The following is a 919,656-nucleotide window of genomic DNA, read 5'->3' on the forward strand; positions in this document are numbered from 1 at the left end:
ACAAGCGTTTCAGGACGATCTGATCCAGACCTTGAACGATATTATTGTCGAGCAACAGAGAGCGCTGGATCGAATGAAGCTGCAGATCGAAGAGCTTGCGAGAAGGCAGGCTGAAATCGCGGTTTCGCAAGGAGCGGTCGAGGACGATGCTCCGCCACCTCATTATTGATGTTGATAAAGGCGGCTCCCAAAGGAGCCGCCTTTGAAGGGGTTAACGTGCAAACGATACTGTCACGTCTTCTGCCTGAAGCCCCTTGTCACGCTGAATAACAGAAAACTCGACACGCTGGCCCTCTACCAGGACGCGATGACCTTCGCCCCGAATAGCTCGAAAGTGAACGAAAATATCGTCACCTTGATCGCGTGAAATGAATCCGAATCCCTTCGAGGTGTTGAACCACTTTACAGTGCCTATTTCACGGCCCTCTGCAGGAAGTGCATCCTGTACGTTGTGTCGTGTCTTCCTGTGCTTGTTGTAGCTGCCTGTCTTGGACGATTTAAAGGCTGCAAACAGCTTGACCAGCGTTGCAATCATTGCAATCGGCAGGCTGATGCTGACCAGGGGCGGTAGGCCAGGAAAGGCATCAGGAGCCAAGAGTTCCAATGCTTGAAGGCATGCAGCTGCTATCAGCAGCGTTGAGGTGATGGTTTGCGTAGCTCCCTTATTTTTGCTGCTGACGGAAGGGGTCGTAATCAGCAAGAGAAGACCAAGAAAAGCCATGTGCAAGGCTTCATGATGATGAAAAAAGCTGGGTTTATCTGCTTGTAGAGAGGAAACCACGGCTATCGAAAGTGCAATCGCACCAGACGCGATGTGAACAAGTGTAAGCGTATTCAATGATGTCACCTTGGAGAAATAGCAAGTCGATCGCTGTTGTTGCCTGAAACGCATGGCTATGAATGATCGACCTATGCGCAGATACGCACAGCGTTATTTAACCGTAAAGGTGAAGGCTACTCAATCAATGGCCTGATGATGCCATCAGAATGAGAGGAAAAAATGAAAAAGCCCGGCGTTTGCCGGGCTTCTATCAGTTGGCCAGGAGGCTGCGTAGCATCCAGGCTGTCTTCTCATGCGTTTGCATGCGTTGAGTCAGCAGGTCGGCTGTTGGCTCGTCGCTGACCTTATCTACAATCGGGAAAATTCCACGAGCGGTACGAACGACTGCTTCCTGGCCTTGTACGAGCAGGCGAATCATCTCCTGTGCTTCTGGAATGCCTTCCTCTTCCTTGATACTAGATAGCTTGGCATAAGCCGAGTAGGTGCCTGGTGCAGCGAATCCCAATGCGCGGATGCGCTCGGCAATATCATCAACTGCGGTAGCCAGTTCGGTGTACTGGGTTTCGAACATGGTATGCAGCGTGTTGAACATCGGCCCTGTCACGTTCCAGTGAAAGTTATGGGTCTTCAGATACAGCGTGTAGGTATCTGCAAGCAGACGAGAGAGCCCATCTGCAATGGCCGCACGATCTTGCTCGGCAATTCCGATATTGATTTCCATACCGCTCTCCTTTGGCAGTGATGTTTATTTGAAACGGAGCCTAACACAGGCCCTTGGAAATGGAATGCTCGCAAGCACCGGTCAAGGAGGGCCTGATCGCTTGGGTTCTATAAAAGTCAGTCTAGGCTCTTAAAAGGCAGCCGGCTTGTCATAGGTCGGCTGCGTCAGGCTTGGTAATTGTTATAGAATCGCCCACTGACCAAGAGAAACCAGATGGGAATACAATCTTTGGCTGGCTTTACGTTGCAGCAGTTCTGCGAGACGTGCCTGTGAATGATGCTTGCTCCCCATCTCTTAATTCCGGACTCAAGAGAAGCGAAACACAACCATGATGCGCAGCCATTATTGCGGCCAATTGAACGAGAGCCTGGACGGCCAGGAAATCACCCTTTGCGGCTGGGTTCACCGCCGTCGCGACCATGGAGGCGTTATCTTCCTGGATATACGCGACCGTGAAGGCCTCGCTCAGGTCGTGTTCGACCCGGATCGGGCAGAGACGTTTGCCAAGGCCGACCGTGTACGCAGTGAATATGTCGTCAAGGTAACGGGTAAGGTCCGTTTGCGTCCTGCGGGTGCGGTCAACCCGAATATGGCCTCAGGGGCTATCGAGGTGCTGGGTTATGACCTTGAAGTGCTGAACCAGGCCGAGACGCCGCCGTTCCCGCTGGACGAATATTCCGATGTGGGCGAAGAAACACGCCTGCGCTACCGTTTCATTGATCTGCGCCGCCCCGAGATGGCTGCCAAGCTCAAGCTGCGTTCGCGCATAACCTCCAGCATTCGCCGTTATCTGGACGAGCAGGGCTTCATGGATGTGGAAACGCCTATCCTGACCCGTGCGACACCCGAGGGCGCTCGTGACTATCTGGTGCCTAGCCGTACCCATCCTGGCAGCTTTTTTGCTCTGCCGCAGTCACCCCAGCTGTTCAAGCAGCTGTTGATGGTGGCGGGCTTTGATCGCTATTACCAAATTGCCAAATGCTTCCGCGACGAAGACCTGCGTGCAGACCGTCAACCCGAATTTACCCAGATCGACATCGAGACCAGCTTCCTCGATGAGAAAGACATCATGGGTATCACCGAGGGCATGATCCGTTCCTTGTTCAAGGAAGTGCTGGATCTGGAGTTCGGCGAGTTCCCGCACATGACCTTCGAGGAGGCCATGCGCCGTTATGGTTCAGACAAGCCGGACCTGCGCATTCCGCTGGAGCTGGTGGATGTAGCTGATTTGCTCAAGGATGTCGATTTCAAGGTGTTTGCCGGCCCGGCTAACGATCCCAAGTGCCGTGTAACTGCACTGCGCGTACCGGGTGGTGCCAGCATGCCCCGTAAGCAGATCGATGATTACACCAAGTATGTGGGTATCTTTGGCGCTAAGGGCCTGGCCTATATCAAGGTCAACAACCGCGCCCAAGGTGTTGAAGGCTTGCAGTCACCTATCGTCAAAAACATTGCTGAGTCGAACCTCAACGCCATTCTTGATCGCGTGGGTGCGGTAGACGGCGATATCGTCTTCTTTGGCGCAGACAAGGCCAAGATCGTCAGTGATGCGTTGGGCGGTCTGCGTATCAAGCTGGGGCACGATCTGAACCTGCTGACCTGTGAGTGGGCGCCGCTCTGGGTCGTTGACTTCCCGATGTTCGAAGAAAACGATGATGGCAGTTTCTCTGCACTGCATCACCCCTTCACATCGCCCAAGTGCACACCGGAAGAGCTCGAGGCGAATCCGGCGAATGCATTGTCTCGCGCTTATGACATGGTCCTCAACGGCACCGAGCTGGGTGGTGGTTCCATCCGTATCCACCGCAAGGAAATGCAGCAGGCTGTGTTCCGCTTGCTGGGCATTGACGCGGCGGAACAGGAAGAGAAGTTCGGCTTCCTGCTCGACGCACTCAAGTTTGGCGCGCCACCGCATGGTGGTTTGGCCTTCGGCCTGGATCGTCTGGTAATGCTGATGACCGGCGCACAGTCTATTCGTGAAGTTATTGCCTTCCCGAAAACCCAGAGCGCTGCCGATGTCATGACTCAGGCACCTGGCGCAGTGGATGCCAAGGCGTTGCGCGAGCTGCACATTCGTTTGCGTGAGCAGCCAAAAGCTGAGTAATTGATCAACCGGGCAGCCGCAAGGCTGCCCTTTGTCAAAAAGTGATTTGGAGTTCGTTATGGCGGGTCATTCCAAATGGGCCAACATTAAGCACCGCAAAGAGCGACAGGACGCCAAGAAGGGTAAGATCTTTACCAAGATCATCCGTGAGCTGACCGTAGCTGCCCGTCAGGGTGGTGGCGTTCCGGCGGATAACCCGCGTCTTCGCCTGGCAGTGGATAAAGCGCTTACTGCCAATATGACACGTGACACCATCGATCGCGCCATTGCACGAGGGGCAGGCGCCAACGAAGGGGATAACGTTGAAGAGCTGACCTATGAGGGCTATGCCCCGAGTGGTGTCGCCTTGATCGTAGAGGCCATGACGGATAACCGCAACCGTACGGCCGCTGAGGTGCGTCATGCCTTTAGCAAGTGTGGCGGTAACCTGGGTACTGATGGCTCGGTAGCGTACATGTTCGAGCGCAAGGGACAGATCAGCTTTGCACCGGGCGTCGACGAAGATGCACTCATGGAAGCGGCGCTTGAAGCAGGTGCTGATGATGTAGTCACCAATGATGATGGGTCTGTTGACGTCTTTACCTCATTTAGCGACTTTATTGCCGTAAACGAGGCATTGACGGAAGCTGGCTTCAAATCCGAAGCTGCCGAGATTTCCATGATTCCGTCTACTACAACGCCGCTGGATCTGGATACGGCCCAGAAAGTGCTCAAGCTTATCGATATGCTGGAGGATCTGGATGATGTCCAGAATGTGTACTCCAATGCGGAAATTCCAGATGATGTCATGGCGCAGCTAGGCTAAAGGGCCTGATACCCCTATAGTGTCAGCGCGCAACAGGGGTGGCTGCTACTGGAAAGGTACAGGCCTCCTTAAAGCAGTCACCTTTCTCCCGCCTGGTCTGGGAAGGATATAGAGATGACCCTGGTACTAGGCATTGACCCTGGTTCGCGAATCACTGGATTCGGCGTAATCCGGGACACGGGTAAAGGGTGCGAATACGTAGCCTCTGGCTGTATTCGTACAGGTAATGGCCCTTTGTATGAGCGTTTGCAAATCGTCTACAGAGGGGTGCGGGAAGTCATTGGGCTTTATGAGCCAGTCACCATGGGCATTGAACAGGTATTCATGGCGCGCAATGCCGATTCTGCTTTAAAGCTGGGACAAGCTCGAGGTGCGGCCATTGTGGCCTGTGCCGAAGCGGGGCTTGAAATAGCTGAATACACAGCTACCCAGGTCAAACAAGCCATCGTGGGCTCAGGTGCTGCCGATAAGCAACAGGTCATGATGATGGTCATGCACTTGTTGAAACTAAAGGAGAAGCCCCAGATAGATGCTTCCGATGCCCTCGGGATTGCTATTTGTCATGCGCATACGCGGCAAAGTCTGACCCCTCATGGGCTTCTAGGGGCTCGCCGGCGCGGTGGTCGCCTGCGTCTTTAATAGGTATTTCTGTGATTGGACGTCTCCGCGGTTCTCTGGCTGAAAAACAGCCGCCGCATGTAATCATCGATGTCAATGGCGTGGGCTACGAGCTGGAAGTCCCCATGACAACGTTGTATCGCCTTCCGTCGTTGGGTGAGCCAGTTACCTTGCATACGCATCTGGTCGTGCGTGAGGATGCTCATCTGCTTTACGGCTTTTTTGAAAAGCGCGAGCGAGAACTCTTCCGTGAGTTGATTCGCTTGAATGGAGTAGGGCCAAAGCTGGCGCTGGCGCTGATGTCTGGCTTTGAGGTGGACGAGCTGGTGCGCTGCGTACAGGCCCAGGATGCGTCTGCGCTGGTCAAGATTCCCGGCGTCGGCAAAAAGACGGCTGAACGTCTGCTGGTCGAGCTCAAGGATCGCTTTAAGGCATGGGAAAGCCTTCCGTCTATCGCACCGCTCATGATGGAAACGGCTGCCGGCAAGCCTGTCGTAACAGCTGAAACTGATGCGGTCAGTGCGTTAGTGTCGCTCGGATTCAAGCCGCAGGAAGCCAGTCGTGCAGTATCTGCCATCGCTGAAGAAGGCCTCAGCAGTGAAGACCTTATTCGTCGTGCCCTTAAAGGCATGGTGTAACCATGATTGAACCGGATCGTTTGATTTCTGCCGCGGGCCGAGATCGTGAAGAACAGCAGGATCGTGCTATCCGTCCTCTGAGACTGACCGAGTACATTGGTCAGCCGGTCGTGCGCGAGCAGATGAGTCTTTTCATTCAGGCGGCAAAGGGGCGGGGCGAGGCACTAGACCATACGCTTATTTTCGGGCCGCCAGGGCTAGGCAAAACCACGCTTGCCAATATTATTGCTGAGGAAATGGGTGTTGCCATCAAAAGCACATCTGGACCGGTAATTGAGCGGCCAGGAGATCTTGCTGCTCTGCTGACCAGTCTCGAGGCTGGAGACGTTCTTTTCGTAGACGAAATCCATCGCCTTTCGCCGGTTGTAGAAGAGGTCCTCTATCCAGCGATGGAGGACTATCAGCTCGATATTATGATCGGCGAAGGTCCTGCCGCGCGATCAATCAAGCTGGATTTGCCACCGTTTACATTGGTGGGAGCCACTACGCGTGCCGGAATGCTGACGAACCCATTAAGGGACCGATTCGGAATTATTCAGCGGCTTGAGTTTTATAGCGTAGAGGATCTTGCCAGCATCGTTACGCGTTCTGCCAAAATCCTGAATCTGACAATTGAGGCCGAAGGCGCTGTGGAAATCGCTCGCCGTGCCCGCGGTACTCCCCGTATTGCGAACCGGTTGTTAAGACGTGTACGCGATTTTGCAGAGGTGAGAGGGCAGGGACGAATCAGTCATACGATTGCAGGCCAGGCTCTGGATCTGCTGGATGTGGATGCACGCGGCTTTGATCACCTGGACCGAAGACTTCTACTGACGCTCATCGACAAGTTCGACGGCGGGCCGGTAGGGGTAGATAGCCTGGCTGCTGCAATCAGTGAGGAGCGTCACACCATTGAAGATGTCTTGGAACCGTATTTGATTCAGCAGGGCTATATCATGCGTACGCCAAGGGGTCGGATGGTAACCCGCCATGCTTATCTTCACTTTGGTTTGAACGTGCCCAAGCGTATGGGGCCAGGAACCGTGCCTGATCTTTTTGAGGAAGATAATAATTAATTGCAACTGCAAGTATTTCTGATTGGCAAATTGAAGGCTTGGTTCTAGAGTATGCGCGCGCAACATGTGACTCAGCCGTATTCGCTGCGGTGTCGAGTGTATTACGAAGACACCGACGCAGGAGGCATCGTCTACTACGTCAACTATCTCAAATTCATGGAACGTGCTCGTACCGAACGGTTGCGGGCGTTAGGCTTTGTTCAATCTCGCCTGGCGGAAGAAAACATCCTATTTGTCGTGCATTCATGTGAGGCACGTTACCATGCACCGGCTCGGTTGGATAACGAGTTGGAGGTCAGCGCTCGGGTTATTGAACTGAACCGGGCCAGCCTGCGCTTTCATCAGCAGGTGACTCGGCGAGACGATGGTGTTCTGTTATGCGAAGGGTATGTGACGGTTGCGTGTGTACGTTCAGACAACTTCAGGCCCAGGGCCATTCCTGAGGCCATGCGAACAGTATTCGCGAGCGATTCGGACTCAATTTAAGCAGGAGATTTAGCGTGGAACCAACTGTCGACCATTCCTCCATGTGGAGCCTTGTGAGCAATGCCAGCCTGGTAGTTCAGCTGGTCATGCTGACGCTGGTAGCGGCTTCGGTAACATCATGGGTCATGATTATCCAGCGTGCCAATGCCATCCGTGCAGCCAAACGTGCACTGGAGACTTTCGAGGAGCGTTTCTGGTCGGGTATCGACCTGTCCAAGCTTTACCGTCAGGCAGGCAGCAATCCTGACCCCGATTCAGGTGTCGAGCAGATCTTCCGTGCTGGCTTCAAAGAGTTTTCCAGGCTGCGTCAGCAGGCGGGGGTAGACCCTGACGCGGTGATGGAAGGCGTTCAGCGTGCCATGCGGGTCGCCATTTCTCGCGAAGAAGAGAAGCTTGAGCAAAGCCTGCCGTTCCTGGCTACCGTCGGCTCCACCAGTCCGTATGTAGGTCTGTTCGGTACCGTATGGGGCATCATGAACTCATTCCGCGGTCTGGCTACGGTACAGCAGGCTACGCTGGCTACCGTTGCGCCTGGTATTGCAGAAGCATTGATTGCAACCGCGATCGGTTTGTTTGCAGCGATTCCGGCCGTAGTGGCGTACAACCGGTTTGCTGCGCGCTCAGAGACACTGATCGGACGTTATTACACCTTTGCTGATGAGTTCCAGTCCATCCTGCATCGCAAAGTCCACACCAGCGACGAGTAATAGGTATCAACCATGTCCTCCAGGGGTAGACATAAGCGTAAGCCGGTTGCCGAAATGAACGTCGTACCTTACATCGATGTGATGCTGGTACTGCTGGTCATTTTCATGGTAACTGCGCCAATGATCAATCAAGGGGTCAAGGTCGACTTGCCTAATGCGGACAGCCAGCCCATGCCGCAGGATAACAACAAGCAGATCCTGACTATTTCTATCAAGGCGGACGGTACTTACTACTGGAATACAGGTAAGGAAGTCGAGACGGACCAGCAGCGTGACAGTGCCAGCGCTGTTGCCCTGCCTCAGTTGACGGAGCAGGTTACCAAGATCATGCGTGCAAGACCTGATACCCAGGTTTTCATTCGGGGTGACAAGGCTGTTAACTATGGGATAGTGGCAGCAGCCATGGGCGGCCTGCAGCAGGCAGGTGTACCCAATGTCGGGTTGATCACCGAGGCGCCTTGATGCAAGACCGTGAGCGTTCTCCTTCAGAGAGCTATTTCTGGCCTATCGTTTGGGCTGTGGCTCTCCATGTTGTCATTTTTGCCGCTCTGTTTGTGAGCTGGGCAATGGCACCGGAGCTGCCACAGTCCAAGCCAATTGTTCAGGCGACTCTGGTCCAGTTGAAATCCAAAAGCCCTGCTCAGGTGCAGACAGAGCAGAAGCTGGCTGGAGAGGCCAAAAAAACGTCTTCTCGCCAGTATGAAGTCGAGCAGATGGAGCAGAAGAAAGCAGAGCAGCAGGCCCAGGCCGCTGCTGCTGCGGCGGCAGCCGCCAAAGCTGCGGAACAAAAGAAAGCTGAGGACGCTCGAAAGGCGCAGCAGGTAGAAGCTGCCCAGAAAGCCGCTGAAGCCAAGACCGAAGCGGCAAAAGCTGAGGCCGCAGCAAAGGCTGAAAAGGCAGCGCAGGAAAAAGCCGCCGCAGAGCAGCAGCGCAAATCTGAATTGGCAAAAAAACAGGCTGAGGAGGCTGCTCAGAAAAAGGCAGCCGCTGAAGAAGCTAAGAAGAAAGCAGCGGAAGACGCACAAAAGAAAGCGGCTGAAGCGGCAGAGAAAAAAGCAGCCGCTGAAGAAGCTAAAAAGAAAGCAGCTGAAGAGGCCAAGAAAAAAGCGGCCGAGCAGGCGAAAGCCAAAGCTGCTGAGGACGCCAAGAAAAAGGCAGCTCAGGCTGCCGCACGCAAGGCAGCAGAGGATAAGAAAGCACAGGCGTTGGCTGAGCTTCTTTCCGATGATACGCAGCGACAGCAGGCAATGGCTGATGAGGTAGGCGATGAGGTAGCGTCGAACTTTGATGACCTTATCGTGCGTCTGGTCAGTGAGCAATGGCGCCGCCCGCCATCTGCCCGCAACGGTATGAGTGTGGAAGTGCAAATTGAAATGCTACCTGACGGAACGGTAACCAATGCCAGTGTGACCCGGTCTAGCGGTGATTCTGCTTTCGATAGCTCGGCAGTGGCTGCTGTGCGCAACGTAGGACGCATACCTGAAATGCAACAGCTTGATCGCGCGACGTTCGACCAGCTTTATCGCAAGCGTCGCATTATCTTCAAACCGGAGGATTTGAGTCTGTGAATAACCTGATTCGTATCGTTCTGCTGGGATTCATGTTCCTGGTAGGCGCTGCCCATGCTGCCGACCCCCTGGTGGTATCCAGTGGCAATGACAAAGCCATCCCGATTGCAGTCGTGCCTTTTGGCTGGCAGGGTGGTCAACCACTGCCCGATGATATGGCCAATATCATTGGTAACGATCTGCGCAATTCCGGCTCTTTTGCTCCCATCGACCGGCAGAACATGCTTAGCCTGCCGACTCAGGCAAGCGAAGTGTCCTACAAGGATTGGCAGGCACTGGGGATCAGCTATGTGCTGATTGGCAATATCGTGCCCAGCGGTGGTCGTCTGCAAATCCAATATGCACTGTTCAACATCGCTACACAGCAGCAGGTCATGACGGGTAGCGTAGGCGGGGGTACTGATCAGCTGCGCGACATGGCTCACTATATTTCCGATCAGTCATTCGAAAAGCTGACCGGTATCAAGGGCGCATTCTCTACGAAGCTCCTGTACGTTACTGCCGAGCGTTTTTCCCAGAACAATACTCGTTATACCCTGCAGCGTGCAGACTATGACGGTGCTCGTTCCGTGACACTCCTACAGTCTCGTGAACCAATCCTGTCGCCTCGTTTTGCTCCTGATGGCAAGCGTATCGCCTATGTTTCCTTTGAACAGCAGCGCCCACGTATCTTTCTGCAGTACGTAGATACAGGTCGTCGTGAGCAGCTCACCAATTTCGAAGGACTGAATGGCGCTCCGGCTTTTTCTCCGGACGGTAACCGCCTAGCGTTCGTGCTGTCGCGCGATGGAAACCCTGAGATTTATGTGATGGACCTGAATTCGCGTCAGATTCGTCGCGTTACCAACGACTCTGCGATTGATACCGAGCCGTTCTGGGGGCGTGATGGGCAGACTATCTATTTCACTTCAGATCGTTCTGGAAAACCACAGATCTATAAAACCAGTGTTAGCGGCGGTGGGGCAGAGCGCGTTACATTCGTAGGCAATTACAATGCGAACCCTAAACTATCTGCCGATGAAAAAACGCTGGTAATGGTGCATCGTCAGGAAGGTTTCACCAACTTCCAGATTGGTGCCCAGGATCTTCAGCGTGGCAGCGTCCGGGTGCTCTCCAACACCAGTCTTAACGATTCGCCTACTGTTGCGCCAAATGGCACCATGGTAATCTACGCGTCCCGCCAGCAGGACCGAGGCGTACTGATGCTTGTATCCATCAACGGACGTGTGCGTATTACGCTACCCACCACCCAAGGCGATGTTCGCGAGCCTTCTTGGTCCCCTTACCTGAACTGACGGCAATATAATCTGTTCTATACAAAACACTTTGCGGTTCTTTAGGAGTTAACGATGGAAATGCTGAAATTCGGCAAGTTCGCTGCTCTGGCTTTGGCCATGGCCGTTGCAGTAGGTTGTTCTTCCAAGGGTGGTGATGCTTCTGGTGAAGGTGCTGGCGCTGGCGCCGGTGCTGTCGATCCAAACGCAGGCTATGGCGCTAACGCCGGTGCCGTTGATGGCAGCATGAGCGACGAAGCCGCTCTGCGTGCTATCACTACATTCTATTTCGAATACGACAGCTCCGATCTGAAGCCGGAAGCCATGCGCGCTCTGGACGTTCATGCTCGTGACCTGAAAACTAGTGGTCAGCGCGTTGTACTGGAAGGCCATACTGACGAGCGCGGTACTCGTGAGTACAACCTGGCTCTGGGCGAGCGTCGTGCCAAGGCTGTTCAGCGTTACCTCGTACTGCAGGGCGTTTCTCCGGCTCAGCTGGAACTCGTTTCCTATGGTAAAGAGCGTCCTGCTGCTATCGGTCATGACGAGCAGTCCTGGGCTCAGAACCGTCGCGTTGAGCTGAAGAAGTAAGATCTATGCCGAAGCGCCTGTTTGTACTGACATCGTTGGCTCTGTGCACTTCCGTTGTATGGGCACAGGTACCGGTTCAGGAAGGGGGATATGGTGGGAGCGGTTCTACTCCCGGCTATAGCACCCAAGGCGCTCCCTATGCAGGGGATGGGGGCGCTAGCGCCCCTGTCTCTGCACAGGGGCAGCTCTTCATGCAATTGCAGCAGATGCAGGATGATATTGCGCGCCTGCGTGGTCAGGTTGAAGAGCAGCAAAATGAAATCAATCAGCTAAAACAGCAAGGACTGGAACGTTACCAGGACCTTGATCGCCGAATTTCTGCAAGTGCTTCTTCTGGAGCGCCAGCGAATGCCACTGGTGGTAATGATGCTGGTTCGTCTGCAGGGGCTATCAATGCGAACGCCGCACCTGTTCCGCCAGCTTCTCAGGCCAACAGCGAGCCTGGTGATCCCGCAAAGGAAAAGCTGTATTACGATGCGGCCTTTGATCTGATCAAGGCAAAGGATTTTGCCAAGGCGAGCCAAGCCTTTACAGCGTTTCTGCGTAAGTATCCCAATAGCCAGTATGCGGGAAATGCCCAATATTGGTTAGGCGAAGTCAATATGGCTTCCGGGGATTTACAAGCCGCAGGACAGGCGTTTGCACGCGTAAGTCAGGCTTACCCAAATCATCCCAAGGTTCCAGACTCTCTTTACAAGCTGGCTGGTGTTGAGCAGCGGCTTGGAAATCGAGACAAGGCTAAAGCAATGTACCAACAAGTCATTGCGCAGTATCCTGGATCGTCTGCCGCACAATTAGCCCAGCGTGATCTCAAAAACCTGCCCTAACGGCAGGTTTTTTCGTTAGAATCCGCCTCCCTTTTTTCGCAACGGAGGCGGACGGCCTGTATCGCTGTCACGCCCGTGGCCTACATGCAACAAAATACTCTGCGTATTACCGAGATTTTCTACTCGCTGCAGGGGGAAACACGGACAGCTGGCTTGCCAACTGTTTTCGTGCGCCTTACAGGCTGTCCCTTGCGTTGCCAATATTGCGACACGGCTTATGCCTTCAGCGGCGGTCAGATCATGTCGCTGGACGAAATCGTTGAGCGTGTCGCTCAGTATAAGCCTCGCTATGTGTGTGTAACAGGAGGCGAGCCGCTTGCCCAGCCAAACTGCTTACCCCTGCTAGAGCGCCTATGTGACGCTGGCTATGAGGTGTCACTTGAAACCAGTGGTGCGCTTGACGTCGCGCCTGTAGATCGGCGAGTCGTCAAGGTCGTCGATCTGAAGACGCCCGGCTCTGCTGAAGTCTCTCGCAATCTGTACGACAACATTGATCATCTTACGCCAAACGATCAGGTGAAGTTCGTAATTTGCTCACGTGAAGATTACGAGTGGGCTGTGTCTAAGCTGATTCAGTATCGCCTTGATGAGCGGGTGGATGAGGTGTTGTTTTCCCCTAGCCATCAGCAGGTTACCCCGCGTCAGTTGGCTGAGTGGATTGTAGAAGACAACCTGCCGGTACGCTTTCAGCTGCAGCTGCATAAAATTCTTTGGAATGACGAGCCAGGACATTGATATGAACCAGAAAAAAGCCGTTATCTTGCTGTCTGGTGGCCTGGATTCTGCCACGGTTGTCGCCATGGCTCGGGCTGAGGGCTTTGCCTGCTACACCATGAGCTTTGATTATGGGCAACGTCATAGAGCCGAGCTCAAGGCCGCTGAACGTGTGGCAACTCAATTGGGTGTGGTCGAACACAAAGTGATTGGTTTGAACCTGAATGGTATTGGCGGCTCGGCGTTGACCGATAGCGCTATCGATGTGCCGGAAGCACCTACCGAGGGTATTCCTGTCACCTATGTACCTGCCCGTAATACCGTTTTTCTTTCGCTTGCCTTGGGTTGGGCTGAGGTGCTCGAGGCTCAGCATATCTTTATTGGTGTTAATGCGGTGGATTACTCAGGCTATCCAGATTGCCGCCCTGAATTTGTCGAGTCCTTTGAGCGTATGGCTAATCTTGCCACCAAGGCGGGCGTTGAGGGCAATGGCTTTAAAATCATTGCACCGCTCCAGTTCATGTCGAAGGCTGAGATTATCCAGTGGGGCGTCGCGAATGGGGTGGACTACTCCCTAACCGTCTCCTGCTACAAGGCTGACGACGAAGGGCGTGCCTGTGGGCGATGTGACAGTTGCCGCTTGCGTGCAGAAGGATTCCGTGCGGCACACCTTAAAGATCCAACGCGATATTTTTAAAAAAAAGTTGCGCTAGGGTATTGATTATCCAGAAGAAATCATTATTATAGCACTCGCTTTCGGGGTCGTTAGCTCAGTCGGTAGAGCAGTTGGCTTTTAACCAATTGGTCGTAGGTTCGAATCCTACACGACCCACCATTTTCCTCCCCTTGTTGTTTCGTTAGATCGCCGCTTCCTGGCGATACACTCCTTCTGTCCCTTTAGCGTTTGGGTGTAGCGAGCATGTCGCAAATCTCGGAACGACTTCTGGTTCAAGCCCATCTCGCGGCTAAGCAGCCTAAAATTTTAAGTACAGCTGAAAGAGAGCATTTTAGCTATGCCATTGCGGCTGAGCTCAAAGCGCGTGACGCTGTTCTACTTGCGCATTACTATACCGATCCCATTCTGCAAGCGCTTGCCGAGGAAACGGGCGGGGGCGTGGCAGACTCGCTCGAAATGGCACGCTTTGGTAACCAGCATAAGGCCTCTACAGTCGTGGTGGCTGGGGTGCGTTTCATGGGAGAAACTGCCAAGATTCTCAATCCCGAGAAGCGAGTGCTCATGCCTACGCTGGAGGCTACTTGTTCATTGGATATCGGATGCGGAGCTCAGGAGTTCGCTGCGTTCTGCGATAAGCATCCCGAGCGGACGGTAGTGGTTTATGCCAATACTTCAGCTGCCGTAAAAGCCAGGGCAGATTGGGTTGTAACCTCTGGCTGTGCCCTGGATATCGTTGAGCACTTGATGGATAACGGCGAACCTATTCTTTGGGCGCCGGACCGTCATCTAGGCCGCTACATTCAGCGGGAAACAGGTGCCGATATGCTGCTTTGGGATGGCGCTTGCATCGTTCATGAGGAGTTCAAGTCTTCTCAACTGACCGATATCAAATCGCTTTATCCTGATGCTGCGGTTCTGGTGCATCCCGAATCTCCTGAGGCGGTGATCGAGCTGGCAGACATGGTTGGTTCAACCAGTCAAATGATCAAGGCTGCACAGACGATGCCTAACTCGACGTTTATTGTCGCAACGGATAAAGGCATCTTTTACAAAATGCAGCAGTTGTGTCCTGACAAAGTATTCATTGAGGCGCCTACGGCGGGTAATGGTGCTGCTTGTCGTAGTTGTGCGCATTGCCCTTGGATGGCCATGAATACCTTGGAGCGTACGCTGGCCTGTTTGCAGGAGGGTAGCGGTGAGGTTCTGGTTGATCCTTCCCTGATACCTAGGGCAGTAAAACCACTCAAGCGCATGCTGGACTTTACCCAGGCAGCAAGATTAAGGCAGACAGGAAACGCCTGATGGGCGTTTCCTGTCCTGTTTCCTATCACATGATTTCTTCAGCAGTTCGCTTTTGCGTAATCATTTCCTGCTGACGTGCATCTATCCGCGCCGCTAACTGAAAATTATTTGAAGCACGCTGTTTTGCAAATCCCAGCTGCTGTATGGCCTGATCATAATCACCTGTCAGGGCAAAGTATTCGGCACGGGCCTGATGGACCTCTATCAGCTGTCCCGCTTGGCCGCGCACCTCTGCAGCCCGGTACCATACATCAGGGTCCAGTGGGCGCGCTTTGATTACCTTGTCCAGTAAAGCGCTGGCATCCTTGGCATTATCGAGCTTAACCAGTAGATCGGCTTGTAGCATGTTGACCGCGAAGTTATCGGGATACATTTCCATCATTCTCGCTACGCGCTTTTGTGCGTCAGGCAGCCGGTTATTGGTAATGTCGAGCTCGATCTGGGCCAGGTTGTACGTGACATCGTTTGGAGAGGCGTCCAGTAAAGGCTTAAGCGTTTCGCGTGCTTCATTGAGCTGGCCGAGGCGAGTCAAGCCAACAGCAAGGCCATAACGTGCTGCTTCCAACTTTGGGTTTTCATCCAACATGGCACGAAAGCGCTTGACGGCTATGCCTGGAGTTTCCTCGAAAAGCAGCTGAACCCTTGCGCGCATCAGTTGATACTGCAGGCTGTCTTCTCGTCCTCCTGCGGGATACTGATCTGCACGGTTACGAGTATCTGCAACGCGATCCTCTGTTACCGGGTGGGTAAGGAGAAACTCGGGTGGCCGTTGATCGTAACGGTATTGCCTAGCCAATCGGCTGAACATATTGGGCATGCCTCGTGGATCATAGCCAGCTTTAGCCAAGTTGATCAGGCCTACCCGGTCCGCTTCCTGCTCGTTCTGACGAGAGAAGCGGAGCTGACTTTGTATGGCGGCTGCCTGTGTAGAGGCAATCGCTGCGATACCGGCATCACCACCGCCAGCAGCAGCGGCCACAATGCCGGCCAGCATGGCTGCCATTAACGGTAGTTGCATGCGCTTCTGATTTTCGACGCCTCGTGCAAAGTGCCGCTGGCTCAGGTGGGCTAATTCGTGCGCGAGGACGCCTGCATACTCAGCTTCGGTCTGGGCATACAGGAATAGCCCCCCATTGACGCCTACGACCCCACCGGGGGCAGCAAATGCGTTAATTTGTGGGTCTTTGATCAGGATGAATACGAGGCGGTGATCTTGAATCTGGCTCGTCTCGGCCAATCTATAAACACTGCTTTCCACGAACTGCTTGAGTTGTGGGTCGGTCAGTGTCGTGACTTGCCCCCTGAGCATACTCAACCAAGTGCGGCCAAGCTGAAACTCCTGTTCAGGAGAGACAACTGAAGAGCTTGCATCCCCTAGCGACGGTAGATCAGTGGCTGCGGGAGCAGGTACAGCTATCAGGCAGGACAGACCAAGAAGGGCAGGGCGCAAAAATTTCATAGGGGCGCTCATGACTGCAAAACCCTTACTTTATCTGTCCCCACAGCTGCTGCCTAGCGATGAAAGGCTGTGAACGTTATCCTTGGGATTTATGGAGTTTTCTTATGAGTGAATCCAGTACTTATACAGGGCCGTGTGATGCGGAGCTGGATGCCAGTGGATTAAGTTGCCCACTGCCATTGCTGAAAGCCAAAATGGAACTGAACCGCTTGGCCTCTGGTTCGGTATTGAAGGTCACGGCAACGGATGCCGGCTCGCAGCGTGATTTCAGGACCTTTGCCCAGTTGTCAGGGCATGCATTGATCGGCGAGCAGGCACAGGAAAACGTATTTCATTATTGGTTGCGCAAGGCATGAAGTGCAGGGAGGCAGAAGCCTCCCTTGGAAATCAACTGTTCAGGGCCTGGGCCTCTGCTAGAACGTCTTCCACGTGTCCCGGGACCTTTACCCCACGCCATTCCCGGCGAAGAATCCCTTCCTTGTCGATCAGGAAGGTACTGCGGTCAACTCCCATATATTCCTTGCCGTACAGCTTCTTCAATTTGATCACATCAAACAGCGTGCACAGCGCTTCTGATTTGTCACTGATCAGATCAAATGGAAATGCCTGCTTGGCTTTGAAGTTTTCATGGGACTTGATGCCGTCGCGGGAGACACCAATTATTACGGTATTGGCAGCCTGGAATGCCTCGTAATGATCGCGAAACCCCTGGCCTTGGGTTGTGCAGCCCGGCGTGCTGTCTTTGGGATAAAAATACAATACAACCTGCCGACCCCTGAACGTGTCGAGCGACAGGTCCTTTCCGCCAGTAGCAGCCGCTATGAAATCGGGAACGGGTTGATCAACGGTAACTGTCATGTTCGTTTCTTCACTTAGCTTACTGGATTACGGATTTTGAGGTCGCCAGGGCTCGATCAGCGCGTCAAGGTTCAGTGCGTCCGCAAAGTCTAAGAATTGATCCCGTAGCCAACTGATCTGAGTACCGGCTGGCAGAATGACCGTAATGGTCGCTGTCAGCATGGTGCCGCCTGTCTGGGGCGCCTGATAGGTATCGCAAACCAGGCTTTCTACCTCTATGCGATGGTCGGTAAAGAACTGGCAGAGTTCATTGAGAATATCCGAGCGATAGGCCGCACTGACATAAACGACGTACGGTAGGGCTTGCGCTCGGTTTTCCAACGCTGCGCTACGTGTTACACCAATCGTGAAACCTTGTCGCTTTGCCAGAGCAGGTAAACTGGACTCCAGTCGAGCCAGGCCGTCCCAGTTGCCGGACACTTGAAGGATCAGTGCGCTGAATTCGCCGTGTCGGCTTAGGCGGCTGCTGACGACCGCGCAGCGGCTTTCCAAACACGTGCGATAGAGCACATTGGTTAGCTCCATAGGGTTGGAGCCCAGCGCACTGATAACTAGAAATTGCTCACGAGGCGGTGGTGTAGCAGACATTCAGTGTTTCCTGATGATGAAACCGGTAGACCGGCCAAAACCGAAGGGTAGCGAAAAGCGCGTTGTTGGGGAATGCCTTACCGGAGCTTGGCTTGTGCAAGGCTGGTAGCGTCAGTACCATTACGGCTCTCTTTTCTCGGCAGGAGCGGTTGCATGATCACAGGCAGTATGGTGGCGCTGGTCACGCCCATGGATGCACAGGGGCATCTGGACTGGTCCAGCCTGACCAAGCTGGTTGATTTTCATCTGACCGAAGGCACCAATGCCATCGTTGCGGTCGGAACAACTGGCGAGTCCGCCACTTTGGATGTAGAAGAACACACCGAGGTCATTCGCCGTGTAGTCAAACAGGTGGCTGGCCGTATTCCCGTCATTGCAGGGACGGGCGGCAATTCCACGCGTGAGGCGGTTGATCTGACGCAGGCGGCCAAGGATGCAGGTGCGGACGCTTGCCTGCTGGTTACGCCTTACTACAACAAGCCTACCCAGGAAGGCCTGTATCAGCATTTCCGGCATATCGCCGAATCCGTGGCGATTCCCCAGATCCTTTACAATGTGCCCGGGCGTACGGCCTGTGACATGTTGGCCGAGACGGTAGAACGGCTTTCGACAGTGCCGAATATCGTTGGTATCAAGGAAGCGACAGGCGATTTGCAGCGCGCCCGTGACATTCTGGATCGTGTGAGCAGCGATTTCATGCTGTACTCCGGTGATGATGCCACGGCTGTTGAACTGATGTTGATGGGCGGCAAAGGCAATATTTCTGTTACAGCCAACGTGGCGCCCCGTGACATGAGCGAACTTTGCGCGGCTGCCCTGCGTGGCGACGCCGAGACTGCTCGTGCGCTTAATGAAAAATTGATGCCTCTGCACAAGAACCTGTTCATCGAGTCCAATCCGATCCCGGTCAAGTGGGCGTTGCATGAAATGGGAATGATGCCTGAGGGTATCCGTCTTCCTCTGACCTGGTTGAGTCCGCGCTGTCATGAGCCGCTTCGCCAGGCAATGCGTCAGTCCGGTGTGCTGGCCTGATGGAGAATTTACGCATGAAGCGACTGGCTGGACTAACAACCCTTGCCGTAGTAATCAGCACGACCAGTGGGTGTGGCTGGCTATGGGGCGAGCAGGGGTATTTTCGTGATCGCAGTAATGATTATCTGGAGTCGCGTCAAACGGCTCCGATGCAGGTTCCGACTGATGTTCAGGCCAAGTCCTTGCAGCCCCTGCTACCCATTCCCGCTAACGTAGCGGATACCCAGGACCATCCTGCAGAGTTCGAGGCTCCGCGGCCTCAAGCACTGGCTGTCCAGGTTGATACGGGTAGCTATAGCCTGCAGCGCAATGGCAAGGCCCGCTGGATCGTCGCTCAAAAGCAGCCTGCCGAGATCTGGCCGGTAGCCAATCAGTTCTTTACCGACAATGGCTTCGTGATTGGTGAGGCGCGTCCGCAGACCGGTGAGTTCACGACACGCTGGCAACCTTTGACCGACCTGACGACACCGTTGGCTCGCAGCTTGAGCACAGGTGGTGAAATCGAGCCGGGCTCCGAAACACGTATTCGGGTGCGGATCGAGCCAGGGGTTTCCAGCAACACCAGTGAAATCTTTGTACAAAGCCAGACGCGCAAGACTGGCAGCAGCAGTGAGCCGAGTTGGTCCTCTCGCTCGGATACATCGGCCTTCGATGCAGCCCTGCTGAATGAAATGGTAACCAGTCTGGCAAGTGCCGATACCCAAGGTGGTTCAGTATCGCTGTTGGCTGCTGGTTCCTACGATACGCCTGAGCGGGTCTCCTATACGAGAGATGGCAATGGCGACCCGATGCTGAGCCTGACGAGCGACTTTGATCGTGCCTGGTCCAGTGTCGGTCGTGCCCTGGAAGGCGCTAACATACGCGTTGACGATATGGACCGTAGCTTGGGGGTGTACTACATCAATCTGGCTGAGGGTGCACGCAAGCCCAACGAGGACAAACCTGGGTTCTTCAAGCGCCTGTTTGGTCATGAGCCCTCCAAGGAAGAAGAAAACGCTCGTGCCGAGCGTTATCAGGTTCGTCTGACCAATGTAGGCGATGCTGTTCAAGTCACGCTGGATAAAGACATCAACACCGTAGCGCCAGCCGATATGGCCGAGACGGTGCTGAAAAAGCTACAGACGAGCATGCAATATGCGCTTCGCGGTCCTGGGCAGCGGGAGCCGGGGGAATTCAACCCTGGTTCACAGCCATAACACCTACATACTGATCGATTGCGGTTTTCCGCTACGTGAAACGATAAGACGCCTGGCTCGCCTGGGCGTCGAACCTACACAACTCGATGCCATTCTCGTTACCCATGAGCATTCCGACCATGTTCATGGGGTCGAGCTGTTATCGCGTCGTTATGGGATTCCGGTTTATCTGACCGAGGGTACAGTGCGCGGCTTACGCAAGCCTATTGCTGCTACAACGGTACTGGCAGCAGGCGATACGCTAGAGTTAGAAGCCATTGAGATCAAAAGCGTTCCTGTGTCTCATGATGCATACGATCCGACACAGTTCGTCTTCTTTGATGGCCGGCGTCGCTTGGGTGTGCTTACCGATCTGGGCGAGGCTACAACGACAGTACTGGAGTGTTATCGTGATCTGGACGCCCTGGTGATCGAGGCGAACCACGACCGGCAGATGCTGGATGAAGGTTTGTACCCCTATTTTCTGAAAGCGCGGGTCAGTGGATCACACGGTCATTTAAGTAATCAGCAGGCGGCCTCGCTGGTTTGCCGCTTGCAATGCGATGCCCTGCAGCATCTTGTGTTGGCGCATCTGAGTGAAAAGAACAATCGGCCGCATCTGGCTCGGCAAACGTTCGTCGACACCCTGGGGTGCGATGCGGACTGGCTGCAGGTCGCCGATCAGCACGAAGGTCTTGGTTGGCAGCTCATTGCCTGAACCTTCGATTATTTAAAAGCGGAGCCATCATGGAAAAACGCACCGAACTCTACCGCGGCAAAGCCAAGTCTGTGTTCACGACGGACAACCCGGACCGTCTCATTCTTCTCTTTCGCAATGATACGTCTGCGTTCGACGGTCAAAAGGTAGAGCAGCTTGATCGTAAAGGCATGGTGAACAACAAGTTCAACGCCTTCATCATGCAAAAGCTTGAGGCCGCAGGGATTCCAACCCAATTCGATGCGTTGCTTGCGGACAATGAATGTCTGGTTAAAAAGCTCGACATGATTCCTGTGGAGTGTGTGGTTCGTAACTATGCTGCTGGTAGCCTAGTGCGTCGCCTGGGTGTTGAGGAAGGGCTGGAGCTTTCCCCGCCCACGTTTGAACTGTTCCTCAAGAATGATGCATTGCACGATCCCTTTATCAACGAAACCCATGTCTATGCATTTGGCTGGGCTACGCCTGAGCAGCTGTCTCGCATGAAAGAGCTGACGTTCCAGGTGAACGACGTGCTGAAAAAGCTGTTCGATGACGCAGGGCTGCTGCTGGTGGATTTCAAGCTGGAGTTTGGTGTGCACCATGGCCAGATTGTGCTGGGCGATGAGTTCAGCCCTGATGGCTGCCGTCTATGGGATAAGGAAACCCGTAAGAAGATGGACAAGGATCGCTTTCGCCAAGGGCTGGGTGACGTTATCGAGGCCTATGAAGAAGTGGCTAACCGCTTAGGCGTACCGCTCTAAGATTGGCAGGCGACTTTTGCAAACGCCTGATAATGGTAGAAATTTTGCATTCAAGGCTTCGCCTGACGCATTTCAGCTGTTATCATGCGCTGCATTGGAGAGGTGCCGGAGTGGCCGAACGGGACGGATTCGAAATCCGTTGAGTCAGCAATGGCTCCTAGGGTTCAAATCCCTATCTCTCCGCCATATTAAAAAGCCCCGCAGTTATGCTGCGGGGCTTTTTTATTTCTATACAGCTCAAATCAAATTATTTTCTTTTTTCCACGCCTCGAAGTGTTCGAGCTCAAGACGTATGTCTTCTCCTTTTTCAAGGGATTCTTGCATTGAGCGGATACGGATCAGGCGCTCATGCATGGCCTCCGGGATATCGAGACCTTCCTCCTGATGCGCTTTGATTTCATTTACACCTTCGTCCAATGCATTAGAAAGGTGTTGTTTCAGGTCAGCGATATTGTGGGAAGTCGTGTCGATCATGGGCGCTCCGGTAACGGGGTGTATTGCTCAGCCTAGGCGATAGGAACGAAAGCTGTGAAAAGCCAGGACGTCCATGCCTAGCGAGGCAGCCAAAGGGCAAAGAGATAGACTTGCCCTCTGGTTAATGGTGTCAAGGTTGCGCATTAGCTGGTGGTTGCTGATAGAGATCGAGTAGTTTCAGCGTGACACCGTTGGTCCAGCCAAAGCCATCCTGCAGTTTGTACTCACCACCGCCACCTCCCTGGCTTGAACCCTCCACATCATATTTCTCGACCAATTTGTGCTCTTTGGTGAACAGCGTCTGCACCTGATCAAGGAAACCCTGGCCGATGGTTCTGGCTAGATCCTGCTGGTCATAGCGGCGCAAGCCTTCTACGGCGATCCATTGAAGCGGAGCCCAGCCATTGGGAGAGTCCCACTGCTGTCCGTTATGGATTTGCGTAGTGACAAGCCCACCGGTTTTGACCAGATTCTTTTCAACAGTCAATGCGGTTTGCCGGGCTCTATCGGAGTTGGCGATCCCTGCATAAAGAGGATAGAGCGTAGCGGCTGTGATCTGATCGCTGAGTTGATTCTTCTGCCAATCGTAGTCAGCGTAATAGCCCTTGTTGTTCCACAGGTGTTTCTCTATGGCAGCCTTTCGCGCTTTTGCACGCTGGCTGTAGCGTTGCGTACAAGTCGACATGGCGTTCTTTTCACAAGCAACAGCAATTGTGGTTTCCAAATGATAGAGAAGGCTGTTGAGGTCTACCGGAACGATTGCGGTTGTACGGATAGTCGCGAGAGTTTTCCCATCACCCAGCCAGCGTGACGTGTAGTCCCAGCCACTTTCTGCCCCGGCTCGCAGGTCTCGGTAAACCTCATTGGCCGGGCGATTAGCAGCCTTGGCTGCCGTTTCCTTGTCTTGCATGTAGGATTCTTGGCGAGGTGTATCGCTGGCATCCCAGTAGCGGTTGAATAGCGTACCGTCAGCCAGACGAACAACGTGCTGGGCAGCCTCGCCAGGCTTTAGCGTTTGCGAACCTTCCATCCAATAAGCGTATTCCTTTTGCAATTGCGGAAGGTAACGGCGATAGACTTCATCCCCCTCCGTCTTTGCCTCCAGCTCAACCATATAAGAGAAGAAGGGTGGCTGGGAGCGGCTCAGATAGTAGGTGCGATTGCCATTGGGGATATGGCCATAGGTATCGATCAGGTAGGCGAAGTTATCCAGCATCTGACGCGCCAACTTCGTTTGTCCACTCTCTACCAGGCCAAGCATGGTGAAATAGGAGTCCCAATAGTACAGCTCGCGAAAGCGACCCCCCGGAACAACATAGGGGTAGGGTAGTGGCAGCATACTGCTATATGCCGGTACCTTCTCATAATGTCGCGTGAGTACAGGCCAGAGGTTATCGATATGTTCACGGATATCGGTACCTGTCTGAGGCTTTTGGGTTTCAGCAGCTCCTGATGGCTCGAAGTTGTCCGCCACAAAGCGTCTGAGATCAAAGCCAGGGTTGGCTCGTTTCGCCAAGTAATCCGCCCGGATAGTGGCGGGAGGCCTTAGCGGTAGGGCATCGACAAAATGCTTTTGATCGTCGAACAACCATTGCTGCTGTACGGCTGCAAATAATTCCGGGTACGCCTGGTCTGGTGGGAGCGCCTGATGCTGTTGGGCATTTTGATAGCCCCACATCTCGGATCTGTCTGTAGCAGTGGCACAGGCACCCAACAGAACAACCGAAGCGGAAAAGGCCAGAAGCCGAGTGGATCGATAAGCGTGGCGGACGAGAGGAAATGTCATGGAAAACCCATTCTGATCATTCTCAACCATCGACCAGCTGATTATCCGGCAAGTTCGTCCAGTCAAGCTTTGTTTTTTGTTCAGCTATTGAAAACGGTCAGGTTCATTTTGAAGTTTTGCCCGCAAATAGCCTTTTTCTTTTGCGGAGATTTACGCTTTTTTGATAAATGGCCAATTGCTATCAGGTAAGATAAGAAACCTTGTCTTTCGGTGTGCTTGACCGATGCATTTCTCTACTGTGAGTTATCGCTATTTGAAGGCCGGTACTATTTACCAGGTAGAAATTGACTCGCCTGCTTCTGGTCGCACTCAGGATATTTACGAGGCTGTTTTTCGTCATTTGGTCAATTTTGAAAGCGAACCAATCATTGTGGCCATGATGCTCAACAATGGTGGGAAGGCTGTTATCCAGAACAAGCGCTTCGATCCTGAGATCAAGACGACTCATATGGTCTCAACTATCGAGACACTTGAAATCTGCATGGATTATGAAAACTGGGTAGAAGTCATTCTGTTGCCCTTGCCTAGGGACTGACTGCACCCATAACTTTCTACCCCTTTACTACCTGTCTTGTCGGGTATGGCTCGGACGTTATGTTGACGTCATGGGTTTGTTATATGGCATCCTCTGGCCTTCCAACCTTGCCGGGATGTGCCGATGAGTTCTACAGGTATCGTAATCGCTGCTGCACAGATCACGCCGGTTGGTCATGACATTCAAGCCAATGTCGAGCGCCATGTCCGTGTAATCGAACAGGCTGCTCGGCAAGGCGTCGACTTTCTTGTTTTTCCTGAACTGTCACTGACAGGGTATGAGCGGAAGACGGCTAGCCAGAATGCGCTGTTGCCCAACGACTCTCGCTTGGTGCCGTTGCGTAAGGCTACTGCTCAGACAGGCATATCAATCCTGGCAGGCATGCCGTTAAGTTCGACAGGGAAGCCGCTTATTGCGGCGCTGGTAATAGGTGCGGGGCGGGACGACGTGCTATATACCAAGCGATACCTGCACGAAGGTGAAGACCAGGCATTTCAGGCGGGAAGCGGTGGGCCACTGCTACTTCTTGAGAACGAGCGCATAGCCCTGGCCATATGTGCCGACACAAGTCACCCCGAGCATGCTGCGAGTGCGGCTCAGGCGGGTGCTTCTCTTTATGTCACCAGCGCTCTGATTACGCCAGGTGGTTTTGAAGCTGATACTGCGCAGCTAAGGTCATATGCGCAGATTCATGGCTTTCCTGTCCTGTTGGCTAACCATGTAGGCGAAACCGGTGGCTGGCTTGCGACCGGACGTAGTACGTTCTGGCTGCCTGATGGTGAAATTGTTATCCAGGCGCCACATGACCGTGAAGCGCTCGTAATCGCGTCCCGTAATGGTTATACCTGGCAGGGGCGGGTGGTACTGCTGAGTTGAGACTACACCGTTACGGATTGTTGAAATACTGTGAGGTAGCCGCTCAGTACGAGCTGCATGAGCAATTTAGCGACAGGCGAAGACCTTGTTGCCAAGCATGAAGGAGCTTCCATGCGTATCTCTTTGTCCATTCTTGCGATTGTCACAAGTCTGGGTATGACACATTACACCTACGCTGATGAGGTGAAATGTCCCTATGATAAGCCTGTGATATTTGCAGGTCTCAACTGGGAGAGCGGCATGTTCGCCACTGAAGTGCTGCGCTTTCTGGTGGAAAAGGGCTATGGCTGCAAGACCGATGCGATTCCCGGCAATACAGTAACGATGGAAAATGCGCTGGCGCAAAACGATATTCAGGTAACAGGCGAGCAGTGGGCTGGCCGTAGCCCTTTTTGGCGTGAGGCGGAGAAGGCCGGCAAGGTGTTCTCGGTTGGAGAAACGGTCAAGGGTGCTACGGAGGGATGGTGGGTTCCAGAATATCTGGTTAAGGGCGATTCGGCTCGTGGGATTGAGGCCAAGGCGCCTGAGCTGAGGTCTGTAACGGATTTGTCGCGATACAAGGATCTGTTCAAGGATCCTGAATCACCCGACAAAGGCCGTTTCTATAATTGCCCGACTGGCTGGACCTGTGAAATCGTCAATACGCAAAAGCTCAAGGCCTACAAGTTAACTGACAGTTTTACGAATTTCCGTACTGGAACCGGTCCAGCCCTGGACGCAGCCATCAGTACGGCTATCCGCAGAGGCGAGCCGATCGTGTTTTACTACTGGTCGCCTACGCCGTTGATGGGCCGCTTCAAGCTGATACAGCTTGAGGAGCCACCGTTCAGTCAGCAAGCCTGGGAAACACTTTCCGACTCCAAGAATCCCAGTCCTCTACCGTCCCGCTCGCTCCCTGCGAAGATTACGATCGGCATCTCGAAAGATCTGCATGACCAGGCACCTGAGCTTGTACAGCTGTTTGAAAAGGTGCAAATACCGCTTCCATTATTCAACAACATATTGGCCGAAATGTCGGAGAAACATAAGGATGCCGATGCGATGAGCCTAGCGTTCTTCAAGGAACATCGCAATATATGGTCTGCCTGGCTTCCGGCTGATGCCGCGGCGCGGGTGGATGCCGCCCTGAACGCACAGTGAGTATTTATCCGTGACATCGTTAGCCACATGGCCCATGTACGTTACGCCTGAACCGGTACGCGAGGCCGGTCAAATCTTTATCGAGCGGGTCCTGGCGCATCTAGGTATTCAACAATGTGAGGAAGCGCCCGCTGATCTCATGGCGCAATGGTCATCACCGAGCCTGCTGTTATCTCAGAGCTGCGGCTATCCAGTGATGACGCGCCTGCGTGATAAGGTTCAGATCGTAGCAACGCCTTGTTATGAGCTGAGCGGCTGTGAAGGTGCTCAGCACCGCAGTTTTATCGTGGTCCACGCAGATGATGAGCGCAGTACTCTAGAGGCCTTTCGAGGTGCGCGTGTGGTCATCAACGCGCTGGACTCCAATAGCGGCATGAATTTATTAAGGGTGACAGTCGCGCCCATGGCTGAAAAGGGGCGATTCTTTGGTGAGGTCAAGGCCAGCGGTGCCCATGTGACAAGCCTGGAGTTACTCAGCCGCGGCGAGACGGAATTGACAGCTATTGATTGCGTCACCTGGGGGTACCTTGAGCATTATGCGCCTGACACGTTAGCCCGCACACGAGTTCTTGCCCGCACGGAGCTGACGCCTGCGTTGCCGATCATTACCGCAGCGTCACGTAGTCTGGAAGAGGTACAGCAGATGCAGCACGTGTTGAATGAGGTCCTGCAGGAGCAGCCTGCGCTGGCTGAAACACTGGCTATTCGCTCGTTTGTACCGGCCTCCCTTGACGATTATCGAGTGATTCTTGCCCAGCGTGATCGAGCAATGGTCGCTGGATATCCCATTATTGCATGAGTAGCCGGACAGGCTTTTTCCTGTTTCGCTGTAGTTTTTATGAAACTGCAGAGGGCATCCAGGCTCAAAACAGCCGCTTCGATAGGTAACGACTTTTCGCGCCGGGCAGGCGTATGGATGCTAAGGACGCAGATCATGAACGCAAGAAATGGCCTGGCGGTAGGCCTTTTGGCGCTGGGGCTGGTTATAGGCAACGCGCAGGCAGCCGGTTGGTGTGAGTCTGGTAAGCCAGTCAAGTTCGCCGGTGTGAACTGGGAAAGCGGGATGCTTCTCACCGAGCTGATGTCTACAGTCTTGAGGGAAGGCTACGGCTGTAAGACCGATAGTATTCCAGGTAACTCGATTACGTTGGAGGCTGCACTTTCCTCTAATGATATTCAGGTTTTTGCTGAAGAGTGGATCGGTCGTAGTGACGTCTGGAATAAAGCCGCTGATGCAGGCAAGGTAGTAGGCGTTGGTACACCCATCAAAGGTGCGACGGAAGGCTGGTACGTGCCGCGCTATCTGGTGGAAGGCAAGAATGCCAAGGCTCCAGATCTCAAGTCCATCAGTGATCTGCCTAAATACGCCAAGCTGTTTCGCGATCCAGAGGAGCCTGGGAAAGGTCGATTTTATAATTGCCCAGCCGGCTGGACATGCGAGCTGGAAAATACCGAGATGCTCGAACGCTATGGATTGGCCGACACATTTACCAATTTTCGCCCTGGCACAGGGCCGGCACTGGATGCCGCAATCCTATCGGCCGTGAAGCGCAAGCAGTCCATCTTGACCTATTACTGGTCGCCTACGCCACTATTGGGGCGAGCGGATCTCATCAAGCTGGCCAGCAAACCGGGAGATGAGAAAGCCATAACGGTGCAGGCTGGATTGTCCAAACCTTTTTATGAAAACGCCCCGGAGCTTGTTGCCGTTCTGGAAAAGGTCAACGTGCCGATTGACCTGTTGAACAAGGCGTTGGCAGAACAAGCCGAGTATAAGCAGGACGCGCCTACCGCTGCCAGAGCTTTTCTGAAGGCGCACCCCGATGTCTGGCATGAATGGGTTGATGCTGCCGCTGCACAAAAAATCGAGGCCTCTTTGTAGGCTTTCGCAGGTCATGTGAGGGTAGGCCCTGTTTGAAGGGCCTACCTTTACCAAACGGGCATGTCTATGTTTCCTGACAATCTCACGTTTTCTATTGCTGACTGGGTCAATGGCTGGGTAGACGCTCTGGTCGCCAATTATGGCGATGTGTTCCGCCAGATCTCCGATGTGCTTCTACTGGCAATCGTCCGGCTTGAAGGCGCTCTCCGGACAACGCCGTGGTGGTTGATTCTGCTGGTCGTGGCTGTTGTCTCCTACCACGCCACGCGACGTGTGATACCGGCTGCGGTCATTACCGGGCTGCTATTTCTCGTGGGCGCCATGGGGTTGTGGGACAAGCTCATGCAGACCTTGGCGCTGATGCTGGTCGCGACACTGATTGCGGTGCTGATCGGCATTCCCCTGGGCATTCTGTGTGCACGCAGTAACCGGCTGCGTATGGTCTTGCTGCCACTGCTGGACATCATGCAGACCATGCCTAGCTTTGTGTATCTCATTCCTGTCCTGATGCTGTTTGGTTTGGGTAAGGTGCCGGCTATCTTTGCTACTGTCATTTATGCAGCGCCACCGCTGATTCGTCTGACCGATCTGGGAATCCGACAGGTCGATAAGGAAATCATGGAGGCCGTCAATGCTTTTGGTGCCAATCGCTGGCAACAGCTGTTTGGCGTACAGCTCCCATTGGCCTTGCCTAGCATCATGGCGGGTATCAATCAGACAACCATGATGGCATTGTCTATGGTTGTAATCGCTTCGATGATCGGTGCACGTGGCTTGGGTGAAGAAGTTCTGGTCGGTATCCAGACGCTCAACGTAGGCAAGGGGCTAGAAGCAGGTTTGGCGATTGTTATCTTGGCGGTCGTGATTGATCGCATTACTCAGGCGTATGGTCGTTCACGCTATGAGGGCGAGCGATGAAAATTCAGCTCGATAACGTCTATAAGATATTCGGCCGTCGCGAAGCCGCAGCGCTTGAGCTGGTCCGCCAGGGCCGGGATAAGGATCAGGTGCTGGCGGAAACCGGGTGTGTTGTCGGAGTCAATGGGCTATCTCTGTCCATCGAAGCGGGCGAAATATTTGTGATCATGGGGCTGTCAGGCTCGGGCAAATCAACGCTGGTTCGGCATTTGAATCGCCTGATTGATCCCACCAGCGGTTCTATCCGAGTCGATGGCGAGAACATACTGGCCTATGACATGCAGCAACTCAGGCATTTCCGGCGCCACAAGATCAGCATGGTTTTCCAGGGCTTCGGGCTGTTACCCCATAAAACCGTACTGGGTAATGTGGCCTACGGCTTGAAACTACGTGGCGAAAGCCGGACTGCACGAGAAACGCATGCACAGCACTGGATTGAAGCGGTAGGGCTCAAAGGGTATGAGCGCAAATGGCCCCATCAGCTGTCAGGCGGTATGCGCCAGCGAGTCGGGCTGGCCAGGGCGTTGGCAACTGACACAGAAATCATCCTCATGGACGAAGCGTTCTCGGCGCTCGATCCACTGATTCGTGCCGAGATGCAAGATCAGTTGCTGGAGTTACAGCAGCGCCTGCACAAGACCATCGTGTTCATTACCCACGATCTGGACGAGGCGGTCAGGCTGGGAAACCGGATTGCAATCATGCGGGACGGCCAGCTGATTCAGGTGGGAAGCTCGCAGCACATTCTCAACGAACCGGCAGACGAGTATGTTGATCGTTTCGTTCGACGATATCGAAACCGGAGTATCTCCGGGGCAAATGTCTAGCTCAATGATTTGAAACAAAAACAAATCAGCGATACGACAAAAATTTCACATCTTTCTTTTGGCTATAGTTCAGGGTAACCGGGTGCCTTTGGTAACTCATCGGCGCCTTAACTCTCCTATTTTCTGAGAAAAAGGTTCATGGATTACCTCCAGCAGTTGATTTCGGATCCTACCGCCTGGGTTGCCTTGGCGACGCTGATCGCCATGGAAGTGGTGCTCGGTATTGATAACCTTATCTTTATTTCCATTCTGACCAACAAGCTGCCCGAGCAGCATCGGCAAAAGGCCAGGCGTATCGGAATAGGCCTGGCACTGGTCATGCGACTGGGCCTTTTGGGAACGGTTGCCTGGATCGTTCAGCTCACCGAGCCGGTGATCGAACTCTTTGGCAAGGGCTTCTCATGGAAAGATATCATCCTGATAGCAGGTGGTCTCTTCCTGCTCTGGAAGGCAACCAAGGAGATCCATCACAACGTGGATCCTGACCCGGAAGGCGACCTATTCGAAGGTAAAAGCGGTGAAAAGGCCGTTACTCTTGGGTTTACCTCGGCCATCGTCCAGATTCTCATGCTCGATCTGGTTTTCTCCATCGACAGCATAATTACGGCTGTCGGGATGACCGAGCATGTGCCCATCATGATCATCGCCGTTATCGTCGCGGTGACCGTCATGTTGGTTGCCGCTGATCCGCTGGCGCGCTTCATCAATAACAATCCCACGGTTGTCATGCTGGCGCTGGGCTTTCTGATCATGATCGGCATGACCCTGATCGCTGAAGGCTTTGGCGCTCATGTGCCCAAGGGATACATCTATGCTGCCATGGCATTCTCGGCCGTTATCGAAGGCCTGAACATGCTGGCTCGCCGCGCAAAGCGCAAGCGTTAGATCCTGTAGAGCCGCGCGAGAGTTTCCTCGTCTTCCCGTAGTGCGTCTGTGACCGCTACGGGTTTTTTGTGCCTGCCGGAAAGGGGTGGATTCCGCTGGCACGCATGCACCGTTGCACGCTGCCTGTCAGGCGCGTGTCGGGCATCGTATTAGGAAAAGTAAGGCGGGAATGGATCAGGCGCTGATGGCTTTGCGTGCACGTTCAATAACGGACTGCAGACGAGTCGGGCAGCTGTATTCCTCACGGTAAAGTCGCTGAGTATGGCGCGCAACGCCGAATTCATTGACGATGATGAATGAAAAGCCTTTCTTGCTGGGCGCAGCGATTACACAATCGAACGGAGCGAAAGCAGAGGAAAGCATTTGGATTGCGGTTTGAGTTTGCTGATGTGTATTCATAATCTTCTTTTAGTTGAATCACGTGACGCGCTTATGACAGCAGCGGCGTCAATTTGCTGCATTGATAACCTGCTTTAGCAAGTTTTTTGCCAACTTTTCCCATTAAGCTAAGTCGCTGAATGGAAAATGTCTCTTTTTCATGTGCTTCAAATTGCTTCAGCACAGTGTTGTGTTTGCCGCTGCAATGAACCATTTCAAGGCAAAGCTAAAGGACAATGAGCCGCTTTTGTGCGTTGGCCTCTTGTTTAGCACCTTCCTGCCGCAGTAATTAGGTTGCACCAGAGCGTTACAGCGTTTGGCATGCGCTTCGCACTTGCTCTCAGGTCCATGACCAAGCGGGAATAGCGAAATGAGCGAGACGAACGCAAGCGCGAACGAATATCCGTTAAGTGAAGTGCCTATGTCAGCCCGTCGGGGCGTCTGGTCGACAACGTTGGTGCTGCTGGGCTTTACCTTCTTTACCGCGACGATGTTTGCAGGCGGTAAGATCGGCACGGCGTTCGATTTCAAGACCCTGCTGAGCGTGATTATGGTAGGTAATCTGCTGCTTGGTCTTTATGCCGCCTTGCTGGGATATATCGCGTATCGAAGCGGCCTTAATTCTGTTCTGATGGGCCGGTTCTGCTTTGGCGAAGTAGGAAGCAAGTTGTCTGATCTGGTGTTGGGATTTACGCAGATTGGCTGGTATGCCTGGGGCACGGCGACGGCGGCAGTCGTGCTGGGTAAGTTTCTGGGATTGCCCGAAGGCATTGTGCTGTTGCTGATGGTGATCTTCGGTTTTGGCTTTTGTGCCACAGCCTATATTGGCTACCGAGGCTTGGAGATCCTGTCTTATATTGCTGTACCCGCCATGTGTGGCCTGCTGGCATTATCCATGTGGGTTGCAACACGAAAGATCGGTGGGCTGGAAGGCCTGCTGGCCATACAACCAGGCAACACGATGGAGTATAGCACAGCGCTGACATTAGTGTTTGGCACATTTGTCAGCGGGGCGACACAGGCTACTAATTGGACACGTTTTGCTCGCACTGGGAGAGTTGCCATTCTGGCCAGCCTGGCTGGTTTTTTTATCGGCAATGGCCTGATGGTGCTGATCGGCGCCTATGGCGCCATTGTGTACCAACAACCGGACGTGGTGGAGGTCTTGCTGCTTCAGGGTTTCTCGCTGGCAGCGATAGCCATGCTCATGCTTAATCTTTGGAGCACGCAGGACAATACTATCTATAACTTCGCTGTGGCGGGTTGTAATCTGGTTCGAACAGATCGCCGGCGAACCGTTACGCTGGTTGGCGCAGCAATAGGTACATTGCTGGCAGTGCTGGGCATGTACGATCTGCTGGTCCCCTACCTGATTATATTGGGAACCATTATCCCTCCTATCGGCGGCGTGATTGCAGCTGATTTCTTTTATCGTCATAGAGGGCGTTACCCCCTCTTGGCGACTGTTCATTTACCTAAATTCAATTGGGTTGGGCTTGCGGCCTATGGCCTGGGCGTTCTGGCAGCCTTTTTCTCCCCTTGGTTGGCGCCTCTTGTCGGCGTTGGTACTGCCGCGCTGGGGTACGTAATGCTGTGTGGCCTGGTGGGGGCCCGGCTATCGGTTGTCGCTCGCGCAGAGGCATAGGCTGGAATGTTCCAGATCACCTACTGTTATAAAGAGTAAGTAGTCCTTTGCTTGAGGAGTCTGTCGATGAGTGTCATCAATGCGCGGCTGCGTGGTCAGGAAGGGCTGTTTACTGTGCGTTTGCAAGGCGACCGGATCGCTGCAATCGAATCACAGGTCGCTTTTGTGAGCCCAACCAGCGCTGAAATACTGGATGCGCGAGGCAATCTGGTTATTCCGCCTTTCGTCGAGCCGCATATCCATCTGGATGCCACCCTGACAGCTGGGGAACCGCGGTGGAACATGAGCGGCACGTTATTCGAAGGCATTGAGTGCTGGGGAGAGCGAAAGGCGACTATTACCCACGAAGATACCAAGGCGCGGGCCAAGCAGACCATTAATGCCCTGGCGGTCCACGGTATCCAGCATGTTCGTACCCATGTGGATGTAACCGATGCCAGTCTGGCGGCTTTGAAGGCCATGTTGGAAATTCGGGAAGAAACAAGCCATTTAGTTGACATGCAAATTGTGGCGTTTCCCCAGGAAGGAATCGAATCCTATCCTCAGGGCCGAGAACTGATGGAGGAGGCCATTCGGCTGGGAGCCGACGTGGTTGGCGGAATCCCTCACTTCGAATATACCCGTGAGCAAGGGGTCAGTTCCGTCAAATTTCTGATGGATCTGGCCGAGCGCACAGGTTGTCTGGTGGATGTTCACTGCGATGAGACAGACGATCCCCATTCCCGCTTTCTGGAAGTGTTGGCAGAGGAGGCGCGTAGTCGTGGCATGGGCTCACGTGTCACTGCCAGCCATACTACTGCCATGGGTTCTTATGACAATGCCTACTGTTCAAAGCTGTTTCGTCTGCTGAGTCGTTCGGGTATCAGCTTTATATCGTGCCCCACCGAGAGCATTCACCTGCAAGGTCGCTTCGATACCTTTCCCAAACGGCGTGGCGTAACGCGTGTGAACGAACTGCTGGAGGCCGGTATGAATGTGTGCTTCGGGCAGGACTCCATTGTTGATCCATGGTATCCGCTGGGTAACGGCAACATTCTCAGGGTACTGGAGGCTGGCCTGCATATCTGTCACATGCTCGGTTATGAGCGCCTGCAGCATGCCTTGGATCTGGTGACGGTAAATAGCGCCAACGCCATGCAGCTGGGTGACCGATATGGGCTGGAAGTAGGGCGCCCGGCCAATCTGCTGATCCTGTCAGCCGATTCGGACTACGAAATGATAAGAAGCCAGGGCCTTCCACTGTTTTCTGTCCGTGAGGGCAGGGTGTTAATGAGTCGTCGTCCTGCCGAGGTCAGTCTGGCAGGGTGATAAAACATACGAATTCACTAAATTTTCTAACTCAGGCGAAGGGCTATGCTCAAAAATACACCCTGAGTCAAGGGGCAATGTTCAGGACTTGTGCACAAGCACTAATGCGCTTGTCAAGCGCTTCGCTTAAACAGGCATAAAAATATTTAGAACGGTTATTTAGGTATAAATATATGATTTATAAGGATTTTTTTGATTGGTTAAAAAATGGACAGTTTAACGGAACCCCCCATTTCATCTAGCTTACAGGACATTTCCACCAACTTTTCTACAGAGTTATCCACAGGTTCTGTGGATTAACCCTGTAGACCGCATCACGCTTGGCTTCATCAAAATGCAAGAATTTTTTTGCATTATTTCGATTGGGTTTTTATGACCTATCGACACGGGCGCCGCCAAGTCATCTTAAATTCAGATAACGGCTAAGCAATGCGCGTAAGGCGGCTGGCTTTACGGGTTTAGGTAGAAAATCCAGCCCAGCCGAATGCACTTCACTGACACGATCCTGATGTGCATCTGCACTGATCACAATGCCAGGCAACGGCTTATCAAGCCGCGTGCGAAGCCATGCCATCAGTTGAGGTCCGGTATTGCCGTCATCCAGATGGAAATCCACCAGCGCTATCTGTGGCTGAATGCCTTGCGCCAATAACGCCTCGCACTCCTGCTGATTGCGTGCCGTATGAACCTCGCAGCCCCAGCGGCTAAGAAGGCTCTGCATACCCGTCAGGATGCTTTCCTCGTTATCAACGCAAAATACCGGTGCGCCTCGTAGCGGTTCGCTGGTGTGTTCGCGTGTAGGCTGCAGGACAGGCTCGGATAGAATTTGAGTCGCGACGGGCACCGAGACGCTGAATACACTGCCTTTGCCTAGCCAGGAGCGTACCTCGATACGATGGCCCAGTACCTTGCAAAGACGATCAGCAATAGCCAGTCCCAGGCCCAACCCCTTCTCTGCGCGCGTCTGATGACTATCGAGTCGCTTGAACTCCTCAAAAATGACCTGCCGCTTATCTTCCGGGATACCTGGGCCACGGTCCCATACCTCCAGTGTCACATGATCACCATGGCGGCGGACACCTAGCAATACATGCCCTCTGGCATAGCGGAAAGCATTGGTCAGAAAGTTCTGCAGGACTCGGCGCAGAAGCTTGACGTCGCTTTCTACTCTCAGGCGACTTCCGCTTAGGTGGAAATCTATGCCTTGTTCTCGCGCCAGGGCACGAAACTCTACGCCCAGCGTATCGAATAGCGTATTGATTGCGAACGTGCCGACTTCCGTATGAACCCGTCCGCTCTCCAGACGCGAGATATCCAGCAGGTCGGCAATCAGGTCTTCCACGGAGCGCAGGGACGAATCCATGTTGTTAACCAGCTCGCGAGCATCCTTTGGTAACGCATCGTGGTGGGCGAGGGCGGCCGTAAACAGGCGGGCTGCGTTTAGCGGTTGCATCAGATCATGGCTGACGGCAGCGAGAAAGCGTGTTTTGGACTGGTTTGCTGCTTCTGCATGGGCTTTGGCCTCTGTCAGCGCCTGGTTAAGCTGGGAGAGCTCCCGGGTTCGCTCTTCCACGCGCTGCTCCAGCCCTTCATTGGCTTCACGAAGGGCGCGCTCTGCTTCGCGAAACGCAGTGATGTCGGTAAAGCTCATGACAAAGCCGCGTCCCGGCATGGGTTTGCCACTGAGTTCGATTACCCGGCCATTAGGGAATTGTCGCTCAGATGTGTGGGCAATCCCTTGCCGCATTCGATCAACACGTCGTGCTACGTGCTCGTCAGGATCGCCTGGGCCACAGAGGCCCCGTTCTGCGTTATAGCGGATGATTTCGGCGATTGGACGCCCGACCTGGATCATGCCGTCCGGGTAGTCAAACAACTCCAGGTAACGTTGGTTCCAGGCCACTAGCCGAAGGGATTGATCAACAACGCTGATACCTTGAGAAATATTTTCGATAGCGCCCTGCAAAAGCGCGCGGTTGAATTCAAGTACTTCGGACGCTTCGTCGGCAATGCGTACGACATCCTCCACATGCATGTCACGGCCTTCGATGGCAGCCTTTACCACCGCCCGCGCAGAGGAGGCACCAATCACACCGGCTAACAGACGCTCGGTATGGGCAATCCATTCTCCGTTGGCATTCTGGGCCGGATGAAAGGTCAGGCCCGTCTGGTCAGCGAAGCGAATAAAGCTCTGCCGAGCACGTTCATCGCCTACGAAGCGGGCAGCGAGTGCGCGAAGATCCTCTAGCTGCACTGCCAATAGCGACCGGGTATTCAGGCGCGCCGAGGTCATTTGCCCAATGAAACGGCCGGCCTGCCAGTGCTCGGATACTCGCGTCCTGGCCTGATTGGAAACCAGAAAGAAAAGGAGAAAATTTCCTGCCAAGGACAGCAGTACGCCTTGAGTCAGGGGCTTGAAGGGCAGGCCAAACGGATTGGCCGCCAGCCAGGCTAGCCCAGGAAAACGGTCGAGTGGCCAGCTCAGACTTTCTGCCATGACTGGCAGAACCAGGGTATAAGCCCAAAGAAAGGCGCCCGCTGCAAGTCCTGCAAATACACCTCTCCGGTTCGCCTGCTTCCAGTAGAGTGCCCCTACCATGGCCGGGCCCAGTTGAGCGATAGCTGCAAAGGCGATCTGCCCGATGGTAGCCAGGCTTGCCGTAGAGCCCAGCAGGCGATAGCAGAGATACGCCAATAGCAGGATCGCCACGATCGCAACACGCCGAATGGTTACCAGCCAGTGGCTGAACACCTCATAGGGGCGCTCTACCTTCTGCTTACGGAATAAGAGAGGCAGCAAAATATCATTGGATAGCATGGTGGATAAGGCCACGCTGGCGACGATCACCATACTGGTAGCGGCCGAAGCGCCACCAATGAAAGCCAGGAGCGCCAGGCCGGGATGCGCCTGTGCCATGGGCAGGCTTATAACAAAGGAGTCAGGTACGACCCCTTTGGGCAGATGCATCTGTCCTGCCAGGGCTATGGGAACAACAAACAGCGCCGCCAAGGCCAAGTAGCAAGGAAATACCCAACGGGCCAGGTTCAGGTCACGCGCATCCGTATTTTCAACCACCGTGACATGAAACTGTCGTGGCAGACACATGACGGCCGTGAACGCTACTCCGGTTTGCACCAGCAGTGCGGGCCAGTCGAAGGTTTCCTGCCAGTATTTGGACAGCTCGGGCGCAATGCGTGCCTGATCGAAGAGGTCATCGAATCCATCATAAAGTCCATAGGTCACAAAAATTCCTACAGAAAGAAATGCCAGGAGTTTGATCAGCGACTCAAAGGCAATTGCGAGCATCATGCCCCGGTGATGCTCGGTAACATCAAGGTTGCGAGTGCCGAACAGGATGGTAAATACCGCTAATGCCAGCGAGACGATCAAGGCGGTATCCTGCGCACGCATGCCTATTGACTCGGCCCCTACACCGGTGAGCAGATTGACGCCCATGACAATGCCTTTGAGCTGCAGGGAGATATAAGGCAGCACGCCTACCAGGCAGATCAGCGTAACCACAACCGCCAGCGCCCGCGATTTTCCATAACGGGAGGCAATGAAGTCGGCAATGGAAGTGATGTTTTCCTGCTTGCTGATCATGATCATTTTCTTGATCAGACGTGGCATGAATAGCAGGAGCAGGATAGGCCCTAGGTAAATCGGCAGGAAGGACCAGAGTTGGTCGGCCGCCTGTCCAACGGCGCCAAAGAATGTCCAGCTGGTGCAATATACCGCAAGCGACAGGCTGTAAACCCAGGCGCGTAACTTGGGGGGCAACGGCGTTTTACGTCTGTCGCCATAAAAGGCAATCGCAAAGAGCACCGCCATGTACAGCAGAGCAACGGCGGCGATCAGTCCGCTGGATAGGGTCATGCGAACTCCTGTGGAATTTTGTTGTGCAGGGCCTTTTATAGGTGATTGGCCCTAGGCCTTCCGCTGCCAGATAGATTAGAAAGAGCTCGTCTCGAGTAGTGGGAATAACCTAGGGACTATTCTAATGCGCTCGTTGGGGAGCATGGCAGGCTTTATAAGTGTCTCATCAAAGCGACTGCTCCAAGGTCACTGAGACCAATGTCGCAGGTTTGGTTGAGCCAAGGGCTTCAGCCTGTTAGCGTGTCGCAGTGTTATCAAGGAGAGTGGCGCCATGTTCGAAGCGCATCCCATTACCTTGCAGCGAGGTGCTCTTCGTTTAGAGCCTATGGTGGAAAGCGACGTACTGGAGCTGGTCAGCCTAGCTGATCTCAACCGGGACGAGTTGCATTACCTGAGCGGTCCACTACGACCGGACTGGTATAGGCACGCCATTGCCGAGCAGCGTGAAGGCAAAACTATCCCTTTTACCATCAGGCTGGCTGACAAGCTGGTGGGTACCACTCGTTTTTCAGAGTTTCTGCCTGCGCTACCTGCCGCTGAAATTGGCTGGACCTGGCTGGATCGGGAGCAGCATGGCAGTGGATTGAATGCCAACATCAAATACCTCCTGCTGCGTCATGCGTTCGAGAACTGGCATCTGGTACGTGTACAACTCAAGACGGCAGCCAGTAATCTGCGTGCGCAACGCGCTATTGAAAAGCTAGGGGCTGTACGTGAGGGACTGTTACGTAACCATCGACGTTTGGCCGACGGTCGGCTTGATGATACCGTTATGTACAGTATTACCGACCGTGAGTGGCCGACGGTAAAAGCCAGTCTGGAAGCTTCTTTTTCCTAAGGCTATCCGGATATAACGATGTTTGACTGACGTACTATGTAACGCGGTTGTTATCTCGGGCTGCAAGGATGGCTGTGGCCCGTTCCGGTTTCCCTTCTTCGAATAGGACCTCGTTTGATGTCCTCACAGTTTGCTCTATTGAAAAAACGGCGCTTCCTACCGTTTTTCATAACACAGTCCCTTAGTGCCTTTAATGACAACGTCTATAAGCAGTCATTGATTCTGGCGGTGCTGTTTCACTTGAGCGTTACCGGTGACAGGCTGTTGCTGGTCAACCTGTGCGCCTTGCTGTTTATTCTTCCGTTCCTGCTGTTTTCAGCGTTAGGCGGACAGTTAGGCGAAAAATATGACAAGGCGCGGCTCATGCGATGGCTGAAAGGCTCGGAAATCGTCATGTTGCTGTTAGGCAGTCTAGGCTTTTGGCTTAACAGCCTGCCACTGTTGTTATTTGTCCTGTTTGCCATGGGTACACGCTCGGCGCTCTTCGGACCTTCCAAGTACTCAATTTTGCCCCAGCATCTCGAGACTCGAGAGTTAATGGGCGGTAACGCGTTGGTGGAGATGGGCACATTCCTGGCCATTCTAGGCGGGACGATAGGGGCAGGGGCCTTGCTCTCTCTCCCGGATTATTCTCAGGCCGTAGCCATAAGCGTCGTATTGATCGCTCTGGCTGGTTTTCTGGCCAGCCTGGGTATTCCATCCGCGCCGGCCGCTATCTCGCACCTGAGGTTGGACTGGAATATTTTCCGGCAAACATGGGTGATCTTGCGTATGGGGCTGGGGCAGGCACCCTCGGTCTCTCGTTCTCTACTGGGCAATTCTTGGTTCTGGTTTGTGGGTGCGGTATACCTTACCCAGATACCAGCCTATGCCAAGGACTACCTGCACGGTCAGGAAAGCATGGTTTCGCTGATCCTTACCTTGTTCTCGGTAGGCATTGCGCTGGGCTCTCTTCTATGTGGCCGGTTGTCCAAGGGGCATGTTGAGGCAGGTATTGTTCCGCTGGGTGCGCTGGGATTATCTGTCTTCAGCGTCTTGCTCTATGCCGTCACGCCTGACATGGCCGCTATCACAGGGTCTTATGGCGGATGGGCAGCGCTGAAAGAACTTTCCATGTGGCCAGCGCTTGGGTGCATTCTGGGGCTGGGGATTTCTGGCGGATTTTATATCGTTCCGCTCTATGCGCTGATTCAGGCACGCACGCCACAGGAGGAGCGCTCTCGGGTTATCGCTGCCACCAATATTCTCAATGCGCTCCTAATGGTCTGCTCGGCCCTTATCACTATGCTGCTTTTGTCTGTATTCGAGATGACAGTTCCGGAGCTGTTTCTGGCGGTTGCGTTGATGAATATAGGCGTCAATGCCTTCCTCTTTGCAAGCGTGCCAGAATTCCTGATGCGCTTTCGCGCCGTGATAGGCGGTGGAGATCCTACGCGCAGCATCCGCGACTAGGCGCTAATGGCTCAGTTTAAGCCCGATCAAGCCACATAAAATAAGCAGCACACTGAGCAGACGGGTCGGACTGACGCTTTCGCCAAATAGAATGATGCCAGCAATCACCGTTCCTACTGCGCCAATACCCGTCCATATGGCATAGGCTGTACCAAGAGGAAGCTGCTTAACGGCCATGCCCAAGAGGCTTATGCTGGTCAGCATGGCGGCTGCCGTCAGGACAGTAGGAAGAGGGCGGGTAAAGCCTTCGGTGTATTTGAGGCCTATAGCCCAGCCTATTTCAAACAGACCGGCCAGAAAAAGAATAATCCAGGACATAAAGATTCCAGGGTTGGTAAAGCGGGGCCGTCCCCGGATAGTTTCAGGCGATGGGGTCGTCCCCTTCGCGAACCGATGCGCTCTAGCCAAGCCCGAGCGCGCCGGTTTCGTTATATGCTCACTCTTTTGCAGAGGACTCGTCATTCAAGCGACGGAACCATGTGGCCAGCAGCGCTCCGGAAATATTATGCCAGACGCTGAACAAGGCACTGGGCACAGCCGCAAGCGGGGAGAAATGTGCTGTTGCCAGTGCTGCGCCCAGTCCCGAATTCTGCATACCGACCTCGATAGCCAACGTCTTGCGCTGCGCCAGAGGTAGCCCAAACACTTTTCCGGCCAGATAGCCAAGCATCAGTCCCAATGTGTTATGCAGTACGACCACAGCCATAATCAAAAATCCTGACTCTGCAATTTTCGCCTGGCTGACAGCCACAACGGCCGCCACAATCAGCACGATGCTGATAACCGAGACCAGGGGCAACACCTCAACCGCTGCCCGTACCTTTGACCCCAGGAAGCGTTGGGCAACTAGCCCCAGCACAATCGGAAGGATAACGACCTGGACGATGGATAGAAAAAGGGCTGAGAACTTGACTGGTAGCCAGGCCGAAGCTAATAGCCAGATCAGTGTAGGGGTCACTAACGGGGCCAGAAGGGTAGTGACGGCAGTGATGCCAACAGACAGTGCGACGTCCCCGCGTGAAAACCAGGTGATGACATTGGACGCCGTACCGCCAGGGCAACAACCCACAAGAATAACGCCTACCGCAATTTCCGGCGGCAATTGCATGACAAGACAAAGCAGCCACGCCATGCCGGGCATAATGATAAATTGAGCGATTACACCTAGAAGAACCCTAAGAGGTTTGCGAAAGACCTCCTTGAAATCCTCAGCTTTGAGCGTGAGCCCCATGCCGAACATGATCAGGCCCAATAAGGGGACGATAGCTGGCGTTAAGGAGCGAAACCCTTCAGGCCATATAAAGGCTAGAACAGCCGCCAGCAGGACCCACAAGGCAAAGGTATTGCCTGCAAAGCGGCTTAAAGCTGCGAGAGCGCCCATGATTATCCTTATAAAAATATGAGCCTTGGAAGTTGGGCGGCGCCCCGGGGCGCCGCACTTGATTAGAGCCCCTGCGGAATTTCTTCTCCACCCAGCGCTTCGACCAGCGACGGAATAAATTCGGCAAAGGTCATCATCATTAGAGTAAAGGTAGCATCCAGCTGCGCCATGGCATCATCGCCGCCATCCTGCTCGGCCTGCTCTTGAAGCAAGTCCTCAAAGCGCAGACGCTTGAGCGCGACCTTGTCATCGATCAACAGCGACAGCTTGTCCTGCCAAGCCAGGGCCAGCTTGGTCACCAGCTTGCCTGCGCCCAGGTGATTCTGAATTTCCTCACTGGTCAAGTCTTGCCCTTTACAGCGGACAACACCGCCATCCTCGTGACTATCGCGTAGCTCGCACTCATCCAACAGATGGAAATCGTTCGTGGCTGCCTGAGACTTGACCCAATCTGTAAAGGTTGCAGTCGGTGCCTGCTTGACCGACATCGGACGGACTGGAAGGGAGCCCAGCGCTTCACGAAGGGTGGAAAGCAAATCTTCTGCACGCTTTGCACTGGAGGCATCTACCAGAATCCAGCCCTGCTTGGGCGCGATTGCTGCAAAGGTAGTCTGACGGCGAATGAAGGCCCGTGGCAGCAGATTCATGACAATCTCATCCTTTATCTGGTCACGCTCCTTTTTATAAACCTTGCGCATCTGCTGCGCTTCGATTTCATCAACTTTTTCCTGCACGGCGTCTTTTACTACGCTGCCGGGCAGAATGCGCTCTTCCTTGCGAGCTGCGATCAGAAAGAAATCCTGGCTGACATGTACCAGAGGAGCGTCTTCTCCCTTGCCAAAAGGAGCAACGAAACCGTAAGTGGTCAGTTCCTGGCTGGCGCAGGGACGTGCAGGTTTGCTGGCCAACGCGGTTTCCAGGGCCTCGGCTTCGAGTGATAAATCCTGGGTAAGACGATAGATAAGAAGATTACGAAACCACATGGCGTGACGATTCCCCAAAAAACGAAGCGCGCATTATTCCGCTGCCATGCTTCCAAGGCCAACCCCCAATTGATCATTGGCAACGATTAAAGGGCTTTAATGACAAACAGGCCGCTTTTTGGGGTGTAACGATACGGTCCTGCCTGCAAGGGCAGACCCGGGAAATGATCCAAAGGCTTGGAAATAAAGGAAAAGAACCTAAGCCTTTGGATCATTTGAAATTTTTTTCACTTGGGGGCTTGCCAGCCTCTAAAACCGTCCGTAGAATGCGCCCCACTTCGAGAGCAAACGCTTACGAAAGTTAAGTGGGTGATTAGCTCAGCTGGGAGAGCATCTGCCTTACAAGCAGAGGGTCGGCGGTTCGATCCCGTCATCACCCACCACTCTTGAAGTTACGCGCAGCGGTAGTTCAGTCGGTTAGAATACCGGCCTGTCACGCCGGGGGTCGCGGGTTCGAGTCCCGTCCGCTGCGCCATTTTTGCTTCATCTTGGGTTTCTTGATTGGGTTTTAAATCCTCTTGATGAACCCAGGAAGAACACTAGCGAAAGCTACGTGGGTGATTAGCTCAGCTGGGAGAGCATCTGCCTTACAAGCAGAGGGTCGGCGGTTCGATCCCGTCATCACCCACCATTTTGCGATATACGCAGCGGTAGTTCAGTCGGTTAGAATACCGGCCTGTCACGCCGGGGGTCGCGGGTTCGAGTCCCGTCCGCTGCGCCATATTAAGTTTATCGGGCCCACTGAACTCCCGATAAATTACGAAAAAAGCGGCCTTGCGCCGCTTTTTTCGTTTCTACAGGTTTATTCCCTTTCTGGCGGCTGTTTTCCGCTTCTATTAAGCATTCTTTGCTGGAAGTTCTTTGTACAGTTAGTTTCTTTTTAAAGATGTCTAGTCTGTATGTTCAGGGTTGTTTGATACGTCACGGACACAGACTGCTTTGTATTCAGTCACTATTCAGCGCTGAACTTATAAGCTACTAACTATTCTTATCATGCCGTAGCCAGTGGCAGTTAGGCCCTGATAAGCTCGCGGTTTTATCGAACGCGCTTCGCGCACGGACAAGGAAACAGCATGAAACAGCACCGGTTGGCAGCAGCAGTGGCCCTCGTTGGCCTGGTTCTCAGCGGCTGCGACTCACAATCACAATCCAAGGTTAATCTTGAAACTCCAGCTCAGAAAGCGTCCTACGGCATCGGCTTGAACATGGGTAAAAGCCTTGCTCAGGAAGGCATCGATGACCTGGATTCAAAAGCAGTGGCTTTGGGTATTGAAGATGCTGTGGGCAAGAAAGAGCAGAAGCTTACCGATGATCAGCTAAGAGATGCGTTTGCCGATCTGCAGAAGCGTGCAGAAGAGCGCATGACCAAGCTCAGCGAAGACAATGCCAAAGCAGGCAAGGATTTCCTGGAAAAAAATGGCAAGCGCGAGGGTGTTGTCACAACGGCTTCCGGTTTGCAGTATGAAGTGGTCAAGAAGGCAGATGGTCCGCAGCCCAAGCCGAATGATGTAGTGACAGTTCACTACGAAGGCCGTCTTGTTGACGGTACTGTATTCGACAGTTCCATCAAGCGTGGCAGCCCGATTGATTTGCCGGTGAGTGGCGTGATTCCGGGTTGGGTTGAAGCGCTTCAGCTCATGCATGTAGGTGAAAAGTACAAGCTGTACATTCCCAGCGAACTGGCCTACGGCGCGCAGAGCCCAAGCCCTGCCATTCCTGCCAACTCCGTGCTTGTCTTTGACCTAGAGCTGCTAGGTATCAAGGATCCAAGCGCTCAGGGCGACAATGGCCTGACGCAAGAGCCATCCGACGAGTCGGACGCTGCACAAGAGCAGGATACTTCCAAGAAGTAACACGCCGCTCTATTAAAAAGCCCCGTTCATACGGGGCTTTTTTGTTTTAGGAAACCTGTTTGTGAGGACGATGCTCTAATCTAGGTAATTATTTACCTATTCGCCAAACGCTCTATCAGACTGCCTTTGCGAGGCGGGGAGATCTCATGAAGCCACCCGTTGGATTTGATCGTTATCTGAGGCTTGCCCAACGTTTTCTTGTTCGGGGGCGCTTACCGGCACTGTTATTGGCCGTCGGGCGTAAGCTGGCCAAGCGAGATTTTCGGTTGGGTGCCGCCAAGGATACCTTGGGGCTCTTCCATTCCCTGCTACTGGCCTGGTGGCGTGGAGAATATCGGGGTATCAGTCGGCAGGCACTCTTGTCGGTAGTCGCAGCACTTGCTTATTTCCTTTCGCCTGTTGATCTGATCCCTGACTGGATGCTTACCTTTGGCTTCATTGATGATCTGGCAGTGCTGGCGTGGGTAAGCAAAACCTGGCAGAGCGAGCTTGATGCCTTTCGCGCCTGGAGAGATGCCCAGCCCGTAGCGGTGCAAAAGTCGCTATCGGCTCCGCCGCTTCCCAATGAGAAACCTGCTGAGGGCGTTATAGTGGTTGAGCGGGCATGAGCCTGGGTGGCGAGAGGTGCTTGCACATCGGAACAGGATAAGCTGTGCTGTTATAGTAACCTTTCGTTGAATTCAGGTTTGTATTGTGGCGTTACAGATCAGTCGTACCCATTGGCAGGCGTTGCTGGCCGAGTTGGAAGAAGCTCGTTGCCAGCGGCACTTGGTAACCTATCGCTCGCTGATTGAGCGTCTACAGTTACCGACGCCCGCCATGGCGACACTGACTGCTGCCCTTGAACATCTGATAGCGCTGGATGCCCGTGAGGGTGTGCCGTTGCGCAGCGCATTGGTGGTCAGCCAGGGTGCGAGCCGGCTGCCGCGTCCTGGTTTCTTTGAGTGCGCCCAGCGAGTCGGGCGCTTCAATGGCGAGGTAGATGGTATAGAGGCGGCTGCCTGGCATGCATCTGAAGTCACGCGCGTATTCGAGTACAACTTTTCCTCAGATAGGTAACTCAGGCCGTTTCGGCCATCAGGTGCAAGCTATAGCCGGGAATGGTTTTGGCCTGGGCCTTGGCGCTTTCCGCCAGTTTAAGCAGTTGGCGGGCATCGCGTGACGTTCGACTTTCTGCCGTAACCCTTACAACCCCAAGAGATAGAGAGAGCAGCGGATACTCGCGTCGGTAGCCTTCATGATCTTCTGCTATCAGGCAGCCTGCATCCAGGTGCTCCGGTGCGTAAAAGCGACGGCAGCGACTCTGGAAAGTCTCCATGAGTCGAGTCAGCCGTGCTCGCCAGTCCATGGAGCGCAGGACGATTATAAAGTTGTCATCGCCGTAGTGACCGATGAAGTCCTGGGTGCGCTCCATGCTTTCTGCCAAGGCCTGTGCCAGGCACAGCAGCACTTCGTCTCCCTTGGCATATCCATAAATCTCATTGAAGGGCGTAAAGCTGTCGATATCAAGGTGACACAGGGTGGCGTTTTGGTTGCGCTCCAGTAACTGGTTCAGACAATGATGAATCGGCACGCTGCCGGGCAGGCCTGTCAGAGGATTGGCATGCCGTGCTTCCTGAATCTTCTGCTCAGTAATCAGTTGGAGAAGATCAACCACACGACCCATGCCGACATATTGGCCTTGATCAACAATAATGAAGTCTTCTTCTACCCGCTGCTTGGCGCGCTGGGTGAGTAGTCGGCTGACGTGAAGAGGAGATTGGCTCTTCTCCACACATAGAAAATCCAGATGCATAAGTCGCGTAATGGGCTTGCGACCAAACAGGTCCGGCGCAAAGGGCTTACGCAGGGCTTCTGCAAGGGCATAATGGTGGACGATGCCGACAGGCGCACCGTGTTCATCAAGCACGGCCAGGGAGTTAAAGCTGGGTTTGTCGTGGAAAAGCTGCATGACGGCAGGTATCAGCGTCTGCTCCTGGATGGCAGGCCGCTCAAGTAACATGGATGTCAGGCCTGTACCGCCCTCTGTAAGGTTTTTGGGGCGTGTCTCCAGGCGAGGCATGATCTCGCGTGCTTCCCGCGGGGGATTTGCTTCAGGACGACTCAGAAGGTAGCCCTGAACCAGATCTATGCCCATTTCGGCCAGCACGACCAGTTCCTCATGCAGTTCAATGCCTTCAGCAACCACGACGGCGTTGGACGCCCTGGCCATTTGAAGGATGGAGCCTACAAACTCCCGTTTGACGCCATCACGATGGATACCATCGATGAAATGACGATCGATCTTCACATAGTCCGGGCGCAGCTCGGACCACAGGCGCAGGCTGGAATATCCGGCCCCCAGGTCATCCAGAGCAATCGAAAAGCCCATTGCGCGATAGTAGTGCAAGGCGGTATCAAGCAGGCCCAGATCGTCGGTTGGGGCTTGTTCGGTCAGCTCGATGACGATTCGGTTAGCAGGGATACCCAGACGCTGTAGCAGTTTCAGGGTGCGGCCTTGCTCGTGACTGTTCTCAAGAAGTGATTCGGGGGAAATGTTAAGGAAGAGCTTACCTTCAAGGCCCAGATCACGGAAACCGGTGCATGCCTGGGTGCGACACGCCATTTCCAGCTCGGACAGACGCTGTGCCGTACGAGCAATGGCGAACAGGGGAAGCGGGGAGTGCAGAGGACTGTTGGAAGGCCCGCGGCTAAGTGCTTCATAGCCAATGATGCGGCGTTCGCTCAAGGAAACGATAGGTTGGAAAAGGCTGTGTATATCACTTCGAGCCAGTATCTGCTCAAGCGCGCTCAACTGTTCGTTGACGGTCATCTATCTTGGTCCTGAATAAACAAAGCCAGCGATAAGCTGGCCTTGTTCATTTCACGACAGTTCGATGACTATTTGATGACGGCAATCAGTGAGACGGACCGCCGTGACTCAAGTCCAGATAGTCGAGCAGGATCTGACCACTCTCCATCAGGTAGGCATCGTCTTGAGGTTTGGTCTTTTCGTCGTTGTTGGCGGCAGCAATAGCGTCGTCATCAACTTTTTTCAATTCCTTGAGGGGCTCCTCACCTTTAGCTACCCGACGCTCGTTCTCGATTGCCAGCTGGCGCTTGTCGAGGGCGTCCTGCTCGGCGCGACGCTTCTGCTCGTTCAGGCTGACCGTCGTATCCTTCATGACATCCTGTGCAAACTGAAGGCGTTCACGAGCAAAGACAAAGTCCGGGTTGGTCTTGGTGCGGGTATCGTGACGGTTGATCAGCTCAGGCAGATACGGCTTGAACGGATTGTTCTCTACCTCAAGAACCGGACGGATCGTATCCCATGGCATGGAGTTGGGTAGCGCACTTTCGCCGATCTCCTTGTTATCTACGATATCCGGATAGCTGATATCCGGGATAACGCCCTGATGCTGGGTACTTTGTCCTGAAACGCGATAAAACTTGGCCAGGGTCAGCTTCAGTTCCCCGTGATTTAAAGGCTGTATGGTTTGAACAGTGCCTTTGCCGAAGGTCTGTCCGCCCACGATCAAGGCACGGTGATAATCCTGCATGGCACCCGCAAAGATTTCCGAAGCCGAGGCCGAGAGGCGGTTGACCAGCACGGTCATGGGGCCTGTGTAGAAAGCATCGCCTTCATCGTCAGCCAACACGTCTACCTTGCCGTCGCTGTTACGCACCAACACCGTTGGGCCTTGATCGATGAAGAGCCCAGTCAGTTCGGTTGCTTCCTGCAGGGAGCCTCCACCATTGTTGCGTAGGTCGATGACAATACCGTCGACTTTCTCGTTTTTCAGCTCACCGATCAGCTTGCGCACGTCACGGGTAGTGCTCTTGTAATTTGGGTCGCCGGCGCGATACGCCTTGAAGTCCAAGTAGAAAGCGGGCACATCGACTACACCCAGCTTGTAGGTCTTGCCGTTGTGAGGCACGTCAATGATGTGTTTCTGGGCTGCCTGTTCTTCAAGCTTTACCGCTTCACGTGTAATCGAGACGACCTTTGTGGTCTGATCATTCGGCGGATTGCTCGAAGGGATAACCTCTAGGCGAACAACGGAGCCCTTGGCGCCGCGGATCTTCTTGACGACCTCGTCCAGACGCCAGCCGACGACGTCGACCATTTCGCCGTCTTTGCCTTGCGCTACCCCCACGATCTTGTCAGCGGGTGCGAGCTGCTTGCTCTTGTCGGCGGGACCGGCCGGTACCAGACGAACGATCTGTACGTAATCGTTATCGCTCTGCAGTACCGCACCGATGCCTTCAAGGGAAAGGCTCATGTTGATATCGAAGTTCTCTGCGCTTTCAGGCGAGAGGTACTGCGTGTGCGGATCGTATGTTTGGGCGAAGGCGTTGATGTAAGCCTGGAAGATGTCTTCGCTGCGAGTCTGTTTCAGGCGCGCCAACTGATTGCGATAGCGCTTCTGCAGCTGCTCCTTGATGGCAGCATCGTCCTTGCCACCCAGTTTCAGACGCAGCACTTCATCTTTGAGCTTCTTGTGCCACAGATCATCCAGTGCGGCAGTATTGGTCGGCCAGGGCGCCTTTTCGCGGTTGACGTCAAACGTTTCGTCTGCCGCAAAATTCAGCTGGGGAATGCCTTTGTCCAGTAGGCCTAGTGTGTAGTCCAGGCGTTCCTTTACACGATCCAGATAACGTTTGTAGATGGTAAAGCCTGGATTCAGGTCGCCCTGCTTGAGCAGATCGTCGAAGCGAGTCCGCCATGCGTCAAACTCGGCGATATCGGCTGCGTTGAAATACAGTCGATTGGGATCAAGCATCTTGAGATAGCTGTCATAGATCTTTATCGAGCGTTCATCGTTAAGCGGCGGCTTGCTGTAGTGATGGCGCTTGAGCAGCTCTACCACATTGAGACTTGCCACGACTTGATCGCGGTCTGGTTTGAGACCGTCCCAGACGTTTGGGCTCACTGTTTTGGCTGCCAGCGGAAGAGCGCTGACACCGAGGATGAACAGGAGGGCGGTACGGGGGAGGAGCTGCTTCATGCTTGATTCGACTAGAGTACGGGTAATAACGCTATAGGCCGTACTTGACCGTTCCGGTTCCCCGCAACAGTCAAGTACGCTGTTAAAGGTCAAAAGCTAGCTCACTATGGAGGCACCGTGAACGCATTGCAAGGTATTGAAGGTCAGCTTGAGTGGCAACAGCTGACAAGTCCTGCTCTTTCCGCAGGTGAAATTCGTATCCAGGTCGCCGCGGCCGGGCTTAATCGCGCCGATCTTCTTCAATTGGCCGGTAACTATCCGCCACCGCCTGGAGCGCCGCAAACCCTGGGTCTGGAGTGTTCCGGTGTTGTGGTCGAAGTTGGTGAGGGAGCCAATTGGAACGTCGGGGATCGTGTCTGTGCTCTGCTGGCCGGTGGTGGTATGGCCAGCGAAGTCGTGGTGAATGCTCAGCATGCGATTCCGGTTCCCGAAGGGCTGTCGATGGCTGAGGCAGCAGCGCTACCTGAGGTCTGGGCAACGGCCTGGTGCAATCTTTTCGAATTGGCAGCCTTGCGCCCTGGCGAGAAAGTACTCTTGCACGCAGGAGCCAGCGGCGTAGGTTCTGCCGCCATTCAACTCTGTAAGGCTTTTGGTAATCCTTGCTGGGTCAGCGTAGGTTCGGCCGAGCGGCTGGACTATTGCATTTCGCTGGGTGCCGAAGGGGGCGTTGATCGGCACCAGGGGCTGGAAGGACTGCGTGACTTCGGGCCATTCGACGTGATCCTTGATCCGGTAGGCGCAAGCTACGCCGACCTTAATCTGGATGTGCTGCGCCGTGACGGGCGGTGGGTACTGATTGGCCTGATGAGTGGTCGAGAGGCGCAGTTCGATCTGGCAAAGGTGTTGAGCAAGCGCATTAGCCTGATCGGTTCTACGCTGCGTAACCGCGATACGGCGTTCAAAGCCCGATTGATGGCAGAGCTGGCTGCACGGGTCTGGCCGTTGTTTACAGAAGGCAAGCTCAAGCCGAACCTGGAGCGGAAATTTGCTGCCAAGGATGCCGAGGCGGCGTTTGCGGCACTGTCGAGCAACAAGGTGAACGGTAAGGTCGTGATGATCCTCGATGACAGCCTGATCTGATGTCGAGGCTGGCCATACCGGCATGGCCAGCCTTTGTTTGGCTATTTCCACTCAAGGATTGGCCAACTCCGCCGACTGGCCTGCTCGCGCAGATAGGGATCGGGATTCACGGCGTGCGGATGCCCAACGCGTTCTAGCAAGGGTAGATCGTTACGTGAGTCAGAGTAGAAACTGGCATCTGCAAGCTCGACCTCCTGATGATCTATCAGCTCGAGAAGGCGCGTCAGCTTGCCTTCTCGATAGGTCAGAACACCTTGAGTACGGCCAGTGTAGACCCCATGGGCCAGTTCCAGGTCGATGGCCAGTATTTCGCTGATCCCCAGCCTACCGGCAATCGGTTCGACCAGATGAGCACCGGACGCCGAAATCAATACGATCCGGTCGCCTCTGGCGCGATGTTCCGCAATGCAGCGGCAGGCATCGCTGAAGATCAGAGGCTCGATCACGTCTTCGACATAGGCGTCGATCTCCGGCTCCAGCTCCTCAGGCGCTCGACCTATGAGCGGCTCCAGGGCGAATGCCATGTATTCTTCCATGGCTAGGGCGCCTTCGGCATATGCCTTCATCAGGGCGGCATCACGCTGGATGAAGGACTCGTCAACCCAGCCGAGTTGGGCCATTCGCTGGCACCACAAGCTGGAGCAGTCACCGTCGATCAGGGTTTCGTCAAGGTCGAAAATAGCGAGGGTCATGCGACTTCTCTTGCGGCTGATGAATCGATCCCCAATGTGACGCGTGAGCCGCACGGGTGCAAGGCAGAGGCATCCTGATTGAGGACATCTACCAGTAATTCGATCCCCAATGTCTGCACGCGATAGCGAATGACATTGCCTAGCAGCGTATGTCCGACAATCTCGGCACTGGGGCCTTCCGATGCGTTGATCCTGATCGATTCAGGGCGGATCGCCACCTGTTGAGTGAAGTTTCGCCCTAACAGGGTAGAAGCCTGAGCAGGATCTAGAATGTTGTAGTTACCCATGAAGCCTGCTGCAAACAGCGTGGCTGGCGCAGTATAGAGGGTTTCCGCATCGCCACTTTGTACGATGCGGCCCGCTTGCATCAACACGATGCGGTCGGAAATTATCAAGGCTTCTTCCTGATCATGCGTGACAAACAGGGTAGTCAGGTTGAGCGCTTGCTGAAGGCTCCGTATCTGTTCTCGTAAATGCTTGCGGATGCGCGCATCCAGTGCCGATAGCGGCTCGTCGAGCAGCAGCAGACGTGGACGAGTGACCAGTGATCGCGCCAAGGCGACACGCTGACATTGCCCTCCCGACAGCTGATGAGGGTAGCGGTCTTCGAACCCCTTGAGTTCTACCAGTTCGATCACTTCGGCGGTGCGCAGGTGTAAAGTTTGGCGATCCACTTTTTGCATCTTCAGGCCGAACGCTACATTTTGCGCGACCGTCATGTTAGGAAACAGCGCATAGCTCTGAAACACCATGGCAATGCCGCGCTTTTGCGGCGGCAGGGTCGCAATATCCTGACCGTCGAGCAGGATGCGTCCACCGTTTACCGAGGTTAAGCCTGCCAGGCAGCGTAGCAAGGTGGATTTGCCGCAGCCGGAAGGTCCTAAAAGCGTAACCAGCTCACCTTGTTCTGCAGAGAAATCGATGTCCTGAAAGATCATGTTCGAGCCGTAGCTCTTGTGCAGATGTTCAACGCTTAGAAAGCTCATGATTTATCCCGGCTCAAACCACTGGCGGCCCACGTTACGGTCAGGACGACCAGAAAGTACGAGATGACTAGTGCGCTCGTGAAATGGCCGCTGCCATTGCGCATGTTGTACAGATAGACCTGCAAGGTTTCGTAACGCGCTCCAACAAGAATGTTGGCAAAAACGAATTCGCCAATCAGAAACGAAAATGACAGAAACAGCGCCACCATAAGACCCTTGCGCAGGTTGGGCAGTACCACCAGGAGGGCCGCCCGGAAGGTGCTGGCGCCCAGCAGGTGAGCCGCATCCATCAGGTCATGAATATTCAGTGCCTGCAGATTATTGCTGATGGCTCGGTACATGAACGGCAGGGCGATGGTGAAATAACAGCCGATCAGAATCCATGGTGTGCCTATCAACGGCAAGGGGCCGCCAGCATAGAGTTGCAGCAATCCTACGGAAGACACCACAGGCGGCACGGCGAACGGCAGCAGGATCAACACGTTCATGAGTGCATCGAGCCTGGGGAAGTGGTAGGCGATGACGAACATGAGAGGAAGTACGAGGAAGACGGCCAGTAACAGCGCGCCCACGCAGACGATCAATGAATGCCCGAAGGCGATGATAAAGCGTGAGTCGCTCCAGAGCGCTACGTACCACTTCAAGGTCAGCCCGCTGGGAAGAAGCGTGGCGGACCATTGTGTTGCCAATGAATACAGCAGGGTGGCAGCGAGCGGCAGTAGAAGAATCAGAAAGAGCAGCCAGACGACCAGGCGATGGTAGAGTGAAACCGACCGGTTAGCGTTTGACATGGTAGCCCCGGCGTAGCAGCCATTGGTGAACGAGGGTAATCACGGCCATGAGCATCACCAGCAGCATGGCAAGGGCGCTTGCGAGGTTCGGATCGAGAAAGATGTCGCCAGAGACCAATGCCGCTATACGGACCGGGACCACATTGAAATTGCCCGTCGTCAGGGCATATACGGTTGCGTAGGCCCCCAGCGCATTGGCCAGTAGAATGATGAATGTACCTAGCAGTGCCGGAGTCAGCACCGGTAGCCCGATATGACGCCAGAAATGCCAGGTATTGGCGCCAAGCAGTGAGGCAGCTTCACGCCAGTCTTCGCGCAGGGCATCAAAGGCAGGGTAGAGCAACAGAACGCCTAGCGGGATCTGGAAGTAGGTATAGATCAGGATCAATCCGCTTTTGGAGTACAGGTTAAAGTCCTCGATCAGCCCGGTCTGCTTGAGCAGCAGGGTCAGGCACCCGTTGAAGCCAAGCAGGATGATGAAGGCGAACGCCAGGGGAACACCGGCAAAATTGCTCGTCATGTTGGCAAAGGCTGTCACGAAATCTCTTAGCTTCGAGTCGACCTGGCGTAGCGAGTAACTGCCCAGAATGGCGATTAGCAGGCCTAACAGGCTGGACCAGACCGAAATCTCCAGTGAAAAGCGTATAGCCTGGCGATAGAAGGGTGATTCAAGGATTTCGGTGAAGTTACCCAGGCCCCAGCCATCCAGATGCTTGAGGCTGTTGATAGCGATCCAGATCAATGGGGCTATCTGAAATGCACAAAAGAAAACTAGAAAGGGCAGAAGGCACAATGTGGCGAGCCATTTGCCTTTCATGCCAGGAGTTCCCGACAAACCGGCTTGTCATGGGCGACACCTAAAAGCTCACAAAGTGTACCGCATAGGTCAGTTTGTACAGGGCTTGCCTCTTGCAGGCTGAAGCCTGTCCCGAACACGAATAACGGGACTTCACGCTCTTCAGGCAGCAGCCCCCCATGGCTGCGGTCATCATTCATGCCATGATCGGCTGTCACCATCACCTGATAGCCCGCCTCCAGCCATACCGGTAAATGGCCGGACAGGCATATATCTGCCACACGTGCGGCGTTTCGATATTGGCTGCTGGAAAGTCCGTATTTGTGGCCAGCATCATCGATATTCATCGAGTGAGCCAGCAGAAAATCAGGGGAATGACGTCGTCTCAAGCTTTCGGCGTCATCGAAGAGGTGAGAGTCTGGATAGTGATCGGCGTAATAGAAATGGCCGTACTGGATAGGCAGGTCCGGGGCACAGATATGACGGTCCCGTGCGGCATCAAAGGGCGAACGGTTATAAAGTTCGCTGATCCAGTGATAGGCCGCAGCCGCCGTCGTGAGGTAGGCCTCGCACGCATAATGAAACACACTGCGCTGGCTCGAAAGCCGGACGATCTGATTGTGCGTAATGCCGCTGTCGACAGGGCGTACCCCTGTGAGAATGCACTCGTAGAGCGGGCGGGAAAGCGAAGGCAATTCACACTGCATGGTATAGAGCCGTCCGCGCCCTGCCTGACAGACACCCTGAAGGTAGCCCATACAGTCACGGGCGACTCCATAGGCCAGACCGTCCAGCACAACCAGGATCGTCTTCATTGGATCACTGCTTCATCTGCATGATCACGTTTTCCTGCCAGAGACGTGGCAGACGCTTGGCTGTTTCTTCCCAGGCCTTGGCATCCGCGATGGGCTTGGCACTGGCATATTGCTCGCTTGGTAACAGTTTAGCTTTTACATCCTCGGGTAGCTGGATATGGTCAGCACGGATGGGGCGGGCATAACCGCGAGCCAAGTTGATCTGGCCAGCATCGGAAAGAATGTATTCACGTGCCAGCTTGGCTGCATTCGGATGCTTGGCATACTTGTTCAGAATCGTGGTGTAGCCGGACGTAATCGAGCCGTCTGAAGGGATGAGCACTTCAAAGCGTGAAGTATCGATCTGATCGCGATAGTTCAATCCGTTGAAGTCCCAAACGATACCCACTTCGACTTCGCCTTTCTCCAGGGTCGAGACGACCGGGTTGGTCATGGACAAACGGCCCTGCTGCGCCAGCTTGCCAAAGTATTCCAGGCCGGGCTTGATGTTCTTTTCGTCACCGCCGTTAGCGTAGGTAGCCGCCAGGACCCCACTCACTGCCTGTGAGGCAGCGCTTACATCACCAATGGCAACCTTGTATTTGCCCTGCAGCAGGTCAGCCCAGCTATGGGGTACATCAGCTACCAGCTGCTTGTTGACGATAAACGCGATGGTGCCGGTATACGCCAGCATCCAATGACCATCTTTGTCCTTGGCCCAATCGGGAATCTGCTCCCAGGTGGTGGGCTTGTACGGTTGGGTCACGCCTTTCTCCACGGCAATGGGGCCAAACGAGGCGCCCACGTCACCCATATCGGCGGTGGCGTTTTCACCCTCGGCTGCGAATTTGGCTATTTCCTGGGCTGAGCTCATGTCTGTATCCATGTGCTTGAGGCCGTACTTTTTCTGCAGATCGGCCCAAGTGTCCTTCCAGTTGGCCCAGGTATCAGGCATGCCTACGCTATCAACCTGGCCTTCCTGGCGGGCAGCCTGCTCGAGTGTGTTCATATCCGTGGCGGCCAGGGCCAGGGTGCCATTCAGCGCAAGTGCGCTACCCAACAGTGAAGCAAGCAAGCGTTTCATTGAGCGCTCCTTCGAGGCGTGGTCGATTGGCTGGTCTAGATCAGCAAGACGCAAGCCAATCTACCGCCGAAGGATGACGATTTGATTTCCACCTTGATGGCATCTATGCAGAGGGTTGCCCTAACGACGAATCATGAGCTAACTCGCAGCTTAACGGGGCGGTCATCTAGATAATCTAAGCTGCCACTATTTCTTTCTGGCTCATGCATCCCTGAGCTTTACCGGCTGGACTAGTCCAAATGAGAGCAAGCCCGCACGATGACGCACCAAAAACCGTCACAGCCATCTGCCGCTCATTGGAGGAGCAGATTATGTGTGGTGCGCTTGCGCCCTCCACCAAGCTGCCTGCAGAACGACGTTTGAGCGAGTCGTTTTCAACGACCCGGATTACATTGCGTGAAGCGCTTGGGCAGTTGGAGTCGCAGGGGCTGATTTATCGGGAAGAGCGACGTGGCTGGTTTGTTTCGCCCCCCAGAGTGGCCTACAACCCGCTAGTACGCTCGCATTTTCATGCCATGGTGGCAGGGCAGGGCCGTGTTCCGGCTACCGAAGTCCTCTCGGCTCGGTTGGTGTCTGCTAATGCAACGGTGTGTGGGCTTCTCGAGCTTCCCGAGCGTACAGGCGTCTATCAGATACGGCGAGCCAGGCGTATCGACGGCCGTCTGGTGCTCTATGTGGAGCACTATCTCAACCCGATCTATTTTCCCAATATCCTGCAATTTGACCTAACCCATTCGCTAACCGATCTCTATGCCAGTGAATACGGTATCCGGTATGGGCGTGTTCGTTTCGAAATGCGGCCTACAGCGTTGCATGCGGACGCTGCGCAGGCACTTAAGGTCAGCATGGGAAGCCCGGCGCTGCATATCACACGTATCAACCGCGATCAGCAGGGGCGTCTGATCGATTGCGATCTGGAATACTGGCGGCACGACGCCATTCATGTCAGCGTAGACGTGCCAGAGTAAGGTGAGTGCGGCGCCATGGTTGGCACCGCCTCCGAATGGTTAAGTCAGGCGTAGTTTTCCGGGCTCAACTTACGCTCGATCAGCTCCATAAGGATATGGATGACCTTGATATGCAGCTCTTGGATACGATCGGCATAGTGGCCGCCAGGCGCACAGATGCAGACATCGGCCATGGTTTCGAGCAGGGAGCCTGGTTTGCCGGTTAGTGCAATGACCTTGATACCCAACGCTTTTGCTGCCTCAGCGGCCTTGAGCACATTGGGACTCTTGCCGCTGGTGCTGATGGCCAGCAAGACATCTCCTTCGCGCCCATGGGACTCGATATAGCGAGAAAAGATGTAGTCGTAGCCAAAGTCATTTGCCACACAGCTGATGTGGCTGGCGTCGCTTATGGAGACGGCAGCAATGCCCGGGCGGTTTTTGCGGTAACGGCCGGTCAGCTCTTCAGCGAAATGCATGGCGTCACACATGGAGCCGCCGTTACCGCAGGAGAAGGCCTTGCCCTTGTGCTCGAAGCTTTCAACCAGCAGTTCTGCCGCACGCTCGATATTCCGTAGCGCCTGTTCGTCAGCCAAAAAGTTGTCCAGTGCTGTCTTGGCTTCAAGCAGACTGTTGCGGATATGCGTGATCATCGTGCGGTTCCCTCTGCCTTATGGCAGTACATGGCTGGAATAGAAGGCTTTAAGGACTTTCACCAGATAATTCAGGTCATGGCTGCCAGCGAGTTCGCGGATCGAATGCATGGCAAACGTCGGCAGGCCGATATCGACTGTGCGAACGCCCAGTTGGCTGGCAGTAATCGGGCCGATAGTCGAGCCACAACCCATATCGCTGCGGGTCACAAAGCTTTGAACCGGTATTTCATTTTCCAGGCAGAGATGACGGAAAAATCCACCGGTTTCGCTGTTGGTCGCGTAGCGCTGATTGTTATTGATCTTGATGACCGGCCCGGCATTGAGTTTAGGGCCATGATTGCCATCATGCTTCTCGGCATAGTTCGGGTGTACACCATGAGCATTGTCGGCCGAGATCAACAGTGAACGGGCGATGATCCGGGTAAAGTCCTCACCTTCCGGCAGGGCACGGCGCATGACTTGCTCAAGGAACGGGCCGTCCGCGCCACAGTGCGAGCTCGAGCCCACCTCTTCGTGGTCTGTGCATACCAGCACGCAGCTTTCATTGCCATCTGCCGACAGCAGCGCTTCCAGACCGGCATAACAGGACAGCAGGTTATCCAGGCGGGCGCCGGCAATGAAGTCTTCATCCAGACCCACCACAGCGGCTTTCTGCACGTCATAGAACGATAGTTCGAAGTCCAGTACCGACTCGGCCAGGATGCCATGCTCCCGCTCCAGTTGCTCGGTCAGCAGCGCACGGAAATCGCGTCGCTCACTGGCCGGTACCTGCGCCACAATGGGGGGAAGCTCGTTCTGGGCATTAATGGGCCAGCCTTGATTGGCCTCACGATTCAAATGAATAGCCAGATTCGGAATGATAGCGATCGGACGTTTGAAGTCGATCAGGCGGCTATGCTGAGTGCCGGTCTGGCGAAAGGTGACACGACCTGCCAGGGACAGATCCCGATCGAACCAGGGCGCCATCAGCATACCGCCGTAAACTTCCACACCCAGTTGCCAAAACCCTTGCTTGTAGAGCTCTGGGTTGGGCTTTACGCGCAGGCAGGGGCTATCGGTATGAGCACCAACCATCCGCAGGCCGTTGCGTAGCGGATCATCACCCAGGCGAAATGCGATCAATGAGGAGTCATTACGTGTAACGTAGTAACGTCCACCCGGACGAAGATGCCAGGTATCCCGCTCATCCAGCCGCTGGAAGCCGGCCTGCTCAAGACGGCGACTCATCGTGGCGGTAGCATGAAAAGGGGTAGGGGACGAAGCGAGAAAGTCGATCAAACCTTGATTGAGTGTGTCGCGCATGCGGTACTCCTTACGATATGCCCCTAGTCTATCCATTTATGCTGTTAGGGGGCTAACTCAGTTAGTCGATTAACGCGCCACAAGGCCGAAAAGGTGCCAATGCTTGTTGGCTCCCTTTGCCGTTTTCCCGGCCCCCTCAGTTTCGTCAAAATGAATCAACGTCCAATCCGAGGACAGCGCCAGAACAGAGGCTCTGCCTAGCACTGTGATGCCTGAGGCAGCCTAACTGTCTCTTTGCCCGAACAATTGACCGGCGAACAGCCCGTTTGGCCGTAACGCCGTGGAAATTGAGTGCCATAAGGTTTGGAAGGACGAGGGCTCGCGAAAGGAAAGCGAGAAACTCGCATTGATCAACTGACATTTGGGCAGCTCCAGTGTCTCGAAGCGCGGTTGCAGCAGTGTAATTCCGGGAAACGAATGCTCAGGCGCTCAAGCGCCTCTGCCTGTGCATCAACGGCAATGACATCCCAGCCGCGCGCCAGGAGTTCGAGCGTGTCACGAGCTGTACCACAGCCAAGATCAAGCGCTACTCCAATGGGACCGTTCCAATGATCCAGCGCACGCAGTAGTGTAGAGCGGGCCGGCTCGTCACCTATGGCGTCGTAATAGCCGGTCCATTTGGCATTTTTAAAATGGTGCTGCGCTTTCAAAGCGCATGCGCTCACCTGTTTTGGGATGGGTCAGTGCCAGAAGGCTGGCATGCAGGCACAACCGGGAATGCGCATTCAAGGCGTCTTCATGAGCATAAAGCCGATCACCTAATAGCGGATGACCAATGGACAGCATGTGCACACGGAGCTGGTGGGAGCGTCCCGTAATAGGCGTCAACTCGACTCGGCTGTAATGACCGCAACGTTCTATGACGCGCCAGAAAGTCAGCGCGTGGCGCCCCAACTCGTGATCGACGACATGCCGTGGCTTGGTCGGTGGGTCATACCGCAGCGGTAATTCGATGCGGCCACTGTCGGCCTCAGGCTCACCCCAGCAAAGAGCGGTATAGGCCTTTTCAGTCTCGCGGTCATGGAACTGGCGAGAGAGTTCACGGTGGCTGTCTGCGTCGCGCGCAAGCACCATGATCCCGGAGGTTTCCCAGTCCAGACGGTGCACGATACGTGCCTCGGGGTAGCCGTTCTCCTGGAGGCGGGTTACCAGGCAATCCCTGTTATCTTCGGCTCGACCGGGAACCGAGAGCAGCAGGGTCGGCTTGTCTACTACCAGTAACGCATCGTCCTGGTGGATGAAACGGATATTTGAGAGAGGCATGTCACGTTCAGAAAAGAGCCCATCGGCGGTATGAGCCGCCGATGAATGACCAGCCAGGGATCAACGATCCCGGTCTGGCAGAGTGATGTTCAGTTCCAGAATCGAGCAGCTACCCTGGTTTTCCAATTCCACCTGGATCTGGTCCTGCTCGATCGGTACATATTTGCGGATGACTTCCAGCAGATCTTTCTGCAGCTGAGGCAGGTAGTCAGGCTGGGAGTGACGTCCGCGTTCGTGAGCGACGATGATCTGCAGCCGCTCTTTGGCGATGGAAGCGCTGTTTTGCTTCCTCCGATCGCGAAAGAAAGCAAAGAGGCTCATTCACTCCCCCCAAATAGTCGTTGTAGGAAGCCTTTCTTCTTCACATCGAGGAAGCGATGAGGCATTTCCTTGCCCAGCAGCCGCTCTACCGCGTCGCTGTAAGCTTGGCCGGCGTCGCTCTGTTCGTCGAGAATGACCGGAATACCCTGGTTCGATGCCTTCAGGACAGCCTGAGACTCAGGAATGACGCCGAGTAGACGGATAGCCAGAATCTCTTCCACATCCTCTACGCCCAACATTTCACCCTTGTTGACGCGCTCTGGGTTGTAGCGGGTCAGAAGCAGGTGCTCCTTGATCGCATCCTCGCCGTTCTCGGCGCGCTTGGATTTGCTGGCGAGCAGGCCAAGCATACGATCCGAGTCACGTACGGAAGAGACTTCCGGGTTGGTCACGACAATGGCTTCATCGGCGTAGTACATGGCCAGATGGGCGCCTTTCTCGATTCCGGCAGGGGAGTCACAGACAATATATTCGAAGTTACCCTTAAGTTCTTCGATTACCTTGCCGACACCTTCCAGCGTAAGGGCATCCTTGTCACGCGTCTGGCTGGCTGCCAGCACATACAGATTCTCGAGACGCTTGTCTTTGATAAGCGCCTGGGTGAGCGTGGCTTCGTTGTTGATGACGTTTACAAAGTCATACACAACACGACGCTCGCACCCCATGATCAGATCAAGGTTACGTAACCCCACGTCGAAGTCGACGATAACGGTCTTATGCCCGCGCAGGGCCAGACCAGTGCCGATGGCCGCGCTTGTGGTTGTTTTGCCGACACCGCCTTTACCGGAGGTGACTACGAGTACTTTGGCCAAGCTGATTCACCCTAAATTCGAAATAAGCTCACGGAATGAACGGCTGGAGTACCAAAAAATGGCCGCCGGAACACTACACAATACTCGGCTGGACTCCAGACGCCATTCGGGTCTGAAAGCGGTATCGATGACGCTACCGCTTCGTAAAAAATTCGCGGCAGTATCCGTTAAAGACGTGTGATGTTCAACACATCTCCAGACAGACTGATCTGAACAGGATTTCCCCACTGGGGATGTCTGCGCAAGTCTTCCGCTACTTTGTATTGTCCAGCAATCGAGACCAGTTCGGCGGTGAGTTGCTGGCAAAAAATTCTTGCTTTTGTGTCGCCCTTCACACCTGCAAGGGCACGACCTCGCATAGGCCCATACACATGAATATTGCCGTCTGCGAGCAATTCAGCTCCCGGACTGACCGAGGATAACACCACCAGGTCACCACCGGGTGCATAAAGCTGCATGCCGCCGCGTACGGGTGCCGTAATGACTTTGGTGGGGTTCACGGCAGGTTCGGCAGGCTTCTCCGGTTCAGGTGCAGGGTCTGCCGCTTTTGCCGGTTCCCGCTCGCGCAGCTCAAGGGCACGCTCGCGCCCTGCACCGCTTGCCGGAGGAAGCACCGGCAGATCGAAATCGTTGGCGGCCCGGATGTCCAGATGCCGCCTGGCTCGAAGCGCCAGGGTTCGCAGGCCATGGCGGCGACAGAGATCGAGCAGGGCACCCAGGTCAAGCACCTCATCGTCTTCCTCGAGCTTGTCGAGCGATAGAATGAGCGGGGTGTCGTGAAAGAAATTGGGCGCCTGTGCCACCTTCTGTGCCAATTGGCGGTCGAGGCGTGAAAGATCGTTGCGGGAGAGTTCCAGCACGGTAACGGCAAGCATGTTGCCCTTTAGCTGGAATACGGAATCGTTATCGAGAAGATCAACCTGGCTCATGTTGGGACCGCGTGCGTCAGATGCCGAGGACTTATAACGAGATGACAAGCATGTCGCAAGCATGGCTGCTTGCTAACGGTCAGGAATGTAGAATGTACCGTTTAATGTTTACCAGGATGTTTGATGGAACGCCCTCGTTTTCGACTTGCTTTTCTTCATCCCCGTTATTGGCTGCTCTGGCTGGGATTGGGCGTACTCTGGCTGATCGTCCAGCTACCCTATTGCGTACTGCTTCGTCTGGGTCGTGCAATAGGCTGGGTCATACTGCACGTTTCTGCCAGTCGACGCCATATTGCGATGCGCAATCTCGAGTTGTGCTTTCCTCAATGGAGCGAGGCCGAACGTAAGCGTGTGCTCAGAGAAAATTTCGCATCGAACGGTATCGCCTTGATCGAGATGGCCATGAGCTGGTGGTGGCCCAGATCACGCCTGAGTCGGCTCGCTCATATCGAGGGAATCGAGCACCTCCAGCGAGCCCAACAAGAGGGCAAGGGGGTCATCCTGATGGCGTTGCATTTTACGACGCTCGAAATCGGCGCTGCGCTGCTTGGGCAGCGGCATACCATCGACGGAATGTACCGCGAACACAAAAACGCAGTGTTCGATTACGTGCAGCGCAAGGGGCGTGAGCGACATAATCTGGATGCCACTGCCATCGAGCGCGAAGATGTACGAGCCATGTTGAAGGTGCTCAGAGGCGGCCGCGCCATCTGGTACGCACCTGATCAGGACTATGGCGCCAAGCAAAGTATCTTCGTGCCGTTATTCGGAATTCAGGCCGCTACGGTTACTGCTACCACCAAATTTGCACGCCTGGGCCGGGCACTTGTCATGCCCTTTACTCAAGAGCGGTTGGCCGATGGGTCAGGGTACCGCCTGGTTATCCATCCGCCGCTGGAGGACTTCCCGGGTGAGACAGAGGAGACTGACTGCCTAAGAATCAACCAGTGGGTGGAAAAAGAAGTCAGTAAACTGCCCGAGCAGTACTTATGGGCACACCGTCGCTTCAAGACGCGGCCAGCTGGCGAACCCAAACTGTACGCCAAAAGCGACTGAGTTCCGTCGCGCACCCATGACACGCTATGCTCAAGGCGATATGTTTAACCTCGGACTCAAGGAAAGGGTGTTGGACGTTACTTCGGCTGTTCCTGTTACAGGGCTGATCCTGTCTGGCGGTGGCGCTCGGGCGGCGTATCAGGTAGGGGTGCTTTCTGCCATTGCTGAGCTGCTGCCTGCGGGTGCGCGCAATCCTTTTCCTGTCATCGTGGGAACATCGGCGGGTGCCATCAATGCAACGGTATTAGCCTGTGGTGCGCTGCAGTTCCAACTGGCCTGTCAGCGCCTGACCCAGGTCTGGCAGAATTTTCATATTGATCAGGTCTACCGCAGTGACTGGCCCGGCGTGATTCGGCAGGCCAGTCACTTCATTGGACAGAATGTCTTTGGTATACGTGGCAAGACGCCAGCGGCATTGCTGGATAATGCACCGTTACGCGCACTGCTAACTCGGGAGCTGGACTTTTCAGGTATTACAGCCGCAGTTAAGGCCCGGCATCTGCGGGCCATAGCCATTACTGCATTTGGGTATGACTCCGGCCACTCGATGACCTTTTACCAGGGGCACGGTGCGATTGATCCCTGGCTGCGTCATCGCCGGGTTGGGTTTCCCACTCGTCTGAATGTCGAGCATCTAATGGCCAGTTCGGCCATTCCGCTTATCTTCCCGGCAGTCAAACTGGGGCGTGAATACCTGGGCGATGGCTCGGTGCGTCAGGCGGCACCTATCAGTCCGGCATTGCACCTGGGGGCTAACCGGGTATTGATCGTGGGCGTCAGCAACAACCCTCACGCCGATGCCTCCCGTTCGGAGGACGCCTCTGCCGCAACCGGTAAGGCGCCTACACTGGCGCAGATAGGCGGGCATCTGCTGAACAGTACGTTTATCGATAGTCTGGAAAGCGACACCGAGGTGCTTGAGCGTATCAACTTGATGAGCCGAATGATTCCGCCCTCGGAGCAGCAGAAGCGTCTTGGTGTAAAACCGGTTGAAACGCTGGTGATCGCACCGAGCGAGCCCTTGGCTGAGATTGCTGCCCGCTTTCGACATGAGCTGCCAGCGTCCCTGCGTTTGTTTCTTCGTGGGCCTGGTGCAACAAAGAAAAGCGGGTCTGCCGTATTGAGCTACCTGCTGTTCGAGGCAGGTTACTGTTCTGAGTTGATCGCACTTGGGCGGCGGGATGCCTTGGCCCAGCGTGATCAACTCATTCAGTTCCTAGGGCTGGAACTGGCCGCTGCTCACTGACCGAACTCGCCGCGCTGATAGTCACGCAAGGCTTGTTCAATCTGCTCACGTGTATTCATCACGAAGGGGCCATATTGAACAATGGGCTCATTCAGCGGCGCGCCTGCAATCAACAACACGCGAGCACCTTGGGCGGATCGAATCCGCAGCTGCCCTTCATCGCTCAGGCGAACCAGCCGATTGGTCGTTACAGGCGCCACGGTATCGCCTTCGACTTCAATCTGTCCTTCATACACATAGAGTAGGGCGCGATGCCCTTCGGGAAGGCGCGGACTGATAGCGCTTTGTGCCGGCATGATGAAGTCGAAATAATAAGGGTCCGTATCCGGCCGCTGCACGGCGCCCAGCTGCTGGTGTTCCCCGTCATCAAAATGGCCGGCAAGCACGACAACTTCAACACCCTGTGAGGTAGTCAGGCGAGGTACTTCTGCAGGCTCATAGTCACGGTAGCTGGCGGGTCCCATTTTGGTTTTGCCGGGCAGGTTCAGCCACAACTGGAAGCCTCGCATCAGGCCTTCCTGTTGCTCGGGCATTTCGCTATGAATGATACCGCGGGCAGCCGTCATCCATTGTAGGCCACCAGGCTTCAGAAGACCTTGGTTGCCCAGGTGATCCTCGTGGCGCATACGACCTTCGAGCATGTAGGTGACGGTCTCGAAGCCGCGGTGAGGGTGGGCTGGAAAACCACCGATATAGTCATCTGCATTGGCTGTATCAAACTGGTCCAGCATGAGAAAAGGATCGAAGCGCTCAACGCCCTGGCCGGCAAATACTCGCGTCATGCGTACGCCCGCGCCATCAGAAGCGGGCTGGCCTGTATGCAGTTCAAGAACGTTGCGGTACATGATTCGTGCTCTCCGAGCGGCCAGACAAGGTGTCTGATCAATAGATGAGATCATGATACTTAATTTATTTTAATGTATTTATCCATCTTTTATGTATTTCATATCTAATAATATGATGATTTTGGTTGGAAAGAAGCCAGCACGAGGCCGGCTTCTTTCTTATTCCTTTATTTGAAGCTTACGTGCTTCGGTATAGACGTAACGGACCTTCTCGTATTCAAACGGCGAGTTGAGCTGCCCATACCGGAAGTTGGTGATGTAACGCAAGTTGATACCGCGTAACAGTAGAATCTCTGGGTGACGGCCGCTTTCCTCATTTACATTCAGATAGTTGATCTGATTCTCGGCCAGGGTATCTACCGCAAAACCGCTGGCATCACGCAGATTGGACGGACCCAGTAACGGCAATACCAGATAAGGGCCGCTGGGAATACCATAAAAACCCAGCGTCTGGCCAAAATCCTCGGATTGCTTGGCTAGTCCCATGCGCGTAGCGGGGTCCCATAGGCCAAAGACGCCGATAGTAGTATTTAGCAGCAGACGCCCCGTGGTATTCAGAGCCCTTTTACCCTTGAGTTGTAGCGTGCTGTTCAGCAGATTGCTGATGTCACCCAGGTTGCTGAAGAAATTGCTAACGCCACTTCGTACGAAGCCCGGTGTGACCCGACGATAGCCATTGACGACAGGTAATAGTACCCATTCATCCAGGCGGTAGTTGAAGTGATAGACGCGGCGGTTCCAGGATTCCAGTGGGTCATAGACATCCAGCGCATTGAGCGACGCCCGCTCGAACTCGCGCTGATCCAGGCCAGGGTTGAATTTCAGCGTAGACAAGGGGTTGGTAAACCCGTCTGCGCCTACGGGTGAAGGTGATAAAGTTGATGAATCCGTATCGGCGAAAGCGTAAGCGCTAGCCAGTAAGGGAAGCAGGCAGAGGAATTTAGCCACGGGCGAAGAACTCCAGCATGGCGTCGGCGTTGACGCGATAATTGAGATTGCCGCAATGCCCGCCCAGCGGGTAAAGGGTCAGGCGATTACCGAACGTACGACGTAGGAAGCCGATATCACCAGGACCAAGAATCAAGTCATCTGCGTTGTGCATCACGCCGATCTTGTCGCTCTCCTTGAGATAGCCTTCCAATGCCGTCAGGCTGGATTGCCTGGCCAGTTCAGCCAGGCTGGTGCCCTTGGTCGTCCGTTCCCAGGAGGGTAAGAGCTGGTCATACATGTAGCAGTCAAAATCGCATTGCAGGGCGCGAGCAAAGAAGCGCGACAGACTGGTCCCCTGATCGATCGGGTAGTCGGGCGGTGTGATCAAGCCACGACGGTTGATCAGATCGGATGTAAAGGCAATGTCTGCCGCTGAAAAGCGGAACGATGTACCAATCAGCATCGCCATTTCCTCATTGCTCAAGCGTTGGGGCGACTGCTGAAAATCGAAAAGCAGGGCTTCATTGAGATCAACATGGCCTTTCTGCTGGAAGTAACGGGTCAGCTTTGCCAGGACTAGCTCGTAAAACGTCCGGTTGTTGGTTATCCCATTGACTTGGGTCTGAACCAGTCGATCGAGGTTGCGCACTGAGGTCAACAGATTGACCGGCGGGTTGAGCAGCAAGACACGAGAGAAGTTGAAGCTGCGCTGGCTCTCGTCGAGCTTGCTGACGAACGCTGCATCCAGTGCGCCCAGGCTGTAACCGGTAAGAAAGTACTTGGTTACAGGTAGTTTGGGGTGCTGCGCGCGAACGGCCTGCATGACGCGATAGAGGTCTTCTGCATCGCCAGGGGTGTAACCGGGCGTAGCCTGCCGGGAAGCCGCTGCCATAAAGTCGTAGCTGGTGGGTGAGGAAAGCTGAACGACATGGTAACCCGCGCTGTAATACAGGCGCTTGAGGTACTCCGGTGTGCTGGATGAGTAGTTGGCGCCGGTTCCGGCAATGATGAAGATCAGCGGCGCCGCATGATCCTGCATCGCCAGACGATAGTGCAGCTTCTTGACCGGCCAGAAGTTATCCGGAAGTTCGTACTCCCGTTCAGGCCGCAAGTTGATGCTGTAGTCTTTCTGGTCGATTTCCAGATCAGTAGGCAGCAGTGGCTGCAATTCCAGCGGCGTGGAGGTGATAGTGGCTTCGAAGGGGTTGGTCAATGGGTAGCCATAGGTGGCAGCGTCAATATCAGCTGCGACACCACGACTGGAAAGACCAAGCAAGAGCGCACCCAGGAGAGCTGTGATGCGCAACGGGCTAAGCATAAGGAGAGTCCTTTCGCAGGGTTGCTTATTGGAATAAGCCTATGACCACAGCCTGATAATAAGGTGCGCTGTGCTTGTTGGCTCTCTATCAAATTGTGCGTTCGGCCAGATTGGTCAGGGTTTCGCCTGTTACTCGATTGACTGTCCATTCATCCATTGAGATGGCGCCCAGGCTGCGATAGAACTGGATCGCAGGCTCGTTCCAATCCAGCACGGACCATTCCAGACGCCCGCAATTACGCTCTACTGCCAGCCGTGCCAGGCTGATAAGCAGTGCCTTTCCGAGGCCTTCACCACGCGCGGCAGGGCTGACATAGAGATCTTCCAGATAGATACCCGGCTTGGCGAGCCATGTTGAGTAATTGTGAAAGAACAGGGCAAAGCCGGCAGGCGTCCCGTCTATTTCTCCAATAAGCACCTCGGCGTAACGGCGCTCACCAAACAGTGTCGCGCGCAAGCTGTCTTCAGTCGCCATGACCTGCTCAGGCATTTTCTCGTAGTCGGCCAGCTCTTTGATGAACGTCAGGATGTGCGAAACGTCAGCGTCAGTAGCTGGGCGGATATTCAGGCGGGACATGTGAAAACCTCGACATCGAAAGCGCTAAGCATGCCGAGGCTATTTCCTGGAGGCAATAGAGGTGCCATTTCATTACGGGTGTCGCATATGGCGGTTGCTCAGGTCGCTCTCAGGGCAGTCCCGTTTTCGTCGCCCTTGAAGATAAGGATGGCGCAGTGATGCCGTTTTCAAAAAGGGGACAGAGGATGCGAATGTTTCGAAAGGTAGTAGGCCTGGGTATGGTGCTCTTCCTGTCGGCAATGGCCAATCTGGCTATGGCGGCCAAGCCAACGGTAACTATTGGCTATGTGGATGGATGGGCCGACAGCGTTGCGACCACCTTCACGGCGGCCGAAGTCATTCGTCAGCAGCTGGGGTACGAAGTCAAGCTGATGCCGGTTGCAGCAGGGATCATGTGGCAAGGCGTTGCACGGGGCAAGCTGGACGCCATGCTCTCGGCATGGTTGCCTGGGACCCATGGTTCCTATTATGAAAAGATGAAGAATGATGTTGCCGACCTGAACGTGAACACACCGGACGCCAAGATCGGCCTGATCGTTCCTGAGTACGTAAAAGCCTCCAGTATTGCCGATCTGGCCGCCCAGAAAAGCGATTTTGGTGGGCGCATCGTAGGCATTGATGCCGGGGCGGGCGTCATGATCAAGACCGAGGAGGCAATCAAGGCCTATGATCTGGATTACAAGCTGGTGGCAAGCTCCGGCAGTGGAATGATTGCCGAGCTGATACGGGCGGAGCGAGACCAGAAGCCGGTTGCAGTCACGGGCTGGATTCCTCATTGGATGTTTGCCAAGTGGAAGCTCAAGTTTCTGGATGACCCCAAGGGCGTCTATGGCGGCTCCGAGCAGGTACGTACCATGGCTAATCCAGGACTGGAAAAAAAGGCCAAGCCGGTGTGGGATTTCCTGAAAAAATTCTCCTGGCAGCCGGGAGAGGTCAATGAAGTCATGCTGGCCATTGAGGAGGGGAAAAAGCCTGAGCAGGCTGCAAAAGACTGGTTGAAAGCCCATCCTGACCGGGTCAAGAGCTGGCTCTAGACGGTAAGGTAAAAGCCCCGCGTTTGCGGGGCTTTTCATTTAGCCAATGGTTACTGGCGGAAGCGTGCTCAATTCGATGCTCAATGCTTTTTTGGGGGCGAGCACCTCAGCTTCTCCATCAACCACTTGCTCATCGTTCTGATTGAAGACCCGTGTAGCCAGGCGCACTCGAGTTTTCGGCAGCTTTTCCAGCACCTCGATCTCGACCTTTAGCGTGTCGCCTAACTTGACCGGCTTGTTAAAGCTCAAAGTTTGTCCCAGATAGATGGAACCTGGCCCAGGCAGCTCACAGGCAATGGCAGCGCTGATCAGCGCGCCGCTCAACATGCCATGGGCAATCTGCTCACGAAAGACACTCTTGGCGGCATACTCGGCGTCCAGGTGTACTGGATTTCGGTCACCGGAAACCTCGGCAAATAAGAGCAGGTCACGCTCTTCGATGGTACGGCTGACAGAGGCTTTCTGGCCTACCTCCAAGGCTTCGTATGGGATATTGTCGGTCATGCTTGAAAGAGATCTCGTATTCTATTGTTACGGTAAGGGGCGGCCGATGCTAATGGGACCGGCGCCCAATGTTAAATTCAAGGACGCCAGGTTACGACGATACGGCACGTTCTCTGCTATTTCAGCAGGTTATGGCGGAGTATTATGAGTTTGTCTAAATACCTATCGTGACCATAAATCTTTTTTAGTCATTTTCGTTACCAAGAGTCCGCTTTTCGGTGCTGGTGGAGACCTGTCAAAGCTGATAATCTCGGCTCGCCTTCATCGTATGAGTAGGCGATACAATCACAACAAGATCACGTTGTCGCTTAGGAGTGGGCTTCCATGACCCCGAATTTCTGGAAGGACAAATATCCGGACGGTATCGCTTCCGAGATCGACCCTGATCGTTATCCTAATGTCCAGACGGTCCTCAGGGAGTCCTGCGAGCGTTTCGCCGACAAGATTGCCTTCAGTAATTTAGGGCAGATCCTCACGTATCGTGAGCTGTATAGCCTGTCTGGGCAGTTTGCGGCTTATCTTCAGAATCATACCGATCTCAAGCCGGGCGACAGGATCGCCATACAGCTTCCCAATGTTCTGCAATACCCGATTGCCGTCTTTGGTGCCATGCGTGCGGGGCTGATCGTCGTCAATACGAACCCGCTGTATACCGCGCGTGAGATGCAGCACCAATTCAAGGACGCCGGTGCGCTGGCGCTGGTGTGTCTGGCCAACATGGCTCACCTTGCCGAGCAGGTCTTGCCCAATACGCAGATTCGCCATGTCATCATTACGGAAGTAGGTGACATGCTGCCTCCGCTCAAGCGCCTGGTGGTCAATAGCGTAGTCAAATACGTAAAGAAAATGGTCCCGGCCTACCGGTTGCCTCAAGCTGTGAAGTTCACGACTGCACTTGCCAAGGGGCGCCAGGGTGCTCTCAAGGAAAGCCAGCCGCACGGAGATGATGTCGCTGTGCTGCAATACACCGGAGGTACTACAGGTATTGCCAAAGGCGCCATGCTGACGCACCGGAACCTGCTGGCCAATATGCTGCAGTGTCAGGTTCTGATGGCCTCGAATATGAAAGAAGGCCGCGAGATTGTAATCGCGCCGCTGCCGCTGTATCACATCTATGCGTTCACTTTTCATTGCATGGCGATGATGCTTCTGGGCAACCACAACGTGCTGATCACTAATCCACGTGACTTGCCTACAATGATCAAGGACCTGTCCAAGTGGAAGTTCACGGGGTTCGTCGGGCTCAATACGCTATTTGTGGCGTTGTGTAATAATGAGGCCTTCCGCGCCTTGGATTTTTCTGCTCTGAAGGTAACGCTTTCTGGCGGTATGGCCTTGCAGCACGCGGTTGCCGAGCGCTGGGAGCAGGTAACCGGATGTGGCGTCTGTGAAGGGTACGGCATGACCGAGACCAGTCCTGTCGTCAGTGTGAACCCTATCCAGCATCGACGCATTGGCACCATCGGTATCCCGGTACCCTCTACGGACTGTAAGGTAGTGGATGAGGATGGCGTTGCCCAGCCGTTCGGGCAGCCTGGTGAGCTCTGTGTCCAGGGCCCTCAGGTCATGAAGGGGTACTGGAACCGCCCCGAGGCGACTGCCGAGGTATTGAGTCCGGAAGGTTGGCTGCGTACCGGTGATATCGCAGTAATCGATCCAGACGGATATATCCGAATCGTGGATCGTAAAAAGGATATGATTCTGGTTTCCGGATTCAACGTGTATCCGAACGAACTGGAGGATGTACTGGCTCAGCTACCAGGCGTCCTGCAGTGTGCAGCGATTGGCGTGCCGGATGAAAAGGCGGGCGAGCAGATCAAGGTATTCGTTGTACCTAAGCCTGGTGCCTCCCTGACGACCGAGCAGGTGCTCAAGCACATGCACGATAATTTGACAGGCTATAAACGACCCAGGCAGGTCGAGTTCCGAGACAGTCTGCCTACGACAAATGTCGGCAAGATTCTGCGCCGCGAATTGCGTGATGCCGAGCTGAAAAAGCTCAAGGCCTGATCGGCTTTTCCTGCACAGAGCCCCGACTTTCGGGGCTTTGTCGTTTTCGTTTGGGCAAACCTGCGACAATGCCCATCTCTCTCTTTATAAGGTGCCTGAACTGGCGAACCGAGCCAGCCTTTCAGGTTCCTACTTGAAATGGTTGCCATATAGCATTCAATGACTGAGCAAACATCGTCTTTCGAACAACTTTCCAAGCGTCTGAACCAAGCCCTTACTGCCGATCGGCACCGCTTGCGTCGCCAATTGGGTGACCTACGCAAGAAGCCTGATGATGCCCGGCTTGCACAGTGGACAGAGCGCTTTCAGGCCTCCTGCGCCAAAGTGGAGGCGCGTCGTGCCAGTGTGCCGATCATGCGCTATGACGACAACCTGCCCATTGCCGCCAAGCGCGAAGAGATCAAGGCGGCGCTTGAAAAGCATCAAGTAGTCGTGATCGCCGGTGAAACCGGCTCAGGCAAGACCACGCAGTTGCCCAAGATCTGTCTGGAGATCGGTCGAGGTATACACGGACTGATCGGCCATACTCAGCCGCGTCGCCTGGCGGCGCGTAGTGTAGCCAGCCGTGTTGCTGAAGAAATCGGTACTCCCTTGGGGGAGCTGGTAGGTTATCAGGTTCGCTTTGAGGATCAGTCCAATGAGCGCAGCCTGATCAAGCTGATGACTGACGGCATTCTCCTGGCTGAAACCCAGCATGACCGTTACCTTGAGCGCTATGACACGATCATTGTCGATGAGGCGCATGAGCGCAGTCTGAACATCGATTTTCTGCTGGGCTTTCTGAAGACCCTGCTGCCGCGGCGCCCGGATCTCAAGCTGATCATCACGTCAGCGACCATTGATCTTGAGCGCTTCTCCAAACATTTCGGCGATGCCCCCATCGTCGAAGTGTCGGGACGGACCTATCCGGTTGAGACCTGGTATCGTCCTCTGGCCGCAGAAACGGATGAAGATGGCGAACGCCTGGAAGACGATCTGAGTGTTGATCAGGGCATCCTGGCGGCGCTGTATGAGCTGGAAGCCTTCGAGCGCAGCGAGCATAAGCGACCCGGCGACGTATTGGTGTTCCTGCCAGGGGAGCGTGAAATTCGAGATGCAGCCGAAGTGCTGCGCAAGGCCAACCTCAAGCACACGGAAATCCTGCCGCTGTACGCGCGGCTTACGCCAGCCGAACAACAGAAGATTTTTCAGTCCCATCCCGGGCGGCGTGTAGTCCTGGCGACCAACGTGGCTGAAACATCGTTGACTGTGCCGGGTATCCGTTACGTCATTGACAGCGGCACGGCTCGTATCAGCCGCTACAGCTATAGAGCGAAGGTTCAGCGGCTGCCTATCGAGGCGGTTTCCCAAGCCAGTGCCAATCAGCGTAAGGGGCGCTGTGGACGGGTGGAGCCCGGTATCTGCATTCGTTTGTATAGCGAAGAAGACTTTCTTTCACGTCCAGCTTTTACGGACCCTGAGATTCTGCGGACCAATCTGGCCGCGGTCATTCTTCAGATGCTGCACCTGCGGCTAGGTCGGATTGAGGACTTTCCCTTCATCGAGCCACCGGATGGCAAGGCGATCAAGGATGGTTTTACGCTGCTTCAAGAGCTGTCGGCGGTAACGAATCAGGGACAACTGACAGCATTAGGACGGCAACTGGCGCGCCTGCCAATCGATCCTCGCCTAGGCCGCATGCTGCTGGAGGCGGCAGAGCAGGGCAGTCTTTCCGACGTTCTGATTGTAGCCAGTGCATTGTCTGTGCAGGATCCCCGTGATCGCCCGGCGGAGCGTCAGCAGGCTGCCGATCAGGCTCATGCCCAGTGGAAAGATCCAGACTCGGACTTCGGTGCGCTAATCAAGCTGTGGCATGGCTTCGAGGAGCAGCGCCAGGCGCTCGGCTCAAATGCACTTCGCAGCTGGTGCCGCAAAAATTTTCTCAATTACTTGCGCCTGCGTGAATGGCGGGATGCGCACCGTCAGCTCACTCTGATCTGCCGAGAGCTCAAGCTCAAGAGCAAACCTGCCGACGCACAGCCTGTTGTTCAAGTGCCTGTGATCGAAGACAGCTCGCCCTCGACTGACAAGAAAGTCAACACCAAAGCTGCCCTGCAGGCCGAAGCGGCCGAGGCTGCACAGCGGGCGAAAAGTTATGCCTCGGTGCACAAGGCCATTCTGTCAGGTCTCTTAAGCCAAATTGGTAACAGGACTGAAGAGGGCGACTTTCAGGGGGCCCGCCAGCGACGCTTCTGGATTCATCCATCCAGCGTTATTGGCCGCAAGAAGCCAAACTGGGTAATGGCGGCCGAGCTGGTTGAAACGACCAAACTGTTTGCGCGCATGGTAGCCAAGATCGATGCGGATTGGATCGAGCCGCTGGCGCGCCATCTCACCAAGGCTAATTACTTCGAACCACATTGGGAGAAGCGTCGAGGACAGGTAATTGCGTACGAGCAGATTACGCTGTATGGGCTGATCATTGTAGCCAAACGGCCCGTGCATTATGGGCCTATCGACCCTGCCGTTTCTCGTGAGTTGTTTATCCGTGAAGGCTTGGTGAGAGGCGAGATCCAGTCGCGCGCGAAGTGCCTGAGCGCCAACCGCCAACTGCTGGAACGACTTGATGAGTTGGAGGCCAAAGCGCGTCGGCGTGACATTCTTGCCGATGAAGAGACGCTGTTCGAGTATTACTCGGCTCGTTTGCCTGCCGATATTTACCAGACAGCAACCTTTGACAGCTGGTACAAGCGGGAAAGCGCTAAGAACCCGCAGCTGCTGATCATGCGCGAGGAGGATGTGCTCGCCCGTGAGGCCAGCGAGGTTACCGCAGCGCAGTATCCAGATACGTTACGTATCGGCGATCTGCAGCTACCGCTGACTTACGAGTTTGACCCCGCCCAGCCACGCGATGGCGTAACCCTGCGTGTACCGGCGCCCCTGTTGTCACAATTGCCACCGGAGCGACTGGAATGGCTCGTGCCAGGGTTGTTATACGACAAGGCCGTTGCGTTGGTGCGCAACCTGCCCAAGGCGATTCGCAAGAATTTTGTTCCGGTTCCGGATTTCGTCAAGGCAGCATTGAGCAAGATCACCTTTGGACAAGGATCATTATACGAAAGCCTGGGACGTGAGCTGTTACGCATGACCGGAGCGCGGATACCTGAAGATGCCTGGCCGGAGGCTGCCAATCTGCTTGATCGGCATCTTCGAATGAACATCGAGGTTGTCGATGCCAGCGGCAAGTACTTGGGTGAAGGCCGTGACCTCACAGAGCTGACAGCCCGCTTTGCCGAAGCCAGCCAGGCCGCTCTGGCCGTTCCTCAGCAAAAGGCCGAACAGCAAAAGCCTGTTGAGGCTAAAGCCTTTGCAGTCGTCCCACAGCAGGCCCAGCAAAAGATCGCAGGTCTCTCCATGACAGTGTATCCGGCGCTGGTGGAGGAGAACGGTGTAGTCAAGGAGGGCCGGTTCTCTACCCAGTCGGAAGCGGAGTTCCAGCATCGCCGGGCACTACAGCGGCTTTTGTTGCAGCAGTTGAGCGATCAGGTCAAGTTCCTGCGCAATAAGCTGCCTGGGCTGACCGAGCTAGGATTGCTTTATCGAGACTTGGGACGTATCGACTCACTGGTTGAGGATATCCTTCTGGCCAGCCTTGATAGCTGCATTCTGGACGGTGAACAGCCGTTGCCTCGAGAGGGGGCTGCTTTGGCGTCGCTGGCCGAGAAAAAGCGAGGCGGGCTGGCCGAGCATGCCGAGCGTACGGCACGATTGGTGTTGGAGATTCTCAAGCAGTGGCATGCCCTGCAAAAGCGATTCAAAGGCAAGATCGATCTGGCTCAGGCCATGGCGCTCAACGATATCAAGCAACAGCTCAGTGCTCTGGTTTACCCTGGATTTGTTCGTGAAACGCCTCTGCAATGGCTTAAGGAGTATCCGCGCTATCTCAAGGCTGTCGATCAGCGTCTGGACAAGGTGGGGTCTCAGGTTCAGCGGGATCGGGTCTGGACGAGCGAATTAACGGGTTACTGGGAGCAATACAAGGCTAGGGCAACCAAGCATGCTCAAGAGGGCAAGCATGATGAGAATCTGGTCTTGTATCGATGGATGCTGGAGGAGTATCGAGTGTCGCTGTTTGCTCAGCAGCTGGGTACGCAGATGCCTGTCTCCGACAAGCGCCTCAGCAAGCAATGGCAGTCCGTAGAGGCATAAGGGCTTACGGTAAGAGTAGGGTTGAGTTGCTCAACCCTGCTTGCCTGTTATTGGCGGTAAATCCATTCAAGTCCGGGATAATCCGCGAATGCCTGAGGAAAAAGATAGTCACCTCGGAAAACTGGGACATCCAGACTTGTCCAGCGGGGCGCGAAAGAGGGTAGTTGAGTAGCAATCGCTTCAGCCAATAGTGTTGTGCAATAAAGATGGGGCTTGTCGCGCGGTTCGAGCACAAAGGTTCGTCCCAAAGTACTTTTCAGATACTGCGCAATGCGTTCCTTTTGTTCAGGATTCAAAAAAGTCGGCCGTGCTACTGCGAAATGCCTTGCCATGTCTGGCTTTAGAAACTCATCTAAAGGCGTAAGCAGGACTTGGTTTGGATGTGCAGGATCATCGTCTGTTGTGGCATGAACGATCAGGACCGTAGGTGTTGTGGCGACAACCATGCCTACGTGGGAAAACCTGCTACCACTTACCTGTTCTACGATTCGACTGTCTGTTGATGTTCCCAGTCGAAACAGCCAGTGACGACGGGCTCAGGCACTGCCCAGGTAGGGTAGGTAATGCCTGAGGCTGGCGGCCTTCGTAGGCCGTTATTGCCAGGCCCATGCACAGCAGGGCTGTTAGAGCCCAACGACACAAACTGTTCATCTGTCGAATAGCAAAAGGCTTTATCCGATGTGGACAAAGCCCTCGTCCAATCAGATCTTGATCTTCCAGTCGCCGTCGCTCTGAATTAGATGAGTGTGTTCAGTACGGGTTTCGCCGTCTTTTTTGAAAGTAACCGTTACGCTGACATCGGCGCGTGTCTTGTCATCGTTATAGGTTGTTTTTTCGGCTTTTATACTCTTGACGCCACCCAGTGATTCGGCCTGTTTAGCCCTTTCCGTAAGCAGCATCTGAAACTTGCCACGTACAAAGTCCTTTGCGTTCGCATCCGCATCCTTGGGTACATCGATCAGATCCATCATGGTGTCGAGGTCTTGGGTGTAAGCCGCTTTTATGAAGCGCTCCGCAACGCTTTCCGGGGTGTTGGCACCAGAGCAGGCGACCAGGAAGGAGGCAACAAAAATCAGGGCGAACCATTTCTTGATAAGAAACATATGAAATCCTTTTCGTAAATCAGTAGCGGGAAATCCAGGGCGGCGGATTTTACTTAATCACATCTGTATTAGGTGAGAGCTAATCGTGATTTAGCCGTGCTCCACCAATGTGTGGATACATAAAAAGCGATTTGCGGACAATCAAGGCTGCCAGCCTGCTCACTCGTCGCTATTCGAGAGACGTAGAATGTACCTCAGCCAATAACAGGAGTATGGCTATGGAGAAGGTGGCAATAGGGATCGTTGGGGCAGGTACCGCAGGTTTGGCTACGGCTACTTTCCTGGCCCGCAGGGGTTATCAGGTCAGGCTGTTCGAACGTGTACCTGAGTTGCGGACGGTTGGTGCAGGCATTCTATTGCAACCTTCGGGGTTGGCAGTGTTACACACGTTGGGCGTGCTGACCGAATGTACTGCTCTAGGTGCGCCAGTCAGCCGCCTCTACGGAACATCCATGCAGGGCAAACGCGTCGTTCTGGATACCCGTTATGATGCTTGGAGGCCAGGTAGTTTTGGATTGGGTATTCATCGCGGCGTCCTGATGACTTCCTTACTGAACGCTGCGCGATATGCAGGCGTCAGTATAGAAACCAGCAGTGACATCACCCGTTTTCATCAAACATCAAGTCACGTCCAGCTTTTTCATCGAGACGCACAGGGCAACGAGAGCTTGTTAGGTGATTTTGCTGCGTTGATTCTGGCAGACGGAACACGTTCGGCATTACGTGGGCAGATGGCTGTTAAACAACATGTCAAACCCTACCCATGGGGTGCGTTGTGGAGCATGGTCTCGACGCCAGCACACGCGGACTCTACAGAGTTACGCCAATGGTACAGACACTGTTCTGAGATGTTCGGAATCATGCCTACAGGCTGTACGCATCAAAAACGCGATGCCCAGCTGAGCAGCCTGTTCTGGAGTCTGCCCGTCATCGATTATCCCCAATGGCAGACAGCGGGTCTGGATAGCTGGAAAAGGCAGGTTGTGAAATTGGCTGGCGAAACCGCAAGGCCTTTCTTGCAACACATTAATCAATCAGAGCAACTAGCATTTGCCGCTTACGCAGATGTCTGGATGCAACGCTGGAGTGATGGGCGAGTACTGGCTATCGGTGATTGCGCACATGCAATGAGTCCTCAATTGGGTCAGGGTGCAAACATGGCGTTGGTCGATGCCGCTGCGCTGGCCGATGCCGTAGATATGTCGATGCCCTCCCGAGACCACTGGCCAACTGTCTTTGAGGCCTATAGTGTCGCCCGCCGTGAGCATTTACGTTATTACCGGCAAGCCAGCCGTTTTCTGACTCCACTGTTTCAGTCGCATAGCAAGGCCCTTGGTTGGTTGCGTGACAGTGCCTTGTTTTTAGCCCGTCACAATGTATTTGGACGCAGGCATGCGGTTACTACCTTGGTAGGCGCTCGAACAGGATGGCTACTGTCGACTAGACGAGAAGAGACGCTTTATCACTGGGACGCCCAGCAAGATAAGACTTGGGGCTGGAGTAATAATGAAATATCCGGCTCTGAATTGATTCACTAGGTCTTCAGTAGAAGGGTAATTTTATTCAATACCACATGAGGCTGGAGAAATATGGTGTCTGTTCCTTGAACACATGAGCAGACATCAATGGACGTGTTGTTTTCCATGGCCGGCTTCGCTCTGGCTTCTTCTATTTCACCTGGTCCCGTCAATCTTGTAGCCCTAAGTTCGGGAGCCTGTTATGGCTTTCGTAAGAGCCTTAGGCACGTCACAGGAGCAACGACCGGCTTTACAGCACTTCTTTTGCTTATTGGTCTGGGATTGTACGAAGTGCTGGCCCGCATCCCGGAACTGATCAAGCTCATTCAATGGAGTGGCGTTGCCTTTCTTTTTTATATGGCCTACCAGCTTGCAATGGATGATGGGGTGCTGGATATAAAAGAGGAAGGTTCTGGCCCCTCAATGATGCGCGGCGCGCTGATGCAATGGCTGAACCCTAAAGCCTGGCTGGCCTCGTTGGCAGGTATGGGGCTTTTCGTTGCCGATGGCAATACGGTCATGGTCTGGACGTTTGCCATCCTCTACTTCGTGGTTTGCTATGGCTCGGTTGCCTGCTGGGCATTTACCGGTAGTTTTCTGCGCCGTTATGTGCAAAAACCAAGTCGTGTTCGGTTCCTGAATCGGATGATGGCAGGGTTGCTGGTCGCCAGTGCCTTTTACCTTTTACAAGGTTAATGAGGAAGGCAAATGTCAGCCGCGATAGTGCCCAGGCGTAGCAGCCAGGTGCCGTTTGAAAGTGCGCTGGAAGTGAGCCTGGTCAGCGAAACCGGTTGCCATCGCCACGTCAGCAAGACTGTGTCCTTGCCGAAGCCATTGGCGGCTGAGCTGGATACGTCGGTTGATCAAGTAGGCATGGGGCGTCAAGCCATAGTGATCCTTGAACGCCCTGATGAGATAGGACGCCGATAATTCCGCCGCGGTGGCGATGTCATCCAGGGTCAGCGGTTCAGCGCAGTGCTCACGGATAAAGTCGGCGGCTCGCTTAAGGTGTACATGGGGTATTTCTGGAGCTTTAGCGGGGCGCGTCGAAAGCGATCGTTGCAGCTGGAGAAAAAAGTCGAGGGTTGCGCTGTGCTTGTAAAGCCTGTCGTTACATGGTGATGTCAGTGTTTCATGCAGCCTGACGAGTCCTGTGTGTAGGGCAGGTACGCGCGTATGGATGACATCAAACGGCACGAATGAGTCCTGCGTGCTATATCCCGACTCCGTCTGTAGCCTGCCCAGCCACTGCGTATCGATATAAAACATTTGATAGGCCCAGTGTTCGCCCTTGACGGGATTACAGGCATGTACCGTCTCAGGATTCACTATCACAACGGAGCCCTGGCTTATCTGGGTTTGGCTTCGGGCATTGAGGTAGTGACTTCGACCCGCCGTAATGGCCCCGATGGAGAAAGTGTCATGCGTATGCTTGGCATGACTTACCTGACGACCATCATTGACTGTACGAATCTCGATGAACGGCAGTGCGTCGTCGCGCCAGAATCGGGAGTTTAGGCATTGTGCGGCTGCAAAATTCACGCGGGACCTCAGGCGGTAGTCGGCAGCTTATGACTATAGCGCTTCTGGTAATGCTATGAGGTTCTGTTAGAGCAACTAAAGAACTTCATTCTGTCGGCTGTACTGCCGAGCATTAAGCATCGGAGGCGCCTAATCGCTCTATAGAGGTATGGCAGTTTAATCCAGGAGTCGTTATGAGCACACTGGAGCAAGAAATCGAACGCAGGATTGCGCGAGAGGTGGCAGCCTGGCAGAAACAGGTGAAGGGCAAGGGCGAGCCAACCAAAATCGATGAAGGATGGCTACAAACACCTGAAGGGCTTCGAATGCCGTTTCGTGTCCTGAAGAATGCGGGCATTCCCCCTCAAGAGATTGAGCTCTTTAATCAGCGTGCCCGTTTGAAGGAGGAAATCAGCAATACCCAGGATACAGCCCTGCGAACGCAACTATTAAAAAAGCTCAGTGCATTGGAGCAGGTGCTTGCCTTTCGCCTGGAAAAGCTCAGGCAAATGGGAAGAGGTTGAAGTCTCCAGAGGCTGTGGAGCAGGCCGGCCGATAGCGTACTGCTCCACAATATTTTAGGCGTCAGGCTTGGCCAGCCAATGATCTACGGTTTTCTGATATTCACCAGTTGCTTTGTAGAGGTGAAGCCACTGATCGATATAGGCTTTCCAGGCGACATCATCCCTGGGCAGCAGAAAAGCCTTTTCACTGTACTGCATGGGCTTATCTGGATTAACTGCGCACAGGGAGGGGTAGCGTTTCTGTTGAAACAATGCCTCCGAGGCGTCAGTAATCATGACGTCGGCTTCCTTGCTGACAAGTTTTTCAAAAATCGTGACGTTATCCTTGAAGAGGCTCAGCTGGGCTTGCGGTAACTCGCGGTGAGCAAACGCTTCGTTGGTACCACCTGGCGGCTCTATCAAGCGGACCGAGGGCTGGTTGATCTGCTCAATGGTTTCAAAGCGTTTGGCATCATCACAGCGAACCAGAGGGATCTTTCCATCCACCGTAATGGCGTCACTGAAAAAGGCTTTTTTCTGACGCTCGAGGGAAATCGATACGCCTCCTACCGATATATCGCAGCGGCCCTCCAGAAAGTCCGGCATTAACGTCTTCCAACTGGTTTTTACCCACTCGACGTCAGCGCCAAGGCTTTTGGCCAGTGCCTCGGCCATCGTGATCTCAATTCCTTCGTACACGCCATCGTCACGGAGAAAGGTGTACGGCTTGTAGTCGCCTGTGGTGCAAACGCGAAGTGTCTTTTTTTGTATAACCGTATCAAGGTGCGAGGTGCTGTCTGCTGCGTAGACGTTGGTGGCCGCCATAAGCAGTCCTGCTACCGCAAATGCCTTCATGGTCACGATCCTTTTTATTGTCGTTTTTGATACCGCTCACGCTACCCGAGCGACAAACCGATTCACAAGGGTTTCCTGTGTCGAACTGGCCGGTATGAGGCAGGTCCACCGTTGGTAGGCATACTTATGAGGACATGACCATGCATCTTATTGAGTCAAATGTATTCGAAACACGCGCCATGCCATTTCACTTCGTCGGAAAGGAAGACGGCACCTCGATAGAAAATGTGCCTGGTGGCAGTTATGACGTGGATGAAGATTTCATCGAGTCAGTGGGCGATGAAAATCAAATGGACGAGAGTGAGGAAGAGCGCTAAAGCCCATCGTCCTCAACATTCCGAGTCGAGCTGTTGAGGACGTTTCGCACAGTCTTCTTTCCTTATAAGGGCCACTATCAAATGCATGAGTCATTACGATAAGGCCAGCTTTTTGCATCATGATTGGCAGACGGTTATCGACTAGGGATCGGAACGGTCTGCTTAATCATTGGGGAGCTTTTTGTCGCGACAGGCCACGGGTAAACAAGACCAAAACGGTCACAAAAGAAAAATAAATGTCAGTGAACAGATTTTGGATCTTTTATGCCGATTACCCATCCTTGCGTAATAAGAAACATGCCCCTTTCACGGAGTTAGAAGGGAAGACTATGTTCAAGTTTGTCGCTACGACACTGTTTGCGGCATCACTCGCTGTTGCTTATGTCACTCCGGCAGTAGCCGAAGAGCCCATTGTTATCAAATTTTCGCATGTCGTAACGGACGATACGCCTAAAGGGAAGGGTGCTCGTCTATTCCAGAAGCTTGTTCAGGAGCGTCTGGCAGGCAAAGTGAAAATCGAGGTCTATCCGAACTCGACATTGTACGGCGATGCCGATGAGCTCGACGCCCTGCAGCGTAACGAAGTTCAGATGCTGGCGCCTTCGGTCTCCAAATTCGACCAATACACCAAGCAGCTCGAAATTTTTGATATGCCGTTCCTGTTCGATGACCTTGAGGCCGTCAAGCGCTTCGAGAAGCGGGACAAAAGTCGTGAGCTTCTAGGCTCCATGGCTGGCCAGGGCATTTATGGACTGGCGTTCTGGAATAACGGCATGAAGCAGTTTTCTGCCAATCGCGAGCTACGCAAGCCAGCGGACGCGCACGGACTGGCGTTCCGAATTCAGGCTTCCAATCTGCTGGAGGATCAGTTCAAGCAGATCGGAGCATCGGCACTGAAACTGCCATTCAGCCAGTCCTTCAAGGCTCTCCAGAGTGGGCAGGTACAGGGTACGGAAAACACTTGGTCTAACCTTTACAGCCAAAAGCTCAACACCGTTCAGCCATACATTACTGAAAGCAATCATGGCGTGCTGGTGTATATGCTGATCACTAACTCGAAGTTCTGGAACTCGCTGCCCTTTGGCGTCCGCACTCAGCTTGAGCAGATTTCTGACGAAGTGACGCAGTTTGTTAATAAGGAAGCTGAGGCGATTAATAACAAGGATCGTGACAACATTTTGGGCTCAGGTACCAGCAAGCTGGTTACGTTGACGCCATCCGAGCGGCAGGCATGGAGGGAGGCGATGCAGCCATTGGTGAAGAAATACGAGCCTGAGATTGGAGCCGATGTCATTCGAGCGGCACAGCTCGTCAATCGGTGATACCCGACACATAGTTGGCTGTATCTCCCAACCTTGCGCCAGGCAGGGTTGGGAGACTTCAAAAATGAACGGTGCGCTCACTTCGGTGCCCAAACGTATAGGTCCTTATGGGGAAACACTATGCGTAAAATCATTTCGTTCGTTTTTGCTGCCTCGATAATGCCGGCAGTGTGCCTGGCTCAAGGCCTTGAGCTTGACCAGGATGTAGGGGATCTCAATATTCTGGCTGAGTCTTCCAGTCAGGAATTACCTAATGATGCGCCTCAGACCATCACGTTAACCAATAACGAAAAGACGCCAGTCAAATGCTGGTTACAGGCACATGGGCCCAAGGATAGCGAACAGGAAGAGCCTGTAATTGAGCCGGGCAAGTCGGCAACACTGCGTATGCCGGGCAAGTCAGCCGAGACGCCGACCAAGGCCAAGCTGGTATGTCGCAAGCAGTAATTTTTTCTCATTATAAAAAACAAGCGCCATTTTCAGGCGCTTGTTTGCTACGAAAAGCCAGAAGCTGATGGCTTAGAACTTGGCTTCAAGATCCAATTGCAAGGTATCAACGTCAGCATCACGCTTGGTGCGGCTGGCAAAGTCAGACTTGGCCATGTAGTAGGTCGCGCCAAGACCAAAGTTCTTGTCGATATCGTAGCTGACCTTGAACTTGTGCCCACGAGAGCCGACATAGCCGTTGGCAAAGTCGGAGTCAGTAAACGCACCCACTACGGCGTTACGCTGAACGTCGCGATAGTTGTAATCGAAGCCAATACCGTAAGCCTTGGTTTTCAGGCCTGCCAACCAGGCGGTGTCGTTATCGTCGGCCTCGCTGTTAACAACATACTGGCCGTATAGCGACAATGGAATGGCCAAGCCACCAATATCGACTTGACCAAAGCCTTCATACAGGTTGAATTCGTTGGTCGTGTTGCCGTTCGCTTGCAGGGCACAGGGCGTCGTTGTGCTGTTGCCGCACGTGCTGTCCTTGTCCTTGTCGTAACCGTAGATACTCCCACCGACAGTTACCTTTAGGTTGTCGGTAGGCGCAAAGCGGGCACCCAGCTGACCGGCATACAGGCGCAAATCATGCTTGAACTCGTACCCTTCGCCATCAACGTTATCTTTCAGGACGTAGTAGCCGGCGCTGCCAAACAGCTCGGTTGATCCACCCAGGGGATACTTGTAGGTTGCGGCCAAGCCTTCAGGGTTGATGTCACCATCCCAGATGACATCACCCATGCTTACCCAGGGCTGGAGCATCTTGCCACCAATGACGTGCAAATTGGGGACAGCTGTGGGATGAAAGTCGATATACGCCAGGTCCATCCAGATCTGCTTCTTGTTGAAGTAGTTAGTCATGTCCTGGTTTGTGGAGCGTGCATCATCGCCACCGCCTGATGCTACGCGAATACCAGCATCGACCTGAGGATTGATCTGGCTGTAGACACCAAGTCGAGCGCGGATTCGCTGACGATCCCGATCACGACCATTGTCCGGTTCGCCATCTATATCGATATTCTCGTGACGTACGCGTACGTCGCCTTTGATCTGGGTTTTCGCTGCCCAGGCCAGTTTTTCTTCAAACGAGGATAGTTTCTGCTGCTGAGCAACCTTCGCCTGTTCTGCGCGCGTCTCGTTATCCAGATCGGCTTTCAATTCAGTGTACTGAGCCGGAGTAATCGAGCCGTTGGCTCTCAACATATCCAGTAGCTTGGCGTCAACCGCCGCATGGGCAGGAATGCTCATAGCCAATAGAAGGCCGCCACAAAGACCTGAGGCTGTTCCTACTGAAAAAAGACGCATATCTCAATCTCCGTATTTTATAAGGGCGACGTGCGTCACCGCTGAACGAGTCGGCTTTCAGGGCCGCTCCAGTGATCGACTCAGGTCGATTCGAAAGCGGCGCCAGTATTACCGCCGCTCATGACGGGTCGGTTACAGATTGGTTTTAGAGCGATGAAGAAAAAATGAAAAACTAAATATCGTTAGCGTTCTTCATGTTCTCTCTGGTGAGGAAGCCGACTTGTGAGGGAGATAGGCGCTGAGGCGGAAAGTCAGCAAAAAACATCTATCCAGGCAGCCTGATAAGCCAATAGGGTTTGGCCTGGATTTGCGGCACAATAGTGGCTTATTTTATAAAAATCAGAGGAATGATCGTGCATCAGGCAGTCATTAGCGGTACCGGCCTGTATACCCCGCCGAACAGCATCTCCAATGACGAGTTGGTCGCTTCCTTCAATGCCTATGTTCATCAGTACAATACGGAACATGCCGACGCGATAGCACGAGGCGAGCAAGAGGCCAAGCAGGAATCCAGCTCGGCCTTTATTGAAAAGGCGTCAGGAATCAAGAGCCGTTATGTCATCGACAAGGATGGGATTCTAGATCCTGCCCGCATGGTGCCTCGTATTCCTGAGCGCAGTAATGATCAATGGTCTGTACTGTGTGAGATGAGCGTGAGCGCGGCGCGGGAAGCCTTGGAGCGAGCAGGGAAGACGCCAGCAGACATTGATGGGGTTATCGTAGCCTGCTCCAACCTGCAACGACCTTATCCTGCGGTCGCCATTGAAGTGCAGGCGGCGCTTGGCATCAATGGATTTGGTTTTGATATGAACGTGGCATGCTCATCGGCTACGTTTGGACTGCAGGCAGCTGCCAATAGCGTACAACTCGGGCAGGCACGCGCGATTTTGCTGGTGGATCCCGAAATCTGTACCGGTCATTTGAATTTCAGAGACCGAGATAGTCACTTCATTTTTGGCGATGCGGCTACCGCCATGATCATCGAGCGGGCTGATCTGGCAGCGTCTCCTCATCAGTTCGATATTCTGGGGACCAAGCTGCTGACTCAGTTCTCCAACAATATCCGTAACAATTTTGGTTTTCTCAACCGCGCTGCGGAAGAGGGGATGAGTAATCCAGATAAGTTGTTTGTTCAGGAAGGGCGCAAGGTATTCAAGGAAGTATGCCCCATGGTGGCCGATTTGATCGCCGAGCATCTGGCCGAACTGAACATTCCGGTCGAGCAGGTGCGGCGGTTTTGGTTACACCAGGCCAATCTGAATATGAATCAGTTGATCGTTCGAAAGCTGCTTGGGCGTGACGCTGAGCCGCATGAAGCGCCTGTCATTCTGGATACCTATGCCAATACCAGCTCCGCAGGCTCGGTGATTGCGCTTCACCTGAATCAGGATGACCTGACGGCAGGTGACCTTGGAGTACTCAGCTCCTTCGGCGCTGGTTACTCCATTGGCTCCGTGGTGCTACGCAAGCGCTGAGCATCAGCGCGGCAGGCGGCGTCATCAGCCTGTCATGCAGCTGAGGTAAATAGCTCACCTGACTGTCAGCGCGCTGCTGACGGGCTAGCGCAAGTTCATTAGTTCTTTTTGCCCCGCTTGTCGGGGCTTTTTTATGAGCTAAAGAAATGCCGTTTCTGTCCGATCTATACGGATATACGCATAGACAGGGCGAGCTTCGTAAAGAGCCGGTTCGATCATAAGTATTTGTGTATTCAGCAAAATATTTTAAAAGAATGCATAAATATCGTTGACACAAACACCAGGGCCTCTTAAGATTCGCACCGTCTTGGCGACGGGGCTATAGCTCAGCTGGGAGAGCGCTTGCATGGCATGCAAGAGGTCGACGGTTCGATCCCGTCTAGCTCCACCAAATTCCCAGAATCAGCCAATGGCTGGTTTTAATCGAAGGTTTCGTCCCCTTCGTCTAGTGGCCTAGGACACCGCCCTTTCACGGCGGTAACAGGGGTTCGAGTCCCCTAGGGGACGCCATATATAGCTACTTGTCTAAAGTGGCACTGTGTTACGGGGCTATAGCTCAGCTGGGAGAGCGCTTGCATGGCATGCAAGAGGTCGACGGTTCGATCCCGTCTAGCTCCACCAAATTTCTAGGGCCAGCAAGTGCTGGTTTCAATCGAAGGTTTTGTCCCCTTCGTCTAGTGGCCTAGGACACCGCCCTTTCACGGCGGTAACAGGGGTTCGAGTCCCCTAGGGGACGCCATCTTTATAAAACCGCCTTTATAGGCGGTTTTTTTTCGCCTGCAATTTTGTCCTTTTAGCGGTCATATCAGCCGTACGAGGCTGACTGACGAATAAACCTGTTTAAGCAGACTAAACAATAGGTCACTATTCGAATCAGGTCTTGCCCGATAGGCCAGTGAATCAACAGGGGATATCAGTGATTATCGAGCGGCTAGATAACCTGTCCGAGCTGCCTGCGCAGGCGTGGAATGCGCTGTTACCGGATAACCAGCCGTTTATGCGGCATGAATTTCTACATGCTCTGGAGATCAGTGGAAGCGTAGGGCGTCGTACAGGCTGGAAGCCTGCGCACTATATTGTGCGTGATCTAGAGGGTACGTTGAGAGCGGCCATGCCTGCCTACATAAAGTACCACTCCTATGGAGAGTACGTATTTGATTGGGCCTGGGCTGATGCCTGCCACCGTGCGGGTATTGATTATTACCCGAAGCTTCTTGGCGCTGTTCCCTTTTCCCCGGTAGGAGGCGCTCGTCTGCTAGGGGAGCGTACAGCTTGTGAGGAGCTACTGCATGTAGTGACCAGCAAGCTGGAGGGCCGCGGACTTTCGAGTTTGCATGTCAATTTTACCAACGAAGCGACAGATCACTTGTTGACTGATCGGGAAGGCTGGCTCGAACGGCTTGGGTGTCAGTTTCATTGGCACAACAGAGGGTATCGGGATTTTCAGGACTTCCTGGATGCGCTGGCGTCACGTAAGCGCAAGCAGCTTCGCAAGGAGCGTGAGCAAGTTGCAGGGCAGGGTATCGATTTTGAATGGCGAAAGGGCGGGTCGCTTACTGAGCAGGAGTGGGATTTTGTCTATGCCTGTTATGCCAATACGTACGCCGTAAGAGGACAGGATCCCTACCTGACCCGTGAGTTCTTCAGCGAACTGGCTGAGCGCATGCCTGAGGCCATTCGCGTTGTCCTGGCTCGTCAGGAGAGCCGACCTGTGGCCATGGCATTTTACCTGTGCGATGAAAAGACTCTTTACGGACGTTACTGGGGCTGTCTGGCCGAGTTTGACCGGCTGCATTTTGAGACATGTTTCTATCAGGGGATTGATCATGCCATTAGTGAAGGGCTGACCCGCTTTGATGCGGGCGCGCAAGGAGAGCACAAGCTGGTTCGGGGGTTTGAGCCGGTCTTTACCCATTCATGGCACTATCTGGTACATCCTGGGCTTCGTGAGGCCGTGAGCGGGTTCCTGGATCAGGAGCGCGAAGACATCAAGCGTTATGCGCAGGCCGCTACAGACGCATTGCCGTTCCGCCAGGACAGCTAAGTGTAAATATCATGCTTAATTATTTCTGGTTCGCCTTGGCTGCCTGTTTTGAGATCGCCGGCTGCTACACATTCTGGTTATGGCTAAGACTTGGCAAGAGTCCGCTGTGGCTGCTCCCAGGGCTTTTATCGCTTACCCTGTTTGCGCTTGTGCTTACACGTGTGGAGGCGGCTTACGCTGGCAGAGCCTATGCTGCTTACGGTGGGATCTATATCGTGGCATCGCTGGCCTGGTTGGGCCTGGTTGAAAAAACCAGACCCGCCTGGACCGATCTGGCAGGGGCTGCACTGTGTCTGCTGGGCGTGACGGTATTGGTAATAGGGCCGAAATTGTCAGTGCACTGAATATTCAGGCCTGTCAGGAAAGTGTCTCTTCATCTGGAGTGTTTAGCCACTCCTTGGGAACGTCCCGTCTGAGCATCAGCTGGCACTGGCCGCTGTCCGGCTCGAATATGATAACGGCTTCCCCATTTTCCAGCGCCCGACGTGCACGTGCTACACGCGTCTCCAGAGGTGTCTCATCACCGTTATCCGTTCCTTCTCGCGTAACAAAGTCTTCGAGAAGGTTGCCTAGCGTATCGGGGTTGAGCATGTCGTAGGGTATGAGCATGGCGGCAGTTCCTGAAGCGGGCAGCGATGCTAACGTACAGCTTGGCCAGTTGGCGAGAGGACGCCGCCCAGCGGGACGGCGTTATCGGTCCCTATGTTTTCCCGCCCTCTTTGATTAATTCCTCAATGTGAGGCAGATGCGTCTGGTTGTCCTGATGCGTCTCTTCCAAATCGAGCTGATGCGTAAAGCGGTCAACGGAGTTATCTGCTGGCGCTGCGTCGCTATCGAACACGGGCGGGCTGGTCATATAACCCACCAAGAGCTGGCTTAGTGCTGCCAGACTGACAATGTGCGTCCGCTCATAGCCGTGGGTGGCATCACAGCCAAATGCCAGAAGCGCAATCCGAATGTCATGCCCTGCATTGATAGCGGAGTGGGCATCGCTGTAGTAGTAGCGGAACAGGTCACGCCTGACCGGAATGCTGTTTCGCTCTGCGATACGCAGCAGATGGCGTGACAAGTGATAATCGTAAGGACCGCTTGAGTCCTGCAGGGCGACACTGACCCGATGCTCATCGGACTGTTGCCCGGGAGCAACCGGAGCGATATCGATACCGACAAACTCACTGACATCCCAAGGCAATGCACCCGCCGCGCCGGACCCTACTTCTTCCGTGATGGTAAAGAGAGGGTGGCAGTCTATAGGGGGAACAATACCGGCTTCCTGAATCATCTTGAGCGCCGTTAGCAGAGCGGCTACACCTGCCTTGTCGTCCAGGTGACGAGCGCTGATGTAGCCGCTCTCCGTGAACTCTGGTAGTGGATCAAAAGCTACGAAGTCTCCTACGCGTACACCCAGGTATTCCGTCTCTGAACGGCTTTTGGTGGTAGCGTCTAGACGTAGCTCGATGTGATCCCAGCTGACGGGCATCTTGTCGACTTCGGTATTGAAGGCATGCCCAGAGGCGAGCAGGGGTAGTACACTGCCACGTAGGGTTCCGTTGTCGGTAAAGATACTGACCCGACTTCCTTCGGCAAAACGGCTGGACCAATGGCCTACCGCCGCCAGGCTCAGACGGCCGTTATCCTTGATTTCCCTGACGATGGCACCGATCGTATCCAAGTGAGCGGAAACCGCTCGGTCGGGGCTTTCCTTACGTCCTTTTAGTGTGGCGCGAATCGTTCCTCGTCGTGTCAGCTCGTAGGGAATGCCGATTTCACTCAAGCGCTCGGCCACGTACATGACGATTGTGTCTGTAAAGCCTGTCGGGCTTGGAATGGCGAGCATTTCCAGCAGGACACGGCGCAGATAATCCAGATCCGGTGTCGGCAGCTTATTCAAGCGGGCACCTCTCGAGACAGGGGAAACAACAGATCAATGAAGCGCTCCGCCGTAGGGCGGGGTTCATGGTTGGCCAAGCCTGGCCGCTCATTGGCTTCAATGATTACGTATTCACTTTGATCAGCAGCCGGTACCAATAGATCCATGCCTGTCACTGGGATATCCAAGGCCTTGGCAGCGGCTACCGCGGCCTGCGCCAGTTCTGGGTGAAGAATATCGGTAACATCTTCCAGCGTGCCCCCGGTATGAAGATTTGCTGTCTTGCGGACAAACAGGCGGGTGCCTTCTGGCAGGACCGTGTCATAACTGTAGCCGGCAGACTTGATCGCACGCTCGGTTTCTTCATCCAGAGGTATCCGACTTTCACCTCCGGTTGCTGCCTGGCGGCGGCGGCTCTGGTGTTCGATCAACTCATGAATGTTTCGACGGCCGTCACCAATGACCTCGGCAGGACGCCGTATAGCGGCCGCCACGACTTCATGACCAATGACAACAATGCGCAGGTCAAGGCCTGCATGGTAGCTTTCGAGCAGCACGTTATCGTCGTAGCGACGAGCTTGAGCAATCGCGGCTTTCAGGTGATCAGGATCACGTACATCCACGGCGACGCCTTTGCCCTGCTCACCGTTGACCGGCTTTACAACCAAGGTGCCGTGCTTGGCAAGAAACGTTTCGTTTTCTTCATCTTCACTGGCTAGACACTGATCAGGAACCCGTAATCCTGCTTCCTTGAGTGTCCGGATTGTGAGGGTCTTATCCTGACAAAGTGTCATGGTGACAGCGCTGGTCAGGTCCGACAGTGATTCGCGGCAGCGGATTCGGCGGCCCCCCTGTATGAGGGTAAAAAGACCAGCCTGGGCATTATCTACTTGTACATCGATCCCGCGGCGTTGAGCCTCATCTACGATGATCTTGGCATAGGGATTAAGCCCTGCTTCAGGACCAGGGCCGAGGAAAAGGGTCTGGTTGATTGCGTTCTTGCGCTTGACGGTAAAGGTCTGGAGTTCCCGAAAGCCCAGCTTGTCGTAAAGACGCTTGGCTTGACTGTTGTCATGCATGACCGACAGGTCCAGGAACGCCAGGCCGCGGCTGGCGTAGTGCTCAATCAGGTGACGAACCAGAGCTTCTCCCACGCCCGGGCGAGGGCAGTCAGGCGCGACAGCCAGACACCAGAGGCTTGAGCCGCCTTCGGGATCGTTGAATGCCTTAGCGTGGTTCAGCCCCATGACCGAGCCGATAATGGCGCCCGTGTCCTGATCTTCTGCCAGCCAATAGACCGGCCCACCCTTGTGTCGGGGCGTGAGTTTTTCGATATCCACGGGAAGCATATGGCGCGTCTGGTAGAGACGATTGATCTCGCTCCAGTCGCTTTCGCTAAAGGCCCGGCGAATACGAAAGCCGCGGAAGGGCGCATGTGCGGGGCGATAGTCGGTGAACCACAGCCGCAACGTGTCGGATGGATCCAGGAAAAGCTGTTGCGGTGCATAGGCCAGTACCTGCTGAGGCGCAGCCACGTATAGGGCGATGTCTCGCTCGCCGGCCTCTTCCTTGAGAAGTTCCTTAGCCAATACCGATGCGTCGGAGAACGTATGGCCGATTAGAATTCGACCCCATCCGCAATGCAGGCAAACGGATTGGCACGTGGCCCGTTCAGCCCCAGTCATCTGGGCCTGTAGACGCTCATAATTGGGCGTCTGAGCCCTTTGAAGACGCTGATTGTTATAGTAGGCGGCTTTCATCGTGCAATACTCCAACACTTATAGGCCATGTTCACTCAGCCACAAATTAAGGGCGGCGAGCTGCCAGAGCTTGGAGCCCCGTAGCGGTGTAATCTGGTCGTCAGGGTTCTTCAGGAGTCGATCGATTTCTGCAGTATTGAATAGCTGGCGATCCTGGCTGGGATCAAGCAGCAACTCACGTACCCAGGTCAGGGTATTACCTTGCAGATGCTTCAGGCCCGGTACCGGGAAATAGCCTTTGGGGCGGTCAATGACTTCTGCCGGAATCACCTTGCGAGCTGCTTCCTTGAGGACGTGTTTGCCGCCGTCTCCCAGCTTGAACTGCGCCGGAATACAGGCAGACAGTTCCGCCAGCTTATAGTCAAGGAAAGGAACACGCGCTTCCAGGCCCCATGCCATGGTCATGTTGTCGACTCGTTTGACCGGGTCGTCTACCAGCATCACGGTGCTGTCCAGGCGTAGCGCCTTATCAACGCCAGCTACTGCGCCGGGTTGTGCAAAATGCTGACGAACGAAATCACCTGCAGCGTCATGATCCAGACGGCGGCTGTCCTGAACAGTAGCTGCGTATTCGGCATAGTCACGATCGAAGAAAGCGGCTCGGTAAGCCGTAAACGGATCTGCCGCACCATCAACCTGTGGATACCAGTGGTAGCCTGCAAAAAGCTCGTCCGCACCCTGGCCGCTCTGTACAACCTTGCAATGCTTGGACACTTCACGCGACAGGAGGTAAAAGGCGATACAGTCATGGCTTACCATCGGCTCGCTCATGGCTCTGAACGCGGCGGGCAATTGCTCAATGATTTCAGATTCGTTAATGCGCAGCCTGTGATGCCGTGTACCGTAGCGTTGAGCGATCAGGTCTGAATACTGAAACTCATCCCCACGCTCTCCACCTGCATCTTCAAACCCGATGGAGAAGGTCAGCAGATCGCGTACGCCGGACTCGTGCAGCAAGCCGACCAGCAGGCTTGAGTCCACACCGCCAGACAGCAGTACACCTACATCGCGGGCTGCTCGCTGTCGAATCGAGACAGCATCGCGCAAGCTGTTCAGGACTTCGCCGCTCCAGTCTTCCATTGTGTAGTTGGCTTCATCGGCAGTTGGGCCGTAATTCAGCGTCCACCAGGTTTGCTGTTCGATTTTGCCGTTGGCGTCAATGACCATCCAGGTGGCTGGCGGCATCTTTTTCACGCCGTTCAGGATGGTGCGGGGCGCTGGTACAACAGCATGGAAGTTGAGGTAGTAGTTCAGCGCGACGGGATCGAGAGAGGTATCGATATCATCTGCTTCAAGCAGGGCGGGCAGGCTTGAAGCAAAGCGCAGGCGTTCATTGGTCTGGCTCAGGTACAAGGGCTTGATGCCCAGGCGATCGCGTGCAATGAACATTTGCTGCTTGTCGCGATCCCAAATAGCGAAGACGAACATGCCGTTGAGTTTGGGCAGCATCTCCTTGCCCCAGGCGTGATAGGCCTTGAGCAGAATTTCGGTATCGCCGCCAGAATGGAAGCGATAACCCTTGGCCTCCAGCTCGCTGCGTAGCTCTGGGTAGTTGTAGATGGCGCCGTTGAAAACCATCGACAGGCCCGTGTCCGAGTCAATCATGGGCTGACCAGAGGCTTCTGCCAGATCCATGATTTTCAGGCGTCGGTGGCCTAGCGCAACAGGGCCTTGGCTATGAAAGCCCCAGGCGTCGGGGCCGCGTTGAGCGAGGCGATGGGTGACCCGTTCCAGCGTGGCCAGGGTGACGGGACGATTATCGAAACGTAATTCTCCAGCTATACCGCACATAGTTCCTTACCGGTTGCTCCGTTGGGGTGGGGAGGTATTGCTCCACAGGGAAACGACAAGCATTTGTGGGGGTAAGTTGCATTTTTCCGCCCGAATGACTCAAGGCAACAGGCTATTACGGGGACTGGGTACCGTTTTCAGACCTTAGTGAAATTAATCTGCTGGTAAGGGTTGAAAGCCACCGCCAAGACCTTATATTAGTAATGTATCGTTATAATGTAACGAAGCGGCTCGATGTAGAGTCCAACCGAGTATCCAGGAGGTACCATGAAACCGAATATTCATCCTAACTATCGGCCAGTGCTTTTCCATGACACCACGGCAGATCATTACTTCCTGATCGGCTCTACGGCACAGACTGATCGTACCCAGGAATTTGAAGGCAAGACCTATCCCTATGTGGCATTGGACGTGTCCAGTGCTTCGCATCCAATCTATACCGGTGAGCAGCGCCAGTTGAAAAGCGAGGGTCGCGTCTCTAGCTTCAACAAGCGTTTCGCAGGGTTTCCGGGCGGAAGCAAGTCTTCCCAGTAATCCGGCCTCACTGAAAAAAGCCCTCATGATTTTGAGGGCTTTTTTATGTCTGAATGAAGGAATGGCTGGCGGTAAGCGGGGTCCTCTTTTAATCAGCTTGAAAAAGCAAAAGAGGATATCTGATGAAAGCACGCAATCTAAATAGCGCCATTGTGGTCATTACTGGCGCTTCCAGCGGGATTGGTCGGGCCACCGCTCAGGCGTTTGCACGGCAGGGGGCTTGCCTGGTATTGGCTGCTCGAGATAAGGCGGCATTAGACGATACGGTTGCCGAGTGTCTTCTCTTGGGAGGCCGGGCGATTGGTGTGCCTACGGATGTCACGTTGATGGAGTCAGTCTCGCAATTGGCCGAGCGTGCGCTGGAATTTGGACACGGACGGATTGATATCTGGGTCAACAATGCGGGTATCGGTGCGGTAGGCAAGTTTGATGAGACGCCTTTTGAGGCGCATGAACGCGTCGTGCAGACCGACCTTCTAGGCTATCTGCGTGGCGCCTACGCCGTTGTGCCGGTTTTCAAACGGCAAGGGTCAGGGGTTTTGATCAATACCTTATCGGTAGGCAGCTGGGTACCGCTTCCCTATACAGTGGCCTATTCGGCTGCCAAGTCAGGCCTGAGAGGATTTACCGAAGCCTTGAGAGGCGAGCTTACGCGCTGGTCCGATATTCATGTCTGCGATGTTTACCCTGCGTTCATCGATACGCCAGGGCTGCGAGACGGCGGTAATTACAGTGGAAGGACAATAAAGCCGACGCCACCTGTTTATGATGCTCGAAAGGTCGCCAGAGCCATCCTCTCCATGGCGCGTTATCCACGCAAGTCTACGACAGTAGGGCAAGCCGCCACGGTACTTCGTGCAGCCCATGCGCTGGTGCCTGGTTATGCTCGGCTGTCCCGGATCTTTATGGATCGCGCCTTGAGTCGAATGGAGCCGGTAGAGCACTCCTCGGGCAATCTGTTCAGCCCTCCCAGTGGCAATCGCAGTGTCGATGGAGGATGGCGTCGTCCTGATGAGCGCATGGTCGTGGCAGCAACCAGTGCTGCGGCGCTAGTGTTTGGGGCGTACCTGTACCGGCGACTGACGGAGCGGTCAGATTGATCCCTAGCGTGCCGCACTGACGCCTTCAAGCGTAGCGAAGGATGTGTCCTTGGCTGTTAGTAAAAAGTCCTGCATGAAGGGGGCTTCCAGCATGTCCTCTCGAATACCGGCATACAGTGTGGCATACAAGCCTTTCTCACCCAGACGCTTCGCGGTCACATAGCCACGCGAGCTGTACTCATGGAGCGCCCAGTTAGGAAGACAACATACGCCCCGGCCGGATGCTACCAACTGCAGCATCATGACCGTCAGCTCTGCCGTACGTATGCCGGCAGGCTCGACGCCGGCCGGGTCGAGAAATTGCCTGAAGATATCCAGGCGCTCACGGTCAACCGGATAGGTGATCTGCGTTTCTTCAGCCAGATCCTCAGGCACGATGTAAGGCTTGCCAGCTAAGGGATGCTGGTTGGCCATGGCTAGCTGCGCTTCATAAGTAAAAAGCGGAATGTAAGTGATGCCGGTGAGATCAATCGGGTCTGACGTGACGACAAGGTCAAGATCGCCACGTGCCAGGGCTGGTAGCGGGGCGAATGAAAAGCCCGAGGCGAGATCCATCTCCACTTCAGCCCAGGAATCACGAAACTGATCAATGGTAGGCATCAGCCACTGAAAGCAGCTATGGCATTCAATGGCAATGTTGAGGCGCCCGGCAGTGCCGCCAGCAAAGCGTGACAGGTCACGTTCCGCACTGCGGAGCTGAGGCAATACCGCATCGGCCAATTGCAGGAGGCGCAGGCCGGCACTGGTAAAGCGCACTGGCTTGGTCTTGCGGACGAACAGGCTCAGGCCAAGGCGCTCTTCAAGCTCCTTGAACTGATGAGACAGTGCAGATTGGGTCAGATGAAGACGTTCGGCAGCTTCGACAAGGCTGTCAGCCTCACGCAGTGCGTGTAGCGTTTTCAAGTGACGAAGTTCGAGCATGGCCTGGATCCTGATGAGTGCAGCAGGTATCCATTATGAATGATTTCCAAGCCAAGGAGGGCATGAATGAAACTGGCTCATGATTCGGCCAGTTTCATTCACGTATCCATTACGCTGCCGCGTGACTGGCCTTGCGGATACCCAGACTGCCTAGATAGGTTTCCAGCTTGGTCTTGTCACCAGGGGTAAACTCAAGGCCCAGCTTGGTCCGGCGCCAGAGTATGTCGTCTGCCGTGTTGGCCCATTCGTAAGCATGGAGATAAACCACTTCACGTGCATACAGGTCAGCCCCCAGGCATTCGCCTAGATCGGCCATTTGCGTGACGCCTTCCAATAGTTTGCGTGTGCGGTTGCCATAGGTGGTTGACCAACGCTGGGCAAGTGCTGCTGGCAAATCCTTGACCTGTGCCTGTAACTGTTTGGCCAGTGCTTCAGGCGTCGTCATGTCTTCTCCGCCCGGTAGCGTAGCCTTGGCTGTCCAAGGCTGTCCCATCGTCTTGAAGAATGGATGCAACTGCTGCATGGCCGACTCGGCCAGCTTGCGGTACGTGGTCAGTTTTCCACCAAAGACCGACAGCAAAGGCGCATCGTTTTCAGGAGCCGACAGTGACAGGGTGTAGTCACGAGTAATGGCTGAAGGATTGTCTGACTCGTCATCACACAGGGGGCGTACGCCCGAGAACGTATGCAGGACGTCACTGCGGGTCAGCTTGTGGCGGAAGTGTGCGTTTGCCACACCCAGGATGTAGTCAGTTTCCTGCTCGGTAATCTGTACATTGGCTGGATCACCTTTGTACTCACGATCCGTGGTACCAATCATGGTGTAACGGCCCAGGTACGGAATCGCAAAGACAATCCGACGATCTTCGTTCTGCATGATGTAGGCATGATCGCCTTCATATAGCTTGGGCACGACGATGTGGCTGCCTTGAATCAGTCGAATACCATAGGGCGAGCGCTCTTTGATGTTTTCGCGAACGATCTGGGCAACCCATGGACCTGCCGCATTGACCAGGGCTTTTGCCTTAATCGAGAAGGTAGTGCCGTCTTCACGCTGAAGGGTCAGGTGCCACAGTTTGTTGGCGCGATGGGCGCTTGTGCAGGTGGTGCGGGTATGAATATGGGCACCACGCTCGCGGGCAGCCATGGCGTTGAGTACAACGAGGCGTGCATCGTCTACCCAGCAGTCCGAATACTCGAAACCCTGGTTGATATCACTGACCAGAGGGCTATCGGAACCGAACCGAAGACCACGGGAGGCGGGGAGCTTTTCACGCTTGCCCAGGTGGTCATAAAGGAAGAGACCTGCGCGAATCATCCAGGCCGGACGCAGATGTGGCCGGTGCGGCAGGACGAAGCGCATGGGCTTGACAATATGCGGAGCCTTGGCCAGCAGTACCTCGCGTTCGGCCAACGCTTCGCGTACCAGTCGAAATTCGTAATGTTCGAGATAACGCAGGCCACCATGAATCAGCTTGCTGCTGGCCGAGGAGGTATGTCTCGCCAGGTCGTCACGTTCGCAGAGAAAGACGGACAAGTTACGGCCTGCGGCATCGGCTGCAATACCAACACCATTGATACCACCGCCGATCACGGCGATGTCGTAAGTCTCGGAAAGGGGCGGCGTCCCGAGCAAAGTGGACTGAGGCATGGGCGTCTCCTGTTATAAACGAACATCAATGTTCGTATTCGAACAATCGTAGACAAAAGAGTTGCCTTGCGCCAGTCGTAAACCGATAAAAAAACTCTAAAAGGAAAATAAACGAACTTAAATGAATTAAATGTGAAAGGCCTGACACTCTGATCAGGCGATTTCAAGACGGACTTTGAATTGAGAGAGTAGGCGGGTAAAGGCTTCGTCTGGTTGAGACTCAGTAAAGAGCACATCAATCTGCTCGAGCGAGCCCAGGCGAATCATGGCGCTGCGTCCGAATTTACTGGAGTCGGCTGCTAGAAAGACCTTACGTGCGTTTTCGAAAATGGCCTGTGAAACGCGAACCTCCTGATAATTGAAATCCAGCAGAGTGCCGTCTTCATCGATGCCGCTGATGCCAACCAGCGCGTAGTCCACTTTGAATTGCTTGATGAAGTCAGCCGTCGCCTGGCCTACCACGCCGCCGTCACTGCGCACGCTGCCGCCTGCAATCAGGACTTCGAAGTCCTCTTTTGCGCTAAGGATGTTCGCAACATGGAGGTTGTTCGTAATGATCTTCAGGCTACGGTGATTGAGCAGCGCGTGAGCGATCGCTTCGGTCGTCGTACCGATGTTAATGAACAATGAGGCATGATCCGGGACCTGTGCTGCAACGGCCTCCGCGATACGACGCTTCTCATCACGCATTTGTCCAGCACGCATGGTGTAGGCCGTGTTTTCCACGCTGGAGTCATGGGCGGCACCACCGTGATAACGACGCAGCAAACCGCTTTCGGCCAGCTGGTTGATGTCTCGACGAATCGTCTGGGGGGTTACGGTGAAATGCTGGGCAAGCTCCTCGATGCTGACATAGCCACGCTCGCGGACAAGGTCCAGGATGTTCTGCTGACGGGGCGCCAGGCTCATGCAATCTTCCTTCAACGGTGGTTTGACAGGAAGAATGCCGTAGCGAGGCGCCGGGCGCCAGTTCAGTGCATCAACTTCATCGTCCTGATGTGAAAAGGGCGACTTCCCAGTCGCCCCGTCCAATGACATCAGTCCTGCGCCCAGCCGCGAGTACGCTCGACAGCTTTCTTCCAGCCCTTGTAAAGCTCCTCGCGATGGTCGCCATCACAGGTGGGCTCGAATACGCGCTCGATGGTGCTCTTGTTGCGTAGTTCGTCCAGGCTGCTCCAGAAGCCGGTGGCCAAGCCAGCCAGATACGCTGCACCAAGGGCAGTGGTTTCCTTCATTTCGGGGCGCTCTACGCAGGTGCCCAGAAGGTCGGCCTGGAACTGCATGAGGAAGTTGTTTGCGACGGCACCGCCATCCACACGTAGCGAGCGTAGACGCTCGCCGGCATCCTGCTGCATGGCATCCAGTACGTCGCGAGTCTGATAGGCAATCGACTCCAGGGCTGCACGAATCAGATGCTCAACCTTGACGCCGCGGGTCAGGCCAAACATGGCTCCGCGGGCATAGGGATCCCAGTAGGGAGCGCCCAAGCCGGTAAAGGCCGGTACCAGATAGATACCATTGCTGTCCTTCACCTTGGTGGCGAAGTACTCGGAATCCAGGGATTCGTTAATGACCTTGAGCTCATCGCGCAGCCACTGAACGGTAGAGCCACCATTAAAGATGGCACCTTCCAGTGCATAATTCACTTCCCCGCGTGGACCGCAGGCAATAGTGGTTAGCAAGCCATGCTGGGACTGCACCGCTTTCTCACCAGTGTTCATCAGCAGGAAGCAGCCGGTGCCATAGGTATTCTTAGCTTGGCCCGGCTCTACACACATCTGGCCAAACAGGGCGGCTTGCTGGTCACCTGCAATCCCTGCGATGGGAATGCCGGTTTCCTGGCTGCTGCCCAGAGTGGCATAGCCGTAGACTTCGGAGGAGGAGCGAACCACCGGCAGCATTTCGCGGGGGATATCCAGTGCTTCAAGCATTACGGGATCCCAGTCACGCTTATGGATATCGAAAATCAGGGTGCGTGAGGCATTGGTGTAGTCGGTGACATGGACCTTGCCCTGGGTCATCTTCCAGATCAGCCACGTATCGACAGTACCGAACAGCAGCTCGCCACGGCGGGCGCGCTCACGGCTGCCCTCCACGTGGTCCAGGATCCACTTGATCTTGGTACCGGAGAAGTAGGGGTCGATGACCAGTCCGGTCGTGCGGCGGATATGCTCTTCCATGCCGTCACGCTTGAGCTGATTGCAGATCTCTGTGCTTTGGCGGCTCTGCCATACGATGGCATTGTAAATCGGGCGGCCTGTGGTCTTGTCCCAGACGATGGCAGTTTCGCGCTGGTTGGTAATACCGATGGCGGCTACATCGTCATGGCTAATGCCTGCATGAGCCAGGGCCTCCACAAAGGTAGCGCTCTGGGTGGCCCAGATTTCCATCGGGTCATGCTCGACCCAGCCGGCTTGCGGATAGATCTGTGCGAATTCACGCTGAGCAATGCTCACCACATTGGCGTTACGATCCAGCACGATGGCGCGGGAGCTGGTGGTGCCCTGGTCCAGGGCCACGATGTAATGCTTGTTATTAGACATGATGGAAATCCTTATTATTGAGCCTGTGATGCGCTGATCTTGGGCTGAGCGGCAGCGTCTTTCTTATTCGTTTCAACTGAGGTTTCTTTGACTGGAATGTCGCACGCTGCTGAGCCAAGACTGGGCAGGTGACGGCAGATGAGCGCCTTGTAAGCAGCGGCACCCAGACAGGCACCCAGGATGGGCGCGAAGATCGGTACCAGGAAATAGGGTATATCGCGGCCACCGGTCAGGGCTACATCACCCCAGCCAGCCAGGAAAGTCATAAGTTTAGGACCCAGGTCACGAGCCGGATTCATAGCGAAGCCTGTCAGCGGGCCCATAGATCCACCGATCACAGCAACAAGCAAACCAATTAGAAGCGGGGCCAGCGGGCCGCGCGGAAGACCATTGCCATCGTCGGTCAAGGCCATGATCACGGCCAGCAGGATGGCGGTAATGACCATCTCGACCAGGAACGCCTGACCAACAGACAGGGCTGCGTTCGGATAGGTGGAGAACACGCCCGCAAGCTCAAGACTGGCTACGCTACCGCGTACCATATTGTGAGCCTGTTCGTATTCGAAAAAGAGGCTGTTATACAGGCCGTATACCAGCGCGGCGCCACAAAAAGCGCCTGCGATCTGCGAAATGATGTAGAGCGGGACTTTTCTACGCTCGAAGCCGCCAAACAGCCAAAGCGCAATGGTAACGGCAGGGCTCAGATGTGCACCCGACACGCCAGCGCTCAAGTAAACCCCCATGCTGACCGCAATGCCCCATATGATGCTGATTTCCCAGAGCCCCAGAGTGGCTCCGCCAACCTTCATGGCAGCGACGCAACCGGTTCCGAAGAAAATGAATAATCCTGTTCCCAAAAACTCGGCAATGCATTGCCCACGTAGGGTGGGCATTAGTGGAGTACTCATACGAGGAGCCTCTTGATTGTTGTATTTATTGCGGTAGTAGAAAAAAAGTGAAACTACATCCTTTCGGAAACGAAAAGTTAGTTTCAAAATCGAACGTTGTCAAAGGTTCTTCTTTCATCCCCATAGAAAATTGTGATGAGCGAAGCAGGATATTTTATGACAGGCAAAACACTTGTTTGAAAGGGAACTTTATAAGGCGTGTTTCAGGTCACGCTTGAGGGACGCCCCAAGTAAGGCGTTACAAGGCTTTACAGGCTGCAAGGGCAGAGACAAACTGGATCATAAAGCCACAAGGATAATGGCATGACACCAGCGATAAACCTGCTCAAAAAGCACAAGATAGAGCATCGCGTGCTCAGTTATGTGCACGATCCCAAGGCCGCTTCGTATGGGCTCGAGGCGGCAGACAAGCTTGGACTTGAACCCGTCCGGGTGTTCAAAACATTGTTGGCTGCTACCGAGAAGGAGGAGTTGCTGGTGGCTATCGTTCCGGTAGGTGGCAGTCTTGACCTGAAAGCCTTGGCCCATGCGGCGTCTGTCAAAAAGGCAGACATGGCGAATCCTCAGGTAGCCCAACGTGCTACCGGCTACCTGGTAGGCGGAATCAGCCCGCTGGGGCAGAAGAAACGCTTGAGAACGTTCATTGACAGCAGTGCCGAGCAGTTTCCTACCATTTATGTCAGTGCAGGCAGACGTGGCCTTGAAGTGGAGCTGTCTGCCCAGGCGCTGGCTAGCCTGACCGCAGGGCAGTTTGCCGAGATTGCACGGGAGTAATGTGCAGGTTCTCTGCTCGTAGGGGTAGCGGGCAAAGGAAGTCCTTTCAACTGAGTTGACCAATCGATTCACTGCGCTATGGTCAATTATTGCCGCTCTGGTGTTTTCCCTTGATCGCTATCTGGCTGCTCGCAATTACAGCGGGCTTTGAGTGTGCCCGTAGCGGTTGGTGACAAGAGTGCCGATGATCCGAGAGATCCTACACAGAGCGAGTTGCCGGACCAGTTTAACTGTCATAGCTGGTGAACTGTACATTGTGACGTAGGCACGTTTCGCTCATGCTGTACGAAGAACTCAAAAGAAAAGATGGAGCAAACCATGCAACTCGACTTTCACCAAATCGATGCCTTCGCTGATCGTCCGTTCGCGGGTAATCCAGCGATGGTCTACCGTCTCGATGCATGGTTGCCGGACGATCTGATGCAGAAGATTGCCGCTGAGCATAATCTGGCGGAAACGGCCTTTATCCGCCGGGAGGGTGATGTCTGGCGCATTCGGTGGTTTACCCCAAAGGTTGAAATACCGTTGTGTGGCCATGCGACGCTGGCAGCGGCTCATGTACTGTTTACTGTTTATGAGGAAGCGGGAGAAAAGATCGAGTTTATTTCCCGCTCCGGCACCCTGCGTGCCTATAAGGAGGACGATGGGCTTCTGGCGCTGGATTTTCCCGCACAGATTCCAAGTGAGATCGGTTCCACACCAGAGCTGGAGCGTGCATTAGGCGTTAGTCCGGTCGATGTACTGGGCGCAGATAAGCTACTGGTTCTTTTGGAGTCGGAAGAGGCGGTGCGCAACTGCAAGCCTGACTTTGCGGCTCTGGCGCGCCTGCGTTGGCCGGGTGTTATCATTACCGCTCGAGGTGAGCGGTATGATTTCGTGTCCCGTTTCTTTGCGCCTGGTATTGGCATCAATGAGGACCCTGTGACTGGCTCGGCTCACTGTAGCCTCATTCCCTATTGGTCTCGTCGCCTGGCGAAGCGGATGCTGCGAGCCTACCAGTGCTCGGAGCGGGGCGGGGAGCTCTGGTGCCGTCTGGATGGCGAGCGTGTGAGCATCGCGGGTCACGCTCGCCGCGTCGCCAGTGGTCGTCTATTGCTGGATTGACGTTATGTGGCGCTGAAGGTTGTCAGCGCCGTTTTCTTGAGCGCAATTCCGATCTGTTCACCGATGCTGTGCTCAACAAAACCTGGGAAGGACGCTTCGAGGCGTGCTCCTGACGCAAGCGCCAGTTGATAGCGGGTGCTTGCACCTAGAAATACTTGGCTGACCACCTGCGCGGTCAACGTGCTCGCGGGACTATAGAGGATGTCGTCAGGCCGAAGGAGAACGCGAAGCTCATCGCCTTCCTCGAACGCTTTGTTCCTGGCCCTGACAACCCCAAGTTCCGTTCTGATCGATTCTGAGTCGACGGCACGACCTGGAATGAAAAATCCCTGGCCTACAAACGTTGCCACAAAGGGCGTGGCAGGGGTCTGATAGAGGTGCCCAGGTGTATCCCATTGCTCAAGATGGCCATGCTGAAAAACCCCCACCTTGTCACTTACCGCAAACGCTTCTTCCTGGTCATGAGTCACCAGGATGGCGCTGGTGCCTCGAGCTTTCAGAATATCCCGGACTTCGCTGCTGAGCGATCGGCGAAGCTCTACGTCCAGGTTGGAAAAAGGTTCATCCATCAATAACAGACGAGGCGACGGTGCCAAGGCGCGAGCCAAGGCAACACGCTGCTGTTGACCACCTGACAGCTCATGAGGATAGCGTTTAGCCAGCTGCTCCAGTTTGACCAGGGCCATCAGCTCACCCACGATGCGCTCGCGCTCGGGATGCTTGCGAATACCAAAGGCGATGTTGTCACCTACGTTCAGGTGAGGAAAAAGAGCATAGTCCTGAAAGACCATGCCGATCCCGCGCTGCTCTGGCGCCAGGGTAAACCCCGCTCGGGAAATGACCTGATCGGCGAGACGGATTTCGCCCTGCATGACAGGCTCGAATCCGGCGATGGCGCGCAGCGTCGTGGTTTTCCCGCATCCCGATGGACCAAGCAGACAGCCAATCTCTCCTGACTCAAGAGACAGGCTCAGGTCGCTTACGATCGTGCTGCCACCGTAGCCGCAGGCCAGATGGCTGAGCGTGAGAATGTTCATGCGTTGCGTGTATGTGGGATCAGAAACTCCATCAATGCCTTTTGCGCATGCAGGCGGTTCTCTGCTTCATTCCATACGACCGAGCGTGGATCTTCCAGCAGGTCGTGACTGATCTCTTCTCCGCGGTGGGCTGGAAGGCAGTGCATGAAAACGACGTCCCGGCTGGCTTTGTCCAAGAGCTCACGTGAGACCTGATACGCCTTGAACGTTTCCAGACGAATTTTCGATTCCTCTTCCTGGCCCATCGACGTCCAAACGTCAGTACTGACCAGATGAGCGCCTTCTACGGCCTCCGTTGGATCACGAACAATCTGAATGCGGTCACCGGCGCGCTCAACGAAGCGGGCGTTTGGCTCAAAGCCTTCAGGGCAGGCCACACGCAAGGTGAAGTCCAGTTGTTCGGCAGCTTCTATATAGCTGTTGCACATGTTGTTCCCATCACCGATCCAGGCCACGACCTTGCCCTGAATGCTGCCGCGATGCTCGAAGAATGTCTGCATATCAGCCAGCAGCTGACAGGGATGAAGGTCATCAGACAGTCCATTGATAACCGGAACGTTGGAGTTTGCCGCAAAGGTCGTCAGGGTGCTGTGGGCATAGGTACGGATCATGACACCATCGAGCATACGGGACATGACGCGGGCACAGTCATCTACCGGCTCACCGCGGCCTAACTGAGTGTCGCGCGGGGACAGGAAAATGGCTTGGCCACCTAGCTGGATCATGCCTGCCTCGAAGGACAGACGCGTACGGGTCGAGGCCTTTTCGAAAATCATGCCAAGAACACGATTTTTCAACGGTTCGTGGCTGACGCCTCGACTACGCAGTTCTTTCAGCTCGATGCCACGGCGGATCAGCTGCAACAGCTCATCGGGTGTGCAATCCATGAACGAAAGAAAATGCCGAGCGCTCATCATCAATACCTATGAATACAGGCCAGGGGTGCCGGCCGGCTTCAGGAAAAACAGGCTACACCCAAAGCTACTGCCGCACCTATGCGGAGGAAAGGGAAGGGCCGGATCTTATAAGTAATTTATATATTTGCGCAAATCCCTGGCGAGGCTGCAGAAAAGATGAGATTGCAACCGGTTATTACGCAAAAGGTAAAACTTCACAAAGATTGGAAAATTGTTTCGCTATGGTTGTTACATTTTTGTTAAATGACTACTATGCCGCCCGCCTTTCGAGGCGACGTTATTACCCCGCAACGGGGTTATTGGAAAATTGTATGCAAAGGAGTATTGCATGAAACGCGTAGTGTATGCCGCTGCCTTCTCTACTTTGGCCCTGCTCACTGGCTGTGCCAGCCAGAACGTAAGTCAGCCAGCTCTACCTCTGGGTGGCGCGGTTGATACCGGTCTGAAAGCGGATGTCAAAGTAGGTGAAACCATCACAGGTCAGTCTTCCGTAAACGTTCTGTTCGGTATGCTGAAGCTGGGTGGTGATAGCAAGTTTGCAGACGGCGTTACCTATGGTGGTGGCGAAGGTGGTTTTGCTCTGGGACTGGATCCAGTTTCCTCGGCTAAAGCTGCTGCAGCTTACAAGGCTGTCAAGGCTTCGGGCGCTGACGTAATCGTTGCCCCGCGTTATGAAGTCGATGTTCAGGACTACCTGGTGTACAAGGCCGTCAACGTCAAAGTGACTGGCCAGAAAGGCACCATCAGCTCTATCCATTAAGGATGAGCTCGAACCGGCGGACATGGAGTTCGCCGGTTCGAAGAGAAACGACTGCCGCGTTCTTTCTCCCGCCAATTTCTCCTCCTGCGTCAAGTCACGCCATTATCAGGCTTGTAAATTGTTTCTGTTGCCCCTATCTGTATGGACGGGTGGCCAGAGGCAAAACCGAGCGTTTCACTGGGTTTTCCGTTACACTGGTCAGCACTGAAATTCAGCGAGGTGCACCGTGGATATCATCGAAACGATCAAAGAACAGATCGCCAATAATCCTGTTCTTCTTTACATGAAAGGCTCCCCCAATGCTCCGCAGTGCGGTTTCTCTGCCCGTGCCTCGCAAGCGTTGATGGCGTGTGGTGAGAAGTTCGCCTATGTGGACATCCTGCAAAATCCTGAGATCCGGGCCAATCTGCCTAAGTATGCCAATTGGCCAACGTTCCCCCAGTTGTGGGTAAACGGTGAGCTGGTAGGCGGTAGCGATATCCTGCTGGAGCTGCACGAAAAAGGTGAGCTTCAGCAGCTGGTCAAAGGCGCTGCGGGTAAAACCGAGGCCTGATCGGATGGCCAGATGAACTTCTGGTAACCGCTTCGGCTCTGACTGCCTGGGTTGTCCGGTAGTCAACCGGATTCAACAAAGCCCCGCTTCGGCGGGGCTTCGTTTTGCTGGAGTGGTTATGGCTGAGAAGACATTGGCAGGCTCTGCGCGTTGGGCTTGCGCTTATTTCTTTGCTATCAATGGACTGGTACACGGCAGTCTGATGGCGCGGATACCGGCCTTGAAAATGCAGGCCGGACTTGACGAAGGTACGCTTGGGCAAGCGTTGCTGTGCCTGGGGCTGGGTGCCTTGACAGCGTTCCCCCTGACAGGAGTTCTCCAGCGCTGGCTGGGTAGCCGCCGGATTGTAATTGGTGGAGGGCTATTGCTCCTGCTTGCCTTTCCCTTGGTCGGGCTGGCCCACCAATGGCTCAGCTTCGCCTTGGCGATGTACCTTATTGGTTTGGCCAGTGGCGCAATGGATGTTGCGGTCAACACGCAGTCTGTAGAAGTCGAACGAGCCCTTCGGCGTCCGACGCTTTCGCTTCTTCACGGGATGTACAGTCTTGGCGGCCTGGTCGGTGCGCTAGGGGCGGCTGCGCTGGTGGCATTGTCACCTATCTGGCATTTCCTCTTACTGGCAGTGATTGCCCTTATCTTTCTGCTGCCCGGCGGTAAACGGCTTTTGCCTGATGAGCACATGCCTGCGCGTACCCACAAGGGTTCAGGTCTGCGTCTGCCACCCATGGCAGTCGTAGGGCTGGGACTCATGGCATTGTGTTCGTTTGTGTCCGAAGGCGCTATCGCTGACTGGAGCGCCTTGCTTCTGCATGATGTGAAGAATGCCAGCGAAGGGTTATCCGCTTTGGGATACGCCGCCTTTTCCGCCACGATGGTATTTGGCCGACTCTTTGGTGATCGCCTGCGTGTTCGCTTTCAGGATCACTCACTGGTTCGTGCGCTTGGAGGGTTGGCAACACTGGGGATGGTTGTAGCGCTGCTGGCGCCTGATGCGATCATTTCGATCATTGGGTTTGCTCTGGCCGGTCTGGGACTGTCGGTCATTGTGCCGATCCTTTTCAGCGCTGCAGGCAATCGCCCGGGCATCGACCCGGGGGTTGGCGTTGCTGCTGTTGCTACCCTGGGCTATGGAGGGCTGCTCATGGGGCCTCCGCTGATCGGTCTGTTGGCCCAGGCAGTAGGACTTAAGCTGGCCTTGCTGTCCATTGTGGCGTTATGTGCCGCGCTGTGTCTGCGCGCCGGCATCGTTCGAAGAGGCTAGCGAGCCACCAGCCTGGTATTGTCCAGGCTGATGCAAGGAACTTCCTGACGCGTTCGTGAGCCTATCGGTCATCACTCGACGATAATAAGCACGTGCGTATTCCCTGGCAGGTTTTCCTTGCGCCTAGCCCGTTGGCGCTCAAGTTTGCGGTCAAGACGCTTTTTGCAGCGTGTCTGGCCCTATGGCTTGCGTTTCGATTCGATCTTGAACAGCCCACGTGGTCGATGATGACGGTGTTTATCGTCTCGCAGCCGTTGTCCGGCATGGTGGTAGCCAAGGGTCTGTTTCGTCTGATCGGGACCGTAGCCGGGACGATCATGTCTGTGGTGTTGATTGGCCTGTTTGCACAGACGCCCTGGGCTTTTCTTCTGGCCATGGCGCTCTGGCTCGGGTTGTGCACCGCTGCGTCGACCTTGCTGCGCAATCATGTGTCCTATGCCTTCGTTCTGGCCGGCTACACCGTAGCGATCATCGGCCTGCCAGCCATTGCTCAGCCGCTCGGCGTCTTTGATCAGGCAGTCGCTCGCTGTACGGAAATCTGTATGGGCATCATTGTGGCGTCTATCGTCAGCTCGGTGATCTGGCCGCAACGTGTAGAGCAGAACCTGAGTCAACAGGCTAGCAAGGTGTGGCAGGCGGGTCTGCAGGCAGCACGCGCTGAGGTGGCTGGAGATGAAACCGCAGCGACCGGACTGCTTGGGGTGTTTGGCCAGATCGTGGCTGTTGATGCGCAGCGCGACCACACATGGTTCGAGGGCCATCGAGGACGTCAGCGTGCCCGTGCGTTGCGACTGTTCTGTCGAGATCTGCTGAGCCTGTTGCGTACCTCGCGGGGCGTGGTTCGCCAATGGCTTAACCTTGAAGCAAATGAGCAAGAGGCGGTAGCGCCCTGGCGTGAAGAGGTTATCCAGCATCTGGATCCGTTCGAGCCAACGGCCATTGAGGCATTGCTCAACCGGCTCCATGACGAGCTCAATGATGCACGTTACAGCAATGACCAGCGCTACTTTCTGGCTCGCCTGGGCATTCTGCTCGGCAAGGCCCTAACGGCTGAACAGGCCGAACGGGCGGTTGCCCGTGGCGTGGCTGATGACAGTGCTCCTTCGGCACTGTCCTGGCACCGTGACATCCAGACGGCGCTGTTGTATGGAATACGCAGCGCATTGGCATTGCTCGGACTTGCGATCTTCTGGTTGAACACCGCCTGGCCTGCCGCAACCGGTGCCATGCTGTTGGGTGCCGTTTTATGCAGCCTGTTTGCCAACCGCGATAACGCCGTTCAGATCGGCCTAAGTTTTCTTCGTGGTATTGCCTACGCCATCGTGGTGGCCATTGTTGTCAGCCAGGCCGTATTGCCGTCATGGTCCGGCTTCCCGTTATTGTGCCTGGGTATGGGGGTTCCGCTGTTTTTTGCCGCGCTTGGAATGGCGGGGCCGCCAGCGGTGGTAGGTACGGCTACTGCGTTTGCGTTGCACTTCATTGTGCTGGTTTCGCCAAACAACCATACCCGCATGGACATGGCGAACCTGCTCAATCAAGCCCAGGCGCTGGTCATTGGAGTTGGCTTTGCCGTCGTGATTTTTCGTTTGATTACGCTGCGTCACCCGCGGCGGCTGGTCCGAAGAATTCTTTCAGCCACGACCTATGACCTGCAGCGTCTGACAGAGCGCCCTCTTGGTATTGCTGAAACCTGGTTTGGAGGTCGGATGGCCGATCGATTGCTGCAACTGGCACGCAATATCAACCTCATGCCGCTTCATGAACGTCGTCGCTGGCACGATGGCCTGCTGGCATTGGATCTGGGTAACGAGCTGTTGCACCTGCGCGCCTGCCTTGACGGGGCGACCGGCTCACTGGCGGCGGAGCGCGATCGTTTCCTACAGGCGTTTTCGGCAGCCCTGGCAAATGGTCTGGAGCATGTACGGCCGGAGCAGCTGGATGAACCCGCGAACCGATTACGCTCTGTATTAGAAGCCGTACCAGAGCCGGATGAGCCCAAGCGCCTGGCTCATGGAGCGGTTCGCCAGTTGCAGCGAACCTGGACGATGTGGTGCCAATCGCTTGAGGATCACCATGGACCTGCATGAATGGGCTATCGGCGGCGTTTACCTGAGCCCGCTGTTTCTTTATGCGGTAGCGGCTTTATTACTGACAGGTGTGATTCGGCTGGTCATGCATAAATTTCATGCGAGTCGCTGGATCTGGCATGAGGCGCTATTTGGGTGCGCACTGTTTCTGCTGCTGCTCGCAGCCATTACCTGGGTTGCCGCAACGTGACGTGGTCAAGGTGAATATGAACGCTTGGATGAGGAGGGCATGATGCGCAAGGTGGCCCGTGTAGCGATTACGGTGGTCGTGGTGATGGTGGCGGTGCTGGCTGGCCTATGGCTGTGGCGGTTTTACATGCTCTCGCCCTGGACGCGTGATGCGCGTGTTCGAGCCGATGTCGTGGTCGTCTCGCCCGATGTGGCCGGTTGGGTGACTCGCTTGCCTGTGAAGGATAATCAGCTGGTCAAGAAAGGTGATCTGATCATGCAGATCGACCGGGAGCGCTATCAGGCTACCCTCAACCACGCCCGCGCCGTTGCCGATACACGCAAACAGCAGCTGCGTTTGCGTGAGAGCGAGGCTGAGCGCCGTAATCGTCTGGGTGTCAGCGCCATCAGTGCCGAAGACAGGGAAAATGCGCAGATCAACGCTGCTGTGGCACGGAGTCAGTATCAGGAAGCGCTGACGGATATCCGGCTGGCGGAGCTTAACCTGGCGCGTAGCCAAGTGCTGGCGCCTCGTGAAGGGCGCATCACGAACCTGCGATTTGCCGAAGGTAATTACGTGCGTACCGGTGAAGCTGTCATGGCGCTGGTTGATACGCGCTCTTTCTACGTCATGGCCTATTTCGAGGAAACCAAGATCCCGCATATTGCAGTAGGGGATGCCGTCAATATCCGCCTGATGAGCCACAAGGGGATTCTCAAGGGGCGTGTGGCCAGCATCAGTAGCGGAATCACCGACCGCAACGCAAGCCCGGACGAGCAGCTATTGGCGGAAGTTCAGCCCACGTTCAATTGGGTACGACTGGCGCAACGTATTCCGGTCCGCGTAGAGCTTTTGGATGTGCCGCCAGAGGTGCAGTTGAGTGCCGGGATGACTGCTAGCGTCTCGGTGCTCGATGCCGAAGGGCATCATCCGCTGGAAGGGTGGCGCAGTCTGTGGGATTACTAGCGGGCCCGCCGACAACTCTCGAGACACATGCCGTCACACAAATAGCTATGGTTGATCAGGCCGGATAGCCCACGTTGCTGTTGCCGCCATAAGCGTATTCGGCATCCGAGCCATATGCCGACCGCTCCAGTCCCGCCGCGTCAGCGGGGCTGTAGGGTCGCACTTTTAAGCCTTTACCCTTTATCCCGCGAAACAGCCCCTTTATCCCGGTTACGACTAAAGTCGTCTGGCTGTCAGGTGCCGGTAGCCTAGAGTACAAATCGACGATCCCCGTCACGCTGTGAGGACAACAATAATGAACGACAGCATCTACCGGCGGATAGAACAAAATCCGCAATTCAAAGAACTGGTTGCCAAGCGTGAGCGTTTTGCCTGGCTGCTTTCCCTGATCATGTTAGGACTCTACGTCGCCTTCATCCTGCTTATCGCCTTTGCGCCACATGTGTTAGGTGCTCGGATCAACCCGGATAGTCCGATTACCTGGGGAATTCCGATCGGTGTCGGTCTGATTCTCTCTGCTTTTATCCTGACAGGTGTGTACGTTCGCCGTGCCAATGGTGAATTCGACCAGCTTAACCGTGCCATTTTGAAGGAGGTTCAATAATGAAAGCGCCTCTCTCTGCAGTAATGGGACTGGCTCTGTTCGCTCCGGCTGCCTGGGCTGCCGATGCGTTGACCGGTGCCGTTCAACGGCAACCTTTGAACGTGGCCGCTATCGTAATGTTCGTTGCTTTCGTGGCGGGGACATTGGGGATCACTTATTGGGCTTCCAAACGCAACCGTTCAGCGGCAGATTACTACGCTGCTGGCGGTCGCATCACGGGCTTTCAGAATGGTTTGGCAATCGCAGGCGACTATATGTCTGCCGCCTCCTTTCTGGGTATTTCCGCGCTGGTATTTACGTCGGGTTATGACGGCCTGATCTACTCCATCGGCTTTCTGGTCGGATGGCCGATCATTCTGTTCCTGATTGCCGAGCGCTTGCGTAACCTGGGCAAATACACCTTTGCCGACGTTGCCTCCTACCGTCTCAAGCAGAAGGAAATCCGTACCCTGTCTGCCTGTGGTTCGTTGGTGGTGGTGGCGTTGTACCTGATCGCTCAGATGGTGGGTGCGGGCAAGCTGATTCAGCTGCTATTCGGCCTTGATTACCACGTGGCGGTGATCCTGGTCGGCATCCTCATGGTGATGTACGTATTGTTTGGCGGCATGCTGGCAACCACCTGGGTACAGATCATCAAGGCGGTACTGCTGCTTTCGGGCGCAAGCTTCATGGCTGTCATGGTAATGAAGTCCGTCAACTTCGACTTCAGTGCGCTGTTCTCCCAGGCTATCGCGGTCCATCCGAAAGGCGAGGCCATCATGAGCCCCGGCGGTCTGGTAAAAGACCCGATCTCAGCCTTTTCTCTGGGGCTGGCGTTGATGTTTGGTACAGCAGGTCTGCCGCACATTCTTATGCGCTTCTTCACGGTGAGTGATGCCAAAGAAGCTCGCAAGAGCGTGTTCTACGCTACCGGTTTCATCGGTTATTTCTACATCCTGACCTTTATCATCGGTTTCGGCGCGATCCTGCTCGTCAGCACCAATCCTGCGTTCAAGGATGCTGCCGGTGGCCTGATTGGTGGCAACAACATGGCGGCGGTGCACCTGGCCAACGCGGTGGGTGGCAGCATCTTCCTGGGGTTCATCTCGGCGGTAGCGTTTGCAACCATCCTGGCGGTGGTAGCAGGTCTGACCCTGGCGGGTGCCTCGGCGGTGTCCCATGACCTCTATGCCAGCGTGATCAAGAAAGGCAATGCCAACGAAAAGGATGAGCTGCGTGTCTCTAAGATCACCACTGTGACGCTGGGCGTGGTTGCGATCGGCTTGGGTATTCTGTTCGAGAAGCAGAACATTGCCTTCATGGTGGGTCTGGCTTTCTCGATCGCGGCCAGCTGTAACTTCCCGGTACTGCTGCTCTCCATGTACTGGAAGAAACTGACCACGCGAGGTGCCATGATTGGTGGCTGGTTGGGGCTGATCACGGCGGTGGCTCTGATGATTCTAGGCCCGACCATTTGGGTTACCATCCTGGGCCATGAAAAGGCGATCTACCCTTATGAGTATCCAGCACTGTTCTCCATGCTCGTAGCGTTCATCGGGATCTGGTTCTTCTCGATTACGGACAAATCTACCGCAGCCGATGAAGAGCGTGCTCGATTCTTCCCTCAGTTCGTTCGCTCTCAGACGGGTCTTGGCGCTTCCGGCGCAGTGGCTCACTAAGTCGTACTGAATCGGCAGGCTCGTCAGGGCCTGCCGTTTTCATTTCAGGCGAATTCGCGTCATGCCGGATAATTTCAATTTCGAGGCAGCCCCGTTCGATACGCTCAGTGAGTATGAACGCAACCTGCTTCGCTCGGCGCTATCGGTCGGATACTACGTGCCTGGCGAGATACTGATCGAGCCGGGTAGCGTCACGCTTGCACTCTATATCGTGCTGAAGGGTGTCATTGAGGAGCGCGGCAAGGACGACCAGCTGTTTGCGCACTATGGACCGGACGATCTCTTTGATGTGAGGGGGCTTTTTGATGGACAGACCCGGCATGCCTATCGAGCTGTTGAGGAAAGCATCGTCTACGAACTCAACGCCAAGATGTTTCATGAACTGTGCGAGCGAAATACCTCGTTTGCTGCCTATTTTCAGGCAAGCCTTGCCACCAAGCGGCAACTGGCGCGCCGGGACGGGCAGAATCTGGCGGAATTCATTCTGACCCGCATTGCCCGTGAGCATCTGATGCCTGCGGTGGAAGTCGGTGCCGATCTGTCATTGGGTGAGGCTGCCCGTACGCAGCTAAAGGTCGGCGCCGATGCGTTGCTGGTCCGGCTGGAAGACGGCTTTGAAGGACTGGGTATTGTGACCAGAACGGACCTGATGGTTGCCCATTTCCAGCAGGGGCTGGGCGACGAGACACCTATCGGGACGCTGGCGCATCAGCCGCTGGCCTCTATAGAGCTGGGCGACTTTCTATTCGATGCCATGATTCTCATGACCCGCCAACGCATCGAGCGGGTCGTGGTCAGGCAAGGTAATCAGGCAGTCGGCCTGCTGCATTTGACTCAGGTATTGAGTCTCTTTTCCACCCATTCTCATGTTCTGGCGCTACGGATCGCCCGCGCCGAAACGCTTGATGAGTTGCAGAGAGCCGCCGAAACCCTGGATATACTGATTGCTACCCTGGAGGGTAATGGCATCCGGCTGCGCTTTATCATGCAGTTGGTCAGCGCGCTGAATGAGCAGTTGCTGGCGCGCGTCTTCGAGCAGTGTGTTCCTGTAGCGTATCGCTCCCGTTGTTGCCTGGTGGTCATGGGAAGCGAAGGGCGAGGAGAGCAGTTGCTCAAAACCGATCAGGATAATGCGCTGATCCATGCAGACGACATTGCAAACGAGGAGGCATTGGCCTGGATGGCCCGCTTCAATGAGGCGCTCACGGGGTTTGGTTACCCTCAATGCCCAGGAAGGGTAATGGCCTCGAATGCGGTGTGGTGCAAACCTGTCAGTGAGTGGCGGCATGAGCTGCTGACGGCCGCCCGCGAGGGGCATCCTGAGCAGCTGCTGCGTCTGTCCATTCTGATGGATGCCCACCCTGTAGCCGGAAATGAGCATTGGTTTATGGCTGTGCAGGCTCAGCTGAGCGTGTGGTCTGGCTCGGGGGAGCGCTGGCTGAGCGATATGGCGCTGGCTGCCTTACAGTTTGATACGCCGTTGACCTTGTTTGGCGGGTTCAAAACATCTGGCGAACGCCTGGACATCAAGCGTGGAGGTCTTTTCCCGATCGTTCATGGGACCCGAATACTCGCCCTGCGAGACGGTTTGATGGTGCGTGGCACCTTGGGCAGACTGCAGATGCTGGGCGAGCGAGGCATTCTGGATCGAAACATGGCCGATAACCTCGCTGAGGCTTTCGAGCTGTTCATGCAGCTACGGCTGTCACAGCAATTGGCAGGTGACAGGAATGGATTAACGCAAGGTATCGATGTGTCGATCCTGAGCCGGACCGAGCGAGACCTGCTGCGCTTCAGCCTCCATGTAGTTAAAAAATTCAAGCAAACCCTGGGACGTCTGTTTCATCTGGATACGCGTTGATGGCTGCCTACATCTCAAGACCTGATTTGCATTGGCCCCTTTGGCGGCAACGCCTGCATTGGTGGTGGCATGACCCGATGGACGCCGATGAGATCGTTTCGCTGGATTTGGAAACGACCAGCCTTGATCCACGTCGGGCCGATATTCTCAGTGTGGGTGCCATACTCATTCGACAGGGGAAGATGCAGGTAGGGGAACGTCTTGAACTATACGTCGAGCCGCCACCCAGTCTGGACGCCGAATCGATCCGCATTCACAAGCTACGTCGGATGGATCTGGAGGGGCAGCTCAATATCCAGGATGCCCTGAGACAACTGCAAGACTTCATCGGAAATCGCCCGCTGCTGGGTTATTACGTATCCTTTGATATCGCAGTGCTCAGTCGTCATTTCCGCCGTTACGGGATGCCCAGGCTGACGAATCCCCGGATCGAAGTGTCAGCCCTCTATCATCGCAAGGTCAGCCGTTTGTTTCCTGACGTGCATCTGGATCTGCGCTTTGACACCCTGTCGCGGGCGCTGGACATACCGGTAACGGGGCGGCATACCGCGCTTGGGGACGCACAAACGGTTTCGCTGATGTTTCTTAAATTATTGAAGGGGCCTGTGCCCAAGCCGTACTAAACAGAAAATAGTGTGCTTCTCGTCAACAAGCGAAGCGGTTGCAGGATTTTTCCGCAGGGGTAGCAGTCCGATAGTACAGGTACGCTTTCTTCTTATTCCCCGAGCTTTTCCGGTCTCGGTGATGGGAAGTGACCTGTGCCGTGGATTCCCGTAGCGGTTATAAGGAGATGCATCATGTCGCTGACTACCATATTGGTTCTGGTCCTGCTTGTTCTGTTGATTGGTGGATTGCCCGTGTTTCCGCATTCGCGCAGCTGGGGATATGGCCCGTCCGGAATCGTGGGCGTGTTGCTGGTCGTACTGCTCGTGCTGGTGTTGCTGGGCATGATCTAGCGTCGACGGCTTAAAGATGAAAAGTCTTTTATAATCAATTGCTTAAGAATCGATTGAGACAGGATGTTCCCTGCTTTTTGCTCCAGTTTGGTGCGTAGGAGAAAATTCTTGCCCAAAGAGGTGCAAGAGAGTAGGGTTCTCTTCACCGGCCTGCCTTGCCGATGTCAGTTGTGAGACAAAACCAGAGCCAAGCGTCGCTTGCTCTGGTTTTGTCTTTTCTGCGCTACCTCTTTTTATTTCACTCGTCTCAGTGCCTTGCATCACGGAGCGATCATTCAGGTGTTGCGCGGCGTTTAATCGGCCAGGCGGCTGTGATAAAAGCCCAAGGAGTAGCAAAGAGGGAGTGTTCCGTGGATTCGGAATCCATAGTGTATGGCTGCATCAAGGATTGGCCGACGAGCGACTCCATGGAGCGCCGCATGCGCCGGGCTTTGAATCGTCGTGTTCTGGCCAATCTCCCTCATGATTCCTGGGCATTTCTGGGGCGGGAGATGTTCAGCCAGTGCGAGCAGGCCGGCGCAGGTCTTTATAAAACCCAGGTCATTCACTTTGGCGCCAGTTATGAAGGCGTCGAGTATGAGTGGAAATTATGGGTCGAAGAGTTCGAGGCCCTGCTCAAACGCCTCTATTGGGCCAGCGCCGTGGTGCATCTGGAAACCGGCTTGAGCGGTACTCATACGTTCCGTTGGGAATCTGAGAAAGGCTTCCATAGCCCACAGGAAGATGACTTACGGGCACGGTGTGCCTGGGAGCGGGAGGGCTGAAGCCCTCCCGTAGCCGCTGTTCTCAGCGAGCAGCAGTGCTGTCCTGCTTGGTACGGTTGTACAGATCCACCATAACCTGATCCAGTACGCTGGACGCACCCCAGGGACGGCTGCTGTTCAGAATCGCAACCACCGCCCACGTCCTGCCATTGGCATCCCGGCTGAAGCCGGCCAGGGCACGTACGTTATTGAGCGTTCCCGTCTTCATGTGGGCCTGTCCGAGCAGGGGTGTATTCTTCAGGCGCTTGCGCAGCGTGCCGTCCATGCCTGCAATGGGCAGGGAAGAGATGTATTCGTAGGCATAGGGGCTTCGCCAGGCTGCCTGAAGAATCAGGCCCATTTCCCGCGCGCTAATGCGCTCATCGCGGGACAGTCCCGAGCCGTTTTCCATGACCAGGTGCGTGGCGGTGATACCTTTGCGGGCCAGCCACTGACGAATCACACGCTGCGCCGCTACGCCATCATTCGCGTCCGCGCTGGTGCGGTATTGGGCACCAATGGACAGGAACAGCTGTCGCGCCATGGTGTTGTTACTGTATTTGTTGATATCGCGAATGATCTCGACCAGATCAGGCGAAAAGGAGCGAGCCAGCAGCTCTGCGCTCTTGGGTACTGTACCCTCCCGGTCCTTGCCCATGATGGTGCCGCCCAGTTCCTTCCAGATGGCGCGTACGGCACCTGCGGTATAGCTTGGGTGATCCAGCAGTGACAGGTAGCTCTGAGCGCTACAACCGCTAGGCAGGTTGCCCGTCACGATAAGGGCAGTGCCGTCCGCTTCCGTGACTGGGTTGAACCGTATTTCAGGCCACGCAGGGCACTTGCCCTTGCCTACGGCCTTGACCTGATTCTCAACCCGCACATTGGTCAACGGCGGGTCCATCGAGACGCTGGCCTTGCCGTCATCGGCACGAATGACCATGCGGACCGACTTCAGATTGACCATCAAGGCATCCGGGCCAACCAGGAACGGCTTGTTCTCATCGTTGCCGTCATCGTTGAAAACAGGAAGTTCGGGTTTGATGAAGCGGCCGCGATCCAGAACCAGATCCCCGTTGACCTGGGTGACGCCATTGGCGCGCAGATCACGCATCATCAGCCACAGCTTTTCCATGTTCAGCTTTGGATCGCCACCGCCCTTGAGATAGAGGTTGCCGTTGAGCACTCCGTTGTGGAGCTGGCCATCGGTATAGAACTCCGTCTTCCACTGATAGGTAGGACCTAGCAGTTCCAACGCCGCAAATGTCGTAATGAGCTTCATGGTAGAAGCAGGGTTTACGGAAACATCGGCATTGTAAAAGTCAGCGCTTCCGGCAGCATCCAGCGGAATCATGACCAGGGACAGCTCGTCATTGGCCAGTTTGTTCTTTTGCATGAGCTGCTGCACTTTAGGTGGCAGCACGGCAGTGCCAGCATAGGTCAGAGCGGGTAAGCCCAGAGGCAGAAGGCCTAGCGCAAGTGAAACGGAGCGGAAGAATTTCAGCATTAACAAACCCCAAAAGAAGGCTGGGCCGAGATGAAAAGGTGATAGCCGAGCGATCTGTTACAAGAAACAGACATTATGCAGCAAACCGGTTTATAGCCAATACAGCCTGTGAAATGACTAGCACGCGTTGTCAGCTTTCCGCCTGTAGGGATTAAACAGCCATTTATCTGGCGGATCTCCATAATGTGACAAATATCGCAAAAGATAATGATCGATTGTGCATTAGGTATTAAAATGATAGCAAATTGCCATACAGACGATTGCTATCATGAGCGAGCGGGACATCCGGGACTACATTAACAGCCTTAATGAAGAAAACCTGAACCGGCAGTCTGGGGCATCGGCTCAAGCAGGGGATACGCTAGGGTGGGCACTTCTCGAGGCCATTGCCTCGCCTGTTGATCAGCCATTACCTGTTATCCATTCTTCTTCTGCAGTCTCTACCGAGGCCATTCCAGTGGTGACGAGCAATCCCTTACAAGAGGCGCGTGAGCCCTCGTCAGGCATCGCTCCTCCGGTGGATGTCCAGGCCAAGCCTGCCTCAGGCGCTCACCCGTTTGGCAATATCTTCAAGATTAAACCGGCAGTGGACGAGGTAGACCTTCAACCTCAGGGCTCTTTGAAAGCGCTGCTCAAGAGTATTGCCACATGCCGTTGATCTGTGTTGCCTCTCCCAAGGGCGGTGTAGGCAAGACGACCGTGACGGCCAGCCTGGGGTATGCACTTCAGCGTCTAGGGCGTCCAGTAGTGTTGGTTGACTTCGACGTGCAGAACGCTTTGCGCCTGCATTTTGGGTTGCCGCTCGGGCTGAGTCAGGGATTTGTTGAAAGCGCTCTGGCGGGCGCAGACTGGCGGCAGCTAAAGGTAACCTCTCCAAGCAATATTCAGGTGCTGCCATACGGACGGGTTAGCGCAACGACGCGTCTGGCGTTCGAGCACCGCCTGCTCAATGATCCTTCTTTTCTGAAGGAAGGGCTGGCAGATCTGCTCACGATTCCCAATGTGATTGTATTGGCAGATACGCCGCCTGGCCCAAGCGCTGCTCTGAGCGCGCTTATCCATCAGGCGGATCTCTGCATAGCGGTACTGTTGGCCGATGCAGGCTCGGTTGCATTGCTGCCGGATATCGAATCCGGTGAGTTCTTTGGCAGTGCTGGAACGGAAACCGTGCGCTATGTAGTCAATCAGGTGGATCGGCGGCGGCGCCTCAATCGAGACGTCTCGGTGTTTCTGCAGGCGCGCTGCGGTGGCGCATTGCTGGGCATGATCCATCGTGACGAGTCACTGCCTGAGGCGCTGGCAAGTCAGCAATCGGTTTTCGCATTCGATTCGGCATCGGCCGCCGCCCATGACCTCGATATGCTTGCGCAGCGATTGCTGGCCGCGCTTGAGCAGCAGACCACACCTGTATTTGATACGCGTCAACGGCAGTATTCCTGAGGAATCAAGGATGAATTCTGGAGTCGGAAAGCTCGCAGCCAGCGGGCTTGTTGTTCTGGCGTTGCCCATCCTTGCACTGATCATCATGGTGCCGATGAGTATCGAGATGCAGCTGCTGCTAAGCGTGGCTGCCATCCTGTTTACGATGGTGCTCAAGCGCAACCCTTCTTCCCGAATCACTTTGACGCTGGTGGTCATTTCGATCACGCTTTCGACACGCTATCTCTACTGGCGTACCACTGAGACGCTGCATTTCAGCAATGGCGTGGAGTGGGTTCTGGGCATCGGTCTGTACCTGGCCGAGGTCTATGCCTGGATCATCCTGCTGTTGGGCTATTTCCAGAGTGCCTGGCCGCTTGAGCGCAGGCCCAGCCGTCTGCCAGCCGATACCTCGGTGTGGCCAAGCGTGGATGTCTACATTCCGACCTATAACGAGAGCCTGAGCGTAGTACAGGATACGATCCTGGCTGCCCAGAATCTGAATTACCCGGGCGACAAGCTCAGGATCTATGTGCTCGATGATGGTCGTCGACCCGAATTTGGTGCATATGCCGCTGCCGCAGGCGTGGGGTATATCGTTCGGCCGGACAACAATCATGCGAAGGCCGGTAATCTCAACCATGCGATGACCAAGACCCACGGCGACCTGATCTGCATCTTCGACTGCGATCACGTCACGACCCGGGTTTTCCTGCAGGCCACGGTCGGGCAGTTCCTCGATGACCCCAAACTCGCCTTGGTGCAGACGCCACATCACTTCTACTCGCCAGACCCGTTTGCCCGCAACCTCAGTACCCAGGGGAAGGTTCCCAGTGAGGATGAGCTGTTCTATGGCCCGATTCAGAAGGGCAACGACCTGTGGAATGCCACGTTCTTTTGCGGCTCTTGTGCCATCATCCGCCGCAAGGCCCTGGAGGATACGAACGGATTTGCCGTCGAGACCGTAACCGAAGACGCGCATACGGCGCTCAAGCTGCAGCGCAAGGGATGGAATACCGCCTTTATCAGCATCCCCATGGCAGCAGGCCTTTCAACAGAGCGCCTGGCCTTGCATGTCGGTCAGCGTATGCGCTGGGCGCGAGGCATGACGCAGATCTTCCGGCTGGATAACCCGCTGCTCGGAAGGGGCCTGGCATTGCCTCAGCGGCTCTGCTATCTGAACGCCATGCTGCATTTCCAGTTTGCCCTGCCGCGCTTTGTCTTCCTGACATCGCCGCTGGCCTTCCTGCTGCTGGGGCAGAACATCATCGCTGCCTCGGCGCAGACCATTTTTGCCTATGCGTTGCCGCATCTGGTGCTGTCGATCCTGACAAACGCCCGTATCCAGGGTAAACACCGTCATTCCTTCTGGGGGGAAATCTACGAGACGGTGCTGGCCTTTCACCTGATCAAGCCCACGCTCTATACGCTGTTCAACCCCAGGAAGGGCAAGTTCAACGTGACGGACAAGGGCGATCTGCTGGACCGGGGCTTCTTCGATTTTCCTGTGGTGAAGCCGCACCTGATTACGGTGGGCTTTTTGTGTGCCGGCATCCTGTTTGGTATTGCCAAGTATTTCTGGATCGAAGCAATTCGGCCGGATCTGTTTACGCTGATGCTCAACATTGGCTGGACAGTCTTCAACATGTTGATCCTGTTGGCGGCCATTGCAGCGGCACTCGAGACCCGGCAGGTGCGCCAGACCGTGCGGCTCGCTGTCAATCTGCCGATTCTCATGTACCTGGCCGATGGCCGTGTGGTGCGCAGCGAGTCGGTGGATATTTCCATGGGCGGTGCGCGGCTTCGTTACAAGGGGGGTGAGTTGTCCGCGCCAGTCGAGGAGATCGAGATCCAGTATGGCGAGTCGCCTCTGATCCTGGGCACAGACATGGTCAATGCTCGCGATGGCTATGTGCAGTTGCGTTACAAACCCCTCTCGATTGCCCAACGCCGCGATTTGGTGGCTATCGTCATGGGGCGGCCAGATGCCTGGCTCAAGACGCACCCGACACAGGAAGATAACCCGCTGCGCTCATTGTGGAATGTGATCCGATCGGGCGCGCTACTGGTCAGGCGGCCGACCAGACGCTCGCCCGGCAACGCAACCAAGGCTCGCAAGCCACGGGGATTTGCCAGGGCGCTGATGCCTGCCGCCGCCCTGGTGGTCGTTGCTGTGCTATGCATTATTTCCTTGCCGTCCAAGGCTGATGAGCAGCCCCTTCCGCCGCTTCCGGCCTTGCCGCCACCCGTCAATACAATAACCTCTGCTGGCATGCCTGCTATGCCCGGCAGGGTTGAATCGATCAGCCTTAGCCGGTTGGGCGTGTCCGACGCACTGATGCTGAAGGGGCGGCGAGGGGAGGCGGGCGTAGCTTTTTCCATCAACCGCCAGCAGGTGGTTACAGGCGCGACGCTGCACCTGCGCCTCAGCTATTCCGACAAGCTTTTAGCCGAGAGCAGCGTCCTGCAGGTATCGGTCAACGATGAGCTGATTCAGAACATTCCATTGGTACCTGCTACCGCCTCGGGACTGGACGTCGATCTGCCCATCAATCCGCTACTTCTCCTGCCTTATAATCGGCTGAACCTGCGCCTTGATGCGCATTATTCACAACAGTGTGAGAACCCGTTGCATCCTGCGCTGTGGGCCAGAATAGACCCTGCCTCCACGTTGGAGCTGGCTCTGGAGCGGCTGCCTATTACGCGCGATCTGGCGCTGCTGCCGGCACCGTTTTTCGATGAGGCGGACATGAGCCGCCTGCGCCTGCCTGTGGTACTGCCCGATCAACCTGAAGCGGGTGAGATAGAAAGCGCTGCGATGGTCGCCTCCTGGTTTGGTATGCAGTCCCGCTTTCGTGGCGCTGAATTTCCGGTCAGCTTCAATGAGCTGCCGATGGGGAATGCCGTTCTCATTGGCACGGCACGCGAATCCTTTACAGGTTTAACCCTGCCAGCGATTGAGGGTCCCATGCTGGCCGTGGTCGATAACCCCCGTGATTCCCTGGGCAAGCTCCTGCTGGTGCTGGGGCGTGATGCATCGGAAGTCCGCGTCGCCGCTCAGAATCTGGTACTAAGGTCGGATCGTCTGAAAGGGGAAGCTGCTAATTTAGCGCCGTTTTCGATCCCGGCCCGCCGGCCTTACGATGCGCCGCGCTGGATCTCCAATCAGGTTACCCGCTTCGCTGATCTGGCAAAGCCTGAGGCGCTGACCAGCGACAATCTCTTTCCAGGTGTCATCAAGATAGGTTTTCGCGCTGCACCCGATAACTTTCTCTGGGAAGGCGACAATGTGCCGATGCGCATACGGTTTCGCTTCCCCGAAGGGGATTGGTACGACGCCGCACGCTCCCGACTGGATGTCTCACTTAACGGGCAATACCTGAGTTCAGTATCGGTACTCAAGCCGGGCCTGTATGAAAAGGTAAAGTCACTGCTGGGCTACCCCAGCCGCCAGGAAGATGCAGTGATCGAGGTGCCGCCGTATCTGATCTATGGCGATAACCAGCTAGGGTTTTACTACAACCAGCAGGTCACCAGCACCGAAGACTGCAACCTTGTGCTGCCGGAGTCAGCGCATAGCTACATCGACGGCGACTCAGTGATTGACCTGAGTGGAGCCAAGCACTTTTCACAGCTGCCCAACCTGTCTTTCTTCGTTGGCGCCGGCTTTCCCTTTACACGTATGGCCGATCTTTCCCAGACGGCGCTCATTCTGCCTCATTCACCCCGCGCCAGTGAGATTGAGGCCTTATTGACGCTGATGGGGCGTTTCGGTGATGCCACGGGCTATCCTGCCCTTAACGCAACCGTGCTCTTGGGAACCACACATCTGCCTGAAGTCGCGGACCGCGACTGGCTGGTGGTTGGCCAGATCAGTGATCGGCTGGATTTCAAGACGCTGTTCCAGGGCTCGTCCTTCACACTCACCCAGAACCGGCTTCGTATCCAGCCGCTCACGCCAACCGGCATGCTTGAAACAGTATTGCTGGGCGACTGGGATCGCCAGATAGATGCAGCCGACCGCACGCTGGCGGGCTATCGGGATTTTCAGGGGTTTGTCAGCCGCCAGTCACCCCTCAACAACAAGCGCGTCGTAGTGATGGCATTGGCTAGCCAGCCAGAACGCCTGCCTAATGTCATTACCTATTTGAACAGCCCGGAACACAGCGCCGAGATCAGAGGCGATATCGCCTTGTTTGGCCGTGATGGTCAGGTGGAGAGCTTTCGTACCGGGCTGCGCTTTACCTATGGCGAGTTGCCTTGGTTCATGTATGTGCGCTGGCTGTTCAGTGAGCGGCCCCTGGTCCTGATGGGGTTGTTGTTGCTTGCAGCAGTGCTGGCGGCATTTGGGCTTCACACATTGCTCAGGCTCCAGGCCCACAAGCGACTGGGCAAAAGGAATTGATCATGCCGAAGTATGCGCTGAAAACCTTATCGGTCGCGATGCTGTGCGCGCTCAGCGGAATGACCTATGCCAATCTGCCTGATACGGCGATTGCAAATCAGGGTATAGACGTTTTGCTGCAGCAAGCCAGCTTTTGGCAGAGCCGCAACCGGCCGGACATGGCTCGTCAGGCGCTCGACCGTGCTCTACAGGTTGACCCGGTATCCGAGGAGGTCCTGTACCGCCAGGCTCAGCTTGCCCTGGGTACTGACAGGGCGGCCTACGAAGGCTGGTTGCAGAAACTCAAACAACTGCACCCGGACAGCGCCCGCATCGAGATCCTGCAAAACCAGGCGCAGGCCAAGACGCTTGATCGCAGCGAGTTGCCGCAAATACGTCAGCTGGCAAGCCAAGGCAAAGCTGACGAGGCTGCCCTGCGCTACAGGACGCTTTTCAACGGCAATCCTCCGCCAGATGACTTGGCGCTTGAGTACTACCAGACGCTTGCAGGCACAAAAAACGGTTGGGTGCAGGGGCGCGAGGGGTTGGAGCAGCAGGTTCGCCGCAATCCAGCCGACCTCAAGGCGCGTCTGGCGCTTGCCGAGGCGCTGACCTACCGGGACGAGACGCGGCGGGAGGGAATCCATCAGCTGGCCGAACTGTCAGGCTCGGTGCCTGAGGCGCGGCAACCCTGGCGACAGGCGCTGCTGTGGTTGGGCGCGGAATCTTCCGATCAGGCGTTGTATGAGCGCTACGCCCAGGTCAATCCGAATGATGCCGAGGTCGTTCAGCACTTCAGGACGGTGGTCAACGCTCAGGCCGAGCGCGCCCAGGGGCAGGCAAGGGCAGCAGCCTTCAAGGATTTGAACGCAGGTCGGCTCGATGTGGCTGCCCGTAAATTCCAGCAGGCGCTTCAGGAAGATCCACAGGATGCCGAGGCCTGGGGCGGCCTGGGGATCATCCAATTGCGCGCCCAGGATTACGAAGCGGCCAAGCGCAGCCTTGAGCGGGCCAGCCAGCTTGATCCGACGCAACGTGCTCGTTGGGCGGAGGCCGTAGCCAATGCCGATTTTTACGGCCGACTCACCGCCGTGCGCGCTTTACGTGACCGGGGCCGCCTGATGGAGGCCGAGCAGCAGGCCCGGGCGCTGGCGCAGGCCACAGGTGAGCAGGGGCGCTCGGGCAAGCTGCTTTATGGCGACATTCTGCTGCGTAATAGCAAGGCAGCCGAGGCGGAAGCCGTTTATAAACCTCTATTGAGCGCGCGCCCGGATGACACTGCCGCGGGGTTGGGGCTGTACAACAGCTATCTCATGCAACAACGCAGTGCCGAGGCGTTGGCGTTGCTCAAGGCGCACCCTGCCGTGGCCAAACAGGCAGCCGGCAGCCTTGAGCAGGTAGAAGCGCAGGCCTTGAGCGAGCGTGCCCGCAAGGCATCCGTGGCCGGTAATAATGAACAGGCGCTGAAACTCTATGCGCAGGCCCTGGCGATTGCGCCAAACAGTCCCTGGATCCGCCTGGCCTATGCACGGCTGTTGCACGGTTCCGACCCGGTGCAGGCCCAGGCGCTTATGGAGCCGGATACGCGCCGCAACGATCCGGAGGCCTTGCACGCCGCCGCAGTATTCGCCATTGAGCAGGCGCGCTGGGAGGATGCCCAGCGGTATATCGAGCGTGTCCCTTTGCCGGCTCGTACCCCGGACATGCTTCAGTTGATCGCGCGCACCGAAATAAACAGCCGTATCGCGCGCGTACGCAGGATCGTCGCCGGTGGTAATCCGATCCAGGCGCGCCAGGCCCTGCGCGAACTCTACGATAATGCGCCTTCGGACCTTGGTGGACGCGGCGCTGTAGCTCAGGCGCTGGCAGATATGGGGCAAACGGCCTGGGCATTGTCGCTGGTCAGAGCATTCGAGCGTGACGATGGCCAGCAGCCAGTCACCCATTATGTGCCTGTCGTTTCAGTGTTGAGTCAGGCCGGTCAAACGACCGAAGCCGATCTGCTGCTGCACCAGCTGGAGCGTCGCGGACGGTTATCGGCAGTGGATGAGGCCAGCCTGGTCGGCTTGCGCCGGGGAATTGCTGTCAATCAGGCGGACTGGATGCGCAAGCGCGGCGACAACGCCGGAGCGTATGACCTGTTAATGGCTGCATTGGCGCAGTCGCCGCGGGACCCGGACCTGCTGTTGGCGATGGGACGGCTCTATGATGGCGGACACATGCCCAAGGAGGCGCTGGGTGTGTACGAATACGTACTGGCGCAGACCCCTGCCAACGAAGATGCCGTAAAGGGGGGCGTCAGTGCCGCCCTGGCATTGAACGATCCGGCACGCGCATCGGCCATTCTCAAGAAAGCCGGGCGTACCGACGATGCCACCTCGCTTTACCTCTCAGCCCGGATCGCTCAGGCTCAGGGTAAGACAGACACCGCCATCGAGCTTCTGAAAGCGGCTCAGCGCAAGCAACACGGCGTGGTGCCTCAGGCGTCTGGTTCGTCTGCCGAGTTGGCCGCCTTGGGGCAAGGCAATCCATTCCGCAAGGAGTATGCGGTGGCTGGCTCGCCTTTGATGCTGGCCGATGCAGGCGCTGATTCTGCTGTTCCAGGCTATCTGCACACGCAGCGAGCCTCTTCAGGTCTACCAGCCGATCCATTGATGACCGATATTCAGCGAACCCTGGCGGATCTTCAACAGGCGCGGATGCCCTTCATCCAGGGAGGCATGAACATTCGTGCACGGGATGGCGATACCGGCCTGAGCAGGCTGACTGAGGTCAATGCGCCATTGACGGTCTCGCTGGTGCCGTTCGGTAATACCCGGCTGGAGCTTACCGCCACGCCTGTTTCCATCAGCGCAGGGTCGGTGGAGGGCGACAGCTCCAACCGGTTTGGCTCCGGTAGTCTCTATCGGCAGATGGCGTTCAACTTCGAGCAGAAGGTTACGACGCATTTTCTGGAAAGCGTCAATTACAGCCGAACCAATATGACGGCGGCTGATCGACAGGCCGCTGCGCAAAGTGTGCGTAACGAACTGTTGAGTGCGGACACCGGCAATGCGTTGGGTGGAAAAGGCCGCGCTTTGCTCGAAAGCCTTGTCAGTAACCGCGCCAGCGCCGTGATGGCACCTTACGAGCCGGGTTCGCAGTCCGACTCCGGGGTAGCGCTTAGCGCCGCAATCAGGCATGAACAATTCCAGGCAGATGTCGGCACGACCCCGCTCGGGTTTGAGAAGCAAAACCTGGTGGGAGGGTTCAAATGGACGCCCAAGATCGGGGATAACGGCAAGTTGTCCCTGGCCGTCGAACGGCGCGCAGTAACAGACAGCGTCTTGTCCTATGCAGGAGCCAAGGACCCGCTGACGGGCAAGCGCTGGGGTGGCGTCACCAAGACCGGTATAGCGGCTGAGTACAGTTACGACGATGGCGATGTGGGGGCTTACTATGGTGGCGACTACTTTATCTATCGGGGAGAGGGCGTTGCCGATAACCAGGCCCTGGGAGTCCATGCCGGTGCCTACGTTCGCCCCATCCATGAGACTGACCGTGAGCTCAAGACAGGGATTCACCTCGGCTGGAACAGCTTTGACAAGAATCTGAGCGGCTATACCGTCGGGCATGGCGGGTATTTCAGCCCACAAAATTACGTAGGCGTCTCGTTCCCGATCGAATACACCGCCAAGTACAACGACAAATGGGACATGAAATTCAACGTTGCGCCCGGATTTCAGGCGTTCAATCAGAAGAGTGAGGACTACTTCCCGACCGACAAGGCCTTGCAGTCGAGCATGGAGTTCCTTGCAGGGCAGGGCTATGTCAGCAGCGCCCGATACAAGGGCAGCAGTGACAGCGGGCTTGCGCTGAATGCGGGCGCTAAACTCGAATATAGCCTGGGCAAGCAGACCAAGGTAGGCGGCGCGCTGAGTTACGATACCTTTGGTGATTACTCCGAAACCACAGGACAACTCTACTTGAAACACAACCTGGAGAACCTGCCGTAATGCAGTCCAAGGATATTGAACAGGCGACGCTTGCCTATTTGTCCATGCGAGAAGAGCGGGGGCGGTGGGGCAGCCTTATTCTGACGCTGATCAACCAGATGTATGAGTCGGCTGGCAGTACCGATGCGCTGGGTTTTCTGCGACTGGTAGGGGCTCGCCTGGGCGAATCCATGGCGTTAAGCGAGCAGCCTACACTTGAGGCATTGGAGAGGGTTGTCAATGAGCGCTGGAAGGCCATGGATTGGGGCTGGGTACGCTTTGGCGTGCAGGGCAAGGCCATCGAGATCGTGCACGGTGGCTATCCAATACTTGAGTCTTCCGAGCGCTGGACCCGGAGCCTGGCTGCCGTATTGGAGGGTCTATATGAGTACATATTCCAGGCGCAGGGAGAGGAGCATCGGCTGCAGGTTCGTCTGCTGGAATCGCTCGAAGGCGCGCTGGTGTTTCGCTGTGCAGGTTAGAACATGGCGATGTGCGCTCCTGGCTGTGCTTTGTCTGGCCTCGGCCCTTGCGTCAGGTGAGCCCTTGAGCTGCCAGCAGGGTTGGGACATCTATCAGCAGCGGTTCGTGACGTGGCAAGGACGTGTTACCGATACGGGTAACCAGGGCATCAGCCATTCCGAGGGCCAGGGCTACGCGATGCTGATTGCGGAGGCCAATGGTGATCGCAGGGCGTTTGACCGTCTTTGGAGCTGGACGAAGCAGACCCTGCAGCGTGAGGACCGATTGTTCTCGTGGAGGTACGACCCAAAGGCAAATCCTGCCGTCACCGATCGCAATAATGCATCCGATGGGGACCTGCTTATTGCCTGGGCCTTGCAGCAAGCAGGTGAGCGTTGGCAGGACCCTGCCTATGCAAAGGCTTCGAAACAGATTCGTGACGCTGTTGCAGCACATCTGATCCAGCGCGAGCAGGGCTATACGCTGCTGCTGCCAGGTCTGGAAGGGTTCAAGCGTCCAGACGGAACCGTTATCAACCTGTCGTACTGGATCTTTCCTGCCTTGCAAGCCTTTGCGCGGATCGAACCGGAAGGTCCCTGGACGGCGCTTTTCCAGAGTGGCACGCAATTGCTTCAAGCCGCGCAGTTTGGTGAGGCCAAATTACCATCTGACTGGATCGCCCTGGGAGCTGACGGCACCCTGAAGCCTGCCGAAGGCTGGCCGTCACGCTTTGGATTCGATGCCGTCCGCGTGCCGCTGTATGGCGCCTGGGCAGAACTTGGCAAGCGCGGTGAGTGGCGCGCAGTCAGTACGTTCTGGCACAGCAAGGATCCGGCTTCACCCCCTGCCTGGATCGATCTGGTCTCCGGAGAGGCCGCACCCTATGCGGCCTCCTGGGGAGTGCTGGGTATTCGCGCGCTGCTCGACGGTCAGCCGCAATCCCTGCAGGCGGACGTGTTGAAGCAGGAGGATTATTATTCCTCGTCCCTGCTGATGCTCAGCCAGATAGCGCAGGGTCACTGCGGCAAGGCTCGCTGAACTCTTCAGCCGCTCGTTTTCATGAGCGGCTGAAGAGCATGGTCAAACAGGGCTTGAGCGTCCTGTCATCTCGCGAGCCATTTCGGTGGCGTAGCTGTCCGTCATGCCGGCGATAAAGTCGATTACCCTCATGAACGAGCGGTGCAGCGGCCAGTTCGGGTCCGGCGCGCTGTTGCCTAACAGGTCCAGAATGCGCCGGTGCTTGAAGGATGGCTCACGGCCGCGATGCTGTTCAAGCGCTGCGCCACAAAACGCATTGAGCAGAATTTCAAGCGTGGTATAGGCACCGATTTCATGCAGTGTCTTGCGCTTGTCCTGGAAGATCTTTTCCCGGGCCATGGCTTTGGCGCGCTGCACGCACAGCTTGGCGGGACCATCCATGTGTTCGACCAGATCGTCCTTCAGGGTACCGGCCAGCAGGGCGTCCTGTTGTTCGACAAAGGCGCGTGCCGTGGCATTGGTCAGGTGTTCGATGGCCTTGCCACGCAAGATGGCCAGCTTGCGCCGACGCGAGTCCTGTGGGCCGAGCTGGCGATAGGTTTCGGGCAGATCATCGCCTACGAGGCCCAGCAGCAGGGCTTCCACTTCGGCATAGGTAAGCAGATCCATTTCCAACCCATCTTCCAGGTCGATCAGCGCATAGCAAATGTCATCGGCCGCTTCCATCAGATAGACCAGCGGATGCCGCGCCCAACGCTCCTCGCCAAGCAGAGGAATACCCAATTTGCTGGCAATCTGTTCAAGCAGCGGCAGCTCGCTCTGGTAGCAGCCAAACTTGTGTTTCTTGTAGCCGGGTGCCTCGGCATAGCGGGACGTCCAGGGGTACTTCAAGTAAGTCCCCAATGTGGCATACGTGAGGCGTGTGCCTCCATCGAACTGGTGGTACTCCAGCTGTGTCAGGACACGAAAGCCTTGGGCATTGCCTTCGAAGTGCAGGAAATCGTCGCGCTCGATGTCGCTCATGTCATCCAGCCAGCCACGGCCGGCCGCTTGGGCGAACCAGTGGCGAATCGCATCTTCCCCCGAGTGTCCGAAGGGAGGATTGCCGATGTCGTGCGCCAGGCACGCTGACTGCACGATTACCCCCAGATCGCTGGGTTCGCACCAGTCCGGCAACTGATGACGCAGGCTTTCGCCTACGCGCATACCGAGCGAGCGGCCTACACAGGCGACTTCAAGACTGTGGGTCAGTCGGGTATGGATATGGTCGTTGCTGCTGACCGGATGCACCTGCGTCTTACGTCCCAGGCGGCGAAAGGCGCCTGAGAAAATGATACGGTCGTGATCTTTGTGAAACGGGCTGCGGCCCAGTTCGGCGGTGCTGTGCACAGCCTTGCCGAGGCGCTCGCGGGTTAGAAGTGTTTGCCAGTCCAAGGCCTACCTCGCAACAACGGTTTTCGTGTGGCGTACCCTAGCAGGCTTGTGCCTGTAGGCGATACTGGGGCAATGCTTACACGATAGACCGTTCTCGATCAGGCAGGTTTTCAGATCTGGGGCTCCGTCAAAAGCGAGGCGTCAATGTCGATCAGCAGAAGCCGCTGCCCCTGGGCAATGAACTGGCCTGCCGTCATGCAGTACTGGTTGGTAGTGGCGTCCCGGTAGGTAGTGGAGAGATTCAGGCGGCGCTCATCCACGCCCTCGGCAAGCAGGCTGTAAAAGTATGGGCGCCATGACCAGTTGTGGTTCAGGTAGCGACGATTTTCCTGCCAGAACATGCCGTTCCATTCCAGATTCGGGCTTATCTGGGTGCCATGTCGATCGCACTGATACAGGCGCAGCAGCCAGGGCAGGTCATGGGGAAGGGGAAGTGCGCTGATCATTGACCTGTTTTCTGCCCAGGGACGCACCTCCTGGATAAAACGGGCCAGTTGCTGGCGCAACATCATGAGCCTTGTACGCTCTCGTAGCTTGCGCTGCACATAACGTGTTCGCAGGGCCGCAAAGCGCTCGACATGGGTCCCGGTTGGTTGAAACTGCTCAGCCGCTTGCGCAAAAAGAAAGCCTTGTATGTAGCGAGCGCCACATTCCAGTGCGAAATCAAGCTCTTCGTCCGTCTCAACCCCTTCGGCAATGATCCAGCAGCCGATCTTCTCAGCCATCAGGGCCATGGCTCTGACGACTTCACCACTGGGTCCACCCCTGGCCGCGGCTTGGAACAGGCGCATGTCGAGCTTGAGGATATCCGGTGCCAGGTCCATGACGCGATCCAGCTGTGAATAGCCTGCACCAAAGTCATCAATAGCGATTCTGGCACCGGCGGTACGGTAGCGATGAACCACGTCCAGTAAGCGTTGTTGATTACCTGCCAACTCGGTGATCTCAAACACGATACGCCGAGGGTCAATCCCTTGGCGTTCGACCTGCTTCAGGCTCGGCAATGGGTGATCCGCACGGGCGTGGCTGATCCAGCGGGGGGAAATATTCAAGCTCAGAAACCAGTCTGGTGGCGCGTCGCGGAAGCGGCTCAGGGCATTATCACGGATGTCTCGATCCAGCTGGCGCAGGTCTATGGGTGAAACCGTACGGGACGCGAACAGTGGGCCTACCGACTGACAGCTACCGTCTGCCTGACGCAGGCGGCCCAAGGCTTCTACGCCGGCGATCTGTCCGGTTGCGGTATCGATGAAGGGTTGGAAAAAGGCGAGAGGGTATCCTGTGAACACGGGGTCCTTCCTGCGGATTAGGTCTGCCGTGAGCTGACCTGAGGTTGAAAAGAGGGTCTCTTTTCTCTCGCAAGAATGCGGCCAATGTTCGCTAGGATAGAGCAGGCATATGGCGCATCCGTGCGCCAGTATTCCTAAGGGTAAGGGTGATGAGTACCCTGTTGCGCCGCGTGCTGCGCGTGCTGATTATGACGCACGGTCTGGTAACGCTTGACGAAGGGATACACGGCAAGACCTATCCGCGCCAGGCGTCCAATGGGCCCCAGGCGCTTACCAAATAACGATAGAAGCAGCGTCGCACCAATCACCAACGGCCCCTTGGACTGAGTGACCACGTCCTTGGGACGAACCATGTCCTTCAAGGTCCCGAGCGGATTGTGCAAGGGCTCGGCGTTGTAAACGATCTGCTGACGGTACAGCTCCATGCGCAGCCGTACCATTTCCTTACGCTTCTGACGGCTAACAGCCGCCGTTAGAGGTTGGTTCATGGCAGTAGGCGCTCCCGATTACGGGCCAGCTCTTCAAGCGTGGCATGGAACGGAGGATTCCCCTTTATCAGGCTCATGGCCTTCCAGACACACAGCGCCATCGCGACGGCGTAAGCGGCGGAAAGCAGAAGGGTTGCCAGCAAACGGTGAGTATCCCAGAACGCAATGATGACGGCCGCCGATAGCCCCACCAGGACTAGCAAACCGAAAATCAGGCTCAGGCCGGTCAGCAGGAACAGCTTGAAGGTGCGAACCTTCTCTTCCTGAACCTCGATACCCAGCAGCTCGAGGTGACTCTGGACCAGACCGACTGCCGCACCTGCCATCCGCTTCAGGGACGGCTTGGGTACTTCGTCTGGTATTTCATGGGGATTCGGCGGTGTCATGTCCATTCATCCCACTCCTTTATCAGCGACGGGTGAATAACAGGCCTACTACAAAGCCGATACCGGCTGCGATGCCTACGGACTTCAGCGGGTGCTCGATAACGTATTCTTCAGTGGTTTGAACAGCCGCACGGCTTTGATCGTACACGGAGGCCTGCTGGGCTTTCAGGGTTTCGCGGGCGCGGGCCAGGGTATCAGTCAGGCGGCTGCGGGCTTCATCCATCTGCTCGCCCGAAGACGATGTCGAACCTTTGAGCAGGCGCTCGGCATCTGCAATCAGTGCAGAAAACTCGGCAGTAATTGCATTCTGAACATTACGCAGGTTTTCACGGTGAGTCTGCTTTTGAGTGCTGGAATCGGTCTGGTCTTCCTGCGAGGGTGGAAGAACGCTTTCCATCGTCATATCGATACTCCTTGCAAAGATCGTGAAAGATTGAATTTCATTTGCTTCAGCGGGTTCGAACCTGTCTGGGTCGCAAAGGTTCCGTTTGTCGCTCTTTCATGACATACCGGCCAACAAGCGGGCCTCGGCCTGCTCCAACGCCGCGACCGGCCCTTTGAGCAGCACGGTGTCATGGGCTTTAAGGAGTAGCTCCGGCGTGATGATCAGCTCCGCGCCATCACGGCGGATGGTTTCCAGACTAAGTCCCAGCGACTCCAGCTCCAGAGAGTCCAGGGACCGCCCGACCGCATGGGCATTATCGGGAAGATAGATGGCATGCAGCATGATGCGGCTGTTGCGGTGAGCATCCAGCACATCGGCTTGTGCGCCTTGGTAATAGCCTTGCAGCAGGCTGTAGCGCTCCCGGCGGATAGTGTCGATACGCTCCTGGACGTGGCGCTCCGATAACCCCAGGAGAAGTAGCGCCTGAGATCCCAGCATCAGGCTTGACTCAAGCAGTTCGGGAACAACGGCACTGGCACCTGCAGCGCGCAGGTCGGCGTTGAGGCTGCTGTCTCGTGTGCGCACCAGGATAGGTAGATCCGCCCGTTGCTGACGTGCCAGGCGAACAATGGCCAGCGCCCGGGACGGGTCGTCTACCGCAACAACCAATAGGCGGGCATGGGCAATGCCTACGGCCTCCAGGAGCTCGGTACGACTGGAGTCTCCATAATGAACGCTTGCCTCGATAGCCACGGCTTCCTGGACCCGAACAGGATCGTTATCCAGCGCTGTGAACGGTATTTTCTCCAGGCTCAGCAGGCGGGCGATCGACTGCCCGACCCGGCCGAAGCCGCAGATGATGACATGCCCGGCGAGACCCTCGCTGGCACTGGCAATGTCCGAGACGGGTGTTGGGCTGACCAGCCCCAATGATCGGGCCAGCCGCGAAGCATTGCGCAGCAGCACAGGCGCAATGGCCATGGAAATGAAAACAGCCGTCAACAGCGCACCGGAGAACATTTCTTCCACCAGTCCTTCCTGCCTGGCCTGCGCCACCAGTGCAAAGCAGAACTCGCTGCCCTGGGCCAGCGCCACGCCCGTGCGCCAGCCGGTGGCGTTATCGCCAAAGCGGTTTCGAACGACCAGTGCCACGATGAGTGCCTTCAGGACGACCAGTGCCAGGACCAGGAGCAGTACGAAACCAGGTTGGCGTATGACGACCTGTATATCGATCAGCATGCCGACACTGATAAAGAACAGGCCTAGAAGCACATCTCGGAAAGGCCGCAAATCCGCTTCGACTTGATGCCGATAATGGCTCTCGCCCAGCAGCATCCCTGCCAGAAATGCGCCAAAGCCCATGGAAAGGCCCATCAGGTGCGTGAGCCAGGCGGTGAGCAGGACGATCAGCAATGCCAGCAGCAGAAACAGCTCGGCGGAGCGGGAGCTGCCGATTTCACGAAACAGGGGAGGCAAGAGCCAGCGGCTGGCCGCCAATAGGGTGATGAACAGGACGGCCGTCTTGCCCAAAGTAAGGGGAAGGGCCCAATACCACACGGTATCGGCATGCCCGCTGAATACCGGAATCAGGGTCAAAAGCAGTACCGCGATCACATCCTGAAAAAGCAGGACGCCTATGGTGTTCTGACCATGGGGCGTCAGCACTTCGCCCAAGGTGGAAAGCTCTCGCGTCACGATGGCGGTTGAGGACAGTGACAGTCCAACCCCTAACAACGCGGCAGTTCCGGGCGAGGCGCCCAGCAGATTCAGAAGCAGTGCCAGCGGAATGCTGCATAGCAGAACTTGGAAACTGCCCAACCCGAAGACAACCCGACGCAACGCCAGCATGCGAGGCAGGGAAAATTCCAGGCCTAGCATGAAAAGCAAAAACACGACGCCCATCTCGGCAATCAGGGGAAGAGACTGATCCGGCTGAACCCAGCCCAAGGCATTGGGGCCCAGGACCAGACCTACGAACAGATAGCCCAGCAAGGGCGGCAGTCCGACTCGGCGTATTAGCGAGATGACCACCAGGGACGCCGCCAACAGCAAGAGAAGATCAATGAACACGTAGGCCTCACAGTCCGGTTACATCACTAAGTCGACCACGCAATGAGGGCTTATCTCCCCCTCGAATACGCCAAGCCTCCGTGGTAATGAGCGAAAGTCTAAACGAGCCAGCGTAAACTCCATTGAGGTATATCAATGCCTGGCTTGCTCGATCCGTACCATACTGAAAGATGTTGCACGTTTAGGAGGTGGCCATGAGCCCGCATTGTCAGTTGTTGGTTACCGCAGCCTGCCACCTCTGTCATGACGCTGAAAGGGTACTGATGCCCTTCGTCGAGCATGGTCTGCTGGTCGAAGCCGTTGATATTGTGGAATTGGACGGAGGCGTGGAGCGGTACGGCATGCGAATTCCGGTACTGCGTCACCTGGAAAGTGGACGGGAGCTGGATTGGCCGTTCAGTTGCGAACAGATCGCCACCTTTTTAATGCAGGATTAGGCCAGATTTATTACTGTTGATGGAGGCAGGGAACGGATTTGTATGACACTGCTTCGTCTTTAAACCGCCCATTTTGCCAGTAGATGGCGCATTGATAGCAGCAGGATCGCGACTTCTATTGCATTTTTTCGTGAATTTCAAGTTTTTGTTGTGAACTCTGGCTTCCAAGTCACTGTCTTTCTCATCGCATTCATAAAACGTAAAACTATTTAATGAATGGGGGAATGATGAATAGCGCAACTGAAAAACTGATGACTGCCTTTCCAACTTACGAATGCTCGGTAACTGAGCCTCGTCCTGACGGAAGCGTTGTGTTCTGCGTACAGGATTTGGGCAGCGATGCGCGAGTCACACGTGTGATTTCCGCTCGCCAGCTAAGCGATGACCGCGCGCTGCAAATCGTGATCGACGATATGCGCAAAGACGTCTCGCTTCGCGCGGGGGCGTTGGCACCGCAATCGTTGGCTACCTTGCGAGCCACGGGCGCTACCGTAATGCGTTACGCTGATTGAGGCATAGGCGTCTGTCTATGACAGCGTGTTTTTGCGCTTGCTCAATCGACATCCAGCAGGCTTTGCCTGTTGGATGTCATGCGTGTTGATTTAGAATAAAAAACCCGCCATTGGCGGGTGTTGCTGTTGCGCTAAAAAGTAGGGCTGGCCATCGACGCTAGTACTTACACCCCATCAAACGACAGCCCTTGCAAGGCAGATCTGCAGGGGCTGTCGTTTCCTCCGGACAGGTGTCCGGTTTTTCAAGACCTGTATCCCAGACTGGAAAACCCAGGCCCTGCGCAGTCAACGCGCGTCGGGCTGCCGAGACAGTACCTTTCAGCGAACCGGGTTCGCTGTATTGCACCTGACGAATGCGTGTTGAGCGGTAGGCAACGCGTCCGTACAGATCAAGCACGCTAAAGGAAAATGTTCCCTGCAGGTCAGTCAGTGTTGGCCACACCTTGAGCGGGGCCAACGCGTCTGCCAGGTCATCACATGCCAACGCATAGCGTGTCGCCATGATCGCGTCGGTAACGACCGTATTTTCTTTGGACGACAGGTTCGCCGCGTCAGCTAGCGGAATTACCGTATTAAAAGAGGAGGGCGCGCCGATCGACTCAGCATGATCATAAGTCATCGAGACACCACCAAGGCCGTTGGGTGAAGACATGCAGCTACTACTTGCTCAGCGGGAGATCGAATACGTCTTGTAGGGCGACAGGGAGGCCAACAGCTCCGGTACACCACAGCCACTGTCGATCGCCATGCCCAGGCGAATGCCATCGATGACGCGGTCCAGCTTTTTCGGCGTGTGCAGTTGCTCTTTGGTAATCAGACGACGAGCCTTGGTGCCGGTATCGTCCGAAAGGGTCAGCGTGACGCTTCCATCCATGCGCTCAATACGGAAATTGACGCGGTAATCAGCTTCGAAAGCCGCAGCGATAACTTGAAAAGGATTATCCATATGCCTCACCTGATAGCCACACCAACGTTACGGTTTCATTGACATAGGTCAGGTCCGCAAAGTTCTACGTTTTTTTTCTGTCTGCGACAGATGCGCATGGGTATACAGTTTGGCTGTGATCTCTGCCTGCCGTGGAGGCCGCGGCATTAGTCACTGATGGGCTCAGGAATCAGTAACATACAGAAACATCTATTCAGGCTGACTCCAGGGTTAGTATCTGTTCGACGACTGCCGTCAGGTCAGAACCCTGAACTGTAGGTGGCGCCAATGGGCTGGGTACCTGTTGAGCAGTGCGTGAAACCAGAGCGGTCTTGAAGCCTGCACGTTGGGCGCCGGCGATGTCCCAGGCATGCACGGCAATCAGCCACAGCCGTTTTGGGTCTGTATTCAGGGTTTTGGCAGCCTGGAGATACGCAGGCGCATCCGGCTTTAGGGTCTGAGCATCTTCTGCCGAAAGCACTTCATCAAAATAGCCACGCAGTCCAGCGGCGGATAATTGGGCATCAACCAGCTCGCGTGCATTATTGGACAGGGCGACTATTCGAGCCCCTGACTTGCGCAACTGCTCAAGCGCTGGCTCGACATCGGGGTGCGCTGGCAGCATACGCATGGCGGTTTTAACGTGGTGGCGATCGGCTTCTGACAGCTGAACCTGTTCACGCTGCGCCAGCATGGTCAGCGCAGCCTGCCCAGCTTCCTCGAATGAAATGCTAGGGCCGGTAATCGTAGCGGTCATGGCGTTCTGCAGCGTCTGGGCAAACCAGGCACTACGCGCTGTGGATGAACCAAAGGTCTGGAAAAAGACCGAATCCAACCCTGCCAGATCCAGCAGTGTTTCATTGATATCGAACAGGCAACAGGTCATGGGCGTTCCTTACGTATGAGTCTAAGGTGGACAGCCTGTTGTTACACCTGGTTGCGCAATCGATCGGTAAAAACGAGCTTTCAGCGAACCTGGACAGTCGGAGCGAGTCCTCCTTAGTGCTCTTTTCTCATGGGAGAAACGCCTTGACCCGCTCTACATTGCTATCCCTGGGCAGCATCAATGCAGACTTTCAAATGCGGCTCGATGAGGAGCCAGGTAGTGCCGAAACCTTGCTCGCTCATGACCACGTTCGCCTTTCGGGAGGCAAAGCGGCCAACGTAGCCTACTTGGGTGCGGTATTCGGATGTACGTCTCGGCTGCTGGGCTGCGTGGGAGACGATGATCTGGCAAGACAAGCCCTGTCGCCTCTGCAGGCTGCAGGGGTCGATATAGGTTCGGTTTGCACGGCGCGCGGAGCGACTACCGGGGTTTCCATCATCATGGTCCCACCCAAAGGCAAGAAACAGATCGTTTTGGCAACCAACGCCAACGATCACTGGGATGAGACATCTGCCCAGGCCATGGTTGAGGCGATCAGGCAGACCGCTCCGCCGGCGTTGCTGACAGTGGACTATGAGATACCTGCCTGGGTAGTGCGTAAGGCTGTCGAGGCGGCAGACCAGCGTACCGTTCCTGTCGTAATGGACTTGTCCTTTCCCGACCGCGTTGAAAAGGCATTGCTGAGCAAGGTTCTGGCGGTATCGCCCAATGCCTCCGAAGCCGAGGGAGTCACCGGCATCACGATCGACTCTCCCGAATCGGCCTTGGAAGCGGCTCGAACGCTTCATGAGTGGGGCGTCTCGATTGTGTGCATCAAGCTGGAGGATGGCGGTTGTGTGCTGGTAACCGAGGAGGACGCAGCGCTTATTCCGGCAGGAGAGGCTGATGTAGTCGACAGCACGGGGGCCGGTGATGCGTTCACAGGCGTTCTGTCGATTGCCCTGCTGGAAGGCCTCGCACCGCTGGAAGCCGCTTTGCGAGGCGTTGCTGCTGCCAACCTGGCGGTAAGAGGATACGGCTCGCAACCTGCCTATCCTTCGCGCGAGGAGGTGGAGCAGCAGGCGGACCGGCTGAGAGCAGGGGTACGCAATCTCCATGAATGATGCGTTCAACACAACTCGCACCGAGATCATATTCAATGAGTACAAGCCCTCGGACGAACGTCGCCGTGAAGCACTTCTGGCACTGGGCAATGGTGTGCTCAGTATGCGGGCCAGTGCACCGGAACTTAGCGCAAGCCGTCTGAGCCAGGGGGACGACCAGCACTACCCCGGTTTTTATCGTGCGGGTTGGTATGACGATGCGCCACGCAGGGTGAATGGGAAGCGCATCGCCATGTCGGCCTTGGTCAACCTGCCTGATCCGTTCGGACTCACGTTCGCGCTGGATGATGACCTGTGGTTCAACCTGGCCTCTGTCAAGCTTCAGCGTTATCGCCAGGTACTTTCACTGGACCGTGGCACGCTGCGTCGCGACATGACTTTCATGATGGGGCCGACGCGTGAAGTGCGGTTGAGCGAGACGCGTCTGGTCAGCATGGCCGACCCTGATCTGTGTGTACTGCGCTGGGAGGTGTACGTACCCGAGGGAGGCTGCGTCCGGGTGCGCTCGACGCTCAACGCCGGGGTCAGAAATGCCGGGGTCAAGCGTGATGCAGCCTATGAGGGGCGACGCCTGCAAACCATTGGATTCCATAGCGAAGCTGACGGTGGCGCCGCTGTGTTGGCATCCCTGCATGACCGGTCCCGCGAGGTAGCAGTTGCGGCACATACCCGGCTAAGTATGCCGGCTGGTCCCTGGCAACAGGCCGTGATGGGCGACTGCCTGTGCCTTGAGGCTACCTGTGATCTGCCTGAAGGCGGAACGCTGATCATCGAGAAATATGTAACGGTCAGGGTCGAGGGTGAAATCCCGCGTCATGAGGACAGTGGGAGAACGCTTTCGATTATGCTCGACCAACTCCGTCGGCGCTCCGATTTTGATAACGTCCTGCAGCGGCACGCCGCCCATTGGCACAGGTTATGGGGCCGCATGGCCATGCAGATGACCGAGCATCATCTCGCCTTGCCCCTGCGCCTGCATCGTTTCCATGTGCTTCAGGCGCTTTCGCCCAACAGTCTTGGTCAGGACATGGGGTGGCCTGCCAGAGGTTGGCAGGAAGGATATTTTGGACAGATCTTCTGGGATGAGATTTTTGCCATGCCCTTTCTAGCTACTCACTTTCCAGAGCTTGCTCATACGGTAGTGAACTACCGCTATGCCCGCCTCGACATGGCACGGGCGTTGGCGCGCAAGAGCGGGTATCGCGGAGCGATGTTCCCCTGGAGAAGCGGGCGAACCGGAGGGGAGGAAACCCCTCCTTATCAGTGTAATCCATTGTCCCATCACTGGGTGCCCGACCATACCTATCTGCAACGGCACGTAGGTTCAGCCATTGCCTATGATGTCTGGCAGCTGTATCTCGCCACAGGAGATCGCTCCCTGTTGAGCCACAACGGCGGCGAGCTGATTCTGGAAATTGCTCGCTTCTGGGCCAGCATGGTGCGTTTTGATCCAAGACGGGGGCGCTATGTAATCGAAGGCGTTATTGGTCCCGACGAGTATCACAACGGGTATCCCAATACCGATGTGCCGGGGCTCGATAACAATGCCTATACCAATGTCATGGCGTCCTGGGTGTTGGCCCTGGCTCTGGAATTACTTGATCTCCTACCTGACGAGGAAGCCGATGCACTTCAACAGCGGCTTGGTGTTACGCCACAGGAGCGAGTGGATTGGGATCGGATCAGCCGTACGCTGTATGTCCCAGTGCAGGGAGATGGCGTGATCAGCCAGTTTGAAGGCTTTGACCGGCTGGAGTTACCGCCCCCAAAATTTCGTCAAGATGGGCGGCCGCGCCTGGACTGGATGCTGGAGGCTCAAGGTGACAAGACCGATAATTATCAGCTGACCAAGCAAGCCGATGTGCTGATGCTACTTTACCTGTTTCCGCCCCGGGAACTGGAGCGGCTTTTTGCGCGCTTGGGCTATATCGAGCATTTGGCTGAGATTCGGCGAACGGCTGACTACTACCTGGCACGTATCACTCATGAGTCCAGTTTGTCGAAAGTGGTTTGTGCGGGTGCGTTGGCTCGTCTGGATGCGGAGCGCTCCTGGGACTATTTCAGACAGAGCCTGCGTACCGATCTGGATGCATCTTCTGATAGCGGCATTCAGGAAGGGATTCATCTGGGCGCTATGGCTGGGTCGCTGGATGTCCTGCAGCGGCATTACCTGGGAATAGTGCCTAATGTGGCCTGTTTACAGGTGATGCCTGCGCCTCCTGCTGCGCTCGACAATGTTTCGTTGGATATTGAGTACAAAGGGGTGCGGCTGAATGTCGCGTTGAAAGACCGGATATTGTCCTTATCTTCTGACCCTCGAAACAGCCACGACGCTTGTATCGAGTACTGGGACAACCGGTTCTCCCTGAAACCCGGCCAAGTCATCCATTTGACATGCCGCTAGGTCAAGAATAAGTCGCTACGACTATCAAGAAGTAGTCTTTTAAACCGATACCTAACGACAAGAATTAACGGTTGCAGTCATCTGACTGGTTAATAACCGCTCGTCAGGTATTTTGCTCCTATTAGTTAGCTTGCTGCCTTTTGATGTGACCGCTGGATATTAAGCTTGCGTCTTCAGGCAGCTGAATCGATTTTTTAAATATCTTGTGTGGAGGTAACGTGAGAACTAAAGAAGGTGCATCGAAACGTCGTCGAGAGGGCGTATCGATCATGGAATGGCTGGTTATTGGCGTCCTCTCGGCTTATATCGTATTCAGTCTTACCGTTTTCGCACAGAAGCAGTGGAATTCACTGACTGAAGTGCAAAAAGAGCAGATCATCGAAGACATCAGCCGTGCTGCCCAAGAAACGCCGCTGCTGACCTGATTACGCTTCTTTCAAGCCCTGTGGCTTTTACCGCATAAGAATAAAAGCAAAACTACTTCATAGGATCCTGTTTAGCGGATCAGGGTATTTATTTGCCTTTGAAAAGAATATTGGGCCGTTATTTTAAATGGATTCAATGTTTCTATGCGGTTTGCTCAACAATAAAGTATTTCTGAAACCCTCAAGATAGAGCCTGTCTTGAGGGTTTTGTTTATACCAATGCACTTATATCAATTAAGTTTGATAGTTTGCTCGTGGCTTGCAACATTAATAATGACGCTAGCAAGTTGGCTCAAAGTAAACGGCTTGCTCAATACTGTAAGATTGCCCGCAGAGAGCGCAGCTGAGTCCGCATATCCCGTCATCAGCACAATCCTGAGCTCCGGTTTGATGGCCAGACTCTGCTTGCACAGCTCCATGCCTGTCATGCCGGGCATGGCATAGTCGGTCAGAAGCAGGTCTATCCCGTCTCCATCATGTAACTGCTGTATCGCTTCCTGCCCGTTTGCCGCCTCGATGTGTTCATAGCCTAGCTCCGATAGCATGGCGGACGTTGAATGACGTACCTGTGGGTCGTCATCCACCAGCAGAATCCTTAACGGGATTGGAGAGGAAAGGTCTACGTTTACCGGCTCGCTCATTGCCTGTACCGGCTCTGAAGTACGAGGCAGGTAAAGAGAGATGCACGTGCCGTGACCTGGCTGGCTTTGTATTTCAACGTCTCCCCCAAACTGACGAACCGTGCCATAGACCTGGGCCAGGCCCAGTCCTGTTCCCTTGCCCTGTGCTTTGGTGGTGAAAAAGGGCTCGAACACGTGGCTGAGCACCTCCTGAGACATGCCTTCACCGGTGTCAATAAGGCTGATACGTATGAGCTCGCCTCGTCCCAGGGAGGCCGGGCGACTATCCGAGGCACCTATGTTCTGTGTCTGAATGGTCAGGCGTCCGCCGCCGGGCATGGCGTCCCGCGCATTCACTGCCAGGTTTACGATAGCCAACTCAAACTGGTCAGAATCGCTTTGTGCGGGCCAGAGGCCTGCTTGAAGGTTCATCACCAGTTCTACGGTGCCGCCAAGGGTGGCGTGCAACAGGGCCTGCATACCTTGTAGGATCGAGTTGAGGTCAACGGGGCGGGCATTGAGTCGCTGCTTACGCGAGAAAGCAAGCAGCTGCGCGGTCAGCCTGGCGCCTCGATTGGCGGCCTGCTGTGCATTTTTCAGCAAGCGACTCGTACGCTCGTCGTGAGTACGCCGCTCCAGCAAATCCAGCGAGGCGATTACGACGGCAAGTAGGTTGTTGAAGTCGTGAGCCACGCCCGCCGTCAGCTGACCGATCGCATCCATCTTTCGCGACTGGGCCAGCTGCTCCTCGGCTTCCTGGCGCAGGTGCGCCAGCTCAAGGGTAGATTGAACCCTGGCCTTGAGCTCCCGGGCGGAAAAGGGCTTGACAAGGTAGTCATCTGCACCGGCTGCCAACCCATCCACACTGGCCTCTTCACCGGCACGTGCCGAGAGCATAATGATGGGCAGGGTGTTAAGCAGCGGATCTTCCCGTAGCTTGCGTACCAAGCCGAATCCATCCAGTTGGGGCATCATCACGTCGGTCAGTAACAGGTCTGCTCCGTACTGCTGCAGAACCTCAAGCGCGGCGGCTCCATCTGCAACCGCAACAACGTCATGATCAGGCTCAAGCAGGCGCTGAATGTAGGCGCGCATATCCGCGTTGTCATCGGCTAGCACAATACGGGCACGCCGCTTCATGGGATCCCTTGCTGCGACCATCACCGCTCCAGCCGCCTGGGTTTCCAGCCGCGGAGTCACGGGGTCATCAACCAGCCAGCGCAAGGCCTCCTCTACAAACGGTGCCGCTCCAGGGCTTTCGCTCGCACCGGATGCACTATCCTGAAGCGATTCGTCCGGGAGATGACGGCTGCCAAAGGGAATTCTCAAGGTGAACGTGGTGCCGTGGTTCAGCTCGCTGTTCACGGATACCGAGCCACCATGCAGTGCAACCAGCTCATTCACCAGGGCCAGGCCAATACCTGAACCTTCATAGGAACGGCTCTTGGTGTCCTCGATTCGGTGGAAGCGCTCAAAAAGACGGGGAAGGTGCTCTGCAGCAATGCCGACCCCGGTGTCAGCTACGGTCAGCTGAACATGGGTATCGGTCGAGCTCAGTTCCAGGCGGATCTGGCCGCTGAACGTAAACTTGAACGCATTGGATAATAGATTGAGGACCACCTTTTCCCACATCTCCCGATCGACAAAGACGGGCTCGGGGAGGGTGGGGCAGAAGACATCGAAACGAAGACCCGCCCGCTCGATAGCCGAGCGAAAACTGCTTGCCAGATCTGCTGTAAAAGATGCCAGATCCGTAGGCACGAACCGGGCTTGCGAGCGGCCTGCTTCGACACGGGAGAAGTCCAGTAATGTGTTGACCAGCCGCAGTAGGCGCAGGGCATTGCGGTGCGCTATGGTCAACTCACCCCGAACCTCGGGCGTCAGGGTTTGTGTTCCAAGTAGATCCTCAAGTGGACCCAGCATGAGTGTCAGGGGGGTTCTGAACTCATGGGATACGTTGGAGAAGAACTGAGTCTTGGCACGGTCCAGCTCAGCCAGCATCTCGGCTCTCTGCTGTGCCTGTTCATACGCACGGGCATTGCGCAGGGCCGTCGAAACCTGCCCTGCGACCAGTGTGATGAATGTGGCATAGGCATCATCCAGCGCACGGCTTGGACTGATCCCCACGATCAGGACCCCTAGCGGCTCGGCATCACTTTCGCCAGCGATCGGCATGATATGCGCCGAATCGACAGGGTCCTGCCAGAGGCCACCATGAAGCCCCAGCGCATCTGAAAGCCCGGTAATGGTTTGGGCTTGCCCAGCCAAGACCTGTTTGAAGGGCCACAGCGGCTCAGTTGCGGTGCTGCCTACAGACATGGTAGAGGGCACATGAGCCCCCGGGTCTATGGGCGTCGCGGCAACCAGATTCAGCGTCTCTTCAGGGCCTTTTAGATAAAGCAGTGCAAAAGGCAGATCCAGCGGATCACTGGCCAGTGCGGCTCCAATGTCCCTGCCGGTGGTTTCGACACTTCGAATTTCACCGGCCTGTGTTGAGAGATCGCTCAGCAGCTTCAATCGGCGCTCGCCTACAACCTGCAGAGTGACTTCGCTACACACAGCCAGCATGCCGACAATGCTTCCTTCGTCATTTTCGGCTGGTGCATGGGAGACGCTGAAATAGGCTTCTTCGCGGTAGCCTGCGCGGTCCATCAACAGAGGAAGGGCTGCGGTCCAGTTCGCCTGTCCACTTTCCATGACCCGTTCGATCATAGGACCAAGGGTATCCCAGTTTTCCGCCATGGTAATGCGGATATCCTCGCCCAGCGCTCGGGGATGTTTATCGCCGATCAGCTTGGCGTAGGCATCATTGTAGATCTGCGTAAATGCAGTACCCCAGGTAAGGATCATGGGGTACTGAGACGAAAGAAGGGTACGGACCGTTGAGCGAAGGCTCTGTGGCCAGGTAGATACGGCGCCTAGTGGTGTTTTCGACCAATCGAGGTCCCTTGCCAGGGCACGTATCTCACCAGGGCCACGAAACAGAGTTAGAGCAGAAGCGTTATGTGAGGTCATGTGACAGGATAACAGGCGGCTCCCGGATTATCCGGGACACAAAGTGTATTAAATCCATGCTTCGCCGATGAACTCAACTGTCCGTTGTTAGGAATCAGTCATTGATCAACAGGCATCCAGCCCAGGCGCTGCTCGATCGCGGTGCGATAAGGCGTTCTGATTTCAAGCGGAAGCTGCCTGACATAGTTGCAGGCATGGTCTCGAATATCCCCTTTAAGCCCATCGAGATAAGCAATGGCTTCATCAACAGAAGGCATACGGTCCTCTTCGTCCCTCGACTTGGGAGGCAAAGCCGTCCAGACCACGGCATCCAGCTCCCTGTGGTCAGCCCAGGCTCGAATGCGTTCACCATAGGGACCTTCGTATTCGCCTGGAATACTGCCTACGTATTCAGGGCGTTCACGGTTGATCTGCTCGCGATCACGTAGCAATTCACGGGCGATATCAATGTCCTGAACATTCAACAGTGCCCAGAACGTGGGGCTATCCGGTGCGTTTGAAGACAAGGCAACCGCTAATTCTCCACCGTCACAGGTGCGGCAGAGCTCTACCGGCAACCTTGGACCATCGTTCATCCAGGCAGAAGCCAATGGAAGCGGGCCAGGCTTCCAGATCAGGGAGCCCCAAGCAAGACAAGCAATACGCATGCTGAATACTCGCGGTTGGAATCGGATGGGATTGGGTTGCGAAGGCAACATACAGGTTTGAAGGTAAGAAACCGTTTCGGTTCAGCACAACCGACCGGGGGCAGTCTGGCGGGCAATCCTATAGAATAGCCGAGCCTAGAAACTCGCTGAGTAATCGAATGAACGACTCCAAATCCAAAGTACGCCCATTAACCTGGATCGGCCTGGTGCTGTTCGTAGGCGGAGTAGTGGGGCTGGTAACGGCTCTGGTGCCGCTGATCGGTCCTGAAAGAGCGCCTCGTGACGCGGGTCACCTGACGCCCCTGGTCCTGTCGGCAGTTGTCCAGTTCATCGGTTATGTACTGCTCAATCGCAACCGTTTTCGTGGACGTAAGCAGCCAGGAAAGCGCTGATTTCCCTTGAGGTCATATAGCCATCTCATCTGTTTCTTGGCTCCATCCTGTCTGAGCTTCCAATCGCTGCGAACGAAATCACAGAAAGCGAGTCGGAAGGAATCGTTACGACTGGGTTGAAGTCCTTTAAGGATGACCGGGCCTTGAGCGTAGCGATGTCAATCAGGGTTCGGCATGGCGTGCAGCCGTGAGTGCTGCCGGGCCGGAAAAGGATGAAGATTCATGCGCAAGACAATCGTGATGCTTTCCCTGGCGCTCCTGGCAGCGTGTACCCATGGGAACAAGAATGACCAGACCGCTCAGGATGTGCAGATTGAGCGGTACATGACCGAGCAGCAACTCGTAGGCTCGATGGGTAAACCGGATCATATACAGAAGGAAGGGTCGCTGACCGTCCTTGTTTACAGGGACCGGTTGCTCAGCATGTCAGCCGATCGCTCGGATTATTCCTTTATCTTTGACGGGGGCCACCTCGTCGAATACACCCCTGGAAGGGTCAAGGTGCAGACCCAGAACGGCACGCCAAAGATTACAGTGGAGCCTGCCTGACTGTAGGGAGTAGGGCAGCGGAAAGGGAGGTTTCTTTCCGCTGCCTAACTGTCAGGCTTCCTTAGCCTGACAGGCCGCTGCCGTAAAGATCACATCGGTGGAAGAGTTCAGGGCGGTTTCTGCCGAGTCCTGAACCACCCCGATAATGAAGCCTACCGCTACCACTTGCATGGCGATTTCACTGGGAATCCCGAACAGGCTGCAGGCCAGTGGGATCAGCAGCAGCGAACCGCCCGCGACGCCTGACGCACCGCAGGCACAAACCGCGGCCACTATGCTGAGCAGAAGAGCCGTCGGAATATCAACGGAAATACCCAGTGTTTCGACTGCAGCCAGTGTTAGCACAGTAATGGTAATGGCTGCGCCAGCCATATTAATCGTGGCGCCTAGCGGAATCGAAACCGAATAGGTGTCCTCATGCAGGCCCAACCGTTCGCACAAGCCCAGGTTGACCGGTACGTTTGCAGCCGAGCTACGGGTGAAGAACGCTGTGATGCCACTCTCGCGCAGGCAGGTCAGGACAAGGGGGTAGGGGTTGCGTCGTGTTTTCCAGTACACGATGAGCGGGTTAACCACAAAGGCCACCAGCAGCATGCAACCAATCAATACGACCAAAAGATGCAGGTAACCCGCCAAGGCATCAAACCCGGACGTTGCCAGGGTCGAGGATACAAGACCGAAAATACCGAGCGGCGCAAAGCGAATCACGAAGCGGACAATACTCGAAACGCCATCCGCCAGATCAGTGAACACGGTACGGGTCGTCTCGCTGGCATGACGGAAGGCAATGCCCAGGCCAATGGCCCAGGCCAGAATGCCCATGAAATTAGCATTGATAAGCGCGTTGACCGGGTTATCGACGATGCTCAGCAGCAATGTTTGCAATACGCTGCTGATCCCTTCCGGCGGGCTGATATCGCTGGTATGGGCGACCAGCGTCAAGGTCGATGGGAAGAGAAAGCTGGCTAGTACAGCAATTACCGATGCAGACAGCGTCCCGATTACATATAACCACAGGATGGGTTTGATATGGGTAGGTTGTCCCTGCTTGTGATTGGCAATGGAGGACGCTACCAGAACAAATACCAGAATCGGCGCAACCGCTTTCAGGGCTGTGACGAACACGGAGCCGATGAAACCTGTGGCCTGGGCCGCAGAGGGCGCAACGAGCGCAAGCACGATGCCGGCGATCAGTCCGATGAGAATCTGCATCACCAGACTGGAGCGCATCAGCCAGTTCAGAAAGGGGTTTGTAGCTTGGGTCATGGCAAGATCAACTTATAAGGAAGCGGGGCGATGTTGGCAAAGACGGGGTTCGTGCGTTCCCTTCACGCGAGTTGAATACACGCCGTACAGGATCAGTCTGTCCCGCTAAAGGTTCGTTTTTCACGTACGGCCATTGAGCGAAGCGACGGATTTTAAAGGTATTTGCCTGCTTTTGGACACTAAAAGCGCAAAAGCCGATCGCCAGCAAGGCGTAATGGCCTATTGATACAGGGTCGTTGAATGCGTTTGTGGAGCGCAACCCTGACAATCTTGCCTTATACGGGCTTATTCAGACGCCTCGTGATATGAGTCATGCCCTTCGGGAGAGGGGCATGATTCTTAGTCTCCTGACGCGCATCAATCTTGAGCCTTGATCATCTCTTGAATCTTGCTGGCCAAGGCATCCACATTGAACGGCTTGGTAATGATCTCCATGTTTTCGCCCAGGTAGCCTTCGACCTGGGCGCCTTCGGCATAGCCTGTCGCAAACAGGATCTTCAGCTCCGGTCGCAGGGTTCTGGCTACATCGGCCAGCTGGCGGCCGTTCATTCCCGGCAGCCCCACGTCGGAGATCATCAGATCGATCTGTTGACCATTTTGTAGCAGAGGAATCGCCTGCTGCGCATCGACCGCCTCAAGCGAGCTATAGCCCAGCTCATCGAGCACTTCGACGATCAGCGAGCGGACAATGGTTTCGTCCTCCACCACCAATACAGTCTCGCCGGAGCCTTTAAGCAATTGTCTTTCGGTATTGATCGCGTGCTCATCCAGCGCGCCACGGTATCGAGGTAGATATAGCCTGACGCTTGTACCTTTGCCCTGTGTGGAGAAGATACGGACCTGTCCCTTGGATTGTTTGGCGTAGCCATAAATCATGGACAAGCCAAGGCCGGTACCCTGACCGATGGGTTTGGTGGTGAAAAACGGATCAAAGGCGCGCTCGATAACCTCTGGGCTCATGCCCGTCCCGGTATCGTTTACACACAGTACGACATAGTCACCTGGCGCCAATGTCAGGTGTGGATCGTCAGTGTGCTCATCAAAGTGCGCCGAGGAGGTGGCAATAGTGATCGTTCCGCCCTCCGGCATGGCATCACGGGCATTGATCACAAGGTTAAGCAGCGCGCTTTCCAGCTGATTCGTATCGGTAAGCGCCGGCCATAATCCTGCTGCAAGCGTCGTATCGAGGGCTATCTTTTCACCAATGGTGCGTCTGAGCAGCTCCTCCATCGACGCAACCAGGGTGTTCAGGTTGACCGGTTTGAGATCCAGAGCCTGGCGCCGCGAAAAAGCCAGAAGGCGTTGGGTGAGGGCGGCTGCACGCTGCGCCGACGTGACGGCAGCGCTCATATACCGTTCCAGGTCCTGGGCGCGCCCTGATTCATAACGGCGTTGCATCAGGTCCAGCGAGCCGATAATGCCCGTCAGCAGATTGTTGAAGTCATGGGCGATACCGCCGGTGAGCTGACCGACAGCTTCCATTTTCTGGGATTGACGAAGTTGATCCTCAAGCTGACGCTGCTCGGTAATATCTCGACCCACCGAATAGATCAATCCTTCCTCGGGTACGGCTGTCCAGGAGGTCAACCTATAGTTGCCATTCTGGTGGAGCAGGCGTACCTCGTAGGAACGGGCCCGCCGTTCCTGATCGATGATGCTGAGCCCATGCGTGACGCGGTCAACATCATCAGGATGAATGAATTCAAGATAGTTTCTGCCAAGCAGATCGTTTTCCGACCAGCCTAGCGTCTCGTACCAGGCCTCGTTCACCGAAATGAGTCGGCCATCCAGTTGGCAGACCTTCATCAGATCGTTACTTAAACGCCAGATTCGATCACGCTCGCGCGTGCGTAGCTCAATCTGCTTTTCAAGCTCCTCCCGTGAACGGGAAAGGACCTCGCGAGCATCGATGATGTCCTGAATATCGGTCGATGTACCAAACCAGCCCTCGACCGCACCACGCTCATTACGTACCGGCTGAGCCCGCCCGAGCACCCAGCGGTATTGGCCGGAGCGATGGCGAAGCCGAAACTCTGTGCGGTAGGGCTCACCACTTGTGAGGCATTGCTGCCAAGACGCCCAAGTGGTCTCCCGATCATCGGGGTGAACCATCTCAATCCACTTGTCACCATCGGTATGTTCTGGCACCGATCCGGTGAATTCGTACCAGCGCTCGTTGAAGTAGTAATGATGACCATCCGGGCGACTGGCCCAGACCATCTGGTCAATGGAGTTCGTGATGGCCTTGAAGCGTGCTTCGCTTTCCGACAAGGCGGCTTCGGCCTGCTTACGCGCGGTGACGTCCAGAAAGAGCACAACAAAGCGGGTAGGGTCCAGACGCCTTAACCAGGACTCGAACCAACGACCTTCCAACGCCTGCAGCTGCAGTTCAAAATGTACGGGATCGTTATGACGTATGAAGCGTGCATAACCCTCTATCAGCGTGTCATCGATATGAGGTAGTGCTTCGCGGAGGGTCCGGCCTTGCACTTGCTCAGGCGGAAGCCCGGTTAGCTGGCTGAACGCTGGGTTGACCTCGATAAAACGGAAGTCAACCATATGGCCTGTTGCGTCCAGGATGGGCTCTGCAACGAAAAACCCTTCCTGCATCTCCTGGGTAAGGTTGCGCAAACGAGCATCGCTTTCAAGGCGAGCCTGCTCGGCCCGCTTGCGATCTGTAATGTCGTAGCACACGCCAAAATAACGCATGCCTTCACGAGTATTGACCAGAATAGGCTCGCCTCGACGAGCCATCCAGCGTTCCTCTCCGTTGTCAGGCCTGCGGATACGATACTCAACGTAATCCAACGCACCCTCTAAAAACTCATGACTGTTGGTGATAACACGTGCGCGATCTTCAGGGTTGATGAGTGCAATCAGCTCCTCGATCTGAAAGCTCTCCTGCTCAGGCAGCCCCCAAAGCTGGCACATCTCCCGAGACACGGTTATGCGTCCTTGAGCCGGGTGCAATTCGAACGTTCCGATCTCTCCTACCTGTTGAGCCAGTCGAAGGCGCTCTGCAGCAAGACGCTCGGGCGTACGGTCACGCAGGATCTTGGAATAGCCCATCAGCACGCCATCCCTGCGCAGCGCACTCATCTCGCCGCTGGCCCAGAAGCGTGTGCCATCCTGCTTGATATGCCACCGCTCATCCTTAGCGCAACCGCACTGGGCGGCTTCTGTCATCTCAACGTTAGGCCGATCCTGTGCACAATCTTCTGGTGTAAAGAAAATAGATATCGGCTGACCAATGGCTTCGGCTGCCGTCCAGCCCAGGACCTTTTCCGCGCTGGGGTTCCAGTCCACGATGGTCCCTGACAGGTCGGACACGACCACGGCATAGTCAGAGGTATTGGCCAATACCAGTTGGGCCAGTTCACCAGGGCTCAAGGCGCTAAGGGAGGATCTACCGGATTCCATAAGTAATACTTTTTTCTATCGGTTCATGATGTGACAGAAAAAGTAAGGGTTTATCCCATTGGTAAGACCAACGCCTCATGAGGCTGAGAATTGCTAGACGGCTTTGTTGTTCGATAGGACTCAGGAGGAACTTTAATAGCGAAGCGGTCTGCTCTCGAGCCATTCAAGCAGGGCAAGGGCCGGCATGGGACGAGCCATGAGGTAGCCCTGACCTTCATCGCATCCCCAGTTTCGCATCAGCTTGTAGATCTCCTCGGTCTCGATGCCTTCAGCCACTACCCGGTAGTCCATCTCCTTGGCCAGTTTGATCATGGCCTTGACGATGCGTTTATCCTTTTCCTGCCGAAGCGTATTGTGGATGAAGGACTGGTCAAGCTTGACCACAGACGCCGGAATATCCCGCAGATACGACCAGTTGCTGTAGCCCGTACCAAAGTCATCGATAGCGATGACGATCCCAAGATCATGGATGCGCTCCAGTTGACGCTGCACAACTTCGGTCTGCCGGATCAGGGCGCCCTCGGTAAACTCCACCTCCAACCGCTGCGCCGGCAGATCATATTCTCTGAGAAGGGCAGTCAGCGTATCGGTAAACACTTCATCGTCCAGGTCGGCCGCGGATACGTTGATGGCTACCGTCAGGTTCAGTCCCTGTTGTTGCCATGCCTTCGCCTGTTTGACCGCAGCCTTGAGTACCCACAGGCTGACTGAGCGAATCAGGAACGTCTTTTCAGCCAGCGGTATGAATTCGCCTGGGCTGATGTCGCCCAGCGTAGGATGACGCCAGCGGAGCAGGGCTTCTACAGACGTACACTCACTGGTAGCCAGCTGGATTTTAGGCTGGAAGTAGAGCCTGAGCTGATCGTCCGCCTGAAGCGCTATCGTCAGTGCGCTCAGCAGGCGAAAGGCGCGCTGCTGCGCGTGGTCGCGGCGCGGGCTGTACATCTCCCAGCCAGCATTGTTTTCCCGTGCATCGTCTGCCGCGCTGACCAGCGAACGTATCCAGTCCGTTGAGCGTGCCTTTTCCTTGTTAAGGACCAGAATGCCCAGACCTATCTGCGTCTGGATGGGAATGGTGTCGCAAACCAGCGGCGCCTCAAAGGACTCGAGGATATGCCTGTAAAGCGTTTCAGTTGCCTCCGTTTCGATGTTCGCCAATATAAAGGCAATGCGTGTAGGACTGATCCTGTAAAGTGCAAGATCCTTGGGTACAACAGCCTGTAGGCGGTCCCTGATCAGAAGCATGAGCCGTTCTGAAAACGTATAGCCCAACGCTTTGACGATGTCGTTGAGGATACGAGGCGCAATGACATCGACTGCCACCAGCGTGATCGGAAGATCCTGGTCCGAGAAAAAGCTCGAGACATCCCTTTCCAGGCGAGGGCGATTGAACAGGCCGGTCGGTAAATCAATGAAGTTGAGGTTGCGCAGCGTTTCCACACGCGTCATGACCAGCTCGGCAAGCTGACTCAGCAGCTTTACCTGATGCTTATCCAGGGAAGGCCGTGGCTTCGTGTCAATGATGCACAAACTGCCCAGCCCAAGGCCCTGTTGAGTCAGTAGGGGAGCGCCTGCGTAAAAGCGGATATGAGGCTCCCCCGTAACCAGCGGATTGTCCCTGAAGCGATGGTCTTGGGTAGCATCGCTGACCATGAAAAGCTCATCACTCAAGATGGCATGGTTACAGAAGGAGTGCTCACGCGGCGTTTCGCTGATGGTAAGCCCGACGCTTGCACTGAACCATTGCCGGTGAGTATCGATAATCGAAATCAGGGCAATCGGGACCTGAAACAACTCGGCAGCCAGCGCAACGATCTTGTCGAAAGCGCGATCCGGTTCCGGATTGATCAGGCACAGCTGCTGGATTTCTGCAATCCGCTCGGACTCGTTCGCGGGAGTGGGCACTAGGTTGTTCATGATTGTTATCAGGCGTGGGCTATTTTTGGATCATATGGGTTTTGTGATACATGTCAGATATTAAAAATTCCTACCAAGCGTTTAGAAAATGCCTGTTAAAGCAACGTCAAGATCGGCCGATAAGGTTGCACACGTTCAATCTGGAATGATCGTTCAACGGCACCTGAGGTCCTCAGGAGTGTCATGTGTCTCTATGACTGTATAGGCAATATGACCATGACTGTACCGATTGATTTTGCATCTCCTGCCCATGAAGTGGCGCATCAACTGATTGGCTGGGTTTTTACCGTTAATGGTGTAGGCGGGCGGATCGTCGAGACCGAAGCCTATGATCGCGAAGACCCAGCCTCCCATAGCTTTTCCGGGCTTACGCGGCGTAACGCCACCATGTTTGGGCCGCCAGGCCATCTCTATGTCTATCGCTCCTATGGCATCCACTGGTGCCTGAACATCGTCTGCTGCGACACGGGGCATGGGGCGGGTGTGCTGATCCGCGCATTGGAGCCCCTGGAAGGAATTGACATCATGCGTGAGCGCCGCGGACTCGATACGCTACGCCTGCTATGTGCAGGCCCAGGGCGTGTGTGTCAGGCTCTGGGAATTACCGGAGAGCACGACGGGCTTGTACTGGAGTGGCCAGGCCTCGAATTGGCCGCACCGACAGCGCCTTTTGAGACGATTTCAGGGCCACGGATCGGTATCACCAAGGCGCGCGATGTGCCCTGGCGGTTTGGTTTGAAAGGGTCCCCTTTTCTAAGCCGCAGCTTTCGCTAGTCTGACGGCTGGTCGCTACATACAGCACCTTTGGCGTGTCTGCAGGGTCGATTAAGACATCACGCGTGCGTTCGCCTGCCCATCGGCAGAGCGTTACGGCAATGTGCAAGTCGATCAATTGGAGTGCCGTCGTTTATGTCAGCGATCCCTAAAGACCCCCATCTGGACAGCTCTATCACCTTGCTCAAGGAGGGATACCGCTACATCCCTGAGCGCTGCCGTCGTTACCAGAGCGATGTCTTTCAGGCGCGCCTGCTCATGCAGAACACTATCTGTCTGTCCGGGGAGGAGGGGGCCAGGCTATTTTACGACGAGTCGCTTTTCATGCGGGAAGCAGCCGCCCCCCGTATGTTGAAAAAGACCCTGTTTGGCTTTGGCTCCATTCAAGGGCTGGACGGGCAGGCGCACCGCGTGCGCAAGCAGATGTTCATGTCATTGATGACGCCCGACAATATCCAACGACTGACGGCCCGGTACGCCGAGCAATGGCGGCGAGACATTTCCGCCTGGACCGGTAATCACGAAGTTATCCTGCTCTATGCAGCCCAGTTTCAGCTCTGCCGGGTCGTTTGTGAGTGGTCCGGCGTGCCGCTGCCCGAGGGCGACGTAGCCAAGCGCCGCTCGCAGCTCACCGCTCTGATCGATGGCGCGGGTGGGATAGGGCTTCGGCACCTCAATGGCCGAAAGGCTCGCAAAGAAGCTGAAGCCTGGATTGCAGATCTCGTCACGCAGGTGCGTCAGGGTGCGTTGAATCCGGCTCCGCAAACGGCCTTGTACGTCTTCAGCCACCATAAGGACAGTGATGGCAACCGGCTTGACCCTAAAACGGCTGCGGTCGAAATTCTCAATGTGCTGAGGCCTACCGTAGCGGTTGCACGCTTTGTAATCTTTGCTGCCTGGGCCCTGAACAAGCACCCCGAGTGGCAACAAAGGCTGCGCGACGAGCCGAGCATGCTGGAACCCTTTGTACAAGAAGTGCGGCGCGTCTTTTCGTTCTTTCCCTTTACAGTGGCGCGTGTTCGCAAGAACTTCGAGTGGAAAGGCTATCCCTTTACCAAGGGAACTCGCGTTCTGCTGGATCTCTATGGCATCAATCACGATGCGAGAATCTGGAAGGACCCTGAGCGATTTGATCCTGAGCGGTTTCTGACCTGGAATGAAAACCCGTTCGGTTTTGTCACTCAAGGCGGTGGCGACCATCATCAGAACCATCGCTGCCCCGGTGAGTGGATTACGATCGAGCTGCTAAAGGTGGCAGTCAAGGCGCTTACGCAGTGGATGCGTTATGACGTACCCCCGCAGGATCTTTCGATCGATATCACGCGTATTCCAGCTCTCCCGGAAAGTCGTTTTGTGATCAGCCATGTGCGGTCGGTGGTACGTGAGTCTGCGGAGAGGGTTCAATGAGCGAAGGCTAAGGTTCAGCATTCGAACCTTTAGCGCCTGTGCGTCATTGCAACGGCTGTGGATCAGCAGCGCCTTGGCCTCATAAAAAGAAGCCTCGCATCAAGCGAGGCTTCTTTCAGCTACCAGCGCGGCGGGGGGCCGTAATAGCCAGGTGGCGGGCCATAGTAATAATGTGGCGGCGGAGCAGGAGCTACGCGTACAACCTGGGTCTCGTAATAGACAGGCTGCGCCGGGTAGTAAACCACCTGTGGCGGGGGCGGCGGTGGAGCCGCCTGTACGTAGACAGGCGCTTCAGCTGCGCGTGAGTTAGCCACAATCGCTCCGCCAACGACTGCCCCGACCACGGCCCCGAAAATGGCAGGCCCTGGGCCATGCCCACCGTGAGCGGAGGCCTGGCCGGCCGCTGCGAGGCAACCTACCAGAAGCGCAATCTTGGGTAACTGGCGAATCATGAACGTCTCCTCCTTAGGAGCCCGGCTGCATGAAAAGCCGGCCATTCAATAAAACAACGAAGCGCTGTAAAGAAAAAGAGGAGGAAGGTAAAGGTTGTGTAAGGCCGGTTACTGGCAGATAAAAGGTTGGTTATGAAACTCAGGCGGCTGGCCCCGTTTGGCCAACCACCTGAAAGACACGATTACTGGCTAACTGTTGCGGAGTTGCCTGTTCCTGTTTGCTGGATATAGGCCTGGCTCCAGGCGTTGGTCTGGTTGAGCTGAATTTGGTTTACATCGCCGGTCTGGGTGATGGTAGAGAGCAGGAAGTCTCCGCTCTGGGTGGTACTGACGAGGTTGTCATTCCCTGTCTGCGTGATATCTACCCCTCCAATCGTACCGTTCTGGGTAATGTTGACTTCGTTGTTGTCTCCCTGGCTGATCAAGGTTGCGCGCTGGTCCATACCGTCCTGGCTGATATTCAATTCGTTGTTGTTGCCGGACTGAGTCATGGCCTGCGTATTGTTCCTTCCAGCCTGCTCGCTGGTCATGACGTTATTGTTTTCATCTTGAGCGAGTCGAAGACCGTTACCAAAGCCGGACTGCTCAACCGTTATGGTGTTATTCGCATCATACTGGCCGGTCCAGAGTTCATTATCGAATCCCTGCTGGCTGGCATTCACCACGTTCGAATCACCGCTCTGCCCAAAAAACATCGTCAGATCCGAGCCGTATTGACCGCCCATGAAAGCGCCTTGCTGACTGGCATTCACCGTGTTGTTGCTGCCGTAGGTATAGGCTTCAGCCAGATTGTTTGAGCCCGCCTGGGTAATGGATGCGGTATGTCCAGCGCCCTCCTGATAGACCGTAACGGTAGAGTCGGTCGTACCGATCTGCTGGACAGCTACCATGTGGGCATCACCGCCTTGAGTGACGGTAATCGTACTGGTTGAAACGTCATCCTGTCCTGCCAGTACCGTATTGTTGCTGCCGTTCTGGTCAGTGGTGATGCTGCTCTCTTCGGCATAGGCCTGAGTTGCTCGGCTTAGGTTGGCGTTGCCAGCTTGAACCTGCTCTATCGTGCTGTTGTTACTGTTTGTCTGTTCGGCAATAGCCTGATTGTCATCGCCGGTTTGCGTCTGCGTCGCCGTGTTGTAGGTTCCGGCGCTTTGGTTGAGGGTTACCTCGTTGTTATTGCCTTCCTGAGTTAGTGTGGCCGAATCGAATGCTGCCATGGCCGAAAAGCTGGTCAGAGCAGATACCGCCAGTACAAGAGGTTTCAAACTGAACATAGAGACTCTCTCCTTGATCGTTGATAACGTCCATGCACGGATCGCCCGCACTGCCTGCCCCTCGGGACGCCAGCCTGGAGTTTCGCCCTTACGCTCATGGCAATCAGGCAAAACGGGCCAAGTCTCTATGGCTGGTCGTGAATAGGCTATCGCCCAAAAGATGGTTTGTTGGTCATCAACGTCGTCTATCAGGATTAAATCCTGCTCTATTCTGTTTGATTTATCTGGTTCGATTAGTCCGACTATAGATCTATGATTTACCGTTCGTCGGGCGTACTACTTGAAAAAAACGAGCGGGTTCCTATATCGAATCCTGCAGGGCGCCGAAGTCGGGCCTTGCGTTGAAACTTGCTGATGACTCAGGAGATTCCCTATATGAACACTGCATTCTCTCTTGCTCCCTTGTTCCGCCATTCCGTTGGATTCGACCGCTTCAATGACCTGTTCGAATCCGCGCTGCGCAACGAGTCGGGCAGCTCCTATCCACCCTATAACGTGGAAAAGCATGGCGACGATCGCTATCGCATCGTGATCGCGGCTGCCGGCCTTGCCGAAGACGACCTTGAGCTCGAAGTGGAGCGGGGCGTGTTGACCGTGAAGAGCGGCCGCCGTGAGAAGAGCGCCGACAGCGTGACCTATTTGCACCAGGGCATCGCCCAGCGTGCCTTCAAGCTGTCCTTCCGCCTGGCTGATCACATTGAGGTGAAGGGTGCGAGCTTGAAGAATGGCCTGCTCAACATCGATCTGGTACGTGACGTACCGGAAGAGGCCAAGCCCAAGCGCATCGCTATCAACGGTCAGTTGAGTGCCGATGAAAAGCCTGCGCTGGAAGGGCAAGCCGCCTAAGCACAGCGGCGATAAGGCACTAGAGAAAGGGGATGTCATGAACATCCCCTTTTTGTATGGGGCTTCTTAAAAGACCCTGTTTCCATTTGGTGCGTCTTTATCGGCATGCTCAGCCGCGATAGACGCAGGCAATAAAAAGCCCCGATTGCTCGGGGCTTAGGGTCGGGCAGAAAGAGAGGGAAACTGCCAGACCCGCCTTATTATCGACCGGGAATATGCAGACTTGAATAGCGGCAGGATGCCAGTGCCTTTAGCTTGCGCTGGCTGCGTTTGCCTTCAAGAATGTAAGTAAAGCCGATAGCCATCAGCAATACACCCTCGATAACGATTTGAAGGTCCTCTGGCGCAAAAAACAGGCAGAAGGATCCTGCAGCAAAGAGTATCAGGCCGAGACAGTAGAACACTTTTCTATCCTTAGCAGCGTCTTAGACTACTCACGAATGAGTGCGGCAGCTCACGTTGCTGCCTGGTATCTACGGTATCGGCTAACTCCGGTTAGCCTTTAGTCTGAAATGAGCGGTAATTGCATAGTGCGAATAATGCCCAGTTGCTGATGGAAAGGTCAGCCTTCGGTAACATCCAAGAGGCGCTGAAGCCCTTCAAGATCGTCGTCAGACAGCTTGCCTTTAACATCGCAGGCCCTGTATTCCACGCGCTGGCCGGACGCAACGTACTCGAGCGCTTCCCGGGTCACGGGCGTCGTGAAGTCTTCGCCGTAGATATCGCGAAAGGTGTTGAGCTTGTATTTGCCTTCCATTTCATAGAAGACCTTGCCGTCAATCGTCCAGCGAGCAAAGCGGCAATCACCAAAGCGGGCTTCGTTGCCAATGCTGGATAGCTTGGCAATGTATGTTGTGATCTTACCGCCTGAGCTTGTTGTCGCCTGGCTAGCCGATACGGTAAACACCAGATCGTTAGCAGATTTATCACCCGTCCAGATTACGGAGCGCCGCTCTCTGAACTCGTCATTCTCATCCGTCAGCTCACCTGCATGGACGGCCAGGGAAGCCAGGCATCCTGCTATGGCGAGTAACCAAGCCTTGTATTTCATTATCCAACCATGTCGTTAGTAGCGCCTGCCATGGTGCAGACTGTGGAACATTAAAAATATCAAAATGCCATTGTATCGCCTTATTTCTAACAGTAGCTGATTTTAGGCAATAAAAAAGGGCTAGCCGTTTGGCTAGCCCTTTATGCTTGGTGGAGGCGGGGGGATTTGAACCCCCGTCCGCCAGCTCTCCGCTCTTGGCGCTACATGCTTAGCCCAATCTACTAGAGTTAACCCTTAGCGGCCCGATGGGCAGGGCGCTTGGGGCGATCTGTATAAGTTTTAGCCGTTACGTCTACAGCGAACTTGGCGGCGATCCTGTTCTGTCTGACAGTCGTTTCGGGTTTACAGGCATCCCCTAGCGACTGCTAGCCGCGTTAAGCAGCTAGAGCGTAGTTGTCGTCGTTGGCAACTATAAGTTTGCAGCAGCTAATTTACGAGGTCTGCTACCAGCTCGGCATGCTCCTCAAGTTTTGTTACCGGCGTCGAATCCTAATCGCCCCCTTGATGAGTACTACTCACTGTATAAATGAACAGCCGAGTTGTCAAGTGCCTGATAGTAAAAGGCAGAATCTGAAGAAAGCGGGCTTTCCTCTTTCGGCATTTACATAGATGGGGGAGGCGATTCGTTTGTTCAAGGGCAGGGAAGTTTTATTTTCACCCTATGGTTTAGTGTGGCTACCGACTCGCTGCCAGAACTGTTTTGTAGTGGCGACAGGCTACTTTTATACGGTTGGTTAGGGAGTCGCCCCGGCCTCCAGTAGGTCATAACGCCTATGACCCTTATGGAGTAACCCGCATGACTCAGACGAACAAACCTCTGGCGGTGGTAACAGGTGCCTCGAATGGCATAGGGCTGGAGCTGGCACGGCAATTCGCTCAGAACGGCTTCGACCTGCTTATCGCGTCGCGGGGCAAAGGCCTGGATGAGGCCCAGCAGACATTGCAGGCCCTAGGCGCTCAGGTCGAATGTGCGGCGGTTGACCTCGCAACCTATGAAGGAGTGGAGCAGCTCTATTCGGCGTTTCGTGCATTGAACCGCCCAGTTGATGCGATTGCCATCAATGCGGGTGTAGGCGTTGGCGGCAGTTTCGTACCGGGTACCGAGGCGGAGACGACGCTGGAGAGCGAACTTAACCTCATTCAGATCAATGTGGTGTCTGTAGTACACCTTGCCAAGTTATTCAGTCGGGACATGGTGGCTCAAGGGCGAGGTCGTATGCTTTTAACCTCTTCGATCTCAGGAACCTCACCTGTTCCGTTCGAGGCGGTATACGGAGCGTCCAAGGCCTTTGTGCGGTCGTTTGGGAATGCCATTGGCAATGAGATGAAGGGAACCGGTGTGAGCGTAACGGTATTGATGCCGGGACCGACCGAAACCAACTTTTTCCACCGGGCCGGTGAGGATGATACTCAGGTAGGCTCAGGCAAGAAGAATGATCCTGTATTAGTGGCGCAGCAGGGATTCAATGCCTTGATGGCCGGGCAACCCGAGGTCTACGGGGGCGGGCCGGAAGTTGAGCAGGAAGGCGAAGGCCCCAATCGCACCGAGTCTGAGCAGGAAAAAGCTGAGCGTCATCGCCAGATGTCTGAGCCAGGCTCGGCTTAGCCGTTTAGCTTAGTAGCCGTCCCGCCTTGTCCGAGAACCTCTCCAGGCAGTGCCTGAGCCACACTGCCGTTGCGCAAGGTAATAGCACGAGCGGACGATGAGCAGATAGCATCCTATTAGGTGAGGTCTTTTGGCGCAGACGGCCAAGCCTGAAGACTGCTGGATGATCGATCTGTGTTCTGTCGCCGAGGCTTACCGGATGCGCCCTCTCTTTTGTAAATCCAGAACGACATCAATGTCACAACGATGCAGAGCGGGAGCCATACAGGGCTTTGGGTATAACACCACGTATAGGTACTGCAGGCGTAAAGCCCTTCGTAGGGCAGTGCCAGGGCAACCAAGCCAAGGGAGGTAAGCCAGAGGGCGAGAGTGTTCATAGGATTGCCGCTACTTCCATGTGGGGACGGACACGCTGACAGTGCGTTCTGGTATGACCGTAAACGCAAAATTAGTTCAGGCCGCTAGCGTGAAATGGTTCTGATAGACGTTTTTATGGCTGGAAGCGGCCGAGTGCCGGAAATCAGGCGTTTTTTCAGGCATGGTGCTTGCTATGCCAACGTAAGGATGAGCAGGCACTGGCGCTGAAAGAAAAAAGCCTCGACGAGTCGAGGCTTAAAGACCATGGAGACAAGCAGAAGTAGGGGTGAACTGCTTGCTAAAAGGTTATCGGAGCTTTTCCGGCGTGCTTTAAGCCAAGCTGATGGATGGTTTGAAATTCTCGGGAAGTCCTTGAATTTATCAGCTACTACTTGAAAGGTGCAGGCTTTGCCCCGCCCGTTCGCAGTGCTGACAAAGGAGTGTCACTGAGGTTGTGCTGAACGTTCACCTAGATGCTCAAGATGATAGGTAAGTATTCATGACTGACAGGATATTGGTTGTGTATAGCCAGGCCCTGGCCTCTGTTTTTGGAGCAGCCCTGAAGCTAGGTGTTGATACCGACACCATTGCAGAGCAGGCCAAGCTCGATGTCATCAGCTCAGACAAGTGGGTTTCGGCTGATCTTGTCGGGGATGTGCAGATGGCCATCGAGGATGCGTTAGTCGTTGCGAAGGTTGTAGGTCGCAAGCGCTAAACGCTTCTGGTGTGCCTTAGGTGATGACTGGCTATTTATTAAGGAGTGAACGTTCAAAGCTGCACGGGCAGTTCAAGAGAGTTCTCATGCGCAAAGAGTTTGCAGTTCTATTGCTGGCATCGTCGTTATCCTGGTCTGTTCATGCCGAGCTTACGCGCGCGGATCAGTCGCTTTACAACACCCAGCCTCAAAAGGCCAATACGAGCCAGAATCTGAGCAAGGCCGATCTTGCCTGGCATGCTAGCAAGACATTTGGCTTTGATTGCCCTGAAGTCGTCAAACATAAGCCAATGCTGGGCAGCCACCATTCAATCATCACCTGTAGCACCGGCGCTCGGCTCAAGGTCCATCCATTATCGGATAGTCGGCCTGTCATGACTCTGGTAGTCAACTCGTTCTGATCGGGACTTTTCGGCACTCTTGCCTAGAGCGTGACTCCAACCTTCAGAACGTACTGTTGTTCATACAGGGCGACAGATGTTGGATAGAGGTTGTCCATCGGACAACCTTAATGCTTGGAGGAAACGAGATGGCTGCCGATTACAGTCAAGGGCGCTACCTGGTATTTGGATACGGCGACAAAGCCGTTCAGATTGGTCTGATTGACAATGACGGCTTTGTACGCGCTTCGGATGATCAGGGTAGGTTGATCTACCGCATCGAGGGCGAACAGGTGTATGACATGGACGACAATTACCTGGCAGACATCAATGAAGGCACAGCGGTAACAGCCAAGGGTGAGCGCCTGTTTACCATCCAGGCAGAATAAGGCGGGGCTGTTGTAAACGCCCCGGCAGTGGATAATCAACCTTTTTTGAAGTGCAGCTCGTAGTCAGGATCGACAAGGGGCTGCAATCCACTGGCTTTGATCAGCTCGAATGAAGCATTGGAGCTGATATATTTGATGAACTGGCGGGCCTCTTCAGGATGGGGCGTGTCAGGTGCCATGCAGGCGGTGTATAGCGTCATCTTCTGCGCCTGATCGGGTATGAGTCCTACGATATCGACGCCCTGCAAAGGACTCAGCTCGCTGACCTGTTCCAGACCGATTTCCGCCTCACCCCGGGCAATGGCGTCGCCCACTGACTCGTTCGTGATTCTTTTCAACTTGGGCGCAATTCGCTCCTTGATACCCATGAGGTTGAACAGAACATTTTCCAGATACAAACCGCTGGCACTCTCGGAGTAGGCAATTGATTTGGCATCCAGCAGAATTTGTTTGAATTCTTCCATGCTTGTCATGGCCGGATGGCTTTGGCCGTGGGGGACAGCAAGCGCAATATAGGATTTTCCGAAATCAGCGCAGCTGTCTGGATCGATATGACCCTGCTGCTGCAGTTTGGAAATGGCCATGCGGTCCAGCAAAAAGACATCGGCCCGCTCACCTTCGGCCAGTCGACTAGGAATGGTGGTGGCATCGTTGCCACGTGCCGGCGCTACATGGCTGACAAGCTTTCTGCCAAAGGTTTCTTCATAAACAGGGCCGATTTTTTCGACAACGTCCAGAGCACCCTTAGCGCAAAACAACTGAAGTGCAGGGGGAGGTTGCGGCACAGGGCGAGCGGCCGCATGCACAGAAAGGCTCGCCGCGGTCAGGGCGAGCAGGAAAGCGGAAAAGATATTTTTCATAAGCCGAGCTGACCCCGCCGAGCACAGGGCAGGATCGCTTCCTTTTACAGGTAAACACAACCGGAGGCGGGATATTACGTGAACAGGGCGCTTATGTGGGAGGCAAAGGACGAGATGTACGGCAGAATGCTGACAAAAACATTAAGGCCATAAACAACAAAACCCGCACAAGGCGGGCTTTGCTGGTCTAAACAGAGTTAGACCGGGATACTGGTCGGAGCGACTGGATTCGAACCAGCGACCTTCTCGTCCCGAACGAGACGCGCTACCAAGCTGCGCTACGCTCCGAAAGATGGCGCGCATTTTACCTAAAAACTTTTTAGAGACAAGGTTTTAGGTGAAATTTTTTGCGTACCCTCTGCAAAACTTTACAGTTCCTTGATGGTGCGGACCTGATCTTTATTGATGCGGGCAGGCTTGCCGTCCAGTTGTTCGAACTCATAGAAGCCCGAGTCATCATCGTACTTGGGTGTATCTACCGCCTGGATCTCACGCCCGTCGTTCAACGTGATTACTGAAGGCGTAGAGCAACCGGCCAGGACGGTAAAACCAAGAGCCAGCAAACAGGCAGGTAGAATCCGGGTTCTCATGTGCAGTCTCCTTTTAAACGCACGTTTAACGACATTCTGACCTGTCACTTTCCATCAGGTTCCGATGAAAGGGCAAGCAGGCTGTGTTCATCATTGATATTGGCGAGACGCTGATCATGCTCTGCAATCAGTAGCGCCCGGGCACTCAGTGGAATGAATACACCCCGGGGGCTGCGCTCGCCTGCCTGCCAGGCTTCTTCCACTCGATCTTTCAAGCGGGTAGGAATAAGTGAAAACAAGGGCTCCCAGAAATTTCCCTGACGCACCATGACCGGAGAATCAGGTGCCTCCTGTGCGCAGCGGTGTAGCTGGACAAGCAGGTCACGATCAATGCGCGGAGCATCGCACGGCAGGAGGATCAGCCAGCGATGACGAGCTGCCCTGAGCCCTGTACGGATACCGGCCAGCGGGCCGGGAAAGTCGGGCTCGGCATCATTGACGATCTGATCGGCGTACCGGGCGTAGCGCTCGGCATTACGGTTACAGGAAATAATGAGGTCATCGGTCAGGGGGCGGACCACCTTGTGCATATGCTCGATCAGCGGAAGGCCATGCCATTCCACCAGGCCTTTATCCCTTCCACCCATACGCTGACCACGGCCACCGGCAAGCAGAAGAATGGAGCAGTCGGAAAGGCGTGTGGTCATGGGAACGTCCAGGCTCGAATACGGGCCGTCAGTGTAGCGCGGCTTGGCTCTGTGTGGCGGGGCGACGGTTTGTCTCTGTCTGGATCGCTACGTGGTAGTCCTGCCTGTGATATAAAAATGTCTCTTACCTGCCGTTTTGGATGATTGTTATGAGCTCTAAGGCCGATGCGGTCTTTGTACCGCTGAATATTGCCGTTCTGACTGTCAGTGATACCCGTACCTTCGAAACCGATACATCGGGACAGTTGCTGGTTAACCGTCTGACCGAGGCGGGACATTTTCTGGCTGCACGCGTACTGCTCAAGGATGATCTCTACAAAATCCGCGCTCAGGTAGCCAACTGGATTGCGGATGATACCGTCCAGGTCGTTGTCATCACCGGGGGCACCGGTTTTACCGGCCGCGACAGCACACCGGAAGCGGTAGCCTGCCTGCTGGACAAGCAGGTCGATGGTTTTGGTGAATATTTCCGTCAGATCTCTGCGACAGACATCGGTACGTCCACGGTTCAGTCCCGTGCGCTGGCAGGTTTGGCCAACGGTACGCTGGTCTGCTGCCTGCCGGGTTCGACGGGTGCCTGCCGTACAGGTTGGGACGGCATTCTGGCTGAGCAGCTGGACAACCGTCATCGTCCCTGCAATTTTGTGCCGCATCTGAAGAAGGCCGAACCCTGCGGACCGCGCGGATGAGTCTGTTACCTATTGAGGAGGCATTGGCCCGTCTCCTGTCGATGGCTGATGCCGACGCGATCACCGAAACGCAACGTGTGACTCTGGCGGAGGCCGAGGGGCGCGTTCTGGCCCGGTCCGTGATAGCGGGGCTTGATCTGCCGCCATGGTCCAACAGTGCCATGGACGGGTACGCGCTGCGCTTTGAGGATCTTCAGGGCGAACCGCTGCCTGTCAGTCAGCGTATCTTTGCAGGGCAAAGTCCGCAGCCGCTCACGCCGGGCACCTGTGCACGCATCTTTACCGGGGCGCCCATGCCCGAAGGTGCCGATACGGTGGAGATGCAGGAGAACACCGAAGTCTTGGATGATGGCCGCATTCGCTTTGTAGAGACGCTCAAGGCAGGCAAAAACGTTCGCCTGAAGGGTAACGAGACGCGCCAGGGCGATACGGTACTGGACGCTGGCAAGCGACTGGGACCGATTGAGCTGGGTATTGCGGCGTCGTTGGGCTGCGCAGCTCTTGATGTGTTCAGGCGCCCCCGGGTAGCGATCCTGTCGACCGGCGATGAGCTGGTCGAGCCGGGTAAGCCATTGGGGCCAGGACAGATTTACAACAGTAACCGGACGGTGCTGGCGTCCTGGCTCAAGCGTCTGGGCTGCGAGGTGACTGATGCGGGCATCCTCCCGGATGATCTGGAGCGCACCCGTGAGCAATTAGCGCAGCTGCACTCGGCGGATTTGATCCTGTCGACCGGCGGTGTGTCGGTAGGCGAGGCGGACTTCCTGGGCCAAGCCTTGCGTGAGGCGGGTGAGCTGACCCTCTGGAAGCTGGCGCTCAAGCCAGGCAAGCCGCTCACTTGTGGTCGTTATAACGGCGTGCCGGTTATCGGGCTGCCAGGCAATCCAGCGTCTACGTTGGTGACGTTCGGGCTGCTGGCGCGTCCTTATCTGCTGCGTCGGATGGGCGTTCAGGATGTTGAACCCCTCAAGCTGGAAGTGGCAGCAGGGTTTAATTGGACGCGCGTGGGCGAGCGACGCGAGTACCAGCGGGCGAGGCTTGAAAATGGCCGGGTCGTGCCTCATCGCGACCAGGGGTCCAATGTCCTGCGTACGGCGGCATGGGCTGACGGGTTGGTAGAGGTACGTGAAGGAAGAACCATCGCCGAAGGTGATCTTGTGGGCTTCATTCCCATGAGTGAGCTGATTGGCTGAAGTCTTGCCGACCTGGGAACGCATCGGCTTTCCCAGGTCGGTTTCAGAGCGGTTGCTTCATCACAAATCAAGTCGCTCCCAAGGAACGTGGACCCGTTGACGTAGTCCTACTGACACTCGACTTTGCTGGGTGCTCTGTTCATGAATGTTCCTGTCACCGTCTCCGATTCCAATGAAAAAACACTGCTGATTCTCAATGGTAATCAAGCCACCAATGACGATGTCCGCGCAGCGGTTGAGGCGCGACGTGCGACCGGCAAAACGGTCGATGTCCGGGTCACTTGGGAGAATGGCGATGCGGCCCGTTTTGTTGAGGAAGCAGTCGCTGCAGGTTATACGCATCTGGTAGCAGGCGGAGGCGACGGTACGCTCAAGCTGGTGGCCGAAGCCTTGGCTCGTACGCGCTCCGATGCGTCGTTGGCCCTGATGCCCCTGGGAACCGCCAATGACTTTGCCCGGGCGGCGGGTATTCCAGCTGATCCTGCCGAGGCACTGGCGCTACTGGATACGCCAGCGCAACCCATCGATCTGATCGAAGCAGACGGCGAAATGTTTCTCAATATGGCCACCGGCGGGTTTGGTTCACAAGTGACGGCGAATACGTCCTCGGAACTCAAGCGCGTACTGGGTGGCACGGCGTATCTGTTGACAGGCCTTACGCGCTTTGCGGAAGTGCGCTCCGCCTATGGTCGTTTCGAAGGGCCGGATTTTGAATGGGAAGGCGAGTTTCTGGCCATGGGGATTGGCAATGGTCGGCAGGCCGGCGGCGGCCATGTGCTGTGCCCGAATGCAGTCGTCAACGATGGCATGCTTGATCTAACTATTCTGCCCACGCCACAGGATCTGATGGGAACGTTGGGCTCATGGTTTTCAGGCGGATTTGCCAGCGAGGATCTGTTCATTCGTACCCGGTTACCCTGGGTTGAGGTTTCCGCCAGCGAAGGGGTCGATATGAATTTGGACGGCGAACCCATGCACAGCAAAAAGGTACGTTTTGTGGTGCGCTCTGCCGCACTGAATGTCCACCTGCCAACGGATTCCGTTCTACTCGGGAATCCGTCGACCCTGCTGGTGACGTCCGACCCGGTTTCCTGATCCAGATCGTGCGCAAATGGGTTTCAGGCAGTAAGGTGGAAGGACGATCCTGGAGCCGAACATGGATATCTTAATCAATACCTCAATCGTGCTGGGCACCGTGGCCTTTATGGAGTGGTTTGCCTGGTACGCACACAAGTACATCATGCACGGCTGGGGATGGGGCTGGCACAAGTCCCATCATGAGCCGCGCACCGGTTGGTTCGAGAAAAACGACCTTTATGCCGTTGTATTCGCCGGCCTTGCTATCGCCCTGATTTATTTCGGCACGTCCGGTTATGGCCGGATCGAGTGGATTGGTGCCGGTATGACGGCGTACGGGCTGTTGTATTTCATCGCTCACGACGGCCTTGTCCATCAGCGCTGGCCTTTCAAATATGTCCCGCGTCGCGGATACCTGAAGCGGCTCTATCAGGCCCATCGCATGCATCATGCCGTGGATGGAAAGGAGGGATGTGTCTCGTTTGGCTTCCTGTATGCGCCATCAGTGACCGTGCTCAAGAAGCAGCTGCGTGATCTGCATGACGGCCCGCTCAAGAAGCGGCGGTTCGATCAGGAGTAAAGCCCCACGCAAAAGCGCGCCAGAAGGCGCGCTTTTTTTATTCGGTTCAGAGGGTTCAAGCAGACAGAGGTTCGTATGCCGGAAACAACGAGTGGGCGAAGCGACTGTGATCGATTTCAGTGCGAAGCAGGGAAATGAATTCCTGGGCTTGCGTGCCCAGAAGACCGGCTTCGGCATTGCTCAAAACATGCTGCTGCTCTTCGGCTGACAGTGCCGTAAAAAGCTGCTGATGCGTTTGTTGACTGTAGCGATTCAGATCCGCAAGCCCGGCACGTACCAGGTCACGTAGCGGCTGGCGACCCTGAGGAAGTTTGGCGGGTGCATCGGTGAAAGGGTCTTGCAGACAATCCAGGTCGCCGTGCGCATAAGGCGACAACATATGCTGATCAATGAAAATAGGCAGATCGACCAGGGATTCACTGGTGCCTTGATTGGTCGTGGCAGTCAGGCGTTCGCAAGCTGCCTTGAGCAGCGCCCATTCGCTCTCGTTGAAAAATTCCGGTTTGTAGGTATGCGATCTGTCCGGACTGGCCGTAGTGTGTGCACTCGGCACAAGCGGGATGATCGAGAAGAGCGAGGTCGGTGCGTTTTGTAGATCTCTTGGAACAGCCGATTCCGTCTTGTGCATAAATATATCCCGTACTTGACTACTGTAGAGCGACTTAAAGTAGTCGCTTATGTCTGACCTGCTATACCACTGAAAAGTTTAGGTTTAGTGTCGCCGTGCGACGCCTTGTTTGTGACCAATTTCAGCAAAAGACGCAAGTCTTCATTTCGTAACGAGACACTACCGCCCGGTGCGTTCACTTACCGCGGACGGGTCCATAGATCGGCGGGGCGCGGACTAGAGCGGCCCGCCCGTGAAGCCAGTGCACGTAGGGCGCCTCTTATCACCAGGCGAAGCTTATCAACGGTGCTGGTTGATACCCGACTGTCCCAGGCGCTAGGGCCTCGTGCGTTAACTTTCAGACCAATTTCCCGATAAACGGCGCGAGCGGTCGCAATCGACCAGGCTGAGCGCAGAGGCAGGTCGGCAATACCGGTAGCGGCTGAGTCATAGTAGGGTTCAGCCAGCGCGACCAGACGCTGCGCCAGGGTGGCCAGGCGGACACGATGCGCGGGATCAGCCAGTTCGGCGACAGGAATGCCAGCCTCATCGAGCCATTCCCTAGGAAGGTAGATTCGGCCTATGCGGGCGTCTTCTACAATGTCCCGTGCGATATTGGTCAGCTGAAACGCCATGCCTAAATCACAGGCTCGGTCGAGCGTGTCTTCGTCGCGCGCACCCATGAGCATTGCCATCATGACGCCTACTACTCCGGCGACGTGGTAGCAGTATTGGAGGGTATCGTCGAGGCGGTAGTAGACCCGCTCTTCAACATCCATGCGGAAACCCGCCAGATGCTCAAGAGGATAGCGCTCGGGAATGGCATGGCGCTGGATGACCTGCTGGAAGGCGGCAAAAGCCGGCTCGCTCATAGGCTCACCTGCATAGGCGCGGCGCGTCAGATCTTCAAGTTCCTGAAGACGGGCTTCGCTTGCCGTCCGGTCGCCTTCAACCTGTCCATGACCGTGGTCCTGGCCGTCCACCACATCGTCACAATGGCGGCACCAGGCGTAAAGCATCACGGCGCTTTGACGGGTTTGTTCGTCGAACAGCTTGGCCGCAGCGGCAAAGCTCTTGGAGCCGACATTGATGGACTGCGTTGCGTGTTCGACGACTGCCGTATTCATATGGCTGCTCCAAGGTCCCCCAGAATCACGCTTGCGGTCGCTTTGGCCGAGCCGACTACACCAGGAATGCCTGCTCCCGGGTGGGTGCCGGCACCGACCAGATAAAGGTTGGGAATAGCGGCGTCTCGGTTATGCGGCCGGAACCAGGCGCTCTGGGTCAGGATTGGCTCCAGGGAGAAGGCTGAACCGACATACGCATTGAGTTCGGTGCGGAAATCTTCGGGTGTAAAAATCCGGCTGGTGACCAGGTCGCGATTCAGGTTTGGAATGTAATGCTTTTCCAGGTAGGCCAGAATGCGGTCCCGGTACTTCGGACCCTCTACCGACCAGTCTACCGGTGCATTGCCCAGGTGCGGGACAGGCGACAGCACATAGTGAGCACTGCAGCCCTCTGGTGCCAGGGAGGGGTCGGTCACGCACGGGGAGTGCAGGTAGAGCGAGAAATCCTCAGGAACGCCAGGACCGGAAAATAGCTCCTCGATTAGGCCCTGGTAACGGTTACCAAAACAGATCGTATGATGTTGAAGCTTCTGTTCTTCAGGGCGCTGGCGCAGGCCAAAGTACACCACGAACAGCGACATGCTGTGACGCTTCTTCTTCAGGCGGTTCGCCTCGACGATACCGTGTACATGATGACCCAGCATCTTCTTGTAGGTGTGGATTACGTCGGCATTGGATGCAACCAGGTCGGCCTCGATCTGCTTGCCTTGGGCGGTAATGACACCTGTTACACGACAATTGTCGACCAGGATGCGCTCGACAGGCGTGTTAAGTTCCAATGTGCCGCCAATGTCTTGAAACAGCTTGGCCAGACCCTGGACCAGAGCGCCTGTACCGCCACGGGGAAACCACACGCCGCCCTGGCGCTCCAGAGCATGAATCAACGCATAGATGGACGAGGTAGCGAACGGGTTACCACCGACCAGCAGCGTATGAAAGGAGAGTGCCTGACGAAGCTTGTCGTTGCGAACGAATTTGGAGACCTGATCGTACACACTGCGCCAGGCTTGAAGCTTCAGTAGCTGCGGCCCGGCACGAACCATGTCGCGAAAGCTCAGGAACGGCACGCTACCCAGTTTCACATAGCCCTCTTCATAGACTGCGCGGGAGTAGGCCAAAAAGCGCTGATAGCCCTCGACGTCGGCGGGGTCGAGTGACTTGATCTGGGCATCGAGCGTGGCTTGATCGTTGACATAGTCGAAGCGGGTGCCGTCTTCCCAGCACAACTGGTAGAACGGATCGACGGGCAGCAGTTCGACATAGTCCGACAGCTTGCGCCCTGCCACAGTAAAGAGCTCTTCCAGGGCCGAGGGATCGGTAATGACCGTGGGGCCGGCATCGAAGGTAAAGCCTTTGTCCTTATAGACATAGGCGCGCCCGCCGGGTTTGTCCCGCTTTTCGAGTAGCGTGGTACGAATCCCGGAGGCCTGCAGGCGTATGGCCAGGGCCAGTCCGCCAAAACCGGCACCAACGACAACAGCCTGCCTGGAATTGGAAACGACGTCTGTATTCATGAGATGTCCTTAATCGGTCCGCCTGTTTGACCGGTGCGGCTGGCCAGTGCCGCCGTCAGTGCCTCGCGTAATGGAACCGGTGGCTTGCCTGTTAGAATGCGCAGCTTATCGCTGGGCTTTAACTGTCCGGCATAGAAACGCTGGATCAAGGGTTCCGGAAGACCATAAAAGCGACGCATCACACGGTAGCGATGCTGAGGTTTGCCGGCCAGAAATAGCATGCGGTTGAGCAGGCGGAAAAATCCATAGGTTCGCCAGCGTTGCAGCGCATGCCGGCGAACCGTATCAACAAGGGTAGAGGTATCCAGACGGGAGCAGCTAACGATAAGTTCCGCCAGTCGTACCGCCTCAGGCAACGAGTATCCTGTAGTAGCATGAAAGAGTCCGGCGGCGAGACCAGTAGGTGGGATGTCTCCCGCTTCGGCCCAGAACGCCTCAATGTCACCGCTCAGCGTAATAGGGAGCACGCCATGCTCTTCCCTGATCAGGGACTGGATTGTCCAGCCGTGGTCGGCGGCGTAGCGGGCGATGTGGTCACGCAGCCGATCAGGGTCAAGGTTCTGTCCATCAGCATAGTAGGTGTCTTCGATCAGAACCCGGTCCTGAGTAAGCGGCAGGACGTAGATGAAACGGTAACCCTCCGTTTGTGGAACGGTGGCATCCATGATGATCGGACCGGAAAGCCCGTGGCGCTGCGCGAGCTGTAACTCCTGGCCCAGAAACTTTTGAAAACCCAACCCCATGTGCGGGCTGGGGCGATGACCCCGGCCATCCAGAACTGCAGCCGCCTGAAACGCTTCGCCGTTGGCAAGCCTGACCTCTGCGAGGCCAAGCGCGCTGACCGTAGCGTTCAGACGTACCGAATCACCCAGGCGCTCCATCAGAACGTCATGAAAGCGCTCGGCGCTGATAGAGGCGTAACCACTGCTCAGTGTCCGCTCAAGCCCAGGAAAAAATACCTGATACTCCTCCCAGCGATGGGCTACCAGCGGCTCGATCCAGGCGAGCTGCTCCGTTGTCAGGTCCGGCTCATGAAAGGACCAGGTGTGATTACCGCCCAGTCGGTCGCCTTGCTCGATGAGTAGGATGCGGAGCTCCGGACGTGTCTGGCGTAGTTTCAGGGCAATCAGCCCGTTGGCCAGTCCACCTCCCGCCAGGATCAGGTCATAGGTATTCATGCGGGTCTCTCCAGGGCAACCTTGCTGAGTACGTCCTCAATAAGGTCAGCGGCTTTTTGTACGCCGCCGGCTGCCTGAACCCGAGGCTGAAAGACCTGAACCTTCCAGCGAAAATGCGGTTCGGTCAGAAGGCGTTGCAGAGCGAGGGCCAATTTGCCGGAGGTCAGTCGCTTAGGGCTCAGGCGAAGGCCGACGCCGGCATGCTCGATGCGTGCGGCCACGCCGGGTTGATCGAAGGCAATTGGCAACGCCAGCATGGGCGTCCCTGCTTCCAGCGCGTCGAGCACAGTGTTGAGACCGGCATGGGTAATGACCGCATCGGCCCGCGCCAACGTGGCTCGCTGCGGTGCAAAGTCTGTAACCCAGTGAGCGCCAGCCTGCCTCAAGGCATCGCATTGCTGCAGGTTGAGGCCACCGCAGTGGGCGATGAGTAATTGCACATCAAGCATTTTGCAGGCGCGTGCGATCCGTTCGAACAAGGTGAAACGTCCGCCTTGCAATGTCCCTAGCGATGCGAACACAAACGGTTTGTCGGTGCGGATCGGATAGCTCAGGGCAGGGTCTTGCGTTGCGGGTAGGCGTAGCGGGCCGACTTCGTGAAAGTTGGCTGGTAGCTCGGTACGGGGAAAATCGAATCCCGGTACGCACTGGCTGATTTGAGCGTAAGGCGACAGGCAGTCGGCCAATGTTGACCGAGGCTCAAGACCAAAGGTTTTTGCGTATCGCTGGATGACACGGGCATGCTCATGCATCAGGAGGTCATAGACCTGGGCACTGCCCTGATTGAGATGGCGGCCTCGTGGCGATGTGTCGTATCCCCATGGCATGACGGGAAGAGGCACAATCGGGTCCCGGTTGACCGGCAAGGCACAGGCTACCGAGACGTAGGGCAGGCGCAAATGCTCGGCTATAAGCCCCCCAGCGGCTTCCATCTGATCGGAAATTACGGCATCAACGGCCAGGTCACGCAATACCTTCGGTGCCTCGCGGCAAAACAACTCGGTGCTGCGAGCCATATCATGAATAACGCGCATCAGCCCAAACGGGCCGCCTGGATTACCGGCCCGGCGAATCATGGCGTCCAGCGATCCAGGCGGATGAGACTCAAGGCCTATCGGGTGAAAGCGGATGGCGTTGCTACGAAGCCGCTCGCCGACATCCGCCTGATGGAGCAGGCTGACCGTGTGCCCTCGCGCCACCAGGGTTTCGGCAATCGCTTCCATTGCGCGAAGATGGCTAGAAAATGCAGGGGCGATGAGGGCGAAATGAGGCATTCAGGTCTCCGCGAGCGAAACGGGTCTTAACAGGCGGGCCTTGCGCAGCTCGGCCAGATTTGCCGAGCCGGTGCAGAAGCAGGCTACCTTCAGTTGCCGGATCATGACTTCGAAATGGTTCAGAACGGCTTCTGGAGACAGGGTTGCGCTATGCAGCACGGCGGCAGCCTGGCCGACCACATCGGCGCCCAGGCGAATGGCTTTGGCCGCATCGACGCCGTTGCGGATACCGCCCGAGGCAATGAGTGGAATGTCCGGGCATTGCTCACGGACCTGAGCAATCGCCTGGGCGGTTGGAATGCCCCAGTTGATGAAGGCTTGAGCAACCTGACGATCAAGGTCGTTATGGGCACGCTCGGCTTCGACCGCTGCCCAGCTGGTTCCTCCTGCGCCGGCTATATCGATCACGGCGACACCCACCTCTGTCAGTTGCTGGGCGACATCGGCAGAAATGCCTGCGCCCACTTCCTTGATGACGATCGGAACGCCCAAATGTGTTACCAGATGTTTGATGGCAGCCAGGACGCCTTGCCAGTTGCGATCGCCGCCGGACTGTACCGCCTCCTGGAGTGGGTTGAGGTGAATGATCAAGGCGTCGGCCTGGATCATGTCGACTGCCCGACGGGCCTCGGTCACGCCATAACCCGCCACTAATTGAGCTGCGCCAATATTGGCGAGAAGGGGAATGGACGGAGCCAGTTGCCGCAATTGACCGGTCAGCCCCTTGTCCCCACCGTTCTGCAGGGCAATGCGCTGCGAGCCCACTGCCAGCGCCAGGCCTAGCGTTTCCGCCGCTTCGGCAAGGTGCCGGTTGATGGTCTGTGCACGTTCCGGCCCGCCTGTCATGGAACTGATGAGAACAGGCGCCTTGAGCGGCTTGCCCAGCAGCGTGGTGGCAAGATCGATCTGGTTCAGGTGCAGCTCTGGCAGGGCACAGTGCTGGAATTGAATCTGCTCAAACCCAGTCGTGATACTGCTCAAGGCACGTGCAGGATCAAGGACGATATCCAAGTGATCGTTCTTGCGACTTGCCAATTCCCAATCAACCATGAGTTACCTTTTTCCTGTTGCCATCGACCTTTCGTCGGCTATTGTGGTCATGAGTACGTCAAGCGGCTCTGATCTGCAAGATCGGATCAGGGAAATTGTTGAGTCGCTGGTGTCGACCATTCGTCGGCTCGCTTACATGTGCTGGAGTATCTCGACTCATGGCAACGGTATTAGTGCCAAAACTTCCGAAGGAATGCGCTTTCGAGCTTGTAACAGAGCGTGCCCGTATCGATACCCGACTAGAGGAGCTGCTTCCGCCGGTCGAGAATGATGATCTGATCGCAGCCGCCATGCGTGAGGGTGCCCTGGCGCCCGGCAAGCGTATACGGCCATTGCTCATGCTGTTGGCTTCCCGGGATCTGGATGCCTCTTCGCCGGCTATTCTGGATCTGGGCTGCGCGGTCGAGATGGTGCATGCCGCCTCGCTGTTTCTGGACGATATGCCATGCATGGATAACGCCACGCTCAGGCGCGGTCGGCCTACCATTCATGTGCAGTTTGGTGAGGATGTCGCCGTTCTGGGAGCAGTAGCGCTGCTCAGCCATGCCTTTTGCGTCGTCGCCAGTACATCAGGTGTTGCGCCTGTCCTGCGTAATCAGATGGTGTGCATGCTGACATCTGCTGTAGGCTCGCAAGGGCTGGTGCGGGGGCAGTACCGTGACCTGCGCGAAGGAGCCAAAAGCCGCAGCGCGGAGGCTATTAACAGTACCAATCACCTCAAGACCGGACTCCTGTTCACGACAGCGCTGGACATGACGACTCTGGCCGTCAGTGCCAAGCCGTCGGTCCGGGAGGGGATGCATCGTTTTGCTACCGAATTGGGGCTGGCTTTCCAACTGCTTGATGACCTGCAGGACGGCCATGGCCTGGGAAAAGATGCCCATCAGGATGACGGCAAGTCCACGCTGGTTGCGCTGCTGGGCCGCGAGTCGGTACAGGCGCAGCTCGAGAACCATCTGGACACAGCGCGTAAGTCGCTGGCAGGCATGGGGCTGACGGGGGGTGGGCTGGATCATATGCTGGACGCGCTGTTCGGGCAGCCCATCAGGTAAAGGCGCTTTGTAGAGAACTGCGGCGCAATCCGGCGTCTAAAGATACAGTTCAGTAAGCTACTGGAGTTTGCGCGATGCCAAAGTGGAAAATTACCTATACCAACAATGATGGCAACACGTCCGTCGTGGAAACTGAAGCCGAACAGAAACCGGATATGGAGCAAGCCGCTCAACTGGTACGGGACCAGGCGCTCGACAGTTATGACAGTTCCGATTTGCCCCAGGACTATGAGGCCCCCACGGTAGCGCTGCTGGAACGTTACGGCATCATGATTTCTGGCATTGCCCAAATGGATTGAAGAACCTCTGTTGAACGCTGCAGTAGCAGCGTTCCCAGGATCAGCCCAATGGCCAGATCCCACCATCGCCTACCACAAAGATCCTTCGGCCCGGCAAGGCCTTGATCTCCCATCCGCCGGTAAAGTCACCAAAGGCCGGCAGCAACAGCACATCATTATCCAGACAGAAGCAGGGCAGGCGCAGACGCTGGCGTCCCCGGCCGCTCAGACTGAACGCCGGATGGATATGGCCCGCCAGCACAACGTGGCTGGGGTGCGATTCCGGCTCATGCTGTAACGCCAATGGACCGATCAAGAGCGGCTCGGGCACTACGTTGATCTTGAGCGAGGCGGGCGGGTCCCCTGCACGTAGATCATGATTACCCCGAATCAGGGTGATGAGCAGCGATGGGTTTGCGTTACGCCATCGCGCCAACGCATTGAGCGTGGTCGGAGCATGGGATTCCGGTGCATGCAGGAAGTCGCCAAGAAAGTACAGGTGCTCGGTCGGATAGGCTTCCAGCAGTGCATCCAGGCGAGCCAGGTTGGTAGCGGTGGTTCCATGGGGTACTGGCTGCCCAAGGGCACGAAAGGCAGCTGCCTTGCCAAAATGGATATCGGCAATCAGCAGCGCCTTCTGCTCGGGCCAGTAGACGGCCTTGTCAGCCAGCAACCACACCTCAGTGCCAGCAAGGAATACGGGAATATGGGTACGCATGCACATGCAAGAACAGCGGAAAGCCTGCCACTTTAACAGCCTCGTTCCTGGGAACGTAGCCTGGGCAGACAACAGGCTGCCCGGCGTCTACAGGATGCCCAGCGATCTGAGGCAATCCCTACCCAGATCAATGCGCAAGTGCCGTTCCTGAGGGTTGGGCATGTCGATATTGAGCGCAAAGGTATAGACCAGCCCCTGTTTTTCAATCCAGCCGACCCACCAGCCAAGGTCAGGGTCTTGGTTCTGAACCCAACCGGTTTTACCGTACAGCGTCCAGTCTTTTCCCTGCTCCAGACAAATCAGGTCGCGTACCGTTGCCTGTACGGTTTCGGGCAGAGGCAAGCGTTCCTGTGCCAGGCGTGCCAAAAAGCGTACCTGCTCCAGGGCGCTGATCTTGAGCGGTCCGGCCAGCCAGAAATCGTCCACACTGTCGCCTACCTGCGCATTGCCATATTCGAGCCTGCGCACAAAGTCCTGCATGCGTTCAAGGCCGATACGTCGTGCCAGCTCCTGATAAACCGGTACGCTGGAAACCTTGATTGCATCACGTAGCCCCAGGTCACGCTGCCATTCAGGAAAGGGCTGCGGTTGCCCTCCATAGGGCAGTACCTCACTCACGTTACGAATGGTTGCGGTGGAAAGACCGATCAGGCTGTTGACGATCTTGAAGGTGGAATCGGGAACAAAACGGGTGTCTGCACGTGTCCGGTCATACCCGGTAAACGTATCTGCCGAGACATCGTAAAGCACGAATGTACCCTTGAGGTTGGCTCGCTTGAACAATTGGGCCAACGTGGGACTTTCCTGCCATTCAGGCGCACGCGCCTTGGCCGACAACAATAGCAGTAAGGCACTAAAAAGATTTTTCATATCAACTACTTATGAAGCAGTTGTCAATTTTACCGCGTCAATTAATTGTGTGATATTGCACTCATCCTCTATGCTGATAAAGCGTGAATTGCTACACAGTCTTTTGCTGTTTTGTACGAGGAAGCCCGGTTTTGGTCTGACGCGGAGCACGCCCCTTGCGGCGAGCGGGCAGGTCTGATTCTCCTGCACCTAATCCCAGCAGGTCATTTCCTTCGCCGGGCAGCTCATAATCACCGGGTCCAGCAGCGTTTTCCAGATCTTGAACCATACGTGCAATCCGGTCCGCCAGTTTCTCTGAACTCATGCTTTCGCGATAACGCTCGACCAGAAGCGGAAAGCTGAAGGGAGTAGGGCGCTCAATGGCGTGCAGGTTGAGTTCAAGTGCCTGCATGCGATTCAGGGCTTTTTCCAGCCTTCGTACATCCAATTCCTGGCGCAGTACCTCTTGCTCAGCCTGGGTAAGCAGCAAGTTCTCAGGGTCGTATTGCTGGAACACCTGGAAAAAAAGACTGCTGCTGGCCTGTAGCTGACGGGTACTTTTTTGCGCGCCCGGGTAGCCGGTAAAGATAAGCCCTGAGATGCGGGCGATTTCGCGGAACCGTCGCTGCGCCAGTTCACTGGCGTTCAGGCTGGCAATGACATCGGCAAGAAGCGTCGCGGTGGAAAACAGCTCGGCGTTCAGCTCCTCTTCCCAGTTCACCTTGCTAGGCGACAGCAGCTCAAAGCCGTAATCATTGATGGCAATGGAAAAACTGATCGGTCGTTTCTGGGCGATGCGCCAGGCCAGAAGGCTCGCCAGGCCCAGATGTGCATGTCGTCCTGCAAACGGATAGAGAAACAGGTGCCAGCCCTCTCGGGATTTCATCGTTTCCCCCAGCAAATGATTGCGGGTCGGCAGGGCAGACCACTGCTTCTGGACCTCCAGCAGCGGTTTGACCAGTTGCATTTCGGGAGAAGCGAACCGCGCCTGATCCGCCTCGGTAAGCTCATCAATGACGGCTTCGGCCATCTCGTCCGACAGCGGCATACGCATTCCGCTCCACCGTGGAATGGCCGCTTTCTTACTGCTGGCCCGTCGTACATACACTGTCATGTTTTCCACACGCACCAGCTCCAGCACGCGGCCAGCGAACAGAAAATGATCACCGGGCTTCAGGCGGGCTATAAAACCTTCCTCAATACTGCCCAACTTGCCGCCACCGCCGCCTTTGGTCCAGAACTGCACCCGTAGGGCCGACTCGCTGACAATGGTGCCAATACCCATGCGATGCCGGCGGGCCAGTTGGCGGTCCGGTACGCGCCAGATACCGTGTTCATCCGGCTCTACACGGCGATAGTCGGGGTAGGCCGTAAGCGAGTGACCGCCGTGACGAACAAAGGCCAGGGACCATGCCCATTCCTCGTCCGTCAGTTCGCGATAAGCCCAGGCTGTACGGACCTCCTTGAGCAAGGCCTGCGGATCGAAACCGCCGCCCAACGCAATGGTGACGAGGTGTTGTACCAGTACATCCAATGGCTTGGGCGGCGCGCTGCGGGATTCGATTCGCCGGGCGGCCACGGCTTTCTGGGCCGCTGCCGCCTCGACCAGTTCCAGGCTATGTGTAGGCACCAGCGTGACGCGGGAGGGACGTCCCGGGGCATGGCCGCTTCGCCCGGCGCGCTGCAGCAGACGTGCAACGCCTTTGGGCGAGCCCACCTGTAGTACGCGCTCCACTGGCAGAAAATCCACACCCAGGTCCAGGCTGGAGGTGCAGATTACGGCCCGGAGCTTGCCTTCCTTGAGTCCCAGTTCAACCCAGTCACGCACTTCGCGGTCCAGAGAACCATGGTGCAGAGCAATCAGTCCCGCCCATTCGGGACGGGCCTCAAGCAGTGCCTGATACCAGATTTCGGCCTGCGCTCGGGTGTTCGTAAATATAAGCGTGGTTGCGCTGTGCTCGATCTCGTCTGCAACGTGGGGCACCATTCGTACTCCCAGGTGCCCAGCCCAGGGAAAGCGCTCCACACCGCGCGTGGGCAACAGCGTGTCTACCAGAAGGTCTTTGGCTAGCTTGCCCTGAACCAGCCGGCCTGGATGACCGGCCAACAGCACTTCCTGCGCATGGGGAAGATTACCCAGCGTGGCCGACAACCCCCAGATCACCAGTGCAGGGTTCCACTGGCGCAGCCGTGCAAGGGCCAGCTGGACTTGTGTGCCACGTTTGTTGCCCAGCAGCTCATGCCACTCATCAACCACGATCATGCGCAGGCTGGAAAAAATCTCGCGACTGTCTTCACGGCTGAGCATCAACGAGAGACTTTCCGGCGTGGTGACCAGCGCGGTAGGCTGACGGCGGCTCTGCCGGGCCCGCTCAGCACTGCTGGTATCGCCTGTGCGCAGGCCGACCGTCCAGTTGAGTTCCAGATCATTGACCGGGGCTTCCAATGCACGCTTTGTGTCTGCGGCCAGGGCTCGCATAGGGGTCAGCCACAGTACGCTCAGTGGCTCTGCCGCCTGCTTGCGTTTGCTGGGTTCACCCTTGGCCGTTAGCGGTTTATCCTTGGCAAAGCTGTTGAGTGCCGCGAGCCATACGGCGTAGGTTTTGCCGGATCCGGTGGTCGCATGGAGCAGGCCCGACTCGCCATGCTCGACCGCGCGCCAGACTTCATCCTGAAAAGGGAAGGGCGACCAGCCACGTTGAGCGAACCAGGCGGCACCCAGGCGGGGGGAAGAAATCATATCGTCAGGCAACTGATGGACTCCGTCATGCTTATGCTTCGGAGTATCAAGCGGTAGGCAGGTTCCCTTTTTGACATCCTTGAGCGGCAGAGAGAAAGCCGCCACTCAAGGACATAGGGTTTATTTCAGATTGCCGCTCAAGAACTGCTTCAGGCGTTCGCTTTGTGGCTTGACCAGTACCTCAGAGGGTGCCCCCGCTTCTTCGACGCGGCCTTGGTGCAAAAACACAACCTGTGAGGACACCTGTCGCGCAAAGCCCATCTCGTGCGTCACCATCAGCATGGTACGGCCTTCCTCGGCCAGCGCCTGGATGACCTTGAGCACTTCGCCTACCAATTCTGGATCGAGTGCAGACGTGGGTTCGTCGAACAGCATGACTTCCGGCTCCATGGCCAGGGCTCGCGCAATGGCTACACGCTGCTGCTGACCACCTGAGAGAAAAGACGGATACTGATCGGCGGCGCGTTGAGGAAGACCTACCTTGTCAAGGTAAGCGCGAGCGCACTCTTCGGCTTCCTGCTTGCCCAAGCCGAGCACGCGGCGAGGTGCTAGGGTAATGTTTTCCAGTACGGTCATATGGCTCCACAGGTTGAAGTGTTGGAACACCATGGCCAGCCGGGTGCGCAAGCGTTGCAGTTGAGCCTGATCCGCTACGCGCAGCCCATTCCCGTGCCGCTCCAGGCGAATGGGATTCCCATCCAGCGTCATGACACCGGCATCCGGCATTTCGAGAAAGTTGAGACACCGCAGAAAGGTACTCTTACCCGAGCCACTGGCACCGATCAGGCTGATCACATCGCCCGTCCGGGCCTGTAACGAGACACCCTTGAGCACTTCGATATCGCCGTAACGCTTATGCAGCCCTTCGACGGTCAGCTTGTACATATGAAGTCCTTGTTCCAATCAAACGGCCGAGCTCTAGACATCGGAGCACGGCCACAAGGCGGCCCGTCTGCGCGGGCTCGCCGTGTGCCAGAAGCGAGCCTTACGGCGAAAGCAAGTAGCCGCTGCGATAGGCTTCGGTGCCTGCCACGCGTGCGACCGCCATGCCGGCTGTGGCCATACGGCGGTTGGCGCAGGCATACAGGACACCTGACACCGAGCTGCGGATAGGCTCTACCCGGTCGGCAATCGGGTCGATCACTTCGGCGATGACCTGTCCGGCTTCGATTACATCGCCTGGCTTTGCCATCAGGACCAGAACACCCCCTATGGGGCTTTCAATCGGCTCTACGGCCGCCAGCGGCGTGGCAGGGAACGGCAGCTCCGGCAGTGCCGGCGCTTCGCCGGAGATGACGCCGTAGTGGGTCAGGTAGTCGAGAATGGCTTGGGCATCCTGTTCAGCCAGATCATGGGACACATCCATTTGGCCCCGCAGCTCGATCGTGACGGAAAAGCTGCCCATGGGAATGCGCTCACCGAACTGCTGATTCAGCTTCCACCACAGAAGCGTAAAGCACTCATCAAATGACTGACCGCCAGAGTCAGTGGCCAGCAGGCTGGCTTTGGAGCCCAGGTAACGGGCCAGGGGCTCTACCTGATCCCAGGCTTCCGGTGTGGTGTAGAGATGCTCTACCGCATCGAAATCGCAGTGCAGGTCGAGCACCATCTCGGCGTCACAGGCCAGTCGCTGTTGAACCAGCCGCTGAGACGTCAGCTGATTATTCGCGGTCTCACGCTCAAGTGTTGCCTTGAAGGCCTTGCGCACCAACGCCTGATTTTGTGCGGGGTCGTCGGTCAGGGTGCCTTCGATTTCAGCAATAACCTTGCTGGTCATGTCCAGGAAGCGACGGTTGAAGTTCTGCCCGGATTCCAGCTCATAGCGGCCCAGGTGAATATCCATGACCTGCTGATCCTGCCCGATAGGGTTGGCGACCGGAACCAGCACAATCTCGGCCTTCAAACGGCCTGCGTCTTCAAGCGTGCGGAGTTGATTCTTGAGTTTCCAGGCGACCAGCATGCCGGGCAGCTCGTCAGCATGCAGCGAGGACTGGATGTAGATCTTGCGGCCGCTGTCCTGCGGTCCGAAATGAAAGCTGTGGATCTTGCGATCGGTGCCGGGCACCGGAGAGATCAGGTCGTGTGTGGCGTGACGCATGAGGTAACTCCTAATGAATCAGCCCGCATCCCTGCGGGTCGTGGCATCCTGCATGAAGGGTCAGCGGGCCGGGCCGAGAAAGGCCAACCAGCGGCGCTCGGCCAGACGAAACAGGCCAATGAGCGTGAAGGACAGGATGAGGTACAGAATCGCCGCAATACCAAAGGATTGAAAAGTCAGGAATGTCGCAGTGTTGGCATCACGAGCGACCTTGAGAATATCCGGCACGGTAGCCGTGAACGCCAGTGTCGTGGAATGCAGCATCAGAATGACTTCGTTGCTGTAGTAGGGAAGGGCGCGGCGTAGCGCAGACGGCATGATGACGTGAATGTACATCCGCCAGCCTGTCAGGCCGTAGGCCTTGGCTGCCTCGATCTCACCATGGGGAATATTGCGGATCGCACCTGCAAAGATCTCGGTGGTATAGGCGCAGGTGTTGAGAGCAAAAGCCAGAATGGTGCAATTCAGTGCATCCCTGAAGAACTCGTTCATCAGTGGCTGGTTGCGTACAGCTTCGATGCTGTAGATCCCGGTATAGCAGATCAGCAGCTGGAGATAGAGCGGAGTGCCTCGGAACACATACGTATAGAACTGTATCGGCCAGCGAATGAGACGGTGGCGCGATAGTCGCGCAACGGAAAGCGGAAGCGATGCCACGAAGCCGATGGCGATCGAGGCCGTCAGCAACCACAGGGTCATCGCAAGACCCGACAAACCATAACCATCCGTCCAGAGGAAGGCGCGCCAGTACTCCTGCAGGATTTCGATCATCGTACAGCCTCCCGAACACCCGCAGAATAACGACGTTCCAGCCAGTTCAGAACCTGGTTGGTCAGTGCGGTAATCAGCAGATAGATCACGCCGCCCAGGATCAGGAAGTAGAACATCTTGTAGGTGGTCTTGCCGGCTTCCTGAGTCGCGGTGACGATATCGCTCAGGCCGATGATGGAGACTAGCGCTGTGGCCTTGAGCAACACCTGCCAATTGTTACCAATGCCAGGCAGGGCAAAGCGCATCATTTGCGGAAAGGTAATCCGAAAAAAGGTTTGCGTACGTGTCATGCCATATGCGGTAGCGGCCTCGATTTGCCCCCGCGGCACCGCCAGGATCGCCCCACGAAATGTTTCGGTGAAGTACGCGCCATAAATGAAACCCAGGGTCAGTACCCCGGCAGAAAGCGGATCAATTTCGATGTAGTCCCAATCCATGTAATCGGTGAACTCGCCCAGCCAGCTCTGCAGGCTGTAAAAGATCAGAAGCATGAGTACGAGATCAGGGACGCCCCGGATCAGCGTGGTATACAGGGCGGCCGGCAGGCGAAAGGCCTTGATGGGAGATAGTTTGGCCGTAGCGCCAAGCAGGCCCAGGATGACTGACACCACCAGCGACAGGACAGCCAGCTTCATGGTCATCCAGGTGCCTTCCAGCAGTAGAGGACCGTAACCGTGGAGTGCGAAGGCGCCCAACCCCAGGTTTTCAAGAAAGGTGTCGAACGAAGTCTGCGGCATGTTTGATCGCGCTGTTCTTATAGGTCTTGAAATGCCAACGCCTCCACAAGCGGGAGGCGCTGACGTTAGGGCGGATCTTACTTGTTGTTATAGATATCCAGATCGCCAAAGTACTTCTTCTGAATCTTCTCATAGGTGCCGTCGGCATGAATGGCCGCGATTCCCTTGTTCAGCAGGGCCTTCATTTCGTCGTTGCCCTTGCGTACGCCAATGGCGGTATCGGCAGGCAGCAGCTCGTCACGAATCGACTGGTTGACATAATCCTTGCCTTGAGGAGATTTCATGAAATCTCCTTCGGCCTGCAACATGTCCTGCATGGATACGTCGATGCGGCCCGAGGTCAGGTCAGCATAAACCTGATCCTGGTCCTGATAGCTCTGTACCTTGACACCGGCAGTGGCTAGCTTGGTCTTGGCAAAGTTTTCCTGAATGGTGCCCTGCTGAACACCAACGACCTTACCCTTGAGTGACTCGGCCGTAGGCTCTAGATTGGCACCTTTCTTCATAATCATGGACGAGTTGCCTGACCACATGCGGTCTGTGAAGTCGATCTGCTCGGCTCGCTGAGGCGTTACGGTCAGCGAGGACAGGATGCCGTCAAACTTGCGTGCCCGCAGGCCTGGGATCAGTCCGTCGAAGTCGCTGACGATCCAGCGGCATTTCACCGCCAGCTTTTCACAAATGGCATTGCCCAGTTCTACATCGAATCCTGCAAAGCTTCCATCCGGTGCCTTGTATTCGAAAGGAGGATAGGTGGTGTCTACACCGAAACGAATCTCCTTAATGTCCTTCGCCAGCGCAGAGCCCGCGGAAAGGCACAGCGCAATTGCGGAGAGGGTCAGCCATTTCTTTTTCATGGGTCGTCCTAATACGAATAATTGCAATAGAGTGCGTACCAGAGGTCGCGCTGCAGATGACGGGCTGTTCGCAGCAATAACCGAACCAACTGCCACTATATTGAGGTCATGTCCATAAACACAGAGTAGGCTAGGCGTCTCGTCCGGGAAGAATAAGGCAGCCTTTATTCACTATCCTGCACCTAAAATGTGCGTAATTCCCTAAGAGAGCAGGAGGCTGCACAGCTTTGGTGCGAAAGGATGATGGCATCTTGAAACTAATTGATGTGCATACAGCCTAGTATGCCATTTGGGAAGTGTCACCCAAGAGAGGTGCGCTTTGTAGCAACGCAGCGAAACGGTGGGTGGATTCGAAACGATTGGATGACATGATCTTTCTAGATTGATCAAGGCGTATACGGGAGCGGGTAATGCTTGACGAATGGGAGCTGACAGGCAGGGCGCGAACGCATCTGTTGCAGATCGATAACCCACGCTATGCGATCCATCGTGAGGTCTATGCGCCGTTCAAGGCAATGCAGGAGGCTGCACGGAGGGATGGATTTACCTTGCATCCATTCAGTGCCTTTCGTGACTACAAGACGCAGCTCAGAATCTGGAACCGTAAGTTTGCCGGTGAAAAGCCGTTGTATGACCGCAACGGCCAGGTGCGTGATCAGTCTGCTCTTGCCGTGGATGAGCGCATCGACTGCATTCTGAACTGGTCAGCTCTGCCAGGCGCAAGCCGCCATCACTGGGGCACCGAAATCGATGTGGTTGACCTGACCCAGGCTCCGCCAGGGTATGTCGTTCAGCTGCTGCCTGAGGAGACGCAGCCCGGCGGTGTGTTTCATGAGCTGCATCTCTGGCTCGATGCGCACATCGAACAGTTCGGCTTTTTTCGACCTTATCGGGAATACCGGGGCGGTATGTATGAAGAGCCCTGGCACCTCAGTTATGAGCCACTGGCAACCCTTGCGCTCGAATGGCTGACGTTGGATCTGCTGGAGCAGGTTGTTGCCGAGTCATCCATGTTGGGACGGGAAACCGTTCTCGAGCGCTTGCCGGACCTGTACGAGCGACACGTCCGTATGATCTGTGAGCGCTAGCTTCTGGATGTGCTACCCCTGATACCCTGTTCAGGCTAAGCTATTCGAAGGTTTATTGTTTTCTGGAGTTGACGGTGAAAGAGCCTCGGGCAAATGCCTCTCATGTGGGTGATCTTCCTGCACATGATGGTAAGTCGGTCGCGCTGTTCGTGCTTGCGCTCATTCTGGCACTCTTCGGTACCATCGCCATGTGTGTTGAGTTCGCTCGCGGTACTCAGCAGTACGGATTGCCGCTCATCGTCTGGATTCTGGCCTTTTTCATAAAAATGGCGGAAAGCTTTCGGCTGCGCAGTCTGCTCAAGGCCGCATACGAGTCTGCTGGCAAGCGCTGAGCCCTTAGCTGATCCCTGTTAAGCCGATGGAAGCGCAAGAGTCCATCGGCTTGCCTGTACTATCACTCATCCTGAACACCGCATCGTTATAGGCTGCCGGCGTATAACGCATCTGTTTTTATTCGCCTTTCCTGCTGTTGGTCATCTCATGGTTCATCTGTTGTCAGCGCATCCCTGGCTTTATGTCGGGCTTGGCGTCGTTGTTTTTCTTTGTATCGTCATCGCGCTGCGTTCGCGTGATACCCAGCGAGCGTTTCCCTATGTGCTTAACGAAGCGCTGTTTACACCTGCTGAACGCGCCTTTTTAACCGTACTCGATGAGGCGATTGGTGAGGACTACCGCATCTTTGGCAAGGTCCGCATTGCAGATGTGGCTAGCGTGAAAGCCATTCGGGACCAAAAGAGCTGGTACAGAGCCTTCAACAAGATCAGCGCCAAACATTTCGACTACGTCCTCTGCAACCGCGATGACCTGTCGTTCGTGGCGGTTATCGAGCTGGATGACAGCTCCCACCAGCGGCCTGATCGGCAGGCACGGGACCTCTTTGTGGCGGGCGTCTGTCGGGCGATTGCCTTGCCGCTTATCCAGATTCCGGTACAAGGGGCTTATTCGACTGCGCAGGTGCGGGAAGAGATCATGGCTGTCTTACAGAAGGGCGGGGCCTTGACCTCGCGCAAACGCACAGCAGCCCGGCGCTCCAGCAAAGGGGAGGCGGCGAGCGAGGCAGCGTCTCCGATATGCTCGAAATGCGGCTCGCCCATGGTCATGCGCAAGGCCAGGCAAGGAAGCAATGCTGGCGCCTATTTCTGGGGCTGCAGCGCCTTTCCAGATTGCCGCAACATCGTACGCATTGAGGAGTAGTGTCCGCTGACGCTAACGTTTTATGTAATACCAGCCCATTTATAGTGGCAAGCTGAGCTTAACCCTTGTTGTAATCATCCAGGCTTGCATATAATGAGAACAATTATCATTAAGTGAATGCCTAGGATTCTAGCGCAAGGATATCGGTGTGCACGCCAGCAGTACTTCACCACAGGGGGATCTTGGCCAGCTCTATCATGAGCATCGCTCCTGGGTATTTGGATGGTTGCGCCGGCGTCTGGGGTGCTCCGATAGTGCAGATGACTTGACCCACGATACGTTCATTCGCCTCCTGGGAAGTCAGGAGCTGGGCCGGCTTGCTGAACCTCGGGCTTTTCTCATTACTGTTGCCAAGCGTGTCCTATTCAATCATTACCGACGTCAGGATATCGAGCGGGCCTACCTGGATGCGTTGGCGGCCTTGCCTGAGCAGGAGGTTCCCAGTGAGGAAGTTCGTGCTATCGCTCTGGAAACGCTTCTGGAGCTGGCTCGCGTATTGGATGGATTGGCTGAACCGGTCAAACAGGCTTTTCTGTTGGCACAGCTGGACGGAATGCCATACGCCGATATCGCCGCACACCTCGGTATTTCGCTGGCAACCGTCAAGCGGTACATCGCCAAGGCCGCTCAGCAATGTTATTTCGCAGAGTGCCTGGCGTGACAGCGCCCATCTCTCCCCGGATCGCCGAGCAGGCCGTGCAGTGGCTGGTAGAGCTGCAGGCGGGGGCAGGCGAGGAAGAGCATCGGGCCTGGCAACAATGGCGGGCCGCTGATCCTGAGCACGAGCGTGCCTGGCAGCGGATCGAGACCATCAACCAGCGGCTGCAGGGGTTGCCCTCAAAGGCTGCGCGTCAGGCTGTATTGAGCAAGCCCGCATACGGTCGCCGCGAGGCGCTGAAGCTCATGGGGGTGTTTGCCCTCCTGGGACCGGCCGCCTGGCTCTTAAAGGAGCGTGCCGAGCCCTGGTTGGCGGACTACCACACCCGGATTGGGGAGCAGCGAACGGTTACCCTGACCGATGGCAGCCACCTTGATCTGAATACCGACAGTGCTGTGAATGTCAGCATCACGGCTACGCAGCGTCAACTCATGCTGATTCGTGGCGAGATACTGTTACACGCTGCCCATTCAGCCCTGCCATTTTCGGTACAGAGCCAGGCAGGCATGGTCTCAACAACCCAGGGGCGTTTCAATCTTCGCAAGTTCGACGATGGCTGCCGGTTGAGTGTTTTTGCTGGCAGCGTTCAGGTGCGTTGTGCCGAGCGGCCGGATCTATCCACGACCCTGACGGCGGGGCAACAGGTACGCTTTAGCGCGCATCACCTGGGTAAGGTAGTACCGCTCGATAGTGGTCTGGATGCCTGGCGTGACGGTCTGCTGGTGGCAGCCCATATGCCGCTTGGGCAGTTCATCCAGGAGCTATCTCGCTATCAGCCCGGTTGGCTGAAGTGCGACGAGCACGTTGAGAATCTGCTGGTTTCAGGAACGTATCCACTCAAGGACATAGAAGCCATCCTGGCCATGCTGGAAGTCACCCAGCCGGTGCGCATCCAGCGGCGGACGCGCTACTGGATCAGCATTCAGCCTCGCACAGCGTGAGTTGAATATTTTCAGTCAGCGGTGAGCCTTTTCCACTTCTTGCGTGACAAGTAAGGCAGATACCCTTACTGCAGGCTGATCTCATGTCTTCCTCTACATTTACATTGACCCCTTTAAGCCGGGCGCTTCGCCATGTCGTGTTCGGTACAGCTGTGCTGCTTGGCAGTGTGCCGCTGATGGCAACGGCGCAAACGGTTACTCAGGCTGAGGTGAGCCGAACATTTCATATTGCCCCCGGTCCGCTGGAGGCCGCCCTCAACCAGTTCGGCCAGACGGCGAATATCATGGTGGCGTTCAGTCCCGATCTGACGACGAACCGCACCACTCAAGGGCTGGAGGGTGAATTCGGTATTTTCGAAGGGTTGAGCCATCTGTTGGAGGGGAGTGGGCTTGAGGCCGTCGCGCAGAAGGGTGGCTATAGCCTGCAACCCGCTGCTGTTTCGGCATCCGCCACTAACGATGAGGGGGCAGCAGCCAACCTGGAAACCCTGACCGTGGTAGGTGACTGGCTGGGTGATGCGCAGCAGCAGGATGTATTCGAGCATCCAGGGGCACGGGATGTGATCCGCCGCGATGAGTTCGAGCGGGTCGGCGCCTCCACGGCGCGCGAAGTGCTCAACCGAATTCCCGGTGTGAATGCGCCGGAAAACAACGGAACCGGCAGTCACGACATGGCACTCAACTTTGGTATCCGAGGCCTCAATCCGCGTCTCGCATCCCGTTCGACGGTGTTGATGGATGGCATCCCGGTCCCGTTTGCACCCTATGGCCAGCCACAGTTGTCCTTTGCACCCATTTCCATGGGCAACATGGATGCAGTCGATGTGGTGCGCGGTGGTGGTGCAGTCCGCTATGGCCCGCAGAACGTGGGCGGTATCGTCAACTTCGTGACCCGTGCCATTCCTGACGACTTTACCGTCAAGGGCGGCATCCAGAACGAACTCAGCCCGTCTTCAAGTCATGACGGTATCAAGACCAGTGGCAACCTGCTCATTGGCGGTACGGGGGAAAACGGTCTGGGTGGCGCCTTGCTGTATTCAGGCGTACGGGGCGGTGACTACCGTGAGCACAGTGATACGCAGATTGATGATCTGATCCTCAAGGGTAAATACCAGCTCGATGACGCCAACAGCTTTACGGCGATCGGCCAGTACTACGAGGGCGAGGCAGAGATGCCGGGTGGCCTGTCAGTTACCGATTTCGACAGCAACCCGTACCAGTCCACACGTCCCCTGGATAAATTCTGGGGCCGTCGTACCCTGGTCGGCCTGGGGTATCAGTATGAAGAAGACGCGCGAAAGTTCACGGTGAATACGTTCTTCACCAAGACCCTACGCAGCGGTTATCTGGATCAAGGTACATTCCAGTCGCTATCGCCCCGCGAGTACTGGGTGCGTGGGGTAGAAACTCGGTTCTCCCAGGGCTTTTCTTTAGGCGAGAGCTGGCATGAGGTGGGCATCGGCTACCGCTATGTCAACGAAGCCAGTCACGAGCTGCGATATCGGGTACCGATAACCTCCACGGAGCGGCCATCCACGTCCAGCCGCAACGATCGCGACACCCGCGGCAGTACCGAGGCCAATGCGTTCTATATCGATGACCGTATCGACATCGGCAAATGGACGTTTACCCCAGGTATTCGTTACGAGCTGATCGATTCCGAGCAGGTCAACAAGCTCAATAATACGCCTTATAAAGGTGACTACCACGCCTCGCTGCCCGCGTTGAACGTGATGTATCACGTAACTGACACCTGGAACCTGTATGCCAACACAGAGGGCTCGTTTGGTTCGGTCCAGTACAGCCAGATGCCGAACCGGGTTGCTGCAGGTGAGGTAAAGCCGGAAAAGGCGCGCACCTGGGAAGTGGGTACTCGTTACGATAACGGGACCTTGAAGGCGGAGTTGGGAGCCTTTTTTATCAATTTTGATAACCAGTACGACAGCAGTCAGACGCTGGATACGGTTATCGCCCGTGGCAAGACACGCCACCGCGGTCTTGAGGCCAGCGTGGCTTATCAGCTAGAAGACCTGAGCCCAAGCCTGGCCGGATTCGATGTCTACGCAACCTATGCCTACGTGGATGCCACCATTCGTGAAGAGGGGCCAAACAAGGGTAACCGTGTACCGTTCTCGTCCAAACACAAGGGTACGCTGGGCGTAGGCTACACCCACAATGCCTGGCGTCTGGATCTGGACAGCGCCTTCCAATCCAGCCAGTACGCCGATAATGCCAATACGGTGGAGGAGAGCGCCGATGGCAGCAACGGCCGTATCCCTGGCTACATGACCTGGAACGGTCGTGCGGCTTATGACTTTGGTCCGCAACTGTCCAACCTGAAAGTAGCGGTCGGGGTGAAGAATATCTTCAATACCGAGTATTACACCCGCTCCTTTGACGACAACAACAAGGGCAAATACCTGGGGCAGCCGCGTACCGTCTATCTACAGACATCGGTCGCATTCTGAGACGTCTGTAACAGAGGCCTGTCTGGTTAAACCAGCAGGCCTTGCAGGATGTCCAGCGTATCTGCTTTCTCAACAGGTTTGTCGTGACGCCAGCGCAGCATGCGCGGGAAGCGCACAGCAACGCCGCTCTTGTGCCGCGTGGACAGGGCTATGCCTTCAAAACCCAGTTCGAACACCAGCGTTGGCTGGACGCTGCGTACAGGGCCGAATTTCTCGACAGTGGTCTTGCGCACAATGGCGTCCACCTTGCGCATTTCTTCGTCGGTCAGACCCGAATAAGCCTTGGCGAAAGGTACCAGGGTACGCTCGGTGCCCGGCGGGCCATCCCAGACGGCAAAGGTGTAGTCGGTGTATAGGCTGGCGCGTCTGCCATGGCCGCGCTGGGCATAAATCAGTACCGCATCCACCGAGAACGGGTCGACTTTCCATTTCCACCAGACGCCCATGTCTTTGGTGCGTCCCACCCCATAAAGCGAGTCCCGGGCCTTTAGCATCATGCCTTCCACCCCGAGCGTGCGGGAGGCCTCCCGCTGGTGGGCAAGGTCCTGCCAGCTTTCACCGGCAAGAAGGGGGGAGGGGCGTAAAAGAGGACTGTTGCACTGTGCGGTGACCGCTTCAAGTTGCGCCCGACGCTCATGCTGCGGGCGGCTGCGCCAGTCATGCCCTTGCCATTCCAGCAGGTCATAGGCCAGGATGACTACAGGTACATCGTCGAGCAGCTTCTTGCTCAGGGTTTTACGGCCGATGCGCTGCTGCAACAGCGCAAAGGGTTTGACGCCAAACGGAATAGGCTCGCCGGGCGCGTGTTCGGCCTGCTGGTGGGTGACCTCTTTGCTGCTCATCAGCAGGTCGGGGCTTTCCTCGTCTTTCCAGACGACAATTTCACCATCAATGACAGTGCCGTCTGGCAGGCAGGTGGCGAGCGCGTGCAATTCGGGAAAACGATCGGTGACCAGATCCTCGCCCCGAGACCAGATCCACAGGCGCCCGTCGCGTTTGACCAACTGCGAGCGGATGCCGTCCCATTTCCATTCCACCTGCCAGTTCTCGACAGGCCCCAGCTGGGCATCGAATTGATCGACGGGTAGCTGGAGGGCATGCGCCAGGAAAAACGGATAAGGCTGCCCGCCACGCTGGGCATGTTCATCGTCCGACTCGGGAGCGATCAGCGCAAGGTAAGCTTCGGCAGTCGGACGATGGGACAGGTCCGTATAGCCCACCAAGCGCTGGGCTACGCGCTTGGCATCCAGGCCTGCCATGGTTGCGAGCGCGCGCGTCACCAGCAGCTTGGATACGCCAACCCGAAACTCGCCGGTAATAAGCTTGAGGCTGACCATGAGACTGGGCCGATCCAGTTGCGACCACAGCTGCGGCAGGCGCTCAGCCAGTTCTTCCGGCGCAAGGCCACGTAAGGGCAGAAGCCGCTCCTCCATCCAGACCGCCAGACCTTCATCCGAAAGATGCTCGGCGGTAGGAATAAGCAGCGACATCGTTTCTGCCAGATCGCCTACCGCCTGATAGCTCTCCTCGAACAGCCATTCCGGAAGGTCCGAGGCGGCAATCGTCAGCTCTCGAAGCTGGCGCGTGGGCACCGTTCGCCGCGGGCGTCCGCCGGCCAGGAAATAAACGGCCCAGGCTGCATCGGCAGGCTCGGCCTGGTTGAAGTAATCCTGCATGGCCTGGAGCTTGGCATTGCTTGAGGTTGTTGCATCCAGGCGGGCATAGAGATCGGCGAAGGCTTTCATCATGGTCTCGCTTTCTACACAGCGTTCAGAAGCAATCAGTAACGGGCCGCTCGCGAGCCTCTGTTAATCCGATATCGCTTCGCTGTTGTTATGAGCCTGTTATGGGGAAAGGAGTTCGTGATGTGGTGTGTTCCTGTTCCCCTGTCCGGTTTATCAGGCGACGTGGAACAGCAGGACCACTGCAGCCTTCTAAGTGATTGTCTAACAATGAGGTTGCAGTAGATGGGCCAACATATCCGCTTCATCTGGATCGCCTGCCGGGACAGTCTCTGGTTTATCCCAATGGTGATAGCGCTCCTGGCGGCCGGATTGGCCGTGGCGCTCGTGTCCTTAGAGCGCCTGGGCATCATCAATGCAGGTGAGCGGCTGGTGTGGCTGGCGGGCAGTACAGGGGAGGGGGCTCGTTCAGTGCTATCGGCGATTGGAACCAGCGTGGTGACGGTCACGGGTACAGTCTTTTCCATCATGATCGTTGCACTTCAGCTGTCCAGCAGTCAGTTCTCGCCGCGTCAACTCAGAAACTTCACCTCTGATCGAGCCAATCAAGTGGTCTTGGGCCTGCTGATCGGGACCTTCACGTATACCTTGATTGTCATGAGCATGATCCGCTCGGCCTCGCCCTCATCCGTACCCTTTGTTCCGCAAATCGCTATCGCGCTGGGCATAGTGCTGGCGTTGGTCAGCGTTGGTTTGATTATCTACTTCATCGATCACGCCTCCCGCTCCATGCAGATTGCCGTCATCCTGCAGCAGGTGACTCATCGTGCCATCGAACAGATTGAGCAGGCCTTCGTGCCTCTCGACAAACCTCAGGCCGAGCCCGATGCGTATGTAAACGAGGCGTTGGATAAGAACGGGTACCCTTTGTGTACGCAGCAGGGAGGTTACCTGCAGGCTATCGACCGCAAGGGGCTGCTCAAGTTGGCGCACAAGCAGAGTTTAATCATTCGTATGGAGCACCGCATCGGCAGCTTTATCTTGCCCGGTGCCCCAGTTGCCTTGATCTGGCCTGCCGAGGCGGCTGATGCTGCCGTCATGGCAGAGCTGAGGAAAAAGTTCGTTCTTGGATCGGATCGTACGCCCGAGCAGGATATCGAGTATTGGCTGATAGAAATGGCAGATATCGCGATCAAGGCGTTATCGCCTTCCATCAATGATCCTACTACGGCATTTCGAGCCATTGACCGGCTTTGTGAAACACTGACGTTCCTGGGGCAGCGTAAGCCTTGCTGGACACATTGCGGTGACGACGGAAAGATCCGGTTGATCGAGCGCCCTCTAACATTCGAGTTGGCAGTAGGGCTAGCATTCGAGCAGATTCATCACTTTGGCCAGACCAATCCTTCCGTGCTCAAAAAGCTGGCCGACTCGGTGAATGCATTGATAAAGCGGGTTCCGCATGATGAACGGGTCGCCTTGATTCGATACAGTCGCTTGCCTGATGACATTGCGCTGAAGCATTGATTGGTACGAGCAAAAGGCGCACGGGCATATTCTTTTCACTTAGGCGGACTTCTCGTTGTTGGGCTCGTCGTCTTCATCACCGTATTCCGTGGTAAAGCCTTGGGCATCCAGTCCCTGTTCACGAAGGTAGCGCACCAACACTCCCACAGAGCCATGGGTCACCATGACCCGTTCAGCCCCTGTCTGCTCAATGGCCCAGAGCAGGCCAGGCCAGTCGGCGTGGTCGGAGAGCACAAAGCCACGGTCCACGCCACGACGCCGACGCGTGCCACGCAGCATCATCCAGCCGCTGGCGAAGGCATCGCTATGCTCGCCGAATCGGCGAATCCAGGTGCTTCCGCCAGCCGAGGGCGGCGCAATGATCAGGGCCTTGCGCAGAAGAGGGTCGTTCTTCTTGAGGTCCCCTGCGTAGTGGGTATCCGGGATGTACACACCCCCTTCACGATAGACCCGGTTGAGCGGTTCCACAGCGCCGTGAGTCAGAATAGGGCCAATACTCGCATCGATTCCGTGCAGGATGCGCTGTGCCTTGCCGAAGGCGTAGCAATACAGCACGCTGGCGCGGTCTTCCGCTGCATTCTGCCGCCACCAGGCATTGATCTGCGCAAAAATCTCTGCCTGCGGCTGCCAGGTATAAATAGGCAGGCCAAATGTGGATTCGGTAATGAAGGTGTGGCAGCGCACGGGTTCGAAGGCGTCACAGGTGCCGTCCGGTTCTACCTTGTAATCCCCCGACGCTACCCAGACCTCACCCTGGTATTCCAAGCGGACCTGGGCTGAGCCCAGAACATGCCCAGCCGGGTGAAGGCTGATTTTGACGCCATGGTGATCGATGACTTTGCCGTAGTGCAGCGTTTGCAGATTGATGTCTTGTCCCAGTCGGGAGCGAAGAATGCCTTCGCTGGGCGCTGACGCCAGGTAATGCTGATTCCCCCCACGTGCATGATCGCCATGGGCATGGGTAATGACGGAGCGTTCGACGGGGCGCCAGGGATCGATATAGAAATCCCCTGGAGGGCAATAGAGACCTTCGGGTCGGGCGATGACAAGATCCATGGTGTCGCTCTTGATGGGCTTATCTAATAAGAGCGGAACGGGGCGGATCAGTTCGAGCGGGCTGCGCTCGCCTAGTGACCTGAAAGGGCAGGCCTAAATAACCGGCTCTGCGCGGGAGGTGTCCGACCTATAGCAACCGTGGCGTTCCAGCAGCTCAGGAACCTCGGAATTGGGCACCGCCCGGCTGAAGAGGAACCCCTGACCGAATTCACATCCTGCCTCGCGTAGCCACTGGACCTGATAGTCGTGTTCGATCCCTTCGGCAATGGATGGCATGTTCAGACCATGCCCCAGCCCCAGCATGCAGCGCACAATCTTGTCATCCTTGTCATTGATGGCCATGGAGTCAATGAACTCGCGATCGATTTTCAACTTATCAAAGGTAAAGCGGCTGATCTGCGCCATGCTGGAATAGCCCGTGCCAAAGTCATCGACAGCGACCCGTACGCCCAGCTCCCGTAGCAGATCCAGGTTGAGCTTGGCCTGCCGGATATCCTTGACGATGGCGGTTTCGGTGATTTCGATTTCCAGCTGCGAGGCCGCAAAGCCGGTCTCAAGCAGAACACGTTCAATGCGGTCCGGCAGCAGAGGATCGCGCAGGTCGATCGCGCTCAGGTTGAAGGACAGATAAATGCCTGTAGGCCAGTATTTGGCATCGATACAGGCTTTTCGCAGGAGATAATCCGTCAACTCGGTCATCAGGCCGCTTTCCTCGGCCGCCGGAATGAACTTGTCGGGAACGATGGAGCCATGGATCGGATGATCAAGCCGGGCCAGCGCTTCAAAACCGGCAATGGTCATTCCATCCAAGGCAACGATTGGCTGGTACTCGGGCCGGACGTAGCCCTGTTCGATGGACTCGCGCAATGCCTGAGCAATCATGGATTGCTGTTCCAGCATATGATCCTGGGCCATGTCGAAGAAGCGAATGATGTTCTTGCCGTTGCGTTTGCCCTGGTAGAGCGCAACATCGGCGCGACGAAGCAACGTACTGATGTCCTGCCCATCATTGGGGTAATGGGAAACGCCAAATGTGGCCGCCGTCATCAGTGCAGTCGAACCATGGACCATCGGGGTTGCAACCAGACCCGCCAGTCCTTTCAGAATGGCGTGGGCTGCGGTCTCGCTCTTGGCGGAATGCAGCAGAACAGCAAACTCGTCTCCACCCAGGCGGCAAATAAAATCTCCTTTAGGTAGAGCCGTAGCCACACGCTGCGAAATCTCTTCGAGCAACCGGTCGCCGGTAATATGGCCGTAGATATCGTTGATGGCCTTGAACCCATCCAAGTCAAAAATGGCTAGGAAGAAGGGCTCTCGCGTGCCGCGTATCGCTTGTGCGAAATGCTCATTCAACGCGCGGCGATTCGGCAGGTGCGTGAGGTTGTCATGATTGGCCAGGTGATAGGCCTCTTCCTGCGCCTGCTTGCGTGCTTCGATTTCCTTGCGCATATCCGCGATGCGACGGAATCCGAAGAAGAAGCCGCACCACCCAATGATGATAAATGCCGTTATGCATTCGTCGACTTGCCAGTGTTCGTGTCTGGCGCTGAAAGCTACAAGATGCTCGAAGAAATCACATTCGATCATCACGACAAGCAGTAAGACACCCAAGGCAATGATGCTGGCAACGTCTCTGAAATGCCTTTTATGCAGTGAGTAGAAAAAGGTCTTCAGAGACATGAGCAGCTCGGTAGCAAGATCGAACAAGGGGCGGGGCCTGGGACTGAGGTGAAGTCCTTGTCGTGTTATCGACGGCAGGCTGGCAAAGTTGATAGTAGCATTATGCTACGAATATAGTCTTTGAATGTATAAAGTGACTTGAAGTTAAGGGCTCGCCTGCTCAGCGACGAGCAGGCGCTTTCTGGTCACCCTGCAAGCGTCTTCTGAACAGGCTCAAGCGGCAGGCGAAGCGATTCGGCAGCAGACGCGACCTCGCCAATCACAAGAATGGCTGGGCTCTTGAGCTGAAAGAGGGCTGCGTCGGCTAACAGGGTTCCCAATGTGCTTCGGCATTCCCGCTGTTCCGGCAGGGAGGCGTTTTCGATCATGGCGACCGGGGTAGAGGCAGCCATCTGGCCTGCCAGGAGCCCCTGCTGAACATCGTTCAGTCGCGAAACGCCCATATAGATGACAAGGGTCGTGCCACTTCGGGCCAAGGCGTCCCAATTCAATGAGCTATCGTCCTGGGTATGGGCTGTGACCAGCGTAACGCCTCGGGCAATGCCGCGGTGAGTCAGTGAAATGCCGCAGTTCGTCGCGCCTGCAAGACCGGCAGTGATGCCGTTGACGATTTCGCTTTGAATGCCATGGTTCGCCAGCCATTCGGCTTCTTCACCGCCTCGGCCAAAAATGCACGGATCGCCGCCCTTGAGGCGCGCCACGACCTTACCCTGGCGTGCATAACGCAGCATGAGGCGATGAATGAACGCTTGAGGCGTTGAGCGGCAGCCGCCCCGTTTGCCTACCTTGATGATGTGTGCATGCGGGCAGTGCTCCAGCACGGCAGGATTGACCAGGTCGTCAATCAGGACTACCTGTGCCTCGCCCAATGCGCGAACGGCCTTGAGGGTCAAGAGTTCTGGATCACCTGGGCCTGCACCGATCAGCCAGACTTTTGCATTCATGAACATACCCTCGTGTTCTACTCAATCAGGACAAACAAAAAAGGCGCACCCGCTGTAACCAGCAGGGACGCCTTTGTCCGGTTCTGTTCAGGCCTTGAAGGCCTCTTCAGAAAATGCCGCACTCGCCGTTGAGCGCCGCATCCTATGTCAGACAAATCAGTGCAGTGATTATGCCAAGTATTGAAAGTGGGTGTGTAGAGCACTTTTCATCATGATCATGAGTGTCCATTACCTTGTTCTTGCACAGGTTTAGGTACTAGCGCACCTAAACGGTGCGCCTTATTGCCGACGTTTCAGGTATGGACAGGTGTACGTGCCAGCAAGCGCTTGATCTCCGGAACACAGGAGCCGCACTGCGTACCACAGCCCAGCGACTCCTTCAGCCCGTTCAGGTCAAGCCCTTCAGCGATACCGCCGCGAATGGCGGCTTCGCTGACATTCATGCAGTTGCAAAGCGTTTTGCAACTAACCCCGGTCTGGCTGCCAGGGGGCGTGCTGAGGGGCGCCAACAACCAACGGCGCAGGTCCTGATCCGCTCGACCTTCTTCCCACAGGCTCTTGAGCCAGCGCCGTGCTGCTGTTTCACCTGTCAGGCAGAGCGCGGTAATACGGCCCGCCTCGATACGAACCCGCTTACCCACCTGGCGGCGCGCATCGTCATAGGCCATGACCGGTCCGTCCAGCAGGTTAAGGCCATCATAGATCTGTGCAAGCAGGGCCTTGTCGGGTGACTCTCCATGTGCAGCGCGAATAAGCAGGGCCGGACGGTCGCGGCCAGTCAGGGTAAGACTGGCATGGCTAAAGGTTTCAAACAGTGGGCGCAGGGTTTCGAAACGCATTTGTACATGGCCTTCTACCAGTGCGTACAGCTCCCAGGGGAGTTCTACTTTTTCCACTTCAATGCCGGCATGTTTGAGCTCCGGTTGCTTGGAGAGCGGATCGAATTCCGAGAGGGTGAGGGCATTGATACCGAGCCCTTTGAGAAAGCGATCCCCCCAGTGCATGGGCAGGAACGCTTGACCCGGTCTGATGTTCTCGTCCGCCTCGACACGGACCAGAAGACTGCCGCGACGGCTTTTGATACGGGTCAGCTGGCCGCTCATCAGCCGACGGCGGCGCATATCGTCCGGGTGCAGGGAGAGAAGCGGCTCCTCCACATGGCTGAATAACCGCGCCGCCGTGCCGGTACGGCTCATGCCATGCCATTGGTCGCGCAGGCGGCCAGTATTGAGGGTCAGCGAATAGCGGGCATCACGCTTCTCTTTCGGTGCGGCGTACTCGTCGGCAACAAAGCGTGCCCGCCCCGATGTTGTGGGAAACACACCGTTTTCATACAGGCGGGGCGTGCCCTGGCTGGCGCCGGTGGGAAACGGCCATTGTTGGGACCCATGGGCATCGATCAGCGAATAGCTGATACCGGAAAGGTCCAGGTCACGTCCTGCCGTCAGGTGCTTGTATTCCTCAAATAGCGCTTCAGGTGTCGGGAAGGCGAATCGGCTGCTTTGCTCAGGGTTCAGGCGGCTTTCCAGCCGGCGGGCAAAGTCAAGGGTGATGGCCCAGTCCGGGCGTGCTTCACCCGGTGCGGAGATGGCGCGGCGCACATGGCTGATGCGTCGCTCGGAGTTGGTTACCGTTCCTTCCTTCTCGCCCCAACTGGCCGCGGGAAGCAGCAAGTCGGCATAGCGACAGGTTTCGGTCGTGAAAAAGGCTTCCTGAACCACTACGAACGGGCAGCGGGCCAGGGCTTCATGAATTTTAGCCTGATCTGGTACGGACTGAGCCGGATTGGTACAGGCAATCCAGAGTGCCTTGACTTTGCCGCTATGTACCGCATCGAACAGTTCGATAGCCGAAAGGCCGGGCGTTTCAGGCAGCGCGTCGATACCCCAGTAAGCCGCGACTTCGCTACGGTGAACAGGATCGGCTACCTCACGATGACCAGGAAGCAGGTTCGACAGGCTGCCGGTCTCACGTCCTCCCATGGCGTTGGGCTGGCCGGTCAGCGAGAAGGGACCGGCACCGGGTTTGCCGATCTGGCCTGTTGCCAGGTGCAGGTTGATCAAGGCTGAGTTCTTGGCCACGCCTGCAGTGGACTGATTCAGCCCCATGCACCAGAGCGACAGAAACGCGGGCGATTCGCCAATCCATCGGGCGCAGGTCGTCAATGCCTCTACGGTAATGCCGCACAGCTCTGCCACCATGCTGGGGTTATAGTCTCGCACCAGCGCTTTCAGGGCATCAAACCCCTCGGTATGGGCATCGATATAGCGACGGTCGGTCCAACCCTCCCAGAGCAGCAGGTGCAGGATGCCGTGGAAGAGCGCAACATCGGTGCCCGGCTGAATGGCCAGGTGCAGGTCGGCCAACTCACAGGTGTCGGTACGGCGCGGATCGACCACAATGATTTTCATGTCGGGTTGCTGGGCCTTTGCTTCTTCCAGGCGTCTGAACAGGACCGGATGGGCATAGGCCATGTTGCTGCCTGCAATCAGCAGGGTCTGTGCGTGTTCGATATCCTCATAAGAGCAGGGTGGCGCATCGGCTCCCAGGCTGCGCTTGTAACCGACCACCGCGGACGACATGCATAGCCGGGAGTTGCTGTCGATGTTGTTGGTACCGATCAGGGCACGGGCCAGCTTGTTGAAGGCATAGTAGTCCTCGGTCAGCAGCTGGCCGGAGATATAGAAGGCCACGCTGTCCGGGCCATGCTCGCGGAGGGTGTCGGCAAAGACGGTGGCAGCGTGGTCAAGCGCGCTGTCCCAATCGGTCCGGCTGCGTGCCAGCGTCTTGCCCAGGCGTAGTTCGGGATAGAGCGCACGTGCATCCAGATCGCCGGTCAGGTGCAGCGTAGCGCCTTTGCTACAGAGCCTCCCGTAATTGGCTGGATGGGCAGGATCGCCCGTCACATTCAGGATGCGAGTACCGTCATGTTCGATCAGCACGCCACACCCTACGCCGCAATAACAGCAGGTTGAAGCAGTGATCTGAGTAGCAGCGCCATCACGCGGCTCGTGAGGATGGATGGTCATGGGGTGCTCCATTCTGTTCACGCGGGCCCGGCGGCGAGCCAGGTCAAACGATTAGGCGGCAGTCGTGCTGGCAATGATGTGAGTGCTGCGGCGCGTCTTCTCCAGAGCGAGATAGACGCGTCCGTCTTCTACCCTGACCGGATAACGGTGGGCACACCCTACATCCGGGGCCAGGGCTTCACCGGAGTCGAGAGCGATCTGCCAGTTGTGCAATGGACAGGCCACGGTCTTGCCAAAGACGATGCCCTGAGACAGCGGGCCGTGCTTGTGCGGGCAACGATCATCCAGAGCAAAGACATCGTCAGAAGACGTGCGGAAGAGAGCAATGTCGCCTTTGGGACCTTCGATGACCCGGGCGCCCAGTTGAGGGATATCGGTCAATGCGCAGATGTTCAGCCAGTTCATGGGGTAATCCTGTTCAAGTCGCGTAAAAGGGATACGCGATGGGCCGCTCCGTAGGAGGGTGGTGAGCGAAGCGATACCCATCGATCAAGAGACGTCTATAGCGCCGCCACCGGAATCCGTTCGAATTCCTTCTTGAGCGCCGTCTGTTCGATGCGCGCCTTCCAGGGGTCCTGTTCCAGCGACAGGGCGAACATCAGCTGCTGATAGAGGCCTTTGCGCCGCTCGGCATCGTCCAGAATGGCAGTCTTGATGTGCTCAAGGCCCACGCGCTGCATGTAGTGCACGGTCCGTTCGAGGTAGAAGGCCTCCTGGCGGTACAGCTCGATAAAGGCCAGGCTGTACTCCATGACCTCTTCAGCCGTTTTCACCTTGGTAAAGAATTCGCCAGCTTCGGTCTTGATGCCCCCATTACCACCGATATACAACTCCCAACCGGAGTCCACACCAATGATGCCCACGTCCTTAATACCGGATTCGGCGCAGTTGCGCGGGCACCCGGAGACGGCCAGCTTGACCTTGTGCGGTGACCACATGCCGAACAGGGCATGTTCCAGATCAATTCCCATCTGGGTCGAGTTCTGGGTGCCAAAGCGGCAGAACTCGCTGCCCACGCAAGTCTTCACGGTGCGGATGGATTTGCCATAGGCATGGCCGCACGGCATGTCCAGATCCTTCCAGACCCCGGGCAAATCCTGCTTCTTGATACCCAGCAGGTCGATGCGCTGGCCTCCGGTGACTTTCACCATGGGCACCTTGTATTTGTCGGCCACGTCCGCGATACGACGCAGTTCCGCTGCGCTGGTTACGCCGCCCCACATACGGGGAATAACTGAATAGGTGCCGTCTTTTTGAATGTTGGCGTGTGCGCGTTCGTTGATGAAGCGGGACTGCGGATCGTCCTTGGCTTCGCTCGGCCACGTGGAGATCAGGTAGTAATTGAGTGCCGGGCGGCAGGTGGCGCAGCCATTAGGCGTTTTCCAGCCCAGGGCCGTCATGGTTTCAGGAATGGTCGTCAGGTGCTGCTCACGGATGGCCTGACGAACGAAGCCATGGGTATGGTCAGTGCAATTACAGACCGGTTTCTCGCTTTTGGGCTTCACATCGGCCGCGCCGCCCACCGTATTGATCAGGATTTGTTCGACCAGCCCGGTGCAGGAGCCGCAGGAACTGGCCGCCTTGGTATGTTTTTTCACCTCATCCACGGAGAGCAGGTTGTTTTCAGTGATGGCCTTGACGATAGTGCCCTTGCAGACGCCGTTGCATCCGCAGACCTCCATTTCGTCGCTCATCAGCATGGCCTTGTCCTGCCCCTGATGGCCCGCATCGCCTATGGCATGCTCGCCAAACATGAGCAGGTCACGGATTTCGCTGACGTTGTGATTCTCACGAATCTGGCGGAAGTACCAGCCGCCATCTGCCGTATCGCCGTACAGGCACGCGCCGACGAGAATGTCGTCTCTTATCACCAGTTTCTTGTAGATACCGCCGATAGGATCGGAGAGGGTGATCTCCTCACAGCCTTCACCGCCCATGAAGTCCCCGGCAGAAAACAGGTCGATGCCCGTGACCTTGAGTTTGGTAGACGTCACCGAGCCGTGATATTCAGCGGTGCCCTGAAGGGCCAGATGATTGGCACACACCTTGGCCTGTTCGAACAAGGGGGCTACCAGGCCATAGGCAATGCCTCGGTGCGCTGCGCATTCTCCTACGGCGAAGATGTCTGGATCTGAGGTGCGCATCGTATCGTCGACGGTCAGGCCGCGGTTACAGGTCAATCCGGCTGATTCAGCCAGCGTATAGTTGGGACGAATGCCGGCAGCCATCACGACCAGATCAGCAGGTATTTGATCACTATCGGCGAAACGAACGGCGCAGACACGACCGTTGCCGTCATCGAGCAGCTCGGCGGTCTGCTTGGGCAGCAGAAAGTTGAGGCCACGGTTTTCCAGGGCGGTCTGCAAAAGGTTGCCAGCCGTCTTGTCCAGCTGGCGCTCCATCAGCCAGTCACCGATATGAACGACGGTGACGTCCATGCCGCGTAGCTTGAGGCCGTTGGCCGCTTCCAGACCCAGGAGGCCACCGCCGATAACCACTGCGTGGCGATGCGTGGCTGCCGTATCGATCATGGCTTGGGTGTCGGCAATGTCACGATAACCAATCACACCCTCCAGATCCTTGCCCGGAATGGGCAGAATGAAGGGGTTGGAGCCGGTGGCAATGATGAGTCGATCATACTCTGCCACGGTGCCGTCTTCGGCTATGACGCGGCGGTTCTGGCGATCGATTTCCGTAACCCTGCGATTGAGATGCAGCTCGATAGCGTGCTCGGCGTACCAGTTGAGGTCGTTCAGGACGATCTCCTTAAAGGTCTGCTCGCCAGCCAGAACGGGGGATAGCAGGATGCGGTTGTAGTTCGGGTGTGGTTCTGCGCCAAAGACTGTTACGTCATACAGGTCAGGGGCGAGTTTGAACAGTTCTTCCAGGGTGCGTACCCCAGCCATGCCATTGCCGATCAGTACCAGCTTGAGCTTTTTCATCAGGCGTCTCCGCAAGCTGCCCACCGGGCGTGCTTGAAATCGAGGCAACAAAAAAGGCGTCCCGCACATGAATGCGAGGACGCCTTTGTCCGGTCCCGTTATCGGCCTGCATAGGCCTGTCGGGGGAGCGCTGCCGTTCGCCGTTGAAGGCTGCGCTTGATGTCTGCCTAGAGATTAAGCAGGGGACGTGCCAAGAATGTAACTGCCTGACCTGGCTCTATTTTTTGTCAGGAGATCCTGACTATTCTGAGCTTTTGTGCACCACTTTGAAGCGCATTGCACACTATCCGTGCGAACTTTCCTTGATAGGCGTGACGTTCTGCGTGCTGGACGCTGGCCGATCACTGACCCAATTAACCTTGGGGAAAATACGGTGGAAAGGTTTGGGCATAGGCTCGATGTGCTTTTCGCGATAGTTGTAAAAGACAAAACCGCACTTGGCGAGCGCAATGGTGGTGTCGGTATCCGGCCGAGTAATGCGGAAGATGATATCGCCCCCGTATTTATTGAAGTCCATGACCCCAATGTCAAATTGCAGCTTGTCCCTTGCAAAGGCTTCAGCCAGATAAACGGTCGCAAGATCCGTCACCATGGTACCAATGCCATCCTCGGCACCATCCCGGATACCGTAGTAAAACATGAAGCGTGTACGAGCTTCTGAAATCATGGAAATCATCGACTCGTTACTCAAGTGGCCACCGGCATTGATGTCGGTACTGCGGACCGTTTGATGGGTAGTAAAATAAAACTGGTCGCTTGGAAGATTGAGTTCGATGCGGGCCATGAGGAGCTCCCTATGATCTTCTTATTGAGGGTTATGCTTGGAGCTTAGCAAGCATGCCGTCTGGAATCACGGTTCCTTCTCTCTTTTACACCCTTGAGGGGCAGTTTGAGAAGCAATTAAGTGAAACGTTTTTACAAGGCTTTCTTCACGAAACGTTGACGAGCCCCTCACCACACTTTTGTCATCTTATTTCAAGAGTTGTACGAGATGCTGAAGTTGAGACCGGTTCGTCCCGAGTGGCTCACGCTGATCGTGAGTGCGGCTTTCCTGATTTTTTACAACGTCCCACTGTGGACTCACCTGTTCGACGTGGTGACACCTCTCGATATGAAAGGTGTGCTCACCTTGGGCGCAGTGGCTGTTCTGTTCCTGGCAGCGTTCAACCTGATTCTGACCTTTTTTGCCTTTCGCTGGGTTTTCAAGCCGCTGCTAAGTGTGCTCTTTCTGAGTGCCGCAGGGGTTGCCTACTTCATGAACCAGTATGGTGTCCTGATCGATACGGAGATGCTCCGTAACATGCTGGAGACCGACACGGCCGAAGTGGTGGATCTGCTGTCATTCAAGCTGGCTGCCTATCTGCTTCTGCTCGGCGTGCTGCCGGTCTGGCTGCTCTGGAGGACACCGGTTCAGTATCGCCGGTGGCCGCGCGAGCTGTTGAACAAATCCATTGCCAGCGGCTTAACCGCCGTGGTTATAGTCGGCGTGGCCATGCTCAACTATCAAAGCCTGTCTTCCCTGTTCCGTAACCATCATGAGATCCATATGCAGCTGACGCCCAGCAATTCTGTGGGTGCCTTGATCAGCTATGTTCATGACGCGACGGCCAAACCCAAGGGTCCGCTGCGCGAGATCGGTACGGATGCTGTACGCCTGGCGCCCGTCAGCGCCGGTGCGCACAAGACATTGACTGTTCTGGTCGTTGGGGAAAGCGCACGTGCCGACAACTTTGGCCTGGATGGCTATGGCCGCGATACAACGCCCGAGCTGCGCCAGGAGGAGGGCGTGATCAGCTTTACCGATATGCATTCCTGCGGCACCGAGACGGCAGTATCCGTACCCTGCATGTTCTCCAATCTGACCCGCGCGCATTACAGTGACAGTGTGGCCAAAAGTCAGGAGAACCTGCTTGATGTGCTCAAGCGGGCTGGATATGACGTGATCTGGCGCGACAATCAGGCCGGCTGCAAGGAAACCTGTAACCGTGTGGCCTTCGAAAGCCTGACAAAGGCTCAAGACCCGGCATTCTGCAGCGATGGCGAGTGTCATGATGAAATCCTGCTCAAGGATATACAGGGCATCATTGATCACATGCAGCGCGACACCGTGCTAGTGCTCCACCAGATGGGCAGCCACGGTCCGGCCTACTTCAAACGCTACCCGGCGGCCTTCGAGTACTTTACCCCGGTATGCAAGAACAACGAGCTGAGCCAGTGCTCCCGGGAAAGTATCGTGAATGGATATGACAACACCATTCTCTACACTGATCATGTCCTGGCGAGCCTGATCAATACCCTGCGTAACAACCAGGACAAGGTGAGTACCGCCATGTTCTACCTGTCCGATCATGGTGAGTCATTGGGTGAGTACAATGTATTTCTTCATGGCATGCCGTACGCCGTAGCGCCGGATCAGCAGAAGCATATCGCCAGCGTAGCGTGGTTTTCTCAGCCGTATCAGCAGTCGATGGGTGTGAATAGCCAGTGTGTGGCGGTCCACCGGAATGACCCGCTCAGCCAGGACAGCCTGTTCCATTCCATGTTGGGTCTCCTGCGTGTCCATACTCAGGTCTATAACGCAGAGCTGGATTTGTTTGCCAGCTGCCGTCAGCTCTCAGGGGCAACCGTGGCCAGTACGAGCCCGTCAACGCAACCGCCCGCGAACAAGCTCAACTGAAACAGGCGAGCTGGCCTTGGCGGGCTGGCTCGTCAGATCGATCAATGGCGATACAACCAGAGCAGCACAGCGGCGAGGTTGATCAGTAACGAAACGCAGGCCGCTGTACGCCAGAATTTCAGTGGCTCGCGCTCCAGCAATGCCTTGGGCGGTAATGCAGGTTGCCGCTCGCCTTGCTCCAAAAGTAATAAGGCTTCTTCTGCCGTCTCGAAACGCTGGGCTGGATCGACCGCTACACCGCGCAGTAACCAGTCATTCAGCCAGAGCGGTACGTCGTGCCGATAGCGCAGCACACGTTCCGGCTGTTGAAAACGCGGTCGTTGGAAGGCCTCTATTTCTCCGTAGGGATAATGGCCTGTCAGCAGGTAATAGAGCGTAACACCTGCCGCAAAGAGGTCCTGCTGCGGCCCAGGTGCGGCACCTTCGAACGTTTCGGGCGCCAGATAGCTGGGCGTACCCGGCACCGCGCCCTCGCATTCATGGGAAAGGCCAGGGCAATAGGCAAGGCCAAAGTCCAGTAGCCTGAGTTCGCCATCATCGCCCCGGTGCAGATTCTCGGGTTTGATATCCCGGTGCAGAATATTGCGCCGATGCAATTGACCCAGGGCGCGCAGGAGGCGGGTTGCGGTATCCAGCCACTCGCCAAGCGGAAATGGACCGGCCTGTTTGAATTGGACAGCCAGCGTGCGGCCCGGGTATTCACGCTGTACGTAATACAGGTGCTGACGTTGAGGCAGTGGATGCAGTTCGACAAAAGCCCTTCCGGCGACGCGGCGTAGAAACCACTCCTCCATCAGGAGCGCCTGCATGGCCTGGGTATCACCTTGCTGACCTGGGGCGAGAGTCTTGAGCAGCCAGGGCCGCCCGGCGCTGTCACGCACGCGATACAGCCAGGACTGCTGAGAGATCGCCAGGCGCTGTTCGACCTGCCAGCCCTCGAACATCTGGCCCTCTTTGAGTCGTGGTGGAACAGGCCAGCCCGCTACCTCGGCGAGGGCATCCGCCAAGGGTTTGTCAGGCAGGGCGTCAACACGTACCAGTAATGCACTGGCATTGTCTTGACTGCCCGCCAAATGGGCTGCGTGGATCAAGGCATGGGCCACTGACATGGGGTTGGCTTCATCCAGCAATATACGTCGTATAGCCGCATCACCTAGGCAGGCCCAGACTCCATCACTGACCAGCAGGAAGCAATCACCGATTTGCAGATCACCTTCATGAAAGTCCACGATCAGATGAGCTTCCAGCCCCAGAGCACGTGTCAGAACATGTTGCATGCCGGGCTGTTGCCAGACGTGGTCTTCTGTCAGACAGGAGAGTGTCTGGCCTCTAAGGTGATAGGCCCGACAATCGCCTACATGGGCGAGGGTGTAGCGATGTCCCCTGAGCACAAGGGCTGTCAGCGTCGTCAGTAACGGCTGGCCTTGGGCCCCGGCTTGTAGCCAGCGGTTCTGTGCCAGGAGCAGACGATCCAGTGACTGTGCAATAGGCCAGGTTTCGGGCGTTGAGTAATAATCCATCGCCACCGCCTGTACGGTTGAGCGGGCAGCCAATCCGCCGTCGGCGCAGTGGCTTACTCCATCGGCCAGGGCAAACAGATGCCCCTTGCTGAGTGCCAGAGCGGGAGCCGGTGTGACGCTACGCAGGGCGTCCTGGTTTTCCGGTCGTGGACCGGTGGCCGTGGCTTCACCGATGCTCAAGGTAAGGGGCATGGATTCGGTCAGGAAGTAGAGAGGTTATAGAAGCGAAATGCCCGTCGTTTGACGGGCGCTTCGAGTTAAACGCGTGCAGCAGACACAGCCGCCGATCCCCAGGTGGTTCTCCAACGCCGCTTCACACTCAGAAGACCAAACCAGGCCAGTACGCCCAGGCAGGCGAATAGCCAGAGGCCCAGCTGATAATCACCGGTGGATTGCTTGATAGCACCAAGGCCCGCCGTCAGAACAAAGCCTCCAATACCACCTGCCATACCAATCAAGCCAGTCATGACGCCGATCTCCTTGCGAAAGCGCTGCGGCACCAGCTGGAAAACCGAGCCATTGCCTGCGCCCAGGCTCAGCATGGCGACTACGAACAGCCCCAGGGCGGCCGTTGCACTGGGCAGATGGAAGCCTACTGCGGCAATACAGACAGCTGCCACGGTATACATGCCCAACAGGCAGCGGATACCGCCGATCCGATCAGCCAGCGCGCCACCCAGCGGGCGCATCAGGCTACCGCCAAAGACGCAGGCGGCGGTGTAATAGCCGGCAACGACGGGCTCCAGGCCATATTGGTCATGAAAGTAACCCGGCAGGGTACTGGCAAGGCCGAGAAAACCACCAAAGGTCACGCTGTAGAAAAACATGAACCACCAGCTGTCCTGGTCACCCAGGGCCTTGGCATAGTCGGCTAGTTTCTTCGGCGCAGGCCGCTGCGGTGCATTGCGTGCAAACAGTACAAAGAAGATGAGCGTAGCGACCAACGGAATCAACGCCCAGCCAAAGACGTTGGTCCAGCCGAACAGTTTTGCAAGGCCAGGAGCGAACAGCGCCGCGAAGACCGTTCCCGAGTTGCCGGCACCTGCAATGCCCATGGCCTTGCCCTGATGCTGCGGCGGATACCATTGCGAGGCCAGGGGCAGGGCGACGGCAAAGGAAGCGCCGGCAAAACCCAGGAAGAGTCCCAGCAGCAGAGCCTGCTCGTAACTGTCGATACCCATCTGCCACGCCACGAATAGCGCCGCGATAACGGCGATCTGGCCAATAATGCCTGCGGTCTTGGGCGAGAGCGTGTCAGCCACAAAGCCGAGGATCAGACGCAGCACGGCGCCTGCCAGAATGGGCGTGGCGACCATCATGCTGCGTTGCTGAGTCGTCAGTTGCAGGTCGGCCGCGATCTGCACGGCTAGCGGGCCAAGCACGTACCAGACCATGAAACTCAGATCGAAATATAGAAACGCGGCGAACAGGGTCGGCGCATGGCCGGCTTTCCAGAAACTCGTGTTCATTCGTGCACCTCGTAATCAACGATGTACCCGCCACGCGGCAGGGCCTCAGTTCGAACATCACAAGGCGAACGCGCCTGACGTGCGTTGTGAAATGCCAGGCATTCAGCACAACCGCGGAGCGTCCACCCGCCCCGGGCATTGGGGCAGAAACGACAAAGGCGCCACGTTGCCCTCTGCCGGAGCAGGAGCAACGCGACGCCTTTGTCGTAGGTGGGTAACCGCCGTTGGCTACCGTTACGGATGGATTAGCAAACGCCACGCCAAGTCAGCAAAGCGCTTTGGCCTGCGGTTTTACCGTCAGACCATCCGCCCGTCTGAATCATTACAGCGCATCATGGATAGACATGCCCGGATATGGGGCACAGGCATCGTCTTGTTAAGACGTTACATGGTCCGGCTTTTTACTGCGGACAAAGCGCTCGTAGGCATCAAAGTCGAACTTGGTCGCAGACAGGATTTGGCTCTGCTTCAGCGTGAGGTAAATATCCTTGTCCGCATCGGCATAGTGGGTCGTGAACGTTACCCAGAGTTTGTCCTTGTCCCGATAGCCGCTCATGATCGGCTTGATGCAGACCTCCTGATCGGCACCTTCCGTTTCGCTGGGTTCACCCAGGGTCGTGATCTTGCCTACGTAGACCTTGCGCTCCTCCAGAGAGAGCATCAGGGTTTCACGGTTGATCGTGGCATTGAATAGCAGGTCATCCAACGGGCTGTCCTTGAGAATGCCGGCCATGAGAAACATCGCATAGTTCTCTTCCTTCAACCCATGCCGCCGCTTGATATAAGCCTTGGCCAGAAATGCCCAGGGCCTTGGGATCATGAGTGCGGTCACGGTGAGGATAAGAATCCAGGAGAGTTGGGCGGCCTGGCTCGCCTCCTCAATGGCATGGGTCTGCAGGATCAGGCTCGCCAGGCCGGAAAAGTAATCGAGCGAAAAGGTACGGCCTGCAACCGTCCAGTCATGCTGGGCCACGAGCAGAAACAGCATGAGGTTGAGGGTCAGCGAAAGAAGCGCGCAAAACAGACCCAGCCGGGCGCTCTGCAAATAGAGGTACTGTCCCTCGTAGCGATGCAGGCGATAGTAGAAAAGCGGGTGCTTGTGACAGACGAGAAACCCGCTAACCAGGATAGGCAGAAGAAGGAGAAGAAACATTTAGCCGTTGATAAGGCGCTTGGCTCGGTCGAGATCCTGCTTGAACTCCGGCGAGTCGAACACTTCTTCAGGATCAATCCGGATGGTACCGCGGCCCACGACCCGAAGGGACTTGTACGAGTTGTTGATCGTTTGCGCCAATTTCCGCTCTTCTTCCGAAGGCGCTCTGAACAGACCGATCAAGTGTTTAAGCATGATGATGTCCATACGGGGTTTCCGGGCTTATAGCCTAGATAGGGGCCGCCTTCAAGAGAGATCGAACAAACCTGTCGCCTGCCGGAAAAAACAGGCAGACTTACCGGTATGACCGTTGTTCTGCCTTTTTGCTCGATTGCTTCCTGCAAACACTGCTTATGGATTGATCAGCAGCGGCTAGACTTCTAATCCGATAGATGCATCTCCTGGAAACAAGCAATGACCAAGACTGCTTCGCAGTTGCGTAGCCGATTCAGCCTAATCATCGCCATGCTGGTTCTCAATGTGATTGTGCCTCTTAGCAGCACCAGCTGGATTCGCAGCGGCCTGGATAACTACGAAGCAGCTGAAATGCGCCTCCAACAGCTGCAGCGCTTATTTTCAGCAATCAAGGATGGTGAAACCGGCCAGCGTGGGTTCATCATTACAGGCCGTGAAGATTATCTGACGCCTCTGTTTCAAGGATATGCCGAGGTCGACCATCTTGTGATTCCCTTGCGGCAAGCAATGGATGCGAAGCAGTACCCTGAGTTTGCTGCCCTTCAGGATATGATCGGTCAGCAGCGAGCCTATTGGAATGGCACCATTCAGCTGCGCCGTGAGCGGGGGCTGTCCGAGGCAGTAGCACGGGTCAGCACGGGGGAGGGAAAACGGCTCATGGATACCATTCGACAGGAAGTCGCCACGATTGAAAATCGTATGTCGCAAGAGAGCATATTGCTATCTCAGCAGGTGGAATGGCGTCGTCAGATCATCCGTATTGCGCTCCTGCTTATTGCCATGCTCGATCTGGTCCTCGTTGCGATTCTTTATAAGTTCACGTTCCGCGTACTAAATGAGACCAAGACAAGCGAAAAACGCCTGCTTGAACTCTCAGAGCAATTAAGCGACGGCATGCAACAGCTCGAACTGCGCAACCGTGAAACGGAGCTCATGAGCCGTATGGCCAGCGCTTTGCATTCAACTACGGACTTTGCCGAGTGCTACGACATCATCACCCGGTTCGCCAGCCAGCTGTTCGGATCCGCCCCAGGGTGTATTCATCTGTATCACCCCTCGCGGGATGTCCTGGAACTCGCAGGAGCCTGGAATGGCTGGGTTGAGCAGAAGACCATGTTCGAGCCTCACCAGTGTTGGTCGGTGCGTCGTGGGCAGACCCATGATGTCCAGGACGTAACCAAGGATCTGGTCTGTCCCCATCTGGTCAATGTCGTCCAGGCGCAAGGCGGCTACGTCTGTGTGCCACTGATGGCGCAGGGTGAGCCTATCGGTGTGTTGACGCTGTGCGAGCATCCCACCTCAGGACTCAAGCTGGCCGAAGCCTTTGCCGAGCAGGTATCCCTGGGCGTGGCGAACCTGGCCCTGCGTGACAGCCTGCGTCATCAGTCCATCGTGGATGCGCTGACCGGACTGCACAACCGCCGTTTCCTCGATGAGACTCTGAGCCGCGAACTGCTGCGTGCCAGTCGCAACCAGACGACAACGGCTGTCGTGCTGTTCGACGTGGATCACTTCAAACGGTTTAACGATACTCACGGCCATGAGGCTGGCGATGCGGTCTTAAGGCATTTGGCCGTGGAGGTTAAACGCCTGGTCAGGGCCAGTGATCTGGCCTGCCGCTTCGGTGGAGAGGAGTTTGCCCTGGTATTGCCCGAGTGCACCCAGGCAGGCGCCCTGGCGCGTTGCGAGGCGCTACGTGAGGCGGTCAGTCACATGCAACTGGTCTATGGCGGTGCACCTCTGGGCCCGGTCACCATTTCGCTGGGTATTGCCATGTATCCACAGAGCGGCCAGAAAGCCGAGGAACTGCTGCAGGCCGCTGACAAGGCGCTCTACGAAGCCAAGCGGCAGGGCCGCAACCGGGTCTGCTTGAGTCAGACGGTCACTGCGCTGCCAACCTCGCCAGCGCACTCCGTGCAACAACGTCAATGAGGGGCTTTACATGCCGAGCAGCTCGTTCATGGAAATGATCTGCTCAGCTACCTGAACGAGCTTCTGCTGTTTACTCATGGCCTGGCGGCGCATCAGGGTGTAAGCCTGTTCCTCATTGCAGTCCCGCATTTTCATCAACATGCCTTTCGCCAGCTCGATTCGCTTGCGCTCGGCTAGTTGCTGTTCCCGTGCCTGCAGCTGGGCGCGCAGAGCCTGATCGGTTTCGAAGCGTGCCATGGCCACGTCGAGGATCGGTTGCAATCGTTGGGCATGAATGCCTTCCACGATATAGGCGCTGACGCCTGACTGAATGGCCTGGCGCATGACATCTGGATCGTGCTCGTCGGTAAACATGACGATTGGCCGAGGGCGGTCTCGCGTCACCAAGCATACCTGATCCATAACGTCACGGCTGGGCGACTGGGTGTCGAACAGGATGACATCGGGGCGGATCGCTTCGATTCGGGCGGGCAGGTCTATGGTCAGGCCGGACTCTTCGATTACGTCAAAGCCGGCTTCCAGCAGGGCGGCCTTCAGGCGGCCTACCTTCTTCGGGGTGTCGTCGATAAGCAGAATGCGCATGGTGCTTGTCGCCTCGAAGTCAAGTCAGTGGATTAAGCATGGCGTCAGCCAGGGCATGCAGGGTAAAGCTGCGGGCGTAGCCTGCCGGATCCTGTCCATCCCATACCCGGCCGTCAATGAGCGTAGCGCTGCGCAGGGGCTGATCAGGAACCTCCACGCCTACACGCGCTGCCGCCTCGCCGTAAAGCGAGAGCTGCTGTACCTGACGGGCCACTCCCACGTAATCAGGATCATTGCGTAAAAGACCCCAGCGGCGGAATTGAGTCATGAACCACATGCCATCTGATAGATAGGGCATATTGACTGCACCCTTATGAAAGAAGCGCAGGGGATGCTCATCCTGCCAGCGCTGCCCCAGTCCATTTGTGTACTGACCTAACATGCGCGGCTCGATGGCGCTTACCGGTGCATTGACATAAGCGGCGCCGCTGATCAGTTGTGCAGTGCTGCGACGATTCTCGAGGCTTTCCTCGATGAACCGGCTGGCATCGAGCAGGGCACAGATCAAGGCGCGGGCCGTGTTGGGGTTCTGCTCGGCAAACGCACGGGTACAGGCCAACACCTTTTCTGGATGATCCGGCCAGATGGATTGCGTTGTAGCCAGGGTCACGCCCAGGCCTTGCTCAATGGCCGAGGCGCCCCAGGGCTCGCCTACACAATACCCATCGATTCGGCCGGCGCGTAAATGCTCCACCATCATCGGTGGAGGCACCACAGCGGTGCTCACATCTTCCAGCGGATGGATGCCTTTGGCGGCCAGCCAGTAGTACAGCCAGAGCGCATGAGTCCCGGTGGGTAGGGTATGCGCCAGCACAAGCGGAGCCTGCGAAGACTGCTGAATACGGTGTGCCAGTGCTTCAGCTGTAGTGACACCTTCGGTCGCGAGCGAGGCTGAGAGGTTGATGCTTTGCCCATTCTGGGCCAAGCCCATCAGAACAGCCATGTCGGTAGGTGACGAGCTGCCCAGCCCCAATTGCAGGCCATAGATCATGCTGTACAAGCTGTGCGCCGCATCCAGCTCGCCATTGAGTAGACGATCCCTCAGGGCTGACCAGGACGGCTGACGATGTAGGTGCAGGGTCAATCCGTAGGGTTGAGCAAATCCTTGAGTGGCTGCCACGATCAGCGAGGCAGAATCGGTCAGGGGCATGAAGCCCAGATTTACAATGCTCCGTTCTGGTGCATCCGAGCCTGATACCCAGGCGAGGGCGTTAATCGTCGTCATGGCAAGCCTTGGCAAAACATAAACAAAAAAGCGCCGTTAAGGCCGATAACAAGGGTTATCGGCGCAGAACGACGCCATTGTCGAATATACGGTCAGCAAATGCCGCCGTTGGCACTTGCTTCTGAAGAGACATGAAGCAAGTGATATGCCAGGGCCGGCTCGCTTACTGGGCAGGCGTTAGCGTCAGACGACGCATGCCATAAACACGATCCAGATTGTGCGGCTGGAAGGGGAAGCTGGAATACTGACCTTTCAGCCAGGGTTCGATGCCCTTGCCGTAGTAAGGGCTGGCCGGATTATCCGACTGCCCCTTGCCATCAATGGCCATAAACGGTTCCGGCTGACCAAAATCCACGACCATGCGCAAGCTGTTGGCACTGTGTGCTCCAAAGCCGTTGCCCCAGCCATAGGCCGAGCGATCCAGCGTCGAGAAGTCACCGCCTGCCGGATATGCCCGGCGAGCTCGATAGCGTGTACTGGCACCTGGCCGGGCGGCCGCCTGTTCGGTTTCGCCCTGCCAGTCATACGTGTGCAGACGCCCCCATTGCCAGCTGTTTCGGTCATTACCCATGACCTGCTCGCATTCGGCAATGGCTGAGGCAAGCGCCTGGGCAAGAATGGCCGGTTTGTCGTGCCTGGCTGTCGTCTGGGTATCATTCCAGAAAGGACTATCGTCCCGGGTCAGAAGATGATCGATTTGAGCTGAGTAAGAGAGCGTGGCGATCCGGTTGAGAGCCTGCATCGCCGGGCTGTTGCTTCCTCCCAGTTCATCGGCAAAAGTCAGTCGAGCGGTAGCCTGCAGAAACGCTTCATAGACGGCCGCATCGGCTGACGTGGCCAATAGGCGCCCATCGAACGTGCCGATTCGGCGCAAGGCCTCGGTGGCATGTGCGCGTTGCTCAGCCGGTAGGGCCTCGATGGCCGATTTGAGGGGCTGAGCCATGCCCGGTGCGCTCAGCATGGCCTGGACCTTGGCGACCAACGGTGAGGTCTGGTCTGCCTGCATGGCCATCAGGTTGCGAGCTTCCAGCCGTGTCTGCGAGCCTGCAAGCTGAGCGATACGTTCGGCCCGCTCAGGAGCCTGCCATGAGCTTGATAGCTGCATGCCATATCCCAGCGGTACCGTACGGTTGCCAGCATTGCCAAGCCACCCTTGGGAAGGGTCCTGGTCATAGGGATGCAACATCGGGTCGGCAAAACCATCCCATTCATAACGATCGGTCCACCCGGGTGAGGGCAGCAGCCCGCGTCCTTCTCGGCGGTTGGGGTACAGGCCGGTAACCTGCCACGCAACATGTTCGGCGTCGGCAAAGACTATATTCAGCGCAAGCGCTCGGATGTCTCGGGTTATCTCGAATGCACGGTCAACATCCTTGGCCCGGCTCAGGTCGAATACTGCATCCATGGATTTGTCCGTATCGAGCGTAGCCCTGCGCAAGGCCAGACCATAACCGCTTTGCTGGCCGACTTGATGATTGATCAGCGGGCCATGCCGGGTTTCGAAGACAGTCTCTCGTACCGGCCGCTGGCCTTTGATGAAAAAAGTCTCGGAACGGGCCGCTGCAGGTGTCCATTGTCCATTGACCTCGTAGTTCAAGCCGCTGCCCTGGGTGCGTACACGTTCAAGATATAGATCCTGAGTGTCGCCCATGGCTGGAGAAAACGACCAGGCCAGTTTGCCGTTGTAGCCGGAAAGAATGAACGGCGTTCCCGCCAGGGACAATCCTGCCGCCTGATAACGGGGCGCACGAACCTGTACGTAGCTCCAGGCCGATGACAGGGCTAGCGATTGGCTGAGGTCACCTGCCAACAAGCTCTTGCCGCTGCGACTGCGCTGCGGAGCAATGGCCCAGCTGCTTCCGGCGGGAACCGTCAATCCGTTTACCTGGGCGAGGCGTGTTGAGGCTGCGTTCAACGCCTCCAGCCCTGGGATTTGTCCCGCCAAGGACAAACCCTTGAGTTTGGCAGCTTCGTCGACGGGAATCGGCTCATCGGGATAGCTGGGCAGCAACCAGGCCAAGGTATCGGCGCTGACCTTCTGTGCCAACGCCAGACTGGCCAGTTCCTCGTTCAGATTGACGGACAGACTGAAATCGAGCAGAGCAAAGAGCAGGGCGGAGTCCTCAGGCTTCCAATATTCAGGCTGATAACCGGTGGCGGCCAGATCTGCTGGAAGCTTGTTCCGGTAACGGAACAGGTAGGCGTTAACGCCGCGAGCGTAGACCTCTAGGAATTTCTTCAAGCGTGGCGATGCATTCTTGTAGGCAGTTTCTGCCGTTCTCCTGAGATTGACCGCACGTATAAGGCGATCGGCGTCCAATGCGTCCGGCCCTGCCATTTCTGCCAGCCGTCCTTGCGCCAGCAGGCGCAAGGTAATCATTTGGCTCAGTCGATCCGATGCGTGGACATAACCCAGCGTGAACAGCGCATCGTGAAAGGTCGATGTTTCGATCAGGGGCACGCCTAGTTCGCTTCGCCGAATCGAAGCGTTTTCTGCAAGTCCCTTGATGGGCTGAACGCCCGAGCTGAGTGGAAGGCTATCCGTGTCACGTTGATCAAACGTTGTCTGGCAGCCCGCAAGCCCCAGTACTGAAACAAGACCAAGACGACCTAGATGGCGCCGGTAAGCAGGAAAATCCATGAACGGATAGTCTCCAGAGGAGCAGGGTTTCAAAAGCGCGCTACGTTAGTGAGGCGTTGTTATCCAGGCAAGCACTGTCCAGTCCATTCCGCCAGCGGGTGTGATTTTTCTGACCAGTGAAGCGGATCACACTTGTTTAAAAACGACATTTAATCCTTATCACGACAGAAACATTCTGACATGATTTGTCGCTTCGCCAATTGGACGGGCGACTTTTGGCCCGTTGTTGCTCTGTTCATCGGCCTTGAGTCCGTCTTTTAAGGCGCTGACCAAGGAGTACACGATGTCGAATGAGCGCGCGATCCGTCGCGATTTAGGGCCTCTGGCTTTAATGTTTACTGGGCTGGGGTCGATCATTGGATCCGGCTGGTTGTTTGGTGCCTGGCATGCTGCCCAGCTGGCAGGCCCTGGGGCTATCTATGCGTGGTTATTAGGTGCAGTGATCATTCTTTTCATCGCGCTGACCTATGCCGAGCTGGGTGCCATGTTTCCAGAGTCGGGCGGCATGGTGCGCTATGGGCACTACTCGCACGGCTCTCTGGTAGGGTTCATTGGCGGATGGGCCAATTGGATCGCGATTGTATCGGTCATCCCGGTCGAGGCCGAGGCGTCCGTTCAGTATATGGCGTCCTGGCCCTGGCAATGGGCGCAGGACCTTTACAGTGTCAGCAGCGGTCATGGCGAGTTGAGTACAACCGGTCTGATACTGGCCGCGCTCCTGGTAGTCGTGTACTTCCTGCTCAACTTTTGGGGCGTCAAGCTCTATGCCCGCAGTAACAGCGCAATCACAATATTCAAGTTAGTGGTACCGGCACTGACCGCCATAGCGCTCATGCTGTCAGGTTTTCACAGTGAGAATTTTACCGTTGGCATCACCGGCGAAGACCACTCCATCAGTATTTCGGCTGTCCTGACAGCAGTAGCCATCAGCGGCATTGTGTTCAGTTTCAATGGTTTCCAAAGTCCGGTAAATCTTGCAGGCGAGGCGCATAATCCCGGCCGTAGCGTACCCTTTGGGGTAATCGGTTCGATCATTATCGCCACGGTGATCTATCTTCTCCTCCAGGTTGCCTTTCTAGGCGCCGTTCCTCCTGAGCATCTGCACGAGGGATGGGCAGGTCTTGAATACAGCTCACCTTTTGCCCAACTGGCGCTGGCCTTGAACCTGAACTGGCTAGCCTTTCTGCTCTATGCGGACGCCTTTGTCAGCCCGAGCGGAACAGGCGCTACCTATACTGCCACCACTGCGCGGATGATCTATGGTATCCAGCGCAACGGCAGCCTGCCGGCCATGTTCGGGCATGTACATCCCAAGTTCGGGATTCCCCGCCCGGCCATGTGGCTGAACCTTGCGGTGTCCTTCATCTTCCTGTTTTTCTTCCGGGGCTGGGGCACACTGGCGGCAGTTATTTCTGTTGCCACGATCATTTCCTACCTGACCGGGCCGGTAAGTGTCATGGCATTACGGCGGACGGCGCCTGAGCTCTATCGCCCTTTGCGAATCCGAGGGCTGTCTGTTTTAGCCGCACTGGCGTTCATTTTCGCCACTGAGCTTCTCTACTGGGCCAAGTGGCCTCGGACAGGTGAAATCATGCTGCTGATCGTGGCGGCATTGCCCATATACATCTATTACCAGGCCAGGCAGGGGTGGAAGGGTTTCAGCCGTCATTTCTTCGGCTCGCTGTGGCTGCTGTGTTTCCTGCCGGTGTTGGCAGCGGTCTCCTGGGCGGGAAGCGACCGTTTCGGTGGCCAGGGTTATCTGCCATACGGATGGGATCTGGCGGTAGTGGCGGTGATTGGTCTGGTGTTTTTCCTGTGGGGTGTGTCGGCTGGCTGGCGCACGCCAGCGGTTGAAAAGGCGCGCTTCCACGATGATGACGGTCAGCCGCTGACGTGATCATGACAGGCGTCGGTCGCTATAGCGCTGCCGACGCCTGTTCTGGCAATCAGCTCGCCGCTGGCGGGTTTACCTTGTTGACGAGGTCATAGGCGCGGACAGTAGCGGTTCGCATGCTAATCGTCTCAAACCACCGCTTGATATTGGGATAGTCTTCCAGCTTTTGCTGTTGCCATTCGTAGGGCACAATCCACGGATAAATGGCCATGTCGGCAATGGTGTATTCCCCACCTGCCACAAAGTCCCGATCTTCCAGTCGCTTGTTCAGTACGCTGTAAAGGCGCGCGGTCTCGCTCACGTAGCGATCAATCGCATAAGGAATCTTCTCTTTGGCGAAACGCCCGAAATGGTGGTTCTGACCGGCCATAGGGCCCAGACCGCCCATTTGCCAGAATAGCCACTGCATGACCTCCTGACGTCCGCGGATATTCAGCGGGATGAATTTGCCGGTTTTTTCTGCCAGATAGAGCAGGATGGCGCCAGACTCGAACAGCGTCACGGGGCTGCCATTATCTGCCGGGTTCTGATCGACAATGGCAGGAATCTTGTTGTTGGGCGAAATCTTCAGAAAGTCTGGCGCAAACTGTTCATCCTTCATGATGTTGATGGGATGAATGCGGTAGGGCAGTTCGGCTTCCTCAAGAAACAGCGTTACTTTGTGGCCGTTGGGGGTAGTCCAGTAATAAAGATCGATCATCAAGGCTCTCCGGGGCAAAGGGTACTGCCAAAGGAGTGACCGGGATGGACGCTTACAGTTCGAAAGGAACGATGAACGAGAACGGCCCACATCAGTGGGCCGTCATTTATTCATGAAGCGCCGTGGCACTTCTTGTACTTTTTCTCGCTTCCGCACGGGCAGGGATCGTTGCGACCGATCTCTTTGAGTGGGTTGCGAACAGGGGTAGCTGGACCATGATTGCAATGCGGCCCATGAACATGGTGATGATGGCCGTGATCGTGGTCATGATTGCAGTCAGTGCCGTGGACGTGGGGTTGCTGGTTCATTGATTACTCCGGTAAAAAATTGTTCGGGACGATCTCGCCGCTGCGCGATATATAGACGCTGCGGCCAAACATCAAGCCGGTCTTCACTTCGCCAACGAGACGATAATGAACGGGCTTGTCGGTCCGTTTGATCAGTTTGACGATGTCTTTGACGTACCGCCACATATTGGTCTGCACGGGGAGGGTAAACTCCGTGCTGCCAGAGGCTGGGATCGTGAAGTTACGCCCCGTTTCGCCTTCGGCAAGGGGAACATCTTCCAGGTAGATCGCATACGTCATGCCACGAATGGGCAGATCGATATCGTTGGGGTTGTCCACCTTGAAGTGCAACAGGAATTCCTGTCCCCATAATTTGGCTTTGAGCAGGTCTACCTGGGTCAGCTGTATTTCAGGGTCTTCATAATCCCTGGAGAACCACGTACAGCCACTGATTCCAAACAGGATCAGGATGCCTAGCGAGAGACCTAGGACTCTCCTGTTGAATGCCCGAAAAAACATGTGACGACTCCATAACGAAGGGCAGCGGTTACAGCGCGTCGGCGCATTGAAAAATAGCTCGGTCCGATTGTTGCACAGGCGTGCCTGGCATAAGCTGGACCTTACCCAAACGCGAGCCATGCTCATTTTATTCTGAAGTCGGCAAGTGCCTGGGCCATTATGTTGTACTTATACAGGTTGAAAAACGGGCTAGCCGCTCCTCAGGCGGTAAGCAATCTACAGAACTTATAGCCCTCAAGCTAGACAGGATGATGAACATGAGCCTTTTCGAGATCGCCTTTTCCGGTGAGGTAGTGACAGGTGCTGACGAAGCGCAAGTACGTGCCAATCTGGCTCGGTTGTTCCAGGCGGACGAGAAGCGTATCGCTCAGCTGTTTTCCGGGCGCCGCGTCATTATCAAGAATAGACTGGATGCAGCCGCTGCTGAAAAATATCGGGCTGCGCTGACCCATGCCGGTGCCAGGGTTGAAGTCGTGTCAATGGCGATTGCCGAAGAGATCGACCTTGCACCAGCTCCAGTCAATGCCGAAAAGGCGGAGTCGGGCGCATCGTCTGTAGCACGTCGCGTCTCCGTCGCACCGCGCGATGAGGTCATGGCAGCGTTCGTCAATGTGGATGCTCCGGACTTTGGCTTGGCACCGGTTGGAGCGGATCTGCAGGACCAGAAGGCCGAGGTCGCTCCGCCCCAGGTTGATCTGGGCAAGCTCACACTGGCACCGGTAGGAAGCGACATGGGCGAGGAAAGGCCACAGACAGCCGTCCAGGTGCCCGATACGTCTCATCTCAAACTGGTGTAGCGGCTCTACTCATGGCAGGAAAGGGCCGCAACATTTCTTGAATTTGGTTGTGCTGCCACATGGGCAGGGGGCGTTGCGGCCTGCCGTCATGGGCACGGTCGGATCCAGGAAATACCAGCGCCCCTGCTGTTGAACAAACGCCGAGCGCTCACGGTGGGCATGGTCACCCTGCGCATCGTGCCAGCGGGCCACAAAGATGACCCAGGCGTGCTCAGGCACGCCTCCCAGAGGCTCATGGCTTTCAACCTCAAGCCCAAGCCAGGTGCTCTGGGCACTCCAGGCGCTTATGGCTGCCCTGTCCAGTCCTGCCTGTTGTGCAGGCAAGGTCGTCTCGATCAGGTAGTCGATCAACCCCAGCACATAGGCGCTGTAACGCGAGCGCATCAGCGCCTCCGCTGTAGGGGCTGAGGCACCTGAATGATAGCGGCCGCAGCAGTTGTCGAGTAGCTCGTCGCTGCCGCATGGGCAAGGAGCAGATGCCATCGTTACCACCAATATTTTCCAAAGAGTTCAGGATGGGCCCAAAAGCGGGCGTTCAGCCAGTCCGGTACCTGCTTGTAATCATGCAGATCATACGTGAACAACGTCAGGGTTTGCTGATCACGCTGAAAGCGCTCGCTCTGTTGCATGGCCAGGGCATAGAAGTCCCTGGGCTGCCATTGGCTGGCGGCCAGATCGACCAGGACAGCCAGCCGACTGGCGTTGAGGTTGCGGATTCCGCCCAGTAGTTGCTGACCTTCACGTACGGACAGGTGTTCCAGACAGTCAGCCAGGATAGCCAGGTCATAGCGTTGGTGGGATACCGGTTCCTGTAATGATCCGGCAGGGGACTGCGTCAACTCGCAGTCAGGGTGAGCTGCCTTGAAAGCCTGCACGGCAGGTATCTCGCTGGCACTGACCATCAGCAGGCGAGTAGGGGTGTAGTGATCTAATAGCGCGGCCAAGGCCTGTTGCGGAGTACGTGACGATAATGTCGCGGTCATGTGGAACCTCGGCGGTTGTTGTGGAGACTAATCAAGCGGCACTGTCAAGATCAGGCCTGTACCGCCAGTCTGACGGAGCGGAGAAATCGATGTCCAATTCCTTTTTCGAGGTCGCTTTTTCTAGTCCTTAATAGGAGACAACAATGACGATTATAAGGACCGCTTTACCCCTCATTCTGGTGGGCAGTGTTTTAACAGGTTGCGCTGGTGTAAAGAAAACGGACTGGCCTGCGTGTGCCGCCATTGGTGGTGCCACGGGTGCGGCCGTCGGCGCCATTGAAAGCAGTAGCTATGCTGGGTGGGGCGGGCTGGTTGCCGGCGCCACGGCGGGGGCTTACTGCTATGTTCATGGGCAGGGCGAAGAGCAGGTAGCTGCTGTCGAACCGGTAGCGCCTGCGCCGGCTCCCACGCCTGCACCCGAGCCGCTTCCTCGCCAAGAGACCATTGTTGTACGTGATCTGCACTTTGCCTTCGATTCGGCCGAAATCAGCCCGGCGGACCGTGCGCAGCTCGATACCGTGGCCTCCCGGTTAAGAAACGAAGCGTCCACGACACGGCTGACAATTAACGGACATACTGACAGCAAGGGTACTGAAAAGTACAACCAGCGCCTGTCTGAGCGTCGTGCAGCAGCCGTGCGTAATTACCTGGTTCAGTCGGGCGTTCCGGCGGCCAGTATCGTCTCTGTCCAAGGGCTTGGGGAAAGCCAGCCCGTGGCTACCAACGAAACGGCAGAAGGTCGTGCTACCAACCGGCGCGTAGAGATCTTAGTCGAGCGTCAGTGATTTCTTGTACCCAAGGACCTCAAAAGGGTCCTTGGGTATCTGTCGGGTACGTGAAGTTAAAGGTCAATCTTAACGCTGAACGAGACGCCGCTATTCGTTTCGCCACGCTGATGATTAAATTGGTCCTGATGGAACAGGCTGACACCAAAGCCGGTACGCTTTCCCAGTTTTCCCCGGTAGCTCAACTCGATATCAGTCTGGCTGCCCTGTGGCTCCAGGTTAACCACGCTACGGTTATACAACACGCTACCTTGATCTGTTCGACCAATAGGCGTGTCCAGGGAGGCACGTGCACTATGAACGCGCAGAGGCTTCGTAATGCTAAGGCCGAGCGCATCTTCTGCATTGAAGACACCTGTCTTTATGACGGACCCACCATAAGCCCGGCTTGGCAGGTTATCTATAGAGCGGAACAGAGACGTGTCGCTTGCCTCGAGATGTGTCACAGCTTCTGTCAGGTGTACCTGTGTCTGTACTGAAGGAAAAGGTTTCATCGTCACACTAAGACCGGTTGCTACCGTATGGGCGGCTTTGCCCAACGCTAGCGCCCCCGTTGAAGGGCCACCGAGCGTCATGTCTTTCTCGTCCAGAACGGTTTGCGTGATTGCTACTTCGACGCGCTTGCTGGGTGCATAAGCAAGGCGTGCAGCTATCAGCGTACCTTGGGCTTTGGCTGTCAGAGTCGAGTCGGATAGCTCACTGAAGCCTACTGAAAAGGCAAGGGTGTCAGTTAGTGTGAGACGAGTAAGGCCAAATACGTCCTCCTTAGCTAATCCTGATAAAGGCAGCTCAGCTGCCGAGCGCTCTGTTAGAAAAAGGGGGGCAGTAGTCGTACCAAGGAAGGCTTCACTGAAGGAAAACCCTTTACCAATGCTGAGGGACAAGTCTTTCGTCTGGCCATCCAGGCGCCAGGCGGGCATCTGCGAGAGACGCTTGTCTTCTGCGGTATCTTCAAGAGGCGAAGTAAGGTTTTGTTCGCCTCTCAATGCAGGAGTGCTGAGGCTTGTCAGCGTCAGGCTGGAAGTCAAGCGCTGTGAAATGACATCTGGTTGAGATATGTCAACCATACGCGCCAAGTGGCGAGATAAATCAAGCGCCAGTGTACGGTTATGACTCCATTGTGAAGCATCGACCTGAAAGTCGCGGCCTACTTCATCAAAGACTACAGCATCGCGCATGGCTGACCGTAAAACGCGGCTACTTCCCATTGCACTTGGCATAATCAGCCGCGTCGAGTTAGCTGGAACACTATTACTCGTGACAGTAGCACCCGTTGCAATTCGTGTTTGACCGACAGGCGCCATGGCGCGGTCAACGCGTATAAGACCCCAGCCGTATACGGAGTCAACGCCTTTTGCGCCTAAGTCCTCCGCAGACCTAAATAAAATATCGACCGTTTGCGCTGGAGTTAGGAAAGGCCACTTCGATAAGAGAAGTGCCGCTGCACCTGATACATGAGGCGCTGCCATGGACGTACCAGCCATGCTTAAATAGCTGTTATTAGGACCGGTGGAATAAATCCATTTGCCGCCGGGGGCCATCAAAAAGCGATACTTGAACTTATCAGCTTCCTGGCATCGATAGGTGGTAAAACAGGATTCGCCAGGGATATTGGAGAAGGCCGAGCGGGCCTTGTTGCTATCCACGCTACCAACAATGACCAGGTTAGCCAGCGGAGCGCTTTGCAAAGACCAATGTTCATTCTTTAGGACCGCACCATTATTGCCTGCTGCCAGTACGGCTACTGTCTGATGGCGATAAGTGCTAATGGCGCTCAACGTCTCGGGATAGGCCAGGTCACCTGCAGTCGTAGGGCCATAGCTCATGTTAGTAACGCGCGCGCCGTCAGCTATGACCCGAGCCATGGCATTGGATGTAGACAAGCCGGCGACCCAGCCGCGGTTATCAAATACAGCTACATTGGACAGCGAGGCACGTGGCGCTACACCCATAGTGCCTTTGCCGTTCATGGCGGCTCCAATGATTCCTGCAACATGCGATCCGTGATTATCAAAAGATGTGTATTGTCCGTTCGGGCTGAGCCAGCTGCGATTAAGTCGGCCACTAAATTCCAGATGATTATAGTCAGCCAAGCCATCTAATACGCCCACGCGTACACCTTGCCCTAGAGGCTGGTTAGTGTAAAAAGTAGGCGCTAGGCCGATTAGCTTTAAATTCCAGCTAAGCTCGTTGGCCTCTGAAAGGGGGCTCAGCAAAGCCAAAGGGGCTAGGCAGGTAAGCGAGAGTTTTTTTCTTTTCACGGTAGAACCACCAGACAAAGGATAAGCACTACGAGGATCTGTTTGTATGGCGGCCTCTCGCTCGTGACCTTAAGCCTGACGACGTTAATTTCCGACCATTGGAAGAAACAGGACACAGACGGAAGGAAGCTATATAAATGCTTTGACGGCCTTGATCTCCATTAGGTAGTAGAATCAACATCACGTTAGTTTTTATGTTGAATACAAAGCATGTCCTCAGCCCTGATGATTATCGGTAAATTTCTTTCTCTTTTATTCTGGCTCGTTGTCATAACTAACGTGTTCCAGCCTTTTGCCTTTCCGTTCGAGGCTTTACTGAATCTTGCTGGAGTCGTGCTGGTTTGCTTGCACGTTTTGGAGGTGCTCATGCTCAACCGGCAACTCCGTCAAAGTTCATATCCGTGGCGTAATCGTTTATGGATAGTGCTATTTGGTGTATTTCACTGGTATCGCCTACCAACACGATCAGCTCCAGGCCACTGAATAGCCGAGCTAAAACAACTATGGGTTGAAGGAGCAGACTCGGTCCAGTTGTTGGGCCTGCTCTTCCATAGCCAATAGCCTCAGTTTTCTATCATGTGATTTGCCATGGTTTGAAAACAACGTTTGTATCTTTAGGAAAAATCAAGGCTTTTTAGGTTTAACCGCTTCAGATCAGGGAGGTCGGCACCGAAAAGTCTTTATTGCTAGTGATATAATCAGTACGTCGGCAAAAGTGCATTACGATTAGCCGCTTTCCCAAACTACTGATATTTTATACAGTATTGCTGATAGGGTCACCTGCCGGTGGCGCCTGCTGGAAGCGTATGACGCTTCCCTGTCGAGGAACCCCATGCTTAGTGCCGAACTCAAGTCCCAGATTCAGGGGGCTTATACCCGCTTTCTCGAAGCCAAGTCGCTCAAGCCGCGCTATGGTCAGCGGCTGATGATTGCCGAGACGGCCAAAGGGCTCGGTGCGATCAAGCAGGATGACGAAGGGCGTCGCGTTGGCGATCCTGCCGTCGTGGCTGTGGAAGCCGGAACCGGTACCGGCAAGACCGTTGCCTATAGTCTCGCCGCCATTCCTGCGGCCAAGGCGGCCGGCAAGCGTCTGGTCATTGCGACAGCAACAGTGGCTCTGCAGGAGCAGATCGTCAACAAGGACCTTCCGGATATCCTGCGTAACAGTGGTCTGTCGTTCAATTTTGCCCTGGCAAAGGGGCGAGGGCGCTACCTGTGTCTGTCGCGCCTGGATCTCATGTTGCAGGAAAGCGAAGCCCAGAATACGACCGCTCAGCTGTTTGCGGATGATGGCTTTACGATCGACGTCGATGAGGCTGGTCAGAAGCTGTTTACGAAGATGATCGAGCGCTTGGCCAGTAATCGCTGGGACGGTGACCGTGACAGCTGGCCAGAAGCCATTGATGACCAACACTGGTCACGAATAACCACTGACCATACGCAGTGCACCAATCGGCACTGCCCGAATTTTCAGCAGTGCGCCTTTTTCCGTGCCCGTGAAGGCATGACCAAGGTAGACGTGATCGTTACCAACCATGATCTTGTACTGGCTGACCTTGCGCTCGGTGGCGGGGCTATTCTGCCCGACCCGCGCGATACTATTTATGTGTTTGACGAAGGCCATCACCTGCCGGACAAGGCGATCAATCACTTCGCTCACTTTACCCGCCTGCGCTCCACGGCCGAGTGGCTGGAGCAAATTGCCAAGAATCTGACCAAGCTGCTGGCTCAACATCCCTTGCCGGGCGAGCTGGGACGGCTGGTTGAGCAAGTACCCGAACTGGCGAGACAGATTCGTACCCAGCAGCAGTTCATGTTTACAGCCTGTGAGCAGCTGGCCGAGTTTCGCGCCGGCGAAGACATGGAGGGACGTGATCGGCCTCGCCATCGGTTCGTTGGTGGCCTCGTCCCAGCGGATTTAAGGGAAATGGGGACTGAGCTCAAAAAGGGCTTTGCCCAGCTGTCCGACCTGTTCACTCGTCTTACGGACCTCTTGAAAGAGGCCATGGACGGGGAGAAAAGCATTGGCATTGCAAGCTATCAGGCTGAGGAATGGTATCCGCTGTTTGGCAGCCTGCTGGCTCGGTCCCAGGGTAATTGGGAGCTGTGGACGGCCTTTACGCTGGAAGATCCGACCGACTCACCACCCATGGCGCGCTGGCTGACATTGGTAGAGTCCGGTGCATTCCATGATATCGAGGTCAATGCTAGTCCCATTCTGGCTGCGGAAACGCTACGCCGTACGCTATGGAATGTGGCTTATGGCGCGCTGGTAACTTCCGCCACATTGACGGCGCTGGGGACATTCGACCGTTTTCGGATGCGGGCAGGCCTGCCTCAAAGCGCCAACACGGCAATTGTGCCCAGTCCCTTCAAATATGCCGAGGCAGGGTTATTGCGCGTACCCAATCTGCAGGCGGATCCGAGAGACTCTGCGGCCCATACGGCGGCTATCGTACGAGAGCTACCCGATATGCTGGAAGGGGCCAAGGGGGCATTGGTGCTGTTTTCTTCCCGGCGGCAGATGCAGGATGTCTTCGATGGGCTGGAGCGTGACTGGCGCCGCCGTGTACTGATCCAGGGCAACCTGTCCAAGCAGGAGACGCTCAATAAGCACCGCTCCCGTGTGGATGATGGCGAGCCCAGCGTATTGTTCGGTCTGGCCAGCTTTGCCGAAGGGGTCGACCTGCCCGGGGCTTATTGTGAGCACGTCGTGATTGCCAAGATTCCCTTTGCGGTGCCGGATGATCCTGTCGAGGCTGCTTTGGCCGAATGGATCGAGGCACGGGGTGGCAATCCGTTCATGGAAATCGCTGTGCCCGATGCCTCGCTGCGCCTGATCCAGGCTTGTGGACGTCTCCTGCGCACCGAGTCGGATAGCGGCACGATCAGCCTGCTGGATCGTCGTGTCGTTACGCAGCGTTATGGCAAGGCCATCCTGAGCACCTTACCGCCGTTCCGGCTGGAAGTGCAGTAGTAGAGGTCTCTTCTCGTCAGTGTGAGAGACTTGAATATGACCACGATGAGGAGACAGCTGTGCAGATCCAAGGTTATTTCGATCTGGCCTTTGAAGCCGTCAGGGACCGCTTCAGTGCTCTGTTCGACGAGCCGGGGCGAGGCGTGCATACCCGCGGTGCAGCCCTGTGCGTTCAGGTGGACGGCGAAACCGTTCTGGATCTCTGGGCAGGCACGGCGGACAAGGATGCGCAGAGCGGGTGGCAGACGGACACGATACTGAATCTATTTTCCTGCACCAAAGCCTTTACTGCCGTGGCCGCCATGCAGTTGGTTCAAGAGGGCAGGCTTGAACTGGATAAACCAGTACAACACTACTGGCCGGAATTTGCGGCTGCAGGCAAGGGCGCCATTACGGTGCGCCAGTTACTGTGCCATCAGGCAGGACTGGCTGCCTTGCGTGCTCCATTGCCTGCCAGTGCGCTGTATGACTGGGACACCATGACGGCTGCCCTTGCCGCCGAAACGCCTTGGTGGACGCCAGGCGAGAGCCACGGCTATTCACCGATGACCTATGGCTGGCTGATGGGAGAACTGATTCGCCGCATTGATGGCCGCTCACCAGGAGAAGCTATTGTTGCCCGAACGGGCAAGCCGCTTGGGCTGGATTTTCATATCGGTCTGCCCGAGAGCGAAGAGCATCGGGTTGCGCATATTGCTCGAGGCAAGGGCGACATGGGTGATGCTGCCGCCCAGCGTCTCTTGAAGACCACCATGACCGACCCCCAAGCCTTGAGTACCCGTGCTTTTGCCAACCCGCCGGGCATTCTGACCAGCACCAATAAACCGGAGTGGCGCCGTTTCGAGCAGCCTGCCGCCAACGGTCATGGCAATGCGCGCTCACTGGCAGGGTTTTATGCGGGGCTGCTCGACGGTCGATTGCTGGACCAGACGGTCTTGCAGCACATGCTCACGGAACATAGTCGGGGTGACGACAGGACGCTAATGGCCTCGACACGCTTCGGCCTGGGATTCATGCTGGACCAGCCTGACCACGCCAACGCAACCTATGGCCTGGGCGTGCAGGCCTTTGGTCATCCAGGGGCGGGTGGGTCTATCGGGTTCGCCGACCCTGAGCGCAGGGTAGCATTTGGTTTCGCCACCAACACATTGGGACCTTATATTCTCATGGACCCGCGAGCTCAGCAGCTGGCAGAAGCCGTTGGGCAATGCCTCTGACATCAGGATAGGATGGATTGACCGGCAGGGGTGGCCGGTCAATCCGCTATGCACTTCAACTTATCAGTCGTTCACGGCCTTGAGTGTGGGTGTTGTGGGTGCAAGATCCGCCTGGGTCTTTTGTAGCGCTGACGCCAGATCGGCCGTCACTTGCGCAGATGCAGGGCGATAGGCCAGAAAATAGGCCAACCCTACAAAGCCGGCGCCACCCACAGCATTACCCAGGAAAACCGCTACCAGGTTGGGCAGACATTGGGCCCAGGTAGCCTGGCCTGCAAAGATAGCGGCTGGAATGATAAACATGTTGGCAACCACATGCTGAAAACCGATGGCAACAAAGGCCATGACGGGAAACCACATGCCCACGACTTTACCTACCACATCCTTGCTGGCAAACGCGATCCAGACGCCCAGACAGACGAGCCAGTTGCATCCGATACCGGAGACGAAGGCGTGAAGGAAGTCGGCGTTCATCTTTGCCTGCGCAATGGCAACGGTCTTGCCCAGGAATGCACCCTCGGTGAGACCCAGCATATGACCGAAGAAGTACGCGACAGCCAGGCTGCCGACAAAGTTGGCAAGCGTGACCCATAGCCAGTTGCGAATCACCCCCATCGTGCTGATACCGCCTGCAAAACGTGCCAGAGGAAGCAGCAGCATATTGCCCGTCAGTAACTCACCGCCTGCCAGCACGGTCATGATCAGGCCGACCGGGAAAACCGCTGCGCCAACGAAGCCTGCAAACGAGCCCCATTCGGCGGGCATGGTGCCAATAACGTGAATATCGAGAAGAAAACCAGTCGCAATGAACGCGCCGGCCATAACGCCAAGAATGAATAGGGTAGGAATGGAAAGCCGATTTTTGGCAATACCAGCCTGTATCGCCAGTGTTGCGATTTCTTTAGGTGTATTTATAGACATGAGTGTACGCAAGGGAGGACAAATTGACGCGCCCAGCGTAGTGATGGCCAATGGCAATTTCAATAGCGAGCTATCTATCGTTTGATAAGCACCGTCTATGACATGATACCCTTGCCGCCCTCGTTCACCTGACCGTTTCGCCACTGAGTCTACTCAACCGCTTGTCGGTTGATACAAAAGGATAACATGCACCCCTTGCGAAATAATCAGTTAAAGACACAATCTAAGAAACCACTTTAACTTTGCCTGTCGGTGCCGATTCGGCGGGCTTGCGCCTGATGGGATAAAAACGCATGAAGCTGCTCAAGACTACTACTGTCGTTCTCTGCATGAGCATTTCCGCCTGCAGTTATTTTCACAAGGAAAGCGACGTTGCCACTGCCAAGGAGCCAGTCCCCCAGGCGAAGGTAGAAACGCAAAAGACCGAAACCCAGGCGAAAGCGGACGGCGGACATTGGTGGTGGCCGTTTGGCAAGAGCGACAAGACTGTAACCGAGGCAAAGGCTCAAGCGAAAGCCCAAGAGATAACAGTCAGCAAGGACTGGCTGGATCAGCATGAAAAAACGATCCGCGAAGCCATCGCCGGTAGCAAGATGCAAATGGAGCGCCGAGAGGACGGATTACTGCTGATCGCCAACGTTGACGACTCCTTCAACCCTGATCGTGCTGAGATGCTTCTGCCATCCATGCTCGGCCCGCTGGGCCGTACCGCCAAGCTGGTATTCAAGGATGACCAGAGCGCCGTCATTGTGCTGGGACACACGGATAGCACTGGTTCCAAGGCGGTTAATGACCAGCTCAGTCTCGGCCGCGCCAAGGCGGTAGCCTCCATCTTTCGTCTGAGCGGGCTTAATGGCAATCGTCTGGTCGTTCGTGGTCTGAGCGATACCCAGCCGCGTGCAGCAAACGACAATGCTGAAGGGCGCGCTCAGAACCGTCGTGTCGAGGTCCTTATCCAGCCACGTACAGTGGTATTGGCCTCTCTGCAAAGCAAGCGCTGAGTCAGTAAAGGCATCCGGAACCGTTTGGTTTCGGATGCCAATTCGCCATATACCTGGCATGAGTCAAGCAACCTGGCGCATGACTGGGTAAGCTGTAAGTTCCATTCCCAATCAGGAGCTTGCCATGACCCAGACGCTGGCTGACATGCGTCGTGATTACACCCGCGACGGATTGACCGAAGCGCAGGCGCCCGCCGAGCCATTTGCCTTATTTGGCCAATGGTTTGAGGATGCTGTTAAAACCGAGCAGCCCCCTGTAGAAGCCAATGCCATGGTACTGGCAACGGTTGATGCCGAGCAGCAACCCCATTGTCGTGTACTTCTACTCAAGGGCGTAGACGCCAAGGGGTTTGTGTTTTACACCAATTACGAAAGTGCCAAGGGGCAGCAGCTCGCTGGGCAGCCCAGGGCCGCCATGACCTTTTTCTGGCCCACACTTGAGCGTCAGGTGCGAATCGAGGGTGTGGTCGAGCGCGTAAGTCCTGAAGAGTCCGACGCGTACTACCGTGTCCGTCCGTTGGGTAGTCGGTTGGGCGCCTGGGCTTCGCCGCAGAGCCAGGTGCTGGGCGGTCGGGAAGAACTTGAGACGAAAGTGGCTGAAGTGCAGGCACGCTTTGCCCATGAGGAGCCACCGCGCCCGCCACATTGGGGAGGCTATCGGCTGATTCCCGAGCGGGTCGAGTTCTGGCAGGGCCGCTCCAGCCGTTTGCATGATCGGCTCGATTACCGCCGTGAAGGAGAGGGCTGGAAGCGCCAGCGTTTGGCTCCTTAAATCGTGTTCATGTAAAGGAAGGGATTGCCGTGATTGAACTTGATTCAACCCTTGCGCAACACATTGTGGATCGCTCCATGGCAATCCTTCCCTACAACGTCAATGTGATGGATGCGCAGGGCATGATTATCGGCAGCGGTGATCCCTTGCGATTGCATACCCGTCACGAAGGCGCTCAGCTGGTGTTGGCCAACAGTCGAGTCGTCGAGATCGACGATCAGGCCGCCTCTTGCCTGCGAGGTGTGAAGCCGGGGGTCAACATGCCACTGCTCTATGCCGAGCGGTTGATCGGGGTCCTCGGTATCACGGGTACGCCCGAGGTTGTCAGGCCATATGCCGAGCTGGTCCGCATGGCGGCCGAAATGTTGGTGGAGCAGCGACAATCGCATCTGGAGCGTCATTGGCAGCGGCATCGACTGGACAGCTGGATCGGCCAATTGCTGGACCCTTCGGTAAGCCTGAACACGCTTTCTGTTGAGGCTGAGCGACAGCAGGTACCCCTGAGCTGGCCACGTCAGGTATGCCTTATCGAGCTGAATGAAGCCTCAGACTCCCGTTCGGCCAAGGCGTTGAGCGCCATGTTGTCTGCCAATCTGGAGAGTTTTTGCGCCCCCGTCGGTATGCAGGAATGGTTCTGGTGTCGTCCGCTCGGGCGGCCTCATGAAGAACAACTCTGGCTTGATCAGGCAAAGGCCAAGGGGCTGAACGTATTACGCGTTACAGCATCGGGTCCGCTGGAAAGTCTGGTTGACTTGCGAGAGGCCTGCCAATCACTGCGCTTGCTGCAAGCCTATGCCCGTGCGTGCCTGCCTGATGTGCGGCTACTCAAGCTGGATGAGCACCGGCTGACGGCACTGCTTTACAGCCAGCGGCAGAGCTGGCTTTTACAGGGGTGGCTCGATCCCTTGAAGCGGCTGTTTGCGCAGGATGAAAATGGCGTGTTACGAGAAACCTTGCAGGCGTGGTGCGAGCACCATGGGCAGGCATCTGCTTGTGCCGCGTCCTTGAATATCCATCGGAATACGTTGCGCTATCGTCTCGAGCGTATCTGTGAGCTGACTGGACTCAGCCACGATATGCTGGGGCAGTGGCTTTACCTGTCGCTGGGAATCAGTCTGCTGGAATGCGCCTGATTGTGCAGATGCACAATATATACGGTGAAGTCAGGTGCTTATCTTGTGCTTGTGTACCAAGCGAAACTCATTGAACTGATAGCACAATAAGCTCATCCACAGTTATCCGATCACAATAACAACCGGAGCCTGTCATGAGCCTCGTCCTTATTCTGGTGGCGTTGATAGCATTCATCGTCGTGACCACCACACGCTTCAAGCTTCATCCATTTCTGGCCTTGCTCCTGGCGGCTTTTCTCGCCGGTTTCGCCTACCAGGTGCCTGTCGGCGATATCACCAAAACCCTTACAACGGGCTTTGGCAGCATCCTGGGATACATCGGTATCGTCATTGTGCTAGGCACAATTATCGGTGTGATTCTGGAGCGTAGCGGCGCGGCCATAACCATGGCGGAAACCGTGATTCGTGTACTCGGCGAGCGTTTTCCCACCCTGACGTTGTCCATCATCGGTTACTTGGTTTCGATACCCGTATTCTGCGATTCCGGTTATGTGATCCTCAATTCGCTGAAAAATGCGCTGGCTGCTCGTATGAAGGTCTCCCTGATCTCCATGAGTGTAGCCCTGGCGACTGGCCTCTATGCTACGCATACCTTTGTGCCACCTACACCGGGGCCGATTGCGGCTGCGGGTAATCTAGGGCTCGATGCAAGTCTCGGACTGGTTATCGGTGTTGGCCTTATCGTGTCATTCGTAACGGCCATGGCGGGGCTGTGGTGGGCCAACCGCTTCCTGGGTAAGGACATCCCGCTGGTTGATGATGGTACGCCGATGCCTTCCCAGGAAGATTTCACAGCATTACGGGAAAGTTATGGTGTGCTTCCCAGTGCCTGGCAGGCCTTTGCCCCGATTTTTGCTCCCATTGGATTGATTTGCCTGGGGTCAATAGCTGCCTTTCCCAGCAAGCCTTTCGGAGAAGGGGCGGTGTTGACGCTGTTGGGTTTTATTGGGCAACCCGTCCTGGCGCTGCTGGTAGGCCTAGTGCTGGCCTGTTCGCTGCTCAAGAGCAATGACAAGCGCCAGGAGTTTCAGAATCATGTGGCCGAAGGCATCTTGTCAGCGGCTCCCATCTTGCTTATTACCGGCGCTGGTGGGGCGTTTGGTGCCGTGCTCAAAGTCACTCCACTGGGCGATTACCTTGGCAGCACGCTTTCCGCCTTGGGGATTGGGCTGTTTATGCCATTCGTAGTGTCCGCCGCCCTGAAAACAGCCCAGGGTTCGACTACGGTTGCGCTGGTGACAACGTCTGCCTTGGTAGCACCGCTGCTGGGGCAGCTGGGGCTCGACAGTGAGATGGGGCGTGTATTGACCGTAATGGCGATCGGCGCTGGAGCGATGACGGTTTCACATGCCAACGACAGCTTTTTCTGGGTTGTGACTCAATTCAGCCGTATGAGCGTAGCCACGGCATACCGTGCCCAGACACTCGCTACCTTGGTTCAAGGGCTTACCGGGATGACCACAGTATGGCTTTTAAGTCTTTTCCTGCTGTAACGAGCAGCCATACCCATCGACAGGCGAACCGTCAGCCGGGAGAACATTGATGAAACTCGTGATCGCACCTGATTCGTTCAAGGAAAGCCTGAGCGCACCCGAGGTTGCCCAGGCTATTGCAGAGGGTTGGAGAGCGGTTTTTCCCTCCGCCACTATCGAACTCAAACCCATGGCCGACGGAGGAGAGGGCACGGTCGAGGCCTTGCTGGCTGCAACCGGAGGAGAGCGTCGTGAGCTGACCGTGCAGGGGCCGCTGGGGCAGCCGGTATTGGCTCACTGGGGATGGCTGGGCGAGGGGACAGCCGTGATCGAGATGGCGGCTGCCAGCGGCTTGCACTGGGTGCCAAAAGCGCAGCGGGATGCCAGACGGGCCAGTAGCTACGGTACCGGTGAGTTGATCCGCGCTGCGCTGGATGCTGGAGCTCGACGAATTATCCTGGGGTTGGGTGGCAGCGCTACGAATGATGGCGGTGCGGGGTTGCTGAACGCCTTGGGAGTCAAGTTCCTGGATAAACATGGTCAGCCTTTGCCGCCAGGGGGTGCTGCGTTAGCCGAACTAGTCCGTATTGAGCTGAACGGTCTGGATAAGCGTCTTGCTACCGTTCAGATCGATGTGGCTGCCGATGTCGATAACCCCTTGTGTGGCTCTCATGGTGCCTCCCATGTCTTTGGCCCTCAGAAGGGCGCAACGCCTGAGGATGTCGCTGTGCTGGATGCAGCACTTGGGCAATACGCTCAGGTTGCAGCTCAAGTACTCGGGGAAGATCACAGTTGCTTTCCAGGAGTGGGAGCGGCAGGGGGGCTGGGTTTTGCTGCTAGGGCCTTTCTTCAGGCGCATTTTCGATCGGGTGTCGAGCTGGTTGCAGAAGTTTCCGGGCTGGCAGAGGCGCTCCGGGACGCGGATCTAGTCATTACCGGAGAGGGGCAACTGGATTACCAAAGCCTGCATGGCAAGACGCCCATAGGAGTTGCCAGGGTCGCCCGTGAGGCTGATGTGCCTGTCATTGCATTGGTGGGTAGCTTGGGTGCGCACTACCAGCAGGTATATGAGGCAGGAATTGAGGCAGCATTCAGTCTGGTGCCTGGCCCTGTCACGCTGGAGCAGGCCTGTCGGGCCGCCGCACAGGAGCTGCGCGCGCGCGCAACCGACCTTGCTCGAGTCTGGCGTCTGGCCCGGCAATCACGCGAGGGTTGAACAGGATGAGTCGTCCTATTTCAGGTAAAGCAAGCGAATCGGATGAACGAAAGCTGTCTGGATCAAAAGATTCAACCGTTTGCCTTGAGGCCATATGAGAGGATGATAAAAGCTGAACATTCCTGTAAGGCGGAGGGTCCACCATAGGGTTCCGCCGAGAACAGCCCTGTAGGAACTGGAGTTGAATGATGAACAAGACCACTCAAATTATTACTGCACTGACTGCCTCCGCGCTGCTGGCCGGGTGCGTATCCAGCCAGACCGGTGACGTGTACTCACGCGATGAGGCTCGTCAGGTTCAGACCGTACGCATGGGGACCATCACAGCCTTGCGCCCCGTTAAGATTGAAGGAACCAAGACCCCCATCGGCGCAGGTGCCGGTGCGGCGGTAGGTGGTATCGCCGGCAGTGGCGTAGGTGGCGGTCGGGGTAGCTATGTCGCCGCTATCGTGGGCGCCGTAGCGGGTGGCCTGCTTGGTGCCGCCACTGAAGAAGGTTTCACTCGCGCCAACGGTGTAGAGGTGACTGTACGCGAAGACGATGGCAGCACCCGTGCCTATGTACAGGAAGTCAGCAAGGGAGAGGTGTTCCGGGTGGGTGAGCGCGTACGCATCGTGACGGTAAACGGCACCAGCCGTGTAGCACCTAATTCTGCCCAGTAAGATCCAGTGGCCGCAGAAAGCGTTTCTGCGGCCACTATTTCAGCGTTTCACTCATTGTTGCCTAGCTGTGCATTAAAGATGAGCATCTACTGATGCTTCCCGCATCTCTCCGTACACCCTAGACTGCGTATTGCCGATGTTTTCTGTCGCATATCTGTAAGCCGCTCCGCTGGCTGGTTGTGCGCTGTAAATAGTTGTCGCATAGCGGCAATGCCCGGCGTGATCTACTCCCTACAATCCTTCCATCGCTAGCCCACAACAGGCAGGAGAATTTTCGATGTCTGCTCCGCAGTTCTCGGTGCAACGCACCGACTTCGACCAGATCATGGTGCCCAATTATGCGCCCGCCGCATTCATTCCCGTCCGAGGCGAAGGTTCACGCATCTGGGACCAGGCCGGGCGTGAGCTGATCGACTTCTCTGGCGGCATTGCGGTTAACGCACTGGGGCACGGTCATCCCGCCCTGATGCAGGCCTTAATGGAGCAGGCTAACAAGCTCTGGCATGTATCCAACATTTACACCAACGAGCCTGCATTACGCATGGCTCGCAAGCTGGTTGACGCTACCTTTGCCGACCGGGTGTTTTTTGCCAACTCCGGCGCAGAAGCCAACGAGGCTGCGTTCAAGCTGGCCCGTCGTTATGGGCATGACGTCAGTGGCGGAAGCCGTTATGAAATCATTGCTGCAACCAACAGCTTTCATGGCCGCACACTGTTCACGGTAAGCGTGGGCGGGCAGCCCAAGTATTCGGAAGGATTTGGTCCAAAGATCGAAGGTATCACCCATGTGCCTTATAACGATCTGGACGCACTCAAGGCGGCCATCTCCGAAAAGACCTGTGCGGTCGTGCTCGAGCCCATCCAGGGCGAGGGTGGAGTACTGCCGGGTGACCAGGCGTATCTGCAAGGCGCACGTGACCTGTGCGACCAATATGGCGCACTGCTTGTATTCGATGAGGTGCAGAGTGGGGTAGGCCGTACCGGCCACCTTTATGCCTACATGCACTACGGCATCACACCTGATGTACTGACTACAGCCAAGAGCATTGGTGGCGGTTTCCCGTTGGCGGCAATGCTGACAACTGACAAGCTGGCGGCACATCTTTCGGTAGGCACTCACGGCAGCACCTACGGTGGTAACCCTCTCGGCTGTGCTATCGGTTCCGCCCTGCTGGACGTAGTCAACACGCCTGAGGTTTTAGAGGGTGTGAAGACTCGCCATAACCGTTTCCGTACCGCGCTTGAGGCCATGGGCAGCAAGTACGGCATCTTTTCCGGTGTTCGCGGGATGGGCCTGCTGATTGGCGCTCCGCTGAGCGAGCCCTGGAAAGGTCGGGCGAAGGAAGTGCTGGCGGCAGCCAACGAGGAGTCGCTGATGGTGCTTCAGGCCGGTCCGGATGTCATCCGCTTTGCTCCCAGTCTGGTCATCAGCGAGGCTGACATTGATGAAGGCCTGGCGCGACTAGAGCGCGCTGTGGCCCGCATTACCCAGGCTTGAGCCTGAACGTGGCGCAGGGAGGCGCCACGGTATTCAAGAGCGATTTCAATTAGAAAAATTAGAAGGAGTGACTTCATGCTGGTGATGCGACCTGCTCGGGCAGCTGATTTGCCCCATGTGCAGCATCTGGCCGCGGACAGTCCGGTAGGTGTCACCTCTTTGCCGGATGACATCGAGCGGCTCAAGGAAAAGATCCGGGTTTCAGAAGCCTCTTTTGCCGCTGAAGTAAGCTTCAATGGCGAGGAAAGTTATTTCTTCGTTCTGGAGGATTCAGACACGGGGCGTCTGGTTGGCTGTTCAGCCATCATTGCCACGGCTGGCTTTTCCGAACCGTTTTACAGCTTTCGCAACGAGACCTTTATCCATGCCTCGCGTGAGCTCAAGATTCACAATAAGACGCATGTGCTTTCACTCTGCCACGACCTGACGGGCAACAGTGTGCTGAGCAGCTTCTACATCGATCGTGATTTTCTGGATACCCCTATAGCCGAGCTCAATTCTCGGGGTCGATTGATGTTCATGGCTGGCCATCCCGAGCGATTTGCCGAGTCTGTCGTGGTCGAAATCGTAGGCATGAGTGACGAGCAGGGCGATTCGCCGTTCTGGGACTCAGTAGGCCGTCACTTCTTTGATGTGAGCTATGCCGAAGCGGAGCGCATCTGCGGTGCCAAGAGTCGCACTTTTTTGGCGGAGCTGATGCCGATCTATCCGATCTATGTGCCGTTGTTGACAGATGCCGCCCAAGAGGCCATTGGCCAGGTTCATCCACGTGCGCAGATCACTTTCGATATCCTGACCCGCGAAGGCTTCGAAACTGACAATTACGTCGATATTTTCGATGGCGGTCCGACGTTGCATGCGCGTACCAACAACATCCGTTCGATGGCAGGGAGTCATGTGGTCGCGGTGGAGGTGCAGGATGCGGTCGACGGCAACCGTGCCTATCTGATCAGCAATGATCTGCTACAGGACTTCCGTGCCATTGTTCACGAGCTCGATTGGGAGCCAGGAGCGCCGGCAGTTCTGTCGAGTGCCGCCGCCGCCGCGCTCAACGTCAAGGCTGGCGATACCGTACGGCTCGTCGCTGTTTAACCATGATACGTGCTGTCGTCATGAGAGTAGTGCGTGCCCAGGGCACGTCAGACGCAGGCGCGGCGAAGCGCCGGCCTGGGTCATCGGAGGGAATATGATCATTCGTCCTGTCACCCGCGCGGATCTGCCCGCGCTAATCGAGCTTGCGCGCACTACAGGCGCCGGGCTTACCACTTTGCCTGCCAGTGAAGAGCGTCTGGCTCATCGGGTGGAATGGGCTGAAAAAACCTTCCGCGGCGACGTCGAGCGTGCCGATGCGGATTATCTCTTCGTACTCGAGCAGGACGATGGCACCGTTATCGGTATTTCCGGTATTGCCGGCGCCGTAGGTCTACGTGAGCCCTGGTACAACTACCGGGTGGGGCTGACAGTCAGTGCCTCTCGCGAACTCAATATCCACCAGCAGATTCCCACGCTGTTCATGGCCAATGACCTGACCGGTAATTCGGAGCTCTGCTCGTTATTTCTGCACGCAGGCCATCGTAACGGATTGAACGGCCGTCTGTTGTCCAAGGCGCGCTTTCTGTTCATCGCCGAGTTCCGCTCGTTGTTCTCAGATAAGCTGATCGCAGAAATGCGTGGGGTGTCGGACAGCCGAGGACTTTCGCCTTTCTGGGAAAACCTGGGGCGTAACTTCTTCAAGATGGAGTTTTCTCAAGCGGATTACCTGACCGGTGTGGGCAATAAGTCATTCATTGCCGAACTCATGCCCAAGTTTCCGCTTTACACGTGTTTCCTTTCAGAGCAAGCACGGGCTGTCATTGGTCGCGTCCATCCTGATACCGAGCCTGCACTTCGCATGCTCAATGCAGAAGGGTTTGCCTACCAGGGATATGTGGACATCTTCGACGCGGGCCCGGCAATTGAATGCGAAACCGACAAGGTTCGTGCCATTCGGGATAGCCAGATACTCGTTTTGTCCATCGGCACGCCGGGCGAAGATGCCCAGCCCTATGTAATTCACAACCGTAAGCGAGAAGGCTGCCGGATTACCGCTGCACCTGCACGGGTAGCCTCTGGAACACTGGTGGTTGACCCTGTTACGGCGAGAAGGCTGCAGCTGTCTGCTGGCGCTCAGGTCCGCGCAGTGTCAGTAGCGCCCTAGGAGAAAACGACATGAGTACGCATTACATTGGCGGTCAATGGCTGGCTGGCGAAGGCGCCGAATTCACTTCGCTCAACCCTGTCGGGCAAACCGTGATCTGGCGTGGAAACGAAGCCTCTGACAAGCAGGTATCGGACGCTATAGCCGCTGCTCGCGCCGCTTTTCCTGCATGGGCTCGCAAGCCGCTGGACGAGCGTATCAAGGTGCTTGAAGCCTTTGCAGCAACACTCAAGACGCGTAGTCAGGAACTAGCCAATACCATTGGTGTGGAAACCGGCAAGCCTTTTTGGGAAGCTGCGACAGAAGTCACCAGTATGATGAACAAGGTGGCCATCTCGGTTCAGGCCTACCATGAGCGCACGGGTGAAAAGGCGGGCGTCTTGGGCGAGGCTAGAACGCGGCTACGACACAAGCCCCATGGTGTTGTTGCGGTATTTGGTCCGTATAACTTCCCAGGCCACTTACCCAACGGGCATATTGTGCCGGCTTTGCTTGCAGGAAATACTGTTGTTTTCAAGCCCAGTGAGATGACGCCTGCTGTCGCCGAGCTGACGGTCAAGTGCTGGATCGAGGCGGGGTTACCGGAAGGTGTACTCAACCTGGTGCAAGGGGCTCGCGCTACTGGTGTTGCCTTGGCTGCGCAGCCTGACATCGATGGGCTGTTCTTTACGGGGTCAAGCCGGACGGGCGCCTTGCTCCATCAACAGTTTGCTGGTGCTCCCCACAAGATCCTGGCGCTTGAAATGGGAGGGAATAATCCGCTGGTGGTCGACACGGTCGATCAGATCGATGCAGCGGTCTATACGATTGTACAGTCTGCCTTCATTTCGGCCGGGCAACGCTGCACTTGTGCACGCCGTCTGTTAGTACCGAATACGGAGCAGGGCGACATCATTCTGGAGCGTCTGGTACAGGCAGCGGCCAGGCTGCAAGTAGGACGGTTTGATGAGGAGCCGGCTCCTTTCCTGGGGGCTGTTATCTCTCTGGACGCTGCCCGCCAGCTACTTGAAGCGCAAGAGCGTTTCCTGGCCAAGGGTGCAGTGCCACTGCTGACCATGACTCAGCCTCATGCTGAGAGCGCTTTGCTCACGCCTGGCATTCTGGATGTGACCAGCGTTGCCGATCGCCCTGACGAGGAGTTCTTCGGGCCGTTGCTGCAAGTCATTCGCTATGAGAGCTTCGACGAAGCTGTACGCGAGGCTAACACTACCCGCTTTGGCCTGGCGGCAGGCTTGCTCTCGTCATCCAGTGCGAGGTACGAACAATTCCTGATCGAGTCGCGCGCGGGCATTGTCAATTGGAACAGGCCTTTGACAGGCGCTGCCAGCAGTGCTCCCTTTGGCGGTATAGGCGCTTCCGGCAATCATCGTCCCAGCGCTTATTATGCGGCGGACTACTGCGCTTATCCGGTCGCCTCGCTGGAAGCCGACACGCTTGATTTACCGGCAACACTGTTGCCTGGAGTCCATCTATGAACGCTTATGAAGTCAATTTTGACGGATTGGTCGGCCCGACCCATAACTATGGTGGGCTTTCCTATGGAAACGTAGCCTCTCAAAGCAATGGGCAGCTCACTTCGAATCCTCGCGAAGCCGCTCGCCAGGGGCTGGCCAAAATGAAAGCGTTGATGGAGCTCGGCTTCAAACAGGGCGTATTCGCGCCTCAGGAGCGTCCCCACGTTGCTGCGTTGCGCCAGCTGGGCTTCACCGGGACAGATGCTCAGGTCATAGAGCGCGCCGCCAGGGAAGCCTTGCCGCTGCTTGCCTCGGTCAGCTCTGCTTCTTCAATGTGGACGGCCAATGCCGCTACCATCAGTCCTAGCGCAGATACGGCAGATGGACGGGTGCACTTCACGGCAGCCAACCTGAACAGTAAGTTTCATCGTAGCATCGAGCACCCTACGACCAGCCGTGTACTGGCAGCCATGTTTCGTGATGAAACGCATTTTGCGCATCATACGGCCTTGCCGGCCGTAAACCAGTTTGGTGATGAAGGGGCTGCCAACCACACGCGTTTCTGCCGCGACTATGACGAGGCTGGCGTAGAGTTCTTCGTGTTTGGTCGGAGTGCTTTCGACAACCGCTACCCGGCGCCGCAGCGTTATCCGGCGCGTCAAACCCTGGAAGCCTCCCAGGCCATAGCGCGGCTGCATGGACTGACGGAAGAGGGTGTGGTCTATGCTCAGCAGAATCCTGAAGTCATCGACCAGGGGGTCTTCCACAATGACGTGATCGCGGTGGGCAATGCTGAAGTATTGTTCTATCACGAGGATGCTTTCCTCGAAAGCGATCGCGTGCTCAAGGAGTTGACCGACAAGCTGGCTCGACGTGGCGGGACGCTGCGCGCCGTATGCGTACCCCGTAGTCAGGTAAGCGTCAATGACGCGGTACGGTCTTACCTGTTCAATAGCCAATTGCTGCTCAAGCCGGATGGCCAGACACTACTGATCGTGCCTGAAGAGTGCCGCCAGAATGCTCAGGTGTGGACATATCTGGATCAGCTTGTCAAAAGTGATGGGCCTATCCGCGAGGTTAAGGTATTCGACCTCAAACAGAGCATGCAGAACGGTGGGGGGCCCGCCTGTCTACGGCTACGTGTAGCGCTGAAGCAGGCAGAGCTTGAAGCCGTCAATCCTGGTGTGCTGATGACGCCCGAGCTCTATACACGACTGGTAACCTGGGTAGATACTCACTACCGGGATCGCCTTAACGTATCTGATCTGGCTGATCCGCAGCTACTATTCGAGTGCCGAACAGCCCTGGATGAGCTTACACAAATCTTGAAGCTGGGTTCGGTTTATCCATTCCAGATCGATTGAGTACAGACATGATCGAAAGCTTGTCCCTTATTCTCGAAGACACCCAAGGCGAGCGACGCGAAGCGCGTGCTGCCCGCGTTGCCGTTCAAATCAATGGCCGTGACCTCTGGCTGGAGCCAGACGGACAGGGTGGGCTTACGATCTATGCCGAGTCCTTTGAAGATGAGGCTGAGACCCCGGTACTGGGGTTACGCCCGCAGGCAGTGAACCAGTTTGGACTGGCGCTCAGTCTGGAGCCGGTCGAAGAGGACCATGAGCATGGTCCAGATTGTGGTTGTGGGCATGATCACTGACTAACACTACTTGCCAGCCAGGATCATCATGACGGAACAGTACGGTCTTTCTCTGGGCAAACTGCTTGAACTCACACTGGCTGGCCGAGAGCCAGCCGAAAAAATCCAGGTCACCTCCAGCGGTATTCGCTTGCAATGGTTGAGTGAGGGTGCCTTGCTCGTCAAGCCGGCCAACGGAACGGATGCAGGGATCGACCTCCTGCTTTCAGCCGGTATCCACGGCAACGAGACAGCGCCTATTGAAATGCTGGATCGGCTGCTCAAACGCATCGCGAGAGGTGAGATAAAGCCTCGTGTTCGCATTCTCTTTCTTCTGGGCAATCCTGAAGCCATGCGGCGCAATGTTCGCTTTGTCGAGCAGGATATGAATCGCCTGTTCAACGGTAAGCATGTGCTGACGTCAGGATTCGAAGCTCAGCGGGCCGATCAGCTGGAGCGCTTGGTCGCACAGTTTTTCAGCGAGCCGGACAGGGCTCGACTGCATTACGATCTGCATACGGCAATCCGTGGTTCGGCCATTGAGCGTTTTGCGCTATATCCCTGGAGCGAGGGGCGAGAGCACTCGCAGGCCGAGATGGCCAGGCTTGAAGCCGCCGGTATTGACGCTGTGCTATTGCAGAGCAGGCCTGGTATCACCTTCAGCGCTTACAGCTACGCGGCCCATCAGGCTGAAGCCTTTACGCTTGAGTTGGGAAAGGCTCGTCCATTCGGTCAGAATGCCGGCGTCGATGTCAGTCAGCTCGAGTCCCGACTCAAGGCTATCATTGAGCAGTGCGAGCCCGAGTTGCCGCAAACACTGGAGCGGCTCAAGGTGTTTCACGTATCGCGAGAAATCATCAAGCAGAGTGAAGCGTTTCGCCTGTATCTGGCTGACGATGTCGCGAATTTCAGTCCACTGCCCGAAGGCTATCTGCTTGCAGAGGATGGTTCTCAAAAGTGGATAGTCACTGAAACGGATGCCAGGATCATCTTTCCAAATCCCAACGTAAGACCCGGTCTGCGCGCAGGGATTTTGATCGTTCCAACCAAAGCTTTAGACAATTCGTGATTTTCGAGGCGGCTTTGCATTAGCATCGGGATTTTCTCTTTCCGGAGCTGTTTGCATGAGCCTCATCGATTTGAGAAGTGATACCGTCACCCAGCCTACCCCAGCGATGCGCGACATCATGGCGAAGGCTGAGGTGGGGGACGACGTCTACGGTGAGGACCCTACCGTTCTCAAGTTGCAGCATTATCTGGCAGATGAGCTGGGTTTCGAGGCTGGCTTGTTTGTGCCGAGTGGGACCATGAGCAACCTGCTGGGGCTGATGGGGCACTGCGAGAGAGGTGATGAATATCTGGTAGGGCAGCTGGCGCATACCTATAAATATGAAGGCGGTGGGGCCGCTGTTCTGGGCTCGATCCAGCCACAGCCAGTCGAGATGGAGGCTGACGGAAGCCTGGATCTGGATCGCGTAGCGTCCTACATCAAGCCCAGGGATTTTCATTTTGCACGTACCCGCCTTTTGGCGCTGGAAAACACCATGCACGGCAAGGTGCTTCCCCTGAGCTATCTTGCTGATGCACGCCGCTTTACCCATGAGCATGAATTGGCACTCCATCTGGATGGCGCCCGTCTCTACAATGCAGTCGTCAAGCTGGGCGTTCCACCAAAAGACATTACACGTCACTTCGACTCTGTATCGGTGTGCCTCTCAAAAGGTCTTGGCGCGCCAGTAGGATCGGTTCTGTGTGGCAGCCAGGGTTTGATCGATAAGGCCATTCGCTGGCGTAAGGTCGTTGGCGGCGGCATGCGCCAGGCGGGCGTCCTGGCGGCAGCAGGACTTTACGCGCTTCAGCACAACGTGACCCGACTGGCAGAAGACCATGCCAACGCAGCTCGCCTCGCTGAAGGACTTGAAAAGCTGGGCTACACTGTCGAGCCGGTGCAGACCAATATGGTTTACCTTGCCGCGGGTGACAAGGCTCCCAGACTCGCTTCTTTTCTGCGAGAAAGAGGCATTGTAGTCAGCCCGGCCGCACGGTTAAGGTTGGTGACGCATCTGGATGTATCCAGCGCAAACATTGAAACCGTGCTGGAGGCATTCGCCGCCTATCGCAAGGCCTGAATCCACTTGAATCAAATAGGCAACGCCTATATCGCAAATTGACGACAGCCGGCGCTCCGTCCCGATATACTGCAAGACTTTGCTGGCGCGCTGTAGCCCTGTATCTGTCTGGAAGAATTTATGAAAAGCGCAGAAATCCGTGAAGCCTTCCTCCGCTTCTTTGAAGAGAAGGGGCACACTCGAGTGGCCTCAAGTTCGCTGATCCCCGCGAACGACCCAACCCTGCTGTTCACCAATGCAGGCATGAACCAGTTCAAGGACTGTTTCCTCGGCCTTGAAAAGCGCACCTATACCCGTGCGACCAGCAGTCAGAAATGCGTACGTGCCGGCGGTAAACATAACGACCTGGAAAACGTCGGCTATACAGCACGTCACCACACCTTTTTCGAGATGCTGGGTAACTTCAGCTTTGGCGACTATTTCAAGCGTGACGCCATCAGTTATGCGTGGGAATTCCTGACATCACCCAAGTGGCTCGGTCTGCCGCAGGAAAAGCTCTGGGTTACCGTCTATGCCACCGATGATGAAGCCTACGACATTTGGACCAAGGACGTTGGCGTGCCTGCCGAGCGTATGGTTCGTATCGGTGACAACAAGGGCGCTCCCTACGCCTCGGATAATTTCTGGGCAATGGGCGATACAGGTCCCTGCGGTCCTTGCACAGAAATCTTCTTCGACCATGGTGAGGGCATCTGGGGCGGCCCACCCGGCTCGCCAGAAGAAGACGGTGATCGTTATATCGAGATCTGGAACAACGTATTCATGCAGTTCAACCGTACGGCTGACGGGGTTCTTCACCCGTTGCCGGCGCCCAGTGTGGATACGGGGATGGGGCTTGAGCGCATCAGTGCCGTTCTGCAGCACGTTCACTCCAACTACGAAATTGATCTGTTCAAGAATCTTTTGGCGGCCTCTGCGCAGGCAATCGGCTGCGCCAATGATGACGCGCCTTCGCTCAAGGTTGTAGCCGACCACATTCGCTCCTGCGGCTTCCTGATTGCCGATGGTGTACTGCCTTCCAACGAAGGTCGCGGCTATGTACTACGTCGTATCGTCCGTCGTGCCTGCCGTCACGGTAATAAGCTCGGCGCCAAGGGTACGTTCTTTCACAAGATCGTGGCGGCTCTGGTGGCTGAAATGGGCCAGGCATTCCCTGAGCTAAAGGATCAGCAGGCACATATCGAGCGCGTTCTACGTACTGAGGAAGAGCAATTTGCCAAAACCTTGGAGCAGGGCCTCAAGATTCTGGAGCAGGATCTGGCTGGCCTTGAAGGCGATGTGATCCCGGGTGATGTGGTGTTCAAGCTGTATGACACCTACGGCTTCCCCGTTGATTTAACAAACGACATCGCACGTGAGCGCAACCTGACCCTGGATGAGGAAGGGTTTGAGCGTGAAATGGAAGCTCAGCGTGAGCGAGCCCGCTCGGCCAGCTCGTTTGGTGTGGACTACAACAGTCTGGTCAAAGTCGACGGCGAGACGCTCTTCACGGGTTATGACAGTCACGCCGGTAATGGCAAGATCGTTGCGCTGTTCAAGGCGGGCAGCCCGGTGCCTCAACTGGTTGAAGGTGACGAAGGTGTCGTGGTACTTGATCAGACACCTTTCTACGCCGAGTCGGGCGGTCAGGTGGGTGACAGCGGTTATCTGTTCGCTGACGGCCAGCGTTTCGATGTGCGTGACACCACCAAGGCAGGCGGTGCGTTCCTGCATCATGGCCTGGTTGCCGCTGGTACGCTCAAGGTAGGCGAGACGCTGGAAACACAAGTCGACGCCTCTGTGCGCCAGGCTACGGCACTTAACCACTCGGCGACTCACCTCCTGCATGCCGCACTGCGTCAGGTACTGGGCGATCACGTCCAGCAAAAGGGCTCCCTGGTTGATAGTCAGCGTCTGCGGTTCGACTTTAGTCACTTCGAGGCTATCAAACCTGAACAGCTCAAGGAGCTAGAGGAAATCGTCAATACCGAGGTTCGCCGGAACACGACGGTTCAAATCGAGCTAATGGACATCGAAAGCGCCAAGCGCAAAGGGGCCATGGCGCTGTTCGGTGAGAAGTATGGCGATACCGTGCGCGTACTGACTATGGGTGACGGCTTCTCCATTGAACTCTGTGGCGGCACTCACGTTGCCCGCACCGGTGATATTGGTGTGTTCAAGATCATCAGTGAAGGCGGTGTGGCATCGGGTGTACGCCGTATCGAGGCGGTAACTGGTGCTGGTGCGCTGGCATACCTGAACAAGGCGGAAGAGCAGCTCAAGGAAGCGGCAGGCCTGCTCAAAGGCAGTCGTGAAAATGTTCTCGATAAGCTCTCCGGTGTGCTTGAACGTAACCGTCAGCTAGAAAAGGAACTTGAGCAGCTCAAGGCCAAGGCTGCCAGCGCAGCTGGTAATGACCTGGCGGGGTCTGCCGTCGAGATCAAGGGCGTTAAGGTGCTGGCTGCTCGCCTTGATGGGCTGGATAGCAAGGCGCTGATGGCCATGGTCGATCAGCTCAAGAACAAGCTGGGCTCTGCCGTGATTCTGCTGGGTGGCGAGCAAGACGGTAAGGTCGTGCTGGTCGCGGGCGTGACCCAGGATCTGACCGGTCGACTAAAGGCGGGCGATCTGATGAGGCAGGCTGCTGCGCATGTGGGCGGGAAGGGTGGTGGTCGCCCTGATATGGCTCAGGGTGGCGGTACCGATCCGGCTGCGCTGGAAGGCGCACTTGAGTTGGCCCGCAGCTTTGCCGAAGCGGGATTGTGATTGAATAAGCGATGGGGCTCGCATCGCGCTCTGTGAGCCCTTGGCAGGTGTATACCTGAATTGTTAAATGAGCGCCCTCGCGTTAGGCAGCAATCAAATGGCATTGATCGTACAGAAGTTCGGCGGCACCTCGGTGGGTACTGTCGAGCGCATCGAACAGGTGGCCGAAAAGGTCAAGAAGTTTCGCGAAGCCGGTGACGATATTGTGGTAGTGGTTTCTGCCATGAGTGGCGAGACCAATCGTCTGATCGACCTGGCCAAGCAAATCATGCCGCAGCCAAACCCGCGCGAGTTGGATGTAATGGTGTCAACAGGTGAGCAGGTGACCATCGCCATGCTTGCCATGGCATTGACCAAGCGGGGTGTTCCGGCCGTGTCCTTCACCGGTGGACAAGTCCGGATCCTGACCGATAGCGCTTTTACCAAGGCGCGTATCGTCAGCATTGACGAACATCGTATCCGTGCCGAACTCAAGGCAGGGCGAGTCGTGGTTGTGGCAGGTTTCCAAGGCGTGGATGAGCAGGGCAATATCACTACCTTGGGCCGGGGCGGCTCCGACACCACGGGTGTCGCGCTTGCAGCTGCGCTCAAGGCAGATGAATGCCAGATCTATACCGATGTGGACGGTGTGTATACCACTGATCCGCGCGTAGTGCCTCATGCACGTCGTCTTGAAAAGATCACCTTCGAGGAGATGCTGGAAATGGCCAGCCTCGGCTCGAAGGTTCTGCAGATTCGCTCGGTTGAGTTTGCAGGCAAATACAACGTGCCTCTGCGCGTACTTCATAGTTTCAAAGAGGGTCCAGGCACCCTAATTACTCTTGATGACGAGGAATCCATGGAACAGCCGATCATCTCCGGCATCGCCTTTAATCGTGACGAAGCCAAGCTGACCATCCGCGGTGTTCCAGACACCCCGGGCGTTGCGTTTAAGATCCTGGGTCCCATCAGTGCGGCCAACATTGAGGTCGACATGATCGTGCAAAATGTTTCGCACGATAACACCACGGACTTCACGTTTACGGTACACCGTAACGACTACCAGAATGCGCTTGAAATCCTAAAGCAGACGGCAGCGACCATCGGCGCACGTGAGGCAATCGGTGATACCAAGATTGCTAAGGTGTCGATCGTTGGGGTGGGTATGCGTTCTCATGCCGGGGTGGCGAGTCAAATGTTCGAAGCGTTGGCCAAGGAAAGTATCAACATACAAATGATTTCGACGTCTGAGATCAAGGTGTCGGTCGTTATCGAAGAGAAATACCTGGAATTGGCTGTGCGTGCCCTTCACACGGCTTTCGAACTCGATGCGCCTGCTCGGGTAAGCGAATAGCCAATCTCTCTGGAGGGCGTTTTTGGATGCCTTCCATCGATTTGATCATGCCGCCGGAACTTTCTTTCCGGCGGTATTGGTCAATAGATCAGTAAGGATCGCGGGCTCCCGGAATTGATCCTGATTTTTTTGCAGACTGTGGTCCTGAACGAAAGGAGAAAAGGAATGCTTATTCTAACTCGACGGGTTGGAGAAACCCTTATGGTAGGTGATGAAGTGACCGTAACGGTCTTGGGAGTTAAGGGAAATCAGGTGCGCATTGGGGTGAATGCTCCTAAAGAAGTGGCGGTTCACCGTGAGGAAATCTACCAGCGAATTCAAAAGGAAAAGGACCAAGAACCTAACATCTGATTTTTATTTAACTTTTTGCTTGCATACGGGAAAAAATCGCGTATATTACGCCCCGTCGCGGTGAGGTGGCCGAGAGGCCGAAGGCGCTCCCCTGCTAAGGGAGTACACCTCAAAAGGGTGTCGAGGGTTCGAATCCCTCCCTCACCGCCATTTACGTTACAGGCTTCGGGAAAAGCGATTCAGAGTTCTATCCCTCTGATTCTATTAAGAAATTCGCTTGACTCAAAAAGATACGAGCCTATAATGTGCACCCTCAGCGCGCTCGTAGCTCAGCTGGATAGAGTACTCGGCTACGAACCGAGCGGTCAGAGGTTCGAATCCTCTCGAGCGCGCCATTTTGAAGGGTGTTTAAAAAACACCCGGTTTTACCAGTGGTGATCTGGATATAAAAGCACCAAGTTGCGCGCTCGTAGCTCAGCTGGATAGAGTACTCGGCTACGAACCGAGCGGTCAGAGGTTCGAATCCTCTCGAGCGCGCCATACCCCAAAGGGCTTGCAGAAATGCAAGCCCTTTGTTTTTGTGCCCTGAAAAACTTACGCAGACATGTTCCGGCGAGGCTATATGAACTGGGAACTTGAAAATCCGTTCGTCATATCGTTGCAGGTATCAATGACTGACATCGATGCGCTTGGGCATGCCAATAATGCTGTTTACGTCGCCTGGCTAGAACAGTGTGCCTGGCAGCATTCAAGTAGCTTAGGACTTGGTGTTGACGAGTTTCACCGGTTGGATCGCGCCATGGCGGTAGTTCGGCACGAGATCGACTATCTCGCAAGTGCTTTCGAAGGTGATCAGTTGCTGCTGGGAACATGGCTGACTGATTGGGACAGGCGGCTACGTATGACACGTCGTTTTCAACTGATGCGCCCGTCCGATGGTATGACCTTGCTGCGTGCAGTCACGACTTTCGTATGTATAGAGCTCTCTTCAGGTAAGCCGCGGCGTATGCCTGAGGCTTTCATTCAGGGTTACGGTCAGGCGCTGCCTGATTCGCTTTAAGTGTTCCAGAGGTCTACATGCAAATCGCTTTGGCGCCCATGGAGGGGCTGGTTGATGAGATTCTGCGCGATCTGCTGACGCAGGTAGGTGGCATCGACTGGTGTGTCACGGAGTTTATTCGCATTACCAACCGGCTATTGCCTCTAGCAACGTATGAAAAATACGCTCCGGAGTTGGCAAGCGGCTCGATGACGCGAGCGGGAGTACCCATGCGAGTCCAGTTCCTAGGGTCGGATCCTGTCTGTCTGGCAGAGAATGCGGCGTACGCCTGTACGCTGGGTGCTCCGGTCATTGATCTGAATTTTGGTTGTCCTGCCAAGACTGTTAACAACTCCAAGGGCGGTGCCATTCTCCTTAACGAGCCAGAGCTGTTGCACTCGATTGTCTCGCATGTTCGTCGTGCCGTGCCTTCGTCTATCCCGGTGACAGCCAAGATGCGGTTGGGCTATGACAGCCCTGAAGGCGCGCTGGAGTGCGCTCAAGCGTTGGTTTCTGGCGGGGCGCAACAGTTGGTTGTGCATGCCCGTACCAAAAAAGATGGCTATAAACCGCCCGCTCACTGGGAGTGGATTGCCAGGGTTGCGGAAGTCGTCGACGTTCCTGTACTGGCTAACGGCGAGATCTGGGCGTTGGAGGATTACTGGCGGTGCCGTGAGGTGTGCGGTATCGCAGAGGTCATGTTGGGGCGTGGATTGGTTTCCCGGCCTGATCTGGCGAGGCAGATAGCGGCCAGCGTCAAGGGTGAGCATGTTGAGCCTATGCAGTGGGAAGAGCTGTTCGCGCTGCTACAGATTTTCTGGCTTAAAGCGCGTCAGAAGATGGCGCCACGCTATGCGCCGGGACGTTTCAAGCAGTGGTTGGGTATGCTTTCCCGTAATTATGAGGAGGCGTTGACGTTGTTTGGCGAAATACGCCGTGAGACAGAATGCGAGCGGATCGATACGCTGCTTGGCTTGCAGTCCTCAATTCCTTCGGTTGCATAGTCCAGTTCAGTTACCGTTCATCGGGTGTGCTACTTGAAAAAAGTGAGAGGGTTCCTATATGGAATCCTGCAGGGCGCCGAAGCCGGGCCCTGCGTTGAAACTTGCTGATGACTCAGGAGATTCCCTATATGAACACTGCATTCTCTCTTGCTCCCTTGTTCCGCCATTCCGTTGGATTCGACCGCTTCAATGATCTGTTCGAATCCGCGCTGCGCAACGAGTCGGGCAGCTCCTACCCACCCTATAACGTGGAAAAGCATGGCGACGATCGCTATCGCATCGTGATTGCGGCTGCCGGCCTTGCCGAAGACGACCTTGAGCTTGAAGTAGAGCGGGGCGTGTTGACCGTGAAGAGCGGCCGCCGTGAGAAGAGCGCCGACAGCGTGACCTATTTGCACCAGGGCATCGCCCAGCGTGCCTTCAAGCTGTCCTTCCGCCTGGCTGATCACATTGAGGTGAAGGGCGCGAGCTTGAAGAATGGCTTGCTCAACATCGATCTGGTGCGTGAAGTACCGGAAGAGGCCAAGCCCAAGCGCATCGCTATCAATGGCCAGTTGAGTGCCAATGAAAAGCCTGCGCTGGAAGGTCAGAGTGCCTAAGTACAGCGGCCATCAAACAGTAAAAAAGGGGGCGCCATGTGCGGCCCCTTTTTTATTCATGCATGGAAATCGCTCAATAGCTTCATAAAAGCCTTGGCTGCATTGGAATGCGTTCGTTCTGTGTGAGCGATATAGCCCAGGCGACGCTTGAGGTGTATTCCAGGCAAGGGGAGACTCACGACCTGTTCATCAAGCATTGTCCGTGGAAGAACGCTCCAGGCAATGCCGATGGAGACCATCATTTTAATGGTCTCCAGATAATTTGTGCTCATTGCAATGTTAGGGGTGAGCTGCTGCGCCTCAAACAAGCCCCGCACGATGTGATGGGTAAAGGTATTTCCGCCTGGGAAAACGGCGGGGTGCGCAGCAAACTCAGCCAGACTGATTTGCTCTGACATGGCCAGGGGGTGCTCAGGCGCTGCGACAAAATCGAGGGGGTCATCCCAGACAGGTGAGGCCTGGATAAGCGGCGATGCTTCTGGCGCCAAGGTGATAATGCCAAGCTCCACACGCCCCTGTAGCACTTCCTCATATGCCGCTTCTGAGTCAAGAAAGCGAATATCCAGAGAAACTTTTGGGTATAGGCGTGTAAAGGTCCTGAGTACCGGCGGTAGCCGATGTAATCCGATGTGATGACTAGTGGCTAAAATTAGTTTGCCGGCAATCTCTCCATTGAGATTGGCCAGTGCTCTTCGCGTGTCAGCCAAGGCGTCTTTTACTTGGTAGGCCCTGGGCAAAAGCGCTCGGCCTGATTCGGTTAGGCTGATTTCCCGCCCAATACGATCGAAGAGACGTGTTTCCAATTGCTGTTCAAGGCTGGCAATTCGTTTGCTGACGGCAGGTTGTGTCAAATGCAGCCGTTCGCCTGCCTCGGAAAAACTTCCACTCTCAGCAACTGCTATAAACGCATTGAGGTTATTCAGATCCAAAAGATGGATTCCTGATGGTTATGCGGATTATGAAAATTATGAATTTGTTTTATGAGAGCATCAAGCGTTAGGATCACCTTACAAGCCCTAAGGGCATAGAAACACGCCGATGAGGACGTTAGTGATGGCTGGCAAGACCCTTTACGACAAGCTCTGGGATATGCACTTGGTCAAGCAGCGCGATGATGGTTCGGCACTGCTGTACATTGATCGTCATATCATTCATGAGGTGACCTCACCTCAGGCATTCGAAGGCCTGCGGTTGGCTGGGCGCAAGCCTTGGCGTCTAGGCGCCAATCTGGCAACGCCAGACCACAACGTGCCAACCACGCCGGATCGTAAGGAAGGTATTGCTTCCATCAAGGATGAGACGTCTCGCATTCAGGTTCGTACGCTCGACGAAAACTGCGATGACTTCGGTATTACTCAATTCAAGATGAATGACGTGCGCCAGGGCATCGTGCATGTCATAGGCCCAGAGCAGGGCGCTATCCTGCCTGGCATGACCGTGGTATGTGGTGACTCCCATACGTCCACCAATGGTGCGCTTGGGGCCTTGGCTCATGGTATCGGGACGTCCGAGGTTGAGCACGTGCTTGCGACCCAGTGCCTGGTCGCGAAGAAAATGAAAAACATGTTGGTACGCGTCGAGGGTGAATTACCTTTCGGCGTAACCGCCAAAGACATCATTCTGGCTGTGATCGGCAAGATCGGTACGGCAGGAGGTAATGGGCACGCTATCGAGTTTGCGGGCAGTGCTATTCGCGCCTTGTCGATGGAAGGCCGAATGACAATTTGCAACATGTCAATTGAGGCGGGCGCACGCGTAGGTATGGTGGCGGTCGATCAGACCACAATCGATTACGTAAAAGGACGCCCTTTTGCCCCTGCGCCCGAGTATTGGGAGCAAGCCGTAGCGGTATGGCGCGGGCTGGTCTCTGATGAAGATGCTGTCTTTGATACCGTCATCGAATTGGACGCGACCAAGATCAAGCCTCAGGTTAGCTGGGGGACTTCCCCTGAAATGGTGGTTGCGGTAGACCAAGCCGTTCCTGATCCGGCCCAGGAGCGAGACGCCGTGAAGCGTGGCTCTATTGAGCGCGCATTGAAATACATGGGATTGCAGGCCAGTCAGCCTATTACTGATATTCGTCTGGATCGAGTATTCATTGGCTCCTGTACCAACTCTCGCATTGAAGACCTTCGCGCCGCGGCGGCTGTCGCCAAAGGCCGTAAGGTGGCGAGTTCCATCAAGCAGGCGCTGGTGGTGCCTGGGTCTGGCCTGGTAAAGGCCCAGGCTGAAAAGGAAGGTCTGGATAAGGTCTTTATCGATGCAGGTTTCGAATGGCGTGAGCCGGGCTGTTCAATGTGCCTGGCAATGAACGCGGATCGCCTTGAAAGCGGTGAGCACTGCGCATCCACATCCAACCGCAACTTCGAAGGGCGTCAGGGTGCCGGTGGTCGTACGCATCTGGTAAGTCCCGCCATGGCCGCTGCGGCAGCGATTGCAGGGCATTTCGTTGACGTTCGTGAATTCGGCCGCGTTTAAGGAGTATCTCATGCAGGCATTTACTCAGCATACAGGCGTGGTTGCTCCACTGGATCGCGCCAATGTCGATACGGATCAGATCATTCCAAAGCAGTTTCTTAAATCCATTAAGCGGACCGGCTTTGGCCCCAACCTGTTTGATGAGTGGCGTTATCTGGATGTAGGGCAACCTGGGCAGGACAATAGCCAGCGTCCACTCAATCCGGATTTCGTGCTTAATCAGTCCCGTTACCAGGGAGCCAGCATTCTCCTGGCGCGGGAAAATTTCGGATGTGGATCATCCCGTGAACACGCGCCTTGGGCGCTGGATGGATACGGCTTTCGCGCTGTGATTGCTCCGAGCTTTGCTGACATCTTTTTCAACAACAGTTTCAAGAACGGTTTATTACCAATCGTCCTGCCAGAACAGGAAGTAAGTGAACTCTTTGCTCAGGTTGAGTCGACAGAAGGGTATACCCTTGAAATCGATTTGGCCTCGCAGGTTGTGAAACGTCCTGATGGCAAAGCCATTCCCTTCGAAATCGACGCGTTCCGCAAGCACTGTTTGCTTAATGGGTTGGATGACATCGGTCTGACCCTGCAGGATGCGGATGCCGTCAGGGCATTCGAAAAGACATACCAACAGGCCAATCCCTGGTTGTTTCAAAACGCATGAGGTAGGCAACATGGCTGGTGATCACGAACAAATTGTCCAATCCCAATTCGGTACGATGGCTGAGTCGTACCTGGGGAGTAACGTCCATGCTCAAGGCTCTGAACTGCAGGAGATGCGGGAACAAGTAGCCAAACGCGAGCAGGCAAAGGTTCTGGATCTAGGGTGTGGGGCCGGCCATGTCAGCTACAACATTGCGCCTGTGGCGGGCTCGGTGGTGGCATTGGATCTGTCAGAAGAGATGCTGGCCATCGTCAAGCGTACGGCCAATGAGCGTGGCATCGACAATATCAGTGTGCAACCCGGGATGGCTGAGCGTCTGCCGTTTGGGGATGCCAGCTTTGATTTCGTTCTTAGTCGGTATTCCGCGCATCATTGGCGTGACATCGGCTCAGCTCTGAGCGAGGTGCGGCGTGTGCTGCGTTTCAATGGTCAGGCTGCGTTTGTGGATGTTATCTCGCCTGCCAACCCCCGTCTTGATACCTATCTTCAGACCGTAGAAATCCTGCGTGATAACAGTCACGTCAGAGACTACTCCATGGCTGAGTGGCTCCAGATGCTGGGTGTTGCTCGTCTGGGAGTAACCCGCTGTGTTCGCCAGCGGCTGCGCTTGAACTTCCTGGAGTGGGCCGAGCGGATGAATACGCCTGAGCCCATGCGTCAGGCCATACGCACAGTACAAGGCCGGATTGGTCAGGAAGTCCGTCATTATTTTGAAATTGACAAGGACGGCTCCTTTACCGTCGATGTGATGGTCCTTTGGGCCCAGCCTATATGATCTGGGTGGTGCCCTTGCACCACCTCTACTTTTCCATGGATAAGTGAGATAACAATGAGCAAACAGATCCTCATTCTGCCAGGCGATGGCATTGGCCCTGAAATCATGGCTGAGGCTGTTAAGGTTCTGAATCGCGTCAACGACATGTTCGCATTGGATTTCGAGCTGACCGAAGATGTGATCGGCGGTGCAGCCATCGACAAGCATGGCGTTCCGTTGGCTGATGAGACGCTTGAAAAGGCTCAGGCAGCAGATGCTGTTCTGCTGGGTGCGGTGGGTGGTCCCAAGTGGGACAAGCTTGATCGTGCAATTCGTCCTGAAAAGGGTTTGCTCAAGATTCGTTCTGCGCTAGGTCTGTTTGCCAATCTGCGTCCGGCCATTCTCTATCCGCAATTGGCGGAGGCCTCTACCCTCAAGCCAGAAGTGGTGTCAGGTCTGGACATCCTGATCGTGCGCGAGCTGACCGGCGGGATCTACTTTGGTGGCCCTCGCGGTATCCGCACGCTCGATAACGGTGAGCGTGAGGGTTTTAATACGCTTCCCTACAGCGAAAGCGAAATTCGCCGGATCGCACGTGTCGGTTTTGAAATGGCTCGTGTCCGCGGCAGGAAACTCTGCTCGGTAGACAAGGCTAACGTCATGGAGTCCAGTCAGCTATGGCGAGAGGTTGTGGAAGAGGTCGCCAAGGATTATCCCGATGTCGAGCTAAGTCATATGTATGTCGATAATGCGGCCATGCAGTTGGTGCGCGCGCCCAAGCAGTTCGATGTAATGGTGACGGACAACATGTTTGGCGACATTCTGTCGGATGAGGCCTCAATGCTGACCGGTTCGATTGGCATGCTGCCTTCCGCTTCGCTGGATGCCAACAACAAAGGTATGTACGAGCCCTGTCATGGTTCGGCGCCGGATATCGCCGGCCAGGGCATTGCCAATCCGCTGGCTACGATTCTTTCCGTTTCCATGATGCTCCGCTACAGCTTCAATCAATCAAAAGCCGCTGAGGCGATTGAGCAGGCGGTAAGCCGTGTTCTGGACCAAAAGTTGCGTACAGGTGATATCTGGTCAGCGGGCTGTCAAAAAGTAGGTACTCGCGAAATGGGCGAGGCAGTAGTCGCGGCGCTCGCAAGTGAGTAATCTGTACGGCCGGCCGGAGCGCTTCCGGCCGCCACTTCCAAAAAGGTGCAGTAGCAATGAAGCGTGTAGGTTTAATCGGATGGCGCGGTATGGTGGGATCCGTGCTCATGCAGCGTATGCTGGATGAACGTGATTTCGACTTGATCGAGCCGGTGTTCTTTACCACCTCCAATGTAGGGGGCGAAGGTCCTTCCATTGGAAAAGATATCGCTCCGCTGAAAGATGCCTACAGCATTGACGAACTCAAGGGCCTGGACGTCATCATCACGTGCCAGGGCGGCGATTACACCAGCGAAGTTTTCCCGAAGCTGCGGGAAGCCGGTTGGAACGGTTACTGGATTGACGCTGCGTCTACCTTGCGTATGCATGACGATGCCGTAATCGTTCTAGATCCCGTAAACCGTCGAGTGATCGACCAGGCGCTTAACGAGGGCACCAAGAACTACATCGGTGGCAATTGCACCGTTAGCCTGATGTTGATGTCTCTGGGCGGGCTGTTCGAGGCTGGCCTGGTTGAGTGGATGAGCGCAATGACCTATCAGGCAGCGTCAGGTGCCGGTGCTCAAAACATGCGTGAGCTGATTCGCCAGATGGGTGCGACGCATGCAAGCGTTGCTGACGATCTGGCAGATCCTGCCAGTGCGATTCTGGATATTGATCGTAAGGTGGCCGAAACGCTACGGGGCGAGTCTTTCCCGGTAGAGCAGTTCGGTGTGCCGCTTGCAGGGAGCCTTATTCCCTGGATTGACAAGGAGCTGCCTAATGGACAGAGCCGAGAGGAATGGAAAGCGCAAGCGGAGACGAACAAGATCTTGGCCCGCTTCAAAAACCCGATTCCTGTCGATGGTATCTGTGTCCGCGTGGGCGCCATGCGTTGCCACAGCCAGGCATTGACCCTCAAACTTAACAAAGACGTGCCGATTTCCGATATCGAAGGTCTGATCAGTCAGCACAATCCATGGGTCAAGCTGGTGCCGAACCACCGTGAAGCCAGCATGCGTGAGCTGACCCCTGCTGCGGTAACAGGCACGCTTAACGTGCCGGTAGGTCGTCTGCGTAAGCTGAACATGGGCTCCCAATACCTGGGCGCATTCACTGTCGGCGATCAGTTGCTATGGGGAGCGGCTGAGCCGCTGCGCCGTATGCTGCGTATTTTGCTTGAGCGTTGATGTATTACTCCTCATTCCGTTGAGATCATGCTTCTCCATGATTTACGGCAATTGAAAGTCTTAAAGGCGGCCGCTACAGTGCCGCCTTTTTTCATTTTGGGCCCCTGCACATGAACACATCCCTTTCGGTCGTTGTCGTTGGTGCAACAGGCAACGTTGGCGAAGCTATCGTGACATTGCTGGAGGAGCGTGATTTCCCGCTCGTCCACCTTTATTTGGTAGCGTCAGCTGACTCTGTTGGTCAGTCTATTGCCTTTCGCGGCAGAAACCTGCGCATAACGGCAGCTGATGACTTTGATTTTGGCAAGGCTCAACTGGCCTTTATGGCAGCTGATACGGTATCGGCCGGGACGTTGGCAGAAAAAGCGTTCGAGGCGGGATGCTCGGTTATTGACCTGACTGGCTCTTTGGATAGCTTACGTTCGCCGCGTGTAATGCCGGACGTTAGCAGCGAACTCATTGGCCAGCAGCAAAGGCCTTGTCTGCTGTCAGTGCCGAGTGCACCTGCCGCAGTACTCATCAGTACACTGGCTCCCATTTGCCATCAAAGTGCTATTGAGCAGGCAACTGTTACCGCTTGTCTCGCTGCCTCTAGTCGGGGTAGGGCCGGTGTTCGAGAGTTGGCGCGGCAAACAACCGAGCTGCTGAATGCGCGTCCACTGGAACCAAAGGTATTTGGCAAGCAGTTGGCATTCAATGTGCTAGCACAGACCGGTGAACCTCAGTCAGATGGCTATACTGCGATTGAGCATAGAGTCATGGGCGAGTGTAAAGAAGTGTTGGGCAACAGTCTCGGAACATTGGCGGTCAGTTGTATTCAAGTGCCAGTGTTCTTTGGCGATAGTCTTTCGATAACCGTTAAAACACGTGATATTTTGGCTATAAAAGATCTGAATTTGGCCTATTCTAAGCATGAAGGCTTGGAATTGTTTGATGCAGAAGAATATCCAACGGTCGTGGATGATGCGATCGGACGTGATGAAATATTGATTGGGCGCGTCAGACATAATCCAGAAGATCCACATCTGATTGAAATGTGGGTCGTTTCAGATAATGTTCGAAAGGCGGCTGCGCTTAATGCCGTGCAAACGGCTGAATTATTGATAAAACATTATCTGTAAAAGATACTGATTTAAGTTAGGGCAGACTTATCAGTAAATAATTGGCTAGGCGTACCGTTCAAACTGGCCGGTCATCTTGAACGGTACCTAGGTAAGCAAATCTGCTGCCGACAGAAATCATAAGGGAAAGCTATGGTTCGGGTTCGAAAATTAGTGCTAGCAATCGCGGCGGCATCCGCCTTTGCGTCAGGAGCGACGTATGGCCTTGGCCTCGGTGATATTCATCTGAATTCATCACTGAATCAGCCATTCAATGCGGTCATTGACCTCAAGGATGTTCGCGACCTTTCAGCAGAAGAATTGCGCCCCGTTCTGGCTTCCCCTGAAGACTTCAGTAAAGCCGGCGTCGATAGAAACTATTTTCTGACCGATCTTAAATTTACGCCTGAAGTCCGAGCGGACGGGCGTAGTGTTATTCGTATTACGTCATCCAAGCCGGTACGTGAGCCCTACTTGAACTTCCTGCTGGAAGTGAGCTGGCCAAGCGGTCGCGTGCTTCGCGAGTACACCGTTCTACTGGACCCACCGCTTTACACGCCTCAAACGGCGGCAGCACCCGTAGCGCCTGTTACGGCGCCTGCACCATCAAGACCTGCGCGTCCAGCGGCAACCCCGGTACCTTCAGGTGCAGCGGGTGTGCCTGTCACCATGAATGGTGAGTACACGACCAGCCCGAAAGATACCCTGTGGGAAGTGGCAGACCGTACTCGTCCCAACGACAACGTCTCTGTACACCAGATGATGCTGGCTATCCAGGATCGTAACCCTAGTGCGTTTTTGAGCAATAACATCAATTTGATGAAGAGTGGGCAGGTTCTTCGTCTCCCCAATGATGAGCAGATCAGAGTGCGTTCCCAGCGCCAAGCATTGGAAGAAGTGGCTGCTCAGAACCGAGCCTGGCGTGGTGGTCTGCAGGCCGCTGATGCCGCCAACGTGCCAGGTTCGCCTCGACAACTTGATGCTACCAACAGGCAAGGCCCGGAGAGTGCACCGGGGGCGGCCGAGCAGCAGGACAATCTGCGCCTGCTTTCCGGTCAGCAAGGCAAATCAGCCTCTGGTAGCGACCAGGGAAATAGCGGTAATAACCAGGCGCTGGCAGACAAGCTGGCCGTGACGCAAGAAAGTCTGGATTCGACTCGTCGCGAAAACGAAGAACTCAAGAGTCGCATGAGCGATTTGCAAAGTCAGCTGGACAAGTTGCAAAAGCTGATGCAACTCAAGGATGCCCAGCTAGCTCAGCTGCAGGCTTCGGCTGCCAATCAGGGTGTTGCTCCAGAATCCCCTGAGGCGTCGGCTCCGGTAATCACTCCGCCGGCCACAACGCCAGAGGGTGAGCCTGCTCAACCTACGGCTGATCAAAGCGCGCCTGAACAGGCTGAAGCAGCGCCTCCCGCTACGCCAGAGGATACTGCACCCGATTCGGCCAGTGCTCCAGAAGTGCCGGCCGAAACACCCGCGGCGCCTTCGGCTACTACGCCTGCCATGCCCGCCACTGCAGCTCCGGCTCAGCCTGTTGAACCTGTTGCCGAAGAGCCCGCCAGTTTCCTTGATCAGATATTTGGGAACACCCTCTGGTTGGGTGTAATTGGTGGCAGTGCGCTGTTGGCGCTGCTGGTTCTTCTGATGGTCATCTCTCGCCGCAACGCCATGCGTGAAGCCGAGCGTGAGGCCGCCTTGGAAGAGGAGCAGTCCATTGGTGCCTATCGTGTCGATCCCGATATTCATGAAAGCAGTCTGGACGGCTTGGATATAAGTGACCTGTCCGAAAGCAATCTGGATAATCAGAACACCGATGCCAAGCAGCCGTCTGACGCGCTAGGTCAGGCTGATATCTATATGGCCTATGGGCGCTTCAATCAGGCTGCTGATGTTCTGCAGAAAGCCAGTGATGAGGAGCCGCATCGCGCTGACTTGCGTTTGAAACTCATGGAAGTGTATGCCGAGATGGGCGACCGTGAGGGCTTCATTCGCCAGGAAAATGAGTTGCGTGAAATTGGTGGATCCCAGCCGGAAGTCGAGCAGCTCAAGTCCCGTTACCCTGCCATGGCTGCCGCGGCGGCTGCAACAGTCTTGGGTGCGGCAGCGCTGGCTGCTGCGCACGAGGTCAGTGAGTCCGAGGAGCATCGCCTTGATGAGCCCGAGACTACTGAGAAGCTCGATGACGATTTCGATCTGAATTTCGATGACTTCAAGCTGGATGACACTGAAGAGCCAACGGTGGTGCGCGAAGATACGAATACATTCGACTTTACCGCAGAAGAAACCACTGCTCAGACTGCCAAGGATGACGATTTTGACTTTGACTTCGATCTGTCGAGTGATTCGGAGCGTCCGGTAGCACCCGAGCATACGGCGTTAAATGACGAGTTCTCTCTGGATCTGGACGAGTCGGATCGCAACGCTGAGCCGGTGGCCTTTAGCGAGCCTGCGGTTCACGCTCCTGAGGATGACTTCAGCCTCGATCTGCCAGATAATGAAACGAAGCCTTCGGACGTGAATTATCTGTCGGATGACTTCGATCTTTCCATTGACGAGCCAGGAGCAGAGCCAGAGCCTATTGCTGAGCGTGAAACGCCTGAAGCGGCTGACCCACAAGCACACAGCTTCGAAGCTGAGCTTCAGCGCGCCAATGCTGATCTGGAGCAGAGCAGTCCTGATCTGAGGAATGAGACTGTAGCTGAGGAGCGCAAAGACGAAGCCAGTACTGACTTCGGCAGTTTTTCTGCAGAGAGTGGTTCAGGTCTTGATGACGATTTCGATTTCCTTTCGGGTGAAGATGAGACGGCAACCAAGCTTGATCTGGCCCGAGCCTATATCGATATGGGCGACGCGGATGGGGCTAGAGATATCCTTGATGAGATTCTGGCCGAAGGTAGTGATGCCCAGCGTAATGAGGCTCGCGAGATGTTGGCCCAATTGAGTTGAATATGACTGAAAGTGTTAACACAGCGGCAGCCGAGGAGGCTGCCGCTGGCGTTTCAAGAATAGCCCTTGGTGTAGAGTACATGGGGGCTCGCTACCGCGGCTGGCAAAGGCAGCAGGCTGGCGTGATATCCGTGCAGGAAGCCCTTGAGAAAGCATTGAGCCGGGTGGCAGCTCAGCCTGTGACGGTTTCCTGTGCGGGTCGTACCGATGCGGCTGTGCATGCCAGCGGTCAGGTCGTGCATTTTGATACGGCGGTTGATCGTCCGCTTCATGCCTGGGTGCTAGGGGCAAATGCCAACCTGCCTAAGGATATTAGCGTAGCGTGGGCCAAGCCCATGCCTCATCATTTTAATGCGCGTTTTTCAGCCGTCGCGCGTCGATACCGCTACGTGATTTACAACGATCCTATTCGACCTGCTCATCTGGCCGAGCAAGTTACCTGGAATCACCGTCCGCTAGATGTTGAGCGAATGCGAAGTGCTGCGGCCCTTTTGGTTGGGACGCATGATTTTACATCGTTCCGTGCGCAACAGTGCCAGGCCAAATCTCCCATCAAGACTGTTCATCATCTGCATGTGCAGGTGTTCGGCTGCTTTATTGTGCTCGATATCAGGGCCAATGCTTTCTTGCACCATATGGTGCGGAACATAGCAGGCGTATTGATGACGATCGGCGCAGGCGAGCGGCCTGTCGAGTGGGCTGCCCAAGTGCTGGACGCCTGCGATCGTAAAGCGGGAGGCGTGACGGCGCATCCCTATGGGCTTTATCTGGTCAGGGTCGAATACCCTGAAGAGTTTGATTTGCCTAAGCGCTACCTGGGGCCGCATTTCCTGTCGGCTCTCCCTGATATGGCGAACTGACTAAGCCTCCGCCTTCTGATACCATCGTCTGATTTTTCAGTCCGGGTAAAAAGACGTGTCAGCGGTCCGTGTGAAAATCTGTGGAATCACATGCGTCGAGGATGCATTGGCCGCCGCTCATGCTGGCGCCGATGCTATCGGGCTCGTCTTTTATAGGAAAAGCCCTCGTTCCGTATCGATCCCCCAGGCCAAGTGCATCATTTCTGCTTTGCCTCCATTCGTGACAACGGTAGGGCTTTTCGTCGATGCGTCCCGCTGTGAGATTGACGAAACACTGGATGCCTTGCCGCTTGATCTGTTGCAGTTTCATGGTGAGGAGACGGCAGCCGATTGTGCGCGGTATCGTCGGCCCTACATGAAAGCGCTGCGTATGAAGCCGGGTGAAGACATTGCTGCTCGTTGTCAGGAATACGCCAGTGCAAATGCCATCTTGCTAGATACCTATGTTCAAGGTGTTCCCGGTGGAACAGGGCAGGCATTTGACTGGGCGCAAATACCGCAGGGATTATCCAAGCCTATCGTGCTGGCAGGTGGGCTTGGGATTGAAAATGTAGCCGATGCTATTGCCAGAGTGCGTCCTTACGCTGTTGATGTCAGCGGCGGGGTAGAGTCAACCAAGGGTATAAAGGATCACGAAAAGGTTCGTGCATTCGTTGATGCCGTACGGCGTGGTTAGGATTAAAAGGATCAACTGAGGCCATGTGACGGCAATTGAATTAAGACCGTCAACAGGCTAAGTCGGGCCCGAACCGTTTCGGGTCATCAATGATTTTTCTGCTTGATAATTACTAGCAGAGTTTAGGTTGGGCTAGCCCGTTAGGGTGGAGCCTGGTGGCGTTGAGTTGGACATGCTGTTCAATCTCCGTTCACCATCAATTCATAATTCGCTCAGGGATTGTGTGTCGAGCTCAGGACTTGATACATGCGAGCCCATGCAAGTGGAGAGTAATGCATGAGCAATTGGCTGGTAGATAAACTGATTCCTTCGATCATGCGTTCCGAAGTGAAACGCAGTTCTGTACCTGAAGGGCTTTGGCACAAGTGTCCTTCTTGCGAGTCGGTGCTTTACCGCCCGGAGCTGGAAAAGAATCTGGATGTCTGCATGAAGTGTGGTCATCACATGCGCATCAATGCTCGTCGTCGTCTGGACATCTTTTTGGATGCGGACGGGCGCGAGGAGCTTGGCGCTGAGCTGGAGCCTGTTGATCGCCTGAAATTTCGCGACAGTAAGAAATATAAGGATCGTCTGACGGCCGCTCAAAAGGAGACTGGTGAAAAAGATGCCCTGATTGCCATGAAGGGCTCGCTGATGGGTATGCCGGTGGCGGCCTGCGCATTTGAGTTTTCGTTCATGGGCGGTTCCATGGGCGCGGTCGTGGGTGAGCGCTTTGTACGCGCCGCCAATGTGGCTCTGGAACAGCGTTGTCCGCTGGTCTGTTTTTCGGCGTCGGGTGGGGCTCGTATGCAGGAAGCGCTGATATCGCTGATGCAGATGGCCAAGACATCTGCAGTATTGGCGCGCTTGCGTGAAGAAGGGATTCCTTTTATCTCCGTCTTGACAGACCCTGTATATGGCGGTGTTTCGGCAAGTCTTGCCATGTTGGGTGATGTGATTGTTGCTGAGCCCAAGGCACTTATCGGATTTGCAGGCCCTCGCGTCATTGAACAGACTGTGCGTGAAAAGCTTCCTGAAGGTTTCCAGCGCAGTGAGTTCCTGCTTGAGCATGGTGCGGTGGATATCATTGTGCCGCGCGCTGAGCTGCGTAGTCGTCTCTCCAAGTTGCTGGCTACCCTGCAGAACGTTCCTAGCCCGGCGGCCTGATGAACAACAAGTCCCTGGCCGATTGGCTGAGTTACCTCGAACAACTGCATCCCACTGCCATTGACATGGGGTTGGACCGCTCGCGCAAGGTGGCTCAGGCACTTGCGCTGGGGCGTCTGGCGCCTCGAGTCGTTACGGTTACAGGAACAAACGGCAAGGGATCGACATGTGCGTTCCTGGCTCGACTGTTACGTGCCTCGGGGTTGCGTGTCGGGGTTTACAGTTCGCCGCATCTGTTGCGCTATAACGAGCGTGTCTCCATTGATGGGCAGGACGTAGACGATCAGACGTTATGTGAGGCATTTGCTGCCGTTGAGGCGGCACGTCAAGACACCTCGCTAACGTATTTTGAAATGGGCACGCTTGCTGCCTTCTGGCTGTTCGCGCGTGCGGAGCTCGATGCGGTCATTCTCGAGGTTGGGCTTGGCGGTCGCCTGGACGCAGTTAATCTGGTCGACGCTGACTTGGCACTTGTCACCAGCATTGGGTTGGATCACGCCGAATGGCTCGGTAATACGCGAGAAAGCGTTGCGTTTGAAAAGGCGGGTATTTTTCGTTCGGGAAAACCTGCCCTCTGTGGCGACCTTGATCCGCCTGTTCCACTGCTGGAGCAGGCGGAGCGTCTGAATGCTCCGCTGTTTTGCCGGGGTAAAGACTTTGATCTTCTTATGGAGTCCCATAGTTGGTTTTGGAAGGGCGTAGCCGCTGATGGCGAGGTGTTGACGTTGCCCGGCATCCCTTTCCTTGATCTTCCTATGGAAAACGCTGCGCTGGCTTTGCAGGCGTATGTGTTGCTAGATATCGAGTGGGTGCCTGAAAAGATAGTCCAGGCTCTTGTGGACACAGCCGTAGTAGGGCGGCTGGATCGCCGTCAGGTAAGTATCGATAACAAGCAAATTCACTTGCTTCTGGATGTGGGGCATAACCCCCACGCAGCAGAGTATTTGGCTCGGCGATTATCTGTACGCAAACCCAGCGGGCGTCGCCTGGCTGTGTTTGGCCTGCTTTCTGACAAGGATTTGCGCGGCGTTATTACACCACTGCTTGCAGTGATCGGCGAATGGTTTGTGGCTGAGCTGCCAACGCCTCGGAGCCGTTCTGCGCAAGAGCTACATGCTGCGTTGCGCAATCAGGGGCAGGCCGTGCATTGTCACGACACTATAAGAAATGCATTAAGTGCAGCGGCTGAAATGGCTACGGAAGACGATGAAATCATCGTATTTGGTTCTTTCTACAGCGTGGCAGAGGCGCTAGGCTGGTTGCATAGCCAAGCACAAGGGGAATAAAAAATGGATCGAGTGCTCAAGCAGCGTATCGTTGGTGCCTTGGTGCTGGTTGCCCTGGCCATTGTATTCATACCAATGCTTTTTACTCGTCAGGATGAGACCCGCCAGGTGGTTGTAGAGCCGGCACCTCGACCCCAGGCCCCTGCAATGCCTGAAGTAGCTGTAAAGCCGGTAGAGACGCCAGAGGTGATACCGGACAAGCCTGAAAATGCAGCTTCGTTACCCAGTGCGCCAATTGCATCCGTGCCGGAGATTTCCAATGCTGATGCGCCAGTTGCTCAATCTTCACAACCCACTGCTCCTGCCTCTCAGGCCAGCGCACCTGCTGTAGCGCAGGCACCCCAGGCCAAGGCTGCACCAGCGGCGCCTCCGTCTACGCAGCCAGCGCCCGCCGCTCAGCCGGAGAAGCGGCTGGACAACAACGATCTGCCTGTAAGCTGGTCCGTGCAATTAGCCAGCCTGTCTAACAAGGCTCGTGCAAATGAGCTGCAAAACACGCTGCGCAGTCAGGGTTACAATGCGTATGTACGCAGTGTGGATGGGATGAATCGTGTGTTTGTAGGTCCTGTCGTTGACCGAGGGGAGGCAGACCGCTTACGTGACCAGTTAAGCCGTCAGCAAAAGGTAAATGGCTTTGTAGTGCGTTTCCAGCCGGAACGCGGTTAACCAAATCGAAAGGCTCTGCTAATATGCAGGGCCTTTTTTAGTTGTGGGTCTCATCGTGGGCTTCACCTGGGCGGATTGGGCGATCATTGGCGTTATCGCTATTTCCAGTTTGATTAGCTTGAAGCGTGGCTTTGTAAAGGAAGCGCTTTCATTGCTGACATGGATAGTGGCAGGTGCTATAGCATGGCTGTTCGGCGGTGCGCTGTCTCAATACTTCAACGACTATATCCAGATTCCTTCAGGGCGTATCATTGCTGCATGCGCGCTGCTATTCATTGCTACGTTGATGGTCGGTGCTCTGGTCAATTTCCTGTTGGGAGAGCTGATTCGGGTCACCGGGCTTTCAGGTACTGACCGTTTTCTCGGAATGGCTTTCGGGGCTGCACGTGGCGGCTTGTTGATCGTGGTACTGGTAGGGCTGCTGAGCCTGGCTCCAGTACAGCAGGATCCCTGGTGGAAGCAATCCGTATTGCTTCCCCATTTTCTTTTGGTGGCTGACTGGTCCAAGAACTTCATGTTGGGGTTTGCAGGGAACTGGATGACTCAGGCAGCCGTGCCGCACACGCTTAATGAGCTGGGTGGTATTGCCAAGTAAACGATGCGTTCACGCATCCAATCGAACTAGTCTTAACAGTGGGGTTCCGTCACATGTGTGGCATCGTTGGCATTGTGGGCAAATCAAACGTCAACCAGGCGTTGTATGACGCGCTCACCGTCCTACAACATCGTGGTCAGGATGCAGCTGGCATAGTGACCAGCCTGGACGGAAAGCTCTATCTGCGTAAGGACAACGGGCTGGTTCGGGATGTGTTTCAACAGCGACATATGCAGCGTCTAGTTGGCAATATCGGTATCGGCCACGTCCGTTATCCCACTGCCGGCAGTTCATCCTCTGCTGAGGCCCAGCCGTTTTACGTCAATTCACCCTACGGTATTACACTGGCGCATAATGGTAACCTGACCAATGTGGCTCAGCTCTCTCAAGAGATCTATGAGTCGGATTTGCGTCACGTAAACACCAATTCCGACTCGGAAGTGCTGCTCAATGTTTTTGCACATGAGCTGGCAGTGCGTAACAAGCTGCAACCCACTGAAGATGATGTGTTTGCTGCCGTCTCTGGCGTACATGAGCGGTGCCGGGGAGGGTATGCCGTTATCGCCATGATAACCGGGTATGGCATGGTAGGTTTCCGGGATCCCCATGCCATTCGGCCAATCGTGTTTGGGCAGCGTCATACCGAAAAAGGCGTCGAGTACATGATCGCCTCGGAAAGCGTATCGCTGAATGTACTGGGGTTCACCCTCATTCGTGACCTGGCCCCTGGCGAGGCGGTTTACATTACTGAAGACGGTCGCTTGTTCACGCGCCAGTGCGCGGCAAATCCCAAATATGCGCCGTGCATTTTCGAGCATGTTTACCTGGCTCGTCCGGACTCCATCATCGATGGTATTTCTGTGTACAAGGCGCGGTTGCGCATGGGTGAAAAACTGGCTGAGAAGATTCAGCGGGAACGCCCTGATCATGATATCGATGTAGTTATTCCCATTCCGGATACAAGCCGCACTGCAGCACTGGAGCTGGCGAATCACCTGGGCGTCAAATTTCGTGAAGGCTTCGTCAAGAATCGCTATATCGGCCGCACGTTTATCATGCCGGGGCAGGCCGCGCGCAAGAAGTCGGTTCGCCAGAAGCTGAACGCCATTGAGCTGGAGTTTCGAGGCAAGAATGTCATGCTGGTTGATGACTCCATCGTTCGGGGTACTACTTGCAAGCAGATTATTCAGATGGCCCGTGAAGCTGGCGCAAAGAATGTATATTTCTGTTCAGCGGCGCCTGCGGTGCGGTATCCCAATGTCTATGGTATCGATATGCCCAGCGTCCATGAGCTGATCGCACACGGTCGCTCTACAGAAGACGTTGCGCGCCTGATCGGTACGGATTGGCTCATCTATCAGGATCTCAATGATCTGGTCGATGCCGTTCGTGGTGGCAATCCAAGTATCGAAAACTTCGACTGCGCAGTGTTTGATGGTCAGTACATTACAGGCGATGTCGATGAGGCATACCTGCTCAATATCGAGCAGGCCCGTAATGATGCCGCTAAAACCACGTCACATGCGGTGCATGCCATCATCGACCTGTACAACGACTGAGGAGCTTTTGCATGAGTCATGACTGGGACGCCGGGCGGCTTGATAGCGACCTGGACGGTGTAGGTTTCGATACCCTTGCCGTTCGCGCAGGCTATAACCGCTCGCCTGAGGGTGAGCATGGTGAGGCGCTGTTTTTGACATCGAGTTATGTCTTTCGAAGTGCAGCCGATGCGGCCAAACGTTTCGCTGGCGAAGTACCGGGTAACGTTTACTCGCGTTACACCAACCCTACGGTACGGACCTTTGAAACGCGAATTGCAGCGCTTGAAGGGGCAGAGCAGGCAGTGGCTACCGCTTCCGGTATGTCGGCCATTCTGGCGTTGGTGATGAGTCTGTGCAGTGCAGGTGATCACGTGCTGGTCTCGCGCAGCGTGTTTGGCTCCACCATTAGCCTGTTCGAGAAGTACCTCAAGCGTTTTGGTGTTGAGGTGGATTATCCGCCGTTATCAGATATCGAGGCATGGCGTGGTGCCTGCAAGCCGAACACCAGGCTTTTCTTTGTCGAGTCACCTTCTAACCCGCTTGCCGAGTTGGTCGACATCGCAGCGCTCGCTGAAGTAGCCCATGCCCAGGGTGCGCTTTTGGCGGTCGATAACTGTTTCTGTACGCCCGTACTGCAGCAGCCGTTGGCGTTGGGCGCTGATATCGTGGTGCATTCAGCAACCAAGTATATCGACGGACAGGGTCGTAGCATGGGTGGTGTGGTCGCCGGACGTGCCGAGCACATGAAGGAGCTGGTGGGCTTTTTGCGTACAGCAGGCCCCACGCTGAGTCCTTTCAATGCATGGCTGTTCCTCAAGGGACTTGAAACGCTGAAGATTCGCATGCAGGCGCACAGTCAGTCAGCACTGCAGCTGGCGCGCTGGTTGGAAGCGCAGCCCGGTGTTGAGCGAGTGTTTTACGCTGGCTTGGAAAGTCATCCACAGCATGAGCTCGCCAAGCGCCAGCAAAGCGGCTTTGGTGCCGTGGTCAGCTTCGAGGTAGCAGGTGGCAAAGAGGCCGCATGGCGTGTCATTGATGCTACGCGCATGATCTCCATAACCACTAATTTGGGCGACACCAAAACGACCATTGCTCATCCTGCTACCACGTCTCATGGTCGTTTATCGCCAGCTGAGCGGGCCAATGCGGGCATCAGCGACAGCTTGATTCGCATTGCCGTTGGGCTGGAAGACATTGAGGACATCAAGACCGATTTGGCTCGAGGTATAGCAGCGTTGTGAATGAGGCATATCAAATGTTGACCGGTAGCAAGGTAGCGCTGGTTACAGGGGCGGCGCGTGGTATTGGGCTGGGTGTCTCGGCTTGGCTCATTACCGAAGGATGGCAGGTGGTTCTGGCTGATATCGACCGTAGCCGTGGGACGCGTGTGGTGGAAGCGCTTGGCAATCGTGCCTGGTTCATGGAAATGGACGTGGCGAACGAAAGTCAGGTGGAGGCCGTCATTGCCGAGGTGGTGGGTCAGTTTGGCCGATTTGACCTTCTGGTGAATAATGCTGGCCTCTCCGACCCCCATAACGAGCCGTTGGAAACACTGACATTGGCACGCTGGAATCAGGTGCTATCGGTTAATCTGACGGGCGCTATGCTGACAGCCAAGTATGCCGCTCCCTATCTTCGTGCCAATCGTGGTTCCATCGTCAATGTGGCATCGACGCGCGCGCAGCAGTCAGAAATATCCACCGAAGCCTATGCTGCCAGCAAAGGAGGTCTTGTTGCACTTACCCATGCGCTGGCCATGAGCCTTGGACCAGATATTCGTGTGAACGCTGTCAGCCCTGGCTGGATTGATTCCCGGGATCTTTCTCAGCAACAGGCTGAGCCGTTGACGGAGCTGGATCATGAGCAGCATCCGGTAGGAAGGGTAGGCACCGTAGAAGATGTGGCAGCGCTGGTAGCCTGGCTTGCATCAGAGGAAGCTGAATTTGTTACCGGTCAGGAATTTACCGTTGACGGTGGAATGACCAAGAAAATGATTTATTTGGATTAAATGATAAATAAATCTTGACGGATCAAAGAGGTATGCGCAAAATGCGCGCCATCCAAGAGGGTGACCTCTTGATTCTTACGGGCGTTAGCCCGACCGACGCGCAGCGGTAGTTCAGTCGGTTAGAATACCGGCCTGTCACGCCGGGGGTCGCGGGTTCGAGTCCCGTCCGCTGCGCCATTTTATCTTTGCTCTCATTAACATCCTTGTGCCATCTCCGAGCAACTCGAAGCATGACATGCCACTTGGATGATTATCTCAAAAGCTTGCTTCGTTAACTGTCAGGTTTAGTGAGCAAGCACTACTGCAAACATAAACGCTTAACCTTCCTTGCGAATAGCTTTGCGGAAATCTCCTGGAGTCAGGAGTGTCCAACGCTTGAACGCTCGCTGAAACGCAGCGGCAGAGGCAAAGCCAAGCACGTACGCCACTTCTCCAAAGCTTAAATCTGTATCGCGAATATAGCTTATAGCAAGCTCTCGACGCGTATCGTTCAAAATATCCAGATAACGTGTTCCCTCATCTGCCAGCTTTCGTCGCAGAGTCCAGGCAGGCATCTGTAGACGCTTTGCAATTTCTTCAAGCGAAGGCTCTCCGTTTTTTAGCAGAGGGCCGAGTATAGATACGATACGCTCGGTTAGACTGTGTTGCCGTGTAATCTGCTGCAGCTCAGTTCTGCAGATATCCAGAAGCGCTTTCCAGGTGCCTGGAAAATAACTAAGACCTGGAAAGGCCAACGTCCTGGCATCAAGCATGATTGCATTGGTTTCTGCACCGAACTCCACCATGCAGCCAAAGCGTTCGTCGTAAGATGCCGTGCAGGAGGGGCGGGGATATTCGATCAGGACCCTGGTTGGCCTTACAGGATTACCTGTGATGTTGCCTAGCATTGCGATCCATCCAGACAGTACTTGGTCTACCACGAATCGGTTGTAATCGTTGTAAGGACTGATGGAGTAGAAGTGCATCCAGGCATGGCTGTCTTGGCGCGTGAAGCGAGACTGTCCACGGTAATTGCTGCCGTACAACAATTCATAATCCAGCAGCGTACGAGCGGCGTCTCCCAGTGTTGGTGCATGCAGGCTGGCTATGCCGGCAAGGCCCAGATGGACAGGCAGGCTCTGCTGGCCGATATCCAGTCCTAGAGCAGGCTCCTGGGTAAGTTGAATGGCAGCATGTCCCAGCCGCATGTATCGGGGAATGGACAGGCGTGCATTTGGTGTTGCAAACGTCGAGTCATCAATGCCGAAGCGGAGCAACAGCGTCGCTGGATCGTGACCTCTGACACGTACCGCGTTGGCCAGGGCGTAGACAAATCCTACTGATAAATCACCCAGGCGCAGGCGCTTTCGATTCATAGCCAGAGGTTTAGCAACTTGGCGCCGCCCTGTGGGGTATCGAGTGGCGTGAGAATCGGTTGCTCCTTGAGCATAAGCTTGCTCTGAGGCGTTGAGCGAAGCCCCCATGCTTGACCGCTGGCAAACACCTGAACGCCAGCATGCGCCCCGGTAGCCTGAAGTGCTTGGCGCATGTCCAGCGTGCTGCGCTCGCTCAGGGCGGGTATGACCAAAAGGTCCGTCTTTACGTTCGCCTGCATGTCAATTGAGTCGCTGCCTAGGATGACGCCTAGCTTACCGGCAGCAGTTTCGATGACTTGTGGCGTGATGCCAGGATGTTCTTTGCCGGATAGCCAGGGGCTGCGATACGGTTTTGCCAGTGGATGGCCCGTTGGATCAAACACTACGCAGGTGTTGTAGAGCTTGCCTGTGCCAACCCGTAACAGGCCTTCCTTCATGCGTGGAGAGGGTAGAACGATCGAGCCCGCCACAACAGTAACCGAAAACTGGCGAGCCAGCCCGCCAAACAGGATCTGATAATTTCCTGCCATATCCCAGGCTTTCATTCTCAGCAGGGCTTCATCGAATCGCTGATCGCTTTTTGATGCAAGCCAGGCACGGGTGAACTTGACGGGGTTGCTGAGGGCTAGCCACTGGCGAGCTTCGTTTAGCTGGGCAGTGTTGTAAACGATAGGTTTCTCGCCAGTAAGCATAAGCCCTGTTCCAATATGCTCGGGGAATACCACAATCGTCTTGTCATTGAGCAATCCCTCGCGCTGGGCTTTGGCGAGGTAGCCTTCAAGCTTCAGTCGCAGACGCTCAGGGGTCTGGTAGTCGAGTGCAAACAGCTCCGGCTGAATCGCCAGCAGGTTGCCGTGGCCCTTGGCTTCGCCTGCATTGATTGCCAGCTCGCTTCGCAAATCCGATAAATAATGAAAGGTCGGCCGTTGGGCTATCCAGCCTGCGACTGCAGCGAAGATGCAGATGATGAATAGAAATACAAACTTGCGCATTAAAGCTCCGCGTTGAACCAGGCGTGCCCAAGGGCTTGAACACTCTGGCTGAAAATTCCACGTCAGGGTAGGGAAAATGCCTTTAAAAGCCAAGCCGGGGGTGTGCACCATGGTTAATGAGTTGTCATTTACGGTGATTGAGTCTGCGGGACAGGCAGCTTATGTTTTTCCCATAACGTCCATAACAGGCTTTTAGCCATTGGCCTTGGAGATTCCCGTGACTGCCATTCATTACCCTCACCTGCTTGAGCCGCTAGACCTGGGTTTCACCCAGCTGCGAAACCGAACACTAATGGGATCCATGCATACAGGGCTTGAGGAGCGGCCGGATGGCTTTGAGCGCATGGCGGCTTATTTTGCCGAGCGTGCCCGCGGTGGAGTTGGTCTGATCGTGACTGGAGGGATTGCGCCCAACGAGGAGGGTGCGGTGTATAGCGGTGCGGCCAAGCTTACTACTGAGGAAGAGGCTTACCGCCACAAAACAGTCACTCAGGCGGTTCATGACTGTGATGGAAAGATCTGCCTGCAGATTCTTCATGCAGGACGTTATGCCTATACCCCAAAGCTTGTTGCCCCTTCGGCTCTTCAGGCACCTATCAACCCTTTCAAGCCAAAGGCATTGACTACCGAGGAAGTCTACAAGCAGATCAATGACTACGTCCGGTGTGCCCGATTGGCTCAGCTCGCGGGTTACGATGGTATAGAGGTGATGGGGTCGGAAGGATACTTCATCAATCAGTTTATCGTGGCGCGAACCAACCATCGTGAAGATGAGTGGGGCGGATGCTATGAGAACCGTATCCGCCTGGCTGTAGAAGTGGTACGGCAGATCCGGGAAGCAGTGGGTGAGGCGTTTATCGTGATCTTCCGTCTGTCCATGCTGGATCTGGTAGAGGACGGCAGTAGCCCGGAAGAAATTGTGCAACTGGCCCAGGCGATCGAGCAGGCTGGCGCCACGCTGATCAATACCGGCATTGGCTGGCATGAGGCGCGCATTCCCACGATTGCGACACTGGTGCCAAGGGGAGCATTCAGTCAGGTAACTGCTCAGCTGAAGGGTAGAGTGAATATCCCCTTGATTGCTACCAACCGCATCAATATGCCGGATATGGCAGAGCGCATACTGGCAGAAGGGCAGGCGGACATGGTCTCCATGGCGCGCCCGTTCCTGGCTGATCCTGAGTTCGTTATGAAGGCTGCTAGAGGACGGGCAGATGAGATCAACACGTGCATCGCCTGTAACCAGGCCTGCCTGGATCATACCTTTGCGGGCAAACTGACCAGCTGTCTGGTCAATCCAAGGGCGTGCCATGAAACTGAGCTCAACTACAGCCCTGTCAGTAAGACCAAGCGTATTGCAGTCATTGGTGCAGGACCGGCGGGTTTGGCGGCAGCCACTATAGCAGCACAGCGGGGCCATTCAGTAACCCTGTTTGAGCGCTCCGAAATGATCGGGGGGCAGTTCAATGTTGCCAGGCGTATACCGGGCAAGGAGGAGTTCAACGAGACGCTTCGCTACTTTGGTAAACGTCTTGAGCTTACAGGCGTTACCGTAAGGCTGGGGCACGAGGTACGGGCTGAAGAGCTGATTCAGGGAGGCTATGACGATATCGTTTTAGCGACAGGAATCGTACCGCGTACGCCATCCATCCCGGGTATTGAGCATCCGTCTGTCATCAACTATCTGGACGCCATATACGGACATAAGGACATTGGTGCACGGGTAGCGGTTATTGGTGCGGGAGGAATAGGATTTGATGTGGCTGAATTTGTCACTCATCAGGCGCATCTGGATACCTTGAGTCCGACAGCCTTCTGGCGAGAGTGGGGAATCGACACGACCCTACAGGCCAGAGGGGGAGTTACAGGTATTTCGCCTGAGCCTACACCCCCTGCTCGAGAGGTTTATCTGTTGCAGCGTAAGGCGACCAAGATGGGCGAAGGCTTGGGCAAGACAACAGGTTGGATTCACCGCACCAGCTTGAAACACCGTCAGGTAAGAATGCTGAACGGGGTGGAGTATCTCCGTATTGATGATCAAGGGTTGCATATCCGGATTGGTGAAGACGTTCGGGTTCTGGCCGTTGATACCATCATTGTCTGCGCTGGGCAGGAGCCCAAACGAGACCTGATGGATGCCCTGTCTTCGGCTGGACAGCGTGTGCATGTTATTGGAGGGGCGGATGTGGCTGCAGAGCTTGATGCCAAGCGGGCCATCAATCAGGGTGCCCGCCTGGCAGCGATGTTATGAAACCTGACTGCATGCACTGAAACAGCTTGCCAAACAATAATGTGCATAGGTGCTGAGTCGTTCACATAAGCCACCTAGTCTTTTAACTGAAAGGCCCTAGACTGTAGCAATGGGTTTAGGGCCGATGTGCCTTAAATAAAAGTGTTGTGCTGTCCGGTTGTACGTCCGGTGCCAAGGCGCCTATGAGTCATGCGCTTTTCCAATGGGTCGAGGACTGCCCCATGAATACATTGAATAAGGCTCAACGAGCCGAAGCGGTGCTGTTCTTTGATGAAGAAGGATCAGTCATCAAAGAAATGCTATATCACGAATTCGAAGCATTGCTGGATGCCTTCTTTGCATTGCCCCAATTCGCCCAGCGGCGAGTTCGGCTGGCCTATGTGACGATCGATCTACAGCTGTGCATCCGATCAGGTGTATTTTTCTATCTGGATTTCACCCGTACGGGGGCTGCAGACCCCAGTTGGAACATTCCGCTACGCGAAATGGCCGAGCGCGCCGGGCGTGGCCCGGATCTGGGTGCAGGACCTATCAGGCTTGCCTGTCGCAGTCAGTGTCCGATTTCCTGGCATCAGCCCAGCCTGTGGGACCCTGAGCTTGTCGCAGGTCGAAATGACCTGATTGAGCTTCGAGAATGCATCAAGCGTAATCAGCTTGGGCTGGCCCGTACCGAGGCTGTCGTTGACGAAGTCAAACCTGAACATCTTCATATGGCAGAAGAGCATCAGTGGTATGTTCAAGAGCCCTCTGCGTCGACTGTACATGTTGATCTGGCCAATCTCGAACAAGAGCATCAGGCAAAGATGGACCACCTTGTGCGCCAGCAGCGGCTGCGTATCCTCGCCCTGACGCGCAAGCATGAAGAGGAGCTGGTTCAGCTCAAGCAGGAAGCCGAGCACCTGCAGACTGCCTTGGCTGAGCAGGAGCGGATGAACGGTATGCTGATGAAAAAGCTGGAGCAGGAGGCCAGTCAGTATCGTTCGACTCGAAATGAGCTGACTCAGCAATTGCGAGCCCTGGAGAAAAACAGCGAATACAAGCTCGAGGCGTTCAAGATTCAATTCGAGGCCGAGCAGCAGGCCCGTATCGAAACGGCAGTAGCCGACTACAAGGAACAATTGGCCATCCGGGAAGTTGAGCTGGCTTATCGGGAGGAGCTGGATTCGCAATTGGAAGAAGAGCTCGAGCAGCTCAAGGCGAAATGTGCACGGCTTGAAGCGGGGAGTGGCAGCAAGCTGCTTGAAAGAATGGCAGACAGTGGCGTCATATTCGTGACTTACCAGCCTGGTGCAGGGCACATGACACTGTCACGCATGGATGTCATGCGGTTTGTTGAAAGCCCATTGGCTTACACAGCTATGCACTGCCGAGTGACACAACCGCATTACCAGCAATGGCTCTCTCATTACAAGCATCCTGTTTGCCAAAGGGCATTACCGGGCGGCACGCCGTGTAGTAAGCCGCTCCAACGTATTGACTCACCTCACCAGTTCATTCGAGGCGAGTCTGACTGCTGTCTTCAACATCAAACAGCGGCGTTTCTGAAAAACCAGGCAGGTTAGCATTGGACTTGTTGTTAAAAAGTCCACCGCTGGAAGAAGTTGCAACCATATGGCTTAGCAAGGCGGGAGTCCGACTGGCACTGCTTCGCCTTGATGAAGTGGACTCTCTGGTTTCCGGCAACAAGAGTTATAAGCTGGCGGCTTACCTCCAGCAGGCGCATATCGAACGGGCTTCAGGGTTGATTAGCCTCGGTGGCCCGCACTCCAATCATCTGCATGCACTTGCAGCTACCGGACAACGGCTCGGCTTGAAAACTGTAGGGCTCCTGAGAGGCGAGCCGCAGGGTACGCCAACAGTTGATGACCTGCGCAAATGGAAAATGGAGTTGCACTGGTTGGGTTACGGAGGTTATCGGGCCCGACGCGATGACGAGTTCTGGGGTGAATGGCTGGCACGTTACCCAGGCTATTTGCCTATTCCCGAAGGGGGCGGTGGCTCGCTGGGCATGCAGGGGTGTATACCTCTGGTTGCTTATATTAAGACGCAGCTGAACACGATTGGCTGGTCTGATTATGATGCGCTGTGGGTGGCTGTTGGTACGGGAACGACGCTGGCCGGTCTGGCTGTAGGAGAGGCTGGCAGACATCCTGTCATCGGGACGCTATCTGTCCCGCTGCGCTACAACGTTCCCGATCAGGTGGCGCGTTGGGTGCGCGAGGGGGGTCAACCTGATGCAGATATCCGTTGGCTCGATGCGAGTTTAGGAGGATTTGCACGTATTGATGCCGAATTGGCCAGCTTTATGGCCTCGTTCGAGACCGAAACACAAATACCACTCGAGCCACTTTATACAGGCAAGCTATTGCTGGCGCTTCGCCGTGCGGTTGAGGCGGGAGATATTCCAGCCGGACAGCGCATCATAGCGCTGCATACGGGCGGTCTACAGGGGCGTCGGGCGATGCAGGACAATCTGTTAAAGCTGCTGAAGCACTAGATTAGTGTTCGGCCTTCTCCGGTATAAAAGGCCATGTTTCAGGTACCCAGAATAAACGGTGGTCTTCGTGGCCGTCCTCGTCAAGGTGCACAAGTAACCGAGGCCAATGTGGCTCGACGTTGAAGTCGAATGGAGCATGTCCATCGTGTCGGTGTGCAGGCGCAAGCCAGCGCTGCTTGGGAAGTAGTTTCCATGCGCCTTCCTCTTCAGGCTTCGCTTTATCAAAGCGTTGCCACAAACCCCGCAAATGGTGTGGGGAGCAGCTGGGAAATGGTGTGGCACCCGCGGGTGGATAAAACAGATAACCGCCCATCCAGAGCCAAGGCTGGACAGAGACGATACCGAGTGTTTTAAACAGAACGTATGCTTCCGGAGACTGCGACAAGGGTAACTGCCGGTTTAAAAAATGACTCAGCTTGCGTTCGAGTCGATCTTCGCCACCTGGGCCCAACCATTCCGGTGATTGCGGAAGGCCTGTTGCCAGATAATATTTAACCGCTACTTCAAGGTGATGAACGCCTTCATCATCTCGGATCAGGAGATCAAGTTCGCCCAGCGTATGAGTCGCCGTACGGAGCGGTAAGTTGGCTCCCAGCAACTCAACCCCAGGGGCATGGGTGAGGGCGAATTGCCAGAGCAATTCGTAGTACCGCCCAAGGCGGCGGTCGCTTCCCTGGGTAAGCCAGCCTGTCAGTAATGCAGGACTTCGATCAAGCTCATGGAGCCAATCGGCTAATTTGCCAGGTTTTGCTGTCCAATTGCTTGCAGCCAAGGGGTGACGTTGTTCCGCTCGGTCCAGGATGGGCGGAGAGGTGATTACCCAGGCTAGATCACGCACCGCTGGGTGGCGAAGCGTGTAAGGCAGTACGGCCAGTGCTTGGAATGGATTGCTCATCACTCAAGCATACGCCGAGTTGGACAAGGGTGTACGGTTTGCTGTGCCTTGCCGCTTGCCCGCATAATTTATCGACATTCCTGCCATAGAAGGGCTACGGCCGCGTATGGACTCTTTTCAGAAAATCGGCATTATCGGCCGTCTGGGCAGCACTCAAGTGCTGGATACCATTCGCCGGCTCAAAACATTCTTATTGGCGCGGCGCCTGCATGTGATCTTAGAAGACATCATCGCCGAGGTCATGCCCGGTCACGGCCTGGAAACCTGCTCACGTAAAACCATGGGCGAGATCTGCGATCTGGTTATTGTGGTAGGGGGCGATGGCAGTCTGCTGGGGGCGGCACGTGTACTGGCGCGCCCGCGTGTACCTGTTCTGGGTATCAACCGTGGCAATCTGGGTTTTCTGACCGATATTCGCCCGGATGAGCTTGAGACCAAGGTAGCCGAGGTGCTTGAGGGGCAGTATATCGTCGAGACACGTTTTCTTCTGGATGCTTTTGTCTGCCGTGAGGGAGAAACGATTGGTCAGGCCGATGCTCTGAATGATGTTGTCCTGCATCCGGGCAAATCGACCCGCATGATCGAGTTTGCCCTGCATATCGATGGCAAGTTCGTCTGCGCTCAGAAGGCCGATGGGCTTATCGTCGCTACGCCTACAGGCTCGACAGCCTACTCGCTGTCAGCGGGGGGGCCCATCATGCATCCCAAGCTGGATGCAATTGTCATCGTGCCGATGTACCCGCATACCTTGTCCAGCCGCCCCATTGTAGTCAGTGGCGACAGCGAGCTGAAAATCGTGGTCTCGCCGAACATGCAGATCTATCCGCAGGTCTCATGTGATGGACAGAATCATCTTAATTGCGCGCCTGGTGACGTCGTAACCATCCAGAAAAAGCCGCACAAACTGCGACTCATCCATCCACTGGATCATAACTATTACGAGGTTTGCCGGACGAAGCTCGGCTGGAGCAGCCGTCTGGGGAATGATTGATGCTTGACCCTGATCGTGGCTATGACCTGATAGGCGATATTCACGGCTGCGCTCATGTGCTTGAACGTTTGCTGGACCAAATGGGCTATCGCCGACACAACGGTGTCTGGCAGCATCCGCGAAGGATGGCGCTCTTTCTCGGGGACATCCTTGATCGTGGGCCTCATGTGCGAGAGTCGCTGCATTGCATTCGTGACATGGTGGAGGCAGGCCAGGCAATGTGCCTGCTGGGTAACCATGAAATCAATGCCTTGAGCTGGCACACGCCGGCGCCGCCAGAAAGTCACAAGCTATACGTTCGTGAGCATACCTCTCGTTACGAGCGGGTGATCCAGACGACCTTGGTGCAGTTCGATCACTATTCTGCGGAGTGGAATGACTTTCTCACATGGCTGTATGAGTTGCCCTTGTATATCGATGCCGGACGTTTCAGGCTGGTACATGCCTATTGGGATTCGTCCCTGATTGCTGCCATTGATGAGGTCTATCCGGGTGGGTATATCGATGAGCGATTCATTCAGCAGTCGGCCATTCCGGGGAGCCTGGCTAATCGCGCCTGCTCTCGGCTGCTTAATGGTGTTTCCCTGCCGTTGCCTAACGGCATGAAAATGACGGGGCGTGATGGCTTTACACGTGGTCGGTTCCGAACCAAATTCTGGGAGGAAGACCCGCAGACATACGGCGATATTGTCTTTCAGCCAGATGGTTTGCCGGATGATGTGGCCTGCGAGCGGCTAAGTGAAACCGAGAAGTCCAGCCTGATGTGTTATGGCATCGATGAGCCGCTGCTGTTTGTAGGGCATTACTGGCTCGACGGTCATCCTGAACCGATACGGCCTAATCTCGCCTGTCTGGATTACAGTGCCGTGAACAACGGAAAGCTGGTGGCGTATCGGCTGGATGAGGAGCATCGTTTGGACCCAAAGAAATTCGTCTGGGTCGATGTGCCGTTAACAGGAGGTGCGGAATGAATGCACAGCCTGCGTTACGTGTAGGGCTCGAAACGGACCTGCTAGGGTTTACGCAACTACTCCGTCGTCTGCATATTCCTCACCGGGTGACTGAAGAGCGCGATGCACAAGTGGTGTGGGTTACTGATCCGGGACTGGTAGATGAGGTGCGTAACCTGTATGCACGCTATCCGCAAGGGGACACGGCCGGCGAGATCTCTGGTATTCGGCCTGCTATAACTCGGCCTGGCTTCAAGGAGCAGCTACGGGCAAGTCCTGTAACTGCAGGCGTCCTGATCATCACACTGGTCGTGGCTGCGATTACCTTGTTGGGCGATCGTTATGAGGCTGTTCGCTGGCTTACCTTTCTGGACTTTCGGCTTTACGATACGTACATCGAGTTCTATCCCATCTCCTATACCCTTGAACAAAATCAGTGGTGGCGGTTTGTTTCACCCATGTTTCTGCACTTTGGTGTTTTACATCTGGCCATGAATTCCCTGTGGTATTGGGAGCTGGGGCGCCGCATTGAGTTTCGTCAAAAGGGGTGGATGCTATTGGCGTTAACCGTCCTCTTTTCACTGGCAGCCAACCTTGTGCAGTACTGGTGGAGTGGCCCGGCACTGTTTGGCGGATTGTCAGGTGTGCTCTATGGCCTGCTGGGCCATTGCTGGTTATTCCAGCTGTTGGCACCCACCCCGGCGTATCGAATGCCAAAGGGCGTTGTCATCATGATGCTTGCCTGGCTGGGTATATGCCTGACCGGCGCCATTGATGTGCTTGGCTTTGGTGCCATTGCTAATGGCGCTCATGTAGGAGGTCTGCTGGCCGGCTGTGTAACGGGCGTTCTGGGTGGCCTGATTGCCAGGACGCGCCGCTAGACTGGACGAGTGCATCTGACGTTTCGTGGGCAGAGCTGCAAGGCTACACTATGCCGCTGAAAAGGAGCCCTAGATGACCGAATCCCGTTTACGCACTCTTCGTGACTATATCCGTTGGGCGGTGAGCCGCTTCCACGCCGAAGGGCTTTATTTTGGCCATGGCACCGACAATGCGTGGGATGAAGCCAGGCAGCTGGTGTTAGGCGCCTTGCATCTGCCTTGGGAAATGTCTGACAGCTACCTGGATTGTCGGTTGGAAGATGATGAGCGCTACGACTTGAGCGTCCTGCTTCACCGACGGATTCAGGAGCGCATTCCGACGGCCTATCTGTTAGGCGAAGCCTGGTTTTGTGGGCTGCCGTTTGTGGTTGATGAACGTGTGTTGGTGCCACGCTCACCGATTGCTGAATTGATTGATGCCCGCTTTGCGCCTTGGCTACCCCATGAGCCTGCTCGAATCCTGGACCTCTGTACCGGCTCGGGATGCATTGGTATTGCCTGTGCTTATGCGTTCCCTAATGCAGAAGTCGCGTTGGCCGATCTCTCCTTTGATGCATTGGAGGTCGCCTGGCAGAACATAGAGCGGCATGACCTTGAAGAACGGGTTTATACCGTGCAGGGGGATGGGTTTGCTGGACTGCCAGGGCAGCGTTTTGACCTGATCGTGTCAAATCCACCTTACGTGGACGCAGAAGATTTTGCCGACATGCCGGCTGAATATCACCACGAGCCGGAAATGGGCCTTGCCTGTGGCTCAGACGGGCTGGATCTGGTGCGCCGAATGTTGGCTGAAGCCGCGGATCACCTCACTGACACCGGCACGTTGATCGTTGAGGTGGGCAATAGTCAGGTACACGTCGAAGCGCTTTATCCCGAAGTCGACTTTACGTGGCTCGAGTTCGAGCGGGGCGGTCACGGGGTCTTTCTGCTGTCTGCCAAGCAGTGCCAGGAGCATCAATCGCTGTTCCAGAGCCGCCTCTAGTAGGCGGCTCGAATACCTAAGCTGCCTGCGTCTTCTCGACCAGGCGCTCCAAAAACATGAGCAGGGCGACTTCCTCTTCGCGAAGTCCCTTGCGTTTGCGCGGCTTGGGTAGCGAGCCGAGTTCGCCAGCCATAAATGCATCCATGACGCCCGGGTGGATATAACACTTGCGGCATACTGCCGGTGTATTGCCCAGCGTACTGGATACTTGCTTGACCATCTCCTGAAGGTGCTTTTTGGCTTCAGTTTGAGTTTCGTAGCGCAGTGACTTGAGCGTAGAAAGAGCCAAGGCGCTGCCTGCCCAGGTGCGGTAATCCTTGGCAGTAAAATCAGCACCACTGAGTTCGTGCAGGTAGGCGTTTACGTCTGACGAAGTGACTGTATGCCGATCGCCATCTTCATCCAGATACTGAAACAAGTGTTGGCCGGGTAGCTCAAGGCAGCGCTTGACGGTACGTGCAAGCCTCGGATCTGTCAGCTTGATGTTGTGCTCGACGCCGCTTTTGCCGCGGAAGTGAAAGCGAATCGTATTGCCGGTAACGTCTGCATGTCGGTTACGCAGGGTTGTCAGGCCGTACGATTTATTGCTTTTGGCATATTGCTGATTGCCTACGCGAATCAAGGTGGCGTCCAGCAGGCTGATAACGGTCGCCATGACTTTTTCCCGGTTCAGCTTGCGTTGCGCCAGATGCTCTTCTATCCGCTTGCGCAGTTTGGGAAGGGCATTGCCGAACTCCAGCATCCGTTCGTATTTGTCAGTGTCTCTGATTTCGCGCCAACGTGGGTGATATCGGTATTGCTTGCGTCCTCGGGCGTCCCGCCCCGTTGCCTGTAAATGGCCACAAGGATCGGCACAGATCCAGACATCCGTATAGGCGGGTGGAATGGCCAGTTTGTTGATGCGGTCAATTTCAGCCTGATCGCGAATACGTTCGCCTTGGGCATCCAGGTAGATAAACTTCCCGCGCAGCTTTTTTCGCCGCAGGCCCGGCTGCGTGTCATCCACATAGTGAAGGTCCGAGGGTAGCGGGGGGCACAGGGCTGTACCTGTATCGTCGCGCTCGTCTCCAGGGGCGGGCAGCGTACCCTCGGCGGTCGGGGGAATAAATGAGGCACTCTCTGACATGAAAACACCGGCTGTGGACTGCTTTCTATGAAGACCGCAGGGCTAGTAGCCGGTTCGTCGCTCTAGACGAGAGGCAATATCTGATCCTTTAACCGACCGCTTTCGGCAAGCTCCAAAAACTCATCACCTAGCCGCTGGCTTTCCGCCATGGCTGTATGCCAGTGACGTTGCCGTGTGGCAGGGTCGGTTGCATAACGGGTGAAATCCTTGCGGTCGGGAAGCTTTCGACCAGGTAGCCGCTCAAGGTAAGACCGTGAGGGTGCCAGTAGCACCACATTTCGCAGGTTATGTGTATTGGCCTTGCGCCAGAAGATGCCCTTGTCGAACCACCCAGGAATGATGCGATCGATAAAATGTGGATAGAGCACAATGTCATTCCCGCGATAGGGAAGATCCAGATGGTAATCGAGCAGTCCCCCGTCACGGTAAGTACCGGAGCCAAAGCCAGGGATATCTGTTACGCCCTCCATGACCAGTGGAATGGAGCCTGACGCCAGCAACGACTGGCGAAGGTTGTCGGGGCGAAGCGCATGGTACTGCGTTGGGAAATCATTCAGTTCATCCAGCGGCGGCGCCTGGCGCAAATCATGGGCCACGATACGGCTGAAATGGCGAATCAGACGAGACCGTGCTATCAGGTTGTCGCGGATCACAGCGCCCAGGCCAAGGCTTAATGTTCGGCGCTGGTCACTGGCCAGAGGGCCCAATGCCTGAACAATCATGATGTTCAGGCGATAGCCTGGTGCGGTCAGAATCGCCTCGTCACGCCCACCCAGCAGTTCATCCAGCATGCTTTCGCAAATCTGACTGATCTGCCTGATTCCAATACCTTTGGGAAAATGCAATCCGGTATAGAGGTCGCCCAGCCGGCGTAATGAGTCTGCCGGATCCGGTAGGCAGACACATGCGGAGCGCCAGGCCCCAATGGATGCGCCAACCAATGCGCGCACCCGTGGTGAGCGAGGCAGCCATTCACCAAAAAGCGCGATGTCCAGCCCTTGCAAGCCTAGTGCTTTCGGGCCGCCTGCTGCGCCCGGGATAATACCTACGTCCGCAGGTGACAGGCCCTGTTGGCGAATATGCGCCAGCGCCTGCGTGCCCGCGCGGATAATAAGGGAAGGAGATTTGATGTGAATAGCTGTCATGAGGACTCCATACGGACAGCCAGTATACAAACGCACCGCCGCGATGCGGAGCAGGTATGGCATTGATTGCGAAAGACCGTTGGGCTGACCATGTAGTTCCAAAATGAGATTAAGGCTGAATTAAGGCTGCCTCGTTAAGGTGAACTCACTGAATAACCCGTGAGGACATACGCATGAAAGCACTGACTACATTGATTGCCGCTGCCAGCCTGACCGCCCTGGCCGGTGCGGCCCAAGCCCGCGACCTGGGACCTGACGAAGCGCTCAAGCTGCGTGATGCAGGTACCATCAAATCCTTCGACGTATTGAACAAGGCGGCTATCGCCAAGCATCCTGGCTCGACGACTCACGACACTGAGCTGGAAGAAGAATATGGCCGCTATATCTATCAGGTTGAGTTACGTGACCAGAAAGGTGTGACATGGGATCTGGAACTCGATGCCGCAACGGGCGAAGTGCTCAAGGATGTACAGGACGATTGAGCCTGGATAGCAGCATGATGAAAGGCCTGCTGGTATTGACATTGCTGTCAGCCAGCGGGCTTTCAATCGCTCGCGACCTTGACCAGGATGAGGCGTTGCGGCTTCGTCAGGAAGGAAGAATTCGTCCTCTTGAGCAGCTTATCAACCAGGCTTATGCGCGCTATCCAAAGGCAACATTGCTGGAGGCGGAGCTTGAGGAGGAAGATGGTGTTTATGTCTATGAGATCGAGTTTCTGGTAGACAAGGGCGTTGTGCGCGAGCTGGAAATCAGCGCCACTGACGGTACGATTTTGAAGGACGAGGTAGACGACTGATGCGTCTGTTGTTGGTAGAGGACAGTGTTCCCCTGGCGGATGAGTTAATGGCCAGCCTGACACGACAAGGCTATGCCGTAGACTGGCTGGCTGATGGCCGTGATGCGGCATACCAGGGGGCAGTCGAACCTTATGACCTTATCGTACTTGATCTGGGACTGCCGGGGCGTTCTGGGCTGGATGTGCTCAGAGAGTGGCGCACGCAGGGACTTTCTACGCCGGTACTGATTCTGACGGCGCGCAGTGGTTGGGCCGAGCGTATCGATGGGCTCAAGGCTGGCGCCGATGATTACCTGACCAAGCCGTTCCACCCTGAAGAGCTTTCCTTACGGATTCAAGGATTATTGCGGCGTGCCCGCGGGCTGGTGAATCAGCCGACATTGCAGGCTTCCGGTCTGAGCCTGGATGAGTCACGGCAATGTGTTAATCGCGGGGATGAAAGCATCGAGCTGACCGCCGCAGAGTTCAGGCTGCTGCGGTATTTCATGTTGCATGCAGGGCAGATCCTGTCCAAAAGTCATTTGGGTGAACATCTCTACGACGGTGAAAGCGAGCGTGACTCCAATGTCATCGAGGTGCACGTGAACCATCTCAGGCGTAAATTGGGGCGCGATATTATCGAGACACGGCGAGGACAGGGCTACCGCTTCGGGAAATCTGCATGAAGTCCATTCAGCAGCGATTGAGCATTGGCTTGGCCTCCGCTCTGCTGATATCCGGACTTTTATTAATACTGGGCGCACGCTGGCTGGTTGATACGGCGCTACGGGATTATCTGGGAAGCGGACTTCAGACAGAGAGCGAAAACCTCCTGGTGGCTATTGCGCGGGGGCCAAACGGGCTGCAGCTGGATGAGCAGCGCCTTAATGCCGCCTATCAACGACCATTTTCCGGGCGTTACTTCGAGATCGACATAGGAGAACCTCGCTGGCGTTCCCGATCGCTCTGGGATCATGTGCTTGAGAGACCTACGCACGTAGGGCTGACCGGACATCTCGTCAATGGCCCCGGAGATCAACGCCTCCTGGTCTATCGCGCGGATTATCAGCGGTTGGGGCAAAAGCTCAGCATTGTCGTTGCACAGGATTACAACCCGCTCCTGACCAGTTTCAGTCGAATGCTACGTATAGGTGCCGGTATTGGGCTGGTTGCGTTAATCGTAATCCTTTTTCTACAACGGATTACGGTAAGGCGCGCCTTAAAGCCACTTGAGCGGGTCCGGCAACAAGTGGCTCAACTGCAACAGGGGCAGCGCAGCCAGCTGGATACGCAGGTTCCCCAAGAGCTTGAGCTGCTGGTGGAGCAGATCAATCATCTGCTGCGTCATACCGAGGATAATCTCAAGCGTGCCCGCCATGGCATCGGTAATCTGGGGCATGCATTGAAAACGCCTCTGGCCGTGCTGGTAAGCCTTGCGGAGCGGCAAGAACTGAGTGTGCATCCTGAACTGCAGAACATCCTGCGCGATCAGCTTGAGCAGATCCAGCAGCGTCTTGAGCGGGAGTTGCGCCGTGCTCGTCTGGCCGGTGACCAGCTTCCCGGTGTCTATCTGGACTGCGAGGCTGAATTGCCTTCGCTCTGCGCCATGCTCAAGCTGATCCATGACAACGACCTGACGATCTCCTGTCATGTGCCTTCCGGTTTGAAACTGCCCTGGGATCGCGAAGACCTGCTTGAATTGCTGGGTACGCTGTTGGATAACGCCTGTAAATGGGCGAGCAGCCAGGTAGAGCTGACGGTACTGAAGAAAGATGCCTGTTATGAGATCAGTATTGATGATGATGGGCCAGGTATCGCGCCTGAATCCAGACAGGATATTCTCGAGCGAGGTGCGCGTCTGGATGAGCGAGTCATGGGACATGGCCTGGGCCTTGGTATTGCGCGTGACATTGTGGACAGTTGCGCAGGTACGCTCAGCCTGGAAAGCAGTTCCCTGGGCGGGCTGAAAGTTTTGGTCCGGCTGCCGCTCCGAGCCTCCCGATCTGCTCCCGGTGATTGAGACCATACGGATAGAGCACTATCGATCGACCTTCATTTTCGTTTCGCTTGGCCGAAAACCTACTTAGATAACAACCTAAGAGGTCTCAGTGATGAGTTTAAAAGCCAAGGTGCTCCTGCTGGCGCTCCTACCTGTTGTAATTACTACCCTGATCATCAGCGGTATTTCCTATGTGATGCTGAGCAATAAAGCCGAGCGCGATATACAGACAACGCGTGATCGCTTGATGGAGCAAAGCAACGTAACCCTGAAGAATTACGTGCAGGTTGCCCTGACAGCGGTCAAGCCGCTCTACGATGCTTCAGCCGACGGTGATCAGGCGGCCCGCGCCGAGGCAATCAGGATTTTGTCTGGCATCACCTATGGCAAAGATGGCTATATGTTTGGCTATGACTCAAACGTCATCCGCCTTTTCAAGGGAAACGACACTGAAGGCATAGGCAAGAGCTTTCGTGATAACAAGGATCCGAACGGCGTTTACCTGAACCAGGAACTGGTCCGTGCAGGCAAGGATGGCACTCATTATGTCCGCTATTCCTCTACATTGCCTGGCAAAACTACCTTGGTTCCCAAGTTGAGCTATACCGAATACCTGCCCAAGTGGGACCTGGTCCTGGGCTCTGCCATCAACCTGGATGGCGTTGAGGAGCGGCTGGGCAAGATCGAGGCCGATGTACGTGCGCAGACCTTGACTCAGCTGTTCTCCATCATCGGCGTCTCGCTGGTAGTGCTGGTCATCATCGCCATTGCGGCTCATCTATTTGCCATGCGAGTGTTGCGTCCGCTTGAGCTCATGCGTGCAAACCTTGATGACATTGCTGATGGCGAAGGCGATCTGACACGTCGACTGCCGGTGCAGAGTAACGACGAGTTGGGCCGGCTTGCTGGCTCGTTCAATCGATTCGTTGGCAAGATTCATGGAACCGTACAGCAGGTAATCGACATCACTCAGCAGCTCACCGGTTTGCTGGATGAGGTGGCTGCCCAGGCTCGTCGTACCGAGCAGGCCATGCAGCGCCAGCGTAGCGAAACCGATCAGGTTGCCACGGCTATCAACGAGATGTCCGCAGCGGCTCATGAAGTGGCGCAAAGTGCCCAGCAAGCGGCAGAAGCTGCCCGTGAGACCGATGAGCAAGGGCGTGTAGCCAAACGTGTGGTTGAGGGTAGTGTGGCAGGCATCCATTCTCTGGTCGATGAAGTGCGTGACAGCGGCATGTCGCTCGACAGTCTGCAGCAGGACGTGCAGTCTATTGTCAGCGTGCTGGATGTCATCCGTTCGATTGCCGAGCAAACCAACTTGCTGGCCTTGAACGCTGCTATCGAGGCGGCTCGGGCTGGTGAGGCGGGTCGTGGTTTTGCGGTCGTGGCCGACGAAGTTCGTGCCCTGGCAAGCCGTACTCAGCAAAGTACCCAGGAGATCCAGGGAATGATCGATCGCCTGCAACAGGGTACGCAAAAGGCGGTTGAGTCGATGCGTCGCTCTGGTGCGGCAGGTGAAAGTACGACTGTCCAGGCCAGTCAGGCAGGCGCCTCACTCGATACCATCAGCCAGCTGATCGGTACGATTAATGCCATGAACGCCCAGATAGCCAGTGCAGCCGAAGAGCAGACGGCGGTCTCCGAGGAAATCAACCGTAGCGTCCACGAGATTGCTGGTGCGGTTGAAACCATGACGGCAGGGGCTGAGCAGAGTGCGACCACTACCCAGGGGCTAGTCTCGCTAGGGGATCGCCTCCACGGCCTGGTCAAGCAGTTCCGCGTTTAAATCGACATTCCTGAGGGCTCTGGCTGAGCCCTCAGGAACAAGTGCGTGGTATCCAGTGTTCTAACCAAAAGCGACGCTCGTTGCTCTTGAATGGACTTTGGAACCCTGATGAAAAGCACGCGACTTGAAAATAGAACATTTATCTTTCTTCTGATTATTGTCTCGATCGCATTTGCCTGGATTCTGTTGCCCTATTACGGCGCGGTTTTTTGGGGAGCGATCCTGGCGATTATTTTCGCCCCTATGCAGCGCTGGTTTCTCAGGCGCTACAACAATCGTAAAAACCTTGCCGCGCTGAGCAGCTTGGGTGTTTGTTTACTCATCGTGATTCTGCCGGTCACAGCGATTAGTATTTCTCTTGTTCAGGAAGGCAGTGCGCTGTATCAGCGAATCAACAGCGGCCAGCTGAATTTCGGCGAATATTTTCAGCACATGTGGCAGGCACTACCGAACGGTATCAAAAGTGTACTGCACCGATTCGATATCACTGACCCAGAAAGTATTCGCGAGCGCCTGACGCAAAGCGTTGCCCAAGGTAGTCAGGCATTGGCAAGCAGGGCCTTGTTGGTAGGGCAGGGGACGTTTCAGTTAGTCATCAGCTTTGGCATCATGCTGTACCTGCTGTTTTTCCTGCTTCGAGACGGGCAATACCTCGTAGGGCTGATCCGCAAAGCCATTCCCTTGAGCGAGATTCACAAGCGCAGCCTGCTACGCAAGTTCACGGCCGTTATCCGGGCCACTGTCAAAGGCAACATTATCGTGGCCGTTGTTCAGGGTGCGTTGGGTGGATTTATCCTGGGAGTACTCGGTGTTGAGGCTGCTGTTCTCTGGGGCGTAATAATGGCGTTCCTGTCGTTGTTGCCGGCAGTAGGCGCTGGGCTGATCTGGGGGCCGGTTGCGGTTTACTTCCTGCTGACAGGCTCGATATGGCAAGGGGTTGTATTGATTCTGTTCGGCGTTATCGTCATCGGCCTGGTAGATAACATTCTGCGTCCTATCTTGGTAGGCAAGGACACCAAGCTACCCGACTACGTGGTACTGATTTCCACACTAGGCGGAATGGCACTGTTTGGTCTCAACGGGTTCGTCATTGGCCCATTGGTGGCGGCGCTCTTCATGTCGGTATGGGACCTCTTCATGCACCGTGAAGAGGAATAAAAAGTTCAGGCAATAAAAAAGCCCCATCACTGGGGCTTTTTTATGAGAGGCCCTTACAGGCCTGTATGTTGAAGCACTTGCAACAAGGGCTGCGGGTAAACACCCAACAGCAGCGTCAGGGCTGCAATGGCGATAAGCATGATACCGCCGGCACGCTCACCCCAGTTCATGGGGGCATCGTGACGGCTCAGACCTGGTTGTACCAGATACATCGTTACCATGACACGCAGGTAATAGAACAGGCCGATGGCGCTACCAATAACGACCGCCGCGGTCTGCCACCACAGATGGGACTCGACACCCACCGTAATAATATAGAACTTGCCGATAAAGCCCGCCGTCAGCGGAATACCTGCAAGCGACAGCATCATCACTGTTAGAACGGCGGTCAGATACGGGCGTCTCCAGAACAGTCCGCGGTACTCAAACAGCGCATCGGCATCGCGTGTGCCATTGCTTGGGCTGGACATGAGCACGATCACGCCAAAGGCTCCCAGGCTGGTAACGACATAAGTCGCCAAGTACACCCCAATCGCCTCTACCGCAATACCATTGCTGGCAGCGAGGGCTACGAGCAGGTATCCAAAGTGTGAGATGGAAGAGTAGCCCAGCAGACGCTTGAGGTTGCTCTGCATCAGGGCCAAGAGGTTGCCGACCAGAATGGAGATGATGGCGATGAAAGCGATCAGGTTATGCAGCCATGTATCGTTCAGCGCAGCGGGCATGGTCTGGAACAGACGAACTACGACAGCGAAAACGGCAACCTTGCTCGCAGTAGCCAGGTAAGCGCCCACCGGTGCCGGTGCGCCTTCATAGACATCTGGCGTCCACAAATGGAAGGGTACCAGCGACAGTTTGAAGCCCAGACCTACGATCATCATGCCGATACCGAGTTCCAGCAGCAGGCCGGCCGAGGCTTGCTGAGTCAGCTGCGCACCGATTCCGCTAAAGCTCAGGGTGCCGGACTGTGCATATAGCAGGGCCATGCCAAACAGCAGAATGGCCGAGCCGGCAGCAGATAGCACCAGATACTTCATGCCAGCCTCAAGGGAGCGGCGATTGAAGTAGGAATAGGCCACTAGGCCATACACCGGTACGGACAGCAGCTCAAGGCCAATGAACAGCGAAGCCAGGTGCTGCGAGCTTACCAATACGATACCGCCCGTACAGGACAGTAAAAGCAGTAGGTAAAGCTCTTCACGGTTGCTGGAGTATCCCTCCATGTAAGCATGCGACAGCGTCATGCATGCCAACGTGGTAATCAGGATCAGTGCGGTATAGAAGTAGGTGTAGCCATCCATGCGCATGAGGCTGGTGACGTCGATATCGACGACCCGCATCGAGTACACAATGGACAGCAGGGCCAGGTTCAATCCGATTACCGACAGTGTCGGAATCACGGTGTGGTTGCGCCGCCAGGCTATCGCCAGCATCACCACGACGGCGGTCAGACCGGTGATGAGGAGCGGCAGAAGTGCGATGAGATGTTCCGTTGTAAAGGTCATGGCGCTACTACCGGGCAGAAACAATGGAAGAGAAAGCTGTACCCAGCCACTGGTGTACACCACTCATGCTGGCTGCCGACGTATCCAGAATGGGCTGCGGATAAACACCCAGGAGGATCAGCAGACCGACCAGAAGCAGTACCATGGACAGCTCGCGTGCATTGAGCCCCGGCAATTCCCCTTCAGACTTCGCAGGACCGAAGTACGCACGGTGGATCATGATCAATGAGTACACCGAAGCCGCAACCAGACCGAATGTAGCTATCACAACGGTCAGCGGCACCATCGGGAACGCACCCATTAGAATCAGGAACTCGCCTACGAAGTTACCGGTACCCGGCAGGCCCAGCGACGCCGAAGCGAAGAACAGGCTGAGGGCCGGCAGGTAGGGGAGGCGACCCCAGAGTCCACCCATCTCACGCATGTCGCGTGTATGCAGGCGCTCATAGAGCTGACCGCACAGGATGAACAAGCCTGCTGCCGAAAGACCATGGGCAATCATCTGTACCACGACACCCTGCAGTGCATGCTGGCTGCCCGAGTAGATACCGATCAACACGAAGCCCATGTGCGAAACGCTGGAATAGGCCACAAGACGCTTGATGTCAGTCTGTGCGAAGGACAGGAACGCACCGTAGAAGATTCCGATGATCCCGAGCCACATCGCAATGGGTGCAAACTCGGCCGAAGCGTTGGGGAACAGCGGTACGGCAAAGCGGAGAAGGCCGTAAGCAGCTGTTTTCAACAGAATACCGGCAAGGTCTACGGAGCCGGCTGTCGGTGCCTGCGCGTGTGCATCGGGGAGCCAGGAGTGAACCGGCACGGCAGGCAGCTTCACGGCAAAGGCAATGAAGAAGCCCAGCATCAGCAGGTATTCAGTCGTTGGATCCATCTGCGTTTTCAGCAGGTCTTCATATTCAAAGGTCAGCACACCAGTTGCGCTGTAGTGCACCAGCACTAGGGCCACGATGGCCACCAGCATGATCAGGCCGCTGGCCTGGGTGAAAATGAAGAACTTGGTAGCAGCGGTAATGCGGCTCTTCTTGCCGTCGGCGGAGCTATGACCCCAGAGTGCGATGAGGAAATACATCGGCACCAGCATCATCTCCCAGAAGAAGAAGAACAGGAACAGGTCGACAGCCAGGAACACACCAACCACACCACCTAGAATCCATAGCAGGTTCAGATGGAAGAAGCCAACGTGCTTCTGGATCTCGCGCCAAGAGCAGACAACAGCCAAAAGACCTAACAGACCAGTCAGCAACACCATAAGCAGCGATAGGCCGTCCATGGCGAAGTGCAGGCTGATACCAAAGCGTTCAATCCAGGGATACTGGAATTCAACGGTCCAGTTCTGCTCGCTACCCGGAGCGGGGGCCAAGCTGAAGTCACCGTGCCACCAGACCCATAGGCCAAGCACCAGCTCCAATAGCATGGTTAATAAAGCAATCCAGCGTGGCAGGAGATTGCCGGAGCGATCTCCCAGCCAGCACAGCAGACCGCCTATGAAGGGGATCAGGATTAGCCAAGGCAGAATCATGACGGGCTCAATTCCTTTCGTAGATTCAAGTCAGGCCAGAAGCAGTGCGGCCAGAAGCAGCACTGCACCACCCACGATGGAGGCAGCATACCAACGCAGGCGGCCGTTCTCTGTAAGGCTCAGCGTGAGGTTACCGGCACGCGCGAGGATCGGGACAATCAGGATCGCCTTGTCGATCGGATCGCTACGCAGCAGTCGGGTAATCGCCAGGTAAGGCTTCACGAAGATCCAGTTGTAGAGCCAGTCGAAGCCCCAGGCGTGATACCACCAAGTACCAAAGAATCGACCCGGAGCACTCTTGGCAAGTGCACTGACAAAGCGACGCTTGCCCAGGAAGAGCAGGGCCGCCAACAGGATGCCGGCCAATGCAATGGCGCCTGAGGCAATTTCCAGACTGTGCTTGGCTTCGCCACCTGCATGGCCAGCCGACTGAGGCAGTACACCCGCCAGCGGTGGTGTGATCCAGGCGCCGATAAAGGTGGACAATACGATCAGTACGATTAGTGGCAAGTGATGTGCGATCCCATGACCACCATGGGCCTCAGTCTTGGCTTCACCGTGGAACACGATAAAGATCAGGCGGAAGGTGTAGATCGAGGTCAGGAAGGCACCTACTAGGCCTGCAATCAGCAGATTCTGATGGCCACTGGCAAAGGCTTCCCAGAGGATCTCGTCTTTTGAGTAGAAGCCAGCCGTAATCAGCGGTAGCGCTGCCAGCGCTGAGCCACCAACTAGGAAGCTTGCATAGGCCAGCGGAATTTTTTTCCACAGACCGCCCATCTTGAAGATGTTCTGCTCGTGATGGCAGGCCAGGATGACCGAGCCGGATGCAAGGAACAGAAGCGCCTTGAAGAACGCATGGGTCATCAGGTGGAAGATCGCACCGCTCCAGGCGCCTACACCCAGGGCTAGGAACATGTAGCCGATCTGGCTCATGGTGGAGTAAGCAAGGATACGCTTGATGTCGGTCTGTACCAGTGCTGCAAAGCCTGCCAGAACCAGCGTAACCGCACCCACGATACCCACTAGATGCAAAATCGAAGGCGTCAGCTCGAACAATCCATGACAACGGGCGATCAGGTATACGCCGGCAGTCACCATGGTCGCTGCGTGGATCAGCGCCGATACTGGGGTCGGGCCTGCCATCGCATCGGCCAGCCAGGTTTGCAAAGGCAGCTGGGCAGATTTACCTACCGCACCACCCAGCAGCATCAGCGTAGCCAGCATCAGCAGTGGATCGTTCATCGTGAACACATCTGGCGCACGAGCCAGCAGTTCCTGGATATCCAGCGTGCCCAGTGTCATGAACAGGATGAACAGACCGAAGGCCATGAACACGTCACCCACGCGGGTCACGATAAAGGCCTTGAGTGCTGCATTACCGTTGGCACGCTCGCTGTAGTAGAACCCGATCAGCAGGTAACTGCACAGGCCTACACCTTCCCAACCAAAGTAGAGGAAGAGCAGGTTATCGCCCAGTACCAGGAACAACATGCTTGCCACGAACAGGTTGGTATAGGCAAAAAAGCGTGCATAGCCTGCTTCACCGCGCATGTACCAGGAGGCAAACAGGTGAATCAGAAAGCCTACACCGGTGACCACACACAGCATGGTTACCGAGAGACCATCCAGGTACAACGCGATGTTGGGTGCAAAGCCATCAACGGTCATCCAGTTCCACAGCACCTGGGTGACAGCGCCGGAAGGCGGCGGGCTGGACAGGAACTGCCAGCTAACCCAGGCGGCTGTAAGCGCAGATAGCCCGATCGAGCCTACTCCAATCAGGGCAGACAGGTTTTCGGACCAGCGGCTACGGGAAAATGCCAGCAGCACAAACCCGATAAGGGGAAAGACGAAGGTAAGAGGTAACAGGTTCATCCGCGCATCTCGCTGGCAGCATCGACATCGAGGGTTTGGAAACGGCGATACAGTTGCAGCAGGATCGCCAGGCCAATACTCGCCTCGGCAGCAGCAAGGCTCAGTACCAGAATGAACATCACCTGACCATCCGGTTGCCCCCAACGGCTGCCACCGACCACAAAAGCCAGGGCGGAAGCATTCATCATGATTTCCAGACTCATCAATATGAACAGGATGTTGCGCCGTACCATCAGGCCAACCAGACCCAGGGCGAACAACGCGCCGGCAAGTGCCAGACCATGTTCCAGAGGTATCGCATTCATAGGTCCATTCCTTAACGGGTTACTCGCCGACGCCTTTGACGTCTTGTTGCCGGCCTAGGTGATAGGCCGCAACCAGCGCAGCCAGGAGCAGCATCGACGCCAGTTCGACCGCTAGCAGATAGGGGCCGAACAGGCTGATACCAACCGCTTTTGCATCAACCATGGTATGACCGATGCTTGCACCGCCGGGCATTCTGCCCAGCACCAGCAGCAACTCGACCAGCAACGCGATGGAAAGAATCGAAGGGCCAACCCAGATGCCAGGCGTTAACCACTTGCGTTCCTGCTCAACCACGGCAGGGCCGAGGTTGAGCATCATCACAACGAATACGAACAGCACCATGATGGCGCCAGCGTATACGATGACCTCAAGCGCACCGGCGAATGGAGCGCCAAGGCTGAAGAAGGTCATCGAGACCGCTAGCAGCGAGATGATGAGGTAGAGCAGGGCATGTACCGGATTACGGTTGGTAATCACCCTGAACGTGGCCAGTACGGCGACACCGGCAGCGAAATAGAAAGCAAATTCCATCTTTCCGTCCTTACGGCAGCAGGCTCTTGACGTTGATTGGCTCGGCCTCGTTCTTCGCAGCACCCTTGGGTTTGCCCGCAATGGACATACCGGCGACGCGATAGAAGTTGTAGTCCGGGTACTTGCCGGGTCCGGAGATGAGCAGATGCTCCTTCTCGTACACCAGGTTCTGACGCTCGTACTCGCACATCTCGAAGTCCGGTGTCAGCTGGATAGCGGTGGTAGGACAAGCCTCTTCACACATGCCGCAGAAAATGCAGCGGGAGAAGTTGATACGGAAGAACTCCGGATACCAGCGACCGTCTTCTGCTTCGGTTTTCTGCAGGGAAATACAGCCTACCGGGCACGCTACCGCACACAGGTTGCACGCCACGCAGCGCTCCTGCCCATCGGGATCACGGGTCAGGACAATCCGGCCTCGATAACGAGGCGGCAGATAAACCGGCTCCTCGGGGTACTGCAGGGTGTCGCGCTTTCTAAAAGCATGGGAAAAGATCATCAGCACGCTTCGTAGCTGAGTCCATGTGCCATGCACGACATTGACTATTTCTTTGAACATGGCGGCTCTCCTCAGTGAACCACGGCCGGGGTGGCGTTATACAAAACCACCGCACCGGTAACGAGCAGATTGATCAGGGTCAGCGGCAGACACACCTTCCAGCTGAACGCCATCACTTGGTCATAGCGCGGACGTGGGATAGACGCACGCAGCAAAATGAACAGCATGATGAAGAACGCAGTCTTCAGGGCGAACCAGATGAAGGGTGGCAACAGCGGACCATGCCAGCCACCAAAGAACAGCGTGACGAGCAGGGCAGACACCAGCACGATGCCAATGTATTCGCCTACGAAGAACATGCCCCACTTCATGCCGGCATATTCAACGTGGTAACCATCTGCCAGCTCCTGCTCTGCCTCCGGCTGGTCAAAGGGGTGGCGGTGAGTCACCGCAACGCCTGCGATCAGGAAGGTACAAAAGCCGAAAAACTGAGGGATGATGAACCACAAGCCCTGATGCTGCGCTTCAACGATATCTCGCATGTTGAAAGAGCCGGTCACCGCGACGACGCCCATGAGCGAAAGCCCCATGAACACCTCGTAGGAGACGGTTTGGGCTGAAGCGCGCATGCTACCCAGCAAGGCGAACTTATTGTTGCTCGACCAGCCTGCGAACAGCACTGCATAGACTGCAAGGCCAGCCATCGCAAAGAAGAACAGAAGACCAATGTTCAGGTCCGCCACACCCCAGGTAGGTGTGATCGGTACCACGGCAAACGCGATCAGCAAGGCGCTCATCGCAATGACGGGTGCCAGCATGAACGTCATCTTGTCCGCGAACGGTGGCGTCCAGTCTTCCTTGAAGAACATCTTGATCATGTCGGCGCCCAGCTGGAAGGCACCGAAAGGACCGACACGGTTTGGCCCGTGACGATCCTGCCACAGGCCAAGCAGACGGCGCTCGACCCAGCTAAGCAGCGCGCCGCAGATAACGACGGCCAACAGGATCACGATGGCCTTCACGACGGCCAGGATAATGGCGATGACGGAAGGGGTTAACCAACTCATTGCGCAGCCTCCTGGACGCGATCGATGGTAAGACCCGCCAGGCGGGCTGGAATGCCTTCAAACCCCACCGGCAAGCCGATCAAGCCAGCAGCCAGACCAGGTTTGACCATCAGCGGCAGGCTCAGCGCCTGACCAGCAACCGTAACGCTGACCTTGGCACCAGGATTGACGCCCAGACGGTCTGCATCAGCTTTTGCAAGCGCGACGTAAACTTCGGGGATACGCTCCTGGAAAGTCTCCGAGCGAGCCGAGGTCTCTTCGCTGCCGAACAAATGATGGATCGGTACGGCTTTCCACTGGTTCGCCTGAGCGGAATAGGCTGCCGGAATGGCGTTGAACCAGCTCAGGCGATCGCCAGAAGACTCGATCAGACGAATACCAGGATCGCCCGCACGCAGATGTCCACCTACCTCGTCCTGGAACTTGTTCCAGGCTTGCGGCGAGTTCCAGCCAGGAGACCAGGCAAATGCGATCTGCTGACGGGGTTCGGCGCTGCCGTAATAGCCTTCCATGGAGAAGGCGAAGGCAGAGTCTATATCCTGTGGCGTACGCGGCTCGTGAACGCTGATATTGGCACGCATTGCAGTACGACCGCTGTAACGGTGAGGCTCACGGGAAAGCTTCTGGCCCTTGATACGGAAGGACGCGCTGGGCGCTGCATCCCGAATGCCAGCCAGGCTCGGATGACTTGCTGCGCAGGCTTCAGTAACCTGGTCCAGCTGCGTCCAGTCCACGGCCTTGCCCTGCAAGGTGCTGTGCAGTGCATGTAGCCAACGCCAGCCTTCACGAATCAGGCTACTCGGATCGTAATAAGTAGGCTCGTACACCTGGAAGAAACGCTGGGCACGGCCCTCCTGGCTTACCAGGGTGCCATCACCTTCCGCAAAGCTTGCGGCTGGCAGGATCAGGTCGGCACGCTCTGCCGTAGCTGTACGCTGATGGTCCAGTACGATCAACGTTTTGGCTGCCTTGAGCGCTTCTTCTACGCGTGCAGAGTCGGCGCGACGGAACAGGTCGTTTTCCAGCACGACCAGCGCGTCGGCTTTACCCGCTGTCAGCGCGTCGAATGCATCATCTACCGACTCGCCGCCAAAAATGGCCAGGCCCATGCTGTTGGCTTCGGGAACGACAAGGCTCAGCGAGCCGTTCTTTTCCTTCAGCGCCAGTGCCTTGGCAATGTTGGCAGCAGCCTCGATCAGCGCGCGTGATCCCAGTGAAGTACCCGAGATAATGAGCGGACGCTTGGCATTGAGCAGGGTGTCGGCCACCAACTTGACCTGCTGCGCTACTTCATCGCTCAGGCCTTCTACTGCCGGAGCGGAAGCGTCGAGAGCGTTGGCCAGTGCAAAGCCGAAGCGAGCCAGATCTTCCGGCGCACCGTGGATAGTCTGCGCAGCGATGTCATCCAGACGTGTCTCAGCCAGGCTGGCCAGAAACACGGGGTTTTTGCTGGATTGCCCAATGGTCTGGACAGCCGCCTTGTGCCATTCAGGAATACGAGCTGCCGCTGCAATATCAGTTGCCTTGCCTTTGGCTGCCTGACGGACGGCCAAGGCGACACGGGCCGCGGTCTGGGTCAGGTCTTCGCCTAGGACCACTACAGCGTCATGGTGCTCGATGTCGCGGATGGTGGGTACAGGAAGAGGGCTGTTACGCAAGACATCCAGTACAAGGCGGACATGTTCAAGCTCATGCTTGGCCATGCCGCTGTAATAGTTTTCTGTACCTACCAGTTCACGTAGTGCATAGTTGCTTTCCAGGCTGGCACGGGGAGAGCCGATACCGATTACCCTACGCCCACGCAATAGCTCGGCAGCCTTATCCAGTGCAGCGTCTACCCCTGCGTTGAGCGAGCCGTTACGCAGCAGCGCCTGGCGAGGGCGATCCTTGCGGTTCACATAGCCATACCCGAAGCGGCCACGGTCGCACAGGAAATAATGGTTAACCGAGCCGTTGTAACGGTTCTCGATACGACGAAGCTCGCCATAGCGCTCACCGGGGCTGATGTTGCAACCAGACGAGCAGCCATGACAGATGCTTGGTGCAAACTGCATGTCCCACTTGCGGTTGTAGCGCTCGGAGTGGGTCTTGTCGGTAAAGACGCCGGTTGGGCAGACTTCGGTCAGGTTTCCGGAAAACTCGCTTTCCAGTGTGCCTTCCTCAACGCGGCCGAAATACACATTGTCATGGGCGCCATAAACGCCCAGATCAGTGCCGCCTGCGTAATCCTTGTAATAGCGCACGCAGCGGTAGCAGGCGATACAGCGGTTCATCTCATGGGAAATGAACGGGCCCAGGTCCTGGTTCTGGTGGGTGCGCTTGGTGAAGCGATAACGGCGCTTGTTATGACCTGTCATCACGGTCATGTCTTGCAAGTGGCAATGACCGCCTTCCTCACAAACCGGGCAGTCGTGCGGATGGTTGGTCATCAGCCATTCAATGACACTACTGCGAAAGTCTTTGGCTTCCTGGTCATCAATGGATATATAGGTCTTGTCCGTCGAAGGCGTCATGCAGGACATGACGAGGCGACCACGGGTGTCGTTCTCATCAGCAAACTGCTTGACCGCACACTGTCGGCAGGCACCGACGCTACCGAGCGCCGGGTGCCAGCAGAAATAGGGAATATCGAGACCGAGGGACAGGCAAGCCTCCAAGAGGTTGTCCGCACCGTCGACTTCGTACTCTTTGCCGTCTACGTGGATAGTGGCCATGGTTCTTCAGTCTTCGTTTGCCGGGGGACCTGGAAAGGCTTGAGCCTTTCCACAGCCTTACCGCGGCGTGGCTATTGGAATCACGGTGTCGCCGTCTTTACACATGCGTTCAGGCGGCGACAGTGGCCAGCTCAGCGAGCCGGCACACAAATCAAATGACTGTTTCTACAACGGAAGGCTGGGGCTCGCTGGGAGCCTTATTCACGCCCGCCTCGAATTCGCTGCGGAAATACTTGATTGCGCTGGCCAGTGGCTCGACCGCACCAGGGGCATGAGCACAGAACGTTTTGCCTGGGCCAAGGAAGGTGCATAGCTGCAGTAGCGTCTCGATATCGCCGCTTTGACCTTCGCCTTTTTCCAGCGCGCGCAAGAGCTTGACGCTCCATGGCAGACCGTCGCGGCAGGGCGTACACCAGCCACAGGACTCACGGGCAAAGAACTCTTCCATGTTGCGCAGCAGCGAAACCATATTAACGGTATGGTCTACCGCCATGGCGAGGCCGGTCCCCATACGGGTACCCACTTTGGCGATACCGCCAGCAAACATAGGTGCCGAAAGATGCTCCGGCAGCAGAAAGCCCGTGCCTGCACCACCTGGCTGCCAGGCCTTCAGGGTATAGCCTTCGCGCATACCACCAGCATAGTCTTCGAATAGCTCTTGAGCGGGTATGCCAAACGGCAACTCCCACACCCCGGGATTCTTGACCTTGCCGGAGAAGCCCATGAGTTTTGTACCCATGTCTTCGCTTCCCTCGCGCGCCAATGATTTGTACCAATCGACGCCATTGGCGACGATGGCTGGCACGTTGCACAGGGTTTCGACATTATTTACGCAAGTCGGCTTGCCCCAGACGCCAACAGCAGCAGGGAAAGGCGGTTTGGAACGTGGGTTGGCCCGGCGGCCTTCAAGCGAATTGATCAGGGCGGTTTCTTCACCGCAGATGTAGCGGCCTGCACCGGTGTGAACAAACAGCTCGAAGTCAAAGCCACTGCCAAAGATGTTTTTGCCAAGGTAGCCAGCGGCCTTGGCTTCCTCGATGGCGCGATTCAGGTTGCGTGCGGCATCGACATACTCACCACGAAGAAAGATATAGCCGCGGTAGGCCTTCAAGGCCCGTGCGCTGATGATCATGCCTTCTACCAGGAGGTGCGGCAGCTGCTCCATGAGCAGGCGGTCCTTCCAGGTGTTAGGTTCCATTTCGTCAGCGTTGCACAGCAGATAACGAATGTTCAGACTTTCATCAGCAGGCATCAGGCCCCATTTGACGCCAGTCGGGAAACCCGCACCACCGCGGCCCTTGAGGCCCGAGTCCTTGACAGTCTGAACGATATCCGTAGATGCCATGTCAGCCAGCGCCTTGCGCGCAGCGCTATAGCCGTCTTTGGACGTGTATTCCTCAAGCCAGACCGGCGCGGCATCGTCACGCAGACGCCAGGTAAGCGGGTGAGTTTCAGGTGTACGAGCGATTTTGTTCGCAGGACCCACGGAGGTAAGCGTCATACATAACCCTCCAGCAATTTGGCGACACCGGACGGCTGGATATTGCCGTAAGTGTCCTCATCGATCATCAGGGCAGGGGCTTTGTCGCAGTTGCCAAGGCAGCATGTCGGGAGCAGGGTAAAGCGACCATCAGCGGTCGTCTGGCCCAGGCCGATACCTAATTGCTCCTGGATTTGTCCCAGTACGGATTCATGGCCGCCGATATAGCAGACCATGCTGTCGCAGACGCGGATAATATGACGGCCGACGGGCTGACGAAAAATCTGGCTATAGAAGGTAGCTACGCCTTCCACATCGCTTGCAGGAATGCCGAGGATTTCACCGATGGCATAGATAGCGCCATCCGGGACCCAGCCACGTTCCGTTTGAACGATTTTCAGTGCTTCGATAGATGCCGCACGGGCATCTTCGTAGTGATGCATTTCATGTTCGATGGCAGAGCGTTCGGTTTCACTCAGCTCGAAACGATCAGTTTGAATCAGTGTACTCATGATCAGCGGTCCACATCGGCCATGACGAAATCGATACTGCCCAGGTAGGCGATCAGGTCCGCCACCATGCTGCCTCGGATCACCGAGGGGATCTGTTGCAGATGCGGGAAGCTGGGCGTACGAATGCGAGTCCGGTAGCTCATGGTGCTGCCATCGCTCGTCAGGTAATAACTGTTCAACCCTTTGGTCGCCTCGATTATCTGCATGGATTCATTGGCCGGCATGACCGGTCCCCAGGAAACTTGCAGGAAGTGAGTGATCAGGGTCTCGATGTGTTGCAGCGTGCGCTCTTTAGGTGGCGGCGTCGTCAGCGGATGGTCTGCCTTGAAGGGGCCTTCAGGCATGTTCTTCAGACACTGATCGATAATACGCAGGCTCTGACGCATCTCTTCGATACGGACCAGGCAACGATCATAGGCATCGCCGTTGTGCGCGATAGGCACTTCGAATTCGAAGTTCTGATAACCCGAATAAGGCCGTGCCTTGCGCATGTCGAAGTTCAGGCCGGTGGCTCTCAAATTCGGGCCGGTTACGCCCCAACGCAACGCTTCTTCAGTGTTGTAATGGGCTACACCTACGGTACGACCTTTTAGGATGCTGTTCCGAATGGCTGATTTTTCGTATTCATCCAGACGCTTGGGTAGCCAGTCAACGAACTCCTTGACCAGCTTGTCCCATCCTCGAGGCAGGTCATGGGCCACACCGCCAATACGGAACCATGCTGGGTGCATCCGGAAGCCGGTAATGGCTTCTACCACCTTGTAGGCGCGCTGACGATCCGTAAAGGCGAAGAAGACCGGTGTCATGGCGCCCACGTCCTGAATATAGGTACCCAGGAACAGGAGATGACTCATGATGCGGAAGTATTCACACATCATGATTCGAATCACCTCAACCCGTGCAGGGACTGTAATTCCGGCAAGCTTTTCAACGGCCAGTACGTAGGGGAGGTTGTTCATGACACCGCCCAGGTAGTCAACCCGGTCGGTATAAGGAATGTAACTGTGCCAGGATTGACGTTCGCCAGTTTTCTCGGCTGCGCGGTGGTGATAGCCGATCTCGGGAACGCAGTCGACAATCTCTTCGCCGTCCAGCTGAAGAATGATACGGAAGGCACCGTGGGCGGACGGGTGGTTCGGACCCAGGTTCAGGAACATGAAGTCAGACGTGTCGCTCTGCTGCTTCATGCCCCATTCTTCAGGCTTGAAGCGCAGGGTTTCCTGCTCCAGATCCTGCTTCGCCGCGTTCAGGGCGTAGGGGTCGAATTCCGTCGCGCGGGCTGGATAGTCCTTGCGCAGCGGGTGGCCTTGCCAGCTGTCAGGCATCAGCATCCGCTTGAGCAGGGGATGGCCGTCGAACCGGATGCCGAACATGTCCCAGACTTCACGCTCGTACCAGTTAGCGTTCGGCCAGATATCAGTCACGGTGGGCAAGGTCAGGTCGTTCATCGACAGCGCGACCTTGATCATCACATCGCTATTCCGCTCGATGGACATCAACTGATAGAACACAGTGAAGTCGGCCGGCGGCAGGCCGCGGCGCTGGGTACGCAGCCGTTCATCCATGCCGTGCAGGTCGTACAGCATGACGTACGGACGCGGCAGGTTACGCAGGTAGGTCAGTACTTCTTTAAGCTTTTCACGGGGCACCCACACTACGGGCATGCCCGTACGAGTAGTTTGAACAGTTAGCGCATCCGCGCTAAAGCGTGCCTTGAGTTCACCCACCACGCCTTCATCTTGGGCAGCGTGCAGGGGTGCGGACAGAACAGTGTCTGCAGTCATGATTATCCGTCGCTATCGGTCAACGTCACGTGTGAGCCTGAGGGCTCACACTTCGTCGGGGCTGCGCAGGTTGGTTACCTGAATACGCTGTTCGCGTCGCTGCTCTCGTTGGGCTGGCATCTCGGCACGATAAATACCTTGCTCACCAACAACCCATGAGAGTGGACGACGCTCTTCGCCAATCGAGTCCTGCAAGAGCATCAAGCCTTGGAGGAATGCCTCGGGACGAGGAGGGCAGCCCGGAATATAGACGTCTACAGGCAGGAACTTGTCCACGCCCTGGACTACCGAGTACACGTCGTACATACCACCGGAATTAGCGCAGGCGCCCATTGAGATGACCCACTTGGGTTCGAGCATCTGTTCGTACAGACGCTGAATGACCGGAGCCATCTTTATAAAGCAGGTACCTGCCACCACCATGAAATCCGCCTGCCGCGGTGAGGCCCGGATAACTTCAGCACCAAAGCGGGCGATATCGTGCGGCGCGGTAAACGCTGTGGTCATTTCCACATAGCAGCACGAAAGACCGAAGTTGTAAGGCCAGAGGGAGTTCTTGCGCCCCCAGTTGACGGTGTTGTGCAGGACGTCATCGAGTTTGCCCATAAAGATGTTCTTATGGACTTGCCCTTCAGTCGGATCGGAAACGGTTTCCCGTGTCCCGGCCGGATAGCGTTCTACGACCGCATCGGGATCGATCCTGGTAAGTTTGTATTGCATCGCCAAAGCCTCATTGTTTTAGCTTCGCCTGCCGCTTACGGCGGCCTTCAGGAGCCCAGTCGAGCGCCCCGATCCGCCATAGGTAAACAAGACCCGCCAACAGAATTGCTATGAAAACTGTAACTTCGATGAATCCAGCCCATCCTGATTCACGGACGGATACGGACCATGCGAAGAGAAAGAGCGCTTCGACGTCAAAGATCACGAACAGCATCGCGACCAGATAGAATTTAGCGGAGAGGCGCAGTCGCGCTCCACCGGTAGGAACGATACCCGACTCGAAGGGATCGTTTTTACTACGGCCAACAGCACGGCTGCCTAGCAGGCTGGAAACGCCGAGCATGAATCCTATAAGACCGACTACACCCAAAAGGAAAATCGCAAAGCTCCAATTGTGAGCTAGAAGACCGGTCGTATCAGGCATGCTCATGGTCCTTATCGTTTTTGCTAGTAAAAATCCTGCCTCATCCTGCGACATGACGTCGCAAGCGGCGGTGGAATTCTATTCCTGAATAACGCGTGTGTAAAATTTTTGACGAAAAAAGATTTGTTTAAATGATTTCCGTCAATCGTATTCAGGTAAAGTGGATTAAATCTTTGTTTATTAAGATTTATTCTCAACTAAATTCGCTATTTGGACGCTCTAATAATTGAGTGATTTAGTTGGTTTTATACGTGCAAATCGCTCTTGTTATTAGCGTAGCAGGCTCACTCCCAATTGCTAGAAGTATTGTTCTTTATAAATAAGCTGCGTAAGTTTAGCGTTTAATATGAAGGGTCCAGGTAATATCTTATTGATATCACCTGGATTCGAATACGACAGATGAAGCGTGTTGTGAAGTGCAGTCAATGCATGGACGCTAGTGAGATATGTGCGTCTTGAAGGTTGATACGCCAGGGTGTTTTTAGTCGAGAAGGTCCACCTTGACCCTGAGTTGAGTATCCTGACTGCCCCGAGTTGAATATTCATACAGGATTCTGTCTTCAGAGCGTGAAGCATTCTGTGAAAAACCGCTCAGCGTAATCCATTCGCCTAGCCGGCCGCTGACGCGGGTGCTGGTGGATTGAGTATTGATAGTGTTGGGCTGATTTCTGTCCAGGCTGTTGTTGCCGCCATCTATTGTCAAATGTACAAGATTGCCTGTAAGGCTGGCAGTAACGTAAAAGCCACGGTTGAGATCGCGATACTCAGTACGGGTATAAGGGCGACCGTAAGGGTCGATTTCAGTGGTGGAAATAGGCACGCTTTGACCAATCTTGACCAAGGCAGGGGAGCCTTCCGTTGCCTGTACCTGCTGTGTGCCGTCTTGCTGTGTACCGGTGCTGTTACTGATGATGCGAACATGCGTGTCTGGATGATTACCCAGTCGTCCGTTAACCGAGTAACCCTGCTCATCGCCCTCATCTGCATCGCGTGTATCGACAGTAATCAAAAGGCGATGCGGCTCTGTATCCAATTGAGATAACAGGCTTTTGATTTCTGTGATTTTGTTCGACTCAGCATTAACGATTAGTTGATTGCCATAGGTACTGACTTTGCCTTCTGAGCCCAAAGTGGATTGCACGATAGGCAGCAGTTCATCGGCGGTTCTGTAATTAAGGGGAATCACTTCAGTACGAGGTGCCGCCTGTGCTGCGAAAGCAGTCATCAGCATGGACAGAAATAAGGCCAAGTACGCGCGATAGGGCTTCATAACACCATGCTTCTCACGTTAGGGTCCGATTGGCTGGTTTGCCAGATGCTGTCGAATCGGCTCTGTTGCAAGCGAACAGTGGCTCTCGCGTTGTAATAGGCCGTACCGGTATATAGCTGTAGGTTGTTGCGAATCACCAGGCCCTGATCGTCTATCAGTACGTAAGCGGTGTCGTCTGCCGGATAATCAGGCGAGCGCCTGCGAATTAAAAAGTTACTGGTCAGGCGTCGTGCCAGATTGATGAGTCGATGGCTCTGACGTACAGCTTGGCCTGAGTCCTTGAGCAGTACACGCAGGCGATTGCGAGGGTGCGCCAGTAAAAAACGTGTAATAGCGTGCTCTACATCGCTGCGGTTGTAGAGTTGTGGTTCAAAGTCTGGACTATAGATACAGATGCTGCGTCGTGCCTGGGAAAGCAATTCAACGATATGGAGAGCAGCAGCATCAGGAGTCTCGAAGCGCATCTCACGCTTTTCATCGGCTGCTACGGTCTCTGTTTGCTCCAGCGTAGAGTGTCTGGTCATGTCGACATGGGCGATACCCGCCTCCAGATATTCATCACTGGTGACAGTAAACCCCAAGCGTTGATAAAACGGAATGGCCTGGATTTGTGCGCTCAAAACCTGACGATGTAATCCGCGTCGCTCGGCCTCGGATATCACTGCATGCATGATGGTTGAGCCAACATTGAGGCCGCGCCAATCGCGTAAAACCGCAACGCGACCTATGCGGCCATCCTCCAGTAGGCGAGCAGTGCCTACTGGATAAAGACCCTCTTGAGCCAGAAAGTGTATGGCATGCTCATCTTCCGAGTCCCATTCCATTTCTGGCGGTACAGCCTGCTCTTGGACAAATACGGTTTCTCGTATATGTCTCAGGGCCTCGTTGTCACGCTTCCAGTCTGCGACGCGGATAGAGAGATCACTCATCAGCAAATACCAGGCTGCCTTGTTCAATGAGTTCGCGTATCAGTTCCCGGCCGGCTTCATCCTCTAGCCAGTTGCCCAGGTTTTCTTGATGCAATGCGTCAGCTGAGCATACCAGCGCAAGCAAGGGTTGAAGGTGGCCGGAAAGTAATCTGCTTTGACCGCTCGCGAAAATCATCACATCGTCGCCCATTTGTGACCAGGCCAGTCGTGCGCTGGGGTTGCGTATAAGGCAGGCGCCATCTTCCAGAGCTTGGACCAGATCACCTTCTAGAAGAGACTCGCCGCTGATCAGTTCAGGGTAGCGCGGCTCGGTCATGTATTGGCCAAACCAGGCCAATAGCATCCGCTCATCATTGATGTGTTCTTGTATAAGGGCTTTAAGGCGATCTACAGCGTCTTGCTTGATCTGGCCAGAGTCTACTGCCTGCACAGGTTCAGTGCCTGCATCACTATAGCGCTCTTCTTCCGGGATGAACTGAGTCAAAAAGTCGGTGAAGTGCGTCAAGACCTCTGAGGTACTGGGTGCGCGAAAACCTATCGAATAGGTCATGCACTCATCCTCGGCAATGCCATCATGGGCAAGCTGAGGGGGTAGATACAACATGTCGCCGGGTTCCAACACCCATTCATCGGTCTGCTCAAATTCCGCCAGGATCTTGATATCCGGGTTGTCCTGTAAAGGACTTTCACTGGTGCAACGCTGACCGATCTTCCAGCGACGTCGACCATAACCTTGCAAAAGGAATACGTCGTAGTTGTCGTAGTGGGGACCAACGCCGCCGCCTGGTGCTGCATAGCTGATCATGACGTCGTCGATGCGCCAGCTTGGCAGGAATTTGAATGGCTCGACCAATTCGGCTACTTCAGGAACGAACTGGTCAACCGCTTGAACGAGCAGTGTCCACTCACGCTCAGGCAGGGTAGAAAAGTCTTCTTCCTTGAAGGGACCTTGGCGTAGCTGCCATGGGCCTTGTTCTCCGGGCGCGATGATGCGTGATTCAACTTCTTCCTCAAGGGCGAGGCCAGCAAGTTCGTCAGGAGATAGCGGTGTTTCGAAATCCGGGATGGCCTGACGGATCAACAGGGGTTTGCGCTGCCAATAGTCGCGCAGGAATTCTCGAGCCGTCAGGCCGCCCAACAGTTGCAAAGGAGTGTCTGCGTTCATGTCTGTCTCTGAAATAAAAAAGCCCGGCGCAGCCGGGCATAAGAATAGGCTCGGTATTCAAATACGCTTGGCTTGCTCTATAGCATTACCAATATAGTTGGCAGGTGTCAGCGCCTTGAGTTCTGCCTTGGCCTCTGCAGGAATGTCCAGCCCTTCAATAAAAGTTTGCAGGGCTTCGGCGCTGATGCCTTTGCCGCGGGTCAATTCCTTGAGCTTTTCATACGGATTAGCTACGCCGTAACGACGCATGACGGTTTGAACCGGCTCGGCCAAGACTTCCCAGCAGTTGTCCAGATCGTCAGCGATACGCTGCGCATTCAGCTCCAGCTTGCTGATGCCCTTGAGCGTGGCTTCATAGGCAATAACACTATGGGCGAAGCCGACACCCAGATTACGAAGCACCGTCGAGTCGGTCAGGTCGCGCTGCCAGCGAGAGATAGGCAACTTGCTGGCAAGGTGCTGCAGAAGTGCATTGGCAATACCAAGGTTGCCTTCGGAGTTCTCGAAGTCGATCGGATTGACCTTATGTGGCATGGTCGAAGAACCGATTTCGCCCGCAACGGTTTTCTGCTTGAAGTAGCCTAGCGAAATATAGCCCCAGATATCCCGATCAAAATCGATCAGGATGGTGTTGAAGCGAGCAATGGCATCGAACAGTTCCGCAATATAGTCATGCGGCTCGATTTGCGTAGTGTAGGGGTTCCAGATAAGACCCAGGTCATTCTCGACGAAGGCTTGTGCGTTCGCCTCCCAATTGATTTGGGAATAGGCCGACAGGTGTGCGTTGTAGTTACCTACGGCGCCGTTGATCTTGCCAAGCAGCTCGATACCAGCAATCTGCTTGATCTGGCGATCCAGGCGATACACCACGTTGGCCAGTTCCTTACCCAGTGTAGTAGGGGAGGCTGGCTGTCCGTGAGTGCGCGACAGCATCGGGACGTCGGCAAAACGGTGTGCCAGCTCGCGGATGGCGCCCGAAATATTACGCATCAGTGGTAATAGAACGGTATCACGACCTTCGCGAAGCATGAGTGCATGAGAAAGGTTATTGATATCTTCTGATGTGCAAGCGAAGTGGATGAATTCGCTGACGGCATTGAGCTCAGGCAGTGCTGCAGCCTGCTCCTTCAGCAGATACTCAATAGCCTTGACGTCGTGGTTGGTCGTGCGCTCGATTTCCTTTACCCGTTCTGCCTGCTCCAGGCTAAAACTGGTTACCAGCTTTTCCAGAATCTCATTGGCCTGCGTGGAGAAGGGCGCTACTTCGGGAATGGCATCATGCGAGGCCAGACGCTGGAGCCAGCGAACTTCAACCATGGCGCGGAAACGGATCAGACCGTATTCGCTGAAAATCGGGCGCAGGGCTTGGGTTTTGCTGGCATAGCGGCCGTCAATAGGCGAAACCGCGGTAAGCGAGGAAAGCTGCATGGGGCATTCTCGACAGTCAATGAGAGGAAAAAGGCGCGATAGCATACACCAAAGCGCCATGTTTGGCTGAGCGCGAGCGAGATGGCTGATCAGCTGTTCAGGAGAGGATAGAGCTCATCAAGCATCTTGCGCCGACTAAAGACCATCTGCCAGCGGTGTCCGCCCAGTTGTCGCCAGAGACGGGCAGAACGAATGCCGGCCAATAGCAATGCTCTCACCTTGGCGGCGTTGGCTGGTATCTGTAGGTAACGCATCTCGCCATGCACTTGAATACGCTGGCGAAATGTACTCAGTGTGTCTTCATAGATACTGCCAAAGCTGGCAATGACGTTTTCATGCGTCAAACCAAAGTGTTGAACCTGCTGCTGCACCTGATCAAGGCGCTTGCCAATCAGTTCCAGCATATCTTCGCGCCGGTCTAGCCGTCGTTCCAGAGCAATCATCGACAAGGCGTATTTAAGAGGCTCTCGCTGCAGGCTTGAGGGGTTGCGCTCCAGGGCGCTGGACAACGCCCTCATGCCATCGCGCAGGTCGATACTGTCTCCGCCATAGACCTCAAGTGTGGTTTGTGGGTTTGTAGCCAGCAGGCTGCCCAACATGCAGGCCAGTGGCGCCTCGCTGATCTGTCCCGTCTTGGCCAGGCGATCAACCAGAAACGCGGCCTCGAAGACAGCACCCAGTGCTACCAGTTGCTCATGTATCGACGTCATGCTGCAGGGCTCTCCCTATATGCAGGCTCAGCGTCTTCGATAACACCACCACCCAGGCAAATCTCTCCATCATAGAAAACAACAGATTGACCTGGGGTGACAGCCCTTTGTGGCACTTCAAAGACAGCACGATAACCGGTGGCTGTTCTTTCAAGGCGGCAGGCCTGATCCTGCTGGCGATACCGTACTTTGGCTTTCAGCTTGAGAGGGGACGTCAAATCGACCGGGTTGACCCAGTAAATAGTGTTGACGGTCAACGCTTGAGAATACAGCCAGGGGTGTTCGTTACCCTGACCAACGATCAGAACGTTACGCTTCAGGTCTTTGCTCAGGACGTACCACGGGTCATCTCCGGAATCCTTCATGCCACCGATGCCCAGCCCCTGCCGCTGGCCAATGGTGTGATACATCAGTCCATGATGTTTGCCGATGATCTTGCCTTCGGTGGTTTCGATATTGCCGGGCTGAGCGGGCAGGTACTGCTTGAGGAAATCGGCAAAGCGGCGCTCGCCGATAAAGCAGATACCGGTAGAGTCTTTTTTGCGTGCTGTGGCCAGTCCGTATTTTTCGGCAATCGCGCGAACTTCGGGCTTTTCCAGTTCGCCTACCGGGAACAATGTCTTGGCCAGCTGTTCGCCACCCACCGCGTGGAGGAAATAGCTCTGGTCCTTGTTGGGATCCAGGCCTTTTAGTAGCTGGGTCTGGTCGTTTTCGTCCCGACGGCGAACATAATGACCCGTGGCGATAAGATCGCCCCCCAGCATCAAGGCGTAGTCAAGAAATGCCTTGAACTTGATTTCCCGGTTACACAGGATGTCTGGATTGGGCGTTCGGCCTGCCTTGTACTCTTCCAGGAAGTGTTCGAAGACGTTATCCCAATATTCGGCTGCGAAGTTGGCCGTGTGCAGCTTGATACCAAGCCGGTCGCACACTGCCTGGGCGTCAGCTAGGTCTTCTTTGGCTGTACAGTATTCAGTGCCGTCATCCTCTTCCCAGTTTTTCATGAAGAGGCCTTCGACCTGGTATCCCTGTTCCTTCAGGAGCAGCGCTGAAACAGAGGAGTCCACTCCGCCTGACATGCCGACGATGACGCGTGTTGAAGAGGGCGTATGCATATGCAGAAGTATTCAGGAAAAAGCACAGTTTAACAGGGTAGGGCAGGGCGCGGCGACTTAGAGACGGATCACTTCCAAGGGGAAGGAGCCAGTGCTGAGATAATCATCAACGCAGCGCAGGACCAACTCACTGCGCCAGGAGGCCTCATTTACAATCAGCTCCTCTCGTGTCATCCATTTAGGGCCGATAATGCCCTCGTCGAGTGGGTGCTCGGGTAGGTGGCGAAGCGGACGCGCTGAAAAGCAGACGCGCTGGTAGGTCACGCCGTTGCTGGGAGCGGTATACAAGTAAATGCCTGTGACGCCTGTAAGCTCAACTTCCCAACCGGTTTCTTCGAGGGTTTCTCTACGGGCGGCGTCGAGCAGGCTTTCATTGGCCTCAAGGTGCCCGGCCGGCTGATTGAGGCGTGGCTGGCCATCAATCAGTTCTTCGGTAAACAGAAAACGTCCCTGATCTTCAATAACGGTTGCGACGGTGATATGGGGTTCCCATTTCATAAGAGGCCCTGTTTTCAGTGAAGCATAGAGGTAAAGGCTGAAAGCAGAACCCCGGCACTGGGCCGGGGTTCTGTAAGCACTAGCATGTCATATTAGGACAGCGTGGCCAGGGCTTCGTTAAGGGTCGCGCTTGGACGCATTGCCTTGCTGGCAAGTTCTGCGTTCGGGTGGTAATAGCCACCAATATCCACAGGCTTGCCCTGTACTTCGTTCAATTCGGCAACGATCTTGGCTTCATTGTCGGCAAGCTGCTTGGCCAGCTTGGAAAACTTCGCCTGCAGTTCGCCATCCTCGGTTTGCTCAGCCAGTGCCTGAGCCCAGTAAAGGGCTAGGTAGAAGTGGCTGCCACGGTTGTCCAGTTCGCCTACCTTGCGTGAAGGCGACTTGTTGCTGTCCAGGAACTTACCGTTGGCTTGGTCCAGTGTCTTAGCGAACAGGCGGGCCTTGGCATTATTGGTCGCATGGCCGTAGTGATCCAGCGATTCGGAGAGCGCCAGGAACTCACCTAGAGAGTCCCAACGGAGATGGTTTTCCTGTACGAACTGCTGAACGTGCTTGGGTGCAGAGCCGCCCGCGCCAGTCTCGAACAGACCGCCACCGTTCATGAGCGGAACGATGGACAGCATCTTGGCACTGGTACCAAGCTCCATGATGGGGAACAGGTCGGTCAGGTAGTCACGCAACACGTTACCGGTAACGGAAATCGTGTCCTTGCCTGCACGGATGCGCTCAAGGGACAGGCGAGTTGCCTCAACCGGAGAGAGGATCTGGATGTCCAGGCCAGCGGTGTCGTGATCTTTCAGGTAGGTCTGTACCTTTTTGATCAATTGGGCATCATGGGCGCGTGCAGGATCCAGCCAGAACACTGCCGGGGTGTTGCTGGCACGTGCGCGGTTAACTGCCAGTTTTACCCAGTCGCGGACCGGAGCATCCTTGGTCTGGCACATGCGCCAGATATCACCTGCCTCGACAGTATGCTCAAGAAGAACATTGCCGTTGGTGTCAGTAACACGAACCACGCCGTCGGCGGGGATCTTGAACGTCTTGTCGTGGGAGCCGTATTCCTCGGCCTTCTGAGCCATCAGACCTACGTTAGGTACGCTACCCATGGTAGCCGGATCGAAAGCGCCGTTTTGCTTGCAGTCTTCGATAACCGCTTGATAGACACCGGCATAGCAGCGATCAGGGATCATGGCCAGGGTATCGTACAGCTTGCCATCGGCGCCCCACATCTTGCCTGATTCACGAATCATGGCGGGCATGGAGGCATCGACAATCACATCGCTTGGAACGTGCAGGTTGGTAATACCCTTGTCAGAGTTCACCATGGCCAACTGGGGGCGCTGCTCGTAAACGGCTTTGATATCCGCTTCGATTTCTGCCTGCTTGTCTTCCGGCAAGGTTTTGATCTTGGCGTACAGATCACCAATACCATTGTTTAAATCAACACCCAACTGATTCAACGTGTCAGCGTGCTTTTTGAGCGCATCAGCATAAAACACCGAAACTACGTGACCAAACATGATGGGGTCAGAGACCTTCATCATGGTTGCCTTGAGGTGCAGGGACAACAGAACGTCGCTGTTCTTTGCGTCAGCAATGGCGGCTTCGATAAAGCTGGCCAGAGCCTTCTTGCTCATGACTGATGCATCGATCAGCTCGCCAGCTGTTACGGATGTTTTTTCCTTCAGTACCTGCGTGCTGCCATCGTTGGTGGTCAGCTCGATCTTGACCGTGCCTGATGCTTCGATCAGCGCAGACTTTTCGCTGCCATAGAAGTCGCCCTCATTCATGTGCGCGACCTTGGTCTTGGAGTCTGCGCTCCAGGCGCCCATTTTATGAGGATGCTTTTTGGCGTAATTCTTGACGGAAAAAGGTGCGCGGCGGTCAGAGTTACCCTCGCGTAGAACCGGGTTAACAGCGCTGCCTTTGATCTTGTCGTAGCGAGATTTGACGTCTTTTTCCGTGTCGTCTTTTGGCTCGTCCGGGTAGTTCGGTAGTGTGTAGCCTTGATCCTGAAGTTCCTTGATAGCTGCTTTCAGCTGAGGAACCGAGGCGCTGATGTTAGGCAGCTTGATGATGTTGGCTTCAGGAGTGGTAGCCAGTTGGCCAAGTTCAGCCAAGTGGTCAGAAATCTTTTGGTCTTCGCTTAGATATTCAGGAAAAGTAGCGATGATGCGGCCAGCTAGAGAGATGTCGCGGGTTTCAACAGCAATGCCTGATGATTCGGTAAACGCTTTGACGATAGGAAGCAGGGAATAGGTGGCAAGGGCAGGTGCTTCGTCTGTAAGCGTATAGATGATCTTCGACGTTGTAGACATTTGTTACGTTAACCTCTCTGTATCATAGCGATTGCGCCTATTTGAATGGCACCGAACCAGCTAGTTCACCGACAAGGCACCGGTAGACGCAGATGAAAACGCGAGATTTGAGAACAATTCCGGGCACTTGAGCAGGCCAGAAAGGTTTGCCGTTAACGACGCGCCGGGTTTCAAGCCTGCACACACTGAGGCAGGCCCGACCGGACCCGTCCCGGATTGATCTCGGGCTTCTAGGGCCCAAAAATCGTCACGGAGTATATCAGCTAGGGAGGTCTTTCGCATTGCCGGGTTTGTTTGAATAACTACACAAATCTTTATAAGTGAAGTGATTACCTTTCAAATGTTTATTTTCTGAACAATTGGCTCTTTGAAATAGCGTAGTTCCTGCTTGGGACTTGGCTAATCCATTGGTTTTAATAAATTAGTTTTTAAACGAATAAAGTCTTTTAACTGCTGCGTAATAAAAAGCCCCGAGCAAGTCGGGGCTTTTTATTTGATTTAGCGCTGTTGGCGCAGTAGCGCCTCTATACGCTCCTCCAGAGGAGGGTGGCTCATGAACAGACCGGCAAAGCCATGGCCCTTGCTGCTCTTGATTCCAAAAGCGGTCAGAGTGTCTGGCATTTGTCCTTGAATGTTCTGTTCCGCACGCAAGCGCTGTAATGCAGAAACCATTGCATTTGTACCTGCCAGGCGTGCACCTGCTTCGTCGGCACGGAATTCGCGAAATCGCGAGAACCACATGACGATGATAGTCGCCAGGATGCCCAGAACCAGTTCAGCGACGATACTGGTAATGTAATAGGCGGGCCCATGACCTTCCTCTGTCTTGAAGACGGCCTTGTCGATGAAATTGCCGAATATGCGGGCAAAGAACATGACAAAGGTGTTCACGACGCCTTGGATCAGGCTCAGTGTCACCATGTCGCCGTTGGCTACGTGACCGATCTCGTGCGCCAGAACGGCGCGCACTTCTTCAGGCGAGAAACGCTCAAGCAAACCCTGGCTTACCGCAACCAGTGCATCGTTCTTGTTCCAGCCCGTTGCAAAGGCGTTCGCTTCGTAGGCAGGAAAGATGCCAACCTCAGGCATCCGGATGCCCGCCTCGCGAGACAGATCCTCAACAGTTTGCAGTAGCCATTGCTCGTGACGAGTCCGGGGCTGACTGATGATTTCGGTTCCGGTACTCATCTTGGCCATCCACTTGGAAATGAATAGCGAGAATAGCGAGCCGGCAAAACCGAAGACGGCACAGAAAATCAGAAGACTTCCGTAGTTCTGGCCTGTAAAACGATCTACTCCCAGCACTTTAAGCGTAATGCTGGCGATCAGCAGTACGGCCAAGTTGGTGCCAAGGAACAGCAGAATTCGCATCATGGTGTAAAGCTTCTCCTAACAACCGGAAGACTATTTCCTAGCGGCGTATATAAGGTCCGGTTGTTAGGGTTTCAATCAAGCGACTATTTCAAACTATGTCGTTTTGTTGGCAGGCCTGAGTAAAAGACGCGTCAACAGCACCACTCGTTCGCTATCGCTTTCTGCCAGAGCGTCCCGTAGATGCTGGGCTAGGGTAGAACGTTGGCGTCTCACGCTAGGCGGAAGCGCTTCTGCTTCCTTGAGTAAATGGGCGTGACTCGCTGAAAGACGTAGAAACGCTTTTTCGGTCAGGATGGCTTGGTCAAGTGCATCATAACCAAGGTTAGTGGTGTAGCGCAGATAGTCCTCTTCAGCCAGCCAGAGCAGCGCGCTGAAGCAGCTCTGATGTCTAACACTGGGAAGCCCGAACTGGTCGGGCTCCTCTCGTCCAATCAGATCTTCGACATAGAGCGTCGCCTTGCGTGGAAAGCTTTGATAAAGCGCCAGCAGGCCTTTCGCTGCATCCTTGTAGAAGTCTTCGATATGGAGGTCCATGGGACTACTGCCGGTAATGTTTGAGGAAATTGCCAATTCGGCCAATAGCCTGTTCAAGGTCATCCACGCGTGGCAGGGTCACTACACGGAAGTGGTCAGGCCAAGGCCAGTTGAAGGCGGTGCCTTGAACGATAAGCAGTTTTTCCGAAAGCAGAAGATCCAGAACAAACTTTTCATCATTGTGGATTGGGCAAACCTTTGGATCGATCCTGGGGAAGGCATATAGCGCCCCCATAGGCTTTACGCAGCTTACGCCAGGGATGTCGTTCAATAGCGCCCAGGCACGGTTGCGCTGTTCCAATAAGCGCCCGTTGGGCAGTACCAGGTCATTGATGCTCTGGTAACCGCCCAGGGCGGTCTGAATGGCATGCTGGCTGGGCACGTTTGCACATAGGCGCATGTTGGCAAGGATATCAAGCCCTTCGATATAGCTCTGAGCTTTATGTTTAGGACCGGAAATGGCAACCCAGCCCGAACGGAAGCCTGCCACGCGGTAGGATTTCGACAGGCCGTTAAACGTCAGGCACAGGACATCGGGCGCAAGCGAAGCCGTTGAAATATGCACTGCTTCGTCGTACAGGATCTTGTCATAGATCTCGTCCGAAAAAATGACAAGGTTATGCTGGCGCGCCAGCTCCACGATATCTTCCAGCACCTCTTTGGAGTACACGGCACCCGTAGGATTGTTCGGGTTGATCAGCACCAGGGCCTTGGTATTGGAGGTGATTTTGCTGGCCATGTCTGAAAGGTCCGGAAACCAGTCCGACTGCTCATCGCATAGGTAGTGGACAGGTTTGCCGCCCGCCAGGCTGACAGCTGCAGTCCAGAGGGGATAATCTGGCGCCGGGATTAGAACCTCATCACCGTTATTGAGCAGGGCCTGCATGGCCATGACGATTAGCTCGGATACACCGTTACCCAAATAGATGTCTTCAATGCCAACGCCCTCTACCTGCTTTTGCTGGTAGTACTGCATGACTGCCTTGCGCGCGCTGAACAGGCCCTTGGAATCGCTGTAACCTTGTGCGGTAGGCAGGTTGCGGATCACATCCTGAAGGATTTCTTCAGGTGCCTCGAAACCGAACGGTGCGGGATTGCCAATGTTGAGTTTGAGGATGCGGTGGCCTTCCTCCTCCAGACGCTTGGCATGCTTTAACACTGGCCCACGAATGTCATAGCAGACGTTGGCTAGCTTGTTCGATTTACTGACCTGCATGTGTAACGGATCCCGGTTGGTAATAGCGAAGAGCGACCTGCGAAAGGTGCATGGTCGATGTCTGACTGTAGGTAGGCGTGCCTATCGGCTTGGCAGCGCCCTCAACGAGTGACAGACTGGAAGCAGATCATACGACTGCCCCTGCGTTTTCAAAAGAGACAGATGGGGCCTTTTCCATGGCGGAGGTGTTCATCCTATGGATAAAGTCATCAAATCCGAAGATGTTTGGCGTGACCAGCTGGATAATGACCAGTTTCGGGTGTGCAGGCTAAAGGCGACGGAAGCGCCGTATACAGGTAAGTACTGTGATACCAAGACGCCTGGGGTGTACCAGTGTGTCTGTTGTGGGCAAGCGCTTTTCGACTCGGAGACCAAATACAGTTCAGGCTGTGGCTGGCCCAGCTTTTATCAGCCTATCTCGAATGATGCTTTGCGAGAGGAAGAGGATTTTAGTCATGGGATGCATCGTATAGAGGTGCTTTGTTCGCGTTGCGATGCGCACCTGGGGCATGTGTTCCCGGATGGCCCACGACCGACGGGTTTGCGTTACTGCATAAACTCCGTTGCGCTGGATCTTGTCCCGCGTGATGAATAAAACAGACGCTCAGGCTGCGGAAGGGAAAAGCCTTTTGCAGATTCCGTTTACATTGATGAATGGGAAAGCGTGCTGCCTGGCTGATCTTTCTGCGCGAGCCTATTTGTTGGTCAACACTGCCAGTCGCTGTGGATTCACGCCTCAATACGAGGGGCTTGAGACGTTGTGGCAGGCTTACAAGGCTCAAGGGCTAGTAATTGTGGCCTTTCCATGTGATCAGTTCGGTCATCAGGAGCCTGCTGACAATGGTGAGATCGAACAGTTTTGCAAGGCCCGCTTTGGTGTCTCCTTTAACGTATCTCAAAAGATAGAGGTCAATGGTGCCGATGCCCATCCTTTATTCGAGGTACTAAAGGCGAAGGCGCCGGGGGTGCTAGGTACGCAGCGTATAAAGTGGAACTTCACAAAGTTTCTGGTTAGTGGTGATGGTGAAAAGATCAAACGCTTCGCGCCGCTAGTGAAGCCTGCGTCGCTAAAGGGACAGGTAGAGCGGTTTCTTTCGCTGTGACTCGAATGTCATGCTGAATCTTGCGGCTCTCGCTATATATAAAGGTGAGTCGCCGTTTTTGTGTAAGGATAAGTACGTGGAATCTAGACTCGATACATTTCTGGCACGTGCGGAAGGCGTGCTGGCCCGTTTGGAGCCTTTATTGCCAGCACTGCGCGAGCCGATTGATTGGTCTCAAACCGTTGCGGCTCGCTGGCGTCGTGAAGGGCAGGGAGGCTATCTGCAGCCTATTGAAGTCAATCTGGATCTGCGATTATCTGATTTACAGGGCGTTGATAGACAGCAGGTCCTGCTTGGGCAGAATACGCAGCAGTTTGTAGACGGCATGCCGGCCAATCATGCTCTGTTATGGGGCGCTCGCGGTACAGGCAAGTCATCCCTGGTCAGAGCATTGCTCGCTGAGTATGCACAGCGCGGATTGCGACTGATAGAGATTGAGCGTGATCATCTGACAGATCTGCCACGTGTGGTTGCGCAAATCAGTAAACAGCCTCAGCGGTTTGTGTTGTTTTGTGATGATTTGTCGTTTGATGCCAGCAACGATGATTATCGAGTGCTGAAAAGCGTACTGGATGGCTCGCTTGAGCAGGCGCCTGATAACGTTCTGCTTTATGCAACTTCAAATCGCCGGCATTTGGTGTCTGAGCGACAAAGCGATAACGCTGACTGGGAGCGAAGTGCGGATGGCGAGCTACACCCTAGTGAGGCGGTAGAAGACAAGATCGCGCTCTCGGATCGATTTGGGTTATGGCTTTCCTTTTATCCTTTTACCCAGGATCAGTTTCTTCAGGTAACCAAGCACTGGGTCGAGGTATTGGCTACCCGCGCGCAGCTTGTGTGGCAGTGGAGTGAGGAAACTGAAAAGGAAGCTATTCGCTGGGCGCTCGGCCGAGGTAATCGAAATGGCCGCTGTGCCTATCAATTCGCCCGTCATTGGGTTGGTAAACAGCTTTTGGATGTCGCAAATGCGTGATTTGAGTGAAGTGGGAAACGATCTGGGTGGCTATGAGCTACTAGCGGCACAGTTAGAAGCGCTTCTTTCTGGCGAAAACGATTTCATCGCCAACGCCTCGCAGTGTTCTGCCTTTCTTTTCCATGAGTTGCCTGACCTAAACTGGGCGGGCTTTTATCTGTGCAAAGACAATGAGCTTGTGCTTGGTCCGTTCCAGGGCAAGGTTGCCTGCGTTCGCATACCCTTTGGGCGTGGTGTCTGTGGTGCGGCGGCGCAAACGCGCGAGACGCAGCGTGTTGAGGATGTACATGTATTCGCGGGGCACATTGCTTGTGACAGTGCGTCAAACAGTGAACTTGTTATCCCATTGATAAAGAATGAGCGTCTGATTGGTGTGCTGGATCTTGATAGCCCCAAGCTAGGTAGATTCAGTCTGGATGATCAGAAAGGTATCGAGCGATTGGCAGCAATACTGCTAGCCGCAAGTGATTGCTGATAATAAAAGCGCAGCCCCTTGGGGCTGCGCTTTTATTGCTATTAGTCGTAGAGTGACTTCATAGGGGCATCTTCCTTCTCCATCTCCTCTAGCCCCTTTAATAGTTGCGTAGGTTCGCGGACCGGTTGCCCAGCACCAATTTCTCCCTTGATGACGCTGACTTGTTCATCAAGGTACTGAAGATGTTCATTGAACTTGTCTGAGTGAGGCTGTTTACGGATATATTGAGCGGCTTTCTCGAATGCCTGTCTGGCAGGAGCCAGTTGTCCCTGATCAATAAACTGACGGCCCAGGTGATCAAAGAATTCGAAGTGAAGTAGCGTCATTAGCGCTCTTATTTCCTCGTCCCAATAACCAGCCTCTTTAGCCTCAATCAGTCCATTCTGGATGGCGTAGGTGATTTGTGCGTGTAAATTTTCAAGCTGCGCACGAACCTGCTTTGCCTTGGCTTCATTCGCGATAACCTGGGCTGCGTTTGTGATCTCGATTTGATCACCCTTGGCCAGCTCAGCTTCCAGATGATTCATGCGTGCCGCCAATACGGGAGTCTTCTCCTTATTAGGCATGCGCTGAAGAAGTGTCAGTTCAAGCCTTGATAGTAAAAGCTTGAGGGCAGGGGTCATCCATTGCCCCGGTAACGTGTCGGACAGCTGCTCATAGCGTCGGATGCGGTTAACCAGCTCCGCTTTCAAGCGTGTCTTTTCAAGCTGATGCGCTTCAAGCTTCTGGTTGAGAAAGCTGATGAAAATCAACAGCACAGCTCCCGTCACAACCAAAATGGCAATTATAGATACAGACATCAAGGCCTCCTGCTGGCCTGCGAGTCAATAAAACAAGTACTACTATATTGGCAGCGCGACCATCTTCTTTAATGGCAAAGTCATTGATTTAAAAAAATTTAAATAGGTGTTGACGGGTCTCGAATGTCTCTCTAGAATGCGCGCCACTTCAGACGCAAAGCTGAAAGCGAAGCGAAAGAGGTAGGAACTGTTAAAGCTCCAAGGCTGCGTCCCCTTCGTCTAGTGGCCTAGGACACCGCCCTTTCACGGCGGTAACAGGGGTTCGAGTCCCCTAGGGGACGCCATATGCGGGAATAGCTCAGTTGGTAGAGCACGACCTTGCCAAGGTCGGGGTCGCGAGTTCGAGTCTCGTTTCCCGCTCCAAGTTTTAAAGCATGGCATGCGCGGTGCTTGTGTTAATAGAAATATGCTTTGCATGTTTCAAGGGTTTGTCCCCTTCGTCTAGTGGCCTAGGACACCGCCCTTTCACGGCGGTAACAGGGGTTCGAGTCCCCTAGGGGACGCCATATGCGGGAATAGCTCAGTTGGTAGAGCACGACCTTGCCAAGGTCGGGGTCGCGAGTTCGAGTCTCGTTTCCCGCTCCAAATTAAAAACACCGCCTTCTTGGCGGTGTTTTTGTTTGTGCATCTTGTTTTTGATGAGGGCCTTTGTGACCCTCATCGCTTTATCTAATGAGTTTGTCCGTTGTCTGGAAGCAGCATCAATTGCTTCTCTTGATTCCAGTCAAAGGGTTCTCCAGCAGCCTCTGCTTCGAAGCGGCGCTCATCCAGTGCCTGGTAGCGGGCGATTTCCTCGTCAGGCATGAAGTGAAGACAATCTCCCCCAAAGAACCACAGCAGGTCCCTGGGTACTAGATGGGCAACCTGGGGATAGCGATGGAAAATCTGGCTGATCAGGTCCTGCCCTAGATAATGGTTTTCTTCCGGATGTTTGGGCAGCTCAGTCAAAAGCTCGTCGAAGCGGTCCAAGAATAGCCCGTGGTTATCTTCAGGAATCTGCTCTGACTCACCCAATGCGGCCAATATGGTCCGCAGGTGCGCCAAAAGCGCCATGTTGTGTTCCAAATAGTCAGTGGCCATGTGTATGTCCCATTCATATACAGTGGAGCAGTATAAAGGGGGATGGCCAGACTGTCTTTTCTCACCCGATTTGGAATGATGTGGGCTTACATTCGTCAAAGGTTGTAAATCGGGTATTGCACCCTCATTTAGCCCCTCTAATTTTCTGAAATTTGTGAGCGAGATGAACGAAGCTCTGTCCATACGGCAACTCACTAAAACCTACGGAAATGGTTTCCAGGCGCTCAAGGGGTTGGACCTTGATGTCAACGAAGGCGATTTTTTTGCGCTTCTCGGACCTAATGGTGCAGGAAAATCTACCACGATAGGTATTCTGTCCACGCTGGTGAATAAAAGCAGTGGTCAGGTTTCGGTCTTCGGACACGATCTGGATCGTGATCCGGCAGGACTCAAGCGCTGTCTTGGGGTTGTGCCCCAAGAGTTCAACTTCAATCAGTTTGAAAAGGCATTCGACATTCTGGTTACGCAGGCAGGCTATTACGGAATACCTGCCAGGCAGGCCAAGGAGCGTGCCGAGGAATACCTGACTCAGCTAGGGCTCTGGGACAAACGAGATACCCCGTCCCGTATGTTGTCTGGGGGGATGAAACGGCGTTTGATGATCGCCAGGGCGCTCATTCACAAGCCAAGGTTGCTCATACTGGACGAGCCTACTGCTGGTGTGGATATTGAATTGCGCCGTTCGATGTGGAGCTTTTTGACCACTCTCAATCAGCAGGGTGTCAGCATCATTCTGACGACGCACTATCTGGAGGAAGCAGAACAGCTGTGCCGCAACATTGCCATTATTGACCATGGCACCATTGTGGAAAACACCAGCATGCGTGAGCTTCTTCAGAAACTACATGTCGAGACATTCGTTCTTGATGTAAAGCAGGCGCTATCAGTTGCGCCCGCTCTTCAAGATTATCCGGTCAGGCTTATCACCAGTCACTCGCTTGAAGTGCAAATCGACAAGAGTGTTGGAATCAATGGCCTGTTCACTCAGTTGAATGCTCAAGGCATAGACGTCATCAGTATGCGCAACAAGGCTAACAGGCTTGAGGAGCTGTTCGTGTCGTTGGTAGAAAAGAACTTGGCAAAGGTGGCGAGATGAAAACTGAAATAAAAGCCAACCTTATTGCCTTGCAAACGATTGTCCATCGGGAGGTGCGACGCTTTACGCGTATTTGGCCGCAGACCTTGTTGCCTCCTGCGATCACTATGGCCCTTTACTTCGTTATCTTTGGCAATCTGATCGGTAGCCGAATAGGAGGCATGGGCGGGTTCTCCTATATGGAATACATTGTGCCGGGCTTGATCATGATGTCCGTTATTACTAATTCCTATAGCAATGTCGTATCAAGCTTTTTCAGTAGTAAATTTCAACGCTCTGTTGAAGAGTTGCTGGTCTCGCCTGTATCACCTCATGTCATTCTTATTGGTTATGCGTGTGGCGGTATCCTGAGAGGGCTGGCAGTAGCGGCTATCGTTACGGTTCTTTCTTTATTTTTTACCCATGTGCAGGTGCATCATTTAGGAATCACGTTGCTTGTGATCATCCTGACTGCTGCCATTTTTTCCTTGGGTGGTTTCATAAACGCGGTCTATGCCCGTAACTTTGACGATATCTCTATAGTGCCCACGTTCATCCTGACGCCATTGACTTATCTTGGTGGGGTGTTCTATTCGATCGATCTGCTACCGCCGTTCTGGCAGGGCATGTCGATGGCTAATCCCATCCTGCATATGGTCAATGCATTCCGCTATGGGATATTGGGCGTTTCAGATATCCAAATTGGTGTCGCGATTGGTCTTATGCTGATTGCTGCCATTGTTCTCTATATATGCTGCATTCGTCTGCTGACGAGCGGGCGCGGCATGCGTCATTGATATATTGAGGACGCTATGGCGAGAGTACATCTGACATAGCGCGCCTCGGATTCTTGAGAAATTCTATGCAAACTGTCGATCATTCTCCGCTCGGTAAAACGAGCGAGTACGTGGATATCTATACGCCTTCGTTGCTGTATCCCATACCGCGTAGCCCTAAATGGACCGAATTGGGGCTTACAAGAGAAACGTTACCTTACTGCGGTATGGATATATGGACGTGTTATGAGTTGTCCTGGCTGAACTCAAAAGGTAAGCCTGTCGCTGCTATTGCCGAGTTCTCCATACCGGCCAACTCGCCAAATATCATCGAATCCAAATCATTCAAGCTGTATCTGAACTCACTCAATCAGACAATATTCGAAAGTCCTGAGGCGCTCACTGAGGTTTTAACAAGGGATCTGTCTCAGGCAGCAGGAGACCACGTTGGGGTTTTGGTAAAGCCAATAGATTTAGTAGCCAGGGAAGGGTTTGTTACACCCTCTGGAAGCTGTATTGATGAGCTGGATATTGAGGTACAGCACTACGATGTGCCTAGACCAGATTTATTAAAAGCCTTACCTGGTCAGCTTGTGAAAGAGTCGCTTTATAGTCATCTGCTTCGCTCCAATTGCCCGGTTACGGGGCAGCCGGACTGGGGAAGCGTTGTGATAGAGTATGAGGGCAGAGCAGTGCTTGATCGGGCGTCATTGCTCGCTTACATCATCTCTTTCAGGCGCCATGCAGATTTTCATGAGCAGTGCGTCGAGCGCATGTTTCTTGATCTGCGTAGCGTGCTGGAGCCGGAATCGCTTACTGTTTATGCGCGGTATGTGCGGCGGGGAGGGCTTGATATCAATCCTTATCGAAGCACTCATGCCGCACATCTGCCGGTAGCAGGGCGCTTGGCCCGTCAGTGACGTCAGATACCCATGCTCGCAAGGCTCTGCATGATCGAGCGGAGGGTGTTCGCTACTCTAGGGTGGCTGACTTCAAACCGCTCGACTGCCAGATTTACGCCATCGACGAGATTGGAATCCGGCTTGGTCGAGTCTTCGTGAGCAAGCTGCAGTTCTATATCCCTGATTAACAGTTCTAGCGAGGCGCGATCTTCCTCGCTTTCAGGAGGGCTTGTCTTGAGCTGGTGCTGTAGTTCGATCAGCTCCTGTTGCAGGCGAGAGGCGGGCATACGTTTTCTCCTTTTGAAGCGTACCCACCTGTAGACCTAATTGAGTGATCAAAGGTCAATAAGGCAAGTTGTTTCATCCGTAACCAATTGCAAAGACATCGCGGTTATAATTTTGCCACTCTGCCAGTAAGACTGGACAAACTCATCAGGAGAATATGATGCCGTTTAACAAAGGAGCATGGAGTACCCGTATTGGCGGCATTGCCTTTGGCGCAATGTTGACTGTCGCGAGTACCGCTGTGTTGGCTGCCTCGGAAGATGATCCCTGGGAAGGGGTCAACCGAGGTATTTTCCGTTTTAATGACACGCTTGATACCTATGCGCTGAAGCCTATCGCGCAGGGTTATAACAAGATCACACCTGACGTCGTGCAAACGGGAGTCAGTAATGTTTTTCGTAACATTGGTGATGTTGGCAATTTGGCTAATGACGTTTTGCAGGCAAAACCGTATGCAGCCGGTGTAGATACCGCACGTTTGCTCATGAACACCACGCTGGGTGTACTGGGTATATTTGATGTGGCAACTCATGCGGGACTGACGAGAAATGACGAAGACTTCGGTCAGACATTAGGTCATTGGGGCGTTGGTAGCGGCCCGTATGTCGTCTTGCCTTTCCTGGGTCCCAGCACAGTACGTGATGGACTAGGCCGAATTCCTGATTCCTATGCCTCGCCATACCCCTATATGGGTGATGTAGCGGCGAGGAATTCGGCATTTGCGCTGAGTGTAGTAGATACACGCGCTAACCTGCTTGATGCCGAGAAAATGATTACAGGCGACAAGTACATCTTTATCCGTAACGCTTACTTACAAAGTCGCGAATACAAGATTAAAGACGGTAACGTGGTAGACGACTTTTAAGAGGACTCATCACGTCAGGCAGCAGGTCTCTGCTTGACGTGATGCTGATCTGTGATCTAATTCATGGAAAGGATGCTGAGTCCTAGCAGTTGACTGCCTTGTTCCAAAGATGTGACGCGAATCACTTCGGCTTCGGCTTCTAGCCCTTGTAGCTCCGGGTGTTCAGAGGGGATCACTACGATCACTTTGTCTCCTTCCTTGACGTGACTCTTAGCTTCGATCTGAAGCCCTGTGCTCGACAAATCACGGCAAATTGCGTCTATTTCTTCGCCATTTGTCCGAAGAATAGCCTTGGAATCAATCTGCATTCTAATAAAGTCGCGCTTTTCGCTGTACGAACGATCGCTTAAGCTCATTGGAACAAGTCTCTCAATAAAGGTACTTCGCAAGTAAACGAAACCATATAGCCTTAGCCTCAAGGCCTTGTAAAGCTGGCCTCAGCCGTTTGGATAGAAGGGGCGCTTGAACGGCTCGGCTGATGGGAGTAGTGTCTGCGCCGTATTAAAAATAGTACCTATTGCGTGCACCCTGGCCTGATCCAAAAGACCACCTCATAGGGATACGCATGCCTGGATAGTTTATGCCTAATCCCAGCGCCACACTTTTGATTATCGATGATGATGAGGTTGTACGCCTGAGTCTGGCGGACTATCTCGAAGATAGCGGCTTTACGGTCTTACAGGCTTCGAACGGCATGCAGGGTTTGCAGGTCTTCGAGCGTGAGCAGCCGGATCTCATTATCTGCGACCTTAGAATGCCTCAGCTGGATGGGCTTTCCTTGTTACGGCGCATTTCGGAAATGTCGCTCGATACGCCTGTCATAGTCCTCTCGGGCGCAGGGGTAATGAGTGATGTTGTCGAGGCGCTGAGATTGGGCGCGGCCGACTATCTCATCAAGCCTCTTGAGGATCTGGCTGTTCTAGAACATTCGGTCATTCGGGCGCTCGACCGTGCAAGGCTTCGCCTTGAAAATGATCGTTATCGCATCAAACTGGAAAATGCCAATCGAGAGCTTCAGGCGAGCCTGAGTCTTTTACAGGAAGACCAGAATGCCGGCCGGCAAGTGCAAATGAATATGCTGCCGGTAACACCTTGGGAAACCAATGGTTTGAATTTCGCTCACCAGATCATTCCATCTTTGTATCTGTCTGGTGATTTTGTCGATTATTTTCGCGTTGATGAGCACCGTATCGCTTTTTATCTGGCAGATGTTTCCGGACATGGAGCGTCGTCAGCGTTTGTAACGGTGTTGCTCAAGTTTATGACGACGCGGCTGTTGTATGAATCTCGTCGTAATGGCACTCTGCCTGAGTTCAGGCCTTCCGATGTGCTGGGGCATATCAATCGTGGCTTGCTGAACTGTAAGCTGGGCAAACACGTTACCATGTTGGGTGGCGTGATCGATGAAGACAGTGGTGTACTTACTTACAGTATTGGTGGGCACTTGCCGCTTCCTGTGTTGCACACTGCAGAAGAGACACGCTTTTTGCAGGGGAAGGGGTTTCCGGTTGGCCTTTTTGAAGAAGCCAGCTATTCAGACCATACTTTGGAGTTACCCGCCAGTTTCAGCCTTGCGCTGTTTTCCGATGGGATTTTTGATTTATTGCCTGGAGAGAACTTGAAAGCGAAAGAGGCTTCTTTACCTGAACAGGTCCGCCTGGCCAATGGGACGCTAGGTGGGATTTCGAAACAGCTTGGACTGGCCAACTTGGGCGAGATGCCGGATGATATCGCCATGCTGGTGTTAAGCAGGAACCTTGCATGAGTACCGGTAAAATCCAGTTCGCTGAAATGAATGGCACCTTTGTGCTCAAATTCATCGGCGAGGTGCGCTTGACATTATGCTCGGCGCTGGATGCCACTATTGAACAGATCTTTTCTGCGTTGAATTTTTCATCAATCGTAATCGATCTGATCGACACTAAAAGTATCGATAGTACGACGCTAGGCTTATTGGCAAAGCTCTCTATTCTTTCACGTCAAAAGATTGGCCTATTGCCAACATTGGTCACCACCAATCCAGATATCACACGATTGTTGGATTCGATGGGTTTTGATCAGGTATTCAATATCGTAAATCAGCCCGTGCCATGTTCGGACTGTCTGCATGACCTCCCCCCGCAGGATGAGTCTGAAGAAGTCGTCAGGGATAAGGTACTAGAGGCTCATCGTATACTGATGAGTTTGAATGAATCCAATCGTGAAGCATTCAAGGATCTGGTCAATGCTTTAGAAAAGCATTGACCAGGGCAGGCATTACTTCTTGGCGCTAATCAGGCCTTCCAGTTTTTCCTGATCACGAGCGAATTGGCGGATGCCTTCCGCCAGTTTCTCGGTGGCCATGGCGTCTTCATTCAAAGACCAGCGGAAAGCACTTTCGTTAAGGGAATGCAACGGCTCGGCTGTGCCGCCTGCTACCAAGTTACGCTCAAGCGTGCCTTCATCTTCAGACAGGCTCTGCAGTAGCTCTGGGCTGATCGTCAAGCGATCACATCCTGCCAGTTGTTCGATTTGGTTGAGGTTACGGAAGCTTGCACCCATCACCACTGTTTCGAACTTGTTGGCTTTGTAGTACTGATAAATACGGGAAACTGACTGTACGCCTGGGTCTTCCTTTCCAGTAAAGTCACGGCCTTCGGCTTTCTTGTACCAGTCGTAGATACGACCAACGAATGGAGAGATCAGGAAAACGCCAGCATCAGCGCAAGCTGCCGCCTGGGCAAAGGAAAAGAGCAAAGTCAGATTAGTTTGAATACCATCTTTTTCGAGCTTTTCAGCAGCGCGAATGCCTTCCCATGTGGAGGCAATTTTGATGAGTACTCGGTCTTTGCTGATTCCGGCTTTCTCGTACAGGTCAATCAAGCGCTCTGCACGGCTCAGGGTTGCATTTGTATCAAACGAAAGCCTGGCATCGACTTCAGTCGAAATGCGACCCGGAATGACATTAAGAATTTCCTTGCCAACAGCAACTGCAAACTTGTCGCAAGCCAGGCCGATATCGTCACCCGTATCGTTGAGAGCGTCGCCTAGCAGTTGAGCGTAGCGGGGCAATGCTGCCGCTTTCAGCAGAAGGGAAGGGTTGGTCGTAGCATCGACAGGCTTCAGACGCGTGATAGCGTCCAGATCACCTGTATCGGCTACTACTGTAGTGTATTGCTTGAGTTGCTCTAGCTTGTTCATGCTTGCTATCGATCCTCACGTAGTGATTAGAGTGTTTGACCAGATTCAATGACCTTCCAAGAGTTCAGTGGCTTGGTCAAATATACGTAGCGGTTCCGAGCTTTTATGCACATCTACTGAGAGTAGCTGCCTGAAGCGGCGCCCTCCCTTAATTCCCTGCGAAAGGCCCAGAATGTGCCGGGTTATGTGATGCATGGCGCCGCCTGACGCCAGATGCTTGTCTATATACGGACGAAGCGACTGTAACACCTGGTGCCGAGTCGTAATGGCACGGTCATCACCGAACACTAATTGATCCACAGACGCCAGAAGATACGGGTTGTGATAAGCCTCACGGCCAAGCATGACGCCATTGAAAGTCTTCAGGTGAGTCTGTGCTTCTTCCAAGGTCTTAATGCCGCCATTCAGAATGAATTCAAGATCTGGAAAATCATTCATCAGTTGTGCGGCTACGTCATAACGCAGCGGCGGGACTTCACGGTTCTGCTTGGGAGACAATCCTTCCAAGATGGCAATGCGTGCGTGTACGGTAAAACTATTGCAGCCCGCTTTGTTGACGGTGGTAATGAACTCCTGCAGCTGATCATAGCTGTCTCGACCATTGATCCCAATACGGTGTTTTACCGTAACGGGAATGCTTACCGCGTCGCGCATTGCCTTTACGCAATCAGCCACCAGTTGAGGGTGGGCCATCAGGCAGGCACCAATCATGTTATTCTGTACCCTATCGCTTGGGCAGCCAACGTTCAGGTTGACCTCATCGTAACCTGCTGCTTCGGCTAGGCGGGCACAGGCTGCCAGCTCATGCGGAGTACTGCCGCCTAGCTGCAGCGCGATAGGATGCTCACTTTGGTCGTACGCTAAAAAGCGTGCCGGATCGCCTCGAAGCAAGGCGCCTGTTGTTACCATCTCGGTGTAAAGCAGTGTTCGCTTCGAAAGCAGGCGCATGAAAAAGCGGCAATGTTTGTCCGTCCAGTCCATCATTGGCGCAACGGAGAAGCGGCGTGACAGTGTAGAAGGCTTGTTCAAGGCTGGGTGAGTGTTCGAGGCGGTCATGGGATGTTCCAGTTACTACGTTACAGCCTATTTCAATACGACATCGGAAATAGAGGTCAGTAACTTCGGCGAGCTTGAGCGCTAGCTTATCAGGAAAGCCCCCGTCTAATCGAAGATCGGTATCGTATCCTTGGCTACGCGTGCTTTTTAATTTGGAAGACGCCAAAAAGACGAAATACCTCATATTCCAGCGAACTCTATAGGGGTACGCTTTGTCTTGTCGGTAGCATCATGAATGTTCGTATCGGTATCCTTTCCAAACTCCTGTATTCTAGATCTGATTTATTAACCATATGGTCGGTTTGTTTTTCTTTGCGCCGACTGTATAAGCCTTATTTCATGCCACGAAGAGATTCGCTGTGATACTGACCATGCCCTCAGACAAGCTCAAAGCCTGGGGCGCCCATGGCGTCACCGCCACGGGTGTTGTCCTGGCGTTGCTTGCAACACTTGCCCTGTTTGATAATCAGCCCAAAGAATGCCTGCTGTGGCTCGGTGCTGCCCTGATTGTAGATGGTCTGGACGGAACCCTGGCGCGCAAGCTCAATACCAAATCTGTTCTGCCCCATTTCGACGGTTCAGTACTTGATCTGGCGATTGACTACCTTACGTATGTCTTCATTCCAGCGCTGTTCATTTACAAGTACATACCTTTACCAAGCTACACCGCGCTCTTTACCGTTTCAGTGATTCTGGTGTCTTCCTTGTTCTGTTTCTGTAACGTGAACATGAAGAGCAGCGATAACTACTTTGTAGGCTTTCCAGCAGCCTGGAATGTGGTGGCGCTTTATTTGTATATCCTGTCGCCAGCACCGTGGCTGACGCTATTGGGCGTTATTGTGCTGGCGATGCTGACTTTGACGCGCATGAAATTCTTGCACCCTTTCCGAGTGCGCAAGTTCATGCCTATCAATATTGCAGTAACGTTCGTCTGGCTGCTGTGCAGTATGTTGCTGATTCTTAATCATCCTGACCATAGTCCAACTTTGTTGGCAATCTGGTTTGCCATGTCTGGATACTTCATTGGAATCTGCATTTGGCGTTCGGCCATTGAGTGGTTTGGTCACTTGCGCGCTTAAACGCAAAAAATCGTCTTTGCTCAAAAGCCTCGCTCACGCGGGGCTTTTTATTGCCCATGAGTTTGGTAATGAAAGTGTCGGTCGATAGAGATTGGTCTTGAACACCTGTCGAGTGATCAGGTCTATCTTTGACGAGGCAATGCTTCGAAGTGAAAAGAAGACCACTAATCTAAGACGGGGGCCGCTATGAAAACCAAAGCACTAGCTGTATTGGCGTTGACGGGACTGATGTCTGTAACTGGCATGGCATTGGCTGACGATAAGACAAGCCCTAACTCTGCCGGCATGGGGACGCCTGACGGATCATCCACAGGTAAAGGCGCCGGCGCTGACGTGGGGGGTGACGTCACGCCTTCACCAAAAGAAGAGCAGGGCGATAAAAGCGATAAGTAAGGTATATAGATTTAAAAGCTCAAGTTTCCAATCCGGGGAACTTGAGCTTGTTTCGTGGTCAAAGCTGCGTGTTTAATCGAGTGAGACGGTTCATGAGTTCTACAGATAAAGTAGTATTAATCGTAGAGGATGAACCTCAGGTCTTGTTAATACTCGTTGATTACCTTACTGAGCTTGGTTACAAGGTGCTTCAGGCGCCGTCATCGACCGAAGCCTTTCTCATTTTGGCTACAAAGCCTGACCTTGATCTTCTGATCACTGACTACAGATTGCCTGATGGCGTGTCGGGCGTAATGATTGCCGAGCCGGCACTTAAGCTACGTCCTGACCTCAAAGTAATGTTTATCAGTGGCTATCCGGCTGAAATTATGGATACAGGCAGTCCGCTGATTGGCACAGCTCCAGTATTGGCCAAGCCTTTTGCTTTGGACAAGCTGCAGGACTATATCCAGCGGCTCCTGGCTTAACGCCGCTTTTAGTTGATTCAACTTTCTGCCGACAACAGTCGATGCCCTGCCATGGTATGGCGATCTGTTGTGTTGTACTAACAGATACTTATTCTTTTATACCTCGGGCAGATCGTTTCCTAGCCTTATCAGTCTACTAAGTATCCGGTTGGCTTGTGGACGCCAACGTTAACGTGGAGAGGACTGTATCTATGGCAATCAAGCATTTCGAACATTTCGAAGCGATTTCATCCGCCGTACCTGCGCAAGACGGCTTTGAAGCCGTGATTGGCGTTAAGGCCCGAGAGGAAGGAAGTCAGCCTCATTTTCATCGAGTAGCCACTGAGCGGCATTTCGACTTGGCATCCGAGGCTGAAGAAGCTGCTGACGCAGCGCTTAGCCGGGTAGTTGAAGTCGCTGAGGATGGCAGTCTTATCTGGGAAGAAAGTACCCGCTGAGCGAGGAAGCTCTATGGATTCGGTCGATAAGGGAAAAACGCCTGGTCTTACCGCTGAGGAAGAGCAGGATGTCAGTGAGAACCAGCCGCCTCGCGCGGCGGTTCTCCATGAAACTATCAGAAAGCAAGGCGAGCAGGAGCTTGAGAGAAGTAGCAGTGCGCTTTTCTGGTCTGCTCTGGGCGCAGGACTAACCATGGGCCTTTCGCTGATAGCGATGGGGCTTTTGAATTCTCATCTCCCTAAGGGAGAGATAAGCAAGCTTATTTCGAGCTTTGGTTATTCGGTGGGTTTTCTGGCCGTAATTCTGGCTCGACAGCAGCTCTTTACCGAAAACACCATTACGGCGGTGCTTCCTGTAATGACGCAGCCGTCATTGCATATGTTCAGGCAATTGCTGCGGTTATGGGGCATCGTTCTTATAGGTAACTTGATCGGCACATCGCTCATTTCCTATGTCGTGCTTTACCTTCCTCTGTTCGAACCCAGAGTCGATGCGGCCTTTCTGGAGATAGGCCGGAAAGTAATGGAAAATGGCGTACCAGAAATGTTTTCAAAGGGAATCATTTCTGGATGGATGATCGCAACCATGGTCTGGATGATATCGTCAGCAGAGCATGCCAAGATTTGGATAATCATTGCGATCACCTACCTGATGGCTTTGGGTGACTTCACCCATATTATTGTGGGGTCGGCTGAGGTGGCTTATCTGGTGTTTTCCGGCGAGCTTTCATGGACAGAGTTCGGGCTTGTCTTCGTTGGGCCTACCTTGGCGGGTAATATTGTAGGCGGAACGTTTATTTTTACTCTTCTCAGCCATGCACAGATACGAAGCGATACACCATAAAAAAGGCCCTTGAGGGGCCTTTTTTATTCATAGTGCTTTTACGTTACTCTTCTATCTGACCCATGGCGGTAGTGTTGAAGCCGCCATCGACATAAAGAATTTCGCCGCTGATGCCTGACGCCAAGTCCGAGCATAGGAAGGCACCGGCGTTGCCGACCTCTTCAATGGTCACGTTACGACGCAGAGGGGTTTGGCGCTCGTTAGCTGCAAGCATCTTGCGGAAGCTCTTGATGCCCGAGGCCGCTAGGGTGCGAATGGGGCCAGCCGAGATAGCATTAACGCGAGTGCCTTCTGGGCCAAGGCTGCCTGCCAGATAGCGGACACCTGCCTCAAGGCTGGCCTTGGCCATGCCCATGACATTGTAGTTGGGCATGGTGCGCTCGGCACCCAGATAGGACAGGGTCAACAAGCTGCCGTTGCGGCCCTTCATCATTTCGCGTCCCGCCTTGGCCAGCGCAACAAAGCTATAGGCACTGATGTCGTGAGCGATACGGAAGCCTTCACGAGTTGTCACTTCAGTAAAGTCGCCGTCCAGCTGATCGCCGGGTGCAAAGCCAACGGAGTGAACGATGATGTCCAGGCCGTCCCATTTCTTGGAGAGCTCTGTAAACACCGCTTCGATTTCTTCGTCGTTGGCAACATCGCAAGGGAAGCACAAATCGGCATTGGAGCCCCAGCCAGCCGCGAACTCTTCAACGCGGGACTTGAGCTTGTCGTTCTGATAGGTAAAGGCCAGTTCGGCACCTTCACGGTGCATCGCAGCAGCGATACCGGAGGCAATGGATAATTTGCTGGCGACGCCTACGATCAGGACGCGCTTACCGGCGAGAAATCCCATGTGTTTTCTTCCTCTTGGTTAATAGGCAGGGGCGGACGATGCAAGTGCCGCATCCAATAACTGCCGTGTATATGGGTGCTGAGGTCGTTGAAAGACATCTTCAGCACTCCCTTGTTCTACAACCTGGCCCGCTTTCATCACCAGCAGTTGGTGACTCAGCGCTCTTACAACAGCCAGGTCATGGCTGATGAACAGATAAGTCAGATTGTGTTTGGCCTGCAGATCGCGAAGCAGGTCCACGACCTGCCGCTGAACTGTCCTGTCGAGCGCTGAGGTAGGCTCATCCAGCAAGATCAACGAAGGTTTCACTATCAGGGCCCGGGCAATGGCGATGCGTTGCCGTTGCCCACCTGAAAACTCGTGAGGATAACGATGGCGGACCTCTGGATCGAGTCCTACCTCCCGTAATGCCCCGATTATTGCTGTCTCCTGTTCTTCTGGTGTTCCTATGCGATGGATTCTCAGTCCTTCTCCCACGATGTCGCTAACGGACATACGTGGACTCAGACTACCGTAAGGGTCCTGAAAGACCACTTGCATCTGTCGCCGCAACGGTCGAATTTGGGCAGAGGATAGCTGATCGAGCGCCTGATTGCCGAAGCGTATGCGGCCGCGGCTTTCCAATAGACGAAGAATGGCCAGGCCCAATGTGGTTTTACCAGAGCCGCTCTCACCCACAATGCCCAAGGTTTGACCTCGTGGAACCGCTAGTGAGACGTCGTCAACGGCTTTTACGTGATCAACCGTTCGACGAAACAGCCCTTTACGAATCGGAAACCAGACGCTCAAATGTTCAGTAGCCAGTTCTACAGGTGCAGGATGGCTGGGAATCGGATCGCCACTCGGCTCCGCTGCCAGCAGTAATTGTGTGTAAGGATGCTGTGGATGTTGAAACAGCGTCTTGCACGTTTCCTGTTCGACGATGCGACCACGTTGCATGACACATATCCGATCGGCAATCTGACGTACCAGGTTCAAGTCATGGCTGATAAGCAGGATCGACATGCCTAATCGCTTCTGCAGATCTTTCAAAAGGTGTAGAACCTTTTGCTGAACGGTGACATCCAGTGCAGTAGTGGGCTCGTCAGCAATGAGCAGATCCGGCTCGCATGCCAGCGCCATGGCAATCATGACGCGCTGGCGCTGACCGCCCGAAAGCTCATGTGGGTAAGCTGAAAGGCGGCTGGCTGGATCGGGAATGCCTACCAGATCGAGAAGTTCGATCATACGCTTGCGTGCGGGAGGACCTTTCATGCCTTTATGCAGCGCCAGGACTTCGCCTAGCTGCTTATCGAGCGTATGCAGTGGGTTGAGGGACGTCATCGGCTCCTGAAAGATCATGGCGATGCGATTCCCGCGTATTTCGTACAGTTTCCTTTCAGGCAACTTCAGCAGATCTTGGCCACCGTACAGGATACGGCCGGCAGGATAGTGGGCGGTGGACGCTGGTAATAAACGCAGCAACGAATGGGCTGTTACAGATTTGCCCGAGCCGCTTTCACCGACAAGAGCCAAGGTCTCGCCAGGGTAAATATCGAACGATACCTGCTCGACTGCACGAACTACCTCTTGTCCGTTGCGAAATTCGACGCACAGATCACGCACTTCAAGCAATCGGGTGGTCTGCTGGGCAGAAGACGCCACGTTATTTTCGGGGGTCGAATGCATCGCGTGCCGCCTCGCCAATGAATACTAGAAGGCTTAACATCAAGGCCAATGTCACAAAGGCCGAGATGCCCAGCCAGGGCGCCTGCAGGTTTTCTTTACCCTGAGCGATCAGCTCGCCCAGGGAGGGTGCACCAGCCGGAAGCCCAAACCCTAGAAAATCCAGGGACGTCAAGGTTCCAATTGCTGCCGTGAGCAGGAAGGGAAGAAAGGTCATGGTAGCGATCATGGCGTTTGGCAAAATATGATGAAACATGATCGCAGGATCTTTCATGCCGAGCGCGCGTGCCGCACGTACATATTCAAGGTTACGGCCACGCAAGAATTCAGCGCGCACAACATCTACCAGAGACGTCCATGAAAACAGCAGCATGATGCCCAGCAGCCACCAGAAGTTAGGCTGTACAAAACTGGACAGGATGATCAGTAGGAACAGCACGGGCAGACCTGACCAGATCTCCAGAAAGCGCTGCCCTAGAAGATCTACCCAACCGCCGAAATAACCTTGTAGCGCGCCTACAAGCACGCCAATCAGGCTGCTGCCGATGGTTAGAATCAAGGCGAATAGGACCGATATGCGAAAGCCATAGATGATACGGGCCAGAACGTCTCTTGCCTGATCATCCGTCCCCAGCCAATTTTGTGCTGAGGGTGGGGCGGGGGCTGGGATATTGAGGTCGTAATTGATGCTGTCGTAGCTGAACGGAATGAGCGGCCATACCATAGAGGCTGCTTTTTCAGTCATCAGCTTTTCGAAGTAGGGGCCTTTGTAATTGGGCTCCAGAGGAAACTCACCGCCAAAGTCGGTTTCGTTGTAATGCACCAACGCAGGGAAATACCACTGATCATCGACATGAATGACCAAGGGTTTGTCATTGGCAATGAGCTCTGCGCAGAGACAAAGAACAAACAGGACGATAAACAGCCAGAGCGAATACCAGCCTCGTTTATGAGCCTTAAAGCGACTCCAGCGGCGTTGATTGAGGGGGGAAAGACGCGGCATCAGTAGTCTCGGCTTTCGAAGTCAATGCGAGGATCGATCAGCATATAAGTCAGGTCGCTGATTAATTTGGTCACCAACCCGAACAGAGTGAATAAAAACAGTGTTCCGAATACGACTGGGTAATCCCGGCTCATGACTGACTCGAAGCTAAGCAGCCCGAGGCCATCCAGGGAAAAGATCACTTCAATCAATAATGAGCCGGTGAAAAATACGCCCAGTAATGCCGCAGGGACACCTGATATGACCAAAAGCATGGCGTTTCGAAAAACATGCCCATAAAGGACGCGACGCTCTGTCAGACCTTTGGCCCGGGCGGTGATGACATACTGCTTATTGATCTCGTCCAGAAAGCTGTTCTTGGTCAATAACGTAAGCGTTGCAAAGCCGCCGATCACAAGGGTGGTTACCGGGAGCGCCAGGTGCCAGAAGTAGTCGACGATCTTGCCACCTAGCGTCAGTTCCTCGAAATTGGGTGACGTCAGGCCGCGCAGTGGAAACCATTGCAGATAACTGCCGCCCGCAAACAGTACGATCAGCAGGATACCGAACAGAAAGGCCGGGATCGCATAGCCAATGACGATGGCAGAGCTAGTCCATACATCGAACGTACTGCCGTGGCGGATAGCCTTGGTAATGCCGAGTGGAATGCTGACCAGATACAGAATCAGTGTGCTCCACAGGCCAAGGGAAATTGAGACCGGCAACTTTTCCAGGATAAGGTCAGTTACTTTGGCGTCCCTGAAAAAGCTCTGGCCAAAATCCAGTTGGGCATAGCTTTTTATCATCAGCCAGAAGCGCTGCGTTGCAGGTTTATCAAAGCCGTATTGCTTCTCGAGCTGCTTGATCAGATCCCCATCCAGGCCCTGGCCACCGCGATAATGTGTATTGCCATGCTCTGCCGACTCGCTCCCGCTGCCCGTAATGCGGCTTGTTGCGCCACCCGCGCCCAAACCTTGCAGGCGAGCCATGGCCTGGTCAACAGGGCCGCCAGGAGAGGCCTGAATAATAATGAAGTTGATGAGCAAAATGCCGAACAGCGTAGGAATAATCAGCAGCAATCGCCGCAGGGCGTAGGACAGCATCAGGGATTCACCTGCGACGTTTTGCGTGCCGTATCGCTGACTTGCCACCAAGTCATAAGGCCGAAATCGGAATCGGGTTGCTTAGCGGGGCGTCCGAAGCGGTTCCAGTAGGCAACTCGCCAGCGGTCGGTATACCAGTTGGGAACGACGTAATACCCCCAAAGCAAGGCGCGATCTAGCGCTTTGGCATGGGTAATTAGTGAAGCACGAGTATCGGCGCCGATTAGCATCTCCACGAGACGATCGATGGCAGGGTCCTTCAGTCCGAGCAGATTACGACTTCCAGGGTCATCTGCACTGGTTGAGTGCCAGAAGTCACGCTGTTCATTACCGGGCGAGCTGGACTGTGGCCAGCTGAAAATTGTCATATCGAAGTCGCGGGAGCGTACACGATTGACGAACTGGGATACATCTACCCGCCGAATATCCAGGGTGATACCAACTTCCGCGAGGTTGCGTTTGTAGGGCAGCAGCACTCTTTCAAAGGCGGGTTGGGCCAACATGAACTCAAAGCGCAATGGATTTCCTTGTGTATCCACCATGCGATCGTTTTCGATGTGATAGCCCGCCTCCAGCAAGAGCCGGTACGCCTCTCGTTGTTGCGGTCGGACAATTCCGCTTCCGTCGGTACGGGAAGGCTCTAGCGATTGGCTAAAGACTTGTGGAGGCAGTTGATCGCGTAGAGGTTCCAGAATCTTTAGCTCTTCTGGGCCGGGTAGTCCCCTGGCAGCCAGTTCGGAATTTTCGAAGTAACTATTGTTGCGTGTATAGGCGCCGTAGAACAGTTGACGATTGCTCCATTCAAAGTCGAACAGGAGCGCAATAGCCTGGCGTACCCGCTTGTCCTGAAACATGGGACGGCGCAGGTTGTAAATAAAAGCCTGCATGCCTTGAGGCTCATGATTAGGTATTTCTGCCTTGACGATGCGTCCTTCTCTCAAAGCCGGCGTTTCGTAAGCGGTTGCCCAATTCTTGGCGGACATCTCTTGGTTTATATCGAACTGATTCGCCTTGAACGCTTCCAGTCCTACGTTCTGATCACGATAGTAGTCAACCGTGATAGTGTCGAAGTTGTAGAAGCCCTTGTTGACGGCAAGATCCTTACCCCACCAGTCTTTTACACGCTCAAGCCTAAGCGAGCGCCCGGCCTGCAGGCTGGCGATTCGGTAAGGACCGCTACCAAGAGGTGGTTCCAGAGAAGACTTCCCAAAATCCCGGCTGGCCCACCATGCCTTTGGCAGAACCGGTAGCTGCCCCAGAATAAGAGGCAGCTCACGATTTTGGGTTGTCTTGAAGTCAAAACGGACCACCAGCCGGCTCTCAGCTTTGACTTCTTTTACATCCGCGTAATAGCTGCGGTAGAGCGGATCGCCCTGATTGACCAACGCGTTGAAGGTGAACACTACGTCATCAGCCGTGACTGGTGTTCCATCATTGAATCGAGCCTGGGGACGCAGGTAAAAGCGAACGTAGCTGTTGTCAGAGGCTTTTTCGATCTTTTCGGCCAGCAACCCGTATTCGGTGAAAGGCTCATCCTGAGCATGAAATGTCAGCGTTTCATAAATCAGGCTGATCTGGGCAGGGGGCGTTCCCTTGTTGTTGAAGGGATTGAGCGTATCGAAGCTACCGAAGCCGGACAGGCGTAGGGTGCCGCCTTTAGGAGCATTTGGATTGGTGTAATCAAAATGACTAAAGTTTGCTGGATACTTGGGGGCCTCATCATACAAGGTAACTGCATGCTGAGGGGCAGCATGGGCGTTACCATACACCAGCCCTAGCGCGGCGGCGAAAAGAGCGCCATGAATCCAGGCAGAAAAACGAAGGGCCATCTTAGCGCTCATTGTATGTGTCGGAGAGGCTGGCTTGATCATAAGCTGTACGGCCAGGCAGAACTCTTTCTGTAAGGCGTTGAGCAGTAACGGTACCAGTTCGCTTCAGCAGGAAAAAGAGACGTATATGACTGCCTGTGACGCACCAAGACCCATCAATCGAGATACAAAGTCAAGGTTTGGCCAGGCGTGAGGTTTTTTCCACTCTTGGGATTCCACTGCTGGATAGATTGCAGTTGTACATTGAAATGTTTAGCAATCATGTACAACGAGTCGCCAGGCTTGACTCTATAGTACGTCACGTTCTGGCGCGATTTGCTGCTGTTGGCTAGCTTGCTTGCTTTCACCGGTGCGCCATAGAGCTTGAGTACCTGGCCTGCCCTAAGGCCCTGCTTGCCCAAATTGTTCCAGCGTTTCAGGTCGCCCAGCTCGACCTTGTTGTCGCGAGCGATGGTCCAGAGATTATCGCCACTTCTGACCCGGTAGGTACGAGTCACCGGCTCCTCAACAAGGGCGGCAACGTCTTTCTGGCTAGTGACTGGTGAAATACTACCTGATACGCGAGGAATCATCAGTCTCTGGCCTGCAGCCAGTCGGCTGGACTTCAGCTTGTTGAGTGACAGGATCTGTTGAGTGCTTACGCTATAGCGATTGGCGATAGCGCCCAGGCTATCACCACGGCGCACCGTGTATTCCTGCCATTTTACGATCGCTTCAGAGGATTCGTTCGCCAGGTTTTCGAGTAATAACTCGGCTTTTTCTGCCGGAATCAAGAGCTGTTTGGGTCCGTCCATGGTAACCCGACGGGTATACGCCGGGTTCAGGCGATATAGTTCGTCCTCATCGAGGTCAGCCAGCTTGGCAACTTTAGCAAGATCCAGGTGCTGCTTGATCTTGACGACTTCGAAATAGGGCTCGTTGGCAATCGAGTCCAGTTGGATGCCGTATGATTCCGGGTTCATGATCAGCTGGGAAACGGCCAGCAGCTTGGGTACGTAGTCCTGTGTTTCCTGTGGAAGCGAAGACAGGTTCCAGTAGTCAGTAGGCAATCCGAGCTTTTGGTTGCGTTCAATGGCGCGACCTACAGTACCCTCGCCGGCGTTATAGGCTGCCAGTGCCAGTAGCCAGTCGCCATTGAACATATCGTGGAGTTTGGAAAGATAATCGAGCGCTGCGTTGGTAGACGCTGTGATATCCAGTCGTCCATCGTACCAGCGAGTCTGTTGCAGGTTGAAATAGCGCCCGGTAGTGGGAATGAATTGCCAGATCCCGGCCGCCTCGCTGCGTGAAAGCGCAAAGGGGTTGAAGGAGCTTTCTACAATCGGAAGCAGGGCAAGCTCAAGGGGCATATTCCGCTCTTCAAGCCTTTCGACAATATAGTGCAGGTACAGTCCGCCCCGGTTAGCCGATTTTTCGATATTGGCCGGGTTGCTGACATACCAGAGCCGCTGCTGCTCGATACGAGGATTTACGCCGATTTCGCTTTGCAGCTGAAAGCCACTGCGCATGCGATCCCAGATATCCTTGGGTGCCTTGTTCTGGGTGCCGAGCTTTATCCACTCGGGCTCCCGATGCATATTGATATTGCTGCTCAGGCTGTCTTCTGGGAGATAGCGTTCCTGGTCTTTAGGCGCCATTCCCTGACAGCCCGCCAGGAAGACAGCAAGGAAAAGAGCAGAAAGTTTCGCGGTGCGAGCCAGTCCGTCTACGTCGGCATTATGTGGCGGCTGTGGCGGCATTAGCTGAGTGCATCCCCGGAAAAATTTGCGCGATTCTAGGAATGCCGCTCCGCAGGGTCAAGATTGACTAGTCCTCAGAAATGATCTTTCCATGCGCGTAAGGTAGTGAAAACCTCTACTTCCGAACGGGTTGGAAAGCCATTTCTTTCGTCCGCAGCGCGTTTGACAGAAGGGGTTGAACAGCGCATGAACGGGTTCGTAGCAAGCTCTAGCTCTAGGGTAGAGGGGAGCGTCATTTCGCCTCGCTCGCGCATGGCCTCTACCTGCCTGTATCGTTTGGTCAGCTCGTTATTAGTCGGTTCTACGGCATGAGCAAAACGCAAGTTGTTCAGCGTATATTCATGTGCACAGTACACTTTGGTCGTGGGCGCAAGCTGAGCAAACTTACGCAACGAGTCATGCATTTGTGCAGGTGTCCCTTCAAACAATCGGCCGCAGCCGCCTGCAAATAGAGTATCGCCGCAGAACAGCAAAGGCTGAGCGCCGGTACGAACATAGGCAATATGGCCCAAGGTATGTCCAGGAACATGCAGGACGTGAAAGGGGCGCTCAAAAACTTCAAGGCTGTCGCCTTCATTAAGTGCGGTGTCCAGACAGGGTACGCCTTCCAGTGCCGGACCGTAGACGTGGGCCGCTGTCGCTCCTTTGAGCGCCTGCACACCGCCTACGTGATCGTGATGGTGATGAGTGAGAAGAATGTCTGTAAGCGTCCATCCGGGATGCCGTTCCAGCCATTCAAGGACAGGGGCAGCATCGCCTGGATCTACCACGGCACAACGTTTGGAAGACGGATCCTGCAACAACCAGATGTAGTTGTCGGAAAAGGCGGGAAGGGCGTCTATCTGAATCATGTGCGGTAACTACCGTTAGATGTGCAAAATTGCATATTAGGCGTTTATGAGTTTCAGAAGCGAGCACTAAAGCAGTGTCGTGCGTTTATCGCTTGTCGGAAGTCTGCAAGCAATTATGAAAAGATACAGTCTTCATGTGTAGAACTGGTTAAAGTCTGTAGATTGCTGTCCATCGTCGGGGACACTTGCTGTTTGGTATCGAGGGTGCCGCCTTGGTGCTCAAGCGTCTCTAAATCCAGGTGCTCTATAGCACCTCTGGAGGAAAAGCATATGGTAAATGACGCATTCGCCCAGGCTGATGAGCGTTGGTTGACGCTGATGCGCTCGGCTCGCCAGTGGCTTGATGGTCCGTTGGGCCAGTTAATGATTGAGGAAGAGGAGCGCCTGCTTTCCGAGGAGCTGAAGCGCCACTTTGGAGGTTATTTAGTCCACTATGGCCCCTCCTTGAAGATCCCGCCAGGCGCAGACCAGTTACGTCATGGTGTGCGTCTCGGGCCGCCGTTGCCAGGTGTCGATATCGCCTGCGAAGAAGGTGCCTGGCCGCTGGGTGAAAATGCAGCAGATGTGGTGTTGCTCCAGCACGGTCTGGATTTCTGTCTTTCACCCCATCGCTTGTTGAGAGAGGCTGCCCTTAGCGTAAGGCCCGGTGGGCATCTGCTGATTCTTGGTATCAACCCTTGGAGTACCTGGGGAGTCAGGCATTATTTTGCCCGCGACGCGTTTCGCAAGGCCCGTTGTATTGGTGCCAGCCGTGTAGCTGATTGGTTGGCATTGCTGGGATTCGCGTTGGAGAAACGTCGGTTCGGGTGTTATCGTCCGCCGCTTTCTTCGCCGGTTTGGCAGAATCGTTTGTCTTGGTTGGAGCGCAATCGGGAAGGCGAGCCCTCGCCAGGTGCAGGCTTCTATTTATTGTCGGCTCGCAAGCTGATGGTCGGGCTTCGTCCCTTGCCACAGACCCGCCGTGAACCCCGTGGAAAGCTGATTCCCATGCCGGTTGCCAAGGTGAGCCGTCGCGAAACGAGCGGAACGAATGAGTGACATCGTAGAGATCTACACGGACGGTGCCTGCAAGGGAAATCCTGGCCCTGGCGGTTGGGGTGCCTTGCTGGTCTACAAGGGCAACGAGCGGGAATTGTGGGGCGGGGAGGCCGTTACGACCAACAATCGAATGGAGCTGATGGCCGCCATCCGCGCGCTTGAAGCGCTCAAGCGTTCATGTCACGTACGAATCGTGACAGATTCCGAATACGTGATGCGTGGTATCACAGAGTGGTTGCGTGGCTGGAAGGCTCGCGGCTGGAAAACCGCTGCCAAACAGCCGGTCAAGAATGCCGATTTGTGGCAAGCCCTCGATGCCCAGGTGGCTCGACATGAAGTCGAGTGGGAGTGGGTAAGAGGACATACCGGGCATCACGGTAACGAGCGGGCTGACCAGCTGGCTAATCGTGGTGTTGATGAAATCCGCGCCCTGCGGACAGTGTGATAGGTGACTTTAGATGCGTAGCGTAGTACTCGATACGGAAACAACCGGTATGCCCGTTACCGACGGGCACCGAATCATCGAGATTGGTGGTGTTGAGGTTATTGGTCGTCGACTGACGGGCCGGCATTTTCATGTCTACCTCAATCCTGATCGCGAGATTGACGAAGGTGCTATCGCCGTTCACGGCATCACCAGTGAGTTCCTGGCGGACAAGCCGCGCTTTCGTGACATTGCAGAAGAATTCTTTGAGTTTATCAAGGGCGCTGAGCTGATCATTCATAACGCCGCGTTCGACATCGGCTTTATCAATAACGAGTTTCGTCTGCTAGGTGATCGACCTGAGTGGGCAGAGATTACAGATCATTGCACGGTACTCGATACACTCATGATGGCGCGTGGGCGTCATCCAGGTCAGCGTAATAGCCTGGATGCGCTGTGCAAGCGTTATGGAGTGGATAACTCGAACCGCGAGCTGCACGGCGCCTTGTTGGACTCTGAGATCCTGGCCGATGTTTATCTGGCCATGACCGGTGGGCAGACCTCTCTGTCTCTTGCCGGGCAGGGGCAGGAAGGTAATGGAAATGACAGCGGTATCAGCCCGATTCGCCGTCTGCCAGTGGACCGTGCCAGGACGCGAGTCATCAAGGCAAGTGAGGCTGAATTGGCTGATCATGCTGCGCGTCTGGCTGCCATTGAGAAATCTGCAGGCGCCCCAGCGTTATGGGCTCAGATGGAAGAGCAAACCACCCAGCATTGACCTCTTTTATACCTTGGCGGTTTAGGTGAACTGCCAAGGTTGTTTCCCTATCGCTATGTCTTCGCAGCTGAACAGTTCCTGTCAAAATGTCACGCAGACGCTCGGAAACGCCTGTTTGGCACATCAGTGCAAATATTTCGAATTATCAACTGAACTGTATTGCTTTATGATGTGACTAAAGTCGCAGTATGAGTAGCGGCATATCGCTATCAAGGCAAGGCGGCTTTTGATTGTCCGCTACCCCGTTTTCGAGAATCGTTCCAGCTTGGAAGAGGAGCAGATGGAAGAATTCAGCGCGTTCCGTCTTGAGCGTGTCGATAAGGTCGCTCATGTGATTATCAATCGACCCGAAAAGATCAATGCCATGAACGCCGAGTTCTGGCAGGAGATACGCAGTCTCTTTCATTGGGCCGATCAGGAGCGTTCAGTACGGGCCGTTGTGCTGTCAGGCGCAGGTCCTCATTTTTCTTCCGGTATAGACCTTTCGTTACTTGGCGAGACCGCCGGTCAGCTTGGACGTGACGTAGGCCGCAATTCGGAGTTATTACGCTCCAAGATTCTTGAACTTCAATCGTCTTTCAACGCAGTCGATCAGTGTCGCAAGCCGGTTCTGGCTGCTATCCAGGGATATTGCCTGGGTGGCGCTGTTGACCTGATAGCCGCATGCGACATGCGTTATGCCACAGCCGGAGCTCAATTTGCCTTGAAGGAAATTGATCTAGGCATGGTGGCTGACCTGGGCTCGTTGCAACGCCTGCCTCATCTGATTGGTGAAGGCATGCTGCGAGAGCTGGCTTACACAGGGCGATCTTTCAGTGGTGAGGAAGCGTATTCCATGGGGCTGGTCAACCGTATCTATGCAACGGCTGAGCAGATGATGGAAGACGTATTTTCATTGGCGCATACCATTGCTGCCAAATCACCGCTGGCTATACGCGGTACTAAGACGATGATTAGTTATATGCGTGATCATCGGGTAGATGAGGGGTTGGATTACATCGCCACATGGAATGCGGCAATGCTGCAATCAACCGATTTGCGTATCGCATTGGCGGCGCAAATGAGCAGGCAAACTCCGGAGTTTCCGGACTGATGGCAAGCGGATGTAGCGCAGGAGGCGTTTGACGGTATGGTTACCGGAGCGAGAGCACTGAGTCTGGTGCGCGACGAATTGTTCGCGACCATCGATCAGGCTGAACAGAATTTAGAGCGTTTCATTATGGAGCGGCACTGCAGTAGTCTGCTCCAGCGTGCCGTCGAATGCATTCATCAGATTCGCGGTGCCCTGTCCCTTATTGAGCTGGCTGGAGCCGAGCTGCTCGCCCACGAAACATTTGAGCTGGTGACTGACATTCCGGCAGGTGCTGGCGCAGAACGTGACGACCATTTGATGGCGCTCTGTCACGCCCTGCATGTATTGCGTCGTTACCTTGAGCAGTTCCGCAGCCGTTATGAAGAAATGCCGGAGCTGTTACTGCCTGCTATTAACGAGTTGCGTCGCGTGACGGGGCAACCCGCGTTACCTGAATGCTATTTCTTCACGGTCCGGCTGGATCTGCCGCGTAACCCTGTCTCACGTACTGATGACTTGTCTCTCAACGAGCAGCGCGGGCTGGCGCGTCGCATGCGGCAAATGTATCAGATTGGCTTGCTGGGCCTGCTTAAGGAGCAGAACCCCAAGGCGAGCCTCAACTTGATGGAGCGTGCACTGACGCGCCTCGACCATCTTTTATGTGATCAAGCGGGAGCAAGGCTGTGTTGGGTCGGTGCGGCTGCCATTGAAGCTTTTCGAGAGGGCGACCTGCTACTTCACCGGACACGGAAGCAGCTGTTTTCGCGTCTTGACCGTGAGCTCCGTCAGCTGTTGACGGTACCGGAGTACGAACCGCCTCGTAGTATCCTGAAGGATCTCCTGTACCTTATCGCCTTGTCGGAAAGCTCGGGTGCCCGCGCTGAAGAGCTGCGAGAAGCGTTCTCCATCGATACGCTGCCTTATACCGACGCGATGCTCGACAGAGAATATCGCAGGCTGACAGGACCAAGCCAGGCGGTTATGCAATCGCTTTCGCAAGCGATTCATGAAGAGTTGGCAACCGTTAAGGAACTGCTGGATCTTGTAGAACGGCGTGTGGCTGAGCCTGATGCGTATGCCCGACTCTATATCCAGCTGGGTATTCTGGCGAAGACATTGATCATGGTAGGACAGCCTTCCGCGGGTCAAGCCCTGCAAGCACATTTGCCCGTGCTGAATCAGTGGGCCAAAGCCGGAGCGGTGGAACAGGTGCAGCTCGACAATCTCGCCGATGCCATCCTTTATGTGGAAAGCTTGGTTTCCTGTTTTGAGCACGAAACCGACAAGGAAACCTGCCCAGTACCCGCGTCGCCAGGGCAGGAGGGCGAGTCGTTTGGCAACCACCTGTTGAACGAGGCCCAGATGCTGCTGCTGGCTGAAGCCAAGACAGGGCTTTCCAATGCCAAGCAATCCATTTCGGCGTATCTGGACGCCAGGGGTGAAGCCATACACCTGGCCAATGTCCCTGCAACGCTGCATAACGTGAGAGGTGCTCTGTTGTTTCTGGAGCATGCCCGTGCGGCGGAGCTGACTGGTATCTGCGCCCAGTATATTCAGGCGCATATGGTGAATAATTTGAACATGCCGACTGCTTCGCTACTCGAAGTACTGGCGGATGCATTGAGCAGCATCGAGTTCTTCCTTGAAAGCGGTGCAATGGCGTCCCGTTCTGGGCAGCCCGATATCCTCGAGCTGGCTACAGAGAGTGTAAGTGCCCTAGGGTGGAGGCCTGTTGCCGCAGCATGAGTCATTGGGAGCCGGGTTGCCTGGACCTGTCAGGCAGTGTTGATAGTTTGATCATTGTCCATAGTCCGATGGGTTTTCTGACCCGAGAAGACAATGTTCTGTTTTCTCAGAGTTCTCCGTTTTTAAAAGAGCTGACAACATCCGGTATCTACGGCTTGGGCTATTTCGATGGCCAGGCTGTTGCCCTGTATGAAGTCGTGTCTGCTCCCGAGCTTGAGGGTCATGAGTGGCAGCCTCTTCGCCCGTTGATGCTCAAGGCCGAGCATGCCGTCTTCAAGATGTTGGGTTATGCCGCACAGATTGGCACCTGGGCCAATGACCATCGTTACTGTGGCCGCTGCGCCACGCCGACTGTGATCATCAAGGGGCAGCGCGGGCTTAATTGTCCTGCCTGCGGGCTGACCCAGTATCCGCGTTTGTCGCCCAGTATCATTGTGCTGATTACTCGGGGTGATGAAGTCTTACTGGCACGTTCTCCGCGCTTTGCACCGGGCGTTTACAGTACCTTGGCGGGGTTTGTAGAGCCAGGTGAGACCATCGAGGCGTGCGTGGCGCGTGAGGTCAAGGAAGAGGTAGCCGTCGACGTCAAGAACCTGCACTACCTGGGAAGTCAGAGCTGGCCCTTTCCTCACTCATTAATGCTGGGCTTCCATGCCGAGTATGCTGGCGGAGATATTGTTTGCCAGCCGGAGGAAATCGAAGATGCCCAATGGTTCAAGCTGGATAATCTGCCCCAGCTGCCAGCCAAACAGTCCATTGCCCGTTTCCTCATAGAGCTTTATATCGCTCGCAGGCTAGGCATGCCCGAACCAGTGTTGCCAGACTAAACGCGCCGTCAGTGCCAGTACGACTAGAATAAACAGGGGGCGTATGAATTTAGCGCCTCCGGCTATGGCGGTATGGGCGCCCAGGTAGGCGCCAAACATCAGCGAAATACCCATGGTCAGTCCAAGCATCCAGACCACTTGGCCAAGGCAGATAAACACCGCCAGGGCTACGCCATTGCTGACAAAATTCATCGTACGTGCTACGCCGCTGGCCCTGACGAGATCGATCCGGTAGAGAATGAGTGTGCTGATCGTCCAGAAAGCGCCCGTGCCTGGTCCGATCAAACCATCGTAAAACCCCAGTCCCAGCCCTTGTGGCCATTGCCGCTTCCGAGGGATCTGAGCATCAGCATCCAGCGGAGCTTCAGGCAGCCGACCAAACAGCAGGTAGATACCGCATCCGAATACGGCGAGCGGAAGTAGTCGGTCCAGCCAATGTGCAGGAAGATAATGTGCGCCGATTGCACCTACGGCTGCGCCCAGTGCGGTAGCGCTCAGGGCATTTTTCCATTTGAGGGGCGTAAACAGTTTCTTGCGATAGAACGTATAGGCTGCCGTTGCGCTGCCAAAGGTCGAACTCAGCTTGTTCGTACCCAGTACCAAGTGAGGAGGCACGCCAGCAAGGAGCAGGGCGGGAACCGTTAGCAGGCCGCCTCCGCATCGATGAAGCCTGCAAGAAAGGCAACGGCCGCGAGGATAATAAGTGTGATGGGTTCAAGCGCAAAATCATAAGGCATAACTACAGCTCGACAAGACCGCCATCCCGGCGGGGCGGGCCGTATAGTGCCTAATAATGGAGGGGTTAGAAAGCCCAGGCGGTTATGCCAAGAGGCCACCGTCGACGTTTAGGATCGTACCGGTGGTATAGCTTGACGCATCACTGGCAAGGTACAGCACTGCGCCAGCCATCTCGTCCGGTTGTGCGACACGCTTGAGCGGGATCTGCTGAAGCGCCAGATTGAGGATGGAGGGGTTATTGACCAGTGCCGATGCAAAGCGTGTATCGGTAAGGCCGGGAAGCAAGGCGTTGCAGCGGATGCCAAAACTGGCGCATTCCTTGGCAAAGACTTTGGTGAGGTTGATAACCGCCGCCTTTGTGATGGAGTAAACACCCTGCATGAGGCCCGGCGAAACGCCGTTGACCGAGGCTATGTTAATAATGCTTCCGCCCGTGCCGGCTTGGCGCATCAATTTGCCCGCCTCGATGGACATGAACAGATATCCGCGGATATTGACATCAACCGTCTTTTGAAATGCCTCGGCGTCCGTGTCGAGAATATGCCCGAACTGCGGATTGATAGCGGCATTGTTAACCAGGATATCTAAAGAGCCAAAGCGCTCACCGATGTAGATAAACGTCTGCCTGATCTGATCAAGGTCCCCGATATGGCAGGGCATGACGGTTGCCTGACCGCCAGCCTGGATAATCGCGTCTGCAACCGATTGGCAGCCGTCGGCCTTGCGGCTGGATACGATGACATGAGCACCCTGCGCAGCGAGCAAATGGGCGATAGCAGCACCTATGCCGCGGCTTGCGCCAGAGACAAATGCTGTCTTGCCGGTAAGATCGAACGCTGCGCTCATGTCATTTCTCCGCTATAAAAAAGCCGGAGCATGCTCCGGCTTTCACGTGCTTAGTTAGGGAACAATTCGCTGAGCTTCATGGCCAGCATCATGTTGCCTTCGGCGCGAACCTTGCCAGCCATGAAGGCCTGCATGCCATCCGTTTCGCCAGAAACGATGCCTTTGAGCGTGTCGGTATTCATGATGAGCGTGCAATCCGGCTCGTCAGCATTGCCTGCCTTGACGTCGCAAGTCTGATCTTTCACAACCAGGTGATAATTCTCACCATCTTCGATGTCAAACTGATAAGTGAGATCCAGGCCGGCGGCCGCATCAGGATTGAACTTGCTTTTCAGGTTTTCGATGATGTCAGCACTGCTCATATGCGGAATCCTTAGGGGGTCGTACGTGAATGCGGACGCGTCCGCGGTTAGCCCAGCCGCTCATCAGCGGCAATGAATCGAGAGTAGGGTGGCTAGTGTTCGCTGTCAATGGAAAATCATACGGTTGTTTGAATACGCTATAGTTGCCTGGGTGTCCCGCTGGCTGGCAAGCGTAGCCATGAGTATGCTTAGTGGATCAAGAGTCGTGGATGAGCTGAAGGCTTGTCGACAGTAAGGAGAGCATGTGGATTTTTTTGCGGATTACGCCAGTTTTCTAATTAAGACCGTTACGGTTGTTATTGCCATCATAGCGGTGCTGATTTTTATCGCTGCCCTACGCAGTAAAGGCAAGCGTGCTACGGGAGGACACCTTGAAGTCCAGAAACTAAATGATTTCTACAAATCGCTACGGCTCCGCTTGCAGCAGAGCGTCCTTGACAAGGAACGCTTCAAGACGATGCGCAAGGAGGAGGCGAAAGCAGAAAAGGCCAATCGCAAGAAAGGGGCTGCCAAGAGCCACGTCTATGTGCTGAATTTTGATGGCGACATCAAGGCGTCTGCCACTGAGCAACTGCGCCATGAGGTGACGGCCGTATTAACGATGGCAACTTCCAAGGATGAAGTGGTTGTTCGTCTGGAGAGCGGTGGAGGCATGGTGCATGGCTATGGGCTGGCAGCCTCGCAACTGGCACGCATCCGTCAGGCAGGTGTTCCGTTGACGATCTGTGTCGACAAAGTTGCTGCCAGTGGCGGATACATGATGGCCTGTATCGGTGACCGCATCCTGAGTGCGCCATTTGCCATTCTGGGCTCGATCGGTGTTGTTGCCCAGCTACCCAACGTTCACAAGCTGCTGAAAAAGCACGATGTCGATTATGAGGTTCTTACGGCTGGCGAATACAAGCGCACCTTGACGGTATTCGGTGAAAATACGGAAAAAGGGCGCGAGAAATTTCAGGAAGACCTGGAGAAAACCCATGAACTCTTCAAGAACTTCGTGAATCGGTATCGCCCGCAACTGATCATGGATGAGGTGGCCACAGGAGAGGTATGGCTCGGTGAATCGGCATTGGGTAAGCGTCTGGTTGATGAACTCAAGACCAGTGACGAATACCTGTGCGAGCGAGCCAAAGTGGCAGAGCTTTTCCAGGTTCGCTTTATTGAAAGAAAGACATTGCCTGAGCGCGTAGGTCTGTTTGCCAGCGCCACTGTCGACCGACTGGTTACGACATGGTGGGGTAGATTCACTCAGCATCGCCCCTGGCAGTAATGCCCAGGTTTTCAGGCATCACGATTAGGAGACAGTAGATGGATACTTTCAAGGCGCTCTGGATTACGGAAGGCCCTCATGGGGCATTCCAGCAAGAGGTCATCCAGCGCCGTATCGATGAACTGCCCGCTGGCGAGGTGCTGATCAAGGTCTGTTATTCCTCGCTCAATTACAAGGATGCCCTGTCGGCGATTGGTAATCGCGGTGTTACACGACGTTATCCTCATACCCCTGGTATCGATGCGGCCGGTATCGTGGTCGAATCTCAGTCGGATGAGTTTAAAGAAGGCGACGAGGTCATCGTGACGGGGTATGACCTTGGCATGGATACGCCGGGAGGCTTCGGGCAATACATTCGTGTTCCTGCTGCCTGGGTGATCAAACGGCCTGAGGCTTTGTCGCTACGTGAGGCCATGACGCTGGGTACAGCAGGCCTGACGGCTGGGTTGTGTATCGACAAGCTTGAGCATGCAGGCCTTGTACCGGAAGCGGGTACTGTTCTGGTAACGGGTGCTTGTGGTGGTGTTGGAAGCCTTGCCATCAAATTGTTGAGCAAGCTGGGCTATCGAGTAGCGGCTTCCACAGGCAAGCTGGAGCAGGCCGAGTTTCTCCATCACCTTGGCGCACAACAGATCCTGGATCGTGCCACGGTATTAGATGGTATTGAAAAGCCGCTTTTAAAAGAGCAATGGGCCGGCGCGGTAGACACCGTGGGCGGTGACATCCTGTTTAATATCGTGAAGTCCCTGAGCTATGGCGCAAGCGTTGCCAGCTGCGGCCTGACGGCTGGCAGTGGTTTCAAGGCATCGGTCTTTCCGTTCATTCTGCGTGGTGTCAATCTACTGGGTGTAGACTCGGTAGAGTTGCCCCTATCTGTAAAAGCAGCCACGTGGGAAAAGCTTTCGGCAGAGTGGAGGCTGGAGGGGCTGGATGAAATCACACGAGAAGTACCGCTTGATGATCTGCCAAGCACTATCAATCAGATGTTGGCAGGTAAAATGATCGGACGGGCACTCGTCAATCTTCAATGAATACATAGCCTATAAAAAAAGCCCCGCTAATACGGGGCTTTTTTCATCAGGCCAAGCGTCGCCGGAAAAGCGGTTGGGGCTGATCTACACCGCTCTGGTAGGCAACCGTGAAATCGTCCAGGCCTGCCAGGGCTGCTTCTGGATCACGATCTGCACGGATCACATAGGCATCAAAGCCACAACGCTGCATGAAAAAGAGCTGGTCCTGGAGCACATCGCCAATGGCGCGAAGCTCTCCCTTGTAACCAAAACGCTCCCGCAGCAGACGCGCGTAGCTGAAGCCGCGACCGTCAGTAAAGGCCGGAAAATTAATGGCGATTACCTGAAAATGCTCCAGGGAATCAGCAATGCTTTCCGGCTCTTCATCGCTATCCAGCCAAACGCCCAGCCCGCCGTCGCGTGTCGTCAAGGCATGACCATGCTCAAGCCAGAGCGCAGCGGGAATGATGACGTTATCGCTGTTGGGAATTTCCTCGAAGGTGGTTTCCTTTGGCAGCAGGTGCCAGTTATCGGTAACGACCTCACGTCCCTTAATGATTCTTTGCATAGACGCGCTCCTTGAAGGGGTCGATGCCAATACGGCGGTAGGTATCGATGAAACGCTCATCTTCGGTGCGCTGATCGACGTAAACATTGATGATCTTCTCGATCACATCCGGCATTTCGTCCTGAGCAAAGGAGGGGCCCAGGATCTTTGCCAGGCTTGCGTCACGACCGGCATAGCCGCCGAGCGACACCTGGTAGAACTCTTCGCCTTTCTTGTCTACGCCCAGAATACCGATATGGCCTACATGGTGATGCCCGCAGGCGTTCATGCAGCCGGAGATGTTCAGGTCGATATCACCGATATCGAACAGATAGTCCAGATCATCGAAGCGGCGCTGGATCGACTCGGCCACCGGAATGGACTTGGCATTCGCCAGCGAACAGAAATCGCCGCCTGGGCAGCAGATCATATCCGTTAAAAGGCCCACATTTGGTGTCGCAAAACCATTCTCGCGCAGTTCGTTCCACAGCGTGAACAATTGATCCTGACGGACATCTGCCAGGATGATGTTTTGCGTATGGGACGTACGAAGCTCGCCAAAGCTGTAGCGGTCTGCCAGTTCGGCAGCGGTATCGAGCTGCTTATCAGTGATATCGCCAGGCGCTGTGCCGGTGGGCTTGAGGGATAGCGTTACCGCTACGTAACCCGGCTTCTTGTGCGGGAAGGTGTTGCGGCTTCTCCAGCGGGCAAAGCCCGGATTCTCGGCGTCCAGCTTTGCCAAGGCCTCGCTTTGGTTTTCGAGCGCTTCATAAGCCGGATCAACAAAGAACTTGGACACGCGCTCGACTTCTGCTTCGATCAGGGTGCTAGGGCCGTCTTTAAGATGCGCCCATTCCGCTTCGACCTTCTCGGCAAAAGCTTCTTCACCCAGCGCCTTCACCAGGATCTTGATGCGTGCCTTGAACTTGTTATCCCGACGACCATAACGGTTATAGACGCGCAGGATCGCTTCCAGATAGGTCAGTAGATGCTGCCAGGGCAGGAAGTCCTTGATGAACGCACCTACGTAAGGCGTACGGCCTTGTCCGCCACCTACCAACACGCGGAAGCCAAGCTCGCCCGCTTCGTTCTTGACTGCCTCAAGACCAATGTCATGAACCTCGATGGCGGCACGGTCCATCTTGGCGCCGTTCACGGCAATCTTGAACTTGCGTGGCAGGTGGGCGAATTCGGGATGGAAGGTCGACCACTGGCGGATGATCTCACACCAGGGACGTGGGTCGACTAGCTCGTCCGCCGCTACACCGGCGAACTGGTCGGTTGTCGTGTTACGAATACAGTTGCCACTGGTCTGGATGGCATGCATCTGCACAGTAGCCAGCTCGGCCAGAATATCCGGAATCTCTTCAAGCTCAGGCCAGTTGAACTGAAAGTTCTGGCGCGTACTGACATGGGCATACCCTTTGTCGTAGTCGCGAGCGATCTGCGCCAGTTTGCGTACTTGCTTGGTGTTGAGCAGGCCATACGGTACCGCGATACGCAGCATGGGGGCGTAGCGCTGGATATACAGGCCGTTTTGCAGGCGGAGTGGGCGATACTCTTCGCCTGAAAGCTCACCAGCCAGATAACGGCGGGTCTGATCGCGGAACTGCTTGACGCGTTCCTCGACGATCCTCTGGTCGTATTCGTCGTATACGTACATTAAAAATCCTGCTCAGGCTAAGGCTGTGCGCGCACGACTGCGCGTTCTTATCAGATATGCCCACGATAACAGCACCCGTATATGCTTAAAAGTGATGTTTTTTTATATAAAAATCGATTTGGGCGATAAGGGGTGATTCAAGCAGGCATGACAAGGCAGCGCTTGTCCTAGGGTTAAGGGAAGCGCTGTCTTACCAGAGGTGGACTAGTTGAATTGGCTCTTGAACCAGTCCCACACACCAAACGAGAAGTTGGGGAAGATATCGATGTTCAGGGCCGATTTGATCAGATAGAGAATTACCAAGCCAACCGCGACACTAAACAGCAGGAAAACAGCAATCACGAGCGCCTTAGCCATCTGGGACAGCTCATGCTGGCGCCGGGACAGATCACGGCGGTTGCGGCCAACCAGGAACACACAGTAGTACCGCCAGCGCCACAGTTTGAACGTGGCGCGAAGGTCAATCGCATGCTTTCCCCATTGGCGGGCGCCAAACGCAACCTTGAGCGCCTGGAGTTGCTCCTCGGTGAACGACTCTTTCAGGTCGCTGGGCAAGCGCTCCTTCAGGCCTTGAACGAAGGGGTCTTGATGGATATCGATTTCCGGCATCGTACAGATCCTTTTTGCGTCTGCCAGGGCAGAGGCCTTTGAGTAACAGGTTTCCTTCCTGCACAGGACGTGTACAGGCCTATCTCTTCGCACCGGCAGATGAAACACTTTGCCTTAAACGACTGCTTACAAGGCGCTGTCGTAGTAGGTGTACGTGCCGGTAAGTGCGGCTGCGGACTCAACGTAGTGGCTTACATGGGGTGGCATAGCCAGGCCCTTGACCATCGTCAGGTTGCGCAGCGTTGGATAGATCAGTACGTCGTCCCAGCTAAGGGTGTTACCGTTATCTGCCGGTATGGGCAAAACCTTTAGCCCTACAAGCATTTTTTCTGCGCTTTGCTTGTGGAGGGGTATTTCCTCAAGGACCTGCTCAAATGAGCGCTCAATCATCGCTTCCTTGCGCAGCTGAAAATAATCGCGCCCCGATTGGGTTACGAATTCCGGCGGGCTAATCGCAACATTGCGCGGAAACAGCAGGCCATTAATGGCGAGAAGTATGCTGTCGATGCATTCAAGAGTGGTGCTGATATCGGCTCCGGTGCGTATGACACGCTCTAGGTTGCCCAGCTCAGCCAGCTTTCAGGCAATATCAAGACGCTCACCCATGCGGCTGCCATCGTTGAGCTGGAGAATAGGCACCTTTTTGCGCCGATCACATCGAAGCAGGTAGCTTCGTCATCAGTGGAAAGGTAGATCTTCTCGCGCTCGACCTGCTTGTAGTGGGCAACCATATCGGCATGGATGCAGAAGAGGCAATGATCGTGTGGGGAGAGCTTCATGGACATCCTTATTGCTGCGAGCCTGCCTGCGATAAGCAGGCCTCAGGCAAAAAGATGTCCAGGTGTAAAGCGGTACGGTAGTGCCGCCAGGGCGGGGTGGCGCTTAGCGGACCCGCTTGATCAGCCGCTTGTTGTCAACGGTCTGCACGGCGCGCGCTCTAAGTTGCCCGCAACCACCCTCGATATCCTGGCCGGCTGAATTACGGACTTTGGTCAATACACCACGGCTGTGGAGATAGCGGACGATCTCAACGATACGCTCACCGCGTGGCCGCTGGTAATCATCACCCTCCAGGCTGTTGTAGGGAATCATGTTCATAACGGCATACTTGCCCTTGAGCAGGCGCAGGATGCCGTCCAGCTCTTCCTGGTTATCATTGATGCCGGCCAAGAGCGTCCATTGATACTGGATGGGGTAACCTGTTTGGCGAGCATAGGCTTCGCCAAGTTCGACCAGTTCTTCCGGATCTATCCGGGGGGCCTTAGGCAACAGCTGTTGTCTCAGGTCGGCACGGGTCGTGTGAAGCGAGAGCGCTAGGGCTGGACGGACAGTTTGCTGAGGCAGACGCTCAAATACCCTCATGTCTCCTACGGTTGAAAACACCAGGTTCTTGTGGCCGATGCCGCCCTCTGTGCCGAGCAGATCGATCGCTTCCAGTACGTTGTCCAGATTATGGGCCGGCTCGCCCATCCCCATGAAGACCACTTTCTTGACCGACCGGAAACGACGAGCCAGCGCAACCTGGGCCACGATTTCAGCGCTACCCACCTGGCGCAGCAAACCGCTCTTGCCCGTCATGCAGAATACACAGCCCACTGCACACCCCACTTGTGTAGAGACGCACAGACCATCCCGAGGCAACAGTACGCTTTCCACCATCTGTCCGTCGGTCAGCTCTACCAGCAGGCGCGCTGAGCCATCGGCAGCAGGGTGCTCTGATTTCAATCGAGCAAGCCCGTCGAGCGTGCGGGCAAGCTCAGGTAGCCCTTCACGAACGGTCAGCGGCAGAAAGTTTTCCGTTTGCTGATGCCGTGTCCCGGTGTCGAGTGGCAGGCCTCTCAGCCAGGCGCGACTGACGCGTCCGATGTGCATGGGTTTGGCGCCAAGGTCGGCAAGGCGGTTTTGAACGTCGTGGATGCGCATGAAATAAACTACTGATTCATAAGACGGAATGCGGTCGCGGGTGGATCAGCCTCGCACGCGTAACGTCAGGCCCTTCAGGAAATTTCGTAATAACTGATCGCCACAGGTGCGGTAGTTGCTGTGTCCAAACTTGCGAAACACAGCGTTGAGCTCTGGCTTGGTAATAGTGAAGTCTACGGACTGCAAAATCTGCAAAATGTCTTCTTCCCGGAGTTCGAAAGCTACGCGCAGCTTTTTCATCACCAGGTTGTTCGTAACCGGCAGCTCAAGCGGAGGGGCAGGGCGGCTCTCATCCTTGCCGCGTAGGTGGAAGACCAGACCATCCAGAAAGCTGGCCATCAACTCGTCCGGGCACAGCTCGAACCCTGCCTCATCATCTCGCTTGAGAAAGGCGGTAATGTCATCTGAGTTGACCGTTTTGCCAGCCAGTTTAAAGATATCGGCAACCTTCCGGTCATTGATATCCAACATGTAGCGAACGCTGCGTAATACATCGTTATTGAGCATGGGGGTGATCCTTGGATAAGCGTGAAGGACGTAAAGGGCAGCGCGGTTAGAAGCGCTCCTGAAGTGAAAGGTAGCGCCACTGCCCCAAGGGGAGCTTGCCCATCGAAACGCCGCCTATTCTCAGACGCTTCATGCTGACTACCTTTAGCCCAACGCTTTCACAAAGGCGCTGAATGATTCCAGGTGCGGGATTCTTCATGGCGAAACGCAAGCGTGTCTCGTTCTGCCAGCTGACCTTGCAGGCGGGAAGTGTCTGGCCTTTATGGGTATGACCGCGTTTGAGGCGTTCCAGCCCGTTCTGCGCCATCTCACCGCTGACTTCAACGACATATTCCTGCTCAAGCTTGGCGGCATCTTCAGTCAGTTTGCGCAGCGTCCGCCAGTCCTGGCTATAAACCGCCAACCCTTCCGCGCCGGGTTGTAATGCCAGCCCTGGCTTTAAGCGAGCAAAATGCCCCTTGAGCACCGGTCGCTCGCTTGGGTCTTCCGCCCAGTGCGTTTCACGGCTAAGCAGATGCTTGTCAGCGTCTGGCAGTGAGGCGATGCCAGCGGGCTGATAGACCAGAAACGTTACCGGCTCCAGCGGGGTAGCCGAAGCGCCTAGTAGCAATGCCACCGTTTCGGCGTGAATCTGAAATTGCGGCTCGTCGATAACGTTGCCATCGACCGTTACCCAACCCCCTTCGATATACAGCTCAGCCTCACGGCGCGAGCAGCCCAGCAGTTCAATGAGGCGTTTGGAAAGGCGAATGGAGTCAGTCATGAGGAGAGGCAAACGTCAGAAAAGAAGACTAGTTTACCTGGGATGCACGAAAAGGGCGGGACTTATCCGACCCGCCCTGATCTTATGCCGCTATCTGGTAAACGGTTGCCCGTTGATGGTGACGTTCTGTGCAGTCAGACCCTCCACGTGCTCAAGCACACCAATGCCACCTGCCTTCTGGAAATGAACATCCACCAGTCGTAGGTCTTTTATGGGTGCCCGTTCGAAGCCGCGAACCTGAAATACCTGATCGGCACGCTGGCAGACGAGGTTGCGAATCTCGATATCGCGCACCGTTGGGTCGAACTTCCCGGCATCGCCTTCCTCGTAGTGGAAGTCTATGACGACCGCATTCTGAACCTCTCCAATGGTGATATCCCGATAGCGAATATGTTCGATTACGCCGCCGCGTATGGAGTTAGTCTTGAAGCGGATACCGCGCTCCAGATCAGGGCTGCTCATGCTGCAATGCTCGACAAAGATGTTTCGTGCGCCGCCCGAGATCTCGCTGCCAATCACGACACCGCCATGGCCTGCCTCCATCTTGCAGTTGGCGATGACAATGTTCTCGGCAGGTCGATTGATCCGGCGCCCATCCGCATTACGTCCAGACTTGATGGCAATGCAGTCGTCACCGGTATTGAAGAAGCAATTCTCGATGACTACGTTGCGGCAGGACTCGGGGTCGCAGCCGTCCGAGTTCGGGCCCAGGCTTTCCAGGTGCACGCCGCGCACAGTCACGTTTTCGCACAGTACAGGATTCAGGAGCCAGAAGGGTGCCCGTACGATGCGCACATCCTCGATCAGCACGTTCTCGCATAGATAAGGCTGCACGAAAGGTGGACGGAAATAGTAGCCTTCGGCATATAGCCGTTGCTCTGGCGGTACGCCAGCCTCCACATCCTTCATCAACGCTTCGCGACCGGCATCCTGAGAAGGATAGCCTTCCACACCCCACTCCTTGTTGCCTTTCCAGGGCCACCACGTAGTGCGGTCCGCCTGGCCGTCCAGTTCGCCCTTGCCGGTAATGGCAATGTTCTTCTGGCGGTACGCGTAGATCAGCGGCGAATAACCCATCAGCTCCATGCCTTCCCAGCGGGTGAATACCGCAGGCAGATAAGCCTTGGGATCGGTAATGAAGCGAATCTTTGCGCCTTCTTCGATATGCAGGTTGATGTTGGACTTGAGGTGGATGGGGCCGGTCAGGTAATCGCCACCGGTTACCAGTACCCGACCACCGCCAGCAGCGGAGCAGGCCTGAATAGCGGCGGCAAAAGCCTTGGAGTTATCGGTACGACCATCGCCTACCGCGCCATAGCGGCGGATATCGAAGTCTACGTTTGGAAAGCGGGGGACGGTGGTCTTGCGGCGGATCGCATCGGCCATGGCCCAATCGTTGGTCTGGCCAGAACCGCCTGACCCGAACGACGAGCACCCTTGAAGATTGATTAGCGCGAGGCCAGCAGCCCCTCCTGCCATGGACGCCAGAATACGACGTCGACTAAACATGCTCACTCAGCAATTCCTTATTCGAGTTGTCTGCTTCAGGTGATGCCGCGATACGCGGCTCTTCCACTATAAACGCAATCGAAGCGGCGCGAGCCTATAAGGCTACTAAGGTAGGTAGTGAAATGGTGAGGTGGCACGGCTTAACGTGCAAGCCAAATGAGTGCAAAACCAACCGTATACGTTGCTCAGGGGAGAAAGGGTATAGCCAAGCAGGTTTTAACCTCGCTGCACAACATGCTGAAAGTTAAGCGTCGATAAGGAAAGCGATTCACGCAAAAAGGCAGGGCGCAGGTCTACATCATGAAGGGATGCCCTGGGAAACCATCGAAACTCTAATGATGTTCCAGCCTCTGTGCCGTTATGGGTACGCGACTTATCGAGAAGGGCAGAGTGGCTGCGAAGCTGAGCGCGAAAGTACAAACCGATTTCATGATTTGGCTGGTTTAGGTAATCAAAGAAGTTTTCAACCAAATATAGTAGCTCGCCACAAACGATAGGCTCGTCAAGCTCCTCCATCATTTCGCGAACAAGTGTGGCCTGGGCGTTTTCACCTGGCTCAACCCGGCCTCCAGGTAATGCCCAGAATGAGTCATTCACGCCTCGGTGTAGTAGAATATGGTTGTCGTGTTCCACAACGGCCGCTGCACGCACCTGGAAGCGGTAGCCGTCAATATCGACAGAGATCATGAGTCATTGCCTTTGTCGGGTAAGAGCCGGGCATGGTATCTGGTAAAGGTAGACCGCTCAGGCTTGCCCCAGCTGTTTGGCTGTTTTGGCGACAGGAGCCAGAGTCGTCACCTGCTGATGAGCCTTGAGAATCTTGTTTGCAGCCATCAGGTTCTTGGCTGGAAGAACCAATCCTGATTCAAAAGGGCTCAACACAAACGTTGTGATCAACGCGGTCATCAGCCCGACCGTACGCGCCTTGGGATCAATGCTGCGGCAGAGCCTGTGAACCCGCACGGTGTAGAACAGCACAGGTGGAAGCGTGACGAGTGTAAGCAGAACTGACGCCTGCATGCCGTGCTTCTCCCATTGCAGTGAGAAGAACACACACATGACCACAAACCACACAACATGCATTACATAGGTGTGGATCAGGCCGGTACGGGCCTTGGTAAGGTCACGAATAAGCTGATCTTTCGAAGGGGCATCAGCGCTCCTTGTCATCTTGGCTCTCCTGTTGAGGCGGAGCGTTTCCTGAGTGATATAAAGCTTGAGTGAAGGAGAGGGCTTCAACACTTCTTGCCTGAACACGATCTGGAGACGCGCTGCTTACCAGGGTTACGGTATAGGGCGTGGATGACAGATTCTTTAAACGTTAAGCCAGCAAGGCATCTAGCATGCTGCTCTGAGCGCTCCAAGCGATGCGAGTCAAGCTCGCTATCGCGCACAATAGGCTCGTAAAGGCCGATTTACTTCCACAGCGCCCATTCTTACGATGACCCGCTTCGGATATGATGCGCGCCCCCCAACGCTGCACTCAAATCAGGTCATCATGCCCGGCAACGCCCTCTATACCGACCTGTCGGGTTACTACGATCTCATGTGCGCCGATATCAACTATCAGGCGCAAAGCCACTGCGTTCATCGGTTGCATCAGTTATTCGGAAATGGCGGAAGCAGGCACCTCGACCTTGCCTGCGGAACAGGGCCGCATGTTCGGCATTTTATTGATGCTGGCTATCAAAGTGCTGGGCTCGACATCAATCAGCCCATGCTGGATAGAGCATCCATTCGCTGCCCGGAAGCTCAGTTTTCCTTGCGGGACATGTGCAGGTTCACGGTAGAAGAGCCGGTAGACCTCATTACCTGCTTTTTGTATTCCATTCATTACAGCGCAAGTGTTGAAAGGCTGAAGGCCTGTATCGCCAGCGTATATGGCGCATTGGCCGATCATGGCATCTTCTGCTTCAACGCAGTCGACAAGAACACTATCGATAACAACTCATTTGTATCGCACACCGCCAATCACCCTGAAGGTTTATTTAACTTCAGTTCGTGCTGGAATTACAGGGGAGAGGGCGAGCAGCAGTCACTGAAACTTCGCATCGAAAAAACGACAGCAGATGAGCGCCAGGTATGGCACGACGAACACCCTATGGTGGCTGTAAGTTTCGGCGAGTTACAGACGCTATTGCAGCCGTACTTTGAGGTTCATGTTCTGGAACATGATTATGAGAAGATCATCCCTTGGGATGGAACTTCTGGGAATGCTTTTTTTGTTTGTGTAAAGATTTGATGAGAGTGAAAGGGCAATCATCTGTGGCATCATTTTTGTCTTGTAGCACAGTAGAGTTGCAGTGACCGCTCTGAGAATAGCGCAGCAGCTTATACCTACGCTTCTTTTTCTAGTATTAACAGATCGAACCCCCGGCTTTAGTAGACTCTGAGGTTTTTTCTAAACGAGCAGTCTCAAGCCTTCAAGCGCTCTTGCACTGTACCTTGTTGGTGAATGCATCTTTCTAAAAGATGTCATGGTGGTAGGGCTAAAAAATACCTAAAGTCGTTGACCTTGTTAATGTCTGACAGGGAATTCAATGTGATTAGTCTCTTAAATGAATCTCTGCCAGCACGCCTGAGCGCTTCCTTCGAGCGGTGGTTGGCAATATTTCATAAAAGGGCTATGCGCTCTTCTTATGAGTTGGTATTTTTAAAGGTTCTGTTGCTTATTCTATGTATTGCTTTAGTTAAATCAAAATTTTCCCCGCTCTTAGTTGCTCCGATTTATTTTCTCTTCTAAAAATTTATTAATTGACTCGACGGAGTTGCTGTAAGGAGCAATAGTTAACTGGAAAGCTTATGGTTAAACCATATGCGGTGATTAGCATGATGCATATTAATGTTTGTCATGAGCGGACAAATAGCAGCTTGCCGTTGTTTGTCCGCTCGTGAAAGGATTAAGGTCTAGCCTCGAACCTTCGGAAGAAATGAAGTGTCAACGTGGTATCTAGATGGATTGCTTAGATCTACGTAGACGGGAATCTTCCGGTCCTGAACAAAGTTGCTCGGATCAAACCACAGATTAACGCTCTTAAAGACGAATAACTGGTTATTCTCAGCGTCGTGCCATTGGGCGATGATGCGGAAAGGGTTAGATCCATTGACTTCCAAAGCTTGGTTTAACTCGACTCGCTGAAAATCAGCTTGAATTAGGTGGCCATGTTGACGGAGAAAGGCTTCCTTTCTTGTACTCCACCAGCCATAGCCAATGATGCCGCCGCCTATGGCTGCAAAGCTAAGGCCAAGAAGGAGTAGCGGAAGGGCATCGTTTGATTGCACGGTTACCGCACCGATCAACAGACCAATACCAATTACAAGGAATAACCATTTAATTAGAGTGATAGTTTTGTGATTCATAATTCCACTTATATAGGTTAAATAGTATAAAGGGCGGTTATAAAGAGCTAAGTGGGTGACTTGAAGTATTTGTTATGTTGAACAAGGATTGACTACTCTATAGATTGAGTTAGACGTGGCATATGGTACAGGTGTGTTACCCACCATCATGATTAAACCACTATACTCGCGCTCGCCTGTATTTTTAGTAAAGGAAATATTCTTCCCGACTAGCTTGCTTGCACCTTTTTTGTTTAAGTAGTCATACATTTTTATTTTCATTGGTAAATTCATTTGGCCGCCGGGGGTTATTGGAGCCAGCATGAAGGTTTGACTGTCAGTAAAGGCGTAAAATATTTCAGGGGTGTCTTTGCTGGTAAAAGTGTACGTGCAGCGGATATTTTCAGCTTTTAATGTAAAAGCATGATGGTAGGTTTTGCTTTTATAAAGGCTGAGGATTAAGCCTTTTGTTGTTAGTACTCCTAGACCTTGGGTCGCCCGGCATTGAGCTGGGTCGCCATAATTATATGCACACCAATTCGTTTCAGTAATGCCGATAATTTCCTGTGGCGAGATTTCTAAGTCGTGCTCTATTTTTGTGCGAGCTTCTGGTGTTTCATAAGGAATCATTGAGCACCCAGTTAGGGTTGCCAATATTAGTGCTAACAAATGTCGCATAAATAAAATCCAGCGTGGGGTGGTTGGTTGTTCGGTTGTCTATTTTTAGCCTAAAAAGCTATGCGCAAAAGGCGCGATGACTCTTTTCATGTTTTGTTTTATTTCTAGTTCGAAAGGCATACTTTAGTATCTTCCTGTGAAAGCAATAAGTGATCTGGTTTGTATCTTAGAAAACCGCTAAGTCATATGCTGCTATGATTAATAACGCTGCGTTAAAGAATTAAGTTGCTAAGGGGTGCTGGTGAGCTTGTATAAAATTCTTAATGAATTATTTAAGTAGTTGCAATAAGAGGTTTAAGGTTTAAGATTAAATAATTGGACGTGTAAGAGGGTTGAAGCTTTGCAGGGAGGGACTTGCTGCTTTAGATAAATTGTTGTTACTAATGTAAATGCTTATAGGAGCCAAACGGCAGCCATGCATCTTTCCCTGGTTTTCCATGTCGAGGTATCCATACTGACTGTTAACGCTTTGATTAACGGGGCGGGTCATACCATTGGATGATGGGTTAGGCTGCGGTACTAACCCAAACGCCGCGCGTGTTAGCTCTACGATGACGAAGCTCTTTAATGCCGACAAGTACGTAGCTGATGGCCGGGGCAATTCACTGACTGAGCTGATTCGTACGGCCCAAAGTGGCGTTGTAGAGAGGATAGTGAAGGTAGGAAAAGAGTAGTAGCTGAGGCGGTCATTGGTCCTTCCATGGAGACTCCGACGTAATGCTTTTGACTACATCGTTTGGTTAAGGGGCGGGCTTTAGCCCGTCCCAGTGAGCGAAGCGAACGGCCTTGAAGGCTGTAATGGACTCTCCCTGCACCACATTTCTTCTATAACACAGTGGTGACTGTTCGCTGGGAGAGGTGCGATGAAACGCATAGCGGTTGATTTGGCCAAGTCCGTTTACCAGGTTGCCGAGAGTGTTCAGGTCGGTCGGGTGGATCGGCGCAAGCGGCTCGACTCCGGGGCATTTGCGCAATATTTACAGGAGCAGCTCGAGCCTGTCGAGTGGGTGATGGAAGCCTGTGGCACCGCTCACCATTGGGGCCGGTTGATGCAGGAGAAAGGACATCGTGTCGTGCTCTTACACCCTCGTTACGTACGCCCGTATCGGCGACGCAACAAGACAGACCGCAACGACTGTGACGCCATTCTGGAAGCAGCGCGTTGCCAGGAAATCCGCCCGGTTCCGGTCAAGAGTATGCAGCAACAGCAGGTGCAGCAACTCCACAAGCTGCGCGAGGGCTGGAAGAAATCCCGTGTTCAACGCATCAATCTGTTGCGCGGCATCCTGCGTGAGGCAGGGGTTGACGCACCGAACGGCATCAAGCCTTTTCTGCGCCAGGCGTGCGAGCTGATCGAGCGGGCCGAAGTACGTGCCTTGCGCGGTGCGCTGCAAGTAGTGCTGGCTGAAATCAACTTCTATGAACAGTCGATGCGCGAGTGCGAGGAGCAACTGGCACGCTGGCATGCCGATGACGAAATAGTCCATAAGCTCGACGAAGTCAGTGGCATTGGCCTGCTGACAGCCAGTGCGTTGAAGACCGCCGTTGGCAAGCCTGAACGTTTCGCCAGCGGCCGACACCTCAGCGCCTGGCTGGGCATGACGCCGAACGAATACAGCAGTGGGGAACGTCGCAGGCTTGGACGGATCAGTTGCAAAGGCAACGTCTACGTCCGCACTTTGCTGATTCATGGCGCGCGGGCCGCATTATTGGCAGCTAAACGCTGCAAGGCGCGAACACCTGAGCGGCTGACTCAACTGCAGCGTTGGGCCTTGGACACCGCTGAACGCATCGGCCATAACAAGGCCGCCGTGGCATTAGCCAACAAATTGGTAAGGATCTGCTGGGCGGTGTGGTGCCATGAGCGACGGTTCAGCGGTAACTGGCAAAGCACAAAGCCTGCCTGACGGCGAGGCTAACAATGACGTGAGTTTCTAGTGGTTGTGGTGAGAAGCGAGACTGTCGGAACAGGCGAGTCCTGCAGCAGAGCAAGGTCGATAACAATGATGATCTTTGTGATCGCTTGAACGCTTGGCCCCTGCTGCGCGAACTACAGAATGGCCAGGGCAGTGCCCAGTAAAGGCCGGATATACGAATGCAACCGCGCTGACGACAGGATCGAAAAAGCTATCCTCACTGCTTGTGGGGAGAGTCCATATACCCATTGTTAGGCGGAGCTACCTCCGTGTGCGGTAGGCAAAGGCAAATAAGCAGATTGCGATTGCAGACCAGATAGCTCCAACGACGTAAGCTCCTATTTGCGGACCGAAAAATAGAGAAAATATCAGCCCTAAGCCACAGACACTTCTACAGCTTGAGTCATAGCCTGTTGGTAGCGCCTGTATGCCAAAAATGAAGCTGGCGCCTAAGAGCAGGGACAGTCCGCCAAATAGGCAGATAAACAGATATGGCCTCATTTCCATCTATTGCCTAACGTTTGGTTAAGGGGCGGGCTTTAGCCCGTCCCAATGAGCGAAGCGAACTATTTAAACCACTTGTTAGGCTGTTGCGTTAGTAGCTCTGAAAAAAGACAACATAGCTTCAAGGAAAGCACGAGCCTCAGTGCCATTGATGAAATTATGCGAATGTGCCTCCGAATTCCAAAAGAGAAGAATATTTTCATCAGATCTTTCAAGGAGCTCGGATAGCTGAGCCTGGATGCGTGACATAGCTTCCTTGTCATGGCCGGTAAATATATCTGACCAAATTTCTTCATCCGTACCGAAATCCAGATATGCATCTTGGTGATACCAGGACCCAATAGCATTTTTGAGAGTCGCAAACTCTCCAAGATGTGTGAGGAAACTGGGTTCTTTGTTCATAATGCCTAACGCCTGGGCTAAGCCGCCGGGACGGAGCGCAGCGGAGTACCGGTCGGCTTGAGCCCCTGGTTAACTTTTATAGCTTGAGCCACAAAATAACGAAGCCAGCTGTCATCAAACATAAAGCAAAAATAATCAGGCGATTCGAAAGCTTAAGCCTGGAATCAATTAACGCCAACTTTTCGTTAGCTGCATTATCGAGGGGACGAAATTGTTCATTAATAATTGCATGGGACGCAATGTTGACGCCGATCCCTCCAGCTATGAGCGTGAATGCCCACTTGAGCGCCGTGATCACCTGAACGAATTCATTCAATTGACCCAATTCGACTGCGGTGAGCCCATCTTTGAATCCATCCTTTTGATAGAGCGCCTCAAGTAGCTCAATGCCGCCAATAGAAAAGATAGCTATGAGAATCAAATACAATCCGTAGCCTAGAAAAGACCAACGATCTCTTTTTCGATCAAAAAATGCAGCGAGAATTACTCCGAAAGCAATTAGTAAAAGCACGCCTAGATACAATGCGGACGCTAATAAATAGGGGTTATCCACCAATCCTCCTTGAAAGTTAACTATTATTAGACGTCATGTGACGGATAACACGCTGGACGCGTTTGACGGATAAACTTCCTTGTCATCTTCATTATTCCTGTCTAGGGGTGGGCGTTTCCGAGGAGCACTGACGGTATAAAGGAGTTATACGTCATGGAAGGGAAGCCACGACTGCTGGATCAAGTGCGAGAGCAAATCAGGCTCAAACATTACTCGATCCGAACGGAGCGCGTCTATTGCGGGTGGGTCAAGCGATTCATTCGTTTTCATGATTATCGACATCCGGTCGAAATGGGAGCACCGGAGGTTGAGTCTTTTTTATCTCATCTGGCTGTCAATAAAGACGTGGCTGCGTCGACCTAGAATCAGGCGCTGGCTGCGCTTCTGTTTCTTTATAAAGAAGTATTACGGCAGGACTTGCCCTGGCTGGGTGAAGTTGTGCGCGCTAAAAAGCCAAGTCGTTTACCTGTGGTGTTATCCATAGAGGAAGTGCAGAAGATTCTGGCGAATCTGAAGGACGAGCCGTGGCTTATTTCAAGCTTGCTGTACGGCACAGGGATGCGGTTGATTCCCGCAGTGGCGCCCTCAGACGTCATCACCTCAATGAGCAAAGGCTTCAGCGTGGCTTCAAACGCGCTGTTCAGGTGGCAGGCATTGTTAAGCTGGCTACGCCCCATACGTTGCGCCACAGCTTTGTCACGCATCTGCTGGAAAGTGGCCAGGATATTCGGACAGTACAGGAGCTGCTGGGCCACGCTGATGTGAAAACCACCATGATCTACACCCACGTGCTTAATCGCGGTGGGCTGGCCGTCTTGAGTCCATTGGATCGGGGTTAAGCGGCTTTTTTACTCGTCTTCCGAGTCGGCACCAATGGCTTCAAAACAGACGAGACGATGGCCCTCGATCAGCCAGTTGTTTGTCGTCGTGTTGTGCTCGGCCTCCATTACGCTGTTGTAGCTGAACTGCCAGCGCTTGCGCTCGCGCCCGTCCAGCGCCTCGATGGTCAGGACGATCTCTTCGCTTTCAAAGGACTCGTCCGCCTCTGCAGCGGCATCGGCTTGGTCGAGAAGATCATCGTTCAAGGCAAAGCTGGCAGCATGAAGCCCGTCGATTTCGAGCATGTCGGCGAGTTCGAGTTGGTCGAGCAGGTAGGGCGTTTCGGTGGTCATGGGCAGGTACGTAGAATCTGAAGAGGGAAGAGGTGGGCCAGCCAGCGGCGTAACCCACCCTACAGGTTAGTTAATTATCGTAGCCCAAGTTGGGGGCTAGCCAACGTTCAGTAACGGCAAGATCCTGGCCTTTACGCTGCGTGTAGCTTTCAACCTGATCCTTGTCGATCTTGCCAACGGCAAAGTATTGCGCTTCCGGATGGGCGAAGTACCAGCCGCTCACAGCTGCGGCGGGGAACATGGCGTAGTGTTCGGTCAGGAATACACCGCTGCGGCCCGCTTGATTGAACTGCGCCTCCGGGTCGAGCAGGGCGAAGAGCGTGGCTTTTTCGGTGTGGTCCGGGCAAGCCGGGTAGCCAGGAGCAGGGCGGATGCCTTTATAGCGTTCCTTGATGAGTTCCTCATTGGAAAGTTGCTCATCACGTGCGTACCCCCAATGCTCCTTACGTACACGTTCATGGAGCCACTCGGCACAGGCTTCGGCCAAACGGTCGGCCAGTGCCTTGACCATGATGGCGTTGTAATCGTCACCCTTGGCTTCGTAGCTCTTTGCCAGCTCCTCAGCACCGATACCAGCAGTAGTAATAAAACCGCCCATGTAGTCGGTTACTCCGCTTTCCTTGGGCGCCACGAAGTCGGCCAGGGAGAAGTTGGGTTTGCCGTCCGGCTTGATGGTCTGCTGGCGCAGGTGATGCAGCGTTGCCAGAGTTTCACCGGAGTCGCTGTAGACCTCCAGGTCATCATTACGTATCTGATTGGCTGGCCAGAAGCCGAATACAGCACGCGCCTTGATGAGCTTTTCGTCGATCAGCTTTTTCAGCATTGCCTGGGCGTCGTTGAACAGGGCAGTGGCGGCTTCGCCCACTACTTCGTCGGTCAGGATGCGGGGGTATTTACCTGCCAAGTCCCAGGAAATAAAGAAGGGCGTCCAGTCGATGTACTCGGCCAGTACGGACAGGTCGATATCATCCAACACTTTGACGCCGGTAAAGCTGGGTTTAGGTGCCTGATAGCCCAGCCAGTTGAACTGCGGCTTGTTGGCGACGGCCTTCTCATAACTCAGGCGCTCAATACGTGCGCTGCGGTTGGCCGTGCGCTCACGCACTTCAGCGTATTCGGTACGGGTTTTCTCGACGAAGCCTGCCTTGAGTTCCTTAGAGAGCAGCTGGGTGGCGACACCTACGGCGCGGGAGGCGTCGGTTACATAGACCACCGCGTCGTTGCTGTACTGCGGCTCGATCTTGACGGCCGTGTGCGCCTTGGAGGTCGTGGCGCCGCCAATCATGAGTGGCAGTTTGAAGCCTTGACGCTGCATTTCCTTGGCGACGTGGACCATTTCGTCCAGCGATGGCGTAATCAGTCCGGAGAGGCCAATGATGTCGCACTTCTGCTCGATGGCGGTTTGCAGGATTTTTTCTGCCGGCACCATCACGCCCAGGTCAACAATGTCGTAGCCGTTACAGCCCAGCACCACGCCCACAATGTTCTTGCCAATGTCGTGAACGTCGCCTTTTACTGTCGCCATGAGGATCTTGCCCTTGGCCTCGGGCTTGTCACCTTTTTCCGCTTCGATGAAGGGAATCAAATGAGCCACAGCCTGCTTCATCACGCGAGCGGACTTGACTACCTGAGGCAGGAACATTTTGCCGGAGCCGAACAGGTCACCAACGACGTTCATGCCGGACATCAACGGGCCTTCGATAACCTCGATAGGGCGGGCACATTGCTGGCGGGCTTCTTCAGTATCTTCGACGATAAAGGTCGTGATGCCTTTGACCAGTGCATGCTCAAGACGCTTGTCTACTGGGTAGCTGCGCCATTCTTCTGTTTCGACTTCCTTGACGGAGCCGTCACCCTTGTACTTGTCGGCAATGGCCAGTAGCGCTTCGGTGCCATTGGGGGTGCGGTTAAGCACAACGTCTTCGACTCGATCACGCAGTTCCTTGGGAATCTCGTCATAGATTTCCAGCTGACCGGCGTTGACGATACCCATCGTCAGGCCGTTCTTGATGGCGTAATACAGAAAGACAGAGTGGATGGCCTCACGCACCGGGTTGTTGCCGCGGAACGAGAAGGACACGTTAGAGACGCCGCCGGAGGAGAGGGCGTAGGGCAGGTTGTCCCGAATGAAGGCGCACGCGTTGATGAAATCCACCGCGTAGTTGTTGTGCTCTTCGATGCCGGTTGCGACCGCAAAGATGTTCGGGTCGAAAATGATGTCTTCCGGCGGGAAGCCTACCTGGTTGACCAGAATGTCATAGGAACGGGCGCAGATTTCATTCTTGCGCGCTTCGGTATCGGCCTGGCCCGCTTCATCGAAGGCCATGACGACCACCGCCGCACCGTAGCGCTTGCAAAGCTTGGCGTGGTGGATGAATGCGTCGACCCCTTCCTTCATGGAGATGGAGTTGACGATGCCCTTGCCCTGGATGCACTTAAGGCCGGCCTCGATGACATCCCACTTAGAGGAGTCAATCATGATCGGCACACGGGAGATGTCCGGTTCAGAGGCAATCAGATTCAGGAAAGTGACCATGGCCGCCTTCGAGTCCAACATGCCTTCGTCCATGTTGATATCGATGACCTGGGCGCCGGCCTCTACCTGTTGGCGGGCTACGTCCAGTGCCTCGGCATAGTTCTCTTCGCGAATCAGACGGGCAAACTTGGCGGAACCGGTAATGTTGGTTCGCTCGCCTACGTTTACGAAGAGGGACGTGCGATCAATGGTGAATGGCTCAAGGCCGGACAGGCGGCAAGCACGCGGAATCTCTGGTAGGGCGCGCGGTGGATATTTGGCTACCGCCTCGGCAATCGCCTGGATATGGCCGGGCGTAGTGCCGCAGCAACCGCCTACGATATTCAAAAAGCCACTGGCCGCGAACTCTTCAACCACCTCAGCCATTTGTGCAGGCGTTTCGTCGTACTCGCCAAAGGCGTTAGGCAAGCCAGCGTTCGGGTGGGCTGAAGCGTGGGTTTCGGCCTTGGCGGACAATTCTTCTATATAGGGGCGCAGCTCTTTTGCACCCAGCGCGCAGTTGAGGCCGACCGAGATGGGCTTGGCATGGCGAACCGAGTTCCAGAAGGCCTCAGTGGTCTGGCCGGACAAGGTGCGGCCGGAGGCATCGGTGATCGTACCGGAGATCATGATCGGCAATTCAAAGCCGACTTCCTCGAATACGCCCTGTACTGCAAAGATCGCTGCCTTGGCGTTCAAGGTGTCGAAGATCGTTTCGATCAGAATCATGTCCGCGCCACCTTCGATTAAGCCGCGCGTGGCCTCGGTGTAGTTTTCCACCAGTTCGTCAAATGTCACATTCCGGTAGCCGGGGTTGTTTACGTCTGGCGAGATGGAGCAGGTGCGGCTGGTTGGGCCAAGCACGCCGGCAACAAAGCGTGGTTTATCTGGCGTTTCGGCTGTCTTTGTGTCAGCAACTTGACGCGCCAGCCGTGCACCTTCCACGTTCAGCTCATACACCAGCGCTTCCATACCGTAGTCGGCTTGGGAAACGCGCGTGGCGTTGAATGTGTTGGTCTCGAGGATATCAGCGCCTGCATCCAGATAGGCTTTTTCAATCGCCTGAATGACATCAGGACGAGTCAGAAGCAGGAGGTCGTTATTGCCTTTGACATCGCTAGGCCAGTCAGCGAAGCGTTCGCCCCGGTAATCGGCCTCTTCCAGTCTGTAGCTCTGGATCATTGTACCCATACCGCCGTCCAGAATAAGGATGCGCTCCTTGAGTGCGGTTTGCAGGGCGGAGAAGCGTGCGGCGCGATCGATCATGGGCAGGTATCCAGATTACAGCGACAAAAAAGGGATGATAGCAAAGCTGTCAGATGGCACGAAGACTGCTTTGGTCATCTGATATATGAGCTATCTTCAAGTAACAACGTTTCCATTTTTAACGAGTATCGATTGTGACTGCGACCCCGCTACTGGTTTGTGATGATTCTGCCATGGCACGAAAGCAGCTGATTCGTGCCTTGCCTCCCGAGTGGTCTGTGGACATAACACAGGCGACCAATGGGAGCGAGGCGCTTAACGTGCTGCGTCAGGGCAAGGTCCAGGTCATGTTACTGGACCTGACCATGCCGGTCATGGACGGTTATCAGACGCTGGAAGCGATGCGGGCTGAAAACATCACATGCAATGTGATCGTGGTTTCTGGCGACGTTCAGGAAGAGGCCATACGGCGTGTGCTGGAGTTGGGTGCACTGGCGTTTCTGAAAAAGCCAGCCGATGCTGAGCAGCTCAAGGCACTGCTGCTTCAGCATGGCTTGCTTGGGTCTGCACCCAACAAGGAAGCCGTCATGGAGGATCGTCCCGATCCTGATGTCAGCTTTCGTGATGCCTTCCGCGAAGTGGTCAACGTATCCATTGGTCGCGCGGCAGCGTTGTTGGCCAAGGTGCTCAACGTCTTCGTGCAGCTCCCGATTCCCAACGTCAATATCCTTGAGGTAGGTGAGCTACATATGGCGCTGGCCGATGTGCAGCGCGGCAGCCGTGTCACAGCGGTCTGCCAGGGATTTATCGGTAACGGCATTGCGGGCGAGGCCTTGTTGATTTTCCATGATTCGGAAGTCAAGGACATGGTAACGCTGCTCCGCAGTGGCAGCACACAAAACAATGATCAGATGGAGATGCTGCTCGACTTGGCCAGCATCCTGATTGGGGCGTGCTTGAGCGGTTTGTCGGAGCAGATCGATGTGCGCTTCTCGCAGGGGCACCCGATGATTCTGGGGCAACATACGGCGCTTGAGAATCTGATTCAGGTCAATCGCCAGCGCTGGAAGAAGACCCTGGCTGTCGAGGTGAGCTATAGCCTCGAAGGGCATGACATACATTTTGATTTGCTGCTGCTGTTTACCGAAGACTCGGTCAAGCGGCTTACTAACAAAATCAATTACATGATGGATTGATACATGGCGATCGAACTCGACGATCTTCACTGGATGCTGGATATCGTGCAGCACATCGATGTCGGTGTGCTGGTGATCAATCGCAAGTATGAAGTGGAAGTCTGGAACAGCTTCATGGAAAACCATTCGGGAATCGTCCCGAGTGATGCGCAGGGCAAGCCATTATTCTCGCTTTTCCCTGAAATGGACGAGGACTGGTTCCGTTACAAGGTCGAAGGTGTGGCCATGCTGGGCACGCCGATGTTCACCATCTGGGAGCAGCGGCCTTATCTGGTCAAGTTCAAGAACTATCAGCCTATTACAGGGCTGGAAGATTACATGTACCAGAATGTCACTATTCTGCCGCTGCGTGACACGCGAGGCGGAGTGGGTTACATCGGTATCATTATCTATGATGTGACACGGGTTGCGACCAACACGCGTCAGCTGCAGTCGGTCAATGGTCAGCTGGAGCAGTTGTCACGAACCGACCGGCTGACCGGGCTGTTCAATCGTGGCTTCTGGGATGAATGCCTGAAGCATGAATTCGCGCGTCATTTGCGCTACCGCTGCAATGTCGGGCTGGTGATTCTTGATATCGATCATTTCAAGAAAATCAACGACACCTACGGTCATCCGGGAGGCGACAAGGTCATCCAGGCTCTGGCTAACCTGATTAACGGCCATATTCGGGCAACCGACAGGGCGGGGCGCTATGGCGGTGAGGAGTTCGTCATTCTGATGCCGGATACGCCATCCAGTGGCGCCCAGATATTTGCAGAACGCTTGCGCCAGCAGGCTGAGCAACTGAAGGTGGAGCACGAAGGTAAGCAGATTACCTTTACGATCAGCCTGGGCATTGCCGACCTGAGCCTGCCCGTAGAGAGCCATGAGGTGTTGCTGGAGCGTGCCGATCAGGCGCTTTACCGGTCCAAGCATAATGGCCGCAATCAGGTTACGGTCTATTCGGGCGTATGAGTAAGCGATAAAAAAGCCCGCTGTTTCAAGCGGGCTTTTGATGTGCGGTGCTGATCAATCCAGGCCTTGCAGTAAGCCAGCCATGTCATCGGCGTGTTCTTCTTCCTGGGCCAGGATGTCTTCAAAGATGCGCCGTGTGGTTGGATCCTTATCACCGATGTACTGCACGATCTCGCGATAGGTATCGATGGCGATGCGCTCGGCAATCAGGTCTTCCTTGATCATGTCACGCAGGTCGTGACCTTCGGCATATTGGGCATGCGAGCGGGTGAGCAGACCCTCAGGGTTGAAATCAGGCTCGCCGCCCAGCTGCACGATACGCTCGGCCAGGCGGTCGGCGTGCTCCTGTTCCTGGTCGGCATGCTCCTGAAATTCGGCAGCCGCAACGCTAGCCTTGATACCGGTAGCCATGAAGTAGTGACGCTTGTAGCGCAGCGTGCATACGATCTCGGTCGCAAGTGAGTCGTTAAGGAGCTTGATAACAGTTTCGCGATCGGCGCTATAGCCCTCGGTGATGGGGCCGTCTTCAATGTGTTGGCGGGCTCGTTGGCGAATGGTTTCGATATCGGTCAGAAAGGGTTGGTTGGTCAGCATGGGGCATTCCTCTTAGGCTTCACGGTCCATCTGGGATGGCCCTCTGTCGGGGCCTGTCCAGATGTGATTCCCGCGTCTGGTAAAAGTTTTGTCCAAGATTTATCGGCGGGTCGGGCTTGAAAGAATCAAGCACAGGTGCCATTTATCCTACTAAACTAGTAAGTCTTTAACCGTAGGCCGCTCTGGCGTACACTGCGCCCAGGTAAGCGAGGAGTAGAAATGAGCGCTATCACCATTACTGAAGCCGCCCAGGATTACCTGGCTGGCCTGCTTGAAAAGCAAAACACTCCCGGTATCGGCATTCGCATTTTTATCACGCAGCCGGGAACCCAGTACGCCGAGACCTGTATTGCCTACTGCAAGCCGGGCGAGCAGAAGCCGGAAGATACGTCGTTTGGTCTGAAGGACTTTACCGCCTGGATCGATGCGATCAGCGAGCCCTTCCTGGAAGATGCCATCGTCGACTATGCACAGGATCGCATGGGTGGTCAGTTGACCATCAAGGCGCCCAACGCCAAGGTGCCGATGATCAGCGAAGACAGCCCGATCAGCGAGCGCATCAATTATTACCTGCAGACTGAAATCAATCCCGGTCTGGCCAGCCACGGCGGTATGGTGAGTCTGGTTGAGGTGGTAGAAGACGGGGTTGCCGTGTTGCGTTTTGGAGGCGGCTGCCAGGGCTGCGGTCAGGTTGACCTGACGCTCAAGGATGGTGTTGAGCGTACCTTGATCGAGCGTATCCCGGACTTGAAAGGCGTTCGTGACGTAACCGATCATAGCAATCGCGAAAACGCCTATTACTGATAGGGTTTTGCGAAAAAAAAGGCGGCTACGAGCCGCCTTTTTTATGCCGCCTGCTAGTTAGTGCGGGGTATAGATCTGGTCGAAGACGCCGCCATCGGCAAAGTGCGTTTTCTGTACGGTCCGCCAGTCACCAAACAATTGCTCGACTGAGAAGAAGTCCACTTTCGGGAAGCGGTCTTGATACTGCGCCAGAATCTCTACATTGCGTGGACGCAGATAGTTGTCGGCTGCGATACGCTGACCTTCTTCCGACCAGAGATACTTGAGATATCCCTCAGCCACTTCGCGTGAGCCTTTCTTGTCAACGACCTTGTCGACCACCGTCACAGGTGGCTCGGCTTCAGCCGATACACTGGGATAGATCACCTCGAAGTTACCGCGACCAAATTCGCGCGCAATCATTTCGGCCTCGTTTTCAAAGGTCAGCAGCACATCGCCAATCTGATTTTGCATGAAGGTTGTGGTAGCAGCGCGACCGCCTGTATCCAGAACCGGAACATGCTTGAACAGCTCGCCCACAAATGCTTTGGCCTTGGCCTCGTCGCCTCCGGTTTTCAAGACGTACCCCCAGGCGGACAGGTAGGAGTAACGTCCGTTGCCTGTAACCTTGGGGTTTGGAATGATGACTTCCGTACCGTCCTTGACCAGATCAGGCCAGTCCTTGATGCCCTTTGGGTTGCCTTTGCGAACGATAAAGACGGTAGCGGAGGTGAATGGAGCGCTGTTATTCGGTAGGCGCTCGGCCCAGTTCTTGGGGATCAGCCCGCCATTGTCGGCCAGGGCGTTAATGTCGGTGGCCTGGTTCATGGTGATGACATCCGCAGGTAGGCCATCAATGACGGCGCGGGCCTGTTTGCTGGAGCCACCATGAGACATCTGAATGGTTATATTCTGGTCATGGGTCTCTTTCCAGTGCTTTTGGAAAGCCGGGTTGTATTCCTTGTAGAAGTCTCGCATCACATCGTAGGAAACGTTCAGCAGGGGCGCTGCATTCGCAGCACCTCCCAGGAGCAGGCCGGCCGCCAGTAGCGGAGCGAAGAGCTTTTTTATCATGGTGATGTCTCTTATCGGTTGTTATCAGAGCGTCCCGCTCTGGAAAGGCTACATTATTCCGGTATTACCGTTCGTTTATAAAGCGAGTTTCCACAGCGGCTACAAAACGAGGCCTGTGCTTCGTGGAGTTCCTTGCCACACGCCCCGCACGGTTTGTGGATACTGTTCTCGCCTCGAATGGCATTGGATAGCTCAGCGGTAAAGATACCGGTGGGTACTGCAATGATCGAGTAGCCACTGATCATGACGATGCTGGCGATGGCTTGACCTAGAGCAGTTTGCGGGACCATGTCGCCAAATCCTACCGTTGTCAGCGTCACGATTGCCCAATAGATACTTTTGGGAATGCTGGTGTAGCCATTTTCCGGTCCTTCCACTACGTACATCAGTGAGCCGAATAGCGTCACCATCGTCAGAACACTGAGCAGGAAGACAATGATCTTTTGCCGACTACCTCTTAATGCCGTCACCAGAAAGTTGGCCTGATTCAGGTACTGACGCAGCTTTAGAATCCTGAATATCCTGAGCAGGCGCAGGATACGGATCACCAGCAGGTATTGAGCGCTAGGCACAAAGAGCGCAATAAAGCTGGGCAGTATCGCCAGCAAGTCCACGATGCCGAAAAAGCTGAAGGCATACTTCGCAGGTTTTCGTGCGCTGTATAGCCTTAGCAGGTATTCGATGGTGAACAGGACGGTAAACGCCCATTCACACAGGGACAATATTTCGTCATATTTAGCATGGATCTCCGCCACGCTATCAAGCATGACCACCACCAGGCTGGCTAGGATGGTAAACAGGAGGGCTTCATCGAACCAGCGTCCCGGAGCGGTGTTGGAGTGGAAGATGATGATCTCCAGACGTCGGCGCAGGCGCTGAGCGTCGGCCATGGCATAGACTCCTTCTAATGTTAAAATCGCACCCTTGTGTCTTCTCGCCATGCCGGTCATGAAGGCACGCGAAGGAAGGGCGCATGCGGCTAAAATCCATCAAGTTGGCGGGCTTCAAATCATTTGTAGACCCGACAACCATTAATTTCCCCAGCAATATGTCGGCAGTCGTAGGGCCGAACGGATGCGGCAAATCGAATATCATCGACGCCGTGCGCTGGGTCATGGGCGAAAGCTCGGCAAAGAACTTGCGCGGCGAGTCGATGACCGATGTCATCTTCAACGGCTCGAACAGCCGCAAACCGGTTACTCAGGCTTCAATCGAGCTGATTTTCGATAATTCGGACAACTCGCTAGTCGGTGAGTATGCCAGCTATGCGGAAATTTCCATTCGCCGACGGGTAACTCGGGACGGGCAGAATACCTATTTTCTCAACGGTACCAAATGCCGTCGTCGCGACATCACTGATATCTTTTTGGGCACAGGGCTTGGCCCGCGCAGTTATTCGATCATCGAGCAGGGGATGATTTCCAAGCTGATCGAAGCTCGTCCAGAGGATTTGCGCAACTACATCGAAGAAGCGGCGGGGATCTCCAAGTACAAGGAGCGCCGTCGTGAAACGGAAAGCCGTATTCGCCGTACCCAGGAAAACCTGGCACGCCTGACGGATCTGCGTGAAGAGCTTGAACGGCAACTCGAACGGTTGCACCGACAGGCGCAGGCTGCCGAGAAATATCAGGAGTACAAGGCGGAAGAGCGTCAGCTTCGTGCCCAACTGGGAGCACTTCGTTGGCGCGATCTGGATGAGCTGGTGCAGCAGCGTGAGCGCGTCATTGGCAATCAGGAGGTAGCGCTCGAAGCGTTGGTTGCTGAGCAGCGCAGTGCTGATGCCAGTATTGAGCGACTGCGAGACAGCCATCATGATTTGTCCGAGCGGTTCAATCAGGTGCAGGGGCGCTTCTATTCGGTTGGTGGAGACATTGCGCGGGTCGAGCAGAGCATTCAGCACGGCCAGCAGCGCTTGCGTCAGCTGCAGGATGATCTGCGTGAAGCCGAGCGCTCTCAGGAAGAAACTGCCGCACATCTGGGTAATGACCAGGCGCTTCTTGCTACCTTGGCCGAAGAGCTGGCCATGCTGGAGCCCGAGCAGGAAATGAGCGCAGCTTCTGCTGAAGAATCTGCCCTGGCGCTGGAGGCGTCCGAGCAGGCCATGCAAGCGTGGCAGCAGCAGTGGGACAGCTTCAACCAGCACAGTGCAGCGCCTCAACGTGAGGCTGATGTTCAACAGTCCCGTATCCGTCACTTGGAACAAAGCTTGGAACGGCTCATGGAGCGCGAGCGACGACTGCGTGATGAGCTGACGCAACTGGCAGCGGATCCTGAAGACGCGGCGTTGCTCGAGCTCAGCGAAGAGCTCGCTGGAATCGAGTTGATTCTCGAGGACCTCGCCCAGGAAGAAACAGAGGTCACCGAGCAACTGGCCTTCGGTCGAGAGCAGCTACAGGCCGTGACCGCCCAGCAGGCCGCAACGCAAGGTGAATTACAGCGTCTGGAAGGACGTATTGTCTCCCTGGAGGCCTTGCAGCAGGCTGCGCTCGATCCTGGAAAAGGGGCGGATGACTGGATGCGCCTGCATGATCTGCATGAGCGTAGCCGCCTGGCCGAGGGTGTTCGCGTTGAGTCAGGCTGGGAGAGAGCCGTTGAAACGGTATTGGGCGCTGATTTGCAGGCGGTTTGCCTGGATGATCTATCCGGTCTCGACCTGGCTGCATTCGAGCAGGGCGAGCTGCGCCTGGTAACACCTGGGCATGTAGCGCCTGCAACGCCAGGGAGCTTGTTGGATAAAGTCGAAGCCCCACATGATCTGTCGCCCTGGCTGGGCAATGTATTTCCAGTGGAGACCCTTGAGAACGCACTGGCGCAGCGGCAGAGGCTTGCTGACGGGCAGAGCCTTGTCAGTCGAGACGGGTATTGGGTATCCCGTCACTTTTTGCGAATACAGCGCTCCAGCGAGGCGGAAAGCGGTGTGCTGGCGCGCGGCCAGGAGCTTGAGCGTTTACACGCTGAGCGTACTCAGCTGGAACACCGGCTGAGTGAGGGGCAGAAGGCGTTTGAGCAGGCGCAGGAGCAGTTGGCAGAGCTAGAGCGCAGCCGCGAAACGGTCCGCCGTCGATCTCAGGAGGAGAGCCGCCGCCAGGGTGAGGTCAGGGCTCAGCTGTCGGCGCGGCAGGCCAAGGCCGAGCAGCTTGGACTGCGCCGAAAGCGGCTTGAAGAAGAGCGGGTTGAAATGGCAGAGCAACGCGCTATCGAGATCGAGCAGATTGGTGAGGCACGACTGAGCCTTCAGGATGCATTGGATGCCATGGCTGCCGATACCGAGCGTCGCGACCTGTTGATTGCTCAGCGCGAGACGCTACGCGAGCGGCTGGATCGGGCTCGTCAGGAGGCGAGGCAGCATAAGGAGCAGGCTCATCAGCTGGCTGTAAGGCTGGGGTCGCTCAAAGCCCAGCATGACTCTACACAGCAGGCACTGGAGCGTCTGCTGCTGCAGGCGGCTCGGCTCGACGAGCGACGTGAGCAGCTTAGTCTCAACCTGGAAGAGGGCTCTGCACCGATTGAGGAGCTCAGGTTGAAACTCGAAGAATTGCTTGAGCGCCGCATGAGTGTCGATGAGGAGCTACGAGGCGCGCGCATGGCTCTGGAGGAGGCAGATCGTGAGCTGCGTGAGTCCGAGCGCCGTCGTACCCAGGCCGAGCAGCAGGCGCAGGTGGTGCGCAGTCAGGCGGAGCAGCAGCGGCTTGAATGGCAGGGGCTGTCCGTGCGCCGTAAAACACTTCAGGAGCAGCTGCATGAAGAGGGGTATGACCTGCAGACCGTAGTGGCTACATTGCCTGAGGATGCCACCGAATCGGCATGGGAGACCCAGTTGGAGGCGCTGAATGCGCGTATTCAACGCCTGGGTGCCATTAACTTGGCAGCCATCGAGGAGTATCAGCAGCAATCCGAGCGCAAGCGCTACCTGGATGCGCAAAACGATGATCTTGTTGAGGCCTTGGAAACGCTCGAAAACGTGATTCGCAAGATCGACCGTGAAACGCGCAATCGTTTCAAGGAAACATTCGATCAGATCAATAATGGCCTTCAGGCCTTGTTTCCAAAAGTTTTTGGCGGCGGACACGCCTATCTGGAACTTACGGGAGAAGATTTACTCGATACCGGGGTTGCGATCATGGCGCGTCCGCCGGGCAAGAAGAACAGCACGATTCATCTTTTGTCGGGTGGTGAGAAGGCATTGACGGCAATCGCGTTGGTTTTTGCGATTTTTCAGCTCAATCCAGCGCCATTCTGCATGCTTGACGAAGTGGATGCGCCTCTGGACGATGCCAACGTTGGCCGCTACGCGCGGCTGGTGAAGGAAATGTCTGAAAAAGTGCAGTTCATCTATATCACACACAACAAGATCGCCATGGAAATGGCCGATCAGCTGATGGGCGTGACGATGCACGAACCGGGCTGTTCGCGTTTGGTGGCCGTTGATGTCGAAGAAGCTGTTGCTTTGGCTGAAGCTTGATACGACAGACGGTGTAAAGTTGGTGGCGGGCGTGCTAGTTTATGCCCGTTTTTGGGCGTTTGGCATTTTGCTATGCATGGCAAATGGCGAGCGCGAAGTTGATTTTTGACAGAGGTATGCGTCTTACATGGATATCGGTCTGCGCGAATGGCTGATCATCATCGGCATTATCGTAATCGCCGGCATACTTTTCGATGGCTGGCGACGGATGAGTGGGAAAGGGAAACTCAAGTTTCGCCTGGACAACAATCTCTCCGGCCAGTCCGATGAGGGCGGTAGTTCAGAACTACTAGGGCCGTCTCGTGTGGTCGAACATAAGGAGCCGTCTTTTGATAGCGAGGAAGAAGCGCCTCGCCCAAGTCGTGTTGCTCGCAAGCGCCGCGAAGAGCCTGTTGCGGAAGAGCTGGAGCTAGGCGGCGCCGAACCCCAGTTCAGTGCCCTGGCGGATGACGATGAGGCACCGGCTCGTAGCAAAGTCAAGGCCCGCAAGGACATCGTCGATGCCGAGCCGGACCTGTCTGCGATGGAAGAGCCGCGCAAAGAGCGCAAAGAGCTGCCACCCGTCGAAGAAGTATTGGTCATCAACGTGATTTCGCGTGATGAGAACGGCTTTCGCGGTCCGGCTCTGCTGCAGAACATTTTGGAAAGCGGCCTGCGCTTCGGTGATATGGATATCTTCCATCGTCACGAGAGTATGTCCGGCAACGGCGAAGTGCTTTTCTCCATGGCCAATGCCGTACGGCCAGGTACGTTTGATTTGGACAACATCGATAGCTTCCGCACGCCGGCCGTAAGCTTCTTTTTAGGCCTTCCAGGCCCGCGGCACCCCAAGCAGGCGTTTGAAGTGATGGTGGCTGCCGCTCGCAAGCTGGCCTCCGAGCTCAATGGTGAGTTGAAGGACGAGCAGCGTAGCGTCATGACGGCACAGACCATCGAACACTACCGCCAGCGTATTATCGACTTCGAACGCAAGAGCCTGACTCAGAAACGCTGAGCCGATTTCAGAGTCGATTAAAGAGCAGCTTATGCTGCTCTTTTTGTTTCTGCCTGTTGCTGGACATGACGTCCAGCCTTGGTGCTAGAGAGAGAACAGCATGACCCAAGCCCAAGATGCCGCCGAGCGGATCGCTTCTTTGCGCAGCGAAATCGATGCGCATAATTACCGTTACTATGTTCTGGATGAACCCAGTGTTCCGGATGCCGAATACGATCGGCTGTTTCGTGAGCTCAAGGCGCTTGAGGCCGAGCACCCTGAGCTGATTACGCCTGACTCCCCCACGCAGCGGGTGAGTGGCTCCGCCCTGTCGGCTTTTGGGACGATTCGCCATGAAGTCCCCATGCTAAGTTTGGGGAATGCCTTTGAAGAAAAGGATTTGCTCGAATTCGATCGCCGCGTACGGGACGGGCTGGCTGAGGAGCTTGGCAGTCATAACGGTAATGATCTTTTCAGCCAGACGGCAGAAATTGAATACACCTGTGAGCCCAAGCTCGACGGCCTGGCGGTAAGCCTGCTGTATGAGCGGGGCGTGCTTGTTCGCGGGGCGACCCGTGGTGACGGCACGACAGGCGAGGACATCACCGCCAACGTGCGTACTATCCGCAACGTCCCGCTCAAGCTTCAAGGCAGTGGTTGGCCGGAGGTGCTCGAGGTGCGGGGCGAAGTCTTTATGTCCAAGGCCGGTTTCGAAGCCTTGAATGAGCGCGCCATGGAAGCCGGTGGGAAGACCTTTGCGAACCCACGTAATGCCGCCGCAGGCAGTTTGCGCCAGCTCGACTCCAGTATTACTGCCAAGCGCCCGCTCGAGTTCTGCTGTTACGGCTACGGGCGGGTAGAGGGCGGAACGCTGCCAACTACTCAATACGAGATCTTGCAGTCGGTTCGCAAGTGGGGCATTCCAATCAGCAAGGAGCTGAAGCTGGCCAAAGGTGCTCAGGCGTGCCGTGATTACTACCATGATATTGGCGAGCGACGTGATGGGCTCGCTTATGAAATCGATGGCGTCGTCTTCAAGGTTAACCGTATCGACTGGCAAAAGGAGCTGGGCTTCCGGGCCAGAGAGCCGCGCTGGGCAATTGCCCACAAGTTTCCAGCCCGTGAGGAGCTGACGGAGCTTACCAACGTCGAGTTTCAGGTGGGCCGTACGGGCGCCATCACGCCTGTTGCTCGTCTCAAGCCGGTTCAAGTGGGCGGCGTTACGGTCACCAATGCAACCCTGCACAATATGGATGAGGTCGAAAGGCTGGGCGTGATGATTGGCGATACTGTCATCATCCGCCGTGCAGGCGATGTTATTCCTCAGGTCATGCAGGTGGTGCTTGAGCGTCGTCCGGCAGATGCTCGGCCTGTAGCAGTGCCGACCCATTGTCCCGTCTGCGGCTCGGAAGTGGAGCGGACACAGCTCGTCAAGCGAGGCAAGGGACGAGAATCGGTCAGCGTGGGCGCTGTCTATCGCTGCGTAGGTCGCCTGGTCTGTCAGGCGCAGCTCAAGCAGTCCATCATTCATTTTGCGTCACGCCGTGCGATGGAAATCGATGGGCTGGGCGACAAGATTATCGAGCAGCTGGTAGACCGGGGTATGGTCAAGTCACCAGCTGATCTGTATGCGTTGACCTTTGAGCAGGTCATCCAGCTGGAGGGGTTTGCGGAAATCTCGACCAGAAACCTGCTCAGCGCTATCGCGAACAGCCGAACGCCTGTGCTGGCACGTTTCATTTTTGCCTTGGGCATCCCCGATGTCGGCGAGGAAACTGCCAAGCTGCTGGCACGTACGTTCGGGAGTCTGGAGCGTATTCAGCGGGCCTTGCCGGAAGTGCTGATCTACTTACCCGATATTGGTTATGAGGTCGCGTACGAGATCCATAACTTCTTCGAGGAAGAGCACAACCAGAATGTCATTGGTGATTTGTTGCGTAATGGCGTGCAGGTTCAGGAGGAGGGTGAGCTTCATCCTGAGTTCGCTGGCTACGCCACGTTTGCCGATTTCATCGAGAAGCTGGGTATTCCTTATGTAGCGGCAACCGGCGCTAAAAATCTCGCCGGTCACTTCAAGACGCTGGAAGCGTTGATTACTGCCGACTGGCTGGACCTGGGCGCCATGAAGGGCTTGAACGAAAGAGCCAAGAATGCCGTGCGCGATTTCTTCAGTCAGGCTGAACATGCAGAGCGCGCGCGAATGATTGAGGTACAGCTGCGCGAATTTGGCATGCATTGGGAAAGCGAAAGGACACAAGTGGAAGGGTTGCCGCTAGCAGGTCAGACGTGGGTGCTGACAGGAACGCTAGAGGCGATGAGTCGAGATGTAGCCAAGGAAAAGCTCGAGGCGCTTGGCGCTAAGGTTTCCGGATCGGTATCTGCCAAAACCACATGTGTCGTAGCAGGTCCGGGCGCTGGATCAAAGCTGACCAAGGCAACCGAGCTAGGTGTTACGGTACTGGATGAGCAGGCTCTGCTTGATCGTCTGGCCAGCTTCGAGGTGAGCTGAAAATAAGACGGCGCCCTCCATCCAGAAGGCGCCATCTTATTAATTATCCGCTAAATGACTGAAAAGCTTGTAACTTCTGCTCAAGTGAGTAGAATGATGCGCCTCACCTGTTGGTGACATTCGTTATGGTGGTCCTGCCGGTCCCCCCGCAACGATCAGCCGTGAACCCGGTCAGGTCCGGAAGGAAGCAGCCGTAGCGGTGACATCGTGTGCCGGGGTGTGGCTGGTGGGGCCACCTCCATTCTTAAAGCGTTCAGCTTGACTCTCTAATCAACTTCGCGGATTTGCTGCTTTTGCGGGCGGATATTCTCGCGTTTAGCAATAGTCTTTTGCCATGAAGGCACTTTGCTACCGCTCGTCTGTCTGTCACAATTTTTCACGCTTAAGATTGAATTAATTAACGTATTTCATTTCTACAGCGTGACGTAGGTCCTAGTTGTACTGCAGCGCTTGTCTGTATGTGTTGTTCTGACCTGCTTGTCAAAGAATATTGTTCAGCGTGCATCCAGTAGTCCTTTCTACAAAAGGATGAGGAAAGGGCTGCAATAATAAAATTCAAAGGATGAGCAAAAAATGGAAAGCATCCAGACATCAGTATCTCCAGAAGAGCCTGTTTCATTCGTATCTATCATTCAGAAAACTGTGCAGGAGGCATGGGCTGTGGTTTATGCACATGGAGGAATCATTTCGGAGTTCAACAACGAGCAGGAAGCTAAATGCGAAGCAGAGCAATGGGGCGGGGTGTGGTTCCGTCTTAACGTCTGATAGTTTTCTCTAACATCTGTGCGGCTGACTGGCAGCTGCACAGCTGTGCGCAATAACCGCCCTCCTTATTTTTCTTTTCAGTTGCCTCGTCTAATCATATGATGATTAGAGCGCTTTCTATCAATAACAATACGTTTTTGCGCTGATCGAGCAACGGCCTTCAACAGTCGTTAAGATGCTTGTAGGTCAGAGCGGGCGAGGGCGAGGTCTGAATGTCGAATAATTTTCACGCATCAGCCGTAGATAAACTGGGTAGCTTGATCGCTTCCGGGCAATTCAAGCCTGGGGATGCGCTGAAAGTCGAGGCGGATCTTGGTGAGGAGTTGGGGGTCAGTCGAACGGTCGTGCGGGAGGCCATCAAGACACTGGTCGCCAAGGGGATGATCGAGGTGGGCCCCAAGGTGGGAAGCCGTGTATTACCCCTAAATCGGTGGAATCTCTTCGATCCCCAGGTGGTGGCATGGTTGAGTCGTGGCGGCTTGCCCGAGAATTTCGTCAAGGATCTGCTTGATTTACGGCGTGCTATTGAGCCAGTGGCTGTGCGCTGGGCTTGCGAGCGTGCAACACCTGAGCAGATCAGGCGCGTCCAGGCAGCCTATACAGCGTTGGAAGCTTCGCTTTCAGGTGGAGATTACAACAGTGCCGACCAGCACTTCCATGAGTGCGTCCTGGCGGCCAGTCACAACCAGTTCATCGAGCAAATGGTGCCCGCGCTAGGCGCCTTGCTTGCCGTTTCCTTTCAGATTTCGTCTGTCGATCCTTCAGAGTTGCAACGAACACTGCCCTTGCACAAGGAGCTGGCGGATGCCATTGCTGCGCGAGATTCCTCTCGGGGCGTTTGGGCATGCATGACGTTGATCGACAAGGCTGCTGTCACGATTTCTAAATATGCTCAGGCTAGTAGTTAGCGTGAGCTGTGCATTCATAACTACAAATAAGGATGCTTTATGGAGTGGCAACCGGTTATATCCCATTGCTTTAAATTAGCGGAAGGTCCTTTTTGGGATGAGCTCACCCAGGCGTTGTACTGGGTGGATATCGTAGGTAAGAAAGCCTGTCGACTGGAGGGGGGGCATTACTCTGAATGGCAGGTGACCGAGCCTGTTTCGGCCTTTATTCCCACGATACGCGGAGATGCGTTGCTGACCATGGTCAGTGGTGTTCACCGCCTGGATCTGGAGTCACCACCGCATGCACCTTCACTTTCACTGTTCTGCGTACCGGATCCTATTGAAGGGAACCGCGCCAATGAGGCGCGCTGCGACGCGGCAGGGAATCTGTGGTTGGGCAGCATGCAGAACAATATAGGTGAGCAGGGCGAAGACCTGCCGATCACCCGTCGTTCGGGTGGATTGTTTCATATCGGTCCTGATGCGAAGGTCACTCGTCTGGCCAGCGATATCGGCATTGCCAACACGCTACTCTGGAGTACAGAGGGGGATTGCGTTTACACCGCCGATACGCTGGAAAGCGTGATCTACCGTCATACTATTGGTGCCAAGGGGCTTGGCGAAAGAACAGTTTGGGCGCAGGCCCATGAGCGTGGTCATCCGGATGGGTCTGCCATGGATTCGCAGGGATATGTCTGGAATGCGCGCTGGGATGGCCACTGTCTGATTCGATTTGCTCCAGACGGTTGTGTCGACACGATTATAGAGCTACCTGTGTCCCGGCCCACCAGTTGTGTGTTTGGCGGACACGACCTCAAGACGCTCTATGTCACGAGTGCGGCAGGTGATCAGCCTCTGGATGGTTCTGTGCTTTATGCGCGTGTGGATGTGGCCGGGATGCCGTGCCATCGCTTCATGGGTTGACGTTAAGCGACTCGATTTGTGATCCAGCGCTTCTCTTTTTTTGATTGCTCAAGGAAGAGTTGCAGTCGATCGAGTCCAATCATATTATGATATGACTGTTTCACCTGGCCTGTCTTATTACATCAGTCAGGTGTCAGCACAATTTGATGCAGTACACGCTAGCTATTCAATAAAAATAAGGAGGTAGCTATGTTTCGTGGCCGTGGGATTTCTTCCCTGGTGAAATCTGCCTTGGCAGCTGGTGCGCTGGGCCTTTCGTTATCTGCGGCTTCGGTCGCCCATGCCGAAGAAGTAAAGATCGGTTTTCTCGTCAAGCAACCTGAAGAGCCTTGGTTCCAAACCGAATGGGCTTTTGCAGAAAAAGCTGCGAAAGACAAAGGCTTTACCCTCCTCAAGATTGCTGTACCTGATGGTGAAAAAACGCTTTCCGCTATCGATAGCCTGGCGGCTAACGGTGCTAAAGGCTTTGTCATTTGTCCGCCTGATGTTTCCCTCGGCCCAGCCATCGTGGCCAAGTCCAAGATCAATGGCTTGAAAGTCATGGCCGTGGATGATCGCTTTGTCGGCTCCGACGGAAAGTTTATGGAAGACGTGCCTTACCTGGGCATGGCCGCCTTTGATGTAGGGCGTCAACAGGGCGAGGCAATGGCCGCTGAAGCCAAGAAGCGCAACTGGAAGTGGGATGAAACCTACGCGGTCATCAACACCTTCAATGAGCTGGATACCGGAAAGCAGCGTACCGACGGCTCTGTAAAGGCGTTGCGTGACGCCGGTCTGCCAGAGGACCACATCATTTATGCGCCGCAAAAGACGCTGGATGTCCCCGGCAGCATGGATGCCACCAGCTCCGCACTCGTCAAGCTACCGGGTAGCGCCAAGCACCTGATCGTAGGTGGTATGAATGACAACACAGTGCTGGGTGGTGTGAGGGCGACTGAAAGTGCCGGTTTCAGTGCTGAAAACGTGATCGGAATCGGCATCAATGGTACAGATGCTATCGGTGAGTTGAAAAAGCCCAACAGCGGCTTCTTCGGCTCGATGCTTCCCAGCCCACACGAAGAGGGCTACCAGACCGCCACCATGATGTACGAATGGGTGACTACCGGCAAAGAGCCGCCCAAGTACACCGCCATGGACAAGGTTACGCTGATCACACGCGAAAACTTCCAACAGGAACTCGAAAAGATCGGGCTCTGGAAATAACCGTCTCCTGCATTATCCGGTCCGCCTGACGGACTCCTTGCAACCTTGCGACGCCTGTATGGCGTCGCTTTAGGAGGTGATATGGAAGCATTACAGCAGTCGGTGCAGGGCGAAAGCCTTGCGTTCCAGGGCATTGGTAAGACGTTTCCTGGCGTCAAGGCGCTGTCCGACATCAACTTCACGGCTCGCCCCGGCTCCGTACATGCCCTGATGGGGGAAAACGGTGCAGGCAAGTCAACATTGCTCAAGATTCTGGGTGGCTATTACCAGCCCAGTAGCGGTCATCTGCGCATTGGTGATCGTGATATGGTCTTCAAGAACACGGCGGACAGTATCCGTAATGGCGTAGCCGTGATTCACCAGGAGCTTCAACTCGTTCCGGAAATGACTGTAGCTGAGAACCTGTTTTTGGGTCACTTGCCGGCTCGCTACGGCATTGTTAACCGTGGGCGTCTTCGTCAACAGGCTCTGCAATTGCTGAAAGGCCTAGCGGAGGAAATCGATCCGAATACGCGTGTCGGGCGTCTGTCCCTGGGGCAGCGGCAGTTGGTGGAAATTGCCAAGTCCTTGTCTCGTGGCGCCCATGTAATTGCATTCGATGAGCCCACCAGCAGCCTGTCTGCCCGTGAAACCGAGCGGCTGATGGCAATCATTGCGCGTTTGCGCGATGAGGGAAAAGTCATTCTTTATGTTTCGCACCGGATGGAAGAAGTCTTCCATATCTGCGATGCCGTCACGATCTTCAAGGATGGACGTCATGTGCGCACATTCGAGCGCATGAGTGAAACCACGCCGGATCAGCTGATCACCTGCATGGTAGGGCGTAGTCTGGACGATATCTATGACTATCGTCCCCGTGAAAAGGGCGAAGGTTGTTTGAACGTATCCGGCTTAATGGGGCGTGGTCTGCAGCAGCCAGTCAGCTTTGAGGTTTGCCAGGGTGAAATCCTTGGGCTCTTCGGGCTGGTTGGAGCAGGGCGTACCGAGTTGCTCCGCCTGCTATCAGGTCTTGAACGGCACAGTGCGGGCGTGCTCAAGCTCAAGGGCGAGGCGCTGACGCTTCGCAACCCACGTGATGCCATCGCTGCTGGCATCCTGCTCTGTCCCGAGGATCGCAAGAAAGAAGGCATCGTTCCGCTGGGCAGCGTGGCCGAAAACATCAATATCAGCGCACGTCCGCGGCATGCAACCTGGAGCTGCCTGCTTCAAAGCCGCTGGGAAAAGGAAAACGCTGAAAAGCAGATCCGCGCATTGAATGTAAAAACACCTACGCCTTACCAAAAGATCAAGAACCTTTCGGGCGGTAACCAGCAGAAGGCCATCCTGGGGCGCTGGCTGTCCATGCCCATGAAGGTGTTGCTGCTGGACGAACCTACACGCGGCATCGATATCGGTGCGAAATCCGAAATCTACCAGATCATTCATTCGCTGGCGGCCAAAGGCATTGCAGTGATTGTGGTGTCGAGCGATCTCATGGAAGTCATGGGGGTTGCGGACCGCATCATGGTCATGAGTGAAGGAGCTGTAACGGGTGAGCTGGCACGTGCCGAGGCGACCGAAGAGCGTTTGCTGGAGCTCGCATTGCCCCGTACACGCGCCTGATATGTAACAAGCCTGCGTTGCCTTGAAGGCTTCGAAATACAAAAACAATTGAGGTGTTCCATGTCCACGCAAAACAACGCCTTGGCGGCCCCGCGCCGTAGCTTTGATACTCGCCGTTTTATTGATGACTGGGCGATGATGCTGGCGGCCCTGGCGATCTTTGTTCTCTGTACCTTGTTTATCGATAACTTTCTTTCGCCGCTCAACATGCGAGGGCTGGGGCTGGCAATCTCCACAACGGGGATCGTCGCCTGCACCATGTTGTTCTGTCTGGCATCTGGGCATTTTGACCTGTCTGTAGGCTCGGTCATTGCCTGTGCGGGCGTCGTCGCAGCGGTAGTAATGCGCGAATTCAATAGCGTGGCGCTAGGGGTAACCGCTGCACTGGCAATGGGGTTGTGCGTAGGACTCATCAATGGGCTGGTCATTGCCAAACTCAAGATCAATGCCTTGATCACAACCTTGGCGACCATGCAGATTGTGCGCGGACTGGGTTACATCTTTTCCAACGGCAAGGCCGTAGGCGTAATGGAGGAGAAGTTCTTTATCTTTGGTAATGGTCAGATGTTTGGTGTTCCGGTGCCGATTCTGATCACACTGGTATGCATCCTGTTCTTTGGCTGGCTGCTCAACTACACCACGTTTGGACGCAACACGCTGGCTATCGGTGGTAACGAAGAAGCCGCCTTGCTGGCAGGTGTACACGTTGATCGTACCAAGATCATCATCTTTGCCATGCAGGGTGTGATCGGTGCGTTAGCGGGCGTGGTTCTGGCGTCGCGTATGACCTCCGGCCAGCCGATGATAGGGCAGGGGTTCGAGCTGACCGTGATCTCGGCATGTGTGTTGGGAGGGGTGTCGCTGGCCGGTGGTATCGGCATGATTCGTCACGTCATTGCTGGCGTGCTGATCCTGGCAGTGATCGAGAACGCCATGAACCTCAAAAATATCGACACGTTCTACCAATACGTCATCCGTGGAACGATTCTGCTGCTGGCCGTTGTAATCGACCGCTTCAAGCAGCGCTGATACCTAATGGAGACCCCACGGCACGCGTGCTGACACGTGCCGATGGGGTCGCTTTTGCCTGTGACCCGGCCTATCCCATAGATAAGAGACATCCATCATGTCCACAAAAAAGACCACCCTGCGCTCGGCCCAGTGGTTTGGCAATGCCGACAAGAACGGCTTCATGTATCGCAGCTGGATGAAGAACCAGGGCATCCCGGACCATGAGTTCCAGGGCAAACCCATCATCGGGATCTGCAACACCTGGTCCGAACTTACCCCCTGCAACGCCCACTTCCGCAAGATTGCCGAGCACGTCAAGCGCGGCGTCTACGAAGCCGGCGGTTTTCCCGTCGAGTTTCCCGTCTTCTCCAATGGCGAGTCCAACCTGCGCCCCACCGCCATGCTGACCCGCAACCTGGCCAGCATGGACGTGGAGGAAGCCATCCGCGGCAACCCGGTCGATGCTGTGGTGCTGCTGACCGGCTGCGACAAGACCACCCCTGCGCTATTGATGGGCGCTGCCAGCTGCGACGTACCCGCCATCGTGGTAACCGGCGGGCCGATGCTTAACGGCAAGCACCACGGTCGCGACATCGGTGCCGGTACCATCGTCTGGCAGATGCACGAGGCCTATAAGGGTGGGCTGATCGACCTGAACGAGTTCCTCTCTGCTGAAGCCGGTATGTCCCGTTCGGCCGGTACCTGTAACACCATGGGTACTGCCTCCACCATGGCCTGCATGGCTGAAGCGCTGGGCACCTCGCTTCCGCACAACGCAGCGATTCCGGCAGTGGATTCGCGTCGCTATGTACTGGCGCACCTCTCTGGCATGCGCATCGTGGACATGGTGCATGAGGACCTTCGCCTGTCGAAGATCCTGACCAAGGAAGCATTCGAAAACGCCATCCGCGTCAATGCTGCCATCGGCGGTTCGACCAATGCCGTGATTCACCTCAAGGCCATCGCCGGGCGTATGGGCGTAGACCTTGAGCTGGACGACTGGACGCGGGTCGGTCGCGGTACGCCTACCATCGTCGACCTGCAGCCGTCCGGTCGCTTCCTGATGGAAGAGTTCTACTACTCCGGTGGCCTGCCGGCAGTGATTCGCCGGATGGGTGAGGCAAACCTGCTGCCGCACCCTGATGCCCTGACCGCCAATGGCCAGTCGATCTGGCAGAACTGTGCCGAGGCACCTATCTATGGCAAGGATGAGGTTATTCGTACGCTGGATAATCCCATCCGCAAGGACGGCGGCATCTGCGTGTTACGGGGCAACCTGGCACCCAAGGGAGCAGTGCTCAAACCCTCTGCTGCCACACCGGAGCTGATGCAGCACCGGGGCCGTGCGGTGGTGTTCGAGAACCTGGAGCATTACAAGGAGCGTGTGCTCGACCCGGACCTGGATATCGACGAGACCTGCGTCATGGTGCTCAAGAACTGCGGACCAAAAGGGTATCCGGGCATGGCTGAGGTGGGCAACATGGGTCTGCCACCCAAGCTGCTGGCCAAGGGCATTACCGACATGGTGCGTATTTCCGACGCGCGCATGAGTGGGACGGCCTACGGGACGGTGGTGCTGCACGTAGCGCCGGAGGCTTCGGCAGGTGGTCCGCTGGCGGTGGTGCGTGACGGTGACATGATCGAGCTGGACTGCGAGAACGGCCGCCTGCATCTGGATATCAGCGATGAAGAGCTGCAGGCCCGCTTGGCGGACTGGCAGGACCCGAACGCCAACCTGCTCGGTGGCGGTTACCGCAAGCTGTACGTGGACCACGTGCTGCAGGCCGATGAGGGCTGTGATTTTGACTTCCTCGTCGGCTGCCGTGGCTCCGAGGTGCCGAGGCACTCGCACTGATCTTCTTTAAGGTAGCCCGGCCATTTCAGGCTGGGTTATCTTCTGAATGCCTTGATTTCTCTGGCCTAGACCCCATCTCTTGAGTCTGGCTAAAGGGTGTCCCGTACATGACTCGATATAGGAATATGAGGCGAGTCATAGGCTTTTGGATGCAATTTACCCCTTGCTTCGCTAGCATTAGCCGACTTCTTTTTCTTCGCCGTGTCAGGTATCGATGAGTTATCAGGTTCTCGCTCGCAAATGGCGTCCGCGCTCTTTCCGTGAAATGGTCGGACAGACCCATGTGCTTAAAGCCCTGATCAATGCCCTGGATAACCAGCGCCTTCATCACGCTTATCTCTTTACCGGCACGCGTGGGGTGGGTAAAACCACCATTGCGCGTATTCTGGCGAAGTGCCTGAATTGCGAGACCGGCATCAGCTCGACCCCCTGCGGGGAGTGTTCGGTCTGCCGGGAAATCGATGAAGGTCGTTTCGTCGATCTGATCGAAGTGGATGCTGCCAGCCGCACTAAGGTAGAGGATACCCGGGAGCTACTGGATAACGTGCAGTACGCCCCTACGCGTGGTCGTTACAAGGTTTACCTCATCGACGAAGTCCACATGCTCTCGACCCATAGTTTCAACGCACTGTTGAAAACATTGGAAGAGCCGCCGCCTCACGTTAAATTCCTGCTGGCAACGACCGATCCGCAAAAGCTCCCCGTTACCATTCTGTCGCGCTGCCTGCAGTTTTCGCTGAAGAACATGCCGCCTGAGCGTGTGGTTGAGCACCTGACCCACGTGTTGACCGCTGAGCAGATTCCTTTCGAACAGGATGCCCTATGGTTGCTGGGGCGTGCTGCCGATGGCTCGATGCGCGATGCGATGAGCCTGACCGATCAGGCGATTGCCTTTGGCGAAGGGCATGTTCTGGCTGCCGATGTACGCGCCATGCTGGGTACGTTGGATCAAGGGCAGGTATATGGTGTATTGCAAGCCCTGCTGGAAGGCGATGCCCGCGCACTGCTCGAGGCCGTACGTCATCTTGCCGAGCAAGGTCCTGATTGGGCAGGTGTGCTGGGCGAGATGCTGAATGTTTTGCACCGTGTGGCGATTGCCCAGGCGTTGCCTGAGGCTGTGGATAACGGTCAGGGTGATCGTGAGCAGGTTTTGGCCTTGGCTCAGGCGCTACCCGCCGAAGATGTGCAATATTATTACCAGATGGGGTTGATTGGGCGTCGAGATCTGCCGTTGGCGCCTGATCCTCGTGGCGGCTTTGAAATGGTATTGCTGAGGATGCTGGCCTTCCGACCGGCTGAGGGCGGCGGCAGTACACCCAAGGCTGCGTTAAAGACGTTGGGAGCCAGTCAGGCCACGACTGACTCCAAGCCAGAACCGGTGGCCGCTCCGTCTGCACCATCCACGCCGGCTCAGTTGCCTGTTGCGCCAGTCACTCGCCCAGCGCCCGTGGCGAAACCCAGTCCCGCTCCGGTTAAGTCCGAGCCTCGGCCGGAACCGGTAACGGCTTCTGCATCGCCTGTTGCGAAAGAGCCAGAGGCCTCTCAGACAAGCGAGCCTGTCGATCTACCCTGGGATGAACCTACAACGGCCATCAAAACGCCGGTAGAGCCAACCCATGTGGTTCCGATGGCAACCGAAACGTCGGAGGCCACTGTAATTGAGCGGGTCGTTGACGAGCAGGACAATGAAGGCTTGGCAGACGACGAGCCACCGCCTGCCGATGATTATTACAATGCCGAGTCCGATTACGGCTATCTGGACGAGCTGACCGAAGGCGTACTGGCCGAGGCGCCGGCGACGGCCCCAGAGCCCGTACCGGCAGCCAAACCTGCAACCGGACTTGCCGCCGAGTGGATCGAATTGCTACCTAAGCTAGGCTTAGGAGGCATGACTGCAAGCATTGCGGCAAACTGTACGCTGGTGTCGGTTGAAAATGATGCATGGCACCTTCATCTGGATCCAAATCAGAGCGCATTATTCAACACGAACCAGCATCGCCGTTTGAACGATGCCTTGAATCAATACCAGGGGCGTACGATCAAGCTGGATATCACACTCCAGACGCCCGAGCAGGAGACGCCAGCACAGGCTGCCGCTCGCAAACGTGCGGAGCGTCAGCGGGAAGCTGAGGCGTCCATACAGAATGATCCGCTGATCCAGCAAATGATGGAACAGTTCGCGGCTGTAGTCCGCGCGGACACTATCGAGCCGGTCAATTCCAAGGACTGACCGGGTTCTCAAACCAGACGAGGTAAACAGACATGTTAAAAGGTGGCATGGCCGGCCTGATGAAGCAGGCTCAGCAAATGCAGGAAAAAATGCAGAAGATGCAGGAAGAGCTGGCAAATGCCGAAGTGACCGGTCAATCCGGCGCCGGGCTGGTCAGCGTCGTCATGACAGGTCGCCACGACGTCAAGCGTGTGTCCCTGGATGACAGCCTGATGCAGGAAGACAAGGAGATTCTGGAAGACCTCATCGCGGCTGCGGTGAACGATGCCGTTCGCAAGATCGAGCAGAACAGCCAGGAAAAGATGTCTGGTATGACTGCGGGCATGCAGCTGCCGCCTGGATTCAAGATGCCTTTCTAAGCGTCTAAAGGCTTATGGTCACGCCGCTGGCCGTTCTGGCTGGCGGCGATCCAGGCACGTTAACAGACGATAGCCTGTCTATACTTTTATCTATCTCCATTCGAGATTTCTTCATGAGTTTTAGTCCTCTCATTCGACAATTGATCGACGCGCTACGCATTTTGCCTGGGGTGGGCCAGAAATCAGCCCAGCGTATGGCCATGCAGATGCTTGAGCGTGACCGGAGCGGGGGCCTGCGCTTGTCGAGTGCCTTGCAGGCAGCCATGGAGGGAGTAGGGCATTGCAAGCATTGTCGTACCCTGACGGAAAACGAACTGTGCCCTCAGTGCGCTGATCCGGATCGGGATGATCAACTGCTTTGCGTGGTTGAGTCACCGATGGACGTCTTTGCCGTTGACCAGACGGGCTTTCGTGGGCGTTATTTCGTGCTGAAAGGGCACCTGTCTCCTCTGGATGGTCTCGGCCCGGAGGCGATCGGCATTCCAGAGCTGATGGAGCGTATCGAGCAAGGTGCCTTCCAGGAAGTCATTATTGCAACCAACCCGACAGTGGAAGGCGAGGCGACGTCCCATTACATTGCGCAGCTATTGAAACCGCGCGGTTTAACTATTTCCCGGATTGCCCATGGTGTCCCTCTGGGTGGTGAACTTGATCTGGTAGACAACGGCACCCTTACGCATGCCTTTGCAGGCCGTAAGCCGATCACGCTTTGATCGGCGGTACGCAAATTGACGTAAAAAAGCATAGACCTATTCTTGAGAAGCATTATCATTAGCGATATCTCAATGCCATCTCGATAGGTTCTGACATGTGCGCGGCTGAAGTGTCATCACCCAACGCCTTGCATGACTGGTATAGCGAACATCATGGCTGGCTGCACGGCTGGCTGAGCAAACGGTTGGGATGCTCGTTCAATGCAGCCGATCTAGCCCAGGATACATTCCTTCGCCTGTTAGCCAAAGGACGCGATCTTCCGTCCGTTCGAGAGCCGCGCGCTTACTTATCGACCATCGCCCATTCATTACTCGTCAATCACTGGCGGCGTCAGGATATCGAACGGACCTATCTCGAGGCGCTGGCTGATCGTTCCGAGTATTACGCGCCATCTCCAGAAGCGCGTGAAATCATTATTGAAAGTCTCGTTCAAATCGACGCCATGCTGGACCGTCTACCTGAAAAGGTGCGCTCAGCCTTCCTGATGTCTCAACTGGAAGGGCAGACGTATGCAGCCATTGGTGAGGTGCTAGGGGTGTCCGAGCGAATGGTCAAAAAGTACATGGCCCAAGCCATGCTGCACTGCCTGGCCCTTGAGGTGGAATAGACCATGCAGGCCGCCCAGCAGATGTCCGAGACAGAGTGCGACTTTGCGGTGCTTGAGCAGGCGGCCGAATGGTTTGCCGTGCTCAGTGCTGATGATGTCAGCGATCAGGAGCGTGTGCAGTGGCAGCTCTGGCTGGCAGAAAATCCGCAACATGCCCAGGCGTGGCAGCGTGTCGAGCTGATCAGTCGTCATTTTCAGCGCATACCCTCCGAGCAACGCCATGGCGCTACACAAGCGCTACAGAAAAAAGGGCAAACGCGGCGTCAGACATTAAAACTGATGACCGTACTTTGCAGTACCGGTGTTCTGGTCTGGACTACCTCTTCACAGTTGTCCTGGAGACAATGGTATGCCAGCTACCGAACACGTGTGGGAGAGATCAAGGATTTTCAGCTTGCTGATGGCTCGCATCTCTGGCTGAACACCGATACGGCAATGGACGTCTCGAACGAACCGGACCGCTTGCATCTGGCACTCTACAAGGGTGAGGCCATGCTGTCTCGAGGCAAGGATGCTCACTATCCGCTGACGCTTGATACGACATTCGGTGCGTTACTGGCCAAAGAAGCCCAGTTTAGTGTTTTTGATCGAGGAGGCTTTGGCGAGTTGGCAGTTTTCAACGGCAGTGTGCAGGTTGCTCCTGTGGCGTCGGCGTCCGTCACAGTAAAGGCAGGACAACAGGTGCGCTTTAGCACTGACGGGGTTTCTACTGCTCAGGTGAGTGAGCAACGCCGTCAGGCTTGGATCAAAGGGATGATTCTGGCTGATGATATGCGATTGAGCGATTTTGTTGATGAGTTATCGCGTTATCGCTCCGGGTATCTGGCCTGTGATCCGGATGTAGCGAATCTGCGTCTGGTCGGTGCATACCCGCTGAAAGATACGGAGCGGGTGCTGACAGCCTTGGAGCAAAGCCTGCCCATTCGCATCAATCGACCGCTGCCGTGGTGGACGTCTATTTCAGCGCGTCCCGCCTGAATCTTAATCAAAAATATTATCATTAGCAGTTCCCTTTTCTTGATTTCGACTGGCTTTAGTCTCAAACAGGCTGAAAGCCATCACTGTTGAACACAAAAAAGGGATGAGTAATGGATTCGCGTCGTTCGTATCAGGCTTTTTTCAAGCGGAGCCCTCTGCATCAGGCTGTGCATGCTGCTGCACTTGCTATACCGATGAGCCTTGCCCTTGTGCCGCTTGCAGGTAATGCCGCTGAAACGGCTGCCACGGCCCAGGCAGTACGCAGTTACGATATACCGGCTGGCCCGCTGTCGACGGCATTGAGTCGTTTTGCTGGCGAAGCGAATGTCATGCTATCTGCCGATGGCGCATTGACGGAGGACAAGCAGAGCCCAGGTCTCAAGGGGCAGTACAGTGTTGAAGAAGGTTTTGCAGCGCTGCTCAAAGGAAGCGGCTTGCAGATCGTTAACACCGGTAGCGGCAGCTACTCGCTGGCGGCTGGAACAGCAAGCGTTGGCAGTGATGTTTCCGAGCTTTCTGCGACTACCGTTACTGATTTCGCACTGGGCAATGCGCTTGGAACCATGGAAGGCTATAACGCCACCCATAGCCAGATTGCAACCAAGACAAGCAAGTCGATCCTGGAGACCTCTCAGTCGGTATCCGTGGTAACGCGCGACCAGATTGATGATCAGGGCTCACAAACAGTTTCCCAGGCGTTGCGTTATACCCCAGGTGTGATGACCAACCCATATGGTGCAACTCACCGGTATGACTATGTTGCCATGCGTGGTTTCAATGACGGCTCGGTAGATAACATCTATCTTGATGGTCTCAAGACCATGGGAGATAGCGGTACCTATAGCAGCATGCAGGTAGATCCGTATTTCCTTGAGCGCATTGATATCCTGAAAGGCCCGTCTTCGGTGCTCTACGGACGGAGTAATCCTGGCGGCCTGGTAGCGCTTACCAGCAAGAAGCCACTCTATGAGCCTTATCATGAAATCCAGGCCACGGTGGGTACCCAGGGCCAGCGGGGTATGGGGTTCGATTTTAGTGGGCCGGTCAACGAAGACCAGACGATTGCCTATCGGCTGGTAGGCCTGGCGGACAAGTCCGATACGCAGTTTGATCACAACGAGGAGAAGCGCTACGCGATTGCGCCCACTGTAGCCATCGACTTTGATGAAAATACGACGCTAACCCTGCAGGCGTATATGCAACATGACCCCGAAGGCGGTTACCACGGCGGCCTTCCGGCAGACGGCACACTCTATCGCCACAATGGACAATACATCTCAAAGCATTTCTTTGAGGGCGACTCCGATTTCGACAAGTTCGAACGTACCCAGCAGATGGTGGGTTATCAGTTTGAGCATCGCTTCAATGATGTCTGGTCGGCACGGCAGAACTTCCGCTATCTGGATGGCAAGGTGGATATGCGACAAATCTATTCCGCTCCTACTGGAGTGCCGGGTAACGTGGGATGGATTGACGGTACGAATCAGCTGAATCGAGCGACCACTACTGGAAAAGAGCGGTTGCACGCGTGGATCGTGGATAATATGGCACAGGCTGAGTTCGATACCGGACCGGCTAGTCATACGCTTCTGATGGGGCTGGATTATCAGCGTCGTAAGGCTAAGGTTGACTATGCGGGCGGTTCAGCTTCTAGCATTGATGCGTTTGATCCCGTCTATGGTAATCCGGGCGTTGCGGAAACATGGCAAACCAGTGATCTGCGTCGGATGGAGCAGACCGGTCTGTACGTGCAGGACTTGATTGACTTGGATAAATGGCGCTTTTCGCTCGGTTTGCGCAAGGATTGGGTAGAGACTTCTTCCGAGGATGAGCTATATGGTGCAGGCAAAAACACCTACAAGGAGAACAAGGTTACTCCACGGGTGGGTGCGCTGTACCTTTTCGACAATGGCGTTGCGCCCTATATCAGTTATTCGGAGTCATTCAATCCCAACTCCTTTACGGACCAGAGCGGCACTCCGCTAAAAGCAACCGAAGGCAAGCAGTGGGAGGCTGGGATCAAGTATCAGCCGCCTGGTACGGATAATATCTTTACCGCATCGGTCTTCCACATTACTCAGGAAAACTTGGCTACAAAGCAGGCGCAGGAGCAATTTTATCGTCCTGTAGGGAAGGTGCGATCTCAAGGCTTTGAGTTTGAAGCTCATATGCAGGTAACTGACAGCTTCCGAGTTTTGAGCAGTTACACATTTGCCGATGTAGAGTACGTTAAGTCAACACCTAGTACGGTTTCCGGTAATGAGGGTGTCGATAATAAGGGTAATACACCTAACGTTGCGCCCCGTCATATGGCCTCCGTCTGGGGAGACTACACCTTTAAAGAGGGCTCGCTACAAGGCCTAAGCTTAGGAGGCGGTATACGTGCTGTTGGGAAGAGCTGGGCAGATCCAGAAAATACCGAGCGTGTGCCCGGCTATACGCTATTTGATGCATCCGCTAGTTATGATCTGGGTAATGTAGGTCTCAAAGGTGTGGATCTGCGGATTAATGCTAACAACCTGACGGATAAGAAATACGTAGCCGCGTGCAATAGTCTTTCCTATTGCTATTACGGCGAAGAGCGTAACGTCACCGCCACGGTCAGTTACAAGTTCTAACGATCAAAAGCGATAAAGCTTTTCAAGCAAAACGGGCGGCTTCAGGGCCGCCCGCTTTGTTTCAACCTTCCAGCTGGCCGCCCGCCAGGGCGCAGAGCTGAATCGAGTCGAGGATATGCACTTCCTTGCCTTCGGCCTCGATGATGCCGCTCTGCTGGAAGCGCGTGAACACACGAGAAACTGTCTCCACTGCAAGGCCCAGATAGTTACCGATCTCATTACGGGACATGGACAGGCGGAACTGCTGGGCGGAGAAGCCACGAGCGCGGAAACGTGCAGACAGATTCACAAGAAACGTCGCGATACGCTCGTCTGCGCTTTTTTTGGACAAGAGCAGCATCATCTGCTGATCATCCCGAATCTCGCGGCTCATCACACGCATCAGCTGGCGACGCAGTTGGGGAAGCTGATCGGCCAGCTCATCAAGATGCTCGAAGGGGATCTCGCATACCGATGTGGTTTCCAGCGCCTGTGCAGAAACCGGATGCAGCTCCGTATCCATACCGGACAAGCCAACCAGCTCGCTGGGTAGGTGAAAGCCGGTAATTTGCTCTTCACCGTTATCGGTCACGCTAAAGGTTTTAAGCGCGCCTGAGCGGACGGCAAAGACGGAGCCAAAACTGTCACCCTGTCGGAACAGATAGTCGCCTTTCTTGAGTGGACGGCCGCGCTTGACAATCCGATCAAGCTCATCCAGATCCTCAAGGTTCAACGACAATGGCAAGCATAAGGGTGCCAGGCTGCAATCTTTACAGTGGGCTTGCGGCGAGGTGACACGCATTTTCAAAGTCTCGGACATGGCTTTCGATTTATTCCATTAGTAAGCCAAGGGTATTACTGCACGCATGATGATGAAAGCTGTTAGTGAATTTATTAGATGACCCGTGAAAACCGTTGTGTGTTCTGTTGGGGCAAATAACGATCAAACAACATACAAACTGATCGCACGAGTAACCTCCCGGCCGGCAAGATATCAATGCCTTTTTCATCCAGGCGAATAAGCTCATCAGTCGCCATACGCTCAAGGTCAGGCATGACATCGGCAAAGTAATCCTTGAAATCAATTCCCAGTGCTCGGCCTGTTTCAGCAAAGTCGAGCTGGAAGTGACAAATTAGCTGCTGGATTACCGCGCGACGAATCAAGTCGTCCCGTTCACAGTGCAAACCCCGGCGTACAGCAAGTTGACCGTTATCCAGACTAGTCTGGTATTCGGAAATATCCACTGTGTTTTGAGAGTAAAGCTCATTTATCTGGCTAATGGCCGATACCCCCAGCCCAATCAGGTCACAATGGCCATGGGTCGTATAGCCCTGAAAGTTACGCTGCAGCGAACCATCTTCCTGAGCAATCGCCAATTCGTCGTCGGGCAGGGCGAAGTGGTCCATCCCGATGTAACGATAACCGGCAGCCATTAGCTGCTCAGTTGTCCTTTGAAGCATCTCCAGCTTTTGTGCGGGGCTTGGCAGCTCAGCAGCCTCAATCCGCCGCTGTGGTGGAAAACGGGTGGGGAGGTGCGCGTAATTGAATACAGACAAGCGATGCGGTTGCAGATCAATTACTGCCTCGACGGTTTTGGCGAAGCTTTCCGGCGTTTGCCGGGGAAGACCATAAATCAGGTCGATATTGATTGAACGATAACTGAGCGTACGGGCTGCATCGATGATGGCCCGCGTCTCGTTGAGGCTTTGCAGGCGATTCACAGCCAACTGCACATTCGTATCGATGTCTTGGACACCGAGGCTAACCCGATTGAAACCCAGCTCACGCAACAGGCCCATCGTGGCCCAGTCCGCTTCGCGTGGATCGATCTCGATCGAATAATCCCCAGAGTCATCATCCAGCAGGCTGAAGCGCTGACGCAGCTCGGACATCAGCTGCCGTAGCTGTTCAGGGTTGAGAAAGGTCGGCGTGCCGCCGCCAAAATGCAATTGCTCTACCTTCTGGTCTGCGCCTACATGACGACTGATCAGCTGAATTTCCCTTGTCAGGCTGGCCAGATAAGGCACGCTGCGGCTGCGGTCCTTGGTAATGACTTTATTACAGGCGCAGTAGTAGCAAATATGTGCGCAGAAGGGCACATGGACATACAGCGACAGCGGCCGCTTGGCAGTGCGGCTATCCCTTAGTGCATGCATCAGATCGAACGCACCTATCTGATCATGAAACTGCACTGCAGTTGGATAAGAGGTATAGCGAGGCCCTGCCATGTCGTAGCGCTGGATTAATTCTGGTTTCCAATCGATGGCGTCGAGCATGACCATACTCCCGTAAAACTATGAAGCAGAGTCTAGAAGCAAGTAGGTAGTGGCATCTTGACCTGCATCAATAGCGACAACGTGAAGGCCAGAGAGGCGATAAAAGGTACGATGGATTCTGTTGAGCTAATTTTGTATGTAATACCAGCCCATAAAGAGTATTATTAGATTCATTAGGAGGATTTGTGCAAGACAACCACGTCAATCAGAAGGAAGTTTCGCTTCTTTGGAGTAGGTGCGATCAGAAAATGGCCACGCTTGTTCTGGCCCATGGAGCAGGGGCTCCCATGGACAGTCCGTTCATGGATCAAATGACCAGGGCGCTGGTAGCCCAGCGTATCGAAGTAGTACGGTTTGAATTTCCTTATATGGCTGAGCGACGAATCTCAGGAAAGAAAAGGCCTCCATCTCCTAAGGCGCAGTTGCTTGCTACCTGGAAGCAGGTCATTGATCTGGTCAGGCAAACAACCCCAGGACCGCTTGCCATTGGCGGCAAATCAATGGGAGGCCGAATGGCCAGCCTGGTCGCTGATGAGGAGCGGGTCAGCGCATTGGTGTGCCTGGGGTATCCATTCTATGCGGCAGGCCGCCCGGAAAAGCCGCGGATCGACCATCTCGTTGATCTGCAAACGCCTACGTTGATCATCCAGGGCGAGCGTGATGCTCTGGGAGATCGGGAGACGGTTGAGCATTACACACTGTCTGACCAGGTCCGAATCGAGTGGGTACCGACAGCCAACCATGACCTTAAGCCACTCAAACGCTCAGGCTTGAGTCACTCACAAAGCATTGAGAAGAGTGCGTTATCGATAGTGCGCTTTTTGGCCGCCCTTCGGGCATAAAAAAGCCCGCACTGCGGCGGGCTTTTTTATGGGAGCGCTTACATTAGACTGCGCAATACATAGTGCAGAATGCCACCCGCCTTGAAGTATTCCACTTCGTTGAGGGTATCGATTCGGCAGAGAAGCTCTACCGTTTCCATGCTGCCATCTTCACGAGTGATTTCCATGGTCAGTGGCATACGTGGCCGCAGTTCGACGCCATCCAGTCCGAAAATGCTGATTTTCTCCTTACCGGTTAGACCTAGCGACTTGCGATCCACTCCGTTCTGGAACTGAAGCGGAAGGACGCCCATGCCTACCAGGTTGGAGCGGTGGATACGCTCGAAGCTTTCGGTAATCACTGCCTTGACACCGAGCAGGTTGGTTCCCTTGGCTGCCCAGTCACGGGATGAACCTGTGCCATATTCCTTGCCTGCAATAATGACCAGTGGAGTGCTATCTATCTGATACCGCATGGCAGCGTCATAGATGGCCATTTTCTCACCGGTTGGAACATGCAGCGTATTGCCACCTTCCTCGCCACCCAGCATTTCGTTACGGATACGAATGTTGGCAAAAGTGCCGCGCATCATGACTTCATGGTTGCCACGGCGGGAGCCGTACGAGTTGAAGTCCTCATAGGCAACACCATGTTCGGTAAGGTAGCGGCCCGCCGGGCTATCCTTTTTGATGTTACCAGCCGGGGAGATATGGTCTGTTGTGACTGAGTCGCCCAGTAAGGCGAGAATTCGCGCATCATGAATATCTGATACACGAGGTGGGTTGCCGCCAATGTTCTCGAAGAAGGGGGGATTCTGGATATAGGTCGAATCGTTTCTCCAGATATAGGTCTTGGAGGCTGGAACCTGAATGGCCTTCCAGTTCTCATCGCCCTCGAAGACCGCTGCGTATTCCTTGCGGAACATCGCCGAGTTGACTTTCTCGATGGCGTCAGCCACTTCCTGTTGGGTGGGCCAGATATCCTTCAGATAGACCGGCTGGCCGTTCTTGTCTGTACCCAAAGGATCTTTAGACAGATCAACCTTGACGCTGCCTGCCAAGGCATAAGCGACTACCAGTGGTGGTGAAGCCAGCCAGTTCGTTTTGACAAAGGGATGTACGCGGCCTTCGAAGTTGCGGTTGCCCGAGAGCACTGATGCCACGGTCAGATCGCCTTCCTGAATCGCTTTTTCAATCGGCTCGAGCAGCGGCCCGGAATTGCCGATGCAGGTGGTGCAACCGTATCCCACAAGGTTAAAGCCCAACGTGTCTAGCGAAGTCATAAGGCCAGCAGCCTTATAGTATTCGGTTACGACCTTGGAGCCAGGCGCCAATGAACTCTTGACCCAGGGTTTGCGCTCCAGCCCTTTTTCAACGGCTTTTTTCGCCAGTAGACCGGCAGCCATCATGACGCTGGGGTTGGAGGTGTTGGTACAGGAGGTAATGGCGGCAATTACAACTGCGCCGTTTTGTAAGCGGTATTTCTGGCCATCAAGCTCATACTCGATGCCGTCCGCCTTGGGTTCGCCTTTAACCGAGTCGTCCAGCCCACCGGGTGTAACGGGATGTCCATTACCCTTAGGCGCAGTAGGCTTGAGTTGCAGACTCATGAACTGATCAAATGCTTCGCTGACCTTGGATAGCGAAACACGATCCTGCGGACGCTTGGGGCCTGCCAAGCTGGATTCGACATCGCCCAAGTCCAGATGCAGGGTGTCGGTGAAGCTTGGTTCGTCACCGGCCTCACGCCACATACCCTGAGCTTTGGCGTAGGCCTCAACCAGCTTGACTGTTTCTTCGGGGCGGCCCGAGAAGCGCAGAAAGTCCACAGTGACCTGGTCAACTGGGAAGAAGCCGCAAGTGGCGCCGTATTCCGGAGCCATATTGCCGATGGTAGCGCGGTCCGCCAGTGGCAGATCAGCCAAGCCGTCTCCATAGAACTCAACGAACTTACCCACTACGCCTTTCTTGCGTAGCATCTGGGTTACGGTCAACACCAGGTCAGTAGCGGTAATGCCTTCGCGCAGCTTGCCTGTCAGCTTGAAGCCGATGACCTCAGGTATGAGCATGGATACCGGCTGGCCCAGCATGGCGGCCTCAGCCTCAATGCCGCCTACGCCCCAGCCTAGTACACCCAGGCCGTTGATCATTGTCGTATGCGAGTCGGTGCCTACCAGGGTATCCGGGAAAGCGTAAGTCTCGCCGTTTTCTTCGCGAGTCCAAACTGTACGGCCCAGGTATTCAAGGTTTACCTGGTGACAGATGCCGGTGCCCGGTGGCACTACGCTGAAGTTGTCGAAAGCTTGTTGACCCCAGCGCAAGAATTCGTAACGTTCACCGTTGCGCTGCATTTCAATGGCTACGTTTTCCTCATAGGCGTGTTCGGAGGCGTAACGGTCGACCATTACCGAGTGGTCAATCACCAGATCGACAGGAGAGAGGGGATTGATTTTTTCAGGATCGCCTCCTGCCTTGGCCATGGCATCACGCATGGCTGCCAAGTCCACGACTGCGGGTACCCCGGTAAAGTCCTGCATCAGAACGCGCGCCGGACGGTATTGAATCTCGCGGTCGGAGGTGCGTTCCTTGAGCCAGTCAACCAGTGCCTGCAGGTCTTCACGGTAAACGGTTTTGTTGTCTTCCCAGCGCAGCAGATTTTCGAGCAGGACCTTTAGCGATACAGGCAAGCGCGAAATATCACCCAGGCTCTTGGCGGCTTCGGGAAGGCTATAGTAGTGATACGTACGGCCATCGACCTCTAGGGTACGACGACATTTCAGACTATCCAGTGCAGGCATGACGATGAATCTCCTCTCGGCTTGGGACGGCACGACGGTTCGGCCTTGTGCAAGACGACGTGGCCTTCGCTAATCCCGGCTCAGGCCCACTCCGAGGAAATACCGAAAAGCCTGCCAACACTGCCTCTCGGCACGAAGATTCTGGGCCGAGCATCAATGGGGCCTGATCGGTATCAACAGCGGCGGACATCCGGCGCCAGCCTGTCGACCAAGCGTCGTCTTGCGCTTGTTCTCCAATACTGGACCGATTGACGGCTTTTACGTTCCCTGTTCCGCTCAATCCGGCTGGCTCGGGTATAGTGCGCGGCTTATTGCAAGGCGCATCACAGGGCTGGAGTTTTGATGAATACATTGTTGTTACATTGCCGACCTGGTTTTGAAGGCGAGGTGTGTGCCGAGCTTAGCGATCTGGCTGCACAGCTGGAAATTTCAGGCTACGCGCGGGGCAAGCCAGCCAGCGCCTTTGCCGAGTTCATTTGCAGTGAGGCAGAGGGAGCGGATCGCCTCATGAAGCGCCTGCGCTTTGCCGACCTGATCTTTCCGCGCCAATGGGCGCGAGGCGAAGGCTTTGTCACGTTACCTGAGCAGGACCGTGTAGGGGCCATCCTGCAGGAGCTACAGAGCTATCCGGTCTGCGGGAGCCTGTGGTTCGAGGTGCTGGATACCAATGACGGCAAAGCGCTGTCGACATTCTGCAAGAAATTCGAAAAGCCTCTGAGGGCTGCATTGACCAAGGCCGGCCGTCTGAACGAAGACCCTGCCTTGCCACGGCTGCAATTGACCTTTCGAACAGGAACGGATGTGTTCATTGGCGTGGCCGAGCCGCGTAACGCTGCGTTCTGGCCGATGGGTATACCCCGACTCAAGTTTCCCCGTGAAGCGCCCAGCCGCTCTACGCTTAAACTGGAAGAGGCCTGGCATCAGTTTATTCCTCGTGCGCAGTGGGATGAGCGCCTTGCCTCGGGTATGCACGCCGTAGACCTAGGGGCAGCACCTGGAGGCTGGACATGGCAACTGGTCAACCGGGATATGCTCGTGACCGCCGTGGATAACGGGCCGATGGCAGAGTCCCTGATGGAGTCAGGCCTTATCGAGCACCTGCAGGTCGATGGCTATGCCTTTCGTCCACGTAAGGAAGTCGACTGGATGGTATGCGATATCGTCGAGAAGCCGGCTCGCACGGCCGCGCTCATGGAAAACTGGATCGGCGAGCGCTGGTGCAAGGAGGCAGTCGTAAATCTGAAGCTGCCAATGAAGCAGCGCTATGCTGAAGTCAGGCGCATTCTGGATCGATTGAGAAGCTATTTCGATAGCAAAGGAATGTCGGTTGCGATCGATTGCAAACAGCTCTACCACGATCGCGAAGAGGTCACCTGTCACCTCCGTCGCTTGAAATAACCAAAGCAGAACATTTACGGCTCGAAACGTACTGATGCAGCCAGTGCCTATGTCAAAGGCGCGGCTGCTACCGAATGGAGAAAAGCATGACTCTTACCGTTGAAGCGACACTTGACGCCAGCGGGCTGAATTGCCCTGAACCTGTCATGATGCTGCACAACAAGGTGCGAGACCTGGCAGGTGGTAGCCTGCTCAAGGTCATTGCAACTGATCCCTCTACGCAGCGGGACATCCCCAAATTCTGCATGTTTCTAGGACATGAGCTGGTGCAGAAGGAGGAAGAGGGCGGCAAGTACCTTTATTGGATACGCAAGAAAGTCGAATAACCTAGTGGGCTGCATTTCTTATCCGGCGGCGTGCGCTACGTGCAAGGCGTATGGCAAGCAATACCGCTGCACAGGTAAGCCCCACTACCAGACCTTGCCAAAGGCCCGCCGGTCCGCGGGCCTGCCCAACCCAATCGGTCAGGCCTAGTACATAACCTACTGGCAGACCTATACCCCAATAGGCGAGCAGTGTGATCACCATTGTGGCCCGTGTATCCTGATACCCCCTGAGTCCCCCGGCCGCTGTCACCTGTACCGCATCTGAAAACTGGAAGAGAGCGGCAAATACAATCAGCGACGCCGCCAGGCTCACCACAGCCGGGTCCTGCGTATAAAGCGTTGCGATCGGTGCGCGGAAAAGCAGCATTATACTGGCAGAAATACAGGCCCAGGATAGGCCAACGGCCACTCCCGTGCCTGCCGAAAACCGCGCTTGCCGAGGCTCGCCGCGTCCCAGGGACTGTCCAACCCGTACAGTGATAGCCATGCCGATCGACAAGGGGATCATGAAGGTGAGTGAGGCAAAGTTAAGAGCAATCTGATGGCCTGCTACCACCGTTGCGCCTAGCTCACCGATCAACAGGGCAATGACCGAGAAGATGCTGGACTCCGCAAATACCGCGATTCCAATAGGCGCACCCACAGAGAGCAGGCGACGAATCACTGGCCATTGGGGAGCGTCGAAGCGGCTGAAGATACCGCATGCCTGGTAGATCTTGGCGCGTCGCACCCATGCGAACATGCCCAGGAACATCAACCACATCGCCACGCCACTGGCAAATCCGCAACCTGGACCGCCCATCGCTGGCAAGCCAAGGCGACCATGGATGAACAGATCATTTAGCGGAACGTTGAGTGTCAGACCAACCAGACCAATGATCATGCTGGGCCGGGTGCGTCCAAGCCCGTCGCTGAAGCAGCGCAGCACGTAATACAGTGCAACCGCGGGGATACCCATGGCGATGCCATGCAGATAGGTCATGGTTGGCTGAATCAGCTCCGGACTGACATGCATGGCAATCAGTAAAGGCTTCGCTGAGCATAAAAGAGCGCTGGCTATCAAGCCGATGACCACGGCCAACCAGAGCGCCTGTCGAACAAGCGGACCAATCTTCTCCGGTTGCCTGGCGCCATGATGCTGCGCCACGTTTGGCGTAGTGGCCAGCAGCGTTCCGGTCATCAGAAGAAAGACCGGCACCCAGACGGAATTGCCTAGCGCAACGGCTGCCAGGTCCAACGGACCGACACGCCCAGCCATGACGGCATCGACGAACCCCATGGCAGAGTGCGACAACTGCGCAATGATAATAGGCGCTGCCAGTGCGAGCAGGGCCGTTAGCTCATGACGGATCCGCTGCCGCCGGGTAGGTCTTGTGTCCACGAGATTATCAGGTGAGGGAAAGTTAGTCAGTGTACGACGCTTTTCGGATGCCGAGAAATCCATCACACGTCTTGGGCCTGATAAAATGTATGTCTCGCTGATTGGAGTTCAAGATGCGCATCCTCGCAGATGAAAATATCCCCCTTCTGGATGAATTCTTTGGTGCCTTTGGATCGATCAGGCGAATGCCGGGCCGCGCCATGGACAGGGCTGCCGTGGGCGAGGCTGATGTTCTCATCGTACGGTCCATAACACCTGTAACTCGGGCATTGCTGGAAGGCTCACCGGTCCGTTTCGTGGGGACGTGCACCATCGGTACGGACCATCTGGACATTGATTATCTGGAATCGGCTGGCATTGCCTGGAGCAGTGCGCCGGGGTGCAATGCACGCGGCGTTGTCGATTACGTTCTGGGTGCGCTTCTTGCCTTGAGCGACGCCCGCGGAGTCTCGCTGAGTGAGCGCACCTATGGGGTTGTAGGCGCCGGACAGGTTGGTGGCCGTCTGGTGGAGGTGCTGAAAGGGTTGAACCTGAATGTGCTGGTGTGTGATCCACCACGTGCGCTCTCCGCGCCAGATGATTTTGTCTCGCTTGAAACCGTGATGGAGAAATGTGATGTCATTTCTCTGCACGCACCGCTGGTACGTTCCGGGCCTGACGCGACGTATCACCTTTTTGATGCTGAGCGCCTGGCTGAATTGGAGGCTGGAACATGGCTGATCAATGCATGCCGTGGGGAAGTTATCGACAATCAGGCGCTTCGTAAATGTCTGGTTGAAGGTGCCGATCTGGAGGTTGTTCTGGATGTCTGGGAGAGTGAGCCTGAGGTCGATGTAGAGCTGGCCAAGCGATGCCGCCTGGCGACACCTCATATTGCTGGCCATAGCCTTGAAGGCAAGTGGCGCGGTACTGCAATGATTTACGCTGCCTTTTGCGCCTGGCAGGAACAGAGGCCAGAAAAAGCCTTGGAGGACTTTCTACCTGAACAGTGGCTATCGAAGATCGAGCTTTCGGCCAGCGCTACGCCTGAACAGGCACTGAGACTTCTGTGTCGGGCCGTTTATGATCCGCGCAATGATGACGCCGCTTTTCGATTATCACTCAAAGGTGATACTCAAACGCGGCGTAACGGGTTTGATCTACTTAGAAAGCATTATCCCCAGCGTCGGGAAATTACCGGACTTCGCGTTTATACCGATGCAAGCCCGGCAACTTCCCGAATCGTAGAGGCATTAGGCGCTACACGTCTGTGATTACTCAGGGCATGTAGGCGTCTTGAGAGAGTCGTCTGGCTCACGACATGCCTTTTGAATCATGGCCTCGGTAATCGGGATCTCGCGACCCTTTTCATCGATGAGGGCGCCACCCAGGCGTTGAGCATGATCGGAGGTTGTGTGCTGAGAAGTGTTCTGAACGGTCATTTCAGTCTCCTTTGCCATATGAGTCCAACCTAGCCAAGGCAGGTTAAGAAGATATGACAACCTAGAGCGTCCAAAAGTGCCACAAGGGTGCATAGCGAACGCTATGCACCTGGCCTGTCAGTGATATTCGCAGAGATAAGCCGTTTCCACGCTGACTTTGAGCTGGAATTTGCTGTTGGCCGGAACGGTGAATTTCTGGCCTGCCTCAAAAGTTTCCCAAGCATCACTGCCAGGTAATTTGACCGTCAGGGCACCTGCTACCACGCTCATGATTTCCAATTGGCTCGTTCCGAATTCGTATTCCCCTGGCGCCATGACGCCAATGGTGGCTGGCTTACTGCTCAGATTGAAGGCGATGGATTTAACGGTGCCGTCAAAATATTCGTTAACCTTGAACATGGCTTTCCTTAGGATTGTTTTAAACGTCAAGCCAGTATGCCGAAACCTTTACGCTGCCGCCACTAAGCCATTAGTGCACGGTTATGGGCAGTAGCCTTGCCGTGTTACGCGCGTCCTCCAAGGCCCTGTGCGGCTGACCATGAAAGCAGTATCCGGCAAGGCTCAGGGCCGAGCCCAGGCTGACAGGGCGGGGCAGCTGCCTGGACTTCGCAAAGCGCTGCTTGAGATTCATGTGGGGAGTGCGTGCCAGGAGTGTGCTGATTCTGTGCTCACGCCAATCACGCTGTAGCTGACGGCGATCATAGTCACCCCAACTGCACCAGCCCGCCAAATGCGCTTCATGGCTACTCAGCCATTGCTCAAAGTGTTGCCAGACCGTATATAAAGGCGCTGCGCTGTCTACATCGTCTTGGGTGATGTGCGTAAGCGATTTGCAGAACGCGGTCAGCAGAGGTCGATGCAGGGGCCTTACATAGCTCTGGAAGTGATCAAGCTCTTGTCCGGTGCTATCGATCAATACGGCGCCGATCTCGATGATCTCCATCTCCTCGACAGGCCATCCGCCTTCATCAGTGGTCGCTTCCAGATCGATGACCAGCCAACGCTTCATCGTGCCTCCAAAGAGCTTCTTGTAAGTAAGAGGACAAGGCATCCTGGTAACGGACCGGCGCCCACAGGCAGAGACCTGTATCAAGATAGGCAAGTTTCAGGCTTAAACACAGAGCTAAGTATATTTTGAGGCTCTTCTGACGAAGGGTGTGACTGAATCCATGCCAGTGCCGACTATTAAGTTGGACGCCAGGTATCAGCCGCTTGGACAAACGTTTGAGTGGCGCTTGGCGTTGGGGCTAATCCCCCTTATGCTTTTTATATCTACTACTCAGGTCTATACGTTATGGAATGCCGTGCCGGCTGTGGTGCATGTTGCATTGCGCCTTCTATTTCCACGCCATTGCCTGCGATGCCACAGGGCAAGCCTGCAGGTGTGCGATGTGCACATCTAAGCGAAACCGATTTATGTGAATTGTTTGGAAAGCCGGAACGACCGCCGGTGTGCAGCGCATTTTCGGCAGAGCCTTTTGTCTGTGGTGAAAGCCGTGACGAGGCACTTATGCTGATAGCGTATCTGGAAGATGTGACCGCCGCCTGATTCAGCCCCGCCCATACACGCTTTATGCTCATAACAAGAAAAGGAAGGTTCAATGCGTACTTTTTTTAAAACAACTGTTTTAACGGCTCTGTTCGCGACGTTGTGTTCTGGCGCCTACGCCGAGGAATGGAAACTTGCAAAGGATGAAGATGGGGTAAAGGTCTACACCCGTAGCGTGGAGGGATCTAAATACAAGGCCTACCGTGGTGTTGTTACGATTAAGGCTGCTCCTGAGCGTATCGAGCAACTTCAGGAGGATACCGCCAGCTCCTGCAAGTGGCTCTATCGTTGCCAGCAGCTCAAGGTGCTCAAGCAGCAGGGGCAGGACACCTGGACTTATATGCGCATTGAAATGCCCTGGCCGGTCACGGCGCGTGATGTGGTGCTACATATCACAACGGAGCGAGCCGGCAATGGAGGTTTCGTTCGTCATTTAAAAGGGGAGCCCACTTACACACCTCCTGCAGACGGCTACGTGCGAGTCAGCAGTTTCAACGGTAAATGGCAGGTGCTGCCAAAGGCGACAGGATCTGTGGAGGTGACGTACGAAGCCCAAAGCGAACCGGGCGGAAGCATACCGTCTTGGTTGGCTAATAGCTTTGTCGTTGATGCGCCGTTCAACACCTTGCAAGGTCTTCGTAAGGCGGCGGAGAGCCGTTAACCCAAATAAAAACGCCCCGGGTTAGCCGGGGCGCTTTTTATCTACCAATCAGATCAAGCGATCTCAACCGCATCGATCTTAGCCTTGGCTGCGCTTTCGCGGAACTCGGCAATCTGATCGAAGCTCAGGTAGCGGTAGACATCCGACGCCATGCTGTCGATGTCCTTGGCGTACTGCATGTACTCTTCTGTCGACGGGAGCTTGCCCAGGATGGAGGCAACGGCCGCCAGCTCCGCAGAGGCCAGGTACACATTGGCACCATCGCCCAGACGGTTCGGGAAGTTACGAGTCGACGTCGAGACTACAGTCGAGTTGGGGGCCACACGTGCCTGGTTACCCATGCACAGTGAGCAGCCTGGCATCTCCATGCGAGCGCCAGCCTTGCCATAGATGCCGTAATAGCCTTCCTCGGTCAGCTGATGCTGGTCCATCTTGGTTGGCGGGGACAGCCACAGGCGGGTCGGAATGGCGCCTTTGACCTTGTCGAGCAGCTTGCCAGCCGCGCGGAAGTGGCCGATGTTGGTCATGCAGGAGCCGATGAAGACTTCATCGATCTTGTCGCCAGCCACTTGAGACAGCAGGCGAGCATCGTCCGGGTCGTTTGGCGCGCACAGGATCGGTTCGGTCACTTCAGCCAGGTCGATTTCGATGACTTCGGTGTACTCGGCATCGGCATCAGCTTCCATCAGCTCTGGATTGGCCAGCCAGGCTTCCATCGCCTGAGCACGGCGCTCCAGCGTACGGGCATCACCGTAGCCTTCGCTGATCATCCAGCGCAGCAGCGTGATGTTGGACTGCAGATACTCGGCAATGGATTCCTTCGACAGCTTGATGGTGCAGCCAGCAGCGGAACGCTCGGCCGAGGCATCGGACAGCTCGAAGGCTTGCTCGACGGTCAGATCCGGCAGGCCTTCGATCTCGAGGATGCGGCCAGAGAAGATGTTCTTCTTGCCTTTCTTCTCGACGGTCAGCAGACCTTTCTGGATCGCATAGTAGGGGATGGCATGCACGAGATCACGTAGCGTGATTCCCGGCTGCATTTTGCCTTTGAAGCGAACCAGTACCGACTCGGGCATATCCAGCGGCATAACGCCTGTTGCAGCGGCGAACGCTACCAGGCCGGAACCTGCTGGGAAGGAGATGCCAATCGGGAAGCGGGTGTGGGAATCGCCGCCAGTGCCAACGGTATCCGGCAGCAGCATGCGGTTCAGCCAGCTGTGGATGATGCCATCGCCCGGACGTAGAGAAACACCGCCACGGGTACGGATGAAATCCGGCAGGGTGTGGTGAGTCTTGACATCGATTGGCTTGGGATAGGCGGCTGTGTGGCAGAAGGACTGCATCACGAGGTCAGCGGAAAAGCCCAGGCATGCCAGGTCTTTCAGCTCGTCGCGAGTCATCGGGCCGGTCGTGTCCTGCGAGCCGACAGTAGTCATCTTCGGCTCGCAGTAGGTGCCCGGACGAACGCCGGCCACGCCACAGGCTTTGCCAACCATCTTCTGAGCCAGGGTATAACCCTTGCCGGTATCAACAGGCTGCTCGGGCTTCTTGAACAGGTCGGAGTGTTCCAGGCCGAGTTCGGCGCGAGCTTTTTCAGTCAAGCCACGGCCCACGATCAGCGGAATACGGCCACCCGCACGAACTTCGTCCAGCAGAACCGGGGTTTTCAACTCAAATGTCGCAACCACATCGTCGCTACCGTGACGGGTCACTTTGCCTGCATAGGGATAGACGTCGATCACGTCGCCCATTTCCAGCGCGGAAACGTCGAACTCGATTGGCAGAGCGCCCGCATCTTCCATGGTGTTATAGAAGATCGGAGCAATCTTGCTACCAAAGCAGAAGCCGCCAGCGCGCTTGTTTGGAACGTAGGGGATGTCGTCACCGAAGAACCACAATACCGAGTTGGTAGCAGATTTGCGGGAAGAACCCGTACCTACCACGTCACCCACATAGGCAACCGGAAAGCCTTTGGCGCGAACTTCTTCGATCTGCTTCAGCGGGCCGATGCTGCCTTGCTGCTCCGGTACGATACCGTCACGGGCCATCTTCAGCATGGCCAGGGCGTGCAGCGGGATGTCAGGACGCGACCAGGCGTCAGGTGCAGGGGAGAGATCGTCGGTGTTAGTTTCACCGGGTACCTTGAAAACGGTCAGGGTGACCTTTTCCGGAACAGCCGGGCGAGCCTTGAACCATTCACCGTCTGCCCAGGATTGCAGAACGGACTGAGCGTTGGCATTTCCAGCCTTGGCCTTTTCGGCGACATCATGGAAGGCATCGAACATCAGAAGCGTATGCTTGAGTTGTCCGGCGGCTATGGTGCCAAGCTCGGCGTCATCCAGCAGTTCGACCAGCGTGGCGATGTTATAGCCACCCTGCATGGTTCCCAGAAGCTCGACCGCGCGCTGCTTGGAGATCAGCGGGGAGCTGGTTTCGCCTTTGGCGACAGCAGAAAGGAAGCCAGCCTTGACATAGGCGGCTTCGTCAACACCCGGCGGTACACGATTGGTGATCAGGTCAACGAGAAATTCTTCTTCGCCGGCCGGCGGGTTTTTCAGAAGTTCGACCAAACCTGCAGTCTGTTCGGCGTTAAGCGGCTGGGCAACGATACCCTGCGCGGCACGCTCTTCTACGTGTTTACGATAGGCTTCAAGCACAATATGACCCTCATCAGTGGTCCAGTAATGACGTCCGGGATCTGGCGACCCCATGAGCCCGAATGACGAAATAGCAATCGCTAGCAAGAGGCAGGAGCCAATGCGACGTCATTCAGGCTCCGGTGCGAAGCTGTTTTCAAAGTTTTACGCCAGCGGTATTACACGTGGGCCAGAATGCAGACGTGTGATGAGTACGCTGCACCCTGACCGGGAACCTGCCGGATAATTGTGTTCGTGACGCTTTGAAAACAGCTTCGTATCGGACATGGCGCCCCTTAGGGCGTACGGATTCTACTCCAAGGTTTCGCTAAAGTTAAGCTGAACATGCGACTAAACGACGCTGACCTTGGTTAGACGAAAGGCTAAAATAGGCTTTTGCTTGATCGGAACGACTATGTCCAACCAGCGCATAAAGACGCCCTGCGTCGGACTTTGCTCAACGGTATTCGGTGACCAGGTTTGCCGGGGCTGCAAGCGATTTCATCACGAGATCGTGAACTGGAATGCGTATAACGATGAGGAAAAGCGAGCTGTCTGGGCCCGTCTCGAAGTGCTTCTGACCCAGGTGGTTTCTGCAAAGCTCGAAGTGTTTGATCCGCTACGCCTGAAGGAACAGCTACAGCAACGGAAGATTCGCTTCATTCCTGAGCAGTCCGAATATTGCTGGGCCTATCAGCTGATTTCACGCGGCGCGCGCCATATTCAACAGGTCGATGCTTATGGCATACATGTTTTTCCTGAATTCAGGGAGCGCCCGCTGATGGAACTGCGTGATGCCATCGACCAGGAGTTTTTCATCCTCTCCGAAGCTCACTATGAACGTTACATTGCGCCACGTTTCCTGCTTGAAGGAATGGACGTTCGAGTCTGACACCGCGCACCGTATAATCACCTCATATTCCAGTGCAATCGCTTCAGGCGGATGTGCTTCCCTTGATTCTGGAACAGATGGTTAGCCGCCTGTTGATTAAAGGATTTGCGTTATGTTGTTGCCCGAAATGGACGAATTCCTGGCCTGTAAAACGCCGGAAGCTTGGGTGGAAGCTGCTTTGCAGGATCTTCCTACCCTCTTGATCGATCATGCCAATAATGAAAAGAAAGCAGCGGGCGCTGCGTTTCATTACCTGTTTACTTACAGCAATAAGCTGGATCTGGTAAACAAGATGTCACGGATCGCTCGTGAGGAGCTACGGCACTTCGAGCAGGTGCTCCAAATCATGAAGAAGCGTGGCATTGCGCATGAAAACGTAACGTCGGCCCGCTATGCCGGTGCCATGCGTAAGCTGTGCCGTAATCATGAGCCGTACCGACTAACGGACTCGCTTGTCGTAGGAGCCTTTATCGAGTGCCGTTCATGCGAGCGCTTCTCTGCAATTGCTCCGCATCTGGATGAAGAATTGAGCAAGTTTTACAGCGGTTTGCTCAAGTCGGAAGCGCGTCATTATCAGGATTACCTGAAGCTGGCCTATCTATATGGTGACGAGCAGGATGTGACCGCCAAGATTCAGGAGATCAGAGCGCTAGAAGCCGAGCTTATTGCCTCAGCGGATACGGAGATGCGCTTTCATAGCGGTGTGCCGCGCGCAGCGTAATAGCCATTACGCTTCGAGCCGTATCACGCCAGCTCGAAGCGTTCCTGCTCCAGTCGGTCACGGGAAATCTTCAGGACCCAGCCGTAACGGTCCCAGTCACCCAACACAATTCGCGTTGCAGCGCTGTCATCAAGCATGAATTCATGTGTGGCAGGACGATGTGTGTGCCCGTGAATCAGGGTCTGAGTGCGGGTGCGCCGCATGATGCCCTCAACCTCTTCAGGTGTGACGTCTACAATATCCATGGCTTTTTGCCGGGTCTGCACCTTGCTCTCGTTGCGTAATTTCCTGGCCAGCTCGCGACGCTTCTTTAGAGGAAGATGGCGCAGGATCCACAATGAAACCGGATTGCGAAGCCAGCGGCGTAATCGCATGTAGGCTTCGTCCCGTGTGCACAGACTGTCGCCATGCATCAGCAGAAGGCGCTTGCCTTCGGCTTCGATAACGGTCGGGTCGGCCAGTAGGGTACATCCTGCCAGTCGGCAAAAATCCTTTCCGATCAAGAAATCGCGATTGCCATGCATCAGAAAAATACGTGTGCCGCCTTGAGATAAGGTCTTTAGGGCTCGTGCGATGCCTTTTTGAAACTCATCCATGGCGTCATCGCCGATCCATACCTCAAAAAAGTCGCCTAGAATATACAAGGCATCGGCGTGAACAGCTTCTGTCTCAAGAAAACGCAAAAACGCCCGGGAAATATCCGGGCGTTCAGGTTCGAGATGCAGATCAGAGATCAGCAGTATCACTCAACGATCTCGGCACGCTCGATAATGACATCCTCAGCCGGTACATCCTGATGGCCGGCGCGAGATGTAGTAGCAACACCCTTGATGGCATTGACGACATCCATGCCTTCAACAACCTGACCGAATACAGCATAACCCCAGCCTTGTGTAGTCGGGGCGGTGTGGTCTAGGAAGGTATTATCGGACACGTTGATAAAGAACTGAGCGGACGCTGAATGCGGATCCATGGTGCGTGCCATGGCAACAGTGCCATTGCGGTTGGAAACGCCGTTATTCGCTTCGTTCTTGATCGGTGCGCGAGTGGACTTTTGCTTCATGCCGGGCTCAAAACCGCCGCCTTGGACCATGAAGCCATTGATCACGCGATGAAAGATAGTGCCGTCATAGTGACCGCTCTTTACATACTCTTTGAAGTTGGCTGCTGTTTCAGGAGCCTTATCTTCAAACAGTTCAAGAGTGATGACGCCGTGGTTTGTATGCAGTTTGATCATGGAATTTATGTCCGTGGTCAGATAGGAAGTTTGTCAGGGTCTTGACGGGTTCGGCTATGATACGGACTTTGATTTAGTCGGCCTACCCTTAAGCCGAACAACACATTATTAAGGACCCCATGAGCAAGCCAGAAACTCCCGCTACTCCAGCGAATTTTCTTCGTCAGATCGTCCAGGCTGATCTGGATGCCGGCAAGCACACAAAGATTGTGACACGCTTTCCGCCAGAGCCTAACGGTTATCTCCACATTGGCCACGCCAAGTCGATTTGCCTGAACTTCGGGCTGGCTCAAGAGTTTGGCGGCGAGTGCAATCTGCGCTTTGACGATACGAACCCAGCCAAGGAAGATCAGGAGTACATCGATGCCATCAAAAGTGATGTCGAGTGGCTGGGCTTCAAATGGGCAGGTGAGGAGCGCTATGCCTCCAATTATTTCGATCAGCTCTATGACTGGGCGATACACCTGATCAAGACGGGTAAAGCCTATGTTGATGATCTCACGCCCGAGCAGGCGCGTGAGTATCGTGGCACATTGACCGAGCCGGGCAAGAACAGTCCTTTCCGTGACCGCTCCGTTGAAGAAAACCTGGATCTCTTTGCACGCATGAAGGCGGGCGAGTTCAGGGATGGTGAAAAGGCGCTACGTGCCAAAATCGACATGGCCTCGCCAAACATGAATTTGCGCGATCCGATTTTGTATCGTATCCGCCACGCCCATCATCACCAGACGGGTGACAAGTGGTGCATCTACCCGAGCTATGACTTCACACATGGCCAGTCGGATGCAATCGAGGGAATCACTCACTCTATTTGCACACTCGAATTCGAGGATCATCGTCCGCTGTACGAGTGGTTCCTGGCAAATCTGCCTGTGCCGGCGCAACCGCGTCAGTACGAGTTTGCCCGCCTGAATTTGAACTACACCGTAACCAGTAAGCGTAAGCTGAAGCAGCTGGTTGATGAGCGGCATGTAAGCGGCTGGGATGATCCGCGCATGTCCACGCTGTCTGGTTATCGCCGTCGCGGTTATACACCAGCCTCCATTCGTAATTTCTGCGAGATGGTAGGCGTTGCTCGCTCCAATGGTGTAGTCGATATCGCCATGCTTGAGTTCAGCATCCGGGAAGATCTGGACCGAAATGCGCCTCGGGCCATGTGCGTACTGCGGCCGCTCAAGGTTGTCATCACCAACTATCCTGAGGGCAAAGTGGAGCAGTTGGAGCTGCCACGTCACCCGAAGGAAGACATGGGGATGCGTACGCTACCGTTTACACGTGAGCTCTACATCGACCGCGATGACTTCATGATCAATCCGCCCAAGGGATACAAGCGCCTTGAGCCAAATGGCGAAGTTCGTCTACGGGGAAGTTATGTTGTTCGCGCCGATGAGGTTATTAAGGATGAGGCGGACAATATCGTCGAACTGCGTTGCTCGTATGATCCTGAAACCCTCGGGAAGAACCCTGAAGGCCGCAAGGTAAAGGGTGTCATTCACTGGGTGCCTGCCGAAGGCAGTGTTGAGTGTGAGGTTCGCCTGTACGATCGTCTGTTCCGCTCGCCGCAGCCTGAGAAAGCGGAAGAGGGGCAGACCTTCCTGGATAATATCAATCCGGAATCGCTGCAGGTGCTGACTGGGTGCCGTGCTGAGCCATCGCTTGCGCAGGCCCAGCCAGAGGACCGTTTTCAGTTCGAGCGTGAAGGTTACTTCTGTGTCGATCTGAAAGACTCAAAGCCGGGTGCTCCGGTCTTCAATCGTACCGTCACCTTACGCGACTCCTGGGGGCAATAATGCCACTTGCGATCTACAACACGCTCACCAAGACCAAGGAAACGTTCAAGCCGCTCGAGGGCAATAATGTCCGTATGTACGTGTGCGGTATGACAGTCTATGACTTCTGTCATATTGGTCATGCACGTGTGATGGTGGCATTTGACGTCGTGGCTCGATGGCTGCGCAAGTCAGGTTACAACCTGACCTACGTACGCAACATTACAGACATTGACGACAAGATCATTCGCCGTGCGCAGGAAAATGGCGAAACGTTCAAAGACCTGACTGGACGTATGATCGAAGCGATGCATCAGGATGAAACCCGGCTGGGTGTTCAGCGTCCAGACGTTGAGCCCTGTGCGACTGATCATATTCCTGGCATGTTCACTATGATCCAGACCTTGATAGACAAAGGTTATGCCTATGCGCCTGGAAACGGAGATGTGTATTACCGTGTAGGACGTTTTGCGGGATACGGCAAACTGTCACGCAAAAAGATTGAAGATCTCCGGATTGGGGCCCGTATTGAGGTAGATGAGTCCAAGGAAGATCCTCTGGACTTTGTCTTGTGGAAGGCTGCCAAGCCGGGTGAGCCCAGCTGGGAGTCACCATGGGGGGCGGGTCGTCCCGGTTGGCATATTGAATGCTCGGTCATGTCTACGTGCTGCCTGGGTGAAACGTTTGATATTCACGGTGGTGGCCCTGACCTGGTTTTCCCCCACCACGAGAACGAAATTGCTCAGAGTGAGGCTGCTACGGGAAAAACATATGCGGCATCCTGGATGCATGCTGGGGCTGTGCGGGTAGATGGCGAAAAGATGTCCAAATCCCTGGGCAACTTCTTCACTATTCGCGAAGTGCTGGAGAAATACCACCCGGAAGTCGTTCGTTATCTGCTGGTTTCCAGTCATTACCGCAGCCCGATCAATTATTCTGAAGAGAGCCTCCGTGAAGCACGCGGCGCGTTGGATCGCTTCTATCACGCCTTGAAAGGTCTACCGCAGGCATCGCCTGCTGGCGGTGAGCCCTATGTGGAGCGTTTCGCGGCCGCAATGGATGACGACTTCAACACGCCAGAGGCCTGCGCGGTCCTGTTTGAAATGGTCCGTGAGGTCAATCGTCTGCGAGATCAGGATATTCAAGCTGCCGCTGGCCTTGCCTCTCGACTCAAGCAGATGGCTGAAGTGCTGGGTGTTCTACAGCTGGAGCCGGATGAGTATCTACGCGCAGGTGCGGAGGGCAAGGTTGACGAAGCGGCCGTAGATCGCCTGATTCAGGCGCGTCTGGATGCGCGAGCAGCAAAGAACTGGGCGGAGTCGGATCGTATTCGCGATGAGCTGACAGCCATGGGTGTCGTGCTTGAGGATGGTAAAGGTGGAACGACGTGGCGTTTGGCCAACTGAGTTCACCTGATATAAAAAAGGCCGCGTTAGCGGCCTTTTTTATGGGGAGATATTTTTATTCGGCATGCAGCTGTTCAGCTGCATAGAGCGTGTTCTCCAGCAGGCAGGCACGCGTCATGGGGCCAACACCGCCAGGAACAGGCGTGATCCAGCTGGCGCGTTCCAAAGCTGTTTCATATTCGACATCGCCAACCAGTTTTCCATCTGCCTGGCGGTTGATGCCTACGTCAATGACGATAGCGCCTTTCTTGATCCACTCGCCCTTCACTAGGCCTGGTTTGCCTGCCGCCACCACCACCAGGTCGGCCTGGCTGACATGAGCGGCCAGATTACGGGTGAAACGATGAGTAACTGTTACTGTACAGCCGCCCAAGAGTAGCTCCAGCGCCATGGGGCGACCGACAATGTTGGAGGCGCCTACCACCACTGCATTCATGCCGTACAGGTCTGCCCCTGTACTTTCCAGCAGACGCATGATGCCCTTGGGCGTACAGGGGCGGAGCAGGGGGATGCGTTGAGCGAGTCGACCTATATTGAACGGATGGAAACCATCAACATCCTTGTCGGGACTGATGCGCTCAAGCAGATTGGAAGCATCAAGGTGAGCGGGTAGGGGAAGCTGAAGCAGGATGCCGTCAACTGCAGCATCTGCGTTCAGTGAGTCAATCAGCGCTTCCAACTCCTGTTGTGTGGTGGTGCTGGGAAGGTCGTACGCCCTGGATACAAAGCCTACTTCCTCGCAGTCCTTTCTTTTGTGAGTAACGTATACCGTGGAAGCTGGGTCGTCACCTACCAGAATGACTGCCAGGCCAGGGGCGCGTAACCCGTGTTGACGCCGCTGGGCAACGCGTTGGGCAATTTCTTGGCGGAGAGAAGCGGCGATCGCTTTACCGTCGATCAGTTGAGCAGTCATATGCAGATAGGTCTTGCTAATGGAAGAAGGATGCTTATTTTCGCATGTACGCACTAAAGGAAGAAGCCTTGGTGAAAGGGTAGTTAACCTATCTTCTTAATTTTTTTAAAAAAATTGTTGACGAGTGGTCGAGTCATTCGTAATATACGCCCCGCTTGCCGAGCACAGCCTGAAACGAAATGAGAAGGCGATGCGAACCGGCTCAGCTTCTTAGGAGGCTGTTTCGTAAGCAACGGTTGCTGCGCAATAAAGCGCCCGTAGCTCAGCTGGATAGAGCATCCGCCTTCTAAGCGGATGGTCGCAGGTTCGAGTCCTGCCGGGCGCGCCATTGGCGGTTCGGCGCAAGCAATGCAATATGGTGGGCGTAGCTCAGTTGGTAGAGCACAGGATTGTGGCTCCTGGTGTCGTGGGTTCGATTCCCATCGTCCACCCCATATTGAGAACATCAGGCATTATTAATGCCTGATGTTCGTTTTAAGTGTTACGCGGATGTGGTGGAATTGGTAGACACACTGGATTTAGGTTCCAGCGCCGCAAGGTGTGAGAGTTCGAGTCTCTCCGTCCGCACCATAGTGAAAAAGCCGACAGCGATGTCGGTTTTTTTTTGCCTTGAAAATGGCTGGCATGTTTCGGGTATGAGCGAGAGGGGTTGCAGGCTTTTTTCATGCTTGGTGACCAATACCTGCTTTATGCAGGATGACTTCCGTATCCTCTACCTCTAGAATGCTTGCCCTGTTTCTGGGGGCCGGAACGGCCGGCCTATGTCTGTGCCATGAGGATTATCCATGCAAGTTTCTGTTGAAAGCACCTCCGCTCTTGAGCGCCGAATGACCGTAGGCGTGCCGGCCGAGCGTATCGAGACCGAAGTCGCCAAGCGTCTGCAGCAAACTGCTCGCCGCGTTAAAGTGCCTGGTTTCCGTCCTGGTAAGGTGCCGATGAGTGTCATTCGTCAGCGCTACGAAGCCAGCGCTCGTCAGGAAGCCTTTGGTGATCTGATTCAAGAAACATTCTACGAAGCCATCGTTCAGGAAAAACTGAACCCGGCAGGTGCGCCTTCTGTTGAGCCCAAGGCTTACGAAAAAGGCAAAGACCTTGAATACGTCGCTACATTCGAAGTATTCCCTGAGTTTGAAGTGAAAGGCCTGGAAGACATTCAGGTTGAGCGTCTGCAGTCCGAAGTCGCTGATAGCGATCTGGATAACATGCTTGAGATTTTGCGTAAGCAGAACACTCGTTATGAGGAAGTCGACCGCGAAGCGGCCAACGATGATCAGGTCACTATCGATTTCGTAGGCAAGATCGACGGTGAAGCCTTCCAGGGCGGCTCTGCAAACGGTACTCAGCTGGTGCTGGGCTCCGGCCGCATGATTCCGGGCTTCGAGGAAGGCCTGGTGGGTGCAAAGGCGGGCGAAGAGCGTGTGCTTAATCTGACCTTCCCGGAGGATTATCAGAACCTGGATCTGGCTGGCAAGACTGCCGAGTTCACTGTGAAGGTAACCAAGGTTTCTGCCCCGCAACTGCCTGAAATGAACGAGGAGTTCTTTGCTCAGTTCGGCGTTCAGGAGTCTACTCTGGAAGGCTTCCGTGCTGAAGTTCGCAAGAACATGGACCGTGAGCTGCGTCAGGCGATCAAGAACAAGGTCAAGAACCAAGTTATGGATGGCCTTATTGCTGCTAACCCGATCGAAGTTCCAGCCGCTCTGATCAACAGCGAAGTTGATCGTCTGCGTGTTCAGGCTGTTCAGCAGTTCGGTGGCAACATCAAGCCCGATCAACTGCCGGCTGAGCTGTTTACCGAGCAGGCTAAGCGCCGTGTTGTTCTGGGTCTGATCATTGCGGAAATGGTCAAGCAGTTCGAGCTCAAGCCTGACGACGAGCGTGTACGTGCACTGATCGAGGAAATGGCCTCTGCCTACCAGGAGCCTGAGCAGGTCGTTGCCTGGTACTACCAGAACGAGCAGCAATTGAACGAAGTGCGTTCGGTTGTACTCGAAGAACAAGTCGTAGATACTGTTCTTGAAAAGGCTAAAGTGACCGATAAGCAGGTTTCCTACGAGGACGCGGTCAAACCGGCCGAGGCCCCGCAAGCAGCCTGATCTTTACCCGCCTCGAATCACATAAGCCAGCCTCGTGCTGGCTTATGCGTCTTAAGGCAAGACCATCCTGATAGGGAGTGATCGCAGGACATGTCCCGCAATTCGTTCATGCAAACAATGCCCGAAGTTCAAGCCGCTGGCGGCCTGGTGCCCATGGTGGTCGAACAATCTGCTCGTGGCGAGCGCGCGTATGATATCTACTCGCGTCTGCTCAAGGAGCGGGTGATTTTCCTGGTAGGCCAGGTCGAAGACTATATGGCCAACCTGGTGGTCGCTCAGCTTCTGTTTCTGGAAGCGGAGAACCCTGACAAGGATATTCACCTCTACATCAACTCACCTGGTGGTTCGGTGACAGCTGGTATGTCTATCTATGACACCATGCAGTTCATTAAGCCCGATGTCTCGACAATCTGCGTAGGCCAGGCGTGCAGTATGGGTGCCTTGCTACTGGCAGGTGGTACTGCCGGCAAACGCTACTGTCTGCCTCACTCTCGTATGATGATCCACCAGCCCTTGGGTGGCTTCCAGGGTCAGGCATCGGACATCGAAATTCACGCGCGTGAAATTTTGACGATCCGTGAGCGTCTAAACAAAGTGTTGGCCCATCATACGGGTCAACCCATGGATGTTATCGCCCGTGATACCGATCGCGATAACTTCATGAGCGGTGATGAGGCTGTGAAATACGGCTTGATCGACAAGGTGTTGGAAAAGCGCAATATTCCCGCTTGAGCCGGCAAGCCTGCCACTAAGTCATGATTACTGAGTGGCAGGCTTGAAAATGCATAGATTTGCCTTCATCTTGTTCCTGTAAGTAACCCGATTGGATTGATCGAATGACAGATACTCGCAACGGTGACGACAACGGCAAGCTGTTGTATTGCTCTTTCTGCGGCAAGAGCCAGCATGAAGTGCGTAAGTTGATTGCCGGTCCCTCAGTCTTTATTTGCGATGAATGTGTCGACCTGTGCAATGACATCATCCGTGAGGAAGTACAGGAAGCCCAGGCCGAAAACAGTGCACATAAACTTCCAGCACCTAAAGAAATCAGTACGATTCTTGATCAGTACGTGATTGGTCAGGAACGTGCCAAGAAAGTATTGGCTGTAGCGGTATACAACCACTACAAGCGTCTCAACCAGCGTGAGAAGAAAGATGACGTTGAGTTGGGCAAGAGTAATATTCTGCTTATCGGGCCGACAGGTTCCGGTAAGACTTTGCTGGCTGAAACGCTGGCACGTCTGTTGAACGTACCGTTTACCATTGCGGACGCCACTACGTTAACCGAAGCAGGTTACGTGGGTGAGGACGTTGAAAATATTATTCAGAAGCTTTTGCAGAAGTGCGATTACGATGTTGAAAAAGCCCAGATGGGCATCGTCTATATCGATGAGATCGACAAGATTTCGCGCAAGTCTGATAACCCCTCTATTACTCGAGATGTATCGGGTGAGGGCGTGCAGCAGGCTCTGCTCAAGCTGATTGAAGGTACGGTAGCCTCAGTACCCCCGCAGGGCGGACGCAAGCATCCTCAGCAGGAGTTCCTGCAGGTGGATACGCGTAACATCCTGTTTATCTGTGGCGGTGCATTTGCCGGATTGGAAAAGGTCATCCAGAGCCGTTCTACCAAGGCGGGCGGAATTGGTTTCAATGCCGAAGTCCGTAGCCAGGAATTGGGCAAGAAAATCGGTGAGTCACTTCGTGATGCCGAGCCTGAAGATCTGGTCAAGTTTGGTCTTATCCCAGAGTTCGTTGGTCGTTTGCCTGTAATCGCAACGCTAGATGAACTTGACGAAGCGGCGCTCATGCAGATTCTGACCGAGCCCAAGAATGCACTGACCAAGCAGTATGGCAAGCTCTTCGAAATGGAAGAGGTGGATCTCGAGTTCCGTCCAGACGCTTTGAAGGCAGTGGCCCGCAAGGCATTGGAACGTAAAACAGGCGCACGTGGTCTACGGTCCATACTCGAGGGCGTTCTGCTCGATACGATGTATGAGATTCCTTCTCAGAAGGAGGTCAGCAAAGTCGTCATCGATGAGAGCGTCATTGAGGGTACTTCCCAACCGTTGTTGATTTACGAAAACAACGACCCGGTCAAAGCGGCACCGGATGCATAAATAAAAAGGGGCCCTGCGGGGCCCTTCGCATTAGTTAGCCTTGTTTTCTGATCGATCAGGCCGCATGTTAGAAAAACATGCCATACGGTCGTTTCTATGCGGCCAGTCGAATGCCAAGAGCTGAAACCATGAATAAAACGATTGAATTGCCTCTTTTACCACTGCGTGATGTAGTGGTGTATCCGCACATGGTAATTCCGCTCTTTGTTGGGCGTGAAAAATCTGTTGAGGCCCTGGAAGCTGCCATGGCCAGCGACAAGCAGATCCTACTGCTTGCGCAAAAGAATCCTACCGACGATGATCCAGACTCCGATGGCCTGTACCGCATGGGTACCGTTGCCACTGTCTTGCAACTGCTCAAACTTCCTGATGGCACTGTTAAAGTGCTGGTAGAGGGTGAGCAGCGCGGCAACATTGAGCGTTTTGTTGAGGCCAAGGGTTATTCTCGCGCTGAGGTTCAGCTGATCGAGGATACCGAAGCGGCAGACCGCGAGTCGGAAGTCTTTGTTCGTAGCCTGATGAGCCAGTTCGAGCAATATGTCCAGCTGGGCAAGAAAGTACCAGCAGAGGTGCTGTCTTCACTTAATGGTATCGACGATCCAGGTCGCCTGGTCGATACGATGGCAGCCCATATGGCGCTTAAGCTTGAGCAGAAGCAGGAAATCCTTGAGATCGTAGATCTTGCTGAGCGAGTCGAGCACGTTCTGGCGTTGCTGGACGCAGAAATCGATCTGTTGCAGGTCGAGAAGCGGATCCGTGGTCGCGTCAAGAAGCAGATGGAGCGTAGCCAGCGCGAGTATTATCTGAATGAGCAGATGAAGGCCATTCAGAAAGAGCTGGGCGACATCGACGAAGGCCACAGTGAAATCGATGACCTGAAAAAGCGCATCGACAATGCTGGTCTGACCAAGGAAGCGTTGGCCAAGGCCAATGCAGAGCTGAACAAGCTCAAGCAGATGTCTCCCATGTCTGCCGAGGCCACAGTAGTACGTTCCTACATTGACTGGCTTGTGAATGTCCCATGGAAGGCGGAAAGCAAGGTCCGTTTGGATCTGAGCAAGGCCGAGGACATTCTTGATGAAGATCACTACGGTCTTGAGGAAGTCAAAGATCGGATTCTGGAGTATCTCGCTGTCCAGAAACGAGTCAAGAAAGTACGTGGCCCGGTATTGTGCCTGGTTGGTCCGCCTGGGGTAGGTAAGACGTCTCTGGCTGAGTCCATCGCGCGCTCCACCGGCCGCAAGTTCGTTCGTATGGCCCTGGGTGGTGTGCGTGATGAGGCTGAGATTCGTGGCCATCGCCGTACGTATATCGGCTCCATGCCTGGTCGTTTGATTCAAAAGATGACCAAGGTTGGCGTGCGTAACCCATTGTTCCTGCTCGATGAAATCGACAAGATGGGTAACGACATGCGTGGTGATCCGGCCTCCGCTCTGCTCGAGGTGCTGGATCCAGAACAGAACCACAATTTCAATGATCACTATCTGGAAGTTGATTACGATCTGTCGGATGTCATGTTCCTTTGTACGGCCAACTCCATGAATATTCCGGCACCGTTGCTGGATCGTATGGAAGTGATTCGTCTGCCTGGCTATACGGAAGACGAAAAGGTCAATATCGCTACCAAGTACCTGATACCCAAGCAGGTCAAGGCAAACGGTTTGAAGAAGACCGAAGTGACCTTTGACGAGGCTGCTCTAAGAGACATGGTGCGTTACTACACCCGCGAGGCGGGGGTACGTAGCCTTGAACGTCAGGTTGCCAAGGTTTGCCGCAAGATTGTCAAGGAGCACGCCAAGGAAAAAGCGGCTCAACAGGCTGCTGTCACCAGTGAAAGCCTCGAGCACTACCTGGGTGTACGTAAGTTCCGTTATGGTTTGGCTGAACAGCAGGACCAGATCGGCCAGGTCACAGGGCTAGCCTGGACGCAGGTTGGCGGCGAGCTTCTGACTATTGAAGCGGCTGTTGTGCCGGGGAAAGGGCAGTTGATCAAAACCGGTTCGCTGGGCGATGTAATGGCGGAATCCATTACTGCAGCACTGACGGTTGTGCGTAGCCGTGGTAAGAGCCTTGGTATTCCCAAGGACTTCCATGAGAAGCACGATATCCACATTCACGTACCAGAAGGCGCTACACCCAAAGATGGTCCAAGTGCTGGTATCGGTATGTGCACCGCGCTGGTGTCGGCTGCTACCCGGATCCCAGTGCGTGCTGATGTAGCCATGACAGGTGAGATTACGCTGCGTGGCCAGGTACTGGCCATTGGTGGTTTGAAGGAGAAATTACTGGCGGCACATCGTGGGGGAATCCGTACGGTGGTCATTCCGGAGGAGAATGTACGCGATCTGCGCGACATTCCAGACAATATTAAGGCCGATTTGGTGATTAAGCCTGTCAAATGGATTGACGAGGTCCTTCAGGTTGCGCTGCAATATGCGCCGGAGCCCTTGCCAGATGCGGCTCCTGAAATAGTCACGAATGAAGAAAAGCGCGAGCAGGATTCAAAAGATAGAATCAGCACGCACTAGCCAGAGCTTCCTTGACACTTTTTTTGAGCCCTTGATATAAAGCGGCTCTTCAAGTGTCAGGCATGCCTCACAGCATCCATTTTTGCCTACACACGTAATATATTCTTATCAGAAATGAACAAGGGGACTTAGAGTGAACAAGTCGGAACTGATCGATGCCGTTGCTGCATCTGCTGATATCCCGAAAGCTGTAGCTGGGCGCGCTTTGGACGCAGTGATCGAATCTATCACTGGTGCCCTGAAGAGCGGTGATCCGGTTGTGCTTGTCGGTTTCGGCACTTTCGCTGTCAAAGAGCGTGCAGCACGCACTGGCCGCAATCCGCAGACTGGCAAGCCGATCGAAATCGAAGCTGCCAAGATCCCTGGTTTCAAGCCCGGCAAAGCGCTCAAGGATGCTGTGAACTGAGTGCTTAAGGGTTTTGGTTTCAATAGACATCTGTCTGTTGAGTTCTAGCACGTGATACCGTTTGGTTCATTCCGCACGAAGACTCGCCAAAGCCCCGTTTAACAGAAGGCGCATCCTCTGATGCGCCTTTTCTCTATTCGCAATTCACCCATGCTGCCTAGCCTTTGGCCAGATGCAGCCGTTTTGGGGGGCGCATGCTGCAGAACATCAGGGAACATTCACAAGGCTGGATAGCCAAGGTCATCATTGGCGTCATTATCTTGCTGATGGCATTGACCGGATTCGAGGCGATCATTCGCGCCGGTAGCCACCAAGGTGCCGTAGCACTGGTAAATGGTGAGGAAATACGCCAGACCGATCTCAATCAGGCTGTGGAGATGCAACGTCGCTCTCTGGCGCAGCGTCTGGGCCCTAATTTCGATCCTGCTCTTCTGGATGAAAAACGGTTACGCGACGCGGCTCTAAAGGCCTTGATCGAGCGCGAGCTATTGCTTCAGGATGCCAAGTCGAACAAGTTTGCTTTTTCTGAAGCGGCTTTGGACCAGCTCATACTTCAAACACCTGAGTTCCAGGTTGATGGGCAATTCAATGCCCAGCGTTTTGACCAGACTATTGCCCAGATGGGTTACTCACGTCTTCAGTTTCGCGAGATGCTGAAGCAGGAGATGCTCATGGGGCAACTCAGGGCGGGCATTGCAGGTACCGGTTTTGTAACCGATGCCGAATTGAATGCATTCGCAGCTTTGGAACGGCAAACTCGAGACTTCGCAACCCATGTGGTTAAAGCGGATGCTTCGAAAGTTGCAGTCACCAATGATGAATTACAAGGCTACTATGACGATCATCGTAGCGAATTCATGACGCCTGATCAGGTGGTCATTGATTATATCGAGCTAAAGAAAAGCGCTTTTGCCGATAAGGCGCAGGTCAAGCAAGAAGACCTTCAGGCCCTTTATCAGTCGGAAACCGCTAACCTTTCCGAACAGCGTAACGCCGCTCATATCCTGATTGAAGTGAACGACAAGGTGAATGACGAGCAGGCCAAGGCCAAGATTGATGAAATCAAGGCTCGTCTGGACAAGGGCGAGGATTTTGCTGCGCTAGCCAAGAAGTTCTCTCAGGATCCTGGTTCGGCCAACAAGGGCGGTGAGCTCGGTTATGCTGGGCGAGGGGTGTATGACCCTGCCTTTGAAGAAGCCTTGTATGGTTTGAACAAGGGAGACGTTTCTGCTCCCGTACATTCGACATTTGGATGGCATCTGATCAAGCTGCTTGGCGTTCAGGAAGCCAAAGTACCTTCGTTGGAGAGCATGAAGCCGCGTCTTGAGGCTGAGCTCAAGGCTCGCGAGGCTGATCGCCTTTTTGTAGAGGCTATCCGCAATCTTGAAAGCGCAGCGTTTGAAGCTTCAGATCTTAGTCAGCCTGCTCAAGAGCAAGGCTTGAAAGTGCAAACCAGCAAGCCATTCGGACGTGAGGGCGGCGAAGAAGGGGTTATTGCCAATCGTCAGGTTGTCCAGGCTGCTTTCAGTCCCGAAGTGCTGGAGGATGGTGCCAATAGCAATGCTATCCAGTTGGACGATGAAACGGCTGTCATCCTGCGCGTTAAGGAGCATCGCAAGCCTGCTCAGCAGAGCTTTGATGATGTCAAAGACAACATCCGCAGCACGCTGACCAAGCAGAAGATAGCTGAGACTGCTCGTCAGCAGGGCGAGACGTTGATTGCTGACCTGAAGGCAGGCAAGGCCAATACGATCAAGGACTGGAAAGTCGTCGAGGCTGCTACACGTAATCAGGAGGGCGTTGACCCGGTAGTACTCCAACAGGTGTTCCGCATGAATAAGCCTGGAGACAATTCCAAGCCGACTTATGCAGGAGTCAATCTGGCTGATGGGACCTACATGGTTATTCGCTTGACGGGTGTCAGCGTTCCGCAGGGCACCTTTACTGACGAAGAAAAGGCTATGTATCGCCGTTTCCTCTCTTCACGCAGTGGCCAAGAGGACTTTGCGGCTTACCGCCGTGCATTGGAGTCCAAGGCAGAAATCAAGAATCTTTGATTTCTGATAGGTAAGTAAAAGAAACCCCGCTTCGGCGGGGTTTCTTGTTTAAACATTAAATTTGTCGCGAATATCGTAGTACCAAGCGCCCAGGGCGGTAAATGGAACACGGAAAAGACGACCGCCAGGGAAGGGGTAGTGAGGTAGCTGGGCGAATGCATCAAAGCGCTCAGCATGTCCTGCCAACGCCTCACCAATCACGGTACCGATCAGATGGGTAAACGTAACGCCGTGTCCGCTGCAACCTTGCGAATAATAGATATTGTCGCCCAGGCGGCCTACTTGAGGGAGGCGGGACAGAGTCAATAGGAAATTACCGGTCCAGGCATAATCAATCCTGACGTTGGCCAGTTCTGGAAAGGTTTTTGCCATCTTAGGGCGTATGATTTTTTCCACATCGGCAGGATCACGTGCGCCGTATATAACGCCACCGCCATATATGAGTCGACGATCAGCCGAGAGGCGATAATAATCTAGAAGGTAGTTGCAATCCTCGACACAATAGTCTTGAGGAAGTAATCGTTTTGCCGTTTCCTCAGAGAGGGGTTCGGTTGCAATCACTTGCGTTCCACAAGGCATGGATTTGGCTGCCAGCTCTGGAATGAGATTACCCAGATAAGCATTACCGGCTACCACAACATACGTCGCTCTTACACAACCTTGTGGAGTATGTACAACAGGCTTAGGGCCACGCTCGATGCGTACGGCAGGTGTCTGTTCGTAAATAGTCCCGCCCAATGACTCGACGGCGTCTGCTTCTCCTAGAGCGAGATTAAGGGGGTGGATATGACCGCCGCTACGATCCAGCATACCCCCGGCATATCGATGGGTGCCTACGACTTGCTCAATGGCTCTTTTATCCAGCATTTCTAGTTCATGGTGCCCATGGCGAGCCCAAAGGGCTTGCTGAGCTTCCAGATGTTGTATCTGTCGGGCGTTGAAAGCCGCGAAAACGCCACCGTTCTTCAGGTCGCACTGAATACCATAACGGTTGACTCGTTCTCTGATGATACGTCCGCCTTCGAAGGCCATTTGACCGATCAGTTGCGCTTCACGGGCAGGCAAGGTTCGCTCGATAACATCAATATCCCGGCTGTAGCTGTTGACGATCTGGCCGCCGTTGCGGCCGGATGCACCAAAACCTACCCTGGCGGCCTCGAGAATTACAACGCTGTAGCCTCGCTCAAGCAGTGCAATGGCAGTGGAAAGACCGGTATAGCCAGCGCCGACAATACAAACGTCAGCAATGCGTTCACCTTCAAGCATGGGGCGCTTGGGAGCAGGATGAGCAGAGGCCGCATAGTAGGAGTTCGGATAGGATGTGTTCGGCATATTCATTCCCTGTGTGAAATTTTTTACGCTCTAACGCGATAGTAGCTCAGCTGCCAGTGCCGTTCTAGCAGCCGAAAGTAGGGCAGGGAGAAACGAAAAGGCCCGCCGGTGGCGGGCCGAATGAGGTTACTGGACGGTTTCCTGTTCGCTGAACAAGCCGTCAAACAGCATGGTGGACAGATAGCGTTCACCGGAGTCAGGTAGGATGACAACGATTGTCTTTCCCTGCATGGCGGGTTCACGGGCAAGGCGTACGGCCGCCGCCATGGCGGCTCCACACGAGATGCCACAGAGGATACCTTCCTCACGCATAAGCCGTTGGGCCATGGTCTTGGACTCATCGTCACTGACGCGTTCCACTCGATCCACCATGGAAAGATCCAGATTTTTCGGTACGAAGCCAGCGCCGATCCCCTGGATCTTGTGAGGGCTGGGTTTGACTTCCTGGCCGGCCATGGTCTGGGTGATAACAGGCGAACTCTCGGGCTCTACCGCTACTGACAGGATAGGCTTGCCCTTGGTGTTTTTGATAAAGCGGGAAATACCGGTCAGTGTGCCGCCGGTACCAATACCCGCCACCAGGACATCCACAGCGCCATCGGTGTCGTTCCAGATTTCCGGGCCAGTGGTTTTTTCATGAATGGCCGGATTGGCCGGATTTTCGAATTGCTGGGGCATGAAGTAGCGAGAAGGATCGCTTTCCGCAATTTCTTTGGCTTTTTCAATCGCGCCCCTCATGCCTTTGGCGGGCTCTGTCAGTACCAGCTCGGCACCTAGTGCCTTGAGAACCTTGCGACGCTCCAGGCTCATCGAGGCGGGCATGGTCAGGATGAGCTTGTATCCACGGGCTGCTGCAACATAAGCGAGACCAATGCCGGTATTACCGGACGTAGGTTCGATCAGGGTCATGCCGGGCTTGAGCTTGCCGTTGGCCTCCGCATCCCAGATAAGGTTGGCGCCGATTCGGCATTTCACTGAGTAGCCCGGGTTACGGCCTTCGATCTTGGCCAGAATGGTTACCCCTTTAGGCCCAAGGCGATTGATGTAAACCAGAGGTGTGTTGCCAATGGATTGTGCGTTATCAGCGAAAATTCGGCTCATCTAAAGATCCCTGCATGGGTCAACAAATATGAGTTCAGCCTAAGGCTATGGCGTCAAGGCGTCCAGTCCAAGGAAACTGCCACTGGCATGGTCGGTCCATGAAAGACATGCCAGAGGGAACCGAGTCATGAAACTGCGCTATAAAACGCCTGCACTTGTCATCTTGAGCATAGTTGCCCTGTTGGTTATCGTGCAGCTCGCCATGCCTTATGTCATACGACATTACCTCAATACCAAGTTAGCGGACATGGGCGATTATCGGGGACATGTTGCCGATGTCGATCTGGCGTGGTGGCGGGGCGCCTACCGTATCGATGGACTCAAGATCGAAAAAGTGACAGGCAAGGTACCCGTACCGTTTCTGGACGCGCCCAGCATCGACATTGCCGTGAGCGGAAGAGCGTTATGGGAAGATCACGCCATTGTCGGGCGGATTATTTTCGAGCGCCCCGAACTTAACTTTGTCGACGGCGGCGATGATCCGCAGTCCTCCCAGACAGGTGAGGGTACGGACTGGCGTGCTCAGCTGGAGAAGATCATCTCGATCACCTTAAATGAGGTGCGTGTAGAGGATGGCACGCTCAGTTTTCGTAATTTCAATTCGTCACCCCCCGTCAATCTGCAGGCGACCCAGGTAAACGCCAGCCTTTACAACCTGACCAATGCCGCCGATGCGCAAGGCAAGCGGGTGGCACGTTTCGAAGGCAAGGCCACTGTGCTGGATAATGCACCGCTGGAAACCTCGGCAGAATTCGACCCCTTCAGCGACTTTAGTGACTTCCTGTTTCGGCTGAGGGTAACGCAGGTAGACCTGCCCAAAATAAATGACTTTGCCAAGGCGTATGGCAAGTTTGACTTCAAGTCCGGTAGTGGTGATCTGGTCATTGATGCCAGGGCTGATAATGGACAGCTCAGCGGCTACATCAAACCCTTGTTCAAGAATGTCGACGTCTTCGATTGGCGTCAGGATGTAGAAAATAAAGACAAAGGATTTTTCCGCGGGCTGTGGGAAGCCGTGGTAGGAGGAAGTCAAACCCTTTTGAAAAATCAGCGCAAGGATCAGTTCGCGACTCGAGTTGAATTGCAGGGCAGCGTCAAACAGCAGGATATCAGTCCTCTACAGGCGTTCTTTTCCATCCTGCGGAATGCTTTCATTCAGGCATTCAGCGCTCAGTATGAGGATCGGGGTTAGTGTATCGCCTGTGCTTTATGCCTATTATCACGTCCTGTTGATCAATCCCGAGGGTTGCACATGAAATTTGAAGGTACGGCGGATTACGTAGCAACCGCTGATCTCCAATTGGCTGTAAACGCAGCCATCACCTTGCAGCGTCCGCTGCTGATAAAAGGGGAGCCTGGTACTGGCAAGACACTGTTGGCTGAGCAGCTGGCGCAGGCTCTTGGTACACAATTGATCACCTGGCATATCAAGTCCACTACGAAAGCGCATCAAGGGCTGTACGAATATGATGCCGTCAGCCGGCTGCGCGATTCCCAGTTGGGTGTCGACAAGGTTCATGACATTGCCAACTACATCAAGAAAGGCAAGCTTTGGGAGGCATTTGATGCGCAGGAGCGGGTCGTTCTGTTGATTGACGAGATCGACAAGGCGGACATTGAGTTTCCAAACGATCTGCTGCAAGAGCTGGATCGCATGGAGTTCTATGTATATGAAACAGGCGAAACGGTTCGTGCCCGGCATCGTCCCATCATTATCATTACGTCCAATAACGAGAAGGAGCTACCTGATGCCTTTCTGCGGCGCTGCTTCTTCCATTACATTGCGTTTCCTGACCGCGATACGTTAAAGCGTATTGTGGATGTGCATTTTCCGAATATCAGCCAGACGCTGGTCAATGAGGCGCTGGAGGTGTTCTTTGATATCCGTCAGGTGCCTGGACTCAAGAAAAAGCCTTCCACGTCAGAGCTGGTCGATTGGTTGAAGCTGTTGATGGCCGATGATGTCGGTGAGTCGGTTCTGCGTGAACGAGACCCTCGCAAGGCTATTCCGCCGCTTGCCGGGGCCTTGGTCAAAAACGAGCAGGATGTTCAGCTGCTTGAGCGCCTGGCTTTCATGACGCGGCGAAACGGCTATCGATAATCAAGGAGGTCCTATGCTCAAGGGTAGCTGTCTATGCGGTGCGGTGACTTATGAGGTCGATACTTCGCTTGAAAAAGCCACCCACTGCCACTGCTCGATGTGCCGCAAGGCCCATGGTGCGGCCTTTGCTACGTATACGACTGTGTCTAAGAAAAGCTTTCGTTTCACGACCGGTGAAGCAGATGTTGCAGCCTACCGTTCGTCTCCAGAGGTGGTTCGTACGTTCTGCCGGCGGTGCGGGTCGAATCTACAGTTCTTGCGGGATGGCCGGGATACGCTGGGGTTGGCGCTAGGCTCATTGGATTCCGCGCTTGGTGCCTTGCCTGTCGATGAGATTTTTACCGAGGCCCAGCCGTCGTGGTATCAAGCGCCGGTGCGTCATGACTGATCGTTCTCCAGCCGGGAATAGCCGATGCTGCTGAGTCTTTTTCATGAGTTGCGTTCTGCTCGAATTCCCGTTTCCCTGCGGGAGTTGCTGGATCTGCATGAAGCGCTACTGACAGGTGTCGTGTTTGCAGACATGGACGCCTTTTACTTTCTGGCACGTACTATCCTGGTCAAAGACGAACGTCATTTTGATCGCTTCGACAGGGCATTTTCAGCGTATTTTGACGGGCTTCAATCACTCGACGAGGCGCTGAAAGTATTGATCCCGGATGAGTGGTTGCGTAAAGCCTTTGAGCGCTCATTAACGCCCGAGGAGCGTGCGCAGATTCAGTCATTGGGTGGTCTGGACAAGCTCATTGAAACCTTCAAGCAGCGTTTGGCTGAGCAAAAAAGTAAGCATGCTGGTGGCAACAAGTGGATTGGTACGGGCGGCACCAGCCCCTTCGGCTCAGGGGGGTATAACCCTGAAGGCATTCGTGTCGGCGAGGCAGGTGAAAGGCAGGGAAAGGCCGTCAAGGTCTGGGAGCAACGTGAGTACCGTAACCTGGACGATCAGGCGGAGCTCGGGCGCCGGAATATCAATGTTGCTCTTCGGCGTCTACGTAAGTTTGCCCGGGAGGGGGCAGCGGAAGAGTTTGATATCGAAGGCACTATCGATCATACCGCCCGCGATGCTGGACTGCTGAATATCCAGATGCGGCCCGAGCGCCACAATGCGGTCAAGCTTTTGCTGTTGCTGGATATCGGCGGGTCGATGGACATGCATGTGCAGGTCTGTGAGGAACTGTTTTCAGCCTGCCGCACTGAATTCAAGCATTTGGAATATTTCTACTTCCATAACTTCATCTATGAATCAGTCTGGAAGGACAACCAGCGCCGGATGAGCGAGCTGACGTCTACGCTTGATCTATTGCATCGCTATGGCGAGGACTACAAAGTGGTATTTGTTGGCGATGCGTCCATGGCGCCCTACGAGGTACTTCAGCCCGGCGGTAGTGTGGAGCACTGGAATGAAGAAGCAGGCTCAGTCTGGATGGAGCGATTCAAGGCCAAATTTCGAAAGATCATCTGGCTTAATCCCTATCCGCAGCGGGTTTGGGAGTACACATCCTCTATTCAGATCATCCAGGAATTGGTTGAGGGGCATATGTACCCATTGACCCTTGAAGGCTTGGAAGAGGGGATGCGTTACCTCGCACGTGGGTGAGGCTTGCAGGGCAAGCCTTCTATTAGTCTGGAGCGAAAGGAGGGGCCTCGGTAATTTCTATCAGGAAGGGCCTATCGGGTGGCGCATCGAGGAGTAGCTGTTCCAGATGTTGATGATCAGAGGCTTTTGCGGCTGCGCAGCCAAAGCCTTGAGCTAGCGTTATAAAGTCGGGTGTATAAATGTCTACACCCAGCGGTGTAATGGTGCGCTGCTTCATGTATCGCTTGATCTCACCGTATCCCTGGTTATTCCACAAGAGAACGATGATTCCGACACGCGCCTCTACGGCGCTGGCCAGCTCCGGCAGGGTAAATTGGATACCGCCGTCACCGATCAGACAGATAACCGGCCGATCTGGACAGGCCAGCTTGGCTCCAATGGCGGCTGGCAAGGCATAGCCCAAGGTGCCGTAGCCCGTAGAGGCATTGAACCAGCGACGTGGCGAGCACAGCTCGATGATATGGTTACCGGCATAAACCGGCTGTGTTGAATCACCTACATAACAGGCATCGGGACAGGCTCGGCTAAGCGTATCGAACAGTGTACGGAAGTGGCTGAGTGGTGCCAGTGTGTCGGCTAGCTCACGCCGGGCCTTGGTCACACGCTCGCGACCGCTACCGGTTGCTTGAAAAATGCCAGGAGGCAATCTGTTCAGAAGCTCTTGGATAGCCGTCCTTGCATCCGAGACAATACCCAGCCAGGGCTGGTAGTTACGGGTAAGTTGATCAGGGTCTATATCGATTCGGATCAGGTCACCACTCAGTTCGAATCCACCATCGAAAACCACGTCGTAATCCGTCTCGCCCAGTTCTGTCCCGATAGCCAGAATGACATCCGCCTCTTTTGCCAGTTGCCTGACGGCGGGCAATGACTGGTTGCACCCCAATGCCAGTGGATGGTGGTCAGGCAGTACTCCTTTGGCATTAATAGTGGTAGCGGCAGGCGCTGCGAGTCTATCGACAAGAATCCTGGCTTCGCTGGCTGCGGCAATACAGCCGCCTCCCAGTAGTACCAATGGATGTTTGGCGTTTCCGAGTCGCTTGGCGGCCAGGTCGAGCTGCTGCGGGTCAGGTGCCGGGCGGCTGAAGCAGGGTTGGCATACAAGGGACAAGTGATCGGCGGGCGCGGTAATGACGTCGAGGGGAAGTTCAATGTGTACAGGTCGAGGCCTTTGGCTTTCGAATACTGCAAAGGCTTGGGTCAGGACCGCAGGCAGCTGGTCGACATCCAGCAGCGTATGACTGAAGGCTGTCACCCCGGCGGTCATGGCGCGCTGATCGGTCAGCTCATGCAGATAGCCACCGTTCCGCCCCAGGCGGGCCCGCGTAGTTACGCTTGAAATGACCAGCATGGGGATGGAGTCTGCATAGGCTTGAGCCATGGCAGTCAGGATATTGGTTACGCCGGGGCCGGTAATGACAAAGCAGACCCCGGGCTTGCCGCTGGCGCGAGCGTAACCGTCCGCCATGAAGCCTGCACCTTGCTCATGGCGAGGCGTGATATGGCGAATGCTGCTGTCTGGTAAGCCTCGGTAAAGCTCAACGGTATGAACACCGGGAATGCCAAATACCGTATCCACGCCCCAGGCTTCAAGTTGTCGAACCAGAAATTGGCCGCAGGTAACCATGCTAAATCTCCTCAGGCGCGGTTGTTGCCAGGGCATGTTGAGCGGAGCGAGCCAAAAGGCTCAGCAATACGAAGCTGCTCAGACTGACCGCCAGACTGAAATAAATGGGCGTGTTGGCTTCCAGGCCATCCTTGAACATGAAGATCAGTGCCGTCAGACAGCCCGACAACATGCTGGTGATCGCGGCAGGTGTGGTTGCTCGCTTCCAATAGATGGCGCCGATCAGGGGAATCAACATGCCGCCAACCAGCAGGTTATAAGCGCACGTCAGTGCGTTGAGTACATCGTCTACTGCCAGGGCAATACCCAATACGATGAGTCCGACGAGCAAGGTAAACAGACGGTTGAGCGAGAGATTGGTCAGCGGCCTTCCCTGACGCAATACCGGGATCAGGTCTTCCGTTAAAACTGTGGAAGCAGCCAGCAGGGCCGCGCTGGCGGTAGACATCATGGCAGCCAGAGCGGCAGCAATCACCAGGCCCCGGATGCCATCCGGCAGGGCTGCCTGAACGATTGCGGCAAAGGCATTGTTGGCATTGTCCAGATCCGGTAAGAGCACCTTGGCTGTCATGCCAATCAGGGCTCCACCTAGTCCGTACAACACGCAATAAATGCCTGCGGTAGTACCTGCATAGCGGGCGACGCGCTCATTTCGGGCAGTAAATACCCGCTGCCAGATATCCTGTCCGATCAGGACGCCAAAGAAATAGATGACGAAGTACGTCACGATCGTGCTCCAGCCAATGGCGGTAAAGCTGAAGCTAGAGGCAGGCAGCTTGGCAACGAGTTCATCCCAGCCGCCAATCCTGTACAGGCAGATCGGCAGGAGGATGAACATCAGGCCTACGGTCTTTATGACGAACTGGACGATATCCGTCAGTGTCAGGGACCACATCCCTCCAATTGCGGAATACACCACTACCACGCCGCCGCCGATCACGACGGCCAGCCAGAAGGGAATGCCAAAAAGCACCTGCATGACTGTACCGATGGCAATGGTCGAGGTCGCCGCCAGCATTAGGGCATAGGCCACCATGATGACGGCGCTGGCTTGGCGTGCGGTTGTGTTGTAACGCCGCTCCAGTACCTGAGTCACGGTAAAGATGCGAAGTTTGAGGAGCGGTTTGGCCAAAAACAGATTCAGGATAATGATGCCAAGCCCCAGGGCCGCACACAGCCAGAACCCGGAGATACCGTGTACATAGCCCAGGCGCACTGTACCTACCGTGCTGGCGCCGCCCAATACAGTAGCCGCCATAGTGCCCATGTAAAATGTGGGACCCAGGTTGCGACCCGCCACTAGAAACTCATCATGGGATTTGGCGCGGCGCATGCCGATCCAGCCTAGTAAAAGCATGGCAGCTACATAGGCGAGGACCACAAGGATATCCAGGGCCATGAAGGCCTCCTTTAGAATCAGTTGAATAAGGAGCTGGGCAACGAGAGGCTTCAGGCATGTGCCTTGAGCCAGCCGTCGATCAAGTGCCGCAGGCGTTCACCGGAAAAACTGGGGAAATGCCCGCCGTGTACCGTGCGGATAGGCATCTGTCGAAGCCGCTCCAGACTTAAGGCATAGGCTTCCAGATTCGAGTGGTAGGCATCCTCGACCAGCGGCCCGTCGTAAATAATGTCGCCGCTGAATAGCGTTGCGGTGGCGGCTTCCCATAGGCTGATGCCGCCAGGCGAATGCCCGGGTGTATGCAGGATCTCCAAGTGGCGATCGCCGAGGTCAAGAATGTCGCCTTCCTCGATCAGGCGAGTCGCTGGAGCAGCTTTGACGCGGTATTCGGCATAGCACAGCGGGCAGTCAGGGTGTGCCTCGAACATGGCGTCCGTGACGTAGCCGGCCGCCAGGGTATTCTCGCGGGTGGGATGGGCGAGAATATCGGCTTCAGCAGGGTGCGCCAGACGCTCATCGAACTCATGATGCCCAGCGATATGATCGAAATGCGTATGGCTTGCCACGGCCATCAAGGGACGCTCGGTCAGCCAGGGAAGTTGCTCCCGCAAGCTGACGACACCCGAGCCGCTATCGATCAAAACATCACGCTCTCGTCCTTGAATGTGCCAGAGGTTGCAGCGATAAAAGGGCCGAATGTAAGGTTCATGGATCAGACTGATCCCATCGGCGCCACGCTTTACCTCGAACCACTGATCTCGGCTGACAATGTTCATGGGTGTCACTCCAGAAATCAGGATAGGCTGGCGTTGGAACGGATCAGTGCAGGACCACCGCGTGTTGCAGATGCGTTGAGCCGGGCAGGGCCATAGACTTCGATCGGTTCTGGAAAAAGCCGGAGCAGCAGGCTGTAGAGCAGGGCGGCCATGCCTAGCGTGATGGGCAGGCTGATATCGATTCCGCCTGCCAGCTCGCCTAAGGGGCCTACGAACTGACCGGGCAGGTTGACGAATAGCAACCCAACCACCGCGCTGGGAATCCAGGCGCCCAGGCCCCGCCAGTTCCAGCCGTGGTGGAACCAGTAGCGTCCGCCACGTTCGCCGCGAGTAAAGACCTGCAGATCGTCAGGGCAGTAAAAACCGCGCCGATTGATCAGTCCGATGATCATGATGATCATCCAGGGGCTGGTGCAGGTAATGATCAGCACTGCAAATGTCGACACGCTCTGAACCAGATTAGCGGCGAAGCGGCCGATAAAGATGAATACAATGGCCGCAACACCAATGAGGAGCGTGGCACGTACTCGCGTCAGTACACGAGGGAAGACGCTGGACATATCCAGCCCTGTTCCATAGAGCGAGGTGGTGCCGGTAGACATTCCACCAATGGTGGCAATCAGGCAGACGGGCAAAAAGAACCAGCTGGGGGAAATGGCTAACAAGCCACCTACATAGTTATTCTCAGCGATGTACTGAGGGGCTTTTACAGCCACGATGCTGGCCGTGGCCAGACCGAACAGGAAAGGAATCAGCGTTGCGACCTGAGAAAGCACTACGGCCAGCATGATGTGCAGCTTAGATGTCTGGCGAGGAATATAGCGTGCCCAGTCACCCAGGAAGGCGCCGAAGGAGACCGGGTTACTCATGGCAACCAGCGCCGAGCCTATGAACGCTGCCCAAAAGCCTTCTGTGCCGGGATTGAGCGTGCCGGCATAGCTTGCGTCGAACGGCCCTGCAAAGGCTGCGATTCCCAGCATGAACAACACGCTGGCGCTAACGACCGCGACCTTGTTCACCCAGAGCAGGAAGCGGAAGCCATACAGGCAGACCGTCAAAACCAGTATGGCAAATACGCCGTAGGCCAGTCCGAGCGTCAGGTCTGTTTCAGGAAGACCGATCAGGCGCTTGGCACCTCCGATCAGGGCATCGCCTGAACTCCATACGGAAAGTGAAAAGAACGCGATAGCGGTCAGCAGGGAAAGGAACGAGCCTACAATGCGACCATGTACACCGAAATGAGCCCCGGACGAGACGGCATTGTTCGTGCCGTTTATAGGGCCAAATAAGCCCATGGGCGCAAGGATAACCGCGCCGGTCATGACGCCCAGAAGAATCGACCAGACGCCTGCCTCGAAAGATAAGCCAAAAAGAATAGGAAAACTGCCCAGCACGGCGGTAGCGAAGGTATTCGCTCCACCAAAAATCATACGAAACAAATCGAAAGGAGTGGCATTGCGCTCGGCGTCCGGAATTTTTTCGACGCCAAAGGTTTCGATACGGGTGATACCGTTAGGGTTATCCATGGTCGCCTCGACACGGTTATAGGCCACTGCACTGAGCGATGGCTTCTTTTGTTATCCCCGTAGGCGCTGGGCCCGCGGGTTGGTGTTCGGCAGTACGGCAAGGCCGGAAGGCTAATTGCCTGAGGCAAGTTCTGGACCTGCCTCAAACGGGAGTCTTTGCGGACTCCTCGGATTTATTTATCGTTACAGCGGCTATCGGCGTACCACCCCAGGCAGTACACACAGCATTTCATAAAGCAGATTGGCGCCCAGTAAAGAGGTGTTGCCTGTAGTGTCGTATGGGGGAGATACCTCCACAAGATCGCCTCCCACTAGATCAAGCCCGTGGCAGCCGCGGATAATTTCCAGTGCCTGAATGGTGGTCAGTCCGCCTATTTCAGGGGTGCCGGTTCCTGGAGCCCAGGCGGGGTCAATACCGTCGATGTCAAACGATAGGTAAACAGGGCCGCCTTGCACTTTTGCCCGGACTTCCGCCATCAGAGGGGAGAGTGATGTGTGCCAACACTCTTCCGCCTGCACAACGCGAAATCCCTGCTCACGGCTCCAGTTGAAATCGTCTGCCGTATAACCCTGGGCACGTAGTCCGATCTGCGCGACGCGATTGCAGTCCAGCAGGCCTTCTTCGACTGCCCGGCGAAAAGTAGTGCCATGAGCAATCCTCTCGCCAAACATGTGGTCGTTCACATCAGCATGGGCGTCGACATGAACCAGCCCAACCTTGCCATATTTCTTCTTCATGGCTCTGAGAATGGGCAGGGTGATCGTATGGTCACCTCCAAGGGTGAGCGGAATGACATTGTGCTCAAGAATGCCGTCATAGGCCTCTTCAATAATCCGTACGGCATCGAGAAGGTTGAAGGTATTGATGGCTACATCGCCAATATCAGCCACCGAGAGCGAATCAAATGGCGCGGCGCCGGTTGCCATGTTGTAGGGACGGATCATGACGGATTCGGCCCGAATTTCGCGTGGACCAAAGCGGGTGCCGGAGCGCAGTGATGTTCCAATATCCAATGGCACACCAACGAAGGCGGCGTCCAGCCCAGCAGGCGACTCGAGGTGAGGCAAGCGCAGCATGGTCGCGATGCCCCCAAAGCGTGGCATCTCGTTACCACCCAGCGGTTGATGAAGTTTTTTCTCCACAATCGATCTCCTGCCTGCGAAACGATGGCCCGATTGTGTGAAGGAAACAGCGCCTGAAAAATCGGCAAGTGCAAAAAATCAGTTCAGAGATTTCTAAACTATCGGATAGGCTAAAAAAATAAGACAACGGATCCTGTCCATGGCCAATGCGCTGCACGATATTCGTCTACTCAGAATTTTCGCGACTGTTGTCCAGAGTCAGGGCTTTGCGGCGGCACAGCGTGAACTGAATCTGTCAACATCAGCCATCAGCACCTATATGAGCCAGTTGGAAAGCCAATTAGGCATCACCTTGTGTCATCGTGGGCGCGGCGGGTTTGGGCTGACCAGCAAGGGTGAGATGTTTTATCAGGAGACGTTGAGAATCCTGGGAGAGATCGAAGGCTTTGAGCGATATGCAGCCGCGCTTAAGGGCGAGCTGAGCGGTACGCTCAAGCTGGGGATGCTGGACTCGTTAGCCAATGAGCCTGCCTTGTCATTGGCGGATGTTATCGGTGCTTATACAGGTGAATACCCCTCAGTCCACATTCATCTGACGGTTATGAGTCCTTATGACCTTCAACTGGCCATTCTTGAAAACCGTTTGGACTTGGCCATCGGTGCGTTTTCTGCGCGAATGAATGGGGTAACGTACCAGCCACTTTATCGTGAACAACATTGGTTGTATTGCAGCGACCGCCATCCTTTATTCAAGGAAAGACATATTCCCGAAGAACTTATTACTCAACAAAGAATGGTCCGAAGAGGCTATTGGAGTCAGGCCGAACTGGCTCGGCATGGGTTCAAGGAAAGTGCGGCAACAGTTGAAAGTATGGAGGCTCAGTTAATATTAATTCTTTCAGGAGCTTATATAGGTTATCTACCTGAGCATTATGTTCATGCGTGGGTTAATCAAGGGCGATTACGTGCTTTACAGCCAGCAATGTTTGGCTATCAGGCGCCATTTTCGCTCATATTTCGCCGAGGCCGTAATCGCGAAAGTCTAATACAGACTTTTCAAAGAATTCTTAAAGCTCATATGCGGCGTGCCGATAAGTAGCTGACGTTAAAAAATGATGACAACTAACATGAGTGCTATTTGCCATCGTTTAATTGAACGTCCGCTTATTTGGAAATCAAGAAGGCTTCTCCGCCATGCGCAAAAACCTGCCAGTGACACAACAGGCTCGTACATTCAGGGAAAGTGAGCGTCTTATCTCAACGACGAATCTCAAGGGACAAATTACTTATTGCAATGACGCTTTCGTCACAATAAGTGGTTTTAAGCGAGAAGAGCTTATTGGCAGTCCACATAATCTGGTTCGTCATCCAGATATGCCGGAGGGCGTATTCGGCCATATGTGGGATACCCTAAAACAGGGCAAAGCCTGGATGGGTATCGTCAAGAACCGCTGCAAGAACGGCGACTATTATTGGGTGAACGCATACGTCACTCCTATCTGGGAAAATGGCCAGATGGTGGGCTATGAGTCCGTACGTGTGCTGCCCACCGCTGATCAGATCCGACGGGCCGATGTCATGTATACACGGCTGCGTGAAGGCAAGCGTGCAGTACCAGTGACAGAAGCCATCAGGCATTCTGTCAAAATTGCATGGCCTACGCTTTTCAGTGGTGCGGTTATCTTTGGCGGTCATTTCTATTTCAACGACCTTGCCCAGGCGGGTGTGATTGTTGCCAGTGCACTAGGCATTACCTTCTGGCAGTTCAAGCGTCAGCGCTGGACCATTGAAAAGATCTTCGAGGCCAATCCGAAGATGTTTACCAGCGCCATCGTTGCGCCTACGTACAGTAACCAGTTTGGCGCGGCAGGCCAGATGGACCTCGCCTTGCAAAGCCAGGAGTCACGTTTGCAAACGGCACTGACTCGCCTGGTGGATACCGGCAACAACGTGCAGAGCAAGGCAGCAGAGTCGTCGCGTCTTGCACGTGCTCAAGCCGAGTTGCTTGATCGTCAGCGCCATGAGACCGACCAGTCAGCCACTGCAATCAATGAAATGTCTGCCACCATTCAGGAGGTTTCTCAAAACGTTAACCAGACGGCTCAGGCTGCTGGCGAGGCGGAGTCGCTGGCCCTGCATGGTCGTGACGTGGCGGATGAGAGTTTAGCCTCCATGAGGCAGCTGGCTGGCGCCGTGAGTGAAATTGGACAGGCAGTGGGTGAGCTTGCCGATTCCACCCAGTCGATCGGCAGTGTTGCCGATGTGATTACTTCGATTGCCGAGCAGACCAATCTACTGGCGCTTAATGCTGCGATTGAAGCGGCAAGGGCAGGCGAGGCTGGTCGCGGATTTGCCGTGGTCGCAGACGAGGTGCGCTCGCTGGCTTCACGTACGCGTGATTCTACCCAGCAAATTCACCAGATCATCGAGAACCTGCGTTCAGGCGCGCAGCGCGCCGTTGCTACAGCAGCCAAGGGCGAAGAGGCCTCACGGCAGAGTGAAGAACATACGGCAGCTGTACGCGAGGCACTGGAGGGTATCAGCCAGGCGGTCATGCGAATCACGGCCATGAGCCAACAGATGGCTACGGCGGTAGAAGAGCAGAGCCATGTGGCAGAGGACATCAATCAGCAAATTACCCGCATTGCCGAGTTGTCCGATCACAGCACTCAGCAGTCACAGCAAGGTGCCGTGCTCAGTGGTGAGCTTGAGCAAATGGCAGTCTATCTGCGTGATCTGGCAGCGCGCTTCAATCGCTAGGCAACGCTTGAGGTAGACTGATGGCTGTTACCTGCTATTGGTCTACCTAGAGGTTGTATGTCACGCCCACGTTGTGCTGCATGCCAGCGTCCTGAAAGCCATTGCTTGTGCGCGCTTGTTCCCAGGCTTTCCAGTGCGACTCGCCTGTTGATCCTGCAACACCCTGACGAAACCCAGCATGCGCTGAACACGGCGCGCCTGGCCGCACTAGGTTTGGTAAACAGCGAGTTGCTTGTTGGTGAGCAATTCGAAGGGCTCGAAGCCCGTTGGGAAGGGTATACGCCCTGGTTGTTGTTTCCTGACGAGCAGGCTGAAAGCCTTGAGCATATAAAGGCCAAAGCTGAGCCTTCTGGCAAGGCTATGCTTGTCATACCTGACGGCACATGGCGAAAGGCACGCAAGCTGCTGTACCTTAATCCGTGCGTGGCAGCGTTACCACGAGTCAGCTTGCCGACCGGTCTTTCGTCGCGTTATCGCCTTCGAAAAGCTCCTGTCGCTGGGGCTGTCTCGACCATCGAAGCGATTGTTGCGGCCTTGAACATATTAGAGACGCCCAAGCGTTTCGATGCGCTGCTTGCGCCTTTCGAGAGGTTAATCGAGAGCCAGATCGAGGCAATGGGTGAAGATGTATTTGCAAAAAACCACGCGCTGAAAAGACATCATCATTAGGCTGTCATGAGCCCGACATACCGTTTAGGCATGCTCTTTTTAAGGAAGCTCTGAAGCGTTCAAAGCGTGCGGGCTCTTTAAACAGTCAAAAGCGACCACTTACCGGAAATTATGAATTTCTTGGCCGTATTAGGCTCTATTCATTACAGCCCGGATGAATCCGGTAAGACCGGTCGAGTAGGAGAGCAAGCTATGACCTTGAGTATCCAAGTCGTACGACAGGTGGAAGAGGACGAAACCATTCTGGCCTTCATTCCAGTATGGATGGGTGGAGACCAGCCTATTGAGCCTGGTGTTCCGACTGAGCCTATTTCTCCGCCATCGCAACCCATCGAGCCTGGCGAGCCCACTGTACCCGATCCCATTCCACCGGCACCTGTAGCCGATGCCCGCAGCATGATGATGTGAAGGGCAAGTCGTGACGAAAAGCGGAGCTTAGGCTCCGCTTTTTATTAGATTCCAGCAGGCACTCTGATCATGCTCAGAAAGCGCTGCTCTTCAAGCACATGCACGGCCTCAAGCTCCCGCCCCTTTTGCCAGCAGGGTGAAAGCGTCTTGGCGAGACGTAACCGGGCATAGCCGGATGGATCCCATTCGACCAGCTCGGCATCCTGGAAATAAAAGCGAACGCCAGTCAGCGGATAAAGCGCCTTGAAGAGGCTCTCCTTGAGCGAAAAGACTGCAGTGACATAAAAGGCGGTTTCAGCATCAGGGCTTTCATGTTCACGGGGCGTCAGCACTTCACTGGCCAGCCTCGCTGCACGTCCTGGAGCCAGGAGCGTCTCGGCGTCCAGTCCGATACTTTGCCAGTGCCTGGTTGCCGCAGTTGCTGCTCCTGCCCAGCCGTGACTGTGAGTAATGGAGCCGCAGAAGCCTCTCGGCCACATAGGTGCATGATCTTTCCCTACGTGTGGCGTTTGCACGGCTCCTGTTGTTTCAGCTAACGATGCTCGTGCGCACAATCGTCCAGCCAGAAATTCGGTCTGCCGCTTCGGCACGGCCTTTAGCAGTGACGGAGGCAGCGCCATGTCAAGGCAGTCGAAATCCGCGGCGGTTAACAAGGTAGGGATAAAGCGCGTGGAGTATAGAGCCACGCCCAGTCGCTCAACTGGAAACGGCCAGTACAAGGTTGGAAGAATATCGCCAGGATAGAGAGTAGTCATGAAAGCATTCTGCCGCGCTGTATCTCATCCGCCAAGCGACGCTACAGTCAGTCATTGGCATCAGACAGGTGTTGCATGATCAGCTTTTTATCAACAATGCCAACCTCTGCTGCGGCGGTTTTCCCCCAAATACCTCAGGGGGAAAACCGCCACCTTGGGCGAATATCCGCCTCTTGAACCTCTTTATTCATGCTTCTCAGTAGCTAAAGCTATGAAAAATATGGAGTTTTGTCTTTTGTTTTGGGGTGGCACATGGCTTGCATTGCATATGGCAAGATCAAGGCGTGGCCTTAATCCACAACAAAAGCTCCCTGGATGAGGGGCAGAACGCGATTGGCTTGACGTATCGCAAGGATGTGAGCGTAAGCACCATGGAATCACTCCCATGACAGCTAAAATTGAAGCAACCGCAGTGCCTCTTGCTGCAAAACCCCCGTTGTATAAGTCCTTGTATGTTCAGGTTCTGGTGGCTATTGCCATCGGTATCTTGATTGGTCACTTCTACCCGGATACCGGTGCTGCCCTGAAGCCGCTAGGTGATGGTTTCGTCAAGCTGATCAAGATGGTGATCGCGCCGATCATCTTCTGTACCGTTGTAACAGGGATTGCCGGCATGCAGAGCATGAAGGCTGTCGGCAAGACCGGCGGTTATGCGCTGCTGTATTTTGAAATCGTGTCGACCATTGCCCTGATCATTGGTCTGATTGTTGTAAACGTTGTTCAGCCGGGCGCTGGCATGAACGTTGACCCTGCCACTCTGGATACCAAGGGTATCGCTGCTTACGCGGCTGCTGGTGAAAAGCAGAGCACCATTGAGTTCCTGATGAACATCATCCCGTCGACGGTGGTTAATGCGTTCGCCCAGGGTGAAATTCTTCAGGTGCTGTTCTTTGCTGTCTTGTTCGGCTATGCCCTGCATCGTTTGGGCGAGAAGGGCGAGCTGATCTTCAACTTCATCGATCGCATCTCTCACGTATTCTTCAATATCATCAATGTCATCATGAAGCTGGCTCCAATCGGTGCCTTTGGTGCCATGGCCTTCACGATTGGCAAGTACGGTGTGGGGTCGCTGGTTCAGCTCGGCCAGTTGATGCTGTGCTTCTACATAACCTGCGTGTTGTTCGTGCTTATCGTGCTAGGCGCCATTTGCCGTGCCCACGGTTTCAGCATTCTCAAGTTCATCAAGTACATCCGTGAAGAACTGCTGATCGTGCTGGGTACGTCTTCCTCCGAGTCTGCACTGCCACGCATGTTAACCAAGATGGAAAAACTGGGCGCTCAGAAGTCAGTGGTTGGCTTGGTAATTCCAACCGGTTACTCGTTCAACCTGGACGGCACATCCATCTATCTGACTATGGCGGCTGTGTTTATTGCTCAGGCAACCAATACCCACATGGATATCACGCATCAGATCACGCTGTTGCTCGTGCTGCTGATCTCCTCCAAGGGTGCGGCAGGTGTAACGGGTAGTGGTTTCATCGTCCTGGCTGCAACCTTGTCCGCGGTAGGTCACTTGCCTGTTGCGGGTTTGGCCCTGATTCTAGGTATCGATCGCTTCATGTCCGAAGCTCGTGCACTGACCAACCTAGTAGGTAATGGTGTCGCCTCCATTGTGGTTGCCAAATGGTGTAACCAGCTGGATGAGGGCCAACTGCACCGTGAGCTGGCCAATGGCCCGACGCGTATAGAGGAAGAAGAAGCCCACAAGGTGGCTTGATCTCTCCCAATAAAAAGCCCCGTCTAGACGGGGCTTTTTATTGCTTGTTCGTCATCATTGTCGAGCCGTGTTTGCCCTGTGTAAGTCAGCGGACTCTGACAGCGACGGCAGGAATAGCGATACCCTTTCTTGACCAGTCCATGTCGACGTGAGGTAAAGGAGAAAGGGCTTTCTGAACAGCCGCACCGATAGAGGTAGACCTTCCGTGCCGGACGCTCGATTGCATAGGTATGGCATCTGCTTGGTGGCAGACCGTATACCCCCTGCATGATGAGTTGCCACTCTTTGCCGTGCGGACTTATCCGGCTGCCAAATAGTTGGTGAGCTACCAGATGGGCCACTTCGTGGGCAACGGTATGCTTTAAAAAATGCTCCTGATTCTGCCTGTAGAGCACCTCGTTAAAGCGCAGGCGGTTCTCCTGCAGATGGGCAACCCCGGCTTTCTGTCCTCGTAGGCGAAGGCTCACGTCGGGGCGAATAAACGGTTTTTTGAAAAATTGCTCGGCCAGCTGATAGCAGTCTTCGACACGAGCGAGTAAGGCTTGAGGCATTCGCTTTCTCCGTATCGAGCCTATTATGCGTCAAAGCGCATCGGCTGCCTAAGTGGGCCGCTTACCGGCAAGCAGCCCGGACAGCTAATTACTGATTGATGCTCTCATTACGCAAATGATGCCGCCTGAGTGCTTCCATTGCCCCATTCAGTGACTGCAGAGTTGCGGTACAGCCTCCACGATCCGGATGGTTACGGCTAACCAGCTGTCGGTACCGATGGCGAATGGCTGAGTATGAAGCAGACTCGTCCAGATCCAGCAATGCAAAGGCAGACTTGATGCCACCTTCATCATTCTGGCGAGTCCAGAAGCTCTCTAGCAGTGCCTCTACGTCTTCCAGCGTGGTCGTGTCGAGCTGTTCGAGATCCAGATAATAGCTGCGCAAAGGATCCGCTACGATCAAGCCGGGTTTTGCTCGGCGATAATCCTGTAGCTGAATGCGCAGGGCATGGATCTCAAGGTGCGCACTGGCATTGGCCCATAATCGATCGCGCAGGGTATACAAGGCATTGAACAAGACGAAGTGCGTGCGAAACAGTACCAGTTTATCCAGCAGCGGCTCTTGAGGCACAAAGGGTGACCGGTCCGCTCTTAGGCGCTGGATCACATCGTATTCCGATAACCCTGCAGGGGCCGCCTTGAGCAATGCATGCAATTGATGAATGAGCGTTTCATTCGGGGCTGGTTGAAAAGCAGTCATAGCCCATACCAATAAGCGGGTTGTACAGAGCAGGGTAGGGGAAACCGTGCTTTACGCGTAAAATAGTCCTTTTCGTGCATTTCCTGATTTGGATTCATCCATGAGCACCCTTTCTGTCAATCAGAACAAGCTCCAGAAACGTTTGCGACGTCTGGCTGGCGAAGCCATCGCCGATTTCAACATGATCGAAGATGGCGACAAGGTCATGGTCTGCCTGTCTGGTGGTAAAGACAGCTATACCATGCTTGATGTGTTGCTGTACCTGCAAAAGGTCGCGCCTATCAAATTCGAGATCGTTGCGGTCAATATGGACCAGAAGCAACCAGGCTTTCCCGAGCACGTACTGCCGGCCTATCTCGAATCCGTCGGTGTGGCTTACCACATCATCGAAAAGGACACCTATTCCATCGTCAAGGAAAAGATTCCCGAAGGCAAAACGACATGCTCGCTTTGCTCGCGTCTGCGCCGCGGAACGCTTTATACCTATGCCGACGAAATTGGAGCGACCAAGATGGCGCTTGGCCATCACAGGGACGACATAGTAGAGACCTTTTTCCTTAATTTGTTCCATGGCGGAACCCTCAAGGCAATGCCGCCTAAACTTTTGGCAGACGATGGACGCAATGTTGTAATCCGTCCGCTCGCGTATTGCAGCGAAAAGGACATCGAAGCCTACGCAGAGCTCAAGCAGTTCCCGATCATTCCATGCAACCTGTGCGGCTCCCAAGAAAACCTGCAGCGCAAGGTAGTCAAGGAGATGCTTCAGGAGTGGGATCGCAAGACCCCGGGGCGCACCGAAATTATGTTCAGGGCTCTGCAAAATGTAGTTCCTTCGCAGCTGGCCGACCGTAATTTGTTCGATTTTGTGAACCTGCGCATCGATGAGGACGCTACACCGCGTTTTCTGGATGTCATGAATCTCTGAGGTACTGTGTTCTCCAATGCGTGACTATGCCTGGCTACATGAGTTTTGCCTGAACCGCTTCGGCTCTTCCAAAGCCCTTGAAGCGGTATTACCCCAGCCCGCATCAGCCGAAGCGCTCGCCCAAGTGGCTGCTGACCGCTATTTGTCCTTGATGACACGGCGAATATTTCGTGCGGGTCTCAAGCACAGCCTGGTAGACGCCAAGTGGCCTGCGTTCGAAGAGGTTTTCTTTGGCTTTGATCCAGAAAAGGTCGTCCTGATGGGCGGCGAATGGCTGGAGCGGCTCATGCAGGACACGCGTCTGATCCGGCATCTGGGGAAGCTGAAAAGCGTTCCCCGTAATGCGCAGTTCATCCTGGATATCCAGCGGGAACAGGGTGACTTTGGCCAATTTCTGGCGAATTGGCCCTCAGAGGATATCGTGGGGCTCTGGCAGCTTTTATCCAGGCGAGGTAGTCAGATGGGAGGGCTTTCAGCACCGCGTTTTTTGAGAATGGCGGGCAAGGACACATTTGTCGCCACGCAGGACGTTGTGGCTGCGCTCAAGGCTCAAAACGTTATCGACAAGGAGCCGACCAGTCAGCGTGATCGGGCTGCCATGCAGGCCGCCTTCAATCAATGGCAGGCGGAAAGCAAGCGGCCGTTGTGTCAGCTTTCGGTCATGCTCGCGCATACGGTAAATCATTGATGGACACGATACGGCAGGTGGCCCAGGCGCTTGAAAGCGCTCAGCGGATTCTTGTGATAACAGGTGCTGGGCTTTCGGCAGACTCTGGTCTGCCTACCTATCGCGGTCTCAATGGGCTGTATAACGGAAAAACTGAAGAGGGCATTCCTATCGAGGCTGCGCTCTCCGGTACGATGTTTCGACACCGTCCGGATGTCTGCTGGAAGTATCTGGCGGAGTTGGGCAGGGCTTGTCTTAGCGCTCAACCCAATGCAGGTCACGAGGCCATCGCTGAGTTACAGCGGCGCAAGTCTGAGTGTTGGGTGCTGACCCAGAATATCGATGGTTTTCACCGGCGAGCCGGATCGCCCATGAACAGAGTCATAGAGATCCATGGCGAAATGGGGCCACTGTTTTGCTCGGCCTGCGAGGCAGGCGATATCCCTGTTGCTGATAAAATTGGTCATTCCCTGCCGCCACGGTGTGACCGTTGCGGGGGTGTTTTACGACCGCCTGTCGTGCTGTTTGAGGAGGCTTTACCTGCCAGAGCGGCATCTACTCTGATGCAGCAGAATGCTATCGGTTATGACGTTGTGCTCCTCATAGGCACTACCGCCAGTTTCCCGTATGTAATCGAGCCAGCCTTGCAGACCCTCAACAACGGGGGTTTTGTTGCCGAGATCAATCCAACCATGACTGATTTGAGTGCATCGGTGACAGTCAGGCTCCAAAAAAGGGCCGTAGACGTTTTATCGATTATTTTAAGTCACATGTCCGATTAAAAAATTCTTGCCTGTTCGCTGGGTAAACGGCAAAGTGTCGCAACTTTTGAATTATGACACGGTCGTGCCCATGCTACGGACTCGCTTAGCACCCCTCGTGCCCCTAAGTTTTATTGCTTTGTTGGCGGCTTGCGCCAACGCTCCACAACAACAAAAGCCTGAACAGGCACAGCTTTCAAAGCCGGCCCGGGAACAATCGGCCGCTGTTGAAAGCAAGCAATCGGCTCAGCCAATTCATTGGCTTTCCAGCAAAGCTACCCGTGGGGGTGGTCATGCCTCCCGTCAGCCTTTGAGCTGGGAGCATGAGGTTGGCTCCACGCAGCCGATGCCGACTCTGGCCGATAGCATCCTGACCCGCGCCGAAGAGCTTGTCGGTACGCCTTATCGCACTGGCGGAAGCTCGCTCAAGGGTTTTGACTGCAGTGGCTTCGTCAATTATGTCTTCCGTGAGGAAGCCGGTATCCAGTTGCCACGCTCAACCCGCCAGATCATCAATCTTGATGTACCTGTTGTCAGCAAGAACGACCTGCAGCCAGGCGACATTCTGCTGTTCAATCACAACGGCCGCGGTCGTGTCAGTCATGCAGCCATTTACATGGGCGAGGGGAAGTTTATTCATTCCTCGAGCCATCGCAGTGGCGGTGTTCGTGTAGACAGTCTTGAAGACCATTACTGGAAGGTCAGCTTCCTCGAAGGAAAGCGCATATTGCGCTAACAAGGCTTTGATCGCGTAGCGCGTTCAACGCTGCGCGATCGAGGTGGAATGCAAGAGTGAATGGATTGTCCTATGCCTGCTTTGGCTCGTATCGTACTGACTGCTCTGACCATTCTGCTGGCCGCCTGTGCCGGCACTCCGCCGCCTTCTCCGCCTCCTGCGCCAACGCCTGTTTCCAGGGTTCAGCTTGATACCCATTCACAGGCTGCCGATGACGTTCTGTTTCGCGCAATAGGGCTGGTTGGGACGCCTTACCGTTACGGAGGGAACACGCCCGACAGCGGTTTTGATTGCAGTGGCCTGATCAATTTCGTATACCGCGACGTCATGGGGATTCGCTTGCCGCGCTCCACGCGGGAAATGATCACTCTCAACGCGCCTTCTATCTCTCAATCGGCCTTGCAGCCCGGTGACCTGGTCTTCTTTGCAACGGCTGGAGGCAAGCAGGTCAGTCATGCGGGAATCTATGTGGGTGAAGGGCGCTTCGTACACGCGCCCAGTACTGGCGGAACGGTAAGACTAGACAGCCTTAGTACCCGTTACTGGCAGAAGTCCTATCTGGATGCCAAACGTGTACTGGTTACACCTAACCTGGCCAGCAGTGCCGCTGGCGGGCGCCTCTGATACCAGAGGCGCTTTGAACTCTAGGTGGATCGGTTGAATCTGATGGAAACACACATTTTCCTTCCCTTTCATGCCAGACGCGATTCGACTGCCGCCTCAGCCTGACGCCTGCGAACTTTGCGGACGAAAGGCTCCGCTCACTCGGCATCATCTGATCCCCAAGTCTCTGCATGACAAGCCCTACGTGCAAAAGCGCTTTGATCGTATAGAGCGTATTACGGCAACGCTGTGGGTATGTCGTCCATGCCATAACCACATTCATGCCACGTTTGACGAGAAAGCGTTAGCACTCACCTACAACAGCCGTGAGCGCCTCATGGAGGATGAGCGAATACGAGCATTCGTGGAGTGGCTGTCACGAAAGCCGGACGGCTTTGTACCCAAACGGTAACGCTTGGGCGGGTTAGCTAGAGTAATTTATTTTCCTTCTTTTAATTGACGCTGTAACCACGTCCAGCCAGACAGGCTGTCAATGCGCGACGATAATAATTTGTAGTTGCGCTTGGCGAGGCTGCCGTTGCGGTGGCTGGATCAGAGCCACTTTGAGTGACTGCCCAGCTATGGCATTCATATCGATCCCGAGCCTGCTGATCGGGCGTCTGGCCGCGAGCCGGGTAGGCGATGACGTCATAACTTTGTGTACTGACTGTTGTAAGAACAGGTGGTGTTACAACGATATAGCGCTGTTGATCGGCATTCCATGCATAGTAAGTACCTGCAGCCAAAAAGTAGAGTGCACTGCCTATCCAGACCTCCCGCGCAAAGTCTGGTAGCCCGTGCCCATGTCGGGGGCCTGGGTTGAAGGCCGGACCGGCATTGTGTGGAGCACGCCAGTCTGATCCGGGACCAGGCCCGTGAAGCGGCTCTGCCGTAGCAAGACTGGCTATGCCTATAGCTGCGAGGCCAACAACTGTTTTGCTGAAAGAAAAAAGATGCATATGTGCTCCCATGTTGTATGCGCAATCATGGAAAGGCACCCTACCCAGTTGAACTGCAAGAAGTGTTTGGCTTGTGTAAGCAGTACGTAAATTTTGGGCAGGTGACAAGTCTGAGGTTTTGATAATAACCGCCAGGCTTGCTGAATCCGTTTTGGTCCATTTGGCTTGCACACACCGCTTGTGGCCTTTATCTTGGCGAGTCGAATCGCAGCTGTCGTCCCATTGCATCGGGACAGGTGAAAAATAGAAAAATAGGACGATAGCCGATGGGGTTAGGCCCACCTTTAGGGCGGGCTTTGTGTAAAGCCCTGCCTTTGTTGTTGCTCGCCACGCTCAATGGCCCTGTCTGGGCGGGAGAGGGCGCAAGCATTGATGCGAAACGGGGCGAATACCTGACGCAGTTGGGAAACTGTCAGAGCTGCCATACCCGTAAGGACGGCTTGCCCTTCGCCGGTGGCGTAGCCTTTATCACGCTCTTCGGTACGCTTTACTCTACTAACATCACGCCTGAAAACACGACTGGTATCGGTGCCTGGAGCGACGACCAGTTTCTCAATGCCATGCATAAAGGCATACGGCCTGATGGCGCACATCTGTACCCGGCGTTTCCCTATACGGCTTACACCCAATTATCCCGTAACGACGTTCTGTCCATCCTTGCGTATCTAAGGTCCCGGCCAAGCGTTGTCTATACGCCGCCTACCAATGAGCTGCGTTTTCCTTTCGATCAGCGTTGGATCATCAAGGGCTGGAAGCTACTCAATTTCCGTGAAGGCCGTTTCAACGAGGTTTCTTCGAACGAACAGATCAACCGTGGCGCTTATCTGAGCGAGGCGCTAGGGCACTGTGGGGAATGCCATACGCCTCGTACCTGGAGTCAGGGGTTGGATCGCTCTCTGCACTATGGCGGTGCGCGCCAGCAGGGATGGACGGCCTGGAATATCACGCCTGACCCTCGTGGTATCGGTGACTGGAGTGACGAAAAGCTGATGAATTACTTGCGAAATGGTCATCAGCGTGGGGAGGCGGTAGCGGGCGGACCCATGGCACAGGTTGTCAGCGGTAGCCTGCGGTTTTTGACGGACGAAGACCTGCGGGCCATGGTGGCGTATTTGCGTAGCGTGCCTGCAAAGCCGGGCACCGTACCGACGCATGCCGAAATAAGCGTGAAGCCGGAAACGCAGGGCAATACAGACGCCGAAGCGTTATTCGTGTCGCTATGCGAGAGCTGTCATCATCCCGATGGACAAGGGCTGGGAGGACCTTATCCGCATTCCTTTCCGAATTACTCGGCCGTGCGCGACCCGGATGGAACAAACCTCATTCGTGTCATGCTTGAAGGGATTGAGCGAAAGGGGATGCAGGATGAGGCTTTTATGCCTGCCTACCGCGCACTCTTGAATGATGATCAGATTGCAAGTCTGGCCACTTATATCGGCCACCGGTTCGGTGGCCATACCCATGTGTTTTCGGCTCAGGACGTAGCCCGTCAACGAGAAGCAGGAGCCGGGCAATGACAATCCATCAATTGAATGTCAACGGCGCGGCTTACGAGGTCGATGTCGATCCGCAGGTGCCATTGTTGTATGTGCTGCGCAACGAGCTGGGCATCATGAGCCCTAAATTCGGATGCGGTCTTAGTGAGTGCGGGGCTTGCACGGTTCTGGCAGACGGTCGCCCTGTACGCTCCTGCTGCGTGCCGGTCGGCTCACTGGCAAGCCAGGCTATTGTGACCGTTGAAGGCCTGGGTACGCCAGACCGACCACACCCTCTGCAGCAGGCGTTCATCGATGAGCAGGCCGCGCAATGTGGGTATTGCATTCCAGGCATGTTGATGAGTGCACAGGCATTGCTCTCTCAAAACACCTCGCCAACCGACGAGCAGGTCAAACGGGCGCTTGCCGGTAATCTGTGTGGATGTGGAACACATACGCGCATCGTCAAAGCAATCCAGCGTGCCGCAGGCCTCATGCGCCAGGGCGAGGAGCGCTTATGACTTTTCTAGTGTCGCGCCGTTGTTTTCTCCAAGGGCTATCCGCTCTGGTGGTAGGGTTCAGCTTTGACGGTGTTCGGGCTGCCGAGCTATTGACGCCTGACCTTTCGGCCGAGCAGGTGAAGAAAACCCTGGACGCCAGACAGCTCGACGCCTGGCTGGCTATTCGCCAGGATGGCCGCGTCATTATCTATAGCGGCAAGGTGGAGCTGGGAACCGGGGTTGAGACCGCATTGCGCCAGATCGTGGCAGATGAATTGTGCGTCTCGTTCGAGTCTACTCGTTTGATTCAGGGTGATACACAGTTGACGCCCAACCAGGGCATCACAGCAGGGAGCAAGACAATTCAGGTGGGTGGTGCCCAGTTGCGTCAGGCTGCCGCTTCAGCCCGGCATTATCTTTTTAATGAGGGTGCACGTCGTCTGGGGCTCGATACATCGGTGCTCGATACGGTGGATGGATGTGTGGTCTACCGAGGCGATCCAGCAGGCCGTTATATTCGTTATTCCGACCTGCTGACGCAGGGTGCCTTTGAACGTTCTGTAGATAAGACTGCTAGTGTTCGAGCGGTCGAAAGCTATCGAGTCGTCGGTCAATCCATACCGCGAGTGGATATTCCTGCCAAGGTTTTCGGCCAGTTTCGTTACATTCATGACCTAACTGTCCCAGGTATGGTGCATGGGCGGGTGATTCGTCCTCCGATAACGGGCGCCAGCCGTCTGGATGGATTAAAAATCGAGCACCTCGATGCCAGTGAACTACCGGCAGGCGCGCAACTGGTCTATGAAGGCAACTTCGTGGGTGTGGTTGCAGAGCAGGAATGGGTGGCTATGCAGGCTGCCCGTGCGCTCAAAGTGACGTGGAGCTATACCTCTACGTTGCCGAACCCTGGCGATTTGTACGGCCGTTTGCGCCATGTGGCCGGCGAGCCTGAGGTACTGGTCGAGCAGGGCGATGTCATCGAGCATATGGGACAAGCCGCCCAGGTTATTTCGGCTGAGTACCGCTGGCCTTTTCAAAATCACGACTCGATTGGCCCTTCGTGCGCTATTGCCGATGTACGAGCTGACGCGGCAACCATTTGGTCGGGTACTCAAGGCATTTATCCGTTACGGTCGGCTTTGGCCAATCTGCTAGGCATGGACGAACACGCCGTGCATGTCATTTATAGCCAAGCTTCAGGATGCTATGGACATAATGGGGCAGACGATGTCGCGGGTGATGCTGCGCTGCTGTCCAGGCACTGTGGTCGTCCGGTACGTGTGCAGTGGTCCAGGGCTGACGAGCATGGTTGGAACCCCAAGGGTCCGGCTATGCTGATGCAGCTGCAAGGAGGGATGAACGAATCCGGTGACCTTGTGGCGTGGCACTTCCAGAACTGGACGCCTACTCATGTCACCCGGCCCAGCGCCAAGGCGGGAGCTGCTTCCCTGTTGGCCGGACAGCTCTCTCGGGGACTGGCCATCCAGGGGCCCAACGCGGGGGGAGACCGTAACGCCCCCACCAATTACACCCTGGTGAACTGTCGGGTTGAAACGCACTGGATCGACCCCTTGAGTTCGCCGCTACGGCCCTCTGCACTGCGTGGTTTGGGAGCGGTAGCAAACACCTTTGCCAATGAATCCTTCATGGATGAGCTGGCTTGGGCCGTGTCGGTTGATCCCTTGGCGTTTCGACTGCGTTATCTGCAGGATCCTCGCGGCCGTGCCGTGCTTGAAGCGGCCACCCGGCAGGCTCGCTGGACGCCTCGACAGCAGGGTCCTGATCGATGGAAAGGCCAATCCGTCCAGGGCCGCGGGATCAGTTACGTTCAATACGAGAATGAAAATGCCTATGTGGCCGTAGTCGCCGATGTGGATGTCAGCTCAGCCGGAGTAAGGGTCAGACGCGTGACGGTTGCCCATGATTGCGGGCTCATCATCAACCCGGACGGTGTTAGGAATCAGATTGAGGGGAATGTGATTCAGGCGATCGCCCGTACACTCAAGCAGGAAGTGACGTTCAACCCTACCGGTGTGACCAGTCTTGAGTGGGGAGCCTACCCCGTGCTGGCCTTTCATGAGGTACCAGAGATTGACATCGTCTTGCTCGATCAGCCGGACCAGCCTTCTGTTGGGGCAGGTGAAGCAACGTCTGCTGCAGTGCCTGCCGCTATTGCCAATGCGGTATTCGATGCGACAGGGTTACGGCTGCGGCAGGTACCTCTGACAAGAGCGCGCCTGACCAATGCCATGCACGCATAAGCCTTCTTATTGCTGACCGCCGGGCACCAGGACCTCATGGCGATCCGTCTCCAGTGCCTGCTCTTCTGCCTTCCAGGTCAGGTTGAAGCGCTCGGCAACTGTAAAGCGCTTGTCGATGAAGTCCCAGCGCTCTACCTCGACGCATTTGGTTTCACCGTTGCCTACGATCAGTCGATTGAAGGAGTTGGGTGCACTGCCACGTACGCGAGAGGAGAGCGTCGTGCCTGCCTGCACAATCCATATCTCTCGGGAAAGCTCAGGGTACTGGCCGCTTAGGGGAAGAACATAAGGGAGGTGGATATGGCCACCCATTACCAAGTCTAGGCCGGCGTCAGCCCAGGCGGTAAGCGCATCTCCTGCGCCGCCCTGCAGATTGCTCAAGTCACTCAGAACCATGGCGCCAAAGGGTTGATGTGCTACAACGATGCGCAGCTTTTCCTTTGAGGTCTTGTTCAAGCGGTCGACGACGCGTTGAATCTGCTCGGATGTAACCGCTCCGTCCTTGCGCCGCTTGGGGTGCGTAGTGTTCAACCCAATGACCAGAAGATGTTCATCTTCATAGGTAGGTTCAAGGTCGCTTCCAAAATGACGCTGGTAGTTGGCATAGGGCGTCATAAAGCGGGCAAAGAGGTTATAAAGCGGAATGTCGTGGTTGCCTGGTATTACCAGGGTAGCTGGAATGCCATATTTCTCAAGACGCTGCACGTAAGCCAGCCCGGCTTCGAACTGTTTGTCACGGGCTCGCTGTGTGATATCTCCTGAAAGAATCAGCAAGTCGGCGCCATGTTCACGTACGTGATCTTCCAGCGCATCAAGTACGGGTTGTTGTTCGGTACCGAAGTGAGTATCAGAGATTTGCAGAATCGTTGTCATGGGAAATGCATGCTGTCAGTGTGAAGTTACGACGCTAATGGGCGGCGAGAATTCGATTGTCTGGCCTGATTTAACGGTTAAGAGGCTGTAAATGGTTAGGCAATTCCACTTGCATGGGCGTCTTGAGTTAGCCGTTATTCGTTTAAACGTTCAAACGGCATTATCGATGAAAAACGACACCAATGTCCCTTCGCATGGGGCAAGGAAAAATATGTGATGTTTTTATCCAAAAACTTGCAGACAGTTTCTCATCATTGAGCAGTAATCTGCTGCCGCTGCTTGTCCCTATCAACGATTAGCAGTACTTCATGGCTCACGATTTGTAACACATCACGGGCGTTTTAGACGTCATCGCTTCCCGGATTTTGGTCTGGTTACAAACCTGATTACTGATTTCTCACCAGAATGTGCGGGTACCTTCAAACAGGAGGTGTCTGCAGGTTAATGGAAGCGCATCGCTATGAATCAAGCGTGGAAGATTGAGGTAGAAGGGCGCGCGCTTAACGAGGCGTTGCGCCGTGGGATAATTGCGCTGGGTTGGCCCAAGCTGGGCGATCTGCGGGCTTATCCTGATGAAAAGGCAATCAAGATCAAGCTTTCCGAGTATACGACCCAGCATAGTGAGTCAATGTTGGATACGTGGGCGTCGGCGCTCAAGACGCTGACCCACGACATCAGGGTAGGCGATGCCTTAGTCGTGTATGACCACAGGACGCGTCAGTACTGGCTGGGACATGTTACAGGTGGGTACAGCTATGATCCGCATGAATGCGAGGAGTGGCCCAACCTGAGACAAGTCAGGTGGTATGCACAGATTCCCCGTGCGCAGCTCAGCGTCAAGGCGCGCAATGCATTGAATGCGGTGCAGGGCTGTCAGTTGCGCCAGGAAATCTGGCAGCAGCTCGACTCACTCAGCCGTGGTGATTTTCAGCCGGGCGAGCAGGAGGCCGACACTATCCTCAGTGCTCGACAGGATATGGAAGCACAGGCTCGCGAATTGATTGCTGATCGGCTCGATCGTCTTTCCGAGGCGCAGATCATCCAACTGGTGTCCGGTCTGGTACGCGCCATGGGATTTATCACCAAGCAGCCTTCTGTATCCAACGGCAGTCTCGCTATCGAGGCGTCCCTGGATGGCTTGGGCCTGCATCCTCCTCATGTAAAGGTTCGAGTTCAGCATCGGCAGGGGGTTGTGAGTGGTGATACGTTGCGAGAGCTCCTGAACTGTCTGAAGGCAGATGACAAGGGTATTTTTGTCAGTACGTGCGGCTTCAGTCAGGAGGCCATCTATGAGGCCGAGCGCGCCGGTCAGTTAGTGGCTCTGATGGACATGGACCAGCTGGTCGACATGCTTCTGGTGCATTACGAGTCCCTGGAGCTGGAACTGAAGTCGCTGATTCCGTTGACGCGGATCTACTGGCCAGCCTCTTGAACGCAGCAGAAATAAAAAAGCCCCAGCACTGGCCGGGGCTTTTCACGATGGCCTGTTACTCTTCAAAGTGCCAGGCATCATAGAGTTCGCTGGCAGAAGCGCTTGCCACTTCCTTGCGTGCCTTGAGCCAATCGGTCAGGGCCTGACGGTCTTCCTCAGTAGGCGAACCGTAACGCTTGTTTGCCATGATGGTGCCTTCGATCCAGGTTTCGCCGAAGCCACCCATGTAGTCTAGATTACGGGACTCGACGAAATCGACGAAATCGCTCAGTAGGGCTTCTAGCGCTTCGTCTTCAAGCGATTCCTTGAAATCAGCCTTGAGCTCGAATGCCAGCTCCTGGAATTCGCCCAGATAGAGCTTCTTGCGGATACGGCGCTTCATGCGGCTAAGACGGGGATCGTTGGCAGTGGATTCGGACATAGGGAGACCTGTAGCTCGATAACTTCATGGCCAGCCAAAGGGTTTGACTGGATGGAAAGCGGCGTATTATCGCCAGCTTCAGCCAGCATGGCTATCAAATATGATAGCGCGGTGACGATAAAGCGAAATGAATCTGTCGCGCCGGTGGATTTTCTGCGCAAAGATTTATCCCCATTTGCCATGACTTTCGTTGACGCTCCCAGGGCTTGCCCGTAACCTGCGCGTCTGCTTGAGGTGCCTCGTGACATAGGTCGATGAGGTGAAACAGGGAAGCCGGTAGCAAGCCGGCGCTGCCCCCGCAACGGTAGGTGAGTTGATCGTCGCACAGGCCACTGGACAGCTGTCTGGGAAGGCGCGGCGGAGGAGTTTTCCGCTCACGAGCCCGGAGACCGGCCTCAGGCGTTACACGGCAATGCGGAGGGCATTGATCGTCGCACAGGGCTAATGGCGTTGTGCGTCGTTGCCTCGTCTGTATCCTTGCGGAGCAGATCTTTCCGTTCGCCTCAGCCCTTGCCTGAAGGAGAGCGTCATGAGCGATACCCCAGAAACCCCCACCTCGTTACCCGTCGATGATGCTCGCAATGAGCGCCACCGTGAGCGAATGGTCCGTAAGAAAGCTGTCATGGACGAGCGGATCGCCAATGCACAGAATGAGCGAGGCTTGCTGCTGGTACACACCGGTATCGGCAAGGGCAAGAGCAGCTCTGCCTTTGGCATGGTGGCCCGAGCCTTGGGGCATGGACTGAAAGTGGGCGTCGTACAGTTCATCAAGGGACGCGTCAGTACCGGTGAGCAGATGTTCTTCCAGCGGTTCCCCGAGGAGGTCCGTTACCATGTGATGGGCCAGGGATTCACGTGGGAGACCCAGGATCGTCAACGGGACATCGAAAACGCTGCCAGTGCCTGGGCTGTGGCCAAGGCATTATTGAGTGATCCTGAAATAGCACTCGTAGTGCTTGATGAACTGAATATCGCATTCAAGCATGGCTACCTGAAGGTTGAAGACGTGCTGACAGATATCGAGGCGCGTCCGGTCTCCCAACACGTTGTCGTAACGGGGCGCGGTGCACCGCAGGCGCTGATCGACGCGGCTGATACCGTCAGTGAAATGGGCTTGGTCAAGCACGCCTTCCAGAGCGGCATTCGCGCCCAGAAAGGAATCGAATTTTGAACCTGCATGATCATCGTCGGTGTCCGGCGCTCCTGGTTGCTGCGCCGGCCTCCGGCCAGGGCAAGACCAGTGTAACGGCAGCCCTGGCACGTCTGCATACAAGACAGGGCCGCAAGGTCCGTGTATTCAAGTGCGGCCCGGACTTTCTCGATCCCATGATCCTGGCCCGTGCGAGCGGTGCGCCGGTGTACCAGCTTGACTTGTGGATGGTAGGGGAAGAAGAAAGTCGCCGGCTGCTATGGGAAGCGGCAGGCGAAGCTGATCTGATCCTTATCGAAGGCGTCATGGGGCTGTTTGACGGCACGCCGTCTAGTGCGGACCTGGCACGTCGCTTCAATGTGCCGGTACTGGGTATTATTGAGGCGACCGGCATGGCGCAGACCTTTGGGGCATTAGCCTACGGTCTTGCACATTATCAGGCGGATCTGCCCTTTGCTGGCATACTGGCCAATCGTGGCTCCAGCGCCCGGCAGACCGAGCTGCTCAAGGCCAGTTTGCCAAGCGGTATGCGCTGGTTTGGTGCCTTGCCGCGCAACTCGGGTATCGAGTTGCCGAGCCGGCATCTTGGGCTGATCCAGGCTGACGAGTTGTCGGATCTGGATGCACGTCTGGACGCTGCGGCCGATGCCATTGCTGCCAGTGCCGATACCTCACTACCGGAGCCTGTGCTGTTTCAGGCCCCTATGAAGAAGAGCGTCGAACCGCTGCTGGCTGATGTGCGCATCGGGGTTGCACGCGACGCGGCACTGTCGTTTCTGTATCAGGCGAACCTTGATCTTCTACGCGCTATGGGCGCTGAGATTCGGCATTTTTCAGTGTTGCAGGACCAGCAGTTACCGGAAGTAGACAGTCTCTACTTGCCGGGCGGTTATCCTGAATTACATATTCAACAGCTGTCTGGAAATACCGCCATGCAGTCTGCTATTCGGGCGCATCATGCCGCAGGCAAGCCCATTCTGGCCGAATGCGGGGGGATGCTCTATCTGCTGGAGCGCCTGGCTGACAAGACAGGCGAGCAGGGCGAGATGGTTGGACTTCTCGAAGGGGAAGCTACCTTGCAGCCACGTCTTACTGCACTGGCGCTGCAAAGCGTTGCCTTCGATAGCGGCACCTTGCGTGGCCATACGTATCATCACTCATCCTTGGAATCGCCACTGGCTCCAACGTTGCGTGGTATCTGCCCCAATGGCAAGGCCACGGCGGAGTCGGTGTTCCAACAGGGCCGCCTGACTGCCAGCTACATTCACTTCTACATGCCATCCGCCCCCGAAACGGCGGCTGCCCTGCTAGCACCATGAATCCTCACGCCTTTCCTTCCGCCGAGCAGGCCGGCGTCTATCGTGCTATCGCCGAACGACGTGACATGCGTCATTTCAGTGGCGGCCATGTGCCGGAGGATCAGCTGCGGCGGCTGTTGAGCGCTGCTCATCAAGCGCCAAGCGTAGGCCTCATGCAGCCATGGCGCTTTATGCGCATTACTGACCAGGGGCTGCGTGCCGAGCTTTACCGGCTGGTCGAGTCCGAGCGTGTCTGCACGGCAGAGGCACTGGGTGAGCGTAGCGATGAGTTCATGCGGCTCAAGGTGGAGGGCATAAAGGAGTGTGCCGAGCTGCTGGTGGCTGCCCTCATGGAGGGGCGAGAAGCCCATATCTTCGGACGCCGTACGCTGCCTGAAATGGACGTGGCATCGCTGTCTTGTGCGATCCAGAATCTATGGTTGTCCGCCCGGGCGGAGGGGCTCGGGATGGGATGGGTTTCGCTGTTCGACCCGGCTGCGGTGGCTGAACTGCTGGGGATGCCGGAAGGCAGCAAGCCGCTGGCCATCCTGTGTCTTGGGCCTGTCGAGGCCTTTTACAATCAGCCCATGCTGGTCGAGGAGGGTTGGCGAACGGCTCGCCCGTTGGATGAGCTTGTATTTGAAAACCGCTGGGGTTCTGTCAAGGAGACTGAAAAGACATGATTCTGGCCTTGACCACCTTTTTAGGTGTGCTGCTGGATACGATACTGGGCGAGCCTCGACGTTGGCATCCTCTGGTGGGATTTGGCCGGTGGGCAAACGCGCTGGAGCGCCGTTTCAATCCAGGCGGTGGCGGCTGGCGCAGTCACGGGCTGACGGCCTGGTGCATGGCTGTACTACCGTGGGTCGTCTTGGTAGCGCTACTCGATCAGATTCCCTACGTAGGCTGGCTGGTTGAGGCGCTGGCGCTGTACTTCGCGCTTGGCCTTAAAAGCTTGGGCGAGCATGCCAGGCCCATCGCGCTGGCGCTACGGCGTAATAACCTGGAGGAGGCGCGGCGGCGTGTTGGCTATGTGGTCAGCCGGGAAACCCGTGAGCTGGATGAAGAGGCTGTCGCGCGGGCAGGTACGGAATCCGTACTGGAAAACGGAAGCGACGCTGTTTTTGCGGCTCTCTTCTGGTTTGTCCTGTTAGGCGCCCCGGGTGTTGTTCTATACCGCTTGGCCAATACGCTGGATGCCATGTGGGGCTATCGCAATACCCGCTTCGAACGCTTTGGCTGGGCGGCTGCACGCATAGATGATGGGCTCAATTATGTGCCGGCGCGTCTGGTGGCATTGACGTATGCACTGTTGGGTAACTTTGGCTCCGCTCTGCATTGCTGGCGAACACAGGCGCCTCGTTGGGACAGTCCCAATGCCGGTCCGGTCATGGCGGCGGGCGCCGGTGCGCTGGGCGTGACACTGGGTGGTCCAGCGCGCTATCACGGCGAGCTACATGATCGGCCTGTTCTGGGATTGGGGCCTGCACCCACAGCGCACAGTATCGATATGGCACTGCTGCTCGTCCGTCGGGGCGTTATGCTCTGGGTGGCCGTTATCGTGCTGGGAGGCGTGATCAGTGCTTGAGCATGGCGGACGTCTGCGCAAGGCTGCGCAGCGCTATGGTATCGCGTTGGAGGATTGGCTGGACCTGTCGACAGGGCTTGCGCCTATGCCCTGGCCAATACCCCACATACCGTTATCAGCCTGGGCGCGTCTGCCCGAGACAAACGACGGCCTGGAGGAGGCTGCTGCTTGTTACTACAGGGCTCCACGGGTGCTGCCTGCTGCCGGCTCGCAGGCGGCCATCCAGGCTCTTCCCACACTTCGTCCTGAGGGGCGAATAGGCGTACTGGCGCCCTGTTACGCCGAACACGAGCAGGCCTGGGAGCGAGCAGGGCATTATGTTGTACCCCTGTCACTCGACGATGTAGAGGCAGCGCTAAGCACGCTTGACGTCTTGGTTCTGGTCAACCCGAACAATCCTACCGGACAGCTTATCGAGCCTGAGCGGCTGCTCCGCTGGCATGCCAAGCTGACCGACCGGGGTGGTTGGCTAGTCGTGGATGAGGCGTTCATGGATCTCTCTCCCGCTTACAGTCTGGCCTCATGGACGGGTCGGCCAGGATTGATCGTACTGCGGTCTTTCGGGAAATTCTTCGGTCTTGCCGGTATCCGTCTGGGCTTTGTGCTGGCTGAGGCGAACTTGCTGGAGCGACTGGACGATGTTTTGGGCCCTTGGACAGTCAGTGGTCCAGCTCGGGCCGTGGCACGTGAAATTCTGCTCGATGAGCGTGGTCATGACCGGCAGCGCAAGAGGCTTGCGGTGGCAGGGCAGCGCCTGGCTGATGTATTGACCGCTCATGAGCTGGTGCCTGATGGCGGGTGCGGTCTGTTTCAATGGTTGTCTCGACCCGATGCTGAGGCGCTTCATGAGTTCCTGGCCAGACGAGCCATCCTCACGCGTTTTTTCCCTTCAATAGCGGGCATCCGCTTTGGTCTTCCCTGTGATGAAGCCGGTTGGACGCGACTCACCCTGGCTTTGCAGGCATACAAGGATTCCTTATGACAACCGTGATGGTGCAGGGCACCACCTCCGATGCCGGCAAGAGCACCTTGGTCGCCGGTTTATGCCGCTGGCTCAAACGCCAGGGAGTGGCTGTCGTACCGTTCAAACCACAAAACATGGCTCTTAACAGTGCCGTCACGGCAGACCATGGTGAGATAGGGCGCGCCCAGGCTGTACAGGCTCAAGCCTGTGGAATCGCGCCGCATACAGATATGAATCCCGTGTTGCTCAAACCCAATACGGATATCGGCGCACAGGTCATTATTCATGGTCGTGCAGTGGCTACGATGGATGCCAAGACCTATCACGGCTATAAGCGTATCGCTCGCGAGGCGGTGCTGGAATCCCATGCGCGTCTGGCCGGCCGATACGAGGTGATCATGGTGGAAGGAGCAGGCTCGCCCGCAGAAATCAACCTGCGTGAAGGTGATATTGCCAACATGGGGTTTGCCGAGCGCGTGGACTGCCCGGTTATCCTGATCGCTGATATCGACCGGGGCGGTGTCTTCGCCCATCTCGTGGGCACGCTAGAGCTTCTCAGCGAGTCGGAGCAGCAGCGTGTGGCAGGTTTCGTTATCAACCGTTTCCGTGGCGATATTGCATTGCTCAAGCCGGGCCTGGACTGGCTGGAAGCGCGGACGGGCAAGCCGGTGCTGGGTGTTCTGCCTTACTTGCACGACCTGCATCTCGAAGCCGAAGATGCGGTCGATACGCGACAGATCGCCAAGCGGGACGAGGTTATCCGAGTGGTGGTGCCGGTGTTTCCACGCATCAGCAACCACACTGACTTCGATCCGTTAAGGCTGCATCCCCAAGTCGAAATCAGTTTTGTAAGACAAGGTCAGGCGCTACCGCCTTGCGACCTGATCATTCTTCCTGGGTCAAAAAGCGTGCGAGGCGATCTGGCCTTCATGCGCAAACAGGGGTGGGATACTGATATCCAACGGCATCTCCGTTATGGAGGACGCGTGCTGGGTATTTGTGGCGGCTATCAGATGCTGGGCCGTACCGTAAGTGACCCGCTCGGGCTGGAAAGTGATCCAGGTGACAGCGCAGGTTTGGGCGTGCTCGACATGAACACCGAGCTGGCCGCTGAAAAACAACTCCGTAATGTCGCGGGCTGCCTGGCGGCTACCCGGTCTGCCGTAACAGGGTATGAGATTCATGCGGGAGTCACCGAAGGGGCCGCCTTGGAGCGACCTGCCATTATCCTGGATGATGGTCGCTGCGATGGCGCACTGAGCGAAGACGGGCTGATCATGGGAACCTACCTGCATGGGTTGTTCGAGTCGCCTGATGCGTGCACCGCCTTGTTGCGCTGGGCGGGGCTGACTACTCCTGAACGTGTTGACTACCATGCCTTGCGCGAGCGCGATCTCGAACGGCTGGCGGACTTGGTCGACCAGCATCTGGACACCGCGAAATTGCGTGCTTTATGTGGAATAAACCAATGAAGGAATTGATTCTGGGGGGCGCGCGTTCGGGCAAGAGTCGCCTTGCAGAAAAATTGGCCACTGACTCAGGTCTGGATGTCATCTACATTGCGACGGCCCAGGCCTGGGACGGCGAAATGCGTACCCGAATTGCCCAGCATGCCGACCGCCGCCCCGTTGAGTGGACACTGGTGGAAGAGCCTCTTTATCTAGCTGCGGTGCTGCGAGCTCATGCTTCGGCTGGGCGCTGTCTTCTGGTGGATTGCCTGACCCTCTGGCTGACCAATCTTCTAATGGCAGAGGATGCCACTATGCTCGCCCGGGAGCGAGCGGCCTTGCTGGAAGCCCTATCCGAACTACCAGGCCATATCATTCTGGTCAGCAACGAGACTGGCATGGGAGTAGTGCCGCTGGGTGAGCTAACCCGGCGCTATGTCGATGAGGCGGGCTGGCTGCACCAGGCGCTGGCCGAGCAATGTGATCGTGTTGTGTTGACCGTGGCAGGTTTGCCAATGACGCTCAAAGGAGCTTCTTTATGACGCAGTACTGGTGGCAGGCACCCTGTCAGCCATTGGATGAGCGGGCCCGCCAGTTGGCGACGGCCCGCCAGGCGCAGCTTACCAAGCCGCGTGGCGCACTCGGGCTGCTGGAGCAGGTTGCGATTGATCTGGCGGCGATGCAGGGACGTGAACGGCCTGTTATCGAGCACGTGGCAATCAGTGTCTTCGCAGGGGATCACGGTGTCGTGGAGGAAGGGGTGTCGGCCTATCCTCAGGCGGTGACAGGCGAAATGCTGCGCAACTTTGTTGGCGGTGGCGCTGCCATCAGCGTTCTGGCGCGTTCGCTCAAGGCTCCGCTGGAGGTCATTAATCTGGGAACCGCTGAGCCAATGGAGGCGTTGCCAGGCGTTATTGATCGTCCTCTTGGTCCAGGTACGGCCAACTTTACTCGCGAGCCGGCCATGACTGTTGCTCAATGCGAGGCAGCTCTGCAGGCAGGACGAGACAGCGTCCAGAAAGCCAAGGCAAGCGGCGCTCAGCTGTTTGTCGGTGGTGAGATGGGGATTGGCAACACCACGGCGGCCAGCGCTATGGCTTGCGCGCTATTGGAGGCCTCACCTATTGCTATGACGGGGCCGGGAACCGGACTCGATGCAGATGGCATCGCTTTGAAGGTCGCGGTTATCCAGCGTGGTCTGCTACGCCATGCGGAGTCATTGAGTAACCCACTAAAGGTGTTACGCCGTCTGGGTGGCTTCGAGATTGCCGCGTTGACCGGTGCTTACCTTGCCTGCATGCAGGAGGGAGTTCCGGCGTTGGTCGATGGGTTCATCAGCTCTGTTGCCGCCTTGTGCGCCGTACGAATGAGCCCCACCGGGCGTGAGTGGCTGCTGTTTGCTCACAGCGGAGCCGAGCCGGGCCATGCACTTGTGCTTGAAGCACTCAACGCTCAGCCGCTGATTGAGCTGGGGCTGCGTCTGGGGGAGGGAAGCGGTGCAGCATTGGCGGTGCCCTTGCTTCAGTTGGCGTGTCGCCTGCATGGCGAAATGGCGACTTTTGCCGAGGCCAGCGTATCGGATCGCCCGGCATGAGCCTGTTTCTGTTGAGACATGGGGAAACACAAGGGCCGGGTGGTTTTCGGGGGCGTCTGGATCATCCACTGTCGGAGCAGGGGTGGTCCAGTATGCGGGCCGCGGCCTTAGCATTACCGCCATGGGAGTTGATTATCAGCTCGCCCCTTGAGCGTTGCCGAGCCTTTGCCGAGTGGCTGGCGGGTATGCAGACAGTGGAGTGCAAACTTGAGCCTGACCTGCGCGAGTTGGACTTTGGCGATTGGGAGGGGCGTACCGCTGCCGAACTGATGGAGGGTCAGGCTGATGCCCTAGGCCAGTTCTGGGCTGATCCCTACAGTTTTACGCCGCCCAATGGAGAGCCGGTGGCCACGTTCGAACAGCGTGTCCTAGGCGCCATGGAGCGTATAGTCAGGCGTACAGCGGATACGCGCGCACTAGTGGTAACCCATGGCGGCGTTATCCGGTTGTTGCTGGCTCGGCAGCAGGGGCTACCTCGCAAGGATCTGCTTCAAGTAGAAGTTCCTTATGCCAGTCTTCATGCTTTTGAGGCGTCTGCCTTGAGCGACACGTACCCACCATGCTGCCCTTCCTGATTGCCCTGCAGTTCTTGACTCGTCTGCCGGTACGCCTGCCCGGCATGCCTCCACCCGAGAAAACCGGTGAGTCTTTATTGTGGTATCCCATGGTAGGCGTGCTGGTGGGTACCATTTTATGGCTGCTTGGCAACCTGCTCGGGCAAGCGGCTCCGGTATTGCAGGCCGCTATTGTTCTGGCTGTATGGGTCGCGCTGACCGGTGCGCTGCATCTGGATGGCCTGGCGGACACGGCAGATGCCTGGGTCGGTGGCTTTGGTGACCGTGAACGCACCCTGACAATCATGAAGGACCCTCGCTCCGGCCCGATTGCAGTCGTTGCAGTGATCATTGTGCTCTTGCTCAAGTTCGCGGCGCTTTACGTACTGCTTGAGCACAACCAGTTGGATGCCGTCCTCCTAGTTCCCTGGCTTGCGCGAGTTGCTCTGCCTGGGCTGCTACTCGTGACTCCTTACGCAAGGCCGGGAGGCTTGGGTCAGGTGCTGGTCGATCACATGCCGAAGCGGTTGCTGCGCCTTGTACTGGCCGCCCATGTCATCGTCATGTTGCTCGTGATACGCGAAAGCCTGATCGCTTTGCTGATGGCAGTGCTGCTCTTTCTATGGCTTCGTCGAGCATTCATGAAACGCCTGGGCGGGACTACTGGCGATACGGCGGGTGCGCTGGTCGAGTTGCTTGAGTGCGGTGTTCTGGTTGCGCTAGCCCTGACGAGTACCTGAATAAAAACGCCGCCTCAAGGGCGGCGTTTTTTCATACGTGTCTATCAGAAGCGATAGCTGACCTGAGCGGCCAAGCCATGGGCGCTGTTTTCAACCTTGGCACTGTAGGCCGGCTGCAAAGCAGTCGCTTCACGATTGATTGAGGCCTTGTCTTCCCACAGGTAGGCATAGGCAACATCAACGGTCAGATCAGGCGAAGGAGACCAGCCTGCACCAATCGATACGGTCTTGCGATTACCTACTGGAATACGCACGTTGCGGTATTCGTTGTCGGTCGGCGACGGATCGATTGCGAAACCAGTGCGCAGTACCCATTGGGGGTTCAGCTGATAGGAAGCGCCGATGGCATAGGACCAAGTGTCGTGCCATTTGAGTTCTTCATCCACTGTACCAAGGACATTGCCCAGAGTAGGTACTGTAGGCGTTCCACTGTTTTGTACTTCCAGCTTGTCCAGACGGCTCCAGCGGGTCCAGGTTGCGCCACCGTATAGTGTCCAGCGATCGTCAAGCTTGTAAGTAAAGGATGTATCCAGCGATTCAGGGGTAGTGATATCCAGCTCGGCATCGTACTTGCCATTCAGCGGGCTGATCAGACGATTGACGACGGGAGACAGACTGGACACGCCGCTGGCCTTGGTATGGCCCTCCAACTTGTATTTCACTTTGGAGTGGTAGGTGACCCCGACCGCTAACTGATCCGTTACATCGGCCAGCACGCCAATGTTGTAGCCCAGCGCAACATCATCGCCCTTGATTTTGACTTCCGCATCACCGCCGCCCAAGGGCGCAAGGGACAAGTTGCTTTCCAGCTTGCCTGCTATTCGGTTGATCGTAGGGCCAAAGCCAACGGATACGCGGTCATTGATCTTGTAGCTCAGCGTTGGTTGGACTGTAATGACCTCAACCTTGCTGTACGATCCGTGATAACGACCCTGGAAACTATTTTCATAGTCACTGATCAGCGCGTAGGGTACATAGATACCCAGACCAAAGTGCCAATCATCATTAAGTGGTGTTACAACGTAGCCGAACGGAACGGCGGATGTTGGCACCATATCCCCTTCGTTGGTGCCACGCGCATTCGAACGCACATTACTAAAATCGCTACTGGCATCAATTACGGCCGCTCCGCCGCTGATTTCAGTACGCTTGAGCTTGGACATGCCAGCCGGGTTACCAAAAACGGTCGAAGCATCCAATGCAGAGGACGAACGACCGGCAAAGGAAGTCCCCATGCCACTGGCGCTTTGCTCGTTGATGGCAATGCCGTTGGCAAGGCTAAGGCTAGAAAAACTGGCGACAGCCAGCGCAATTGCTGTTTTCAACCCTGTTGTTTTCATTGTTAGCGCAACTCCAGAAGATGACGCGGGCGGAAACTATCAGAACGGTGACCTTTTACCAACAGCCACGACGAGCGTATCGCTCAAAAAAGGTTTTAACAGTCTATTGGCCGTTATTCAAAAAAGACTACCGGGTCACACTCAGGCTACTTGGTTCCACGTCTCGCTGCAGCGCTGCCAGGCCATGTGAAAGTCGTGAATACGGCCTCTAGGATTGAAAACCTTACGCCATAACCGGGCCTGCCCCTGATGGTCGTCAGGCTCCGGTAAGGGCAGGCGTGATTCTTCGATCATGAGCCAGGCGATTGCTGTGGCATAACGAAGGTTGACGGTCAGCTCCAGATGAGGCGCCCCGAAAAAGGCATGTTGACTGGCGAGGCCTCGGACAAGGCTGGCCAGCTCAGGGTCGCGGGCCAGATAGTAATCCCAGAGGGCGGCATGCCGTTCGGCGGAAATTCGGTAAATACCGTGGTATTGCTGTGTTTCAAGCGTGGCGCCTAGCGCAGACTGCGTGGCGGCGGTGGCCAGCAGCATGGCCTCTGCTGACAGGGAATAGCGGTCTAGATAGACCAGGGTGGGACGAATAACATACTGACTCAATTCGCATGCAGCGATTCCCATGGCTACCTCATCACTAAGACAATGACCCGCTCGAGTCGAATGCCTGGTCGGTTGATGTTGTTTTCGTGTAGCCCCGACTTCTCTTGACGTTAGGCCTTGAACTTCAAGTTTAGCTTTAAGTTTCGCACGTAAACCTAAGCCCTTAGACGATTTTGAAGTTTTCATCCCTGCCCATATTCCGCTTGGTCACGTTAGACTCATGCCGCCAGGTTCGGATGGCGGTCGCCTCGGCAGGCTAGTGCCTGTCTGGTCATGCCGTGCAGCCTGCCCTATGTTCTAAGACAACGAAGCGCCCCAAATGTGGCAAATCGGGATGTTTGATAAGCATTAAGCGGCTTAATCTGGGCCTTTGATCTGCCTGAACGCTTCAGGATGGATATACTTCCGGTAACAGTACTGGAGGATTTACGTGGCTCTTGCTATCCAATGGCTCAAAGACGATGCCAGCCTTGCTCGACAATGCGCGTTCTGGCGCACCTTGCCCTTCATCGTGCTCGACACCGAGTTCATGCGGGTCGATACCTTCTATCCCATTGCGGGCCTCCTTCAGGTCGGCGACGGGCAGGGCGCTTTTCTGATCGACCCATTGACGATCAGTGACTGGGCGCCGTTGTCTGGGCTGTTGGAAGACAAGCAGGTCGTAAAAGTCCTTCATGCCTGCAGTGAGGACCTTGAGGTTCTGCTCAAGCTGACCGGAAGCCTCCCCGAGCCGCTATTCGATACGCAGCTGGCGGCTGCCTATCTGGGGCTGGGCCATTCGATGGGATATTCGCGTCTGGTACATGAACTGCTGGGTATCGCCCTGCCCAAGGATGAGACACGCTCGGACTGGCTTCAGCGACCACTGACGGAGCTACAGGAGCGCTATGCCGCGGCTGACGTGGAGCATCTGGCGGAATTGTATCTGGCGTTGTCTGAGCGCCTGGATCAGACGAAGCGGGGATGGCTCCTAGAAGATGGGCGTGAGCTGGTAGCCAACCTCAAGCAGGAGTCGGACCCCTATCAGGCGTATAAAGATGTCAAGTTGGGCTGGCGTCTGTCACGTCAGCAGCTGGCTGTGCTAAGGGCCATCTGTGCGTGGCGCGAGCAGGAGGCAAGGTTATGTAACCAGCCTCGCAATCGTATTGTGCGCGAGCGCTCCCTGTGGCCTCTGGCGCGACTTCAGCCCAAGGACAAGGTCGCGCTGGCCCGTATCGATGACATGCATCCTCGTACTGTACGTCAATACGGCGATCACCTGATCGAGCTGATCAGTGAGGCCGCCAAGACGCCTCCGGATCAATGGCCTGAGCCGTTATCCGAGCCGCTGCCTCCGGAAATCTCGCCGATTCTGAAGGACCTTCGTCTCATTGGCCAGAGTGAAGCTGAGCGCCTGACCATGGCGCCTGAACTCATGCTGCGAAAGAAAGTACTGGAAGCCTTGATCAAGAGTGGCTGGCCGGATGGTCAATATGTTTTACCCGACACGCTGCGCGGATGGCGCCGCGAGTTGATGGGGCAGGCCTTGCTGGATCGCCTGGCTGCCTTGCGAACCTGATGTTATCCGGAGTACTCATGAAACGAATCTGTTCCATTTACAAAAGCCCGCGCAAAAGCGAAATGTACCTCTACGTCGACAAGCGTGACGGGCTTGCCCGCGTACCAGAAGGGTTGATTGCAGCCTTTGGTACCCCTCAGCTTACGTTTGAATTCGTTCTTACGCCGGAACGACAGCTGGAGCGCGAAGACACTGCAAAGGTTTTGGAAAATTTGGAGAAGCAGGGTTATCACCTGCAGATGCCACCACCTCAGGAGGAGTACATTGAGCATCTGCCTGAGCATTTGCTGCGTATGAACGACCCCGTGTAACGCGACAGTCATTACCACTGCTTGTCAAGGAAAGACCAGATCATGCGTTTCTTGTTGTTGGAAGACAGTTATCAGGACTATCTCACCGCGTTGCATGGGTTGGACGCCTCTCTGGAAATAGTCGGAGGTAATGATCCGGAAAAGGTGGCAGGCGTAGCTGCCGAGTGCCAGATCTGGCTAGGGCAGCCAGATCTCGTCGCAAAGCTTCTGGATCAGGGGCTCAAGCCCTCATGGGTTCAGTCCACCTGGGCGGGCATCCGGCCGCTACTGGCCTCCGGGTTAACGCAGGACTATGTGCTCACGCGCGCAGTGGGCGTGTTCGGGCAGCTGATGAGCGAGTATGTGCTCGGCTATCTGCTTGCCCATGAGCGATGTCTCTTGGAGCGCGCTCGAAAACAGGCGGATCGACTCTGGGAAGCCTGTACCCCCGGCTCGCTGGCAGGGCGACGTGTTCTTATTGTCGGGGCCGGTGACATTGGCCAGGATGTAGCACGCTTTCTAGCGCCTTTTGGAGTTGAGCTCTACGGTATTGCCAGAAGCCCGCGCGCACTGCCCGGCTTTCTTGACGTGCATGGTCTTGAGGACTTGAGTCGTGAGGCCTCGAAAGCTGACTACCTCATCAACCTTTTACCTGACACTTCGCATACGCGTGATCTCTATACGCTTGACCTGTTCAAACAACTGAAGCCTTCGGCACTGTTCGTAAATGCAGGACGTGGCACTGCCGTTGTGGATGCCGATCTGGTAACAGCATTGGAGCAGAAATACCTGGCCGGCGCCGTGCTCGATGTTTTTCGAGAGGAGCCGCTGCCTAAGACTCATGCGTTCTGGTCGGCGCCTGGACTGATCATTACCAGCCATACCGCGGCAGTGTCTTCGCCCCCTTATATTGCCCGACTCTTTCTTGAAAACCTGAGCCGCTACCGCAACGGAGAGGCATTGAAAGGGCAGGTGGATTTCAAGCAAGGGTATTGATTGCGTGCAGAGCCGGCCTATTCGTAAGCCGGCTCTGTGTCGGCATTAACCGAGAGTGTAAGGGCCTTCGGCAGCCAACTCTTCGACTGGCCGACGTGGGCTGGGCAGCTCACGGGCCTGTAATTTCTCAGACAAAGACGACTTGTCGCCCAGCTTGCCAATGGCAATTGCCATTTCGATCTTGAAATCGGTGGGTACTTTCAGCTCCTGACGAATCAGATCGTACTCGATACCTGCCATCCCGTGGGTATGAAAGCCCAGCTTGCCAGCCTGTAGCGACATAAAGCCCCAGGCTGCGCCGGTATCAAAACTATGGCTACCCAGCGGAACCTCATCGCTGCCGCCGGGCGGTACGAAGGTGGTTTTGGACAAGACGATGACCAACGCCGCAGCATGTTGTGCCCAGCTACGATTGTATTCACTGATCAGCTTGAGAAAGGTATCCCAGTGCGCAGAGCCACGGCGAGCATAGAGGAAGCGCCAGGGCTGAGCATTGTAGGCCGAGGGCGCCCAGCGAGCGGCCTCGAAGATACTCATCAACTGGTTTTCTTCTATAGCGGCATCACTGAAGGCGCGGGGAGACCACCGTTGGACGAATTGCGGGTCGACTTCATACTGCGGAACACGAGTGCTAGCGGTCATGTGACGTCCTATGCAGGTAAAGTGTTACGCGTCGCCCTGGTTCGGCCTGAAGGAAATGATATGAGGCACGCCATGCAGAAGCCATCATCCTGACTTCAGCCATTCTGGCCGCGGATGCTGTTTCGCCTGCGCATGGGTTCGTCACATTTTACGCTCAGGCAGGCCCATGAGCTGCGCATCTGGAGAAGCCCTGTAACGTTAACCTCCAGAAGGCTGCGGCGACAAGCTGCACGAGCGGTGCTTGGCCGATTCGTGCATGAGGACTAGACTGCGCGCTTTTCGCAACCGACTACGTTCATGGCTGATATCACTCGACCTTTCTGGAAACGCAAGACCCTAGACCAGCTCGACCAGGGGGAGTGGGAGTCCTTATGCGACGGCTGTGGCTTGTGCTGTCTGCAAAAGCTGGAGGATGAGGACGATGGCAGCGTGTATTACACGCGTATCGCCTGCAAATTACTGGACCTGAAAACCTGCAAGTGCACCCGCTACGCCGAACGGAAGCAGTTTGTGGCTGATTGTATTCAGCTCACCCTAGGACAGGCTGATGAGTTCAAGTGGCTGCCGCCCACCTGTGGCTATCGCCTGGTGTCAGAAGGCAAGGACCTGCCGCTCTGGCATCCCTTGGTCTCGGGAGACGAAAGCGCCGTACATGATGCCGGAATCTCCCAGTCGGGCCGCATGCTGAGTGAAACCCAGGTAGCGGAAGAGGACTGGGAAGACTATATGATCTTTCGGGCGGGCTGAGTCAGCCCACCGGGGACGGATCGGTCAGCGATGCGTTTCCGGTAACGGTTACCGTCTGCGTGGCGCTGGTCGCACTTTCCATCAAGCGTTTCAAATGAGTCAGGTCTCGGGAAGCCTGTGACGCCGGATCGCGTTTCATGATCTTGGCGAGGCTGTGCCCCAATACGCCGCCTGGCGGATCATAGGCAATCAGGGTTTCGACTTCGGTACTACCATCAGGACGCTCATTGAAGGCTACCCAGCCCATCGTATTGAGATCGCCGCCGGCGATGGAGCGCCATCCAATCAAGTTGCCAGGCTCGTCCTCCGTGATGACTGAATCCCACTCCAGCGGGCCGGTTGGGCCTTGAATCACCCAGTGAGAGCGTTTGTCGTCCAGGATGTCGATGCGCTGGATCAGCTCCATGAATGCAGGCAGGTTCTTGAAGTCGCGCCAAAACCGATAGAGCTCGTCCTTGGGTCGATTGATAACCACGCAGCAAGACTCGGTCTTGGCATTTTTCCAGTGATAGTCGCGCATCAGCTGGCGTTCAAACTCACTATGGCTCAACGCTTGTTTGGCAGCACAATGCCCTGAATAACCTCGGTAAAGCGCCAACGCCCCGACCGCCATCCTGGCAACCCCGAGCAGGCCGCCCTGTCGTAGTCCCTTGATCAATAGCAGGCCACCCCCTGTCAGGGAGGCAACACGCTCAAGTCCCCCCACATTTTGCACGCGGTCTGAAAGATGGCTGTTCCGAGTAGCACGGCGGCCCAACATGGCAAGCTCCTTGATGACAGGCAATTACAAAAAGACCGCGCCAAGACAAAGCTGTTCCGGTGGGATCGATAGCTGGTTAACAGATCGGAGCGTTTCCAGCAGGCAGGGTCTGATGCTCTGCCTGCTGGAAGCGTATCAGTGACTCAGTCCAAGAACCTTGAGCAGGAAAGCGTACTCAAGTGCTACGTCACGTAGCGCCTGATAACGGCCGCTCATGCCGCCGTGACCTGCGCCAAACTCGGTCTTGAGTAGCAGCAAGGCATCATTCGTGCGTGTAGCTCTGAGCTTGGCTACCCATTTGGCCGCTTCCCAGTACTGCACGCGAGTGTCGTGATAGCCTGCTACGACCAGCAACGCCGGATAAGCCTGGGCCTTTACATTTTCGTAAGGCGCATATGCAGCGATGCGGGCGTATACATCGGCCTCACCTGGATTGCCCCATTCATCGTACTCGGTGACGGTCAGGGGAAGGTCGGGCTTGAGCATCGTATTAAGCACATCCACGAACGGGACTTCTGCAATGGCTGCCGCAAACAGATCAGGCCGCTGATTGAGCACAGCGCCAATCAACAGGCCGCCAGCACTACCGCCGCTGATGCACAACTGCGAGGCGGTGGTATGGCTCTGCTCGATCAGGTGTTCGGCGCAGGCAATAAAGTCATCGAACGTGTTCTGCTTGTTTTCCAGCTTGCCCGCCTGATACCAGGCCTCACCTAGTTCACCACCGCCTCGCACATGTGCGATGGCAAAGGTGAAGCCACGGTCCAGCAGACTCAAGCGCGCATGGGAGAACCAGGGATCGAGGCTGTGACCATAGGCGCCATAACCATACAGGTACAACGGGGTAGCCTGGCCCACCCGATCCTTGCGCATGACCAGGCTGATCGGGATCTGTGTGCCATCTGGCGCCGTAGCCCACAAACGTCGACTGACATAGTCGTCGGCGTTGAACGGCCCCTCTACCGGGACTTCCTTCAAGACCTGTTGTTCGCCGGTGGCAAGGTCTAGTTGGCGTACCTGTGCAGGGCGATTGAGTGACTCATAACGCAAACGCATGACCGGGCTGTCAAACTCCAGCACGTCGATCATCCCAAGGTTGTAAATCTCGTCGGGTAACTGTACCCGATAGGCAGGTGCGTTTTTGGGGCGTACCTCGAGCACCGGCAGACCTGACTCGCGCAGATTCAGGATATAGCCGTTGGCATTGAGGTTTACCTCTTCGAGCATGCGCTCGGGATCATGTGGAACCAGCAGCTCCCAGTGCTCGCGGCTGGGCATGTCATCTGGCGCTTGATACAGGGCATAGTTGATACCTGCCTGGTTGCTTCGAATCATCCAGCCATCAGCTCCATGATCAGGGAAGTACTCATGACCTTCCTGACGAGGGGCTACACAGACGAAAGCCTCGCTTGGCCGGTCCGCGTCCATGACCCAGGCTTCACTGGTGGTCTTGCTGTGGGACAGGAGAATCAGCTTGCGCTCGGAGCTTGAGCGGTAGCATCCGATAAAGAAGCGGCCATCCGTCTCGTGGAAGACCATTTGCGCCTCTTGGTCACCCAGGCGGTAGCGATAGAGCTTGTGAGGACGATGAGCCTCGTCACGCTCTCCGAAAAACAGGGTTTGGCTATCGCCAGCCCAGGTCATGCTGCCATCGCAGTCATTGAAAGGAAGTTCGGTCAAGTCGCCTGATGCCAGGTCTTTTATAAATAGACGATAGGTTTCGTCACCAGTCTGGTCCAGGCTGTAACCCAGCTTGGTCTGATCAGGGCTGAGCGTGAAACGGCCAATTGACAGAAATCCACCACCGGCCAGTTCATTGGCGTCGAGTAGCAGTTCCTCCTGGGACTCATCGATGGTCAGCGAGCCGTCCCGGGGGCGAGGGCAGCGGTAATGGCGCGCATATTCATCACCGGCGCGGGTTCGGTGGTAGTAGAGATAATCTTTGTATGGTACCGGCAGTGATAGGTCCGTCTCCCGGATGCGTCCCTTGATCTCCTGGAAAAGTGTCTCACGCAGCGCGGCTTCCGGCTGCAACACCTCGTCCAGATAAGCATTTTCAGCTTTCAGATAAGCCAGCACTTCAGGATCATCGCGTTTCTCCAGCCAAACGTAGGGATCTGCGCCGTGCGTACGTTGAGCGAGAGGAGGTTGTGTCATGGGTGACTCCTTAGGTGTCGGTGGACCGGTTTTGAGGTGTCTGTGCATGGGCAGGGCGCGAGTAGGGGCGCCCAACCGTGCAAAAGTCGCTATCATAGGCATCCTTTTTATAGACCCGCCATGTATCGAAATGACTGAGCACGATTACCTGATTGCCTGGGCTGTCTATGGTGTTGCCGCACTAGGCTGTCTATGGGTGTGTTTCAAAGCGACCGGCTGGATGTGGCGTTGGCTGCGAGAACCCATCCGTTTGATTGTTGCCCTGATACTGTTCTCTCCGACGATAGCAGACCCTGAGCACAGCTTTTACGCACCCTCCAGCGCCATTGTCGTCATGGATCTCGGCTTCCATGTAGGAAACAGCGCCTGGCGGGCTGTGGCGGAAATGGCGCTGTATGGGTGTATCGCATTCGCGGCATATTTCATCTTCGCGCTGATCCGCTGGCTGTTTCAACGCTCCCGACGCAATGATGAGGCTGCCAACCAGACACCACCGCCTGCCGACCAGCCTGCTCCCACGGCAGCGAACAACCCCTCGCCATCATCCCCACCGTCACGGGTCCCAGAGCGTCGTACGCGCATCGAGCCGCGCCTGTAGCTATCACGCCGCCCTTGTCTGTTTGCAGGCTGGGGCGAATGTTCTCCGTCTGGCTGGGTCCATCTCTATGTATGTTCATAAGACAAGTGAATGATAGGAAGCCGCCGGGAGTACCGTCAGGTAGCCGTTTTATTGCCGTATCGTCGTCAAACAGCTGATTCGAAACTGTTTCTTGGACATACTCATTGTCTGGCAGAGGGCCTGCTATTAGAGCATCTCTCGTGCCGTATCGAATGAGGTCTGGATATGTGTGAATTGTTGGGCATGAGTGCCAATGTTCCTACCGATATCACCTTCAGCCTGACGGGGCTGATGCAGCGAGGAGGACGTACCGGTCCCCACCGGGACGGCTGGGGCGTGGCGCTGTACGAAGGACGCGGACTGCACATGTTCAAGGATTCCATGCCGGGAGCGGATTCCGAAGTGGCTCGCATGATCCAGGGCTATCCGCTCAAGAGTCGCACGGTTATCGCGCATATTCGCCATGCCAACGTTGGCTCGGTAAACCTTGCCAATACACACCCTTTCGTTCGGGAGCTGGGAGGGCGCTACTGGTGTTTTGCCCATAATGGCCAGCTCAACGAGTTCGTACCAGATCCCGGTCTGTTCCAGCCAGTAGGGGACACGGACAGTGAGGCGGCATTCTGTCATCTGCTTAATGAGGTCAGGCGGCGTTTTCCCGATCCGGTGCCTGTCGAAATGCTCCTGCCTGTTCTGGTCGGAACTTGCGATCACTTTCGCCGCTTTGGTGTGTTCAACTGTCTACTGAGTGACGGTGACTGGCTGTTCACGTTTTGTTCGACCAAGTTAGCCCACATTACGCGACGGGCCCCGTTTGGTCCGGCGCACTTGAAGGACGCCGACCTGACGGTAGATTTCAAGGCTGAAACAACGCCTGATGATGTGGTTACAGTGATTGCGACAGAGCCTTTGACGGCCAACGAAACCTGGGGGCTTCATCAGCCTGGTGAGTGGAAATTATGGTGGGATGGCGAAATCGTCACCCAGGGGCGGGTCTAAGCGGTTGTAGCGAAGCCTGCTATTCAATACGCAAGGAGTTATGATGCTGCGTAGTTACATCCGGCTAATCCTGTTTGCGCTAGGCCTTCTGGTTGGTGTGCAGATACCAGGGTTTATCACTGATTACAGCCAGCGTATCGAGGCCCATCGCCTTGAAGCCCATCAGGCATTGGAAGGGTATCGCAAAACGGCAGGCGAGTTTTTTGGCGGTGATATGGATCGTCTGGTAGCCCATTATCGTGCCAGTGATGATCCGGTCTTCCAGAGCGATGCCGATAGCCTTGGCATGCTGATGCGCCGTGAGCAAATGCTCGATTCGCAATGGCAGGCATTGCAGGGCCGCTGGTATGAGCGCGCCTGGCATGTCTTTACCAAGGCTAACCCAGCAATACTTGAAGAGACGTGGCAAGGCTACCGTTATCAGGTTGTCCTGACGCCTGAATGTATTGGTTGGGGGCTGGCCTGTGCCTTTTTACTGTCCTGGATCATCGAGGCCATCGCCTTGGCATCGGCTGTACTTATCATGCCGCGGCGTAGGCCAGCCCGACGTCTCGTCTAAATTGAAAGGCCGGAAAATTCCGGCCTTTTTTGTGTCGCTCAGCCTGCAATGTGGACAACTGCCTCTATCGACCGGCAGTCGCCTGCTTTAGTGGGCCTGATTTCAGCACGCTTCGTGATAACCATGACGCTGATCCATATCCGTATCACTGCCGAGCATCTTCTTGACCGATACGGCATAGGTACTTTGTATGCGTTGGTCAGGTGCATAGATGAGCCGGTAGTGGCTTTGAAAGATACAAGTCCGCTGTCGATTGAGCGAGTCGCTGAAAAAGGGCGCAAGGTAGGGCGCGAGGTGATAAGCCATCGTCCCAGGGATATGGTGGAATGGCAGACTTGCGCGGCCTCTGGCCGAGGCAACAGGTTTCTCCGTAGGCGAAAGTTACTGTAGTCATCAAGTTGGCTGAAGGGCTATTTGAGCGGAGGTTGTCGGTATGCAAGGGAGAAGATCTAGCCTATCCGGTTGCCAAGCCATTTAAGGTTCAGTTCTCTCACTAGGGAATTACCGGATTTCAGGCTATGCCAATAAATTTTCGTCTTTTCAGTAATTTAGAAGAAAAAAGGCTTGACGACCCAGTCTGATTCCGTAAAATGCGCACCCACAGCAGGCACGTAGCTCAGCTGGTTAGAGCACCACCTTGACATGGTGGGGGTCGTTGGTTCGAGTCCAATCGTGCCTACCAAATATTCCCGCACTGCTGGCGGGGCAAGAAGCCGATCCGAAAGGATCGGCTTTTTTGTTTGGGTCGTTAAAACATTTCGTCTCAAACACAGCTCAATAATGTTCTCAAATTGACGTATAACGTCAGGTCTTCTGACTGACGAGTCACGGTGCCAGGAGTGGGTAATGAAATGGTTTTGTGTAGGAGCCGTGCTTCTACTCGCCGGGTGTGCAAGCGTAAAAGATCTGGAGCAAAGTCCGCCTTCAATGGATGTCAGATCAGGTAAGGACGTTCAGGCCTATACCCAATGCCTGGTTGATCGACTGGCTAAAAGTCGGGCGCCTGCAACGCTGGCAGGAACAGCTAGCGAGCAAAGAATTATTGTGCCATCCAAGGTTTCTTCTATTCCTGCTGCGGTTATCCATGTAGACGATAGCTCTCGTGGCAGTCACATCACACTGCACGAACGCATGGCTAACAATCCTCTTCGGCCCAGCGATGTTCGCGAGGCGGTTAAGTATTGCATTGACTAACGGGTTAAGCAGCGTGCCCTTTAGGTTGTTTCGAGAGCACGCTCTCAGTCATCTAGAGGTATGAGAAAAGTGCGCCGAATAAAATGACCCAAACGACCGGGACGGAAACGTAGAGAAATTTTTCGGTGGGCGTGAAGGGCTTTTTACTGATCATCGCGAGTGACTGCCTGTATGAATTCGCTATGTGATGAGTGGGACATTAAGGCCGGAAATATGCCTGAGCTACATGACATATCGGCGTAACAGGCGAAACTTGAAGTGGGCAGGTAAGGGCGGCTGCAATGGCAGATGAATGGTCGCGGCATTGGTAGGCATTCAGGTTGGGTGCATGAGTGTCCGGTCTGTAAAATGAAAGCCTGACAATAATTCTTCGCGGGAAGTAGAAATGCAGGACGTGTTGATCCACGTATGGGAAAGGATTTTTTGGGTAATGCTCTGGGCGGTTCGTTACCTGCCGGCTACGCTGGCTATTCTGGGAATAGCGCTGATCGTGGGTGTCAAGAATAACCATACATGGTGGGGGCGCGTCGTACTGCTTCTGTTTGGTCTCGTAACACTTCTGGTAGCAATAACCATCCAGATTCTTTCCTCTTCCCCTCCTGCCTGAACTCTTTCAATTCGCCTGTCCTGTAGCGTTGGTTAGCAGTCAGCGCTACAGGATGATCAGTGATCTTAGGTACGACAGGCCTTGAGATCGACGTTTCCAACGTATTTATTGCCGTGACCCATAATGCACGCCAAGCGCTGGTTTCGTTGGCGCTCCCACCGCTCGGCCGGGTATTGCTTGTTCCAGGCTGAATACAACTGTTGGTCCTGCTTGGATAAGCGCAAGTCATACCGTTCGCTCATGTATAGGTAGGTGCGCGCAATCATGCCGCGGATTTCTGGGCGGGGCATGGCTTTTTTGGCCTTGAAGTCGACCACCATCTGGCAGGCTCCATACTGGGTCGGTTTCTGTGGCAGCCAGCCGAACGCAAAATTGCTGCGGTCGCCATTCACTTCACCAATGACTGGTACCAGGTTGAACAAATCAGCTTCGGCTTTCTGGTAAACCGGATCGCTTGAGGTGCAGTTTTTTCTCCCTCCTTTTTGCCAGCACTGGCGCTGATGGCCGATAACCCAGGCAGGCACGATGTGCTCCCATTCGATGCGAGAGGCCCTGGTCGCATTTTTGCGGGGCACATAGCCACAACTTTTCAGGTCCACCGTCTTGCCGGAGTAGTGGCAGCCGCAATAAAAATCTACAGGTTGCTGCTTGTAGACTTTGGCGCCTATCACTTTGGCTTCGCGAAACGTGCGAGGCGCTTCTGCATGAGCCGGAATGATAAAAAAGAAGAAAGAAATCAGAGAAAAAATACGAAACATGGCCGTGCTCGATAAGTAAATCGGCGCGGATGGTAACGGGCAGCGTTGGGTTTGAGGAAGGCAGTAGGACTAAAATGAGAAATGGTTCACTGTATGGATAGACAGCTGTTTGGCGAGAGGGTAATTGCTAGCGACTTACTGTCATGTAACCCGCTAGCGACAGGATTAGCGACGTATACGCTTGGCTACCTTTTCCCACTGCCCAATCATCTCAAGAGTAAGGCGCTCGTCCCAGGATTCCAGCTCAATGTTTTGAGCCAGCAGTTTTTTACGGGCGGCGACCAGAAGGTGGTGTAGGGAAGTAGGATTGCAGTAGATCGCGGTACGGATACGCCCGGATTCAAAGTGGATAACTCCCTGAGGATCTATCGCTTTAAAGGCAAAGGTACCGCGAGAATCACGGTTGGTGAAATGGCATTCCAAGGGTGCCAGGGCAGCTTGTATTCTGGAGCGGGCGGCATCGTAGCGAGAGGGTTGCATGTCAGTATGCTTAGAACGACTATTTAGGATGGCACACTGACATTAAGTTTATACAGTAGTTCGATAGGAAGCGCTGTTTGAGCCTTTAATTGTTAAAGATATCTATTTTGCAGGTTGAAGCCGTTAAGAATCTCTATTTTCGGGTGTCTCTAACGATGCAGACAATCATGGCGATAGTGGCCACAATCATCGTTGCAATACCGAAGCCCAGCTGAATTCTGGCTTTGGTTTGATCACATATTTCAGCAACACCGCCATGCGAAGGACAGCCGCCTGTTGTAAACCAGTAGGCATTACCCAGAAGTAACATCCCAAAGGCGCAGGCGATGAATGCAGTCAACGCCAAAAACAATACTGTGCGTAACATATGGACTCTCTAGGTAAAGCGAATGAATGCTGATCAGGCAGTAGGCGATACGAAAGACATGACTCGATGCGTATTGGCTTGCCTCTATTCTCATTATAACGCGCTTAAGGGCAGAGAAAGGTAAGAACCAATACCCGGTATGAATGCCCAAAATATTGCTGCTTACTTCTTGGAGATGCCAACATGCCTGAAACTGATCATATAAATCCTGACCAGATCGACGTCGACCCTGAGATTCAGCCTAACCCTAAAGAGGCTCCTGTTCCTCTGGAGTCTAATGAGGACGCAGAGAACAAATAACCAGACGTTGCCGACTCATTTATAACGAACTGATTTTATAAATGAGTCGCGCATGATTCGAAAAAGCAGGACAGGCTGTCAAGCGTAGCAAGGCCCATCTAGCAGGGCAGGCGGATGCCTATCGATAAGCCCAGTCGATGTTAAGCAGGTTGAGCTTTTGTGCACGCAGACGACGCTTGTTGAGTTCGTCACTATAGGGGGGAAAATCCAGTTCCAGACTTTCGCCTCCATGCTGTTTCAGTACGTACAAAAGGACAGTGCCTTCATCGACATCAGCCGGCGCGTCGGCTATTGCCAGTTCTCTTGGTTCTCCTGCTTCTTCATAGGTAATAACCAGGTTGCCTGCATTGCTCATGATCGTACTCCCTTAGTGGTGTAATTCGATGAAGCCGTCTCTTTTGACGGGCTAATAATGAATTCATTCCTTACAAAGGCGGCCTGAATGGCTTCCAGGCGTAAACGCATAGGTTTTGCATTTTGCTAAGGTAAGTGCATCACACTTTCGACTGATGTGAATTGTGAGCATTGATAGGCGCATTGAAAATCTCGCCCTAATTTAGGAGAGGGTTTAATGCTGCATGTATACATGCCGATGGGTAGTTCAAGGGATTCTCTTTGTCTGTCTTCTGATGGCCATGTTTGGCCCTCAAATGACATGGCGCTATTTCATAGCTCGCCGCATTGCCTCCCGTCTAGGTATACAAAGTCTTTTCGAGCTTAATACGTTGGTTGTTGGCTTCTTGCTACTGGTCGGTTTCTTTCTGGTACGGTGGAGCACGCACGCTCCTTCTTGAAGACGGTAAGCCATATTTACAAAGTAGCCCTTGTTGCCGGGTGCTTCGAGTCCGTATGGTAGAGCTTTATGTAAACGATAAGGCAATGTAATGACTTGGAAGTTGAGTTCCCTGGCAGCGTTAATTTCTTCCTTGGTTCTTGTAAGTGCCTGTAGCAGCTCTCCAGAGTCTGGCAGTAACGAACGTACCCGAAGCAGTGATGCTGCTACATCCGCATCCTCACTTGGAAGTGGTTGTAATTCCGATGCTGCACAATATGCGGTAGGTAAGACGGCTACTCCTGAACTCTTCAAGCAGCTTCAAGAGCGTTCTGGTGCAAGGATTACACGTCTTGTGCGTCCGGATGATGCCATGACGATGGATTTCAACTCTGAGCGCCTGACGGTTACCACTGATGAGGCGCTTGTGATCAAGACGGCTCGTTGTGGCTGATACATCAAAGGTCGGGCCTTTAATCAGGTTGGTCTGCCTGAGTCTACTCTGAATCGATCAATCTACTCTCGTTGTGGATAGGATGGCTTTGGCCTGTGTCTATCTTATGAACACGGATTAGACGAGAGGAGAGATTAATGGGATTGCGAATCTTTGGCGATCATCGCGCCTGGGCAAGTGCGGTAGAAAGCGAAACAGGCATCGAAGCCTTTATTGCCATACAAGGGCATGGAAAGGAAGAGGAAGCGCTGCACCGAGTAGCGACAGACCGTACCTTTACGGACCTTATGGAGGCCGAGCGTGCGGCGGATGAGATCCTGCAGAAAATGACAGGTATTAGCGCAGATAGCCAACCCCTGTTTGACTAAGCCTTTGCATTTGATTCAGGCATAAAAAAAGCCCCGTCATGGACGGGGCTTTTTCAAGGGAAGTGGATTAAACCACTTCAACCTCTTGTGCTTCCATACCTTTCTGGCCTTTGGCAGCCACGAAAGATACAGCCTGACCTTCTTTCAGGCTCTTGAAGCCGGCAGCCTTGATCTGGCGGAAGTGAACGAACAGATCAGCACCGCCGGAGGACGGGGTGATGAAGCCAAAACCTTTCTCATCGTTGAACCACTTAACAGTACCGGTTTCGCGATTAGCCATGGTGTTTTTTACCTTTTCAAAAATTAAGTTTCGGTAAAGGGAAGTCTTGACCGAGACTGAGCACTGAGTGTAACGGAGTCGTAACGATGTTGGATCTGTATCTAAACACCATGTTGCGATTCACAGTAATGCACGGGCACAGCAGGATCATATTACGATCATATATGAGCATTTGAAAAGACCAAAAGTTCATCTAATGATCAAACCCATGATTGCAGGCTGTCCGGTCAGCGATATAGACCACTAAAAAACGTATTTATTTCCTTGAACTGGCTAAAAATTCAAAGAAAAGTACAGTGATCTATTTTTTTTGAAAATGTGACGTCTGGTACAGCGAAACGACAGTTGGAAGAGAAGGGCGTAAGGCGGGGCAGTTTGAAGAGATGTCAGCTTGAAGGGTGAAGGCAGGCGGGGCTACAGATAAGCCCCGCCTGCTATCAGGCTTTTACTTCTGAGGCAGTGCAAAGGCGATTACATAGTCGCCCTGACGAGTGCCTAGAGAGCCATGCCCACCCGCATAAACCAGGATGTACTGACGTCCATCCTTGCCGGTGTAGGTCATGGGGGTTGTCTGGCCACCTGCAGGCAGGCGACCTTCCCACAGCTGCTTACCGTTACGAACATCGTAGGCACGCAGGTACTGGTCTAGCGTACCGCTCAGGAAGGCCAGGCCGCTGGATGTCATGAAAGCCCCACCCAATGCTGGAACACCCATGGGGAGCGGCATTGGAACAGGCGCACTGTCACGAACAGTGCCGTTCTTGTGCTTCCAGATGACCTGATTGGTGGTCATGTCGACAGCAGCCACATAACCCCATGGTGGTGACTGGCAAGGCAGGCCCATCGGGGACAGCAGTGCACCCATGATCACACCGTACGGTGCGCCTTTGTTTGGCTGAACGCCCTCTGTCTCACTCTTGCGAGCCGGACCGCCCTCGACGTCCTCGCGTGCGACGAGCTTGGATGTAAAGGCCATGTAGCTAGGCGAAAGGAACATCACCTGACGGATAGGATCCACGGCGACGCCACCCCAGTCGAATACACCGAAGTTGCCCGGATACACGATCGAACCCTGCAGGGAAGGCGGCGTGTAGATGCCTTCATAGCGATGCGATTTGAACGTGATACGGCACAGCATCTGATCCAGAGGTGTCACACCCCACATGTCCGCTTCCTTGAGTGTCTGCGGCATCATGTTGAGTTCGGACATTGGCTGCGTGGGGGACGTATGATCGCCTTCCACTGCGCCCTGCGGAACGGGTGTCTCGTGTATGGGAACGATGGGCTGACCATTGGTGCGATCCAGCACATAGAGGCTGCCTTGTTTGGTGGATGCAATCAGGCCCGGCTTGATGCCATCAGCCGTCTTGATATCCATCAGCGTGGGCTGCCCACCTACGTCCATGTCCCACAGGTCGTGGTGAGTGAATTGGTAATTCCAGCGTACCTTACCCGTATTGACATCCAGAGCGACAACGCCGGCGCTGTATTTCTCGGCTTCTGGCGTACGCATGCCACCGTACTGATCCGGCGTTTGGTTACCCATTGGCAGGTAGATCAGGCCCAGCTTTTCGTCCACTGACATGACGGACCATACGTTCGCAGAGTTGCGGGTGTAGGTCTGGCCTGGCTGAATCGGCTCGGTAGCTTCAGGGTTGCCACTGTCCCAATTCCAGACGAGGTGGCCGTCGTGCACGTCATAGGCACGAATAACGCCGGAAGGCTCGTCAGTAGAGGCATTATCCGTTACATGGCCACCAATGATGACCAGGTCACGGGTAACTGACGGCGGCGAGGTGGAGTAGTAGCCACCAGCAGTGAAGCCGCCGATGTTGGCGCCCAGGTTGATGGAGCCTTTGTCGCCAAAATCTTCGCACATTTTGCCAGTGTCGGCATTTATGGCGATCAGGCGAGTATCGGCGGTGGGCAGGAACAGACGGCGAGGGCAGGAGTTGCTGACCGGTGTAGCCTCTGCTGGGGCAGGCGCTGCCTGCGCATTGTCCTGAGCATCCGCCTGTGCATAGGCGGCATCATCATGGTAAGCCACGCCACGGCAGGTCATGTGTGCCCAGCCCTTGAAGCTGTCGGCACTCTGAGTGCTCAGCTTGGGATCAAAGCGCCATAGCTCCTTGCCGGAGTCGGGGTCCAGGGCAATGACCTGGCTGTGCGGCGTACAGACGTACAGCTTTCCATTGACCTTGAGGGGCGTGTTTTCAGCCGTGGTTTCCTGCGGATCGTTCGGCCCGGGAATGTCGCCGGTACGATAGGTCCAGGCGACTTCCAGCTGATTCACGTTTTCCGGGGTGATCTGATTCAGCGGGGAATATTTGTCGCCAAATGACGTACGCCCATACGACTGCCAATCGCCATCGGGCATGGTGGGGGCAGCGTTCACTGTACCTGCACTGGCACGATCCAGACTGCCCTCAATGTTATGTGGATTGGTGAATTGACTGGCGACTGCAGCAGCACCGGCCAGAACGACCGCGCCGGTCAGTGGCATGGCGCCTACTGAGCTGACACCCGCCTTACGTGCCATGGGGCGACGTATCCATGGCAAAAGCAGAACGATGCCTACTACAAACCACAGTGCCAGACGTGGAACCAGTTGCCACCAGTCCAGACCGACTTCGTACAGCGCCCACAGCGTTGAGGCAAACAGAACGAGCGCAAACAATGGGAGTGCTGCACGATGGGCAAGCACGAGAAGGATACCAGTGATGAAAATACCGGCACCCGCGAGGGCGTAATAGAAGGATCCTCCTACAGTGATCAGTTTGACGCCACCTACAAGCATGGCGAGACCAATCAACACAAGGACGATGCCGACTAACGTAGAAAAAAGACGCGTTTTTGCAAACGGTCCAGTCGTTTCGTTCATGAAGGCAATACCAAATTCTTAAAATAGGATTCACCGGACTGGACCACAAGGGCCATCCGGGAGTTGCACGGTGAAGGATGTTGGAATTCTTATAACAACAATCTTATACCGTCTGTCACCCTCTGCGCATATTCAAGTTAGGCAAAGGTGTTTTGTGGATTTGTGCAAAGGCGAAAGTGAGAGGTGGTTTGAATTATTACGTATACTTGAAATTCAGCCGTAGATTGTCAAAAACGATCGCAATAAGTCCTGTTGATCTGCCTCAACTACCGCTGCGATCAGAGGACATCTCTCGGATTAGGTTGACCTGGAAGAATCTTGAATCAACTTCCTGAGATGGTTTCCGTGAGCTAGGTTTCAAACACATTGGTCATAGCGCTAGTAAGTTTTTATTTTGGAGTAGCGCTGCATTGCCAACCCTTATTCGCCGTAAGTACCGATTCCTGCATAAAACCCTTTCCTATACAGGTTGGTCGCTGTTTTGGCTGCTTATCTGGGACATTGTTGTCACCGTTGACTTCATGCTGTTCGTCGATGATCGAATGAGCCTTCCTTCGATGCCATTGACGCTGCTGGGCTCCGCCCTGGCCATGCTGGTGAGTATTCGGAACACCAGCGCTTACAACCGCTGGTGGGAAGCTCGTACGTTATGGGGAGGGATGGTTAACAGCTCGCGCAATTTTGCCCGTCAGGTTCTGATTCTGGTTGATGACCCGGGCGATGCTTTAAACCCTATTAAGGAGGTGCTGTTTCGCCGCCATGTGGCCTATGTCAATGCTTTAGCCGCGCATCTCAAAAAGGCGCCGATTCCAGAGCGACTTGCAGAGTTGTTGCCTGCTGAGGAAGTGGCTCGAAGCGGTGATACCAATAATTTTCCCAACGACATCCTAAGCGGCTCGGCAGCTTTGATTGCCCAGGAGTACAAGGCAGGGCGTCTGGACAGCATACGCTTGGCACGTCTTGAATCGACGATGGTGGATATTTCCAACTGGCAGGGAGGTATGGAGCGCATCGCTAATACTCCGTTGCCGTATCCTTATGTGTACTTTCCACGCCTGTTCATCTCGCTGTTCTGTTTGATCGTCCCGGTAGGGTTGGTAGAGTCGTTAGGCTGGTTTACACCTCTGGCCTCTACGGTAGTGGGCTTTATGTTGCTCGCACTCGAAAAAATTGGAACTGATTTACAAAGCCCGTTTTCCGAAAGCCAGCACCAGATACAGATGACTGATCTCTGCGCGAACATCGAGAAGAATCTTTCGTCCATGTTCAGGGAGTCGGAGAACGCTTCTGTTCGCTCCACTGAGTAGCATTGGAAGCCGGCGTTACGCCTACGGTGCGCATAACAGGCTGGCCAACGCCAGTCTGGAGCTGGCCGTGGACACCTTTATCGGCCCCTTTTTCGCTGTCTACCAATTCGGCAGGTGGGGTGTAATGAATACAGCCATACCAGATGACGATTGGAAAAAGCGCATGCAGTACAAGGCGTACTGCCAGGGCCCACTCAGGAAGCGCTGGAAACAGGCCCGCATGTTGCCAGGTGTAGAAGTGTACAGGCAGCATAAGGAGCGTACAGACAAAGAGAACGCTGCCCGCGTAACGACGAAGCTCTTTGAAGAGCACCGCAACCGCTACCATCATTTCCAGAATGCCGCCAAAGCAAACGATGGCAAACCGGTAGGGTACGTCGATGGGGACAAGTTTGACGAAAAAGCCGGCCATGAACAGGTGGGCGAAACCACCTACCATGAACCAAGCCACTACGAGCGCAACCGCTTGTTTTTGATAGCGCATATGCAGGCCGCCTTTTTAAGCTCTTATGACGGTATGACTACGTTTTTGTGATCTTTCTCACTTGCTCGGCTGCTTCCAGATCAAATGCATCTGCTGATGGCCCGTGATTGAACCGATGCGCTCAGCTGCCTCTCTATTGGTAAATGCTTCGTAAGCGATTAAGTGACGACACTGCATTACGTCCCAGTTTGCTACGAACTGATTTGAAAGCCTGGAGAGATGACTATGGAACTTCCTGTAAAAGATCTCACGACCTTATTCGATCAATTGGGTCTGGACTCAGATAAGGCCAGTATTGACGCGTTTGTCGCCAAGCACTATCCGCTTCCCGATGACGTCAAGATTTCCGAAGCACCTTTTTGGACGCCCAGCCAGGCGGCGTTTTTGAAAGAAGAAATCATGAACGATGCCGAGTGGGAGCCGATCGTTGATGAACTCAACGTATTGCTGCACGAGAATAAGCCGTTTCAAGCGACCTGAATGGTAGGCCTGGAAGGTAATAAAACGGTGGGTTTCGGCCCACCGTTTTGCTTTTCAGATTCCTGCTTATCCCGTCTGCCAATCCCGCTGTGCCTCTTCGCATGTTCGTGCCAAGTGGACGGTAGCGCCGTCTACGCGGGCCACCCATTCCAGAGGAATCAGGTGATATTGCCCCTGAGCATCTGGATCACTTCGCTCAAGCTTGAGTTTATTGCGATCCACAATGTCATAGACCTTGCCGACGTGTTGACCATCGGAGCCTAGTACGTCCGCTTGAACAGGGATTTTATCGACATCAACCATGCAGGTTTCTCCGGCAAATAGGACAAAGGGTTCTGTAGGTAATCATCCGCTATCTATTCAGAGGTTTGCCGAATGGCTAACGTTCTAAGTGAGCGACAGGAGGCATTTTTCAACTCTCCTGATGAGCGAGCAGAACTGTCCGATACCCCTTTTTTCTGACTGATGTACAGCATTGTCCAAGGCTGTAGCGAACGGACCTGATAAGGAGCAAACGTAATGATTGAACTCTATGGCATGGGTAGTCCCAATGTCCTGAAAGTGGTGCTGATGCTGGAGGAGCTGCAACTGGCTTACCGGTTCAAGCATGTACATGTCTGGAAGGGTGAACAGTTCACCGATACCTTCAAGGCACTCAATCCGAACAGCAAGGTTCCTGTGTTGATCGATCCTGACGGACCGAGCGGGGAGCCCTACCGTGTGTTCGAGTCGGGTGCAATCCTGCAGTACCTTGCTGAGAAGACGGGGAAGTTTCTGCCTGCAAGCGGTACGGCACGTTATGACGTCATGCAGTGGTTGATGATCCAGTTGACTGGAGTCGGCCCCATGTTCGGTCAGTATGTTCACTTTACGCGCTTCGAGCCTGAAGTCTCCAACTACGCGCGCTCGCGCTATACCACTGAGGCGCTGCGCCTGGTTGAGCTTATCGACCAGCGTCTGGCTACCCACTCTTATCTGGGCGGCGATACCTATTCGATCGCCGATATCGCGACGTATCCCTGGATGGCCATTCTCGAGTTCCTTGGCTTACCCCATGAGCGTTATACCCATCTGACACGCTGGTTGGACGAGATTTCAAAGCGACCTGCTGCCATTCGACTGGTCGAGATGACCAAGGAGATCCAGGCGGAAGGCGTGGCCTCGCGTTCAGAAGCCACACCGGATGACTATGACCGCATGTTCGGCCGCGGTCAGTACGCTCGCTCGTTGTAAGGGCAGGGGCATGGATGCCTGCTTCATCAGGAATCGACCAGCTCCTTGAGAAAGCACGTCAGGGCATGGCCGGGATCGTCATGGTCTGATGAAATCATGCGGATGCCCCACTGGCTCAGGATCTCTTCCTGTACCGGATTGGGCATATGGGAAAAGACATAGGAGATGGGCCTGACGCCGGAGGGCTCATACTTGCTCCACATCTTTGAAAGCTTATGGAAGAGCAGCCGGATATTGGTATCCGAAAGGCTGTAACCAATGAATAGAACGGCTTTGCTCAGTGTGTCGGCTCTCAGCTTGATATCGAGCGGCGTCTCGAATTGAAGCCGTTCGTAATAGCTTGTTTCGGCCAGCACAATCGACGAGTCATCGTCGAAATCCCCATGAAATTTGATGATCTGCCTGATGTTGTCCTGCGCCTTGGCCAGATCGCTGGCATTGGCGATCTTGATGTACTCTCGCTGATAGGCATCGTGGGCATATTCCAGCCAGCGGTCGTAGTTGGTGGTGTAGATCGCTGAGAACCGGCCTTGTACGATCAGCCGATGTATTTCTGATGCCGTGATATCGATATCTTTATGCCACTCCCGGTCCATCCAGCTTCTGAGCGCACCGATGTTGCCCTTCTTGATACGGTAATACTCGGCTAGCGCAAGAAAGTTGCCGTAGGTATTGAAGACGTCCGGGTCATAATCCAGCTGGACGGCAACTTCTTCGATCAGTTGTTTCCAGGGCGGCAAGCCAAGGTTGGCCGATACTCCAGCCCCTACGAACAGGATCAGCCGATTGCTACGGTAAGCGTCCTTGAGGCTTTCCATTTTCAGGACTCCTCGATAAAGCTGACGAATTTTTCCAGCGCCTGCCGTCGCATGGAGTACTCATGCTTGCGTGGCCCCAGTTGGGCAAAGGTTTGATCAAGGCCATCAGGCATGAACACACAATCCCATTCAAAGCTGCTATCACCGGCCGGCTGCTCTGTGATTCGCCCAGGAACGGCGCCCTCAAAGAAGTATTTCTTGCGACCGTCACAGTAGCCGATCAGCGTCTTGGCCACGGCTGAGGGATCTTCAAGGCCGCCTATGACGGAGGAGAAGCGTTCTGCCAGTAACTTGTCCCAGAAGAGCTGTGTAAGGCCGGCAGGGAAATCATTCAGGCTCTTGATGTAAAGCCCAGTGTGTTCAACGAATACAGGCTTCCCAACGAGGCGGAAGGCTTTGAGTAGCTTGTCGCTGATCAATTGGCACACATCCTCGGTTTGCAGTTCATCGATTTTGATCTGGTAGGGGACAATCTCGATTCGCGTTTTGGCGAGCAGGTGAGAGACTTCTTCAATCTTTCGCGTGTTGCTGGAAATAAATCGAATTTTCATGGCTGGCCTGCAAAGGCATTACGATTCTCAGGGCGGCTCGCTACGTCTCTGATTTAGAGGGAAGTGGATAACCAAGGGTTCGCCTTCAAAAGGTCCGGCGGTCGGCATACGCCATCAGCCTGCAAGCAGACGTTGCATGTCCAGTGCGTTGGGTACGGCTGCGCCGCTGGCGGTGTTATCAAAAATGCACCATGTGGGAACGCTCCGTTCATGATGATGTGCCAAGGTCTGGGCCAGAGACGCAAGGGCATCATAGGTATAGGAGGAGTGATAGATCTGGGGCGAGCCGTGAAGGCGGTAGTAGACCACCTCCGGCGATGCACTGGGCATGTTGCCGTTCACCAATGGAGAGGGATCGGCAGCTGCTTGGCCAATTCGATAAGCCACCAGCATGGACTGGGCATCATCACGTTGCCAGCTGGCATGGCGGGGTTCAAGAACGGCGTGTCCGTTATAGCGAGCCCTAAGATCCTCCAGAAAGTCACGGGTAAGTTCTGCCTTGAATGCCAGTGAAGGAGGAAGCTGGATCAGCAGGCAGCCCAGTTTCTCTCCCAGGTGACTGCACTCCGACAGAAAGCCGTTCAACAGTGCTCCGCCGTGAGCGAGGCGCTGAATGTGAGTGATCTGCTTGGGGACCTTTACTGCGAAGCGAAAACCCTCTGGCGTCGAGTCAGCCCATTTGGCGTAGGTCGCCGGTTGGTGAGGGCGATAGAACGATGAGTTGATTTCAACGGTATTGAAGCGGGCAGCGTAGCGCTGCAAGTGGGTGCCCTCTGCCGGAAAGTCGGACCACTGTGAACGCGGCAGGCTCCAGCCAGCGCATCCAATGTAGGGAAGTGTATTCAAGATCAGTTTTAAGCCAGTCGTGTCTGATCTGTGTTTGACTAACGGATCAGGTGATTGATCCTGCCGCTTCGTAGCGGGGAAGCGGCAGGTGCCTGGTTAGAAGCGGAAAGCCTGACGGCCGATCAACAGCCATTCTCCGTTCTGTTTTTGCCAGATCTGAAAGTTTTCAATTTCAGTAGGCGTCAACTTGCCGCTATTGATGGCTTGTGCAGAGAAATGATTGCGAACCAGGGCCACATCACCCGACATTGTGATTTTCTGGTTGAGCATTTTCAGCTCTTTGAATGCGCTTTTGCCTGTTTCGATATCCGCAATGAATGCTTTCTTATCTTGGATGTTGCCGCTGGAATGGCCATAGGTAAGATTTTCGGCCGTCAGGGCATTCAGACTGGCAATATCCTTGTGCCACATGGCCTGGGTAAGCTTGTCCACGGCCTCAGCTACCGCCGTTTCATCCGAAGACGTGGCGGCCATAGCATAGCCGCTGAAAAGGCACAGAAAGCCAACGATCAGCTTGATATTTCGCATGAGCATTTCCTTTTTGTTGTAAGCGATGCGGAATGGATCGTTGTACGTGATGGCTGTGGATCTCGTTCGAGTATGGAAGAAGCACAGCGGTCATAGGTCGTCGTACAACATGATGTGTTGTAGACGTTTCACGAGAGGGCGTCAATTGGCGTGTTGTCTTTGCCAACAGAGCAAGCGCTGCTTGAGCGAAAAGGTTCTCGTCAAGCAGCAACGCAGGGTGCTTAGGCGTGTAGCGAAAGGAAATCTTTCCAGGCAGCGGGCACGTTGTTGAGTTGTAGGTACTGAAGACGCTCGTTTTCATCCAGACGGCTCCAATAAGGCGTCCAGTGCTGGCTCCACCAGAACGCCAGCTCGCCTTGTAGCGTATCCATGCAACCCACATCGACTGTAGGAAATGCCTGCCAGGGAGCTGGCGGTGCAATTTTTTGTGCATGAATAGAGGTCAGTAGAGCGGGTGAGTCCGTGACCAGATTGAGCAGCACACCGCCAAATTCGGACTGCATGCGCAGCATCAGTTTTTCACCCGCCTCGTTGCGATACAGCGTCTGTTCAGGAGTGCTCGAAACGGGAGTAAAGCCCAGCTTCATCAAGGCGGCACCCAAACCCATTTTACCTTGGTGACAACTCATGACCTGGAACTGATACGCCCGGATACCAAGCCCTTCAAGGCTTTCTGCGCCTTCCTGGTCGATGTTCAGTGGCGGGTGGTCGAACAGGGGGAATTCGGTACCTAGTTGCTCAAGCTGGCGATCAATATCCTCGAAGGTGCGCTTGGAGACCAGACGCTTTAGCAAAAGGAGAAAACCGGTACCGTGGAGCTGGGGGTGCGAAGTCATGGGGCCTCCTGGCGCGCGTCTGGACTATATGGTCTTAAGACCCGAAGCCAACCGTTTTGCTTCAAGGCTGGCAAAGAAATTTCCATCTGCGCGAAACGGATAGCAGGGCGACTGTGCGGGCAAGAGGCTGCCGCAGCCGTAATATACTTCTTCAACATAGCTTTATCATGTGACCGAAACATGAATCAGAAGGCAATCACGACGGGCTGTATTCCAAGGCTATCAAGGGTTTGCTTTGCTGATAGCGCCGGAGTTTATCGCTAAGCGACTCAGGCAAGGATGCTAGTGTCTGAAATCCACTGGATTGGTAAAAAGGGACGAGTTCGGGGTGGCAGAAAAGCCAGACAGGCGATGCCGCATGGTTTACGGCATGCTCCAGCAATCTGCCACCAATACCCTGACCGCGCTCCTCGTGTGAAACGAAGAGGCCCGTCAGCCAAAAGCCCTGTTCGATGGGACTAAGGTTCAGGACACCGAGAATGCCTTGTCGCCGGGCTACCCAATAGCGCACGTCATCGCCTCTGGCGGTTCGCATGGTGCTGCCATGGACGCGATAAAACTTGTCGATAAGCGGTCGGAGTTCAGGTGAGAGGAGGCCGTACTGCAGTTCGCTCATAGCTCTTTGAGGACAAATAGCATTCAGGTATTGGGCGTATTACCGGCCAGCTGCTCCAAGGCACGCCTCACCATCGAGGCGTACTCAGTGGGGCTGAGGCCATAGAGCTCAGTAGCGACCCAGGGTAGCCAGCGTGCGCCCATTTCGTCTCGTCTGGAGAGCAGGCGCTGTGCCTCGGCAACGGCTTGTGTGGCATGTGCTTGATGAAAATCGGCTCGGCTCATGATGATCTCTTGCAGCAACCCGTCATGATAAAACCGAACCGACGTATTTACCTACCGCGAGCGACACGGCGAGCGATTAACGGCTCGCCGTATCGACATCAGTCAACGCTGACCCCAACGAAAGCGTTATGGCCCAGCGGGCTCATTACATAGCCTTGCACATTCTTGCGCATGGGCATGAACGCCGTGGAGTGGGCGATAGGGGTATTGGGGATCTGTTCCTTCATGCGCACCTGAGCCTGACGGTAAAACTCGGTCCGCTCGGCCTGATCGGAGACACGCTTGCCGTTCTTCACGAGGTCATCGTAGGTTTTGTCGCACCACATGGAGTAGTTGTTGCTGCCAATCGCATCGCAGCCATACAGCGTACCCAGCCAGTTGTCTGGATCACCATTGTCGCCTGTCCAGCCCACCAGGATGGTGTCCTGCTGGCCGCTCTTGGCGCGCTTGAGGTATTCGCCCCATTCGTACGTCACAATCTCGGCGTTAATGCCAATCTTGGCCCAGTCGTTCTGGATCATCTGGGCCATCAGGCGCGCGTTCGGGTTATACGGCCGCTGGACCGGCATAGCCCATAAGGTGATCTTTGTGCCTTCTTTGACGCCAGCTTGCTTGAGAAGCTCCTTGGCCTTGACCGGGTCGCGCGGCAGATCCTTTATCGTTTCGTTGTAGGACCACTGGCTGGGCGGCATCCCGTTAACGGCAAGCTGCCCTGCGCCCTGGAAAACGGCTTCAATGATGTTCTGCTTGTTGATCGCCATGTCGAGCGCCTGGCGGACTTCCAGCTTGTCCAGTGGCGGATGCTGAACGTTATAGCCTAGGTAGCCAATGTTATAGCCAGGGCTACTCATGACCTTCAGGTTGGGGTCTTTCTCCAGCGAGGCAATATCCGCCGGATTAGGGTAAACGCTGACGTGGCATTCGCCTGTGCGCAGCTTTTGAGCCCGCACGGCAGAATCGGTATTAATCGAGAAGATAAGGTTGTCGAGCTTGACCTGTCCCGGTTGCCAGTAATCCTTGTTGCCCTTGAAACGGATCATGGCATCTTTCTGGTAGCGACTGAAGACGAAGGGGCCGGTACCGATAGGCTTCTGGTTGATCTGTTCAGCCTTGCCCTGTTTGAGCAGCTGGTCGGCATATTCGGCTGAATGGATACCGGCAAACCGCATCGCCAAATTCTGCACAAAAGCAGCGTCGCGCTCATTTAGCATGAAGCGAACTGTATGCTCGTCCACCTTTTCAACCCGGGCGATATTCTTGTCCAGACTCATGCCAGTAAAGTAGGGGAACTCGCTGGGATAGGCCTTGCGGAACGGATGCTCTTTATCCAGCATGCGCTGAAAGGTGAACAGGACGTCATCGGCATTGAAGGGGCGGGTCGGTTTGAAATAGTCCGTCGTATGGAAGTTCACGCCCTGCCGTAGAAAGAAGGTATAGGTCTTGCCGTCTTCACTGATGTCCCAACGCTCTGCAAGGGAAGGAATGGCCTTGGTGCCGCCTCGCTCGAAATCGGCCAGTCGGTTGAACAACGTACTGGCCGCAGCATCATGATCGGTTCCCGCTGTGTACAGGCCGGGGTCAAATCCTGCTGGACTGCCTTCCGAACAGTAGACCAGGTTGCTTGCAGCCTGGGCAGATAAAACGTTGAACACGCAGCCAGCCGTGACCAACGCCGTAAAAAGCGTCTTGAACATGAGCCGTTTCCTTAAAGCGTGAGGTTCAGCGAAACGCGTACGCTACCGCGGCTCCGGAATACCGGCAGGATTTAAATGAAAGCAGATATTTCAAGGGTCACGTCAGATAAGCCGCTTGGTCAGTTTCACTTCGGTCAGGTCGACCCCACCTCTTGATAGGGTTTTATGGGCTTCTGTATGGTCGAAGCCGTGCTGTCGATAAAAAGCCATTGCTGCAAGGTTGTCCTGTAATACCCAGAGGGATACACAGCTAACAGCGGGCAACTCCAGCGAAGAGAAATAATGCCGTAACAGCGCCGTTCCGAGGCCGGTACGGTAGTGTCGTGGGGCTATGTAGATCGCATGAATTTCTCGCCTGGAGGCCTCTTCCGGCCAATCACGGTCAGGGCCGCACGCCATCCAGCCGGCTACTGACCCGCTGCGCTCAGCAACCCATATCGGAGCATTTTCCGCTTCCAGTCTTGCTTTCCAATGGGCATATCTGGACTCGTATTGGAGGTTATCCAGCACTACCTGAGGCATGATGCCTTGATAGGCGGCGCGCCAGGATTCGATATGGATCATGGCGATTGCAGAGGCATCCTCAGACGTAGCTGCTCGTACAGGCATGGCGGCTTTCCATTAGGCTGAAACGATAGGGGCAGTTCTTAAGACTAGTGCATCCCTTGGGCAGGCGATACTATCCCAAGGCCCGGCCCAGACGGGTTTCTTTGCTTATAACAAATTGCGGTCTGCGGTTTACACCGTTTTGTTCGAGTTCAATCGCCAAGACTCGCCTGCCAATTTGAAACTACGCTGTGCCCAATGTGACGCGCTATTTTGTATGACCGCGTCGTGGCTGCATGGAATAAGAAAAATAGGGAGAGTAAGCATTAATGCGTCTATCTTTGCTGTTTCTGGCTATCAGTACGTCCCTTGGCAGCTATGCCTTTGCTAACAAAACCCAGTCTGTTACTGAAGCCGGAACGACGGTACAGGAGGTCAACATGGCAGATAAGAACGGCTCGGCCCTTCAGGCGAATCCCTTTTTTCAGGTGAGTGCATTGCCCTTTCAGGCACCTCGGTTCGACCTGATCAAGGAGTCGGACTTCGAGCCCGCCATTACAGAAGGCATCCGGCAAAAGTTGGCTGAAATCGAGCAAATTGCCAACAACCCCGAGCCGCCTACTTTCGAGAATACCTACGTTGCGCTGGAAAAAGCCGGAGCCCTGCTGGACAGGGTCATGACAGTTTTTAGCGCGCTCACTGGTGCCAATACGTCCGACACGCTTCAGCGGATCAATGAAGAGCAGTCGCCCAAGCTGGCTGCACTGGGTGATGCGATCACGCTCAACAGCACATTGTTCGACCGTCTACAGACCGTTTACGACCAGCGCGAAACGCTTGATCTGACATCCGAGGACAAGCGGCTTATCGAGATTACCCATCAGCATTTCGTATTGGCAGGTGCCCGGCTGTCTGAGACTGATAAGGCCCAGCTCAAATCGCTCAACCAGGAGGCGGCAACGCTCACTACCCAGTTTGTGAATCGGCTGCTGGCTGCAGCCAAGAACGGGGCCCTGGCTGTCAGCAACAAGGATCAGCTTGAGGGACTTTCTGAGCCTGAGCTAAAGGCAGCCGAACAGGCAGCCCAGGACCGTCATCTGGACCAGCAATGGCTGCTCACTCTTCAGAACACCACGCAACAGCCTTGGCTAGCGTCTCTTGCCAACCGCGATACGCGTAAGGCCTTGCTCGATGCCTCGTGGAATCGGGCCGAGAGGGGCGATGCCAACGATACCCGCTCGCTTATCGCGCGTCTGGCCAAGGTGAGAGCCGAGCAGGCCAAGCTGCTGGGGTTCCCGGATTATGCGACCTGGAAGCTACAGGATCAGATGGCCAAGAAGCCAGAGGCTGCGCTAGGTTTCATGCGGGACATCGCGCCGGCGGCCACAGCCCGAGCCAAGCGCGAGGCGGCGGATATTCAGGCCGTTATCGACAAGCAAGGGGGCGGCTTCAAGTTGCAGGCCTGGGATTGGCCTTATTATGCGGAGCAGGTTCGCAAGGCCCGTTACGATCTGGACGAGTCACAGATTCGCCCGTATTTCGAGCTTAATAATGTGCTCCAGAATGGGGTGTTTTACGCAGCGCAGGCGCTCTACGGCATTACGTTCAAGGAGCGGACGGACATTCCGGTGTATCAGTCGGATGTGAAGGTTTATGAGGTGTTCGACAAGGATGGCTCTTCAATGGCCTTGTTCTACACCGATTTCTTCGCTCGGGATAACAAGAGTGGCGGTGCCTGGATGGGTAACTTCGTCGATCAGTCCCGGCTGCTGGGCACCAAGCCGGTTGTTTATAACGTCTGCAATTTCACCAAGCCTGCTCCAGGCCAGCCGGCGCTGCTTTCATGGGACGATGTCATAACCTTGTTTCATGAGTTCGGTCATGCCCTGCACGGCATGTTCGCCGACCAGATGTACGGCAGTATTTCGGGCGCCAATACGCCGAGCGATTTCGTCGAATTTCCTTCGCAAATCAACGAGCACTGGGCGGAAGACCCCAAGGTGTTCGCCAACTATGCCAAGCACTACGCAACCGGCAAGCCCATGCCTGCCGAGTTGGTCGAGAAGATCAAGAACGCGTCTCGCTTCAACAAGGGCTATGACATGACCGAGCTCCTGGCCGCTGCGCTACTCGACATGCACTGGCACATGATCGCAGCTGAAGCGCCTCAGCAAGACGTTGACGCATTTGAAAAGGCTGCGCTGGAGAAGGACCGCATAAACCTCAGTTATGTGCCGCCTCGCTACCGATCCAGCTATTTCATGCATATCTGGGGCAATGGCTATGCGGCAGGATATTACGCTTATCTGTGGACACAGATGCTGGCCGATGATGGCTTCGAGTGGTTCAGAGAACACGGCGGCCTTACTCCTGAAAACGGCCAACGCTTCCGCGACATGGTTCTTTCCCGTGGCAACAGCACCGATCTGGAGCAGGTCTACCGGGACTGGCGGGGCCATGAACCGGATATCGAGCCCATGCTGATCAACCGCGGCCTGAAAGGTGATAGCCAGGGTTGAGCTTGCCTTATACGTAGATGGGCCTGGAAGGTCCGTCTTGCTGCCAGCATTCATGGCCTAGGCTTAAAGTGCATCTTTTTATCCTATGCCGAGCCGCGCAGTATTTGTCACAGTGGAGCGCTTAGATTAGGCACTCCCAATTATTGCACCATGTTTTTGAAAAGGACCCGTCATGACCACGACTGTTACCGGCGCCAGCGCACCGGATAGCCTCGATATCGATTCACGCTATGAGGCCGCCAAGGCTATCGCACAGGAAGCGGCACGCCTGGGCATGGACTTCTATGCGCGCCGTTCGAGCCTGACGGTAATGCACAAAGGCGGTAACCTGCAGGATGTCGTCAGTGTTGCCGACAAGACACTGGAGGACTTCATCCGGGCGCAGCTTTCGGAGCGTTTTCCGGAGGATGGCTTTATCGGCGAGGAAAACGGTACTGCAGCATTGGATGCGCGCTGCATCTGGGTCATCGACCCCATCGACGGAACCAGCTGTTTCGTAAACGGCTTGCACAGCTGGTGTGTATCCATCGGGCTCATGATTGACGGTGAGCCCTATCTAGGCGCTATCGTCGATCCGAACCATCAGGAACTCTTTCATGCCTGCCTGGGCCAGGGCGCGTTCGTCAATGATATCCCGCTCAAGGCCCATGCTGCCCAACACGTTCGTGAAGGAGTCGTAGGGGTAGGTACAACGCACCGCCGTGGCAAGGAAAACTTCATTCCTTTCCTGACCGGTCTGTTGGACGAGGGTGGGATGTTTATCCGCAACGGCTCCGGGGCGTTGATGACGGCTTATGTGGCCGCGGGTCGGTTGATTGGCTATTACGAGACGCTTATCAACAGCTGGGATTGCCTGGCAGGCCTTGTCATGGTCAAGGAAGCCGGTGGTCGGTCGAGTGACTTCTTCCGTGGCGAAGGGCTGCTGGAAGGGAATCCGCTTCTGGTCGCTGCGCCCGGAGTATATGAGCAGCTAGCAGGCTTGATAGGGCCCTCGTTGGACAGTAACTAAGCCTTTTGTGCTTTTCTGCGCTTGGCGGTCATGGCGGTACAGGGTTGTGTCGCCGTTCATCTATCCTTTGAGACAAGACTTGTACGAAGCGGGCATACCTGTGCGAACCTGACGATGCCATTCGAAAGCGAGGATCAGACCATGAGTACCATGCAATGTACCTACCGCGATCATGTCATTACGGCTGAAATCATGGAGCATCCAGGCAGTCCTTTACCCTGGGCAGGCGGTTGCCGGATAAGCGACCTGCACGGGCATGTAACCCGGCGCATGCCGCTTCCGGTCAGTCATGCCTTCCTGGCCGAACTGGATCAGGCCCAGAGAGCGTCCATTGCTCACGGCAAATGGCTAGTTGACCAATGCCTGGACCATGGGCGAATGCTGTTTGATCAGCCCAAGGCTGCCTGATACGTATCTCACAGGGCGAAGGGCAAGAATTGCTTTTCGCCCTGGTTGCATGGCTTAACCTGCCAGACCTACATAAACGTTCTGCACGTCATCGTGGGCATCCAGGGCTTCCAGAAAGGCTTCTACTTCTTCCATTTCAGCATCGCTCAAGCCGGTGACCGGGTTTTTTGGGCGATAACCTAGATTGGCTGACTGTACTGTAAAACCAAGGGTTGGCAGCGCCTTGCAGACAGCGTCCATATCGGTAGCGTCGCTTATAAAGAGGGTGGCGTCATCCTCACCCGCCTCGAAATCCTGAGCGCCTGCTTCGATCGCGGCCAGCTCCGGATCAGCTTCTGGCGTATCGGGCGTTGCCTCGATCATGCCTACATAATCGAAATCCCACGCTACCGAGCCGGACGCGCCAAGCTGGCCCTTGCGAAACAGTACGCGAATCTCGGCGACAGTACGGTTCACGTTATCGGTCAGGCATTCCACAATGACTGGCACACGATGGGGAGTAAAACCTTCATAGGTGGTGCGCTCATAGTTGACCGCTTCGCCCAAAAGACCTGCGCCTTTCTTGATGGCGCGCTCCAGTGTTTCGCGAGGCATGGAGGCCTTTTTGGCCTGCTCGACGACCAGACGCAGGCGAGGATTCATGTCTGGGTCCGGGCCGGAGCGCGCAGCGATCATGATCTCTTTCGACAGTTTGCCAAAGATCTTGCCCTTGGCATTGGCTGCGGCTTCTTTATGTTTGGCTTTCCACTGTGCGCCCATAGTTGTCTCTTCAAGAGGGAATAAAGGCGCAAATTCTAGTCCATACCGAGGGTTTGAGCGGAGCTAAATGATCAGCTGTGTGCCATGTACAGCTAATCCCGCGCAGGTGCCCAACCCCCTCCCAGCGCCTGGTAGAGCGAAATGACATTGTTCAGCTGGCTCTCGCGCACCTGTACAGCCGCCAGATCTAGATTGAAGAGGTTACGTTGGGCGTCGAGCTCATCAAGGTAGGAGGAGTAACCGCTGCGGTAACGATCCCGGGCGATTTCAAGCGAACGTGCCAGCGTGCGCCGGCGTGCCTGGATACGATCAATCTGTTCGGCATACAGCGTGACGCCTGACAAAGCATTTTCAACGTCGGCAAACGCATTCAACGCTGCGGCCCGATACGCATAAGCGGCCTGATTACGCTGAGCGGTAGCGATATTGACCTGGGCTTTCAGTCGACCCGCTGTGAAAATCGGAGCAAGGATGCTGGCGCCCAGGCTCCAGACCTTGACCGGATCGTAGTTCAGCGAATTGATGTAAAGCCGGCCGACGCTGCCGGACAGTTGTACCTGCGGAAGAAACTCATCACGTCGGGCCTCTAGGTTGAGGTCACTGGCAGCCAGCTGCTGTTCGGCACGTGCGACATCTGGCCGTCTGCGCAGCAACTCCGATGGCAATACACCGGGAACACGGGGCGGGTGTACGTCCTGAAAGTGCAGCCCACGGTCCACTGGGGCCGGCAGGGCGCCCGTCAGCATCTGAATGGCATTTTCCTGTCGGCGAATGGCCTGTTGAAGCTGCGGAATCATTTGCATGGCGGCCTCATATTCGGACTGGGCCTGCGTTAACTCCAGTTCTGACGTGTAACCCTCACCGGCGCGATCCTCTGCGACCTTGAGCGCTCCAAGGCGAGACTCGGCTGTCTCACGGGTAACCTGCAGCTGAGCATCCAGTGAGAGAAGGGTGATGTATGCCCGTGCGGTCGTGCTGGCTACGGTGAGAAGAACAGCATCCCGATCGGTCTGGCTGGCCTGATATTGGAGCCGTGCGGCCTGTTCGAGAGTACGCAGGCGCCCCCATACATCCAGCTCATACGCAATCTGTACCTGTGGCTGAGCCGAACGGGTATGGGTGATACCCAGCGTGCCGAGATTGCGGTTGGTTTGTGTGGCAACCGAGGCATTTACCGAAGGAAACAGGGCCGAGCGTGCCAGTGCAATCTGCTCGCGAGCCGCATCGACGCGGGAAATAGCGGCTAACACGTCAGTGTTGTGCTCAAGCGCGGTTTCTACCAGGCGAGTCAGCCGGGGATCGTTGAAGTTGTGCCACCAATCGCTTCGAACGGCACTTGCCGGCTCACTCGCTGCACGCCACTGCCTAGGAGGTTGTATGGCTGCTTCGGGCGGTAGCGGTTTCTTGGGTGGCACACAAGCGGCCAGGCTTACCGCCAGGGCCAACAGCAAAGGATGGAATCGAACGTCCCTCATGGTGTAGCGCTCCGTTGCGCTACAGGTCGTTCTGTCTGGCTGGTCGCTGGGGTCGCATCCGTATCAACATGGGTGACAACGGACATCCCTGGCCTTAGCCGCTGCGCCAAGGGCTGGTCAGGATCAATGGTGATCCGCACAGGGATGCGCTGTACCACCTTGGTGAAATTACCCGTGGCGTTGTCTGGGCGAAGAATGCTGAACTCCGAGCCGGTTGCAGGCGCCAGCCGTTCGACACGGCCGGTAAGCTCTGCGCCGTCCAAGGCATCAACGTTGAAGCGGACCGGCTGACCGATCGCCATGTTATGTGTCTGCGTTTCCTTATAGTTGGCTACCACCCAGACCAGATCCGGTACCAAGTAGAGGAGTTGCGAGCCTGCCGTCACGTACTGCCCGAGGCGTACGGATACCTCGCTGAGCTGTCCTTCCCGTGGCGCCTTGATCAAAGTGTTGTCGAGGTCGATCTGTGCCAGATGCAGCGCCGCTTCTGCCATCTTTACCTGAGCTTCCAGGCTTCCGCGTGACACGCGAGTCGCCTTTACGTTTTCCTCGGCAATATTGATGGCCGCTTGTGCCTGCTTGACCTGAGCGGCGGCGGCCCTGGCCGAGGCGCGTGTCTGATCACGCTCGCGCAGGGAAACCGAGCCTCGGGAGGCGAGTTCGTTGACACGACGCTCATCGGCTCGTGCGCGATCCAGTTCGGCCTGCGCCGACAGGAGTTCCGCCCGGCGCGACGCTAGCGTGGCCTGGTTGGAAGCCAAGGTTTGTATGGAGTTCGCAAGATCCGCCTGCCGAGCCGCCAGCTGTGCCTGGTTTTGCTCAACACGCTGGCGATAGATTCGGTCGTCGATCCGAACCAGCAGTTGCCCCTGCTTTACATGCTCGAAGTCCTGTACGAGTACCTCGGCGACATAACCATTCACCTGAGGGGCCATGACGGTAATCTGTCCCCGGACGTAGGCATTATTGGTTGTCACGATGCCACTGGTGAATGGCCACAGCTGCCACGCATAGAGGATCGTCAGGACGCCTGCCAGCGCTACCACCAGCATGATGATGACCGTCATCCGTGACGGCTTGATCACCTTGGGCGGCCCAGGGTTTGTCGCTCCGGCATCCGGTACGGAGGCTGCCTGTTCGGTTTGAGGCGGCGTTTTTTCAGCTTCGCTTGAGCCCTTGCGCTCGTCATCAGGTAATGGTTTTTCGTCGCTCATGTCGTCTCACGTAGCAGCGTTATTAGAGGAGTTGGCTTGTGCCCGTTCCGCCTTTCTTCGCCGATAGGACAGGCGCAGGGTATGGAACAGTGACCAGCTCAGAAAGGTGATCGATACGAAGCCGATCAGCCGAAATACATCGTTGAAGGCCAGCACATGTGCCTCTCGTGTGGCGGCCTGGCTGAGTTGGGAGGTGCCTAGCGCCTGTTGCAGGGTAGGGTCAGTCTGCACCGGGGCATAAACCTGACTTTGAAGCTGCAGGCGCTGCACCACCAGTGGGTCGGTACGGTTGACGTTCTCGATCAGGTGACTGGAATGGTATTTCTCTCGCACCGTCTCGAATGTTCCAAACAGAGCCGGGCCGGCCAATCCACCCAGGCTTTGCGTAAAGGAAAACAGCACGGTAAAGCTGACGATATAGGTCGGACCGTTCTGCAGGGCACGCAAAAAGCCGATCATCATCAGCGGACCCAGGAACATGCCGCTGGCAAAGGCCAGAATACCCTGGCTGACAAACAGGTCCTGCGGGCGTGTCTGGTTTGTCGAGTCGGTATCCATGAAGCTGGCTATACCGATCAATACAATCGAAACCAGAATCTGAGGGATCATCGTTTTCGGGCTGAACACCAGAGCACTGACGGCAATGCCCGCCACGATGCCAGCAAGAATCACTGCAAAAAGCGGCTGTAACTGATCGGCTGTAAGCCCCAGGGTTTGCAGCAGACCCACTGCTCCATAATTCTGTTCGGACAGGATAAAGCGCAGCATGATCGCCCCGAAGGCAAAGCGCAGCATCTCGGAGGTGCCAAGCCAGCGAGTCTGGAGCAGGGGATTGCGTCGATGGTGCTCAATGGCGACCGCAATGATGATCAATACCAGAGCGGCTGCCAATGAAAACCCCATCCAGGGCTGCGTCAGCCACCATTGAATGCGTCCCTGTGCCAGGACGGCGGCAATCATGGCAAGGGCAGGGCCGAGCAGGGCAAATGTCAGAAAGTCCAGTCGCTCGAACGCCTTGATGCGTATGCCTGGAGGTAGCTTGAGCAGGGTGATGGCGGCGAGTGAGCACAGCGCCATGCCGGCCTCGAAGATATACAGGCGATGCCACTCGCCCAGATCCCTGAGCGCGGGCGAGAGCAGCCAAGCCAGAGGCGTTGCCAGCTGGGAGATGCCAACGCCAATGACCAAACCTTTGCCTACCTGAGCCTTCCGAAACGCCTGGAGCATATACAGCGTACCCAGGGTTGTGATCGTCGCGCCAGCAAAGCCGCTGGCGGCTCGGACCAGCACCGCCATGGGAAAGTTGTTGGCAAACACATGGGCGATCGTGAATACGGCATACAGCGCCAGCCCGATCTCGGCAAAGCGGCGAAGCCCGTATTGCTGACGAAACTTCACGAGAATCAGGTTAGCTGACACGTTTACCATCAGAAAGGCTGCAGGCAGCCAGGCACCCTGGGTGGGCGTCAGACCCAGATCACCCTGGATATAAGGAAGGTTCACGCTGATCAGCGCATTACCGAGGCCGCCTGTCAGGCCCAGCAGCACGGACACCAGCGCGTAGGCAAGGCGTACCGGTGGGGCATGCAGTGGCGTAGCCGGAGAGCCCGGCATCGAGGGCCGCTCGTGCGGCTCCCAATTGGGCAGGGGTTCCAGATATTTATCGGGCACAGCAAATAGGCGCCTTATTGAATCCTTGAGAAGTGCCAGTCACTGTTTAATCAATGATGGCAATGGATTCGTCCATAAGGCGCCGCAACAGTTCAGCCTGACGGGCAAGGAAGTCGTGATTACAAAAAAGCCCAACCAGACTTTTAGTCAACGCAGGCCATGCTCAAACGCATGGCCTAGCTGCTCCCTCTGATCATCCGGCCAGTGATGTGGGATATTCACCACGGATGTATTGCTCCAGTTGCAGAATCAGCCCGTCCTGCTCGGCAATCGTTTCCTTCACGATATCGCCAATGGAGAGCAGACCGATCAGCTGATCATTGTCGATCACCGGTAAGTGGCGCAGATGGCGATCCGTCATGAGCGACATGCACTCACGAATGCTCTCCCGAGGCGTCACTGTGATCACAGCACGGGTCATGATTTCCCGAACAGCGGTTCCTATGGAGGAGCGGCCCTGTAATACGCCTTTGCGCGCATAGTCGCGCTCGCTGATGATACCGACCAGCTTACCGTCTTCGGTAACGGGCAGGGCACCCACATTTTTCTCGGCCATGACTTTAAGCGCATCAAGCACCGTAACGTTTGGGGTGATCGTAAACACACCCTGGCTTTGCTTGGCTCTAAGGATATCCGCTACCGTCTTCATATCATTCCTCCCTTGCTGGCAAATCAATAGGACGAAAATAACCCGACCTGTCCGGCCGTCACCAAACAACGTAATCCATGGGTACGATTAAAATTTTCAAGCACGAGCATGGCCTATGCCTTACTCGGAGCCGAACTGCACAATCAGTTCTTCTCCAGTCAGGGTGCGGGTATCGTTGGCAAAGCAGTAGAAAGCTGGTTTTTCTTCTATGAAAACCTGCAGCGCAAATGTCCAGTCATCCGGGTCATCAAACAACCCAACCGGGACGGCATGAAAGTCGCCGTGTTTTAACCGGTAAAACAGGTGAGTACCACATCGGCGACAAAAGCCTCGCTCAGCCCACTCTGATGACTCGTAGACGTGAACATGCTCCTCTCCTGTCAATTGGGGAGGGAGCGTGCTTTCGACAACCATCAGTGGACCGCCGCCCCATCGCCGACATATCGAGCAATGACAAGCGCTGACAGATGTTTTTTCCAGACCGACAGTTACGTGCACCGCGCTGCACAAGCAGCGTCCTTGTCTCTCGACCCGAGCAGCCATAGCCATCCCGCCTTTCGCTGAGTGGAATGAAAAGCGTAGTCGAAAATCGGCGATTAAAAGGAAAAAAGAGGGTAGGGCGACGTTTTGTCTCTATTGGGGGCTTTTCAACGTAGAGTCGTCAGCAGGCTCACTTTAAGCCCTGCCAAGAGCGAAAGGCAGCCTGACTCATTCACCATGAGGCGTGGCGCCTTTCTATTAGTCGGTTCATCACTTTTCATACGCTGCGCCAATGCCCTGACGACGTATATAACGGGCCCGAAGCGTATCGTAAATCCAGTTGAAGCATACCGAATAAGGCAGGAAAAACAGGATCAGTCCGATATCGAGCACTAGCGCCTGGAGCAGGCTGATCGAAAGCCACCACGCTGCCAACGGAACCAGCAAGACCACTAGGCCAGCCTCAAAAAGACAGCCGTGAAGCAGGCGGACGGCAAAGCTGCGTTTGAATCCCAACCGGTTTTGCGCACGGTCAAACAAGAAGTTGAAGATCATGTTCCACAACATGGCTATGGTCGAAAACATGAGCGTCAACACGCCAATCTGTGCCATGGGTTTGCCCATAGCCCAGGCGATCACAGGCGCACAGAGGCCCAGGGCAATCAGCTCGAAGGCCAGCGCATGACCTGCCCGCTCCCAGAAACTGCGATCAGTTGATGAAGTAGAAGACATTGGAAAACTCGCTTAGGGATGACTGCAATGGTCTATTATCATCGGTTTAACCAATAACCAAAAATTAGCTGGTATCGCTTATACCGATATGAACCTTTCAATAGAAGCGCTCGAATCGTTTGTTCATGCTGCATCCAGTGGCTCGTTCAGCGCAGCGGCGAGGGGGCTCGGTAAAAGCCAGTCGACCATTAGTGAAACCATTGCCCGCATTGAAATAGAACTGGATGTTGAGCTCTTTGTTCGTGGCGCTCGCCAGCTGACATTGACCGAGCCTGGGCGTAGCTTGTTGGGATATGCGCTGGAGACGCTATCGGCGATAGACCGATTGAAACGTCACGCGGCTACCTTGGGCCGCGGGCAGGAAGCCAAGCTGACACTGGTACTGTCAGATACCTACCAGCAGAGCCAATATGAAGCGCGTCTTCACGAATTGGACCAGCGCTATCCTGATCTGGAGTTCGAGTGCTTTTTTGCCGAACAGGCCGATGTGCTGGATCTGATCAATCAAGGCCGCGCCAACCTGGGGCTATTGGCCGCTCAACCGGAATACGGGCCGGATATTGCGCATTCCCGGCTGCCTTACTATTCCTCCTTTGGTCTTTTTGTCAGCCAAGGTCATGCCCTTTCCCAGAAAGCGGTAGTTGAACCTCAGGACCTTGCTCACTACCGCATGCTGCGTCTGAGCAGCGTTGTCAGCAGTGATCTGGACGATTCGACCCTGCCTGTACACAGTACGCGATGCTGGTCGACTCCAGACTACCTGCTGTTGCTGGAAATGGCGGCGTTGGGCTTTGGGTGGGCCGCGTTACCCAAGGGGTTGGTCGAGTCCCATGCACAGGGGCGGGTGCATGAGTTGGTCATGAATGGCTGGCCCAAGCAGGTATCGGTGGATGTGGTGTGGTCGCGTAAACAGCCGCTTGGTCCTGCTGCAGCCTGGCTGCTTGAGCGTCTTACACAAACGAATAGATCTTGAAGGATGCGTACTACTCAGGCAGCCGCAAAGAGGAGGAGCATCCAGTAAATCAATCAAAAGAATACAGTGGATCGTAACCTGCCAGTTATCGGCAGAGGGTTCGCTCATCGGCTAAACGAGAACTGTTTGAGGGATGTAATGGACAGAGTAAGTAAGCCGGCTTACGAACCATCCCATTTATAGCCTTCATGAGGGAAAGCCCATGAGCGATCTTGAACTCACTGCACAAATCATCCGCTCGCTGATGAAAGAGCTGCGGGCAGCACGTGATCATGACAGTCAGCAACTGATTGTCAGGCAGTTGCATCGTTTGACCGATCATCTGACTACTGAGAATCGTTATGAAATCAGTCGAATCCTGGCCAAGTCAGAGGCTTACGCCGCTTAACCGCACTGTACCGTTTTGTCAGTCGCTTTGTTCGCGCTGAACATGAGTGTCGCTAGCACAACACCACGAGGGTGTGCCTGTCCCCAGGCGGGACGGCCACCTCTCAGCTAGGTACATTTCAGGACCAATCTGGCTGCGCGGTATGGCTCCAGTTCATCAACTCATGACGCATCGTCCAGTCCGGCTTTTAATCGTGCTGGCCCAACCTCTGCTCTTCCAATCGTCTGAGCCTTGAAGCGGTTGTGTCAACCTGCAGCTATCGGCAAGGTTGTGTTTAACCACATGTATCAAAAAATTTCGTTGCGCCGCAGCGTCTTTGTAGGGCTGATGATATGATTGCGTCTGGATAGCACAACATATCTTCATGGAGCTTTTATGCCGATCAAGGAACTGATCCTGGCCAGCCTCTTGGCTGTGGCCGTTATTCCCGCCGCTTATTCCGCCAACCCACAGCCCGAACCCGTTAGCGCCACGTCTGCCGCGTCGAACGCTCAAGAGATGACAGTGGACCGGTTCCTCAAGTCATTGAACTTCAAGACGGGCAAGATCGTTCTCAATGACAATCTTGCAACGCTTGATCTGCCTAAAGAATTTGTCTTTCTGAACAGCAAGGACGCCGAACGTGTACTGGAAGCCTGGGGCAATCCTCCCAGCCAGAACCCGCCCATGGGGATGGTGATGCCTGCCGGCATTTCGCCCTTCGAGCGCGAGTCATGGGGCATGACAGTCTATTACGAAAAAAGCGGCTACGTATCTGATGAGGATGCGGCTGACATCGACTATGCCGACCTGCTGAAGGACATGCAGCAGGATGTTCGCGATGGCAACAAGGCGCGTCAAGAACAAGGTTATGAGCCGCTTGAGCTGGTAGGCTGGGCTGCTGCGCCGCGTTACGACAAGGAAGGCAAAAAGCTCTATTGGGCTCAAGAGCTCAAGCTGGGCAATGATTCCGAGCATGGCCTCAACTACGATATCCGTGTACTGGGCCGTAAAGGCGTATTGGTGCTGAGTTTCATTGCTGGGATGGATCAGCTACCTCAAATCCAGAAAAGCGCGCCTGCTGTCCTGGCAATGACCAATTTCAATGACGGTAACCGTTACGCCGATTTCAATCCTGACATCGACAAGGTGGCAGCTTATGGCATAGGCGCACTGATTGCAGGCAAGGCGGCGGCCAAGTTGGGAATTCTGGCTGGAGCGCTATTACTGTTCAAGAAGCTATGGATGCTACCCATGCTTCTGATTGGTTGGGTATTCAACCGGTTTCGGGGTAAGAAAAAGAGCGAGCCCGTAGCGCCGACTCCGGTCATGAATGAACCTGAGACGCCAGCCAGGACTGTCATGGACATGAACAGCTCCGAGATAGACGACAAGAAGTAACGCTTAACCTATCCGCCGGATCGGATTCCTGGTCTGGCTGTAGCGTGGCTGGCCATCAAGCAGTCAACGCAATTTCCCTGAATCTATTGAATGACCTACCAGCCAGCAGAACATCCTGCTGGCTGAGTATCGCCGCGCATGCAGTCCGGTGAGTCAATGAAAACAAGAAACGTTGCGCCCTGTTTAATGGTCACTTTGTTCTGCTTGATAGGTTGCACCCATACCTTTGAAGCAAAAGGTAAGACGCAGGTCTATGAAGAGGTTTTCCGACAGACTTTGATAATGCGCATAAAAATCGGCTAAGGACAGGCCCTGCTACCATCCTGTTCGGGCCAACGCCCTGGTGGTACACCTCCATAAGATTGACGGCTGGGACTTTTCGCTCAGCGCGAAGGTGTACCGTTATGCCTATCTCGGTCAGTCATTCACCGTGTCTGGAGAAGAGAGCACGTTACCTTACAATTTGAAGGTGAGTTAGACGCGCCATAACACCCATCTTTTCGAACAGGAAGACCAGGTAGGCTGTACCACTTCAGGCATCTGCTCCCATGAGGTCACTCTACTAGAATGTAAATCCGGCAAATCCCATTCAAGCGGAAGCAAGGGCTATCACAGGCATGAAGATGATGAGCGTTGCGATAAAAAGAGCCGTTACGAAGCAGGCTTTTATTCCAACTGTCCAGGCATAAGGACCGATTTAAATCGGTATAAGACATCCAACTATACCGTTACGGTCGACTTTATGGATTCGAAGAGACCACAAATAAAGCTAGGCCAGTTCACTGGCGAAACGCAGTATATGGCGGACTCTATCGAAACCCTGTGTGAAGGCCACTGCTTCTTGTAGCAAGACAGCCCTGCATTAGAGCGTGTCCGCTAATAAGCTATCGTGAGAACTACATTGAGCCGATGAATCAGGTCTTTTGGAACGCCTGATGATATTGTGGGTCGATGTTACTAAGCGTATCATTTGTGTTACTTAGTTTCCCATCTAAGCTCTGTAGTTCTTCCTGAATAACATATACGCCATACGCGGCCAGTGATGCTGCGGGTTGGTGTGTTGTCGTTTCGGGTCTAGTGGCATTGGATGGCTAAGCTTCAGGCAGGCAGTTCCTAAACTGCCGGACCAAGACTCATCCTGTAAACCAGAAGACTAGATAGTGCTGATGAATACCTCTGTTGATTCACGCGGCGGTGCCTGGCTTGGCGTAATTGCGCTGGCGCTGGCAGCCTTTATCTTCAATACCACTGAATTCGTACCGGTGGCGCTGCTCAGTGACATCGGCAAAACCTTCGAGATGTCGCCAGCTCAGGTGGGCATCATGCTGACCATCTATGCCTGGGTCGTGGCGCTCATTTCGCTCCCCATGATGCTGTTCACGCGTAATATCGAGCGGCGGCGGCTGCTGATTCTGGTCTTTGCGGTATTCGTCGCCAGTCATATCCTGTCGGGCTTCGCCTGGAGCTTTACCGTATTGATTGTGAGCCGTATCGGCATCGCCATTGCACATGCGATCTTCTGGTCTATCACGGCATCATTGGCTGTACGTATCGCCCCTGAAGGCAAGCAGACGCAGGCCTTGAGCCTATTGGCGACCGGTACGTGTCTTGCCATGGTCCTGGGTATTCCGCTAGGGCGGGTGTTGGGAGAAACGTTGGGATGGCGGGCAACTTTCGTGGCGATTGCGGTCTTTGCTACCGGTATAGTGATCTGGCTGGCCAGGGCATTGCCGTTGCTGCCAAGCCATAACTCCGGTTCCCTGAGCAGCTTGCCCGTGCTCTTCAAGCGGCCTGCCCTGGTCTGTATCTATATCCTGACAGTGCTCGTGGTAACGGCCCATTTCACAGGTTATAGCTACATTGAGCCCTTCGCTCAGGAGATCGCCCATCTGAGTGGAAACATGACAACGGTTCTGCTGCTCCTGTTTGGTGGCGCTGGTGTCATAGGCTCCGTCCTGTTCAGCCGGTACAGCATCATGTATCCTAACGGCTTTCTGATCTCGGCTATCGCGGGTATCACCATTTCCCTGCTGGTACTGCTGCCGTTCGCCCAGCATGCCTATCTCCTGGGCGGATTGAGTGTTGTCTGGGGCGTTGCCATCATGTGTTTTGGTCTTGCCTTGCAGGCCAAAGTGCTGGCGTTGGCCAAGGATGCCACCGATGTGGCGATGGCTCTGTTCTCAGGTATCTACAATATTGGGATCGGCGGAGGGGCCTTGATGGGAAGTGTCGTAGGGACACAACTCGGGCTCACCCAAATCGGTGTTGTAGGCGGTCTGCTGGCATTTGCCGGTTTGGCGTTCTGCTACATCATGACACTCAAGTTTTCCAAGCAGCTCAACGCCAATCCGCTATAAACAAGTGATGTGCCGAGGTGCCTGCTGGCTCTCGGCACATCACTGCTAACGGCTACGCGCCGAGCGAGGCGCGCGTTTTTTTTCTGCTTCTCCCTGCTTTTCACGTCCACTTTGATTCCCTCGTCCCAGGCTTGAACGACGAGGGCGTTTGCGCCTGGAAAGCTCACGTGTAATGGCTTCGTTCAGCAAGGTGCGGTGCTCTTCACCACGCTCGATGTCCGGGAAATATTCCGGCAATGTACGTGCAAGGTGCAGGTAGGTCTCCACGATATGCAGCGAGCTTTCCAGCGTTGCAAGATCTGATTCGAGAATCAGGCGTGGCAGCTCAATGACCTTTTCCTGGGCAACCTTTTTCAGCCAGTGTTGTGCAAAGCTGCTGGCAGGGCTTTCCAGGCCTCCCCGGATAGGGGTACAGGCGAAAATCCAGCGTAGCCAGAGGGGAATACGTGGATCATCGATCGCCTTGATCCAATCGGCCAGCTCATCGGGCAATACAGATACAAACGCATCGCCATAATTGATGTTTCGGTTGAACGTCAGCCACGCTCTGAGCAGGCTGGGTTCATTCATCAGCTCGGAAATGGCTTTCAGGTGATCGATAGAAGGCCGCACCTGAAACTGAGACAAGTCTACTGGCTTGTCGGGACTGTTGAACAATCGTTTGATGGATTTGAGTACGTGTGGCTCCAAGGCAGTGATGACGCCTTCGTCATGATGGCCAAAGCGTCCGGCGCGCCCGCCAATCTGCTTGACCTCTTGCACGTTGAGCTGCCGCACCTGAATGCCGTCAAACTTTTCATCTGTGTAAAAGCACAGGGTATGGGCCGGTAGGTTAAGGCCCATGCCCACCGCATCGGTTGCTACCATGATGTCTGCTTCACCTTCGCGAAACCGGCGTGCCTGTTCGCGCCTTACCTCTGGAGACAAGGCACCGTAAACCACCGAAACCGTTTTGCCCGTCATTTCCAGCATTGCTTTGAGATCCAGCACCGTACGACGGCTGAAAGCCACCAGCATCGATCCGGGCTCCAGGTTCTTCAGGCTGGTGAAGTGTCTCGAAACCTCAACAGGGGAGAGCCGCTTGGTGCGCTTGATGATCAGGCGGTCTTCGCACAAGTCGCATAGCGTTTTCAGTGACGGCTCGATCAGCGGCGGTCCAGTCATGATCAACTCAGGCGTATAGGCGCTGACGAGCGCGTCTACCCAGGCCCAGCCTCGCTGCGAATCGGCCATCATCTGCACTTCATCCACCACGACCACATCCCAGCGCTTCTGGCGAAAGCGTGCAAATTCCTCAACCGTGCAGCAAAAATGCGTCGCACCTTCCCGGATAATTTCTTCTTCACCGGTTACAAGCGAGCAAGGAATGCCCATGGACTCGATGCGCTCCTGATTTTCCAGGGCCATCAGGCGCAGCGGTGAAAGGTAGATACCGTGGGTAACCGAAGTCATCGCTTCTATGGACTGGTGCGTTTTGCCACTGTTGGTAGGGCCGAGCAGGGCAATCCACTTACGCGTTAATTGGCGAGCCGGATACAGCTTGTGATAATGCAAAAAGCGAGGATCGTTCTGCAGGAGCGTAGCGAAGGCCATTTTCTCCTTGTAGTTGCGCAACGTGTTGCGAATCGTCTTGCGCAGCCGCCCAGTATCCTGCATGAACAGCTCTGTCAGTCGATGTTGACCCAGTTGCAGCAGGTCGAAGTCGCCAGCTTCTTCAAGGACCATATTGAACTTGGCCAGAACTTCCTGCCGGTCTTCATCCTTCAGGGTCAGGACCTCTTCCTCGCTGAGAATATGGCCTTGGTTTGCCGGTATCCGGCGCTGTATATCCAATGCCAGATCGCCGTGGCGCAACTCAACTACAAAGCGCAGCTCATGGCGAACCTCATTAATGATCTCGACCGCATGTTCCAGAAAGTCATCAATACGTGAAAGCTCCGGCCGTAGCCGCTCAAGCACTTCTAGTCGATCGTCTTCGCTCATTTCCCTGAACGGGCGCTCCAGGATGCGTAGCCGCTCCTGCACATAATGCTCCATAGCTTGCCGAGTCTGATCCTCGAATGCCTCATGAGAATCACTGTCTTCCAGGCGTAACGTCCACTCTGGCTCGATCAAGAGCTGTACTGAACCCAACGAGACGATCTTTTCAGCGCCAAAAATATCAATAAGGCACCTATAGTCGCTGCTGTCGCGTAACAAGATACGCCCTAGCAACCGCTCTGGATCAGGCTCATCCATAGTCGCCTCGATGGTGCCGGCATCTAGCCCTAACCAGAAACCCTTAGCGGCACGACCCAGGTTGGGAATGGCATACCCGATATAAGGCTTGTACCATTCTTCCTGATGATGCTTCTTGGGGATGAAATCGGGATACCGCCCGGTTGCCCACTCAATAAACCGCTTGAGACGTTCAAGGCGGAGCGCTTTACGCTGTCTATAGTCACCTTTAGGCATTGCAGGGACTTCCCGAAAATCAGTGAGTTATGACGTTAGGACAAGATTGTGCGGTCTTTGGTCGTTTCATGCGACTGATGGAGGGCTGAGAAAGAGAGCAAGCAACTGAGCAGCCCATCACAAATGTGATGTTAGGGTGCCATCTTCAAGAACGGCTCAACTATCGCTGCACTCAAACCTTTGTGTTCAGTAAGACCTGATTCAGCCAGTGCTTTTGCTTTCCAAAAACTAAGGATTGCCTGAATAGATGCACGCCGCGATTGGATAACCAGGCGCAGCATTTACAGGCAGACCAATAATAAAGAAGGGTTCAAGCATGCTTATCGATTCAAAACGTTTGCTGCTGTTCTTCTGTCTGCTGGTGGGTTGCGTGGCCTGCCAGGATAAAAAAGCGGAAGCCGTTCCAATCAAGGAGGCGAAGCAAGCGCCCAAGCCATTCGAGCAGAAGGGCAAAGCTTCATACTACTCCCAGAAGTTTCATGGGAGAGAGACGGCCAGCGGTGAGACATTCAATAACAATACGCTGGTTGCTGCCCATAAAACGCTTCCTCTGGGTTCCAAGGTGCGTGTTACCAACCTGGAAAACAACAAACAGGTGGTAGTACGGATTACCGACCGGGGCCCCTTTATCCGTGGCCGCATTATCGACTTGTCTCGCGCGGCGGCTAAGCGGGTCGATCTTGTAGAAGACGGCACAGGGCCAGTCAAGATCGAGCGAATTGATTAAAACCCAGAGATGTAGGACCTAGGGCATTTGCTCAAAGAAAGCCTTAAGCAAACGCCCTCAAAACTGTATTCAAATGTCAGCGCAGCGCTTTAATTGCAGCGCCCAAGAATGCATAGGTCTCCATTTCCTGCTTATCCATTTCGGGTTTAGGCCAAGCGCTCCACACCACGGCAACGACACCTTCCTTACGGTTGATATACAAGAACTGCCCAAAGATCCCTTGTGCCTCGAACGCTCCGCCCTCATGGCCGGGCAGGGCGTGGGTGCCTATAGGGAATGTCCACCATTGATAACCATAACCCAAGGGATACTCGCCCTCGTATAGCTTTCCGGGAGCCAGATAGGATGCTGGGTCTACACGAGTCGCCTGATCAATCCAGCCCGCCGGCAGGATACGCTCACCGTTGATCACACCATCATTGAGAATGAACTGCCCAAAACGACCATAATCCCTCAAGGTAGCCGAGAAGCCGCTGCTGCCGATTTCCTGGCCTGCTCTTGCGTCGAGCTGCCAAAAGGCGTCGCGCTCCATACCCATACGCGCCCAGATACGCTCGGAGAGATAGTCGCTTGTGGTCATGCCTGTCGCGGCGTGCACCAATTCACTCTGAAGGTGCGACTCACCGGTGCTGTACTTGAAGGTTGTACCGGGCGCCGAAGCACGCTTGAGTCCTGACAATTGCTTTAACAATTCGCCGGGCTTATTAGCGAGCTGAAGCTCAAACATTCGACGCCGATCCGACGTGGGATCACGATAGGTTTCGTTCCAGGCAGCCCCTGAACTCATCTGCAATACCTGCTCTATCGTCACGTTGTCATAGGCGCCGCCCGATAGTTGTGGCAGATAACGTGCAATAGGCTCCTTCACACTCTTGATTCGCCCTTGTTGTACCGCCGCTCCAACAAGGGAAGAGGAGATGGATTTCACTACGCTGAATGACGTCCAGCGCGTCTCTTCTGTATTTCCCAGGCCATACCGCTCAAGAACGATTTTGCCGTTCTTGATGATCAACAACCCACCCACGTGATTGCGTTGCATGAACTCATCAACACCCAGCGTGCCATCATCCGTTTGGTAGCGCACATTGACCTCGTGCTGGCGTGGCAGCGGATAAACTGCCGGACCGCGGTGTACCTTACGCGTGAAGAAGAGCTGATCCATATGCCGATACGTTCCGGGCTGGTAAGCCGGCGGTAAATCATAAAGATCCTGAGCGCGCCCGATTAGCTCGGGTTTAGACGTTTGAGTATCGGCCTGTAGCGTAGAGCAGCCTGCTATAAACAAGGCTAGAAGGGAGAGGGCGGCAGTCTTTGGAATAATTGTCATGACTAGTCTCGCAGTCAGCATGGATTAGGTCCGCGTAAAGCATAGCGGTTGTAGCTGCTTGCTAAGAACTGACCACAAGCGGGACGGTTCCTGAGAAGGTGTGCCAAATACCGTAGGATGGGTTGAGCGGAGCGATATCCATCCTCGTTAAGCAGGACCATCCTCACGCAATTGATTAAGTAAGTTTTAGATGCGACGCAGGATGATTGCCGAGGGACATGCCGCTCGGATCTAATAAGCTAGTCCCGTATAGGGAAACTAAAAGCAACAGAAGAAGGCTTAATGATTAGTTTTTATAAAAAGCCCCGCAATAGGCGGGGCTTTTATTAGCTTGCTTCTAACACCTATACCGGCGTAAGACCAATTTTTGCTGGGGCAAGAGGCTATCAATCCCAGCTCAACGCCCCGCCAGTCTGATACTCAATCACACGCGTCTCGAAGAAGTTCTTCTCTTTCTTCAAGTCCATGATTTCGCTCATCCACGGGAAGGGGTTGGTCGTACCGGGGTACTCTTCCTTCAGGCCAATCTGGGTCAGGCGGCGGTTGGCGATGAACTTCAGGTAGTCTTCCATCATGGCCGCGTTCATGCCCAGTACGCCGCGGGGCATGGTGTCGCGCGCGTATTCGATTTCGAGCTGAGTGCCTTGGAGGATCATCTGAGTGGCTTCGTCCTTCATTTGGGCATCCCACAGGTGCGGGTTCTCGATCTTGATCTGATTGATCATGTCGATGCCAAAGTTCAGGTGCATGGACTCGTCACGCAGGATGTATTGGAACTGCTCGGCAGTACCGGTCATCTTGTTGCGACGGCCCATGGAAAGGATCTGGGTGAAACCGCAGTAGAAGAAGATACCTTCCAGTACGCAGTAGTACGCGATCAGGTTTTTCAAGAACTGGCGATCCGTCTCGGGTGTGCCGGTCTTGAATTCCGGATCGGAGATGGAGCGGGTGTACTTGAGTCCCCAGGACGCTTTTTTCGCGACTGACGGAATCTCGTGGTACATGTTGAAGATTTCGCCTTCGTCCATGCCCAGGGATTCAATGCAGTACTGGTACGCGTGGGTGTGGATCGCCTCTTCGAACGCTTGGCGCAGGATGTACTGGCGGCACTCGGGGTTAGTGATCAAGCGGTATACGGCCAGTACCAGGTTGTTGGCAACCAGCGAGTCGGCGGTGGAGAAGAAGCCCAGGTTACGCTTCACGATACGGCGCTCGTCCTCGGAAAGACCGTCAGCGCTCTTCCACAGGGCGATGTCCCCTGTCATGTTGACTTCCTGCGGCATCCAGTGGTTGGCGCAGCCGTCCAGATACTTTTGCCAGGCCCAGTCGTACTTGAAGGGTACGAGCTGGTTCAAGTCGGCGCGGGCATTGATCATTTGCTTGTCGCCTACCTGTACACGGGCAGCGGAGCCTTCCAGATCATCCAGGCCTTCTTGAATGTCGAGATCGTTCAGTGCGGCCTTGGCGCGGGCTACGGCGTCAGAGTCGGCGGCATCTACGGCGCGTGCTTCGTTGGCAGCAGCACCGCCTACGCTATCCAGTTTTTCCAGCGGCATGTCGCCGTCCTGCTGTGCAGTGGCAGGGGTGGCGGTTGCTTCTTCGTCTTTGTCGAATTCGTCCCAGCTCAGCATGGTGTGTTCTCCTGCTTGAGGACCGGCACTCGGCCAGTCGGTAAAATCTAGATGTCTTTTAGAGTGCACATGGGGCACGGTGTTTGATCGGACGTCACACGTTTAAGCAGCGGATGACCGCACTATGTGGTTACGCCCCAATCATGCCTGCTCTGCCAAGGTGAGCCCCTGTAATCATGCTCAAGGCAGGGACAGGCCAATCGGTCTCGTGAGGCCGACTTTCAGTACTTGTTGTGTTTGGATTTACGTTCGGGGAGGGTGGTAAACCCCTCCCCGAATCCTCTCCGAAGAGAGGGCTTATGGCTTACTGACAGGCTTCGCAGTCGGGGTCGTCGATGCTGCAGGCCTTGGGCACTGGTGCCGGAGCCGGAGCGGGTGCTGCCTCGGCTTTTTGTGCTGGCGCCGGTGAGGCACTGGCTTGTACGCCGGTGATCGGATCCGCACTAACGGCATTCAGCTTGCCGGTGTTGATGGTGGACTTCTCGGTGCTGGTAGCAGCCAGGGCGCGGAGGTAATAGGTGGTCTTCAGACCACGGAACCACGCCATGCGATAGGTTACGTCCAGCTTCTTGCCCGAGGCGCCAGCGATGTAGAGGTTCAGGGACTGTGCCTGATCGATCCACTTCTGACGGCGGCTCGCTGCTTCCACGATCCAACGGGTTTCGACTTCAAACGCGGTAGCGTACAGGTCCTTCAGGTCTTGCGGGATGCGCTCGATCTGCTGGACGGAGCCGTCGTAGTACTTGAGGTCGTTGACCATGACTGGATCCCACAGGCCGCGTGCTTTCAAGTCACGCACCAGGTAGGGGTTGATCACGGTGAACTCGCCCGACAGGTTCGATTTCACGTACAGGTTCTGGTAAGTCGGCTCGATGGACTGCGATACGCCGGTAATGTTGGCGATGGTTGCAGTCGGCGCGATGGCCATGATGTTCGAGTTACGAATACCTTTCTTGACGCGCTCGCGAATCGGCGCCCAATCCAATGTCTCGGACAGGTCGACTTCAATGTACTTGGAGCCACGCTCTTCGATCAGCATCTTTTCAGAGTCGATCGGCAGAATGCCCTTGGACCACAGCGAGCCTTCGAACGTCTCGTAGCTGCCACGCTCGTCGGCCAGGTCACAGGACGCCTGGATCGCAAAGTAGCTGATGGCTTCCATGGACTTGTCGGCGAACTCGACGGCGGCATCCGAACCATAGGCGATGTGCTGGAGGTACAGCGCATCCTGGAAGCCCATGATGCCCATGCCCACCGGGCGATGCTTCATGTTGGAGTTGCGAGCTTGAGGAACCGAGTAGTAGTTGATGTCGATAACGTTATCGAGCATGCGCACGGCAGTCTTTACGGTACGGCCGATCTTCTCGATGTCCAGCTTGCCTTCGACGATGTGGTTCACCAGGTTGATCGAACCCAGGTTACATACAGCGATCTCGTCCTTGTTGGTATTCAAGGTGATCTCGGTGCACAGGTTGGAGCTGTGAACCACGCCCACGTGCTGCTGCGGGCTGCGCAGGTTGCATGGGTCCTTGAAGGTCAACCAGGGATGGCCGGTTTCGAACAGCATGGACAACATCTTGCGCCACAGATCCTTGGCCTTGATGGTCTTGTACAGCTTGATCTTGCCGTATTCGATCAGGGCTTCGTAATACTCATAACGCTCTTCGAATGCCTTGCCGTACAGGTCGTGTAGATCCGGTACATCGGAAGGGGAGAACAGAGTCCAGTTGCCGTCATCGAATACACGCTTCATGAACAGGTCCGGAATCCAGTTCGCGGTGTTCATGTCGTGAGTACGGCGGCGGTCGTCACCGGTGTTCTTGCGCAGCTCGAGGAATTCTTCGATATCCAGGTGCCAGGTTTCCAGGTACGCACAGACGGCGCCCTTACGCTTGCCACCCTGGTTGACGGCTACAGCGGTGTCGTTCACTACTTTCAGGAACGGAACAACGCCTTGGGACTTGCCGTTGGTGCCCTTGATGTAGGAGCCCAATGCACGGACCGGAGTCCAGTCATTACCCAGGCCGCCGGCGAATTTGGACAACATGGCGTTATCGTGAATCGCGCCGTAGATGCCCGACAGATCATCCGGGACGGTAGTCAGGTAGCAGCTGGATAGCTGTGGGCGCAGGGTGCCGGCGTTGAACAGGGTCGGTGTGGACGCCATGTAGTCAAAGCTGGACAACAGGTTGTAAAACTCGATTGCACGCGCTTCCTTGTCAGCTTCCATGTGGGACAAGCCCATGGCGACGCGCATGAAAAACAGCTGCGGCAGCTCGAAGCGGGTACCGTTGCTGTGCAGGAAGTAACGGTCGTACAGCGTCTGCAGGCCGAGGTAGGTGAACTGGCCGTCACGCTCGTGGTTGATTGCCTTGCCCAGCTTTTCCAGGTCGAAGCTTGCCAGTTTAGGGTCCAGCAGCTCCAGCTCTACGCCTTTGGCAACGTAGGCGGGCAGGGCCTTGGCATACAGGTCGGCCATCTCATGGTGAGTGGCGCTTTCTGCAACGCTTAGGAAGGACAGGCCTTCAGCACGCAGGCTGTCGAGCAGTAGGCGGGCTGTAACGAAGGAGTAATTCGGCTCACGCTCAACCAGCGTACGCGCCGTCATGACCAAGGCGGTATTAACGTCTTTTTCGGCTACGCCGTCGTACAGGTTCTTCAGTGTTTCGCGCTGGATCAGCTCGCCGTTGACTTCGGCCAAGCCTTCACATGCTTCGGAGATGATGGTGTTCAGACGACCCATGTCCAGCGGAAGCAGAGTACCGTCAGCCTTGGTTACGCGGATGCTTGGATGCGGCTCTGCCACTTCAGCAACGGCGCGCTTGCGCTCCTGGGCGCGTGCTTCGCGATAGATCACGTAATCACGGGCCACTTTTTGTTCGCCGGCACGCATCAGGGCCAATTCGACCTGATCCTGAATTTCTTCGATGTGAATCGTACCACCGGAAGGCATGCGACGCTTGAAGGTCGCTGTGACCTGCTCGGTCAGACGCTTTACCGTGTTATGGATACGTGAGGAAGCCGCAGCAGTACCACCTTCAACAGCCAGGAATGCCTTGGTGATGGCAACGGTGATCTTGTCGTCAGTGTAGGGAACGACTGTGCCGTTACGCTTGATGACACGCAGTTGGCCGGGAGCAGTGGCCTTGACGTCCAGGTTGTTGTCGTCGGCCGGGAAGCCGTCGGTCGTTGCTTTCTCGCGGGACAGATCAGTCTGCATGCGGGTTCGTCTCCTAACGTTATAAGTACGATGGAGCCTCTACGGCTCCTATCTTTAAGCGTTTTGCAAAACGGCGCCGGGTTGGCTTTGCAAAACGCTCACACCAGACACGGCTTATGGCCAGGCCCGTTAATCACTCAAACATGAGCCATAAAGCGTTAAAGGCTCAAAAAACGATTCAATACCAGCCGGCGGCTAACCACATCATGTAGTGGTAGGGGCTGTATGGGCTTCGGGGAGGAATAGCGGGTTGGCTGGTCTCCGAAGCTGCGTCAATCGTCATTGAAAAAGAGCTTCGACCAACCGGAGGCTGAACGCTTGATGGGTTGACAAGTTTTACATTGTCTAGTGTCCGGTTGCTCGGCGAACCCCAATATATAGGGATGTTCGTTAAAGCGAGGTACAAGATAATGCGCTAGCGGCTGCTTTGCAAGTTGATAAAACGCCACAGCCTGTGGATAAAAAGTGGGTAATTTTGGGATATGTCGATGCAGGTCGCATGGCTTCTGAGGTTCGCCGTCAGTCGCGTTTTCCGCATCTTTTCGTCAGAGCAGGCAAATGAAATTTCGTTCAAACGTTAACACTATATGTAGTGGTGCTTTTATGACTGGATGCAATAGAGATAAGTAAGAGAAGTCAAGTAGGAAAAACACTTCTTTGAGAGCAACAAAATGAGTCCCGCTAAGGGACGGGACGAGTCTTCTGACGAAGGATGTAGATTGTCACGCAGGCCGAGCTGACCACCATGAACACGCGTGCCCAGAAATAGGGTACTAGCCAGCTGGAGATTCCAATACTGATCCACATGGTGAAAATGGCGTAGATTTTTCCCTTGAGCGGAATCCCTTCACCCTCCAGATAATCCTTGATCCAGGGGCCTAGCCGAGGATGGTTGACCAGCCAGCCATAGAAGCGCTCCGAGCTGCGCATAAAGCAGCCCGCTGCGAGGAGGAGAAAAGGGGTGGTTGGTAGAAGAGGCAGAAAAATGCCAATCACGCCCAAGGCAACACTGACCCAGCCCAGCGTCAGCAGGCTATAACGGACCCAGGGCCGCCGGCTGACGCGTACATCTCGTTCAGGCATTCGATGTTGAGAGCCTCAGTGACGAGGCTTTAGCAACGCTGGCTTTTCTTCAGGTGCATGGCACAGCAGGAACAGCTGCGTCAGGATTTCCGGAATCTGCGAGACCATGTTGTCGACCAGCTCAGGGTCTTCAGCGATATCGCTGAATTCAGCCTGTTCTTCGAAAAGGCCTGAACCAACCATGATGGGCAACAGCAGCTCGCTGACTTCTTCCTCGGCCTGCTCGAACCAGACGGCTTCACGCAGGAAGACGCCTTCCATGAATCCGATACACCAGCCGCGCAGGTCGGAGTCATCTGGATCGTCGCCTAGCTCCAGGTCGCATGGAAGCTCAAGCTCTTCATCGCTGCCCAGTATGCGCAGGATATGCGCCTTGAGCTGGACAAGCGTGGATTCGATTTCTTCGCGCTGTGCATCGCTGGTGTAATGCGGCGGCTCGGCGAAAAGGGCATCGATCCATTCACGCTCGGGTACGTCTTCCGGGCAAATGGCCAGAGCGGTTAGATAACCGTGCGCTGCGATGTAGTCGAGCGCTTCCTCATGCAGGTCGTCCGCATCAAGAAACTCACGGAGACGGGACAGTTGTTCAGCGAAGGACATCGGTTACTTACCTCGGAAAACGGGCTGGATATACGATAAAGGCAGTCGCGTTACGATGATGTTCCCGCAAATCGCCTATTGGGTTCCATATTGTTCACATGCTGAACTCGGGAAAGCCACACGGACGACGTGCATGGTGTCACGTTCTGCAACTGCCTCAACGAAGCCGATTGTAGACGAGCCGGTGCGCCGCGGCAAAAGGCACGTCATTAATCTAGCCAATCTGGCCCTTCTATCAGGGCTTTGTTACAGCCTCGGGCATTGAGTGACGGATAACCGGGCGTTTCTTGTCAGTGCCCGTATAATGCGCGCCATCAAATGGAGGCAGCATGTTCGATCAAGCTTTGCGTATTCTTAAAGACGTCTTTGGTTATGACGCGTTCCGTGGCAATCAGGCCCGGATCATCGAGCGCGTTGCCAACGGCGGAGATGCGCTGGTGCTCATGCCTACAGGTGGCGGCAAATCCCTGTGTTATCAGGTACCCGCCTTGTTGCGTGAGGGGCTGACCGTTGTCGTCTCGCCACTGATCGCCTTGATGGATGATCAGGTTGCGACGCTGGATGAACTAGGCGTGCCAGCGGTCGCGCTCAATTCGACGCTTTCGCCCGAGGCACAGCGCGACATTGCTGCACGGCTTGAGCGCGGCGAGATCAAGCTCTTGTACCTGGCGCCGGAGCGTCTGGTGCAGCCGCGCATGCTGAATTTCCTGCAGCGACTCGGCAACATTGCACTATTCGCCATCGACGAGGCGCACTGCGTTTCCCAGTGGGGGCACGATTTTAGGCCAGAGTATCTGCAGCTTGGCCAATTGGCAGAGCAGTTTCCCGATGTGCCACGCATTGCCTTGACCGCTACGGCAGACATGCGGACCCGGGATGAAATGATTCAGCGACTGCATCTGCAGAATGCCGAGCAGTTTCTATCCAGTTTTGACCGACCCAACATTTTCTACCGTATTGTTCCCAAGGAGCAGCCTCGCAAGCAGCTGTTATCGTTTCTGACGCAGCATCGGGGTGATGCGGGCATTGTTTACTGCATGTCGCGTAAAAAGGTCGAGGAGGTAGCCGAGTACCTTTCCGCGCAGGGTTTTCCCGCCTTGCCTTACCATGCAGGGCTTTCCAACGAACTGCGTGCGTTTAACCAGAAACGTTTCCTCAACGAGGAAGGGCTCATCATGGTCGCGACTATTGCCTTTGGCATGGGCATCGACAAGCCGAACGTCCGCTTTGTCGCGCACCTGGATCTGCCCAAGAGTCTGGAGGCGTATTACCAGGAGACTGGACGAGCAGGGCGGGATGGTTTGCCTTCTGATGCCTGGATGGCTTATGGATTGCAGGATGTCCTGCTGCTTCGCCAGATGATGCAAAGCTCCGAAGGGGATGAGCGTCATAAGCGCGTAGAGCGCAACAAACTCGAAGCCATGCTGGCATTGTGCGAAGAGACACGCTGCCGCCGGCAGGTACTGCTGGCCTATTTCGATGAAACATTGCCTGAGCCCTGTGGGCATTGTGATAACTGCGTAGATGGTGTCGAAACCTGGGATGCCACCCAGCCGGCTCGGCAGGCATTGTCAGCCATCTATAGGAGCGGTCAGCGGTATGGCGTAGGCCATCTGGTTGATATCCTGCTGGGGCGGGAAAATGACAAGATCAAAAGTCTGGGGCATGAGCGTCTGGCTGTTTTCGGCCTTGGTAAATCGCTGGCTGAAGATGAATGGCGAACCCTCTTTCGTCAGCTGGTAGCGCGTGGTTTCGCTGACGTGGATGTAGACGGCTTTGGTGGTCTCCGTCTGACGGAGGCATGCCGTCCGCTTCTGCGTGGGGAGACGACGCTCGAGCTACGCCGTGATCCCAAGCCGCAGCGTACACGTGGTAACAATTCCGGCCCCAGCGCAGCCAGCCAATTGGTACGCTCTGAAGAGCGTCAGCAGTGGGAGGCCCTGCGTACGCTGCGTCGGAAACTGGCAGAAGAGCACGGAGTGCCTCCTTATGTCATTTTCCCGGATGCAACCTTGTTGGAAATGTTGCGGGGACAGCCACGGACCTTGCACGATATGGGGCGTATCAGTGGTGTGGGCGCGCGTAAGCTTGAACGGTATGGCCAGGCTTTTCTTGATGTGCTGACAGACGCCCCAGCAGCACTGGAGCCTGTTGCCGATGTTCGTCATGAGGTCATTACCCTAGTCCGTGCGGGTATGACGCCTCCGCAAATCTCACGGCAGCTTTCCTGCTCTGAGAAAAATGTGTACAGCATTCTGGCGGAGGCCATTGCACGACAGCAGCTTTCCCTGGAGCAGGCGCTTGAGCTGCCCGATGATCTTGTAGGCGAAATCCAGGATGCGTTTCTGGAGGAAGAGGGTGACTTGCCTCCAGCAGCAGCGCTGGCGGATCGATTCGCTGACCAAGTGCCTGTCGGTGTTTTGTACTGCATAAGGGCTGCACTGGCTGTAGAGCTCGCAGAGTAAAGAGAGATAAGCTGTCAAATGAGCTGATGGCGGGATAAATTCACTATCAAAACTAGATTGTAGGCTGTTTAATAGCTAAACAATAATAACCGTCAAAACGATAAGGTCATTGGTCCATGCCGCAAAACGATCCCCATCTCTTTGGTCGTCAGCTTTTCCATGTTTCGCGTGCCTGGCGGGCAGAGCTTGATCGCCGTCTGAGCCATCTGGGTTTATCCCAGGCGCGCTGGCAGGTCTTGCTGACCCTTGCACGCATGAAGGATCAGCATCCTACTCAACGAGAACTGGCCCAAAGTGTCAGTGTAGAGGGGCCAACATTGGCTCGTCTTTTGGACGGACTTGAAGCTCAAAAACTGGTGCGCCGAGTGGCGGTGAGTGAAGATCGTCGAGCCAAGCGCATCATGCTGACAGCTGCCGCTGGCCCGCTTATTGAAAAGATCCAGGCCATTGCGGATGAGCTGCGTGAAGAGTTGCTGGCGGGTATTGATGACTCCGCGATTGATATTTGCCAGCAAGTCCATCAGAAAGTACTGGCCAACCTCGAAAAACGAGGCCAGTAATCGGAATCTTCGCGGCTCCGCTGAGGGCCGCGTCGTATCGGTTTGTTCCTCTATACTTTCAGTGCTACTTTTTTTAATAGCGCTCGCTAGTCGATTTTCTAAACTTTCTACGAGCGCAGCCGTTGCCGTTGTCAGGGCGGTAATTTTTTTATTTGCAGTTAGGGCGCTGAATGGCCACGAAAAACGTTAATCGTTTTCGAACTCTCGTAATGGTATCCGGCCTGGTGCTGGGCGTTGGCAGCAACTCTGTCTTTGCGGTCGGGCTGGGCAACATCACGCTTCAGTCTTCCCTCTATCAGCCTCTTAGCGCGCGTATCGAGCTGGTGGATGTCGGTGAGCTTGAGGCCAGCGATTTTCACATCGGCCTTGCGTCTAATGACGAGTTTGCGCGTTCTGGCCTCGATCGTACTCAGTTCATGAGCGACATGCACTTCACGCCAGTGATTGAGCCGGGCGGCAGGAGTTATATTCGCGTCACATCGACCCGTCCGGTTAGCGAGCCTTATTTGAGTTTTCTGGTTGGTCTTGAGCTGCCCGGCGGGCGTCAGTTGCGTGAGTTCACTGTGCTGATAGATCCGCCCGGCTATCAGGTGCCTGCAAGCCCTGCGGTGAGCCGGAGCAACAGCTATGCACAGGTAGAGGTATCACGTCCTGCTGCACCCCGTGCTTCGAGGCCGTCTACGCCTCCTGCGCCGACACCCAGGCCAGGCCTTCAGGCAGGTGCTGCTACCTACACGACACGCGCAAACGATACGCTCTGGCAGATTGCACAGAAGCTGGTTCGCCAGGCGGGTAAAGGCTCTGTTCAGCAAATGATGGGGGACTTGTATTCGCTGAATACCAATGCATTTGCCGCGGGCGACATGCACCGGCTCAGGGTAGGGCAAACGTTACGTCTTCCTGCCGACTTTTCTACTCCTGTAGCAGGGGCTGAACAAAACGGCGCATCGATTGCTGCTCCGGCGCAAAATCCTCCTCGTGAACAGTCCTTACCGTCAGAGTCGCCCACGAACATTGCCCCGGTACAAGCTGGAGTGGAGCAGACAGTACCTACGGCGGTTGCTCAGCAGGATCAGCTTCTGCTTCGTATGGCTCAGCTGCAAACTCAATTGGAGCAACTCCAGGCTCGTCTGGATGAAACCGTAAGGGATAAGGATAACCAGATCGCAGCGTTGCAGCAGGAGGTTGCTCAGCTGCGTACCTCTGAAAAAACAAGCGATATACCCTCGCCAGCGGATCCGTCTTTGGCACCGCCCCCGTCAACTCTTTCCGACGGTGATATAGGAGTAGCTCGGGCGCCGTCTGAAGATCCTTCACAGGCACCCACCATTGCTCCGTCTGCTCCAACTACGCTGCCTGAACAGAGCGCTTCGCAGACCCTAAGCCCTCTTGTCGCACCGTCACCGGTGCAAGTCGACGCAGAGCAGGAAAAAGACTGGTCATCCTATTATTTATGGCTGGTTCCTGTAGCCGCCTTGCTGGCAGCGGCCGTCATTGCGTTACGTCGTCGACGTACACGGGAGGAATCGGCAGTTGCTGTAGTGACTGGTGTACCTGAAGGGGACGAGCCCGATCATGACGGTCATGCTCTTGTGCCGCTTGTCGAGCCAGCGGTTATAGCTAGCCATGTGGAATCGCATGATGCTGAGCCTCAGATACCTGTTTCACCCCAGCATGCCACGCCCAAGGCTGACGATGAATTTCTGGGACGTGCCGAAATTTACCTGGCTTATGGACGTTATAACCAGGCTCGTGAGGTGCTTGAGGAAGGCATCGCCGAGCAGCCTGGCCGCCTGGATCTGCGCATGATGCTGCTCCAGGTGCTGGCTGCTTTAGGTGAGAGAAAGCTGTTCGCCGTTCAAGAGGCGGCCGTTCGTGAATTGGATGGCGATACGCAGGCAATCGATCAGCTAAAGGCACTCCTTCCAGGCATGATCGAGGAATCGGCTGAGGAGCAGAGCGTCAAAGCTGAGGAGGAACCTCTGGAGGTTTCTCTTGATCTGCCCGACGATCTGGAAGAGGAGTGGAAACCTCAGCTTGACTTGAAAGCTGACGAAATGAAGCCCACTCAAGCCGATATCGAAAATTTCGATCTGGATTTACAGGACCTCAGTTTTGATGACGCTATTGCCCTTACAGAGCTGCTAGACGCTGAGCAAGGACATGAAAAAGCCAAGCCTGCTGAGTCGCTGGACGATGATTTTCCTTATACGTTAGGAGAGTTGCCATCAGTGGATGAGCTGGACATGACGCTGGACGAGCATTTCGCCAGCCATGTGCCGAGCGCCTCGGTGGCAGACAATGAGCTGAGCGATTATCCAGCCAGCCCTCTGTTGCAACAGGCGAAATCCTGCATGGCCCAAGGCGATATGCGGGCAGCCAGCGCTATTCTTCAGCGGATCCTCAATGAAGGAAACGATGCACAGCGCCATGAGGCAGAGGTACTACTGGCGCGCATTGCTTGATGCGCGCTGTAGACGTCTAATTTGAGCCTTAGAAGTTATTTCCGAGATTCAGGTAAAACGCTCGTTGGCCGTCATCATTTAATCCATAGCTAAAGTTAAGCGGCCCCAGTGGAGTATCGAATCCCAGGAAAATACTACCTGCGGTGATTGAGCCGCTGTCATAGTTATTTCCATTGTTCCAGATACGCCCTTGCTCAAGACTTCCTCCGAGATAAACAGGGAAGTCGAGCGGTAGGAGTGAGCGCTCTGTCATCCGACGATAATAGATCAGCCGCCCCAACGTGTAATTCTGGCCAGACAGGGCATCCTGTCGATAACCGGAAAGTTGCCTTGCGCCGCCCAAGAGATAGCTGCTGGTTACCGTGTCAATATCGTTGAACGTTCGGCCGTAATAACCACCTAGAACTAGAGTGTCTTGGCCAAACGTTAACGCCTTGTCTAATTTGAACTCCATCTGCTGGTAACGCTCATCCGAGCCAAGGCTGGTATCAAACTGGCGAAGGGTTACGGAAATATCTTCTCCCTCATTGGGAAAGTCCACATTATCCATGGTATCGAATGAGTATTTCAGCTCATAGAAGCCTTCGCTAAAGGTATCGGTCGGGAGATTCGAATTACCGATATGGACCTTCGTTTTACCCCAGCGCTGACCGATGCCAAAGCGGATCTCGCCATTGTTGTTAATCTGTCTCCCGACATTAAACCCGTACCCATACCGCTCACGACGATATTCAGCTATAGGGTCATTATCCTGGACGGCTTCGATGTTTTGTGCGTCCGCACTCAGATAGGGCGCAAAGAAATATCGTGAGCCTACATCCAGCGGCTGATAGAACTCTGTGTAAAGTTCTTGTTTGTCGCCAACCTGAAGGCGGGTCAGCCATTCGGCGCCTAATTTATTGATGCCGTTTATCCGATAGCTGGCGCCTATATTGAAAGCGCTGTCGCCCTCCATGTCGTCTGAAAGATTCAAGCCTAGCCGCAGAAAATCAGTGCCGCTGCGTTTTCCGAGTGCATGAATTACAAGGGCATTATCGTCTTCGCCTTTTTTCTTTTGTCGGACGATGCGGTATTCCACCTGATCAAAGTAGTCGAGCCCATAAATGGTGCCCATATCGTCTTTTAACTTTTCTAGATCAAGCGGTTCGCCTAATGACTGACGTACGTAATGCCGGATAACATTGTCGCTTACCTTGGAGTCGTTTTCGATCCGTACCTCTGTAATGATCGGGTTTCGCTGCCCCGGCTGGCGTGCAATGGACAATGCAATGTCCGTATCGTCCACTGGCGGGCGCCTCAGACTGGTCAGGCGAGAAGACAACGCCTGAGTGGCGCGATAGCCAGCGTCAATTAATTCATTGACGCTACCAAAGTCAGCGCTGGTGTACGCAGCCAGCGGTGGTTCAACCAAAATATCTTTGGATGTGAGTGTTGCCAGCTGAGCTTCGGAGTTGTTGCGTGTCATCAGGGTAGTGGACTGGTTGAGCACGTCTACAACGGTAGTGAGCTCTTTGCGTTTCAGCAGTGGAGTGCCGATATCAACAGCAATAACCCTATCAACGCCCATGCTGCGAGCGACATCGATAGGGATGTTATCAACCATGCCACCATCGACTAGCAAGCGTCCGTCTACATCAACCGGTGCAAATACGGCTGGAATTGACATGCTGGCTCGAATAGCCCGGGGCAAATGTCCCTTGCTGAACACAACTTTTTCGCCTGTCACGATATCAGTGGCAACGGCACGAAAGGGAATAGCCAATTTATCGAAGTTTCGCGTTTCGCTCGTGTGGACCAGCAGGCTTTCCAGTAGCATGGAAAGATTCTGGCCTTGAATGACACCAATCGGAAGGCCCAGCGTTCCATCGTCTCGAAAGCTGAGTTGCTGCTTGATGAGAAAGTCTCTGTCATCCTGCTTTCGTCGAAACGGAACGTCCTTACGGGGAGGTTGATCCGAAAGTACCTGCTGCCAGTCCATTTCTTTGGCAATGCGCTCGATTTCATCAACTTTATAGCCAGCTGCATACAAACCGCCAATGACTGCGCCCATGCTGGTTCCAGCGATAGCATCGACATGAATGCCTTGTTCTTCCAAAGCTTTCAATACGCCGATATGAGCGAGTCCGCGCGCTGCGCCCCCGGATAATACCAGCCCTATTTTAGGGTGAACTTGGTCACTCCATGAAAGGCTTGGCAGTAACAGTAGTAAGCAAAGAAATAGGTATCGCATGAGCAAGCCACAGGCAGGCGAGAGACGGGAAGCTTATTATAAGCAGCTCAAAAGAGGAGAATGGGATGACTGAGCAAAAGCCAGAGGTGGTTATTACCTATTGCACACAATGCCAGTGGCTACTGCGGGCGGCCTGGATGGCGCAGGAGCTGTTAAGTACCTTTGCTACTGAGCTGGGTCGGGTCAGCCTTGAGCCATCGACAGGTGGTACTTTTCAGATTACTTGTGACGGGGTTCTCATATGGGAAAGAAAACGAGATGGAGGTTTTCCTGAGGCCAAGGTCTTGAAACAGCGTGTTCGCGACCTTATTAATCCGGATAAGGATTTAGGTCATAGTGATCGGCAAGGTAAACAAGATTCTATGCCTGAGCGATAAAGCCGCTCAGGCATAACTACGAATCCTGGCGTCACACCTCGGAGGTCATCCTTGCATTGGCAGGCTCGCTGATTCGTTCAGTTCTTGCTGGTGCAGCCACTTCCGCAGCGCGGATGTTAACGGCATGCAAGCCCTTGGGGCCTTGAATGATTTCAAAATTCACGGCCTGGCCAGCTTTCAGTGTTCGATAGCCGTCCATCTGGATTGCTGAATAATGAGCGAATAGGTCTTCGTCGCTTCCTTCCGCTACTATGAAGCCGTATCCCTTGGCATTGTTGAACCACTTGACTTTGCCGCTGAGCATGCTGGCATCCCTCTGCAAAGGACTCCACAGGTGGAGTATTATCCCACTACAGTCCCGTTCAGATAGTCTTGAACGCACTAAAACACGGAACCCCTGGTACCCTTATGGGTATCCAAAGGTTTTAACACCCTTTTAGGGTTAGTCAAGGCGATGCGATATTCGCCTGAGAAGTAGATCAAGGTCTTTGCGGACCTTCTAATCCATTCACTAGAAAAAATTTCTTGAGCATGCATCCAATCAGCCATATTCGACTAACATCAGAACAAGGCCCTTCACATCACGAGGATGACGGTGCAGGCCTGGCTGTCCAGGAAGCAAAACCTGCATTGAAGGCTCCGTCGTTGTATAAGGTACTTATGTTCAACGACGACTACACCCCGATGGAGTTTGTTGTTGAGGTGCTTGAGAAGTTCTTTAGCATGAATCGTGAAAAGGCCACACAGATAATGTTGGTCGTTCACACCCAAGGTAAGGCCGTGTGTGGAGTCTTTACTCGCGACATTGCTGAAACCAAGGCCATGCAAGTGAATCAATATGCTAGGGAGAGCCAGCATCCGCTCCTTTGTGAGATTGAAATAGAAAGTTGATCTGTGCCTGGCTATGAGGTGAAGCTATGTTGAATCGTGAGCTCGAAGTCACCCTCAATCTTGCCTTCAAGGAGGCAAGAACGAAGCGTCATGAATTCATGACTGTCGAACACCTCCTCCTCGCGTTGCTGGATAACGAAGCGGCTGCAACAGTGCTTCGTGCATGTGGTGCGAACATGGATAAGTTGCGGCGGGATCTGCACGAGTTTATCGACTCGACGACTCCGCTCATCCCGCAGCAAGATGAAGAGCGTGAAACCCAGCCTACGCTTGGTTTCCAGCGTGTCCTGCAGCGTGCTGTTTTCCATGTGCAAAGTTCCGGCAAGCGAGAGGTAACCGGAGCGAACGTCCTTGTTGCGATTTTTTCAGAGCAGGAAAGCCAGGCGGTCTTTTTGCTCAAGCAACAGAGCGTAGCGCGTATTGATGTTGTCAATTTTATCGCTCATGGGATCTCCAAGGTGCCTGGCACCAATGAGAGAGACCAAGAGCAGGATCAGCCTGACGAGGAGGGCGGAGAAACAACCGCTAGCAACCATCCTCTGGAGGCTTATGCAAGTAATCTGAACGAGTTGGCTCGTCAGGGTCGTATCGATCCTCTTGTCGGTCGTGAGAACGAAGTAGAGCGTGTCGCCCAGATTCTGGCTCGCCGCCGCAAGAACAATCCTTTGCTGGTGGGTGAGGCCGGGGTAGGCAAAACGGCGATTGCTGAAGGTTTGGCCAAGCGCATCGTTGATGGGCAGGTGCCTGATCTGCTGGCTGATAGTGTCGTTTATTCACTTGACTTGGGTGCGCTGCTGGCTGGTACCAAGTACCGCGGCGATTTTGAGAAGCGCTTCAAGGGGTTGCTACACGAGTTGCGTAAGCGTCCCCATGCTGTGTTGTTTATTGACGAGATCCACACAATCATCGGTGCAGGTGCCGCATCTGGTGGTGTAATGGATGCTTCCAACCTGCTCAAGCCATTGTTGTCATCGGGTGAAATCCGCTGCATCGGCTCAACAACCTTCCAGGAATTCCGCGGTATTTTCGAGAAAGATCGTGCCTTGGCGCGCCGGTTCCAGAAAGTTGATGTGGTTGAGCCTTCCGTTGAAGATACCTTTGGTATCTTGCGAGGCTTGAAAGCTCGCTTTGAGCAACACCATGGTATTGAGTACAGTGACGAGGCACTGCGTGCCGCCGCCGATTTGGCTGCGCGTTATATTAATGATCGACATATGCCGGACAAGGCTATCGACGTCATTGATGAGGCGGGTGCCTTCCAGCGATTACAGCCTGAATCGAAGCGTGTGCAGCGTATCGAAGTCGCACAGGTTGAGGACATCGTTGCCAAGATTGCTCGAATTCCTCCAAAGACGGTCAATACGTCGGACAAGGAGCTTCTGCGTAATCTGGAGCGCGATCTGAAATTGACGGTATTTGGTCAGGACATGGCAATCGACTCGCTGTCGACTGCTATCAAGCTCTCGCGAGCTGGTCTTAAATCGCCCGACAAGCCGGTCGGCTCCTTCCTGTTTGCCGGTCCTACCGGTGTTGGTAAGACAGAGGTGGCAAGACAGCTAGCTAAAGCGTTAGGGATCGAATTGATCCGCTTCGATATGTCGGAGTATATGGAGCGTCATACCGTTTCGCGTTTGATCGGTGCGCCTCCTGGCTACGTTGGCTTTGACCAGGGTGGTCTGCTGACTGAAGCTATTACCAAGACGCCGCATTGTGTACTTCTGCTTGATGAGATCGAAAAGGCGCATCCTGAGGTCTTTAACCTGCTTCTGCAGGTCATGGATCATGGTACGTTGACGGATAACAACGGCCGTAAGGCTGATTTCCGTAACGTTATTGTGATTCTCACGACCAACGCAGGTGCTGAAACCGCTTCTCGTGCCTCGATCGGCTTCACGTTGCAAGATCACTCAACCGACGCAATGGAAGTTATCAAGAAGAGCTTTACACCTGAGTTCCGTAACCGCCTGGATACCATTATCCAGTTTGGTCGCCTTAGCCACGAAACCATCAAGAGCATCGTGGATAAATTCCTCACTGAGTTGCAAGCTCAGCTGGAAGATAAACGCGTTCAGCTTGAGGTCTCGGATGCTGCCCGCGGCTGGCTGGCTACCAATGGTTATGATCCTCAGATGGGAGCTCGGCCCATGGGGCGTCTCATTCAGGATAAGATCAAGCGGCCGCTGGCTGAAGAGATCTTGTTTGGTGAGTTGGCTGAACATGGGGGGGTGGTTCACATCGATCTCAAGGGTGATGAGTTAGCCTTTGAGTACGAAACTACGGCGGAGCCTGCATAAAGAGGTTGCGCCCACAAAAAAGCCCGGCATATGCCGGGCTTTTTTGTGGAGGTATCAACGAGCGCGATACGTGATTCGACCTTTACTCAGATCGTAGGGCGTCAGTTCCACGCGCACCTTGTCTCCGGTTAGGATACGAATGTAGTTCTTGCGCATCTTTCCAGAAATATGCGCCGTAACGACGTGCCCATTTTCCAACTCCACGCGGAACATGGTGTTAGGCAGGGTGTCGACGACAGTACCTTCCATTTCGAAGCTGTCTTCTTTCGACATAGGTTATGAAGCCCCTCGGTAACATAAAAATGCCTGGACCATCCAGGCGGAAAATCGGCATGCATTGTGCCCGAAAAACTCAATCGATGCCATGTCTGATGTCAGGACACTCGAACCCAGCGTTGATTGACAAAGAGTTCGATTGGCCGATATTGAGTCTTATAGGACATCTTTCGACAGCCTTTGATCCAATAACCGAGATAAACCGCTTCAAGATTCAGGCGTGCCGTTTCCGCGATCTGCCAGAGAATGCCAAACGTACCAAGACTTCTACGTTCCTCGTCTGGATCATAGAAGGTATACACGGCAGACAGGCCGTTGGGTAACACATCGGTTACTGCAACGCCAACCAAGCGTTCGCCCAAGCGCATTTCGTAAAAAAAGGCGTAAGGCAGCTCCCGGATAAGAAAGGTCGTAAACTGTTCTCGGCTTGGAGGGTACATGTCTCCGTCTGCATGCCGTTCCGTAATGTAGCGTGCATATAGTCGATAATGCTCTTCTGTAAAGCGAGGCCTACGCTTTTCAATGGTGATATCTGCATTTCGCTTGAGAATACGCTTCTGACGTCTATCGGGAACAAAATCGGCAGCGCGAATACGTGCCGGAACGCACGCCTTGCATTGCTGGCAGTGAGGTCGATATAGATGATCTCCGCTGCGCCTGAAACCTAATTCAGAGAGTTCGGCATACAGCTGGCCGCTCATGGGTTGGGCGGGGTCGAGAAAGAGCGTGGTTGCCTGCTGGTCAGGCAGGTAGCTGCAAGTGTGCGGCTGAGTGGCGTAAAACTTCAATCGGGCCAGCTCGCTCATAATCTACCTCTAGGAAAACATGAGGAAGGTAATCAATCCTGTCATGCCGGTTGCGAAGACCAGTCTGCTTTAGATGTTTCGTCCAGGTATCGTGCCAAATAGTTCGAAAATTGCGTACGAGAAATGCTCGTCGCGCCAAAGCTTTCAAGATGTCGCGTGGGCATCTGGCAATCAATCAGCGCGAAGTCCCATTCTGCCAGTTGCTGAGCCAATGTAGCGAAACCAACCTTGGACGCGTTGGCGGTGCGGCTAAACATGGACTCTCCAAAGAATAGTTTACCGATTGCCAAGCCATACAGGCCGCCGACGAGCGAGTCTTCTTCCCAAACTTCGACTGAATGAGCAATGCCTCGTTTGTAAAGCTCTACATAGGCCTGCTGCATTTCCGAGGTGATCCATGTTTCGTGGGTATAATCTCGTGGTTCAGAGCACCCCTTGATGACCTGCGCAAAATCTTTGTCAAAGGTCACCGTAAAGCGTTGCTGACGAATCAGCTTTGCAAGGCTGCGAGAGATATGGATCTCTTCAGGTATCAATACCGTTCTGGGGTCGGGTGACCACCAAAGAATGGGTTGGTCAGCCTGGAACCATGGAAAGCAACCGTGACGATAGGCGGCAATCAAGCGTTCGGGTGAAAGGTCACCGCCTATCGCAAGCAGCCCATTAGGTTCGCTCAGCGCACTACTGAGCGGCGGAAATTGTATAAAGTCGCGTTTCAACCAAGTCAGCATGGAAGGGGAGGGGGTTAACAAAGTAGTCTTCAGGCTAACTCCGATTACTGGCAAGCGCCAGTTTTCCCTTTTGATTTAAACTTTGTTGAGGAATGCTGCATAACTCTTTGTCACAACAGCAAAAGAATGTTCCAATGCATGGTTCACGGCTAAAGTCGTGGTAAAAATAGGTCATTGTTGTTGCGACTCGGTTTTTCGTATGGAACGAGCTGCGTAGGGTCGTAGAATGCTGCCTTGTTTCTTTTCATCTTCACGTTGTCGGTGCAGGAAAAGTCGCGTTTGAAACAATCTACTTCTGCCAGCCATGTGACACAGTGGCGCGAACACCTTCATTATCGTTTGAAGGAGGTGTTGCTTATCGCATTAGCCGCCTTGTGTCTGTATACGCTGATGGCTTTATTGACCTATGACCCCTCTGATCCAGGCTGGACGCACACCAGTCGTATAGATCAGATCCACAACGCTGCAGGGCGTGCTGGCGCATGGCTGGCTGATGTCCTCTTTATGGCGTTGGGATACTTCGCTTTCATTTTTCCGTTGCTGTTAGGCATCAAGACCTGGCAGGTGTTCAGGCATCGCTATATGCCATGGGAATGGAGCGGGTGGCTGTTTTCATGGCGTCTGACCGGACTGGTTTTCCTTATTCTGGCAGGCTCTGCACTGGCTTACATTCACTTTCACGCTGACGCCCATTTGCCGGCTTCGGCAGGCGGGGCGCTTGGAGAAAGCCTGGGGCAACTTGCCCTTAATGCTCTAAATGTGCAGGGCAGTACATTGCTATTTTTAGCAGTATTCCTGTTGGGCCTGACCGTTTTTACCGATCTCTCCTGGTTTAAGGTCATGGACCTGACAGGAAAGATTACGCTTGATTTATTCGAGCTTGTTCAGGGAGGCGCCAGCCGCTGGATGGGTAGCCGCAGTGAGCGGAAGCGTCTTGCTTCACAACTGCAGGATGACGAGTATTACGACGATGAAGAGCTTGAGGTTGAGGAGGAAGAACCTCAGGCGCCTATCAAGCGAGAAGCTAAAAAGACTCGTGAGCGTGTCGTTGAAACCGTTGAGCTTGATGATGAATCTCTGGTGCCTGAGCGCAAGTCCGTTCCCGCTATGCCAGTTAATGAGCGGCCTGTAGTGGAAAAGCCTCAAGCTGCCAAGCCAGCACCTCAGATTAATATGCCAGCGCCTGCTCCGATCCCTAAGCCGATCGAGGCAAAACGATCCGCTCCGCCTGCCGCGCACGTTGTTGATTCAGCCGTTGAAGGTACGATACCACCGATATCCTTGCTGGATCCGGCAGAGAAAAAACAGCAGAGTTTTTCTCCAGAGTCGCTTGAGACGATGTCACGTCTGCTTGAGATAAAACTCAAGGAGTTTGGCGTCGAGGTCACAGTCGAGTCGGTTCACCCGGGACCAGTCATTACTCGTTTTGAGATACAACCTGCTGCTGGAGTGAAAGTCAGCCGTATTTCTAACTTGGCGAAAGATCTGGCGCGCTCACTGGCTGTTTTCAGTGTTCGGGTTGTTGAGGTCATTCCGGGCAAAACTACTGTCGGTATCGAGATTCCAAATGAAGACCGACAGATGGTGCGTTTTTCTGAAGTACTGGAGTCTCCTGAATATGAGGCCTCCAAGTCGCCCGTGACGCTCGCCCTAGGCCATGACATTGGCGGTAGGCCTGTTATCGCGGATTTGGCCAAAATGCCGCACTTGCTTGTAGCAGGTACCACAGGCTCGGGTAAGTCCGTTGGCGTAAACGCTATGCTTCTGTCGATTCTGTTCAAGTCGACGCCCGAAGAGGCGCGGTTGATCATGATCGACCCCAAGATGTTGGAATTGTCTATCTACGAGGGCATTCCACACCTTCTTTGCCCTGTCGTGACGGACATGAAAGAGGCTGCCAATGCGCTGCGCTGGAGCGTAGCCGAAATGGAGCGGCGCTATAAGCTCATGGCTGCTATGGGGGTCAGAAACCTTGCTGGCTTCAACCGCAAGATCAAGGACGCGGAGGAGGCAGGGGCACCTCTGACAGATCCTCTTTATCGACGCGAAAGCATGGATGACGAGGCGCCGCTTCTAAAAGCGCTGCCTACGATCGTTGTAGTTGTCGATGAATTCGCCGACATGATGATGATTGTTGGCAAAAAAGTGGAAGAACTGATTGCGCGTATTGCTCAAAAGGCGCGTGCTGCAGGTATTCACCTGATCCTGGCCACGCAGCGCCCTTCGGTAGATGTGATTACCGGCCTGATCAAGGCCAACATCCCGACGCGTATGGCTTTCCAAGTATCGAGCAAGATCGACTCTCGAACCATTCTTGATCAGGGTGGTGCAGAACAGCTGCTGGGGCATGGTGACATGCTCTATCTCCCACCAGGCACGGGTCTTCCTATTCGTGTCCATGGCGCTTTCGTCTCAGATGACGAGGTGCATCGCCTGGTTGAAGCCTGGAAACAACGCGGCGCGCCTGACTACATTGAAGACATCCTTGCGGGGGCAGATGAGGGCGGTGGCTCGTTTGAGGGTGGTAGCGGTGGTGATGGTAGTGAAGGAAATGAAGACGATCCCCTTTACGATGAGGCTGTCCGCTTTGTAACGGAAAGCCGCAGGGCCTCGATTTCTGCAGTTCAGCGCAAGCTCAAGATCGGTTATAACCGTGCTGCGCGAATGATCGAGGCCATGGAGATGGCTGGAGTTGTCACGCCTATGAATACGAACGGTTCAAGAGAGGTGATTGCACCTTCTCCTGTGCGTGATTAACCAATGTTTAAGAGGAATTCCATGCGATTGACTCGCTTGTTTGCCCTGGCAATTACAACTTTTCTAAGCGTCTCGGCTCAGGCTGCATCGGATGCAGCGGACCGTCTTTCCCAGTATCTGGAGAAGGCGCAGACCATGACGGCTCGCTTTTCCCAGCTGACTCTAGATGGCTCCGGGACCCGTCTTCAGGAGACTGCGGGTAATTTGAGTCTCAAGCGGCCAGGTCTTTTTCGTTGGCATACAGATTCTCCCATGGAGCAGTTGCTGGTGTCTGATGGGCAAAAAGTATGGCTATACGATCCAGACCTTGAGCAGGTGACTATTCAGAAGCTGGATCAGCGCCTAACCCAGACGCCTGCGTTGCTATTGTCCGGTGATGTGTCGAAGATTGAGGACAGTTTTACAATTACCTACAAGCAAAGCGGTAACGTGACTGATTTTGTACTCAAGCCTAAAACCAGCGATACGCTGTTTGACAGCTTGCGCCTCTCATTTCGCGGTAACGTAATCAACGATATGCAGCTAATCGATAGCGTCGGTCAACGCACCAATATCCTGTTCTTCAACGTAAAAATGAATGAGCCGGTAAACGCCTCGGAATTCGTGTTTGAAATTCCTAAAGGTGCCGACGTCATTCAGGAGTGATCCTGCCCCATGGATCTATTCCGCGCAACGCCTGTGGCCCAGCCGCTGGCTGCTCGTATGCGTGCCACCACCCTGGACGAATACGTTGGCCAGCAGCATTTGCTTGCCCGAGGAAAACCTCTGCGAGAAGCACTGGAGCAGGGCGCGCTGCATTCCATGATTTTCTGGGGCCCACCAGGCGTCGGCAAGACGACATTGGCGCGTTTGCTGGCTGAAGTCAGCGATGCTCATTTCGAGACGATCTCGGCGGTTCTTTCTGGTGTAAAGGAGATCCGTCAGGCTGTTGAGACAGCCCGGCAGCAGGCTGCTCAGTATGGGCGTCGAACCATATTGTTCGTTGATGAAGTTCACCGCTTCAATAAATCCCAGCAAGATGCGTTTCTTCCCTATGTGGAAGACGGCACCCTTTTGTTTATTGGAGCGACGACTGAAAACCCTTCTTTTGAACTTAATAATGCGCTTCTTTCAAGAGCACGTGTTTATGTTCTCAAAAGCCTGGATGAAGAGGCCTTAACTCAGCTTACCAATCGAGCGCTGTTTGAAGACAAGGGCCTTGGTAAGCGCCGGTTAAGCCTTCCAGAAGAAAGTCGGAAAATTTTATTGGCCGCTGCCGATGGAGATGGCCGCAGGTTACTCAATCTACTTGAAAATGCGGCCGATCTGGCTGAAGACGGCACAGACATAAGTCCGGATCTTTTACAAAGCTTGCTCGGTGATGGGCGCCGCCGTTTCGATAAAGGCGGTGAAGCGTTTTACGATCAAATTTCTGCGTTGCATAAGTCTGTTCGGGGTTCTAATCCCGACGCAACCTTATATTGGTATGCCCGTATGATCGATGGAGGCTGCGATCCGCTCTACATTGCTCGTCGTGTTGTGCGGATGGCCAGTGAAGATATCGGTAATGCCGATCCGCGTGCATTATCAATCTGTCTTTCTGCCTGGGATGTCCAAGAGCGGTTGGGCAGCCCGGAGGGTGAGCTTGCTATTGCGCAGGCCTTGGTTTACTTGGCCTGTGCGCCTAAAAGCAATGCGGTATACAAAGCATTCAACATGGCAATGGCAGATGTCAGGCAGAATGGCTCTCATGAAGTTCCTGTACATCTTCGTAATGCGCCAACCAAACTGATGAAGTCGTTGGGGTATGGTGAGGAGTATCGCTATGCACATGATGAACCTGATGCATATGCGGCAGGTGAAGATTATTTTCCCGAGGATAAGGCGCCGGTTCATTACTACGAGCCTGTACCGCGCGGTTTAGAACTCAAAATTCGTGACAAGCTCAGTCATTTGGCTGACTTGGATAGGGCCAGTCTGCGCCAGCGGCGGAAAGCGCCATGACGCCCATGATCCTGGCTATCGCAGCGGGTGGTGTACTAGGCACTCTGTTGCGATTTATCACGACATCCTGGATAACGGCGAGCTGGCCTAAGCATTTCTACATGGGCACATTGATCGTCAACTATGTGGGCTGCTTGCTGATCGGTGTTTTATACGGTCTTTTCCTTATTCGACCTGATGTGCCTGCGGAGCTAAGAGCAGGGCTTATCGTTGGCTTTCTAGGTGGCTTAACAACTTTTTCTTCCTTTTCCCTTGATACATTACGCTTGCTGGAAGGTGGCCAGGCTTTGCTTGCCATTGGATATGCCACGGCCAGCGTCGTAGGTGGTTTGCTTGCTACGTGGGCAGGCCTGTCATTGACAAAACTCTGATACGAGAAAAAACATGCTTGATGCAAAACTGGTACGTACACAGCCTCAGGAAGTGGCAGAACGCCTTGCCGCGCGTGGTTTCACGCTTGATGTACAGCGCATCGAATCCTTGGAATCAACTCGCAAGTCTGTGCAAACACGTACCGAGGAGCTTCAGGCTGAACGTAACAGTCGATCAAAGGCCATTGGTCAAGCCAAGGCGCGCGGTGAAGACATCGCGCCGCTTCTGGCCGATGTGGACCGTATGGGAGGCGAACTGGAGACCGCCAAGCGTGAGCTGGACGTGATTCAGTCCGAATTGGATGCTCTGCTGCTAGGGCTGCCTAACTTGCCACATGAGTCCGTTCCAGTAGGCACCAGCGAGGAGGAGAACGTAGAGGTTCGCCGTTGGGGTACTCCTAAGCGTTTTGACTTTGAGGTTAAGGATCATGTAACCCTGGGTGAAGCTCATGGTTGGTTGGATTTTGATACGGCCTCTCGCTTCTCGGGTGCTCGCTTTGCCTTGATGCGAGGCCCTATAGCCCGTCTACACCGTGCATTGGCGCAGTTTATGATCAATCTGCATACGGGCGAGCATGGTTACGAGGAGGCTTACACACCTTATCTTGTCCAGGCCGAGACCTTACAAGGCACAGGGCAGCTTCCTAAGTTTGAGGAAGATCTGTTCAAGGTTCCGCGTGACGGTGAAAGTCCGCTTTATCTGATCCCGACTGCGGAGGTCACATTGACCAATATCGCAGCAGGCAGGATTTTGGACACCAAGGCACTGCCTATTCAGTTGGTAGCCCATACCCCATGCTTCCGTAGTGAGGCGGGTGCTTCCGGACGCGATACGCGGGGCATGATCCGTCAGCACCAGTTCGATAAGGTTGAAATGGTACATATCGTTGAGCCTGCAAAATCTTTCGAGGCATTAGAGGTTCTGACAGGTCATGCTGAGCGTGTTCTGCAACTTCTAGAGTTGCCCTATCGTGTGCTTGCTCTCTGCACTGGCGATATGGGCTTCAGTGCCACCAAAACGTATGACCTTGAAGTATGGATTCCGAGTCAGGATAAATATCGCGAGATTTCTTCCTGCTCTAATTGCGGTGATTTCCAGGCGCGCCGTATGCAGGCTCGGTGGCGTAACCCGGAAACGGGCAAGCCAGAGCTGGTACATACATTAAACGGCTCGGGCTTAGCAGTGGGTCGTACGTTAGTGGCTGTGCTGGAAAATTATCAACAAGCCGATGGAACCATTCGCGTACCGGAAGTCCTCAAGCCGTACATGGGTGGCGTTGAGGTTATTGGCTGATGGAGTTCTTGCCACTGTTTCACAATCTGAGCGGCCGCCCTGTACTGATTGTTGGTGGAGGTGAGGTCGCTTTACGCAAGGCGCGTTTACTTAAGGATGCTGGGGCAATGCTCAAGGTTGTTGCGCCACGCATTCATCCGGCCATGCGAGAATTGATTGAAAATGGTGGCGATTCGTTGATCGAGCGGCCCTACCAGGCAGATGATATGGGTGGGGCTGTCCTGGTTATTGCTGCAACCGATAATGAAGACCTTAACATCCAGGTTTCGGCCCAAGCCAAGGCGATAGGTGTGCCAGTTAATGTGGTGGACTCTCCTACACTGTGCACTGTTATCTTTCCTGCAATTATTGACCGCTCACCTTTGATTGTCGCGGTTTCGAGCGGGGGAGATGCGCCTGTCTTGGCTAGGCTTGTACGAGCCAAACTAGAGAGTTGGATACCTGCTGCATATGGTGAGCTAGCCGGCCTGGCTAAGAAATTTCGTTCTAAGGTTAAGCGCCGTTTTGGTGATGTCCAGGCGAGGCGCGTTTTCTGGGAAGAGGTATTCCAAAGCGAAATTGGCGAAAAGGTACTCGCTGGCCAGCCTCAAGTAGCTGAGCGTTTGCTTGAAGAGAAACTTTGTAACGCATCCTCAAGCGTTAAGGGCGAAGTCTATCTGGTGGGCGCGGGACCGGGCGATCCTGACTTGCTGACATTTAGGGCTTTACGCCTCATGCAGCAGGCCGATGTAGTCTTATACGATCGCTTGGTTGCTCCCGCTATCCTGGATATGTGTCGTAGAGACGCTGATAGAATCTATGTGGGCAAAAAAAGAGCTGAGCACGCGGTTCCGCAAGAAGAAATCAATCAGCTTTTAATTGATCTGGCCGGTCAAGGTAAGCGTGTCCTAAGACTTAAAGGCGGCGATCCGTTTATCTTTGGGCGCGGGGGCGAAGAAATTGAGCGTCTGGCTGCCCATGGGATCGGATTCCAGGTAGTGCCGGGTATTACAGCTGCCAGTGGCTGTGCGGCCTATGCCGGCATACCGCTGACGCACAGAGACTATGCCCAATCTGTACGCTTTATCACAGGCCATTTAAAAAATGACACGTGTGATTTGCCATGGAGTGATTTGACCTCTCCGGGGCAAACGTTGGTTTTTTATATGGGGTTGGTTGGGCTACCAATCATTTGCGAGCAGCTTATCAAGCACGGGCGTGACGCTTGTACGCCGGCCGCCTTGGTTCAGCAAGGCACCACCTCAAGTCAGCGTGTATTTACGGGAACGCTGGCAGATTTACCTGTTCTCGTAGCGCGCCATGAGGTTCATGCGCCTACTCTAATAATCGTAGGTGAGGTCGTAACCTTGCGTGAAAAGCTGGCCTGGTTCGAAGGCCAATCGCATCCTTAACGGTCACTCTGCCATAAACCTACAGCGGGCAACTGCTCTCGATCGTGAGGCGACGTTAAGTCGAGTGCTGGCCCTTTGGGAATGATCCCGTTAGGGTTAATCGTTTCGTGACTGCCATAATAGTGATGCTTGATATGCTCAAAGTTGACAGTCCCTGCAATGCCTGGCCACTGATAGAGCTCCTTCAGCCATCCCTGAAGGTTAGGGTAGTCTGTAATGCGGCGTAGATTGCATTTGAAGTGTCCGTAATAGACTGAGTCGAACCGTATTAATGTTGTAAAAAGTCGCCAATCTGCTTCTGTCAGGTATTTTCCTGTCAGATAGCGATGCCTGCTCAGGCGATTTTCTAGTTGATCAAGAGTAGTAAACAGCTCTTCAAAGGCGAGTTCGTAAGCGTACTGCTCTGTTGCAAATCCAGCCTTATAAACACCGTTATTCACCTTGGCATAGATAAGCTCGTTAAGTGAGTCGATGTCTTGCTGTAATGGTTCTGGATAAAAATCGATGCTGTTGCCTGTCAGTCCGTCAAATGCATGATTCATCATGCGGATGATATCGGCAGACTCATTGTTAACGATGCACTTATGCTTGTTATCCCAAAGCATTGGTACTGTAACGCGACCTGTGTAATGAGGTGTAGCCTCTAGGTAGCGCTCATAAAGAAACCGCTTGGCCTCATCAAGTGTGTCACCCGTTGAGCCGAGCGTTTGATCAAAAGTCCATCCTTTGTCCTTCATAAGCCAACTAACAACGGATACGTCGATAATACTCTCAAGGCCTTTAAGCTTTCGGAAAATAAGGGTGCGATGAGCCCAGGGGCAGGCTAGAGAAATATACAAGCGGTAGCGGTTAGGCTCTGCCTCGAAGCCTGCCTCGCCTGTAGGGCCAGGCTCACCAGTGGGCGTTACCCAGTGTCTGAACTGGGCGCTTTCCCGCTTGAAGCTTCCATCTTCGCCGGTGTCGTACCAGCGGTCCTGCCATTTGCCTTCTATCAATAGGCCCATCGGCTCCTCTCCATATTGTGGAGCCGTCTATTAGTGACGTTGGCTCCAGTAATCTTTTGCCTTGGCTAGAGCGGCTTCCCGGCTGTGGCCAAGCGCTCTCAAACCCAAGGCTATCGTAGAAAGAACGGCCAGTTCGCCGTAGGCATCGTTTGCTTTGCCGGTCCATACATCTAATAGATGATTGGCATCCAGCCGCTCAGGTTTGACGTGTCTTCTTTCTGAAAATGCAGGCCAGGCCTCATTCCATTCAGTGCCGTACTCTGTGCCATAGAGATGAAAATCATTGTCTGGGTTGACTTCAATTTCACCGCCTTCGCCTTTAATCACGATAGCCTTGTCGCCTAATAGGCGGCTGGCTTCACGGTGAATGGGTTGATAGCCTGGGTGAAAGATACTTTGCAGGATGCAAGTTGCGTTGAGCGGATTTAACAGTCTGACCAGCGAATGAATAGGCGAACGCAATCCCAACGTGTTGCGTAAGTTGATCATATGCTGCAAGGCAGGCATCCAGTTTTCCAGTGGCATAAACGCCAGGTGGTCTTTATTTAAAGCTTCCTGTGTCTGGTGCCAATCGTTACAAAGATGAATACCCAGCGTTTCTAGAACCTGCTCAGTATATAGTCGTCCTGCTGTATGAGCGCCGCCGCCGTGAATCAGAATCCGCACACCATGGGATGACAGGCATTTGGTGGCAAGCAGAAACCATGGTAAGTGGCGTTTTTTACCTGCATAGCTAGGCCAGTCCAGATCTACTGGAATGGTCGGGGCGTTGAGATGTGCTCGAATAGCATCGGTAAAGCCGGCAAGCTCTTCTGCGCTTTCTTCCTTGTGTCGAAGCAGCATAAGAAAAGCGCCGAGTTGAACATCCTCGACATTTCCCTTAAGGATCATCCCCATGGCGCACTGGGCTTCTTCGCGAGTTAGGCTGCGTGAACCGCGTTTACCTTTGCCGAGTATGCGTATGAATTGAGCAAAGGGATGCTCTTCAGGCGTCGTTATCATAAGCAATTAGTCGGTTTTGGAAGTCCCGCCAGCTTGGCTGCTAGCTTGGCGGGGCTTCCTTTGAAAAGGAGATTCAAATGAAGGCTGTTACCCTTCTCGGGACCTAAGGTTTGCGCAATATATTTAATCAGCGGACGATTAGCTGGGGAAAGCTGGAACTCAGCATAGAAATCTCTAAGAGCATGAAGGATTTCCCAGTGTTCAGGCGTAAGAGAGAGACCTTCTCGAAGAGCCAGCTCCTCAGCTATTTCAACGGACCAGTCTCCTAGATCCAGTAAATAGCCTTCCTTGTCAACATTGAGTGCAGTCATGGCCAGCTATGTACCTTGTCATAAGCTACACAAAGAGCCACAAAACGATCATAGTCAATCATTTCAAAACGAGATGTTTCTCTGAGTCCACGGGCCTCGACATCTTCTTGAAGAGCAAAGCCTTTGACGCCGGTTTGAAGCGTTTCAAGCAGAGCCGCTGTTCGCGAGCTTTCTTGTAGCAGGTATGTAGCGTCGCCCATTAATAAAAGTGCATCCTGCTCCGCAAGTAGCGGTAGGGCGCTGTCTAGCATCCTGCTCTGGAAAGGCGAAGCCAAGATAAGGTGAAGCGTCTTCACAGTGTAATCACCATGTCGTGCTGATTTAAAAGCAGCCGAGCCTCTTCGGTAGATAGGATCTCAACTTCCAGTTCAAGCGTTGATTGCATTACGTTGCGCTCCAGTAAGCTGCTTTCCAATACATACAGTTTGTCTACGCCGAACAAGGGAAGAGCTTGTAGATTAGCGATCAGGTCTTTTTGCTCAAGATGTGAAGCGGCCTGAGAGGATTGTAATTGGAAAACACCGTCATCCATGAAGAGCATGGCAATGGGCAAATCGAAAGCGCCGCCTGCTAGGGCAATGTCTAGAGCTTCTCGGGCTGCCATGCCCGACCATGGCGCTTGCCGACTAATAATGAGCAGCGACTTTGCCATTAAATGTCTCCAAAGCAAATGAGGCGATCGGCTTCCTGTGCAGCCTCATGAAGCTGCCCTAGACCAGAAAGCTGCCAGGGCTCGTAAAGGTTGGCACTCTGGCGCCCATGGCGATGAGCTTCTTCCGAGCTCAGAATGCCGCGCCGTAAAGCGGCAGAAATGCAGACGACTGAATCCAGCTTATTTTGCTGAATGAATAAGCCCCATTGGCCCGCCCAGTCTTGCTCATCTTGAGGCGTTACGATGGATGAAGAGGCATTGTGTACTCCATCCTGATAGAAAAAAAGACGAGTGATTTCATGGTGCGCGGACAACACGGCCTCAGCAAACCGAAGGGCTCTTCGGGAGGAGGGCGAGTGAGGTGCGGAAAATACAACGATAGCAAATTTCATAAATAAAAAAGGCCCGCCGAAGCGGGCCTCTCCAGTGCACGTCTCGTTAATCATTGCTGCTGGCAAAGCCTAGCAATTGAAGCAGGCTGACAAACAGATTGTATATCGAGACGTATAGGCTGATGGTAGCCATGATGTAATTATCTTCCCCGCCATGGATGATGGCGCTGGTTTGGAACAGAATTGCTGCCGAGGCAAACAGTACAAAGCCCGCACTGATCGCAAGCTGCAAGCCGCTGATATTCACAAAGAACGACAGCGCTATTGCGCCTAGCAATATCCAGAATCCGGCCATTAGAAAGCCCGACAAAAAGCTCATGTCTTTGCGGGTAATCAGTGCATATGCCGACAGGCCAAAGAAGACCAGGGCAGTCATGCCTAAGGCAGAAGAAATGATGCTTCCGCCATTAGGCAAGCCCAGATACATATTCAGTATCGGGCCTAGGGTGTAGCCCATGAAGCCGGTAAGCGCAAACGTGCTGACCAGCCCCCAGCCACTGTTACGCAATTTCACAGTGAGAAAGAACAGACCATAAAAGCCGATCAGAACTACAAATATGTTGGGATATGCAACGCGCATCTGCTGCGAGACGTAAGCTACCAAGCCACTGAAGGCCAGCGTCATTCCCAACAGAGCATAGGTGTTGCGCAGCGTGCGACTAATGTCGCGCCGTTCGGCAACCGCAGGGTTGAAGGCATATTGACGCTCGTTCATAACGACACTCCTAATGTGGTCGAAACCTATTCATACCATAAGATAATAACAACTCTTTGAAAAAAAATAGATTTAAGTGTTTGACAGCGTGTTTCGTTCGGGTAATATTGCGGCCCGCACCTGCGGAGGTGTGGCCGAGTGGTTTAAGGCAACGGTCTTGAAAACCGTCGAAGGGGAGACTCTTCCGTGAGTTCGAATCTCACCGCCTCCGCCATCTTCTTGCTCCAATTCATCGTGCGTTTATCTCTGACTTGTGTATAGTCGCTACACATTCTTTCGCATTTATTAGCTTGAGACGAGTCTTAGGCTTGTAATTGGCTTATGCATCAGCGTTATGAGGTGCACGGTGATTAAAGTGCTGGTGGTCGACGACCATGATCTGGTAAGGGCCGGTATTATCCGTATGTTGGCGGATGTCGATGGCATTCAGGTCATTGGTCAGGCAGATTCTGGCGAGAATGGATTAAAGCTTGTCAGAGAGTTAAAGCCTGATGTGGTCCTCATGGACGTCAAGATGCCAGGCATCGGCGGCTTGGAAGCTACTCGAAAGCTTCTTCGTAGTCATCCCGAGGTAAAGGTCATTGCAGTAACGGCATGTGAGGAAGATCCCTTTCCGACTCGTCTGTTGCAGGCTGGGGCTTCTGGTTATCTTACAAAGGGTGCGGATATCCAGGAGATGATTACTGCTATACGTCATGCATTTGGCGGTCAGCGATACATAAGCGCTCAGATTGCTCAGCAGTTAGCGCTAAAGTCTTTTCAACCTCAAAACAATGGCTCGCCGTTTGATCTTCTTTCAGAGCGCGAAATCCAGATCGCATTGATGATTGCTAATTGCCATAAGGTTCAGGTGATCTCCGATAAGCTTTGCCTGTCGCCCAAGACCGTTAACACCTATCGTTATCGTATTTACGAGAAACTCTCCATTACCAGTGATGTGGAGCTGGCTTTATTGGCAGTTCGTCACGGGATGGTAGACGCTACGAGTTGAAATGACCGAAACGTTTGATCCTTCTGCTTTTCTTTCTGGCTGCAGTTCTCGGCCAGGTGTTTATCGAATGTTCGACGAAAGCTCCAAGGTGCTTTATGTCGGAAAAGCAAAGAATCTCAAAAAGCGCCTTTCGAGTTACTTCCGCAAAACTGGCTTGGCTCCCAAGACAGCGGCGTTAGTAGCAAAAATTTCCCAGATTGAGATAACTATTACTGGGAATGAGACAGAGGCGCTTCTGCTTGAGCAGAACCTTATCAAGCAGTTACGCCCCCCTTACAATATTCTCCTTCGGGATGACAAATCCTATCCTTATGTCTTTCTGTCAACTGAAGATGAATTTCCTCGGCTTGCTATCCATAGAGGCGCTAAAAAGGAACGGGGCCGCTATTTCGGTCCGTATCCGAGTGCGGGTGCTATCCGAGAAAGTCTGAATCTCTTGCAAAAGGCATTTATGGTGCGCCAGTGTGAGGACGGTTTTTTCAAGAACCGTACTCGCCCCTGTCTTCAATATCAAATCAAGCGCTGCAAGGGTCCGTGCACCAATATGGTTTCCCGAGAGGAATATGCTGAAGATGTTCGTCATTCGGCTATGTTCCTGGAAGGGCGGAGCAATGCCTTGGCTGAAGAGCTAAGTGCAGTTATGGAAAAGGCTGCCATGGCTTTGGATTTTGAACGGGCCGCCGAGCTGCGTGATCAAATTGCCTTAGTGCGACGAGTGCAGGATCAGCAGCATATAGAGGGTGGGAGCGGGGATGTAGATGTTATCGCTGCGATGGTGAATCCGGGTGGTGCATGCGTTCATCTAATCACTGTGCGTGGCGGCCGTGTTCTTGGTAGCAAAAACTTTTTCCCGCAGGTTGCGATTGAGGAGGAGCCCCATGACGTTCTTCTTGCATTTTTGGAGCAGTATTATCTTGCTCATATGGAGCGGGATTTGCCCGATGAGGTCATCGTAAATACCGTTCATGAGGACTTCCCAACCCTCATAAGTGCCTTTAACGAATTGCATTCTCGAGGTCTTGAGATCTCGCATCGTGTTCGAGGCACTCGTGCCCGCTGGCAGCAATTGGCTGTGACAAATGCTGAGCAGGCGCTTAATACTCGGCTTGCTAATCGCCAGCATATGGCTGCTCGTTTTGAGGCGCTTACGGATGTGTTGGGGTTGGCTGAGACGCCGCAAAGGCTGGAGTGCTTTGATATTAGCCACTCAAGTGGGGAGGCTACAGTTGCTTCCTGTGTGGTGTTTGGTCCTGAGGGGCCTATTAAATCTGATTATCGCCGATACAATATTGAGGGTGTCACGGCAGGTGATGATTATGCTGCCATGCATCAGGCGTTGACCCGTCGTTTCAGTAAGCTCAAGGATGGGGAGGGTAAAATGCCTGATATCTTACTGGTGGATGGCGGTAAGGGGCAGTTGGCAATGGCTCGTGATGTGCTTCAAGAGCTGGCGGTTCCGGATCTCGTCTTGTTGGGTGTGGCCAAGGGTGTAACTCGCAAGCCAGGTTTGGAGACACTCTATCTGAACGATCCCTCTAATGAGTTCAGCTTGCCGGGTCACTCTCCTGCATTGCACCTGATACAGCAGATTCGTGACGAGGCGCATCGCTTTGCTATTACGGGGCATCGAGCAAGAAGAGGGAAGGCGCGTAGGACATCTACACTTGAAGATGTTGCAGGAGTAGGGCCGAAGCGGCGTAGAGAGCTGCTTAAGTACTTCGGAGGCCTGCAAGAGCTTAATCGTGCAAGTGTCGATGAGATAGCCAAGGCGCCAGGAATTAGCAAAAAACTAGCTGAGCAGATTTATGCTGCACTGCACAGTGAGTAGAATGTCCAGACATTCATATATTTCCTGTGCCAATGAACATTCCTAACCTGCTTACTGTTCTGCGCGTTCTGCTCATTCCTTTCTTTATTGCTCTGTTTTACATGCCGGTTTCTTGGAGCTATTGGGCGGCGAGTTCAGTGTTTGCCTTGGCTAGTTTTACTGATTGGCTGGATGGCTACTTGGCTCGTCGATGGAAACAGAGTACTCCATTCGGAGCTTTCCTGGACCCGGTTGCTGACAAGCTCATGGTTGCGGTGGCCTTGGTGCTTCTGGTGCAGGAACATGCCACTATTTGGTTAACGTTGCCTGCTACCATTATTATTGGTCGAGAAATTGTAGTGTCAGCTCTTCGTGAGTGGATGGCAGAATTAGGGGCGCGAGCTCAAGTAGCTGTATCTAGTCTTGGAAAATGGAAAACAGCGGCGCAGATGGTGTCTTTGATTGTGCTGTTGGCTAATCCTCCTCAACTGACGTTCTGGGTTTTGACAGGGTATGTTCTTCTGATCATTGCGGCTGCGCTTACGCTTTGGTCTATGTGCAGTTATCTGCTTGCGGCTTGGCCGCATCTGAGCATAACGAAGAAAAAATAACTTTTTTGAATCAATGAGTTGACAGCGTCGTTGGATTGTATAGAATGGCGCCCGTCACCAAGACGCGGGAATAGCTCAGTTGGTAGAGCACGACCTTGCCAAGGTCGGGGTCGCGAGTTCGAGTCTCGTTTCCCGCTCCAGTTTGTCAGTCAGCTCCGCTTTAATTGGGGTTGGCTTATGAGGCCGGGTGGCAGAGTGGTCATGCAGCGGATTGCAAATCCGTGTACGCCGGTTCGATTCCGACCTCGGCCTCCACTATGTAGCCCTGCAGATCTAGCGGTCTGTAGGGCTTTTTATTTTTACTTTGTTGTTCGCTGTGCTGGCTAAGTTGGATTGTTTGCTATCTATCCCTAGCTAAATGCTCAGTGTAGAGCGCTACCGCCCGGATGGCGAAATCGGTAGACGCAAGGGACTTAAAATCCCTCGGAGGAAACTCCGTGCCGGTTCGATTCCGGCTCCGGGCACCAGTTATAATAAGGGCTTGACTTGATTAGTCAGGCCCTTATTTTTGAGGCAAGGTCTGGCTGCTTTATAGTGGCAATCGGCCTACTATCTGCTCAAACATTCTTTTGTTCGTGAAGTAACCCTTTGAAAAGCGCCAGGCAATGGGCTTTCCTTCGTCTGTTTTCAATGTAATTGAAAACACCGTTGAATCTAGCGCCCTTGCTAACAACGCGTAGTCTTTCAGGCTTATTCTTACAATCGGTATGTCTGGAATGATCACGGCAAGTCGATCCCGCTTTGGTTATGCGAGTTATCGGCCTGTGTTGGCTATTCTTCAGTTTCAATCAATAGTTTTTACAGCTACGGCATGCCAAAAGTGATCTTTGATCAAGTGCCCAGGCGATGGCTTGCTTTCAAGTTGTGCTGCGTGAAAACCACTAGGTAGCTAGACTGACTAGCTTGGTGCGGAGGGCTAATATTTTTAGGTGTGGCCTAATGCTTGGTTGTATAGCTAATCATTTTCTGAAAGCATATATATTCTTTGTTGCTCCAGTGATCCTTCATCGATTAATTGAAAAGTGCATAGGCCTGCCATCGTTCGGTAGGATATATAATTCGATGCTGTAGCTTACTGGCTCATCCGAACCATGTGGCCCTTGGTATGGGTCACCACTGTTAAAGGAGGCGCCATGCCCACTATTACTCTTCCCGACGGTAGCCAACGTTTATTCGATCATCCTGTTACAGTCACAGAGGTCGCTCAGTCTATAGGCGCTGGATTAGCGAAAGCTACTCTGGCAGGCAAAGTAGATGGACGTCTGGTGGATGCTTGCGACGTTATTGATCATGACGCGTCCCTGCAAATTATTACACCTAAAGATGAAGAGGGTTTGGAGATCATCCGTCACTCTTGTGCTCATCTGGTTGGTCATGCTGTAAAGCAGCTGTTCCCGACAGCGAAGATGGTAATTGGTCCTGTTATTAATGAGGGATTCTATTACGACATCTCGTATGAGCGTCCTTTTACGCTGGATGATCTGGCTGCTATCGAGACGCGGATGCGTGAGTTGATCGATAAGGACTACGACGTCATCAAGCGTATGACTCCGCGAGAGCAGGTTATCGAGACGTTTAAAGCGAGAGGGGAAGATTACAAGCTCCGCTTGATTGAAGATATGCCTGATGAAAAGGCAATGGGGTTGTATCATCATGAAGAGTATGTGGACATGTGTCGTGGTCCGCATGTGCCCAATACCCGATTTTTGAAGGCATTTAAGCTAACGAAGCTGTCTGGTGCCTACTGGCGTGGCGACTCCAAAAACGAACAGCTGCAGCGTATCTATGGTACGGCTTGGGCCGATAAAAAGCAGCTGGCAGCTTATATTCAGCGCATTGAAGAAGCTGAAAAACGTGACCACCGCAAGCTGGGCAAGCGGCTGGATCTCTTCCATACTCAGGAAGAGGCGCCAGGAATGGTGTTCTGGCATCCTAACGGCTGGACTGTTTATCAGGCGCTTGAGCAGTACATGCGCCGTATTCAGCATGAGAACGGCTACTCCGAAATCCGTACGCCACAAGTTGTGGATCGTTCCCTTTGGGAAAAGTCCGGCCACTGGGCTAACTATGCCGACAATATGTTTACGACTGAATCGGAAAGTCGTGACTATGCTATCAAGCCAATGAACTGCCCGTGTCACGTGCAGGTGTTTAATCAGGGGCTAAAGAGTTACAAGGAACTGCCTCTTCGTCTGGCAGAGTTCGGCGCTTGTCACCGTAATGAGCCATCAGGCTCTTTACATGGCATTATGCGTGTCAGAGGGTTCACTCAAGATGACGCTCACATTTTCTGCACAGAAGACCAAATGCAGGAAGAGGCGGCTGCTTTCATTAAGCTTACTTTGGCGGTTTACGCTGATTTCGGATTCACTGATATACAACTGAAGCTTTCTACCCGTCCTGAAAAGCGTGTTGGATCAGATGACTTGTGGGATCAGGCAGAATCAGCATTAGCTGCGGCGCTTGATCATGCAGGGCTGGCCTATGACTTGCAGCCGGGAGAAGGTGCATTCTACGGTCCAAAAATTGAATTTTCTTTGAAGGACTGTCTGGGTCGAGTATGGCAATGCGGTACGCTACAGCTTGATTTTAATTTGCCGTCTCGTCTCGGGGCTGAATACGTCAGTGAAGATAATAGCCGTAAGCACCCAGTAATGCTGCATCGTGCTATCCTTGGTTCCTTTGAGCGATTCATCGGTATTTTGATTGAGCATTACGAGGGATCTTTCCCGGCGTGGCTTGCTCCAACTCAGGCAGTGGTCATGAATATCACTGACAAACAGGCCGATTTCGCTAACGAAGTGGTGCAAATTCTTGATCAAAGCGGTTTCCGAGCTAAAGCTGACTTGAGAAACGAGAAAATCGGCTTTAAAATTCGGGAGCATACTTTGCTCAAGGTTCCCTATCTTCTTGTTATAGGCGATCGGGAAGTTGAATCAAGAGCCGTGGCTGTACGCACGCGTGAAGGTGCTGATCTGGGCTCAATGCCTATTGCGGACTTCAAGGAGCTTCTAGCTCAAGCAGTTGCTCGTCGCGGTCGACAAGAATTGGAGTAATGACTATTAAGCGTGAAATGAGACAGGATAAGCGAACTCAACCCAAGGCTCCGATCAACGAGAATATCTCGGCTCGTGAAGTCCGGTTGATTGGTGCTGACGGCCAACAGATTGGCGTCGTCTCGATTGATGAAGCGCTACGCGCTGCTGATGAAGCCAAGCTGGACTTGGTGGAAATTTCCGCCGATGCAGTACCTCCTGTGTGCCGCATCATGGATTATGGCAAGCATCTTTTCGAGAAGAAGAAGCAGACCGCAGCAGCGAAAAAGAACCAAAAACAGGTTCAGGTAAAAGAAATCAAGTTTCGTCCAGGGACGGAAGAAGGGGATTACCAGGTAAAACTACGCAACCTGGTACGTTTCCTTAATGAGGGGGACAAGGCCAAGGTATCCTTGCGATTCCGTGGTCGTGAGATGGCCCACCAGGAGCTGGGTATGGAGCTGTTAAAGCGGGTCGAGGCTGACCTTGCTGAATACGGTGCCGTAGAACAGCATCCTAAGATGGAAGGACGCCAGCTAATTATGGTCATCGCCCCTAAAAAGAAAAAGTAACCACCAGGGCACTGGCAGGCCTTGCGGTTATGCGTAATCACCCAATGCGGAGTATATGAACATGCCAAAGATGAAAACCAAAAGTGGTGCAGCGAAGCGTTTTAAAAAGACCGCTTCCGGCTATAAGCACAAGCACGCGTTCAAGAGTCACATCTTGACCAAAATGACCACCAAGCGTAAGCGCCAGCTGCGTGGTACATCTCTGATGCACCCGTCTGACGTTCAAAAAGTTGAGCGCATGCTGCGCGTTCGTTAATCGGTCACAAGGTAAAGGTATAACTCATGGCTCGTGTTAAGCGTGGCGTAATTGCCCGTCGTCGTCATAAAAAAATTCTGAAGCTGGCTAAAGGTTACTACGGTGCTCGCTCTCGCGTGTTCCGTGTTGCTAAGCAGGCTGTGATCAAGGCAGGCCAATACGCCTATCGTGACCGCCGTCAGCGCAAGCGTCAGTTCCGCGCCCTATGGATCGCTCGTATTAATGCTGGTGCTCGTATGAACGGTCTGTCTTACAGCCGTTTCATTGCTGGCTTGAAGAAAGCGGCCATTGAGATCGACCGTAAGGTTCTGGCCGATCTGGCGGTAAATGAAAAAGTAGCGTTCGCTGCGATTGTCGAGAAAGCTAAAGCTTCTTTGGCTTAAGCCCTGCGTCAATCAGGGCCTTGGCCCGACAGTAACGTCACCAGTAGGGGAAGGGCCTAAAGCTCTTCCCCTATTTTGTATCTGGAGTCAGTGAATGGAAAACCTGGAGGCACTGGTCAGCCAAGCGTTGGAGGCCGTGCAGCAAACTGAAGACACGACTGTTCTTGAACAGCTACGGGTTGGCTACCTAGGGAAAAAAGGTGAGCTTACCCAGGTCATGAAGACGCTGGGCAATCTGCCTGCAGAAGAGCGGCCGAAAGTCGGTGCGCTGATCAATGCGGCTAAAGAGCGTGTGCAAGATGCGCTTAACGCCCGCAAACAGTTTTTAGAAGAATCCGCTTTGGCTGAAAAATTAGCGGCGGAGCGGGTTGACGTAACATTGCCTGGCAGAGGGCAAACAACGGGTGGTCTGCACCCTATTACCCGTACTTTGGAACGTATCGAGCGACTTTTTACAGGTATTGGTTACAGCGTGGCTGAAGGCCCTGAAATCGAAGACGACTACCATAACTTCGAGGCGCTTAATATTCCAGGTCACCACCCGGCTCGTGCTATGCACGATACGTTTTATTTTAATGCTACACGTCTACTGCGTACGCATACCTCACCCGTGCAGATTCGTGTCATGGAGCAGCAGCAGCCTCCGATTCGTATCATCTGCCCAGGCCGAGTTTATCGCTGCGATTCCGATCAGACGCACTCGCCGATGTTTCATCAGGTAGAAGGGCTTGTGATTGATGAGAAGGTCAGCTTTGCCGACCTCAAGAGTACGATAGTGGGTTTTCTGCGCGAGTTTTTTGAAGAAGACCTAGAGGTCCGCTTCAGGCCCTCTTATTTCCCATTCACTGAGCCTTCTGCAGAAGTCGACATCCGTCGACATGTCAATAAAGACGGCCAGCTGACCCCTAGCTGGCTTGAAGTCTTAGGTTGCGGAATGGTGCACCCTAACGTGTTGCAAATGGCGGGTATCGATCCTGAGAAATATCAGGGCTTCGCGTTTGGTATGGGCGTTGAGCGCCTAGCCATGCTGCGTTACGGCGTAAATGACTTACGGCTGTTCTTCGATAACGACCTGCGCTTCCTGGCGCAATTCCGCTAGCTTTAATAGGGGGCATAATGAAATTCAGTGAACAGTGGTTGAGATCTTGGGTAAGTCCACCGGCTTCTCGGGACGATTTAGTCGCTCAGTTATCCATGGCAGGTCTTGAAGTGGACGACGTCGAGCCGGTGGCCGGGCAGTTCAGCGGTGTGGTAGTAGGGGAGGTGCTCGCTACTGAGCGGCATCCTGACGCTGATAAGCTGAATGTATGCCGTGTTAGTAATGGCCAGGAAGAGTTTCAGGTCGTATGCGGTGCGCCAAATGTGCGTGCTGGTCTAAAGATTCCCTTCGCTATGCTTGGCGCCAAGCTGCCAGGTGATTTCACTATAAAGAAAGCCAAGCTGCGCGGCGTTGAATCTCAAGGCATGCTGTGTTCTGCTAGTGAGTTGAGCGTATCAGAAGATAATGCAGGTCTGATGGAGCTGCCGTCAGATGCACCGGTAGGCAAGGATTTCCGTGATTACTTGGGGTTGGACGACGTTTCTATAGACGTTGATCTAACGCCTAATCGCGGCGATTGTTTATCAATCGCCGGCCTCGCTCGTGAAGTTGGTGCGCTCTATGGCGTCCCGGTGCATGCGCTTGATGTTCCTCCTGCACAGGTAAATATAGAAGATGTGCGCCCAATTGAGGTTGTTGAGCCTTCTGCTTGCCCTCGTTATGTAGGGCGTGTGCTAAAAAATGTTGACCTCTCCCGCCCTACGCCACAATGGATGGTAGAGCGCCTGCGGCGATCCGGGATTCGTAGCATTGATGCTGCAGTCGATGTAACTAATTACGTTATGCTTGAGCTTGGGCAGCCTATGCATGCTTTTGATCTCAACGAGATCAAGGGCGGCATTCGTGTTCGCTTAGCGCAGCCCGACGAGAAGCTGGTTCTGTTAGACGGCCAAGAGATTACTCTTCGCCCGGATACGTTAGTTATCGCCGACCATGAGCGCGCGCTAGCTATAGCTGGGATCATGGGGGGGGAATACAGTGGTGTAAGCGCCACTACCGCGGATCTGTTCCTGGAAAGCGCCTTCTTCGATCCTATTGCTGTTGCTGGTAAGGCACGCTCCTATGGTCTTCACACTGACTCTTCGCACCGCTTTGAGCGCGGAGTAGACTTTGATCTTCCTCGTCGTGCAATGGAGCGCGCTACAGCCCTACTGGTAGATATTGTCGGCGGCGAACCAGGTCCGGTGATAGAGATAGCAAGTGCTGAACATTTGCCTGTTAAAACCCCTATTACTTTGCGTAGTGAGCGCATCGAGCAAGTGCTAGGTCTGCGTCTTGAGAGTGATGAAGTTGAGCGCCTGTTGAAAGGTCTTGCATTGACCGTTGAGTCTACTGATGAAAACCACTGGAAAATTGGCGTTCCTAGCCATCGTTTCGACATAGCAATCGAAGTCGATTTGATAGAAGAATTGGCGCGCCTTTACGGATATAACCGCCTTCCGACTCGTTTTCCACAAGCACGCTTGGCTCCAAAAGGATATGCCGAGGCGCGTACTGGCCTTTCGCAATTTCGACACCAGCTGGTTGCTCGGGGTTATCAGGAAGCTATTACTTATAGTTTCATAGACGAAAAGACATTCAAGCTATTCTCGCCAACGCTTGATCCAGTGTTGTTGGCTAATCCGATTTCTCAAGATATGGCTGCTATGCGCGCTTCGCTTTGGCCGGGCTTGGTCAAGGCGCTGCAGCACAATCTTAATCGCCAGCAGAGTCGGGTGCGCTTGTTTGAGTCAGGGCTTCGTTTTGTCGGTTCACTAGATGATTTGGCGCAAGAGCGTGTCTTGGCTGGTCTGATTTCGGGGCCACGCTCTCCAGAAAGCTGGAGCGCTGGTTCTGAGCGTGTAGATTTTTTCGATATCAAAGGCGATGTTGAATCGCTGTTAGGTTGCGATGAGGGTGCAGGTGATTTTACCTTTGTCGCGGCAGAGCATCCTGCGCTGCATCCTGGACAGACTGCACGCATTGAGCGTGACGGCCGGCTGGTGGGTTATGTGGGAGCATTACATCCCGAGCTATTAAAAGCTTTGGATTTAGATCAATCTGTTTATGTATTTGAAGTGTTGCTAGGTGAGGCGGAGCAGAGATGCCTACCGCGTTTCCAAGAGCTGTCACGTTATCCAGAAGTACGCAGAGACTTGGCAATTCTAGTGAATATAGAGGTATCTTCGGCGGATGTTTTGTCGATTGTACGGGACAAGGCTGGTGAGTATCTGGTTGATTTAAGACTGTTTGACGTATATCAAGGTAAGGGCATTGATCCGCTTAGAAAAAGTCTTGCAGTTGGCTTGACCTGGCAGCATCCATCACGCACTCTTACTGATGAAGAAATCAACGAAACGACACAGAAAATCCTCGTTTCCCTGGAAGAAAGGTTCAACGCCACATTAAGGAAATAGCGTATGGGGGCTCTGACGAAAGCTGAGTTGGCTGAACGTCTCTATGAGGAGCTTGGTCTGAATAAGCGTGAGGCCAAGGAGCTAGTGGAGTTGTTTTTCGAAGAAATTCGAAATGCTTTAGAGCAGAACGAGCAGGTTAAGCTATCAGGTTTTGGTAACTTTGATTTGCGAGACAAGCGTCAGCGCCCCGGACGCAATCCTAAAACAGGCGAAGAGATACCAATCACGGCACGCCGTGTGGTGACTTTCCGTCCTGGGCAAAAACTTAAGGCCAGGGTAGAAGCGTATGCTGGAACCAAGCCATAATAATGAATTACCTGCTATACCGGGTAAGCGATACTTCACTATTGGTGAGGTAAGTGACCTCTGTTTGGTAAAGCCCCATGTCCTTAGATACTGGGAGCAGGAGTTTCCTCAGCTTAACCCGGTAAAAAGGCGAGGTAATCGTCGTTATTACCAGCGACAAGATGTCATTATGATCCGTCAGATCAGGGCTCTGCTCTATGACCAAGGTTTTACCATAGGCGGGGCTCGTCTAAGGTTGTCGAGTGATGATGCTAAGGATGATACTACCCAGTATCGCCAGCTAATAAAGCAAATGATTAGCGAATTAGAGGACGTTTTGGGAGTTCTTCAAAAATAATTTAAAAAAAACTTCCATTTATCAAAACCTTAGCTTAAGATGCTCGCCATCTCGCAAGGGATACAGTCGGGGCGTAGCGCAGCCTGGTAGCGCACTTGCATGGGGTGCAAGGGGTCGAGTGTTCGAATCACTCCGTCCCGACCAAAAAAACCTAGAAAATCCAGTCACTTAGCGGTGACTGGATTTTTTTATGTCCGCTGATTTTTCGACGCCTCTGAGAAGATGGCTTTCTGGTTGCCAATTGGTTGCCAATTGAGATTGTCTTGCTCAGACTCCTGTCAGGTGAGTCGCAGCAAGTTTTCGAGAGTTCCAGCTCAACGGAGCCAAAAGCGCAGGGATCAGCATCATGACGCCAGAATCAGAAGCACGTCAGCAGATTGACCAGAAGCTACAACAAGCTGGCTGGGTCATCCAGGACGTGAAACAGCTTAATTTAGGCGCGGCTCGTGGCGTGGCTGTGCGAGAGTTTCCGACTGATTCTGGGCCTGCGGATTACGTGCTTTTTGTTGACAGGGTCTCCGTGGGGGTAATTGAAGCTAAAAAAGACGGCGCGGGGTAAACCTCACAGTCACAGAAAGCCAAACGGAGCGCTACGCCAACGCCACGCTCAAACATCGCCAAGACAATGCACCGCTGCGTTTCCTGTTTGAAGCAACCGGCAAGATCATTCGCTTTACCGATGGCGCCGATCCGGTGCCGCGTTCGCGTGAAATTTTCCAATTCTTCAAGCCGGAAACGCTCGCCGCCTGGCTGGCGCAGCCAGATACCCTCCGTCGCCGTCTGGCCGAACAAATGCCAGCGCTGCCAGAAAGAAATCTGCGCGACTGCCAGATCAGCGCCGTTACCGGGCTGGAAAAATCACTGGCTTTGAACAAACCCCGCGCCTTGGTGCATATGGCCACCGGCGCGGGCAAAACCTTCACCGCCATCACTTCGGTCTACCGTCTTCTTAAGTTCGGTGGTGCTAAGCGCATCCTATTTCTGGTCGATACCCGCAATCTCGGCAAGCAGGCCCATCAGGAATTCATGGCCTACACGCCACCGGACGATGGTCGCAAGTTCACTGAGTTGTACAACGTGCAGCGGTTGGCCTCGCCCAATATCGATCCGCATTCGCAGGTGTGCATCAGCACCATTCAGCGCATGTACTCGATTCTGAGTGGTGAGCCGATTGATGAGTCTACCGAGGATGTCTCGCTCAACGAAGTACAACAAACTGACAAGCAGGAAAAGCTCGTCCGCTACAACCCGGCCGTACCGGTAGAAACCTTCGACTTCATCATCATCGATGAATGCCACCGCAGCATCTACAACCTGTGGAAGCAGGTGCTCGATTACTTCGATGCCAGCCTGATCGGCCTCACCGCCACACCTGACAAACGCACCTTCGGCTTCTTCAACGAAAACATCGTTGCTGAGTACACCTACGAGCAGTCCGTGGCGGATGGTGTCAACGTAGGCTACGACGTGTTTGAGATCGAAACCGAGATCACCCAGAAGGGCGCGGAGCTGAAGGCCAAAGAGTGGGTAGACCATCGCGACCGCGCCACCCGCAAAAAACGCTGGGGTGAAACCGAAGAAGACACCACCTACACCGGTAAGGAGCTGGATAAGTCGGTGGTGAACGTGAGCCAGATCCGCCAGGTGATTCAGGCGATGAAAACGGCGGTGGAGACGCAGATTTACCCGGCGCGCAAAGAGACACCCAAGACCTTGATTTTCGCCAAAACCGACAGTCACGCTGACGACATCATCAACATCGTGCGCGAGGTCTATGGGCAGGGCAACGCTTTCTGCAAGAAGGTCACCTACCGCGCTGAGGAAGACGCAGACAGCATCCTCAGCAGCTTTCGAAACGACTATAACCCGCGCATCGCCGTCACTGTGGATATGATCGCCACCGGCACCGACGTGAAGCCCCTGGAAGTGCTGCTATTTATGCGTGATGTACGCAGTAAGGGTTACTACGAGCAGATGAAGGGTCGTGGTGTGCGCAGCCTGGATGGCGAAAGCCTGAAGCGTGTCAGCAACAGTGCTGATGGAGCCAAGACCCGCTTCGTGCTAATCGACGCCGTAGGCGTTGAAAAATCGCTCAAGACTGAAAGTCGCCCGCTCGAAAAGAAGCCTGGTGTGGCGCTTAAGGATCTGCTGCAAGGCGTTGCAATGGGGCAGCCGTGACGACGACACCGTGCTCTCGCTCGCCAACCGGCTGGTGCGGCTGGCAAGGCAGCTGGACGACAAAGCACAGGCGCGCATCGAGAAGGTCAGCGGTGGCATTCCAGTAGGCGAACTCGGCAAAGGTCTGATCGCCGCGCTGGACCCGGACGCTATCGTGCAAGCCGCGCTGGCCACGGCCAAGGCCAAGGGCATTACCCGCTCCGAAGACACCCTGTTGCCCGACGAAATCGAAGCCGCCCGCGCCGAGCGCGTTGCTGCTGCCTGTGCCCCCTTCGACAAGCCGGAACTGCGCGACGAAATCGAAAGCGCCCGCCGCGAGCGTGAGCAGCTGATCGACCACATCAACCTCGATCAGGTCACGTTCAGCGGGTTCAGTGAGCAGGCCGAAACGCAGGCCAAGGCGGTTATTAAGATCTTTGCGGATTACATAGCGGAGCACAAAGACGAAATCGCCGCGCTGGACTTTTTCTACCAGCAACCCTACCAGCGCCGCGCACTCACCTTCGACATGCTCGAAGAGCTGCACGCACACCTGAGCAAACCGCCATTGATGCTCACCACCGAGCGGCTGTGGAGCGCCTACGCGCGTGTGCAGACCTCGGCCGTGAAAGGCGCAGGCCGCAAACGCCAGCTCACCGATTTGGTCTCGCTGTTGCGCTTTGCGCTGGGGTTGGACAGCGAACTCAAACCCTTTGCCGACGACGTAGATAAGCGCTTCCAAACCTGGATCTTTCGTCACAACGCGCAGCGCGGCACGGCCTTTACTCCGGAGCAGACCGAATGGCTGCGCCTGATAAAAGACCACATTGCCAGCAGTTGCAGCATCAGTCGCGACGATTTTGATTACGCAGAACTGGCCGACAATGGCGTCTTGCAAAAAGCCTGGGGCCTGTTTGGCAAGGACTTAGACACGCTAATGAATGAAATGAATGAGGAGTTGGTAGCGTGAGTGAGTTTAGCAACGAGGCAATGCAGAGCTATCCCTTTGCCGATATCACTCTACCACTGAGCTGGAGCCTTGTGGCTCTGGAGGAAATATGTGCGGACGTGAGTCCTGGCTTTGCCAGCGGAAAACATAACTCTGATGGTACCGGTGTACCACACCTTCGGCCTATGAATGTAGATCGTGATGGTCAGATCGATTTGAGTGTTGTCAAGTCGGTGGCCGAGAGTAATGGCATTGAACTAATGCCTGGTGACGTATTGTTTAACAATACAAACTCCGCAGAGCTAGTTGGCAAGACTGCAGTAGTTTCTGCTCGTGAAGGCGGCTTTGCCTTCTCCAATCACATGACCCGCATTCGCCCGGAGCAGGAGGTGAACTCCGTCTTTGTTGCGCGGCAATTGCATTTTCTGTGGATGGCGGGGTACATGAAGCATCGTTGTACCAACCACGTGAACCAAGCCAGTATTTCTTCAAAGACCCTGGCGAAAACCATCCCATTTCACCTACCCCCCGCCGCCGAACAAACCCGCATCGTCGCCAAACTCGAAGAACTTCTGTCAGACCTAGATGCCGGTGTGGCCGAACTCAAAGCGGCGCAGAAGAAGCTTGGGCAATACCGGCAATCACTGCTCAAAGCCGCCATGGACGGTGTTCTTACTGTCGAGTGGCGAGCAAATAACACTCCAGCAGAAAGTGGCGCGCAACTGCTCGAACGCATCCTGCAGGAGCGTCGCGCTCGCTGGGAAGCCAAACAGCTTGCCAAATTTACCGAACAAGGCAAAACCCCGCCCAAGGATTGGCAGAAGAAATACCCCGAGCCGGTTCGACCGGACATCACCGACTTACCGACGTTGCCAGAGGGATGGGTCTGGGCGAGCGTCGACCAGCTTACCGTCGAGCAAAAGTACGGCTCTTCGTCAAAAACGAATGAGGACCCAACTGGTGTTCCGGTCTTGCGGATGGGCAATATTCAAGATGGGGATCTGGACTTCTCAAACTTGAAGTATCTACCTGCTGATCACGCTGAATTTCCTAGCCTCCATCTTCAAGACGGTGATCTATTATTTAATCGCACAAATAGTCCAGAGCTGGTTGGAAAGACTGCGGTCTACCGATCTCAAATCTCGCCCTGCTCATTTGCCTCGTATTTGATTAGCGTTCGATTTTCTGCTGGCTACATTCCTGAGATTGCATCAGCATTTATCAATTCGGCATATGGAAAACGTTGGATAAAATCTGTTGTGGTTCAGCAAGTCGGTCAGGCTAATGTGAATGGTTCCAAACTGTCGTCACTTGCCGTGCCGGTTCCTCCGTTTCAAGAGCAACAAGAAATAGTCTCGGTGCTTCAGGGCCAAGCCAGCGAGATTGTTGAGCAATTAAAGAGTGTTGATATTTCCCTCAAACAATCCAACGCCCAACGACAGAATATTCTGCGCGCAGCCTTCGCCGGCCTACTGGTGCCGCAAGACCCGAACGATGAGCCCGCTAGTGCTCTGCTGGAGCGTGTCCGTGCCGAACGGGCGGAACGCGTTAAACAGCCCAAGACCCGCAAAACCAAGCCGAAGGAGATAGCCATCATGGTGAGCCAACTCATCGACGTGCTCGCCCAAGCGGGCGACTGGGTACCGGCTCAAGAAGCCTTCCGCCGCTGTGGTGTAGCTGATGGCGCGCTGACGGAACGCATCGAAGAGCTGTACGCCGAACTGCGCAAGCTGGATAAGGCTGGCCGCCTGGCGGTGGAGGCTGTGACCGATGCGCAAGGCCGCAAGCTGTATGACAAGCTGAAACTGTTGGCGGGCTGAGCATGCGCTTAGACAAACTCACCATAGGCAGTGCCAAGGACAGCCCTACACACCAGTTCAAGAACCTGAAGGATGTCACCATCGACTTCGATCAGGATCACTGGGTGACGGTGGTGATCGGCTGGAACGGAACTGGTAAATCCAACGTGCTGGAGGCGCTGGCCATCATCTTTCGTGATCTGATCGGAAAAAAACGAATACCCGTGTTTGCCTTTCAGCTGGCCTATCGCATGGGTGCTGGCGAAAATCTGCGGCACATCCACATTGATGCCGATCCGGATCGTGAGAAAGAGCCTTTCACTATTCACGTTGCGACAGATACAGAGGCTCGTGGTGATGGCACTTTGATCTCGCTCATCGAGGGCGAAGCGCAGGTTTCGGCTCTGCGTGGTAAGGCTATCAAGCTCACCGCGTTCCTGAATGCGGATAACGAGTATCTGCCGCGCTATGTGTTCAGCTATTACTCGGGCGAGAGTCCGCGTATGCACGAGGTGTTTCGTCCTTACCTCGAAAACTACGACAGCAAGCTGCGTAACGGCGAAGACCCCGGCCTGAAGCGCCTGTTTTATGCCATGCCGGTGCACAGCCAGTTCGTTTTGCTGGCCTTTTTGATTCAGCAATCCGACGTTGTGCGGGCATTCCTCGATGACCACCTCGGCCTTGATCCGGACGAAGGTATTGAGTCGGTGTTATTCGTGTTGCGGCAGCCACCTTGGAAGTCGAAGGCTGCCGATGGCGACCCGCGCTTTTGGAACGCGCGGGGCGTGGTGCGCGATTTTCTATCACGACTCTACGACATCGCGCTGGCACCAGTGGAAATCAGTCGTCGTGTTTCCACCTCGATCTGGAACAAGGAAACGCTGCAGTTTAAATATTTGTACGTAAAGGATATTGCGGCTCTGCGTCGCTTGGTTGGCAATCAGTCCCCAGCGCAGTTTTTTCGTGATCTTGAAAGCACGTATGTTTCGGAGCTCATTGAAGAAGTGCGCATCCGCGTCCGCCTGAAGAAGAACGATGGCAGCGTCACCTTTCGCGAGTTGAGCGAAGGGGAGCAGCAGCTGCTTACCGTGTTGGGCCTACTGCGCTTTACCGCCGAGGATGAAAGCCTGTTCCTGCTGGACGAGCCGGACACTCATTTGAATCCGCGCTGGTGTGTGGACTATCTGAACTACCTGAAATCCTTTGTCGGGCAGAACAGTGAGGGTCAGGATAACAGCCACATCGTACTGACGACTCACAATCCTTTAGCCATTGCAGAGTTGGTGAAGGAGCAGGTACAGATCCTTTATCGCGAGGCAGGAAGCCGCACAGTGCGTGCTGAGAATCCTGCCGTCGATCCTAAAGGCATGGGCTTTGCCGGGATCGTGACCAGCGATATGTTCGGCTTGGGCACCAGCCTGGATAAGTCCACGAATGAGGATCTGCTAGCACTTCATCAACTCTCCACTCAGAAGTCCCCTCTCAGCGATGCGGATCGGGCCAAACTCGTTGAAATCCGCACGCGCCTTGAAGGCTTGGATTTTAACTTTGCGTCGAGGGACAGGCTGGAGCAAGAGTATCTGCGTGCCCGATTTGATCTAGCTGCAGACGGCGATATCGACGGGGCCATCGTCACCCCGGAGAACAAGCAAAAGGCTCTCGACGCCCTGGTGCAAAGCCTGCTGCGCAGCTTGCAGGAGGGGCAGGCATGAGATTCATTCAGATTCCGACGCCCCCACATTTACCAGCACGCTGGCCCAAGGTTTATGCGGCCAGGCTCGCAGGAGTCAATTTGTTGGGCACCCAGACTCTTCGATCTGACTACTTCAAGAAAAACGGTAGCTGGGGCTTACTGAAGAAATGGCTCGCCAATGCCAGCGGCCACAAATGCTGGTATTGCGAAGCAAATAGCACTCGTGCACCGTTTGATGTCGACCACTTCCGGCCCAAGCTGGGCATCACGGTGGATGGTGTGAAATTGGCGGGTCATGACGGGTACTACTGGCTGGCCTATGAATGGTGGAATTTCCGTCTGTCATGCCAACGGTGCAATCGACCAGAAAAAGATGATGCCGACGTACTGCACGGTAAGGCCAATGAGTTCCCTGTTCGTGATGAGGCCCAGCGTTGTGCGCAGCCTACGGGACATCTTAATGCGGAGTCGCCTAGGCTATTGGACCCTTGTGTGCAGGCTGATTGCGAGTTGCTTGCCCATGGTATTGACGGCGAGGTTAAACCAGGCGCACCAGATGGCACCTGGGAATACACGCGTGCGCGCTACACGATTGATCGGCTGGGATTCAATGAATGGAACACGCCAGAAACCAAAAAAATTCTTGGCGAGTTCTCGACGATTTGATTCGCCTTGCTGGTAATGAACCTGCTGTTCTCACTCACTTGCAAGAACATTTATCTATCGATCACGAATACTCTAGCTTCTTTCGATCAGCCATTGGCACGCATCGAGACAAGGCTTGGGTGGAGGCACTTTTATGAACACAAGCACCCTCGTCCAGAAAGTTTGGAACTTCTGCCATACCTTACGCGATGACGGCGTAGGCTATGGCGATTACCTCGAACAACTCACCTACCTGCTTTTTTTGAAGCTAGCGCACGAGTACGCGCAAGAGCCCTACAACCGAGATACTCATATCCCCAAGGGCTTCGACTGGGCCAGCCTGACCTCCAAAGTCGGCCAACCTCTCGAGGCACATTATCTCGCTACCCTGCACAAACTAGGGAACGAGCCGGGCATGCTGGGCGCCATCTTCTTTAAAGCCCAGAACAAAATTCAGGACCCGGCAAAACTTTCACGCCTGGTGCAATTGATTGATGCCGAAAGCTGGATCAGCCTGGACGCCGACACCAAAGGCGATCTGTACGAAGGGTTGCTGCAGAAAAACGCCGAAGACACCAAGAGCGGTGCTGGCCAGTATTTCACGCCACGTGTGCTGATCGACGCTATGGTTGCCTGTGTACGCCCCGAGCCGATGAAGACCATTGCCGATCCCGCCTGCGGCACCGGTGGCTTTTTCTTGGGCGCGTATAACTGGCTAACGCGCCCGGGTGCCAAGCTGGATAAGCGCCAGAAAGAGTTCTTGCGAGAAAAGACTTTTCACGGCAATGAAATCGTACCGAACACTCGCCGCATGTGCTTGATGAACCTGTTCCTGCACAATATCGGAGAGTTGGACGGAGATCCTTCTGTCGAACGTTCTGACGCCCTGATCTCCGAGCCTAAGCTCAAGGTAGATTACGTGCTCGCCAACCCGCCTTTCGGCAAAAAGAGCAGCATGACCATCACCAATGAAGAAGGCGAGGAGGACAAGGAAGCGCTGACCTACGAGCGGCAGGATTTCTAGGAAACTACGTCGAACAAGCAGCTTAATTTTGTGCAACATATCGTCAGCATGCTGAAGGTCGACGGTAAAGCGGCTGTGGTGTTGCCAGACAACGTTCTGTTTGAAGGCGGGGCAGGCGAAAAAATTCGTCGCAAGCTGCTGGAGAACTGCGATGTGCACACCATCTTGCGCCTGCCCACCGGCATCTTCTACGCCCAGGGCGTGAAGGCTAATGTGGTGTTTTTCGACGCTAAGCCCAAGGACGGAAAGATCCACACCAAGGGCATCTGGTTCTACGATTTGCGCACCAACAAGCACTTCACCCTGAAAACGCGCACGCTCAAACTGGAAGATTTGCAGGATTTCATTGCCTGCTATAACCCGGAAAACCGTCACGAGCGAGTGGCGACCGATCGGTTCAATTTCTTCAGCTACGAAGAACTAATGGCCCGCGACAAGGCCAGTCTCGATATTTTCTGGCTCAAGGACGATAGCCTGGACAACCTTGAGGATCTGCCGCCGCCGGATGTGCTCCAACAGGAAATCATTGAGCACCTTGAAGCGGCACTGCTCGCTTTTCGAGAGGTATCTTTGAGTTTGCCTCGATCAGAAGTGGTTGATTGATCTAAATTCGGGCAGGGGAAGACATGAGCCGAATGTGGATGGTACGTGGCGAATCTGGAAGCCTTTACGATGCTTTTCGCGAGCGTGAAGTGGCGGCAGTCGGGTGGAGCCATTTGGCACCGCATGCAAAGCTCGGCGTTGGGCGTAAAGAGCTCACTGCTATGTATCAAGCACTTGAACCGCAGCTCAAGAAGGGCTCTGTGGTCGCAGGGGCTTCGCAAGTGTGGCGCTTCGTCAACGAGGTCGCGGTCGGTGATTGGGTTGTAACCTACTCGCCAGCTAACCGCTTGTATCTTGTCGGTAAGGTAGTCGGTCAGGCGGAGCATCATCCGGAATGGGCAGAGCAGGGCATGGCTCTGGTGCGCAAGGTTCAGTGGCAGCAACAAGAGCTGCCCCGCGATAACTTGGGTACCAGCACCAAGAATAGCTTGGGCTCGACTTTGACCTTGTTCGAAGTACCTTCAGATGCAGCTGCTGAAGTGTTTGAGGCGTTGAAAGGCAGGCCAGTAGCGCCGAAGGAAGATGAGGCCGAGGAAAGCATTGCTGACCCGCTGGCCGATGTTGAGGCTCAGGCACTGGAGCGCATCAAGGATCGTGTAAGCGAACTGGATTGGGATGACATGCAGCAGCTAGTAGCAGGAATTCTTCGTGCTATGGGCTACAAGACCCAAGTCTCGCCACCTGGTTCTGATCGAGGCAAGGACATTGTCGCCTCTCCTGACGGCTTCGGTTTCGAGCACCCACGTATTGTCGTGGAGGTTAAACACCGCAAAGGGCAGATGGGTAGCGAGGAGATTCGCAGTTTTTTGGGCGGTCGACACAAGGATGATCGAGGCCTCTATGTGAGTACGGGCGGCTTCAGCAAAGATGCGCAGTACGAGGCTGACCGGGCGTCTATTCCCCTGGCGATGTGGACACTGGATCACGTGGTGCGAGCGCTCATTGAGCATTACGACGCAACCGACGCTGAGACCAAGCGCATCGTGCCTTTGAAACGACTGTATTGGCCCGCGTGATTCTGGGCTTGCCTATGAGGATAATTCGCCTGAAGGATGTCATCGAGTCGACTGGCATCGCACGGTCCACAATCTACAAGCTCGTTGGTGAGGGGGAATTCCCAAAGCCAGTTCCGCTGGTTGGTCGGACTGTTGGCTGGGTTGAAAGCGAGGTTCACGAGTGGATCCGGGGCAGGATAGCGCAGCGAGATCTCAGTTAAGTTTCGATAGCCGAATTGTGTCAGTCGATAGTGTTTCACAAGGAAAGCGAATGAACATACAACAGGCAATAACGCGCTCTCGGATCCAGCGAGGTGTTGGTGGTGCACTACTACTAAGTGGCGCAACTTTCTACTTTGTTAGCTTGCTTATGGCGATTTATCGTACAGCGCAAGCTATGAGCAATTCGGCTCTGTTGTGGCAGCTTGGTGCGGTGATCCAAAATTTTATCGCAGCACTCTATCAAGCAACCTCGCCCTACATTGGCTTTGTCTGGCGTAACGTGCCAACCATTAACCAAACAGATCCATTTACCTACGGCAATCTTCTTTTTCTGGGGCTTGTTGGCGTCATGATTGTAGGTAAACAGCTTGTGCTTGCCGGGCGACGACTTAAAGCGCGCATTCAACGTCAGATTGATCGTGTCGAAGACCTCCAGTGGCGCAATTCGATGATGCAGAGTCGAGTTGTCGCCGACACAACAGTCTCTGCCGACAATATCGGGCAGGTCAACGTCTTCCAACAACCTATGCCACCGAGTCCTGATGGGGAGTGGTGGACTCGTCCATGGGGAGTCATTGGTCTGTCTATTATCAGCGGCTACATCGTGGCCGTGATGGCCAAGCTAACTGGAATGCTTTGAGGCGTTGATCACCACTGCATTAAACCAGTCTGAAGCCATTATCTATTTGTATCCGGCTGGCAACCAGTTGCGATGCTCATGCCCGTTGGCTGGCCCGGTTAACGTGTCGCTGTCGGCGACATACGGGGTACAACGTGTACCTGAAATGGACTTTTTGCGACACGTTGGTATTCGCTTTCACTCGAATCGTCGCGACTGAGCGACGTAGGTCAGGTGTCCTTAGCGCTTCCGGTCTGGTTTTATTCCGGAATAAGGCTCCAGTAAAAGATGCTGCTGTGGCTTGGTAACTGAGGTGGATTTTGCTGAGCCAGTCGGAGCGATCAGTTGCGGTGCGGGTATTATGCTTTCTAGCTATTACTACCCGAAGGGTTCGTGCTCACTTTGTCCAGGCCTCACTGTCGCTGATGGACTACAGCACCAGGCATTGAGTTGACAATGATCAGACAGGACGGAGCGTTAGGTAAAAAATAACATTGCAGACGTTGGTTATGAGGTTCAACTACAGGCCACGTTCTGGAACTCATTGCGCTGAGATGAGTGTGATCACTTATGCTCATACCGGCGACTAAGCGGCCAAGATCTTCTCACGGTTAATATTGGCTGGCATCTAAGGAAGATCAAGGTTCGGGTGCTGCAGTAGGCATTAATGCGACGGCGCACATGGTTCTTCATGCGTTTGCTACAATGCCAAGCCACTATTAGCTTAGGGACGTTGCCACGGCACATCGGGCTCTCCTCATCCAGAGAATCGGCCTTCGGCAGTTCGATATCACGACTGGTTTTCACCAGCCGCGATTTTTGCGGATTCAGGTCCATCGCATCCGAGCGGCCGATGCCTTGCTTGTGGATCTGCAGCCAGTCCTCATGTAACAGCTCGTTAGTACCGTCCAAGGCTATGGTCAGTGTGCTTGCAGATTGCCCGTACCATACTGGGTACTGCTGTGGTGGCCAGAGTGCCGTCGCAGGAGGTTGCCAGTAGCATCAATAAACGGCTAGTCTGTTTGTTGATCTCAAATAAAGCTTGACCTGTGAGCGGAGGGGCCTATAATGCGCCCCACTTCCGCTGCAACGGAACAGCAAAAAGCCTTGTAGATCAATGGCTTATCTGTTTGGTCAGGGTCAGGCCTCCGGTCTGGCAGAAGCGGAAAGAGGGAAGCGGTAGTTGACAAGCCCCTGGGTTTGTGTAGAATACGCCTCCCGCTGCCAGAACAGGTTTCCTGATCCGGCAGGTCCGGCAAGCGGTTCAGCGGGTTAGACCGGTTGAACAAAATGCTTGACAGGACAAGAGGTTAGCGTAGAATGCGCGCCTCGGTTGAGACAAGGTCTTAACCAACCGCTCTTTAACAAGTTGAATCAAGCAATTCGTGTGGGTGCTTGTGCTGTAAGACTGATGGATCGACAAGATTATCAGCAAGACAAGTAACACTCGTGAATTCGAGAGTTTATTTGCGATTGCTGAGCCAAGTTTAGGGTTTTCTCAAAACCCGGATATGTTTGAACTGAAGAGTTTGATCATGGCTCAGATTGAACGCTGGCGGCAGGCCTAACACATGCAAGTCGAGCGGATGAGGAGAGCTTGCTCTCTGATTCAGCGGCGGACGGGTGAGTAATGCCTAGGAATCTGCCTGGTAGTGGGGGACAACGTTTCGAAAGGAACGCTAATACCGCATACGTCCTACGGGAGAAAGTGGGGGATCTTCGGACCTCACGCTATCAGATGAGCCTAGGTCGGATTAGCTAGTTGGTGGGGTAACGGCTCACCAAGGCGACGATCCGTAACTGGTCTGAGAGGATGATCAGTCACACTGGAACTGAGACACGGTCCAGACTCCTACGGGAGGCAGCAGTGGGGAATATTGGACAATGGGCGAAAGCCTGATCCAGCCATGCCGCGTGTGTGAAGAAGGCCCTCGGGTCGTAAAGCACTTTAAGCTGGGAGGAAGGGTTGTAACCTAATACGTTGCAGCTTTGACGTTACCAGCAGAATAAGCACCGGCTAACTCTGTGCCAGCAGCCGCGGTAATACAGAGGGTGCAAGCGTTAATCGGAATTACTGGGCGTAAAGCGCGCGTAGGTGGCTTGGTAAGTTGAATGTGAAATCCCCGGGCTCAACCTGGGAACTGCATCCAAAACTGCCTGGCTAGAGTACGGTAGAGGGTGGTGGAATTTCCTGTGTAGCGGTGAAATGCGTAGATATAGGAAGGAACACCAGTGGCGAAGGCGACCACCTGGACTGATACTGACACTGAGGTGCGAAAGCGTGGGGAGCAAACAGGATTAGATACCCTGGTAGTCCACGCCGTAAACGATGTCAACTAGCCGTTGGGGTCCTTGAGACTTTAGTGGCGCAGCTAACGCAATAAGTTGACCGCCTGGGGAGTACGGCCGCAAGGTTAAAACTCAAATGAATTGACGGGGGCCCGCACAAGCGGTGGAGCATGTGGTTTAATTCGAAGCAACGCGAAGAACCTTACCAGGCCTTGACATGCAGAGAACTTTCCAGAGATGGATTGGTGCCTTCGGGAACTCTGACACAGGTGCTGCATGGCTGTCGTCAGCTCGTGTCGTGAGATGTTGGGTTAAGTCCCGTAACGAGCGCAACCCTTGTCCTTAGTTACCAGCACATTATGGTGGGCACTCTAAGGAGACTGCCGGTGACAAACCGGAGGAAGGTGGGGATGACGTCAAGTCATCATGGCCCTTACGGCCTGGGCTACACACGTGCTACAATGGTCGGTACAAAGGGTTGCCAAACCGCGAGGTGGAGCTAATCCCATAAAACCGATCGTAGTCCGGATCGCAGTCTGCAACTCGACTGCGTGAAGTCGGAATCGCTAGTAATCGTGAATCAGAACGTCACGGTGAATACGTTCCCGGGCCTTGTACACACCGCCCGTCACACCATGGGAGTGGGTTGCACCAGAAGTAGCTAGTCTAACCTTCGGGAGGACGGTTACCACGGTGTGATTCATGACTGGGGTGAAGTCGTAACAAGGTAGCCGTAGGGGAACCTGCGGCTGGATCACCTCCTTAATCGATAGATCCCAGCTTTGGCATAAGCTCCCACACGAATTGCTTGATTCACTGAAATAAAGACGCGAGATGAGTCAAGACTCAAGCGTTAGACGATTGGGTCTGTAGCTCAGTTGGTTAGAGCGCACCCCTGATAAGGGTGAGGTCGGCAGTTCGAATCTGCCCAGACCCACCAATCGATGGGGCCATAGCTCAGCTGGGAGAGCGCCTGCTTTGCACGCAGGAGGTCAGGAGTTCGATCCTCCTTGGCTCCACCATCTAACACCGCGTTAAAGCTCAGAACTGAGTGCTTACCCCCCCCTAAGGGTTGGGTCGGAGCATTGACTTCTGAACTTTGTTTTCAGACTGTTCTTTAAAAATTTGGGTATGTGATAGAAGTACGAACACATAGGCTGTTTCACTGCAGACTATGTGGTCAAGGTAAATTTGCGAGTTCAAGCGCAAGTTTTCGGCGAATGTCGTGTTCCAAACCAAACATAACTTCAGATTCTTTGGGGTTATATGGTCAAGTGAATAAGCGCATACGGTGGATGCCTTGGCAGTCAGAGGCGATGAAAGACGTGATAGCCTGCGATAAGCTTCGGGGAGTCGGCAAATAGACTGTGATCCGGAGATCTCTGAATGGGGGAACCCACCTGACATAAGTCAGGTATCTCACACTGAATCCATAGGTGTGAGAGGCGAACCAGGGGAACTGAAACATCTAAGTACCCTGAGGAAAAGAAATCAACCGAGATTCCCTAAGTAGTGGCGAGCGAACGGGGACTAGCCCTTAAGCTCAATTGATTTTAACCGAACGCTCTGGAAAGTGCGGCCATAGTGGGTGATAGCCCCGTAGGTGAAAGGATCTTTTGAGTGAAATCGAGTAGGACGGCGCACGTGAAACGTTGTCTGAATATGGGGGGACCATCCTCCAAGGCTAAATACTACTGACTGACCGATAGTGAACCAGTACCGTGAGGGAAAGGCGAAAAGAACCCCGGAGAGGGGAGTGAAATAGAACCTGAAACCGTATGCGTACAAGCAGTGGGAGCCCACTTTGTTGGGTGACTGCGTACCTTTTGTATAATGGGTCAGCGACTTATATTCAGTGGCAAGCTTAACCGTATAGGGAAGGCGTAGCGAAAGCGAGTCTTAATAGGGCGTTTTAGTCGCTGGGTATAGACCCGAAACCGGGCGATCTATCCATGAGCAGGTTGAAGGTTAGGTAACACTGACTGGAGGACCGAACCCACTTCCGTTGAAAAGGCAGGGGATGACTTGTGGATCGGAGTGAAAGGCTAATCAAGCTCGGAGATAGCTGGTTCTCCTCGAAAGCTATTTAGGTAGCGCCTCATGTATCACTCTGGGGGGTAGAGCACTGTTTCGGCTAGGGGGTCATCCCGACTTACCAAACCGATGCAAACTCCGAATACCCAGAAGTGCAAGCATGGGAGACACACGGCGGGTGCTAACGTCCGTCGTGAAAAGGGAAACAACCCAGACCGTCAGCTAAGGTCCCAAAGTTGTAGTTAAGTGGTAAACGATGTGGGAAGGCTTAGACAGCTAGGAGGTTGGCTTAGAAGCAGCCACCCTTTAAAGAAAGCGTAATAGCTCACTAGTCGAGTCGGCCTGCGCGGAAGATGTAACGGGGCTCAAACTACACACCGAAGCTACGGGTTCATCGCAAGATGAGCGGTAGAGGAGCGTTCTGTAAGCCTGTGAAGGTGAGTTGAGAAGCTTGCTGGAGGTATCAGAAGTGCGAATGCTGACATGAGTAACGACAATGCGAGTGAAAAACTCGCACGCCGAAAGACCAAGGGTTCCTGCGCAACGTTAATCGACGCAGGGTGAGTCGACCCCTAAGGCGAGGCTGAAAGGCGTAGTCGATGGGAAACAGGTTAATATTCCTGTACTTCTAATTACTGCGATGGGGGGACGGAGAAGGCTAGGCCAGCTTGGCGTTGGTTGTCCAAGTTTAAGGCGGTAGGCTGACTGTTTAGGTAAATCCGGACAGTTAAGGCCGAGAGCTGATGACGACTCTTCTTATGAAGAGGAAGTGGTTGATGCCATGCTTCCAGGAAAAGCCTCTAAGCTTCAGGTAATTAGAAATCGTACCCCAAACCGACACAGGTGGTCGGGTAGAGAATACCAAGGCGCTTGAGAGAACTCGGGTGAAGGAACTAGGCAAAATGGCACCGTAACTTCGGGAGAAGGTGCGCCGGTGAGGGTGAAGGACTTGCTCCGTAAGCTCATGCCGGTCGAAGATACCAGGCCGCTGCGACTGTTTATTAAAAACACAGCACTCTGCAAACACGAAAGTGGACGTATAGGGTGTGACGCCTGCCCGGTGCCGGAAGGTTAATTGATGGGGTTAGCGCAAGCGAAGCTCTTGATCGAAGCCCCGGTAAACGGCGGCCGTAACTATAACGGTCCTAAGGTAGCGAAATTCCTTGTCGGGTAAGTTCCGACCTGCACGAATGGCGTAACGATGGCGGCGCTGTCTCCACCCGAGACTCAGTGAAATTGAAATCGCTGTGAAGATGCAGTGTATCCGCGGCTAGACGGAAAGACCCCGTGAACCTTTACTGTAGCTTTGCACTGGACTTTGAGCCTGCTTGTGTAGGATAGGTGGGAGGCTTTGAAGTGGGGACGCCAGTTCCCATGGAGCCATCCTTGAAATACCACCCTGGCATGCTTGAGGTTCTAACTCTGGTCCGTTATCCGGATCGAGGACAGTGTATGGTGGGCAGTTTGACTGGGGCGGTCTCCTCCTAAAGAGTAACGGAGGAGTACGAAGGTGCGCTCAGACCGGTCGGAAATCGGTCGCAGAGTATAAAGGCAAAAGCGCGCTTGACTGCGAGACAGACACGTCGAGCAGGTACGAAAGTAGGTCTTAGTGATCCGGTGGTTCTGTATGGAAGGGCCATCGCTCAACGGATAAAAGGTACTCCGGGGATAACAGGCTGATACCGCCCAAGAGTTCATATCGACGGCGGTGTTTGGCACCTCGATGTCGGCTCATCACATCCTGGGGCTGAAGCCGGTCCCAAGGGTATGGCTGTTCGCCATTTAAAGTGGTACGCGAGCTGGGTTTAGAACGTCGTGAGACAGTTCGGTCCCTATCTGCCGTGGACGTTTGAGATTTGAGAGGGGCTGCTCCTAGTACGAGAGGACCGGAGTGGACGAACCTCTGGTGTTCCGGTTGTCACGCCAGTGGCATTGCCGGGTAGCTATGTTCGGAAAAGATAACCGCTGAAAGCATCTAAGCGGGAAACTTGCCTCAAGATGAGATCTCACTGGAGCCTTGAGCTTCCTGAAGGGCCGTTGAAGACTACAACGTTGATAGGTCGGGTGTGTAAGCGCTGTGAGGCGTTGAGCTAACCGATACTAATTGCCCGTGAGGCTTGACCATATAACACCCAAACAATCTGTTGTTTGGTAAAGACCGGCCGAAAGCTTGGTTGAACCGCAAAATACCGATCACATACCCATTCGGGGAAACGACTAGACACCGGTTCCCCACCCGAATTGCTTGACGACCATAGAGCGTTGGAACCACCTGATCCCTTTCCGAACTCAGAAGTGAAACGATGCATCGCCGATGGTAGTGTGGGGTTTCCCCATGTGAGAGTAGGTCATCGTCAAGCACCTATACCCAGAACCCCCAGGCTTAACCGCCCGGGGGTTTTGCTTTTGCAGCAGGAAATAAAGGCGATGGGCTGCTCCTTCCTGCGTGGCCTATAAGAGCTGCTTATTTGCTGCCACCTGTCTCTCCGCCTGGTTACTGAGGTTAGGCCTCTTCTTTTCAGCAAAAAGCTCTTTCCCGATAAACAGTCACGAACTCCCTCTCGCTTGCTCACTCAACTAGATACAAGCATTGAGTGAGGTGGATTTATGTTTGCTGCTATTGGTTCTGGTTTTGTTATTGGAGAAGTTCCTGGCTTTGCCTTTCAAGTTAAAGGTGATGCTAAGGAGACAATTGCTGAGCAATTAGCCGCTTGGCTAAATGGCCTTATCACTTCTCACGTAAAACTTTTTGAAAAGCCAGCGTCTCAGGATTCGTTATCGACTTTGAAAAAGATGATTGAACGAGAGTTCGAAAGCAGTACGGAAGTAGTGCCCTTGTTGGTCAGCTCGATATAGCGAAGAGATGAATAAAAACCGACCTTAATAGGTCGGTTTTTATTAACCGCTCAGGCGTGGAAGGAACGAGCCTTATGAGATAGGTTTAAAAGATGCTGCGGAGGTTCTGAGCCAGTAGACTTTACTGTAACCGGCTTGTCTGTTTCAGAGTGCGAATGTCTATGATGCCGTGGAGATCGGCTTATTCTAAGCATTGCCCATAACATCGTACCGGCTAATGCGAGCCATCCGATAATCAATAATACTATATAGGCTGCTGGGCTCATGGCGTCACCATACTGCTCAAGCGTATTGATATCCCTTAAAGGGGCTATACCTATACAGACTCGCTAAAGCAAGAGATGTTTAGAGCTTCTACAGGAATTCGACGAGTAGTCGCCTGAGGCGAGTAGCTAACTAGCAATCATAGCTAGTTAGCTACCAAGCTAAGATCTTACCCAATAAACTGGTTGGACAACCAGAAAAGGGCAGCTGAAAGCAGCATCGAGGCGGGTAGAGTTAGTACCCAAGCTAATAGAATATTACGTACCGTACCGCCCTGCAGACCGCTGCGGTTGGCGATCATTGTGCCTGCTACACCAGAAGATAGAACGTGTGTAGTGGATACGGGCAGACTATAAATGTTCGCGGCGCCGATGGCGATTACGGCAGTAAACTGCGCGCTGACACCTTGTGCATACGTCATTCCTTGCCGGCCTATCTTTTCACCTACTGTCAGTACCACTCGCTTCCAACCGACCATGGTTCCGATCCCTAGAGCCAATGCTACTGCGATGATCACCCAGTACGGAGCATATTCTGTTGTGCTGGTAAGGTCTTTACGCAGCCTGTTCAGATCTTCAACATCGCGGCCTTCCAGAACGGGAAGCTTGCTAATTTTCTTTGCGGAATCGTCCAGGCAAAGCAAATAGCGGCGTACTTGGGTCCGCTGATCCACGGTCATGGCGCGATAGTCGGTCACACCATTCAGATTGCTTAACAACGCATTAAGTGTAGGGATTGTAAGCCTGGTTTCACAGCTGAACTCTTCAGGAAGATCCCGATTGCCAGTTGTGTAATCCAAGTACTCCTTCAGAACACTCGATTGACGCTCGTAGAACTGACCCAAGTGAATAGCCGCATCACGGGTGCGTTCAATCTGATAGGTGGTGCTAGTCAGATCCAAGACGAACTTACCTGGCACGATGCCTATGAGTACCAGCATGATGAGGCCAATCCCTTTTTGGCCGTCATTGGAGCCATGCACGAAGCTCATACCCATGGCCGAGATGACTAGCATCAAACGGTTCCAGAAAGGTGGATGCTTTTTTGAGTCTATTTCGCGGCGTTGCTCAGGTGTCTTATGCATTTTGGAACGGGGGCGCCAGCGCTTTAGACCTATAAGAATAGCGCCTGCCAGTACAAAACCTGCTATTGGAGAGGCAATAAGCGAAAGGCCGATATCAATTACCTTCTGCCAGTTAACGCCCTCGCTTAAGGGGATACCTGTGATAAGGGAGTTAGTAAGGCCAACACCCAAAATTGAGCCGATCAGAGTGTGAGAGCTAGAAGCTGGTATACCGAAATACCAAGTGCCTAGGTTCCAGGTAATGGCAGCAGCCAAAAGCGAAAAGACCATCGCGAGGCCATGACCTGTGTTCACATTAATGAGTAGATCGACTGGCAAGAGGTGAACAATGGCATAGGCAACACCAACACCACCAAACAGAACGCCCAGGAAATTGAATATACCTGAGAACATAACCGCTAAATGAGGCGGCATTGCCTTGGTGTAAATGACGGTTGCGACAGCATTTGCGGTGTCATGAAAACCGTTAATGAATTCAAATGTCAGCACGAAAGCCAAGGCAAGAACCAGACTAATGCCTACCCAGACATCTAGCCCGCTGAAGAGATCGAACATATCGTTTCATCGACAGTTGAAAGGCAGCAATTATGTCAGAAAGCAGCCAGACAACTGACCCTTTGTGTAATAAATGGGTAATATTCAGTCGCCGCGGTATTCGCAGCCGCTTGTGCAGGTCTCGTGAACACGGACCCGAGAGAGTTCGGGTAACTGTGGTTTCAGTTCACGCCAAATCCAGATTGCCAGATTTTCACTGGTCGGGTTCTCTAAACCCTGAATATCGTTCAGATAGTAGTGATCGAGTCTCTCATAGATGGGCTTGAAGATCGCTTTGATATCAGCAAAATCCCGTAGCCAGCCTGTGTGGGGATCAACCGGCCCTTCAAGATAGATGGCTACTTTGAAGGAGTGCCCATGTAGGCGCCCACACTTATGTCCTTCTGGAACATTAGGTAGGAAATGGGCTGCTTCGAAGGTGAATTCTTTAAAAATTTCCACGTGATCAGCTCGAACTACCGCGACATGCGGTTCTGATGGGCGCGGAGTTTAACAGTTTCGTCATAATTTTTTCGACTTCTCATGTTTTATATCCCACTTCGCCGACTGACTGCGCTTATCGGTAAGGTGTACCTGAAGATCACATGATTCATGTTAGACGAATACGAGCGGGCTGTAGAGGCGTGAATAGAGGGAGAAGCAACCTGTGAAGATGCTCTTGGTTGAAGCAAAAGCGGTTTCTAATCAGGCATTTTTTTGTGATTAACAATTATGGGCATTCGATACTCGCTGAAAGTCGTTGCGCTGTGATACCAAGCAAGGCAGGCTCGCGGCTTTAATCATGTATGAGGGGTCCCGTGGCAAAGAACGTATCAACGGAATCGCCAACCAAGCTCACTTTTTGGGTGCTTATTGGAATTGCTGCAGTGCTGGTAATGCTCGCTGTACTTGGTAATCAGCTCGGATGGGAGCTGATTCATATTGGTTATGACTCAGTGTCGCTACCTAATGGACTGGAGGCGGGTACACGTGGGTATGTTGTCAGTGGCCTGACATCGTTATTGTTCGCCTTGGCACTGACAACTGCAGTCACTGCTGCTTTCATAAAGGCGGGAGGACGTTATCGCGCACGATTGCCTGTACCTGTTACAGCGCTGATCATGTGGCTGCTTTTTAACGTATTGCTGGTGATTTTCTACCCATCCGCGCTTGAAGTGCAGCTCAGGCATTACAACGGTCCTGCCTTTATTGACTTCTTTTCCTTGAAGGACCGCAAGGGAAGTTTTCAAGGCAGCGCTGACAAAAGCCAAATGCTTACGTACTACCAGGACTGTGCCGCCCGTAGCGAGCAATGCCCTGTTTATGAGTGCGTAACTGAAAAGCAATGGTGGTTTGGTGGTTTTCAGAAGATTCAGGGTTTCTATCCTGGCTTGGATATTGAAAACCAAAAAAAGCTGCTTGACCAATATTGCCAAACAGCTCTTTTGAAATAGCCTCAGCTTTCTCCTACGAATCCGCCCGTCTGGTGATGCCATAGACGGGCATATAACCCTCCTTGAGCAATCAATTCTTCATGGGAACCAGTTTCAATAATCTGGCCTTTATCCATCACAACAAGTCGGTCCATACGTGCGATGGTAGAGAGACGGTGAGCGATGGCTATCACAGTCTTGCCTTTCATAAGCGTTTCGAGACTTTCCTGAATGGCAGCCTCGACCTCTGAGTCCAGTGCTGATGTTGCCTCATCCAGCAGAAGAATAGGCGCGTCCTTGAGTAGGGTGCGTGCAATCGCAATACGCTGGCGTTGCCCGCCGGACAACTTGACCCCACGCTCGCCTACTTGCGCATCGAGCCCGGTTCGTCCTTGCGCATCAGTCAGTAATGGAATGAATTCATCTGCTCTAGCCTTATGTACGGCTGCTTGAATTTCTTCGTCTGTTGCATTGGGTCGGCCATACGTCAGGTTCTCGCGAATCGAGCGATGCAGTAGTGATGTGTCTTGAGTTACGACACCTATGTTGCTGCGAAGGCTTTCCTGAGTGACGTGAGCAATATCCTGGCCATCAATCAAGATTTGCCCTTTTTCCAAGTCATACAGGCGAAGCAGGACGTTAACCAGCGTGGATTTCCCGGCGCCAGAGGGTCCGACAAGGCCTATTTTCTCTCCGGGCTTTACGTCCAGATTAAGGTTTTCGATAACGCCACGGGTTTTGCCATAGTGAAAGGCAATCTCTTGAAAGCGTATTCCGCCTCGCTCAATCTCAAGTGGTTTGGCATTGCTTTGATCAGTGACGGTGCGGGGGCGGGAAATAGTTTCCAGGCCATCCTGAACCATACCAATGTTTTCGAAGATGCCATTGACTACCCACATGATCCAGCCGGACATGTTGTTGATACGGATGACAAGTCCTGTAGAAAGAGCGATCGCTCCGATTGAGATAAGACCTTTATGCCAAAGCCACAGTGCAAGTCCCGTCGTTCCGGCGATCAGGAAGCCGTTCAACAGGGAAATAGTGACACCCATAGCGGTAATCAGACGTGACGCATAGCGAGCTTTTTCTGTTTGTTCTGCCATGGCTTCATGAGCGTAGTCTTCCTCTTGCCGAGTATGAGCAAAGAGTTTGAGCGTCATGATGTTTGTGTAGCCATCAACAATCCGTCCGGACAGTTTTGAGCGTGCTTCGGACGAGATGACGGATCGCTCCTTGGTCTTGGGTACGAAGTACCAGAGGGTAAGGATGTACGCGATGATCCAAATAATCAGGGGAGCCATAAGCCAGACGTCAGCCTGGGCAAAAAGAACCAGGGCGCTGCCGGCGTAGATAAGTACATGCCAGATGGCATCCACTGCCTGGACAGCGGAGTCCCGTAGCGAGGCTCCGGTTTGCATAATACGGTTGGCAATACGACCTGCAAAATCGTTATGGAAGAAGCTGAGGCTCTGCTTCAAGACATAGCGATGATTTTGCCAACGAATCAGTGTAGTCAGGCTAGGAGTAATGGTTTGATGGACCAGCAGGTCATGCAGGCTGATAAAAAGTGGACGCAACAAGAGTGTAACGACTGCCATCCAGACTAGTTCATGGCCATGCTCCTGAAAAAAAACCGTGCTGTTAGCAGAACTCTGTGCCAAGTCGACGATTCGACCCAGGAAGCTGAAGAGTGCGACCTCGATAAGGGAACCTACCAGGCCCACTACCAATAGAAAGAGAAAAGCAGGCCAGGCCTGTTTAAGGTAGTGGATGTAGAACCGCATTACGTTGCTAGGAGGTGTTTCGTCGGAGGCAGGCTTGAAGGGATCAATAATAGTTTCAAACAGGCGAAAAACCATATGCGCTCTCGTTGCCGTTCAGTGTATGCGGCAGGAAGCCGCGCTGTCTTAAGCCTGATCCTCAGAGGCGTGTGACTACCTGTCAGCAGAATAAGCAGTCACACTTTAATCGGAAGCAGGCTTATGATCTTTTGGCCGCGAGGATCAAAATCGGTTCGCGTGGAACGTTCTGGAACATGCCTTTGCTAACAGTCGAGACACCGGCGATCTTATCTACTACGTCCATGCCGCGAGTAACTTTTGCGAAGACGGCATAACCAAAATCCCGCTGGCCATGATCAAGAAAGGCATTGTCTGAGACGTTGATGAAAAACTGGCTGGTTGCCGAATTGACCGCTGCGGTGCGTGCCATGGATACGGTACCGCGTGTGTTTTTAAGCCCATTGTCCGCTTCATTGCGAATAGGGGCTTGTGTGTCTTTTTGCTGCATGTCCTGGGTAAATCCGCCGCCCTGGATCATGAAGCCTGGAATGACGCGATGGAAGATGGTGCCTTTGTAAAAACCTGAATCTACGTAAGAAAGAAAATTCTGTACGCTGACAGGCGCTTTTTGTGCATCCAGTTCCAGTTCAATTTCGCCCTGGTTGGTGGTCAGCACGACATGAGGATTTTCGGCAGCCCAGGCAGAAGAGGCCAGTACAAGCGTGGCGGCAGTAAAGAAAGCTTTGAGCATAAGCGCTCCTTTTGGGTTTAGGGTTGGTTATGTATGAGCGTAGCGCGGTTTGCATGGCACTTATCAAGACTGGCCATGCCCTGTACCTTGTTTCTTGATCAATTCAACCAGTATCTGAGAGGCAGGACCGAGCGGGCGCTCTCGACTCTGATACATATAAAAAGGATGGAAGCGGTTACCTCCTTGGCTCAGCGAAAGAGGTTTTAGCGTACCTTCATTGATTTCGCGCTCGATAGAATGACGAGGTAGCCAGGCAAACCCCAGCCCATTGCGGACAAAAGTGGCGGCTGTAGCAAGGCTCCCGACGGTCCAGCGCTGTTCCGCGCCCAGCCAGCCAGCGTCTCGTGGTTGGGTGCGACCGGAATCTCGTATGACAATCTGCATCTGAGCCTCAAGGTCCTGAAACGTCAGCTCACGCTGCAGTCGATGCAGATGATGATCTGGATGGGCGACTGCGACGAATTCGACTGTACCCAAGCCTGCGCCTAGGTGAGCCGCAATATTCAGACCGCTGATAGCAAGATCGGCCATGCCTTCAAGTAAGGCTTCCTCTACACCAGACAGTACCTCTTCCCTCAGGCGAACCCGGCATCCACGGCTTTGTGGCATGAATTCGGTCAGTGCGCTGACCAAACGGGAAGTAGGATAGGCTGCATCGACTACCAGGCGTACCTCTGCTTCCCAGCCTTGCTCCATATGGTGGGCAAGCTCTTCCAGCTGGCTGGCCTGTTTAACCAGTTGGCGCGAGCGCCTTAGCAAGACGTCTCCGGCTTCTGTTAGTACTGCCTTGCGTCCCTCGATGCGTAACAGCGGAACGCCTAGCTGCTCCTGCATGCGCGCGACGGTATAACTGATGGATGACTGAGAACGATGGAGCACCTCGGCAGCTTGTGCAAAACCGCCGTGGTCAACCACTGACTGTAAGGTGCGCCATTGGTCTAGCGTAACTCGAGGAGCCTTCATACCTATTCCTTAGCGAGTCGGGCAGCGTAAACGCCATGATAAGACACTGTTATATCAATAAAGTTGATTGGTATTAGCTATAAATTCCGTTTTTATATCAACTTAATTGTTATTAAGCTGTGCTCATTCTCCCATTACAAAGGACGCCAGCATAATGTCTCAGGTTCTCGTGATTGAAAGCAGTGCTCGTAAAGAAGGTTCGATTTCTCGTCAGATTACCGCTGAGTTCATCGAAGCGTGGCAGCATAAACATCCAGAAGGCAAAATCTCGGTACGGGATGTTGCTGTTGATGTTATTCCTCACCTGGATGAAAACCTTCTGGCAGGTTGGATGAGCCCAGCCGAGACACATTCCGAGGCACAAAAAGCAGCTCTTGCACGTTCGAACGAGCTGACCCAAGAGCTATTGGCAGCCGATGTTCTCGTACTGGCCGCACCCATGTACAACTTTGCTATCCCTAGTACCCTGAAGGCCTGGCTGGATCATGTACTACGTGCAGGTGTGACGTTCAAGTACACTGAGCAGGGGCCCCAAGGGCTTCTTGAAGGCAAGCGCGCATATATTCTGACGGCGCGTGGTGGTGTTTACACCGGAAGCCCTGCAAATACCTTTGATCATCAGGAGCCTTACCTGCGGCAGGTGCTGGGCTTCATTGGCATTACTGACGTGACGTTTATCCATGTGGAGGGCGTTGCGATGGGGCCAGAAGCAATGGCCAAGGGACTGGAACTGGCGAAGGCTCAATTGGCCGAAGCACTCTAAGTTCAGGCGTTTACCTTTGGATTGAGCCTCCTTCGGGAGGCTTTTTTTTCGTCTGGGCATTGGTTATTCCTGGTGTCTCGTGGATTCGGTATCAAGAGGTGAAGACTTTTCTGATGCTAAAAAGCGCGGTACTGTCGCGCACCTTTTGCTGAGTGGTCGTTATGCCGTATCTGTTGTCTGTCACTGTACTTTGGGCGTTTTCCTTCAGCTTGATAGGGGAATACCTGGCCGGTAAGGTCGACAGTGATTTTGCTGTATTGATCAGAGTATTGCTGGCCGCCGTTGTGTTTCTGCCGTTTACTCGGTGGCGAGGTGTTGCGCCGCGCTTCATTGCAGGCTTGATGGTGGCGGGTGCCTTTCAATTCGGCATTACATACCTGTGCCTATACCGAAGCTTTGCAGTTCTGACGGTACCGGAAGTACTCCTTTTTACCGTACTGACGCCTATTTATGTGACGCTTTTGGATGATGTGGTGTGTCGCCGCTTCAATCCGTGGTCATTGGTCGCCGCTGTGGTGGCGGTTCTAGGGGCCGTCGTGATTCGCTTGGAGCGGCTCGAAGGTGAGTATCTGTCAGGATTTCTGTTGTTGCAGCTGGCCAATCTGACCTTCGCGGCAGGACAGGTATTGTGTAAGTACCTGGTACAGCGTCATCCCTCGGATATCCCGCTGTATCACCGTTTTGGATACTTTTTCCTAGGCGCCTTACTGATTGCGCTGCCGTCATTTCTATTGTTTGGCAACCTGGAGCGTATGCCCCAAACAGCCGTACAGTGGGGCGTACTGATCTGGATGGGACTGTTTGCCACGGCGCTGGGCATGTACTGGTGGACGATCGGCTCAACCCGGGTCAACGGCGGAACACTGGCAATTTTGAACGAACTGCATGTACCTGCCGGTCTAATCGTGAATATCCTTATCTGGAATCGAGATGTGGATCTTGTTCGGTTGCTATTGGGTGGTGGGGTTATCGTGGCCTCTTTGATGATCAATCGTTTGGGACGCAGGGCATTCGCATGACTCTATCTGGCCGGGGTATGGCGCTGTCGGTGCTTTCTTCTGTACTGTTCGCTGTGATGCCGGTGTACTTCAATTATCTGGAGCCATTGGACGGTGTTCAGGTGCTGACGCAACGCATTCTCTGGTCGATTCCCATGGTATTGCTGCTTCTGGTACTGACACGACAGGGCGCTATGCTGCGACAGGCGCTTGCTCGATTGCTTCGTGAGCCTCGGCTGATTTTGGCTCTGATAGGCAGCACCTTACTGGTTGGGTCGCAATGGGGGGTATTTGTCTGGGCGACGATGACAGGGCATACCCTAGATATAACACTGGGCTATTTCCTGTTGCCTCTAGTAATGGTCATAGTCGGCCGCATGTTTTACGGCGAAGAGATGAGACCGTTATATCGGGTCGCTGTAGTCTTCGCCTTGATCGGCGTCATTCATGAGTGGTGGGCTACCGGGGCGTTTTCCTGGGTTACGCTGGTGTCGGCTCTGGGTTATCCACCTTATTTCATGTTGCGGCGCTGGATGAAAATTGATGCGCTGTCCGGCTTTATTCTAGAAATGCTGTGCATGACGCCTTTGGCTATCGTGCTGCTCTATTTTTTCAGTCCTGCCTCGGCTCTGCAGGTGGCGCCGAGCTTGTGGATCCTTCTACCGGGGCTTGGCTTGTTGAGCGCGGTGGCCTTCGGCGCCATGATGGCTGCAAGCCGACTGTTGCCAATGGGACTGTTTGGTATCCTAAGCTACATCGAGCCGGCCCTGCTTGTGTTTGTCGCGATCCTGCTGCTGGACGAAGCATTTGTCTCTTCCCAGCTCTGGACATACGGACCGATCTGGATTGCCGTACTGCTTGTTTGCCTGGACAGTGCCCGTTTGCTTAAGAAGCAGTTGCGTCGAGGGCTGGAAAATGTCTGATAGCTTCAGCGGCCGCCATTAAGCGTTGAAATCCAGCGTCCTATGAGGTCTCGCTCGGACTGGGTCATCTGCGTGACATTGCCTAAAGGCATGGCATTGGAATCTATGGCTTGCTGCTTGATTCGCGGGGCCATTTGCCGGATCTGATCAGGCGTATCCAATAGAACCGCAGCCGGTGCCTCACTAAACAAGGGGCTGGTGGGTTGACTGGAATGACAGACCGTACAGCGTTCGTGAATGATGCCTTCTACCTGAGCGAAATCACCTGTAGCGGTAAGTGGCATCTGTTGCGATTGTACCGTGGCGTAAAGGCTGCCTGGATTTTTGACAGGTGGGGGCGTGGGAGTGGATTGTATCAATCGAGACATCTGCTCATTGTCAAACCACAGGAAGAGGCCCAGCACTACCAGGGTCAGCCCTGAGCCAAACAGCATCCATCTGAGTTTTTGCATGTCGCGATCACTGGCCAAAGCTATCAGTATAACCAAACGGTATGTGGACCTGATGACGGCCAGTCGCGGATTGTCGATTGGCTGTGCCGCTTTGGTCAACAATTGGAAAGTCTTCGATATCCAAGAGTGCTCGCATAGGGTAATGCAAGACTCCTTGGTGATAATTGATGCCTTGCTCTTCGTTGGTAAGGAAGGTCCTGATAGGGTCAGGACCAGGCGTATCACCCGCGGACGTGACTACGATCAGAAAAGGCTTGTCTGAGCGGGACAAACGGCTGGCTTCCTAGTTTGCTCTGGCTCATCACGCATTGCCTGATTCAATGCCATTTCAAGAGGCTGGTCATAGGGCGATTAAGAACCCATGTGCTGCACACTGCGCACGGCTCTCCAAGTGCCGATATCGCTCCGGCGTTGTACTGTGTGGATACCGATCTGGCGCATTGTTGGCATAGGTAAACAGCAATGGAACACAACGTGTACCGGGCAGCAGGCAGTCCTTTTAGCAGCGCAACGCGTACAGTAGAGAGCCAAGACATGCCTATTTATATATTTACCCTTTGTAACCTTTCGTAAGGTATTGGAACTTTTTGGGGAACAATTGCGAATATCTTGGGGCCGAAGGGTTGATCCGTGAAAGTTGTGCCTGGAGTAACCCCCATGTCGATCCGTGTATCGCGAAGAAACTTCTTAAAATTAAGCGCGACCGGGGTGGCAACGTCGAGTATGGCAATGTTGGGCTTTGCGCCTGAACCTGCTATGGCGTCCATCCGTTATTTCAAACTTGCTGCAGCCAAGGTAACTCGAAACACCTGCACCTACTGTTCCGTAGGATGCGGCATGCTGATTTATAGCCGAGGCGATAACAGCATCAATACCGTTGAGGATATTTACCACATTGAGGGCGATCCGGATCATCCGGTCAGTCGCGGCTCCCTGTGTCCTCGCGGTGCTGGCGCACTCGACTTCGTCAAGAGTGAATCTCGCCTTTCTCATCCCTCCGTTCGCGAACCGGGTTCCAACGAATGGAAACGCATCAGCTGGAACGAAGCGCTGGACCGCATTGCGCGTCATTTGAAGGATGACCGGGACAAGAATTTTGTGACCCGTGACCAGCATGGTCATCTGGTCAACCACTGGACTACAACAGGCTTTCTCGCAGCGTCTGCTACCTCGAATGAGACGGCTTACCTCACGCAGAAAATCGCACGGAGTCTTGGTGTTGTTGTAATGGACAACCAGGCACGCGTTTGACACGGACCAACGGTGGCAGGTCTTGCCCCAACATACGGTCGCGGTGCGATGACGAATTCTTGGACTGATATCCGCAATGCCAATCTGATCCTTTCCATGGGCGGTAACTCGGCTGAGGCGCATCCTGTAGGCTTTCGCTGGGTAATCGAGGCAAAGGAAAAGAACAACGCCAAACTCATTTCCATTGATCCGCGCTTTACCCGTACGGGCGCCGTGGCGGATTACCATGCCTCCATTCGGACAGGCACTGACATCGTGTGGTTGGGTGGTCTGATCAACTATTTGTTGACCACTGACAAGATCAACCATGAGTACGTCAAGGCCTATACCGACGTCGCAATCATCGTAAAAGAGGATTTCGACTTTCATGACGGCTTGTTCTCCGGCTATAAGCAGGACGATATCCGTGCTTATGACAAGTCGAGCTGGAGTTACGAGTTCGATGAAAAGGGTATGGTGAAGGAAGACCCAACCCTACAGCATCCCCGCTGCGTTTATCAGCTGATGCGTAAGCACTACAGCCGCTACACCATCGAGAAGGTTGAAAGCGTTTGCGGTATGCCGCGTGATCAAGTCCAGAAAGTCTGGGACATGATTGCCGAGACGGCTGCCGAAGACAAAACCATGACCATTCTCTACGCGCTGGGTTGGACACAGCATTCTGTTGGCGCGCAGATGATTCGTGCCGGCAGTATGGTGCAGTTACTCCTGGGTAACATCGGCATGCTGGGTGGTGGGGTTAATGCCTTGCGTGGGCACTCCAATATTCAGGGCCTGACCGATTTGGGTCTGCTCTCAAACCAGCTTCCTGGCTATATCCGTCTGCCTTCTCATGAAGAGCAGGATTTTGACGGTTATATCGAGCGGCGTGCCAAGCAGCCGTTACGTCCAGGGCAGGTGTCTTATTGGAAATACTTCAAGCGCTTCCATGTAAGCCTGATGAAGTCATGGTATGGCGATGCAGCCACGGCAGAAAACAACTGGTGTTATGACTGGCTGCCCAAGCTCACAGAACCGTTGTATGACGTTATGCATACCCTTGAGCGTATGCACAATGGCGAGATAACTGGCTACCTGGCGCAAGGCTTCAACTTCCTGGCTTCGTTCCCGAACAAGAACAAGAACGTGGAAGCACTCTCCAAGCTCAAGTTCCTGGTAGTCATGGATCCTCTGGATATCGAGACGACCGAGTTTTGGAAAAACCATGGCGAGTACAATGATGTCGACTCGTCAAAGATTCAGACTGAAGTCTTCCGTCTACCCACGACCTGTTTCGCCGAAGAAAATGGATCCATTGTCAACAGCTGTCGTTGGTTGCAGTGGCACTGGCGTGCGGCACCACCACCAGGCGAGGCGCGTCCAGACGTTGCGATCATGGCCGGTATTTTCCATCGTCTGCAGCAGATGTATCGTGATGAAGGCGGAGCATTTCCTGATCCGATTCTGAATCTGACCTGGCCCTACAGCAACCCTGAAGAGCCTAACCCGGAAGATCTGGCCCAGGAATATAACGGCCGCGCATTGGCGGATCTGCCTAGTACCGATGGCAAAACCATCACCCACAAGAAGGGGGATCTGCTGGATGACTTTGGTTATCTGACCGATGATGGTCGTACAGCCTGTGGCTGCTGGATTTACTCTGGCTGCTGGACTCGTGCCGGCAATATGATGGATCGTCGCGATAACGCTGATCCTTACAATGTTGGTATTACATTGGGATGGGCCTGGTCGTGGCCTCTCAATCGACGCATTTTGTATAACCGTGCAAGCGCGCGTCCTGATGGCACCTCTTGGGCGCCCGAGAAGCGGCTCATTTGGTGGAACGGCGAGCGTTGGGCTGGACCAGATATTCCAGACTTTCCTTGGACGTCGCCACCAGAAGCCGGTGCTAGCCCATTTATTCTCAACCAGGAAGGTGTTGCGCACTTCTTTGGCGGTAGCATGATGGCGGAAGGACCGTTCCCTGAGCATTATGAGCCGTTCGAGTCTCCTCTCGACTACAACCCGATGCACCCGAACAACCCTGCAGCCAAAAACAATCCGGCGGCACGTGTGTTCAAAGGCGACCGGGAGCAAATGGGGACCAGTAAGGACTTTCCGTATGCCGCTACGACGTATCGGATTACGGAGCACTTCCACTTCTGGACCACTCATGCGCGACTCAATGCCATTGCACAGCCAGAAAAGTTTGTGGAAATCGGGGAAGACCTGGCCAATGAGCTTGGCATCAAGGCAGGCGATACGGTGAAGGTCACATCAAAGCGTGGCTTCATCCGTGCCATTGCGGTGGTTACCAAGCGTATCCATAAGCTTCAAGTGGAAGGACGCACGGTGCACCAGATTGGTATTCCTATTCACTGGGGCTTCAAAGGCGTGGCCAGGAAAGGTTTCCTGACCAATACCCTGACACCAGTGGTGGGCGATGCCAACACGCAGACGCCTGAGTTCAAGTCGTTCCTGGTGAACGTCGAGAAGGTATGAGGACGCGATAATCATGAGAGGCGATCAAGTCAACTTTCAAAACATCGTCGCCCGGTCCGCGACCACCGAAGCCTCGCCGCACACACGTGACGGCGGGGTGGAGAAGGTCGCCAAGCTGATCGACGTTTCCCGGTGCATTGGCTGTAAAGCCTGCCAGGTAGCCTGCTCCGAGTGGAATGATCTGCGTGATGAGATCGGCCACTGTGACGGCAGCTATAATAATCCGGCAGATCTGAGCCCTAGCACCTTCCAGGTGATGCGTTTCAATGAGTATGTGAATGAGCAGGGCAATCTGGAGTGGTTGATTCGCAAGGACAACTGCATGCACTGTGCAGAGCCAGGATGTATGAAGGCTTGTCCGGCACCAGGCGCCATCGTGCAATATGCCAATGGTATCGTGGACTTCAACTCGGAGCATTGCATCGGTTGTGGTTATTGCGTGTCGGGCTGCCCATTCAATATTCCGCGTATCTCTAAGAAGGATCAAAAGGCTTATAAGTGCACGTTGTGCTCGGACCGTGTCTACCACGGTCTGGAGCCTGCCTGCGTTAAGACCTGCCCAACAGGCGCTATCATGTTTGGTACCAAGGAAGACATGACCGAACATGCCTTGATGCGGGTAGGCCAGCTCAATGATCGTGGTTACGCCAATGCTGGTCTGTACGATCCACCGGGTGTAGGCGGTACCCATGTCATGTATGTGTTGCAGCATGCCGACAAACCAGAGCTCTATAGTAATCTGCCGAGCGATCCGCAGATCAGTCCGCTGGTAGGGCTGTGGAAGGGCATTACCAAGCCCATCATGTCCGCGATGATTGGTTTGACTGCCCTGGCAGGCTTTGCGCACTACGTGATGAAGGGCCCCAAGGAGGAGCCGGAAGACACGCCGGATGAGGAGATTCGTCACGAGGCCCTAGAGGAGGATCGCAAATGACCCCTTCAAGCAGCGAGAAAGGCATTCTGCGGTACAGCACGTTTAGCCGTCTGAACCATTGGGTCATCGCGATTACATTCGTATGTCTGGTGCTCAGCGGTCTGGCGTTCTTTCACCCCTTCTTTTTTGACCTGACCGCCCTGTTTGGCGGTCCGACAATGACGCGCATGGTTCACCCCTTTATCGGGGTGATCATGGCACTCTGTTTCGTGGTCATGGCCATACGCTTTTTCAAGGTCAACTTGTTCAAGCGTCATGATATCGAGTGGATGAAGCACATTGGTGATGTACTCAGTAACCGGGACGAACTGGCGCCACCGATCGGCATCAACAATCCCGGTCAGAAGCTGGTGTACTGGCTAATGGTCATGAGTGTGCTGTTGCTGTTGATCTCGGGTATCGTTATCTGGCGGCCTTATTTCGCGGAATATTTTCCGCGTGAATGGCTGCGGGTATCGAGCCTCGTACATGCATACGTCGCCTTTGTTGCGATCATCACGCTGATCATTCACGTCTACTCGGCGATCTGGGTGAAAGGCTCCTTCCGAGCGATGACGCAGGGACGGGTTAGCCGTGCCTGGGCCAAGCATCATCATCGCCTCTGGTACGATGATATTGTGGAGCAGGAGCGCAAAGAAAAGGAAAGAACCGGCTCGCGTTCGGGTGCGGTCAATGAGCATCATATGCCAACGAAGGGGACGCCGTGACAGCCACTGCCACTCACCAATATGGGACCTCGCCGACGGGGATCATGGATCCGGCTCCCGTTGTACTGCCTAAAAAGCAGGTATTTGCCATGCGGGCACGAAGGCTCAAGGAGCTTTCTGAGAAAGTCGAGCCGCTCAGCGGGTTCTTGCTGTTCATGTCGCAGCTCGTCAAAGCGCAGGACATTGTCTTGAACGAGCATGAAGCCAGTTGGCTACCTGATCCAAGCGCTTTCACGCTGGCGCTGGAGCATGGTATGCCGCCGCTTGGAATCAATGCTTTGCGTCGTGACATTGATTGGCAGGCTGAGCTGAACGCCTTGCTTGATACGCTTGAGCTCCACGTGGCCGATAAGCAGCGTGAGCTTTTGACTGCACTGCGTCACCTGGACCATGAGACAAGGGAAGCATTGGCGGACGATATTCTGGATGGCCGTCCAGGCCCTGTAGAGCATCGTGCCTTGCTTCCTTTTATCTCGGCAGCATTGCAGATCGCCTGGGTTCGTCTTACGCAGTGTCTATCTTCGCCACCCAGAAGGCCATCCGGTAATGCACGAACGATTTGTCCATGCTGCGGGTCGGCTCCTGTTGCCAGTATCATTCATGCTGATCGAGACCGCAGTGGCGTACGCTACTTGCACTGTGGTCTGTGTTCGACTGAATGGCATCTGGAGCGCAGCAAGTGCAGCGTGTGCGGGGAAGGCCGTACGGTGAAGTACCTGAGCCTCGAAGATGAGCAAGGCAAAGCGCCGATGGCTGCGCAGGCGGAAACATGTAGCGACTGCAACAGCTATCTCAAGATTGTAACCAAAGAGTTCAATTTGGGAGCGGAACCAATGGCGGATGATCTGGCTAGCCTAATGCTGGATATGAAGCTTGCAGAAGAAGGGCAATTTGATCGAAGCGGATTCAACCTGTTGCTGATCGTAGGTGAATAACCGTTTACCCTTAATAAAAAGGCCGGCTTTCTAGCCGGCCTTTTTATTAGCGACTTAGCGCCGATGAACCTTCACACCCATGGCATAGGTTTCTTTAACGGCTCGATCATCACCCAGCATCATCAGGGCAAACAGCTTTTCTTCTAGTGACTTGGCCTGCTTCAGGCGGTAACTCAGCAGGGGCGTTGCGTGGTAGTCGAGCACCACGAAGTCTGCGTCGTTACCCTGAGCGAAGCTACCAATCCTATCCTCCAGGCGTAATGCACGAGCTCCGCCTAGCGTAGCAAGGTAAAAGGCCTTGAACGGGTGCAGTTTTTCGCCTTGCAACTGCATAACCTTGTACGCCTCGTTGACCGTCTGCAGCATTGAGAAACTTGTGCCGGCTCCAACGTCCGTGCCCAGGCCAACGTTCACCTTATGCTGCTCAAGTTGTGGCAGTTTGAAAAGGCCACTACCCAGGAATAGATTCGAAGTAGGGCAGAAGGCTACGGCTGATCCAGTCTCACTCAAGCGGGCGCATTCTTCATCGCAAAGGTGTACACCGTGTGCAAACACGGACCGTTTACCTAGCAACTGATAATGATCGTAGACATCCAGATAACCGCTGCGCTCGGGGAAAAGCGACTTCACCCACTCGATCTCCTTGAGGTTCTCGGAGAGATGCGTGTGCATGTAGACGTCCGGGTATTCTTCAAGCAGTTTGCCAGCAAGCGTAAGCTGCTCCGGCGTGCTGGTTGGCGCAAAGCGTGGAGTAACGGCATAGTGTAAGCGGCCTTTGCCATGCCAGCGCTCGATCAGTTCCTTACTGTCGTTATAGCCAGACTCCGGCGTGTCCACTAGGAAGTCCGGTGCGTTTCGGTCCATCAGGACCTTACCGGCGATCATCCGCAGATTGAGCTTCTCGGCAGCCTCAAAGAAGGCATCTACGGATTGTTTGTGCACGGTGCCAAACACTAGTGCAGTCGTTGTCCCGTTGCGTAGCAGTTCTTTCAGGAAAAGATCAGCGACTTCAGCTGCCTTGGCTGTATCGGCAAAGGCACCTTCGGCCGGGAACGTGTAATTGTTCAACCAGTCCAGTAGTTGCTCACCGTACGATGCAATGATTCCCGTCTGTGGGTAATGGATGTGCGTGTCGATAAAGCCTGGTGTAATCAGCGCATCCGGGTGCTCAATGACCTCGGTTCCTTCGGGCAGCACGGGCAACAGCGTGGCTGCGTTTCCCATTGCATCGATGCGACCATCAGTTACGACCAGCAATCCGTCTTCAACGAACTCACAGGCAGCCTCGATGCCGACGTCATTCGGATCGGCAACGCAGTGGAGCAGAGCGGCACGATAGGCTTGAGTAGTCATATCCCTTCTTAATCATCCAGTGTGTTAACGGTAGACAGGTCAAGCATGCAACCTGTCGCGCACGATCAACCACTGCAAGGTCGACAATTCAAACCCGCGCGACATTATTAGGAATGGTTATGTGTCGGCTGAACGAGACGCAGTGGAGAGGCTTCTTGTAGCGTAGCCTGTGCACTATAGGTCGCGATAACTTCTCCCGCTACAGAGATCGCAATTTCCGCAGGAAGTTTACCTTTAATCTGCGGGATTCCCAGAGGGCAACGTACGCGATTGATCTGTTCGGTTGTAAAACCTTTGGTTGCAAGGTGATGCTGAAACTTCACCCACTTGGTTTTAGAGCCTATCAGTCCGTAATAGCCAAAATCGTTACGGGTCAGGATGCGCTCGGTCAGCTCAAGGTCTAACGGATGATTATGCGTCATGACGATAAAGTAGGTGCCGCCTGGCATGGCGTCTACTTCATCCAGAGGTTCGTCCGTGACGATTTTGGTAACTCCCCTAGGAAGAGTGTCTGGAAACTCCCGAACACGTGAGTCGATCCAGCGTATCTCGCATGGCAGGCTGGCTAGTAGTGGTACTAGGGAACGCGCCACATGTCCATTACCAAACACGGCGACGTGCACCGTGTGCTGGCCCATGGGCTCAAACAGCAATTCTGTGGCTTCCGTGCCGCATGGTTCCTGACGTTCACCCAGCGCAAACCGTTCGATGCGCGGCTCGCGTATTCCTTCCTTGAGCATCTGCCGCGCAATCTCGATGGCCTTGTACTCGAGGTGACCGCTGCCAATCGTCAGACGTAAACTATCGGCAGTGACTATCATTTTTGTCCCTGTAGTACGCGGCGTTGAGCCTTTCTCTTCAACAACGGTGACCAACACGCACGGAGTGCCCTGGGATTCAAAAGTGGCCAGCTCGGCTAACCAGCCCGTCTTTTCTTTCATGCATTTACCTGCTCAGTGGCGGGGTTTGCCGTGGAGCAGGCCTCGGCCTGCTCCAGGCGTTTCGTCAGTTTCACGCCCTACAGTACATACTCGAGTGGGGAGGGCATCAACATTTGGGTGAATCCGGTAATCCGCTAGGCTGGCAACGGCGTCCTTTAATTTGTACCAGACAGCAATGCCTCATATGAAGGGCGGCTCGCCTACGGTGTTGGAGTGAAATACGGTTGCCTTCGGGCTCTTTTGATCTTCCACCGGCTTGATGCGGAATCAGGGGGATATCCGTTATTGTAGGAATTTCGAGAGATATCTGACCGATATAGCCCCTGCGGATCAACTTTTCGAAGGCCGGCTGCTGTTCCCATATGCTACATAGCCGTTAGTGAAGGCAACATTTTCTTCGCGGGCACCATAGTGCGAGCCGCAAATTCAACCAAGCGCTGGCGAATCCTGAATGCTGCGTTCTGCGCTACCTTGCCGCTCAAATCCGCTCCGCTTGCGGCGGCGATAGCGTTGATGCACTAGGTATGGACCTTAAGAGCGTGTCCATCAGAAAGCCTGCATGGTTATCGGCAGGGCTGTATCTTTCTGTTCAGGCTGGCAGGAAAGTGCGCCAGCTTTTGTGCCGGTCTGATCGGTCTTCTGACCAGCTCACCTCCACAGTTGGGGCAGCAGCCGTGCAGGTGACTCAAGGCGCATGTCTTGCAGAATGTGCACTCGAAAGAGCAAATGAATGCGTCGCTTGTGTCAGGTGGCAGGTCTTGATCACAGCATTCACAGTTAGGGCGTAGCTCAAGCATGATCAAGTCCTCGTATGGGGTCACCGAATCGGGCGCTATACGCCTGCGGGCTGACTGACAAATGTTTCTGAAACGTCCGGCGAAGGCTTTCCGGGTGGCCGAAGCCACAGAGGCGAGCAACGGTGCTGATTGAGGCTTGTGCATCATGTAGAAGTGCTCTGGCGGTCTCCAGGCGAACCTGTTCTACATAGCGTCCCGGAGTGATGCCCAACTCCCTGCCAAATGCACGCGACAAGGTGCGAGGCGTCATGTTGACCTGCTCTGCCAGACGCTCGATGGAAAGATCTTCCCCCAAATGCGCGGGTATCCAGTCCAACAATGCGGCCAAACGAGGAGTTCGGCTGGGCTCCGGCGAAAGACAGGCGCTGAACTGTGCCTGACCACCGGGACGACGTAAAAACATGACGAGTCTGCGCGCTACGCTTAATGCTGTAGGTCGATCCAGATCCGCTTCAACCAGGGCCAGCGCAAGGTCAATGCCTGCCGTAACACCGGCGGAAGTAAAGACATCGGCATAACCGTCCTGCCCGGCAGGATCGTAGGTATGCAGGCGGTCTCCCTCAACTTGTATGGCGGTGTAACGCTGCAACGCTTCCAGGTCAGCCCAGTGTGTCGTGGCGCGTCGGCCCTTCAGCAGCCCAGCCTCAGCCAGGATCAGGGCGCCGGAGCAAACGGACCCCAGACGACGCAGGCGAGGCTGGCTCTGTTGCAGCCAGTCCAGCAATTCGGTATGTCGACATTGCTGCTCGACGCCAATACCGCCAGGAATCAGTAGGGTATCGAGCTGCTCTGCAGGCATGTCACGCCAGGATTGATCCGCCACGATCTGAATGCCAGATGAGGTCATGATTGGGCCGGGCTGATCAGCCAGAAGACTTATCTGATAAGCCGGAGGCAGCCCTTGTCGCTGCCGTTCAACATTGGCAGACGCAAAAACCTGCAGCGGCCCGGTTACATCCAGGCTCATTACGTCTGGATAGAGAAGGCTGGCAACAACGCGGACGGCACTCATGGTTCATACTCAGGACGGATCAATCAAGTGTGCTGCGCGCTGTGTCTGTCTGCAATGACAAGTGCCCCACAAATATGGACATCTGGATAAGATTATCGGAAATTCTTCAGGGTGACTTCTGCTCTGGCAACAACCTCTTTAAGATGCGCGCCATGAACGTTTCCGACCCTAAAGAACTGGCGCCTCTGCTCGAAGCAATACTGCTGGCTGCCGGTAAACCGCTGACGCTGGAACGCCTCGCGGAACTCTTCGATGACTATGAACGGCCCGAGCCCAAGCAGTTACGCGATGGACTCGCTGTGCTGGCCGGCTCGTGCAAGAAGCGTGGTTTTGAGCTCAAGGAAGTGGCCAGCGGTTATCGCTTGCAGGTCAAGGAGCGGTATTCAACCTGGGTCGGTCGTCTTTGGGATGAGCGTCCGCCGCGTTATTCGCGAGCGCTTCTGGAAACCTTGGCGCTGATTGCCTACCGACAGCCAATCACCCGTGGTGAAATCGAAGAAGTGCGTGGTGTTGCAGTCAACAGCCAGATCGTCAAGACATTGCTTGAGCGCGAATGGATTCGCGTGGTTGGCTATCGTGATGTGCCGGGCCGCCCGGCCATGTTTGCCACTACCAGAGCGTTTCTGGATTATTTCAACCTGAAAAGCCTGGATGAGTTGCCAACGCTGGCCGCTATTCGGGAGATGGAGTTCGAGCCAGAACCTGTTCTCGACGATCACGCGCTGGCAGCAGAAGATGCGTCAGTCATGTCACCGGAGCCTGCCGAAACAACAGCCAAGCCGGCAGAGGAGACCAGTTTTCGGACATTACTGGCGGAGCTGGATGTCATGGAGACCGGACTCAAGATCGATTTTAACGATCTGCGTCTGGAAGAGGCCATCGATCCGATGGGAGAGGATCGGGAAGAGCAATGATGCAATAGCCGCTATAATGAAAATCGGCCGGAGATGATCCGGCCGATTCGTCTGTGTCAGGTTCTGTGTTACGCCGGAGCGTTTACCAGTGCCTGACAGGTATCGAGCATACGGTTGGAGAATCCCCACTCGTTGTCGTACCAGGCCATGACCTTCACCAAATTGCCGGTGACCTTGGTGTGGTTGGCATCGAAGATTGAGGACAGCGGGTTATGGTTGAAGTCGATCGACACCAGTGGACGGTCGTTATAACCCAATACCGGCGAGGCTTCGCTGGCCGCTTTCATGAAGGCATTGATTGTCTTGGCATCTGCTGTCTTGGAAACCTGAATGGTCAGGTCGACCAGCGACACGTTGATAGTCGGCACACGTACAGCCATGCCGCTGAACTTCCCGACCAGCTCTGGCAGCACCAGACCCACGGCTTCAGCCGCACCGGTCTTGGTTGGAATCATCGACTGAGTAGCCGAGCGGGCACGGAAGGGGTCGGAATGATAGACATCCGACAGGTTCTGGTCATTGGTATAGGCATGGATTGTGGTCATCAGACCATGCTCGATACCCAACTCACGGTTCAGGACCTGAGCGACCGGGGCCAGACAGTTGGTTGTACAGGACGCATTGGAAATGATCTGGTGGGACTGACGCAGGATATTGTCATTCACACCATAAACAATAGTGGCGTCAACCTCCTTACCAGGTGCGGAGATAATGACCTTGGAAGCACCTGCGTCCAGGTGAGCCGCCGCCTTGCTGCGGCTGGTGAACAGACCGGTGCATTCGAACACCACGTCAACATTCAGGTCTTTCCAGGGAAGCTCTGCCGGATTTCGGATAGCGGATACCGCAATACGGTCGCCATTCACGGTCAGGCTATTCTCATCAACGGAAATCTCAGCATTGAAACGATCATGCACGCTGTCGAATTCCAGGAGATGGGCATTAATGGACGCGTCACCCAAGTCATTGATGGCGACAACCTGCATATGCTGACGATAATTTCCGGAGTAAAGCGCACGAAGAACATTACGGCCGATACGCCCGAAACCATTGATAGCAATACGAATGCTCATATTTGAAACCTCGTTCTGGCAGGATTTGTTGTAAAAACAATTACACTATCGCGTATTTTGAGAGGAATAATAGCCACTCAGATCAAATTTGTTTTAAAAACAACAAATTTTTCGCCTGCCTGGAGAATCGGAACCATGCATCCTCGCGTCCTTGAAGTTACACAGCGTCTCATTGAGCGTAGCCGTCCTACGCGTACGCGCTACCTTGAAATGATCCGGGCAGCTGCGAGCGAAGGCCCTCAGCGTGCCAAGCTACAATGCGCCAACTTTGCCCACGGCGTAGCCGGGTGCGGTGCGTCGGATAAGCAGCGCCTGCGTCTTATGGATGAGGTTAACGTCGCTATCGTTTCGTCTTACAACGACATGTTATCTGCGCACCAGCCTTACGAACATTTTCCCCAGATCATCAAAGATGCTCTGCGCGAAATAGGCTCCGTTGGTCAGTTCGCCGGTGGGGTGCCAGCCATGTGTGACGGCGTAACCCAAGGCGAAGCAGGCATGGAGCTCAGCCTGCTCAGCCGTGAAGTCATCGCAATGTCCACCGCTGTGGCACTGTCCCACAATATGTTCGACGCCGCACTGTGCCTGGGCATCTGCGACAAGATCGTTCCTGGCCTGATGATTGGCTCTCTACGTTTTGGTCATCTGCCATTCGTTTTTGTGCCGGGTGGTCCAATGCCTTCGGGCATTTCCAACAAGGAAAAGGCCCGAGTGCGTCAGCTTTTTGCGGAGGGCAAGGCAACCCGCGAGGAGCTGCTTGAGTCCGAAATGAAGTCCTACCATAGTCCCGGCACCTGCACCTTCTACGGTACAGCCAACACTAATCAGGTCGTTATGGAAGTGATGGGACTGCACCTGCCGGGCTCGTCCTTCGTGAATCCGTATACGCCTCTGCGTGACGAGTTGACCCGTGAAGCGGCGCGTCAGGTGACACGTATCACGCAGCAAAGCGGTAATTTCATCCCGCTGGGTGAGATCGTTGACGAAAAAGCCATTATCAACTCGGTCGTGGCCTTGCATGCAACCGGTGGTTCTACCAACCATACCCTGCATATTCCCGCCATCGCACAGGCGGCTGGTATCGAACTGACCTGGCAGGATATGGCGGATCTGTCGGCTGTCGTTCCAACGCTGGCGCAGGTTTACCCCAACGGCAAGGCGGATGTGAACCATTTTCATGCGGCTGGTGGCACCAATTTCCTGATTCGCACCCTTTTGGATGCCGGTTTGCTGCATGAAGATGTGAACACCGTCATGGGTCATGGATTACGTCGTTACTTGCAGGAGCCATTCTTGGAGAATGGCACATTGACATGGCGTGAAGGACCTGTGGCGAGCTTGGATGAGGAAATCCTGCGTCCGGTCGAGCGCCCGTTCCGCCCTGAAGGTGGTTTGCGTGTGATGGATGGCAACCTTGGCCGTGGGGTCATGAAGGTATCTGCCGTAGCGCCTGATCACCAGATCGTAGAAGCGCCTGCTAGAGTATTTGCTGATCAAGCCGAGCTTGCTAATGCCTTCAAGGCGGGTGAGCTGGACCGCGATTTTGTAGCGGTGGTCCGCTTTCAAGGACCCAAGGCCCTTGGTATGCCGGAGTTACATAAGCTGACGCCTTACCTGGGCGTGTTGCAGGATCGAGGCTTTAAGGTCGCTCTGGTGACTGATGGACGTATGTCTGGAGCGTCCGGCAAGGTGCCAGCGGCTATCCATGTATGCCCTGAGGCAATCGATGGCGGTCCGTTGTCGAAAGTACGTGACGGTGATCTGGTGCGTGTCAATGGACAAACCGGAGAGTTGATCGTGGTGGTTGATCCTGCCGAGTGGAATGCTCGGGAGCAGGTGGCGCCCCCGCAAGGCATGGGTATTGGAACGGGACGTGAACTCTTTGCGTTCATGCGGCAAGCAATGAGCACCGCCGAAAAGGGTGCGAGTGCATTTACATCCAGCCTGGAGGCGCTGAAATGAATTTGGCTTTGGTAGGGGATATCGGGGGCACGAATGCCCGTTTCGCATTGTGGCGTGACCAGCAGCTTGATGCGATCGAGGTGATGGCGTGTGCCGATTTCGAGCGTCCCGAAGATGCTGTGCGTGAATACCTCAAGCGTACCGGTGTCGCTCTTGACGATATCCACTCCGTATGTCTCGCCTGCGCGGGGCCGGTAGGCGAGGGTGACTTCCGTTTTACCAATAATCACTGGGTTATCAGCCGCGAGCGTTTCTGCGCTGAGCTTGGTCTGACTCACCTGCTTCTGATCAATGACTTCAGTTCAATGGCCTGGGCTGTAGCTAAGCTGGACAAAGCGCATTGCGTTCAGGTCCGTGAGGGAGCGGCGCATGCCAATCGGGCACGTCTGATCATCGGGCCGGGGACTGGCCTGGGTGTGGCCGGTCTGCTGCCGATCGGGGATGACCGCTGGATGGTACTTTCCAGCGAAGGCGGTCACGTTGATTTGCCGATCGGCACGCCACGTGAGTTCGAAATTTGGAAGATCCTGAAGCGCCAGTTTGGTAACCACGTGTCGGCGGAGCGTATTATTTCCGGCAATGGCCTGGTGAATCTCTACAAGGCCAGCTGTGAACTGGATGGCCGCGAAGAGAAGTGCGTGACCGCTGCCGAGATCTGTGAAATGGCGCTGTCCGGTGACGCCTATGCCGACGAGGTGCTGGAGCAGTTCTTCGTATGGCTGGGCCGTGTGGCTGGTAATGCTGCGCTGACCTTAGGTGCGTTGGGTGGCGTTTATATCGCCGGTGGAATTCTGCCGCGATTTGTTGAGCGCTTCCAGAACGGCGCCTTTGCCAAGGCGTTTGCGGACAAGGGTAAGACGAGCAGTGCCTACCTTCAGGATATTCCTGCCTGGCTGGTCACCGCCGAGTACCCTGGCTTGTTTGGCGCAGGGGTTGCCTTGCAGCAAAGCCTGAACGGTCAGTAATACCGCGTTTCCCCTCTTGGCGTTCCCCCCCGGTGTCGTGCATGCTTCGACACCGGGGCAATAATAAAAAAGACAAGGGACAACGCTATGACACCGATGGGTAAATCCATCCTGCTGGTCGATGACGATCAGGACATTCGTGAGCTTTTAGAGGCTTATTTGAGTCGTGCCGGATTTAGTGTTCGAGCGGTGGCAGACGGCTACGGATTTCGTACTGCGCTTAAAGCCGAGCCGGCTGATCTTCTGATACTGGATGTCATGCTGCCGGGTGAGGACGGCTTCAGCCTTTGCCGTTGGGTCAGGGCGCTGAGTGGTTCCATCTCTCAAGTACCTATCATCATGCTGACCGCCAGCTCCGATGAGGCAGATCGTGTGATTGGCCTTGAATTGGGCGCTGACGATTACATTGGAAAACCATTCAGCCCGCGGGAATTACAGGCGCGGATTAAAGCGCTTCTCCGGCGCGCAGGTTTTGGTGACGCCAAGTCGGGGCACACATTGGTGTTTGATGAATGGCGTCTTGATACTGTCACGCACAGGCTGTTCCACCAGGACGGAGAAGAGGTCATTCTGTCCGGCGCTGATTTCACTCTGCTCAAACTGTTTCTAGATCATCCCCAGCAAATACTTGACCGTGACACGATTGCCAACGCGACGCGGGGGCGTGAAGTCATGCCGCTTGACCGCATCGTGGACATGGCCGTCAGCCGCTTGCGTCAACGGCTGCGTGACACTGGGAAATCGCCTCGACTAATTCGCACGGTACGCGGCAGTGGCTACCTTCTGGCGGCGCAGGTGCATGGCCCGACCGCAGATGTTTTTTAAGGCACTCCAGCGGCTGGTACCGCACTCATTGTTGGGAAGAATGCTGTTGCTTACGCTGCTGGCGGTTCTGCTGGCCCAGGGCGTTTCCAGCCTCTTCTGGATATCGCACTTGCGTGCCAGCCGAATGGAAGGTCTGCTGAACGCTTCGCGCAGCCTTGGTTACTCCATTGCGGCCAGCGTGCGTTACTTCAGTCTGCTACCGCCGGCGTATCGTCCGGTAGTGCTGGAGCAGTTGCGTAATATGGGCGGTACACGGTTTTTCGTATCGCTTAATGAAAAGCCCTTGATCATGGAGCCGCTGCCCGATTCGCCTGGCAAGCAGGCGGTACTTCATGCTGTGGAGTCAGTCTTGCGGGAGCGTCTCGGCAATGGGATGCCGATGTATGTGGAGTTTGTTAGCCCCAAGCACCTGCGCCTGTTCAATGGCAATCTTTCCCTGGATGAGTTGCCACGCTCCTGGGCGCACTACGTCCTCAGCTTTGAACCACTAGATCCGCCCATTCTGGTCACCCAGATACGAATAGGTCCGGAGGAGTGGGTCTACATCGGGACACTGATGCCAGCCCCTTATCTCACCCTGGATGAGCCGTTCCTGCCTCTGCAGCAGGCTTGGTTCATCCTGTTCAGCAGCGCTTTTCTGCTATTGTTCATTGGCCTGCTCATCCACTGGCAGAGCCGGCCGCTTAAACGTTTGTCGCAAGAGGCACGTGAGCTTTCGCTGGAGGCACAGGTTCAACCCCTTCCTGAAGTCGGGGCGAGTGAAATTCAGGAAGTCACACGCGCCTTCAACACCATGCGTGATCGTATCAGTCGATACCTGGCCGAGCGGGGCCAGCTTTTCAGTGCGATTTCCCATGATCTGCGGACTCCTATCACCCGGCTGCGGCTCCGTGCCGAGTTACTGGAGGATGAGGCATTGCAGGCGCGCTTCAATCGAGACCTTGACGAACTGGATCTGCTAGTCAAGGGAGCACTGCAGTGCGTCAAGGACACCGATATTCACGAAAACATCGAGTCGGTAGACCTCAATCTCCTGCTGAGCAATATCGTCGAGCCTTACCAGGCCGGTGAGCAGCCTCGAGCGACGCTGCAAGGTGAGGCGGTAGCTCTCTATCCCGGCAAGCCGCTGGCCTTGAAGCGCTGTATCGGCAATGTACTCGACAACGCGCTGAAATACGGTAATCGGGCGCACTTGACGGTGGAGGATGATGGCAAGGTATTCATGTTGCATGTCGACGATGAAGGCCCAGGGGTGCCAGAAAAGGATTTAGAGCAGGTTTTCGAACCGCATGTCCGCCTGACAGGTCAACAGCAGGGATACGGATTGGGGCTCGGGATTGCGCGCAATTTAGCCCATGCCCATGGGGGGGAGGTGGTCTTGCGCAATCGTCGGGAAGGGGGCCTGCGGGTCACGCTGACGTTGCCGCGCTAGAGGCGCCCTGAAACGAGTGGCGTAAAATTGTGATCGATATCTACAAAAGCCGCCTAATGTAACGGCATTGTGACATTAATGATTCCCTTCGTTACCCACGCTGGCCAAGGGCTGGCTAGACTCCGATCAGATTTATAAAAACAACAAGGTCACTGATCATGAAAGCACTCAATCGTCTCGCCCTCGCGGTTTCTTTGTCCTGCTTGAGCCAATTACCCCTAACCGCCCAGGCGGGTGAAGTGGAAGTCCTGCATTGGTGGACTTCAGGTGGTGAAGCTCGGGCTGTCGATACCCTCAAGCAAATGATGCAAAAGCAGGGCGATACCTGGAAGGATTTCGCGGTTGCCGGCGGTGCCGGTGAGGCCGCGATGACCGTTCTGAAAACCCGTGCGGTTTCTGGCAATCCTCCTTCTGCAGCACAGCTCAAAGGCCCCGACATTCAGGAGTGGGCTGACATGGGCTTTCTTACCAACCTGAACGACATCGCCAAGGCCGGAAAATGGGACAGCATCATGCCCAAGCGCATCGCTGAAACCATGCAGCATGATGGTGATTACGTCGCCGTTCCCGCCGGTGTTCATCGCATCAACTGGCTCTGGATAAACCCTGAGGCCTTCCAGAAAGCGGGCGCCAAGGTGCCAACGACACTAGATGAGTTCTTCGAGGCTGCAGACAAGCTCAAGGCAGCAGGTATCATTCCGATTGCCCACGGCGGTCAGAACTGGCAGGACACCACCATTTTCGAGTCGCTGGTCATGGCCATGATGGGGCCAGAGGACTATCACAAGGCATTTGTCGAAACTGACGAAGACACTTTGCGCAGCGACAAGATGGTTGAAGTGTTCAAGACCTTCAAGCGTATTCGCAACTACATCGACCCAGATGCAGCGGGCCGTGACTGGAACCTGGCTACCGCCATGGTCATCAATGGCAAGGCCGGTATGCAGATTATGGGCGACTGGGCCAAGGCCGAGTTTACGGCTGCAAACAAGACTGCTGGCAAGGACTACCTGTGCGTAGTCATGCCGGGCACTCAGGGTGACTTCATCTACAACATCGATTCCCTGGCCATGTTCAAGCTCAAGGACGAGGCAAACAGGAAAGCCCAGGACGACTTGGCCCGTACTGTCATCGACAAGCCTTTCCAAGAAGTCTTCAACCTGAACAAAGGCTCGATTCCTGTTCGCAATGATATCGACATGGCGAAGTTCGATGACTGTGCCAAACAGTCCATGAAGGATTTCCAGGCAGCCAACGACTCGGGCAAAGCGGAGCCAAGCCTGGCGCATAGCATGGCCAACACCAGCTATATCCAGGGCGCTGTCTTCGATGTGATCACCAACTTCTTCAACGATCCAAGCGCCGACCCCAAAAAGGCGACCGAACAACTGGTCGCCTCCATCAAAGCGGCGCAGTAATGCAGTAAGGGCAGGGCGTTGCAAGACGCCCGGTCCTGATGCAAATACCAACCTACGGGTTGGATCAGGAGTTCTTCGATGTCTTTAAGCGAAGTGCAAATCATGCGCACAGGTACCAGCACGTCTGTACGAAAGCCTGACCGCCTCCAGAAATGGCTTCCCAAGCTGGTTCTGGCCCCTACCGCGGTGGCAATGATTGTTTGCCTGTACGGCTACATGCTGTGGACGGCCGTGATCTCATTGACCACGTCCCGCTTCATGCCGGTGTATAACTTTGCAGGTCTTGCCCAGTTTGAACGCCTACTGGCCAACGACCGTTGGCTGGTGGCCTGTAAAAACCTGGCCATCTTTGGCGGGATGTTTATCCTGCTTTGCCTGATCATCGGCGTGTTCTTCGCCATCCTGCTGGATCAACGCATCCGACGCGAAGGTTTTATCCGCACCATTTATCTTTATCCCATGGCGCTATCGATGATCGTTACCGGTACTGCCTGGAAGTGGCTGCTCAACCCAGGGTTAGGCCTGGACAAGCTCCTGCGCGACTGGGGATGGGAAGGTTTCCGCTTTGACTGGCTTGTTGATACGGATAGGGTCATCTATTGCTTGCTGATCGCTGCGATCTGGCAGGCCTCCGGCTTTGTCATGGCAATGTTCCTGGCCGGTTTACGCGGCGTGGATAGCGCCATCATTCGTGCCGCACAAATTGACGGAGCCTCGCTGCCCACGATTTATCTGCGCATCGTTCTACCCAGTTTGCGACCTGTTTTTTTCAGTGCCGTGATGATCCTGTCACACATTGCGATCAAGAGCTTTGACTTGGTAATGGCCATGACCGCCGGTGGACCCGGTTACTCATCCGACCTTCCTGCGGTCTTCATGTATCAACACACCTTTACACGCGGGCAAATGGGGTTGGGGGCGGCCAGCTCCGTCCTGATGCTTGGCGCGGTGCTTGCCATCCTGGTGCCTTACCTTTATTCCGAACTGCGGAGCAAGCGTCATGGCTGATCTTTCCCATAGCAAGCGCTGGTCTTTCAACCGCATTGCAATTCACACTACGCTTCTGGTGGCTTGCGCTGTCTATCTCGTGCCACTGGTAGTCATGCTGTTAACCAGCTTTAAGACACCGGATGACGTGCGCACCGGTAACCTGCTGACGTTACCCGTAGACTGGACACTCATTGGCTGGATAAAGGCCTGGAGTACGGTTCACGAGTACTTCTGGAACTCCTTCATGATCACGGTTCCTGCCGTCATCATCTCGACTTTCATCGGTGCGCTTAACGGCTACGCCTTGTCGAAGTGGAGCTTCAAGGGCTCGAACGTATTGTTCAGCATGCTGCTGTTCGGTTGCTTCATCCCGTTCCAGGTCATTCTGTTACCAATGTCATTCACCCTGGGCAAGCTGGGTCTGGCCAATACCACCACCGGACTCGTGCTGGTTCACGTCATCTACGGTCTGGCCTTCACAACGCTTTTCTTCCGGAACTACTACGTCGGTATTCCGGATGCCCTGATCAAGGCGGCACGTCTCGATGGTGCAGGCTTCTTCACCATCTTCTGGAAGATCCTGCTGCCGCTTTCCACCCCTATCGTGATGGTAAGCCTGATCTGGCAATTCACTCAGGTCTGGAATGACTTTCTGTTTGGCGTAGTGTTCGCCAGCGGCTCTGCGCAGCCGATTACGGTAGCGCTCAACAACCTCGTCAATACCAGTACCGGGGCCAAGGAATACAACGTGGATATGGCCGCTGCGATGATTGCGGCGCTGCCGACACTGCTCGTTTACATCTTCGCCGGCAAGTATTTCGTCCGTGGTCTGACCTCGGGCGTCGTCAAAGGATAAGAACAATCATGGCCGCACTAGAACTTAAAAATGTCCGCAAGACCTACGGCAACGCTGCTCAGGAAGCGCTTAAAGGTATCAACATCAGTATCGAGACCGGGCAGTTCCTGATCCTGGTTGGTCCTTCCGGTTGCGGTAAGTCTACGCTGATGAACGCCATCGCTGGCCTGGAAGATATTTCCAGCGGGGCCATCATGCTGGGTGGTGAGGATGTAACTGCGGTCGAGCCCAAGGACCGCGATATCGCCATGGTATTTCAATCCTATGCGTTGTATCCGACCATGACGGTGCGGGAAAACATCGCCTTTGGGTTGAAGATCCGCAAGACACCTGCTGACCAGATCGCGGCGGAAGTGGACCGTGTCGCCAAGCTTTTGCAGATCGAGCATTTGCTCGAGCGCAAACCCTCGCAGCTATCCGGTGGGCAACAACAACGTGTCGCCATGGGGCGCGCACTGGCGCGCCGCCCCAAGCTTTACCTGTTCGATGAGCCGCTCTCAAATCTTGATGCAAAGTTGCGTGTGGAAATGCGCACCGAGATCAAGCTAATGCACCAGCGGCTCAAGACTACAACTGTCTACGTTACTCACGACCAGATCGAAGCCATGACGCTGGGCGACCGTGTCGCAGTTATGAAAGAGGGAGAAGTTCAACAGTTTGGTACTCCCCAGGAAATCTACAACAACCCCGCCAACCTCTTCGTGGCCAGCTTCATTGGTTCTCCGCCAATGAACTTCATTCCTGTCGCGTTGGAGCAGGAAAACGGGCGCCCTGTGGTGCGTTTGCAGGGGCATGGCGAGCGTACCGCTATTGGTCTACCCATGCTTCAAACCGCTCTGGCAGACGGTCGCGAAGCAATTTTAGGGGTTCGACCTGAGCAAATTTGTATTCGCAGTGGTCAGATCGGCGATTTGCCATTGGTCAGCGCCCGAGTGCAGGTCGTGGAGCCAACAGGCCCCGACACTCTGGTTTATGTCGAGGTCAATGGCGTCCAGGTGTGTTGTCGAGTAGCGCCAGTCGACACTCCTGAAATCGGATCAATCGTAACGCTAGAGCTTGATGTAGAGCGTCTCGTATTATTCGAACCTGCTTCAGGTGCTCGTATCGCTTAGGAGAAAGTTATGACATTGCCACGTGTGGTGGTTTTTGGAGAGGCCTTGACCGATCTGGTCCAGCATTCACCCGGACAGTGGCAAGGCCATCCAGGCGGTGCACCGTGGAATGTTGCCCGGACGCTGGCGCGTCTGGGCGTACCCGCTGCGTTTGCGGGATCAATCAGCCAGGATTCTCTAGGCGATGAGATTCATGAGCAGTCTCAGGTGTCCGGACTGGATATGCGTTTTCTGCAGCGGGTCGAAGCTGATCCGCTGGTGGCAGTAGTGCCGTCCAGCAATCCACCTCGGTATTTCTTTGCTGGGGAGGCGGATCTAGCCTTTGATCCTGATGCGTTGCCGCAAGGCTGGCTCGAGGCTGCTGAACTCTGCCACTTCAGCTGCATCAGTCTGGCCCGTGAGCCGTTGGCTTCCAAACTGCTTGAACAGGCAGAAAAGGCCAAGGCAGGAGGTAAACGTATCAGCTACGACCCCAACTGGCGAAACCTGATGGGCGATGACTACTGTCGTCGTATCTTTCCAACCCTTGTGAGGCTGGCAGACGACATCAAGCTTTCTGACGAAGACCTGGAAAATATCTATCCCGGATTAACGCCTGAACAGGGCTTGAGCCGCCTGCGGGAGATGAATCCAGAGGCCAACATCCTCTATACGCAGGGTGGCAAGGGCATCACGCTGCTTTCCAGCCAGGGGGAGTGGACTCAGCCTGGTATTCCGATTCATGTGGCGGACACCGTAGGTGCCGGTGACGCCTGTATGGCGGGGTGGTTGGCGTCAGGGATCATTTCAAGCGCATCACTGGAAGAGCGACTACTTTTCGCAGCTGCCTGTGCCTCGGTGTCTTGCCAGAAATCGGGGGCCTATGCGCCGACGCTTGATGACGTTCGCGCCATGATGGCGACTTCGCCGCTTCCTGCCTAAGGACTTCGCATGAACTTTCCAGACTTCCGTCAACGTGACACTCTGCTGGATCATATCCAGCATACGCTGGCTTTCTACTATCCACGCTGCATTGACGAGCAGGGCGGGTTTTTCCAGTTCTTCCGTGGCAATGGTGATATCTATGATCGAGAGACGCGCCATCTTGTCTCCAGTACCCGTTTCGTCTTCAATTTTGCAATGGCCTATCGGCAGTTTGGCAACGCTGAATACTTGGGCGCCACACGGCACGGGCTTCGCTTTCTAAGGGAAAAACATCTGCAGCCCAATGGCAGCTACGCCTGGCTACTGAAGGGCGACAAAGTAGTAGACGGCACCAATCATGCCTATGGTCTGGCATTCGTTATCCTGGCGTACTCTCACGGCGTCATGGCAGGAGTCGAGGAGAGCAGAGCATGGCTGGCTGAAGCGTGGGATACCTTCGAGCGTCATTTTTGGCGTGAAGAAGAAGGTCTGTACTGTGATGAGATCAGTGCCGACTGGTCCGAGGTTTCCTCCTATCGTGGACAAAATGCCAACATGCATGCCTGCGAGGCGCTTCTGGCTGCCTATGAGGCGACACAAGAGTCCCGCTATCTGGACCGCGCCGAAACGCTTGCACTCAACATGACTCAGCGCCAGGCAGCACTTAGCCAGGAAAGCGCTGAGGTTGCTCAGGATGTACCAGGCGGGTTGATCTGGGAGCATTACCATCAGGATTGGAGCATCGATTGGGATTACAACAGAGATGATCCCGCCAACCTGTTCCGCCCTTGGGGTTTCCAGCCTGGACATCAGGTCGAGTGGGCCAAGCTCTTGCTGATTCTCGAGCGCCATCGTCCCCAGGCATGGTTGGCGCCACGTGCTGCAGAGCTGTTTGATGCCGCGTGGAAAACCTCATGGGATCATGAACATGGTGGCCTATATTACGGGTTCGCTCCGGATGGCAGCGTTTGTGATCCAGACAAGTACTTCTGGGTTCAGGCCGAGGCCTTGGCGGCTGCAGCCTTGCTTGCCGAGCGCACCGGCAACGGTAAATATTGGAAACAATATGAACAGCTCTGGCACTATAGTTGGGAGCATTTCATTGATCACGAGTATGGCGCTTGGTGGCGCATCCTCGACCGTCGAAATACCAAGTATTCCGACGAAAAAAGTCCGGCCGGAAAGGTCGACTACCACACCATGGGAGCCTGTTACGAGGTACTCAATGTTCTGCCGTGAAGTTTAGCCAGTTATTGGCGTGGGACCTGTGGTGTGTTGCGTATAGCCCATTAAAAATTATAAAGGACCGAGAAGAATGTATAAGCATAAAGGCAAACGCGTACGGCACTTGGCTGTGTTGTCGTTAGCTGCACTGGGTGGACTCAGTGCCACTGCCCATGCAGCCGATGCCTTCGACCCTGAAGCAGGTGGTATGACAGGCGATTGGGGTGGCCTGCGTACTGAACTGCTAGATAAGGGGTACGACATCAAGTTGGAGTACGTCGGGGAAGGCGCTACCAACATGCGAGGTGGATACGACAAGGATCACACCGCACGTTGGTCTTCCCAGTACATGTTCGGCCTGGCGGTCGACATGAACAAGACGTTGGGTTGGGAGAATTCCGTATTCAAAGTTGCCATTACTTCACGTGACGGCCGTAACCTGACCAACGACAATATTGGTGATCCACGTTCCGGTACGTATTCTTCCGTACAAGAAGTCTGGGGTCGCGGCCAGACCTGGCGCCTTACCCAGTTGTGGTTGAGCAAGGGGTTCTTTGATGGCCGCCTAGACATCAAAGCGGGTCGTTTCGGCGAGGGTGAAGATTTCAACTCGTTCGACTGTGACTTCCAGAACCTGGCGTTCTGTGGCTCCCAGGTGGGTAACTGGGTAGGTGATCAGTGGTACAACTGGCCGGTCAGCCAGTGGGCCATGCGCGTCAAGTACAACCTGACACCTGAGCTGTTTGCGCAGGTTGGGGTTTACGAGCAGAACCCGTCGCTGCTTGAAACCGGTAATGGCTTCAAGATGAATACCAGCGGTGCCAAAGGCGTGATCCTGCCAGTTGAGCTGGTATGGTTGCCAACACTGAACAGCCTGCCGGGTGAGTACCGCTTCGGTTACTACTACAGCACCGCTGATGCGGATGATGTGGATGGTGTTTCCAGCCGTCATTCCAGTAAGCATGGCTACTGGGTTGTAGCCAAGCAGCAGCTGACCAAGCACAACGGTGATGCTTCTCGTGGTCTGAGTGTATTTGCCAACTTCACGGTGCATGACAAGGCTACCAACAAGGTAGACAACTACATCCAGGCTGGTGTGGTGTACAAGGGACCATTCGATGCGCGACCAAAAGACGACATCGGTTTCGGTGTGGCCCGTATCCACACCAACAGCGATGCGCGTGATGCGCAGCGTGCAGCCAACCTTGCTACCGGTATCGACGATTATGACAACCCAGGCTACGTACCGCTGCAGTACAGCGAATACGATGCTGAGCTGTACTACGGCGTACACGTGACCAACTGGCTCACCCTACGTCCGAATATTCAGTACATGCGTAACCCGGGTGGCGTCAAGGAAGTCGATAATGCTGTTGTCGGCGGCCTGAAGGTCCAAGCGGTGTTCTAATTCCGCAGATGGTACTGGGCGCAGCGAGCAGTGTGTTTATACTGTTCGCTGTGTCCAGATGCTGAGGTAGCCCTGTGGGTAAGGTTGAGAGTCCCTGCGTAAGCCAATGCAAGCTCAAGGATGAAGTCTGTCAGGGATGCGGCCGCAGCCGCGATGAAATCAAGGGCTGGAAGTCCATGAAGGACAAAGAGCGCAAGGATGTAGTCGAAAAGGCCAGCAAGCGTCTCAAGAAGCTCAAGAAGAAATAACCTCGCTACAGGCTGAAGCGTACTGCTCCAGCCTTTCTCGTCGATTACAACTCTTCCTGTTCCTGCTCCATTGGATAGCGTGTTGCTACCAGACTTTCCTTTACTTTGCGCAGGTGCGGCTGGAAATCAACGCCGCGGCGCAGCGTAACGCCAGTGGCCAGAATGTCGAGTACTGTCAGCTGAACGATACGTGACGACATTGGCATATAGATATCAGTATCTTCGGGCACTGGAATATCAAGGCTAAGTGTTGAAACCTTCGCAAGCGGAGAATTAGCAGCAGTCATCCCGATAACTGATGCCCCATTATCCCGTGCCAGCTTGGCAACATCCACCAGTTCGCGCGTGCGGCCGGTGTAGGAAATGATGACAAAGACTTCGCCTATCTGCGCTACAGACGCAAGCATGCGCTGCATCAGAATGTCTGAATGGGCCGAAACAGCCAGACCGAAGCGAAAGAATTTGTGCTGGGCATCCAGCGCTACGGGTGCAGATGCACCCAGGCCAAAGAAATGAATCTGCCGTGCCTGAATCAGGAGATTGACGGCTCGATTGATCACTTGAGCATCCATGCGCTGACGAGCATTATCGAGCGAGGCGATGGTGCTACTGAAAATCTTTTCTGAGTAGGCTTCAGGCTCATCATCCGCTTCCACCGCCTGGCTTACGTAGACGGCGCCGCTGGCGATGCTCTGAGCCAGTTGAATCTTCATTTCAGGGTAGCCGCTGATTCCCAGTGATCGGCAGAAGCGGTTGACGGTCGGTTCGCTGACGTGAGCTGCCTGCGCCAGAGCAGCAATGGTCAGGCGGGTAGCCTGCCGTGGATTGTTTAGAATAACCTCGGCTACCTTGCGTTCGGCACGGTTCAATTCCGGCAGACGGGTCTGAATCAATTGCAGCAATGTGCTGGCCCGATCCATCAAATGCTCCTGAAAGTTGTCATCCTTTTATCGTACAGCTATAGAGGAATAAGGCTGCACAAAAAGGTTTTATTAAATTTTTGATTTTTATACTACGTAAAAGGGGAAAGCTCACTTAAACTGGGCTTTCATTCACCAACTTTTCGTAAAAGAACGAATATATGCCAGCAGTTCGCGTACTCCCTTGCACTTTGGCCCTGTTCGGCGCGTTGGGCGATCTCGCTCTGCGCAAGTTGTTTCCGGCTCTCTACCAACTCGATCGCGAAGGTCTCCTCCATGATGACACGCGTATCGTCGCGCTTGCTCGAGATCAAGGAGACGGCACCAAGCAGCTCGCTCATATTGAAGAGCGGGTTCGGCATTACGTGCCGAATGCTGACTGGAATCAAGCCGTCTGGGAACGTTTCGCCGCCCGCTTAAGCTACCGTGCCATGGATTTCCGACGCATGGAAGACTATGCCGGACTGGCCGAAGACGTAGGTGACTCCGAAACGGTGATTGCGTATTTCGCAACACCCGCCTCAGTATACAGCTCGATTTGCGAGAATCTTGATGCGGTAGGGCTTAGCAGCCGTACACGTGTCGTCATGGAAAAGCCCATCGGCCATGACCTTGAGTCTTCGCGTGTCGTGAACGACTCCGTGGCTCGGTTCTTCCCGGAAAGTCAGGTCTATCGTATCGACCATTACCTGGGTAAGGAAACCGTACAGAATCTGATTGCTCTGCGGTTTGCAAACAGTCTGTTCGAGACCCAATGGAACCAGAACTATATCTCCCATGTGGAGATTACGGTTGCTGAGAAAGTAGGAATCGAAGGCCGCTGGGGTTATTTCGATCAGGCCGGGCAGCTACGCGACATGGTGCAGAACCACTTGCTGCAGCTGCTTTGCCTGACTGCAATGGACCCGCCCGCTGATCTCTCGGCGGACAGTATTCGTGATGAAAAGGTCAAGGTGCTCAAGGCGCTCGAGCCGATCACCGCCGATCAGCTGGCCAGCCGTGTCGTGCTGGGCCAGTACACGAGTGGTTACAGCGATGGCAAGCCGGTGCCCGGCTATCTGGAGGAAGAAAACTCCAACGAGAGCAGCAGCACGGAAACATTCGTGGCCATTCGCGCCGATATTCGTAACTGGCGTTGGTCCGGAGTGCCTTTCTATTTGCGTACCGGCAAGCGTATGCCGCAAAAACTTTCGCAGATCGTTATTCATTTCAAGGAACCGCCACACTACATCTTCGCGCCTGAGCAGCGGAGTCTGATCAACAACCGACTGATCATCCGTATTCAGCCGGACGAAGGGATTTCCCTGCAGGTCATGACCAAGGATCAAGGCTTGAGCAAAGGGATGCAGCTGCGCAGCGGTCCGTTGCAGCTCAACTTCTCCGAGGCCTTCAAGTCGGCGCGGGTACCAGACGCGTATGAGCGTTTGTTGCTGGAAGTGATGCAGGGCAACCAGTCTCTCTTCGTGCGCAAGGACGAGATCGAGGCGGCCTGGCGCTGGTGCGACCAGCTCATGGAAGGCTGGGAAAAAATGGGCGATACCCCGAAATCATACGCAGCTGGCACATGGGGCCCGCTGACTTCCATTGCTCTCATTGCACGTGACGGGAGATCCTGGTATGGCGATATCTAACCTGCCACAAGGCGTCGAATTCATTGAGCTGAACGGTCGTGAGGCCCATGCTGAGCAGCTGACCCAAGCTGTAGCGGCTGCGCTTCGTGAGGCCATTGCACAGAAAGGGGCGGCCACACTGGTGGTTTCGGGTGGTCGTAGCCCAGTGCCGTTCTTTGAACAGTTATCCGAGCAGGAGCTGGACTGGGCGAAGGTCACGATTACGCTCGCCGATGAGCGCTGGGTGCCTTTAGAACATCCGGATAGCAACGGCGGGCTAATTCGCAAGCACCTGTTGCGTAATGCAGCCCGTGCAGCGACGTTTGTAGACCTCTATGCCGCTGGCGAAAACGCTGAAACGGCTGCTCAGGAGGCTGATAACCGCTTGCAGAATCTGCCCAAGCCTATCGATGTGCTGGTGCTGGGAATGGGCGACGATGCACATACTGCTTCGTTGTTTCCCGGAAGCCCTGGGCTTGAGGATGCGCTTGATCCACAGAGCGAGCGCTTGTGCCTGCCCATGTGGGCACCTTCCGTGCCTCGTCAACGCCTGACCATGACACGCGCATTGTTGTCTGGTGCTCACAATCAGTTCCTGGCCATCCAGGGTCAGAGCAAGTTGGCCGCTCTGCAAACCGCTGCAACTGCCGGTGATGAGCTGGCGACTCCTATCAGCGCCTTCCTGCGAGAGCCGCTGAAGATCTATTGGTGCCCTTGAGGATGAGTGACATGCAAAACAAGATCGCTGCCATTGATGCGCTGAGCCAGAAAGCACGCATCCTGCCCGTCATCGTGATCAACGATCCGGCTGACGTCCTGCCTTTTGCTGACGCGATGGCAGCGGGGGGGCTCAAGACACTGGAAGTCACGCTTCGCTCTGCCCATGGTTTGGATGCTGTGCGCCTGCTGCGCAAGGAACGCCCGGAGCTAACGGTGGGTGTCGGTACTGTTCTGGACACCCACATGTTTGATGCTGCGGTAGAAGCAGGTGCTCAGTTCATTGTAACGCCCGGCTGCACGGACGAAATCCTTGAGGCAGGCGTTAAAAGCGATGTGCCGCTACTGCCCGGTATTGCTACGCCTTCAGACATCATGCGTGCCTATCGGCTGGGTTACCGTCGCTTCAAGCTCTTCCCGGCCAACGTTTACGGTGGAATAGACGCGCTTAAAGCCTTTGCCGGTCCTTTTGGCGATCTTCGATTCTGCCCAACGGGCGGCGTCAATCCGAGTAATGTCAAAGCCTATTTCCAGCAAAGCAATGTCATGTGCGTAGGAGGTAGCTGGATGCTGCCTTCCGACGCTATTAAGGCGCGTGACTGGACAAAGATAGAGCAGCTTTGCCGCGAAGCCCTGGCTGCGCTCGATTAAGGCAGTCATCTTGTTCGACGGCCTGTATCATGCAGGCCGTCTGCATCTCAGACCATCCATCTCTTTTCTGTCGAAAGGCCTGCACGTCGAGTCATTTAGTCGCTAGGCTCAAAGGCCAGGTGACGCTATGATGCGCGCCTTTTTGTTGCCGCTTACACCGGGAGGTGCCTTATGAACGACAACACTCCTCATACCCCAGTCGGGGAAAAACTCCAGAAAGTCCTGTCCCGTATGGGTGTAGGTTCCCGCCGTGATGTGGAAGCCTGGATTGCCGAGGGCCGTATTCAAGTAAACGGAAATGTCGCCACTCTGGGTCAGCGTGTTACGCCTCAGGATGCCATTGCTGTGGACGGGCGTGTGCTACGCCGCGAAGAGGCCACCGAAAATGTTCGCCGTGTACTGATTTACAACAAGCCTGAAGGTGAAGTCTGCACCCGTGATGACCCCGAAGGGCGTCCTACGGTGTTTGACCGATTGCCGCGCTTGAGAGGCGGGCGGTGGATCAATATTGGTCGTCTGGATATCAACACGACTGGCCTGCTTTTGTTCACAACCGATGGTGAACTGGCCAACCGCTTGATGCATCCCTCTTATCAGATGGACCGGGAGTACGCGGTACGTGTGCGTGGTGAAGTCGATGAGGCCATGATCGAGCGTCTCAAGACAGGTGTCATGCTGGAAGACGGTCCTGCACGTTTTACCGATATCCAACAGGCTCCCAATGGGGACGGTTTCAACCACTGGTTCCATTGCGTAGTCATGGAAGGACGTAACCGAGAGGTTCGTCGCCTGTGGGAATCCCAGGGCGTGCTGGTCAGCCGCTTGAAGCGGGTACGTTTCGGACCGGTTTTCCTGACGGCTGAATTGTCCATGGGTCGCTGGCGCGAGATGATGCAGGGTGAGATCAATATTCTCAGCGCAGAAGTAGGGCTGACGCCTGTTGAATTGCCTCCTGTGACCGCGAAGGTTCGCGAAAAGCTTGAGCGTATGCAGCGCAAGTCCGGCAAGCCTGTTGAGGCTGGCCGCGGCGGCCGTGGTGACAAGCGCTCTGGCAAGCCGCAGGGCGAGGGCCGCCGTGGTGGCACGCCATTGGCTGAGCGCCCATCCGAAAGTGGGCGCAAGCGTCCGGTACGGACTCGTGAAGAGCATGCCTCTGGCGATGACGGACGTCGCGAGCGCCCTGCCCGGGAACGGGCCGCACCGGCACAGCGCCGTAATGGTCCAGCCCGTGAAGGTCAGCGTCCAGGCTTTGGTAGTAATAATCGCGGTAAACGCTAAGCGGTTATCTGTGCTCGAACGGCTCGCCTAGGCGAGCCGTATTTGTATGGGCTCTACCTATATCATCGTTGATCAAGCAGCCTTTTTCCAATTCAGGACTAACTGGGTGATCAGGCCTGCGACCACTCCCCAGAAAGCCGACCCAACGTCTAATAATGTCATGCCTGAAGCGGTTACAAGAAAGGTGACAAGAGCGGCTTCGCGTTGTTTAGGGTCGCTCATGGCACTGTTAAGCCCATTCATGATGGACCCAAGCAGTGCAAGTGCCGCGATGGATAGCACTAATTCTTTAGGAAGCGCTGCAAACAGGGCTGCCAGTGTTGCACCAAACGTTCCGGCTATACCGTAAAAGAAGCCGCACCAGAGCGCTGCGGTGTAGCGCTTTTGTGAGTCTTCGTGGGCCTCAGGCCCTGTGCAAATGGCTGCGCTGATGGCCGCCAGGTTAATTCCGTGGGAGCCGAATGGGGCCAACAGTAACGAGGCTATTCCGGTAACGGATATCAGGGGTGAGGCAGGTGTCTGATAGCCGTCGGTCCGCAACACCGCAATGCCTGGCATGTTTTGAGAAGCCATGGCAACAACAAATAGCGGAATACCAATGCTGATGATGGCGGACATGGAGAAGGACGGTGTGGTCCAGACAGGCACCGCCAGTTGCAAATGAAAGTGCTCGAAATGCAACAGTCCTACGACGGCGGCGATGATCATTCCAATCATCAGGGCAGCCAATACGGCATAACGGGGTGCCTGTCGCTTGGTCAGCAAATACGTCAGGAACATGCCTATTACAAGCAGAGGTTGCTGCTCAGTAGCCGAGCAGATCTCAATGCCGATCCGAAACAGGATGCCCGCCAGCAGCGCGGCGGCCAATGCAGCAGGAACCTTGCGCATCAGGCGCTCGAAGCTGCCAGTCATACCGCAGAAGGCCGTGAGGAGGGCGCATAACATGAAAGCGCCAATAGCCTCGCTGTAAGGGACCTGAGGCAAGCTGGTCATCAGCAGGGCAGCACCGGGGGTAGACCACGCGATGACGATGGGAGTCCTGAAGCGCAGCGAGAGCGCGATCGTGGTTATCGCCATCCCGATGGACAGCGCCCAGATCCAGGAGGAAATCTGAGCGCTGTTCAGCCCTGCATTCTGGCCTGCCTGGAACATAAGCACCAGGGAGCTGGTGTAGCCAACCAGCATCGCTACGAAACCGGCAATGATTGAAGAAGGCGATGTGTCGGCAAAAGGGCGCAAGGCGGTGGATACGGTCATGGTACGGTCTTCAATGGGTAGACAGCAGAATCGGGTACAGAGAAATAACTAGCAGGGCAGCCATCGTCCAGTTGAACGCACGCAGACGCATCGGGCTATTCAAAAGTGTACGTAATGCCATACCAAACAGCGTCCAAAGGCTAACGCTAGGCAGGTTGATAAGCGCAAACAGCAGCGCTATCAGCAGCAGGTTGCTGTTGAAATCTTGAACGGGCAAATACGTGGTGACGGCGCCTATGGCCATTACCCAGGCTTTTGGATTAACCCACTGAAAGGCAGCTGCCTGAAAAAAACCGAATGGTTTGCCGGAAGCCTGCTTGGGCGTAGGCGGTGCGGCGTTGGCAATTTTCCATGCCAGGTACAACAGGTATGCAGTAGCCACGACCTTCAAGGCCATCTGCAGTGAGGGGTACAGGCTGAACAATTGTCCAAGACCCAATCCCATGGTGATTACCATCACCATATGCCCAAGGCTAATGCCGAACATATGCGGAAGTGTCCGGCGGAAACCATAGTTAACGCCTGACGCGAGCAGCATCATGTTATTGGGACCCGGAGTAGCTGAGGATACGAAGGCGAAAAGTATAAAAGCGGTAAGTAATTCGGCTGTCATGGCTGGACTTCCTTTTTTTCCAGCATAAACAGCCTGTTGGCTGGCGTACCGATACACTCACTTGTAGAAGGAGCCGTACAGTCGATCAGGCTTTGTCTGAATGAAGCCGCTAGTCTGTGCTCAAGTCGACCCGTCTTTCCGGCTCGATTCGCGTTGGCGCTCCTGGCCTGCCAGCGTCTGGTTGATTTTCATCCATCCCTCTACTGCGGCTTCTCCGGCTTCGTCAAAGGCACGCTGTAGCAGCTTGACTTGTTCCCGCCGCAGGAGCTGCTCAAGCTTTGCACCGTGCGATGTCAGCCGCAACTTGCGCTTGCGCTTGTCTTCCGCGTCTGACTCCACCACAAGCATATCCTTTTCAATTAGCTGGCGAACGGGCGGATTAGCGGCCTGCTTGGTAACCCCCAAAGCCTCCAGCAACTCTTTGTGGCTGATCCCTGGCGAGCCAGCCACGAAAAAGAGAATACGCTGGTGTACGCGGCTAAACCCGCGGCGCGAAAGCATTTCGTCGGCCTTGGCAGTAAATGCCTGGTAACCGAAGAAGAATGACTGCATCGCCTGGCGTTGGGCTACGGTATTTTTTAGGTCAAGCATATTGACGCTTCTATCCGGTTCAGCGTAGTTTCGGTCAAGCAGTTTGACTTATTCTCCGGCCGCTGACTACTGGTGCTTCCATGGCTTTCTCCGAACGCGTTACCCGTCTAAAAAGCAGTCTTATCCGCGAAATTCTGGCAGCGGCACAGCGTCCGGAAGTGATGTCCTTTGCAGGTGGTCTGCCTGCGCAGGAGATGTTGCCTCGCGTGGAATGGGATGCTCTGCCGGTGAATCTGGGGCAGTATGGAACGAGCGAAGGAGAGCCGGAGCTGCGCGAAGCGATCGCTGCCCAGGCCAGAGCCTTGGGCGTTGAGTGTGATGCCAGTCAAGTACTGGTTACGGCTGGTTCGCAACAGGCATTGGATCTGGCTGCAAAACTCTACATCGACCAAGATACTCAGGTGCTGTTAGAAGGCCCCAGCTATCTGGCTGCGCTGCAGAGCTTTCAATTTTTCGGTGCCGATTGCCTGACAGTACCACTGACGGCGGAAGGCATGGATATTGAAGCGCTGCGCCAGTGCCTCGAGACCAACAAGCCAGCCTTTGCCTATCTGATTCCTACTTTCCAGAACCCGTCCGGTGTACGTTACACCGAAGCCTGCCGTGATCAAGTGGCAGCCTTGATGGATGAGTTCAGCGTCACGCTGATCGAAGATGAGCCATATCGCGAGCTGATCTTTGATGATTTACCGGCTACGCCTATCGTAAGCCGCTTGAAGAGAACCAGTTGGATCTATACCGGTACGGTCTCCAAGACGTTACTGCCCGGTTTGCGCGTGGGGTATCTGATTGCCTCTCCTGATCTGTATCCTTATTTGCTGCGCCTCAAGCAGGCCGCTGACCTGCACACGAATCGTATCGGGCAATGGCAGGCCTTGCAGTGGGTCGGAACGCCACGTTACCAAGCCCATATTCAAGAACTGCGCAATTTCTATCGTGCTCGTCGCGATGCCTTCCAGGCTGCGCTGGTTCGCCACTTTGGTGAGCTTGCAGACTGGAATCAGCCTCAGGGGGGGCTATTTTTCTGGCTAACACTGCGCCAGCCAATCGACACACGCTTGCTGTTGGAGCCCGCTTTGGCTCAGGATGTGGCCTTCATGCCTGGGGAGCCTTTCTTCAGTGACCCGGAGGGCAACCTTGGTCGCTTGCGCCTGAATTTCAGCCATGTGGCACCTGAGCGTGTTGATGAAGGGCTGAGCCGTTTGGCCAGTGTCATAAAGGCCGCCCAGGCCTTGTAATGAAAGGAGATCATTATGTACCGGATTTATGGAGACCAGCGTTCCGGCAACTGCTACAAGGTCAAGCTGATGATGGCCTTGCGCGGATTTGCCTATGAATGGGTTGATGTAGATATCTTAAAGGGCGAGACACGCTCTCCAGCGTTTCTTGAAAAAAACCCCAATGGCAAGATTCCTGTGCTTGAGCTGGATGATGGCTCCTACCTATGGGAGTCCAATGCCATTCTGAACTACCTGGCAGAAGGCAGCACATTCCTGCCCCGGGAGCCGCGTTTGCGGACTCATGTACTGCAATGGCAATTCTTCGAGCAGTACAGTCATGAGCCCTACGTAGCAGTGGCGCGGTTTATTCAGTTTTACCTTGACATGCCTGAAGAGCGGCGTGCCGAACATGCAAGTTGCCTTAAGGAAGGCTATAAGGCATTGGATGTTATGGAGCAGCAACTCTCCCGGACACCGTATCTGGTAGGCGATACGTACTCCATTGCCGATATTGCGCTTTACGCCTATACGCACGTAGCGGCAGAGGGTGGATTCGACTTGTCTCGGTACCCTGCCATCAATGCCTGGCTGCAGCGTGTTGCAAGCCATCCGCAGCATGTGGGCATGTATGACTGATTGACGGGAATAAAAAGGCCGCTGTTTTACAGCGGCCTTTTTATAGCTGAGAATCAAGCCGAGGCGTTGGCAGACGTGTTTATTCGGCTTCCGGTAGTGCCTGTAATAGGCTTTGCTGGAATCTGTTTGATGGACTTCTTCACTGTCTCTGCAACACGATAACCATTTGGATTCTGCGATTGCCAGCGCCAAGCATCGGCAATCATCTGCGTCAGGCTGCGTTCTGCTCTCCAACCCAGTTCCTGTTCGGCTTTGTGAGGATCGGCCCAGCACTCCGCAACATCCCCCTCGCGGCGAGGCGCCAAGCGATAGGGCAGCTGCATCTGTGCAACCTCTTCAAACACCCTGACTAACTCCAGTACCGAATAGCCGCGCCCGGTTCCGAGGTTCCAGACGTGCGCTCCCTTGACGCTTTGTAGCTTGCGCAGGGCGGAAAGATGTCCTTTGGCCAGATCGACTACATGAATGTAATCACGTATCCCGGTACCGTCTGGAGTAGGGTAATCCGAGCCATAAATGCTCAAGCGCTCCAAACGGCCAATGGCTACCTGCGTGATGTATGGCAGAAGGTTATTGGGAATGCCACTTGGGTCTTCACCAATCATGCCGGATTCGTGTGCACCTATGGGATTGAAATAGCGCAACAGGGCAATGGACCAGCGAGGATCTGCAGCAGCCAGATCGCGCAGCAGGTTTTCAACCATGAGCTTGGATTGCCCGTACGGATTGGTTGGTATACCGGTAGGTGCCTGCTCGCTGATAGGAACCGTGTCAGGCATGCCGTAAACGGTTGCTGATGAACTGAACACCAGCTTGAAAACACCCGCGTCAGCCATTGCCTGGCAAAGCGTCAGGCTGCCACCCACATTATTGTCGTAATAGCTCAACGGGTGTCTTACGCTTTCGCCTACTGCTTTGAGCCCGGCAAAGTGCAGGACAGCCTCGATTGGATATTGTGCAAACAGAGCATCCAACTGCGCGCGTCGGCGTATATCACCTTTGACGAAATGCACGCTGCGGCCAGCTAGCTGCTCGACCCGTTGTAATGCTACACGTGAACTGTTGCACAGGTTATCCAACACGAGAACGTCTTGCCCTGACAGTAACAGCTCCAAAACAGCATGCGACCCTATATAACCCGCGCCCCCAGTCACAAGAATCATCGTCACGCTCCATTGATCTAGTCGTAATACAAAGCACGCCGACACAGCGAAGCGCTGAACGAGGTTCAGCGGCCTATTCGAAGCGGCAAACAAGACAGGCCATGCACAAAGAATATGCATGTATAAAGCCAGACCCGGTGATATGACGACTAGTTCCTATAGGAATGAGGTAAGTGTAAAAAAACATGTATCGACGAAAGGGTTGGAACTGGGTTTGCTCAGAACCAGTCTCACCGCCCAGTGACTCTATTGATATTCGATGATGTTCGAATGCAAGGTGTTCTGATTTTTGCCGGTTTTGGCGTAATGAGTAGCCGGCGGGTTTAGCTCTTAAATGGAAAGAATCGGATCTTTCCAACGGGAAAAGGCATAGAACTCGATTCGTGTTGTACGAGTTCCTGACTTGGTCATACACGAGTTAAGGAGTAATCGATGAGCTGGGCTGGACCCTTTCAATATGAGATTGGCAAGTCAAAGCCGTCATCCAGAACGGAAATGGGCTTTGATGCATCAGGCAGGGAAAACCTTCCTACCCTGATCTGTCTTTCCCATCTGCGCTGGAATTTCGTCTACCAACGGCCTCAGCACTTGATGTCCCGCTTTGCGCGCGACTACAACGTACTGTTCTTTGAAGAGCCGATGCCATCGGATGAACCCAATCCCTGGCTTGAAGAAATCGAGGCTGATCTAGGCGTTACGCGTCTGGTACCCAGACTGCCTGCGGACGTACAGGGCGAGGCGGCTGAGGCAGTATTGAAGCGTCTGCTGGACAGATACGTCGAAGAGTCCGGAATCGAGGAGGCGGTTCTCTGGTATTACACTCCCATGAGTTGGCCCTTCAGCCATCACCTCAAATCCACGCTTACCGTGTATGACTGCATGGATGAGCTTTCTGCTTTCCGAGGCGCGCCGCCGGAAATGCTGGAACGTGAACGACTTCTGTTGGAAAAGGCCGATGTGGTGTTTACGGGCGGTTATAGCCTGTATGAGGCCAAGCGCGAGCGCCACCCTAACGCCCATCCTTTCCCGAGCAGTGTAGATATCGCTCATTTCGCTCAAGCCCGCGCCGAGCAGCTTGATCCTGATGACCAGAACAGTATTCCGCATCCGCGTCTTGGGTTTTATGGCGTGATTGACGAGCGTCTGGATATCGATTTGCTGGCCGAGGTCGCGCGTCAACGGCCTGATTGGCACATTGTGCTGATTGGTCCGGTTGTCAAGATAGATCCCAATAGTTTGCCTAAGCTCGACAATATTCATCTCTTGGGCGGCAAGGTATATGACGAGCTGCCCCATTATCTTGCGGGCTGGGACGTCGCGATCATGCCTTTTGCCTTAAACGAGTCGACACGTTTCATCAGCCCTACCAAGACGCCCGAGTACTTGGCAGGCGGTAAGCCTGTCGTATCGACACCCATTACCGATGTGGTACGCACCTATGGTGAGTCGGGTATCGTCCGTATTGCAGATAGCGCTGAAGCATTCATTCGTGCCGTAGAGGCTTCGCTGGTAGATGCCCAGGATCGGGAAGGGCTTTTGAAACAGGCCGATTCTATCCTGGGTGAAATGTCATGGGATGCCACTTGGCAGGGCATGACGGAGCAAATGAAATGCGCACGATAAACGAGGGGGAAGCCATGTCTGCAGGTGCAGCGAGTTCAAAAGAATCCCAGAGACGTGGGTTCGACTATCTGATCGTAGGCGCCGGATTTGCCGGGAGCGTACTGGCTGAGCGTCTGGCCGTAGGGCTCAATAAGCGTGTCCTGATTGTAGACCGCCGGCCCCATATTGCGGGCAACGCCTATGATCACTATGACGAGGCAGGGGTTCTGATTCATCGCTACGGCCCGCATATTTTTCATACCAACTCGCAGCGGATCGTAGACTATCTTTCCCGTTTTACCGAGTGGCGTACCTACGAGCACAAGGTGCTCGCTTATGTGGACGATCAACTGGTACCGATCCCGATCAACCGTACCACGGTGAATGCGCTGTATGGTCTTGACCTGAAAACAGACGAGGAGGCCGAGAGCTTCCTGAAAGGTCGGGCTGAACCGGTAGAGCCTATCCGGACATCTGAGGATGTTGTCATCAATCAGGTAGGCCGTGAGCTTTACGAGAAGTTCTTCCGTGGCTACACCCGTAAGCAATGGGGGCTTGATCCGTCACAGCTGGATAAATCAGTCACTTCGCGCGTTCCTACCCGTACCAATACGGATGATCGCTATTTCGGCGATACCTTCCAGATCATGCCATTGCATGGCTTCACCCGTATGTTTGAGAAGATGCTGAATCATCCCAACATCAAGGTTATGCTTAACACCGATTACCGCGAGATCCGTAACGAAGTCCAGTTCGATCATCTGATCTATACCGGTCCTGTCGATGAATATTTTGATTATTGCTACGGCAAGCTGCCGTACCGCTCGCTAAAGTTTCATCACGAAACGGTCAATTCGGCGCAGTTCCAACCTGTGGCAGTCGTCAATTATCCCTCTGAAGATGTTCCATACACCCGTATCAGTGAATACAAGCACCTGACCGGCCAAGAGCATTTGAAAACCAGCGTGACCTATGAATATCCGTCGGCGGAGGGCGATCCCTATTATCCAATCCCTCGCCCGGAAAATGCCGAGCTTTACAAGCGATATCAGGAGTTGGCTAACTCGACGCCTAACGTGACATTCCTGGGCCGCTTGGGTACGTACAAGTACTACAACATGGACCAGGTCGTTGGACAGGCATTGACAGCCTACAAGCGTATCGCGGAATCGGAAGGTGTGGTTGAGGACACTGCTGAAGTCTCGGCAGTATAAAGACCGGAGCACATTACGATGCATGTACCTGGGACTTTTAACAGTTTTTTCCTGGGTGGGTTCGAGTGCTCAACTCACCGCCGTTTCGATAACCGTCGCCTGGATTTGATCCAGGCGACGGGGCATGATCGCTTTGCAAAAGCCGACTTTGCGCGCTTGCGTACCCATCGCATTCAGGCTGCTCGTGATGGTGTGCGCTGGCATCTAATTGAGACGCGGCCAGGTTTTTTTGACTGGTCGAGCCTGCTTCCCCAGGTCAAAGCCGCCCGGGAAGAGGGTGTCCAGATTGTGTGGGACCTGTGCCACTATGGGTGGCCTGACGACATCGATATTTGGTATCCCGGCTTTGTGGAACGCTTTGAGCGATTCACAAAGGCTGTTGCCACGTTTATGCGTGACGAAGGCATAGAGGTACCCTTTTATTGTCCAGTCAATGAAATATCCTTTTGGGCATGGGGTGGTGGTGATACGGGTCAGTTCAACCCCAGGGGTGTCAAGCGGGGAGCTGAACTCAAGCATCAGTTGATCCGAGCCTCGATTGCTGCCATCGAAGCCATTCGTGGTGTTGCGCCCAAGGCTCGGTTCGTCCAGGCGGACCCACTCATCAATGTGATTCCTGTCTCTGGTAGAGCAGCAGACCGCGAGGCGGCCGAAGCCTACCGGCAGTCTCAGTTCGAAGCCTGGGACATGCTGTGTGGAAAAGCTTGGCCGGGGCTCGGTGGGAAGGCTGAATATCTTGATATCGTTGGGCTCAACTTCTATTCCGACAATCAATGGTTTAACGGCGGTAAAACCGTTTTTCGGGATGATCCACTGTATCGTCCCTTGCGTGGAATGTTGGCTGAGGTCTATGCCCGCTACCAGCGGCCGCTCATGATTGCAGAGACAGGAGCGGAAGGTGAGGCGAGGCCTTCATGGCTGGCATACGTATGTGAAGAAGTTCGTAACGCCATGACTCAGGATATCCCTGTCGAAGGCATTTGCCTGTATCCCATCTTGGACTATCCGGGATGGAACGATGAGCGCCTATGTGAAGTCGGTTTATATGGTTATGCTGATCCTCAGGGTCATCGAGCCATTTATTCTCCGTTGGCAGAAGAGCTGGAGCGTCAACAGGCTCAATTCGCTGCGATGGCTGAAGGGCAGGCTTCATGAGCAACACTTCCAACTCTCCAGCGGGGCGACCGTTCCCCTCTCGTCCGATTGCGTTTCTATGGCGCTATGTCTGTCGGCGCCGTTTGGCGTTTGGAGGGTTGTTTTTCCTAATGGTTGGCGGCGCCACCTGCGCCGTTGCCGTTCAGTACGCCATGAAGCTTCTTGTGGATGCCATGGCCAGTGACAACCGAATGGAAGCCAATGTCTGGCTCCCCTTTGGTTTTTTCATCGGACTTATTGCTCTTGAAAACATCCTGTGGCGAGGAGGTGGGTGGCTTGGCTGTCGGACTATTGTCAAGACAGGCGTAGATCTGCGAATCGATCTGTTCGAGTATCTGACCGGCCACCCAATGCGTTACTTCAAGGAGCATTTCTCTGGCGCATTGGGCAATCGAATCAATCAGACCAGCACAGCCGTCGCGAATATTTTTTCCGCGTTGACGTGGCGTATCGTTCCGCCCTGTACCGATTTCCTGGGGGCGGTAGTCGTTATGCTGTCCATTCGCTGGGAAATGGCGCTGGCGTTGATAGGCTTTGTGCTGCTCGTTGGCTGCATCATTACGGGTTTTGGCATCCGTGGTCGCCATAAGCATCAGGCCTTTGCCGAGCAAGCGTCGCGTGTAGGCGGAGAGGTTGTAGACATGGTTTCCAATGTCTGGACTATCAAGGCTTTTTCGGCTCAGGCTCGAGAGCGTGATCGCTTGGCGCAGGAACTGGGTGTTGAGGCACGTGCTCAGCGTCGTAGCTGGATGTATGTTGAAAAAGCGCGAGTTCTACACGATATATGCCTGACCTTGATGGCTGGCTCTATGCTGCTCTGGGCTATTTACCTGTGGCGACAAGGTACTGTTACGCCTGGTGACGTCGTCGTGGTAAGTGCACTGACCTTCCGTATTCTGCATGGCTCCAGAGACTTGGCGCTGGCACTGGTCGATGCCGCGCAGCAGTTTGGAACGGTGGCCGATACGCTCAAGGTGATTGCCCAGCCCCATGGCATTCAGGACACGGAAAACGCTGCTACTCTCAATGCCAAGTCAGGCTCCATCACGTTTGAGCATGTTTCATTCAGCTATCCTGACGGATCCAAAGTCATTGATGACTTGTCCTTGCACATTCCCTCAGGCCAAAAGGTTGGCCTAGTGGGCACCTCCGGGGCAGGCAAGTCTACGTTGATTAACCTTCTTCAACGTCTGGATGAAGTGAGTAGCGGTCGAATTCTTATCGATGGTCAGCCTATTCATGAAGTCAGCCAAGACAGCTTGCGCGCAGCCATCGCAGTGGTGCCGCAGGAGATCGCTCTCTTCAATCGCTCCATCCGTGAAAATATTCGTTATGGAAAACCTGATGCTACGGATGAAGAGGTCTATAAAGCAGCTTGCCACGCCTATTGCGATCATTTCATACGCCAGCTACCCGAAGGGTACAACACACTGGTAGGCGAACGAGGGGCTCGCTTGTCAGGAGGGCAGCGTCAGCGCTTGGGCATTGCGCGGGCGTTTTTGAAGGGCTCCCCCATCCTGATTCTGGATGAGGCGACCTCTGCGCTGGATACGCATTCGGAAAAGGAAATTCAGATGGCGCTGACGGACCTGGTTCGTGGACGTACCGTTCTGGCAGTAGCCCATCGGTTGTCTACAGTCGCATCGTTCGATCGGGTCATCGTGATGGACAAAGGGCGTATTGTTGAAGATGGCCCACCGGCTGTTCTGCAGCGAAGTGGAGGACTGTTCGAGTCGTTATGGACTATCCAGGCCAAGGGGCTTGATGACGTACAGGCCCAACACCGCAATGCAGGTTAAATAAAAAACCGGCCATTCAGGCCGGTTTTTCACGAGCATCAGACTTATCGGTTAATAAGGCCCATGAACTCGGCGCGTGTTGCATCGTTGCTACGGAACTGGCCAAGCATGACGGAAGTAACCATCGATGAGTTTTGCTTCTCGACGCCGCGCATCATCATGCACATATGTTGAGCCTCGATGACTACCGCTACACCCGCCGCGTTGGTGACTTTCTGAATCGCCTCCGCAATTTCACGGGTCATGTTTTCCTGAATCTGCAGGCGGCGCGCGTACATATCAACGATGCGGGCAACTTTGGACAAGCCCAGCACCTTGCCGCTTGGCATATAGGCTACGTGAGCTTTGCCGATAAAGGGCAGCATATGGTGCTCGCACAGGGAATACAGCTCGATGTTTTTGACCAATACCATCTCGCTATTGTCTGAAGTGAACAGCGCATCTCCAACCACTTCTTCCAACGTCTGGTTGTAGCCTTTGCACAGGTACTGCATGGCTTTGGCGGCACGTTTGGGCGTATCCAGCAAGCCTTCCCGGGAAACATCCTCGCCTAACTGAGAAAGAATGGCGGAGTAGTGTTGTTCCAATGACATGGTAATTCCTATGGATATTGACACCGCAGCGATGCGGGATGAGGAGAGTAGGGGCTGCGGCGATTAAAATCAATTCTGACTGGAAAGCTAGGTTATTCGTCCCGACCTTCCAGCATGGTTCGTTTAAGCAGTACATAGACGGCGCCAGTACCGCCATGGCGCGGTTGGCAAGACACAAAGCCCAGCACCTGAGAATGTTGACGCAACCAAGTGTTGACATGACTCTTGATGAGCGGACGTCGTCCATCAAGGCGCGCTGCCTTCCCGTGAGTAATGCGAACGCAGCGAACTTCGAATTTCGTTGCCTCAGCGATAAAGTCCCACAGTGTCGCGCGCGCTTTCTCTACCGTCATGCCATGCAAATCCAGGCTGCCGTCAAACGGAATCTGCCCGGCCTTGAGCTTACGAATCTGACTATCCTGAACACCATCACGTGCCCAGTAAAGCTCGTCTTCAGCCCCCACGTCGATGATGAACTGATCAGACAACCCATCAACCTTGATAGCTGCCGTTGACTGTATGGCGGCTTCACGACGCTTGACGACCTGCTGACGATCCGTGCGCGGTTTACCGGTGTCTGCATGGTCATCTACCAAGCGTCGAACGCCTCGCATTTCACTGGCGAATGATGAGAAATCGTCGTCTGGCATAGGGCCTCCAAATGATTTCATCATTTTACTGGATAGACATGCAGGTACGCTAACCTTCCAGCAACTCAGTGACATATTGCAAGGCCAGGCGTTGTCTATTCGCCCAGTTGCCTCCGATGCACCGATAGGTTTGCTTATGGTTATCCAGCCACGTTTTACAAGCCTCATAAAAGGCCAGGCGGTCTCGCATGTCAGGCTGGCAGCGTTGTCCGTCGTTGCTCCAGGGTACTTCCCGCGGGTCCAGCAGCAGATGAAGATCGTAGTGGCGCGCAAGCAATGCAGCTTCCAGCCAGTCCGGGCAATCATCGAATAGAAAGCGGCTCCACAAGATGTTGCTTAAAAGATGAGTATCTAGGATCAGAAGAGCGGGGCGCTGCTGGCGTGCTGCGTCTTCATGTTCGAGCTGACGACGCGCGATAGGAGTAATGTCTTCGTAGGTGGTGTCGCGCCCTAGCGAGGCAAAATATTCCCGCACATACTCGCCCACCAGCACCCCGTCCAGTTTATCTTTGAGCGTCTGGGCCAGCCATGACTTGCCGGTGGACTCAGGGCCTGTCAGTACGATCACCTTCATACGGTTGTTACCTCACGTCGCCATACAAACCAGCCGCGTGCGGCTAAACCAACAAACAGTACATAGAGCAGGGCGGTCAGGTAGAGGGCCTTGTAGATAAAGAGCGCAACGTAGATTACATCGACTACGAACCAAAGCACCCAACATTCGACCCGCTTCTGTGCCATCCAGAGCTGAGCAACCAAGCTAAAGCTGGTCAGCCCCGCATCCAGCCAGGGCTGGCTTGCGTCGGTATGGGTGCTCATTAAATAACCTAAGGCAATTGTCCCGAGAGCACCTACCAGCAGATTACCCAGCAGAGCTGCATTTGAAAGACGAGTGACGTGTCGTCCTTGATGATCTTGTCCGCCCTTGACCCACTGCCACCAGCCATAGAGCTGCAGAACGGCATAAACGCCCTGAAGCAGCATATCTGAGTACAGTTTGACATCATAAAAGACCCAGGCATACATCACGACCATGACTAATCCGACCGGCCAGGCCCAAACATTTTGCCGAACCGTGAGCCAGACCGCGATAACGCCTAAAACGGCTGCAACTATTTCAAAAGAAGACACCCTAAGCACCCTGGGAAAATATGTCGGACAGGGACCGTATCTTACCTTCAGTTGTATCGCTTCGTTTTATTGAACGTATGCCAACGAAAAGTAAGGCCTCTGGTATTGTTCACGGCGTTCCGGTTGTAGACCTGACTCCCCCAGTTGAATAAGCAAGCTAGCGCTGCTACCTCGGCAGCTATATGGAGAAACGAATGGATCTATGGAGTGCCATCCAGGCGCTAATTTTGGGCATCGTAGAAGGCTTGACCGAGTTTCTGCCGATCTCAAGTACAGGTCACCAGATTATTGTGGCCGACCTGTTGGGATTTGGTGGCGATAGAGCCATGGCGTTCAACATCATTATTCAGTTGGGTGCGATTCTGGCTGTCGTTTGGGAGTTTCGCCGCAAGATCATCGATGTCGTAGTCGGCCTGCCCCGCCAACGAGAGGCTCAACGGTTTACCGTAAATCTGATGGTAGCCTTCTTTCCAGCCGTCATTCTGGGCGTTGCCTTTGCCGATGCGATCCATGAATACCTGTTCAATCCCATCACGGTAGCCATGGCACTGGTTATTGGTGGCGTGATCATGCTGTGGGCGGAGCGGCGCCAACACAACACGAATATCGATCATGTCGATGACATGACCTGGGTCGATGCGCTCAAGATTGGCTGCATTCAATGTTTGGCTATGATCCCAGGTACTTCCCGTTCGGGGTCTACCATTATTGGTGGTTTGCTGATCGGCCTTTCTCGAAAAGCTGCAACCGAGTTTTCATTCTTTCTCGCCATGCCTACCATGGTCGGCGCCGCGGTCTATTCAGGCTACAAGTACAGGGATCTTTTTCAGCCCAGTGACCTACCTGTATTCGCTATCGGTTTCATCACGTCCTTTATTTTCGCGATGATCGCCGTGCGTGGTCTCCTGAAATTTATTGGTAACCACAGTTATGCGATGTTCGCCTGGTATCGGATCGTCTTTGGTCTGCTGATCCTGGCAACCTGGAAGTTTGGCTGGGTGGATTGGACGTCTGCAGTGGCTTGAGTAAGGTCGCGAATCGAATGCCATGGAAGAGTTTCTCATGGCATTCGACAGTCACTGAGGCGGTATTCGGGGCGGGGTGGACGGTTGTCCAGTGAATATACGCTAGCTAGATATTCTAATTATTCTAAGAGGACGTGCTCAACACGTCCTCTTTTACCGATAATTATCGGAGTTGCAGAACTTCATTACAATGTGAACGCACGCGATGAAGCAGCTCAGGGTCCTTATCCAGCGAACCATTGAGTGCTGGGAACATCCTCAATAACTGTGCCTGCCAGGCCTCGCTCTTGTATTGCTCAGGGAAGCAGCGCTGAATGAGCGAAAGCATGATCGAGACTGACGTCGACGCGCCTGGAGAGGCACCCAGTAGCGCTGCAATCGATCCGTCCTGTGCCGACACGATTTCCGTTCCGAACTGCAGAGTGCCGCCCGTCTTGGGATCTTTCTTGATGATCTGAACGCGTTGACCTGCAATCTCAAGGCGCCAGTCATTCTTGTCCACTTCTGGATAAAAGCCCCGAAGCTCCTCGATACGCTGGTCGAACGTCTGCATGACCTGACCGATCAGATACTTGGTCAAGGGCATGTTATCCCGTGCTACAGCCAGCATGGGGCCCAGATTGTTGGCTCGAATGGATTTAGGCAGGTCCATAAAAGAGCCTTGCTTCAGGAATTTCGTTGTGAAGCCTGCAAATGGACCAAACAGTAGAGATTTCTTGCCGTCCACGACACGCGTATCCAGATGGGGTACGGACATGGGGGGCGAGCCTACGCTTGCCTTGCCATACACCTTGGCCTGATGCTGACTGACCACTTCCGGCTTGTCACAGCGCAGCCATTGACCGCTCACCGGGAAACCGCCATAACCGTGGCTTTCCGGTATATCGGATTTTTGCAGGAGTGGCAGAGCACCGCCGCCTGCGCCAAGAAAAACAAACCGGGCCCGTAAGGTGCGAGTTGCGCCAGTCTGGGTATCTTGGATGGTCAGCCGCCAGCGATTGTCAGGCTCGCGATGCAGATCGGTAACCTTCTGGTTATACGTAATCTTGGTGCCCGGCTGCTTGGTCAGGTGATGGAGCAGGTTAGTGGTCAGTGCGCCAAAGTTCACGTCGGTACCGCTCTCGGTGCGTGTCGCCGCGATCTTTTCATTCGTGGTGCGTCCCTTCATCATCAGGGGCATCCACTCTTCAAGCTTTGCACGATCTTCAGTGTATTCCATCCCGGCAAACAAGGGGTTCGCCGACAATGCTTCGAAGCGCTTGCGCAGGAACGAAATATCCTTATCGCCGCGGACAAAGCTTAGGTGAGGAACAGGATTGATAAAGCTTCTAGGCGAATCGAAATGGCCCTGTTCGACAAGGTAGGTCCAAAACTGCTTGGACGTCTCGAACATGATGTTGATATCGATGGCCTTGGTAATGTTTACCGTACCGTCCTTGCCTTCCGGGGTGTAGTTCAGCTCGCAAAGTGCTGCGTGACCTGTGCCGGCATTGTTCCAAGGGTTGGAACTTTCGGCGGCGCCGGAACTGAGTAGCTCTAGAACTTCCACATTCAATGAGGGGTCAAGTTCCTTGAGCATGACAGCAAGCGTCGCACTCATGATGCCGGCTCCCACGAAAACGAGATCCGACTCTCCGCTACCACGTTGGGTCATTAATGGTACTCCTGAAGCACAAGGTCATTCTTGAATTATAAAAGCCAAGCCTTTTATGACTTGAGCCTGCATTACCTAGTTCAGATACCTCGAGCCCGCGTGCCAGGCGCATCTGGCTGTGACGCGATGCAAAGCAACACCTTATCCATATGGGGCTTGAGGCATAAAACACAAACGGAAATACGTTATAAACAATCTTAAGCCAGATCGTAAGCAGACTAACAATGCTGACAGATAATTCTGTTGAAGATAGTGGGCGGCGATGCTTAAGGAAACGAAGAATATCGCTGCGGTCAGGCATCATGGCTGCCTGATGGAAGGATCGAGTACACAACGACTCGATAAGGTGAGCGACATAGGAAAAGGCATTTTCTCTTTTCAACAGCCGGACATACCGGAACATGCTTGAAATATCCGTTTCATGGGCGAATCGGAAAAGCATGGCGGATGATACAAGCGCGGAGCTCAGGATAAAACCCAAAAGCGGTGGACTTTTAATAAATCTCACCGCTTTTTGTAGCGTTATATACTAAAGGCTACATTGGCCTAGACAATTACGCCTTGGCTACGCAGGTAATCATCGTAGGTACCACTGAAGTCAGTAATACCTGTTTCGGTCAGCTCAACAATACGGGTGGCGAGCGAGGACACAAATTCGCGGTCGTGGCTGACAAAAACCAGTGTGCCGGGATAGTTTTCGAGCGCCAGGTTCAAGGCTTCGATGGACTCCATATCCAAGTGGTTTGTCGGCTCGTCCATTACCAGTACGTTAGGCTTTTTGAGGATAAGCTTGCCAAACAGCATGCGACCCTGTTCGCCACCCGAGATGACTTTTACAGACTTCTGAATGTCATCGTTGGAGAATAGCATCCGACCTAGCGTTCCACGTACCAGCTGTTCTCCGCCCTGGGTCCATTGGCCCATCCAGTCGAACAGGTTGATATCGTCTTCGAAATCCTCAGCATGATCCTGGGCGAAGTAGCCAACCTCCGCGCTATCTGTCCACTTGACTTCACCTTTATCGACAGGCAACTCGCCGACAAGGCAGCGGAGAAGGGTGGTTTTACCAATCCCGTTCGGTCCGATAATGGCTACGCGCTCACCGGCTTCAATCTGAAGACTCAAGCGGTCAAAAAGCAGCTTGCCGTCATAGCCCTTGGCAACGTTCTCTAACGTTACAGCCTGGCGATGCAGTTTCTTAGTCTGTTCGAAGCGAATAAAGGGGCTTACCCGGCTGGAAGGCTTTACCTCTTCAAGCTGAATCTTGTCGATCTGGCGTGCTCGGCTTGTAGCTTGCTTTGCTTTGGATGCGTTAGCCGAGAAACGGCTGACAAAGGACTGAAGCTCGGCAATCTGTGCTTTTTTCTTTGCATTATCAGACAGCAAACGCTCACGCGCCTGGGTGGCGGCCGTCATGTATTCGTCGTAGTTGCCAGGAAACAGACGCAGCTCACCATAATCCAGATCGGCCATGTGCGTGCAGACGCTGTTAAGAAAGTGGCGATCGTGCGAAATGATGATCATGGTGCTGTTACGCGCAGTGAGTACACCTTCGAGCCAACGGATTGTGTTGATATCCAGGTGGTTGGTGGGTTCGTCCAACAGCAACACGTCTGGATCTGAAAACAGCGCCTGCGCGAGAAGCACGCGAAGCTTCCAGCCTGGCGATACGGCACTCATGAGACCAAAATGCTGTTCAAGAGGAATACCGAGCCCGAGCAGTAGTTCGCCTGCACGTGATTCGGCTGTGTAGCCATCCATTTCAGCAAACTGAACTTCAAGCTCGGCAACCGCCATGCCGTCGTCTTCCGACATTTCCGGAAGTGCATAAATGCGATCACGCTCGGCTTTAACCCTCCACAGCTCGGTGTGCCCCATGATGACCGTATCGATGACGGTAAACTCCTCATAGGCGAACTGATCTTGGCGCAGCTTACCCAGACGAGTATTCGGCTCCAACATGACCTGACCCGCTGACGGTTCCAGATCACCACCCAGAATCTTCATGAAGGTCGACTTGCCACAACCGTTCGCGCCGATCAGACCGTAACGGTTGCTATTGCCGAATTTGACTGAAACATTTTCAAACAGGGGCTTTGCCCCGAACTGCATGGTGATATTTGCGGTGGAGATCAAGTGATTATCCTGCGGGGCTTATAAGTGCAAAAAGGCCCTATGCTGTCTTCTATACCAGGTCTGTGCCAATGTCGGCTCGCATGAGTAGCTTCTCAGGCCCAGTCTTCCTCGTATGAGGAGTAAAGTCATCTGGCATGGGCGGAAAACAGCACCTCCACGCGGCGCCTAAGTCGATTGGCTATAAAGGCTGGGTTCATACCTGCCATTAGGCGCATGTCGCGTAGATGTGTCGGGTATTGTCCTGGCGGCACTTGCGTATCCCTAACGTCGCAAGCACCACTTTTAAGTAGCTATGGTAACACTTGAACTCTGAATCTACAGCCCGGGTTCAGGAGGCTATAAACCAACGGTTACACCGTTAAGTCAAAAGGTAGGGTAGATCTCAAGCTTCCGATGCCTTAAAGGTAAGTGCTGCTTAATCTGTGCGGTTGCTAGCCTAGTGATGAGCTTGTCTTGTCATGCTTTAACTATTCATGATCTTTTGATCATATCGGCGTATGAGTAGGTTAGGTATAACGTTCAAGCGATGCGTAGTTTCATTCCCAGGCCCAGGAGGCTGCCCGGTATGCTTTACGGTGATCAACAAATCATGGTGGCGTTACTGTCCCGTTTGAACCGGAACCAATTAGCGCTCGGCGCAGCGGTTGAGGAGCTTGCAATTTGGATTGATCAGCGCGGGTCAACCGATGTGTCAGGTCGTGCCATGGAGCATCTTGAAGAGCTTGCAGCAAATGCTGATTTCATTAGCGAAGCTCTTCTGACGCTTATGGATAGTGCCCAGGACAAGCACCAGAATGACTCCTAGGAAAGAAACGCCGTAAAGCCTCTCGTCTTGCACTTATTGGCCATGTTGAGGGTCCCACTTAGTCCAGACAAGAGGATCCAAAATGAAACGAGCAGCATGGGTGACGAGTATCTTATTCGGGGCATTGTTGGCGACTGGCTGTGTACCGTGGGGCAAAGATCAAGGGGGCGGAGATGTCAGTCCGCAGGAGCAAGGTGGTGCGGCAGGTGGACCTGGAGGTGCGGGCAGCGGTATGGGCGGCACTGGCGGGGCGGGCGGATCTTCATCCGGCTCGGGCGGCGGATCAGGCAGTCGCTGAGTTTATTCCGTCACAAGAGAAATAATGTTTGAAAGCAGCTCCTTATACACTGGTACGAAGCACGCAGTGCTATGGCCTGCTTTTGAGGAGAGTATTCATAAGTGCTGATTCAGCTTGTTGAAACCCGGCCGATGAGTCGGGTTTCGCTTCCGTATCAAGCTGGTCTTCACGTTGTCTGAACTTATGTGTCTGCTGATTGTGCAGATAGGCCCTCAGATAGGCTGCCGAAGCGGTGCTGGTCAAGATTCAGAATCTATCCGTTGTGACGCTTAGGCGCTATTGCTCAGCTTGCTTATACCTAATTCTGTTATGAGCTTACAGGAATAACCATTTTCATCAGTGATGCGTTGTTTGAATTTGCTCGGGTGAAAGAGAAACCTGAGTAAGCAGATAACGCTTTTGCAATTCCTGATAGTCCTGGGTCTGCTGCATACGGGTTACTTCATTAAATAGGTCGGAAATCGTTGGGTCTGGTGTATTAGCTGGCACAAACCATCCAACCCAGCCATTTATATCCATCGGTACACCTTGCTCAATGAAGGTTTTGACGGCCGGCCAGTTATGAAGGCAATCTTTGCTGGTACAGTAAGAGCCCGTATCTTTCCTTCTGCTCTACGGGCGTTAACCTGCCCGCATACAAATATCGTGGCGGCCAACCCTCCGTCGAGCAGGTCGTCAATAATGGCTGTGGTGTGACTGTATGTTTGCATGCGCAGAGCAATTTCTTTTTCGCGAGCCAATATCAAGCCTGCCACATGACTTTGAGACCCATACAGGGTTATACCTACATCTCGGAAGTGTGGGTTTTTGCTAACCCAATCGACATAGGCATCCACGGTCTGGATAGACTGTGGAACTGCTGGCCCTACAGCAAGAACATAGGTGTAGTCCCCTAACAAGGCTAAGGGCGTAAAGTCGTTGATCGGATCATATTCGATCGAGTCATAAACATTGGGAAGTAGGCTCATCGACGCTGAAACGGCTTGGAGAATAGTTGTGCCGTCTGGTGTTGCCTGCTTGGCTGTGCGACTAGCCAAGCGTGTGTTCTGTTCACTGATGATCTGCAAACGGTACTCAAATGGAGCTTGTTTGGAGAAAACAGGCAATAAGCGCTCAGCCATTTCGGTGCTGAATGCTTCTTTTGGCTGACCAGTTTTACATTGCTGGACTTCTGGACTTCCAACGAAGTTAATGAAGCACCTAGGGTTTGTCTGAAAAGTCGCGTTTGTTAGCCTAATGCCGTTGTGGCAAGCGGAGGCAGACATGACAGGTCGCTACGAGCTTTCGAGTCAGCGCTGGGCATTGATTGAAGACATCGTTTCTCCTCCCCAGACCATGGACCGTCCTCGCCGGGATGATCGACAGATGCTCAATGGTATCTTCTGGATCCTTTGCTCCGGCGCCAAATGGCGTGATCTACCCGAACGCTACGGCCCTTGGAAAACGGTCTATCAGCGTTTTCGCCAATGGCGGGACGACGGAACGTTTGAGCGCGTATTGACTCGTCTGCATCTGCGGCTCTGCCAGGATAGCTTTATCGATCTGGATACCTGGATGGTGGACCCTACGACCATTCGAGCTACCCGTGCCGCGGCAGGAGGCGGAAAGAAAGGGGCCCGGACGAACCTGTAGATCATTGCCTGGGACGCAGCCGGGGTGGGTTAGGTACCAAGATTCACCTGCTTTGCGATGCCAATGGTTATCCGCTGAGCTTTACCCTCTCGCCTGGTCAGCAGGCCGATTCGCGCAATTTTATTCCATTACTGGATCAGGTGCGTCTTCCTGGCTCTCAGGGCAGACCACGCAAGCGTTGCCAGACAGTGATCGCGGACAAGGGCTACGATAGTGAAGGGTTGCGTCGCTATTGCGACCGCTTCGGTATGCAGCCGGTGATTGCCCAGCGCACGATGCACCGCAAGCCCCGGCCAGGTCTGCCCCGCCTGTTTGATAGGCCCAAGTATCAACAGCGTAACGTGATCGAACGGCTATTCGGTTGGTTAAAGGGAAAGCGTCGGCTCTGTACTCGCTTTGACAAGCTGGCTAGCAGCTTCAAGGCCATGGTAACGCTGGCCTATATCGAGCGATGCATGCGTGCCGACCTTTCAGACAAACCCTAGAAGGGCGACCCAGATCCATACAAAAAATGTCTTCGACTGATGATGACGTGGCTCTTGTACTGACTGATGAATACTCAGAGGCAAGCGCTAGGGCTGCTGGTATTTCAGGGTAGTTCGAGCTATTGAATACGCTAATTGGTAGCGCGTTAAAATACTCTCAAATTACTTTCAGACGTAATTATGCATTTAGTCTGTATTATAAATAAGAATTATTTGTATTTATGAGGCGCCGATGCGTAACTTTGATGGTGGGATATACAAAGCCTGTCCTGCACATCGACAATTCTGCCGCAATAGTCGGTTAAGCAGTACTTTATTTGGTGTAAAACAGAAAGTATCGAAAGAAACGCGCGCTATCCTGATCGATAACCGGCGATCTTGAAATCGGTACTGAGTGTCGGGTTGTGTTTTCGATCACTCAAATCTTGAGTATCCTTACAGGTTTAACGTTGTAGTTCGCTCTGTACGGCATAGTCTGGAGCGGCTGAGTGTATATGGGAAAATGGATCAACCTGAAGCGCAATCTCCAGATAGAGGGGTGGGCGTTTCTATTGGCGTTTGGCTGTATTTTCTTTGGATTCAGGCACAGTTACTGGCTGTGGATGCTGGTCCCGTTGTGTCTAGGGTTGGGTGTTGATTGGCATCGACTGATGCCTGACAAAGATCCTGAAGAACTACCGTGACACTTAGCCAATCTGACGCAGCCGCACCAATACTGTTGATGCAGCTTTCATTCGAACATCTTTCTTGACGTTAATTGATCGAGATGGCTCCAGAGGTTCTGGATTCGTATTTAATCAATGGAGCGGTTTAGCCGGGGTAGGCATGAAGCGTTTAGTAGTAGTTATCAGCCTTGCTTTAACAGGTTGCGCTGGGGTTGGCGATATTGAAAAGGTACAGCCTTCTCTAGCGGGAAGATCAAATAAAGATCCAGATGCCTTTATGGAGTGCCTGATGACAGACCTGTCTGTCAATCAGTCAAAAGTTATTATTGAGAGGAAGGGAAGTAGTATCAAGGCCTTGGTTCCTCAAGGGTTGGCCTCGCCAGCTCCGGCACTGGTTATTGCTGACAAGACTTCGCATGGGACTAAAGTCGTCCTGCGAGACGGCAAGGCGAATAATCCCTTTCCTTTTGCTGGAATCAGAAGCACCGTATCAGGCTGCTTGTAAATAGCGATCATTAAGCCTTTTAAAAACAAAACTCCACATGCAGTGGAGCTTTGTTTTACGGTCAGCGATAACGACGATGAGAAACATCGAAATCTGTTTTCGCCGTCAGGCTCATGTCAACACTGCGCTGGTCGTTGACATTGGCCGCTAATGACATGTCAGCCGATGGCCTACACTGCTCAAGACAGGAGTCTCCATCATACGCCCACCATACTGTCATACTGAAAGCGGCAAGAAATAGCCAGCTCAGCAAATTACCGGTCTCTACTTTTGACGACTCGTTCATAACGTTTCGCTCCATGAATACGCTAAGGATGATGGCATTTTGGCGCCGCTCTCTTTTTACTCTTAACGTTTGAAGTTGGCTAGTGCTTGTTTGACAATTAACAGCGTCTTTTAAAAATATGTGGAACAGCTTAAGTTAGTTGCGTAGCTAACTTCTCATAAGGGCTTTGCCTAATGGATTGCACGAAAGAAGAAGGGGCTCTAGGTGTGACTAATGTTAACTCTTAACTATCACTAACTGGATACAAAATCAGCCAAGCCTAATACAGAAATAACCCCTGCATAAAAAAGCAGTGCGTAAGCAAAACTTGTCCAGATGAGTCGACGGCGAAGTTGTATGCGGGTCATAAAGCATTCCTTGCTGAGTAGAGATAGAGCGGAAGCGTGAGTCAGCTGGGCGACAAAACGAAGTGATGAAGCTGATCTGCCAGCTATGACCATAAAAATTTAAAAGCGCTGCACAGCGGGCGAAAAAAATTAGCTCAAAAGGTGAATGGCACATCATTCACCGCCTGAGAAGCGATGTGCGTATGCCCTGAAGAACTGAGAGCCAGCCATCACATGGCAGAAGAAAAGGCGCCTAAGCGCCTTTAGAAGGGAATATCATCATCGAAGCTGTCGTAGTCTGGAGCCGGCTGGGTTGAGGGCTGCGGCTGTGTAGGCCTACGGGCTTGCCCAGAGGGTTGTTTGCCGGATTGTTGGTTACTCGATGGTTCGTTATCCCCTCGGCCGCCAAGCAGTTGCATGGTACCGCTTATGTCGACGATAACTTCAGTCGTGTAGCGGTCTTGCCCGTCTTGGCCCTGCCACTTTCGTGTGCGTAACGTACCCTCTACGTAAACCTGTGACCCTTTGCGAAGGTATTCGGCGGCTATCTCGGCCAGCCGGCCAAAAAAAACGACCCGATGCCACTCGGTTCGTTCTTGCAACTGACCACTCTGCTTGTCCTTCCAACTTTCACTGGTTGCAAGGGTGATATTGGTGATGGGGTTACCATTGGACGTATAGCGGATTTCGGGATCGGCACCTACATTACCAATGAGAATAACCTTGTTGATACCTCTAGCCATTCGAAACCTCACAGTCAGCACTAGGGCTGCGGTCTTTTGTATACATTACTGATGTCCATACGTATAAGCCGACTATTTTAGTTTGCCCATCGATACGTTCAATCATTCCTGAAAACTGAAGTTGAGAGTTGCTCAGTAAGCTGACATCAAAACGGTCAGAAGCGTGCTTTATAATTAACTTACGCGCTAGTTATAAATTTCCGAAGTTCTAAGTCGTGCTTTACAGATATGGGGTCGAGAGGGTTAAAAACAATATCAATTGTTTGGGTTGTATGGACCGCTTGTCGCTTTTTCAAGTGTTTGGATCGTAGAGTAAGAAATATAAGCTGGCGTTTTTCAGGTCATTAATGAAATTACGAAGCCCTGATATGAATTTATATAGAAAATTCCATTTCTAAAAAACATGGGCATTAAGCGGGTGCCTGATGTAGGGGCTTTTTCAAAACAAGCAGCCTAGGCGTAAGCTTTATTAATGGCTTAAGTGCGGAAGGGGTTGTTATTAATCACTTGGATATGGGAGCCATGCTCTGTTGGCTCCTTATGGCACCAGCGGCAAAGCTTTTAGACTAGTGGCCATTTGATAGCGTCTGGTGATTGTATAATGGGCTCTCCTGGATCGACGTAGCGTTGAATGCTTTGAGTCTGATATTCATTTCAGCTTTGGGATAGGTGGCCGTTAAATTGACATTGAGTCAACGTTTCGGCTTACCCGATAAGATTGTCCCGGTTGTTTGTATGGCCAGGCATCTTCAAAGGAGTCATTAATTGTCTTTTATTCGTGTTGGGCTCTATGGGTTTTAGACTTTTTGCCATGCCTGTATTGGTGCTGTTGGTAGGCCAGGCTGTTTCGATCGTTCTTTTCGTTTGGGCGGGTAACGTTGAAGCGCTAGTGCTTTTGGATCTAGCGATTACTGCCAAGCTGATTAGCTTGATGATGTGGTTGGTAAGTTTGTCGATAGGTCTGTCGTGGCTGTTAACACGCCTCCAAAAACTGCTGCGCTGGAAAAAAGGAAGGCTGCATGGAGGGTGTATTCATTGTGAAGGCTTGTTAAGCCATCACGATGATGAGCACGGGTTCTACAGTAAGTGCTTGATGTGTAATGCGAGGCATTATTAATAATATCTTGCTAACTTGGCCCGAAGCTTTTACGCCATAGGTTGTTAGTGTGTGCTGAACGAAAGTATCCAGCTGACATACGTATCAGCTGGATACTTTCATCTGTAAGCCTAGCTTGGCCGATCCTGCCTGGCGTTAGGTGTTTCCATAGCGCGCTGCGCCTGTTTGAAAAGATAAAGGCACAGCAGAAGTCCGGCTAGAGACATTATTGCAGCAAAGAGATAGATGGAGTTGAAGCCAAACGCATTGGCAATGCTGCCGGCTACGGGGCCGGTAATTCCGAGCGACATGTCTAGGCACAGTGAGTAGGCACCTAGCGCAGCGCTTCTGTTAGTGGCGGGGACCTTTACAATGGCCTCTACACCCAGGGCGGGATAAACAAGCGAGAGGCCAAAGCCTGCTAACGCGGCTCCTGCCATGGCCATGCCGGGTGAAACGGCTAGCCACAGAAGCAGCAGACCTAGTGTTTCCACGATAAAGCAGGCAATGGCGACGGGGTAGCCGCCGAAGCGGTTGACTGTTCCTGCAAATAAAAGACGGGCGCAAATGAACGCAGCACCAAATGCGGTCAGGCTATAGGCAGCGTTAGGCCAGCCATGGCTGCCGTAGTACAGCGTAATGAACGTCGCGATGGTGCCAAAGCCAATCGAGCTTAACAGTAGACCCAATCCATAAGGACTGATGCGCCAGAAGACGCGAAGAAAGGGGAGGCGCTCGCCAGGAATGACAGGAGCTGGCTCTTTATTCCAGGCCAGGGCCAAGCCGATGGCGGCCAGTAAAACAATGCTTACACCCAGGCTCCAGAGTCCCAGGCTGCTTACCATGGCAACGCCTAGCGGAGCACCAATGGCCAAGGCGCCGTAGGCTGCGATCCCGTTCCAGGAAATCACCTTGCTGACGTGCTGCATCCCAACACTGCCCATGCCCCAGCTCAGCGAGCCTGTACCAATCAATGCCTGGGCACATCCTAGAAAGATTCGTCCTATGATAAGCAGCACCAGGCTTGCAACCTGAAAGTCCTGTAGCAGAGTTGAGATGAAAGTCAGGATGCCACAGATGCCGCAGCCAAACAGTCCTGCGATTACGCCTTTCTTAGGGCCGATGCTATCAGCAATCTTGCCTGCAATCGGGCGTGTAAACAGGGTGGCGATGTATTGGATGCTGATGGTCAGGCCTGCCATGACCGATCCAAAGCCCAGGGTGTCATGGACATATCCGGGCAGGATGGCAAGCGGTAGACCAATGGCCAGAAACGTCAAAAAGCTAAAAACGACGATTGAGGCGATACGCAAGGTAATGGCAACGGATTCTGAAGCGTTCATCAGTAGGTAAGGCCTCCCGGCTCAGACGTTAGGATTCCGTTTTAGCAGCGTGATACTCAATGCCAAGCCCATTAACGACGCCAGGGCTGCGCTTAGGAACATAATGGGATAGCCAAAGTTCGCTGCAATGGCCCCAATCAATGGACCCGTGATACCTAATGAGAGATCAATGAAAACTGAGTAGGCGCCCAGCGCCGAGCCTCGGTTCGCGGCTGGCACCAGCCGGACGGCCTCGACACCCAGTGCAGGAAATACCAGGGAAAAGCCAAATCCGGTCAGGGCTGCGCCTGCAAGCGCAAGGAAGGGTGTCGAGGCCTGCCAGAGCATCAGTAATCCGAACGTCTCAACGGTCAGGCAGACAATCGCTACCCGAAATCCGCCTAGTCGATTGATGGCATTGGCAAACAAGAGGCGTGCACAGATGAAGAAAAAGCCGAATACGCTTAGGCAAAAGGCTGCGTTGTCCCAATGACGGCTGCTGTAGAAGAGTGTGATGAAGGTTGCGATGGTTCCAAACCCGATTCCGCCTAGGGCAAGGCCCATGCCATACGGAGCAACCCGCCCCAGCACATTGAGAAAGGGCATGCGTTTACCAGGCACAATTGCAATGGCAGGTTTAGGTCTGGCTAGGTAGAAGCCTAGCAGGGCAAGCAAAAGAATGCTGACACCCATGCTCCATAGGCCCAGACCATTGACCAGCATGACGCCCAAGGGTGCGCCAACGGCCAAGGCCCCATAGCTGGCGATGCCATTCCAGGAAATCACCTTGGCCGTATGCGCCGCCCCGGTACGACCAATCGCCCAACTGATGGCTCCCGTGCCTACAAGACTTTCCGAGCAGCCCAGGATAAGGCGTCCTGCCAGCAAACACCCTAAGCTGATTGAGGGTGCGTTCTGCAAAAGCGTAGATGCCAACATGAGTATTCCACTTACGCCACATCCAGCCATGCCATAAATGACGGCTTGCTTGGCGCCTATGGTATCGATGACTTTACCAGCATGGGATCGTGAGAGAAGCGTAGCGAGATATTGACTGCTAATGACGAGTCCGGCGACGACCGAGTTGAACCCCAGCTGGTCGTGCACATATTTGGGCAGGACCGCAAGTGGAATCCCGATGGTCAGATAAGCAAGGAAAGTAAAGAGGACAGTTGAAACGACTACAAGCGTAATTGCAAAAGGTCGCTGTGATTGGGACTCGGTGTTCGACATGGACAACAAAAGCGTTCCTGAATGTGTGAACTGTTTATTGGATCATTAGCTAAGCATCCAATAAAGCGATATTACCGTGTAGACGCTGCTGAGCAGGGTTTCGTTACGTAAGCCACTGCATGAGGTATTTGCCGTATTAAAGCGTTATCAGATGAGAGGCCTAGCAAGCTATACCTCATTTCAGAACACAGATTAAAAAGTTAAAGTAATTTCCAGGATTATTTAATTTATATATATTAATCAGCTACTTAATGAATAAAGTTAAAGCTGGAAGTAAGTATTTGATTGAGGAAAGGGTCCTTCTGGCTAGACTGTTTTCTGGCAGCGTCTTCCGCTTCGCTAGCTTTGCGCCAGAATATTGTCATCAACGACTTGCATCATGGCGCTTTACCAGCTTCTCTTATCGTATATGCATAAAGTTTGAAGGTGCTCTGGCCCTTTATTGATGCTGTGTCCAGCCTGAAGCAGAACAACAGTTTGCTTAGCTGGCACAGCATTTGAATAGGTATTGGTAGTTGGCTGTATAACGATCAATGGTTCAGGGAAAGTCCGAACACTGTTCGGAATTATCGTGCATGGACGTTAAAGAGACGTAGGTTCAAACACATGCATAAGCATATCGATACTCGCCGCAGCGGCGGTTTTACACTTATCGAAATTCTGATTGTGGTCGCCATAGTCGGCATCCTGGCGGCTATCGCGGTTCCGTCCTACAGCTCGTATGTCACCCGCAGCCAGATCAAGACAGCGCAGGGCGACCTTGTGGCGCTTGGACTTAATATGGAGAACGTGCGGCAGCGTACCCTGAAATATTCCTCTGCGCCGGTTACAACGACCACAGCTGCCACACAGGCGCTGTTCAATGGCAAATGGCAGCCTGCTCAGGGTGCGGATTTCGAATACATGATCACTCAAGTCACCGATACGGCCTATACGCTATCTGCCCGTGGCAAGAGTGCCAAGTTGAGCACCTGTACACTTACATTGACAAGCAAGAACGAACGTACCGCGACCGGGTGCCCAGGAGTGACATCATGGTAAAACAGGCCAAGGGTTTCACCCTGATCGAACTGATGGTCACGTTGGCTGTGATGAGTATTCTTTTGATGGCAGGCGTTCCCTTGACTCAGGGATGGTTGAACAGTGCTCATCAGCGTGATGCTGCCAGTGTTCTTCAACAGGGAATTGCGCGGGCCAAGGCGATGGCATTGAGGAACCCGGCGGGCGTCGTCGGAGCGGATAAACCTGCTGCCTTGCTCTGTTTGAACGACACTTCCTTGGTGCTGGCCCAGCCAGTTGCCGGGCAAAGCGCCTTTAACTGCGGGCAGGTGGGTAATGCCCAGGTTGTATGGAGCAGTGCGCTACCCAAACAAGTTACCATCGAGTCCGACAACAAAACCTTTCGGTGCGTCGCATTGGATAACCGAGCGCTACCTTTCCAAAGTAGCCCGTCGGGACTTGATTGCGCCACGGTGGATCTGGCAGTGAAGGCGGGTCGAGAAGATGCGCTTCCGATCACCATCATTTAATGGCAGGTCTTGCCAGCGCGGCGATACGCTGATCGAGGCTCTGGTGGGTGTCTTGCTGATGTCAATCATAGGCATCGGCATGATTCATATCGCCACGCGTATTCAGCAGACGCAAACAGACCAGCATATCCAGAACTACATCGTGGTGCAAATGCGCAACCTGCTGCATGTCTATGGAACAACGCTCTGTCCAGGTAATAGCGCCAATAGCAAGGCCATTGTCTATTCACCCATTGATGGTTCCCCATTTCCACTGGACGTGGAGTGCACGACGACGTCGGGCGCTATTTCGCTGGGTGGACGCACAGTAGATGCGTCTCCTCAACACGTTATGCTACAGACCCGTGCCATGGATCAGGAGGTATTTGGTCTGCCCATTCAGGTGGGCGATCTGTGACAGATAATCGTCAGAGGGGATTCAATCTGATCAGCCTCATGATAGGCATGGTCATTTCGCTGATTACCGTACTGGCGATGTTGTCGCTATACCGGACCCTGGTAGGTGTAAGTGTAGAGTCGGCAAGCCTGGCCAAGGTGGAGGGGCAGAAAGCCTCGGGACTTTTGACTGCACAGATCGCTTTGCAACAGGCAGGGTTTGGTTTGCCGGTGACTGGTACCAAGCGACCTCAACTAGGTACGGATCTGGTCTTCATTCGTGATGCAGTGCTGTCCAAGGCAGACGAAAACAATGTGCGCAAATTATCGGGTGGAACGGTAATCGATTTTACCAAAGCGGACCCGATTAAAGGGTCGTTGGGAAACGCGATTATCTGGGGCTTCAATGCCAGCACCATTACGGCTGCTCCGATCGCGGATGCCTATCAATGCAGCGGTCTGGTCTCGACTTCCTCAGGGCTTGTACTGCTCAAACCCATGAAGTGCACAAGTGCGAAGGTGTGGGCATCGCTGGATTGGATCACGGCTGACCTGATCAACGAGATGGGCAGCGATACACAGGGCGCCTATATGCAAGTGGTCGAAGCGACATGTTGGCCTTTTAGTACAAATGAAGGGGTTCATGCGGTACAGGTGCGTTTTCCCGTATTGGATCTGGAACCGCAGCCTGAGCCGCTGACGATTAGTTTTACCACGTGCCTGTCGAATTTCGCGCCATGATTAGCTTTCCGGCTCGCCAAAGAGGTATCGCCTCACTGATGGTCATTCTGCTGACTGGAATGACGCTGACCATTGCAGCGCTAGGCATGATGTACATGGTGCAAGGCACGCAGGAGCGGCAGCTGGCGGTTCATGCAACAACGCCAGCCCAGTTGAAGGCCTGGACAGGCGTGGAGCTGCTGAGGCAATTTTTGACAAACCGATCTACAAATGATCTGGAGGCGCTTGCGGCGGGAGAAATCGCTGTAGGCGGAACTGAAGGATTACGGGTAGAGCTATTGTCCAAGACAAAGCCCAAAAGCGATCAGTACCGCATAGTAGCTAATGTTACGGGTAGAGCAGCCGACTCAACTGCTATCGTACAAGCGATTTTTGAGGTCAATCCGCTGGACTACACCTCAACGGGTACAGGCCCGACGACTGGGGCTGCTTCAGGTGCGACCAGTCCCTCAAGTCCTGCATCAGTACCGCCTCTCATCCGAATTAGTACAGATCTCAACCTTAATGGGTCTGTCAGCTTCGAAGGGCCGCAACAGGCCAATATAAGTGTCAAAGGAAAGGTCAATCTTTCTGGTAATGTCACGGGTCTGGATGCAATCAGTTCAACGGATGATATTACGGTTGGCAGCTCGGTCTCTGTCAGTTCATTGACGACAAACGGCAACGTGACGCTGGAAGGAAACGCTTCGGCACTAACCGTCTCAGCTATCAAGAACGTAACCCTAACCGGAAATGCCAGCGCGGGAACGGTTACCGCCAATGGCACGCTTAATATGGCTGGGCGTCAGATTTCGACAGCGAACGTAACCGGGAATGTCAATATAAGCAGTGGCGCTATCACGACACTTAATAGTCAAGCAGACGTTTTTTGGACAAGTAAGGACTCAGCCAGAGAAATCAATACCAATGGTAAGGTTACTTATTCCGGTTCCAATAACAGTACGGCTGTAGCGGCTATTGGCGATGTACGAATTGATGACGGCGCGGTCCAGACGGTTAAAACCCAGGGTAATACAATAATAAATCGAGGAGAGATAACTAGCCGCCTCGATGGACAAGGCGCTTTGACCGCAAGTACTGCTGTTGTTGCAAGCGGAACAGTTGGCGGTGCGCTCACGGTAGATAAAAATTCCAAGGTAAACGTAGTACGGACTATTAATTATCAGGTCAATGTACCGCGCGTTACTGTTCAAACTGTGAAAGAAACAGTAGTGCAGACGAGTAAGGTAGACGCTTATCAACTTCGTTCCAACGCCAATTATGTATTCCAACTCTCATCCACTGGGCAGCGACAGGTAACTGTCCAAGGTGTCAGTGGTATTGCTAATGGTGTTTATCTCCTGGGAAATTACCCGGATGCTGGCGGAAGAGGTTACCGTGATTTTCTTTGTAACGAAGTTAATGCTCAGGGTATGTGTACCGCTCCGCTTCAGCCTAATAAGACGATATGTCAGGGCGCAACTACATTTAATGGCTGCATAACTTACAGAGATGGATTGTGGTCGCTTTCTGGCTGGAGCCTTGCGCCAGGTGTCCTATGGTTTCAAGGGGATGTTCAAGCTGGGAGCGGTGTTTATTACAACAGCATTATTGCGACGGGCAACATAGCAACTACCGCCAAAAATAAAACCATCGCTGTCAATTATGCTGGCTTTGATCCGATTTGTAGAAATACGCGACGCGCAGAAGACAACGTTCCGGCCAGCCTGGATTTGGCTGGACTCTATCCTTTGAATCTTTGTGATATAGCAAAAGGTCTTTATAAGCCCTCTGCTGTAGGAAACGTGGCGCTGCTAGCAGGGGGTTACCTCAACGGCACTTTCTCTGGGGGGACGGTCACTTTGGGAGCCAGTAACGATGTTTATGGCAGCGTAGTGGCGGGTAATAACGTTGTGACAACCGGGAACACACGCGTCCACGGTACGATTACGTCTGCCGCTCAAGGCGGAGGCATTCAACAACTTGGAGGCTCAACCACGATTGATACCACAGCGTGGCCTTCCACCTTTTCTCCCGAGCAGGCCCCCGGTAATGCGCCGGAAGGCTCTGGTACGACAAACAGTGGCGCTATGTATGATATTGGTCGGGCTCAGCCTACGGTCCAGATTCTTTGGACCCGTTATTTATGATCCCCCCTAGGGCCGGAGTTGTTTTTAGAGGTGCCTGTCTTTAAGTGCTCGGCGTGTCTGCGTGTCTTGAACAACGACAACACGATACCACCAGCCAGCAGACCAAAGGTCACACCCAGTGATAGCGGTGCCGGGATTGGGCCAATGAAGGAGTGTGCAAAGATCTTGGCCCCGATGAAAATGAGCACCAACGCCAACGCATATTTTAAATAGGCGAATCGGCTGATCATGGCAGCCAAGGCAAAGTAGAGCGCTCGAAGGCCCAAAATGGCACAAATGTTTGATGTGTAAACGATAAAAGGCTCCTGGGTGATCGAGAAGATGGCCGGAACGCTATCCACCGCAAAAACCAGGTCCGCCATTTCGATGAGTATCAACGCCAAGAGAAGCGGAGTGGCGTAGACCAGGGGCTTGCTGAAGCCTTCCTTTTCCTTGCGTATCAGAAAGCGATCACCATGAAGCTGGTCCGTCACGCGGATATGCTTGCGCAAGAAGCGCAGCATGGGATTTTGGGCCAGGTCGGGCTGGTCGTCGTGGCGGCTGAAGAGCATTTTGATTCCTGAGATCAATAGGAACGCGCCAAATACATAAAGGATCCAATCGAAGCGTTGTACCAGCGCAGCGCCAACGCCAATCATGATGGCACGCATGACAATGGCGCCGAGTACACCCCAGAACAGGACTTCATGCTGGTATTTACGCGGAATTTGAAAAAAGCTGAAGATCAGCGCCATGACAAAGACGTTATCCATCGAAAGCGACTGTTCGACCAGATAGCCTGTGTAATATTCAAGGGCGCGAGTGGCACCAAATTCGTACCAGATCCATCCACCAAAGGCGATCCCGAACGAGATGTAGCCTGCCGACATCACCAGGCTCTCCTTGATGCCTATTTCGTGATGATTGCGCTGCAGGACACCCAGATCGAAGATCAGAAGCAAGAGTACGATGATAAGAAAGCTCAGCCACAGCCAAGCGGCGGCGCCCATGAAGGGCGTAGTCAGGAAATCAAATGCGTCGGGCATGATCGATCCTGTCGATGTCGTTAGGTGACTCCGACATGGCGATCGGGTGATCGTCAGAGGGGCCCGGCGTCACACCTCCATAGAGGTAGGGTTGAATCTAACAAAGCGGTTGGCTTCGTCATGTCAATAGACCCACACTTCTACGCGCCGGTTCTTCATCCGGCCTTCATCACTATTGGCTGCTACAGGCAAGGCATCGCCCAGCCCTACGATGTCATGGAACATCACGCCACCCTTGTTCAGCTCCCGCCGTACGGCCATGGCGCGTAGCTTGGAGAGCAGTTCGGCTCGCTTCAAGTCTTCCTTTGTATCGCTAAAGCCAATCAGTGCTACCTTCTTGTCGAGCTTGTCATTTTCTCTGAGGTAGGTCATCAGACGTTCGATATCGAGGTTGGCCTTGTTGTCCAGCGTGGCGCTACCCTCAGCGAAGCGAAAATTGACCGAAAGGCGCTGCGCATGGTCGGCAAGCTGACGATAAAACGCTGGCGCATCTGCCGGCACGACGGGCTGGACCGCCAGTACTTCTTGAGCCACGAATCCGCTCTTGCTGACCCATCTTTGCCCCTCCGAACTTTGAGCGTAGCGGATGAAGGCATTTACCCACGGATTTTTCTCGTCGGGTTTGTTATAGAGGAACAGACGACGTGAGAGGGGATAGTCTTCCGTAGCAACGGTGGTAACCGTTGGGGGTAGGGCTAGCGCCGATCCGTCAGAGATCGATACGGCTTTTGCCTTGCCTACAGCAGCCAGTCCGACAAAGCCGATTCCATATGGATCCTGGCTGATAGCGTCGGATAGCTCGTCATTGGATTCGAAACGCGTAGCTGTAGGCGAAAGGCTTTTGCCATGAGAGGACATGACCAGTTCCTTGAAGGTATCAAAGGTGCCTGATTGGTCATCTCTCGCATACAAGTGAACAGGACCTAGTGAACCCCCAATGTCTTTCCAATTCTTCACATCGCCTGAAAAGAGTCGGGCCAACTCATCGGTTGAAAGCGTGGTCAATGGGTTCGCCGCGTTCAGGATGATAGCGATGCCATCAATACCAATGACATGCTCGGATCCGGCATCTCGTACATTACCCAATCGCTTGAGCTCGAGTGCCTCGCTGTCCTTGATAGGGCGTGAGGCAGCAGCGATATCGGTATCGCCATGAATAAGATCGGCAAAGCCGGTACTCGATCCATGCGCCGCCATATCGATGCGAACCTGATCACCGTTGGCGCGCCTGCCAATAATGATGCGTTCGTTTTCATGACTGCCAGTCCGGCTGTTTATGGTCTCGAACCCATGTGTTTTGAGAAAGCCTTCGACCATGAGCGGGGAAAGCTGAGCGCCGATGGTGTTGGAGCCATGGATACTCAATACCGGTTTGCCATCTGTGCGAGGCGGTAATGGCTGCGCCACGGTCGACCATGATGAGACGGTGCAAACGATGCCGAGAAGCGCGCCGGCAAGAAGACGGCTCCAACGGATGGAATCCTGACGGGCGGAATTCATATTCCTACAGCTACCCTGGAAATGAGACGCGGGCAGCATAAAAGGGAAAAATGACGAAAACGTTACAACGGCAGCTTTTTGCCATTATTGCGTTGTGAAGTGGCCTGCTTGAGCAGACCACTGTATCGCGTCAGGTCAGCTCAACCCAGATAGGGGCATGGTCTGAGGGCTTTTCCATGGCACGGATGTCATAGTCAATACCGGCGTCTTTGAGGCGAGGCTGGGCACCTTGCGAGGCCAGGATCAGATCGATGCGAAGACCCCGCTTGGGCTCCGCTTCAAATCCTTTGCTACGGTAATCAAACCAGCTGAAACGATCCGCAACAATAGGGTTGAGGTGGCGGAAGCTATCAACCAGCCCCCAGTTCTTGAGCTTGGCCAGCCACTCGCGCTCCTCGGGTAGAAAGCTGCACTTGCCGGTACGTAACCAGCGCTTGGCATTATCGGCACCAATGCCGATATCGCAGTCTTCAGGTGAGATATTGAAATCGCCCATTAGCAGCAGCGGTGTGTTGGTGGAGTAGCGCTGTTCGAGAAGCTGCTGCAGGTCTGCATAGAACTTGGTCTTGGCAGGGAACTTGACGGGATGGTCCCGGCTTTCGCCCTGCGGAAAATAGCCGTTCATAATGACGACCGGCTGGTTGTTATGGTCGGCATAAACGCCATAGATGAAACGTTTCTGGGACTCTTCGCCGTCGTTGGGGAAGCCCTTGTGGATCTCCAGCGGTGCCTGGCGCGAAAGCAGTGCTACGCCATAGTGACCTTTCTGCCCGTGATAGTGAACGTGATAGCCCAACGCCTCGATATCAGCCAGCGGGAACTGGTCATCCGAGACCTTGGTTTCCTGAAGCCCGATAACATCGGGTGCGTGACGTTCGATCAAGGCAGCCAGCTGATGAGGACGTGCTCGCAAACCATTGATATTAAAGCAAACAATCTTCATGGGCGAAGAAGACTCTCGGTAAAATGGCCATCCTAGCGTATAGAACGGCTTCATGACGAGCCTGCTTCGCTGGTATAGCCGATGAACGCCACGACGCTGCGTTTGTCTCACGACCACTCGCCCGGTAGCATCGCGTCATGACTTTTCATCTACGACTCCGACTCAGTATTGCCGGCCTGCTTTTAATGAGCGGCGTCGCCATGGCCCAAGCGGCCGAACTCACCGTGCACGTTACGCCTGATAATCGTGCGCTGCGGGATAACATTTCTGCGTATATAGGCAGCCTTGCCGATCGGGACGCGGTTGCCTTGCAACGGCTGCGGCGTACGGCTGAAGGCCAGGCGGAGCAGGCTGCCCAGGCACTGGGCTACTACCATGCGCAGATTGATAGCCGGGTCGAGCCAGGGCAGACGCCTCGGCTGATACTGGATATCCAGACTGGAGAGCCCGTTCGACTGCGCCAGGTAGATATCCGCGTGGAAGGTCCGGCGCGGCAACTCAAGTCATTCAAGTCACCCGATGGTGCCAATCTGAAGTCTGGTGCTCAGCTCAATCATGGCTTCTATGAAGATGCCAAGACGCTGATTCAGAATCAGGCTGCACGTTATGGCTTCTTCAGTGGGCATTTCACCCAGCAGAAATTGATCATCGATCCGCAGGCTGGCTACGCAGACGTTGCACTGGTTTACGAAAGCGGGCCTCGCTACCGGTTGGGTAACGTGGAATACGAAGGGGATTTTCCATTCGATCAAGACCTGCTCAATCGCATGGTGCCGTTCAAGCCAGACGAGCCCTATGATTCGGAAACCCTTGCTGAGCTTCAGCAGACGCTGCTCCGAAGCGGTTATTTCGACAGCGTGCGCGTCAACGCTATTCCGGCAGATGCCAAAGACCAGACGATTCCGGTCATGGTGAATCTGACTACTCGCAAGCCACGCACGCTGGGGTTGGGGCTTGGCTATTCTACCGATGTCGGCCCGCGTGTTCGCGCAACCTGGGATCGACATTGGCTCAATGCGCAGGGGCATAGCCTGGGCGCGGAGATGGAGCTTTCTGCGCCACGCCAGAACATCGGCGCCTGGTATGATATTCCCGGGCGCGACCCCATCAACGATAAATTCCGTTTGGCGGGGGGATATCAGTATGAAGAAATCGCCGATGACGATTCGCTGAGTCGCCTGCTCACTGTCGGGCCCGAATGGCATCGCAAATTGCCCAGCGGCTGGACACGGGTGCTCTCCCTGAAACTCCAGCGAGAGGAATACCGTTTGGGAGACGATTCCGGTCTATCGACACTGCTCATGCCGGGTGTCGATTATTCCTACCTGCGCAGCGATAATCGGATCGATCCCAGCCATGGTTACCGACTGCAGTTTGGTGTCTCGGCTGCCAAAGAGGGCATCGTGTCCGACGCCAACATGGTGCATGTGACGGCGCTGGCGCGTGGCCTGACTACTTTTGCCGGTGGGCACCGGCTGCTAGGGCGGGTTCAGGTCGGCGGCAACGCCACCAATGGGTACAAGCAGATTCCGCCATCGCTGCGCTTCTTTGCCGGTGGTGATCAGAGCGTCAGGGGCTATGACTACCAGACGCTATCGCCCACGAACTCCGACGGAGACAGAATCGGTGGACGATACATGGTCACCGGCAGCGTTGAGTACCAGTATCCGCTCAAGGATAAATGGCGACTGGCGACCTTTGTCGACCAGGGGGGAGCGTTCAATGCGCTCGATAATCCGGATATCAAGACCAGTATCGGCCTTGGTATCCGTTGGGTTTCGCCAGTGGGGCCCATACGTGTCGATCTGGCTCATGGCCTTGATGAAGAAGGTGGCTTTCGTTTGCATTTCTCGATGGGGCCGGAATTATGATGCGTGCGCTCAAGATTGTTGGCGCCACGCTGCTGACGGTTGTCGTTGTTCTTGTATTGGGCGTGACCATTTTATTGGGAACCGAGTCTGGAAGCCGTTGGGTGTTGGGCCGGGTTCCCGGGCTTGCAGTGGAAGGCTATACGGGTCGACTGGGAGGGCACTGGAAGGCCGACACGCTGGCCTGGGCTCAAGCCGGTACGCAGGTTAGGCTGGTGTCTCCTGAGTTCGCTTGGTCGCCTGGTTGCCTGTTCAAGCGAACACTATGCATCGATACGCTCGTAGCCAGCGAGATCAATCTCGATCTGGCGCCTACCGAGGAGCAGACGCCCGATGAGGGGCCGGTTACATTACCCGACCTCAAGCTACCGGTAGACGTTCAGCTGGGTGATGTACGCATAGGACGGTTTACGCTCAATGGCAATGAGCAGTTCGCAAACGCCACGCTACGCGCTCATTCTGAGGGTGGCAGCCTGGTCATTGAGCAGCTGGATGCGCACCGCGACGACATGATGCTCAGCCTTACCGGGACGTTGCAGCCTTCCGGGAAATGGCCTTTGACGGCGGACGCCAATGCCCGTCTGCCTGCGCCTGACCAGCAGGAGTGGCCACTGACCTTACATGTGGAAGGTGATCTGCAGGGAAGCTTGACTCTTCAGGCCGACAGCAGCGGTTACCTGCCGGGCCGGTTGACAGGCGACGTGCAGCCTTTGGCAGAGGGTGTGCCAGCTTCGCTGCATCTGACGGCCAACGGTTTCAAGCCAACACAGGATCTGCCAAAGACCCTGACGTTCAACGCGCTCGACCTGACTGCAAACGGCACTCTTAAAGATGGATATAAGTTGGTGGGCACGTCTGTACTGCCGGGTGAAGGAGGCGACATCGCCCTGAAGCTTGATGGCACCGTTACGGCAGAAGGTGCAGACCTTAAAGGACTGACGCTCGATGCGGGGCAGCAGCGTAAAGTCGTCTTGAGCGGCAAAGCAGGCTGGTCGGAAGGCCTCAATGCAAATGCCACCATCAACTGGAGTGAGTTCCCATGGCGTCGTTTGTATCCCGAGATCGAGGAACCGCCCGTAGCGCTGCGTCGACTGAAAGGTGAAGTTCAGTACACCGATGAGCGCTATATCGGAAATGTGGACGCTGCACTAACGGGGCCTGCCGGTGATTTCACGCTAGTGACGCCGTTTACAGGTGATCTCACACAGATCAATTTGCCGTCGCTGGATCTGCATGCCGGGCAAGGACGTGCCGAGGGGCAGGTGAATGTCCGGTTTGCTGATGGCATTGGTTGGAAGGCGAACCTGAACCTCAGCCAATTTAATCCTGCATTCTGGGTCGCCCAGCTGCCTGGCAATCTGGGCGGACCGCTACGCAGTGAAGGAGAAATCAAGGGTGAGCAGCTGCGTGTAACGGCTGATCTGGGACTGCAGGGACAGCTGAGAGGTCAACCTGCTCAGCTGGCAGCGCAGGCGCGTGGTCAGGATAAGCAATGGGATCTTGATAACCTGACTGTCCGTCTGGGCAGTAATCGTATTCAGGGAAGCGGTCAGCTGGCCGAGCAATGGAAAGGGCACCTGGATATCGGCTTGCCTCGTCTCGGCCAGTTATGGCCTGGTCTGGCTGGCGCCATTAATGGAAAAGTGGATTTGCGCGGAACTCAGCAGGCGCCGCAAGGGGAGCTGGTGTTGAATGGGCGAGAGGTTGCCTATCAAACCAACCGGCTGGCGGCCTTGAGCCTTAAAGGTACGCTTGATGCGCGTCAGCAGGGACGAATCCAGCTATTAACCTCCGGTGTGCGTGCAGGCACTAGCGACATTGGACGTGTGACGCTCGATGGACAGGGTAACCGTCATCAGCAGGCAGTCACGCTTGATGTAAAAGGGCCGCTGGCAAATCTGGCGCTTGCCCTGGAGGGTACGCTCGATGATGCGATGAACTGGCGAGGGCGGCTTACTCGAGGTGCTGTCCAGAGTGGTCCCCAGGACTGGCGCCTGCAAAACCCTGCAAGCCTTGAGCGTCTGGCAAACGGGCAACTGACGCTTGGCCAGCACTGCTGGCTATCAGGTAAAGCCTCGCTCTGTGGGGAAGACCAGCGCCTGATGCCGGAACCACGGCTACGCTACCATCTGCGCAACTTTGACCTTGCCGGACTGGCACCTTTCCTGCCCGAGGATTTTGGCTGGCAAGGTGCGCTTAATGCTGATATCCGTTTTGATCTTCCTGAGAACGGGCCAGACGGCACGGTTACAGTCGACGCAGGCACAGGGACGCTAAGAGCACGTAACGCCGACGGCCAGTGGGCAGACTTTGCCTATGACACGCTCAAGCTCAATAGTACGTTGCGCCCCGATGATGTGCGTGTCTCATTGGATTTTAATGGCCCGCAGCTTGGCAACCTCACCCTGAATGCACAGATTGATCCACGCCCTGATGACAAGCCTGTCTCAGGGCGCTTCGATCTGCGCGGGTTGAATGTAGCCATTGCCAAAGGTTTTGTTTCAGGTATTGAGCAACTGGACGGAAGAATCGACGGTAGTGGTCAGGTAAGCGGTACGCTGCTTCAACCTTCGATCAATGGTCGGATCGATTTGAGCAATGGTCAGATCGGGGGTGGCATTGTTCCAACCCGTCTTCAAGATCTACGGCTGACTGCTCTGATTGCCGGGAACCAGGCGAACGTGAGTGGTGGATGGCGCAGCGGCGAACGCGGCCAGGGTAATGTGAGTGGAACGATATCCTGGGCTGATGGATTGGATATGAATGTCGCCGTACGTGGCGATCGCCTTCCTGTTGTGGTTGAGCCCTATGCTAACCTTATCGTGGCGCCTGACCTGAATATTGTCATGCAGAACGGTAGTCTGGCACTCAAGGGTACGGTTCGCGTGCCGAGCGGTGCCATTACGGTTCGGGAGTTGCCACCGTCTACCGTCAAGGTTTCCAATGATGCGGTAATCGTTGGACAGGAAGCGCCTGCGCCCAAGCAGGAGACCCAGCTGTCCATGGATGTAAATGTGCTGGTGGGCCAGGACAAGCTCACGTTTTCAGGGTTCGGTCTGACTGCCAACCTTGAAGGGAACGTGCATATTGGAGACAACCTGGATACGCGCGGTGAAGTTCGTTTAATAGATGGTCGCTACCGTGCTTACGGTCAGCGACTGACTATTCGGCGGGCGCGTATATTCTTCCAAGGTCCGATCGCTCAACCGTTCCTGGATGTGGAAGCGGTACGTGTCGTGGATGACGTAACCGCAGGGTTACGTTTGTCAGGTCTGGCCGACCAGCCACGCGTCGAGGTGTTTTCGGACCCTACTATGGGCCAGGAACAAGCCTTGGCCTATATTGTTCTAGGGCGCCCGCTGACCAACAACGACGAAGGCGAGAACAACATGCTGGGGCAGGCCGCACTTGCGCTGGGCCTTGCCGGAGGATCATCCACAGCGGGTGAGCTGGCGCAGCGTTTGGGCGTACAGAACTTTCAGCTGGATACCGAAGGGACAGGCGACAAGACCAGTGTCGTTGCGTCAGGCAATATTACCGACCGCTTGGCGCTTCGATACGGTGTAGGCGTCTTCGAGCCGGCCAATACGGTCGCCTTGCGTTATCAGCTTACCAAGCAGCTGTATCTTGAAGCAGCCAGTGGTATTGCCAGCTCATTGGATTTCTTCTACAAGCGAGACTTCTAACTCGCCAAGGTTGCCCGATCGTATTGGTCGGGCAACAGGGTAACGCTTGGGTAGTGACCCGTTAGTGCACGATAGGGGTGATTTGCAATAAACAGGTCTTCAGGCTTTAAAGCCTGAGGCGAAGCGTGTTTACTTGATGTTCCATTCAATTGTAGGAAACAGGTCATGACAGAAGTCACTCTTCGCGGTAATCCGGTTCAGATTGAAGGTACTCTGCCTCAGGCGGGTCAGTCCGCACCGGCATTCAGCCTGGTCAATGGCGATCTGGCCGATACCACGCTGGAAAGCTTTGCCGGCAAGCGCAAGGTGCTGAACATTTTCCCCAGTGTGGATACCCCGACCTGTGCCATGTCGGTTCGCAAGTTCAATACCGAAGCCGCCAAGCTGGAAAACACCGTGATCCTGTGCGTGTCAGCTGACTTGCCGTTTGCCCAGAAGCGTTTCTGCGGTGCGGAAGGCATCGAAAATGTAATCAACCTATCCACGCTGCGTGGTCGCGAGTTTCTGAAAGACTACGGTGTTGCTATCGCGTCCGGCCCCTTGGCGGGTCTTGCCGCACGTGCGGTAGTGATTCTGGATGAAAATAATAAGGTGCTTTATAGCGAACTGGTGCCTGAAATTGGACAGGAGCCCAACTACGAAGCGGCTATTGCAGCGCTGAAATAAGGTAGAAGAAAAGCACTCGGGCCTCGATCAAGGCCCGGGTGCTGATGCATGAAGTCGATGCGCTTCGAGATGTAACAAGGCAAGGCAGAATCCAACGTTCCGTCATACTCTTATGACATTCTGGCGGCAGTGTATTGCTTGCTGCTCCGCACCATTCAATCCTGTATGTAAACAACGCGTAAATCCGCTTGGCCTGATGAAGGCTGCGGCTTACCGTTATCTTTCCGAAACTTATTGCTGTGGCGTTCATGAGCGATTCCCTCAATTCCAAACCTTCTCGCTCCAAATTTCCTTTGTTGATTGCTGTTGTGGTAGTGGCGGTTGGCGCTGTAGCTGCATGGCATTTTCTAGGTAAATCGCCTGAACAGGCAGGGCCTACCGGTCGTAACGCTGCTCAAACTGAGCAGAAAGGGCCGGCTGGAGCCGGACGCCGTGGTTCCATGGCTCCAACAGACATGATCGTGAGCACTGGAAAGGCCGAAAAAACGACGCTTTCGGTTTACCTCAATGCATTGGGCACGGTAACGGCCTACAACACGGTTGAAGTTCATGCCCGTGTCGACGGTCAGTTGGCCAAGGTACTGTTTACTGAAGGGCAGGAGGTGAAGGCCGGGGACGTACTGGCTGTCATCGATCAGCGGCCTTATCAGGCGGCGCTGGCACAAGCCCAGGGCACCTTGCAGGAGAATCAGGCTCAGCTGAAGAATGCACAGATCGATCTGGAGCGTTATCGCCAGCTCTTCAAGGAAGACTCAGTAGCCAAGCAGACACTGGATACACAGCAGGCGCTGGTTGCTCAGTATCAGGGAACCATCAAGAACAGCGAAGCGCAGGTGGCCGATGCCAGACTGAACCTGACCTTTACCGAAGTACGGGCTCCCATCAGCGGCCGGTTGGGTCTTCGTCAGGTGGACGTGGGTAATCTGGTGGCTAGCGGTGACACTACGCCGATCGTAACCATTACCCAAACCAAGCCTATTGCCCTGACATTCAGCCTGCCTGAGGATCAGCTCAGCACGGTGCGTCGCCAGATGGCGACCGGAAAGCCGCTGGCCGTAGAGGCATGGGACCGCGGGCGAAACAGGGTTCTGGCAACGGGTACGCTGGTAACGGTGGACAACCAGATCGATACCAGCACGGGCACGGTCAAGTTCAAGGCTCGCTTCGATAATCAGGATGAGTCGCTGTTTCCCAATCAGTTCGTTAATGTCCGCTTGCATGCGCTGGAGCTGAGCGATGTCATTGTCATTCCGATCTCGGCCATTCAACGTAACGACGAAGGGCCTTACGTTTTCGTCGTTGGCGAAGGCAATAAGGTTGCGACGCGTAAAGTCAGCCTGGGCGAGATACAGGGCGAGCAGGTAGAGGTCCGTTCAGGCCTGGATGCCGGTGAAACTGTTGTGACAGAAGGACTCGACCGCCTGCGTGACGGCCAGACAGTCAAGGTTACTCAGCCTATTACGGAAACTGCGCCCAAGTCAGATCCGGACGCCAATGAGGCCACGTTAGGCGGCGGAGCCGGTGAATGAACCCGTCTCGTCTTTTTATCCTTCGGCCGGTAGCGACCACCTTATTGATGGTCGCTGTTCTGCTGGCCGGTATTATTGCTTACCGGTTGTTGCCTGTAGCCTCGCTGCCAGAAGTTGATTATCCCACCATTCAGGTCAAGACCCTTTATCCGGGAGCCAGCCCTGAAATCATGAACTCAGGCGTGACCGCGCCGTTGGAGTCAGAGTTAGGGGAGATTCCTGGGCTGGAGGAGATGTCTTCCACCAGCTCTGGAGGCGCCTCTGTCATAACGCTGCGGTTCAGTCTGGACAGTAATCTGGATGTGGCGGAGCAGGAAGTACAGGCGGCGATCAACTCCGCCAATAACCTGCTGCCCAACGACCTGCCGCAGCCGCCGATCTTTAGCAAAGTCAATCCGGCCGACACCCCGATTCTGACGTTGGCAGTCACCAGCAGCAGCCTGCCCTTGCCCAAGATTCAGGACTTGGTGGAAACCCGCCTGGCGCAGAAGATCGCTCAGGTCAGTGGCGTTGGTATGGTTAGCCTGTCCGGCGGGCAGCGTCCTGCTGTTCGGATTCAGGCCAATCCTACTGCATTGGCGGCCTATGGTTTGAGTCTGGAAAACCTGCGGACCGCCATCGCTAACAACAACCAGAACGGGCCGAAGGGAAGCTTTGACGGACCGACACGCTCATCGACACTGGACGCGAATGATCAGCTGCAATCAGCCGATGAGTACAAAAACCTCGTCATTGCCTATCAGAACGGTGCGCCTGTACGGCTGAAAGACGTTGCGTTGGCAATCGATGGGGCTGAGAACAACAAGCTGGCTGCCTGGGCCAACGACACTCCTGCAGTCATTCTGAACGTTCAGCGGCAGCCCGGCGCCAATGTCATTCAGGTTGTGGATCAGATCAAGCGGCTACTGCCAACCCTGCAGGAGACCTTGCCGGAAAACCTGGATGTGATGGTGCTGACGGATCGCACAACCACTATCCGGGCATCGGTCCGTGATGTTCAGTTCGAACTGGTGCTGGCCATAGGACTGGTGGTCATGGTGACTTTCCTGTTCCTGCGCAACGTCTCGGCGACGCTGATTCCCAGCGTCGCTGTGCCGTTGTCGTTGGTTGGTACGTTTGGAGTCATGTACCTGGCTGGCTTTTCCATCAACAACCTGTCGTTGATGGCGCTGACGATCGCTACCGGCTTCGTCATTGACGATGCCATCGTCATGGTCGAAAACATTGCCCGCTATCTGGAGGAAGGAGAATCGCCACTTGAGGCTGCACTCAAAGGCTCAAAGCAGGTAGGTTTCACGATCATCTCGCTGACCTTCTCGCTGATCGCCGTACTGATCCCGCTTCTGTTCATGAGTGACATTGCCGGGCGGCTGTTCCGTGAGTTTGCCATTACGCTGGCTGTCTCCATTCTGATTTCCTGCGTGGTTTCGCTGACCCTCACACCGATGCTCAGTGCGAAACTGTTGCGCCATGTGCCGGAAGACAAGCAGAGCGCATTCTCGCGCAAGGCCGGAGCCGTTATCGACGGGATGATCCATCGATACGCTACAGGTTTGCGGTGGGTTCTTCGGCATCAACCGCTGACACTGATAGTTGCCATCGGTACGCTGGTGCTGACCGCGGTGCTTTATCTCTTCATGCCGAAGGGGTTTTTCCCGCTTCAGGACACAGGCCTGATTCAGGGAATTTCCGAAGGCCCGCAAAGCATGTCCTTTGAAGGGATGGCCAAGCGGCAACAGGCGCTGGCGTCGATCATCATGCAGGACCCTGCGGTCGACAGTCTGTCATCGTTTATCGGAGTTGATGGTGATAATCCGACCCTCAATACCGGGCGCATGCTGATCAACTTAAAGCCTCATGATGCCCGAGATGTATCTGCCTCGGAAATCATTACACGCCTTCAAAACCAGATGGCCGATCTGCCTGACATGAAGCTTTATCTGCAGCCGGTACAGGATCTGACGGTGGAAGATCAGGTTAGTCGTACGCAATACCAGTTCCGTCTGGTCGACTCGAGCCTGGAAACGCTCAAGACTTGGGTTCCAAAGCTGGTCGAGCATTTGCAGACGCTACCGCAGCTGACGGAAGTCGCCAGTGACTTGCAATCGCGCGGCCTGCAGGCCTATATCAGCGTTGATCGGGATAACGCGTCTCGGCTAGGCGTCAGCCTGAGCGATGTTGACAGCGCACTGTACAACGCGTTTGGTCAGCGCCTGGTTTCAACTATCTTTACTCAGTCCAACCAGTACCGGGTCGTACTGGAAGTGGGACCGCAGTTCCAGTTGGGACCGCAGGCGCTGACGCAGATCTACGTACCAAGCTCCACAACGACCACTACCAACGGCACGACCACTACAACCAGCGGGCAGGTGCCGCTATCGGCCATTGCCCATGTAGAGGAGCGCAATACCCTTCTGGCGATCAACCATGCCGGGCAGTTACCTGCCGCGACAGTTTCCTTCAACTTGGCCAAGGGTGTATCGCTGGGTGAGGCTGTGGAAGCGATTCGTCAGGCGGAGCAGGATCTCAAAATGCCGGCAACTGTTGATACCCATTTCCAGGGTGCAGCGCTGGCGTTCGAGTCTTCCCTGTCGAGTACGCTACTGCTGATTCTGGCCGCAGTGGTCACCATGTACATTGTGCTGGGAATTCTTTATGAGAGCTTTATCCATCCCGTCACGATTCTATCGACGCTGCCTTCGGCCGGGGTAGGAGCGTTGCTGGCGCTCTGGATTGCCGGGCAGGACATCGGCATGGTGGCCATTATCGGCATCATTCTCCTGATCGGTATCGTTAAGAAGAACGCCATCATGATGATCGACTTTGCCCTTGAAGCTGAGCGGGAAGAGGGTAAAACACCGGAGGAGGCTATCTACCAGGCCTGTCTGCTGCGCTTCCGGCCGATCCTGATGACTACCATGGCTGCCTTGCTGGGCGCCTTGCCATTGATGTTGGCCAGTGGTGCAGGCGCCGAGCTGCGCCAGCCGCTGGGTATTGCGATGGTAGGCGGTCTTCTGGTTAGCCAGCTGCTGACCTTGTTTACCACTCCGGTCATTTACCTGGCGTTTGGCCGGTTAGCCACACGATTCAACCGCTGGCGCTATCGGCATAACCTGGATTTCTCCGGGGAAATCCGATGAATTTTTCGGCACTGTTCATTCGGCGACCGGTTGCGACTTTGTTGTTGACGCTGGCTATCGTGCTATCCGGTTGGCTGTCTTTCGGTTTGCTGCCAGTTGCGCCGCTGCCTCAGGTCGATTTCCCTACTATCGTTGTCAGCGGCACTCTGGCAGGAGCCAGTCCCGAGACCATGGCCTCTTCAGTGGCTACACCTCTGGAACGCTCATTGGGACGTATTTCGGGCATTACTGAAATGACGTCCACCAGCTCTCAGGGCAGTACCACCATCATCATCCAGTTCGATCTGGATAAGAACATCGACGGTGCCGCGCGTGAGGTTCAGGCTGCCATCAATGCGGCGGTGTCTTCGTTGCCCACGGGAATGCCCAGCAATCCGACCTACCGCAAGATCAATCCGGCCGATATGCCCATCATGGTATTGGCGCTCACGTCGGATAAGCTGGACAAGGGCAAGCTTTATGATCTGGCATCCAATACGGTCGCCCTTAAATTGGCCTCGGCCAAAGGGGTCGGTCAGGTCAGCGTAGGCGGCAGTTCGTCGCCTGCCGTGCGGATTGATCTGAACCCGGATGCGCTCAACCATTACGGCCTGTCTCTAGACGATGTTCGTACCGCAATCAATGCGGCCAATTCCAATTCGCCCAAAGGCGCATTTGAGTACGGCGATCTGCATTGGCAAATTGACGCCAATTCCCGGTTGAACAAGGCGAGTGACTATCAACCGCTCATCATTCGTACCCGTAATGGGCAAGTGGCGCGACTGGACGATGTAGCCACCATTACCGATTCAGTCGAAGACACCCGCAACCTTGGTTTCTCCAATAATTCTCCGGCGGTGCTCATTCTGATTTCACGGCAGGCCGGCGCCAATATCATTGAAACCATCGACGGTATCCGGGAGCAGTTGCCAACGCTACAGGAGACATTGGGCAAGGACGTCACGCTGAGCATCATGGATGACCGTAGCCCCGGCATTCGCGATTCGCTGCATGAAGCCGAGTTTACGCTGATCATTTCCATCGCCCTGGTCATTCTGGTGGTATACCTGTTCCTGCGGGACATTCGTGCGACATTGATCCCCAGCATTGCCGTACCAATCTCTCTGGTGGGCACCTTTGCGGTGATGTATCTGTGCGGGTTTTCGCTCAATAACCTGTCGCTCATGGCGTTGATCGTCTGTACCGGGTTTGTGGTCGACGATGCCATTGTGGTGGTGGAGTATATTGCCCGCCGGATCGAAGAGGGCGAGAAGCCTTATCAGGCCGCGTTGTTGGGCGCGCGCGAGGTAGGGTTCACGGTTCTTTCCATGAGCCTGTCGCTGGTAGCGGTCTTTCTGCCGATTCTGTTGCTGACGGGCATTATCGGTCGCTTGTTCCGCGAGTTTGCGGTGACGCTATCGGTTGCCGTTCTGGTGTCGATGGTCGTATCGCTGACGCTCACGCCGATGCTGTGCGCCAGGCTTCTCAGGGCGCACCGGCCCCGCAAGGAAACGGCTGTAGAGCAAAAGACAAGTCGTTTGGTTGCGGCAATGTCCCGGTATTATCGGGCAAGCCTTGCCTGGGCGTTGGATCACTCGTTTCTCATGCTGTTGATTCTGATCGCCACGATTGCGCTCAACTTTTACCTGTATGCCGTAGTACCCAAGGGTTTTCTGCCGGATCAGGATACCGGCCGCCTGCGTGGCTATGCCGTGGCGGATCAGGGAATCTCCTTCAGTGGGATGCAGAGCAAGATGGAGGCTTATCGGAAAGTGCTCATGGCCGATCCGGCGGTCGACAATGTGCTGGGCTTTACCGGAGGTCGAGGGCCTGGCGGCTCATCCACCAATAGCGGGTCGTTTTTCATTACGCTCAAGGATATCTCCCAGCGCGATCCAGTCGAGACCGTCGCCATGCGGCTGCGCAAAGCCGCGGCAGCTCAGGTGCCTGGTGCCAACCTCTTCCTGGTGGCGTCACAAGACTTTCGCGCCGGAGGGCGGGAAGGAAATGGTGCTTATCAATTCACGGTCAAAAGTGACGACCTAGAGCTTTTGCGTACCTGGAATCCACGGATCGAGGCTGCTCTTCGAAAGGTCTCGCAGATCATTTCTGTGAACAGCGATTCGCAGGACAAGGGGGTTGAGCTATCGCTGGACATCGACCGAGACACGGCCAGCCGGTACGGCGTCGACATTCAGATGATTAATGCCGTCTTGAACAACTCGTTCTCGCAGCGGCAAATCTCGACCATGTATGAAGACCGCAACCAGTACCACGTTGTGCTGGGTGTGGGTGATCAGTACAGGCAGAGTGTGGACGTCTTGAGCCAGGTGTATGTGGTCACCAGCGAGGGTAATCGTGTCCCGCTTTCCAGCTTCACTCGTTATCGGTTCAGTAACGCTCCGCTGCGGGTTGCCCATGATGGTCAGTTTGCCGCGTCGACGTTTTCCTTCGATCTCGCGCCTGATGTAAGTATCAGTCAGGCCAGGGATGCGATCCGTGACGCGATCAAACCGTTGAAGCTGCCGATTGGATTACAGACGGCGTTTGCGGGAAATGCCAGCATGGCGCAGCAGTCCCAGAGCGCTATGCCCCTGATTATTGTGGCTGCCCTGGTTGCGGTGTATATCGTGCTGGGTATGTTGTATGAAAGCTATATTCATCCACTGACGATTCTGTCGACGCTGCCTTCGGCGGGCGTTGGAGCTTTGCTGGCGCTGCAGCTCTTCAATACGCCGTTCACCTTGATCGCACTTATTGGCGTAATCCTCCTCATCGGGATCGTCAAGAAGAATGCCATCATGATTGTGGACTCTGCGCTGGATGCCGAGCGGCGTCTGGGGCTGGCGCCTCGCGAGGCGATTTTGGATGGCTGCGTCAGACGTTTCCGACCAATCATGATGACCACGCTGGCTGCAGTGCTTGGCGCCTTGCCCTTGCTTCTGGGCATGGGCGGTGATGCGCCGCTGCGTCGGCCGCTGGGGATCACTATCATTGGTGGCTTGATTGGCAGTCAGTTGCTGACGTTATATACCACTCCCGTTATCTACCTGTATCTGGACCGTCTGCGACACTGGTTTAACCGCCGTTGGGCGGGACGCCGAGCAGGCTCGCGCACGCATGCGCCCATGGAGAAATCATCATGATGTCGTTTTCAGCTCGTCCCCATTACTTGGGACTTGCCCTTGCCTTAGCCGTGGGTGGCTGCACAGTGGGACCAGATTACCAGCGACCCCAGGTCACTACGCCCATCGCATTCAAGCATGCTGAAGGTTGGCAGATGGCCAAGCCCAGCGATGCCACCAAGCGGGGGCAATGGTGGGAGGTGTATGGAGACAGCACCCTTGATGGTCTGATGCAACGCCTGGAGAACTCCAACCAGACACTGGCCCAGTATGAAGCCCAGTATCGCCAGGCACGCGCTCTGGTACGCCAAGCACGCGCCTCCTTCCTTCCCGCGGTAACCGGAAGCGCTGGCGCAACACGCTCGGGGCAGGGCGGTGGAAGCAGTTCGAGTTATCAGTATCAGACGTCAACAGGAACGACCGTCACATTGCCACAAGGCACCAGCAGCGCCACTACTTCCAACAGCTACACCACCAGTCTTGGTGTCAGCTGGGAGCTTGACCTGTGGGGAAGCATTCGCCGCAGCGTGGAATCCCAAACAGGATCGGCGCAAGCCAGCGTGGCCGAGTTGGCCTCTACCAAGTTGAGTCTGCAATCGGAGCTGGCACAGAACTATCTGCAATTGAGGGTTCTGGATGCCCAGCAACGGCTCCTGGATGCTACGGTGCAGGCCTATGAGCGGTCACTACGGGTCACCGAAAACCAGTATCGCGCCGGTATGACTACGCGTTCGGACGTTGCCCAGGCTACGACCCAGCTCAAAAGTACCCAGGCGGATGCCATTGACCTCAAGTACCAGCGTGCGCAGCTGGAAAATGCGATTGCTGTGTTGATTGGTGTCCCGCCATCTGAGTTCAGTCTGGCGGCAGTGGAGACAGTACCGACCGTGCCCGGCATCCCTGCCAGCGTGCCGTCGGAGCTGTTGCAGCGTCGTCCGGATATTGCTCAGGCTGAGCGGCAGGTAATGTCTGCCAATGCCCAGATCGGTGTTGCCAAGGCGGCATATTACCCGACGCTTTCCCTGACAGCCTCGGGCGGTTATCGAAACAGCCAGTGGGGTAATCTGGTCAGCACCCCTAACCGTTATTGGTCCATCGGGCCAGCGTTCGATCTGACATTGTTTGACTTCGGTGCACGCCGTGCACAGGTCGAGCAGGCCGAAGCATCTTATGATCAGACTGTTGCCCAATATCGTCAGGCGGTACTCAACGGTTTCAAGGAGGTCGAGGATTACCTGGTTGAGCTGGACGTTCTTAATCAGGAGTCCGGTGTAAGGCAGGAGGCTCTGGATTCGGCGCGGGAGTCACTGCGTCTGGCAGAAAATCAGTACCGTGCAGGTCTGATCGATTATCTGGACGTAGTAACGCTGCAAACCACGGCATTAAACAACGAACGCACCAACCTGACGCTGTTGGGTAGTCGTCTGGTTACCAGCGTTCAGTTGATTGCTGCAATGGGTGGTGGCTGGGATGCCGTTGAGCTTCAGCAGGATCCGCTCGCCAGGAGTGAGCCGTAACAAGAAAAAGCCCGCGGCCCAAGGAGCAGGGAAAGCCGCGGGCCAGGGCGACATCGTCGCCCCTAACCGAAGGATCAGACGTTGGGGATCTCCCAACCGCCGCCTAGTGATTTATAGATCGCCACAATGCCTTGGTAGAGCTCAACTTCCGCTTGGGCCTGGGCGTCTTCCGCCGCCAGTCGCTCGCGCTCTGCATCCAGCAATACCAGGAAGTCCGACCCGCCTTCGCGGTAGCGGATCGCTGCCTGCTCGGCTGCTGCGCGGCTGGCTTCAGACTGGCGAATCAGTGCAACCAGGCGCTCCTGGCGTTTACCATAGTCGCTAAAGGCATTGGCACTTTCTTCAAGGGCAAGCAGCACTTGCTGTTCATAGTTGGCCAGGGCGCCTTCGGCATCTGCCTTGGCCCCACGCAGGCGTGCGCGAACGCTACCTAAGTCAAAGGCTGGCCAGCTTAAGGTAGGACCCAGGCCCCATGCGCGGGCGGCCGAAGAGCCGATCTCGGAACCCCGCCCCGCGGTGAACCCTAGAAAGCCGCTCAGGCTAACTCGCGGGAAAAGATCTGCAGTAGCTACACCGACATTCGCGGTTGCGGCTGCCAGCTGACGTTCGGCTGCCTGGATATCCGGGCGGCGGCGCAACAGCTCGGCCGGGTCACCAATGGGAAGCGCCTTGGCAATTGCAGGCAATGGCTTGGGTGAAAGGTCAATGCTCATCGCATCAGGCCGTTCGCCTATCAGAGTCGCTATCCGATTCTTTGCCCGCGCCGCTTCTGCCTGGAGTTGCGGCAGAGTCGCCTCGGTGGCCGCAAGGCGCGCATCAGCCCGCAAGACATCCAGCTGGCTGCCTACGCCTGCTTCATCCAGGGTTTGGGTCAATTGCCGGGAGGCCCGCTGATTCTTCAGGTTTTCCTGCGCAATATGTTCGCGCAGCTGGGCACCGCGGAGCGTGCCATACGCATCTACCAATTCTGCAATCAGGCTGACCTGCAGTTGATTGAGTTCTGCCTGCGCGGCGTCTGCCTGAGCATCGCTGGCCTCCAGTTGATGCTGGATCCGGCCGAAGAGATCAATCTCCCAGGCCATATCCAGTCCAAGGTCGTAACGCTCGTTGTTTGTACGCTTATCGGTGAAGCCCGGCTGCTGCGCCTTGCCGATCTCGCTACTGGCGCGACTGGTCACAACAGGAAAGCGGTCATTGGCCGTGTCATCACGCAGGGCACGAGCCGAGCGCAGTCGGGCATAGGCCACGCGAAGCTCCCGGTTGCCGGAAATCGAGCGCGCCACCAGCTGATTAAGGGTGGGGTCCTCGAATTGTTGCCACCACTGTGCCTCGAAACGGGAGTGATCATATTGGCTGCCCGCCGCGGTCTGCAGATGAGCCGGTTCGGTTTGCGGCGCCTGATAAGTCGGACCGACCGCACAGGCACTCAAGGCAAGGGCCAATAGACTGGGAACGAAGATTCTCATGACAGCACCTCCTGTGCGGCGATACGGCGCTCAGCGCGACGCTCGACGAACGCGCGGATCAGCACATAGAACAAGGGGGTCAGCAACAGGCCGAAGAAGGTCACGCCCAGCATGCCGGAGAACACCGCAACGCCCATGGCATGACGCATCTCGGCACCTGCACCGGTAGACGTCACCAGCGGCACCACGCCCATGATGAAGGCAAAGCTGGTCATCAAGATCGGACGTAGACGCAACCGGCATGCTTCCAGTACGGCTGCCACACGGTCCATGCCTTCTTCCTGTTTATCCTTGGCGAATTCCACAATCAGAATTGCGTTTTTGCAGGCCAGGCCAACCAAGACGATCAGGCCGATCTGGGTAAAGATGTTGTTATCACTCCCGGACAGAATGACACCTGTAATAGCGCACAGAAGCGTCATTGGTACGATGAGAATAACGGCAAGCGGCAGGCTCCAGCTTTCGTACTGGGCAGCAAGCACCAGGAAGGCCAGCAGCACGCACAGCGGGAAGACTAGGAAGGCCGTGTTGCCCGACAGGATTTGCTGGTAGGTCAGCTCGGTCCACTCGTAGGTCATGCCATTGGGCAACTCTTCCTTCATGAGTTTTTCCAGCGCGGCCTGTGCCTGGCCCGAGCTGTAACCGGGTGCCGGGGCGCCGTTGATTTCGGCTGTGATAAACCCGTTGTAGTGCATCACGCGGTCGGGACCCGCGCTATCGCTTACCTTCACGAAGGTAGACAGCGGCACCATCTCGCCCAGGTTGTTACGTACCTTCAGCTGGCCGATCTGGTCGGCTTCAAGGCGGAACTGCTGATCGGCTTGTACGTTGACCTGGAAGGTACGGCCAAAGCGGTTGAAGTCGTTGGCATACAGCGAGCCCAGGTAGACCTGTAGCGTATCGAAGATATCGCTGATCGCAACGCCATGAGTTTTGGCTTTCTCACGATCAATATCGGCATCGATTTGCGGAACGTTGACCTGGTAACTGGAGAACAGGCCTGCCAGTTCCGGCACGCTCTGGCTTTTCGCAATGATGTTCTGCGTTTGGGCGAACAGCTCGTTATAGCCCAGATTGCCCCGGTCCTCGATCTGCACGCGGAAGCCGCCAATGCTACCCAGCCCCTGAACTGGCGGAGGCGGGAAGATCGCGATGATCGAATCCTGAATAGAACTGAACTTGCCGTTGAGTGCACCTGCAATCGCGTTGGCTGACAGACTCGGGTCCTTACGTTCTTCGAAGGGCTTGAGTGTCACGAAAACAATGCCGCTGTTGGGGCTGTTGGTAAACCCATTGATGGAGAGTCCCGGGAACGCCACGGTGCTTTCCACGCCCGGATACTTGAGCGCGATATCGGACATCCGCTTGATGACGTCTTCGGTACGATCCAGCGTAGAAGCGTCAGGCAGCTGCGCAAAGGCGACCAGATATTGTTTGTCCTGCTGCGGCACGAAACCTGTAGGCGTGTTCGTCAGCCCAAACACCGTCAGCGCCATCAGACCGGCATAGACCACTAGCGCAATCGAGCCGCGGCGAAGCACACGTGCAACCACGCCTACATAGCCGTGACTGGCGCGTTCGAATATACGGTTGAATGGCGCGAACAGCCAGCTGCCCAGCAGGCGATCCAGCAAGCGCGAAAAACGGTCCTTGGGAGCATCGTGTCCCTTGAGCAGGACGGCTGCCAGTGCAGGGGAGAGCGTAAGCGAGTTGAAGGCTGAGATGACCGTTGAAATAGCAATGGTCAGGGCGAACTGTCGATAGAACTGTCCCGTCAATCCGGAAATAAAGGCGGTGGGTACAAACACAGCGCACAGCACTAGCGCGGTAGCGATGATAGGACCGGTTACTTCCCGCATCGCTCGCTGGGTTGCGGCAACCGGAGAGAGGCCCAGCCCAATGTTCCGTTCGACGTTTTCCACGACCACGATGGCATCGTCCACCACAATCCCAATAGCTAATACCAGCCCGAAAAGGGACAGCGCGTTCAGTGAAAACCCGAACAAGTGCATCAAAGCGAACGTGCCGATCAGCGAAACCGGAACGGCTGCCAGCGGGATGATAGAGGCGCGCCAGGTTTGCAGGAACAGCACCACAACCAGCACAACCAGCACGATGGCTTCAAAAAGGGTATGCACAACCGCTTCGATGGAGCCACGGACGAAGATCGTAGGGTCATAAACGATGGAGTAGTCCATACCCTGAGGGAAGCTCTTCTTCAGGTCAGCCATTCTCGCCCGCACCTGATTGGACAGGTCGATTGCGTTGGAGCCTGGACGCTGGAAGATCGGTATGGCGACGGCTGGTTTGTTGTTCAACAGTGAACGCAGGGCGTACTGGTTCGAACCCAATTCAACGCGCGCAATGTCCCTCACGCGGGTGATTTCACCATTTGCGCCGGCTCGAACGATGATGTTTTCGAACTCTTCCTCATTGACCAGGCGGCCTTGGGTGTTGATGGCCAGCTGGAAGCTGTTCGCGTTGGGCGCGGGCGGGGCGCCCAGAGAGCCTGCCGCAACCTGGCGGTTCTGCTCACGAATGGCATTGACGACATCTGTTGCCGTGAGGCCACGAGAGGCCACCTTGTTCGGGTCAAGCCACACACGCAGGGAATACTCGCCCATGCCGAACAGCTGGACATCACCCACACCGTCCAGGCGGGACAGCTCGTCCTTGATGTTGATCAGCGCATAGTTGGACAGGTACAGCATGTCGTAGCGCTCATCGGGCGAGGTAAGGTGCACCACCATGGCCAGATCCGGTGAGGCCTTGTCAGCGGTAACGCCCAGACGCTGCACTTCTTCAGGCAGCTTGGGCAGGGTACGGGTGACACGGTTCTGCACCTGTACCTGCGCCGTATCCAGATCTGTGCCCAAGGCAAACGTAATGGTCAGGGTCATCTTGCCGTCGGCAGTGGCCTGGGACGACATATAGAGCATGTGCTCGACGCCGTTCATGGCTTGTTCCAGCGGGGCTGCCACGGTCTCGCCGATAACCTTGGGGTTGGCACCCGGGAAGGTGGCGCGAACCACTACCGTGGGCGGCACGACTTCCGGGTATTCACTGATGGGAAGTTGAAAGAGCGAGACGGCTCCGCCGATCAGGATAATCAGCGAGAGAACGGCCGCGAAAATGGGACGCTTGATGAAGAACTGTGAGAAGTTCATCGGACCATTCCTTTGTAAACGCGAGCAACAGGGCACCGTCGCTCTCCTGGTAGAAGAGCGAGGCGCATGGGCTTGGCGGCAGGGTTAGACGGTGTTAACGATGCGTATCGTTGGCAGTCAGCTGAATCGGCTTGTCCGGCAGAGGCAGGCTTTTCGCTACCAGCTCCCGCTGATGCTTGAGTGCAGCCAGGGTGGCCTCGTCAGCCATGGGTACGATCTGAGCGTCTGCCTGGGAGCCCGGCCGGATGCGTTGCAGGCCATTGATGATGACCTTGTCATTGCTGGCCAGACCTGTACGGACGATCCGCAGCCCTTCGATTTTCGGGCCCAGTTCAACCGAGCGGTAATCCACGGTGCCGTCGTCTTTGACTACCAGCACGTATTTTTTGCCCAGATCAGTACCTACAGCCTCATCCTTGATGAGCATCGCGTTATAGGTACCGCTGCCAACCAGCTTCAGCCTTGCATAGAGCCCAGGAGTAAACTGGCCATCAGTGTTTTCGAATACGGCCCGTCCACGAATGGTGCCTGTACGGGGATCAACCTGGTTATCAAGAAAGTTCATCTTGCCTAGGTGAGGGTGGCCGGTTTCGCTGGAAAGTCCCATAAAGACCGGACTGGTTTCGCCCCGCACACCTTGGCGTTTCAAGTTGGAATACTTGAGGAAAACACGTTCATCAGCATCGAAATAGGCATACACCTTGTCGGTGGATACCAGCGTGGTGAGTTGGCTTTCCCCAGCATTTACCAGGTTACCTGCGGTCACCTCGGCCCGGCCAACGCGACCTGTAATGGGGGCGGTAACTTGAGTAAAGCTCAGGTTCAGACGGGCTGCGTCCAGTTCGGCTTGCGTAGCGGCAAGCGTCGCCTTGGCTTCCAATGCTTCGCTGGTGCGGGCATCCGCTACTTCGGCAGAGATCGCATTGCTTGAGCGCAAGCGCTCGCCACGTTGTGCTTCATTCTGAGCCCGATCCAGATGAGCCTTGGCCTGTTGCAGCTGCGCTTCCAGACGCTTCACTTCGGCCTGGAAGGGGCGGGGGTCGATCTGGAAAAGCAGGTCGCCTTTCTTAACCAGGGTGCCTTCCTGAAAGACAACCCGATCGATATAGCCCGAAACGCGCGGACGAATGATGACAGACTCGGGCGCTTCGAGGCGGCCGGTAACCTCATCCCATTCCGTGATCGGTTGTTGAATGACCTGAGCGGCGCTGACCTTGGGCTTTGCTGGTGCTGTGGCCGACGCATCAGGCTTGTTGTCGCAGGCACTGAGCAATAGAACGCTGGCTAATGCCAGAGAAGATCGCCAGAGAGTGGAAGACTGTTCCATGTTCGTTTCCGCCGGGCAAAGTGAGGAAAATTTAAGTACGGCGGAGTCTGGCTCAAGGGTCTGGCACGATCGAATCGAACACTCTGAATTTAACTATCGATCAAAATGATAAAAGCCTTCAAATATATCGATAGCAGACTATCTTTAGCTATGTAATACCAGCCCATTATTATAAACTGTCTGGATCTCCCACAAACATTTGTATACGAGAGCGTAACCAGCGTTCGGCAGGGTCGTTATCGTGCACACCGCTCCAGGCCATGGAGAGTTCAAAGGATTGCACCTCCAGAGGTGGATCTTCGATGCGCAAGCCGCCGTTGGAAGCCAGTACCTGGGCGGTGTAGTCCGGGACGGTGGCGAGCAGATCCGTATTGGTCAGTAGTGTTCCCAGGCCGTTGAACTGGGGGACTGCCAGCACGACGCGCCTCTGCTTGCCCAGCGTCGACAGCGCATCATCGATAAACCCACTCAGGTCGCCGGCAGGCGATACCAGCGCATGAGGGCGAGCACAAAAGTCGTCCAAGGTCAGCGTGCCGGGAATGGAATCGGCCCGAAGCACTTTTGAGCGCGAGCGCCGCAAGGTCTTGCGTTTGGCATTGGCGGGCAGTTCCGAGGTGTAGGCAACGCCTACTGTGATCTCGCCGGAGGCCAGTTGGCTGGAAATGTTCAGGTAGTTGGTTCGGCGTATGACCAAGGCTACTCCGGGTGCCTCTGCGCGAAGGCGCCTGAGCAGGGGCGGCAGCAGGGCAAACTCGACGTCGTCCGACAGTCCTATTCTGAATACGCGATCGGCGCTTGCCGGTTCGAAATTCTGTGCGCGGCTCATGGCCGAGGAGATTGAGTCCAGGGCCGGTGAAAGCAGGCCGAAGATCTCCATGGCACGGGGCGTAGGTTCCATCGTGCGGCCGGTGCGGACCAGCAATGGATCGTCAAACAGGCTGCGCAGACGGGCAAGGGCGGCGCTGATGGCAGGCTGGCCCAGAAAGAGCTTTTCAGCAGCGCGGGTTACGCTCCGCTCCCGCATCAATGTCTCGAACACAATCAACAGGTTGAGGTCTACTCGGCGAAGATCGTTGCGATTCATGGTATGCCCTTAACCGTGGCCATGCATTTGTTCGAGCGCATGAGACTGTAGTGAGTCGAGGGCGGCGTCAAGCCTTGCATCACTGACATTCATGACAACTATCGATACGGGCGGGTAGCGTTGAGGCGCCAGCTTGGATACAGTCCGTAGCCATACGGAATCCACCAAAGAGGTTTGCGATGTCCCGTGTGATTCGCTTTCACCAGTTCGGCAGTGCTGATGTCCTGTGCTGCGAAAACCAACCCACTCCTGAGCCTGGTGCAGGGGAAGTACTGGTGCGTGTACAGGCGCTGGGCGTATGTTGGGGCGACGTGCTCTGGCGGCAGAACCTGGCCGATGAGCCTGCCACGTTGCCGGCTGGGTTTGGTTCTGAGCTGGCGGGTGAGGTTGTGTCCGTGGGCGAGGGCGTCCGCCATTTCCAACCAGGCATGCGAGTGGCCAGCTTTCCTGCCCACTCGATCAACCAGTATCCGGCCAGTGGTGACATGGTGCTGATGCCCCAGCAGGCATTGACCGAATACCCTGACACGCTGACGCCGGCTGAAGCGGCGGTGCATTATGCCGGTCTGCTCCTGGCCTATTTTGCTCTGGTGGATCTGGCTCAACTCAAGGCCGGACAGCAGGTGTTAGTCACCGAAGCCAGCAACTGCGTCGGCCCGGCGGTGGTTCAGCTGGCGGCCGCGTTGGGCGCCCAGGTGATCGCGGCTACCAGCGAGTCGGAAAACCGCGCAATGCTTAAAGGGTTGGGTGCTGTGAAGGTCGTATCGACCGACGAACAGGACTTGGTGCTGGAAGTAGAGCGTTTTACCGAGAGCCGTGGCGTTGAGGTTGTGCTGGATGCGCTATGTGGTCCACAGCTGTCCCGCCTGGGTGATATTGCCGCGACACGGGGCAAGCTGATCATTTACGGCATGGGTGGTGGTAACGAGGCGTCCTTTCCGGCCTGCGCTGCGTTCAAGAAACACCTGCAGATTTTTCGGCATAGCGTCCTGGATTTTACAGGCCATCCAGAGCTTGGTCTGGAGCCCCATGCCGAGGCGGTACAGCGCGCGCTGACGGTGATTAATCAAATGACCCGGGATGGTCTGCTCAAGCCCGTCGTTGCGCATACGTTGCCGTTTGACCAGTTTGTGGAAGCCCATCGGCTCGTAGAAAACGAATGCCTCAAGGGGCGGGTCGTCTTGACCGTTGAGTAAGTAGACGGGCAGTGCGCCTGCAGTGCATTGCCCGACACGCCTGAATTCTTTCCCCCCCCCCCGTCTGTGCTGCAGCCGAGTCAACCGTTCGGCTGCTTGCAACTTATCTCCATCAATAGCCTGAACTTTTCCCTTAGGCGTCGGCTCAGTATTTCATACCTATTGGGCTCAGCGCGGTAGAGGTTATGACCCTCTGCCGCACCCGCCACAAGGCATCGAAGGATGTTCCGATCGCCGGAAGCTGGGCATGAGCCAGCCAACAGCACTTTAAGGAGTCAGGCTCGATGTCGAATACCGATCTCCCCGGTTCACTCGCGTATCTACCTTATGACCCGGAAACGGCGTCGCAAACACCAAGAATTGCCATCGAGTCGGTCAGCCCGACAGTGGATAACGGACAATTCGCTGCCAAGGGCATCGCCGGCCAGCCCATCACCGTAAAGGCCACCATTTTCGCAGACGGGCACGACAAGCTGGCCGCCTGCGTACTGTGGCGCGTGGAAGGTGCTGAAGACTGGCAGCGAGTACCGCTGGAGCTTCAAACCAATGACCTGTGGCTGTGCGAGTTCACGCCGGTACAGGTGGCTCGACATGAATTTGTCGTTCAAGCGTGGTGGGATGTGTACGGCAGTTACCGCTACGAGCTTGAAAAGAAATATGGCGCTGGTGTGCCGATCGGACTTGAGTTGCAGGAAGGACGCATCCATCTGGAACAGGCCCTGACTCGTGCGGATGACGAGGTGCGGCCCGGTCTAGAATCCTTGCTGGCACGGTTCGATCAGTGCGCTACCGAAGGTGACAAGGTGGCTTTGTTGCTTAGCTCGGAAACTGAGCGCAACATGCGCGACGCCGATGCCTATCCGCATCTGACTCACAGTGTCGAGTACCCGTTGGATATTGAGCGCCTCAAGGCACAATTCGCCAGCTGGTATGAACTCTTTCCCCGCTCGATCACTAATGACCCGCAGCGTCATGGCACCTTTCGCGATGTGATCGGTGAGCTGCCGCGTGTACGTGACATGGGCTTCGACGTCCTGTACTTCCCACCGATCCATCCGATCGGGCTTGCCCACCGCAAGGGCAAGAACAATACCCTGGGTGCGGGCCCTGATCAGCCTGGCAGCCCTTATGCCATTGGTAGCCCCGATGGCGGCCATGATGCCGTACATCCGCAACTCGGAACGCTTGAAGATTTCCGTGAGCTGGTTGCCGCAGCGGCTGACCATGGTCTTGAAATCGCACTCGACTTTGCCATCCAATGCTCACCTGATCATCCCTGGCTCAAGGAGCATCCGGGCTGGTTCTCCTGGCGTCCTGATGGCTCCATGCGTTACGCGGAAAACCCGCCCAAAAAGTACCAGGACATCGTCAACGTCGATTTTTATGCCAAGGATTCCGTCCCGGACCTCTGGCTCGCGCTGCGTGATGTGGTCTGGCATTGGGTGGAGCAGGGCGTCAAGATTTTCCGGGTCGATAACCCCCATACCAAGCCATTGCCGTTCTGGGAATGGCTGATTGCGGATATCCGTGGCCGTGACCCAGAAGTCATGTTCCTGGCCGAGGCCTTTACCAAGCCAGCGATGATGGCGCGTTTGGGCAAAGTTGGATATTCGCAGAGCTATACCTATTTTACCTGGCGCAATACAAAGGCTGAGCTGACGGAATATTTCACACAGCTCAATAGTTCGCCCTGGCGTGAATGCTATCGCCCCAACTTCTTCGTCAACACGCCGGACATCAATCCGGTTTTCCTACAGACCAGTGGGCGTCCAGGGTTTTTGATTCGCGCAGCGCTGGCCACCATGGGGTCGGGCCTGTGGGGCATGTATTCAGGTTTTGAGTTGTGTGAAGGCACGCCGCTAACGCCCGGCAAGGAAGAGTATCTGGATTCCGAGAAGTACGAGTTGCGCCCCCGCAACTGGTATGCGCCGGGCAACATCATGGCGGAAGTTGCACAGCTCAACCGGATCCGCAAGCAGAACCCGGCTCTCCAGACACATCTGGGGATCAAGTTTTACAACGTGTTCAATGACAACATCATCCTGTTCGGCAAGTACACGCCTGATCTCAGCAATTTCGTACTCGTGGCAATCAATCTTGATCCCCATAACGCCCAGGAAGGCCACTTTGAACTCCCCTTGTGGGAATTCGGACTCGACGACAATGCATCCATGCATGGCGAAGACCTCATGACCGGCCACCGCTGGACATGGCACGGGAAAACACAATGGACGCGTCTCGATCCTTCCATGCCATTTGGCATATGGCGTATCCGCCCGGCCATCTAGGCCAAAGGAAGACTATAAATGGCGAAACCAAAAAAAACGCGCTCGCGCAAACCGGCGGCCTTTATCAATGACCCGTTGTGGTACAAGGATGCGGTCATCTATCAGGTTCACGTGAAGTCATTTTACGATTCCAACAACGACGGAATCGGTGACTTCCCTGGCCTGATCGATAAGCTCGACTACATTGCTGGCCTGGGCGTCAATACCATTTGGATACTGCCGTTCTACCCGTCGCCGCGCCGCGATGACGGGTACGATATCTCCGAATACCGTGGAGTGCATCCGGATTACGGCACCATGGCGGATGCCAGGCGCTTTATTGCCGAGGCGCACAAAAGGGGATTGCGGGTCATCACTGAGCTGGTAATCAACCATACCTCTAGCGATCACCCCTGGTTTCAGCGTGCACGCAAGGCGAAGAAAGGGTCTTCGGCGCGCAACTTTTATGTCTGGTCAGATGATGACAAGAAGTACGACGGTACGCGGATCATCTTTTTGGATACCGAAAAGTCCAATTGGACGTGGGATCCCGTCGCTGAGCAGTATTACTGGCACCGATTCTACTCGCACCAGCCTGACTTGAACTTCGATAACCCTCAGGTCATGAAAGCGGTGATCTCGATTATGCGCTACTGGCTGGACATGGGCGTCGATGGCTTGCGTCTGGATGCCATTCCCTATCTGGTGGAGCGTGACGGCACCAATAACGAAAACCTGCCCGAAACCCATGCGGTACTCAAACAGATTCGTGCCGAGATCGATGCGAATTACCCGGACCGGATGTTGCTGGCGGAAGCCAATCAGTGGCCGGAAGATACGCAGCAGTACTTTGGCGAAGGTGACGAGTGCCACATGGCGTTCCACTTTCCGCTGATGCCTCGCATGTATATGGCTATTGCCCAGGAAGACCGCTTTCCTATCAGCGATATCCTGCGTCAGACCCCTGAAATTCCAGCGAACTGTCAATGGTCGATCTTTTTGCGCAACCATGACGAACTGACGCTTGAAATGGTGACTGACCGGGAACGGGATTATCTGTGGAATTTTTACGCCTCGGACCGGCGCGCGCGCATCAATCTGGGGATTCGTCGTCGCTTGGCACCGCTGCTCGAACGGGATCGTCGGCGGATCGAACTGCTCAATAGCCTGCTTCTCTCCATGCCAGGTACGCCTACGATGTACTACGGCGATGAGATCGGCATGGGCGATAATATTCACCTAGGCGACCGAGACGGCGTACGTACGCCGATGCAATGGTCGGTTGACCGCAATGGTGGCTTCTCCCGTGCCGATCCGGCCAGCCTCGTGCTGCCGGTGGTAATGGACCCGCTATATGGCTATCAGTCGATCAACGTAGAGTCACAGGCGCGCGATCCTCATTCGCTGCTGAACTGGACGCGCCGCATGCTGGCCGTGCGCAAGCAACAGAAAGCCTTTGGTCGTGGCACCATGAAGATGCTTCGGCCAACCAATCGCCGTATTCTGGCGTATTTGCGTGATTACACCACGCCCGAAGGCGAGCACGAGACCATTCTCTGTGTTGCCAACGTGTCGCGTGCTGCCCAGGCCGTCGAACTGGATCTGTCATCCATGGCAGGCAAGGTGCCCGTGGAAATGCTGGGAGGCAGTGCCTTTCCGCCCATTGGCCAACTGCCTTACATGCTGACACTTCAGCCGTACGGATTTTATTGGTTCTACCTCGCAGGCAATGAACAGATGCCTGCGTGGCACTCCGAGCCTCCAGAAACCATGCCTGACTTCCAAACGCTCGTCATCAAAAAGAATCTGCAAGAGTTGCTCAGCGGTACGCCGCGCAAGGCTCTTGAACAGGAAATCCTGCCGCTGTATCTGCCCAAGCGCCGCTGGTTCGGCAGCAAGGACGAGGCGATCCAGCAGGTCACCCTTATGTACGCTGTGGAAATTCCAACGCCGAAATTCCCCGTGCTGTTCATGGAAGTCTGCGTGAAAAATGCCAAGGGGCAGGAGCATTATGCCTTGCCGTTGGGCTTCCTGGCCGAGAGTGACCAGCATTGCAGTCCGTTGGCTACCCAGTTGGCGATGTCCCGCATTCGCCATGTTCGCAACGTAGGTCTGGTTACCGATGCCTTTACGCTGACCAGCTTTGTGCATGGGGTGTTCAAGGCCTTCAAGGATCAGGCCGTACTGAAGTCCCCTGCAGGTGAAATCCGCTTCCAGCCGTACATGGATGTCGAGAACTTTACTACAACCGATGAAACTGAAATTCGGCACATGGGTGTAGAGCAGTCCAACAGTTCGCTCATTGTAGGCGACAAGTACATGCTCAAGCTGATCCGGAAGGTAGCTACAGGTATTCATCCTGAAGTCGAAATGGGTCGGTTCCTGACGGACAAAGGCTTTGCCAACATGGCGCCCTTGCTGGGTGAGGTAACACGCTACAACGAAGAGGGCACACCCAATGTGCTCATGCTGGTGCAGCCTCAGATCCATAACCAGGGGGATGCCTGGAAGTGGACGCTGGACAAGCTGGACCAGGTAACCCGTGACATGTTGGAGGCAGGTCTGTCAGAGGTTGAGAACGAGTTCACTGCCATGTCCGATCTGGAAAACTTTGCCGCCATTCTGGGGCAGCGCCTGGGTGAAATGCATACCTTGCTTGCCCAGGACACCGATGACGCTGCGTTTGCACCCGAGAAGATCGATGCAGACTCCGCGCGTACGTTTGCTCACCGTGTACGAGAGCAGGTTGACGCTGCGCTGGATACGCTTGAGAACAAACGCGCCTCCCTGGATAGCGCCGGCACCCAGCACCTCGACAAGTTAGTGTCTCAGCGCAAGGAACTTGGCGAGCGTATCGAAGCCCTTGCCGAAGACGTAGCCGGTGGCTTGCGCATCCGTGTTCATGGAGATTTGCACCTTGGGCAAGTCCTGGTGTCTCAGGACGATGCCTACCTGATCGACTTTGAAGGTGAGCCTGCCCGTTCGCTGGACGAGCGTCGTGCCAAGTATGGTCCGCACAAGGACGTGGCAGGTCTGCTGCGATCCTTTGACTATGCGGCGGCCATGATCACCATGAGCAGTAACAGTGGTGCCGATACGTCGGAAGAGGCAATGCGTCAACGGCGACAGGCAGCAGAGACCTATCGCACAACGGCTTACGCGGCCTTCCTCAAGGCTTATCGTGAGGCTGCTACCGGTATCGCCCATGAGTGGAGCGAGCGTGGTGAGCAGGCAGCGCTGGATCTCTATACGCTAGAGAAAGCCGTTTATGAAATTGGTTATGAAGCGGCCAATCGGCCTAACTGGATCAACATTCCGCTGCGCGGCGTAGCCGCCATTGTGGATTCGCTCATTTCGGGAGCAAAAGGATGACTCAAGCCGTAGCACCCCAGAACCACCAACCAGACTACGCCCAGCTGTCTGCTCCAGAGGCGGACGCGCTGGCTCGCGGAGAACATGGCAACCCGTTTGCCATCTTGGGGCCTCACCCGGATGGTACCGGGTTTCTGGTTCGTGCCTTTTTACCCAATGCGCTGGGTGTCGAGCTGGTCGAGCGTGAGAGCGGTCGCCACTTGGCCCATATGGAAGCCGGGCAGATTCCCGGGCTGTTTTATGCCCGCCTGGACTATCAGGCAACGTATTTCTTCAGGATCCGCTGGCCCAGTGGCGTACAGGAGACAGAAGACCCTTACAGCTTTGGTACGCTGTTGGGCGATGTCGATATTTACCTGATCAATGAGGGTAAGCATCGTCAGCTGGGTCAATGCCTGGGTGCTCAAGCGATGACCATCGACGGTGTTCAGGGTGTACGCTTTGCTGTGTGGGCACCCAATGCACGTCGGGTTTCCGTAGTCGGTAACTTCAACACCTGGGACGGTCGCCGTCACCCAATGCGCCTACGGCACGGTGCAGGGGTGTGGGAATTGTTTATCCCCCGCATCAAGCCGGGTGACTCATACAAGTACGAAATCCTTGGCCAGCATGGGTTATTGCCTCTAAAAGCTGACCCAGTCGCCCTGGCAACGGAGCTACCGCCGTGCACCGCCTCGGTAGTGGCTGATCCGGCTCCGTTCGAATGGCATGATGATGATTGGATGGCGCAGCGCAAGGAGCGCCAGTCTGTTCATGCGCCCTTCTCGGTATACGAGCTGCACTCTACCTCGTGGCGTCGTGACGGTGGTGACGATGGTCGCATCCTGAATTGGCGGGAGCTGGCTGAACAGCTGATTCCCTATATTCAGGAGATGGGCTTTACCCATATCGAGCTATTGCCGGTAATGGAGCACCCGTTCAGTGGATCATGGGGCTATCAGCCACTGTCGCAGTTCGCTCCAACGTCTCGTCATGGCACGCCGGCTGATTTCGCAGCCTTCGTAGATGCCTGCCATCAGGCGCACATCGGTGTGATTCTCGACTGGGTGCCCGCGCATTTCCCGACGGATCCCCATGGACTGGCGCGCTTCGACGGTACAGCACTCTATGAGTACGAGCATCCTTTCGAAGGTTTCCATCAGGATTGGAACACTTACATCTATAACCTTGGGCGCAATGAAGTACACGGATTTATGCTGTCGTCTGCGCTGCATTGGCTCAAGCATTTCCATATAGACGGCCTGCGTGTGGATGCGGTCGCATCCATGCTGTACCGCGATTATTCCCGCAAGCAGGGCGAGTGGATTCCCAATAAATATGGCGGCCGCGAGAACCTCGAGACAATCGATTTTCTCCGCCATTTGAACGATGTGGTGCATGAAGAAGCGCCCGGTGCGTTGATGATTGCAGAGGAATCCACCGCATGGCCTGGTGTCAGCAAGCCTACCTCTGAGGGCGGTCTTGGGTTCTCCTACAAGTGGAACATGGGCTGGATGCATGACACGCTGCATTACATCGAGCGTGATCCGATCTACCGCCGTTACGACCATCACAACATGACCTTCGGTATGGTATACGCCTATTCCGAGCGTTTTGTTCTTCCCATTTCCCATGATGAAGTCGTGCATGGCAAAGGGTCTTTGCTGAACAAGATGCCTGGTGACAATTGGCAAAAGTTTGCCAACCTGCGCGTGTACCTGTCCTTTATGTGGACGCATCCGGGCAAGAAGCTCCTGTTCATGGGATCCGAGATCGGTCAATGGCGTGAATGGAGCCACGACCGCGAACTGGACTGGTTCCTGCTGCAGCATCAGAACCACCAGGGTGTACAAAAGCTGGTAGCGGATCTGAACCGGTTATACCGGGCAGAGCCCATGCTGCACGAGCATGACTGCGAACCGGAAGGCTTCCAGTGGCTGGTAGGTGATGATTCTGCCAACAGTGTATTTGCCTGGTTGCGTTTCGACTCACAGAAACGACCTCTGCTGGTTGTTGGAAACTTCACACCGGTACCGCGTTATGATTACCGTATAGGCGTTCCCGAAGGAGGGCAGTGGCTGGAGCTCTTCAATAGCGACAGCGATATTTACGGCGGTAGTGGTGTTGGCAATGGTGGTGCCGTTACGGCAGATGAAACCTCTAGCCATGGCCAGCCAGCTTCTTTGAATCTGAAGTTGCCGCCATTGGGTGTCGTTATCCTGAGACCTGGCACTCGACCCGAGCATTGATCGGAAGACAACAAAGAAAACGGCGCTTAACGCGCCGTTTTTCTTGCGTTTTCCCGCAGGTAAATGAAGCTGATCTGTTACTGCCGCCGAGGTTGCCAGGCTGCTGTTTGCATCATTCACGTTTTATTGACACGCTATGGGTTCTACTAATGCAGTAGCACTGGATCAGGGTCTTTATAGGTAATCAGGGAGGACTCATATGGTAGATCTGGCAGAGTGGAATCTAACAATTCCCGAGCCATCCAGTCCTGTCGTTATTGAGACCAACGTACTCAATCGCAACTACCGCAGTGATTACTTTTATCGTACTCCCGATGGTAGCGTGACCCTCTGGGCTCCCGTAACAGGACGTTATGCGCCGGAACTCAATTATCCCAGTACTGAGCTTCGGGAAACGCGCCCGGATGGCAGTGAATACAATTGGAAATACGAAGACTCCGTCAGCCTGATGCAGGCTGACCTGCGCGTTAATCAAGTGCCTTCCAGTGGCAAGATGATTATCGGACAGATCCGTACAATGGGAGATAGTCAGGGTACACCGGACTCAGCATTGATCAGCCTGCGTTATCGTCTGGACCCTACCATGGAGGGGAAAACGCCTGTCACTGGACAGGTTGAGGCCTTGATTCGTACCAAGCCGGATACCCTCAAGATTCCGCCACAAATCCTGTTACGCAACATTCCATTGGATGGTCCGTTCAGTTATGAGTTGCGCTTGAGTCGGACCGGTGTGCTGAGCGTAAGGCTTTTTACACATGGGCGCGGAAACGGGGAGCTGTCTGTACAGTTGGATCAGCGCTGGGCAAGTTACCACCTTTACTTTAAGGCGGGCGCTTATGTGGAGGACAAGGAGGGACCTTCTACCGAAGGGGGTAAGGTGACCTTCAACCGATTGGTCACCATGCATCAACCCAACAACCGATAAGGACTCGGCAGCCCGTTAGGCTGCCGGACCTTTGGCCTGTGCCTGTGCCTGTGCCTGTTCGTCCTGTTTTTCCATCTTGGCCTCGTTTCGCGCCCGGATTTTCTTGGCACGACTTTCCATGAAGAAATACACAACGATGGCAATCAGCAGCGGAGCGATGAAATAGATGGCTCGGTAGGCAAGCAGTGCCGCGATGATGTACGACTGATCTAGCTCATGGCCCATGAAGGCTACGAATACTGCTTCCAACACTCCGATGCCCGCAGGAATATGCGTGATGACACCGGCAAAACTGCTGATGAGCAGAACGCCCAGCACAAACACATAATCCATCTTCTGTCCGAGCAGCACATAGATAATGGCACCCATTGCCATCCAGTTGATGGACGACACCACAAGCTGAATACAGGCCATACGCAGGGAAGGTAAATTAAGGTTTTGCCCTTTGATGGTCCATGAGCGACGCTTGGAAAACTGGCAGAACAGCAGGTAGACGGCAATAAAGGTGACGAGGCCGATGCCTATCATCCGTAGCGTCATGTTGCCGATGTACCAGTGTGGGGGAATCTTCACCAGCCCGGCGGTGAAGATAATGCCTGCCAGCAGGATGTAGCCCAGCCAGTTAGTCGCCAGGCTCAGGCTGAATATACGGGTAATGGTGCCGCTTTCCAGACCCAGGCGAGAATAGAGTCTGTACCGCAAGCCAATGCCGCCTACCCATGTACTGAGCGTAAGAGTAAAGGCATAGCAGATAAACGACACGATCATCACCTGCCGTTTGCCCAGCTTGTGCCTGCAGTAGGCTCGCCCGATCAGGTCATAAAAGCCATACATGATATAACTGACCACAACCAGGCCCACGGCCATGAGGATAGCGGTCCAGCCATACTGGCGAATGGAATGCCAGACCTGCACCCAGTTCACCTGCCGGGCATACATCACGAGCAGAACAGTAACGGCAATGAAAAAAGCGTAGGTCAGAAGCCTCTTGGCGATCGGCCACACTTTACCTTTAGGAGAAGGTTTCGACTTCACGGAGGCATCCTGAGAGTGCCTTAGAGTGGCGGTCATGTATGAGTCCTCGCACGTTCCGGATCTGCTACATCGGATCGTTCAAGATGCGATTGAGCGGGCGGTTCGACCAACGCTATTTTAGGGGTGTGTGCCGGTAACCAGCCTACCCAGGCAGGGAAGTGCCGAAGGAAGTGAAACACCAGCATGGTTTTGGCCAGGTGCCAGATGGTCTTGCGCGGCACCTTGGTCATGTCCACATGCTGACAATGCTGCGCCATGAGTTGTTCGAGCCGACCACGCAAGACCTGATTAAAGGCTCGGTCATGGAAGATGAGATTGGATTCGAGGTTAAGAGAAAGACTTAAAGGGTCCAGGTTGCTGGAGCCTACCGTAGCCCAGTAATCGTCCATCAGCGCCACCTTGCCATGCAGAGGGCGGCGGCAATATTCGTAGACTTCGACGCCCTCAGGTACAAGGTAGTTGTAAAGCATTCGTGCACCGACCTTCACGATCGGCATATCCGGTTCGCCCTGGACGATCAGTCTGACCTTCACGCCACGCCGGGCCGCGTCTCGCAGCTCACGCAACAGGCGGTAACCGGGAAAGAAATAGGCATTGGCAATGATGATTTCACGCTTGGCGCTTCGCATCATCTCAATGTAGTGCTGCTCGATATCCGTACGATGCTCATCGTTGTCTCGATAAACGAACAGCGCCTGTGCATCACCGGGGAAGTCGTTGCGAGCAGGCTCATTGCGGCGTCGACCCCACCAACGACGAGGCTCTTCGCTATTGCCCAGAGCCTCAAGACTAAAGCGATGAATATCGGCTACGATGGGGCCTTCAACTTCTACTGCGTAGTCCTGCTTGGCCGTAGGACCAAAATCACCCAGATGATCAGCAGAAAAATTGATGCCTCCAACAAAAGCGATTTCAGCATCAATGACAACGATCTTGCGATGAAGACGGCGGAAGAGGTTGGTCCTACGCCCCATGAAGAGGGGGCGCGGATCGTAAAAGCGGAAGCGGACACCGGCAAGCACGAGTTTATCAAGGAAGTCCTTGGTCAATTCCGCCGAGCCGTAGCCATCCACCGTGACCTCGACGCGTACGCCACGCCGGGCTGCTTCTATCAATACACGGTGTAGCTCATTGCCTACCTTGTCTTCAAACAGAATGAAGGTTTCCAGCAGGATTTCCCGCTTGGCCTGGGAGATGGCTTCAAATACCCGGGGAAAGTATTCTTCACCATTCTCCAGGAGCTCAATTCGATTGCCGTCTCGCCATTGCGGGTTCATACATACAACTCCACAGCCAGCGGGGCATGATCGGACAGGTGAGACCAAGGGCGGTTGGATAAGACTTCAGGGGTACGCACCGTGAGGTTGCGTGTGTAGATTCGGTCCAATCGCAGCATAGGCATACGCGCTGGGAATGTCTTGGCGTGTTGCCCGTTGGCGTTCAGAAACGCTTCCTCAAGTCCTGCGCCCGCCTTGAGCACATCGCTGGCGCGTTGGCGCCAATCGTTGAAGTCACCTGCAACAACCAGCGGCGCATCTTCCGGCAGATTTTCAATGAGCTTGCACATCAGTTTCAGCTGTTGCAGACGGTGGTTTTCTCTGAGCCCCAAATGACAACAGATCGCGTGGATATCAAAGTCATGATCCGGAACGCGCAACACACAATGCAGTAAGCCGCGCTTTTCCGGGCCGGTAATGGACACGTCAAGGTTCTGGTACGTCACGATCGGAAACTTGGACAGTACGGCGTTGCCATGGTGGCCATCCGGGTAGACCGCATTTCGCCCGTAGGCGAAATCGGTCCACATGGAATCAGCCAGAAACTCATACTGCGGCGCCGCTGGCCAGTTCTCGAAGCGCAACGGGTGCTTCTCGTGCGTACCCAACACTTCTTGCAGAAACACGAGATCAGCCGATGTCGTGCGCACTGCGTCACGCAGCTCCGGCAAGATGAACTTGCGGTTGAAGGACGTAAAGCCCTTGTGCGTGTTGATAGTGAGGATCTTGAACGAGAAACCCTTTGTTGCGTTCGTCATGCTTGACGCTTCCTCCGTTTGGTTTGCTTGGTCAATTCGAACAACAGAAATGACCGTCCTGTTACTTGATAGACATCGCCAAACGCAAAGGTGTCGCCGGTTTCCAACAAATCAGGCTGATTGGTATCAACCTGCAAAACCCAGTGCTCACCTTGAGGCACTTCGGGCAGTGTGAAATCCACCATATCGTAATGAGCATTTACGATCATCAGAAGCGACGTATCAGAGCCGGCACGGCGAATCCCTGTAGGTTGCGCACGACCGTCAAGCAGAATGCCCATGCAGCGATTGCTGCCGTCCTGCCACTGTTCCATACCCATTTCTTCACCGCTGGGCATTAACCAAGTCACATCCTTGATATCCAGCGCTTCGTTGTATACGCCAGTAAAGAAGCGGCTACGACGCAATAACGGATACTTCATACGAAGCTCGATGAGTCGGCGCGTGAAGTCCTGAAGCTCAGCACTGCGCTCCTTGATATCCCAGTTTATCCAGCCGATTTCGCTGTCCTGGCAATAGGCGTTGTTATTGCCGCCTTGCGTCCGCGCGAACTCATCACCCGCCAACAGCATCGGTGTGCCTTGGGAGAAGAACAGGGTTGCCAGGAAGTTACGCATCTGGCGGTAGCGTAGGTCGATGATTTCCGGGTCGTCCGTTTCACCTTCTACGCCACAGTTCCAGGACAGGTTATTTGAATGGCCGTCGTTATTGCCCTCGCCATTGGCTTCGTTGTGCTTGTCGTTGTAGGACACTACATCGTTGAGGGTAAAGCCGTCGTGAGCAGTGACAAAGTTGACTGACGAAGCCGGCTTGCGGCCACGCTGGTTGAATTGATCACCCGAGCCGAGAACGATCTTGGCAAAGTCGCCAAGTTTGTCGTCATCGCCTTTCCAGAAGGACCGTGCCGTATCGCGGAATTTATCGTTCCACTCCATCCAGCCGGGTGGGAAATTACCCACCTGATAGCCGCCGGGACCGCAGTCCCAGGGTTCGGCAACAAGCTTGAGCTGATTCAAGACTGGGTCTTGGCGGCAGGCATCGAGGAAACCGCCGCCTTCGTCGAAACCATGGGGTTCGCGGCCAAGAATGGTAGCAAGGTCAAAGCGGAAGCCATCCACACGCATCTCGGTTGCCCAATAGCGCAAGGAGTCAGTCACCATCTGCAATACGCAAGGGTGACTCATGTTGAGTGTATTACCCGTACCGGTATCGTTGATGTAATACCGGGGATTATCCGGCATCAGACGATAGTAACTGGCGTTATCGATCCCCTTGAGCGAGAGGGTCGGGCCCATCTCATTGCCTTCGGCTGTATGGTTGTAGACCACGTCGAGAATGACTTCAAGGCCGGCCTTGTGCATCCGCGCGACCATGATCTTGAACTCGCCGATGGATTGGCTGGCCATGTAGCGGGCATGAGGGGCAAAAAAGGCCAGGGTGTTATAACCCCAGAAATTACGCAGCCCTTTCTCAAGCAGATGGTTGTCATCCAGGAAGTAGTGGATGGGCATCAGCTCGACGGACGTCACACCTAGCGAACGGATGTAATCGACAACATCGCTTTCGTGGAACGCAGAGAACGTGCCGCGGGTGTTTTCCGGCACTGAAGGATGCTGCATGGTGAAACCACGGACATGGGTCTCGTAAAAGACAGTACGGTCCCACGGTACCTTGGGCTTCTCTGTAGTACCCCAGGTAAAGGCCGGATCGATCACGCGGCAGCGAGGCATATAAGGTGCACTGTCGCGTTCATCGAACGAAAGATCACCGTCAGGATGGCCAATGGTGTAACCAAACAACGCATCGTTCCACTCAAGCTCGCCTACGATCTGCTTGGCATAAGGATCGATCAGTAGCTTGTTGTGGTTGAAGCGATGGCCTGCCTCTGGCTCATAGGGGCCGTGTACGCGATAACCGTACAACGTCCCCGGACGTGCGTCAGGCAAGTAGCCGTGCCAGATCTCATTGGTGTACTCGGGCAGCTCAATGCGCTCGATCTCTTCAAGGGTATCCTGGTCAAACAGGCAAAGCTCAACCTTGGTAGCATGAGCCGAAAACAGGGCAAAGTTGACGCCGGAGCCGTCCCAGGTGGCTCCCAGGGGATAGGGCAGTCCTTCGCGAATGCGGGATGTCGTGCGGTTGACGAAAGCGTTTTGGGTCTTCTCAGAACTATCGCTAGGCTTGTTAGCGCTCATAGTAATCGACTCAGGTCTATGTCTTAGAGCTCAACCAGGTGCTGCCTGTATTGAGGTAACGGTACCGGCTCTATCTGGAGCGAGGTACTTTCAACCATCCGGTAACGTGATGTTTCCGGACCTTCTTGTACGTCATAGGTATAGAGGCTTCCGGATGCTGGCAGTTCCGAAAGGACGTGTGTCATGCCGGTTAGAGCGAAGCAGCGCAAGTTTCAATAAATAAATAGTTATTTTTATAAGGTTTCGTGTATAAGATTTGTAGAGTTATAAATTTCAGATTGAATTAAAAAGGCGGAAAAGAATGTTCATTCTTTTCCGCCTTTTTAATGGTGATCAATACAACTTAGTAACGAGTCGGAAGATCAACACCTTTTATTTGGAACCGCCCTTGCGGCCGGCTTCAGCTGCACGCTCACGGTCGTTGGCAAAGTTGCCTCCGCTATTACGGCCACCTTTACGTCCGGCTTCGGCCGCTCTTTCACGATCATTGGCAAAATTACCAGGATTGTTGTTCTTGGCAGTCATGAATTTACCCTCACGTTGGTTTCTGGAAATAGCAGTTATTACCGCTATTAACTGCTAACCCTTCACTGTATGGGATAGCCTCATGAGGCTACGGTTCACCCGCTAGAGCCCACGGCTGACGAGTGGTCCAGGCCTTTTTTGGATGCTCCTCCCTTGCTTAAATGGTAGGTTGAGAGCATTACCTGCAAATAGATGGCGCATGGTAAGACCTATTCATTTAAGCCTTAACTGATTAATTAAAATCCGCCGTGTGTGGATTGGCATTTAGTTGGCAGCAATTAGGCTCGGAAGTTAACCAGCCGTCTAGATCGCGTGGTTCAAACTCAATGCAGCTAGGCATCTTGGCAGGATTGTCACTTACGATCGGGTCAGGTTGAGGAACTTCAGGACGGTGTGCCATGGCATCAATTCTCATAGGATTAAATTTATACCCGAACACCTTGAATCGAGTGCTGGAATTGATACGCAGAGGGAAGGCTAGTTCCAGCCTTTTATCGGCCGTTGATAGTATCCGGATAAAAGGTATATGGCCTTTTGATATATAAGCAGAGCCACATATCAAAGAGAAAAAGTGTTTACCCCTTCTGCTAGTAGCAGAAGGGGTAGAGACATTAAGGCAGGACTTACTCTTTAGGTACGGCCTTGGCACGCGGAGCACGGGGCTTCTTGGGCGCTGCAGCGGCAGCTGTGGTTTTTTCGACCGGAGGCTTTTCAGTCTTGGGCTTGACGGCTTCCTTGACCTTTTCGACCGCTTTTTCGGCCAGCGATGCAGCCTTGGGCTTGGTTGCACGAGGCTTCTTGGGCTTGGCTACAGGCGCTGCTGCAGCTTCAGGCGCTACACCTTGCTGCTGCTCGGCTTCATAGAGCTTGGTAGCCATTTCCCAATGGCGATGCTCTTGATGAGCAGGGCGACCTTCGGACTCCCAAATCTGGTAGGCGAGCTGCTGAATGCGTTCGGTGCGTTGACTCATTATAATGTCTCTCCTTGTGACAGGTCTTGTGTAATCAATAAACCAAGAGGAAAGCTCGCAAGAAGCTCGCTTAATGAAAGTTCACTCTGTTTCACATGGACAGATGAATGGCTGAAAGTTTCCGTAAAAATTTGATCGATGAACTGTTTTGGCACTTTTACAGAGGTGTCCTGCCATGCTGATGCCTCAAAAGAGGGAATAGGGTTCTCCCCAATGAAGCGCCAAACGCGCAGCGGTACAATAATGATAGCGGCCTTGCCCTGATACTCACGGGCGAATGCCAGTACGTGGCTCGCCTGTGCTCCCGAGACTTCCAGCGGTATGTACTGGCCCTTGAGAAACACATCCGCATGGGAGGTACGAGCCGCCAGGGTTCTTGCAATCACACTCTGCTTAACGCGGCCATCCTTCCAGCTGGAAAGCAGCTCTGCCGGGGCCTTGGCCTCTTTCAGCGCAGCGATGCGAGGCGGGTAGTCCACCGGGCGGCGGTTGTCAGGCTCGACCAGACTCAGATCCCAGAAGTCACATCCCTGATAGAGGTCCGGTACACCGGGTGCGGTCATTCTAAGCACCGCCTGGGTCATGCCGTTCAGCGCACCTACAGGAGCGATACGGGCTACCATCTCGACAATTTCCTTACGAAGTGCCCCGCCTTTTTCACCGGTGATCAATTGTTCCAGGAAATTACGGCACGCTGCTTCGTATTCGGTATTAGGCGTCCACCAGTCTGACTCAAGCTTCTCTTCACGTAAGGCTTTTTCCTGCCAGGGCAGGAGACGATCCAGATACGCCTGAAGCCCCTGCTTGTCATCGGCTGCCAGATCAAGCGGCCAGCTGGCCAGCAGGGTTTGGTAGAGCATCAACTCATCACCCGGGGTAGGGGCAGGCTTGTCAGCAAAGGTTCCCCGTAGCGGTGAACCCATCTCCAACCAGCGGGTTGCGGCCTGGGTATAGAGATCAGCCATTTCGGAGATGACCGCGAGGCGTGCGCGTGTGTCTTCGCCGCGTTTGTGGTCATGGGTCGCGGTAGTCAGCATGTTGCGTGGGAACTGCTCGGACCGCAGTTTGCTGCTTGCATGGAACTCTTCTGTGCTCTGGCTGAAGTTCTGTGGGTCGAATCCCACATCGTTGCGCGAGAGCAGGGCGCCTGAGCGGTAACAGGAGGTGTCTTCCACGGCCTTGGCTGCAACGGGTGAGGTCAGTTGCTGGAACTTGGTAATAGCGCGACGCTGCTCGCGACGTGCCACGCTACCCACCGGCTGACGGCAGGGAGCCTTGCCACCCAACCATTCATGCAGCAGCTCCAGTACTGGTAGCTCGGCTTCCGAAAGATTGGGGCGCGCACCGTCTACGGCTTTCTGGAAGAACTTTTCATCCTCACCGGTAAAGCCGGCTGCGCTGGCGTAAGTGCGGTAAACCGGGAAGTAGGTAATCAGTTCAAGCAAGACGCGCCTAATGGAACCCAGGCTGATGTCACGGGTACGCCAGTCCTGCTGAGCCACAACATGCAAGGTATGCGCAGTGGATTCGAATTCACTGGCCAGTGCAGTAGTCACCACGAGGCGGCGCGCCTCACGAACTTCTTCCATGAAGTCGGCTGGGCGTCCGGTCTTTTCAGCCCAGAATTCGTTCAGAGGTTTTTCGCCGGCCGGATCATGCATAACCCCCGACACTTCGTTCATGAACTCATAGCCGGTGGTGCCATCGATGCCCCAGTCGCCACGCAGGTGCTCGCCCTCGGCAAGGATCTTCTCCACATAGATGGGGAAGCCGCCTTCAGGCGTGCCGTTGGGACGGCTCTGGCAGATCGTATCGATCTGTCGACGCAGCTTGCGGCAATAGCCACGGGGATTGGCCAGACCGTCGATATGGTCCAGGCGCAGACCGTCGATCAAGCCTTCGCCGATCAGTCGGAAAATCATGGCATGCAGCGCGTCGAAGACCTCGGGGCGCTCCATGCGCAGGCCACCCAATTCGGTGATATCGAAGAAGCGGCGCCAATTGATATCGTCGGAAGCGGTACGCCAGCTTGCCAGACGGTAATGTTGACGCTCCAGCAGCGCATGCAAACGCTCGTGATTGGCCGCGTCGCTTGCATCGAAAGCTGCCAGGCATTGGTCCAGCGCTGCCTTGACTGCAGGGTTTTGACGAGCACTTTCTGCCAACTGGGTAACGGCCTCGTTGGCGCCTTCGCGGTCACCCTCGCGGGCCTCGAACGCATCGGCAAACAGGCGCAACTCGGAGGCATCGCTTGCGCGTAGGATATCGGCGTAGGTAGGCGGTGAAATAGGGAAATGGTGCGCGTAGTACTCGACCCGGAAACCATCTTTCTCATCAAATACCAGCTTCAACTCACCGGCCTGCAGGATGTCACCATAAGCGCCACCCAGGAAAGGCAGCAGTAGCTGACCATGCAATTCAGGGTCGGGGCTGTACCAATTGATGTCGTAGAATTTAGCGTATGGGCTATGGCGTCCCCATTTGAGCACATCCAGCCACCACGCATTCTCCGATCCGCCCACGCTCATGTGGTTGGGTACAAAGTCGACGATCAGTCCCATGCCACGCTCGCGCAGACGGGCAACCAAACGGCGCAGGGCCTCTTCACCGCCCAATTCAGGATTGACACGGGTAGGGTCCACAACGTCATAGCCGTGAACCGAGCCGGCTCTGGCCGTGGTGATGGGGGAGGCATAGATATGACTGATGCCCAGGTCAGCAAAATAATCGACCAGGGGAATGGCATCGTCCAGGGTAAAGTCCTTGTGAAACTGCAGGCGAACAGTCGCGCGCACTGGGCTCATGATGAGTGGCTCTCCGCTTCTTGACGGGCTGCCGCCAGTAACTGCAGGCGACGCTTGGGGGTTTCGTTATTGAGTAGGGTGCTGGCCTGATCCGGCCAGCGACGGCGCCAATTGGGGTGGCTATCGATGGTGCCGGGCAGGTTGGCTTGTTCTTCCAGGCCCAAGGCATCTTCAACCGGCAGGATAACCAGCGGTGCCGGTGTTTTACCGATATGGCTTATGCAGGCATCCACAGCCGCTTTGGCGCTATCAGGGCTGGTGTCTTTCAGGCCCAATGTCTTGGCCAGGCGCTGGCGATCCTCTGCACGATTCTGCTTTTCTTTTTCTTCGGTGGTGTCTTCCGCCAACTGTTCCAGCCGGGCCTGCCATTCGACATCACGCGCAATCCACCAGCCAGTCATGGTAGGAAGATCGTGCGTCGTGGTCATGGCGATGGAGGTATTGTTCCAATCTTCGATCTCTTTGAAGTTCTGGTCCTCGTCGCGCTCAAACATCAGCACTTGCATGCCCATGATGGACTTTTCCATCAGACGCTCACGAAACCCTTCCGGTACGGTGCCCAAGTCTTCACCCATGACAATACATTCGTTACGCCAGGACTCGATCGCCACCAGACGAAGCATGTCTTGAATGGGATAAGACAGATAGGCGCCATCGGCCGGTGAGGCGCCCTCGGGCACCAGCCACAGTCGTTGCAGACCCATCACATGGTCGATACGTACACCGCCTGCGTGGGCAAAATTCGCCTTGAGCATTTCAAGAAATGCCCGAAAGCCGTGGCGCTGCAGACCAGACGGCGAGAATGCAGAGATGCCCCAGCCCTGGCCGCGCTGGTTGAGCAGGTCGGGTGGTGCTCCAACGCTGACAGACGACAGCAGCTCTTCCTGCCGGCTCCAGGCCTGACTGCCGCCGCCATCTGCGCCTACGGCAATATCAGCAACAAGGCCGATTTTCATACCTGACGCTTGAGCAGCCTTTTGTGCGCTTTCCAGGCCGCGGGCGGCCAGCCACTGCGTGAACGCATAGAACTCCACGTCTTGTGCATGGGTTTCAGCAAACGTGGCGACAGCAGGATTTTGAGGGTCCTGATATTCCTTTGGCCAATGCTGCCAGCTGGGCGCCGCGGTGCCATGGGCAAAGGATGCGTGTAGCGCTTCGAACCGGCAGTGGTTCTCCAGCGCTTCGCCGCCCTGTTGACGGAAGGCCTTGAAATCGTCCTGTAACTCACCGCTTTTCACACGGAAGTCCATGAATAGCGCTCTAAGTACACGAAGGCGAGTCTTGGCCACGGCAGGCCAGTCGACCATTTCCAGCCCTTCCAGGCGGGACCATTCCTGCGCCAGCCCGGTTTTGTCCAACGCATGTTTGAGCGCTTCCTCACCTAGAATCGCGGCGGGTGAAGCATTCAGGATATTGAGAAACATCCGGCTGGAGGGCGAATAGGGGCTGTAACGGTTACCGTCGGCACTGAACATGGCATGCAGCGGGCTAATGGCAACCGCATGAGCGCCCAGCTTAGCTGCCGAGCAAACAAACTCTTCGAGCGCTTTCAGATCACCCAGGCCACCATCCCCGGGACGACGCAGGCTATACACCTGCACGGCCAAACCCCAGGTGCGCGGTTCGGGTTTACCCAGGGCATCGGCAATGCTGTAGCAGCGCTCGGGTGCAATCGCCAGGGTGACCTGCTGTTCGCCTATTTTCAGGGTGTGATAGCCCATGGTGTCGATGGGGGCGAGTTGGCCGTTACCGTCTACCTTGCCGGTCACGCTATTACCGGATTCAAGGGTAAGCGCATAGGTCTGTCCAGCCTTGAACTGACCTGTGCGGCCGACAGGCTTGTTGCAGTCCCCAGTAATGAGGGGAGGAAGGTTTTCGCTGTCTTCCAACTCATCCAGTTTCGCCAGGCTGGCCTTGATGTCCGCCTCCGAATCTGCGGGCAAGCCAAGTGCGGCGAGCAGACTACACAAGGCCTCATCCGATACCTGTTGAGGCGTGCCGTCGTAGGCGTCCCAGTGAATGGAGATGCCGGCTTTTTCTGCTAGTGCGTGCAGTTGGTCAGAATCGTTCATTGAGCATCCTCCAGCCAGGCGAAGGCGGTATGTCCAGCCAGTTGGCCTTGTTCGCGCGTGGAGAGACCGCTATCCGTGCTGGCGAAGAGCAGTCGACCCGGTTGCTTGGCATCGACAGAAACGGCTTGCTCGCTCAGGTTGATTTCCAACGTAAGGCGGGCACCATCACCCAGCGTCCAGCAGGCGGTGACCGCCTTTTCGCCTAACGCTTTAGCCTCTGCCGGACGAGCACCAGGCAGACGCGGAATAATCTCCTGATGGCGAATCTCGAGAAGCTTTTTGTATAGACCGACCCACAAGGCATGATCTGGCTGGTCCGCTTCTCCAAAATTGGGCTTCGAATCTTCAAAGGTGGTAACCGCATTAGGGTCCGGGATCTTTTCCCGGTTTTCCTCATGGGTGAAAAATTCGAAATCCTTGAACTCGTTGCGGCGACCGTCTCTTACCAGCTTGGCTAACTCTTCGTTATGACTGGTAAAGAACAGGAAGGGCTGCCGGCTACCCCACTCCTCACCAATGAAGAGCAGTGGAATCATGGGGCTGAGCAGCAAGAGAGTCGTAGCGGCTTTTAGAGCATCCTCTGGGGCGAGAAGTGTCAGGCGCTCACCAAGGGCACGGTTGCCAATCTGGTCGTGGTTCTGCAGGAAGATGACAAAGGCCGTTGGTTGCAGATGGCTGCTCGGCTCCCCGCGCCCCTTGCCGTGGCGAGTGTCTTCGCCCTGGTAGATAAAGCCCTCGCTCAGGCAACGAACCAGCTTGGCAGTGGCGTCTTGGGTGAAGTCCTGGTAGTACCCTTCGTTCTCGCCGGTAATCATGGGGTGAATCACATTGTGCCAGTCATCCGCCCACTGCCCATCGTAATGTACGCCGCCCAGTAGGGAAGCGGTGTTGTCCTCGTTTTCCAGAACGAGATGCACATGGCGGCCCGGCTCGACCGTTGAGCGAATCTCGTCTGCCATTTCCATGAGGAAACCCTTGTCACCAATGGCATGGACCGCATCGAAGCGCAGACCGTCGAAGCGGTATTCCATCAGCCACATCAAGGCATTGTCCTTGAAGTAGCTGCGTACGGCCTGTTGACGGAAGTCAATAGCTGCACCCCAGGGCGTGTGGATGTCTTCACGGAAGAATTTTTCGGCGTAGGCGTGCAGGTAGTTGCCGTCCGGGCCGAAGTGGTTATAGACCACATCAAGGAACACCATAAGACCATGCTCATGGGCCGTATCGATCATGGCCTTGAGATCTTCAGGCGTGCCGTAGGAGGATTCCACGGCGTAGGGCAGCACACCGTCATAACCCCAGTTGCGACCGCCAGGGAATTCGCTCAGCGGCATTAGCTCGATGGCCGTGACCCCGAGTGCAGCCAGCTTGGGCAGAATATCTGCAACGCCTTTGAATCCACCCAGTGTACCGACATGGACTTCGTAGATAACACTCTCGTGCCAGGGGCGGCCGCTCCACTCAGTATGACGCCATTCATAGGTATGCGGATCAATGACAATGCTGGCTTCATGTACGTCACCCGCCTGGGCCCGGGACGCAGGATCGGGAACCAGAAGGTCACCGATACGATAGCGGTAGCGTGTGCCGACACCACAGGCGGCTTCAGCACTAAACCAACCCCCATCGAGGGCTTGCATGGGAACAATCATGCCGCCATCGAGAACTACGTCGACAGCCGTGGCGCTGGGGGCCCAGAAACAGAATTGGGTACGATTGTCGGAGAGAAGAGTGGCGCCAGCCGTGCATTGCCAGGCGTAGCGGTTATTTTTGGACGGGCGTGACAAGTCCTTCATGCGTTCTGTCTCCCAGTGGAGGGCAGGGTAAGGCACGTGGGTGCAGGTTCGGTTTGTGGTGCGCGCTCCCGCCATGAAGGCGGGAGTGTTCTTTCTATGACCAGAAAGATGGCGCTAAAGTTGAATCAGATCGCAGCTTGTTCCTGACGAACTTTAGAAAGCAGCGATTGATAGAGCTCATCGTACGGTTGAGCGCTCTGAGACCAGTAGAACGGGCCGCTCATGGCGCGTCGACGCATGGCTTGAAGCAGATCCTTACGCTCGAACACTTCGAACGCACGATTAATGGACTTCGTGTAGCTTTCCAGAGTGTGCTTGTCGAACAGGAAACCGGTAATACCGTCTTCAATACTGTCTGCCAGACCACCTGTACGGCGTGCAATCGGCAGAGAGGCAAAGCGCTGCGCATACATCTGGCTCAAGCCACAAGGCTCGAAGCGAGAGGGCATCAACAGGAAGTCGCTGCCTGCAAACATGCGGCGAGCTTCGGTCTCGCAGAAACCTACGTGTACGCCAACGCGACCCTTGTAGCGCTTGGACAGCTCATTCACTGCACGCTCGACCGCAGGCTCTCCGCAACCAATGATCACCAATTGGCCACCGCGAGAGACGATGTGGTCAACTGCTTCAATGGTTAGATCGATACCTTTTTGGTGCACCAGACGGGAAACGACCGCGAACAAGGGGCCTTCAGAGGCTTCAAGACCAAAATCTTCACGGATACGGTCTGCATTGGCCCGCTTGCCTGCCCAGTCATAGGGAGAAAAGCTCTGGCACAAATGCGGGTCATTGCAAGGATCCCAGCCCTCGTCGATTCCGTTGAGGATTCCAGACAGCTTGCCCTGCCTGGCCTTGACCTGAAGCAGACCTTCCAGCCCACAACCAAACTCGGGTGTGGTGATTTCCTTGGCATAAGTCTGGCTTACCGTCGTAATGTGACTGGCGTAGCTCAAGCCTGCCTTGAGAAAGGAGATCTTGCCGTAATACTCAAGACCGTCAATGGAAAATGCTTCGGCCGGGATACCGAGGTCTGCCATGCAGTAACGGGGGAACACACCTTGATAGGCCAGGTTGTGAATGGTCATCACTGACGGTGTTTTCAGTCCGCGCCATTGCACATAACCTGCGGCCAGGCCTGTCTGCCAGTCATTCAAGTGCAGGAGATCAGGGCACCAGCGAATGGACGCCGTGCCTGCTGCCAGATCCGCTGCCGCCGAAGCCAGTCGACCAAAGCGGATATGGTTGTCGACCCAGTCGGCACCATGGGTATCGGCATAAGGTGTGCCCGGACGCTCATAGAGTTCGGGGCAGACCAACACATAAATCACGAGACCGTCTTCCTGATCGACACGGGCGATGTCGCAGGCAGGCATGGCAGCCAGTGCCGGAATACGTCCGACAATCTGCATTTCGTCGCGGATGGCATCCATGACAGGACGATAGCCGGGAATAAGAACCCGGACGTCATGCTTAGAGGACAACGCACGTGGCAGGGCAGCGGAGACTTCTCCCAGGCCACCAGCTTTTACGAAATCGGTAATCTCGGGTGTTACAAACAAAATACGCTTACGTGTTTCAACGACTGAGCTCAGCTTGAGCTGGCGCTCGTCGGTTTGAGTAGGGAAGCGATTGGCATTGCGCACTTCTGCTGAGTTCGCAGCTACAAGCGTTTCAAATTTCCCCACAACGGCATTTGCCATATTGCGCTCCCAAAAAGCAGTAATGACTGAGGTTTGCCCAATGAACGCTTCTCGTCGAAGCCGACATACCGATCAAAAACGTCCACAGCCATGCTGCTTACAGCCCCCTGGCGACGTCCCCCTGTAAGGGACTGGACAAAGGGCATTGCAAGGTTGCGCCCGATAGTCCAGTCTGCATAAAAGATGACCTGCGCCAGCTCGCCTAAGTTTCCTAGTTGGGTATGCACATTTGACGAACGTGCTAGAACCGTGCCGCTTCTGGTGGGCTGGAAATAAAGCACGCCCCTGTAGCTTTAGCGAAGATCGTTACAATTACGCGACAGTACTCTGCGTAATCGCCTTAAATTCAGATTTCAGGCTGTCTAGCTGGCGTGTTGTGCATTTCGTCGGATCCTGAATGGGGCCGTTTGATTTGTGTACCCACTTCCGCCCGCAGCTGAGGCAAACACTCTGGAAATTCCCGATTTACGAAGGCAATCAGACGCTCACGTACATGGCAGCGCAGATCCCAGTTTTTGGACGAGTCTGGAGAAGTAACAAGGACGCGTAACTGTATGGCTCTGTCCGAAGCATCCGTGACTTGCAAGACGCATACACGGCCATCCCACAAATGGGGCACTTCGTTGCACACACGCTCCAATTCAGCGCGTATCGGCTCCATTGGAAGTGAATAGTCCACCCACATAAAGACCGATCCCATGAGGCTGGAATTGGTGCGGGTCCAGTTCTGAAAAGGCTTCTCGATAAAGTACTGCAGGGGTACTACCAAGCGACGATCATCCCAGATCCGTACCACGACATAGGTTCCGGTAATCTCTTCAACCCGGCCCCATTCCCCCTCGACGATCACGACATCATCAATCCGAATGGGCTGGGTCACGGCAATCTGCAGACCGGCAATGAGATTGCCCAATACAGGGCGTGCGGCGATACCCGCCACAATACCGGCCACACCAGCGGAAGCGAGCAGACTGGCGCCGATTTGCCTGACCTCTGGAAACGTCATCAGCATGGATGACAGGCCTACCAGAAAGACGACAAAACCCAGGCTGCGCACCATGACGCGCGTCTGGGTCTGGATACGTCTGGCGCGAAGGTTGTCTTCAATATTGACCGGGTGACGGATGGAAATGGTCGCGCCAATAGCTTTTACGCACCGTAAACCCAGCCAAGTAAAGGCAGCGATTGTGATCAGGGCCGTCAGGTGCCTTAAGCCACTGATCAGGGGCAGGGTGTCAGGCGCTGAGCCCAATACGCCTTGCAAGGCTATCAGCGGGATCAGAAACCGGGCAGGGCGCTCGGAGTAGCGGATCAGTGTCTGGGCCAGCAAAAAGGGACGCGCGATTCGTTTCAGTACGGTGGAAATAACCAGTACGGCAATGCTGGCGATTGCCATCGAAACACATGCTGCTACCAGAGTAGCCAGCCAGGGAGAGGCGAGAAATGTCGACCAGTCGATGGACATCATCCAGAGTCCTTAGGAATCAAAAAGCCGCGAAGCGCGGCTTTATCGGCTGATTCAGTCGGTGGGCTTAAAGCGAAGTAGGGCTTTCAGGCGGAAGGGGGGTGTTATCAACACTACCGGCATCAGCGTCGTTAGCGGCTTGAATAGTCTGAATACGTGCCACAGCAGACACATTGCGCGCATAGCTGCGGGTGATATCGATGATCATCATGGCATCTCACCTCAATGCTGCAAGGAACTTGGACCTGGTCGCGCTGATGATTCAGCGCTTGTCAATTCCGACTGGGCTTCTCGGGCTCTGGTTCCCCAGCCTCCCGGCTAGAGCGGCTTTAGCAGCTGAACGGTCATCAAGCGAGTAGTAATACCAGCCTTTATAAGAAAATGGATATTACCAATCCCAGTCCGTTTGAACAGGCCATACGTAATTACTAAGAAGAAGGTAATGAATCGTTTCAGCTATAGACGTAAAGCTTATCAAAGAGAGGCCGACATCCTTATGGAAAGGCTGGGCTGATGACAGTTTCAAGGGATATGCAGCGTCGATTTACTTAGCCAAACGGCCATTCAGTGCTACTAGTTAGATAAGCACCTCGTGTTGAGGCGAGTCACTTGAATAGGTAATCCGTCCTTTGATGTTTATGCGTTCATCCGATATTGACACCCACGTGTCGTCCTCTCGAAATATTCTGCTGTCCGCCCCATGGCGGCTGGTCCTGGTATATACCGTAGCGGGTGTCCTTTGGATCCTAGGTACGTCCTTTGTCATTGAGACATTAAAGCTTCCTGAATGGAGCTATACACTTCGCGGGCTGCTATTTACCTTGTTCACGGCCATCACGGGATGGTGGTTTATCAAGCGGCTGACTCAAATTGCGATTCAGACCCAGCGACTGATCAGCCAATCGGAAGGCGATTACCGAGCGTTATTCGAAATTCATCCAGCACCCATGTGGCTCTATGACAAGCACAGTCTCCTTATCATCAAGGCAAATGAGGCGGCTCACAGGACTTATGGTTACACCAGTGCTCAATTTGCCCAGCTGAAGATCACTGACTTGTACGCATCCAGTGATAGGGATGAATTTAAAAATCGCACCCATAAAAACGGTATTAACAGTCAGCATCTTTCTGGTATTCGCAAGCATGTCAATCAATCCGGCAATTCCATGGATGTAGATGTGCTTTGCCATGAGCATATTTTCAAACATGAGCCTTACGGGCTTCTGATGGCACAAAACGTTAGCGCCCATTTCGAGCTTGAGAAAAAGCTGGCCAATAGCTTAAGGCAGCTTGAGCTGGCCCAGCATATTGGCATGATGGGTTATTGGGAGCGGGATCTAAAAGACCAGTCGATTCGCTGGTCGCCTGAGATTTATTCAATCCTCAACCTGGACCCCAGGCAGGAAGAACTTACCTTCGAGCGCTTTCTTTCTCTTATTCACCGGGATGATCGAGCGCGCATGGCCAAGATATATCATGAGGCGGCTTCGGTGGGGCAGACCACTCATGAGTATCGGGTTACCCCAAATAATGGAGAGCTTCGCTACGTGTTTGAGCGTACTCAGCTAATAGGAGATGAACAGGGAGTCGCCCGAACGCTGTTCGGGACGTTTATTGATGTATCCGAAATCAAGGTGGCCGAGCAGGCATTGGTGAGGCAGCAAAAGCGTTATGAACATATGGTTGACACCCTTCCAGAAGGTGTACTGATCATCCATCAGGGGCGTGTTACATATGCCAATAAGGCCGCCTGCAATATGTTCGCCGAACATTCAGGTGCGCGGTTACGGGCGTTGGATATCGGGCTGTGTTTCCATCCGGATCATCGGGAGCGCGAGATGGACCGCCTTGATGCCTTGCATAAAGGTCTGACGCAAGAGCAGACATTCAGGCATATCACATTATTACGGCTGGACGGCTCAGAATTCGAGGCTGAATTGGCTGAAATCATTCTTGAAGAGCATGGACACCGTGACGTGCAGTTGCTTGTTCGGGATATCAGTCAAGCCTCTCAGATGCGCCGGGACCTGGAGGTAGCCAACAAGAGCTTGCAACGTCTGTCCCAGCGGCTGATTGAAGTACAAGAACTTGAGCGCCGACAGCTGGCCCGTGATCTGCATGATGATATTGGGCAGCAGCTCACAGGCATCAAGCTGCACCTGCAACGACTTGTTCGCAAACTCGACCACGAACAGGAAGTTAAAACATTAGCTGCTGATCTTAGCCAAAGCGTAAATGATGCCCTGGCCAAGGTGAAAAGCCTCTCGTTGTCCCTTCATCCGCTACAACTTGAAACATTAGGACTTGAAGCTGCCGTGCGGTGGCATCTGTCCCAATTTCTAGGGGCTACGTCTACTCAATGGGAGCTGAATGTTGAAGGGACGTTGGATAACCTGTCAGCTGACATGGCGGTTGTTGCGTTCAGAATCATTCAAGAGGCCGTGAACAATGTAGCCAAGCATGCGCAGGCGGCTTCCATAAGGATCACCTTGAGTCATGACGTCGAAGGGCTAAGGCTAGAGATATTGGATGATGGTTGCGGATTTGATGTCAGCAGTGCGTCTCAGGGAGCCAGAAGTCTGGGGCTTACCAGCATGCATGAGCGGGTGGCTTCTCTGAACGGGAAGGTCAGGATCTCAAGCATATCGGGCGTAGGTACACGTATCACAGCGGTTCTGCCTGTTGCGACTAATTGATGAAAGGAGAATGAGCTTGGTAACCCGTGTAGCGCTCGTTGATGATCATGCCTTGATCAGGGCTGGGCTGCGGTCTTTGGTCGAAGACCAGCCTGGCTATGAGGTTGTGGCGGAAGGAGGGGATGGCTCCGATGTAGAAAGTATTCTGCGGGAGCATAAACCGGACATCTTATTATTGGATATCAGCATGAAGCACCTTAGTGGTCTCGATGCGCTACGCCAATGGCGTGAACAGTATCCAGATGTTCAGATTCTTATGCTTTCCATGCATGCTACACCTGACTATGTTCTGGCTGCGTTACGCCTAGGTGCGCGGGGCTATCTGCTCAAGGATGCGGCTGCACAGGAGCTAGACCTTGCTTTGCAAGCCCTGGCACGCAACGAGTCGTATTTAAGTCCTGGTATTGCCCAGACCGTTATTCAGTCCGCTATCGTCGAAGGCCGACCACGCGAGAGTAGTAGCGGCGGTTCGGTATTGACGCCCCGGCAAACAGAAATCTTGCGTTTGATTGCACGTGGTTGCTCGACACGTGATATCGCTCAGGGCCTTGGACTCAGTGTAAAAACCGTAGATACCCATCGCTCGCAAATCATGGATCGCCTTAATCTGCATGATGTGCCCTCGCTGGTTTTATACGCTGTACGTAAAGGCTTGATAAGCCCTGAGGATTAACAGCTTATTGGCTTAGGGAATTCCCTGATAGTCAAGGTGGCGCAAGTTTCGCACACTAGGTCACTGGCTATTGAAAGAGTGCCCTATGTCTTCATTTTCGTCCCAGGCTGATCGTTTCCTGGAGCATTATCTCTCACGTCATGATGCTTCAGACGCACCTTCTGCTTCATTTCCAGTGTCCTACTCGTGGGCGTTCTGCTTGGGCGTTTCCATGGTCAGTCTCCTTTGCCTGGGCCTTGGCCGGCTAGAGGTTGCGTTACTTGTCTGGGGGGGCGCGCTGACAATGGCCACGGTAAAGCGTCTGGCTTGGCAAGCGTTCAGCGTTTGCGGGCTGGTTACCCTTGTAGGGTGTCTGGTCTGGTATGTCATTGATCCCCACCCCTACGATATCGATATTCATCTCGTGATCGTTTGCGGGTTGGTTATTTCGGTCAGCTATCTTTCGGGAAAAGTGGCTCGGCTGAAGACGAGAATCAAACAGCAGCACATACACAACCACTTGTTGGCGCAGTTCAGTTCGGTCCTTACCCAGTCGCCTGACGTATGCCTTAAAGAGATTGACTTGAGCGGTCGTCTTTTAAGCATGAATGACCAGGGTCGATTGCTCATGGACGTTTGCAATTCCGAGCAGGTCCACGGCGCGGATTGGTTGAGCTTCTGGAAAGAAGAATGGGCTCCAAAGGCACGTCAGGCATTTGATCAGGCCTGTTTGGGCGTGCCGGGGCGTTTTGTTGGCCAATGTGACACGCTCAATGGCACAGCCAAATGGTGGGATGTACTGGTCCTGCCTGTCCGTGGGCAGCAAGGGCAGATCGAGACGATATTGGCGTTCTCTTGGGACATTACCGAAGCTCAGCGTAACGCTACCAAGCTTAAAGACACCCACGATGAATTTGATGCTCTTCTAAATAACCTTGATGAAGGAATGTATCGGCTCGATCAGGAGTGGCGTTTCATTCAGGTCAATGAGATGGCTGAGGTCCTGCTCAGGCGCACACGAAAAGAGCTATTGGGCGCTTACATCTGGGACCTTTACCCAGAGGATGAAGATCGGGAACTCGGTTCGGCTTATCGGGATGTGATGTACTCCGGTTTCCCTCGTCATTTCGAATTTTATTTTCGGCCTTTTCAGCAATGGCATCGTGTCAGCGCCTATCCGCGGCCTAACGGTATCACCGTGTTCTTTAGCAACATCACCTCGGATGTTGCCAGCGTCCAACAGAGCCAGACAACAGAAACTCGCCTGCGGTTGGCTCAGGAAATTGGTCGTTTCGCTGATTGGCAATTCGATCTGGCCTCGCGTGAACTTATGTTGTCCGAGCAGGCGATACAGCTCCTGAATATCTCCATGGAGGCAGGTGGCTCGCATCAGGATGAGCTGATGAAGCATTTGCATCCTGATGATCGTCTGGGACTGGTTTCAGCGCTGCTGGATTTGACCGAGGGAAAAGCTTCCTTGAGTGTCTCTTTACGTCTCAAGCACGTCGGGCGGTCGGGAGCATGGAGAAACTTTCAATTTGCAGGCGTGGTGCTCCGCCCTAAAGCTCATCCCCAAGGCCTTTTGGTGGGTTGCATGCAGGATGTGTCCTTGCAGAAGCATCGCGAGCAGCGCCTGATTCAGGCGGAAGCCTTTACACGCAGTATTCTTGATGCACTACCGCAGTTGGTATGTGTATTGGACGAAGCCGGTACTGTAATTACCGTCAATCAGGCGTGGACCCAGTTTATTGATACCCATCCCGCCCAGTGGGACTGGCCGGATACTGGAACGAATTACCTGAAATTCTGTGCAGGTATGGCAGGTCGGGGCGGGGCCGTGGCGCAGACTATTTTGGCTAAACTCCGGTCTCTGCTAGACGGAGAAGGTGATCCTTTCAGCCTGGAGTTCAAAATGGACTTGGGGGATGAGGTTCGCGTCTTCAAGATGTTTGCCTTGCTAATGGACACTGAGCAGAAGCAATTACTCATTGTGCATGAGGATGTCACCGAAACGGCTCGTCTTCAGCGAACGCTAAATACTCAGGCCCAACGGCTCAAGTTGATTTACGAAGGCTCGAGCGATGGGCTGTGGGAGTGGATCCCACAGCGTAAAGCGCTTTACCTGTCCGAGCGTTTCATTGAATTGATAGGAAGCATCCCTGATGAGCATCAACCGTTTCCACAGTGGTTGATTGAACAGACTCATCCCGATGAGACCGAGGCGTTGGTATCTATGCTTGAATGCCATCTGGTGCACGACGCGCCATTTGATATCGAGCTGCGTCTGCAAACGGCTATGGGCTGGCATTGGTTCAGGATCCGTGGCAAGGCCGAGCGGGAAGGGGAGGTACTGGTGCGCTTCGCAGGATCGCTGATGGATATCGATTTTCAGCGAGACCTTTTAGCTCAGCTTCAAGAAAGTGAAGCTCGTTTCAGGGAAATGGTTGAGTATCTTCCTCATGTCTTCTGGGTATATGACATTTCCAAGGAAAAAGTCAGCTATGTAAGCCCAGCTTTCCAGAAAATATGGGGACATTCGCCTGAGTTGTTATACGAGAACGCGACACAATGGATCAGCCTTGTCCATCAGGATGATCAACCATTGGTTGAGCGCTTTCACCAAGAAGTGATCTGGCATCACCGGTCTGCTGAGGTCGAGTACCGCTCAGTCGATGCCAACGGTAAACTTTTGTGGGTCCGTAATAAGGCTTTTCCATTTCCGAACGCCCAAGGAGAGGTTGCTCGTATTGTGGGTATCGCCGAAGACATCACCGAGGCGCGCACCTACCAGGAACAACTTTATGCGGCTGCGCATTTCGATAGTTTAAGTGGGTTACCCAACCGAGTCATGTTCCATAAACGCCTGGAAGAGCAATGTGTTCAGGCTGGAAAGGGTAATCGCGAGTTCTCGGTACTCTTCATTGGGCTTGATCGTATCAAGTGGGTCCAGCAATGCCTGGGTCAGCGTATACGGGATGAATTGGTCAATCAGGTTTCCGAGCGTTTCCAGACCGTACTAGGCGCAAGGGGCTACCTTGCCAATCTAGCCAGCGATGAATTTGCGGTACTGTTGAGCCGAGAGGAGGAAATGGCGCATGTGCATGATGTTATCAAGGCCTTGCTTCAGTCACTTGATGAGCATTTCTTACTGGCGACAGAATCGATCCGGCTGACAGGTTGCATCGGTGTAGCTCAGTACCCACTGGATGGCGACACGGCCGAGCAGTTGATCAAGAACGCCAATGCTGCCGTGTACGCCGTACAGAAATCTGGACGCAATGGGTATCAATTCTTCAACCAAGGATTGCTCAAGCACAGCTTCGATACGCTTAAGCTTGAAGCTGAACTTAGTCGTGCGATCGATCAAAACGAGTTCGTTCTGTATTACCAGCCCAAAGTGGATATGGCTAATCAACAGGTATGTGGCGCCGAGGCCCTGATTCGCTGGGAACATCCAGCTCATGGTCTCCTTAGTCCGCTACGGTTCATTTCATTGCTTGAGGAAACCGGCCTGATCGTGCCCGTTGGGCTCTGGTGTATCGACCAGGCTCTGGCGCAACTGGCTGAGTGGCAATCAAGGGGGCTAGGCCATTTTGTAGTAGCGGTGAACCTGTCGCTTCGCCAGCTGCAACCCGACCTATGCGAGCAAGTGCGAGCCAGTTTGGAGCGACATGGTATTGAGCCGGGCTGCCTGGAACTGGAGCTTACCGAGTCCATCATGCCTGAGGCAGGCAGCGAGTCGAGCGCCATCATCAATGATCTAAAAACGTTGGGCGTCCGGATAGCAGTGGACGACTTCGGTACGGGTTATTCGACCTTGGGAAGTTTGCGTTCCTTTGTGCCGGACACACTCAAGATTGATCGGTGCTTTCTTAACGAGATGGCCAGCAATGCTTCTGATCGTGCCATTGTGAAAAGCGTCATTGAGATGGCTCACGCCTTGTCGATGACGGTTGTGGCCGAAGGTGTCGAGTCGCTGGAGCAACAACGGTTACTAGAGGAACTGCATTGTGACCAGATGCAGGGGTTCTTGATCAGTCCGCCGGTTGACGCCGTTATTTTTGAGGAAAAGCATATTGCCATTAGGTAAATGACTTAGTTCTTTCAGCTTGCAGTGTCAAAAAGCCGCTCCGCTGTAGAGCGGCTTTTTTTTGAGCTTACGGCGTGGCAGGCCTTCGATTCTGCCATCTATCCTGAAACTTTAGCCGCTCGGTGGCTTAGATGTTTCAGGTTTTTTCTTAGGAAAAGCAGGCGTTTTACCTCAGGTTCTCCCCGATAGTTTCTCTTGATCAACGACGCTTAAATATGCCTGCCGTGGATGTCAGGCGAGCCGAAGTGTTTCGGCCTACATCAGACAGGCCGCACGCTTTGGAGTGAGCAGGAGCCACCCAGCTGCGTATGCATCCATTTATCAATGAAACCATTGCTCGTAGTTGAGGAAACCTTCATGGCCCTGGTCAAGAAACCCACCACGCCTTCCGCCGCGGCTGAAAAAGTCGTATCCCGTACCGTTGCCCGTGACGCTGAGGCACAGCGCAAGCGTGCCCGTACACTGGCCAAGCAGCAGCAGGCAGCCGAGCGCATTGCTGCTGCAACCAATCAGCTGTCTACAGGCGTGAATGAAGCCGCTTCTGCTGCAGAAGAGCTCAAGCGTGCCGCCGATCAGATCGCCAGTGGTGCAGAGGAAGCTTCCGGCGCTGCTCAGCAGTCCCTGAAAGCTTTCGAGATCGTAGGCCGCTCCATTGAGCTTCAGCAGCAAAGCGCTGCGGTTGCCCAGGAAAAATCCGAGGCCATGCAGCGCCTGGCTGCGGCGGTCAATACTGACGTAGTAGCGCTCATTGCCAACGTTCGTGTTGCGGCAGAGCGTCAGTCCGGCTCGGTTGACCGCGTCGCTGAGCTTAAGCAGCAGGCCGCTAACATTGGCGAGATCGTCAAGGCTGTTGGCCGTATCGCTGACCAAACCAATCTTCTGGCATTGAACGCTGCCATTGAAGCCGCCCGTGCAGGCAAGCATGGTAAAGGCTTTGCCGTAGTGGCTGACGAAGTCCGCACCCTGGCAGAAACCTCCGAGAAGAGTGCCAAGCAGATCTCCGACATGGTCGGCAAGATCCAGCATGACGTGGAAAACATTGCCCAGGGCATTAACCGCTCCGCTGAAACCATCCAGACCGAAGTAGAGAAGGGTGGCACTATCACCCAGCAGCTTGAACAGATTCGTCTGGATTGCATAGAAATTGTAAAAGGTGCGCAGGACATCGCCGCGGGCGCTGTTCAAAGCAGCGCTGCTGCCCAGCAGGCGCTGCGCGGTGCAGATTCCATTGCCTCCGCTGCCGAGCAGCAGTCCGCCGCGGCCGAGGAATCCGCCAAGACGGTAGACGAGCAGGCCCAGGCCCTGGCTGAGTGCGAGCAGGCCGCTCAGAGCCTGTCAGAGCTGGCTGAAGAGCTGAAGAGCTCAACTGATGTCAGCAAAAGCGCCGAAGAGGTTGCCTCAGCGGCTGAAGAGCTGTCTTCGGCTGTCCAGGAGATCAATCGTGCGTCCAGCCAGATTTCCCTGGTAATCGACCAGATCCGACAAGGCGCACAAACGCAGGCTGCTGCTACCGAAGAGTCCGCTGCAGCGGTCACTCAGATCGAAAAAGGTCTGGAACTGGCGCAAGGCCGTGCAACGGCCAGCCTGGAGAAGGCGAATGCCATCAAGACGCTGATGGGGGCCAACAAGGGCAACATCGACGCCATGGTCAATGGTGTGACGTCGTCCATCGAAGCGACTCGTGCCAGCCTGAGCCAGATCAAGGATCTGGAGCTGATCTCTCGCCGGATCGACAAGATTGTTGACGCGATTACCACGGTTTCCATCCAGACCAACATGCTGGCCGTGAACGGCTCTATCGAAGCGGCCCGAGCCGGTGAGTTCGGTAAAGGCTTCGTCGTCGTGGCGACCGATATCCGTAACCTGGCCCATGACTCCGCTGAGAACGCTGACCGCATCAAGGATCTGGTGAAAGCCGTTCAGGACCAGATCGGGGTAGTGGGTCGCGACCTGGAAGAAATCATCAGCGCTGCCCTGGCAGAAGCTCAGAAGGCAACGGTGATTACTCGCAACCTGGACAGCATGGCCGGTGACATTGCCAGTGTGGAGGTGGGTTCTTCCGACATCCTGAAATCTGCCGAAGAGATCAGCGCCAGCATCACCCAGGTGAAATCCGGTATCGACCAGATCTCTGCCGCCGCCCAGGAAGCCGAGCACGCCGCTCAGGAAGCCGCCGCTGCTGCCAAGCAGCAGTCGCAGGGTGCTGAGGAGCTGTCCGCCGCCATTGAAGAAATTGCCTCCCTGGCTGATGAGCTGCAAAGCGCCTAAATCCCTGAAGTGAGGGGATCGAGATGACTCAAACAACTGCAAATGAAGCCCTCGTCGTACGCGGCGAGGGAGATGACGACGAGCTGGCTCAAGGGCATCAGTTCGTAACGTTCACCGTCGGTGAGGAGGTGTTCGCGGTCGAGATGTTGCCTGTGCAGGAAATCATCCGTGTACCGGAGGTGATCCGTGTACCACTAACACCTCCAGCCCTGAACGGCTTGGCCAACCTGCGCGGTAACGTGTTGCCGATTATCTGCCTGCGGACCTTGTTCAACATGGAAGCCCGCGATGCCGATGATTCGACCCGCGCCATTGTGCTCAATTTGGGCCAGCCGCTGGGTTTCGTGGTTGACCGTGTTGCCAGTGTCATCATGGTGGAAGACGATCAGATCGAGCCGGTCAGTAATGTCCAGTCCACGATCAACACTCGCCTCCTGACAGGGCTGCTCAAGCAGGTTGGCGGCCACGAACTGGTAATGATCCTGGATTTCCAGGCCCTGATCCGAGACAGCTTCAGCGAGAACAGTCTACTCCAGCGTACTGTCATGGCCAGCAGCATGTCCGTTCTGCCTGACACCGCCGATGAGGATGAGAACAGTGATGAGCTTCAGTTGGTCAGCTTTACCGTAGACAGTCAGGAATACGGTATCGCGATCGAGGATGTTCAGGAAATCGTCCAGGTTCCCGAGCATATCGTTTCTGTACCCAAGACGGCGTCCCATGTACGCGGTGTCATGACGCTGCGTCAGCGCCTGCTGCCTCTGGTATCGCTACGCGAGATGTTCCATTTACCCAGCCAGGAGACTGACGAGCGCAGCCGCATCCTGGTGGTAAGTCTCGCCGGAGTGTCGGTTGGGATCATTCTCGATAGTGTTAATGAAGTCTTGCGAGTGCCCGGCTATCAGGTTGAGCCCATGCCGCCAATGCTGGCGCGAGACCAGAACATGGCTGAGCTGACCGGTTTATGCCGCCTGCAAAATGGCAAGCGACTGGTTTCCATCGTGTCAGCAGAGCGCTTGTTCCAGCACCAGTCGGTGCAACGTGTTTTGAATACGAATGATAAGGAGCCGAGCGTGGACGAAGAGCTGCTCGATCAGATTGATAACGACGACGAAGAGCAACTGGTGGTGTTCCGTTTGGGTAACGAAGAGTTTGGCGTACCCATCGACAGCGTCCAGGAGATCGTTCGCGTCCCGGAAAACCTGACGCATGTACCCAAGGCGCCTTCCTTTGTCGAGGGTGTCATGAACCTGCGTGGCGTTGTGCTGCCGGTAATCGATCAGCGCCGCCGCTTCGGATTGCCGAGTATTGAGAACAATGATCGCCAGCGCATCATGGTGTTTGTCATCAATGACCTACGCACTGGCTTTATCGTGGATTCGGTCGCTGAAGTGCTAAAAATCTCACGCAACCTTATCGAGCCTGCACCGGCCCTGTCGAGCGAACAGCAGCGCCTGTTTGGTCGCGTGGCAAATCTGCCTAAGCAGAAGCGCATGATCCAGCTTGTCGAGCCGCGTCAGCTTCTCGGCGAGCAGGAGCTTAGCGCCCTGTCGAGCGTCGCGTAAGAGAGGGGTGCTGCCGTCATGATTCGTCTGCTTATCGTCGATGACTCCGCATTAATGCGTCGCCATCTGCAAAAGGTGTTCGAGGCCGAAGGTGATTTCGAACTCGAAATGGCCCGCAATGGCCTCGAAGCGATTGAGCTGGCTCGCCAGTTTGATCCGGACGTCATCACCCTGGATATCAATATGCCTGAGATGGACGGGCTGACGGCTTTGTCCATGCTCATGGCAGAAAAGCCTCGTTCGGTCGTGATGTTTTCATCGTTGACCGAGCAGGGTGCTATTGCCTCGCTTGAGGCGTTAGCGCTCGGCGCGGTGGATTTCTTTCCCAAACCGGGCGGTACGATTTCTCTGAATATCGATCAGGTGCGTGACAGCCTGGTTGCCAAGGTGCGTGCCGCTGCTGGCGCTCAGCTCAAGAAAGCAGGAAAACCACGCGCCGGATCAACCGCGCCGACTCGCTCCCAAATCGAGCGCGAGCCGGTGGAAAAAGCCGTAGAGCTGGCAGGTGACTTGGGTGAAGGGCTTGTACTGATCGGCTCATCTACCGGTGGCCCTCGTACGCTGGAAGAAATCCTGTCGAAGCTTCCGGCGAGCTATCCTTGGCCGATCGTGGTTTCCCAGCACATGCCGGCCAACTTTACCCGTGCTTTCGCCGAGCGCATGAACAATGTCTGCGCGCTTACGGTAGTAGAGGTAAGCAGACCCATGCCGCTCGAAGCCGGTACGGTTTACGTTGGGATGGGAGCCAGTGACGTTTGTATCGGTCGTCGTGCAGGCCGTCCTTATGCCTTGCCCAAGCCGGAAAATAACAAGTACCTCTGGCATCCCTCCGTCAGCCTGATGGTGGAAACTGCCATGGAGCATTTCCAGCCAAGTCAACTGATTGGCGTAATGCTGACGGGCATGGGGTACGACGGTGCTGATGAGATGACCGAACTCAAGCGCCGTGGAGGGCGCACCCTGGCTGAGTCCAAGGAATCATCTGTTGTGTTTGGTATGCCGGCAGAGCTGATCCGTCGTGGCGGTGCCACGGAAATCATGGCCTGCACTGAAATGGCCGCCACCCTTATCCGTTGGGGCAGCGGTAAAACCACTACGTCTTCTCGAGTATCCCGTCATGCCACTCGTTCGTAATACTCTGGCCGATCAGGCCGGTGATGACCAGCCAAGCGGGTTCGAGCAGCTGCTTGATACACTCGACAGCCCCGATACCGCGGCTCGTCGCTTGGCCGCACGTGCAATAGCTAGGTTTCCAAACGCCAGTAGCGCTCTGATCGATCGTCTGGAAGAAGAAGCCGAACCGTCTGTGCGTGAGGCCATTATCACCAGTCTGGCTGCTATCGCCGATGTCAGCTCAGTCACCGCTCTGCTTGACTGCCTGCGCAGTGAGGATGCGGCGCTACGTAACGATGCCATCGAAGCTCTGAAGACGGCAGGTGTTCAGCACCCTGGGTTGATTCAGAACGCGCTGCAGGACTACGACGCCGACGTCCGTATCCTGGCTATCGGCATTCTGGAATCACTTAAGCACCCGGATGTCGAGCTGTGGCTGATCGATCTGCTGGAGCATGACCCGCATCTCAATGTCTGTGCCTGCGCCGTGGATTTGCTGTGCGAAATCGGGAGCGAGCGTGCGGTGCCGGCGCTTGAGGCTTGCCTTGAGCGCTTCCCCGATGAGGCTTACCTACGTTTCGCCGTTGATCTGGCTATCCAGCGCCTGCGTGGAGAATCAGCCCTGTGAGCCAGACACCCGCGATTACCAAGGAAGACTTCGTGAAGTTTCGCGAATTCTTCTACCGCAAGACCGGCATCCACTTCGATGACTCGAAGCGCTATTTCGTGGACAAGCGCTTGATCGAGCGCATCGAGGCCACGGACGCGGGTACTTTTCGCAACTATTTTGTGAACCTGCGTTTTCAGGCATCGGGTGATGAGCTGCAGTCTCTGGTCAATGCGATGACCGTCAATGAGACCTACTTTTTCCGTGAGGAGTATCAGCTCAAGTGTCTCGTGACGAACATGCTGGAGGAGGTCACCCGACGTAAGCGTGACTCAGGGCCCATTCGTATCTGGTCGATGCCGTCGTCCTCCGGTGAGGAGCCTTACTCTATCGCCATGTACCTGCTCGAATACTGGAAAGGTATTGAGGAATGGGACGTCGAGCTTTTCGCCTCAGATATCGACACCAATATTCTAGAGCGTGCCAGAAGAGGTCTCTATAGCCCACGTTCGGTACACAACCTGCCGGCCACGCTTTTGGAAAAGTATTTCAAACAGCAGAAAAGCGGGGATTACCAGCTGATCGACGATATTCGTCAAAGTGTCGAGTTCAGCCGGGTAAACCTGATGAGCGCTGCCGATGTGAAGGCTTATAAGGGCTTCGACATTATTTTCTGTCGCAATCTGCTGATCTATTTCGATGATCTGTCGCGTCGCCAGGCGGCCGATACGTTTTTTGATGCGCTCAATCCAGGCGGGATGATCTGCCTGGGTCACTCGGAGTCCATGAGTCGTATCTCGTCTCTGTTCCAGGTGCGCAAATTCCCTGAAGCAATTGTTTACCAGAAGCCGTTGGAGGCCCGATGAAACGCATTCTGATCGTCGACGACGCGGCCACCGTACGGCTGTTCAACCGACAAATACTAGAGAAAGCCGGTTATCACGTTGACGAGGCCATCAACGGTATTGAGGCGCTGGAAAAAAGCCTCGAGACGCCCTACGACCTGTATCTGGTAGACGTGAATATGCCCATGCAGGACGGCTTCAGCTTCCTGCGTGAATTGCGCTCCCGGCCTATTGAACAGGCCCCTGCGGTAATGATTACAACCGAGTCGGGTGATCATGATCGTCAGCAGGCTTGGGAATCTGGTGCTAATTATTACTTAACTAAACCGATTAAGCCGGAAGCGTTGCTGAGGCTGGTGAATGTTTTGACCGGAGAAGGTGCCCAGTGAACGCATTGCTGCAACAGTTTATTCAGGAAAGCCGTGAAGCCCTGGAGTCCATTGGCAGTACCTTGCTTGCCATGGAGCGAGAGCCTGGCGATACCGCCCCACTGGGCGAACTGTTCCGCCTGGTGCATACGCTTAAAGGTAACTCAGGCCTGTTTGATTTTCCGGCGCTGACCAGTGTATTGCATGCCGCTGAAGACGTGATGGATGCAGTCCGTAACGGTGAGCTGGATTTCAATCAACAACTGGCTGATCAGCTTTTGAACACGGCTGACTATGTCAGCGAGTTCCTGGATGAGATCGAACAAAATGGTCAGCCGGGTGACGGCTTTCAGGTTCCGCCTCGTGAATTGGTCGATGGGCTGCGCGCGTGGCTTACCAGCAGCGAGACGGCCGTGGTTGCTGCTGACGCAAAAAACGGTACGTCTGAAAGCGAGTCGCCCGCCTGGGCTACTGAACTGAATGATGAAGTACGTCAGCACATAGCCGATCGTTTGAAGGACGAACAATGCGTTTACCGTGTTGAGTATTGTCCTGCCGCCGATTGTTTTTTCCAGGGCACCGATCCTTTGCACCTGGTGCGTCAGCTGCCGGACATTTTCTGGCGTCGTGTGACCGCTGTAGAGCCCTGGGCGGCAGCGTCAGAACTGGATGCCTATCACTGCAATCTGCGTATCGAATTCCTGTTAGCGATACGGGAAGAGGATCTGGCTGAGCACTTCCGGTATGTCAGTGATCAGGTCAGCTGGGAGGCCGTAACAGCGGCACTGTTTACTGCACCTGCTCCGGCCGAAGAGGCTCAACAGAGCTCAAGCCATGGTAACGAAGCAATCGATCCACTGGTACGGGACGTAGTAGGCACTCAGCAGATAGCCTTGGCTGCCTGTCTCTCTCAGCCTTGGCGTAGCGGTCAGCATGCCGCCATCGTCCGGACATTAACCAATGTTCTCATGGCTTATCCTGCACTCAATGAGACCTTGCAGCGTAGCGTGATGGACGCCGATCAGCAGCGCAGCGCCACACCGATCATGGCCTGGTTCCAGGCACACTGGCAGGCGGGTGCTGATTCCATATCCGAGGCGCCCAAAGAAGAGGGTCGTACTCAAGAGGCCATGAGCGCATGGCTGTCGGCACAGCTTGATCCCGCAGCACCTGTTGTTCCGGTGGTGGAAGCTGCACGCGCGCCTTCCGAGGCATCTGCCGGTCGGCGTCAGGAGGAGGCTGGCAATCATGTTACGCCTAAGGTCCTCAAGATCGAGCAGGAAAAGATCGACCGCCTAATGAACCTGATTGGCGAGATCGTAGTTGCCAAGAACGGATTACCTTATCTGGCCGAGCGTGCTGAAGACCAATATGGTCAGCGCGAGCTGGCGCGAGAGATCAAGGCTCAATATGCCGTAGTCAACCGTATCGCCGAAGACCTGCAGGACGCCATCATGCAAGTACGCATGATGCCGGTTTCTTTTGTGCTGCAGCGCTTCCCACGCCTGGTGCGTGATATCGCGCGCAAGCTGGGCAAGAAGGTCAACCTCATCCTGGAAGGGGAAGACACCGAAGCGGACAAATCCATGATCGAGGCCTTGGCCGATCCGCTTGTGCATATCGTCCGTAACTCCATGGACCACGGGCTTGAACTTCCGGAGGAGCGTACAAACGCTGGCAAGCCGGAAACCGGCACGCTGCGTATTCGCGCCAGCCAGAACGCGGACCATGTGGTTATTGTTATTGAAGACGATGGTCGCGGTATCGATCCACACAAGATCAAGGCCAAGGTGGCTGGTAAAGGTCTGGTCGAGCAGACCGCCCTGGATGCGATGAGTGATCAGGAGCTGGTCAATCTGGTCTTCCTGCCGGGCTTTTCGACTGCGGAGCAGATTTCCGATCTGTCCGGCCGTGGCGTTGGTATGGATGTGGTGCGCTCAGGTATCGAAAAAGTGGGCGGCCAACTGCGCCTGACCAGTCAGGTCGGCAAGGGTACGCAGCTGAGCCTGACACTGCCGCTGAGCATGGCAGTAACGCAGGTCATGGTGATTGAGTCAGGCGGTCAGCGCTTTGGCATTCCCATGGATCAAGTCATGGAAACCGTGCGCTTACCCAAGGATTCGATCCATACCATCAAGCATCAGCCCACCGCGCAACTGCGCGGTCGCACGATTCCGCTCAAGAGTTTGAACCAGATGCTGGCGGTCTCCGAGGAGCAGGTGCTTAACGAGGATGATGAGTACGCCTTGATGGTGCTACGCAGCCGAGGCGAGCTGGTCGGCCTGATCATTGATGATTTCCACGGCTCGATCGACATCATCCTAAAGCCCATGGTGGGCATTCTCGGTGAGCTATCTGGTTACTCCGGTACGGCCGTGATGGGGGATGGTTCCATCCTGATGATCCTCAACCCCACGGAGCTATTCGAATGAGCATTACCTTCAAGAAAAGCGTAGCCGTATTGGCTGATCAGGTCACGGTGGAAGAGGCCGAAACCCTGCTGGAATGGCTGGTGAAAAACCCGGCCGCAAAGGTCAATCTGGGTGACCTCGAACACCTGCATACCGCTGATCTGCAAGTACTTATGGCATTGAAACCAAACGTTTCAGTTTGGCCGAAAAATACCGATATAAAGGTGTGGCTTGAAGCCGCACTGAATGCGTAGGAGAGAGTGAAATGAGCAAGAACATCATGATCGTCGACGACTCCGCGACCATGCTGATGAGTCTGCGCAGCAGCTTGGAAATGTCCGGCTTTAAAGTCGAGGCGGCCAATGATGGCGTGCAGGCGATGAGCAAGCTGCAAGGCGGCTACAAGCCGGATCTGATCATCACCGATATCAACATGCCCAACATGGGTGGTCTTGAGCTGATCGGCAAGGCCCGTGCGTTACCTGGAATGCGCTTTGTTCCCATTCTGGCGCTCACTACCGAGAGCCAGCAAAGCAAGCGTGACGAGGCCAAAAAGAATGGTGCCACCGGCTGGCTAGTGAAGCCTGTCGGGGCAGCGGACCTGCTCAAGGTCATCAAGCAAGTCCTGCCGGGTGCCTAAGGAGCTGAGATGAATAACCAAGCCTACCTCAAAGCCGGATTGCTGCTGACCATCGTGGCGCTGGGTCTCAGCTCGCCGGTCTGGTCGGCTTGGCTGGCGCAACAGTCAACGCTGGCCTGCATGGGCATCGCCGTGTTTTTCTCCATTCCATTGTTATTGATGACGTGGAAGTTGTCCCAGACCTCTGTCCATGTTTCTGAGCGACTGGAAGAGCGAAGCACACACGCGGCACTGTTCGACAAGACGGTTGCTACGGCAAATGCCGTACCTGGCCTGAGCCGCATCGTGCAGCGTAACCTGAAAGAGGTGAGTGATGAGACCGAGCGCAACGTGCTAAGCGCCATTGAGCGCTTGAACAATATTCACCTCACGGGTCAGAAGCTATCCGAAACAGTGAATGAAGGCTGTAGCTCTGCTAAGCAATTATCTTGCGAGGCGGACAGCCATCAGCTACGCAACGAAAAGACATTGGCTACGCTGTCTTCATTTGAGAAGGAGCGCAAAGAAAGCCTGAGCAGCGATATCGAGCGTATGCGCCGACTATATGAAGAGGTCAAGGCGACGGGACCGTTGATTGCACTCATCAGCGATATTGCCAAACAGACCAACCTGCTCGCGCTTAATGCTGCCATCGAGGCTGCAAGGGCAGGGGACTCTGGACGTGGATTTGCTGTAGTGGCCACCGAAGTACGTAATCTTTCTGCCCGTACGGCAGAAGCTGCTAATTCAATCTCTTCAACCATCCAAAATCTGGCCTCGCGCTTTGAAGAAGAGTCAACAGCAGCCCAAAATCGCCAAGAGGATTTTCTAGCCAGGAGCGGGTTGGACCATGTGGGTAATGAGTTGCGCTCGATGGTCAAATATCTGCAGGAAGCAGCTGATTGCATGACAACTGTAGTGAGCGGCGTTAAGGGGTTGAGTTCCGAGGTAAATAATGACCTTCAAAACGTGCTGTCCTGCTTGCAGTTCCAGGACCCGCTACGTCAGCGCCTGGAGCAGAGCAGTCATATGCTGGACACCTTGAGCGATGTTATGGAGGCCTATGGTGTCGGGCTTGCCTCACCTGAAACCTGTCAGCCGGGGGAGCTACCTGATCTCGATGCTCGGATGCAAAAGCACCTGAACAGCTATGTGACGCACTCACAGCACAAAGGCCATCTCGAAGAGATAGGTCGAGGACACGAAGTGCAGTCTGAAGGGCTCAAGATCGAACTGTTTTAAACTTCATACGAATGCAAAAAAGGCCAGCGGGCTCCCGACTGGCCTTTTTTATCGGCTCATGCTCGATGGTTTAACGCCTTCGCCAAGCGATCCCCGCCAAATTGAATCAATGTGACAAGTAATACCAGCCCTGTAATGACAATCAACATAACCGATACATCGAAACGCTGGTAACCATAGCGATAAGCAAGGTCCCCTAGACCGCCCGCACCAATGGCGCCCGCCATGGCAGAGGAATTGATCATCGTAACAAGCGTAATGGTGAATCCGCCCACGATACCCGGCAGGGCCTCAGGTAGCAGAACATGCCAGACGATATGTCGGCGTCGGCACCCCATAGCCTGGGCGGCCTCGATCAGGCCATGGTCTACCTCACGCAGGCTCACTTCAGCGATACGGGCGAAGAAGGGCGTTGCTGCGATCGCCAACGGTACGACGGCGGCCCATACACCGTAAGTGGTGCCTACAATCAGGCGGGTGAACGGAATAAGAGCCACCATCAGGATCAGAAAGGGAATGGAGCGGAAGAGATTGACGACACTCCCAATCAGCGTGTTCAGGCGGACAGCCTCGAACATTCCACCTTTACCACTGGTAACCAAAAATACAGCCAGTGGAATACCGGCAATCAGTGCGATCAGGGAAGAGACGCCTACCATTAGCAGGGTATCCAGTAGCCCTTGCCATAGACGATCAATCAGCAGCGACATAACCCAATACCTCCACATCGTCGAAAATATGCCGAGCCCGCTTGATCAGCTCTTCCTGAGCGTGGGGAGAGCGCCTGATCGAGACCAGCAGATGGCCTACCGTGCGCCCTTGAAGTCGTTGGATGCTCGATCTGATAAGCGTGAGCTGTCCACCCAACGCGTTGAAGAGTGATCCCAGGTCGGGCTCACGGCTTCTTGAGCCACTCAGGCGCAGTTCAAGCAGGAGGGCATCGTTTTGGCGTAATGGCTGTGTCTGCAGACGCGCTTTAAGATCATCTGATAGCGTTTGCTGCAACGGAGAGAGCAGGGTGCGGGTCACGTCATGGTGGGGATCACCAAAGACTCTCCATACGGGGCCTTGTTCGACGACTTCACCACACTCAAGCACGACGACACGATCACAGATCTCGCGAATCACCTCCATTTCATGGGTGATCAACACAATGGTCAGCCCCAGCGACCGATTGATATCGCGTAGCAGTGCCAGAATGGCCTGTGTTGTTTCAGGGTCCAGTGCTGAAGTCGCTTCGTCGCATAGCAGGATATCAGGATCATGAACAAGCGCTCGGGCAATGCCGACGCGTTGCTTCTGGCCGCCGGACAGTTGCGCAGGATAGGCATCATGCTTGTTGTCCAGACCTACCAGCTTGAGGAGTGAGTCGACTTTCTGCTGCCGCTCCTGCCGCGGTACGCCGGCCACTTTAAGGGGCAATTCCACATTCTGCCGCACGGTTTTGGCGGAAAGCAGATTAAAGTGCTGAAAGATCATGCCGATGCGCCGACGCAAGGCAACCAGCTCGCTTGTGCCATAGCGACCGATATCTTCGCCGCCGATCAGAACCTGTCCTTCGCTTGGCTGCTCGAGCCGGTTGATTGTCCGTAACAGGGAAGACTTGCCCGCACCACTGCGCCCGATGATGCCGAATATCTCACCCCTGCACACAGCCAGATCTATACCATGCAGCGCACGCACCGGCCCTTGCTCACCGTTATAGGTTTTACCAATATCCTGAAAGCGGATATGGGTCTCGGCGCGTTCCAGTGCGGTAGAGGTAAGGGGGTAGGGTAGTGCATGAGAGGATTGGTCCGCCTCTGCTTCATGAGTGCTTCGAGCCTGCCGAATAGGTGTAATCGATCCCGTCATGAATCAGCTCCTCCAGCCGGTTTGGTAAAGGGTTCCATGTGCCTTATCCAATGCTGCACGCACAGCCGGAGAGTGCTGGTAGATATCGACGAACTTGCGTAGACGTTCGTCGTTCTGCCGGTCAGGCCGAATGACGAACTGGATGACGTATTCAGGATGATCAAGCCCGTCAAAAAGCAGAGCTGAGTAGGGGTCGAAGGTATTGGCCAGACGGATGTAGGCCGGGTAGCCCTGGACCAGATCGACATCATCATAGGCGCGCACCAGTTGAACGGCTTCCAGCTCGATGATCTGTATATGCTTGGAATTGGTCAGGATGTCGGCTTGAGTCGCCTTGTATCCCACGCCGGGCTTCAAGGTGATCAGGCCCGCTTTTTCCAGTAGTTGTAAGCCACGTCCTCCATTGACAGGGTCATTGGCAATTGCCACACGGGCGCCGTCCGGCAGGTCTTCGAAGCGTTTATACTCTTTCGAATAGAGGCCTACGTTGTTGATGATGCCGGGGGCATAGGGAATCAGGTTATAACCGCCCTCCTTTCGTGCATTTTCCAGAAACGGAATGTGCTGGAAGTAGTTCACGTCAATGTCCCCGTTAGCCAAGCTGACATTAGGGGCAATCCAGTCGGTAAACTCGACCAGCTCCACCTTCAACCCCTGCTTTTCCGCTTCAGCCACAGCTGCTTCCAGTGGAGGGGCAAAGGCTGCTGTCGTGCCGAGTTTCAGTGGCTCATTAGAGTCGGCCGCGTAGCTCATGCCTGCAGCGCCTAGCAGTGCTGCAAGGGCGAAGGTCTTTATCCAGCCACGGCCTGGGTTCAATCGGTGCAGCATATCGGTCATCCTGTTCAAGGTCATGGGAGGCGAGGCTGGAAGCGTTCCAGTAGTCGTTGAGATCAAATTGCAGTTCGTCTAGCCGTTTGGCTGGCCTGATGTGTCAGGTTTCGCCAATGTGTACCGGCATGGTCTGGTGGTAACCGAGCACCTTGGGCGAACAGCTTTTCACGCAGGGTGCCTGGCTCGTAGGCTGTCTTGTAGCGACCCCGTGCCTGCAACTCTGGAATTACTAAGTCGATAAAATCCGTATAGCTTTCCGGTGTAACGATGCGTGTCAGGTTGAATCCATCCAGCCCGGTTTCGTCGATCCATTGCTCCAGTGCATCCGCCACTTGGCTTGGCGAACCAACAATGAGTGGGTATCGGCTACCCAGAGCGTGCTGCTCAAGGAGCCTGCGCTTGGTCCAATCACTGTCCTTGGCGGTAAACGCCTTGACGACCGAATCGATGGCATTGGTCTTTTGATAACGGATAGGCTCATCAAGCCCATAGCCTGCGAAGTCGATACCCGTCGAGCTGGAAAAGTGAGCAAGGCCTGCTTCTGGATTGGCGTAGCGTAGATAGTCCGCATGCTTTTCCCGGGCCTCAGCTTCAGTCGGCGCAACGATCACGCTCAACCCCATAAAGACTTTGATGGCGTCCGGCGTACGCCCGGCGGCTACTGCGCTGGCACGTGTTCGGTCAACCTGATGCCGGACCGCCTGAATATTCTGGCCACCAATGAAAACGCATTCCGCATGTTGTCCGGCGAAATTAACGCCGCGTTCGGAAGAACCCGCCTGGTAAAGCAGAGGTGTGCGCTGTGGAGAGGGTTCGCTCAGGTGATAACCTTCAACGTCGTAGAACGCTCCGTGGTGTCTAACCTTGTGCACCTTATCCGGTCGTGCGTAGACACGGCCCAGGCGGTCAGCGATGACAGCATCATCTTCCCAGCTGCCTTCCCACAGTTGGTAAAGCACGCTTAGATATTCATCAGCCCGATCGTAGCGACGATCGTGCTCATGCTGAGCGGTAAGCCCCATCGCCTTGGCTGCGCTATCCAAATAGCCCGTCACAATGTTCCAGCCGATGCGGCCGCCCGTTAGGTGATCCAGTGTTGAGAATTGTCGAGCCAGCAGGTAGGGATGTTCATAGGTGAGATTTGCAGTCACACCAAACCCAAGATGCGTGGTATGGGATGCCATGGCAGAGACGAGAAGGAGAGGGTCGTTAACCGGAAGCTGGATGGACTCCCTTGCCGTGAGGTCGATACCGCCACCGTACACGTCGTAGACCCCTACGATGTCAGCAAGGAATAAAGCGTCGAATAGACCGCGCTCCAGCAGCTTAGCCAGCTCAGTCCAATAGCTCAGCGTCTTGTACTGGGTAGACGCATCCCGTGGATGCGTCCAGAGCCCATGGTTGATATGTCCGACACAATTCATGTTGAAGGCGTTTAGCCGAATCTGCTTCTTTGCCATGACAACCTCAGAGGTAGCTGCGTCGGGGCGGCAGGGTATCGTTCAGGTAGTAGTTGCCAATGGCGTGATATTTCCAGCGCACGGGGTCATGCAGGGTATGCACACGTGCGTTACGCCAGTAACGATCAAGGCCATGCTCTGCCAGACTGGCCCTGGCACCACCCAATTCAATGAGTTTATTGCCAGCCAGTAGAGAGGCCTCTGTACTCAACGCACGCGCCTCAGCGATCGCAATGGAGGCGGCAGCTACGGCGTCTGCGGTCGGATCTTGCTGCGCCTTGTCGAGTGCCTCTCCAGCGCGCTCAAGCAAGGCCTCCGCGGCGGCGACACGTATGGCCAGCCGGCCTATGTCACTGATCGTCAGGGGGTCTTCATAGGCATGTTCAACACCGGAATCGGGCCAGGGACGCGCCTGTTCACGGACAAAGAGAAGGGCATGCTCATAAGCACCTCGCGCAATACCTGTATCGATCGCTGCGTGTAACAGCTGGGCGAAAGGGCCTACCGTAGTAGGACGCTCAAATGCTGTTTGAAAAGGTACGACCTCATCAGCCGTCACCGCGACATTTTCGAGCACGACCGAGCCGCTGCCCGTGGTCCGCTGCCCAAAGCCAGACCAGTCATCAATGACGGTTACGCCCTCACGGGTGCGCGGGATAAAGGCCAGCCGCTGCTTGTCTTCGTCATCCACAACCGAGGTGGGGATGCGCTGAGCATACAGTGCCCCGGTTGCATAGAACTTGCGCCCGTTGACCTTGAAACCGTCCCCGTCAGATATGAGACGGGTAGTGCGGTCCAGTACCGTCTTGGTGCCAATCTCGGCCAGTGCATTGCCGTAGCGGGCACCTGCCAGCACCTCGGTATACAGCTTGCGCTGCTGCTCAGTACTGCCATTTACGCGCAATACTTCCAGCGCGTAGTAGTGATTTTGTGGTATCTGACCCAGGGAGCCATCCGCCGCTGCAATAATAGCGATGACCTTGGCGAGCGTTACGCTGGAGACTTCAGCACCTCCCAGTGCTTTGGGTACTGTAATGGCCCAGAGCCCGGACTGGGAGAACTGCTCCAATTCACTCCACGGCAGCGTCCGATGTTGATCCCGCTGAGCGGCGTCTTGCTTGAAAAGGGTGGCCAGCTCGGTAGCAATCCTTAATGCCTGTTCATCACTTTCGATCCGGTCGGCAATACCGTGCAATACAGGTGTATTCATGGCTCAGATCCAGGCGTGGCGGGCAGGGGATATGCCATTCAAGTGATAATTGCCAATGGCATGTACTTTCCAGCGCACAGGGTCATGAAGGGTATGCGTCCGTGCGTTGCGCCAATGTCGGTCAAGGTTGAACTCAGCTAGCGTGGCTCGGCTGCCAGCCAGCTCGAAGAATTTTTCACTTGCGGCTAGCGCAATCTCAGAGGTCAGTACCTTGGCCTGGGCTACTGCGATCGAGGCTTGAGCAGCCTGCAATTCATCAACCGGCTGGTCTTTAAAAGAATCAAGCACTTCGGCTGCCTTTTGCAGTAGCGCCTCAGCTGCATGTAGTTCAACTTCTAGCCGTCCAACCTCTGCAATCAGATAAGGCTCATTTCGTGCTTCAGTAATACCAGCCTCAGGCCAGGATCTAGTTTTACCAACAACAAACCACCTGAGATCACCCAAAGCAGACAAGGCTATGCCTGCATCGATGGCCGCATGGATCAATTGAGCATAAGCGCCTTGCAAAGAGGGCTTAGTGCTTAGCAATCCGCTCGGAATAATGTCTTCTGCAAAGAGACGAACATTATTGAGAATGACTGTTCCGCTTGCTGTGGTGCGCTGTCCAAAGCCGGACCAGTCATCAATGATTCGAAGCCCCGGCGTTCCGCGCCGGACGAACGCCATGACTTGTCGTCCGGTGTCATCCAATGCCTTGACGGTTACCCAATGGGCAAACAGGGCACCTGTCGAATAAAACTTTTCGCCGTTCAAGCGGAAGTGATCACCTTCGGGTGTCAGGCGCGCTTTCAGGTCCAATGTATGTTTGCTGCCGCGCTCGGGGCCTGCATTGCCTATTCTCCAGCCAGCCAACACGCTTTCGAATAGACGCTGCTGTTGCTCGGCGGACGCTACGCTTCGAATGACATTGAGAATACTGAAATGATTCTGGGGAATTTGAGCCAGTGCTGGATCAGCCTTGGCAATGATCTTGAAGATTTCAGCGATCGTCACAAAGGAAACCTGAGGGCCTCCAAAGGCTCTGGGAACGAATACGCTGCCCAGACCGCTGGTAGTAAAACGCTCGATTTCGGCCCAGGGAAGTTTGCGCTCCTGGTCACGCAGCGATGCTTCTTGCGCAGCGAAACGGGCTAGCTCATGAGCAGCAGCAATGGCTTCGGCGTCGGTAGTGAGAATACGGGCAGGGTAGACGGGTGGAGCTACATCCTGATCGTTATCAAGAAGGGTATCTGGCTTGAGCATACGGCCTCGCAATGAGCAATGCCGGCCAGATCCACAGCGGAGCCGGACCGACAGATGAAAAGTCAGTGCAGGTCCGGTGATCCGGTAAATAGACGTTAAAGGAATTTAAAAAGAGTTATAAATACTTTCTAGCTATAAGCTTAGAGCGAGCTTAAGGGCAGAAAGCTCGTTACTCAGGCTGTAAGGTCAGGAGCGCGTCTACAAGCGACTCAGCCAGATATTCCACCGAGAAAACACCACCATAGGTCCAGGTTGAGCGGACCGTAGCGAATCGTCGTGCTTGCACGAAGGGCATCGCCTGCCAGAGGCGGGTAGGAAAGAGTTTGTCCTCTTGGGAGAACGGCTCGATATGGAGCACAGCGCCTTCACATATCTTTCCCAAGTCACTGATAGGTTTCTGTGTAATACCCCAGGCGGTAGCGGGTAAAGGGTAGGCAGGCTGAAGATGCAGTAGGTTCATGGCATATTGAGGCATGGAATTGTCGCCATACACATAAGCCACCGCCGGCGTAGAAAAGCGAATCATTGTGACTTTCGGAGGTTCGCCATTGAAGTGCTCAAGCAGCCGCTGCCGTAGTTCAGCAATATGGCGATCCATTTCCGCCAAGCGCTGCTGTGCCTGATCGAGGCGATTAAACTGCCTGGCCAGTGTCAGATAATTTTGCCGTGCGGTTTCGTAATTGTTGTGATCCTGTCGATAGCTGTCGAATGACTCTACCGGGGCGATCCGCTCAAGCTTGCCACGTAGATCTTCAAGAGCCGGGCTGGAGATGATCAGGTCTGGCTTGAGTTCGGCCAAGAGCTCAAGATTGGGCTCGACACGGCTTCCGGCATTGAGAACCGATGACGGCAAAGTAGGGCGCACGACCCACACCTTGTAGTCATCGGCGTCCGCTACTGCCAAGGGCGTGATCCCCATTTCGACCAAGTGTTCAGCCGCTTCCCAGGTGAGCGCAACTACCCGCTGCGGTGTTTTGGCTGCGTGAGCGAGTGCAGAGCCGATCATCAAGAGTCCGGTTAGGACCCAACGGAGCAGGCTGGGACTGATTTTATGCTTGAGCAACCCTACGCGCCTCGCTGTCTGGCTAACAGAATAATGAAATAGACTCCACACAGAACGGACGCCACGATGCCTACCGGCATCTGAAGCGGATAGATCATGACACGGCCTATCCAATCGGCAACAAGCATCAAGACGCTACCCAGCGTGGCGGCGAGCAAGAGTTGAGGCAGGACTTTCCTGGCACCCAGGATGGCTGCAATATGCGGTGCCAGCAGGCCCAGAAAGGCGACCGGCCCCATTACGCTGGTCACGAGCGCACACATCAGCGAAACCAGAACCAGTAGCACGATACGTAGGCGCGTCAGATTCAGGCCGCGACCAAGGGCAACGCCGTCACCTATCGAAATCAGCGACAGGCCTCGATGGAACAGTAGACTGACCCCTCCGATAAGCAGAACGCCTACACAAAGTCCGACAGACTGGCTGGCCGAAACCCGGTAGGTCGAACCCGCCAACCAGCCCATGATGGCGAAGGAGTCTGCTGTCCCCTTGGCCAGGGCAAATTGAAGGATGGCGTCCAGCAATGCCATCAGGGAGATACCTACCAATGCCAACATGCCCGGTGCATATTGGTGCCGGCGACCAAACAGAAGCAGCACAGCCAAGACCAGCATGCTCCCGGCAAAAGCCGCCAATGGCCCGCCTGCAGTCTGGATAGTCCCACCCATGACAAACGCACTTATGAGAAGGGCAAGCGTTGCCCCGGCGGAAAGGCCAAGAATGTCCGGACTCGCCAAGGGGTTGCGCAGCAGACGTTGAAGAATGGCACCTGCAATCGCCAGTCCGAATCCTGCCGAGGCGGCCGTTAGCGTCCGCGGCCAGCGAAAGGACCAGACGAGGGAGGAGGGCCAGTTCAGTTGCCAGCCTTGGGCGCCCGGCGCCAGGCATAGGGTCAGTAATGCAATCGCCAGGGCAATGCCCAGAATAAGTACCCAGCCTGATGTGGTGATTCTCCGGTCGCTATTGCCTGGGAGCGTCAGTCCGCGCTGATCTTCTGCCGACATTTTGCGGCGCGAAAGCCATAAGAGTGCCGGTGCACCTATCAATGCGGCCGCGGCTCCGCTGGGAATCAGGTTGATCGTCCATTGACTGGCGAGCACAGCCAGTGCATCGGTTGTCAGCAGTAGAACAGCTCCCAGCAGCGTGCTGTATAGCAGTTCATCAAAGGCGGTACGAGCGCCGAACAACCGCGCAAGATTAGGTGTGAGCAGACCAATGAATCCAATCAGGCCGACCGCGGTAATGGAAACGGATGTGAGCCACAGTGAGGCGAGAAACAGCATCAGCATAACCGGCCATAAACTCATGCCGCGTGCTTGTGCACCTTCACTGCCCAGGCGCAGCAGGGTCAACGGTCGCTGAGCAAAGGCCAGGACAAGCAGACCGACCGCCAGCTTGGGCAGCAGCCAGATGACCCATTGCCAGTCCATTTGCGCCAGATCGCCAGCCCCCCAGAGGAAAAGATTCCGGGCGTACTGATCGTTGAGCAATACGAGCCCCGAGGCCAGCGCTCCTAGAAGAAGATTCATGGCCATACCGGCCAAAACGATTGGAAGACCAGCAATACCAGATCGCCCTGCAATCAACAGGACAATGCCTACTGCAGCCATTGCGCCCAGTAGCGCGGCCCATTCACCATGATCGGCAGCCAGGGTCGGTGCAATCAGCGTGGCACAAACCAGTCCTAACCATGCCCCTGAGGCCGACCCGATAGTCATGGGTGAAACCAGACGATTTTGCGTCAATTGCTGAAGAAGACTGCCTGATAAGCCCAACGCTGCCCCAACCAGAAGACCCATAACAACCCGTGGAAGCGCAGAGTCACGAAATTGCAGCAGCGTGAAGTCTTGGCTGGAGGCATCGAACAAGGCATGCCACTGCTGACCTAACGACAGCGGTGAAGCAATCTGCAGGTGTACGAGCAATACCAGAAGCAATGACAGTAGCGTGAGCGGATAACGCAGAAGACCTGGTGCAGTAGATAACATGGTTCTGGACGGGGCGCCCGTCCCGGTGCGAGTAACGTGCATCTTCAGGCAACAACCGCAATCTTGCGCTGCGCCGCAGGCTGCTCAATGAGTTGAATATCGATCTCGTACAGCTCGGATAGCAAACGACTGGACAACAAGGCCTGTGGCGTCCCGTCAAAGAACAGCCGACCCTGCTTGAGGGCAACGATACGGTCGGCATAACGTGTAGCCAGATTGATGTCGTGCAGAATGACGACAATTCCGCGGCCGGTCTTCTGGTTCAGCTCATGTAAAAGGCCCATCAGCTCATACTGATGGGAGAGGTCCAGGGCCGATGTGGGTTCATCTAGCAGAATCAGTGGCGATTCTTGGGCTAGCAGCATCGCAATCCAGGCCCGTTGCCGTTCGCCGCCGGAAAGGGTGTCGGTCAGGTGATCGGCATAATGTGCCACATCGGTTTGTTGCATGGCTCGCTCGATGATCGTCAGATCTTCACGCTGCCAGCGGCCTAACAGACCGCGCCAGGGAAAACGGCCCAGGCGCACCAGTTCACGTACTGTAAGCCCGGCGACTTCCGGCAACCGCTGAGGCAGAAAGGCAATCAGCCGCGCAAATTCCCGCTGGCTCAACCGTGCGATGGGCTGGTCGTCCAGCTCGATCCTGCCACTGTCGGGCACGGTCTGACGCGCCAGCAGGTTCATCAATGTCGACTTGCCGGAACCGTTATGCCCTAGGATGACTGTCAGCTCATTTCCGGCAAGCCGCAGCTGGTCCAGACTCAGAATGAGTCGTCCGCCGCGGTTGACGCGGATATCAGTGAGTTGCAGCTTCAAGGGTTAACTCCTGTCGTAAACGGGCAATGCGCTCTTCCTGCTTGAGCTTGGGGCAGGTGCTGCATAATTCGCCATCTGCGCGGCGGAAGTGTTGGCAGCAGACCTTGCGTCCAAGCGCCAGCCGCTCTTGTCCGTCGTCAAGCGCAATGCAGATCAGCTCGCTGTTGTCCTTCAGGCCCAGCGCTTCGAGCCACATACCTTCCAGCACACGCATACGGGTGTTGCATAGCGTTTCGCGCAGGTTGTTCTGCACATAGAGAAGGGCTGCCAGCACGCAGTCTGCCGCCAGCCGACGGGCCATTTTCGGGTTGAGCTTGAAAACCGTTCCTGCCTCTTCCAGCTGCCGCTCGCAAAGGTTCTGTAATTGCTTGGCGGCGACACGAATCAATGTGTCCTGGTCGGCGATATAGGGACAATGATCATGCAGGTAAAACCCTGCCACGAACCCGTGGTGCACGCGCTGGGCAAACTGATCGAGAGAAGGAACACATCGACCGAGGTGGACACCCAGAATCGTCAGGTAGATCGGCTGCCAGACCATGAGCGTCCAGCTACGCGCTGACCAGTAATGGGGGCCGGCCTCCGGATGGGCCTGCTGCCAATGGTCATAAAGCGCTGCAATGCGCACAGGGTTTTCGGCACTGCCGCAGGCGAGGTCATCCGGGCCTGCAGGGCCTATCGTTCCCTTGAGCCCTAAATAGGAAAGGGCGGAAAGATCCAGCAGGCGGGTAAGATCGGTCTTTACCTGAATCGTCATACGTCGGACCCAGAACGAGGTTGGATGTCATCTCCCGAACGTCTGGTTCGGCCGTTCGGGAGGACATGCTCGGAAATGCCGATTTAAACACTTAAATACAAATGCATCAAATTATCATTAGCAATCCAGGTGTCACATTTCGCTAGATTGCGATGAGCGGAACAGGGTGAGCGGTAGCAGAGGGTTGCCACCGCCTCAACCATTTACGCCTTGACTGCTGTTGTAGCCTTGTTGGGCGCTTTAACCAGTAGCGGAAAGAGAACCGCCGTGAGCAGCAGGCCGGCGGCGCCTACCCAGAACGGCGTAGAAAGCGTGAAATGACTGACGAGAAGCCCAGCGCCATAGGATGAACACATGACACCCAGGCTCTGGAAAAAATTGACCTTGCTGAAGTCCACAGCATACGCCTCGGGCTTGCTCATCTCGAACATGAGCGCATCCAGGCGCACCGTGACCTGATACAAGGCCCAGCCGAACAGCAAACGACCTCCTAGGATGGCCACTTCGTTTTCAACGCCCTGAATGAAAATACCGCAGACGCCAAGCAGCAGGGCGGACAGGATACCTTCCCAGGCATGGCCTTGTTGGCTGGCTCGCTTGCTCCACCAGAGTGCGACCAGCGCCACAGCGCCTGGCAGCGAATAGACGAAGCCGGTGACGAGCTCATTTTCCAGAGCGGAAACCTCTTGCCAGTAAACCGAGAAGAACGGTCGAATGACATAGGCACTGAAGTAGAACAGCAACATGATCAGACAGAGCTTGTAAATGATCAGGTGGCTACCTGGTTTGGCGATAGGCACTTCGGTTGCAGACTGTTCCGGGGTTTCGCTGGAGGCTGGAGCTTCTCCCGAAGCGGGAGGTTTGTCTCGCATCAGACGCATACAGATCGCCATCTGAATGAAGTCGCCCAGCGCCATGATCAGGAACACTTCGCCCATTTCCAGCGCCTGGAGAACCAGCCCGCCCACAGCGGCGCCAAAGATGGCTCCGAAATGCACCACAACCGACAATGTGCCAATGGTTCGCGTGTGGCTTTCCTTGGCTTCCAGACTCATCACATAGGGATACATCAAGAGATAGCTGCCCTTGAAGACCACCATGCCTAGTGAGACAACCCAGAACAAGGGCAGGGAGTCGATGGTATAGCAGCATACGCTGAGCAGCCCCGCAGCCAACTGTGTCCAGATCAGGATCCGGATAGGATGCACGCGCTTGGCCAGCTTGGCCCAAAGAGGAAAGGCAAACATGACAACAACGCAAATAGCAGCCAGGTAGGCACCGACCTGCTCGGGACGAGGATCTTCAAAACGGCTAGCAAAGTATTGCGGATAAAACGGAATGAGCATGTTATCGCCAATAACTGCCAGGGCCGTCATGGCAATGAGGCAAAAACGTAAATTCATAGCGAACGGGCTCAGCCAGCTGAAAAGGCCGCAAATCATGCATGCGGATTAACAAGAAAGCGACTGTTTGATTATGCGTATTCTTTGCATTCTCGATTACAAGCCGTTACAAGCATCGAAAGCGATATAGTCATGAATTAAATATGTTTATCGTTTAAAAGCACTGATTGGCTCGGAACAGCGGCAGGAGATCTCGGGCCACCTCGGTTAATAAGCTGCTCCAGCTGTTAACCGAGGTGGCCCGACAAGCAGTGACCAACAGGCCATGGAGGTTAGTATCTAACCTTCATGGCTTCTGAACTTGCTCAAGAACCGTTGCGTCCGTTCTTCCTGGGGATTGGCAAACAGCGCCTTAGCTTCTCCTTGTTCAACGATAACGCCCTGATCGACAAACAGCACGCGATGCGCCACGTCACGGGCAAAGCTCATCTCATGCGTCACGATCACCATGGTCCGCTGCTCATTGGCCAAGTCACGAATGACCGTCAGCACCTCACCGACCAGCTCAGGATCAAGGGCTGACGTGGGCTCATCGAAGAGAATAACGTCGGGCTGCATCGCCAGCGCACGGGCAATGGCAACGCGCTGCTGCTGTCCGCCGGATAGCCGTCTGGGATACGCATCTTCCTTGCCCGCCAGGCCTACCTTCGCCAGTAATGCCCGGCCCCGGGCTTCGGCGGATTCCCTGGCCTCCCGTTTGACCACAATCGGCCCTTCGATCACGTTTTCCAGAGCCGTACGATGAGGAAAAAGGTTAAAACTTTGAAATACGAAGCCGGCGCGTTGGCGGAGCGCCCGAATCTGGCTCTGCTGCGAGTTCAGGTTCTGACTTGCATCAATAGAGATATCCGCAACGCGGATACGGCCTTTATCGGGCGTTTCAAGAAGATTCAGGCAACGAAGCAGGGTAGTCTTGCCGGAGCCACTGGGGCCAATAATGGCAACGACTTCGCCCGCTGCTACATCCAGATTGATCCCCTTGAGCACCGGCTGGCCATTGAATGACTTGGTCAGGTTACGTACTTCAATCATGACTCAACGCTCCTGATCATGCCGGTTTACCCGATTTTCCAGCGTGTTCTGCAACGCCGCCAGGGTGCTGGCCAGAACCCAGTAGATCAATGCTGCCGTTAGATACATGCTGAAGATTTCAAAGGTACGCGCCGTAATGAGCTGCGCTTGGCGAAACATCTCTGGGACCTGAATGGTAGCCGCAAGAGAGGTATCCTTTACCAGCGAAATGAAGCTGTTACCTAAAGGTGGGAGCGCCGTACGGGCTGCTTGAGGAAGGATGGTCCTACGCAGTGTCTGTGCCCGTGTCATGCCAATGCTGGCAGCCGCCTCCCATTGTCCTCGGTCAATCGAGGCAATGGCTGCCCTCAGAATCTCACAGATGTAAGCGGCCATATTCAGCGAAAAACCCACGAGCGCAGCGGGCAGAGGATCTAGCTGAATGCCCAGCTCAGGCAAGCCGTAATAGATCATGAACAGCTGCACGAGCAGTGGGGTGCCTCGAAAGAAGGACACGTATACCCGCGCTACTGCGCGCACTACCATGTTTTGGCTAAGCCGCATCAGTGCCAGAAAGAACCCCAGCACCAGCCCGAAAAACATGCCGCCCAGACTGAGTAGTACAGTCCAGACAGCACCTTTGAGCAGAAACGGAAGCGAATCCAGTATCAGTTGAAGGCTGGATTCGCTCATTGAGTGACGTCAGCCTTGAACCACTTCTGTGAGAGCTTGGCCAGCGTGCCATCAGCTTTCATCTTGGCAATGGCCTGGTCGATGGCGGCATGGAATTCGGGATTTCCCTTGCGCTCGGCCACGCCCGACTCCTGACGATTGAACGGTTCGCCTGCCGGTACAAACTGGTTGCCGGTTTTGGCAGCCATTTCAAAGGCGGCCAGTCGGTCTACCAGAACGGCATCGATCCGACCTACACGCAGGTCCTGAAACTTGGTTGGGTCGTCTTCATAAGTGCGAACATCAGCCTGTGGTACGTTTTCCTTGAGCCATTGCTCATAATTGGTACCAAGACCAACACCCACCTTCTTGTTGGCCAAGTCTTCCGGCTTCTTGATGGTGTCCTGCTCGTTCTTGCGAGTCATTGCCTGGACACCGGAGACCGTATAGGGCGTCGAAAAATCATATTTTTTCTTGCGCTCTTCGCTAATGGTGACCTGATTGATCACCACATCCAGACGCCTGGAATCCAACGCGGCCAATAAACCATCCCATTTGCCCGGCTGGATTTTTGGCTGTACGCCCATTTCCTTGGCCAGCGCCTGGGCAAACTCGACTTCAAAACCGGTCAGCTTGCCGTTTTCATCCTGGTAACTGAAAGGAGGGTAAGTACCTTCAAGCCCAATCACCAGCGTACCGCGCTGCTTGACTTCCTTTAACAGGTCTTCTGCATGGGCATTAACGGAGATACCGAGTGCCAGAGCCATGCTTGCAAACGTGAAATAACGACGCAGAGCGGTTCTCATGTTCTTATTCCATAATGTAAGGATCTAGAACTATAAGATTACACAAGTGGGCTAATAAAATAGCTTCCGGCGCTATAGATATAGCAAAAAGCTTTAATCAGGAGATTAGCGTGCGGCTGATCAGGTGCAGCCGCAGCGGGGAAAGTACCGTTTAACTCAAGAGCAATCAGCCAAGATTGGCTTCCAGCTCAACGGCTTCCTCAGTCTCTTCCGAGATTTTCTGTCTGATGCCGCGCGCCAGTTCGAGAAAATCGTCACGCTGCATGTCCAGCGATGCCAGAGCACATTCCAGGTCTTGCTTAACTGTCATTTCCGCTTGATCAAGCGACATAATGCAACCTCAGTCCTTTTCCTGTTTGGATATACAGTATTCCAAGCGAAGCGGTACGACAAGCAAAAACAGGATAGACGGTCTTCGGTTTTTTAACTGTGCGAGTCTTCGCACTCCTATTTCTGGTACGGCGCAGCAGGTCAAAAGAGCATTGATCAAACCATGAGTCGTCGTCGCTGTCTTGCATAAAAGCCGTCCCATAAACTCTGCGGAGAGACAGTACGATGTCATTCAGAGCAAGACCTGTTCATGAACGTAGAGGACTGCTCAAAGCAACTCTGCTGGTCAGTGCCCAGTTGTTACTAATGGGAATAGAGTCAGCCAAGGCTCAGGAATCCTGGGATTCGGGGGACGGTGGCGTTTCAACGTTCTATCGGTGGGATAAACCAATTCCAACCGCTGCAGGTGAGTTGCTGCGCAGTGAGCCACTTCCCCCACAAAATCGGTTGGAGGATGCAGAAGGGCAGTTTCGTATTCTTTACACGTCAGTAAGCGGTCTGGACAGCTCGCCCATTACGGTCTCTGGTCAGTTGTTCGTTCCCAAAGGGCAACCGCCTGAGGGAGGGTGGCCGTTGCTTGCGTGGGCTCATGGAACGGTAGGCGTGGCCGATGTCTGCGCGCCGTCCTGGAATGAAGCACCAACCGTTTACAAAGATTACTTGAATCGCTGGCTTAAGCAGGGTTACGCCATTGTCGCGACGGATTATGAGGGGCTTGGCACGCCCGGTTTGCATCCCTACCTGACCAAGCGCTCCGAGGCTTACGGTGTGCTCGATAGTATCCGCGCCGTTACGGATGGACGATATCCCATCGCCAACAAGGTGATCGTGGCGGGACAGTCCCAAGGGGGCGGGGCGGCCTTTGCGACGGCCGGATTTGCCAAGGAGTATGCGCCGGAGCTGGATATCAAGGGCACGATAGTCACAGGTATACCGTATCTGACGGAAAGAACGATGACCGTCTCGGGGGTAGATCCTAACCAAGTGGATCCCGGCATTGCCTATATGTTTTACGTAGCGCTGGTTGCCCATCAGAGGCAGCCAGTAACCGATGCTTCGACGCTGTTTACGCCAAAAGCCATGCCGTTATTCGAAAAGGCCGCCCGCTTGTGTGTGGGCACCTTGGCACGAGAGGTCATGCAGGCGGGCCTCACTCAGGCTAATACGGTTCAACCCGAGGCGGTAAAGACGATGGCCAAAATTCTTTTGCCTCAATATCGCTTCAATACCTTGAAGCTGGACCAGCCCTTGTTTGTCGGAACCGGCGATGCGGACCGGGATGTTCGCCCAGAGGGGCAGCAGCTACTGGTTCGGGAGGCCTGCAATGCCGGTACGACAATTGAGGCTCATGTATATAAGGGCGAAGGCCATTCAGGGGCTTGGCTGGTCTCTCAAAAGGATGCATTGAGCTTTGCTCACAAAGTCATGACAGACGAGCCCATTGTCTCTACATGCCCTGCCAAAAGCACAATCTCTCCCTAAATACGACCTATTTTTATCCAATAACGGCATCAGGTCTTCTGCTTATGAAATTAGTTTTCATAATCAATTGATAAAACCTCGCTTCGGTGTATTTTGCTTTCAAAAAGCCAGGCAGGGGAATCGCCGTGAAGCTTCACCATGCTGCATCTGAACAAGTCGATGGACTCGGAAAAGGTCTCGGTTCGTTAGCGGGTACTGTCTCCACCCAAGAAGTTGCCGCCTCGGGGTGGGATATCTTGAAGGAGGACGTGAGTCTGCCTGTTGCGGTACTGCGGGAACAGCGTATCGAGCATAACCTGCAGTGGATGAAGCAGTTCATGGAGCGATACGGCGTACGGCTTGCGCCGCATGGTAAAACCACCATGAGCCCGGCATTGTTCAAGCGGCAAATGGAGGCGGGGGCCTGGGGTATTACGCTCGCCACTGCACCACAGGTTCGCGTAGCGTTTACCCACGGGATACGGCGTGTGCTAATGGCCAATCAGCTGGTTGGCCAAGCCAATATGGCCCTGATTGCCGACCTGCAAGAGGCCGATCCCGGTTTCAGCTTTTGCTGTGTAGTTGATTCCCCTCAGAACGTCGAAAGCCTGGGGCGTTACTTCAGCGGGAGAGGTCAGCGTCTCAGGGTTCTACTCGAATACGGCGTATCAGGTGGGCGAACTGGGGTGCGTAATGAGGAGCAGGAAAAGGCAGTGCGAGACGCCATTTCACACTGGCCACACGCATTGGCCCTGGTAGGGGTTGAGGTCTACGAGGGGGTCCTGAAAGAGGAGGCCGAAATCCGTGATTTTCTTAAGCAAACCGTAGCAAGGACGCGTGTCATAGCTGATGAAAGCGGGTTTGCCGAGCCTCGCATTATTCTGTCAGGCGCTGGGTCTGCCTGGTTCGATCTGGTTGCCGAGGAGTTTGCGCTTCCTCAGACGGGGCTGCCTTTGGATATTGTGTTACGCCCCGGCTGCTATCTCACCCATGACGTAGGTATCTACAAAGCGGCCGAGGCACGTATTCAAGCCAATAACCCTGTTGCACAGGAAATGCAGCGCAGCCTTCTGCCAGCGTTGCAACTTTGGGCCTATGTGCAATCACGACCCGAGCCGGGCCGCGCCATCATTGCACTGGGCAAGCGTGATGCGGCGTTCGATGCCGGTTTCCCTGTTCCCACGCTGCATTTTCGGCCCGGTCATTCCGCCTCTCCAATGGAGGCGCCTGCAGCCTGGAAGATCAGCGCCATGATGGATCAGCATGCCTTTATGGACGTACCACCCGAGGCGAGTCTGCAGGTAGGGGACATGCTGTGTTTCGATATTTCTCATCCATGTCTCACGTTCGATAAATGGAAGCAGCTCCTCCTGGTAGATGAGCAATACCGTGTCACCGGAGCCGTCGCTACTTATTTCTAACAATGACGTTATGCCGTCCAGCCATGGACGGATTCAGGCACGAGGAATGCTCGATGACGCCTTCTACCGGGTTCTGGCTTCTGATCTATGCCGTAGTGGCCATCATTGCGTTGATTGTCTTGATTGCGCGGTATCGGTTGAATCCCTTTATCGTGATTACCCTGGTATCGGTAGGACTGGCTCTGGTCGCCGGTATGCCAGCCAATACGATTGTTGCTTCTTATGAGGCCGGCGTCGGTAAGACGCTTGGGCATATCGCCCTGGTCGTGGCATTGGGCACCATGCTCGGCAAGATGATGGCCGAGTCAGGTGGCGCAGAGCAGGTCGCTCGTACCCTGATTGCCAGGTTCGGCGAGCGCAATGCCCATTGGGCGATGGTCTGCATTGCCTTTCTCGTGGGGCTGCCCCTGTTTTTTGAAGTGGGCTTCGTGCTGCTGGTTCCTATCGCCTTTACCGTGGCCCGCCGTATAGGTGTCTCTATCCTGATGGTAGGCCTGCCCATGGTAGCGGGGTTGTCGGTTGTGCATGCGCTCGTTCCGCCGCATCCTGCTGCCATGCTGGCCGTGCAGTCCTATCATGCCTCGGTAGGGCAGACGCTCTTCTATGCGGTTCTCGTAGGTATTCCGACGGCTATTCTTGCCGGACCGGTCTACGCCAGGTTCATCGTTCCAAAGATTCAGTTACCTGCCGAAAACCCACTGGCCGAGCAGTTTACCGAGCGTGAGCCTCGTAAACAGCTGCCTGGTTTTGGCGTCACAATCGGTACGATTATCCTGCCCGTTGTGCTGATGTTGATGGGTGGCTGGGCCAACCTGATTTCAACGCCGGGCAGCGTCTTCAATCAGTTTCTGCAATTTATCGGCAACTCCGTGATTGCACTGCTGGTTGCCACATTGGTGAGTTTTTGGACGTTAGGGCTGGCTCAAGGCTTCAACCGCGATGCGATCCTGAAATTTACCAATGAGTGCCTGGCTCCAACGGCCACGATCACATTACTGGTAGGCGCTGGTGGAGGGCTCAACCGAATCCTTATCGATGCCGGTGTAACCACTGAGATCGTTGGACTGGCCCGGGAATTCAACCTGTCACCCCTGATGATGGGGTGGCTTTTTGCTGCGCTGATGCGCATTGCCACCGGCTCGGCCACGGTCGCCATGACCACGGCTTCAGGCATCGTCGCGCCTGTTGCGTTAGGGTTAGGCTATCCACACCCTGAACTGCTGGTTTTGGCTACCGGGGCAGGGTCGGTCATCTTTTCCCATGTAAATGACGGCGGGTTCTGGTTGATCAAGGAGTATTTCAACATGACGGTAACCCAGACGTTCAAGACGTGGACCGTATTGGAAACCTTGATTTCCATCATCGCCTTTCTTCTGACATTAGCGTTGGCGGCTGTACTGTAATGGATATTCTGTATCAAATCCGCGCACGTCTTGAGCATATGAGTGCAGGCGAACAACGTATCGCTCGCCTGATCCTGGAGGATGTGCCGTTCGCAGCCAGCGCCAGCCTGGACGAGCTGGCGACACGGGCTGAGGTCAGTAGTGCGACCTTGTCCCGCTTTGCCCGCAGCGCAGGGTGCAAGGACCTGCGGGACCTGCGCTTGCAGCTGGCTCAGGCCAGCGGTGTTGGAGCGCGGTTTCTGGGCCGAACACACGCACCGGAGCATTCTGCATTCTTTGGCAATATCGTCAGTGACATCGAAGCAACGCTTCGCCAGCATCTGGCCCGTTTCGATGAGCAAACCTTTGCACGGGCGGTTGCACTTGTTCATGAGGCGCGCATGGTTTACGCCTTTGGTATGGGCGGTTGCTCTACGATCTTTTCGGATGAACTGCAGTACCGGCTGGTTCGGCTGGGATACCCCATCGCGGCTTATCACGATCCGGTCCTGATGCGCCTGACGGCTGCCACGTTGGGCCAGGATCAGGTAGTGATTGCCTGCTCGATGACGGGCATAACCCCCGAACTTGTCGAGTCGTTGCAGCTGGCCAAGGGGTACGGCGCTCGCATTCTGGCCATCGCACCCGAAACATCGCTGGTTGCCCAACTGGCTGATGTCGTACTGCCGCTGTTTCTGGCTGAAACAGACTTTATCTATAAACCTACCGCCGCCCGCTACGGAATGATGCTTGCCGTGGATATTCTGGCTACTGAGCTGGCATTGAGCGCACCTGAAGCGAATCAGGAACGCTTGCGGCGCATCAAGCTCGCCATGGACGACTACCGTGGCGGCGATGAGCGATTGCCGCTGGGAGACTGACAATGCCAACCTACGATGCTCTTATCCGCAATGCACAGGTGATCGATGGCAGCAACTCGCCGGGTTATCAGGCGGATATCGCTATACAGAACGGCCGAATAGAACAGATAGGATGCATAAGTGGGGCAACGGCAACCCATGAAGTTGACGCCGCGGGGAGGGTGCTTTCACCGGGCTTCATTGATGTTCATACCCATGACGATACCGTGGTGATTCGTCAGCCGGAGATGCTGCCCAAGCTAAGCCAGGGTGTAACGACTGTTATCGTAGGTAATTGTGGCATCAGCGCTTCTCCCGTCAGCTTGAAAGGCGAGCCGCCAGATCCCATGAACCTGTTGGGGCCAGCAGCGGCCTTTGCTTATCCGACGTTCGCCGATTACAAGTCAGCCGTCGAACAGGCGCATCCGGGGGTAAACGTTGCTGCCCTCGTTGGGCATACAGCACTGCGCAGCAACCATATGGATAACCTTTATCGTACGGCAACGCCTGATGAAATTGCTGCCATGCGGGCTCAATTGCGTGAGAGTCTGGAGCAAGGTGCGCTGGGGCTTTCCACAGGGCTCGCTTATGCCTCGGCCTATGACGCAAGTACCGACGAAGTAATGGAACTGGCCTCAGAGCTGGACGCCTACGGAGCGGTATACACCACACATTTGCGTAGCGAATTCGAGCCTGTACTAGAGGCCTTGGACGAAGCGTTTCGTATCGGTCGTCATGCGAAGGCGCCCGTTATCGTCTCGCACCTCAAATGTGCCGGTGCAGGCAATTGGGGACGTAGTCCACAGCTTCTTGCGGCGCTGGAGCAAGCTGCACGGGATCATCCAGTTGGGTGTGATTGCTATCCTTATTCGGCCAGTTCCTCAACGCTGGATCTCAAGCAGGTAACAGCTGATTTTCGCATCACCATTACCTGGTCTACACCCTATCCTGACGTGAGCGGCCGCGACCTGAACGACATTGCAGAGGAGTGGGGCGTATCGCTACTGGATGCTGCCAAACGCCTGCAACCGGCCGGGGCAGTGTATTACGGGATGGATGAAAACGATGTGAGGCGCATTCTGGCTCATCCGCTATCAATGATCGGGTCGGACGGCCTACCCGAAGACCCATTCCCGCACCCTCGCTTGTGGGGCGCCTTTCCGCGAGTGCTGGGACATTACAGTCGCGACGTGGCCCTGTTTCCCCTACATGCCGCGGTACACAAGATGACCGGGCTTTCAGCGGCCCGTTTTGGGCTCTACAAGCGCGGATTAATCAAGGAAGGCTATTGGGCGGATCTGGTCTTGTTCGATCCCAAAACTGTACATACCGCCGCCGATTTCAAGACGCCCAAGGTTGTCGCAGAGGGGATCGATGCGGTCTGGGTAAATGGAATCCTGTCGTACTCAGCTAAACAACTGACTCCCCATAGAAACGGTCGCTTCCTTTCCCGGCAAGGCGACCTGCGCACATACTTTAATTAGGAGGATGACATGTCAATCAAACGTTACGGTGTTGAGGGTGGTAGCGGGACAGGCGGGCAGCACCTGCCGTTTGCGCGCGCTGTTGAGGCTGATGGATGGCTCTACGTCTCGGGCCAGACCCCTATGGTCAATGGAGAAGTGGTCGAAGGCGGCATCGTCACTCAAACGCGCCAATGCCTGGATAACGTCATGGCCATTCTCAAGGAAGCCGGCTACGGCCCGGAACATGTGGTGCGTTGCGGTGTATGGCTGGATGATCCTCGTGACTTCATGTCGTTCAACAGGATCTTCAAGGAATATTTTGGCGAGCATCCGCCTGCACGCGCCTGTGTAGTATCGAGCATGGTGATTGACTGCAAAGTCGAAGTGGATTGCGTCGCCTACAAAAAACCGGAATAAGGCCTCCGCTCCCGGGTCAGAGTGTTTGATCGCTCTGACTATAGGGATTCCATCATCATGCGTATGTTTTTTGCATTGCCGTGCCCAGCCTCTGTGGTTACACGTGTAGTCGCCTGGCGAAAGGAGCAGGGCATGGATGGGCGCCTGGTTCCTCCTGAAAATCTTCACATGACACTGGCTTTTCTGGGTGAAATTCCAGAAGAACAGATAGACGCGCTTATGGCTCTTGGCGATCACATACGCTTTGAGCCATGTACGGTCGTGCTTGATCGCGTCGAGCGTTGGCATCAGGGGCTTATCAGCATGATTGCATCCCAGACGCCAGTGCCGCTGGTGTCGCTGGTTGACGATCTAAACCTGGGACTGAAAAGTTTGGGCGTTCCGCTGGATCGCAGACCCTTTATCCCACACCTGACGGCTGCACGTAAAAGCCGCTGTCGGCCAAGTGGACTACCGTCATTGGCGTGGCCAGTAGAGCGCTTTGCCTTGTTTGTATCGGAAAGCAGCCAGGGAGGCGTGCAATACAGAGCTTTAAAAGAATGGACAGTAGCTGAAGGCAGTCCGGGAGAATAGGGCGGTGACAGCTGCCGCCCATTACGCATTTTACTTTTTATGTAAACTTTATCTATTGCTGCTTGGCGAATATTTAAGCCTGGACATACTTGCTGAATACAGCGCTGTAGTCATGGGTCATATAAGTCTCCAGCATCAATGTATTCAGCGTGTCCAAGGTACCTGTGTATTGCTGGGTTATGTGTTCAGGCGATGCTGGGTTAGCAATCTTGTACATGGAGGCCGTTACATCCAGTACTTTTAGGGCATTGGCACGCTTGAGTTCTTCCAGGTGCTGAATCTTGCTGATCCCGATCAGAGACTTGTAGATGTCTTTGACCTGTTCAAGAAAGGTCTTTTTGATATCGATGCTGAAGGGTTTGCCGCCTATGACGAATTTCAGCTCGACATCTAGATCCACCGTGCCGGCCGTTTCAATCATGACGCTCTGAATACGCTCGCTGAGGTAATCGTAGCGTTTGATAGTGCGCTTGGACGATACCGCAGATTCGCCGTCCACATGAATCAACGCCAGATTGGTAAAGCAGTATTCATCCTTTTTCGATTTGATCAGAAAGAAAATCTTTTCACCGTCCTCGTGAAAGAGATAGTCGTCCGCATCGACCTTGTCGAAGTCTGCTGGTTTGATAATCGATCCGATGTCGCTTAATCCCAAAGCATCTGCTGCAAATCGTTTGAACATACCAGGCTTTCCTTGAGTGACAGGATAAGGCGCAACATCGAAACTGCACGCACGCAGAAAAGATTTACTGAACACGCAAAGTGAATTTCAGTTGGGCAGTTGTATCAGGCAGTAAGAAAAAGACAAGGCTTAGGAAGGTTCATTATCCAGGGGAAGGTTTAAGACCCAAAACCCATGAAGGGGATAGAGGCGTCAGTGCTTGCTAATATATTATTTAACATAATATACATTATGCGAAGTTATGTATTCTGGATATGGAGCCATGGGGCAGCGCCTTGAACGCTGCGAAACCCCATATGAGCTTTTTTGAGCCTTTTATGGCTCACTTCTTTATTGATCCTTTAAACGCCGCTGTTTACCAGACGCCGCTCGCTCCTGGTTGATGGCGTTGTAGTAAATGTCTTGCGTTGTACTCGCCTTGGCGTGGCCAAGATCTTCCTGCAGGTGTTTGAGTGGTCTGCTTGGTGCATCGTAGGTTGCGCTGGTGTGGCGTAACCAATGGGCGCTGGCTGCACGCAGATTGGATACTTCGTCCTCGCTGCGACCTTCCTGTTTCATTCGTACCAGCGCCGTGTCAAAGCATTCCTGTACCAGGTTGCGAATCTGCCGATCGGTCAGACCGCCTTGTCCACTGTGTTTAGTCAGTAGCGGCGCAGGATCTCCGGCGTATGGCAGCGGCGTCAGATTGCGGAAGGCCCGGTAGCGCTTGAGATAGACCAGCATGTCATCACTGACCGAGATACGACGTTCCTTGTTGCCCTTGCCAATTGCAACGTACCACCAGGAGCCGTCAGGATCTTTCTGAAAGGCGTCCATGGTGGGAGACCAGCCGGGCCGCCCGGAAAGTTCGGAGATTCGCAGGTAGAGTGAAAACAGGGTCGCTATGATAAAGAGTGTACGCTCGTGCTTTTCAGGCTCCTCTGCAGCCATCCATTCCGCTGTTTCGATAACGAACTCCCATTGAAGGCGGTCAAGGACCTTGCCGCTGACAGCCTTGGCTTTCTTTTGAAAGAAGCGGCTCTTTTGCTTGATTGCCCGAAAGGGATTACCCACCAACACGTCCTGATCATTGAGGTAATCATAGAATGAGCTGCAGATTGCAAAGACTTGCTTGAGCGTACCCTGAGCCATTTCATAGCGTTCTGGGGTAGTGTCATCGTCGTCTCCTGTTTCGACAGCAAGCTTGCGTGAGGCTTTGTCACCCTGAATCCCAAAGGGGCGCCACAACGGATTGGGCTCCATGCTGCCATCTTTCAGAATGAAGCGGCGACGAACAGAGGTGCCCACCCAGTCCTCGTCAGGCTCCTGACTGAATGCCAGGAACGCCTCGGCATCCTGGCGGCGGAGCGAAAGGATAGACCTCCCTTCCTTGATCCAGCTCCACAGAAGGAGACGTTCAACTTGGGTGCGATAGGCTTTGAATGTTGTTTCCCAGCCGGCATAAGAGCGCAAAAATTCACGCACATGAAAATAATCGTCTTTAGCCGGAATACCGGGCTCAAACCGTTTCAGGTAATTCAGGATAGACGTATGTTCTGCCTCATAAGACGTAGCGTTAAGCCCAAGAAAACTGGCATAAGTATCAAATAAAGGCTGGGGTTTAGACGAGAAAAGCATCGAAATAACACTGAAAAGGCAGGTTTCTTAGTATATCAATTTCCGATTATGGACGTAATCGGAAATTAGCTTATTTATAGGATTTTATAGAAGACACAAGTACTTACGAAAGCCGTCTCGTGCCGCTTCCAACGAACCGTTAAAGAACTAAGCTGTGTGAGATTGATCTCATTTTTATAGGCAAATGCCGTTCAGCTTTAAAGGTGGCTCGCCGTGGACTGGTTAGGTATTCATTTTCTCACAGATCTTCAGCAATCCGGCCTTTCGCCTGTCGAGCATAGCCACACTTCTCTATTGGTTGTCTTTTCCTATCTGATTGCAACTGCTGCCGGTTATACCGCGCTGAGCCTTGCTGATGTTGCGGTCGCTGATGATCGCCGAACGCGCATGCTGTGGCGCTGGATCGGTGCCTTTTGTTTGGGCGGCGGTATCTGGTCGATGCACTTCCTCGCCATGATGGCGTTCGTCATGCCGATCCCGGTGTATTACGACCATCGCCTTACAGCCCTTTCGCTGGTCATCGCTATCATGGCGTCCTTGCTGGCCATGGTCATGATTGGTCGCCCTGCTCTTACCGCCAAGCAATATATCGGCGCGGCGATCAGTATTGGCTTGGGGGTTACAGCCATGCATTACATCGGTATGGCCGCCATGCAATCTGATGCGACGGCCTACTATGATCCCTGGCTATTCGTGCTTTCTATTGTGGTATCGATGTTGGCCAGCCTTGGATCGATGATGTTGATCTTGAAGCTACGCCAGCCGGACAACCCTGCTCCGCTCAAGTTGAAACTGGCGGCGAGTCTGGCGCTGGGTGCAGGTATTATCTCCATGCATTTCAGTGGTATGGCGGCCGTTACCTTTACCCTCCCCGCCGGCTCGACGTTTGACCCTGGTGCGCACGTTGACAATCACTCACCTTACCTAGGCATAGCGACGGCATTTATTTCGCTGATTATTATCAGTTGCAGCCTGGTGGCGGTATGGGCAGGAAAGAAGCTGGAAAGCCAGCGTCGAGATCTTGAACGGGTCAACGCCCTGCTCCACGAACTCGATAGCACACAGGCTTCACTCCATAACGTCGCTCATTTCGATGCCCTTACAGGCCTGCACAATCGCTATTCCTTCAACAAGGAAATCCAGATGCGGCTGGATGAACACGCGGCCCAAGGCACTTCCATGGCCCTGCTGTTTCTGGATCTGGATAACTTCAAGCGGATCAATGATTCATTAGGTCATGATGCCGGTGATGAGCTGTTGCGTGTTGTGGCTCAGCGCCTGAAAAGTGCCTTGCGTGAGCGAGACCTGATCGCACGCCTAGGCGGTGATGAATTCTGCATTCTTGCCAACGTTGAAGAGAATTATGAGGCCGAGCTGTTGGGGCGTCGCATCCTGCAAAAGATGAAAGAGCCCATTATCCTAGCCGGTCGAAAAATGGTCATAACCACATCCATTGGGGCCAGCCTATTCCCACAGGATGCAACGACCGGTGAAGATCTCATGAAGCATGCCGATCTGGCCTTGTACAAATCCAAGGCTAATGGTCGCAACATGCTGTATTTCTTTCAGGAACAGCTCAGGAGCAAAGCGTCTCTTGAGCTAAAAATGGAGGAAGAACTACGACAGGCATTGAGTCGTAATAATCTGACCGTGTATTACCAGCCCGTCTTTGACTTGAGTAACGGCAAGGTTTGTCATGTAGAGGCATTGGTGCGCTGGCAGCACCCCGAACAAGGCCTGCTGCTGCCCGGTAACTTTATCGACATTGCGACAGCAAACGGGTTTATTGCTGATATTGACCGTTGGGTGATTCGCCGAGCCTGTCGTGATATCAAGAAACTGCATCGGCAAGGCTTTAAGATTGGAGTTGCGGTCAACTGCTGTGTACGCAGCCTGGAGCGTGAAACGCTCGTATCCAACGTTCAGGAAGCCTTGAGTCAGGCACGCCTGGAGCCCCAGTTTCTCGAACTTGAAGTAACCGAAAACGCGCTAATGGCCAACATTGACCAGGTTATCGGGCAGCTAAGGCAGTTGCGTGAGCTTGGCGTGCGGTTGTCCATTGACGACTTTGGTACAGGTTACTCATCACTGGCGTATCTGAGTCAGCTTCCCTTGGATGCTATCAAGGTGGACCGCTCGTTCATTCAGGATATTCCCAACAATGCGCGGGACCTTGATCTGGCGGAAGCTATCATTGCCATGGGGCATAAATTGCATTTGAAAGTCATTGCCGAGGGCGTGGAAACCCAGCAACAGATTACCTTTCTGATCGATAACCAGTGCGACCTGGCTCAAGGGTTTCTACCCAGTCGCCCTCTTCCCTTCGAAAAACTTCAGGCGTTCTTGCTTGATGAGATAGGCAACAACAACGCATTTTCTCACTCTCACCTCGCCTGAAATGACAAGGCCTACTTTCAAGCAGGCCTTGTCATTTTAGTTTCTAATCACGCGTGGCCAGTATCTGCACGCGCATAACCGTTACCGATATCGGCTCGCATATCAGCCGGTGTTTCAAAGTCGCTTGCGGCACCACGCATGTCGCTTATTGACTTTGGAAAGCCGGATCGATTGCTGTAATCACGTATAGGCATGTGTCGTGGACGGTGGTGGCGCTCCGTGATGCCCCGTGTTGCCATGACATCGACCAACGCGGTAGCCAACACAACAGCCATCGCGATTTTCACGTTTCCCCGCTTGGGATTATCGGCATTCAGACCGGTCGCCAGTGTAGCCAGATCCAAGGCATCACCCGCTACACGGCTCCAGAGCGCAGGTGCAGGATTGTCACTCAGCGCGCCGACACCACTGACAATCTCACGCACCCCATAGGCACGAACAATATTCTCCGACCCTTCCATACCCAAGGCGCGGGTCAGTAGCCGTGGAGCAGCCAACTCTAGGAGACCAAGACCCAGGCTGTAAAAGCCGAGGCCACGGGCCAACTTGTCTGAAGCGCCTAGTGATCGCTGGGGGGATGAAAATTTCTCAAGCATGGTCATAGCCGGCTCCCTCAAGGTTTCAGAACAACCTTGATGCAGTTGTCGAGTTTGTCCCGGAAGGTCTTATACATTTCCGGGCCCTGGTCGAGACTTACCGTATGGGTAATCACGAATGAGGGGTCGATCTGTCCGTCATCGATACGGCGCAGCAGGTCATCCGTCCAACGTTTGACGTGCGTTTGCCCGGTGCGCATGGTAAGCCCCTTATTCATGAGCGCCCCCATGGGAATCTTGTCGACCAATCCGCCGTAAACGCCCGGGATAGATAAAATGCCCGCCGGGCGACAGACATAGATCATCTCGCGTAATACATGAGGACGATCACTCTCCATCATGGTCGCCTGCTTGACCCGATCATAGACGGCATCCAGCGACCGCGTCGCATGGGACTCAAGGCCTACGGCATCAATGCATTTTTCAGGACCCTTACCGCGGGTAAGCTCGTTCAGACGCTCAACCACGCTCTCCTTGTCGAAGTTGATGGTTATCGCCCCGCCCGCTTCTGCCATGAGCAGTCGTTCAGGCACGTTATCGATCATCACGACCTGCTTGGCGCCCAGCAGTATGGCGCTGCGCACACAAAACTGACCCACCGGACCCGCCCCCCAGACCGCTACGGTATCAGTAGGCTGAATGTCACATTGCACCGCAGCTTGCCAACCCGTGGGGAAAATATCGCCCAAGAACAGTACCTGTTCGTCCGTAAGCGTGCTTGGAACCTTTACATGGGTAGAATCTGCAAACGGAACACGTACGTACTCGGCCTGCCCGCCTGCGTAACCGCCGGTTAGGTGCGAGTAACCAAAAAGGCCTGCTGTGGAGTGACCAAACACTTTGTCACCCAAGTCCTTACGGCGATTCGAGCGCTCGCAGACAGAGAAATTACCGCGTTTGCATTGCTCGCATTCGCCACAGGTAATGGTGAATGGCACGACGATGCGATCGCCTACCTTTAGCTCTTTGTTTTCCGAGCCGACCTCAACCACCTCTCCCATGAACTCATGACCCATGACATCGCCGCACTCCATGCCGGGAATGAAATGGTCATAGAGGTGAAGGTCGGAGCCGCAAATGGCGCAGCTCGTTGTCTTAATAATAGCGTCGCGTGGGTGTTCGATCTTGGGGTCCGGAACGGTGTCGTAGCGGATATCGTTTTTCCCGTGCCAACAGAGTGCTTTCATGCGCGTTCTTCCAACGTTGGTTGAAAAGTCCCGTCACCAACAGCGTGAAGGTCCCTCCTGTCTGGGACATGGGCGGGCTGTATGAATAAGGCCACTCCCTTGGCAGTGATGCTATTGGGACATCAGAACGCATAGGAAAAGTTCAAAGATTGCCCGGACCCTCAAACCAAACGGTAAGGAATAAAGATGACCTGCTGGTCATTTCCTTTTAAGAAACTTTATAGGGTAACTGTTAGAGCTACTAATCGCGGGTAGCGTTCGGTTTCTCAGGAAGCGTACATTGATCATCCTTACAGCGCCTGGAGCCTTCCGGATGAGGAATCCAGGTCAGTTGCGGGCGAGCGCGCAAAAACAGGCGATAACCCAAATCAAACAACGGCCGCAGCGGCTTCCAGGCAAGAGGTGCTGCCCAACGGCCAAGCCCTGCCGCTCGCCAACTCCAATAGGTTGCATCCAGCCCCTTGACCCATTGCCCGTCAGCAAATCGGGCGTGCAACAGATCCCTGAATTGCTGTGATGACATGCCAGGTGCCGGTGCCTCGAAGGTTGGATCAGCTACGTCTGTAAATAAAAGACGTGCAGGGTCAGCATGTCGACGTAGATGTCGAATCTCACGGGCACACAGCGGACAGTCGCCATCGTAAAACAAGGTGAGCGGCCACGCGGGTTGCATATACTTCTCCAAAGGGTACGACCTGAAGAGGCCATACCCTTTCACTCGATCAGATAGGGCTATCGGTAGAGGGTTTTTCCCACAGATTGATTCCCCCTTCAACTGCATACTTATCGATTTCTGCCAGCTCCTCCGCGCTAAAGGACAGATTGCTCAAGGCTCCGATATTTTCCTGCAACTGTTCCGGACGACTCGCCCCAATCAGAGCCGAGGTGACACGCGGATCGCGTAGCGTCCAGGCCAGAGCAAGCTGAGCCAGACTCTGACCGCGACGCTGGGCAATCTCGTTCAGTGCGCGCGCCCGTGCGATGTTGTCATCGGACAGGTGCTCCGGTCGCAAGGAGGCACCGCCGGGGCGGTTCACCCGTGCATCCTCCGGTACGCCATTGAGGTATTTGCCGGTCAGCAAGCCTTGGGCCAACGGTGTAAATGCGATGACGCCTGCACCGACCTCATCAGTTGCGTCCAGCAGGTCTTTTTCGATCCAGCGATTGAACAGGTTGTAGGAAGGCTGATGGATGAGAAGGGGAACCTTCCACTCCTTGAGCAGTGCCGCCATCTCGCGTGTCTTGCCAGCCGAATAGGATGATATGCCAATGTACAGGGCCTTGCCCTGCTGCACGGCCGTAGCCAATGCACTGGCGGTTTCCTCAAGTGGTGTGTTGGCATCGAAGCGGTGGGAATAAAAGATATCGACGTAATCCAGCCCCATACGCTTCAAGCTCTGATCAAGGCTTGCCAGGACGTATTTGCGTGAGCCGCCGCCCTGTCCATAAGGCCCTGGCCACATGTCCCAGCCGGCTTTGCTGGAAATGATCAGCTCGTCCCGATAGAGCTTGAAGTCTTCTCGCAGGATTCGGCCGAAGTTGGTTTCGGCGCTGCCGTAGGGAGGACCGTAGTTATTGGCCAGATCGAAATGGTTGATGCCAAAGTCGAACGCAGTACGCAACAGGGCCCGCTGGTTTTCAATCGGTGTGGTGTCACCGAAGTTGTGCCACAAGCCCAGGGACAGTGCAGGCAGGACCAGACCACTCTTGCCTACCCGGCGGTAAGGCATGGATTCGTATCGGTTGATGGCGGCCGTATAGCTCAAGGCGTTCTCCTCTCTTCTGTTGTGCTTATGCTTAGGTCTGCAACGGTTATACGACAACTTGACCATTCAGCAAAAGCTGCTTCTACATTCCGCAGGCTTGAATGAGAAATTGTCGAAAGGCTTCTGCCGCCGTCGGCAGTTCGGTATCCGGCTTCCAGATCAGCCCGAGCTCCATAGGCGGAACGGCATCATTGAGCGGGCGGACCTCGATCTTCTTGCCTTCAAGCGACCAGGTACGAAACACCATATCCGATAGGATGGTCACGCCAAATCCATGGGCAACCAGGCCACGTACAGACTCCATGGAGGATGTTCGAAACGCGACCCTTGGTTCCAGACCGCGTGCCTGCCAATAGCGCTGGGTCGAGGCTTCGCCCTCTTCGACCGTCCCGAGGATGTAAGCATGCTCGGCCACATCCTTGAGGGTAATGTCGGGTTTGGTCATCAGCGGGTGGTGACTGGCCAGCCAGAGCTGGCGGCGTGATCGGATCAGAACATAATGCTCGAAACGGTCAATGGCCTCGCTGTTGGACACAATGATCAGACCAAGATCCAGGCGTCCTTCCAGAACAGCCTGCTCGATGCTGGGCCGATCCATGTCGACCAGATCAATATCCACCTGTGGATAGCTGCGCTTGAAGCGAGCCAGCAGGCTGGGCAGAAAATACCCTAGCACTGCATAAGTGGCTCCTACGCGTACCACCCCTTCCTGGGTATGGCTCAAAAACAGGGGTTCTTTGAGCGCGTCATTCAATGTATCGAGAATGTGCCGGGCATGCTGCAGGAACCGGTGTCCTTCTGCTGTCAGAGCAACCCCGTAGGGCTGTCGCTCAAACAGATTGACCCCCAGATTTTCCTCCAGTTGAGCCACTGCTGAGGTAATCGCGGACTGGGAAACATGGACATCCAATGCCGCTTGGGAGAAACGGCCCGTGGTGGCAGCCGCCACAAAGTAGCGTAGTTGACGCATCGAAATATCTTTGGAGCTGGCCATCTGATTTTCGAATACCTGAGTGCGGTTTTTAGAATTTTACGTTACCTGTACCCCTTCCTACACTCAAAAGCAAATGGGGCTTCGCTCGCCCCGATCCTGATGACAAAAACAATAAATCGAGGAATAGCGAATGAGTGCAGCCAACAAGACGTTGGATGAAAAGTACACGTTGGAAAGCGGGCGCATCCTGCTAACCGGTATCCAGGCGCTCGTTCGCCTACCCTTGATGCAACGGCAACGTGATCTTGCAGCAGGTTTGAATACTGCTGGGTTCATCTCGGGATACCGTGGCTCGCCACTGGGCGGCCTGGACCAGGCGTTGTGGAAGGCTCAGAGCCATCTCAAACAGCATCACGTTGTCTTTCAGCCCGGCCTGAACGAAGACCTGGCCGCTACGGCCGTCTGGGGATCACAGCAGGTCAACCTTTTCCAGGGTGCGCAATACGACGGCGTGTTTGGCATGTGGTATGGCAAAGGCCCAGGTGTTGACCGCTGTGGCGATGTCTTCCGCCATGCCAACGCAGCAGGCTCTTCGCGCTTTGGGGGCGTGCTGGTCATCGCTGGCGACGACCATGGCGCTCGTTCTTCCACCCTGCCTCACCAGACCGAGCACATCTTCAAGGCCGTGATGATGCCGGTATTGTCTCCCTCCGGGGTGCAGGAATACCTCGATTTCGGTTTGCATGGCTGGGCCATGTCCCGCTATTCAGGCTGTTGGGTGGCTATGAAAGCCATTTCGGAAACTGTGGAAAGTGGCGCGGTGGTCGATGTCGACCCGCTTCGTGTACAGCCCAAGGTGCCTACCTATGAGCTCCCGGCGGATGGTCTCAACATTCGCTGGCCCGATCCGCCGCTGGTGCAAGAGAAGCGCTTACTGGAGCATAAGCTCTATGCCGCCCTCGCCTATGCGCGGGCCAACAGGCTCGACCGCATCACCCATGATTCTCCCAATGCCCGCATCGGTATCATCACGTCAGGCAAATCATATCTGGAAGTCTGCCAAGCCCTGAAGATCCTGGGCATTGATGAGGACATGGCCCGGCAGATCGGCTTGCGCGTGTACAAGGTGGGCATGGTCTGGCCCCTGGAAGCCGAAGGCGTTCGGCATTTTGCCGACGGGCTGGAAGAAATCATCGTGGTGGAAGAAAAACGCCAGTTGATCGAATACCAGCTCAAAGAAGAGCTGTACAACTGGCGCGAGGATGTCCGTCCACGCATCGTAGGCAAGTTTGACGACAAGGGCGAATGGTCCCTGCCCCATACGGACTGGCTGCTCCCGGCCACCAGTGACCTGACTCCGGCGCAGATTGCCCGTGCAGTGGCCAAGCGCATCCTGCAACGCCAGTCCAATGGTCTGCTGCAGATGCGCCTGGCGGTTTTGGATGCTCAGTTGGCGGCTAAAGGCGGACTGGTCACCAAGATGGCGCGGATGCCCCATTACTGCCCTGGCTGTCCACACAACACTTCTACTCAGCTCCCGGAAGGCAGTCGCGCACTGGCCGGGATCGGTTGTCACTACATGGCAACCTGGATCTACCCTGAGCACACCCAGACATTCAGCCAGATGGGTGGTGAAGGTGTTGCCTGGGTAGGACAGGCACCGTTTACCCAGACAAAGCATGTGTTTGCGAACCTGGGCGATGGGACTTATTTCCACTCAGGACTTCTAGCCATTCGCGCATCGGTCGCCGCGAAAGTACCGATTACCTACAAGATTCTCTACAACGATGCCGTGGCCATGACAGGTGGTCAGCCGGTAGACGGTACCTTGACCGTGCCGCAGATTTCTCAGCAGCTACGTGCTGAAGGTATCGAGCGCATCGTGGTCGTCACGGATGACCCGGATAAATACAAGCCAGTCAAAGGGCTTGCCGAGAATGTACCGGTCAAACACCGTGACGAGCTGGACGCTCTGCAGCGTGAGCTGCGAGAGCACCCGGGCGCATCCGTCATCATCTACGACCAGACCTGTGCCGCCGAGAAGCGGCGTCGCCGCAAGCGTGGTGCCTATCCTGATCCCGCTCGTCGCGTTGTGATCAACGAGGCCGTGTGTGAAAACTGCGGTGATTGCAGCAGCAAGTCCAATTGCATGTCCGTGGCTTCGGTCGAGACTGAGTTCGGACGCAAGCGCGAGATCGACCAATCCGCTTGCAACAAGGATTTCAGCTGTCTTTCAGGTTTCTGCCCGAGCTTTGTCACGGTGGAAGGCGGAAAGCTGCGCAAGGCCAAGGCGCTGGCGGAAGACCCTTCAGATAGCTGGGATCTGCCTGAGCCTGTACTGGCCTCGGTCAGCGAGCCTTACAGCATTCTGGTAACCGGTGTGGGCGGTACAGGAGTCGTCACGATCGGTGCCCTCCTGAGCATGGCGGCTTATCTTGAAAGCAAGGGAGTGCTGACGCTGGACATGGCGGGGCTGGCGCAGAAAGGTGGCGCAGTGTGGACCCATGTCCGTATCGCCGAGCGGCAGGAGCAGCTCTTTGCACCCCACATTGCCGAAGGTGAAACCAACCTGTTGTTAGGTGGCGATCTCATCGTCAGTGCCAATGCCGAGACGCTTGATAAGCTTCGCCAGGGCGTCACCCATGCGCTCGTCAACAGCCAGGAAAGCGTAACCAGCCACTTTGTTCGCACCTTTGCCCATCAGGCAAACAGTGGCGATGTTCACACCCATCCTGATCCTCAATTCCAGTCCCAGGACATGGCCGCTCAGATCGCCGAAGCCGTAGGAACGGATCGTGCCTTTTTCCTCAATGCTAGCCGTATCGCCACTGCGCTGATGGGGGATTCGATTGCAACCAATACCTTCTTGATGGGAGTGGCCTATCAGAAAGGTTGGCTGCCGGTTAGCCAGGACTCGCTATTCCAGGCGATCGAAATGAATGGCGCTGCCGTCGAGCTGAACAAAAAAGCCTTCATCTGGGGCCGTCGAACTGCCGTTGACCAGGCGCGGGTCGAGCAGAAGGTCAAGGAAGGCTCCGTTGTTACCGCGTCTCACCAGTTATCCAAAACCCTTGAAGAAGTGATTCTGCGGCGTGTGGATGATCTGACGGCGTACCAGAACACCGCCTATGCCGAGCGCTACCTTGCGCGTCTTGAAAAGATCAAGGCAGCTGACACTGCCCTGATGGGACAAGCCGGAGAGTTGAGCGAGGCGGTTGCCCGCGCCTATTACAAAGTCCTGGCTATCAAGGACGAATACGAGGTGGCGCGTCTGTACACCGATGGCGACTTCCAACGCAAGATTGCTTCGATGTTTGAAGGAGACTACACGCTCAACTTCCATTTGGCTCCGCCTATCTTCAATAAATCCAAGGCTGGTGAGGGGCCAAAGAAGCAGCAGTTCGGACCGTGGATGATGAAAGGCTTCAGCATGCTGGCGCGCCTGAAAGGTATCCGCAATACCTGGCTGGACCCCTTTGCCCGCACTGAAGACCGCAAGCGAGAGTTGAAGACGCTTAGGGAATACGAAGCCAACCTGGATGAAGTCCTGCAGCGTCTGACGCCTGACAATTATTCCGTTGCAGTTGAGCTTGCCAAGTTACCGCTAGATGTTCGGGGGTTCGGCCCGGTGCAGGAGCGTTATCTGGCTACTGCCGAACGCAAGCGTGCCGAACTGCTGGCCCGCTTGCGGCAACAAGCCTCGTTTGTAGACGCTGCCGCTGAGGTACAGGAGACCCTGCAGCGCATTCGTACCACCCAGCTTTAAGGTGTTGATTCGAGCGGTTGCAGGGATGAGCCGCTCGCATCCCAAAGCAGCAGGTGACTTTATCAATAGCACGGCAAAATGTTAACCTAATCACAATTCGCACGGTGCGAATCAAGGATGCCTGAAAGGATTAGTGATGTATCGTAAAGCAGTTGCGGCTGTCGGAATGGCCGTATTATTAAATGGATGCGCCTCTGGCTTGAACAGTTTTCAGAAGTCAGAGCTCGATCGGTACGAAGCACGCGGTCTGGTCGTTCAAGAAAAGAGTCCTGGTCTTGCAGCAGGCCTTGGCCTTCTTCCGGGAGGAGGTTCTTTCTATACCCGAGAATACGGCTTTGGGGTCGTGAATCTCCTGCTCTGGCCTCTTTCCATCATTTGGGACCCGGTTGGCGGCTACGATGCAGCTAAGGTCATCAACTATCAGGCTACCAAGGCCAAGCTCGACGCTGAGCGTGACAAGGACCTGAATGCGCTTGATAGCCAGCTTCAGCTGGGTCAAATAGACATGACTCAATACACGCTGGAAAAGCGCAAGATCGAAAGCAAGTACAAGTAATTCCTCGTCGCTCCCGCTGGCATCATGGCCAGCGGGAGCGGTATGCACTACGACGCCTTTCGCTGCGTCAGCTCCTCGATCATGATTTCCCGCATGCGAAATTTCTGAATCTTGCCCGTTACGGTCATGGGAAACTCGTCTACGAAGCGAACATGTTTCGGCACCTTGAAGTGTGCGATGTGGGCCTTGCAGAAGTCGCGAAGTACCTCCTCCTGCGGGCTATGCCCGTCATGCAGCTTGACCCAGGCGACGATCTCCTCACCGTACTTGTCGTCAGGAATGCCTATTACCTGAACATCTGCCACTGACGGGTGACGGAATAGGAATTCTTCGATTTCACGTGGATAGACGTTTTCACCACCCCGAATGATCATGTCCTTGCTGCGGCCCACGATCTGCACATAGCCCTGCTCGTCCATGCAAGCAAGGTCGCCCGTATGCATCCAGCGGGCACCGTCCAGCACGTCGGATGTAGCCTTTGGGTTTTCCCAATAGCCCAGCATCACGCTGTAGCCGCGTGTACATAACTCGCCTATCTGCCCACGAGGAACGATGCGGCCCTGCTCATCGATGATCTTGCTTTCCAAATGAGGCTGACTGCGGCCCACGGTGGTAACGCGGCGCTCCAGTTCATCGTCCGGGCCAGTCTGAAGAGAGACCGGACTGGTCTCGGTCATGCCATAGGCAATCTGCACTTCGCTCATGTGCATCTCGGTTATGACTCGGCGCATCACTTCGATCGGGCATGTCGATCCTGCCATGATGCCGCTGCGCAGGGAGGACAAGTCAAAACGCACACGTTCGGGATGATCAAGTTCGGCGATAAACATCGTGGGAACGCCATAGAGCACGGTGGCCTGCTCTTCCGAGACAGCTCTCAATGTTGCCAACGGCTCAAAAGATGGCGCTGGATAGATCATGGTGGAACCGTGGGTCAGGCAACCTAGATTACCCATGACCATACCGAAGCAGTGATACAGCGGTACGGGAATGACCAGACGATCCCGCTCGGTCAGCCCAAGGCTTTCTCCCACCATGTAGCCGTTATTGAGAATGTTGTAATGACTCAGAGTGGCTCCCTTGGGAAAGCCTGTGGTGCCTGAGGTGTACTGGATATTGATAGGGTCATCGAACTGAAGTAGCGCGCTGCGCTCATGCACATCAGCCGTGCTCGTTTGCTTGGCGAAATTGGAAAGATCACTCCAACGCAGGAAACCGGCAGGTGCCGTTTCGCCCAGCGTGATTATGCCGTGCAGATCCGGAAGGTTTACACAGCGCAGCCGCCCTGGGGGCTGGCTTTCAATATCAGGGAGAAGCTCGTTCAATATGGCGTGGTAGTCGCACGTCTTGAAGATATGCGCGCACACCAACCAACGGCAGCCGGATTGCTTCAACACATACTCCAGCTCACCTACCCGATATGCCGGGTTGATATTGACCAGAATGGCCCCGATTCTAGCGCTGGCAAACTGCGTGACGCACCATTCCATGCAGTTTGGTGCCCAGATACCCAGTCGGTCCCCCTGCTCTACACCCAATGCTACCAAGGCCCTGGCGCAACGCTCTACCTCCTCGGCCAACGCCTGCCAGGTCAGCCGTACATTCTGGTGACGAACAATTAGCGCTTCGCGCTCAGGGTAACGGGCTACCGTAAGATCAAAGGCCTCTCCAATCGTCATGGCCAGTAAGGGCTTGTCTTGACGGCCCTGGGTATAGCTCGGTTGGTTCATGGCTTTCCCTTCTTGTCATTGTTGTGGGAGCTGCTGACTCATGTGGCTACCGCTAAAGCCTAGTTATCTTTACGTTAACGTAAAGGGCATGGCAAGTCGTTGTATCCAACCAGCACAGCCAAATTTCTGAAGAGGTGTATGGCATGCTTGCGAGGTATTTGCATCTAGACGTTACCGAAGCGAGTTGACAGCTTCGCTGACCAGCTTTACGTTAACGTAAAGGTAATCCAGTTGAGTTTACATATGACGGCGAGTTACAGCATTTCCGATCTAGCCCGAGAGCTGGACATTACAACCCGAACCATTCGCTTCTATGAGGAGCAAGGCATGCTTACGCCCGAGCGGCGTGGTCAGGAGCGCATCTACTCGGCCAAGGATCGCGTCACGCTCAAGTTGATTCTGCGGGGTAAGCGAATCGGGTTTTCGCTGGCGGAGTGCCGGGAATTGATCGAATTGTATGACCCGAGTTCAGGTAACCAGAAGCAGCTCAATAGCATGCTGACCAAGATTGCGGAACGTCGCGAGCAGCTTGCACAGCAGCTGTTGGATATTCAACAGATGCAGCTTGAACTGGACACGGCTGAAGAACGCTGTCGTGCGGCGCTGGAGATGGCTAACGCAACGGCTTGATCCCCTTTTGCTTCCACCAGACAAAAACAATCACAGGTGACCCCATGACATACCCCTCGCTCAACTTTGGCCTCGGCGAAACCATCGACATGCTGCGCGAGCAGGTGCAAAGCTTTGTCAGAGCGGAAATCGCACCCCGCGCAGAAGCCGTTGACCGTGAGAACACGTTTCCCCATGACCTCTGGCGCAAATTTGGCGACATGGGCCTCCTGGGTATCACAGTGGATGAAGAGTACGGCGGCTCGACATTGGGGTATCTGGCTCATGTAGTGGCCATGGAAGAAATCAGCCGAGGCTCGGCCTCTATCGCCCTCTCCTATGGTGCGCATTCGAACCTGTGCGTCAATCAAATCCACCGTAATGGGACGCCTGAGCAGAAAGCCAGATATCTGCCCAAGCTGGTATCAGGTGAGCATGTCGGCGCCCTGGCCATGAGCGAGCCGAATGCCGGTTCTGACGTGGTTTCCATGAAACTGCGTGCAGAGAAACAGGGTGACCGCTACATCCTCAACGGCACTAAAACCTGGATTACCAATGGACCAGATGCCAATACCTATGTGATCTATGCCAAGACTGACCTGGATAAAGGACCACACGGCATCACAGCATTCATCGTTGAACGTGACTGGAAAGGCTTCAGCCGCAGCAACAAGTTCGACAAGCTGGGGATGCGGGGCTCCAATACCTGCCAGCTCTTTTTCGATGGCGTCGAGGTGCCGGAAGAAAACATCCTTGGCGCCCTGAACGGGGGCGTAAAGGTACTTATGAGCGGGCTGGATTACGAGCGTGTCGTACTCTCTGGCGGACCTGTCGGCATCATGCAGGCCTGCATGGATGTCATTGTCCCCTACATTCACGACCGCAAGCAGTTTGGCCAGAGTATTGGCGAGTTTCAGCTGATCCAGGGCAAGGTTGCAGACATGTATACCCAGCTCAATGCCAGCCGGGCGTACCTGTATGCCGTTACCCAAGCCTGTGATCGAGGAGAAACCACGCGCAAAGATGCCGCGGGCGTCATTCTCTATACGGCTGAGCGAGCCACTCAGATGGCGTTGGATGCCATCCAGATTCTGGGCGGCAATGGCTATATCAACGAATTCCCAACCGGCCGCCTTCTACGCGATGCCAAGCTGTACGAAATCGGTGCGGGGACCAGCGAGATCCGGCGCATGTTGATCGGGCGCGAGTTGTTCAAGGAAACGATATAACCCGCTTTTTATCCTGCGGACATTCCACCAACAACGCTGAAGCGAGATCCGCCATGACCTTTATAACCAGTCAGCTCGACCCCCGCTCGCCTGACTTTATCCGCAATCAAGACGCCATGCAGGCACAGGTGGCGAACCTGCACGCGCTGCTTGCCCACATCCAGCAAGGCGGCGGACCCAAGGCGCAGGAGCGTCATACCTCACGCGGCAAACTGCTGGTACGAGACCGCATTGATCACCTGCTCGACCTCAACTCGCCTTTTCTGGAGGTTGCCCAACTTGCCGCTCATGAGGTTTATGGCGAGGACGTACCGGCGGCTGGCGTGGTAGCCGGTATTGGCCGAGTCGAGGGCGTGGAGTGCATGATTATCGCCAACGATGCGACAGTCAAAGGAGGGACGTATTACCCCCTGACCGTCAAAAAACACCTGCGTGCTCAGGCCATTGCCAAAGAGAACCGACTGCCGTGCATCTACCTTGTGGATTCTGGTGGTGCCAACCTGCCCCGACAGGATGAGGTCTTTCCTGATCGCGAGCATTTCGGACGAATTTTCTTCAACCAGGCAACCATGAGCGCCCAAGGCATTCCGCAGATTGCGGTAGTGATGGGTTCTTGTACTGCCGGTGGCGCCTATGTGCCCGCCATGGCGGACGAAACCATCATGGTTCGCAACCAGGCCACCATCTTTCTGGCCGGTCCGCCCCTGGTCAAAGCCGCTACCGGTGAGGTGGTGACCGCTGAGGAACTGGGTGGCGCTGATGTACATTGCAAGGTGTCCGGCGTGGCGGATTACTACGCCGAGAATGATGAGCATGCCCTTGCCCTGGCGCGTCGCTGTATTGGCCATTTGAACTGGCGCAAACAGGGTCAGGTGCAGATGCGCTCCCCTGTAGCACCTAAATACTCACCCGATGAGCTTTATGGCGTTATCCCGGCAGATGCCAAACAGCCCTACGACGTTCGCGAAGTGATTGCGCGTCTGGTTGATGGTAGCGAAATCGACGAGTTCAAGGCGCTGTTCGGGCCTACTCTGGTTTGCGGTTTTGCGCATTTACATGGCTACCCCGTAGCAATTCTGGCCAATAACGGCATCCTGTTTGCCGAGGCGGCGCAAAAAGGTGCGCACTTCATCGAGTTGGCCTGTCAGCGAGGTATTCCACTGGTGTTTCTTCAAAACATCACGGGCTTCATGGTTGGCCAGAAATATGAAGCAGGCGGCATTGCCAAGCATGGGGCCAAGCTTGTGACCGCTGTCGCCTGCGCACAAGTCCCCAAGTTTACCGTGATCATTGGCGGCAGCTTTGGCGCGGGCAATTACGGCATGTGCGGCCGAGCCTATGATCCCCGCTTCCTCTGGATGTGGCCTAACGCCCGTATCGCGGTAATGGGCGGTGAACAGGCAGCCGGTGTACTGGTGCAGGTCAAGCAGGAACAGACCGAGCGGACAGGCGGAGCACTCAGCCTAGAAGAGGAAGCGGCCATCAAAGAGCCGATCCTTGAGCAGTACGACCGTCAGGGTCACCCCTACTATTCCAGCGCCCGTTTATGGGATGACGGCGTGATCGACCCTGCCCAGACGCGTGAAGTACTAGCTCTGGCTATCTCCGCTTCTTTAAACGCACCTATTGAGCCGACCCGCTTTGGCGTGTTCCGCATGTAAGGTATCCCGCGATGACTTACCAGACCTTGCAACTTGATATCGACAGCCGCGGCGTTGCCACCTTGTGGCTGAACCGCCCTGAAAAAAACAATGCGTTCAATGCCGAGGTGATTGCCGAGCTCATTCACGCGTTGGAAGCAATTGGTGCTAATGAGGCCATCCGGTTTCTGATTCTGCGTGGACAGGGACGGCACTTTTCCGCAGGAGCAGACCTTGCCTGGATGCAGGCATCGGCCACCTTGAGCCTCAAAGAAAATCATGACGATGCACAACGACTGAGCCTTTTAATGGAAACACTTCATGCCCTACCCCAACCTACGTTGGCGGTCGTGCAGGGAGCGGCCTTTGGTGGAGCGCTTGGATTGATTGCCTGTTGCGACATGGCCATCGGTTCGCAGGATGCTGTGTTCTGCCTTCCCGAAGTCCGCATCGGTCTGGCTCCGGCAGTGATCAGCCCCTATGTCGTCCGGGCTATTGGCGAGCGAGCCACGCGCCGCTATGCCTTGACAGCCGAGCGCTTTTCCAGTGGTCGTGCACAAGCCTTGGGGCTACTGGATGAAACCTACCCGGCTGACCAGCTGGAAGCCGCCGTCAATGAGTGGAAAAACAATCTGCTCCTCAACAGCCCCGCAGCCCTTAAAGCCTGCAAGAGCTTGCTACACCAAGTGGGTACGGCTGCAAACCTGGATGATGCATTGAAAGGTTATACCCAGCACTTCATTGCATCACTGCGGGTAAGCCCTGAAGCACAGGAAGGGCTAAGCGCCTTCCTTGAAAAACGTATGCCCAGCTGGCAGGAGCCCTCCGTATGAGCATGTTAAAGCCTCTCGACACTCTCCTGATCGCCAATCGCGGCGAGATTGCCTGTCGTATCATGCGTACCGCCCAATCGCTGGGTATCCGAACGGTCGCGGTGCACAGCGAGATCGACATTACAGCCCGCCATGTTCGCGAAGCAGACCTGGCTGTAAACCTAGGTGGTAGTAAACCGGGCGAAAGCTATCTGTGTATCGACAAGATTATTGCAGCGGCCAAGCACAGCGGTGCCCAGGCCATCCATCCGGGGTATGGCTTTCTTTCCGAAAATGCAGCCTTTGCCCAAGCGATTGAAGAAGCAGGCCTGCTCTTTCTCGGCCCTCCCGCCTCCGCAATTGAGGCGATGGGTAGCAAGTCTGCCGCCAAGGCCCTGATGGAAACCGCCGGCGTGCCCCTGGTTCCCGGCTATCATGGCGAGGACCAGACGCTAGAAACATTCAGACAGGCCGCCGAGCAGATCGGCTATCCCGTTCTGCTGAAAGCGGCTGCTGGCGGTGGTGGCAAGGGTATGAAAATCGTTGAGCGAGAGGCCGATCTGGCTGATGCCCTGGCCTCGGCGCAGCGTGAAGCTCAATCTGCCTTTGGCGACGCCCGCATGCTGGTTGAAAAATATGTGCTCAAGCCTCGACATGTCGAAATACAAGTCTTTGCCGATCAGCACGGTCATTGTTTGTATCTGAACGAACGCGACTGTTCGATTCAGCGTCGCCATCAGAAAGTCATAGAAGAAGCCCCTGCCCCCGGACTTTCTCCTGCATTGCGTAAAGCCATGGGAGAAGCTGCCGTACGGGCTGCACAGGCGATCGGCTATGTCGGTGCCGGTACCGTCGAGTTTCTGTTGGACGACCGTGGCGAATTCTTCTTTATGGAGATGAACACGCGCTTACAGGTAGAGCATCCTGTGACAGAGGCTATCACCGGACTGGATCTTGTTGCTTGGCAGATTCGCATCGCCCGAGGTGAAGCCCTGCCCATCACTCAGGAGCAGGTCCCGCTTGAAGGGCATGCTATTGAGGTACGCGTGTATGCAGAAGATCCTGGCAATGATTTCCTGCCCGCTACCGGTACCTTGCATCTCTATCAGGAACCCGCCAGTGGTCCAGGTCGCCGCATCGATAGTGGTGTAACCGAGGGTGATACAGTATCGCCCTTTTACGATCCCATGCTGGCCAAGGTCATCGCTTGGGGCGAGAACCGCGAAGAAGCTAGACAACGTCTGCTCGCCATGCTGGAGCATACCCAGGTAGGCGGGCTGCGAACCAACCTGGCCTTTCTCAAGCGCGTGTTGGCTCACCCCGCCTTCGCGCGTGCTGAACTGGATACAGATTTCATTCCTCGGTATCGGAATGAATTACTGCCAGCCCCTGCAGAGCATGACAATGATTTCTGGCAAGCAGCTGTTCAAGGCTGGCTAGGCAGTGAGCCGCCGGTAGCAAGGGCTGATGACCCCAGCGCTCCTTGGGCATCGTTGCCCGGATGGCGAGCAGGCTTGCCGAATCGGCAGGCAGTAACGCTGATATGCAATGAAGAAAAACAGCGTGTTGTCTGGGATGGAAAAGATCGAAAGGTCAAGGCGCAGCGCCGCGACGACAACCTCTATCTGAATTGGCGAGGCGAAACCCACACCCTTACCCGCTTCGATCCCATACAGGCCGCAACCAATAAAACGGTTCACTCAGGCGGGCTTACCGCTCCTATGAATGGCAGCATTGTGCGGATACTGGTAGAACCAGGTCAGAGTGTTGAAGCCGGCGCTCCTCTAGTGGTTCTGGAAGCCATGAAGATGGAACATACCATCCGGGCCCAGACTCCAGGCATGCTCAAGGCCATCCTTTACCATGAGGGTGACATGGTCAGCGAGGGTTCAACCTTGGTTGAAATGGAGGCTGATGATGCTGCCTGAGCGTGTTCGTCTGGTTGAGGTAGGCCCACGAGATGGCCTTCAGAATGAAACACAGCCGATTAGCCTGGAGGACAAGGTACGGCTGGTAAATGATTTGACTGATACTGGCCTTGATTACATTGAAGTGGGTAGTTTTGTTTCTCCCAAGTGGGTGCCCCAGATGGCAGGGAGTTCTGATCTGTTTTTGAAGGTCTTTAAAAGGGCTGGTATTACCTATAGTGCCTTGACGCCTAACATGATGGGTTTCGAAGCTGCCCTGAATGTAGGTGTGAAAGAAATAGCCATCTTTGCAGCAGCATCCGAGAGCTTTTCTCAACGTAACATCAACTGCTCTATCAATGAGAGCCTGCAGCGGTTTAAACCTGTAATGGAGGCTGCACGGCAGCATGGGATTAGCGTCCGTGGGTATGTTTCCTGCGTACTGGGGTGTCCTTATGAGGGCGACATTACGCCTGATCAAGTCTTATCAGTTGCACGTGAACTGATTGATATGGGATGCCGTGAAATTTCATTGGGTGACACGATAGGGATTGGTACACCGGGCGCTGTACGAACGCTCATAGGTAAGCTCTCCCAAGAGATTCCGTGTGATCGACTGGCTGTGCATTTCCATGACACTTATGGCCAGGCATTGGCCAATATCTATGCTGCCCTGCTGGAGGGTGTCTCTGTGGTCGATAGCTCTGTTGCCGGCCTGGGAGGCTGTCCCTATGCAACGGGTGCAAGCGGTAATGTGGCCACAGAGGACGTGCTCTACATGCTCAACGGCCTTGGTATCCAGACTGGAGTAGATCTTTCTCGGCTGATTGCCGCAGGTCAGCGAATCTGTGAGGTCCTAGGCCGCGATACAGGCTCTCGAGTCGCCAAGGCTTTTAAATAGCGCTCCTCCCCTACCGTTACGAGACTTTATAGGTACTCGTAACGGTTCATATGCAACGTACCCGCTTTTACCGATCATGCTTCATGAAGTAAGCATCAACATCATGGAGCAATGCTAGAGGTCTGGATACATTGGGTGTCTTCCCTACCGTTCGATTACTGCTCGAAACGCTGATTAAGATGCCGACGCGAATGCCCCGCTCCGCTGATCTGGAAGGAAAAGATGAAGCTGGAGCACTGGAGAAAATATTTGGTTAGACAGAGGTTCATTTCTACGGCTGGTAATGCCCCTCTTCTCCTGGCATGAAAGCTACGTTTGTATGAAGCCAGTCTCTTAACGTAGCGGTTTTTCCTGATGACTTGTTGCTTTTATGGAGGTGTTTGAAAAGTCTATAAAGGGGCTGGTATTACTTAGATACTACAAAAAGGGACGCACATGGCGTCCCTTTTCTAGGATCTGATGGCCGCTGTACTTAGGCAATCTGGCCTTCCAGCGCAGGCTTTTTATCGGCACTCAACTGGCCGTTGATAGCGATGCGCTTGGGCTTGGCCTCCTCCGGTACTTCACGTACCAGATCGATGTTGAGCAGGCCATTCTTCAAGCTCGCGCCCTTCACCTCAATGTGATCAGCCAGGCGGAAGGACAGCTTGAAGGCACGCTGGGCGATGCCCTGGTGCAAATAGGTCACGCTGTCAGCGCTCTTCTCGCGACGGCCGCTCTTCACGGTCAACACGCCCCGCTCCACTTCGAGCTCAAGGTCGTCTTCGGCAAGGCCGGCAGCCGCAATCACGATGCGATAGCGATCGTCGCCATGCTTTTCCACGTTATAGGGTGGATAGGAGCTGCCCGACTCGTTGCGCAGCGCGGATTCGAACAGGTCATTGAAGCGGTCGAATCCAACGGAATGGCGGAACAAGGGAGCAAGAGAGAATGCAGTGTTCATATAGGGAATCTCCTGAGTCATCAGCAAGTTTCAACGCAGGGCCCGGCTTCGGCGCCCTGTAGAATTCCATATAGGAACCCGCTCGCTTTTTTCAAGTAGCACGCCCGACGAACGGTAAATCTTCACCTAGTATCAGCCGATGTGTGCAGGAGTCGGTAGATGAATACGGCTTCGCTGCGTATCGGTGCAACTTCTTTCGTATTGGCGTCGACTTTATGACGATCAGAAGACAGCAAAATGCAATAACGAGACATGCGTCTCACTTTTCTAACGCTATGAACGCTACCCTTTCAAGCACGTGAGATGGACGGGTTTGAGCAACGCAGTATTCATGCTGAAGGTAAGAAGTTGATTCAGCTATGAAATTTTTGATCCCCGCCAAATCTCGCCGTTGTTGTCGAGTAAGTGCTCGTAACGGTTGCCCCATTAAATTGGAAACCGTTTGCAAACTGCCTGTGCGTAGTATGCAAACGCTATAGCGGCTGGAAAATCTCGTTTCAGATCGCCTGAAATTTTTCTCAGGCGAGGCTCAGGCTGAACAGTTCACCGTTCTCATGGCCGGTCGTAGCTGATGGAGCTCCAGCAATATTGAGACTGGTTCAGAGCCTTTGCTCCCGTCTCCCTACCGATTTCGAGATACCTTTCATGGCTAAATACAACAACGCCCTGCGCCGCACCGAAGAAATCTTTTTTGATGATCGCAAACGCAACGAATTGATCATTATCCCGCACGATACTGATGAGATTAGCGAAATTGAGGCACTTTTGACTCAATTATCACGTGCCTCTTTACGAGTCATCCATAAGAATGGCCAGAAGGCGACATTGATGATTCTTCAGGGCTGGAAGTCCAATCCCAAAAAAATCACGGCCAGCTTTACGCCGGGCGTGATTGATGTATTGGGACGTGACCTGGAACCCAAGGATCTGCTGGCCCTAGCTATCGAAAAAGCAACTTAACCCGTACTGCAACACCGTACAGGTACGATAGAACCATTTGGCTTATTCAGGCCAAAAGGCTAGTCACATCCGTAGAAAAGTGTCTAGCAGGTACAGACCGCCTTTCTAATGGACTGTAGATACAGGTTTGCCTGCTGCTCAAGCCATTGCCGTTTTGTAACTGCCTGCTCCCGCATCTTGCCCTCCTCCAGCATCTTTGCATCTGCATCTACATTGAGCAGTACCGCCGATAACCCACCCTGCAATAACAGACTCCCAGACAGTATGTCGCTCAGCACATTCTCGGACGTAAACGAAACGCCTTCTTCCGCCAGACGAAGCAGTTCGAGACAGGTTTCTGCTGTTTCCAACGGGACCTGCGTGGCCTCGACCACGGCATCTTGTACCTCCTGCTCACGTTCCTCTGCCTGGATTGAGGAATGCTCCGGTAGTCGAGCCGCATCCATATAGCGCTCAAACGCTTTTACATCTGCGTCGCCGTAGGTACCAAGCTTCGCCATCTGCTGCTCGACGCGCTTGATCAGCTCGCTCCGACCAGGAGCAGCCGATTTGGATTCGCTGATCCGCAGCGCCATGAGTATCAACGCACTTCCCATCGTGGCCGAGACGACCGCTGCTGCCCCACAGCTGGGTGTCGAGCTGTTGGCAGCCGTTGCATCACGAAAGGCTGCCAGCGTCATGCTCCAGATACTGCTCATGATTCACACCTGCACTCTTTGTCTGTTCTTATCAGAGCGGCCAACAAGCAAATACGTTTCCAACGTAAGTGCTGACAGATTATATGGACGTGCATATATACGAATTTTCATATATTAATTATAGTGCCTCCCTCATTGAAGGAAGCCATATGTCCCAATCCCTGACGCCTTCACTCCTGTTTAAATGCCTCGCCGACGAGACCCGTGCACGCATGACATTGCTGATCCTTAAAGAGGAAGAGCTATGTGTATGTGAACTCGCCAGCGCTCTGGATGAAATCCAACCAAAGATTTCTCGCCATCTGGCACACCTGCGCCAATGTGGACTGCTAGCGGATCGTCGCCAGGGCCAATGGGTGTATTACCGGATCCACCCAACCTTGCCCGGGTGGATTCAGGCTGTCCTTCGGAGCACGCTGGAAGCCAATCCAGCGTGGCTCGAGGTAGACACGGAACGCCTGCACAAAATGGGTAACCGTCCCGAGCGTAAGGCGCTTTGCTGTTAATAAACGTCAACCTTCCATCGAGTTTCATGCATGCTGATTGCATCTTTGATCTTTCTGATAACGATCGTTCTGGTCATCTGGCAGCCCAAAGGGTTAGGCGTGGGCTGGAGCGCATCCCTAGGAGCCGTTCTGGCACTTCTGACAGGTGTCGTAAGCCTGGGAGACATCCCGGTCGTATGGCATATCGTATGGAATGCTACTGCCACCTTTATCGCCATTATCGTTATCAGCCTGCTACTGGATGAGGCAGGCTTTTTCGAATGGGCCGCATTGCATGTCGCCCGCTGGGGTGGCGGCAACGGACGCAGGCTGTTCGCGTTCATTATCCTGCTGGGGGCTGCGGTTTCTGCCCTGTTCGCCAATGACGGTGCGGCGCTGATCCTCACTCCTATTGTCATCGCCATGCTAATGGCCTTGCGCTTTTCTCCAGCCGCCACGCTGGCATTTGTCATGGCGGCCGGTTTTATTGCCGATACAGCCAGCCTGCCGCTCGTGGTATCCAACTTGGTAAACATCGTTTCGGCAGATTATTTCGGCATCAGCTTTGGCGAATATGCCGCCATCATGGCACCCGTGAATATCGTGAGCATCCTGGCCACGCTGATTATGCTGCTCTGGTTTTTCCGCCGTGAAATCCCTCAGCACTACGACTTGGCCCAGATCAAGGACCCCCGTGAAGCCATACGCGACCGTGCAACGTTCATTGCTGGCTGGTGGGTGCTGGGCCTTTTGCTCATTGGCTTCTTCATCATTGAGCCGATGGGTGTACCTATCAGCGTTATTTCTGCGGCCTGTGCCCTGCTGCTATTCGTAATTGCGGCGCGAGGTCATGTGATCAGCACCCAGAAGGTACTCAAGGACGCTCCCTGGCAAATTGTCGTCTTTTCCCTTGGGATGTATCTGGTGGTATACGGGCTGCGCAATGCGGGCCTGACAGACTACGTGACGCAGGCGTTGAAATATTGCGCTCATTACGGTGTATGGGGCGCTGCAATCGGAACCGGCCTGCTAACCGCTTTTTTGTCGTCCATCATGAACAACCTGCCCACGGTTCTCATTGGAGCGCTTTCCATTCATGACAGTGAAACCAGCGGTGTGGTCCAGCAGGCCATGATTTACGCCAACGTTATTGGCAGCGACCTGGGCCCGAAGATTACCCCTATCGGGAGTCTAGCCACGCTGCTCTGGCTACATGTTCTTGCACGCAAGGACATTACGATTACCTGGGGTTACTACTTTAAGGTAGGTATCGTGCTTACCCTGCCCGTTTTGCTCGCGACGCTTGCTGCGCTCGCTCTGCGTTTAAGTCTGTAAGCGCCAGGAGGTTTTATGAAAGTACTGTTCATGTGTACCCATAACCGTTGCAGAAGCATTCTATCGGAGGCAATGTTCAATCATCTGGCTCCTGATGGATTCGAGGCGGTTAGCGCTGGTAGCCATCCTAGCGGGGAGGTCAGTCCATTGACTTTACATGCTTTAAAAAGGGCTGGTATTACAACGGAGGGACTTTATAGCAAGTCTTCCGACGTGTTTGCTGACGCTCCGCCTGATGTGGTTATTACCGTCTGCGACCGTGCAGCTGGCGAAGCCTGCCCGGTCTATTTTGGTCATGCACTCAAGGCTCATTGGGGGCTGGAGGATCCCTCTGCACTGGAGGCCAGCGAAGCGGATATTCAGCAAGCCTTCGAGAAAACGCTAAGGATCATCGAGCAGCGCGTGCAGGCATTCCTTGCCCTACCGTTTGATCGGTTGAATCGGGACGAACTCCGCTCCGCAGTTAATGCGCTTGGCAACTGACCGGGAGGCTTCACTTGGATAACCTGCCGAATCTCGATATGTCCCTGATCGACATTCCCGCTATCGAGCGCCTGGATAATCAGCAGCCCCTGCCCCATAAGCCCAGGATTCTGTTGCTTTATGGATCGAACCGAGAGCGCTCCTTCAGCCGACTCCTGACACAGGAAGCCGCTCTTCTGCTCGAACATTTTGGCGCCGACGTCCAAATTTTTGACCCCTCAGGTCTCCCTTTGCCTGACGATGCCCCCGACACCCATGAGAAAGTCGTTGAGCTGCGGGAATTGATGCAATGGTCAGAAGGTCAGGTATGGTGCTCACCTGAGCGACACGGCTCCATGAGCGCCGTTTTCAAAGCACAAATCGACTGGGTTCCGCTGGCCATGGGTGCGGTTCGCCCTACCCAAGGCAAGACCCTCGCTGTTCTGCAGGTCTGCGGAGGCTCGCAGTCTTTCAATGTCGTGAATCAACTGCGTGTTTTAGGTCGTTGGATGCGGATGTTCACGATTCCAAATCAGTCCTCGGTGCCCAAGGCGTTTCTGGAATTCGATGAGGCAGGACGAATGAAACCTTCGCCCTATTACGATCGCCTGGTGGACGTCATGGAAGAACTGATGAAGTTCACGCTCCTGCTCCGTGGGCGCCAGACGTATCTGGTAGATCGTTACTCGGAACGCAAGGAATCTGCCGAGGCACTGTCCCGGCGCGTCAATCAACGCTCTCTTTGATCGAGATAGACTTCAATCTCCTGAACGGTGCTCCGTGCCGTTCGGGTAACGCCTATCAGCGTTGCTGATGCCATACCGGTCCACTCACCGTAGCCCACGAGCCACACACGGGGCTCCTTGACCGAACGAGTGCGGTTAACCTGAACGCGTCCATCCGGCTCGACTAGCCCCAGCGCTTCCAGATGCGTCAACGCAGGCCTGAAACCCGTGCACCAGATTACCGTATCTACTGTAATTTCATGTTCGTCGGACCAGACTACGCCGCTCTCAGTAAAGCGCTCGAATGGCCGCACGGCCCGTAATACGCTTCGTGTCCTTGCCTCCTTCACGCTGGGAACCATGACAATATCGCCCAGCCCACCCGCGGGCTCATCCCAGACGCGGCCTTCCTGCTGCGCCCTCCAGCGCTCGGTTGCTCGCTCGAACAGGACATATCCATCCACATCGTCCGGTAGAAATTGTGGATCCGCCAGGGTAATCCAATGAGCCTCTGCCACCTTGGATACTTCAGCCAGGATCTGAGCCCCTGAATTACCCCCTCCGACAATCAATACGGTTTTGTCCATAAAGGGCTCGGCATTGACATACTGTGCCGAATGAATCTGCTGTCCTCTGAACAGCGTTTGGCCCGGGTAGTGGGGCGTGTAGGGATGTCGCCAGGTTCCGGTTGCACTGACTACCGCCTGGGCCAGCCATGCCTCTGCGCCAGCCTTGACCAGCAAGCCGTTCGGGTGTGGCTCAATGCTCTCTACCCAGACAGGACGCCTGATGGGAAACCCGTAACGCTGCTCATACCGGGTCAGATAATCCAAGACATGGTCACGCGAAGGCGTTTCTTCGTGGGTAGGAGGCATGGGCCAACCAGGAATGGAGCTGGAGCTGGCCGGTGAGAAAAGATGCAACGAATCCCATCCGTGTTGCCAGGCACCACCTGGATGCTGCTCTGCATCCAGCAACACGAATGAACGTGACGTACGGCGCAGGAAATAGGCAACTGCCAGCGCGGACTGCCCTCCTCCTACCACAACCACGTCAATCTGCTGCATAACCCTGCTCCACCCTGCCATTCTCGGTAGTTTCTGACCGTTCACGCACCTAGGGGTGCCTACCGCTTCGACATCTTGATCAAACGATCAAGGCCAAATGCAGTCACATCTATAACAGACGAAGTGGCAGTTATTGACTGCACAGCTCTGGATTAGAAGGAGTTCACATTCGGCATGACTGGCCACGATCAACGCGAAGCCGACCCCATACGCTGTGAGAGCGAGCCTATTCATATTCCAGGCGCTATTCAGCCTCATGGGTATCTGATTGCTTTTAGAGAAGCCGATACTCGCGTTCAGCACATCAGCGCCAACCTCCCTACGCTTTTGGACTGCAAAGCGGATGCGGTACTTGGACAGCCTCTTGCAAAGATCCTGAATGCTCAAGCGCTGCCGCAGGTCGAGCAGGCGCTCCGGCAGCCCCATTTCGACGAGGTCAATCCGCTGTTATTGACGGTCGGAAGCCACGAATACGAGGGTCTGCTGCATCAACATGATGGCTTGATCTTTCTCGAACTGGAACGTGCTCAACCCACTTCGCCTTCTGACAGCGTTCTGAATTCACGCGCGTTGCGTCGCCTGCAAAAAGTACGCACGTTGGCGGATTTGCAGCAAGTGGTAGTCGAGGAGGTCAGAGCCCTGACAGGCTTCGACCGCGTTGTGGTCTACCGATTCGATAACGAAGGTGACGGCCAAGTGGTGGCAGAGGCGCGAGATCCTGAGGTAGATCCCTACCTCGAGCTTCGGTTTCCTGCCTCTGATATACCGGCCCAGGCCCGTAAGCTCTATGAGCATAACTGGATTCGCCTGATTCCCGATGCTCGCTATGAGCCGGTCCCCCTGCTCCCGCCATTCAGAAGCGATACAGGCCAGCCGGTGGACCTGAGCTGTGCAATCCTGCGCAGTGTTTCGCCGCTGCATCGGGAATACATCGGCTATCAGGGCTTGCGGGCGTCAATGAGTGTATCGCTTATGCAGGGCGATTCCTTATGGGGCCTGATCAGCTGCGGTCATAGGGAGCCCCATTACCTTCCCTACCGAATCCGTGCCGCTTGCCAGGCAATTGGCGAGTTAACGTCGCTCCAGATCAATGCGCTCCAGGAGCGGGATGCCCAACAGCAGCGTGAAGCCAAGCAGGAATACCTTTCTCGCCTGGTGGAAGCCATGCATTCGGCTGAAGATGAGGCGTTGATCGGGCTGATGTACAAAGGGGACGATCTTCTGGCGCTTGCGGATGCCAGTGGCGCTGCCATTTTGGTCGATCAGCGCGTATTGGTCGTGGGGGATTGTCCGGGTGATACTGAAATCAGGGCGCTTGCCCAATGGGCTGAATCGCAACTTGGCGAGAGCGGGATTTTCCATACGCGCTGTCTACCCAATGAGCTGGCTGATGCCTCTGCCTATGCGCACCTGGGTAGCGGCCTTATGGCTATTACCTTGCCCAAGCCAGTCACCAATATGGTGCTGTGGTTCAGACCAGAGCTGGTCAAAACCCTCAAATGGAGCGGTAATCCGAATAAGCCCTTAGAAGCGGACCCAGAGACCGGTCAGCTGCGTCCTCATCCGCGGCGCAGCTTTGCCGTTTGGCGAGAACAGGTACGCGGACGCTCCAAACGCTGGCTTCCTGGAGATATTTATGCCGTCAAGGACTTGCGCCGCTCAGCGATAGAAATTGATCTGGCCCTTCAGGTCGCCCGCGAACGCGAGGCCGTACGTGCCCGTGACGAGATTGTGGCGGTAGTCTCCCATGACCTGCGTAATCCCATGACGATCGTGACCATGCAGGTAGGTCTTATGCAGCGGATGATCGTGGGCGATCAACGTGAATCATCCAAGCGCTTGCTGTCGGCGATCAATATCATTCAAACGGTCGCTACACGCATGAGTAGCATGATTGGCGACCTGTTGGACTTGTCCAAGATTGAATCGGGCCGCTTTCAGATTTCACCTCAGCTCCATGATGCTTCCAGTCTGGTCCACCAGGCGGTGCAGCTATTGCAGTCGCTCGCCGAAACCAAATCCATTCAGCTCAAGATTCATGCAGAAGACGACGTGATCCTGAATGCCGATGCCGAGCGGCTCTTTCAGGTGCTATCGAATCTGATCAGTAACGGTATCAAGTTCACGCCTGCTGGTGGCAGTATCGAAATATCCGTGACGCGTGAGGGTAGCCACGCCTGCTTCTCCATCAGAGACAGCGGCATAGGCATTTCCGATGACGAATTGGAGCACATCTTTGATCGTTACTGGCACGTCAAGGCAGGCAACCCAACGGGAACCGGGCTGGGCCTATTCATTAGCAAGGGAATTGTGGAAGCGCATGGAGGTAGAATTTGGGTCGTGAGCGATCCCGGACAAGGCAGCACCTTTCATTTCACGCTGCCCCTAGCCGCTTGATTGACCGAGGCGTTAACCTACACAGTGATCCGCTCGTCAAAAAACTTTTACAGCAGGCATCGTAAATCGCGGGTTTTGGCGCGGCTGTCAGAAAAACGTGACACTTTCTCTCACGGGAACAGCCCTGGCTCTTCAGGCCGGGGTTGTTACCTAAGTTGGCTTCGGCTCATATAGGTCTACTGGAAAGGACATTCCATTACCGTTTCTCCGGTACGTCCGCTCCGTCACATACAACAATAAAAGGTGACGCATGATCCTGAACGTAGACTGCCTGCTTTCTAGCCCTAAAACCGCCTCGATTAACCTTACCTATCACAGGTGTACTCCTCAAAAGAGTGCTTCAACCGATAAAAGGCGGAGTACCTGCGACATTTTTACCTAGTTTGGCCTTCGCATAGACACGCTTCACACCGCACAATAACAACACCTTGCGTGAGGACGTTTAAATGGTTGGTCGTAACACCCAATCGGGTACACTCAAACGTGGCCTGAAAAATCGCCATATCCAATTGATAGCCCTGGGTGGCGCTATTGGTACTGGTTTGTTTCTTGGCTCGGCAGGCGTCATGCAGTCGGCCGGCCCTTCCATGATCCTGGGCTATGCCCTGGCAGGATTTATTGCCTTTCTCATCATGCGCCAACTGGGCGAGATGATTGTCGAGGAACCTGTAGCCGGCTCGTTCAGCCACTTCGCTCATCGATACTGGGGAGGCTTTGCCGGCTTTCTGTCAGGCTGGAACTGCTGGGTTCTCTATATCCTGGTAGGCATGTCCGAGCTGACGGCGGTTGGCAAGTACATTCACTACTGGTGGCCGGAGATACCCACTTGGGCCAGCGCCGCCTTCTTTTTCCTGCTGGTCAATGCCATTAACCTGGCCAATGTGAAACTGTTCGGCGAGGCCGAGTTCTGGTTTGCGATCATCAAAGTGGTTGCCATCATCGGCATGATCCTGCTGGGAACTTACCTGCTTATCGGTGGCAGTGACCCACAGGCTTCTGTCAGCAACCTGTGGTCGCATGGCGGCTTCTTCCCCCACGGCATTCAGGGATTGGTCATGTCCATGGCCATTATCATGTTCTCGTTTGGTGGCCTGGAAATGCTGGGCTTTACCGCCGCCGAAGCCTCGGAGCCCAAGAAAGTCATTCCCAAAGCCATCAACCAGGTGATCTACCGTATCCTGATCTTTTATGTCGGCGCCCTGATCATCCTGCTTTCACTCAAACCCTGGGATTCGCTGGTACAGACGCTGACTGCCTCCGGCGATGCGTACAGCGGTAGTCCCTTTGTCCAGATCTTCTCTCTGATTGGCAGTGATGCAGCGGCCCACATCCTGAACTTTGTCGTACTGACCGCAGCGTTGTCCGTCTACAACAGTGGTTGCTACTGTAACGGACGCATGCTGTTGGGTCTGGCTGAGCAAGGCGATGCACCTCGTTTCCTGGCCAAGGTCGATACTCGCGGCGTACCGGTAAGTGCCCTTCTGTTCTCGGCCGCCATTACCTTCCTGGCGGTGGTTGTCAATTATCTGATGCCACAGCAGGCGCTTGAGCTCCTGATGTCGCTGGTAGTGGCAACGCTGGTAATCAACTGGGCGATGATCAGCCTGGCGCATCTGAAGTTTCGTGCGCAGATGAAGCGCCAAGGTGTCAGCACGGCGTTCAAGGCGTTCTGGTATCCCTATGGGAACTACCTGTGCCTGGCGTTTGTGGTCTTCATCCTGGGCACCATGCTGTTGATTCCCGGCATCAATATCTCGGTCTACGCCATTCCGGTATGGCTGGTCATCATGGTGGCGTGCTATCGCCTCAAGCGTAAGCCGGACGCCAACGCCGCAGAACCTTCGCTGGCAGCCACTTCGGCTGACTAAGCCAGACACCTGGACCCGTAAGGGTCCAGGCTCCTCCTCTGTATCAACTTTTCCCTCCCGCTGTAGCCTAATGCTCCGATCTTGCGTGTTCGCAACCGGAGGAAGAGCAATGGATTTAGGCATTTCGGGACGCTGGGCAGTGCTATGTGCTGCCAGCAAGGGGCTGGGTAAAGGCTGTGCCAGCGCGTTAGCTCAGGAAGGCGTCAACCTGGTAATCAATGCACGCGGCCTTGAAGCACTGGAGGAGACCGCCACATTTCTACGCTCGCTCAATCCTGCTATTGAGGTCCGCTGTGTCGCAGGCGATATCAGTGATGAAAACGTCAGACAGGCACTCCTGACTCAATGTCCACAGGTCGACATCCTTGTGAACAACGCAGGCGGACCTCCGCCGGGAGACTTTCGTGACTGGACGCGGGAGGACTGGCTGAGCGCTGTCGAGACCAATATGCTGACACCCATCGAGCTGATCAAGGCAACCGTTGATGGCATGGCGGAGCGAGGATTCGGTCGTGTCGTGAATATCACGTCCTCTGCCGTCAAGGCGCCTATCGATATTCTAGGCTTGTCCAATGGCGCACGCAGCGGCCTGACGGGGTTTGTCGCCGGGCTTGCGCGTCAGGCTCGTCTGGCGGAGCGCAACGTTACGATCAACAACCTTCTGCCAGGCTCTTTCGATACCGATCGGCTACAAAACACGCTGGAGCGTTCTGCACAGTCCACTGGCAAGCCGGTGGCAGATATCGTTCAGCAGCGATTACAGACGATCCCCGCCAGACGCTTCGGCACGGCAGATGAATTCGGTGCGGTGTGTGCTTTTCTATGCAGCCAACATGCGAGTTACATGACCGGCCAGAACGTGTTGCTCGATGGAGGGCATTACCAGGGCACATTCTGAAAGAAAAGCCGGCGACTGCCGGCTTTTCCGCTACCGAGAGACCTCGGCAATCGCACGTGCCAGCTCATCAAGCCGGCTCTCGTCCAGCCCGGCGACATTGGCCCTGCCGCTACTGACGAGATAAACGCTATAACGCGCCTTGAGCTGTGCGACCTGCTCAGCGGTGAGCCCCGTATAGGAGAACATACCGCGCTGCTCGGCAATATGAGCAAAGCGCTCGTTCAAGCCAAAAGGGATCAGTGCTTCGACCAGTCCCTTGCGCAAGCTCGTGATACGCGTGCGCATGGCATTGACTTCTTCTTCCCACATTGTGCGCAATGAAGCAGTACCCAGGATCTCGGCCACGACCGCCGCACCATGGGAAGGTGGCGTAGACCAGAGATTACGGGCAATCGAGGCGAGCTGGCTGCGTACGGCCAGAAGACGATCTGCATCTTCCGCCACCACGATCAGCCCTCCCGTACGCTCACGGTACAGACCAAAGTTCTTCGAGCAGGAGCTGGTAATCAAAAGCTCTGGCAACGCCTGGGCAAATAACCTGACAGCCCAGGCGTCTTCTTCCAGCCCGTCGCCAAACCCCTGATAGGCAAAGTCGAACAAGGGCAGCAGCTCGCGCTCCTTTACAATCCCCAATACCTGCTGCCAATCGGCCCGACTCAAATCGAAGCCAGTCGGATTATGACAACAGGCGTGCAACAGGATGACGTCACCTTTGGGAATCTGCCGCATGGCTTCGAGCATACCGGCTACATCAAGACGGTTATCTGCCCCCACATAGGGGTAATGCTGCACGGCGAGCCTGGCGGCCCTGAACAGCGTTTCATGAATCGGCCAGGTTGGCTGGCTCAACCAGACGCCCTTGCCTGGCAGACACTGCGCAATGAACTCCCCTGTTAGCCGCAGGGCTCCTGTACCACCGGCGGTCTGGGTACAGCCGGCCCGTTTGTCATCGATCACCGGGCTATGTGCACCTAGAACAAGGTGCAGCAGGTAGGTCCCGAAGCTTACATCACCATGGCCGCCAACATAGCTCTTGGTCTGCTCGCTGCCAATCAATGCCTGCTCCGCCAGTTTGACGGCTTTGGGAATGGGAGTAAGGCCTTGTCGATCCTTGTATACGCCTACGCCCAGATCAAGCTTGGCAGGGTTAGGATCGGCTCGAAACGCTTCAAGCAGCCCCATGATCGGGTCGCCGGCTACCCAGTCGACCGTCTTGAAATGGCTCACTTGCGCCCCTCCGCTGTGGCCGCCACCTCATCCGTGCGAGCCGCCATGATGAAATCGTTGCGATGAAGTCCTTTGATCGAATGGCTCCACCAGGTCACCGTCACCTTGCCCCATTCGGTCAAGAGGCCGGGATGATGCCCTTCTTCCTCAGCAATAGCGCCAACGGCATTGGTGAACGCCAGCGCATGGCGAAAATTCTTGAAGCGGAAGACCCTTTCGAGCTGCATGATTCCGTCACGCACTTCAATGTTCCAGTCCGGAATCTGCCGAATCAGCTCCGCCAGCTCTTCTTCGCTGACTTTGGGGGCATCGGCGCTACAGGCTTCGCAGTGACCTTGTTTCAGAGCGGTAGCAGTCATGTGTTCTCCTTGTAATATCAGGCTGCTTTGGGCGGAAAGCGGGGTTTGTGAAGTCCGAGCTGCATGGCCTCGCGAACCATGCCCATGATGTCTTCATGAGCGACCTGGAATAGCCGCTTGAGTTCAGGCAACACGAAATAGACGGGTTGCAAAATATCGATTCGATACGGGGTACGCATGGCCTCGATGGGATCGAACGGCAGGTGCTCCGGTTCGGCCGAAAGCGAATACACCGTCTCCTTGGGCGATGACAGGATACCGCCTCCATAGATCTTACGTCCCATTGGCGTATCCACCAGTCCAAACTCAATGGTCATCCAGTACAGGCGCGCCAGGAAGATGCGCTCTTCCTTGGAAGCAGCGAGCCCCAACTTGCCGTAGGTGTGGGTGAATTCGGCAAACCAGGGATTGGTCAGCAGCGGGCAATGTCCAAAGATTTCATGGAAGATATCGGGCTCCTGCAAGTAGTCCAGTTCTTCCCGGGTTCGAATGAACGTGGCGACTGGAAACTGCTTGCTGGCCAGCAAGGCGAAAAACGTCTCAAACGGTATCAACGCGGGTACTTGTGCCACGCGCCAGCCCGTGGTGCGTTCCAGTACGCGGTTGACTTCGGACAACTGAGGTATGCGGTCCATAGGCAGATCAAGCTGGGTAATACCGTCCAGGTATTCCTGGCAGGCCTTGCCTTCAATCACCTTCAACTGCCGGATGATCAGCGTATTCCATACACCGTGTTCGTCATCCGAGTAATGAATAAAACCAGACTCATCCGGTTTTCTCGCCACGTACTGCGTACCTTTCATGTAGCCTCCTTGACGGCGGATGCCGCTGGGTCTTGTTGTATGGCTCTAGCAATAGCGCGAAGGCGGTCTGTGTGTATAAGGGTAAAAGATCAAGGCGGCATAGGTTGCCTGGATGATTCGTAAGAAAATCTTTACAGCAAACTGTTAATGGTTCACTTCAGGCTGTGTGGTTTACTTGATAAAGCACCTATCTGGCACATATTCTTGACACTCAATTTGCGGCCCACTGAAAAATTCGGCTGCACCGCCCGCCATAATCACAACAATGGGCCCGCTCGATGCGAATCAAAGTTTTGTGTCAGAACCGCGTAGGCATTCTGCGCGACATGCTCAATCTGTTGGCTGACTACGGGATCAACGTGGCCCGCGGCGAAGTGGGAGGCGACCAAGGCAATACGGTCTATCTCTACTGCCCTAATCTGATCAATCTGCAATTTCAGGCGCTGCGCCCCAAGCTCGCGGCCATCCCCGGTGTGTTCGATATCTGGCGTATCAGCCTCATGCCCAGCGAGCGTCGCCACCTGGAACTCAATACGCTGCTCGGCGCGTTGGAGTTTCCCGTGCTGTCAATTGATATGGCTGGCCATATCGTTGCAGCCAACCGCGCAGCAGCGCAGCTATTGGGTGCCCGAGTGGACGAGGTGCCCGGGATGGCACTCTCTAAATATGTGGATGAGCTGGACCTGCCTGAGCTGGTTCGCGCCAACAAGTCCCGGCTCAATGGTTTGCGTATTCAGGTCAAGGATGATGTCTTTCTCGCCGATATTACCCCCCTGCAGACCGGGCATGACGACAGCGAGGCCCTGGCGGGCGCCGTACTGACGCTGCACCGTGCCGACCAGGTGGGCGAGCGTATCTATCAGGTACGCAAGCAGGAGCTGCGAGGGTTTGACAGCATCTTCCAGAGCTCCAGGTCCATGGCTGCTGTCGTCCGGGAGGCGCGACGCATGGCTCCTCTTGATGCGCCGCTGCTGATTACCGGCGAAACCGGTACCGGCAAAGAGCTGCTGGCGCGGGCCTGTCACCTGGCAAGCCCTCGCGGTCAAGCCCCCTTCATGGTGCTCAACTGTGCAGGGCTGCCCGAGTCGATGGCTGAGACGGAACTGTTTGGATACAGCGCTGGTGCATTCGAAGGGGCTCGGCCAGAGGGCAAGCTTGGACTGCTTGAGCTTACCGCCGGCGGCACGCTCTTTCTGGATGAAGTGGGTGAGATGAGCCTGCGCCTTCAAGCCAAACTGGTTCGGTTTCTGCAAGATGGGATTTTTCGCCGGGTGGGTAGCGACGAGGAGGTCTACCTGGACGTCCGTGTCATCTGCGCCACCCAGCAGGATCTGTCCGATTTGTGCGTACAAGGCGAATTTCGCCAGGACCTGTACCATCGCCTCAATGTGCTTTCGCTGCACATCCCCCCCTTACGGGAGTGCCTAGATGGACTGGAGCCGCTAGTCGAGCACTTTCTGGATCAAGCCAGCCGCCAGATCGGCTGCCCGTTCAAGCCTTTGGCCCCTGCCGCCTTCGAGCGACTACGCCATTACCCCTGGCCTGGCAATGTGCGTCAATTAGAAAATGCACTCTTTCAAGCGGTTTCCTTGGCCGAAGGCAGGGTGGTTAAACCTGAGCACATACGCCTGCCGGATTACGGTACCCCACAACCGCTGGGACACTTCACGCTGGACGGTAATCTTGACCAGATCGTTGGTCGATTCGAAAAGGCAGTGCTGGAACAGCTGATCACCCAATACCCCAGCAGTCGTTTACTGGGTAAGCGACTTGGCGTTTCCCATACCACCATTGCCAACAAGCTCCGTTTATACGGTATCGGGCAGCATACCGAGCCGTTAGGTTAAACATCCAAAATCAATAAGGCCATTGCGGGCAAATTAGCCACAGGGCCGGACTTTCGTGAGGCGTGGGAGATTCAGAAAGTCATCGATACTGCGGTTCTGTCCTCCCAAGAGCGTGCCTGGTTGCCGATCAGTTAACGACGCGTGAATTAGGCAGCCTTATCAGGCTGCCTTGCGAGCGCGCAGAAAGTCATTCCAGCGACGCACCAGGTAATTGTGCTCATCCATCACGGAATTCCAGACGCTGATATGCCCCATGCGCTGCGCATAAGACCCACCTTCACGGCGCTCGCCGCTGTCGATCAGGGGAAGCCCATCACTACCCGGCAACTCTTCGCGCGCGGGCTTGCCGTCATACCAGTAATCCCATTCGGCTGCGCTCAGGTAATCACGGGCGCGGGGCGGATTGGAGATATAGAAACCTTGCCGTGCCATGACGGCGCCAGGCCAGCCGGACAGCCACCAGTTCAAATAGGCATAGGCGGCGTCCTTGACGCGTCCTTCAGCCCGACGTGACAACGACAGTCCACCGAACCAGGCTCGATATCCTTCCTTCGGAACCGCGAGGCGGTACTGGATACCGGCCCGATGGAGCTGCATCAGGGTGGGTGACCATAGGCTCTGGATGGAAACAGCAGGGTCGAGCATCAGCCGGCCGGCTTCCTGATCGTCCGACCAGAACGCGGCGAAATGGCCATGATGCTGTTTTTTTATCAGAAGGTCTGCCAGCTGGTCGATTTCATCTAGCCGGAGATTGCCCAGATTCTCGAATCGTGCAAGACCAGCTGCCTGTAACGCCAGCGCTGCGTCGAGCGCGCCAATGGCGGCATCGCTCTGTAAGGCAATATGGCCGCACCAACCCTCATTGATCAGCCAGGACCAGCTCTCTTCGGTTGCAGCGAGCGTGTCGGGCAGCCGCTCCGGGCGGTAGGCAAAGCTGTCAGCATTATGGGTCAGTGGCAGCATACTGATCCGCTCGGTAGGCTGACTTCCCAGGTTGCCATCATGCTGAACGAACAGCCGCTCGCTAGGCAGGCTGCCAGCACCCAATTTATCACTGGTGTGGAGCCTTCCCCGCTTGGGCAAATCGTTGATTTCATCCCATAACGCAATCCGGCGAATGTCGATCGGCTGGATGGCCCCGGCAGGCCACACGAAATCCACGTTGTGAAACCATTGATCATAAAGGTCGTAGCGTTCCGGCTGCATGACTGCAATACGCTGCGCCTGCTGGACATTGTGGATCTCGTAGACCAGACGGATACCGAGTTCCTCTTCGGCACGCTGACGGATGGATTCGAGCAGCGTTACCGAGGTGCCCAGGACACGAAGCGTGACAGGCTCGCTCATGCCGCAGCCCCCAAACGCCCCAGAAAGGCATCAAAGGAGCGCTTGAGAAGGCCGGTATCCAACCCTCTTACGATAAAGACCAGGCGCGAGCAACGCGCCCCTCCGGGCCAGGCCGGTAGATGTACAGGCGCATGCAGGCAGTGCTGTACGCCATGAATGACGATGGGCTCAGGGGAGTCGATCACGTCCAGAATACCTTTGACCCTGAGGATACGTTCACCATGGCATCTTAGCAGCATCGACAGCCAGACGCCGAAGGCAACCCAGTCCAGCGGTGTAGCAAATTCCAGACAGCAGACCTCCGCGTCACCGTGCCGGGCATTCGGTACCGGTGCAAAGAGCTGCCAGCGCTGCACCTCTGCCATAGCGTCATGCCCCTGCACCCCCTCGCCCAAGAGCAGTTCATCCCCACTGCGAACCTCAGCGGTAATAGCCAAGGTGGCGGATGGATTCAGTGCCTGGAGCTGCGCACGACAAGCCTCTACAGCAGGCGGCTCGATTAGGTCGATCTTGCTGATCAGCAGACGGTCCGCCGCAGTAACCTGCCCCAACCATTCGGGATGCAGACGCTGCTGCAGCTTGGCATGCTGCGCATCCACCACGGTAATGAGCAACCCTAGATGATAGCGGCCACGTAACTGCGGATCCTGGGTCAGGGTAGCCAGAATCGGTGCCGGATCGGCCAGCCCGGTGGTTTCCAGTAGTACACGTTTGAAGGGCGGTACCGCGCCCCGGCTACGCTTGTCATGCAGATCGATCAAGGCCTGCTTGAGGTCTTCCCTGACGGAGCAGCAAACACAGCCACTGGGAAGCAGCACCGTATCCGGTGCCACTTCCTCAACCAACAAATGGTCGATACCCACTTCGCCAAACTCGTTGATCAGCAGCGCCGTATCCCCCAGTTGTTCATCAGCGAGCAGGCGCTTGAGCAGCGTAGTCTTGCCGCTCCCTAGAAATCCGGTAATCACGTTGACCGGCACGCTCATGGATGCATCTCCAGATGTTCGAGCAGGCGCACATCAAGTGGGTCCAGTGGCCTGCCCAGAATCAACTCTGCCGAGCGCCACAACTGGTCCAGTCCGTGGGCAATTTCCTGCCGGCCGGTCGCCCCCTGTACCACATACGCCGAGCCCTGAAAATCCGTCACACTCAGACGAAACGGTGTAATCACATGGTTGATTGCCTTGATGCGCCGCAGCCGTTCACGACGCCGTGGCAACTCATCACCCAAGGGATCGCTCCAGTGCCTCTCTTCGCCCAACAGGCCACACAACCCACACATGTCAGCTCCTCATGATCGTGTACCCAGCCACTTGGGTAGGTGGTTGCTCAACCTGCCCTGCGAGGAAACGGCATGGCAACGGTGGTTGAGCATAACAACATCCATCGCTTCGTTACGGCATGACATCCCCTGAGTTCGGTCCCAGCGTCTGTCCGACAAACAGGTTGCCACCCGGCTCGGAGGCCAGGAGCACGGCCACTGGTGCCACCTCTTCAGCCCTGCCGAATCGCCCCAGTGGCAGCTCCTTGGCTTTGGCAACCTTCCAGTCCTGACTGATGCCATCGACGAGCGGCGTCTCGATCGGCCCCGGCGCAATGGCATTCACCAGTACGTTGTCCTTGGAAACTTCCAGCGCTAGGGATTTAGTAAAGCCGATCACTCCGGCCTTAGCGGCCGCATAATGGGTCAACTCCGCTCCGCCCTTGATACCCAGCTGCGAGGCCACATTAATGATGCGCCCCCACCGCTGCGCCAGCATGTGCGGCAATGCACGCTGGCTGGCAATGAATACGCTGGTGAGATCTATTCTGAGCATGTCATCCCACATGGTCTGGGTCAGCTCAACGCAGGGCGCCTGCGTCAGCATCCCTGCATTGTTGACGAGAATATCGATCCCTCCAAAAGCTTGCAGGCAGACATCTATACCTGCCTGAGCACCCTCTCGCGTCCCGACATCCGCCACACACTCGATCACGTCAGCACCTTGAGCACGGCACTGCTGCGCCGTCACAGCCAACCGTTCGGCATCACGATCACACACCACCAGACGAGCCCCTTCCCGGGCATACGCCTGGGCGATAGCAGCGCCAATACCGCTGGCAGCCCCGGTGATAACAGCGCGACGCGCCTGCAACTGTTTCATGACATTCTCCTTTTGGTTCGCGGTGCAGGCACCGTCGGCATTAACTCATTCAGGCCAGCGTACCGTCAGGCCACCATCGACGATAATGCTCTGCCCGGTGATATAGCTCGCCTCGGTACTGGTCAAGAAACGTACCAGCCTGGCGACCTCGTCGGCACGCCCCACACGCCCGAGCGGAATGGCACGTGCGGCCTTTGCCAGTCCCTCCAGACCAAGGGAGTTCTTGGCATCCAGCGACTGAGGTGTCTCGATCAAGCCCGGGATTACCGCATTACAGCGGATGCCACGCGGTGCCAGTTCAACTGCCAGGGAACGACACAGCCCGGGTACACCCGCCTTGGCCGAGGCGTAATGAGCATGGTTCTGCCAACCATAGACACCCCCTGCAATCGACGAGATGGCAACCATTGCGCCCCCCTCGCCCATATGGCAAGCCGCCGCGCGGAACGTCCGCATGACGCCTGTCAGGTCCACGTTGAGCATTTCGTCCCAACGCTCGTCGGTCATCTCCAGCAATGGCGAAGCGCGTAACAGACCGGCGTTGGCGATCGCATAATCCAACCGGCCGAAGCGTCCCATGGCGGCCTCCGCCAGCGCATCGACCGACGCGCTCTCGGTTACGTCCAACGGCTGCATCAGGCATTCACCGCCAGCCTCTTCCACCAGGCGAAGTGTCACCTCGTGATCATGTGGATCACCCGGGAAATAGCCTCCTGCCACGCGTATGCCCTGCTGGGCATACGCGACAGCCAGGGCCTGACCAATACCGCTGGCGGCACCGGTAACCAGGGCAACGGGGTGAGAACTCATAGTCATGTCACACTCCACTTTTTATTTGAGACTGGAGGGTTCGACGTGGCGCGCGGCCCACATCACAACGCCGGAGAGAAAGCATGGCAAGGCACCAAACCAAAGCGCGGCGCTGTGCCATTGACCACCGGCGCCCAGAACGCTGGTGATGCCCAACCCTGCCAGAATGGCGCCGACCGGACCCATAGCATGCACAATGGCACCGCCGGTAGCCCGGATACTGGTAGGAAAGCTTTCACCCATGAAGAACAACATGGCCGAATAAGGCCCTGTCAGAAAAAACAGACCGAGGCTGTACAGCGCCACGACAGGCATCAACTCACTGGGTGCCTGTAGCATAGCCGCAAAGGCCAGTCCGCCGCACATCCAGCCCAGCGCCACGGTGTTGCGCCGACCAATACGGTCACCCAGCCAGCCATGGAACAGGTAGCCGATAAAACCGACCAGGTTGGACAGCACTAGAATCCACAGCGAATTTTCGAACGACAGATGATGAACGCTGACAATCACCGACGTCCCGAGCACACTGAAGACCTGAATGGCCGACCAGTTGAGCAGGATCGCCACGCTTAGCACGACGGTCGGGCGCAGCGCCGCACCACGAAATGCAGCCGCAACCCCTGCCTTGGCATGCTCGTCGTAATCGACGTCATACTCGTACGCCAGGCTGCGGGCCTCGCTTTCCTGACCCGCCTTGCGCAACTGAGCAATACGCAGATGTACTTGGAACTGTGGGCTCTCTTTGAGCTTGCGGGCCAATACTGCAATCACAAAGGCCGGTACGGCGGCAAATACGAAACAGCCTTGCCAGCCTATGGCTGGCAGCAACAAAGCAGTTAGTCCCGCCGCAATCAGGGCACCGACCGGCCAGCCGCTCTGCACTAGGCTGTACACAAAACCGCGACGCTTGATCAGCTTAGGATCATCAGACGCCGCATAGATTTCGGTCAAGTAGGTCGCGTTGACTCCTTCCTCTGCATACCCCAGACCTGCCACGGAACGTACACCGATTAAGGCCCCCTTACCCATGCCGGCACAGACCGCCGTCAACAGCGAGCACAGCGCCGCTCCTCCAATGGTAAACATGATGCCGCCACGCCGCCCGATGCGATCCACGATAGGGCCAATCGCAAAGGCTGCTACTGCACCTCCAACGGCTACCCACGTTGAGATTTCGGCCTGCTCGGCCTCGCTCCATGAATAGTGGCCGCCCATGACCGGCAACAAGGTACCGAACAGGATGAAATCATAGACCGCAAACACCCAGGCAAAGAACGCAATCCAGGTCGCGTACTTCACATCACCTGAGGACAGCGTTTGAGGTTTCCAGCCGGACGCCAGGTCCGTTTGAAGCGGTGTAGCAGCATGCGTAGTCATATCGGTTTCCTCAAGGGAAAGGAACGATCAGCGCTGGCGCGGCTGACGCTGCAGGAAGTCGTCGGCAATCTCGTCCATGGTGACGAAACGCACCCCTTCATGGCCCTGCATATGCTCGATAAAGCGCTCCAGCATCAACAGAACCTGTGGACGGCCTGAAACATCAGGGTGAATGGTGATCGGGAAGACGGCATAGTCATGTTCGCGGTAAACCCAGTCGAACTGGTCACGCCACATCTCTTCTAAATGGCGAGGATTGACGAAGCCATGGCTGTTAGGGGACTTCTTGATAAACATCATGGGCGGCAGGTCGTCCAGGTACCAGTTGGCCGGAATCTCCACTAGATCGGTTTCCTGCCCACGAACCAGCGGCTTCATCCACGCTTCAGGCTGCTGGCTGTAATCAATCTTGGTCCAGCTGTCGCCTACCCGTACGTAATAAGGATGAAAGTCGTTGTGCATCAGGCTGTGGTCATACTTGATACCTTTCTTGAGTAGAAGCTCATTGGTGACACGGCTGAACTCCCACCAGGGCGCGACGTAGCCTGTCGGGCGTTTGCCCGCCAACTGTGTGATCAGCTCGATGGATTTGTCGAGCACGGCCTCTTCCTGTTCAGGAGTCATCGCGATGGGATTTTCATGGCTGTAACCATGAATACCAATTTCATGGCCGGCTTCAGCAACGGCCTTCATCTGCTCGGGGAAGGTTTCAACCGAGTGACCCGGAATGAACCAGGTAGTACGCAGACCATACTTCTTGAACAGGTTGAGCAAACGGGGAGCACCAACTTCACCGGCGAACAGGCCACGGGAGATGTCATCCGGCGAGTCTTCACCACCGTAGGAGCCCAGCCAACCGGCTACGGCGTCCACATCCACACCGATCGAAACGAAAATTTCCTTTGCCATGCCTAACCTCATTGCCCGGTGTTATGAGGCGCTGGAGAGAGCCGGGCCCCTGCTCCAGCGCGTCAAAAAGCGTTAGCGCTGGAGCAGGACCGCTTCTACGCCCAGGGCGACCCGAAGCAGGTAGGTATCCTCCCCGCTGGGCACGGATAACAACAGGCCCGTCGGCAAGCCATCACCGTCGCATCCGCTACGCAGCGAAACTCCAGGCATGTCCAGCAGACTGCCGGGCATGGTCAGGCGAAGCGTGGCAAGATTGGTGGCGATGAACAGCGCATCGTCGCGCTCCAGCGGCTCGAGTAACGGAGCGACATGGGCGACGGTCGGTGTCACCAGGACGGCCCCGTCGAGCTCCTGGGTCATTTCGCGCTGTAACCGTTCCCGTGCCTGATAAAGCTGTATCTGCCGACTAGCCGGAAAGTGACGCGCCGCCTCAAGGCGGGTACGAACCCGCGGGTCCAGCTGGTCTGCTTCAGGGCTGCCCAATAGCGCCTCGTGCAAAGTGAACGCTTCGGCAGAACCAAGCCAGCCCTCGGTTTCAATCACCTTCAAGGTCTGTTGGAGGGCCTGAACTGGACGGTAGTCAACCAAGGCGCCTGCGTTGCAAAGCTGTTTAAGGGCCTGTTCGAGATTTTCTCGTACAGCAGGCTCTACACGGGAATCGGTCAACACATCAGGATCAACCCGCAAGCGCAGCCCCCTTACAGGGAGCGCCTCTGGGGCGTTGGACGTCGCTCCCTTGATCAGCGCATCAAGCATAAGTACATCACGAACGCTTCGGGTTATCGGTCCCAGGGCATCCAGGGTTCGAGCCAACGGGAACACACCATCCATGGGGTACCGGGCCGTTGTACTGCGATAACCCACCACGCCATTCAACGCCGCCGGAATACGAATCGAGCCGGCAGTATCAGTGCCCATGGCAATTGGAACGATGCCCGCACCTACTGCGACCCCGGAACCAGAGGAAGAGCCGCCCGGAATACGTCTTTCCTGAGCTGAGGCTGCACTAGCCGGTGTGCCGAAATGCGGATTGAGACCAAGACCTGAATAAGCTAACTCGCTGAGGTTGGTCTTGCCCACGCTTACCAGCCCTGCGCGAGCTAACTGCCGGACCAGATACGCATCGGTGGTTGCTACGGGCGAGCCTCTTCGAACGGCAGCGCCCGCTGTTGTCACGCTGCCCGACACGTCAAACAGGTCCTTCCAGGCGATTGGCACCCCATCCAATACAGATAACGGTTGGCCGGCCTTCCAGCGTGCCCATGACGCCTCTGCCTCACGACGTGCCCGCTCAGGATCCAAGAAAATAAAAACGTGCTCTGCCTGCCTAGCGCTCTCCAGCGTTTTCTCTAATACGGCAACCGGATCGGTAGCACCCATACGATAGGCCGCCGTCAGCGTGAGGCCATCGTTTGCTAAAAGGCCTGACCGAGTGACTGACACAATCCACCTCTAAAATGTACATATTTTAATTAGTACATTTATTGTAAGCACTGATTGTGCCAGAACCTTTTTGTAACTCTACGAACGCCTGAACCATGCGTCGCAGAGCTATTAGATTGAGATTATTTAACGACGCACAAAAAATGTATTTATTAAAAAAGATCCATTTTTGTGCATTTAAGTAACACACTGTCTCAAAAGGCCCCAACGTAGTGCATGGCAAGTCGAGCAGAAACACCTAAAACGACTGTGAGAGAATTCCACGATCATCGGATGGAAACCTGCGAATGACTGCTGAAGACTCCGCAAGCTATGAAGATGGGCGGGCCGCCGTTCCCCGTTACGGCATGATCCGGAATGCCCTTCGGGACGCGATACTTGGAGGCCGTGCCGAAGCTGGCCTCGTCCTGGTTGAAGCACCACTAGCCCAACTATTTGGTACGAGTCGGGTGCCGGTTCGTCAGGCCTTAACCATGCTCTATGAGGAAGGGTTACTCTCCCGTTTCGAAGGCCGCGGTTATCTGATCAACCCAAACAATCTTGAACTTGAACCCAAGCGCCTTGCCCTCAGCCGTCAGCTCCTGGGCCTTGAGCCTATCGATACCCGGCCACTCGGAGAGCGGGTATTCGATGACATTTCCGCCTGCGTATCCAAGGCCATGGTATTTGGTCATTACCGGCTCGATGAGCAGGACGCTGCGGATCATCTAGGGGTCAGCCGCAGCGTTGTTCGGGAAGCCCTGATGCGCCTGCGGGATCGTGGCCTGCTAGAAAAGGAGCCCTACTCACAGTGGCTGGCCGGTCCGCTGACAGCACAGGCCATTACCGAGGATTACGAGCTGCGGGCTCTACTGGAACCCGAAGCCTTGCGACAGAACGCTCCAACCCTTACCCGAGCGGCACTTATCGCAATGTTGGAACGTATTCTCAAGGCGCAAGCTCTTCAGGGGGGGCCTTCGCGTCAGGTAATTGAGATCATCGAGCACGATCTACACGGTCAATGCCTGAGTGGAATCCGCAACCGCAAAATGGCCACACTTATTCGGCACAGCCAGAGCCCAATGAACATAGGCCGGATTTTCCATGAAGCTGTCCAGACCGGTGGTAACGAAGCTATGCTGATCGAGCATCGACTGATCATCGAATCCCTGCTACATGGTGCTGTGGACTCAGCGGCCTTGAACCTGCGGGATCACTTGATTCGAGCGCGAGACAGAACGCTTCAACGTCTCAAGGTACTTTCCGTACTTCCAGACCCTGAGTTGCCAGGGTATTTGACTAGACTTAGTTAGCGTTTAATTTCAATGAGTTAACTTGCCAAGTTGACTCTATATCTAACTTTAAGTAAAAGGCTCTTCGGTGCTGGACAGCTAAAAAGGTCAGCTCAATACTGATCATTTGAAAAAAGTTAATTGCTATAAATCAAGTAATTAATTACTTAATTTAATGTTATTTATTAATATTAAATTAACGTTAAAGCGTGCCTCATATTTTCATCTGAAAAAGCCTCTTAAGGTCAGACAGGATGCTTTGTACGGGGTCAATGCTGAACTGGCTACCGATCCCCAACACACACTTCCAGATCGTGGTCCCGGTATTGGCGTCGAGCACTACCATGTCACCGGACATCGAACCGGCATAAACCAGACCCGGCGACGAAGCTACCGCCCTAACCCGACAGCCTATTTTGACGTCACCGGATTGGTACCGGTGGCAGGCACTTGGCAGAGAATCCGGCCAGTTATTGCATCCCGCGCGGAACACGTACCACCCTTCCAGCTTTTCTGGAAATCAGGCGCCAACGTTTGATTCCGGTTTGAGGAATTGTTGATCGACACATAGATTTGCGAATTGAGCGGATCTACCGGTGAGCTCCACTCGATTCCGCCGATCGTGTCTCCAGGCCTACCTGTGTTAACCAGAGGGTTTGCCGGTCCTGCATCCAGTACCAGCCTCGGGTTGGCATAATTATCCGGTACCAGGCAGGCCGTTTGAGCGTTATTAGTCGATGCGCCCTAGGCACAACAGCACGCTGCGCTCGCCGAATGCCATAGACCCTGCGGTTGAAGGGGTCAACCGTCAGCATGCCTCACACGGCAGCGTCGGCAGGCTGTTGGTTGACCCGCCGGTGCCGATACAGGAAGGATCACACCGTGCGGCCGAACAGATTATGTGATGGCGCCAATATGCCAGGGAACGAATTCATTCTGTCCATAACCGTGCTGCTCGCTCTTGCTGCGCTCGCCCGAGGCAATCCTGAGCATTTTGTCGAAAATCTCGGCTCCGGATGCTTCGATGGTCAGCGTACCGGTCGCGATTTCGCCACAGTTGATGTCCATGTCCTCTTCCTGACGCTGCCAGAGGGCATTATTGGTCGAGAGCTTGATCGAGGGCGCCGGTGCGCATCCATAGGCTGAGCCCCGTCCGGTGGTAAAGGCAATGAGATTTGCGCCACCCGCCACCTGCCCGGTAGCGGAAACCGGGTCATAGCCCGGCGTGTCCATAAACACCAGCCCCTGAGCCCTTACCGGCTCGGCATATTCATAGACAGCCATCAGGTTACTTGATCCGGCTTTCGCTACCGCGCCAAGCGATTTTTCCAGAATGGTCGTAAGGCCACCCGCCTTGTTGCCTGCAGACGGGTTGTTGTTCATCTCCGCTCCCGTGCGTCGGCAATACTCTTCCCACCAATGGATGCGCTCGATGAGCTTTTCGCCTACCTCACGACTGGTAGCCCGACGGGTCAGCAGATGCTCGGCACCATATATTTCCGGTGTTTCGGACAGGATAGCCGTACCACCGCAGGCTACCAATCGGTCCACCGCATTACCCAGGGCCGGATTGGCGGTAATACCGGAGTAGCCATCCGAGCCGCCGCATTGCAGGCCTACTATCAAATGACGGGCACTCACAGGCTGGCGCTCGATGCGATTGGCTTCGTTCAAGAGGTCTTTCACATACGCAATGCCTTTGGCTACGGTCTTGGCCGTACCTCCCGTATCCTGAATGGTGAACGTACGCAGTGTTGCGGTCGCTTCCAGCCCCTGAGCCGCCATCATGCCTTCGATCTGGTTGGTTTCGCAGCCAAGTCCGATCACCATGACCGCCGCGAAATTGGGATGGACGGCATATCCGCCCAGAGTGCGGCGCAAGATGGCCAGAGGTTCGCCTGCTGAATCTACAGCGCAGCCGGAGCTATGCGTCAGCGCGACGACGCCATCCACATTGGGATAAGGCGCCAGGGCGGCCGGATTGATATCCCGCCGAAAATAGTCAGCCACTGCCCGAGCTACAGTCGCCGAGCAATTTACCGAGGTCAGGATACCGATATAGTTGCGCGTCGCTATACGACCATCCGGGCGGACGATACCTTGAAACATCGGCCCCTCGGTGGGAAAGGCCTGCACGTGGGCATCCTCTCCAAAAGCATAATCCCGGGCAAACTCACCCATCGCCAGGTTATGAACATGGATGTGCTCGCCGGGCATGATGAGGGTCGTGGCAAAGCCGATGATCTGACCATAGCGGCGCACCGGTTGCCCGCTATCAATCCGGCGCACCGAGAACTTGTGGCCTGCGGGAATGGGCTGACTGAGGGTTACGCGCTCCTCCGCGATGGCAAGCCCTGCCGGCAGCGGCTGTAGCGCCACGAGGACGTCGTCCTGCGGGTGGAGGCGAATCACGGCTTTGGCGGTATCGATCCCGCCTGTTTTTGTTATCAGTTCCATGGCGTTCTCACGGTAATGTCAATTTTGCAGTAATTGACGCACGGCCAGCTCTACCCCGCGCAACTCTGCCAATCCTTTGAGACGGCCGATCAGTGAATAGCCGGGGTTGGTACGGCGATGCTGATCATCTAGCAGCTGATGACCATGATCGGGCCGCAGGGGAAGTCGGGGGCCATGCTCATGTTCGCGTCGACACTCTTCCAGAACCAGCTCACGGATCACACCAACCATGTCTGCGTCTCCAGCCAGATGATGCGCTTCGTGAAAGCTGCGCGGATCAGCCTCGCGCTTCACCGAGCGCAGGTGAGTGAAATAGATGCGAGGCGCAAACTGCCGGGCCATGGCAACGAGGTCGTTATCTGCACGCACCCCGTAGGATCCGGTGCAAAAGGTCAACCCGTTGGCCGGACTGGGTGCCGCATCAAGAAGCCATTGGGCGTCCTGTGCGGTAGACACGATACGAGGCAAGCCCAGAAGAGGCCGTGGCGGGTCGTCGGGGTGAATGGCCATGCGTACGCCCGCCGCCTCCGCCACCGGCACAATGGCCTTGAGAAGGTAGCCCAGGTTTTCCCGAAGCTGCTCCGCGTCGATGTCCGCATAGGTCGCAAGCAGTCCTTTGAAATCATCCAGGCTATAGTGCTCTTCAGCGCCTGGCAGACCGGCAATCAAGGTAGCAACGAGCGTATCGCGCCGGGTGTCGTCCAGGTTGTCAAAATAGGTACGGGCCCGCTGGATATCGTCCTCGGTGTAGTCCGCCTCGGCGCCTTCACGCTTGAGGATAAAGAGATCAAACGCGGCAAATGCATCCTGATCAAAGCGCAATGCCCACCCGCCATCCTCCAGCGGCCATGCGAGGTCCGTACGGGTCCAGTCTAAGATGGGCATGAAGTTATAGCAGACGATGTCGATGCCGCACGCCGCGAGATTGCGAAGGCTCTGTTGGTAGTTGCCAATGTAGTCATCGCGGCGGCCACAGCCTCGCTTGATATCCTCGTGAACGGGAATACTTTCCACCACCGACCAGGTCAGTCCAGCTGCCTCGATCATCGCCTTTCGTTCACTGATCGCCTCTACTGTCCAGACTTCCCCGTTGGGAACCTGATGCAAGGCCGTGACGATGCCTGTCGCGCCGGTCTGCCGAATATCGCTCAAGCTGATGGGGTCGTTAGGGCCGAACCAGCGCCAGGTATGCTCCATGACTTCGCTCCTTAATGATTATTACTGTTCGTCGCTTCTGCGAGCGCCACGGCAATACCTTGGGTGCTCAGCACACGGTAGGCTTGATGCACGGCCTGCCGGAACGCCTCCTGCTCGGCCAGACTCGCCGGAAATACGTCCGTAAGTCCCAGAAAGGCCTCGACCAGTGCTTCGCCCTGCCGGTGCGCATGCAACTCAGCAAAGGTGTCATGCAGCGGATCATTTACCTCATGCGCCCCTTGGCTGCTCTGCCCGGAGCAGTACTCAATCCAGGCCGCTACGCCAAACGCAATGCAGCTGATTCCGCCTCCCTGAGCAAGCCGTGCTTCCGTTCCGGAGAGCCAGCGCTGGGGCAGCTTTTGCGAGCCGTCCATAGCGATCTGATGCAAACGGTGCTGGAGGCTGTCGTTGCGAAAGCGTGCTACCAGATCATCAGCATAGGCGTTGAGGTCGATTCCTGCCGGCATCTCCAGCGTCGGCATGGCCTCGTCTTTCATGTAATGCCGGACAAGGCTGACCAGCGCAGGATCGTTCATGGCGTCATACACCGTGGTATAACCTGCCAGTGCACCTACGTAGGCCAAAAGTGAATGGCTGCCATTGAGCAGGCGTAGTTTCATGGTTTCGAATGGGCGTACATCCGCCACCATCTGCACCCCCTCCTGCTCCCAGTCGGGCCGCCCCTGAGGAAACTGATCCTCTATCACCCACTGGCTGAAGGCTTCGCCAATAACGGCTGCCTGGTCCTCGCAGCCAAGCTGGCGCAACGTTTCGAACGAGGCGTCAGTCATGGCAGGAACAATGCGGTCTACCATACTGCTGGGAAACGCGACCTCCTGACTGATCCAGGCGGCCAGTCGTTCATCCTGGGCAGCCGCCAGTTGCGTTACCGCCTGCCGTGTTCGCTGGCCGTTGTCCGGCATGTTGTCACAGCACAATACCGTAAAGGGGGCTATCCCACGGGCATGACGGCGGCGCAAGGCCTCTACCAGCAGACCTGGGGCCGTACGCGGCGCATGGGGCGTGCGAATATCATGGGCGATATTGGGGTCATCTACGCGTAGCTGCCCAGTAGCGGGACTCAAGCAGTAGCCTTTTTCCGTCACAGTCAGCGTTACGATGCGTGTTGCTGGCTCGGCCATTCGTTCGAGCAAGGCTTCTCTACCTTCACCGCCTTCACCGGCATAAAGCACTTCCTGCAACGCTGCGATTTCTCGCAAGGCAACGTGTTCGCTGTCTCGGTATTCGGCCACGTGATAGCGGCAGTCTTGGGCACGAAGCTGATCGACAAGTGCGCGGTTGGAGCGAATGTTGGCGCTGCATATACCCCACTCTCCGCCACCATGCCGTGCCAGAGTGCGCTCCATGTAGACCGCCTGATGCGCTCGGTGAAATGCACCAAGGCCCAGATGCACGATGCCGATGATCGGCTTTGGATAGGTTGAGGGATACCGCTCGACTTCACGCATGGGAAGGCTCCTTGATTCCTGCCAGAGTAACGCCACAGGCTTCCCCTAGCGCTTGAAGGGATTCGATCACCCCTGTCTCAACCGGCACACCCTCACGCGATGCCGCTTCCTGGGCCTGGATTTCCTTGAGTCCCGCGTACCAGACCTGATCGTGCCCTGCGGCAGGCTCCGAGGTACGCAGGTCTGACAAGAGCTGATCCATGGCTTGGCGAAACTCATCCGCGGGACGGAACAGGTCGATTCGAAAAGCAGCAAAAAAGTGCCCCACTCGCCCCGTACTCCCAGGCGTATCGTGCAGGTGCCTGCCAAACCCATGCCCCGCCAGTGCGCCACAAAGGATGTCGACCATCACGGCAAGACCATAGCCCTTGTGGCCACCAAACTCGGTGCCCGCACCGCCTAATGGGTGCAACCCGCCGCCTGCATAGATGTTCATGCTTTCCAGAAGACTGGGGGCATCATGGGCATCGCCTCCATCCGGTGCCGCAGCCCATCCAGTGGGCAACGGTGTGTTCTGCCGGCCATAGACTTCCAGCTTGCCGCGCGTCACGGCTGTGGTCGACATGTCCAGCACAAAGGCCTTCTCCCTGTCGGCCGGTGCGGCAAAAGCGATCGGGTTGGTGCCAAACATGCATTGTCGACCATGCGTGGGAACGCCAAGTGCCGCCGTGTTGGTCATGGCGATGCCAATCAGGTCATGGGGCAGCGCCTGCATGGCGTACCAGGCGGCAATACCAAAGTGGTTCGAATCGCGTACGGTAGCGAAACCCGCGCCGTGCTCGCAGGCTTTGGCAATCACGGCATCCATGGCCTGCTGGCTGACCGTGGTGCCCATACCACCCTGGGCGTCCAACACCAGAGAGAGCGGCGTTTCATGAACCAGCTTCGGTTTGGCATCTGTCAGGATACTGCCCGCCTTGAGCCCTCGCACATAGCGCGGCAGACGTGCTACGCCATGGGAAGGAATGCCCCGGGCGTCAGAATTCACCAGCACCCGGGCAGCGAGTTCGGCGTCCGGTGCGGCGAGACCATGGGCTCTAAAGACCTGCTGGCAGAATCCTTCAAGCGCCCCTTGTTCTACACGTGTGTACTGCATCTGCAACTCCTTACGAGGAACGGCCCAGTACTGACGGCGTAGCGACCGGTGGCGCCATCTCCGCCTGCACAGGGGCAATAGGCTTGACGAAACGGGCCACACACAGCGCACCCACAACCGTCAAAAGACCTGCCAGGAGGAAGGCACTGGTAAATGCCCCGGTAAACTGGACGATAAAACCGGTCACGGTTGGTCCGACGATGCCGGAGGTGTTGGCCAGGAAGTGCATGAAGCCGCTTACTCCACCGACCCGTGCCGCCGGTACGGTATCCTGGATGATGGCCCAGTAAATAGCGCCGGTCAGATACAGGAAGAATACAGACAGCGCCACCAGCGCTACCGCGCTATACATGGTGGAAACAAGCCCGGCGCAACCGATGCAGACCGCACAGCACAACAGGCACCCCACCAGCACTACCTTGCGCGAAAACATCATCCGGCCGGTTTTCTTGAGCACGAAGTCGGACACGAAGCCACCCAGCGCCAGTCCCAGGCATCCCAGAATCCACGGAATGACGGTCGCGATGCTCATGTCCTTCACGTTCATGCCATGGGCCATGGTCAGGTAGCTTGGGAACCAGGTCAGGAAGAAGTACAGCGTGTAGTTGTAGGTGAAGAAGGCAAACGCCGTAAACAGCACGGTAGGCTGCTTGAGGTAATACCGGAGTGGCTGAGTCGGCACGTTGGCAATCTCGGTGAGCCGTTCACCCTCTTCGATTTCACGTGCTGCCGCGCCGTCCGGCTTGGCCTTGATGAACTTGAACCACACCGCCGCCCAAACGAGGCCAATGATCATGATGACGATGAAGGACTCCTTCCAGCCGTAGGTAACGGCAATGATGCCTACCACCGGCCCGGAAATGGCGCCACCCAACGGCGTACCGGCCATGGAAACACCCAAGACGCGTGCTCGCTTATCGGGCGCATACCACGTGTTCACCATCTTGCTGGTTGTCACGCTCAGCGGCCCTTCCCCCATGCCAAACAGCACACGGATCAGGAACAATGAGGCAAAGCCCAGGGCCAGCACCGTCAAGCCACTGAACAGTGACCACAGCACCATAGCCACCAGCAGCGTGGTTTTGGCACCATAACGATCCGCTGCCCAGCCGCCGACAAAGTTGAAGGCTGCATACCCTACGAAAAAGCTGCTGAAGATCAGCCCCATCTCGCCGGCATTGAGCCCAAAGTCCTTCTGAATGAACGGAGCCGCCACAGACAATGCCGAGCGATCCAGATAATTGATGACACCCGCCAGAAACAGCATGACGAGTACCAGGCTACGACCTTGACCAAACATGGAAACCTCCCGCTTCTTGTATTTATCGGTGAGGGCGCCCGGGTGGGCGCGTATCGATTGGAAAGACGGCTAAGGCCGTCCGAGTTAACCCGCCACGTGCATCAACTCCACTAACACCTTACGCGTCTGCTCAGGATGGCTTTCGATCAGATCAATGGCCTCAGGCATATCGTCAAAGGCTACGCGATGGCTGATCAGATCCTGCGCATTCAGCTTTCCGGTCGCCATCAGCTCAATCACCCGTGGAAATTTGCGGTTATTGAGCCGCGATCCTACTAGTGTCAATTCCTTCTTGATCATTTCAAGCTGTACCAGGTCGCTGGGCGCTGCATTGAAACCCAGAAGACCAATCCGCCCGGCGGGTGACGCCAGCCGCACCATTTGAGGCATCAACGCAGGAATACAGGCTGCATCTACAATGAGCGGTACGCCCTCGCCTCCGGTCTGCTCCTTCATGACAGACTCCACATCCTGTGCCTGCCCGTTGATCGTGCGTGTCGCGCCCAACGCCCGGGCTGTTTGCAGGCGCGTATCAATCACATCGGTAACAGTGATGTCGGTAAGTCCCAGGGCGCGCGCCATCTGCACGATGGTCAACCCGATAACGCCAGCGCCATAGACCAGTACAGAGTCGCCTGGCTGAGGTTGCATGCGATCAAGCACGTTCAGCGCGATGGAATACGGCTCCACCAAGGCGGCATGGCTGAGCGGCATCCCCTCTGGCAGTTTGTGAGCGTTCTCCGCTGGCACACTGACGCGCTCGCTGAAACCACCGTCGCGGTGCACGCCAATCACTTGCAAATGGGTACAGACATTAGGACGGCCAATGCGACAGGGGTAGCAGGTGCCGCAACTGATGACCGGATCGACGCACACACGATCGCCAACGCTCAGCGTCTCGACACCCTCGCCGACCTCCTGAACGACACCGGCAAACTCATGCCCGGTCACCCGTGGAAACCGAACGAATGCGTTCTGCCCATGGATGATATGCATGTCCGAACCGCAGATACCCGCATACGCCACGCCTACCACCACCTCACCTGGCGCAGCGACTGGTGTCTCGACCTGGGCCAGACTGAACTCATGGGGAGCCCGTACCTGAAAGGCTTTCATTATTTGCCACTCCTCTGGATCGACCTAACGGCTGCACCGGCGTTACCCAGCAGCCTCCCTGCATACAATCGATTCTGTTTGTTCATTGTGCGTACCCGTCTGTTGTTGTCATTGTCGAGCATGATTCACCAGTGCCAGAGCGTGCCGTCTACGAGGCGGTTTACCGGCAGACTGGCACGCTTGTAGGGATAGCGCGCCGCCAGATCTTCATCGATGTCTACGCCATGCCCTGGCGCTTCGCCCGGCGTGAAATGACCATCTTCGAATCGATACGCGTGGGGGAAGACTTCATCGATCCGCTCCTCATGGGGCATGTGCTCCTGGATGCCAAAGTTAGGTACCCAGGTATCGAAGTGCAGTGCCGCTCCCATGCATACCGGTGACAGGTCAGTTGCGCCGTGAAAACCGGTACGCACGTGATACAGCGCCGCCAGATCGGCGATGCGCCGGACATGGGTAATGCCACCGGCATGCACAAGCGTTGCACGGATATAATCGATCAGCTGCTCCTGGATCAGCTCGCGGCAGTCATGGATCGAGTTGAAGACTTCACCCACCGCCAGCGGTGTGGTGGTGTGCTGGCGGATCAGGCGGAAACCTTCCTGATTCTCGGCAGGTGTACAATCTTCCAGCCAGAACAGATTGAATTCCTCTACCGACTTACCCAGACGCCCTGCTTCAATGGGTGTCAGGCGATGGTGCACGTCGTGGAGGATGTGCAGGTCATCACCAAAGCGTTCACGAACCGCAGCAAACAGCTTGGGGACATACTTGAGGTACTTGGCGGTATCCCAGACATGTTCGGCCGGCAGGTCACTGTCTGCCGGCTCGTAGCGCTCACCTTCGCGCTTGGCTACACCATAGGTGGTCGGAATACCGGGAATGCCACATTGGACTCGAACAGCCTTGTAGCCCAACTCTACATGCCGGGCTACCTCGTCCAGGCAGGATTCGATGTCCTTGCCGGTAGCGTGCCCGTATACCATCACCTGCTCACGACTCTTGCCGCCAAGCAATTGATACAACGGCATATTGGCGGCCTTGGCCTTGATGTCCCACAACGCCAGGTCAACCGCGGCAATCGCCGTCATGGTGACGGGCCCACGACGCCAGTAGGCACCGCGGTACAGGTACTGCCAGATGTCTTCGATTCGATGAGCATCCCGTCCGATCAAGGCAGGAATAACATGTTCCTCCAGATAGGCGACCACGGCCAGCTCACGGCCATTGAGGGTAGCATCGCCGATTCCGTAAAGACCTTCGTCAGTCACAATCTTGAGAGTGACCAGATTACGACCGGGACAGGTCACGATAACGCGGGCTTCTCTTATCTTCATTGTTCAAGCCTGGGCAGCTAGGGAATACGAAAGCGCGGGCATTGCCGGCATGGCGGGAGGCGGAATCAGGGCGCCTCGGTGCTGAATGACATTGACAGCCAACCGGTGACCCCACCGGGCAGCCTGTTCAGGATTACCGCCCTGCAGACGACAGGCTAAGTATGCTGCGCTGAAGGAGTCACCGGCGGCGGTGGTATCGACCACCTGCTGCGCCTTCTCGCCGGGAATCGTCAGAACCTGCCGTCCGGTATGGATCAGACACGGAGCCTCCCCCCGCTTGAGAACTATTTCAGTAACGCCTGACTGGGCATAGGTACGGAACAAGACCTCAGGTGAAGAGAATCCGAACAGCTCGACATCGTCTTCCCAAGTAATCAACGCAAGGTCGACCAACGCCAGCAATGCCTGGTAGCAGTGCTGCGCCGTAGCACGATCCGGCCAGAGTCGGGGACGGTAATTATTATCGAACACGATCCGCGTGCCCTGCCTGCGCGCCTCGGCTAATGTCTCGAGAAGCCGTGCCCGGCCTTCGGCAGTCAGGACGGCCAGGCTGATGCCACTCAGATAGATCACGTCATAGTCGAGCAAGGCCGCCAGCGTCTGCGCTGCCTCATGGCCATCGAAGCAGCGTCGGGCGGCCGCCTCACCACGCCAGTAAAGAAACTGCCGCTCGCCGTGCTCATCGGTCTGGATGAAATAAAGACCAGGCAATGCATCAGGCAGGTGTCGCACATTTTGTGTACCCAGCCCTTCAGCCTGCCAGGTTCGACACATGGCCTCGCTGAACGGGTCTTGACCGATGGCGGTTATATAGTCCACCGAAATGGCCGTGGACTGGCATAGCCGAGCCAGGTAGACCGCGGCGTTGAGTGTATCCCCGCCAAATGCCTGAGTAATCGTGCCTACGCTGTCGCGTTGCAGCTCGATCATGCATTCACCAACCAGGGCAACCCGTATCGGGGATGGCAAAGATTTGAAGAGGGACGTCATAGGGAGCCGCCCCCCACCCGATTCGTCACACACGCGTCTGCTTGGACGGGCGTTAAATACCGTTGTCGAATGGCCTGCATCATCTGGTGCCTTCTTGTTTTTGTAGCGGGGTTCCACGCTTGCGGCCCCTACATCAGCATTATTGAAACGCGGTTTCAATTCCTGTATTGAACCGAGTGTAGCGATTCAACAAGGCACGTCAAGAGAAATGAAACGCTGTTTCGAAATGGAATTCAGATACACTCAACAACGTTCGCAGAGGAGCCCGCATGGATAGTCCCACTACCAATAATGAATCTGTAACCGCGGTTAGCCGGACCATGGCTGTTCTGGAAGCGCTGGGTCAGTGTCCTGAAGAAAGTGGCGTTTCAGAAATTGCGCAAAAGCTGGACATGTCCAAGAGCACCGTCTACCGCTTTTTACAGACCCTTAAATCGCTAGGGTATGTCGTACAGGACAGCGAGGATCGTTATCGCCTCAGCGTTCGGCTGTTTGAGCTGGGCAGCAAGGCGTTGCCGCATATTGATCTTGTACGTGAAGCCGAGCCCGGCATGCGTACCATCAATGAGCTTACGAGCGAAACAGTGCATCTGGGCATTCTCGATGAAGACAATATCGTTTATGTCCACAAGATCGACTCGCGCTACAACCTGCGGATGTATTCGCGGATCGGCTTGCGTGCGCCGCTTTATTGCACAGGTATTGGCAAAGTACTGATGGCCTGGCGCGACGAGCAGGATGTACGCAAGCGCCTGGCGAGCGAGACCTTCCAGCCTCGTACGGCCAATACTTTGTCGAGTCTGGAAGCCTACCTTGAGGAGCTGGCACTTATCCGCAGCCAGGGATACGGTGAGGACAAAGAAGAATTCGAAGAGAATATGCGCTGCCTTGCCGCGCCCATCCATGACCGCTTCGGCCATGTCATTGCTGGAATGAGTGTTTCCTTCCCCTGCTTTCGCTTCAGAGAAGAGCTTAAAGAAGAATATGTTCAGGAGCTGTTGAAAACAGCCCAAGCCATTTCGCGCCGCTTGGGTTGCCCCGAAAGCATGTTTAACTAAATGTTTGACGTGTCTCCGCTGCTACTAGCGAAAGCAGCGGAGAAGTAACAGTGCATTTAGTGTGCAGCCGTCAATCCACGATAAAGCTTGTGGTAGTACCGTAATAGAGATTATCCATCTTCTGACCGGCTACTTCATAACCATTCGCAGGCGTCTGGTAACCACTTGCCAAGATGAACCGGCCTTTCTCCTTGGCAGGGACATCGACAACACCCTGACTATCCGTCTTCAATTTCAGCGCCTGATTTTTTGGATCGAACAGAACCACATCATGCTCGGCAAGCGGCTTGCCTTTGAACAGTAAGGTAAAGCGGTTACTGTTTGCAGCAGCAGGCACGAGTTCGTAATCCAGCAATGCCTTGGTCTCGGTGCGGCCTGCACGAGCGTGCATCAAGGCGGCTGTATAATGGCCCTGCTCATCCTTCCAAGGTTTCCAGACCTGATCGTTATAACTGCGAACATCCCCCTGCTCGTTTACTGCAGCCTCCAAGTGATCTTCACGTGCTACAACCTTTGCCGTTGCATTTCGATCATGGGTAAACACTTGAGTGGTAGGGGCCAGCGCCGCAATGGTCTCGCCGGTTTCCAATACGCCCTCGTCCGGCTCGCCGAGGTAGACACGTATGGGGCCACTTGCATCCCGCTCAAGCCAGAGTTCATGCGCGCTTGCATTAAGTACAACGCTACCAAGACCAATACAGAGCAGAGCGTTTCTAAGTATCACCACAGGTTTTCCTTATTGAAGGTTATTGGAAGCGCCCCTTCACCACTTGGCAAAAGAAATTCGCACCGGTTGCACCGCTTTCATGTATCGCGCAGCAGTACATAAAGCATGTAAAAATCACTGATGAGAAGCGTTTTTCCGCCTGCTTGACCTCTTTAGCCCTTACCTCACATCCATCCTATCCCGTTACGTCGATAAAGCCTTATGGCTAATTTGTAATGAGATATTTTCTTTTTTGATACAAATTCTCAATTGATATAAGTTATCAGGTAGATAGAAAACCTCTCACCTCGCGCTATTAGCTGTGGTTGTACTTAAGCGCTTATCTACAAAGGACTTGTATGTACCGCTCTGCTGCTTCATCTTGCGCTATCGTTGCCTGCGTGACCCTGCTTGCCTCACCCATAAATGCGGCTGAACAAGAGGCTGCCCTTGAACTGGACGCTACCGAAATCAGCGAGGAATCGCTAGATGAAAATCCTACAGGGCCGGTGAGTGGATATGTCGCCAATCGCAGCCTTACGGCTACCAAGACCGATGCCTCATTAATCGAGACACCGCAGTCCATTTCGGTCATTACCCGTGATCAGATGCAGGCTCAGGATGCGCAGAGCCTCAATCAGATCCTGCGTTACACCGCGGCCGTCATTCCGGAAAGTCGTGGCGCTACCGCTTCGCGCCTGGACCAGTTGACCATTCGGGGGTTTTCACCAGGCAGTTACCTAGACGGGCTGCGCATGCCCGGCAGCCGGGATGCCCTTCCTCAGGAAGATGCCTTTGATCTGGAGCGTGTAGAGGTACTAAGAGGGCCTGCGTCGGTACTTTATGGACAATCCAGCCCGGCAGGCGTGATCAATATGGTCAGCAAGCGTCCCCTGGATACGCCCTACCATGAAATCGGTGTTCAGGTAGGCACGTTTGACAAGAAGCGGACCACGCTGGATTTCAGCGGTCCTTTAGACGACGCAGGAGAGTTTTCCTACCGTCTGCTGGGTCTTTATGACGATGCGGATGGCCAGATCGAACACACCGAAGTACGTCGACAGTCCATTGCACCGTCATTCACCTGGCGCCCCTCGGAGAACACGACCCTCACGGTACTGGGCCATTTCCAGCAGGACCCCAAAGGGGGATCCTACGGCTCCATTCCCGCCTATGGCTCAGCACTGCATAGTCCAACTGGCAGGCGCATCAAGGTCGACTTTTACGACGGTGACAAGGAGTTTGAAAAGTCTGATCGTGAGTACTATTCACTCGGTTATCAGTTCGAACATCACTTCAACGATACCTGGACTGTACAGCAAAACGCTCGCTACCTGCGCAGCGAGGGCATTTACCGCAGCTTGTACAACGCGTCTGTCCTGGCGCCTGATTACCGCACGATGAGCCGCAGCACCATTGCAACCGATGTGGATATTGACGCCTACGCCCTCGATAACCAGCTCCAGGCCAAGTTTGGTACGGGCCCGTTACAGCACACCGTGTTACTGGGTGCTGACTATCAGAACACCAGCAGCGATACCAAGGCCGGTTACGGAAAAGGCAGTAGCCTGGATATCTTCGACCCTGTCTATACCGGTATCGATCGCTATCCTGCCTTCTCGACCGACGCGACTCAGCGCAGTGAGCAGAAAGGTCTCTACCTACAGGATCACCTGAGTTGGGACCGCTGGGTCCTGCTAATGGGAGGACGATACGACTGGGCAGATACCAGCAATAGCACACTCACCCTCAGCACCGGCAGAAAAGCCAAAAGTTCGCAATCCAGCGAAGCATTTACAGGACGTCTGGGCCTGGTCTACCTGTTCGATAATGGGTTCGCACCTTATGTAAGCTATGCGGAATCGTTCGAGCCACAGTCGGGCACGCTCTATGGCGGCTCGCTCTTTCAGCCATCGGAAGGCAAGCAGTACGAAATCGGCATCAAATACCAACCGCCTGGGAGCAACAGCTTTATCACCATCGCGGCGTTTGATCTACGCAAGACCAACGTACCGACACTCGACCCAGACCCTACCCATCTGTGTAACGGCAGTCGCTGCCAGGTACAGGATGGCGAAGTCCAGTCCCGTGGCCTGGAGATTGAAGGCAAAGCCAGCCTGACCAATAATCTGGACATCACTGCCGCCTACGCCTACCTCGACAACCGGATCACAAAATCCAACAACACCACCAACAGAGCCCCTGGGGTGACGGGTATTGCAAACGGTCCCGAGGTACCCGTGGAAGGCACGACTACGTACGGCCTGCCTCGCCATACCGCTTCCGCCTGGGCCGATTACACTTTTCATGAGGGGCCGGTTAAAGGTCTTGGAGTAGGCGGCGGTGTACGCTACGTCAGCTCCTCTTGGGGCGATGCCGCCAACACGTTAAAAGTATCCGGCTATACGCTGTTTGATGCCGCCATCCACTATGACATCGGCCACATCAATAGCCCTACCGACAACTTGCGGCTGGCGCTGAATGTAACCAACTTGACGGACAAGGAATACATCACAACCTGCTACTCATACTCATGGTGCTGGTATGGCTCGCAACGTACGGCGCAGTTAAGTGCTACGTACCAGTGGTAACCAACACTCCGGGCCGTACCCTACATTATTCTACTGATATCGTCGGTAGCCTGTAGACTGGCACTTAACGTCTGGTAGCTAAAAGATACTGTTCAGCTACCAGACGCGCATCCAGCAGTGCGTAGTGAGGCACCTGCTCTTCAGCAATTGCCTCGGCAAGATCGGGTATCAGGTCATAGCTATTACGGGGCGCGTTACGCACATTGGCAGGCCACTTGCCATGGCGATATGCCAGTTGACTGAAGAACTCCCAATCCCATAGTGGCGCATCACAGCACACGATGACCTCTTCATCAAAGCGGGATAGAAACTGCCATAGCGCATCCCTGGCGTCCGGTACGCTCATGCCATACTGCACAGGGTCCAGCTGCGGCAGCACAATTTCAATGACAAAGTCAGAGCAGTCTGCAAGGTCCCAATTCTGCGGCAATTCAACATAAAACTCGGGGCCGTCTGGAACAACCAGCGCCAGCGAAATCAGTCTGGCTTGCGCAGTAAGACTAGTGAACTCTGTATCAAGAAAAGCAAATGGCATTGCGTCACCCCGAGCTGGTGTGTGTCAGTATGTAATCATCTAGTCAGGAGAGGCTGTCGATGTCTGAACACGTTCATTTCTACGAACCCGCCAAAGGCCATGATCTGCCCCACGATCCCTTTAATGCGATCGTCGGCCCACGTCCGATTGGCTGGATTTCCTCTCACAACGAGCAGGGGCAATTGAATCTGGCGCCGTACAGTTTCTTCAATGCCTTCAACTATGTGCCGCCCATTATCGGCTTTTCCAGCATTGGCTATAAGGATAGCGTACGTAATATCGAGCGGACGGGTGAGTTCTGCTGGAACCTTGCGACACGCGCACTGGCGGAACAGATGAACACCAGCTGTGCAGCGGTAGCGCCGGAGGTCAACGAATTTGAGCTGGCCGGGTTGACGACTGCACCCTCACGCGTGATCTCGGTACCACGTGTTGCCGAAACCCCGGTGTCCTTCGAATGCAAGCTCACTCAACTGATCCAACTGCAAACCGCAGCCGGGGATTCGGTGGAAAGCTGGCTGGTGCTGGGAGAGGTGGTGGGCGTGCATATCGACAAGTCACTGTTGGTCGACGGGGTCTACCAGACAGCGGCAGCACGGCCCATCCTGCGCGGGGGTGGCCCGGCAGACTATTTCGAGATTACCGAAGCGCAGCTCTTCAAGATGTACCGGCCGAAATAAATACCCAATAATTATTCAGCGCAAACGAAAAACCCCGCGCTTGGCGGGGTTTCGTCGACCTTACTCAACATCCTGTCAAGTTGCCATCCTGGCGTGGTCGTCGTCCTTGAGGTGCGATGAGCGCTTCCTGCGCTGCATTCCGATATGTGTAGATTACGCAGATGCTGCATGCAGGCCTAGCGCCAACCGACTTCTATCCGTGTAAGCCTTTTGCCATAGGTGCCGTCAGTATGGACTCGCGCTTTGGAGCCACATGGGGAAAGCGCAAGGTAAAGCAAATGTGCCGATGCTCATCCTGCTCGACGCTTGCACTTCCCCCATGCAGACGCATGATGGCAGCTACAATCGCCAGTCCAAGCCCGTTGGATTCCGAGCCATGCCGTGCCGCATCACCTCGGTAGAACCGATCAAACAAGCGCTCCAGCTGAAGAGGTTCGAGCATAGGGCAGCTGTTCTCTACCTGGATCCATTGCTCCTGTCCTTTTTGCAGTGTACGGATATGGATAACGGAACCTTTGTCCGCATATCGAATGGCGTTGGCAACCAGATTGCTCAGCGCACGGCGCACCATCAGCGGATCAGCTTCCAACTTCCCGTCGCCTTCAGTACTGAGCCGCAGCTCGCGCTCTTCGGCCAGCCCTTCGAAGTAGTCCGCTACACGCTCCAGCTCCTCTGCGAGCGCCAGTGTTTTGTAATCCAGTACTGCCTGTGCATCATCGGCGCGGGCCAGAAACAGAATGCTCTCCACCATGCGTGAAATACGCTCAAGCTCTTCCAGGTTAGAGGCAATTACACTCTGGTATTCATCCAGGGAACGAGGCTGCTGCAACGTAACTTGGCAGATCCCCATCAGCGAACCAATAGGCGTGCGAATCTCATGGGCGAGGTCCGCTGAAAATTGCACCAGACGCTGATAGCCATCCGCCAGCCGATCCAGCATACCGTTGAACGCCGTGGTGAGTTGATCCAATTCCTTAGGCGTATTGGCGGGGTCGAGTCGACTATTGAGTCGCGCGGGAGTGATTGTTGCAGCATGGGCAGCCATTTCACGAATAGGCAGCAACCCTCTGCGCAGCAACAGATAGCCCAGAATAGCTGTCAGCAGAAACGCCAGCACTACGGCGCCCAGGATGCGCTCACGGAACGTATCAAGCATGGCCATCTCCTTGACCAGCAGATGAGCCGCCACGACACGAACCGAGGTATCCCCGGAACGGACTTCGGCTGCCGCTGCGCGCAGGGGAATATTGTTCGGCGCAACGCCACTGCGCAGGTCATCCAGATTCAATGACTCCTCACTGCCGACCACAGGCAAATCCGGCAGTATGGCCTGCTTGGGATTGACCATGACGATAGGCTGCCCCTGCTGGCTGATAATGAAGACATCCTCCTCATTACCCAGCATGTTTTCGAACAGCTGCGGATTGCGCTGCAGATCCGCAAGATTCAGGTCATACCTCAACAGTTTACGAAAATGGTCGACCCGGCCAAGTACGGCATAATCACTGCGCTCCAGTAGCGTGTGTTTCAACGAGCCGTACAGATAAACGCCCGCGCCGCCTACGGTCAGCATGGCGACAACCGCAAAGGCCAGGGTTGCCCGGAGGGTTAGAGAGGGCTGTCTTCGGATGCGCATGGCCGAGCCTCACAGACGTAGCCAATGCCGCGTACCGTATGAATAAGTTTGATGGGATAGGGTTGATCGATCTTGCTGCGTAGTCGCTTGACGGCCACATCCACTACATTGGTGTCGCTATCGAAATTCATGTCCCACACCTCCGACGCGATCAGGGTACGCGAGAGCACCTCACCTTCACGGCGCAGCAGCAGATGCAACAATGCGAACTCCTTGTTGGTCAGCGTAATCACCTGCTGCTGCCGCGTGACGCGCCGCCTGAGCAGATCCAGCTCCAGGTCTGCCAGGTGGTAGTGGTCGACCTCTCGGACAACGCCACGCCTGAGCAAAGTACGGATGCGCAACACCAGCTCGGTAAACGAAAACGGCTTGACCAGATAGTCATCCGCGCCCAGCTCAAGGCCGCGGATACGGTCCTGCACCTGATCGCGGGCGGTAAGAAACAGGACAGGCACATCGTGCTTCTTGCGCAGCACTTCCATAATCTGCCAACCGTCGATGCCAGGCAGCATGACGTCCAGAATGATCAGGTCATAATGATGCTCAAGCGCCATGTGCAGACCGTCCGCTCCATGCTGGGCCCAGTCCACTACATAGCTGGACTCACCCAGCCCTTTCTTCAGGTACTCGCCGGTTTTCGTGTCGTCTTCAATCAGTAATAGGTGCACAGTTGCTCTCCTGCGATCAGTCAATTCTAACGAGCACGACGACGACGGTGGATTACATTTTTGTCATTCGCCCGTCATCTTCATGACCCCTTCCCTGCGCGAGCATGGCTCCTGCAACCTATCCCAGAAGGATTCGCCCATGACCAAGAATCTGTTATCCACTGCCCTAGGTACCTTGTTACTGGGCAGCACGCTGCTTGTCCATGCCGCCACGCCCGCCGGCGCCGCCATGCCGACTGTCAAGCCGGTTCGCGGAACGGTAGATGCCGTGCAATCCAACAGGCTGGATCTCACCACTCGCAATGGCCAGCACCTGTCGGTTGCGTTGACTGACAAGACATCTTATCGCCTGGTCTCTCCGGCCAAACTGGACGCAATCGAGCCCAGCAGCTTTGTAGGTTCCGCCGCCATTCCGCAGCCGGACGGCAGCCTCAAGGCACTGGAAGTCACCGTATTTGAAGCCAGCCTGCGGGGTACTGGCGAAGGCCATTACGGATGGGAAAACGCTGATGGCTCTTCCGGTACCATGACCAACGGTACTGTTGGCGAACTTAAAAACGCCAACGGCCGCACCCTGACAGTGCAGTACAAGGGCGGCGAAAAGCAGTTGCATGTGCCTGAAGATGTGCCGATTGCCTATGTAGAACCCGGCAAGGCGGACGAACTCAAGCCTGGGACCAAGATCGTGTTGTTTCCTGATGCTGATGGCAAGACGGCCAAAGGCGTTGCGATCGGCAAAGACGGCTATACCCCACCCATGTAATCCAGCCGAGGCGTACCGGTGCGGTACGCCTACCCTCCTACCGGGAGATGACCCATGACGCATCCGACTACCACGCGGCGGCTGGTGCATGCCTGGCCGGTACGCCTGACTCACTGGATCAACGCCCTTGCCATGCCCTGCATGTTTTTGAGCGGATGGGGTATCTACAACGCCTCACCGCTATTCGGGTTCGCCTTTCCGACCTGGGCTACCTTGGGCGGCTGGCTGGGTGGCTCCATTGCCTGGCATTTCGCGGTCATGTGGGTCCTGGTGATTAATGGCGCCCTCTATGTGCTGTACAGCCTCGCCAGCCGACACTTTCGTCGGGACTTTTTGCCCATAGGCGTCCAGGCCTTTCGCCAGGACCTTATGGATGCGCTGCGCTTTCGGCTAGCCCATCGACTGGGTACGTATAACGCTGTGCAGCGGCTGATGTACTGGTTCGTACTGGCCATGGGCGTTCTGGTCGTGCTTTCGGGTCTTGCGATATGGAAACCCGTACAGTTGCAGACCCTGGCCACTCTGTTCGGTGGGTTTGACCGGGCACGCTATGTCCACTTCCTTGCCATGGCTGGGATCGGCGGGTTTGTGATTATCCACCTGACTCTCGTCATGCTTGTCCCTCGCACTTTTCTTCCGATGATCACCGGTCGGGCCAAGGAAACGCATCATGAGTGAGCGCAAAACTAGAATTCACCTTGAGCCAGCGCAGCATACACAAGTGGTTAACCTGCAGCGTCGACTGTTCCTGCGCTCCGGTCTTACCGTTGGCGCCATGGCCATGCTGACCGGCTGTAATCTGCAGGATGGCGATCAGGTAGACCAGGTGCTCTGGGCCCTGTCCCGTTGGAATGATCGGGTTCAGGCCTGGTTGTTTGGCGGCCAGCGTCTGGCGCCGGTCTACCGGGAAGACCAGATCACTCATCCTTTTCCGTTCAACGCCTTTTATCCCGAATACAACGTTCCTGATGTAGACCTGAGCGATTATCGCCTTGAGGTCTCGGGGCTCGTACAAAAGAAGCAGCCCTGGACGCTGGAAGCGCTGCGGCGACCTCCTCAGCGCAGCGACATTACTCGGCTGATCTGTATCGAAGGTTGGAGTGCCATTGGTCAGTGGAGTGGCGTACCGCTCAAGACCTTTCTCGAACACATCGGTGCTGATACTACGGCAAAGTATGTTGCCTTCAAGTGTGCCGACCGCTATTACTCCAGCATCGACATGGCCACTGCCCTTCACCCTCAAACCCTTCTGGCACTGGACTTTGGCAAGACACCGTTGCCGCCCGATTACGGCTACCCGCTTCGCCTGCGCGTACCCACCAAGCTGGGCTTCAAGAACCCCAAGCATATTGGCGAGTTGTTTGTTACCAACCAATACCCGGGAGGGTACTGGGAAGATCAGGGCTACAATTGGTTCAGCGGTATTTGAAACCCAGCATTCTGCCCTTATATTAAGAGCCAGCCATATGATGCGTACCGTATTTGCCTTTGCGCCGGTACGCCTCTTTTCAGCGTCATACTGCGCTTGTACGGGTTAACGCCCTTATTCCTAGAACAATCCCAATACCGCCTAGGCTGGCATCGACCAGGTCTGAACCTGTCATACGTCGACGGCCCGATTCAAGTATCGGACAGCCGTGCCGTCATAGAGCATATGGGCATCGAGCTTTCAGACCTGATAAATCAATCATGCCGCTCCTGAACAAGAGCGCAGCATTGCTGCTGAAAAGACCGAACGGGCCTTATTTATCCAACGTCTTTTCAAGGGTTATTCCATGCTCAACTTACTCGCCTCGAAGAATGCGCGCTATTATGCACTCGCGCTAGTCTTCTTGTTTTGCGGCACGCTGGCACTGTTCGGCCTGCTAGGTTTTTTCGACCCCTTCAAAACGCATCATCTGATGCTGAACAGCGCAGATAACCGCAGCGACATCATTATCTGGATGCTGCGCAAAGTATCCTGGTTCCTGTTCATGGCGGTGTCTTTCAGCGGATCACTTCTGTTCCTGGATGCAGCGGTTACGCCAGCAACCGCCACGTCCGACAAGTAATCAGCGACGCGCAGAGACCAGTCGGATGCGGGTGATTTCCGAGGGCGCGCCAAAGCGAATCGGAGGCCCCCAATAACCTGTGCCGCGGCTGATATAGACACAAAGCCTTCCCAGCCGATGGATACCGGCCACCCACGGCTGCTGGAAACGCACGAAATGCATCCACGGCCAGAACTGCCCTCCATGGGTATGTCCGGAAAGCTGAATATCAAACCCCGCCTCGGCTGCCAGCTTTGCTGAGCGTGGCTGATGGGCCAGAAGAACCTTGGGCACGTTGTTCGGCGCACCCTGGAGCGCCGCCTGCGGATCGCTTTTGTGCTGGGGCACAAACATTCCGGCGGAATAATCCGTAATTCCCGCCAGCACCAGCTCAGCCCCGTTGTGAGCAATCACCACGTGCTCGTTGAGCAGCACCCTGAGCCCCATGTGTTTCAAGTGGCTTATCCACTCCAAAGCACCTGAGTAGTACTCATGATTGCCTGTCACCACGTACACACCGTAACGGCCTTTTAGTTCGGCCAGTGGCTGAATGTGCTCGGCCAACTGCTTTACAGAGCCGTCGACGAGATCCCCTGTTACCGCGACGACATCGGCCTCAAGACGGTTCACCCGCTGAACGATGGCAGAAATATAAGACCGGTGAATTGTTGGGCCAACATGGATATCGCTGATCTGAGCGATCGTAAAACCTTCCAGGGCTTCCGGCAGGTCTTCGACGGGTAATTCAACGTCAACGACGTTTGCAATTCGTCGTGCATTGAAGACGCCCAGCACCGTGAAGAGCAGCACCAGAACTATGACTGCCTCGGCAGAGCGTTCTGTGACCGCCTCGGACAGCGCGCCAGGAAACAACATGAGCACAGCGATCAGCACACCGCGCAACAGGCTTAGCACGGCCAGGCTGGAAAAGACTCCCATGGCCAGCAGACCTGCCCAGGCCAGCCAGGGCATGCGCAAACTGCGCGAGCGAAACCCTAATGGCACCAGGTAGCAGGACAGCGCCAGCAAAAGCGCGGCAAGCAACTGCCCTACATCGTTAAGCGGCAGATGGGGAATCAGCGTCACGCCGACATAAACATGAAGCAAAATCAGGATGACCAGCATCGTCCAGCGTGAGCGAAACATTTAAAGATCCTGTTCTAGAGCATTCAGGTAAGACCGCAACGTTGCGGAAACATAACCGCGTTATAGGCAGCACACCAGCAGAAAGCCGCTGATAGGAGCCGGTTCCATGGTTGCAACAAACGACCGGCCTTCTGTTTGCCTAGCCTGTAGGAGACTTCAATAGAACCTATGCCCGTTCGCGTTGTTCTTTATCCAAGGCTTAAACCCCAAGGAGACAGGCCATGAGCAACAACATTGAAGGCAAGATCGTTGTGATTACCGGTGCCAGTAGCGGGCTGGGCGAGGCAACAGCCCGACAGTTAAGTCAGATGGGCGCAACCGTTGTTTTAGGCGCGCGCCGCCTGGAGCGTATCCAGGCCTTGGCTGATGAAATCAATGGCAACGGCGGCAAGGCGCTTGCCATGAAGACTGACGTAACCGACAGCGCACAGGTCAAGGCACTGGTCGAAAAAGCCATCGCCACCTATGGCCGCGTCGACACCCTGTTGAACAACGCAGGACTCATGCCGCACTCCCCGCTTGAGCGGCTCAAGATCGAAGACTGGGACCGCATGATCGACGTCAACGTCAAAGGTGTGCTTTACGGCATTGCTGCGGTACTGCCCCACATGTCCGAGCGCAAGACCGGTCATATCATCAACGTATCGTCAGTAGCCGGACACAAGGTGCGCGCTGGCAGTACGGTCTACTCTGCGACCAAGCATGCCGTACGCATCATCTCCGAAGGACTACGCCAAGAGGTGAAGCCCTACAACATCCGCACCACCATCATTTCTCCAGGCGCAGTTGCTACAGAGCTGCCAGACAGCATCACCGAGCAGGACGTCGCCGAAAACGTCCGCAAATTCTATGAAATCGCTATTCCGGCCGACTCCTTCGCGCGAGCCGTCGTTTATGCCATGAGCCAGCCGGATGATGTAGACATCAACGAGATTCTCTTCCGTCCTACGCTTCAGGACTACTGACACTGCTCCACTAGGGTCTTGCCTGCAAGACCCTGTTTCGCCCTGCGCTACACCATCAGTTTTTTGACGTCCTGCCTAGCTGTGCCACAATTTCCGTCTTTACCGCTTACGCCCTGACTGAGACTGCCCGTTTCGTCTGGATCAGACCAGACGTTCCGGTGCACGAATCACACATAAATAACACTAGAAGGTTTGGTATGGAGGACATCTCCCCCCAATGGCGCATGGCAATCGATTTGGAGCGCTGTATCGGTTGTCATGCCTGCTCGGTCGCCTGCAAGGTCGAAAACCAAGTGGAACTTGGCCACTTCAGAACCAAGGTCTATTACTACGACCAAGGCGAATTTCCTCACACACAGCGCAGCTTTCTTCCGGCCTTGTGCATGCAGTGCGCCGATGCACCCTGTATCAAGGCGTGCCCTACGCATTCCATCGAAAAGGACAAGGACGGCATTGTTCGAATCAACGTGGATACGTGTGATACCTGGGGCAGCTGCGTGACCGCCTGCCCATACGGCGCCCTGCACATTGATCCGGTCCAGTGGGTCGCCGACAAGTGCGACTTCTGTAGCCACCGCCTGGAACAGGCCATGCAGCCTGCCTGCGTCGAAGCCTGCCCAACCGGCGTACTGGTCTTTGGTGATCTCAGCGATGCAGCAAGCCCTGTCGCGCAGTTCTACCAGAAGCGCGGAGCCGAGCTGGCCAGCCTCAAGCCTGAACAGGCCACTCAGCCGCAAGTTCTCTACCGAGGACTGGATCGCGTTGCGCCTCGTGCCATCGAGACCAAGCTGCCACACGGACGCAACCACGACCCGCATTCCTACGAGATCGATACGTGGGCGGAGCTCGGTACGCCTACCTGAACACGCTTGCGTCCTGTCCCTTTTCGAGCATGAATCAATGAAACGTCGCACGTTCATCAAATCCGGAATGGCAGCGCTCGCGCAGCTTAAATTGGGTGAATACATCTATCTGGGCGTAGGTACCGCCGTTGGTGCCGGTGGTGTCGCTGCCGCCCTGGCCATGGATCCACCGCCCCGCAAGACCAAGCATGATTACAGTCAGGCCAAACGCGTCAAAAGCGTATGCCTGAACTGCTCCACCGTATGCGGTATCGAAGGCTTTGTCATTGATAACCAGGTCGTCAAGATTCGTGGCAACCCTCTCGATCCAAACATGGGTAGCTACATGACCTGTGCCAAGGGTCAGAGCGGGCCGACGATCAATGACTATCCCGAGCGACTGCTTTATCCTCTGAAGCGGGCGGGCGCTCGGGGCGAAGGTTTATGGCAACGGATTAGCTGGGATGAAGCTTATACAGAGATTGCCTCGCGCATTCAGCGCAGTATCGATGCAGGGCACCCCGAACGGGTCGCCTTGCATGCCGGACGCTCTCGCATTGACGCCGAGATCAAGCGCTTCTTGGGCGCTATCGGCTCACCTGTTCAGCTCAACCATCGCGCCCTGTGCTCGGCCAGCAAGCGCGGCGCCAATTACATCAGCCTGGGTGATACCGATTGGGAGTCCATTGATGCCGAGCGCTGCCAGTACTTTCTGAACTTCGGCTCCAATTTCTATGAAGCCCACCAGGGCGGTCTTCATTTGGTCAAGCGCATGGCAACTGCACGCTTTGACCATGGCGCCAAGCTTGTAACCTTCGACGTTCGTTTATCCAATACCGCTGGCCGCAGCGATGAATGGCATGCACCTTTTCCGGGAACTGAAGGCGCCATTGCGCTCGCCATGGGCCACGTCATCATGCGCGAGGGTGAATACGACCGCAGGTTCATGGAGCACTTCGTCAACCTGAGCCTGAAAGAAGTCCATGCCTTCCTTGCCCCTTACACGCCTGAATGGGCGGCCCAGCAGTCAGGGATCGCCGCCAGCGACATCGAACGCCTTGCACTTGAATTTGCTCGCCAGCGCCCCGCTGCTGTGGCGTTTACCAACCGGGGGACAGGCGCCCATTACAATGGACTCAATGCTGAACGCGCCGTGGTCATGCTCAATGCCCTGGTTGGCGCTGTAGGCCAGCCGGGTGGTTACTGCTATGGCCTGGAAGAAAAGCTCAGCGCCACTCGCTACCCGCACCCGCAACCTGTGCCGCCCAAGCCGAAGCTGAGAACGGATCTGGAAGATCCACCCGAGTGGCCACTGGCCAACCGCTGGCAGGAGATGAAGGTGGGCCAGATTGTGTATGACTACATCCGCCAAGGCCGCGCCAAGGTTGATGTGTATCTATCCTATACGATCAGCTCTCCCATGACCTGGCCCGAGGGCCGCTCGACAACGGTCGAGGTGCTCAAGGATGAATCCCTGATCCCTTTTCATGCCTGCTCCGACGTAGTTTATTCAGAGATGGCCCATTACGCCGATCTGATCCTGCCGGATGCGACCTACCTGGAGCGCTGGGGGCTTGATACCCGTAACAGCCTGGAACTCCAGCACTTCGTTACCTTGCGTCAACCCATGGTCCAGCCACCGGGCGAAGCACGTAGCTATGCCGATGTGCTGTTTGATATTGGTCGACGCCTCGGCCCGGAACAGGCCAGATACTTTCAGTTTGGTGACCATGAGGCGTTTGTCCGACACCAATGCGCCAACATACCGGCTGGCGAAGAAGCTGATGGCTTCGAGTACATGAAAAAGCATGGCGTATACATCGACCGCAGCGCTCCGAAAAGCTACGAGGTGCATCGCCAGCGCCTCACGCCTGAACAGCTCCGCAACGCACGGGTCGATGAAGCCACGCAGGTCATCTACACGGCCAATGCGTCCGGCCAGGAAAGTGCTATTGGCCTGATGATCGAAGAGGACGGGATTCGCACAGCAGTCAGAGGTTTCCAGACCCCCTCTCGCAAATTCGAGCTGTACTGCCCGGAGCTGGTCAAGGTCGCTACGACGCTCGGCATTACCGATGACGGTCTGCCCAGTTATATCCCTATTCCTGCGCACCAGAACCTGCCGGAAGACCGGTTCATCCTGACCAGCTTCAAATGGAATGTGCATACTCAGGCCCGGACAGCCAATCAGAAATACCTGACGGAAATCGTCCATGACAATCCCATGTGGATCAATGCATCTACTGCCGCGTCACTTGGCCTTAAAACCGGCGACTGGGTTGAATTGACCACCTACCGCCCGGTCAGCGGCCCGCATGGTGACCAAGCCTATAAGGGGACAGGTGAGCCTGTAGGTTCCGAGCGTGTTCGTATTTTCGTAACCCAGGGCATACATCCTCGCGTGTTTGCGGTATCCAACAGCCTTGGCTATCTCGTATCGGGTCGCGCTGCCCTTGCACGTCAGGGCGAGCGCAATACCGAAGCGACACTTGGCCAGCAGGGTTATGGAGGGACTCCAGAACAGGATGACCTAAGCACCTCGCTCTGGTGGGATGAACGCCAGGGCGGCCGCGGTAACGGTTACAACGTGAACCGAATTATTCCCATCAACCCACAACCGCTCATTGGTAACCAGGCTTGGTTCGATACGGTTTGTACCATCCGCAAAGTCGAAGGTAGAGAGGCGTGAAAAGGTAGGCAGAGGTCTAGGCCATGCCACAACGTACGCGACAATGCGTTCATAGACATCGCGATAAATAACTAATAGAGTCTAATCGGTACGGCCTTGCTTATAGCCAAAAGCTATGTCAAGGCTGTCTCGACTGCAATCCATTCTGGCTTCAACACCTTAAGCTGTACCTTGCCGTAGTTATGCTTCCCTGCGTTTCCCTCTAGCATTCATACGCCTCGTCCCGCTCGACGGTTTGACTAGCCATCAACCCTTTCCTGCAGGTTGATCCGCCTTACCCATGAATACCGTTTATCTCGTTCTGATTCTGCTACTGGTAGCGTCTGCAACCGGTGTGGCTGCCCGCTTCCTACCCGTACTTCCGACACCGCTGGTTCAAATCGCATTTGGTGCCTTGCTGGCCTGGCCTGCCGGCGGTCTGCATGTGGAACTTGAGCCTGAAATCTTCATGCTGCTCTTTATTGCTCCGCTTCTCTTTGCCGATGCGCGACGCTTCCCGCAAAGGGAGTTCATGATTCTGCGAGGTCCTATCCTGGCGCTGGCCCTAGGTCTGGTGCTTATGACGGTGGTTGGTGTCGGCTATGTCGTGCATTGGATATTCCCTCACCTGCCCTTGCCCGTCTGCTTTGCGCTCACTGCCATTCTGTCCCCCACCGATGCCGTGGCGGTGTCCGCCATTTCCGGTCGTCTCCCCGTTCCGCCGCGGCTCATGCATATCCTCGAAGGCGAATCGTTGATGAACGATGCCTCAGGCCTTGTGGCGTTCAAGTTTGCAGTTGCGGCAGCGCTTACCGGCGCGTTTTCCATCATGGATGCCACTGTGGGCTTCTTCATGATCTCGATAGGTGGTCTCGTCATCGGCGCGGCCATGGCCTTTGTTTTCAACTTCATCAGGACGCGCCTGATCGAGCGCCGACTGGGCGAAGCTTCAACGATCCAAATCGTGCTTCTACTGCTTCTGCTGCCCTTTGCAGCTTATCTGGTGGCTGAGCATTTCAATATGTCGGGCATCCTGTCCGCCGTAGCTGCGGGGATGGTCATTAACTATAAGGACCTGAAACGTCAGGACCAGACCAGCTCACGCATTCAAACGCGCAGCGTTTGGGACATGCTTGAGTTTGTGCTCAACGCCCTGGTCTTCCTTCTCCTAGGTTTTCAACTACCCGAAATCATCGAGGGTGCCCTGCACTATGCGGAGCAGAATGGCGGTACGCTCGAATTCTTCAAGCTGCTAGGTCTGGTCGGCCTGATTTCCTTATCATTGTTTGCCATGCGTTTTGTCTGGATTTTGGGCGCAGCCCACCTGCCTCGCCTGCTGTCCAGGCGTAAAGCCAGACCCAGGGTATCGATGCGCGTCATTCTTGCGGGTAGCCTAGCTGGTATCCGAGGCACGGTAACCTTGGCAGCAGCGCTCTCCTTACCGGTCGCAATGAATGATGGCACTCCCTTTCCAGCACGAGAGCTACTTATCTTCCTGGCTACCGGCGTCATTATGTTTACCTTGATTGCCGGCAGTATCGGCCTTCCCCTGGTGCTTCGGAATCTGCACTTGCCAAAGGACACCAAGGCGTATGAAGAGGAGCGAACAGCCCGCATTCGCGGCGCTGAAGCGGCTATTCGTCGAATTGAAAGCTACCGACAGGAAAAAGCCAAGAAACTGGCCGAGCACAAGGGTGATGAAGAAATCATCATTGCGTTCAATGACGTTACGCTCCAGCTGATGGACTACTACCACAAGCGGTTGGAGATCAATAATGTCGAGCTCTCCACACCTGTCCTGGAAAGTCGCCGGGAGCTGGAGCGTGAAACCCGTCTGGAAGCATTGAAAGCTGAGCGCCATGAGTATTACAAGTTGCGCAGCAAGCACATTATCAATGACAACACCTTACGCAAACTCGTGCGTGAGGCAGACCTGCTTGAGACCGCTCTGGGCAACAACGCTGAAAAATCTCATTAAATATCGGTGACACTGATAGCCCGCGGGAGCCTGAACCGGTCCTGCGGGGTTGCCGATAACCATTAAATTTTCTTAAGGCAAATAAAAACCCCGCCGAGGCGGGGTTGTCAGTAATGCGGTTCTAACGGTGCTGACTAAGCTCATAGGAGGTGATGAGATTGCAGTTTCAAGATATCCCATCCAACCAAAACAAAAGCTGAACAGCCTTTAATCTTTTAGGGTGAGCCAAACGTGCAGACATCAAGGCGTTATCTGAGCGCTATGGAGCCTAGATCAAAATGATATAAAGGCAATTAGCCATTACCATTAACCCTGTGATCTAATAACCTACATTTATTGTGGAATGGAAGATCATCTTGAGTTTCACTCATGCCAGCAAGGATGCCAGCGAGTTTCGTATCGACAGTGCTGTAGCGGCCATCGATTCAGCACGCTTTCAGACATATGTCTCTGAGGTTTGCCGTCTGGCCTTGGTGCTGGATGGCAGTATTCATCCTGAATACGCAGACAAGGCACGTTATCTGATAGACCGGCTGATCCAGATCGATACTGAACTTGAAGCGCTGCTCGGTTCTGCCAAGGCGCTGATAGCCGAATCCAGAAACTATCAACGCCCAAAGCCGATCCCTGATCATGTAGAGCCGCCTTTGCAACCAGGACTGGACATACGTCCCTTCTCAGACGGCAGACGACTCGACTGAACTCAGGACGTTGCGGCGCGCATGGTGGGGCCTGGCTTGGGTAACACCCGCTTGCGCCATGTCGCCAGTTTTTCAAGCGTAATGCAATCCTGCCAGTCAGCGAGCGCAACGCCTTGGTCAGCCAAGCGCTCACGTAAATCCTTCAGGTAATGATGCAGGACGATGGGGTTGCTGAAATAAGCACTGTTCAACGGCTCGGAACTGAACAGGATGCCATTTTCCTTATCGTGAACCATGAAGCTGAAAGTTCTGTACGCCTCACCTTGTTTAAAGACGCAGCGAAGAGGCGCCAGGGCGTATCGGATCTTTCCACAAATGGCTTCGTAACGTAAATGTTGCATAGGTCCCTGCCCAACTACAGATAACTAGGTTGCGCAAAGACCTTACAGATGAGAATTAGTTCAATTTAAACAACAAACTAGGCTGTAATCTTATAGCAAACTCTCATTTATGGCATGCAGATTATGCCTGATGAAAAGGCTCACGGTTCGCCTGAACCTGATTTCTGCCGTCACGTTTGGCACGGTAAAGTGCCTGATCCGCGTTCATGATGAGTTTCTTGCCGGAACACTCATCGCCACGACTAGGTACATACGCATGCACACCGCAGCTGACCGTTACATAGCCGGTTGGATTACCAGGATGCGCCAGCTTGAGCTCTCGTACGTTTTCACGAATCCGCTCCGCAACCAGAACGGATCCATCCAGATCGCTTCCTGGTAGAAGTACCGAAATCTCCTCGCCACCATAGCGAACAGCAACATCGCTGGGGCGGTTGAGGCTTTTCTGGATGGCTTTGGCAACACGTTGCAGGCAATCGTCACCGCCTGGATGACCGAAGAGATCGTTATACGTCTTGAAGTAGTCGATATCGATCATGATCAGACCGACCGGATGAGAATAACGAAGTGCACGTCCCAGCTCGGCAGGCAACAATGTATCCAGATAACGTCTGTTGGCGAGACCGGTCAGGCCGTCATGCATGGCCAACTTTTCAAGCCCCTGCTTGGCATCGACCAGGTCAGCCTCTGCCTGCATGCCGTGCTGAATCTGCCTGAGTAGTAAAAGCCCGAACATCGTCATGCCCAACAGCATCAGCGCCACCATGGCAACGGCTCTGCGCGTCTCGTCAGTCCAATTAGCCAGAACAGCTTTTTTGGACAAGGCGGCACCAATTACCAATGGATAACGCTCTAACTGGCGATAACCATACATGCGCTCAACGTTATCTACGGACGCGCGGACCACCGCGACACCTACAGGTGCGCCAGGAAGATAATTACTGAAAATCGGACCTTGCTGAATGCTTTTGTTAACGTATTCATCTTTAAAAGGACGTCGGGCGATGATCGAGCCATCGGTCAGGGCAAGAAAGATCGCGCCCTCGTCATCAAGCTTGAAACTGTCATAGAACTGCTGGAAATAGCTCATCTTGACCGTAGCCAACACGATGCCACCAAAGCTTCCATCAGGCTTGTTGAAACGCCGTGAGATCGGAATGATCCAGTTGTTGGAAGAGCGGCTGCGCACGGCATGACCAATGTGCGGCGTCAGGTTGAAATTGGAGGCATGCTGCTTGAAGTAATCACGGTCCGCATTATTGCTATTGGCCGGTATCGTCGGAAAGGATGTCGCCAGCCAATTGCCCTTCTCATCATAGACGAACAACCCCTCGAGCTGTGGAAGGTCCTGCACATGCCGCCTGAGCAGCATACTCATCCGAGTCATGTGCTGGGCACTGGTGCCATCTATTTCCATACGCTCCTGCAGACCGAGCAGTACGGCATCAGCCTCGGTGAACGTATCTTCGGCATGCTGGGCCAAGGACTTTGCAAGGTTGGAGGTCATGACCTCGCCTTCGTTGATCTGGACATTTCGCGAATTCCAGACCTGCCAAGCCGTCAATGCCACCATTGACAGGCAAACCGTGACTAAAAAGAGAATCGTCAGGAGCTGTAGCGGTAACCGCTTGGCCTTCGAGTCGTACCCATTTTCGAGATCAAGCATATCTAGGCAAACCTGGAAGACCAAAAGCCTGAAACAAAGATTGCATACTGTAAGGGTTAATGCTGCAAATCACCTTAATTCATAGAGTGCCGTCCTGCACCCTAAGTCACATGGCGACAGCATTAAATTACAGTCGCTGCGTTGCCAAAACTTCAAACGCCTGCTCATCCGCATTACGTCCACGCCAGGCGAGAATTTTGCCGGGACGGAAATTACGGGAGTCAATCATCGACTTGGTCAACCTGAGCTCGCCACGCAACCAGGCCGGATCATCCGGCGAGAGCGAGGTGGGCGCCTGCTCCAGGCAGGAATAGAAGGCTCGCTGTCCATTCAGGTCGACATTCATGATCTGAATAACTCGGTCCCGGGGCTGAGCATCGCCAGCCAGAATATCGGGGATCAGATAGGCATTGAGGAACACATCGGCGATCTGGACAAGATCGCTTGAGATATTTTTGAACGCTACGACTTCCACCCGTACGCCCTTCGCCTGAAGCGCCTGTGCCAGCGCGACAAAATCACCGTCGCCTGTCACCAGCACGACCCGATCCAGCTTGTCAGCTTGGGTCAGGACATCAACGGTGAGTTCCACATCGACATTGCCCTTGCGGGACGTGCCCGTATCGTTGTTGTAGCGCTTGACCGGCTTGATCAACAACCGAAACCCGGCGCCCTGGATACGGGCTACGTGGGCAGCATGCCAGTTCGCATACTCGGGCTTTTCTTCGGCCAGCACTTCGTCGAAGGCATGATAAGCCTTGGCGATAGTGACTACGCTGGATGCCTCATAGAAACGCCTGAGCGTTTCGTAGCGCATGTAGCTGCCGCCACTTGAGCTGATATTGTCTGAATCGACGTAGATGCCTGTGCGCACGGGTAACCCTTACTGAACTGCAAACCATGACAACGTCCGATGAACGCTATCAGTATAGATCGCTAATATACCCTGCCGCGTCCATCCGCCGAAGTCACAGGTTATCAGAATGACATCACGGACCTGAAAACAGTAGCCTGTCGAACTAAAAAGACAGTCGGTCAACCGGCTGAACTCGACGCTTCAGAAATCACATGCCCGCATTTTGCTGTTATGCGAAACTGCTCACTCTTGCCGTTTCGCTGCAAGAAAGAAAGAAGAATAAAACCCTTTGAGGTGTCACTTGAAGAAGCTGTATGTGCTAGGAACCTTGGCGGCATGTTTTTGTGCTGCTGCGCTGGCTGAAACAGACCGCGCTGCCCCTTCAGTCAGGGAACATGACAAGAGTGTTTTTATCGACAAGCTCATGAAACAAATGACGCTTGAAGAAAAGATAGGCCAGCTCAACCTGGTAAGCGTTGGTCCTGACTACACCAAGGACGCCATCATGGCAGACATTCGGGCCGGTAAGGTAGGCGCGATGTTCAATACGGTCACTCGGCCCGACATTCGTCAGATGCAGGTCCAGGCGGTAGAGCACAGCCGCCTCAAGATCCCACTGTTATATGCTTATGATGTGGTGCATGGCCACCGCACCATTTTTCCTATCAACCTGGGGATGGCGTCCAGCTGGGATCTGGATGCGATTGCCTTGAGCGGGCGCATTTCAGCAGAGGAAGCCAGTGCAGACGGTCTGAATCTCACCTTCTCGCCGACAGTTGACGTCACTCGTGACCCTCGCTGGGGACGGGTTTCCGAGACGTTTGGTGAAGATAGCTACCTGACCTCAAGGATTGCCGGCACACTGATCAAGGCGTATCAGGGTGACGACCTGGCGTCTACGCATTCGATTATGGCCAGCTTCAAGCACTTCGCGTTGTACGGCGCGACTGAAGGCGGTCGTGATTACAACACGGTCGACATGAGCCCCCAGCGCATGTTCCAGGACTATCTTGCTCCCTACAAGGCGGCAGTGGAGGCAGGCTCGGGCAGTGTCATGGTTTCCCTCAACGCCATTAACGGCATTCCTTCCACAGCCAATCGATGGCTGCTCAAGGATCTGCTGAGAGACCAGTGGGGCTTCAAGGGTCTCATCATCAGCGATCATGGCGCCATCAACGAGTTGATCCGTCACGGCGTCGCCGAAGATGGGCGCGAAGCCGCAAAACTCGCTATCAAGGCAGGCGTGGACTTGAACATGCACGACGACTTGTATGGCACTCAGCTTCCCGCCCTGCTCAAGAGCGGTGAGGTCAGCCAACAGGAAATCGACGATGCCTGCCGTTATGTACTCAGCGCCAAATATGACCTGGGCCTGTTCAAGGACCCTTATGCCTTCCTGGGCAAACCGAACGATCCACCTTTTGATACCAACGCCGAGAGCCGCTTACACCGGGAAGCCGCGCGGGAGGTAGGCCGCAAAAGCCAGGTCCTGCTCAAGAATAAAGGCAACCTGCTTCCACTTGAAAAGAACGGTACCATTGCGGTTATCGGTCCCCTGGCCAAGAGCCAGCGCGACGTAATGGGAAACTGGTCAGCCGCCGGGATGACCCAGCAAGCCGTCTCCCTTTATCAGGGCCTGGCTAACGCGGTCGGTGACAAGGCCACACTGGTCTATGCCAAAGGCGCCAACATTACTGATGACGCCAGCATTCTTGCCTATCTGAACTCCTACGACCCTGCTGTCGAGGTAGACCACCGCTCTACCGAAGATATGATTGAGGAGGCGGTCGAGGTAGCCTCGAAGGCGGATGTCATCATCGCCGCGGTAGGTGAATCGCAAGGCATGGCCCATGAAGCATCCAGCCGCGCCCATATCGATATTCCGAACAATCAGCGCCGCTTGATCAGAGCCTTGAAAGACACTGGTAAGCCTCTGGTACTGGTGCTCATGAATGGCCGACCACTGGATCTGAGTTGGGAAAGCCAACAGGCCGACGCGCTACTGGAAACCTGGTTTAGTGGCACTGAGGGCGGTAACGCTATCGCCGATGTCTTGTTTGGCGATTACAACCCCTCCGGCAAGCTGCCTATGACCTTTCCACGCTCGGTTGGCCAGATACCCATCTATTACAATCACCTCAATACCGGCAGACCGTTCAATCCCAAGGACCCGGGCAAATACACGTCTCGCTATTTCGATGAGGCTAACGGACCGCTGTATCCCTTCGGCTACGGCTTGAGCTACACCACTTTCGACCTTTCCGATATAACGCTCTCCAGCGGCACGCTGCACCGAAATGGCAGACTGAAAGCCAGTGTGACGCTGAAAAATACGGGACAGCGCGCGGGCGAGACGGTTGTACAGCTGTACTTGCGAGACGTTACTGCCTCAATCAGTCGTCCGATCAAGGAGCTGAAGAATTTCCGCAAGGTCATGCTGCAACCTGGCGAAGAAAAGATTATCGACTTCGATATCAGTGAAGAAGACCTAAAATTCTACAATGCAGACCTGAAGTACGCCGCCGAGCCCGGTGCATTCAAGGTCTATATCGGACTGGATTCGGAAGAGGTAAAGGAGCAGCAGTTCCGCCTGCTTTAACCAGCTGGAAGTGCCGGGCCATCCGGCACTTCTTCACCCTGCTACCCTACCAGCAGTTGGGTGACCGTATGGATGATCAGTCCAACCAGTCCGCCTACGAGCGTGCCATTGATGCGGATGAACTGCAGGTCTCTGCCTACGTTCTTCTCAAGCTGTTCGACCAACTCGTCAGTGTTCCAGGCTTCGACTCGCTCGGCGATGTAGTCTCCCACCTGACCGCGATAACGCTCAATGACAGGAGGCGCTACCTCCTCGATCTGGTCATTGATCCATTGCCGCATAGGCGCATCCGCTGCCAGCGCAGCCCCCAGCCCCTGGGTCAGACGAATCAGGCGTCGACGTATTGAGGAATCGTCCTTGCCCAGGTCATCCTGCAGCCAGTCGATCAGATCATCCCAGAGCCCTTGCAGATACCCGGCAATGGCAGGGTGCTCGATCAGCTGCATACGGACCTGCTCGCCTTTCACCCGAAATTCGGGATCGTTCTTGAGCTTCTCGATGAAGTCCGCGACATAATGGTCGAAGCGAGCCCTCATCTCATGATCCTTGTCTTCGCTGATCTCGGTAATGAGCACCGAGATCCGCTTGACGACCTTCTCGGCCGACCAGCGCCCCGCATACTCATCAAGCCGAACATAGCGCAACGCGCTGAGCTCTGAAGAGATGGCACGGGCAATCATCGCCTGAGTATCTTCGTTCCTCATCATGCGGTCGATCTCACGCAGCACATCATCGAGCATGGCCTGATGGCGCCGGTCTGCCGTCATGACATCCAGCAACTGCCCGCTCAACAGTGCCAGGTCAACCTGCTGCAACCGAGCCGTCGCCGTGCGCTGGATGAAGCGCTGAACACGCTCATCCCGCAAGGCACCTACACCGAATCGGGCCATCCCTATCAGATGATTCCCCAGGGCTTCGGCATGGTGAGGCTTTTGCAGCCAGCCGGCCAGCTGGTCGGCTGCGTTGAATTCTCTGACCTTTGCCATCAGCTGAGGGGTGGACAGGAAATGAAGACAGATGAAATCCGAAAGCTTGCGCCCTATGCCCGCCTTGTTACGTGGAATGATAGCCGTGTGAGGAATGGGCAGCCCCAGGGGATGCCTGAACAGCGCGGTAACCGCAAACCAGTCGGCGATCGCGCCAACCATCGCCGCCTCGGCAAAGGCGGCGACATATCCCCAGGCAGGATGGATGTCATGCAGTGCGGCAGCGACCGCATACAGGACAGCGGCTGCCAGCAACAGGCAGCCCGCCAGAACCTTCATGCGAAAGACTGGGGACTGCCAGCGATCGGATTTTGCAGGTGCATCAGGTGTTACAGGTTCGTTGGCCAAAACGGTCCTCGCTCGGGTCGTTGTTCCTGTCTGGGTGACTGAGCAGGCTGCGCTCAGTCCCGGTAATACACTTTGACCAGGTGATAGCCAAACTTGCTTTTGACCGGACCATGAATATCACCGACCGACTTCTTGAAAATTACCTGATCGATCACCCTGACCATCTGGCCCGGCTTGACCTCGCCAAGGTCGCCGCCCCGCTTTCCTGAAGGGCAAATCGAAAATTTCTTCGCCAGTACGTCAAAGGCCTCGCCTTTTTCAAGGCGCTTCTTGAGGGCGTCCGCCTCGTCGGATGTCTTGACCAGAATATGTTTGGCCATGGCTTTCATAAAAGGGAACCTCAGGGTCGATAATGGCCGACCCGCTGTTTATCCAGTGGAGAGATGGCAGGTTGATGACTGAACGCCTCAGTCTTCCAACGCGTTCTTTAGCGCTTCATAGGAGGGCGCCGCGTAGATGTCGAGCTCGGCGCAGAGATCCAGTACGCGCTGCACGTCATGGGTGTACACCAGAACGGCTTGCAGCTCATCATCAAGTGGCTCACTGAAATCCATCAGGGTGTAGCCACCCTTTTCCTTGTACATGCTGCTCAGCTGAACCTGGATCCGATTGAGCGCCTTGAGTGGTTCAACCTTCACCAGCTGCTTGGGTTTGATGTTGAACGGCACATCCTTGCCGAAGGAATCCATGATGTGCTGGAGCAGCTCATCGTAGCTATCGGCCTGGAACAGTACCGTTTCCGGCAAACTGCCGACTACTACCCACTCGCCCAGCGAAATCGGGAAGGTCTCGTCGTAATTGATATCCGGATTGGCTGCCAGGAACGCTTCGGGATCGGCATAAGCTTGTGCAGCTTCGTCAGCGATCCGCGCGATCTCCTCATCGCTCATACAGCCGGAGCTGATTAGGGTGATCAGTTCAAGGAGTTGGTCTTTCATGTGAGGCATCCGGAAATAATCGAATGCCTAGTGTACAGGGAGGCGCTGCCGGATGCCGACTCGCTGGCCCAGCGGCGTGGTATTACCGCTGGGCCGACTGATCAGCGCTAAGGCTTGCGGTACAGCCCGATGATGCCGGAAAAGTCCTTGCCGCCCTCACCTCGCTGGCTCATGCTCTGGTAGAGCTGTTGTGCCAGCGCACCCAACAGAACCGGTTGGCGCACCTGCTTCGCCGCTTCAGTGGCAAGCCCCAGATCCTTGAGCATGAGGTCTGTCCCAAAACCACCGGTGTAGCCTCGTGAAGACGGCGCCGTCTCGATGATACCCGGCCAGGGGTTATAGGTATCCGAACTCCAGCAGCGTCCGGTAGAGGTATTGATGATGCCGGCCAGAACCTTGGTGTCGATGCCGAGCGCATCGCCCAGCGCCATGGCTTCTGCAACACCGATCATGCTGATGCCCAGCAGCAGGTTGTTACAGACTTTAGCAACCTGTCCGGTTCCGACTTCACCACAATGCACAATATTCCTACCCATATCAGAGAGTACCGGCTGTATGAGATTGAACAGCTCAGGCGTCGCGCCGACCATGAAGGTTAAGGTGCCTGCCTGCGCACCGCCGGTCCCCCCTGAAACCGGCGCATCGGCCATGGCGATTCCTCGCCCCGCCGCCACCTGGGCGACCTCCCGGGCCGTCTGAGGATCGATGGTGCTGCTGTCAATTGCTACGGCTCCGTCAGGCAGTGCTGCCAGAAGCCCCTCTTCACCCAGGTAGACACTGCGCACATGGGCCGCGGCAGGCAGCATGGTAATGACCAGCTCACATTCCAGTACAGCGTCCCGGGCGGAGTTTGCCGCCTTGGCGCCCGCTTCCGCCAAGGCGCCAACCGCCTGTGCGTTGACATCGAAGACCGTGAGCGCATGTCCGGCTTTCAGCAGGTTATGCGCCATCGGAGCCCCCATGTTTCCCAAACCGATAAAGGCAATACGCATGGCTATTCTCCTTCTGTAACGTTGACGACCGCGCCGATCAACGCAAGGTAATCGTGGTATTCACCCCATCACTGACACTGTCATCGTCGAACCAGCGGGCCGTGACGGTTTTGGTCTGGGTATAGAACTGAACAACCTGCTTACCGTAGGGCCCCAGATCACCCAATTTGGAGCCGCGAGAACCGGTAAAGCTAAAGAAGGGAACCGGTACCGGGATCGGAATATTGATTCCTACCTGACCAACATCGATTTCACTTTGGAATTTGCGAGCCGCTGCACCGCTCTGGGTAAAGAGCCCAGTTCCGTTACCGAAGGGGTTGCGATTTACCAGAGCAATCGCCTCATCCAGCGTATCAACTTCGAGGGTCAGCAGAACCGGACCAAAGATTTCTTCCGTGTAGATACGCATGTCTGTCGTAACGCCGGAAAACAGCGTAGGTCCTACGAAATTACCCTGCTCGTATCCGGGCACCTGAACATTGCGGCCGTCAAGCAGCAATGAAGCACCTTCCGCCACCCCGCTTTCGATCAGACCGAGCACACGCTCCCTGGCCTGTTTGGAGATCAGCGGACCAACGTCAGTCCCCGGTTCGGACCCAGCATTGACCTTAAGTTGTTCAGCCTTGGCCTTGAGCTCCGGCAGCCATTCGCACGCCTTACCTACCAGAACAGCCACCGAAGTGGCCATGCAGCGTTGGCCGGCAGCACCAAAAGCCGCACCTACCAATGCATTAAGCGTCTGCTCCTTGTTGGCATCGGGTAACACCACCGCGTGATTCTTGGCGCCCATCATCGCCTGCACGCGCTTGCCATGCTGACCCGCCAGATTGTAAACATGAGTACCAACGGCTGTAGACCCGACAAAGGAGACAGCCTTTATATCGGGATGAGTACACAGCGCATCGACTACGTCCTTTCCGCCGTGTACCACATTGAGGACACCGGGTGGAATGCCGGCCTCAAGCGCCAACTCGACCAGCTGCATCGTGGAAAGCGGGTCCTGTTCGGAAGGCTTGAGCACGAACGTATTGCCACAGACGATAGCCATAGGGAACATCCACAGCGGGATCATGGCCGGGAAATTGAAGGGTGTAATGCCTGCGCAGACACCAATGGGCTGGCGTAGCGTATAAGTATCCACCTCGCCCGCCACGTTTTCGGCAAACTCGCCCATCTGCAAGCTACCTACCGAGCAGGCGTGCTCGACGACCTCAAGGCCCCGGAAGATATCCCCCTCGGCATCGGCCACGGTCTTGCCCTGTTCGGCACTTAACGTTTGGGCAATCCGCTTCATATGCTCACGGATCAATGCCTGATACTTGAGCATGATGCGCATACGCGCACCGATAGGCGTACGCTTCCAGCGGGTGAACGCCTGCTGGGCAGCAGCGATAGCCGCATTGACCTCATCGGTCGTGGCAAAGGGAACACGAGCCAGCACCTGCTGAGTTGCCGGGTTGACAATATCGCGCCACTCATGCGTTTTGGAGTCCACCCACTCACCGTTGATCAGCAGTTTGACTTGGCTGATATCAGCCTTGGCATCATTCAAGGGGGCGTTCATAGGGATTCTCCTGAGGTGGAATTGACCATGCCAACGGGGCGGGAAGCGGTAGTGGAAATAGCGGAGCGGCCGACCTGAGGATCCGGCTTCATCAGGGCCGTACAAAGCAATGCGATCGCACCCATGACCAGCAGATAGACGATGACGTATCGCGGATTGCCTTCTCCCAGCGACAGCAGCGTAGTGGCGATCATGGGTGCAAAGCCGCCGCCCAGCACGCCAGCAAACTGCACGGAAAGCGAAATTCCGCTATAGCGAATCTGCGCCGGATACTGACGGGCAAACAACAGTGACTCAGGCGCATACAGGATGGGAAACACTACGCCCACGGCCAGCACCATGGCCCACCAAACAAGCAGGGGTTCACGTGTTCCCAGCATGGCAAAGAAGGGATAAACAAAGGCACACAACAGGAGCAGCCCGGTGAAATAGAGACGCCGCTGCCCTACCCGATCAGAGAGATAACCACAGAACGGCATGGTGACCAGGGACAGTGCGGCACCGGCGGTAATAGCATTCAGTACACTGGCGCGGGGAATCTGGAGCTGATTGGCGGCATAGGCCAGCGCAAAGGTGACTGCCATATAGAACCAGGCGTTTTCAGCCGTGCGGGCGCCGATGATGGCCAGAGTTTCCCGAGGGTGCTCCTTGAGCACTGTAAACAAGGGGACCTTGACCTTGCGCCCCTCCTGCTTGAGCCGTTCGAAGTCAGGCGACTCCGCCACCTTTACCCGGATCAGCCAGCCAATACCCAGCAGTACCACACTGGCCAGGAATGGCAGCCGCCACCCCCAGGCCAGCATATCTTCCTCTGGTAAAGTAGCCACCGCACCCATGGCCAGCGAGGCCAGTACCAAGCCTGCTCCAACACCAGTCTGCGGCAGGCTGCCATAAAAGCCTTTTTTGCCCTCCGGCGCATGCTCGACCGCCATCAGCACGGCGCCGCCCCACTCGCCCCCTACGGCCATGCCTTGCAGAAAGCGCATGACTACCAACAGCAAGGCTGCCCAGTAGCCGATCTGGTCATAGGTGGGAATCAGGCCGATGGCGATGGTAGGAACGCCCATCAACATGAGCGTCAGTAATAACATGGATTTTCGCCCAATCCGGTCACCGAAATGACCAAACACGATGCCGCCCATGGGACGACCAAGAAACCCCACAGCGTAGGTGGCAAAGGCAGCCAGTACGCCACTCATGGGATCGAGGGCAGGAAAGAACAGCTTATTGAAGACCAATGCCGCAGCAGTGCCGTAGAGGAAAAAGTCATACCACTCAATGGTGGTTCCGGCCATGCTGGCCAACCCGGCGATCCGATAGTGCTTGCGACCAGATGAGGTCGCTCTGGGTGATGGCGTGCCTGTAGTCATAAACGCCTCCGCTTATTGTTGTTGTGCGAGGTGTCATCAGCCGGAATCGCGTTCTGGCGCTTGCGGCTGTTTCGGAGTATAGATGTGCAAACTTCCGATAAGAACGCACAAAAAAGCCGGACCGATATGCAAAAAAATCTCATGTCCCCTGCCGCACTTGACTGGGACGATCTCAAGTTTTTCCTGGAGGTAGCCCGGACACGAACGGCTACCGGCGCGGCCCGTAGGCTGGCGGTGGACTACACGACGGTGTCACGCCGTATCCGTATTCTGGAGCAGACGCTAGGCGCCTTACTGTTTGAAAAATCACGCAGCAGCGGCTTTGCAATGACCACCGAGGGCCAGCGGCTCCTGGGCTATGCAGAGGCTATCGAGAGCACGCTGCAATCGGCCTGTGAAGAGGTCGCCGGCGCAGGGCTGTCCCTGTCGGGACATGTCCGAATTGGCTCCACAGAAGGGTTCGGCAGCTTCTTCATCGCGCCGCAAGTCAGCCATTTTCAGCAAACCTATCCAAGCCTGACGGTCGATGTCTTGCCGGTTCCGCATTTCATCAGCCTGTCCAAACGTGAGGCAGACATTGCCATTACCCTGGAGCGGCCTGAACGAGGGCCTTACGTCTGCACGAAACTGTGTGATTACCAGCTCAAGCTCTATGCGACTCCGGGCTATCTAGAGCGGCACGGCCCCATTCATGATCGGAGCGATCTGGCTGAGCATACCTTTATCACCTATGTAGATGATCTCGCTTTTAGCCCGGAGCTGTTGTATTTGGAACACGCTGTTCCAAGCGCTCGATCGGTGTTACGCAGCACCAGTGTAATCGCTCAATATACGGCGGCGCTTCAGGGACGCTCGCTGGCGATCTTGCCCTGCTTTCTGGCCGGCCCAGATCCCCGTTTGCAACCGCTGCTTGCGGAGGAAATTCAGATAACACGGCATTTCTGGATGTATTGTCAGGAGGATTTGCGGGCATTGAAGCGCGTTACGCTACTTTGGGACTACCTCAAAGCCTGCGCCGAACTGAACGAACCACTGTTAAGCGGCGCCTCCAGTGAAATGAGATTCATCGATCCTTCGTGACTTGCAGCACATCTAACGCTTCTACCACCCACAGGTTTTTACCGGACATATGAAACAAGTACGGTGCTCTATGTGTCCTTGTTACAAAATCGACAACGCACCGTTTCGAACATCCATACAGCGAAACGGCCTAACGCAGTATCCTAACGATCAGGTGCTGGTCGACGGGTCGGCGTTTCCACACTTCACCGAAACCTATCTAATGCACACCATCAGCCATGCCTCAACACCCTGACTGGATCATCTGCGAGCACTGCGATTCGGTCTACCATCGGCGCCCACTCGCGCGGGGCGAAGCTGCCCGCTGCGTGCGTTGCGATGCCGTGATCGAGCGCAGCAGACGGCTCAATGTCGAACAGTTGTTCGCCCTTACGCTGGCAGCTGGCATCCTGTTCATATTGGCCAACGTCTTCCCCATCATGCACATCAGCTTGCAAGGGCTGAGCAACGAGGCCACGCTCTGGGAATCTGTCGAGGCATTGGCTCAAGGTCGTATTACGTTGATTGCGCTGGTGGCAGGCCTGGCGATTATCTTCGCGCCGCTGTTTCAGATTCTGCTGCTGGGCTGGGTGCTGGGTTACGCTTATGTGGGCGAAATGGCCCCAGGGTTCAGGGCCTGTATGCGGGCGCTTGAGCATTTACGACCCTGGAGCATGCTGGAGGTCTGCCTGCTTGGCATTCTCGTAGCCATTATCAAACTGGCCGGTATGCTCAACGTTTCGCCTGGCGTCGGCTTATGGGCCATGGCCATGCTGACGGTGCTGATTATTCTCATTGCCGGTCGTGACATCCGCTACCTCTGGGACGATCTGGAGGTGCCGGTTACATGAATAAACCGCCCTACGCGCGCGAACTCAAGGTTTGCCTGTGCCATACCTGTGGATTTGTCTGCCCTGAGGGAGCGCATGAATGCCCGCGCTGCTATTCGCCGGTTCATACACGCAAACCCAACAGCATCACCCGTACCTGGGCGTTTCTGCTTGCTTCGATCATCTTTTATGTGCCGGCCAATGTCCTGCCGGTGATGTATACCAGCATGTTCAGCGGGGGCAGTGAAAATACGATCATGAGCGGTGTCATCGAGTTCTGGCAGCACGGCTCGTGGGACATCGCTATCCTGATTTTTATTGCCAGCGTTGCCGTGCCCTGCATGAAATTTTGCGTCCTGGGTACTTTGCTGATTACCTGTCAAAGGCGCAGCCGCTGGGCCATGCGCGAACGGGCCAAGCTTTATCGCTTCGTAGAGCTGATCGGCTATTGGTCGATGCTCGATGTATTGGTCGTGGCCCTGGTGGCTGCGCTAGTTCAGTTCCGAGCCTTGAGCACGATCGAGCCCCGTCTGGGTATCCTGTTCTTTGGCCTGGTTGTTGTGTTGACCATGCTGTCTGCCATGAGCTTTGATCCGCGCCTGGTCTGGGACGCTGAGGTAAATGATGTCGAATAACCCGAACACTATTTTTCCAACCCCTGGCACGCCTCAGATCAGAAAGCGGCGCTTCAGTATTTCTCTGGTCTGGCTGGTCCCGATCGTGGCGGCTCTGGTAGGGCTATCCATGGTCGTCAACAGCTGGTTGCGCGCAGGTCCTCAGGTCAACGTCAGTTTTCAGACGGCTGAGGGGCTTGAAGCAAACAAGACCCAGGTAAAGTACAAGAACGTAGTAATCGGTACGGTTACCCGAATAGCCCTTAGCGAAGACCGCACCCACGTTACCGCCACGATTGACCTGGATAAGTCAGCCGAACCCTTTACGCGCGAGGATACCCAGTATTGGGTGGTCCGTCCGCGTATCGGCGCCAACGGGGTTTCCGGTGTAGACACACTGCTCTCCGGCCCCTTCATCGGTGCGGACGCTGGCCGTTCCGACGTGACCAAAAAAGATTTCGTCGGACTGGAAAACCCTCCTCCTGTCACCTACGGGCAAAGGGGCAAGCGCTTTACCCTTCATACCGACGATCTTGGCTCATTGGATATTGGCTCGCCGGTCTACTATCGCCGCATTCAGGTAGGCCAGGTCATCTCGTATAACCTGACGGAAGATGGCAAAGGGGTAGATGTTCAGGTGTTCGTCAATTCGCCCAACGATGCGTTTGTGACCGACGATACCCGCTTCTGGAATGCCAGCGGCATTGACGTCTCGGTTGATGCCAGCGGCCTGAAGGTCAACACCCAGACGATCCCTTCCATTCTGGCGGGCGGCATTGCCTTTCGAGAGCCTAATTACAGCCCGGACGCCAAACCAGCTCCAGAGCACTACGAGTTCACGCTCTATAACGACCAGCAAACGGCACTGGCGCCTCCCTCCGGCGAACCTCGGTTTATTCGCCTGCGTTTCAATCAGTCCTTACGCGGACTTGCGGTGAATGCTCCCGTGGAGTTCCTGGGGGTGAATATCGGCCGGGTTGTCTCAGTGGATCTTGATTATGACCCCAAAACGCAGCGGTTCCCGACTACGGTAGGTGCAGTGGTCTATCCGCAGCGTCTGGGCAGTGCCCATGACAAGCTGGTCAAGCAGATCGGCGGTGAAAGCGAAGAGCAATCCGCTCAACTGATCAAGCGTCTGGTCGAGCAAGGTCTGCGAGCCCAGGCCCGCACAGGCAACCTTCTGACAGGACAGCTTTATATCGCGCTGGATTTCGATCCCAAGGCGGCCAAGGTCAGCTTCAACCCCAACAGTCGTCCTCTTGAGATTCCGACGGTTCCAGGCGGGTTCGATAAGCTACAGGAGCAGCTGCAGGCTATGGTCGACAAGATCAGCAAGCTACCTATCGACTCGATTGCCAACAACCTGAACGGCAGCCTGAACGAGTTGCAGAAAACGATGAAACAGGTCAATGGCGATGTGTTGCCGCAAATGCGCGGTACGCTTGAGGAGCTGCAAAACACGCTCAAGACTGCCAACGAAACGTTGGATGAAGATTCGCCGGCACGTCAGCAGGTCAACCAGGCCATGGACGAGGTCCAGCGAACCGCTCGCTCCGTGCGTGTACTGACCGATTATCTGAGCCGCCATCCCGAGTCGCTGATTCGTGGCCGTACCGAGGAAGCGGCGCCCGGCTCCTATAAAGGGAAGTCATCCTCTCGAGACATTGAAATGGAGTCCCAGCCATGACCCTTCGCTTATCGCTGGCTGCAATAGCGGCCACGCTGGGGCTTGCCGCGTGCAGCTCAGCCCCTACGCATTACTACACACTACTGCCTCCCCTGTCTGGCCAGGCGGCTTCTCACACCGCCTCCGCAGCGTTTCAGTTCGAGCTTGCGCCTGTGCGCATGCCTGTGCAGGTTGACCAGCCTCAACTGGTGGTGAGGCAAAGCAATGGTAGCCTCGCCATTCTGGAGTCCGAACGCTGGAGCGCGCCGCTTGGCGATGAATTTCATGACGCCCTGGCAGGTCAGCTGGAGCAACAGCTCGGCGTCCGGGATCTGGCAGGACTTCCCAAAACCTCCGGCAAGCCGGTGTTGACGCTACGCACTGATGTACGCCGCTTCGACATGCTGCCCGAGCGGTATGCCTTGATTGATGTGGTTTGGAGCCTTAACCTGAGAAGCGAAGGTAGCCCACGCCGAACATTGACCTGCAGCAGTATCATTCGCGAGCCTGCCGGCATGGAGCTTGAAAGCCTCGTCATAGCCCATCAGAAGGCTATTGCTACTCTAGCCAAAACCATTGCGCAAACCGCGCAGCGTTGGAACGAACTGCCGACTACAGAATGCCCATGATGATCGATTGGTACCTGCGTATCCGCCACGCCTGCTCACAAACCAGTGTCTTTGAAGTCTGCTTTGCCTTCGGCACCGCGTTTGTCCTGTTATTTCTACCCGTCGAGCAAGCAAGCGGCTTGGCCAAGCGCCTGCGAGAGCATAGCGCCTATTTTGCGCAGAGCACGTCGTTTTCGAGCGATGCACTCTTTAGCCTTAGTGATGCTGAAATGAATTATCGAGCCGGAACGTTGACCAGCTGCAGTATTTAAGCCACTCCTCTGCTTCTCTGTATAAGGGGGGTAGTCGCCCTCTTGTACCTACTGCGTGTTTACTCAGGCTTTACGGCTGATGATCCCTTCTCACAGGCAGTAGGCTTTCTGCCTGCGTAGCCCCTGCTGTTTTGAACCAGGCCGCCTTTCAATACGTTCAAATAAGCGTTTTGAGACGGGATAGAAACAGAACCTCCCATCGCCTCGGTATGCTCGCCCTCCTTCGCCATGCACGGGCTTATGTCAGGCCGCACACGTGCGGGTGAACCTCACAGCTACCCCCTTTGTAAGAAATACAGGCTACATGCCAAGGAGTAATAATATGGACACCACGGAACCCTCCAGAGAAGCGTCATATTCGTCAAAATGGCAAGAGCGTTTTGCCTTTTACGAAACCTACGGTGCACCTAATACCGCTACCTGCAAAAAGGCATTCAAGGAGCTTCCTTTTCGAAAGAAGCTCCTGATCATTAGATGCTGGCCAGCCTTTTTTCTCGGACCTTTCTATTTGATTTTTGCTTTAGGTTTAAAGAAAAAAGGTTTAGCCATGTTAGGCATTGCCTTCTCTACCGGCTTACTTGAACTTCTGTTTCAGGAGCTGACGGGGATTGATGTACCCCAAGCGCTTGACTTTGGCATTAGCATAGGCTTTGCGATTGCTAACTCAATGATTGCCAATTACGCCTATTACCTTAAAGAAATGAAAAATACGCAGAGCTGGAATCCGTGGGAAGGTTTCTCGGCTTTCGGATGAGTTTAGGCGGGCTAGCTCTCTCAGCTTGGAAGACTTCGGTTTTTACAACGACGTTGGTTATTTATCAAAATAGCCAACGTACCTCTACTGCAAAACCTCTTTACAGCACTAAACTTGTCAGACATCTTATAGGTAGACCGGATAATTAATCTAAATAAGAAGGTGTTCCAGATGCATTCCGAGCCTGTTTTTCTCGCCAAACGCTCGCATAATCTTTCGCAGGAGCTGGCCAATATTCTCGATAGCCAGATACGCGATGGCCAGCTTAGCCCTGGCGCAAAACTGCCTTCCGAAGCGCAAATCATGAAGGCTCATGGCGTGAGTCGCTCGGTTGTTCGTGAAGCGCTTTCCCACCTTCAGGCAAACGGCAAGGTAGTCACCCGGCAAGGTATCGGCACATTTGTCTGCGAGCCCATTATTCGGCTATCAGGCATGATTGATCCCTCCAGTGTAGAGACACTGCAGGATGTTCTTTCAGTTGTTGAAGTCCGAATCAGTCTTGAGTCCGAAGCGGCAGCCCTGGCAGCACAAAGACGCTCAGAGGCCCATCTGACGCAGTTTAGAGCCCTGCTCGACCGTATGCAGGCGCGGGCAAGAGCGTCCTCTCCCTCAGAGGATCTCGACATGGAAATGCACCTTTTGATCGCCCAGGCAACCGGTAATCGCTACTTTACAGAGATCATGAGCTGCCTTAGCCGAGAACTCATTCCACGTATGCGCCTGAACAAGGCCTTTAATGAAAGTGCACTGTCCCAAGCCTATCTTGAGCGGCGCGATGCCGAACATGAAGACATCTATAACGCCATTGCCCGGCAGGATGCCATTGGGGCTGCAGCAGCTATGCGTCTGCACCTTAGTAACAGCCGAGAACGATTGGTAAAAGTGATGCAGTCACTTTAGAAGGGCCAGCTGCAATCAAAAAATAAGCAAAAGAGCATCATACCCACTTGTATGACGACTGATGAGAGGTTAGGCTAAATCCACAACAACAAACCTCATGGCTCTCAGCAGGGTGCAATACATGAATCCGCAAGAACTCAAGCACACCCTTTCATCCGGATTGCTGTCCTTTCCGGTAACCGATTTCGATGCGCAGGGCGACTTCCGCCGCGATACTTACATCAAGCGCCTGGAATGGCTGGCGCCCTATGGTGCCAGCGCTCTGTTTGCGGCTGGTGGCACCGGTGAGTTCTTCTCGCTGGACCAGAAGGAATACTCCGACATCATCAAAACGGCCGTGGACACCTGCAAGGGCATGGTCCCGATTCTGGCCGGTGCCGGTGGCCCGACCCGCGTAGCGATCCAGCAGGCTCAGGAAGCCGAGCGCCTAGGTGCCCAGGGCATCCTGCTGCTGCCGCACTACCTGACCGAAGCCAGCCCTGAAGGCGTAGCCGCGCATGTCGAGGCGGTGTGCAAGTCAGTCAAGTTTGGCGTGGTGGTGTACAACCGTAACGTCTGCCGTTTGAAGCCTGACCAGCTGGAAATGCTGGCCGAGCGCTGCCCCAACCTGATCGGCTTCAAGGATGGCATGGGCGATATCGAGCTGATGGTCTCCATCCGCCGTCGCCTGGGTGATCGCTTCACCTACCTGGGCGGTCTGCCGACCGCTGAAGTCTATGCCGCGGCCTACAAGGCGCTGGGTGTACCAGTGTACTCCTCGGCGGTGTTCAACTTTGTTCCCAAGACGGCCATGGACTTCTACAAAGCCATCGCTGCGGATGACCACGAGACCGTGGGCAAGCTGATCGATGACTTCTTCCTGCCGTACCTGGACATCCGTAACCGCTGCGCAGGCTATGCGGTAAGCATCGTCAAGGCCGGTGCGAAGATCGCAGGCTACGACGCCGGTCCGGTACGTGCACCGCTGACTGATCTCAAGCCTGACGAGTACGAGCGTCTGGCTGCGCTGATGGACAAACTCGGTCCGCAGTAAGCATTTGGGCCGGTTGCGTGCCCCTACGCAGCGTATTGCAACCGAGCCTGTTTTACAGCCAAGGGCGGCCCGCTCCGCCCTTTTTGACAATGCAGTACCCGCCACAACAATAAAAGTGGGAGAGCATTCATGAGCCACACCGTTCAATCGGCTGTATCAGCCGACGTTCTGGCGAGCGCAGTCGCCAAGGTCAAGCGACATGTCCTACCGCTGTTCATCATCATGTTCATCGTCAATTACATTGATCGCGTGAACATCGGGTTTGTCAAAAACCATCTTCAAACTGACCTGGGCATTGGTGTAGCCGCCTATGGTCTGGGCGCTGGTCTGTTCTTTGTCGGCTATGCGCTGTTTGAGGTCCCCTCCAACATCCTGCTGCAACGGGTTGGCGCACGCGCCTGGCTGACACGCATCATGGCCACCTGGGGCATCGTGGCTGCCATGATGGCCTTTATCCAGAACGAAACGCACTTTTATATCCTGCGCTTTCTGCTCGGTGTGGCCGAAGCGGGCTTCTTTCCGGGTGTCATCTACTACTTTACTCGCTGGCTACCCGGTGCCGAGCGCGGCAAGGCCATTGCGCTATTCCTTTCCGGATCGGCTATCGCCTCGATCATTTCCGGCCCGGTAACAGGCGCCCTGCTGCAAATCGAGGGGCTGGGCCTGCACGGTTGGCAATGGATGTTTTTGATCGAGGGGCTTTTCTCCGTTGCGCTGTGCGGCTTTGTCTGGTTTTGGCTGGACTCACTGCCCCATGATGCCAAATGGCTAAAGCGCGAAGAGCAGGATGCTCTGGTATCAACCATTGAGGATGAGCAACGTCAGCGGGAACAGGCACAGACGGTTAAACCGACTCTGATGCAACTGCTCAAAGACTCCCAGATCATGCTGTTCTGCGTGATTTACTTTGCCATCCAGCTGACCATCTATGCCGCCACGTTCTGGTTGCCCAGCATCATCAAGAAAATGGGCAACATCAGCGACTTTGAGGTCGGGTTGTTCAACTCCGTACCCTGGCTGATCTCCATTGTGGCCATGTATGCCTTCGCCTCGCTTTCGGCACGCTGGAAATTCCAGCAGGCCTGGGTTGCCGTTGCCCTCCTGGTAGCGGCGGCAGGCATGTTCATGTCGACCACAGGCGGCCCCATCTTTGCCTACGTTGCCATCTGCTTCGCCGCCATCGGCTTCAAGTCCGCATCCTCATGCTTCTGGCCGATTCCCCAGGCGTACCTGGATGCTCGCATCGCAGCAGCCGTATTGGCCCTCATCAACTCGCTGGGCAACCTGGGTGGCTTCGTTGCACCGACTGTCTTCGGCATCCTTGAAGAGCGGACCGGTTCAATCCAGGGCGGCCTTTATGGCTTGGCAGCTACGTCCATCCTGGCGGCCATCGTGGTGTTCTTTGCCCGGACTAAGCCCAAAGGACAGAAACCAGACGCCGGCAGCACAGGCCTGGAACTCAAGCCCGTTTAACTCCCACTACGCCCGGCTTTACCGCTGGGCGTTACCTAAACAAGCGTACCGGCAGTACTCCACTGCCTGCCACAAGAATAAAGCGTGAAGAGGAATAGGTATGAACGTACAGGTCACTCATGAGGCTCTCACACAAGCGCCCGTCATCACCGACATGCAGGTCGTTCCGGTTGCAGGACACGATGGCATGCTGCTCAACCTCAGCGGCGCACACGGTCCGTTCTTTACTCGCAATATCGTTATCCTGAAAGACAATGCAGGTCATGTTGGCGTGGGTGAGGTACCCGGCGGCGAAAAGATCCGGCAGACCCTTGAAGATGCTCGTGCACTCATCGTTGGACAGACCATTGGTACCTACAACAACATCCTTAATCAGATGCGCCGTACGTTCGCGGATCGTGATGCTGCCGGTCGAGGCCTACAGACATTTGACCTGCGCATCACCATTCATGCCGTAACAGCTGTAGAAGCCGCCCTATTGGACCTGCTCGGTCAGCACCTGGGCGTTCCGGTTGCCGCCCTGCTGGGCGAAGGTCAGCAGCGCGACGCTGTAGAAATGCTGGGTTATTTGTTCTACGTAGGCGACCGCAACAAGACTAATCTTCCCTACCGCAGCGAGCCAGAGGCCGACAATGACTGGTTCCGTGTGCGCCATGAGGAAGCCCTGACCCCGGAAGCTGTGGTGCGCCTGGCCGAAGCAGCCCATGCCCGCTACGGCTTCAACGACTTCAAACTCAAGGGCGGCGTGCTGCGCGGCGAAGAAGAAATGGAAGCGGTGACGGCTCTGGCTGAACGTTTCCCCGAAGCGCGGATCACGCTGGACCCGAACGGTGCCTGGTCACTCAAGGAGGCGATCGCTCTTTGCCGTGACAAGCATGACGTACTGGCCTATGCCGAAGACCCCTGTGGAGCTGAGGATGGCTACTCCGGCCGTGAGGTGATGGCTGAGTTCCGTCGCGCCACAGGCCTTCCGACTGCTACCAACATGATTGCGACCGACTGGCGTCAGATGGGTCATGCTATCCAGCTGCAGTCCGTAGATATCCCGCTGGCCGACCCGCATTTCTGGACGATGCAAGGTTCAGTTCGTGTTGCGCAAATGTGCAATGACTGGGGCCTGACCTGGGGTTCGCACTCCAACAATCACTTTGATATTTCCCTGGCCATGTTCACCCACGTCGCTGCGGCCGCGCCAGGAAAAATCACAGCCATCGATACACACTGGATCTGGCAGGACGGTCAGCGCCTGACCAAGGAGCCTTTCCAGATCAAGGGCGGTCTGGTCGCTGTTCCGCAAAAGCCGGGACTGGGCGTCGAGATCGACATGGATCAGGTTGCCAAGGCCCACGAGCTGTACAAAGGCATGGGACTGGGCGCACGGGATGATGCTGTCGCCATGCAGTTCCTCGTGCCGAACTGGACATTCAATAACAAGCGTCCTTGCATGGTGCGTTAATTAAATACGCTACGCTATACCTGGGCGTGAGAAGTCACGTCCAGGCCCGTTATAACAACAACTTTCGGGGCGCATTCATGAATTCGAACTTCTACTCTAGTGGCTCCGTTTCATTTGCCGGACCGGCATGCAATGCAGTGCATTGTCTTCACAATTGCTTAAACGGTTCTTATTTTCTCTGCTAACACGATAAGGCCGTACCCGCTGCGAGCGAACGCAGCGTATCGCACTGGCTTCTTCCTGGAGAACATCATGAGCGAGACCACGACTCAAGCGCCTAACCTGTTATTGATCGGCCCTCTGTTGCCGGCCTTGCAACAAGAAATCGAATCCAGCTACACCACCCATAAGCTTTGGGAGGCAGAGGACCGGCAAGCCTTCTTAAATACCCATAGCAACGCCATTGACGGTATCGTTACTAGCGGAATTCATGGCTGCAAAGGCGAGGTAATACGGGCGCTTCCCAACCTGAAAGTTATCGTTAGTTTCGGCGTGGGTTATGACGCAATCGACATCGCCACTGCACGAGACCGAGGGGTAGCCGTCAGCAATACACCAGGCGTACTGGACGACTGCGTGGCCGACACTGCATTTGCCCTGCTGATCGACGTAGCTCGCGGTATCAGCGCGGCAGACCGCTTCGTTCGCAATGGCCGCTGGCTCAAGGAAAAGTTTCCCCTGGGACGCAAGCTCGGCGGCAAGACCTGCGGTATTGTGGGGTTGGGCAACATTGGCAAAGCCATAGCCAAGCGGGTTTCCGCCTTTGACATGAATGTTGCTTATTATGGTCGCCATCAACAAGCAGATGTGCCCTACCGCTACGAGCCGGACCTGAAGGCGCTGGCCAGCCAGTCCGACTTTCTGGTGCTGGCGGTCCCCGGTGGTAACGCGACCCATCACCTTATCGGTACAGACGTACTACAGGCATTGGGCAAGGATGGCTTCCTGATCAACATTGCCCGTGGTTCGGTGGTAGATGAAGCCGCGCTAGTGAGTGCACTGCAACAAGGCGTTATTGCAGGCGCCGGGCTTGATGTATTCGCCCATGAACCCGAAGTGCCTCAGCCATTGCTGGAAATGGATAACGTTGTCCTGACACCCCATCTGGGCAGCGGGACACATGAGACACGTCAGGCCATGGCCGATCTTGTGCTTGAAAATCTCAATCTGTATTTCACGAGCGGAAAACTCAAGACCCCCGTGTAATCCACCAAGCCTCCAACGGTTTCACCGGAGGCTTAACGTTCCCTTCTCAACAGGAGACACGACCACCTTCAGATCGCTTACATACCAACGAGGCGGGCTTGTCCGAACCCCGTTCCATGGCCTGCAGTAGGTCTGCCGACATTGGACTGCAAAACGCTCTTGATAGTGACAAGAACAATCAACCTATTCAGAGAGTTACGTCATGGCACATACCGAATCGGTTTCCAAAAAGGCAGTCAGTACTTCCCGTTATTCTCTTTCCAACCTCGCCAAGGTGCTCGGCCCTGGCATTATCGCAGTGCTCTCCTGGCTAGGCGCGGGCGACCTGATCACCTCATCGGTCGCCGGCTCGAATTATGGCTATGCCATGATGTGGGTATTGGCCGTATCCCTTTTGCTCCGCTTCTTGATCGTCAACATCATTGCCCGCTTCCAGCTGTGCAACAACCAGGGCATGAGCATTCTGCAAGGCTATGCCCAATTGCATCCGCTCTTCGCCTACTTCATGTTTGGCTATGCGCTGATCATGGCGCACCTGACCAATGCCTACATGATCAAGGGGGCCGGCGAGGCGCTTTCGACATTGCTGCACATTAACCAGCCCTTATTGTGCTCGGTGGCGGTCGTGCTGGCCGTGTGGATGCTGGTGGGGCGAAACTTCTATGCGATGATCGAAGGCGTCATGAAGTTGCTACTGGCTATCATGACACTGGCCTTCCTGACCCTGGCGATCATGGCTACGCCGGATATGGGCGGCATCTTGCGTGGAACCATCGGTTTCAGCATACCGGCCGATGAAGGCGTTCACGGTGCGCTGCTGGTGGCGGTATCTGTCATCGGTGCCGTGGCGGGTTCGTTTTCCAATTTCGTTCACCCCTATGTGATGAAGGAAAAAGGCTGGACAGGGCCTGAGCACAAACGCATCCAGCGTAACGACCTTCTGTTTGCGGTGATTGTCGGCATCATTATCAACCTGGCCATCTGGGTCGTAGGCGCAGAGATCCTTCGACCCAACGGTATTCAGGTCAATACGCTGGATGATCTGGGCGCTGCGCTGGAGCTGTATTTTGGCCAAGGGGGATGGCTGATCTTCTTTGTGGGCGTGTTTGCAACGCTGTTTGCCAGCATTTCAGGCAAGACAACCGCCCTGCCCATGTTGATTACCGATGCTTTCCAGTACATCCGCCCCGGTCGCCGTGAGCGCTACGGCAAGGTCCTGCACCATGATCCGATGCATAAGTGGTTCATGCTGTTTATCCTGGTTACGCCATTGGTGTGGTCGCTTCCGGGAATGCCTAACTTCGTTACCCTGACGATCGCAGTCAATGCCTTGAACATCATTGGCTTGCCGGTGATCTCCCTTGGACTGCTGATCATGTCCAACCAGAAATCACTATTGGGTAAATACCGGAACAACTGGTTCGAGAACATCGCGCTGGGGTTCGCGACGGCTTTGGCCGTATGGATTGCGTTCCAACTGGGTATCAATCTGTTCAGCTGATCCACATGGCCTGAGGGTTTCGTCCCTCAGGCCTTCCTCGAAGTCAACCGTTCCAACCAGACACCGGCTCTTTCTTCCATATCTAATCAATACAACGTAGGTTTTAATGAGTGACAGGCTTTTGGTTTATGTAGACCTCCCTAAGCCAGCCAGTCCAGTGACAGAAACAGGCGCTTCTCGCCCGCCGCCAAGGCAGGCGAACAATGCACGATGCCTGCCCCTTCGTTGCCCTCCCACTTGTCACCCTTGAGCAGCGCCACTGCACCTGGCGCGAGTTGATGGGCTTCGTCCAGAGAGATAGTGGTCAGCTGGCTTTTGCCTGACCAGAGACTGCCCGGCCCGGAATAGGTCGTCACCAGCCGAAGCGGCACGTGGTCAACGTGAAAGCGTGGGCACATTGCCTTGTCCAGCAAGCGCAAACGCACCCCGACTCGGCGGGCATTGAGCAAATAGGCGAAGGCTTTGACCAGCCAGGCGACGTCTGCAACAAACCCTTCGTGGCCCTCCAGATCCTTATGGATGCTGGCCAGCTGACTTAGATTGGACTCGGCCTCTGGGTCCTCCAGTTGCACTACCAGAGACTGGGCAAATGGCTCGGCCACGCCGGTCAACATCCGGGCGAACTGTTCAATGTGCAAAGGCAGGCAGCGGTTCCAGATGGCGAGATTGACACCCTCATGGAGCACATCAGCCAAAACGGCAGGGGTATCGCCTGCTACCTGCCGGGGTGTAACGCTAGGTTCTGCCATGTTCATCAGACTCACTTTTTAAAGCGTCAGGCACAGGCTTGCTTCCCCACCTAACAAACAAGAGGCCAGTATGTTGGGTGTAAATGCGTATTGACACAGCACGGGCAGGACCTGCCGGATATGGACTCAAACACAAGATATTCGATTAAGTTATAACATAACTTAACATAAGTTAGCTTTTAAGAATGCCTTCTCTATCCTGTGATCACCTTTGATATCTCTCGGATAGTAGTCATGTGCGCCAAGACAATGTTCTTGAAGCGATGCGTCGCGGCGTGTTGAATCTTTCGTTTATGTACAAGCCTAAGGGCCAGACCCGGACGTTATTATCAAGGAGAACGAATGCTCATTAGAAAACTGGCAGGTCCACTGCTTGGCCTTATGCTGTTGAGTGGCTGCGCCCATCAAGAAGCGGATACGCCAGAAACAACCGACCAACCCACCCAAGGCGCGGCTGCCAGCCCGACCACTCAGGCGCCCATGGATTTCAATACCGCCAAAGCGATGGCTGAGCGTGGCGATATCGACGCGCAGATCCAACTGGGCAGCTTCTATTTCATGGGCAAGCCAACCAAGGATTTGAGACAGGCCGAGCGCTGGTGGAAGCTGGCCGCTGACCGCGGTCATCCCGAGGCAGCCGTGAACCTGGCATTTCTGTATTCAGGACAAGCTGATCCGGCCCTGGCCAACGAGGCCGATATGATCAGATACCTTAATCAGTCGGCAGCCGGTGGCAATCCCATGGCTCAGCACATGCTGGGTAACTTTTATATGGAAGGCATGCATGGCCTGCCCAAGGACACCTTTCAGGCCAAGCAGCTCTACAAGAGCGCCTGTGACAAGAAGTTCGAGAACAGCTGCCAGCGGCTGTCTACGCTTCCCTGAAACAATGGCTGGGTCCTCCATCAGACCCAGCCTCGGTATTACTGGTGCTTAAAGTTTGCGTCCCGCTTTTCAACAAAGGCCTTCATGCCCTCTTTCTGATCCGCCGTGGCGAAGACGGCATGGAAAATACGCCGTTCGAACCGCACACCTTCACTCAGGCTCGTTTCAAAGACCCGGTTGATGCTCTCCTTGGCCATCAGCGTTGCCGTCAACGACTTGTTGGCGATCTCATGAGCAACCTTCAGGGTTTCGCTCACAAGGCTGTCCACAGGAAAAATACGGGCTACCAACCCTGCCCGTTCAGCTTCTGGCGCCTCCATCATGCGGCCGGTCAGGCACATTTCCATGGCCTTGGCCTTGCCCAGCGCCCGCGTCAGCCGCTGAGTACCTCCCATGCCCGGCAAGACGCCAAGCTTGATTTCCGGCAGGCCAAACTTGGCATTGTCCGCGGCGTAGATGAAGTCGCATAGCAACGCCAGTTCACACCCACCTCCCAGGGCGTATCCGGCTACGGCTGCAATCATCGGCTTGCGCCGGCTGGCGACACGATCCACAGCAGAGAAAAAATCATCCAGATAAATGTCAGGAAAGGTCAGGTCGGCCATTTCCTTGATATCCGCACCTGCCGCAAAGGCCTTGGACGATCCGGTCAGCACGATGCAGCCAATGGTGCTGTCCCGCTCCAGCCCGTCCAACGCCTGATTGAGCTCGTCGATCAATTGCGTGTTTAGGGCATTCAGGGCCTGAGGACGGTTGAGCGTGATCAGCGCTACACGCTCCTGTATTTCGATCACCAGGGTTTCATAGGACATGAAGTTACTCTCCTAGATGGCGGGCAATGACAAGCCGCTGAATATCACTGGTGCCCTCGTAAATCTGGCAGATCCGGGCGTCGCGATAGATGCGCTCCAGCGGATAGTCGTTGAGGTAGCCATAGCCACCCAGGGTTTGCAAGGCAGCGGAGCAGACGCGCTCCGTCATCTCGGAGGCAAACAGCTTGGCCATGGAGGCCTCGACCAATGCAGGCCTACCGGCATCCCTGAGCGCGGCGGCATGCAGCACCATCTGCCGAGCCACGGCGATTTCGGTTGCCATGTCCGCCAGGCGGAAAGACACAGCCTGATGCTCGACGATAGGCTTGCCAAAGGTCTGCCGGTCACGGGCGTAGTCGCGTGCATATTCGAATGCCGCGCGTGCCATGCCCACTGCTTGCGCTGCAATACCGATGCGTCCGCCCTCAAGGTTGGCCAGGGCGATCTTGTAGCCTTGCCCTTCCTCGCCCAGCCGATAAGCCGCCGGGATACGCACGTTATCCAGTTGGATCTGACAGGTGTCGGAGGCATGAATGCCCAATTTGTGCTCTACACGAACGACCGAATAGCCGGGTGTTGAGGTTGGCACCAGAAAGGCGGTGATGCCTCGTTTACCAGCGGATGGATCCGTCACGGCAAAGACAATCACAACGCCTGCATTACTGCCGGAGGTAATGAACTGCTTGGCCCCGTTGATTACGTACTCATCACCTTCCCGCCGTGCCTTGGTCCGTAGATCACTGGCGTCCGAGCCGGCCTGGGGTTCGGTGAGTGCAAAGGCACCAATCATTTCACCCGTAGCCAGCGGTATCAGAAACTGGGTTTTCTGCTCATCGGTGCCGAAGTGATGAATCGGGACGCAGCCTACCGAATTATGCACGCTCATGATGGTAGAACAGGCCCCATCACCGGCGGCAATTTCCTCAAGGGCCAGTGCATAGGCAACATAACCTGTCTCGCAGCCGCCCCAGGTATCAGGCACCAGCATGCCCATGAAACCCAGCTCAGCCATCTCCCGTAACGCTTCTCGAGGAAAGGTATGCTCGCGGTCCCATTCTGCCGAGAACGGACGCAGCCGCTCCTGAGCAAACTGACGGGCCATGTCGGCAATGCTTTGTTGTTCTTCGGTAATCAGCATGATCTTGTCCTCACATCAATACAGGCATTCCACGGCCATCGCGGTTGCCTCGCCGCCGCCAATGCAAATGGCCGCTACGCCTCGGCGCAGCCCATGACGGCGCAAGGCCGAAATCAGGGTCACCAGAATCCGGGCACCTGAAGCGCCAATAGGATGGCCCAATGCACAGGCACCGCCATGAACGTTGACCTTTTCATGGGGAAGCCCAAGCTCGCGCATGGTGACCATGGCAACTACAGCAAATGCTTCATTGATTTCGAACAGATCCACGTCGTTCAGCGACCAGCCTGTCCGCTTCATGAGCTTCTGGATGGCGCCAATGGGCGCCGTGGGAAACAGATGCGGTGCATCGGCGAAGGCTGCATGTCCGTGGATAGCGGCCAATGGTGTCAGCCCCTGCCGCTCGGCCTCGGAGCGGCGCATCAGTACCAGCGCCGCCGCACCATCGGAAATCGAACTGGAATTGGCAGCCGTTACCGTACCGTCCTGACGGAACGCAGGCTTTAATTCGGGAATCTTGTCGAGCCGGGCCTTGGGCGGCTGCTCATCATCGCGGATAAGGCGTTCTTCCTTACGGGTCTTGACACTAACCGGCACGATCTCGGCCGCAAAGGCACCCTCCTCGATGGCCTTGCGCGCCCGGGTCAGAGAGGCCATCGCATACTCATCCTGGGCAGCACGGCTGACCTCATGCTGCTGGGCACAGTCTTCGGCAAAAGTCCCCATGAGGCGACCCTTGTCATAGGCATCCTCCAGCCCATCCAGGAACATATGATCCAGTACGCGCCCATGGCCCATGCGATAGCCGGCGCGGGCACGATCCAACAGATACGGTGCGTTGGACATGCTTTCCATGCCCCCGGCAATGACAACGTTGGCACTGCCAGCCCGCAGCAGGTCATGGCCAAGAATGGCAGCCTGCATGCCGGAGCCACACATTTTGTTGAGCGTAGTGCAGGGTGTGTGTTGGGTAAGGCCTGCACCCAGTGCAGCCTGCCGTGCCGGTGCCTGCCCCAGGCCGGCGGGAAGCACACAGCCCATGAGCACCTCATCTACTGCCTCAACGCTGATGCCGCTACGCTCGATAACCGCGCCGATGGCCTGGGCGCCCAGCTCCGTTGCGCTCAGCCCTTGCAGATCGCCCTGGAAACCGCCCATGGGGGTGCGGGCAAGACTGACGATAACGATGGGATCGTGATTCATGATGATCTCTCTTATTTGGCTGCCATGCGCAAGGCGCCGTCGAGACGAATCACCTCGCCGTTGAGCATGCTGTTTTCAATGATGTGCCTGACCAGGGCTGCATATTCCTCGGGCCTACCAAGACGCGGCGGGAACGGCACGCCTGCAGCAAGGGATTCGCGCACGGCCTCTGTCATGCCTGCCATCATGGGGGTCTCGAAGATACCTGGGGCGATGGTCATGACGCGTATCCCGTAACGTGCCAACTCCCGGGCAGCCGGTAGCGTCATGCTGGCGACGCCGCCTTTCGAGGCTGCATAGGCTACTTGCCCGATTTGCCCGTCAAAGGCTGCAATGGAAGCGGTGTTGATGATGACGCCACGTTCGCCACTGGCCTCAGCCTCGCCCTGCGTCATAGCTTCGGCGGCCAGACGCAGCATGTTGAAACTGCCAATGAGATTGATGCCGACGATTCGGCTGAAGCTGTCCAAACCATGAACACCGCTTTTTCCCAGTACCTTTTCACCCCCTACGACACCTGCGCAATTGACCAGCCCATGAACGGCGCCAAAAGCCTCCATCGTGGCGGCTACGGCTGAACGCGCCTGAGCTTCGTCGGTGACATTGGTCACGGCGCAGCGTGCCCGTGGGCCAAGTACCTCGACCTTCGCCTCGACACTGGGCGCATGCATATCCACCAGCATAACGTTGGCTCCAGCCTCCACCAGCATGGTCGCGGTAGCAGCCCCCAGGCCCGAGCCCGCACCGGTCACAAGGAACGTTTTGTTTTCAATCTGCATACAGCACTCCTTAGGCGGCAGATGCCGGGGTAGCCTGGGCCTTCGCAATCTCCTGGTTACGCAGGATGAATCGCTGGACCTTGCCACTTGGGGTTTTGGGAAGCTCCGCCACAAACTCGATTTCCCGCGGATAGGCATGGGCGGCCAGGCGTTTGCGTACGTACTGACGCAGCTCTTCGGCAAGCTCTGGGGTATCACAGTACCGGCTATGAATGACGACGAATGCCTTGATGATTTCGGTACGCTCTGGATCAGGCTTGCCCACTACGGCCGCCTCGATCACGGCCGGATGCTCGATCAAGGCACTTTCCACATCGAACGGTCCTACACGATAGCCCGACGTTGTGATCACATCATCGGATCGCCCTACAAAGCTAATACTGCCGTCATCGTTCAGCTCGACCGTATCGCCGCTAAGGTAGTAAGGGCCGACGAAGGACTTGGTAGGCAGCCCCAGATAACCACCAAACCAGCACATGGGCGACTGTGAGAGATCTACTGCCAGGATACCGGGCTGGCCAGGGGGCAACTCCTGCGCCTGGTCATCCACTACCACGACTCGGTGTCCAGGACTGGCAAAGCCTGCCGAGCCGGGCCGCACCGGATGCTCCAGTGCGTGGTGATTACACAACACCATGCCCAGCTCGGTCTGCCCGTAATGGTCATGGATGGTTGTGCCCAGGTTCTGTGCGAACCAGCGGATTACCTCCGGGTTGAGCGGCTCTCCTGCACTGCTGACCGCTCGCAACCGCCCCTTGAGGCAGTCGATTACGCTGTCACCACCAGCGATCAGCATCCGGTAAGCAGTAGGCGAACCGGCCAGGTTGGTAATGCCATATTTGCGGATGATGCGACAGGTGCTCTCCACCGAGAAGGGACCATCATAAAACGTAGTGGGATGTCCCAGCGCCAGAGGGCCTGTCACGGCGTAGTACAGTCCATAGGCCCAGCCGGGATCAGCCACATTCCAGAAGGCATCTTCCGGACGCAGATCGATGGCATCGCTCATGTAACCCATGAACGCAGCGATGGCCTTGAGCGGAACGGCCAGTGGCTTGGCAGGGCCTGTGGTGCCCGAAGTAAACATGAGCAGGAAAGGATCATCCCCTGCACGCATGACCGGCTCGAAATGGGTAGGATGCTTTTCCAGTTCGCTCCAAAAACTGAAGTCGCCCCGCTCAATGCCCAGACCGCGTCGGCCACCCAGCGTAACAATGGTGGGGCAATGATCGACGTCGCTCAGCTTGCCTCGGTTGGCCCCATCGGTCACGACCAGTTTCGCCTCTGATGTCGTAAGTCGATGCTCGATGGCCTTGGGGCCAAACGCTGTGAACACGGGTTGATAGACCGCACCGGCCCGCCACGTGCCAAGGATCGTCACAAGAAGCTCTGGCGTACGCGGCAGCAGGCCCGCCACACGATCACCCGGACCTATCCCCTGGGCCACTAAAAAATGGGCGAACTGGGCCGCGCGCTGCATGAGGTCGATAAACGTCCAGGTTTCGCTGCTGCCGTCGCGGCCCTCCCAGAACAGGGCGATACGGCCCGGCAGGGCGTGGCGGTCGCAGCATTCGATACAGGCGTTGAGCGACTCGAGCGTCCCGCTCAGTCGGCTGGCAACAACAGAAGGGAAATCAAAGCTGGAATAGGCAGCCTGATAGTCCTGCATGATCAGTTCCTCGGCTTGTTGTTATTGGAACGTCAGGAGCGTCTTTTTTGACTGTATCGCGCCAGCGCTGGCTTGCAATGGTCAAACCCTTCAATCTGGCTGAGCGGTTTGGACAATCAGGCAGAGTCGACCTGGGCGAGAATCAGGTTGCGGTAGTGACCAGGGTTGGTTCCGGTCCATTTACGAAAGGCCTTGTAGAAGGCGCTGATATCAGCGAAGCCAAGCTGAGTAGCAATGTCCGAATAGGTCATCGAGGGATCGGCCAGCCAGTCGATCGCCTGTTCCTTGCGTACGGTGTCCTTGATCGCCTGGTAGGACTGCGCCTGCTCTGCCAGACGCCGCCGCAGGGTTGCAGGCGACATGCACAGGGTGTACGCCAGGGCTTCACTGGTAGGCCACTGCTCGCCCGGCAGTTGCCGCAACTGCAATTTGATCCGACTCGCCAAACTGTCCGAATCGCGGTATTTCTCCAGGATGTTGCAGGGTGCCTCAGCCAGAAAGCGCTGCAGGTCCGCCTCGCTGCGTCTCACTGGTACATCCAGTACCTCGGCAGCAAAGATGATCCGTGTCCGGCTCTGGTTGAAACGCAGGTTATCCGAAAACATGACCTTGTAATCGGCCGTAAAGGCGGGCTCGGGGCAGCGCAGCTCGATTGCCAGGATCGGGATCCGGCGGCCAGCCAGCCAGCAGGCTACGCCGTGAACGATCATCCAGTAGGTGAAATACGCGAAGGCTCGATTGGGCGCCCCGGCGGGCTCTCGCAATATAATTTCCGCCAGGCTCTGGCTGCGGACCAGCTCACCACGAAGGCGCTCGAAGGTAAGCCCGAGAAAAGCCAGCCCATGGATCAACGCTGCACCTACCGTAGGTTGGGACAGGCAGGCCCGGCAGAGAAACTCGAAACTACCGGACCGCATGCCACGCGGATCCATGCCAAAAAACTCATCATCAAAGCGCCGGGCCAGACGCCGCCAGATGCGCCCGTAAAAGGGGACGGGCACCCGGCCGCCCGGCTCCGCCAGACAGTCTGGTGCCAGCCCGATGTCGCACAATAATTCCGCATGGCTCATTCCCCGCGCAGCAAAGGCCTGTAGCGCCTCCTCCACCAGATAGGTCGAGATGGTGCCCTTGGGAACGGCACGGCTGACCACTGATCAGTCCTTCAGGGCGCGCAGCGGATGCTCATGGGCCGCAAAGGCAGGCTCGAAAAAGACATCCAGCCAAGCCGGGTCGTCCGTTGCGAGTGGATCCGTATGCCATTTCGGCTGGCGGTCCTTGTCGATCAGCAGGGCGCGTATCCCCTCCTGCAGCTCACCGAGCTGAGTGCAGCGCACCGACAGGTCCAACTCACTGCGCAGCGCCTCGGCCAGCGACCAGCGTTTGCTGCGCCTGAGCTGACGCAGCGTGATGGCCGCCGAAGTCGGTGAGCCCTGGGCCAATGTCTTGGCCGCCTTGGTTAGCCAGGGATTATCGCCGCTGTAGGCCTTGATTTCAGCAAGTACGGTTTTGTCATCATCGAAATCCGTCAGGGCCTGAAGGGTATCGAAGAGCGGTTGCACATTTGGCTCAGGCATCACGGCCATGCTTGCTTGCTCATGCTGGCGCAGCACCTGTGCAACCGAGGCATGGCCGAGCATCCTATCGGGCATGGCCTGCAAATCGGCAATGACCTGTTCACGCCGCTCCGCTGCAATGCAGCGATCCGCCAGCCCGACGAAAACCGCATCGCGCGCCGTAAGCTGTGCGCCGGTAACGCCCAGGAACAGCCCGCAACGGCCCGGCATGCGGTTGAGAAACCAGCTCGCCCCTACATCGGGATATAACCCGATGCTGACCTCAGGCATGGCAACACGGGTGCTCTCGCATACTACGCGATGAGAGGCACCGGCGAGCAACCCAAGCCCTCCTCCCATGACGTAACCCGCCCCCCAGGCAATAAGCGGCTTGGGGTAATGATGGATGAAGTGATCGAGCCGGTATTCCAGCGCAAAGTACTCACCGGTGGCCTTGCCCGGCCCAGCTTCTCCTTCCCGCATGGCCTTGTAGAGCGCGACGATATCGCCTCCCGCGCAAAAGGCCTTTTCACCAGCTCCCTCCAGCCAGACCGCGTCAATGTCGTCCTGCTCCGCCCAGTGCCTGAGCTGTTCTTGCAGCTGGACGGCCATGTTGAAGGATAGGGCGTTCAGGCTGCTTGGTGCGTCTAGCGTCACGCGTCCGAGCCGCTTGCCGGAGGCCAGTGGCAGTTCCGTTACCTGGATGCAGCGCTCACTCATGTAGGTGCTCTCGTCTTGTTCTTATCGGTCGCCCTGTCTGCCAGGAGCGACGGGGCCATGAGAAATGCCCTATCAGATAAGCACATTCCACCCAAGGGAGACAATTAATCCTAACGGTGATAAGAAGTTAGCCGCTTACCGATTAGCGGGGCTTTGTAAATGCCTAAAAGTCACCTATAACTAATCAGGTCAGCAACCTACAGGACAAACCTCATGCATTTTCTCATCATGCAGGGCCAGTATGGTCACAAGCTGGTTAGCTATAGCGATGCTGTATTTGATTTGAAAGAAGCACTGACGGAGTTGAAAGGGAAAGACGCTGCCAACTCACCGATGATTCTTGACGACAAGGTGGTGCAAAGTACCTACCTTTGCACCGAAACTGGCATGCCTGTGCAAGAAATCGACGGCTATCTCATCCGGCTGGCTGAGCTGTAACCCGGCCCCACGCTGCTGACCTGAGAGGGTCGTGTTCTTATCGCCGTATTGCAGTGTAAGAACCGCCCTCCCCTACTCCGATTGCTTCCCTGCGTTGCCCGCCCTTGTTGCGGGCGCGCAGTTCTGCCGTCAGACCTTGAACTGATTGACCAGGCGACGCTGCTGCTCGGCCAGCTGTGTCAGCTCGGCACTGGCGTGCGACGACTGCTCTGCACCCTGGGCCACTTCAGACGCAACCGTTCCGATCACGGTAACATTACGGTTGATGTCCTCCGCCACGGCACTTTGCTCTTCGGCCGCTCCCGCGATCTGGATGTTCATTTCCGTGATGACGGAAACCGCCTCGGTGATCGCCGCCAGCGCAGCTGCGGCCTCGGAAGATTGCTGCACGCTGGTCTCGGTCTTCGCCTGACTGGCCTGCATGATCTGCACCACGTCCTGCGTACCGCTTTGCAGCTGCTGGATCATGGTCTGGATTTCCTGAGTCGCCTGCTGAGTCTTGCCCGCCAGATTACGAACCTCATCCGCCACTACGGCAAAGCCGCGGCCCTGCTCACCAGCCCGTGCCGCCTCAATGGCTGCGTTGAGGGCCAGTAGGTTGGTCTGTTCGGCAATGCCGCGAATGCTGACCAGGATCGTGGTAATGTTTTCGCTGTCCTTGGCCAGCCCTTCCACGCTGACAACCGCACGGTCGATCTCGGCAGCCAGTGCGGAAATCGCATCGCTGGAGTTCTGCACAATGGTCCGCCCGTGATTGGCTGACTGATCCGCATTACCTGCCGCCTCGGCCGCCTGGTTGGCACTGCGGGCAACTTCCTGAGCTGTAGCGGACATCTCTTGAATGGCCGTCGCCACTTGATCGATTTCAGATTGTTGCTTCTGTACCCCTTGCTGGGTGTGAATGGCGATCTCTGCTGTATGCTCGGATGCATCGCTCACTTTTTGTACCGAGGATACTACCTGGGTAATCATGGCTTGCAGCTTGGCCAGGAAGCGGTTGAAACCCTTTGCCATGGCACCCAGCTCATCGGGCCGGTTTTCATCCAGCCGACGGGTCAGATCGCCCTCGCCTTGAGCGATATCATCCAGCATCAGCACCATTTGCTTCAGTGGTCGCGTGATACTGCGGCTTACCAGCCACAGCGCGCCAAGCCCGATAATGGCAAGGGCCAGGCCGACCAATCCCATTCCAAAGGTATTTCGATCGCTCTGCGCCTTGATATCGTCGTGAAGCTTCAGAGACTCGCCCAGTGCGGCCTGGATGGGCAGCTGGATCATCAGTGTCCATTGAGCGGACGTGTTACCGACCTTGAACGGTAGAAACAGCTCGATATGCCCATGCGCTTCGTCATAGTCGTATAGCGGCTCGGTCGACTTCAGCTGCTTTAGATTATTCAACTCGTTTTCATCCAGCAGAGTGCTGACAGACTTGCCTAGCTGGCCGGCGTCCTTGGTATAGGCAATCAAGGCACCATTACTGGCAATCAGTGCCATTTGACCTGCGCCCTGGTAGAGCGACTGGTTGGCCTTGACCAGAGCATCCTGAATAAAGCCGACGGACAGGTCCGCACCGGCAATACCCTGGAACTTGCCTTTGACCATGATAGGCGCGGTAAACGATGCCATCAGGACAGGCTTGCCAGCGACGTCATAGGTATAGGGGTCAACAGCGCAAAGCTGTTGCGTTTCCTTGGCACACAGATAGTACTCGCCCTCGCGCACGCCTAAGTCGGAGCGTTTCTGGCTTTCCATGAACTGAATGATGTCATGGCCGAGCATACCATCGGCATTACGGAACCAATACGGCAGAAAGCGGCCAGTGCTGTCATGCCCAGGCTGCCCCATGAACTGATAGTCGTCGCCTGCAAAGGCATTGGGCTCCCAGCCCAGATAAGCGCCCAGGAGTTCAGGGTGCTTTTCCATCGCATTTCGAACGATTCGATCCTGCTCATCTCGCGACAGATGGACGCTGGTGCTCGGATCGCTGGCAGCCAAGGCGCTCAGCTGCGCCAGTGATGCTGCGATGTTCAATGGCTTTTCAAGGTCATGCTGGATATGCATGACGTTGGCATCGGCCAGAGAAATCAGCCGCTCCTGGATGACCTTTTCAAACAACGCCTCTGTACCCTTGGCCGCCTGATCCTGTGTACGCTCGCCGGTAACCAACGCATACCCCACCAGGGCGATGACGATCGCCAGGATACAGGCACCGGCATACGCCATGATGGTGTACTGAATGGACTTGAATTTCATGGTGCCTTTCCCATGTCTGCTTAGCTAAAAGGCTCTATCGGCGCAGACCAGAAAAGCTGAATTGCAGCCTGTCGGTTGGGACAACACCTCGTCGCGCCTGCCTTGCCGGGTGCTCAGCCGACAGGACAGGTGCAGAAGCAAAATCAGTCTGACGAGGAGGAGAAATCGGTCAGGGGCCGCGACAATCGAGGGTCATGCCGGTAAGCCAGCATAAGGACAAGTCCGACCAGGCCCATGACCGCACAGTAGCCCACGCAGAACCAGGGGCTGACCGGCATCAGGGCAATCAGAGTCAACGGCGTGATGCTGCCCCAGATCGAGTACGCAATGTTATAGGTAAAGGAAATACCCGTGACTCGAATATTGGAGGGAAACAGCCCGATCATCACCGATGGCACGACGCCCACAATGCCGCAGGCAAGACCTGCGACTGCGTAGCCCAGCCAGAGCGCTATCGCCTCGCTGACCAGACTCGCATACAGGACGGCAATACCGGGGGCAAGAACGGCGCTGTACAATCCCATCGCCTGCCAGGGACCTATTCGATCGGCGATGCGTCCGGCGATGACGCAGCCAATATTCAGAAATACGATACCGATGCAGCTCATGCGGAACGCGGTACTGGTCGGAATATGAAAGTACTTCTGCATCACGGTAGGCGTCACAACCACCAGGACGACCACTGCCGAAGTCAGAACGCAAGTCAGCAGTGCCGCCGGCAGCAAGGCGGTGCGGTGTTCTCGCAGGACCGTCGATAACGGCAGGCGCGCCGATAATACCTTGCGAGCCTGCATCTCCATGAAGACAGGCGTCTCGTTCAGCCACCGCCGTAGCCATACCGCCAGGACGCCAAAAAAGCCGCCCAGGATAAAGGGGATACGCCAGGCATAGGCGTGGAGTTCTTTCTCGACATAGATTGATGACAGCACCGTGGCCGTCAGTGCACCCAACAGGTAGCCAAAGGTCAGGCCGGCCTGAAGAATACCCAGCGCATAACCTCGGTGATTGGCCGGGGCATGCTCTGCTACAAACACCCAGGCACTGGGCACCTCGCCGCCGACGGCAGCCCCCTGCAATACCCGTAGTGCCAGCAGGATCAGCGGTGCAAAGTAGCCGATCTGCGCATAAGTAGGCATCACGCCAATGAGCAGGCTTGGCAACGCCATAAGCAGGATGCTCAGGTTGAACATGCGCTTGCGCCCCAGGCGGTCGGCATAATGTGCCATCAGAATCCCGCCCAGCGGACGCGCCAGATACCCGGTAGCAAAAATGCCAAAGCTTTGCAGCAGCCGCAGCCATTCAGGCATTTCCGGCGGGAAAAACAACTGGCTGAGCACCAGCGCGAAAAAGACGAAAATAATGAAATCGTAGATTTCCAGGGCACCGCCCAGCGCCGCCAGACCCAGGGTCTTATGGTCCTGCCAGGATAATCGCCGGGCAGGCGTATGAATGTCGCTATGCATGTAAACGTGCCCGCTCTCTTCTTGCCTAAACATGAGGCGGCGCAGAATACAGGGAAGTCACTGTCTTGTTACAGTGTAAACGTATCTCGAAGTCCCTCATGTCAATCGTCTAAGTGTTCGCCTCAACCCATGGCACGGCAGCGGGTCTAATCCGATACGCCTATCCCTGATATAACTCAACTCCCTGAAGCGTCAGTCATGTTTATGAAATACCTGTTCATCCTTGGTGCGCGAGATCCTGAAATGATGCTCATCGAGACCCTGGTTCTTAGGGCACGGCATCGACTGGCCTATGCGCTGGCGGATGAGCGTCGGGTATACGCGGGCAATGCCTATAAAGCCGATCGCACATCTGCCCGCCAAGGCGAGCCCCATGGCCCTATCGTCTGGGTGGAATGCGGCCTCGCCGATACCTCCCAACCTCGTGATATCGTGGTAGACCATCATCATGAAGGCGATCCGGGGTATGACATGCCTCCGGCGCGCTACTGGGAAGGCTCCTCGCTGGGGCAGGTCTGCCAGCTGCTGGAGATCGAGCCGACGCCGGAGCTGCAACTGGCTGCCGCCGCCGACCATTGCCTGAGCGCAGCCTACAAAGGTCTCTGCCCCGGGGTCGATCCGGCTGATCTACGCGCGTGGCGTATCGCCTCCCGGTCGAATTGGCAAAAGATCAATCCTGATCAATTACGAGCCACGATCGAGGCGGCAATCGAACAGGTCAAGGCGCTCAAACCAATCTCCATCGCCGGCCATGAATTCTTCGATGCCATGGATCACGATATCCCCGAACTCTCCGAGGCATCCGCCATCTTGGGGCGCCCCGTCATGTACAGCATGCCGGAGCCCCGGAGCGGACGTATCAAGGTCGGTGCCCTGAATGGCTCTCCAGACATGCTTCAGGCCTGGATGAGCTGCGCCCGAGAGGTCTTGGGCCTTGAGGATGTGTACGGCAACCCGATTCGTGGATACGCCGGTGGGTATTTACGTGGGGATATCTTGCAACGTGCATGAGGCCTGGATCGCAACGTAGCGGTTTTCCTGGCTGTTGTGCAGTCGTCCCGGCAGGTAAAAGGTCCTATGAATACGTTCCTACGCCAAGACCTGACGCATGCCCAACAAACGAAGCACGCCTGATCCCACCCACGCCTCTCCCTCTACAGCCCCCGGCTTTGTCCGCGTCCGGGGCGCGCGTGAGCACAATCTCAAGAATGTAGATGTCGACATCCCCCGCGACAGCCTGGTTGTTTTTACCGGCGTTTCGGGCTCTGGCAAGTCCTCCCTTGCCTTTGGAACCCTGTACGCCGAGGCCCAGCGTCGTTACTTTGAATCGGTGGCACCCTATGCCCGTCGCCTGATCGATCAGGTGGGCGTACCGAATGTGGACACCATAGAAGGATTGCCTCCGGCTGTTGCTCTCCAGCAGCAACGCGGCACGCCCAGCGCTCGCTCTTCGGTGGGTAGCGTCACTACCCTGTCCAGCCTGATCCGCATGCTGTACTCACGCGTCGGCACCTATCCGCCTGATCAACCCATGCTCTACGCAGAGGACTTTTCGCCCAACACACCCCAAGGCGCCTGTCCTAAATGTCATGGGCTCGGACGAGTCTATGAAGTAACCGAGCAGTCTATGGTACCGGACGACTCGCTGACTATTCGCGAGCGGGCCATTGCCGCCTGGCCTACTGCCTGGCAGGGGCAGAATCTGCGGGACATTCTGGTAACCCTGGGCTACGACGTAGACACACCTTGGCGCGATATCCCTCAAAAGGATCGCGACTGGATTCTTTTTACTGAAGAACAGCCGACCGTTCCGGTCTATCCCGGCCTGACACCAGAGCAGACCCGCGAAGCTCTCAAGCACAAGCGCGAGCCCAGCTACATGGGCACCTTCACCGGTGCGCGCCGCTATGTGTTACATACCTTTGCCCATTCGCAGAGCGCGTTAATGAAAAAACGAGTATCCCAATTCATGGTGGGTAGCCTGTGTCCGCTGTGTGAAGGTAAGCGCCTGAAGCGTGAGGCGCTGTCCGTCACCTTTGCCGGGCATGACATTGGCGAGCTGGCCCGCATGCCTCTGCTGACCCTGGTTGATGTCCTCACACCTGTTGCAGCCGGTGCGCTGGCTTCAGGGTCATCCCCCGTGGAGAAAACCTTCACAAGGGAAGAATCACGCCGCGCACGTGAAGCGCGTGCCCGGGAAGGTGGCGCTTCCCATGAGGCCGCCCCGGACGTGCGCCGCACGCCGACTCTGTCAGACGAAAAGCGCCTGGCGGCCCAACGTATCGCCCAGGATCTGCTGGAACGCCTGACAACCCTGACCGAGCTAGGCCTGGGGTACCTCTCTCTGGAACGCAGTACCCCAACATTGTCTTCGGGAGAGCTGCAACGTTTACGCCTTGCCACTCAGTTGAATTCGCAGCTTTTCGGAGTGATCTATGTGCTCGATGAACCCTCCGCCGGTCTGCATCCTGCTGACGGCGAAGCGTTGTTCACGGCTCTGGATCAACTCAAGGCGGCCGGCAATTCCTTGTTCGTAGTGGAGCACGATCTAGAGACGATGCGGCGTGCGGACTGGCTGGTGGATGTGGGCCCTGCAGCAGGCGAACACGGTGGTACGGTTCTCTACAGCGGACCGCCCGCCGGATTGGCCCATGTCGAAGCGTCCCAAACGCGGGATTACCTGTTTGCGTCTCGGCGCACAGCAGCCCCCTTGAGCCGCCCGCACCGCAAGCCGCTTCATTGGCTAAGACTAACCGGCGTAACGCGCAACAACCTCAAGGCCCTTGATGTTGCGTTTCCGCTTGGCTGCTTTACCTCCGTTACCGGCATTTCTGGCTCCGGCAAATCGACTCTTGTCAGCCAGGCCCTGTTGGAGTTGGTCGGTGAGCAGCTAGGCCGGCCGCTGGCCGAGCGCGATGAAGATGAATCACCTCTGGACGAGGAGGCCCCTCAGCCGCTCTCAGGACAAATCATTGAAGGCATGGAGCATATTCGCCGACTGGTCCAGGTGGATCAGAAGCCGATCGGTCGCACACCGCGCTCCAACCTTGCCACTTATACAGGCCTTTTTGACGGCATCCGCAAACTGTTTGCCGCGACCCCGGAAGCCCGGAAACGGCGATATGACGCCGGTCGCTTTTCATTCAACGTAGCCAAGGGGCGTTGCCCGACCTGTGAGGGCGAAGGCTTCGTCAGTGTCGAACTGCTGTTCATGCCCAGAGTGTATGCGCCCTGCCCGACCTGCCATGGCGCCCGTTACAACGCCGAAACGCTGGAAGTCACCTGGCAAGGAAAAACCATTGCGGAAGTCCTGAACCTGACGGTAGAGGATGCCTGTACCTTCTTCGCGGAGGAAGCTGGCGTACTCCGTCCCTTGCACGTCCTGCGTGATATTGGTCTGGGCTATCTGCGCCTGGGGCAACCAGCCACGGAGCTTTCCGGCGGTGAAGCACAGCGCATCAAGCTGGCAACCGAGTTGCAACGTACCCAGCGCGGCGCTACGCTCTATGTACTTGATGAGCCTACAACGGGTCTACACCCTACTGATACCGACCGCCTGGTGCGCCAGCTCAACGGTCTGGTAGAGGCTGGCAATACAGTTGTTGTGGTTGAACATGATATGCGCGTCGTGGCGCAAAGCGATTGGGTCATCGATATCGGCCCAGGGGCTGGTGATAGAGGCGGACACATTGTCGCGAGCGGTACACCCGAGAGCGTTGCAAAAGAGACCAGCAGCAAGACCGCGCCTTACCTGCGGGCGGTACTGGAGAGCTGATCGGGTTCACATACCAAGCGGTGCTTGGGAACCGCAAGCCCGCTTGGCTGACAAACAGGAGCCGCTTTTTTGAAGGAATCAAAATGCCTCACGCCATCAATAAAGACACCCAGGTTTGCATGTCCCTGGCGGGACGCCCTGGCAACACCGGTACACGGTTTCACAATCATCTGTACGAAGCCCTGAACCTGAATTATCTCTACAAGGCGTTCACAACCACCGACCTGCCTGCTGCCATTGGCGGCATTCGAGCGCTTGGCATACGCGGATGCGCTATTTCCATGCCGTTCAAGGAAGCCTGCATTCCTCTTCTGGATGGCCTCGACCCTTCTGCCGCCGTGATCGATTCAGTCAATACGATTGTGAACGATGACGGTAAGCTGACAGGCTATAACACGGACTTCCTGGCTGTCGCCTCACTGCTTGATAGCCATCAGGTGTCTCGTGATCTGACGCTTGCGCTACGGGGTAGCGGCGGTATGGCCAAGGCTGTGGCGTTTGCGTTGCGGGAGGCCGGCTTCAAAAAGGGACACATCGTGGCCCGCAATCCCACTACCGGCCGAGCCCTGGCTGAATCCTGCGGGTATGAGTGGACCGAATCCCTGGGCGACCTGCGCCCTGAGCTCATCATCAATGTGACACCCGTAGGCATGACCGGCGGACCGGAAGCGGACGATCTGTCTTTTGATGACGAAGTGATTCAAGAGGCTAAAGTGGTATTTGATGTCGTGGCAATGCCATCCGAAACGCCACTGATCCAGCGGGCCCGAGCGCTGGGCAAGCCTGTTATTACTGGCGCGGAAGTGGTCGCCTTGCAGGCACTGGAGCAGTTTGTCCTGTACACCGGCATCCGCCCAAGTCCTGAGCAGGTTGAAGCCGCCGCGGCATACTCGCGCAATCAATAAGCGCTTTATTGCAGGGCTTTTGTTTGTGGATGAAAGTCCTGCTCCTTATAAGAGTAACTAAAGCCTTATCAGCCTATACCGGTACGCTCTTCATCAGCGGACAACCATGCACTTATTGATGACTATGCCCAGACCGAGCGTGGCACATAAACATGTCCGTCAAACAAAAGGCGAGCGGTCCGCAAGAGTCCACAACCTGTTAACTGTCCCGCATGGCGGTCTAGTTTGACGGTAAATTCTCCCGTGGGATGTTCAACAGAAAGCTGCAACGAGTCGCCTTGCTCTACCTGGGCTAACCCATCAGTTACCGAGCCCTCGATCAGACAGGCCGAGGCCACGCTTACCGCACCGAAAACGCCAATAGAGGCGTGGCAGCGATGGGGAATAAAGGTTCGACTACTGATAGCACCACCCGCTTGGGGTTCGGCAATCAAGCACATTTTGGGGACTGTACGGTGGGTAACATCCCCCAGGTTCATACGCGGCCCGGCCTGAAGACGAATCGACTCGATTCTGGTCTTAAGTTCGGTATCGCCATCCAGCTGCTCACGCGTCTCATAACCGGTGCGACCCAGATCGGCCGCTCGAAGCAGCACTACCGGCATGCCATTATCGATACAGGTCACCTCAATCCCATCAAACGTGTCGCACACGTTTCCGGTCGGTAACAGCGCACCACAACTAGAGCCAGCAATATCCTCGAATTCAACAATCAGCGGAGCGGCCGTACCCGGTACGCCATCAATGCGGGCATCGCCTTCATACTGCACCTCACCGTTTGGCGTAAGTACATTCGCAACGGCAATCTGACCGGTGTTTTCCATGAAGATACGAACCTGAGTTGTATCTTCCAGCACAGGAACCAGTCCTTGTTCTATGGCAAACGGGCCAACACCCGCCAGAATATTGCCGCAGTTCTGCCCGTAGTCGACTCGCGCTTCCTCTACCAGTACCTGAGCGAACAGGTAGTCCACATCGACATCCGGTCGCTCGGAGCGCTTGATGATCGCAACCTTACTGGTCAGCGAATCTGCGCCGCCGATACCGTCAATCTGGCGCTTGTCAGGCGAGCCCATAACGGCCAGCAGGACTTTTTCCCGCAGTGCTTCATCGGTAGGAAGATCAGTGGCGAGAAAGTACGCTCCCTTGGAAGTACCGCCGCGCATCATCAGGCAAGGAATGCGAGTCTGTCCCATGGTTCAGCCCTCTAGCTCGTCCAGGCTATCAACGTACCGAAGGCCCTTTTCGGCCAGGCGAGGACGCATGTTGTAGATGTCGAGCCCTAATTCGCCATTAGCCAACCGAATCCGCTTCTGCTCTTCGGCATCGGCCCGCTTGCGACTGGCCTCGACCACGGTTTGCACCTCGGCACGCCGAACCACCACAACGCCATCGTCATCAGCCACAATAACGTCGCCGGGGTTGATCAACTGGCCGGCACAAATCACTGGAATGTTAACCGAGCCGAGCGTTTCCTTGACCGTGCCCTGGGCATAGACCGCTTTCGACCACACGGCAAAGCCCATCTCCCGCAGCGTGCGGCTATCGCGTACACCTGCATCGACCACCAGCCCACGTACACCGCGTGCTTTGAGCGAGGTCGCCAGCAGGTCACCAAAGTAACCATCGTGGCATGGCGAACTGGGTGCTACGACCAGGATATCGCCCGGCTGGCACTGCTCTACCGCAACATGGAACATCCAGTTGTCCCCGGGTGCTACCAGTACAGTTACAGCCGAACCGCTGATGCCATAATCCTGCTGGACCGGGCGAATATCTGGAGCCAGCAGCCCTTTGCGACCCTGAGCTTCGTGAACGGTTGCTACACCATACTGACCCAGCTCATCAATCAGCCCCGCTTCGGCCCGTGCGATAGTGCGGACTACAACGCCGGTCTTGCCGATCAAGCTGCTCATCCCAGATTCTCCGTCACGCGTGGGAAGATGCTCTGGTAGCCCTCACCGTAGATGATGTTCTTACTGGAGGTAATGCCTACGTTGCGCTTGGCCTGTACGCCACGTTGTAGCGCTACACGGGTGTAGTACTCCCACAAGTGTTCCTGGCCAGCCATGCACTGAATAGCGGCATATTTCTTGTCCCACACTTCGGTGATGTCCAGCAGTACATCCGGGCGCCATTCGCACTGCTCAGGCTGGTGCGGCTCGAAGCAATAGACGGGCGGCGCACCGACAATTTTCTCGCCCGGCTTGTAGCCTTCTGCCTGAGCGATGATGCGCGCTTCCTGTGCCAGGTGCGTAGCCAGTGGATGGTCGTAGTTGTAGGGGTCCTTCAGCGAGTGACTAAGCACAAATTCCGGCTGTACGCGGCGGAACACATCGGCCAGACGAAACAGCGTTTCCTTGTCGGCACGCATAGGGTAATCACCGATGTCGAAGAACTCGACAGTGGCACCCAGTATCTCAGCTGCCGCCTGCGCCTCTTCACGGCGCGCCGCCTTGACCTTCTCTTCGGTCATTTCGCCCTTGCGCCAGAGCTTGGCTGACTCGCCCCGCTCACCAAAGGACAGGCAGACGACATGCACGTCATAACCCTGCCTGGCATGCAGAGCGATAGCGCCACCTGCACGCCAGACGAAATCAGCGGAATGGGCGCTGACAACCAGAGCAGTTTTTTTGTTGGAATCGATCATGTCCAGGCTCCTCATGTTTTCAAGGAGAGTCGCACGGCTGATCCTGAGCGAATATTGCGTTCAGCTAGAGCAGGTATACCTTTTACTTATCAACACGCCGCGCGCATGATGCAGGCATGTGCCCTGCCAAGAGAACACCATGACTGCCGAACTTCCCAATCTGATGCAGATACGCGCGTTTGTCCGGGTGGCGGACCAAGGCAGTGTTTCCAAGGCGTCTGAAGTACTGTACCGCGCGCAATCGGTTGTCACCCGTTCCATTCGCGACCTGGAAGAGCGGCTTACCATTGCATTGTTCGAACGGCATGCCAATGGAATGCGGCTGACCGATTACGGCGCCCGCATCTTGCCTCGTGCACGACAGGCACTGGCTGAGCTGGAGACAGTACCCCGCTTGCTGGGTACCCATCCAGGCGCGATCACCGAACCCCTTTATCTGATGCATACCCGGCGTCTGGAAGTGTTTGTCAAGCTGTGCGAAACCCACCATATGCAAACGGTAGCTACCCTTTTCGGTCTGACCCAACCCGCTGTGAGTGCAGCCCTCAAAGTGTTGGAAGGTGGTTGCGGCCATACACTGTTCGAGCGCACTCCCAAAGGCCTTCAGCCTACACGAGCGAGCCTGGATATTGTCCTGCCGATTCGTCGGGCATTGAATGAGCTGCGCCATATCGATGCCGACATTGCCGCCCTACGCGGCTCGCTCCAGGGAACCGTCATGGTGGGTGCCTTGCCCTTGGGGCGAACCCGGCTGTTGCCTGAAGCTATTGTGCGCCTCGTCTCTGCGTACCCTCAAATTCGTGTGGCGACCAATGAAAGTGCGTTTGACCTGTTGGCTACCGACCTGCGGGCCGGTGACATCGACTTTGTACTGGGCGCCCTGCGCCCCTCCGACTATGCCAGCGATCTGTTGGGTGAAACGCTGCTGACTGAAGAGCTGGTGGTACTGGTACGCCGGGGCCATCCATTACTGGATCAGGGGGTAAATACCAATGACCTTATCCATGCTCGCTGGGTGCTGCCCCGTGCAGGCTCGCCGGCCCGCAACCAGCTCGATGCCTTCTTTAGCGAGCTGGGTACGGAAACGCCACTACCGGTAGTTGAAACGGGGGATCTGGCGATTATCCGTGGGCTGCTCGTACGCTCCGATATGTTGGCTGTTGTTTCAGCCCATCAACTTGAATACGAGATCGCCTCAGGCGAGTTGCAACGTCTCCCCTTGCGGCTTCGCCATACCACCCGCGCCATAGGTTTGATCTACCGCACCGGTGGCCTGCACTCACCTGCAGCCAATGCGTTGATGGAAAAGATCCGTGAAGTAGCCCTGGAGCGTTTGGACGCCTGATTTTACTGGGATGCAGGCGCTTTATAAGCCAGCCTAGACCGCACCTACTTTGCCAATAACGCTGTCAGGGATGGTTTTGATCAGCACCTTGACGCAAAACAGTGGTGAAGGACTGTCTGCGATGGATGCCACTACTGCCTTGTATTTGGCAGGAATCTGGTCAAGGCATCGCTTGGCCGTTCGTGTTACGGCCTCGTTAGAGTCGTGTATTTCGGCAGCAAGTGCCAGGGCGAGAAGTGCTTCCAGAAACGTCATGACACCAGACTGCCAATGGACTATCGCCATTTAGTGAATGGACGCAGCGACAGGCACCGCGCCCTGGGTTGGAGTTATTTCTTTCCAGCAACCGAGTACAGCACCTGCTGATTACGCGTTTTCTGGAACTCTTCCAGTGATTGGCCACGCATGGCTGAATAGATGTGCAGGTTGGATACCCCTACCACCGCGCCGAGCTTCTCTAGCAGGAAGAAAATAACACCGTAGTGAATCAGCCCACGCCAATCGCGGCGTCGAATCAGGTCGCGCTCTTCGTCAGTCAGGCCGGCTTCCTCGAACATGGCCTCCGGTTCCTCCAGAAAACGCTCACGCCAGGCCGGAGTGATCATGCCATGCAGGAATTTGTTCAGCCGATATCCTTTGGCACTGCGCTCCAGCGTAAACGGGTACGTGCCCTCCAGCTTTTCGACACCAGCCAACTGATGGTTCATGTGTTCGCGGTGGCGGGCTTGTACGTCGATGGGTAATGGCCGCGCCTGGTTTTCCAGGAGCAGCGTCGCGATCCCGGTCATCGAAGGAAGGTAATAATCCTGGTGAATCAGCTTTACATTGGATGAGAGCGCACCACGCATGATCAGCCAAGTGATGACCTCCGACCCCTCAAGTCCACCCAGCGTTGCGTATTCGGCAATGGTCATCTCGGTAAGACGCGCGGGATCGTTGACAAAGAGATCAACAAACTGGGCGTCCCATTCAGGATTATTGAAGCCACACCGCTCACCATGGACCTGATGGGACACACCACCCGTGGCAGCAATGACCACCCTCAGATCCTCGGGATAGCTCTCGATGGCACGCCGCAAGGCCTGTCCCAGGTTGTAGCAGCGCTTGGCACTCGGGATCGGAAACTGCAACACACCGACCTGCAGAGGGACTACGTCTACCGGCCATTCCGGCTCGAACGGCAGCAGCGCAGACATAGGCGAGAACAGACCATGGTCGATCGGCTTGTCACGAAAGAACGACATGTCGAACTCATCAGCCATGAGACTGGCCCCGATATGCCGGGCCAGCGCCGCATGCCCACCAATGGCAGGCAGTCCACGTACGCCACCGCCCTCGTCTGCCACACCATAGTGATCGTCTACGCCCAGGGCGAAGGCCGAATAGTGATCGAAGAAGAACGAGGTGATGTGATCGTTGAAGATATAAAACAGCACATCAGGCTGCTTGTCCTTAAGCCACTCCTTCATCGGCTCGAAGCTCTTGAAGATGGGCGCCCAGGCGGCCTCCTCCTGCTTGTTGTGGTCGACTGCAAAGCCGATCGTAGGCGTGTGCGAGACGGCCAGGCCTCCGATAATACGTGCCATATGAATAATCCTTAATGAATGATCAAGACGCCAAGGCAGGCTGGGCTGCACGCCGTGCAGCATAACCATTGCCCAGTATGGCCAGCGCTGCCACGAAAGCCGGTATCGCCAGCACTGCAAAAATCAATCCGAAGCTCAGCCCAAGGCTCAGCACCGCACCACCGATTACCGAGCCGAAGATCGCACCAAAGCGGCCTATCCCCAACATCCAGCTCACACCTGTGGCGCGGGACTCGGTAGGGTAATAGCCGGGGGCATAGGCATTAAGACCTGTCTGCGCGCCGCTCATGCAAAAGCCCGCCGCGATAACGCCAAGTGTCAGCAGGCTGGATTCCAGGCCAAAGGCACCCAAGAGCAGGATGAACGCACCGCCCAAAGCATAGGAGCCTGCAATAACACGATTGGGATTGCGCCTGTCCATGATCCAGCCAACCACGATTGCTCCTACCGTCCCGCCAATCTGAAACAGCCCTGTGATGGTCGCTGCACGCTCGATCGGGATACCGGACTCACGAATCAGCGTAGGCAACCAGCCCATCATCAGGTAGATCACGAGCAACCCCATGAAATAGGTAACCCAGAGGGAAAACGTTCCTAAACGATAACGCTCTGCAAACAAGGCGCGAACCGGCGCCTTGTGGTGAACCGTAGGCTCAAGCGTGATAAAACGTGTTTGCGCCGTAAACTGGCCACCCAGTCGATTCAGCACTTTAGCGATACGGGCGGCAGGTGCGTCTTTTACGACAAGAAACCGGGCAGACTCAGGCAAAAACAGCCAGAGGAACGGCAGCAAGAGGATAGGTAGAAGGCCACCCACCAGCAGCACAGACTGCCAACCATAATGGGGAATCAGCCAGGCAGCTACAAAGCCGCCAGCACCCGAGCCCAGGTTGAACCCGGTAAACATCACGGTAATCAGCACGGAGCGATAGCGCTCGGGTAAATACTCCGAAAGCAGTGTCGTCGTATTGGGCATCGCCGCCCCGAGCCCTACCCCGGTGAGAAAACGCAGGATGGCCAGCTCATAAGGGTTACGTGCGAAGGCGCATGCCAGGCTCAGCGCACCAAATACAGTCACAGCGCCAAGCAGTACCGTCTTGCGACCGAAGCGGTCGGCATAAGGGCCCGCAACCAATGCACCCACCGCAAGACCAACCATGGCCGCACTCATGACCGGTCCGAAGGCGGTTTTGGATAGATTCCAGTCCTGCATCAGTGACGGCGCAATGAAGCCCATGACGGCGACATCCACACCATCGAACAGGACGATGAAAAAACACAGGACAAGGATCAACCACTGATAGCCCGAGACAGGCCGGTTATCAATCCATTGTTTAACGTCGACAGGCGAGTCGGTGTGCATGACGGCCACCCTTGTTGTTTTTATGGTGATTCGAATGCCCATAGGGCTTATCACGTGATGGCAGAACGAAACTGCCTCACGGTCAGCCCAGACGTTAAAGCCACTCGCCTGGCCCGTCGTCTGGGAAATGCTTAAGGGGGTATCTGATTTTTTTATGAGGGCCTCAGGCACCTGAGCGAAACGATACTCGGGTGCCTGAGACTGAAAGGAAGGCAAGCCCGTGTTATACGAGCCTGAAGGGATACGTCAGATGACAAAGAGATCAACGAACCGATTGACCGGAGTACGCTCGAGGGTCGCCTGATCCTTACACAAAGCAAAAATCTGCTCACAGCGCTGTGCCGGGAAACGGGTAGCCAGGTTGCTCTTGAACTTGGCCTCGAGCAGCGGGATGCCTTCGTCGCGGCGACGGCGATGGCCAATCGGATACTCTACCGTGACCTTGTCGGTACAGGTGCCATCCTTAAAGAATACCTGGATGGCATTGGCTATAGAGCGCTTGTCAGACTCCAGGTACTCCTGGCTGTAGCGCAGGTCTTCGATGATTTCCATTTTCTCGCGCAACTGATCGATCAGCGGATGCGCTGCATGGAAGGCATCTTCGTAGTGCTCGGCCACCAGGTCTCCGTACAACAGCGGCACGGCAATCATGTACTGCAGGCAGTGGTCGCGGTCAGCCGCGTTGGCCAGCGGGCCGACCTTGGAAATGATGCGGATGGCAGACTCGTGGGTAGTCACCACGATTTTCTCGACCTGATCGAGCTTCTCACGAACCTGGGGATGCAGAATGACCGCTGCCTCAGCCGCCGTCTGGGCGTGAAACTCTGCAGGGAAACTGATCTTGAACAGCACGTTCTCCATCACGTAACTGCCGAAACCCTGTGGGAAGCTGAACTGGCGCTTGTCCTGGGGCTTGGTCTCTAGGTCCTTGTTGGTGTGGCTGAACAGCACATCATAAAAGCCCCATTGAGGTGCGCTCAGCACGCCCGGAATACCCATTTCGCCGCGCATGGCAATGTCTGCCAGACGTACACCGCGGCTGGTGGCGTCCCCTGCTGCCCAGGACTTGCGCGAACCTGCATTCGGCGCGTGCCGATAGGTACGCAGTGCCTGTCCATCTACAAAGGCGTGAGAGATAGCGGCAAGCATCTGCTCGCGATTGGCGCCCATCAACTTGGCCGCAACCGCCGTCGACGCCACCTTGACGAGGATGACATGGTCAAGCCCGACCCGGTTGAAGGAGTTCTCCAGCGCAAACACGCCCTGAATCTCGTGCGCCATGATCATGGCTTCAAGCACGGCGCGCATGGTCAGAGGCGCCTCGCCCTGCGCAACGCGCTTTTGCGACAAATGATCGGCTACTGCCAGAATGCCGCCCAGGTTATCCGAAGGATGTCCCCACTCCGCTGCGAGCCAGGTATCGTTGTAATCCAGCCAACGCACGATACAGCCGATATCCCAGGCAGCCTTTACCGGGTCCAGGCGAAAACTCGTTCCGGGTACGCGCGCGCCATACGGCACCACGGTCCCTTCCACAAACGGACCCAGATGCTTGGTGCATTCTGGGAAACGCAGGGCCAGAAGGCCACACCCCAGCGTATCCATCAGACAATTACGCGCCGTGTTTAGCGCCTCGGTAGAGTCAATCGTATAGTTCAGGACGTAGTCGGCGATGTCCTGCAGAACGTTGTCATAGTCAGGACGATTATTCAGGTCGACGTTGGCGCTCATGCTCTCGCTCTCATGGTTCATTGTTATGTGAGGCAGCGGCAGTCGCTGCCTTTGGATGTATCTACGCGCTGCGCTCTTCGAGCCGCACATACGGGCGCTGCTCGACGCCGGTGTACTCCGCACTCGGGCGAATGATGCGGTTGTTGGCACGCTGCTCGAACACATGGGACGCCCAGCCTGTAACCCGCGAGCAGACAAAGATCGGGGTAAACAACTTGGTGGGAATTCCCATGAAGTGGTACGCGGACGCGTGGTAGAAATCGGCGTTGGGGAACAGCTTCTTCTGCTCCCACATGGTGTGGTCGATCGCTTCGGATACAGGGAATAGCACCGTATCGCCTACTTCCTCGGAGAGCTTTTTCGACCAGACCTTGATGACTTCATTGCGCGGGTCCGAGTCCTTGTAGACGGCATGGCCAAAGCCCATGATCTTGTCCTTGCGCTCCAGCATGCCAAGCGTGCCCTCGATGGCCTCCTGGGGTGACTTGAAACGTTGGATCATTTCCATGGCGGCCTCGTTGGCCCCACCATGCAGAGGTCCACGCAATGAACCAATCGCACCGGTAATGCAGGAATACATGTCCGAAAGCGTGGATGCACATACGCGCGCGGTAAACGTCGAGGCGTTGAACTCATGCTCGGCGTAAAGGATCAGCGACACGTTCATCACCTTGCGGTGCAGCTCGTTGGGTGCCTTGCCATGCAGAAGCTTGAGGAAGTGCCCGGCAATAGAAGGTTCTTCCGTTACGCAATTGATGCGCACACCCTGATGGCTGAAGCGATACCAGTAACACATGATGGCCGGTAATGCCGCCAGCAGCCGATCCGATACAGCCTGTTGTTGCTCAAAGCTACGCTCAGGCTCCAGGTTGCCCAGCATCGAGACGCCGGTCCGCATCACATCCATCGGATGCGCCTGCGCTGGGATGCGCTCAAGCACCTCTTTCAACGCCTGTGGCAGATCACGTAACGTCATGAGTCGATCACGGTAGTCATTCAACTGCTCCGTAGTCGGCAGTTCACCCCGGAACAGCAGATAGGCCACTTCTTCGAACTGGGCATGCTCGGCCAGCTCGCGCACGTCATAACCTCGATAGGTCAGACCGGCGCCTTCTTTACCTACGGTAGACAAGGCTGTCTGGCCGGCGACCTGACCCCGTAGGCCAGCGCCGCTCAATACTTTTGCTTCAGCCATTGCTCTCTCCTTTCTTGGACTTGTTATGGATGGTGCAACTGCATCTGTCAGGTTAGCTGACGGACCTTCGCCGGATCAGCGCTTGTTCTGGGCGAACAGCGCATCCAGCTTTTGCTCGAACTCGTGATAGCCAATGCTTTCGTATAGCTCCATACGCGTTTGCATGGTGTCGACTACATTCTTCTGTGTACCGTCGCGCCGAATCGCGGTGTAAACGTTTTCAGCCGCCTTGTTCATGGCGCGGAAAGCCGACAAGGGATAGAGCACCAACGAGACATCTGCGGAGGCCAGCTCCTCGGTTGTGAACAGTGGCGTCGAGCCAAACTCGGTAATATTTGCCAGCAACGGTACCTTCACCGCGCCAGCGAACTCCCTGTACATCCCAAGCTCGGTCATGGCTTCAGGAAAGATCATGTCTGCACCCGCCTCTACACAGGCGCAGGCCCGATCGATAGCCGATTGCAACCCTTCAACCGCCAATGCATCGGTTCGCGCCATGATCACAAAGCTGTCATCAGTCCGGGCATCCACGGCCGCTTTGATGCGATCCACCATTTCCTGCTGCGAGACGATCTCCTTGTTGGGTCGATGACCGCAGCGCTTGGCCCCCACTTGATCCTCGATATGCAGGGCCGCCGCGCCAAACTTGATCATTGACTTGACGGTGCGGGCCACATTGAACGCTGACGAGCCAAACCCGGTGTCTACGTCAACCAGCAATGGCAAGTCGCACACATCGGTAATCCGGCGCACATCAGTCAAGACATCATCCAGGTTTGAAATACCCAAATCCGGTAGCCCCAATGAACCGGCTGCAACGCCACCACCGGACAGGTAAATGGCCTTAAAGCCGGCGCGCTGGGCTAGCAAGGCATGATTGGCATTAATAGTGCCAACTACCTGGAGCGGATGTTCGACCGCAACAGCCTCTCGAAAACGCTGGCCGGGACGCATGGAAAGACCCTGACTCATGATTCACCTCTATTCTTGTTGGCAGACGCCGCGCTTACCACGGCATGCTCGGGTTGGTGCTGAGTGTCAAGTTGGCGCTCGATATTGCGCCGTGACGCAGCAATGTGGCGCTTCATCAAGAGTTCGGCCAGCTCACCGTCACGGTCAGCGATGGCGTCGAGAATACGATGGTGCTCGGCAAAGGCCTGGCGCGGCCGGTAGGGTGTGGCGGAAAACTGGATCCGGTACATGCGTACCAACTGATACAGCTCATCGCACAGCATGCGGGTCAGCGTGCGGTTTCGGCTGCCTTGAATGATGCGATAGTGGAAATCATGGTCGCCTTCCTGTTGGTAGTACCCCACCCCTGCTTGAAATGAGGCGTCCTGCTCATGGGTTTCTAGCACCTGCCGTAGTTCGAGAATCTCTGCGTCGGTCATACGCTCGGCTGCCAGTCTGCACGCCATTCCTTCAAGCGATTCACGGATTTGATAGAGCTCAACCAGCTCCTCAAGGCCCAGCGAGACAACACGAGCACCCACGTGGGGCACGCGTACGACCAGCTTTTGCCCTTCTAGACGATGAATAGCCTCACGCAATGGACCTCGACTGATCCCATAGGTACGTGCCAGCTCAGGCTCGGAAATTTTGCTGCCCGGTTTGATTTCACCCTTAATGATGGCCGCCTGGATATGGCGAAAGACATGCTCCGAAAGCGTCTCGCTTTCAGGCGTGTTGGCAGAGGGTATTTCGCTTAGCTGATTCATAGTGTCGACACATTTATTTTTTAAGCGACCTTTGTGTCAAACATTAGGCCCAAAAACAAAAAAGTGTCAACAATCTTAATCTTCTTTGGTTTCAACGCTGGTAATCACTGTAACCCTGGAGACCCGGCATAGCACTACGTGCTATCCGTCTGGGCCCTAATAGGTCAGATTGTTTATTTGCCAATATGAACACTTTGGTGCAACGGGCTGGTGCTCCAGCTTTTCAGCCGCCTTTGGGTAGCGCGGAATGCTCCTCATCAACACACAACACCAGCAAATTATTCCTAGCGGGTGCTGGGCATGGGCTGCCCTACTTCTGCTGGTAAACTCCCGTTTCTGTTCCGTCCCGGCAAATCGAACATGACTTCGTCATAACCGGCATACCCTCAAGATGCGCAAACTCAGGTAAACCTAGCCCTTGTTTATCAACAGCACCCATTTACCCCATAGGCCGGTCAAAGCGAATCGGACAGGCTTCATTAGAATCCCATACCGATAACTGTGGATCCTATAAGGATAGGACGGTACGGCTACGGCAGGTTCATGCTTGAGAGTATCCAGTAGAGTCGCGACTGAACGTGACTCGCAGGTGTTCGGATAGGTTGGATATGGAAAGTACTAGGCCTTGGCTTAAAGCCAGACATGAAATAAGTCGTTATTTACCCGCTTCATGGCTCAAGGCTTATTCTTCAATAACCCGGCTTTTCATCCTGTTTAAACCTGCGCTCGCATAGGCAGGCTATAAACCAGGAAAGAATATCTATTTTGATGAAAGACGTGTAATAGCGGCTGTCAGGTCATGGAGTGAAGCCGGCTTAACCAGATGCACATCAAAACCTGCCGTTTTGGAACGCTCCCGGTCTTTAACTTGCCCATAACCGGTCAAAGCGATCAATCCTAGCGCTGATGGAGGAAAATGCTCACGGAGCATAGAGGCCAACTGAAAACCATCCAGGTCGGGCAGCCCTATGTCGAGCACCGCAACCTCGGGCTTGAACTCACGGACTATATTCAGTACATCGAATGGATTACTACTTGCCTGGACGGTATGTCCCTGTTGACGCAAGACAGCCTGGGTGCTTTCAAGCGCATCAAGGTTGTCATCAACAATCAGGATCCGAGCCGGTTTTACTACCGTATTGCTATCTTCCTCAGGGACCTGCATTGGTTCGCTGATCGCCAACAAGAGCCGTGGCAACGTAACCGTAAAAGTAGAACCGCAGCCAACACCGCCGCTGCTAGCCGCTACCGTTCCTCCGTGCAGGCTTATGAAACTCTTGACTAAGGCCAGACCAATACCCAATCCGCCTTTCGCCCGATCTATGGTAACCGCACCCTGCTCGAAAATATTGAAAATACGGGGTAATAACTGAGTGCTGATACCAGAGCCATTATCTTTGACCAGAATAGAAACCTGTTCGCCGTCGGCCTTTACCTCGACCTCTATCTGGCCCCCAACATGAGTGTACTTGGCTGCATTGGTCAGTAGATTGGTAAAGACCTGGGTCAGGCGGACGGAGTCCCCTGACACCCAGACTTCTTCATCGAGAAATATATGAGTGATCTGCTGACGCCGGTCACCAACAAGCGCACTTGTATTCTCAAGGGCTTGGAGCACTACTCCTGTTATGCTTGTAGGCTCTTTATTGATTTCAATTTTTCCACGAGTGATACGCGTAATATCGAGCAGGTCATCCACCAGACGCGACAAATGATCAGCCTGCCGCTCGATGATCTGCAGCTCTCGCGGAAACAGGCCCTGATGCCTTCTTTTGATCAATCCAAGCGCCATGACAATGGGTGCCAGGGGATTACGCAACTCATGCCCCAGCATCGCTAGAAATTCATCTTTGGCTCGACTGGCCTGCTCACGCTCAAAATCTGCCCTTGCGGCTTGTAATCCTGTAGCAGCCAATGAAGCAGCAGCTCGCAAAAGAGCTAATTGGTTGATGCTTGGAAAACCTGGCGCAGAAGAACCAAACCAGATTTTTCCACCATACGTTCCATAGCCCATGCTCAAGTGAACAATGTACATGGACCCCAATGGAGTATCTGACTCATAGGCACGCCCGTCAGGAACACGCGTGTTTTTCCAGGCTTCGGCTGTAACTTCCCAGCGAGATAGCTCTTCGCCCTGGCAATAACGCCCCTCGACTCGCAAAAGGCCTTTGAAGGATGGATTATCAGCCAACAGCGCCTGGGCATAGCTAAAGCGAAGGGGAACGATACGTTCGGCGGCCTCGATCATGAGGCGAAGAACCGTCTCACCCTCTCGCCCTGCCCACAAGGCGGGTAAGGCGAGAAGACCCATCAGGTCTCGAATACCACGTTCTGAGGAATCGCCTTCCTGGGAGGGAACCGGTAATAATTCAGGGTAACGGTTCATTGTCTTCCAAAAAGGCGAAATGAAAGGAGGAAAATAACATATCAGGTGGTCGAGGCGTCTTCCTTGACCTGACGCTTGGCAAGCTCAGCCAACATTTCTGAAGCAGGCGTATAGAAGGGATTTTCCTGTACTACACCATTGATAAGCGTCAACGGATGGGTACGTAAGAGATCCATCATCATGGAGCCGGACATTTTTGCAATGTCATATACGCATACGGCTGGTTGACGGTTCTGGGAAAGCACTTCATTTACTTCGGCCTCGTACGCCAGAATGTCTTTAGCACCAGGCACATCATTAAAGACCCAGTCCATATTGCCCATGATACGCACGCGTGGAAATCCAGCTTCCCGCGCGGCTTTGCAGGCACTTTCCAGCGTATTGAGCATACGGTCCTTATTAAAGGTGCCGGCTTCATCAAGATAGGCACCCTGCCACGATTGAACCTCAAGTTGCCCACAGGCCTCACAGGCATGAGTATCAATTCCCGCCTTGTTAAGGCGTACCCGATGGTCATCCATCTTGGCAGGATTTACGATATGTATATTCTTCTCGCCCTGATCAATCCCCTCCTTGAAGAAAGGGGCCAGGACATCGTACTCCTGTTCACGACTATCGAAAAAAGCGCAGACATGAAAGTGTTCAATCTGTGTGCCTGCCAATGACAATTCGTTCATATGTAGATGTCCTCTAGAACAACCAGCAGCTGACGTGACGAGATTGAATTTGAAATCCCATCCAAGATGGCTAATTGCCTCTACCGCTTGGCAATTTAGCTAGCGAAGAAGCTTAGTGCTAAATATCATTTAGCAGAAGATTTTATTTGCTTAATAAACAGATTCTGACCAGCCAGTCATTTTGGCTGAGTCTAGATAACAATTTTCTGTCGTCACCTTATAGGACGCAAAAACCTTGCCACGGCCTAACTGTGCAGGGGTCAAAAATTGCTTTCGTGCGCTCGCTTGTCAAAAACAAGGTCTTTGAATAGGTAATAGTGTACAGGCTCTCTTCAGCTTGCTGGCTGTTTTATGCGTTTACATACAATCAGTTACACTAATCTTATTTGGGAGGCCTATGAATCATGCCGGTAATAAAAGGAGATTTGGTCAAACTTGCTCTAGCGGGCCAGTCCGACGTTATCGTCCATGGATGTAATTACAGTGCCAAATGGGTGTAGGAATCGCTAAGTCTATAAAATAGGTGTTTCCTGAAGTCTATGAAGCTGATTGCCTAGCTTCGAAAGGAGTACGGGAAAAACGGGCACTTACTCATGCGCCCAATTAAGCGGGGCAACCTCGAGCTTACAGTAGTGAATGCTTACACTCAGTTTCTCTGGCGCGGAGAGGGCGTCAAGGCAGACTATGAGGCTATCCGCGCAGTCATGAGGGCGATTCGGCAAGGGTTCTCGGGATACCGTATCGGCTATCCTCGCATTGGCGCCGGGCTTGCAGAGGGTGACTGGGCAATCATCAGTGCCCTCATCAATGAAGAGCTGGCAGGCCTTGACCCTACCCTGGTGGAGTATCTGCCTTAGCTTTCGTGCGTTTTTGCCTCACTGATGCAACCGCCCCTGACGGCTGTTCAGGTCTTGCTAGCCCAGTATCACCCTAACGGACTGTCGTCCACGTCTGGTCTTTCATCCATATTAGGCGTGTCCTGGGTATCAGGAACGTCACCGTATTCATCGTATTCGTCAGGCGTCTGGCCTTGATCAGGCATGTTTTCCGGGTTGCTCATAAATCACCTCTGCGTGTTTGTCATCTGATACCTGATCAGGCCATGCGTTCAACAAACGCTTGTAAACCGCAAAAGCCTGTTCAGCACGCCTGCTCCCTGCAAGGGATCGCACTGTCTACAGAAACAGGCGTTAATGGTTTCAGGTAGTTGAAAGCGGATAAGCGGTCCATACTCGATTCCGTGCAAGACGTTATTTCCCCAGCATTCACAACAGGATGCACACTTTCAACAAGAGCCTTTATGACCATGAAACCGGATATTGTCGTGTCCTCACTGGACCTTGAGCGGATAGAAGATTTGCTCGAGTCCCTGCCGGCCAGCGAACACTCCATGCAAACCGCCTTACAGGAGGAGCTTGGTCGAGCTGATATTGTCGGTCCGCATGAGATACCGCCTACGGTCGTCACCATGAATTCAACCGTGCGCTTTCGCATGGACGCAACTGGTGAGGAATTCTGCAAGACACTGGTGTATCCCAAGGATCTTGCAGGCGATTCGGGGCAGGTTTCTATCCTCGCCCCGGTAGGCAGTGCGCTGCTGGGGCTGTCCATCGGGGACTACATTGAGTGGCCCACCCCAGGCAAAGGAATGCTCAAGGTCAGGATCATGGATATCCCCTTTCAGCCTGAACAGGCCGGGCAATATCACCGGTAGGCAGGTCAGGAGGAGCATCAGGTGTGCTCCTCCTGCCGGATCAAGCGCTTAGCAGCGCCTGGATATCGTTGTAGAGTGCCTTGGGTATCCAGACCCCTTCACGCAGGCTTTTTTCACGAGCCTGATAACGCCTCTGCGAAGGTAGACGCGCGCCCTGGGCTACCATGGACTCGAACAGCTTTTCGGCACGGGCAAGCTCGGTCTCAGCCTGCTCACCCAGGAAGCGTTGCGGATCGATAGCAATAATCAGCTCGCCTCCCATGGAAGTAACCCGTGCGCCGTTATCAAATGCCAGCGACTCGGCACTGGTCATGTCGGCGATCAGGGGGCCAGCGATCAGCTCCACCATTGCGGCCAGAGCCGAGCCTTTATGCCCTCCGAACGTCAGCATGGCGCCCTTGTCGAGCACGGTGGCCGGATCGGTACAAGGTCTGCCTTCGGCGTCTACGCCCCAGCCTTCAGGAATAGGCTTGCCGGCGCGGCGATGCAGTTCAATTTCACCGCGCGCCACCATGCTGGTCGCAAAATCAAAGATGAATGCCGGCTTGCCTGGACGAGGCCAGCCAAACGCAAAGGGGTTGGTTCCAAAGAGGGGTTTGCTCCCACCGGCAGGCATCACCCAGGCATGGCTCGGCGTACAGGCCAGGGCAACCAGCCCCGCATCGGTGAGCGGTTCGATATCTGCCCAGAGAGCAGAAAAGTGAGCGCAGTGGTTGATGCCTAACGCAGCGATACCCAGCGTCTTGGCTTTCTGGATCAGATGTGGCAGTGCCATCTGGTAAGCGACTTGCGAAAAGCCACCCTTGGCATCGATGCGTACCAGAGCGGGCGCCATGTCATGCAGTTCTGGCTCGGCATCCGGAGAGACCTTGCCTGCCTTGAAGGTATTGATGCAGGACAACAGTCGATACAGACCATGGGATGAACATCCATCGCGCTCGCCAGCCACTAACGTTTCGGTAACGTAGCGGACATGAGGTGCGGTAAAGCCATAGTGTTGGAGCACATGCGTCGCCAGTGCCCGTACGTCATCAAGCGTAAGGTGAACCGTGTCTTGCCCAGAAGCATGGGTCTGGGAAGCGCTTAAGGCAGTCATGGATTCTCCTTTTTAGAATTGTCGTGTCAGAGAAGCATTTGAAATGGGTTATGGGAATGGCCAGGCAGGCGGCCAGTCTTGCAGGTTTATTAGCTAGTGGGCCAGCCTGAGAGGCCAGCCCACTCACAGAGCCTTACTGCGGACCGAGCTTGTCCATCAGCGCAGCCAGACGCTCGTACTCGTCAGGCTTGAGATCAGTCAGCGGTGCACGTACCGGACCGGCATCGTAACCTGCGATCTTCGCACCAGCCTTGACGATGCTTACCGCATAGCCTGCGCAGCGGTTACGGATGTCCAGGTACGGCAGGAAGAAGTCATCGATCAGCTTGCCCACAGTCTCGTGGTCATCCGCAGCAATGGCCTTGTAGAAGTCCATGGCCGTCTTGGGAACAAAGTTGAACACCGCCGAGGAGTACACCGGTACACCCAGTGCCTTGTAGGCCGCGGCATAGACTTCAGCGGTCGGCAGACCGCCCAGGTAGGTGAAGCGATCACCCAGACGACGGCGGATGGAGACCATCAGCTCGATATCGCCCATGCCATCCTTGAAGCCGATCAGATTCGGGCAACGCTCGGCCAGCATTTCCAGCTGGTCAGGCTTCAGGCGGCAGACGTTACGGTTGTACACCACCACGCCAAACTTGACGGACTTGCACACCGCCTCGACGTGCGCGGCTACGCCTTCGGGGCTGGCTTCGGTCAGGTAGTGCGGCAGCAGCAGGATGCCCTGGGCGCCCAGGCGCTCGGCTTCCTGAGCCTGCTGGATCGCTACGCGGGTCGGACCACCGGCACCGGCCAGGATCGGAACCATGCCCTTGCAGGTGTCCACGGCCGTTTTGATGATGTCGGAGTATTCCTTCTGGTCCAGCGAGAAGAACTCACCGGTGCCACCAGCCGCAAACAGAGCGCTGGCACCATAGGGTGCCAGCCATTCCAGGCGCTTGATGTAGGTATCGCGGCGGAATTCGCCCTGCGCATCGAAATCGGTTACCGGAAAGGACAGCAATCCGGATGAAAGGGTGTGCTTGAGTTCTTGTGGAGTCATTTTTGTTGCACCTTGCTTGATGGCGTACGTGGCTAAGGAATAACCGTTACTTGTTGTACGACATCGTATGATCATAGAAAGTAAAGTGCAACCTAGATGAGAGTCTATGTCTGACTGGAAAGGCGCAACCTAGAGCAAGTGGCTGAAACAACAGAACAATTTCTTACAATTACAGGGCAATAGGCGTCATGGCTTGGCTGCATGAAGAGCTTAACCGTTTTTATTCAAATCGGTAGAGTTGGCTTATTCCCAGTCCTTTTTATGCTTCCAACCGATTGAATATTGCCAAGCATCTTGCCGCACGGCCGTATGCGCCCTTCCCTTCAGAGCATCTCTTCAGTCATCGCATTACCTCGCCGTATTGCCTGTGGTGGCATGCCGAAGCCGCGTATAAAGGCCTCTCGCATATGGCGGCGATCACGAAAGCCGGTTTCCTTGGCAATCACATCCAATGAATGACGACTTTGCTCGATCATGAGTCGAGCCGCTTCCAGGCGAAGACTCTCGATAGCCTTGGCAGGCGATTGGCCGGTTTCCGCAGTAAAGACACGGCTGAACTGACGCGGGCTAAGGTGAACGGATTCGGCCAGCTCTTCCACGCTCAAAGGGCTGCTCAGGTGTTGTCGGGCATAGTTCAGGGCGTTCTGGATACGATCAGACTTAGGTGCCAGGTTCAGCATTTCGGAATGCTGGCTCTGACCACCGGCACGTCGTTGGTGCATGACCAGCTTGTGCGCTACCGACCGGGCAACCTCATTACCCAAATCCTTTTCCACGATTGCAAGCGTCAGATCAAGCCCTGCCGTCATCCCGGCTGACGTCCACATCGGACCGTCCGTGATATAAATACGATCTTCCTCGACACGGATATCAGGGTAACGCCGCTGCAACTCCCGCGCATACGCCCAATGGGTGGTTGCACGCCGCCCTGCCAGCAACCCGGCTTCCGCCAGCACAAAGCCACCGGTACAAATAGCGGTCATCCGGCGCGCCTGGGTACTGGCGTCCTGAATAAAACCAAGCACAGCGTCAGGTGATGGTGCAGCCAGTGGGTTGTTTACCCCCGCCACGATCCAGGTATCCGCCTGGCTATTGGGCCCGAGTGCCCGGGAACCCACCGTCAGGCCAAGCGAGGAGCGGACCTCGCCGCCCTCCAGCGAGAAGTTCTCGACTTCGTAGAACGGCTCGCCTGCCACCACGTTGGCATATTCGAAAACCGTTTGCGTCGCCAGTGAAAGGATCTGGAACCCGTTTGACAGCATGTAGCCTACCCGGTGCATGATCGTCTCCCTGACGATGTCCTGAAAACGCACCATAAACGTCATTTAGGTCGCGGTCAATTCACTGCATGATGCCTCCACACCCACCCAAACGGAGCAGCATCATGAACACTCTTCATCAAGGCACTGCACTCATCACTGGCGCCTCTTCCGGTATCGGCGCGGTATACGCCGAGCAATTGGCCCGTCGCGGTTATGACTTGATTCTGGTTGCCCGCAACCGTGAGCGACTCAACACTCAGGCCGAGCGCATTGCCACGCTGACCGGACGAGCCGTGGAGGTCCTGCCTGCCGATCTCAACGATAAATCATCTTTAGCAGCCGTTGAGGCAAAGCTCAAGGAAGACGCCAGCATCACTCTTCTGGTGAACAACGCGGGAATCGGTACTCACACCCCATTGCTCGGGAGCGATGTCGAGCAGATGGTGCGAATGATTGACCTGAACGTGACGGCACTCACTCGCCTTACCTACGCTGCCGTTCCGGGATTCGTCCACCGCGGCAAGGGCGCCATTATCAATATCTCCTCCATCGTCAGCCTTGCACCAGAGATCCTCAATGGCGTCTACGGCGGCAGCAAGGCGTACGTGACGGCGTTCTCTCAGTCTCTGAGCCATGAGCTGGCCGACAAAAGCATCCGCGTACAGACCGTCCTGCCCGGCGCTACGGCCACTGAATTCTGGGATATCGGCGGTCTGCCTCTGGAAAACCTCGACAAACGCATCGTCATGTCACCGGAAGACCTGGTGAAAGCAGCGCTGGCCGGCTTTGACCAGGGCGAGCTGATCACTATCCCCTCGTTGCACGCCCTCGAACGCTGGGAAGCCCTTGAAGCGGCCCGCCAGGCCTTGGCCACGCAGCTCTCCAGCAATACGCCTGCCTCCCGCTACGCCTCGTACTGATCACTTCTACATTCAACCAGGAGACTTCACCATGAACACAAGCGGAAACACTATCTTCATCACTGGCGGTACGTCTGGCATTGGTCGTGCACTGGCCGAAGCCTTTCATCAACGTGGGAACAAGGTTATCGTTGCGGGCAGACGCCAAGCACTGCTCGATGAAGTCGCCAGGGCTAATTCCGGTATCGACACCATCGCGCTGGATATCAACGATCCCGAGCAGATCAAAGCCGTCGCTCAAACAGTCATCGAACGCCACCCTACCCTTAACATCATCATCAACAATGCTGGCGTCATGCCGTTCGATAATGCGGCCTCCGGCGCACTGGACGATGAACAGGCGGTGCAGCTGCTCACGACCAACCTCCTGGGTCCGGTCAGGGTCAGTGCTGCATTTGTAGAACATCTAAAGCGGCAGCCCGAAGCGTACATCATCAACAACAGTTCGATTCTGGCCTATGTACCGCTGGCAGTTACCGCACTGTACTCCGCCACCAAGGCGGCGATTCACTCCTATAGCCTGTCGCAGCGCTTCATGCTTCGGGATACGTCAGTAAAGGTGCTGGAAATCGCACCCCCGTGGGTCGATACCGATCTCATTCACAAGAGTGGTGATCCACGCGCCATGCCGCTGGATGAATTCATTACAGAGATTCTGGAGAAGCTGCAAAGCGCTGAAACGGAAGTCATTGTCGATCGTGTTGCGGCCTTCCGCGCCAATCCCGGCCCCAATGAGCATGCGTTGGTAGAGCAGTTCAACCAAGCCCTGATTGCCAACCCTATTCCTGTCGGCTGAATACGCCCCAGGCTACTCGCCACGGGTGGCCTGGGTGATTCACTGGAGACGCTCATGAAAGGTCTTATCGCACCACCCACCTTGCTTGCATTGCGATCCTTGAGTTTTGCGTATTTCGTCCAGGCGGTAGGTGCTTTGTCCGTGGTTGGCTGTCTGCAGCAGATTTCCCAGGAATGGTTGCTGACCGATACCCAAAGCGCGTACCTGATCTCCCTCTTCGGCATCACCTTTGCCCTGGCTGCGCCCCTGCTGCAGGTCGTTCTGGGACACCTTCCCAGACGGCGGCAGGTTCTGCTTGGGCTGGGCCTTTTCAGCAGCGCTTCGCTTCTTTTCGCACTGGCGCCAAATTACGGCGTGCTGGTGCTGGCTCGCGTTCTTATGGGATTGGGCGCAGGCTTTATCGGCCCGGTATTAGGTGCACTGGGCTCAGCCCTGGTTGACCGGGCCCAGCAAGGCCGCGCCATTGCCATTGTATTGTTGGGATTGAGCGTGGCGGGGATGGCAGGCATTCCCTTGGCCGCCTGGATTGCTCAGCATTGGGGCGTACGCTCGCTTTATTTGATGCTGAGCGTCGCGGGCTTCATGACTGCCCTTCTGATTGCCCGATTCGTTCCCGACCATGTGCAAGGTGAGCGCATTGCGGTTTCAACGGTTGTATCCCTGCTCACACGCCTTGGTCCGCTTAGTACCTTTCTGGTGGTGTTTTTCATCACTTCAGGCGTGTTTTCTACCTATGCGTTTCTGTCCCCCATCATCCGCGATGTGTATCACGGTGGGCCAGAAGACGTGTCTGTTGCCCTGGCCGTGCTGGGCATAGCGGGCGTAGCAGGCAACCTGTTCGTGACACGGGCTGCCGGACGTTACAGTGCAGAGCATATGCTTCTGTCCGGAATCAGCCTCCTGGCCGTAACGCTTCTACTCTTGGGATACGGTCCCGCTCGCCTCGGCTGGCTGCTGCCTGTGCTGGTTCTGTGGGCATTCGCTACGGACATGGTATGGCCTTCACAGCAACGGCGGGTGGTCGAGCGTATGCCGGAACGACGCGGTATCGCCCTGGCGCTGACGGCTTCCTTCATGTTTTGCGGCATTGGATTTGGATCGGCGGTGGCGGGCTGGGTCTATCCTGCCTATGGCTATATGGGCGTGCTAAGCGCCTCATTACTGTTCTTTGTTATGGCAACTGTCTGCCTTGTGGTGTCATACAGTCAGACTAAGGCTGCTATTCCAGTGGCGTAAATCGTATGAAAGGTTAACCACAACGACCTATCGTAGAAGAGCCGTATGGATACGCTGACCCTCAAGCCGATATCAGAAGCAGATGTGTCTTTTCTTCTTGGTTTGAGGAGACGCGTGCTCGTACCTCATGAAGTGGCAGCCGGTATGCAGCGCTCCGAGGAAGAGCATAAGGCCCGGGTATTGGCGCACCTTGAAAGTGGCCAACTGGTAATGCTTGAGAACACACCCATAGGGCTCATCAAGGTAGTGAAATCAGACAGTACGTGGAAACTGCTTCAGCTCCAAATCATCCCGGAGCAACAGGGCAGCGGTATTGCCACTACCCTGGTGACAAATCTGTTGCGTGAAGCGCGATGTGCATCCATACCGGTGGTCTTGACCGTACTTTAGAACAACCCAGCCAAGCGGCTTTACGAACGGCTCGGCTCTTCCGTAACCGGGGAGCGGGAGTTTGTATACGAGATGCAGGCGGGATAGTACGGTACCGTAAAAGACGGTCAAAAATGAAAAGCCGCCCCGGAGGGCGGCCTTCGCGGTTACACCTTGAACTGATCCATTAGGGTCTGTTGATGGTTGGCCAGCGCATTCAGCGACTGGCTGACCCGAGCGGACTCTTCCGCCTGCTCTGAAAGCGACTCCGTGACCTCACGGATACCGCTGACGTTACGATTGATCTCTTCCGCCACGGCGCTCTGCTCTTCAGCGGCACTGGCAATCTGGAGGTTCATTTCCGTAATGACGGAGACGGCATCACCAATCTGACGCAGGGCCGACACGGCTTTACCTACATGTTCGACATTGCCTTGGGCCTGCCGGTGACCATCGTGCATGGAGTCGACCACGTTCCGCGTGCCCTTTTGCAACCCTTCGATCACCTGACGAATCTCCTCGACCGACTCCTGGGTCCGCTTGGCAAGGCCACGCACCTCATCGGCCACGACCGCAAAGCCTCGGCCCGCATCACCAGCCCGTGCCGCCTCGATGGCAGCGTTCAACGCCAACAGATTGGTCTGCTCGGCAACTCCCCGGATGACCTCCAAAACGCTGCCAATCTGCTCGCTGCTTTCCGCCAGACCCTCGACCTGACTCATGGACGCGCTCATATCAGCTGCCAGCTTTTCGATGCTGCGCGTGGTCTCGGTAATGATGTCCAGACCTTCATGGGTCGCATGATCGGCCCCACGTGCAGCCTCTGCGGCCTGTGCAGCGTTGCGAGCAACGTCATGGGCCGTGGCGCTCATCTCGTGAGATGCCGTTGCAACCTGCTCCACCTCATGGAACTGGTGCTGCATGCCCTCACTTGTACGAGTCGCAATGGCCGCAGACTGGTCCGCCGTTGTACGCGCATCCTGAACCGAGCGCTTTACGTCCGCAATAATGGGTTGGAGCTTGTCGAGGAACCGGTTGAACCAGCCCGCCAACTGTCCCAATTCGTCCTGCTTGGCATATCCCAGGCGGCGGGTCAGGTCACCTTCACCACTGGCGATGTCCTTGAGCATGGCGGCAACGGCCAGAATCGGCCGGGTTACGCTGCGGGCAGCGAACCACATCAATACCAGACCGCTCAGCACCGCAATCAGGCCTACCACAACCGAGAACACACTGTCGGAAACGCGCCGCTCGTCCAGCTCATCGGATAGTTGAATGGCACGGGACAGAACCAGCTTCTTGGGCGCCTCAAGCAGGATGCCCCACGGCTTGGCTTCCGGGATGGGCCTGATCGGCTCGATGACACGTACCAGATCATCATGGGACAACATGGCAGACTCGCCTGTCGCCAAAGCCTGCCTCAGCTCACTTGCCTGGCTGGCATAGATCTTGTCCAGGGACTCTCCCAACCGCTTGGCATCCAGGCTATGACCCGCCAGGAGACCAGCTGGACTGATGATGCTGACCTCGCCCTCCCCCTTGTACAGCTTGTCGCTGGCTTTTTCGGCGATCTGCTGAAGTGTGTTCAGGCTGATATCAATGCCGATAACACCGGTCACCTTGCCGTTTTGCTCAATAGGCAGGGCGATGCTGGTCATCAGGACCTGCTGCTCATTCACCTCATCGAAATAAGGGTCCAGCAGACAGGCCTTACGCGTATCACGAGGACAGGTGTACCAGGCGTTATAGGCTGCACCACTCGGCCCGGGAGTCGTCTTGGTAAGCTCCTCCTCGGTCATCGATTCGAAATCGAATGTTCCCGGCTCCCCTTGAGACCAGTACAAGGCAAAACGGCCACTTGCGTTGCTGCTTTCCTCTTCCGCATTGATGAACTGTCTGTCCTGTCCGTCTAGTGCGTTGGGTTCGAAGGCAATGTACAGCCCCAACAGGTCAGGGCGTGCCTTGAGTGCGTTGCCCACTACCTCAACCAGCTCCTGACGCAATTCACGGGCACTGATAGCCCCTCTTGCCTGCTGCTCACTCAGCAGCTTGACCTGGCCTGCCAGGCCCAGTCCGTAGTGATAGGCACTCATGAAGTCTCGCTGGATACGCAGCGCCTGGGCTTCGCCTGAGGTCTGCAAGCGAAGCTCCGCGGACTGCTCAAGCATGCTGGAGCTGGTCTGCTTGACCACCTCACCGCTACGCTTGGCCTGGTAAAGAGACGCACCGACCAGCAGTGTCACAATAGCCAGCAGGCATAAGCCTGCCAGCGCAGTGATCTTCAGCTGGATTGAAAGACGGTTGAACATAGTAAAGGCCTGATTAAATTGATGCTTTTGCTATCGGCCTACTCCCGCTGCGCTTGATTAGATTATTCCTATGAAGGATTTAAACATTCCTATTGCAGGGTTACGGTCTAACCTTGATGGCCCGAAGACTTCGGCCATCCACCGGCCAATACCTTGTACACCTGCACCAGATCCGTCGAGACGCGGGTGGCACTGTCCACCAAGGCGCTTTGAGTCTGGATCAGCTCACGCTGGACATTCAGCACGTTGATGAAATCAATGGCGCCTTCCTTGTAGCGCGCCTGGGCTGTTTCCAGCGCGATACGGTTCTGACTGACCGCTTGTGCAAGCGCCGCATGGTGACGTTGCTCAGCACTGTAGGACGTTAGTGCATCGTCTACTTCATGCCAGGCAGCCAATACGGTGCGTCGGTAATTCAAAGCCGCTTCCTGTTGCTGACGTTCGCGCAGCTCCAGCGTGCCGGTCAGGCGTCCACCTTGGAAAACAGGCAGGTAAAGGCTGGGACCGATCGAGAACTGGCGGGCGCTCCATAACCCGAGATTAGAGCCTTCCAGTGCCTGGAAGCCAAAATTGCCGCCCAGGCTGATGCGTGGATAGAAATCCGCTTGGGCCACGCCTACGGCTGCTGTAGCCTGATGCAGAGCTGCTTCGGCCTTCTGGATATCCGGACGACGACGGGCAAGCTCCGACGGCAACCCCACCGGTACGGCCGACGGCGGCTCTGGCAAGTCTCGCGGCTGCCCCAACTCCTGGCCGAGCGCATGGGGCTCCTGGCCAAGCAGATAACTCAAGGCATTGATGAGACGGGCCTCCTCTGCCTCCAGCAACGGAATACGGGCTTCGATCGTGGCCACCTGGGCAGCCGAGTTGGCAGTGTCCAGGTTGGTTGTTACACCATTCTCAAAACGGGTTTTGGTAAGTGCCTGACTTTGCCTGGCAATATCCAGGTTCTGCCGGGTAACCGCCAACGTTGCCTGAACACCCCGCAGGCGCAGGTAGTCCGCTGCGGTTTCTGTCGCAATGCTCAAGGCGACGCCATTCCGTTCAGCCTCGCTCAAGGCAACGCCTGCGTTGGCAGCCTCCAGGGTACGCCTGACATGGCCCCAAAGGTCTACCTCCCAGCTTGCCTTGAGGCCGTACTGCCAAAGATTGAAATCGGACTTTCCATTATTGCCCGAGGCATCCATAAGGCCTTGCTCGCTGTTGCGTGCACGTTGGTAGCCTCCTGTGGCCGAGACGTCTGGCAGTACATCGGCACCGGCAACCTGCAGCAGCGACCGACTCTGCTCGAAGCGGCTGCTGGCAAGGGCCAGGTCCAGGTTGGTGGAGGCGGCCCGCTCAACGAGTGAGGTCAGGAGTGGATCGTTGAACTGTGTCCACCACGCCTTTTCAATGGGATGGCTAACCGTCACGCTACCAACGGCCTGTGACGGGCCTTGCCAGGCCTTGGGCAGGACCGCCTCAGGTTTATGAAAATCAGGTCCCACGCTGCATCCGGAAAGCACGGCCAACGTGATAGCCAATAGAGAGCGGCGCATCAGTGAACCTCTCCCTGAGTATCAACAGTCGCCACCACCGACAACCCTACACGCAGATTGGCAACGGCTGGCTGATCAGGCTCGAACACGATCTTGACCGGGACCCGCTGGGCGACCTTGGTAAAGTTGCCGGTGGCGTTATCGGGTGCAATCGCTGAAAACGCAAGACCCGTAGCGGGTGCGAGACTGTCGATATGGCCATGCAGGACCTGATCCGGGAAAACATCGACCCGCACATCGACCGGCTGATTGGCCTGCATCCTTCCCAGCTGTGTTTCACGGAAATTCGCAACCACATAGGCTTCACTGACCGGTACCACGGCAAGCAACGGTTTGCCCGGCGCTACGTAGGCACCTACCCGAACCGAGCGTTGGGCAATCACGCCATCGCGAGGGGCCACGATGTGCGTATAAGAGACATTCAGATCGGCTTGTTCGCGTGCGGCTTCGGCCTTTGCCTGAGTGGCCATCGCGACATCACGCTGCGCCTTGAGTACAGCCAAGTGCTTCTGGGCAGCGACGCGGGCCGCACTGTCACGATCCCTGGCGGCCTGCCATTGCAGGAGTTCGGCCTCAGCCTTCTGCTGCTCTTCGACGGTACCGGCCCCTGCCTTGGACAGGTTGCGATAGCGCTTGGCATTGGCCTGGGCAAATGAAAGCGACGCATCGGTGGCACGCACCGTCGCCGCCGCCTGATCGATGATGGCAGCCTGACGATCGATTTCAGCGGTCAGGTTGGCCACCTCGGCCGCAGCAGCCTTCACCGCCGCCTGAGCCGAAGCCTGCGCCGCCACGAAATCACGATCATCGATACGGGCCAGCAACTGGCCGGCCTTGACCGGCTGATTATCCGAGACAAGCACCTCGGACACCATGCCTGCGACCTTGGGCGCGACCAGTACTGAATCAGCGGTGATAAAAGCATCGTCCGTGCTTTGCGTTCCATCATTCTGGGCGACATGGACACAGGCATACAGGGCGCCAAGCACAACGGCGACGCCGACAAGAGAAAACGCGGTTTTATGACTCATGGCATTACCGGAGGTTGAGGTGGATAAGCCCGCTTGGGCAGGGTCAGCAGGACCAGCAGCATGAATGCCGCGACGCCGATCAGCGCCAGATAGGCGTCGCTGAACGACAGAACGAAGGCCTGCTCGCGAACGCGGTGGCTCAAGGCCGACATCGAATCGTTGGTCAGCAGAGGTGATAGCTGGGCCTGCGCCGACCCGAGCCGGTCAAGCAGGACATTAGAATGAAAGTGCTCACGCACCGTGATGAAATGCTCCAGCAGCGCCGCACCGATTACAGAGAAAAGACCCCGTACGGTATTGACGGTGGCGGAGGCAAAAGGACCTTCAATAGGCTGTACCACACCCGTGGCGCACATGAGCAGCGGAACCACAATCATCGGCTGCGCCAGGGTCTGCAGGATTTGCAGGGTATAGAAATCGTCCCGAATCCAGTCGCTTGTCAGCTGTGAGCCACCCAGGCAGGCCAGCGTCATCAGGCCAAGGCCACAGGCAATGACCCAACGGGAGTCCACCCAGTTGCGATTGATGACAGTGGCTACCAACGGCGCCATAAGAAGCTGTGGCAAGGCGATCATCAGAGCAATCGGTATGGTTTGCAGGGGGCGGTAGTCATGCACGTGGGCAAGATAAGAGGACGGAATCGCCACACCCGACATGCCCAAGATCAGAAAACTGGCCAGCGTAACGATGCCGAACGAGAAATTGCGTCGACTGAGCAGTTGCAGCTTTACCAGCGGAAGCGGGTGAAACCACTCGTTGATCAGAAACAGAGGAAACAGGATGGCAGCGCCAATGAACAATGTGCGGATCAGTGGCGAAGCCAGCCAGTCCAGCCGCTCCCCCTGCATCAGGGCAATCACAAACATAGCCACACTGCCACACCCAAGCAGTGCACCCAGCCAGTCGGCTTGTTTGAAGCGCTCAAGGCGCAGCGGGTCCTGCGGCAAGCCATAAGCGATACAGGCGGCGGCGATCAGGCAGGAAGGCACCACCTGCCAGAACACCAGATGCCAGTCCAGATAATCCGTCCAGACGGCAGCCAGCGGTACGGCAAGGTTTGGGCCGAACGTCGCGGTCAGGGCATAGGCTGAAAGACCATACAACTTGATATGCCAGGGCAGGAAGCGTAGCGCCGCCGTCATCAGGAGCGGCGGCAATGCCCCTCCGGCCAACCCCTGGAGGACGCGTAGAAACAGCAGCGATGGCAGATCTGGTGCAAACGGACACAGCAATCCCAGGAAGGCAAACGCCAGTGTTACCCCGATAGCAAATCGGCGCAGCGAAAACGTAACCGCCAGCCACGGTGAAATGAGCATCGCCGACACCTCGGCGGCTCCGTACAATGCGCTGATCCAGGTGCCTTCGTCATGACCGATTCCAAATACGCCCCGTATATCTGCAAGGGCGATTTCCGTTACGCGGTCATTGAGACCTGAAGTCAACGCTGCAATCAGGACGCCGATAAGTCCAATAGCCAAACGCCAGCCAAAGGGTGCTGGAGCTGGCGCCGGTGGCGCAGTAGGAGACATAGAATTTCCAGAAACGAAAAGGGCTCGAAACTGAGCCTATGGTGCAGAAGCAATATGCGGTACAGTGTACCGAACAGTGATACACAGGACAATATCCATGACGACCTCTGAGCCGGAACGTGGTGCCATTCAGGTCATTTCACGGGCCGCGGCCATTCTTCGTTGCCTTGAAAATGAACCCGCAGGGCTAAGCCTTGGCGCTATCGCCAAACGCATCGACCTGCCCCGCTCCACCGTGCAGCGGCTGGTGGACGCACTGGCATTGGAGCAGCTGCTCGAGGTTCATGGCGCTGGCGGCGTGCGGTTAGGGCCGGCCCTGATCCGGTTGGCGTCTCGGAGTCATGGCGATATCACCCAGCGGGTGCGCCCCTTTCTGGAAGAGTTGTCCAAGCACACCGGCGAGACGGCTGTACTGGTGCATGCCAATCGCGCTGAATTGATGGTGCTGCACTCGGTTATATCCAGTCAGGAACTACGAGTAGCACCCACCCCCGGTAACTTTCTGGCCATCCATGCTACTTCGGGTGGAAAAATGCTGCTGTCGGGCATGACGGACAGCGTAGTAACCCAGCTGCTTGGACCCGAGCTAAAAGTGCTTACCCACAAGACTCTTTCCACCCTGCCCGCCTTGCTCGATGAGTTGCAGCAGATTCGGGAGGATGGCTTTTCCTATGATCGCGAAGAGCACATGCTGGGTGTCCATGCCATGGCTATCGGCATTGAAACGCCTCAGGGCAGGTATGCCATTTCCCTGGTTGGCCCTGCCTGGCGGATGGAGGCAAATGACGAGGGCCTGCGCCGCGCGTTAACAGATTGCCGTAACGCACTAGCCGACGCGCTGCGTAGCCCTCAGGTCGATCATCCGCCGGCTGGATGAGTCAGGCGAGTTCTGTACCTTCTGCAACCAATGGATCGACTCTAGCATTTTTGTCGGCCAACTGAAGCACCTCGCTGATTGCCTGACTGACAATGCTCGGGTGGTCTTCAGGATTGAAATGTCGCCCGCCGGGAATGGATACCAGAGAGGCGTTCAGCTCAGCTGCCAACTGCTGGCCCGAAGCGAACGTAATGGAGTCCGAATCTCCCCAGACGATCCGCTTGGGCCCACGGATGATGGACAGTTTCCCCGCCAGTGCCTGGGTGTCTTTCGAGTCCAGACAACTGATCTGATGCGCAAAGGCCTTGGGGCCGATGGTTCGCGAGTACGGCTGCCAATGCAGGCTGATCGACTCCTGGCGGCGAGCCTCATTATCGTGTCCCAGGTTGTACACACCGCTTAAAAAGAGTGGCTTGAACAGACTGGGTGGAAGCTGTTCGATGACCGACGCCTTGAGTTTGGCCAGGCGCACCGTAGGAACGGGCCAGTTGTCATACGCGACGCTATCGACTAGCACCAATCCGCTACTAAGCTCAGGATGCCTGACCAGGAGTTCCTGAAGTACGCCCCCGCCCAGATCATGTCCGACGAAGACGGCTTGGGTGATATTCATGTGCTGCAGCCAGTCGTACAGGTAGTCCGCTTGTTTGGGGAGCGAAATGTCGCGCTCAAGGCCCTCTTCCATCGACCAGCCAAAGCCCACCAGCTCCCAGGCAAGGCAACGCACACCCGGCTTACAGACCTGCGGAATCACATAACGCCACAGACGTGGATGAGTAGGAATACCATGTACCATGATGACGGGTACTGCACCTGGGTCGGAATCACCGTGCTCCTCCCACCGCATAGTGATGCCATTGACGAGGGCTGTACGGATAAGCTCGGGCGCTGCCTGCTCATTCGCATCGATTGACGCCTCATTGGCACTCGGCTTGAGCAACGCGCTACCCAGCCCCAACGCCGCTGCAGCCGACACCATACTGCGCAGCCCTCCACGGGGCATGGCCAGTGCACAGGCCGCCGCCACGCTACTCAAGATCAAGCGTTTCTTGTCGAAATTGAAAGATGACTTGTTCATGTGACCTCCAAACCTGTTCAAGGTGTGGGCCACAATATGAGACCGGAGGTTCCGGTCAGAACCAGAGAGACGACAAAGGGCGTGTACTGGCAAGGCAGACAACACCCTCTGAATAATCGGAGCCTAACGCTGAAAGGCGCCGTGTAGGACCTTACTGGTTAGGCGCGTGGCCATATTTCTTGATGAACTGCTTTTCCATTTCCTGGCAGGACTGCTGAATCGAGAGACGCTCCCCTGAGCCAGCGGCGGCAGCATCAGCGCGCTGATGACAGGCTTCGATCGTACTCCGTTCGTTGGCTTCAACCTGAGGCGAAGGTCCGCGGGTAAAGAGATAGATCATGCCGCCAAACAGTGCGAAGGCAAAGGCAATGGCACCGACGGTCATCCAGAGGCAACCGGCCTTACTGGGCGGCGGCTCGGGCTCATCGGTATTGAGATGGGTATGGGAGCTTTTATCTTCTTTCACAACGGGACCTCTAGCCGTGGGAACGCGAATCTAGCATGTCTTTAACGCTTCGATAACTGAAAGGATGTGCAGGTTCTCCTTATCCTGTCCTGGTCAGCCCATAAACCAGCGGCTGATGACTGTACGCTTGGGCCTGGAGGCGTTTGCGATGAAGAAACCACATCCTGCAGAACGCAACGGCCAGTAGCACCTCTGCCAAATCACCACCGTAGTACATCCATTGAGCGGCAGATTCGATTTCGGTACGCGCATAACCAAGCCCATGGGGATAACCAAACCCATACATGATCTTGGCCAGCCCTGCGTGGGCGGCCATAGCGATGAACAGCACGACCAGCCGCAGGCGCAGCGTAGGCCGATGAGGCGCGGAATCAGGTCCGGCAATGGCCCAGGTGAACAGATACCCCGACAGGATAAAGTGCAGATGCAGCCAGGTATGAACCCATGGGCTGGCCTGGCTTAGCGCAAAAAATGAGGTCAGATACAGAACATACATACCGCCTATATCCAGAAGCGCCGCCGTAATCGGATGAGTCAGCACACGCATGAAGCGCGTCGCCAACAAGCGAACCAGTACCCGTGCCGTATCAATGGGTATAGTGCGCAGCACCAGCGTACCCGGTGCGCCAAATACCAGGCCCAGCGGCGCAAACATGCCCAGCAGAAGGTGCTGGAGCATATGTCCTCGAAGGTCCTGATGAGCAAAGCTCGATACCGGTGGCATGAAGGCGACCACGATCAGGACGATGCCAACCGCAAAGCTGAGCGTACGCCAGCCGGACCATGTCCGCCCTTGCCGCTGCAAGCAGATTACACCGAAGCAGTAGAACAACCAGACGATGATAGCCAGCAGGATCGGGAATACCGCCACGTGGCCCGGCCCTAGGAAATAGGCATGCATTATCAGCAAGGCTCCTAGGGGTTATGGGCTGACGTAGGTGCGTCGGGCTCTTCTCAGTAATAAAAGGCCAATCAGCAGCAATACGATACCTGCGAGGTTCCAGAGCAGGTCATACAGCATTAAATTGTCGACGTATCGGACCTGATGCAGGCGCAGGACTTTGTGGTCAATCAGGCCATCGAACAGTTGAAATGCCCCCATCCCCATGAAGAAGCCGGCCCAGGCCTGGGGTTTGGCAAAGGCTTTACGCTCCCGCAGTTCGGCCACCATGAAAAACCCGACAATAATCAGAATGAGTTCGGCCGAATGCAGGATGCCATCGGAAAGCAAGGCGAAAGCACCCGTGCCACGATCCACAAAATGATGCCAGGCCAAGACCTGGTGAAAAATGATTTCATCGATGGCGGCCATGAAGCCGATCCCAATAAGCAACACAGCTGTCAGGGATCGGCGCGCCAGTAGCGTGGCTGATGTTCCGGTAGCCATGGGCATTCCTTCTTGTCTCGATCACTCACTCGTCTTATCCAGTGGTCTGGACAAGCCTCTATGAAGTAAGACGCAAGACGAGCGGGATCGTTCGAGGAAAGCCACTGGTTCAGCGCAGGCAGCAATTACCTGTCAGGCAATTTATTACTCTACTCGTATGGCGGAATGCACATCCTTGCTTTCAATCCATCCTTCCACCGGCTGCTGATCACCCGTAGAGATCTGGATCTTTTTCCAGCGCTTGTATTCACGCGTATCCACTACCCGTACGGATGTGCCAGCTGCCAGACGAGTCTGCACATTCCCCCGCCGAGCCGCTGCCGTGTCATACACAACAGGCCATTTACGCACCAACACATTGTCTGTCTGCACATGCCAGGTTTGCTCAGGCCCGGCTTCACGAAACGAAACTTCAGCCGCATGCACTGTGATCGAGGAGAAAGAGGCACCCAAAAAAGCCAGGCTTAACATGAGGGTTTGCGCGGCCTTCAGCCTGTGATTCGGGTGTTTCCTTGGGGTTGCCATTAAGTCGCTCCATGCAATGATGGCGCTATGACAGTGTTCTATGCAGCAGGTTCGATGCAATCAATCATTATTTGAATGAATTAAGAAAGGCGGTACGGATCATAGCCGTAAGAACGCTGGCATCGAGCCTGGCCCTGATCCTGCCAAGCTGCCATGATGAGTCAAAACAACAAGGACGCAGCGGTTACCGTGCTACAGATACTGTCCATCACGACCCCTATCTTCATCCTGATTGGTCTTGGTTTTTTTGCTTCCAAGAGCGGCATTCTGGTGCGGGAGCAGATCCGTGGTTTGGGTAGCTTCGTCATCACATTCGCGATGCCGGCCCTGATCATCCGGGCGTTATCCGAAAGCCCGATCGATCAGGTGTTCAATAAATCCTATCTAATCGCCTACGCGGTAGGATCGCTTTTGGTATTCACCGGCGGCTTTTGCTTTACCCGCTACAAGCTCAAACAGACCCTGGATGTCAGCGCCATTACAGGCATGGACATGTCTGTGTCCAACAGTGGCTTCATTGGCTATCCGATTGCCGTATTGGTACTGGGACAACCGGCTGCGGTAGCGTTGGCCCTCAACATGCTGGTGGAAAACATGCTGATGATTCCATTAGCGCTGGCGCTGGCTGAAGCCAGTCGCTCCAGCGAAGGCGGTGTGTTGAAAGTGCTCTTGGACATCGTCAAGCGACTGGGCAAGAACCCAATGATCATCGCGATTCTTGTCGGGCTCCTGCTGTCGGCACTACAGATCAAACTGCCTATCGCGATCTATACGGTGATCGACATGCTGGCCCACGCCTCGGCGCCCACTGCGCTCTTTGTAATTGGCGCCACGCTGTATGGCCTGAAGGCAAAAGGCATGCTGGTCGACGTCGGCCGGATTGCGGGTAGCAAACTCATTCTGCATCCGCTGGCCGTCTTTCTGATGACCCTGATGCTGCCCTCCATTGATCCAACGCTCAAGCTCGCAGCCGTTTTGTTCGCCAGCGCGCCGATGATGAGTATTTATCCGATCATAGGACAACGCTATGGACTGGAAGGCCGTTGCGCGGCTGCGCTCATGGTAGCCACAACCGCCTCGTTTTTTACAATTAGTGCTTTGCTCATGTTTATCAGCCCTGCACCGTGACGCGGGGCCGCAGCGGAAAATAAAACGCCTTGGGGATATCCAGGAGCCAATGCAGGTCTCATGTGTAGACTCGATCATTGGAGGACGAGATGAATATCAAAGCACTATCGGCCGTTGTAGCCATCAGCGCATCCCTTGCAAGCGGTGCCCTCTTCGCCCAGCAAGCCGCTGGCGATCACCAGCCTTCCAACAGCAAGTACCAGTCCGAAGTAATGAAAAAGGCACCTAATCAGTCAGAAGATGCCACCGTCAAGGACCCGAACAGCAACAACGAATATAAGGTAGGCAGCGAAGCGCCTGATAAATATCAGCGTGATACCTACCGAATCAAGGATTGGAAAGCCCACGGCCTGAGCGCTCCCGAAGAGAACCAGCACTGGGTCAAGATCGGTAACGATTATGTGCTCCTGAAAGACACCGAAGGCGCGATCATCAAGATCGTCAAAGGGCAGGACTCGAAGAAGTAACAGCGGGCTGATCAAGCCTGTCAGTACTACGCATAGGGGCCGGAACAGTTACCGGCCCTTATTGTTTGCACTCTTCATACGTTTGGCCTTTATCGACATACTCCTTAGCCTGCGCCCGTGTCTATCAGCTAAATCAGGCGAGCACCTACCAGAATGTCCGCCACGGCCTGAAAGGTCGCTTCCGGCACCCCTTCTCCGGCTGTCCGCTGGGCAATGCGCTCAGCCAGTCCTCCGTTGACCGCATAAGGGAGCCGCTGCCGCTGCGCGTCCTGAATCATCTGGTGGGATTGCTCGGGTTCTGCACGGCAGACGATGACCGGCACCGGTGTCTCGCCCCTGACATATCTCAACCCTACGACCCACTGCCCAGGCGCACCAATAATGAGCGAGGCATGCTGCAGGCCACGCTTGGCTGAAAGGCTCTGCATGTCGCGGCGTAACCGCTGGCGCTCACGCTTGACCATCGGGTTGCCGTCAGTGTCCTTGAGTTCGCGCTTCTGTTCGCTCTTGGTCATGCGCATTTCCCGAGCAAAGAGCCAGCGCTGCATCAGCACATCGAAACCGCCTACGATCAAAAAAGCGATGATAGCCGTGATGACCAAAGGTTTTAGAAGCCCCAGGAACGTGGCATACAGGCAGGAGGTACCGCAGTAGGAAGATTCCATTAGCCGTTGCAGCCCCAGCCGGTAAACGATGATGAACGCCACCGCCATTGCGCAGAGCTTGATAAGCGCCTTCAGAAATTCGATAACGCTGCGCATGGAAAAAATACGCTTGAAGCCAGCAACCGGATCGATCCGCTCATACGTTGGCTTCACCGGCTCGGCCGAAAAGACCATACCGCGCATGACCACAATATTAGTCAGAATCACTGTGACTACCGTGACAGCAAACAGCGGTAACGTGGCGGCCATCAGGACATCAAGCCCCAGCATTTGCAGCCTTGGCCAGACCTGGGTGAATGGCTCGACGTAGATTCGACCTGCCTCAAGCAACAGCGCCTCCACACGCGCCTCGATATCGGCCGCTATCACGACCACGCACAGGGTGCAGGCCAGGATAACCATACCGGTTACCAGATCCTGGCTTTTGGGCAGCTGCCCTTTCTTGCGTGCATCACGCAGTTTCTTGGCTGAGGCCGGGAGGGACTTTTCCTCAGTCTGCTGACTCATGACACCACTGCCTGAAAGCACCTGTTCATTGCCCTAACCCTCAGAGACGGCCTGTTCCAACCAGTCGAACACCTCATACAGGCTACCCAGCTCCGATAACATGAGCGGCACAAGGAAGGATGCGTAAAGCACCATCAAGAATGAAAACAGCAGATTCTTTACCGGGAGAGACAGATCGAATACATGCAGCTGGGGCGCCATACGGGAGAGATAGGCCAGCATCATGTCAGCCACTAGCAGCGCCACGACAATGGGTGCGATCAGCAACACCCCGATCTGCATCACACGGTCCAGTATCCGCACGATCTCCAGCGCCGTGTTTTCTACCACGATCGGGCTAAAGGTCAGGGTCGGCCAGAGGCCATAGCTGCGGTAATACCCATCCACCATGAGCGTAAAGCCCCCAGACATGAAAAACAGTGTGATCAGGGTAACCGTCAGAAGCGTGGAGGAAATGCTCGTCTCACCGGCGCCCAGTGGGTCTACCAATTGGGCCATGGTAGACCCACGCTGAAGATCGACCAGCTCACCTGCAACCTCTGCAGCCCAGAACGGAATACCGAAGGCAAGACCAATCACCAAGCCAATCGCCATTTCCTTGATCAGCAGCCCTGCAATGGCAAAACCAGTCGGTGCGTCTGCCAGCGAAAGCCCGGCATAGATGACTGGCGCCACCGGAATGGCCAGCACGACGGCTACCGCCGAACGGATCATGCCGGTCAGTCCCAGACGATTGAATGCCGGACTGATGATGACCATGCCCAACGCCCGCGCCACTGCCAGGCCAAAGGCCGCGAGGAAGGGGTAGACATAGTCCAGAAGCGCCTGGGCAACGGCAAAATTCACGTCAGTGCCTTACCGTGTCCAGGCTGCGAAATTATCGAGCATCCGTTCGGCCAACTGCCCCACTTGCCCGGCCAGAAGCGGGCCGACCAGGATAAGCACAAGCAGCACAGCCACCAGCTTAACGGCCTGCGGCAGCGTTTGATCCTGAATCTGTGTAAGAGCCTGCATGAGCCCTACCCCAAAGCCGATCACGATGGCGACGATCAGGGCTGGCGCCGACAGGAGCAACACGGTAAGCAGTGACTCCTTCATCAAGGAAAGAAACAGATCTTGTCCCACCTCAGCCTCCGTAACTCATGATCAATCCGTGCATCAGGCGTGACCATCCTTCAACCGCCACGAACAGGAAAATTTTCAGGGGAATGGAAATCAACGTAGGCGACACCATCATCATGCCCATGGCCATGAGGGCATTGGAGACGATCAGGTCAATCACCAGAAACGGGATATATAAAAGAAAGCCGATCTCAAATGCGCGGGTCAGCTCCGAACTGACAAAGGCGGGAATGAGTACAACCAGATCATCGTCCCGTAAGTCTGCCCGCGCTTCCTCCGACCAGATGCTCTCTGTCGCCTGCATGAAGAATGCGCGCTCATTATCATTGGCGAACCTCGAAAGATGGTTCTGCAATGGCTGGCGAAGCGCTCCAGCGGCTGCTTTGACACCGTCCACGCTCTCCAAACTGATCGGTTGATGCTCCAGCTGCCGGTACATCTCACCTACCAGCGGAGTGGTCACATACACGGTCAGAATCAAAGCAATACCGTACAAGACGAGGTTCGGCGGCGTTTGCTGAATGCCCAAGGCATTGCGGATCAGAAACAAGACGACAGAGATCTTGAGAAATCCCGTCATCGTGACGACTGCAAGCGGAACCAGCCCGATCGTCGCAACAACAATGATGATCTCAATCAGGTTGGGCTGAAATTCATCCATGTGTTGATAGGCTCGTGATCCGTACGCCTAGCCCTTCGCCAATCCTGACCAAGGTACCGCGGCCGAGTCGGCGGCCGTTCACAGTGATCTCAACGGCCTCGTCAGTCGAGTCCGGAAACGCAAGGATGCTTCCTTCCGACAGCGCCTTGACCTCACCTAGCGGCAACTCCAGCCGCCCCGCCTCACATACCAATGTAACAGGCACCTCCCCTAATGGATCGTCCTCGGCGGTTGTTTTATGCATGGACGTATCACTCATGTCCCATTCCTTACTGACAGACGTTAAAACCAATCCGGTTTGCAGCTGGTATCCCGAGGCCACTACTGCCAGAGGCGCCCTGAGCCGGTTTTCAACCGATATCCAGGCGCCCTGGTTCGAGCGCAGCATCACGACATCACCAGGCTGCAAACCTTGCAGTTCACTCAGGCGCACCTGCTGGCTGCCGATGCAGAGCGTTACGGGGAGCCGCAGCTGAGAAAGAGGCAAATCACTGGCAGGAAATGTTTGATCGAGGCATGGCAAGAGCGGACCAAGGGTTGTGGCTGAAAGATCCAGCATCAGGGGATAGGTCTTGTCCCGCAGCGTTACCTGAAACGAGAGCCGTATGGGATGAGGAATGTCCACGGGACCGGCTGCGAATCGAATGGCGAATCCGGTGGATTGCTCAATGGGCTGAATAGAGGTCAGGAGCGCCTGCTCGATCAGCAAGGCCCGGAAGCGCGCCGGAGCGCCGATGCCCTCCAGTAGCGCTCCGCCAAGCGCCTGAGCCAGCGATGATGGCAGCTGCAGACAGGCTGGCTGCTCATCGAGCATGAGCGGAAACGACAAGGCGGACTGGATGGGCTGGGAGTTCCATGCAAGCCGAACGCTGACGGGATGACCTGTAATCTTTCCCTGCCAGTCTTCACGCGAGCGATACACACGATTGGCAAGCCTGACGTCTTCGAGTGTGACAAGGGGAAACACCAGAGGGGCAACCTCTTCACTCGTGCAAAACTCATCACCAGCTGATGTATCGGTCATCCACATCACGGGGTCTTCCTGGCTTGCGGGCGATCTTCCGTCTCGATATCAGCCTGCATCTCTTCTGCAAGACGCACGTTTTTATGCTCATTGGCCAGTAGAAGGCTGACGGCCTGCCTCGCTTTCCAGCACTGGTTACGCGTCTGCAGGGCTTCGCTACGCCTGAGCAGCGCCATGGCATGCTGCTCGTCCAGTCGGCGGAGTTCGTCCTCCAGATCCATCCGACGTCCGGTTAATGCCTTGAGCGCCTCGTCCACCTGCTGTACTTCACGATGCCCAAAGGCTCCATGAGCCAGAGTGGCCATCAGCTGCGCCTCCTGCTGATGCTGGTCGACGCAATGGGCGTGATGCTGTTTCCGGACATTTGCAGCAGCCTCCTGCGCCTCGCTGGAGCGCTGTGTAGCAGCTGCCAGTGCTGCCATGGCACGTTCTTCACGCCGTGTGCGCAACGCAATCAACACATTCAGACGGCTTCTGGAATGGGTCATGATGCAAGGCTCGCCAAGCGCCGCACGGTTTCGGCGAACGCCGCGCGTTCCTCGGTAGGCTGCCGTAAAAAGGCTTCGATCGCGCCCTGTTGCGCAATGGCCTGATCTGTCATGGCGTCGCTGCCAGTCGTGTATTCACCCACCTTGAGCAGCAACTCGATGTCGGCATAGCGCGCCATCAGTTCACGTACCTGGCCCGCCCATCGGCGGTGCGCCTCGGACGCAACCGTGTCCATCAAACGGCTACGACTACGCAACACGTCAATGGCTGGGAAATGATTGCGTTGAGCCAATTCTGCACTCAGCACGATATGTCCATCCAGAATGGACTTGGTTTCTTCGGCGACGGGATCAAGGGTGCCGTCTCCTTCAGTCAGGACGGTATACAACGCGGTGATCGTTCCGTGCTGCCCGGGACCGGCCCGTTCGAGCAGCCGTGGCAATGCGGCAAAGAAGGATGGCGGGTACCCTCGTCGAGTAGGCGGTTCCCCTGCCGCCAGGCCGATCTCCCGCTGCGCACGGGCATACCGGGTAATGCTGTCCATGAGCAGCAATACATTCTTTCCCTGGTCACGGTAATACTCGGCAACGCTGGTCGCCACGTAGGCGGCCTTGACGCGCTCAATGGCAGGCCGATCCGAGGTAGCCACCACCGCTACGGTACGCGCCCGTGCCCGCCTGCCCAATTGAACATCCAGCAGTTCGCGCACTTCGCGGCCACGCTCGCCAATCAACCCCAGAACAATGATGTCCGCCTCGGTGCCTTTGACAATACTGGCCAACAAAGAAGACTTGCCGATACCGGGTTCACCAAAAATCCCGACGCGCTGGCCACGGGCAACCGTCATGAGTCCATCAATGGCGCGAATACCTAATTGCAAGGGCTCCTTGATCAGGCTTCGCTCGAACGGCGCTGGCGGCTCGGCCTGAAGCGGATAGCGGCGCGTATCATGTCCATCAACTGTTCCTTCGACACGATCCAGCCGCTCGCCGGTCGGACTGATAACCGCGCCGAGCAAATGATCACCTACGGTGATTGTCATCGCCTGACCGGTGGAGATGACTTCTGTCCGGGTCGACATACCCTCCAACTCACCCACCGGTGTCAGCAGCGCCTCATCATGCTCGAAGCCGATGACTTCAGCGGGAATCGTGCGTCCCGTGAGCGGGTCGCGCAGGTAGCAGAGTTCGCCAACCCGCGCCTGGGTCAACATGGCATGCACCATGATCCCGCGAATACACTTCACACGTCCGCGTACCGGACGCGCCTCTGCCCGACCCAGGCGCGCCTTCAAGCTGGGGATAATCGTCTGGAGATCCAACGTTTCCAACACCGCCTCCTGCATTACACCGCCTCAGACTCGCCAGGGCTGACCAAGGCGGTACGAAGCGCCTCCAGTTGCATGTCCAGGCTGGCATCCACCACAGCGACAGGACTGGCGATAACGCATTGAGTCGCTGTGAGCTGGGCATCGGGCTCGACGCGAAACGAGGCTGATGGTCCAGCCCCCTCCAGCAGCATTGCTTCCACGTGGGCCACATGCTCTGGCGCTACCCTCACGGTTATCGTGTGCTGACCGCGAAAGGTCGTCAGGGCTTCGCGAGCGAGACGGGCCACCAGCTCGCCGGGCTCAAACTGGCCCAGAACGCGGCGGACCACATCCAGAGCGAGGCCGGTCAAAGCCTCCGGCAGACTGGCCAGATACTGGTCCATCTGGCGGGTGGTATTCACCAGGATCTTGTTTGCCGCCTCGATGCCGGCGCGCTGGCCTTCAGCGTAGCCTTGAGTGCGGGCGGCATCGACTTGCGCCTGTGTACTGGCCAGCAGGGCATCCGCTTCCTGTCGGGCCTGCTCGAGAAACGTGTAGCCATCCATCCACTGGGCGGCCTCAGCTTGCCGAAGAATGGTTTGGGTAGGTTGACGGGGCAGTTCGCTCAAGAAGCCTTCCTCACTGTTGCATAGGCCTGAACGTGCGGCGCTATACGCCTGACGATGGCGGGCCCGCGTTGCAGCAGGTCCGTCGAAAGTGCGCGGCTGTAGACAGGCTCATCCGTCGCCTTCAGTCGCAGCCAGGCGGCGAGCGAGGTAGGTTGAGCAGCCAGCCAGGCGGCGATACAGGCCTCTCCATCCAACTGAACGGCCCGCTCCAGTTCATCGAGATCGGTCAGAACGGTGGAGGTGCTGGCCAGATCGGCATTGGTTACGGCCAGGGCGAATAAGTCCTCACCAAAGCGCGCTTTCAGCGCACGCAAGGCCGACGCTCTGATCTCCTGGGTGAAGGAGCGTCCATGAAGGACCACACCACACGGCACCACCAGTGCAGCAAAGTGTTCCGGCGCCAGTAACGCAATGGTCAAGTCCTCTTCAACGGGCGGCTCTACCTCATTTAATGGCGGCAGCGCGAAGTGATCCTGGAACAAACGCTCAAGTCGAGACTGAAACCGCTGTTCGGCCTGGATGGCAGCCACGATGGAATACTCGCCCCACTCACTGAAGCACTCAGCAACGTGCTTGCCGTGTACGAAGCGCAAAGGGTTGGTCTTGAAGAGGTTCCACCCGTTTTCACCACGAAACAACGGCAGTTCTGCAGACTGTGTCAGGCTCATTTCAATGGCACCAATTCGTAGGGTTGAGTACGCCGGGACTGCCACACTACGTAAACCAGTGAAGTGGCCAGCGCCAGCACGAGGAAAAGCAGCCCGCCCATGATCCAGGCGGCCTTGCCGACGTTCGATTGAAGCATCCAGACCCCCATGAACGAAGCCAGGGGTTCGCCCTCTTGGGAGCCTTCGACCCGCCTGACTGCCTCGACCGGTACGACTGAAACGTTCTGATAAGTCAGGCCCGAAATGCCATTGGCGACCAGGGTCTTGATCTGTGGAATCAGCGGATTGATATCGAGCCCCGGTTCATACCGGATAAAAACCGATGCGGAAGATGGCATGACATTGCGTTTAAGCAGGTCATTATCGGGCAATACCACATGCACCCGGGCCGACAGCACTCCATCGACCTGCGATACGGTATGAGAGAGTTCTTCGCTCAGGGCATAGATCATCTGAGCACGTTCCTGAACAGGCGAAGACACCAGTCCATTGCTCTTGAATACATCGCCCAGGTTGGCAAAGGATTGCCCTGGCAAGCCAGCTTCGTCGAGGATATGCATGGCCTCGGCAAAGCGTGCCTCGTCTACCTTGACGGTAAGACGGCCGTCCTTCTGAACGACGCGTTCAGCAGAAATGCCGCGCCGCAACAACTCCGCCACCATGCTGTTCGCATCGCGTTCTGAGAGGTTGGTATACAGGTCCGTTTTACATCCCTGCAGCAACGCCACCAGCGTGAGCAGTACTACCGTTTTTGCAAACCATCCGTTCCAACCGGTCATCTTATTGACCACGCAGCAGGGTGTTGGCCGCCCCGGAAACCTGGGTCGCGCCTCGGACAACCATCTGGGTTTCGATCGAATGATCGAACATGCGGCTCAGTGCGGTGACAACCTTGTCCATCTGGCTGTCCGGAAGCGCCGCGCCTTCGGCCTGGGAGCTACGGAGCACCGGGCTGAAGGTCTGCGTCTGATCGACCCCGCCGTTGGCCCGTTCAGCGAAGCGATGGGAACGATCCAGAAAGCCATCCAGCCGCTCCATCAATCCCTGGCTCAGTTGAGCCGGGCTTGCTCCCTGAGGAAGGCCCTGGGCATGCATCGCCATGTGCTCGAAGAGATTCTGGGCAGCCTGCGCGGCAGGTTCCGGCATGGGCTGCGGGGCTACAGGAGGAATACTGACAGTCATGAATATCTCCAGACACACGTCGATAATGCACAGGGCCGCCAGACTTACTCGTCCGACATCGCCTCATTCAGGATCTCGTTCGCACGGGGCATGATGATCATCTGCCCGGCGACGGTCACCGCACCGTCCACTAACTGCTGGGTGAACTCTTCATCGGTCATGCCGGTATCGGACAACTCGAGCGCAGCGTCGAATGTCTGCTCGCTGTTAGTGACGCTGCCGGTACTGCTGTTATCTATGGGTGCTG

The 919,656-nt window shown here is 55.1% G+C and carries 828 protein-coding genes, 30 tRNA genes, 3 rRNA genes, 2 other RNA genes, 15 pseudogenes and 1 riboswitch (2 of these 879 running past the window's edge); of the genes and pseudogenes, 474 read left to right on the forward strand and 404 right to left on the reverse strand.

The window, feature by feature from the left end:
- Positions 1 to 169, forward strand: partial view of a SlyX family protein gene (locus JQR86_RS05785; RefSeq protein ID WP_434154476.1) — the 3' portion only. 38 nt of this gene lie to the left of the window's left edge; only the last 169 of its 207 coding nucleotides appear in the window; its start codon lies beyond the left edge, outside the window; the stop codon is at positions 167 to 169.
- 42 nt (positions 170 to 211) lie between these two features.
- On the opposite strand, the gene JQR86_RS05790 is transcribed toward JQR86_RS05785, so the two are convergent.
- Positions 212 to 838 carry a cold-shock protein gene (locus JQR86_RS05790; RefSeq protein WP_122042025.1) on the reverse strand — a complete coding sequence of 209 codons (627 nt, stop codon included), beginning with the start codon at positions 836 to 838 and terminating at the stop codon, positions 212 to 214.
- A 193-nt stretch (positions 839 to 1,031) separates the two neighbouring features.
- Positions 1,032 to 1,502 carry a Dps family protein gene (locus tag JQR86_RS05795; RefSeq protein ID WP_010795189.1) on the reverse strand — a complete coding sequence of 157 codons (471 nt, stop codon included), beginning with the start codon at positions 1,500 to 1,502 and terminating at the stop codon, positions 1,032 to 1,034.
- A gap of 328 nt (positions 1,503 to 1,830) precedes the next feature.
- On the opposite strand from JQR86_RS05795, the gene aspS reads away from it, so the two are divergent.
- From aspS to nadA, 16 genes are all read left to right on the forward strand, one after another.
- Complete coding sequence (gene aspS, locus JQR86_RS05800; protein ID WP_010795188.1) at positions 1,831 to 3,606, forward strand: aspartate--tRNA ligase; 1,776 nt, start codon at positions 1,831 to 1,833, stop codon at positions 3,604 to 3,606.
- 58 nt (positions 3,607 to 3,664) lie between these two features.
- Entirely contained in the window at positions 3,665 to 4,411 is a 747-nt protein-coding gene (locus JQR86_RS05805; protein WP_010795187.1) for a YebC/PmpR family DNA-binding transcriptional regulator, read from the forward strand.
- A gap of 114 nt (positions 4,412 to 4,525) precedes the next feature.
- Positions 4,526 to 5,050 (forward strand): crossover junction endodeoxyribonuclease RuvC, encoded by a 525-nt coding sequence (gene ruvC / locus JQR86_RS05810; protein ID WP_010795186.1) that lies wholly within the window; start codon positions 4,526 to 4,528, stop codon positions 5,048 to 5,050.
- Positions 5,051 to 5,061: 11 nt separating this feature from the next.
- On the forward strand, positions 5,062 to 5,667 hold the full coding sequence (gene ruvA, locus JQR86_RS05815; protein WP_074824570.1) for a Holliday junction branch migration protein RuvA: 606 nt from the start codon (positions 5,062 to 5,064) through the stop codon (positions 5,665 to 5,667).
- A 2-nt stretch (positions 5,668 to 5,669) separates the two neighbouring features.
- On the forward strand, positions 5,670 to 6,722 hold the full coding sequence (ruvB, locus tag JQR86_RS05820) for a Holliday junction branch migration DNA helicase RuvB (RefSeq protein WP_239381178.1): 1,053 nt from the start codon (positions 5,670 to 5,672) through the stop codon (positions 6,720 to 6,722).
- A gap of 51 nt (positions 6,723 to 6,773) precedes the next feature.
- Positions 6,774 to 7,208 carry a tol-pal system-associated acyl-CoA thioesterase gene (ybgC, locus tag JQR86_RS05825; protein WP_074824563.1) on the forward strand — a complete coding sequence of 145 codons (435 nt, stop codon included), beginning with the start codon at positions 6,774 to 6,776 and terminating at the stop codon, positions 7,206 to 7,208.
- A 14-nt stretch (positions 7,209 to 7,222) separates the two neighbouring features.
- On the forward strand, positions 7,223 to 7,915 hold the full coding sequence (gene tolQ, locus JQR86_RS05830) for a protein TolQ (RefSeq protein WP_010795182.1): 693 nt from the start codon (positions 7,223 to 7,225) through the stop codon (positions 7,913 to 7,915).
- Between the two features lie 12 nt (positions 7,916 to 7,927).
- The gene (tolR, locus tag JQR86_RS05835; protein ID WP_010795181.1) at positions 7,928 to 8,377 is read left to right on the forward strand and encodes a protein TolR; all 450 of its coding nucleotides are present in this window, start codon (positions 7,928 to 7,930) and stop codon (positions 8,375 to 8,377) included.
- Positions 8,374 to 9,483, forward strand: coding sequence for a cell envelope integrity protein TolA (gene tolA, locus JQR86_RS05840; RefSeq protein ID WP_150346924.1), 1,110 nt, complete (start codon positions 8,374 to 8,376; stop codon positions 9,481 to 9,483). Before tolR ends, tolA begins: the two co-directional genes overlap by 4 nt.
- A complete protein-coding gene (gene tolB, locus JQR86_RS05845; protein WP_407362092.1) occupies positions 9,480 to 10,778 on the forward strand; it encodes a Tol-Pal system beta propeller repeat protein TolB in 1,299 nt (432 codons plus the stop codon). Before tolA ends, tolB begins: the two co-directional genes overlap by 4 nt.
- A gap of 54 nt (positions 10,779 to 10,832) precedes the next feature.
- Complete coding sequence (gene pal / locus JQR86_RS05850; protein WP_010795178.1) at positions 10,833 to 11,348, forward strand: peptidoglycan-associated lipoprotein Pal; 516 nt, start codon at positions 10,833 to 10,835, stop codon at positions 11,346 to 11,348.
- Positions 11,349 to 11,353: 5 nt separating this feature from the next.
- Positions 11,354 to 12,175 (forward strand): tol-pal system protein YbgF, encoded by an 822-nt coding sequence (gene ybgF, locus JQR86_RS05855; RefSeq protein WP_239381175.1) that lies wholly within the window; start codon positions 11,354 to 11,356, stop codon positions 12,173 to 12,175.
- A gap of 84 nt (positions 12,176 to 12,259) precedes the next feature.
- On the forward strand, positions 12,260 to 12,910 hold the full coding sequence (queE, locus tag JQR86_RS05860) for a 7-carboxy-7-deazaguanine synthase QueE (protein WP_010795176.1): 651 nt from the start codon (positions 12,260 to 12,262) through the stop codon (positions 12,908 to 12,910).
- A gap of 1 nt (position 12,911) precedes the next feature.
- Positions 12,912 to 13,586, forward strand: coding sequence for a 7-cyano-7-deazaguanine synthase QueC (gene queC, locus JQR86_RS05865; protein ID WP_122042032.1), 675 nt, complete (start codon positions 12,912 to 12,914; stop codon positions 13,584 to 13,586).
- A 62-nt stretch (positions 13,587 to 13,648) separates the two neighbouring features.
- Positions 13,649 to 13,724, forward strand: a tRNA-Lys gene (locus JQR86_RS05870).
- 84 nt (positions 13,725 to 13,808) lie between these two features.
- Positions 13,809 to 14,867, forward strand: a complete 1,059-nt coding sequence (gene nadA, locus JQR86_RS05875) for a quinolinate synthase NadA (RefSeq protein ID WP_407362091.1) — start codon at positions 13,809 to 13,811, stop codon at positions 14,865 to 14,867.
- A 25-nt stretch (positions 14,868 to 14,892) separates the two neighbouring features.
- Here the strand turns inward: nadA and JQR86_RS05880 are convergent, their stop codons facing one another.
- Positions 14,893 to 16,326, reverse strand: coding sequence for a M48 family metalloprotease (locus JQR86_RS05880; protein ID WP_407362090.1), 1,434 nt, complete (start codon positions 16,324 to 16,326; stop codon positions 14,893 to 14,895).
- 104 nt (positions 16,327 to 16,430) lie between these two features.
- Here JQR86_RS05880 and JQR86_RS05885 point away from each other — a divergent pair, with 104 nt between their 5' ends.
- Positions 16,431 to 16,682, forward strand: a complete 252-nt coding sequence (locus tag JQR86_RS05885) for a sulfurtransferase TusA family protein (RefSeq protein ID WP_010795172.1) — start codon at positions 16,431 to 16,433, stop codon at positions 16,680 to 16,682.
- Positions 16,683 to 16,713: 31 nt separating this feature from the next.
- Here the strand turns inward: JQR86_RS05885 and JQR86_RS05890 are convergent, their stop codons facing one another.
- Both JQR86_RS05890 and JQR86_RS05895 read right to left on the reverse strand, forming a co-directional pair.
- Positions 16,714 to 17,184: a peroxiredoxin gene (locus JQR86_RS05890; RefSeq protein WP_010795171.1), complete on the reverse strand. Its 471-nt coding sequence runs from the start codon at positions 17,182 to 17,184 to the stop codon at positions 16,714 to 16,716.
- A gap of 27 nt (positions 17,185 to 17,211) precedes the next feature.
- Entirely contained in the window at positions 17,212 to 17,772 is a 561-nt protein-coding gene (locus JQR86_RS05895) for a glycine cleavage system protein R (protein ID WP_010795170.1), read from the reverse strand.
- A gap of 153 nt (positions 17,773 to 17,925) precedes the next feature.
- On the opposite strand from JQR86_RS05895, the gene dapA reads away from it, so the two are divergent.
- The 5 genes from dapA to JQR86_RS05920 all read left to right on the forward strand — a co-directional run bounded on the left by dapA (position 17,926) and on the right by JQR86_RS05920 (position 21,623).
- On the forward strand, positions 17,926 to 18,804 hold the full coding sequence (gene dapA, locus JQR86_RS05900; protein ID WP_010795168.1) for a 4-hydroxy-tetrahydrodipicolinate synthase: 879 nt from the start codon (positions 17,926 to 17,928) through the stop codon (positions 18,802 to 18,804).
- A gap of 14 nt (positions 18,805 to 18,818) precedes the next feature.
- Positions 18,819 to 20,000: an outer membrane protein assembly factor BamC gene (gene bamC / locus JQR86_RS05905; RefSeq protein ID WP_434154479.1), complete on the forward strand. Its 1,182-nt coding sequence runs from the start codon at positions 18,819 to 18,821 to the stop codon at positions 19,998 to 20,000.
- The gene (locus JQR86_RS05910) at positions 19,939 to 20,697 is read left to right on the forward strand and encodes an MBL fold metallo-hydrolase (RefSeq protein WP_010795166.1); all 759 of its coding nucleotides are present in this window, start codon (positions 19,939 to 19,941) and stop codon (positions 20,695 to 20,697) included. The genes bamC and JQR86_RS05910 overlap by 62 nt, the downstream gene beginning before the upstream one ends.
- 29 nt (positions 20,698 to 20,726) lie before the next feature.
- A complete protein-coding gene (gene purC / locus JQR86_RS05915) occupies positions 20,727 to 21,437 on the forward strand; it encodes a phosphoribosylaminoimidazolesuccinocarboxamide synthase (protein ID WP_010795165.1) in 711 nt (236 codons plus the stop codon).
- Between the two features lie 96 nt (positions 21,438 to 21,533).
- Positions 21,534 to 21,623 (forward strand) — tRNA-Ser (locus JQR86_RS05920).
- A 51-nt stretch (positions 21,624 to 21,674) separates the two neighbouring features.
- Here JQR86_RS05920 and JQR86_RS05925 read toward each other — a convergent pair.
- Together JQR86_RS05925 and treA are read right to left on the reverse strand one after the other, a co-directional pair.
- On the reverse strand, positions 21,675 to 21,911 hold the full coding sequence (locus JQR86_RS05925) for a hypothetical protein (RefSeq protein ID WP_010795164.1): 237 nt from the start codon (positions 21,909 to 21,911) through the stop codon (positions 21,675 to 21,677).
- 130 nt (positions 21,912 to 22,041) lie between these two features.
- A complete protein-coding gene (gene treA, locus JQR86_RS05930) occupies positions 22,042 to 23,697 on the reverse strand; it encodes an alpha,alpha-trehalase TreA (protein ID WP_407362077.1) in 1,656 nt (551 codons plus the stop codon).
- Between the two features lie 223 nt (positions 23,698 to 23,920).
- On the opposite strand from treA, the gene JQR86_RS05935 reads away from it, so the two are divergent.
- The 8 genes from JQR86_RS05935 (at position 23,921) to JQR86_RS05970 (ending at position 30,760) form a co-directional block, all read left to right on the forward strand.
- Entirely contained in the window at positions 23,921 to 24,232 is a 312-nt protein-coding gene (locus JQR86_RS05935; RefSeq protein ID WP_019367186.1) for a hypothetical protein, read from the forward strand.
- 123 nt (positions 24,233 to 24,355) lie between these two features.
- Positions 24,356 to 25,108 carry a carbon-nitrogen hydrolase family protein gene (locus JQR86_RS05940; RefSeq protein WP_010795161.1) on the forward strand — a complete coding sequence of 251 codons (753 nt, stop codon included), beginning with the start codon at positions 24,356 to 24,358 and terminating at the stop codon, positions 25,106 to 25,108.
- Positions 25,109 to 25,219: 111 nt separating this feature from the next.
- The gene (locus JQR86_RS05945) at positions 25,220 to 26,248 is read left to right on the forward strand and encodes an ABC transporter substrate-binding protein (protein ID WP_434154480.1); all 1,029 of its coding nucleotides are present in this window, start codon (positions 25,220 to 25,222) and stop codon (positions 26,246 to 26,248) included.
- Between the two features lie 10 nt (positions 26,249 to 26,258).
- Entirely contained in the window at positions 26,259 to 27,047 is a 789-nt protein-coding gene (locus tag JQR86_RS05950) for a phosphate/phosphite/phosphonate ABC transporter substrate-binding protein (protein WP_434154481.1), read from the forward strand.
- Between the two features lie 135 nt (positions 27,048 to 27,182).
- On the forward strand, positions 27,183 to 28,130 hold the full coding sequence (locus JQR86_RS05955; protein ID WP_434154482.1) for an ABC transporter substrate-binding protein: 948 nt from the start codon (positions 27,183 to 27,185) through the stop codon (positions 28,128 to 28,130).
- Positions 28,131 to 28,196: 66 nt separating this feature from the next.
- Positions 28,197 to 29,048 carry an ABC transporter permease gene (locus JQR86_RS05960; RefSeq protein WP_150348591.1) on the forward strand — a complete coding sequence of 284 codons (852 nt, stop codon included), beginning with the start codon at positions 28,197 to 28,199 and terminating at the stop codon, positions 29,046 to 29,048.
- Positions 29,045 to 29,875 carry a quaternary amine ABC transporter ATP-binding protein gene (locus tag JQR86_RS05965; protein WP_404624935.1) on the forward strand — a complete coding sequence of 277 codons (831 nt, stop codon included), beginning with the start codon at positions 29,045 to 29,047 and terminating at the stop codon, positions 29,873 to 29,875. Before JQR86_RS05960 ends, JQR86_RS05965 begins: the two co-directional genes overlap by 4 nt.
- A gap of 138 nt (positions 29,876 to 30,013) precedes the next feature.
- Positions 30,014 to 30,760 (forward strand): TerC family protein, encoded by a 747-nt coding sequence (locus JQR86_RS05970; RefSeq protein ID WP_010795155.1) that lies wholly within the window; start codon positions 30,014 to 30,016, stop codon positions 30,758 to 30,760.
- Positions 30,761 to 30,934: 174 nt separating this feature from the next.
- Here the strand turns inward: JQR86_RS05970 and JQR86_RS05975 are convergent, their stop codons facing one another.
- The gene (locus tag JQR86_RS05975; RefSeq protein ID WP_010795154.1) at positions 30,935 to 31,159 is read right to left on the reverse strand and encodes a hypothetical protein; all 225 of its coding nucleotides are present in this window, start codon (positions 31,157 to 31,159) and stop codon (positions 30,935 to 30,937) included.
- A 349-nt stretch (positions 31,160 to 31,508) separates the two neighbouring features.
- On the opposite strand from JQR86_RS05975, the gene codB reads away from it, so the two are divergent.
- Entirely contained in the window at positions 31,509 to 32,783 is a 1,275-nt protein-coding gene (codB, locus tag JQR86_RS05980; protein ID WP_312272458.1) for a cytosine permease, read from the forward strand.
- 66 nt (positions 32,784 to 32,849) lie between these two features.
- Positions 32,850 to 34,091, forward strand: a complete 1,242-nt coding sequence (codA, locus tag JQR86_RS05985) for a cytosine deaminase (RefSeq protein ID WP_434154486.1) — start codon at positions 32,850 to 32,852, stop codon at positions 34,089 to 34,091.
- A 400-nt stretch (positions 34,092 to 34,491) separates the two neighbouring features.
- Here codA and JQR86_RS05990 read toward each other — a convergent pair whose 3' ends face one another.
- Positions 34,492 to 37,968 (reverse strand): hybrid sensor histidine kinase/response regulator, encoded by a 3,477-nt coding sequence (locus JQR86_RS05990; RefSeq protein WP_150346937.1) that lies wholly within the window; start codon positions 37,966 to 37,968, stop codon positions 34,492 to 34,494.
- Between the two features lie 271 nt (positions 37,969 to 38,239).
- On the opposite strand from JQR86_RS05990, the gene JQR86_RS05995 reads away from it, so the two are divergent.
- Positions 38,240 to 38,806: a GNAT family N-acetyltransferase gene (locus JQR86_RS05995; RefSeq protein ID WP_010795150.1), complete on the forward strand. Its 567-nt coding sequence runs from the start codon at positions 38,240 to 38,242 to the stop codon at positions 38,804 to 38,806.
- A 117-nt stretch (positions 38,807 to 38,923) separates the two neighbouring features.
- Positions 38,924 to 40,210, forward strand: a pseudogene (locus JQR86_RS06000) (MFS transporter); the annotation flags it as partial.
- A 51-nt stretch (positions 40,211 to 40,261) separates the two neighbouring features.
- Here the strand turns inward: JQR86_RS06000 and sugE are convergent.
- The 3 genes from sugE to rdgC form a co-directional block, all read right to left on the reverse strand.
- Complete coding sequence (sugE, locus tag JQR86_RS06005) at positions 40,262 to 40,576, reverse strand: quaternary ammonium compound efflux SMR transporter SugE (protein ID WP_404624927.1); 315 nt, start codon at positions 40,574 to 40,576, stop codon at positions 40,262 to 40,264.
- A 118-nt stretch (positions 40,577 to 40,694) separates the two neighbouring features.
- The gene (locus JQR86_RS06010) at positions 40,695 to 41,639 is read right to left on the reverse strand and encodes a bile acid:sodium symporter family protein (RefSeq protein WP_010795147.1); all 945 of its coding nucleotides are present in this window, start codon (positions 41,637 to 41,639) and stop codon (positions 40,695 to 40,697) included.
- Between the two features lie 62 nt (positions 41,640 to 41,701).
- Positions 41,702 to 42,622: a recombination-associated protein RdgC gene (rdgC, locus tag JQR86_RS06015; protein WP_312272456.1), complete on the reverse strand. Its 921-nt coding sequence runs from the start codon at positions 42,620 to 42,622 to the stop codon at positions 41,702 to 41,704.
- Positions 42,623 to 42,929: 307 nt separating this feature from the next.
- Between rdgC and JQR86_RS06020 the strand changes: the two genes are divergently transcribed.
- The 7 genes from JQR86_RS06020 to JQR86_RS06050 all read left to right on the forward strand — a co-directional run bounded on the left by JQR86_RS06020 (position 42,930) and on the right by JQR86_RS06050 (position 45,534).
- Positions 42,930 to 43,005: transfer RNA gene (locus JQR86_RS06020), tRNA-Val, on the forward strand.
- A gap of 15 nt (positions 43,006 to 43,020) precedes the next feature.
- A tRNA-Asp gene (locus tag JQR86_RS06025) sits at positions 43,021 to 43,097 on the forward strand.
- 80 nt (positions 43,098 to 43,177) lie between these two features.
- Positions 43,178 to 43,253: transfer RNA gene (locus JQR86_RS06030), tRNA-Val, on the forward strand.
- A 13-nt stretch (positions 43,254 to 43,266) separates the two neighbouring features.
- Positions 43,267 to 43,343, forward strand: a tRNA-Asp gene (locus JQR86_RS06035).
- A 352-nt stretch (positions 43,344 to 43,695) separates the two neighbouring features.
- On the forward strand, positions 43,696 to 44,475 hold the full coding sequence (locus JQR86_RS06040) for an FKBP-type peptidyl-prolyl cis-trans isomerase (protein WP_010795145.1): 780 nt from the start codon (positions 43,696 to 43,698) through the stop codon (positions 44,473 to 44,475).
- A gap of 146 nt (positions 44,476 to 44,621) precedes the next feature.
- A complete protein-coding gene (locus JQR86_RS06045) occupies positions 44,622 to 45,083 on the forward strand; it encodes a YkvA family protein (RefSeq protein ID WP_010795144.1) in 462 nt (153 codons plus the stop codon).
- An 85-nt stretch (positions 45,084 to 45,168) separates the two neighbouring features.
- Complete coding sequence (locus JQR86_RS06050; protein ID WP_019367163.1) at positions 45,169 to 45,534, forward strand: hypothetical protein; 366 nt, start codon at positions 45,169 to 45,171, stop codon at positions 45,532 to 45,534.
- Between the two features lies 1 nt (position 45,535).
- Here JQR86_RS06050 and JQR86_RS06055 read toward each other — a convergent pair whose 3' ends face one another.
- Together JQR86_RS06055 and JQR86_RS06060 are read right to left on the reverse strand one after the other, a co-directional pair.
- Positions 45,536 to 47,287 (reverse strand): bifunctional diguanylate cyclase/phosphodiesterase, encoded by a 1,752-nt coding sequence (locus JQR86_RS06055; protein ID WP_434154487.1) that lies wholly within the window; start codon positions 47,285 to 47,287, stop codon positions 45,536 to 45,538.
- Between the two features lie 85 nt (positions 47,288 to 47,372).
- Entirely contained in the window at positions 47,373 to 49,463 is a 2,091-nt protein-coding gene (locus tag JQR86_RS06060; protein WP_434154488.1) for a carboxy terminal-processing peptidase, read from the reverse strand.
- A gap of 117 nt (positions 49,464 to 49,580) precedes the next feature.
- Between JQR86_RS06060 and JQR86_RS06065 the strand changes: the two genes are divergently transcribed.
- Positions 49,581 to 50,543: an NAD(P)H-quinone oxidoreductase gene (locus JQR86_RS06065; RefSeq protein WP_173869061.1), complete on the forward strand. Its 963-nt coding sequence runs from the start codon at positions 49,581 to 49,583 to the stop codon at positions 50,541 to 50,543.
- Positions 50,544 to 50,584: 41 nt separating this feature from the next.
- On the opposite strand, the gene JQR86_RS06070 is transcribed toward JQR86_RS06065, so the two are convergent.
- Genes JQR86_RS06070 through JQR86_RS06095 form a run of 6 tightly spaced genes read right to left on the reverse strand, consistent with a single transcriptional unit; the run spans position 50,585 to position 55,686 of the window.
- Entirely contained in the window at positions 50,585 to 51,235 is a 651-nt protein-coding gene (locus JQR86_RS06070; protein WP_074824498.1) for an HAD family hydrolase, read from the reverse strand.
- Positions 51,232 to 52,221, reverse strand: a complete 990-nt coding sequence (locus JQR86_RS06075) for an ABC transporter ATP-binding protein (RefSeq protein ID WP_074824496.1) — start codon at positions 52,219 to 52,221, stop codon at positions 51,232 to 51,234. The genes JQR86_RS06070 and JQR86_RS06075 overlap by 4 nt, the downstream gene beginning before the upstream one ends.
- Positions 52,218 to 53,012 carry an ABC transporter permease gene (locus tag JQR86_RS06080; RefSeq protein WP_434154490.1) on the reverse strand — a complete coding sequence of 265 codons (795 nt, stop codon included), beginning with the start codon at positions 53,010 to 53,012 and terminating at the stop codon, positions 52,218 to 52,220. The genes JQR86_RS06075 and JQR86_RS06080 overlap by 4 nt, the downstream gene beginning before the upstream one ends.
- Positions 52,999 to 53,829, reverse strand: a complete 831-nt coding sequence (locus JQR86_RS06085) for an ABC transporter permease (protein WP_239381150.1) — start codon at positions 53,827 to 53,829, stop codon at positions 52,999 to 53,001. Before JQR86_RS06085 ends, JQR86_RS06080 begins: the two co-directional genes overlap by 14 nt.
- Complete coding sequence (locus JQR86_RS06090) at positions 53,826 to 54,623, reverse strand: alkaline phosphatase family protein (RefSeq protein WP_312508678.1); 798 nt, start codon at positions 54,621 to 54,623, stop codon at positions 53,826 to 53,828. The genes JQR86_RS06085 and JQR86_RS06090 overlap by 4 nt, the downstream gene beginning before the upstream one ends.
- Positions 54,624 to 54,627: 4 nt before the next feature.
- The gene (locus JQR86_RS06095; protein ID WP_434154491.1) at positions 54,628 to 55,686 is read right to left on the reverse strand and encodes an ABC transporter substrate-binding protein; all 1,059 of its coding nucleotides are present in this window, start codon (positions 55,684 to 55,686) and stop codon (positions 54,628 to 54,630) included.
- A 239-nt stretch (positions 55,687 to 55,925) separates the two neighbouring features.
- Here JQR86_RS06095 and JQR86_RS06100 point away from each other — a divergent pair, with 239 nt between their 5' ends.
- Positions 55,926 to 56,654 (forward strand): UTRA domain-containing protein, encoded by a 729-nt coding sequence (locus JQR86_RS06100; RefSeq protein WP_037029642.1) that lies wholly within the window; start codon positions 55,926 to 55,928, stop codon positions 56,652 to 56,654.
- Positions 56,655 to 56,698: 44 nt separating this feature from the next.
- Here JQR86_RS06100 and lpcA read toward each other — a convergent pair whose 3' ends face one another.
- The 7 genes from lpcA to minC form a co-directional block, all read right to left on the reverse strand.
- Positions 56,699 to 57,286, reverse strand: coding sequence for a D-sedoheptulose 7-phosphate isomerase (gene lpcA, locus JQR86_RS06105; protein ID WP_434154492.1), 588 nt, complete (start codon positions 57,284 to 57,286; stop codon positions 56,699 to 56,701).
- Between the two features lie 18 nt (positions 57,287 to 57,304).
- Entirely contained in the window at positions 57,305 to 58,591 is a 1,287-nt protein-coding gene (locus JQR86_RS06110) for a M18 family aminopeptidase (RefSeq protein ID WP_010795131.1), read from the reverse strand.
- A gap of 350 nt (positions 58,592 to 58,941) precedes the next feature.
- Positions 58,942 to 59,241, reverse strand: coding sequence for a class I SAM-dependent methyltransferase (locus tag JQR86_RS06115; RefSeq protein ID WP_434154494.1), 300 nt, complete (start codon positions 59,239 to 59,241; stop codon positions 58,942 to 58,944).
- Positions 59,219 to 59,854, reverse strand: a complete 636-nt coding sequence (locus JQR86_RS06120; RefSeq protein ID WP_434154495.1) for an RluA family pseudouridine synthase — start codon at positions 59,852 to 59,854, stop codon at positions 59,219 to 59,221. The genes JQR86_RS06115 and JQR86_RS06120 overlap by 23 nt, the downstream gene beginning before the upstream one ends.
- A 60-nt stretch (positions 59,855 to 59,914) precedes the next feature.
- Positions 59,915 to 60,175, reverse strand: a complete 261-nt coding sequence (gene minE / locus JQR86_RS06125) for a cell division topological specificity factor MinE (RefSeq protein ID WP_010795129.1) — start codon at positions 60,173 to 60,175, stop codon at positions 59,915 to 59,917.
- Entirely contained in the window at positions 60,172 to 60,987 is an 816-nt protein-coding gene (minD, locus tag JQR86_RS06130; protein ID WP_010795128.1) for a septum site-determining protein MinD, read from the reverse strand. The genes minE and minD overlap by 4 nt, the downstream gene beginning before the upstream one ends.
- Before the next feature lie 167 nt (positions 60,988 to 61,154).
- Positions 61,155 to 61,916, reverse strand: a complete 762-nt coding sequence (gene minC, locus JQR86_RS06135) for a septum site-determining protein MinC (RefSeq protein WP_434154497.1) — start codon at positions 61,914 to 61,916, stop codon at positions 61,155 to 61,157.
- A gap of 123 nt (positions 61,917 to 62,039) precedes the next feature.
- Here minC and JQR86_RS06140 point away from each other — a divergent pair, with 123 nt between their 5' ends.
- Positions 62,040 to 62,972, forward strand: coding sequence for a lipid A biosynthesis lauroyl acyltransferase (locus tag JQR86_RS06140; protein WP_434134601.1), 933 nt, complete (start codon positions 62,040 to 62,042; stop codon positions 62,970 to 62,972).
- Between the two features lie 40 nt (positions 62,973 to 63,012).
- Positions 63,013 to 64,218: a patatin-like phospholipase family protein gene (locus JQR86_RS06145; RefSeq protein ID WP_434154849.1), complete on the forward strand. Its 1,206-nt coding sequence runs from the start codon at positions 63,013 to 63,015 to the stop codon at positions 64,216 to 64,218.
- Here the strand turns inward: JQR86_RS06145 and JQR86_RS06150 are convergent.
- The 4 genes from JQR86_RS06150 to JQR86_RS06165 all read right to left on the reverse strand — a co-directional run bounded on the left by JQR86_RS06150 (position 64,212) and on the right by JQR86_RS06165 (position 67,888).
- Positions 64,212 to 65,063 (reverse strand): pirin family protein, encoded by an 852-nt coding sequence (locus JQR86_RS06150; RefSeq protein ID WP_010795124.1) that lies wholly within the window; start codon positions 65,061 to 65,063, stop codon positions 64,212 to 64,214. The two genes, JQR86_RS06145 and JQR86_RS06150, sit on opposite strands and share 7 nt — an antisense overlap.
- A gap of 159 nt (positions 65,064 to 65,222) precedes the next feature.
- Positions 65,223 to 66,011, reverse strand: a complete 789-nt coding sequence (locus JQR86_RS06155; protein ID WP_434154498.1) for an MlaA family lipoprotein — start codon at positions 66,009 to 66,011, stop codon at positions 65,223 to 65,225.
- A complete protein-coding gene (locus JQR86_RS06160) occupies positions 66,004 to 67,311 on the reverse strand; it encodes a serine/threonine protein kinase (protein ID WP_434154499.1) in 1,308 nt (435 codons plus the stop codon). The genes JQR86_RS06155 and JQR86_RS06160 overlap by 8 nt, the downstream gene beginning before the upstream one ends.
- Positions 67,312 to 67,399: 88 nt before the next feature.
- Entirely contained in the window at positions 67,400 to 67,888 is a 489-nt protein-coding gene (locus JQR86_RS06165) for a GNAT family N-acetyltransferase (RefSeq protein WP_010795121.1), read from the reverse strand.
- A gap of 185 nt (positions 67,889 to 68,073) precedes the next feature.
- Here JQR86_RS06165 and JQR86_RS06170 point away from each other — a divergent pair, with 185 nt between their 5' ends.
- Positions 68,074 to 68,922, forward strand: coding sequence for a glycine betaine ABC transporter substrate-binding protein (locus JQR86_RS06170; protein ID WP_026004140.1), 849 nt, complete (start codon positions 68,074 to 68,076; stop codon positions 68,920 to 68,922).
- A 39-nt stretch (positions 68,923 to 68,961) separates the two neighbouring features.
- On the opposite strand, the gene JQR86_RS06175 is transcribed toward JQR86_RS06170, so the two are convergent.
- Positions 68,962 to 69,426, reverse strand: coding sequence for a MaoC family dehydratase (locus JQR86_RS06175; protein ID WP_434154500.1), 465 nt, complete (start codon positions 69,424 to 69,426; stop codon positions 68,962 to 68,964).
- A gap of 324 nt (positions 69,427 to 69,750) precedes the next feature.
- Here JQR86_RS06175 and fadD1 point away from each other — a divergent pair, with 324 nt between their 5' ends.
- Positions 69,751 to 71,436: a long-chain-fatty-acid--CoA ligase FadD1 gene (gene fadD1 / locus JQR86_RS06180; protein ID WP_434154501.1), complete on the forward strand. Its 1,686-nt coding sequence runs from the start codon at positions 69,751 to 69,753 to the stop codon at positions 71,434 to 71,436.
- Between the two features lie 159 nt (positions 71,437 to 71,595).
- Positions 71,596 to 75,624 carry an ATP-dependent RNA helicase HrpA gene (gene hrpA, locus JQR86_RS06185; RefSeq protein WP_434154502.1) on the forward strand — a complete coding sequence of 1,343 codons (4,029 nt, stop codon included), beginning with the start codon at positions 71,596 to 71,598 and terminating at the stop codon, positions 75,622 to 75,624.
- A gap of 47 nt (positions 75,625 to 75,671) precedes the next feature.
- Here the strand turns inward: hrpA and JQR86_RS06190 are convergent, their stop codons facing one another.
- Together JQR86_RS06190 and JQR86_RS06195 are read right to left on the reverse strand one after the other, a co-directional pair.
- Positions 75,672 to 76,070: a hypothetical protein gene (locus JQR86_RS06190; RefSeq protein ID WP_434154504.1), complete on the reverse strand. Its 399-nt coding sequence runs from the start codon at positions 76,068 to 76,070 to the stop codon at positions 75,672 to 75,674.
- A 255-nt stretch (positions 76,071 to 76,325) separates the two neighbouring features.
- Positions 76,326 to 76,727, reverse strand: a complete 402-nt coding sequence (locus JQR86_RS06195; protein ID WP_010795115.1) for a DUF4878 domain-containing protein — start codon at positions 76,725 to 76,727, stop codon at positions 76,326 to 76,328.
- Between the two features lie 218 nt (positions 76,728 to 76,945).
- On the opposite strand from JQR86_RS06195, the gene JQR86_RS06200 reads away from it, so the two are divergent.
- Positions 76,946 to 78,265, forward strand: coding sequence for an FAD-dependent oxidoreductase (locus JQR86_RS06200; protein WP_434154506.1), 1,320 nt, complete (start codon positions 76,946 to 76,948; stop codon positions 78,263 to 78,265).
- Between the two features lie 87 nt (positions 78,266 to 78,352).
- Positions 78,353 to 78,940 (forward strand): LysE family translocator, encoded by a 588-nt coding sequence (locus tag JQR86_RS06205; RefSeq protein ID WP_010795113.1) that lies wholly within the window; start codon positions 78,353 to 78,355, stop codon positions 78,938 to 78,940.
- A gap of 15 nt (positions 78,941 to 78,955) precedes the next feature.
- Here the strand turns inward: JQR86_RS06205 and JQR86_RS06210 are convergent, their stop codons facing one another.
- Positions 78,956 to 79,786, reverse strand: coding sequence for an AraC family transcriptional regulator (locus JQR86_RS06210; protein ID WP_010795112.1), 831 nt, complete (start codon positions 79,784 to 79,786; stop codon positions 78,956 to 78,958).
- Positions 79,787 to 79,959: 173 nt separating this feature from the next.
- Between JQR86_RS06210 and JQR86_RS06215 the strand changes: the two genes are divergently transcribed.
- Entirely contained in the window at positions 79,960 to 80,289 is a 330-nt protein-coding gene (locus tag JQR86_RS06215; protein WP_010795111.1) for a DnaJ family domain-containing protein, read from the forward strand.
- 54 nt (positions 80,290 to 80,343) lie between these two features.
- Here JQR86_RS06215 and JQR86_RS06220 read toward each other — a convergent pair whose 3' ends face one another.
- Positions 80,344 to 81,123 (reverse strand): transporter substrate-binding domain-containing protein, encoded by a 780-nt coding sequence (locus JQR86_RS06220; protein ID WP_407362054.1) that lies wholly within the window; start codon positions 81,121 to 81,123, stop codon positions 80,344 to 80,346.
- A gap of 140 nt (positions 81,124 to 81,263) precedes the next feature.
- Between JQR86_RS06220 and JQR86_RS06225 the strand changes: the two genes are divergently transcribed.
- The 3 genes from JQR86_RS06225 to JQR86_RS06235 all read left to right on the forward strand — a co-directional run bounded on the left by JQR86_RS06225 (position 81,264) and on the right by JQR86_RS06235 (position 83,209).
- Positions 81,264 to 81,440 carry a hypothetical protein gene (locus JQR86_RS06225; RefSeq protein WP_434154508.1) on the forward strand — a complete coding sequence of 59 codons (177 nt, stop codon included), beginning with the start codon at positions 81,264 to 81,266 and terminating at the stop codon, positions 81,438 to 81,440.
- 329 nt (positions 81,441 to 81,769) lie between these two features.
- Positions 81,770 to 82,762, forward strand: coding sequence for a TRAP transporter substrate-binding protein (locus tag JQR86_RS06230; protein WP_167517216.1), 993 nt, complete (start codon positions 81,770 to 81,772; stop codon positions 82,760 to 82,762).
- 120 nt (positions 82,763 to 82,882) lie between these two features.
- Positions 82,883 to 83,209 (forward strand): hypothetical protein, encoded by a 327-nt coding sequence (locus JQR86_RS06235; RefSeq protein WP_019367132.1) that lies wholly within the window; start codon positions 82,883 to 82,885, stop codon positions 83,207 to 83,209.
- A gap of 72 nt (positions 83,210 to 83,281) precedes the next feature.
- Here JQR86_RS06235 and JQR86_RS06240 read toward each other — a convergent pair whose 3' ends face one another.
- Positions 83,282 to 84,556, reverse strand: a complete 1,275-nt coding sequence (locus JQR86_RS06240) for a putative porin (protein ID WP_074824429.1) — start codon at positions 84,554 to 84,556, stop codon at positions 83,282 to 83,284.
- Between the two features lie 353 nt (positions 84,557 to 84,909).
- Here JQR86_RS06240 and JQR86_RS06245 point away from each other — a divergent pair, with 353 nt between their 5' ends.
- The 7 genes from JQR86_RS06245 to JQR86_RS06275 all read left to right on the forward strand — a co-directional run bounded on the left by JQR86_RS06245 (position 84,910) and on the right by JQR86_RS06275 (position 88,419).
- Entirely contained in the window at positions 84,910 to 86,031 is a 1,122-nt protein-coding gene (locus JQR86_RS06245; protein WP_434134586.1) for a beta-ketoacyl-ACP synthase III, read from the forward strand.
- A gap of 315 nt (positions 86,032 to 86,346) precedes the next feature.
- A tRNA-Ala gene (locus JQR86_RS06250) sits at positions 86,347 to 86,422 on the forward strand.
- Positions 86,423 to 86,465: 43 nt separating this feature from the next.
- Positions 86,466 to 86,541: transfer RNA gene (locus JQR86_RS06255), tRNA-Glu, on the forward strand.
- Positions 86,542 to 86,576: 35 nt separating this feature from the next.
- Positions 86,577 to 86,652, forward strand: a tRNA-Ala gene (locus JQR86_RS06260).
- Positions 86,653 to 86,694: 42 nt separating this feature from the next.
- Positions 86,695 to 86,770: transfer RNA gene (locus JQR86_RS06265), tRNA-Glu, on the forward strand.
- A 177-nt stretch (positions 86,771 to 86,947) separates the two neighbouring features.
- Positions 86,948 to 88,075, forward strand: a complete 1,128-nt coding sequence (locus JQR86_RS06270; RefSeq protein WP_434154509.1) for a GNAT family N-acetyltransferase — start codon at positions 86,948 to 86,950, stop codon at positions 88,073 to 88,075.
- An 11-nt stretch (positions 88,076 to 88,086) separates the two neighbouring features.
- Complete coding sequence (locus JQR86_RS06275) at positions 88,087 to 88,419, forward strand: YnfA family protein (RefSeq protein WP_010795103.1); 333 nt, start codon at positions 88,087 to 88,089, stop codon at positions 88,417 to 88,419.
- 13 nt (positions 88,420 to 88,432) lie between these two features.
- On the opposite strand, the gene JQR86_RS06280 is transcribed toward JQR86_RS06275, so the two are convergent.
- From JQR86_RS06280 to JQR86_RS06295, 4 genes are all read right to left on the reverse strand, one after another.
- The gene (locus tag JQR86_RS06280; protein ID WP_434154510.1) at positions 88,433 to 88,684 is read right to left on the reverse strand and encodes a YheU family protein; all 252 of its coding nucleotides are present in this window, start codon (positions 88,682 to 88,684) and stop codon (positions 88,433 to 88,435) included.
- Between the two features lie 91 nt (positions 88,685 to 88,775).
- Positions 88,776 to 89,966, reverse strand: a complete 1,191-nt coding sequence (locus JQR86_RS06285) for an osmoprotectant NAGGN system M42 family peptidase (RefSeq protein WP_010795101.1) — start codon at positions 89,964 to 89,966, stop codon at positions 88,776 to 88,778.
- Complete coding sequence (gene ngg / locus JQR86_RS06290) at positions 89,963 to 91,705, reverse strand: N-acetylglutaminylglutamine synthetase (protein WP_150346959.1); 1,743 nt, start codon at positions 91,703 to 91,705, stop codon at positions 89,963 to 89,965. The genes JQR86_RS06285 and ngg overlap by 4 nt, the downstream gene beginning before the upstream one ends.
- 18 nt (positions 91,706 to 91,723) lie before the next feature.
- Entirely contained in the window at positions 91,724 to 93,496 is a 1,773-nt protein-coding gene (locus JQR86_RS06295; protein ID WP_434154512.1) for an N-acetylglutaminylglutamine amidotransferase, read from the reverse strand.
- Positions 93,497 to 93,763: 267 nt separating this feature from the next.
- Between JQR86_RS06295 and JQR86_RS06300 the strand changes: the two genes are divergently transcribed.
- On the forward strand, positions 93,764 to 94,030 hold the full coding sequence (locus JQR86_RS06300; RefSeq protein WP_010795098.1) for a type B 50S ribosomal protein L31: 267 nt from the start codon (positions 93,764 to 93,766) through the stop codon (positions 94,028 to 94,030).
- A 122-nt stretch (positions 94,031 to 94,152) separates the two neighbouring features.
- A complete protein-coding gene (locus tag JQR86_RS06305) occupies positions 94,153 to 95,130 on the forward strand; it encodes an SDR family oxidoreductase (protein ID WP_434154514.1) in 978 nt (325 codons plus the stop codon).
- A 3-nt stretch (positions 95,131 to 95,133) separates the two neighbouring features.
- Here the strand turns inward: JQR86_RS06305 and metR are convergent, their stop codons facing one another.
- The 5 genes from metR to JQR86_RS06330 form a co-directional block, all read right to left on the reverse strand.
- Positions 95,134 to 96,051, reverse strand: coding sequence for a transcriptional regulator MetR (metR, locus tag JQR86_RS06310; protein ID WP_010795096.1), 918 nt, complete (start codon positions 96,049 to 96,051; stop codon positions 95,134 to 95,136).
- A gap of 109 nt (positions 96,052 to 96,160) precedes the next feature.
- Positions 96,161 to 97,702 carry a glycerol-3-phosphate dehydrogenase gene (gene glpD / locus JQR86_RS06315; RefSeq protein ID WP_434154517.1) on the reverse strand — a complete coding sequence of 514 codons (1,542 nt, stop codon included), beginning with the start codon at positions 97,700 to 97,702 and terminating at the stop codon, positions 96,161 to 96,163.
- A gap of 153 nt (positions 97,703 to 97,855) precedes the next feature.
- On the reverse strand, positions 97,856 to 98,611 hold the full coding sequence (locus tag JQR86_RS06320) for a DeoR/GlpR family transcriptional regulator (RefSeq protein ID WP_010795094.1): 756 nt from the start codon (positions 98,609 to 98,611) through the stop codon (positions 97,856 to 97,858).
- 128 nt (positions 98,612 to 98,739) lie between these two features.
- Positions 98,740 to 100,245: a glycerol kinase GlpK gene (gene glpK / locus JQR86_RS06325; protein ID WP_197872346.1), complete on the reverse strand. Its 1,506-nt coding sequence runs from the start codon at positions 100,243 to 100,245 to the stop codon at positions 98,740 to 98,742.
- 14 nt (positions 100,246 to 100,259) lie between these two features.
- On the reverse strand, positions 100,260 to 101,153 hold the full coding sequence (locus tag JQR86_RS06330) for an MIP/aquaporin family protein (RefSeq protein WP_010795092.1): 894 nt from the start codon (positions 101,151 to 101,153) through the stop codon (positions 100,260 to 100,262).
- A 303-nt stretch (positions 101,154 to 101,456) separates the two neighbouring features.
- Here JQR86_RS06330 and ybaK point away from each other — a divergent pair, with 303 nt between their 5' ends.
- Positions 101,457 to 101,927, forward strand: coding sequence for a Cys-tRNA(Pro) deacylase (gene ybaK, locus JQR86_RS06335; RefSeq protein ID WP_312270994.1), 471 nt, complete (start codon positions 101,457 to 101,459; stop codon positions 101,925 to 101,927).
- 318 nt (positions 101,928 to 102,245) lie between these two features.
- Entirely contained in the window at positions 102,246 to 103,031 is a 786-nt protein-coding gene (locus JQR86_RS06340) for a PhzF family phenazine biosynthesis protein (RefSeq protein ID WP_019365832.1), read from the forward strand.
- Positions 103,032 to 103,033: 2 nt separating this feature from the next.
- Here JQR86_RS06340 and JQR86_RS06345 read toward each other — a convergent pair whose 3' ends face one another.
- Together JQR86_RS06345 and argF are read right to left on the reverse strand one after the other, a co-directional pair.
- Positions 103,034 to 104,068 (reverse strand): ABC transporter ATP-binding protein, encoded by a 1,035-nt coding sequence (locus tag JQR86_RS06345; protein WP_434154519.1) that lies wholly within the window; start codon positions 104,066 to 104,068, stop codon positions 103,034 to 103,036.
- On the reverse strand, positions 104,065 to 104,982 hold the full coding sequence (gene argF, locus JQR86_RS06350) for an ornithine carbamoyltransferase (RefSeq protein WP_404624879.1): 918 nt from the start codon (positions 104,980 to 104,982) through the stop codon (positions 104,065 to 104,067). The genes JQR86_RS06345 and argF overlap by 4 nt, the downstream gene beginning before the upstream one ends.
- 331 nt (positions 104,983 to 105,313) lie before the next feature.
- On the opposite strand from argF, the gene JQR86_RS06355 reads away from it, so the two are divergent.
- The 12 genes from JQR86_RS06355 to JQR86_RS06410 all read left to right on the forward strand — a co-directional run bounded on the left by JQR86_RS06355 (position 105,314) and on the right by JQR86_RS06410 (position 116,624).
- Entirely contained in the window at positions 105,314 to 105,745 is a 432-nt protein-coding gene (locus JQR86_RS06355) for a hypothetical protein (RefSeq protein WP_010795087.1), read from the forward strand.
- Positions 105,746 to 105,971: 226 nt separating this feature from the next.
- The gene (grxD, locus tag JQR86_RS06360; RefSeq protein ID WP_010795086.1) at positions 105,972 to 106,298 is read left to right on the forward strand and encodes a Grx4 family monothiol glutaredoxin; all 327 of its coding nucleotides are present in this window, start codon (positions 105,972 to 105,974) and stop codon (positions 106,296 to 106,298) included.
- A gap of 118 nt (positions 106,299 to 106,416) precedes the next feature.
- Entirely contained in the window at positions 106,417 to 107,559 is a 1,143-nt protein-coding gene (locus JQR86_RS06365; protein WP_434154520.1) for an MFS transporter, read from the forward strand.
- 92 nt (positions 107,560 to 107,651) lie between these two features.
- Positions 107,652 to 109,646: an FUSC family protein gene (locus JQR86_RS06370; protein WP_434154522.1), complete on the forward strand. Its 1,995-nt coding sequence runs from the start codon at positions 107,652 to 107,654 to the stop codon at positions 109,644 to 109,646.
- On the forward strand, positions 109,633 to 109,836 hold the full coding sequence (locus tag JQR86_RS06375) for a DUF1656 domain-containing protein (protein WP_010795083.1): 204 nt from the start codon (positions 109,633 to 109,635) through the stop codon (positions 109,834 to 109,836). Before JQR86_RS06370 ends, JQR86_RS06375 begins: the two co-directional genes overlap by 14 nt.
- A gap of 42 nt (positions 109,837 to 109,878) precedes the next feature.
- Entirely contained in the window at positions 109,879 to 110,781 is a 903-nt protein-coding gene (locus tag JQR86_RS06380; protein WP_010795082.1) for an efflux RND transporter periplasmic adaptor subunit, read from the forward strand.
- A 295-nt stretch (positions 110,782 to 111,076) separates the two neighbouring features.
- Entirely contained in the window at positions 111,077 to 111,385 is a 309-nt protein-coding gene (locus JQR86_RS06385; protein ID WP_010795081.1) for a DUF485 domain-containing protein, read from the forward strand.
- On the forward strand, positions 111,385 to 113,043 hold the full coding sequence (locus JQR86_RS06390; RefSeq protein ID WP_197872340.1) for a cation acetate symporter: 1,659 nt from the start codon (positions 111,385 to 111,387) through the stop codon (positions 113,041 to 113,043). The genes JQR86_RS06385 and JQR86_RS06390 overlap by 1 nt, the downstream gene beginning before the upstream one ends.
- Positions 113,044 to 113,104: 61 nt before the next feature.
- Complete coding sequence (locus JQR86_RS06395) at positions 113,105 to 114,904, forward strand: DUF294 nucleotidyltransferase-like domain-containing protein (protein ID WP_434154524.1); 1,800 nt, start codon at positions 113,105 to 113,107, stop codon at positions 114,902 to 114,904.
- On the forward strand, positions 114,904 to 115,527 hold the full coding sequence (locus JQR86_RS06400) for a 3'-5' exonuclease (protein WP_010795078.1): 624 nt from the start codon (positions 114,904 to 114,906) through the stop codon (positions 115,525 to 115,527). Before JQR86_RS06395 ends, JQR86_RS06400 begins: the two co-directional genes overlap by 1 nt.
- Before the next feature lie 174 nt (positions 115,528 to 115,701).
- Positions 115,702 to 115,860 carry a DUF3309 family protein gene (locus tag JQR86_RS06405; protein WP_010795077.1) on the forward strand — a complete coding sequence of 53 codons (159 nt, stop codon included), beginning with the start codon at positions 115,702 to 115,704 and terminating at the stop codon, positions 115,858 to 115,860.
- A gap of 350 nt (positions 115,861 to 116,210) precedes the next feature.
- Positions 116,211 to 116,624: a hypothetical protein gene (locus JQR86_RS06410; RefSeq protein WP_074823589.1), complete on the forward strand. Its 414-nt coding sequence runs from the start codon at positions 116,211 to 116,213 to the stop codon at positions 116,622 to 116,624.
- 22 nt (positions 116,625 to 116,646) lie between these two features.
- On the opposite strand, the gene dacB is transcribed toward JQR86_RS06410, so the two are convergent.
- Positions 116,647 to 118,107, reverse strand: a complete 1,461-nt coding sequence (dacB, locus tag JQR86_RS06415; protein ID WP_434154526.1) for a D-alanyl-D-alanine carboxypeptidase/D-alanyl-D-alanine endopeptidase — start codon at positions 118,105 to 118,107, stop codon at positions 116,647 to 116,649.
- Between the two features lie 268 nt (positions 118,108 to 118,375).
- Between dacB and JQR86_RS06420 the strand changes: the two genes are divergently transcribed.
- Genes JQR86_RS06420 through JQR86_RS06445 form a run of 6 tightly spaced genes read left to right on the forward strand, consistent with a single transcriptional unit; the run spans position 118,376 to position 129,384 of the window.
- Positions 118,376 to 118,765: a hypothetical protein gene (locus JQR86_RS06420; RefSeq protein WP_434154527.1), complete on the forward strand. Its 390-nt coding sequence runs from the start codon at positions 118,376 to 118,378 to the stop codon at positions 118,763 to 118,765.
- Positions 118,756 to 119,547 carry a cellulose biosynthesis protein BcsQ gene (bcsQ, locus tag JQR86_RS06425; protein ID WP_434134577.1) on the forward strand — a complete coding sequence of 264 codons (792 nt, stop codon included), beginning with the start codon at positions 118,756 to 118,758 and terminating at the stop codon, positions 119,545 to 119,547. The genes JQR86_RS06420 and bcsQ overlap by 10 nt, the downstream gene beginning before the upstream one ends.
- A gap of 10 nt (positions 119,548 to 119,557) precedes the next feature.
- On the forward strand, positions 119,558 to 123,931 hold the full coding sequence (bcsA, locus tag JQR86_RS06430) for a UDP-forming cellulose synthase catalytic subunit (RefSeq protein ID WP_434154529.1): 4,374 nt from the start codon (positions 119,558 to 119,560) through the stop codon (positions 123,929 to 123,931).
- Between the two features lie 2 nt (positions 123,932 to 123,933).
- Positions 123,934 to 127,905 carry a cellulose synthase subunit BcsC-related outer membrane protein gene (locus tag JQR86_RS06435; RefSeq protein WP_434154530.1) on the forward strand — a complete coding sequence of 1,324 codons (3,972 nt, stop codon included), beginning with the start codon at positions 123,934 to 123,936 and terminating at the stop codon, positions 127,903 to 127,905.
- Complete coding sequence (gene bcsD, locus JQR86_RS06440) at positions 127,905 to 128,366, forward strand: cellulose biosynthesis protein BcsD (protein ID WP_434154531.1); 462 nt, start codon at positions 127,905 to 127,907, stop codon at positions 128,364 to 128,366. The genes JQR86_RS06435 and bcsD overlap by 1 nt, the downstream gene beginning before the upstream one ends.
- Positions 128,356 to 129,384 carry a glycosyl hydrolase family 8 gene (locus JQR86_RS06445; RefSeq protein ID WP_434154532.1) on the forward strand — a complete coding sequence of 343 codons (1,029 nt, stop codon included), beginning with the start codon at positions 128,356 to 128,358 and terminating at the stop codon, positions 129,382 to 129,384. The genes bcsD and JQR86_RS06445 overlap by 11 nt, the downstream gene beginning before the upstream one ends.
- 42 nt (positions 129,385 to 129,426) lie before the next feature.
- Here the strand turns inward: JQR86_RS06445 and JQR86_RS06450 are convergent, their stop codons facing one another.
- From JQR86_RS06450 to JQR86_RS06475, 6 genes are all read right to left on the reverse strand, one after another.
- The gene (locus JQR86_RS06450) at positions 129,427 to 130,758 is read right to left on the reverse strand and encodes a deoxyguanosinetriphosphate triphosphohydrolase (protein WP_010795068.1); all 1,332 of its coding nucleotides are present in this window, start codon (positions 130,756 to 130,758) and stop codon (positions 129,427 to 129,429) included.
- Positions 130,759 to 130,868: 110 nt separating this feature from the next.
- Positions 130,869 to 132,047: an EAL domain-containing protein gene (locus tag JQR86_RS06455; RefSeq protein ID WP_434154533.1), complete on the reverse strand. Its 1,179-nt coding sequence runs from the start codon at positions 132,045 to 132,047 to the stop codon at positions 130,869 to 130,871.
- Positions 132,048 to 132,181: 134 nt separating this feature from the next.
- Positions 132,182 to 132,535, reverse strand: a complete 354-nt coding sequence (locus JQR86_RS06460) for a hypothetical protein (protein WP_434154534.1) — start codon at positions 132,533 to 132,535, stop codon at positions 132,182 to 132,184.
- Entirely contained in the window at positions 132,532 to 132,927 is a 396-nt protein-coding gene (locus JQR86_RS06465; protein ID WP_010795065.1) for a phage holin family protein, read from the reverse strand. Before JQR86_RS06465 ends, JQR86_RS06460 begins: the two co-directional genes overlap by 4 nt.
- 16 nt (positions 132,928 to 132,943) lie before the next feature.
- Positions 132,944 to 133,324, reverse strand: a complete 381-nt coding sequence (locus JQR86_RS06470; RefSeq protein WP_019365812.1) for a DUF883 family protein — start codon at positions 133,322 to 133,324, stop codon at positions 132,944 to 132,946.
- 96 nt (positions 133,325 to 133,420) lie between these two features.
- Positions 133,421 to 135,376 (reverse strand): monovalent cation:proton antiporter-2 (CPA2) family protein, encoded by a 1,956-nt coding sequence (locus tag JQR86_RS06475; RefSeq protein WP_434154535.1) that lies wholly within the window; start codon positions 135,374 to 135,376, stop codon positions 133,421 to 133,423.
- Positions 135,377 to 135,570: 194 nt separating this feature from the next.
- Here JQR86_RS06475 and JQR86_RS06480 point away from each other — a divergent pair, with 194 nt between their 5' ends.
- Together JQR86_RS06480 and JQR86_RS06485 are read left to right on the forward strand one after the other, a co-directional pair.
- Positions 135,571 to 135,813: a glutaredoxin family protein gene (locus JQR86_RS06480; RefSeq protein WP_019365810.1), complete on the forward strand. Its 243-nt coding sequence runs from the start codon at positions 135,571 to 135,573 to the stop codon at positions 135,811 to 135,813.
- A 224-nt stretch (positions 135,814 to 136,037) separates the two neighbouring features.
- The gene (locus JQR86_RS06485) at positions 136,038 to 136,325 is read left to right on the forward strand and encodes a DUF3509 domain-containing protein (RefSeq protein ID WP_037029624.1); all 288 of its coding nucleotides are present in this window, start codon (positions 136,038 to 136,040) and stop codon (positions 136,323 to 136,325) included.
- A gap of 157 nt (positions 136,326 to 136,482) precedes the next feature.
- On the opposite strand, the gene JQR86_RS06490 is transcribed toward JQR86_RS06485, so the two are convergent.
- The 3 genes from JQR86_RS06490 to JQR86_RS06500 form a co-directional block, all read right to left on the reverse strand.
- Entirely contained in the window at positions 136,483 to 136,977 is a 495-nt protein-coding gene (locus tag JQR86_RS06490) for a hypothetical protein (RefSeq protein ID WP_434154536.1), read from the reverse strand.
- Between the two features lie 15 nt (positions 136,978 to 136,992).
- Entirely contained in the window at positions 136,993 to 137,271 is a 279-nt protein-coding gene (locus JQR86_RS06495) for a DUF3509 domain-containing protein (RefSeq protein ID WP_010795059.1), read from the reverse strand.
- Positions 137,272 to 137,464: 193 nt separating this feature from the next.
- Positions 137,465 to 138,136 carry a haloacid dehalogenase type II gene (locus JQR86_RS06500; RefSeq protein WP_010795058.1) on the reverse strand — a complete coding sequence of 224 codons (672 nt, stop codon included), beginning with the start codon at positions 138,134 to 138,136 and terminating at the stop codon, positions 137,465 to 137,467.
- 143 nt (positions 138,137 to 138,279) lie between these two features.
- Here JQR86_RS06500 and JQR86_RS06505 point away from each other — a divergent pair, with 143 nt between their 5' ends.
- The 3 genes from JQR86_RS06505 (at position 138,280) to JQR86_RS06515 (ending at position 142,068) form a co-directional block, all read left to right on the forward strand.
- Positions 138,280 to 139,239, forward strand: coding sequence for a PfkB family carbohydrate kinase (locus JQR86_RS06505; protein WP_434154537.1), 960 nt, complete (start codon positions 138,280 to 138,282; stop codon positions 139,237 to 139,239).
- Entirely contained in the window at positions 139,232 to 141,643 is a 2,412-nt protein-coding gene (locus JQR86_RS06510; protein WP_434154538.1) for a glycoside hydrolase family 65 protein, read from the forward strand. The genes JQR86_RS06505 and JQR86_RS06510 overlap by 8 nt, the downstream gene beginning before the upstream one ends.
- 218 nt (positions 141,644 to 141,861) lie before the next feature.
- Positions 141,862 to 142,068: a hypothetical protein gene (locus JQR86_RS06515; RefSeq protein WP_026003743.1), complete on the forward strand. Its 207-nt coding sequence runs from the start codon at positions 141,862 to 141,864 to the stop codon at positions 142,066 to 142,068.
- A gap of 230 nt (positions 142,069 to 142,298) precedes the next feature.
- Here JQR86_RS06515 and JQR86_RS06520 read toward each other — a convergent pair whose 3' ends face one another.
- Together JQR86_RS06520 and JQR86_RS06525 are read right to left on the reverse strand one after the other, a co-directional pair.
- Positions 142,299 to 145,538, reverse strand: a complete 3,240-nt coding sequence (locus JQR86_RS06520; protein ID WP_434154539.1) for an ATP-binding protein — start codon at positions 145,536 to 145,538, stop codon at positions 142,299 to 142,301.
- A 263-nt stretch (positions 145,539 to 145,801) separates the two neighbouring features.
- Positions 145,802 to 146,350 carry a hypothetical protein gene (locus JQR86_RS06525; RefSeq protein WP_407362035.1) on the reverse strand — a complete coding sequence of 183 codons (549 nt, stop codon included), beginning with the start codon at positions 146,348 to 146,350 and terminating at the stop codon, positions 145,802 to 145,804.
- 158 nt (positions 146,351 to 146,508) lie between these two features.
- On the opposite strand from JQR86_RS06525, the gene JQR86_RS06530 reads away from it, so the two are divergent.
- Positions 146,509 to 146,742: a hypothetical protein gene (locus JQR86_RS06530; RefSeq protein ID WP_010795051.1), complete on the forward strand. Its 234-nt coding sequence runs from the start codon at positions 146,509 to 146,511 to the stop codon at positions 146,740 to 146,742.
- 222 nt (positions 146,743 to 146,964) lie between these two features.
- Positions 146,965 to 147,291 (forward strand): hypothetical protein, encoded by a 327-nt coding sequence (locus JQR86_RS06535; RefSeq protein ID WP_122042110.1) that lies wholly within the window; start codon positions 146,965 to 146,967, stop codon positions 147,289 to 147,291.
- Positions 147,292 to 147,342: 51 nt separating this feature from the next.
- On the opposite strand, the gene sstT is transcribed toward JQR86_RS06535, so the two are convergent.
- From sstT to JQR86_RS06550, 3 genes are all read right to left on the reverse strand, one after another.
- On the reverse strand, positions 147,343 to 148,557 hold the full coding sequence (gene sstT / locus JQR86_RS06540) for a serine/threonine transporter SstT (protein ID WP_010795049.1): 1,215 nt from the start codon (positions 148,555 to 148,557) through the stop codon (positions 147,343 to 147,345).
- Between the two features lie 357 nt (positions 148,558 to 148,914).
- On the reverse strand, positions 148,915 to 151,977 hold the full coding sequence (locus tag JQR86_RS06545) for a PAS domain S-box protein (RefSeq protein WP_407362034.1): 3,063 nt from the start codon (positions 151,975 to 151,977) through the stop codon (positions 148,915 to 148,917).
- Positions 151,978 to 152,109: 132 nt separating this feature from the next.
- Positions 152,110 to 153,894, reverse strand: a complete 1,785-nt coding sequence (locus JQR86_RS06550) for a sensor domain-containing phosphodiesterase (RefSeq protein WP_434154540.1) — start codon at positions 153,892 to 153,894, stop codon at positions 152,110 to 152,112.
- A gap of 216 nt (positions 153,895 to 154,110) precedes the next feature.
- Here JQR86_RS06550 and JQR86_RS06555 point away from each other — a divergent pair, with 216 nt between their 5' ends.
- Together JQR86_RS06555 and JQR86_RS06560 are read left to right on the forward strand one after the other, a co-directional pair.
- Positions 154,111 to 154,668 (forward strand): DNA-3-methyladenine glycosylase, encoded by a 558-nt coding sequence (locus JQR86_RS06555; RefSeq protein ID WP_434154542.1) that lies wholly within the window; start codon positions 154,111 to 154,113, stop codon positions 154,666 to 154,668.
- Between the two features lie 135 nt (positions 154,669 to 154,803).
- Positions 154,804 to 156,075: a cytochrome P450 gene (locus JQR86_RS06560; RefSeq protein WP_434154544.1), complete on the forward strand. Its 1,272-nt coding sequence runs from the start codon at positions 154,804 to 154,806 to the stop codon at positions 156,073 to 156,075.
- A gap of 119 nt (positions 156,076 to 156,194) precedes the next feature.
- Here the strand turns inward: JQR86_RS06560 and JQR86_RS06565 are convergent, their stop codons facing one another.
- On the reverse strand, positions 156,195 to 156,527 hold the full coding sequence (locus JQR86_RS06565) for a hypothetical protein (protein ID WP_010795044.1): 333 nt from the start codon (positions 156,525 to 156,527) through the stop codon (positions 156,195 to 156,197).
- A 182-nt stretch (positions 156,528 to 156,709) separates the two neighbouring features.
- A complete protein-coding gene (locus JQR86_RS06570; RefSeq protein ID WP_434154545.1) occupies positions 156,710 to 157,798 on the reverse strand; it encodes a hypothetical protein in 1,089 nt (362 codons plus the stop codon).
- Positions 157,799 to 158,173: 375 nt separating this feature from the next.
- Between JQR86_RS06570 and JQR86_RS06575 the strand changes: the two genes are divergently transcribed.
- Positions 158,174 to 158,644, forward strand: coding sequence for an Hsp20 family protein (locus tag JQR86_RS06575; RefSeq protein ID WP_407362030.1), 471 nt, complete (start codon positions 158,174 to 158,176; stop codon positions 158,642 to 158,644).
- Between the two features lie 200 nt (positions 158,645 to 158,844).
- Here JQR86_RS06575 and JQR86_RS06580 read toward each other — a convergent pair whose 3' ends face one another.
- The 3 genes from JQR86_RS06580 to ssrA form a co-directional block, all read right to left on the reverse strand.
- Entirely contained in the window at positions 158,845 to 159,048 is a 204-nt protein-coding gene (locus JQR86_RS06580; RefSeq protein ID WP_122042118.1) for a hypothetical protein, read from the reverse strand.
- Positions 159,049 to 159,206: 158 nt separating this feature from the next.
- Entirely contained in the window at positions 159,207 to 159,695 is a 489-nt protein-coding gene (locus JQR86_RS06585) for a hypothetical protein (protein WP_010795039.1), read from the reverse strand.
- A gap of 147 nt (positions 159,696 to 159,842) precedes the next feature.
- Positions 159,843 to 160,196: a transfer-messenger RNA gene (gene ssrA, locus JQR86_RS06590) on the reverse strand.
- A gap of 295 nt (positions 160,197 to 160,491) precedes the next feature.
- On the opposite strand from ssrA, the gene JQR86_RS06595 reads away from it, so the two are divergent.
- The 4 genes from JQR86_RS06595 to JQR86_RS06610 all read left to right on the forward strand — a co-directional run bounded on the left by JQR86_RS06595 (position 160,492) and on the right by JQR86_RS06610 (position 163,142).
- Positions 160,492 to 161,301, forward strand: coding sequence for an SDR family NAD(P)-dependent oxidoreductase (locus JQR86_RS06595; RefSeq protein ID WP_219652411.1), 810 nt, complete (start codon positions 160,492 to 160,494; stop codon positions 161,299 to 161,301).
- An 856-nt stretch (positions 161,302 to 162,157) separates the two neighbouring features.
- The gene (locus JQR86_RS06600) at positions 162,158 to 162,373 is read left to right on the forward strand and encodes a hypothetical protein (RefSeq protein WP_010795032.1); all 216 of its coding nucleotides are present in this window, start codon (positions 162,158 to 162,160) and stop codon (positions 162,371 to 162,373) included.
- An 86-nt stretch (positions 162,374 to 162,459) separates the two neighbouring features.
- The gene (locus JQR86_RS06605) at positions 162,460 to 162,774 is read left to right on the forward strand and encodes a hypothetical protein (protein WP_286787576.1); all 315 of its coding nucleotides are present in this window, start codon (positions 162,460 to 162,462) and stop codon (positions 162,772 to 162,774) included.
- Between the two features lie 128 nt (positions 162,775 to 162,902).
- Positions 162,903 to 163,142: a hypothetical protein gene (locus tag JQR86_RS06610; protein ID WP_150346995.1), complete on the forward strand. Its 240-nt coding sequence runs from the start codon at positions 162,903 to 162,905 to the stop codon at positions 163,140 to 163,142.
- A gap of 35 nt (positions 163,143 to 163,177) precedes the next feature.
- Here JQR86_RS06610 and JQR86_RS06615 read toward each other — a convergent pair whose 3' ends face one another.
- From JQR86_RS06615 to mobA, 4 genes are all read right to left on the reverse strand, one after another.
- Positions 163,178 to 164,002, reverse strand: a complete 825-nt coding sequence (locus JQR86_RS06615) for a molybdate ABC transporter substrate-binding protein (protein ID WP_219652410.1) — start codon at positions 164,000 to 164,002, stop codon at positions 163,178 to 163,180.
- Positions 164,003 to 164,213: 211 nt separating this feature from the next.
- A tRNA-Pro gene (locus tag JQR86_RS06620) sits at positions 164,214 to 164,290 on the reverse strand.
- Positions 164,291 to 164,370: 80 nt separating this feature from the next.
- Entirely contained in the window at positions 164,371 to 164,592 is a 222-nt protein-coding gene (locus JQR86_RS06625) for a YgdI/YgdR family lipoprotein (protein ID WP_122042123.1), read from the reverse strand.
- 44 nt (positions 164,593 to 164,636) lie between these two features.
- Entirely contained in the window at positions 164,637 to 165,239 is a 603-nt protein-coding gene (gene mobA / locus JQR86_RS06630) for a molybdenum cofactor guanylyltransferase MobA (protein ID WP_407362029.1), read from the reverse strand.
- A gap of 149 nt (positions 165,240 to 165,388) precedes the next feature.
- On the opposite strand from mobA, the gene moaB reads away from it, so the two are divergent.
- From moaB to JQR86_RS06650, 4 genes are all read left to right on the forward strand, one after another.
- The gene (moaB, locus tag JQR86_RS06635) at positions 165,389 to 165,928 is read left to right on the forward strand and encodes a molybdenum cofactor biosynthesis protein B (protein WP_407362028.1); all 540 of its coding nucleotides are present in this window, start codon (positions 165,389 to 165,391) and stop codon (positions 165,926 to 165,928) included.
- Positions 165,925 to 167,121: a molybdopterin molybdotransferase MoeA gene (locus tag JQR86_RS06640; protein WP_407362027.1), complete on the forward strand. Its 1,197-nt coding sequence runs from the start codon at positions 165,925 to 165,927 to the stop codon at positions 167,119 to 167,121. Before moaB ends, JQR86_RS06640 begins: the two co-directional genes overlap by 4 nt.
- A gap of 141 nt (positions 167,122 to 167,262) precedes the next feature.
- Positions 167,263 to 168,216: a lipid kinase YegS gene (gene yegS, locus JQR86_RS06645; RefSeq protein ID WP_150347000.1), complete on the forward strand. Its 954-nt coding sequence runs from the start codon at positions 167,263 to 167,265 to the stop codon at positions 168,214 to 168,216.
- 61 nt (positions 168,217 to 168,277) lie between these two features.
- Positions 168,278 to 168,778 (forward strand): sterol desaturase family protein, encoded by a 501-nt coding sequence (locus tag JQR86_RS06650; RefSeq protein ID WP_312510146.1) that lies wholly within the window; start codon positions 168,278 to 168,280, stop codon positions 168,776 to 168,778.
- 55 nt (positions 168,779 to 168,833) lie between these two features.
- On the opposite strand, the gene JQR86_RS06655 is transcribed toward JQR86_RS06650, so the two are convergent.
- From JQR86_RS06655 to fni, 6 genes are all read right to left on the reverse strand, one after another.
- Complete coding sequence (locus JQR86_RS06655) at positions 168,834 to 169,406, reverse strand: gluconate 2-dehydrogenase subunit 3 family protein (RefSeq protein WP_125889267.1); 573 nt, start codon at positions 169,404 to 169,406, stop codon at positions 168,834 to 168,836.
- 179 nt (positions 169,407 to 169,585) lie between these two features.
- Positions 169,586 to 170,512 (reverse strand): 15-cis-phytoene synthase CrtB, encoded by a 927-nt coding sequence (crtB, locus tag JQR86_RS06660; RefSeq protein ID WP_073449348.1) that lies wholly within the window; start codon positions 170,510 to 170,512, stop codon positions 169,586 to 169,588.
- Positions 170,509 to 172,026 (reverse strand): phytoene desaturase, encoded by a 1,518-nt coding sequence (locus JQR86_RS06665; protein ID WP_434154546.1) that lies wholly within the window; start codon positions 172,024 to 172,026, stop codon positions 170,509 to 170,511. Before JQR86_RS06665 ends, crtB begins: the two co-directional genes overlap by 4 nt.
- A complete protein-coding gene (crtY, locus tag JQR86_RS06670) occupies positions 172,023 to 173,204 on the reverse strand; it encodes a lycopene beta-cyclase CrtY (protein ID WP_407362025.1) in 1,182 nt (393 codons plus the stop codon). Before crtY ends, JQR86_RS06665 begins: the two co-directional genes overlap by 4 nt.
- Positions 173,201 to 174,478, reverse strand: coding sequence for a glycosyltransferase (locus JQR86_RS06675; protein ID WP_434154547.1), 1,278 nt, complete (start codon positions 174,476 to 174,478; stop codon positions 173,201 to 173,203). Before JQR86_RS06675 ends, crtY begins: the two co-directional genes overlap by 4 nt.
- Complete coding sequence (gene fni / locus JQR86_RS06680) at positions 174,479 to 175,528, reverse strand: type 2 isopentenyl-diphosphate Delta-isomerase (RefSeq protein WP_407362023.1); 1,050 nt, start codon at positions 175,526 to 175,528, stop codon at positions 174,479 to 174,481.
- A 158-nt stretch (positions 175,529 to 175,686) separates the two neighbouring features.
- On the opposite strand from fni, the gene JQR86_RS06685 reads away from it, so the two are divergent.
- The gene (locus JQR86_RS06685; RefSeq protein ID WP_407362022.1) at positions 175,687 to 176,580 is read left to right on the forward strand and encodes a polyprenyl synthetase family protein; all 894 of its coding nucleotides are present in this window, start codon (positions 175,687 to 175,689) and stop codon (positions 176,578 to 176,580) included.
- A gap of 74 nt (positions 176,581 to 176,654) precedes the next feature.
- Entirely contained in the window at positions 176,655 to 176,879 is a 225-nt protein-coding gene (locus tag JQR86_RS06690) for a hypothetical protein (protein ID WP_010795015.1), read from the forward strand.
- A 40-nt stretch (positions 176,880 to 176,919) separates the two neighbouring features.
- On the opposite strand, the gene pdeM is transcribed toward JQR86_RS06690, so the two are convergent.
- From pdeM to JQR86_RS06730, 8 genes are all read right to left on the reverse strand, one after another.
- Positions 176,920 to 177,576: a ligase-associated DNA damage response endonuclease PdeM gene (gene pdeM / locus JQR86_RS06695; RefSeq protein ID WP_407362021.1), complete on the reverse strand. Its 657-nt coding sequence runs from the start codon at positions 177,574 to 177,576 to the stop codon at positions 176,920 to 176,922.
- 87 nt (positions 177,577 to 177,663) lie between these two features.
- Positions 177,664 to 178,446 (reverse strand): class D beta-lactamase, encoded by a 783-nt coding sequence (gene blaOXA / locus JQR86_RS06700; protein WP_074823702.1) that lies wholly within the window; start codon positions 178,444 to 178,446, stop codon positions 177,664 to 177,666.
- Positions 178,447 to 178,537: 91 nt separating this feature from the next.
- Positions 178,538 to 181,165 carry a ligase-associated DNA damage response DEXH box helicase gene (locus tag JQR86_RS06705; protein ID WP_407362020.1) on the reverse strand — a complete coding sequence of 876 codons (2,628 nt, stop codon included), beginning with the start codon at positions 181,163 to 181,165 and terminating at the stop codon, positions 178,538 to 178,540.
- Between the two features lie 120 nt (positions 181,166 to 181,285).
- Positions 181,286 to 182,050, reverse strand: coding sequence for an ABC transporter ATP-binding protein (locus JQR86_RS06710; RefSeq protein ID WP_407362019.1), 765 nt, complete (start codon positions 182,048 to 182,050; stop codon positions 181,286 to 181,288).
- Positions 182,051 to 182,150: 100 nt separating this feature from the next.
- Positions 182,151 to 183,263 carry a succinylglutamate desuccinylase/aspartoacylase family protein gene (locus tag JQR86_RS06715; protein ID WP_010795010.1) on the reverse strand — a complete coding sequence of 371 codons (1,113 nt, stop codon included), beginning with the start codon at positions 183,261 to 183,263 and terminating at the stop codon, positions 182,151 to 182,153.
- A gap of 60 nt (positions 183,264 to 183,323) precedes the next feature.
- On the reverse strand, positions 183,324 to 184,034 hold the full coding sequence (locus JQR86_RS06720; RefSeq protein ID WP_010795009.1) for an ABC transporter permease: 711 nt from the start codon (positions 184,032 to 184,034) through the stop codon (positions 183,324 to 183,326).
- Entirely contained in the window at positions 184,031 to 184,771 is a 741-nt protein-coding gene (locus JQR86_RS06725) for an ABC transporter permease (protein WP_010795008.1), read from the reverse strand. The genes JQR86_RS06720 and JQR86_RS06725 overlap by 4 nt, the downstream gene beginning before the upstream one ends.
- A 77-nt stretch (positions 184,772 to 184,848) precedes the next feature.
- On the reverse strand, positions 184,849 to 185,628 hold the full coding sequence (locus JQR86_RS06730; RefSeq protein ID WP_010795007.1) for a transporter substrate-binding domain-containing protein: 780 nt from the start codon (positions 185,626 to 185,628) through the stop codon (positions 184,849 to 184,851).
- 410 nt (positions 185,629 to 186,038) lie between these two features.
- On the opposite strand from JQR86_RS06730, the gene JQR86_RS06735 reads away from it, so the two are divergent.
- From JQR86_RS06735 to fecA, 6 genes are all read left to right on the forward strand, one after another.
- Positions 186,039 to 186,716 (forward strand): M15 family metallopeptidase, encoded by a 678-nt coding sequence (locus tag JQR86_RS06735; RefSeq protein ID WP_074823708.1) that lies wholly within the window; start codon positions 186,039 to 186,041, stop codon positions 186,714 to 186,716.
- 74 nt (positions 186,717 to 186,790) lie between these two features.
- Entirely contained in the window at positions 186,791 to 187,048 is a 258-nt protein-coding gene (locus JQR86_RS06740; RefSeq protein ID WP_010795005.1) for a hypothetical protein, read from the forward strand.
- A gap of 148 nt (positions 187,049 to 187,196) precedes the next feature.
- On the forward strand, positions 187,197 to 187,910 hold the full coding sequence (locus JQR86_RS06745; protein ID WP_010795004.1) for a DUF2726 domain-containing protein: 714 nt from the start codon (positions 187,197 to 187,199) through the stop codon (positions 187,908 to 187,910).
- Positions 187,911 to 188,058: 148 nt separating this feature from the next.
- Complete coding sequence (locus JQR86_RS06750; RefSeq protein WP_407362018.1) at positions 188,059 to 188,571, forward strand: sigma-70 family RNA polymerase sigma factor; 513 nt, start codon at positions 188,059 to 188,061, stop codon at positions 188,569 to 188,571.
- Positions 188,544 to 189,509: a FecR domain-containing protein gene (locus JQR86_RS06755; protein WP_407362017.1), complete on the forward strand. Its 966-nt coding sequence runs from the start codon at positions 188,544 to 188,546 to the stop codon at positions 189,507 to 189,509. Before JQR86_RS06750 ends, JQR86_RS06755 begins: the two co-directional genes overlap by 28 nt.
- An 83-nt stretch (positions 189,510 to 189,592) precedes the next feature.
- A complete protein-coding gene (fecA, locus tag JQR86_RS06760) occupies positions 189,593 to 191,977 on the forward strand; it encodes a TonB-dependent Fe(3+) dicitrate receptor FecA (RefSeq protein WP_434154550.1) in 2,385 nt (794 codons plus the stop codon).
- Positions 191,978 to 192,003: 26 nt separating this feature from the next.
- Here the strand turns inward: fecA and JQR86_RS06765 are convergent, their stop codons facing one another.
- Positions 192,004 to 193,725 (reverse strand): ATP-dependent DNA ligase, encoded by a 1,722-nt coding sequence (locus JQR86_RS06765; protein ID WP_434154552.1) that lies wholly within the window; start codon positions 193,723 to 193,725, stop codon positions 192,004 to 192,006.
- A 219-nt stretch (positions 193,726 to 193,944) separates the two neighbouring features.
- Between JQR86_RS06765 and JQR86_RS06770 the strand changes: the two genes are divergently transcribed.
- Entirely contained in the window at positions 193,945 to 195,186 is a 1,242-nt protein-coding gene (locus tag JQR86_RS06770) for a DUF2254 domain-containing protein (RefSeq protein ID WP_434154553.1), read from the forward strand.
- 39 nt (positions 195,187 to 195,225) lie between these two features.
- On the opposite strand, the gene JQR86_RS06775 is transcribed toward JQR86_RS06770, so the two are convergent.
- The 7 genes from JQR86_RS06775 to JQR86_RS06805 form a co-directional block, all read right to left on the reverse strand.
- On the reverse strand, positions 195,226 to 196,242 hold the full coding sequence (locus JQR86_RS06775) for a ligase-associated DNA damage response exonuclease (RefSeq protein WP_434154554.1): 1,017 nt from the start codon (positions 196,240 to 196,242) through the stop codon (positions 195,226 to 195,228).
- 93 nt (positions 196,243 to 196,335) lie between these two features.
- Complete coding sequence (locus JQR86_RS06780) at positions 196,336 to 197,922, reverse strand: putative bifunctional diguanylate cyclase/phosphodiesterase (protein ID WP_434154555.1); 1,587 nt, start codon at positions 197,920 to 197,922, stop codon at positions 196,336 to 196,338.
- Between the two features lie 185 nt (positions 197,923 to 198,107).
- Complete coding sequence (gene cobA, locus JQR86_RS06785) at positions 198,108 to 198,866, reverse strand: uroporphyrinogen-III C-methyltransferase (protein ID WP_125889251.1); 759 nt, start codon at positions 198,864 to 198,866, stop codon at positions 198,108 to 198,110.
- Between the two features lie 293 nt (positions 198,867 to 199,159).
- A complete protein-coding gene (locus JQR86_RS06790) occupies positions 199,160 to 201,895 on the reverse strand; it encodes a nitrate reductase (protein WP_434154556.1) in 2,736 nt (911 codons plus the stop codon).
- A 51-nt stretch (positions 201,896 to 201,946) separates the two neighbouring features.
- The gene (nirD, locus tag JQR86_RS06795; RefSeq protein ID WP_407362012.1) at positions 201,947 to 202,300 is read right to left on the reverse strand and encodes a nitrite reductase small subunit NirD; all 354 of its coding nucleotides are present in this window, start codon (positions 202,298 to 202,300) and stop codon (positions 201,947 to 201,949) included.
- A gap of 95 nt (positions 202,301 to 202,395) precedes the next feature.
- Positions 202,396 to 204,837: a nitrite reductase large subunit NirB gene (gene nirB / locus JQR86_RS06800; protein WP_434154557.1), complete on the reverse strand. Its 2,442-nt coding sequence runs from the start codon at positions 204,835 to 204,837 to the stop codon at positions 202,396 to 202,398.
- Between the two features lie 283 nt (positions 204,838 to 205,120).
- Positions 205,121 to 205,621, reverse strand: coding sequence for a thioesterase family protein (locus JQR86_RS06805; RefSeq protein WP_074823733.1), 501 nt, complete (start codon positions 205,619 to 205,621; stop codon positions 205,121 to 205,123).
- 207 nt (positions 205,622 to 205,828) lie between these two features.
- Here JQR86_RS06805 and JQR86_RS06810 point away from each other — a divergent pair, with 207 nt between their 5' ends.
- Positions 205,829 to 207,514, forward strand: a complete 1,686-nt coding sequence (locus tag JQR86_RS06810) for a phosphoethanolamine transferase (RefSeq protein ID WP_434154558.1) — start codon at positions 205,829 to 205,831, stop codon at positions 207,512 to 207,514.
- A gap of 41 nt (positions 207,515 to 207,555) precedes the next feature.
- Here JQR86_RS06810 and JQR86_RS06815 read toward each other — a convergent pair whose 3' ends face one another.
- The 4 genes from JQR86_RS06815 to JQR86_RS06830 form a co-directional block, all read right to left on the reverse strand.
- On the reverse strand, positions 207,556 to 209,226 hold the full coding sequence (locus tag JQR86_RS06815) for a protein kinase domain-containing protein (RefSeq protein ID WP_434154561.1): 1,671 nt from the start codon (positions 209,224 to 209,226) through the stop codon (positions 207,556 to 207,558).
- Between the two features lie 65 nt (positions 209,227 to 209,291).
- The gene (locus JQR86_RS06820; RefSeq protein WP_434154562.1) at positions 209,292 to 210,503 is read right to left on the reverse strand and encodes a nitrate/nitrite transporter; all 1,212 of its coding nucleotides are present in this window, start codon (positions 210,501 to 210,503) and stop codon (positions 209,292 to 209,294) included.
- 376 nt (positions 210,504 to 210,879) lie between these two features.
- Positions 210,880 to 211,656: a hypothetical protein gene (locus JQR86_RS06825; RefSeq protein ID WP_125889245.1), complete on the reverse strand. Its 777-nt coding sequence runs from the start codon at positions 211,654 to 211,656 to the stop codon at positions 210,880 to 210,882.
- Positions 211,657 to 211,851: a hypothetical protein gene (locus JQR86_RS06830; RefSeq protein WP_037030397.1), complete on the reverse strand. Its 195-nt coding sequence runs from the start codon at positions 211,849 to 211,851 to the stop codon at positions 211,657 to 211,659.
- 219 nt (positions 211,852 to 212,070) lie between these two features.
- Between JQR86_RS06830 and JQR86_RS06835 the strand changes: the two genes are divergently transcribed.
- Positions 212,071 to 213,783: a diguanylate cyclase gene (locus JQR86_RS06835; protein ID WP_434154563.1), complete on the forward strand. Its 1,713-nt coding sequence runs from the start codon at positions 212,071 to 212,073 to the stop codon at positions 213,781 to 213,783.
- A 6-nt stretch (positions 213,784 to 213,789) separates the two neighbouring features.
- Here JQR86_RS06835 and JQR86_RS06840 read toward each other — a convergent pair whose 3' ends face one another.
- From JQR86_RS06840 to JQR86_RS06850, 3 genes are all read right to left on the reverse strand, one after another.
- Positions 213,790 to 214,365, reverse strand: coding sequence for an ANTAR domain-containing response regulator (locus tag JQR86_RS06840; RefSeq protein WP_010794985.1), 576 nt, complete (start codon positions 214,363 to 214,365; stop codon positions 213,790 to 213,792).
- 19 nt (positions 214,366 to 214,384) lie between these two features.
- Positions 214,385 to 215,590, reverse strand: coding sequence for a CmpA/NrtA family ABC transporter substrate-binding protein (locus JQR86_RS06845; protein WP_434154564.1), 1,206 nt, complete (start codon positions 215,588 to 215,590; stop codon positions 214,385 to 214,387).
- Between the two features lie 163 nt (positions 215,591 to 215,753).
- A complete protein-coding gene (locus JQR86_RS06850; protein ID WP_434154565.1) occupies positions 215,754 to 218,231 on the reverse strand; it encodes a penicillin acylase family protein in 2,478 nt (825 codons plus the stop codon).
- A 283-nt stretch (positions 218,232 to 218,514) separates the two neighbouring features.
- Here JQR86_RS06850 and JQR86_RS06855 point away from each other — a divergent pair, with 283 nt between their 5' ends.
- On the forward strand, positions 218,515 to 220,128 hold the full coding sequence (locus JQR86_RS06855) for an APC family permease (protein ID WP_434154567.1): 1,614 nt from the start codon (positions 218,515 to 218,517) through the stop codon (positions 220,126 to 220,128).
- A 49-nt stretch (positions 220,129 to 220,177) separates the two neighbouring features.
- Here JQR86_RS06855 and JQR86_RS06860 read toward each other — a convergent pair whose 3' ends face one another.
- From JQR86_RS06860 to JQR86_RS06870, 3 genes are all read right to left on the reverse strand, one after another.
- Positions 220,178 to 220,825, reverse strand: a complete 648-nt coding sequence (locus JQR86_RS06860) for a glutathione binding-like protein (RefSeq protein ID WP_074823778.1) — start codon at positions 220,823 to 220,825, stop codon at positions 220,178 to 220,180.
- 110 nt (positions 220,826 to 220,935) lie between these two features.
- Positions 220,936 to 221,133 carry an SEC-C metal-binding domain-containing protein gene (locus JQR86_RS06865; RefSeq protein ID WP_434154568.1) on the reverse strand — a complete coding sequence of 66 codons (198 nt, stop codon included), beginning with the start codon at positions 221,131 to 221,133 and terminating at the stop codon, positions 220,936 to 220,938.
- A 3-nt stretch (positions 221,134 to 221,136) separates the two neighbouring features.
- Positions 221,137 to 221,631: an LEA type 2 family protein gene (locus JQR86_RS06870; protein WP_010794979.1), complete on the reverse strand. Its 495-nt coding sequence runs from the start codon at positions 221,629 to 221,631 to the stop codon at positions 221,137 to 221,139.
- A gap of 257 nt (positions 221,632 to 221,888) precedes the next feature.
- Here JQR86_RS06870 and JQR86_RS06875 point away from each other — a divergent pair, with 257 nt between their 5' ends.
- A complete protein-coding gene (locus JQR86_RS06875; protein ID WP_074823783.1) occupies positions 221,889 to 222,428 on the forward strand; it encodes a hypothetical protein in 540 nt (179 codons plus the stop codon).
- Between the two features lie 9 nt (positions 222,429 to 222,437).
- Here JQR86_RS06875 and JQR86_RS06880 read toward each other — a convergent pair whose 3' ends face one another.
- Together JQR86_RS06880 and JQR86_RS06885 are read right to left on the reverse strand one after the other, a co-directional pair.
- Positions 222,438 to 222,911 (reverse strand): YchJ family protein, encoded by a 474-nt coding sequence (locus JQR86_RS06880; protein ID WP_434154570.1) that lies wholly within the window; start codon positions 222,909 to 222,911, stop codon positions 222,438 to 222,440.
- A 2-nt stretch (positions 222,912 to 222,913) separates the two neighbouring features.
- Complete coding sequence (locus tag JQR86_RS06885; protein WP_010794976.1) at positions 222,914 to 223,411, reverse strand: DUF6231 family protein; 498 nt, start codon at positions 223,409 to 223,411, stop codon at positions 222,914 to 222,916.
- Between the two features lie 143 nt (positions 223,412 to 223,554).
- On the opposite strand from JQR86_RS06885, the gene JQR86_RS06890 reads away from it, so the two are divergent.
- Positions 223,555 to 224,196: an OmpA family protein gene (locus JQR86_RS06890; protein ID WP_434154572.1), complete on the forward strand. Its 642-nt coding sequence runs from the start codon at positions 223,555 to 223,557 to the stop codon at positions 224,194 to 224,196.
- A gap of 56 nt (positions 224,197 to 224,252) precedes the next feature.
- On the opposite strand, the gene JQR86_RS06895 is transcribed toward JQR86_RS06890, so the two are convergent.
- A complete protein-coding gene (locus tag JQR86_RS06895; protein ID WP_434154574.1) occupies positions 224,253 to 226,457 on the reverse strand; it encodes a S8 family peptidase in 2,205 nt (734 codons plus the stop codon).
- Positions 226,458 to 226,682: 225 nt separating this feature from the next.
- Between JQR86_RS06895 and JQR86_RS06900 the strand changes: the two genes are divergently transcribed.
- The 3 genes from JQR86_RS06900 (at position 226,683) to JQR86_RS06910 (ending at position 230,651) form a co-directional block, all read left to right on the forward strand.
- Positions 226,683 to 226,940, forward strand: a complete 258-nt coding sequence (locus JQR86_RS06900) for a DUF1145 domain-containing protein (protein ID WP_434154850.1) — start codon at positions 226,683 to 226,685, stop codon at positions 226,938 to 226,940.
- 349 nt (positions 226,941 to 227,289) lie between these two features.
- Positions 227,290 to 229,434, forward strand: coding sequence for an ATP-dependent DNA helicase DinG (gene dinG / locus JQR86_RS06905; RefSeq protein ID WP_074823795.1), 2,145 nt, complete (start codon positions 227,290 to 227,292; stop codon positions 229,432 to 229,434).
- Between the two features lie 59 nt (positions 229,435 to 229,493).
- Positions 229,494 to 230,651, forward strand: coding sequence for a serine hydrolase domain-containing protein (locus JQR86_RS06910; protein ID WP_434154575.1), 1,158 nt, complete (start codon positions 229,494 to 229,496; stop codon positions 230,649 to 230,651).
- 63 nt (positions 230,652 to 230,714) lie between these two features.
- On the opposite strand, the gene JQR86_RS06915 is transcribed toward JQR86_RS06910, so the two are convergent.
- A complete protein-coding gene (locus JQR86_RS06915; protein WP_434154577.1) occupies positions 230,715 to 231,572 on the reverse strand; it encodes a formate/nitrite transporter family protein in 858 nt (285 codons plus the stop codon).
- 293 nt (positions 231,573 to 231,865) lie between these two features.
- Here JQR86_RS06915 and JQR86_RS06920 point away from each other — a divergent pair, with 293 nt between their 5' ends.
- The 23 genes from JQR86_RS06920 to JQR86_RS07030 all read left to right on the forward strand — a co-directional run bounded on the left by JQR86_RS06920 (position 231,866) and on the right by JQR86_RS07030 (position 253,753).
- Entirely contained in the window at positions 231,866 to 232,573 is a 708-nt protein-coding gene (locus tag JQR86_RS06920) for an OmpA family protein (protein WP_434154578.1), read from the forward strand.
- 124 nt (positions 232,574 to 232,697) lie between these two features.
- Positions 232,698 to 233,345, forward strand: coding sequence for a pyridoxamine 5'-phosphate oxidase (gene pdxH / locus JQR86_RS06925; RefSeq protein WP_074823803.1), 648 nt, complete (start codon positions 232,698 to 232,700; stop codon positions 233,343 to 233,345).
- A gap of 29 nt (positions 233,346 to 233,374) precedes the next feature.
- Positions 233,375 to 234,478, forward strand: coding sequence for a sugar diacid recognition domain-containing protein (locus tag JQR86_RS06930; protein WP_010794967.1), 1,104 nt, complete (start codon positions 233,375 to 233,377; stop codon positions 234,476 to 234,478).
- Between the two features lie 134 nt (positions 234,479 to 234,612).
- Positions 234,613 to 235,971: a GntP family permease gene (locus JQR86_RS06935; RefSeq protein WP_407361998.1), complete on the forward strand. Its 1,359-nt coding sequence runs from the start codon at positions 234,613 to 234,615 to the stop codon at positions 235,969 to 235,971.
- A gap of 49 nt (positions 235,972 to 236,020) precedes the next feature.
- The gene (locus JQR86_RS06940; RefSeq protein WP_434154579.1) at positions 236,021 to 237,166 is read left to right on the forward strand and encodes a glycerate kinase; all 1,146 of its coding nucleotides are present in this window, start codon (positions 236,021 to 236,023) and stop codon (positions 237,164 to 237,166) included.
- A 188-nt stretch (positions 237,167 to 237,354) separates the two neighbouring features.
- Complete coding sequence (locus JQR86_RS06945) at positions 237,355 to 237,828, forward strand: glycine zipper 2TM domain-containing protein (protein WP_010794964.1); 474 nt, start codon at positions 237,355 to 237,357, stop codon at positions 237,826 to 237,828.
- Between the two features lie 277 nt (positions 237,829 to 238,105).
- Entirely contained in the window at positions 238,106 to 239,326 is a 1,221-nt protein-coding gene (locus JQR86_RS06950; RefSeq protein ID WP_434154580.1) for an aspartate aminotransferase family protein, read from the forward strand.
- Positions 239,327 to 239,401: 75 nt separating this feature from the next.
- Positions 239,402 to 240,418, forward strand: a complete 1,017-nt coding sequence (gene aruF, locus JQR86_RS06955; RefSeq protein WP_010794962.1) for an arginine/ornithine succinyltransferase subunit alpha — start codon at positions 239,402 to 239,404, stop codon at positions 240,416 to 240,418.
- A gap of 94 nt (positions 240,419 to 240,512) precedes the next feature.
- Positions 240,513 to 241,523, forward strand: a complete 1,011-nt coding sequence (astA, locus tag JQR86_RS06960; protein ID WP_010794961.1) for an arginine N-succinyltransferase — start codon at positions 240,513 to 240,515, stop codon at positions 241,521 to 241,523.
- A gap of 11 nt (positions 241,524 to 241,534) precedes the next feature.
- Entirely contained in the window at positions 241,535 to 242,998 is a 1,464-nt protein-coding gene (astD, locus tag JQR86_RS06965; protein ID WP_434154581.1) for a succinylglutamate-semialdehyde dehydrogenase, read from the forward strand.
- Positions 242,995 to 244,341 carry an N-succinylarginine dihydrolase gene (astB, locus tag JQR86_RS06970; protein ID WP_122042170.1) on the forward strand — a complete coding sequence of 449 codons (1,347 nt, stop codon included), beginning with the start codon at positions 242,995 to 242,997 and terminating at the stop codon, positions 244,339 to 244,341. Before astD ends, astB begins: the two co-directional genes overlap by 4 nt.
- An 8-nt stretch (positions 244,342 to 244,349) precedes the next feature.
- The gene (locus JQR86_RS06975; protein WP_010794958.1) at positions 244,350 to 244,634 is read left to right on the forward strand and encodes a hypothetical protein; all 285 of its coding nucleotides are present in this window, start codon (positions 244,350 to 244,352) and stop codon (positions 244,632 to 244,634) included.
- Between the two features lie 28 nt (positions 244,635 to 244,662).
- Positions 244,663 to 245,682: a succinylglutamate desuccinylase gene (gene astE, locus JQR86_RS06980; RefSeq protein ID WP_434154583.1), complete on the forward strand. Its 1,020-nt coding sequence runs from the start codon at positions 244,663 to 244,665 to the stop codon at positions 245,680 to 245,682.
- 55 nt (positions 245,683 to 245,737) lie between these two features.
- Positions 245,738 to 246,742, forward strand: coding sequence for a low-specificity L-threonine aldolase (gene ltaE, locus JQR86_RS06985; RefSeq protein WP_434154584.1), 1,005 nt, complete (start codon positions 245,738 to 245,740; stop codon positions 246,740 to 246,742).
- A 120-nt stretch (positions 246,743 to 246,862) separates the two neighbouring features.
- The gene (alaS, locus tag JQR86_RS06990) at positions 246,863 to 249,487 is read left to right on the forward strand and encodes an alanine--tRNA ligase (protein WP_434154586.1); all 2,625 of its coding nucleotides are present in this window, start codon (positions 246,863 to 246,865) and stop codon (positions 249,485 to 249,487) included.
- A gap of 97 nt (positions 249,488 to 249,584) precedes the next feature.
- Entirely contained in the window at positions 249,585 to 250,820 is a 1,236-nt protein-coding gene (locus JQR86_RS06995; protein ID WP_239381029.1) for an aspartate kinase, read from the forward strand.
- Between the two features lie 165 nt (positions 250,821 to 250,985).
- A complete protein-coding gene (gene csrA, locus JQR86_RS07000; protein WP_010794953.1) occupies positions 250,986 to 251,171 on the forward strand; it encodes a carbon storage regulator CsrA in 186 nt (61 codons plus the stop codon).
- Positions 251,172 to 251,230: 59 nt separating this feature from the next.
- Positions 251,231 to 251,321, forward strand: a tRNA-Ser gene (locus JQR86_RS07005).
- Positions 251,322 to 251,429: 108 nt separating this feature from the next.
- Positions 251,430 to 251,506 (forward strand) — tRNA-Arg (locus JQR86_RS07010).
- Positions 251,507 to 251,574: 68 nt separating this feature from the next.
- Positions 251,575 to 251,651: transfer RNA gene (locus JQR86_RS07015), tRNA-Arg, on the forward strand.
- Positions 251,652 to 251,733: 82 nt separating this feature from the next.
- On the forward strand, positions 251,734 to 252,171 hold the full coding sequence (locus tag JQR86_RS07020) for an acyl-CoA thioesterase (RefSeq protein ID WP_019365431.1): 438 nt from the start codon (positions 251,734 to 251,736) through the stop codon (positions 252,169 to 252,171).
- A gap of 17 nt (positions 252,172 to 252,188) precedes the next feature.
- A complete protein-coding gene (locus JQR86_RS07025) occupies positions 252,189 to 253,154 on the forward strand; it encodes a tRNA dihydrouridine synthase (protein ID WP_434154587.1) in 966 nt (321 codons plus the stop codon).
- Between the two features lie 128 nt (positions 253,155 to 253,282).
- The gene (locus tag JQR86_RS07030; protein ID WP_312272003.1) at positions 253,283 to 253,753 is read left to right on the forward strand and encodes an Hsp20 family protein; all 471 of its coding nucleotides are present in this window, start codon (positions 253,283 to 253,285) and stop codon (positions 253,751 to 253,753) included.
- Positions 253,754 to 253,809: 56 nt separating this feature from the next.
- Here the strand turns inward: JQR86_RS07030 and JQR86_RS07035 are convergent, their stop codons facing one another.
- Positions 253,810 to 254,682 carry a LysR family transcriptional regulator gene (locus JQR86_RS07035; protein ID WP_434154588.1) on the reverse strand — a complete coding sequence of 291 codons (873 nt, stop codon included), beginning with the start codon at positions 254,680 to 254,682 and terminating at the stop codon, positions 253,810 to 253,812.
- A gap of 124 nt (positions 254,683 to 254,806) precedes the next feature.
- Here JQR86_RS07035 and leuC point away from each other — a divergent pair, with 124 nt between their 5' ends.
- The 17 genes from leuC to JQR86_RS07120 all read left to right on the forward strand — a co-directional run bounded on the left by leuC (position 254,807) and on the right by JQR86_RS07120 (position 272,968).
- On the forward strand, positions 254,807 to 256,231 hold the full coding sequence (gene leuC / locus JQR86_RS07040; protein ID WP_019365757.1) for a 3-isopropylmalate dehydratase large subunit: 1,425 nt from the start codon (positions 254,807 to 254,809) through the stop codon (positions 256,229 to 256,231).
- Between the two features lie 10 nt (positions 256,232 to 256,241).
- Entirely contained in the window at positions 256,242 to 256,886 is a 645-nt protein-coding gene (gene leuD, locus JQR86_RS07045) for a 3-isopropylmalate dehydratase small subunit (protein ID WP_010794947.1), read from the forward strand.
- A 10-nt stretch (positions 256,887 to 256,896) separates the two neighbouring features.
- The gene (locus JQR86_RS07050; protein ID WP_010794946.1) at positions 256,897 to 257,661 is read left to right on the forward strand and encodes a class I SAM-dependent methyltransferase; all 765 of its coding nucleotides are present in this window, start codon (positions 256,897 to 256,899) and stop codon (positions 257,659 to 257,661) included.
- 54 nt (positions 257,662 to 257,715) lie between these two features.
- The gene (gene leuB, locus JQR86_RS07055; RefSeq protein WP_434154589.1) at positions 257,716 to 258,798 is read left to right on the forward strand and encodes a 3-isopropylmalate dehydrogenase; all 1,083 of its coding nucleotides are present in this window, start codon (positions 257,716 to 257,718) and stop codon (positions 258,796 to 258,798) included.
- A 56-nt stretch (positions 258,799 to 258,854) separates the two neighbouring features.
- Positions 258,855 to 259,967, forward strand: a complete 1,113-nt coding sequence (gene asd, locus JQR86_RS07060; protein ID WP_434154591.1) for an aspartate-semialdehyde dehydrogenase — start codon at positions 258,855 to 258,857, stop codon at positions 259,965 to 259,967.
- A 110-nt stretch (positions 259,968 to 260,077) separates the two neighbouring features.
- The gene (locus JQR86_RS07065) at positions 260,078 to 261,088 is read left to right on the forward strand and encodes an aspartate-semialdehyde dehydrogenase (protein WP_434154592.1); all 1,011 of its coding nucleotides are present in this window, start codon (positions 260,078 to 260,080) and stop codon (positions 261,086 to 261,088) included.
- A 132-nt stretch (positions 261,089 to 261,220) separates the two neighbouring features.
- Positions 261,221 to 264,013: a FimV/HubP family polar landmark protein gene (locus JQR86_RS07070; RefSeq protein WP_434154593.1), complete on the forward strand. Its 2,793-nt coding sequence runs from the start codon at positions 261,221 to 261,223 to the stop codon at positions 264,011 to 264,013.
- Between the two features lie 2 nt (positions 264,014 to 264,015).
- Entirely contained in the window at positions 264,016 to 264,873 is an 858-nt protein-coding gene (truA, locus tag JQR86_RS07075) for a tRNA pseudouridine(38-40) synthase TruA (protein ID WP_434154594.1), read from the forward strand.
- 55 nt (positions 264,874 to 264,928) lie between these two features.
- Positions 264,929 to 265,549 (forward strand): phosphoribosylanthranilate isomerase, encoded by a 621-nt coding sequence (locus JQR86_RS07080; protein WP_434154595.1) that lies wholly within the window; start codon positions 264,929 to 264,931, stop codon positions 265,547 to 265,549.
- Between the two features lie 276 nt (positions 265,550 to 265,825).
- A complete protein-coding gene (gene accD / locus JQR86_RS07085) occupies positions 265,826 to 266,695 on the forward strand; it encodes an acetyl-CoA carboxylase, carboxyltransferase subunit beta (RefSeq protein WP_010794939.1) in 870 nt (289 codons plus the stop codon).
- Entirely contained in the window at positions 266,695 to 267,981 is a 1,287-nt protein-coding gene (folC, locus tag JQR86_RS07090) for a bifunctional tetrahydrofolate synthase/dihydrofolate synthase (protein WP_434154597.1), read from the forward strand. Before accD ends, folC begins: the two co-directional genes overlap by 1 nt.
- 3 nt (positions 267,982 to 267,984) lie before the next feature.
- Positions 267,985 to 268,647, forward strand: coding sequence for an SPOR domain-containing protein (locus JQR86_RS07095; RefSeq protein ID WP_125888281.1), 663 nt, complete (start codon positions 267,985 to 267,987; stop codon positions 268,645 to 268,647).
- A 55-nt stretch (positions 268,648 to 268,702) separates the two neighbouring features.
- The gene (locus JQR86_RS07100) at positions 268,703 to 269,242 is read left to right on the forward strand and encodes a CvpA family protein (RefSeq protein WP_434154599.1); all 540 of its coding nucleotides are present in this window, start codon (positions 268,703 to 268,705) and stop codon (positions 269,240 to 269,242) included.
- A gap of 53 nt (positions 269,243 to 269,295) precedes the next feature.
- Positions 269,296 to 270,801, forward strand: coding sequence for an amidophosphoribosyltransferase (gene purF / locus JQR86_RS07105; protein ID WP_010794935.1), 1,506 nt, complete (start codon positions 269,296 to 269,298; stop codon positions 270,799 to 270,801).
- Positions 270,802 to 270,812: 11 nt separating this feature from the next.
- Complete coding sequence (locus JQR86_RS07110; protein ID WP_019365767.1) at positions 270,813 to 272,024, forward strand: O-succinylhomoserine sulfhydrylase; 1,212 nt, start codon at positions 270,813 to 270,815, stop codon at positions 272,022 to 272,024.
- Between the two features lie 14 nt (positions 272,025 to 272,038).
- Positions 272,039 to 272,791: an SDR family oxidoreductase gene (locus JQR86_RS07115; protein WP_010794933.1), complete on the forward strand. Its 753-nt coding sequence runs from the start codon at positions 272,039 to 272,041 to the stop codon at positions 272,789 to 272,791.
- Between the two features lie 100 nt (positions 272,792 to 272,891).
- Positions 272,892 to 272,968 (forward strand) — tRNA-Asp (locus tag JQR86_RS07120).
- A 140-nt stretch (positions 272,969 to 273,108) separates the two neighbouring features.
- Here JQR86_RS07120 and JQR86_RS07125 read toward each other — a convergent pair.
- Together JQR86_RS07125 and JQR86_RS07130 are read right to left on the reverse strand one after the other, a co-directional pair.
- Complete coding sequence (locus tag JQR86_RS07125; protein ID WP_404624776.1) at positions 273,109 to 274,146, reverse strand: AraC family transcriptional regulator; 1,038 nt, start codon at positions 274,144 to 274,146, stop codon at positions 273,109 to 273,111.
- Entirely contained in the window at positions 274,143 to 275,138 is a 996-nt protein-coding gene (locus tag JQR86_RS07130; protein WP_404624775.1) for a carbon-nitrogen hydrolase family protein, read from the reverse strand. Before JQR86_RS07130 ends, JQR86_RS07125 begins: the two co-directional genes overlap by 4 nt.
- Before the next feature lie 217 nt (positions 275,139 to 275,355).
- Here JQR86_RS07130 and JQR86_RS07135 point away from each other — a divergent pair, with 217 nt between their 5' ends.
- The 3 genes from JQR86_RS07135 to JQR86_RS07145 all read left to right on the forward strand — a co-directional run bounded on the left by JQR86_RS07135 (position 275,356) and on the right by JQR86_RS07145 (position 279,886).
- Positions 275,356 to 277,389, forward strand: coding sequence for an NADPH-dependent 2,4-dienoyl-CoA reductase (locus JQR86_RS07135; RefSeq protein ID WP_434154602.1), 2,034 nt, complete (start codon positions 275,356 to 275,358; stop codon positions 277,387 to 277,389).
- A 221-nt stretch (positions 277,390 to 277,610) separates the two neighbouring features.
- Positions 277,611 to 278,951 carry a chromosome partitioning protein ParA gene (locus JQR86_RS07140; RefSeq protein WP_434154603.1) on the forward strand — a complete coding sequence of 447 codons (1,341 nt, stop codon included), beginning with the start codon at positions 277,611 to 277,613 and terminating at the stop codon, positions 278,949 to 278,951.
- A gap of 29 nt (positions 278,952 to 278,980) precedes the next feature.
- Positions 278,981 to 279,886 (forward strand): 1-aminocyclopropane-1-carboxylate deaminase/D-cysteine desulfhydrase, encoded by a 906-nt coding sequence (locus tag JQR86_RS07145; RefSeq protein ID WP_404625185.1) that lies wholly within the window; start codon positions 278,981 to 278,983, stop codon positions 279,884 to 279,886.
- A 1-nt stretch (position 279,887) separates the two neighbouring features.
- On the opposite strand, the gene JQR86_RS07150 is transcribed toward JQR86_RS07145, so the two are convergent.
- The gene (locus tag JQR86_RS07150; protein ID WP_434134513.1) at positions 279,888 to 280,781 is read right to left on the reverse strand and encodes a DUF1853 family protein; all 894 of its coding nucleotides are present in this window, start codon (positions 280,779 to 280,781) and stop codon (positions 279,888 to 279,890) included.
- Between the two features lie 106 nt (positions 280,782 to 280,887).
- Between JQR86_RS07150 and JQR86_RS07155 the strand changes: the two genes are divergently transcribed.
- The 4 genes from JQR86_RS07155 to prmB all read left to right on the forward strand — a co-directional run bounded on the left by JQR86_RS07155 (position 280,888) and on the right by prmB (position 284,585).
- Complete coding sequence (locus JQR86_RS07155; RefSeq protein ID WP_019365775.1) at positions 280,888 to 281,772, forward strand: NAD(+) kinase; 885 nt, start codon at positions 280,888 to 280,890, stop codon at positions 281,770 to 281,772.
- Complete coding sequence (locus JQR86_RS07160) at positions 281,772 to 282,743, forward strand: metallophosphoesterase (RefSeq protein ID WP_150347055.1); 972 nt, start codon at positions 281,772 to 281,774, stop codon at positions 282,741 to 282,743. Before JQR86_RS07155 ends, JQR86_RS07160 begins: the two co-directional genes overlap by 1 nt.
- A complete protein-coding gene (locus JQR86_RS07165) occupies positions 282,740 to 283,603 on the forward strand; it encodes a rhomboid family intramembrane serine protease (RefSeq protein ID WP_434154606.1) in 864 nt (287 codons plus the stop codon). The genes JQR86_RS07160 and JQR86_RS07165 overlap by 4 nt, the downstream gene beginning before the upstream one ends.
- A gap of 73 nt (positions 283,604 to 283,676) precedes the next feature.
- Entirely contained in the window at positions 283,677 to 284,585 is a 909-nt protein-coding gene (gene prmB, locus JQR86_RS07170) for a 50S ribosomal protein L3 N(5)-glutamine methyltransferase (protein ID WP_434154607.1), read from the forward strand.
- Between the two features lie 16 nt (positions 284,586 to 284,601).
- Here prmB and JQR86_RS07175 read toward each other — a convergent pair whose 3' ends face one another.
- On the reverse strand, positions 284,602 to 285,711 hold the full coding sequence (locus tag JQR86_RS07175) for a DNA topoisomerase IB (protein WP_181123552.1): 1,110 nt from the start codon (positions 285,709 to 285,711) through the stop codon (positions 284,602 to 284,604).
- A gap of 62 nt (positions 285,712 to 285,773) precedes the next feature.
- On the reverse strand, positions 285,774 to 286,856 hold the full coding sequence (locus JQR86_RS07180) for a patatin-like phospholipase family protein (protein WP_434154608.1): 1,083 nt from the start codon (positions 286,854 to 286,856) through the stop codon (positions 285,774 to 285,776).
- A gap of 173 nt (positions 286,857 to 287,029) precedes the next feature.
- On the opposite strand from JQR86_RS07180, the gene JQR86_RS07185 reads away from it, so the two are divergent.
- The 7 genes and pseudogenes from JQR86_RS07185 (at position 287,030) to JQR86_RS07215 (ending at position 292,574) form a co-directional block, all read left to right on the forward strand.
- Positions 287,030 to 287,338, forward strand: coding sequence for a PepSY domain-containing protein (locus tag JQR86_RS07185; RefSeq protein WP_019365781.1), 309 nt, complete (start codon positions 287,030 to 287,032; stop codon positions 287,336 to 287,338).
- A 14-nt stretch (positions 287,339 to 287,352) separates the two neighbouring features.
- The gene (locus JQR86_RS07190) at positions 287,353 to 287,652 is read left to right on the forward strand and encodes a PepSY domain-containing protein (protein WP_374940317.1); all 300 of its coding nucleotides are present in this window, start codon (positions 287,353 to 287,355) and stop codon (positions 287,650 to 287,652) included.
- Complete coding sequence (locus JQR86_RS07195) at positions 287,652 to 288,317, forward strand: response regulator transcription factor (protein WP_010794918.1); 666 nt, start codon at positions 287,652 to 287,654, stop codon at positions 288,315 to 288,317. Before JQR86_RS07190 ends, JQR86_RS07195 begins: the two co-directional genes overlap by 1 nt.
- The gene (locus JQR86_RS07200) at positions 288,314 to 289,651 is read left to right on the forward strand and encodes a sensor histidine kinase (protein ID WP_434154609.1); all 1,338 of its coding nucleotides are present in this window, start codon (positions 288,314 to 288,316) and stop codon (positions 289,649 to 289,651) included. Before JQR86_RS07195 ends, JQR86_RS07200 begins: the two co-directional genes overlap by 4 nt.
- A gap of 226 nt (positions 289,652 to 289,877) precedes the next feature.
- A pseudogene (locus JQR86_RS07205) lies at positions 289,878 to 290,510 on the forward strand (cache domain-containing protein); the annotation flags it as partial.
- 390 nt (positions 290,511 to 290,900) lie between these two features.
- Positions 290,901 to 291,416, forward strand: a pseudogene (locus JQR86_RS07210) (methyl-accepting chemotaxis protein); the annotation flags it as partial.
- Between the two features lie 108 nt (positions 291,417 to 291,524).
- Entirely contained in the window at positions 291,525 to 292,574 is a 1,050-nt protein-coding gene (locus tag JQR86_RS07215) for an AI-2E family transporter (RefSeq protein ID WP_010794915.1), read from the forward strand.
- A gap of 53 nt (positions 292,575 to 292,627) precedes the next feature.
- Here the strand turns inward: JQR86_RS07215 and nuoN are convergent, their stop codons facing one another.
- From nuoN to JQR86_RS07335, 24 genes and pseudogenes are all read right to left on the reverse strand, one after another.
- Positions 292,628 to 294,079 carry an NADH-quinone oxidoreductase subunit NuoN gene (nuoN, locus tag JQR86_RS07220; protein WP_010794914.1) on the reverse strand — a complete coding sequence of 484 codons (1,452 nt, stop codon included), beginning with the start codon at positions 294,077 to 294,079 and terminating at the stop codon, positions 292,628 to 292,630.
- A gap of 7 nt (positions 294,080 to 294,086) precedes the next feature.
- Positions 294,087 to 295,619 carry an NADH-quinone oxidoreductase subunit M gene (gene nuoM, locus JQR86_RS07225; protein ID WP_010794913.1) on the reverse strand — a complete coding sequence of 511 codons (1,533 nt, stop codon included), beginning with the start codon at positions 295,617 to 295,619 and terminating at the stop codon, positions 294,087 to 294,089.
- Positions 295,620 to 295,649: 30 nt separating this feature from the next.
- Positions 295,650 to 297,497: an NADH-quinone oxidoreductase subunit L gene (gene nuoL, locus JQR86_RS07230; protein ID WP_312510209.1), complete on the reverse strand. Its 1,848-nt coding sequence runs from the start codon at positions 297,495 to 297,497 to the stop codon at positions 295,650 to 295,652.
- The gene (gene nuoK / locus JQR86_RS07235; protein ID WP_010794911.1) at positions 297,494 to 297,802 is read right to left on the reverse strand and encodes an NADH-quinone oxidoreductase subunit NuoK; all 309 of its coding nucleotides are present in this window, start codon (positions 297,800 to 297,802) and stop codon (positions 297,494 to 297,496) included. Before nuoK ends, nuoL begins: the two co-directional genes overlap by 4 nt.
- Before the next feature lie 19 nt (positions 297,803 to 297,821).
- The gene (nuoJ, locus tag JQR86_RS07240) at positions 297,822 to 298,334 is read right to left on the reverse strand and encodes an NADH-quinone oxidoreductase subunit J (RefSeq protein WP_407361974.1); all 513 of its coding nucleotides are present in this window, start codon (positions 298,332 to 298,334) and stop codon (positions 297,822 to 297,824) included.
- A 10-nt stretch (positions 298,335 to 298,344) separates the two neighbouring features.
- The gene (gene nuoI / locus JQR86_RS07245; RefSeq protein WP_010794909.1) at positions 298,345 to 298,893 is read right to left on the reverse strand and encodes an NADH-quinone oxidoreductase subunit NuoI; all 549 of its coding nucleotides are present in this window, start codon (positions 298,891 to 298,893) and stop codon (positions 298,345 to 298,347) included.
- A gap of 11 nt (positions 298,894 to 298,904) precedes the next feature.
- Complete coding sequence (gene nuoH, locus JQR86_RS07250) at positions 298,905 to 299,900, reverse strand: NADH-quinone oxidoreductase subunit NuoH (protein ID WP_010794908.1); 996 nt, start codon at positions 299,898 to 299,900, stop codon at positions 298,905 to 298,907.
- The gene (gene nuoG / locus JQR86_RS07255; protein WP_407361973.1) at positions 299,897 to 302,614 is read right to left on the reverse strand and encodes an NADH-quinone oxidoreductase subunit NuoG; all 2,718 of its coding nucleotides are present in this window, start codon (positions 302,612 to 302,614) and stop codon (positions 299,897 to 299,899) included. The genes nuoH and nuoG overlap by 4 nt, the downstream gene beginning before the upstream one ends.
- A gap of 151 nt (positions 302,615 to 302,765) precedes the next feature.
- Positions 302,766 to 304,115 (reverse strand): NADH-quinone oxidoreductase subunit NuoF, encoded by a 1,350-nt coding sequence (gene nuoF / locus JQR86_RS07260; RefSeq protein WP_219652342.1) that lies wholly within the window; start codon positions 304,113 to 304,115, stop codon positions 302,766 to 302,768.
- Positions 304,112 to 304,612 (reverse strand): NADH-quinone oxidoreductase subunit NuoE, encoded by a 501-nt coding sequence (gene nuoE / locus JQR86_RS07265; protein ID WP_173869050.1) that lies wholly within the window; start codon positions 304,610 to 304,612, stop codon positions 304,112 to 304,114. Before nuoE ends, nuoF begins: the two co-directional genes overlap by 4 nt.
- Positions 304,609 to 306,390: an NADH-quinone oxidoreductase subunit C/D gene (gene nuoC / locus JQR86_RS07270; RefSeq protein ID WP_010794904.1), complete on the reverse strand. Its 1,782-nt coding sequence runs from the start codon at positions 306,388 to 306,390 to the stop codon at positions 304,609 to 304,611. Before nuoC ends, nuoE begins: the two co-directional genes overlap by 4 nt.
- 45 nt (positions 306,391 to 306,435) lie before the next feature.
- Positions 306,436 to 307,110 (reverse strand): NuoB/complex I 20 kDa subunit family protein, encoded by a 675-nt coding sequence (locus tag JQR86_RS07275; RefSeq protein ID WP_010794903.1) that lies wholly within the window; start codon positions 307,108 to 307,110, stop codon positions 306,436 to 306,438.
- A 10-nt stretch (positions 307,111 to 307,120) separates the two neighbouring features.
- A complete protein-coding gene (locus JQR86_RS07280; protein ID WP_010794902.1) occupies positions 307,121 to 307,534 on the reverse strand; it encodes an NADH-quinone oxidoreductase subunit A in 414 nt (137 codons plus the stop codon).
- 481 nt (positions 307,535 to 308,015) lie between these two features.
- Positions 308,016 to 308,804, reverse strand: a complete 789-nt coding sequence (locus tag JQR86_RS07285) for a secretin N-terminal domain-containing protein (protein WP_010794901.1) — start codon at positions 308,802 to 308,804, stop codon at positions 308,016 to 308,018.
- 509 nt (positions 308,805 to 309,313) lie between these two features.
- Positions 309,314 to 309,733, reverse strand: a pseudogene (locus tag JQR86_RS07290) (GNAT family N-acetyltransferase); the annotation flags it as partial.
- Complete coding sequence (locus JQR86_RS07295; RefSeq protein WP_074823918.1) at positions 309,726 to 310,898, reverse strand: cupin domain-containing protein; 1,173 nt, start codon at positions 310,896 to 310,898, stop codon at positions 309,726 to 309,728. The pseudogene JQR86_RS07290 and the gene JQR86_RS07295, both read right to left, overlap by 8 nt.
- Positions 310,899 to 310,955: 57 nt before the next feature.
- A complete protein-coding gene (purB, locus tag JQR86_RS07300) occupies positions 310,956 to 312,326 on the reverse strand; it encodes an adenylosuccinate lyase (protein ID WP_434154612.1) in 1,371 nt (456 codons plus the stop codon).
- An 89-nt stretch (positions 312,327 to 312,415) separates the two neighbouring features.
- Entirely contained in the window at positions 312,416 to 313,036 is a 621-nt protein-coding gene (gene hflD, locus JQR86_RS07305; RefSeq protein WP_010794897.1) for a high frequency lysogenization protein HflD, read from the reverse strand.
- Positions 313,033 to 314,151 carry a tRNA 2-thiouridine(34) synthase MnmA gene (gene mnmA, locus JQR86_RS07310; RefSeq protein WP_074823927.1) on the reverse strand — a complete coding sequence of 373 codons (1,119 nt, stop codon included), beginning with the start codon at positions 314,149 to 314,151 and terminating at the stop codon, positions 313,033 to 313,035. Before mnmA ends, hflD begins: the two co-directional genes overlap by 4 nt.
- A 57-nt stretch (positions 314,152 to 314,208) precedes the next feature.
- Positions 314,209 to 314,649, reverse strand: a complete 441-nt coding sequence (locus JQR86_RS07315; protein ID WP_407361972.1) for an NUDIX hydrolase — start codon at positions 314,647 to 314,649, stop codon at positions 314,209 to 314,211.
- A gap of 92 nt (positions 314,650 to 314,741) precedes the next feature.
- Positions 314,742 to 316,970 (reverse strand): NADP-dependent isocitrate dehydrogenase, encoded by a 2,229-nt coding sequence (locus tag JQR86_RS07320; RefSeq protein ID WP_407361971.1) that lies wholly within the window; start codon positions 316,968 to 316,970, stop codon positions 314,742 to 314,744.
- Between the two features lie 498 nt (positions 316,971 to 317,468).
- Complete coding sequence (htpX, locus tag JQR86_RS07325; RefSeq protein WP_010794893.1) at positions 317,469 to 318,344, reverse strand: protease HtpX; 876 nt, start codon at positions 318,342 to 318,344, stop codon at positions 317,469 to 317,471.
- A 93-nt stretch (positions 318,345 to 318,437) separates the two neighbouring features.
- Entirely contained in the window at positions 318,438 to 318,878 is a 441-nt protein-coding gene (locus tag JQR86_RS07330; protein WP_010794892.1) for a hypothetical protein, read from the reverse strand.
- 4 nt (positions 318,879 to 318,882) lie between these two features.
- Complete coding sequence (locus JQR86_RS07335) at positions 318,883 to 320,094, reverse strand: pyridoxal phosphate-dependent aminotransferase (RefSeq protein WP_010794891.1); 1,212 nt, start codon at positions 320,092 to 320,094, stop codon at positions 318,883 to 318,885.
- Positions 320,095 to 320,290: 196 nt separating this feature from the next.
- Between JQR86_RS07335 and msrB the strand changes: the two genes are divergently transcribed.
- From msrB to JQR86_RS07355, 4 genes are all read left to right on the forward strand, one after another.
- Complete coding sequence (gene msrB / locus JQR86_RS07340; protein ID WP_010794890.1) at positions 320,291 to 320,689, forward strand: peptide-methionine (R)-S-oxide reductase MsrB; 399 nt, start codon at positions 320,291 to 320,293, stop codon at positions 320,687 to 320,689.
- Positions 320,682 to 321,197, forward strand: a complete 516-nt coding sequence (locus JQR86_RS07345; protein ID WP_407363395.1) for a glutathione peroxidase — start codon at positions 320,682 to 320,684, stop codon at positions 321,195 to 321,197. Before msrB ends, JQR86_RS07345 begins: the two co-directional genes overlap by 8 nt.
- A 76-nt stretch (positions 321,198 to 321,273) precedes the next feature.
- Positions 321,274 to 322,170, forward strand: coding sequence for an ATP-binding protein (locus tag JQR86_RS07350; RefSeq protein WP_019365804.1), 897 nt, complete (start codon positions 321,274 to 321,276; stop codon positions 322,168 to 322,170).
- On the forward strand, positions 322,163 to 322,645 hold the full coding sequence (locus JQR86_RS07355) for a GAF domain-containing protein (protein WP_286787653.1): 483 nt from the start codon (positions 322,163 to 322,165) through the stop codon (positions 322,643 to 322,645). The genes JQR86_RS07350 and JQR86_RS07355 overlap by 8 nt, the downstream gene beginning before the upstream one ends.
- Positions 322,646 to 322,686: 41 nt before the next feature.
- On the opposite strand, the gene JQR86_RS07360 is transcribed toward JQR86_RS07355, so the two are convergent.
- On the reverse strand, positions 322,687 to 323,445 hold the full coding sequence (locus JQR86_RS07360) for a hypothetical protein (RefSeq protein WP_010794886.1): 759 nt from the start codon (positions 323,443 to 323,445) through the stop codon (positions 322,687 to 322,689).
- 208 nt (positions 323,446 to 323,653) lie between these two features.
- On the opposite strand from JQR86_RS07360, the gene JQR86_RS07365 reads away from it, so the two are divergent.
- From JQR86_RS07365 to JQR86_RS07380, 4 genes are all read left to right on the forward strand, one after another.
- Positions 323,654 to 323,729: transfer RNA gene (locus tag JQR86_RS07365), tRNA-Glu, on the forward strand.
- Positions 323,730 to 323,732: 3 nt separating this feature from the next.
- Positions 323,733 to 323,808: transfer RNA gene (locus JQR86_RS07370), tRNA-Gly, on the forward strand.
- Positions 323,809 to 323,875: 67 nt separating this feature from the next.
- A tRNA-Glu gene (locus tag JQR86_RS07375) sits at positions 323,876 to 323,951 on the forward strand.
- A 3-nt stretch (positions 323,952 to 323,954) separates the two neighbouring features.
- Positions 323,955 to 324,030, forward strand: a tRNA-Gly gene (locus JQR86_RS07380).
- 84 nt (positions 324,031 to 324,114) lie between these two features.
- Here the strand turns inward: JQR86_RS07380 and JQR86_RS07385 are convergent.
- Entirely contained in the window at positions 324,115 to 324,525 is a 411-nt protein-coding gene (locus tag JQR86_RS07385) for a PA2817 family protein (RefSeq protein ID WP_010794885.1), read from the reverse strand.
- 163 nt (positions 324,526 to 324,688) lie between these two features.
- Here JQR86_RS07385 and JQR86_RS07390 point away from each other — a divergent pair, with 163 nt between their 5' ends.
- From JQR86_RS07390 to queF, 3 genes are all read left to right on the forward strand, one after another.
- Positions 324,689 to 325,621: an ABC transporter ATP-binding protein gene (locus JQR86_RS07390; RefSeq protein WP_434154614.1), complete on the forward strand. Its 933-nt coding sequence runs from the start codon at positions 324,689 to 324,691 to the stop codon at positions 325,619 to 325,621.
- Positions 325,618 to 326,397 carry an ABC transporter permease gene (locus JQR86_RS07395; RefSeq protein ID WP_150347071.1) on the forward strand — a complete coding sequence of 260 codons (780 nt, stop codon included), beginning with the start codon at positions 325,618 to 325,620 and terminating at the stop codon, positions 326,395 to 326,397. Before JQR86_RS07390 ends, JQR86_RS07395 begins: the two co-directional genes overlap by 4 nt.
- 65 nt (positions 326,398 to 326,462) lie before the next feature.
- Positions 326,463 to 327,296: an NADPH-dependent 7-cyano-7-deazaguanine reductase QueF gene (gene queF / locus JQR86_RS07400; protein WP_434154617.1), complete on the forward strand. Its 834-nt coding sequence runs from the start codon at positions 326,463 to 326,465 to the stop codon at positions 327,294 to 327,296.
- A 2-nt stretch (positions 327,297 to 327,298) separates the two neighbouring features.
- On the opposite strand, the gene JQR86_RS07405 is transcribed toward queF, so the two are convergent.
- A complete protein-coding gene (locus tag JQR86_RS07405) occupies positions 327,299 to 327,565 on the reverse strand; it encodes a DUF4404 family protein (RefSeq protein WP_010794881.1) in 267 nt (88 codons plus the stop codon).
- 215 nt (positions 327,566 to 327,780) lie between these two features.
- Here JQR86_RS07405 and JQR86_RS07410 point away from each other — a divergent pair, with 215 nt between their 5' ends.
- Entirely contained in the window at positions 327,781 to 328,428 is a 648-nt protein-coding gene (locus JQR86_RS07410; RefSeq protein ID WP_037030381.1) for an MlaA family lipoprotein, read from the forward strand.
- A gap of 56 nt (positions 328,429 to 328,484) precedes the next feature.
- Here the strand turns inward: JQR86_RS07410 and JQR86_RS07415 are convergent, their stop codons facing one another.
- Positions 328,485 to 328,784, reverse strand: coding sequence for a PilZ domain-containing protein (locus JQR86_RS07415; RefSeq protein WP_074823944.1), 300 nt, complete (start codon positions 328,782 to 328,784; stop codon positions 328,485 to 328,487).
- Between the two features lie 224 nt (positions 328,785 to 329,008).
- On the opposite strand from JQR86_RS07415, the gene rssB reads away from it, so the two are divergent.
- Together rssB and rssC are read left to right on the forward strand one after the other, a co-directional pair.
- Positions 329,009 to 330,193 carry a two-component system response regulator RssB gene (gene rssB / locus JQR86_RS07420; protein ID WP_010794878.1) on the forward strand — a complete coding sequence of 395 codons (1,185 nt, stop codon included), beginning with the start codon at positions 329,009 to 329,011 and terminating at the stop codon, positions 330,191 to 330,193.
- Positions 330,190 to 330,672 (forward strand): anti-sigma factor antagonist RssC, encoded by a 483-nt coding sequence (gene rssC / locus JQR86_RS07425; RefSeq protein ID WP_074823947.1) that lies wholly within the window; start codon positions 330,190 to 330,192, stop codon positions 330,670 to 330,672. The genes rssB and rssC overlap by 4 nt, the downstream gene beginning before the upstream one ends.
- 12 nt (positions 330,673 to 330,684) lie before the next feature.
- On the opposite strand, the gene tal is transcribed toward rssC, so the two are convergent.
- Positions 330,685 to 331,608, reverse strand: coding sequence for a transaldolase (gene tal, locus JQR86_RS07430; RefSeq protein WP_010794876.1), 924 nt, complete (start codon positions 331,606 to 331,608; stop codon positions 330,685 to 330,687).
- Between the two features lie 45 nt (positions 331,609 to 331,653).
- On the reverse strand, positions 331,654 to 332,664 hold the full coding sequence (gene dusA, locus JQR86_RS07435; RefSeq protein ID WP_434154619.1) for a tRNA dihydrouridine(20/20a) synthase DusA: 1,011 nt from the start codon (positions 332,662 to 332,664) through the stop codon (positions 331,654 to 331,656).
- 371 nt (positions 332,665 to 333,035) lie between these two features.
- On the opposite strand from dusA, the gene pcsA reads away from it, so the two are divergent.
- The 5 genes from pcsA to JQR86_RS07460 all read left to right on the forward strand — a co-directional run bounded on the left by pcsA (position 333,036) and on the right by JQR86_RS07460 (position 335,884).
- Positions 333,036 to 333,743: a phosphatidylcholine synthase gene (gene pcsA / locus JQR86_RS07440; RefSeq protein WP_010794874.1), complete on the forward strand. Its 708-nt coding sequence runs from the start codon at positions 333,036 to 333,038 to the stop codon at positions 333,741 to 333,743.
- 186 nt (positions 333,744 to 333,929) lie between these two features.
- Positions 333,930 to 334,136 carry a hypothetical protein gene (locus tag JQR86_RS07445; RefSeq protein ID WP_010794873.1) on the forward strand — a complete coding sequence of 69 codons (207 nt, stop codon included), beginning with the start codon at positions 333,930 to 333,932 and terminating at the stop codon, positions 334,134 to 334,136.
- A gap of 92 nt (positions 334,137 to 334,228) precedes the next feature.
- Positions 334,229 to 334,603, forward strand: a complete 375-nt coding sequence (locus JQR86_RS07450; protein ID WP_010794872.1) for a response regulator — start codon at positions 334,229 to 334,231, stop codon at positions 334,601 to 334,603.
- Positions 334,604 to 334,794: 191 nt separating this feature from the next.
- Positions 334,795 to 335,040: a hypothetical protein gene (locus tag JQR86_RS07455; protein ID WP_010794871.1), complete on the forward strand. Its 246-nt coding sequence runs from the start codon at positions 334,795 to 334,797 to the stop codon at positions 335,038 to 335,040.
- A 13-nt stretch (positions 335,041 to 335,053) separates the two neighbouring features.
- On the forward strand, positions 335,054 to 335,884 hold the full coding sequence (locus tag JQR86_RS07460) for a formate/nitrite transporter family protein (RefSeq protein ID WP_010794870.1): 831 nt from the start codon (positions 335,054 to 335,056) through the stop codon (positions 335,882 to 335,884).
- A 43-nt stretch (positions 335,885 to 335,927) separates the two neighbouring features.
- Here JQR86_RS07460 and fabI read toward each other — a convergent pair whose 3' ends face one another.
- From fabI to gloB, 7 genes are all read right to left on the reverse strand, one after another.
- On the reverse strand, positions 335,928 to 336,722 hold the full coding sequence (fabI, locus tag JQR86_RS07465; RefSeq protein ID WP_074823955.1) for an enoyl-ACP reductase FabI: 795 nt from the start codon (positions 336,720 to 336,722) through the stop codon (positions 335,928 to 335,930).
- 18 nt (positions 336,723 to 336,740) lie between these two features.
- Positions 336,741 to 338,390, reverse strand: coding sequence for an ABC transporter ATP-binding protein (locus JQR86_RS07470; protein WP_434154620.1), 1,650 nt, complete (start codon positions 338,388 to 338,390; stop codon positions 336,741 to 336,743).
- The gene (locus JQR86_RS07475; protein WP_010794867.1) at positions 338,368 to 339,390 is read right to left on the reverse strand and encodes an ABC transporter permease; all 1,023 of its coding nucleotides are present in this window, start codon (positions 339,388 to 339,390) and stop codon (positions 338,368 to 338,370) included. The genes JQR86_RS07470 and JQR86_RS07475 overlap by 23 nt, the downstream gene beginning before the upstream one ends.
- Positions 339,390 to 340,472, reverse strand: a complete 1,083-nt coding sequence (locus tag JQR86_RS07480) for a microcin C ABC transporter permease YejB (protein ID WP_312510273.1) — start codon at positions 340,470 to 340,472, stop codon at positions 339,390 to 339,392. Before JQR86_RS07480 ends, JQR86_RS07475 begins: the two co-directional genes overlap by 1 nt.
- A complete protein-coding gene (locus JQR86_RS07485; RefSeq protein WP_407361968.1) occupies positions 340,472 to 342,301 on the reverse strand; it encodes an extracellular solute-binding protein in 1,830 nt (609 codons plus the stop codon). The genes JQR86_RS07480 and JQR86_RS07485 overlap by 1 nt, the downstream gene beginning before the upstream one ends.
- Before the next feature lie 155 nt (positions 342,302 to 342,456).
- Positions 342,457 to 344,040 (reverse strand): LysM peptidoglycan-binding domain-containing protein, encoded by a 1,584-nt coding sequence (locus JQR86_RS07490; RefSeq protein WP_150347080.1) that lies wholly within the window; start codon positions 344,038 to 344,040, stop codon positions 342,457 to 342,459.
- Positions 344,041 to 344,114: 74 nt separating this feature from the next.
- Complete coding sequence (gene gloB, locus JQR86_RS07495) at positions 344,115 to 344,891, reverse strand: hydroxyacylglutathione hydrolase (protein WP_010794863.1); 777 nt, start codon at positions 344,889 to 344,891, stop codon at positions 344,115 to 344,117.
- Positions 344,892 to 345,161: 270 nt separating this feature from the next.
- Here gloB and JQR86_RS07500 point away from each other — a divergent pair, with 270 nt between their 5' ends.
- The 6 genes from JQR86_RS07500 (at position 345,162) to nudC (ending at position 350,776) form a co-directional block, all read left to right on the forward strand.
- Positions 345,162 to 345,929: a methyltransferase domain-containing protein gene (locus JQR86_RS07500; protein WP_010794862.1), complete on the forward strand. Its 768-nt coding sequence runs from the start codon at positions 345,162 to 345,164 to the stop codon at positions 345,927 to 345,929.
- Positions 345,922 to 346,374 (forward strand): ribonuclease HI, encoded by a 453-nt coding sequence (rnhA, locus tag JQR86_RS07505; RefSeq protein ID WP_010794861.1) that lies wholly within the window; start codon positions 345,922 to 345,924, stop codon positions 346,372 to 346,374. Before JQR86_RS07500 ends, rnhA begins: the two co-directional genes overlap by 8 nt.
- A gap of 13 nt (positions 346,375 to 346,387) precedes the next feature.
- Positions 346,388 to 347,131 carry a DNA polymerase III subunit epsilon gene (gene dnaQ, locus JQR86_RS07510; protein WP_122042235.1) on the forward strand — a complete coding sequence of 248 codons (744 nt, stop codon included), beginning with the start codon at positions 346,388 to 346,390 and terminating at the stop codon, positions 347,129 to 347,131.
- A gap of 280 nt (positions 347,132 to 347,411) precedes the next feature.
- Positions 347,412 to 348,224 (forward strand): crotonase/enoyl-CoA hydratase family protein, encoded by an 813-nt coding sequence (locus tag JQR86_RS07515; RefSeq protein WP_404624736.1) that lies wholly within the window; start codon positions 347,412 to 347,414, stop codon positions 348,222 to 348,224.
- Positions 348,225 to 348,260: 36 nt separating this feature from the next.
- Positions 348,261 to 349,949: a ferrous iron transporter B gene (locus JQR86_RS07520; RefSeq protein ID WP_074823979.1), complete on the forward strand. Its 1,689-nt coding sequence runs from the start codon at positions 348,261 to 348,263 to the stop codon at positions 349,947 to 349,949.
- Positions 349,946 to 350,776, forward strand: a complete 831-nt coding sequence (gene nudC / locus JQR86_RS07525; protein WP_239382847.1) for an NAD(+) diphosphatase — start codon at positions 349,946 to 349,948, stop codon at positions 350,774 to 350,776. The genes JQR86_RS07520 and nudC overlap by 4 nt, the downstream gene beginning before the upstream one ends.
- Here nudC and JQR86_RS07530 read toward each other — a convergent pair.
- The 3 genes and pseudogenes from JQR86_RS07530 to JQR86_RS07540 form a co-directional block, all read right to left on the reverse strand.
- Positions 350,744 to 351,513 (reverse strand): annotated as a pseudogene (locus JQR86_RS07530) (TSUP family transporter). The gene nudC and the pseudogene JQR86_RS07530 sit on opposite strands and share 33 nt — an antisense overlap.
- Before the next feature lie 82 nt (positions 351,514 to 351,595).
- A complete protein-coding gene (locus tag JQR86_RS07535) occupies positions 351,596 to 352,360 on the reverse strand; it encodes an SDR family oxidoreductase (protein ID WP_407361967.1) in 765 nt (254 codons plus the stop codon).
- A 50-nt stretch (positions 352,361 to 352,410) separates the two neighbouring features.
- Positions 352,411 to 352,722 carry an SCP2 sterol-binding domain-containing protein gene (locus JQR86_RS07540; RefSeq protein ID WP_010794854.1) on the reverse strand — a complete coding sequence of 104 codons (312 nt, stop codon included), beginning with the start codon at positions 352,720 to 352,722 and terminating at the stop codon, positions 352,411 to 352,413.
- A gap of 244 nt (positions 352,723 to 352,966) precedes the next feature.
- Between JQR86_RS07540 and sohB the strand changes: the two genes are divergently transcribed.
- Together sohB and JQR86_RS07550 are read left to right on the forward strand one after the other, a co-directional pair.
- Complete coding sequence (gene sohB / locus JQR86_RS07545; RefSeq protein WP_407361966.1) at positions 352,967 to 353,992, forward strand: protease SohB; 1,026 nt, start codon at positions 352,967 to 352,969, stop codon at positions 353,990 to 353,992.
- Between the two features lie 38 nt (positions 353,993 to 354,030).
- On the forward strand, positions 354,031 to 355,023 hold the full coding sequence (locus tag JQR86_RS07550) for a YhdH/YhfP family quinone oxidoreductase (RefSeq protein WP_434154623.1): 993 nt from the start codon (positions 354,031 to 354,033) through the stop codon (positions 355,021 to 355,023).
- Positions 355,024 to 355,069: 46 nt separating this feature from the next.
- Here the strand turns inward: JQR86_RS07550 and JQR86_RS07555 are convergent, their stop codons facing one another.
- From JQR86_RS07555 to JQR86_RS07605, 11 genes are all read right to left on the reverse strand, one after another.
- Positions 355,070 to 355,570, reverse strand: a complete 501-nt coding sequence (locus tag JQR86_RS07555) for a DUF934 domain-containing protein (protein ID WP_010794851.1) — start codon at positions 355,568 to 355,570, stop codon at positions 355,070 to 355,072.
- Positions 355,554 to 357,212, reverse strand: a complete 1,659-nt coding sequence (locus tag JQR86_RS07560) for a nitrite/sulfite reductase (RefSeq protein ID WP_312510284.1) — start codon at positions 357,210 to 357,212, stop codon at positions 355,554 to 355,556. The genes JQR86_RS07555 and JQR86_RS07560 overlap by 17 nt, the downstream gene beginning before the upstream one ends.
- A gap of 204 nt (positions 357,213 to 357,416) precedes the next feature.
- Positions 357,417 to 357,821, reverse strand: coding sequence for a 3-phosphoshikimate 1-carboxyvinyltransferase (locus JQR86_RS07565; RefSeq protein WP_150347090.1), 405 nt, complete (start codon positions 357,819 to 357,821; stop codon positions 357,417 to 357,419).
- A 126-nt stretch (positions 357,822 to 357,947) separates the two neighbouring features.
- The gene (locus tag JQR86_RS07570) at positions 357,948 to 358,397 is read right to left on the reverse strand and encodes a hypothetical protein (RefSeq protein WP_434154852.1); all 450 of its coding nucleotides are present in this window, start codon (positions 358,395 to 358,397) and stop codon (positions 357,948 to 357,950) included.
- Positions 358,376 to 358,600 (reverse strand): hypothetical protein, encoded by a 225-nt coding sequence (locus tag JQR86_RS07575; protein ID WP_125888328.1) that lies wholly within the window; start codon positions 358,598 to 358,600, stop codon positions 358,376 to 358,378. The genes JQR86_RS07570 and JQR86_RS07575 overlap by 22 nt, the downstream gene beginning before the upstream one ends.
- Before the next feature lie 103 nt (positions 358,601 to 358,703).
- A complete protein-coding gene (locus JQR86_RS07580; RefSeq protein WP_407361965.1) occupies positions 358,704 to 359,744 on the reverse strand; it encodes an RNA methyltransferase in 1,041 nt (346 codons plus the stop codon).
- A gap of 45 nt (positions 359,745 to 359,789) precedes the next feature.
- On the reverse strand, positions 359,790 to 360,251 hold the full coding sequence (locus JQR86_RS07585; RefSeq protein ID WP_150347094.1) for a DUF1456 family protein: 462 nt from the start codon (positions 360,249 to 360,251) through the stop codon (positions 359,790 to 359,792).
- 46 nt (positions 360,252 to 360,297) lie between these two features.
- The gene (locus JQR86_RS07590; protein ID WP_407361964.1) at positions 360,298 to 361,014 is read right to left on the reverse strand and encodes an rRNA pseudouridine synthase; all 717 of its coding nucleotides are present in this window, start codon (positions 361,012 to 361,014) and stop codon (positions 360,298 to 360,300) included.
- Between the two features lie 90 nt (positions 361,015 to 361,104).
- Positions 361,105 to 362,523: a glycoside hydrolase family 28 protein gene (locus JQR86_RS07595; RefSeq protein ID WP_407363392.1), complete on the reverse strand. Its 1,419-nt coding sequence runs from the start codon at positions 362,521 to 362,523 to the stop codon at positions 361,105 to 361,107.
- Between the two features lie 216 nt (positions 362,524 to 362,739).
- Positions 362,740 to 363,210, reverse strand: coding sequence for an NUDIX hydrolase (locus JQR86_RS07600; protein ID WP_407361963.1), 471 nt, complete (start codon positions 363,208 to 363,210; stop codon positions 362,740 to 362,742).
- 57 nt (positions 363,211 to 363,267) lie between these two features.
- On the reverse strand, positions 363,268 to 363,693 hold the full coding sequence (locus tag JQR86_RS07605; RefSeq protein ID WP_312510290.1) for a hypothetical protein: 426 nt from the start codon (positions 363,691 to 363,693) through the stop codon (positions 363,268 to 363,270).
- A gap of 328 nt (positions 363,694 to 364,021) precedes the next feature.
- Here JQR86_RS07605 and JQR86_RS07610 point away from each other — a divergent pair, with 328 nt between their 5' ends.
- The gene (locus tag JQR86_RS07610) at positions 364,022 to 364,765 is read left to right on the forward strand and encodes a class I SAM-dependent DNA methyltransferase (protein WP_434154625.1); all 744 of its coding nucleotides are present in this window, start codon (positions 364,022 to 364,024) and stop codon (positions 364,763 to 364,765) included.
- A gap of 665 nt (positions 364,766 to 365,430) precedes the next feature.
- Here JQR86_RS07610 and JQR86_RS07615 read toward each other — a convergent pair.
- Positions 365,431 to 365,883 (reverse strand): hypothetical protein, encoded by a 453-nt coding sequence (locus tag JQR86_RS07615; RefSeq protein ID WP_286787670.1) that lies wholly within the window; start codon positions 365,881 to 365,883, stop codon positions 365,431 to 365,433.
- Positions 365,884 to 365,955: 72 nt separating this feature from the next.
- Positions 365,956 to 366,492, reverse strand: coding sequence for a hypothetical protein (locus tag JQR86_RS07620; protein ID WP_434154627.1), 537 nt, complete (start codon positions 366,490 to 366,492; stop codon positions 365,956 to 365,958).
- 911 nt (positions 366,493 to 367,403) lie between these two features.
- Here JQR86_RS07620 and JQR86_RS07625 point away from each other — a divergent pair.
- Positions 367,404 to 368,447, forward strand: a complete 1,044-nt coding sequence (locus tag JQR86_RS07625; RefSeq protein WP_434154628.1) for an IS110 family transposase — start codon at positions 367,404 to 367,406, stop codon at positions 368,445 to 368,447.
- A gap of 591 nt (positions 368,448 to 369,038) precedes the next feature.
- Here JQR86_RS07625 and JQR86_RS07630 read toward each other — a convergent pair.
- Positions 369,039 to 369,362, reverse strand: a complete 324-nt coding sequence (locus JQR86_RS07630; protein WP_434154630.1) for a contact-dependent growth inhibition system immunity protein — start codon at positions 369,360 to 369,362, stop codon at positions 369,039 to 369,041.
- Between the two features lie 76 nt (positions 369,363 to 369,438).
- Entirely contained in the window at positions 369,439 to 369,915 is a 477-nt protein-coding gene (locus JQR86_RS07635) for a hypothetical protein (protein ID WP_434154631.1), read from the reverse strand.
- A gap of 153 nt (positions 369,916 to 370,068) precedes the next feature.
- Here JQR86_RS07635 and JQR86_RS07640 point away from each other — a divergent pair.
- Positions 370,069 to 370,754: pseudogene (locus JQR86_RS07640) on the forward strand (phage integrase N-terminal SAM-like domain-containing protein).
- Between the two features lie 9 nt (positions 370,755 to 370,763).
- Here JQR86_RS07640 and JQR86_RS07645 read toward each other — a convergent pair.
- Positions 370,764 to 371,087, reverse strand: a complete 324-nt coding sequence (locus JQR86_RS07645) for a DUF5629 family protein (protein ID WP_404629136.1) — start codon at positions 371,085 to 371,087, stop codon at positions 370,764 to 370,766.
- A 70-nt stretch (positions 371,088 to 371,157) separates the two neighbouring features.
- Positions 371,158 to 374,868 carry a methionine synthase gene (gene metH / locus JQR86_RS07650; protein ID WP_434154632.1) on the reverse strand — a complete coding sequence of 1,237 codons (3,711 nt, stop codon included), beginning with the start codon at positions 374,866 to 374,868 and terminating at the stop codon, positions 371,158 to 371,160.
- 173 nt (positions 374,869 to 375,041) lie between these two features.
- Between metH and JQR86_RS07655 the strand changes: the two genes are divergently transcribed.
- Together JQR86_RS07655 and JQR86_RS07660 are read left to right on the forward strand one after the other, a co-directional pair.
- Positions 375,042 to 376,004, forward strand: coding sequence for a response regulator (locus tag JQR86_RS07655; protein ID WP_434154634.1), 963 nt, complete (start codon positions 375,042 to 375,044; stop codon positions 376,002 to 376,004).
- Positions 376,005 to 376,007: 3 nt separating this feature from the next.
- Positions 376,008 to 376,961, forward strand: a complete 954-nt coding sequence (locus JQR86_RS07660) for a GGDEF domain-containing protein (protein WP_407361947.1) — start codon at positions 376,008 to 376,010, stop codon at positions 376,959 to 376,961.
- Positions 376,962 to 377,015: 54 nt separating this feature from the next.
- On the opposite strand, the gene JQR86_RS07665 is transcribed toward JQR86_RS07660, so the two are convergent.
- Positions 377,016 to 377,555, reverse strand: a complete 540-nt coding sequence (locus JQR86_RS07665) for a ferritin-like domain-containing protein (protein ID WP_019363835.1) — start codon at positions 377,553 to 377,555, stop codon at positions 377,016 to 377,018.
- A 219-nt stretch (positions 377,556 to 377,774) separates the two neighbouring features.
- On the opposite strand from JQR86_RS07665, the gene nfuA reads away from it, so the two are divergent.
- On the forward strand, positions 377,775 to 378,359 hold the full coding sequence (gene nfuA / locus JQR86_RS07670; protein WP_010794817.1) for a Fe-S biogenesis protein NfuA: 585 nt from the start codon (positions 377,775 to 377,777) through the stop codon (positions 378,357 to 378,359).
- A gap of 57 nt (positions 378,360 to 378,416) precedes the next feature.
- On the opposite strand, the gene JQR86_RS07675 is transcribed toward nfuA, so the two are convergent.
- Entirely contained in the window at positions 378,417 to 379,409 is a 993-nt protein-coding gene (locus tag JQR86_RS07675) for a sulfate ABC transporter substrate-binding protein (RefSeq protein ID WP_434154853.1), read from the reverse strand.
- A 56-nt stretch (positions 379,410 to 379,465) separates the two neighbouring features.
- On the reverse strand, positions 379,466 to 380,302 hold the full coding sequence (locus JQR86_RS07680) for an ion transporter (RefSeq protein ID WP_010794815.1): 837 nt from the start codon (positions 380,300 to 380,302) through the stop codon (positions 379,466 to 379,468).
- 83 nt (positions 380,303 to 380,385) lie between these two features.
- Here JQR86_RS07680 and smc point away from each other — a divergent pair, with 83 nt between their 5' ends.
- The 17 genes from smc (at position 380,386) to JQR86_RS07765 (ending at position 403,112) form a co-directional block, all read left to right on the forward strand.
- Positions 380,386 to 383,874, forward strand: coding sequence for a chromosome segregation protein SMC (gene smc / locus JQR86_RS07685; RefSeq protein ID WP_434154635.1), 3,489 nt, complete (start codon positions 380,386 to 380,388; stop codon positions 383,872 to 383,874).
- Positions 383,875 to 384,001: 127 nt separating this feature from the next.
- Positions 384,002 to 384,868, forward strand: a complete 867-nt coding sequence (zipA, locus tag JQR86_RS07690) for a cell division protein ZipA (RefSeq protein ID WP_404629139.1) — start codon at positions 384,002 to 384,004, stop codon at positions 384,866 to 384,868.
- A 100-nt stretch (positions 384,869 to 384,968) separates the two neighbouring features.
- Positions 384,969 to 387,356 (forward strand): NAD-dependent DNA ligase LigA, encoded by a 2,388-nt coding sequence (gene ligA, locus JQR86_RS07695; protein WP_434154636.1) that lies wholly within the window; start codon positions 384,969 to 384,971, stop codon positions 387,354 to 387,356.
- A gap of 135 nt (positions 387,357 to 387,491) precedes the next feature.
- Positions 387,492 to 387,588, forward strand: an RNA gene (gene ffs, locus JQR86_RS07700) — signal recognition particle sRNA small type.
- 341 nt (positions 387,589 to 387,929) lie between these two features.
- Positions 387,930 to 388,121, forward strand: coding sequence for a hypothetical protein (locus JQR86_RS07705; RefSeq protein ID WP_010794811.1), 192 nt, complete (start codon positions 387,930 to 387,932; stop codon positions 388,119 to 388,121).
- A 212-nt stretch (positions 388,122 to 388,333) separates the two neighbouring features.
- Positions 388,334 to 389,029, forward strand: a complete 696-nt coding sequence (locus tag JQR86_RS07710) for a FadR/GntR family transcriptional regulator (protein ID WP_010794810.1) — start codon at positions 388,334 to 388,336, stop codon at positions 389,027 to 389,029.
- Between the two features lie 39 nt (positions 389,030 to 389,068).
- Positions 389,069 to 389,935 (forward strand): SMP-30/gluconolactonase/LRE family protein, encoded by an 867-nt coding sequence (locus JQR86_RS07715; RefSeq protein ID WP_434154638.1) that lies wholly within the window; start codon positions 389,069 to 389,071, stop codon positions 389,933 to 389,935.
- Positions 389,936 to 390,124: 189 nt separating this feature from the next.
- Positions 390,125 to 391,138, forward strand: a complete 1,014-nt coding sequence (locus tag JQR86_RS07720) for a substrate-binding domain-containing protein (protein ID WP_010794807.1) — start codon at positions 390,125 to 390,127, stop codon at positions 391,136 to 391,138.
- An 81-nt stretch (positions 391,139 to 391,219) separates the two neighbouring features.
- On the forward strand, positions 391,220 to 392,740 hold the full coding sequence (gene araG, locus JQR86_RS07725) for an L-arabinose ABC transporter ATP-binding protein AraG (protein WP_073450838.1): 1,521 nt from the start codon (positions 391,220 to 391,222) through the stop codon (positions 392,738 to 392,740).
- Between the two features lie 60 nt (positions 392,741 to 392,800).
- Entirely contained in the window at positions 392,801 to 393,769 is a 969-nt protein-coding gene (gene araH / locus JQR86_RS07730) for an L-arabinose ABC transporter permease AraH (RefSeq protein ID WP_010794805.1), read from the forward strand.
- 97 nt (positions 393,770 to 393,866) lie between these two features.
- Complete coding sequence (locus JQR86_RS07735) at positions 393,867 to 395,606, forward strand: IlvD/Edd family dehydratase (protein WP_074824048.1); 1,740 nt, start codon at positions 393,867 to 393,869, stop codon at positions 395,604 to 395,606.
- A gap of 214 nt (positions 395,607 to 395,820) precedes the next feature.
- Positions 395,821 to 397,836, forward strand: coding sequence for a DNA polymerase III subunit gamma/tau (dnaX, locus tag JQR86_RS07740; protein ID WP_010794803.1), 2,016 nt, complete (start codon positions 395,821 to 395,823; stop codon positions 397,834 to 397,836).
- Between the two features lie 32 nt (positions 397,837 to 397,868).
- Positions 397,869 to 398,195, forward strand: a complete 327-nt coding sequence (locus tag JQR86_RS07745; protein WP_010794802.1) for a YbaB/EbfC family nucleoid-associated protein — start codon at positions 397,869 to 397,871, stop codon at positions 398,193 to 398,195.
- Positions 398,196 to 398,308: 113 nt separating this feature from the next.
- Positions 398,309 to 398,908 carry a recombination mediator RecR gene (recR, locus tag JQR86_RS07750; RefSeq protein WP_026003868.1) on the forward strand — a complete coding sequence of 200 codons (600 nt, stop codon included), beginning with the start codon at positions 398,309 to 398,311 and terminating at the stop codon, positions 398,906 to 398,908.
- Positions 398,909 to 399,003: 95 nt separating this feature from the next.
- Positions 399,004 to 399,516, forward strand: coding sequence for a sigma-70 family RNA polymerase sigma factor (locus tag JQR86_RS07755; protein ID WP_407361942.1), 513 nt, complete (start codon positions 399,004 to 399,006; stop codon positions 399,514 to 399,516).
- Positions 399,517 to 399,519: 3 nt separating this feature from the next.
- Complete coding sequence (locus JQR86_RS07760) at positions 399,520 to 400,494, forward strand: FecR domain-containing protein (RefSeq protein ID WP_407361941.1); 975 nt, start codon at positions 399,520 to 399,522, stop codon at positions 400,492 to 400,494.
- A 110-nt stretch (positions 400,495 to 400,604) separates the two neighbouring features.
- On the forward strand, positions 400,605 to 403,112 hold the full coding sequence (locus JQR86_RS07765; protein ID WP_434154639.1) for a TonB-dependent siderophore receptor: 2,508 nt from the start codon (positions 400,605 to 400,607) through the stop codon (positions 403,110 to 403,112).
- Positions 403,113 to 403,173: 61 nt separating this feature from the next.
- Here the strand turns inward: JQR86_RS07765 and fnr are convergent, their stop codons facing one another.
- Together fnr and hemN are read right to left on the reverse strand one after the other, a co-directional pair.
- Positions 403,174 to 403,911 (reverse strand): fumarate/nitrate reduction transcriptional regulator Fnr, encoded by a 738-nt coding sequence (fnr, locus tag JQR86_RS07770; RefSeq protein WP_026003866.1) that lies wholly within the window; start codon positions 403,909 to 403,911, stop codon positions 403,174 to 403,176.
- Between the two features lie 74 nt (positions 403,912 to 403,985).
- Positions 403,986 to 405,368: an oxygen-independent coproporphyrinogen III oxidase gene (hemN, locus tag JQR86_RS07775; protein ID WP_074824053.1), complete on the reverse strand. Its 1,383-nt coding sequence runs from the start codon at positions 405,366 to 405,368 to the stop codon at positions 403,986 to 403,988.
- 185 nt (positions 405,369 to 405,553) lie between these two features.
- On the opposite strand from hemN, the gene JQR86_RS07780 reads away from it, so the two are divergent.
- Positions 405,554 to 406,210 carry an alpha/beta fold hydrolase gene (locus JQR86_RS07780; RefSeq protein WP_434154642.1) on the forward strand — a complete coding sequence of 219 codons (657 nt, stop codon included), beginning with the start codon at positions 405,554 to 405,556 and terminating at the stop codon, positions 406,208 to 406,210.
- A 38-nt stretch (positions 406,211 to 406,248) separates the two neighbouring features.
- On the opposite strand, the gene acnA is transcribed toward JQR86_RS07780, so the two are convergent.
- Positions 406,249 to 408,987 (reverse strand): aconitate hydratase AcnA, encoded by a 2,739-nt coding sequence (gene acnA, locus JQR86_RS07785; RefSeq protein ID WP_434154643.1) that lies wholly within the window; start codon positions 408,985 to 408,987, stop codon positions 406,249 to 406,251.
- A gap of 342 nt (positions 408,988 to 409,329) precedes the next feature.
- Between acnA and rlmM the strand changes: the two genes are divergently transcribed.
- Together rlmM and tusA are read left to right on the forward strand one after the other, a co-directional pair.
- On the forward strand, positions 409,330 to 410,385 hold the full coding sequence (rlmM, locus tag JQR86_RS07790; protein WP_434154645.1) for a 23S rRNA (cytidine(2498)-2'-O)-methyltransferase RlmM: 1,056 nt from the start codon (positions 409,330 to 409,332) through the stop codon (positions 410,383 to 410,385).
- Positions 410,386 to 410,471: 86 nt separating this feature from the next.
- Positions 410,472 to 410,711, forward strand: coding sequence for a sulfurtransferase TusA (tusA, locus tag JQR86_RS07795; protein WP_434154646.1), 240 nt, complete (start codon positions 410,472 to 410,474; stop codon positions 410,709 to 410,711).
- 1 nt (position 410,712) lies between these two features.
- Here tusA and JQR86_RS07800 read toward each other — a convergent pair whose 3' ends face one another.
- A complete protein-coding gene (locus tag JQR86_RS07800) occupies positions 410,713 to 412,155 on the reverse strand; it encodes an MATE family efflux transporter (protein ID WP_312601180.1) in 1,443 nt (480 codons plus the stop codon).
- 50 nt (positions 412,156 to 412,205) lie between these two features.
- Between JQR86_RS07800 and pdxB the strand changes: the two genes are divergently transcribed.
- Entirely contained in the window at positions 412,206 to 413,345 is a 1,140-nt protein-coding gene (gene pdxB / locus JQR86_RS07805) for a 4-phosphoerythronate dehydrogenase PdxB (protein ID WP_434154647.1), read from the forward strand.
- Here pdxB and JQR86_RS07810 read toward each other — a convergent pair whose 3' ends face one another.
- From JQR86_RS07810 to JQR86_RS07820, 3 genes are all read right to left on the reverse strand, one after another.
- Positions 413,346 to 413,513: a PA1571 family protein gene (locus JQR86_RS07810; RefSeq protein ID WP_162842011.1), complete on the reverse strand. Its 168-nt coding sequence runs from the start codon at positions 413,511 to 413,513 to the stop codon at positions 413,346 to 413,348. It lies immediately after the preceding gene.
- A 117-nt stretch (positions 413,514 to 413,630) separates the two neighbouring features.
- On the reverse strand, positions 413,631 to 413,912 hold the full coding sequence (locus JQR86_RS07815) for a pyrimidine/purine nucleoside phosphorylase (protein WP_150347121.1): 282 nt from the start codon (positions 413,910 to 413,912) through the stop codon (positions 413,631 to 413,633).
- A gap of 70 nt (positions 413,913 to 413,982) precedes the next feature.
- On the reverse strand, positions 413,983 to 414,522 hold the full coding sequence (locus tag JQR86_RS07820; protein WP_010794787.1) for an exonuclease domain-containing protein: 540 nt from the start codon (positions 414,520 to 414,522) through the stop codon (positions 413,983 to 413,985).
- A 285-nt stretch (positions 414,523 to 414,807) separates the two neighbouring features.
- Between JQR86_RS07820 and JQR86_RS07825 the strand changes: the two genes are divergently transcribed.
- Together JQR86_RS07825 and JQR86_RS07830 are read left to right on the forward strand one after the other, a co-directional pair.
- Positions 414,808 to 415,062 carry a YkgJ family cysteine cluster protein gene (locus JQR86_RS07825; protein WP_122042274.1) on the forward strand — a complete coding sequence of 85 codons (255 nt, stop codon included), beginning with the start codon at positions 414,808 to 414,810 and terminating at the stop codon, positions 415,060 to 415,062.
- A gap of 52 nt (positions 415,063 to 415,114) precedes the next feature.
- Positions 415,115 to 415,723: an START domain-containing protein gene (locus tag JQR86_RS07830; protein WP_312272426.1), complete on the forward strand. Its 609-nt coding sequence runs from the start codon at positions 415,115 to 415,117 to the stop codon at positions 415,721 to 415,723.
- Between the two features lie 53 nt (positions 415,724 to 415,776).
- Here the strand turns inward: JQR86_RS07830 and acnB are convergent, their stop codons facing one another.
- Positions 415,777 to 418,380 carry a bifunctional aconitate hydratase 2/2-methylisocitrate dehydratase gene (gene acnB, locus JQR86_RS07835; RefSeq protein ID WP_312272437.1) on the reverse strand — a complete coding sequence of 868 codons (2,604 nt, stop codon included), beginning with the start codon at positions 418,378 to 418,380 and terminating at the stop codon, positions 415,777 to 415,779.
- Positions 418,381 to 418,774: 394 nt separating this feature from the next.
- Between acnB and JQR86_RS07840 the strand changes: the two genes are divergently transcribed.
- Positions 418,775 to 419,251: a DUF1289 domain-containing protein gene (locus tag JQR86_RS07840; protein ID WP_010794783.1), complete on the forward strand. Its 477-nt coding sequence runs from the start codon at positions 418,775 to 418,777 to the stop codon at positions 419,249 to 419,251.
- 112 nt (positions 419,252 to 419,363) lie between these two features.
- Positions 419,364 to 419,972: a tRNA-(ms[2]io[6]A)-hydroxylase gene (locus JQR86_RS07845; RefSeq protein ID WP_010794782.1), complete on the forward strand. Its 609-nt coding sequence runs from the start codon at positions 419,364 to 419,366 to the stop codon at positions 419,970 to 419,972.
- 23 nt (positions 419,973 to 419,995) lie between these two features.
- On the opposite strand, the gene JQR86_RS07850 is transcribed toward JQR86_RS07845, so the two are convergent.
- On the reverse strand, positions 419,996 to 420,718 hold the full coding sequence (locus JQR86_RS07850; RefSeq protein ID WP_407361935.1) for a UDP-2,3-diacylglucosamine diphosphatase: 723 nt from the start codon (positions 420,716 to 420,718) through the stop codon (positions 419,996 to 419,998).
- Positions 420,715 to 421,209 (reverse strand): peptidylprolyl isomerase, encoded by a 495-nt coding sequence (locus JQR86_RS07855; protein ID WP_010794780.1) that lies wholly within the window; start codon positions 421,207 to 421,209, stop codon positions 420,715 to 420,717. Before JQR86_RS07855 ends, JQR86_RS07850 begins: the two co-directional genes overlap by 4 nt.
- Before the next feature lie 119 nt (positions 421,210 to 421,328).
- On the opposite strand from JQR86_RS07855, the gene JQR86_RS07860 reads away from it, so the two are divergent.
- Together JQR86_RS07860 and cysS are read left to right on the forward strand one after the other, a co-directional pair.
- Entirely contained in the window at positions 421,329 to 422,999 is a 1,671-nt protein-coding gene (locus JQR86_RS07860; RefSeq protein WP_434154648.1) for a glutamine--tRNA ligase/YqeY domain fusion protein, read from the forward strand.
- On the forward strand, positions 422,999 to 424,384 hold the full coding sequence (gene cysS / locus JQR86_RS07865; RefSeq protein WP_312272423.1) for a cysteine--tRNA ligase: 1,386 nt from the start codon (positions 422,999 to 423,001) through the stop codon (positions 424,382 to 424,384). Before JQR86_RS07860 ends, cysS begins: the two co-directional genes overlap by 1 nt.
- A 55-nt stretch (positions 424,385 to 424,439) precedes the next feature.
- Here the strand turns inward: cysS and folD are convergent, their stop codons facing one another.
- Positions 424,440 to 425,297 carry a bifunctional methylenetetrahydrofolate dehydrogenase/methenyltetrahydrofolate cyclohydrolase FolD gene (gene folD, locus JQR86_RS07870; protein WP_434154649.1) on the reverse strand — a complete coding sequence of 286 codons (858 nt, stop codon included), beginning with the start codon at positions 425,295 to 425,297 and terminating at the stop codon, positions 424,440 to 424,442.
- A gap of 251 nt (positions 425,298 to 425,548) precedes the next feature.
- Between folD and JQR86_RS07875 the strand changes: the two genes are divergently transcribed.
- The 9 genes from JQR86_RS07875 (at position 425,549) to JQR86_RS07915 (ending at position 434,501) form a co-directional block, all read left to right on the forward strand.
- Positions 425,549 to 425,625: transfer RNA gene (locus JQR86_RS07875), tRNA-Arg, on the forward strand.
- Positions 425,626 to 425,655: 30 nt separating this feature from the next.
- A tRNA-His gene (locus JQR86_RS07880) sits at positions 425,656 to 425,731 on the forward strand.
- Between the two features lie 51 nt (positions 425,732 to 425,782).
- Positions 425,783 to 425,867 (forward strand) — tRNA-Leu (locus tag JQR86_RS07885).
- A gap of 215 nt (positions 425,868 to 426,082) precedes the next feature.
- Positions 426,083 to 427,393 carry a trigger factor gene (gene tig, locus JQR86_RS07890; RefSeq protein WP_010794776.1) on the forward strand — a complete coding sequence of 437 codons (1,311 nt, stop codon included), beginning with the start codon at positions 426,083 to 426,085 and terminating at the stop codon, positions 427,391 to 427,393.
- A 90-nt stretch (positions 427,394 to 427,483) separates the two neighbouring features.
- A complete protein-coding gene (gene clpP / locus JQR86_RS07895; protein WP_010794775.1) occupies positions 427,484 to 428,125 on the forward strand; it encodes an ATP-dependent Clp endopeptidase proteolytic subunit ClpP in 642 nt (213 codons plus the stop codon).
- 104 nt (positions 428,126 to 428,229) lie between these two features.
- Positions 428,230 to 429,510, forward strand: a complete 1,281-nt coding sequence (clpX, locus tag JQR86_RS07900; protein WP_010794774.1) for an ATP-dependent Clp protease ATP-binding subunit ClpX — start codon at positions 428,230 to 428,232, stop codon at positions 429,508 to 429,510.
- A gap of 128 nt (positions 429,511 to 429,638) precedes the next feature.
- Positions 429,639 to 432,038, forward strand: a complete 2,400-nt coding sequence (gene lon / locus JQR86_RS07905) for an endopeptidase La (protein WP_239382810.1) — start codon at positions 429,639 to 429,641, stop codon at positions 432,036 to 432,038.
- Between the two features lie 133 nt (positions 432,039 to 432,171).
- Positions 432,172 to 432,444, forward strand: a complete 273-nt coding sequence (locus tag JQR86_RS07910) for an HU family DNA-binding protein (protein WP_010794772.1) — start codon at positions 432,172 to 432,174, stop codon at positions 432,442 to 432,444.
- A gap of 194 nt (positions 432,445 to 432,638) precedes the next feature.
- The gene (locus JQR86_RS07915) at positions 432,639 to 434,501 is read left to right on the forward strand and encodes a SurA N-terminal domain-containing protein (protein WP_434154650.1); all 1,863 of its coding nucleotides are present in this window, start codon (positions 432,639 to 432,641) and stop codon (positions 434,499 to 434,501) included.
- 48 nt (positions 434,502 to 434,549) lie between these two features.
- On the opposite strand, the gene JQR86_RS07920 is transcribed toward JQR86_RS07915, so the two are convergent.
- A complete protein-coding gene (locus JQR86_RS07920) occupies positions 434,550 to 435,833 on the reverse strand; it encodes an NAD(P)/FAD-dependent oxidoreductase (protein WP_434154651.1) in 1,284 nt (427 codons plus the stop codon).
- A gap of 126 nt (positions 435,834 to 435,959) precedes the next feature.
- Positions 435,960 to 436,934, reverse strand: a complete 975-nt coding sequence (cysK, locus tag JQR86_RS07925; RefSeq protein WP_434154652.1) for a cysteine synthase A — start codon at positions 436,932 to 436,934, stop codon at positions 435,960 to 435,962.
- A 127-nt stretch (positions 436,935 to 437,061) separates the two neighbouring features.
- On the opposite strand from cysK, the gene JQR86_RS07930 reads away from it, so the two are divergent.
- From JQR86_RS07930 to JQR86_RS07945, 4 genes are read left to right on the forward strand one after another with little or no spacing between them, the layout of a single operon-like run.
- Positions 437,062 to 438,126 carry a DUF748 domain-containing protein gene (locus JQR86_RS07930; protein WP_150347131.1) on the forward strand — a complete coding sequence of 355 codons (1,065 nt, stop codon included), beginning with the start codon at positions 437,062 to 437,064 and terminating at the stop codon, positions 438,124 to 438,126.
- A 60-nt stretch (positions 438,127 to 438,186) separates the two neighbouring features.
- On the forward strand, positions 438,187 to 439,035 hold the full coding sequence (locus JQR86_RS07935) for an AAA family ATPase (protein WP_434154653.1): 849 nt from the start codon (positions 438,187 to 438,189) through the stop codon (positions 439,033 to 439,035).
- 13 nt (positions 439,036 to 439,048) lie between these two features.
- Positions 439,049 to 439,423: a GFA family protein gene (locus JQR86_RS07940; protein WP_074824094.1), complete on the forward strand. Its 375-nt coding sequence runs from the start codon at positions 439,049 to 439,051 to the stop codon at positions 439,421 to 439,423.
- 24 nt (positions 439,424 to 439,447) lie between these two features.
- Positions 439,448 to 440,629 carry a vWA domain-containing protein gene (locus JQR86_RS07945; RefSeq protein ID WP_073450157.1) on the forward strand — a complete coding sequence of 394 codons (1,182 nt, stop codon included), beginning with the start codon at positions 439,448 to 439,450 and terminating at the stop codon, positions 440,627 to 440,629.
- A 22-nt stretch (positions 440,630 to 440,651) separates the two neighbouring features.
- Here the strand turns inward: JQR86_RS07945 and JQR86_RS07950 are convergent, their stop codons facing one another.
- From JQR86_RS07950 to speB, 5 genes are all read right to left on the reverse strand, one after another.
- On the reverse strand, positions 440,652 to 442,256 hold the full coding sequence (locus JQR86_RS07950) for a 5-guanidino-2-oxopentanoate decarboxylase (protein ID WP_434154654.1): 1,605 nt from the start codon (positions 442,254 to 442,256) through the stop codon (positions 440,652 to 440,654).
- Between the two features lies 1 nt (position 442,257).
- Positions 442,258 to 443,655 (reverse strand): sodium:solute symporter, encoded by a 1,398-nt coding sequence (locus JQR86_RS07955; protein WP_434154655.1) that lies wholly within the window; start codon positions 443,653 to 443,655, stop codon positions 442,258 to 442,260.
- A gap of 50 nt (positions 443,656 to 443,705) precedes the next feature.
- Complete coding sequence (locus JQR86_RS07960; protein ID WP_312272447.1) at positions 443,706 to 444,431, reverse strand: MBL fold metallo-hydrolase; 726 nt, start codon at positions 444,429 to 444,431, stop codon at positions 443,706 to 443,708.
- A 17-nt stretch (positions 444,432 to 444,448) separates the two neighbouring features.
- The gene (locus JQR86_RS07965) at positions 444,449 to 445,957 is read right to left on the reverse strand and encodes a purine-cytosine permease family protein (RefSeq protein WP_434154656.1); all 1,509 of its coding nucleotides are present in this window, start codon (positions 445,955 to 445,957) and stop codon (positions 444,449 to 444,451) included.
- A 192-nt stretch (positions 445,958 to 446,149) separates the two neighbouring features.
- Positions 446,150 to 447,100 carry an agmatinase gene (speB, locus tag JQR86_RS07970; RefSeq protein ID WP_404627890.1) on the reverse strand — a complete coding sequence of 317 codons (951 nt, stop codon included), beginning with the start codon at positions 447,098 to 447,100 and terminating at the stop codon, positions 446,150 to 446,152.
- A 139-nt stretch (positions 447,101 to 447,239) separates the two neighbouring features.
- On the opposite strand from speB, the gene JQR86_RS07975 reads away from it, so the two are divergent.
- From JQR86_RS07975 to JQR86_RS07995, 5 genes and pseudogenes are all read left to right on the forward strand, one after another.
- Positions 447,240 to 448,139, forward strand: coding sequence for a LysR family transcriptional regulator (locus tag JQR86_RS07975; RefSeq protein WP_019365201.1), 900 nt, complete (start codon positions 447,240 to 447,242; stop codon positions 448,137 to 448,139).
- A 95-nt stretch (positions 448,140 to 448,234) separates the two neighbouring features.
- Positions 448,235 to 448,516 (forward strand): annotated as a pseudogene (locus JQR86_RS07980) (PAS domain-containing protein); the annotation flags it as partial.
- Between the two features lie 249 nt (positions 448,517 to 448,765).
- Positions 448,766 to 449,800: a methyl-accepting chemotaxis protein gene (locus JQR86_RS07985; protein ID WP_434154855.1), complete on the forward strand. Its 1,035-nt coding sequence runs from the start codon at positions 448,766 to 448,768 to the stop codon at positions 449,798 to 449,800.
- Positions 449,801 to 449,857: 57 nt separating this feature from the next.
- Positions 449,858 to 450,469 (forward strand): tRNA-uridine aminocarboxypropyltransferase, encoded by a 612-nt coding sequence (locus JQR86_RS07990; protein ID WP_434134442.1) that lies wholly within the window; start codon positions 449,858 to 449,860, stop codon positions 450,467 to 450,469.
- Positions 450,470 to 450,661: 192 nt separating this feature from the next.
- Positions 450,662 to 450,877 (forward strand): hypothetical protein, encoded by a 216-nt coding sequence (locus tag JQR86_RS07995; protein WP_010794756.1) that lies wholly within the window; start codon positions 450,662 to 450,664, stop codon positions 450,875 to 450,877.
- A gap of 44 nt (positions 450,878 to 450,921) precedes the next feature.
- On the opposite strand, the gene JQR86_RS08000 is transcribed toward JQR86_RS07995, so the two are convergent.
- Positions 450,922 to 451,632 (reverse strand): 4'-phosphopantetheinyl transferase family protein, encoded by a 711-nt coding sequence (locus JQR86_RS08000; RefSeq protein ID WP_074824129.1) that lies wholly within the window; start codon positions 451,630 to 451,632, stop codon positions 450,922 to 450,924.
- A gap of 385 nt (positions 451,633 to 452,017) precedes the next feature.
- Between JQR86_RS08000 and JQR86_RS08005 the strand changes: the two genes are divergently transcribed.
- Complete coding sequence (locus JQR86_RS08005; RefSeq protein ID WP_010794754.1) at positions 452,018 to 453,349, forward strand: dicarboxylate/amino acid:cation symporter; 1,332 nt, start codon at positions 452,018 to 452,020, stop codon at positions 453,347 to 453,349.
- A gap of 23 nt (positions 453,350 to 453,372) precedes the next feature.
- On the opposite strand, the gene JQR86_RS08010 is transcribed toward JQR86_RS08005, so the two are convergent.
- Together JQR86_RS08010 and JQR86_RS08015 are read right to left on the reverse strand one after the other, a co-directional pair.
- Positions 453,373 to 453,900 (reverse strand): SprT family zinc-dependent metalloprotease, encoded by a 528-nt coding sequence (locus JQR86_RS08010; RefSeq protein WP_434154657.1) that lies wholly within the window; start codon positions 453,898 to 453,900, stop codon positions 453,373 to 453,375.
- Positions 453,901 to 453,988: 88 nt separating this feature from the next.
- Complete coding sequence (locus JQR86_RS08015; protein ID WP_010794752.1) at positions 453,989 to 454,600, reverse strand: DNA-J related domain-containing protein; 612 nt, start codon at positions 454,598 to 454,600, stop codon at positions 453,989 to 453,991.
- Positions 454,601 to 454,700: 100 nt separating this feature from the next.
- Between JQR86_RS08015 and ttcA the strand changes: the two genes are divergently transcribed.
- The 6 genes from ttcA (at position 454,701) to JQR86_RS08045 (ending at position 458,704) form a co-directional block, all read left to right on the forward strand.
- Positions 454,701 to 455,525 carry a tRNA 2-thiocytidine(32) synthetase TtcA gene (ttcA, locus tag JQR86_RS08020; RefSeq protein WP_019366962.1) on the forward strand — a complete coding sequence of 275 codons (825 nt, stop codon included), beginning with the start codon at positions 454,701 to 454,703 and terminating at the stop codon, positions 455,523 to 455,525.
- A gap of 16 nt (positions 455,526 to 455,541) precedes the next feature.
- Positions 455,542 to 456,213 (forward strand): DNA-3-methyladenine glycosylase I, encoded by a 672-nt coding sequence (locus tag JQR86_RS08025; RefSeq protein ID WP_434154659.1) that lies wholly within the window; start codon positions 455,542 to 455,544, stop codon positions 456,211 to 456,213.
- Positions 456,213 to 456,974, forward strand: coding sequence for an NAD-dependent protein deacylase (locus tag JQR86_RS08030; protein WP_434154661.1), 762 nt, complete (start codon positions 456,213 to 456,215; stop codon positions 456,972 to 456,974). Before JQR86_RS08025 ends, JQR86_RS08030 begins: the two co-directional genes overlap by 1 nt.
- Positions 456,975 to 457,071: 97 nt before the next feature.
- Positions 457,072 to 457,689, forward strand: a complete 618-nt coding sequence (locus JQR86_RS08035; protein ID WP_374940328.1) for a C40 family peptidase — start codon at positions 457,072 to 457,074, stop codon at positions 457,687 to 457,689.
- A 72-nt stretch (positions 457,690 to 457,761) separates the two neighbouring features.
- Positions 457,762 to 458,313: a C40 family peptidase gene (locus tag JQR86_RS08040; RefSeq protein ID WP_434154662.1), complete on the forward strand. Its 552-nt coding sequence runs from the start codon at positions 457,762 to 457,764 to the stop codon at positions 458,311 to 458,313.
- A gap of 70 nt (positions 458,314 to 458,383) precedes the next feature.
- Entirely contained in the window at positions 458,384 to 458,704 is a 321-nt protein-coding gene (locus JQR86_RS08045) for a hypothetical protein (protein WP_019366965.1), read from the forward strand.
- Between the two features lie 40 nt (positions 458,705 to 458,744).
- Here the strand turns inward: JQR86_RS08045 and JQR86_RS08050 are convergent, their stop codons facing one another.
- Positions 458,745 to 459,251 carry a hypothetical protein gene (locus JQR86_RS08050; RefSeq protein WP_434154663.1) on the reverse strand — a complete coding sequence of 169 codons (507 nt, stop codon included), beginning with the start codon at positions 459,249 to 459,251 and terminating at the stop codon, positions 458,745 to 458,747.
- 314 nt (positions 459,252 to 459,565) lie between these two features.
- Between JQR86_RS08050 and JQR86_RS08055 the strand changes: the two genes are divergently transcribed.
- The 3 genes from JQR86_RS08055 to JQR86_RS08065 are packed head-to-tail and all read left to right on the forward strand — an operon-like array spanning position 459,566 to position 463,487.
- Positions 459,566 to 460,768, forward strand: a complete 1,203-nt coding sequence (locus JQR86_RS08055) for a c-type cytochrome (RefSeq protein ID WP_434154664.1) — start codon at positions 459,566 to 459,568, stop codon at positions 460,766 to 460,768.
- On the forward strand, positions 460,765 to 461,247 hold the full coding sequence (locus JQR86_RS08060; RefSeq protein ID WP_286788810.1) for a (2Fe-2S)-binding protein: 483 nt from the start codon (positions 460,765 to 460,767) through the stop codon (positions 461,245 to 461,247). Before JQR86_RS08055 ends, JQR86_RS08060 begins: the two co-directional genes overlap by 4 nt.
- Positions 461,244 to 463,487 (forward strand): molybdopterin cofactor-binding domain-containing protein, encoded by a 2,244-nt coding sequence (locus tag JQR86_RS08065; RefSeq protein ID WP_434154666.1) that lies wholly within the window; start codon positions 461,244 to 461,246, stop codon positions 463,485 to 463,487. Before JQR86_RS08060 ends, JQR86_RS08065 begins: the two co-directional genes overlap by 4 nt.
- Positions 463,488 to 463,493: 6 nt before the next feature.
- On the opposite strand, the gene JQR86_RS08070 is transcribed toward JQR86_RS08065, so the two are convergent.
- Positions 463,494 to 464,360 (reverse strand): metallophosphoesterase family protein, encoded by an 867-nt coding sequence (locus JQR86_RS08070; protein ID WP_010794741.1) that lies wholly within the window; start codon positions 464,358 to 464,360, stop codon positions 463,494 to 463,496.
- A gap of 460 nt (positions 464,361 to 464,820) precedes the next feature.
- Between JQR86_RS08070 and JQR86_RS08075 the strand changes: the two genes are divergently transcribed.
- Positions 464,821 to 465,792, forward strand: a complete 972-nt coding sequence (locus tag JQR86_RS08075; RefSeq protein ID WP_434154667.1) for a restriction endonuclease — start codon at positions 464,821 to 464,823, stop codon at positions 465,790 to 465,792.
- A 55-nt stretch (positions 465,793 to 465,847) separates the two neighbouring features.
- Here JQR86_RS08075 and JQR86_RS08080 read toward each other — a convergent pair whose 3' ends face one another.
- Positions 465,848 to 466,213 carry a YggL family protein gene (locus tag JQR86_RS08080; protein WP_010794739.1) on the reverse strand — a complete coding sequence of 122 codons (366 nt, stop codon included), beginning with the start codon at positions 466,211 to 466,213 and terminating at the stop codon, positions 465,848 to 465,850.
- A gap of 215 nt (positions 466,214 to 466,428) precedes the next feature.
- Positions 466,429 to 466,625, forward strand: a riboswitch (cobalamin riboswitch).
- 117 nt (positions 466,626 to 466,742) lie between these two features.
- On the opposite strand from JQR86_RS08080, the gene cobO reads away from it, so the two are divergent.
- The 10 genes from cobO to JQR86_RS08130 are packed head-to-tail and all read left to right on the forward strand — an operon-like array spanning position 466,743 to position 475,549.
- On the forward strand, positions 466,743 to 467,384 hold the full coding sequence (gene cobO / locus JQR86_RS08085; RefSeq protein ID WP_434154668.1) for a cob(I)yrinic acid a,c-diamide adenosyltransferase: 642 nt from the start codon (positions 466,743 to 466,745) through the stop codon (positions 467,382 to 467,384).
- Positions 467,381 to 468,682, forward strand: a complete 1,302-nt coding sequence (locus tag JQR86_RS08090; protein WP_434154670.1) for a cobyrinate a,c-diamide synthase — start codon at positions 467,381 to 467,383, stop codon at positions 468,680 to 468,682. Before cobO ends, JQR86_RS08090 begins: the two co-directional genes overlap by 4 nt.
- Positions 468,679 to 469,344, forward strand: a complete 666-nt coding sequence (bluB, locus tag JQR86_RS08095) for a 5,6-dimethylbenzimidazole synthase (protein ID WP_122042305.1) — start codon at positions 468,679 to 468,681, stop codon at positions 469,342 to 469,344. The genes JQR86_RS08090 and bluB overlap by 4 nt, the downstream gene beginning before the upstream one ends.
- Complete coding sequence (gene cbiB / locus JQR86_RS08100; protein ID WP_434154671.1) at positions 469,341 to 470,249, forward strand: adenosylcobinamide-phosphate synthase CbiB; 909 nt, start codon at positions 469,341 to 469,343, stop codon at positions 470,247 to 470,249. Before bluB ends, cbiB begins: the two co-directional genes overlap by 4 nt.
- On the forward strand, positions 470,242 to 471,231 hold the full coding sequence (gene cobD, locus JQR86_RS08105; RefSeq protein WP_434154672.1) for a threonine-phosphate decarboxylase CobD: 990 nt from the start codon (positions 470,242 to 470,244) through the stop codon (positions 471,229 to 471,231). The genes cbiB and cobD overlap by 8 nt, the downstream gene beginning before the upstream one ends.
- Positions 471,228 to 472,685 carry a cobyric acid synthase gene (locus tag JQR86_RS08110; RefSeq protein ID WP_312509811.1) on the forward strand — a complete coding sequence of 486 codons (1,458 nt, stop codon included), beginning with the start codon at positions 471,228 to 471,230 and terminating at the stop codon, positions 472,683 to 472,685. Before cobD ends, JQR86_RS08110 begins: the two co-directional genes overlap by 4 nt.
- Positions 472,682 to 473,203 carry a bifunctional adenosylcobinamide kinase/adenosylcobinamide-phosphate guanylyltransferase gene (gene cobU / locus JQR86_RS08115; RefSeq protein ID WP_407361916.1) on the forward strand — a complete coding sequence of 174 codons (522 nt, stop codon included), beginning with the start codon at positions 472,682 to 472,684 and terminating at the stop codon, positions 473,201 to 473,203. The genes JQR86_RS08110 and cobU overlap by 4 nt, the downstream gene beginning before the upstream one ends.
- Positions 473,200 to 474,255, forward strand: coding sequence for a nicotinate-nucleotide--dimethylbenzimidazole phosphoribosyltransferase (gene cobT, locus JQR86_RS08120; RefSeq protein WP_407361915.1), 1,056 nt, complete (start codon positions 473,200 to 473,202; stop codon positions 474,253 to 474,255). Before cobU ends, cobT begins: the two co-directional genes overlap by 4 nt.
- Positions 474,252 to 474,830, forward strand: coding sequence for an alpha-ribazole phosphatase family protein (gene cobC, locus JQR86_RS08125; RefSeq protein ID WP_286788800.1), 579 nt, complete (start codon positions 474,252 to 474,254; stop codon positions 474,828 to 474,830). The genes cobT and cobC overlap by 4 nt, the downstream gene beginning before the upstream one ends.
- Positions 474,815 to 475,549, forward strand: a complete 735-nt coding sequence (locus JQR86_RS08130; RefSeq protein ID WP_407361914.1) for an adenosylcobinamide-GDP ribazoletransferase — start codon at positions 474,815 to 474,817, stop codon at positions 475,547 to 475,549. Before cobC ends, JQR86_RS08130 begins: the two co-directional genes overlap by 16 nt.
- Before the next feature lie 44 nt (positions 475,550 to 475,593).
- Here JQR86_RS08130 and JQR86_RS08135 read toward each other — a convergent pair whose 3' ends face one another.
- Both JQR86_RS08135 and JQR86_RS08140 read right to left on the reverse strand, forming a co-directional pair.
- On the reverse strand, positions 475,594 to 476,889 hold the full coding sequence (locus JQR86_RS08135; RefSeq protein WP_010794728.1) for an outer membrane protein transport protein: 1,296 nt from the start codon (positions 476,887 to 476,889) through the stop codon (positions 475,594 to 475,596).
- Between the two features lie 141 nt (positions 476,890 to 477,030).
- The gene (locus tag JQR86_RS08140; protein WP_407361913.1) at positions 477,031 to 477,510 is read right to left on the reverse strand and encodes a hypothetical protein; all 480 of its coding nucleotides are present in this window, start codon (positions 477,508 to 477,510) and stop codon (positions 477,031 to 477,033) included.
- Between the two features lie 409 nt (positions 477,511 to 477,919).
- Here JQR86_RS08140 and rnd point away from each other — a divergent pair, with 409 nt between their 5' ends.
- Genes rnd through JQR86_RS08155 form a run of 3 tightly spaced genes read left to right on the forward strand, consistent with a single transcriptional unit; the run spans position 477,920 to position 480,333 of the window.
- Positions 477,920 to 479,047, forward strand: a complete 1,128-nt coding sequence (gene rnd / locus JQR86_RS08145; RefSeq protein WP_150347154.1) for a ribonuclease D — start codon at positions 477,920 to 477,922, stop codon at positions 479,045 to 479,047.
- Between the two features lie 17 nt (positions 479,048 to 479,064).
- A complete protein-coding gene (locus JQR86_RS08150; protein WP_019366981.1) occupies positions 479,065 to 479,358 on the forward strand; it encodes a YcgL domain-containing protein in 294 nt (97 codons plus the stop codon).
- 42 nt (positions 479,359 to 479,400) lie between these two features.
- The gene (locus JQR86_RS08155) at positions 479,401 to 480,333 is read left to right on the forward strand and encodes a D-2-hydroxyacid dehydrogenase (protein ID WP_312509814.1); all 933 of its coding nucleotides are present in this window, start codon (positions 479,401 to 479,403) and stop codon (positions 480,331 to 480,333) included.
- Positions 480,334 to 480,378: 45 nt separating this feature from the next.
- Here JQR86_RS08155 and JQR86_RS08160 read toward each other — a convergent pair whose 3' ends face one another.
- A complete protein-coding gene (locus tag JQR86_RS08160) occupies positions 480,379 to 480,975 on the reverse strand; it encodes a nitroreductase family protein (protein ID WP_019366983.1) in 597 nt (198 codons plus the stop codon).
- A gap of 297 nt (positions 480,976 to 481,272) precedes the next feature.
- On the opposite strand from JQR86_RS08160, the gene JQR86_RS08165 reads away from it, so the two are divergent.
- Positions 481,273 to 481,722: a YcgN family cysteine cluster protein gene (locus tag JQR86_RS08165; protein ID WP_434154675.1), complete on the forward strand. Its 450-nt coding sequence runs from the start codon at positions 481,273 to 481,275 to the stop codon at positions 481,720 to 481,722.
- Between the two features lies 1 nt (position 481,723).
- On the opposite strand, the gene JQR86_RS08170 is transcribed toward JQR86_RS08165, so the two are convergent.
- Complete coding sequence (locus JQR86_RS08170; RefSeq protein ID WP_219653060.1) at positions 481,724 to 482,482, reverse strand: SRPBCC family protein; 759 nt, start codon at positions 482,480 to 482,482, stop codon at positions 481,724 to 481,726.
- 135 nt (positions 482,483 to 482,617) lie between these two features.
- Positions 482,618 to 484,639: a S9 family peptidase gene (locus tag JQR86_RS08175; protein ID WP_407361912.1), complete on the reverse strand. Its 2,022-nt coding sequence runs from the start codon at positions 484,637 to 484,639 to the stop codon at positions 482,618 to 482,620.
- Positions 484,640 to 484,769: 130 nt separating this feature from the next.
- Between JQR86_RS08175 and JQR86_RS08180 the strand changes: the two genes are divergently transcribed.
- The 6 genes from JQR86_RS08180 to JQR86_RS08205 all read left to right on the forward strand — a co-directional run bounded on the left by JQR86_RS08180 (position 484,770) and on the right by JQR86_RS08205 (position 488,617).
- Positions 484,770 to 485,237, forward strand: a complete 468-nt coding sequence (locus tag JQR86_RS08180) for a hypothetical protein (protein WP_026004109.1) — start codon at positions 484,770 to 484,772, stop codon at positions 485,235 to 485,237.
- A gap of 246 nt (positions 485,238 to 485,483) precedes the next feature.
- Positions 485,484 to 486,257, forward strand: a complete 774-nt coding sequence (locus tag JQR86_RS08185) for a class II glutamine amidotransferase (RefSeq protein WP_019366988.1) — start codon at positions 485,484 to 485,486, stop codon at positions 486,255 to 486,257.
- 43 nt (positions 486,258 to 486,300) lie between these two features.
- Positions 486,301 to 486,816, forward strand: coding sequence for a DUF2937 family protein (locus JQR86_RS08190; RefSeq protein ID WP_407361911.1), 516 nt, complete (start codon positions 486,301 to 486,303; stop codon positions 486,814 to 486,816).
- 605 nt (positions 486,817 to 487,421) lie between these two features.
- Positions 487,422 to 487,498: transfer RNA gene (locus JQR86_RS08195), tRNA-Val, on the forward strand.
- 164 nt (positions 487,499 to 487,662) lie between these two features.
- Positions 487,663 to 488,010: a hypothetical protein gene (locus JQR86_RS08200; RefSeq protein ID WP_010794716.1), complete on the forward strand. Its 348-nt coding sequence runs from the start codon at positions 487,663 to 487,665 to the stop codon at positions 488,008 to 488,010.
- Between the two features lie 385 nt (positions 488,011 to 488,395).
- Positions 488,396 to 488,617 (forward strand): hypothetical protein, encoded by a 222-nt coding sequence (locus JQR86_RS08205; RefSeq protein ID WP_407361910.1) that lies wholly within the window; start codon positions 488,396 to 488,398, stop codon positions 488,615 to 488,617.
- 65 nt (positions 488,618 to 488,682) lie between these two features.
- On the opposite strand, the gene JQR86_RS08210 is transcribed toward JQR86_RS08205, so the two are convergent.
- From JQR86_RS08210 to JQR86_RS08225, 4 genes are all read right to left on the reverse strand, one after another.
- A complete protein-coding gene (locus JQR86_RS08210) occupies positions 488,683 to 489,375 on the reverse strand; it encodes an endonuclease (protein ID WP_219653058.1) in 693 nt (230 codons plus the stop codon).
- A 165-nt stretch (positions 489,376 to 489,540) separates the two neighbouring features.
- Positions 489,541 to 489,855, reverse strand: coding sequence for a hypothetical protein (locus JQR86_RS08215; RefSeq protein WP_407361909.1), 315 nt, complete (start codon positions 489,853 to 489,855; stop codon positions 489,541 to 489,543).
- A gap of 133 nt (positions 489,856 to 489,988) precedes the next feature.
- On the reverse strand, positions 489,989 to 490,222 hold the full coding sequence (locus JQR86_RS08220) for a hypothetical protein (protein WP_010794712.1): 234 nt from the start codon (positions 490,220 to 490,222) through the stop codon (positions 489,989 to 489,991).
- 418 nt (positions 490,223 to 490,640) lie between these two features.
- Positions 490,641 to 490,877 carry a hypothetical protein gene (locus JQR86_RS08225; protein ID WP_010794710.1) on the reverse strand — a complete coding sequence of 79 codons (237 nt, stop codon included), beginning with the start codon at positions 490,875 to 490,877 and terminating at the stop codon, positions 490,641 to 490,643.
- 529 nt (positions 490,878 to 491,406) lie between these two features.
- Here JQR86_RS08225 and JQR86_RS08230 point away from each other — a divergent pair.
- Together JQR86_RS08230 and JQR86_RS08235 are read left to right on the forward strand one after the other, a co-directional pair.
- Positions 491,407 to 491,748, forward strand: coding sequence for an I78 family peptidase inhibitor (locus tag JQR86_RS08230; protein WP_150347161.1), 342 nt, complete (start codon positions 491,407 to 491,409; stop codon positions 491,746 to 491,748).
- 137 nt (positions 491,749 to 491,885) lie between these two features.
- Positions 491,886 to 492,116, forward strand: a complete 231-nt coding sequence (locus JQR86_RS08235) for a hypothetical protein (protein ID WP_010794707.1) — start codon at positions 491,886 to 491,888, stop codon at positions 492,114 to 492,116.
- A gap of 67 nt (positions 492,117 to 492,183) precedes the next feature.
- Here JQR86_RS08235 and JQR86_RS08240 read toward each other — a convergent pair whose 3' ends face one another.
- Entirely contained in the window at positions 492,184 to 492,396 is a 213-nt protein-coding gene (locus JQR86_RS08240) for a cold-shock protein (RefSeq protein ID WP_010794706.1), read from the reverse strand.
- A gap of 445 nt (positions 492,397 to 492,841) precedes the next feature.
- A complete protein-coding gene (locus JQR86_RS08245; protein WP_150347162.1) occupies positions 492,842 to 495,277 on the reverse strand; it encodes a membrane-bound PQQ-dependent dehydrogenase, glucose/quinate/shikimate family in 2,436 nt (811 codons plus the stop codon).
- A 410-nt stretch (positions 495,278 to 495,687) separates the two neighbouring features.
- Here JQR86_RS08245 and JQR86_RS08250 point away from each other — a divergent pair, with 410 nt between their 5' ends.
- Positions 495,688 to 496,584 (forward strand): bestrophin family protein, encoded by an 897-nt coding sequence (locus JQR86_RS08250; protein WP_010794704.1) that lies wholly within the window; start codon positions 495,688 to 495,690, stop codon positions 496,582 to 496,584.
- Here the strand turns inward: JQR86_RS08250 and JQR86_RS08255 are convergent.
- Positions 496,544 to 497,068, reverse strand: coding sequence for a hypothetical protein (locus JQR86_RS08255; protein ID WP_150347163.1), 525 nt, complete (start codon positions 497,066 to 497,068; stop codon positions 496,544 to 496,546). The genes JQR86_RS08250 and JQR86_RS08255 overlap by 41 nt on opposite strands.
- Before the next feature lie 225 nt (positions 497,069 to 497,293).
- Here JQR86_RS08255 and JQR86_RS08260 point away from each other — a divergent pair, with 225 nt between their 5' ends.
- Positions 497,294 to 497,548 (forward strand): DUF2789 domain-containing protein, encoded by a 255-nt coding sequence (locus JQR86_RS08260; protein ID WP_074824231.1) that lies wholly within the window; start codon positions 497,294 to 497,296, stop codon positions 497,546 to 497,548.
- Positions 497,549 to 497,614: 66 nt separating this feature from the next.
- Here JQR86_RS08260 and JQR86_RS08265 read toward each other — a convergent pair whose 3' ends face one another.
- Positions 497,615 to 497,851, reverse strand: coding sequence for a DUF2171 domain-containing protein (locus tag JQR86_RS08265; RefSeq protein ID WP_074824233.1), 237 nt, complete (start codon positions 497,849 to 497,851; stop codon positions 497,615 to 497,617).
- Positions 497,852 to 498,067: 216 nt separating this feature from the next.
- On the opposite strand from JQR86_RS08265, the gene JQR86_RS08270 reads away from it, so the two are divergent.
- A complete protein-coding gene (locus JQR86_RS08270) occupies positions 498,068 to 498,781 on the forward strand; it encodes a glutathione S-transferase N-terminal domain-containing protein (protein ID WP_434154677.1) in 714 nt (237 codons plus the stop codon).
- 26 nt (positions 498,782 to 498,807) lie between these two features.
- Here JQR86_RS08270 and JQR86_RS08275 read toward each other — a convergent pair whose 3' ends face one another.
- The 9 genes from JQR86_RS08275 to JQR86_RS08315 form a co-directional block, all read right to left on the reverse strand.
- Positions 498,808 to 499,599: an SIR2 family protein gene (locus JQR86_RS08275; protein ID WP_010794699.1), complete on the reverse strand. Its 792-nt coding sequence runs from the start codon at positions 499,597 to 499,599 to the stop codon at positions 498,808 to 498,810.
- Positions 499,600 to 499,601: 2 nt separating this feature from the next.
- A complete protein-coding gene (locus tag JQR86_RS08280; protein WP_074824241.1) occupies positions 499,602 to 500,150 on the reverse strand; it encodes a non-canonical purine NTP pyrophosphatase in 549 nt (182 codons plus the stop codon).
- A 114-nt stretch (positions 500,151 to 500,264) separates the two neighbouring features.
- Complete coding sequence (locus JQR86_RS08285; RefSeq protein WP_434154856.1) at positions 500,265 to 501,002, reverse strand: DUF72 domain-containing protein; 738 nt, start codon at positions 501,000 to 501,002, stop codon at positions 500,265 to 500,267.
- 90 nt (positions 501,003 to 501,092) lie between these two features.
- Complete coding sequence (locus tag JQR86_RS08290) at positions 501,093 to 501,524, reverse strand: nuclear transport factor 2 family protein (RefSeq protein ID WP_074824250.1); 432 nt, start codon at positions 501,522 to 501,524, stop codon at positions 501,093 to 501,095.
- Positions 501,525 to 501,745: 221 nt separating this feature from the next.
- Positions 501,746 to 502,360, reverse strand: a complete 615-nt coding sequence (locus tag JQR86_RS08295; RefSeq protein ID WP_239382760.1) for a hypothetical protein — start codon at positions 502,358 to 502,360, stop codon at positions 501,746 to 501,748.
- Between the two features lie 196 nt (positions 502,361 to 502,556).
- On the reverse strand, positions 502,557 to 502,976 hold the full coding sequence (locus JQR86_RS08300) for a GNAT family N-acetyltransferase (RefSeq protein ID WP_286788784.1): 420 nt from the start codon (positions 502,974 to 502,976) through the stop codon (positions 502,557 to 502,559).
- Positions 502,977 to 502,999: 23 nt separating this feature from the next.
- A complete protein-coding gene (locus tag JQR86_RS08305; RefSeq protein WP_286788783.1) occupies positions 503,000 to 503,200 on the reverse strand; it encodes a hypothetical protein in 201 nt (66 codons plus the stop codon).
- Positions 503,201 to 503,298: 98 nt separating this feature from the next.
- Complete coding sequence (locus tag JQR86_RS08310; RefSeq protein ID WP_010794692.1) at positions 503,299 to 504,894, reverse strand: ABC transporter substrate-binding protein; 1,596 nt, start codon at positions 504,892 to 504,894, stop codon at positions 503,299 to 503,301.
- A 102-nt stretch (positions 504,895 to 504,996) separates the two neighbouring features.
- Positions 504,997 to 505,503 (reverse strand): GNAT family N-acetyltransferase, encoded by a 507-nt coding sequence (locus tag JQR86_RS08315; RefSeq protein WP_122042335.1) that lies wholly within the window; start codon positions 505,501 to 505,503, stop codon positions 504,997 to 504,999.
- Positions 505,504 to 505,769: 266 nt separating this feature from the next.
- On the opposite strand from JQR86_RS08315, the gene dcp reads away from it, so the two are divergent.
- The 3 genes from dcp to JQR86_RS08330 all read left to right on the forward strand — a co-directional run bounded on the left by dcp (position 505,770) and on the right by JQR86_RS08330 (position 509,376).
- Positions 505,770 to 507,959, forward strand: a complete 2,190-nt coding sequence (dcp, locus tag JQR86_RS08320) for a peptidyl-dipeptidase Dcp (protein ID WP_434154679.1) — start codon at positions 505,770 to 505,772, stop codon at positions 507,957 to 507,959.
- A 172-nt stretch (positions 507,960 to 508,131) separates the two neighbouring features.
- Positions 508,132 to 508,968, forward strand: a complete 837-nt coding sequence (locus JQR86_RS08325) for an inositol monophosphatase family protein (protein ID WP_286788781.1) — start codon at positions 508,132 to 508,134, stop codon at positions 508,966 to 508,968.
- A gap of 141 nt (positions 508,969 to 509,109) precedes the next feature.
- Positions 509,110 to 509,376, forward strand: a complete 267-nt coding sequence (locus JQR86_RS08330) for a hypothetical protein (protein ID WP_122044769.1) — start codon at positions 509,110 to 509,112, stop codon at positions 509,374 to 509,376.
- A gap of 54 nt (positions 509,377 to 509,430) precedes the next feature.
- Here JQR86_RS08330 and JQR86_RS08335 read toward each other — a convergent pair whose 3' ends face one another.
- The 7 genes from JQR86_RS08335 to JQR86_RS08365 form a co-directional block, all read right to left on the reverse strand.
- Positions 509,431 to 510,135 carry a YebC/PmpR family DNA-binding transcriptional regulator gene (locus tag JQR86_RS08335; RefSeq protein ID WP_074824271.1) on the reverse strand — a complete coding sequence of 235 codons (705 nt, stop codon included), beginning with the start codon at positions 510,133 to 510,135 and terminating at the stop codon, positions 509,431 to 509,433.
- 92 nt (positions 510,136 to 510,227) lie between these two features.
- Entirely contained in the window at positions 510,228 to 511,610 is a 1,383-nt protein-coding gene (locus tag JQR86_RS08340; protein ID WP_286788780.1) for an efflux transporter outer membrane subunit, read from the reverse strand.
- Entirely contained in the window at positions 511,607 to 512,824 is a 1,218-nt protein-coding gene (locus tag JQR86_RS08345; RefSeq protein ID WP_286788779.1) for an HlyD family secretion protein, read from the reverse strand. Before JQR86_RS08345 ends, JQR86_RS08340 begins: the two co-directional genes overlap by 4 nt.
- Before the next feature lie 6 nt (positions 512,825 to 512,830).
- Positions 512,831 to 514,438 carry an MFS transporter gene (locus JQR86_RS08350; RefSeq protein ID WP_074824281.1) on the reverse strand — a complete coding sequence of 536 codons (1,608 nt, stop codon included), beginning with the start codon at positions 514,436 to 514,438 and terminating at the stop codon, positions 512,831 to 512,833.
- 250 nt (positions 514,439 to 514,688) lie between these two features.
- Positions 514,689 to 515,144, reverse strand: coding sequence for a CBS domain-containing protein (locus tag JQR86_RS08355; protein ID WP_010794683.1), 456 nt, complete (start codon positions 515,142 to 515,144; stop codon positions 514,689 to 514,691).
- A gap of 120 nt (positions 515,145 to 515,264) precedes the next feature.
- On the reverse strand, positions 515,265 to 515,693 hold the full coding sequence (locus JQR86_RS08360; protein ID WP_197872873.1) for a GFA family protein: 429 nt from the start codon (positions 515,691 to 515,693) through the stop codon (positions 515,265 to 515,267).
- A 201-nt stretch (positions 515,694 to 515,894) separates the two neighbouring features.
- The gene (locus JQR86_RS08365; protein WP_286788778.1) at positions 515,895 to 516,356 is read right to left on the reverse strand and encodes a multidrug/biocide efflux PACE transporter; all 462 of its coding nucleotides are present in this window, start codon (positions 516,354 to 516,356) and stop codon (positions 515,895 to 515,897) included.
- Between the two features lie 88 nt (positions 516,357 to 516,444).
- Between JQR86_RS08365 and JQR86_RS08370 the strand changes: the two genes are divergently transcribed.
- The 4 genes from JQR86_RS08370 (at position 516,445) to JQR86_RS08385 (ending at position 521,454) form a co-directional block, all read left to right on the forward strand.
- Complete coding sequence (locus tag JQR86_RS08370) at positions 516,445 to 517,329, forward strand: LysR family transcriptional regulator (protein WP_289929469.1); 885 nt, start codon at positions 516,445 to 516,447, stop codon at positions 517,327 to 517,329.
- Between the two features lie 202 nt (positions 517,330 to 517,531).
- Positions 517,532 to 517,717: a hypothetical protein gene (locus JQR86_RS08375; RefSeq protein WP_019367020.1), complete on the forward strand. Its 186-nt coding sequence runs from the start codon at positions 517,532 to 517,534 to the stop codon at positions 517,715 to 517,717.
- 375 nt (positions 517,718 to 518,092) lie between these two features.
- Positions 518,093 to 519,097, forward strand: coding sequence for a DUF2167 domain-containing protein (locus JQR86_RS08380; protein WP_286788777.1), 1,005 nt, complete (start codon positions 518,093 to 518,095; stop codon positions 519,095 to 519,097).
- A gap of 1,166 nt (positions 519,098 to 520,263) precedes the next feature.
- Entirely contained in the window at positions 520,264 to 521,454 is a 1,191-nt protein-coding gene (locus JQR86_RS08385; RefSeq protein ID WP_122042345.1) for a sugar transporter, read from the forward strand.
- A 45-nt stretch (positions 521,455 to 521,499) separates the two neighbouring features.
- Here JQR86_RS08385 and JQR86_RS08390 read toward each other — a convergent pair whose 3' ends face one another.
- Complete coding sequence (locus tag JQR86_RS08390; protein ID WP_407361900.1) at positions 521,500 to 523,908, reverse strand: helicase-related protein; 2,409 nt, start codon at positions 523,906 to 523,908, stop codon at positions 521,500 to 521,502.
- 316 nt (positions 523,909 to 524,224) lie between these two features.
- Here JQR86_RS08390 and JQR86_RS08395 point away from each other — a divergent pair, with 316 nt between their 5' ends.
- Positions 524,225 to 524,635, forward strand: coding sequence for a septal ring lytic transglycosylase RlpA family protein (locus JQR86_RS08395; RefSeq protein ID WP_122042347.1), 411 nt, complete (start codon positions 524,225 to 524,227; stop codon positions 524,633 to 524,635).
- 76 nt (positions 524,636 to 524,711) lie between these two features.
- On the opposite strand, the gene JQR86_RS08400 is transcribed toward JQR86_RS08395, so the two are convergent.
- The 5 genes from JQR86_RS08400 to JQR86_RS08420 form a co-directional block, all read right to left on the reverse strand.
- On the reverse strand, positions 524,712 to 525,962 hold the full coding sequence (locus tag JQR86_RS08400; RefSeq protein WP_407361899.1) for a serine hydrolase domain-containing protein: 1,251 nt from the start codon (positions 525,960 to 525,962) through the stop codon (positions 524,712 to 524,714).
- Between the two features lie 386 nt (positions 525,963 to 526,348).
- Positions 526,349 to 527,593, reverse strand: coding sequence for a ribonucleotide-diphosphate reductase subunit beta (locus JQR86_RS08405; RefSeq protein WP_019367027.1), 1,245 nt, complete (start codon positions 527,591 to 527,593; stop codon positions 526,349 to 526,351).
- 304 nt (positions 527,594 to 527,897) lie between these two features.
- Positions 527,898 to 530,813: a ribonucleoside-diphosphate reductase subunit alpha gene (locus JQR86_RS08410; RefSeq protein WP_407361898.1), complete on the reverse strand. Its 2,916-nt coding sequence runs from the start codon at positions 530,811 to 530,813 to the stop codon at positions 527,898 to 527,900.
- A 681-nt stretch (positions 530,814 to 531,494) separates the two neighbouring features.
- Positions 531,495 to 531,896, reverse strand: a complete 402-nt coding sequence (locus tag JQR86_RS08415) for a YbaN family protein (RefSeq protein WP_074824317.1) — start codon at positions 531,894 to 531,896, stop codon at positions 531,495 to 531,497.
- 15 nt (positions 531,897 to 531,911) lie between these two features.
- Positions 531,912 to 532,496, reverse strand: a complete 585-nt coding sequence (locus tag JQR86_RS08420) for a YecA family protein (protein ID WP_010794668.1) — start codon at positions 532,494 to 532,496, stop codon at positions 531,912 to 531,914.
- Positions 532,497 to 532,825: 329 nt separating this feature from the next.
- Between JQR86_RS08420 and recQ the strand changes: the two genes are divergently transcribed.
- The 3 genes from recQ (at position 532,826) to JQR86_RS08435 (ending at position 537,986) form a co-directional block, all read left to right on the forward strand.
- Positions 532,826 to 534,961: a DNA helicase RecQ gene (gene recQ, locus JQR86_RS08425; RefSeq protein ID WP_407361897.1), complete on the forward strand. Its 2,136-nt coding sequence runs from the start codon at positions 532,826 to 532,828 to the stop codon at positions 534,959 to 534,961.
- Between the two features lie 116 nt (positions 534,962 to 535,077).
- The gene (locus JQR86_RS08430; protein WP_010794666.1) at positions 535,078 to 535,521 is read left to right on the forward strand and encodes a MarR family transcriptional regulator; all 444 of its coding nucleotides are present in this window, start codon (positions 535,078 to 535,080) and stop codon (positions 535,519 to 535,521) included.
- A gap of 170 nt (positions 535,522 to 535,691) precedes the next feature.
- A complete protein-coding gene (locus JQR86_RS08435) occupies positions 535,692 to 537,986 on the forward strand; it encodes a type IV pilus assembly protein FimV (protein WP_434154681.1) in 2,295 nt (764 codons plus the stop codon).
- A 28-nt stretch (positions 537,987 to 538,014) separates the two neighbouring features.
- On the opposite strand, the gene JQR86_RS08440 is transcribed toward JQR86_RS08435, so the two are convergent.
- Positions 538,015 to 540,216 (reverse strand): patatin-like phospholipase family protein, encoded by a 2,202-nt coding sequence (locus JQR86_RS08440; RefSeq protein WP_312272090.1) that lies wholly within the window; start codon positions 540,214 to 540,216, stop codon positions 538,015 to 538,017.
- A 65-nt stretch (positions 540,217 to 540,281) separates the two neighbouring features.
- Between JQR86_RS08440 and JQR86_RS08445 the strand changes: the two genes are divergently transcribed.
- The gene (locus JQR86_RS08445) at positions 540,282 to 540,593 is read left to right on the forward strand and encodes a SelT/SelW/SelH family protein (RefSeq protein WP_404627930.1); all 312 of its coding nucleotides are present in this window, start codon (positions 540,282 to 540,284) and stop codon (positions 540,591 to 540,593) included.
- A 31-nt stretch (positions 540,594 to 540,624) separates the two neighbouring features.
- Here JQR86_RS08445 and cspD read toward each other — a convergent pair whose 3' ends face one another.
- On the reverse strand, positions 540,625 to 540,897 hold the full coding sequence (gene cspD, locus JQR86_RS08450; protein WP_010794662.1) for a cold shock domain-containing protein CspD: 273 nt from the start codon (positions 540,895 to 540,897) through the stop codon (positions 540,625 to 540,627).
- Positions 540,898 to 541,124: 227 nt separating this feature from the next.
- On the opposite strand from cspD, the gene clpS reads away from it, so the two are divergent.
- Positions 541,125 to 541,484 carry an ATP-dependent Clp protease adapter ClpS gene (clpS, locus tag JQR86_RS08455; RefSeq protein ID WP_026004116.1) on the forward strand — a complete coding sequence of 120 codons (360 nt, stop codon included), beginning with the start codon at positions 541,125 to 541,127 and terminating at the stop codon, positions 541,482 to 541,484.
- 26 nt (positions 541,485 to 541,510) lie between these two features.
- Entirely contained in the window at positions 541,511 to 543,778 is a 2,268-nt protein-coding gene (clpA, locus tag JQR86_RS08460; protein ID WP_074824332.1) for an ATP-dependent Clp protease ATP-binding subunit ClpA, read from the forward strand.
- A 54-nt stretch (positions 543,779 to 543,832) separates the two neighbouring features.
- Here clpA and infA read toward each other — a convergent pair whose 3' ends face one another.
- The 3 genes from infA to aat all read right to left on the reverse strand — a co-directional run bounded on the left by infA (position 543,833) and on the right by aat (position 545,591).
- Complete coding sequence (gene infA / locus JQR86_RS08465; protein ID WP_002553999.1) at positions 543,833 to 544,051, reverse strand: translation initiation factor IF-1; 219 nt, start codon at positions 544,049 to 544,051, stop codon at positions 543,833 to 543,835.
- Positions 544,052 to 544,152: 101 nt separating this feature from the next.
- Positions 544,153 to 544,860, reverse strand: coding sequence for an arginyltransferase (locus JQR86_RS08470; protein WP_010794658.1), 708 nt, complete (start codon positions 544,858 to 544,860; stop codon positions 544,153 to 544,155).
- 41 nt (positions 544,861 to 544,901) lie between these two features.
- The gene (gene aat, locus JQR86_RS08475) at positions 544,902 to 545,591 is read right to left on the reverse strand and encodes a leucyl/phenylalanyl-tRNA--protein transferase (RefSeq protein WP_010794657.1); all 690 of its coding nucleotides are present in this window, start codon (positions 545,589 to 545,591) and stop codon (positions 544,902 to 544,904) included.
- Positions 545,592 to 545,852: 261 nt separating this feature from the next.
- Between aat and JQR86_RS08480 the strand changes: the two genes are divergently transcribed.
- From JQR86_RS08480 to cysG, 6 genes are read left to right on the forward strand one after another with little or no spacing between them, the layout of a single operon-like run.
- Complete coding sequence (locus JQR86_RS08480) at positions 545,853 to 548,348, forward strand: DNA translocase FtsK (RefSeq protein ID WP_434154858.1); 2,496 nt, start codon at positions 545,853 to 545,855, stop codon at positions 548,346 to 548,348.
- Between the two features lie 21 nt (positions 548,349 to 548,369).
- Positions 548,370 to 548,993, forward strand: a complete 624-nt coding sequence (gene lolA / locus JQR86_RS08485; RefSeq protein WP_010794655.1) for an outer membrane lipoprotein chaperone LolA — start codon at positions 548,370 to 548,372, stop codon at positions 548,991 to 548,993.
- A 9-nt stretch (positions 548,994 to 549,002) separates the two neighbouring features.
- On the forward strand, positions 549,003 to 550,331 hold the full coding sequence (locus JQR86_RS08490; RefSeq protein ID WP_434154683.1) for a replication-associated recombination protein A: 1,329 nt from the start codon (positions 549,003 to 549,005) through the stop codon (positions 550,329 to 550,331).
- Positions 550,328 to 550,702 (forward strand): fluoride efflux transporter CrcB, encoded by a 375-nt coding sequence (gene crcB / locus JQR86_RS08495; protein ID WP_010794653.1) that lies wholly within the window; start codon positions 550,328 to 550,330, stop codon positions 550,700 to 550,702. The genes JQR86_RS08490 and crcB overlap by 4 nt, the downstream gene beginning before the upstream one ends.
- Positions 550,703 to 550,715: 13 nt before the next feature.
- Positions 550,716 to 551,996: a serine--tRNA ligase gene (serS, locus tag JQR86_RS08500; RefSeq protein WP_434154684.1), complete on the forward strand. Its 1,281-nt coding sequence runs from the start codon at positions 550,716 to 550,718 to the stop codon at positions 551,994 to 551,996.
- On the forward strand, positions 551,996 to 553,387 hold the full coding sequence (cysG, locus tag JQR86_RS08505) for a siroheme synthase CysG (protein ID WP_150347193.1): 1,392 nt from the start codon (positions 551,996 to 551,998) through the stop codon (positions 553,385 to 553,387). The genes serS and cysG overlap by 1 nt, the downstream gene beginning before the upstream one ends.
- Here the strand turns inward: cysG and JQR86_RS08510 are convergent.
- The 7 genes from JQR86_RS08510 to JQR86_RS08540 are packed head-to-tail and all read right to left on the reverse strand — an operon-like array spanning position 553,384 to position 557,463.
- Positions 553,384 to 554,391 (reverse strand): glutathione S-transferase family protein, encoded by a 1,008-nt coding sequence (locus JQR86_RS08510; protein WP_434154685.1) that lies wholly within the window; start codon positions 554,389 to 554,391, stop codon positions 553,384 to 553,386. The genes cysG and JQR86_RS08510 overlap by 4 nt on opposite strands.
- Before the next feature lie 30 nt (positions 554,392 to 554,421).
- On the reverse strand, positions 554,422 to 555,393 hold the full coding sequence (locus JQR86_RS08515; protein ID WP_434154686.1) for a glycosyl transferase family protein: 972 nt from the start codon (positions 555,391 to 555,393) through the stop codon (positions 554,422 to 554,424).
- On the reverse strand, positions 555,390 to 555,704 hold the full coding sequence (locus JQR86_RS08520; RefSeq protein WP_122042359.1) for a TusE/DsrC/DsvC family sulfur relay protein: 315 nt from the start codon (positions 555,702 to 555,704) through the stop codon (positions 555,390 to 555,392). The genes JQR86_RS08515 and JQR86_RS08520 overlap by 4 nt, the downstream gene beginning before the upstream one ends.
- Positions 555,701 to 556,000 (reverse strand): sulfurtransferase complex subunit TusB, encoded by a 300-nt coding sequence (tusB, locus tag JQR86_RS08525; protein WP_037029547.1) that lies wholly within the window; start codon positions 555,998 to 556,000, stop codon positions 555,701 to 555,703. The genes JQR86_RS08520 and tusB overlap by 4 nt, the downstream gene beginning before the upstream one ends.
- On the reverse strand, positions 555,997 to 556,356 hold the full coding sequence (gene tusC, locus JQR86_RS08530) for a sulfurtransferase complex subunit TusC (RefSeq protein ID WP_407361888.1): 360 nt from the start codon (positions 556,354 to 556,356) through the stop codon (positions 555,997 to 555,999). Before tusC ends, tusB begins: the two co-directional genes overlap by 4 nt.
- Positions 556,356 to 556,748 carry a sulfurtransferase complex subunit TusD gene (gene tusD, locus JQR86_RS08535; RefSeq protein WP_037029544.1) on the reverse strand — a complete coding sequence of 131 codons (393 nt, stop codon included), beginning with the start codon at positions 556,746 to 556,748 and terminating at the stop codon, positions 556,356 to 556,358. Before tusD ends, tusC begins: the two co-directional genes overlap by 1 nt.
- A gap of 46 nt (positions 556,749 to 556,794) precedes the next feature.
- Positions 556,795 to 557,463 (reverse strand): Bax inhibitor-1/YccA family protein, encoded by a 669-nt coding sequence (locus tag JQR86_RS08540; RefSeq protein ID WP_010794644.1) that lies wholly within the window; start codon positions 557,461 to 557,463, stop codon positions 556,795 to 556,797.
- 124 nt (positions 557,464 to 557,587) lie between these two features.
- On the opposite strand from JQR86_RS08540, the gene JQR86_RS08545 reads away from it, so the two are divergent.
- The 26 genes and pseudogenes from JQR86_RS08545 (at position 557,588) to JQR86_RS08670 (ending at position 579,983) form a co-directional block, all read left to right on the forward strand.
- Positions 557,588 to 557,677: transfer RNA gene (locus JQR86_RS08545), tRNA-Ser, on the forward strand.
- Positions 557,678 to 557,809: 132 nt separating this feature from the next.
- Positions 557,810 to 558,454 (forward strand): response regulator transcription factor GacA, encoded by a 645-nt coding sequence (gacA, locus tag JQR86_RS08550; protein ID WP_407361887.1) that lies wholly within the window; start codon positions 557,810 to 557,812, stop codon positions 558,452 to 558,454.
- Between the two features lies 1 nt (position 558,455).
- Entirely contained in the window at positions 558,456 to 560,282 is a 1,827-nt protein-coding gene (uvrC, locus tag JQR86_RS08555) for an excinuclease ABC subunit UvrC (RefSeq protein WP_407361886.1), read from the forward strand.
- A gap of 32 nt (positions 560,283 to 560,314) precedes the next feature.
- Positions 560,315 to 560,872, forward strand: coding sequence for a CDP-diacylglycerol--glycerol-3-phosphate 3-phosphatidyltransferase (gene pgsA / locus JQR86_RS08560; RefSeq protein ID WP_010794641.1), 558 nt, complete (start codon positions 560,315 to 560,317; stop codon positions 560,870 to 560,872).
- A gap of 64 nt (positions 560,873 to 560,936) precedes the next feature.
- A tRNA-Gly gene (locus JQR86_RS08565) sits at positions 560,937 to 561,012 on the forward strand.
- 41 nt (positions 561,013 to 561,053) lie between these two features.
- Positions 561,054 to 561,127 (forward strand) — tRNA-Cys (locus tag JQR86_RS08570).
- A gap of 125 nt (positions 561,128 to 561,252) precedes the next feature.
- Positions 561,253 to 561,339 (forward strand) — tRNA-Leu (locus tag JQR86_RS08575).
- A gap of 666 nt (positions 561,340 to 562,005) precedes the next feature.
- Positions 562,006 to 563,928, forward strand: a complete 1,923-nt coding sequence (thrS, locus tag JQR86_RS08580) for a threonine--tRNA ligase (RefSeq protein WP_407361885.1) — start codon at positions 562,006 to 562,008, stop codon at positions 563,926 to 563,928.
- Entirely contained in the window at positions 563,928 to 564,479 is a 552-nt protein-coding gene (gene infC / locus JQR86_RS08585) for a translation initiation factor IF-3 (protein WP_010794563.1), read from the forward strand. The genes thrS and infC overlap by 1 nt, the downstream gene beginning before the upstream one ends.
- Before the next feature lie 61 nt (positions 564,480 to 564,540).
- Entirely contained in the window at positions 564,541 to 564,735 is a 195-nt protein-coding gene (gene rpmI / locus JQR86_RS08590) for a 50S ribosomal protein L35 (RefSeq protein ID WP_010794562.1), read from the forward strand.
- Positions 564,736 to 564,761: 26 nt separating this feature from the next.
- The gene (gene rplT / locus JQR86_RS08595) at positions 564,762 to 565,118 is read left to right on the forward strand and encodes a 50S ribosomal protein L20 (RefSeq protein ID WP_010794561.1); all 357 of its coding nucleotides are present in this window, start codon (positions 564,762 to 564,764) and stop codon (positions 565,116 to 565,118) included.
- Between the two features lie 94 nt (positions 565,119 to 565,212).
- The gene (gene pheS / locus JQR86_RS08600) at positions 565,213 to 566,217 is read left to right on the forward strand and encodes a phenylalanine--tRNA ligase subunit alpha (protein WP_074830316.1); all 1,005 of its coding nucleotides are present in this window, start codon (positions 565,213 to 565,215) and stop codon (positions 566,215 to 566,217) included.
- 17 nt (positions 566,218 to 566,234) lie between these two features.
- Positions 566,235 to 568,613 (forward strand): phenylalanine--tRNA ligase subunit beta, encoded by a 2,379-nt coding sequence (gene pheT, locus JQR86_RS08605; RefSeq protein ID WP_434154687.1) that lies wholly within the window; start codon positions 566,235 to 566,237, stop codon positions 568,611 to 568,613.
- A gap of 3 nt (positions 568,614 to 568,616) precedes the next feature.
- Positions 568,617 to 568,919: an integration host factor subunit alpha gene (gene ihfA, locus JQR86_RS08610; RefSeq protein WP_010794558.1), complete on the forward strand. Its 303-nt coding sequence runs from the start codon at positions 568,617 to 568,619 to the stop codon at positions 568,917 to 568,919.
- The gene (locus JQR86_RS08615; protein ID WP_010794557.1) at positions 568,900 to 569,256 is read left to right on the forward strand and encodes a MerR family transcriptional regulator; all 357 of its coding nucleotides are present in this window, start codon (positions 568,900 to 568,902) and stop codon (positions 569,254 to 569,256) included. The genes ihfA and JQR86_RS08615 overlap by 20 nt, the downstream gene beginning before the upstream one ends.
- Positions 569,257 to 569,323: 67 nt before the next feature.
- Positions 569,324 to 569,400: transfer RNA gene (locus tag JQR86_RS08620), tRNA-Pro, on the forward strand.
- A gap of 202 nt (positions 569,401 to 569,602) precedes the next feature.
- Positions 569,603 to 569,815 (forward strand): hypothetical protein, encoded by a 213-nt coding sequence (locus JQR86_RS08625; RefSeq protein WP_434154688.1) that lies wholly within the window; start codon positions 569,603 to 569,605, stop codon positions 569,813 to 569,815.
- 134 nt (positions 569,816 to 569,949) lie between these two features.
- On the forward strand, positions 569,950 to 571,434 hold the full coding sequence (locus tag JQR86_RS08630) for a DEAD/DEAH box helicase family protein (RefSeq protein WP_434154689.1): 1,485 nt from the start codon (positions 569,950 to 569,952) through the stop codon (positions 571,432 to 571,434).
- Positions 571,385 to 572,383, forward strand: a complete 999-nt coding sequence (locus tag JQR86_RS08635) for a type I restriction-modification enzyme R subunit C-terminal domain-containing protein (protein ID WP_434154691.1) — start codon at positions 571,385 to 571,387, stop codon at positions 572,381 to 572,383. The genes JQR86_RS08630 and JQR86_RS08635 overlap by 50 nt, the downstream gene beginning before the upstream one ends.
- Complete coding sequence (locus JQR86_RS08640) at positions 572,380 to 574,182, forward strand: restriction endonuclease subunit S (RefSeq protein WP_407361882.1); 1,803 nt, start codon at positions 572,380 to 572,382, stop codon at positions 574,180 to 574,182. The genes JQR86_RS08635 and JQR86_RS08640 overlap by 4 nt, the downstream gene beginning before the upstream one ends.
- 2 nt (positions 574,183 to 574,184) lie before the next feature.
- Complete coding sequence (locus tag JQR86_RS08645; RefSeq protein ID WP_434154693.1) at positions 574,185 to 575,873, forward strand: AAA family ATPase; 1,689 nt, start codon at positions 574,185 to 574,187, stop codon at positions 575,871 to 575,873.
- Entirely contained in the window at positions 575,870 to 576,520 is a 651-nt protein-coding gene (locus JQR86_RS08650) for a hypothetical protein (protein WP_434154695.1), read from the forward strand. The genes JQR86_RS08645 and JQR86_RS08650 overlap by 4 nt, the downstream gene beginning before the upstream one ends.
- Before the next feature lie 133 nt (positions 576,521 to 576,653).
- Positions 576,654 to 578,126, forward strand: a pseudogene (locus JQR86_RS08655) (N-6 DNA methylase).
- 23 nt (positions 578,127 to 578,149) lie between these two features.
- Positions 578,150 to 579,142: a restriction endonuclease gene (locus JQR86_RS08660; RefSeq protein WP_407361878.1), complete on the forward strand. Its 993-nt coding sequence runs from the start codon at positions 578,150 to 578,152 to the stop codon at positions 579,140 to 579,142.
- Between the two features lie 14 nt (positions 579,143 to 579,156).
- The gene (locus tag JQR86_RS08665) at positions 579,157 to 579,342 is read left to right on the forward strand and encodes a helix-turn-helix transcriptional regulator (protein ID WP_407363386.1); all 186 of its coding nucleotides are present in this window, start codon (positions 579,157 to 579,159) and stop codon (positions 579,340 to 579,342) included.
- A 50-nt stretch (positions 579,343 to 579,392) separates the two neighbouring features.
- On the forward strand, positions 579,393 to 579,983 hold the full coding sequence (locus JQR86_RS08670; protein WP_407361877.1) for a YniB family protein: 591 nt from the start codon (positions 579,393 to 579,395) through the stop codon (positions 579,981 to 579,983).
- A gap of 610 nt (positions 579,984 to 580,593) precedes the next feature.
- Here JQR86_RS08670 and JQR86_RS08675 read toward each other — a convergent pair.
- Positions 580,594 to 580,886, reverse strand: a pseudogene (locus JQR86_RS08675) (YqaJ viral recombinase family protein); the annotation flags it as partial.
- Positions 580,866 to 580,965, reverse strand: a pseudogene (locus JQR86_RS08680) (DUF932 domain-containing protein); the annotation flags it as partial. The pseudogenes JQR86_RS08675 and JQR86_RS08680, both read right to left, overlap by 21 nt.
- A gap of 514 nt (positions 580,966 to 581,479) precedes the next feature.
- Here JQR86_RS08680 and JQR86_RS08685 point away from each other — a divergent pair.
- The 6 genes from JQR86_RS08685 to JQR86_RS08710 all read left to right on the forward strand — a co-directional run bounded on the left by JQR86_RS08685 (position 581,480) and on the right by JQR86_RS08710 (position 587,141).
- Positions 581,480 to 583,016, forward strand: a 16S ribosomal RNA gene (locus JQR86_RS08685).
- A 98-nt stretch (positions 583,017 to 583,114) separates the two neighbouring features.
- A tRNA-Ile gene (locus JQR86_RS08690) sits at positions 583,115 to 583,191 on the forward strand.
- A gap of 6 nt (positions 583,192 to 583,197) precedes the next feature.
- Positions 583,198 to 583,273 (forward strand) — tRNA-Ala (locus JQR86_RS08695).
- Positions 583,274 to 583,519: 246 nt separating this feature from the next.
- Positions 583,520 to 586,410, forward strand: a 23S ribosomal RNA gene (locus JQR86_RS08700).
- 119 nt (positions 586,411 to 586,529) lie between these two features.
- Positions 586,530 to 586,645: ribosomal RNA gene (gene rrf, locus JQR86_RS08705) — 5S ribosomal RNA — on the forward strand.
- The 16S, 23S and 5S rRNA genes sit together here with 2 tRNA genes alongside, the layout of an rRNA operon.
- A 247-nt stretch (positions 586,646 to 586,892) precedes the next feature.
- Positions 586,893 to 587,141: a hypothetical protein gene (locus JQR86_RS08710; RefSeq protein ID WP_239380991.1), complete on the forward strand. Its 249-nt coding sequence runs from the start codon at positions 586,893 to 586,895 to the stop codon at positions 587,139 to 587,141.
- 433 nt (positions 587,142 to 587,574) lie between these two features.
- Here JQR86_RS08710 and JQR86_RS08715 read toward each other — a convergent pair whose 3' ends face one another.
- Positions 587,575 to 589,044, reverse strand: a complete 1,470-nt coding sequence (locus tag JQR86_RS08715; RefSeq protein ID WP_010798474.1) for an inorganic phosphate transporter — start codon at positions 589,042 to 589,044, stop codon at positions 587,575 to 587,577.
- Between the two features lie 84 nt (positions 589,045 to 589,128).
- Positions 589,129 to 589,485 carry a 6-carboxytetrahydropterin synthase QueD gene (gene queD / locus JQR86_RS08720; protein ID WP_010798473.1) on the reverse strand — a complete coding sequence of 119 codons (357 nt, stop codon included), beginning with the start codon at positions 589,483 to 589,485 and terminating at the stop codon, positions 589,129 to 589,131.
- Between the two features lie 356 nt (positions 589,486 to 589,841).
- Between queD and JQR86_RS08725 the strand changes: the two genes are divergently transcribed.
- Positions 589,842 to 590,477 (forward strand): hypothetical protein, encoded by a 636-nt coding sequence (locus tag JQR86_RS08725; RefSeq protein WP_434154697.1) that lies wholly within the window; start codon positions 589,842 to 589,844, stop codon positions 590,475 to 590,477.
- 2 nt (positions 590,478 to 590,479) lie between these two features.
- Here the strand turns inward: JQR86_RS08725 and JQR86_RS08730 are convergent, their stop codons facing one another.
- The 3 genes from JQR86_RS08730 to JQR86_RS08740 form a co-directional block, all read right to left on the reverse strand.
- A complete protein-coding gene (locus tag JQR86_RS08730; RefSeq protein WP_434154699.1) occupies positions 590,480 to 592,315 on the reverse strand; it encodes an ABC transporter ATP-binding protein in 1,836 nt (611 codons plus the stop codon).
- A gap of 121 nt (positions 592,316 to 592,436) precedes the next feature.
- Entirely contained in the window at positions 592,437 to 592,988 is a 552-nt protein-coding gene (locus JQR86_RS08735) for a peptidylprolyl isomerase (protein ID WP_404628053.1), read from the reverse strand.
- Positions 592,989 to 593,051: 63 nt separating this feature from the next.
- A complete protein-coding gene (locus JQR86_RS08740; RefSeq protein ID WP_010798469.1) occupies positions 593,052 to 593,951 on the reverse strand; it encodes a LysR family transcriptional regulator in 900 nt (299 codons plus the stop codon).
- A 154-nt stretch (positions 593,952 to 594,105) separates the two neighbouring features.
- Here JQR86_RS08740 and JQR86_RS08745 point away from each other — a divergent pair, with 154 nt between their 5' ends.
- The 3 genes from JQR86_RS08745 to rarD all read left to right on the forward strand — a co-directional run bounded on the left by JQR86_RS08745 (position 594,106) and on the right by rarD (position 596,635).
- Complete coding sequence (locus tag JQR86_RS08745) at positions 594,106 to 594,714, forward strand: FMN-dependent NADH-azoreductase (protein ID WP_407361876.1); 609 nt, start codon at positions 594,106 to 594,108, stop codon at positions 594,712 to 594,714.
- A gap of 161 nt (positions 594,715 to 594,875) precedes the next feature.
- Positions 594,876 to 595,733 (forward strand): carboxylate/amino acid/amine transporter, encoded by an 858-nt coding sequence (locus tag JQR86_RS08750; RefSeq protein ID WP_407361875.1) that lies wholly within the window; start codon positions 594,876 to 594,878, stop codon positions 595,731 to 595,733.
- Entirely contained in the window at positions 595,730 to 596,635 is a 906-nt protein-coding gene (gene rarD, locus JQR86_RS08755) for an EamA family transporter RarD (RefSeq protein ID WP_407361874.1), read from the forward strand. Before JQR86_RS08750 ends, rarD begins: the two co-directional genes overlap by 4 nt.
- Before the next feature lie 5 nt (positions 596,636 to 596,640).
- Here rarD and JQR86_RS08760 read toward each other — a convergent pair.
- Together JQR86_RS08760 and JQR86_RS08765 are read right to left on the reverse strand one after the other, a co-directional pair.
- Positions 596,641 to 596,877 (reverse strand): annotated as a pseudogene (locus JQR86_RS08760) (urate hydroxylase PuuD); the annotation flags it as partial.
- 217 nt (positions 596,878 to 597,094) lie between these two features.
- Positions 597,095 to 597,358, reverse strand: coding sequence for an ureidoglycolate lyase (locus tag JQR86_RS08765; protein ID WP_407361873.1), 264 nt, complete (start codon positions 597,356 to 597,358; stop codon positions 597,095 to 597,097).
- Positions 597,359 to 597,750: 392 nt separating this feature from the next.
- Here JQR86_RS08765 and fdnG point away from each other — a divergent pair, with 392 nt between their 5' ends.
- The 4 genes from fdnG to fdhE are packed head-to-tail and all read left to right on the forward strand — an operon-like array spanning position 597,751 to position 603,395.
- Complete coding sequence (gene fdnG / locus JQR86_RS08770; protein ID WP_139208821.1) at positions 597,751 to 600,819, forward strand: formate dehydrogenase-N subunit alpha; 3,069 nt, start codon at positions 597,751 to 597,753, stop codon at positions 600,817 to 600,819.
- Between the two features lie 13 nt (positions 600,820 to 600,832).
- A complete protein-coding gene (fdxH, locus tag JQR86_RS08775) occupies positions 600,833 to 601,753 on the forward strand; it encodes a formate dehydrogenase subunit beta (protein WP_239380982.1) in 921 nt (306 codons plus the stop codon).
- Positions 601,750 to 602,460 (forward strand): formate dehydrogenase subunit gamma, encoded by a 711-nt coding sequence (locus JQR86_RS08780; RefSeq protein ID WP_407361872.1) that lies wholly within the window; start codon positions 601,750 to 601,752, stop codon positions 602,458 to 602,460. Before fdxH ends, JQR86_RS08780 begins: the two co-directional genes overlap by 4 nt.
- Positions 602,461 to 602,504: 44 nt before the next feature.
- Positions 602,505 to 603,395 (forward strand): formate dehydrogenase accessory protein FdhE, encoded by an 891-nt coding sequence (gene fdhE / locus JQR86_RS08785; RefSeq protein ID WP_407363385.1) that lies wholly within the window; start codon positions 602,505 to 602,507, stop codon positions 603,393 to 603,395.
- A gap of 54 nt (positions 603,396 to 603,449) precedes the next feature.
- On the opposite strand, the gene guaD is transcribed toward fdhE, so the two are convergent.
- The 4 genes from guaD to JQR86_RS08805 all read right to left on the reverse strand — a co-directional run bounded on the left by guaD (position 603,450) and on the right by JQR86_RS08805 (position 607,498).
- Positions 603,450 to 604,748, reverse strand: coding sequence for a guanine deaminase (guaD, locus tag JQR86_RS08790; RefSeq protein WP_407361871.1), 1,299 nt, complete (start codon positions 604,746 to 604,748; stop codon positions 603,450 to 603,452).
- A 107-nt stretch (positions 604,749 to 604,855) separates the two neighbouring features.
- Positions 604,856 to 605,689: a xanthine dehydrogenase accessory protein XdhC gene (gene xdhC / locus JQR86_RS08795; RefSeq protein WP_407361870.1), complete on the reverse strand. Its 834-nt coding sequence runs from the start codon at positions 605,687 to 605,689 to the stop codon at positions 604,856 to 604,858.
- A 563-nt stretch (positions 605,690 to 606,252) separates the two neighbouring features.
- Positions 606,253 to 606,486, reverse strand: coding sequence for a DUF1272 domain-containing protein (locus JQR86_RS08800; RefSeq protein ID WP_150347318.1), 234 nt, complete (start codon positions 606,484 to 606,486; stop codon positions 606,253 to 606,255).
- Entirely contained in the window at positions 606,479 to 607,498 is a 1,020-nt protein-coding gene (locus JQR86_RS08805) for a GlxA family transcriptional regulator (protein ID WP_286789057.1), read from the reverse strand. The genes JQR86_RS08800 and JQR86_RS08805 overlap by 8 nt, the downstream gene beginning before the upstream one ends.
- A gap of 152 nt (positions 607,499 to 607,650) precedes the next feature.
- Here JQR86_RS08805 and scpB point away from each other — a divergent pair, with 152 nt between their 5' ends.
- Complete coding sequence (gene scpB, locus JQR86_RS08810; RefSeq protein WP_219653528.1) at positions 607,651 to 608,412, forward strand: SMC-Scp complex subunit ScpB; 762 nt, start codon at positions 607,651 to 607,653, stop codon at positions 608,410 to 608,412.
- Between the two features lie 68 nt (positions 608,413 to 608,480).
- Here the strand turns inward: scpB and gap are convergent, their stop codons facing one another.
- Positions 608,481 to 609,485, reverse strand: a complete 1,005-nt coding sequence (gene gap, locus JQR86_RS08815) for a type I glyceraldehyde-3-phosphate dehydrogenase (protein WP_010798452.1) — start codon at positions 609,483 to 609,485, stop codon at positions 608,481 to 608,483.
- Between the two features lie 135 nt (positions 609,486 to 609,620).
- Here gap and edd point away from each other — a divergent pair, with 135 nt between their 5' ends.
- The 12 genes from edd (at position 609,621) to JQR86_RS08875 (ending at position 622,828) form a co-directional block, all read left to right on the forward strand.
- Positions 609,621 to 611,447, forward strand: coding sequence for a phosphogluconate dehydratase (edd, locus tag JQR86_RS08820; RefSeq protein ID WP_074826722.1), 1,827 nt, complete (start codon positions 609,621 to 609,623; stop codon positions 611,445 to 611,447).
- Positions 611,444 to 612,412 (forward strand): glucokinase, encoded by a 969-nt coding sequence (locus JQR86_RS08825; protein WP_010798450.1) that lies wholly within the window; start codon positions 611,444 to 611,446, stop codon positions 612,410 to 612,412. Before edd ends, JQR86_RS08825 begins: the two co-directional genes overlap by 4 nt.
- A gap of 87 nt (positions 612,413 to 612,499) precedes the next feature.
- Complete coding sequence (locus JQR86_RS08830; RefSeq protein ID WP_010798449.1) at positions 612,500 to 613,237, forward strand: response regulator; 738 nt, start codon at positions 612,500 to 612,502, stop codon at positions 613,235 to 613,237.
- Positions 613,212 to 614,669, forward strand: a complete 1,458-nt coding sequence (locus tag JQR86_RS08835; RefSeq protein ID WP_434154704.1) for an ATP-binding protein — start codon at positions 613,212 to 613,214, stop codon at positions 614,667 to 614,669. Before JQR86_RS08830 ends, JQR86_RS08835 begins: the two co-directional genes overlap by 26 nt.
- A 158-nt stretch (positions 614,670 to 614,827) precedes the next feature.
- Positions 614,828 to 616,087, forward strand: a complete 1,260-nt coding sequence (locus tag JQR86_RS08840) for an ABC transporter substrate-binding protein (protein WP_010798447.1) — start codon at positions 614,828 to 614,830, stop codon at positions 616,085 to 616,087.
- 78 nt (positions 616,088 to 616,165) lie between these two features.
- Positions 616,166 to 617,095, forward strand: a complete 930-nt coding sequence (locus tag JQR86_RS08845) for a carbohydrate ABC transporter permease (protein WP_010798446.1) — start codon at positions 616,166 to 616,168, stop codon at positions 617,093 to 617,095.
- Positions 617,088 to 617,933 carry a carbohydrate ABC transporter permease gene (locus JQR86_RS08850; RefSeq protein ID WP_010798445.1) on the forward strand — a complete coding sequence of 282 codons (846 nt, stop codon included), beginning with the start codon at positions 617,088 to 617,090 and terminating at the stop codon, positions 617,931 to 617,933. The genes JQR86_RS08845 and JQR86_RS08850 overlap by 8 nt, the downstream gene beginning before the upstream one ends.
- An 8-nt stretch (positions 617,934 to 617,941) precedes the next feature.
- Positions 617,942 to 619,045: an ABC transporter ATP-binding protein gene (locus JQR86_RS08855; RefSeq protein WP_019365552.1), complete on the forward strand. Its 1,104-nt coding sequence runs from the start codon at positions 617,942 to 617,944 to the stop codon at positions 619,043 to 619,045.
- A gap of 9 nt (positions 619,046 to 619,054) precedes the next feature.
- On the forward strand, positions 619,055 to 619,966 hold the full coding sequence (locus JQR86_RS08860; protein ID WP_434154706.1) for a carbohydrate kinase family protein: 912 nt from the start codon (positions 619,055 to 619,057) through the stop codon (positions 619,964 to 619,966).
- A gap of 9 nt (positions 619,967 to 619,975) precedes the next feature.
- Positions 619,976 to 621,187 (forward strand): AGE family epimerase/isomerase, encoded by a 1,212-nt coding sequence (locus JQR86_RS08865; protein ID WP_434154707.1) that lies wholly within the window; start codon positions 619,976 to 619,978, stop codon positions 621,185 to 621,187.
- A gap of 76 nt (positions 621,188 to 621,263) precedes the next feature.
- On the forward strand, positions 621,264 to 622,580 hold the full coding sequence (locus tag JQR86_RS08870) for a carbohydrate porin (protein ID WP_019365555.1): 1,317 nt from the start codon (positions 621,264 to 621,266) through the stop codon (positions 622,578 to 622,580).
- 74 nt (positions 622,581 to 622,654) lie between these two features.
- Complete coding sequence (locus tag JQR86_RS08875; RefSeq protein ID WP_010798440.1) at positions 622,655 to 622,828, forward strand: DUF1289 domain-containing protein; 174 nt, start codon at positions 622,655 to 622,657, stop codon at positions 622,826 to 622,828.
- A 44-nt stretch (positions 622,829 to 622,872) separates the two neighbouring features.
- On the opposite strand, the gene JQR86_RS08880 is transcribed toward JQR86_RS08875, so the two are convergent.
- Positions 622,873 to 623,748 (reverse strand): MurR/RpiR family transcriptional regulator, encoded by an 876-nt coding sequence (locus JQR86_RS08880; RefSeq protein ID WP_074826707.1) that lies wholly within the window; start codon positions 623,746 to 623,748, stop codon positions 622,873 to 622,875.
- A 161-nt stretch (positions 623,749 to 623,909) separates the two neighbouring features.
- On the opposite strand from JQR86_RS08880, the gene zwf reads away from it, so the two are divergent.
- From zwf to rluB, 4 genes are all read left to right on the forward strand, one after another.
- A complete protein-coding gene (zwf, locus tag JQR86_RS08885; protein ID WP_010798438.1) occupies positions 623,910 to 625,379 on the forward strand; it encodes a glucose-6-phosphate dehydrogenase in 1,470 nt (489 codons plus the stop codon).
- Positions 625,366 to 626,076: a 6-phosphogluconolactonase gene (gene pgl / locus JQR86_RS08890; protein ID WP_010798437.1), complete on the forward strand. Its 711-nt coding sequence runs from the start codon at positions 625,366 to 625,368 to the stop codon at positions 626,074 to 626,076. The genes zwf and pgl overlap by 14 nt, the downstream gene beginning before the upstream one ends.
- 11 nt (positions 626,077 to 626,087) lie before the next feature.
- Positions 626,088 to 626,726 (forward strand): bifunctional 4-hydroxy-2-oxoglutarate aldolase/2-dehydro-3-deoxy-phosphogluconate aldolase, encoded by a 639-nt coding sequence (locus tag JQR86_RS08895; protein ID WP_010798436.1) that lies wholly within the window; start codon positions 626,088 to 626,090, stop codon positions 626,724 to 626,726.
- Between the two features lie 171 nt (positions 626,727 to 626,897).
- Complete coding sequence (gene rluB / locus JQR86_RS08900; RefSeq protein ID WP_074826701.1) at positions 626,898 to 628,004, forward strand: 23S rRNA pseudouridine(2605) synthase RluB; 1,107 nt, start codon at positions 626,898 to 626,900, stop codon at positions 628,002 to 628,004.
- Positions 628,005 to 628,076: 72 nt separating this feature from the next.
- Here rluB and JQR86_RS08905 read toward each other — a convergent pair whose 3' ends face one another.
- The 3 genes from JQR86_RS08905 to JQR86_RS08915 form a co-directional block, all read right to left on the reverse strand.
- On the reverse strand, positions 628,077 to 629,264 hold the full coding sequence (locus JQR86_RS08905) for a benzoate/H(+) symporter BenE family transporter (protein WP_434154710.1): 1,188 nt from the start codon (positions 629,262 to 629,264) through the stop codon (positions 628,077 to 628,079).
- 10 nt (positions 629,265 to 629,274) lie between these two features.
- Positions 629,275 to 629,877 (reverse strand): LysE family translocator, encoded by a 603-nt coding sequence (locus tag JQR86_RS08910; protein WP_407361866.1) that lies wholly within the window; start codon positions 629,875 to 629,877, stop codon positions 629,275 to 629,277.
- A gap of 120 nt (positions 629,878 to 629,997) precedes the next feature.
- Entirely contained in the window at positions 629,998 to 630,468 is a 471-nt protein-coding gene (locus JQR86_RS08915) for a MarR family winged helix-turn-helix transcriptional regulator (RefSeq protein WP_010798432.1), read from the reverse strand.
- An 80-nt stretch (positions 630,469 to 630,548) separates the two neighbouring features.
- On the opposite strand from JQR86_RS08915, the gene JQR86_RS08920 reads away from it, so the two are divergent.
- Together JQR86_RS08920 and JQR86_RS08925 are read left to right on the forward strand one after the other, a co-directional pair.
- Entirely contained in the window at positions 630,549 to 631,706 is a 1,158-nt protein-coding gene (locus JQR86_RS08920) for a PLP-dependent aminotransferase family protein (RefSeq protein WP_407361865.1), read from the forward strand.
- Positions 631,707 to 631,721: 15 nt separating this feature from the next.
- Positions 631,722 to 632,324 carry a glutathione S-transferase family protein gene (locus JQR86_RS08925; RefSeq protein WP_125888447.1) on the forward strand — a complete coding sequence of 201 codons (603 nt, stop codon included), beginning with the start codon at positions 631,722 to 631,724 and terminating at the stop codon, positions 632,322 to 632,324.
- Positions 632,325 to 632,377: 53 nt separating this feature from the next.
- Here the strand turns inward: JQR86_RS08925 and galE are convergent, their stop codons facing one another.
- Positions 632,378 to 633,487, reverse strand: a complete 1,110-nt coding sequence (galE, locus tag JQR86_RS08930) for a UDP-glucose 4-epimerase GalE (protein ID WP_010798429.1) — start codon at positions 633,485 to 633,487, stop codon at positions 632,378 to 632,380.
- Positions 633,488 to 633,919: 432 nt separating this feature from the next.
- On the opposite strand from galE, the gene JQR86_RS08935 reads away from it, so the two are divergent.
- The 4 genes from JQR86_RS08935 to JQR86_RS08950 are packed head-to-tail and all read left to right on the forward strand — an operon-like array spanning position 633,920 to position 639,257.
- On the forward strand, positions 633,920 to 635,110 hold the full coding sequence (locus tag JQR86_RS08935; RefSeq protein ID WP_125888446.1) for a glycosyltransferase family 1 protein: 1,191 nt from the start codon (positions 633,920 to 633,922) through the stop codon (positions 635,108 to 635,110).
- Positions 635,098 to 636,303, forward strand: coding sequence for a UDP-galactopyranose mutase (gene glf, locus JQR86_RS08940; RefSeq protein WP_010798427.1), 1,206 nt, complete (start codon positions 635,098 to 635,100; stop codon positions 636,301 to 636,303). Before JQR86_RS08935 ends, glf begins: the two co-directional genes overlap by 13 nt.
- Before the next feature lie 18 nt (positions 636,304 to 636,321).
- The gene (locus JQR86_RS08945; RefSeq protein ID WP_434154712.1) at positions 636,322 to 637,458 is read left to right on the forward strand and encodes a family 1 glycosylhydrolase; all 1,137 of its coding nucleotides are present in this window, start codon (positions 636,322 to 636,324) and stop codon (positions 637,456 to 637,458) included.
- Positions 637,455 to 639,257: an ABC transporter ATP-binding protein gene (locus tag JQR86_RS08950; RefSeq protein WP_407361863.1), complete on the forward strand. Its 1,803-nt coding sequence runs from the start codon at positions 637,455 to 637,457 to the stop codon at positions 639,255 to 639,257. Before JQR86_RS08945 ends, JQR86_RS08950 begins: the two co-directional genes overlap by 4 nt.
- A 44-nt stretch (positions 639,258 to 639,301) precedes the next feature.
- On the opposite strand, the gene folE is transcribed toward JQR86_RS08950, so the two are convergent.
- The 4 genes from folE to pnuC all read right to left on the reverse strand — a co-directional run bounded on the left by folE (position 639,302) and on the right by pnuC (position 641,631).
- Positions 639,302 to 639,850: a GTP cyclohydrolase I FolE gene (folE, locus tag JQR86_RS08955; protein WP_010798424.1), complete on the reverse strand. Its 549-nt coding sequence runs from the start codon at positions 639,848 to 639,850 to the stop codon at positions 639,302 to 639,304.
- Positions 639,851 to 639,942: 92 nt separating this feature from the next.
- On the reverse strand, positions 639,943 to 640,500 hold the full coding sequence (locus JQR86_RS08960) for a Smr/MutS family protein (protein ID WP_010798423.1): 558 nt from the start codon (positions 640,498 to 640,500) through the stop codon (positions 639,943 to 639,945).
- A 49-nt stretch (positions 640,501 to 640,549) separates the two neighbouring features.
- Positions 640,550 to 641,074: an AAA family ATPase gene (locus JQR86_RS08965; RefSeq protein WP_434154715.1), complete on the reverse strand. Its 525-nt coding sequence runs from the start codon at positions 641,072 to 641,074 to the stop codon at positions 640,550 to 640,552.
- The gene (gene pnuC, locus JQR86_RS08970) at positions 641,071 to 641,631 is read right to left on the reverse strand and encodes a nicotinamide riboside transporter PnuC (protein WP_434154716.1); all 561 of its coding nucleotides are present in this window, start codon (positions 641,629 to 641,631) and stop codon (positions 641,071 to 641,073) included. The genes JQR86_RS08965 and pnuC overlap by 4 nt, the downstream gene beginning before the upstream one ends.
- Positions 641,632 to 641,825: 194 nt before the next feature.
- Between pnuC and JQR86_RS08975 the strand changes: the two genes are divergently transcribed.
- On the forward strand, positions 641,826 to 642,656 hold the full coding sequence (locus JQR86_RS08975) for an undecaprenyl-diphosphate phosphatase (protein WP_010798420.1): 831 nt from the start codon (positions 641,826 to 641,828) through the stop codon (positions 642,654 to 642,656).
- 163 nt (positions 642,657 to 642,819) lie between these two features.
- Here the strand turns inward: JQR86_RS08975 and mqo are convergent, their stop codons facing one another.
- Entirely contained in the window at positions 642,820 to 644,310 is a 1,491-nt protein-coding gene (gene mqo, locus JQR86_RS08980) for a malate dehydrogenase (quinone) (RefSeq protein ID WP_019365574.1), read from the reverse strand.
- A 546-nt stretch (positions 644,311 to 644,856) separates the two neighbouring features.
- The gene (locus JQR86_RS08985; RefSeq protein WP_312508179.1) at positions 644,857 to 646,446 is read right to left on the reverse strand and encodes an ABC-F family ATPase; all 1,590 of its coding nucleotides are present in this window, start codon (positions 646,444 to 646,446) and stop codon (positions 644,857 to 644,859) included.
- Positions 646,447 to 647,011: 565 nt separating this feature from the next.
- On the opposite strand from JQR86_RS08985, the gene JQR86_RS08990 reads away from it, so the two are divergent.
- Both JQR86_RS08990 and JQR86_RS08995 read left to right on the forward strand, forming a co-directional pair.
- Positions 647,012 to 647,251, forward strand: a complete 240-nt coding sequence (locus JQR86_RS08990; protein WP_019365576.1) for a hypothetical protein — start codon at positions 647,012 to 647,014, stop codon at positions 647,249 to 647,251.
- A 173-nt stretch (positions 647,252 to 647,424) separates the two neighbouring features.
- The gene (locus JQR86_RS08995) at positions 647,425 to 647,574 is read left to right on the forward strand and encodes a hypothetical protein (RefSeq protein WP_167517231.1); all 150 of its coding nucleotides are present in this window, start codon (positions 647,425 to 647,427) and stop codon (positions 647,572 to 647,574) included.
- 311 nt (positions 647,575 to 647,885) lie between these two features.
- On the opposite strand, the gene JQR86_RS09000 is transcribed toward JQR86_RS08995, so the two are convergent.
- Positions 647,886 to 648,068, reverse strand: coding sequence for a hypothetical protein (locus JQR86_RS09000; RefSeq protein ID WP_407361861.1), 183 nt, complete (start codon positions 648,066 to 648,068; stop codon positions 647,886 to 647,888).
- Positions 648,059 to 648,814, reverse strand: a complete 756-nt coding sequence (locus JQR86_RS09005) for a tripartite tricarboxylate transporter substrate-binding protein (RefSeq protein ID WP_434154720.1) — start codon at positions 648,812 to 648,814, stop codon at positions 648,059 to 648,061. Before JQR86_RS09005 ends, JQR86_RS09000 begins: the two co-directional genes overlap by 10 nt.
- Here JQR86_RS09005 and JQR86_RS09010 point away from each other — a divergent pair.
- From JQR86_RS09010 to JQR86_RS09020, 3 genes are all read left to right on the forward strand, one after another.
- Positions 648,813 to 649,666, forward strand: a protein-coding gene (locus JQR86_RS09010; protein ID WP_407361859.1) for an IS5 family transposase whose coding sequence is annotated in 2 segments (ribosomal slippage) — positions 648,813 to 649,161 and positions 649,161 to 649,666 — 855 coding nt in all. Because the reading frame shifts where the segments join, the coding sequence is not laid out codon by codon here. The genes JQR86_RS09005 and JQR86_RS09010 overlap by 2 nt on opposite strands.
- A 488-nt stretch (positions 649,667 to 650,154) precedes the next feature.
- The gene (locus JQR86_RS09015; RefSeq protein WP_037030278.1) at positions 650,155 to 650,349 is read left to right on the forward strand and encodes a hypothetical protein; all 195 of its coding nucleotides are present in this window, start codon (positions 650,155 to 650,157) and stop codon (positions 650,347 to 650,349) included.
- A gap of 142 nt (positions 650,350 to 650,491) precedes the next feature.
- Complete coding sequence (locus tag JQR86_RS09020) at positions 650,492 to 650,836, forward strand: hypothetical protein (protein ID WP_019365581.1); 345 nt, start codon at positions 650,492 to 650,494, stop codon at positions 650,834 to 650,836.
- A gap of 61 nt (positions 650,837 to 650,897) precedes the next feature.
- Here the strand turns inward: JQR86_RS09020 and JQR86_RS09025 are convergent, their stop codons facing one another.
- The 4 genes from JQR86_RS09025 to JQR86_RS09040 form a co-directional block, all read right to left on the reverse strand.
- A complete protein-coding gene (locus JQR86_RS09025) occupies positions 650,898 to 651,122 on the reverse strand; it encodes a hypothetical protein (RefSeq protein WP_074826650.1) in 225 nt (74 codons plus the stop codon).
- 589 nt (positions 651,123 to 651,711) lie between these two features.
- Positions 651,712 to 652,191, reverse strand: a complete 480-nt coding sequence (gene ssb / locus JQR86_RS09030) for a single-stranded DNA-binding protein (protein WP_434154722.1) — start codon at positions 652,189 to 652,191, stop codon at positions 651,712 to 651,714.
- A gap of 1,227 nt (positions 652,192 to 653,418) precedes the next feature.
- On the reverse strand, positions 653,419 to 654,630 hold the full coding sequence (locus tag JQR86_RS09035) for an MFS transporter (RefSeq protein WP_404628071.1): 1,212 nt from the start codon (positions 654,628 to 654,630) through the stop codon (positions 653,419 to 653,421).
- A gap of 21 nt (positions 654,631 to 654,651) precedes the next feature.
- The gene (locus JQR86_RS09040) at positions 654,652 to 655,842 is read right to left on the reverse strand and encodes an MFS transporter (protein ID WP_404628072.1); all 1,191 of its coding nucleotides are present in this window, start codon (positions 655,840 to 655,842) and stop codon (positions 654,652 to 654,654) included.
- Between the two features lie 606 nt (positions 655,843 to 656,448).
- On the opposite strand from JQR86_RS09040, the gene JQR86_RS09045 reads away from it, so the two are divergent.
- From JQR86_RS09045 to JQR86_RS09065, 5 genes are read left to right on the forward strand one after another with little or no spacing between them, the layout of a single operon-like run.
- On the forward strand, positions 656,449 to 656,883 hold the full coding sequence (locus tag JQR86_RS09045; protein ID WP_286786719.1) for a type IV pilin protein: 435 nt from the start codon (positions 656,449 to 656,451) through the stop codon (positions 656,881 to 656,883).
- Entirely contained in the window at positions 656,877 to 657,371 is a 495-nt protein-coding gene (locus JQR86_RS09050; RefSeq protein ID WP_407361856.1) for a pilus assembly FimT family protein, read from the forward strand. Before JQR86_RS09045 ends, JQR86_RS09050 begins: the two co-directional genes overlap by 7 nt.
- 58 nt (positions 657,372 to 657,429) lie before the next feature.
- The gene (locus JQR86_RS09055) at positions 657,430 to 657,768 is read left to right on the forward strand and encodes a hypothetical protein (protein WP_407361855.1); all 339 of its coding nucleotides are present in this window, start codon (positions 657,430 to 657,432) and stop codon (positions 657,766 to 657,768) included.
- Positions 657,765 to 658,487: a PilW family protein gene (locus JQR86_RS09060; RefSeq protein ID WP_019365589.1), complete on the forward strand. Its 723-nt coding sequence runs from the start codon at positions 657,765 to 657,767 to the stop codon at positions 658,485 to 658,487. The genes JQR86_RS09055 and JQR86_RS09060 overlap by 4 nt, the downstream gene beginning before the upstream one ends.
- Positions 658,463 to 660,616, forward strand: a complete 2,154-nt coding sequence (locus tag JQR86_RS09065) for a hypothetical protein (protein WP_434154725.1) — start codon at positions 658,463 to 658,465, stop codon at positions 660,614 to 660,616. The genes JQR86_RS09060 and JQR86_RS09065 overlap by 25 nt, the downstream gene beginning before the upstream one ends.
- On the opposite strand, the gene JQR86_RS09070 is transcribed toward JQR86_RS09065, so the two are convergent.
- The 3 genes from JQR86_RS09070 to xthA all read right to left on the reverse strand — a co-directional run bounded on the left by JQR86_RS09070 (position 660,607) and on the right by xthA (position 664,084).
- Positions 660,607 to 661,641 carry a TerC family protein gene (locus JQR86_RS09070; RefSeq protein WP_434154727.1) on the reverse strand — a complete coding sequence of 345 codons (1,035 nt, stop codon included), beginning with the start codon at positions 661,639 to 661,641 and terminating at the stop codon, positions 660,607 to 660,609. The two genes, JQR86_RS09065 and JQR86_RS09070, sit on opposite strands and share 10 nt — an antisense overlap.
- A 123-nt stretch (positions 661,642 to 661,764) precedes the next feature.
- Positions 661,765 to 663,141 (reverse strand): phosphate ABC transporter substrate-binding/OmpA family protein, encoded by a 1,377-nt coding sequence (locus JQR86_RS09075; RefSeq protein WP_434154728.1) that lies wholly within the window; start codon positions 663,139 to 663,141, stop codon positions 661,765 to 661,767.
- Positions 663,142 to 663,271: 130 nt separating this feature from the next.
- A complete protein-coding gene (gene xthA, locus JQR86_RS09080; protein WP_037030271.1) occupies positions 663,272 to 664,084 on the reverse strand; it encodes an exodeoxyribonuclease III in 813 nt (270 codons plus the stop codon).
- A 137-nt stretch (positions 664,085 to 664,221) separates the two neighbouring features.
- Here xthA and JQR86_RS09085 point away from each other — a divergent pair, with 137 nt between their 5' ends.
- From JQR86_RS09085 to JQR86_RS09115, 7 genes are all read left to right on the forward strand, one after another.
- Positions 664,222 to 665,955 (forward strand): autotransporter assembly complex protein TamA, encoded by a 1,734-nt coding sequence (locus JQR86_RS09085; RefSeq protein WP_434154729.1) that lies wholly within the window; start codon positions 664,222 to 664,224, stop codon positions 665,953 to 665,955.
- Positions 665,955 to 669,638, forward strand: coding sequence for a translocation/assembly module TamB domain-containing protein (locus tag JQR86_RS09090; RefSeq protein ID WP_407363384.1), 3,684 nt, complete (start codon positions 665,955 to 665,957; stop codon positions 669,636 to 669,638). The genes JQR86_RS09085 and JQR86_RS09090 overlap by 1 nt, the downstream gene beginning before the upstream one ends.
- Before the next feature lie 165 nt (positions 669,639 to 669,803).
- Positions 669,804 to 670,304, forward strand: coding sequence for a thiol peroxidase (gene tpx, locus JQR86_RS09095; RefSeq protein WP_010798387.1), 501 nt, complete (start codon positions 669,804 to 669,806; stop codon positions 670,302 to 670,304).
- 248 nt (positions 670,305 to 670,552) lie between these two features.
- The gene (locus tag JQR86_RS09100; protein WP_407361849.1) at positions 670,553 to 671,833 is read left to right on the forward strand and encodes an MdtA/MuxA family multidrug efflux RND transporter periplasmic adaptor subunit; all 1,281 of its coding nucleotides are present in this window, start codon (positions 670,553 to 670,555) and stop codon (positions 671,831 to 671,833) included.
- On the forward strand, positions 671,830 to 674,973 hold the full coding sequence (locus JQR86_RS09105) for an MdtB/MuxB family multidrug efflux RND transporter permease subunit (protein WP_434154731.1): 3,144 nt from the start codon (positions 671,830 to 671,832) through the stop codon (positions 674,971 to 674,973). The genes JQR86_RS09100 and JQR86_RS09105 overlap by 4 nt, the downstream gene beginning before the upstream one ends.
- Positions 674,970 to 678,098, forward strand: coding sequence for a multidrug efflux RND transporter permease subunit (locus JQR86_RS09110; protein WP_407361847.1), 3,129 nt, complete (start codon positions 674,970 to 674,972; stop codon positions 678,096 to 678,098). The genes JQR86_RS09105 and JQR86_RS09110 overlap by 4 nt, the downstream gene beginning before the upstream one ends.
- A complete protein-coding gene (locus tag JQR86_RS09115) occupies positions 678,095 to 679,594 on the forward strand; it encodes an efflux transporter outer membrane subunit (RefSeq protein ID WP_407361846.1) in 1,500 nt (499 codons plus the stop codon). Before JQR86_RS09110 ends, JQR86_RS09115 begins: the two co-directional genes overlap by 4 nt.
- A gap of 74 nt (positions 679,595 to 679,668) precedes the next feature.
- Here JQR86_RS09115 and JQR86_RS09120 read toward each other — a convergent pair whose 3' ends face one another.
- The 4 genes from JQR86_RS09120 to JQR86_RS09135 all read right to left on the reverse strand — a co-directional run bounded on the left by JQR86_RS09120 (position 679,669) and on the right by JQR86_RS09135 (position 686,638).
- Positions 679,669 to 681,060 carry an efflux transporter outer membrane subunit gene (locus JQR86_RS09120; RefSeq protein ID WP_019365600.1) on the reverse strand — a complete coding sequence of 464 codons (1,392 nt, stop codon included), beginning with the start codon at positions 681,058 to 681,060 and terminating at the stop codon, positions 679,669 to 679,671.
- Entirely contained in the window at positions 681,057 to 684,227 is a 3,171-nt protein-coding gene (locus JQR86_RS09125) for an efflux RND transporter permease subunit (protein ID WP_407361845.1), read from the reverse strand. The genes JQR86_RS09120 and JQR86_RS09125 overlap by 4 nt, the downstream gene beginning before the upstream one ends.
- A 94-nt stretch (positions 684,228 to 684,321) precedes the next feature.
- On the reverse strand, positions 684,322 to 685,554 hold the full coding sequence (gene mexE / locus JQR86_RS09130) for a multidrug efflux RND transporter periplasmic adaptor subunit MexE (protein WP_407361844.1): 1,233 nt from the start codon (positions 685,552 to 685,554) through the stop codon (positions 684,322 to 684,324).
- A 169-nt stretch (positions 685,555 to 685,723) separates the two neighbouring features.
- Positions 685,724 to 686,638: a LysR family transcriptional regulator gene (locus tag JQR86_RS09135; RefSeq protein WP_010798379.1), complete on the reverse strand. Its 915-nt coding sequence runs from the start codon at positions 686,636 to 686,638 to the stop codon at positions 685,724 to 685,726.
- A 179-nt stretch (positions 686,639 to 686,817) separates the two neighbouring features.
- On the opposite strand from JQR86_RS09135, the gene JQR86_RS09140 reads away from it, so the two are divergent.
- From JQR86_RS09140 to JQR86_RS09160, 5 genes are all read left to right on the forward strand, one after another.
- The gene (locus JQR86_RS09140; protein ID WP_219652680.1) at positions 686,818 to 687,834 is read left to right on the forward strand and encodes a zinc-dependent alcohol dehydrogenase family protein; all 1,017 of its coding nucleotides are present in this window, start codon (positions 686,818 to 686,820) and stop codon (positions 687,832 to 687,834) included.
- A gap of 284 nt (positions 687,835 to 688,118) precedes the next feature.
- Positions 688,119 to 690,122: an alpha-1,4-glucan--maltose-1-phosphate maltosyltransferase gene (locus JQR86_RS09145; protein ID WP_010798377.1), complete on the forward strand. Its 2,004-nt coding sequence runs from the start codon at positions 688,119 to 688,121 to the stop codon at positions 690,120 to 690,122.
- A gap of 18 nt (positions 690,123 to 690,140) precedes the next feature.
- Complete coding sequence (gene treS / locus JQR86_RS09150) at positions 690,141 to 693,473, forward strand: maltose alpha-D-glucosyltransferase (RefSeq protein ID WP_434154734.1); 3,333 nt, start codon at positions 690,141 to 690,143, stop codon at positions 693,471 to 693,473.
- Positions 693,470 to 695,701 carry a 1,4-alpha-glucan branching protein GlgB gene (gene glgB / locus JQR86_RS09155; protein WP_434154735.1) on the forward strand — a complete coding sequence of 744 codons (2,232 nt, stop codon included), beginning with the start codon at positions 693,470 to 693,472 and terminating at the stop codon, positions 695,699 to 695,701. The genes treS and glgB overlap by 4 nt, the downstream gene beginning before the upstream one ends.
- 199 nt (positions 695,702 to 695,900) lie before the next feature.
- Entirely contained in the window at positions 695,901 to 696,626 is a 726-nt protein-coding gene (locus JQR86_RS09160) for a polysaccharide lyase family 7 protein (RefSeq protein ID WP_434154736.1), read from the forward strand.
- Between the two features lie 15 nt (positions 696,627 to 696,641).
- Here the strand turns inward: JQR86_RS09160 and JQR86_RS09165 are convergent, their stop codons facing one another.
- From JQR86_RS09165 to JQR86_RS09220, 12 genes and pseudogenes are all read right to left on the reverse strand, one after another.
- On the reverse strand, positions 696,642 to 697,661 hold the full coding sequence (locus JQR86_RS09165) for a lysylphosphatidylglycerol synthase transmembrane domain-containing protein (protein ID WP_434154738.1): 1,020 nt from the start codon (positions 697,659 to 697,661) through the stop codon (positions 696,642 to 696,644).
- A 32-nt stretch (positions 697,662 to 697,693) separates the two neighbouring features.
- Positions 697,694 to 698,938 carry a cardiolipin synthase ClsB gene (gene clsB / locus JQR86_RS09170; protein WP_150347350.1) on the reverse strand — a complete coding sequence of 415 codons (1,245 nt, stop codon included), beginning with the start codon at positions 698,936 to 698,938 and terminating at the stop codon, positions 697,694 to 697,696.
- Complete coding sequence (locus JQR86_RS09175; protein WP_312270860.1) at positions 698,935 to 699,696, reverse strand: endonuclease/exonuclease/phosphatase family protein; 762 nt, start codon at positions 699,694 to 699,696, stop codon at positions 698,935 to 698,937. The genes clsB and JQR86_RS09175 overlap by 4 nt, the downstream gene beginning before the upstream one ends.
- The gene (gene glgX, locus JQR86_RS09180; RefSeq protein ID WP_074826573.1) at positions 699,693 to 701,891 is read right to left on the reverse strand and encodes a glycogen debranching protein GlgX; all 2,199 of its coding nucleotides are present in this window, start codon (positions 701,889 to 701,891) and stop codon (positions 699,693 to 699,695) included. The genes JQR86_RS09175 and glgX overlap by 4 nt, the downstream gene beginning before the upstream one ends.
- A 372-nt stretch (positions 701,892 to 702,263) precedes the next feature.
- Positions 702,264 to 702,392: pseudogene (locus JQR86_RS09185) on the reverse strand (general stress protein); the annotation flags it as partial.
- Between the two features lie 647 nt (positions 702,393 to 703,039).
- Positions 703,040 to 703,387: a DUF2934 domain-containing protein gene (locus tag JQR86_RS09190; protein WP_019365612.1), complete on the reverse strand. Its 348-nt coding sequence runs from the start codon at positions 703,385 to 703,387 to the stop codon at positions 703,040 to 703,042.
- Positions 703,387 to 706,191: a malto-oligosyltrehalose synthase gene (treY, locus tag JQR86_RS09195; protein ID WP_434154739.1), complete on the reverse strand. Its 2,805-nt coding sequence runs from the start codon at positions 706,189 to 706,191 to the stop codon at positions 703,387 to 703,389. Before treY ends, JQR86_RS09190 begins: the two co-directional genes overlap by 1 nt.
- Positions 706,188 to 708,263 carry a 4-alpha-glucanotransferase gene (gene malQ, locus JQR86_RS09200; protein WP_150347354.1) on the reverse strand — a complete coding sequence of 692 codons (2,076 nt, stop codon included), beginning with the start codon at positions 708,261 to 708,263 and terminating at the stop codon, positions 706,188 to 706,190. The genes treY and malQ overlap by 4 nt, the downstream gene beginning before the upstream one ends.
- Positions 708,260 to 710,059 carry a malto-oligosyltrehalose trehalohydrolase gene (treZ, locus tag JQR86_RS09205; protein WP_286786700.1) on the reverse strand — a complete coding sequence of 600 codons (1,800 nt, stop codon included), beginning with the start codon at positions 710,057 to 710,059 and terminating at the stop codon, positions 708,260 to 708,262. Before treZ ends, malQ begins: the two co-directional genes overlap by 4 nt.
- A 125-nt stretch (positions 710,060 to 710,184) precedes the next feature.
- Positions 710,185 to 711,759, reverse strand: a complete 1,575-nt coding sequence (gene glgA / locus JQR86_RS09210; protein ID WP_434154740.1) for a glycogen synthase GlgA — start codon at positions 711,757 to 711,759, stop codon at positions 710,185 to 710,187.
- A 346-nt stretch (positions 711,760 to 712,105) separates the two neighbouring features.
- Positions 712,106 to 713,227, reverse strand: a complete 1,122-nt coding sequence (locus JQR86_RS09215; protein WP_434154742.1) for a mechanosensitive ion channel family protein — start codon at positions 713,225 to 713,227, stop codon at positions 712,106 to 712,108.
- 64 nt (positions 713,228 to 713,291) lie between these two features.
- Positions 713,292 to 713,435, reverse strand: coding sequence for a hypothetical protein (locus JQR86_RS09220; protein ID WP_010798360.1), 144 nt, complete (start codon positions 713,433 to 713,435; stop codon positions 713,292 to 713,294).
- A gap of 454 nt (positions 713,436 to 713,889) precedes the next feature.
- On the opposite strand from JQR86_RS09220, the gene JQR86_RS09225 reads away from it, so the two are divergent.
- From JQR86_RS09225 to JQR86_RS09290, 14 genes and pseudogenes are all read left to right on the forward strand, one after another.
- Positions 713,890 to 715,920: a PAS domain S-box protein gene (locus JQR86_RS09225; RefSeq protein ID WP_434154744.1), complete on the forward strand. Its 2,031-nt coding sequence runs from the start codon at positions 713,890 to 713,892 to the stop codon at positions 715,918 to 715,920.
- A gap of 16 nt (positions 715,921 to 715,936) precedes the next feature.
- Entirely contained in the window at positions 715,937 to 716,593 is a 657-nt protein-coding gene (locus JQR86_RS09230) for a response regulator (protein ID WP_010798358.1), read from the forward strand.
- Positions 716,594 to 716,678: 85 nt separating this feature from the next.
- Positions 716,679 to 720,662, forward strand: a complete 3,984-nt coding sequence (locus JQR86_RS09235) for a sensor domain-containing protein (protein WP_434154745.1) — start codon at positions 716,679 to 716,681, stop codon at positions 720,660 to 720,662.
- A gap of 702 nt (positions 720,663 to 721,364) precedes the next feature.
- Positions 721,365 to 721,829, forward strand: a pseudogene (locus JQR86_RS09240) (methyl-accepting chemotaxis protein); the annotation flags it as partial.
- Between the two features lie 60 nt (positions 721,830 to 721,889).
- Complete coding sequence (locus JQR86_RS09245) at positions 721,890 to 722,930, forward strand: methyl-accepting chemotaxis protein (RefSeq protein WP_376748365.1); 1,041 nt, start codon at positions 721,890 to 721,892, stop codon at positions 722,928 to 722,930.
- A gap of 23 nt (positions 722,931 to 722,953) precedes the next feature.
- The gene (locus JQR86_RS09250; RefSeq protein WP_434154746.1) at positions 722,954 to 724,495 is read left to right on the forward strand and encodes a chemotaxis protein CheW; all 1,542 of its coding nucleotides are present in this window, start codon (positions 722,954 to 722,956) and stop codon (positions 724,493 to 724,495) included.
- An 18-nt stretch (positions 724,496 to 724,513) separates the two neighbouring features.
- Positions 724,514 to 725,629: a chemotaxis-specific protein-glutamate methyltransferase CheB gene (gene cheB, locus JQR86_RS09255; RefSeq protein WP_434154748.1), complete on the forward strand. Its 1,116-nt coding sequence runs from the start codon at positions 724,514 to 724,516 to the stop codon at positions 725,627 to 725,629.
- Positions 725,613 to 726,236 carry a HEAT repeat domain-containing protein gene (locus JQR86_RS09260; protein WP_010798353.1) on the forward strand — a complete coding sequence of 208 codons (624 nt, stop codon included), beginning with the start codon at positions 725,613 to 725,615 and terminating at the stop codon, positions 726,234 to 726,236. Before cheB ends, JQR86_RS09260 begins: the two co-directional genes overlap by 17 nt.
- Complete coding sequence (locus JQR86_RS09265; RefSeq protein WP_239380901.1) at positions 726,233 to 727,081, forward strand: CheR family methyltransferase; 849 nt, start codon at positions 726,233 to 726,235, stop codon at positions 727,079 to 727,081. The genes JQR86_RS09260 and JQR86_RS09265 overlap by 4 nt, the downstream gene beginning before the upstream one ends.
- On the forward strand, positions 727,078 to 727,449 hold the full coding sequence (locus JQR86_RS09270) for a response regulator (protein ID WP_010798351.1): 372 nt from the start codon (positions 727,078 to 727,080) through the stop codon (positions 727,447 to 727,449). The genes JQR86_RS09265 and JQR86_RS09270 overlap by 4 nt, the downstream gene beginning before the upstream one ends.
- Entirely contained in the window at positions 727,446 to 729,860 is a 2,415-nt protein-coding gene (locus tag JQR86_RS09275) for a chemotaxis protein CheW (RefSeq protein WP_434154750.1), read from the forward strand. The genes JQR86_RS09270 and JQR86_RS09275 overlap by 4 nt, the downstream gene beginning before the upstream one ends.
- Positions 729,857 to 730,093 carry a hypothetical protein gene (locus JQR86_RS09280; RefSeq protein WP_010798349.1) on the forward strand — a complete coding sequence of 79 codons (237 nt, stop codon included), beginning with the start codon at positions 729,857 to 729,859 and terminating at the stop codon, positions 730,091 to 730,093. The genes JQR86_RS09275 and JQR86_RS09280 overlap by 4 nt, the downstream gene beginning before the upstream one ends.
- An 11-nt stretch (positions 730,094 to 730,104) precedes the next feature.
- Positions 730,105 to 730,479: a response regulator gene (locus JQR86_RS09285; RefSeq protein WP_010798348.1), complete on the forward strand. Its 375-nt coding sequence runs from the start codon at positions 730,105 to 730,107 to the stop codon at positions 730,477 to 730,479.
- A gap of 159 nt (positions 730,480 to 730,638) precedes the next feature.
- Positions 730,639 to 731,700 carry a methyl-accepting chemotaxis protein gene (locus JQR86_RS09290; RefSeq protein WP_404627616.1) on the forward strand — a complete coding sequence of 354 codons (1,062 nt, stop codon included), beginning with the start codon at positions 730,639 to 730,641 and terminating at the stop codon, positions 731,698 to 731,700.
- A gap of 56 nt (positions 731,701 to 731,756) precedes the next feature.
- Here JQR86_RS09290 and JQR86_RS09295 read toward each other — a convergent pair whose 3' ends face one another.
- The 15 genes from JQR86_RS09295 to JQR86_RS09365 all read right to left on the reverse strand — a co-directional run bounded on the left by JQR86_RS09295 (position 731,757) and on the right by JQR86_RS09365 (position 747,143).
- The gene (locus JQR86_RS09295) at positions 731,757 to 732,410 is read right to left on the reverse strand and encodes a methionine ABC transporter permease (protein ID WP_407361831.1); all 654 of its coding nucleotides are present in this window, start codon (positions 732,408 to 732,410) and stop codon (positions 731,757 to 731,759) included.
- Positions 732,394 to 733,554: a methionine ABC transporter ATP-binding protein gene (locus tag JQR86_RS09300; RefSeq protein WP_434154752.1), complete on the reverse strand. Its 1,161-nt coding sequence runs from the start codon at positions 733,552 to 733,554 to the stop codon at positions 732,394 to 732,396. The genes JQR86_RS09295 and JQR86_RS09300 overlap by 17 nt, the downstream gene beginning before the upstream one ends.
- 3 nt (positions 733,555 to 733,557) lie before the next feature.
- The gene (locus tag JQR86_RS09305) at positions 733,558 to 734,382 is read right to left on the reverse strand and encodes a MetQ/NlpA family ABC transporter substrate-binding protein (protein ID WP_407361830.1); all 825 of its coding nucleotides are present in this window, start codon (positions 734,380 to 734,382) and stop codon (positions 733,558 to 733,560) included.
- Positions 734,383 to 734,444: 62 nt separating this feature from the next.
- Positions 734,445 to 735,845, reverse strand: coding sequence for an LLM class flavin-dependent oxidoreductase (locus tag JQR86_RS09310; RefSeq protein ID WP_407361829.1), 1,401 nt, complete (start codon positions 735,843 to 735,845; stop codon positions 734,445 to 734,447).
- Between the two features lie 7 nt (positions 735,846 to 735,852).
- Complete coding sequence (locus tag JQR86_RS09315; protein ID WP_434154753.1) at positions 735,853 to 737,055, reverse strand: SfnB family sulfur acquisition oxidoreductase; 1,203 nt, start codon at positions 737,053 to 737,055, stop codon at positions 735,853 to 735,855.
- 3 nt (positions 737,056 to 737,058) lie between these two features.
- Entirely contained in the window at positions 737,059 to 738,297 is a 1,239-nt protein-coding gene (locus JQR86_RS09320) for an SfnB family sulfur acquisition oxidoreductase (RefSeq protein WP_434154754.1), read from the reverse strand.
- Positions 738,298 to 738,466: 169 nt separating this feature from the next.
- On the reverse strand, positions 738,467 to 739,303 hold the full coding sequence (locus JQR86_RS09325; RefSeq protein WP_434154755.1) for an ABC transporter substrate-binding protein: 837 nt from the start codon (positions 739,301 to 739,303) through the stop codon (positions 738,467 to 738,469).
- 59 nt (positions 739,304 to 739,362) lie between these two features.
- Complete coding sequence (gene fhuB / locus JQR86_RS09330; protein WP_434154756.1) at positions 739,363 to 741,348, reverse strand: Fe(3+)-hydroxamate ABC transporter permease FhuB; 1,986 nt, start codon at positions 741,346 to 741,348, stop codon at positions 739,363 to 739,365.
- A 44-nt stretch (positions 741,349 to 741,392) separates the two neighbouring features.
- On the reverse strand, positions 741,393 to 742,163 hold the full coding sequence (locus tag JQR86_RS09335) for an ABC transporter ATP-binding protein (protein WP_244322578.1): 771 nt from the start codon (positions 742,161 to 742,163) through the stop codon (positions 741,393 to 741,395).
- Positions 742,144 to 742,920, reverse strand: a complete 777-nt coding sequence (locus tag JQR86_RS09340; RefSeq protein ID WP_150347372.1) for a siderophore ferric iron reductase — start codon at positions 742,918 to 742,920, stop codon at positions 742,144 to 742,146. The genes JQR86_RS09335 and JQR86_RS09340 overlap by 20 nt, the downstream gene beginning before the upstream one ends.
- Positions 742,921 to 743,123: 203 nt before the next feature.
- Positions 743,124 to 744,323: an MFS transporter gene (locus JQR86_RS09345; protein WP_434154757.1), complete on the reverse strand. Its 1,200-nt coding sequence runs from the start codon at positions 744,321 to 744,323 to the stop codon at positions 743,124 to 743,126.
- A gap of 279 nt (positions 744,324 to 744,602) precedes the next feature.
- Positions 744,603 to 745,355 (reverse strand): L-cystine ABC transporter ATP-binding protein TcyN, encoded by a 753-nt coding sequence (gene tcyN / locus JQR86_RS09350; RefSeq protein ID WP_434154758.1) that lies wholly within the window; start codon positions 745,353 to 745,355, stop codon positions 744,603 to 744,605.
- A 3-nt stretch (positions 745,356 to 745,358) separates the two neighbouring features.
- Positions 745,359 to 746,027 carry a cystine ABC transporter permease gene (gene tcyL / locus JQR86_RS09355; RefSeq protein ID WP_010798334.1) on the reverse strand — a complete coding sequence of 223 codons (669 nt, stop codon included), beginning with the start codon at positions 746,025 to 746,027 and terminating at the stop codon, positions 745,359 to 745,361.
- Positions 746,024 to 746,812, reverse strand: a complete 789-nt coding sequence (gene tcyJ / locus JQR86_RS09360) for a cystine ABC transporter substrate-binding protein (RefSeq protein ID WP_434154759.1) — start codon at positions 746,810 to 746,812, stop codon at positions 746,024 to 746,026. The genes tcyL and tcyJ overlap by 4 nt, the downstream gene beginning before the upstream one ends.
- Positions 746,813 to 746,978: 166 nt before the next feature.
- Positions 746,979 to 747,143 (reverse strand): hypothetical protein, encoded by a 165-nt coding sequence (locus tag JQR86_RS09365; protein WP_010798332.1) that lies wholly within the window; start codon positions 747,141 to 747,143, stop codon positions 746,979 to 746,981.
- A 224-nt stretch (positions 747,144 to 747,367) separates the two neighbouring features.
- Here JQR86_RS09365 and JQR86_RS09370 point away from each other — a divergent pair, with 224 nt between their 5' ends.
- The 7 genes from JQR86_RS09370 (at position 747,368) to thpR (ending at position 754,722) form a co-directional block, all read left to right on the forward strand.
- Positions 747,368 to 748,624, forward strand: a complete 1,257-nt coding sequence (locus JQR86_RS09370; protein WP_434154761.1) for an alpha/beta fold hydrolase — start codon at positions 747,368 to 747,370, stop codon at positions 748,622 to 748,624.
- 248 nt (positions 748,625 to 748,872) lie between these two features.
- Positions 748,873 to 750,024, forward strand: a complete 1,152-nt coding sequence (locus JQR86_RS09375) for an amino acid deaminase (protein WP_434154862.1) — start codon at positions 748,873 to 748,875, stop codon at positions 750,022 to 750,024.
- Positions 750,025 to 750,077: 53 nt separating this feature from the next.
- Positions 750,078 to 751,427: a gluconate:H+ symporter gene (locus JQR86_RS09380; protein ID WP_434154762.1), complete on the forward strand. Its 1,350-nt coding sequence runs from the start codon at positions 750,078 to 750,080 to the stop codon at positions 751,425 to 751,427.
- On the forward strand, positions 751,427 to 752,287 hold the full coding sequence (locus JQR86_RS09385) for a MurR/RpiR family transcriptional regulator (RefSeq protein WP_010798328.1): 861 nt from the start codon (positions 751,427 to 751,429) through the stop codon (positions 752,285 to 752,287). Before JQR86_RS09380 ends, JQR86_RS09385 begins: the two co-directional genes overlap by 1 nt.
- A gap of 2 nt (positions 752,288 to 752,289) precedes the next feature.
- Positions 752,290 to 753,750: an N-acyl-D-amino-acid deacylase family protein gene (locus tag JQR86_RS09390; protein WP_434154764.1), complete on the forward strand. Its 1,461-nt coding sequence runs from the start codon at positions 752,290 to 752,292 to the stop codon at positions 753,748 to 753,750.
- Positions 753,751 to 753,759: 9 nt separating this feature from the next.
- Positions 753,760 to 754,149 (forward strand): RidA family protein, encoded by a 390-nt coding sequence (locus JQR86_RS09395; protein WP_010798326.1) that lies wholly within the window; start codon positions 753,760 to 753,762, stop codon positions 754,147 to 754,149.
- A gap of 57 nt (positions 754,150 to 754,206) precedes the next feature.
- A complete protein-coding gene (thpR, locus tag JQR86_RS09400) occupies positions 754,207 to 754,722 on the forward strand; it encodes an RNA 2',3'-cyclic phosphodiesterase (RefSeq protein ID WP_434154765.1) in 516 nt (171 codons plus the stop codon).
- A 73-nt stretch (positions 754,723 to 754,795) separates the two neighbouring features.
- Here thpR and JQR86_RS09405 read toward each other — a convergent pair whose 3' ends face one another.
- The gene (locus tag JQR86_RS09405) at positions 754,796 to 755,404 is read right to left on the reverse strand and encodes a PH domain-containing protein (RefSeq protein WP_010798324.1); all 609 of its coding nucleotides are present in this window, start codon (positions 755,402 to 755,404) and stop codon (positions 754,796 to 754,798) included.
- A gap of 330 nt (positions 755,405 to 755,734) precedes the next feature.
- Entirely contained in the window at positions 755,735 to 757,021 is a 1,287-nt protein-coding gene (locus JQR86_RS09410) for a tyrosine-type recombinase/integrase (protein WP_150347383.1), read from the reverse strand.
- Between the two features lie 213 nt (positions 757,022 to 757,234).
- Between JQR86_RS09410 and JQR86_RS09415 the strand changes: the two genes are divergently transcribed.
- Positions 757,235 to 759,418 (forward strand): putative bifunctional diguanylate cyclase/phosphodiesterase, encoded by a 2,184-nt coding sequence (locus JQR86_RS09415; protein WP_434154768.1) that lies wholly within the window; start codon positions 757,235 to 757,237, stop codon positions 759,416 to 759,418.
- A gap of 47 nt (positions 759,419 to 759,465) precedes the next feature.
- On the opposite strand, the gene JQR86_RS09420 is transcribed toward JQR86_RS09415, so the two are convergent.
- The 5 genes from JQR86_RS09420 to JQR86_RS09440 all read right to left on the reverse strand — a co-directional run bounded on the left by JQR86_RS09420 (position 759,466) and on the right by JQR86_RS09440 (position 763,961).
- Complete coding sequence (locus tag JQR86_RS09420) at positions 759,466 to 760,020, reverse strand: hypothetical protein (protein ID WP_150347385.1); 555 nt, start codon at positions 760,018 to 760,020, stop codon at positions 759,466 to 759,468.
- 11 nt (positions 760,021 to 760,031) lie between these two features.
- Positions 760,032 to 761,201, reverse strand: a complete 1,170-nt coding sequence (locus JQR86_RS09425; protein ID WP_010798320.1) for a zinc-dependent alcohol dehydrogenase — start codon at positions 761,199 to 761,201, stop codon at positions 760,032 to 760,034.
- A 241-nt stretch (positions 761,202 to 761,442) separates the two neighbouring features.
- Positions 761,443 to 761,874 carry a thiol-disulfide oxidoreductase DCC family protein gene (locus JQR86_RS09430; RefSeq protein WP_239380877.1) on the reverse strand — a complete coding sequence of 144 codons (432 nt, stop codon included), beginning with the start codon at positions 761,872 to 761,874 and terminating at the stop codon, positions 761,443 to 761,445.
- A gap of 49 nt (positions 761,875 to 761,923) precedes the next feature.
- Positions 761,924 to 762,967 (reverse strand): L-glyceraldehyde 3-phosphate reductase, encoded by a 1,044-nt coding sequence (gene mgrA / locus JQR86_RS09435; protein ID WP_019364171.1) that lies wholly within the window; start codon positions 762,965 to 762,967, stop codon positions 761,924 to 761,926.
- Positions 762,968 to 763,049: 82 nt separating this feature from the next.
- Complete coding sequence (locus tag JQR86_RS09440; RefSeq protein WP_019364172.1) at positions 763,050 to 763,961, reverse strand: LysR substrate-binding domain-containing protein; 912 nt, start codon at positions 763,959 to 763,961, stop codon at positions 763,050 to 763,052.
- 130 nt (positions 763,962 to 764,091) lie between these two features.
- Here JQR86_RS09440 and JQR86_RS09445 point away from each other — a divergent pair, with 130 nt between their 5' ends.
- Together JQR86_RS09445 and JQR86_RS09450 are read left to right on the forward strand one after the other, a co-directional pair.
- The gene (locus JQR86_RS09445; protein WP_434154770.1) at positions 764,092 to 767,667 is read left to right on the forward strand and encodes an indolepyruvate ferredoxin oxidoreductase family protein; all 3,576 of its coding nucleotides are present in this window, start codon (positions 764,092 to 764,094) and stop codon (positions 767,665 to 767,667) included.
- 136 nt (positions 767,668 to 767,803) lie between these two features.
- A complete protein-coding gene (locus JQR86_RS09450; RefSeq protein WP_434154771.1) occupies positions 767,804 to 768,223 on the forward strand; it encodes a hypothetical protein in 420 nt (139 codons plus the stop codon).
- Between the two features lie 47 nt (positions 768,224 to 768,270).
- Here JQR86_RS09450 and JQR86_RS09455 read toward each other — a convergent pair whose 3' ends face one another.
- The gene (locus JQR86_RS09455; protein ID WP_434154772.1) at positions 768,271 to 769,953 is read right to left on the reverse strand and encodes an AMP-binding protein; all 1,683 of its coding nucleotides are present in this window, start codon (positions 769,951 to 769,953) and stop codon (positions 768,271 to 768,273) included.
- A gap of 243 nt (positions 769,954 to 770,196) precedes the next feature.
- On the opposite strand from JQR86_RS09455, the gene JQR86_RS09460 reads away from it, so the two are divergent.
- Genes JQR86_RS09460 through JQR86_RS09485 form a run of 6 tightly spaced genes read left to right on the forward strand, consistent with a single transcriptional unit; the run spans position 770,197 to position 777,051 of the window.
- Entirely contained in the window at positions 770,197 to 770,583 is a 387-nt protein-coding gene (locus JQR86_RS09460; protein WP_010798313.1) for a MerR family transcriptional regulator, read from the forward strand.
- A 44-nt stretch (positions 770,584 to 770,627) separates the two neighbouring features.
- On the forward strand, positions 770,628 to 771,791 hold the full coding sequence (locus JQR86_RS09465; RefSeq protein WP_434154773.1) for an isovaleryl-CoA dehydrogenase: 1,164 nt from the start codon (positions 770,628 to 770,630) through the stop codon (positions 771,789 to 771,791).
- A gap of 53 nt (positions 771,792 to 771,844) precedes the next feature.
- A complete protein-coding gene (locus tag JQR86_RS09470) occupies positions 771,845 to 773,452 on the forward strand; it encodes a carboxyl transferase domain-containing protein (RefSeq protein WP_434154775.1) in 1,608 nt (535 codons plus the stop codon).
- Between the two features lie 11 nt (positions 773,453 to 773,463).
- Positions 773,464 to 774,264, forward strand: a complete 801-nt coding sequence (locus tag JQR86_RS09475) for an enoyl-CoA hydratase-related protein (protein WP_434154777.1) — start codon at positions 773,464 to 773,466, stop codon at positions 774,262 to 774,264.
- Positions 774,261 to 776,171, forward strand: coding sequence for an acetyl/propionyl/methylcrotonyl-CoA carboxylase subunit alpha (locus tag JQR86_RS09480; RefSeq protein WP_434154779.1), 1,911 nt, complete (start codon positions 774,261 to 774,263; stop codon positions 776,169 to 776,171). The genes JQR86_RS09475 and JQR86_RS09480 overlap by 4 nt, the downstream gene beginning before the upstream one ends.
- Positions 776,158 to 777,051, forward strand: a complete 894-nt coding sequence (locus JQR86_RS09485; RefSeq protein WP_434154780.1) for a hydroxymethylglutaryl-CoA lyase — start codon at positions 776,158 to 776,160, stop codon at positions 777,049 to 777,051. Before JQR86_RS09480 ends, JQR86_RS09485 begins: the two co-directional genes overlap by 14 nt.
- Positions 777,052 to 777,523: 472 nt before the next feature.
- Here JQR86_RS09485 and JQR86_RS09490 read toward each other — a convergent pair whose 3' ends face one another.
- Positions 777,524 to 777,994 carry an Hsp20 family protein gene (locus JQR86_RS09490; RefSeq protein ID WP_150347396.1) on the reverse strand — a complete coding sequence of 157 codons (471 nt, stop codon included), beginning with the start codon at positions 777,992 to 777,994 and terminating at the stop codon, positions 777,524 to 777,526.
- Positions 777,995 to 778,639: 645 nt separating this feature from the next.
- Between JQR86_RS09490 and JQR86_RS09495 the strand changes: the two genes are divergently transcribed.
- Positions 778,640 to 778,954 (forward strand): hypothetical protein, encoded by a 315-nt coding sequence (locus JQR86_RS09495; RefSeq protein ID WP_010798306.1) that lies wholly within the window; start codon positions 778,640 to 778,642, stop codon positions 778,952 to 778,954.
- An 83-nt stretch (positions 778,955 to 779,037) separates the two neighbouring features.
- Here the strand turns inward: JQR86_RS09495 and JQR86_RS09500 are convergent, their stop codons facing one another.
- Positions 779,038 to 779,652: a cyclodeaminase/cyclohydrolase family protein gene (locus JQR86_RS09500; protein ID WP_434154781.1), complete on the reverse strand. Its 615-nt coding sequence runs from the start codon at positions 779,650 to 779,652 to the stop codon at positions 779,038 to 779,040.
- 149 nt (positions 779,653 to 779,801) lie between these two features.
- Between JQR86_RS09500 and JQR86_RS09505 the strand changes: the two genes are divergently transcribed.
- Genes JQR86_RS09505 through arsH form a run of 4 tightly spaced genes read left to right on the forward strand, consistent with a single transcriptional unit; the run spans position 779,802 to position 782,680 of the window.
- Positions 779,802 to 780,158 (forward strand): metalloregulator ArsR/SmtB family transcription factor, encoded by a 357-nt coding sequence (locus JQR86_RS09505; RefSeq protein WP_150347398.1) that lies wholly within the window; start codon positions 779,802 to 779,804, stop codon positions 780,156 to 780,158.
- Positions 780,159 to 780,188: 30 nt separating this feature from the next.
- Positions 780,189 to 781,472, forward strand: a complete 1,284-nt coding sequence (locus JQR86_RS09510) for an arsenic transporter (protein WP_219652727.1) — start codon at positions 780,189 to 780,191, stop codon at positions 781,470 to 781,472.
- 15 nt (positions 781,473 to 781,487) lie between these two features.
- Positions 781,488 to 781,955, forward strand: a complete 468-nt coding sequence (locus tag JQR86_RS09515) for an arsenate reductase ArsC (protein WP_434154783.1) — start codon at positions 781,488 to 781,490, stop codon at positions 781,953 to 781,955.
- A gap of 38 nt (positions 781,956 to 781,993) precedes the next feature.
- Complete coding sequence (arsH, locus tag JQR86_RS09520; RefSeq protein ID WP_434154864.1) at positions 781,994 to 782,680, forward strand: arsenical resistance protein ArsH; 687 nt, start codon at positions 781,994 to 781,996, stop codon at positions 782,678 to 782,680.
- Here arsH and JQR86_RS09525 read toward each other — a convergent pair.
- Positions 782,665 to 783,726 carry an ArsO family NAD(P)H-dependent flavin-containing monooxygenase gene (locus JQR86_RS09525; protein ID WP_434154785.1) on the reverse strand — a complete coding sequence of 354 codons (1,062 nt, stop codon included), beginning with the start codon at positions 783,724 to 783,726 and terminating at the stop codon, positions 782,665 to 782,667. The genes arsH and JQR86_RS09525 overlap by 16 nt on opposite strands.
- Before the next feature lie 174 nt (positions 783,727 to 783,900).
- Between JQR86_RS09525 and JQR86_RS09530 the strand changes: the two genes are divergently transcribed.
- The 3 genes from JQR86_RS09530 to JQR86_RS09540 all read left to right on the forward strand — a co-directional run bounded on the left by JQR86_RS09530 (position 783,901) and on the right by JQR86_RS09540 (position 788,889).
- A complete protein-coding gene (locus JQR86_RS09530; RefSeq protein ID WP_313551640.1) occupies positions 783,901 to 786,123 on the forward strand; it encodes an ATP-binding protein in 2,223 nt (740 codons plus the stop codon).
- Positions 786,124 to 786,569: 446 nt separating this feature from the next.
- Positions 786,570 to 787,991: an amino acid permease gene (locus tag JQR86_RS09535; RefSeq protein WP_219652731.1), complete on the forward strand. Its 1,422-nt coding sequence runs from the start codon at positions 786,570 to 786,572 to the stop codon at positions 787,989 to 787,991.
- Positions 787,992 to 788,100: 109 nt separating this feature from the next.
- Positions 788,101 to 788,889 carry an SDR family oxidoreductase gene (locus JQR86_RS09540; protein WP_434154786.1) on the forward strand — a complete coding sequence of 263 codons (789 nt, stop codon included), beginning with the start codon at positions 788,101 to 788,103 and terminating at the stop codon, positions 788,887 to 788,889.
- Between the two features lie 30 nt (positions 788,890 to 788,919).
- Here the strand turns inward: JQR86_RS09540 and JQR86_RS09545 are convergent, their stop codons facing one another.
- From JQR86_RS09545 to phhA, 3 genes are read right to left on the reverse strand one after another with little or no spacing between them, the layout of a single operon-like run.
- Positions 788,920 to 790,071 (reverse strand): amino acid aminotransferase, encoded by a 1,152-nt coding sequence (locus tag JQR86_RS09545; RefSeq protein WP_434154866.1) that lies wholly within the window; start codon positions 790,069 to 790,071, stop codon positions 788,920 to 788,922.
- A 41-nt stretch (positions 790,072 to 790,112) separates the two neighbouring features.
- Complete coding sequence (locus tag JQR86_RS09550) at positions 790,113 to 790,475, reverse strand: 4a-hydroxytetrahydrobiopterin dehydratase (protein WP_312270817.1); 363 nt, start codon at positions 790,473 to 790,475, stop codon at positions 790,113 to 790,115.
- Positions 790,476 to 790,492: 17 nt separating this feature from the next.
- Positions 790,493 to 791,278 (reverse strand): phenylalanine 4-monooxygenase, encoded by a 786-nt coding sequence (gene phhA, locus JQR86_RS09555; RefSeq protein ID WP_312270816.1) that lies wholly within the window; start codon positions 791,276 to 791,278, stop codon positions 790,493 to 790,495.
- Between the two features lie 278 nt (positions 791,279 to 791,556).
- Here phhA and JQR86_RS09560 point away from each other — a divergent pair, with 278 nt between their 5' ends.
- Positions 791,557 to 793,125, forward strand: a complete 1,569-nt coding sequence (locus tag JQR86_RS09560; RefSeq protein WP_434154789.1) for a sigma-54-dependent transcriptional regulator — start codon at positions 791,557 to 791,559, stop codon at positions 793,123 to 793,125.
- A gap of 159 nt (positions 793,126 to 793,284) precedes the next feature.
- Here JQR86_RS09560 and JQR86_RS09565 read toward each other — a convergent pair whose 3' ends face one another.
- From JQR86_RS09565 to JQR86_RS09600, 8 genes are all read right to left on the reverse strand, one after another.
- Positions 793,285 to 794,472 (reverse strand): ABC transporter substrate-binding protein, encoded by a 1,188-nt coding sequence (locus tag JQR86_RS09565; protein ID WP_019365742.1) that lies wholly within the window; start codon positions 794,470 to 794,472, stop codon positions 793,285 to 793,287.
- Complete coding sequence (locus JQR86_RS09570) at positions 794,469 to 795,458, reverse strand: CobW family GTP-binding protein (RefSeq protein WP_434154791.1); 990 nt, start codon at positions 795,456 to 795,458, stop codon at positions 794,469 to 794,471. Before JQR86_RS09570 ends, JQR86_RS09565 begins: the two co-directional genes overlap by 4 nt.
- Complete coding sequence (locus tag JQR86_RS09575) at positions 795,455 to 795,754, reverse strand: hypothetical protein (protein ID WP_219652736.1); 300 nt, start codon at positions 795,752 to 795,754, stop codon at positions 795,455 to 795,457. Before JQR86_RS09575 ends, JQR86_RS09570 begins: the two co-directional genes overlap by 4 nt.
- 112 nt (positions 795,755 to 795,866) lie before the next feature.
- Positions 795,867 to 796,616: an SDR family NAD(P)-dependent oxidoreductase gene (locus JQR86_RS09580; RefSeq protein WP_019365739.1), complete on the reverse strand. Its 750-nt coding sequence runs from the start codon at positions 796,614 to 796,616 to the stop codon at positions 795,867 to 795,869.
- Positions 796,617 to 796,661: 45 nt separating this feature from the next.
- The gene (locus JQR86_RS09585) at positions 796,662 to 797,432 is read right to left on the reverse strand and encodes an SDR family NAD(P)-dependent oxidoreductase (RefSeq protein ID WP_434154792.1); all 771 of its coding nucleotides are present in this window, start codon (positions 797,430 to 797,432) and stop codon (positions 796,662 to 796,664) included.
- Positions 797,433 to 797,447: 15 nt separating this feature from the next.
- A complete protein-coding gene (locus JQR86_RS09590; RefSeq protein ID WP_434154793.1) occupies positions 797,448 to 798,803 on the reverse strand; it encodes an MFS transporter in 1,356 nt (451 codons plus the stop codon).
- A gap of 27 nt (positions 798,804 to 798,830) precedes the next feature.
- Entirely contained in the window at positions 798,831 to 799,712 is an 882-nt protein-coding gene (locus tag JQR86_RS09595) for a polysaccharide deacetylase family protein (RefSeq protein ID WP_019365736.1), read from the reverse strand.
- 72 nt (positions 799,713 to 799,784) lie between these two features.
- Positions 799,785 to 801,155, reverse strand: coding sequence for an amidase (locus JQR86_RS09600; protein WP_434154796.1), 1,371 nt, complete (start codon positions 801,153 to 801,155; stop codon positions 799,785 to 799,787).
- 287 nt (positions 801,156 to 801,442) lie between these two features.
- On the opposite strand from JQR86_RS09600, the gene JQR86_RS09605 reads away from it, so the two are divergent.
- Complete coding sequence (locus tag JQR86_RS09605; protein ID WP_434154797.1) at positions 801,443 to 802,447, forward strand: GntR family transcriptional regulator; 1,005 nt, start codon at positions 801,443 to 801,445, stop codon at positions 802,445 to 802,447.
- A gap of 193 nt (positions 802,448 to 802,640) precedes the next feature.
- On the opposite strand, the gene JQR86_RS09610 is transcribed toward JQR86_RS09605, so the two are convergent.
- The 9 genes from JQR86_RS09610 to JQR86_RS09650 form a co-directional block, all read right to left on the reverse strand.
- Positions 802,641 to 802,784: a hypothetical protein gene (locus JQR86_RS09610; protein ID WP_219652740.1), complete on the reverse strand. Its 144-nt coding sequence runs from the start codon at positions 802,782 to 802,784 to the stop codon at positions 802,641 to 802,643.
- 539 nt (positions 802,785 to 803,323) lie between these two features.
- Positions 803,324 to 804,883: a UxaA family hydrolase gene (locus JQR86_RS09615; RefSeq protein ID WP_434154798.1), complete on the reverse strand. Its 1,560-nt coding sequence runs from the start codon at positions 804,881 to 804,883 to the stop codon at positions 803,324 to 803,326.
- Positions 804,884 to 804,901: 18 nt separating this feature from the next.
- On the reverse strand, positions 804,902 to 806,080 hold the full coding sequence (gene uxuA / locus JQR86_RS09620; protein WP_434154800.1) for a mannonate dehydratase: 1,179 nt from the start codon (positions 806,078 to 806,080) through the stop codon (positions 804,902 to 804,904).
- Positions 806,081 to 806,091: 11 nt separating this feature from the next.
- The gene (locus tag JQR86_RS09625) at positions 806,092 to 807,549 is read right to left on the reverse strand and encodes a mannitol dehydrogenase family protein (RefSeq protein WP_434154802.1); all 1,458 of its coding nucleotides are present in this window, start codon (positions 807,547 to 807,549) and stop codon (positions 806,092 to 806,094) included.
- On the reverse strand, positions 807,542 to 808,645 hold the full coding sequence (locus JQR86_RS09630) for an Ldh family oxidoreductase (protein ID WP_150347416.1): 1,104 nt from the start codon (positions 808,643 to 808,645) through the stop codon (positions 807,542 to 807,544). Before JQR86_RS09630 ends, JQR86_RS09625 begins: the two co-directional genes overlap by 8 nt.
- A gap of 10 nt (positions 808,646 to 808,655) precedes the next feature.
- Positions 808,656 to 809,945, reverse strand: a complete 1,290-nt coding sequence (locus JQR86_RS09635) for an MFS transporter (protein ID WP_434154804.1) — start codon at positions 809,943 to 809,945, stop codon at positions 808,656 to 808,658.
- A gap of 84 nt (positions 809,946 to 810,029) precedes the next feature.
- Positions 810,030 to 811,061, reverse strand: a complete 1,032-nt coding sequence (locus JQR86_RS09640) for a Zn-dependent oxidoreductase (protein ID WP_074826405.1) — start codon at positions 811,059 to 811,061, stop codon at positions 810,030 to 810,032.
- Between the two features lie 125 nt (positions 811,062 to 811,186).
- Entirely contained in the window at positions 811,187 to 812,398 is a 1,212-nt protein-coding gene (gene manD, locus JQR86_RS09645) for a D-mannonate dehydratase ManD (RefSeq protein WP_010798285.1), read from the reverse strand.
- Between the two features lie 3 nt (positions 812,399 to 812,401).
- Positions 812,402 to 813,388, reverse strand: coding sequence for a sugar kinase (locus tag JQR86_RS09650; protein WP_434154805.1), 987 nt, complete (start codon positions 813,386 to 813,388; stop codon positions 812,402 to 812,404).
- A gap of 269 nt (positions 813,389 to 813,657) precedes the next feature.
- Between JQR86_RS09650 and kdgR the strand changes: the two genes are divergently transcribed.
- Positions 813,658 to 814,446, forward strand: a complete 789-nt coding sequence (gene kdgR, locus JQR86_RS09655; protein WP_122042569.1) for a DNA-binding transcriptional regulator KdgR — start codon at positions 813,658 to 813,660, stop codon at positions 814,444 to 814,446.
- A gap of 70 nt (positions 814,447 to 814,516) precedes the next feature.
- On the opposite strand, the gene JQR86_RS09660 is transcribed toward kdgR, so the two are convergent.
- Positions 814,517 to 815,170: a DUF4198 domain-containing protein gene (locus JQR86_RS09660; protein WP_239380847.1), complete on the reverse strand. Its 654-nt coding sequence runs from the start codon at positions 815,168 to 815,170 to the stop codon at positions 814,517 to 814,519.
- A gap of 341 nt (positions 815,171 to 815,511) precedes the next feature.
- Here JQR86_RS09660 and JQR86_RS09665 point away from each other — a divergent pair, with 341 nt between their 5' ends.
- Entirely contained in the window at positions 815,512 to 817,743 is a 2,232-nt protein-coding gene (locus tag JQR86_RS09665; RefSeq protein ID WP_434154808.1) for a TonB-dependent siderophore receptor, read from the forward strand.
- Between the two features lie 64 nt (positions 817,744 to 817,807).
- On the opposite strand, the gene JQR86_RS09670 is transcribed toward JQR86_RS09665, so the two are convergent.
- Positions 817,808 to 818,278: a hypothetical protein gene (locus tag JQR86_RS09670; protein WP_434154810.1), complete on the reverse strand. Its 471-nt coding sequence runs from the start codon at positions 818,276 to 818,278 to the stop codon at positions 817,808 to 817,810.
- A gap of 59 nt (positions 818,279 to 818,337) precedes the next feature.
- On the opposite strand from JQR86_RS09670, the gene JQR86_RS09675 reads away from it, so the two are divergent.
- Complete coding sequence (locus tag JQR86_RS09675; RefSeq protein ID WP_122042573.1) at positions 818,338 to 818,958, forward strand: flavin reductase family protein; 621 nt, start codon at positions 818,338 to 818,340, stop codon at positions 818,956 to 818,958.
- A 193-nt stretch (positions 818,959 to 819,151) separates the two neighbouring features.
- On the opposite strand, the gene JQR86_RS09680 is transcribed toward JQR86_RS09675, so the two are convergent.
- Positions 819,152 to 820,588, reverse strand: a complete 1,437-nt coding sequence (locus JQR86_RS09680) for a heavy metal sensor histidine kinase (protein WP_434154867.1) — start codon at positions 820,586 to 820,588, stop codon at positions 819,152 to 819,154.
- Positions 820,567 to 821,262, reverse strand: a complete 696-nt coding sequence (locus JQR86_RS09685; protein ID WP_434153469.1) for a heavy metal response regulator transcription factor — start codon at positions 821,260 to 821,262, stop codon at positions 820,567 to 820,569. Before JQR86_RS09685 ends, JQR86_RS09680 begins: the two co-directional genes overlap by 22 nt.
- A 139-nt stretch (positions 821,263 to 821,401) precedes the next feature.
- Here JQR86_RS09685 and JQR86_RS09690 point away from each other — a divergent pair, with 139 nt between their 5' ends.
- The 4 genes from JQR86_RS09690 (at position 821,402) to JQR86_RS09705 (ending at position 824,076) form a co-directional block, all read left to right on the forward strand.
- Entirely contained in the window at positions 821,402 to 822,025 is a 624-nt protein-coding gene (locus JQR86_RS09690) for a hypothetical protein (RefSeq protein ID WP_434153470.1), read from the forward strand.
- A 54-nt stretch (positions 822,026 to 822,079) separates the two neighbouring features.
- Positions 822,080 to 822,703 carry a cytochrome b/b6 domain-containing protein gene (locus JQR86_RS09695; RefSeq protein ID WP_434153471.1) on the forward strand — a complete coding sequence of 208 codons (624 nt, stop codon included), beginning with the start codon at positions 822,080 to 822,082 and terminating at the stop codon, positions 822,701 to 822,703.
- Complete coding sequence (locus tag JQR86_RS09700) at positions 822,696 to 823,454, forward strand: molybdopterin-dependent oxidoreductase (RefSeq protein WP_434153472.1); 759 nt, start codon at positions 822,696 to 822,698, stop codon at positions 823,452 to 823,454. Before JQR86_RS09695 ends, JQR86_RS09700 begins: the two co-directional genes overlap by 8 nt.
- Positions 823,455 to 823,800: 346 nt before the next feature.
- Positions 823,801 to 824,076, forward strand: a complete 276-nt coding sequence (locus JQR86_RS09705; RefSeq protein WP_434153473.1) for a hypothetical protein — start codon at positions 823,801 to 823,803, stop codon at positions 824,074 to 824,076.
- Here JQR86_RS09705 and JQR86_RS09710 read toward each other — a convergent pair whose 3' ends face one another.
- On the reverse strand, positions 824,077 to 825,201 hold the full coding sequence (locus JQR86_RS09710) for a metallophosphoesterase (RefSeq protein WP_434153475.1): 1,125 nt from the start codon (positions 825,199 to 825,201) through the stop codon (positions 824,077 to 824,079). It abuts the gene before it with no gap.
- 221 nt (positions 825,202 to 825,422) lie between these two features.
- Between JQR86_RS09710 and JQR86_RS09715 the strand changes: the two genes are divergently transcribed.
- The 5 genes from JQR86_RS09715 (at position 825,423) to JQR86_RS09735 (ending at position 832,355) form a co-directional block, all read left to right on the forward strand.
- Complete coding sequence (locus tag JQR86_RS09715) at positions 825,423 to 826,166, forward strand: SDR family oxidoreductase (protein ID WP_407363322.1); 744 nt, start codon at positions 825,423 to 825,425, stop codon at positions 826,164 to 826,166.
- 197 nt (positions 826,167 to 826,363) lie between these two features.
- Complete coding sequence (locus JQR86_RS09720) at positions 826,364 to 827,029, forward strand: 4Fe-4S dicluster domain-containing protein (RefSeq protein ID WP_434153476.1); 666 nt, start codon at positions 826,364 to 826,366, stop codon at positions 827,027 to 827,029.
- A 37-nt stretch (positions 827,030 to 827,066) separates the two neighbouring features.
- The gene (locus JQR86_RS09725) at positions 827,067 to 829,697 is read left to right on the forward strand and encodes a molybdopterin-containing oxidoreductase family protein (protein WP_434153477.1); all 2,631 of its coding nucleotides are present in this window, start codon (positions 827,067 to 827,069) and stop codon (positions 829,695 to 829,697) included.
- 280 nt (positions 829,698 to 829,977) lie between these two features.
- A complete protein-coding gene (locus JQR86_RS09730; RefSeq protein WP_286788835.1) occupies positions 829,978 to 831,654 on the forward strand; it encodes a Na+/H+ antiporter in 1,677 nt (558 codons plus the stop codon).
- A gap of 356 nt (positions 831,655 to 832,010) precedes the next feature.
- The gene (locus tag JQR86_RS09735) at positions 832,011 to 832,355 is read left to right on the forward strand and encodes a hypothetical protein (protein WP_150347431.1); all 345 of its coding nucleotides are present in this window, start codon (positions 832,011 to 832,013) and stop codon (positions 832,353 to 832,355) included.
- A gap of 2 nt (positions 832,356 to 832,357) precedes the next feature.
- Here JQR86_RS09735 and JQR86_RS09740 read toward each other — a convergent pair whose 3' ends face one another.
- From JQR86_RS09740 to JQR86_RS09750, 3 genes are all read right to left on the reverse strand, one after another.
- Positions 832,358 to 832,591, reverse strand: coding sequence for a hypothetical protein (locus tag JQR86_RS09740; RefSeq protein WP_037030230.1), 234 nt, complete (start codon positions 832,589 to 832,591; stop codon positions 832,358 to 832,360).
- Positions 832,592 to 832,817: 226 nt separating this feature from the next.
- Positions 832,818 to 834,362, reverse strand: coding sequence for a sensor domain-containing diguanylate cyclase (locus tag JQR86_RS09745; protein ID WP_434136200.1), 1,545 nt, complete (start codon positions 834,360 to 834,362; stop codon positions 832,818 to 832,820).
- A gap of 127 nt (positions 834,363 to 834,489) precedes the next feature.
- Positions 834,490 to 835,236, reverse strand: coding sequence for an NYN domain-containing protein (locus JQR86_RS09750; RefSeq protein ID WP_010798264.1), 747 nt, complete (start codon positions 835,234 to 835,236; stop codon positions 834,490 to 834,492).
- A 283-nt stretch (positions 835,237 to 835,519) separates the two neighbouring features.
- On the opposite strand from JQR86_RS09750, the gene bglX reads away from it, so the two are divergent.
- Positions 835,520 to 837,817 carry a beta-glucosidase BglX gene (bglX, locus tag JQR86_RS09755; protein ID WP_404627425.1) on the forward strand — a complete coding sequence of 766 codons (2,298 nt, stop codon included), beginning with the start codon at positions 835,520 to 835,522 and terminating at the stop codon, positions 837,815 to 837,817.
- A 41-nt stretch (positions 837,818 to 837,858) separates the two neighbouring features.
- Here bglX and JQR86_RS09760 read toward each other — a convergent pair whose 3' ends face one another.
- The 6 genes from JQR86_RS09760 to JQR86_RS09785 form a co-directional block, all read right to left on the reverse strand.
- A complete protein-coding gene (locus JQR86_RS09760; RefSeq protein ID WP_404627619.1) occupies positions 837,859 to 839,082 on the reverse strand; it encodes a DUF445 domain-containing protein in 1,224 nt (407 codons plus the stop codon).
- 122 nt (positions 839,083 to 839,204) lie between these two features.
- A complete protein-coding gene (locus JQR86_RS09765) occupies positions 839,205 to 839,480 on the reverse strand; it encodes a peptidylprolyl isomerase (RefSeq protein WP_010798261.1) in 276 nt (91 codons plus the stop codon).
- Between the two features lie 78 nt (positions 839,481 to 839,558).
- Positions 839,559 to 840,089: a hypothetical protein gene (locus tag JQR86_RS09770; protein WP_074826344.1), complete on the reverse strand. Its 531-nt coding sequence runs from the start codon at positions 840,087 to 840,089 to the stop codon at positions 839,559 to 839,561.
- Positions 840,090 to 840,196: 107 nt separating this feature from the next.
- Positions 840,197 to 841,081, reverse strand: coding sequence for a 3-hydroxyisobutyrate dehydrogenase (gene mmsB, locus JQR86_RS09775; RefSeq protein WP_074826341.1), 885 nt, complete (start codon positions 841,079 to 841,081; stop codon positions 840,197 to 840,199).
- Positions 841,082 to 841,118: 37 nt separating this feature from the next.
- Positions 841,119 to 842,645, reverse strand: a complete 1,527-nt coding sequence (locus JQR86_RS09780; RefSeq protein ID WP_434153478.1) for a CoA-acylating methylmalonate-semialdehyde dehydrogenase — start codon at positions 842,643 to 842,645, stop codon at positions 841,119 to 841,121.
- The gene (locus JQR86_RS09785; protein ID WP_010798257.1) at positions 842,642 to 844,015 is read right to left on the reverse strand and encodes an MFS transporter; all 1,374 of its coding nucleotides are present in this window, start codon (positions 844,013 to 844,015) and stop codon (positions 842,642 to 842,644) included. The genes JQR86_RS09780 and JQR86_RS09785 overlap by 4 nt, the downstream gene beginning before the upstream one ends.
- A gap of 126 nt (positions 844,016 to 844,141) precedes the next feature.
- Here JQR86_RS09785 and JQR86_RS09790 point away from each other — a divergent pair, with 126 nt between their 5' ends.
- The 13 genes from JQR86_RS09790 to JQR86_RS09850 all read left to right on the forward strand — a co-directional run bounded on the left by JQR86_RS09790 (position 844,142) and on the right by JQR86_RS09850 (position 857,387).
- Positions 844,142 to 845,095, forward strand: a complete 954-nt coding sequence (locus JQR86_RS09790) for a LysR family transcriptional regulator (RefSeq protein WP_083848856.1) — start codon at positions 844,142 to 844,144, stop codon at positions 845,093 to 845,095.
- Between the two features lie 218 nt (positions 845,096 to 845,313).
- Complete coding sequence (locus tag JQR86_RS09795; protein WP_122042591.1) at positions 845,314 to 845,925, forward strand: paraquat-inducible protein A; 612 nt, start codon at positions 845,314 to 845,316, stop codon at positions 845,923 to 845,925.
- Positions 845,922 to 846,539, forward strand: a complete 618-nt coding sequence (locus JQR86_RS09800; RefSeq protein WP_434153479.1) for a paraquat-inducible protein A — start codon at positions 845,922 to 845,924, stop codon at positions 846,537 to 846,539. The genes JQR86_RS09795 and JQR86_RS09800 overlap by 4 nt, the downstream gene beginning before the upstream one ends.
- Positions 846,529 to 848,205 (forward strand): intermembrane transport protein PqiB, encoded by a 1,677-nt coding sequence (locus JQR86_RS09805; RefSeq protein ID WP_286788846.1) that lies wholly within the window; start codon positions 846,529 to 846,531, stop codon positions 848,203 to 848,205. The genes JQR86_RS09800 and JQR86_RS09805 overlap by 11 nt, the downstream gene beginning before the upstream one ends.
- Entirely contained in the window at positions 848,202 to 848,813 is a 612-nt protein-coding gene (locus JQR86_RS09810) for a PqiC family protein (protein WP_010798252.1), read from the forward strand. Before JQR86_RS09805 ends, JQR86_RS09810 begins: the two co-directional genes overlap by 4 nt.
- Entirely contained in the window at positions 848,810 to 849,064 is a 255-nt protein-coding gene (locus JQR86_RS09815) for a hypothetical protein (protein WP_019365693.1), read from the forward strand. The genes JQR86_RS09810 and JQR86_RS09815 overlap by 4 nt, the downstream gene beginning before the upstream one ends.
- Positions 849,065 to 849,386: 322 nt before the next feature.
- Positions 849,387 to 849,818, forward strand: coding sequence for a DUF2628 domain-containing protein (locus JQR86_RS09820; RefSeq protein WP_434153480.1), 432 nt, complete (start codon positions 849,387 to 849,389; stop codon positions 849,816 to 849,818).
- 171 nt (positions 849,819 to 849,989) lie between these two features.
- Positions 849,990 to 850,718: a FadR/GntR family transcriptional regulator gene (locus JQR86_RS09825; RefSeq protein WP_434153481.1), complete on the forward strand. Its 729-nt coding sequence runs from the start codon at positions 849,990 to 849,992 to the stop codon at positions 850,716 to 850,718.
- A gap of 121 nt (positions 850,719 to 850,839) precedes the next feature.
- A complete protein-coding gene (gene kdgD, locus JQR86_RS09830) occupies positions 850,840 to 851,751 on the forward strand; it encodes a 5-dehydro-4-deoxyglucarate dehydratase (protein ID WP_312125173.1) in 912 nt (303 codons plus the stop codon).
- Between the two features lie 129 nt (positions 851,752 to 851,880).
- Positions 851,881 to 853,224, forward strand: a complete 1,344-nt coding sequence (locus tag JQR86_RS09835; RefSeq protein ID WP_434153482.1) for an MFS transporter — start codon at positions 851,881 to 851,883, stop codon at positions 853,222 to 853,224.
- 100 nt (positions 853,225 to 853,324) lie between these two features.
- Entirely contained in the window at positions 853,325 to 854,680 is a 1,356-nt protein-coding gene (gene gudD / locus JQR86_RS09840; RefSeq protein WP_197870505.1) for a glucarate dehydratase, read from the forward strand.
- A 252-nt stretch (positions 854,681 to 854,932) separates the two neighbouring features.
- Positions 854,933 to 855,886 (forward strand): 2-hydroxyacid dehydrogenase, encoded by a 954-nt coding sequence (locus tag JQR86_RS09845; RefSeq protein ID WP_407363307.1) that lies wholly within the window; start codon positions 854,933 to 854,935, stop codon positions 855,884 to 855,886.
- Positions 855,887 to 856,088: 202 nt separating this feature from the next.
- Positions 856,089 to 857,387: an Nramp family divalent metal transporter gene (locus tag JQR86_RS09850; protein WP_122042600.1), complete on the forward strand. Its 1,299-nt coding sequence runs from the start codon at positions 856,089 to 856,091 to the stop codon at positions 857,385 to 857,387.
- Positions 857,388 to 857,527: 140 nt separating this feature from the next.
- On the opposite strand, the gene JQR86_RS09855 is transcribed toward JQR86_RS09850, so the two are convergent.
- Positions 857,528 to 858,136 (reverse strand): DUF1826 domain-containing protein, encoded by a 609-nt coding sequence (locus JQR86_RS09855; RefSeq protein ID WP_434154870.1) that lies wholly within the window; start codon positions 858,134 to 858,136, stop codon positions 857,528 to 857,530.
- Positions 858,137 to 858,478: 342 nt separating this feature from the next.
- Here JQR86_RS09855 and JQR86_RS09860 point away from each other — a divergent pair, with 342 nt between their 5' ends.
- Entirely contained in the window at positions 858,479 to 859,021 is a 543-nt protein-coding gene (locus JQR86_RS09860) for a tetratricopeptide repeat protein (protein WP_404627444.1), read from the forward strand.
- Between the two features lie 38 nt (positions 859,022 to 859,059).
- On the opposite strand, the gene JQR86_RS09865 is transcribed toward JQR86_RS09860, so the two are convergent.
- The 7 genes from JQR86_RS09865 to JQR86_RS09895 form a co-directional block, all read right to left on the reverse strand.
- The gene (locus JQR86_RS09865) at positions 859,060 to 859,833 is read right to left on the reverse strand and encodes an enoyl-CoA hydratase (protein WP_074826307.1); all 774 of its coding nucleotides are present in this window, start codon (positions 859,831 to 859,833) and stop codon (positions 859,060 to 859,062) included.
- Positions 859,834 to 859,837: 4 nt separating this feature from the next.
- Complete coding sequence (locus JQR86_RS09870) at positions 859,838 to 860,971, reverse strand: acyl-CoA dehydrogenase family protein (RefSeq protein WP_010798237.1); 1,134 nt, start codon at positions 860,969 to 860,971, stop codon at positions 859,838 to 859,840.
- A 15-nt stretch (positions 860,972 to 860,986) separates the two neighbouring features.
- Positions 860,987 to 862,174, reverse strand: a complete 1,188-nt coding sequence (locus tag JQR86_RS09875; RefSeq protein ID WP_434153483.1) for an acetyl-CoA C-acyltransferase — start codon at positions 862,172 to 862,174, stop codon at positions 860,987 to 860,989.
- 11 nt (positions 862,175 to 862,185) lie between these two features.
- Positions 862,186 to 862,953, reverse strand: a complete 768-nt coding sequence (locus tag JQR86_RS09880; protein ID WP_150347448.1) for an SDR family NAD(P)-dependent oxidoreductase — start codon at positions 862,951 to 862,953, stop codon at positions 862,186 to 862,188.
- A 10-nt stretch (positions 862,954 to 862,963) separates the two neighbouring features.
- On the reverse strand, positions 862,964 to 864,622 hold the full coding sequence (locus tag JQR86_RS09885) for an AMP-binding protein (RefSeq protein WP_434136179.1): 1,659 nt from the start codon (positions 864,620 to 864,622) through the stop codon (positions 862,964 to 862,966).
- Positions 864,623 to 864,738: 116 nt separating this feature from the next.
- Entirely contained in the window at positions 864,739 to 865,692 is a 954-nt protein-coding gene (locus tag JQR86_RS09890) for an AraC family transcriptional regulator (RefSeq protein ID WP_083397927.1), read from the reverse strand.
- An 84-nt stretch (positions 865,693 to 865,776) separates the two neighbouring features.
- The gene (locus tag JQR86_RS09895) at positions 865,777 to 866,895 is read right to left on the reverse strand and encodes an enoyl-CoA hydratase/isomerase family protein (RefSeq protein WP_434153484.1); all 1,119 of its coding nucleotides are present in this window, start codon (positions 866,893 to 866,895) and stop codon (positions 865,777 to 865,779) included.
- Between the two features lie 213 nt (positions 866,896 to 867,108).
- Between JQR86_RS09895 and JQR86_RS09900 the strand changes: the two genes are divergently transcribed.
- Positions 867,109 to 867,333, forward strand: a complete 225-nt coding sequence (locus tag JQR86_RS09900) for a hypothetical protein (protein WP_010798231.1) — start codon at positions 867,109 to 867,111, stop codon at positions 867,331 to 867,333.
- Between the two features lie 129 nt (positions 867,334 to 867,462).
- Here JQR86_RS09900 and JQR86_RS09905 read toward each other — a convergent pair whose 3' ends face one another.
- The 3 genes and pseudogenes from JQR86_RS09905 to JQR86_RS09915 form a co-directional block, all read right to left on the reverse strand.
- Positions 867,463 to 868,347 carry a methyl-accepting chemotaxis protein gene (locus JQR86_RS09905; RefSeq protein WP_434154873.1) on the reverse strand — a complete coding sequence of 295 codons (885 nt, stop codon included), beginning with the start codon at positions 868,345 to 868,347 and terminating at the stop codon, positions 867,463 to 867,465.
- An 18-nt stretch (positions 868,348 to 868,365) separates the two neighbouring features.
- Positions 868,366 to 869,586 (reverse strand): annotated as a pseudogene (locus JQR86_RS09910) (PDC sensor domain-containing protein); the annotation flags it as partial.
- A gap of 143 nt (positions 869,587 to 869,729) precedes the next feature.
- Entirely contained in the window at positions 869,730 to 871,049 is a 1,320-nt protein-coding gene (locus JQR86_RS09915; RefSeq protein WP_434153485.1) for an MFS transporter, read from the reverse strand.
- Positions 871,050 to 871,247: 198 nt separating this feature from the next.
- Between JQR86_RS09915 and JQR86_RS09920 the strand changes: the two genes are divergently transcribed.
- The 3 genes from JQR86_RS09920 (at position 871,248) to JQR86_RS09930 (ending at position 875,729) form a co-directional block, all read left to right on the forward strand.
- Entirely contained in the window at positions 871,248 to 872,060 is an 813-nt protein-coding gene (locus tag JQR86_RS09920; protein WP_125889845.1) for a hypothetical protein, read from the forward strand.
- A 97-nt stretch (positions 872,061 to 872,157) separates the two neighbouring features.
- Positions 872,158 to 874,824 (forward strand): excinuclease ABC subunit UvrA, encoded by a 2,667-nt coding sequence (gene uvrA / locus JQR86_RS09925; protein ID WP_434153486.1) that lies wholly within the window; start codon positions 872,158 to 872,160, stop codon positions 874,822 to 874,824.
- Positions 874,825 to 874,907: 83 nt separating this feature from the next.
- Positions 874,908 to 875,729, forward strand: coding sequence for a shikimate 5-dehydrogenase (locus JQR86_RS09930; RefSeq protein WP_434153487.1), 822 nt, complete (start codon positions 874,908 to 874,910; stop codon positions 875,727 to 875,729).
- 122 nt (positions 875,730 to 875,851) lie between these two features.
- On the opposite strand, the gene JQR86_RS09935 is transcribed toward JQR86_RS09930, so the two are convergent.
- From JQR86_RS09935 to galB, 3 genes are read right to left on the reverse strand one after another with little or no spacing between them, the layout of a single operon-like run.
- Positions 875,852 to 876,925, reverse strand: a complete 1,074-nt coding sequence (locus JQR86_RS09935; protein ID WP_407363295.1) for a 4-oxalomesaconate tautomerase — start codon at positions 876,923 to 876,925, stop codon at positions 875,852 to 875,854.
- A gap of 3 nt (positions 876,926 to 876,928) precedes the next feature.
- Complete coding sequence (locus JQR86_RS09940) at positions 876,929 to 877,645, reverse strand: 4-carboxy-4-hydroxy-2-oxoadipate aldolase/oxaloacetate decarboxylase (RefSeq protein ID WP_313548156.1); 717 nt, start codon at positions 877,643 to 877,645, stop codon at positions 876,929 to 876,931.
- Positions 877,642 to 878,379 (reverse strand): 4-oxalmesaconate hydratase, encoded by a 738-nt coding sequence (galB, locus tag JQR86_RS09945; protein WP_434153488.1) that lies wholly within the window; start codon positions 878,377 to 878,379, stop codon positions 877,642 to 877,644. Before galB ends, JQR86_RS09940 begins: the two co-directional genes overlap by 4 nt.
- A 139-nt stretch (positions 878,380 to 878,518) precedes the next feature.
- On the opposite strand from galB, the gene JQR86_RS09950 reads away from it, so the two are divergent.
- On the forward strand, positions 878,519 to 879,724 hold the full coding sequence (locus tag JQR86_RS09950; protein WP_019367502.1) for a LysR family transcriptional regulator: 1,206 nt from the start codon (positions 878,519 to 878,521) through the stop codon (positions 879,722 to 879,724).
- Between the two features lie 33 nt (positions 879,725 to 879,757).
- On the opposite strand, the gene JQR86_RS09955 is transcribed toward JQR86_RS09950, so the two are convergent.
- From JQR86_RS09955 to JQR86_RS09995, 9 genes are all read right to left on the reverse strand, one after another.
- Entirely contained in the window at positions 879,758 to 879,979 is a 222-nt protein-coding gene (locus tag JQR86_RS09955; RefSeq protein WP_010798212.1) for a DUF7740 domain-containing protein, read from the reverse strand.
- 74 nt (positions 879,980 to 880,053) lie between these two features.
- On the reverse strand, positions 880,054 to 881,310 hold the full coding sequence (locus tag JQR86_RS09960; RefSeq protein ID WP_019367501.1) for a gallate dioxygenase: 1,257 nt from the start codon (positions 881,308 to 881,310) through the stop codon (positions 880,054 to 880,056).
- A gap of 22 nt (positions 881,311 to 881,332) precedes the next feature.
- Positions 881,333 to 882,673 (reverse strand): MFS transporter, encoded by a 1,341-nt coding sequence (locus JQR86_RS09965; RefSeq protein ID WP_010798210.1) that lies wholly within the window; start codon positions 882,671 to 882,673, stop codon positions 881,333 to 881,335.
- A gap of 246 nt (positions 882,674 to 882,919) precedes the next feature.
- The gene (gene prpD, locus JQR86_RS09970) at positions 882,920 to 884,404 is read right to left on the reverse strand and encodes a 2-methylcitrate dehydratase (protein WP_434153489.1); all 1,485 of its coding nucleotides are present in this window, start codon (positions 884,402 to 884,404) and stop codon (positions 882,920 to 882,922) included.
- Between the two features lie 61 nt (positions 884,405 to 884,465).
- Entirely contained in the window at positions 884,466 to 885,599 is a 1,134-nt protein-coding gene (gene prpC, locus JQR86_RS09975; protein ID WP_074826228.1) for a bifunctional 2-methylcitrate synthase/citrate synthase, read from the reverse strand.
- A gap of 75 nt (positions 885,600 to 885,674) precedes the next feature.
- Positions 885,675 to 886,571, reverse strand: coding sequence for a methylisocitrate lyase (gene prpB / locus JQR86_RS09980; RefSeq protein ID WP_074826226.1), 897 nt, complete (start codon positions 886,569 to 886,571; stop codon positions 885,675 to 885,677).
- The gene (locus JQR86_RS09985) at positions 886,568 to 887,317 is read right to left on the reverse strand and encodes a GntR family transcriptional regulator (protein ID WP_074826223.1); all 750 of its coding nucleotides are present in this window, start codon (positions 887,315 to 887,317) and stop codon (positions 886,568 to 886,570) included. Before JQR86_RS09985 ends, prpB begins: the two co-directional genes overlap by 4 nt.
- A gap of 760 nt (positions 887,318 to 888,077) precedes the next feature.
- Entirely contained in the window at positions 888,078 to 889,703 is a 1,626-nt protein-coding gene (locus JQR86_RS09990) for a hybrid sensor histidine kinase/response regulator (RefSeq protein WP_434153490.1), read from the reverse strand.
- Between the two features lie 41 nt (positions 889,704 to 889,744).
- Positions 889,745 to 890,380 carry an MEDS domain-containing protein gene (locus JQR86_RS09995; protein ID WP_122042630.1) on the reverse strand — a complete coding sequence of 212 codons (636 nt, stop codon included), beginning with the start codon at positions 890,378 to 890,380 and terminating at the stop codon, positions 889,745 to 889,747.
- Between the two features lie 593 nt (positions 890,381 to 890,973).
- On the opposite strand from JQR86_RS09995, the gene JQR86_RS10000 reads away from it, so the two are divergent.
- Positions 890,974 to 891,237, forward strand: a complete 264-nt coding sequence (locus JQR86_RS10000; protein WP_434153492.1) for a hypothetical protein — start codon at positions 890,974 to 890,976, stop codon at positions 891,235 to 891,237.
- A 68-nt stretch (positions 891,238 to 891,305) separates the two neighbouring features.
- On the opposite strand, the gene JQR86_RS10005 is transcribed toward JQR86_RS10000, so the two are convergent.
- The gene (locus JQR86_RS10005) at positions 891,306 to 891,440 is read right to left on the reverse strand and encodes a hypothetical protein (RefSeq protein WP_010798202.1); all 135 of its coding nucleotides are present in this window, start codon (positions 891,438 to 891,440) and stop codon (positions 891,306 to 891,308) included.
- Between the two features lie 240 nt (positions 891,441 to 891,680).
- On the opposite strand from JQR86_RS10005, the gene rnk reads away from it, so the two are divergent.
- Positions 891,681 to 892,094, forward strand: coding sequence for a nucleoside diphosphate kinase regulator (rnk, locus tag JQR86_RS10010; RefSeq protein WP_434153494.1), 414 nt, complete (start codon positions 891,681 to 891,683; stop codon positions 892,092 to 892,094).
- Between the two features lie 40 nt (positions 892,095 to 892,134).
- Here the strand turns inward: rnk and JQR86_RS10015 are convergent, their stop codons facing one another.
- The 3 genes from JQR86_RS10015 to JQR86_RS10025 all read right to left on the reverse strand — a co-directional run bounded on the left by JQR86_RS10015 (position 892,135) and on the right by JQR86_RS10025 (position 895,515).
- The gene (locus tag JQR86_RS10015; protein ID WP_313548172.1) at positions 892,135 to 893,190 is read right to left on the reverse strand and encodes an Ldh family oxidoreductase; all 1,056 of its coding nucleotides are present in this window, start codon (positions 893,188 to 893,190) and stop codon (positions 892,135 to 892,137) included.
- A 133-nt stretch (positions 893,191 to 893,323) separates the two neighbouring features.
- Positions 893,324 to 894,235: a 5-dehydro-4-deoxyglucarate dehydratase gene (gene kdgD / locus JQR86_RS10020; protein WP_289923952.1), complete on the reverse strand. Its 912-nt coding sequence runs from the start codon at positions 894,233 to 894,235 to the stop codon at positions 893,324 to 893,326.
- Positions 894,236 to 894,558: 323 nt separating this feature from the next.
- The gene (locus JQR86_RS10025; RefSeq protein WP_434153495.1) at positions 894,559 to 895,515 is read right to left on the reverse strand and encodes a GlxA family transcriptional regulator; all 957 of its coding nucleotides are present in this window, start codon (positions 895,513 to 895,515) and stop codon (positions 894,559 to 894,561) included.
- 104 nt (positions 895,516 to 895,619) lie between these two features.
- On the opposite strand from JQR86_RS10025, the gene JQR86_RS10030 reads away from it, so the two are divergent.
- From JQR86_RS10030 to JQR86_RS10045, 4 genes are all read left to right on the forward strand, one after another.
- Complete coding sequence (locus JQR86_RS10030) at positions 895,620 to 896,417, forward strand: SDR family NAD(P)-dependent oxidoreductase (RefSeq protein ID WP_312271140.1); 798 nt, start codon at positions 895,620 to 895,622, stop codon at positions 896,415 to 896,417.
- A gap of 31 nt (positions 896,418 to 896,448) precedes the next feature.
- Positions 896,449 to 897,213 carry an SDR family oxidoreductase gene (locus JQR86_RS10035; protein ID WP_150347470.1) on the forward strand — a complete coding sequence of 255 codons (765 nt, stop codon included), beginning with the start codon at positions 896,449 to 896,451 and terminating at the stop codon, positions 897,211 to 897,213.
- A 54-nt stretch (positions 897,214 to 897,267) separates the two neighbouring features.
- Positions 897,268 to 898,449, forward strand: a complete 1,182-nt coding sequence (locus tag JQR86_RS10040) for an MFS transporter (protein ID WP_434153496.1) — start codon at positions 897,268 to 897,270, stop codon at positions 898,447 to 898,449.
- 114 nt (positions 898,450 to 898,563) lie between these two features.
- Entirely contained in the window at positions 898,564 to 898,839 is a 276-nt protein-coding gene (locus JQR86_RS10045) for a GNAT family N-acetyltransferase (protein WP_434153498.1), read from the forward strand.
- A 146-nt stretch (positions 898,840 to 898,985) separates the two neighbouring features.
- On the opposite strand, the gene JQR86_RS10050 is transcribed toward JQR86_RS10045, so the two are convergent.
- The 5 genes and pseudogenes from JQR86_RS10050 to JQR86_RS10070 all read right to left on the reverse strand — a co-directional run bounded on the left by JQR86_RS10050 (position 898,986) and on the right by JQR86_RS10070 (position 905,225).
- A complete protein-coding gene (locus JQR86_RS10050) occupies positions 898,986 to 899,741 on the reverse strand; it encodes a methyl-accepting chemotaxis protein (protein WP_371106388.1) in 756 nt (251 codons plus the stop codon).
- A gap of 150 nt (positions 899,742 to 899,891) precedes the next feature.
- Positions 899,892 to 901,127, reverse strand: a pseudogene (locus JQR86_RS10055) (PDC sensor domain-containing protein); the annotation flags it as partial.
- A gap of 107 nt (positions 901,128 to 901,234) precedes the next feature.
- Positions 901,235 to 902,665, reverse strand: coding sequence for an efflux transporter outer membrane subunit (locus JQR86_RS10060; RefSeq protein WP_434153499.1), 1,431 nt, complete (start codon positions 902,663 to 902,665; stop codon positions 901,235 to 901,237).
- On the reverse strand, positions 902,665 to 903,696 hold the full coding sequence (locus tag JQR86_RS10065) for an HlyD family secretion protein (RefSeq protein ID WP_434153500.1): 1,032 nt from the start codon (positions 903,694 to 903,696) through the stop codon (positions 902,665 to 902,667). Before JQR86_RS10065 ends, JQR86_RS10060 begins: the two co-directional genes overlap by 1 nt.
- Entirely contained in the window at positions 903,693 to 905,225 is a 1,533-nt protein-coding gene (locus tag JQR86_RS10070) for an MFS transporter (protein WP_434153502.1), read from the reverse strand. The genes JQR86_RS10065 and JQR86_RS10070 overlap by 4 nt, the downstream gene beginning before the upstream one ends.
- 97 nt (positions 905,226 to 905,322) lie before the next feature.
- Between JQR86_RS10070 and JQR86_RS10075 the strand changes: the two genes are divergently transcribed.
- Positions 905,323 to 906,102 carry an IclR family transcriptional regulator gene (locus JQR86_RS10075; RefSeq protein WP_122042642.1) on the forward strand — a complete coding sequence of 260 codons (780 nt, stop codon included), beginning with the start codon at positions 905,323 to 905,325 and terminating at the stop codon, positions 906,100 to 906,102.
- 1 nt (position 906,103) lies between these two features.
- Here the strand turns inward: JQR86_RS10075 and JQR86_RS10080 are convergent, their stop codons facing one another.
- The 5 genes from JQR86_RS10080 to JQR86_RS10100 all read right to left on the reverse strand — a co-directional run bounded on the left by JQR86_RS10080 (position 906,104) and on the right by JQR86_RS10100 (position 909,558).
- On the reverse strand, positions 906,104 to 907,180 hold the full coding sequence (locus JQR86_RS10080) for an alpha/beta fold hydrolase (protein ID WP_434153503.1): 1,077 nt from the start codon (positions 907,178 to 907,180) through the stop codon (positions 906,104 to 906,106).
- Positions 907,181 to 907,331: 151 nt separating this feature from the next.
- Complete coding sequence (locus JQR86_RS10085) at positions 907,332 to 907,646, reverse strand: hypothetical protein (protein WP_434153504.1); 315 nt, start codon at positions 907,644 to 907,646, stop codon at positions 907,332 to 907,334.
- A gap of 79 nt (positions 907,647 to 907,725) precedes the next feature.
- A complete protein-coding gene (locus JQR86_RS10090; RefSeq protein ID WP_434153505.1) occupies positions 907,726 to 908,547 on the reverse strand; it encodes a cytochrome c oxidase assembly protein in 822 nt (273 codons plus the stop codon).
- Positions 908,548 to 908,568: 21 nt separating this feature from the next.
- Positions 908,569 to 909,033, reverse strand: a complete 465-nt coding sequence (locus JQR86_RS10095) for a DUF2243 domain-containing protein (protein WP_434153506.1) — start codon at positions 909,031 to 909,033, stop codon at positions 908,569 to 908,571.
- Between the two features lie 144 nt (positions 909,034 to 909,177).
- The gene (locus tag JQR86_RS10100) at positions 909,178 to 909,558 is read right to left on the reverse strand and encodes a hypothetical protein (RefSeq protein ID WP_197870424.1); all 381 of its coding nucleotides are present in this window, start codon (positions 909,556 to 909,558) and stop codon (positions 909,178 to 909,180) included.
- Between the two features lie 189 nt (positions 909,559 to 909,747).
- On the opposite strand from JQR86_RS10100, the gene JQR86_RS10105 reads away from it, so the two are divergent.
- Together JQR86_RS10105 and JQR86_RS10110 are read left to right on the forward strand one after the other, a co-directional pair.
- Positions 909,748 to 910,686 (forward strand): AEC family transporter, encoded by a 939-nt coding sequence (locus JQR86_RS10105; protein WP_434154876.1) that lies wholly within the window; start codon positions 909,748 to 909,750, stop codon positions 910,684 to 910,686.
- 89 nt (positions 910,687 to 910,775) lie between these two features.
- Positions 910,776 to 911,153, forward strand: a complete 378-nt coding sequence (locus JQR86_RS10110) for an RcnB family protein (protein ID WP_010798182.1) — start codon at positions 910,776 to 910,778, stop codon at positions 911,151 to 911,153.
- A 128-nt stretch (positions 911,154 to 911,281) separates the two neighbouring features.
- Here JQR86_RS10110 and JQR86_RS10115 read toward each other — a convergent pair whose 3' ends face one another.
- The 12 genes in view from JQR86_RS10115 to JQR86_RS10170 are tightly spaced (at most 44 nt apart) and all read right to left on the reverse strand, a layout consistent with a single transcriptional unit that may run on beyond the window.
- A complete protein-coding gene (locus JQR86_RS10115; protein ID WP_286788612.1) occupies positions 911,282 to 912,325 on the reverse strand; it encodes an EscU/YscU/HrcU family type III secretion system export apparatus switch protein in 1,044 nt (347 codons plus the stop codon).
- 33 nt (positions 912,326 to 912,358) lie between these two features.
- Positions 912,359 to 913,171: a type III secretion system export apparatus subunit SctT gene (gene sctT, locus JQR86_RS10120; RefSeq protein WP_122042647.1), complete on the reverse strand. Its 813-nt coding sequence runs from the start codon at positions 913,169 to 913,171 to the stop codon at positions 912,359 to 912,361.
- Between the two features lie 9 nt (positions 913,172 to 913,180).
- On the reverse strand, positions 913,181 to 913,450 hold the full coding sequence (locus tag JQR86_RS10125) for an EscS/YscS/HrcS family type III secretion system export apparatus protein (protein ID WP_010798179.1): 270 nt from the start codon (positions 913,448 to 913,450) through the stop codon (positions 913,181 to 913,183).
- Between the two features lies 1 nt (position 913,451).
- Positions 913,452 to 914,108: a type III secretion system export apparatus subunit SctR gene (gene sctR / locus JQR86_RS10130; protein WP_010798178.1), complete on the reverse strand. Its 657-nt coding sequence runs from the start codon at positions 914,106 to 914,108 to the stop codon at positions 913,452 to 913,454.
- Positions 914,101 to 915,138 (reverse strand): type III secretion system cytoplasmic ring protein SctQ, encoded by a 1,038-nt coding sequence (gene sctQ, locus JQR86_RS10135; protein ID WP_434154878.1) that lies wholly within the window; start codon positions 915,136 to 915,138, stop codon positions 914,101 to 914,103. Before sctQ ends, sctR begins: the two co-directional genes overlap by 8 nt.
- Positions 915,138 to 915,620 carry a hypothetical protein gene (locus JQR86_RS10140; RefSeq protein WP_434153507.1) on the reverse strand — a complete coding sequence of 161 codons (483 nt, stop codon included), beginning with the start codon at positions 915,618 to 915,620 and terminating at the stop codon, positions 915,138 to 915,140. Before JQR86_RS10140 ends, sctQ begins: the two co-directional genes overlap by 1 nt.
- The gene (locus JQR86_RS10145; RefSeq protein WP_434154881.1) at positions 915,617 to 916,942 is read right to left on the reverse strand and encodes a FliI/YscN family ATPase; all 1,326 of its coding nucleotides are present in this window, start codon (positions 916,940 to 916,942) and stop codon (positions 915,617 to 915,619) included. The genes JQR86_RS10140 and JQR86_RS10145 overlap by 4 nt, the downstream gene beginning before the upstream one ends.
- Positions 916,943 to 916,965: 23 nt before the next feature.
- Positions 916,966 to 917,559, reverse strand: coding sequence for a type III secretion system stator protein SctL (sctL, locus tag JQR86_RS10150; protein WP_434153508.1), 594 nt, complete (start codon positions 917,557 to 917,559; stop codon positions 916,966 to 916,968).
- Positions 917,556 to 918,227: a hypothetical protein gene (locus JQR86_RS10155; RefSeq protein ID WP_434153509.1), complete on the reverse strand. Its 672-nt coding sequence runs from the start codon at positions 918,225 to 918,227 to the stop codon at positions 917,556 to 917,558. Before JQR86_RS10155 ends, sctL begins: the two co-directional genes overlap by 4 nt.
- Entirely contained in the window at positions 918,224 to 919,006 is a 783-nt protein-coding gene (gene sctJ, locus JQR86_RS10160) for a type III secretion system inner membrane ring lipoprotein SctJ (protein ID WP_434153510.1), read from the reverse strand. Before sctJ ends, JQR86_RS10155 begins: the two co-directional genes overlap by 4 nt.
- A 1-nt stretch (position 919,007) precedes the next feature.
- Entirely contained in the window at positions 919,008 to 919,409 is a 402-nt protein-coding gene (locus tag JQR86_RS10165; RefSeq protein ID WP_434153512.1) for a hypothetical protein, read from the reverse strand.
- A gap of 44 nt (positions 919,410 to 919,453) precedes the next feature.
- A protein-coding gene (locus tag JQR86_RS10170) for a hypothetical protein (protein WP_434153513.1) crosses the window boundary here: on the reverse strand, positions 919,454 to 919,656 show its 3' portion. Its footprint extends 7 nt past the window's final position; only the last 203 of its 210 coding nucleotides appear in the window; the start codon falls outside the window, past its right edge; it ends in the stop codon at positions 919,454 to 919,456.

Source organism: Pseudomonas sp. JZ134 (genome assembly GCF_051027695.1).
GTDB lineage: Bacteria > Pseudomonadota > Gammaproteobacteria > Pseudomonadales > Pseudomonadaceae > Chryseomonas > Chryseomonas luteola.

Excerpts from the sequence above, each read along its gene's own strand:
- JQR86_RS05795 (WP_010795189.1), bottom strand. The coding sequence starts at position 1,502 with ATGGAAATCAATATCGGAATTGCCGAGCAAGATCGTGCGGCCATTGCA.
- aspS (WP_010795188.1), top strand. The coding sequence starts at position 1,831 with ATGATGCGCAGCCATTATTGCGGCCAATTGAACGAGAGCCTGGACGGC.
- JQR86_RS05805 (WP_010795187.1), top strand. The coding sequence starts at position 3,665 with ATGGCGGGTCATTCCAAATGGGCCAACATTAAGCACCGCAAAGAGCGA.
- ruvC (WP_010795186.1), top strand. The coding sequence starts at position 4,526 with ATGACCCTGGTACTAGGCATTGACCCTGGTTCGCGAATCACTGGATTC.
- ruvB (WP_239381178.1), top strand. The coding sequence starts at position 5,670 with ATGATTGAACCGGATCGTTTGATTTCTGCCGCGGGCCGAGATCGTGAA.
- ybgC (WP_074824563.1), top strand. The coding sequence starts at position 6,774 with ATGCGCGCGCAACATGTGACTCAGCCGTATTCGCTGCGGTGTCGAGTG.
- tolR (WP_010795181.1), top strand. The coding sequence starts at position 7,928 with ATGTCCTCCAGGGGTAGACATAAGCGTAAGCCGGTTGCCGAAATGAAC.
- pal (WP_010795178.1), top strand. The coding sequence starts at position 10,833 with ATGGAAATGCTGAAATTCGGCAAGTTCGCTGCTCTGGCTTTGGCCATG.
- ybgF (WP_239381175.1), top strand. The coding sequence starts at position 11,354 with ATGCCGAAGCGCCTGTTTGTACTGACATCGTTGGCTCTGTGCACTTCC.
- queE (WP_010795176.1), top strand. The coding sequence starts at position 12,260 with ATGCAACAAAATACTCTGCGTATTACCGAGATTTTCTACTCGCTGCAG.
- queC (WP_122042032.1), top strand. The coding sequence starts at position 12,912 with ATGAACCAGAAAAAAGCCGTTATCTTGCTGTCTGGTGGCCTGGATTCT.
- nadA (WP_407362091.1), top strand. The coding sequence starts at position 13,809 with ATGTCGCAAATCTCGGAACGACTTCTGGTTCAAGCCCATCTCGCGGCT.
- JQR86_RS05880 (WP_407362090.1), bottom strand. The coding sequence starts at position 16,326 with ATGAAATTTTTGCGCCCTGCCCTTCTTGGTCTGTCCTGCCTGATAGCT.
- JQR86_RS05885 (WP_010795172.1), top strand. The coding sequence starts at position 16,431 with ATGAGTGAATCCAGTACTTATACAGGGCCGTGTGATGCGGAGCTGGAT.
- JQR86_RS05890 (WP_010795171.1), bottom strand. The coding sequence starts at position 17,184 with ATGACAGTTACCGTTGATCAACCCGTTCCCGATTTCATAGCGGCTGCT.
- JQR86_RS05895 (WP_010795170.1), bottom strand. The coding sequence starts at position 17,772 with ATGTCTGCTACACCACCGCCTCGTGAGCAATTTCTAGTTATCAGTGCG.
- dapA (WP_010795168.1), top strand. The coding sequence starts at position 17,926 with ATGATCACAGGCAGTATGGTGGCGCTGGTCACGCCCATGGATGCACAG.
- bamC (WP_434154479.1), top strand. The coding sequence starts at position 18,819 with ATGAAGCGACTGGCTGGACTAACAACCCTTGCCGTAGTAATCAGCACG.
- JQR86_RS05910 (WP_010795166.1), top strand. The coding sequence starts at position 19,939 with ATGCGCTTCGCGGTCCTGGGCAGCGGGAGCCGGGGGAATTCAACCCTG.
- purC (WP_010795165.1), top strand. The coding sequence starts at position 20,727 with ATGGAAAAACGCACCGAACTCTACCGCGGCAAAGCCAAGTCTGTGTTC.
- JQR86_RS05925 (WP_010795164.1), bottom strand. The coding sequence starts at position 21,911 with ATGATCGACACGACTTCCCACAATATCGCTGACCTGAAACAACACCTT.
- treA (WP_407362077.1), bottom strand. The coding sequence starts at position 23,697 with ATGACATTTCCTCTCGTCCGCCACGCTTATCGATCCACTCGGCTTCTG.
- JQR86_RS05935 (WP_019367186.1), top strand. The coding sequence starts at position 23,921 with ATGCATTTCTCTACTGTGAGTTATCGCTATTTGAAGGCCGGTACTATT.
- JQR86_RS05940 (WP_010795161.1), top strand. The coding sequence starts at position 24,356 with ATGAGTTCTACAGGTATCGTAATCGCTGCTGCACAGATCACGCCGGTT.
- JQR86_RS05945 (WP_434154480.1), top strand. The coding sequence starts at position 25,220 with ATGCGTATCTCTTTGTCCATTCTTGCGATTGTCACAAGTCTGGGTATG.
- JQR86_RS05955 (WP_434154482.1), top strand. The coding sequence starts at position 27,183 with ATGAACGCAAGAAATGGCCTGGCGGTAGGCCTTTTGGCGCTGGGGCTG.
- JQR86_RS05960 (WP_150348591.1), top strand. The coding sequence starts at position 28,197 with ATGTTTCCTGACAATCTCACGTTTTCTATTGCTGACTGGGTCAATGGC.
- JQR86_RS05965 (WP_404624935.1), top strand. The coding sequence starts at position 29,045 with ATGAAAATTCAGCTCGATAACGTCTATAAGATATTCGGCCGTCGCGAA.
- JQR86_RS05970 (WP_010795155.1), top strand. The coding sequence starts at position 30,014 with ATGGATTACCTCCAGCAGTTGATTTCGGATCCTACCGCCTGGGTTGCC.
- JQR86_RS05975 (WP_010795154.1), bottom strand. The coding sequence starts at position 31,159 with ATGAATACACATCAGCAAACTCAAACCGCAATCCAAATGCTTTCCTCT.
- codB (WP_312272458.1), top strand. The coding sequence starts at position 31,509 with ATGAGCGAGACGAACGCAAGCGCGAACGAATATCCGTTAAGTGAAGTG.
- codA (WP_434154486.1), top strand. The coding sequence starts at position 32,850 with ATGAGTGTCATCAATGCGCGGCTGCGTGGTCAGGAAGGGCTGTTTACT.
- JQR86_RS05990 (WP_150346937.1), bottom strand. The coding sequence starts at position 37,968 with ATGACCCTATCCAGCGGACTGATCGCCGCCGTTGCTCTGCTGTACATG.
- JQR86_RS05995 (WP_010795150.1), top strand. The coding sequence starts at position 38,240 with ATGTTCGAAGCGCATCCCATTACCTTGCAGCGAGGTGCTCTTCGTTTA.
- sugE (WP_404624927.1), bottom strand. The coding sequence starts at position 40,576 with ATGTCCTGGATTATTCTTTTTCTGGCCGGTCTGTTTGAAATAGGCTGG.
- JQR86_RS06010 (WP_010795147.1), bottom strand. The coding sequence starts at position 41,639 with ATGGGCGCTCTCGCAGCTTTAAGCCGCTTTGCAGGCAATACCTTTGCC.
- rdgC (WP_312272456.1), bottom strand. The coding sequence starts at position 42,622 with ATGTGGTTTCGTAATCTTCTTATCTATCGTCTTACCCAGGATTTATCA.
- JQR86_RS06040 (WP_010795145.1), top strand. The coding sequence starts at position 43,696 with ATGAAACAGCACCGGTTGGCAGCAGCAGTGGCCCTCGTTGGCCTGGTT.
- JQR86_RS06045 (WP_010795144.1), top strand. The coding sequence starts at position 44,622 with ATGAAGCCACCCGTTGGATTTGATCGTTATCTGAGGCTTGCCCAACGT.
- JQR86_RS06055 (WP_434154487.1), bottom strand. The coding sequence starts at position 47,287 with ATGACCGTCAACGAACAGTTGAGCGCGCTTGAGCAGATACTGGCTCGA.
- JQR86_RS06060 (WP_434154488.1), bottom strand. The coding sequence starts at position 49,463 with ATGAAGCAGCTCCTCCCCCGTACCGCCCTCCTGTTCATCCTCGGTGTC.
- JQR86_RS06070 (WP_074824498.1), bottom strand. The coding sequence starts at position 51,235 with ATGACCCTCGCTATTTTCGACCTTGACGAAACCCTGATCGACGGTGAC.
- JQR86_RS06075 (WP_074824496.1), bottom strand. The coding sequence starts at position 52,221 with ATGAGCTTTCTAAGCGTTGAACATCTGCACAAGAGCTACGGCTCGAAC.
- JQR86_RS06080 (WP_434154490.1), bottom strand. The coding sequence starts at position 53,012 with ATGTCAAACGCTAACCGGTCGGTTTCACTCTACCATCGCCTGGTCGTC.
- JQR86_RS06085 (WP_239381150.1), bottom strand. The coding sequence starts at position 53,829 with ATGAAAGGCAAATGGCTCGCCACATTGTGCCTTCTGCCCTTTCTAGTT.
- JQR86_RS06090 (WP_312508678.1), bottom strand. The coding sequence starts at position 54,623 with ATGAAGACGATCCTGGTTGTGCTGGACGGTCTGGCCTATGGAGTCGCC.
- JQR86_RS06095 (WP_434154491.1), bottom strand. The coding sequence starts at position 55,686 with ATGAAACGCTTGCTTGCTTCACTGTTGGGTAGCGCACTTGCGCTGAAT.
- JQR86_RS06100 (WP_037029642.1), top strand. The coding sequence starts at position 55,926 with ATGAGAGCAAGCCCGCACGATGACGCACCAAAAACCGTCACAGCCATC.
- lpcA (WP_434154492.1), bottom strand. The coding sequence starts at position 57,286 with ATGATCACGCATATCCGCAACAGTCTGCTTGAAGCCAAGACAGCACTG.
- JQR86_RS06110 (WP_010795131.1), bottom strand. The coding sequence starts at position 58,591 with ATGCGCGACACACTCAATCAAGGTTTGATCGACTTTCTCGCTTCGTCC.
- JQR86_RS06120 (WP_434154495.1), bottom strand. The coding sequence starts at position 59,854 with ATGCCTCTCTCAAATATCCGTTTCATCCACCAGGACGATGCGTTACTG.
- minE (WP_010795129.1), bottom strand. The coding sequence starts at position 60,175 with ATGAGCCTCTTTGCTTTCTTTCGCGATCGGAGGAAGCAAAACAGCGCT.
- minC (WP_434154497.1), bottom strand. The coding sequence starts at position 61,916 with ATGAGCCAGGTTGATCTTCTCGATAACGATTCCGTATTCCAGCTAAAG.
- JQR86_RS06140 (WP_434134601.1), top strand. The coding sequence starts at position 62,040 with ATGGAACGCCCTCGTTTTCGACTTGCTTTTCTTCATCCCCGTTATTGG.
- JQR86_RS06145 (WP_434154849.1), top strand. The coding sequence starts at position 63,013 with ATGTTTAACCTCGGACTCAAGGAAAGGGTGTTGGACGTTACTTCGGCT.
- JQR86_RS06150 (WP_010795124.1), bottom strand. The coding sequence starts at position 65,063 with ATGTACCGCAACGTTCTTGAACTGCATACAGGCCAGCCCGCTTCTGAT.
- JQR86_RS06160 (WP_434154499.1), bottom strand. The coding sequence starts at position 67,311 with ATGCTTAGCCCGTTGCGCATCACAGCTCTCCTGGGTGCGCTCTTGCTT.
- JQR86_RS06165 (WP_010795121.1), bottom strand. The coding sequence starts at position 67,888 with ATGTCCCGCCTGAATATCCGCCCAGCTACTGACGCTGACGTTTCGCAC.
- JQR86_RS06170 (WP_026004140.1), top strand. The coding sequence starts at position 68,074 with ATGCGAATGTTTCGAAAGGTAGTAGGCCTGGGTATGGTGCTCTTCCTG.
- JQR86_RS06175 (WP_434154500.1), bottom strand. The coding sequence starts at position 69,426 with ATGACCGACAATATCCCATACGAAGCCTTGGAGGTAGGCCAGAAAGCC.
- fadD1 (WP_434154501.1), top strand. The coding sequence starts at position 69,751 with ATGACCCCGAATTTCTGGAAGGACAAATATCCGGACGGTATCGCTTCC.
- hrpA (WP_434154502.1), top strand. The coding sequence starts at position 71,596 with ATGACTGAGCAAACATCGTCTTTCGAACAACTTTCCAAGCGTCTGAAC.
- JQR86_RS06190 (WP_434154504.1), bottom strand. The coding sequence starts at position 76,070 with ATGGTTGTCGCCACAACACCTACGGTCCTGATCGTTCATGCCACAACA.
- JQR86_RS06195 (WP_010795115.1), bottom strand. The coding sequence starts at position 76,727 with ATGTTTCTTATCAAGAAATGGTTCGCCCTGATTTTTGTTGCCTCCTTC.
- JQR86_RS06200 (WP_434154506.1), top strand. The coding sequence starts at position 76,946 with ATGGAGAAGGTGGCAATAGGGATCGTTGGGGCAGGTACCGCAGGTTTG.
- JQR86_RS06205 (WP_010795113.1), top strand. The coding sequence starts at position 78,353 with ATGGACGTGTTGTTTTCCATGGCCGGCTTCGCTCTGGCTTCTTCTATT.
- JQR86_RS06215 (WP_010795111.1), top strand. The coding sequence starts at position 79,960 with ATGAGCACACTGGAGCAAGAAATCGAACGCAGGATTGCGCGAGAGGTG.
- JQR86_RS06220 (WP_407362054.1), bottom strand. The coding sequence starts at position 81,123 with ATGAAGGCATTTGCGGTAGCAGGACTGCTTATGGCGGCCACCAACGTC.
- JQR86_RS06225 (WP_434154508.1), top strand. The coding sequence starts at position 81,264 with ATGCATCTTATTGAGTCAAATGTATTCGAAACACGCGCCATGCCATTT.
- JQR86_RS06230 (WP_167517216.1), top strand. The coding sequence starts at position 81,770 with ATGTTCAAGTTTGTCGCTACGACACTGTTTGCGGCATCACTCGCTGTT.
- JQR86_RS06235 (WP_019367132.1), top strand. The coding sequence starts at position 82,883 with ATGCGTAAAATCATTTCGTTCGTTTTTGCTGCCTCGATAATGCCGGCA.
- JQR86_RS06240 (WP_074824429.1), bottom strand. The coding sequence starts at position 84,556 with ATGCGTCTTTTTTCAGTAGGAACAGCCTCAGGTCTTTGTGGCGGCCTT.
- JQR86_RS06275 (WP_010795103.1), top strand. The coding sequence starts at position 88,087 with ATGCTTAATTATTTCTGGTTCGCCTTGGCTGCCTGTTTTGAGATCGCC.
- JQR86_RS06280 (WP_434154510.1), bottom strand. The coding sequence starts at position 88,684 with ATGCTCATACCCTACGACATGCTCAACCCCGATACGCTAGGCAACCTT.
- ngg (WP_150346959.1), bottom strand. The coding sequence starts at position 91,705 with ATGAAAGCCGCCTACTATAACAATCAGCGTCTTCAAAGGGCTCAGACG.
- JQR86_RS06295 (WP_434154512.1), bottom strand. The coding sequence starts at position 93,496 with ATGTGCGGTATAGCTGGAGAATTACGTTTCGATAATCGTCCCGTCACC.
- JQR86_RS06300 (WP_010795098.1), top strand. The coding sequence starts at position 93,764 with ATGAAACCGAATATTCATCCTAACTATCGGCCAGTGCTTTTCCATGAC.
- JQR86_RS06305 (WP_434154514.1), top strand. The coding sequence starts at position 94,153 with ATGAAAGCACGCAATCTAAATAGCGCCATTGTGGTCATTACTGGCGCT.
- metR (WP_010795096.1), bottom strand. The coding sequence starts at position 96,051 with ATGCTCGAACTTCGTCACTTGAAAACGCTACACGCACTGCGTGAGGCT.
- glpD (WP_434154517.1), bottom strand. The coding sequence starts at position 97,702 with ATGCCTCAGTCCACTTTGCTCGGGACGCCGCCCCTTTCCGAGACTTAC.
- JQR86_RS06320 (WP_010795094.1), bottom strand. The coding sequence starts at position 98,611 with ATGAGCCTGGCGCCCCGTCAGCAGAACATCCTGGACCTTGTCCGCGAG.
- glpK (WP_197872346.1), bottom strand. The coding sequence starts at position 100,245 with ATGTCTAATAACAAGCATTACATCGTGGCCCTGGACCAGGGCACCACC.
- JQR86_RS06330 (WP_010795092.1), bottom strand. The coding sequence starts at position 101,153 with ATGAGTACTCCACTAATGCCCACCCTACGTGGGCAATGCATTGCCGAG.
- ybaK (WP_312270994.1), top strand. The coding sequence starts at position 101,457 with ATGACACCAGCGATAAACCTGCTCAAAAAGCACAAGATAGAGCATCGC.
- JQR86_RS06340 (WP_019365832.1), top strand. The coding sequence starts at position 102,246 with ATGCAACTCGACTTTCACCAAATCGATGCCTTCGCTGATCGTCCGTTC.
- JQR86_RS06345 (WP_434154519.1), bottom strand. The coding sequence starts at position 104,068 with ATGAACATTCTCACGCTCAGCCATCTGGCCTGCGGCTACGGTGGCAGC.
- argF (WP_404624879.1), bottom strand. The coding sequence starts at position 104,982 with ATGAGCGCTCGGCATTTTCTTTCGTTCATGGATTGCACACCCGATGAG.
- JQR86_RS06355 (WP_010795087.1), top strand. The coding sequence starts at position 105,314 with ATGAAACGCGTAGTGTATGCCGCTGCCTTCTCTACTTTGGCCCTGCTC.
- JQR86_RS06365 (WP_434154520.1), top strand. The coding sequence starts at position 106,417 with ATGGCTGAGAAGACATTGGCAGGCTCTGCGCGTTGGGCTTGCGCTTAT.
- JQR86_RS06375 (WP_010795083.1), top strand. The coding sequence starts at position 109,633 with ATGGACCTGCATGAATGGGCTATCGGCGGCGTTTACCTGAGCCCGCTG.
- JQR86_RS06380 (WP_010795082.1), top strand. The coding sequence starts at position 109,879 with ATGCGCAAGGTGGCCCGTGTAGCGATTACGGTGGTCGTGGTGATGGTG.
- JQR86_RS06385 (WP_010795081.1), top strand. The coding sequence starts at position 111,077 with ATGAACGACAGCATCTACCGGCGGATAGAACAAAATCCGCAATTCAAA.
- JQR86_RS06390 (WP_197872340.1), top strand. The coding sequence starts at position 111,385 with ATGAAAGCGCCTCTCTCTGCAGTAATGGGACTGGCTCTGTTCGCTCCG.
- JQR86_RS06395 (WP_434154524.1), top strand. The coding sequence starts at position 113,105 with ATGCCGGATAATTTCAATTTCGAGGCAGCCCCGTTCGATACGCTCAGT.
- JQR86_RS06400 (WP_010795078.1), top strand. The coding sequence starts at position 114,904 with ATGGCTGCCTACATCTCAAGACCTGATTTGCATTGGCCCCTTTGGCGG.
- JQR86_RS06405 (WP_010795077.1), top strand. The coding sequence starts at position 115,702 with ATGTCGCTGACTACCATATTGGTTCTGGTCCTGCTTGTTCTGTTGATT.
- dacB (WP_434154526.1), bottom strand. The coding sequence starts at position 118,107 with ATGCTGAAATTCTTCCGCTCCGTTTCACTTGCGCTAGGCCTTCTGCCT.
- JQR86_RS06420 (WP_434154527.1), top strand. The coding sequence starts at position 118,376 with ATGAGCGAGCGGGACATCCGGGACTACATTAACAGCCTTAATGAAGAA.
- bcsQ (WP_434134577.1), top strand. The coding sequence starts at position 118,756 with ATGCCGTTGATCTGTGTTGCCTCTCCCAAGGGCGGTGTAGGCAAGACG.
- bcsA (WP_434154529.1), top strand. The coding sequence starts at position 119,558 with ATGAATTCTGGAGTCGGAAAGCTCGCAGCCAGCGGGCTTGTTGTTCTG.
- JQR86_RS06435 (WP_434154530.1), top strand. The coding sequence starts at position 123,934 with ATGCCGAAGTATGCGCTGAAAACCTTATCGGTCGCGATGCTGTGCGCG.
- bcsD (WP_434154531.1), top strand. The coding sequence starts at position 127,905 with ATGCAGTCCAAGGATATTGAACAGGCGACGCTTGCCTATTTGTCCATG.
- JQR86_RS06460 (WP_434154534.1), bottom strand. The coding sequence starts at position 132,535 with ATGAACCAACCTCTAACGGCGGCTGTTAGCCGTCAGAAGCGTAAGGAA.
- JQR86_RS06465 (WP_010795065.1), bottom strand. The coding sequence starts at position 132,927 with ATGGACATGACACCGCCGAATCCCCATGAAATACCAGACGAAGTACCC.
- JQR86_RS06470 (WP_019365812.1), bottom strand. The coding sequence starts at position 133,324 with ATGACGATGGAAAGCGTTCTTCCACCCTCGCAGGAAGACCAGACCGAT.
- JQR86_RS06480 (WP_019365810.1), top strand. The coding sequence starts at position 135,571 with ATGAGCCCGCATTGTCAGTTGTTGGTTACCGCAGCCTGCCACCTCTGT.
- JQR86_RS06485 (WP_037029624.1), top strand. The coding sequence starts at position 136,038 with ATGATGAATAGCGCAACTGAAAAACTGATGACTGCCTTTCCAACTTAC.
- JQR86_RS06490 (WP_434154536.1), bottom strand. The coding sequence starts at position 136,977 with ATGTCTTCACCCAACGGCCTTGGTGGTGTCTCGATGACTTATGATCAT.
- JQR86_RS06495 (WP_010795059.1), bottom strand. The coding sequence starts at position 137,271 with ATGGATAATCCTTTTCAAGTTATCGCTGCGGCTTTCGAAGCTGATTAC.
- JQR86_RS06500 (WP_010795058.1), bottom strand. The coding sequence starts at position 138,136 with ATGACCTGTTGCCTGTTCGATATCAATGAAACACTGCTGGATCTGGCA.
- JQR86_RS06510 (WP_434154538.1), top strand. The coding sequence starts at position 139,232 with ATGAATGATGCGTTCAACACAACTCGCACCGAGATCATATTCAATGAG.
- JQR86_RS06520 (WP_434154539.1), bottom strand. The coding sequence starts at position 145,538 with ATGATCCTTACCTGGGGTACTGCATTTACGCAGATCTACAATGATGCC.
- JQR86_RS06525 (WP_407362035.1), bottom strand. The coding sequence starts at position 146,350 with ATGCGTATTGCTTGTCTTGCTTGGGGCTCCCTGATCTGGAAGCCTGGC.
- JQR86_RS06530 (WP_010795051.1), top strand. The coding sequence starts at position 146,509 with ATGAACGACTCCAAATCCAAAGTACGCCCATTAACCTGGATCGGCCTG.
- JQR86_RS06535 (WP_122042110.1), top strand. The coding sequence starts at position 146,965 with ATGCGCAAGACAATCGTGATGCTTTCCCTGGCGCTCCTGGCAGCGTGT.
- sstT (WP_010795049.1), bottom strand. The coding sequence starts at position 148,557 with ATGACCCAAGCTACAAACCCCTTTCTGAACTGGCTGATGCGCTCCAGT.
- JQR86_RS06545 (WP_407362034.1), bottom strand. The coding sequence starts at position 151,977 with ATGGAATCCGGTAGATCCTCCCTTAGCGCCTTGAGCCCTGGTGAACTG.
- JQR86_RS06550 (WP_434154540.1), bottom strand. The coding sequence starts at position 153,894 with ATGAACAACCTAGTGCCCACTCCCGCGAACGAGTCCGAGCGGATTGCA.
- JQR86_RS06555 (WP_434154542.1), top strand. The coding sequence starts at position 154,111 with ATGACTGTACCGATTGATTTTGCATCTCCTGCCCATGAAGTGGCGCAT.
- JQR86_RS06560 (WP_434154544.1), top strand. The coding sequence starts at position 154,804 with ATGTCAGCGATCCCTAAAGACCCCCATCTGGACAGCTCTATCACCTTG.
- JQR86_RS06565 (WP_010795044.1), bottom strand. The coding sequence starts at position 156,527 with ATGATTCGCCAGTTACCCAAGATTGCGCTTCTGGTAGGTTGCCTCGCA.
- JQR86_RS06570 (WP_434154545.1), bottom strand. The coding sequence starts at position 157,798 with ATGTTCAGTTTGAAACCTCTTGTACTGGCGGTATCTGCTCTGACCAGC.
- JQR86_RS06575 (WP_407362030.1), top strand. The coding sequence starts at position 158,174 with ATGAACACTGCATTCTCTCTTGCTCCCTTGTTCCGCCATTCCGTTGGA.
- JQR86_RS06585 (WP_010795039.1), bottom strand. The coding sequence starts at position 159,695 with ATGAAATACAAGGCTTGGTTACTCGCCATAGCAGGATGCCTGGCTTCC.
- JQR86_RS06595 (WP_219652411.1), top strand. The coding sequence starts at position 160,492 with ATGACTCAGACGAACAAACCTCTGGCGGTGGTAACAGGTGCCTCGAAT.
- JQR86_RS06600 (WP_010795032.1), top strand. The coding sequence starts at position 162,158 with ATGACTGACAGGATATTGGTTGTGTATAGCCAGGCCCTGGCCTCTGTT.
- JQR86_RS06605 (WP_286787576.1), top strand. The coding sequence starts at position 162,460 with ATGCGCAAAGAGTTTGCAGTTCTATTGCTGGCATCGTCGTTATCCTGG.
- JQR86_RS06610 (WP_150346995.1), top strand. The coding sequence starts at position 162,903 with ATGGCTGCCGATTACAGTCAAGGGCGCTACCTGGTATTTGGATACGGC.
- JQR86_RS06615 (WP_219652410.1), bottom strand. The coding sequence starts at position 164,002 with ATGAAAAATATCTTTTCCGCTTTCCTGCTCGCCCTGACCGCGGCGAGC.
- JQR86_RS06625 (WP_122042123.1), bottom strand. The coding sequence starts at position 164,592 with ATGAGAACCCGGATTCTACCTGCCTGTTTGCTGGCTCTTGGTTTTACC.
- mobA (WP_407362029.1), bottom strand. The coding sequence starts at position 165,239 with ATGACCACACGCCTTTCCGACTGCTCCATTCTTCTGCTTGCCGGTGGC.
- moaB (WP_407362028.1), top strand. The coding sequence starts at position 165,389 with ATGAGCTCTAAGGCCGATGCGGTCTTTGTACCGCTGAATATTGCCGTT.
- JQR86_RS06640 (WP_407362027.1), top strand. The coding sequence starts at position 165,925 with ATGAGTCTGTTACCTATTGAGGAGGCATTGGCCCGTCTCCTGTCGATG.
- yegS (WP_150347000.1), top strand. The coding sequence starts at position 167,263 with ATGAATGTTCCTGTCACCGTCTCCGATTCCAATGAAAAAACACTGCTG.
- JQR86_RS06650 (WP_312510146.1), top strand. The coding sequence starts at position 168,278 with ATGGATATCTTAATCAATACCTCAATCGTGCTGGGCACCGTGGCCTTT.
- JQR86_RS06655 (WP_125889267.1), bottom strand. The coding sequence starts at position 169,406 with ATGCACAAGACGGAATCGGCTGTTCCAAGAGATCTACAAAACGCACCG.
- crtB (WP_073449348.1), bottom strand. The coding sequence starts at position 170,512 with ATGAATACGGCAGTCGTCGAACACGCAACGCAGTCCATCAATGTCGGC.
- JQR86_RS06665 (WP_434154546.1), bottom strand. The coding sequence starts at position 172,026 with ATGAATACAGACGTCGTTTCCAATTCCAGGCAGGCTGTTGTCGTTGGT.
- crtY (WP_407362025.1), bottom strand. The coding sequence starts at position 173,204 with ATGAATACCTATGACCTGATCCTGGCGGGAGGTGGACTGGCCAACGGG.
- JQR86_RS06675 (WP_434154547.1), bottom strand. The coding sequence starts at position 174,478 with ATGCCTCATTTCGCCCTCATCGCCCCTGCATTTTCTAGCCATCTTCGC.
- fni (WP_407362023.1), bottom strand. The coding sequence starts at position 175,528 with ATGGTTGATTGGGAATTGGCAAGTCGCAAGAACGATCACTTGGATATC.
- JQR86_RS06685 (WP_407362022.1), top strand. The coding sequence starts at position 175,687 with ATGGCAACGGTATTAGTGCCAAAACTTCCGAAGGAATGCGCTTTCGAG.
- JQR86_RS06690 (WP_010795015.1), top strand. The coding sequence starts at position 176,655 with ATGCCAAAGTGGAAAATTACCTATACCAACAATGATGGCAACACGTCC.
- pdeM (WP_407362021.1), bottom strand. The coding sequence starts at position 177,576 with ATGCGTACCCATATTCCCGTATTCCTTGCTGGCACTGAGGTGTGGTTG.
- blaOXA (WP_074823702.1), bottom strand. The coding sequence starts at position 178,446 with ATGAAAAATCTTTTTAGTGCCTTACTGCTATTGTTGTCGGCCAAGGCG.
- JQR86_RS06705 (WP_407362020.1), bottom strand. The coding sequence starts at position 181,165 with ATGATTTCTTCCCCCCGCCTGGGTGCCGCCTGGTTCGCTCAACGTGGC.
- JQR86_RS06710 (WP_407362019.1), bottom strand. The coding sequence starts at position 182,050 with ATGTACAAGCTGACCGTCGAAGGGCTGCATAAGCGTTACGGCGATATC.
- JQR86_RS06715 (WP_010795010.1), bottom strand. The coding sequence starts at position 183,263 with ATGCGTCACGCCACACACGACCTGATCTCTCCGGTGCCCGGCACCGAT.
- JQR86_RS06720 (WP_010795009.1), bottom strand. The coding sequence starts at position 184,034 with ATGATCGAAATCCTGCAGGAGTACTGGCGCGCCTTCCTCTGGACGGAT.
- JQR86_RS06725 (WP_010795008.1), bottom strand. The coding sequence starts at position 184,771 with ATGCCGCAGACTTCGTTCGACACCTTTCTTGAAAACCTGGGGTTGGGC.
- JQR86_RS06730 (WP_010795007.1), bottom strand. The coding sequence starts at position 185,628 with ATGAAAAAGAAATGGCTGACCCTCTCCGCAATTGCGCTGTGCCTTTCC.
- JQR86_RS06735 (WP_074823708.1), top strand. The coding sequence starts at position 186,039 with ATGCTTGACGAATGGGAGCTGACAGGCAGGGCGCGAACGCATCTGTTG.
- JQR86_RS06745 (WP_010795004.1), top strand. The coding sequence starts at position 187,197 with ATGGTTCATCTGTTGTCAGCGCATCCCTGGCTTTATGTCGGGCTTGGC.
- JQR86_RS06755 (WP_407362017.1), top strand. The coding sequence starts at position 188,544 with ATGTTATTTCGCAGAGTGCCTGGCGTGACAGCGCCCATCTCTCCCCGG.
- fecA (WP_434154550.1), top strand. The coding sequence starts at position 189,593 with ATGTCTTCCTCTACATTTACATTGACCCCTTTAAGCCGGGCGCTTCGC.
- JQR86_RS06765 (WP_434154552.1), bottom strand. The coding sequence starts at position 193,725 with ATGATGAAAGCCTTCGCCGATCTCTATGCCCGCCTGGATGCAACAACC.
- JQR86_RS06770 (WP_434154553.1), top strand. The coding sequence starts at position 193,945 with ATGGGCCAACATATCCGCTTCATCTGGATCGCCTGCCGGGACAGTCTC.
- JQR86_RS06775 (WP_434154554.1), bottom strand. The coding sequence starts at position 196,242 with ATGGATCTTGTCATCGCCCGACCCGAAGGTCTCTATTGCCCTCCAGGG.
- JQR86_RS06780 (WP_434154555.1), bottom strand. The coding sequence starts at position 197,922 with ATGTCTCTGAAGACCTTTTTCTACTCACTGCATAAAAGGCATTTCAGA.
- cobA (WP_125889251.1), bottom strand. The coding sequence starts at position 198,866 with ATGAATGCAAAAGTCTGGCTGATCGGTGCAGGCCCAGGTGATCCAGAA.
- JQR86_RS06790 (WP_434154556.1), bottom strand. The coding sequence starts at position 201,895 with ATGACCATCCATCCTCACGAGCCGCGTGATGGCGCTGCTACTCAGATC.
- nirD (WP_407362012.1), bottom strand. The coding sequence starts at position 202,300 with ATGAACTGGCTGAACATCTGCGCATTGACCGATATCCCTCAACTGGGC.
- nirB (WP_434154557.1), bottom strand. The coding sequence starts at position 204,837 with ATGAAAAAGCTCAAGCTGGTACTGATCGGCAATGGCATGGCTGGGGTA.
- JQR86_RS06805 (WP_074823733.1), bottom strand. The coding sequence starts at position 205,621 with ATGGCCCGCATCGAACTCAATCTTCCAAGCGACCAGTTTTATTTTACT.
- JQR86_RS06810 (WP_434154558.1), top strand. The coding sequence starts at position 205,829 with ATGCTGAAGTTGAGACCGGTTCGTCCCGAGTGGCTCACGCTGATCGTG.
- JQR86_RS06815 (WP_434154561.1), bottom strand. The coding sequence starts at position 209,226 with ATGCCCCTTACCTTGAGCATCGGTGAAGCCACGGCCACCGGTCCACGA.
- JQR86_RS06820 (WP_434154562.1), bottom strand. The coding sequence starts at position 210,503 with ATGAACACGAGTTTCTGGAAAGCCGGCCATGCGCCGACCCTGTTCGCC.
- JQR86_RS06825 (WP_125889245.1), bottom strand. The coding sequence starts at position 211,656 with ATGTTTCTTCTCCTTCTTCTGCCTATCCTGGTTAGCGGGTTTCTCGTC.
- JQR86_RS06830 (WP_037030397.1), bottom strand. The coding sequence starts at position 211,851 with ATGCTTAAACACTTGATCGGTCTGTTCAGAGCGCCTTCGGAAGAAGAG.
- JQR86_RS06835 (WP_434154563.1), top strand. The coding sequence starts at position 212,071 with ATGACCAAGACTGCTTCGCAGTTGCGTAGCCGATTCAGCCTAATCATC.
- JQR86_RS06840 (WP_010794985.1), bottom strand. The coding sequence starts at position 214,365 with ATGCGCATTCTGCTTATCGACGACACCCCGAAGAAGGTAGGCCGCCTG.
- JQR86_RS06845 (WP_434154564.1), bottom strand. The coding sequence starts at position 215,590 with ATGACGACGATTAACGCCCTCGCCTGGGTATCAGGCTCGGATGCACCA.
- JQR86_RS06850 (WP_434154565.1), bottom strand. The coding sequence starts at position 218,231 with ATGGATTTTCCTGCTTACCGGCGCCATCTAGGTCGTCTTGGTCTTGTT.
- JQR86_RS06855 (WP_434154567.1), top strand. The coding sequence starts at position 218,515 with ATGTCGAATGAGCGCGCGATCCGTCGCGATTTAGGGCCTCTGGCTTTA.
- JQR86_RS06860 (WP_074823778.1), bottom strand. The coding sequence starts at position 220,825 with ATGATCGATCTTTATTACTGGACTACCCCCAACGGCCACAAAGTAACG.
- JQR86_RS06865 (WP_434154568.1), bottom strand. The coding sequence starts at position 221,133 with ATGAACCAGCAACCCCACGTCCACGGCACTGACTGCAATCATGACCAC.
- JQR86_RS06870 (WP_010794979.1), bottom strand. The coding sequence starts at position 221,631 with ATGTTTTTTCGGGCATTCAACAGGAGAGTCCTAGGTCTCTCGCTAGGC.
- JQR86_RS06875 (WP_074823783.1), top strand. The coding sequence starts at position 221,889 with ATGAGCCTTTTCGAGATCGCCTTTTCCGGTGAGGTAGTGACAGGTGCT.
- JQR86_RS06880 (WP_434154570.1), bottom strand. The coding sequence starts at position 222,911 with ATGGCATCTGCTCCTTGCCCATGCGGCAGCGACGAGCTACTCGACAAC.
- JQR86_RS06885 (WP_010794976.1), bottom strand. The coding sequence starts at position 223,411 with ATGACCGCGACATTATCGTCACGTACTCCGCAACAGGCCTTGGCCGCG.
- JQR86_RS06890 (WP_434154572.1), top strand. The coding sequence starts at position 223,555 with ATGACGATTATAAGGACCGCTTTACCCCTCATTCTGGTGGGCAGTGTT.
- JQR86_RS06900 (WP_434154850.1), top strand. The coding sequence starts at position 226,683 with ATGATTATCGGTAAATTTCTTTCTCTTTTATTCTGGCTCGTTGTCATA.
- dinG (WP_074823795.1), top strand. The coding sequence starts at position 227,290 with ATGCTTAGTGCCGAACTCAAGTCCCAGATTCAGGGGGCTTATACCCGC.
- JQR86_RS06915 (WP_434154577.1), bottom strand. The coding sequence starts at position 231,572 with ATGTCTATAAATACACCTAAAGAAATCGCAACACTGGCGATACAGGCT.
- JQR86_RS06920 (WP_434154578.1), top strand. The coding sequence starts at position 231,866 with ATGAAGCTGCTCAAGACTACTACTGTCGTTCTCTGCATGAGCATTTCC.
- pdxH (WP_074823803.1), top strand. The coding sequence starts at position 232,698 with ATGACCCAGACGCTGGCTGACATGCGTCGTGATTACACCCGCGACGGA.
- JQR86_RS06935 (WP_407361998.1), top strand. The coding sequence starts at position 234,613 with ATGAGCCTCGTCCTTATTCTGGTGGCGTTGATAGCATTCATCGTCGTG.
- JQR86_RS06940 (WP_434154579.1), top strand. The coding sequence starts at position 236,021 with ATGAAACTCGTGATCGCACCTGATTCGTTCAAGGAAAGCCTGAGCGCA.
- JQR86_RS06945 (WP_010794964.1), top strand. The coding sequence starts at position 237,355 with ATGAACAAGACCACTCAAATTATTACTGCACTGACTGCCTCCGCGCTG.
- JQR86_RS06950 (WP_434154580.1), top strand. The coding sequence starts at position 238,106 with ATGTCTGCTCCGCAGTTCTCGGTGCAACGCACCGACTTCGACCAGATC.
- aruF (WP_010794962.1), top strand. The coding sequence starts at position 239,402 with ATGCTGGTGATGCGACCTGCTCGGGCAGCTGATTTGCCCCATGTGCAG.
- astA (WP_010794961.1), top strand. The coding sequence starts at position 240,513 with ATGATCATTCGTCCTGTCACCCGCGCGGATCTGCCCGCGCTAATCGAG.
- astD (WP_434154581.1), top strand. The coding sequence starts at position 241,535 with ATGAGTACGCATTACATTGGCGGTCAATGGCTGGCTGGCGAAGGCGCC.
- astB (WP_122042170.1), top strand. The coding sequence starts at position 242,995 with ATGAACGCTTATGAAGTCAATTTTGACGGATTGGTCGGCCCGACCCAT.
- JQR86_RS06975 (WP_010794958.1), top strand. The coding sequence starts at position 244,350 with ATGATCGAAAGCTTGTCCCTTATTCTCGAAGACACCCAAGGCGAGCGA.
- astE (WP_434154583.1), top strand. The coding sequence starts at position 244,663 with ATGACGGAACAGTACGGTCTTTCTCTGGGCAAACTGCTTGAACTCACA.
- ltaE (WP_434154584.1), top strand. The coding sequence starts at position 245,738 with ATGAGCCTCATCGATTTGAGAAGTGATACCGTCACCCAGCCTACCCCA.
- alaS (WP_434154586.1), top strand. The coding sequence starts at position 246,863 with ATGAAAAGCGCAGAAATCCGTGAAGCCTTCCTCCGCTTCTTTGAAGAG.
- JQR86_RS06995 (WP_239381029.1), top strand. The coding sequence starts at position 249,585 with ATGGCATTGATCGTACAGAAGTTCGGCGGCACCTCGGTGGGTACTGTC.
- csrA (WP_010794953.1), top strand. The coding sequence starts at position 250,986 with ATGCTTATTCTAACTCGACGGGTTGGAGAAACCCTTATGGTAGGTGAT.
- JQR86_RS07020 (WP_019365431.1), top strand. The coding sequence starts at position 251,734 with ATGAACTGGGAACTTGAAAATCCGTTCGTCATATCGTTGCAGGTATCA.
- JQR86_RS07025 (WP_434154587.1), top strand. The coding sequence starts at position 252,189 with ATGCAAATCGCTTTGGCGCCCATGGAGGGGCTGGTTGATGAGATTCTG.
- JQR86_RS07030 (WP_312272003.1), top strand. The coding sequence starts at position 253,283 with ATGAACACTGCATTCTCTCTTGCTCCCTTGTTCCGCCATTCCGTTGGA.
- leuC (WP_019365757.1), top strand. The coding sequence starts at position 254,807 with ATGGCTGGCAAGACCCTTTACGACAAGCTCTGGGATATGCACTTGGTC.
- leuD (WP_010794947.1), top strand. The coding sequence starts at position 256,242 with ATGCAGGCATTTACTCAGCATACAGGCGTGGTTGCTCCACTGGATCGC.
- JQR86_RS07050 (WP_010794946.1), top strand. The coding sequence starts at position 256,897 with ATGGCTGGTGATCACGAACAAATTGTCCAATCCCAATTCGGTACGATG.
- leuB (WP_434154589.1), top strand. The coding sequence starts at position 257,716 with ATGAGCAAACAGATCCTCATTCTGCCAGGCGATGGCATTGGCCCTGAA.
- asd (WP_434154591.1), top strand. The coding sequence starts at position 258,855 with ATGAAGCGTGTAGGTTTAATCGGATGGCGCGGTATGGTGGGATCCGTG.
- JQR86_RS07065 (WP_434154592.1), top strand. The coding sequence starts at position 260,078 with ATGAACACATCCCTTTCGGTCGTTGTCGTTGGTGCAACAGGCAACGTT.
- JQR86_RS07070 (WP_434154593.1), top strand. The coding sequence starts at position 261,221 with ATGGTTCGGGTTCGAAAATTAGTGCTAGCAATCGCGGCGGCATCCGCC.
- truA (WP_434154594.1), top strand. The coding sequence starts at position 264,016 with ATGACTGAAAGTGTTAACACAGCGGCAGCCGAGGAGGCTGCCGCTGGC.
- accD (WP_010794939.1), top strand. The coding sequence starts at position 265,826 with ATGAGCAATTGGCTGGTAGATAAACTGATTCCTTCGATCATGCGTTCC.
- folC (WP_434154597.1), top strand. The coding sequence starts at position 266,695 with ATGAACAACAAGTCCCTGGCCGATTGGCTGAGTTACCTCGAACAACTG.
- JQR86_RS07095 (WP_125888281.1), top strand. The coding sequence starts at position 267,985 with ATGGATCGAGTGCTCAAGCAGCGTATCGTTGGTGCCTTGGTGCTGGTT.
- purF (WP_010794935.1), top strand. The coding sequence starts at position 269,296 with ATGTGTGGCATCGTTGGCATTGTGGGCAAATCAAACGTCAACCAGGCG.
- JQR86_RS07110 (WP_019365767.1), top strand. The coding sequence starts at position 270,813 with ATGAGTCATGACTGGGACGCCGGGCGGCTTGATAGCGACCTGGACGGT.
- JQR86_RS07115 (WP_010794933.1), top strand. The coding sequence starts at position 272,039 with ATGTTGACCGGTAGCAAGGTAGCGCTGGTTACAGGGGCGGCGCGTGGT.
- JQR86_RS07125 (WP_404624776.1), bottom strand. The coding sequence starts at position 274,146 with ATGAATCGAAAGCGCCTGCGCCTGGGTGATTTATCAGTAGGATTTGTC.
- JQR86_RS07130 (WP_404624775.1), bottom strand. The coding sequence starts at position 275,138 with ATGCGCAAGTTTGTATTTCTATTCATCATCTGCATCTTCGCTGCAGTC.
- JQR86_RS07140 (WP_434154603.1), top strand. The coding sequence starts at position 277,611 with ATGAATACATTGAATAAGGCTCAACGAGCCGAAGCGGTGCTGTTCTTT.
- JQR86_RS07150 (WP_434134513.1), bottom strand. The coding sequence starts at position 280,781 with ATGAGCAATCCATTCCAAGCACTGGCCGTACTGCCTTACACGCTTCGC.
- JQR86_RS07155 (WP_019365775.1), top strand. The coding sequence starts at position 280,888 with ATGGACTCTTTTCAGAAAATCGGCATTATCGGCCGTCTGGGCAGCACT.
- JQR86_RS07160 (WP_150347055.1), top strand. The coding sequence starts at position 281,772 with ATGCTTGACCCTGATCGTGGCTATGACCTGATAGGCGATATTCACGGC.
- JQR86_RS07165 (WP_434154606.1), top strand. The coding sequence starts at position 282,740 with ATGAATGCACAGCCTGCGTTACGTGTAGGGCTCGAAACGGACCTGCTA.
- prmB (WP_434154607.1), top strand. The coding sequence starts at position 283,677 with ATGACCGAATCCCGTTTACGCACTCTTCGTGACTATATCCGTTGGGCG.
- JQR86_RS07175 (WP_181123552.1), bottom strand. The coding sequence starts at position 285,711 with ATGTCAGAGAGTGCCTCATTTATTCCCCCGACCGCCGAGGGTACGCTG.
- JQR86_RS07180 (WP_434154608.1), bottom strand. The coding sequence starts at position 286,856 with ATGACAGCTATTCACATCAAATCTCCTTCCCTTATTATCCGCGCGGGC.
- JQR86_RS07185 (WP_019365781.1), top strand. The coding sequence starts at position 287,030 with ATGAAAGCACTGACTACATTGATTGCCGCTGCCAGCCTGACCGCCCTG.
- JQR86_RS07190 (WP_374940317.1), top strand. The coding sequence starts at position 287,353 with ATGATGAAAGGCCTGCTGGTATTGACATTGCTGTCAGCCAGCGGGCTT.
- JQR86_RS07195 (WP_010794918.1), top strand. The coding sequence starts at position 287,652 with ATGCGTCTGTTGTTGGTAGAGGACAGTGTTCCCCTGGCGGATGAGTTA.
- JQR86_RS07200 (WP_434154609.1), top strand. The coding sequence starts at position 288,314 with ATGAAGTCCATTCAGCAGCGATTGAGCATTGGCTTGGCCTCCGCTCTG.
- JQR86_RS07215 (WP_010794915.1), top strand. The coding sequence starts at position 291,525 with ATGAAAAGCACGCGACTTGAAAATAGAACATTTATCTTTCTTCTGATT.
- nuoN (WP_010794914.1), bottom strand. The coding sequence starts at position 294,079 with ATGACCTTTACAACGGAACATCTCATCGCACTTCTGCCGCTCCTCATC.
- nuoM (WP_010794913.1), bottom strand. The coding sequence starts at position 295,619 with ATGATTCTGCCTTGGCTAATCCTGATCCCCTTCATAGGCGGTCTGCTG.
- nuoL (WP_312510209.1), bottom strand. The coding sequence starts at position 297,497 with ATGAACCTGTTACCTCTTACCTTCGTCTTTCCCCTTATCGGGTTTGTG.
- nuoK (WP_010794911.1), bottom strand. The coding sequence starts at position 297,802 with ATGAATGCGATACCTCTGGAACATGGTCTGGCACTTGCCGGCGCGTTG.
- nuoJ (WP_407361974.1), bottom strand. The coding sequence starts at position 298,334 with ATGGAATTTGCTTTCTATTTCGCTGCCGGTGTCGCCGTACTGGCCACG.
- nuoI (WP_010794909.1), bottom strand. The coding sequence starts at position 298,893 with ATGTTCAAAGAAATAGTCAATGTCGTGCATGGCACATGGACTCAGCTA.
- nuoH (WP_010794908.1), bottom strand. The coding sequence starts at position 299,900 with ATGAGTTGGTTAACCCCTTCCGTCATCGCCATTATCCTGGCCGTCGTG.
- nuoG (WP_407361973.1), bottom strand. The coding sequence starts at position 302,614 with ATGGCCACTATCCACGTAGACGGCAAAGAGTACGAAGTCGACGGTGCG.
- nuoF (WP_219652342.1), bottom strand. The coding sequence starts at position 304,115 with ATGACGCTTACCTCCGTGGGTCCTGCGAACAAAATCGCTCGTACACCT.
- nuoC (WP_010794904.1), bottom strand. The coding sequence starts at position 306,390 with ATGACTGCAGACACTGTTCTGTCCGCACCCCTGCACGCTGCCCAAGAT.
- JQR86_RS07275 (WP_010794903.1), bottom strand. The coding sequence starts at position 307,110 with ATGCAATACAAACTTACCAGGATCGATCCCGATGCGGTCGTAGAACGC.
- JQR86_RS07280 (WP_010794902.1), bottom strand. The coding sequence starts at position 307,534 with ATGCCTGATACGACCGGTCTTCTAGCTCACAATTGGAGCTTTGCGATT.
- JQR86_RS07285 (WP_010794901.1), bottom strand. The coding sequence starts at position 308,804 with ATGAAGCCCTATCGCGCGTACTTGGCCTTATTTCTGTCCATGCTGATG.
- JQR86_RS07295 (WP_074823918.1), bottom strand. The coding sequence starts at position 310,898 with ATGAACGCAGACACTCCTTTGCAACTGTTGGGCGGCCTGACGGCTCGA.
- purB (WP_434154612.1), bottom strand. The coding sequence starts at position 312,326 with ATGCAGCTTTCCTCGCTTACCGCGGTTTCGCCTATTGACGGCCGCTAT.
- hflD (WP_010794897.1), bottom strand. The coding sequence starts at position 313,036 with ATGACGTCGATACATGAGCAACTGGTAGCACTGGGTGCTGTCTTCGAG.
- mnmA (WP_074823927.1), bottom strand. The coding sequence starts at position 314,151 with ATGCATACGCCCTCTTCAACACGCGTCATCGTCGGCATGTCAGGCGGA.
- JQR86_RS07315 (WP_407361972.1), bottom strand. The coding sequence starts at position 314,649 with ATGAAATGGGAACCCCATATCACCGTCGCAACCGTTATTGAAGATCAG.
- JQR86_RS07320 (WP_407361971.1), bottom strand. The coding sequence starts at position 316,970 with ATGTCTACAACGTCGAAGATCATCTATACGCTTACAGACGAAGCACCT.
- htpX (WP_010794893.1), bottom strand. The coding sequence starts at position 318,344 with ATGATGCGAATTCTGCTGTTCCTTGGCACCAACTTGGCCGTACTGCTG.
- JQR86_RS07330 (WP_010794892.1), bottom strand. The coding sequence starts at position 318,878 with ATGGACCTCCATATCGAAGACTTCTACAAGGATGCAGCGAAAGGCCTG.
- JQR86_RS07335 (WP_010794891.1), bottom strand. The coding sequence starts at position 320,094 with ATGCAGGTCAGTAAATCGAACAAGCTAGCCAACGTCTGCTATGACATT.
- msrB (WP_010794890.1), top strand. The coding sequence starts at position 320,291 with ATGGATAAAGTCATCAAATCCGAAGATGTTTGGCGTGACCAGCTGGAT.
- JQR86_RS07345 (WP_407363395.1), top strand. The coding sequence starts at position 320,682 with ATGAATAAAACAGACGCTCAGGCTGCGGAAGGGAAAAGCCTTTTGCAG.
- JQR86_RS07355 (WP_286787653.1), top strand. The coding sequence starts at position 322,163 with ATGCGTGATTTGAGTGAAGTGGGAAACGATCTGGGTGGCTATGAGCTA.
- JQR86_RS07360 (WP_010794886.1), bottom strand. The coding sequence starts at position 323,445 with ATGTCTGTATCTATAATTGCCATTTTGGTTGTGACGGGAGCTGTGCTG.
- JQR86_RS07385 (WP_010794885.1), bottom strand. The coding sequence starts at position 324,525 with ATGGCCACTGACTATTTGGAACACAACATGGCGCTTTTGGCGCACCTG.
- JQR86_RS07390 (WP_434154614.1), top strand. The coding sequence starts at position 324,689 with ATGAACGAAGCTCTGTCCATACGGCAACTCACTAAAACCTACGGAAAT.
- JQR86_RS07395 (WP_150347071.1), top strand. The coding sequence starts at position 325,618 with ATGAAAACTGAAATAAAAGCCAACCTTATTGCCTTGCAAACGATTGTC.
- queF (WP_434154617.1), top strand. The coding sequence starts at position 326,463 with ATGCAAACTGTCGATCATTCTCCGCTCGGTAAAACGAGCGAGTACGTG.
- JQR86_RS07405 (WP_010794881.1), bottom strand. The coding sequence starts at position 327,565 with ATGCCCGCCTCTCGCCTGCAACAGGAGCTGATCGAACTACAGCACCAG.
- JQR86_RS07410 (WP_037030381.1), top strand. The coding sequence starts at position 327,781 with ATGTTGACTGTCGCGAGTACCGCTGTGTTGGCTGCCTCGGAAGATGAT.
- JQR86_RS07415 (WP_074823944.1), bottom strand. The coding sequence starts at position 328,784 with ATGAGCTTAAGCGATCGTTCGTACAGCGAAAAGCGCGACTTTATTAGA.
- rssB (WP_010794878.1), top strand. The coding sequence starts at position 329,009 with ATGCCTAATCCCAGCGCCACACTTTTGATTATCGATGATGATGAGGTT.
- rssC (WP_074823947.1), top strand. The coding sequence starts at position 330,190 with ATGAGTACCGGTAAAATCCAGTTCGCTGAAATGAATGGCACCTTTGTG.
- tal (WP_010794876.1), bottom strand. The coding sequence starts at position 331,608 with ATGAACAAGCTAGAGCAACTCAAGCAATACACTACAGTAGTAGCCGAT.
- dusA (WP_434154619.1), bottom strand. The coding sequence starts at position 332,664 with ATGACCGCCTCGAACACTCACCCAGCCTTGAACAAGCCTTCTACACTG.
- pcsA (WP_010794874.1), top strand. The coding sequence starts at position 333,036 with ATGCCCTCAGACAAGCTCAAAGCCTGGGGCGCCCATGGCGTCACCGCC.
- JQR86_RS07445 (WP_010794873.1), top strand. The coding sequence starts at position 333,930 with ATGAAAACCAAAGCACTAGCTGTATTGGCGTTGACGGGACTGATGTCT.
- JQR86_RS07450 (WP_010794872.1), top strand. The coding sequence starts at position 334,229 with ATGAGTTCTACAGATAAAGTAGTATTAATCGTAGAGGATGAACCTCAG.
- JQR86_RS07455 (WP_010794871.1), top strand. The coding sequence starts at position 334,795 with ATGGCAATCAAGCATTTCGAACATTTCGAAGCGATTTCATCCGCCGTA.
- JQR86_RS07460 (WP_010794870.1), top strand. The coding sequence starts at position 335,054 with ATGGATTCGGTCGATAAGGGAAAAACGCCTGGTCTTACCGCTGAGGAA.
- fabI (WP_074823955.1), bottom strand. The coding sequence starts at position 336,722 with ATGGGATTTCTCGCCGGTAAGCGCGTCCTGATCGTAGGCGTCGCCAGC.
- JQR86_RS07470 (WP_434154620.1), bottom strand. The coding sequence starts at position 338,390 with ATGCATTCGACCCCCGAAAATAACGTGGCGTCTTCTGCCCAGCAGACC.
- JQR86_RS07475 (WP_010794867.1), bottom strand. The coding sequence starts at position 339,390 with ATGCCGCGTCTTTCCCCCCTCAATCAACGCCGCTGGAGTCGCTTTAAG.
- JQR86_RS07480 (WP_312510273.1), bottom strand. The coding sequence starts at position 340,472 with ATGCTGTCCTACGCCCTGCGGCGATTGCTGCTGATTATTCCTACGCTG.
- JQR86_RS07485 (WP_407361968.1), bottom strand. The coding sequence starts at position 342,301 with ATGGCCCTTCGTTTTTCTGCCTGGATTCATGGCGCTCTTTTCGCCGCC.
- JQR86_RS07490 (WP_150347080.1), bottom strand. The coding sequence starts at position 344,040 with ATGCCGCCACAGCCGCCACATAATGCCGACGTAGACGGACTGGCTCGC.
- gloB (WP_010794863.1), bottom strand. The coding sequence starts at position 344,891 with ATGATTCAGATAGACGCCCTTCCCGCCTTTTCCGACAACTACATCTGG.
- JQR86_RS07500 (WP_010794862.1), top strand. The coding sequence starts at position 345,162 with ATGGTAAATGACGCATTCGCCCAGGCTGATGAGCGTTGGTTGACGCTG.
- rnhA (WP_010794861.1), top strand. The coding sequence starts at position 345,922 with ATGAGTGACATCGTAGAGATCTACACGGACGGTGCCTGCAAGGGAAAT.
- dnaQ (WP_122042235.1), top strand. The coding sequence starts at position 346,388 with ATGCGTAGCGTAGTACTCGATACGGAAACAACCGGTATGCCCGTTACC.
- JQR86_RS07515 (WP_404624736.1), top strand. The coding sequence starts at position 347,412 with ATGGAAGAATTCAGCGCGTTCCGTCTTGAGCGTGTCGATAAGGTCGCT.
- JQR86_RS07520 (WP_074823979.1), top strand. The coding sequence starts at position 348,261 with ATGGTTACCGGAGCGAGAGCACTGAGTCTGGTGCGCGACGAATTGTTC.
- nudC (WP_239382847.1), top strand. The coding sequence starts at position 349,946 with ATGAGTCATTGGGAGCCGGGTTGCCTGGACCTGTCAGGCAGTGTTGAT.
- JQR86_RS07535 (WP_407361967.1), bottom strand. The coding sequence starts at position 352,360 with ATGAGCGCAGCGTTCGATCTTACCGGCAAGACAGCATTTGTCTCTGGC.
- JQR86_RS07540 (WP_010794854.1), bottom strand. The coding sequence starts at position 352,722 with ATGAGCAGTGCTGACATCATCGAAAACCTGAAAAGCAAGTTCAATCCT.
- JQR86_RS07550 (WP_434154623.1), top strand. The coding sequence starts at position 354,031 with ATGGATACTTTCAAGGCGCTCTGGATTACGGAAGGCCCTCATGGGGCA.
- JQR86_RS07555 (WP_010794851.1), bottom strand. The coding sequence starts at position 355,570 with ATGCAAAGAATCATTAAGGGACGTGAGGTCGTTACCGATAACTGGCAC.
- JQR86_RS07560 (WP_312510284.1), bottom strand. The coding sequence starts at position 357,212 with ATGTACGTATACGACGAATACGACCAGAGGATCGTCGAGGAACGCGTC.
- JQR86_RS07565 (WP_150347090.1), bottom strand. The coding sequence starts at position 357,821 with ATGCCGGAAATCGATATCCATCAAGACCCCTTCGTTCAAGGCCTGAAG.
- JQR86_RS07575 (WP_125888328.1), bottom strand. The coding sequence starts at position 358,600 with ATGAAGCTCTCCCCACACGATCATTGCCTCTTCTGCATCCATGCCGAT.
- JQR86_RS07580 (WP_407361965.1), bottom strand. The coding sequence starts at position 359,744 with ATGCGCATCCACGACGTTCAAAACCGCCTTGCCGACCTTGGCGCCAAA.
- JQR86_RS07585 (WP_150347094.1), bottom strand. The coding sequence starts at position 360,251 with ATGCTCAATAACGATGTATTACGCAGCGTTCGCTACATGTTGGATATC.
- JQR86_RS07590 (WP_407361964.1), bottom strand. The coding sequence starts at position 361,014 with ATGACTGACTCCATTCGCCTTTCCAAACGCCTCATTGAACTGCTGGGC.
- JQR86_RS07595 (WP_407363392.1), bottom strand. The coding sequence starts at position 362,523 with ATGTTTAGTCGACGTCGTATTCTGGCGTCCATGGCAGGAGGGGCTGCT.
- JQR86_RS07600 (WP_407361963.1), bottom strand. The coding sequence starts at position 363,210 with ATGATCTCTGTCGATATTGACGGCTACCGCTTCCAGGTGCGTGCAGCG.
- JQR86_RS07605 (WP_312510290.1), bottom strand. The coding sequence starts at position 363,693 with ATGACAAGGAGCGCTGATGCCCCTTCGAAAGATCAGCTTATTCGTGAC.
- JQR86_RS07610 (WP_434154625.1), top strand. The coding sequence starts at position 364,022 with ATGCCCGGCAACGCCCTCTATACCGACCTGTCGGGTTACTACGATCTC.
- JQR86_RS07615 (WP_286787670.1), bottom strand. The coding sequence starts at position 365,883 with ATGAATCACAAAACTATCACTCTAATTAAATGGTTATTCCTTGTAATT.
- JQR86_RS07620 (WP_434154627.1), bottom strand. The coding sequence starts at position 366,492 with ATGATTCCTTATGAAACACCAGAAGCTCGCACAAAAATAGAGCACGAC.
- JQR86_RS07625 (WP_434154628.1), top strand. The coding sequence starts at position 367,404 with ATGAAACGCATAGCGGTTGATTTGGCCAAGTCCGTTTACCAGGTTGCC.
- JQR86_RS07630 (WP_434154630.1), bottom strand. The coding sequence starts at position 369,362 with ATGAACAAAGAACCCAGTTTCCTCACACATCTTGGAGAGTTTGCGACT.
- JQR86_RS07645 (WP_404629136.1), bottom strand. The coding sequence starts at position 371,087 with ATGACCACCGAAACGCCCTACCTGCTCGACCAACTCGAACTCGCCGAC.
- metH (WP_434154632.1), bottom strand. The coding sequence starts at position 374,868 with ATGATCGATCGCGCCGCACGCTTCTCCGCCCTGCAAACCGCACTCAAG.
- JQR86_RS07655 (WP_434154634.1), top strand. The coding sequence starts at position 375,042 with ATGGCACGAAAGCAGCTGATTCGTGCCTTGCCTCCCGAGTGGTCTGTG.
- JQR86_RS07660 (WP_407361947.1), top strand. The coding sequence starts at position 376,008 with ATGGCGATCGAACTCGACGATCTTCACTGGATGCTGGATATCGTGCAG.
- JQR86_RS07665 (WP_019363835.1), bottom strand. The coding sequence starts at position 377,555 with ATGCTGACCAACCAACCCTTTCTGACCGATATCGAAACCATTCGCCAA.
- nfuA (WP_010794817.1), top strand. The coding sequence starts at position 377,775 with ATGAGCGCTATCACCATTACTGAAGCCGCCCAGGATTACCTGGCTGGC.
- JQR86_RS07680 (WP_010794815.1), bottom strand. The coding sequence starts at position 380,302 with ATGGCCGACGCTCAGCGCCTGCGCCGACGTCTGGAGATCATCATCTTC.
- smc (WP_434154635.1), top strand. The coding sequence starts at position 380,386 with ATGCGGCTAAAATCCATCAAGTTGGCGGGCTTCAAATCATTTGTAGAC.
- zipA (WP_404629139.1), top strand. The coding sequence starts at position 384,002 with ATGGATATCGGTCTGCGCGAATGGCTGATCATCATCGGCATTATCGTA.
- ligA (WP_434154636.1), top strand. The coding sequence starts at position 384,969 with ATGACCCAAGCCCAAGATGCCGCCGAGCGGATCGCTTCTTTGCGCAGC.
- JQR86_RS07705 (WP_010794811.1), top strand. The coding sequence starts at position 387,930 with ATGGAAAGCATCCAGACATCAGTATCTCCAGAAGAGCCTGTTTCATTC.
- JQR86_RS07710 (WP_010794810.1), top strand. The coding sequence starts at position 388,334 with ATGTCGAATAATTTTCACGCATCAGCCGTAGATAAACTGGGTAGCTTG.
- JQR86_RS07715 (WP_434154638.1), top strand. The coding sequence starts at position 389,069 with ATGGAGTGGCAACCGGTTATATCCCATTGCTTTAAATTAGCGGAAGGT.
- JQR86_RS07720 (WP_010794807.1), top strand. The coding sequence starts at position 390,125 with ATGTTTCGTGGCCGTGGGATTTCTTCCCTGGTGAAATCTGCCTTGGCA.
- araG (WP_073450838.1), top strand. The coding sequence starts at position 391,220 with ATGGAAGCATTACAGCAGTCGGTGCAGGGCGAAAGCCTTGCGTTCCAG.
- araH (WP_010794805.1), top strand. The coding sequence starts at position 392,801 with ATGTCCACGCAAAACAACGCCTTGGCGGCCCCGCGCCGTAGCTTTGAT.
- JQR86_RS07735 (WP_074824048.1), top strand. The coding sequence starts at position 393,867 with ATGTCCACAAAAAAGACCACCCTGCGCTCGGCCCAGTGGTTTGGCAAT.
- dnaX (WP_010794803.1), top strand. The coding sequence starts at position 395,821 with ATGAGTTATCAGGTTCTCGCTCGCAAATGGCGTCCGCGCTCTTTCCGT.
- JQR86_RS07745 (WP_010794802.1), top strand. The coding sequence starts at position 397,869 with ATGTTAAAAGGTGGCATGGCCGGCCTGATGAAGCAGGCTCAGCAAATG.
- recR (WP_026003868.1), top strand. The coding sequence starts at position 398,309 with ATGAGTTTTAGTCCTCTCATTCGACAATTGATCGACGCGCTACGCATT.
- JQR86_RS07755 (WP_407361942.1), top strand. The coding sequence starts at position 399,004 with ATGTGCGCGGCTGAAGTGTCATCACCCAACGCCTTGCATGACTGGTAT.
- JQR86_RS07760 (WP_407361941.1), top strand. The coding sequence starts at position 399,520 with ATGCAGGCCGCCCAGCAGATGTCCGAGACAGAGTGCGACTTTGCGGTG.
- JQR86_RS07765 (WP_434154639.1), top strand. The coding sequence starts at position 400,605 with ATGGATTCGCGTCGTTCGTATCAGGCTTTTTTCAAGCGGAGCCCTCTG.
- fnr (WP_026003866.1), bottom strand. The coding sequence starts at position 403,911 with ATGTCCGAGACTTTGAAAATGCGTGTCACCTCGCCGCAAGCCCACTGT.
- hemN (WP_074824053.1), bottom strand. The coding sequence starts at position 405,368 with ATGCTCGACGCCATCGATTGGAAACCAGAATTAATCCAGCGCTACGAC.
- acnA (WP_434154643.1), bottom strand. The coding sequence starts at position 408,987 with ATGCCTGCACTGGATAGTCTGAAATGTCGTCGTACCCTAGAGGTCGAT.
- rlmM (WP_434154645.1), top strand. The coding sequence starts at position 409,330 with ATGAATACATTGTTGTTACATTGCCGACCTGGTTTTGAAGGCGAGGTG.
- tusA (WP_434154646.1), top strand. The coding sequence starts at position 410,472 with ATGACTCTTACCGTTGAAGCGACACTTGACGCCAGCGGGCTGAATTGC.
- JQR86_RS07800 (WP_312601180.1), bottom strand. The coding sequence starts at position 412,155 with ATGGATTTCTCGGCATCCGAAAAGCGTCGTACACTGACTAACTTTCCC.
- pdxB (WP_434154647.1), top strand. The coding sequence starts at position 412,206 with ATGCGCATCCTCGCAGATGAAAATATCCCCCTTCTGGATGAATTCTTT.
- JQR86_RS07810 (WP_162842011.1), bottom strand. The coding sequence starts at position 413,513 with ATGACCGTTCAGAACACTTCTCAGCACACAACCTCCGATCATGCTCAA.
- JQR86_RS07815 (WP_150347121.1), bottom strand. The coding sequence starts at position 413,912 with ATGTTCAAGGTTAACGAATATTTTGACGGCACCGTTAAATCCATCGCC.
- JQR86_RS07820 (WP_010794787.1), bottom strand. The coding sequence starts at position 414,522 with ATGAAGCGTTGGCTGGTCATCGATCTGGAAGCGACCACTGATGAAGGC.
- JQR86_RS07825 (WP_122042274.1), top strand. The coding sequence starts at position 414,808 with ATGGAATGCCGTGCCGGCTGTGGTGCATGTTGCATTGCGCCTTCTATT.
- JQR86_RS07830 (WP_312272426.1), top strand. The coding sequence starts at position 415,115 with ATGCGTACTTTTTTTAAAACAACTGTTTTAACGGCTCTGTTCGCGACG.
- JQR86_RS07840 (WP_010794783.1), top strand. The coding sequence starts at position 418,775 with ATGTCCAACCAGCGCATAAAGACGCCCTGCGTCGGACTTTGCTCAACG.
- JQR86_RS07845 (WP_010794782.1), top strand. The coding sequence starts at position 419,364 with ATGTTGTTGCCCGAAATGGACGAATTCCTGGCCTGTAAAACGCCGGAA.
- JQR86_RS07855 (WP_010794780.1), bottom strand. The coding sequence starts at position 421,209 with ATGATCAAACTGCATACAAACCACGGCGTCATCACTCTTGAACTGTTT.
- JQR86_RS07860 (WP_434154648.1), top strand. The coding sequence starts at position 421,329 with ATGAGCAAGCCAGAAACTCCCGCTACTCCAGCGAATTTTCTTCGTCAG.
- cysS (WP_312272423.1), top strand. The coding sequence starts at position 422,999 with ATGCCACTTGCGATCTACAACACGCTCACCAAGACCAAGGAAACGTTC.
- folD (WP_434154649.1), bottom strand. The coding sequence starts at position 425,297 with ATGACTGCTCAACTGATCGACGGTAAAGCGATCGCCGCTTCTCTCCGC.
- tig (WP_010794776.1), top strand. The coding sequence starts at position 426,083 with ATGCAAGTTTCTGTTGAAAGCACCTCCGCTCTTGAGCGCCGAATGACC.
- clpP (WP_010794775.1), top strand. The coding sequence starts at position 427,484 with ATGTCCCGCAATTCGTTCATGCAAACAATGCCCGAAGTTCAAGCCGCT.
- clpX (WP_010794774.1), top strand. The coding sequence starts at position 428,230 with ATGACAGATACTCGCAACGGTGACGACAACGGCAAGCTGTTGTATTGC.
- lon (WP_239382810.1), top strand. The coding sequence starts at position 429,639 with ATGAATAAAACGATTGAATTGCCTCTTTTACCACTGCGTGATGTAGTG.
- JQR86_RS07915 (WP_434154650.1), top strand. The coding sequence starts at position 432,639 with ATGCTGCAGAACATCAGGGAACATTCACAAGGCTGGATAGCCAAGGTC.
- JQR86_RS07920 (WP_434154651.1), bottom strand. The coding sequence starts at position 435,833 with ATGCCGAACACATCCTATCCGAACTCCTACTATGCGGCCTCTGCTCAT.
- cysK (WP_434154652.1), bottom strand. The coding sequence starts at position 436,934 with ATGAGCCGAATTTTCGCTGATAACGCACAATCCATTGGCAACACACCT.
- JQR86_RS07930 (WP_150347131.1), top strand. The coding sequence starts at position 437,062 with ATGAAACTGCGCTATAAAACGCCTGCACTTGTCATCTTGAGCATAGTT.
- JQR86_RS07935 (WP_434154653.1), top strand. The coding sequence starts at position 438,187 with ATGAAATTTGAAGGTACGGCGGATTACGTAGCAACCGCTGATCTCCAA.
- JQR86_RS07940 (WP_074824094.1), top strand. The coding sequence starts at position 439,049 with ATGCTCAAGGGTAGCTGTCTATGCGGTGCGGTGACTTATGAGGTCGAT.
- JQR86_RS07945 (WP_073450157.1), top strand. The coding sequence starts at position 439,448 with ATGCTGCTGAGTCTTTTTCATGAGTTGCGTTCTGCTCGAATTCCCGTT.
- JQR86_RS07950 (WP_434154654.1), bottom strand. The coding sequence starts at position 442,256 with ATGGTTACCTGCGGCCAATTTCTGGTTCGACAACTTGAAGCCTGGGGC.
- JQR86_RS07955 (WP_434154655.1), bottom strand. The coding sequence starts at position 443,655 with ATGGCCCTGGATATCCTTGTGGTCCTCGCCTATGTAGCTGCCATGCTT.
- JQR86_RS07960 (WP_312272447.1), bottom strand. The coding sequence starts at position 444,431 with ATGAACATTGTCAGCCGAGATCAGTGGTTCGAGGTAAAGCGTGGCGCC.
- JQR86_RS07965 (WP_434154656.1), bottom strand. The coding sequence starts at position 445,957 with ATGGATAACCCTAACGGTATCACCCGTATCGAAACCTTTGGCGTCGAA.
- JQR86_RS07975 (WP_019365201.1), top strand. The coding sequence starts at position 447,240 with ATGGCCAATGCGCTGCACGATATTCGTCTACTCAGAATTTTCGCGACT.
- JQR86_RS07990 (WP_434134442.1), top strand. The coding sequence starts at position 449,858 with ATGTCACGCCCACGTTGTGCTGCATGCCAGCGTCCTGAAAGCCATTGC.
- JQR86_RS07995 (WP_010794756.1), top strand. The coding sequence starts at position 450,662 with ATGACCTTGAGTATCCAAGTCGTACGACAGGTGGAAGAGGACGAAACC.
- JQR86_RS08000 (WP_074824129.1), bottom strand. The coding sequence starts at position 451,632 with ATGACTACTCTCTATCCTGGCGATATTCTTCCAACCTTGTACTGGCCG.
- JQR86_RS08005 (WP_010794754.1), top strand. The coding sequence starts at position 452,018 with ATGACAGCTAAAATTGAAGCAACCGCAGTGCCTCTTGCTGCAAAACCC.
- JQR86_RS08010 (WP_434154657.1), bottom strand. The coding sequence starts at position 453,900 with ATGCCTCAAGCCTTACTCGCTCGTGTCGAAGACTGCTATCAGCTGGCC.
- JQR86_RS08015 (WP_010794752.1), bottom strand. The coding sequence starts at position 454,600 with ATGACTGCTTTTCAACCAGCCCCGAATGAAACGCTCATTCATCAATTG.
- ttcA (WP_019366962.1), top strand. The coding sequence starts at position 454,701 with ATGAGCACCCTTTCTGTCAATCAGAACAAGCTCCAGAAACGTTTGCGA.
- JQR86_RS08025 (WP_434154659.1), top strand. The coding sequence starts at position 455,542 with ATGCGTGACTATGCCTGGCTACATGAGTTTTGCCTGAACCGCTTCGGC.
- JQR86_RS08030 (WP_434154661.1), top strand. The coding sequence starts at position 456,213 with ATGGACACGATACGGCAGGTGGCCCAGGCGCTTGAAAGCGCTCAGCGG.
- JQR86_RS08040 (WP_434154662.1), top strand. The coding sequence starts at position 457,762 with ATGCCTGCTTTGGCTCGTATCGTACTGACTGCTCTGACCATTCTGCTG.
- JQR86_RS08045 (WP_019366965.1), top strand. The coding sequence starts at position 458,384 with ATGCCAGACGCGATTCGACTGCCGCCTCAGCCTGACGCCTGCGAACTT.
- JQR86_RS08050 (WP_434154663.1), bottom strand. The coding sequence starts at position 459,251 with ATGCATCTTTTTTCTTTCAGCAAAACAGTTGTTGGCCTCGCAGCTATA.
- JQR86_RS08060 (WP_286788810.1), top strand. The coding sequence starts at position 460,765 with ATGACAATCCATCAATTGAATGTCAACGGCGCGGCTTACGAGGTCGAT.
- JQR86_RS08065 (WP_434154666.1), top strand. The coding sequence starts at position 461,244 with ATGACTTTTCTAGTGTCGCGCCGTTGTTTTCTCCAAGGGCTATCCGCT.
- JQR86_RS08070 (WP_010794741.1), bottom strand. The coding sequence starts at position 464,360 with ATGACAACGATTCTGCAAATCTCTGATACTCACTTCGGTACCGAACAA.
- JQR86_RS08075 (WP_434154667.1), top strand. The coding sequence starts at position 464,821 with ATGAATCAAGCGTGGAAGATTGAGGTAGAAGGGCGCGCGCTTAACGAG.
- JQR86_RS08080 (WP_010794739.1), bottom strand. The coding sequence starts at position 466,213 with ATGTCCGAATCCACTGCCAACGATCCCCGTCTTAGCCGCATGAAGCGC.
- cobO (WP_434154668.1), top strand. The coding sequence starts at position 466,743 with ATGAGCGATACCCCAGAAACCCCCACCTCGTTACCCGTCGATGATGCT.
- bluB (WP_122042305.1), top strand. The coding sequence starts at position 468,679 with ATGAATCCTCACGCCTTTCCTTCCGCCGAGCAGGCCGGCGTCTATCGT.
- cbiB (WP_434154671.1), top strand. The coding sequence starts at position 469,341 with ATGATTCTGGCCTTGACCACCTTTTTAGGTGTGCTGCTGGATACGATA.
- JQR86_RS08110 (WP_312509811.1), top strand. The coding sequence starts at position 471,228 with ATGACAACCGTGATGGTGCAGGGCACCACCTCCGATGCCGGCAAGAGC.
- cobU (WP_407361916.1), top strand. The coding sequence starts at position 472,682 with ATGAAGGAATTGATTCTGGGGGGCGCGCGTTCGGGCAAGAGTCGCCTT.
- cobT (WP_407361915.1), top strand. The coding sequence starts at position 473,200 with ATGACGCAGTACTGGTGGCAGGCACCCTGTCAGCCATTGGATGAGCGG.
- cobC (WP_286788800.1), top strand. The coding sequence starts at position 474,252 with ATGAGCCTGTTTCTGTTGAGACATGGGGAAACACAAGGGCCGGGTGGT.
- JQR86_RS08130 (WP_407361914.1), top strand. The coding sequence starts at position 474,815 with ATGCTGCCCTTCCTGATTGCCCTGCAGTTCTTGACTCGTCTGCCGGTA.
- JQR86_RS08135 (WP_010794728.1), bottom strand. The coding sequence starts at position 476,889 with ATGAAAACAACAGGGTTGAAAACAGCAATTGCGCTGGCTGTCGCCAGT.
- JQR86_RS08140 (WP_407361913.1), bottom strand. The coding sequence starts at position 477,510 with ATGGGAATCGCTGCATGCGAATTGAGTCAGTATGTTATTCGTCCCACC.
- JQR86_RS08150 (WP_019366981.1), top strand. The coding sequence starts at position 479,065 with ATGAAACGAATCTGTTCCATTTACAAAAGCCCGCGCAAAAGCGAAATG.
- JQR86_RS08155 (WP_312509814.1), top strand. The coding sequence starts at position 479,401 with ATGCGTTTCTTGTTGTTGGAAGACAGTTATCAGGACTATCTCACCGCG.
- JQR86_RS08160 (WP_019366983.1), bottom strand. The coding sequence starts at position 480,975 with ATGACCGCTAGCACTCGTGTTCCGCAGTATGAAGTCGACCCGCAATTC.
- JQR86_RS08165 (WP_434154675.1), top strand. The coding sequence starts at position 481,273 with ATGGCTGATATCACTCGACCTTTCTGGAAACGCAAGACCCTAGACCAG.
- JQR86_RS08170 (WP_219653060.1), bottom strand. The coding sequence starts at position 482,482 with ATGTTGGGCCGCCGTGCTACTCGGAACAGCCATCTTTCAGACCGCGTG.
- JQR86_RS08175 (WP_407361912.1), bottom strand. The coding sequence starts at position 484,639 with ATGACACAACCTCCTCTCGCTCAACGTACGCACGGCGCAGATCCCTAC.
- JQR86_RS08180 (WP_026004109.1), top strand. The coding sequence starts at position 484,770 with ATGACTGAGCACGATTACCTGATTGCCTGGGCTGTCTATGGTGTTGCC.
- JQR86_RS08185 (WP_019366988.1), top strand. The coding sequence starts at position 485,484 with ATGTGTGAATTGTTGGGCATGAGTGCCAATGTTCCTACCGATATCACC.
- JQR86_RS08190 (WP_407361911.1), top strand. The coding sequence starts at position 486,301 with ATGCTGCGTAGTTACATCCGGCTAATCCTGTTTGCGCTAGGCCTTCTG.
- JQR86_RS08200 (WP_010794716.1), top strand. The coding sequence starts at position 487,663 with ATGAAATGGTTTTGTGTAGGAGCCGTGCTTCTACTCGCCGGGTGTGCA.
- JQR86_RS08205 (WP_407361910.1), top strand. The coding sequence starts at position 488,396 with ATGCAGGACGTGTTGATCCACGTATGGGAAAGGATTTTTTGGGTAATG.
- JQR86_RS08210 (WP_219653058.1), bottom strand. The coding sequence starts at position 489,375 with ATGTTTCGTATTTTTTCTCTGATTTCTTTCTTCTTTTTTATCATTCCG.
- JQR86_RS08215 (WP_407361909.1), bottom strand. The coding sequence starts at position 489,855 with ATGCAACCCTCTCGCTACGATGCCGCCCGCTCCAGAATACAAGCTGCC.
- JQR86_RS08220 (WP_010794712.1), bottom strand. The coding sequence starts at position 490,222 with ATGTTACGCACAGTATTGTTTTTGGCGTTGACTGCATTCATCGCCTGC.
- JQR86_RS08225 (WP_010794710.1), bottom strand. The coding sequence starts at position 490,877 with ATGAGCAATGCAGGCAACCTGGTTATTACCTATGAAGAAGCAGGAGAA.
- JQR86_RS08230 (WP_150347161.1), top strand. The coding sequence starts at position 491,407 with ATGACTTGGAAGTTGAGTTCCCTGGCAGCGTTAATTTCTTCCTTGGTT.
- JQR86_RS08235 (WP_010794707.1), top strand. The coding sequence starts at position 491,886 with ATGGGATTGCGAATCTTTGGCGATCATCGCGCCTGGGCAAGTGCGGTA.
- JQR86_RS08240 (WP_010794706.1), bottom strand. The coding sequence starts at position 492,396 with ATGGCTAATCGCGAAACCGGTACTGTTAAGTGGTTCAACGATGAGAAA.
- JQR86_RS08245 (WP_150347162.1), bottom strand. The coding sequence starts at position 495,277 with ATGAACGAAACGACTGGACCGTTTGCAAAAACGCGTCTTTTTTCTACG.
- JQR86_RS08255 (WP_150347163.1), bottom strand. The coding sequence starts at position 497,068 with ATGCGCTATCAAAAACAAGCGGTTGCGCTCGTAGTGGCTTGGTTCATG.
- JQR86_RS08260 (WP_074824231.1), top strand. The coding sequence starts at position 497,294 with ATGGAACTTCCTGTAAAAGATCTCACGACCTTATTCGATCAATTGGGT.
- JQR86_RS08265 (WP_074824233.1), bottom strand. The coding sequence starts at position 497,851 with ATGGTTGATGTCGATAAAATCCCTGTTCAAGCGGACGTACTAGGCTCC.
- JQR86_RS08270 (WP_434154677.1), top strand. The coding sequence starts at position 498,068 with ATGATTGAACTCTATGGCATGGGTAGTCCCAATGTCCTGAAAGTGGTG.
- JQR86_RS08275 (WP_010794699.1), bottom strand. The coding sequence starts at position 499,599 with ATGGAAAGCCTCAAGGACGCTTACCGTAGCAATCGGCTGATCCTGTTC.
- JQR86_RS08280 (WP_074824241.1), bottom strand. The coding sequence starts at position 500,150 with ATGAAAATTCGATTTATTTCCAGCAACACGCGAAAGATTGAAGAAGTC.
- JQR86_RS08290 (WP_074824250.1), bottom strand. The coding sequence starts at position 501,524 with ATGCGAAATATCAAGCTGATCGTTGGCTTTCTGTGCCTTTTCAGCGGC.
- JQR86_RS08295 (WP_239382760.1), bottom strand. The coding sequence starts at position 502,360 with ATGACTTCGCACCCCCAGCTCCACGGTACCGGTTTTCTCCTTTTGCTA.
- JQR86_RS08300 (WP_286788784.1), bottom strand. The coding sequence starts at position 502,976 with ATGAGCGAACTGCAGTACGGCCTCCTCTCACCTGAACTCCGACCGCTT.
- JQR86_RS08305 (WP_286788783.1), bottom strand. The coding sequence starts at position 503,200 with ATGAGCCGAGCCGATTTTCATCAAGCACATGCCACACAAGCCGTTGCC.
- JQR86_RS08310 (WP_010794692.1), bottom strand. The coding sequence starts at position 504,894 with ATGTTCAAGACGCTTTTTACGGCGTTGGTCACGGCTGGCTGCGTGTTC.
- JQR86_RS08315 (WP_122042335.1), bottom strand. The coding sequence starts at position 505,503 with ATGCCTGTACGAGCAGCTACGTCTGAGGATGCCTCTGCAATCGCCATG.
- dcp (WP_434154679.1), top strand. The coding sequence starts at position 505,770 with ATGCGTCTATCTTTGCTGTTTCTGGCTATCAGTACGTCCCTTGGCAGC.
- JQR86_RS08325 (WP_286788781.1), top strand. The coding sequence starts at position 508,132 with ATGACCACGACTGTTACCGGCGCCAGCGCACCGGATAGCCTCGATATC.
- JQR86_RS08330 (WP_122044769.1), top strand. The coding sequence starts at position 509,110 with ATGAGTACCATGCAATGTACCTACCGCGATCATGTCATTACGGCTGAA.
- JQR86_RS08335 (WP_074824271.1), bottom strand. The coding sequence starts at position 510,135 with ATGGGCGCACAGTGGAAAGCCAAACATAAAGAAGCCGCAGCCAATGCC.
- JQR86_RS08340 (WP_286788780.1), bottom strand. The coding sequence starts at position 511,610 with ATGAGGGACGTTCGATTCCATCCTTTGCTGTTGGCCCTGGCGGTAAGC.
- JQR86_RS08345 (WP_286788779.1), bottom strand. The coding sequence starts at position 512,824 with ATGAGCGACGAAAAACCATTACCTGATGACGAGCGCAAGGGCTCAAGC.
- JQR86_RS08350 (WP_074824281.1), bottom strand. The coding sequence starts at position 514,438 with ATGCCGGGCTCTCCGGCTACGCCACTGCATGCCCCACCGGTACGCCTT.
- JQR86_RS08355 (WP_010794683.1), bottom strand. The coding sequence starts at position 515,144 with ATGAAGACGGTAGCGGATATCCTTAGAGCCAAGCAAAGCCAGGGTGTG.
- JQR86_RS08360 (WP_197872873.1), bottom strand. The coding sequence starts at position 515,693 with ATGGCTATGGCTGCTCGGGTCGAGAGACAAGGACGCTGCTTGTGCAGC.
- JQR86_RS08365 (WP_286788778.1), bottom strand. The coding sequence starts at position 516,356 with ATGTCTTCTACTTCATCAACTGATCGCAGTTTCTGGGAGCGGGCAGGT.
- JQR86_RS08370 (WP_289929469.1), top strand. The coding sequence starts at position 516,445 with ATGAACCTTTCAATAGAAGCGCTCGAATCGTTTGTTCATGCTGCATCC.
- JQR86_RS08375 (WP_019367020.1), top strand. The coding sequence starts at position 517,532 with ATGAGCGATCTTGAACTCACTGCACAAATCATCCGCTCGCTGATGAAA.
- JQR86_RS08380 (WP_286788777.1), top strand. The coding sequence starts at position 518,093 with ATGCCGATCAAGGAACTGATCCTGGCCAGCCTCTTGGCTGTGGCCGTT.
- JQR86_RS08385 (WP_122042345.1), top strand. The coding sequence starts at position 520,264 with ATGAATACCTCTGTTGATTCACGCGGCGGTGCCTGGCTTGGCGTAATT.
- JQR86_RS08390 (WP_407361900.1), bottom strand. The coding sequence starts at position 523,908 with ATGCCTAAAGGTGACTATAGACAGCGTAAAGCGCTCCGCCTTGAACGT.
- JQR86_RS08395 (WP_122042347.1), top strand. The coding sequence starts at position 524,225 with ATGCTTATCGATTCAAAACGTTTGCTGCTGTTCTTCTGTCTGCTGGTG.
- JQR86_RS08400 (WP_407361899.1), bottom strand. The coding sequence starts at position 525,962 with ATGACAATTATTCCAAAGACTGCCGCCCTCTCCCTTCTAGCCTTGTTT.
- JQR86_RS08405 (WP_019367027.1), bottom strand. The coding sequence starts at position 527,593 with ATGCTGAGCTGGGACGAATTCGACAAAGACGAAGAAGCAACCGCCACC.
- JQR86_RS08410 (WP_407361898.1), bottom strand. The coding sequence starts at position 530,813 with ATGCAGACTGATCTGTCCCGCGAGAAAGCAACGACCGACGGCTTCCCG.
- JQR86_RS08415 (WP_074824317.1), bottom strand. The coding sequence starts at position 531,896 with ATGCCTGAACGAGATGTACGCGTCAGCCGGCGGCCCTGGGTCCGTTAT.
- JQR86_RS08420 (WP_010794668.1), bottom strand. The coding sequence starts at position 532,496 with ATGTCCTTCGCTGAACAACTGTCCCGTCTCCGTGAGTTTCTTGATGCG.
- recQ (WP_407361897.1), top strand. The coding sequence starts at position 532,826 with ATGTTCGATCAAGCTTTGCGTATTCTTAAAGACGTCTTTGGTTATGAC.
- JQR86_RS08430 (WP_010794666.1), top strand. The coding sequence starts at position 535,078 with ATGCCGCAAAACGATCCCCATCTCTTTGGTCGTCAGCTTTTCCATGTT.
- JQR86_RS08435 (WP_434154681.1), top strand. The coding sequence starts at position 535,692 with ATGGCCACGAAAAACGTTAATCGTTTTCGAACTCTCGTAATGGTATCC.
- JQR86_RS08440 (WP_312272090.1), bottom strand. The coding sequence starts at position 540,216 with ATGCGATACCTATTTCTTTGCTTACTACTGTTACTGCCAAGCCTTTCA.
- JQR86_RS08445 (WP_404627930.1), top strand. The coding sequence starts at position 540,282 with ATGACTGAGCAAAAGCCAGAGGTGGTTATTACCTATTGCACACAATGC.
- cspD (WP_010794662.1), bottom strand. The coding sequence starts at position 540,897 with ATGCTCAGCGGCAAAGTCAAGTGGTTCAACAATGCCAAGGGATACGGC.
- clpS (WP_026004116.1), top strand. The coding sequence starts at position 541,125 with ATGCATCCAATCAGCCATATTCGACTAACATCAGAACAAGGCCCTTCA.
- clpA (WP_074824332.1), top strand. The coding sequence starts at position 541,511 with ATGTTGAATCGTGAGCTCGAAGTCACCCTCAATCTTGCCTTCAAGGAG.
- infA (WP_002553999.1), bottom strand. The coding sequence starts at position 544,051 with ATGTCGAAAGAAGACAGCTTCGAAATGGAAGGTACTGTCGTCGACACC.
- JQR86_RS08470 (WP_010794658.1), bottom strand. The coding sequence starts at position 544,860 with ATGAGCGAGCTGGCCCGATTGAAGTTTTACGCCACTCAGCCGCACACT.
- aat (WP_010794657.1), bottom strand. The coding sequence starts at position 545,591 with ATGCTGACTTGGTTGAAACGCGACTTTATACAATTTCCGCCGCTCAGT.
- lolA (WP_010794655.1), top strand. The coding sequence starts at position 548,370 with ATGCGATTGACTCGCTTGTTTGCCCTGGCAATTACAACTTTTCTAAGC.
- JQR86_RS08490 (WP_434154683.1), top strand. The coding sequence starts at position 549,003 with ATGGATCTATTCCGCGCAACGCCTGTGGCCCAGCCGCTGGCTGCTCGT.
- crcB (WP_010794653.1), top strand. The coding sequence starts at position 550,328 with ATGACGCCCATGATCCTGGCTATCGCAGCGGGTGGTGTACTAGGCACT.
- serS (WP_434154684.1), top strand. The coding sequence starts at position 550,716 with ATGCTTGATGCAAAACTGGTACGTACACAGCCTCAGGAAGTGGCAGAA.
- cysG (WP_150347193.1), top strand. The coding sequence starts at position 551,996 with ATGGAGTTCTTGCCACTGTTTCACAATCTGAGCGGCCGCCCTGTACTG.
- JQR86_RS08510 (WP_434154685.1), bottom strand. The coding sequence starts at position 554,391 with ATGGGCCTATTGATAGAAGGCAAATGGCAGGACCGCTGGTACGACACC.
- JQR86_RS08515 (WP_434154686.1), bottom strand. The coding sequence starts at position 555,393 with ATGATAACGACGCCTGAAGAGCATCCCTTTGCTCAATTCATACGCATA.
- JQR86_RS08520 (WP_122042359.1), bottom strand. The coding sequence starts at position 555,704 with ATGACTGCACTCAATGTTGACAAGGAAGGCTATTTACTGGATCTAGGA.
- tusC (WP_407361888.1), bottom strand. The coding sequence starts at position 556,356 with ATGGCAAAGTCGCTGCTCATTATTAGTCGGCAAGCGCCATGGTCGGGC.
- tusD (WP_037029544.1), bottom strand. The coding sequence starts at position 556,748 with ATGAAATTTGCTATCGTTGTATTTTCCGCACCTCACTCGCCCTCCTCC.
- JQR86_RS08540 (WP_010794644.1), bottom strand. The coding sequence starts at position 557,463 with ATGAACGAGCGTCAATATGCCTTCAACCCTGCGGTTGCCGAACGGCGC.
- uvrC (WP_407361886.1), top strand. The coding sequence starts at position 558,456 with ATGACCGAAACGTTTGATCCTTCTGCTTTTCTTTCTGGCTGCAGTTCT.
- pgsA (WP_010794641.1), top strand. The coding sequence starts at position 560,315 with ATGAACATTCCTAACCTGCTTACTGTTCTGCGCGTTCTGCTCATTCCT.
- thrS (WP_407361885.1), top strand. The coding sequence starts at position 562,006 with ATGCCCACTATTACTCTTCCCGACGGTAGCCAACGTTTATTCGATCAT.
- infC (WP_010794563.1), top strand. The coding sequence starts at position 563,928 with ATGACTATTAAGCGTGAAATGAGACAGGATAAGCGAACTCAACCCAAG.
- rpmI (WP_010794562.1), top strand. The coding sequence starts at position 564,541 with ATGCCAAAGATGAAAACCAAAAGTGGTGCAGCGAAGCGTTTTAAAAAG.
- rplT (WP_010794561.1), top strand. The coding sequence starts at position 564,762 with ATGGCTCGTGTTAAGCGTGGCGTAATTGCCCGTCGTCGTCATAAAAAA.
- pheS (WP_074830316.1), top strand. The coding sequence starts at position 565,213 with ATGGAAAACCTGGAGGCACTGGTCAGCCAAGCGTTGGAGGCCGTGCAG.
- pheT (WP_434154687.1), top strand. The coding sequence starts at position 566,235 with ATGAAATTCAGTGAACAGTGGTTGAGATCTTGGGTAAGTCCACCGGCT.
- ihfA (WP_010794558.1), top strand. The coding sequence starts at position 568,617 with ATGGGGGCTCTGACGAAAGCTGAGTTGGCTGAACGTCTCTATGAGGAG.
- JQR86_RS08615 (WP_010794557.1), top strand. The coding sequence starts at position 568,900 with ATGCTGGAACCAAGCCATAATAATGAATTACCTGCTATACCGGGTAAG.
- JQR86_RS08625 (WP_434154688.1), top strand. The coding sequence starts at position 569,603 with ATGACGCCAGAATCAGAAGCACGTCAGCAGATTGACCAGAAGCTACAA.
- JQR86_RS08645 (WP_434154693.1), top strand. The coding sequence starts at position 574,185 with ATGCGCTTAGACAAACTCACCATAGGCAGTGCCAAGGACAGCCCTACA.
- JQR86_RS08650 (WP_434154695.1), top strand. The coding sequence starts at position 575,870 with ATGAGATTCATTCAGATTCCGACGCCCCCACATTTACCAGCACGCTGG.
- JQR86_RS08660 (WP_407361878.1), top strand. The coding sequence starts at position 578,150 with ATGAGCCGAATGTGGATGGTACGTGGCGAATCTGGAAGCCTTTACGAT.
- JQR86_RS08665 (WP_407363386.1), top strand. The coding sequence starts at position 579,157 with ATGAGGATAATTCGCCTGAAGGATGTCATCGAGTCGACTGGCATCGCA.
- JQR86_RS08670 (WP_407361877.1), top strand. The coding sequence starts at position 579,393 with ATGAACATACAACAGGCAATAACGCGCTCTCGGATCCAGCGAGGTGTT.
- JQR86_RS08710 (WP_239380991.1), top strand. The coding sequence starts at position 586,893 with ATGTTTGCTGCTATTGGTTCTGGTTTTGTTATTGGAGAAGTTCCTGGC.
- JQR86_RS08715 (WP_010798474.1), bottom strand. The coding sequence starts at position 589,044 with ATGTTCGATCTCTTCAGCGGGCTAGATGTCTGGGTAGGCATTAGTCTG.
- JQR86_RS08730 (WP_434154699.1), bottom strand. The coding sequence starts at position 592,315 with ATGGTTTTTCGCCTGTTTGAAACTATTATTGATCCCTTCAAGCCTGCC.
- JQR86_RS08735 (WP_404628053.1), bottom strand. The coding sequence starts at position 592,988 with ATGCTCAAAGCTTTCTTTACTGCCGCCACGCTTGTACTGGCCTCTTCT.
- JQR86_RS08740 (WP_010798469.1), bottom strand. The coding sequence starts at position 593,951 with ATGAAGGCTCCTCGAGTTACGCTAGACCAATGGCGCACCTTACAGTCA.
- JQR86_RS08745 (WP_407361876.1), top strand. The coding sequence starts at position 594,106 with ATGTCTCAGGTTCTCGTGATTGAAAGCAGTGCTCGTAAAGAAGGTTCG.
- JQR86_RS08750 (WP_407361875.1), top strand. The coding sequence starts at position 594,876 with ATGCCGTATCTGTTGTCTGTCACTGTACTTTGGGCGTTTTCCTTCAGC.
- rarD (WP_407361874.1), top strand. The coding sequence starts at position 595,730 with ATGACTCTATCTGGCCGGGGTATGGCGCTGTCGGTGCTTTCTTCTGTA.
- fdxH (WP_239380982.1), top strand. The coding sequence starts at position 600,833 with ATGAGAGGCGATCAAGTCAACTTTCAAAACATCGTCGCCCGGTCCGCG.
- JQR86_RS08780 (WP_407361872.1), top strand. The coding sequence starts at position 601,750 with ATGACCCCTTCAAGCAGCGAGAAAGGCATTCTGCGGTACAGCACGTTT.
- fdhE (WP_407363385.1), top strand. The coding sequence starts at position 602,505 with ATGGATCCGGCTCCCGTTGTACTGCCTAAAAAGCAGGTATTTGCCATG.
- guaD (WP_407361871.1), bottom strand. The coding sequence starts at position 604,748 with ATGACTACTCAAGCCTATCGTGCCGCTCTGCTCCACTGCGTTGCCGAT.
- xdhC (WP_407361870.1), bottom strand. The coding sequence starts at position 605,689 with ATGAAAGAAAAGACGGGCTGGTTAGCCGAGCTGGCCACTTTTGAATCC.
- JQR86_RS08800 (WP_150347318.1), bottom strand. The coding sequence starts at position 606,486 with ATGCTTGAGCTACGCCCTAACTGTGAATGCTGTGATCAAGACCTGCCA.
- JQR86_RS08805 (WP_286789057.1), bottom strand. The coding sequence starts at position 607,498 with ATGAGTGCCGTCCGCGTTGTTGCCAGCCTTCTCTATCCAGACGTAATG.
- scpB (WP_219653528.1), top strand. The coding sequence starts at position 607,651 with ATGAACGTTTCCGACCCTAAAGAACTGGCGCCTCTGCTCGAAGCAATA.
- gap (WP_010798452.1), bottom strand. The coding sequence starts at position 609,485 with ATGAGCATTCGTATTGCTATCAATGGTTTCGGGCGTATCGGCCGTAAT.
- edd (WP_074826722.1), top strand. The coding sequence starts at position 609,621 with ATGCATCCTCGCGTCCTTGAAGTTACACAGCGTCTCATTGAGCGTAGC.
- JQR86_RS08825 (WP_010798450.1), top strand. The coding sequence starts at position 611,444 with ATGAATTTGGCTTTGGTAGGGGATATCGGGGGCACGAATGCCCGTTTC.
- JQR86_RS08830 (WP_010798449.1), top strand. The coding sequence starts at position 612,500 with ATGACACCGATGGGTAAATCCATCCTGCTGGTCGATGACGATCAGGAC.
- JQR86_RS08835 (WP_434154704.1), top strand. The coding sequence starts at position 613,212 with ATGGCCCGACCGCAGATGTTTTTTAAGGCACTCCAGCGGCTGGTACCG.
- JQR86_RS08840 (WP_010798447.1), top strand. The coding sequence starts at position 614,828 with ATGAAAGCACTCAATCGTCTCGCCCTCGCGGTTTCTTTGTCCTGCTTG.
- JQR86_RS08845 (WP_010798446.1), top strand. The coding sequence starts at position 616,166 with ATGTCTTTAAGCGAAGTGCAAATCATGCGCACAGGTACCAGCACGTCT.
- JQR86_RS08850 (WP_010798445.1), top strand. The coding sequence starts at position 617,088 with ATGGCTGATCTTTCCCATAGCAAGCGCTGGTCTTTCAACCGCATTGCA.
- JQR86_RS08855 (WP_019365552.1), top strand. The coding sequence starts at position 617,942 with ATGGCCGCACTAGAACTTAAAAATGTCCGCAAGACCTACGGCAACGCT.
- JQR86_RS08860 (WP_434154706.1), top strand. The coding sequence starts at position 619,055 with ATGACATTGCCACGTGTGGTGGTTTTTGGAGAGGCCTTGACCGATCTG.
- JQR86_RS08865 (WP_434154707.1), top strand. The coding sequence starts at position 619,976 with ATGAACTTTCCAGACTTCCGTCAACGTGACACTCTGCTGGATCATATC.
- JQR86_RS08870 (WP_019365555.1), top strand. The coding sequence starts at position 621,264 with ATGTATAAGCATAAAGGCAAACGCGTACGGCACTTGGCTGTGTTGTCG.
- JQR86_RS08880 (WP_074826707.1), bottom strand. The coding sequence starts at position 623,748 with ATGGATCGGGCCAGCACATTGCTGCAATTGATTCAGACCCGTCTGCCG.
- zwf (WP_010798438.1), top strand. The coding sequence starts at position 623,910 with ATGCCAGCAGTTCGCGTACTCCCTTGCACTTTGGCCCTGTTCGGCGCG.
- pgl (WP_010798437.1), top strand. The coding sequence starts at position 625,366 with ATGGCGATATCTAACCTGCCACAAGGCGTCGAATTCATTGAGCTGAAC.
- JQR86_RS08895 (WP_010798436.1), top strand. The coding sequence starts at position 626,088 with ATGCAAAACAAGATCGCTGCCATTGATGCGCTGAGCCAGAAAGCACGC.
- rluB (WP_074826701.1), top strand. The coding sequence starts at position 626,898 with ATGAACGACAACACTCCTCATACCCCAGTCGGGGAAAAACTCCAGAAA.
- JQR86_RS08905 (WP_434154710.1), bottom strand. The coding sequence starts at position 629,264 with ATGACCGTATCCACCGCCTTGCGCCCTTTTGCCGACACATCGCCTTCT.
- JQR86_RS08910 (WP_407361866.1), bottom strand. The coding sequence starts at position 629,877 with ATGACAGCCGAATTACTTACCGCTTTTATACTTTTCGCCTTCGTATCC.
- JQR86_RS08915 (WP_010798432.1), bottom strand. The coding sequence starts at position 630,468 with ATGCTTGACCTAAAAAATACCGTAGCCCAACGCCAGGCGATGCAGTCA.
- JQR86_RS08920 (WP_407361865.1), top strand. The coding sequence starts at position 630,549 with ATGGCTTTCTCCGAACGCGTTACCCGTCTAAAAAGCAGTCTTATCCGC.
- JQR86_RS08925 (WP_125888447.1), top strand. The coding sequence starts at position 631,722 with ATGTACCGGATTTATGGAGACCAGCGTTCCGGCAACTGCTACAAGGTC.
- galE (WP_010798429.1), bottom strand. The coding sequence starts at position 633,487 with ATGATTCTTGTGACTGGGGGCGCGGGTTATATAGGGTCGCATGCTGTT.
- JQR86_RS08935 (WP_125888446.1), top strand. The coding sequence starts at position 633,920 with ATGAGCTGGGCTGGACCCTTTCAATATGAGATTGGCAAGTCAAAGCCG.
- glf (WP_010798427.1), top strand. The coding sequence starts at position 635,098 with ATGCGCACGATAAACGAGGGGGAAGCCATGTCTGCAGGTGCAGCGAGT.
- JQR86_RS08945 (WP_434154712.1), top strand. The coding sequence starts at position 636,322 with ATGCATGTACCTGGGACTTTTAACAGTTTTTTCCTGGGTGGGTTCGAG.
- JQR86_RS08950 (WP_407361863.1), top strand. The coding sequence starts at position 637,455 with ATGAGCAACACTTCCAACTCTCCAGCGGGGCGACCGTTCCCCTCTCGT.
- folE (WP_010798424.1), bottom strand. The coding sequence starts at position 639,850 with ATGTCATTGGAACAACACTACTCCGCCATTCTTTCTCAGTTAGGCGAG.
- JQR86_RS08960 (WP_010798423.1), bottom strand. The coding sequence starts at position 640,500 with ATGCCAGACGACGATTTCTCATCATTCGCCAGTGAAATGCGAGGCGTT.
- JQR86_RS08965 (WP_434154715.1), bottom strand. The coding sequence starts at position 641,074 with ATGAAGGTGATCGTACTGACAGGCCCTGAGTCCACCGGCAAGTCATGG.
- JQR86_RS08975 (WP_010798420.1), top strand. The coding sequence starts at position 641,826 with ATGGATCTATGGAGTGCCATCCAGGCGCTAATTTTGGGCATCGTAGAA.
- mqo (WP_019365574.1), bottom strand. The coding sequence starts at position 644,310 with ATGACCCAACGTGGTAGCGGAGAGTCGGATCTCGTTTTCGTGGGAGCC.
- JQR86_RS08990 (WP_019365576.1), top strand. The coding sequence starts at position 647,012 with ATGCTTTACGGTGATCAACAAATCATGGTGGCGTTACTGTCCCGTTTG.
- JQR86_RS08995 (WP_167517231.1), top strand. The coding sequence starts at position 647,425 with ATGTCAGTCCGCAGGAGCAAGGTGGTGCGGCAGGTGGACCTGGAGGTG.
- JQR86_RS09000 (WP_407361861.1), bottom strand. The coding sequence starts at position 648,068 with ATGGATATAAATGGCTGGGTTGGATGGTTTGTGCCAGCTAATACACCA.
- JQR86_RS09005 (WP_434154720.1), bottom strand. The coding sequence starts at position 648,814 with ATGTCTGCCTCCGCTTGCCACAACGGCATTAGGCTAACAAACGCGACT.
- JQR86_RS09020 (WP_019365581.1), top strand. The coding sequence starts at position 650,492 with ATGAAGCGTTTAGTAGTAGTTATCAGCCTTGCTTTAACAGGTTGCGCT.
- JQR86_RS09025 (WP_074826650.1), bottom strand. The coding sequence starts at position 651,122 with ATGAACGAGTCGTCAAAAGTAGAGACCGGTAATTTGCTGAGCTGGCTA.
- ssb (WP_434154722.1), bottom strand. The coding sequence starts at position 652,191 with ATGGCTAGAGGTATCAACAAGGTTATTCTCATTGGTAATGTAGGTGCC.
- JQR86_RS09035 (WP_404628071.1), bottom strand. The coding sequence starts at position 654,630 with ATGAACGCTTCAGAATCCGTTGCCATTACCTTGCGTATCGCCTCAATC.
- JQR86_RS09040 (WP_404628072.1), bottom strand. The coding sequence starts at position 655,842 with ATGTCGAACACCGAGTCCCAATCACAGCGACCTTTTGCAATTACGCTT.
- JQR86_RS09045 (WP_286786719.1), top strand. The coding sequence starts at position 656,449 with ATGCATAAGCATATCGATACTCGCCGCAGCGGCGGTTTTACACTTATC.
- JQR86_RS09050 (WP_407361856.1), top strand. The coding sequence starts at position 656,877 with ATGGTAAAACAGGCCAAGGGTTTCACCCTGATCGAACTGATGGTCACG.
- JQR86_RS09055 (WP_407361855.1), top strand. The coding sequence starts at position 657,430 with ATGTCAATCATAGGCATCGGCATGATTCATATCGCCACGCGTATTCAG.
- JQR86_RS09070 (WP_434154727.1), bottom strand. The coding sequence starts at position 661,641 with ATGCCCGACGCATTTGATTTCCTGACTACGCCCTTCATGGGCGCCGCC.
- JQR86_RS09075 (WP_434154728.1), bottom strand. The coding sequence starts at position 663,141 with ATGAATTCCGCCCGTCAGGATTCCATCCGTTGGAGCCGTCTTCTTGCC.
- xthA (WP_037030271.1), bottom strand. The coding sequence starts at position 664,084 with ATGAAGATTGTTTGCTTTAATATCAATGGTTTGCGAGCACGTCCTCAT.
- JQR86_RS09085 (WP_434154729.1), top strand. The coding sequence starts at position 664,222 with ATGACTTTTCATCTACGACTCCGACTCAGTATTGCCGGCCTGCTTTTA.
- JQR86_RS09090 (WP_407363384.1), top strand. The coding sequence starts at position 665,955 with ATGCGTGCGCTCAAGATTGTTGGCGCCACGCTGCTGACGGTTGTCGTT.
- tpx (WP_010798387.1), top strand. The coding sequence starts at position 669,804 with ATGACAGAAGTCACTCTTCGCGGTAATCCGGTTCAGATTGAAGGTACT.
- JQR86_RS09100 (WP_407361849.1), top strand. The coding sequence starts at position 670,553 with ATGAGCGATTCCCTCAATTCCAAACCTTCTCGCTCCAAATTTCCTTTG.
- JQR86_RS09105 (WP_434154731.1), top strand. The coding sequence starts at position 671,830 with ATGAACCCGTCTCGTCTTTTTATCCTTCGGCCGGTAGCGACCACCTTA.
- JQR86_RS09110 (WP_407361847.1), top strand. The coding sequence starts at position 674,970 with ATGAATTTTTCGGCACTGTTCATTCGGCGACCGGTTGCGACTTTGTTG.
- JQR86_RS09115 (WP_407361846.1), top strand. The coding sequence starts at position 678,095 with ATGATGTCGTTTTCAGCTCGTCCCCATTACTTGGGACTTGCCCTTGCC.
- JQR86_RS09120 (WP_019365600.1), bottom strand. The coding sequence starts at position 681,060 with ATGAGAATCTTCGTTCCCAGTCTATTGGCCCTTGCCTTGAGTGCCTGT.
- JQR86_RS09125 (WP_407361845.1), bottom strand. The coding sequence starts at position 684,227 with ATGAACTTCTCACAGTTCTTCATCAAGCGTCCCATTTTCGCGGCCGTT.
- mexE (WP_407361844.1), bottom strand. The coding sequence starts at position 685,554 with ATGGAACAGTCTTCCACTCTCTGGCGATCTTCTCTGGCATTAGCCAGC.
- JQR86_RS09135 (WP_010798379.1), bottom strand. The coding sequence starts at position 686,638 with ATGAATCGCAACGATCTTCGCCGAGTAGACCTCAACCTGTTGATTGTG.
- JQR86_RS09140 (WP_219652680.1), top strand. The coding sequence starts at position 686,818 with ATGTCCCGTGTGATTCGCTTTCACCAGTTCGGCAGTGCTGATGTCCTG.
- JQR86_RS09145 (WP_010798377.1), top strand. The coding sequence starts at position 688,119 with ATGTCGAATACCGATCTCCCCGGTTCACTCGCGTATCTACCTTATGAC.
- treS (WP_434154734.1), top strand. The coding sequence starts at position 690,141 with ATGGCGAAACCAAAAAAAACGCGCTCGCGCAAACCGGCGGCCTTTATC.
- glgB (WP_434154735.1), top strand. The coding sequence starts at position 693,470 with ATGACTCAAGCCGTAGCACCCCAGAACCACCAACCAGACTACGCCCAG.
- JQR86_RS09160 (WP_434154736.1), top strand. The coding sequence starts at position 695,901 with ATGGTAGATCTGGCAGAGTGGAATCTAACAATTCCCGAGCCATCCAGT.
- clsB (WP_150347350.1), bottom strand. The coding sequence starts at position 698,938 with ATGAACCCGCAATGGCGAGACGGCAATCGAATTGAGCTCCTGGAGAAT.
- JQR86_RS09175 (WP_312270860.1), bottom strand. The coding sequence starts at position 699,696 with ATGACGAACGCAACAAAGGGTTTCTCGTTCAAGATCCTCACTATCAAC.
- glgX (WP_074826573.1), bottom strand. The coding sequence starts at position 701,891 with ATGAGCGCTAACAAGCCTAGCGATAGTTCTGAGAAGACCCAAAACGCT.
- JQR86_RS09190 (WP_019365612.1), bottom strand. The coding sequence starts at position 703,387 with ATGAGTCAACGCACCGAACGCATTCAGCAGCTCGCCTACCAGATTTGG.
- treY (WP_434154739.1), bottom strand. The coding sequence starts at position 706,191 with ATGAGCCCAGTGCGCGCGACTGTTCGCCTGCAGTTTCACAAGGACTTT.
- malQ (WP_150347354.1), bottom strand. The coding sequence starts at position 708,263 with ATGAACGATTCTGACCAACTGCACGCACTAGCAGAAAAAGCCGGCATC.
- treZ (WP_286786700.1), bottom strand. The coding sequence starts at position 710,059 with ATGAAGGACTTGTCACGCCCGTCCAAAAATAACCGCTACGCCTGGCAA.
- glgA (WP_434154740.1), bottom strand. The coding sequence starts at position 711,759 with ATGGCAAATGCCGTTGTGGGGAAATTTGAAACGCTTGTAGCTGCGAAC.
- JQR86_RS09215 (WP_434154742.1), bottom strand. The coding sequence starts at position 713,227 with ATGATGTCCATCGACTGGTCGACATTTCTCGCCTCTCCCTGGCTGGCT.
- JQR86_RS09220 (WP_010798360.1), bottom strand. The coding sequence starts at position 713,435 with ATGATGATCATCGATATCACCCGCAGCTATGCGCGCAATGTGTCTGCT.
- JQR86_RS09235 (WP_434154745.1), top strand. The coding sequence starts at position 716,679 with ATGTCTTCATTTTCGTCCCAGGCTGATCGTTTCCTGGAGCATTATCTC.
- JQR86_RS09250 (WP_434154746.1), top strand. The coding sequence starts at position 722,954 with ATGACTCAAACAACTGCAAATGAAGCCCTCGTCGTACGCGGCGAGGGA.
- cheB (WP_434154748.1), top strand. The coding sequence starts at position 724,514 with ATGATTCGTCTGCTTATCGTCGATGACTCCGCATTAATGCGTCGCCAT.
- JQR86_RS09260 (WP_010798353.1), top strand. The coding sequence starts at position 725,613 with ATGCCACTCGTTCGTAATACTCTGGCCGATCAGGCCGGTGATGACCAG.
- JQR86_RS09270 (WP_010798351.1), top strand. The coding sequence starts at position 727,078 with ATGAAACGCATTCTGATCGTCGACGACGCGGCCACCGTACGGCTGTTC.
- JQR86_RS09280 (WP_010798349.1), top strand. The coding sequence starts at position 729,857 with ATGAGCATTACCTTCAAGAAAAGCGTAGCCGTATTGGCTGATCAGGTC.
- JQR86_RS09285 (WP_010798348.1), top strand. The coding sequence starts at position 730,105 with ATGAGCAAGAACATCATGATCGTCGACGACTCCGCGACCATGCTGATG.
- JQR86_RS09290 (WP_404627616.1), top strand. The coding sequence starts at position 730,639 with ATGACGTGGAAGTTGTCCCAGACCTCTGTCCATGTTTCTGAGCGACTG.
- JQR86_RS09295 (WP_407361831.1), bottom strand. The coding sequence starts at position 732,410 with ATGTCGCTGCTGATTGATCGTCTATGGCAAGGGCTACTGGATACCCTG.
- JQR86_RS09300 (WP_434154752.1), bottom strand. The coding sequence starts at position 733,554 with ATGACGGGATCGATTACACCTATTCGGCAGGCTCGAAGCACTCATGAA.
- JQR86_RS09305 (WP_407361830.1), bottom strand. The coding sequence starts at position 734,382 with ATGCTGCACCGATTGAACCCAGGCCGTGGCTGGATAAAGACCTTCGCC.
- JQR86_RS09310 (WP_407361829.1), bottom strand. The coding sequence starts at position 735,845 with ATGGCAAAGAAGCAGATTCGGCTAAACGCCTTCAACATGAATTGTGTC.
- JQR86_RS09315 (WP_434154753.1), bottom strand. The coding sequence starts at position 737,055 with ATGAATACACCTGTATTGCACGGTATTGCCGACCGGATCGAAAGTGAT.
- JQR86_RS09320 (WP_434154754.1), bottom strand. The coding sequence starts at position 738,297 with ATGCTCAAGCCAGATACCCTTCTTGATAACGATCAGGATGTAGCTCCA.
- JQR86_RS09325 (WP_434154755.1), bottom strand. The coding sequence starts at position 739,303 with ATGATCGGCTCTGCACTCGCTCACGCAGCCAAAACACCGCAGCGGGTA.
- fhuB (WP_434154756.1), bottom strand. The coding sequence starts at position 741,348 with ATGTTATCTACTGCACCAGGTCTTCTGCGTTATCCGCTCACGCTACTG.
- JQR86_RS09340 (WP_150347372.1), bottom strand. The coding sequence starts at position 742,920 with ATGACGATTCAGGTAAAGACCGATCTTACCCGCCTGCTGGATCTTTCC.
- JQR86_RS09345 (WP_434154757.1), bottom strand. The coding sequence starts at position 744,323 with ATGAATTTACGTTTTTGCCTCATTGCCATGACGGCCCTGGCAGTTATT.
- tcyN (WP_434154758.1), bottom strand. The coding sequence starts at position 745,355 with ATGATTGAAGTACGTAACCTGACCAAGTCATTCAATGGCCAGCCGGTG.
- tcyL (WP_010798334.1), bottom strand. The coding sequence starts at position 746,027 with ATGAGCGAATCCAGCCTTCAACTGATACTGGATTCGCTTCCGTTTCTG.
- tcyJ (WP_434154759.1), bottom strand. The coding sequence starts at position 746,812 with ATGAGAACCGCTCTGCGTCGTTATTTCACGTTTGCAAGCATGGCTCTG.
- JQR86_RS09365 (WP_010798332.1), bottom strand. The coding sequence starts at position 747,143 with ATGTCGCTTGATCAAGCGGAAATGACAGTTAAGCAAGACCTGGAATGT.
- JQR86_RS09370 (WP_434154761.1), top strand. The coding sequence starts at position 747,368 with ATGTCATTCAGAGCAAGACCTGTTCATGAACGTAGAGGACTGCTCAAA.
- JQR86_RS09380 (WP_434154762.1), top strand. The coding sequence starts at position 750,078 with ATGACGCCTTCTACCGGGTTCTGGCTTCTGATCTATGCCGTAGTGGCC.
- JQR86_RS09385 (WP_010798328.1), top strand. The coding sequence starts at position 751,427 with ATGGATATTCTGTATCAAATCCGCGCACGTCTTGAGCATATGAGTGCA.
- JQR86_RS09390 (WP_434154764.1), top strand. The coding sequence starts at position 752,290 with ATGCCAACCTACGATGCTCTTATCCGCAATGCACAGGTGATCGATGGC.
- JQR86_RS09395 (WP_010798326.1), top strand. The coding sequence starts at position 753,760 with ATGTCAATCAAACGTTACGGTGTTGAGGGTGGTAGCGGGACAGGCGGG.
- thpR (WP_434154765.1), top strand. The coding sequence starts at position 754,207 with ATGCGTATGTTTTTTGCATTGCCGTGCCCAGCCTCTGTGGTTACACGT.
- JQR86_RS09405 (WP_010798324.1), bottom strand. The coding sequence starts at position 755,404 with ATGTTCAAACGATTTGCAGCAGATGCTTTGGGATTAAGCGACATCGGA.
- JQR86_RS09410 (WP_150347383.1), bottom strand. The coding sequence starts at position 757,021 with ATGCTTTTCTCGTCTAAACCCCAGCCTTTATTTGATACTTATGCCAGT.
- JQR86_RS09420 (WP_150347385.1), bottom strand. The coding sequence starts at position 760,020 with ATGACCATGCTTGAGAAATTTTCATCCCCCCAGCGATCACTAGGCGCT.
- JQR86_RS09425 (WP_010798320.1), bottom strand. The coding sequence starts at position 761,201 with ATGAAAGCACTCTGTTGGCACGGGAAAAACGATATCCGCTACGACACC.
- JQR86_RS09430 (WP_239380877.1), bottom strand. The coding sequence starts at position 761,874 with ATGCAACCCGCGTGGCCGCTCACCTTGTTTTACGATGGCGACTGTCCG.
- JQR86_RS09440 (WP_019364172.1), bottom strand. The coding sequence starts at position 763,961 with ATGGCCAGCTCCAAAGATATTTCGATGCGTCAACTACGCTACTTTGTG.
- JQR86_RS09445 (WP_434154770.1), top strand. The coding sequence starts at position 764,092 with ATGAGTGCAGCCAACAAGACGTTGGATGAAAAGTACACGTTGGAAAGC.
- JQR86_RS09450 (WP_434154771.1), top strand. The coding sequence starts at position 767,804 with ATGTATCGTAAAGCAGTTGCGGCTGTCGGAATGGCCGTATTATTAAAT.
- JQR86_RS09455 (WP_434154772.1), bottom strand. The coding sequence starts at position 769,953 with ATGAACCAACCGAGCTATACCCAGGGCCGTCAAGACAAGCCCTTACTG.
- JQR86_RS09460 (WP_010798313.1), top strand. The coding sequence starts at position 770,197 with ATGACGGCGAGTTACAGCATTTCCGATCTAGCCCGAGAGCTGGACATT.
- JQR86_RS09465 (WP_434154773.1), top strand. The coding sequence starts at position 770,628 with ATGACATACCCCTCGCTCAACTTTGGCCTCGGCGAAACCATCGACATG.
- JQR86_RS09470 (WP_434154775.1), top strand. The coding sequence starts at position 771,845 with ATGACCTTTATAACCAGTCAGCTCGACCCCCGCTCGCCTGACTTTATC.
- JQR86_RS09475 (WP_434154777.1), top strand. The coding sequence starts at position 773,464 with ATGACTTACCAGACCTTGCAACTTGATATCGACAGCCGCGGCGTTGCC.
- JQR86_RS09480 (WP_434154779.1), top strand. The coding sequence starts at position 774,261 with ATGAGCATGTTAAAGCCTCTCGACACTCTCCTGATCGCCAATCGCGGC.
- JQR86_RS09485 (WP_434154780.1), top strand. The coding sequence starts at position 776,158 with ATGATGCTGCCTGAGCGTGTTCGTCTGGTTGAGGTAGGCCCACGAGAT.
- JQR86_RS09490 (WP_150347396.1), bottom strand. The coding sequence starts at position 777,994 with ATGAACACTGCATTCTCTCTTGCTCCCTTGTTCCGCCATTCCGTTGGA.
- JQR86_RS09495 (WP_010798306.1), top strand. The coding sequence starts at position 778,640 with ATGGCTAAATACAACAACGCCCTGCGCCGCACCGAAGAAATCTTTTTT.
- JQR86_RS09500 (WP_434154781.1), bottom strand. The coding sequence starts at position 779,652 with ATGAGCAGTATCTGGAGCATGACGCTGGCAGCCTTTCGTGATGCAACG.
- JQR86_RS09505 (WP_150347398.1), top strand. The coding sequence starts at position 779,802 with ATGTCCCAATCCCTGACGCCTTCACTCCTGTTTAAATGCCTCGCCGAC.
- JQR86_RS09510 (WP_219652727.1), top strand. The coding sequence starts at position 780,189 with ATGCTGATTGCATCTTTGATCTTTCTGATAACGATCGTTCTGGTCATC.
- JQR86_RS09515 (WP_434154783.1), top strand. The coding sequence starts at position 781,488 with ATGAAAGTACTGTTCATGTGTACCCATAACCGTTGCAGAAGCATTCTA.
- arsH (WP_434154864.1), top strand. The coding sequence starts at position 781,994 with ATGTCCCTGATCGACATTCCCGCTATCGAGCGCCTGGATAATCAGCAG.
- JQR86_RS09525 (WP_434154785.1), bottom strand. The coding sequence starts at position 783,726 with ATGCAGCAGATTGACGTGGTTGTGGTAGGAGGAGGGCAGTCCGCGCTG.
- JQR86_RS09530 (WP_313551640.1), top strand. The coding sequence starts at position 783,901 with ATGACTGGCCACGATCAACGCGAAGCCGACCCCATACGCTGTGAGAGC.
- JQR86_RS09535 (WP_219652731.1), top strand. The coding sequence starts at position 786,570 with ATGGTTGGTCGTAACACCCAATCGGGTACACTCAAACGTGGCCTGAAA.
- JQR86_RS09540 (WP_434154786.1), top strand. The coding sequence starts at position 788,101 with ATGGATTTAGGCATTTCGGGACGCTGGGCAGTGCTATGTGCTGCCAGC.
- JQR86_RS09545 (WP_434154866.1), bottom strand. The coding sequence starts at position 790,071 with ATGGGGCTGCTTGAAGCGTTTCGAGCCGATCCTAACCCTGCCAAGCTT.
- JQR86_RS09550 (WP_312270817.1), bottom strand. The coding sequence starts at position 790,475 with ATGACTGCTACCGCTCTGAAACAAGGTCACTGCGAAGCCTGTAGCGCC.
- phhA (WP_312270816.1), bottom strand. The coding sequence starts at position 791,278 with ATGAAAGGTACGCAGTACGTGGCGAGAAAACCGGATGAGTCTGGTTTT.
- JQR86_RS09560 (WP_434154789.1), top strand. The coding sequence starts at position 791,557 with ATGCGAATCAAAGTTTTGTGTCAGAACCGCGTAGGCATTCTGCGCGAC.
- JQR86_RS09565 (WP_019365742.1), bottom strand. The coding sequence starts at position 794,472 with ATGAGCGAGCCTGTCACGCTTCGTGTCCTGGGCACCTCGGTAACGCTG.
- JQR86_RS09570 (WP_434154791.1), bottom strand. The coding sequence starts at position 795,458 with ATGAGCGTGCCGGTCAACGTGATTACCGGATTTCTAGGGAGCGGCAAG.
- JQR86_RS09575 (WP_219652736.1), bottom strand. The coding sequence starts at position 795,754 with ATGTGTGGGTTGTGTGGCCTGTTGGGCGAAGAGAGGCACTGGAGCGAT.
- JQR86_RS09580 (WP_019365739.1), bottom strand. The coding sequence starts at position 796,616 with ATGAAACAGTTGCAGGCGCGTCGCGCTGTTATCACCGGGGCTGCCAGC.
- JQR86_RS09585 (WP_434154792.1), bottom strand. The coding sequence starts at position 797,432 with ATGACTATGAGTTCTCACCCCGTTGCCCTGGTTACCGGTGCCGCCAGC.
- JQR86_RS09590 (WP_434154793.1), bottom strand. The coding sequence starts at position 798,803 with ATGACTACGCATGCTGCTACACCGCTTCAAACGGACCTGGCGTCCGGC.
- JQR86_RS09595 (WP_019365736.1), bottom strand. The coding sequence starts at position 799,712 with ATGGCAAAGGAAATTTTCGTTTCGATCGGTGTGGATGTGGACGCCGTA.
- JQR86_RS09605 (WP_434154797.1), top strand. The coding sequence starts at position 801,443 with ATGACTGCTGAAGACTCCGCAAGCTATGAAGATGGGCGGGCCGCCGTT.
- JQR86_RS09610 (WP_219652740.1), bottom strand. The coding sequence starts at position 802,784 with ATGTCCGGTGACATGGTAGTGCTCGACGCCAATACCGGGACCACGATC.
- JQR86_RS09615 (WP_434154798.1), bottom strand. The coding sequence starts at position 804,883 with ATGGAACTGATAACAAAAACAGGCGGGATCGATACCGCCAAAGCCGTG.
- uxuA (WP_434154800.1), bottom strand. The coding sequence starts at position 806,080 with ATGGAGCATACCTGGCGCTGGTTCGGCCCTAACGACCCCATCAGCTTG.
- JQR86_RS09625 (WP_434154802.1), bottom strand. The coding sequence starts at position 807,549 with ATGCGTGAAGTCGAGCGGTATCCCTCAACCTATCCAAAGCCGATCATC.
- JQR86_RS09630 (WP_150347416.1), bottom strand. The coding sequence starts at position 808,645 with ATGCAGTACACACGTGTAGAACAAGGGGCGCTTGAAGGATTCTGCCAG.
- JQR86_RS09635 (WP_434154804.1), bottom strand. The coding sequence starts at position 809,945 with ATGTTTGGTCAAGGTCGTAGCCTGGTACTCGTCATGCTGTTTCTGGCG.
- JQR86_RS09640 (WP_074826405.1), bottom strand. The coding sequence starts at position 811,061 with ATGAAAGCCTTTCAGGTACGGGCTCCCCATGAGTTCAGTCTGGCCCAG.
- manD (WP_010798285.1), bottom strand. The coding sequence starts at position 812,398 with ATGAAGATAAGAGAAGCCCGCGTTATCGTGACCTGTCCCGGTCGTAAT.
- JQR86_RS09650 (WP_434154805.1), bottom strand. The coding sequence starts at position 813,388 with ATGACGTCCCTCTTCAAATCTTTGCCATCCCCGATACGGGTTGCCCTG.
- kdgR (WP_122042569.1), top strand. The coding sequence starts at position 813,658 with ATGGATAGTCCCACTACCAATAATGAATCTGTAACCGCGGTTAGCCGG.
- JQR86_RS09665 (WP_434154808.1), top strand. The coding sequence starts at position 815,512 with ATGTACCGCTCTGCTGCTTCATCTTGCGCTATCGTTGCCTGCGTGACC.
- JQR86_RS09670 (WP_434154810.1), bottom strand. The coding sequence starts at position 818,278 with ATGCCATTTGCTTTTCTTGATACAGAGTTCACTAGTCTTACTGCGCAA.
- JQR86_RS09675 (WP_122042573.1), top strand. The coding sequence starts at position 818,338 with ATGTCTGAACACGTTCATTTCTACGAACCCGCCAAAGGCCATGATCTG.
- JQR86_RS09690 (WP_434153470.1), top strand. The coding sequence starts at position 821,402 with ATGACCAAGAATCTGTTATCCACTGCCCTAGGTACCTTGTTACTGGGC.
- JQR86_RS09695 (WP_434153471.1), top strand. The coding sequence starts at position 822,080 with ATGACGCATCCGACTACCACGCGGCGGCTGGTGCATGCCTGGCCGGTA.
- JQR86_RS09700 (WP_434153472.1), top strand. The coding sequence starts at position 822,696 with ATGAGTGAGCGCAAAACTAGAATTCACCTTGAGCCAGCGCAGCATACA.
- JQR86_RS09705 (WP_434153473.1), top strand. The coding sequence starts at position 823,801 with ATGCTCAACTTACTCGCCTCGAAGAATGCGCGCTATTATGCACTCGCG.
- JQR86_RS09710 (WP_434153475.1), bottom strand. The coding sequence starts at position 825,201 with ATGTTTCGCTCACGCTGGACGATGCTGGTCATCCTGATTTTGCTTCAT.
- JQR86_RS09715 (WP_407363322.1), top strand. The coding sequence starts at position 825,423 with ATGAGCAACAACATTGAAGGCAAGATCGTTGTGATTACCGGTGCCAGT.
- JQR86_RS09720 (WP_434153476.1), top strand. The coding sequence starts at position 826,364 with ATGGAGGACATCTCCCCCCAATGGCGCATGGCAATCGATTTGGAGCGC.
- JQR86_RS09725 (WP_434153477.1), top strand. The coding sequence starts at position 827,067 with ATGAAACGTCGCACGTTCATCAAATCCGGAATGGCAGCGCTCGCGCAG.
- JQR86_RS09730 (WP_286788835.1), top strand. The coding sequence starts at position 829,978 with ATGAATACCGTTTATCTCGTTCTGATTCTGCTACTGGTAGCGTCTGCA.
- JQR86_RS09740 (WP_037030230.1), bottom strand. The coding sequence starts at position 832,591 with ATGGTTCACGATAAGGAAAATGGCATCCTGTTCAGTTCCGAGCCGTTG.
- JQR86_RS09745 (WP_434136200.1), bottom strand. The coding sequence starts at position 834,362 with ATGCTTGATCTCGAAAATGGGTACGACTCGAAGGCCAAGCGGTTACCG.
- JQR86_RS09760 (WP_404627619.1), bottom strand. The coding sequence starts at position 839,082 with ATGAAGGTTCTGGCGGGCTGCCTGTTGCTGGCAGCCGCTGTCCTGTAT.
- JQR86_RS09765 (WP_010798261.1), bottom strand. The coding sequence starts at position 839,480 with ATGAAAGCCATGGCCAAACATATTCTGGTCAAGACATCCGACGAGGCG.
- JQR86_RS09770 (WP_074826344.1), bottom strand. The coding sequence starts at position 840,089 with ATGAAAGACCAACTCCTTGAACTGATCACCCTAATCAGCTCCGGCTGT.
- mmsB (WP_074826341.1), bottom strand. The coding sequence starts at position 841,081 with ATGCGTATTGCCTTTATCGGTTTGGGAAACATGGGGGCTCCGATGGCG.
- JQR86_RS09780 (WP_434153478.1), bottom strand. The coding sequence starts at position 842,645 with ATGAACGCCCCCTTGAATGATGCCAAGGCTGATATCAGCCAAGTCAAA.
- JQR86_RS09785 (WP_010798257.1), bottom strand. The coding sequence starts at position 844,015 with ATGACTACAGGCACGCCATCACCCAGAGCGACCTCATCTGGTCGCAAG.
- JQR86_RS09790 (WP_083848856.1), top strand. The coding sequence starts at position 844,142 with ATGCAAAAAAATCTCATGTCCCCTGCCGCACTTGACTGGGACGATCTC.
- JQR86_RS09795 (WP_122042591.1), top strand. The coding sequence starts at position 845,314 with ATGCCTCAACACCCTGACTGGATCATCTGCGAGCACTGCGATTCGGTC.
- JQR86_RS09800 (WP_434153479.1), top strand. The coding sequence starts at position 845,922 with ATGAATAAACCGCCCTACGCGCGCGAACTCAAGGTTTGCCTGTGCCAT.
- JQR86_RS09805 (WP_286788846.1), top strand. The coding sequence starts at position 846,529 with ATGTCGAATAACCCGAACACTATTTTTCCAACCCCTGGCACGCCTCAG.
- JQR86_RS09810 (WP_010798252.1), top strand. The coding sequence starts at position 848,202 with ATGACCCTTCGCTTATCGCTGGCTGCAATAGCGGCCACGCTGGGGCTT.
- JQR86_RS09815 (WP_019365693.1), top strand. The coding sequence starts at position 848,810 with ATGATGATCGATTGGTACCTGCGTATCCGCCACGCCTGCTCACAAACC.
- JQR86_RS09820 (WP_434153480.1), top strand. The coding sequence starts at position 849,387 with ATGGACACCACGGAACCCTCCAGAGAAGCGTCATATTCGTCAAAATGG.
- JQR86_RS09825 (WP_434153481.1), top strand. The coding sequence starts at position 849,990 with ATGCATTCCGAGCCTGTTTTTCTCGCCAAACGCTCGCATAATCTTTCG.
- kdgD (WP_312125173.1), top strand. The coding sequence starts at position 850,840 with ATGAATCCGCAAGAACTCAAGCACACCCTTTCATCCGGATTGCTGTCC.
- JQR86_RS09835 (WP_434153482.1), top strand. The coding sequence starts at position 851,881 with ATGAGCCACACCGTTCAATCGGCTGTATCAGCCGACGTTCTGGCGAGC.
- gudD (WP_197870505.1), top strand. The coding sequence starts at position 853,325 with ATGAACGTACAGGTCACTCATGAGGCTCTCACACAAGCGCCCGTCATC.
- JQR86_RS09845 (WP_407363307.1), top strand. The coding sequence starts at position 854,933 with ATGAGCGAGACCACGACTCAAGCGCCTAACCTGTTATTGATCGGCCCT.
- JQR86_RS09850 (WP_122042600.1), top strand. The coding sequence starts at position 856,089 with ATGGCACATACCGAATCGGTTTCCAAAAAGGCAGTCAGTACTTCCCGT.
- JQR86_RS09855 (WP_434154870.1), bottom strand. The coding sequence starts at position 858,136 with ATGGCAGAACCTAGCGTTACACCCCGGCAGGTAGCAGGCGATACCCCT.
- JQR86_RS09860 (WP_404627444.1), top strand. The coding sequence starts at position 858,479 with ATGCTCATTAGAAAACTGGCAGGTCCACTGCTTGGCCTTATGCTGTTG.
- JQR86_RS09865 (WP_074826307.1), bottom strand. The coding sequence starts at position 859,833 with ATGTCCTATGAAACCCTGGTGATCGAAATACAGGAGCGTGTAGCGCTG.
- JQR86_RS09870 (WP_010798237.1), bottom strand. The coding sequence starts at position 860,971 with ATGCTGATTACCGAAGAACAACAAAGCATTGCCGACATGGCCCGTCAG.
- JQR86_RS09875 (WP_434153483.1), bottom strand. The coding sequence starts at position 862,174 with ATGAATCACGATCCCATCGTTATCGTCAGTCTTGCCCGCACCCCCATG.
- JQR86_RS09880 (WP_150347448.1), bottom strand. The coding sequence starts at position 862,953 with ATGCAGATTGAAAACAAAACGTTCCTTGTGACCGGTGCGGGCTCGGGC.
- JQR86_RS09885 (WP_434136179.1), bottom strand. The coding sequence starts at position 864,622 with ATGCAGGACTATCAGGCTGCCTATTCCAGCTTTGATTTCCCTTCTGTT.
- JQR86_RS09890 (WP_083397927.1), bottom strand. The coding sequence starts at position 865,692 with ATGAGCCATGCGGAATTATTGTGCGACATCGGGCTGGCACCAGACTGT.
- JQR86_RS09895 (WP_434153484.1), bottom strand. The coding sequence starts at position 866,895 with ATGAGTGAGCGCTGCATCCAGGTAACGGAACTGCCACTGGCCTCCGGC.
- JQR86_RS09900 (WP_010798231.1), top strand. The coding sequence starts at position 867,109 with ATGCATTTTCTCATCATGCAGGGCCAGTATGGTCACAAGCTGGTTAGC.
- JQR86_RS09905 (WP_434154873.1), bottom strand. The coding sequence starts at position 868,347 with ATGGCAAAGGGTTTCAACCGCTTCCTGGCCAAGCTGCAAGCCATGATT.
- JQR86_RS09915 (WP_434153485.1), bottom strand. The coding sequence starts at position 871,049 with ATGCATAGCGACATTCATACGCCTGCCCGGCGATTATCCTGGCAGGAC.
- JQR86_RS09920 (WP_125889845.1), top strand. The coding sequence starts at position 871,248 with ATGTTTATGAAATACCTGTTCATCCTTGGTGCGCGAGATCCTGAAATG.
- uvrA (WP_434153486.1), top strand. The coding sequence starts at position 872,158 with ATGCCCAACAAACGAAGCACGCCTGATCCCACCCACGCCTCTCCCTCT.
- JQR86_RS09930 (WP_434153487.1), top strand. The coding sequence starts at position 874,908 with ATGCCTCACGCCATCAATAAAGACACCCAGGTTTGCATGTCCCTGGCG.
- JQR86_RS09935 (WP_407363295.1), bottom strand. The coding sequence starts at position 876,925 with ATGGGACAGACTCGCATTCCTTGCCTGATGATGCGCGGCGGTACTTCC.
- JQR86_RS09940 (WP_313548156.1), bottom strand. The coding sequence starts at position 877,645 with ATGAGCAGCTTGATCGGCAAGACCGGCGTTGTAGTCCGCACTATCGCA.
- galB (WP_434153488.1), bottom strand. The coding sequence starts at position 878,379 with ATGATCGATTCCAACAAAAAAACTGCTCTGGTTGTCAGCGCCCATTCC.
- JQR86_RS09950 (WP_019367502.1), top strand. The coding sequence starts at position 878,519 with ATGACTGCCGAACTTCCCAATCTGATGCAGATACGCGCGTTTGTCCGG.
- JQR86_RS09955 (WP_010798212.1), bottom strand. The coding sequence starts at position 879,979 with ATGACGTTTCTGGAAGCACTTCTCGCCCTGGCACTTGCTGCCGAAATA.
- JQR86_RS09960 (WP_019367501.1), bottom strand. The coding sequence starts at position 881,310 with ATGGCACGTATTATCGGAGGCCTGGCCGTCTCGCACACGCCTACGATC.
- JQR86_RS09965 (WP_010798210.1), bottom strand. The coding sequence starts at position 882,673 with ATGCACACCGACTCGCCTGTCGACGTTAAACAATGGATTGATAACCGG.
- prpD (WP_434153489.1), bottom strand. The coding sequence starts at position 884,404 with ATGAGCGCCAACGTCGACCTGAATAATCGTCCTGACTATGACAACGTT.
- prpC (WP_074826228.1), bottom strand. The coding sequence starts at position 885,599 with ATGGCTGAAGCAAAAGTATTGAGCGGCGCTGGCCTACGGGGTCAGGTC.
- prpB (WP_074826226.1), bottom strand. The coding sequence starts at position 886,571 with ATGAGTCAGGGTCTTTCCATGCGTCCCGGCCAGCGTTTTCGAGAGGCT.
- JQR86_RS09985 (WP_074826223.1), bottom strand. The coding sequence starts at position 887,317 with ATGAATCAGCTAAGCGAAATACCCTCTGCCAACACGCCTGAAAGCGAG.
- JQR86_RS09990 (WP_434153490.1), bottom strand. The coding sequence starts at position 889,703 with ATGAACCGTTACCCTGAATTATTACCGGTTCCCTCCCAGGAAGGCGAT.
- JQR86_RS09995 (WP_122042630.1), bottom strand. The coding sequence starts at position 890,380 with ATGAACGAATTGTCATTGGCAGGCACACAGATTGAACACTTTCATGTC.
- JQR86_RS10000 (WP_434153492.1), top strand. The coding sequence starts at position 890,974 with ATGCGCCCAATTAAGCGGGGCAACCTCGAGCTTACAGTAGTGAATGCT.
- JQR86_RS10005 (WP_010798202.1), bottom strand. The coding sequence starts at position 891,440 with ATGAGCAACCCGGAAAACATGCCTGATCAAGGCCAGACGCCTGACGAA.
- rnk (WP_434153494.1), top strand. The coding sequence starts at position 891,681 with ATGACCATGAAACCGGATATTGTCGTGTCCTCACTGGACCTTGAGCGG.
- JQR86_RS10015 (WP_313548172.1), bottom strand. The coding sequence starts at position 893,190 with ATGACTGCCTTAAGCGCTTCCCAGACCCATGCTTCTGGGCAAGACACG.
- kdgD (WP_289923952.1), bottom strand. The coding sequence starts at position 894,235 with ATGACTCCACAAGAACTCAAGCACACCCTTTCATCCGGATTGCTGTCC.
- JQR86_RS10025 (WP_434153495.1), bottom strand. The coding sequence starts at position 895,515 with ATGCACCGGGTAGGCTACATGCTGTCAAACGGGTTCCAGATCCTTTCA.
- JQR86_RS10030 (WP_312271140.1), top strand. The coding sequence starts at position 895,620 with ATGAACACTCTTCATCAAGGCACTGCACTCATCACTGGCGCCTCTTCC.
- JQR86_RS10035 (WP_150347470.1), top strand. The coding sequence starts at position 896,449 with ATGAACACAAGCGGAAACACTATCTTCATCACTGGCGGTACGTCTGGC.
- JQR86_RS10040 (WP_434153496.1), top strand. The coding sequence starts at position 897,268 with ATGAAAGGTCTTATCGCACCACCCACCTTGCTTGCATTGCGATCCTTG.
- JQR86_RS10050 (WP_371106388.1), bottom strand. The coding sequence starts at position 899,741 with ATGCAGCACCAGTTCCATGAGGTGGAGCAGGTTGCAACGGCATCTCAC.
- JQR86_RS10060 (WP_434153499.1), bottom strand. The coding sequence starts at position 902,665 with ATGCGCCGCTCTCTATTGGCTATCACGTTGGCCGTGCTTTCCGGATGC.
- JQR86_RS10065 (WP_434153500.1), bottom strand. The coding sequence starts at position 903,696 with ATGAGTCATAAAACCGCGTTTTCTCTTGTCGGCGTCGCCGTTGTGCTT.
- JQR86_RS10070 (WP_434153502.1), bottom strand. The coding sequence starts at position 905,225 with ATGTCTCCTACTGCGCCACCGGCGCCAGCTCCAGCACCCTTTGGCTGG.
- JQR86_RS10075 (WP_122042642.1), top strand. The coding sequence starts at position 905,323 with ATGACGACCTCTGAGCCGGAACGTGGTGCCATTCAGGTCATTTCACGG.
- JQR86_RS10080 (WP_434153503.1), bottom strand. The coding sequence starts at position 907,180 with ATGAACAAGTCATCTTTCAATTTCGACAAGAAACGCTTGATCTTGAGT.
- JQR86_RS10090 (WP_434153505.1), bottom strand. The coding sequence starts at position 908,547 with ATGCATGCCTATTTCCTAGGGCCGGGCCACGTGGCGGTATTCCCGATC.
- JQR86_RS10095 (WP_434153506.1), bottom strand. The coding sequence starts at position 909,033 with ATGGCTACCGGAACATCAGCCACGCTACTGGCGCGCCGATCCCTGACA.
- JQR86_RS10100 (WP_197870424.1), bottom strand. The coding sequence starts at position 909,558 with ATGGCAACCCCAAGGAAACACCCGAATCACAGGCTGAAGGCCGCGCAA.
- JQR86_RS10110 (WP_010798182.1), top strand. The coding sequence starts at position 910,776 with ATGAATATCAAAGCACTATCGGCCGTTGTAGCCATCAGCGCATCCCTT.
- JQR86_RS10115 (WP_286788612.1), bottom strand. The coding sequence starts at position 912,325 with ATGAGTCAGCAGACTGAGGAAAAGTCCCTCCCGGCCTCAGCCAAGAAA.
- sctR (WP_010798178.1), bottom strand. The coding sequence starts at position 914,108 with ATGGATGAATTTCAGCCCAACCTGATTGAGATCATCATTGTTGTTGCG.
- sctQ (WP_434154878.1), bottom strand. The coding sequence starts at position 915,138 with ATGTGGATGACCGATACATCAGCTGGTGATGAGTTTTGCACGAGTGAA.
- JQR86_RS10140 (WP_434153507.1), bottom strand. The coding sequence starts at position 915,620 with ATGACCCATTCCAGAAGCCGTCTGAATGTGTTGATTGCGTTGCGCACA.
- JQR86_RS10155 (WP_434153509.1), bottom strand. The coding sequence starts at position 918,227 with ATGAGCCTGACACAGTCTGCAGAACTGCCGTTGTTTCGTGGTGAAAAC.
- sctJ (WP_434153510.1), bottom strand. The coding sequence starts at position 919,006 with ATGACCGGTTGGAACGGATGGTTTGCAAAAACGGTAGTACTGCTCACG.
- JQR86_RS10165 (WP_434153512.1), bottom strand. The coding sequence starts at position 919,409 with ATGACTGTCAGTATTCCTCCTGTAGCCCCGCAGCCCATGCCGGAACCT.